Source organism: Stenotrophomonas riyadhensis (genome assembly GCF_040256885.1).
In the GTDB taxonomy this organism is placed as follows: Bacteria; Pseudomonadota; Gammaproteobacteria; order Xanthomonadales; family Xanthomonadaceae; genus Stenotrophomonas; species Stenotrophomonas riyadhensis.
The window spans coordinates 1169349-2061904 of record NZ_CP155568.1; the positions used below are offsets into that span (position 1 = coordinate 1169349).

General features: G+C 65.8%; 832 protein-coding genes, 19 tRNA genes, 1 other RNA gene, 2 pseudogenes and 1 riboswitch (2 of these 855 cut by a window edge). Of the genes and pseudogenes, 489 read left to right on the top strand and 365 right to left on the bottom strand.

Annotation, left to right across the window (positions count from 1 at the left end):
* A protein-coding gene (locus SriyCCGPB3_RS05505; RefSeq protein WP_153856403.1) for a TonB-dependent siderophore receptor crosses the window boundary here: on the bottom strand, positions 1-453 show its 5' end (the start). The gene continues 1740 nt to the left of window position 1, outside the view; only the first 453 of its 2193 coding nucleotides appear in the window; it begins with the start codon at positions 451-453; the stop codon falls past the left edge of the window.
* Positions 454-808: 355 nt separating this feature from the next.
* Positions 809-2509 carry a malate dehydrogenase (quinone) gene (gene mqo / locus SriyCCGPB3_RS05510; RefSeq protein ID WP_153856402.1) on the bottom strand — a complete coding sequence of 567 codons (1701 nt, stop codon included), beginning with the start codon at positions 2507-2509 and terminating at the stop codon, positions 809-811.
* Positions 2510-2715: 206 nt separating this feature from the next.
* On the opposite strand from mqo, the gene SriyCCGPB3_RS05515 reads away from it, so the two are divergent.
* Positions 2716-3822, top strand: coding sequence for a PAAR domain-containing protein (locus SriyCCGPB3_RS05515; protein WP_239496527.1), 1107 nt, complete (start codon positions 2716-2718; stop codon positions 3820-3822).
* 62 nt (positions 3823-3884) lie between these two features.
* Positions 3885-4307: a hypothetical protein gene (locus SriyCCGPB3_RS05520; protein WP_153856401.1), complete on the top strand. Its 423-nt coding sequence runs from the start codon at positions 3885-3887 to the stop codon at positions 4305-4307.
* Between the two features lie 114 nt (positions 4308-4421).
* Here the strand turns inward: SriyCCGPB3_RS05520 and SriyCCGPB3_RS05525 are convergent, their stop codons facing one another.
* Together SriyCCGPB3_RS05525 and SriyCCGPB3_RS05530 are read right to left on the bottom strand one after the other, a co-directional pair.
* A complete protein-coding gene (locus SriyCCGPB3_RS05525; RefSeq protein ID WP_350259974.1) occupies positions 4422-4868 on the bottom strand; it encodes a GNAT family N-acetyltransferase in 447 nt (148 codons plus the stop codon).
* A gap of 182 nt (positions 4869-5050) precedes the next feature.
* Entirely contained in the window at positions 5051-5956 is a 906-nt protein-coding gene (locus tag SriyCCGPB3_RS05530) for a LysR family transcriptional regulator ArgP (protein WP_006424060.1), read from the bottom strand.
* Positions 5957-6094: 138 nt separating this feature from the next.
* On the opposite strand from SriyCCGPB3_RS05530, the gene SriyCCGPB3_RS05535 reads away from it, so the two are divergent.
* Together SriyCCGPB3_RS05535 and SriyCCGPB3_RS05540 are read left to right on the top strand one after the other, a co-directional pair.
* Entirely contained in the window at positions 6095-6730 is a 636-nt protein-coding gene (locus SriyCCGPB3_RS05535) for a LysE/ArgO family amino acid transporter (protein WP_005415673.1), read from the top strand.
* A gap of 178 nt (positions 6731-6908) precedes the next feature.
* Positions 6909-8897 carry an alpha/beta hydrolase family protein gene (locus SriyCCGPB3_RS05540; RefSeq protein WP_153856400.1) on the top strand — a complete coding sequence of 663 codons (1989 nt, stop codon included), beginning with the start codon at positions 6909-6911 and terminating at the stop codon, positions 8895-8897.
* Positions 8898-8952: 55 nt separating this feature from the next.
* Here the strand turns inward: SriyCCGPB3_RS05540 and SriyCCGPB3_RS05545 are convergent, their stop codons facing one another.
* Complete coding sequence (locus SriyCCGPB3_RS05545; RefSeq protein WP_094002397.1) at positions 8953-10707, bottom strand: peptide MFS transporter; 1755 nt, start codon at positions 10705-10707, stop codon at positions 8953-8955.
* Between the two features lie 255 nt (positions 10708-10962).
* Here SriyCCGPB3_RS05545 and SriyCCGPB3_RS05550 point away from each other — a divergent pair, with 255 nt between their 5' ends.
* The 3 genes from SriyCCGPB3_RS05550 (at position 10963) to SriyCCGPB3_RS05560 (ending at position 16600) form a co-directional block, all read left to right on the top strand.
* Positions 10963-12927: an OPT family oligopeptide transporter gene (locus tag SriyCCGPB3_RS05550; protein ID WP_153856399.1), complete on the top strand. Its 1965-nt coding sequence runs from the start codon at positions 10963-10965 to the stop codon at positions 12925-12927.
* Between the two features lie 234 nt (positions 12928-13161).
* Positions 13162-15240 (top strand): alpha/beta hydrolase family protein, encoded by a 2079-nt coding sequence (locus SriyCCGPB3_RS05555; protein WP_153856398.1) that lies wholly within the window; start codon positions 13162-13164, stop codon positions 15238-15240.
* Between the two features lie 130 nt (positions 15241-15370).
* Positions 15371-16600: a DUF819 domain-containing protein gene (locus tag SriyCCGPB3_RS05560; protein ID WP_275942999.1), complete on the top strand. Its 1230-nt coding sequence runs from the start codon at positions 15371-15373 to the stop codon at positions 16598-16600.
* A gap of 201 nt (positions 16601-16801) precedes the next feature.
* Here SriyCCGPB3_RS05560 and SriyCCGPB3_RS05565 read toward each other — a convergent pair whose 3' ends face one another.
* The 5 genes from SriyCCGPB3_RS05565 to SriyCCGPB3_RS05585 are packed head-to-tail and all read right to left on the bottom strand — an operon-like array spanning position 16802 to position 19823.
* Entirely contained in the window at positions 16802-17281 is a 480-nt protein-coding gene (locus SriyCCGPB3_RS05565) for a hypothetical protein (protein ID WP_110711585.1), read from the bottom strand.
* 46 nt (positions 17282-17327) lie between these two features.
* Positions 17328-17588 carry a cell division topological specificity factor MinE gene (gene minE, locus SriyCCGPB3_RS05570; protein ID WP_004148073.1) on the bottom strand — a complete coding sequence of 87 codons (261 nt, stop codon included), beginning with the start codon at positions 17586-17588 and terminating at the stop codon, positions 17328-17330.
* A 2-nt stretch (positions 17589-17590) separates the two neighbouring features.
* Positions 17591-18400 carry a septum site-determining protein MinD gene (minD, locus tag SriyCCGPB3_RS05575; RefSeq protein ID WP_010483375.1) on the bottom strand — a complete coding sequence of 270 codons (810 nt, stop codon included), beginning with the start codon at positions 18398-18400 and terminating at the stop codon, positions 17591-17593.
* A gap of 35 nt (positions 18401-18435) precedes the next feature.
* A complete protein-coding gene (gene minC, locus SriyCCGPB3_RS05580; RefSeq protein WP_110711586.1) occupies positions 18436-19281 on the bottom strand; it encodes a septum site-determining protein MinC in 846 nt (281 codons plus the stop codon).
* Positions 19227-19823: a GNAT family N-acetyltransferase gene (locus SriyCCGPB3_RS05585; protein WP_008267255.1), complete on the bottom strand. Its 597-nt coding sequence runs from the start codon at positions 19821-19823 to the stop codon at positions 19227-19229. The genes minC and SriyCCGPB3_RS05585 overlap by 55 nt, the downstream gene beginning before the upstream one ends.
* Positions 19824-19973: 150 nt before the next feature.
* On the opposite strand from SriyCCGPB3_RS05585, the gene SriyCCGPB3_RS05590 reads away from it, so the two are divergent.
* The 4 genes from SriyCCGPB3_RS05590 (at position 19974) to SriyCCGPB3_RS05605 (ending at position 23594) form a co-directional block, all read left to right on the top strand.
* Positions 19974-21170 carry a sensor histidine kinase gene (locus tag SriyCCGPB3_RS05590; RefSeq protein WP_153856396.1) on the top strand — a complete coding sequence of 399 codons (1197 nt, stop codon included), beginning with the start codon at positions 19974-19976 and terminating at the stop codon, positions 21168-21170.
* A complete protein-coding gene (locus SriyCCGPB3_RS05595; RefSeq protein WP_006424175.1) occupies positions 21170-21811 on the top strand; it encodes a response regulator in 642 nt (213 codons plus the stop codon). Before SriyCCGPB3_RS05590 ends, SriyCCGPB3_RS05595 begins: the two co-directional genes overlap by 1 nt.
* Positions 21812-22044: 233 nt before the next feature.
* Positions 22045-23118: an SRPBCC family protein gene (locus tag SriyCCGPB3_RS05600; protein WP_110711588.1), complete on the top strand. Its 1074-nt coding sequence runs from the start codon at positions 22045-22047 to the stop codon at positions 23116-23118.
* A gap of 104 nt (positions 23119-23222) precedes the next feature.
* A complete protein-coding gene (locus SriyCCGPB3_RS05605; RefSeq protein ID WP_110711589.1) occupies positions 23223-23594 on the top strand; it encodes a DUF423 domain-containing protein in 372 nt (123 codons plus the stop codon).
* Between the two features lie 392 nt (positions 23595-23986).
* Here SriyCCGPB3_RS05605 and SriyCCGPB3_RS05610 read toward each other — a convergent pair whose 3' ends face one another.
* Genes SriyCCGPB3_RS05610 through SriyCCGPB3_RS05630 form a run of 5 tightly spaced genes read right to left on the bottom strand, consistent with a single transcriptional unit; the run spans position 23987 to position 26685 of the window.
* Entirely contained in the window at positions 23987-24796 is an 810-nt protein-coding gene (locus SriyCCGPB3_RS05610) for a M15 family metallopeptidase (RefSeq protein WP_153856395.1), read from the bottom strand.
* A 9-nt stretch (positions 24797-24805) separates the two neighbouring features.
* Positions 24806-25399, bottom strand: a complete 594-nt coding sequence (locus SriyCCGPB3_RS05615) for a PH domain-containing protein (protein ID WP_032127599.1) — start codon at positions 25397-25399, stop codon at positions 24806-24808.
* Positions 25400-25402: 3 nt separating this feature from the next.
* Positions 25403-25582, bottom strand: a complete 180-nt coding sequence (locus SriyCCGPB3_RS05620; RefSeq protein ID WP_032127598.1) for a DUF4177 domain-containing protein — start codon at positions 25580-25582, stop codon at positions 25403-25405.
* On the bottom strand, positions 25579-25758 hold the full coding sequence (locus SriyCCGPB3_RS05625) for a hypothetical protein (protein ID WP_049398902.1): 180 nt from the start codon (positions 25756-25758) through the stop codon (positions 25579-25581). Before SriyCCGPB3_RS05625 ends, SriyCCGPB3_RS05620 begins: the two co-directional genes overlap by 4 nt.
* A gap of 45 nt (positions 25759-25803) precedes the next feature.
* Positions 25804-26685 carry an SPFH domain-containing protein gene (locus SriyCCGPB3_RS05630; RefSeq protein WP_032127597.1) on the bottom strand — a complete coding sequence of 294 codons (882 nt, stop codon included), beginning with the start codon at positions 26683-26685 and terminating at the stop codon, positions 25804-25806.
* 137 nt (positions 26686-26822) lie between these two features.
* Between SriyCCGPB3_RS05630 and purT the strand changes: the two genes are divergently transcribed.
* A complete protein-coding gene (gene purT, locus SriyCCGPB3_RS05635; RefSeq protein WP_153856394.1) occupies positions 26823-28010 on the top strand; it encodes a formate-dependent phosphoribosylglycinamide formyltransferase in 1188 nt (395 codons plus the stop codon).
* Positions 28011-28087: 77 nt separating this feature from the next.
* Here purT and SriyCCGPB3_RS05640 read toward each other — a convergent pair whose 3' ends face one another.
* Positions 28088-29296: an endonuclease/exonuclease/phosphatase family protein gene (locus tag SriyCCGPB3_RS05640; protein ID WP_153856393.1), complete on the bottom strand. Its 1209-nt coding sequence runs from the start codon at positions 29294-29296 to the stop codon at positions 28088-28090.
* Between the two features lie 38 nt (positions 29297-29334).
* Positions 29335-30090 (bottom strand): arginyltransferase, encoded by a 756-nt coding sequence (locus tag SriyCCGPB3_RS05645; RefSeq protein WP_049447050.1) that lies wholly within the window; start codon positions 30088-30090, stop codon positions 29335-29337.
* Positions 30091-30246: 156 nt separating this feature from the next.
* On the opposite strand from SriyCCGPB3_RS05645, the gene SriyCCGPB3_RS05650 reads away from it, so the two are divergent.
* Positions 30247-30807 (top strand): EF-hand domain-containing protein, encoded by a 561-nt coding sequence (locus SriyCCGPB3_RS05650; RefSeq protein WP_153856392.1) that lies wholly within the window; start codon positions 30247-30249, stop codon positions 30805-30807.
* 51 nt (positions 30808-30858) lie between these two features.
* On the opposite strand, the gene SriyCCGPB3_RS05655 is transcribed toward SriyCCGPB3_RS05650, so the two are convergent.
* From SriyCCGPB3_RS05655 to SriyCCGPB3_RS05670, 4 genes are all read right to left on the bottom strand, one after another.
* The gene (locus SriyCCGPB3_RS05655; RefSeq protein WP_049398908.1) at positions 30859-32076 is read right to left on the bottom strand and encodes an RNA polymerase sigma factor; all 1218 of its coding nucleotides are present in this window, start codon (positions 32074-32076) and stop codon (positions 30859-30861) included.
* A gap of 208 nt (positions 32077-32284) precedes the next feature.
* A complete protein-coding gene (locus SriyCCGPB3_RS05660; protein ID WP_110711597.1) occupies positions 32285-32794 on the bottom strand; it encodes a pathogenicity-like protein in 510 nt (169 codons plus the stop codon).
* 4 nt (positions 32795-32798) lie between these two features.
* The gene (gene tesB, locus SriyCCGPB3_RS05665) at positions 32799-33719 is read right to left on the bottom strand and encodes an acyl-CoA thioesterase II (RefSeq protein ID WP_414574486.1); all 921 of its coding nucleotides are present in this window, start codon (positions 33717-33719) and stop codon (positions 32799-32801) included.
* A gap of 128 nt (positions 33720-33847) precedes the next feature.
* Positions 33848-34624 (bottom strand): enoyl-CoA hydratase/isomerase family protein, encoded by a 777-nt coding sequence (locus SriyCCGPB3_RS05670; RefSeq protein WP_350259975.1) that lies wholly within the window; start codon positions 34622-34624, stop codon positions 33848-33850.
* A 34-nt stretch (positions 34625-34658) separates the two neighbouring features.
* Between SriyCCGPB3_RS05670 and SriyCCGPB3_RS05675 the strand changes: the two genes are divergently transcribed.
* Positions 34659-35105, top strand: a complete 447-nt coding sequence (locus SriyCCGPB3_RS05675; RefSeq protein WP_110711598.1) for a copper chaperone PCu(A)C — start codon at positions 34659-34661, stop codon at positions 35103-35105.
* Between the two features lie 72 nt (positions 35106-35177).
* On the opposite strand, the gene SriyCCGPB3_RS05680 is transcribed toward SriyCCGPB3_RS05675, so the two are convergent.
* The 3 genes from SriyCCGPB3_RS05680 to uvrA all read right to left on the bottom strand — a co-directional run bounded on the left by SriyCCGPB3_RS05680 (position 35178) and on the right by uvrA (position 39411).
* On the bottom strand, positions 35178-35903 hold the full coding sequence (locus SriyCCGPB3_RS05680) for an enolase (RefSeq protein ID WP_350259976.1): 726 nt from the start codon (positions 35901-35903) through the stop codon (positions 35178-35180).
* 98 nt (positions 35904-36001) lie between these two features.
* Positions 36002-36409: an acyl-CoA thioesterase gene (locus tag SriyCCGPB3_RS05685; RefSeq protein ID WP_006424673.1), complete on the bottom strand. Its 408-nt coding sequence runs from the start codon at positions 36407-36409 to the stop codon at positions 36002-36004.
* Positions 36409-39411 carry an excinuclease ABC subunit UvrA gene (gene uvrA, locus SriyCCGPB3_RS05690; RefSeq protein ID WP_153856387.1) on the bottom strand — a complete coding sequence of 1001 codons (3003 nt, stop codon included), beginning with the start codon at positions 39409-39411 and terminating at the stop codon, positions 36409-36411. Before uvrA ends, SriyCCGPB3_RS05685 begins: the two co-directional genes overlap by 1 nt.
* Positions 39412-39727: 316 nt before the next feature.
* On the opposite strand from uvrA, the gene rplU reads away from it, so the two are divergent.
* The 3 genes from rplU (at position 39728) to cgtA (ending at position 41548) form a co-directional block, all read left to right on the top strand.
* Positions 39728-40036 (top strand): 50S ribosomal protein L21, encoded by a 309-nt coding sequence (rplU, locus tag SriyCCGPB3_RS05695; protein ID WP_005408557.1) that lies wholly within the window; start codon positions 39728-39730, stop codon positions 40034-40036.
* Between the two features lie 18 nt (positions 40037-40054).
* The gene (rpmA, locus tag SriyCCGPB3_RS05700; protein ID WP_005415704.1) at positions 40055-40318 is read left to right on the top strand and encodes a 50S ribosomal protein L27; all 264 of its coding nucleotides are present in this window, start codon (positions 40055-40057) and stop codon (positions 40316-40318) included.
* Between the two features lie 177 nt (positions 40319-40495).
* Entirely contained in the window at positions 40496-41548 is a 1053-nt protein-coding gene (cgtA, locus tag SriyCCGPB3_RS05705) for an Obg family GTPase CgtA (RefSeq protein WP_350259977.1), read from the top strand.
* Positions 41549-41743: 195 nt separating this feature from the next.
* Here the strand turns inward: cgtA and rpsT are convergent, their stop codons facing one another.
* Entirely contained in the window at positions 41744-42013 is a 270-nt protein-coding gene (gene rpsT, locus SriyCCGPB3_RS05710; protein ID WP_005408560.1) for a 30S ribosomal protein S20, read from the bottom strand.
* A gap of 117 nt (positions 42014-42130) precedes the next feature.
* Between rpsT and murJ the strand changes: the two genes are divergently transcribed.
* The 7 genes from murJ to SriyCCGPB3_RS05745 all read left to right on the top strand — a co-directional run bounded on the left by murJ (position 42131) and on the right by SriyCCGPB3_RS05745 (position 51791).
* Complete coding sequence (murJ, locus tag SriyCCGPB3_RS05715; RefSeq protein WP_350260357.1) at positions 42131-43735, top strand: murein biosynthesis integral membrane protein MurJ; 1605 nt, start codon at positions 42131-42133, stop codon at positions 43733-43735.
* Positions 43736-43810: 75 nt separating this feature from the next.
* On the top strand, positions 43811-44758 hold the full coding sequence (locus SriyCCGPB3_RS05720) for a bifunctional riboflavin kinase/FAD synthetase (protein WP_350259978.1): 948 nt from the start codon (positions 43811-43813) through the stop codon (positions 44756-44758).
* On the top strand, positions 44755-47586 hold the full coding sequence (ileS, locus tag SriyCCGPB3_RS05725) for an isoleucine--tRNA ligase (RefSeq protein ID WP_110711604.1): 2832 nt from the start codon (positions 44755-44757) through the stop codon (positions 47584-47586). The genes SriyCCGPB3_RS05720 and ileS overlap by 4 nt, the downstream gene beginning before the upstream one ends.
* Positions 47586-48110 carry a signal peptidase II gene (lspA, locus tag SriyCCGPB3_RS05730; RefSeq protein ID WP_005408564.1) on the top strand — a complete coding sequence of 175 codons (525 nt, stop codon included), beginning with the start codon at positions 47586-47588 and terminating at the stop codon, positions 48108-48110. Before ileS ends, lspA begins: the two co-directional genes overlap by 1 nt.
* A 27-nt stretch (positions 48111-48137) precedes the next feature.
* Positions 48138-49088, top strand: coding sequence for a 4-hydroxy-3-methylbut-2-enyl diphosphate reductase (gene ispH, locus SriyCCGPB3_RS05735; protein WP_164162733.1), 951 nt, complete (start codon positions 48138-48140; stop codon positions 49086-49088).
* Between the two features lie 157 nt (positions 49089-49245).
* On the top strand, positions 49246-51129 hold the full coding sequence (locus SriyCCGPB3_RS05740) for a M61 family metallopeptidase (protein ID WP_350259979.1): 1884 nt from the start codon (positions 49246-49248) through the stop codon (positions 51127-51129).
* Complete coding sequence (locus tag SriyCCGPB3_RS05745) at positions 51126-51791, top strand: lysoplasmalogenase (RefSeq protein ID WP_350259980.1); 666 nt, start codon at positions 51126-51128, stop codon at positions 51789-51791. Before SriyCCGPB3_RS05740 ends, SriyCCGPB3_RS05745 begins: the two co-directional genes overlap by 4 nt.
* Positions 51792-51944: 153 nt before the next feature.
* Here the strand turns inward: SriyCCGPB3_RS05745 and SriyCCGPB3_RS05750 are convergent, their stop codons facing one another.
* Genes SriyCCGPB3_RS05750 through SriyCCGPB3_RS05760 form a run of 3 tightly spaced genes read right to left on the bottom strand, consistent with a single transcriptional unit; the run spans position 51945 to position 56247 of the window.
* Positions 51945-54743 carry a TonB-dependent receptor plug domain-containing protein gene (locus SriyCCGPB3_RS05750; protein WP_350259981.1) on the bottom strand — a complete coding sequence of 933 codons (2799 nt, stop codon included), beginning with the start codon at positions 54741-54743 and terminating at the stop codon, positions 51945-51947.
* Positions 54744-54754: 11 nt separating this feature from the next.
* Entirely contained in the window at positions 54755-55723 is a 969-nt protein-coding gene (locus tag SriyCCGPB3_RS05755) for a FecR family protein (RefSeq protein ID WP_350259982.1), read from the bottom strand.
* Entirely contained in the window at positions 55720-56247 is a 528-nt protein-coding gene (locus tag SriyCCGPB3_RS05760) for an RNA polymerase sigma factor (protein ID WP_110711610.1), read from the bottom strand. The genes SriyCCGPB3_RS05755 and SriyCCGPB3_RS05760 overlap by 4 nt, the downstream gene beginning before the upstream one ends.
* Positions 56248-56485: 238 nt before the next feature.
* Between SriyCCGPB3_RS05760 and SriyCCGPB3_RS05765 the strand changes: the two genes are divergently transcribed.
* The 7 genes from SriyCCGPB3_RS05765 (at position 56486) to SriyCCGPB3_RS05795 (ending at position 64578) form a co-directional block, all read left to right on the top strand.
* Entirely contained in the window at positions 56486-59356 is a 2871-nt protein-coding gene (locus SriyCCGPB3_RS05765) for an autotransporter domain-containing protein (protein WP_153856379.1), read from the top strand.
* Positions 59357-59453: 97 nt separating this feature from the next.
* Entirely contained in the window at positions 59454-60458 is a 1005-nt protein-coding gene (locus SriyCCGPB3_RS05770) for a 2-hydroxyacid dehydrogenase (RefSeq protein ID WP_153856378.1), read from the top strand.
* Between the two features lie 50 nt (positions 60459-60508).
* Positions 60509-60584: transfer RNA gene (locus SriyCCGPB3_RS05775), tRNA-Thr, on the top strand.
* Positions 60585-60833: 249 nt separating this feature from the next.
* On the top strand, positions 60834-61778 hold the full coding sequence (locus tag SriyCCGPB3_RS05780) for an RHS repeat-associated core domain-containing protein (RefSeq protein ID WP_329813168.1): 945 nt from the start codon (positions 60834-60836) through the stop codon (positions 61776-61778).
* A complete protein-coding gene (locus SriyCCGPB3_RS05785; RefSeq protein WP_329813167.1) occupies positions 61775-62179 on the top strand; it encodes a hypothetical protein in 405 nt (134 codons plus the stop codon). The genes SriyCCGPB3_RS05780 and SriyCCGPB3_RS05785 overlap by 4 nt, the downstream gene beginning before the upstream one ends.
* A gap of 645 nt (positions 62180-62824) precedes the next feature.
* Entirely contained in the window at positions 62825-63325 is a 501-nt protein-coding gene (locus tag SriyCCGPB3_RS05790) for a hypothetical protein (protein ID WP_194936671.1), read from the top strand.
* A 371-nt stretch (positions 63326-63696) separates the two neighbouring features.
* Positions 63697-64578: a hypothetical protein gene (locus SriyCCGPB3_RS05795; RefSeq protein WP_153857066.1), complete on the top strand. Its 882-nt coding sequence runs from the start codon at positions 63697-63699 to the stop codon at positions 64576-64578.
* A 282-nt stretch (positions 64579-64860) separates the two neighbouring features.
* Here SriyCCGPB3_RS05795 and SriyCCGPB3_RS05800 read toward each other — a convergent pair whose 3' ends face one another.
* Both SriyCCGPB3_RS05800 and SriyCCGPB3_RS05805 read right to left on the bottom strand, forming a co-directional pair.
* Positions 64861-65502 (bottom strand): hypothetical protein, encoded by a 642-nt coding sequence (locus SriyCCGPB3_RS05800; RefSeq protein WP_350259983.1) that lies wholly within the window; start codon positions 65500-65502, stop codon positions 64861-64863.
* A 354-nt stretch (positions 65503-65856) separates the two neighbouring features.
* Positions 65857-66603: a hypothetical protein gene (locus tag SriyCCGPB3_RS05805; RefSeq protein ID WP_153857064.1), complete on the bottom strand. Its 747-nt coding sequence runs from the start codon at positions 66601-66603 to the stop codon at positions 65857-65859.
* Between the two features lie 186 nt (positions 66604-66789).
* On the opposite strand from SriyCCGPB3_RS05805, the gene SriyCCGPB3_RS05810 reads away from it, so the two are divergent.
* Entirely contained in the window at positions 66790-67992 is a 1203-nt protein-coding gene (locus SriyCCGPB3_RS05810) for a site-specific integrase (protein ID WP_153857063.1), read from the top strand.
* 5 nt (positions 67993-67997) lie between these two features.
* Here the strand turns inward: SriyCCGPB3_RS05810 and SriyCCGPB3_RS05815 are convergent, their stop codons facing one another.
* Positions 67998-68402, bottom strand: a complete 405-nt coding sequence (locus SriyCCGPB3_RS05815) for a helix-turn-helix domain-containing protein (protein WP_228756504.1) — start codon at positions 68400-68402, stop codon at positions 67998-68000.
* An 86-nt stretch (positions 68403-68488) separates the two neighbouring features.
* Between SriyCCGPB3_RS05815 and SriyCCGPB3_RS05820 the strand changes: the two genes are divergently transcribed.
* Positions 68489-69022 (top strand): hypothetical protein, encoded by a 534-nt coding sequence (locus SriyCCGPB3_RS05820; protein WP_153857062.1) that lies wholly within the window; start codon positions 68489-68491, stop codon positions 69020-69022.
* A gap of 734 nt (positions 69023-69756) precedes the next feature.
* On the opposite strand, the gene SriyCCGPB3_RS05825 is transcribed toward SriyCCGPB3_RS05820, so the two are convergent.
* Positions 69757-70317 carry a MarR family winged helix-turn-helix transcriptional regulator gene (locus tag SriyCCGPB3_RS05825; protein ID WP_153857061.1) on the bottom strand — a complete coding sequence of 187 codons (561 nt, stop codon included), beginning with the start codon at positions 70315-70317 and terminating at the stop codon, positions 69757-69759.
* Between the two features lie 115 nt (positions 70318-70432).
* Here SriyCCGPB3_RS05825 and SriyCCGPB3_RS05830 point away from each other — a divergent pair, with 115 nt between their 5' ends.
* A complete protein-coding gene (locus SriyCCGPB3_RS05830) occupies positions 70433-70885 on the top strand; it encodes a hypothetical protein (RefSeq protein WP_153857060.1) in 453 nt (150 codons plus the stop codon).
* Positions 70886-71038: 153 nt separating this feature from the next.
* Positions 71039-72130, top strand: coding sequence for a hypothetical protein (locus SriyCCGPB3_RS05835; RefSeq protein ID WP_329813165.1), 1092 nt, complete (start codon positions 71039-71041; stop codon positions 72128-72130).
* 1062 nt (positions 72131-73192) lie between these two features.
* Here SriyCCGPB3_RS05835 and SriyCCGPB3_RS05840 read toward each other — a convergent pair.
* Both SriyCCGPB3_RS05840 and SriyCCGPB3_RS05845 read right to left on the bottom strand, forming a co-directional pair.
* On the bottom strand, positions 73193-74938 hold the full coding sequence (locus SriyCCGPB3_RS05840) for a hypothetical protein (RefSeq protein WP_153857058.1): 1746 nt from the start codon (positions 74936-74938) through the stop codon (positions 73193-73195).
* A gap of 92 nt (positions 74939-75030) precedes the next feature.
* Complete coding sequence (locus SriyCCGPB3_RS05845) at positions 75031-75588, bottom strand: hypothetical protein (RefSeq protein ID WP_329813163.1); 558 nt, start codon at positions 75586-75588, stop codon at positions 75031-75033.
* A gap of 895 nt (positions 75589-76483) precedes the next feature.
* Between SriyCCGPB3_RS05845 and SriyCCGPB3_RS05850 the strand changes: the two genes are divergently transcribed.
* The 6 genes from SriyCCGPB3_RS05850 to SriyCCGPB3_RS05875 all read left to right on the top strand — a co-directional run bounded on the left by SriyCCGPB3_RS05850 (position 76484) and on the right by SriyCCGPB3_RS05875 (position 81012).
* The gene (locus SriyCCGPB3_RS05850) at positions 76484-77497 is read left to right on the top strand and encodes an RHS repeat-associated core domain-containing protein (RefSeq protein WP_248859675.1); all 1014 of its coding nucleotides are present in this window, start codon (positions 76484-76486) and stop codon (positions 77495-77497) included.
* Positions 77497-77895, top strand: a complete 399-nt coding sequence (locus SriyCCGPB3_RS05855) for a hypothetical protein (protein WP_162622014.1) — start codon at positions 77497-77499, stop codon at positions 77893-77895. Before SriyCCGPB3_RS05850 ends, SriyCCGPB3_RS05855 begins: the two co-directional genes overlap by 1 nt.
* Positions 77896-78512: 617 nt before the next feature.
* Positions 78513-78698, top strand: coding sequence for a hypothetical protein (locus SriyCCGPB3_RS05860; RefSeq protein WP_239496530.1), 186 nt, complete (start codon positions 78513-78515; stop codon positions 78696-78698).
* 54 nt (positions 78699-78752) lie between these two features.
* A complete protein-coding gene (locus tag SriyCCGPB3_RS05865; protein WP_239496531.1) occupies positions 78753-79364 on the top strand; it encodes an RHS repeat-associated core domain-containing protein in 612 nt (203 codons plus the stop codon).
* A 2-nt stretch (positions 79365-79366) separates the two neighbouring features.
* Positions 79367-79729, top strand: a complete 363-nt coding sequence (locus tag SriyCCGPB3_RS05870; protein WP_153857083.1) for a hypothetical protein — start codon at positions 79367-79369, stop codon at positions 79727-79729.
* 386 nt (positions 79730-80115) lie between these two features.
* Complete coding sequence (locus SriyCCGPB3_RS05875) at positions 80116-81012, top strand: RHS repeat domain-containing protein (RefSeq protein WP_248859677.1); 897 nt, start codon at positions 80116-80118, stop codon at positions 81010-81012.
* A gap of 208 nt (positions 81013-81220) precedes the next feature.
* Here the strand turns inward: SriyCCGPB3_RS05875 and SriyCCGPB3_RS05880 are convergent, their stop codons facing one another.
* Positions 81221-81526, bottom strand: a complete 306-nt coding sequence (locus SriyCCGPB3_RS05880; protein ID WP_153856799.1) for a hypothetical protein — start codon at positions 81524-81526, stop codon at positions 81221-81223.
* A gap of 70 nt (positions 81527-81596) precedes the next feature.
* Between SriyCCGPB3_RS05880 and SriyCCGPB3_RS05885 the strand changes: the two genes are divergently transcribed.
* From SriyCCGPB3_RS05885 to SriyCCGPB3_RS05895, 3 genes are all read left to right on the top strand, one after another.
* Positions 81597-81824: an Arm DNA-binding domain-containing protein gene (locus tag SriyCCGPB3_RS05885; RefSeq protein WP_110711614.1), complete on the top strand. Its 228-nt coding sequence runs from the start codon at positions 81597-81599 to the stop codon at positions 81822-81824.
* A gap of 169 nt (positions 81825-81993) precedes the next feature.
* Positions 81994-82482 carry a hypothetical protein gene (locus tag SriyCCGPB3_RS05890; RefSeq protein ID WP_153856800.1) on the top strand — a complete coding sequence of 163 codons (489 nt, stop codon included), beginning with the start codon at positions 81994-81996 and terminating at the stop codon, positions 82480-82482.
* A 158-nt stretch (positions 82483-82640) separates the two neighbouring features.
* Entirely contained in the window at positions 82641-88235 is a 5595-nt protein-coding gene (locus SriyCCGPB3_RS05895; RefSeq protein ID WP_350259984.1) for an RHS repeat protein, read from the top strand.
* Here the strand turns inward: SriyCCGPB3_RS05895 and SriyCCGPB3_RS05900 are convergent, their stop codons facing one another.
* The gene (locus tag SriyCCGPB3_RS05900) at positions 88236-88859 is read right to left on the bottom strand and encodes a GyrI-like domain-containing protein (protein ID WP_110711619.1); all 624 of its coding nucleotides are present in this window, start codon (positions 88857-88859) and stop codon (positions 88236-88238) included.
* A 352-nt stretch (positions 88860-89211) separates the two neighbouring features.
* On the opposite strand from SriyCCGPB3_RS05900, the gene cyoA reads away from it, so the two are divergent.
* Genes cyoA through cyoD form a run of 4 tightly spaced genes read left to right on the top strand, consistent with a single transcriptional unit; the run spans position 89212 to position 93243 of the window.
* Positions 89212-90267, top strand: coding sequence for a ubiquinol oxidase subunit II (gene cyoA / locus SriyCCGPB3_RS05905; protein ID WP_075675026.1), 1056 nt, complete (start codon positions 89212-89214; stop codon positions 90265-90267).
* 2 nt (positions 90268-90269) lie between these two features.
* Positions 90270-92267, top strand: a complete 1998-nt coding sequence (cyoB, locus tag SriyCCGPB3_RS05910; protein WP_040008505.1) for a cytochrome o ubiquinol oxidase subunit I — start codon at positions 90270-90272, stop codon at positions 92265-92267.
* Entirely contained in the window at positions 92264-92902 is a 639-nt protein-coding gene (cyoC, locus tag SriyCCGPB3_RS05915) for a cytochrome o ubiquinol oxidase subunit III (RefSeq protein ID WP_110711620.1), read from the top strand. Before cyoB ends, cyoC begins: the two co-directional genes overlap by 4 nt.
* The gene (cyoD, locus tag SriyCCGPB3_RS05920; protein WP_014036396.1) at positions 92902-93243 is read left to right on the top strand and encodes a cytochrome o ubiquinol oxidase subunit IV; all 342 of its coding nucleotides are present in this window, start codon (positions 92902-92904) and stop codon (positions 93241-93243) included. The genes cyoC and cyoD overlap by 1 nt, the downstream gene beginning before the upstream one ends.
* 199 nt (positions 93244-93442) lie before the next feature.
* Here the strand turns inward: cyoD and SriyCCGPB3_RS05925 are convergent, their stop codons facing one another.
* Positions 93443-95500 carry a putative bifunctional diguanylate cyclase/phosphodiesterase gene (locus SriyCCGPB3_RS05925; RefSeq protein ID WP_350259985.1) on the bottom strand — a complete coding sequence of 686 codons (2058 nt, stop codon included), beginning with the start codon at positions 95498-95500 and terminating at the stop codon, positions 93443-93445.
* Positions 95501-95649: 149 nt separating this feature from the next.
* Here SriyCCGPB3_RS05925 and radA point away from each other — a divergent pair, with 149 nt between their 5' ends.
* From radA to SriyCCGPB3_RS05945, 4 genes are all read left to right on the top strand, one after another.
* A complete protein-coding gene (gene radA / locus SriyCCGPB3_RS05930) occupies positions 95650-97026 on the top strand; it encodes a DNA repair protein RadA (RefSeq protein ID WP_014646395.1) in 1377 nt (458 codons plus the stop codon).
* Between the two features lie 144 nt (positions 97027-97170).
* The gene (locus SriyCCGPB3_RS05935; protein ID WP_350259986.1) at positions 97171-99027 is read left to right on the top strand and encodes an ATP-binding protein; all 1857 of its coding nucleotides are present in this window, start codon (positions 97171-97173) and stop codon (positions 99025-99027) included.
* Between the two features lie 48 nt (positions 99028-99075).
* On the top strand, positions 99076-101382 hold the full coding sequence (locus tag SriyCCGPB3_RS05940) for a tetratricopeptide repeat protein (protein ID WP_350259987.1): 2307 nt from the start codon (positions 99076-99078) through the stop codon (positions 101380-101382).
* A gap of 92 nt (positions 101383-101474) precedes the next feature.
* Positions 101475-101939: a hypothetical protein gene (locus SriyCCGPB3_RS05945; protein ID WP_180846358.1), complete on the top strand. Its 465-nt coding sequence runs from the start codon at positions 101475-101477 to the stop codon at positions 101937-101939.
* Between the two features lie 91 nt (positions 101940-102030).
* Here SriyCCGPB3_RS05945 and SriyCCGPB3_RS05950 read toward each other — a convergent pair whose 3' ends face one another.
* Positions 102031-102825: a cytochrome C assembly family protein gene (locus SriyCCGPB3_RS05950; RefSeq protein WP_110711625.1), complete on the bottom strand. Its 795-nt coding sequence runs from the start codon at positions 102823-102825 to the stop codon at positions 102031-102033.
* A 122-nt stretch (positions 102826-102947) separates the two neighbouring features.
* Between SriyCCGPB3_RS05950 and ffh the strand changes: the two genes are divergently transcribed.
* From ffh to SriyCCGPB3_RS06005, 11 genes are all read left to right on the top strand, one after another.
* Entirely contained in the window at positions 102948-104324 is a 1377-nt protein-coding gene (gene ffh / locus SriyCCGPB3_RS05955) for a signal recognition particle protein (protein WP_014036403.1), read from the top strand.
* Positions 104325-104421: 97 nt separating this feature from the next.
* Positions 104422-104856 (top strand): hypothetical protein, encoded by a 435-nt coding sequence (locus SriyCCGPB3_RS05960; protein WP_110711627.1) that lies wholly within the window; start codon positions 104422-104424, stop codon positions 104854-104856.
* 80 nt (positions 104857-104936) lie between these two features.
* The gene (locus SriyCCGPB3_RS05965) at positions 104937-106013 is read left to right on the top strand and encodes an NAD(P)H-dependent flavin oxidoreductase (RefSeq protein ID WP_350259988.1); all 1077 of its coding nucleotides are present in this window, start codon (positions 104937-104939) and stop codon (positions 106011-106013) included.
* Complete coding sequence (locus SriyCCGPB3_RS05970; protein WP_350259989.1) at positions 106010-106822, top strand: aminotransferase class IV family protein; 813 nt, start codon at positions 106010-106012, stop codon at positions 106820-106822. The genes SriyCCGPB3_RS05965 and SriyCCGPB3_RS05970 overlap by 4 nt, the downstream gene beginning before the upstream one ends.
* A gap of 97 nt (positions 106823-106919) precedes the next feature.
* Positions 106920-107180 (top strand): 30S ribosomal protein S16, encoded by a 261-nt coding sequence (gene rpsP, locus SriyCCGPB3_RS05975; RefSeq protein ID WP_005415733.1) that lies wholly within the window; start codon positions 106920-106922, stop codon positions 107178-107180.
* 44 nt (positions 107181-107224) lie between these two features.
* Complete coding sequence (gene rimM, locus SriyCCGPB3_RS05980) at positions 107225-107737, top strand: ribosome maturation factor RimM (protein ID WP_010483256.1); 513 nt, start codon at positions 107225-107227, stop codon at positions 107735-107737.
* A gap of 8 nt (positions 107738-107745) precedes the next feature.
* Positions 107746-108504, top strand: coding sequence for a tRNA (guanosine(37)-N1)-methyltransferase TrmD (gene trmD / locus SriyCCGPB3_RS05985; RefSeq protein ID WP_110711631.1), 759 nt, complete (start codon positions 107746-107748; stop codon positions 108502-108504).
* Positions 108505-108658: 154 nt separating this feature from the next.
* Positions 108659-109060 carry a 50S ribosomal protein L19 gene (gene rplS / locus SriyCCGPB3_RS05990; RefSeq protein WP_005408597.1) on the top strand — a complete coding sequence of 134 codons (402 nt, stop codon included), beginning with the start codon at positions 108659-108661 and terminating at the stop codon, positions 109058-109060.
* Between the two features lie 82 nt (positions 109061-109142).
* Entirely contained in the window at positions 109143-109523 is a 381-nt protein-coding gene (locus SriyCCGPB3_RS05995) for a DUF6404 family protein (protein ID WP_350259990.1), read from the top strand.
* A gap of 79 nt (positions 109524-109602) precedes the next feature.
* Positions 109603-110037 carry a DUF1801 domain-containing protein gene (locus SriyCCGPB3_RS06000; protein ID WP_110711633.1) on the top strand — a complete coding sequence of 145 codons (435 nt, stop codon included), beginning with the start codon at positions 109603-109605 and terminating at the stop codon, positions 110035-110037.
* Positions 110038-110075: 38 nt separating this feature from the next.
* Entirely contained in the window at positions 110076-110483 is a 408-nt protein-coding gene (locus SriyCCGPB3_RS06005; RefSeq protein ID WP_164222420.1) for a DUF1801 domain-containing protein, read from the top strand.
* A gap of 116 nt (positions 110484-110599) precedes the next feature.
* On the opposite strand, the gene SriyCCGPB3_RS06010 is transcribed toward SriyCCGPB3_RS06005, so the two are convergent.
* Positions 110600-112060 (bottom strand): MATE family efflux transporter, encoded by a 1461-nt coding sequence (locus SriyCCGPB3_RS06010; protein ID WP_110711635.1) that lies wholly within the window; start codon positions 112058-112060, stop codon positions 110600-110602.
* Positions 112061-112122: 62 nt separating this feature from the next.
* Between SriyCCGPB3_RS06010 and SriyCCGPB3_RS06015 the strand changes: the two genes are divergently transcribed.
* Together SriyCCGPB3_RS06015 and SriyCCGPB3_RS06020 are read left to right on the top strand one after the other, a co-directional pair.
* A complete protein-coding gene (locus SriyCCGPB3_RS06015) occupies positions 112123-112362 on the top strand; it encodes a hypothetical protein (RefSeq protein WP_110711636.1) in 240 nt (79 codons plus the stop codon).
* A gap of 9 nt (positions 112363-112371) precedes the next feature.
* The gene (locus SriyCCGPB3_RS06020; RefSeq protein WP_110711637.1) at positions 112372-112779 is read left to right on the top strand and encodes an RNA-binding S4 domain-containing protein; all 408 of its coding nucleotides are present in this window, start codon (positions 112372-112374) and stop codon (positions 112777-112779) included.
* A 38-nt stretch (positions 112780-112817) separates the two neighbouring features.
* On the opposite strand, the gene SriyCCGPB3_RS06025 is transcribed toward SriyCCGPB3_RS06020, so the two are convergent.
* From SriyCCGPB3_RS06025 to mutS, 3 genes are all read right to left on the bottom strand, one after another.
* Positions 112818-113420, bottom strand: a complete 603-nt coding sequence (locus SriyCCGPB3_RS06025) for a DUF937 domain-containing protein (protein WP_350259991.1) — start codon at positions 113418-113420, stop codon at positions 112818-112820.
* 108 nt (positions 113421-113528) lie between these two features.
* Positions 113529-115172, bottom strand: a complete 1644-nt coding sequence (locus SriyCCGPB3_RS06030) for a catalase (protein WP_433963284.1) — start codon at positions 115170-115172, stop codon at positions 113529-113531.
* Between the two features lie 195 nt (positions 115173-115367).
* On the bottom strand, positions 115368-117923 hold the full coding sequence (gene mutS, locus SriyCCGPB3_RS06035; RefSeq protein WP_228756477.1) for a DNA mismatch repair protein MutS: 2556 nt from the start codon (positions 117921-117923) through the stop codon (positions 115368-115370).
* Between the two features lie 371 nt (positions 117924-118294).
* Between mutS and SriyCCGPB3_RS06040 the strand changes: the two genes are divergently transcribed.
* Together SriyCCGPB3_RS06040 and SriyCCGPB3_RS06045 are read left to right on the top strand one after the other, a co-directional pair.
* Positions 118295-119557 carry an O-antigen ligase family protein gene (locus tag SriyCCGPB3_RS06040; protein ID WP_228756481.1) on the top strand — a complete coding sequence of 421 codons (1263 nt, stop codon included), beginning with the start codon at positions 118295-118297 and terminating at the stop codon, positions 119555-119557.
* The gene (locus SriyCCGPB3_RS06045; protein ID WP_153856847.1) at positions 119557-120549 is read left to right on the top strand and encodes a glycosyltransferase; all 993 of its coding nucleotides are present in this window, start codon (positions 119557-119559) and stop codon (positions 120547-120549) included. The genes SriyCCGPB3_RS06040 and SriyCCGPB3_RS06045 overlap by 1 nt, the downstream gene beginning before the upstream one ends.
* A 27-nt stretch (positions 120550-120576) precedes the next feature.
* Here the strand turns inward: SriyCCGPB3_RS06045 and SriyCCGPB3_RS06050 are convergent, their stop codons facing one another.
* Positions 120577-120969 carry a barstar family protein gene (locus tag SriyCCGPB3_RS06050; RefSeq protein WP_153856848.1) on the bottom strand — a complete coding sequence of 131 codons (393 nt, stop codon included), beginning with the start codon at positions 120967-120969 and terminating at the stop codon, positions 120577-120579.
* Between the two features lie 268 nt (positions 120970-121237).
* On the opposite strand from SriyCCGPB3_RS06050, the gene SriyCCGPB3_RS06055 reads away from it, so the two are divergent.
* Together SriyCCGPB3_RS06055 and SriyCCGPB3_RS06060 are read left to right on the top strand one after the other, a co-directional pair.
* Positions 121238-123460, top strand: a complete 2223-nt coding sequence (locus tag SriyCCGPB3_RS06055) for a methyl-accepting chemotaxis protein (protein ID WP_153856849.1) — start codon at positions 121238-121240, stop codon at positions 123458-123460.
* 166 nt (positions 123461-123626) lie between these two features.
* Entirely contained in the window at positions 123627-123995 is a 369-nt protein-coding gene (locus SriyCCGPB3_RS06060; RefSeq protein ID WP_110711644.1) for a glycine zipper 2TM domain-containing protein, read from the top strand.
* 120 nt (positions 123996-124115) lie between these two features.
* Here SriyCCGPB3_RS06060 and SriyCCGPB3_RS06065 read toward each other — a convergent pair whose 3' ends face one another.
* From SriyCCGPB3_RS06065 to SriyCCGPB3_RS06085, 5 genes are all read right to left on the bottom strand, one after another.
* Positions 124116-125243 carry an ABC transporter permease gene (locus tag SriyCCGPB3_RS06065; RefSeq protein WP_153856850.1) on the bottom strand — a complete coding sequence of 376 codons (1128 nt, stop codon included), beginning with the start codon at positions 125241-125243 and terminating at the stop codon, positions 124116-124118.
* On the bottom strand, positions 125240-126427 hold the full coding sequence (locus SriyCCGPB3_RS06070; protein WP_153856851.1) for an ABC transporter permease: 1188 nt from the start codon (positions 126425-126427) through the stop codon (positions 125240-125242). The genes SriyCCGPB3_RS06065 and SriyCCGPB3_RS06070 overlap by 4 nt, the downstream gene beginning before the upstream one ends.
* Positions 126412-127425 carry an HlyD family secretion protein gene (locus SriyCCGPB3_RS06075; RefSeq protein ID WP_153856852.1) on the bottom strand — a complete coding sequence of 338 codons (1014 nt, stop codon included), beginning with the start codon at positions 127423-127425 and terminating at the stop codon, positions 126412-126414. Before SriyCCGPB3_RS06075 ends, SriyCCGPB3_RS06070 begins: the two co-directional genes overlap by 16 nt.
* Positions 127418-128818: a TolC family protein gene (locus tag SriyCCGPB3_RS06080; protein ID WP_153856853.1), complete on the bottom strand. Its 1401-nt coding sequence runs from the start codon at positions 128816-128818 to the stop codon at positions 127418-127420. The genes SriyCCGPB3_RS06075 and SriyCCGPB3_RS06080 overlap by 8 nt, the downstream gene beginning before the upstream one ends.
* Before the next feature lie 78 nt (positions 128819-128896).
* A complete protein-coding gene (locus SriyCCGPB3_RS06085) occupies positions 128897-129790 on the bottom strand; it encodes a LysR family transcriptional regulator ArgP (RefSeq protein WP_071228490.1) in 894 nt (297 codons plus the stop codon).
* A 106-nt stretch (positions 129791-129896) separates the two neighbouring features.
* Here SriyCCGPB3_RS06085 and SriyCCGPB3_RS06090 point away from each other — a divergent pair, with 106 nt between their 5' ends.
* Positions 129897-130511 carry a LysE/ArgO family amino acid transporter gene (locus SriyCCGPB3_RS06090; protein ID WP_153856854.1) on the top strand — a complete coding sequence of 205 codons (615 nt, stop codon included), beginning with the start codon at positions 129897-129899 and terminating at the stop codon, positions 130509-130511.
* Here the strand turns inward: SriyCCGPB3_RS06090 and map (SriyCCGPB3_RS06095) are convergent.
* From map (SriyCCGPB3_RS06095) to SriyCCGPB3_RS06165, 15 genes are all read right to left on the bottom strand, one after another.
* Positions 130508-131290, bottom strand: coding sequence for a type I methionyl aminopeptidase (gene map / locus SriyCCGPB3_RS06095; RefSeq protein ID WP_324187374.1), 783 nt, complete (start codon positions 131288-131290; stop codon positions 130508-130510). The genes SriyCCGPB3_RS06090 and map (SriyCCGPB3_RS06095) overlap by 4 nt on opposite strands.
* A gap of 10 nt (positions 131291-131300) precedes the next feature.
* Complete coding sequence (locus tag SriyCCGPB3_RS06100) at positions 131301-131513, bottom strand: ParD-like family protein (protein WP_005415768.1); 213 nt, start codon at positions 131511-131513, stop codon at positions 131301-131303.
* A 68-nt stretch (positions 131514-131581) separates the two neighbouring features.
* A complete protein-coding gene (locus SriyCCGPB3_RS06105; protein WP_071228487.1) occupies positions 131582-131941 on the bottom strand; it encodes a bleomycin resistance protein in 360 nt (119 codons plus the stop codon).
* Between the two features lie 207 nt (positions 131942-132148).
* Positions 132149-133033, bottom strand: coding sequence for an arginase family protein (locus tag SriyCCGPB3_RS06110; RefSeq protein WP_153856856.1), 885 nt, complete (start codon positions 133031-133033; stop codon positions 132149-132151).
* A 3-nt stretch (positions 133034-133036) separates the two neighbouring features.
* The gene (locus SriyCCGPB3_RS06115; protein WP_149908612.1) at positions 133037-134101 is read right to left on the bottom strand and encodes a GNAT family N-acetyltransferase; all 1065 of its coding nucleotides are present in this window, start codon (positions 134099-134101) and stop codon (positions 133037-133039) included.
* Positions 134102-134130: 29 nt separating this feature from the next.
* Entirely contained in the window at positions 134131-135531 is a 1401-nt protein-coding gene (locus SriyCCGPB3_RS06120) for an aspartate aminotransferase family protein (protein ID WP_012510460.1), read from the bottom strand.
* A gap of 62 nt (positions 135532-135593) precedes the next feature.
* Positions 135594-136310, bottom strand: coding sequence for an MtnX-like HAD-IB family phosphatase (locus tag SriyCCGPB3_RS06125; RefSeq protein ID WP_153856857.1), 717 nt, complete (start codon positions 136308-136310; stop codon positions 135594-135596).
* Positions 136311-136477: 167 nt separating this feature from the next.
* Positions 136478-137686 carry a DegT/DnrJ/EryC1/StrS family aminotransferase gene (locus tag SriyCCGPB3_RS06130; RefSeq protein ID WP_153856858.1) on the bottom strand — a complete coding sequence of 403 codons (1209 nt, stop codon included), beginning with the start codon at positions 137684-137686 and terminating at the stop codon, positions 136478-136480.
* 10 nt (positions 137687-137696) lie between these two features.
* Positions 137697-138095, bottom strand: a complete 399-nt coding sequence (locus SriyCCGPB3_RS06135; RefSeq protein ID WP_049446815.1) for a DMT family transporter — start codon at positions 138093-138095, stop codon at positions 137697-137699.
* Positions 138092-138451: an EamA family transporter gene (locus SriyCCGPB3_RS06140; protein ID WP_006425769.1), complete on the bottom strand. Its 360-nt coding sequence runs from the start codon at positions 138449-138451 to the stop codon at positions 138092-138094. Before SriyCCGPB3_RS06140 ends, SriyCCGPB3_RS06135 begins: the two co-directional genes overlap by 4 nt.
* A gap of 1 nt (position 138452) precedes the next feature.
* Positions 138453-139289, bottom strand: a complete 837-nt coding sequence (locus tag SriyCCGPB3_RS06145) for an alpha/beta hydrolase (protein WP_049446362.1) — start codon at positions 139287-139289, stop codon at positions 138453-138455.
* A gap of 79 nt (positions 139290-139368) precedes the next feature.
* Positions 139369-140748 carry a sensor histidine kinase gene (locus tag SriyCCGPB3_RS06150; protein ID WP_324187370.1) on the bottom strand — a complete coding sequence of 460 codons (1380 nt, stop codon included), beginning with the start codon at positions 140746-140748 and terminating at the stop codon, positions 139369-139371.
* Entirely contained in the window at positions 140745-141428 is a 684-nt protein-coding gene (locus tag SriyCCGPB3_RS06155) for a response regulator (protein ID WP_005408670.1), read from the bottom strand. The genes SriyCCGPB3_RS06150 and SriyCCGPB3_RS06155 overlap by 4 nt, the downstream gene beginning before the upstream one ends.
* 132 nt (positions 141429-141560) lie before the next feature.
* Positions 141561-142688, bottom strand: coding sequence for a metallophosphoesterase (locus SriyCCGPB3_RS06160; RefSeq protein WP_153856860.1), 1128 nt, complete (start codon positions 142686-142688; stop codon positions 141561-141563).
* 73 nt (positions 142689-142761) lie between these two features.
* Entirely contained in the window at positions 142762-143211 is a 450-nt protein-coding gene (locus SriyCCGPB3_RS06165) for a winged helix-turn-helix transcriptional regulator (protein ID WP_110711659.1), read from the bottom strand.
* A gap of 77 nt (positions 143212-143288) precedes the next feature.
* Between SriyCCGPB3_RS06165 and SriyCCGPB3_RS06170 the strand changes: the two genes are divergently transcribed.
* Positions 143289-144506 carry an MFS transporter gene (locus SriyCCGPB3_RS06170; RefSeq protein ID WP_153856861.1) on the top strand — a complete coding sequence of 406 codons (1218 nt, stop codon included), beginning with the start codon at positions 143289-143291 and terminating at the stop codon, positions 144504-144506.
* A gap of 95 nt (positions 144507-144601) precedes the next feature.
* Here the strand turns inward: SriyCCGPB3_RS06170 and SriyCCGPB3_RS06175 are convergent, their stop codons facing one another.
* The gene (locus SriyCCGPB3_RS06175; protein ID WP_350259992.1) at positions 144602-146014 is read right to left on the bottom strand and encodes a GGDEF domain-containing protein; all 1413 of its coding nucleotides are present in this window, start codon (positions 146012-146014) and stop codon (positions 144602-144604) included.
* A 289-nt stretch (positions 146015-146303) separates the two neighbouring features.
* On the opposite strand from SriyCCGPB3_RS06175, the gene SriyCCGPB3_RS06180 reads away from it, so the two are divergent.
* Entirely contained in the window at positions 146304-148553 is a 2250-nt protein-coding gene (locus SriyCCGPB3_RS06180; RefSeq protein WP_153856863.1) for a TonB-dependent siderophore receptor, read from the top strand.
* A 180-nt stretch (positions 148554-148733) separates the two neighbouring features.
* Positions 148734-149714 (top strand): cation diffusion facilitator family transporter, encoded by a 981-nt coding sequence (locus SriyCCGPB3_RS06185; protein WP_107432646.1) that lies wholly within the window; start codon positions 148734-148736, stop codon positions 149712-149714.
* Positions 149715-149752: 38 nt separating this feature from the next.
* Here the strand turns inward: SriyCCGPB3_RS06185 and nfi are convergent, their stop codons facing one another.
* On the bottom strand, positions 149753-150427 hold the full coding sequence (gene nfi / locus SriyCCGPB3_RS06190; protein WP_153856864.1) for a deoxyribonuclease V: 675 nt from the start codon (positions 150425-150427) through the stop codon (positions 149753-149755).
* Between the two features lie 94 nt (positions 150428-150521).
* Here nfi and gpmA point away from each other — a divergent pair, with 94 nt between their 5' ends.
* Positions 150522-151271, top strand: coding sequence for a 2,3-diphosphoglycerate-dependent phosphoglycerate mutase (gene gpmA / locus SriyCCGPB3_RS06195; RefSeq protein WP_004150217.1), 750 nt, complete (start codon positions 150522-150524; stop codon positions 151269-151271).
* 208 nt (positions 151272-151479) lie between these two features.
* Positions 151480-153573, top strand: coding sequence for a M13 family metallopeptidase (locus tag SriyCCGPB3_RS06200; RefSeq protein WP_153856865.1), 2094 nt, complete (start codon positions 151480-151482; stop codon positions 153571-153573).
* A gap of 92 nt (positions 153574-153665) precedes the next feature.
* On the opposite strand, the gene SriyCCGPB3_RS06205 is transcribed toward SriyCCGPB3_RS06200, so the two are convergent.
* From SriyCCGPB3_RS06205 to SriyCCGPB3_RS06220, 4 genes are all read right to left on the bottom strand, one after another.
* Positions 153666-154283, bottom strand: coding sequence for an HD-GYP domain-containing protein (locus SriyCCGPB3_RS06205; protein WP_032127517.1), 618 nt, complete (start codon positions 154281-154283; stop codon positions 153666-153668).
* 46 nt (positions 154284-154329) lie between these two features.
* Positions 154330-157794, bottom strand: a complete 3465-nt coding sequence (gene mfd, locus SriyCCGPB3_RS06210) for a transcription-repair coupling factor (protein WP_153856866.1) — start codon at positions 157792-157794, stop codon at positions 154330-154332.
* Positions 157795-157943: 149 nt separating this feature from the next.
* On the bottom strand, positions 157944-158489 hold the full coding sequence (locus SriyCCGPB3_RS06215) for a GNAT family N-acetyltransferase (protein ID WP_004150340.1): 546 nt from the start codon (positions 158487-158489) through the stop codon (positions 157944-157946).
* 95 nt (positions 158490-158584) lie between these two features.
* The gene (locus SriyCCGPB3_RS06220; protein ID WP_014036453.1) at positions 158585-159442 is read right to left on the bottom strand and encodes a 23S rRNA (adenine(2030)-N(6))-methyltransferase RlmJ; all 858 of its coding nucleotides are present in this window, start codon (positions 159440-159442) and stop codon (positions 158585-158587) included.
* 35 nt (positions 159443-159477) lie between these two features.
* Between SriyCCGPB3_RS06220 and creB the strand changes: the two genes are divergently transcribed.
* The 7 genes from creB to SriyCCGPB3_RS06255 all read left to right on the top strand — a co-directional run bounded on the left by creB (position 159478) and on the right by SriyCCGPB3_RS06255 (position 167346).
* Positions 159478-160203 (top strand): two-component system response regulator CreB, encoded by a 726-nt coding sequence (gene creB, locus SriyCCGPB3_RS06225; RefSeq protein ID WP_110711666.1) that lies wholly within the window; start codon positions 159478-159480, stop codon positions 160201-160203.
* 3 nt (positions 160204-160206) lie between these two features.
* Positions 160207-161667, top strand: a complete 1461-nt coding sequence (gene creC, locus SriyCCGPB3_RS06230) for a two-component system sensor histidine kinase CreC (RefSeq protein WP_032130266.1) — start codon at positions 160207-160209, stop codon at positions 161665-161667.
* Positions 161668-161748: 81 nt separating this feature from the next.
* Entirely contained in the window at positions 161749-163068 is a 1320-nt protein-coding gene (gene creD / locus SriyCCGPB3_RS06235) for a cell envelope integrity protein CreD (protein ID WP_110711667.1), read from the top strand.
* A 10-nt stretch (positions 163069-163078) separates the two neighbouring features.
* Positions 163079-163489 (top strand): hypothetical protein, encoded by a 411-nt coding sequence (locus tag SriyCCGPB3_RS06240; protein ID WP_350259993.1) that lies wholly within the window; start codon positions 163079-163081, stop codon positions 163487-163489.
* 196 nt (positions 163490-163685) lie between these two features.
* Positions 163686-165263, top strand: coding sequence for a M20/M25/M40 family metallo-hydrolase (locus SriyCCGPB3_RS06245; RefSeq protein WP_350259994.1), 1578 nt, complete (start codon positions 163686-163688; stop codon positions 165261-165263).
* Positions 165264-165416: 153 nt separating this feature from the next.
* Positions 165417-166820, top strand: a complete 1404-nt coding sequence (gene gltX / locus SriyCCGPB3_RS06250; protein WP_153856868.1) for a glutamate--tRNA ligase — start codon at positions 165417-165419, stop codon at positions 166818-166820.
* Positions 166821-166854: 34 nt separating this feature from the next.
* Positions 166855-167346 carry a Fur family transcriptional regulator gene (locus SriyCCGPB3_RS06255; RefSeq protein WP_004150412.1) on the top strand — a complete coding sequence of 164 codons (492 nt, stop codon included), beginning with the start codon at positions 166855-166857 and terminating at the stop codon, positions 167344-167346.
* A gap of 32 nt (positions 167347-167378) precedes the next feature.
* On the opposite strand, the gene SriyCCGPB3_RS06260 is transcribed toward SriyCCGPB3_RS06255, so the two are convergent.
* From SriyCCGPB3_RS06260 to SriyCCGPB3_RS06285, 6 genes are all read right to left on the bottom strand, one after another.
* A complete protein-coding gene (locus SriyCCGPB3_RS06260) occupies positions 167379-168032 on the bottom strand; it encodes a hypothetical protein (protein WP_153856869.1) in 654 nt (217 codons plus the stop codon).
* A gap of 75 nt (positions 168033-168107) precedes the next feature.
* Positions 168108-169268, bottom strand: a complete 1161-nt coding sequence (locus tag SriyCCGPB3_RS06265) for an HlyD family secretion protein (protein WP_180854201.1) — start codon at positions 169266-169268, stop codon at positions 168108-168110.
* Positions 169269-169278: 10 nt separating this feature from the next.
* The gene (locus SriyCCGPB3_RS06270) at positions 169279-170952 is read right to left on the bottom strand and encodes an MFS transporter (protein WP_132809655.1); all 1674 of its coding nucleotides are present in this window, start codon (positions 170950-170952) and stop codon (positions 169279-169281) included.
* Positions 170952-171518, bottom strand: a complete 567-nt coding sequence (locus SriyCCGPB3_RS06275) for a TetR/AcrR family transcriptional regulator (RefSeq protein ID WP_010483118.1) — start codon at positions 171516-171518, stop codon at positions 170952-170954. The genes SriyCCGPB3_RS06270 and SriyCCGPB3_RS06275 overlap by 1 nt, the downstream gene beginning before the upstream one ends.
* Positions 171519-171737: 219 nt before the next feature.
* Positions 171738-172172, bottom strand: coding sequence for a hypothetical protein (locus SriyCCGPB3_RS06280; RefSeq protein ID WP_153856872.1), 435 nt, complete (start codon positions 172170-172172; stop codon positions 171738-171740).
* Positions 172173-172341: 169 nt separating this feature from the next.
* Positions 172342-174546 carry a TonB-dependent receptor gene (locus SriyCCGPB3_RS06285; protein ID WP_153856873.1) on the bottom strand — a complete coding sequence of 735 codons (2205 nt, stop codon included), beginning with the start codon at positions 174544-174546 and terminating at the stop codon, positions 172342-172344.
* Between the two features lie 136 nt (positions 174547-174682).
* On the opposite strand from SriyCCGPB3_RS06285, the gene SriyCCGPB3_RS06290 reads away from it, so the two are divergent.
* Together SriyCCGPB3_RS06290 and SriyCCGPB3_RS06295 are read left to right on the top strand one after the other, a co-directional pair.
* The gene (locus SriyCCGPB3_RS06290) at positions 174683-175096 is read left to right on the top strand and encodes a MerC domain-containing protein (RefSeq protein ID WP_008264835.1); all 414 of its coding nucleotides are present in this window, start codon (positions 174683-174685) and stop codon (positions 175094-175096) included.
* A 110-nt stretch (positions 175097-175206) separates the two neighbouring features.
* The gene (locus SriyCCGPB3_RS06295; protein WP_004150462.1) at positions 175207-175386 is read left to right on the top strand and encodes a 30S ribosomal protein THX; all 180 of its coding nucleotides are present in this window, start codon (positions 175207-175209) and stop codon (positions 175384-175386) included.
* Between the two features lie 150 nt (positions 175387-175536).
* On the opposite strand, the gene SriyCCGPB3_RS06300 is transcribed toward SriyCCGPB3_RS06295, so the two are convergent.
* The 3 genes from SriyCCGPB3_RS06300 to SriyCCGPB3_RS06310 all read right to left on the bottom strand — a co-directional run bounded on the left by SriyCCGPB3_RS06300 (position 175537) and on the right by SriyCCGPB3_RS06310 (position 179083).
* On the bottom strand, positions 175537-176787 hold the full coding sequence (locus SriyCCGPB3_RS06300) for an ectonucleotide pyrophosphatase/phosphodiesterase (protein WP_153856874.1): 1251 nt from the start codon (positions 176785-176787) through the stop codon (positions 175537-175539).
* A 329-nt stretch (positions 176788-177116) separates the two neighbouring features.
* Positions 177117-177608: a methylated-DNA--[protein]-cysteine S-methyltransferase gene (locus SriyCCGPB3_RS06305; RefSeq protein ID WP_110711676.1), complete on the bottom strand. Its 492-nt coding sequence runs from the start codon at positions 177606-177608 to the stop codon at positions 177117-177119.
* A complete protein-coding gene (locus SriyCCGPB3_RS06310) occupies positions 177605-179083 on the bottom strand; it encodes an AlkA N-terminal domain-containing protein (RefSeq protein ID WP_153856875.1) in 1479 nt (492 codons plus the stop codon). The genes SriyCCGPB3_RS06305 and SriyCCGPB3_RS06310 overlap by 4 nt, the downstream gene beginning before the upstream one ends.
* Before the next feature lie 410 nt (positions 179084-179493).
* On the opposite strand from SriyCCGPB3_RS06310, the gene SriyCCGPB3_RS06315 reads away from it, so the two are divergent.
* From SriyCCGPB3_RS06315 to ubiM, 4 genes are all read left to right on the top strand, one after another.
* Entirely contained in the window at positions 179494-180657 is a 1164-nt protein-coding gene (locus tag SriyCCGPB3_RS06315; protein WP_153856876.1) for a hypothetical protein, read from the top strand.
* Between the two features lie 58 nt (positions 180658-180715).
* Complete coding sequence (locus SriyCCGPB3_RS06320) at positions 180716-181261, top strand: DUF4019 domain-containing protein (protein WP_032128358.1); 546 nt, start codon at positions 180716-180718, stop codon at positions 181259-181261.
* Positions 181262-181272: 11 nt separating this feature from the next.
* Positions 181273-181662: an MAPEG family protein gene (locus SriyCCGPB3_RS06325; protein ID WP_032128357.1), complete on the top strand. Its 390-nt coding sequence runs from the start codon at positions 181273-181275 to the stop codon at positions 181660-181662.
* An 80-nt stretch (positions 181663-181742) separates the two neighbouring features.
* Positions 181743-182921: a 5-demethoxyubiquinol-8 5-hydroxylase UbiM gene (gene ubiM / locus SriyCCGPB3_RS06330; RefSeq protein ID WP_110711681.1), complete on the top strand. Its 1179-nt coding sequence runs from the start codon at positions 181743-181745 to the stop codon at positions 182919-182921.
* 25 nt (positions 182922-182946) lie between these two features.
* Here the strand turns inward: ubiM and SriyCCGPB3_RS06335 are convergent, their stop codons facing one another.
* The gene (locus SriyCCGPB3_RS06335) at positions 182947-183168 is read right to left on the bottom strand and encodes an RNA-binding S4 domain-containing protein (protein WP_010486399.1); all 222 of its coding nucleotides are present in this window, start codon (positions 183166-183168) and stop codon (positions 182947-182949) included.
* A gap of 267 nt (positions 183169-183435) precedes the next feature.
* Here SriyCCGPB3_RS06335 and SriyCCGPB3_RS06340 point away from each other — a divergent pair, with 267 nt between their 5' ends.
* The 6 genes from SriyCCGPB3_RS06340 to SriyCCGPB3_RS06365 all read left to right on the top strand — a co-directional run bounded on the left by SriyCCGPB3_RS06340 (position 183436) and on the right by SriyCCGPB3_RS06365 (position 193074).
* Positions 183436-185382: a DEAD/DEAH box helicase gene (locus SriyCCGPB3_RS06340; RefSeq protein ID WP_075674956.1), complete on the top strand. Its 1947-nt coding sequence runs from the start codon at positions 183436-183438 to the stop codon at positions 185380-185382.
* 226 nt (positions 185383-185608) lie between these two features.
* Positions 185609-188029 carry a putative bifunctional diguanylate cyclase/phosphodiesterase gene (locus SriyCCGPB3_RS06345; RefSeq protein WP_153856877.1) on the top strand — a complete coding sequence of 807 codons (2421 nt, stop codon included), beginning with the start codon at positions 185609-185611 and terminating at the stop codon, positions 188027-188029.
* A 110-nt stretch (positions 188030-188139) separates the two neighbouring features.
* Complete coding sequence (locus SriyCCGPB3_RS06350; RefSeq protein WP_324187372.1) at positions 188140-189804, top strand: sensor domain-containing diguanylate cyclase; 1665 nt, start codon at positions 188140-188142, stop codon at positions 189802-189804.
* A 34-nt stretch (positions 189805-189838) separates the two neighbouring features.
* Positions 189839-190561, top strand: coding sequence for a pseudouridine synthase (locus SriyCCGPB3_RS06355; protein ID WP_049424580.1), 723 nt, complete (start codon positions 189839-189841; stop codon positions 190559-190561).
* 117 nt (positions 190562-190678) lie between these two features.
* Positions 190679-191749, top strand: a complete 1071-nt coding sequence (locus tag SriyCCGPB3_RS06360; RefSeq protein ID WP_110711684.1) for a sensor domain-containing diguanylate cyclase — start codon at positions 190679-190681, stop codon at positions 191747-191749.
* Positions 191750-191913: 164 nt separating this feature from the next.
* The gene (locus SriyCCGPB3_RS06365) at positions 191914-193074 is read left to right on the top strand and encodes an AAA family ATPase (RefSeq protein ID WP_164162536.1); all 1161 of its coding nucleotides are present in this window, start codon (positions 191914-191916) and stop codon (positions 193072-193074) included.
* Positions 193075-193104: 30 nt separating this feature from the next.
* Here the strand turns inward: SriyCCGPB3_RS06365 and SriyCCGPB3_RS06370 are convergent, their stop codons facing one another.
* From SriyCCGPB3_RS06370 to SriyCCGPB3_RS06380, 3 genes are read right to left on the bottom strand one after another with little or no spacing between them, the layout of a single operon-like run.
* On the bottom strand, positions 193105-194052 hold the full coding sequence (locus tag SriyCCGPB3_RS06370) for a DMT family transporter (protein WP_032128349.1): 948 nt from the start codon (positions 194050-194052) through the stop codon (positions 193105-193107).
* Positions 194053-194086: 34 nt separating this feature from the next.
* Entirely contained in the window at positions 194087-194917 is an 831-nt protein-coding gene (locus tag SriyCCGPB3_RS06375) for a DUF72 domain-containing protein (protein WP_180847627.1), read from the bottom strand.
* A complete protein-coding gene (locus SriyCCGPB3_RS06380; RefSeq protein ID WP_110711687.1) occupies positions 194914-195357 on the bottom strand; it encodes a VOC family protein in 444 nt (147 codons plus the stop codon). Before SriyCCGPB3_RS06380 ends, SriyCCGPB3_RS06375 begins: the two co-directional genes overlap by 4 nt.
* 110 nt (positions 195358-195467) lie before the next feature.
* On the opposite strand from SriyCCGPB3_RS06380, the gene SriyCCGPB3_RS06385 reads away from it, so the two are divergent.
* The 3 genes from SriyCCGPB3_RS06385 to agp all read left to right on the top strand — a co-directional run bounded on the left by SriyCCGPB3_RS06385 (position 195468) and on the right by agp (position 200350).
* A complete protein-coding gene (locus SriyCCGPB3_RS06385) occupies positions 195468-197027 on the top strand; it encodes a serine hydrolase (protein WP_153856880.1) in 1560 nt (519 codons plus the stop codon).
* Positions 197028-197226: 199 nt separating this feature from the next.
* Complete coding sequence (gene smrA, locus SriyCCGPB3_RS06390) at positions 197227-199059, top strand: multidrug efflux ABC transporter SmrA (RefSeq protein WP_110711689.1); 1833 nt, start codon at positions 197227-197229, stop codon at positions 199057-199059.
* Positions 199060-199126: 67 nt separating this feature from the next.
* Positions 199127-200350, top strand: coding sequence for a bifunctional glucose-1-phosphatase/inositol phosphatase (agp, locus tag SriyCCGPB3_RS06395; RefSeq protein WP_350259995.1), 1224 nt, complete (start codon positions 199127-199129; stop codon positions 200348-200350).
* A 9-nt stretch (positions 200351-200359) separates the two neighbouring features.
* Here agp and SriyCCGPB3_RS06400 read toward each other — a convergent pair whose 3' ends face one another.
* Complete coding sequence (locus tag SriyCCGPB3_RS06400; protein ID WP_153856882.1) at positions 200360-201358, bottom strand: polysaccharide lyase; 999 nt, start codon at positions 201356-201358, stop codon at positions 200360-200362.
* Positions 201359-201522: 164 nt separating this feature from the next.
* On the opposite strand from SriyCCGPB3_RS06400, the gene SriyCCGPB3_RS06405 reads away from it, so the two are divergent.
* Positions 201523-201759 (top strand): hypothetical protein, encoded by a 237-nt coding sequence (locus SriyCCGPB3_RS06405; protein WP_049399572.1) that lies wholly within the window; start codon positions 201523-201525, stop codon positions 201757-201759.
* 84 nt (positions 201760-201843) lie between these two features.
* On the opposite strand, the gene SriyCCGPB3_RS06410 is transcribed toward SriyCCGPB3_RS06405, so the two are convergent.
* Positions 201844-203652 carry a DUF885 domain-containing protein gene (locus SriyCCGPB3_RS06410; RefSeq protein ID WP_014036483.1) on the bottom strand — a complete coding sequence of 603 codons (1809 nt, stop codon included), beginning with the start codon at positions 203650-203652 and terminating at the stop codon, positions 201844-201846.
* 112 nt (positions 203653-203764) lie between these two features.
* Between SriyCCGPB3_RS06410 and SriyCCGPB3_RS06415 the strand changes: the two genes are divergently transcribed.
* Positions 203765-204121, top strand: a complete 357-nt coding sequence (locus SriyCCGPB3_RS06415) for a GFA family protein (RefSeq protein WP_350259996.1) — start codon at positions 203765-203767, stop codon at positions 204119-204121.
* A 32-nt stretch (positions 204122-204153) separates the two neighbouring features.
* Positions 204154-204933, top strand: coding sequence for a DUF4349 domain-containing protein (locus SriyCCGPB3_RS06420; protein WP_153856900.1), 780 nt, complete (start codon positions 204154-204156; stop codon positions 204931-204933).
* 31 nt (positions 204934-204964) lie between these two features.
* On the opposite strand, the gene SriyCCGPB3_RS06425 is transcribed toward SriyCCGPB3_RS06420, so the two are convergent.
* Together SriyCCGPB3_RS06425 and SriyCCGPB3_RS06430 are read right to left on the bottom strand one after the other, a co-directional pair.
* The gene (locus SriyCCGPB3_RS06425; protein ID WP_005408721.1) at positions 204965-205258 is read right to left on the bottom strand and encodes a hypothetical protein; all 294 of its coding nucleotides are present in this window, start codon (positions 205256-205258) and stop codon (positions 204965-204967) included.
* Between the two features lie 68 nt (positions 205259-205326).
* Positions 205327-206271, bottom strand: coding sequence for a LysR substrate-binding domain-containing protein (locus tag SriyCCGPB3_RS06430; protein WP_110711693.1), 945 nt, complete (start codon positions 206269-206271; stop codon positions 205327-205329).
* 115 nt (positions 206272-206386) lie between these two features.
* On the opposite strand from SriyCCGPB3_RS06430, the gene SriyCCGPB3_RS06435 reads away from it, so the two are divergent.
* A complete protein-coding gene (locus SriyCCGPB3_RS06435) occupies positions 206387-207259 on the top strand; it encodes a DMT family transporter (RefSeq protein WP_049461770.1) in 873 nt (290 codons plus the stop codon).
* A gap of 598 nt (positions 207260-207857) precedes the next feature.
* On the opposite strand, the gene SriyCCGPB3_RS06440 is transcribed toward SriyCCGPB3_RS06435, so the two are convergent.
* Positions 207858-208760 carry a peptidylprolyl isomerase gene (locus SriyCCGPB3_RS06440; protein ID WP_350259997.1) on the bottom strand — a complete coding sequence of 301 codons (903 nt, stop codon included), beginning with the start codon at positions 208758-208760 and terminating at the stop codon, positions 207858-207860.
* A 136-nt stretch (positions 208761-208896) separates the two neighbouring features.
* On the opposite strand from SriyCCGPB3_RS06440, the gene SriyCCGPB3_RS06445 reads away from it, so the two are divergent.
* Complete coding sequence (locus SriyCCGPB3_RS06445) at positions 208897-209262, top strand: PadR family transcriptional regulator (RefSeq protein WP_032128337.1); 366 nt, start codon at positions 208897-208899, stop codon at positions 209260-209262.
* Positions 209259-210248, top strand: coding sequence for a sensor domain-containing protein (locus SriyCCGPB3_RS06450; protein WP_153856885.1), 990 nt, complete (start codon positions 209259-209261; stop codon positions 210246-210248). The genes SriyCCGPB3_RS06445 and SriyCCGPB3_RS06450 overlap by 4 nt, the downstream gene beginning before the upstream one ends.
* 168 nt (positions 210249-210416) lie before the next feature.
* Here SriyCCGPB3_RS06450 and SriyCCGPB3_RS06455 read toward each other — a convergent pair whose 3' ends face one another.
* Both SriyCCGPB3_RS06455 and SriyCCGPB3_RS06460 read right to left on the bottom strand, forming a co-directional pair.
* Positions 210417-211724, bottom strand: a complete 1308-nt coding sequence (locus SriyCCGPB3_RS06455; RefSeq protein ID WP_153856886.1) for a polyhydroxyalkanoate depolymerase — start codon at positions 211722-211724, stop codon at positions 210417-210419.
* 93 nt (positions 211725-211817) lie between these two features.
* Entirely contained in the window at positions 211818-212408 is a 591-nt protein-coding gene (locus tag SriyCCGPB3_RS06460) for a class I SAM-dependent DNA methyltransferase (protein WP_032128334.1), read from the bottom strand.
* A 153-nt stretch (positions 212409-212561) separates the two neighbouring features.
* Here SriyCCGPB3_RS06460 and SriyCCGPB3_RS06465 point away from each other — a divergent pair, with 153 nt between their 5' ends.
* Positions 212562-213017: a CopD family protein gene (locus SriyCCGPB3_RS06465; RefSeq protein ID WP_110711699.1), complete on the top strand. Its 456-nt coding sequence runs from the start codon at positions 212562-212564 to the stop codon at positions 213015-213017.
* Positions 213018-213156: 139 nt separating this feature from the next.
* On the opposite strand, the gene SriyCCGPB3_RS06470 is transcribed toward SriyCCGPB3_RS06465, so the two are convergent.
* From SriyCCGPB3_RS06470 to SriyCCGPB3_RS06585, 24 genes are all read right to left on the bottom strand, one after another.
* Positions 213157-214116, bottom strand: a complete 960-nt coding sequence (locus tag SriyCCGPB3_RS06470) for an acetyl-CoA carboxylase carboxyltransferase subunit alpha (RefSeq protein ID WP_110711700.1) — start codon at positions 214114-214116, stop codon at positions 213157-213159.
* Between the two features lie 113 nt (positions 214117-214229).
* Positions 214230-215099 carry a hypothetical protein gene (locus SriyCCGPB3_RS06475; protein ID WP_153856887.1) on the bottom strand — a complete coding sequence of 290 codons (870 nt, stop codon included), beginning with the start codon at positions 215097-215099 and terminating at the stop codon, positions 214230-214232.
* A gap of 55 nt (positions 215100-215154) precedes the next feature.
* On the bottom strand, positions 215155-218745 hold the full coding sequence (gene dnaE / locus SriyCCGPB3_RS06480; RefSeq protein ID WP_110711702.1) for a DNA polymerase III subunit alpha: 3591 nt from the start codon (positions 218743-218745) through the stop codon (positions 215155-215157).
* Positions 218746-218963: 218 nt separating this feature from the next.
* Entirely contained in the window at positions 218964-219632 is a 669-nt protein-coding gene (locus SriyCCGPB3_RS06485) for a ribonuclease HII (RefSeq protein WP_153856888.1), read from the bottom strand.
* A complete protein-coding gene (lpxB, locus tag SriyCCGPB3_RS06490; protein WP_110714285.1) occupies positions 219629-220831 on the bottom strand; it encodes a lipid-A-disaccharide synthase in 1203 nt (400 codons plus the stop codon). The genes SriyCCGPB3_RS06485 and lpxB overlap by 4 nt, the downstream gene beginning before the upstream one ends.
* Before the next feature lie 53 nt (positions 220832-220884).
* Positions 220885-221676, bottom strand: coding sequence for an acyl-ACP--UDP-N-acetylglucosamine O-acyltransferase (gene lpxA / locus SriyCCGPB3_RS06495; RefSeq protein WP_110711704.1), 792 nt, complete (start codon positions 221674-221676; stop codon positions 220885-220887).
* Between the two features lie 16 nt (positions 221677-221692).
* Complete coding sequence (gene fabZ / locus SriyCCGPB3_RS06500; protein ID WP_005408737.1) at positions 221693-222151, bottom strand: 3-hydroxyacyl-ACP dehydratase FabZ; 459 nt, start codon at positions 222149-222151, stop codon at positions 221693-221695.
* Positions 222148-223170: a UDP-3-O-(3-hydroxymyristoyl)glucosamine N-acyltransferase gene (gene lpxD / locus SriyCCGPB3_RS06505; protein ID WP_324187373.1), complete on the bottom strand. Its 1023-nt coding sequence runs from the start codon at positions 223168-223170 to the stop codon at positions 222148-222150. Before lpxD ends, fabZ begins: the two co-directional genes overlap by 4 nt.
* 433 nt (positions 223171-223603) lie before the next feature.
* Entirely contained in the window at positions 223604-225967 is a 2364-nt protein-coding gene (gene bamA / locus SriyCCGPB3_RS06510; RefSeq protein WP_164161654.1) for an outer membrane protein assembly factor BamA, read from the bottom strand.
* Between the two features lie 74 nt (positions 225968-226041).
* Positions 226042-227400, bottom strand: coding sequence for an RIP metalloprotease RseP (gene rseP / locus SriyCCGPB3_RS06515; RefSeq protein WP_164161655.1), 1359 nt, complete (start codon positions 227398-227400; stop codon positions 226042-226044).
* 55 nt (positions 227401-227455) lie between these two features.
* Entirely contained in the window at positions 227456-228646 is a 1191-nt protein-coding gene (locus SriyCCGPB3_RS06520) for a 1-deoxy-D-xylulose-5-phosphate reductoisomerase (protein ID WP_248859820.1), read from the bottom strand.
* Between the two features lie 2 nt (positions 228647-228648).
* Positions 228649-229485: a phosphatidate cytidylyltransferase gene (locus SriyCCGPB3_RS06525; RefSeq protein WP_110711707.1), complete on the bottom strand. Its 837-nt coding sequence runs from the start codon at positions 229483-229485 to the stop codon at positions 228649-228651.
* Positions 229482-230249: a polyprenyl diphosphate synthase gene (gene uppS / locus SriyCCGPB3_RS06530; protein ID WP_110711708.1), complete on the bottom strand. Its 768-nt coding sequence runs from the start codon at positions 230247-230249 to the stop codon at positions 229482-229484. Before uppS ends, SriyCCGPB3_RS06525 begins: the two co-directional genes overlap by 4 nt.
* Before the next feature lie 5 nt (positions 230250-230254).
* Positions 230255-230809, bottom strand: a complete 555-nt coding sequence (gene frr, locus SriyCCGPB3_RS06535) for a ribosome recycling factor (RefSeq protein ID WP_014036506.1) — start codon at positions 230807-230809, stop codon at positions 230255-230257.
* Between the two features lie 96 nt (positions 230810-230905).
* The gene (pyrH, locus tag SriyCCGPB3_RS06540) at positions 230906-231634 is read right to left on the bottom strand and encodes a UMP kinase (RefSeq protein WP_005415854.1); all 729 of its coding nucleotides are present in this window, start codon (positions 231632-231634) and stop codon (positions 230906-230908) included.
* A 121-nt stretch (positions 231635-231755) separates the two neighbouring features.
* Positions 231756-233294 carry a GGDEF domain-containing protein gene (locus SriyCCGPB3_RS06545; RefSeq protein WP_110711709.1) on the bottom strand — a complete coding sequence of 513 codons (1539 nt, stop codon included), beginning with the start codon at positions 233292-233294 and terminating at the stop codon, positions 231756-231758.
* Between the two features lie 236 nt (positions 233295-233530).
* On the bottom strand, positions 233531-234406 hold the full coding sequence (gene tsf / locus SriyCCGPB3_RS06550; protein WP_110711710.1) for a translation elongation factor Ts: 876 nt from the start codon (positions 234404-234406) through the stop codon (positions 233531-233533).
* Between the two features lie 126 nt (positions 234407-234532).
* Positions 234533-235339 (bottom strand): 30S ribosomal protein S2, encoded by an 807-nt coding sequence (rpsB, locus tag SriyCCGPB3_RS06555; protein WP_005408748.1) that lies wholly within the window; start codon positions 235337-235339, stop codon positions 234533-234535.
* 220 nt (positions 235340-235559) lie between these two features.
* Complete coding sequence (locus tag SriyCCGPB3_RS06560) at positions 235560-236258, bottom strand: fimbrial biogenesis chaperone (protein ID WP_350259998.1); 699 nt, start codon at positions 236256-236258, stop codon at positions 235560-235562.
* Positions 236258-236476, bottom strand: a complete 219-nt coding sequence (locus SriyCCGPB3_RS06565) for a hypothetical protein (protein ID WP_071228441.1) — start codon at positions 236474-236476, stop codon at positions 236258-236260. Before SriyCCGPB3_RS06565 ends, SriyCCGPB3_RS06560 begins: the two co-directional genes overlap by 1 nt.
* Positions 236477-236785: 309 nt before the next feature.
* Positions 236786-237823, bottom strand: a complete 1038-nt coding sequence (locus SriyCCGPB3_RS06570; RefSeq protein WP_121503843.1) for a Csu type fimbrial protein — start codon at positions 237821-237823, stop codon at positions 236786-236788.
* Positions 237820-240198: a fimbria/pilus outer membrane usher protein gene (locus tag SriyCCGPB3_RS06575; RefSeq protein ID WP_350259999.1), complete on the bottom strand. Its 2379-nt coding sequence runs from the start codon at positions 240196-240198 to the stop codon at positions 237820-237822. The genes SriyCCGPB3_RS06570 and SriyCCGPB3_RS06575 overlap by 4 nt, the downstream gene beginning before the upstream one ends.
* Positions 240199-240205: 7 nt before the next feature.
* Complete coding sequence (locus SriyCCGPB3_RS06580) at positions 240206-240955, bottom strand: fimbrial biogenesis chaperone (protein ID WP_110711715.1); 750 nt, start codon at positions 240953-240955, stop codon at positions 240206-240208.
* Positions 240955-241491 (bottom strand): Csu type fimbrial protein, encoded by a 537-nt coding sequence (locus SriyCCGPB3_RS06585; protein WP_350260000.1) that lies wholly within the window; start codon positions 241489-241491, stop codon positions 240955-240957. The genes SriyCCGPB3_RS06580 and SriyCCGPB3_RS06585 overlap by 1 nt, the downstream gene beginning before the upstream one ends.
* A gap of 173 nt (positions 241492-241664) precedes the next feature.
* Between SriyCCGPB3_RS06585 and map (SriyCCGPB3_RS06590) the strand changes: the two genes are divergently transcribed.
* Genes map (SriyCCGPB3_RS06590) through dapE form a run of 6 tightly spaced genes read left to right on the top strand, consistent with a single transcriptional unit; the run spans position 241665 to position 248633 of the window.
* The gene (gene map / locus SriyCCGPB3_RS06590) at positions 241665-242507 is read left to right on the top strand and encodes a type I methionyl aminopeptidase (protein WP_080355365.1); all 843 of its coding nucleotides are present in this window, start codon (positions 241665-241667) and stop codon (positions 242505-242507) included.
* Between the two features lie 2 nt (positions 242508-242509).
* On the top strand, positions 242510-245137 hold the full coding sequence (locus tag SriyCCGPB3_RS06595; protein ID WP_197610398.1) for a [protein-PII] uridylyltransferase: 2628 nt from the start codon (positions 242510-242512) through the stop codon (positions 245135-245137).
* Positions 245137-246225, top strand: a complete 1089-nt coding sequence (gene dapD / locus SriyCCGPB3_RS06600) for a 2,3,4,5-tetrahydropyridine-2,6-dicarboxylate N-succinyltransferase (protein WP_153857027.1) — start codon at positions 245137-245139, stop codon at positions 246223-246225. Before SriyCCGPB3_RS06595 ends, dapD begins: the two co-directional genes overlap by 1 nt.
* 2 nt (positions 246226-246227) lie before the next feature.
* Complete coding sequence (locus tag SriyCCGPB3_RS06605; protein ID WP_324187385.1) at positions 246228-247097, top strand: hypothetical protein; 870 nt, start codon at positions 246228-246230, stop codon at positions 247095-247097.
* A 31-nt stretch (positions 247098-247128) separates the two neighbouring features.
* A complete protein-coding gene (locus SriyCCGPB3_RS06610) occupies positions 247129-247500 on the top strand; it encodes an arsenate reductase (protein WP_180847611.1) in 372 nt (123 codons plus the stop codon).
* Complete coding sequence (dapE, locus tag SriyCCGPB3_RS06615; protein ID WP_032127929.1) at positions 247497-248633, top strand: succinyl-diaminopimelate desuccinylase; 1137 nt, start codon at positions 247497-247499, stop codon at positions 248631-248633. Before SriyCCGPB3_RS06610 ends, dapE begins: the two co-directional genes overlap by 4 nt.
* A gap of 66 nt (positions 248634-248699) precedes the next feature.
* On the opposite strand, the gene SriyCCGPB3_RS06620 is transcribed toward dapE, so the two are convergent.
* The gene (locus tag SriyCCGPB3_RS06620; RefSeq protein WP_350260359.1) at positions 248700-249578 is read right to left on the bottom strand and encodes a tetratricopeptide repeat protein; all 879 of its coding nucleotides are present in this window, start codon (positions 249576-249578) and stop codon (positions 248700-248702) included.
* A 338-nt stretch (positions 249579-249916) separates the two neighbouring features.
* Between SriyCCGPB3_RS06620 and asnB the strand changes: the two genes are divergently transcribed.
* Both asnB and SriyCCGPB3_RS06630 read left to right on the top strand, forming a co-directional pair.
* A complete protein-coding gene (asnB, locus tag SriyCCGPB3_RS06625) occupies positions 249917-251608 on the top strand; it encodes an asparagine synthase B (RefSeq protein ID WP_350260001.1) in 1692 nt (563 codons plus the stop codon).
* A 100-nt stretch (positions 251609-251708) separates the two neighbouring features.
* On the top strand, positions 251709-253097 hold the full coding sequence (locus SriyCCGPB3_RS06630) for a cation:proton antiporter domain-containing protein (RefSeq protein ID WP_350260002.1): 1389 nt from the start codon (positions 251709-251711) through the stop codon (positions 253095-253097).
* A 78-nt stretch (positions 253098-253175) separates the two neighbouring features.
* Here the strand turns inward: SriyCCGPB3_RS06630 and SriyCCGPB3_RS06635 are convergent, their stop codons facing one another.
* Positions 253176-255503, bottom strand: a complete 2328-nt coding sequence (locus SriyCCGPB3_RS06635; protein WP_350260003.1) for a penicillin acylase family protein — start codon at positions 255501-255503, stop codon at positions 253176-253178.
* 123 nt (positions 255504-255626) lie between these two features.
* On the opposite strand from SriyCCGPB3_RS06635, the gene bfr reads away from it, so the two are divergent.
* The gene (bfr, locus tag SriyCCGPB3_RS06640) at positions 255627-256115 is read left to right on the top strand and encodes a bacterioferritin (protein WP_005408763.1); all 489 of its coding nucleotides are present in this window, start codon (positions 255627-255629) and stop codon (positions 256113-256115) included.
* A 329-nt stretch (positions 256116-256444) separates the two neighbouring features.
* On the opposite strand, the gene parC is transcribed toward bfr, so the two are convergent.
* Complete coding sequence (gene parC / locus SriyCCGPB3_RS06645; protein ID WP_164161664.1) at positions 256445-258688, bottom strand: DNA topoisomerase IV subunit A; 2244 nt, start codon at positions 258686-258688, stop codon at positions 256445-256447.
* Between the two features lie 60 nt (positions 258689-258748).
* Positions 258749-259630, bottom strand: a complete 882-nt coding sequence (locus SriyCCGPB3_RS06650) for a helix-turn-helix domain-containing protein (RefSeq protein WP_180847695.1) — start codon at positions 259628-259630, stop codon at positions 258749-258751.
* Positions 259631-259802: 172 nt separating this feature from the next.
* Here SriyCCGPB3_RS06650 and emrR point away from each other — a divergent pair, with 172 nt between their 5' ends.
* Genes emrR through emrB form a run of 4 tightly spaced genes read left to right on the top strand, consistent with a single transcriptional unit; the run spans position 259803 to position 264520 of the window.
* The gene (gene emrR / locus SriyCCGPB3_RS06655; RefSeq protein WP_005415875.1) at positions 259803-260246 is read left to right on the top strand and encodes a multidrug efflux system transcriptional regulator EmrR; all 444 of its coding nucleotides are present in this window, start codon (positions 259803-259805) and stop codon (positions 260244-260246) included.
* Positions 260243-261736, top strand: coding sequence for a multidrug efflux transporter outer membrane subunit EmrC (emrC, locus tag SriyCCGPB3_RS06660; protein WP_350260004.1), 1494 nt, complete (start codon positions 260243-260245; stop codon positions 261734-261736). The genes emrR and emrC overlap by 4 nt, the downstream gene beginning before the upstream one ends.
* Positions 261737-261747: 11 nt before the next feature.
* Positions 261748-262926, top strand: coding sequence for a multidrug efflux MFS transporter periplasmic adaptor subunit EmrA (gene emrA / locus SriyCCGPB3_RS06665; protein ID WP_049399501.1), 1179 nt, complete (start codon positions 261748-261750; stop codon positions 262924-262926).
* A 7-nt stretch (positions 262927-262933) separates the two neighbouring features.
* Positions 262934-264520 carry a multidrug efflux MFS transporter permease subunit EmrB gene (emrB, locus tag SriyCCGPB3_RS06670; RefSeq protein WP_180854224.1) on the top strand — a complete coding sequence of 529 codons (1587 nt, stop codon included), beginning with the start codon at positions 262934-262936 and terminating at the stop codon, positions 264518-264520.
* A 174-nt stretch (positions 264521-264694) separates the two neighbouring features.
* Here the strand turns inward: emrB and SriyCCGPB3_RS06675 are convergent.
* Positions 264695-264779 (bottom strand) — tRNA-Leu (locus SriyCCGPB3_RS06675).
* A 50-nt stretch (positions 264780-264829) separates the two neighbouring features.
* Positions 264830-265729 carry a LysR family transcriptional regulator gene (locus SriyCCGPB3_RS06680; protein ID WP_350260005.1) on the bottom strand — a complete coding sequence of 300 codons (900 nt, stop codon included), beginning with the start codon at positions 265727-265729 and terminating at the stop codon, positions 264830-264832.
* 99 nt (positions 265730-265828) lie between these two features.
* Between SriyCCGPB3_RS06680 and SriyCCGPB3_RS06685 the strand changes: the two genes are divergently transcribed.
* Entirely contained in the window at positions 265829-266575 is a 747-nt protein-coding gene (locus tag SriyCCGPB3_RS06685) for a sulfite exporter TauE/SafE family protein (protein ID WP_350260006.1), read from the top strand.
* Positions 266576-266653: 78 nt separating this feature from the next.
* Here the strand turns inward: SriyCCGPB3_RS06685 and SriyCCGPB3_RS06690 are convergent.
* Together SriyCCGPB3_RS06690 and SriyCCGPB3_RS06695 are read right to left on the bottom strand one after the other, a co-directional pair.
* Positions 266654-266738: transfer RNA gene (locus SriyCCGPB3_RS06690), tRNA-Leu, on the bottom strand.
* A 163-nt stretch (positions 266739-266901) separates the two neighbouring features.
* Positions 266902-266986, bottom strand: a tRNA-Leu gene (locus SriyCCGPB3_RS06695).
* A 128-nt stretch (positions 266987-267114) separates the two neighbouring features.
* Here SriyCCGPB3_RS06695 and rnr point away from each other — a divergent pair.
* The 3 genes from rnr (at position 267115) to rlmB (ending at position 271043) form a co-directional block, all read left to right on the top strand.
* A complete protein-coding gene (rnr, locus tag SriyCCGPB3_RS06700) occupies positions 267115-269580 on the top strand; it encodes a ribonuclease R (protein ID WP_350260007.1) in 2466 nt (821 codons plus the stop codon).
* Positions 269581-269662: 82 nt separating this feature from the next.
* Positions 269663-270145, top strand: a complete 483-nt coding sequence (locus SriyCCGPB3_RS06705; protein WP_071228428.1) for a GFA family protein — start codon at positions 269663-269665, stop codon at positions 270143-270145.
* Between the two features lie 154 nt (positions 270146-270299).
* Positions 270300-271043, top strand: a complete 744-nt coding sequence (gene rlmB / locus SriyCCGPB3_RS06710) for a 23S rRNA (guanosine(2251)-2'-O)-methyltransferase RlmB (RefSeq protein ID WP_005408775.1) — start codon at positions 270300-270302, stop codon at positions 271041-271043.
* Between the two features lie 159 nt (positions 271044-271202).
* Here rlmB and SriyCCGPB3_RS06715 read toward each other — a convergent pair whose 3' ends face one another.
* From SriyCCGPB3_RS06715 to SriyCCGPB3_RS06725, 3 genes are read right to left on the bottom strand one after another with little or no spacing between them, the layout of a single operon-like run.
* On the bottom strand, positions 271203-272642 hold the full coding sequence (locus SriyCCGPB3_RS06715; RefSeq protein WP_350260008.1) for a TolC family protein: 1440 nt from the start codon (positions 272640-272642) through the stop codon (positions 271203-271205).
* Positions 272639-274597 carry a MacB family efflux pump subunit gene (locus SriyCCGPB3_RS06720; RefSeq protein ID WP_110711731.1) on the bottom strand — a complete coding sequence of 653 codons (1959 nt, stop codon included), beginning with the start codon at positions 274595-274597 and terminating at the stop codon, positions 272639-272641. The genes SriyCCGPB3_RS06715 and SriyCCGPB3_RS06720 overlap by 4 nt, the downstream gene beginning before the upstream one ends.
* Positions 274594-275835, bottom strand: coding sequence for an efflux RND transporter periplasmic adaptor subunit (locus tag SriyCCGPB3_RS06725; protein WP_110711732.1), 1242 nt, complete (start codon positions 275833-275835; stop codon positions 274594-274596). Before SriyCCGPB3_RS06725 ends, SriyCCGPB3_RS06720 begins: the two co-directional genes overlap by 4 nt.
* A 204-nt stretch (positions 275836-276039) precedes the next feature.
* On the opposite strand from SriyCCGPB3_RS06725, the gene SriyCCGPB3_RS06730 reads away from it, so the two are divergent.
* The 3 genes from SriyCCGPB3_RS06730 to SriyCCGPB3_RS06740 all read left to right on the top strand — a co-directional run bounded on the left by SriyCCGPB3_RS06730 (position 276040) and on the right by SriyCCGPB3_RS06740 (position 281388).
* Complete coding sequence (locus SriyCCGPB3_RS06730) at positions 276040-276768, top strand: response regulator (protein WP_110711733.1); 729 nt, start codon at positions 276040-276042, stop codon at positions 276766-276768.
* Positions 276769-276774: 6 nt separating this feature from the next.
* Entirely contained in the window at positions 276775-278184 is a 1410-nt protein-coding gene (locus SriyCCGPB3_RS06735) for an ATP-binding protein (protein WP_350260009.1), read from the top strand.
* Positions 278185-278361: 177 nt separating this feature from the next.
* On the top strand, positions 278362-281388 hold the full coding sequence (locus SriyCCGPB3_RS06740; protein WP_350260010.1) for a two-component regulator propeller domain-containing protein: 3027 nt from the start codon (positions 278362-278364) through the stop codon (positions 281386-281388).
* A gap of 324 nt (positions 281389-281712) precedes the next feature.
* On the opposite strand, the gene rnt is transcribed toward SriyCCGPB3_RS06740, so the two are convergent.
* The 11 genes from rnt to pstS (SriyCCGPB3_RS06795) all read right to left on the bottom strand — a co-directional run bounded on the left by rnt (position 281713) and on the right by pstS (SriyCCGPB3_RS06795) (position 291605).
* Entirely contained in the window at positions 281713-282363 is a 651-nt protein-coding gene (gene rnt / locus SriyCCGPB3_RS06745; protein ID WP_014036542.1) for a ribonuclease T, read from the bottom strand.
* Positions 282364-282681: 318 nt separating this feature from the next.
* On the bottom strand, positions 282682-283203 hold the full coding sequence (locus SriyCCGPB3_RS06750; RefSeq protein ID WP_153856907.1) for an HvfX family Cu-binding RiPP maturation protein: 522 nt from the start codon (positions 283201-283203) through the stop codon (positions 282682-282684).
* Positions 283204-283227: 24 nt separating this feature from the next.
* Positions 283228-283983: an HvfC family RiPP maturation protein gene (locus SriyCCGPB3_RS06755; protein WP_153856908.1), complete on the bottom strand. Its 756-nt coding sequence runs from the start codon at positions 283981-283983 to the stop codon at positions 283228-283230.
* On the bottom strand, positions 283976-284851 hold the full coding sequence (locus SriyCCGPB3_RS06760) for an HvfB family MNIO-type RiPP peptide maturase (RefSeq protein ID WP_324187376.1): 876 nt from the start codon (positions 284849-284851) through the stop codon (positions 283976-283978). Before SriyCCGPB3_RS06760 ends, SriyCCGPB3_RS06755 begins: the two co-directional genes overlap by 8 nt.
* On the bottom strand, positions 284838-285194 hold the full coding sequence (locus tag SriyCCGPB3_RS06765; RefSeq protein ID WP_110711739.1) for a hypothetical protein: 357 nt from the start codon (positions 285192-285194) through the stop codon (positions 284838-284840). The genes SriyCCGPB3_RS06760 and SriyCCGPB3_RS06765 overlap by 14 nt, the downstream gene beginning before the upstream one ends.
* A gap of 226 nt (positions 285195-285420) precedes the next feature.
* Complete coding sequence (gene phoU / locus SriyCCGPB3_RS06770) at positions 285421-286128, bottom strand: phosphate signaling complex protein PhoU (protein ID WP_008265615.1); 708 nt, start codon at positions 286126-286128, stop codon at positions 285421-285423.
* 97 nt (positions 286129-286225) lie between these two features.
* A complete protein-coding gene (pstB, locus tag SriyCCGPB3_RS06775) occupies positions 286226-287056 on the bottom strand; it encodes a phosphate ABC transporter ATP-binding protein PstB (protein ID WP_005408788.1) in 831 nt (276 codons plus the stop codon).
* A gap of 19 nt (positions 287057-287075) precedes the next feature.
* Positions 287076-287939, bottom strand: coding sequence for a phosphate ABC transporter permease PstA (pstA, locus tag SriyCCGPB3_RS06780; protein WP_032127902.1), 864 nt, complete (start codon positions 287937-287939; stop codon positions 287076-287078).
* The gene (pstC, locus tag SriyCCGPB3_RS06785; RefSeq protein WP_049421601.1) at positions 287939-288907 is read right to left on the bottom strand and encodes a phosphate ABC transporter permease subunit PstC; all 969 of its coding nucleotides are present in this window, start codon (positions 288905-288907) and stop codon (positions 287939-287941) included. Before pstC ends, pstA begins: the two co-directional genes overlap by 1 nt.
* Before the next feature lie 82 nt (positions 288908-288989).
* Positions 288990-290078 carry a phosphate ABC transporter substrate-binding protein PstS gene (pstS, locus tag SriyCCGPB3_RS06790; RefSeq protein ID WP_110711741.1) on the bottom strand — a complete coding sequence of 363 codons (1089 nt, stop codon included), beginning with the start codon at positions 290076-290078 and terminating at the stop codon, positions 288990-288992.
* 510 nt (positions 290079-290588) lie between these two features.
* Complete coding sequence (pstS, locus tag SriyCCGPB3_RS06795) at positions 290589-291605, bottom strand: phosphate ABC transporter substrate-binding protein PstS (RefSeq protein ID WP_014646540.1); 1017 nt, start codon at positions 291603-291605, stop codon at positions 290589-290591.
* A gap of 553 nt (positions 291606-292158) precedes the next feature.
* Between pstS (SriyCCGPB3_RS06795) and SriyCCGPB3_RS06800 the strand changes: the two genes are divergently transcribed.
* Positions 292159-293391, top strand: a complete 1233-nt coding sequence (locus SriyCCGPB3_RS06800) for a porin (protein ID WP_110711743.1) — start codon at positions 292159-292161, stop codon at positions 293389-293391.
* 81 nt (positions 293392-293472) lie between these two features.
* Here SriyCCGPB3_RS06800 and nth read toward each other — a convergent pair whose 3' ends face one another.
* The 3 genes from nth to SriyCCGPB3_RS06815 are packed head-to-tail and all read right to left on the bottom strand — an operon-like array spanning position 293473 to position 295305.
* Complete coding sequence (nth, locus tag SriyCCGPB3_RS06805; RefSeq protein WP_110711744.1) at positions 293473-294165, bottom strand: endonuclease III; 693 nt, start codon at positions 294163-294165, stop codon at positions 293473-293475.
* On the bottom strand, positions 294165-294518 hold the full coding sequence (locus SriyCCGPB3_RS06810) for a hypothetical protein (RefSeq protein WP_049399879.1): 354 nt from the start codon (positions 294516-294518) through the stop codon (positions 294165-294167). Before SriyCCGPB3_RS06810 ends, nth begins: the two co-directional genes overlap by 1 nt.
* A gap of 4 nt (positions 294519-294522) precedes the next feature.
* Positions 294523-295305, bottom strand: coding sequence for an enoyl-CoA hydratase/isomerase family protein (locus tag SriyCCGPB3_RS06815; protein ID WP_107432509.1), 783 nt, complete (start codon positions 295303-295305; stop codon positions 294523-294525).
* 168 nt (positions 295306-295473) lie between these two features.
* On the opposite strand from SriyCCGPB3_RS06815, the gene SriyCCGPB3_RS06820 reads away from it, so the two are divergent.
* The 3 genes from SriyCCGPB3_RS06820 (at position 295474) to SriyCCGPB3_RS06830 (ending at position 298014) form a co-directional block, all read left to right on the top strand.
* Positions 295474-296175, top strand: a complete 702-nt coding sequence (locus SriyCCGPB3_RS06820; RefSeq protein WP_005408797.1) for an FKBP-type peptidyl-prolyl cis-trans isomerase N-terminal domain-containing protein — start codon at positions 295474-295476, stop codon at positions 296173-296175.
* Between the two features lie 136 nt (positions 296176-296311).
* Complete coding sequence (locus SriyCCGPB3_RS06825; RefSeq protein WP_110711746.1) at positions 296312-297115, top strand: CoA pyrophosphatase; 804 nt, start codon at positions 296312-296314, stop codon at positions 297113-297115.
* The gene (locus SriyCCGPB3_RS06830; protein WP_110711747.1) at positions 297112-298014 is read left to right on the top strand and encodes a sulfurtransferase; all 903 of its coding nucleotides are present in this window, start codon (positions 297112-297114) and stop codon (positions 298012-298014) included. The genes SriyCCGPB3_RS06825 and SriyCCGPB3_RS06830 overlap by 4 nt, the downstream gene beginning before the upstream one ends.
* Positions 298015-298331: 317 nt before the next feature.
* On the opposite strand, the gene SriyCCGPB3_RS06835 is transcribed toward SriyCCGPB3_RS06830, so the two are convergent.
* Positions 298332-298898 carry an N-acetylmuramoyl-L-alanine amidase gene (locus SriyCCGPB3_RS06835; RefSeq protein WP_110711748.1) on the bottom strand — a complete coding sequence of 189 codons (567 nt, stop codon included), beginning with the start codon at positions 298896-298898 and terminating at the stop codon, positions 298332-298334.
* A 72-nt stretch (positions 298899-298970) separates the two neighbouring features.
* Here SriyCCGPB3_RS06835 and SriyCCGPB3_RS06840 point away from each other — a divergent pair, with 72 nt between their 5' ends.
* The gene (locus SriyCCGPB3_RS06840) at positions 298971-299498 is read left to right on the top strand and encodes an alpha/beta hydrolase (RefSeq protein WP_049399884.1); all 528 of its coding nucleotides are present in this window, start codon (positions 298971-298973) and stop codon (positions 299496-299498) included.
* Positions 299499-299643: 145 nt separating this feature from the next.
* The gene (gene rlmKL / locus SriyCCGPB3_RS06845; RefSeq protein WP_049423319.1) at positions 299644-301782 is read left to right on the top strand and encodes a bifunctional 23S rRNA (guanine(2069)-N(7))-methyltransferase RlmK/23S rRNA (guanine(2445)-N(2))-methyltransferase RlmL; all 2139 of its coding nucleotides are present in this window, start codon (positions 299644-299646) and stop codon (positions 301780-301782) included.
* A gap of 120 nt (positions 301783-301902) precedes the next feature.
* Here rlmKL and SriyCCGPB3_RS06850 read toward each other — a convergent pair whose 3' ends face one another.
* The 6 genes from SriyCCGPB3_RS06850 to SriyCCGPB3_RS06875 form a co-directional block, all read right to left on the bottom strand.
* Positions 301903-302232, bottom strand: a complete 330-nt coding sequence (locus tag SriyCCGPB3_RS06850) for a DUF3325 domain-containing protein (RefSeq protein WP_153856912.1) — start codon at positions 302230-302232, stop codon at positions 301903-301905.
* Positions 302229-303866: a PepSY-associated TM helix domain-containing protein gene (locus SriyCCGPB3_RS06855; protein WP_110711749.1), complete on the bottom strand. Its 1638-nt coding sequence runs from the start codon at positions 303864-303866 to the stop codon at positions 302229-302231. The genes SriyCCGPB3_RS06850 and SriyCCGPB3_RS06855 overlap by 4 nt, the downstream gene beginning before the upstream one ends.
* Positions 303863-304177: a DUF3649 domain-containing protein gene (locus SriyCCGPB3_RS06860; RefSeq protein WP_164162308.1), complete on the bottom strand. Its 315-nt coding sequence runs from the start codon at positions 304175-304177 to the stop codon at positions 303863-303865. The genes SriyCCGPB3_RS06855 and SriyCCGPB3_RS06860 overlap by 4 nt, the downstream gene beginning before the upstream one ends.
* Positions 304178-304423: 246 nt before the next feature.
* A complete protein-coding gene (locus SriyCCGPB3_RS06865; RefSeq protein WP_350260011.1) occupies positions 304424-305710 on the bottom strand; it encodes a DUF445 domain-containing protein in 1287 nt (428 codons plus the stop codon).
* Between the two features lie 118 nt (positions 305711-305828).
* Positions 305829-306707: a plasmid replication/partition related protein gene (locus SriyCCGPB3_RS06870; RefSeq protein ID WP_110711751.1), complete on the bottom strand. Its 879-nt coding sequence runs from the start codon at positions 306705-306707 to the stop codon at positions 305829-305831.
* Between the two features lie 63 nt (positions 306708-306770).
* Positions 306771-308123, bottom strand: coding sequence for an aspartate aminotransferase family protein (locus tag SriyCCGPB3_RS06875; protein ID WP_153856916.1), 1353 nt, complete (start codon positions 308121-308123; stop codon positions 306771-306773).
* Positions 308124-308227: 104 nt separating this feature from the next.
* On the opposite strand from SriyCCGPB3_RS06875, the gene SriyCCGPB3_RS06880 reads away from it, so the two are divergent.
* Positions 308228-309724 (top strand): aldehyde dehydrogenase, encoded by a 1497-nt coding sequence (locus SriyCCGPB3_RS06880; protein ID WP_350260012.1) that lies wholly within the window; start codon positions 308228-308230, stop codon positions 309722-309724.
* Positions 309725-309877: 153 nt separating this feature from the next.
* On the opposite strand, the gene SriyCCGPB3_RS06885 is transcribed toward SriyCCGPB3_RS06880, so the two are convergent.
* Positions 309878-310519, bottom strand: a complete 642-nt coding sequence (locus SriyCCGPB3_RS06885; RefSeq protein ID WP_153856918.1) for a hypothetical protein — start codon at positions 310517-310519, stop codon at positions 309878-309880.
* Positions 310520-310675: 156 nt separating this feature from the next.
* On the opposite strand from SriyCCGPB3_RS06885, the gene SriyCCGPB3_RS06890 reads away from it, so the two are divergent.
* A complete protein-coding gene (locus tag SriyCCGPB3_RS06890; protein ID WP_180847697.1) occupies positions 310676-311968 on the top strand; it encodes an MFS transporter in 1293 nt (430 codons plus the stop codon).
* On the opposite strand, the gene SriyCCGPB3_RS06895 is transcribed toward SriyCCGPB3_RS06890, so the two are convergent.
* The 3 genes from SriyCCGPB3_RS06895 to SriyCCGPB3_RS06905 all read right to left on the bottom strand — a co-directional run bounded on the left by SriyCCGPB3_RS06895 (position 311949) and on the right by SriyCCGPB3_RS06905 (position 315470).
* A complete protein-coding gene (locus SriyCCGPB3_RS06895; protein ID WP_004151683.1) occupies positions 311949-312410 on the bottom strand; it encodes a bacteriohemerythrin in 462 nt (153 codons plus the stop codon). The genes SriyCCGPB3_RS06890 and SriyCCGPB3_RS06895 overlap by 20 nt on opposite strands.
* An 85-nt stretch (positions 312411-312495) precedes the next feature.
* Positions 312496-313839 carry a diguanylate cyclase gene (locus SriyCCGPB3_RS06900; RefSeq protein WP_350260013.1) on the bottom strand — a complete coding sequence of 448 codons (1344 nt, stop codon included), beginning with the start codon at positions 313837-313839 and terminating at the stop codon, positions 312496-312498.
* Between the two features lie 95 nt (positions 313840-313934).
* Positions 313935-315470 (bottom strand): MASE1 domain-containing protein, encoded by a 1536-nt coding sequence (locus SriyCCGPB3_RS06905; protein WP_153856956.1) that lies wholly within the window; start codon positions 315468-315470, stop codon positions 313935-313937.
* A 346-nt stretch (positions 315471-315816) separates the two neighbouring features.
* Between SriyCCGPB3_RS06905 and SriyCCGPB3_RS06910 the strand changes: the two genes are divergently transcribed.
* Positions 315817-316236, top strand: a complete 420-nt coding sequence (locus SriyCCGPB3_RS06910; RefSeq protein ID WP_228756488.1) for a hypothetical protein — start codon at positions 315817-315819, stop codon at positions 316234-316236.
* Between the two features lie 108 nt (positions 316237-316344).
* Here the strand turns inward: SriyCCGPB3_RS06910 and SriyCCGPB3_RS06915 are convergent, their stop codons facing one another.
* The 3 genes from SriyCCGPB3_RS06915 to SriyCCGPB3_RS06925 all read right to left on the bottom strand — a co-directional run bounded on the left by SriyCCGPB3_RS06915 (position 316345) and on the right by SriyCCGPB3_RS06925 (position 321061).
* The gene (locus SriyCCGPB3_RS06915) at positions 316345-317940 is read right to left on the bottom strand and encodes an MASE1 domain-containing protein (RefSeq protein WP_248859902.1); all 1596 of its coding nucleotides are present in this window, start codon (positions 317938-317940) and stop codon (positions 316345-316347) included.
* Between the two features lie 185 nt (positions 317941-318125).
* The gene (locus SriyCCGPB3_RS06920; RefSeq protein WP_153856923.1) at positions 318126-319733 is read right to left on the bottom strand and encodes an MASE1 domain-containing protein; all 1608 of its coding nucleotides are present in this window, start codon (positions 319731-319733) and stop codon (positions 318126-318128) included.
* Between the two features lie 50 nt (positions 319734-319783).
* On the bottom strand, positions 319784-321061 hold the full coding sequence (locus SriyCCGPB3_RS06925) for an NAD(P)/FAD-dependent oxidoreductase (RefSeq protein WP_433963285.1): 1278 nt from the start codon (positions 321059-321061) through the stop codon (positions 319784-319786).
* Between the two features lie 161 nt (positions 321062-321222).
* Between SriyCCGPB3_RS06925 and SriyCCGPB3_RS06930 the strand changes: the two genes are divergently transcribed.
* The 3 genes from SriyCCGPB3_RS06930 to SriyCCGPB3_RS06940 all read left to right on the top strand — a co-directional run bounded on the left by SriyCCGPB3_RS06930 (position 321223) and on the right by SriyCCGPB3_RS06940 (position 324579).
* On the top strand, positions 321223-321984 hold the full coding sequence (locus SriyCCGPB3_RS06930) for a gamma-glutamyl-gamma-aminobutyrate hydrolase family protein (protein WP_153856924.1): 762 nt from the start codon (positions 321223-321225) through the stop codon (positions 321982-321984).
* Positions 321981-323378, top strand: a complete 1398-nt coding sequence (locus SriyCCGPB3_RS06935; RefSeq protein WP_153856925.1) for a glutamine synthetase family protein — start codon at positions 321981-321983, stop codon at positions 323376-323378. Before SriyCCGPB3_RS06930 ends, SriyCCGPB3_RS06935 begins: the two co-directional genes overlap by 4 nt.
* A 91-nt stretch (positions 323379-323469) precedes the next feature.
* A complete protein-coding gene (locus SriyCCGPB3_RS06940) occupies positions 323470-324579 on the top strand; it encodes a polyamine ABC transporter substrate-binding protein (RefSeq protein WP_153856926.1) in 1110 nt (369 codons plus the stop codon).
* Positions 324580-324618: 39 nt separating this feature from the next.
* On the opposite strand, the gene SriyCCGPB3_RS06945 is transcribed toward SriyCCGPB3_RS06940, so the two are convergent.
* Positions 324619-326019: a flavin-containing monooxygenase gene (locus tag SriyCCGPB3_RS06945; RefSeq protein ID WP_153856927.1), complete on the bottom strand. Its 1401-nt coding sequence runs from the start codon at positions 326017-326019 to the stop codon at positions 324619-324621.
* A gap of 272 nt (positions 326020-326291) precedes the next feature.
* Here SriyCCGPB3_RS06945 and SriyCCGPB3_RS06950 point away from each other — a divergent pair, with 272 nt between their 5' ends.
* From SriyCCGPB3_RS06950 to SriyCCGPB3_RS06965, 4 genes are all read left to right on the top strand, one after another.
* Entirely contained in the window at positions 326292-327428 is a 1137-nt protein-coding gene (locus SriyCCGPB3_RS06950; RefSeq protein WP_110711760.1) for an ABC transporter ATP-binding protein, read from the top strand.
* The gene (locus SriyCCGPB3_RS06955; protein WP_049399899.1) at positions 327425-328357 is read left to right on the top strand and encodes an ABC transporter permease subunit; all 933 of its coding nucleotides are present in this window, start codon (positions 327425-327427) and stop codon (positions 328355-328357) included. Before SriyCCGPB3_RS06950 ends, SriyCCGPB3_RS06955 begins: the two co-directional genes overlap by 4 nt.
* Positions 328354-329196: an ABC transporter permease subunit gene (locus SriyCCGPB3_RS06960; RefSeq protein WP_049446123.1), complete on the top strand. Its 843-nt coding sequence runs from the start codon at positions 328354-328356 to the stop codon at positions 329194-329196. Before SriyCCGPB3_RS06955 ends, SriyCCGPB3_RS06960 begins: the two co-directional genes overlap by 4 nt.
* 83 nt (positions 329197-329279) lie before the next feature.
* The gene (locus SriyCCGPB3_RS06965) at positions 329280-330644 is read left to right on the top strand and encodes an NAD-dependent succinate-semialdehyde dehydrogenase (protein WP_153856928.1); all 1365 of its coding nucleotides are present in this window, start codon (positions 329280-329282) and stop codon (positions 330642-330644) included.
* Between the two features lie 74 nt (positions 330645-330718).
* Here SriyCCGPB3_RS06965 and SriyCCGPB3_RS06970 read toward each other — a convergent pair whose 3' ends face one another.
* The 7 genes from SriyCCGPB3_RS06970 to SriyCCGPB3_RS07000 all read right to left on the bottom strand — a co-directional run bounded on the left by SriyCCGPB3_RS06970 (position 330719) and on the right by SriyCCGPB3_RS07000 (position 336672).
* The gene (locus SriyCCGPB3_RS06970) at positions 330719-331741 is read right to left on the bottom strand and encodes a magnesium and cobalt transport protein CorA (protein WP_153856929.1); all 1023 of its coding nucleotides are present in this window, start codon (positions 331739-331741) and stop codon (positions 330719-330721) included.
* A 6-nt stretch (positions 331742-331747) separates the two neighbouring features.
* Positions 331748-333016 (bottom strand): DUF4105 domain-containing protein, encoded by a 1269-nt coding sequence (locus SriyCCGPB3_RS06975; protein WP_153856930.1) that lies wholly within the window; start codon positions 333014-333016, stop codon positions 331748-331750.
* Positions 333013-333894, bottom strand: coding sequence for an HlyC/CorC family transporter (locus tag SriyCCGPB3_RS06980; protein WP_057495802.1), 882 nt, complete (start codon positions 333892-333894; stop codon positions 333013-333015). Before SriyCCGPB3_RS06980 ends, SriyCCGPB3_RS06975 begins: the two co-directional genes overlap by 4 nt.
* A gap of 64 nt (positions 333895-333958) precedes the next feature.
* Positions 333959-334516, bottom strand: a complete 558-nt coding sequence (locus SriyCCGPB3_RS06985) for a hypothetical protein (protein WP_324187377.1) — start codon at positions 334514-334516, stop codon at positions 333959-333961.
* Positions 334517-334543: 27 nt separating this feature from the next.
* Entirely contained in the window at positions 334544-335155 is a 612-nt protein-coding gene (locus SriyCCGPB3_RS06990) for a hypothetical protein (RefSeq protein WP_153856932.1), read from the bottom strand.
* A 48-nt stretch (positions 335156-335203) separates the two neighbouring features.
* A complete protein-coding gene (gene ybeY, locus SriyCCGPB3_RS06995; protein ID WP_110711766.1) occupies positions 335204-335689 on the bottom strand; it encodes an rRNA maturation RNase YbeY in 486 nt (161 codons plus the stop codon).
* A complete protein-coding gene (locus tag SriyCCGPB3_RS07000; protein WP_005415936.1) occupies positions 335686-336672 on the bottom strand; it encodes a PhoH family protein in 987 nt (328 codons plus the stop codon). Before SriyCCGPB3_RS07000 ends, ybeY begins: the two co-directional genes overlap by 4 nt.
* 481 nt (positions 336673-337153) lie before the next feature.
* Here SriyCCGPB3_RS07000 and SriyCCGPB3_RS07005 point away from each other — a divergent pair, with 481 nt between their 5' ends.
* The 3 genes from SriyCCGPB3_RS07005 to SriyCCGPB3_RS07015 all read left to right on the top strand — a co-directional run bounded on the left by SriyCCGPB3_RS07005 (position 337154) and on the right by SriyCCGPB3_RS07015 (position 340163).
* Positions 337154-338110: an HlyD family secretion protein gene (locus SriyCCGPB3_RS07005; protein ID WP_350260014.1), complete on the top strand. Its 957-nt coding sequence runs from the start codon at positions 337154-337156 to the stop codon at positions 338108-338110.
* A 65-nt stretch (positions 338111-338175) separates the two neighbouring features.
* On the top strand, positions 338176-339054 hold the full coding sequence (locus SriyCCGPB3_RS07010; RefSeq protein WP_110711769.1) for an ABC transporter ATP-binding protein: 879 nt from the start codon (positions 338176-338178) through the stop codon (positions 339052-339054).
* Entirely contained in the window at positions 339051-340163 is a 1113-nt protein-coding gene (locus SriyCCGPB3_RS07015) for an ABC transporter permease (protein WP_350260015.1), read from the top strand. The genes SriyCCGPB3_RS07010 and SriyCCGPB3_RS07015 overlap by 4 nt, the downstream gene beginning before the upstream one ends.
* 48 nt (positions 340164-340211) lie before the next feature.
* On the opposite strand, the gene miaB is transcribed toward SriyCCGPB3_RS07015, so the two are convergent.
* Both miaB and SriyCCGPB3_RS07025 read right to left on the bottom strand, forming a co-directional pair.
* Positions 340212-341630 carry a tRNA (N6-isopentenyl adenosine(37)-C2)-methylthiotransferase MiaB gene (gene miaB / locus SriyCCGPB3_RS07020; RefSeq protein WP_049399909.1) on the bottom strand — a complete coding sequence of 473 codons (1419 nt, stop codon included), beginning with the start codon at positions 341628-341630 and terminating at the stop codon, positions 340212-340214.
* A 204-nt stretch (positions 341631-341834) separates the two neighbouring features.
* On the bottom strand, positions 341835-342455 hold the full coding sequence (locus tag SriyCCGPB3_RS07025) for a glutathione S-transferase family protein (RefSeq protein ID WP_110711771.1): 621 nt from the start codon (positions 342453-342455) through the stop codon (positions 341835-341837).
* 80 nt (positions 342456-342535) lie between these two features.
* On the opposite strand from SriyCCGPB3_RS07025, the gene SriyCCGPB3_RS07030 reads away from it, so the two are divergent.
* From SriyCCGPB3_RS07030 to SriyCCGPB3_RS07060, 7 genes are all read left to right on the top strand, one after another.
* Positions 342536-343504: a helix-turn-helix transcriptional regulator gene (locus SriyCCGPB3_RS07030; RefSeq protein ID WP_110711772.1), complete on the top strand. Its 969-nt coding sequence runs from the start codon at positions 342536-342538 to the stop codon at positions 343502-343504.
* A 46-nt stretch (positions 343505-343550) separates the two neighbouring features.
* Positions 343551-344483 (top strand): lytic transglycosylase domain-containing protein, encoded by a 933-nt coding sequence (locus SriyCCGPB3_RS07035; RefSeq protein WP_350260016.1) that lies wholly within the window; start codon positions 343551-343553, stop codon positions 344481-344483.
* Between the two features lie 186 nt (positions 344484-344669).
* Entirely contained in the window at positions 344670-345290 is a 621-nt protein-coding gene (gene petA / locus SriyCCGPB3_RS07040; RefSeq protein ID WP_049423262.1) for a ubiquinol-cytochrome c reductase iron-sulfur subunit, read from the top strand.
* Positions 345290-346549 carry a cytochrome b gene (locus tag SriyCCGPB3_RS07045; RefSeq protein WP_329810182.1) on the top strand — a complete coding sequence of 420 codons (1260 nt, stop codon included), beginning with the start codon at positions 345290-345292 and terminating at the stop codon, positions 346547-346549. The genes petA and SriyCCGPB3_RS07045 overlap by 1 nt, the downstream gene beginning before the upstream one ends.
* Positions 346542-347291, top strand: coding sequence for a cytochrome c1 (locus tag SriyCCGPB3_RS07050; RefSeq protein WP_350260017.1), 750 nt, complete (start codon positions 346542-346544; stop codon positions 347289-347291). Before SriyCCGPB3_RS07045 ends, SriyCCGPB3_RS07050 begins: the two co-directional genes overlap by 8 nt.
* Positions 347292-347425: 134 nt before the next feature.
* A complete protein-coding gene (locus SriyCCGPB3_RS07055; protein ID WP_005408842.1) occupies positions 347426-348061 on the top strand; it encodes a glutathione S-transferase N-terminal domain-containing protein in 636 nt (211 codons plus the stop codon).
* Positions 348062-348145: 84 nt separating this feature from the next.
* Positions 348146-348598 carry a ClpXP protease specificity-enhancing factor gene (locus SriyCCGPB3_RS07060; protein WP_049399914.1) on the top strand — a complete coding sequence of 151 codons (453 nt, stop codon included), beginning with the start codon at positions 348146-348148 and terminating at the stop codon, positions 348596-348598.
* 86 nt (positions 348599-348684) lie between these two features.
* On the opposite strand, the gene SriyCCGPB3_RS07065 is transcribed toward SriyCCGPB3_RS07060, so the two are convergent.
* The 4 genes from SriyCCGPB3_RS07065 to SriyCCGPB3_RS07080 form a co-directional block, all read right to left on the bottom strand.
* Positions 348685-349035, bottom strand: coding sequence for a DUF3301 domain-containing protein (locus SriyCCGPB3_RS07065; protein WP_005415950.1), 351 nt, complete (start codon positions 349033-349035; stop codon positions 348685-348687).
* A 67-nt stretch (positions 349036-349102) separates the two neighbouring features.
* A complete protein-coding gene (locus SriyCCGPB3_RS07070; protein WP_110711775.1) occupies positions 349103-350104 on the bottom strand; it encodes a DUF2272 domain-containing protein in 1002 nt (333 codons plus the stop codon).
* Between the two features lie 161 nt (positions 350105-350265).
* Positions 350266-351117, bottom strand: coding sequence for a carboxylating nicotinate-nucleotide diphosphorylase (nadC, locus tag SriyCCGPB3_RS07075; protein ID WP_180854904.1), 852 nt, complete (start codon positions 351115-351117; stop codon positions 350266-350268).
* Positions 351114-351383: a Trm112 family protein gene (locus SriyCCGPB3_RS07080; protein ID WP_005408847.1), complete on the bottom strand. Its 270-nt coding sequence runs from the start codon at positions 351381-351383 to the stop codon at positions 351114-351116. Before SriyCCGPB3_RS07080 ends, nadC begins: the two co-directional genes overlap by 4 nt.
* A 58-nt stretch (positions 351384-351441) precedes the next feature.
* On the opposite strand from SriyCCGPB3_RS07080, the gene purE reads away from it, so the two are divergent.
* The 3 genes from purE to SriyCCGPB3_RS07095 all read left to right on the top strand — a co-directional run bounded on the left by purE (position 351442) and on the right by SriyCCGPB3_RS07095 (position 353544).
* Complete coding sequence (gene purE / locus SriyCCGPB3_RS07085) at positions 351442-351945, top strand: 5-(carboxyamino)imidazole ribonucleotide mutase (RefSeq protein WP_005412808.1); 504 nt, start codon at positions 351442-351444, stop codon at positions 351943-351945.
* Entirely contained in the window at positions 351942-353090 is a 1149-nt protein-coding gene (locus SriyCCGPB3_RS07090) for a 5-(carboxyamino)imidazole ribonucleotide synthase (protein WP_248859972.1), read from the top strand. Before purE ends, SriyCCGPB3_RS07090 begins: the two co-directional genes overlap by 4 nt.
* 112 nt (positions 353091-353202) lie before the next feature.
* Positions 353203-353544 carry a carboxymuconolactone decarboxylase family protein gene (locus tag SriyCCGPB3_RS07095; RefSeq protein ID WP_004152082.1) on the top strand — a complete coding sequence of 114 codons (342 nt, stop codon included), beginning with the start codon at positions 353203-353205 and terminating at the stop codon, positions 353542-353544.
* 114 nt (positions 353545-353658) lie between these two features.
* Here SriyCCGPB3_RS07095 and SriyCCGPB3_RS07100 read toward each other — a convergent pair whose 3' ends face one another.
* Complete coding sequence (locus SriyCCGPB3_RS07100) at positions 353659-354237, bottom strand: superoxide dismutase (protein ID WP_110714287.1); 579 nt, start codon at positions 354235-354237, stop codon at positions 353659-353661.
* 121 nt (positions 354238-354358) lie between these two features.
* On the opposite strand from SriyCCGPB3_RS07100, the gene grxD reads away from it, so the two are divergent.
* The 11 genes from grxD (at position 354359) to SriyCCGPB3_RS07155 (ending at position 367680) form a co-directional block, all read left to right on the top strand.
* On the top strand, positions 354359-354679 hold the full coding sequence (gene grxD, locus SriyCCGPB3_RS07105; RefSeq protein ID WP_005408852.1) for a Grx4 family monothiol glutaredoxin: 321 nt from the start codon (positions 354359-354361) through the stop codon (positions 354677-354679).
* Positions 354676-355452 carry an SDR family NAD(P)-dependent oxidoreductase gene (locus SriyCCGPB3_RS07110; protein ID WP_180854906.1) on the top strand — a complete coding sequence of 259 codons (777 nt, stop codon included), beginning with the start codon at positions 354676-354678 and terminating at the stop codon, positions 355450-355452. The genes grxD and SriyCCGPB3_RS07110 overlap by 4 nt, the downstream gene beginning before the upstream one ends.
* A gap of 232 nt (positions 355453-355684) precedes the next feature.
* A complete protein-coding gene (locus tag SriyCCGPB3_RS07115) occupies positions 355685-358933 on the top strand; it encodes a TonB-dependent receptor (RefSeq protein ID WP_164160591.1) in 3249 nt (1082 codons plus the stop codon).
* 252 nt (positions 358934-359185) lie between these two features.
* Positions 359186-360574 (top strand): nucleotide 5'-monophosphate nucleosidase PpnN, encoded by a 1389-nt coding sequence (ppnN, locus tag SriyCCGPB3_RS07120; RefSeq protein ID WP_005408855.1) that lies wholly within the window; start codon positions 359186-359188, stop codon positions 360572-360574.
* A 161-nt stretch (positions 360575-360735) separates the two neighbouring features.
* Positions 360736-361248, top strand: a complete 513-nt coding sequence (locus SriyCCGPB3_RS07125) for a GspH/FimT family pseudopilin (protein WP_180854907.1) — start codon at positions 360736-360738, stop codon at positions 361246-361248.
* A complete protein-coding gene (pilV, locus tag SriyCCGPB3_RS07130; protein WP_153856944.1) occupies positions 361245-361721 on the top strand; it encodes a type IV pilus modification protein PilV in 477 nt (158 codons plus the stop codon). Before SriyCCGPB3_RS07125 ends, pilV begins: the two co-directional genes overlap by 4 nt.
* On the top strand, positions 361718-362869 hold the full coding sequence (locus SriyCCGPB3_RS07135) for a PilW family protein (protein WP_153856945.1): 1152 nt from the start codon (positions 361718-361720) through the stop codon (positions 362867-362869). The genes pilV and SriyCCGPB3_RS07135 overlap by 4 nt, the downstream gene beginning before the upstream one ends.
* Before the next feature lie 20 nt (positions 362870-362889).
* Positions 362890-363405: a pilus assembly PilX family protein gene (locus tag SriyCCGPB3_RS07140; RefSeq protein WP_110711783.1), complete on the top strand. Its 516-nt coding sequence runs from the start codon at positions 362890-362892 to the stop codon at positions 363403-363405.
* A 9-nt stretch (positions 363406-363414) separates the two neighbouring features.
* Positions 363415-367107: a pilus assembly protein gene (locus SriyCCGPB3_RS07145; RefSeq protein WP_350260018.1), complete on the top strand. Its 3693-nt coding sequence runs from the start codon at positions 363415-363417 to the stop codon at positions 367105-367107.
* 65 nt (positions 367108-367172) lie between these two features.
* Complete coding sequence (locus tag SriyCCGPB3_RS07150) at positions 367173-367547, top strand: type IV pilin protein (RefSeq protein WP_239496575.1); 375 nt, start codon at positions 367173-367175, stop codon at positions 367545-367547.
* A 56-nt stretch (positions 367548-367603) separates the two neighbouring features.
* Positions 367604-367680, top strand: a tRNA-Asn gene (locus SriyCCGPB3_RS07155).
* A 62-nt stretch (positions 367681-367742) separates the two neighbouring features.
* On the opposite strand, the gene SriyCCGPB3_RS07160 is transcribed toward SriyCCGPB3_RS07155, so the two are convergent.
* A complete protein-coding gene (locus tag SriyCCGPB3_RS07160) occupies positions 367743-368270 on the bottom strand; it encodes a GspH/FimT family pseudopilin (RefSeq protein ID WP_350260019.1) in 528 nt (175 codons plus the stop codon).
* A 150-nt stretch (positions 368271-368420) separates the two neighbouring features.
* Between SriyCCGPB3_RS07160 and uvrB the strand changes: the two genes are divergently transcribed.
* From uvrB to SriyCCGPB3_RS07175, 3 genes are all read left to right on the top strand, one after another.
* Positions 368421-370445: an excinuclease ABC subunit UvrB gene (gene uvrB / locus SriyCCGPB3_RS07165; protein WP_350260020.1), complete on the top strand. Its 2025-nt coding sequence runs from the start codon at positions 368421-368423 to the stop codon at positions 370443-370445.
* A 107-nt stretch (positions 370446-370552) separates the two neighbouring features.
* Positions 370553-370627: transfer RNA gene (locus SriyCCGPB3_RS07170), tRNA-Val, on the top strand.
* Between the two features lie 98 nt (positions 370628-370725).
* Positions 370726-370800: transfer RNA gene (locus tag SriyCCGPB3_RS07175), tRNA-Val, on the top strand.
* A 96-nt stretch (positions 370801-370896) separates the two neighbouring features.
* On the opposite strand, the gene SriyCCGPB3_RS07180 is transcribed toward SriyCCGPB3_RS07175, so the two are convergent.
* The 3 genes from SriyCCGPB3_RS07180 to SriyCCGPB3_RS07190 all read right to left on the bottom strand — a co-directional run bounded on the left by SriyCCGPB3_RS07180 (position 370897) and on the right by SriyCCGPB3_RS07190 (position 372360).
* Complete coding sequence (locus SriyCCGPB3_RS07180; protein WP_153856948.1) at positions 370897-371229, bottom strand: hypothetical protein; 333 nt, start codon at positions 371227-371229, stop codon at positions 370897-370899.
* A gap of 259 nt (positions 371230-371488) precedes the next feature.
* Positions 371489-371677, bottom strand: a complete 189-nt coding sequence (locus SriyCCGPB3_RS07185; RefSeq protein WP_049444507.1) for a hypothetical protein — start codon at positions 371675-371677, stop codon at positions 371489-371491.
* A gap of 113 nt (positions 371678-371790) precedes the next feature.
* Positions 371791-372360 (bottom strand): TlpA family protein disulfide reductase, encoded by a 570-nt coding sequence (locus SriyCCGPB3_RS07190; RefSeq protein ID WP_110711788.1) that lies wholly within the window; start codon positions 372358-372360, stop codon positions 371791-371793.
* A gap of 162 nt (positions 372361-372522) precedes the next feature.
* On the opposite strand from SriyCCGPB3_RS07190, the gene SriyCCGPB3_RS07195 reads away from it, so the two are divergent.
* Entirely contained in the window at positions 372523-372663 is a 141-nt protein-coding gene (locus SriyCCGPB3_RS07195; RefSeq protein WP_180847485.1) for a hypothetical protein, read from the top strand.
* Positions 372664-372708: 45 nt separating this feature from the next.
* Here the strand turns inward: SriyCCGPB3_RS07195 and SriyCCGPB3_RS07200 are convergent, their stop codons facing one another.
* Positions 372709-372993 (bottom strand): hypothetical protein, encoded by a 285-nt coding sequence (locus SriyCCGPB3_RS07200; protein ID WP_110711789.1) that lies wholly within the window; start codon positions 372991-372993, stop codon positions 372709-372711.
* Between the two features lie 32 nt (positions 372994-373025).
* The gene (locus SriyCCGPB3_RS07205) at positions 373026-373793 is read right to left on the bottom strand and encodes a MipA/OmpV family protein (protein ID WP_350260021.1); all 768 of its coding nucleotides are present in this window, start codon (positions 373791-373793) and stop codon (positions 373026-373028) included.
* A gap of 145 nt (positions 373794-373938) precedes the next feature.
* Between SriyCCGPB3_RS07205 and SriyCCGPB3_RS07210 the strand changes: the two genes are divergently transcribed.
* The 19 genes from SriyCCGPB3_RS07210 to SriyCCGPB3_RS07300 all read left to right on the top strand — a co-directional run bounded on the left by SriyCCGPB3_RS07210 (position 373939) and on the right by SriyCCGPB3_RS07300 (position 393792).
* Entirely contained in the window at positions 373939-374610 is a 672-nt protein-coding gene (locus tag SriyCCGPB3_RS07210; RefSeq protein WP_110711791.1) for a response regulator transcription factor, read from the top strand.
* A 1-nt stretch (position 374611) separates the two neighbouring features.
* Positions 374612-375964, top strand: a complete 1353-nt coding sequence (locus SriyCCGPB3_RS07215) for a sensor histidine kinase (RefSeq protein WP_350260022.1) — start codon at positions 374612-374614, stop codon at positions 375962-375964.
* Between the two features lie 59 nt (positions 375965-376023).
* Complete coding sequence (locus SriyCCGPB3_RS07220; RefSeq protein ID WP_350260023.1) at positions 376024-378423, top strand: DNA internalization-related competence protein ComEC/Rec2; 2400 nt, start codon at positions 376024-376026, stop codon at positions 378421-378423.
* Between the two features lie 3 nt (positions 378424-378426).
* Positions 378427-379089 carry a MotA/TolQ/ExbB proton channel family protein gene (locus SriyCCGPB3_RS07225; protein ID WP_110711794.1) on the top strand — a complete coding sequence of 221 codons (663 nt, stop codon included), beginning with the start codon at positions 378427-378429 and terminating at the stop codon, positions 379087-379089.
* 3 nt (positions 379090-379092) lie between these two features.
* A complete protein-coding gene (locus SriyCCGPB3_RS07230) occupies positions 379093-379515 on the top strand; it encodes an ExbD/TolR family protein (RefSeq protein WP_004152323.1) in 423 nt (140 codons plus the stop codon).
* Positions 379512-381260 carry a lipid A export permease/ATP-binding protein MsbA gene (gene msbA, locus SriyCCGPB3_RS07235; RefSeq protein ID WP_350260024.1) on the top strand — a complete coding sequence of 583 codons (1749 nt, stop codon included), beginning with the start codon at positions 379512-379514 and terminating at the stop codon, positions 381258-381260. The genes SriyCCGPB3_RS07230 and msbA overlap by 4 nt, the downstream gene beginning before the upstream one ends.
* The gene (lpxK, locus tag SriyCCGPB3_RS07240) at positions 381260-382279 is read left to right on the top strand and encodes a tetraacyldisaccharide 4'-kinase (RefSeq protein WP_110711796.1); all 1020 of its coding nucleotides are present in this window, start codon (positions 381260-381262) and stop codon (positions 382277-382279) included. Before msbA ends, lpxK begins: the two co-directional genes overlap by 1 nt.
* A 74-nt stretch (positions 382280-382353) precedes the next feature.
* Entirely contained in the window at positions 382354-383127 is a 774-nt protein-coding gene (gene kdsB / locus SriyCCGPB3_RS07245; RefSeq protein ID WP_110711797.1) for a 3-deoxy-manno-octulosonate cytidylyltransferase, read from the top strand.
* Positions 383124-383612 (top strand): low molecular weight protein-tyrosine-phosphatase, encoded by a 489-nt coding sequence (locus SriyCCGPB3_RS07250; protein ID WP_350260025.1) that lies wholly within the window; start codon positions 383124-383126, stop codon positions 383610-383612. Before kdsB ends, SriyCCGPB3_RS07250 begins: the two co-directional genes overlap by 4 nt.
* Positions 383609-385021: a hypothetical protein gene (locus tag SriyCCGPB3_RS07255; protein ID WP_110711799.1), complete on the top strand. Its 1413-nt coding sequence runs from the start codon at positions 383609-383611 to the stop codon at positions 385019-385021. The genes SriyCCGPB3_RS07250 and SriyCCGPB3_RS07255 overlap by 4 nt, the downstream gene beginning before the upstream one ends.
* Complete coding sequence (uvrC, locus tag SriyCCGPB3_RS07260; protein WP_106467615.1) at positions 385018-386862, top strand: excinuclease ABC subunit UvrC; 1845 nt, start codon at positions 385018-385020, stop codon at positions 386860-386862. Before SriyCCGPB3_RS07255 ends, uvrC begins: the two co-directional genes overlap by 4 nt.
* Positions 386863-386880: 18 nt before the next feature.
* Positions 386881-387507 (top strand): CDP-diacylglycerol--glycerol-3-phosphate 3-phosphatidyltransferase, encoded by a 627-nt coding sequence (gene pgsA, locus SriyCCGPB3_RS07265; RefSeq protein ID WP_012510614.1) that lies wholly within the window; start codon positions 386881-386883, stop codon positions 387505-387507.
* 154 nt (positions 387508-387661) lie between these two features.
* A tRNA-Gly gene (locus SriyCCGPB3_RS07270) sits at positions 387662-387737 on the top strand.
* A 137-nt stretch (positions 387738-387874) separates the two neighbouring features.
* The gene (locus SriyCCGPB3_RS07275; RefSeq protein WP_110711800.1) at positions 387875-388981 is read left to right on the top strand and encodes an NAD(P)/FAD-dependent oxidoreductase; all 1107 of its coding nucleotides are present in this window, start codon (positions 387875-387877) and stop codon (positions 388979-388981) included.
* Between the two features lie 116 nt (positions 388982-389097).
* A tRNA-Gly gene (locus SriyCCGPB3_RS07280) sits at positions 389098-389173 on the top strand.
* A 369-nt stretch (positions 389174-389542) separates the two neighbouring features.
* Positions 389543-391006, top strand: coding sequence for a TolC family protein (locus SriyCCGPB3_RS07285; RefSeq protein WP_153855184.1), 1464 nt, complete (start codon positions 389543-389545; stop codon positions 391004-391006).
* On the top strand, positions 391003-392142 hold the full coding sequence (locus tag SriyCCGPB3_RS07290; protein WP_180847495.1) for an ABC transporter permease: 1140 nt from the start codon (positions 391003-391005) through the stop codon (positions 392140-392142). The genes SriyCCGPB3_RS07285 and SriyCCGPB3_RS07290 overlap by 4 nt, the downstream gene beginning before the upstream one ends.
* A gap of 10 nt (positions 392143-392152) precedes the next feature.
* Entirely contained in the window at positions 392153-392881 is a 729-nt protein-coding gene (locus SriyCCGPB3_RS07295) for an ABC transporter ATP-binding protein (protein WP_088025564.1), read from the top strand.
* Positions 392878-393792, top strand: a complete 915-nt coding sequence (locus SriyCCGPB3_RS07300; RefSeq protein WP_350260026.1) for an HlyD family secretion protein — start codon at positions 392878-392880, stop codon at positions 393790-393792. The genes SriyCCGPB3_RS07295 and SriyCCGPB3_RS07300 overlap by 4 nt, the downstream gene beginning before the upstream one ends.
* A gap of 10 nt (positions 393793-393802) precedes the next feature.
* Here SriyCCGPB3_RS07300 and SriyCCGPB3_RS07305 read toward each other — a convergent pair whose 3' ends face one another.
* The 4 genes from SriyCCGPB3_RS07305 to SriyCCGPB3_RS07320 all read right to left on the bottom strand — a co-directional run bounded on the left by SriyCCGPB3_RS07305 (position 393803) and on the right by SriyCCGPB3_RS07320 (position 397513).
* Positions 393803-394246, bottom strand: a complete 444-nt coding sequence (locus tag SriyCCGPB3_RS07305; RefSeq protein WP_350260027.1) for a hypothetical protein — start codon at positions 394244-394246, stop codon at positions 393803-393805.
* On the bottom strand, positions 394247-396502 hold the full coding sequence (locus SriyCCGPB3_RS07310) for a T6SS immunity protein Tdi1 domain-containing protein (protein WP_350260028.1): 2256 nt from the start codon (positions 396500-396502) through the stop codon (positions 394247-394249).
* Between the two features lie 173 nt (positions 396503-396675).
* Positions 396676-397119, bottom strand: a complete 444-nt coding sequence (locus tag SriyCCGPB3_RS07315; protein ID WP_180859799.1) for a hypothetical protein — start codon at positions 397117-397119, stop codon at positions 396676-396678.
* A complete protein-coding gene (locus SriyCCGPB3_RS07320; RefSeq protein WP_153855180.1) occupies positions 397112-397513 on the bottom strand; it encodes a hypothetical protein in 402 nt (133 codons plus the stop codon). Before SriyCCGPB3_RS07320 ends, SriyCCGPB3_RS07315 begins: the two co-directional genes overlap by 8 nt.
* Positions 397514-397643: 130 nt before the next feature.
* Between SriyCCGPB3_RS07320 and SriyCCGPB3_RS07325 the strand changes: the two genes are divergently transcribed.
* The 3 genes from SriyCCGPB3_RS07325 to SriyCCGPB3_RS07335 all read left to right on the top strand — a co-directional run bounded on the left by SriyCCGPB3_RS07325 (position 397644) and on the right by SriyCCGPB3_RS07335 (position 398077).
* Positions 397644-397719 (top strand) — tRNA-Gly (locus tag SriyCCGPB3_RS07325).
* 142 nt (positions 397720-397861) lie between these two features.
* Positions 397862-397937, top strand: a tRNA-Gly gene (locus SriyCCGPB3_RS07330).
* A gap of 66 nt (positions 397938-398003) precedes the next feature.
* Positions 398004-398077 (top strand) — tRNA-Cys (locus tag SriyCCGPB3_RS07335).
* Between the two features lie 72 nt (positions 398078-398149).
* On the opposite strand, the gene SriyCCGPB3_RS07340 is transcribed toward SriyCCGPB3_RS07335, so the two are convergent.
* Positions 398150-398554 carry an NUDIX hydrolase gene (locus tag SriyCCGPB3_RS07340; protein ID WP_014036635.1) on the bottom strand — a complete coding sequence of 135 codons (405 nt, stop codon included), beginning with the start codon at positions 398552-398554 and terminating at the stop codon, positions 398150-398152.
* Between the two features lie 107 nt (positions 398555-398661).
* On the opposite strand from SriyCCGPB3_RS07340, the gene SriyCCGPB3_RS07345 reads away from it, so the two are divergent.
* The gene (locus SriyCCGPB3_RS07345; protein ID WP_180847499.1) at positions 398662-399183 is read left to right on the top strand and encodes a GNAT family N-acetyltransferase; all 522 of its coding nucleotides are present in this window, start codon (positions 398662-398664) and stop codon (positions 399181-399183) included.
* A gap of 10 nt (positions 399184-399193) precedes the next feature.
* Here the strand turns inward: SriyCCGPB3_RS07345 and SriyCCGPB3_RS07350 are convergent, their stop codons facing one another.
* Positions 399194-399835, bottom strand: a complete 642-nt coding sequence (locus SriyCCGPB3_RS07350) for a flavin reductase family protein (protein ID WP_350260029.1) — start codon at positions 399833-399835, stop codon at positions 399194-399196.
* Between the two features lie 105 nt (positions 399836-399940).
* Between SriyCCGPB3_RS07350 and SriyCCGPB3_RS07355 the strand changes: the two genes are divergently transcribed.
* Together SriyCCGPB3_RS07355 and SriyCCGPB3_RS07360 are read left to right on the top strand one after the other, a co-directional pair.
* Complete coding sequence (locus SriyCCGPB3_RS07355; protein ID WP_350260030.1) at positions 399941-400645, top strand: ArsR/SmtB family transcription factor; 705 nt, start codon at positions 399941-399943, stop codon at positions 400643-400645.
* 123 nt (positions 400646-400768) lie between these two features.
* Complete coding sequence (locus tag SriyCCGPB3_RS07360) at positions 400769-401038, top strand: hypothetical protein (RefSeq protein ID WP_110711811.1); 270 nt, start codon at positions 400769-400771, stop codon at positions 401036-401038.
* A gap of 15 nt (positions 401039-401053) precedes the next feature.
* On the opposite strand, the gene SriyCCGPB3_RS07365 is transcribed toward SriyCCGPB3_RS07360, so the two are convergent.
* Both SriyCCGPB3_RS07365 and SriyCCGPB3_RS07370 read right to left on the bottom strand, forming a co-directional pair.
* Positions 401054-401818 carry a thioesterase family protein gene (locus SriyCCGPB3_RS07365; RefSeq protein WP_197610510.1) on the bottom strand — a complete coding sequence of 255 codons (765 nt, stop codon included), beginning with the start codon at positions 401816-401818 and terminating at the stop codon, positions 401054-401056.
* Between the two features lie 57 nt (positions 401819-401875).
* Complete coding sequence (locus SriyCCGPB3_RS07370; RefSeq protein WP_350260031.1) at positions 401876-402496, bottom strand: FMN-dependent NADH-azoreductase; 621 nt, start codon at positions 402494-402496, stop codon at positions 401876-401878.
* 106 nt (positions 402497-402602) lie between these two features.
* Between SriyCCGPB3_RS07370 and SriyCCGPB3_RS07375 the strand changes: the two genes are divergently transcribed.
* Positions 402603-403535 (top strand): LysR family transcriptional regulator, encoded by a 933-nt coding sequence (locus SriyCCGPB3_RS07375; RefSeq protein ID WP_164162403.1) that lies wholly within the window; start codon positions 402603-402605, stop codon positions 403533-403535.
* A gap of 32 nt (positions 403536-403567) precedes the next feature.
* Here SriyCCGPB3_RS07375 and SriyCCGPB3_RS07380 read toward each other — a convergent pair whose 3' ends face one another.
* Positions 403568-403768, bottom strand: coding sequence for a hypothetical protein (locus SriyCCGPB3_RS07380; RefSeq protein WP_110711815.1), 201 nt, complete (start codon positions 403766-403768; stop codon positions 403568-403570).
* Positions 403769-403858: 90 nt separating this feature from the next.
* The gene (locus tag SriyCCGPB3_RS07385; protein WP_164162402.1) at positions 403859-404935 is read right to left on the bottom strand and encodes an alpha/beta hydrolase; all 1077 of its coding nucleotides are present in this window, start codon (positions 404933-404935) and stop codon (positions 403859-403861) included.
* Positions 404936-405196: 261 nt separating this feature from the next.
* On the opposite strand from SriyCCGPB3_RS07385, the gene SriyCCGPB3_RS07390 reads away from it, so the two are divergent.
* Both SriyCCGPB3_RS07390 and SriyCCGPB3_RS07395 read left to right on the top strand, forming a co-directional pair.
* Entirely contained in the window at positions 405197-405709 is a 513-nt protein-coding gene (locus SriyCCGPB3_RS07390; protein WP_153855174.1) for an AAA family ATPase, read from the top strand.
* Between the two features lie 96 nt (positions 405710-405805).
* Positions 405806-406639 carry an AraC family transcriptional regulator gene (locus SriyCCGPB3_RS07395; RefSeq protein WP_110711818.1) on the top strand — a complete coding sequence of 278 codons (834 nt, stop codon included), beginning with the start codon at positions 405806-405808 and terminating at the stop codon, positions 406637-406639.
* 15 nt (positions 406640-406654) lie between these two features.
* Here SriyCCGPB3_RS07395 and crcB read toward each other — a convergent pair whose 3' ends face one another.
* A complete protein-coding gene (gene crcB, locus SriyCCGPB3_RS07400; protein WP_005412844.1) occupies positions 406655-407047 on the bottom strand; it encodes a fluoride efflux transporter CrcB in 393 nt (130 codons plus the stop codon).
* A gap of 82 nt (positions 407048-407129) precedes the next feature.
* Positions 407130-407193: riboswitch (Fluoride riboswitch) on the bottom strand.
* 22 nt (positions 407194-407215) lie between these two features.
* A complete protein-coding gene (locus tag SriyCCGPB3_RS07405) occupies positions 407216-407617 on the bottom strand; it encodes a helix-turn-helix domain-containing protein (RefSeq protein WP_110711819.1) in 402 nt (133 codons plus the stop codon).
* 111 nt (positions 407618-407728) lie between these two features.
* Between SriyCCGPB3_RS07405 and SriyCCGPB3_RS07410 the strand changes: the two genes are divergently transcribed.
* Both SriyCCGPB3_RS07410 and SriyCCGPB3_RS07415 read left to right on the top strand, forming a co-directional pair.
* A complete protein-coding gene (locus SriyCCGPB3_RS07410) occupies positions 407729-407938 on the top strand; it encodes a hypothetical protein (RefSeq protein ID WP_110711820.1) in 210 nt (69 codons plus the stop codon).
* A gap of 353 nt (positions 407939-408291) precedes the next feature.
* Positions 408292-408528, top strand: coding sequence for a hypothetical protein (locus SriyCCGPB3_RS07415; protein WP_088025582.1), 237 nt, complete (start codon positions 408292-408294; stop codon positions 408526-408528).
* Position 408529: 1 nt separating this feature from the next.
* On the opposite strand, the gene SriyCCGPB3_RS07420 is transcribed toward SriyCCGPB3_RS07415, so the two are convergent.
* Positions 408530-409579: a 4Fe-4S dicluster domain-containing protein gene (locus tag SriyCCGPB3_RS07420; protein WP_350260032.1), complete on the bottom strand. Its 1050-nt coding sequence runs from the start codon at positions 409577-409579 to the stop codon at positions 408530-408532.
* Entirely contained in the window at positions 409576-409863 is a 288-nt protein-coding gene (locus SriyCCGPB3_RS07425; protein WP_110711822.1) for a hypothetical protein, read from the bottom strand. The genes SriyCCGPB3_RS07420 and SriyCCGPB3_RS07425 overlap by 4 nt, the downstream gene beginning before the upstream one ends.
* 179 nt (positions 409864-410042) lie before the next feature.
* On the opposite strand from SriyCCGPB3_RS07425, the gene SriyCCGPB3_RS07430 reads away from it, so the two are divergent.
* The 3 genes from SriyCCGPB3_RS07430 to SriyCCGPB3_RS07440 all read left to right on the top strand — a co-directional run bounded on the left by SriyCCGPB3_RS07430 (position 410043) and on the right by SriyCCGPB3_RS07440 (position 412208).
* Entirely contained in the window at positions 410043-410483 is a 441-nt protein-coding gene (locus SriyCCGPB3_RS07430; protein ID WP_350260033.1) for a group III truncated hemoglobin, read from the top strand.
* Positions 410484-410527: 44 nt separating this feature from the next.
* The gene (gene hemN / locus SriyCCGPB3_RS07435) at positions 410528-411937 is read left to right on the top strand and encodes an oxygen-independent coproporphyrinogen III oxidase (RefSeq protein ID WP_110714290.1); all 1410 of its coding nucleotides are present in this window, start codon (positions 410528-410530) and stop codon (positions 411935-411937) included.
* A gap of 100 nt (positions 411938-412037) precedes the next feature.
* Complete coding sequence (locus tag SriyCCGPB3_RS07440; RefSeq protein ID WP_153855172.1) at positions 412038-412208, top strand: hypothetical protein; 171 nt, start codon at positions 412038-412040, stop codon at positions 412206-412208.
* On the opposite strand, the gene SriyCCGPB3_RS07445 is transcribed toward SriyCCGPB3_RS07440, so the two are convergent.
* Together SriyCCGPB3_RS07445 and SriyCCGPB3_RS07450 are read right to left on the bottom strand one after the other, a co-directional pair.
* Positions 412197-413372, bottom strand: a complete 1176-nt coding sequence (locus SriyCCGPB3_RS07445; RefSeq protein WP_350260034.1) for an ankyrin repeat domain-containing protein — start codon at positions 413370-413372, stop codon at positions 412197-412199. The genes SriyCCGPB3_RS07440 and SriyCCGPB3_RS07445 overlap by 12 nt on opposite strands.
* 474 nt (positions 413373-413846) lie before the next feature.
* Positions 413847-413933: transfer RNA gene (locus SriyCCGPB3_RS07450), tRNA-Leu, on the bottom strand.
* A gap of 131 nt (positions 413934-414064) precedes the next feature.
* On the opposite strand from SriyCCGPB3_RS07450, the gene SriyCCGPB3_RS07455 reads away from it, so the two are divergent.
* The 4 genes from SriyCCGPB3_RS07455 (at position 414065) to SriyCCGPB3_RS07470 (ending at position 418141) form a co-directional block, all read left to right on the top strand.
* Positions 414065-414499: a BLUF domain-containing protein gene (locus SriyCCGPB3_RS07455; RefSeq protein ID WP_110711825.1), complete on the top strand. Its 435-nt coding sequence runs from the start codon at positions 414065-414067 to the stop codon at positions 414497-414499.
* Positions 414500-414640: 141 nt separating this feature from the next.
* Positions 414641-415927, top strand: a complete 1287-nt coding sequence (locus SriyCCGPB3_RS07460) for a nucleotide sugar dehydrogenase (protein WP_110711826.1) — start codon at positions 414641-414643, stop codon at positions 415925-415927.
* 55 nt (positions 415928-415982) lie between these two features.
* Positions 415983-417605, top strand: coding sequence for an FMN-binding glutamate synthase family protein (locus tag SriyCCGPB3_RS07465; protein WP_110711827.1), 1623 nt, complete (start codon positions 415983-415985; stop codon positions 417603-417605).
* Between the two features lie 74 nt (positions 417606-417679).
* A complete protein-coding gene (locus SriyCCGPB3_RS07470) occupies positions 417680-418141 on the top strand; it encodes a GNAT family N-acetyltransferase (RefSeq protein WP_350260035.1) in 462 nt (153 codons plus the stop codon).
* A gap of 66 nt (positions 418142-418207) precedes the next feature.
* Here SriyCCGPB3_RS07470 and SriyCCGPB3_RS07475 read toward each other — a convergent pair whose 3' ends face one another.
* Both SriyCCGPB3_RS07475 and SriyCCGPB3_RS07480 read right to left on the bottom strand, forming a co-directional pair.
* Complete coding sequence (locus tag SriyCCGPB3_RS07475) at positions 418208-419455, bottom strand: TIGR03862 family flavoprotein (protein ID WP_350260036.1); 1248 nt, start codon at positions 419453-419455, stop codon at positions 418208-418210.
* A complete protein-coding gene (locus SriyCCGPB3_RS07480) occupies positions 419442-419876 on the bottom strand; it encodes an FKBP-type peptidyl-prolyl cis-trans isomerase (RefSeq protein WP_049421508.1) in 435 nt (144 codons plus the stop codon). Before SriyCCGPB3_RS07480 ends, SriyCCGPB3_RS07475 begins: the two co-directional genes overlap by 14 nt.
* A gap of 70 nt (positions 419877-419946) precedes the next feature.
* Between SriyCCGPB3_RS07480 and SriyCCGPB3_RS07485 the strand changes: the two genes are divergently transcribed.
* From SriyCCGPB3_RS07485 to SriyCCGPB3_RS07500, 4 genes are all read left to right on the top strand, one after another.
* Complete coding sequence (locus SriyCCGPB3_RS07485) at positions 419947-420312, top strand: DUF6164 family protein (RefSeq protein ID WP_110711830.1); 366 nt, start codon at positions 419947-419949, stop codon at positions 420310-420312.
* A gap of 290 nt (positions 420313-420602) precedes the next feature.
* Complete coding sequence (locus tag SriyCCGPB3_RS07490; RefSeq protein ID WP_180859658.1) at positions 420603-421370, top strand: sulfurtransferase; 768 nt, start codon at positions 420603-420605, stop codon at positions 421368-421370.
* Between the two features lie 191 nt (positions 421371-421561).
* Positions 421562-422557, top strand: coding sequence for an LLM class flavin-dependent oxidoreductase (locus tag SriyCCGPB3_RS07495; RefSeq protein ID WP_043402145.1), 996 nt, complete (start codon positions 421562-421564; stop codon positions 422555-422557).
* 68 nt (positions 422558-422625) lie between these two features.
* The gene (locus SriyCCGPB3_RS07500; protein ID WP_110711832.1) at positions 422626-423123 is read left to right on the top strand and encodes a pyridoxamine 5'-phosphate oxidase family protein; all 498 of its coding nucleotides are present in this window, start codon (positions 422626-422628) and stop codon (positions 423121-423123) included.
* A gap of 92 nt (positions 423124-423215) precedes the next feature.
* Here SriyCCGPB3_RS07500 and SriyCCGPB3_RS07505 read toward each other — a convergent pair whose 3' ends face one another.
* Positions 423216-423875, bottom strand: a complete 660-nt coding sequence (locus tag SriyCCGPB3_RS07505) for an exopolysaccharide biosynthesis protein (RefSeq protein WP_180847513.1) — start codon at positions 423873-423875, stop codon at positions 423216-423218.
* Positions 423859-425163 carry a hemolysin family protein gene (locus SriyCCGPB3_RS07510; RefSeq protein WP_180847515.1) on the bottom strand — a complete coding sequence of 435 codons (1305 nt, stop codon included), beginning with the start codon at positions 425161-425163 and terminating at the stop codon, positions 423859-423861. The genes SriyCCGPB3_RS07505 and SriyCCGPB3_RS07510 overlap by 17 nt, the downstream gene beginning before the upstream one ends.
* A gap of 292 nt (positions 425164-425455) precedes the next feature.
* Between SriyCCGPB3_RS07510 and SriyCCGPB3_RS07515 the strand changes: the two genes are divergently transcribed.
* Positions 425456-426082, top strand: coding sequence for a DUF47 domain-containing protein (locus SriyCCGPB3_RS07515; protein WP_004152833.1), 627 nt, complete (start codon positions 425456-425458; stop codon positions 426080-426082).
* Between the two features lie 13 nt (positions 426083-426095).
* Positions 426096-427217: an inorganic phosphate transporter gene (locus tag SriyCCGPB3_RS07520; protein ID WP_350260037.1), complete on the top strand. Its 1122-nt coding sequence runs from the start codon at positions 426096-426098 to the stop codon at positions 427215-427217.
* Between the two features lie 370 nt (positions 427218-427587).
* On the opposite strand, the gene SriyCCGPB3_RS07525 is transcribed toward SriyCCGPB3_RS07520, so the two are convergent.
* The 3 genes from SriyCCGPB3_RS07525 to parE all read right to left on the bottom strand — a co-directional run bounded on the left by SriyCCGPB3_RS07525 (position 427588) and on the right by parE (position 431872).
* The gene (locus tag SriyCCGPB3_RS07525; protein WP_350260038.1) at positions 427588-429078 is read right to left on the bottom strand and encodes a S10 family peptidase; all 1491 of its coding nucleotides are present in this window, start codon (positions 429076-429078) and stop codon (positions 427588-427590) included.
* A 110-nt stretch (positions 429079-429188) separates the two neighbouring features.
* Positions 429189-429767, bottom strand: coding sequence for a GNAT family N-acetyltransferase (locus SriyCCGPB3_RS07530; protein WP_153855164.1), 579 nt, complete (start codon positions 429765-429767; stop codon positions 429189-429191).
* Positions 429768-429982: 215 nt separating this feature from the next.
* Positions 429983-431872 (bottom strand): DNA topoisomerase IV subunit B, encoded by a 1890-nt coding sequence (parE, locus tag SriyCCGPB3_RS07535; protein WP_110711838.1) that lies wholly within the window; start codon positions 431870-431872, stop codon positions 429983-429985.
* Between the two features lie 172 nt (positions 431873-432044).
* On the opposite strand from parE, the gene SriyCCGPB3_RS07540 reads away from it, so the two are divergent.
* The 10 genes from SriyCCGPB3_RS07540 to truD all read left to right on the top strand — a co-directional run bounded on the left by SriyCCGPB3_RS07540 (position 432045) and on the right by truD (position 439938).
* On the top strand, positions 432045-432278 hold the full coding sequence (locus SriyCCGPB3_RS07540; RefSeq protein WP_014036734.1) for a hypothetical protein: 234 nt from the start codon (positions 432045-432047) through the stop codon (positions 432276-432278).
* 400 nt (positions 432279-432678) lie between these two features.
* Positions 432679-434343, top strand: coding sequence for a CTP synthase (locus tag SriyCCGPB3_RS07545; protein ID WP_032130113.1), 1665 nt, complete (start codon positions 432679-432681; stop codon positions 434341-434343).
* Positions 434344-434432: 89 nt separating this feature from the next.
* Positions 434433-435263 (top strand): 3-deoxy-8-phosphooctulonate synthase, encoded by an 831-nt coding sequence (kdsA, locus tag SriyCCGPB3_RS07550; protein WP_110711839.1) that lies wholly within the window; start codon positions 434433-434435, stop codon positions 435261-435263.
* Positions 435260-435607, top strand: a complete 348-nt coding sequence (locus tag SriyCCGPB3_RS07555) for a hypothetical protein (RefSeq protein ID WP_164162750.1) — start codon at positions 435260-435262, stop codon at positions 435605-435607. The genes kdsA and SriyCCGPB3_RS07555 overlap by 4 nt, the downstream gene beginning before the upstream one ends.
* Positions 435607-435936, top strand: coding sequence for a hypothetical protein (locus SriyCCGPB3_RS07560; RefSeq protein ID WP_126927819.1), 330 nt, complete (start codon positions 435607-435609; stop codon positions 435934-435936). The genes SriyCCGPB3_RS07555 and SriyCCGPB3_RS07560 overlap by 1 nt, the downstream gene beginning before the upstream one ends.
* 96 nt (positions 435937-436032) lie before the next feature.
* Positions 436033-437325 (top strand): phosphopyruvate hydratase, encoded by a 1293-nt coding sequence (gene eno / locus SriyCCGPB3_RS07565; protein WP_350260039.1) that lies wholly within the window; start codon positions 436033-436035, stop codon positions 437323-437325.
* Positions 437326-437329: 4 nt separating this feature from the next.
* On the top strand, positions 437330-437683 hold the full coding sequence (gene ftsB / locus SriyCCGPB3_RS07570) for a cell division protein FtsB (protein WP_153855162.1): 354 nt from the start codon (positions 437330-437332) through the stop codon (positions 437681-437683).
* Positions 437680-438378 carry a 2-C-methyl-D-erythritol 4-phosphate cytidylyltransferase gene (gene ispD, locus SriyCCGPB3_RS07575; RefSeq protein WP_119007642.1) on the top strand — a complete coding sequence of 233 codons (699 nt, stop codon included), beginning with the start codon at positions 437680-437682 and terminating at the stop codon, positions 438376-438378. The genes ftsB and ispD overlap by 4 nt, the downstream gene beginning before the upstream one ends.
* 34 nt (positions 438379-438412) lie before the next feature.
* Positions 438413-438910, top strand: coding sequence for a 2-C-methyl-D-erythritol 2,4-cyclodiphosphate synthase (gene ispF / locus SriyCCGPB3_RS07580; protein ID WP_005409005.1), 498 nt, complete (start codon positions 438413-438415; stop codon positions 438908-438910).
* Positions 438907-439938 carry a tRNA pseudouridine(13) synthase TruD gene (gene truD, locus SriyCCGPB3_RS07585; RefSeq protein WP_350260040.1) on the top strand — a complete coding sequence of 344 codons (1032 nt, stop codon included), beginning with the start codon at positions 438907-438909 and terminating at the stop codon, positions 439936-439938. Before ispF ends, truD begins: the two co-directional genes overlap by 4 nt.
* A gap of 69 nt (positions 439939-440007) precedes the next feature.
* Here the strand turns inward: truD and SriyCCGPB3_RS07590 are convergent, their stop codons facing one another.
* Positions 440008-440547, bottom strand: coding sequence for a Smr/MutS family protein (locus SriyCCGPB3_RS07590; protein ID WP_049462714.1), 540 nt, complete (start codon positions 440545-440547; stop codon positions 440008-440010).
* A gap of 209 nt (positions 440548-440756) precedes the next feature.
* On the opposite strand from SriyCCGPB3_RS07590, the gene surE reads away from it, so the two are divergent.
* The 5 genes from surE to SriyCCGPB3_RS07615 all read left to right on the top strand — a co-directional run bounded on the left by surE (position 440757) and on the right by SriyCCGPB3_RS07615 (position 444288).
* A complete protein-coding gene (gene surE / locus SriyCCGPB3_RS07595) occupies positions 440757-441536 on the top strand; it encodes a 5'/3'-nucleotidase SurE (protein WP_075674796.1) in 780 nt (259 codons plus the stop codon).
* Positions 441533-442210: a protein-L-isoaspartate(D-aspartate) O-methyltransferase gene (locus SriyCCGPB3_RS07600; protein ID WP_110711845.1), complete on the top strand. Its 678-nt coding sequence runs from the start codon at positions 441533-441535 to the stop codon at positions 442208-442210. The genes surE and SriyCCGPB3_RS07600 overlap by 4 nt, the downstream gene beginning before the upstream one ends.
* A gap of 18 nt (positions 442211-442228) precedes the next feature.
* A complete protein-coding gene (locus SriyCCGPB3_RS07605; RefSeq protein WP_049400381.1) occupies positions 442229-442843 on the top strand; it encodes a YqaA family protein in 615 nt (204 codons plus the stop codon).
* On the top strand, positions 442840-443625 hold the full coding sequence (locus SriyCCGPB3_RS07610) for a peptidoglycan DD-metalloendopeptidase family protein (RefSeq protein ID WP_350260041.1): 786 nt from the start codon (positions 442840-442842) through the stop codon (positions 443623-443625). Before SriyCCGPB3_RS07605 ends, SriyCCGPB3_RS07610 begins: the two co-directional genes overlap by 4 nt.
* Before the next feature lie 174 nt (positions 443626-443799).
* Positions 443800-444288, top strand: coding sequence for a hypothetical protein (locus tag SriyCCGPB3_RS07615; protein WP_350260042.1), 489 nt, complete (start codon positions 443800-443802; stop codon positions 444286-444288).
* Between the two features lie 27 nt (positions 444289-444315).
* Here the strand turns inward: SriyCCGPB3_RS07615 and SriyCCGPB3_RS07620 are convergent, their stop codons facing one another.
* Positions 444316-444690, bottom strand: a complete 375-nt coding sequence (locus tag SriyCCGPB3_RS07620; protein WP_153855159.1) for an Mth938-like domain-containing protein — start codon at positions 444688-444690, stop codon at positions 444316-444318.
* A gap of 13 nt (positions 444691-444703) precedes the next feature.
* Positions 444704-445009, bottom strand: coding sequence for a ribosome assembly RNA-binding protein YhbY (gene yhbY, locus SriyCCGPB3_RS07625; RefSeq protein ID WP_004152868.1), 306 nt, complete (start codon positions 445007-445009; stop codon positions 444704-444706).
* Between the two features lie 65 nt (positions 445010-445074).
* Between yhbY and rlmE the strand changes: the two genes are divergently transcribed.
* The 15 genes from rlmE to SriyCCGPB3_RS07700 all read left to right on the top strand — a co-directional run bounded on the left by rlmE (position 445075) and on the right by SriyCCGPB3_RS07700 (position 460480).
* A complete protein-coding gene (rlmE, locus tag SriyCCGPB3_RS07630; protein ID WP_005409014.1) occupies positions 445075-445707 on the top strand; it encodes a 23S rRNA (uridine(2552)-2'-O)-methyltransferase RlmE in 633 nt (210 codons plus the stop codon).
* 69 nt (positions 445708-445776) lie between these two features.
* Positions 445777-447711, top strand: coding sequence for an ATP-dependent zinc metalloprotease FtsH (gene ftsH / locus SriyCCGPB3_RS07635; RefSeq protein ID WP_010485966.1), 1935 nt, complete (start codon positions 445777-445779; stop codon positions 447709-447711).
* Between the two features lie 102 nt (positions 447712-447813).
* Complete coding sequence (locus SriyCCGPB3_RS07640) at positions 447814-447999, top strand: hypothetical protein (protein WP_110711848.1); 186 nt, start codon at positions 447814-447816, stop codon at positions 447997-447999.
* 626 nt (positions 448000-448625) lie between these two features.
* On the top strand, positions 448626-449522 hold the full coding sequence (gene folP / locus SriyCCGPB3_RS07645; protein ID WP_180847928.1) for a dihydropteroate synthase: 897 nt from the start codon (positions 448626-448628) through the stop codon (positions 449520-449522).
* The gene (miaA, locus tag SriyCCGPB3_RS07650; protein WP_350260043.1) at positions 449522-450475 is read left to right on the top strand and encodes a tRNA (adenosine(37)-N6)-dimethylallyltransferase MiaA; all 954 of its coding nucleotides are present in this window, start codon (positions 449522-449524) and stop codon (positions 450473-450475) included. Before folP ends, miaA begins: the two co-directional genes overlap by 1 nt.
* A gap of 96 nt (positions 450476-450571) precedes the next feature.
* Positions 450572-450847, top strand: coding sequence for an RNA chaperone Hfq (hfq, locus tag SriyCCGPB3_RS07655; RefSeq protein WP_004152891.1), 276 nt, complete (start codon positions 450572-450574; stop codon positions 450845-450847).
* 14 nt (positions 450848-450861) lie between these two features.
* Positions 450862-452172 carry a ribosome rescue GTPase HflX gene (gene hflX / locus SriyCCGPB3_RS07660; protein ID WP_032128411.1) on the top strand — a complete coding sequence of 437 codons (1311 nt, stop codon included), beginning with the start codon at positions 450862-450864 and terminating at the stop codon, positions 452170-452172.
* A 122-nt stretch (positions 452173-452294) separates the two neighbouring features.
* On the top strand, positions 452295-452789 hold the full coding sequence (locus SriyCCGPB3_RS07665; protein ID WP_010484249.1) for a CinA family protein: 495 nt from the start codon (positions 452295-452297) through the stop codon (positions 452787-452789).
* Between the two features lie 34 nt (positions 452790-452823).
* Positions 452824-454506 (top strand): 2-polyprenylphenol 6-hydroxylase, encoded by a 1683-nt coding sequence (gene ubiB / locus SriyCCGPB3_RS07670; protein WP_350260360.1) that lies wholly within the window; start codon positions 452824-452826, stop codon positions 454504-454506.
* A 214-nt stretch (positions 454507-454720) separates the two neighbouring features.
* Positions 454721-455356 (top strand): transcriptional repressor LexA, encoded by a 636-nt coding sequence (gene lexA / locus SriyCCGPB3_RS07675; protein ID WP_032128412.1) that lies wholly within the window; start codon positions 454721-454723, stop codon positions 455354-455356.
* Positions 455357-455560: 204 nt separating this feature from the next.
* Entirely contained in the window at positions 455561-456598 is a 1038-nt protein-coding gene (gene recA, locus SriyCCGPB3_RS07680; RefSeq protein ID WP_010484252.1) for a recombinase RecA, read from the top strand.
* Positions 456599-456708: 110 nt separating this feature from the next.
* Positions 456709-457200 carry a recombination regulator RecX gene (gene recX / locus SriyCCGPB3_RS07685; RefSeq protein WP_350260044.1) on the top strand — a complete coding sequence of 164 codons (492 nt, stop codon included), beginning with the start codon at positions 456709-456711 and terminating at the stop codon, positions 457198-457200.
* 109 nt (positions 457201-457309) lie between these two features.
* Entirely contained in the window at positions 457310-459958 is a 2649-nt protein-coding gene (alaS, locus tag SriyCCGPB3_RS07690) for an alanine--tRNA ligase (protein WP_110711852.1), read from the top strand.
* 147 nt (positions 459959-460105) lie between these two features.
* Positions 460106-460309: a carbon storage regulator CsrA gene (gene csrA, locus SriyCCGPB3_RS07695; protein WP_004152909.1), complete on the top strand. Its 204-nt coding sequence runs from the start codon at positions 460106-460108 to the stop codon at positions 460307-460309.
* A 78-nt stretch (positions 460310-460387) separates the two neighbouring features.
* Positions 460388-460480: transfer RNA gene (locus SriyCCGPB3_RS07700), tRNA-Ser, on the top strand.
* A gap of 83 nt (positions 460481-460563) precedes the next feature.
* Here SriyCCGPB3_RS07700 and SriyCCGPB3_RS07705 read toward each other — a convergent pair.
* Entirely contained in the window at positions 460564-461019 is a 456-nt protein-coding gene (locus SriyCCGPB3_RS07705) for a DUF4189 domain-containing protein (RefSeq protein WP_350260045.1), read from the bottom strand.
* A gap of 121 nt (positions 461020-461140) precedes the next feature.
* On the bottom strand, positions 461141-463471 hold the full coding sequence (locus SriyCCGPB3_RS07710; protein ID WP_350260046.1) for a TonB-dependent receptor: 2331 nt from the start codon (positions 463469-463471) through the stop codon (positions 461141-461143).
* 139 nt (positions 463472-463610) lie between these two features.
* On the opposite strand from SriyCCGPB3_RS07710, the gene SriyCCGPB3_RS07715 reads away from it, so the two are divergent.
* Together SriyCCGPB3_RS07715 and fauA are read left to right on the top strand one after the other, a co-directional pair.
* The gene (locus SriyCCGPB3_RS07715) at positions 463611-464549 is read left to right on the top strand and encodes a helix-turn-helix transcriptional regulator (protein WP_110711887.1); all 939 of its coding nucleotides are present in this window, start codon (positions 463611-463613) and stop codon (positions 464547-464549) included.
* A gap of 111 nt (positions 464550-464660) precedes the next feature.
* On the top strand, positions 464661-466832 hold the full coding sequence (gene fauA, locus SriyCCGPB3_RS07720) for a TonB-dependent alcaligin siderophore receptor FauA (protein WP_164162090.1): 2172 nt from the start codon (positions 464661-464663) through the stop codon (positions 466830-466832).
* A 17-nt stretch (positions 466833-466849) separates the two neighbouring features.
* Here the strand turns inward: fauA and SriyCCGPB3_RS07725 are convergent, their stop codons facing one another.
* The 4 genes from SriyCCGPB3_RS07725 to SriyCCGPB3_RS07740 all read right to left on the bottom strand — a co-directional run bounded on the left by SriyCCGPB3_RS07725 (position 466850) and on the right by SriyCCGPB3_RS07740 (position 472921).
* Positions 466850-467956, bottom strand: coding sequence for a YdcF family protein (locus tag SriyCCGPB3_RS07725; RefSeq protein ID WP_110711889.1), 1107 nt, complete (start codon positions 467954-467956; stop codon positions 466850-466852).
* Positions 467956-470451 carry a TonB-dependent receptor gene (locus SriyCCGPB3_RS07730; RefSeq protein WP_153855150.1) on the bottom strand — a complete coding sequence of 832 codons (2496 nt, stop codon included), beginning with the start codon at positions 470449-470451 and terminating at the stop codon, positions 467956-467958. Before SriyCCGPB3_RS07730 ends, SriyCCGPB3_RS07725 begins: the two co-directional genes overlap by 1 nt.
* Before the next feature lie 86 nt (positions 470452-470537).
* Complete coding sequence (locus SriyCCGPB3_RS07735; protein WP_164162089.1) at positions 470538-471695, bottom strand: ROK family protein; 1158 nt, start codon at positions 471693-471695, stop codon at positions 470538-470540.
* Complete coding sequence (locus tag SriyCCGPB3_RS07740) at positions 471692-472921, bottom strand: MFS transporter (RefSeq protein WP_350260047.1); 1230 nt, start codon at positions 472919-472921, stop codon at positions 471692-471694. The genes SriyCCGPB3_RS07735 and SriyCCGPB3_RS07740 overlap by 4 nt, the downstream gene beginning before the upstream one ends.
* A gap of 189 nt (positions 472922-473110) precedes the next feature.
* On the opposite strand from SriyCCGPB3_RS07740, the gene SriyCCGPB3_RS07745 reads away from it, so the two are divergent.
* Positions 473111-473593, top strand: a complete 483-nt coding sequence (locus tag SriyCCGPB3_RS07745; protein WP_153855149.1) for a LuxR family transcriptional regulator — start codon at positions 473111-473113, stop codon at positions 473591-473593.
* Positions 473594-473644: 51 nt separating this feature from the next.
* Here the strand turns inward: SriyCCGPB3_RS07745 and aceE are convergent, their stop codons facing one another.
* Together aceE and SriyCCGPB3_RS07755 are read right to left on the bottom strand one after the other, a co-directional pair.
* Entirely contained in the window at positions 473645-476317 is a 2673-nt protein-coding gene (gene aceE, locus SriyCCGPB3_RS07750) for a pyruvate dehydrogenase (acetyl-transferring), homodimeric type (protein WP_350260048.1), read from the bottom strand.
* Between the two features lie 244 nt (positions 476318-476561).
* On the bottom strand, positions 476562-476861 hold the full coding sequence (locus tag SriyCCGPB3_RS07755) for a hypothetical protein (protein WP_180847936.1): 300 nt from the start codon (positions 476859-476861) through the stop codon (positions 476562-476564).
* 138 nt (positions 476862-476999) lie between these two features.
* On the opposite strand from SriyCCGPB3_RS07755, the gene SriyCCGPB3_RS07760 reads away from it, so the two are divergent.
* The 4 genes from SriyCCGPB3_RS07760 (at position 477000) to SriyCCGPB3_RS07775 (ending at position 483215) form a co-directional block, all read left to right on the top strand.
* Positions 477000-477515, top strand: a complete 516-nt coding sequence (locus tag SriyCCGPB3_RS07760) for an RNA polymerase sigma factor (RefSeq protein ID WP_032128424.1) — start codon at positions 477000-477002, stop codon at positions 477513-477515.
* On the top strand, positions 477512-478534 hold the full coding sequence (locus SriyCCGPB3_RS07765; RefSeq protein WP_350260049.1) for a FecR family protein: 1023 nt from the start codon (positions 477512-477514) through the stop codon (positions 478532-478534). The genes SriyCCGPB3_RS07760 and SriyCCGPB3_RS07765 overlap by 4 nt, the downstream gene beginning before the upstream one ends.
* Positions 478535-478675: 141 nt before the next feature.
* Complete coding sequence (locus tag SriyCCGPB3_RS07770; RefSeq protein ID WP_350260050.1) at positions 478676-481609, top strand: TonB-dependent receptor; 2934 nt, start codon at positions 478676-478678, stop codon at positions 481607-481609.
* Between the two features lie 10 nt (positions 481610-481619).
* A complete protein-coding gene (locus SriyCCGPB3_RS07775; RefSeq protein WP_350260051.1) occupies positions 481620-483215 on the top strand; it encodes an alkaline phosphatase D family protein in 1596 nt (531 codons plus the stop codon).
* Between the two features lie 113 nt (positions 483216-483328).
* Here SriyCCGPB3_RS07775 and SriyCCGPB3_RS07780 read toward each other — a convergent pair whose 3' ends face one another.
* The gene (locus tag SriyCCGPB3_RS07780; RefSeq protein WP_350260052.1) at positions 483329-485437 is read right to left on the bottom strand and encodes a phosphocholine-specific phospholipase C; all 2109 of its coding nucleotides are present in this window, start codon (positions 485435-485437) and stop codon (positions 483329-483331) included.
* An 8-nt stretch (positions 485438-485445) separates the two neighbouring features.
* Complete coding sequence (locus tag SriyCCGPB3_RS07785) at positions 485446-487824, bottom strand: TonB-dependent receptor domain-containing protein (RefSeq protein WP_180855336.1); 2379 nt, start codon at positions 487822-487824, stop codon at positions 485446-485448.
* A gap of 150 nt (positions 487825-487974) precedes the next feature.
* Between SriyCCGPB3_RS07785 and SriyCCGPB3_RS07790 the strand changes: the two genes are divergently transcribed.
* A complete protein-coding gene (locus tag SriyCCGPB3_RS07790) occupies positions 487975-489504 on the top strand; it encodes an OmpA family protein (RefSeq protein ID WP_350260053.1) in 1530 nt (509 codons plus the stop codon).
* Positions 489505-489516: 12 nt separating this feature from the next.
* Here the strand turns inward: SriyCCGPB3_RS07790 and SriyCCGPB3_RS07795 are convergent, their stop codons facing one another.
* Both SriyCCGPB3_RS07795 and SriyCCGPB3_RS07800 read right to left on the bottom strand, forming a co-directional pair.
* Complete coding sequence (locus SriyCCGPB3_RS07795; protein WP_153855145.1) at positions 489517-490443, bottom strand: c-type cytochrome; 927 nt, start codon at positions 490441-490443, stop codon at positions 489517-489519.
* Positions 490440-491786: a c-type cytochrome gene (locus SriyCCGPB3_RS07800; RefSeq protein WP_350260054.1), complete on the bottom strand. Its 1347-nt coding sequence runs from the start codon at positions 491784-491786 to the stop codon at positions 490440-490442. Before SriyCCGPB3_RS07800 ends, SriyCCGPB3_RS07795 begins: the two co-directional genes overlap by 4 nt.
* Positions 491787-491969: 183 nt before the next feature.
* Between SriyCCGPB3_RS07800 and SriyCCGPB3_RS07805 the strand changes: the two genes are divergently transcribed.
* Positions 491970-493121, top strand: coding sequence for an alpha/beta fold hydrolase (locus SriyCCGPB3_RS07805; protein WP_110711901.1), 1152 nt, complete (start codon positions 491970-491972; stop codon positions 493119-493121).
* Positions 493122-493205: 84 nt separating this feature from the next.
* Here the strand turns inward: SriyCCGPB3_RS07805 and SriyCCGPB3_RS07810 are convergent, their stop codons facing one another.
* Positions 493206-494345, bottom strand: a complete 1140-nt coding sequence (locus SriyCCGPB3_RS07810) for an MFS transporter (protein ID WP_350260361.1) — start codon at positions 494343-494345, stop codon at positions 493206-493208.
* Positions 494346-494529: 184 nt separating this feature from the next.
* Here SriyCCGPB3_RS07810 and SriyCCGPB3_RS07815 point away from each other — a divergent pair, with 184 nt between their 5' ends.
* Together SriyCCGPB3_RS07815 and SriyCCGPB3_RS07820 are read left to right on the top strand one after the other, a co-directional pair.
* Positions 494530-495225, top strand: a complete 696-nt coding sequence (locus SriyCCGPB3_RS07815) for an alpha/beta hydrolase (RefSeq protein ID WP_153855143.1) — start codon at positions 494530-494532, stop codon at positions 495223-495225.
* A 147-nt stretch (positions 495226-495372) separates the two neighbouring features.
* Positions 495373-497577: a TonB-dependent siderophore receptor gene (locus SriyCCGPB3_RS07820; protein WP_350260055.1), complete on the top strand. Its 2205-nt coding sequence runs from the start codon at positions 495373-495375 to the stop codon at positions 497575-497577.
* 52 nt (positions 497578-497629) lie between these two features.
* Here the strand turns inward: SriyCCGPB3_RS07820 and SriyCCGPB3_RS07825 are convergent, their stop codons facing one another.
* Complete coding sequence (locus SriyCCGPB3_RS07825; protein ID WP_012510689.1) at positions 497630-498331, bottom strand: pirin family protein; 702 nt, start codon at positions 498329-498331, stop codon at positions 497630-497632.
* Positions 498332-498471: 140 nt separating this feature from the next.
* On the opposite strand from SriyCCGPB3_RS07825, the gene SriyCCGPB3_RS07830 reads away from it, so the two are divergent.
* Positions 498472-499392, top strand: coding sequence for a LysR family transcriptional regulator (locus SriyCCGPB3_RS07830; RefSeq protein ID WP_153855142.1), 921 nt, complete (start codon positions 498472-498474; stop codon positions 499390-499392).
* Positions 499393-500002: 610 nt separating this feature from the next.
* On the opposite strand, the gene SriyCCGPB3_RS07835 is transcribed toward SriyCCGPB3_RS07830, so the two are convergent.
* From SriyCCGPB3_RS07835 to SriyCCGPB3_RS07880, 10 genes are all read right to left on the bottom strand, one after another.
* Positions 500003-500079, bottom strand: a tRNA-Arg gene (locus SriyCCGPB3_RS07835).
* A 32-nt stretch (positions 500080-500111) separates the two neighbouring features.
* Positions 500112-500188 (bottom strand) — tRNA-Arg (locus tag SriyCCGPB3_RS07840).
* Positions 500189-500257: 69 nt separating this feature from the next.
* Positions 500258-500334, bottom strand: a tRNA-Arg gene (locus SriyCCGPB3_RS07845).
* Positions 500325-501251: an alpha/beta hydrolase family protein gene (locus tag SriyCCGPB3_RS07850; RefSeq protein ID WP_350260056.1), complete on the bottom strand. Its 927-nt coding sequence runs from the start codon at positions 501249-501251 to the stop codon at positions 500325-500327. The genes SriyCCGPB3_RS07845 and SriyCCGPB3_RS07850 overlap by 10 nt, the downstream gene beginning before the upstream one ends.
* Positions 501248-502057: a bifunctional hydroxymethylpyrimidine kinase/phosphomethylpyrimidine kinase gene (gene thiD, locus SriyCCGPB3_RS07855; RefSeq protein WP_110711906.1), complete on the bottom strand. Its 810-nt coding sequence runs from the start codon at positions 502055-502057 to the stop codon at positions 501248-501250. Before thiD ends, SriyCCGPB3_RS07850 begins: the two co-directional genes overlap by 4 nt.
* 106 nt (positions 502058-502163) lie before the next feature.
* Entirely contained in the window at positions 502164-502832 is a 669-nt protein-coding gene (locus SriyCCGPB3_RS07860) for a YoaK family protein (RefSeq protein ID WP_153855140.1), read from the bottom strand.
* Between the two features lie 12 nt (positions 502833-502844).
* Positions 502845-503351 carry a hypothetical protein gene (locus SriyCCGPB3_RS07865; RefSeq protein ID WP_032128845.1) on the bottom strand — a complete coding sequence of 169 codons (507 nt, stop codon included), beginning with the start codon at positions 503349-503351 and terminating at the stop codon, positions 502845-502847.
* Positions 503348-504748 carry a PhoH family protein gene (locus tag SriyCCGPB3_RS07870; RefSeq protein WP_010484287.1) on the bottom strand — a complete coding sequence of 467 codons (1401 nt, stop codon included), beginning with the start codon at positions 504746-504748 and terminating at the stop codon, positions 503348-503350. The genes SriyCCGPB3_RS07865 and SriyCCGPB3_RS07870 overlap by 4 nt, the downstream gene beginning before the upstream one ends.
* Positions 504749-504832: 84 nt before the next feature.
* A complete protein-coding gene (locus SriyCCGPB3_RS07875; RefSeq protein WP_049434212.1) occupies positions 504833-505312 on the bottom strand; it encodes a peroxiredoxin in 480 nt (159 codons plus the stop codon).
* Between the two features lie 79 nt (positions 505313-505391).
* Positions 505392-505952 (bottom strand): glycine cleavage system protein R, encoded by a 561-nt coding sequence (locus SriyCCGPB3_RS07880; protein WP_005409051.1) that lies wholly within the window; start codon positions 505950-505952, stop codon positions 505392-505394.
* 164 nt (positions 505953-506116) lie between these two features.
* On the opposite strand from SriyCCGPB3_RS07880, the gene dapA reads away from it, so the two are divergent.
* Entirely contained in the window at positions 506117-507010 is an 894-nt protein-coding gene (gene dapA, locus SriyCCGPB3_RS07885) for a 4-hydroxy-tetrahydrodipicolinate synthase (protein WP_110711908.1), read from the top strand.
* Between the two features lie 32 nt (positions 507011-507042).
* A complete protein-coding gene (locus SriyCCGPB3_RS07890) occupies positions 507043-507558 on the top strand; it encodes a hypothetical protein (protein WP_110711909.1) in 516 nt (171 codons plus the stop codon).
* Between the two features lie 190 nt (positions 507559-507748).
* Here the strand turns inward: SriyCCGPB3_RS07890 and fdxA are convergent, their stop codons facing one another.
* Complete coding sequence (gene fdxA, locus SriyCCGPB3_RS07895) at positions 507749-508072, bottom strand: ferredoxin FdxA (protein WP_005409054.1); 324 nt, start codon at positions 508070-508072, stop codon at positions 507749-507751.
* 193 nt (positions 508073-508265) lie between these two features.
* Here fdxA and SriyCCGPB3_RS07900 point away from each other — a divergent pair, with 193 nt between their 5' ends.
* Entirely contained in the window at positions 508266-509690 is a 1425-nt protein-coding gene (locus SriyCCGPB3_RS07900) for a sugar porter family MFS transporter (protein ID WP_164162700.1), read from the top strand.
* A 517-nt stretch (positions 509691-510207) separates the two neighbouring features.
* Here SriyCCGPB3_RS07900 and SriyCCGPB3_RS07905 read toward each other — a convergent pair.
* Positions 510208-510282: transfer RNA gene (locus tag SriyCCGPB3_RS07905), tRNA-Glu, on the bottom strand.
* Between the two features lie 52 nt (positions 510283-510334).
* On the opposite strand from SriyCCGPB3_RS07905, the gene pcnB reads away from it, so the two are divergent.
* The 7 genes from pcnB (at position 510335) to pgi (ending at position 516432) form a co-directional block, all read left to right on the top strand.
* Positions 510335-511714, top strand: coding sequence for a polynucleotide adenylyltransferase PcnB (gene pcnB, locus SriyCCGPB3_RS07910; protein ID WP_433963286.1), 1380 nt, complete (start codon positions 510335-510337; stop codon positions 511712-511714).
* 3 nt (positions 511715-511717) lie between these two features.
* The gene (gene folK / locus SriyCCGPB3_RS07915) at positions 511718-512203 is read left to right on the top strand and encodes a 2-amino-4-hydroxy-6-hydroxymethyldihydropteridine diphosphokinase (RefSeq protein WP_350260058.1); all 486 of its coding nucleotides are present in this window, start codon (positions 511718-511720) and stop codon (positions 512201-512203) included.
* Positions 512204-512237: 34 nt separating this feature from the next.
* On the top strand, positions 512238-513053 hold the full coding sequence (gene panB / locus SriyCCGPB3_RS07920) for a 3-methyl-2-oxobutanoate hydroxymethyltransferase (protein ID WP_153855138.1): 816 nt from the start codon (positions 512238-512240) through the stop codon (positions 513051-513053).
* Positions 513050-513889: a pantoate--beta-alanine ligase gene (gene panC, locus SriyCCGPB3_RS07925; RefSeq protein WP_350260059.1), complete on the top strand. Its 840-nt coding sequence runs from the start codon at positions 513050-513052 to the stop codon at positions 513887-513889. The genes panB and panC overlap by 4 nt, the downstream gene beginning before the upstream one ends.
* A 66-nt stretch (positions 513890-513955) precedes the next feature.
* Positions 513956-514453: a hypothetical protein gene (locus tag SriyCCGPB3_RS07930; protein ID WP_197610591.1), complete on the top strand. Its 498-nt coding sequence runs from the start codon at positions 513956-513958 to the stop codon at positions 514451-514453.
* Between the two features lie 87 nt (positions 514454-514540).
* On the top strand, positions 514541-514921 hold the full coding sequence (panD, locus tag SriyCCGPB3_RS07935) for an aspartate 1-decarboxylase (protein WP_032128853.1): 381 nt from the start codon (positions 514541-514543) through the stop codon (positions 514919-514921).
* The gene (gene pgi / locus SriyCCGPB3_RS07940) at positions 514918-516432 is read left to right on the top strand and encodes a glucose-6-phosphate isomerase (RefSeq protein ID WP_350260060.1); all 1515 of its coding nucleotides are present in this window, start codon (positions 514918-514920) and stop codon (positions 516430-516432) included. The genes panD and pgi overlap by 4 nt, the downstream gene beginning before the upstream one ends.
* A gap of 129 nt (positions 516433-516561) precedes the next feature.
* On the opposite strand, the gene SriyCCGPB3_RS07945 is transcribed toward pgi, so the two are convergent.
* Both SriyCCGPB3_RS07945 and SriyCCGPB3_RS07950 read right to left on the bottom strand, forming a co-directional pair.
* Positions 516562-517131, bottom strand: coding sequence for a response regulator transcription factor (locus tag SriyCCGPB3_RS07945; RefSeq protein ID WP_110711917.1), 570 nt, complete (start codon positions 517129-517131; stop codon positions 516562-516564).
* Complete coding sequence (locus SriyCCGPB3_RS07950) at positions 517128-518354, bottom strand: ATP-binding protein (RefSeq protein WP_119007669.1); 1227 nt, start codon at positions 518352-518354, stop codon at positions 517128-517130. The genes SriyCCGPB3_RS07945 and SriyCCGPB3_RS07950 overlap by 4 nt, the downstream gene beginning before the upstream one ends.
* 114 nt (positions 518355-518468) lie before the next feature.
* Here SriyCCGPB3_RS07950 and ispG point away from each other — a divergent pair, with 114 nt between their 5' ends.
* From ispG to SriyCCGPB3_RS07965, 3 genes are all read left to right on the top strand, one after another.
* A complete protein-coding gene (ispG, locus tag SriyCCGPB3_RS07955) occupies positions 518469-519734 on the top strand; it encodes a flavodoxin-dependent (E)-4-hydroxy-3-methylbut-2-enyl-diphosphate synthase (RefSeq protein WP_087922229.1) in 1266 nt (421 codons plus the stop codon).
* Positions 519715-520464, top strand: a complete 750-nt coding sequence (locus SriyCCGPB3_RS07960) for a phosphatase PAP2 family protein (protein ID WP_110711919.1) — start codon at positions 519715-519717, stop codon at positions 520462-520464. Before ispG ends, SriyCCGPB3_RS07960 begins: the two co-directional genes overlap by 20 nt.
* 200 nt (positions 520465-520664) lie before the next feature.
* A complete protein-coding gene (locus SriyCCGPB3_RS07965) occupies positions 520665-521312 on the top strand; it encodes a response regulator (protein WP_004153112.1) in 648 nt (215 codons plus the stop codon).
* Positions 521313-521643: 331 nt separating this feature from the next.
* On the opposite strand, the gene eda is transcribed toward SriyCCGPB3_RS07965, so the two are convergent.
* The 5 genes from eda to zwf all read right to left on the bottom strand — a co-directional run bounded on the left by eda (position 521644) and on the right by zwf (position 527678).
* Positions 521644-522303, bottom strand: coding sequence for a bifunctional 4-hydroxy-2-oxoglutarate aldolase/2-dehydro-3-deoxy-phosphogluconate aldolase (eda, locus tag SriyCCGPB3_RS07970; RefSeq protein ID WP_110711920.1), 660 nt, complete (start codon positions 522301-522303; stop codon positions 521644-521646).
* 237 nt (positions 522304-522540) lie between these two features.
* Positions 522541-524457, bottom strand: a complete 1917-nt coding sequence (gene edd / locus SriyCCGPB3_RS07975; RefSeq protein WP_014036797.1) for a phosphogluconate dehydratase — start codon at positions 524455-524457, stop codon at positions 522541-522543.
* A gap of 58 nt (positions 524458-524515) precedes the next feature.
* On the bottom strand, positions 524516-525241 hold the full coding sequence (pgl, locus tag SriyCCGPB3_RS07980; protein ID WP_110711923.1) for a 6-phosphogluconolactonase: 726 nt from the start codon (positions 525239-525241) through the stop codon (positions 524516-524518).
* Positions 525238-526245: a glucokinase gene (gene glk / locus SriyCCGPB3_RS07985; protein WP_110711924.1), complete on the bottom strand. Its 1008-nt coding sequence runs from the start codon at positions 526243-526245 to the stop codon at positions 525238-525240. Before glk ends, pgl begins: the two co-directional genes overlap by 4 nt.
* Positions 526242-527678, bottom strand: coding sequence for a glucose-6-phosphate dehydrogenase (gene zwf, locus SriyCCGPB3_RS07990; RefSeq protein WP_049460638.1), 1437 nt, complete (start codon positions 527676-527678; stop codon positions 526242-526244). The genes glk and zwf overlap by 4 nt, the downstream gene beginning before the upstream one ends.
* Positions 527679-528030: 352 nt before the next feature.
* Here zwf and SriyCCGPB3_RS07995 point away from each other — a divergent pair, with 352 nt between their 5' ends.
* Complete coding sequence (locus SriyCCGPB3_RS07995) at positions 528031-529113, top strand: ABC transporter ATP-binding protein (protein ID WP_153855131.1); 1083 nt, start codon at positions 528031-528033, stop codon at positions 529111-529113.
* 95 nt (positions 529114-529208) lie between these two features.
* Here the strand turns inward: SriyCCGPB3_RS07995 and SriyCCGPB3_RS08000 are convergent, their stop codons facing one another.
* Positions 529209-530084: a YgfZ/GcvT domain-containing protein gene (locus SriyCCGPB3_RS08000; RefSeq protein ID WP_350260061.1), complete on the bottom strand. Its 876-nt coding sequence runs from the start codon at positions 530082-530084 to the stop codon at positions 529209-529211.
* Positions 530085-530123: 39 nt separating this feature from the next.
* Here SriyCCGPB3_RS08000 and SriyCCGPB3_RS08005 point away from each other — a divergent pair, with 39 nt between their 5' ends.
* The 10 genes from SriyCCGPB3_RS08005 to SriyCCGPB3_RS08050 all read left to right on the top strand — a co-directional run bounded on the left by SriyCCGPB3_RS08005 (position 530124) and on the right by SriyCCGPB3_RS08050 (position 537172).
* On the top strand, positions 530124-530294 hold the full coding sequence (locus SriyCCGPB3_RS08005) for a DUF1674 domain-containing protein (protein WP_005409075.1): 171 nt from the start codon (positions 530124-530126) through the stop codon (positions 530292-530294).
* Between the two features lie 56 nt (positions 530295-530350).
* Positions 530351-530743: a succinate dehydrogenase, cytochrome b556 subunit gene (sdhC, locus tag SriyCCGPB3_RS08010; protein ID WP_024958620.1), complete on the top strand. Its 393-nt coding sequence runs from the start codon at positions 530351-530353 to the stop codon at positions 530741-530743.
* Entirely contained in the window at positions 530740-531126 is a 387-nt protein-coding gene (gene sdhD / locus SriyCCGPB3_RS08015; RefSeq protein ID WP_024958619.1) for a succinate dehydrogenase, hydrophobic membrane anchor protein, read from the top strand. The genes sdhC and sdhD overlap by 4 nt, the downstream gene beginning before the upstream one ends.
* Before the next feature lie 31 nt (positions 531127-531157).
* On the top strand, positions 531158-532948 hold the full coding sequence (gene sdhA / locus SriyCCGPB3_RS08020; RefSeq protein WP_049445482.1) for a succinate dehydrogenase flavoprotein subunit: 1791 nt from the start codon (positions 531158-531160) through the stop codon (positions 532946-532948).
* A 66-nt stretch (positions 532949-533014) separates the two neighbouring features.
* A complete protein-coding gene (locus SriyCCGPB3_RS08025; RefSeq protein ID WP_005409079.1) occupies positions 533015-533800 on the top strand; it encodes a succinate dehydrogenase iron-sulfur subunit in 786 nt (261 codons plus the stop codon).
* A gap of 98 nt (positions 533801-533898) precedes the next feature.
* Complete coding sequence (locus SriyCCGPB3_RS08030) at positions 533899-534147, top strand: succinate dehydrogenase assembly factor 2 (RefSeq protein ID WP_005409080.1); 249 nt, start codon at positions 533899-533901, stop codon at positions 534145-534147.
* The gene (locus SriyCCGPB3_RS08035; protein WP_164162811.1) at positions 534098-534547 is read left to right on the top strand and encodes a hypothetical protein; all 450 of its coding nucleotides are present in this window, start codon (positions 534098-534100) and stop codon (positions 534545-534547) included. The genes SriyCCGPB3_RS08030 and SriyCCGPB3_RS08035 overlap by 50 nt, the downstream gene beginning before the upstream one ends.
* A gap of 23 nt (positions 534548-534570) precedes the next feature.
* Positions 534571-535812, top strand: a complete 1242-nt coding sequence (locus SriyCCGPB3_RS08040; RefSeq protein WP_014036805.1) for a lipoprotein-releasing ABC transporter permease subunit — start codon at positions 534571-534573, stop codon at positions 535810-535812.
* Positions 535805-536518 carry a lipoprotein-releasing ABC transporter ATP-binding protein LolD gene (gene lolD / locus SriyCCGPB3_RS08045; RefSeq protein WP_014036806.1) on the top strand — a complete coding sequence of 238 codons (714 nt, stop codon included), beginning with the start codon at positions 535805-535807 and terminating at the stop codon, positions 536516-536518. Before SriyCCGPB3_RS08040 ends, lolD begins: the two co-directional genes overlap by 8 nt.
* 204 nt (positions 536519-536722) lie before the next feature.
* Positions 536723-537172 carry a DUF6491 family protein gene (locus tag SriyCCGPB3_RS08050; protein WP_032128869.1) on the top strand — a complete coding sequence of 150 codons (450 nt, stop codon included), beginning with the start codon at positions 536723-536725 and terminating at the stop codon, positions 537170-537172.
* A gap of 38 nt (positions 537173-537210) precedes the next feature.
* Here the strand turns inward: SriyCCGPB3_RS08050 and SriyCCGPB3_RS08055 are convergent, their stop codons facing one another.
* The 3 genes from SriyCCGPB3_RS08055 to ftsY all read right to left on the bottom strand — a co-directional run bounded on the left by SriyCCGPB3_RS08055 (position 537211) and on the right by ftsY (position 540030).
* Positions 537211-537480 (bottom strand): oxidative damage protection protein, encoded by a 270-nt coding sequence (locus SriyCCGPB3_RS08055; protein WP_004153160.1) that lies wholly within the window; start codon positions 537478-537480, stop codon positions 537211-537213.
* Positions 537481-537485: 5 nt separating this feature from the next.
* A complete protein-coding gene (gene mutY / locus SriyCCGPB3_RS08060) occupies positions 537486-538610 on the bottom strand; it encodes an A/G-specific adenine glycosylase (protein ID WP_350260062.1) in 1125 nt (374 codons plus the stop codon).
* A gap of 82 nt (positions 538611-538692) precedes the next feature.
* A complete protein-coding gene (gene ftsY / locus SriyCCGPB3_RS08065; protein ID WP_350260063.1) occupies positions 538693-540030 on the bottom strand; it encodes a signal recognition particle-docking protein FtsY in 1338 nt (445 codons plus the stop codon).
* A 129-nt stretch (positions 540031-540159) separates the two neighbouring features.
* Between ftsY and SriyCCGPB3_RS08070 the strand changes: the two genes are divergently transcribed.
* On the top strand, positions 540160-540459 hold the full coding sequence (locus tag SriyCCGPB3_RS08070) for a hypothetical protein (protein ID WP_350260064.1): 300 nt from the start codon (positions 540160-540162) through the stop codon (positions 540457-540459).
* Between the two features lie 182 nt (positions 540460-540641).
* Here the strand turns inward: SriyCCGPB3_RS08070 and htpG are convergent, their stop codons facing one another.
* A complete protein-coding gene (gene htpG, locus SriyCCGPB3_RS08075) occupies positions 540642-542531 on the bottom strand; it encodes a molecular chaperone HtpG (RefSeq protein ID WP_350260065.1) in 1890 nt (629 codons plus the stop codon).
* Between the two features lie 655 nt (positions 542532-543186).
* Between htpG and rsmD the strand changes: the two genes are divergently transcribed.
* The 6 genes from rsmD to SriyCCGPB3_RS08105 all read left to right on the top strand — a co-directional run bounded on the left by rsmD (position 543187) and on the right by SriyCCGPB3_RS08105 (position 548002).
* Positions 543187-543765, top strand: coding sequence for a 16S rRNA (guanine(966)-N(2))-methyltransferase RsmD (rsmD, locus tag SriyCCGPB3_RS08080; RefSeq protein WP_049423552.1), 579 nt, complete (start codon positions 543187-543189; stop codon positions 543763-543765).
* 26 nt (positions 543766-543791) lie between these two features.
* Positions 543792-544301 (top strand): pantetheine-phosphate adenylyltransferase, encoded by a 510-nt coding sequence (gene coaD / locus SriyCCGPB3_RS08085; protein ID WP_014036814.1) that lies wholly within the window; start codon positions 543792-543794, stop codon positions 544299-544301.
* 60 nt (positions 544302-544361) lie between these two features.
* Entirely contained in the window at positions 544362-544853 is a 492-nt protein-coding gene (locus tag SriyCCGPB3_RS08090) for a hypothetical protein (protein WP_004153167.1), read from the top strand.
* A 132-nt stretch (positions 544854-544985) separates the two neighbouring features.
* Complete coding sequence (locus tag SriyCCGPB3_RS08095) at positions 544986-545267, top strand: YfhL family 4Fe-4S dicluster ferredoxin (protein WP_004153175.1); 282 nt, start codon at positions 544986-544988, stop codon at positions 545265-545267.
* Entirely contained in the window at positions 545264-546994 is a 1731-nt protein-coding gene (gene ggt, locus SriyCCGPB3_RS08100; protein WP_164162395.1) for a gamma-glutamyltransferase, read from the top strand. The genes SriyCCGPB3_RS08095 and ggt overlap by 4 nt, the downstream gene beginning before the upstream one ends.
* A 120-nt stretch (positions 546995-547114) precedes the next feature.
* Positions 547115-548002 carry an MBL fold metallo-hydrolase gene (locus SriyCCGPB3_RS08105; RefSeq protein WP_110711934.1) on the top strand — a complete coding sequence of 296 codons (888 nt, stop codon included), beginning with the start codon at positions 547115-547117 and terminating at the stop codon, positions 548000-548002.
* 82 nt (positions 548003-548084) lie between these two features.
* Here SriyCCGPB3_RS08105 and SriyCCGPB3_RS08110 read toward each other — a convergent pair whose 3' ends face one another.
* A complete protein-coding gene (locus tag SriyCCGPB3_RS08110; protein WP_110711935.1) occupies positions 548085-548378 on the bottom strand; it encodes a PsiF family protein in 294 nt (97 codons plus the stop codon).
* Positions 548379-548503: 125 nt separating this feature from the next.
* Between SriyCCGPB3_RS08110 and SriyCCGPB3_RS08115 the strand changes: the two genes are divergently transcribed.
* Both SriyCCGPB3_RS08115 and SriyCCGPB3_RS08120 read left to right on the top strand, forming a co-directional pair.
* Complete coding sequence (locus SriyCCGPB3_RS08115; RefSeq protein WP_164162396.1) at positions 548504-548872, top strand: metalloregulator ArsR/SmtB family transcription factor; 369 nt, start codon at positions 548504-548506, stop codon at positions 548870-548872.
* Positions 548844-549323: an SRPBCC family protein gene (locus tag SriyCCGPB3_RS08120; RefSeq protein WP_164162394.1), complete on the top strand. Its 480-nt coding sequence runs from the start codon at positions 548844-548846 to the stop codon at positions 549321-549323. The genes SriyCCGPB3_RS08115 and SriyCCGPB3_RS08120 overlap by 29 nt, the downstream gene beginning before the upstream one ends.
* A gap of 111 nt (positions 549324-549434) precedes the next feature.
* On the opposite strand, the gene upp is transcribed toward SriyCCGPB3_RS08120, so the two are convergent.
* Positions 549435-550067, bottom strand: coding sequence for a uracil phosphoribosyltransferase (gene upp / locus SriyCCGPB3_RS08125; protein ID WP_005409099.1), 633 nt, complete (start codon positions 550065-550067; stop codon positions 549435-549437).
* A gap of 215 nt (positions 550068-550282) precedes the next feature.
* Between upp and SriyCCGPB3_RS08130 the strand changes: the two genes are divergently transcribed.
* Genes SriyCCGPB3_RS08130 through SriyCCGPB3_RS08145 form a run of 4 tightly spaced genes read left to right on the top strand, consistent with a single transcriptional unit; the run spans position 550283 to position 555921 of the window.
* A complete protein-coding gene (locus SriyCCGPB3_RS08130) occupies positions 550283-552817 on the top strand; it encodes a TonB-dependent receptor (protein WP_433963294.1) in 2535 nt (844 codons plus the stop codon).
* Positions 552817-553932, top strand: coding sequence for a phytase (locus tag SriyCCGPB3_RS08135; RefSeq protein WP_350260067.1), 1116 nt, complete (start codon positions 552817-552819; stop codon positions 553930-553932). Before SriyCCGPB3_RS08130 ends, SriyCCGPB3_RS08135 begins: the two co-directional genes overlap by 1 nt.
* Positions 553929-555296: a purple acid phosphatase family protein gene (locus SriyCCGPB3_RS08140; protein ID WP_153855121.1), complete on the top strand. Its 1368-nt coding sequence runs from the start codon at positions 553929-553931 to the stop codon at positions 555294-555296. The genes SriyCCGPB3_RS08135 and SriyCCGPB3_RS08140 overlap by 4 nt, the downstream gene beginning before the upstream one ends.
* Positions 555297-555306: 10 nt before the next feature.
* Positions 555307-555921, top strand: a complete 615-nt coding sequence (locus SriyCCGPB3_RS08145; protein WP_350260068.1) for an inorganic diphosphatase — start codon at positions 555307-555309, stop codon at positions 555919-555921.
* Positions 555922-555940: 19 nt separating this feature from the next.
* Here SriyCCGPB3_RS08145 and SriyCCGPB3_RS08150 read toward each other — a convergent pair whose 3' ends face one another.
* Positions 555941-556525: a hypothetical protein gene (locus tag SriyCCGPB3_RS08150; RefSeq protein WP_350260069.1), complete on the bottom strand. Its 585-nt coding sequence runs from the start codon at positions 556523-556525 to the stop codon at positions 555941-555943.
* Positions 556526-556634: 109 nt separating this feature from the next.
* On the opposite strand from SriyCCGPB3_RS08150, the gene SriyCCGPB3_RS08155 reads away from it, so the two are divergent.
* Both SriyCCGPB3_RS08155 and SriyCCGPB3_RS08160 read left to right on the top strand, forming a co-directional pair.
* Positions 556635-558050 (top strand): cryptochrome/photolyase family protein, encoded by a 1416-nt coding sequence (locus tag SriyCCGPB3_RS08155; protein ID WP_180854945.1) that lies wholly within the window; start codon positions 556635-556637, stop codon positions 558048-558050.
* A 139-nt stretch (positions 558051-558189) separates the two neighbouring features.
* On the top strand, positions 558190-558885 hold the full coding sequence (locus SriyCCGPB3_RS08160) for an OmpA family lipoprotein (RefSeq protein ID WP_010484399.1): 696 nt from the start codon (positions 558190-558192) through the stop codon (positions 558883-558885).
* Between the two features lie 705 nt (positions 558886-559590).
* Here the strand turns inward: SriyCCGPB3_RS08160 and SriyCCGPB3_RS08165 are convergent.
* Positions 559591-560622, bottom strand: coding sequence for a LysR family transcriptional regulator (locus tag SriyCCGPB3_RS08165; protein ID WP_005409107.1), 1032 nt, complete (start codon positions 560620-560622; stop codon positions 559591-559593).
* Positions 560623-560769: 147 nt separating this feature from the next.
* Here SriyCCGPB3_RS08165 and SriyCCGPB3_RS08170 point away from each other — a divergent pair, with 147 nt between their 5' ends.
* The 6 genes from SriyCCGPB3_RS08170 (at position 560770) to SriyCCGPB3_RS08195 (ending at position 568584) form a co-directional block, all read left to right on the top strand.
* On the top strand, positions 560770-560997 hold the full coding sequence (locus tag SriyCCGPB3_RS08170) for a hypothetical protein (RefSeq protein ID WP_110714299.1): 228 nt from the start codon (positions 560770-560772) through the stop codon (positions 560995-560997).
* Complete coding sequence (locus SriyCCGPB3_RS08175) at positions 560994-561764, top strand: SDR family NAD(P)-dependent oxidoreductase (RefSeq protein ID WP_110711942.1); 771 nt, start codon at positions 560994-560996, stop codon at positions 561762-561764. The genes SriyCCGPB3_RS08170 and SriyCCGPB3_RS08175 overlap by 4 nt, the downstream gene beginning before the upstream one ends.
* Before the next feature lie 91 nt (positions 561765-561855).
* The gene (locus SriyCCGPB3_RS08180) at positions 561856-563082 is read left to right on the top strand and encodes an efflux RND transporter periplasmic adaptor subunit (RefSeq protein ID WP_110711943.1); all 1227 of its coding nucleotides are present in this window, start codon (positions 561856-561858) and stop codon (positions 563080-563082) included.
* Between the two features lie 112 nt (positions 563083-563194).
* Positions 563195-566365 carry an efflux RND transporter permease subunit gene (locus tag SriyCCGPB3_RS08185; protein WP_350260070.1) on the top strand — a complete coding sequence of 1057 codons (3171 nt, stop codon included), beginning with the start codon at positions 563195-563197 and terminating at the stop codon, positions 566363-566365.
* Positions 566366-566428: 63 nt separating this feature from the next.
* On the top strand, positions 566429-567166 hold the full coding sequence (locus tag SriyCCGPB3_RS08190; protein WP_110711945.1) for an SDR family oxidoreductase: 738 nt from the start codon (positions 566429-566431) through the stop codon (positions 567164-567166).
* Positions 567160-568584 carry an efflux transporter outer membrane subunit gene (locus SriyCCGPB3_RS08195; protein WP_110711946.1) on the top strand — a complete coding sequence of 475 codons (1425 nt, stop codon included), beginning with the start codon at positions 567160-567162 and terminating at the stop codon, positions 568582-568584. Before SriyCCGPB3_RS08190 ends, SriyCCGPB3_RS08195 begins: the two co-directional genes overlap by 7 nt.
* Positions 568585-568662: 78 nt before the next feature.
* On the opposite strand, the gene SriyCCGPB3_RS08200 is transcribed toward SriyCCGPB3_RS08195, so the two are convergent.
* Both SriyCCGPB3_RS08200 and SriyCCGPB3_RS08205 read right to left on the bottom strand, forming a co-directional pair.
* On the bottom strand, positions 568663-569139 hold the full coding sequence (locus SriyCCGPB3_RS08200; protein ID WP_153855118.1) for a hypothetical protein: 477 nt from the start codon (positions 569137-569139) through the stop codon (positions 568663-568665).
* A gap of 4 nt (positions 569140-569143) precedes the next feature.
* Positions 569144-570352, bottom strand: a complete 1209-nt coding sequence (locus SriyCCGPB3_RS08205) for a PAAR domain-containing protein (protein WP_350260071.1) — start codon at positions 570350-570352, stop codon at positions 569144-569146.
* 247 nt (positions 570353-570599) lie between these two features.
* Here SriyCCGPB3_RS08205 and SriyCCGPB3_RS08210 point away from each other — a divergent pair, with 247 nt between their 5' ends.
* Positions 570600-570863 (top strand): hypothetical protein, encoded by a 264-nt coding sequence (locus SriyCCGPB3_RS08210; protein ID WP_110711949.1) that lies wholly within the window; start codon positions 570600-570602, stop codon positions 570861-570863.
* 19 nt (positions 570864-570882) lie between these two features.
* On the opposite strand, the gene SriyCCGPB3_RS08215 is transcribed toward SriyCCGPB3_RS08210, so the two are convergent.
* The 6 genes from SriyCCGPB3_RS08215 to SriyCCGPB3_RS08240 all read right to left on the bottom strand — a co-directional run bounded on the left by SriyCCGPB3_RS08215 (position 570883) and on the right by SriyCCGPB3_RS08240 (position 576947).
* Positions 570883-571737, bottom strand: a complete 855-nt coding sequence (locus SriyCCGPB3_RS08215) for an endonuclease/exonuclease/phosphatase family protein (protein WP_350260072.1) — start codon at positions 571735-571737, stop codon at positions 570883-570885.
* Positions 571738-571876: 139 nt separating this feature from the next.
* Positions 571877-572110 carry a hypothetical protein gene (locus SriyCCGPB3_RS08220; protein ID WP_433963287.1) on the bottom strand — a complete coding sequence of 78 codons (234 nt, stop codon included), beginning with the start codon at positions 572108-572110 and terminating at the stop codon, positions 571877-571879.
* An 87-nt stretch (positions 572111-572197) separates the two neighbouring features.
* Positions 572198-572902 (bottom strand): PA1136 family autoinducer-binding transcriptional regulator, encoded by a 705-nt coding sequence (locus tag SriyCCGPB3_RS08225; RefSeq protein ID WP_350260074.1) that lies wholly within the window; start codon positions 572900-572902, stop codon positions 572198-572200.
* Between the two features lie 5 nt (positions 572903-572907).
* A complete protein-coding gene (gene hchA / locus SriyCCGPB3_RS08230) occupies positions 572908-573780 on the bottom strand; it encodes a glyoxalase III HchA (protein ID WP_350260075.1) in 873 nt (290 codons plus the stop codon).
* Between the two features lie 105 nt (positions 573781-573885).
* Positions 573886-574869 carry a hypothetical protein gene (locus SriyCCGPB3_RS08235; protein ID WP_110711954.1) on the bottom strand — a complete coding sequence of 328 codons (984 nt, stop codon included), beginning with the start codon at positions 574867-574869 and terminating at the stop codon, positions 573886-573888.
* A 62-nt stretch (positions 574870-574931) separates the two neighbouring features.
* Positions 574932-576947, bottom strand: a complete 2016-nt coding sequence (locus SriyCCGPB3_RS08240; RefSeq protein WP_180859063.1) for an esterase/lipase family protein — start codon at positions 576945-576947, stop codon at positions 574932-574934.
* 153 nt (positions 576948-577100) lie between these two features.
* Between SriyCCGPB3_RS08240 and SriyCCGPB3_RS08245 the strand changes: the two genes are divergently transcribed.
* The gene (locus SriyCCGPB3_RS08245; RefSeq protein WP_164162386.1) at positions 577101-577562 is read left to right on the top strand and encodes a methyltransferase family protein; all 462 of its coding nucleotides are present in this window, start codon (positions 577101-577103) and stop codon (positions 577560-577562) included.
* Positions 577563-577576: 14 nt separating this feature from the next.
* Here the strand turns inward: SriyCCGPB3_RS08245 and SriyCCGPB3_RS08250 are convergent, their stop codons facing one another.
* Together SriyCCGPB3_RS08250 and soxR are read right to left on the bottom strand one after the other, a co-directional pair.
* Positions 577577-578062 (bottom strand): hypothetical protein, encoded by a 486-nt coding sequence (locus SriyCCGPB3_RS08250; RefSeq protein ID WP_125895152.1) that lies wholly within the window; start codon positions 578060-578062, stop codon positions 577577-577579.
* A gap of 93 nt (positions 578063-578155) precedes the next feature.
* Positions 578156-578626, bottom strand: coding sequence for a redox-sensitive transcriptional activator SoxR (gene soxR / locus SriyCCGPB3_RS08255; RefSeq protein WP_032128280.1), 471 nt, complete (start codon positions 578624-578626; stop codon positions 578156-578158).
* 108 nt (positions 578627-578734) lie between these two features.
* Between soxR and SriyCCGPB3_RS08260 the strand changes: the two genes are divergently transcribed.
* Positions 578735-580168 carry an MFS transporter gene (locus SriyCCGPB3_RS08260; protein ID WP_350260076.1) on the top strand — a complete coding sequence of 478 codons (1434 nt, stop codon included), beginning with the start codon at positions 578735-578737 and terminating at the stop codon, positions 580166-580168.
* 48 nt (positions 580169-580216) lie between these two features.
* Here SriyCCGPB3_RS08260 and SriyCCGPB3_RS08265 read toward each other — a convergent pair whose 3' ends face one another.
* The 3 genes from SriyCCGPB3_RS08265 to SriyCCGPB3_RS08280 form a co-directional block, all read right to left on the bottom strand.
* Complete coding sequence (locus SriyCCGPB3_RS08265) at positions 580217-581722, bottom strand: S8 family serine peptidase (protein WP_232528308.1); 1506 nt, start codon at positions 581720-581722, stop codon at positions 580217-580219.
* Positions 581723-582300: 578 nt separating this feature from the next.
* On the bottom strand, positions 582301-582387 hold the full coding sequence (locus SriyCCGPB3_RS08275) for a cysteine peptidase family C39 domain-containing protein (protein WP_350260362.1): 87 nt from the start codon (positions 582385-582387) through the stop codon (positions 582301-582303).
* 170 nt (positions 582388-582557) lie between these two features.
* Entirely contained in the window at positions 582558-582899 is a 342-nt protein-coding gene (locus tag SriyCCGPB3_RS08280; RefSeq protein ID WP_350260077.1) for a CPBP family intramembrane glutamic endopeptidase, read from the bottom strand.
* A 184-nt stretch (positions 582900-583083) separates the two neighbouring features.
* Here SriyCCGPB3_RS08280 and SriyCCGPB3_RS08285 point away from each other — a divergent pair, with 184 nt between their 5' ends.
* Complete coding sequence (locus SriyCCGPB3_RS08285) at positions 583084-583470, top strand: hypothetical protein (protein ID WP_228756329.1); 387 nt, start codon at positions 583084-583086, stop codon at positions 583468-583470.
* Positions 583471-584036: 566 nt separating this feature from the next.
* On the opposite strand, the gene SriyCCGPB3_RS08290 is transcribed toward SriyCCGPB3_RS08285, so the two are convergent.
* Positions 584037-584192 (bottom strand): Arm DNA-binding domain-containing protein, encoded by a 156-nt coding sequence (locus tag SriyCCGPB3_RS08290; protein WP_204303203.1) that lies wholly within the window; start codon positions 584190-584192, stop codon positions 584037-584039.
* A gap of 310 nt (positions 584193-584502) precedes the next feature.
* Here SriyCCGPB3_RS08290 and SriyCCGPB3_RS08295 point away from each other — a divergent pair, with 310 nt between their 5' ends.
* Positions 584503-585084, top strand: a complete 582-nt coding sequence (locus SriyCCGPB3_RS08295; RefSeq protein ID WP_164162890.1) for a hypothetical protein — start codon at positions 584503-584505, stop codon at positions 585082-585084.
* A gap of 203 nt (positions 585085-585287) precedes the next feature.
* Here SriyCCGPB3_RS08295 and SriyCCGPB3_RS08300 read toward each other — a convergent pair whose 3' ends face one another.
* Both SriyCCGPB3_RS08300 and SriyCCGPB3_RS08305 read right to left on the bottom strand, forming a co-directional pair.
* Positions 585288-587027, bottom strand: coding sequence for a type 4 pilus major pilin (locus SriyCCGPB3_RS08300; protein WP_350260078.1), 1740 nt, complete (start codon positions 587025-587027; stop codon positions 585288-585290).
* A 2-nt stretch (positions 587028-587029) separates the two neighbouring features.
* A complete protein-coding gene (locus SriyCCGPB3_RS08305) occupies positions 587030-587302 on the bottom strand; it encodes a conjugal transfer protein TraD (protein ID WP_343236016.1) in 273 nt (90 codons plus the stop codon).
* Between the two features lie 350 nt (positions 587303-587652).
* Here SriyCCGPB3_RS08305 and SriyCCGPB3_RS08310 point away from each other — a divergent pair, with 350 nt between their 5' ends.
* Entirely contained in the window at positions 587653-588996 is a 1344-nt protein-coding gene (locus SriyCCGPB3_RS08310; protein WP_228756328.1) for a MobA/MobL family protein, read from the top strand.
* Positions 588997-589651: 655 nt separating this feature from the next.
* Positions 589652-590563: a hypothetical protein gene (locus SriyCCGPB3_RS08315; RefSeq protein WP_110711965.1), complete on the top strand. Its 912-nt coding sequence runs from the start codon at positions 589652-589654 to the stop codon at positions 590561-590563.
* A gap of 1574 nt (positions 590564-592137) precedes the next feature.
* Here the strand turns inward: SriyCCGPB3_RS08315 and SriyCCGPB3_RS08320 are convergent.
* The 5 genes from SriyCCGPB3_RS08320 to SriyCCGPB3_RS08340 form a co-directional block, all read right to left on the bottom strand.
* Positions 592138-592548: a hypothetical protein gene (locus SriyCCGPB3_RS08320; RefSeq protein WP_153855106.1), complete on the bottom strand. Its 411-nt coding sequence runs from the start codon at positions 592546-592548 to the stop codon at positions 592138-592140.
* A gap of 62 nt (positions 592549-592610) precedes the next feature.
* Complete coding sequence (locus SriyCCGPB3_RS08325) at positions 592611-593090, bottom strand: hypothetical protein (protein WP_239496547.1); 480 nt, start codon at positions 593088-593090, stop codon at positions 592611-592613.
* 403 nt (positions 593091-593493) lie between these two features.
* Positions 593494-593712, bottom strand: a complete 219-nt coding sequence (locus tag SriyCCGPB3_RS08330) for a helix-turn-helix transcriptional regulator (protein ID WP_065183319.1) — start codon at positions 593710-593712, stop codon at positions 593494-593496.
* A gap of 11 nt (positions 593713-593723) precedes the next feature.
* A complete protein-coding gene (locus SriyCCGPB3_RS08335; protein WP_350260079.1) occupies positions 593724-594032 on the bottom strand; it encodes a hypothetical protein in 309 nt (102 codons plus the stop codon).
* On the bottom strand, positions 594029-594613 hold the full coding sequence (locus SriyCCGPB3_RS08340) for a hypothetical protein (protein WP_350260080.1): 585 nt from the start codon (positions 594611-594613) through the stop codon (positions 594029-594031). The genes SriyCCGPB3_RS08335 and SriyCCGPB3_RS08340 overlap by 4 nt, the downstream gene beginning before the upstream one ends.
* 278 nt (positions 594614-594891) lie before the next feature.
* On the opposite strand from SriyCCGPB3_RS08340, the gene SriyCCGPB3_RS08345 reads away from it, so the two are divergent.
* Positions 594892-595200, top strand: coding sequence for a hypothetical protein (locus SriyCCGPB3_RS08345; RefSeq protein ID WP_350260081.1), 309 nt, complete (start codon positions 594892-594894; stop codon positions 595198-595200).
* Between the two features lie 10 nt (positions 595201-595210).
* On the opposite strand, the gene SriyCCGPB3_RS08350 is transcribed toward SriyCCGPB3_RS08345, so the two are convergent.
* The 6 genes from SriyCCGPB3_RS08350 to SriyCCGPB3_RS08375 all read right to left on the bottom strand — a co-directional run bounded on the left by SriyCCGPB3_RS08350 (position 595211) and on the right by SriyCCGPB3_RS08375 (position 598647).
* Positions 595211-596050, bottom strand: coding sequence for a hypothetical protein (locus tag SriyCCGPB3_RS08350; protein ID WP_350260082.1), 840 nt, complete (start codon positions 596048-596050; stop codon positions 595211-595213).
* Complete coding sequence (locus SriyCCGPB3_RS08355) at positions 596047-596259, bottom strand: hypothetical protein (protein WP_099605610.1); 213 nt, start codon at positions 596257-596259, stop codon at positions 596047-596049. The genes SriyCCGPB3_RS08350 and SriyCCGPB3_RS08355 overlap by 4 nt, the downstream gene beginning before the upstream one ends.
* 77 nt (positions 596260-596336) lie before the next feature.
* Complete coding sequence (locus tag SriyCCGPB3_RS08360; protein ID WP_350260083.1) at positions 596337-596579, bottom strand: hypothetical protein; 243 nt, start codon at positions 596577-596579, stop codon at positions 596337-596339.
* Positions 596579-596794 carry a hypothetical protein gene (locus SriyCCGPB3_RS08365; protein ID WP_350260084.1) on the bottom strand — a complete coding sequence of 72 codons (216 nt, stop codon included), beginning with the start codon at positions 596792-596794 and terminating at the stop codon, positions 596579-596581. The genes SriyCCGPB3_RS08360 and SriyCCGPB3_RS08365 overlap by 1 nt, the downstream gene beginning before the upstream one ends.
* Positions 596791-596982 carry a hypothetical protein gene (locus SriyCCGPB3_RS08370; protein WP_350260085.1) on the bottom strand — a complete coding sequence of 64 codons (192 nt, stop codon included), beginning with the start codon at positions 596980-596982 and terminating at the stop codon, positions 596791-596793. Before SriyCCGPB3_RS08370 ends, SriyCCGPB3_RS08365 begins: the two co-directional genes overlap by 4 nt.
* A gap of 978 nt (positions 596983-597960) precedes the next feature.
* Positions 597961-598647 (bottom strand): LexA family transcriptional regulator, encoded by a 687-nt coding sequence (locus SriyCCGPB3_RS08375; protein ID WP_350260086.1) that lies wholly within the window; start codon positions 598645-598647, stop codon positions 597961-597963.
* Positions 598648-598719: 72 nt separating this feature from the next.
* Here SriyCCGPB3_RS08375 and SriyCCGPB3_RS08380 point away from each other — a divergent pair, with 72 nt between their 5' ends.
* Entirely contained in the window at positions 598720-599151 is a 432-nt protein-coding gene (locus SriyCCGPB3_RS08380) for a hypothetical protein (RefSeq protein ID WP_350260087.1), read from the top strand.
* Positions 599152-599336: 185 nt separating this feature from the next.
* Here the strand turns inward: SriyCCGPB3_RS08380 and SriyCCGPB3_RS08385 are convergent, their stop codons facing one another.
* A complete protein-coding gene (locus SriyCCGPB3_RS08385; RefSeq protein ID WP_350260088.1) occupies positions 599337-599597 on the bottom strand; it encodes a hypothetical protein in 261 nt (86 codons plus the stop codon).
* Positions 599598-599773: 176 nt separating this feature from the next.
* On the opposite strand from SriyCCGPB3_RS08385, the gene SriyCCGPB3_RS08390 reads away from it, so the two are divergent.
* From SriyCCGPB3_RS08390 to SriyCCGPB3_RS08415, 6 genes are all read left to right on the top strand, one after another.
* Positions 599774-600289, top strand: coding sequence for a phage regulatory CII family protein (locus SriyCCGPB3_RS08390; RefSeq protein ID WP_350260089.1), 516 nt, complete (start codon positions 599774-599776; stop codon positions 600287-600289).
* A gap of 91 nt (positions 600290-600380) precedes the next feature.
* Positions 600381-600692, top strand: a complete 312-nt coding sequence (locus SriyCCGPB3_RS08395; protein WP_350260090.1) for a winged helix-turn-helix domain-containing protein — start codon at positions 600381-600383, stop codon at positions 600690-600692.
* Position 600693: 1 nt separating this feature from the next.
* Positions 600694-601572, top strand: coding sequence for a helix-turn-helix domain-containing protein (locus tag SriyCCGPB3_RS08400; RefSeq protein ID WP_350260091.1), 879 nt, complete (start codon positions 600694-600696; stop codon positions 601570-601572).
* The gene (locus SriyCCGPB3_RS08405) at positions 601511-602140 is read left to right on the top strand and encodes a hypothetical protein (protein ID WP_350260092.1); all 630 of its coding nucleotides are present in this window, start codon (positions 601511-601513) and stop codon (positions 602138-602140) included. The genes SriyCCGPB3_RS08400 and SriyCCGPB3_RS08405 overlap by 62 nt, the downstream gene beginning before the upstream one ends.
* The gene (locus SriyCCGPB3_RS08410; RefSeq protein ID WP_350260093.1) at positions 602140-602505 is read left to right on the top strand and encodes a Ref family recombination enhancement nuclease; all 366 of its coding nucleotides are present in this window, start codon (positions 602140-602142) and stop codon (positions 602503-602505) included. Before SriyCCGPB3_RS08405 ends, SriyCCGPB3_RS08410 begins: the two co-directional genes overlap by 1 nt.
* Entirely contained in the window at positions 602502-602696 is a 195-nt protein-coding gene (locus SriyCCGPB3_RS08415; RefSeq protein WP_350260094.1) for a hypothetical protein, read from the top strand. The genes SriyCCGPB3_RS08410 and SriyCCGPB3_RS08415 overlap by 4 nt, the downstream gene beginning before the upstream one ends.
* Before the next feature lie 37 nt (positions 602697-602733).
* On the opposite strand, the gene SriyCCGPB3_RS08420 is transcribed toward SriyCCGPB3_RS08415, so the two are convergent.
* Complete coding sequence (locus tag SriyCCGPB3_RS08420; protein WP_350260095.1) at positions 602734-603354, bottom strand: hypothetical protein; 621 nt, start codon at positions 603352-603354, stop codon at positions 602734-602736.
* A 139-nt stretch (positions 603355-603493) separates the two neighbouring features.
* On the opposite strand from SriyCCGPB3_RS08420, the gene SriyCCGPB3_RS08425 reads away from it, so the two are divergent.
* The 30 genes from SriyCCGPB3_RS08425 (at position 603494) to SriyCCGPB3_RS08570 (ending at position 627104) form a co-directional block, all read left to right on the top strand.
* A complete protein-coding gene (locus SriyCCGPB3_RS08425) occupies positions 603494-603907 on the top strand; it encodes a hypothetical protein (RefSeq protein WP_350260096.1) in 414 nt (137 codons plus the stop codon).
* Entirely contained in the window at positions 603904-604599 is a 696-nt protein-coding gene (locus SriyCCGPB3_RS08430; protein ID WP_350260097.1) for a hypothetical protein, read from the top strand. The genes SriyCCGPB3_RS08425 and SriyCCGPB3_RS08430 overlap by 4 nt, the downstream gene beginning before the upstream one ends.
* Positions 604600-604639: 40 nt before the next feature.
* Positions 604640-605113: a hypothetical protein gene (locus SriyCCGPB3_RS08435; protein ID WP_197638863.1), complete on the top strand. Its 474-nt coding sequence runs from the start codon at positions 604640-604642 to the stop codon at positions 605111-605113.
* 67 nt (positions 605114-605180) lie between these two features.
* On the top strand, positions 605181-605669 hold the full coding sequence (locus SriyCCGPB3_RS08440) for a glycoside hydrolase family 24 protein (RefSeq protein ID WP_180836766.1): 489 nt from the start codon (positions 605181-605183) through the stop codon (positions 605667-605669).
* A complete protein-coding gene (locus SriyCCGPB3_RS08445; RefSeq protein ID WP_350260098.1) occupies positions 605666-605980 on the top strand; it encodes a hypothetical protein in 315 nt (104 codons plus the stop codon). The genes SriyCCGPB3_RS08440 and SriyCCGPB3_RS08445 overlap by 4 nt, the downstream gene beginning before the upstream one ends.
* Complete coding sequence (locus tag SriyCCGPB3_RS08450; protein WP_350260099.1) at positions 605977-606444, top strand: hypothetical protein; 468 nt, start codon at positions 605977-605979, stop codon at positions 606442-606444. Before SriyCCGPB3_RS08445 ends, SriyCCGPB3_RS08450 begins: the two co-directional genes overlap by 4 nt.
* Positions 606445-606645: 201 nt before the next feature.
* Positions 606646-607158, top strand: coding sequence for a Rha family transcriptional regulator (locus tag SriyCCGPB3_RS08455; RefSeq protein ID WP_350260100.1), 513 nt, complete (start codon positions 606646-606648; stop codon positions 607156-607158).
* A 29-nt stretch (positions 607159-607187) separates the two neighbouring features.
* A complete protein-coding gene (locus SriyCCGPB3_RS08460; protein ID WP_350260101.1) occupies positions 607188-607526 on the top strand; it encodes an HNH endonuclease in 339 nt (112 codons plus the stop codon).
* A 142-nt stretch (positions 607527-607668) separates the two neighbouring features.
* Entirely contained in the window at positions 607669-608097 is a 429-nt protein-coding gene (locus tag SriyCCGPB3_RS08465) for a hypothetical protein (protein WP_350260102.1), read from the top strand.
* Positions 608090-609784 (top strand): terminase large subunit, encoded by a 1695-nt coding sequence (locus SriyCCGPB3_RS08470; protein ID WP_350260103.1) that lies wholly within the window; start codon positions 608090-608092, stop codon positions 609782-609784. Before SriyCCGPB3_RS08465 ends, SriyCCGPB3_RS08470 begins: the two co-directional genes overlap by 8 nt.
* Positions 609781-611073, top strand: coding sequence for a phage portal protein (locus tag SriyCCGPB3_RS08475; RefSeq protein ID WP_350260104.1), 1293 nt, complete (start codon positions 609781-609783; stop codon positions 611071-611073). Before SriyCCGPB3_RS08470 ends, SriyCCGPB3_RS08475 begins: the two co-directional genes overlap by 4 nt.
* Positions 611074-611076: 3 nt before the next feature.
* On the top strand, positions 611077-611943 hold the full coding sequence (locus SriyCCGPB3_RS08480) for a head maturation protease, ClpP-related (RefSeq protein ID WP_350260105.1): 867 nt from the start codon (positions 611077-611079) through the stop codon (positions 611941-611943).
* A gap of 11 nt (positions 611944-611954) precedes the next feature.
* Positions 611955-613166: a phage major capsid protein gene (locus SriyCCGPB3_RS08485; RefSeq protein ID WP_350260106.1), complete on the top strand. Its 1212-nt coding sequence runs from the start codon at positions 611955-611957 to the stop codon at positions 613164-613166.
* A 54-nt stretch (positions 613167-613220) separates the two neighbouring features.
* Entirely contained in the window at positions 613221-613580 is a 360-nt protein-coding gene (locus SriyCCGPB3_RS08490) for a hypothetical protein (protein WP_350260107.1), read from the top strand.
* Positions 613581-613583: 3 nt separating this feature from the next.
* The gene (locus tag SriyCCGPB3_RS08495) at positions 613584-613928 is read left to right on the top strand and encodes a head-tail connector protein (protein WP_180836778.1); all 345 of its coding nucleotides are present in this window, start codon (positions 613584-613586) and stop codon (positions 613926-613928) included.
* Positions 613929-613990: 62 nt separating this feature from the next.
* The gene (locus SriyCCGPB3_RS08500; protein ID WP_350260108.1) at positions 613991-614197 is read left to right on the top strand and encodes a hypothetical protein; all 207 of its coding nucleotides are present in this window, start codon (positions 613991-613993) and stop codon (positions 614195-614197) included.
* Complete coding sequence (locus SriyCCGPB3_RS08505; protein WP_350260109.1) at positions 614194-614529, top strand: phage head closure protein; 336 nt, start codon at positions 614194-614196, stop codon at positions 614527-614529. Before SriyCCGPB3_RS08500 ends, SriyCCGPB3_RS08505 begins: the two co-directional genes overlap by 4 nt.
* Positions 614522-615004: an HK97-gp10 family putative phage morphogenesis protein gene (locus SriyCCGPB3_RS08510; RefSeq protein WP_164088775.1), complete on the top strand. Its 483-nt coding sequence runs from the start codon at positions 614522-614524 to the stop codon at positions 615002-615004. The genes SriyCCGPB3_RS08505 and SriyCCGPB3_RS08510 overlap by 8 nt, the downstream gene beginning before the upstream one ends.
* Positions 615001-615366 carry a tail completion protein gp17 gene (gene gp17, locus SriyCCGPB3_RS08515; RefSeq protein ID WP_350260110.1) on the top strand — a complete coding sequence of 122 codons (366 nt, stop codon included), beginning with the start codon at positions 615001-615003 and terminating at the stop codon, positions 615364-615366. Before SriyCCGPB3_RS08510 ends, gp17 begins: the two co-directional genes overlap by 4 nt.
* Before the next feature lie 63 nt (positions 615367-615429).
* Complete coding sequence (locus tag SriyCCGPB3_RS08520) at positions 615430-616149, top strand: phage tail tube protein (protein ID WP_350260111.1); 720 nt, start codon at positions 615430-615432, stop codon at positions 616147-616149.
* Complete coding sequence (locus tag SriyCCGPB3_RS08525; protein ID WP_219626516.1) at positions 616146-616535, top strand: phage tail assembly chaperone family protein, TAC; 390 nt, start codon at positions 616146-616148, stop codon at positions 616533-616535. The genes SriyCCGPB3_RS08520 and SriyCCGPB3_RS08525 overlap by 4 nt, the downstream gene beginning before the upstream one ends.
* A 68-nt stretch (positions 616536-616603) precedes the next feature.
* Positions 616604-616828, top strand: a complete 225-nt coding sequence (locus SriyCCGPB3_RS08530) for a phage tail assembly protein T (protein ID WP_350260112.1) — start codon at positions 616604-616606, stop codon at positions 616826-616828.
* Between the two features lie 63 nt (positions 616829-616891).
* Entirely contained in the window at positions 616892-619387 is a 2496-nt protein-coding gene (locus SriyCCGPB3_RS08535) for a phage tail length tape measure family protein (protein WP_350260113.1), read from the top strand.
* Positions 619387-619845: a hypothetical protein gene (locus tag SriyCCGPB3_RS08540; RefSeq protein ID WP_350260114.1), complete on the top strand. Its 459-nt coding sequence runs from the start codon at positions 619387-619389 to the stop codon at positions 619843-619845. Before SriyCCGPB3_RS08535 ends, SriyCCGPB3_RS08540 begins: the two co-directional genes overlap by 1 nt.
* The gene (locus tag SriyCCGPB3_RS08545) at positions 619842-620324 is read left to right on the top strand and encodes a DUF1833 family protein (protein ID WP_350260115.1); all 483 of its coding nucleotides are present in this window, start codon (positions 619842-619844) and stop codon (positions 620322-620324) included. The genes SriyCCGPB3_RS08540 and SriyCCGPB3_RS08545 overlap by 4 nt, the downstream gene beginning before the upstream one ends.
* A complete protein-coding gene (locus SriyCCGPB3_RS08550; RefSeq protein ID WP_350260116.1) occupies positions 620321-620698 on the top strand; it encodes a hypothetical protein in 378 nt (125 codons plus the stop codon). The genes SriyCCGPB3_RS08545 and SriyCCGPB3_RS08550 overlap by 4 nt, the downstream gene beginning before the upstream one ends.
* Positions 620695-623757, top strand: a complete 3063-nt coding sequence (locus SriyCCGPB3_RS08555; RefSeq protein ID WP_350260117.1) for a host specificity factor TipJ family phage tail protein — start codon at positions 620695-620697, stop codon at positions 623755-623757. Before SriyCCGPB3_RS08550 ends, SriyCCGPB3_RS08555 begins: the two co-directional genes overlap by 4 nt.
* A 21-nt stretch (positions 623758-623778) precedes the next feature.
* Positions 623779-625284 carry a hypothetical protein gene (locus SriyCCGPB3_RS08560; RefSeq protein WP_350260118.1) on the top strand — a complete coding sequence of 502 codons (1506 nt, stop codon included), beginning with the start codon at positions 623779-623781 and terminating at the stop codon, positions 625282-625284.
* 12 nt (positions 625285-625296) lie between these two features.
* Positions 625297-626019 (top strand): hypothetical protein, encoded by a 723-nt coding sequence (locus tag SriyCCGPB3_RS08565; protein ID WP_350260119.1) that lies wholly within the window; start codon positions 625297-625299, stop codon positions 626017-626019.
* A 152-nt stretch (positions 626020-626171) separates the two neighbouring features.
* On the top strand, positions 626172-627104 hold the full coding sequence (locus SriyCCGPB3_RS08570; RefSeq protein ID WP_350260120.1) for an SOS response-associated peptidase family protein: 933 nt from the start codon (positions 626172-626174) through the stop codon (positions 627102-627104).
* A 141-nt stretch (positions 627105-627245) separates the two neighbouring features.
* Here the strand turns inward: SriyCCGPB3_RS08570 and SriyCCGPB3_RS08575 are convergent, their stop codons facing one another.
* The gene (locus tag SriyCCGPB3_RS08575; RefSeq protein ID WP_350260121.1) at positions 627246-627518 is read right to left on the bottom strand and encodes a hypothetical protein; all 273 of its coding nucleotides are present in this window, start codon (positions 627516-627518) and stop codon (positions 627246-627248) included.
* 61 nt (positions 627519-627579) lie between these two features.
* Between SriyCCGPB3_RS08575 and SriyCCGPB3_RS08580 the strand changes: the two genes are divergently transcribed.
* The 5 genes from SriyCCGPB3_RS08580 to SriyCCGPB3_RS08600 all read left to right on the top strand — a co-directional run bounded on the left by SriyCCGPB3_RS08580 (position 627580) and on the right by SriyCCGPB3_RS08600 (position 631081).
* Entirely contained in the window at positions 627580-628194 is a 615-nt protein-coding gene (locus tag SriyCCGPB3_RS08580; protein WP_350260122.1) for a hypothetical protein, read from the top strand.
* Positions 628195-628369: 175 nt separating this feature from the next.
* Entirely contained in the window at positions 628370-628798 is a 429-nt protein-coding gene (locus SriyCCGPB3_RS08585) for a BLUF domain-containing protein (protein ID WP_350260123.1), read from the top strand.
* A 111-nt stretch (positions 628799-628909) separates the two neighbouring features.
* Positions 628910-629416: a hypothetical protein gene (locus SriyCCGPB3_RS08590; protein WP_350260124.1), complete on the top strand. Its 507-nt coding sequence runs from the start codon at positions 628910-628912 to the stop codon at positions 629414-629416.
* Between the two features lie 119 nt (positions 629417-629535).
* Positions 629536-630543, top strand: a complete 1008-nt coding sequence (locus SriyCCGPB3_RS08595) for a hypothetical protein (protein ID WP_350260125.1) — start codon at positions 629536-629538, stop codon at positions 630541-630543.
* 10 nt (positions 630544-630553) lie between these two features.
* Positions 630554-631081, top strand: a complete 528-nt coding sequence (locus SriyCCGPB3_RS08600) for a hypothetical protein (protein ID WP_350260126.1) — start codon at positions 630554-630556, stop codon at positions 631079-631081.
* Between the two features lie 7 nt (positions 631082-631088).
* Here SriyCCGPB3_RS08600 and SriyCCGPB3_RS08605 read toward each other — a convergent pair whose 3' ends face one another.
* Together SriyCCGPB3_RS08605 and ssrA are read right to left on the bottom strand one after the other, a co-directional pair.
* Positions 631089-632342: a tyrosine-type recombinase/integrase gene (locus SriyCCGPB3_RS08605; RefSeq protein ID WP_350260127.1), complete on the bottom strand. Its 1254-nt coding sequence runs from the start codon at positions 632340-632342 to the stop codon at positions 631089-631091.
* A gap of 105 nt (positions 632343-632447) precedes the next feature.
* Positions 632448-632801: a transfer-messenger RNA gene (gene ssrA, locus SriyCCGPB3_RS08610) on the bottom strand.
* A gap of 197 nt (positions 632802-632998) precedes the next feature.
* Here ssrA and SriyCCGPB3_RS08615 point away from each other — a divergent pair.
* The 3 genes from SriyCCGPB3_RS08615 to SriyCCGPB3_RS08625 all read left to right on the top strand — a co-directional run bounded on the left by SriyCCGPB3_RS08615 (position 632999) and on the right by SriyCCGPB3_RS08625 (position 634457).
* The gene (locus tag SriyCCGPB3_RS08615; RefSeq protein WP_350260128.1) at positions 632999-633226 is read left to right on the top strand and encodes a hypothetical protein; all 228 of its coding nucleotides are present in this window, start codon (positions 632999-633001) and stop codon (positions 633224-633226) included.
* An 85-nt stretch (positions 633227-633311) separates the two neighbouring features.
* On the top strand, positions 633312-633743 hold the full coding sequence (locus SriyCCGPB3_RS08620; RefSeq protein ID WP_049462621.1) for a GNAT family N-acetyltransferase: 432 nt from the start codon (positions 633312-633314) through the stop codon (positions 633741-633743).
* A gap of 141 nt (positions 633744-633884) precedes the next feature.
* Positions 633885-634457 carry a hypothetical protein gene (locus tag SriyCCGPB3_RS08625; protein WP_164162780.1) on the top strand — a complete coding sequence of 191 codons (573 nt, stop codon included), beginning with the start codon at positions 633885-633887 and terminating at the stop codon, positions 634455-634457.
* A gap of 101 nt (positions 634458-634558) precedes the next feature.
* Here the strand turns inward: SriyCCGPB3_RS08625 and smpB are convergent, their stop codons facing one another.
* Positions 634559-635062, bottom strand: a complete 504-nt coding sequence (smpB, locus tag SriyCCGPB3_RS08630) for an SsrA-binding protein SmpB (protein ID WP_005409231.1) — start codon at positions 635060-635062, stop codon at positions 634559-634561.
* Positions 635063-635119: 57 nt separating this feature from the next.
* Between smpB and SriyCCGPB3_RS08635 the strand changes: the two genes are divergently transcribed.
* Together SriyCCGPB3_RS08635 and SriyCCGPB3_RS08640 are read left to right on the top strand one after the other, a co-directional pair.
* Positions 635120-635545 carry a type II toxin-antitoxin system RatA family toxin gene (locus tag SriyCCGPB3_RS08635; RefSeq protein WP_087922269.1) on the top strand — a complete coding sequence of 142 codons (426 nt, stop codon included), beginning with the start codon at positions 635120-635122 and terminating at the stop codon, positions 635543-635545.
* 3 nt (positions 635546-635548) lie between these two features.
* Complete coding sequence (locus SriyCCGPB3_RS08640; RefSeq protein WP_110711986.1) at positions 635549-635806, top strand: RnfH family protein; 258 nt, start codon at positions 635549-635551, stop codon at positions 635804-635806.
* A 36-nt stretch (positions 635807-635842) separates the two neighbouring features.
* Here the strand turns inward: SriyCCGPB3_RS08640 and SriyCCGPB3_RS08645 are convergent, their stop codons facing one another.
* Complete coding sequence (locus tag SriyCCGPB3_RS08645) at positions 635843-636235, bottom strand: outer membrane protein assembly factor BamE (protein WP_010484453.1); 393 nt, start codon at positions 636233-636235, stop codon at positions 635843-635845.
* A 103-nt stretch (positions 636236-636338) separates the two neighbouring features.
* On the opposite strand from SriyCCGPB3_RS08645, the gene fur reads away from it, so the two are divergent.
* A complete protein-coding gene (gene fur / locus SriyCCGPB3_RS08650) occupies positions 636339-636746 on the top strand; it encodes a ferric iron uptake transcriptional regulator (RefSeq protein WP_005409235.1) in 408 nt (135 codons plus the stop codon).
* A 64-nt stretch (positions 636747-636810) separates the two neighbouring features.
* Here fur and SriyCCGPB3_RS08655 read toward each other — a convergent pair whose 3' ends face one another.
* Positions 636811-638076, bottom strand: coding sequence for an SGNH/GDSL hydrolase family protein (locus SriyCCGPB3_RS08655; protein ID WP_350260129.1), 1266 nt, complete (start codon positions 638074-638076; stop codon positions 636811-636813).
* A 97-nt stretch (positions 638077-638173) separates the two neighbouring features.
* Here SriyCCGPB3_RS08655 and SriyCCGPB3_RS08660 point away from each other — a divergent pair, with 97 nt between their 5' ends.
* Complete coding sequence (locus SriyCCGPB3_RS08660) at positions 638174-639091, top strand: LysR family transcriptional regulator (protein ID WP_180847159.1); 918 nt, start codon at positions 638174-638176, stop codon at positions 639089-639091.
* A gap of 111 nt (positions 639092-639202) precedes the next feature.
* Here SriyCCGPB3_RS08660 and recN read toward each other — a convergent pair whose 3' ends face one another.
* Positions 639203-640864 carry a DNA repair protein RecN gene (gene recN, locus SriyCCGPB3_RS08665; RefSeq protein WP_350260130.1) on the bottom strand — a complete coding sequence of 554 codons (1662 nt, stop codon included), beginning with the start codon at positions 640862-640864 and terminating at the stop codon, positions 639203-639205.
* A 115-nt stretch (positions 640865-640979) separates the two neighbouring features.
* Here recN and hrcA point away from each other — a divergent pair, with 115 nt between their 5' ends.
* The 4 genes from hrcA (at position 640980) to dnaJ (ending at position 646010) form a co-directional block, all read left to right on the top strand.
* On the top strand, positions 640980-642044 hold the full coding sequence (hrcA, locus tag SriyCCGPB3_RS08670) for a heat-inducible transcriptional repressor HrcA (protein WP_107432375.1): 1065 nt from the start codon (positions 640980-640982) through the stop codon (positions 642042-642044).
* A gap of 63 nt (positions 642045-642107) precedes the next feature.
* Positions 642108-642623, top strand: coding sequence for a nucleotide exchange factor GrpE (gene grpE, locus SriyCCGPB3_RS08675; RefSeq protein ID WP_180847157.1), 516 nt, complete (start codon positions 642108-642110; stop codon positions 642621-642623).
* 182 nt (positions 642624-642805) lie between these two features.
* Positions 642806-644731, top strand: a complete 1926-nt coding sequence (dnaK, locus tag SriyCCGPB3_RS08680) for a molecular chaperone DnaK (protein WP_093999974.1) — start codon at positions 642806-642808, stop codon at positions 644729-644731.
* Positions 644732-644885: 154 nt separating this feature from the next.
* Entirely contained in the window at positions 644886-646010 is a 1125-nt protein-coding gene (gene dnaJ, locus SriyCCGPB3_RS08685) for a molecular chaperone DnaJ (RefSeq protein WP_014036853.1), read from the top strand.
* 100 nt (positions 646011-646110) lie between these two features.
* Here the strand turns inward: dnaJ and SriyCCGPB3_RS08690 are convergent, their stop codons facing one another.
* Positions 646111-646908 carry an AraC family transcriptional regulator gene (locus SriyCCGPB3_RS08690; protein WP_350260131.1) on the bottom strand — a complete coding sequence of 266 codons (798 nt, stop codon included), beginning with the start codon at positions 646906-646908 and terminating at the stop codon, positions 646111-646113.
* 72 nt (positions 646909-646980) lie between these two features.
* On the opposite strand from SriyCCGPB3_RS08690, the gene SriyCCGPB3_RS08695 reads away from it, so the two are divergent.
* From SriyCCGPB3_RS08695 to SriyCCGPB3_RS08705, 3 genes are all read left to right on the top strand, one after another.
* Positions 646981-648180 (top strand): MFS transporter, encoded by a 1200-nt coding sequence (locus SriyCCGPB3_RS08695; RefSeq protein ID WP_110711993.1) that lies wholly within the window; start codon positions 646981-646983, stop codon positions 648178-648180.
* Between the two features lie 583 nt (positions 648181-648763).
* Positions 648764-649672, top strand: coding sequence for a pyridoxal kinase (pdxY, locus tag SriyCCGPB3_RS08700; RefSeq protein WP_350260132.1), 909 nt, complete (start codon positions 648764-648766; stop codon positions 649670-649672).
* Positions 649669-650793 (top strand): prephenate dehydrogenase, encoded by a 1125-nt coding sequence (locus tag SriyCCGPB3_RS08705; RefSeq protein ID WP_164162760.1) that lies wholly within the window; start codon positions 649669-649671, stop codon positions 650791-650793. The genes pdxY and SriyCCGPB3_RS08705 overlap by 4 nt, the downstream gene beginning before the upstream one ends.
* A gap of 304 nt (positions 650794-651097) precedes the next feature.
* On the opposite strand, the gene SriyCCGPB3_RS08710 is transcribed toward SriyCCGPB3_RS08705, so the two are convergent.
* From SriyCCGPB3_RS08710 to SriyCCGPB3_RS08730, 5 genes are all read right to left on the bottom strand, one after another.
* Positions 651098-651292, bottom strand: coding sequence for a hypothetical protein (locus SriyCCGPB3_RS08710; RefSeq protein ID WP_350260133.1), 195 nt, complete (start codon positions 651290-651292; stop codon positions 651098-651100).
* A gap of 69 nt (positions 651293-651361) precedes the next feature.
* On the bottom strand, positions 651362-653134 hold the full coding sequence (locus SriyCCGPB3_RS08715) for an ABC transporter transmembrane domain-containing protein (protein ID WP_350260134.1): 1773 nt from the start codon (positions 653132-653134) through the stop codon (positions 651362-651364).
* A complete protein-coding gene (locus tag SriyCCGPB3_RS08720; RefSeq protein WP_110711997.1) occupies positions 653127-653723 on the bottom strand; it encodes an IMPACT family protein in 597 nt (198 codons plus the stop codon). The genes SriyCCGPB3_RS08715 and SriyCCGPB3_RS08720 overlap by 8 nt, the downstream gene beginning before the upstream one ends.
* Before the next feature lie 40 nt (positions 653724-653763).
* The gene (locus tag SriyCCGPB3_RS08725; protein ID WP_350260135.1) at positions 653764-654777 is read right to left on the bottom strand and encodes a hypothetical protein; all 1014 of its coding nucleotides are present in this window, start codon (positions 654775-654777) and stop codon (positions 653764-653766) included.
* Complete coding sequence (locus tag SriyCCGPB3_RS08730; protein WP_350260363.1) at positions 654774-655292, bottom strand: RNA polymerase sigma factor; 519 nt, start codon at positions 655290-655292, stop codon at positions 654774-654776. Before SriyCCGPB3_RS08730 ends, SriyCCGPB3_RS08725 begins: the two co-directional genes overlap by 4 nt.
* A gap of 247 nt (positions 655293-655539) precedes the next feature.
* Here SriyCCGPB3_RS08730 and SriyCCGPB3_RS08735 point away from each other — a divergent pair, with 247 nt between their 5' ends.
* Positions 655540-658383 (top strand): bifunctional diguanylate cyclase/phosphodiesterase, encoded by a 2844-nt coding sequence (locus tag SriyCCGPB3_RS08735; RefSeq protein ID WP_153855032.1) that lies wholly within the window; start codon positions 655540-655542, stop codon positions 658381-658383.
* A 19-nt stretch (positions 658384-658402) separates the two neighbouring features.
* On the opposite strand, the gene SriyCCGPB3_RS08740 is transcribed toward SriyCCGPB3_RS08735, so the two are convergent.
* Positions 658403-658996, bottom strand: coding sequence for a TIGR00730 family Rossman fold protein (locus tag SriyCCGPB3_RS08740; RefSeq protein WP_010484495.1), 594 nt, complete (start codon positions 658994-658996; stop codon positions 658403-658405).
* Positions 658997-659179: 183 nt separating this feature from the next.
* Positions 659180-660676 carry an aminotransferase class III-fold pyridoxal phosphate-dependent enzyme gene (locus SriyCCGPB3_RS08745; RefSeq protein ID WP_153855031.1) on the bottom strand — a complete coding sequence of 499 codons (1497 nt, stop codon included), beginning with the start codon at positions 660674-660676 and terminating at the stop codon, positions 659180-659182.
* 210 nt (positions 660677-660886) lie between these two features.
* Between SriyCCGPB3_RS08745 and queA the strand changes: the two genes are divergently transcribed.
* On the top strand, positions 660887-661954 hold the full coding sequence (gene queA, locus SriyCCGPB3_RS08750; protein ID WP_110712002.1) for a tRNA preQ1(34) S-adenosylmethionine ribosyltransferase-isomerase QueA: 1068 nt from the start codon (positions 660887-660889) through the stop codon (positions 661952-661954).
* Between the two features lie 168 nt (positions 661955-662122).
* Here queA and SriyCCGPB3_RS08755 read toward each other — a convergent pair whose 3' ends face one another.
* The gene (locus tag SriyCCGPB3_RS08755; protein WP_350260136.1) at positions 662123-662533 is read right to left on the bottom strand and encodes a hypothetical protein; all 411 of its coding nucleotides are present in this window, start codon (positions 662531-662533) and stop codon (positions 662123-662125) included.
* A gap of 187 nt (positions 662534-662720) precedes the next feature.
* On the opposite strand from SriyCCGPB3_RS08755, the gene tgt reads away from it, so the two are divergent.
* The 5 genes from tgt to fabV all read left to right on the top strand — a co-directional run bounded on the left by tgt (position 662721) and on the right by fabV (position 669146).
* Positions 662721-663851: a tRNA guanosine(34) transglycosylase Tgt gene (tgt, locus tag SriyCCGPB3_RS08760; protein WP_006434331.1), complete on the top strand. Its 1131-nt coding sequence runs from the start codon at positions 662721-662723 to the stop codon at positions 663849-663851.
* A gap of 134 nt (positions 663852-663985) precedes the next feature.
* A complete protein-coding gene (gene yajC, locus SriyCCGPB3_RS08765) occupies positions 663986-664330 on the top strand; it encodes a preprotein translocase subunit YajC (RefSeq protein ID WP_014036867.1) in 345 nt (114 codons plus the stop codon).
* Between the two features lie 61 nt (positions 664331-664391).
* Entirely contained in the window at positions 664392-666248 is a 1857-nt protein-coding gene (gene secD, locus SriyCCGPB3_RS08770) for a protein translocase subunit SecD (protein ID WP_110712003.1), read from the top strand.
* Between the two features lie 15 nt (positions 666249-666263).
* On the top strand, positions 666264-667244 hold the full coding sequence (gene secF, locus SriyCCGPB3_RS08775; RefSeq protein WP_014036869.1) for a protein translocase subunit SecF: 981 nt from the start codon (positions 666264-666266) through the stop codon (positions 667242-667244).
* Positions 667245-667886: 642 nt separating this feature from the next.
* Positions 667887-669146 carry an enoyl-ACP reductase FabV gene (gene fabV, locus SriyCCGPB3_RS08780; RefSeq protein ID WP_164162904.1) on the top strand — a complete coding sequence of 420 codons (1260 nt, stop codon included), beginning with the start codon at positions 667887-667889 and terminating at the stop codon, positions 669144-669146.
* A gap of 108 nt (positions 669147-669254) precedes the next feature.
* Here fabV and SriyCCGPB3_RS08785 read toward each other — a convergent pair whose 3' ends face one another.
* From SriyCCGPB3_RS08785 to SriyCCGPB3_RS08795, 3 genes are all read right to left on the bottom strand, one after another.
* Entirely contained in the window at positions 669255-671324 is a 2070-nt protein-coding gene (locus SriyCCGPB3_RS08785; RefSeq protein WP_164162905.1) for an EAL domain-containing response regulator, read from the bottom strand.
* 91 nt (positions 671325-671415) lie between these two features.
* Complete coding sequence (locus SriyCCGPB3_RS08790; protein ID WP_164162906.1) at positions 671416-672600, bottom strand: NAD(P)/FAD-dependent oxidoreductase; 1185 nt, start codon at positions 672598-672600, stop codon at positions 671416-671418.
* Positions 672597-673145: a YaeQ family protein gene (locus tag SriyCCGPB3_RS08795; RefSeq protein ID WP_110712007.1), complete on the bottom strand. Its 549-nt coding sequence runs from the start codon at positions 673143-673145 to the stop codon at positions 672597-672599. Before SriyCCGPB3_RS08795 ends, SriyCCGPB3_RS08790 begins: the two co-directional genes overlap by 4 nt.
* Before the next feature lie 123 nt (positions 673146-673268).
* On the opposite strand from SriyCCGPB3_RS08795, the gene SriyCCGPB3_RS08800 reads away from it, so the two are divergent.
* On the top strand, positions 673269-674147 hold the full coding sequence (locus SriyCCGPB3_RS08800; protein ID WP_153855024.1) for a pseudouridine synthase: 879 nt from the start codon (positions 673269-673271) through the stop codon (positions 674145-674147).
* A 6-nt stretch (positions 674148-674153) separates the two neighbouring features.
* On the opposite strand, the gene SriyCCGPB3_RS08805 is transcribed toward SriyCCGPB3_RS08800, so the two are convergent.
* A complete protein-coding gene (locus tag SriyCCGPB3_RS08805; RefSeq protein WP_110712009.1) occupies positions 674154-674642 on the bottom strand; it encodes a YaiI/YqxD family protein in 489 nt (162 codons plus the stop codon).
* Between the two features lie 301 nt (positions 674643-674943).
* Between SriyCCGPB3_RS08805 and SriyCCGPB3_RS08810 the strand changes: the two genes are divergently transcribed.
* The 4 genes from SriyCCGPB3_RS08810 (at position 674944) to SriyCCGPB3_RS08825 (ending at position 678804) form a co-directional block, all read left to right on the top strand.
* Positions 674944-675153, top strand: coding sequence for a cold-shock protein (locus SriyCCGPB3_RS08810; RefSeq protein ID WP_004153307.1), 210 nt, complete (start codon positions 674944-674946; stop codon positions 675151-675153).
* 183 nt (positions 675154-675336) lie between these two features.
* Positions 675337-676026 carry a glutathione S-transferase gene (locus SriyCCGPB3_RS08815; RefSeq protein ID WP_153855023.1) on the top strand — a complete coding sequence of 230 codons (690 nt, stop codon included), beginning with the start codon at positions 675337-675339 and terminating at the stop codon, positions 676024-676026.
* 32 nt (positions 676027-676058) lie between these two features.
* Positions 676059-677624, top strand: coding sequence for a protein adenylyltransferase SelO (locus SriyCCGPB3_RS08820; RefSeq protein WP_350260137.1), 1566 nt, complete (start codon positions 676059-676061; stop codon positions 677622-677624).
* 643 nt (positions 677625-678267) lie between these two features.
* The gene (locus SriyCCGPB3_RS08825) at positions 678268-678804 is read left to right on the top strand and encodes an adenine phosphoribosyltransferase (protein ID WP_350260138.1); all 537 of its coding nucleotides are present in this window, start codon (positions 678268-678270) and stop codon (positions 678802-678804) included.
* A 139-nt stretch (positions 678805-678943) separates the two neighbouring features.
* Here the strand turns inward: SriyCCGPB3_RS08825 and dbpA are convergent, their stop codons facing one another.
* Together dbpA and SriyCCGPB3_RS08835 are read right to left on the bottom strand one after the other, a co-directional pair.
* Complete coding sequence (gene dbpA / locus SriyCCGPB3_RS08830; protein WP_005413029.1) at positions 678944-680320, bottom strand: ATP-dependent RNA helicase DbpA; 1377 nt, start codon at positions 680318-680320, stop codon at positions 678944-678946.
* Between the two features lie 154 nt (positions 680321-680474).
* Complete coding sequence (locus SriyCCGPB3_RS08835) at positions 680475-681554, bottom strand: YeiH family protein (protein ID WP_350260139.1); 1080 nt, start codon at positions 681552-681554, stop codon at positions 680475-680477.
* Positions 681555-681656: 102 nt separating this feature from the next.
* Here SriyCCGPB3_RS08835 and SriyCCGPB3_RS08840 point away from each other — a divergent pair, with 102 nt between their 5' ends.
* A complete protein-coding gene (locus SriyCCGPB3_RS08840; RefSeq protein ID WP_110712014.1) occupies positions 681657-682532 on the top strand; it encodes a LysR substrate-binding domain-containing protein in 876 nt (291 codons plus the stop codon).
* 488 nt (positions 682533-683020) lie between these two features.
* On the top strand, positions 683021-684904 hold the full coding sequence (locus tag SriyCCGPB3_RS08845; protein ID WP_153855020.1) for an ATP-binding cassette domain-containing protein: 1884 nt from the start codon (positions 683021-683023) through the stop codon (positions 684902-684904).
* Positions 684905-685191: 287 nt separating this feature from the next.
* On the opposite strand, the gene SriyCCGPB3_RS08850 is transcribed toward SriyCCGPB3_RS08845, so the two are convergent.
* Positions 685192-685653 (bottom strand): c-type cytochrome, encoded by a 462-nt coding sequence (locus tag SriyCCGPB3_RS08850; RefSeq protein WP_153855019.1) that lies wholly within the window; start codon positions 685651-685653, stop codon positions 685192-685194.
* A 9-nt stretch (positions 685654-685662) separates the two neighbouring features.
* Positions 685663-686058, bottom strand: a complete 396-nt coding sequence (locus SriyCCGPB3_RS08855) for a c-type cytochrome (protein WP_343543305.1) — start codon at positions 686056-686058, stop codon at positions 685663-685665.
* Positions 686059-686263: 205 nt separating this feature from the next.
* Here SriyCCGPB3_RS08855 and SriyCCGPB3_RS08860 point away from each other — a divergent pair, with 205 nt between their 5' ends.
* From SriyCCGPB3_RS08860 to SriyCCGPB3_RS08870, 3 genes are read left to right on the top strand one after another with little or no spacing between them, the layout of a single operon-like run.
* A complete protein-coding gene (locus SriyCCGPB3_RS08860) occupies positions 686264-687415 on the top strand; it encodes an efflux RND transporter periplasmic adaptor subunit (protein WP_021204157.1) in 1152 nt (383 codons plus the stop codon).
* Positions 687412-690933 (top strand): efflux RND transporter permease subunit, encoded by a 3522-nt coding sequence (locus SriyCCGPB3_RS08865; RefSeq protein WP_433963288.1) that lies wholly within the window; start codon positions 687412-687414, stop codon positions 690931-690933. The genes SriyCCGPB3_RS08860 and SriyCCGPB3_RS08865 overlap by 4 nt, the downstream gene beginning before the upstream one ends.
* Positions 690930-694010, top strand: coding sequence for an efflux RND transporter permease subunit (locus tag SriyCCGPB3_RS08870; RefSeq protein ID WP_153855016.1), 3081 nt, complete (start codon positions 690930-690932; stop codon positions 694008-694010). Before SriyCCGPB3_RS08865 ends, SriyCCGPB3_RS08870 begins: the two co-directional genes overlap by 4 nt.
* A 229-nt stretch (positions 694011-694239) precedes the next feature.
* Here the strand turns inward: SriyCCGPB3_RS08870 and SriyCCGPB3_RS08875 are convergent, their stop codons facing one another.
* The 6 genes from SriyCCGPB3_RS08875 to ykgO form a co-directional block, all read right to left on the bottom strand.
* On the bottom strand, positions 694240-695460 hold the full coding sequence (locus SriyCCGPB3_RS08875; protein WP_153855015.1) for a TraB/GumN family protein: 1221 nt from the start codon (positions 695458-695460) through the stop codon (positions 694240-694242).
* Positions 695461-695464: 4 nt separating this feature from the next.
* Positions 695465-695995: a GNAT family N-acetyltransferase gene (locus SriyCCGPB3_RS08880; RefSeq protein ID WP_110712021.1), complete on the bottom strand. Its 531-nt coding sequence runs from the start codon at positions 695993-695995 to the stop codon at positions 695465-695467.
* Positions 695996-696009: 14 nt separating this feature from the next.
* On the bottom strand, positions 696010-696897 hold the full coding sequence (locus SriyCCGPB3_RS08885) for a carbon-nitrogen hydrolase (protein ID WP_049397762.1): 888 nt from the start codon (positions 696895-696897) through the stop codon (positions 696010-696012).
* A gap of 162 nt (positions 696898-697059) precedes the next feature.
* Positions 697060-698097 (bottom strand): agmatine deiminase family protein, encoded by a 1038-nt coding sequence (locus tag SriyCCGPB3_RS08890; RefSeq protein WP_005413039.1) that lies wholly within the window; start codon positions 698095-698097, stop codon positions 697060-697062.
* A 39-nt stretch (positions 698098-698136) separates the two neighbouring features.
* On the bottom strand, positions 698137-698436 hold the full coding sequence (locus SriyCCGPB3_RS08895; protein WP_227837998.1) for a hypothetical protein: 300 nt from the start codon (positions 698434-698436) through the stop codon (positions 698137-698139).
* 176 nt (positions 698437-698612) lie between these two features.
* Positions 698613-698738: a type B 50S ribosomal protein L36 gene (gene ykgO, locus SriyCCGPB3_RS08900; RefSeq protein ID WP_005409283.1), complete on the bottom strand. Its 126-nt coding sequence runs from the start codon at positions 698736-698738 to the stop codon at positions 698613-698615.
* 197 nt (positions 698739-698935) lie between these two features.
* Between ykgO and cmk the strand changes: the two genes are divergently transcribed.
* The 8 genes from cmk (at position 698936) to galU (ending at position 707220) form a co-directional block, all read left to right on the top strand.
* On the top strand, positions 698936-699613 hold the full coding sequence (gene cmk / locus SriyCCGPB3_RS08905; protein ID WP_350260140.1) for a (d)CMP kinase: 678 nt from the start codon (positions 698936-698938) through the stop codon (positions 699611-699613).
* Positions 699614-699811: 198 nt separating this feature from the next.
* Entirely contained in the window at positions 699812-701497 is a 1686-nt protein-coding gene (gene rpsA, locus SriyCCGPB3_RS08910; RefSeq protein WP_049447857.1) for a 30S ribosomal protein S1, read from the top strand.
* An 87-nt stretch (positions 701498-701584) separates the two neighbouring features.
* Positions 701585-701890, top strand: coding sequence for an integration host factor subunit beta (locus SriyCCGPB3_RS08915; protein ID WP_005409286.1), 306 nt, complete (start codon positions 701585-701587; stop codon positions 701888-701890).
* 75 nt (positions 701891-701965) lie between these two features.
* Positions 701966-702250: a lipopolysaccharide assembly protein LapA domain-containing protein gene (locus SriyCCGPB3_RS08920; RefSeq protein WP_049447858.1), complete on the top strand. Its 285-nt coding sequence runs from the start codon at positions 701966-701968 to the stop codon at positions 702248-702250.
* Between the two features lie 6 nt (positions 702251-702256).
* On the top strand, positions 702257-703435 hold the full coding sequence (gene lapB, locus SriyCCGPB3_RS08925; protein WP_110712023.1) for a lipopolysaccharide assembly protein LapB: 1179 nt from the start codon (positions 702257-702259) through the stop codon (positions 703433-703435).
* A 3-nt stretch (positions 703436-703438) separates the two neighbouring features.
* Positions 703439-704428: an MraY family glycosyltransferase gene (locus SriyCCGPB3_RS08930; protein WP_180855392.1), complete on the top strand. Its 990-nt coding sequence runs from the start codon at positions 703439-703441 to the stop codon at positions 704426-704428.
* Between the two features lie 3 nt (positions 704429-704431).
* Complete coding sequence (locus SriyCCGPB3_RS08935; RefSeq protein WP_110712025.1) at positions 704432-706345, top strand: polysaccharide biosynthesis protein; 1914 nt, start codon at positions 704432-704434, stop codon at positions 706343-706345.
* A complete protein-coding gene (gene galU / locus SriyCCGPB3_RS08940; protein WP_110712026.1) occupies positions 706342-707220 on the top strand; it encodes a UTP--glucose-1-phosphate uridylyltransferase GalU in 879 nt (292 codons plus the stop codon). Before SriyCCGPB3_RS08935 ends, galU begins: the two co-directional genes overlap by 4 nt.
* A gap of 478 nt (positions 707221-707698) precedes the next feature.
* Here galU and SriyCCGPB3_RS08945 read toward each other — a convergent pair whose 3' ends face one another.
* The 3 genes from SriyCCGPB3_RS08945 to SriyCCGPB3_RS08955 form a co-directional block, all read right to left on the bottom strand.
* Positions 707699-708907 carry an acetyl-CoA C-acyltransferase gene (locus SriyCCGPB3_RS08945; protein WP_005409292.1) on the bottom strand — a complete coding sequence of 403 codons (1209 nt, stop codon included), beginning with the start codon at positions 708905-708907 and terminating at the stop codon, positions 707699-707701.
* Between the two features lie 99 nt (positions 708908-709006).
* Positions 709007-711379, bottom strand: coding sequence for a 3-hydroxyacyl-CoA dehydrogenase/enoyl-CoA hydratase family protein (locus SriyCCGPB3_RS08950; RefSeq protein ID WP_350260141.1), 2373 nt, complete (start codon positions 711377-711379; stop codon positions 709007-709009).
* Between the two features lie 39 nt (positions 711380-711418).
* On the bottom strand, positions 711419-712072 hold the full coding sequence (locus SriyCCGPB3_RS08955) for a TetR/AcrR family transcriptional regulator (RefSeq protein WP_014036900.1): 654 nt from the start codon (positions 712070-712072) through the stop codon (positions 711419-711421).
* 325 nt (positions 712073-712397) lie between these two features.
* On the opposite strand from SriyCCGPB3_RS08955, the gene ndk reads away from it, so the two are divergent.
* The 7 genes from ndk to der all read left to right on the top strand — a co-directional run bounded on the left by ndk (position 712398) and on the right by der (position 719029).
* The gene (gene ndk, locus SriyCCGPB3_RS08960) at positions 712398-712823 is read left to right on the top strand and encodes a nucleoside-diphosphate kinase (RefSeq protein WP_008265389.1); all 426 of its coding nucleotides are present in this window, start codon (positions 712398-712400) and stop codon (positions 712821-712823) included.
* A 10-nt stretch (positions 712824-712833) separates the two neighbouring features.
* Positions 712834-714039, top strand: a complete 1206-nt coding sequence (gene rlmN, locus SriyCCGPB3_RS08965) for a 23S rRNA (adenine(2503)-C(2))-methyltransferase RlmN (protein WP_110712028.1) — start codon at positions 712834-712836, stop codon at positions 714037-714039.
* Complete coding sequence (gene pilW / locus SriyCCGPB3_RS08970; RefSeq protein ID WP_164161817.1) at positions 714026-714811, top strand: type IV pilus biogenesis/stability protein PilW; 786 nt, start codon at positions 714026-714028, stop codon at positions 714809-714811. The genes rlmN and pilW overlap by 14 nt, the downstream gene beginning before the upstream one ends.
* 18 nt (positions 714812-714829) lie before the next feature.
* Entirely contained in the window at positions 714830-715702 is an 873-nt protein-coding gene (locus tag SriyCCGPB3_RS08975; RefSeq protein WP_350260142.1) for a RodZ domain-containing protein, read from the top strand.
* Between the two features lie 65 nt (positions 715703-715767).
* The gene (locus SriyCCGPB3_RS08980; RefSeq protein WP_094001816.1) at positions 715768-716406 is read left to right on the top strand and encodes a YfgM family protein; all 639 of its coding nucleotides are present in this window, start codon (positions 715768-715770) and stop codon (positions 716404-716406) included.
* On the top strand, positions 716406-717614 hold the full coding sequence (bamB, locus tag SriyCCGPB3_RS08985; protein ID WP_110712031.1) for an outer membrane protein assembly factor BamB: 1209 nt from the start codon (positions 716406-716408) through the stop codon (positions 717612-717614). Before SriyCCGPB3_RS08980 ends, bamB begins: the two co-directional genes overlap by 1 nt.
* Before the next feature lie 17 nt (positions 717615-717631).
* Positions 717632-719029 (top strand): ribosome biogenesis GTPase Der, encoded by a 1398-nt coding sequence (der, locus tag SriyCCGPB3_RS08990; RefSeq protein ID WP_014036905.1) that lies wholly within the window; start codon positions 717632-717634, stop codon positions 719027-719029.
* 263 nt (positions 719030-719292) lie between these two features.
* Here der and SriyCCGPB3_RS08995 read toward each other — a convergent pair whose 3' ends face one another.
* The 4 genes from SriyCCGPB3_RS08995 to SriyCCGPB3_RS09010 form a co-directional block, all read right to left on the bottom strand.
* Positions 719293-720510, bottom strand: a complete 1218-nt coding sequence (locus SriyCCGPB3_RS08995; RefSeq protein ID WP_350260143.1) for an amidase family protein — start codon at positions 720508-720510, stop codon at positions 719293-719295.
* 139 nt (positions 720511-720649) lie between these two features.
* Positions 720650-721432 carry a lysine transporter LysE gene (locus SriyCCGPB3_RS09000; protein ID WP_350260144.1) on the bottom strand — a complete coding sequence of 261 codons (783 nt, stop codon included), beginning with the start codon at positions 721430-721432 and terminating at the stop codon, positions 720650-720652.
* 95 nt (positions 721433-721527) lie between these two features.
* Positions 721528-722163, bottom strand: a complete 636-nt coding sequence (locus SriyCCGPB3_RS09005) for a LysE family translocator (protein ID WP_350260145.1) — start codon at positions 722161-722163, stop codon at positions 721528-721530.
* 74 nt (positions 722164-722237) lie between these two features.
* A complete protein-coding gene (locus SriyCCGPB3_RS09010; RefSeq protein WP_350260146.1) occupies positions 722238-723053 on the bottom strand; it encodes an AraC family transcriptional regulator in 816 nt (271 codons plus the stop codon).
* An 89-nt stretch (positions 723054-723142) separates the two neighbouring features.
* Between SriyCCGPB3_RS09010 and moeB the strand changes: the two genes are divergently transcribed.
* The 8 genes and pseudogenes from moeB (at position 723143) to SriyCCGPB3_RS09050 (ending at position 739079) form a co-directional block, all read left to right on the top strand.
* Positions 723143-724279, top strand: coding sequence for a molybdopterin-synthase adenylyltransferase MoeB (gene moeB / locus SriyCCGPB3_RS09015; RefSeq protein ID WP_350260147.1), 1137 nt, complete (start codon positions 723143-723145; stop codon positions 724277-724279).
* A 659-nt stretch (positions 724280-724938) separates the two neighbouring features.
* Positions 724939-726771, top strand: a complete 1833-nt coding sequence (locus SriyCCGPB3_RS09020; protein ID WP_201118832.1) for a monovalent cation:proton antiporter-2 (CPA2) family protein — start codon at positions 724939-724941, stop codon at positions 726769-726771.
* A 227-nt stretch (positions 726772-726998) separates the two neighbouring features.
* Positions 726999-727877, top strand: a complete 879-nt coding sequence (folD, locus tag SriyCCGPB3_RS09025; protein ID WP_350260148.1) for a bifunctional methylenetetrahydrofolate dehydrogenase/methenyltetrahydrofolate cyclohydrolase FolD — start codon at positions 726999-727001, stop codon at positions 727875-727877.
* A 434-nt stretch (positions 727878-728311) separates the two neighbouring features.
* Positions 728312-729769 (top strand): IMP dehydrogenase, encoded by a 1458-nt coding sequence (guaB, locus tag SriyCCGPB3_RS09030; protein ID WP_005409308.1) that lies wholly within the window; start codon positions 728312-728314, stop codon positions 729767-729769.
* Between the two features lie 107 nt (positions 729770-729876).
* Positions 729877-730356 carry a hypothetical protein gene (locus tag SriyCCGPB3_RS09035; protein ID WP_350260364.1) on the top strand — a complete coding sequence of 160 codons (480 nt, stop codon included), beginning with the start codon at positions 729877-729879 and terminating at the stop codon, positions 730354-730356.
* Positions 730353-731918, top strand: a complete 1566-nt coding sequence (gene guaA, locus SriyCCGPB3_RS09040) for a glutamine-hydrolyzing GMP synthase (protein WP_054171531.1) — start codon at positions 730353-730355, stop codon at positions 731916-731918. The genes SriyCCGPB3_RS09035 and guaA overlap by 4 nt, the downstream gene beginning before the upstream one ends.
* 300 nt (positions 731919-732218) lie before the next feature.
* Positions 732219-732341: pseudogene (locus SriyCCGPB3_RS09045) on the top strand (Arm DNA-binding domain-containing protein); the annotation flags it as partial.
* 159 nt (positions 732342-732500) lie between these two features.
* Entirely contained in the window at positions 732501-739079 is a 6579-nt protein-coding gene (locus SriyCCGPB3_RS09050) for a hypothetical protein (RefSeq protein WP_350260149.1), read from the top strand.
* Between the two features lie 9 nt (positions 739080-739088).
* Here SriyCCGPB3_RS09050 and SriyCCGPB3_RS09055 read toward each other — a convergent pair whose 3' ends face one another.
* The 3 genes from SriyCCGPB3_RS09055 to SriyCCGPB3_RS09065 all read right to left on the bottom strand — a co-directional run bounded on the left by SriyCCGPB3_RS09055 (position 739089) and on the right by SriyCCGPB3_RS09065 (position 741869).
* Positions 739089-739460, bottom strand: coding sequence for a helix-turn-helix transcriptional regulator (locus SriyCCGPB3_RS09055; RefSeq protein ID WP_350260150.1), 372 nt, complete (start codon positions 739458-739460; stop codon positions 739089-739091).
* Between the two features lie 114 nt (positions 739461-739574).
* Positions 739575-740834, bottom strand: a complete 1260-nt coding sequence (locus SriyCCGPB3_RS09060) for a hypothetical protein (protein ID WP_350260151.1) — start codon at positions 740832-740834, stop codon at positions 739575-739577.
* A 51-nt stretch (positions 740835-740885) separates the two neighbouring features.
* Positions 740886-741869 carry a hypothetical protein gene (locus SriyCCGPB3_RS09065; RefSeq protein ID WP_350260152.1) on the bottom strand — a complete coding sequence of 328 codons (984 nt, stop codon included), beginning with the start codon at positions 741867-741869 and terminating at the stop codon, positions 740886-740888.
* A gap of 313 nt (positions 741870-742182) precedes the next feature.
* Between SriyCCGPB3_RS09065 and radC the strand changes: the two genes are divergently transcribed.
* Positions 742183-742692, top strand: coding sequence for a RadC family protein (radC, locus tag SriyCCGPB3_RS09070; RefSeq protein WP_350260153.1), 510 nt, complete (start codon positions 742183-742185; stop codon positions 742690-742692).
* Between the two features lie 42 nt (positions 742693-742734).
* Here the strand turns inward: radC and SriyCCGPB3_RS09075 are convergent, their stop codons facing one another.
* Together SriyCCGPB3_RS09075 and SriyCCGPB3_RS09080 are read right to left on the bottom strand one after the other, a co-directional pair.
* The gene (locus tag SriyCCGPB3_RS09075; RefSeq protein ID WP_350260154.1) at positions 742735-743160 is read right to left on the bottom strand and encodes a hypothetical protein; all 426 of its coding nucleotides are present in this window, start codon (positions 743158-743160) and stop codon (positions 742735-742737) included.
* 198 nt (positions 743161-743358) lie between these two features.
* Entirely contained in the window at positions 743359-744018 is a 660-nt protein-coding gene (locus tag SriyCCGPB3_RS09080) for a YiiX/YebB-like N1pC/P60 family cysteine hydrolase (RefSeq protein ID WP_350260155.1), read from the bottom strand.
* A gap of 533 nt (positions 744019-744551) precedes the next feature.
* Between SriyCCGPB3_RS09080 and SriyCCGPB3_RS09085 the strand changes: the two are divergent.
* From SriyCCGPB3_RS09085 to SriyCCGPB3_RS09110, 6 genes and pseudogenes are all read left to right on the top strand, one after another.
* Positions 744552-745007 (top strand): annotated as a pseudogene (locus tag SriyCCGPB3_RS09085) (TrbI/VirB10 family protein); the annotation flags it as partial.
* Positions 745004-745246, top strand: a complete 243-nt coding sequence (locus SriyCCGPB3_RS09090; protein ID WP_350260156.1) for a DUF2274 domain-containing protein — start codon at positions 745004-745006, stop codon at positions 745244-745246. The pseudogene SriyCCGPB3_RS09085 and the gene SriyCCGPB3_RS09090, both read left to right, overlap by 4 nt.
* Before the next feature lie 687 nt (positions 745247-745933).
* Positions 745934-746209, top strand: a complete 276-nt coding sequence (locus SriyCCGPB3_RS09095; protein ID WP_350260157.1) for a hypothetical protein — start codon at positions 745934-745936, stop codon at positions 746207-746209.
* A complete protein-coding gene (locus tag SriyCCGPB3_RS09100) occupies positions 746206-746541 on the top strand; it encodes a helix-turn-helix domain-containing protein (RefSeq protein ID WP_350260158.1) in 336 nt (111 codons plus the stop codon). The genes SriyCCGPB3_RS09095 and SriyCCGPB3_RS09100 overlap by 4 nt, the downstream gene beginning before the upstream one ends.
* Before the next feature lie 18 nt (positions 746542-746559).
* Entirely contained in the window at positions 746560-747555 is a 996-nt protein-coding gene (locus tag SriyCCGPB3_RS09105; protein ID WP_350260159.1) for an ImmA/IrrE family metallo-endopeptidase, read from the top strand.
* A gap of 395 nt (positions 747556-747950) precedes the next feature.
* Positions 747951-748178, top strand: coding sequence for a C1 family peptidase (locus SriyCCGPB3_RS09110; protein WP_350260160.1), 228 nt, complete (start codon positions 747951-747953; stop codon positions 748176-748178).
* Between the two features lie 1482 nt (positions 748179-749660).
* Here the strand turns inward: SriyCCGPB3_RS09110 and SriyCCGPB3_RS09115 are convergent.
* From SriyCCGPB3_RS09115 to SriyCCGPB3_RS09130, 4 genes are all read right to left on the bottom strand, one after another.
* On the bottom strand, positions 749661-750875 hold the full coding sequence (locus SriyCCGPB3_RS09115) for a nucleoside triphosphate pyrophosphohydrolase family protein (RefSeq protein WP_350260161.1): 1215 nt from the start codon (positions 750873-750875) through the stop codon (positions 749661-749663).
* Between the two features lie 16 nt (positions 750876-750891).
* Positions 750892-751185 carry a DUF4031 domain-containing protein gene (locus tag SriyCCGPB3_RS09120; protein ID WP_350260162.1) on the bottom strand — a complete coding sequence of 98 codons (294 nt, stop codon included), beginning with the start codon at positions 751183-751185 and terminating at the stop codon, positions 750892-750894.
* 373 nt (positions 751186-751558) lie between these two features.
* Positions 751559-751915: a hypothetical protein gene (locus SriyCCGPB3_RS09125; RefSeq protein ID WP_350260163.1), complete on the bottom strand. Its 357-nt coding sequence runs from the start codon at positions 751913-751915 to the stop codon at positions 751559-751561.
* Between the two features lie 552 nt (positions 751916-752467).
* The gene (locus SriyCCGPB3_RS09130) at positions 752468-753385 is read right to left on the bottom strand and encodes a LysR family transcriptional regulator (RefSeq protein ID WP_350260164.1); all 918 of its coding nucleotides are present in this window, start codon (positions 753383-753385) and stop codon (positions 752468-752470) included.
* 96 nt (positions 753386-753481) lie between these two features.
* Between SriyCCGPB3_RS09130 and SriyCCGPB3_RS09135 the strand changes: the two genes are divergently transcribed.
* From SriyCCGPB3_RS09135 to SriyCCGPB3_RS09145, 3 genes are all read left to right on the top strand, one after another.
* On the top strand, positions 753482-754321 hold the full coding sequence (locus SriyCCGPB3_RS09135; RefSeq protein WP_350260165.1) for a type 1 glutamine amidotransferase domain-containing protein: 840 nt from the start codon (positions 753482-753484) through the stop codon (positions 754319-754321).
* A gap of 98 nt (positions 754322-754419) precedes the next feature.
* Entirely contained in the window at positions 754420-755151 is a 732-nt protein-coding gene (locus SriyCCGPB3_RS09140) for a hypothetical protein (RefSeq protein ID WP_350260365.1), read from the top strand.
* Positions 755152-755260: 109 nt separating this feature from the next.
* A complete protein-coding gene (locus tag SriyCCGPB3_RS09145) occupies positions 755261-755716 on the top strand; it encodes a hypothetical protein (RefSeq protein WP_350260166.1) in 456 nt (151 codons plus the stop codon).
* A gap of 58 nt (positions 755717-755774) precedes the next feature.
* On the opposite strand, the gene SriyCCGPB3_RS09150 is transcribed toward SriyCCGPB3_RS09145, so the two are convergent.
* Positions 755775-757151: a hypothetical protein gene (locus tag SriyCCGPB3_RS09150; RefSeq protein ID WP_350260167.1), complete on the bottom strand. Its 1377-nt coding sequence runs from the start codon at positions 757149-757151 to the stop codon at positions 755775-755777.
* 129 nt (positions 757152-757280) lie between these two features.
* Between SriyCCGPB3_RS09150 and SriyCCGPB3_RS09155 the strand changes: the two genes are divergently transcribed.
* A complete protein-coding gene (locus tag SriyCCGPB3_RS09155) occupies positions 757281-758063 on the top strand; it encodes a 3-hydroxybutyrate dehydrogenase (RefSeq protein WP_350260168.1) in 783 nt (260 codons plus the stop codon).
* A gap of 57 nt (positions 758064-758120) precedes the next feature.
* On the opposite strand, the gene SriyCCGPB3_RS09160 is transcribed toward SriyCCGPB3_RS09155, so the two are convergent.
* The 3 genes from SriyCCGPB3_RS09160 to SriyCCGPB3_RS09170 all read right to left on the bottom strand — a co-directional run bounded on the left by SriyCCGPB3_RS09160 (position 758121) and on the right by SriyCCGPB3_RS09170 (position 760577).
* Positions 758121-759197, bottom strand: a complete 1077-nt coding sequence (locus SriyCCGPB3_RS09160) for a Shedu immune nuclease family protein (RefSeq protein ID WP_164161831.1) — start codon at positions 759195-759197, stop codon at positions 758121-758123.
* Positions 759198-759337: 140 nt separating this feature from the next.
* Complete coding sequence (locus SriyCCGPB3_RS09165) at positions 759338-760102, bottom strand: COG4705 family protein (protein WP_350260169.1); 765 nt, start codon at positions 760100-760102, stop codon at positions 759338-759340.
* Positions 760103-760199: 97 nt separating this feature from the next.
* The gene (locus SriyCCGPB3_RS09170; RefSeq protein ID WP_350260170.1) at positions 760200-760577 is read right to left on the bottom strand and encodes a DUF4180 domain-containing protein; all 378 of its coding nucleotides are present in this window, start codon (positions 760575-760577) and stop codon (positions 760200-760202) included.
* A gap of 145 nt (positions 760578-760722) precedes the next feature.
* Between SriyCCGPB3_RS09170 and SriyCCGPB3_RS09175 the strand changes: the two genes are divergently transcribed.
* On the top strand, positions 760723-762009 hold the full coding sequence (locus SriyCCGPB3_RS09175; RefSeq protein ID WP_350260171.1) for an alpha/beta hydrolase family protein: 1287 nt from the start codon (positions 760723-760725) through the stop codon (positions 762007-762009).
* A gap of 54 nt (positions 762010-762063) precedes the next feature.
* On the opposite strand, the gene SriyCCGPB3_RS09180 is transcribed toward SriyCCGPB3_RS09175, so the two are convergent.
* From SriyCCGPB3_RS09180 to SriyCCGPB3_RS09190, 3 genes are read right to left on the bottom strand one after another with little or no spacing between them, the layout of a single operon-like run.
* On the bottom strand, positions 762064-762522 hold the full coding sequence (locus tag SriyCCGPB3_RS09180; RefSeq protein WP_197588627.1) for an SRPBCC family protein: 459 nt from the start codon (positions 762520-762522) through the stop codon (positions 762064-762066).
* Positions 762523-762524: 2 nt separating this feature from the next.
* Entirely contained in the window at positions 762525-762857 is a 333-nt protein-coding gene (locus SriyCCGPB3_RS09185; RefSeq protein ID WP_350260172.1) for an ArsR/SmtB family transcription factor, read from the bottom strand.
* Positions 762858-762867: 10 nt separating this feature from the next.
* Positions 762868-763323 (bottom strand): SRPBCC family protein, encoded by a 456-nt coding sequence (locus SriyCCGPB3_RS09190; RefSeq protein ID WP_350260173.1) that lies wholly within the window; start codon positions 763321-763323, stop codon positions 762868-762870.
* 165 nt (positions 763324-763488) lie between these two features.
* On the opposite strand from SriyCCGPB3_RS09190, the gene SriyCCGPB3_RS09195 reads away from it, so the two are divergent.
* Positions 763489-764013: a GNAT family N-acetyltransferase gene (locus SriyCCGPB3_RS09195; RefSeq protein WP_350260174.1), complete on the top strand. Its 525-nt coding sequence runs from the start codon at positions 763489-763491 to the stop codon at positions 764011-764013.
* A 141-nt stretch (positions 764014-764154) separates the two neighbouring features.
* The gene (locus tag SriyCCGPB3_RS09200; protein WP_350260175.1) at positions 764155-765924 is read left to right on the top strand and encodes an oleate hydratase; all 1770 of its coding nucleotides are present in this window, start codon (positions 764155-764157) and stop codon (positions 765922-765924) included.
* 43 nt (positions 765925-765967) lie between these two features.
* Here SriyCCGPB3_RS09200 and SriyCCGPB3_RS09205 read toward each other — a convergent pair whose 3' ends face one another.
* Together SriyCCGPB3_RS09205 and ftrA are read right to left on the bottom strand one after the other, a co-directional pair.
* Positions 765968-767239, bottom strand: coding sequence for a hypothetical protein (locus tag SriyCCGPB3_RS09205; protein ID WP_350260176.1), 1272 nt, complete (start codon positions 767237-767239; stop codon positions 765968-765970).
* A gap of 67 nt (positions 767240-767306) precedes the next feature.
* A complete protein-coding gene (gene ftrA, locus SriyCCGPB3_RS09210; RefSeq protein ID WP_350260177.1) occupies positions 767307-768308 on the bottom strand; it encodes a transcriptional regulator FtrA in 1002 nt (333 codons plus the stop codon).
* Positions 768309-768625: 317 nt separating this feature from the next.
* Here ftrA and SriyCCGPB3_RS09215 point away from each other — a divergent pair, with 317 nt between their 5' ends.
* From SriyCCGPB3_RS09215 to SriyCCGPB3_RS09255, 9 genes are all read left to right on the top strand, one after another.
* Positions 768626-771202 (top strand): TonB-dependent receptor plug domain-containing protein, encoded by a 2577-nt coding sequence (locus SriyCCGPB3_RS09215; RefSeq protein WP_350260178.1) that lies wholly within the window; start codon positions 768626-768628, stop codon positions 771200-771202.
* Between the two features lie 83 nt (positions 771203-771285).
* Positions 771286-771867 carry an FMN reductase gene (gene msuE, locus SriyCCGPB3_RS09220; protein ID WP_350260179.1) on the top strand — a complete coding sequence of 194 codons (582 nt, stop codon included), beginning with the start codon at positions 771286-771288 and terminating at the stop codon, positions 771865-771867.
* A gap of 142 nt (positions 771868-772009) precedes the next feature.
* Positions 772010-772387, top strand: coding sequence for a DUF3088 family protein (locus SriyCCGPB3_RS09225; protein WP_153854984.1), 378 nt, complete (start codon positions 772010-772012; stop codon positions 772385-772387).
* A gap of 14 nt (positions 772388-772401) precedes the next feature.
* Entirely contained in the window at positions 772402-773379 is a 978-nt protein-coding gene (locus SriyCCGPB3_RS09230; RefSeq protein ID WP_350260180.1) for an MsnO8 family LLM class oxidoreductase, read from the top strand.
* 18 nt (positions 773380-773397) lie between these two features.
* Positions 773398-774741, top strand: a complete 1344-nt coding sequence (locus SriyCCGPB3_RS09235) for an LLM class flavin-dependent oxidoreductase (RefSeq protein ID WP_350260181.1) — start codon at positions 773398-773400, stop codon at positions 774739-774741.
* Between the two features lie 4 nt (positions 774742-774745).
* The gene (locus tag SriyCCGPB3_RS09240; protein ID WP_350260182.1) at positions 774746-775966 is read left to right on the top strand and encodes a M20 aminoacylase family protein; all 1221 of its coding nucleotides are present in this window, start codon (positions 774746-774748) and stop codon (positions 775964-775966) included.
* Positions 775963-776514: a GNAT family N-acetyltransferase gene (locus SriyCCGPB3_RS09245; RefSeq protein WP_110712060.1), complete on the top strand. Its 552-nt coding sequence runs from the start codon at positions 775963-775965 to the stop codon at positions 776512-776514. Before SriyCCGPB3_RS09240 ends, SriyCCGPB3_RS09245 begins: the two co-directional genes overlap by 4 nt.
* Positions 776511-778256 (top strand): amino acid ABC transporter permease/ATP-binding protein, encoded by a 1746-nt coding sequence (locus tag SriyCCGPB3_RS09250; RefSeq protein ID WP_350260183.1) that lies wholly within the window; start codon positions 776511-776513, stop codon positions 778254-778256. The genes SriyCCGPB3_RS09245 and SriyCCGPB3_RS09250 overlap by 4 nt, the downstream gene beginning before the upstream one ends.
* A gap of 16 nt (positions 778257-778272) precedes the next feature.
* Positions 778273-779247, top strand: a complete 975-nt coding sequence (locus tag SriyCCGPB3_RS09255; protein ID WP_350260184.1) for an ABC transporter substrate-binding protein — start codon at positions 778273-778275, stop codon at positions 779245-779247.
* 60 nt (positions 779248-779307) lie between these two features.
* On the opposite strand, the gene SriyCCGPB3_RS09260 is transcribed toward SriyCCGPB3_RS09255, so the two are convergent.
* Positions 779308-782427: a discoidin domain-containing protein gene (locus SriyCCGPB3_RS09260; protein WP_350260185.1), complete on the bottom strand. Its 3120-nt coding sequence runs from the start codon at positions 782425-782427 to the stop codon at positions 779308-779310.
* 198 nt (positions 782428-782625) lie between these two features.
* On the opposite strand from SriyCCGPB3_RS09260, the gene SriyCCGPB3_RS09265 reads away from it, so the two are divergent.
* Positions 782626-782922 carry a hypothetical protein gene (locus SriyCCGPB3_RS09265; protein WP_350260186.1) on the top strand — a complete coding sequence of 99 codons (297 nt, stop codon included), beginning with the start codon at positions 782626-782628 and terminating at the stop codon, positions 782920-782922.
* A 79-nt stretch (positions 782923-783001) separates the two neighbouring features.
* On the opposite strand, the gene SriyCCGPB3_RS09270 is transcribed toward SriyCCGPB3_RS09265, so the two are convergent.
* On the bottom strand, positions 783002-784078 hold the full coding sequence (locus SriyCCGPB3_RS09270) for an MBL fold metallo-hydrolase (protein ID WP_350260187.1): 1077 nt from the start codon (positions 784076-784078) through the stop codon (positions 783002-783004).
* 104 nt (positions 784079-784182) lie between these two features.
* On the opposite strand from SriyCCGPB3_RS09270, the gene SriyCCGPB3_RS09275 reads away from it, so the two are divergent.
* On the top strand, positions 784183-784794 hold the full coding sequence (locus SriyCCGPB3_RS09275; protein ID WP_049398557.1) for a TetR/AcrR family transcriptional regulator: 612 nt from the start codon (positions 784183-784185) through the stop codon (positions 784792-784794).
* On the opposite strand, the gene SriyCCGPB3_RS09280 is transcribed toward SriyCCGPB3_RS09275, so the two are convergent.
* Together SriyCCGPB3_RS09280 and SriyCCGPB3_RS09285 are read right to left on the bottom strand one after the other, a co-directional pair.
* Positions 784791-786737 (bottom strand): EAL domain-containing protein, encoded by a 1947-nt coding sequence (locus SriyCCGPB3_RS09280; RefSeq protein ID WP_049398556.1) that lies wholly within the window; start codon positions 786735-786737, stop codon positions 784791-784793. The genes SriyCCGPB3_RS09275 and SriyCCGPB3_RS09280 overlap by 4 nt on opposite strands.
* Positions 786738-786800: 63 nt before the next feature.
* A complete protein-coding gene (locus SriyCCGPB3_RS09285) occupies positions 786801-787703 on the bottom strand; it encodes a LysR substrate-binding domain-containing protein (RefSeq protein WP_350260366.1) in 903 nt (300 codons plus the stop codon).
* 120 nt (positions 787704-787823) lie between these two features.
* Here SriyCCGPB3_RS09285 and SriyCCGPB3_RS09290 point away from each other — a divergent pair, with 120 nt between their 5' ends.
* A complete protein-coding gene (locus tag SriyCCGPB3_RS09290; RefSeq protein ID WP_350260188.1) occupies positions 787824-789335 on the top strand; it encodes an MFS transporter in 1512 nt (503 codons plus the stop codon).
* Here the strand turns inward: SriyCCGPB3_RS09290 and SriyCCGPB3_RS09295 are convergent.
* Genes SriyCCGPB3_RS09295 through SriyCCGPB3_RS09305 form a run of 3 tightly spaced genes read right to left on the bottom strand, consistent with a single transcriptional unit; the run spans position 789329 to position 791482 of the window.
* The gene (locus SriyCCGPB3_RS09295) at positions 789329-790045 is read right to left on the bottom strand and encodes an SDR family NAD(P)-dependent oxidoreductase (RefSeq protein ID WP_153854971.1); all 717 of its coding nucleotides are present in this window, start codon (positions 790043-790045) and stop codon (positions 789329-789331) included. The genes SriyCCGPB3_RS09290 and SriyCCGPB3_RS09295 overlap by 7 nt on opposite strands.
* Positions 790046-790073: 28 nt before the next feature.
* The gene (locus SriyCCGPB3_RS09300) at positions 790074-790802 is read right to left on the bottom strand and encodes a GNAT family N-acetyltransferase (protein ID WP_350260189.1); all 729 of its coding nucleotides are present in this window, start codon (positions 790800-790802) and stop codon (positions 790074-790076) included.
* Positions 790803-790816: 14 nt separating this feature from the next.
* On the bottom strand, positions 790817-791482 hold the full coding sequence (locus SriyCCGPB3_RS09305; protein ID WP_180847244.1) for an ArsR/SmtB family transcription factor: 666 nt from the start codon (positions 791480-791482) through the stop codon (positions 790817-790819).
* 55 nt (positions 791483-791537) lie between these two features.
* On the opposite strand from SriyCCGPB3_RS09305, the gene SriyCCGPB3_RS09310 reads away from it, so the two are divergent.
* Complete coding sequence (locus tag SriyCCGPB3_RS09310; protein ID WP_350260190.1) at positions 791538-792041, top strand: DUF2938 domain-containing protein; 504 nt, start codon at positions 791538-791540, stop codon at positions 792039-792041.
* A gap of 41 nt (positions 792042-792082) precedes the next feature.
* Positions 792083-792886 carry an APH(3')-II family aminoglycoside O-phosphotransferase gene (locus SriyCCGPB3_RS09315; RefSeq protein ID WP_350260367.1) on the top strand — a complete coding sequence of 268 codons (804 nt, stop codon included), beginning with the start codon at positions 792083-792085 and terminating at the stop codon, positions 792884-792886.
* On the opposite strand, the gene SriyCCGPB3_RS09320 is transcribed toward SriyCCGPB3_RS09315, so the two are convergent.
* The gene (locus SriyCCGPB3_RS09320; protein ID WP_088025763.1) at positions 792859-793284 is read right to left on the bottom strand and encodes a DoxX family protein; all 426 of its coding nucleotides are present in this window, start codon (positions 793282-793284) and stop codon (positions 792859-792861) included. The genes SriyCCGPB3_RS09315 and SriyCCGPB3_RS09320 overlap by 28 nt on opposite strands.
* Before the next feature lie 143 nt (positions 793285-793427).
* On the opposite strand from SriyCCGPB3_RS09320, the gene SriyCCGPB3_RS09325 reads away from it, so the two are divergent.
* The 3 genes from SriyCCGPB3_RS09325 to SriyCCGPB3_RS09335 all read left to right on the top strand — a co-directional run bounded on the left by SriyCCGPB3_RS09325 (position 793428) and on the right by SriyCCGPB3_RS09335 (position 796153).
* Complete coding sequence (locus tag SriyCCGPB3_RS09325) at positions 793428-794018, top strand: TetR/AcrR family transcriptional regulator (RefSeq protein WP_350260191.1); 591 nt, start codon at positions 793428-793430, stop codon at positions 794016-794018.
* Positions 794015-795049 (top strand): DUF418 domain-containing protein, encoded by a 1035-nt coding sequence (locus SriyCCGPB3_RS09330; RefSeq protein WP_350260192.1) that lies wholly within the window; start codon positions 794015-794017, stop codon positions 795047-795049. The genes SriyCCGPB3_RS09325 and SriyCCGPB3_RS09330 overlap by 4 nt, the downstream gene beginning before the upstream one ends.
* A 99-nt stretch (positions 795050-795148) precedes the next feature.
* The gene (locus SriyCCGPB3_RS09335; protein WP_350260193.1) at positions 795149-796153 is read left to right on the top strand and encodes an aminoglycoside phosphotransferase family protein; all 1005 of its coding nucleotides are present in this window, start codon (positions 795149-795151) and stop codon (positions 796151-796153) included.
* Between the two features lie 100 nt (positions 796154-796253).
* Here SriyCCGPB3_RS09335 and SriyCCGPB3_RS09340 read toward each other — a convergent pair whose 3' ends face one another.
* From SriyCCGPB3_RS09340 to amaB, 7 genes are all read right to left on the bottom strand, one after another.
* On the bottom strand, positions 796254-797141 hold the full coding sequence (locus tag SriyCCGPB3_RS09340; protein ID WP_032129732.1) for a DMT family transporter: 888 nt from the start codon (positions 797139-797141) through the stop codon (positions 796254-796256).
* Between the two features lie 32 nt (positions 797142-797173).
* On the bottom strand, positions 797174-798235 hold the full coding sequence (murB, locus tag SriyCCGPB3_RS09345; protein ID WP_107431775.1) for a UDP-N-acetylmuramate dehydrogenase: 1062 nt from the start codon (positions 798233-798235) through the stop codon (positions 797174-797176).
* 8 nt (positions 798236-798243) lie between these two features.
* The gene (locus SriyCCGPB3_RS09350; RefSeq protein ID WP_032127499.1) at positions 798244-799299 is read right to left on the bottom strand and encodes a quinone-dependent dihydroorotate dehydrogenase; all 1056 of its coding nucleotides are present in this window, start codon (positions 799297-799299) and stop codon (positions 798244-798246) included.
* A gap of 8 nt (positions 799300-799307) precedes the next feature.
* On the bottom strand, positions 799308-800078 hold the full coding sequence (locus SriyCCGPB3_RS09355) for a class I SAM-dependent methyltransferase (RefSeq protein ID WP_350260194.1): 771 nt from the start codon (positions 800076-800078) through the stop codon (positions 799308-799310).
* Positions 800079-800083: 5 nt separating this feature from the next.
* Entirely contained in the window at positions 800084-800368 is a 285-nt protein-coding gene (locus SriyCCGPB3_RS09360; RefSeq protein ID WP_010484694.1) for a DUF4190 domain-containing protein, read from the bottom strand.
* A 178-nt stretch (positions 800369-800546) separates the two neighbouring features.
* Positions 800547-801362 carry an SDR family NAD(P)-dependent oxidoreductase gene (locus SriyCCGPB3_RS09365; protein WP_433963289.1) on the bottom strand — a complete coding sequence of 272 codons (816 nt, stop codon included), beginning with the start codon at positions 801360-801362 and terminating at the stop codon, positions 800547-800549.
* Positions 801363-801385: 23 nt separating this feature from the next.
* Positions 801386-802918 (bottom strand): L-piperidine-6-carboxylate dehydrogenase, encoded by a 1533-nt coding sequence (gene amaB / locus SriyCCGPB3_RS09370; RefSeq protein WP_153854958.1) that lies wholly within the window; start codon positions 802916-802918, stop codon positions 801386-801388.
* Between the two features lie 422 nt (positions 802919-803340).
* Here amaB and SriyCCGPB3_RS09375 point away from each other — a divergent pair, with 422 nt between their 5' ends.
* The 8 genes from SriyCCGPB3_RS09375 (at position 803341) to SriyCCGPB3_RS09410 (ending at position 812077) form a co-directional block, all read left to right on the top strand.
* Positions 803341-804798 (top strand): undecaprenyl-phosphate glucose phosphotransferase, encoded by a 1458-nt coding sequence (locus SriyCCGPB3_RS09375; protein WP_350260196.1) that lies wholly within the window; start codon positions 803341-803343, stop codon positions 804796-804798.
* A gap of 152 nt (positions 804799-804950) precedes the next feature.
* Positions 804951-805385 carry a low molecular weight protein-tyrosine-phosphatase gene (locus tag SriyCCGPB3_RS09380; RefSeq protein ID WP_350260197.1) on the top strand — a complete coding sequence of 145 codons (435 nt, stop codon included), beginning with the start codon at positions 804951-804953 and terminating at the stop codon, positions 805383-805385.
* A gap of 53 nt (positions 805386-805438) precedes the next feature.
* On the top strand, positions 805439-807649 hold the full coding sequence (locus SriyCCGPB3_RS09385) for a polysaccharide biosynthesis tyrosine autokinase (protein WP_350260198.1): 2211 nt from the start codon (positions 805439-805441) through the stop codon (positions 807647-807649).
* Positions 807650-807688: 39 nt separating this feature from the next.
* Positions 807689-808600 carry a glycosyltransferase gene (locus SriyCCGPB3_RS09390; RefSeq protein ID WP_350260199.1) on the top strand — a complete coding sequence of 304 codons (912 nt, stop codon included), beginning with the start codon at positions 807689-807691 and terminating at the stop codon, positions 808598-808600.
* Between the two features lie 2 nt (positions 808601-808602).
* A complete protein-coding gene (locus SriyCCGPB3_RS09395; RefSeq protein WP_350260200.1) occupies positions 808603-809571 on the top strand; it encodes an EpsG family protein in 969 nt (322 codons plus the stop codon).
* Positions 809564-810343 (top strand): glycosyltransferase domain-containing protein, encoded by a 780-nt coding sequence (locus tag SriyCCGPB3_RS09400; RefSeq protein WP_350260201.1) that lies wholly within the window; start codon positions 809564-809566, stop codon positions 810341-810343. The genes SriyCCGPB3_RS09395 and SriyCCGPB3_RS09400 overlap by 8 nt, the downstream gene beginning before the upstream one ends.
* Before the next feature lie 4 nt (positions 810344-810347).
* On the top strand, positions 810348-811652 hold the full coding sequence (locus tag SriyCCGPB3_RS09405; RefSeq protein ID WP_350260202.1) for a flippase: 1305 nt from the start codon (positions 810348-810350) through the stop codon (positions 811650-811652).
* A gap of 11 nt (positions 811653-811663) precedes the next feature.
* Positions 811664-812077: a serine O-acetyltransferase gene (locus tag SriyCCGPB3_RS09410; RefSeq protein ID WP_350260203.1), complete on the top strand. Its 414-nt coding sequence runs from the start codon at positions 811664-811666 to the stop codon at positions 812075-812077.
* 81 nt (positions 812078-812158) lie between these two features.
* On the opposite strand, the gene SriyCCGPB3_RS09415 is transcribed toward SriyCCGPB3_RS09410, so the two are convergent.
* The 7 genes from SriyCCGPB3_RS09415 to SriyCCGPB3_RS09445 all read right to left on the bottom strand — a co-directional run bounded on the left by SriyCCGPB3_RS09415 (position 812159) and on the right by SriyCCGPB3_RS09445 (position 818839).
* A complete protein-coding gene (locus SriyCCGPB3_RS09415; RefSeq protein ID WP_350260204.1) occupies positions 812159-813022 on the bottom strand; it encodes a glycosyltransferase in 864 nt (287 codons plus the stop codon).
* Positions 813023-813032: 10 nt separating this feature from the next.
* Complete coding sequence (locus tag SriyCCGPB3_RS09420) at positions 813033-815168, bottom strand: YjbH domain-containing protein (RefSeq protein ID WP_350260205.1); 2136 nt, start codon at positions 815166-815168, stop codon at positions 813033-813035.
* On the bottom strand, positions 815168-815929 hold the full coding sequence (locus SriyCCGPB3_RS09425; RefSeq protein ID WP_350260206.1) for a capsule biosynthesis GfcC family protein: 762 nt from the start codon (positions 815927-815929) through the stop codon (positions 815168-815170). Before SriyCCGPB3_RS09425 ends, SriyCCGPB3_RS09420 begins: the two co-directional genes overlap by 1 nt.
* A gap of 8 nt (positions 815930-815937) precedes the next feature.
* On the bottom strand, positions 815938-816633 hold the full coding sequence (locus SriyCCGPB3_RS09430; RefSeq protein WP_350260207.1) for a YjbF family lipoprotein: 696 nt from the start codon (positions 816631-816633) through the stop codon (positions 815938-815940).
* Between the two features lie 11 nt (positions 816634-816644).
* Complete coding sequence (locus SriyCCGPB3_RS09435; protein WP_350260208.1) at positions 816645-817751, bottom strand: polysaccharide biosynthesis/export family protein; 1107 nt, start codon at positions 817749-817751, stop codon at positions 816645-816647.
* 88 nt (positions 817752-817839) lie between these two features.
* Positions 817840-818139 (bottom strand): hypothetical protein, encoded by a 300-nt coding sequence (locus tag SriyCCGPB3_RS09440; RefSeq protein ID WP_197610778.1) that lies wholly within the window; start codon positions 818137-818139, stop codon positions 817840-817842.
* Between the two features lie 109 nt (positions 818140-818248).
* Positions 818249-818839, bottom strand: a complete 591-nt coding sequence (locus SriyCCGPB3_RS09445; RefSeq protein WP_350260209.1) for a phosphatase PAP2 family protein — start codon at positions 818837-818839, stop codon at positions 818249-818251.
* 109 nt (positions 818840-818948) lie between these two features.
* On the opposite strand from SriyCCGPB3_RS09445, the gene SriyCCGPB3_RS09450 reads away from it, so the two are divergent.
* Positions 818949-819025 (top strand) — tRNA-Arg (locus tag SriyCCGPB3_RS09450).
* A 32-nt stretch (positions 819026-819057) separates the two neighbouring features.
* Here the strand turns inward: SriyCCGPB3_RS09450 and SriyCCGPB3_RS09455 are convergent.
* Positions 819058-819948 (bottom strand): dihydrodipicolinate synthase family protein, encoded by an 891-nt coding sequence (locus SriyCCGPB3_RS09455; RefSeq protein ID WP_350260210.1) that lies wholly within the window; start codon positions 819946-819948, stop codon positions 819058-819060.
* A gap of 117 nt (positions 819949-820065) precedes the next feature.
* Between SriyCCGPB3_RS09455 and SriyCCGPB3_RS09460 the strand changes: the two genes are divergently transcribed.
* Positions 820066-820530: a GNAT family N-acetyltransferase gene (locus SriyCCGPB3_RS09460; RefSeq protein ID WP_350260368.1), complete on the top strand. Its 465-nt coding sequence runs from the start codon at positions 820066-820068 to the stop codon at positions 820528-820530.
* A 7-nt stretch (positions 820531-820537) separates the two neighbouring features.
* Here the strand turns inward: SriyCCGPB3_RS09460 and SriyCCGPB3_RS09465 are convergent, their stop codons facing one another.
* A complete protein-coding gene (locus tag SriyCCGPB3_RS09465) occupies positions 820538-821095 on the bottom strand; it encodes a GNAT family N-acetyltransferase (RefSeq protein ID WP_350260211.1) in 558 nt (185 codons plus the stop codon).
* Between the two features lie 146 nt (positions 821096-821241).
* On the opposite strand from SriyCCGPB3_RS09465, the gene SriyCCGPB3_RS09470 reads away from it, so the two are divergent.
* Positions 821242-822135, top strand: coding sequence for a helix-turn-helix domain-containing protein (locus tag SriyCCGPB3_RS09470; protein WP_049421337.1), 894 nt, complete (start codon positions 821242-821244; stop codon positions 822133-822135).
* Here the strand turns inward: SriyCCGPB3_RS09470 and SriyCCGPB3_RS09475 are convergent.
* Positions 822083-822913, bottom strand: a complete 831-nt coding sequence (locus SriyCCGPB3_RS09475; protein ID WP_350260212.1) for a universal stress protein — start codon at positions 822911-822913, stop codon at positions 822083-822085. The genes SriyCCGPB3_RS09470 and SriyCCGPB3_RS09475 overlap by 53 nt on opposite strands.
* 171 nt (positions 822914-823084) lie before the next feature.
* On the opposite strand from SriyCCGPB3_RS09475, the gene SriyCCGPB3_RS09480 reads away from it, so the two are divergent.
* Entirely contained in the window at positions 823085-823651 is a 567-nt protein-coding gene (locus tag SriyCCGPB3_RS09480) for a TetR/AcrR family transcriptional regulator (protein ID WP_153854941.1), read from the top strand.
* 31 nt (positions 823652-823682) lie between these two features.
* Here SriyCCGPB3_RS09480 and SriyCCGPB3_RS09485 read toward each other — a convergent pair whose 3' ends face one another.
* Positions 823683-824042 carry a response regulator gene (locus SriyCCGPB3_RS09485; RefSeq protein ID WP_057500964.1) on the bottom strand — a complete coding sequence of 120 codons (360 nt, stop codon included), beginning with the start codon at positions 824040-824042 and terminating at the stop codon, positions 823683-823685.
* Positions 824032-825195 carry a two-component system sensor histidine kinase NtrB gene (locus SriyCCGPB3_RS09490; RefSeq protein ID WP_429000159.1) on the bottom strand — a complete coding sequence of 388 codons (1164 nt, stop codon included), beginning with the start codon at positions 825193-825195 and terminating at the stop codon, positions 824032-824034. Before SriyCCGPB3_RS09490 ends, SriyCCGPB3_RS09485 begins: the two co-directional genes overlap by 11 nt.
* Before the next feature lie 150 nt (positions 825196-825345).
* Between SriyCCGPB3_RS09490 and SriyCCGPB3_RS09495 the strand changes: the two genes are divergently transcribed.
* The 5 genes from SriyCCGPB3_RS09495 (at position 825346) to SriyCCGPB3_RS09515 (ending at position 831494) form a co-directional block, all read left to right on the top strand.
* A complete protein-coding gene (locus SriyCCGPB3_RS09495; protein WP_350260213.1) occupies positions 825346-828456 on the top strand; it encodes a response regulator in 3111 nt (1036 codons plus the stop codon).
* Positions 828453-829277 carry a CheR family methyltransferase gene (locus SriyCCGPB3_RS09500; protein ID WP_350260214.1) on the top strand — a complete coding sequence of 275 codons (825 nt, stop codon included), beginning with the start codon at positions 828453-828455 and terminating at the stop codon, positions 829275-829277. Before SriyCCGPB3_RS09495 ends, SriyCCGPB3_RS09500 begins: the two co-directional genes overlap by 4 nt.
* Entirely contained in the window at positions 829277-829852 is a 576-nt protein-coding gene (locus SriyCCGPB3_RS09505) for a chemotaxis protein CheB (RefSeq protein WP_110712110.1), read from the top strand. The genes SriyCCGPB3_RS09500 and SriyCCGPB3_RS09505 overlap by 1 nt, the downstream gene beginning before the upstream one ends.
* Entirely contained in the window at positions 829849-830982 is a 1134-nt protein-coding gene (locus SriyCCGPB3_RS09510) for a hybrid sensor histidine kinase/response regulator (protein WP_350260215.1), read from the top strand. Before SriyCCGPB3_RS09505 ends, SriyCCGPB3_RS09510 begins: the two co-directional genes overlap by 4 nt.
* 83 nt (positions 830983-831065) lie before the next feature.
* The gene (locus SriyCCGPB3_RS09515) at positions 831066-831494 is read left to right on the top strand and encodes a BLUF domain-containing protein (protein WP_110712112.1); all 429 of its coding nucleotides are present in this window, start codon (positions 831066-831068) and stop codon (positions 831492-831494) included.
* Positions 831495-831497: 3 nt separating this feature from the next.
* Here the strand turns inward: SriyCCGPB3_RS09515 and SriyCCGPB3_RS09520 are convergent, their stop codons facing one another.
* Positions 831498-831818: an ArsR/SmtB family transcription factor gene (locus tag SriyCCGPB3_RS09520; RefSeq protein ID WP_153854935.1), complete on the bottom strand. Its 321-nt coding sequence runs from the start codon at positions 831816-831818 to the stop codon at positions 831498-831500.
* 86 nt (positions 831819-831904) lie between these two features.
* Here SriyCCGPB3_RS09520 and SriyCCGPB3_RS09525 point away from each other — a divergent pair, with 86 nt between their 5' ends.
* The 3 genes from SriyCCGPB3_RS09525 to SriyCCGPB3_RS09535 all read left to right on the top strand — a co-directional run bounded on the left by SriyCCGPB3_RS09525 (position 831905) and on the right by SriyCCGPB3_RS09535 (position 833872).
* Entirely contained in the window at positions 831905-832342 is a 438-nt protein-coding gene (locus SriyCCGPB3_RS09525; RefSeq protein WP_153854934.1) for a YeeE/YedE family protein, read from the top strand.
* Positions 832339-832752: a DUF6691 family protein gene (locus SriyCCGPB3_RS09530; RefSeq protein ID WP_350260216.1), complete on the top strand. Its 414-nt coding sequence runs from the start codon at positions 832339-832341 to the stop codon at positions 832750-832752. The genes SriyCCGPB3_RS09525 and SriyCCGPB3_RS09530 overlap by 4 nt, the downstream gene beginning before the upstream one ends.
* A gap of 67 nt (positions 832753-832819) precedes the next feature.
* Entirely contained in the window at positions 832820-833872 is a 1053-nt protein-coding gene (locus SriyCCGPB3_RS09535) for a linear amide C-N hydrolase (protein ID WP_350260217.1), read from the top strand.
* Here SriyCCGPB3_RS09535 and SriyCCGPB3_RS09540 read toward each other — a convergent pair.
* Positions 833869-834648: a DUF6491 family protein gene (locus SriyCCGPB3_RS09540; RefSeq protein WP_350260218.1), complete on the bottom strand. Its 780-nt coding sequence runs from the start codon at positions 834646-834648 to the stop codon at positions 833869-833871. The two genes, SriyCCGPB3_RS09535 and SriyCCGPB3_RS09540, sit on opposite strands and share 4 nt — an antisense overlap.
* A gap of 81 nt (positions 834649-834729) precedes the next feature.
* Here SriyCCGPB3_RS09540 and SriyCCGPB3_RS09545 point away from each other — a divergent pair, with 81 nt between their 5' ends.
* From SriyCCGPB3_RS09545 to thrC, 6 genes are all read left to right on the top strand, one after another.
* Positions 834730-835428: a helix-turn-helix domain-containing protein gene (locus tag SriyCCGPB3_RS09545; protein WP_350260219.1), complete on the top strand. Its 699-nt coding sequence runs from the start codon at positions 834730-834732 to the stop codon at positions 835426-835428.
* A 209-nt stretch (positions 835429-835637) separates the two neighbouring features.
* Complete coding sequence (locus SriyCCGPB3_RS09550) at positions 835638-836588, top strand: DMT family transporter (RefSeq protein ID WP_164161434.1); 951 nt, start codon at positions 835638-835640, stop codon at positions 836586-836588.
* A gap of 138 nt (positions 836589-836726) precedes the next feature.
* Entirely contained in the window at positions 836727-836861 is a 135-nt protein-coding gene (locus SriyCCGPB3_RS09555; protein WP_005413160.1) for a hypothetical protein, read from the top strand.
* Positions 836862-836945: 84 nt separating this feature from the next.
* Positions 836946-839450, top strand: a complete 2505-nt coding sequence (thrA, locus tag SriyCCGPB3_RS09560; RefSeq protein WP_350260220.1) for a bifunctional aspartate kinase/homoserine dehydrogenase I — start codon at positions 836946-836948, stop codon at positions 839448-839450.
* Positions 839447-840361 (top strand): homoserine kinase, encoded by a 915-nt coding sequence (locus SriyCCGPB3_RS09565; RefSeq protein ID WP_164161438.1) that lies wholly within the window; start codon positions 839447-839449, stop codon positions 840359-840361. The genes thrA and SriyCCGPB3_RS09565 overlap by 4 nt, the downstream gene beginning before the upstream one ends.
* Before the next feature lie 29 nt (positions 840362-840390).
* Positions 840391-841677, top strand: coding sequence for a threonine synthase (gene thrC, locus SriyCCGPB3_RS09570; RefSeq protein WP_180859272.1), 1287 nt, complete (start codon positions 840391-840393; stop codon positions 841675-841677).
* 101 nt (positions 841678-841778) lie between these two features.
* Here thrC and SriyCCGPB3_RS09575 read toward each other — a convergent pair whose 3' ends face one another.
* Complete coding sequence (locus tag SriyCCGPB3_RS09575) at positions 841779-842531, bottom strand: Crp/Fnr family transcriptional regulator (RefSeq protein WP_032127414.1); 753 nt, start codon at positions 842529-842531, stop codon at positions 841779-841781.
* Positions 842532-842658: 127 nt separating this feature from the next.
* On the opposite strand from SriyCCGPB3_RS09575, the gene hisS reads away from it, so the two are divergent.
* The 19 genes from hisS to cueR all read left to right on the top strand — a co-directional run bounded on the left by hisS (position 842659) and on the right by cueR (position 863722).
* Positions 842659-844056: a histidine--tRNA ligase gene (gene hisS, locus SriyCCGPB3_RS09580; RefSeq protein WP_350260221.1), complete on the top strand. Its 1398-nt coding sequence runs from the start codon at positions 842659-842661 to the stop codon at positions 844054-844056.
* Positions 844056-844349, top strand: a complete 294-nt coding sequence (locus SriyCCGPB3_RS09585; RefSeq protein WP_219631412.1) for a hypothetical protein — start codon at positions 844056-844058, stop codon at positions 844347-844349. The genes hisS and SriyCCGPB3_RS09585 overlap by 1 nt, the downstream gene beginning before the upstream one ends.
* Before the next feature lie 488 nt (positions 844350-844837).
* Positions 844838-845146: a YerC/YecD family TrpR-related protein gene (locus SriyCCGPB3_RS09590; protein WP_088025802.1), complete on the top strand. Its 309-nt coding sequence runs from the start codon at positions 844838-844840 to the stop codon at positions 845144-845146.
* A gap of 34 nt (positions 845147-845180) precedes the next feature.
* The gene (hisG, locus tag SriyCCGPB3_RS09595) at positions 845181-846092 is read left to right on the top strand and encodes an ATP phosphoribosyltransferase (protein WP_010482592.1); all 912 of its coding nucleotides are present in this window, start codon (positions 845181-845183) and stop codon (positions 846090-846092) included.
* Positions 846089-847384, top strand: a complete 1296-nt coding sequence (hisD, locus tag SriyCCGPB3_RS09600) for a histidinol dehydrogenase (RefSeq protein ID WP_350260222.1) — start codon at positions 846089-846091, stop codon at positions 847382-847384. Before hisG ends, hisD begins: the two co-directional genes overlap by 4 nt.
* Positions 847381-848475: a histidinol-phosphate transaminase gene (hisC, locus tag SriyCCGPB3_RS09605; RefSeq protein ID WP_350260223.1), complete on the top strand. Its 1095-nt coding sequence runs from the start codon at positions 847381-847383 to the stop codon at positions 848473-848475. The genes hisD and hisC overlap by 4 nt, the downstream gene beginning before the upstream one ends.
* Entirely contained in the window at positions 848472-849545 is a 1074-nt protein-coding gene (hisB, locus tag SriyCCGPB3_RS09610) for a bifunctional histidinol-phosphatase/imidazoleglycerol-phosphate dehydratase HisB (RefSeq protein ID WP_180847202.1), read from the top strand. Before hisC ends, hisB begins: the two co-directional genes overlap by 4 nt.
* The gene (gene hisH / locus SriyCCGPB3_RS09615; RefSeq protein ID WP_110712130.1) at positions 849542-850144 is read left to right on the top strand and encodes an imidazole glycerol phosphate synthase subunit HisH; all 603 of its coding nucleotides are present in this window, start codon (positions 849542-849544) and stop codon (positions 850142-850144) included. The genes hisB and hisH overlap by 4 nt, the downstream gene beginning before the upstream one ends.
* Positions 850141-850875 carry a 1-(5-phosphoribosyl)-5-[(5-phosphoribosylamino)methylideneamino]imidazole-4-carboxamide isomerase gene (hisA, locus tag SriyCCGPB3_RS09620; protein ID WP_180847201.1) on the top strand — a complete coding sequence of 245 codons (735 nt, stop codon included), beginning with the start codon at positions 850141-850143 and terminating at the stop codon, positions 850873-850875. The genes hisH and hisA overlap by 4 nt, the downstream gene beginning before the upstream one ends.
* Positions 850869-851645 carry an imidazole glycerol phosphate synthase subunit HisF gene (gene hisF, locus SriyCCGPB3_RS09625; protein ID WP_180847200.1) on the top strand — a complete coding sequence of 259 codons (777 nt, stop codon included), beginning with the start codon at positions 850869-850871 and terminating at the stop codon, positions 851643-851645. Before hisA ends, hisF begins: the two co-directional genes overlap by 7 nt.
* Entirely contained in the window at positions 851635-852255 is a 621-nt protein-coding gene (gene hisIE, locus SriyCCGPB3_RS09630; RefSeq protein ID WP_110712132.1) for a bifunctional phosphoribosyl-AMP cyclohydrolase/phosphoribosyl-ATP diphosphatase HisIE, read from the top strand. The genes hisF and hisIE overlap by 11 nt, the downstream gene beginning before the upstream one ends.
* 154 nt (positions 852256-852409) lie before the next feature.
* Positions 852410-853999 (top strand): calcineurin-like phosphoesterase family protein, encoded by a 1590-nt coding sequence (locus SriyCCGPB3_RS09635; RefSeq protein WP_350260224.1) that lies wholly within the window; start codon positions 852410-852412, stop codon positions 853997-853999.
* A gap of 36 nt (positions 854000-854035) precedes the next feature.
* Positions 854036-854320, top strand: a complete 285-nt coding sequence (locus SriyCCGPB3_RS09640; protein ID WP_005409434.1) for a hypothetical protein — start codon at positions 854036-854038, stop codon at positions 854318-854320.
* An 84-nt stretch (positions 854321-854404) separates the two neighbouring features.
* Positions 854405-855427 (top strand): glucokinase, encoded by a 1023-nt coding sequence (locus SriyCCGPB3_RS09645; RefSeq protein ID WP_350260225.1) that lies wholly within the window; start codon positions 854405-854407, stop codon positions 855425-855427.
* A 51-nt stretch (positions 855428-855478) separates the two neighbouring features.
* Complete coding sequence (locus tag SriyCCGPB3_RS09650) at positions 855479-856477, top strand: N(4)-(beta-N-acetylglucosaminyl)-L-asparaginase (RefSeq protein ID WP_180847197.1); 999 nt, start codon at positions 855479-855481, stop codon at positions 856475-856477.
* A complete protein-coding gene (locus SriyCCGPB3_RS09655) occupies positions 856474-857205 on the top strand; it encodes a copper homeostasis protein CutC (protein WP_180859266.1) in 732 nt (243 codons plus the stop codon). Before SriyCCGPB3_RS09650 ends, SriyCCGPB3_RS09655 begins: the two co-directional genes overlap by 4 nt.
* A 417-nt stretch (positions 857206-857622) precedes the next feature.
* Positions 857623-860580, top strand: coding sequence for a TonB-dependent receptor plug domain-containing protein (locus SriyCCGPB3_RS09660; RefSeq protein WP_350260226.1), 2958 nt, complete (start codon positions 857623-857625; stop codon positions 860578-860580).
* A gap of 173 nt (positions 860581-860753) precedes the next feature.
* Positions 860754-863255 (top strand): heavy metal translocating P-type ATPase, encoded by a 2502-nt coding sequence (locus tag SriyCCGPB3_RS09665; RefSeq protein ID WP_180847194.1) that lies wholly within the window; start codon positions 860754-860756, stop codon positions 863253-863255.
* Positions 863256-863266: 11 nt separating this feature from the next.
* Complete coding sequence (cueR, locus tag SriyCCGPB3_RS09670) at positions 863267-863722, top strand: Cu(I)-responsive transcriptional regulator (RefSeq protein WP_125892811.1); 456 nt, start codon at positions 863267-863269, stop codon at positions 863720-863722.
* 80 nt (positions 863723-863802) lie between these two features.
* Here cueR and SriyCCGPB3_RS09675 read toward each other — a convergent pair whose 3' ends face one another.
* Both SriyCCGPB3_RS09675 and SriyCCGPB3_RS09680 read right to left on the bottom strand, forming a co-directional pair.
* A complete protein-coding gene (locus SriyCCGPB3_RS09675; RefSeq protein ID WP_021204511.1) occupies positions 863803-863997 on the bottom strand; it encodes a heavy-metal-associated domain-containing protein in 195 nt (64 codons plus the stop codon).
* Between the two features lie 199 nt (positions 863998-864196).
* Entirely contained in the window at positions 864197-867274 is a 3078-nt protein-coding gene (locus SriyCCGPB3_RS09680) for a TonB-dependent receptor (protein ID WP_350260227.1), read from the bottom strand.
* 1033 nt (positions 867275-868307) lie between these two features.
* Between SriyCCGPB3_RS09680 and SriyCCGPB3_RS09685 the strand changes: the two genes are divergently transcribed.
* The 6 genes from SriyCCGPB3_RS09685 (at position 868308) to SriyCCGPB3_RS09710 (ending at position 878215) form a co-directional block, all read left to right on the top strand.
* Positions 868308-870773 (top strand): GH92 family glycosyl hydrolase, encoded by a 2466-nt coding sequence (locus tag SriyCCGPB3_RS09685; protein WP_350260228.1) that lies wholly within the window; start codon positions 868308-868310, stop codon positions 870771-870773.
* A gap of 96 nt (positions 870774-870869) precedes the next feature.
* Entirely contained in the window at positions 870870-871919 is a 1050-nt protein-coding gene (locus tag SriyCCGPB3_RS09690; protein ID WP_014037023.1) for a LacI family DNA-binding transcriptional regulator, read from the top strand.
* A 60-nt stretch (positions 871920-871979) separates the two neighbouring features.
* Positions 871980-873293, top strand: coding sequence for an L-fucose:H+ symporter permease (gene fucP / locus SriyCCGPB3_RS09695; RefSeq protein ID WP_071228226.1), 1314 nt, complete (start codon positions 871980-871982; stop codon positions 873291-873293).
* Positions 873294-873300: 7 nt separating this feature from the next.
* The gene (locus SriyCCGPB3_RS09700; RefSeq protein WP_350260229.1) at positions 873301-874296 is read left to right on the top strand and encodes a carbohydrate kinase family protein; all 996 of its coding nucleotides are present in this window, start codon (positions 873301-873303) and stop codon (positions 874294-874296) included.
* On the top strand, positions 874293-875519 hold the full coding sequence (locus SriyCCGPB3_RS09705; protein WP_153854913.1) for an AGE family epimerase/isomerase: 1227 nt from the start codon (positions 874293-874295) through the stop codon (positions 875517-875519). The genes SriyCCGPB3_RS09700 and SriyCCGPB3_RS09705 overlap by 4 nt, the downstream gene beginning before the upstream one ends.
* Positions 875520-875596: 77 nt before the next feature.
* Positions 875597-878215, top strand: coding sequence for a beta-mannosidase (locus SriyCCGPB3_RS09710; RefSeq protein ID WP_350260230.1), 2619 nt, complete (start codon positions 875597-875599; stop codon positions 878213-878215).
* A gap of 145 nt (positions 878216-878360) precedes the next feature.
* Here the strand turns inward: SriyCCGPB3_RS09710 and mtnC are convergent, their stop codons facing one another.
* The 5 genes from mtnC to SriyCCGPB3_RS09735 all read right to left on the bottom strand — a co-directional run bounded on the left by mtnC (position 878361) and on the right by SriyCCGPB3_RS09735 (position 884066).
* Positions 878361-879056 (bottom strand): acireductone synthase, encoded by a 696-nt coding sequence (mtnC, locus tag SriyCCGPB3_RS09715; RefSeq protein ID WP_043397315.1) that lies wholly within the window; start codon positions 879054-879056, stop codon positions 878361-878363.
* Positions 879057-879059: 3 nt separating this feature from the next.
* On the bottom strand, positions 879060-879617 hold the full coding sequence (locus tag SriyCCGPB3_RS09720) for a 1,2-dihydroxy-3-keto-5-methylthiopentene dioxygenase (protein ID WP_153854912.1): 558 nt from the start codon (positions 879615-879617) through the stop codon (positions 879060-879062).
* Positions 879618-879708: 91 nt separating this feature from the next.
* Positions 879709-880350, bottom strand: coding sequence for a methylthioribulose 1-phosphate dehydratase (locus SriyCCGPB3_RS09725; protein ID WP_153854911.1), 642 nt, complete (start codon positions 880348-880350; stop codon positions 879709-879711).
* Positions 880351-881080: 730 nt separating this feature from the next.
* Positions 881081-882508 (bottom strand): amino acid permease, encoded by a 1428-nt coding sequence (locus tag SriyCCGPB3_RS09730; RefSeq protein ID WP_153854910.1) that lies wholly within the window; start codon positions 882506-882508, stop codon positions 881081-881083.
* 82 nt (positions 882509-882590) lie between these two features.
* Positions 882591-884066: an amino acid permease gene (locus SriyCCGPB3_RS09735; RefSeq protein ID WP_135967987.1), complete on the bottom strand. Its 1476-nt coding sequence runs from the start codon at positions 884064-884066 to the stop codon at positions 882591-882593.
* Positions 884067-884199: 133 nt separating this feature from the next.
* Here SriyCCGPB3_RS09735 and SriyCCGPB3_RS09740 point away from each other — a divergent pair, with 133 nt between their 5' ends.
* Positions 884200-884823, top strand: coding sequence for an NUDIX hydrolase (locus SriyCCGPB3_RS09740; RefSeq protein WP_180855120.1), 624 nt, complete (start codon positions 884200-884202; stop codon positions 884821-884823).
* 101 nt (positions 884824-884924) lie between these two features.
* Here the strand turns inward: SriyCCGPB3_RS09740 and serA are convergent, their stop codons facing one another.
* On the bottom strand, positions 884925-886166 hold the full coding sequence (gene serA, locus SriyCCGPB3_RS09745; RefSeq protein WP_153854909.1) for a phosphoglycerate dehydrogenase: 1242 nt from the start codon (positions 886164-886166) through the stop codon (positions 884925-884927).
* Positions 886167-886335: 169 nt separating this feature from the next.
* Here serA and SriyCCGPB3_RS09750 point away from each other — a divergent pair, with 169 nt between their 5' ends.
* From SriyCCGPB3_RS09750 to SriyCCGPB3_RS09760, 3 genes are all read left to right on the top strand, one after another.
* Positions 886336-887724: an FAD-binding oxidoreductase gene (locus tag SriyCCGPB3_RS09750; protein WP_153854908.1), complete on the top strand. Its 1389-nt coding sequence runs from the start codon at positions 886336-886338 to the stop codon at positions 887722-887724.
* A gap of 62 nt (positions 887725-887786) precedes the next feature.
* Complete coding sequence (locus SriyCCGPB3_RS09755; protein WP_014037036.1) at positions 887787-888086, top strand: DUF2388 domain-containing protein; 300 nt, start codon at positions 887787-887789, stop codon at positions 888084-888086.
* A 10-nt stretch (positions 888087-888096) separates the two neighbouring features.
* Entirely contained in the window at positions 888097-889995 is a 1899-nt protein-coding gene (locus SriyCCGPB3_RS09760; protein WP_433963290.1) for a DUF4105 domain-containing protein, read from the top strand.
* Here SriyCCGPB3_RS09760 and SriyCCGPB3_RS09765 read toward each other — a convergent pair.
* Together SriyCCGPB3_RS09765 and SriyCCGPB3_RS09770 are read right to left on the bottom strand one after the other, a co-directional pair.
* Positions 889973-891049, bottom strand: a complete 1077-nt coding sequence (locus tag SriyCCGPB3_RS09765; RefSeq protein ID WP_110712152.1) for an ATP-binding protein — start codon at positions 891047-891049, stop codon at positions 889973-889975. The genes SriyCCGPB3_RS09760 and SriyCCGPB3_RS09765 overlap by 23 nt on opposite strands.
* Complete coding sequence (locus SriyCCGPB3_RS09770) at positions 891049-891765, bottom strand: response regulator (RefSeq protein ID WP_180847781.1); 717 nt, start codon at positions 891763-891765, stop codon at positions 891049-891051. Before SriyCCGPB3_RS09770 ends, SriyCCGPB3_RS09765 begins: the two co-directional genes overlap by 1 nt.
* A 129-nt stretch (positions 891766-891894) precedes the next feature.
* Between SriyCCGPB3_RS09770 and SriyCCGPB3_RS09775 the strand changes: the two genes are divergently transcribed.
* Positions 891895-892556: the 5' portion of an efflux RND transporter periplasmic adaptor subunit gene (locus SriyCCGPB3_RS09775; RefSeq protein WP_049444827.1), read on the top strand. It continues 487 nt past the right edge of the window; the window shows 662 of its 1149 coding nt (coding positions 1-662); it begins with the start codon at positions 891895-891897; its stop codon lies beyond the right edge, outside the window.

Sequence of the window (892556 nt, forward strand, 5' to 3'; positions counted from 1 at the left end):
ACCGCGGATCACTTCGATGCGGTCGTAGAAAGCGGTGTCGTATTCCTGGTTGGTGGAACCGCTGTAGGTGGGAATGCCATCGACCTGGAAGTCGGTGATGGCGAAGCCGCGTGCGTAGTACAGCGGGCGCTGGGTGTCATAGAAGGACACGCTGACGCCGGTCACGTTGCGCATCACATCGTTGATGCTGAACAGCGATTCGTCCTGCAGGCGCTTCAGGCTGATCGCGGTGGCCGACTGCGGGGTTTCCTGCAGGGTGATCGGCAGACGGGTGGTGCTGGCAGGCGGCGCCGACTGATCGGCACGCACGCTGACCCGGTCCAGGGTCTTGGCATCGGCAGCGCCGTCGGCGGCAGCGAATGCGCTGGGCGCGGCCAGCAGGGTCAGCGACGAAAGCAGGGCAGCCGGCAGCAGCGCGCGGCGGGGCAGGCGGGTAGGGCGGATCAGGGACATGGTGGGCTCGAAGCGTGGAGGCGGGAAGGGCGGCAACAGTCGTCCAGCACCCGGGGCGGCGGCTTCGGGCACAGTCAGGTCCATCTGGGAGAGGCGCGGTCACTGCGCAGGATGCAAATGTAAATAATTCGTAACAACATTACAATTCGCGTCGTTGTGCAGGGGCTTTCCGGCGCAGAGCAGTGGCGGGCCGGGATCGGATCCCGTTGCCGTAGGCAATGGGCTCTGACCCCATCGTCGGCGCACAAGCGCAGGTCAGAGCCCTCCCGTGCGGGGGGGATCCGACCCACCTCGCACAAAAACAAACGGCCACCCGAAGGTGGCCGTCCGTCTGCATCGAAAGGAACGCGCGGACTTACAGCGCCTGCAGTTCCTCGTCGGCATTGCGCTTTTCCTTGGCCGGTGCCGGAACCGCTGCAGGCACCACCGCCGGGGCAGGAGCCGCCGCATTGGCGTCCACCGGCACCTCCAGGTACGGCAGGTGCAGGGTCTGGCTGGTCAGCGTGCGGATCTCGTTGACCAATGCCGCGTTGTCGTTGAGCTTGCGCCCGTACGAGGGCACGATCTCGCGCAGGCGGGTTTCCCAGCCGGCCTTCATCTGGTCCGGGAAGGCCTTGGCCATCAGGTCCAGCATGATCGGCGGCGAGGTCGACGCACCCGGCGAGGCACCGAGCAGGGCGGCGATGGTGTGGTCCTTGTCGGTCACGATCTCGGTACCGAACTGCAGCACCGGGCCCTTCAACGGATCGCGCTTGATGATCTGCACGCGCTGGCCGGCGGTGACCAGCTTCCAGTCGCCCGGCTTGGCATTGGGGAAGTACTTGACCAGTTCGGCCTGGCGATCGGCATCGTTCAGGCGTGCCTGGGCCATCAGGTACTGCACCAGGTCCAGGTTGTCCTTGCCCACTTCCAGCATCGGGCCAACGTTGTTGTGGGTGACCGAGGAGTACAGGTCCCACCACGAGCCGTGCTTGAGGAACTTGGTGCTGTACAGCGCGAACGGCCCGAACAGGACCACCGGCTTGCCGTCCAGCTTGCGCGCATCCAGGTGCGGCACCGACATCGGCGGCGAACCGGTTTCGGCCATGCCGTAGGCCTTCACGCCATGGCGCGAGGTCACGTCCTGGCCCTGGAAGGCGAGGAACTGGCCACCGACCGGGAAGCCGGCGTAGTCCTTCGATTCCGGAATGCCCGACATCTGCAGCAGTTTCAGCGCGGCGCCACCGGCACCGATGAACACGAAGCGGGTGTGGGTGGTGGTCTCGGTGCCGGCCTTGAGGTCCTTCACCGTCACGTTCCAGCTCTTGTCGGCGTTCTGCCGCAGTGCGGTCACTTCATGATTCAGGTGCAGGCTGAAGTTCGGGCTGCGCTGCAGGCCGGTGGTCAGCTGCCGGGTAATCACGCCGAAGTTGACGTCGGTGCCGAGCGGCATCCAGGTCGCGGCGACCTTCTGCTTCGGGTCACGGCCTTCCATCAGCAGGGGGGCCCACTGCTGGATCTGCTTCGGATCCTCGGAGTACTGCATGCCGTAGAACAGCGGGTTCTTCACCAGGGCCTGCTGGCGCTTGTGCAGGTAGGCGATGTTGTCATCACCCCAGACGAAGCTCATGTGCGGGGTCGGGTTGATGAAGTCGCTGGGCTGGCTCAGCCGGCCTTCCTTCACCTGGTGCGACCAGAACTGGCGCGAGACCTCGAACGATTCGGCGATGCCGACCGCGCGCTTGGTCTCGATGCTGCCGTCGGGCAGTTCCGGGGTGTAGTTCAGTTCGGCGAATGCCGAGTGGCCGGTGCCGGCGTTGTTCCAGCCATCGGAGCTTTCACCGGCGACGCCGTCGAGGCGTTCGTAGACCTGGATGTTCCAGTCCGGCTGCAGTTCCTGCAGGTAGGTGGCCAGGGTGATGCTCATGATGCCGGCGCCGACCAGCACAACGTCGACGGGCTTGTCGTTGCTGGCGGCGGGCACCGAGCGCTGAGTCAGTGGCCAGTACAGGAACAGCGCGGCGGCCAGCAACAGCAGCACGAGCAGGGCGAGCAGGGCCTTGCCAAATTTCTTCATGGGGGCGGGATCGTTGGCGGAGGGGAGGAGTTCAGGATGCGCATCAAGCAGGGAAAGGGCGTGAAGAAACAACGCGTTGCGCCATCCTGGCGACGATTCTAACCGGAACCGGTCCTGTTTTTGTGCAATGCATCATCCTGTGGCCGGAGCTGTCCGGGTACACTTGGTGGTTGCTTCCACACAAGACACGGCCATGGAGGGGCCGAATGACGATGTCACGGATGCTGATCGTGGTAGGTGACGCCCTGCAGACGGGCGGTTCGGTGCTTACGGGTTCACCGCACACCGACATCGAAGGCCGTGCAGTGGCACGGGTTGGCGACCGGGTGATCTGCAGTCGCCACGGGCCGGGCTCCATCGTGTCCGGCGACAGCACTCTGGTCATCGACGGCCAGCCGGTGGCCCGCGATGGCGACAAGGCCAGCTGTGGCTGCACGCTGATGGCCGGCAAGCAGCAGCGGGCGCATGTGGCGGGCGGTGGTGGAGGCAGCGGCGGCGGCGCGGCGATGGCTGCGGTGGCCTCGGCGGCCAAGATGCTGCTGAAGAAGCCGCAGCTGCAGACGCCAGGCTTCGCGCCTCCGGGTACCCAGGCACCGCAGTGCTGGGTGAAGGATCATTCCACCCAGGTGTCGCAGTCGCCGGACGGACGCTACTTCGAAGGCTATGCGCCTGATGGCGCCCGGTACGAGTATGAGCTCCACGCCAGCTTCCGCGTCGACGTGCCGCTCAAGAGCGGCGGCGACATCGTAGTGACCAGCCGCTTCCGGGTGACGACCAAAGGGCGCGTCAGTGCCGCCCAGGTGGCAGAGGCGAAGCAGCGCCTGCGCGACGGTATCAAGCGGCACTGGAACAACCAGTTCACCATCACCGTGGCCGATCCCCAGTGCGGCACGCGGACCTTCCCCGTGCGTTATGACATTGATTTCGTCGACAGCGGGCAGGACTATTCGGTGCTGCTGCACGATGTCTACGAACGTGAGATGGTCAGCGACAGCGTCCTCTATGCGTCGGTGGACACGACGCCGTGGACCTATGCGCATGAGTACGGGCACTGCCTGGGGCTGCCGGACGAATACGATGATGCGGCCGTGGCAAACGATGGCATCGTGAAGTTCTTCCTTCCCAGCGGTACGCTGGACACCGAAGAGGTGCATGCGCCGGAATTCCGCGAAGACAGCGACCCGCTGGCGACCATCATGTCCAGCGTGGACTGCAGCGTGACCCGGCCGCGCCACTGTTACAACATCGGACGCGAGGTACAGGAGCTGCTGACCCGCGAGATCGCCCGGGAGATCACATGCACCGTCTCATGATGTCGCTCGCCCTCGTGCTTGCCGCCATGCCTTTCACCGCATCCAGCCAGGAAACGCCCACCATGATCGAACTCCACGTGCGCTGCATCGACAATGCTCCCTGCCATTTCCTCGGCGAGGACATCCGCGTGGAACTGGAACTACGCAATGCCGGCAGCGAGGACGTGCAGGTGCCGGCCGAGTTCTACCGCCGGCGCGGGCCCAGCGTGAAGCTGGTGGACCGCCATTCCGGCAAGGAAACGTCGCTGGCCATCAACCCGCCCGATGCGCGCCTGTTGAAGTCACCGCAGACGCTGCGGCCGGGGCAGTCCTTCCGGTTCCCATGGCGCATCCTGCCGTCGGAAATCAGCGGTTTCGCCCTGCGCCCGATCGATGTGTCGGCGGTGTTCAGCGTCAACCTGACCCCCGGTGTGCGCGGCGGGCAGGCCCGCATCGTCAGCAGCGAGCTGCACATCACCGACCCGGCCGGCAGCACGCCGCGCTGAGTCTGCCAGCTCCGACCTTCGGTATGTTGCTGGTGTTCGACGCGCCAGATCAGGATCGGACAGCAGGCGGTTGAGCCTGGCGGGACGGCATCCGGCCACCTTCATGGCCGGGTGTCAGGGCAGTTCGAGAATCTCATCGCCGGCGTCATCGATCTGCCCGGTCGGGCGCCAGCCCAGCCGGCGGTAGAAGCCGTGCGAGCGCGAACGCGGGTCGGCCGAGCAGGCCAGGAATAAGCGTTGGTGGCCGGCATCGCGGGTCAGGCTGACCACTTCCTGCAGCAGCTGGCGGCCGATGCCGCGGCCTTCGTAGTCCGGCAGCAGGGCCAGCACCAGCACCTCGCCGCTGTCGCGGTCGGCGAAGCAGTAGCCGGCCATGCGCTCGCCTTCCCGGGCGACGCGGCCGATGAAATCACCGGCCGAGATGCCTTCGGCCCACGTCTGAGCGGTGATGCCCAGCTGTGCCAGTTGTGCAGCACTGAAGGCATTCTCGCGGGTACGCCCGCGCAGGTCGATGCAGGCGGCGGCATCGTCGGGGTGGGCATCGCGGACCGAGATGGGCATGCAGGGCATCCTTGCAATGATCGGCCCGCCAGTATCCGCATCACGCATGGACCCGGTGTGGAGGCTTCGTGGAGATTGGATGGAGCAAAAAGGGGACGGAGGGGATTAAGTCGTCTTTGCCTGATATGTCGTTTGGGTCTTAAACGACTTAATCCCCTCCGTCCCCTTTTAGCGGCTTTCGCTCAACGCTTGCGCCGGATCAGCGCAGAGGAGGCGTCCAGCACCGCGCGGGTCAGCAGGGCCATGGTCTGTACGTCGCCCTTCCAGTGCTGCCAGTACAGCGGCACGTCTTCCCACGCGCGCTGGCGCACATAGACCAGGCGGCCGGCGTCCAGATGCCGCTTGACCAGGGGCAGGGGGTTCATGGTCCAGCCCATGCCGCCCAGGTTGGCCTGCACGAACGCGCGGGTGGAGGGAATCCACCAGGTCGGCGCGGTGCTGGGCAGGTCGTCGCCCGCCATCCGTCGGGCGAAGCGCGACTGCATTTCGTCCTTGCGGTTGAACACCAGCACCGGTGCCTGCGCCAGCGCTTGTGCGGTCACACCCTTGGCGAAGTGGCGCTCACGGAACTCGGGGGTACAGGTCGCCGCGTAGCGGATGCTGCCCAGGGCGTGGATCTGGCACCCCTGCACCGGCTCGTCCAGCGTGGTCACCGCGCCCAGCACCGTGCCCTGGCGCAGCAGTTCAACGGTGTGGTCCTGGTCTTCCACGCGCAGGTCCAGCGTGGTGCCGGTGCTCTGCGCGAACTGCGAGGCGGCCTGCGGGAACCAGGTTTCCAGGCTGTCATGGTTCACCGCCACCGGGATGCTGGCCTGCGGCAGGTCTTCGTCAGCCAGGCCCATCCGGTGCAGCGCGTCGTGTTCGAGCAGAGCGGTCTGCTCGGCCAGCTGCACCAGTACCTGGCCCTCGGCGGTCGCGGTGGCCGGGGTGCCGCGCTTGACCAGCAGGCGGCCGACCCGATCCTCCAGCGCCTTGACCCGCTGCGAGATGGCTGACGGCGTGACATTCAGCGACTGTGCGGCGCGGTCGAAGCTGCCTTCGCGGATCACTGCGGCGAGGGCGCGCAGCTGGGCATGGTCGATACGCATCGAATTAAGTTCCGCTAATGTTGGTTTAGGAAGTTTAGCTCGTCTTTTTCATGTTGCGGCGCGACAATGGCGCCTGTTCCGGTGCTGTCCGCCTTCGCGAGGCACCGTCCCCCCAAGCAATACAAGGCAGTGAATCCCATGTTCTCGGTCATCTCCGCCAGCACCGGCCTCGGTGCCTGGTTCTCTGGTGCAGCTACCGGCATCGGCCTGTTCGCCGTGGTCGGCGCCCAGAGCGCCTTCATTCTGCGCCAGGGCATCCTGCGCAAGCACATCGTGCCGGTGGTCGCCACCTGTGCGGCCATCGATGCGATCTTCATCTTTGCCAGCGTGGCCGGCCTGCGCACGCTCACTTCGGCGCTGCCGTGGCTGACCACCGCCGTGCTGTGGACCGGCGTGGCGTTCCTGGCCTGGTACGCAATGAAGTCGGCACGCCGTGCGATCGCCGGTGGCGGCGGCATGGGCGAGGCTGACAGCGACGACGGCAGCCGCCGCGCGGTGCTGATGGCCGCGGTCGGCTTTTCGCTGATCAACCCGCACTTCTGGCTGGACATGATGGTGATCGGCTCCATCGCCGAGAACTTCGGCAACGCCCGCATGGCCTTCGCCGCCGGCGTGGTCACTGCCAGCTGCCTGTGGCTGACCGCGCAGGGCCTGGGTGCACGCCTGCTGGCGCCGCTGTTCACCAAGCCCAGCACCTGGCGCGTGCTCGACGGCACCATCGCCGTGATCCTCAGCATCCTGGCCCTCATGTTGGCGGTGCGCGGGGTCCACTGACCCGGCGCACGCCCCCCGAACCCACGTCCTGACTCTCTCTCCAAGGTAGTGGTAACGACGGCACCGGCAACGGTGCCGTCGTTTTTTCCGCGTTGTCCCGTCTGCCTCTGGCAGGGACTGCAGAAGCCTGCCTAGAATCCGCCATCAGGACAAGGTGTCCGCAGGAGCAGGGGGAAGGATGCGCAGGACGATACTGGCGGCCGCATTGGCCGCCCTGGGGTGCGTTGCGATCGGCGGCGCGGGTGCGGTGGACCTGTCGCAGTACGTGCGGCAGGAAGCCTTCACCGACATCAAGATTTCACCGACGGGCGAGTACGTGGCGGCGACCGTGCCGCTGGAGGATGCCACCGCGATCGTGGTGCTGCGTCTCAAGGACAAACAGATGGTCGGCAATTTCCGGCCACCGGACAAGAATCATGCCTACGAGTTCGATTGGGTCAGTGACGAGCGACTGCTGATCGGGCTGGCCCAGAAATGGGGCTCGCTCGACCAGCCCAATCCCACCGGCGAGCTCTATGCGATCAATGCCAATGGCAACCGCGGCGAGCTGCTGGTGGGCTACCGGGTGGAAAGCAAGGGGCCGGGCACGCGGATCCAACCGAAGAAGGTGGAGGCCGTTGCCGCGTTCCTGGCCGATGACCTGCCAGATGATGAGCGCAACGTGCTGGTCACTGTCTGGCCACTGTCGGAAGATCCATTCACCCGCGTCGATCGCATGGATGTGACCAGCGGGCGTCGCTCGCGGGTCGCGTCTTCACCGGTAAGGCGCGGCGAGTTCACCACCGACGGTGCGGGCGAGGTCCGCTTCGTGCATGGCGCCGGCAGTGACAACGTCAACAAGCTCTACTTCCGTGAACGTTCCGGCGACAACTGGAAGCTGATCAACGACGAAGCCGTCAGCAAGCGCATCGAAACCGCCATCGGCTTCTCCGCTGATGGCAGCGTGGCCTATCTCAATGCCGAGCAGGCACAGGGCCCCAATGCGATCATCAGCTGGAATCCGCAGACCGGCGAGCGCGCGACGCTGTTGCGTGACGAGATGGTCAATCCGTACCGGATCATCCATCGGCCCGGGACCCACGTGCCGGTCGGTGCGTTGTATCTGGGCGATACGCCGCGCACCCGCTTCTTCGACGAGAAGTCGCCGGAGGCGCGCTTGTACCGCAGCCTGGAGGCGGCATTCGGCGGCGCGGTCTACATCACCTCCAGCACCCGCGATGGGCGTGTCGTGCTGGTGGAAACCTGGTCAGGCACCAATCCGGGCGATTTCTACGTGTATGACACAGTCGCGCGCAAGGCCGACCACCTGATCAGCCGCAGTGAGTGGATCGACGTGGACCGCAGCGCCAGCGTGCGGTCGATTGCCTTGAAGGCCCGCGACGGCCTGCCGTTGCACGGCTTCCTGACCCTGCCGGCCGGCAGCGACGGGCGCAACCTGCCGATGGTGGTGATGCCGCATGGTGGCCCGTTCGACATCTTCGATTCCGGCCAGTACGACCGCGAAACGCAGATGCTGGCCGCCGCCGGTTATGCCGTGCTGCAGGTCAACTTCCGCGGGTCAGGCAACTACGGCCGGGCCCACACCCAGGCCGGTGCGCAGCAGTGGGGGGCGGCGATGCAGGACGACGTCACCGATGCCACCCGCTGGGCGATCAGCGAAGGCATCGCCGACGGCCGTCGCATCTGCATCTACGGCGCCAGCTACGGGGCCTACTCGGCGATGATGGGCGCTGCCCGCGAACCGGGGCTGTACCAGTGCGCGGCCGGTTATGTCGGCGTCTACGACCTGCCGATGATGTATACCCGCGGTGACATCCAGGACCGCGGTTCAGGCGTGACCTACCTGCGCGAATGGCTGGGGGACCCGGCCAAACTGGGCGCGGTGTCGCCGGTGAACCTGGCCGAGCGGATAAAGGTGCCGGTGTTCCTCGCGGCCGGTGGCGAAGACAAGCGCGCGCCGATCCAGCACACGGAGCGCATGGAAGCGGCGCTCAAGCGTGCCGGCACGCCGGTGGAAAGCCTGTACTACAAGACCGAAGGCCACGGCTTCTACACCGAGGCCCATCGCAGCGAGTACTACGGCAAGCTGTTGGCCTTCCTGTCACGCAGCCTGGGCGGCAAGACCGCAACGACTGCACCTGCGGCCGGCAAGGACAAGGCGCCGTAAGCTGACAGGGCGGCGGATGATCGGTCCGCCGCCCTGGATTTCCACACGTGGGGGCTTACTTCACCCCGTGCATCATCTTCTTCAGCAGCGGCGCGGCGATGAAGGCGGCCAGCGCACATCCCAGGCCGATCCACATCAGCAGCCAGAACAGGTGCGCATAGGCGCCGGCGGCGGCCACCATGTCCAGCGATTCGCCTTCCGGCACCTCGATTGCCGCCAGCTTGCCGAACAGCGCGGCCAGCGTTTCCGAGAACGCGGTGGCCAGGAACCAGGTGCCCATCATCAGGCTCATCACCCGCGGCACGGCCAACTGGGTCACCGCCGACAGGCCGACCGGCGACAGGCACATCTCACCGCTGGCCAGCAGGAAGTAGGCCAGTACCAGCCACCACACGCTGGCCATCTCGCCAGTGGCGCCAACCTGTTGCGCGGCCAGCGCCAGCGGCACGAACGAGAGCGCGCCGATCACCAGGCCCCAGGCCGACTTCACCGGCTTGCCCGGCTCCCAGCCGCGGCGGTCCATCCACGTCCACAGTGCGGCGAAGGCCGGCGCCAGCAGCACCAGGAACAGGCCGCCGAGGTAGGTCAGCGAGCCGGCGGTCTGCGGAATCACCAGGCAGTCGCGCACCAGCAGCACCAGCATCAGAACGACAATGGCGGCGAAGAACGTGCGCGGCGCGGCCGAACCCGGGCGCCGCTCGGACAGGCGCGCGCTGACCACGAAGCCCAGCGGTGCCAGCAGCAGCGAGATGATCGACCACGGCAACGGGGTACCGCCGGTGATCACCAGCGAGGGCACGATGTCCTTGGTCAGCAGGCGGTCGGTGAAGGTCACCCACGAGCCGTACGACTGCTCGTACATCGTGAAGAACACCAGGGCCATGAAGATCAGCACCATCAGTGCGATCATCTGCTGGCGCTGCACCGGCGTGCACTTGCTGCCGGTGAACCAGGCAAACCAGACCAGCACGCCACCAAGCACCACCAGCATCAGCATCAGCGCCAGGCTGATTTCACCACCCAGCGCGAACGCGCCGTTGCCGGCCGCCCACATCAGCCACGCCACCGGCAACACACCGAGCACCGCGCACAGATAGATGAGCCATTCGCGCGGCAGGCCCAGCACCTTCTGCTTCAGCGCGGCCGGTTGCGGCGGCTCGGCGTGGCCCTGCAGGTACTTCTGGCCCCACAGGAACATCGCCAGGCCGGCCAGCATGCCGATGCCGGCCGCACCGAAACCGTACTTCCAGCCATAGGCCTCGCCGAGGAAACCGCACACCAGCGAGGAGAACAGCGCGCCCAGGTTGATGCCGGCGTAGAACAGCGAGAAGCCCGAATCGCGGCGCGGATCGTCCTTGGCGTACAGCTTGCCGACGATGGTGGAAATGTTCGGCTTCAGGAAGCCGACACCCATGATGATCAGCGCCAGCGACAGGTAGGTCACCGCCAGCGCCGAGGTGTCGCGCACCACTTCGCCGTTCACCCGATACGCGGCGTGGCCCTCGAAGGCCATGCCAAGGTGGCCGAGCACCAGCAGGATGCCGCCGAACAGCACCGCCCGGCGCATGCCCAGCCAGCGGTCGGCCAGCATGCCGCCGAACACCGGGATGCAGTACACCAGGCCGCCATAGGCACCGAGCAGGTCCAGGCCGGCCTTGTCGCCGAACAGGTGGTACTTGGTCAGGTACAGCAGCAGCAGCGCCTTCATGCCATAGAAGGAGAAGCGCTCCCACATTTCGGTGAAGAAGCAGACGTAGACGCCCTTGGGATGGCCCAGGAAGTCGTCGGAGGCGGTAGCGGCAACGGTCATCGACGGCGGGGACAGCGGAAAGGGCGCGATTATAGAAGGGCAGGGGCCGGATCACGGCGCTTATGACAAATACGACTTAATCCCCTCCGTCCCCTTTTTGCGGCAGGCGCTGCGCGGCTTTGCGGGATCGGCCGGTTGGCCTTGCCGCACCGGTCGGGCGGCCGGGTGGGCCTGCGCCGGCGGTGACCATGCGCACTGGACTTGCCGCCCCCTGAACGCTAGCGTGATCGGGATTTTTTGCCAGCAGGGGCTTCCATGAACCACGACGCTGCGCCCAAGCAGCTCACCTTCCGCGCAGTGGCCCTGGCCATCGTGCTGGCGGTGGTGCTGTCGGCCGCAAACGCCTACCTCGGTCTGTTCGCAGGCCTGACCATCGCCACCGCCATTCCCGCTGCGGTGATTTCCATGGGCGTGCTGCGCCTGCTGGGCGGTGGCTCCATCCTTGAAAACAACATCGTGCAGACCGGCGCCTCGGCCGGTTCGTCGATCGCCGCCGGTGTGATCTTCACCATCCCGGCGCTGGTGATCATGGGCTACTGGCCGGACTTCAAGTACTGGTGGGTGCTGGGCATCGCCGGTCTGGGTGGCCTGCTGGGCGTGCTGTTCTCGGTGCCGCTGCGCCGTTCGATGATCGTTGAAGATCCGCTGCCGTTCCCGGAAGGCAAGGCAGCAGCCGAAGTGCTCAAGGCCGGTGAGAACCCGGGCCCGGGCCTGAAGATCCTCGGCCTGTCGGCGGTGATCGGTGCCTTCGTCAAGCTGGCCGCGGAAAGCGGCATGCGCCTGATCCCGGACGCCTGGGCCACCTCGGCCTACGTCGGCAGCTCCAAGGTCACCGCCTTCATCGGCACCAACCTGTCGCCGGCGCTGCTGGGCGTGGGCTACATCGTCGGCCTCAATGTCGGCATCGTGGTGGTGTCCGGTTCGATCCTGACCTGGCACATCGCCATTCCGATCTACCAGGCGTTCTTCATGAACACCGATCCGGCACTGGCGGCGTCGGTTGCTGCGGCTTCTTCCACCGAGGCGGCGTTCGCCATCTGGGGCGCGAAGATGCGCTACCTGGGCGTCGGCGCGATGCTGATCGGCGGCATCTGGACCCTGATCTCGCTGCGCAAGTCGCTGCTGAACGGCGTCAAGAGCGGCTTCGCTGCCGCCCGCAAGAGTGGTGGCCCGGTGCTGGCGCACACCGAGCGCGACCTGCCGATGAAGTGGATGCTGGTCGCCCTGGTGGTCTTCGTGCTGCCGCTGCTGGCGCTGTACCAGGCCATCGTCGGCCAGTGGCACGTGTCGATCCCGATGACCCTCATCATGATCGTCGCCGGCTTCCTGTTCGTGTCGGTCTCGGCCTACCTGGCCGGCCTGATCGGCTCGTCCAACAACCCCGTTTCGGGCATCACCATCTCCACCATCCTGTTCGCGTCGGCCGTGCTGGTCGTGCTGCTGGGCGCCGACGGCCTGAAGCCGGTGGGCGCCGGCGGTGCGCCGCTGGGTGCGGTGGCCGCGATCATGATCGGTGCGGTGGTGTGCTGCGCCGCCGCGGTCGGTGGCGACAACCTGCAGGACCTCAAGGCCGGCTACATCGTTGGTGCCACCCCGTGGAAGCAGCAGCTGATGCTGGGCATCGGTGCGTTCTCGTGCGCGCTGATCATGGCCCCGGTGCTGAACCTGCTGGCTACCGCCTACGGCATCGGCGTGAAGTCCGAGCTGCACCCGAACGCGCTGGCCGCGCCGCAGGCCAACCTGATGGCCTCGGTGGCCAAGGGCCTGTTCGGTGGCGAACTGCCGTGGACCTTCATCGGCATCGGTGCCGTGGTCGGTGCGGCCATCATCGCCTTCGACAGCTGGCTGAAGTCGCGCAACGCCCGCTTCCGCGTGCCGGTGCTGGCCGCCGCCATCGGCATCTACCTGCCGCTGGAACTGATGGTGCCGATCTTCCTCGGCGGCCTGATCGCTTACCTGGTCGAGCGCTTCCACAAGGTGCGTGCCGATGACGAAGAAGGCCGTGACCGCGTGCACAAGCCGGGCGTGCTGTTTGCTGCCGGCCTGATCACCGGTGAGGCGCTGATGGGCATCGCCATCGCGATTCCGATCGTGGTCAGCAGCCGCGCCGATGTGCTGGCCGTGCCGTTCCACCTGCCGGGCGCACAGTGGATCGGCCTGGCCGTGCTGTTCCTGGTCGGCTGGCTGATCTACCGCACCGGCAAGCGCGCCGTGGCGTGATGCACGGGGTCGGATCCCTTCCCGCAGGGAAGGGCTCTGACCCGGTAGTGCCGGCCGCTGGCCGGCAACCAGACAGATTGCCGGCCAGCGGCCGGCACTACCGCAAACCGCGCTACGGCGCGGTTTGCCTTTTCTGGCGAAGGCATCGACCCGTCCCCGGCCATGACCGATGGCCTTGGCAGCCCCGGCCGCACGGGCCTACCATCGGTTTTTTGCCGTCCTGCGGAGACCCCGATGAAACTGCGTCATGCCCTGCTGCCACTGAGCCTGCTGGCCGCCCTGCCCAGCGTTGCCGCTGCCCGTGGCCTGGAAGTCCGCGACATGGTGGCCATGGATCGCGTCTCCGCGCCGGTACTGACCGCCGATGGTGGCACCGTGGTGTTCGCCAAGCGCAGCGTGGATGCCAACCTGAAGGCCTCCACCGCACTGTTCGCGCGCAACCTGCGCACGCGTGACGCGGCCCCGCCGAAGCAGATCACCCCGGCTGGCTGGAGCGTCAATTCCGCGTCGCTGTCGGCCGATGGCCAGACCGTGTATTTCCTCAGCGCCAAGAACGGCAGCCAGCAGCTGTACGCGCAGCCGATCAACGGCGGCACCCCGCGCCAGCTGACCGACTTCCCGGTGGACGTGGACAGCTACCACGTGTCGCCGCAGGACGACCGCGTGCTGTTCAGCGCCGGCGTGTTCCAGGCCTGTGCCTCGGACCTGGCCTGCACCGAGAAGAAGCTCAAGGACGTCGCCGGTGCCAAGGCCAGCGGCAAGGTCTTCGATTCGCTGTTCGTGCGCCACTGGGATACCTGGAACGACGGCCGCCGCAACACCCTGTTCGTGGCACCGCTGCCGGCAGCCAAGGCCGGTGCGGTCAAGGGCGCCTCGGCGCTGAGCGCGACCATCGACGGTGATGCGCCGTCAAAGCCGTTCGGTGGCAACGATGATTTCGCGTGGTCGCCGGATGGCGCCAGCGTGGTCGCCAGCATCCGCGTGGCCGGCAAGCAGGAGCCGTGGTCGACCAACTTCGACCTGTACCGCTTCGACGCGGCCGGCAAGCAGGCGCCGGTCAACCTGACCGCCTCCAACCCGGCCTGGGATGCTGGCCCGGTGTTCAGTGCCGACGGCAAGACCCTGTTCTACCGCGCGATGAAGCGCCCGGGCTTCGAGGCCGACCGCTTCGGCCTGATGGCGATGGACCTGGCCAGCGGCAAGACCCGCGAGATCGCGCCGCAGTGGGATCGCTCGGCCGGCGGCATCACCCTGTCCGCCGACGGCGCCAGCATCTACACCACTGCCGATGACCTCGGCGAGCACCCGCTGTTCCAGATCGACGTGGCCAGTGGCAAGGCCACCAAGCTGATCGGCGACGGCAGCGTGACCTCGGTCGACGTGGCCGGCAACAGCGTGGCGATCACCCGCAACAGCCTGAAGAGCAACGACCAGGTGCTGGTCGGCCTGCTGCCGGCCGCAGGCGAAGCCATCGGCGAGCTGCGCGCGCTGACCCCGGCCGCAGGCGACGTGCTGAAGGACGTCAGCTTCGGTGAGTACGAACAGTTCGAGTTCAAGGGCTGGAACAACGACACCGTGCATGGCTACGTGGTCAAGCCGCACAACTACCAGGAAGGCAAGTCGTACCCGGTCGCGTTCCTGATCCACGGCGGCCCGCAGGGCAGCTTCGGCAACGGCTGGAGCTATCGCTGGAACCCGCAGACCTATGCGGGCCAGGGCTACGCCGTGGTGATGATCGACTTCCATGGTTCCACCGGCTACGGCCAGGCCTTCACCGATGCGATCAGCCAGCACTGGGGCGACCGCCCGCTGGAAGACCTGCAGAAGGGCTGGGATGCGGCGCTGAAGAAGTATTCCTTCCTCAACGGTGACAAGGCCTGTGCGCTGGGTGCCAGCTACGGCGGCTTCATGGTCAACTGGATCGCCGGCAACTGGAACAGCCCGTTCAAGTGCCTGGTCAACCACGACGGCGTGTTCGACCAGCGCATGATGGGCTACGCCACCGAAGAACTGTGGTTCACCGAGTGGGAGCAGGGCGGTACCCCGTACCAGAAGGCCGCGAACTACGAGAAGTTCAACCCGGTCAACCACGTGGCGGACTGGAAGAAGCCGATCCTGGTCATCCATGGCCAGCAGGACTTCCGCATCCCGGTCGAGCAGGGCCTGGCCGCGTTCACCGCCGCCCAGCGCCAGGGCATCGAATCGAAGTTCCTGTACTTCCCGGATGAAAACCACTGGGTGCTGAAGCCGAACAACAGCATCCTGTGGCATGACACCGTCAATGCCTGGCTGAAGCAGCACATCGGCAACTGATGAGTACAGCGCCGCCCTTCGGGGCGGCGCTTTTGCTTACGGGTAGTGCCGGCCGCTGGCCGGCAACCACATGCTGCTTCCACCCATACCGGATTGCCGGCCAGCGGCCGGCACTGCCAGGAGCGCCCGCATGATCCAGAACGACATCGTCGTCTTCGGTTTGATCGCCGCCACCCTGGGCGCCGTGTTCTGGACCGCTTCCCGCGAGCAGGGCCTGTGGAAACGCTTCTACACGTTCGTGCCGGCACTGCTGCTGTGCTACCTGATTCCCGGCATCTACAACACCGCCGGCCTGATCGACGGGCAGAACACCAAACTCTACAACCCGATCGCGCGCGACATCCTGCTGCCTGCGGCGCTGATCCTGCTGACGCTTGCGGTGGACATCAAGGGCATCCTGCGGCTCGGCCCGAAACTGGTGCTCATGTACCTGGGCGCCTCGGCCAGCATCATGCTCGGCGCGGTAGTGGCCTTCCTGCTGATGCGCGCCGTGCATCCGGAAACCGTGGCCGGTGACACCTGGGCCGGCATGGCGGCGCTGGCCGGCAGCTGGATCGGCGGCGGTGCCAACATGCTGGCGATGCGCGAAGTGTTCGACGTCAACGCGACCACGTTCGGCCAGTTCGCGGTGGTCGATGTCGGTGTCGGTTACGTGTGGATGGCGGCGCTGATCTTTCTTGCTGGTCGTGCGGCGAAGATCGACGCGCGCAGTGGCGCCGATACCTCGGCCATCGATGAGTTGAAGGAGCGCATCGCGCGCTTCCAGGCCGAGCACGAGCGCATTCCCAGCCTCACCGACCTGATGCTGATCGTGGCGGTGGCCTTCGGCGGCGTCGGCCTGTCGCATGCGATCGGGGCGCCGCTGGCGGCCTGGTTCAAGACCAACATCAGCTGGGCCTCGCAGTTCAGCCTGGATGCGCCGTTCGTGTGGGTGGTGGTGTTGTCGACCACCTTGGGCCTGAGCCTGAGCTTCACCCGTGCCCGCAACCTGGAAGGCGCGGGCGCATCGCGCCTTGGCTCGCTGCTGTTGTACTTCCTGATCGCCTGCATCGGCATGCAGATGGATCTGCTGGCGCTGCTGGACCGCCCATGGCTGTTCCTGCTCGGCCTGATCTGGATTGCCGTGCACATCGTGCTGCTGTGGTGCCTGGGCAAGCTGCTGAAGGTGCCGTTCTTCTACTTCGCCATCGGATCGCAGTCGAACATCGGTGGCCCGGCTTCGGCGCCGGTGGTGGCTGCAGCGTTCCATCCGGCGCTGGCGCCGGTGGGCGTGTTGCTGGGCACGATGGGCTACGCCACGGGAACCTACCTGGCCTACGTCGTCGGCATCACCCTGCGCGCGCTGGCAGGGCAGGGGTGATGGGTATTGGGGTCAGATCCCTTTTGCGCAGCAAAAGGGATCTGACCCCGGTTCACGGTGGATCACGCCACCGGCAACCCGCGTTCGATCAACCACGCCTTCGCGTCTTCGGCGTCCTGCTCGAACCGCGCCGAGTGAAAAGAGGGGCGCCGCAGGGTCCGGCGCGTCGCCACGCGCCCGTGGCCAACCGCGCCCGCGGCTTTACGCCACCGGCAACCCGCGTTCGATCAACCACGCCTTCGCGTCTTCGGCGTCCTGCTCGAACCACGCCTGCGTAGACCCCAGCCGATACGTATACCCCCAGGCATCCATGTCAGCCATCAGCCGCTGGCTGCCGACACCAGCCAGCTGTCCGGCCAGCACGATCTGCAGATAGCAGGTGGCGTCTTCCTCGGCCACCGAGTCGGTGGCGTCGGTATGCACCTGCGCACGCCGCTCCGGCGGCAGCACGATCAGATGGCAGGCTTCGTGCAGCATCGAGTGCACGGGCGTGTCATCGCGCACGTACACGTTGCTGGCGATGATGCCGGCCTCGGGCTCGCCCCAGTAGCTGCCGGGAATCGGTTCACCGGCCGCCACGTGGTGCAGCTGCAGGCCATGCGCGGCGAGCAGGCACTGCGCATCGGCGAAGGCGATGTCGCCCACGCAGGTGATGTCCACGGCGGTTGTCGTATCGGTCATGCGGGTCAGGCAGCCCCGCCCGTGCAGGCACGGGCGGGGCAGAGCATCAGGGTTTGTCCGGGCCTTCAGGCAGCGCCACGGAGATGTCCAGCACGTCGTGCTGGCCATCCTTCACCAGGTCGACCTTCACTGCATCGACGTCGATGTTCACGTACTTCTTGATCACTTCCAGCAGCTCGCGCTGCAGCAGCGGCAGGTAATCGGGGCCACCGCGGTTGCTGCGCTCCTGCGCGATGATGATCTGCAGGCGGTTCTTGGCGGTTTCGGCGGTGGTCTTCTTCGCTTTGAGGAAATCAAACAGGCCCATGCTTACCCTCCGAACAGCTTGCTGAAGAAGCCCTTCTTCTCGACGTTGGTGAAGCGCATCGGGCGTTCTTCGCCGAGGATGCGCGCGACGGCGTCGTCATAGGCCTGGCCGGCTGCGGACTCGACATCCAGGATGACCGGCTCGCCCTTGTTGGAGGCGTTGAGCACGTCACCCGACTCGGGGATCACGCCGATCGCCTTCAGGCCGAGCACTTCCTCGACGTCGGCGATGCTGAGCATCTCGCCGCTTTCCACGCGCAGCGGGGTGTAGCGGGTCAGCAGCAGGAAGGCCGGCACGTCCTGGCCGGACTCGGCCTTGTGGGTCTTGGAGTCGAGCAGGCCGATGATGCGGTCCGAGTCGCGCACCGACGACACTTCCGGGTTCACCACCACCACGGCGCGGTCGGCGAAGTACATCGCCAGGAAGGCGCCCTTCTCGATGCCGGCCGGGGAGTCGCAGATGATGTAATCGAAGCCGTCGGCGGCCAGGTCCTTCAGGACCTTGCCCACGCCTTCCTGGGTCAGTGCGTCCTTGTCGCGGGTCTGCGAGGCGGCCAGCACGTACAGGTTCTCGAAGCGCTTGTCCTTGATCAGGGCCTGCTTGAGGGTCGCTTCGCCGTGCACGACGTTGACGAAGTCGTACACCACGCGGCGTTCGCAGCCCATGATCAGATCGAGGTTGCGCAGGCCGACGTCGAAGTCGATCACCGCCACCTTCTTGCCGCGCCGTGCCAGGCCGCAGGCCAGGCTCGCGCTGGAAGTGGTCTTGCCGACGCCGCCCTTGCCGGAGGTGACTACGATGATTTCAGCCAAAGGACTTCTCCTGATGATTCTGTTTGGGTGCTGCGTCAGTCCAGCGCAGCGATCTTGATCTGGTCCTGTTCCAGCCACACCTGCACGGCTTTGCCGCGCAGGTTGTCCGGGACATCGTCCAGTACCTTGTAATGGCCTGCAATGGCGACCAGTTCCGCATGGAAATCACGGCAGAAGATGCGTGCCGCGGTGTTGCCCTGGGCCCCTGCCAGCGCGCGGCCGCGCAGGGTGCCGTAGATATGGATGCTGCCATCGGCAATGACTTCGGCGCCGGCGCCGACGGTGGCCATCACGGTCAGGTCGCAGTTCTCCGCGTACAGCTGCTGGCCTGAACGCACGTTGCCCAGCTGCATGCGGCCCGGCTGCGGGGCGGCGGCGTCGGCGACCTTTGCCACGGGCGCGGCGGGGGCCGGTTTCGGCTCGGCACGCACGACGCGGCGCGGTTCCGCTGCCGGCGGTGGCGGGGCCGGCTCGGCCTCGGCACGCTCGTACTGGGCGCGGAACTTGGCCAGCAGCGGAAGGCCGAGCTGCTGCGAGAGCAGATCGACCGCGCTGGTGCCGTAGGCCAGTGCCACCGGCAACACGCCGGCGCTGCGCAGGCCATCGACCAGCGCCTGTGCGGTGGCCACGTCCGGCACCTGGCTCAGGCCGCCGAAGTCGAGGATCACTGCCGCGCGGCCGAACAGTTTCGGTGCGCGGGTCACGCGCTCGTGCATTTCCTGCACGAGACGCTCGACATCAAGGGTACGGATGCGCAGGTTGGCGATGCCTACCTGGCCGATCTTCAGTTCACCGGCCTGTTCGTAATCGAAATTCACCGCCACGCTCAGGTCCCCGTCGGTCGCTGTGCCTGCGCCGGCAGTTGCCGGGCGCGTGTCCATGCCACATCCGGCAGCTTGCCACGATAGGTCTCCTGGACCCACGGGTAGCTGCACAGTTCCTTGGCCAGCATGCTGGCACGCACGTCAACCTGGGCCATGGTGTTCTGGCCCAGCTCGCGGAAGCCGAAGCTGCCGTGGAAGAGCAGGGCGGCATCGGCGCCATGGTCGAGGAAGACCTCGCAGGTCATCTGCGGGTAGCGCAGCTCGGCGAAGCTCTGCGCGTCGGCATAGAACGCACGGCCGACGCCACCGCCACGCCGGCGGCTGGCGACCACGATGCGGTCGATATAGAAGAAGGGGGTGTCCAGCTGCTGCTTGAACCAGGCGAAATTGCTGCTGTCGTGCTGGCTGTCGCTGCCGAAGCCGATCAGGAATCCGGCCAGGTTGCCGTCGCGCTCGGCGACGCGGAAGTACTCAGCGGTTTCGTAGAACAGGCGCAGGCGGGCCGCATCCAGGGGAAGGATGGCCAGGCCAGCGTTGTTGTTCAAAGCCAGGACGGAATCGAGCTCGTGCTCGCGCACGTCGCGGATGACAATCGACATTGTGACTCCGTGGGGTAACGCGGTTGGTCCATCAAAGGACCCTGCGCACGATTATTGCATGCCCGGGGTGGGCTGCGGCATGAACAGGCGACCGGGCAGGCATGACTTCCGTGGGGTGCGGTACGCGGGCGTGGCCCGTAGAGTGCTGGCATGTTGGGAGTCCTCAGCCATACCCGTGTCCTCCGCCTGGCCGGCCTGTTCACCTGGGTCATGGTCGGCCTGCCGCTGGCGTACTCGCAGTTCGAGAACCTGCACAGCCGCAACGACATGGGCGGCTGGGCGATCCTGCTGTTCGTCGCCTACCTGTCCTTCGGCACCGCCTATTACTGGCTGACCCGCATCCTGCGCAGCGACAGCCACACCAGCTGGCTGGACCGCGGCCTGTTGCTGCTGCTGACGATCTCGGCGCTGGGGGTCAGTTTCCTGAGCGGCTCGGGCCTGGGCAGCATCCTGATGATGGTCGCCGCGGGGGTCATCCCGTGGATGCTGTCGATACGACTGGGCGTGCTGTGGCTGCTGGTCAGCCAGCTGGCGGTGGCACCGGTCTACTACATGCTGCTGCGCTTCCCGCTGTTCGAAGCAGTGATGCAGTCGCTGCTGTACGGCGGCTTTTCCATGTTCATCTTCGTGACCAGCCTGGTCGCCCGCCAGCAGACCGAGGCCCGCGACGAGCAGCGCCGGCTCAATTCGGAACTGCGCGCCACCCGGGCCCTGCTGGCCGAGAGCGCCCGGGTTAACGAGCGCACCCGCATCTCGCGCGAGCTGCATGACCTGCTCGGCCACCAGTTGACCGCGCTGACCCTGAACCTGGAAGTGGCCAGCCACCTGGCCGAGGGCCAGGCCCTGGAACATGTAAAGCGTTCGCATGGCCTGGCCAAACTGCTGCTGGGCAACGTGCGCGAGGTGGTCAGCCAGCTGCGCGAGACCGGTGCCATCGATCTGGCGGCGGCCCTGCGTCCGCTGACCGAGAACGTGCCCTCGCTGGACATCCAGCTGGAGATCGAGGACCCGCTGAACGTGGAAGATCCGCAGCGGGCCCACGTGCTGCTGCGCTGTACCCAGGAAATCATCACCAACGCGGTACGCCACGCCGGTGCCCGCCACCTGTGGATCAAGGTGTACCGTGAAGCCCCCGACCGGGTGGTGGTGGAGGCCCGCGACGACGGCGTCGGCGCGGATATGGTCAATGTAGGCAATGGCTTGCGCGGCATGCGCGAGCGCCTGCAACAATGTGGTGGCCAGCTGCAGATCGAGACCCGCCCCGGCGAAGGATTCCGGCTGCGGGCGACGGTGCCGGCAACGGTGCTGGTGGCTGCCCTTACCAAGGTTCCTGAAGGAGTACGTTGATGATTCGCGTCTGCCTGGTCGACGACCAAACCCTGGTGCGGCAGGGAATCCGCTCCCTGCTGGCGCTCGACGACGGCATCGAGGTGGTGGCCGAGGCCGGCGATGGCCGGCAGGCGGTCGAGCTGATACCGCAGGTGCGTCCCGATGTGGTGCTGATGGACATGCGCATGCCGGTGATGTCCGGGCTGGAGGCGCTGCAGGTGCTGTCGCGCCAGGAGCAGCTGCCGCCGACCATCATCCTCACCACCTTCGACGACGACCAGCTGGTGCTGGCCGGGCTCAAGGCCGGTGCCAAGGGCTACCTGCTCAAGGACGTGACCCTGGCGCAGCTGGTCGGTGCCATCCGCACCGTGGCAGACGGCGGTTCGCTGGTGCAGCCTGCCGTGACCCAGCGCCTGCTGTCCGGCCTGGAGCACATGCGCAACGAGTTCGTCAGCCTGGACCGCCCGGACCCGCTGACCGACCGCGAGACCGAGATCCTGCGGTTGATGGCCAGTGGCTTCTCCAACAAGGAGATCGCCAACTCGCTGGGTGTGGCCGAAGGCACCATCAAGAACCACGTGTCCAACATTCTCTCCAAGCTGGGCGTCCGCGACCGTACGCGTGCCGTACTGAAGGCGTTCGAACTCCAGTTGGTCTGAGAAAAATCGTTCCGGTACAAAGACTTGGGTGATGGTCAGGGGCTGCGGCCAAGGTTGCCCCCTACTGGCCGGTAGCGGTATGCGTTACCCTTCGAATTCTTTGTCCATACAAATACGCAGCCGGCAGGGAAACCGGTGCGCCAATCCCGATAAACAATGCCCGCGAAGCCTGCTAGGATTGGCGCTTCGCTTCAATCAACCCGGCCGTGGGATCGGCCCCGGAGACTCTCTGAATGACCCGTATTATCGAGTTCCTGATCGCCTTGGGGATCGTGGCTGGCCTGTTCGTCATCATTGGCGTATGTCTGCCGGGCGAGCGTCACATCACCGAAAGCATCGAGACCAACCGCAAGATGACGATCGTGTACGACACGGTCAGCAGCCTGCGCCGCTTCAAGGACTGGAACCCGCTGGTACTGCGCGATCCCGCCGTTGAACTGAAGCTGTCCGGCCCGGCCTCCGGCGTCGGTGCCACCCTCGACTTCACCTCCAAGGACCTGGGCACCGGCTCCTGGAAGATCACCGAAGCCGAAGAGAACAAGCGTGTTGCGATCGCCATCGATGACGCCACCAAGGGTCACGACAAGATCACCACCTTCACTCTGGAGCCGACTGGCAAGGGTGGCCGCAACGTCAAGATCACCCAGGACTACTCGGTGAAGTACGGCTTCGACCTGTTCGGCCGTTATGCCGGCCTGTATGTCAGCCGTCAGATCGGCGACGACATCAAGATGGGTCTGTCGCGCATGGCCAACATGCTGGCCAGCGTTCCGAACGTCGACTACCGCACCCCGGAAGCGCCGCTGACCGATCTGGCCATCGTCGATGTGCCGGCTGAAGACCTGCTGGTCGTCAACGCCGGTAACGTGGACCGCGGTCAGGACACGATCACCAAGTCGATCAAGGACAACCAGGAGTGGATCAAGCGCGTGATGGAGGCCAATGGCCTTGAAGCCGCCGGTCCGTTCCGCATCGTCACCACCGACTTCGGCCAGGAGAAGTACGCCTTCGACATCGCCCAGCCGGTGAAGAAGAAGGGTGCTGAAGGTGCCACCGCTGAAGAGCTGACCGTCAAGATCGACGGCGGCGCTCCGGTCAAGTACGTGCACGTGGCTCCGCACCGTTCGGCGCATGCGGCCTACACCGGCCACATGGCGGGTCTGGACGTGGCCCGCAACGGCCTGCGCGCCTGGGCCGTGACCTCGGGCAACGAAGTGATCGACCGTCCGTACGAATCCTGGAAGGACGGCATCGACAAGTCGTTCACCCCGGAAGGTACCTACGACATCTACTGGGCCGTCAAGTAAGCCTCGGCTGACCCATGTAGTGCTGGACACGAAAACGCGCCGCTTATTGCGGCGCGTTTTTTTTCATCTGGCGCCCGGCAAGGGGCGCTGCGCAAGGAGCCCACATGTTCAATCTCGAACGTCGCGCACGTAAGCCTTCCCTGTTGGCCTGCCTCGGTGCGCTGCTGGCAGCTGCTTCGATCGGCCTGTCCGCCTACGCGTCGCACGGTGTGGCCGATCCGTTGGCGCAGCAGCATCTGAACATGGCGGCGTTGTACGCGTTCGCGCATGGCGCGGTGCTGGTGGCGCTGGGGCCGCGCGCGCACGGGGTGATCGCGCACCTGGCGCTGTACGTGCTGCTGCTGGGTGTCCTGCTGTTTTCCGGCAGCCTGGTGGGGGGCGCGTTGTGGCAATGGCCGACGCGGATGGCGCCGATCGGTGGCACCAGCATGATGGCCGGATGGGTGTTGCTGGCGATCAATGCGTTGAGGCGGTGACTGAGTCGAGGTTGTTTCTTCGATCCATGCTGATGCGATCTGCACCGTCCATGGGCGTTACTTTTCTTTTCGCGCGAAAAGAAAAGTAACCAAAAGAAACGCGCCGCCGGCCGCGAGCCGGTGCTGCGCACCGGTCCCCTGCGCTCCTCGGCCCGTCGAGGGGCGGTGCGGGAACTCGCTGCGCTCAGACACCCGCACCTCTTCGCCCTCGCCGGACCTGCGGTGCTCGGCTCGCTTGAAGGCGGACCCAACAGCCGCGCGCTGATCCGTTGTAGAGGCTTCGAGCGAAGCGACCGGCTTCTGTCTTTGCCTTCTTGTTCCATCTCGTGGTGGGCGCGCGGAATCCGCTCGGACAGCTCCATGAAGTTCGCCGTGCAGCCGCCACGAGGGGCTCAGCCGTTGGCCGGTCTCCAGCACCAGTGCCACGGTTCGTAGACGATGCCGTGCGGGTTGTCGCGCGGGTAGCTCAGCTGGAAGCCGTGCGTGCTGGCATGGGTCTGCAGCCACGCGAAGGCGTCGGTGGCTTCGAACGATTCTTCGGCCGGGGCATCACCCGGTGTGCCGATGTCCAGCGCATGGCCGCTGTGGTGTTCACTGAAACCCGGGGCGGCATTGACCTTCAGGATCTCGGTCACGCTCAAGCCGCGCGCAAGCTTCCGTTCGAAGATGCCCAACTGGTAGGCATGGCTGCGGAAGCCGGAAATCGCATCCAGCGCGATGCCGTCCTGCGCGGCGTGCAGGCGCATCCGCCGCCAGCCCTGTGCTGCGCCACGGCGCAGCCACAACGGGCGGGCGAAGCGGTCGCTGCCGGCGAAGTGCAGCAGGCATGGTTCCGGTTCCAGCGGCAGGCCGCTGTCGTCGGCATAGCGCTGCACATCCAGGCCAAGCTGCTGCAGGCGCTGCTGCAGCCCGGCCAACGGAAGCCAGTGTTCTTCCAGCGCAGCGCCGAACGGGCGCGCCGCCGTAGCGTCGAGCAGTGCCAGTGCGTCCTCGACCCCGGGCTCGCGCGGCAGGCGCGGCACCATCGAATGCACGCCGTGCGGCAGTACCGCCGCCAGATAGCGGCCATCACGCTTGCGCCGCAGCACCCACTGCGCCTGCGACAGCAGGCGTGCATCCAGGTTGCTGCGTGCGCGCAACAGGTGGGCGGGCCACAGCTCGATGGCCTCGGTATTGATCAGCAGGGGCGGGCGTCGTTGCATCGCCTCAGCTTACTGCCGTGGTGCCGACGCGGCCACCTTGCGCAGCGCATCGAGCAGCGCCTGCGGCCGGTCCACGCTGAGCAGCAGCGTGCTGCCATCACTGACCGGCAGGGCGAGGACACGCGCACGGTCGGTGACCAGCGCGAAGCCCTTGCCGCCACCCTGCAGGCGGAAGTGGCCCGAGTAGAAGCCCGGCATTGAATAGCCATTGGTTTTGACACGGATGCCATAGCGGCGGTCACGCTGCAGGTCGACCACCTCGGCCTGGTCCAGCCGCAGCTGCGCCACCGGCACGCGCCGCCGGTACATCGTCGAGCGCACGTCCAGCACGTTGCCGGCCAGCTCCACCCGGCGGCGGAAGAATGCGGCCCCCAGCCCGACAGCGAGTACAGCGATGACGATCAGGCTCCATGCCGCACTGCCGCCCATCCGGAACCAGGGCGGCGACAGCGTTACTTCGATCCAGGGTGCGTTCGCCGGTGCCTTGTACAGCTGCGCATACAGGCAGGCCACGAAGGCAGCCAGCAGCGGCAGCACGATCCACAGCACGCGCAGCGGCGAACTCTCGGCCACGTCAAAGGGTTTCGGGTCACTGCCGCCCATGGTTCAGGCCTCCTTCTTGAACACCAGCATCGCCGGGCGCATCGGCGCCGGGATGATGATGTTGACCAGCTCCCAGCCCAGCTGGCCCTGCCGGCTCAGCTCGGCCTGGACATCCTCGGCCTTGAGTACGCCCATCATGGAGGTCTTGACCTCGATCGTCTGGTAGCTCCAGCGCTTGCTCATTCCTTGTCCTCCGGCGATGCCTTGGGTTTGGGCAGGCGTCCTGCCTTGCGCAGCGCGTCGCGCAGCACGTATTCGATCTGAGCGTTGAGGCTGCGCAGTTCGTCATCAGCCCAGCGCTGCGCCGCAGCCAGGACGTCGGCGTTGATGCGCAGCGGGTAGGCTTTCTTCTCACTCATGGGGGCTCCTGGCGGGGCGGTGGGGCGCCCCGTTGCGAGTGTGGCTCAATACAGCGAGCCTGCATTGACGATCGGCTGGGTGCCGCGGTCCGAGCACAGCACGGTCAGCAGGTTGCTGACCATGTGCGCCTTGCGTTCCTCGTCCAGCTGCACCACGCCGTTCTTCTGCAGTTCGGCCAGGGCCATCTCGACCATGCCGACCGCACCGGCAACGATGCGCGTGCGTGCGGCGATCACCGCGTTGGCCTGCTGCCGCTGCAGCATCGCCTGGGCGATTTCGGCGGCGTAGGCGAGGTGGCTGATGCGTGCGTCGATGACCTGCACGCCGGCGTCGGCCAGGCGCTCGGCCAGTTCGTTCTTCAGGTGCTGGGAAATCTCGCTGGCATGACTGCGCAGTGCCAGCTGGCCATCCTCATGCTGGTCGTAGGGGTAGCTGGTGGCCATCGCGCGCAGTGCCGATTCGGACTGGATGTGCACGAAGCTCTCGTAGTCGTCCACGTTGTAGACCGCCTCGGAGGCATCGACCACCTGCCAGACGATGACCGCGGCGATCTCGATCGGGCTGCCGTCCAGCTCGTTGACCTTCAGCTTGCCGCTCTCGAAGTTGCGCACGCGCTGGCTGACCCGGCGCTTGGCGTAGAAGGGGTTGTTCCAGCGCAGGCCGTTGTCCTTCACGGTGCCCACGTATTTGCCGAACAGGCTCAGCACCGCCGCCTGGTTGGGCTGGACCGTGTACAGGCCGGCCAGGGCGAAGATCGCCAGCGCCGCCACCAGGATGCCGGCCAGCATCAGCAGCAGGTTGGGGGAACCGGTGCTGGCCTTGGCTGCTACCCCCAGTACGAACAGGGCGCCGCCGGCGAGGGCGACAAGCAGGGCGCCGGCCAGCGTGCCGAGGCCGTTGAGCGAAGACAGCGACTTCTCTTTCATGGCGGTACGTCCTTGAGGGTTCGGAATGAAGATATCAAAGTGATATCACTTGTCGACTACCGTTCGTCGGATGCCATGGCCGGGGTGCCCGGCCAGCTAGAATGCCCACCCGCCTTCACATCGCTGCTGGAACCGCCATGGCCAAGCTTGGAACTCCGTTGTCCCCCTCCGCCACCCGCGTGCTGCTGCTCGGCTCGGGCGAACTCGGCAAGGAGGTGGCCATCGAGCTGCAGCGGCTGGGCGTGGAAGTGATCGCCGCCGACCGCTATGCCGATGCCCCGGCCATGCAGGTCGCGCACCGCTCGCACGTGATCGACATGCTCGATGCGATGGCCCTGAGTGCCCTGATCGCCCAGGAGCAGCCGCACCTGGTGGTGCCGGAGATCGAGGCCATTCACACCGAAACCCTGGTCCAGCTGGAACAGGAGCAGGGCCTGCGGGTGATCCCGACCGCGCGCGCCGCGCGCCTGACCATGGACCGCGAAGGCATCCGCCGCCTGGCCGCCGAGACCCTGGGCCTGCCGACCTCGCCCTACCGCTTCGTCGATACCGAAGCCGAGTACCGCGCCGCTGTGGCCGCCATCGGCCTGCCGTGCGTGGTCAAGCCGGTGATGTCGTCCTCGGGCAAGGGCCAGAGCACGCTGCGCAGCGAGGCGGACATCGCCCCGGCCTGGGACTACGCGCAGACCGGTGGCCGTGCCGGTGCCGGCCGCTGCATCGTCGAAGGTTTCATCGATTTCGACTACGAGATCACCCTGTTGACCGTGCGCCATGCCGGCGGCACCTCGTTCTGCGCGCCGATCGGGCATCTGCAGAAGGACGGTGATTACCGCGAAAGCTGGCAGCCGCAACCGATGTCGAGCGCGGCACTGGCGCGTGCCGAAGAGATTTCGCGCGTGATCACCGATGACCTCGGTGGCTGGGGCCTGTTCGGTGTCGAGCTGTTCGTGAAGGGCGACGAGGTGTGGTTCAGCGAAGTGTCGCCGCGCCCGCACGACACCGGCCTGGTGACGCTGGTCTCGCAGGAACTGAGCGAGTTCGCGCTGCACGCGCGCGCCATCCTCGGCCTGCCGATCCCGGTGATCCGCCAGAGCGGCCCGTCGGCCTCGTGCGCGCTGCTGGCGCATGGCGAGGGCGTGCCGTACTTCAACAACGTCGCCGCCGCCCTGCAGGTGCCGGACACCGCCGTGCGCCTGTTCGGCAAGCCGAGCGTGCACGGCCATCGCCGCGTCGGCGTGACCCTGGCGCGCGCGGAAACCATCGACGAAGCGCGTGCCATCGCGCGTGATGCCGCCGAAGCCATCGGCGTCGAACTGCGCCCGTAAAACAAAAAGGGGACGGAGGGGATTAAGTCGTTTGTGCCACAAACGACTTAATCCCCTCCGTCCCCTTTTTGTGGGGGTTACGGCTTCACGTCCACCCACACCAGGTGGTGGTCGCTACCGTCGGCGATCTTCGCTTCGGGGCTTTCATTGGCCGGCCAGAAGATGCCGCTGCCCACGTATTCGAAACCGGTCGAGGGCAGCACGTAGTCCAGGCGCATGGTGCCGGACTTCGGGCCGAAATCGCCGGTGGCATGGAACGGTGCGCCCTTGCGCTCGATGCCCTTGGCCGCATAGGCCAGGCTGGTCTGCTCGCCGCCGACGCTGCGCGGGGTGGGGTAGCGCAGCACGCGGGCGTTCTCGATCAGTTCGACGATCGCCTCATGGCGGCCATCGCCGTCGACCGGGTCGTTGTTGAGGTCGCCGAGGATCACGAAGCGCGCGTCCTGCGCCAGGCCACCGCACTGCCCCTTGTCGTCGCACAGCCACGGCTTGTCACCCTTGGACAGGTATTCCTGCCACAGGCGCAGTTCGTCGTGGTTGCGCGCGGCGTTGCGCTTTTCCGGGCCATCGAACACTGGCGGCGTCGGGTGCGAGACCAGCGCGTGCACCACGCCGGCCGGGGTCTTCACCGGCACGTCCCAGTGCGACTTCGACGACAGGCGCAGCTGCGACCACACGTGGTCGTTGTAGAAGCTCTTGCCGGTGCGCGGGTCGACCGGACGGATCGCGCCCGGCATCGCGCTCCACTTCAGCAGCTGGAAGCTGCGCACCTTGGCTTCATCGATCGGGTAGCGCGACAGCACCAGCATGCCGTACTGGCCCGGGTGCAGGCCGTAGCCCCAGGCATCGTTGCCGCGGCTGCGGCCTTCGCCGCCGACCACGCCGTTGTTGTCCAGGTCCAGGCCGCTGGGCACGCCGGTGTTGACCGGGGCCAGGTAGCGGTAGGCGAAGTGCAGCGGCTTGCCGCCACCGGGCTGGGCGACGTCCAGGTAGCGCTTCTGGAACAGGTCGGCGGCGCGATGCGCGTCGTCGAAGTCGAATTCGTTCAGCAGCACCAGGTCCGGGCGCACCTGCTGCAGCACCGCGGCGATCTTGCGTGCGTGCTCGCTGTCGCCTTCCAGTTCCTTGATCAGGCCACCGGCGTCATCGGAGTACAGCGAGGTGTTGTAGGTGGCCAGGCGCAGCGCAGCGGACGGCTTTTCGGTCATCGCAGGGGACGTGGCGAAGGCGGGGGCGGTGGCGCCGCAGAGCAGGGCCAGGGCGAGGATCAGGGGTTTGGCGTTCATGGGCCGTATTGTGCACCCGGCCCGGTGTCAGCGGTTTGTCAGCGCCCGTCCAGATCGTTGTCGAAATCGTGCCAGCGGCGGCCATCGTAGGCCTCCAGCGGATGGAAGCGGCGCTTGTAGTCCATCTTCTGGTGGCCGCGGATCCAGTAGCCCAGATAGACGTGCGGCAGGCCCTCGCGGCGGGCCCACTCGATCTGCTGCAGGATCGCGAAGGTACCCAGCCCGCGCGCGGCGTGGTCCGGGTCGAAGAAAGTGTAGACCGCCGACAGGCCGTGTTCGGTGACGTCGGTCACCGCCACCCCCAGCAGCTGGCTGGGCTGGCCGTCGTGGCCGGGCAGGCGCATCTCCATGAAGCGGGTGTGCGACCAGCTGCCGATCAGGAACTGCTCGAACTCGTGCGGGCCGTGGTCATCCATGCCGCCGTTGGCATGGCGGTGGGTGAGGTAGCGGTGGTACAGCGCGAACAGGTCGTCGCGGGCGGTGGCGGCGGTGATCCGCACCTCCAGGTCGTCATTGCGGGCGGCACAGCGGCGTTGGCTGCGATCCGGGGCGAAGCGCGCCACCGGAATGCGCACCGCCACGCAGGCCTGGCAGTGCGCGCAATGCGGCCGGTAGACCAGGTCGCCGCTGCGGCGGAAGCCCCAGCTCAGTGCCAGCGGGTACAGGCCGCCAAGGCGGCGATCGTGCGGGTCCAGCACCAGGTCGCGCGCCACCCGGTCCGACCAGTACCCGCAGGGGTGCTCGCCGGTCTGGAAAAGTCGCAGTTCGTCGTCTCTGTCGCCATGTATCGCCATAGGCACAGCATAGCCCCAGCCTGTCGCAGTGGTGGCGACTGTCCGCCGGATGAATGGAACTGGCAGAGGCGTCAACCGACGTCGCGCCCGGGCGTTGTTGTTCCCCGAGGGTGAAGTGATCACCCCGACGCTGTTCCCATCCCCAGGAGTGACCTCATGATCCGTACCCCCCTGCTGCTGGCCCTGCTGCTCGGCACTTCCGCTTCCGGTATCGCGCTCGCGGCCGACACCCCGACCACGCCCGCGCAGCGCTCGGCCAAGCTGGACACCAACGGCGACGGCGTCATTGACCGCAGCGAGGCGGCTGCCAACCCGCGCCTGGCCGCGAAGTTCGACGAGCTGGACAAGAACAAGGACGGCAAGCTTTCGCGCGATGAGTTGCCGCGCTGGAAGCACGGTCGCCGTGGCCACGGCGGTGAGCGCTGGGCCAAGCTGGACGTCAACAAGGACGGCCGCATCAGCCGCGAGGAGGCCAAGGCCGACCCGCGTCTGGCCGCGCGCTTCGACCAGCTCGATCTCAACAAGGACGGCTACCTGGACAAGGCAGATCGCGAGCTGCGCATGAAGCAGCGCCGTGACGCCTGGTTCGCTGCCGCCGACACCAACAAGGACGGCCAGCTGAGCAAGGCCGAGTTCGACGCCGCCAAGGGCCCGATGCACGGCGGCCCGCGCCACGGCGGTCCGCGCGATGGCGCCGCGCCGAAGCCGCAGCGCTGAGTTTCAACGCAATGAATGACGACAACGCCGGCGCACTGCCGGCGTTGTCCGTTACAGGCGGCCGCTGCGCATCAGTGAGTACACCACCAGCGCGATGACCATCAGGTTCATGGCGATGATGCCGGTGCGGCCGTACATCGATTCGAACTTCCAGTTGATGCCGGTGCGTCCGCGGCGGGCCGAATCGCGCGCGATCATCGGTGCCATCACCCGCTGCAGCGGCACCAGGCACTGGTAGTTGACCACGCCCAGGCCTACCGCCAGCACCGTCAGCTGCGCCCAGACCGGCGCCTGCAGCATCACAGCCAGCAGGATCGCCAGGCACCAGAACATGCCGGTGATGATGTTGAGGTAGAGGAAGCGGCGCACGTCGCGGCGCTCGGATGCCGTTTCGGTGTACGACATCAGGAAGCGTCCGCCCAGATAGCTGCCGATCGCACCACCGACCACGCCGCCGATCACCGCCCCCCAGCTTTCGGCCGGCAGCACGTGCAGCTGGCCCAGCGTGGCAGTCAGCGAACCCATCGCGGTGCCGCCCGCAGCGCTGGCACCGCCGAGGCCAAGCTTGCTGCCGCCGATGCCGACACCGGTGCCGAGCAGCACCGCAGCACTGGCCGTGCCGGGCGCAGCCACCAGCACCATCGACACCACGGCAGTGGCGAATGCCGCGCTCGGTGCGCTGCTGCGCGCGAACTCGCCGAAGCGCTGCAGCAGGCCGTCGCGGACCAGGGCGCGGGCACGCGACAGGCGCTTGCGCACGGCGGCGTCACTGAGCCCAAGCAGGTCGGCCACCTGCTGCGAGCGCTGGCCTTCGCGGTAGTACAGCAACAGCACTTCGCGGCTGTCGGCCGGCAACGCGGAAATGATGTCCTCGGCAGCGATCTCTTCTTCCACCCGCTGCAGGCGGTCGGCCGCGCCCGGGGCCGGGTCGGCCGCCATGCCCATCGCAACCTCGGCGGCCTCGCCGGTCAGCGGTCTGCCGCGCTGCGCGCGCAGCCAGTCGCGGGCCAGGTTGCGGGTGATCTGCCGCAGCCAGGGCAGGAAGCTGGTCGAGCTGCGCAGCTGGTGCAGCTGCTGCCAGCCCTTCACGAAGGCCTCCTGGGCGATGTCCTCGCTGGCCTGACGATCGCGGGTGATGGCCAGCGCGATGGCGGTAACCGTGTTCTGGCAGGCCAGCACGATGCGGCCATAGGCGTGTTGGCAACCGCTGGCGGCGGCGGGCAGTTCGCGTTCCAGGGTCTGGTCGATCGATGCGGCGAACGTCGTCATGGCGGCGGCTCTCCTGCTGGGATTGTGTCCCATGACGGAGCCGCGCGCGAAGTGTGACCAGCATTCTGTGCGGTAGTGCCGGCCGCTGGCCGGCAACCTCATGACAAAAAAGGGGACGGAGGGGATTAAGTCGTTTGTGCCTCAAACGACTTAATCCCCTCCGTCCCCTTTTTGCGGCTGCCGGCCAGCGGCCGGCACTACCCGTGCGTCACTTCGAGGGCTGGATGCGGACCCGGACTTCTTCCTCTTCCGGTGCGGCCTGCGGGGCCGGTTGCGCCTGCTGCGGCTGGGCCTGCGGGGCAGGGGCCGGTGCGACCGGCGCCGGGGCGCCGCGATGGCGCAGGCCGATCACCAGCGCCACGCCGGCGATCACCACCAGCAGGGCGATGCGGATGCGCCAGGCCCAGCTGCGGCCACCGCTGCCCTGTTCCGGCGCGTCGCGGAAGGCGAATTCGGCGGTCGGATGGTCGCGGCGGGTGGTGTCGAGCAGTCGCGCCTCGCGCAGGATTTCACGCGCGCGCGGCTGGTCGTCGGCGCGCACGATCCACACCGCTGGGTAGGCGTTGGCGTTGCCCAGGTCGGTATAGCTGAACTGGCCGCGGCGACGGGTCTTGTACGAGCGCCCGTTGGTCACCTTGACGTCGATGCCATGCCCGCGCAGCAGCTCGGCGACGCCTTCGACGGTTTCCACGCGCTGGCTGCTGAAGATCTGGCGCATCGGATCAATCCTTGGCCGGCACGGCGGAGGCCGCTGCCTGGTCGGGAACCACGCGGATCAGGCCTTCCTGCGCGGTACTGGCCACCAGTACGCCGTTGCGGGTGAAGAACTGGCCGCGGGCCAGACCGCGCGAATCCTGCGCGCTGGGGCTGTCCAGCGAGTACAACAGCCAGTCATCGGCGCGGAACGGGCGGTGGAACCAGATCGCGTGGTCGAGCGAGGCCATCTGCACGTGCGGGTGGTAGTAGCTGATGCCGTGCGGGAACGTCGCTGTGCCCAACAGGTGGAAGTCGGAGGCGTAGGCCAGCAGCGCCTGGTGCAGCTCCGGGGCATCGCCGACCGGCTCGCTCAGGCGCAGCCACACCTGGTGGTACGGCGGGCGCTTGGGTGGATTGAGTTCGTCACGCGGGTAGACGTGGCGGAACTCGAACGGGCCGCCGCGCGACAGCCAGCGCTGCACCTTGATCGGCAGCCGCTCCAGCACTTCGGCCGGCAGCGGGCGGTTCGGTTCGATGTCTTCCGGCTGCGGCACTTCGGGCATCTTGTGCTGGTGCTCGGCACCGGTTTCGGCCTGCTGGAACGAGGCCGCGCAGAAGAAGATCACCTTGCCGTGCTGGATCGCGGTGACCCGCCGCACCGAGAAGCTGCCGCCGTCGCGGGTACGGTCCACGTCGTAGACGATCGGATGGTCGATGTTGCCGGCGCGCAGGAAGTAGGCGTGCAGCGAGTGCACGTGGCGGCCATTGTCGACCGTGGCCTGTGCCGCGGCCAGCGCCTGGCCCAGCACCTGCCCGCCGAACACGTACTTGGTACCGATGTCGCGGCTCTGCCCGCGGAACAGGTTGTCCTCCAGCCGCTCCAGCGTGAGCAGGTCGATCAGCTCGGAGACGACGGGTTCGGGCGTGTCGTTCAAGGGGGCGGCCACAGCAGTGAAAGTGGGCCTGATTATACCGGTGCAGCCCGGCCCATCATCGGTAGTGCCGGCCGCTGGCCGGCAACCTCATGATCCTCCTGGGGCACCTGCGGTTGCCGGCCAGCGGCCGGCACTACCGGTTATTTGCCCAGCCGGGCGACCAGCGCCTGCAGGGCATTCTGCGCATCCGGGGCGAACCAGGCCTCGACGAAGCGGTCGAGCTGGATCAGGTCCGGCTGCAGCGCAACGTGCAGGTCCGCGCGGGCAATCGCACGGGTCAGCAGCATCGGCTGGCGCGGCTGCTTGAGCAGGTTCTGCAGCCACGCCACGGCACGTGCCACCACCAGGTCACCTTCGGCCAGTTCGTCGACCAGGCCGATCTGCAGCGCCTGTTCGGCCGGCACCAGCGAACCGGTGGTCAGCAGGACGCCGGCGCGGTGCACGCCCACCGCACGGCGCAGCAGGCGCTGGATGCCCTCAGGCGCGATCAGGCCCACCTGCACTTCGTTCAGGCCGATGGCATACGGCCGCGACGGATCGGCGCTGCGCGCCATCACCCGGTAGTCGCAGCACAGGGCCAGCACGCAGCCGCCGGCCGGTGCATGGCCGGTGATCGCCGCGACCACCGGGATCCGGCTCTCGGCCAGCGTGCGCACGGCGCCAAAGAAGGCGTTCCAGGTGTCCAACAACTTGTGCTTGTCATCACCATGCGAGAGCAGGTGCGGCACGTCCATGCCACCGGTGAAGATGCGCTCGCCGCCCGACAGCACGATGCCGTGCGCGTCTTCGGCCATGGCCAGCTCGATGGCATGGATCAACTGCCGGCACAGTTCGGTGTCCAGCGCGTTGACCGGCGGCCGCGCCAGGCGCAGTTCGCGGATGGGGCCATGGTTGATCACCTCGATGAGCGTCGTCATGCTGCGGTCTCGTTGCGAAGAAGGAACCTGGGCGATGATAACCAAACCATTCGTTGGCGTACTGTTGGTTCTGTGTGCGGCCGCAGCATCGGCCTCGGCGGCGGAACCGGCCTGCGTCACGGTGGAGCAGGGCTGGGCGCGGCTGCCACCGAATCCGGCGATGCCGATGACCGCCGGCTACGGCGTGATCCACAACGGCTGCAGCAAGGCGGTGGCGATCACCGGCGCGACCAGCAGCAGCTTCAATGATGTGTCGCTGCACGAGACCACGATCACGGATGGGGTCAGCCGGATGCGCGCGATCGAGCGCCTGCCGCTGGCGCCGGGCGCACGTGCCGAGCTCAAGCCCGGTGGCCTGCACCTGATGCTGATGCAGGGCAAAGGCGCGTTGAAGGAAGGCCAGGCGCTGCCGCTGCGACTGCAGCTGGAAGGTGGCGGCGAAGCGAGCGCGACGCTGACCGTGCGCAAGGCCGCGAAATGACGATCGGGTAGTGCCGGCCGCTGGCCGGCAGCACGCGAAATGCCGGCCAGCGGCCGGCACTACCAGGCGGGCTTATGACCAGTCGTACGAGAACAGCACCGTGCGGCTTTCCGGCTCGTACAGCATCACGATCGCATCGGCACCGGTGGCGCACCAGTTGTAGCCGGCTACGTCGGCCACGGCGAAGAATTTGTTGCCATTGCGGGTGATGATCACTGTTTCGGCATCGTCCGCAGCGTTGGGGTCATCGGCAGCTTCGGTGAAGCCCAGCTCGAATGCCGCGGGAATCTCTGCGGTTTCGGTCCAGTTGCCGAAACCGATCGGGCCACCCAGCGTATCCAGGTAATCGCGCTCGCTGGCCTCACCCTTGCCATAGCGCGAGTAGCAGGCGAGGCGGCCATGCGTGGCATGGTAGTCGCGGGCCTTGGCGTAGCTCTCGCGCATCTGCGCGATGTGTTCCTGCGCATCCTTGTCCTGTACCGCATCACTGATGAAATAGCCCGCGTTGCCGAGGAAGCGCATCTCGTTGCCGGCGGTCAGTTCGAAGGCGATCCAGTTGGTGCCGGTGAAATCGTTGTGGTGTTCTTCGGTGGTCTCGCCGATGCAGCCGTCGTACGGCTCGATCGGGCACAGCATCGTTGCCACCTGGCCGGCCAGCTCCGGGCGCAGCACGCCGAGGTCGATCTTCAGCAGCGGCAGCAGGTGCTGGCCGAGCCAGGCCTGGTCGGCGGGAAAGACGTCGGTGGGGAAGGGGACCATGCCGGGTAGCAGGTCGCGCAGTTCAGTCTGGTGGATCATGTCAGTCCTTTGATCAGTGTCGGTAGGGCCGGCCGCTGGCCGGCATCCGCGATACATCTGGAGGTTGCCGGCCAGCGGCCGGCACTACCACAGGCGCGTCAGGTCGACGCGCTGCGGATCGCCTCCGGCAGCGGTGCGCTCTTGCCGGTCTGGGTGTCCATCCAGACCACCACCACGTTGCCGTCCGAATAGAGCTTCGATTCGTCCTGCTGGTCGACGATGCGGTGGCCGATGGTCACGCTGCTGTTGCCCAGGCGCTCGACGAACAGCTCGACCAGGATGTCGTTGGGCCACACGATGGGCAGCCGGTAGTTGACGTTGGTCGCGGCCACCACCGGTGCGATGCGGTCGGTCATCGACACACCGTCCACGCCCAGCATCCAGCGCACGCGCGCTTCTTCCAGGTAGGAGATGTACTTGGCGTTGTTCACATGGCCCATGCTGTCCATGTCACGCCAGCGCACGCTGATCGGGATGCGGGCCAGGATCTTGTGTTCGCTGCTCATCAGGCGTCCTTTTTCTTCTTGCTGGCAGTGGCGGTCTTGCTGGTTTTGCCGGTGCTCTTGGCAGCCACGGCCTTCTTGACTGGCTTTTCCGCCTTTTCAGGCTTCACCTTGCGCGGCGGGCGGGCGTCGGGCTTGTTGGCCACTGCGGCCGGCTGCTCCGGGCGCGCGCTGGTTGACGGCAGCATGCGCGCCAGGAACTGGCCGGTATACGACTGCGGGCAGGCCGCCACGTCTTCCGGCGTGCCGGTGACCAGGATGGTGCCACCGCGATGGCCGCCTTCCGGACCCAGATCAACGATCCAGTCGGCGGTCTTGATCACGTCCAGGTTGTGCTCGATCACCACCACCGTATTGCCTTCGTCGCGCAGCTTGTGCAGCACGCCCAGCAGCGCTTCGATGTCGTGGAAGTGCAGGCCGGTGGTCGGCTCGTCGAGGATGTACAGGGTGCGGCCGGTATCGCGGCGCGACAGTTCCTTGGACAACTTCACGCGCTGCGCTTCACCACCGGACAGCGTGGTCGCGCTCTGGCCCAGCTTGATGTAGCTCAGGCCGACGTCGACCAGTGTTTCCAGCTTGCGCGCAATCGACGGTACCGGCTCGAACAGCTTCAGTGCATCCTCGACGGTCATTTCCAGCACGTCGTTGATGTTGAAGCCCTTGTACAGGATCTCCAGCGTTTCGCGGTTGTAGCGCTTGCCATGGCAGACGTCGCAGGGCACGTACACGTCCGGCAGGAAGTGCATCTCGACCTTGATCAGGCCGTCACCCTGGCAGGCTTCGCAGCGGCCGCCGCGCACGTTGAAGCTGAAACGGCCCGGCGAATAGCCGCGCGCACGCGCTTCGGGCACCTGTGCGAACAGTTCGCGCAGCGGCGTGAACAGGCCGGTGTAGGTGGCCGGGTTCGAGCGCGGGGTGCGGCCGATCGGCGACTGGTCGATGTCCACCACCTTGTCGAACAGGTCCAGGCCATCGATCTCCTTGTACGGAGCGATCGGGTGCGAGGCACCGTTGATCTCGTTGGCGGCCAGCGAGAACAGGGTGTCGTTGATCAGGGTCGACTTGCCCGAGCCGGATACACCGGTCACGCAGGTCAGCAGGCCCGACGGAATCGCCAGGTCCACGCCCTTCAGGTTGTTGCCGGTCGCCCCGCGCAGGTGCAGGGTCATCTTCGGGTTCGGCGTGTGCCGGCGCGCCGGAATCTCGATCGCGCGCTTGCCCGACAGGTACTGGCCGGTCAGCGAGCGCGGTGCCTCCAGGATGTCCTGCAGGGTGCCCTGGCCGACGATCTCGCCGCCGTGCACGCCCGCGCCCGGGCCGATGTCCAGCACGTAGTCGGCCAGCCGGATCGCATCCTCGTCATGCTCGACCACGATCACCGTGTTGCCGAGGTCGCGCAGGCGGGTGAGGGTACCGAGCAGGCGTTCGTTGTCGCGCTGGTGCAGGCCGATGGACGGCTCGTCGAGCACGTACATCACACCGACCAGGCCGGCGCCGATCTGGCTGGCCAGGCGGATGCGCTGTGCCTCGCCACCAGACAGGGTGTCGGCCTTGCGCTCCAGGGTCAGGTAATCCAGGCCGACATCGACCAGGAAGCCGAGGCGTTCGCCGATCTCCTTGACGATCTTCGCGGCGATCTCGCCACGCCAGCCCGGCAGGCTCAGTTCACTGAAGAACTTCAGTGCCTCGTCGATCGGCAGCACCACCAGCTCCGGCAGCGGACGGTCGGCCACGAACACGTTGCGCGCCGCCTTGTTCAGGCGCGCACCATGGCATTCCGGGCACGGCTGTTCGCTGATGTACTTGGACAGCTCCTCGCGCACCGCCGGCGACTCGGTTTCCTTGTAGCGGCGTTCGAGGTTGGGAATGATGCCCTCGAAGCGATGCTTGCGCTGGGTGCGGCCGCCAGCTTCGGTGAAGTAGGTGAAGGTAATCGTTTCGTCGCCGCTGCCGTACAGCACGGCCTGCTGCACCTTGGCCGGCAGCGAGTTCCAGGCGGCGTCCACGTCGAACTTGTAGTGCTTGGCCAGCGAGGCGATCAGCTGGAAATAGTAGGCGTTGCGGCGGTCCCAGCCGCGCACCGCACCGGCGGCCAGCGACAGCTCCGGATGCACCACCACGCGCGAAGGGTCGAAGAACTCGGCGATGCCCAGGCCATCGCAGCCGGGGCAGGCGCCCATCGGTGCGTTGAACGAGAACAGGCGCGGTTCCAGCTCCGGCAGCGAGTAGTCGCACACCGGGCAGGAGTACTTGGAGGAGAACAGTGCCGGCGTGGCGTCGGCGGTGTCCAGGCTCTGCACCGAGGCCATGCCATCGCCCAGCTTCAGTGCGGTCTCGAAGCTCTCGGCCAGGCGTTGCTTGATGTCCTCGCGCGGGCGGAAGCGGTCGATCACCGCCTCGATGGTGTGCTTCTGGCGCAGCGCCAGCGGCGGCACCGCATCGATTTCATACAGCTCGCCGTCCACGCGCACACGCACGAAGCCCTGCGCACGCAGCTGGTCGAACACCTGTGCGTGTTCGCCCTTGCGGTCGCGGATGACCGGCGCCAGCAGCATGTAGCGCTGTTCCGGGTCCAGCGTCAGCACCTGATCGACCATCTGGCTGACTGTCTGCGCTTCCAGCGGGTAGCCGTGGTCCGGGCAGCGCGGGGTGCCGACGCGGGCGTACAGCAGGCGCAGGTAGTCGTAGATCTCGGTGATGGTGCCGACCGTCGAACGCGGGTTGTGCGAGGTCGACTTCTGCTCGATCGAGATGGCCGGGGACAGGCCTTCGATGTGGTCCAGGTCCGGCTTTTCCATCACGCTCAGGAACTGGCGCGCATAGGCCGACAGCGACTCGACGTAGCGGCGCTGGCCTTCTGCATAGATGGTGTCGAACGCCAGCGAGGACTTGCCCGAACCGGACAGGCCGGTGATCACGATCAGCTTGTCGCGGGGCAGGTCGAGGTCGAGGTTCTTCAGATTGTGCGTCCGCGCGCCGCGGATGCGGATGAAATCCATCGCCATGGGGGATCCGGTTGTGGGGGCGTTGGCTGGGTGCCGGGCCAGCAGGGAACGGCAATCGGTCAGCCTACCGAGGTGACCAGATGGGGGCAATGGGCGACAATGCCAGCCCGATGTCTCACCTGATGAGACAGGCCGACAGGCAGGGGTCAGATCCCTTTTCACAACGTGAAAAGGGATCTGACCCCGTTCCGGCCAGGCCTCCGGGCCGTTCAGGGGTTGACTTGACCCGCGCCCGCTGATCTGCGTACAATCCCGCTCCTGTCCGCCCTCGATGGCGGCAGCTCAGACCACAATAACTACAGAGGAAGGCCTGGTCATGTACGCAGTACTGGTCACCGGCGGTAAGCAATACCGCGTGGCGCAGGGCGAAAAGCTCCGCATTGAAAAGCTCGAAGTCGAAGTCGGCAGCGAGATCAAGTTTGACAACATCCTGATGCTGGGTGACAGCGACGGCGTGAAGCTGGGCGATGCGCTGAAGGGCGCTGCCGTCACCGCCAAGGTCCTTTCCCAGGGTCGTGCTGACAAGGTCCGGATCATCAAGTTCCGTCGCCGCAAGCACCACATGAAGCGTCAGGGTCACCGTCAGTACTACACCGAAATCGAGATCACCGGCATCGCCGGCTAAGCATCAGGAGAAGCAGTCATGGCACATAAAAAGGGCGTAGGCTCCTCGCGCAACGGTCGCGACTCCAACCCGAAGTACCTGGGCGTCAAGATCTTCGGCGGCCAGGCCATCGAAGCCGGCAACATCATCGTGCGTCAGCGCGGCACCCAGTTCCACCCGGGTTCGGGCGTTGGCCTGGGCCGTGACCACACCCTGTTCGCCCTCGTGGACGGCAAGGTGGAGTTCTCGGTCAAGGGCGCCAAGAAGCGCCGCACCGTCAGCATCGTCTCGGCCGACGCCTGATCCAGGCATCGCCGGCACCCGTGCCTCGGCATGGGGGTGCTGCATGAAGAGCCCCGCTTCGGCGGGGCTTTTCGTTAGAGTGAAAGCAAGACCGGCCAGGCCGGATTGCCGGCCAGCGGCTGGCATAACATTCAAGGCGACGGCTGGCAGGCCGCGCCCATCGCAGGCATCGAAACAATGAAACTGGTAGACGAAGCAGAAATCGAAGTGTTCGCCGGCAACGGCGGCAACGGCTGCATTGGCTTCCGTCGCGAGAAGTTCATTCCGCTCGGCGGCCCGGACGGCGGCGACGGCGGTGCGGGCGGCAGCGTGTACATCCGCGCCGACGAGAACCTGAACACCCTGGTCGACTTCCGCCATGACCGCATCTTCAAGGCGCAGCGCGGCGAGAACGGCATGGGCCGCCAGGCCTATGGCAAGGGTGGCGAAGACCTGACCATTACCGTCCCGGTTGGCACCGTGGTGATCAACGTCGCCACCGATGAAATCATCGGCGACCTGACCCAGCACAACGACCGCCTGCTGGTGGCCAAGGGGGGCCGCGGCGGCTTGGGCAACATGCATTTCAAGAGCTCGACCAACCGCTCGCCGCGCCAGGCGCTGCCGGGCGAGCCGGGCGAAGAGCGCACGCTGAAGCTGGAGCTGAAGCTGCTGGCCGACGTCGGCCTGCTGGGCTTCCCCAATGCCGGCAAGAGCACCCTGATCCGTGCCGTTTCGGCGGCGACGCCGAAGGTGGCCGATTACCCGTTCACCACGCTGTACCCGAACCTGGGTGTGGTGAAGGTGGAGAACTACCGCAGCTTCGTGATCGCCGACATTCCGGGCCTGATCGAGGGCGCGGCGGATGGTGCCGGCCTCGGTGCGCAGTTCCTGCGCCACCTGCAGCGCACCCGCCTGCTGCTGCACCTGGTGGACATCTCGCCGATGGAAGGCGGCGTGGAAGGCATTTCCCCGGTCGAGCAGGTGCGTGCGATCGAGCGCGAACTGGAAAAGCACGATCCGGAGCTGCTGAACAAGCCGCGCTGGCTGGTGCTGAACAAGGCCGACCTGATGTTCGAAGACGAAGCGAAGGCGGCGGCCGAGCAGATCGTCGCCGAGCTGGGCTGGAAGGAGCCGTGGTTCCTGGTTTCCGCGCTGGGCCGCGAAGGTACCTTCCCGATCATGAGCCGGATCATGGCCTTCTTCGATCGCCAGAAGGAAGACGAGCTGGAAGCCCGCAACGCGCAGTAATGCTGTTGTGGTTCCATGCGAAAAACCCGGCTTCGGCCGGGTTTTTCATTTTCCGGTAGTGCCGGCCGCTGGCCGACATTCCTCGGGGTTGCCGGCCAGCGGCCGGCACTACCGGATCGCGGGCAACAAAAAACCCGGCCGGGGCCGGGTTCTTGTCTGCTGCCCGACCCCGAAGGGCAGGGCGGCAACGCCGGATCAGGCGGCCTTGAGGGCCTTGATGCGGTCGTTCAGGCGGCTCTTATGACGAGCAGCCTTGTTCTTGTGGATCAGGCCACGCGCGCTGAAGCGATCCAGGATCGGCTGGGCAACGGCGAAGGCGGCTTCGGCGCCGGCGGCATCGTTGGCGTCCAGCGCCTTGATCACTTTCTTGACAGCGGTGCGCAGCATCGAGCGCTGAGCCACGTTGCGCGCGTTGCGCACGACGGTCTGCTTGGCGCGCTTCTTGGCGGACTTGATATTGGCCACGGTGGTGGTTTCCTGAAAAAATCGGTGTTATGGGAACAGCAAGCTAGCTAGTATGATGGCGTAAGAAATGCACGTCAAGTCGATTGTCAAGAGGGACGCTGAGTGAGTTCACCCAAGTTGTTGCGGGGCCTGCTGTCGTTCAGCAGCATGACCATGGTCTCGCGCGTTCTCGGACTTGTCCGGGACTTCGTGGTGACCACCACGTTCGGCACCAACGCCATCACTGATGCTTTCTGGGTCGCCTTCAGGGTACCCAATTTCCTGCGCCGGTTGTTCGCCGAAGGGTCTTTCGCCACCGCTTTCGTGCCGGTGTTCACGGAAGTGAAGGAAACCCGCAGTCACGCCGAGCTGCGCGAACTGATGGCCCGGACCGCCGGCACCCTGGGCGGGGTACTGATGCTGGTCACCGCGCTGGCGCTGATCTTCGCGCCGCAGCTGGCCTCGGTCTTCTCAAGTGGTGTTGATACCGATCCGGTCAAGCAGGGCCTGCTGGTCGACCTGTTCCGCCTGACCTTCCCGTTCCTGCTGTTCGTATCGCTGACCGCACTGGCCGGCGGCGCACTCAACAGCTTCCAGCGCTTCGCGATGCCGGCGCTGACCCCGGTCATCCTCAACCTGTGCATGATCGCCGGCGCGCTGTGGCTGGCGCCGCGGCTGGGCGGCACCCCGGAAAAGCAGATCCTGGCGCTGGGCTGGGCGGTACTCGCCGCCGGCATCCTGCAGCTGCTGTTCCAGCTGCCGTCGCTGAAGGGCATCAACCTGCTGACCCTGCCGCGCTGGGGCTGGAGCCATCCGGGCGTGCGCAAGGTGATGACGCTGATGGTGCCGACCCTGTTCGGTTCCTCGGTGGCGCAGATCAACCTGCTGCTGGATACGGTGATCGCGGCCAAGCTGACCGACGGCTCGCAGTCCTGGCTGTCGCTGGCCGATCGCTTTCTGGAGCTGCCGCTGGGCGTGTTCGGCGTGGCACTGGGCACGGTGATCCTGCCGGCGCTGGCCCGCCACCACGTCAGTACCGACCGCGAGGGTTTCTCGCGCTCGCTGGACTGGGGCCTGCGCATGACCCTGCTGATCTCGGTGCCGGCCATGTTGGGTCTGCTGCTGCTGGCCGAGCCGCTGATCGCGACCATTTTCCAGCACGGCCAGTTCAGTGCCTTCGATACCCGCATGACCGCGCTCTCGGTGTATGGCCTGAGCTTCGGCCTGCCGGCGTTCGCCCTGCTGAAGGTGGTGCTGCCGGCGTTCTATGCCCGCCAGGACACCAAGACCCCGGTACGTGCCGGCGTGGCCGCACTGGTGGCCAACATGGTGTTCAACTTCGCCCTGCTGGCCGTGCTGTACCAGGTCATGGTGCCGGACGAGCTGAAAGCGCAGGGCGTGATGGCTGCCATCGGCAAGCAGCCGGGCCTGCACCTGGCGCTGGGCATTGCCAGCGCGCTGTCCAGTTACCTGAACCTGGGCCTGCTGTGGTACTGGCTGGGCAAGACCGACGTCTACCAGCGCCGGCCGGGCTGGGGCGGCTATCTGGTACGCCTGGTGCTGGCCTGCGTGGCCATGGTTGGCGTGCTGCTGGCCCTGCTGCACTGGCTGCCGGGCTTCTCGGCAATGGGGGCATGGGAGCGGATCGGCGCACTGGCACTGCTGGTCGGCGGCGGTGGCGCGACCTATGCGGTGGCCATGCTGGCGATGGGCTTCCGCCCGCGCGACCTGCGTGGGCATTGATCGCGGCCCGTGGCGGCTATACTTCAGGGTTACACCATTGAAGCGGCGGCCCCGGTCGGGCCGGAACGAGAGTTGATGAGCAGGCTGTTCAGAAGCGTCGAGGGCGGGGAGCTGTTCCCCAACGGAAGCGTGGTCTGTATCGGTGCATTCGACGGCCTCCACCTGGGCCATCGTGCGCTGGTCCGCCACGCGGTTGCCCGCGCGCGCGCCTTGGGCGTGGCCGCGGTGGCCGTGGCGTTCGAGCCGCTGCCGCGTGAATTCTTCGCCCAAGGCACGCCGCCGCCGCGGCTGACCCTGGCGCGCAGCAAGGTCGAGATCCTGCGTGAGCTCGGCGTCGATGCGGTCGGCCTGCTGCGTTTCGACGCGGCGATGGCGGCGATGCCGGCCGAGACCTTCGTGCGCCAGTTGCTGGTCAAGCGCCTGAGTGCGCGTGAGGTCTGGATCGGCCCGGAGTTCTGCTTCGGCAACCGCCGCCGCGGCGACCTGGCCCTGCTGCAGAAGCTGGGCGCCGAGCTGGGCTTCAGCGCTGGCGAGATCGAAGCGGTGGATCTGCACGGCGAGCGCATCTCCAGCACCCGCATCCGCCAGCTGCTGCAGGACGGCGATTTCGCCCGTGCCGGCGACCTGCTCGGCCGTCCCTACGCGATCAGCGGGCGGGTGGTGCGCGGCCGCCAGCTCGGTCGTACGCTGGGCTTCCCCACTGCCAACCTGCGCTTCCCGAAGACCCCGGCACTGTCGGGCATCTACGCAACCTGGGTGCACGGCGTGTTCGACCAGCCCTGGCCCTCGGTGTCCAGCTTCGGTACGCGGCCGACCGTGGACGGCGTGGAGCCGTTGCTGGAAGCTCATCTGTTCGATTTCCAGGGCGACCTGTACGGGCGCCACATCGACGTGGAATTCGTCGCCAAGCTGCGCGACGAAGAGAAATTCAATGATCTGGCGGCACTGACCGACCAGATGCACCGCGATGCCGAACAGGCGCGCGCCATCCTTTCCGAACATAGATTGCGAGCCACTGCGTGAGCCAGGACTACAAGACCACCCTGAACCTGCCAGCCACCGAATTCCCGATGCGCGGCGACCTGCCCAAGCGCGAGCCGGGCATTCTGGCGCGGTGGGAAGAGCAGGGGCTCTACCAGCAGCTGCGCGACAACGCCGCCGGCCGCCCGCTGTTCGTGCTGCATGATGGTCCGCCGTACGCCAACGGCCGCATCCACCTCGGCCACGCGGTCAACAAGATCCTGAAGGACATCATCGTCAAGTCGCGCTACCTGGCCGGCTTCGACGCGCCCTACGTGCCGGGCTGGGACTGCCATGGCCTGCCGATCGAAATCGCGGTCGAGAAGAAGTGGGGCAAGGTCGGCACCAAGCTCGACGCCGTCGAATTCCGCCAGAAGTGCCGCGAGTTCGCCGAAGAGCAGATCAACATCCAGCGCGTGGACTTCAAGCGCCTGGGCGTGACCGGCGACTGGGACAACCCGTACAAGACCCTGAGCTTCGACTTCGAAGCCAATGAGATCCGCGCGCTGGCCAAGGTCGTGGCCAATGGCCACCTGGTGCGCGGCGCCAAGCCGGTGTACTGGTGCTTCGACTGTGGCTCGGCGCTGGCCGAGGCCGAGATCGAATACCAGGAAAAGGAATCGCCGGCGATCGACGTGGCCTACGCCGCGCGCGATGCGCAGGCCATCGGCCAGGCGTTCGGCGTGAGCGTGCCGGCTGATGTGGAAGTGGCCGTGCCGATCTGGACCACCACCCCGTGGACGCTGCCGGCTTCGCTGGCGGTGTCGCTGGGCGCGGAGATCAACTACGTGCTGGCCGAAGGCCCGGCGCACAACGGCAAGCGCCGTTGGCTGGTGCTGGCCGCGGCGCTGGCCGAGCGCGCGCTGCAGCGCTATGGCGTCGAAAACGTGGTGCTGCACGGTGAAACCACCGGTGCCGCGCTGGAGAACCAGCTGCTGGCGCACCCGTTCTACCCGGAGCGCGAGATCCTGGTGCTCAACGGCGACCACGTCTCCGACGAGGACGGTACCGGTGCGGTGCACACCGCCCCCGGCCACGGCCAGGAAGACTTCGTGGTCAGCCAGAAGTACGGCCTGCTGGACAAGTACAACGCTGGCCAGGTGACCCCGATCGACGGCCGTGGCGTGTACCTGGAATCGACCCCGCCGGCCGGTGACGTGGTGCTGGCTGGCCAGCACCTGTGGAAGGCGCAGGAGGCCATCGTCGGCGTGCTGCGCGACAACGGTTCGCTGCTGGCCTTCCACCCGATCCGCCACAGCTACCCGCACTGCTGGCGCCACAAGACGCCGGTGGTGTTCCGCGCCACCCCGCAGTGGTTCATCTCGATGGACAAGGCCAACCTGCGCAACGATGCGCTGGCCGCCATCGACACCGTCGGCTGGTTCCCGACCTGGGGCAAGGCGCGCATCCAGAGCATGGTCGACGGTCGTCCGGACTGGACCATCTCGCGCCAGCGCACCTGGGGCGTGCCGATCGCACTGTTCACCCATCGCCAGACCGGCGAGATCCACCCGCGTTCGGTGGAGCTGATGCAGCAGGTCGCCGATCGCGTCGAAGCCGAGGGCATCGACGTGTGGTACTCGCTGGATGCCGCCGAACTGCTGGGCGCCGAGGCCGCCGACTACGAGAAGGTCACCGACATCCTCGACGTCTGGTTCGATTCGGGCGTGACCCATGAAGGCGTGCTTGCCGCGCGCGGCTTCGGCAAGCCGGCCGACCTGTACCTGGAAGGTTCCGACCAGCACCGCGGCTGGTTCCAGTCCTCGCTGCTGACCGGCGTGGCGATCGACAAGCGCGCGCCGTACAAGCAGTGCCTGACCCACGGCTTCACCGTGGACGAGCACGGCCGCAAGATGTCCAAGTCGCTGGGCAACGGCATCGAGCCGCAGGACATCATGAACAAGCTGGGCGCGGACATCCTGCGCCTGTGGATCGCCTCGGCCGACTACAGCAACGAGATGTCGCTGTCGCAGGAGATCCTCAAGCGCAACGCCGACGCCTACCGTCGCCTGCGCAACACCGCGCGCTTCCTGCTCGGCAACCTGGACGGCTTCGACCCGGCCCAGCACCTGCGCCCGCTCGACCAGATGGTCGCGCTGGACCGCTGGATCGTGCATCGCGCGTGGGAGCTGCAGGAGAAGATCAAGGCAGCCTACGACGGCTACAACATGGCCGAGATCGTGCAGCTGCTGCTGAACTTCTGCAGCGTGGACCTGGGCTCGCTGTACCTGGACGTGACCAAGGACCGCCTGTACACGATGCCGACCGATTCGCACGGTCGCCGTTCGGCACAGAGCGCGATGTACCACATCGCCGAAGCGTTCACCCGCTGGGTGGCGCCGATCCTGACCTTCACCGCCGACGAGCTGTGGGGCTACCTGCCGGGCGAGCATGCCGGCCATGTGCTGTTCACCACCTGGTACGACGGCCTGGCGCCGCTGCCGGCCGATGCCCAGCTCAACGCCGCCGACTTCGACCAGCTGCTGGCCGTGCGCGAACAGGTGGCCAAGGTGCTCGAACCGATGCGTGCCAACGGCGCCATCGGTGCCGCGCTGGAAGCGGAGATCACCATCGCCGCCAACGAGGAGCAGGCCGCGAAGTGGCAGCCGCTGGCCGATGAACTGCGCTTCCTGTTCATCAGTGGCGACGTGCAGGTGCGCCCGGCGACCACCGACGAGGTGTTCGTCAGCGCCCAGCCGACTACCAAGGCCAAGTGCGTGCGCTGCTGGCACCACCGCGCCGACGTCGGCAGCAACGCCGATCATCCGGAACTGTGCGGCCGTTGCGTGAGCAACGTGACCGGCACCGGCGAAGTGCGGAGCTGGTTCTGATGGCCGCGCCCCGTCCGCATCCGAACGCCCTGGTCTGGCTGCTGCTGTCGGCCGCCATCATCGGCCTGGACCAGTGGTCCAAGGCCTGGGTGCTGTCGAGCCTGCCGGAGTTCCAGCCGGTGGTGGTCATTGATGGCTTCTGGAACTGGTACCGCACCTACAACACCGGTGCGGCGTTCAGTTTCCTGAGCGATGCCGGTGGCTGGCAGAAGTACTTCTTCACCGCGCTGGCCATCGCCATCAGCGGCCTGATGGCCTGGTGGCTGCGCGGCACCGCCCGCGGCAACTGGAAGGCCGCGGTGCCGTATGCGCTGATCATCGGCGGCGCCATCGGCAACGTGATCGACCGCCAGGTGCATGGTCACGTGGTCGATTTCATCCAGTGGTACGTGGGCAGCTACACCTGGCCCTCGTTCAACATCGCCGATTCGGCCATCGTGGTGGGTGCCATCGGCATTGCCCTGTTTGGCCTGTTCGACGGCAAGTCCGCCAAAAAGGCGGATAATGCCAATCCGAAACCGTAAGCCGGCCGCTGCCGGGAGATTGAACTGATGGATGTGCTGCTCGCCAACCCGCGTGGTTTCTGTGCCGGTGTCGATCGTGCGATCGAGATCGTCAAGCGCGCGATCGAAACGCTGGGCGCGCCCATCTACGTCCGCCATGAAGTGGTGCACAACCGCTTCGTGGTCGATGACCTGAAGCAGCGCGGCGCGATCTTCGTCGAGGAACTCGATGAAGTGCCGGACAACAACACGGTCATTTTCAGCGCGCATGGCGTGTCCCAGGCGGTGCGCCAGGAAGCCGAGCGCCGTGGCCTGAAGGTGTTCGACGCCACCTGCCCGCTGGTGACCAAGGTCCACTTCGAGGTTGCCCGCCACTGCCGTGCCGGCCGTGACGTGGTGCTGATCGGCCACGCCGGTCACCCGGAAGTGGAGGGCACCATGGGCCAGTGGAACCGCGAAGCCGGCACCGGCCAGATCTATCTGGTCGAGGATGTCGAGCAGGTTGCCACGCTGCACATCAACCAGCCGGAAAACTTCGCCTACACCACCCAGACCACGCTGTCGGTGGACGACACGCGCGGCATCATCGATGCATTGCGCGAGCGTTTCCCGGCGATGCAGGGCCCGAAGAACGACGATATCTGCTACGCCACGCAGAACCGCCAGGACGCCGTGCGTGACCTGGCCAAGCGCTGCGACCTGGTGCTGGTGGTCGGTTCGCCGAACAGCTCCAACTCCAACCGCTTGAGTGAGCTGGCCCGTCGTGAAGGCGTGGAGTCGTACCTGATCGACGGCGCGCACGAGATCGACCCGGCGTGGGTGGCAGGCAAGCAGCATATCGGCGTGACCGCCGGTGCCTCGGCGCCGCAGGTGCTGGTCGATGGCGTGCTGGCGCGCCTGGCCGAGCTGGGCGCCACCGGCGTGGGCGAGCTGGACGGCGAACCGGAATCGATGGTGTTCGCGCTGCCGAAGGAACTGCGCCTGCGCCTGGTTGACTGACCGGGCCTGACTCTGGTGGGTGCGAACCTTGGTTCGCACTGTCGGATGGCGTTTTGCCACATCAGGCCGGAGCGCCACCGACCATGACCTTCGGCCATGGGGCCGGGCACTGCACAGGCCTAGCATCGGAAGATTCTCCGTTGTTGGAACCTGCCCGATGAAGACCCGAGCCCTGGCCATGTCATTGCTGTTCGCGCTGGCGGCCACGCCCGCGCTGGCGCAGACCTCGCCGCCGGGCGATGCCGCGGCCCCTGGCCTGCTGCGCATCGACGTGGATGCACGCGACCTCGCGCGCCGCATCTTCAAGGTGACCGCCACGGTGCCGGCCAAACCCGGCCCGATGACCCTGCTATACCCGCAGTGGATTCCCGGCAACCATTCGCCCACCGGCCCGATCGACAAGCTGGCCGGCCTGCGCGTGGCGGCCAACGGCAAGCCGCTGGCCTGGCAGCGTGACCAGTTCAACGTCTATGCGTTCAAGGTGAACGTGCCCGAGGGCGTGAGCGAGATCGTCGCCCACTTCGATTTCCTGTCCTCGCAGGGTGGCAGCCAGGGCCGGGTGGTGATGACCCCGGAAATGCTCAACCTGCAGTGGAACGCCAACTCGCTGTATCCGGCCGGTGTCGACGCTCGCCAGCTGCAGGCGCAGGCCAGCGTGACCCTGCCCAAGGGCTGGTCGTTCGCCACTGCGCTTGAAACCGCGCGACGCGATGGCGATACCGTCGTCTTCAAGCCGATCTCGTATGACCATCTGGTCGATTCGCCGTTGTTCGCCGGCGAGCACTACCAGCGCATCGATCTCGATCCGGGCGCGAAGGTGCCGGTGCACCTCAATGTGTTTGCCGACGACGCCAAGTCGCTGAAGCCGAGCGAGGCGCAGATCACCATGCACCGCGCGCTGGTGCAGCAGGCCGACAAGCTCTATGGTGCGCGCCACTACAACCACTACGAGTTCCTGCTGGCGTTGACCGACCGCCTCGGTGGCATCGGCCTGGAGCATCACCGCTCCAGCGAGAACAGCGCCGACCCGGGTTACTTCACCGAGTGGGACAGCAACGCGTGGATGCGCGACCTGCTGCCGCATGAGTACACCCATTCGTGGAACGGGAAGTACCGTCGCGGCGCCGATCTGGCCACCGCCAACTTCAACGTGCCGATGGGCGACAGCCTGCTGTGGGTGTACGAGGGCCAGACCCAGTTCTGGGGCCAGGTGCTGGCGGCGCGTTCGGGGCTGTGGTCGACCGCGCAGGCGCGCGACATGCTGGCCAACGTGGCCGCGACCTATGACCGTGGTCGCCCGGGCCTGGCCTGGCGGCCGCTGCAGGACACCACCAACGACCCGACCATCGCCCAGCGCCGCACGTTGCCCTACCGCAACTACCAGATGAGTGAGGACTACTACTCCGGCGGCCAGATGCTGTGGCTGGAAGTGGAGGGCAAGCTGCGCGAACTGAGCGGCAATCGCCGCAGCCTGGACGACTTCGCACGCGCCTTCTTCGGGGTCGGTAATGGCGATTGGGACGTCAACCCGTACACCTTCGATGATGTGGTTGCGACCTTGAACGGCATCGCGCCGTACGACTGGGCGACGTTCCTGCGCGGGCGCCTGGACGGCCATGGTTCGTTGACCGGCGGCCTGGAACTGGCGGGCTGGAAGCTGGTTTACCGCGATACCCCGAACGACGCCTACAAGGCGCAGGAAAAGCGCGCCAAGGCCGCGTTGCTGGCGTACTCACTGGGTGCGACCGTGCTCGACAACGGCACGGTCGGTGACGTGATCTGGGACAGTCCGGCGTTCAACGCCGGTCTTGCACCGGGCATGAAGGTGATCGCGGTTGGCGGCCGTGAATACAGCAGCCAGCGCTTGAAGGACGCCGTCGCCGGCGCGGCGAAGGACAAGGCGCCGATCGTGTTGCTGGTGAAGCAGTTCGATCGCATCGAAACGATGAGCATCGCCTACCACGGTGGCCTGCAGTACCCGGTGCTGGAGCGCATCGCCGGCAAGCCTGACCGCCTGGCGGACCTGTGGAAGGCGCGATGAAACCGCGCGCCCGCGATGGCGTGATCCTGCTGATGGCGGTCCTCGCCATCGTCGGTGCCTACCTGCACGGCGATGGGCACTGGCTGCACTGGCTGGCCAAGCCGGCCACTACGCTGTTGATCGCTGCCATCGCCTGGCGCGTGCACGATCCCGCGCAACCGTTCTATCGGCGTGCGGTGCTGGCCGGCATGCTGCTGTCGTGCGTGGGCGACATTGCGCTGATGCTGCCGATGGACGCGTTCGTGCCGGGGCTGGTCGCGTTCCTGTTGGCGCACCTCTGCTACATCGTCGCCTTCCGCGATGGCCTGCGTGCCGGGCGTGGGCTGTTGGCCGCCAGCGTCCTGCTGGCGGCGTTCGCCGTGCTCAACGTGATGGGCCTGTGGCCGCACCTGCCTGCACCGATGCGTGCGCCGGTGCTGGCGTACGTGGTGGTGCTGGCCTCGATGGCGGTGCTGGCCCTGGCACGGCAGTGGCGCCGCCCGCAGCCTGACGCCATGGAGGCAGCCAGTGCCCGCTGGGCCGCTGCCGGTGCCGTGCTGTTCGTCGCCAGCGATTCACTGTTGGCCTGGGACCGCTTCGCCGGTGGCCTGCCACTGGCCAGCCTGCTGGTGCTGTCCACGTACTACGCCGCGCAGTACGCCATCGCGCGCTCGGTGAAATAGCAAAAAGGGGACGGAGGGGATTAAGTCGTATGCAGCATCAAGGCATATGCGACTTAATCCCCTCCGTCCCCTTTTTCTGTTGTCTGCCGGGGCCACACCGTGCGTGATGTGTGCAGCAGGCGCGGGGCGAGTGCCGACTGTCCTTGCGCCCTGTCAGCGGAACTGCAGGGTAAGCAGGTAGTAGCGACCGAGCGGGTCGTCCAGCCCGGGCATCTGGCCGCCATTGCCGACCAGATAGTTCACCGGTTGAGCATCAAGCACATTGTGCACGTCCAGTGCTGCGACGATGCGTGGGCCGAGGCGGCGTGCCAGGTGCAGGTTCCAGCGCAGCTGGCGTGGATTCATGCAGTGGTTCCGGTCGACCTGATCCTGTGGGCACTCGGCCCCCGGCAGCCAGGCGCGGGTGCGCCCGACCTGGTTGCCGCGCAGGGCGATGTCCCAGTTGCTGTTCTGCCATTGCACGTTCAGCACCGCAGCCAGTTCGGGTGTCACGTGGCCGCGCAGGTCCACGGCAGCCTCATGGTCACGGCGGCGACGCAGTTCCTGCTGTTTCAGCGCATCGAGCGAGAACAGCCATTGGCCGTTGCTGCCGGAATCGATGCGGTACTCGCCACGCAGGACCCAGTTGCGGGACGTGGTGCGGCCGATGTTGTCGAACGACAGGCGCAGGCTGCTCAGGTGGCCGTCTTCATCCAGTTCCCAGGTGCTGCGATTCCACACCGCGTCGCTCGGCTGCAAGGCGAGGATCTCGTTGCGCAGTTCCACGATGTTGTGGGTCAGCGATAGCGAGAAGGTGTCGCTGGGCGTCCACGTGGCCGCCAGCGAATGGCTGCGCGATCGCTCGGCCTTCAGTGCATCGTTCTCCACCACGTTGGCGGTGATGCTGCAGCCGCCACCGCGCGTGGCCATTGCACATTCCGGAAGCGCACTGGAAACCGGAAGCGTGATCGAGCCGAAGTAGCCCGGAGGCCGCCGTTGCTCGAACAGGCTCGGCGCACGGTAGCCGCGCCCGCTGGCCAGCAGGAACGACCAGTGCGGCGTCGGGCTCCAGCGCAGTCCGGCGCGTGGCGAGAATGCCATGAAGCCGCCGTCGCGGTCCCAGCGTGCAGCCAGGTCGGCGCGCAGCGTGGGTGCCAGCGGCAGGCCCAGCTCGGTGTAGATGCCACTGCTTTGTCGCGACAGGCGGCGTTGCTGCTGCGGCAGGCCCAGCGCAAGGTCGCCCTGGCTCAGCAGCGCGTCCGGACGCGAGGTCCAGCGTTCGTGGCGCAGGTCGATGCCGGTGGCCAGCTGCGCATTGCCGCCGGGCATCGCCATCAGCTCACGCTGCACGCCCCACCAGCCCTGCCATTGCGCGGTGCTGCCGCGGTTGCGGATGGACGGAAACAGCGTGTCCGCCTCCGCCGCCGGAGGTGCGTCGAAACCGGGAGTGAACCTGCGCGCCTGCGTTGCTTCAAGCAGGCGCGTCGTGCGCACTGTGCCTGCAGTGGACAAGGTGACTTCGCTGCGCTGCGCACTGATGCCGGCCTCCCAGCTGTGCCGGCCCTGGTCACGGCCGATGCCGAAGGTGAAGTCGGCATCGGTGGCGCGGACGCTGGGGCGCACGTTGCCGGCCTCGCGCAGCACAGTGTTGAAGGTGATTCCCCGCGAGACAACCGCAACGGCGGTCGGGCCCAGGTCGAAGCGCTGGCGGTTGTGACTGGCCCGCGCCTCGACATAGGCATAGCGTCCCTCACCACGTTCGTGCCGGTAGTGCAGGTAGGCCGACGCAGTGTCCGAGGCGGGTTGCAGCGAGCGCGGTCGCGCGCTGTCGAACCAGCAGCCATCCTCGCGCCGCTTCAGGGGCGGCTCGCAGCGCCGGGCGGGCACGTACCAGTTGCCGGAGATCGCGCCGATCGGATACAGCGAGGTTTCCGCATGCCAGTCACGCTGGTCGCCGGCGACATGCTCGACACGGTGCAGATCGACGCCGGCAAACCAGCGGTCTCCGTTGCCACGCACGCCGCCCGTAGCGGCCTGCAGGCGGTACTGGCCGGCATCACCGCGGCTGCTCAGGCCGGTCTGCAGCATGGCTTCGGGCCCATCGGCCTGGTCGCGCAGGATGATGTTGACCACGCCGGACATGGCATCGGCCCCATAGATGGCCGAGGCACCGCCGCGTACCAGTTCGATGCGGTCGACGAAACTGAGCGGAATGCCACCGAGGTCGGTGAGCCCGCCCTGTTCCAGCGACACCATCGGATAGCGTGGCAGGCGCCGGCCATTGACGAGGAACAGGGTGGCACGCGGTCCCATGCCGTCGAAGCTGGTGGTGGCAGCAGCACCGACCGGCAGGTACTGCGAGTCGCCGCCGCGCGAGGTACTCATGGCGGGATGGCCGTTCATGCCGGGCAGGTGGCGTAGCAGATCGAACAGATTGCCGTAGCCACTGCGCAGGATGTCGTCGCGATCGATGGTGGTGACTGGCAGCGTGGTCTGCACCGAGGTACGCGGCAGCCGGCTGCCGGTGACGTGGATGGTCGCCAGTTCCACCTGGTGTGGCGTGTCGGTGGGCTTGGCGGCCGGGCGCGGGACGCGCGCGGCTGCGACCCCGTGCGGCGGCTTGGCCAGAGTTTCGGGATGGACCCGCCGCACGACAAAGGCACCCGAAGACGTGCGCAGGATGCTCACTGGCAGGCCGGCAACCAGCTGCTTCAGGGAGGCCGCGGTATCACGCTGGCCACGGGTGCCATCGGTGCGCAGGTCATCCAGTTCGCGTGCGTCGAACAGCAGGGCGGTGCCACTCTGCCGGGCCCACTGCTGCAATGCCGGTAACAGCGGGCCGGCGCCCACGTCGATCTCCAGCGTGCCCGCGGGCTCGCTGGCATCGGCCATCGGTAGTGCGGCAACACCCAGCGCAAGGCATAGCAGGGCGCGGAGCAGCCCCCACTGCAGCGCATCCGGACCTGCCTTCACTGCCGGTCTCCTCAGTACGTGCGGCGCAGTTCCAGCGCGCCATCCGGACGCGTCTGGCCAGCGACGGACCAGCCCAGTTCCAGCGCCGACAGCAACTCCTGTGCATCGCCTGCGCGGAAGGTGCCGCTCACGGCCAGGTCTGCGATCTCCGGATCGGCGATCACCAGCGGCGTGCGGCCATAGCGGTTCATGCGTTCAACCACGATCGACAGTGGCGTGGCGTCGAAGATCAACTGCCCATGCAGCCAGCCTTCGGCCGCCGCCGTGGATGACAGTGCCGGCCCTGGCTGGATGCGCCCGGACGGCAGCACCTGCAGTTGCTGACCGGGCGCCAGCGTGTGCTGGGCTGCGCCGTTGCTGACTTCCACTGCACCTTCCAGCAGCGCGACTTCGACCAGACCATCGTGCAGGCGTTCGACCTGGAAGGTGGTGCCGATGTCGCGGATCGTGCTGTCGCCGGCGTGCAGCTGCAGTGCCTTGTTCGATGGCGCAACCTGCAGTTGCAGGCGCCCGCGCTCAAGGTCCAGTTCGCGGAGGCGCCAGCCGAATCGCGCATGCAGCGTGGTGCCGGCATCCAGCGTGGCCACGCTGCCATCGGCCAGCGTCAGTTGTCGCGGCTGTTGGCTGTCATTGGCATAGCGTTGGGGTGTGGGGTTGCCATCCACAGCGACCATCCAGCCCATGCCGACAGCCAGGCAGATGCCGGCGGCGGCGCCGAGCGCAGGCAGCCAGCGGCGTCGGGGCGCGCGCGCCGCGCGTGCTGCAGCGGTGCGCAGCCAGGGGTCCGCTGCCAGGCCCTCACCCTGCTGGAACAGGTTCTCGGCCTGCACCCAGGCTTTGACATGGTCAGGGTCTTCGGCCAGCCAGTCCTCGAACGACTCGCGCTCGGCCGGCGTGCAGTCCGGGGCTTCCAGCCGCGCCACCCAGCTGCTGGCGCGCTCGAACAGCGAGGCGTCTTCCATGTGCCGGTGGCTGTTCATTCCGTATCCCTGTCATTGTGCAGTGGATCCGGTCCCAGCTCCTGGCGCAGGCCCTGCAGGGCACGGGCGATGTGTTTTTCCACGGTCTTGGCTGTAATTCCACAGTGCCGCGCGATCTGTGTATAGCTCATGCCGGTGATCCGGTTGAGCAGGTACACCTCGCGCGCGCGCTCGGGCAGTTTGAAGAGGGCCTGCCGCAGCAGGGACAGCATCTGCCCCGACTCGGCCTGGCGCAATGGATCCGGTGACGAGCTGGTGGGCTCGTCGCTGCCATCGTGCTCGGCCAGTGACAGATGCGGTCGCGATTGTGGCGAGCGACCGCGATCCGCCAGGCGGTTGCGGGCGATACGATACAGCAGCAGGCGCAGTTCGTCGGGGCCGTGCGCACGATAACGGATCAGCCGTTCCATGCAGTCCTGGGCGATGTCCTCTGCATCCTCCGGCCCGACGCCCCGCGTGCGCAGGAACGCGCACAACGGTGCCCGTTCTTCGCGCACGAACGCGATGAAAGCGTCCGCAGGCACGGGCGGCTCCGGCGCGTGATGGATCAGGGGGGACGGGGCGGACAGGGCTGGCCTCGACAGACATTGGCGGATGCGTCATCGAGTTTTACGCGACGATGACCGGATGGGGAAGAGTGTGTAGTACTGCGCGTTTCATTATGAATGCGTTCATGTTTATTGGCCGGGCAGGCTGGGGGAGTTTGCGGTACTCCGACGTTTGACTCTTTACCCGCGTGTTGCGGGTGGAGAGAGAGAACGTATGAAGCATTCGAAGTTGAGCCTGGCCCTGGCCGGGCTGATCGGCGTTGGCGCCATCGCGGCAGCTGATGACGTCATGGCAATGAGTTATCACGTGCAGGGTGACCGCATCTTCCTGAGCGGCGGCGTCACCTATGCCGACGTTGTGTCGCTGCCCGCGTTGCTGGCCAAGGCGCAGGCCGAGGGCCGGCCGATCCGTGAGGTGGTGCTGCGCACGTCCAATGGTGGTGCGTTGATCGCCGGCGAGTGGCTGCAGGGCATCATCCGTACCTCCGGACTGAACACCATCGTGTCCGGTCACTGCATTTCATCCTGCTCGATCATGCAGTCTGGTGGCGTCGAGCGTTATCTGGCCGGCGACCTGCCGATCGTCGACTCGGTGCAGATCCACGCGGCCAGCAATGGCGGCAAGGTGATCTACACGCCGTCGCCACGCATGACCCAGATCTATACCGGCAACTACGGTGGTGGCATGGATGCCGGCCTGCTGCAGAAGGCGATGTACGAGGTGGTGCAGCCGAACGGCCTGCTGGTGTTCCGCGATCCGGCACGCGGCACGGGCCCCTCGGTCACCTTCGATCCCGATGGCAGCGGCAGCAAGCTGGAGTCGTTCCCCGGCCAGGACATCTACAGCAACAAGATCATCACCGCGAACGGTTACCGCGATCCGGGTGACACCCTCAACGTCACGGCCAACGTGAGCGGCGACATCAACCCCGCTTACCTGCGCACCGGTCGCCAGCTGCAGACCTTCGTCGATGATGATTTCGCGCGCTGGAACACCAACTGGCAGTCTACTTACATCAACCTGGCGCAGAGCATCTACAACGCCTCCAGCAAGGGTCCGCAGGGCATCGGCCCGGATTCGGTGCAGGACTACCTCAACGATCCGGGCATCCAGGCGCTGCTGCTGTCCAAGTTGCGCCTGGCTGACCTGGACGTATCCACGCTCGACAACGCCATGGGCGTGATCCGCGTGACCAACGGTGCCACCTGGCGCACGGCCGCCACCACCGGCGCCGACTTCATGCTGGTCGACAACGGCACCATCGCACTGGAAGGCGGCGCGCTGCGTGCGTCGGAAGTGCGCGTGCTGGGCGCCGGCACGCTGGTCGGCCATGGCGACGTGGCCGGCACCGCGATGGATCTTGATGCACTGGGCAGCGGTTCCGGCCCCTCCTGGCGCGAGGATGGCTTCAACCGCCTGCGCGTGTTTGGCACGCTGATGCCGCGCGGCGGTGATCTGGTCACCCATGGCTACGTCAACATCATGCCGGGCGGCAAGCTGTTGTTCGACGTCACCGAGAACGGCGGCGCGGCCACGGGCCGACTGCGCGTGGGCACGTTCTTCGATGACGAACCGACCGATGGCGCGCTGGTGATCGCCAAGGGCGCCTTCCTCGAACTGAATGTGGCGCAGGGCTACTACGGCCAGGACTTCCGCCGTGACCTGGTGCAGGGCCCGATCTACCAAGGTGGCTTCGAAGACGTCGTGCGCCTGGGGGACACCGGCTACAGCGCCAGCATCACCGCTGGCGACGTGTTCCGTCCGCGCCACAACTCGCTGCTGAGCTTCAACGTGAAGCAGACCGCCGACGGCCTGTGGCTGACGGCAAACCCCGGCTTCGATCAGCTGGGCCTGTTCACCAACGCCACCTCCGGCGACGGGCTGGGCCGCGCGCTGGCGACCGCCTCCGCCCGCCAGGACAGCGGCCTGAAGTCGCTGCTCGGCGCGCTGCAGTTCGCCGACCGTGATGTGATCGCGCAGCAGGCCGGTGTCCTGCGTGGTGACGCGCACGCCAGCCTGCGACTGGCCGACAATGCACTGATCGGCAGCATCGGCAACGTCGTGCAACAGCACCAGGCGGCGATGCGCAGTGGCGGTGATGCAGACGGGCTGGCTTCGCAGGCCGCGCAGTCGGTTTCGTCGCAGCCGGGCATGCGCCATGGCAGCCTGTTCAACCAGCTGGCCATGCATCTGGTCGAGCCGGCCGGCGGCGGTGCTGGCGGCAACGAGGCAGGGCACAGCCGTGGGCTGTGGGCGCGCGGTTTTGCCAGCCATGGCCGCATTGATGCCGACGGCGGCGTGGCCGGCCTGAGCCACAATGTCGGCGGTATCGTGATCGGTGCCGATACCCGCGTGGCCGATGACCGCGTCACCCTGGGCGTCAGCGTGGCAGCGGCGGACATGTCGACCAAGGCCAGTGATGGCTCCGGGTTCAGCGGTGACGTGCGTGCGCTGGACGTGGGCGGTTACCTGGATGCGACGTACTCGCGCGGCTACCTGTCGGCAGCGGTGCGCTACACCGACCTGCGCCATGACACCCGTCGCAGCATCGGTGGTATCGATGGCCTGCAGCAGCCCCTGCGTGCGAAATACAGCAACGATGCGATCTCCGCGCGTGTCGAACACGCGTTTTCGTTCACCACCGGCAACGGCCTGGTGATCCAGCCGCTGCTGCCGGTGGTGGACTACGCGCGTACCTCGGCCACCCGCTTCAATGAAGGGCAGGGCGCGGGTGCGCTGGTGGGCCGCAGCGGCAGCCTGGAGAGCATCCGCGTCGGCGCCGGCCTGCAGCTGTTCAAGACCTTTGAAGGCAACAACGGCGAGCGCATCACGCCGCGCGCGCGGGTGGTCTGGCAGAAGGAACTGGGCGATTCGCAGGCCCGCTACAGCACTGGCTTCGCGGCTGCGCCGGATCTGGTGTTTGGCGCCAGCAGCCAGGCCGTGGGCGAGCAGGTGCTGGCCTGGAACCTGGGTGTGACCAGTCGCGCCAGCGAGCGCCTGTCGATCATGGCCGACTACGTTGGCGAGCGCCGTGATGGGCAGATCCAGAACGGCGTGATGCTGGGTCTGGGCTACAAGTTCTAAGTGACGCCCGGCACCGGCGATGACGGCATCGCCGGTGCCATCCCAACGCGGGTGCTGCTGCGGTATGGTCGGTATGCCATTCCACCCAGGCCCGTCCATGCAGATCGCCGTCTTCAGCGCCCGCCCCTATGATCGTCGTTTCCTTGAGGAGGCCAACCAGCGCGATGCCGCTGGAAAGGGCTTTGCGTTCGTCTATTTCGATGCTGCGCTGGATGTGCATACGGCCGCGCTGGCGCAGGATTGCACCGCGGTCTGCGTGTTCGTCAACGATCGACTTGATGCGCAGGTGCTGCGCGCGCTGCACACGTTGGGTGTGCGGGCCGTGCTGCTGCGCTGTGCGGGCTTCAACAATGTGGATCTGGGGGAGGCGAAAGCGCTGGACCTGTTCGTCGCGCGTGTGCCGGCCTATTCCCCCGAAGCGGTGGCCGAGCATGCACTGGCGCTGGTGATGACCCTCAACCGCCAGACCCATCGTGCCTACAACCGCGTGCGCGAGGGCAACTTCATGCTCGATGGCCTGCTCGGGCGCACCTTGCATGGCCGCACGGTCGGCATCGTCGGTGCCGGCAAGATAGGCCTGGCCACCGCGCGTATCTTCAAGGGCATGGGCTGCACCGTGCTGGGGCATGATCCGTATCCATCGTCGGGCTTTGAGGGTGTGGGCGACATGGTTGAACGGGATGAACTGCTGTCGCGTGCCGACATCGTCTCGCTGCATTGCCCTTTGACGCCCGAAACCCAGCACCTGATCAACGACGCCTCGCTGGCGCGGATGAAGCCCGGCGCGATGCTGGTCAATACCTCACGCGGCGCACTGGTCGACACCCATGCGGTGATCCGCGCGCTGAAGTCGCGCCGGCTGGGGCATCTGGCCATCGACGTGTACGAGCAGGAGAGCGCGCTGTTCTTCCAGGACCTGTCCGGCGAGATCATTGACGATGAGGCCTTCCAGCGGCTGATGACCTTCCCCAATGTGCTGGTGACCGGACATCAGGGCTTCTTCACTGTGGAGGCGCTGCAGGAGATCTCGGCGATCACGCTGGGGAATCTGCGGGATTTCGTGGCCGGGCGGGCGTGCGGGAACCGGGTGGAGGCGGGCTGAGCCGGGTGGATTGACCGCCGGGGCGCCCAGCCCGTAAAATCGCGGGCTCCGCCGGAATAGCTCAGTTGGTAGAGCGGCGCATTCGTAATGCGTAGGTCGCAGGTTCGACTCCTGTTTCCGGCACCAGTTGCATGAAAAGCCCCGGCCTAGGCCGGGGCTTTTTGTGCTTTGGTAGCGCCGAGCCATGCCTGGCGGAATGCCGGCCCCAGTAGTGCCAGCCCATGGCTGGCAGCCCCTAATTTCCGAATCTCGCGGCCAGCCCGGCTTCCCAGGCGCTTAGCGCCGCGCCCTGTTCCCGATCTGGAAACCGCACCCGCCCATTCCTGTGCTATGAATATCCAGCCTTGCTCCAAGGCTCTTTCAGGGATTGGAAGGATGCGCAGGTTCGGGGGAGTTGCAGGCGGTGTATTTACCCGCTTGAGGGGATTTGAAGATCGAATTCGGAAGCTGGGGGCATCAGGCGCCTGGCTGTGCTGCGTGCTGCTGATCGGCTTTGGCTTGTCGCCAGCCGCAATCGCCCAGGAGACGGTCACCTACATCCACACGGACGCTTTGGGCTCGGTCGTAGCTGAGAGCGATGCCAATGGCAACGTGATCAAGCGCTATGACTACGAGCCGTACGGCGCCGTGGTAGGCGGCCAGGTCACGGATGGCCCGGGGTATACCGGGCATGTGAGCGACTCGGCCACCGGGCTGAGCTACATGCAGCAGCGGTACATGGATCCGCAGTTGGGTGTGTTCCTGTCGGTGGACCCGGTAACGGCGTATCAGAAACCGGTTGAGCAGTTCAATCGGTATCGGTATGCGAACGGGAATCCGTACAAGTTCACTGATCCTGATGGACGTGCAGTCACTTGTAACGAGAATCGATGTTCTGGTGAGGTGAACACCATCGCTGATGCTCTGGCGCTTCCTGCAATTCTGACGATAGCGTACGGGGGGAGATTAGTCTCAAATGCAATTGATTCCACCCAGCGGAGTGAAGGGACTGATCCGGCCGACTCCACGGAGGGGGGAGGGGGAAAGCAGTCGCCCGATAGCGTAGCCGGACTACGAGGTGAATCGACTATTGAAAATGTCACTACCCGAGGCACCCGGGTATGGGATAGAGGAGCCGAATCAGATCAGAAAGCAAAGGATTTTGACGCGCTGGGTCCCAAGGATGTCGACACAAAGGCCAACGGAACTCGCGTGGGGCAATTGGAGGATGGAAGTCGAGTGATTGACAGGAATTACTCCAAGGATGGACGGCCGACGCTGGAGATTCAGCGCCAGGATGGTCGAACCACTGATGAGTTTAGATATGGGAAGAAGCCATGATGGGACAGCGTTCTGCAGATTTTGAAGAGTGGCGACCTGACGGAATTGATAAGGATTACTCGTGGAATGTGGGGGAAGTCAGATATTCGATTGACGGGTCTCTGACTGTAGATTTGTTCGAGAATACGGGGAGGAAGGCGTGGATTCTGATGTTCGCAACGCCGCTGACCGTTCGAATTACTCAGGAGGGAAGTCTCCAAGAATACTGGGAGTCAGGAGTAGTGGTGGCCGGGCATAACCTGATGCGTGCAACCAGCTCATCGTTGTTGACGTGGTTGGAGAATTCGAGCGGTGGTGTTCATTCTTCGGACAATATGGCGCATTATGCGGTCTTCTCCGACGATGTCTGCGTTGAAGTTCTCTCGCGTGTCGTGCCTTCTCTGATGCCTGCAGATGCCTAGATGAGGACGATCGGCATCCAGACATCCCCTCGCATCCTGTCCTAAGTTGGCTCTATCGCCACTTATGGACAACTCGCCCGATGTCATCCATCTACACGGACGCCGCTGCCTGTGGCCCCATTGTCATGTGAATGATGCTAGTGGCCAACGTTTGGATATCAATGGGAAGCATGTCGCTCCGGAATCACCGGGAGCGCATCTTCCCCTCGAGGCAAAGTGAGGTCCTGATGCACGATTGGATGCTTCTGGAGATACGAATCGACTGGGCTGCAAGCTCGGCGGTGCTCATTGTGCTGGACGAACGCTCTTTGAGCCGGTCGATATTTTTCAGAGGTCTACGCGAATTCTCAGCTGATAGGCGAGAGCACTGGGGGCAAGCAGTTCAATCAATGAGGCCTCCTGGGACGATTCGTCAATGGATGGCGGAGTTTGTTTGAAGGTTGAGATGCAGTCAGGAGGCATGATCAGTATCTCAGCCGATGCAGCGGATCTCGACGGCAAGCCCCGCATGCCGGCGGTAGGTTCCCTTTAGATCAAATCGCATGCGGACGATCCTCATCCAACTGCATAAATTGGAGCCCGTGGTTGGTTAGGTTGGGAGATGCTCCCTGCCCGATCGGGGGGGGAAGCAAGAGCTAAGTCCAAATGACGGGCGCGTTAGCTTCCATCCTGATCCTGCCCAAGGGGGGGGCTTTGGGGATGAACAGTGATAGCTGCGAGCTTCTGGCCAGAATTGTGGAGACAGGGCTTCTCGGATCTGCTAGCGAATTGGCTCCTGGCTTGCTGGACCGCTACTGGTCGGGCGAAATAAGTGTGCCCTCGGCTATCGATGCCGACATTGCCTCCTATCTTTCGCTGCACGACTTAGGGGCTCTTGCAAGAGCATCAACGTGGATTGCAAGGAATCATGTCCTTTCCGGGCAGATGCCCAAGCAACACTTGGGCTTGGTGCGGTGGCTGTTTGAGAATGGCTATGTTGATCGGCTCGATCTACTGAACCTGCTGGCGCTGCTTTCACTTGGACCGCTGGATGAAGCGGGATTGGAGATCGCCTTGCTCTCCAAAGAAGCACTGGACGAAGGGCGGCTGGAGGGAGGCTTGAAGTTGATAGAGCCAATGCTGCTGGCCTATAGCCCTACGCTATGATGGATGCGTAGGTCGCAGGTTCGACTCCTGTTTCCGGCACCAGATACAGCAGAAAGCCCCGGCCTTGGTCGGGGCTTTTTGTTTTCGGTGCGTTCGGAACTCGTTGATTGGTGAGGGGTTCGCGCCGAGCTGATCATTGCAAGCGTCAATGCTGCTCGTTGCGGATGGCTCTCTTCCGCATAGATGCCGTGGGTCGCATTCGGAGGTCCGGCTTCCAACGTACTTACGCCCGAGCAGGATCGGCCCCTAACCCAATAGCTCGACGAAGTGAAGCTTGGTGCTTCAGTTCAGGTGCGGGAACGTCTCCAGCGACGTGCGGTAGTGATCGCCTAGACTCGGCTGAGTTGCTAGAGGAGTGGAGGAAGTAGCAAATGGGACACGAGTTGTGGACATCACCGGTCACGGGCTATCGCCGTCACGGCACGCGGCTGAATGACTTTAACGATGTTCTTGGGTGCAGGTCCATGGTGAGTGACATCTGCGAGCCACTGAAATGTTGCCCGGCTGGCGCGCCCGCAGATGAAATGCGCGTGGAGCTCGAGAGACTTGACTTTACCGTCGCTGGTGTAAAAGACCTTGAGTTGGGACCGGTGATTGGTTTCGTTGAACGAGATTCCCTTACTCACGGTAAGGTCCGCGATCACCTTTGCCCTCTATCAATGGCAGCTGCAATTCCAAACACCACTAATGTCGTATGTCTTCTGCAGCAATTGCAGAGAAGTCCATTCGTATTTGTGGAGAACGACTCGGTTGTGGACGCGATACTGACTTGGGCGGATATCAACAAGCCCATTGTTCGCATCTACATCTTCGGCCTAATTTCGCTGCTTGAAATGCACCTCAGCTTTTGGGTCGCTTCTACATATAGAGATGATCAATGGAAAGCCGTACTTAGGGATCGAAGAGTCTTAGCTGCGGTAGCGGTGCAGGAGGGGCGGAGAAGATTTGGTCAAGAACTGCCGCTGATTCAGTGTCTTCAGTTATGTGATAAGCGAGATCTTGTTTTGCAATCCGAAGCCCTTAGGCAGCTATTCGGGTTGAGTTCGAAGAATTCAGGGGAAAAGTTCTTCAAAAGCGTCGAGGCGCTTAGAAATTCGCTTGCACACAGTCAGTACGATATCGTAGTTGGGGGTGCATGGGGTGAGATGCTAAGCCTAATTACCCGAATTCAGGCGGCGGTGCAGCTATCCGATCTACATGTGGAGAATGGTGCTATGCAGAGTTCGGCAAGGTTCTCAAGCCTCCTTTGGTGAGTGTTCGTCTATTTTATGTTTGTTCTACTGTATGGGTAGATTTTAAAATTCTGTGGCCCCATTTAATGTCAATAAATGTATCTGGGATGTGAAAAACTGGCTGAAGTTCTGTTAAAAAAATCAAACTGAAACTTTATCCGATTCATTCTTGGGTTGGGGGGCAGGCTTTGTTTGGATGTCAATGCTTGTGAGTCGCTATTTTGGATGAATTTGCGGATTATTTACAATGAGTGCGGCTCTGGCGCAAAGAATTGTGTTGCGATTTTAACGAGTTGATGTCGCCTAAGTTAGTGTGACTGCCCAGGCGCCGAGGGCGAATATCGCGGTTGTGAACGCAACAATGGACCCGGTGATCTTTGCGAGCTCAGAAGGTTTGAGCTGTGAAATGATGTCGCCTATGCTCATAGTCGCCAGTCTGGGTTTTGTTATTATTGCGTTGTGTTGAGCTTCGTTTAGTTTTCTTTTCCAGTCGGCGAGGATTCCATTGAATTCCACCGTGTTTAGTGACTCAGGCTTGGGGTCCAGGCGCTGTACGTACCAGTCGTAGCCCGCTTCTAGAAGACCTTCGGGACGTATCTCGTTGGCCACGATGACGAGAAGGGGGCGTGCTCGGCTATACGATAAAGCAGCTTCTATTTGATTCCATGGCGTCGTTAAGCTTACGCCAGAAAGCGGCTTTTCACTGGGGCCGGACCTGCGCTCTAAACCCTGCTGTATATATATTCTTTCCAGGGCGATTACGATAGTTCCTGCGCACTTGTCAAGAAGGTCATTTACAGCTTTAAGTGGGGCGTCTGAGCTGAAGTGGCTTCTTCCTACCGTTTTGGGCGTCAGGCCTTCGCTGCGGAGGCGAGCTTCGACCGCTTGTACAAAGGACTCTTGCAGTTCATTTGCAGTCCCGCCGACACTAAGAAAGACGTCCATGCTTTTGACCTTGATCGATTGGAATTCTATACGTGGTGATGGTATCCGAAATTCTCAGGGTGTCCTAAATTTTCTCTTCTAAACATTGCGATAACAGCTTGGTCGCAGGTTCGACTCCTGTTTACGGCACCGGTTGCATGAAAAGCCCCGGCCTTGGCCGGGGCTTTTTGTTTGGGGGCGTTGGATCCCGTTGATTGGTCAGGGAAGGGGAGAGGTGTTCGCTAGCCTCCCCTTCCACGCTGCAGCTGCGGATGGTTCGTATTCATCCCTCAAGGGCGGTTTCGTTTTCTCAATTGGCTTCGAAGCGCCTTGCAGAATGACCTTACAGTAATCTTCAAATCTCATGGCGTTCAGTCAATCTTTTGCGAAATTCTCAAGGAAGGTCACTGCGCGTCCACTGATTTGAATGATGTTGTCAACCTTTATCACTTTATCTGCCACGGCGTTCATCTTCCGCCAAAGTGCGCTAAGCGAATTTCGTTGATCGGGCTGAAGCTTCGATACTTCAGACTCGCTGAAGAATATGTCGCCTGTAGCAGATTTAACAGCTTCCTTGATTGCGGACGCGCCTCTCAATGGATAGTCTGCTAGTGCCGTTTCAGCAAGCCGTATATGGCGCCGCAGAACTGCCTTCAACTCTGATGGGAATGAGTTGTCTGCAAGGAGTAGTTCTAAATCATTGATAATACTAACAATTTCAGCAAATTCTTCAAGTGCGATGCCGTCCTCTTCATCCGGCAGAACCTCACTACAGAATATAAGGACTGCGAAAACGTCCTCGCTCAAATATTGTCGGATATTCCCACTTGGGTTGAGGAGATGCTGGGGTGACAGAGCATTGTCAAGTTTGGCGAAGGCCGGACCATAGGCGTTGCTGGAAAATCCTAGTAGCTGCAGCTTGTCACGTAGTATGTCGAGTTCATCGACAAGAATGAGAATCCGCTCGGACGCTTGAATGTATCCGCGAGCTCCTTTTCTTGGTTCGATTTCCAGTACATGCTGCCATCCCGATAGGGCGGCTTTGTTCGGATCTATTTCATTCCACCTCTGCATTCGACGGTGAATTCGCGAAGCGCTGTTGTTTCTAGTGTTCTGAATCATCCTAATCCATGTTTATGCTTGAGGCGCGAAGCCAATTGCATCACATGTCGGGGCTTTCGTCACTACTGCGGAGTATTACTGGCAGAGGATGTTGGTTGCGTTCGCACAGCGGATGATCCTCATCCAAACACCGCCTCGCATCCTGTCCTAAGTTGGCTCTATCGCCACTTATGGACAACCCGCCCGATGTCATCCGCCCTCACCAAGCGCACTGTGCACACAGCTGAGCCCCGAGATCGCCCCTACGAGCTCAGGGACGCTCAAGTTCGTGGGCTCATTCTTCGCGTGCAGCCGTCAGGGTACAAAGCTTGGATCGTGACATGGGCGCACGGTAAGCGTCGTACCTTGGGGTCGGTCGAATATCTGACACTTGATCAGGCCCGTGACCAAGCCCGGCAAGCGGTTGCTGAATATGTTCAGTCCGGATTGCCGGCACTCGCAAAGTCCAAGCCCACTAGCTGCACGCTCGAAACACTGCTCAACGAGCATTTCGAGCCCTGGGCGATAGCTGAGCTCAAGGGCGGTCGCCAGTACCCGGATCGCATCCGATCCGTGTTCCCGTGGCTGTTGCGCCGTCAGATCATTGAGATTGATGTGCCCACCATGGAGCGATGGTGGCGCGGGCGTGTCACTGGCCCTGATGCCGTCACCAAGGCTACCGCAGCGCGCGACTTTGCTTGCCTGCGGTCTGCCTTGTCCCGTGCGGTCGAGTGGAAGTTGATCGAGACCAATCCTTTGATGGGCATGCGTCAACGATCGGCAGCTAGCCGGAAGGTGGTTCGGTTCCTGTCCCCGGACGAAGAAGCGATGCTTCGGGCCACGCTGGCATCGCGCGATCTGGCTGGGGTTGAGGGCAGGGCAAATGCAAATGCGGCCCGACGCAAGTACCGGCAAGCGGTTCTGCCTGATTTGCCGATGGACGGGTACGTCGATCACCTGACCCCGGTGGTTCTTACAGCCATTAATACCGGTATGAGACGTGGTGAGTTGTTGTCGATGAGCTGGGCTGACATCAACTGGGAAGCCAAGATGCTGACCATTCGAGCCGAGAACGCCAAGTCCGGTAGGCAGCGTCACATCCCGCTAAACGTCGAAGCCATGGAAGTCCTGCAGCGTTGGGCTAGACAAGCGGGCGAGCGCCGTGCGGGCAAGGTCTTCGACGTGACCGACATCAAGAAGGGGTGGGGAAGACTCATAGCCGATGCCCGCATTGAAGAGTTCCGTTTCCATGATCTGCGCCATCATTTCGCATCACGCTTGGTGCGGACAGGCGTGGACCTGAACACCGTGCGGGAGCTCTTGGGACACGCAGACATCACCATGACTCTTCGCTACGCCCACCTGGCCCCGGACACTCTGGCGGCGGCAGTTGCCAAGCTGGCGGCGTGAGAGGGCTAATCCCTCTGCTCCCCAGCCAAACGCTCGAGCTCTTCCCTCATCCTTTGGCGCTCCCCAGAGGTAAGCTTGGCGAAAGCCAAGATCGCCGCAGCTAGGTCATCGTCCTCAGCGAACAGGTAGGCGACCGGTACATCCAATGCCTTGGCCAACTCTGCAGCCTTGGTCATGTCAGCTTGGTTTCGTTCGCGCTCGTACCTGTTGATCAGCACGGCACCACGGTTCTTGTCCTGGTCCTTATCCACCATTGCCCCCAGCGCGCGCTGGGACAGCCCGCGCAGTGCTCGAGCTTCGGACAACCGTTTGGAAAACGTAGCAGTGATGACTGTGGGCGATGGCACGCGGAGGTAACGGTGAGTGAACCTGTTGGAGCATGAGCCATATACCTGATCAGTAGAAGTCATTACCATACCAGTATATGGTGTTGTGCGAGGTATGACTGGCCGCAAGGGGTGGCCGGGCCCGTCAGCGCTCAGTCGGGGACGTTGAGATGAAGAACCGGATTACGCATGTTGCCGTCATGTCGTTGGTGCTGACGGCTGTTGTTCCCGGGGAGGGAGTGGCTCAACAACAGCGGTCTTACGACCGTTTCAAGGATCGAACCTCCTACGAGGCCAAGGTGGAGCTATCGGAGCTGTCCAAGACCAGCAGGGGCATTTCTCTGAGCCTGAAGAGCGTGGTAGACGGAGACCGCGCTGTAACGAAGTCGGACTCTTTCACCGTTTCGGCTATCGTCACCTTCAACATGTCCTATGACGTTCGCTGTGCCGGTACGAGCTTTGACATGCTCGTGGATGGAAAGGCTGTTTCGCTTCCCAGTGACATGCCCGCTTTCAATCGATACGAGTACGCCATCCTTTCGTTCGGCAAGAAGATGACCCTGGCAGAAGTAGGGGCCTTCACCGGTGCCAAGAGGATCGAGGTACGGGTCTGCGATACCGAGTACAGCCTGGACGATGAGCAACGCGCTGCACTGCGTGATCTGGTTAAGGACGCTCAGATGGGTAGCTCAACCGGTGGCTGATGTCGGAAACCCTCGCACATCCAATCATGGAGGAGAGAACATGCAAGCCAGCGATTCAGCAATCAATCTCTATCAATGCCCGGCTTGCCGTGCTGCCATCCCCTCGGGTAGATCATCCGCGAAGTGTCCTAAGTGCTACACGGACCTGCCCAAGGCAGTTGTTGAATCGAATCGCGCTACCGCGAGCGCAGGGCAGGAGTTTGGGTCTGCGACGTTGTGCGTGGTGTTGGGCCTAGCTGGGCTTGGGATCGGGCTCTACTTCCTTATCAACCCATCAGCAAGCAGCTACAGCAACATCGCGAACATGCACGCGCTCGCTGTGGGGCAAGCTCTGACCGTCGCTGGGGCTGTCTTGCTTGGGTTCGGCATTCGCCCTCGATAACTTGCTCGCTAGCTTGATCGGGCCCGTTGGCAGAGATGTCAGCGGGCCTTTCGTATGTGCGAATGTCTGCGATCTGGGGCCATCTTCTATTGAGGATGCTATCCGTAGTCAGAAGCGTACTGGCACGCCCTGCCGCGCGATGTGGGGCGCTCCGTCGACTATGCATGCAGGGATGCAGCTGCTCAGTCCGACGAGCGCTATGACGCGATTGATTGGCATTGCTGACGCTCCTATCAAGCAGAGGGTCAGGATCATCCGCATCCAAGTCGCGAAGTCCTAGGCGGTACGCGGAGAACGCAGTGCCTGCCCGACGAAGTGGAAGCGAGGTACGGACAACTCCATACAGGCATGCTCAGTCGAACCGGGCGCGCGCTCGCGAAGCAGCAGCCCTCGATTCCTCCTGATGCTTCCCTACTGCGATCTTCGTTTCCTTCTTCGACAGTGTGCGCATGTGAGCAACCCTGCGCCCCTCATCCTGTTCATGCGTACGAATTAGGTTCAGCTTAGCCACGGTCTGTAGCAGCTGCTTCTTCGCCGTGGGCGAGAGCGCCTCGCTAAGACCGTCGAAGGTGTCCTCCCAAGCGACCGATCCTCCGGCCAACATCGAGCGACCTAGCTTCGTAGTGGCAAGCGCTTTAGAACGTTCATTCAGCGACTTTTCTGTCACAAGGCCGTCGCGCTTCATGCGGCAGACGAGCACTGACATTGATCCGGGTGTTGTGTTGATCATCCTAGCAAGACTGGCACGGGTCATCGGATACGCACTTCCTACTTCTGTCCGGGCAATCGCATCTAGTGCCAGGAAAGCTGAGGTAGACAACTTGTATGTCTTCAAGCGGGCCTCGAGATCGCTCGAGAGCCCATTGATCAAGATCATTAGCGCCTTGAATTCGGCGTGCGGCAGTTGGGTCATGCCACATCCTAAGATGGTGGACTAGTTGAATTCAATGGGTCCGCCACTTACTCGCTTGGCAACCTTGTTTCCAGCGACGGCAATTTCGCAGCCGCTATCAACTAGGAGAGCTACTATGCACAAGCACAACAATATTGATCGTTCCACCCGCCTCTTCGCCGCGCAGCGCGAGGGCAGGGACGCGCTGCACGCCGCGCAGAGCTCAATTTCTGAAACGATCATGGGTGGTGAGCAGCTGGTCGCGGATAAGGCGTGCGAAATCCATCGCGCCTCCATCTACGGCGAGATGACTGCATTCGATGTCACTACTGAGTTTGCGAACATGCTGCAGCGCTACATCGGGACTACTGACCGTCGCTTCGACCTGCGCGTATGCGATGCCTCGATGTTCCGTGCGATTTGGAAGGCTCGCCAGATGGTCGACATGACCGGTATCAATTACCGCGACTACGTTCAGCGTGCCGTGACCTACCTGCGCCACTGTGGCAAGAAGCGCATCACGCCTGCGATGCTTGTTTCTGCTGATGTGCAGTTGCACGTCATGGAGCTCGATCTCGTCAGCCGTTAAGGAATCCCGCACTCCACACGGCACGTAGTTCCTGCGCTAGGTGTGGAAGGGTCCTTCGCACCCAGCGCTTACCGGAACGTGACGCAGCGCGCGTCACGCCAACCATCTAGTCGGTCCTGGCCGGGTTATCAGAAATGAGGTCCAACAATGACAATGGCAGCATATCGTCGTGCCCAGAAATTGGCAGCGGCAAAGAGGGCTGGGTCTGAAGCGCTGGCGACAGAGCAGATGGTCCAAGCACGGGAGTGGATTGCGCCGAGCGACTTCAATGAAGAACCGGACTTTGCGCGATCTGCACATCTGACGTACCGATACATGAGTGCGTACGAGCGCACGCAGAGCTTCTATGAAGCGTATCGCAAACACTACGTCCATCGCTTCTTGCGACGTAAGGGACGCGAGCCGCAGGGGTTCCCGAGCCTTATTAGTGGCCTTGAGGTAGGCGACTTCGCTAGTATCTGGCGAGCGCGACAGCGCGCGGATGCAATGGGAGTTCCTTACGAGCGCTTCGTCATTGAGCTGATGCTGGAGGCGGACGCTAATGGGACGCGACAGCTGCCCCGGCCGAACCAGCTCTGCAGTGACTCCAAGCTGCCTATGCTGATCGAGCGCTTGGAGCAGAAGCGGGCCGAAGGTACTTTCGATCCCTTTGCAAAGGACTTCGACCCGCGATTCTATGCGGCTAACTTTGTGGGCGACCAACAGCAGCTGGACGCCCTGGCGTGGATCGAGGAGCAGATTGCTAAGGCCGGACGTGCTCGCAAGCCGGTGTTGCTTAGCCGCTTCATGTGCGTCGAGCAGCTGATTTCGGAAGCAGAGGCTACGCGCCGGTTTGGGCAGGAGCTCGTCGATGAGGCTAAGTCCCACCGAGGGGGTTACACGTCGCGCACTCCGGTGGTGCTTGATGCCCCCGGGCCCTCCGATCCAGCCTGCTTTGGTATGCGCACCGAAGGGCACGCAATCTGCAGCCAATGTCCGGTAGCCCAGCGTTGCACCGAATTGCGAACTAAAGTCGAGGAAGGCGTCCAGGAGCGGTTCGGGGTGCTGGACGTTCCGAAGGAGCGTAAGCGTATTGCGGCCCGAGACCGCAAGCGTCGACAGCGAGAGCGAGAGCGCAGTGGGGCCGCTATGACGGATCAGGAGCTTCACCGGGTGCTTAAGGAGGCAGCGGATCCCAAGGTGATCCAGAGGCGCGAGAGGGACAAACAGCGCCGGGATGGGAAGAAACGCAAGAGCCAAGAATAGGCGAGGCTCCCAGCACTGGCCGAGATGTCACGCTTCCCTAATATTTATTAGCTCTTATTTATAAGCTCTAACATATATAGGGAAGCGTGACATCGAGGCCTCACAGCCCGGAGATCCTAGCGCTCTAGAGGTCGGCTTCCGGCAGGCGCTGCCGCCCCGACGCCCCCCCGGGAGGGTACGAGTTGGTGTTCAATTTGCATCTCCTTACGAGTTCTCCCTCGGCTGGATCCCTCGTAGCCGATCCTCCGGCCTTCTGGAGGCACACCGGTTTCGCGTCCGTTAGGACCCTGTCTCGGGAGCTCTGCATGCCCTTGCGGCCTCTGCCATGTATGAAGCGCTGCTGCCGATCCGCGTCATACCGAGCCTATGTGACGTGATCATTAGCCGGAGATCTGGGTGATGCAGTTGTGGTTTAAGCATTGATAGCGCAAGTCTGTCCCTTCCGACCAGGTGCCAGTGCGGGCAGGGCTGACCGTCACTTTCGCGAACGGAAGGAATGCTGCCGTCTACTCCATGCTAAGCGCTACTAAAGCGCATGCTGCCTGAGTTCAGCACGCAGGACGCGGGCGGCGGTGTATGAGCCGGTGCCTGCAGTCGCAAGACATGGTGGCCATATATGAAGCGTACGGTGGTGTTCGGCCTTGTACGGGCGGCAAAGAAAGTTCGCCGTTCAAGTCTCATCCCCTGCGACCGATATGCTCAAGGATGCATAAAGCAATCACCGGGACAGCTACATGGATCGTTGGACGTGGATGATGCTAAGGAATTAAGTCCCAGCAGTAGCACCGCTGGTAATTGGGTTGGCTTAGACATGAAGCGTCAATTGCTCGCAAGGATTTACGCACTGGCGTGCTGCGTGGCGGCTATGGCAAGCAGGCTTCTCCGAATTTTCTTCAGACGCCTCGCCGCAAATTTGCCGCCAGTGAGGGGAGGCATCCGTTCACTGGCGGTCTGAATGAGCTTCAAGCTGGCAGCTTTCACCGGAAGCGCGGGATCAAGTTCGCTGATCCCTCAGCGTTCGCGTGCCTCCAGACCATCGCTGGTACGCTAAAGTCCTCGCCGTTAAGGCGCGTCGAGTCCACAGACTTCGAGGAGATCGGAGGGGGTGACTTCACCGTGTGCGCGAAGCTTTTTCCTCCAAGCTAGGTGATATCTGGACTGGAACTCAATCGCTTCGTCTAGAGTCTTGGCGTACTTGTGTCGAGCGCACAAGTCTATAAACCTATCAATGAAGCCGTCGAGATATTCATGCGCGTTCTCGACTAGTGCATCCGTCTGGCTTGGTGATTTTCCGTCGTGAATGATTGAGTTGCGTGCGCGATAAATCCTCTCGATCTGCCAGGTGATGCGTCTCTCGTGTTCAATGATTCGTTCATTGAGATGGTCTTTCTTGGAGATTAGTTTTGACATCTCAAAACAGCGATTCATGAGGAGGGCATAACCTTCTGTCATTCTGTATAGGTCGCTGCGAATTTCCTCGTAATCTCCGCCAAGCAGTACAAGTGCTAGCTTCTGGTGAGGTTTCCAGTCTGGCTGCTGCACTCGCTTGAGAAGCTTGGAGGTGCCTTTGCGATTCCAGCGATAAAGGTCGCCCGCTAAAGCAAACAGTAGGCGGTTAAAATACCCATGATTGAGGAACGGCATGATGAGCCTCAGCACCTCTCGAAGCTTTGAGCCTGAAGCTCTTGGTACCAGGACTTCCATTCCAGTCCATAGATTGATGAGTTGAGCCTCTGAGCTGGTTGCTTCCTGGGCTGACCCATGCAGCCTTACCACGCTAATGAAGCGATCAAATGACTGTCGATCAGCAAAGCTAAGTCCATTCATCGCCTCGGCCAGCTTCTGTGAGGCCCTTGTTGGCAGGCTGTCTCGAGATCGTTTTGCGCCGGATGTAGCTGCACTGACCCTGACGGCCAGTGCATTGCCATCAATAGATAGCGCATTGGACTGCCAGTGAATTTTGCGCTTGTGATGAAAGAGCGCGAACATGTCGGATAGGCGTTCTAGCCGCTTCTCAGCATCGTTCTTCGCGGTATATGCATCCTTCGCTGTTACGTCGCAAACCGCGACAAGGAGTTCGTCGTCATTGGCACGAAAATCCTCACGATGAGCAATTGTGACTCTTTCGTCCTCATTATCCGGCAAGTAAATTCTGAAGTATTGAGCGGAGGACTCGGTCTCCTTGATTATCTTGGGTGCTACGAAGAGCACGTCATACTTGTGCGATCGCATGTCAAAGGAGCGAAAGAAGGTGGCGAGGTGCGCTGGATCTGACAGTCCTGCAGTTCCGTCGTAGAACACTGAGGTCTGGGTGGCAATGTGTTGCTTGCTGTATCCCAGTGAGAGCATGGCAGATACCCAGCTCTTCGCAGAGGTGCGGATATGCATCTTCTGCCTGTCAGATGCACAAAGCTTGATTATTTGATGTTGTAGCTCGGCAGTGTATTTCGGCCCTTTGAGTACGTTGATTAGTAGTGATAGCCTCAACCGGATGTCAACTAGCTTATCTTCCGCGCTGAGCGATAAGTAGAACTCCGACTCAAAGGGTAGTAGTCGCTTTGCTACATTGTCTGACTTGATTATCGACGCCAGCTCCTCAAGTACAGGCGTGAGCCGGTTCCTATCCATAGATCCAGCTTCTATATGCTCAATTATTGAAAGTGCCTCTGCGCCTAGGCTGCCGGGGCTCATCACTCTGGGTTTATATGTTGCCGGAGTGTACTCGTACAGTAGTTCGTCGAGACATTGTGCGAAAAATATTACGCCTACGGCGTTGGCATCGATTCCGGATGGCTGCTTGAATCTCATCAGCAAATCGTCCTTGCGGCTTCTGTTTATACGTAACAGGGGAGTTGGGGTGTCGAGTAGCTTGAGCGGATAGACTTTTAGTATCGAGCGCGCTAACCAGCTGAGTTGGCAAGTTGGACTGCTTGGCGCGTGATAATAAACTTACGGGTGCCCTTGCTGCCGTAATCGAGTCTGAATAATCCAAGCTCTACCAAGGTATTCAAGTCATCCTCAATGAATCTTGGTTCCTGAACGTCGAGCTGCCCTGCGCCGCTGATAAAATGATATCGCGTCGAGTTGATGGATTTGTGTTCCCAGAGTTCATTCGCCCCGGAATCGGCGAACTGCTTGACAATTGACATTGCTTGGGCGGAAAGAGTGCCGCTGGGCCTTATGGATTCGGCTAGATCAGAAAAGGTCTGTATGTGGGAAGCAACGGATGCTAAAACTTCGTCCAGCGAATCAAGCCGCAGGAGCAGCTCTTGATGATTTAGCGAAAGTATTGATTTGAGATGGATTGCGAGCATCTGGTTGCGCTCGATGTCAATCGCGACATCCTCGTGCCGCTTATCTCGCAGCCATTGAATAAACTCGGAAAGCTGCGTTCCTGAGCTTTCGCTCTTGTAGTTGCTGAGAAGCCCAACGATGGTTGCGAAGCTCGTGGCTGCCATTAGCGGGTCCACTTAACTCTCCTTGACTGAGTGGTATTGGCTATTTTTCGTTCCAGCGATTCATTCCGAGTGTTGGGCGGTGAGCACGGGAATCGACGATCTCCCACTAGCGCCCTCGTGGGCTCAGGATAGCGCACCGGCAGATACACTTGCTAAGGGTCAGCCTGTTTGGCTTAGGTGCCACTTACCGCACATTTGGAGGCGAATAAATTATTGTTTTAGCTGACGTTTTGTCCGTATGAGTGTCGCTTATCTAGTGCGACGCTCCTCGGTATGGTCTTCAGCGTTGGAGTGACCCTATAGATAAGAAGTGTCCTCATCCTCGTCCGCATCTGGGACTGGCGGAGTGGAGCTACCCTCGGCCCATGGCTTAGTTGGCGCTTATCGTCAGTCGGGCCAGTTCAGGTCAGTCTCCGGAACACCCCATTGGGTGCTTGCCAGGCGAGCGCTCGAGAGCGTACCGGTGGCAATGGTCCATGCCGGTCCGCTCGGTCGGAGTCGGTCTGATCCGCTGAGCTGCGACTCGCTTGGATCGCTAGTCGGGGTCAATAGGCTGGGTTCGTAATGCGTAGGTCGCAGGTTCGACTCCTGTTTCCGGCACCATGTTTGATGAAAAGCCCCGGCCTAGGTCGGGGCTTTTTGTTTGTGATGGGGTGTTGCCGGCCCATGACCGGCGGAATGGGCAGGTGCTGGTCCGGTAGCGCCAGCCCATGGCTGGCAGCTCAGGAATTACAGACCTCGCGGCCAGCCTGGCTTCCCAGGCGCTTAGCTCCCCCGCACCGTTCCTGACTTGGCAACCGCAGCCGTTCATTCCTGTGCTATCAATACCCAGCCTTGCTTCGAGGCACTTTCAGGGATTGGAAGGATGCGCAGGTTCGGGGGAACTGCAGGCGGTGTGTCGACCCGCTTCAGGGGATTTGAAGATCGAATTCGGAAGTTGGGGGCATCAGGCGTCTGGCTGTGCTGCGTGCTGCTGATTGGCTTGGGTGTGTCGCCCGCCGCAATCGCCCAGACGACGGTCACGTACATCCACACGGATGCCTTGGGCTCGGTTGTGGCTGAGAGCGATGCCAGTGGCAACGTGATCAAGCGCTATGACTACGAGCCTTACGGGGCCGTGGTGGGTGGTCAGGTCACGGATGGGCCGGGGTATACCGGGCATGTGAGCGATGCGGCCACCGGGCTGAGCTACATGCAGCAGCGGTACATGGATCCACAGTTGGGTGTGTTCCTGTCGGTGGATCCGGTGACTGCGTATGAGCAGCCTGTAGGACAGTTCAATCGCTATCGCTACGGGAATGGCAATCCTTACGGATATGCGGACCCTGATGGTGCCGACGCCATATATTTTACGGATGTGAATGTTGTTGTCATTCCTGTCTACTTCAAGGGGGCGGAAGCAACCAAGGAGAACATCCAGCAGATCAAGGCGAGAGTGGACTCCATATCCTCCGAGTTCTCAGGGATGAAGATAAGGCTTCAAGTGTTGTCTTCGCCCAGTGGCGCAGGGACGAACGTCATGGAGTTGGGCGCGGGGAAAAACTACAAGGACTTCCCCCTTGCCGGCGAGGGGGTTGATTCCCGGGGTGGACGCAGGGGGTACATTGATATGTCTGCCGACAATGGTATCGGTGCTGCCGCGCATGACATTATTCATTTTGCCGGAGCGCGAGACGGGTACGCGAGCAACGGGAGTCGAGAGGGCAGGACGGGTAGTTATCTTCCGGGGTACTCACAGCAGCACATCATGGCAGATCGGCGAGGTACCAGTCTGCGCGCGATGGACGAGGATGCGATCAGGGGGAATGACTCGACTTCGAGGGTCCAATTGGGATCATTTCAAGGTGTTTTCAGGGTTGACGGAAGGCTCGATTCGATGCGCCTTGAGAAGAATCTGAAGGGGAAATGATGCGCAATTCAACCTCGAGGAAATTCTGGATTGCTGTGAGTGTCATTGGAATAGCGGTGACTCTGGCTGCTTGTCGAAGCGAACGCTGCGAGGCTCTGGTCACAAATGAGTCGCCCAGCGTCGGTCTGGCGCAGCGGTACTTCGTGAGCCTCATGGATGCAGTCAATCTTGCGCCGGAATCCGCATTCAAATCTGGTGAGGCTTGGCAGGTCACCATTGTTGACGCACGACCAGATCCTCTGCATAAAGATGGCGATATTGATGGCTCTCTTTGGGTCGATTTCAGGGTCCGCTCGCCCTCGTCGCAGATCGTAAGCGAGCGGTGTACTTCACGCTTTGATGTGTGTGTCGCTCATGTCGTTGAGAAACTTCCGAAAAAGTGTCGTAGTCCGCACTGAGCTGTGGTTCTCAATGGCGTGTTTTCCGGCGGTGATTCGGGTCCGGCTGCGTTCCACAGGGCGTCCTTGATGGCGTCGTTTGCCAGCAATCGTTCGGACGGCAGCCTTTCAGTCGCGCATTGTCCGCCTCCGACTCCTGGAGCCGCTTGGCTGCCAGCACGCTCCGCAGCCGAACCCTCCCGTGCTACGGGGAACCGGGGCTTCACTGAGCGTGTGCCGGCGGGATAGGTCTTTCACCGTCATGCGGATCTATAAATCAAGCAGGAAAGTGATGATTCATTCTTAGGGAAATCGTTTTTCATGTCCCGTCTCCGTCGCGTTGGGGCTTCGCAAGAACCCTGTAGTGCCAGCCCATGGCTGGCAGCTCACAATTTCTGAGTCTCGCGGCCTTCTCACCCAGCCGGCTTCCCAAGCGCTTAGCTCCACGCACAGTTCCTGACCTGGCAACCGCAGCCGTTCATTCCTGTGCTATGAATACACAGCCTTGCTTCGAGGCACTTTCAGGGATTGGAAGGATGCGCAGGTTCGGGGGAGTTGCAGGCGGTGTATTTACCCGCTTGAGGGGATTTGAAGATCGAATTCGGAAGCTGGGGGCATCAGGCGCCTGGCTGTGCTGCGTGCTGCTGATCGGCTTTGGCTTGTCGCCAACCGCAATCGCCCAGACCACGGTGACGTACATCCACACTGACGCCCTGGGCTCGGTCGTGGCTGAGAGCGATGCCAACGGCAATGTGATCAAGCGCTACGACTACGAGCCCGATGGGGCTCTGGTGGGTGATCAGGTCACGGACGGGCCGGGGTAAACCGGGCATGTGAGCGATGCGGCCACCGGGCTGAGCTACATGCAGCAGCGGTACATGGATCCGCAGTTGGGTGTGTTCCTGTCAATGGATCCGGTCACGGCGTATGACCAGCCGGTTGGGCAATTCAATCGGTATCGGTATGCGAACGGGAATCCGTACAAGTTCACAGATCCTGATGGACGGCAGGCGATTCCGATGCCGGCCCCTTACATCCTTCCCATCCCGGTTCCCAACCCTGGTGGAAACATCCAGCGCAGTGAGGATACATCCGGGGGGAATCGCGAGAGCGGGCCAAGTGGAAGGCCAACTTCGAGGCCCACTGAACGTCCCGCAGGTCGGGATACAGTTCGGCGGGGGCGCGACGGGCAGCCAATACCCAATCGTTTCCCCGACCGACCACTACCCACGAAGCCCAATGGTGAGCCTGCACCAGAACCGGATGCGGCTGGCCCGCATACGCAACTGGGGCAGCGAGATGGTAGAAATGGAAAGTACGACCAGGCGAGAGAATTCGACGGTCACGGGAGGCCGGTAAAGACTATTGATTTTACTGACCACGGCCGGCCGGGCAGTCATACGAACCCGCACGAACATCCTTACGAGCCGAGTGCTACCGGGGGCACTCCTTCACGCGGACCCGCGCGGCCGCTTAACGGAGGCGGATAGTCATGACCGTAAACGCTTGGGACTTCCCCATCACGGGAGACAGAGTAGTTGAGGCGTTAAGAGAGAACTTCAGCACGAATGATATTTGGCTGCTATCGCATTTGGATGTCCCTTCGGGAGCGGAGTCAAAAGCGACCTTGGGTCATCTTCGAGAGCGGATGGTGAACAGGCCGTTAGAGGTGTCGACTGGTGATCTGTGCGATGCGCTTGCTGGCGCGCCGCAAGTATGGGTACTGGACATCCGGCTATCATCTGACCACGAAGTCCAGCTCTACATTGAAGATGGTGAGGTATTTGAGGAGAGTCTGGACAGGATGGTCGGAACCGGAGATATCGCTGGACCGACAGACCCGGGACTGAGATGAAATGTAGGTTCGACTCCTGTTTCCGGCACCAGTTGTAATGGAAAGCCCCGGCCCGTGGTCGGGGCTTTTTTTGTGCTCCGGTAGTGCCGGCCGCTGGCCGGCAGCTCCAGTAGTGCCAGCCCATGGCTGGCAGCCCAGGATTTCCGAGTCTCGCGGCCTACTCGCCCCACCGGCTTCCCAGGCGCTTAGCTCTTCGCACAGTTCCTGACCTGGCAACTGCAGCCAGCCATTCCTGTGCTATGAATACCCAGCCTTGCTCCAAGGCTCTTTCAGGGATTGGAAGGATGCGCAGGTTCGGGGGAGTTGCAGGCGGTGTATTTACCCGCTTGAGGGGATTTGAAGATCGAATTCGGAAGCTGGGGGCATCAGGCGCCTGGCTGTGCTGCGTGCTGCTGATCGGCTTTGGCTTGTCGCCAGCCGCAATCGCCCAGGAGACGGTCACCTACATCCACACCGATGCCTTGGGCTCGGTTGTGGCCGAGACCGATGCCAATGGCACCGTGGTCAAACGCTATGACTACGAGCCTTACGGCGCCGTGGTGGGCGGGGAAGTCACGGACGGACCAGGGTATACCGGACATGTGAGCGATTCGGCTACCGGGCTGAGCTACATGCAGCAGCGGTACATGGATCCGCAGTTGGGTGTGTTCTTATCGGTTGATCCGGTGACGGCGTATCAGAAACCGGTTGAGCAGTTCAATAGGTACCGGTATGCAAACGGGAATCCGTACACCTACGTAGATTCTGATGGAGAAGCCGGAAAAGTTGCATGGCTCGTCAGACTCACCGCAAACCAGGCCCATAAGATTGCACGACTGACTCAGGAGCAGGCCGTCAGTGCGCGCCGGGCGCAGCAGAACGTGATAGCGGACAGAAGACAAGTAGCGAGGCAGATTGAGACATCCGCACACGGGGCGGAGGGCCAGCTCAAACATGTGGGCCATGAACTAGAGGGGGGCGGCAAAGGACTTCCGCATTACCAGACAGAGAGCGTAAGGGGACACTCCTTCTGGGGTAAGGTCAGCGTCGGCGCACTAGCTCTGGCCGGTACGCTTGAGCAAGTTGCTGATTCGGCAGAGTACATCCCTGACCCGGTTCCTAGACCTGCTGAGCAGTCTGATATTGCAAGATGGAATGGCACTATGGGTGCGATCAGCGAGAAGACTGGCCTGCCTATGCCGGGCGTAAAGATGGGGGAGGATGGTGGATTTCAGGGTTATTTTCGAGTTGACGGAAGGATTGATTCTAAAAGGCTGGATCAAGAGCTGAGCAAGGGGAGATAGGCTTGTGAGATTCTATGAGTTCATGGTTGAAGGGATCTTTGTTCGAGCGTCTGGCCTCGGGGCTGATGTTGGCGGATTCCAAGCGACGTTTTTCATCAAGTCATCGAATGTTGCGACTGCAGTTGATCGCATGCGGTGGGTACTTTTGGATCGTATGGGTTCACATTTCGTATCGACTATTGAGATGGGATTATTCAGAACATATTTTTCAATACGTGATGTTTGGGAAATTTCTGAAGGGAGGATGTTTGAATTCGAAGGGCGTGACCTGGGTTTTACTTTTTTTAGGATAGGCAAGGTTGAGCGCATGTGTCTTGCGTTCCGGCGTATGCTGCTTAGGATCTTTCGGCCGCAGCGTGTGTTTTTCCCGCGCCGGAACGCTTAGATGTGGGCTGTGATGCACTGATTTGGGCTGGATGTATCCAGCAAGAATGTGGCGGCGTTCGAAGGATTTGCCTTGATTTGCATTTTCCCGCGACGATTGAGAGCGCACGAATTTCTTGGTCGCGGTCAATCCTTGTCCAATCACCGCCTCGCATCTTGTCCTAAGTTGGTCTTATGGCCACTTATGGATCCTCCGCCTGATGTCATCCGCCCTCACCAAACGCATTGTTCTCACGGCTGAGCTCCGAGACCGCCCCTATGAGCTTAGGGATGCCCAGGTTCGAGGTCTGATCCTGCGAGTGCAGCCTTCAGGGCACAAGGCTTGGATCGTGACCTGGGCCCACGGTAAGCGTCGAACCTTGGGTTCGGTTGAGCATCTGACGCTGGATCAGGCCCGCGACCAAGCCCGGCAAGCGGTCGCTGAGTAGGTTCAGTCCGGATTGCCTGCGCTTGCGAAGTCGAAGCCTACCAGTTGCACTCTCGAAGCGCTCCTCAACGATCACCTCGAACCCCGGGCGGTTGCTGAGCTCAAGGGTGGTCGTCAGTACCCGGGCCGCATGGCTTCCGATCAAACAATGAGTTGGAGTGACGTAGATCATGGAAACTGAAGCTGCGATCATTGAGATGACGACGCTTGTGAGAGAGTTCGCGTTGGGTTCCGTTGATGCCCAAATTTTTATTGAGAAATACTCGAATTTCTACTACTACGAAGCGCTGGACGGACATGAAGCTTCAAGTGCGCTGCATCCCGAGAGCAAAATTAAGCTCGGTCCCGCTATCGAGTTGCATCGCCGCGTTCAGGAAGATGTGGTGAACAAGATCTCGTTCGATGCGGGGCTGTCAGCTGAAGCGATGAGGATGGCTGGGCGACTCTCCCCGACGGAGGCGCGGCAGCATCCAACCACCGCCTCGCATCCTGTCCTAAGTTGGCCTTATCCCCACCTACGAACAGTTCGGCCAATGTCAGCCGCCGTTGCCAAATGCATCGTTGTCTCTGCTGTGCACCCGAGATCGTCCATGGCAGCTCAAGGATGCTCGGGTTCGCGGGCTGGTTCTTCGTACGCAGTCCTGGGTTTGCAGCCCTAGGGGGGGGGGCGTCAGTCACGCAGGCTCAGGGTCAGCTTGCCGCGTTCGGCCCTTGAACAAAGGCTGAGTGAATGATATTCATCCGGTTCACGTTGAGTTCACTTGCCTGATCGGATGGCGCATGCGTCTTCCGTGCACCCAAGGAGTGGTATCTCGCTATGGAAGCCATGAAGACGCACGCGCGAAGCTGTCGATGCCTGATCGGGCTGATTTTTCTGGGGATGTTCAGTGCTTCGGGCGCAGCTGCGCAGGATACCCAGCCCGGCAAGTATCCCTGGGAGGAGTTCGACAAGCGCTTGCAGAGCAGCATGGGCGTTGCCAGGTTGTCGGACGATTTGCTGGGAGACAGCGTAGGTCTTTCAAATGGCGCCTTGTCATTCTCGGCGGCTGACGTATCGCTGGAAAGTCATCACGCGTTACCAGTGAGCCTGAAACGCAAGTACGTGATGAAGAATCGCTATCAGTACGAGAACGATGCGCTTCTTGCTGACTGGGACCTGGACTTGCCCAGCATCAGTGGCGTTTTCTCAACAGACTGGGTCATGGGGCATGCCGCAGCGTCGCCCGGTGCGCGCTGCAGTGTCAGCACAGTGTCCCAGGCGCAGCCGTCCATTCCATTCAGCGGGTCGATGGATGTCAGTGACGTGTGGTCCGGAAACTCGATGAACATTCCGGGCGTGACCAGCGGGGAAATGCTGCTGATCAATGGTTCAACGGCCAGACCTGCCCAAGGGGGGCCGTACTACTGGATGACCAACGACCAGGTCTTCGTTGGCTGCCTGCCTGCCATTCGCAACGGCACCGGCGAGGGATTTCTGGCGGTCGGGCCAGACGGCACCCGCTATTGGTTCGACTGGATGGCCCAGTACGTCGAGCCGCAGATCAAGAATCCGTTGAATGGTACAAAGCGGCTGGATCGTAGGCTCAATGTGCTGTACGCCACGCGTGTTGAAGATCGGTTCGGCAATAGCGTGGCGTACAACTATGCCAACGCAGCCAATGCCCCCGCTCGACTGCAATCCATCGTTGCCAGTGACGGGCGTCAGATCAGTTTTTCCTATAATCCACGAGGTCAGATCGAGACCGCAACCACGAATGGCCGGACTTGGCGCTATCTGTATCGAAGCGACGGCAAGGTCTCGCTGTCGGCGGTCATCCAACCTGATGGAAGCCAGTGGAAGATCGACTTCTCGGGCCTCTCCAATGCCGCGTACTACGCCACGCTGCCTATTCCAAATGAGCCAGTCCGCAGTTGCTTCATGGACGGAACTCCGCTCGTGGGGCCGCAGTTGGCAACTGGCCGTATCGAGCATCCTTCCGGGGCCGTAGGGACATTTACTGTCGCCATCCGCGAGCATGGCCGGAGCAACGTCCCGATATCTTGCAAGAATTTCACGACAGGGATAGGTGGAAACGACACCGGTGATGATGTCAACCAGTGGGCGATTGCGTACAAGGCCTACACGCTGATCGAGAAGTCCATCAGCGGACCGGCCATTTCTCCGATGGCCTGGAAGTACAGCTACAGTTCCGCAATCAGTTCCATTTTTTACCCGGGTGGAACGATGGATCGGCCATGCCCATTGACGGGTGGAGTGGTGTGTGGCGAACCGATCTGCACGAGTGACAGCTGCGCGGGTCGCGCAACGACGGTGGTGGAGGGGCCCGGCGCTGAGTGGACCCGCTACACCCACGGAAACAGCTTCAAGTATGACGAAGGAAAGCTCTTGCGCATTGAGCGTGGCAAGGGCGGCGATATCCTGCAGGTTGTCGAGAACACTTACGCGCTCTCTCCTGCAGGCCGGCCGTATCCCGCGCGTTTTGGTGTCAGCGCGCAGGATACCGGCGACAACTTCCCCCGCGAGGCGATCCAGCCAGAGCTGTCAACCGTCACGCGCCTGGACGGGGTGGTCTACACCCGTCGCACGAACAGCTTTGACAGCCTGGCTCGACCACTGAGCGTCTCCCGGTTCAGTAGTCAGGGAGACGCCCGTACGGATGTGACTGAGTATGGCGACAACCTTGGCCTCTGGGTGTTGGGTCAGGTGGCGCGCGTTTCCAGCTCGGATACGGCGTCCGTGATCACTCGCACCACCTACGACGGTCGGGCACTTCCGATCGAACTCCACAGCCACGGGCGCCTTCTGCAGCGCTACAGCTACAATCCGGATGGCTCACTCTCGAGTATTGCCGATGCGAACAATCACATCACCCATCTGGCGAACTGGAAGCGCGGCGTTGCGCAGACGCTGAAGTTCGCAGATGGCACGACACTGGTTCGTGGCGTGGATGACAATGGCTTCGTCACGTCGGTCACAGACGAGATCGGTGCCGCAACCGGGTATGAATATGACCCGATGGGGCGCATCTCGCGCATACGCTATCCAGCGGGCGACACGGTGGCATGGGCGGATACTGTTCGCAGTTTCAGCAAAAGCAGTGCAGATGAGTATGGGGTCGCTGCAGGCCATTGGCGTCAGGATGTTTCGACCGGAAATGCACGCAAGCGCGTCTACTACGATGCATTCTGGCGGCCGCTGCTGACCCAGGAGTTTGATGCGGCGTCGCCTGCTGAAACCCAGCGATTCGTGAGAGCCAGCTACGATCTACAGGGGCGCCTTGAGTTCCAGTCATATCCGTCGGCATCGGCCAATGCCTCCACGGGCACTTGGACGACGTACGACGGCCTGGGGCGAGTGGCATCTGTTTCGCAGGACAGCGAGTCTGGTTTGCTGACGACTACGACCAGTTATCTTGCTGGTGGACTGGTAAAGGTGATTGATCCGAAAGGTCGGGTGACTACGACTGCATACCAGGCCTTTGATCAGCCCAGTCAGACGCAGCCGATCGCCATTGCACATCCCGGGGGGGTGTTCTCCGAGATTGTCCGTGACGTTTTTGGCAAGCCACTTTCCATCAAGCGGCGAAACGCGTCTTCTACTGAAGCGCTGACGCGCACCTATGTCTACGACGGTCACCAGCAGCTTTGCAAGTCGATTGAACCGGAAACTGGCAGTACCGCGATGGGATATGACCCTGCGGGAAATCTGCTGTGGACGGCATCCGGGCTCGCATTGCCCAACGTCGCCTCCTGTGATGCTGCCGCAGCCTTGTCGTCTTCGCGCCGCGTGGACCGGACGTACGATGCGCGGAACCGTCTAGCGACACTGCGTTTTCCCGACCGGAATGGTGATCAGGACTGGCTCTATCATGCCGATGGCAAGCCCGCGCAGGTGACCACTCTGAATGACGGGGGCGGGGCCGTAGCGGTGAACGGCTATACCTACAACAAGCGTCGGCTTCTTACCGGTGAGTCGCTGCAGGAGTCGGCCGGACCCGCCCTTTCGCTGGGGTATGGCTACGACAGCAACGGTAACAGGGCCGGAATTGCCTATCCGAGCGGGATGTTCGTCGGCCTTGCCCCAAATGCGCTCGGGCAGGCAACCCAGGCCGGCCCTTACGCGACTGCAGTGAGTTATTACCCTAATGGAGCGATTCGCCGATTCACTTACGGTAATGGCGTCGTGCACAGCATGCAGCAGAACGCCCGCCAGCTGCCGGCGCAGGTTGTTGACGGCAACGGAGTGCTCGACTATTCGTATCTTTATGATGGCGCTGGAAACGTCGTCACCATCCTCGATGGCGTCGACAGCCTTCGTGATCGTCGGATGGAGTATGACCAGCTTGATCGCCTTCAGCAGGCGACCTCTGCGATGTTTGGCGGCAATGGTGTCATGCGCTACACCTATGACGCACTGGATAACCTTCGTAGCAGCAGCCTCGCCGGAGTGAGGGACCACCAGTACTGGTACGACGCATTCAATCGGCTGACCAATGTACAGGCGACGGGTGGTTCCACGATTATTGGCTTGGACTATGACCCGCAAGGAAACCTTAGGAATCGAAACGGCGTTGTTCACACGTTCGATGTCGGCAATCGGCTGCGAAAGGTGGCCGGGGCTGAGTCGTATCGCTATGACGCATACGGGCGACGAGTTTTGTCGTCTGCCGAGAATGAGGATCGCCGGATTTTCTCGCTGTATGGCGAGGATGGCTTGCTGCGGCGACAGAACAATGAGCGGACGGGTGAAATCTCTGAATATGTCTACCTGGGCAGCAGTCTCGTAGCGAAGGTCGTTGGGCATGTTGCACCGGGCGTTCCGTCGCTGTCGGTTCCGCCTTCGTCGGAGACGGGGAGCTTCAGCGTAAGCTGGGGGGAAGTCGGTCGCGCGGCGCGCTACGAGCTTCGTGAGCAGCGAGACAGTGGCGGCTGGACCACGGTGTATTCGGGGGCTGGTAGAGCCTGGGCGGCGAGCAATCGTTCGGCCGGTATCTACGGATACTCGGTGCGCGCGTGCTCGTCGAATGCGTGTGGTGCCTGGAGCAGTGTTGGCGCGATCAACGTTCAGGCTGAGCCGGTTGATGTTCCCATTGTCACAGTGCCGGCCACGAGCTATTCAGGAAGCTACGTCGTGACCTGGAGCACAGTCGCCGGCGCCAGTCGCTATGAGCTGCAGGCATCCACTGGAGGTGCGTGGGCGACCCTCCTCTCCGCCAATGTCGCGAATCATCCCGTTAGTGGGCAGCCCGCCGGCTCCGTGCAGTACCGCGTGCGCGGTTGCAACGGGCGTGGATGTGCAGCTTACTCGGCTCCCGCTTCCATCCAGGTCATCCTCAAGCCGGCGGCCGCGCCGACATTGTCGTTGCCGGCCAGCAACAGCTCCGGTGCGTATGTGGTTTCCTGGAGCCAGGTGGCAGGGGCAGCCCGCTATGCCCTGGAGCAACGCTCCGGTACAAGTGAATGGACGCAGATCGCGAACGCCGCCAGGACTTCGCAGGATGTTGCGGGGCGCCCCAGCGGTGAGGATGGCTATCGCGTCCGTGCCTGCAATGATGCCGGGTGTTCCAGCTATTCCGCCGTCGCGACCACCCGTGTCCTGCGCATCCCTGCCGTGGCGCCTGTAATGAGTGGCAACTCCGCGCAGTATGGCAGTCCGGTCGTTGTTGGCTGGAGCGCCGTGCCCGATGGTGCGAGCTATGCGTTGGAAGAGCAGGCGCCGGGTAGAGTCTGGGCCCAGGTGCAGAACTCCAGCGCGATCGCCGCAACGCTTCCCGAACGTTCGACAGGGACGTACGGCTATCGCGTGCGAGCCTGCAATGCCAGTGGTTGCGGACCGTTGTCCTCGGCGCTGCTTGTCGCCGTGCTGCGGGCGCCGTCTGCACCTGGTCTGTCCATCGATTCGTCAAACGTTGGAAGCGGTCAAGGGTTCAGGGTCTACTGGGGAGCCGTTGCCACTGCGAGTTCCTATCGGCTGGAGGAGCAATTTGCAGCAGGGCAGTGGACGCAGGTTCTGGACTCGGCCGAGACCCAGTTCGCTGCGGGTGCTCGCGGCGCGGGTGGCTACGGCTACCGTGCCCGTGCATGTAATGCCGCCGGGTGCAGCGGGTACTCCGCTGTGGCTACCTTCACGCTGGTCCTGCGCCCGGTGCCTGATGTGCCGGGGAACCTCAACGTCGCCGAAATGCGGAGTTCCTGTGAAATGGCCTGGGGAGCTTCCGCACGCGCTGAGCGGTATGAACTGAGCAATGACGGTGGCGTGGTTTACCAGGGGGCCAATACGTCCTTCTCACAGGCAAATCCGCGTCGATGCGTTTCACCGTATCGCGTCCGTGCCTGCAACAGTACTGGCTGTTCTGAGTGGTCGCTACCTGTCTATCATGGTGGAGGGGCTATGCTGTTGCGGAGCCGATGATCAGCAGGCCGGCAATCCATTGCGCACCGACTGCCGCAGGACGGTTTTCAACCGCGCCGCGTCGGTCCTGCGCGGGTCGCTCAGGTAGATCTCATGATGGGGGCCGGCAAAGGTGTAACCCAGTGCGGGCATCAGCTCGCCGTGCAGATGGGCCAGGATCGGGCCCTCGTCATCGTAGGCACCCACATGCAAGGTCTGCAGGCAGAGGCCTTCTTCAAGAATTTCATGGCGAAGGCTGGCCGGGACCTCGCCCAGTTTCTTCGCCGCATTGGCGATGGCAGCCTCCCACTGCTCTGGACTGATCCCGTTCGGCGTACGGATCATCACCGTCCACCTCCACTCATCCTTGCGGCGTGCGACAAAGCTCGACGGATCCCCGGCGCTCCACAGCGCTTCCAGCGGTGGCACCACGTAGTCCTGGCCCATGGCCTTCAGCGCGAACTTCAGTGCATAGCTCACCGAGTACAGCCACTGCACGGCCTGCAGGTAGGCGGGGGCGGTATTCGGATCACCGTGGCCGTCGACCATCACGTAGGGCAGGGGCGGTACGTCCACAGTCACGAACCGGCCCACCGGGGGCTGGTACAACGCGCGATCGCGCTTCTTGAAGTCGATCTTGTCCACGGACCCTCCTCCTGCGCCGAGCATCCCACGCCGGGCACCCATCAGCACGCCTGAACAGGTTCAGATGACTTTGCCGAACGAGGGCGGACCGCCGGCCAGCACCTGATGCTAGGATGCCGCCCCCGGGCGTTCTGCCCGCCGCGCCTGCGCGGTGCGACAACGTGTCGCAGCCAGAATCGGGCCTTTCCTGCGCTCGATCATTGTCAATGCCTTTCTTAAATGGTGGGTGACGGCCTAAAATTGAAAGGCTGACTCGACCCCACCTCCCTGCCTGTCTTCCGGACCGGTGGGACCGGCTTTGGCCGGAACAGGCAGGACGGGGAACGGCATTCCCTCGCAATTGGATCGACCGATGATTCCGTTGAAAACCCTTGGGCGCTGGTTGCGCCCGGGCCTGCTGCTGTCGTTGCTGGTGATGCTCACCGGTTGCGATGCGGTGGCCATCCTCAGTCCGAAGGGCCAGATCGGCCAGGATGAGAAGACCCTGCTGATCACGGCCACCGTGCTCATGCTGCTGGTCGTCATCCCGGTCATCATCATGACCCTGACCTTCGCGTGGAAGTATCGCGCCTCCAACACCAAGGCCCGCTACGAGCCGAAGTGGTCCCACTCGACGGCGATCGAGGTGGTGGTGTGGTCCATTCCCTGCATGATCGTGCTGGTGCTGGCGGTCCTGACCTGGCGCTCGTCGCACGCACTGGACCCGTATCGTCCGCTGGATTCGGACGTCAAGCCGGTCACCATCGAGGCGATCTCGCTGGACTGGAAGTGGCTGTTCATCTATCCGGAAGAGAAGGTGGCGGTCGTCAACGAAATCAAGTTCCCGGTCAACACGCCGCTGAACTTCAAGATCACGTCCGATTCGGTGATGAATGCGTTCTTCATCCCGCACCTGGGCAGCATGATCTACTCGATGGCTGCGATGGAGACCAAGCTCCACCTGATCGCCAACGAGACCGGTGAATTCCCGGGCATGTCCTCGCACTACAGTGGTGCCGGCTTCGCCAAGATGCACTTCACCGCCTACTCGGTTACCGATGCCGAATACCGCCAGTGGCTGGACCAGGTCCGTGCCGGTGAGCAGACCCTGGACAAGGCCTCGTTCAAGGCCCTGGGTGAAGCACGCAATGCCGAGTGGTACCCGGTCACCTACTTCGGCAAGACTGAAGAAGGCCTGTTCGACTGGGTCATCGCCAAGCACATGGGCGACAACAAGCATTACGGCATGAAGCACGAGCACAAGGCCCCGGCCGACGGTGCCGCTGCTGAAGGTCACGATGCCCATGCAGGTCACGAGGGCCATGAAGGCCACACCGACGCTGCCGCCGCTCCGGCCGAACACGCCGGACACACTGCTGACGAGCACGCCGCCGCCGGTCACGCCGGCCACGCGGGCTCGGGAGAATGAACATGTTGGGTAAACTCTCAATTGAGTCGATCCCCCACGATCCGATCGTGCTGACCACCCTGGTCGGCGCGGTGCTGGGTGGCCTGGGCGTCATGGCCCTGATCACCAAGTTCAAGCTGTGGGGCTATCTGTGGAAGGAGTGGTTCACCTCGGTGGATCACAAGAAGATCGGCGTGATGTACCTCATCGTCGCCTTCGTCATGCTGCTGCGCGGTTTCTCCGACGCCATCATGATGCGTACCCAGCAGGCGCTCGCCGTCGGCGGGTCCGAGGGGTACCTGCCGCCGCACCACTACGACCAGATCTTCACCGCCCACGGCGTGATCATGATCTTCTTCGTGGCGATGCCGCTGATCACCGGCCTGATGAACCTGGCCGTGCCGCTGCAGATCGGTGCACGCGACGTCGCGTTCCCGTTCGTCAACTCGCTCAGCTTCTGGCTGTTCGTGTCCGGTGCGGTGCTGATCATGCTGTCGCTGTGGATCGGTGAGTTCGCTGCCACCGGCTGGCTGGCGTTCCCGCCGTTGTCGGGCATCGAATACAGTCCAAGCGTAGGCATGGACTACTACATATGGGGTCTACAGGTCGCAGGCCTGGGTACCACGCTGAGCGGTATCAACTTCTTCATCACCATCCTGAAGATGCGTACCCCGAGCATGAAGCTGATGCAGATGCCGGTGTTCACCTGGACCGCCCTGGTGACCAACGTGCTGATCGTCGCTGCCTTCCCGGTGCTGACCATCACCCTGGTGCTGCTGACCCTGGACCGTTACCTGGGTACGCACTTCTTCACCAATGACGGTGGCGGCAACGCCATGCTGTACATCAACCTGATCTGGATCTGGGGTCACCCGGAGGTGTACATCCTGGTCCTGCCGGCGTTCGGTGTGTTCTCCGAAGTCATCGCGACCTTCTCGCGCAAGGCGCTGTTCGGCTACAAGGGCATGGTCTACGCCACCGCCTGCATCGGCGTGCTGTCGTTCATCGTGTGGCTGCACCACTTCTTCACCATGGGCTCGGGTGCCAACGTCAATGCCTTCTTCGGCATCACGACGATGATCATCTCGATCCCGACCGGCGTGAAGATCTTCAACTGGCTGTTCACCATGTTCCGCGGCCGCGTGCAGTTCACCACGCCCGTGCTGTGGACCATCGGCTTCATGGTCACCTTCACCATCGGCGGCATGACCGGCGTGATGCTGGCGATCCCGGCCATCGACTTCGTGCTGCACAACAGCCTGTTCCTGATCGCCCACTTCCACAACGTCATCATCGGCGGCGTGGTGTTCGGCATGTTCGCCGGCATCACCTACTGGTGGCCGAAGATGTTCGGCTTCCGCCTCAATGAGTTCTGGGGCAAGTGCGCGTTCTGGTGCTGGTTCATCGGCTTCTACGTGACCTTCATGCCGATGTACGTGCTGGGCTTCATGGGCATGACCCGTCGTCTGCAGAGCACCGTCAACCCGGCCTACGAGCCGCTGCTGCTGGTGGCCGCTGCAGGTGCCTTCATCGTGGGTGCCGGCATCCTGTGCCAGATCATCCAGGTGGCCGTGTCGATCCGCGACCGCAAGAAGACTGCCGACCTGACCGGCGACCCGTGGGATGCCCGTACGCTGGAGTGGGAAACCTCTTCGCCGCCGGCCTTCTACAACTTCGGCACCCTGCCGGAAGTCACCGAGCTGGACGATTTCTGGGAGCGCAAGCAGCGTGGTGAAGCCTGGCCGAAGCCGGCCAAGTACACCGACATCCACATGCCGCGCAACACCGGCACGGGCGTTGTCATCGGTGCCTTCAGCCTGGTGTTCGGCTTCGCGATGATCTGGCACATCTGGTGGCTGGCCATCGTCGGCTTCGTCGGCATGATCGCCACGTTCATCTACCGCACCTTCGACCAGGACGTGGACTACTGGGTCCCGGCCGCCGAGGTGGAACGCATCGAGAACGAACACCGCAAGCACCTGGAAAACCAGGGCCTGGTGAAGTCGGAGCTGAAGGCATGAGCACCAATACCTCGACCCTGAGCCACGGGCACGCCGCGCATGCGGCGGCCCATGGCCATGACGACCACGAGCACCACGACACCGGCGGCAACACCGTCTTCGGTTTCTGGGTGTACCTGATGAGCGACTGCCTCATCTTCGCCTCGCTGTTCGCCACCTACGTGGTGCTGTCCGGCGGTACTGATGGTGGTCCCACCGCGAAGGACCTGTTCGAGCTGCCGTTCGTGGCGTGGGAAACCGCGCTGCTGCTGACCTCGTCGCTGACCTTCGGCCTGGGCATGATCGCCATGCACCGCAAGCAGATGGGCCAGATGTACCTGTGGCTGGGCATCACCTGGCTGCTGGGCTTCGGCTTCATGTGCATGGAAGTGTGGGAGTTCCAGCACCTGATCCATCAGGGCTACGGTCCGGACCGCAGTGCCTTCCTGTCGGCGTTCTTCGCCCTGGTCGGTACCCACGGCCTGCACGTCAGCGCCGGCCTGCTGTGGCTGCTGGTGATGTTCGTGCAGCTGAAGAAGTACGGCCTGACCCCGACCAACAAGACCCGCATGGCGTGCCTGAGCCTGTTCTGGCACTTCCTGGACCTGATCTGGATCGGCGTGTTCTCCGTCGTCTACCTCAATGGAGCGCTGTAATGGCACATGACAACCATGCACACGACCACGCCGCCGGCGGCGAGAGCCACGGCAGCGTCAAGTCCTACCTGATCGGCTTCGTGCTGGCGGTGGTGCTGACCGTCATCCCGTTCTGGATGGTGATGTCGGGCGACTTCTCGCGCACCGTCAACGGTGTGGTGATCGCGGTCACCGCGGTGCTGCAGATGCTGGTCCACCTGGTGTTCTTCCTGCACCTGGACCGCTCTTCGGAAAGCCGCTGGAACGTCAACGCTGCAGCCTTCACCGTCGTGGTGATCGGCATCATCGTGATCGGCACCCTGTGGGTCATGCATAACATGAACGTGCACATGATGCACTGACGTCCGCGCGACGTTGCCACGCAGAAAGGCCGCCCTCGGGCGGCCTTTTTGTTGGCAGGTGGATGGGGTCGGATCCCTGGCCGCAGGCCAGGGCTCTGACCCCGGGGGCCGGTAGATCCAGGCCACGCGTGGATGGGGTTGCGTGGATGGAGTCAGAGCCCTTGCCCGCGGCAAGGGATCCGACCCCGAAACCGGGGCCTCACCCCACCCGGCGCAGGAACTCCTCGGGCTCCATCGGCCGCCCCAGGTGATAACCCTGCAGCTGGTCGCAGCCCAGCTCGCTCAGGTATTCGCGCTGTGCCTGCGTCTCCACGCCTTCGGCCACCACCTGCAGCTGCAGGGTGCGGCCCAGCGCGATGATCGATGAAACGATGGCGGCGTCTTCGTCATTGCGTTCCAGGTCGTGTACGAACGCACGGTCGATCTTCAGTTCGGTGGCGGGCATGCGCTTGAGATACAGCAGGCTGGAATAGCCGGTGCCGAAATCATCGATGGCGATGTGCACCCCCATCGCGGTCAGGTCGTTGAGGATCGCCAGGCTGGCATCGACGTCCTTCATCGCCGTGGTCTCGGTGATCTCCAGGGTCAGCCGCGAGGGGTCGATCCGGTGCCGTTGCAGCACCTCGCGCACACTGTCCAGCAGCGCCGGCGAGGCGAACTGCAACGGTGACAGGTTGACCGCCATCGACCATTCGCTGTGCCCTGCGTCGTGCCAGGTACGCAGCTGTGCACAGGCACGGTCCAGTACCCAGTCACCGATGGGCAGGATCAGGCCGCTGCGTTCGGCGATGGGAATGAACACATCCGGCGCCAGCAGGCCCAGCTCCGGATGCTGCCAGCGCAGCAGCGCTTCGGCGCCGGTGGCCGGTGCGCCGGCGGCAGGGAACTTGGGCTGGTAGTGCAGCACCAGCTCGTCGCGGGCGATGGCCTTGCGCAGGTCCTGCAGCAGGCGCAGCTGGCGGTTGGCGCTGAGCTGCATCGAGGGGGTGAAGAAGGTATAGCCGTTCCGGCCGGTTTCCTTGGTGTGGTACATCGCCGCATCGGCGTGCGCCATCAGCTCGCGCTCGTTGCTGGCGTCATCCGGGTACAGGGCGATGCCCAGGCTGGCACTGACCTGCAGCTCGGCCGCATCCAGCGTGAACGGTTCGCCGGCAGCAGCGATGATGCGCTCGGCCACCACCACCGCATCGTCGGGAATATCGATGGCCAGCACGATCACGAACTCGTCGCCGCCGAGACGGGCAAACGTATCCTGTGGCCGCAGCAGGCCGCCGATGCGCTGCGCCACCGCCACCAGCAGACGGTCGCCGAGCTGGTGGCCATAGGCATCATTGACCGCCTTGAAGCCGTCCAGGTCGCAGAACATCACCGCCACGGCGCGGCCACGGCGGCGCGCCTTCTCGATGGCCTGCTCGATGCGGTCCTGCAGCAGCATGCGGTTGGGCAGCTGGGTCAGCGGGTCATGCAGGGCGGCCTGGATCAGCTTGTCGTTGGCGTGCGCCAGCGAATCGGCCAGCAGCCCGGTGCGAACGCGCATCTGCCGGTCGAACAGCGAGGCCACCAGGGCGATGCCCAGCGTGGCCACGGTGGTGACGATCACCAGCACCGCCAGCCAACGCGTGTCGATGCCGCCGCTGCCGACCGCACCGCAGATGCTGCCTTCGGGGAAGCGTGCGGCGGCCATGCCGGTGTAATGCATGCCGACGATGGCCAGGCCCATCACCAGGGAGGCCAGTGCGCGCAGGCGCATGGTGTTGCGCTGCTCGGCACGCAGGCGGAAGGCGATCCACAGCGCCGCGCCGGCGGCACCGATGGCGACCGCGATGGAGGCGGCGAACCATCCAGGGTGATAGTCGATGCCCGGCTGCATGCGCATCGCCGCCATGCCCAGGTAATGCATGGTGGCAATGCCTAGGCCCATCAGCACGGCACCGGCCAGCAATCGTCGCCACGGCAGGCTGGGCCGCGACACCAGCCACAGCGCATAGGCGGAAGCACCGATCGAGACCGCCAGCGAGTACAGGGTGATGCCAAGGTCGTAACCCACCGGGATCGGCAGGTCGAAGGCGAGCATGCCGATGAAGTGCATCGACCAGATGCCCAGCCCCATGGCCGCCGCGCCCCCCGCCAGCCACCAGCGGGCCACGCGGCCTTCGGCCGTGGCCAGGCGGCCGGCCATGTCCAGCGCCGTGTACGAGGCAAGAATGGCCACCAGCAGGGAGATGGCGACCAGGCTCTGACTGTAACTGCCAGTCATGTTGAATCCAGAGGGGGAGGGAGGGGCGCCCGCAAGGCGCACGCCCGCGACAGCTATCGGCGCGGGTGGGCGGGACTTGAGCGGTCGCAGCACCTGCGACCCGGCTCGGCTATCCTGCCACGCCTGTTCCCGTTGCTGGAAATCATCCGATGGCAAAAGCCCGCACCGCCTACGTCTGCAATGAATGCGGCGCCGAATTCAGCAAGTGGCAGGGCCAGTGCACCGAGTGCAACGCCTGGAACTCGCTGTCGGAAATCGTGCTGGAGAGCGCGGCGGCGGCCAAGGCGCCGGCCTCGCGCCGGGCCGGCTGGGCCGGCAAGATCGACCCGCCGAAGATCACCGCCCTGAAGGACGTGGAGCAGACCGAGCATCGCCGTGTCTCGACCGGCATCGGCGAGTTCGATCGCGTGCTGGGCGGTGGCCTGGTCGAGGGTGCGGTGGTACTGGTCGGTGGTGACCCGGGCATCGGCAAGTCGACCCTGCTGCTGCAGGCGGTGGCGAAGATGGCGGCCGAGCTGCCGGTGCTGTACGTCACGGGCGAGGAGTCGCTGGCCCAGGTGGCCGGGCGCGCGCACCGGCTGGAATTGCCGCTGGACGGTGTCAACGCGCTGGCCGAGACCGGCGTCGAGTCGATCCTGCAGCATGCGTCCAAGGCTGGCCCGCGGCTGATCGTGGCCGACTCCGTGCAGACCCTGTGGACCGAGAGCCTGACCGCCGCGCCCGGCTCGGTCAGCCAGGTGCGCGAGAGCGCGGCGCGGCTGGTGCGTTTCGCCAAGGAGACCGGCACCGCCGTGTTCCTGGTCGGCCACGTGACCAAGGAGGGCGGTATCGCCGGCCCGCGCGTGCTCGAACACATGGTCGATGCGGTGCTGTACTTCGAAGGCGAGAGTGGCAGCCGCTTCCGCCTGTTGCGCGCGTTCAAGAACCGCTTCGGTGCGGTCAACGAGCTGGGCGTGTTCGCGATGGGCGACAAGGGCCTGAAGGAAGTCTCCAATCCGTCGGCGATCTTCCTGTCCGGCGGCAGCACCCACCAGCCGGGCAGCTGCGTGATGGTCACCCGCGAGGGTACCCGGCCGCTGCTGGTGGAAGTGCAGGCGCTGGTGGATGCGTCGCCGCTGTCGAACCCGCGCCGTGTCGCGGTCGGCCTGGAGCAGAACCGCTTGGCCATGCTGCTGGCGGTGCTGCATCGCCACGGCGGCGTGCTGGTCGGCGACCAGGACGTGTTCGTCAATGTCGTCGGCGGCATCCGCGTGCAGGAGACCGCTGCCGACCTGCCGGTGTTGCTGGCGGTGCTGTCCTCGCTGCAGGACCGGCCGCTGGCGGAAAAGACGATTGCGTTTGGCGAGGTTGGCCTGTCCGGCGAGATCCGACCGGTGCCCAATGGCGAAGACCGCTTGCGCGAAGCCGCCACCCATGGCTTCAAGCGCGCCATCGTACCCAAGGCCAATGCGCCCAAGGGCGGTTCGGTGAAGGGTATGGAAGTGATCGCGGTGGAGCGCCTGTCCGAGGCCATCGACGCGGCGTGATCGCGCCGGGCATGGCCCGGCGTCACCACCGCGCACGTGGAATACGGCGGCCGACACGGCAACGGTCAGCCTCCCTGTGCTAGTTTTTCCCGCTCGACGAAGGCGCCCTCTGGCGCCTTTCCGTGCCCAGGAGTAAACGATTACATGCAGGACACCGCGCTCACCGCCCCCAACGCCGAAATCCGTCGCGCCGGGGTCGATCTCAATGGACTGATGACGGTGCTGGGCAAGCACCTGTATTCCACCCCGGTGGTGGCACTGCGTGAGCTGGTGCAGAACGCGCACGACTCGATCATCCGCCGCCGCATCGAGCAGCCCGGCGTCGAGGTGCCCTCGCGCATCGCGGTACAGGTCGATGCCGGTGCCGGCGTGCTGCGCATCATCGATACCGGCGCCGGCCTGACCCGCCAGGAGATCCACGATTACCTGGCCACCGTCGGCGTCGGCTACACCCGTGGCCTGCGCCAGGGCGGCGAGGACGATGAGGGCCTGATCGGCATGTTCGGCCTCGGCTTCCTGTCGGCCTTCGTGCTGGCGCGCCGGGTCAGCGTTCGCACTACGTCGTACCAGACGCCGGAGCTGGGCCATCTGTACGTATCCAGTAACGCTGAGCAGTACACCGTCAGCGAAATGCCGGCACGCGCGGTCGGCACCGAGGTGGAGCTGGAACTGCATCCGGATTTCCTGCCGCTGGCCAACGAAGCGCGCCTGCACGAGGTACTGGGCCGCTACTGCGCGCTGCTGTCCGAGCCGATCTTCATCGGTGCTGCAGGCGAGGCGCTGAACCCCGAGCCGCCGCCGTGGCGCGGCCAGGGCGATGTGGCCCTGCATCCGGTGCAGGCGCGTCGCCAGGCGCTGCAGTTCGCGGCGCGCTTCGAGCACGACTTCGAGCCGATCGTCACCCTGCCGCTGCGTGCGGATGGCAACAGCGATGCCACCGGCCTGCTGTGGGTGCAGGACGGTGCCACCTACGGCACCAGTGACAACCGCAACCTGTCGGTGTTCGTGCGCGGCATGCTGTTGGACGACGACGCGCGTGACCTGCTGCCGCCGTGGGCGGGCTTCATCGGCGGGGTGATCGAATCCTCCCGGCTCACGCCTACCGCCAGCCGCGAAGACCTGCAGCGCGATGACCAGTACCGCGCCGTGCAGCATGCGTTGCTGGAGGCGTTGATTGATGGCCTGGCCGACGTGGCGCGGCAGCAGCCGGAAGCGTGGCGACGTGTATTGAGCCGCCACAACGAGGCGCTGCTGGGTGCGGCGCTGTGCGATGACCGCCTGTTCGACCTGTTGCTGGAACACGTGCGCGTGCCGACCTCGCAGGGCGACCTGCCGGCCAGTGCACTGCCCGCACGCGGTGCCGTGCATGTGATCCTCGACAACGGCGGCGGCTTCGAGGAAATGCTGTTCCGCGCGATGGGCGTGCCGGTCGCGCATGGCCATCGCTATGCGGTGGTGCCGTTCCTGCGGCGCTGGGCCCAGGCCAAGGGCCTGCGCCTGGTTGAACTGGGGACCGAACAGGGCAACCGTGCGCTGTTCCGCAGTGATGACAGCCTCGACGAGGTGCAGCTGGCATGGCTGCGCGAGCAGCTGGGTGACGGCGAGCAGCTGCTGCCAGCACGCTTCAGTCCTGAGTCGCTGCCGGTGGTGGTGGTGCCCGACCGCGAGGCCGAGCTGAAGCAGCGCCTCGAAGACGATGAGAACGACAAGCGCGTTTCGATGGCGGCGCTGCGCCTGGCGCGTCAGTTCACCGCGCGCATCGAATCGCGCGCACCCTCGCGGCTGTACCTCAACCTCGACAACCCGGCGGTGCAGGCGCTGTTGCGCGCCCAGCGCGACGGCCACCCGCAGGCCGAAGCCGCAGCACGCCTGCTGCGCTCACTGAAGATCATCGTCGCCGCGCAAGGCCGTCCGCTGGCCCGCGCGACCGCCACGCCCGGCCCGGATCTCAACGGCGCCTTTACCGATATTGCCGGTGCCCTGCAGCAGATGCTGCGCTGAGCACCGCACCCCCTCATCCAGCCTTCGCTAGACAGGAGCACTTACCCCATGGACATCTGGAACTGGGTCGAAAAACTGCAGGGTGACCTGCGCCAGGCCGGCCAGGCGCAGAACGCGCACCTGCTGAACCGCCTCGCCGACGAGGTGAGCGAACTGCGTGTCGACCGCGTCGACGCGCTGCTGCCCGAAGCGCGAGCGCTGGGCAAGGCGCTGGACAACCCGTGGGTCGACGTCTACGTCGGCCACTGGGCGCTGCGCAACCGCGTCGGCAATCGTGTCGAAGGCGAGAGCGCGCTGGGCGAAGCCGTGGCGCTGTTCGAGCGCGCGCATCGTGAGGACACGCTGGAGTGCCCGCAGTCAATCTGCGTGACCCAGGACCTGGCCGCCTGCTACGGCAACATCGATGGCCCCGGCTGGGTGCCGGAGCGCATCGAGGTCTGCGACGAAACGCTGGGCCGCATCGATCCGAGCTGGGCCTGCTTCCAGTGCCTGAGCTGCGAAAAGGCCGATGCGCTGCTCGATGACGGCCGCGGCCAGGAGGCACTGGATTACCTGCAGGTGCAGTCGGATGCGATCGAGGCCTGCGGCAAGGAAGTGTTCGACAGCTTCCCGGAGATGCAGATCAAGATCCTGCTGGGCATGGGCCGCGCCGAAGAAGCGCTGGTGCTGATCGAGAAGCGCGAGGCCGAGGTGGCCGCGTCCGGAGAGTACGAACCGGCCAACTGCACGGTGCCGCGCCGCCTGTCCAAGGCGTGGGCGCTGGCCCAGTTGGGCCGCGACGAAGAGGCGCTGCAGCAGCTGGTGCCGTGGAGCGAACTGACGCCTACCTACTGGCGGCTGTGGGCGAACACCGCCGCAGCGCTGTGCCGGCGCGATCCCGCACGCAATACCTGGGATCTGGGTACGCGCTTCAACACCATCATCGAGCACTTTGCCGAGGTTGGCTCGCACCGCCTGCTGATCGAAGTCGCTGCGCTGAGCCTGGAGCTGGCCCTGCAGCGTGGTGCACGCTGGGTGGCACAGCGCCAGCTGGAACTGGCACGGGCCCATCTGGCGCAGCTGCGCCAGGATCGCGGGGCGGCTGCGCTGGTGGCCGGCCTGGCCGCGCGCATCGATGCATTGCCGGACGTGGCACCGCTGCCGGTGCCGGCCGGCGAGCTGCTGGCATGGCTGGAGACGCAGGGCGAACAGAACCAGGTGCGTGACCCCGAGCGTGAGGCGCAATGGCTGCTGCAGGCGCATGCCGAGCTGCCGGATGATGAAGCACTGGCCGAGATGGCGGCCTCCGCGTTGGGCGCCTGTGGGGCGCAGACGGAAGCGCGCGCATTGCTGTGGCGCTTCGTGCGCGCACATGCGCAGGATGATGGCCCGGCCGCCTACACGCTGATGCGCTGGCTGACCGAGCAGGGCGACGACGAAGGCCTGCGCCAGTTGGCTGATCTCTATCGTGGCAGCGTGCCGGTGTTCGCGCACTGGTGCGAGGTGCAGCGCGCCCGTCGCGTGTCCGACTGGCCGGCACTGGAGCAGGCCGCGCAGGCGTTGCTGGCGGCGTCGCCGGGTTCGCACGGCGCGCGTGGCACGCTGGCGCGGATGTACATGGAAACCGGCCGCTTCAGCGAGGCACAGGCCTGCTATGCGCAGTTGACTGAGCTGCTGGAAGAACCCAACGCCGCGCACTGGGATCACATGAGTGCGGCCAGCGCCGCATGCGACTGGGACGCGGTGCGCCGCTCGGCGGCAGCGATCGGCATGGAACTGTCCAGCCAGGAGGGCGTGGTCGAAGAGCCGTGGGGCTGGGTGATCATCCGCAGCGAAGAGAACGGCGAGCCGATGGAGTACTACGCCCGTCGCAGCGGCCCGGTGACCGCACGCATCGTCGAGAACGCGCCGGCCAACCGCGCCCAGCAGGTCGGTGACTGGGTGGTGTTCGATGCTGCCTTGGTACATCCGGTGCCGGAGGAGGAAGAGGCGCGTGAGCACTTCATCCCGACCTATGCGCAGGTGCATGTGCTGGAGCGTGGTGGTTTCGCCCGGAGTTGGTTGATCGACGGTGCGCACCCCGGCGAAGAGGCCTGGAACGACTTCGTGGAAGCGGCCGAAGCGCAGGGCTGGAAGGTGTGGTCGCACAGCCGTGCGGACTACACCGTGACCGATCCGGACATGGAGGAGGGCTCGCTGCCGGGCCTGCTGTTCACGGTTGCCCAGCCGCAGGACCATGCGCCGTTGGCGCTGCACCGCTTCCTGCAGCAGGAGACCGCGAAATGGCTGTATCCGCATTGCTGGCTGCGATTGGCCGAGGCGTGTGACCAGGATCGCCAGCCGCACCTGGATGTGATCGAGCGTTACGGGTTGTAAGCCTGGTCTCGGGTAGTGCCGGCCGCTGGCCGGCAACGCCATGAGATCCTGTGTTGCCGGCCAGCGGCCGGCACTACCTCAAGGAGAAATACATGCGAAAGACTGGGATGTTCGTGATCATCGGCCTGCTGCTGGCCCCCATCGCGCAGGCTGCGCCCGCCTGCCAGGAGCCCACCGCCGTGGCCCGTGCCTTCTACGAGGCAACGACGGGCGATGGCGACCTGCTGGAGCCGCCGGCGGCACTGGTCAGCCCGGCCTTTGGCAAGGCGCTGCGCGGCGAACGCGCCTGCCAGGTACGCGAAGAGGGCATCTGCACGATCGATTCCGACCCCTGGCTGGATGCGCAGGATGGCGACATCGAGAGTCCGGTGCGCTACAGCTGGAAAGAGGCATCGGCGACTGCCGGCCAGGTCGAGATGCGCTATTCGGTATGGAAGAAGGCCTACGTGACCCGCCTGCCGATGGTGCGCCAGGGGCAGGGCTGCTGGCAGGTCGATGACATCCTCACCAACAGCGGCCGTTCGGTACGGAAGATCCTGGCCCAGCCGGTGCCCTGACCTTCTGCGGCATCCACGCAGGGTGCGGCCCTGGTGCCGGCCAGCGGCCGGCACTACCGGGGTGGGTGCCGACCGTTGGTCGGCACACCGCCTATCGCGTGTGCCCGAACACCAGTTCGATCACGAACTGGCTGCCGAAGAACGCCAGCAGCAGCAACAGCATCGCCGCCAGCGTCCAGTGCACCGCCTTCATGCCGCGCCAGCCATAGCGCCGGCGGCCGATCAGCAGCACGCCGAACACGATCCACGACAGCACGCTCAGCACGGTCTTGTGTACCAGCTTCTGCGCCAGCAGGTCGTCGACGAACAGCACGCCGGTGACCAGGGTCAGGGTCAGCAGCGCGAAGCCGACAGTGATCACCCGGAACAGCAGGGATTCGAGGTCCGCCAACGGCGGCAGGGCACGCAGCCACGGCCGGAATTCACGGCGGCGCAGGGCGCGTTCCTGCAGCCACAGCATGATCGCCAGCAGCGCGGCGATGCTCAACGTCGCGTAGGCCAGCAGCGCCAGCCAGGCGTGGCTGGCCAGGCGCCAGCCCAGCACCTTGCTCGGTTCGTGGCCGTAGCCGTGGTAGGCCAGCAGCAGTACCGCGGCCAACGGGAACACCACCACGCCCAGTGCCGACATCCGCCCGCGCGCGCCGACCAGCGAGGTCAGCCAGGCCATGCCCAGGCCGACCAGCGACAGCGCGGCGAAGAAGTGCATGTCCGGCCCGCCGTTGGTGCGCATCGCCACCATCACGTGGTAGCCGCCATGCAGCAGCATCGCCGGCAGGGCGGGCCACAGCCAGATGGGGGAGCCGGTGCTTTCATCGCGGCCGAGCGCGCGCACCAGCAGGGTACTGGCAGCCAGGTAGAGCAGGACGGCGATGAGAACGATTGTCATCGTTGCAGTTTCGCATACCCCCGCGGTGGTGGCGACGGCCGCGGCGTCGCAGTCCGGCAGGCGTGGCGGACCCGTTATACTGTCTGCCTTATTGTCCCCCGTTTTCAGACAGGTCGTACCGCATGTTCGAGTCCCTGACCCAGCGCCTTTCCGGCACCATCGAGCGCCTGCGTGGCCGCGGCCGCCTGACCGAGGAGAACATCCGCGAGGCCACCCGTGAGGTCCGCATCGCGCTGCTCGAAGCCGACGTTGCGCTGCCGGTGGTGCAGGCCCTGATCGAGCGCATCAAGGTGCGCGCGGTCGGCCAGGAAGTGCTGAAGTCGCTGACCCCGGGCCAGGCCCTGATCAAGGTCGTGCGCGACGAGCTGACCGCGGTGATGGGCGCCGAAGCCAGCGACCTGAACCTCAATGTTCCCGCTCCGGCCATCATCCTGATGGCAGGCCTGCAGGGCGCCGGCAAGACCACCACGGTGGGCAAGCTGGCCAAGCACCTGAAGGAAAAGCGCAAGAAGAAGGTGATGGTGGTCTCGGCGGACGTCTACCGCCCGGCCGCGATCGAGCAGCTGAAGACCCTGGCCGAGCAGGTCGGCGTGCTGTTCTTCCCGTCCAGTGCCGACCAGAAGCCCGAAGCCATCGTCCGCGCCGCCATCGACGATGCGCGCAAGTCGTTCGTCGACGTGCTGCTGGTCGATACCGCCGGCCGCCTGGCCATCGACGAAGCGATGATGGCCGAGATCAAGGCCCTGCATGCTGCGGTGAACCCGGCCGAAACCTTGTTCGTGGTCGACGCCATGACCGGCCAGGACGCGGCCAACACCGCCAAGGCCTTTGGCGATGCGCTGCCGCTGACCGGCGTGGTGCTGACCAAGACCGACGGTGACGCCCGTGGCGGTGCCGCGCTGAGCGTGCGCTACATCACCGGCAAGCCGATCAAGTTCGTGGGTGTGAGCGAAAAGCCGGAAGGCCTTGACGTGTTCCACCCGGACCGTATCGCCAGCCGCATCCTCGACATGGGCGACGTGCTGTCGCTGGTCGAGCAGGTCGAGCAGCAGGTCGACAAGGACAAGGCCGCCAAGCTGGCCGAGAAGGTCGCCAAGGGCAAGAAGTTCGACCTGAACGACATGCGTGACCAGCTCGAGCAGATGCAGAACATGGGCGGCATTGGCGGCCTGATGGACAAGCTGCCGGGCCTGGGCAACATCCCGGACCATCTGAAGCAGCAGGTCAGCCAGGGCAAGGAAGTGCCGCGCATGATCGCCATCATCGGCTCGATGACCAAGAAGGAACGGCGCAACCCGAACCTGCTCAATGGCTCGCGCCGCGCGCGCATCGCCAAGGGCTCGGGCGTGACCCCGGCCGACGTCAACAAGCTGATGAAGCAGTACATGCAGATGGAAAAAATGATGAGCAAGATGGCCGGCGGCGGCATGAAGGGCATGCTGCGCAGCATGAAGGGCATGATGGGCGCCATGGGCGGCCGCGGCATGCCGTTCCGTTGATGTCTGAAAGGGGGAGAGGGCGCAGGTGCCGGGACCGGCACTTGCGTGGCCAGCCCCCTGTTGCTTGACTACGTGTTGATCTGACAAGGGAATGCTCATGAACAAGATGATCGTGGTAGCGGCGCTGGTGCTGGCGCTGGCCGCATGCAAGGACGACACGTCCGTATCGCAGAAGGCCGGCAGTGCCATCAGTGGCACGGCGGCCGATTTCGTCGCCGGCCTGGGCGAAGGCGTGGACAAGCGCATGAACGTGACGCTGCAGGCCGATCCGGGCCTGGCTGCACATGGCCTGACCGTGACCCTGGGCAAGAGCCGCGGCATGGGTTCCAAGGAAGCGGCGGTGTATGTGGTGGCCGACAAGGCCTTCAAGGGCAAGCTGGTGGCGCGCGCGCTGGACGCAGAGGGCACCGAGATCGGCCGCGCAGCGGCCGAGGTGGAGTTCGCCGCAGACGACGCGCGCTACGTGACCTTCCAGTTCAACGAGGAAATGGACAGCCAGCTGGTGCGCACCTACGCGGTGGTGGCGCGCTGATCCTTGCGCGACCGGGTCTACGGATCCGGTCGCGGCGACTGGCGTATGCTGGGTGGTGACTTCTCCCACAGGTATGTCGCGTGAACGCATCGCCGATCCTTGAACGCGCCGACACCTTCTGTCGGCGTTTTTCATTGCAGCTTCCGATCCTTCTGGCGCCGATGGCCGGCGCCTGCCCGGTGCCGTTGTCGGCTGCGCTGGCCAATGCCGGCAGCATGGGGGCGATGGGCGCAGTGCTGTCGTCATCGGCCGATATCGGCCACTGGATGGATGACTTCCGCGCTGCCTCGACGGGCCCCGCACAGGTGAACCTGTGGGTGCCGGACCCGGCACCGACCCGTGATGTCGCCGCTGAAGCCGCCAGCCGCGCCTTCCTTGCACAGTGGGGCCCGGACGTGCCAGCCAGCGCTGCCGACGCCACGCCCGCCGATTTCGAAGAACAGTTCGCCGCGCTGCTGGCCGCGCGCCCGGCGGTGGCCTCGACCATCATGGGCGTGCTGCTGCCGCGCCACGTGCAGCAGTTGAAGGATGCCGGCATTGCATGGATTGCCTGTGCGACCATTCTGTCCGAAGCGCGCGCGGCACAGGACGCCGGTGCAGACGCGGTGGTGGCGCAGGGCGTGGAGGCCGGTGGTCATCGCGGTGCGTTCGATCCGGCGATGGCCGAGCGCCAGCTGGTCGGCCTGTTTGCGTTGTTGCCGCGCCTGGCCGATCACCTGCAGATTCCGGTGATCGCTGCGGGCGGTATCGCCGACGGCCGTGGCATTGCTGCCGCACTCACCCTGGGGGCCAGCGCCGTGCAGATCGGCACGGCCTTCCTGCGCACGCCCGAAGCGGCGATCGCTTCGGCGTGGGCCGATGGATTGGCGGCCAGCGAACCGGAAGATACCTGGCCGACCCGTGCCTTCAGTGGCCGCCTCGGCCGTGGCCTGGCGACCCCCTATGTGCGCGCCGCCGCTGCGGAAGGCGCCCCCGGGCCGCGTCCATACCCGGTGCAGCGCGGCCTGACCGCGCCGATGCGCAGGCAGGCCGTGCAGGAAAATCGTCTGGCGGCGATGCAGGCCTGGGCCGGGCAGTCGGCGTGGATGGCACCCGCACAGCCGGCCGCTGACGTGTTGCGTGACATGTGGCAGCAGGCGCAGGCGATGCTGCGATGACGCTGACCTGCAACGGCCGGCTGGCGCAGGTGGAGGATCTGCTGCCTGCACTGGTCAACTATGGCCACTTCACCTCGCTGCAGGTGCGGGGTGGTGCCGTGCAGGGACTGGACCTGCATCTGGCGCGGCTGTCGCAGGCCACGCGCGAACTGTTCGGCAGCGAACTGGATGTGGCGCAGGTGCAGGGCTGGATGGCGCAGGCGCTGCAACAGGCCGGCCTGGCCGATGCCTCGCTGCGGGTGACGGTGTACTCGCGCCGCTTCGATTTCCGTAATCCGTTGGCGACGGTACCGGTGGACGTTCTTGTGGCCGTGTCTGCACCGGTGGCGCTGGTCGCGCCAAAGCGGGTGCGTAGCGTGGTGTGGCAGCGCGAGCTGCCGCAGATCAAGCACGTCGGTACGTTTGGACTGTTTGCCGAGCGTCGCGCGGCGATGGGCGGGGGCTTTGACGATGCCTTGCTGGTCGGCAGCGACGACTGCATCAGCGAAGGCACGACCTGGAATCTGGCCGTGCACGACGGTCACCAGTTGCTCTGGCCGCGCGCCCCCGCTCTGCGGGGTACCGCCGAGAGCCTGCTGAAGCAGCACTGGCCCGGCCCGCAGGTCACCCGGCCCCTCCCGCGGGCGGCCCTGGCCGGTGTGAAGGCGGCCTTCGCCTGCAACGCCAGCGGCCTATGGGCGCTGGAGGCCATTGACGAGCATGTCCTGCCCGGCTCGGAGGCGCTGGCTGAACAGGGCAGGGCAGTGCTGGCGGCGGTGGCTTGGGACGGCTTGGGGTCAGATCCCTTTTGCGTCGCAAAAGGGATCTGACCCCGGGCGAGCCCCCGGGGTTGGCTCGGCCGGGCTCTGCCGCTATAATCGCCCGCTTACCTCGCCATCCTGGCGACTGGGCAATAGGAAAAACACCATGGTCAAGATTCGACTGACCCGCGGCGGCGCCAAGAAGCGTCCGTTCTACCACATCATCGTCACCGACGTGCGCAGCGCGCGCGACGGCCGCAACATCGAGCGCGTTGGCTTCTACAACCCGGTCGCCCAGGGCGCCGAGAAGCGCATCGAGCTGGACCTGGCCCGCGTTGACCATTGGGTCAAGAACGGCGCCCAGCCGACCGACAAGGTCCGCAACCTGATCAAGGAAGCGACCAAGTCCCAGGCCGCTGCGGCCTGATCCTGACGGGCCACGCTTCGGCGTGGCCCTCTTGGTTGAAGCAGATGAAAGATATCGAGCGCCGCATCCTGCTGGGCAGGGTTGTCGGCGCTTTTGGTGTGCGCGGCGAGATCAAGCTCGAGTCCTGGACCGAGCCACGTTCCGCCATTTTCCGTTACCAGCCGTGGATCGTGCGCAGCCCGTCCGGCGTGGAAACCACGATTGAAGGTGTACGCGGCCGCGACAGCGGCAAGCACCTGGTCGCCCGTTTCCCCGGCGTCGAGGACCGCGATACCGTCGAAGCGATGCACGGCACCGAGATCTACGTGGCCCGCAGTGCATTGCCGCCGCCGAAGCCCGATGAGTACTACTGGGTGGACCTGGAAGGCCTGGACGTGAAGACCACCGAGGGCGTTGCCCTGGGCCAGGTCTCGCACCTGTTCAGCACCGGCGCCAACGACGTGGTGGTGGTCCGTGGTGACCGCGAGCGGATGATTCCGTTCGTGCAGCCGGACTTCGTCAAGTCGGTCGACTTCGAGGCCAACCTGGTCGTGGTCGACTGGGATCCCGAGTTCTGAGTGTGAGCATGCGTTTCGACGTCATCACCCTGTTCCCCGAGTTCCTCGCCCAGTCCGCTGGACTGGGCGTGGTCGGGCGCGCGCAGGAGAAGGGACTGTTCAGCCTGCATGGCTGGAACCCCCGTGATTACGCCGAAGGCAACTACCGCCGGGTGGACGACCGTCCGTTCGGCGGTGGCCCCGGCATGGTGATGCTGATCGAGCCGCTGCAGGCCTGCCTGCAGGCGATCCGCGATGCTGATCCGACCCCGGCGCGGGTGATCTACCTCAGCCCGCAGGGGGCGCCGTTGACCCAGGCCAAGGTGCGGGAACTGGCGGCGCTGCCGCGCATGGTCCTGCTCTGCGGCCGCTACGAAGGCATCGACGAGCGTTTCCTGGAGGCCAATGTCGACGAGGAGATTTCCCTCGGCGACTACGTGCTGTCCGGTGGCGAGCTGGGCGCGGCGGTGATCATCGACGCCGTGGCCCGCCTGCAGGACGGTGCCCTGAATGACGCTGAATCGGCGGCGCAGGACAGCTTCGAGGGCGACCTCGGCCTGCTCGACTGCCCGCACTACAGCCAGCCGGCCCAGCACCCGCTGGGTGACGTGCCGGACGTGCTGCGCTCGGGCAACCACGCGGCCATCGCGGCCTGGCGCCGCCAGCAGTCGCTGGTCCGTACCGCCCAGCGGCGCCCGGACCTGCTGGATGAACAGGCGCTGGGCAAGGCCGACCGCAAGCTGCTGGAGCAGGGCCGTCAGGCCCAGAAATACAAGGCCAGCCCCTAGCGCAGGGCTGGCTTTATCGGCTATCATGGCCAATTCCCGCCGGCCCCGGTCGGCGCGCGCAGTGCCCAAAACAAACGTGCAGCACAGTCCGGTGACTGCATGAGCCTACGTTGTCGATACGACACGCCCACCCGAACAAGAATCGGTGTAACCCATGAGCAAGCTGAACAAGTCCATCGTCGCGGAATTCGAATCCGCCCAGATCACCCGTGAACTGCCGAAGTTCAGCCAGGGCGACACCGTTGTCGTCAACGTGAAGGTGAAGGAAGGCAGCCGCGAGCGCGTGCAGGCCTACGAAGGCGTTGTCATCGCCACCAAGAACGCCGGCCTGAACTCCTCGTTCACCGTCCGCAAGATCTCGCACGGCTACGGCGTCGAGCGCGTGTTCCAGACCCACAGCGCCATCATCGACTCGGTCGAAGTGAAGCGTCGTGGTAAGGTCCGCGCCGGCAAGCTGTACTACCTGCGTGGCCTGGAAGGCAAGGCTGCCCGCATCAAGGAAGACCTGGCTGCCGCTGCTGCCGCCAAGGCTGCCCGTCTGGCCGAAAAGGCCTGATAAACAACTTCGGTTGTTGCCGCGACGGCCACCTTCGGGTGGCCGTTTGCGTTTCCGGTATCGCATCGGCCACGATCAGGTGATGAACGACATCAACCCGCGCTATCCCGCCGTGATCCAGTCGGCGCTGCGCTTCCTGGACGACAAGGGGCTGGCGCGCGTGCAGTCGGCGCCGCTGCTGCATCGTGTGCTGTGGCGCATGGGCATCGCGCTGCCACCGCCGATCCTGGCCGGCTTCGGCACCAATGCGCTGATACAGGGCCTGCTGTTCGGGCTGTTCTGGACCGCGCTGATGTGGCTGATGCTGTGGCAGGGCAGCGAGCGCCCGCTGGCGCTGCTGCTGGCGGCCGGGCTGTTGGCCGGTGCCCTGTTCGGTGTGGTGATGGCGGCGCTGATGCGCTCGCTGCGCCGCCACCGCAAGCTGCCGGACTGGCGGCAGTTCCGGGCGTGGCAGGCGGACTGAGCCGATGGCGCACCGCGCCGTGACCGGCAGGTGCGAGCCGCGCTAGGCTGCGGTTTCATCCTGATGGACGTGCCGTGCGATGCCTGCCAAGCGAACCGCACCTTCCGCCGCGCCCACGCTGCTGTCCGGCGGCAACCCGCAGATTGCCAAGGGCGAGGGCGATGCCCCGGTGCAGGCCTATATCGCGGCGATGCCGGACTGGAAGCGGCCGATTGGAGTGCAGCTGGATGCGCTGATCGCGCAGGCGGTGCCTGGCGTGCACAAGGCCGTGAAGTGGAATTCGCCGATGTATGCGGTGGCGCCGGGCGCAGGCTGGTTTCTCAGCTTCCATTGCTTCACCCGCTACATCAAGGTGGCGTTCTTCCGCGGCGCGGCGCTGACGCCAGTGCCACCCGAGCCGTCCAGGAGCGCCGATACGCGCTATCTGCACATTGCACAGGATGGAGTGCTGGATGAAGCACAGTTCCTCGACTGGGTGCGCCAGGCCGCCGCGCTGCCCGGCGAGCGCATGTAACCCCGACGTCCTGATTCCTTTCCCGACGAGAGCCCCTGATGGCCACGCATGCACCGAACCCTGCCGATGCCGGAACCCCGGCCGCTGAACTGATCGATGCACGCATCGCCGAGCTGGGCGACTGGCGTGGCGAGGCGCTGGCACGCGTGCGTGCCTTGATCCATGAGGCGCTGCCGGACGTGCAGGAAACCTGGAAGTGGCGCGGTACACCGGTGTGGGAGCACAACGGCATCTTGTGCACCGGCGAGACCTACAAGCAGGCGGTGAAGCTGACCTTTGCCAACGGTGCCGCGCTGGCGGACCCGAAGGGCCTGTTCAACGCCAGCCTCGAGGGCAACACGCGGCGTGCGATCGACATCCATGAAGGCGCGATGCCGGATGCCGCTGCGTTCAAGGCGCTGATGCGCGCGGCGGCGACGTTCAACGCGGCGAAGAAGAAGCGGTAGAGCCGGCCGCTGGCCGGCTGTTGCGCGATGCCCCCGGAGGGGTTGGAGGTTGCCGGCCAGCGGCCGGCACTACCGTGCATTGAACGATCCATGAGGTTGACGGCCGGCGGCCGGCACTACCGCAGCGGCGCCGCATCCGGGTCGGCCACCGGCGATGGCGGGCAGGCCGGAATCTCCGACGGCGTGGCCAGTTCTTCGGCATGCGAGGGCTTGCCCATCATCTTCGCCTTGCGCCAGCCACCCCAGCGGTAATACGCCAGCGACAGCAGCATCGACACCAGCGAGCTGACCGGGAAGCTCCACCAGATCGCGTCGGCGCCCCAGTACGGCTGCAGCAGTTCGGCGAACGGGACGCGTACGCCCCACAGCGAGCCGGCCAGGATCAGCAGCGGCGGAATCACCGCGCCGGTGGAGCGCACCACGCCGGAGATCACGAAGCTGACGCCGAAGAACAGGAACGAGCCGATCACCACGTGGTTGAGGTGGCGGGCGATGTCCAGCGCCTGGCTGGCCGGTGGCAGGAACAGCGCCAGCAGCTGGCGGTCGAACACCACCAGCGGCAGGATCAGCGCGCCGGTCAGCAGGAAGTTGAACAGCACGCCCTGGCGCGCGGTGCCGCGCACGCGATCCCAGCGCTGCGCACCGACGTTCTGCGCGGCCATCGACGAGCAGGCCGCACCGATCGCCATCGCCGGCATCTGCAGGTAGTTCCACAGCTGCAGCGAGGCGCCATAGCCCGCGCCGGTAGCGGTGCCGTACTGGTTGACCATGGTCATCAGCAGGATCACCGACAGCGAGATCAGCACCATCTGCAGGCCCATCGGCACGCCCTTGAGCACCAGCGCCTTGAGGATGGTCAGGTCGAGCTTGAACAGGCGCATGTCGGCGCGGCCCAGCCACAGCGTGTGGCGCTTGTGCCGCATGTACAGCAGCAGGCCGGCCAGCGACAGCGTCTGCGCGACCAGCGTGGCCCAGGCCGAGCCGGCGATGCCCAGCGCGGGGAACGGCCCCATGCCGAAGATCAGCACCGGGTTCAGCGCGATGTCCAGCGCCACCGACACCATCAGGAAACGGAACGGCGTGCGCGAGTCACCGGCACCGCGTAGCGCGGCGGTGAGGAAGGCGAACGCGTACAGCGTCGGCATCGCCAGGAAGATGATCTGCAGGTAGGCCTCGGCCAATGGCAGCGAGGCGGCCGGCGTGCCCATCGCCGCCAGCAGCGGATGGGCCATGAACCAGCCGGCGATGGCGATGATCACCGACAGGCCGATGAAGAAGGTGGCACTCGTGCCGACCACGCGCCGCGCCTGCGCGATGTCGCGCGCGCCGATCGCCTGGCCGATCAGGATGGTCGAGGCCATGCCGAAACCGAACACCGAACCGATCAGGAAGAACATGATGTTGTTGGCGTTCGCGGTGGCAGTCAGTGCCGCCTCGCCGAGGAAGCGCCCGACCCACACCGCATTCACCGAACCGTTCAGCGACTGCGCGATGTTGCCCGCCAGGATCGGCAGGGAAAACAGCAGGAGATTGCGGCCGATCGGGCCGGAGGTCAGGTCAAGCGGCGCTTTGGCCATGGAGTGGTGATCGAATCCCGGGAGGCGCACACTAGCACCAGGCCGGTTTGCGGGATGTGGCAATGCATCAACGACTGCAGGTGAAGCGAAGCCTGGCACTGGCCTTGATCGGCACCGCGCTGGCCGCATGTTCGACAGGTGACCGGCTGGGCGATACCCAGGTGCGGCCGACCGACCGCCCCGAGTGCCTGGTCGGCAGCCAGCGCCAGGATCTGTCTGCTGGCGTACCCACCTTGATCGGGGGCAGCGGTTGCCGCACCGACCCCGATCATCCGCGTCCCCTGAACAAGCCACCGGAGTAGCACGCACCAATGCCCGAGCTTTCCCCGCTGTCGCCCAGTGTCCGCCTGGACATCTGGCTGTGGGCGGCCCGTTTCTTCAAGACCCGCAGCCTGGCCAAGCAGGCCATCGAAACCGGCAAGGTCAGCGTCGCCGGGCAGCGCCCGAAATCCTCACGCGCAGTGCGCGTCGGCGAGCAGCTGCAGGTCGACCGCGGCGAGGAACATTTCGAGATCCAGGTGCTGGGGCTGAGCGATCAGCGTGGGCCTGCGCCGGCGGCGCAGCAGCTGTATGCAGAGAGCGAGGCCTCGAAGGCACGCCGTGCCGAACAGCGTGCACTGCGCATCGCTGCACGCGATGGTTTCCAGCCGCCGGAACACAAGCCGGACAAGCGCGCCCGGCGCTTGATCCGTGCGCTGGGCGATATCGACGCGTTGTAGGTAACGGGGCGCCGGACCAGTTCCGGCGCCCGCTTGCCTCAGCGCTTGCCGCCCAGCAGGTTGCCGCCGAGCTTGAGCAGGTCGCTCATGCCGAACTGGCCGTCGCCGTCCTGGTCCAGCACGCTGCCGAGCAGGCTGCCGGCGATGCCGCCCTGCTGCTGCACCTGCTGCTTTTCCTGGCCGAGCGCCTGACTGAGCGAGCCGGCATCGGCCTGGCCGCCACCGAGGCGCTGGGCGAGGAAGGCCATCACGATCGGTGCGAGGATCTGCAGCAGCTGGCTGGTGCGGCCACTGTCGAGCTGGGTGGCCTGGGCCAGGCCGGTTTCCACCTTCTGCTGGCTGCCGCCGAAGATGTGGCCGAGGATGCCGGCGCCGTCGCTGGCGGCACCACCGCCACCGCCGCCCAGCACCGAGCCGAGCACGCTGCCCAGGTCCAGGCCGCTGTGGTTGTTCTGCAAGGCGCCGAGCAGGGCCTGCGCGCCCTGCGGCTGCGAGGCGTTGTTGCCCAGCGCGCCCATCAGCACCGGCAGCGCGGCACTGATCGCACCGGAGGCCTGGGTATCGCTGATGCCGAGCTGCTGCGACACCTGCTGCAGCGGGGCGCCCTGCAATTTGGCGAGAAGTTCGTCGGTCAGGCTCATCTGCGGAATCCTTGATTGGGGTTGGGCGTGCAGAAGGTACGACGCAGACCGTTAAAACGGCGACGCCGCCTCACAGGGAGGCGGCGTGCCGTACACGGGGCAGGGCGATCAGAGCTCGATGTCTTCGGCGCCCGGGGTCGCGGTGGGGAAGTCCGCTTCCGGCTGTGCCGGCTTGAACGGATCCGACGGCTGGCTGGCCAGCGCCTTCAGGGCCGCGGCAATGCCGGCACCGTAGGCCGGGTCGGCCTTGCTGCAGTTGTCGATGTGGCGCTGCTTGATGAAGTCCGGCGCATCGCCCAGGGCACGGGCGGTATTGGCGAACAGGCGATCCTTCTGTGCCTGGTTGTAGCTGCGGAACAGGGCGCCGGGCTGGCTGAAGTAGTCGGCGTCGTCCTCACGGAAATTCCAGAAGTCGGCGTCGCCGCGGATCTTCATCGGTGGCTCGCGGTACTGCGGCTGTTCCTGCCACTGGCCGTAGCTGTTCGGCTCGTAGTGCGGCAGGCCGCCGTAGTTGCCGTCCACGCGCATCGCCCCGTCGCGGTGGTTGCTGTGCACCGGGCAGCGCGCTGCGTTCACCGGAATCTGATGGTGGTTCACGCCCAGGCGGTAGCGCTGCGCATCGGAGTAGGCGAACAGGCGAGCCTGCAGCATCTTGTCCGGCGACGGGCCGATGCCCGGCACCAGGTTGCTCGGCGCGAACGCCGACTGCTCCACGTCCTGGTACCAGTTGACCGGGTTGCGGTTCAGTTCGAACTGGCCCACTTCGATCAGCGGGTAGTCGCTCTTCGGCCACACCTTGGTCAGGTCGAACGGATGCACGCGGTAGGTTTCCGCCTCCAGCTCCGGCATGACCTGGATGAACAGCTTCCACTTCGGGAAGTCGCCCTTGTCGATCGCGGCGAACAGGTCGCGGCCGTGGCTTTCGCGGTCATGGCCGACCAGGATCTGCGCCTGCGCGTCGGTCAGCGATTCGATGCCCTGCTGGCTGACGAAGTGGAACTTCACCCAGAAGCGTTCGCCGTCGGTGTTGGTGAAGCTGTAGGTGTGCGAGCCGAAACCGTGCATGTGGCGGAAGCTGCGCGGAATGCCGCGGTCGCTCATCACCACGGTCACCTGCAGCAGGGCTTCGGGCAGCAGGGTCCAGAAGTCCCAGTTGTTGCGCGCGCTGCGCAGGTTGGTATGCGGGTCGCGCTTGACCGCCTTGTTGAGGTCGGCGAACTTGCGTGGGTCGCGCAGGAAGAACACCGGCGTGTTGTTGCCGACCAGGTCCCAGTTGCCCTCTTCGGTGTAGAACTTCAGCGCGAAGCCGCGGATGTCGCGCTCGGCGTCGGCGGCGCCACGCTCGCCGGCCACCGTGGTGAAGCGGGCGAACATCTCGGTCTGCTTGCCGACCTTCTCGAACAGCTTGGCGCGGGTGTACTTGCTGATGTCGTGGGTGACGGTGAAGGTGCCGAACGCGCCCGAGCCCTTGGCATGCATGCGGCGCTCGGGAATGATCTCGCGGTTGAGGTTGGCCAGCTTTTCCAGCAGCCAGACGTCTTCCATCAGCAGCGGGCCACGCGGGCCGGCGGTCTTGCTGTTCTGGTTGTCCACCACCGGTGCGCCGAAGGCCGTGGTCATCGGCGTGACCGGATCATCGCCGTGCTTCTGCTTGGGCGTGGTGCTCAGCTCGCGCTGCTGCTCGGCGCCCTGCTCCGGCGACGGGGCGGTGTGATACGGGCACTTGGCGTTGTTGTTGTCGGACTGGCTCATCGGCTGGCTCCTGGTGGCGGTGAAGACGTGGGAGAAACATCTTCACTCGACTGTAGCTAGGGCCAGATGAAATGAATAATCGAATGATCCATTCAGGTTGATAGATTCTGTCAATTGAAACGCAGAATCGGATTTGCAGAGTCTTTCAACAGGCCTCCCGCAAGGTGGGCGGGAGGCCATGGGCGCGCGCTGCGGTTACAGCAGCGCCTTCAACCGGTACAGGGCTTCCAGTGCCTGCTTCGGCGTCAGTTCGTCCGGGTCGATCGCCGCCAGCGCATCCTGCGCCTTGCTGGCCGGTGCGCTGAACAGGCCGAACTGCTGCGGCGCATCCAGTGCCTGCGGCGCCAGCTCGGCGGCATGGCTCTCACCGCCGCGATGCTCCAGCTCGGCCAGACGACGACGTGCCTGTGCCACGGTGGCGCGCGGCAGGCCGGCCAGTGCGGCCACCTGCAGGCCGAAGCTGCGGTTGGCGGGGCCGTCCTTCACCGCGTGCATGAACACCAGCGCTTCACCGTGCTCGACGGCATCCAGGTGCACGTTGGCGATGCCGCTGCGGCCGCCCTCGTGCTGCTCGTCGGCCAGCGCGGTCAGCTCGAAGTAGTGGGTGGCGAACAGCGTGTAGCAGCGGTTCTGGTAGGCCAGGTGGCGGGCCACTGCATCGGCCAGCGCCAAGCCATCGTAGGTGGACGTGCCGCGGCCGATCTCATCCATCAGCACCAGCGAATGGGCGGTGGCGTGATGCAGGATGTAGCTGGTCTCGGCCATCTCGACCATGAAGGTCGACTGCCCGCGGGCAAGGTCGTCGCCGGCGCCGATGCGGGTCAGGATGCGGTCGATCGGGCCGATCAGCGCGCGGCTGGCCGGCACGAAGCTGCCGATGTGGGCCAGCAGCACGATCAGCGCGTTCTGCCGCATATAGGTCGATTTACCGCCCATGTTCGGGCCGGTGATGACCAGCATGCGCCGGTCCGCATGCAGATCCAGATCATTGGGTTCGAACGGCTGCTCGCGCACTGCTTCGACCACCGGGTGGCGGCCGCGCTCGATCTTCAGGCACGGCTCGGCCTGCAGCTCTGGGCGCGCCCAGTCCAGCGCCTGCGCGCGTTCGGCGAAGGCCGCCAGCACGTCCAGTTCGCTCAGCGCGGCGGCACACTGCTTCAGCGGTTCCAGCTGCCCGCCAAGGGTGTCCAGCAGCTGCTCGTACAGGTACTTCTCGCGCGACAGCGAGCGGTCACGCGCGGACAGCACCTTGTCCTCGAACGCCTTCAGTTCTTCGGTGATGTAGCGCTCGGCATTGGTCAGCGTCTGGCGGCGGGTGTAGTGCACCGGCGCGCGGTCGGACTGGCCCTTGCTGATTTCGATGTAGTAGCCGTGCACGCGGTTGTAGCCCACCTTCAGGGTGGGAATGCCGCTGCTCTCGCGCTCGCGCAGTTCCAGGTCGACCAGGAACTGGTCGGCATGGGTGGACAGGCGGCGCAGCTCGTCCAGCTCTTCATCGAAGCCATCGGCCAGCACGCCGCCATCGCTCAGCTTCAGCGGCGGCATCTCGGCGATGGCGCTGGCCAGCAGCTGCGCGCACTCGTCGTGTTCGCCCAGCGCCGCATGCAGCGTCTGCAGGCGCGGCGAATCCAGTGGTGCCAGCACCTCGCGCACGGCCGGCAGCAGGCCCAGGCCGTCGCGCAGGGTGGAGAAATCACGCGGGCGCGCCGAGCGCAGCGCGACGCGGGTGAGGATGCGTTCCAGGTCGCCGAGGCGGCGGAACTGTTCGCGGATGTCGGCGTCGCTGCCGCGATCGATGAGGGTTTCCACCGCATGGTGGCGCTGTACCAGTACCTCGCGCAGGCGCAGCGGGCGGTGCAGCCAGCGTCGCAGCAGGCGCCCGCCCATCGGCGTCACCGTGCTGTCGAGCACGCCCAGCAGGGTATTGCGGGTGTCGCCGTCGACGCGCGTGTCCAGTTCCAGGTGGCGACGGGTGGCGGCGTTCATCGCGATCGCCTCGCCGGCGGTTTCCATCGCGATCGAAGTCAGGTGCGGCAGGCGCTGCTTCTGGGTTTCCTCGACATAGCCAAGCAGGGCGCCGGCCGCAGCGGTGGCGCGCGGCTTGTCGTCGATGCCGAAGCCGCTCAGGTCGTGCAGCTTGAAGAAATTCAGCAGCTGGCGGCGGCCGCTGTCGGCGTCGAACAGCCACGGCGCGCGGCGACGTACGCCGGTGCGCTGGCGCAGGAACTCCGGCCAGTTCTCTTCATCGGGGACCAGCAGCTCGGCCGGTTCCAGCCGTGCCAGTTCGGCTTCCAGCGCGTCGTCGGTTTCCACCTCGTTGACCAGGAAGCGGCCGCCGGCCAGGTCGGCCCAGGCCAGGCCGTAGCCCTGCTTCGTGCGCGACAGGGCCATCAGCAGGGTGTCGCGGCGTTCGTCCAGCAGGGCTTCGTCGGTGACGGTGCCGGGGGTGACGATGCGCACCACCTTGCGCTCGACCAGGCCCTTGGCCAGCGCCGGGTCGCCGATCTGCTCGCAGATCGCCACCGATTCGCCCAGCGCCACCAGCCGTGCCAGGTAGCCTTCATAGGCATGTACCGGTACGCCGGCCATCGGGATCGGTGCGCCCCCGGAGCTGCCGCGCTGGGTCAGGGTGATGTCGAGCAGGCGCGCGGCCTTGCGGGCGTCGTCATAGAACAGCTCGTAGAAGTCACCCATGCGGAAGAACAGCAGCAGGTCCGGATAATCGGACTTGGCCGCGAAGAACTGCTTCATCAGCGGGGTGTGTTCCTTGGACGCCTTGGCGTTGCTGGTGTTGTCTTTTGTATCAGTCACTTGGGGCGTTTCGCGTCTTGGGCAGGGCGTCGGGGCGTGGCCATGCGGGCATGGCCGGGGGGACCGTTAGTGTAGCGATCTGGACCGATCGATGATCCCGGCCGGAAGCCCAGGGGCAAGCGCGGTTGCCCACGACTGTCCGTACGCCAACGCAGGCCCCCGTACACCTGCGGTTTGGTTGATTTCCACGGGACCCCACGGTAGTGTCAGCCCCGGCGATTTCCGCCAAACGGCCTCCATGGAAACCGGGGCGGCTCATTCCCTGGCGGGCGTTGATGGAAAGAGAAAGAACCAGCATGACTGCAGCCTGCATGGCCGCCGAACCCCGCTGCACCTGGCGTACCCTCCTGCTCAGCATCCTGGTCGCCATTGTCCCGCTTGCCGGATCCGCGCCGTACACCCTGTTGAAGGCGGTGGTACTGCTGGTGCTGCTGGTCACGGGGGTGGTGCTGATCCGCCGCCAGCCCGATGTCCGGCTGCGCTACCGCATCGCACGTTTCATCGTGATCGTCTGCTTCCTGCGCCTGGCCTATGCCTTCTACAGCATCGCCTGGCACGGCCTGCGCTGGAACGAGCTGGACCTGCCGGCGCAGACGCTGCTCTACCTGGGCACGGCGGCCGTATTCGCAACGGTGCTGGACTGGCGCCTGATCTGGAAGATCTTCGCGCTGTCCACCCTGGTCTTCGGCGGGTCGTGCATTGTCCAGCACCACGTGATGGGCCTTGAGCGCGCGCACGGTTTCAGTGGCGGAGAATGGACGGCCATCGAGTTCACCATGGTGACGCTGTGCATGGCGCTGTTCTCGGTCATTCGCCTGATCCAACCGAACGTGCATCCGGCCGAGCGCTGGCTGCATGGCATCGCCATTGCCGTAGGGGTGTACGGCTCGATCCTGGCACAGAGCCGGGGACCGATCCTGGCGTTCGTTCCGGCCATGCTGATGGTGATCGCCGTGCACGTGCGGCGCACCGGGCGCTGGCGCGGCGCGCTGGGCTTCGTCGTGGCGCTGGTCATCGGCGTGGTCGGTGCCACCACGGTGCTCAACCACCAGGTCATCCAGCGCTTTGGAGAGGTCAGTGGCGAGATCTCCGGTTTCAGCCAGGAAAACGAGGTGGGTTCGGTCCGCGAGCGCATCGCCATGTGGGGCGTGGCGATCGACGGATTCGCCGAGCACCCGGTGGCCGGCGTGGGCCTGAACCAGTTCGGCAACTATGCCCGCGAGGGCATCAGCCGCGGCGAGGTGTCCGATTCGATCTCCCGCTACAACCATCCGCACAATGAATATCTGGAAGCGGCGGTGACCGGTGGCGTGCCGTTGCTGGTGATCATGCTGCTGTTGTTCATCCTGCCGGGCTTCCATTTCGTGCGGCGTGTCGGCCATGCCGATGAAACCACGGCGATGATCGCCACCGCTGGGCTTGCCGTGGTCATCGTTTACGCACTGTCGGCGTTCACGGACAACGTGTTCTACCGGGCGATGCCGCATTCGTTCTATTTCTATCTTGTGCTGGGCTTCATGCTGGCCACCGCCCTGCCTGCGCGCGATGTGCGCAGGCAAGGGGGGGCCTGCTGATGGCGCATATCCATCTGCTTGCAGCCGACAACCAGCGTGGCCTGACCCACGACATCCAGGTGATCGAGCGTTCGCTGCAGCAGCTGGGCCACGAGGTGACCGTCAGCCGTCTGGACGCAGTGCGCAACGGTGGCGCGTGGAAACTCCGCGGGATGCGCCTGCGCAGGCTGCTGGCCTCATGGCTGAGCTTGGGGCGCACGCCGGCTCGTTTCGATATCAACATCTCGCTGGAGCATGTGCGGCCGGCGAGCTTCGGCCTGGCCAGGGTCAATCTGCTCATCCCGAATCCGGAATGGGTGTCCGCGCGCAGCCTGCGCATCCTGCCGCGCTTCGATGCGCTGCTGACCAAGACCGAAGACGCGACGCGCATCTTCAATGCGCTGGGCATGCGCGCGCTGGAAGTCGGTTTCTGCAGCCGCGACCGCTACGACCCAGCGGTGCCGCGCAAGCCCCGCAGCTTCCTGCACGCGGCGGGCAGCAGCCACATGAAGGGAACGGCGGCGCTGGTCAAGGTCTGGAAACGGCACCCCGAATGGCCGTTGTTGACCGTCCTGCGCGGCGGGCCTTCGGACGAGGAGGAGGGCGGTGCCGCGAACCTGCGCATCGTCCGTGAACGACTGCCCGACGAGGAGGTGCAACGCCTGCAGAACGAGCATGCGTTCCACTTGTGCCTGTCGCAGACGGAGGGTTGGGGCCACTACCTGGTGGAGGCGATGAGCTGTGCGGCGGTGGTGATCACCTGCGATGGCGCGCCGATGAACCAGATGATCGACGAAAGCCGCGGTCTTCTGGTCGCTGCCCATGAAGGCCCGCCGTGTCACTTGTCCAGGACCTGGCATGTGGATGAAGCAGCGCTGGAACAGGCTGTGGAGCGTGCCTTGGCGATGGACGAGGCTGAATGGCGCCGGCTGGGCGCCAATGCACGCGCGTGGCACCTGGCGACCGAGGTTGCGTTCCCTCTGCGCCTCAGCGAGGCCCTGGCCAAGGTCTGAGGCCAGCGTACCGTTGCCGCAGCGCGCTCAGGCCGGTATCAGGGTGATCTGCGGATGCCCACTGAAGATTTCCATCACGATCTCGAAGTAGGTCTGGCCACGGCCCTGCTCCAATGCTGCCAGCGTGTCGCGGATGGCCGCATGATTGAACCGGCCGGCCTGCTCAAGCTTTGCCTGCAGCCATGCCCGCGTGGTCTCGTAGCCCAGCGCCGCGCGGCTGTGCGCGATATCCCGCCACACCACCGTTGCGGCGGGATGACCGGCGAGCGCGCCATAGCCGCCCCACAGTAGATCATCCAGCGCGTCCAGGCTGGGCCCCAGTCGCCAGTCCTCGCTGGCCATGAATACACGGTTGATTTCCACGTACAGGCTGGCGATGTCGTTGATGGACGTGCCTTCGATGTGCAGGACAAGTGGCATGTGTCGACTCTGGATGAATCTGCCCGGTTGCGGCGGTTGCTGCATTCTGCAGGCCTTGCCCAGATTCATGGTGTAAAGGCGGCGTGATTTTCCTTGTGCGTCGGGATTTCAGTGGTGGAGAAAATCCGTGCGGCACCGCGATTAACTGCCGGATTTCATGCCTGTCTGCACAGTTCCATATATTTGGATCGTTCCATATATAAACTCCCATAAAGTTTCCCTGCGCTGCGCCGCCATCGAACGTACGGCCACGATCAAGGGAATTGAGATGCTTGCCTTACGTAATCTCCGTGTGGGATCCCGGCTTGGCGCCGGCTTCGGTCTGCTGCTGCTGTTCATCATGGCCATCATTGGCCTGGTGCTGTACGGAAATCACCTGAAATCCGCCCAGTTCGAGAAAGTGGTGGACGTCAACATGGTGAAGATGCGGCTGTTGAACGACATGCTGGATACCAACAATGCGGTGCTGATGCATCGGCGCCTGATGGTGATCAAGCGTGGCGAGGATTTCGACAGGGATTATCAGAAGGCGCAGGAGTTGTCGCAGACCTACGACGGCATCTGGGCCAAGTACATCAAGATTCCGCGCGATGCCACCGGCGATGCGCTGGTTGCGAAAATCGACGCGGCACGCAAGGCCACCGATGCCTCCACCCAGCATCTGCACGAGCGCATGAAGGCCGGTGATTTCGACGGCGCGGCCAAGGAACTGCTCGCCGAGCACGGGCTGGCAACCGCGTGGAACGAAGCCATCTCGAGCTTGCTGCGGCATCAGGAGACGCTGACCGCGCGCAGCCGCGAGGAGTACCGATCAACCGAGTCCTGGACCGGCACGTTGTCGATCGTGTTCGGTGTGATGAGCCTGTTGCTCGGTTCGCTGGCCGCCTGGGCGATCACCCGCAGCCTCACCCGCCCGCTGGAAGGGGCGGTGAAGTTGGCTGACGGCATCGCTGGTGGTCGCCTGGACAGTGTCATCGATGCCTCGGGCAACGATGAGGTGACCCAGCTGCTCAGGTCGATGCAGCGCATGCAGGCGCAGCTGCAGTCGGTCATGGCCGCGCAGGGGGAGCTGGCACGCCAGCACGATGCGGGCAGCCTCAGCTACCGCATGGACGAGAGCGCATTCCCCGGCGACTACGGACGCATGGTGCACGAGACGAATGCGCTGGTCGGTTCGCACGTGCAGGTACAGAACCGGCTGATCGAGGTGATGAAGCACTACGCCCGCGGCGATCTGTCGGTGGACATGGATCCGCTGCCCGGCGAGAAGGCGGCGATCACCCAGGCCATGGACGAGACCAAGTCCAGCCTGTCGGCGATCAACAGCGAGATCCGCCGGCTGGCAACCGCTGCAGCGGCCGGTGACTTCAGCCTGCGCGGCGATGAAGACCGCTTCGCCTACGATTTCCGCGACATGGTGGCCGGGCTCAATCGCCTGATGAAGACCACCGACGAGAACCTGGTGCAGGTGTCGACCCTGCTGCAGGCGATCTCGCGCGGCGACCTGACCGTACGCATGCAGGGTGACTTCCACGGCGTGTTCGCCCGCATGCGTGATGACTGCAATGCCACCGTCGATCAGCTCAAGCAGATCGTCGGCCGCATCCAGTCCAGCGCCTCCAGCATCAATCTGGCCGCAGGTGAAATTGCTTCGGGCAACACCGACCTGTCGCGGCGTACCGAACAGCAGGCGGCGAACCTGGAAGAAACGGCGGCATCGATGGAGGAGCTGACCTCCACCGTGAAGCAGAATGCCGAGCATGCACGGCAGGCCAACCAATTGGCCATCGGCGCGCACGGTGTTGCGTCCCAGGGCGGTGAAGTGGTGGGCCAGGTGGTGACCACGATGTCGGCCATCGAGGCCTCGTCGAAGAAGATCGCCGAGATCATTTCGGTCATCGACGGCATCGCCTTCCAGACCAACATCCTGGCATTGAACGCGGCGGTCGAAGCTGCGCGTGCCGGGGAACAGGGCAGGGGCTTCGCAGTGGTGGCCAGCGAAGTGCGTACGCTGGCGCAGCGCTCGGCGGGTGCGGCCAAGGAGATCAAGGGGCTGATCGAGGATTCGGTCGGCAAGGTCGCCGATGGCTCGGCGCTGGTCCGCCAGGCGGGCACCACGATGGGCGAGATCGTGGCCTCGGTGCAGCGCGTGACTGACATCATGGCCGACATCTCCGCCGCTTCGCAGGAACAGAGTTCGGGTATCGAGCAGGTCAACCAGGCGGTGGTGCAGATGGACGAGACCACTCAGCAGAATGCGGCGCTGGTGGAAGAAGCCAGCGCGGCGGCACGTTCGATGGAAGAGCAGGCCAACCTGCTGGCCGAGGCGGTATCGGTGTTCCGCACAGGCGCCGCCACGGCAGCGGCAGTGGTACGCCCTGCGTTGGCAGCGGTGGCTGCGACGGTCACCCCGGTGCGTCGGCCCGCTGCGCTTTCACCCCGCATCGAACCGACACTGGCGGCCAACGCCGGGGGCTGGGAAGAGTTCTAGCAAGGCAGCACGCCGGTAGGGAGACGGCGCCCATCACGATGGCTGGTCGTGATGGGCGCGGATTTTCTTCCTGAACGCGCGATGGCCGATGAGGCGGCGGACACGCGTATTTCACTTCCGGTTGCCAACCGCGGGAGGACACTTGCGCCATACCGGAACGCAGGAGATGGCCATGAAGACCTCGACCCGATTGCTTGTGCTGGGCACGCTGCTGGCGGCTACGTCGGTGGCCGGTGCGCAGACCTACGGGCCGCGCGATGAAGGACGCCGATTCAACGATGGCAGCCGCGTGGTCTGCAAGAACGTGGAAGTGCAGCGCAACTCGCGCGATCCCAATCGCATTGCCGGTACTGCCACCGGCGCGGTGATCGGCGGCCTGCTGGGCAACCAGGTGGGCGGCGGCAATGGCAAGAAACTGGCTACCGTGGCCGGCGCCGTCGCCGGTGGTGCAGCCGGTCGCCAGATCCAGGGCAACAGCCAGCAGAAGAACGGCGACCGCGTGGTGGAACGCCGCTGCGAGCGCGTCTACCGCTGATTGACCGACCTGGTTGGCCCTTCCACGATGCAGTATCCGAACGCCGGCCTCGCGCCGGCGTTCTTCGTTGCAGGAAAAGGGGACGGAGGGGATTAAGTCGTAATTCCCCAAACCGGCCGCTTACGACTTAATCCCCTCCGTCCCCTTTTTTGCGAGGAGGCGCCAGCTGGCAAGGCTGCCGTAGAGCACAAGCAGGACGGTGAGGGTGATCAGTTCGTGGCTGACTTCGGCCAGGCTGGCGTCCATCTGGTTCAGGCGCACCATCAGGTTGATGCCCGAGGTGGTCGGCAACAGCTGCGCCAGCCAGACCAGCGGTTGTGGCGTCATCGCTGCCGGCCACGACAGGTTGGCCAGGAAGAACAGCGGGATCGAGGTGGCGATGATGTACTGGAAGGCGCGTTCGCGGGTGCGGAAAAAGCTGCCGACGAACAGCCCGAAGGCCACGGTGGCGGCGATGAACAAGGTGCCGCCCAGCAGCTGGCCCAGCGGATTGCCGCCGCGCGGGTAGTCCTGCACCCAGGCGGTGAAACCGGCGTAGTAGAACAGGCCGAACAGGCCGATCAGGCCGAAGCCCAGTGCCATGCCAGCCAGGGTCGGCAGGTCGAAGCGCAGGCGCCGGCCGAGTGCGAGACGACGGCCACCGAGCAGGACGCCGATGCCCATCAGCAGGGTCTGGTGCACGATCAGCTCGGCCACTCCCGGCACGATGGCGCTGCCGTAGCCTTCCTGGGTGTTGTACAGCGGGCGCTGCACCAGCGTGACCGGTGGTGCCTGCGGTGCGCCCATGAAGGCGGCCTGGCCGACCACGGCATCACGTCCGAACGCGCCCAGTGCATCGGCCACGCTGCCCAGCACCCAACTGGCACGGCCCAGGTAGGCGCCGTTGCCCAGCAGCACCAGCTTGGCCGGATGGCCGCGCAGGATGTCGCGCTCCAGGTTGGCCGGGATCAGCACGATGCCTTCGGCGTGGCCGGCTTCCAGCTGCTGGCGCGCGCTGTCGATGTCTGCCGGTTGTCCGACCACGCGCGCAACACGGAGTGCATCGAGCTTGCGCAGCAGCTCGCGGCTGGTCGCGCTGTGGTCTTCATCCACCACCAGCACCGGCAGGTTGCCGGCCACCTGGTGGCGATACGCGGCCGGGTAGAAGAACGAGTACAGGATTACCGCGCCGACCATCACCACGATCGCATAGCGGTCGCACAGCACCGCCATCAGGGTCTGCCGCAGGCTGCGCCAGAGTGCGCTCATGCGTCGGCCCCTGCGGGATGTGCGGCGGCAGGCGTGCGCGCAAAGGCGATCAGGCGCAGTCCACCGATGCCGCCGGCCACCACTGACATCAGCAGCAGCGTGGCCAGCGGCCATGCCGAAACCTGCAGCGGCGAACCGATGAACTGCTGCTGGGTCTGCAGCTTGATGTAGGCGCTGAGCGGCAGCAGCTGATGCCAGATGCGGGTGAACAGGGGGCCATCCAGCACCGGGAAGGTGGCGCTGGAGAACGCCAGTGCGGTGCCGATGCTGAGGCCGACCGCGGACAACGCGGTGCCCATGTCGCGGGTGACGCCGACGAAGAACAGCGCGTAGGCGGCGGTGGCCAGATAGAACAGGGGTTGTGCGAGCAGCAGCAGGAGCACGCTGCCCGCCACACCATCGCCGCGCAGCCAGGCCAGGTAACCGATGCCGAGCGCGCCATACAGCGAGAACAGCAGGCTGTACGGCGCGACCTTGCCGGCAATCGCAGCCCACGGCGTGCGGCCCAGCCAGGCGGGCAGGGTGCCGTCGCGGATTTCGCGGCCGAGGCTGCCGGCCACCGCAAGTGCCAGCACCAGCGACAGCACCGCCGGGAAGATCAGCGGCAGCAGGAACAGCTCGTAGCTGCGCGCTGGGTTGTACAGGATGTCCGACTGCACCGCGATCGGTGCCGCACGCAGCTTGCCCGGGCCGACCTGCAGGCCGATGCGGTCGCGCAGCAGGCGCGCGTTCCAGGCCGAGACCGCGTCGCCGATATCGCGCGCCGCGGACTGGCCGGTGGTCATGTAGGTGGCGTTGTAATAGGCGAACACGGTGCCCTGGCGTCCACGCAATGCCTGCCGGGTGACATCGCGCGGCACCAGTACGATGGCGAACACATCCAGCCGACGCAGCTGCGAACGTGCGTCTTCCAGGTCCACCGGCTGGCTGGCGATGCGCACGCCGGGGCTGGCATCGAGCATGCGCAGCAGCAGGCGGCTGTCGCTGCTGTGGTCGAGGTCGACCACGGCGATCGGGATATCGCGCATCACCGAGGGGGTGAACATCCACGCCATCACGGCCAGCATCAGCAGGGGCAGCAGGGTGACCAGCAGCAGGTCGGCGCGGTTGCCGCGCAGTGACCGCAGCTCGCGCCGCCAGCTGACGGCGAAGCCGCTGCTGTCGGGGCTCAGTGCTGGGGCCATGCGAACAGCACGCTCATGCCGGGGCGGAAGCCCTCGATGCGGCGTACCGGGCGCACCCGCACCTCGAAGCTGCGGACGTCGTAGCCGGACGACTGGCGGGTGGTCCGCCAGGTCGCATAGTCACCGGCCGGATTGATGAAATAGACCTCGAACTCGCCTTCCTGGCCAAGCGCCGGCACGCTGCCCCGCAGCTTGCTGCCGACCTTCAGGCCCTGCATCTGCGATTCGCGCAGGTTCATCGCCACCCACATGCGGTCGATGTCGACCAGGGTGAACACCGGATAGCCCGCTGGCACCAGTTCGCCCGGGTCGGCCATGCGCTTGTTGATCTCGCCGGCCACCGGCGCGCGCCCTTCCACTTCGACACGCGCGGCGTTGACTTCGGCCACCGCCCCCTCTGCCTGTTGCACCTGGCCCTGCGCAGCACGCTTGTCCTGCTCGCGCGCGCCGGCCAACGCCATGTCGTACTGCGCGCGGGCGGCACGGGCCAGTTCACGCGAACTGGTGGCCTGGGCATGCGCTTCATCGCGCTTCTGCCGGGTCATCACCCCTTCGTTGAACAGGTTCTGCACGCGCTGGTAGGTGGCTTCGGCCAGCGTCGCACCGGCTTCGGCCCGCTTCCAGTTGGCTTCGGCGGCGCGGATGTCTTCGCTGCGCGCGCCTTCGTCGGCCTTGTCGGCCACCGCCTGTGCGGCGGCCAATGCGCCGTGCGCCTGCTGTTCCTTGGCGGCCACTTCCGGGCTGTCGAGCAGGAACAGCACCTGCCCGGGCTGCACGCGGTCACCCTCGCGTACCTTCAGCTCGGCCACGCGCGCGGTGATCTTGGCGGCCACGTTGATCGTGTCCGCATCGGCCATGCCCTGGATCTGGTCGCCTGGGTTGCGCCAGGCCAGCCACAGGCCCAGCACCACCACGACCAGCAGCACCACTATCAGGATCGGTCCCAACCGGCGCTTGCCCGGGGGCGTCGTCGCATCGTCGTGCAGCACATCACTCATGGTCGATCACCTCGTCCGCACGCCGCCGGAACTCTTCGAAACGGTCCATCTGTCCACTGACCTCCAGCAATTGTGCCAGCGCAATATCGTATTGGTAGGCGGCCTGTGCGCGCTCGACGCGGGCGCCACCGAGGCCGAGCCGCGCGTCGATCACATCCAGCGAGGTGGCCTGGCCTTCGCGGAACGCCAGCTCCTGCAGGCGCAGGTTTTCCTGTGCCTGGGCAATGCTGCTGTCGAGCAGCACGTACTGCTGGCGCGCGGTTTCCAGTTCGTTCCAGGCCTTGCGCACGCCCAGCGCGACCTGGTTCTCGGCCTCGCGCAGGCCCGCTTCGGCCTGGTCCTGCTGCGCACGCGCGGCGCTGATCTGCGCCGGCCGCGAATTCGGCGACAGGAAGGTGTACTTCAGGCCGATGCCAAACGCCCAGTCCGGATCGGTCAGCATTTCGTCGCGGCGGCGGAAGTCGTATTGGCCGAAGGCGAAGATCTGCGGTTTCAGCTTGGCCTGCTGCACGCGCACGCCCTGTTCGGCCTGCGCCACCATCGCCCGCAGGCGTGCGATCTGCGGCTGGCGTGCCTGCGCGGTGCGCTCGAAGCTGGCCACCGGTTCCAGCGGCACGCGCTGCACGAACAGCGGCGACACCGGCTGTACCTCGCCACCACTGCGCAGCAGCGTGGCCAGTGCGGCCTTCAGCGTGGCCAGGTCGTTCACTGTCTTCTGGTATTCGCGCTCGGCCTTGTCGCGGGCCACGGTGGCCTGCAGGCGCTGCGCGCGGGTGGCGAAGCCCTCGCGTTCCAGTTTCTCTGCGTCGGACAGGTGGCGGTTGAGGCCATCGCGCACGTCGCGGCGCACGTCCACCGCCTGCTCGGCCAGGCGCTGGCCGAAATAGGCCTGGGCCAGCTGCACGGTCAACGATTGGCGCTGTGCTTCGCGCTCGGCACTGGCCTGTTCGTGGGCGGCGCTGGCCGCACGTTGCGCGGCCGGAATCACACCGCCGGTGTACAGCGGCAGCACCGCGGTCACCACCGGGCGGGTACGCCAGTCGCGTTCGGTGAACGACAGCGGCGAGTCGATGCCATAGGCCTCGGCCACCGGTGCCAGCGAACCCAGTGGCAGGGTGAGGGTCTTCTGGAACTGCAGTCGGCGCACTTCGCCGGTGATCTCCGGCAGGCGCAGCAGGCGGGTGGCGTCCTGCAGGTCCTGCTTGTTGCGCACCGCTGCATCAGCGGCGGCCAGTGCATCGGAGACCTGCTCCAGGCGCTGCCGTGCCTGTTCCCAGTCCAATGCGGGTGCATCGGTGAGACTCTGCGCCGGCACAGCCAGTGGCAGGCAGGCTGCCAGCGCCAGCGCGGTCTTCGCGCCGTGCATCCTTGTACGTCGGCCGATCACGCCCATGCCGTCCCAATGGTGAAGAAGTGCGCAAACGGTAGTGCGCGCGGCGTGAAGCCCGGGTCTGCGGTCATCGGTTTGTCCTCAACGAAGGGTGCCGCTGGCCGCAGTGCGCAGCGCCTGGGTGATGTGCTGCAGCGTGCTTGAACGTACGGCGGCATGCTGCCAGTACAGCGGCACGTCGAGCCAGCGGCGGGGTTCCAGTACCACCACGCGGCCGGCGCGCACGGCGGGCGCGACCAGGGTTTCCGGGGCCATGCCCCAGCCGAGTCCGCACGCGGCGGCTTCGACGAAACCGGTGGAGGAGGGCAGGTAGTGTAGCGGCGGCTGCAGCCGCGCGCGGGTCAGGCGCCGCACGAAGCGCCACTGCAGTTCATCCTTGCGGTTGAACACCAGCATCGGCGCGCGCGCCAGGGCCGCGGCCTGCATGCCATCGCTGAAGTACTGGCGGGCGAAGCCGGGCGAGGCGATGGCGTGGTAGCGCATCGCGCCGAGCGGGTGCACGTTGCAACCCTTCACCGGCTGGCTTTCGGCAGTGACTGCGCCGAGCACGCTGCCATCGCGCAGCAGCTGCAGGGTATGGTCCTGGTCGTCCATGCGCAGGTCGAACAGGTAGCCATGGCGCTGGTGCAGGTCGGCGATGGCCGGCACGAACCAGGTATCGAGCGAGTCGTCGTTGACCGCCAGCGGGATCGGCGTGCGCGCAGCGTCGCTGCCACGCTCGGGCAGCAGCTCGGCCAATGCCTCGGCCTCCAGCGCCTGCATCGGCCGGACCCGGCGCAGCAGCGCTTCGCCTGCGGCGGTGGGGCGGCACGGTGCCTGACGTACCACCAGTACCTGGCCGAGCCTGTCCTCCAGCGCCTTGATCCGTTGCGACAGGGCCGACGGGCTGATCGACAGGCGGCGTGCCGCGGCCTCGAAGCTGCCTTCTTCCAGCACCGCGGCAAACGCGGCCAGTTGCGGATGTACCAGATCCATGCCGGTGCCTCTTCAGTTTTCCTGCACAGGATAAAGAAAAATCAGATTGTCTAAACAGGGTCGGCGGCCGCACCCTGCGCGTCCCCTCGCTGCCTGGCCTGTCCTGATGTGGATCGCCGCTACCGCCGCCGGCCTGTTCGCAGGTGCCGGCCTGATCATCGCCATCGGCGCGCAGAACGCCTTCGTGCTGCGCCAAGGCCTGCAGCAGCGCCATGTGGGCAGGGTGGTGCTGGCCTGTGCCGGCGCGGACATCGTGCTGATCCTGGCCGGCGTCGGTGGCATGGGCGCGCTGGTGCTGCAGTGGCCGCTGCTGCTGCAGGTGCTGCGCTTCGGTGGCGCGGCCTTCCTGCTCTGGTATGGCCTGCAGGCGGGGCTGCGCGCATGGCGCGGTGGCAGCGCGCTGGCCGCCGCCGAGGCGCAGGGCGGCAGCGGACGGCAGGTACTGCTGACCTGCCTGGCCTTCACCCTGCTCAACCCGCATGTCTATCTGGATACCGTGGTGCTGTTGGGCAGCCTGTCCACGCGTTACCCGGGCGAACTGCGCTGGGCCTTCGCCGCCGGTGCCTGCGCTGCCAGCGTGGCCTGGTTCTGCACGCTGGGCTATGGCGCGCGCCTGTTGCAGCCAGTGTTCCGCAGGCCGGGTGCCTGGCGGATACTGGATGCAGGCGTGGCGATCTTCATGCTCTGCCTCGCCACGCTGCTGCTGTTGCGTCCGCTCTAGGCCGCATCCACCGCGCACAACGGCGTTTCGCCGGGGCGCAGGGTCAATACGCGCACGCCGCTGCGGGTAACCGCCACGGTGTGCTCGAACTGCGCCGACAGCTTGCCGTCGCGGGTGTAGACCGGCCATTCGTCCGGCTGCTGGCGGATGGCCGGCTTGCCCTGGTTGAGCATCGGCTCGATGGTGAACACCATGCCTTCTTCCAGCACCATGCCGGTGTTGGGATGGCCGTAGTGCAGGATCTGCGGTTCCTCGTGCATCTCCTGGCCGATGCCGTGGCCGCAGTACTCCTTCACCACGCTGTAGCCGTGGCTGCGCGCGTGGCGGGCGATGGCGTGGCCGATGTCACCCAGGCGCGCGCCGGGGCGGACCGCAGCGATGCCCTTCCACATCGCCTGGTAGGCGGTCTGCACCAGCCTGCGCGCGGCGTAGTCGACCTCGCCCACCAGGTAGGTGGTGCTGGAGTCGGCGATGTAGCCGTTCTTCTCCAGGGTGATGTCGAGGTTGACGATCTGGCCGTTGCGCAGCACGTCGGTGGTGCTGGGTACGCCGTGGCAGATCACGTTGTCGATCGAGGTATTGAGCACGTAGGGGAAGCCGTACTGGCCCTTGCTGGCCGGCCTCGCCTGCAGTTCATCGACGATCATGCGTTCGACGAAATCGTTGATCTCCATGGTGCTGCGGCCCTGCAGCGGCAGCCGGTCGAGCGCGGCGAACACCTGCGCCAGCAGGCGGCCCGATTCGGCCATCAGCGCGATCTCGTCGGGGCGCTTGATGATCGCCATCTGCTCAGACCTGTCCCGGTGCCAGCAGCGGCGGCTGCACGCCGGCCGCCCGAAGTTCGCTGGCAACGATGTCCTGGAAGCTCAGCGTGGGATTCATCTCGCACAGCATGCCGACCCGGATCCAGAAGTTGGCCTGGGCATTGATCGAGCGGCTGGAGACGGTGCAGGCACGACGCAGCTGGTCGTGCAGGGTGTCATCGATGTTGACGATGCCCATGGGCGGTCCTAGAGGAGTGGATATACGAAGCGTATATGTTTCGTATATCCAGCTCAAGGCCGCCCGGTTCAGCTGGCGTCGGTGGCGAAGCGCAGGCGGTTGCCGTCAGGGTCACGCAGCAGCATCTCGCGGCTGCCCCATTCGGTGTCATGCGGCGGCTGTTCGATGGGGACGCCTGCGGCACTGAAGGCACGATGCAGGGCGTCGACGTCCTCGACGATGAAGTACACCGCGCCGCCGACTTCGCAGTCGCCGCTGTGTTCGGTGAGGAAGATCGTCTGGCCGTCGCGGGTGAGCTGGGCGAACAGTGGGAAGCCGGGTTCGAAGCGGTGTTCCCAGTCAACCACGAAGCCCAGCCCCTGCACGTAGAACGGCAGGGTGGTATCGGCATGGCGCATGCGTAGCTGCGGGATGACGGTCTGGGGCATGGCGAGGGCTCCTGGGGCAGGCGTCCAGTGTAGTGCCGGCCGCTGGCCGGCATCCTCATTGTTCCCGGGCTCACAAGGATGCCGGCCAGCGGCCGGCACTACCGACTCTGCCTGGGTCTGGTAGTTGCCAACCTTGGTTGGCATTGCCGGCCAGCGGCCGGCACTACCGAAGCCACGCCGGCCAGCAGCCGGCACGACCGGAAGCGGTCAGCAGGCCGTCGGTACGGCGGCCATCGCGGCCAGCAGTTCGCGGTTCACCTGCTGGTGCCGCGCCTGCCACACCGGTAGATCCTCTGCGCTGACGTCGGGCTGACCATCCAGCGACGACAGCCAGCGCTTGAAGCGGCTCTGGTAGTTGGCCAGCGACACTTCCCCGGTGATGTCACTGCCGACCAGGCCGCCGGCGCGCAGCGCCTCGATCACCACCAGTGCGTGCTCCAGCTGGAAGCGGCCCTGGTCCCAGTTGCTGCGGGCGACGTCTTCAGCGAACACGTCCTTGTCGATCGACAGGTAGGCTGGCTGCGGCGACTTGGCCTGCTCGGCGGCGAACGCGGCCACCAGCGCTTCGGGATGCTCGAAACGGCGGAAGGCGTGGCCCATGCCGAGGCGGTGCCCCCAGCCCACGTCCACGTCCATGCACCAGTACGTCAACCGCCCGCCCATCAGCGGGCGCCAGTGGTTTTCCCAGGCGTGGCCGAGGCCGATGTCGCTGGAGGTGATGCCGAGCACATGGATGTGCGAGATCTGCGGCAGCTTGCTGGCCGCGTTCACCCATGAACCGCAGTGCATGCCGAACGGGAAACGCATGTTGTCTGGATGGTTGTCCAGCACCACCAGCTGGAACGGCGCCTGCGCGCGCATGCGACGCAGCAGCGGCAGGCTGAGGTGGTGGAAATCGCCACTGCCGAGCATCACCGTGCCGAGCTGGGCCGGCAGCGGTGCCAGCACTTCAGCGGCGAAACGGTCGAGGGTGGCATTGCTGCAGGCGAAGCGCAGTGGATCGTGCCATTGCGGCAGGGCCAGGGTCTGCGCCTGGGGCAGCGGCAGCACGCCACCGTCCAGGTCCAGGATCAACGGGGAGCGCAACGGCATCGTTCAACCGCCTCCATCAGCTTCGCCCTGCAGGTACGGGGCCAGCCTGCGCAGGGCGGCGCGCAGCAGTGGGGAGCGTGCGTGGATCGCGTGCCGGGTGGAGGTGAACCTGGCGCCCAGTTCGGCCTTGATCCGCGAGTCGGTCCAGCCGGCCACGTAGTGGCTCAGGCCGTGCTGCAGTGCGTACTCGAGGTTGTGCATCCAGCTGACCGCGTACAGGTTGTGCTCGCGGGACTGCGGATAGGCCAGGCCGATGTACTTGTCCACCAGCTTGCCGGCGTGGATGTAACACAGGTTCCAGCCGATCAGCTGGCCCTGGTGGCGATACAGGAACATCCGTCCCTGGCCCAGGCTGTCGGCCAGCAGGTGCTGGAAGTAGGGCAGGTCGAGCTGGTCGAAATGCACCGCGCTCTGCGCGTACACGCCCAGGTACAGCGCATACAGTTCGGCCTGCAGCTGCGGGTCGGCCAGGGCCGGATCGCCGGTGGCGATGCAGTCGATCTGCAGCTCGTCACGCGAACGCAGTTTGCGCCGGATGTTCTTGCGGCGCGAGGACGACAGGCGGCCGAGATAGCCATCAAGCGAATCGAAATCGATCGCCACCCAGGCCAGCGGCATGCCTTCCAGTTCAACGAAGCCGCGTGCCAGCAGCGCCTGCAGGAAGGCACCGCTGTGTGCGTTGGCCGCGTCGTCCAGCAGCGGCGAATCGATCGCCAGGTCCTTGACCACCAGCAGCCGGGTATCGCCGATCGCGTGACGCGTCACGTCCTCGGCCAATGCCTCTGGTGCGACGTGCGCGGGCAGCGGGGTGTACTCGGTGCTGGTGGCACCGACGAAGCGGGTCTTCCAGGTGATCCAGGGCCGCCACAGGCGCGACAGCGGCAGGCCAAGCAGCTTGCCGCGCAGGTCGTCGTCCATGGTGGTGGTCAGGTCCAGCGGCGCACGGAAGGTCGGCAGGCCGCTGGGAAGGCGTCCCGCCTCGAATCCGAGCGGCGGGTGGGCCAGGAAGCCCTCCAGCAGCGCGGCCGGTTCCAGCGCGGTGCTGGACGCGCGTGACGTCATCTCCATCGGCACGGGAACCGGCAGCGCATCCGACCTCAGCCCTTGGCCTTGGTCAGCGCCTGGTCGAGCAGGGTGATCGCCAGGTCGATCTCTTCGTAGCTGATGTCCAGCGACGGCGCGAAGGTGATCACGTTCTTGTACCAGCCACCCACGTCGAGCACGAGGCCCATGCGCTTGCCGTCGTGCAGCAGGTCACCGGCCAGGCCGATGTCGACCATGCGGTCCAGCAGTTCCTTGTTCGGGGTGTAGCCGTCGGTCTGGCAGATTTCGGCACGCAGGGCCAGGCCCAGGCCGTCGACATCGCCGATTTCCGGGTGGCGCTTCTGCAGGCCACGCAGGCCGTCGAGGAAGTACGCGCCCTTTTCCGGCACGGTGCGCTCGTAATCCATTTCCTTGCCCAGCTTCAGCACTTCCAGGCCCAGGCGGGTGCCCAGCGGGTTGGAGTTGAAGGTGGAGTGGGTGGAGCCCGGCGGGAACACGGTCGGGTTGATCAGCTCTTCGCGTGCCCACAGGCCCGACAGCGGGTTCAGGCCGTTGGTCAGCGCCTTGCCGAACACCAGCACGTCCGGGGTCACGCCGAAGTGCTCGATCGACCACAGCTTGCCGGTGCGCCAGAAGCCCATCTGGATTTCATCGACCACCATCAGGATGCCGTACTTGTCCAGCACGCGCTTGAGGCCGGTGAAGAAGTTGCGCGGCGGGATGACGTAGCCGCCGGTGCCCTGGATCGGCTCGACATAGAACGCGGCGTACTCCGCCTGGCCGACCTTGGGATCCCACACGCCGTTGTATTCGCTTTCGAACAGGCGCTCGAACTGCCACACGCAGTGGTCGGAATACTCTTCCGGGGTCATGCCCTTCGGGCGACGGAACGGGTACGGGAACGGGATGAACATCGCGCGCTCGCCGAAGTGGCCGTAGCGGCGGCGGTAGCGGTAGCTGGAGGTGATCGACGACGCACCCAGGGTACGGCCGTGGTAACCACCCTCGAAGGCGAACATCAGGCTCTTGCCGCCACGCGCGTTGCGCACGATCTTCAGTGAGTCTTCAATGGCCTGCGCGCCGCCGACGTTGAAATGCACGCGGCCGTCGAGGCCGAATTTCTCGTGCATGTCCACGGCAATGGTCTTGGCCAGCTGCACGCGGGTCGGGTGCAGGTACTGGCTGGCGACCTGCGGCAGGGTGTCGATCTGGTCCTTCAGCGCGTCGTTCAGGCGCTTGTTGCTGTAGCCGAAGTTGCAGGCCGAGTACCACATCTGCAGGTCGAGGTAGGGCACGCCCGCACCGTCGAACATGTAGCTGCCTTCGCCGCGCTGGAAGATCTTCGGCGGGTCGACGTAGTGGACGGTATCGCCGAAGGAGCTGTAACGGGCTTCGTCGGCCAGCAGCTGCGCGTCGGAGGCAGCGGCGTCGGCGTTCTTGTCAAAAATGTTCATGCAGTTCGGTTCCGTGAAGGACGTTCGAAAGAGGTAGCGGGGGCGTGCTTGGAAGGGAGTGCTCAGGCGGTGGCCAGCAGCAGGGGCAGTACGGCGGGCTGCGGGCTGGCGTCGATGCGACGTGGCTGCAGCAGGCTGCCATCGAGCAAGCGCGGCAGCAGTGCGATTGCATCGTGGAAGGTATCGATGGCGGCATGCTCGATGCCGGCATGGGTGCAATGGGTGATCAGGCGGCGCTTGGCGAACACGAAGTCGGCGTCTTCGGACACACAGAAGTCCGAGCTGCCATCGCCGATCATCAGCACGCGCGGCGCTTCGTTGGCGCGCGCCTGTGCGGCGCAGGTGCACTTGCAGGTACCGCTGCGGCAGCCTTCGGCCTGGTAGGGCGATTCCAGTTCCCAGTGGTCATCGCACCAGCGCAGGTGATTGGCCACCACCGGCAGTCGCGACAGGCCGTGGTTGGCGAGGATGCGGTGGATCGCATGGTCCAGGCCGTCGCTGACGATGCGCAGCGGCAGGCCCAGCTGTTCGGCACGGCTGACAAAGGCGGCAAAGCCCGGATCGATCTGCACCTGGTCCAGGTGGGCGTCGAGCGTGGCCGGGTCCAGCTTCAGCAGCCTGACCTGGCCCTGCATGCATTCGCGCGAGCCGATCTTTCCCGCTTTCCACTGGTCTTCCAGTTCCTGCCAGCCCGGCTGGCCGTATTTCTCCAGCAGCGAGTCGATGACATCTTCGAGGCTGATGGTGCCGTCGAAGTCACACAGGATGCTCCAGCGCATGGGCAGGTCCGTCGATGAAAGAAACGTCCGGCGTGATGCCGGGGCAGGCTCAATGTAGGCAGGCAGCCTTTCTCGTTCCTTTCCTGTTGAAAGCCTTCATTTCCGGGCGGGGAAAGCGTTCAGGAATGATCTTTGTGAATGGGCGGATCGCCTGGATGTATCCGCTTTCAAGGCTGTGCGTCAGCCAATGCCTGCAGGATCTGCGCGGTCTCTTCAGGGGTCTGCCAGGCGCTGTTGCCGAGGGTCAGCATGCGTGCGGCGAAGTCGCGCGCGTTCGGCACGTCGGCCTGCGGCACGATGCCACGCAGATAGGCGTAGTCGGGCAGGGCGCGTATGAACATGCGGCTGGCGCCAAGACCGCGTGGCCACAGGTTCTCCAGTGCGGCATCGCGTGCGCGCTCGCTGGGCAGCAGCAGCATCAGCATCGGCCAGGTGCCGCCGGTACCGGCCAGCCCATCGACCACCTCCACCGCTGGCAGCTGTGCCAGCTGCACGCGCAGCTGCAATGCACGCAGCCGTCCGGCCTGCAGGAACGCAGGCAACCGTCGTGCAGCATGGGCACCGATGTTCTGGCGCCACTGGCTGACCCGGTGCTGTGGGATGTCCAGCGGGAAGATGTCACCGACGGCTTCTTCCAGATCGCCACGCTGCAGCGCGCTGCGCAATGGATTGCCATACACCAGTGACAACAGTGCGGGGCGGTAGCAGGCGGCCAGGCCCAGCAGCTGCACGCTGCGCAACAGCTCCCAGCGCAGGCTGAAACGCACCTGTTCGGCGGCATGCCCAGCCAGCGCCGCGCGCAGTTCGTCATCGCGGCTGACCAGCAGGCCGCCTTCGTGCAGGCTCAGGCCCTTGCCGGCGGCCAGGCTGAAGAAACCGATATCGCCACGCAGGCCGACACTGCTGTTGCCAACCCGTGCGCCGAGTGCCTGCGCGGCATCTTCGATCACCCAGGCGCCGGCGCGGTGGGCGATCTCGCAGGCCAGCTCGACGTCGGCGGTGCGACCGCCCAGGTGGGTGGGCAGGATCGCCAGCGTGCGTGCATCGGCCAGCTGCTTGAGCTGGCCGGGATCAAAGTCGAAGTGGCCATGACGGGTGTCGCACAGCTGCACGCGCAGGCCGAGGCTGTGCACCGCGATCGGCACCAGCGGGCAGGTATAGGCCGGCATGATCACAGTGTCGCGCTGGGGCGCGCGCTTGCGCAGCGTACGCAGTGCGATCAGCAGCGCGTGCGTACCGGAACAGGTCAGCTGCAGCGGTGGTGTGCCGAGCTGGCTGGCCAGGATGTCGCGCAGGTCGCCGCCACCGGGAAGGAAATCGCTGGCCTGCATCGGCAGGCCTGCCGTCGGTGGCAGTTCGCGCGCGAACAGGCTCATCGCAGCCCGCTCACGAGGTGCTTTCAGCGGGGCTGTGCGGGTCGTCCGCTTCAGCGCGGCCAAGGCAGACGATGCCGGCCACGATCAGGACCGCACCGAGCAGATGGTGCAGCGTCAGCGGCTCGTTCAACAGCCACGCCGACAGCAGCAGCACGCTGATCACTTCCAGGTGCGAGGCAGCAAAGGCGGGACCGATCGGCGCGTGCCGCAGCAGGCTCATCCAGGTGAAGAACGCACCCACGTAGCCGAGGATGGCGCCGTACACCCACGGCTGCGACAACACGCGCAGCAGCCACGCGGTGTTGGCCTCGACCGGCAGCGCGGCATCACCGGCGTACTTGAAGCACAGCTGGGCCAGCGTGTCGAAGGCCATCAGCAGCGGGAAGCCGATGACATACAGGCGCCTCATGAGCCGGCTCCCACCACCGCCACGCCCGCAGTGACCAGCAGCATGCCGGTCACCCGCAGCGGCGTGAGCTTTTCGCGGAACAGGAAGCGGCCGGCAATCATCAGCGCGACGATGTTGATCGAGCCCAGCAGCACGCCCTTGGACAGCGGTACCAACGACAGGAACGCGATCCAGGCCACGAACTCAAGCACGTAGCAGGCGATGCCGATCCACAGCCAGGGGCGGCTGAGCATGTGTTTCCAGCGCTGCAGTCCTTCGCCATCCTGTGGGTCGCTGGCAGCGGCCTTGAAGGCGAGCTGGCCACCGGTATCGAGCACGACATTGGCCAGCCACAGCAGCGTGGCGAGTGCCCCCATCTCAGGCCACCGCCTTGAGGACGCCGCTGCGTTCACCGATTTCGGTGAAGAAGCGCGCGCTGCGGCGGATCACGTCGCGGCGTTCGCGGTCGATGGTGATCATGTGGTAGCTGTCTTCCAGCACCACCAGTTCCTTCGGGCCGCTGACCCGCGACATCACCAGCTCGGCATTGCCCATGCTGGCCACGTCGTCCTCGCGGGCGTGCATCACCAGGCACGGCGCGGTGACCTGGTGCAGATGGCGGCGGGTCCAGTTGCTCAGCGCACGCATCTCGGCCAGCGCATGCCAGGGATTGCCCGGGAGGCCGGCGGCGGCGCTGTCGCCGGACAGCATGGCGGCGCTGACCTGCGCACGTAGGCGCTCGTCACGCAGGCCGTACGGCGGCTCTTCCATGAACATGCGGTCGCGGCCGATGTTGAAGCGCTTGAACCACGGCAGCAGGAACGACAGCCGCGCCACGGCGGGAATGTTCCAGCCGTCGTAGCGGAAGGTGGCGCCGTACACGCCGACGCCGGACACCCACTCGGGGCGGCGTGCAGCCAGCGCCAGCGACAATACCGCACCCATCGACAGACCACCGACGAACAGCTGGTCAACCTTGCCGCGCAGGCTCGCCGCCGCATCTTCCACGCCCTGGTACCACTGTTCCCAGGTGGTCGCCAGCAGGTCATCCACGGTGCCGCAATGACCGGGCAGCTGCACGCCGTGGACGGTGAAGCCGGCATTGTTCAGCCCCTTGCCCAGCATGCGCATTTCCGCCGGGGTGCCGGTCAGGCCATGGACCAGCAGCACGCCCTGTGGGCCACCGGGGAGGAAGAAGTCGTGCGATTCGGTCACCTGGCGGCTCCGGGACGGCAGTGGGGATGGCAGGATCGCAAGCGCGATTTTCGCCAGCCTTTCAACGCCCCGGACCGGGTCAGGGCGCCTTCAGCAGCGGCAGCGTGATGGCGACCTTGAGCCCGCCACCAGGGCGGTTGAGGAAACGCAGGCGCCCGCCGAAGTGCTCCACCGCCTCGTGGGCGATGGCCAGCCCCAGCCCGGTGCCGCTGGCGGTGGTGCCGGGCGCGCGGAAGAAGCGCTCGCCCAGCCGCGGCATCACGTCGTCCGGTACGCCGGGGCCGTTGTCCTCCACGTACAGCTCGACATCATTGTCATCCAATGCGTGGACGCCGACCGTGACGGTCGCATCACGGCCGGCATAGCGCAGGGCATTGTCGATCAGGTTGTCCAGCGCCTCCTGCAGCATGGCGCCGTTGCCAAGCACGCGCTGCGGCTGGTGGCTGCCGCGGTAGCCGAGGTCGATGCCGTCGCGGATCGCTTCGGGCACGCGCATGCCGACCCACCGCGGTACCAGCTCGCACAGGTCCAGTGCCTCCACGGTATCGGGCACGGTCTGCGCCCGGCTCAGTGCCAGCAGCTGGGTGCTGACCCGGGCGGTGCGCTGGTTGAGCCGGCGGATGTGCTGCAGCGCCTCGCGCACAGTATCGGGGTCGCCATGTGCCAGTGCCTGGTCCACATGCAGGGCCATGCCCGCCAGCGGCGAACGCAGCTGGTGCGCGGCATCGGCGATGAAACGGTTCTGCAGGGTGATCATTTCCGCCTGGCGGGCAAACAGATCATCGATGGTGCTGATCAGTGGCTGGATCTCCTCGGGCACGTCGGCATCGGAGATCGGCGCCAGTTCGCCGCGGCGCTGCGCCAGGCGGGTCCTCAGCGGGGTCAGGATACGCAGGCCATAGGTCACGCCGAACCAGACCAGCGCTGCGGTACCCAGCGCCAGCATGGTCATCAGCGGGATGATGATCATCAGGATCTCGCGCGCACGCTGCCGGCGGTCAGCCATGCTCTCGGCCACGGTCACCGCCAGCTGGTCCTGCGGATCGTTCATCGCCTGCGTGCAGACGGTGGCCATGCGCACCTGCTGGCCGTTGAGGTTGCCGTCATACAGGGCCGGATGCACCCCGGTGCAATCCTGCGAGGGGGCATACGGGCTGAAATCAGCATTGCCGCTCAGCGTGCCCTTGCGGCTGCTGTCGACGTTGAAATAGCGATGGCCGTCGGGGTCGTACTCGATCAGGAAGCGCGCCTGCGGAGACAGGTCGCTGGTCACCGGCATGGTGCTCAGCATCTGCGCGAACGAGTGGGTGTCGTCGATCAGGTTGCGGTCGTGGATGCGGTTGGAATAATCCAGCGCAACGTAATAGGCCAGGATCGTATTGAAGGTAAGCAGGCCCAGCATCGGCAACGCCAGGAAGGCGAGCAGGCGCCGGCGCAGGCTGGGGGGGCCACTGATCACGGGGTGCTGTCGTCCTGCGCGTCTTCCAGCATGTAGCCCAGCCCGCGCACGGTGCGGATGCCCATGCCGCCGGGTTGCAGCTTGCGGCGCAGGCGGTGCAGGGCGATGTCCAGGCCGTTGTCGGTCAGATCCTGGCCCCAGTCGCACAGCGCTTCCACCAGCTGCGCGCGCGAGACGATGCGCTCGGCGCGCACCGCCAGTGCCGACAGCAGGCCGAACTCGCGCGCGGTCAGTTCCAGCGACTGGTCGTCGATCCACACCCGATGCCCGGCCAGATCGATACGCAGGCGGCCGATGCGCAGGTCCGGGTTGCCATTGCTGGTGACCCGGCGCAGCTGCGCACGCACGCGTGCTTCGAACTCGTCCAGCGCGAACGGCTTGACCAGGTAGTCATCGGCGCCGAGGTCGAGCACGCGCACGCGCTCGGCCAGGCCGTCGCGGGCGGTCACCACCAGCACCGCCAGGCCATCGCCGCGCTGGCGCAGGCGCTGCAGCACATCACGGCCATCCAGCTGCGGCAGGCCCAGGTCCAGCACCAGCAGCGCGTACTGGGTCGAGCCCAACGCGGCGTCGGCGTGCGCGCCGTTGTCGACGTGGTCGACCACATGTCCCTGTCGGCGCAACGAGGCGCACAGGCCGGAAGCGATGTCCGGGTCGTCTTCTGCAATCAGAACGCGCATGCGCGGGGGCTCCTGTAGCGGTCAGGCCCACCGGATGGACGGGGTGGGCCTCTCGGCTGCCGAGGGTAGCCGCAAACCGGGTGAAGGTGGAGCGCGGCGCCGCCGCCGGGCGCGGCCGCGCTGTCCCTTCATTCAGTCCTGCAGGCCGGGCTCGCCCTGTGCCAATGGCACCCGCGAGCCATCCAGCAGGCCACGGCTGAGCCTGCCATCTTCGATGAACAGCAGTTCGCCGTTCTCGCCATTCTTGATGCTGCTGTCGATGGCGATCACGCGGTCGCCATGGAAGCTGCTGACGTGCGGCATCGAGGTGTGGCCGACCACGATGCGCTTGAGCTTCAGGCGGTCGAGCACGGTCTGCACCCCCGCCGTGTCGAGCCGCCCATCGAAGTAGCCGCGGTACCAGATCGGGCTGGTCTTGCCGTCATACAACGGCGCGGTGGCCGGGTCGGCCTTCACTTCGGCCTTGGGCAGGCCCAGCGATGCCTGGTAGGCCGCGTTGGTGCGCGCCGGGTCCAGCGCCAGCTGCACTGCCTCGGGCGAGATGCCGCCGTGCAGGAACAGGGTATCGCCGATCTGCAGCAGCACCGGGCGGGTGCGCAGCCACTGCCCGATCACCGAGTCGGCGCCATACAGTTGCGGGTAGCTGCGGCCGAGCAGCTGGGCGCTGCGCAGGTACTTCGGGTTGACGTAGCGCAGGTCGTCGTACAGCACCATGGTTTCGTGGTTGCCGAGCACGAAGTGCACTGCGCCACCGGCGGCGGCGGCCTGCTGCTGCAGGCCGTACAGCAGCCAGAAGGCCTCGGTCACCTGCGGACCGCGGTCGAACACATCGCCGGCGATGACCAGCGTGTCCTTGCCCAATGCCCAGCGGTCCTGTGCGTCGATGACCTGGTGGGCGCGCAGCAGGCGCACCAGCAGCCCGTACTGGCCATGGATGTCGGACAGCGCAACGATGCGCGGCACGGCCGGCAGCACGGAAACCGAAGGCGCATTCGGGGCAGCCACATGCACCGTGTGCTCGTAGCCACAGCGCGGGGCGATGTCGGTACCTGCGGCCTGAGTGGCGAGCGTGTGCGACTCGACCTTGTCGTCGCAGATCCACTTGGCCTGCAACTGCGTGCCCTTGCGGAATACATAGGGGCCATCGGCCTGGACGTGGTCGGCGGGCGCGGCAACCTCGCGGGCCTGCGTGGCTCCGGCGCTGCAGGCCAGCAGCGGCAGCAGCAGGGCGGTCATCAGGGAAGGGCGATAGCACGGCATCGGCGGCGTCCGGCGGCGGAAACATCCGATGCTAACCGGCGCGGCCGGATCGTGGTGTGCGCGAATGGGCGGATCAGGCGCCGCGCCCGTCGTCCTTGAGCTTGCGCACGCGGGTCGCGGCGGCCTGCAGGGGCTGACCGTCGCGCCCGCACGGCTGCATGTAGGGCAACGGTCGCCGTGTGCTCGATTCGATCAGCTGGGAGTGCGCTTCACCGGCCTCGAAGCGATGGCGTTCACCCCATTGGCGCAGCGCGACCAGCAGCGGAAACAGTTCCTGGCCGGCGTGGGTGAGCACGTATTCCTGGTAGGCCGAGCCATCGGAGGCGGGCTGCAATTGCAGGATGCCTGCCTCGACCAGCCTGCGCAGGCGATCACTGAGGATGTTGCGCGCCGCACCGAGGCTGCGCTGGAAGTCGCCAAAGCGGGTGATGCCATCGAACGCATCGCGGATGACCAGCAACGCCCATCGGTCGCCGAGCAGGTCGGCGCTGCGGGCGACGGGGCAGGGACTGTTAGCGTGCATGCTGGGGCCTCTGGATGTGGTTGCAGTTTAAAACCAATGGCGATAGCCTGCATCAAGTTTCAAATTGCAACTACATAATGAATGCTCCATTGATTCCCCGCCCATTGCTGGCCCTGCTCGCGGTCGCGGCCGGTGCCAGCGTTGCCAACGTCTATTACGCGCAACCGCTGCTGGATCGGCTGGCGCAGGCCTTCGCACTGGACCGTGCCGTGGCGGGCGCAGTGTTGGCGGCAACCCAGGCCGGCAGCGTGCTGGCATTGCTTGGCCTGCTGCCGTTGGCTGATCGCGGTGACCGGCGACGTTTGCTGCGGCTGCAGTTGATGGCGCTGGTGCTGGGCCTGCTGTGGCTGGCGGCTGCCCGGACTGCGGCATGGCTGTTGTCGGGCATGCTGCTGGCCGGCCTGCTGGGCACCGCGCTGACCCAGGGGCTGATCGCCTATACCGCCACGCTGGCGCCGCCGGAGCAGCGCGGCCGCGTGGTGGGCGTGGTGCAGGGCGGTGTGTTCATCGGCCTGTTGCTGGCGCGCGTGGTATCGGGCGCGGTCGCGGCCACCATCGGCTGGCGGGCGGTCTATCTGCTGTCGGCAGCGGTGATGACGGCCTTGACCGTGCTGTTGTGGCGGCGCCTGCCGGCGGTGCCGGTACCGGTGGTACGACCGCGCTGGCGCGAACTGCTGTGGTCGATGCTGGGCATGCTGCGCCGGGACCGCAGTCTGCGCGAGCGTGGGCCGCTGGCGTTGCTGCTGTTTGCTGGCCTCAACGTGTTCTGGGCGGCGGCGCCGCTGCCCTTGTCGGCGCCTCCGCTGCAGTGGTCCACCGCGGCCATCGGTGCGCTCGGCCTGGCCGGCGTAGTGGGCGCATTGATGGCGGCGCGGGTCGGGCACTGGATGGACTGCGGTTTCGCCGATCGGGTCAGTCTTGGCGCGTTGCTGCTGATGCTGGCCGCGTGGTGGCCGCTGCTGGGCCTGCCGCAGTCGCTGTCGTTGCTGCTGTTGGGCGTGATCGTGCTCGACCTCGGTGGGCAGGCACTGCACGTATCGAACCAGGCGCTGCTGCTGCGTGCACCGGCAGAACAGCATGGGCGTCTGGTGGCGCTGTACATGCTGTTCTATGCGGTGGGCAGTGGTTCCGGTGCGGTTGCCGGACCCTGGATGCAGGCCCGGCATGGCTGGCCTGCCGTGTGCCTGCTGGGTGCAGGCATCGCGTTGCTGGCGCTGCTGTGGTGGGCCGCGTGGCGGGTGGCGGCGGTGAAAGCAGCGGCTGGCGCTCGCATCGGTAGTGCCGGTTGTCGGTAGAGTCGACTGTCAGTCGACTGCTCTTTACCCAACGTGCGAAAAATCCCGCGCTGCGCGCGATAGTCGACCAGCGGTCGACTCTACCTGTCCTGCCGTCATCGCTGCAGTGCGCGCCGCCCCGGGGCTTCCTGCAGGTCCGCACTGGCCACCACCACGCGGTTGCGGCCGCTGCGCTTGGCCTCGTACATCGCGGCGTCGGCACGTGCCATCAGCCGCTCGTAGTCCGGATGGCCATCGTGGCCGGCCACGCCGATGCTGGCGGTCAGTGCCAGCACCTGGCCGTTGGCCAGTGCCACCGGCGACTGCGCGATCTGCCTGCGCAGGCTTTCGGCGATGACCTGTGCCTGCGATTCGCTGGCGGCGACCAGCACCACCACGAACTCTTCGCCGCCATAGCGGAACAGGTAGTCGCTGCCGCGCGTGAGCTGGCCGAGCAGGCCGGCGACGTGCTGCAACGCGCGGTCGCCGGCATCGTGGCCATGGCCATCGTTGATCGCCTTGAAATGATCCAGGTCGAGCAGCAGCAGCGAAAAGGGCGTCTGGTTGCGCGTGGCCAGCTCGATCTCGCGACGCAGCACTGTTGGCAGGAATCGGCGGTTGAGCAGGTTGGTCAAGGCATCGCTGCCGGCGTCGAGTTCGCCGATGCGTTCGAACAGCAGGGTCATCAGGGTCCGGATGGCAGCCAGGTCGTCACGGATGGCGGGCAACACCGCCAGGCGCTGTGCAGCATCGCTGTCTGCGCGCTGCAGGTTGCCATCGATGCGCGCCATCAGCTGGCCGACCTGTTGGGTCTCGCTGCTTTCGCCGAAGCTGGGGATGCCCTTGTGGGTGAACCACAGGCCGAATTCCGAGGTGGCGAGGCTGGCGCTGTCACTGCCCTGCACATGGCCGGCCAACGCGTAGAGCAGGGCGTTTTCCCAGTCCAGCAGCAATGCGCGCTGGCGCTCGCGTTCGGTGCTGACGTTCTGCACCAGCGAGAACAGGCGGTAGGCCGCATCGGCTCGGGTCGAGCGTTCGCGCGCATGGGTGTAGGCCAGGGTCATGCCTTCCATGGCGATGTCCATGATCGCGCTGAGGCAGTCGATGGCGGCGAATGCGGTGTCGCTGTCCGGCGCATCGTCGCGCAGGCGCACGAACAGTTCGTGCTTGAGCACGCGTGCGCCACGGGTGACCAGGTCGACAGGAATGCCGACCCGGGCGTGGACATCGCCGATCACCCGCTGTGAGGCGACGGTGGTGACGATACCGGCGGCATCGGTGGTCAACAGTTGCACCAGCCAGCGTTGCATGGCCGGTTGCAGGCGCAGCTTGACCTGCTCGTGGGACAGGAAGCGGCGTGCCCGCCCATCCTGCAGCAGCACTTCATAGAAGCGCTGGGCCAGCGCGGGCGGGGCATCGATGGCAGCGGCGCGCAGCAGCGCGGTGGCGGCAGGGCCGGCCTGCAGCAGACACTGCTGCCAGGCCTCGGCCAGCGGCTGGCTGGCATCGTCCAATTGGGGTGGTTCCACGTCGATCTCTGACTGCGTACGGCAAACCACGGGTATCGGCCGCGGCGGCATACGGTTGATGGCGGGTTAGCCGGCCAGTTTACGCGCGGTGCAGGGTTGCACGGTGCGCAAACCACATCGGCGCCGCTGCGGCAATGAGTGAACGCATTTGAGAATCAATCGCATTGATGGGAGAATGCGCGCACGGAACGGGCTGCAGGTGCCTGCTGCAGGACTGCTCCGCCTCCCCCTCGTCGTTGCCTCAAGCCCTTTGCCAGAGGCCCCGTAGCCCTGCCAGAAGGTCCTGATCATGTCCCCTGCCGTTGTCCTTTCGCCGCGCCCGCTGGCGCTTGCCGTTGCCGCCCTGCTGGCCGGCAGCGCTCTGACCGCCCACGCCGAAACCGACGCCACCGATATCGACACGGTGCACGTCACCGCCTCGCAGATCGCGCGCCAGGCCCTGGGTACCTCGACCATCACCGCAGAGGACATCGCCAGGCGCCCGCCGGCCAACGACATCGCCGAGCTGCTGCGGACCATGCCCGGCGTCAACCTGACCGGCAACAGTGCCTCGGGCCAGTACGGCAACAACCGCCAGATCGATCTGCGTGGCATGGGCCCGGAAAACACCCTGATCCTGGTCGACGGCAAGCGCATCGGTGCGCGTGATGCCGTGCGCATGGGCCGCAGCGGTGAGCGCAATACCCGCGGCGATACCAACTGGGTGCCGGCGGAAATGATCGAGCGCATCGAAGTGCTGCGTGGCCCTGCAGCGGCACGTTATGGCTCGGGTGCTTCCGGTGGCGTGGTCAACATCATCACCAAGCGCCCGACCGGCGACCTGACCGGCGCGGTCGACCTGTATGGCCTGGTGCCCGAGCACAGCGCCGAAGGCGGCAGCGAGCGCGTTGGCCTGCAGCTGAGCGGTCCGATGACCGACACGTTGTCGTTCCGCCTGTACGGCAATCTCAACAAGACCGACGCGGACTCGCTGGAGCTCAACCGCCAGTACGCTACCACTCCCAACGCGGTGCCGCCGGCCGGTCGTGAGGGCGTCAAGAACCGCGATGTCAACGCGCTGCTGCGCTGGGACGTGACAGCCGATCAGGTGGTCGAATTCGAAGCCGGCACCAGCCGCCAGGGCAACATCTACGCCGGCGACCGCGCGGTCAGCACCACCGGCACGTCGACCGGGATCGATCTGGCCGCCCTGGCCGACGACAAGGCGGAGACCAACCGCATGTACCGCAACACCGGCGCGATCACCCATCGTGGCCGCTGGGGCGACGTGACCTCGCGGGTAACGGCTGCAGTGGAGGCGGTGAACAACTCACGCATCAACGAAGGCCTGGCCGGTGGCCCGGAGGGCAGCTTCAACGGCACCGACTGGTCGACCTCGCGCCTGCGCAACTACCAGCTGGACGGCGAAGTCAGTTTCCCGACCACGCTGGGTGGTGCCGAGAACATCTGGACGCTGGGCTTTGAATACCTGGACAGCCGCCTGACCGACCCGTACTCGATGAGCCAGTCCAGCAGCAGCGGCGGCGGCATCCCGGGGCTGTCGGCCGATCGCGCACGCGGCAAGTCCGACGCGCAGACCACCGCCGTGTTCGTGGAAGACAACATCTACCTGGGCGAGCGCTGGATCGTCACCCCGGGCCTGCGCTTCGACCACCACAGCCAGTTCGGCAACAACACCAGCCCCAGCCTCAACGCGCAGTTCCGCATCAACAGCGACTGGGTGGTGAAGGGCGGTATCGCCCGTGCATTCAAGGCGCCGAACCTGTACCAGTCGAATCCGGACTACCTGTACTACACCCGGGGCAATGGTTGCCCGAATGCACTGCCGAGCCTGGGCGCCGGCTGCTACATGCGCGGCAACTCGGACCTGAAGGCGGAAACCAGCCTGAACAAGGAACTGGGTATCGAGTGGGCACCGCAGAGCGGCTGGCAAGCGTCGTTGACCTACTTCCACAACGACTACAAGGACAAGATCCAGGCCGGGTACAACCAGATCGGGCTGACCGCCGACACCAAGGGTCGCATCTTCCGCTGGGAGAACGCACCCAAGGCGATCGTGCAGGGGCTGGAAGGCAACCTGGTGGTCCCGCTGCTGGGCGAGCAGGGCAACCGCCTGAAGTGGAGCAACAACTTCACCTACATGGTGGAGAACGAGAACAAGAGCACCGGCCAGCCGCTGTCGGTGATTCCGAAGTACACCGTCAACACGATGCTGGACTGGCAGGCCACCGACAAGCTGTCGGTGCTGCTGACCGGCACCTTCTACGGCAAGCAGAAGCCGGCCACCACCAACATCAACAATGATCCGCGCTGCACCGGCACCTGCGATCCGTCGATCGCGCTGCAGGACCGTGGTGCGTACAACATCTGGGGCGTGAGCGCGCGCTACAAGGTGACCGAGACGGTCAGCTTCGGTTTCGGCGTCAACAACCTGGCCGACAAGCGCCTGTTCCGCGAGGCCAACAGCAGCGATGCCGGCGCGGCGACCTACAACGAGCCGGGCCGCGCGTACTGGGCCAGCCTGCGCTTCGGGTTCTGACCGCAGGCGGACGTCGGTCCGCTGCGTCCGCCAGGCGTGGCCTGGCGTTGCCGGCCGCGCTCCGGTAGCGCCGGGCCATGCCCGGTGAGGGACCGCGTGGCCTGCAATGTTATAAACACCGTGATAGTTTCCCAACGCCCTCCGGCGTAGCCTGCCTCCCATCGCAAAGGAGCTGTTGCCATGGGCCACGACCACGATCACCTGCCATCCGAGATCCGCCACGAGAAACCCTTGTGGTGGGCGCTCGGCCTGACCTCCACCTTCCTCGTCGTCGAAGTGGTAGGCGCGTTCTGGACCAACAGCCTGGCGCTGCTGTCCGACGCGGCGCACATGGCTACCGACGCTTTAGCGCTGATGATCGCGCTGGTCGCGGTGCGGCTGAGCCGGCGCCCGCCGGACGCGCGCCGCACCTACGGCTATGCACGCCTGGAAGCGCTGGGCGCGATGATCAATGGCGCGATGCTGTTCGTGGTCGCCGGCTATATCCTGTGGGAGGCCATTGGACGTTTCCGCGAGCCGCAGGAGATTGCCTCGTCGGGCATGCTGGTGATTGCCGCGGCGGGCCTGGTCATCAACCTGATCTCGATGCGCCTGCTGCAGGCCGGCAGCGGCGAGAGCCTCAACGTGAAGGGTGCCTACCTGGAAGTGTGGGCAGACATGCTCGGCTCGGTGGCCGTGATTGCTGGCGCGCTGTTGATCAAGTGGACCGGCTGGAAGCCGATCGACCCGATCCTGGCGGTGCTGATCGGCCTGTGGGTACTGCCGCGCACCTATGTGCTGATGCGCGAAGCGATCAACGTGCTGCTGGAAGGCGTGCCCAAGGGCATGGACGTGGCCAAGGTGCGCGACAGCCTGTCCGGCCACGCTGCGGTACTGGACGTGCATGACCTGCATGTGTGGGCGCTGGCCTCCAGCACCCCGGCGCTGACCGCGCACATCGTGATGCGCGACGGCACCGATGCCGATGCGCTGCGTCGTGATCTGGGCGGGCGCCTGCACGATGACTTCGGCATCGAGCACGTGACACTGCAGATCGAAGCGGACCACTGCGGCGAAGCCTGTGGTGAGCCGGCGCCGGCCAAGGCCGGCGAGCACGAGGGCCATGAAGGCCATGACCACGGCGAGGACGCGCAGGGCCATCGCGGCCACGTGCATCGCTGATCGAGGATGGCGACCGCGCCGGGTGATGCCCGGTGCGGTCATTCGTCCCGTCGCGAGGCCAGCCGGTCTGCCAGCCGCGTCGGCTCCGGCAGCCGGTAACCGCGCAGCGTGCGCTGCACCCAGTCCAGCGCGGTATCCGCACTGACCCGATGGCCACCGGCCACGAACAGCGGCTTGCAGCGAATCTTGCTGCGCAGCACCCAACCCAGTTGCTCATCGCCGTCCAGCAGCGGCGTATGCGCACCGGCCTCGGCACCCGGTTCGACGAACCGGCCCACCAGTTTCGACTTGGCGACGCCGATGCTTGGCAGGTCGGTGACCACACCGAGGTGAGCGGCCACCCCCAGCCGGCGCGGGTGGCTGATGCCATGGCCATCGACGAACACCAGGTCCGGCGTGCGCGGCAGCAGCGCCAGCGCGGCCAGCAGTGCCGGCAGCTCGCGGAAGCTGAGCAGGCCGGGGATATAGGGCATCACAGTGGGGATGCGCGCGATCTCCTGCGCCACGGGCTGCAGCGTCTCTGCGTCCAGCAGTACCGCCGCGGCGCGGGTGATGGCGCCATCGTCCTCGAAGCCGACATCCAGCCCGGCCAGCCAGCGCACGTTGCGTGGCAGGCGGTCCTGGCGCTCCACGCGGCCGGCCAGCTGGAGCTGCTGCGCGCGTGCAGCGGCGACGCTGCCTTCCCAGCGCCCGGGGTCGATCACCGTATTCATTGGTCACAGCATCGCATGCGCGGTGCCACGGCCCGGTGAGCGGCGCCCGGGGCTACAATGGCGGCCTGCCTTTCCTCGCGTTGGAGACCCTGCAGTGACCCGTAAACTCGTACTGTTGCGCCATGGCCAGAGCCAGTGGAACCTGGACAACCGCTTCACCGGCTGGGTCGATGTCGACCTGACCGAGCAGGGGCGCCGGGAAGCGGCCGCTGCGGGTCGCCTGATGCGCGAGGAAGGCCTGCAGTTCGACGTCGCCCACACTTCCGTGCTCAAGCGCGCCATCCACACCCTGCAGGGTGCACTGGCCGAGCTGGAACAGGACTGGCTGCCGGTGAACAAGTCCTGGCGCCTCAACGAACGCCATTACGGCGGCCTGCAGGGCCTGGACAAGGCCGAGACCGCCGCCAAGCACGGCGAGGACCAGGTCAAGGTGTGGCGTCGTTCGTACGATATCCCGCCGCCGGCCATGGACCTGGAGGATCCGGGCCACCCGATCCATGACCGCCGCTACGCTGGCCTGGACCGCAACGCGCTGCCGGGCACCGAATCGCTGGCCACCACGCTGGACCGCGTGCTGCCGTACTGGCACGACGCCATCGCGCCGCAGCTGAAGGACGGCAAGACCGTGCTGGTCACCGCCCACGGCAATTCGCTGCGCGCGCTGTACAAGTACCTCAACAACGTCTCGCGCGAGGAAATCCTCGAGCTGAACATCCCGACCGGCATCCCGCTGCTGTTCGAACTGAACGACGACCTGACGGTGAAGTCGTTCCGCTACCTGGGCGACCCGGAAGCAGCGCGCAAGGCCGCTGAAGCCGTGGCCAACCAGGGCAAGGCGAAATAAAACAGAAGGCCGGCGCAAGCCGGCCTTCGCTTTTTGTAGAGTCGAGCCATGCTCGACTGCTGTTGGCCTCTTGCCGCAAGGACAATAAACCCGGAACGGAGAGCAGTCGAGCATGGCTCGACTCTACATAAGCGCGTCCTGTGACCTTTGGCCGGTCCCACCGCAGGCCTCCCCGGCTACCCTGTGAAATTACCCGCAGGAGAGCCTCATGAACGTCCGCAACCTGGTCCCGCTGGGCCTGACCATCGCCATCGCTGCCTCGCTGGCGGCCTGTGGCAAGAATGAAACCGCGCCGGCGGCCAGCGCCGACGCCAAGCCGGCCTTCGACCTGTCGCAGATCAAGACGCCGCTGATCTCGCTCAACAGCGCCGACCTGGATCCGGCCATTTCGGCCTGTACCGACCTCAATGGCTTCGTCAACAGCAAGTGGCTGAAGGCCAACCCGGTGCCGGGCGACCAGACCACCTGGGGCAGCTTCGAGATCCTGCGCGAGCGCTCGTTGGAAGTGCAGCACGCACTGGTGCAGCAGGCCGCGGCCAGCCAGGCCAAGGCCGGCTCGGTGGAAGCCAAGATCGGCGACATCTGGAAGACCGGCAACGATGAAGCCAAGATCGAAGCCGCCGGCCTGGCGCCGCTGCAGCCGCAGCTGGACAAGATCACCGCGCTGAACGATACCGCCGCCATCACCCAGTACCTGCGCGACAGCCAGGCCGAGGGCAAGGGCGTGCTGTTCTCGCTGTTCGCCAATGCCGACTACAAGGATTCGGCCAACGTCATCGCCTATGTCGGCCAGGGCGGCCTGGGCCTGCCGGAGAAGGGCTACTACTTCGATGACGCGCAGGCCAAGATCCGCGACGCCTACGTGGCCTACATCGCGCAGGTGCTGACGCTGTCCGGCGTGGACGCGGCGCAGGCTGCCGAGCAGGCCAAGGCCGTGATGGCCTTCGAAACCCGTCTGGCCAAGGCCTCGATGTCGCGCATCGAAATGCGTGACCCGGCCAAGCGCTACAACCCGCTCAGCGCGGCTGACGCCGATAAGCTGACCCCGAACTTCAGCTGGACCGCGCTGTTCGACACCCTGAAGGTGCCGGCCGCGCAGAAGTTCTCGCTGGCGCAGCCGGGCTTCTTCGGTGAAATGGACAAGATGCTCGCCGATGTGCCGGCCAGCACCTGGCAGGCCTACCTGCGCTTCCACACCATCGACGACGCCTCGCCGTACCTGAGCAGCCAGTTCGAGAAGGCCAACTTCGAGTTCTATGGCAAGACCCTGCGCGGCCAGCAGGAAATGCAGCCGCGCTGGAAGCGCGTGCTGGAGTCGGTCAACGGTGGCATGGGTGAAGCCCTGGGCCAGCTGTACGTTGACGCCGTGTTCCCGGCCGAATCCAAGGTGGCCATGCAGCACCTGGTGGAGAACCTCTCGGTGGCGCTGAAGGCGCGCCTGGAGCAGCTGCCGTGGATGGGCGAAGAAACCAAGAAGAAGGCGCTGGAAAAGTGGGCCAGCTTCACCCCGAAGATCGGTTACCCGGACAAGTGGCGCGAGTGGACCGGCCTGCAGACCAACGGTGACAGCTACCTGGGCAACATGCAGGCGGCACGTGCGTTCAATTACCGCTACATGCTGGACAAGATCGGCAAGCCGGTGGACAAGACCGAGTGGGGCATGACCCCGCAGACCGTCAACGCGTACTACAACGCCACCAAGAACGAGATCGTGTTCCCGGCGGCGATCCTGCAGGCGCCGTTCTTCGACGCCAAGGCCGATCCGGCGCTGAACTACGGCGGCATCGGTGCGGTCATCGGCCACGAGATGATGCACGGCTACGATGACTCGGGCAGCCAGTTTGCCGCCAACGGCAACTTCGACAACTGGTGGACCGACGCCGACCGCAAGGCCTTCACCGAACGTACCGACCAGCTGGTCGCGCAGTTCGATGGCTATGAATCGGTGCCAGGCGTGTTCGTGAAGGGCAAGCTGACCCTGGGTGAGAACATCGGCGACCTGGGCGGCCTGACCGTGGCCTACGACGCGCTGCAGATGGCGCTGAAGGAAGATCCGAAGGCGAATGTCGAAGTCGATGGTCACAGCCAGGACCAGCGCTTCTTCATGAACTGGGCCACCGTGTGGCGCCGCAACTTCACCGACGGTGAGCTGCGCGTCCGCTTGAACACCGACCCGCACGCGCCGGCCAACTTCCGTGCCAACGGTGCGCCGTCGAACATGCCGTCGTATGCCGCTGCGTTCCAGTGCAAGGCCGGCGACGCGATGGTGCGTGCCGACGACAAGCGCGTAGTGATCTGGTAATCGATCATCCGTGATGCGTGAAGCGAAAGGCCCGGCGAACGCCGGGCCTTTCGTCTGTCCGCTCGGAGGCGCCGGGACGTGCCCGGCGGATCTCAGGCCAGCGCAGGCTCCTGCGCCAGCATGCGATGGAAGCGCTGCAGCACATAGGGATCGATCAGGCCGCCGGACTGCTCGTCGATGATGCGCAACGCGGTCTCGCGTTCCATCGCTGCGCGGTAGGGGCGCACGCTGGTCATGGCATCGTAGGCATCAGCAACGGTGACGATGCGTGAGCCCAGCGGAATGCTCTCGCCACGCAGGCCGTCGGGATAGCCGCTGCCATCGAAGGCTTCGTGATGGGCGCGGATCAGTCGCGCGACCGGTGCTGCATCGCTGCGGCCGGTGGCCAGGAAGATGTGTTCGCCGCGCACCGGATGCTCGCGCATGATCGCGCGTTCCTCGTCGGTATGCCGACGCGGTGTCAGCAGTACATCGTCGGGGATGCCGATCTTGCCGATGTCATGGAAGCGCGCGGCCAGGCCGATCTGCGAGCAGGCATCGTCATCGAGATCGCAGTGCGTGGCCAGGCGCTGCGCGAGCAGTCCGACGCGGTCGCAGTGGTGGCGGGTGTAGGCGTCGCGCATCTGCAGCGACATCGAGAGGGCATCGATCAGGCAGGCCTGCGCGTGCAGCAGGTCGGGGGCGGGTACGGCGTCAGGAAACATGGTCATCCGCCCGCACCGGGTGGGGACCGGTGCGGGGTGTTCGGGGGGGCGATCAACCCGGGGCGAGGGTGGTCAGAAGGGCGCGGGCCGCATTGAAGCGGTCTTCCGGCAACGGCAGCGGGTGCTTGATGCGCAGCTTGTCAGGCCCTTCCATGGCGTAGAGATTGGGTTGTTTCTGGATCAGCTGGATCACCGCCATCGGGTCGATGTTCGGCTTGGACTCGAACACGATGCGGCCACCGTTCTCGCCCAGGTCCAGCTTGCGGATGCCCAGCGTATTGGCCTTCAGCTTCAGCTCGGCGATGGCGAACAGGTGCTTGGCCGCATCCGGCAGCAGGCCGAAGCGGTCGATCATCTCCACCTGCAGTTCGCGCAGCGCATCACTGTCGCGCGCGCTGGAAATGCGCTTGTACAGGGTCAGGCGGGTGTGCACGTCCGGCAGGTAGTCTTCCGGAATCAGCGCCGGCACATGCAGCTCGACCTCGGCACCGCGCACTTCCTCGCCGGCATCCAGGTCGGGCAGTTTGCCCTGCTTGATGCTGCGCACCGCGCGCTCCAGCAGCTCGGTGTAGAGGCTGAAGCCGACCTCGGCCATCTGCCCGCTCTGGTCCTCGCCCAGCAGTTCACCGGCACCGCGGATTTCCAGATCGTGCGTGGCCAGGGTGAAGCCGGCACCGAGCTCGTCCATCGACGCGATCGCTTCCAGGCGCTTTTCCGCATCCGGGGTGATCGAGCGGCGGTCGGGCGCCACCAGGTAGGCGTAGGCGCGGTGGTGCGAACGACCGACGCGGCCACGCAGCTGGTGCAGCTGGGCCAGGCCGAAGCGATCGGCGCGGTTGATGATGATGGTATTGGCGTTGGGGATGTCGATGCCCGATTCGATGATCGTGGTCGACAGCAGTACGTTGAAGCGCTGCTTCTGGAAATCAAGCATCACCTTTTCCAGCTCGCGCTCCGGCATCTGCCCGTGGGCGATGCCGATGCGCGCCTCCGGCACCAGCTCGGACAGCTCGCGCTGCATGCGGCCGATGCTTTCCACGTCGTTGTGCAGGAAGTACAGCTGGCCACCACGCGCCAGCTCGCGCTGGAAGGCTTCGCGCAGCAGCGCATTGTCCCACTGGGTGATGAAGGTCTGCACCGCCAGCCGGTTCGGCGGCGGCGTGGCGATGATCGACAGGTCGCGCAGGCCGGCCATGGCCATGTTCAGCGTGCGCGGGATCGGCGTGGCGGTCAGGGTCAGCAGGTGCACGTTGGCGCGCAGCGCCTTCAGCGCTTCCTTCTGGCGCACGCCGAAGCGCTGTTCCTCGTCGACGATGACCATGCCCAGGTCCTTGAACTTCACGTCCGGCTGCAGCAGGCGATGGGTACCGACGATGACGTCGATGGTGCCGGCGGCGACCTTTTCCAGCTCGGCCTTGATTTCCTTGGTGGTCTTGAAGCGCGACAGCACCTCGACCTTCAGCGGGTAATCGGCGAAGCGATCGCGGAAGTTGCGGTAATGCTGTTCGGCCAGCAGCGTGGTCGGCACCAGCACGGCCACCTGCTTGCCGGCACTGGCGGCGGCGAATGCCGCACGCACCGCCACCTCGGTCTTGCCGAAGCCTACGTCGCCGCAGACCACGCGGTCCATCGGCTGGCTGCTGGCCAGGTCGCGCAGGGTGGCGTCGATCGCGGCCAGCTGGTCCGGGGTTTCCTCGAACGGGAAACCGGCCGCGAACGGTTCGTACATCGCGCGGTCTACCTGCAGCGCCAGGCCAGCACGGGCCTGACGGCGGGCCTGGATCTCCAGCAGCTCTGCAGCCACGTCGCGCACCTTCTCAGCGGCCTTGCGCTTGGCCTTGCTCCACTGTTCGCCGCCCAGCGAATGCAGCGGCGCGGTTTCCGCCGACGCACCGGAGTAGCGGCTGATCAGGTGCAGCTGGGCGACCGGCACATACAGGCGGTCGCCCTTGGCATATTCGATTTCCAGGAACTCGCCGGGCATGCCGCCGACGTCCATCGCAATCAGGCCGCGGTAGCGACCGACGCCATGGTCCTCGTGCACGATCGGCGCACCCTCGGTCAGTTCACCGAGGTCGCGGATGATCGCTTCCGGCTCGCGGCCGGCACGGCGCGTGCGGCGGGTGCTGCCGGCGCGCTCGGGGAACAGCTGGCGCTCGGTCAGCACCGCGATGCGCGGATCGTCCAGTGCGAAGCCATCCTCCAGCGGCGCCACCGCGATCGCGAAGCGCGCATCGTCGGCGAGGAAGCTGGGCAGGTCGGCCACCACCGGCGGCTTCAGCTCGGCGGCCTGCAACACTTCCAGCAGCGCCTCGCGACGCCCGGGCGAATCGGCGGCAATCAGCACCCGGCCCGGATAATGGCCGAGGAAGGATTTCAGCGCGTCGCCAGCGGGGGCCTCGCGCGCGGCCACCGGCAGCGGCGGCAGCGGCTGGTCGCCCAACGCATGGGCATCGGCGATGCGCGCGTGGTCAGCCGACCACACTTCGATGCGCGGGGCATCGTTCAGACGCTCGCGCAGCAGCTCCGGCGACAGGTACAGCGCCGACGGCGGCAGCAGCGGCCGTTCCACATCGTGGCGGCGCTGTTCATAGCGCTCGCCGGTCTGCGCCCAGAACGCCTCGGCGGCTTCGCCGGCCCCGGCGCAGACCACCGGCAGGCTGCCGTCGGGCAGGTAGTCGAACAGGGTCGCGGTGCGTTCGAAGAACAGCGGCAGGTAGTACTCGACGCCGGCCGGGGCCAGCCCGGACTTCAGATCCTGGTACAGCGCGCTGCGCCGGGTATCGACATCGAAGCGTTCGCGCAGCGTGGCCAGCACGCGGGCGATGCTGGCATCGTCCATCGGCACTTCGCGGCCGGGCAGCATGTGCACCGACTCGACCTTGTCCAGCGAGCGCTGGCTTTCCGGGTCGAACGCACGAATCGAATCAATGTCCTCGTCCAGCAGTTCCACCCGCAGCGGCTCGTCGGCGCCCATCGGGAACACGTCGAGCAGGCCACCACGCACGGCGAAATCGCCCGGGTCCATCACCTGCGGCACGTTGCGGTAGCCGGCGCTTTCCAGACGGCGCTTCTCGGCTTCCAGGTCCAGGCGCTGGCCGACCTTCAGGTCGAAACTGCCACCGATCACGTAGCTGCGCGGGGCCAGCTGCTGCAGCAGGGTCTGCACCGGCACGATCACCAGGCCGCGCTTCAGCGTGGGCAGGCGGTGCAGGGCGGACAGGCGCTGCGAAATGATGTCCGGATGCGGGCTGAAGCGGTCGTAGGGCAGGGTTTCCCAGTCCGGGAAGGCCACCACCGGCAGGGCCGGATCGCCGCCGAGCAGGGTCTGCAGGTCGGCTTCGAGCTGGTTGGCACCGTGGTTGTCACGGGCGATCACCAGCAGCGGGGCGTCGTGCGCACGCGCGGCCTGGGCCAGATACCAGGCCAGGGCGGTCGGCGATGCGGGGGCGCGCCACCAGGCGCGGAGCTGGCCGGCGCGCGGCAGCGGCGGGGCGGGGTATGAGGTACGCGACATGGACCCCGGATTTTAGCAGAAGCCCGATCGAAGCCCGGTGAGTCGTGCCGGCCGCTGGCCGGCCGCCTCATGTGCCGTTGGGGTAGCGCAATGCCGGCCAGCGGCCGGCACTACCGGGAGGCATCGCCGGGCAGAGCCCGGCGCATCCGTCAGTTGTCCAGCTCCAGCACCATCCGCACCAGGCCTTCGGCACCGGTCGGGTGCGGCACCGGCTTGAAGCCCAGCGAGGCGGCCAGCTGCTTCATCGGCTCGTTCTCGGCGGCAACGTCGCCGTACAGACGGTCCAGGTACTTGCCGCGGCCCCACTTCACCAGCTTGCGCATCAGCTGCCGGCCCAGGCCCTGGCCAATGAGGAAGCGGCTGATCAGGATCGCGTACTCGGCTTCACGGGTACCGGGGATGATCGAGGCCCGGGCGACCGCGCCGACCACCGCCTCACCGGCGGGCAGGGATTCGGCAGCGACCAGGGTGATCTCGGTCTTGGGATTCGGGTGGGTCAGGCGCTGGGTGGTTTCCGGCGACAGCTCGGTCACCGCCTGCAGGAAACGATCACGGATTTCTTCCGGCCCGAACAGGCTGAACGCCGCTTGCAGCGGTGCGCCATCTTCCGGGCGGATGGGGCGGATCAGCAGCTCGTGGCCGCTGGGAGCCTTGAAGATCTCATGCCAGGGCGGCATGCGGTTGCGAGTGGCCATACCGGGTGATTCCTTGGTGGTCCATCGATTGTGGCATCACCGGGGCTGCATTCCGTGAACGAAAGGCTCACGGCGGTACAGCCTCGTGAAGGCCGTTATTCGGGTGCTTTGAGCCAATCCAGGCGGGTGCTGGCCCCGGGTTCACCCAGGTGCTGGCGCAGCGCCGGCAGGGCCGGGCCGACCACCCGGTCGAACTGCCAGGGCGGGTTGAGCAGCAGCATGCCGCTGCCGTTGAGGCGCAGCGGTGAGTCGTCCGGGCGCACCAGGAACTCGATCGTCATCGCCGATTTCACCGGCAGGGCGGTGGCCTTGCGCAGGAAATGCAGGATGGTGCGGCGCTGCTTGATCGGGAACCAGACGGCACACGTGGCCTGCGGCCAGCGCGCCAGGGTCTCGCCCAGCGCGGCCAGGACCGCCTGGTATTCGGCGTCCTGGGCCTCGTAGGGCGGGTCGATCAGCACCAGGCCACGGCCGATCTTGCTGCCGTTGAACTTCGGCGGCAGCAGCGAACGCAGCAGCGCATAGCCATCGCCCGCCCGCACGTCGACGCGGCTGTCATGGGCGAACAGGGCTTTCAGCGTGGCCGTTTCGGCTTCCTGCAGCTCACAGACCGCCATGCGGTCCTGCGCACGCATCGCCTGCGCGCTCAACAGCGGCGAGCCGGGGTAGTTGGTCAGCGCGCCGACCGGATTGTCGGCCTGCACCGCCTTCAGGTAGCGCTCGACCACCTCGGGCAGCTTGGGCTGGGCCATCAAGCGCATGATCCCGGACTCGGCCTCCAGGGTCTTGCGGCTCTCTTCGCTGGCCAGCAGGTAGCGGCCGGCACCGCCGTGGGTGTCGAGCACGAAGAACGGGCTGTCCTTGCGCTTGAAGCTGTCGATCAGGGCCAGCTGCACGATGTGCTTGAGCACATCGGCGTGGTTGCCGGCATGGAAGGCGTGGCGATAGTTCATGGGCGGCAGTGTACGGGGCGGCGGCCGCAGCGGCTATGCTGCGCGCCATGACAGCTCCTGTTGCCCATGTCCTGGTGGTCGAGGACGAAGCCGCCATCGCCGAAACCGTGCTCTATGCGCTGCGCAGCGAGGGCTATGCCGCCAGTCACTGCCTGTTGGGCGGTGAGGCCCTGCAGCGGCTGCAGGCCGGCGATATCGATGTGCTGGTGCTGGACGTGGGCCTGCCCGATCTCGGCGGCTTCGAGGTCTGCCGGCGGCTGCGTGCACAGCCGGGGCCGGCGGCGCAGCTGCCGGTGATCTTCCTGACCGCGCGCAACGACGAAGTGGACCGCGTGCTCGGCCTGGAGCTGGGCGCCGACGACTACATGACCAAGCCGTTCTCGCCGCGCGAGCTGGTCGCACGGGTGCGTGCACGCCTGCGCCGTGCGGCGCCGGTCGTCGCAGCGCCCAGCGCCGATGCGGGCTGGCAGGAACATGGCGCGTTCGCCATCGACCGCGAAGGCCGGCGCATCCGCTTCCGCGGACAGGCGCTGGACCTGACCCGATACGAGTACGCACTGTTGGAAGCATTGCTGCAGCGCCCGGGTGCCATCCTCAGCCGCGCGCAGTTGATGGACCGGGGCTGGGACAGCAGTGCCGACAGTGCCGACCGCACCGTCGACACCCATGTAAAGACGCTGCGCGCCAAGCTGCGAGCGGCGGGGGCCAGCGACGATCCTATCCGCACCCACCGTGGCCTCGGCTACGCGCTGGAGGTCTAGCCGATGCGCCTGGTGCTGAAGCTGTTCCTCGGCTTCTTCCTGATCACCGGCATCGCGGCCTTCTTCGTGATGCGCGTGTTCGTCAACGAAGTGAAGCCGGGTGTGCGCCAGGCGATGGAATCGACCCTGGTTGACGCGGCCAACGTGCTGGCCGAGATGGCCGCCGCCGACGTCAAGGACGGCACCATCCGCAGCGGCAGCTTCACCCGCAACCTGGCCAAGGCACGGCAGCGCGACCTGAAGGCGATGGTCTGGCGTTTCCCCAAGCGCTCGCTGGATTACCGGGTGACCATCACCGACGCCAAGGGCATCGTCATCTACGATTCGCTGGGCCGTGATCTCGGCCGCGACAACTCGCGCTGGAATGATGTCTACCGCACCCTGCGCGGTGAGTACGGCGCGCGTTCCAGCCCCGAGATTCCGGGCGAGGAAGGCGATACGGTGATGCATGTGGCGGCGCCGGTGTACGACCCGGCCGACGGCCGCACCCTGATCGGCGTGCTCAGCCTGGCCCAGCCGAACCGCAGCATTGATCCGTTCATCGCTGCCAGCCAGCGCGCCATCATCGAGCGCGGTGCGTGGCTGATCGGGCTGTCGGCGCTGGTTGGCGTGCTGGTGACGATGTGGCTGACCACCGGCCTCGGCCAGCTCAGCCGCTATGCACGCGCGGTCAGCGCGGGCGAACCGGTGCCACCACCACGGCGCCGCCGCGACGAGATCGGCGATCTCGGCCAGGCGCTGGAAACGATGCGCCAGAAGCTCGAAGGCAAGGCCTACGTCGAGCAGTACGTGCAGTCGCTGACGCACGAGATGAAGAGCCCGCTGGCGGCGATCCGCGGTGCCGCCGAACTGCTGCAGGAGCCATTGCCGGAGGCCGATCGCGTGCATTTCGCCCGCAGCATCGTCGACCAGCAGGAGCGGCTGACCGAGACCATCGACAAGCTGCTGGCGCTGGCCGAAGTGGAACAGCACGGCTGGCTGCAGACGCGTGACCCGATCGCGCTGCCGGCATTGCTGGCCGATGCGGCGGCGGCCGCGCAGGTGCGCGCGCAGGCGGCCGGCGTGCAGGTCCGCATCGGCAGCGTGCCCGACCTGCGGGTGCAGGGCGACGCCTACCTGCTGCGGCAGGCACTGCACAACCTGATCGACAACGCGATTGCCTTCTCGCCGGCCGGCGCGGAGATCGCGCTGCAGGCAGAGGTGGACGGGCAGGGCGTGCGCCTGCAGGTGGCCGACCGTGGCGCCGGCATTCCCGACTACGCGCGTGAGCGGGTGTTCGAGCGCTTCTATTCGCTGGCCCGCCCCGGCAGCGGGCGGCGCAGCTCCGGCCTGGGCCTGCCGTTCGTGCAGGAGGTCGCGCGCCTGCATGATGGGCGCGCCAGCGTGGATATCCGCGAGGGCGGCGGCACCGTGGCCAGCCTGTGGCTGCCTTTGGGTGTGCCAGGCCAGCGCCCGCGCCGCTGACTTCACACTCGCTTCAAATTCGCCACAAACCCTGCTCACCGCGGCGGTCCATCCTGCAGCCCTCTCCAACGAGGATGGACCATGAAATCCCTGAAGATGCTGCTGCGGTTCGCCATTGTCGGCGGGCTGATCCTGCTGCTGCTGGTGCCGCTGACCATGATCCGCGGGGTCATCAACGAACGCAGCGCGTACCGCGACGAGGCCTTCTCGCGGGTGGCCGACAGCCGCGCCGGTGCACAGCAGCTGGTGGGCCCGGTGCGGGTGGTGCCGTGGGTGGAACGCAAGCAGGTTGAACTGGTCGACCCGCTGGGCGTCAAGAAGACCGAGGTGCAGGTCACCGAGGGGCACTGGCTGCAGATGCCAGCGTCGCTGGAGGTGGGCGGCGAGATGCTGCCGAGCCAGCGTGAGGTCGGCCTGTTCAAGGTGCCGGTATACAGCTGGAACGGCCAGATGAAGGCGACGTTCGCTGCAGACGACTATCCGGTGAAGGCCGGCCGCAGCTACGGCCAGCCGTATGTGGCGGTGGGCATTTCCGATGTGCGTGGCCTGGTCGGTACGCCGAACCTGCGCGTGGATGGCAAGCAGCTGCGCCTGCTGCCGGGGGTTGGTGCGGCCAGCGAGGTGGGCCGCGGTCTGCATGCACCGGTGGCCGGATTCGCCGAAGACCATGGCGGCACGCTGGCTGCCAGCACCGTCGAACTCGAGCTGCGCCTGGATGGCAGCCGCATGCTGTCGGTGGTGCCGGTGGGCGATGACACCAAGATCGCACTGCGTTCGAGCTGGCCGCATCCGTCATTCAGCGGTGCGTTCCTGCCCAACGAGCGTCGCGTCGACGCACAGGGCTTCGATGCGCGCTGGGCGGTGTCTTCGCTGGCCTCCGATGCACAGCGACAGCTGCGCAATGATGGTGCGGTCGAGTCGCAGGCGGTGACGGTGTCGCTGGTTGATCCGGTCGATGCCTACACCCAGGCCGACCGTGCCTCGAAATACGGCGTGCTGTTCGTGCTGCTCACCTTCGTCGGCTTCATCCTGTTCGAGCTGATCAGGTCGCTGCGCATCCACCCGCTGCAGTACCTCATGGTGGGCCTGGCGCTGGCGATCTTCTTCCTGCTGCTGATCAGCCTGTCCGAGCACATCGCGTTCTGGAAGGCCTATCTGGTCTCGGCGGTGGCCTGTATCGGCCTGCAGGCGGTGTACCTGGCCAACGTGCTGGGCCACTGGAAGCGCGGCCTCGGCTTCGCTGCGCTGCTGACCGTGTTGTATGGCGCGCTGTATGGCCTGCTGGTGTCGGAGAACAACGCGCTGCTGATGGGTTCACTGCTGCTGTTCGTGATCCTGGCGCTGGCGATGTGGGTGACCCGCCGGGTGGACTGGTACGCGCTTGGCGCGGAACTGAAGTAAGGAGCACGCCATGAGCTGGCGCCAGGGATTGCGGCAACGGGCACGGCAGGGCATTCCGGCCCTGCTGGAAGTGGATGCGCTGCTGCAGGCACATGGCGTGCTGGCGGCCCTGCCGGGGGCACGGATCGCCCCCGGCCTGGTCCGCTTCCAGCTGGCGGCGGCGACCTGCGAGGGACTGCAGGGCAAGGGGCTGGGCTGGCTGCAGGACGCGCGGCAGGGACGCGGCGCGCTGGCTGGCCGGGTGCCGCGCTACCGGCCATGGAAGGCCGGGGCGGAGGCGCTGGCCGAAATCGGCATCGGCGGCCTGCCCGATGACTGGCCCGCGCATGCGTCGGTGTACGGCTGCAGCAGCATCGACCGGCGGCACTGGTTGCTGCTGCTGCCGGAACGGGCGCAGTTGTGGCTGGGATGGAGTGGATGAGGTGGCGTGGCAGGTGCGAACCAACCACTCTCCTGTGGCTGCGAACCAACCACCTCTCCTGTGGGTGCGAACCTTGGTTCGCACGCTTCCGCGCTGTCCATGACCGATGGGACGGTATCGGCGCGCCCCTGCTGGCTAGACTCGATGGGTTGATGATCGAGCCGAAGGGCAGGGGTGCGATGTGTTGAAGTGGGGCATGCTGGCCGCAGCGCTGGCGATGGGTGGTAATGCAGGCGCGCAGCAGCGCGAGCCGGTGGACCTGGACATGGTCAGCCGCATCCGCCAGGAGGCCTTCCACCGTTCGCAGGTGATGGACACCTTCAGCTACCTCACCGAACGCATCGGCCCGCGACTGACCAACTCGCCGGCGATGGGCCGCGCCAATGCGTGGACCCGCGGCAAGTTCAACGAATGGAAGCTGGACAACGTCCACGACGAAGCCTTCGATGACTTCGGCCGTGGCTGGGAGTTCACCTCGGCCAGCGTGGAGATGCTGGGTGACCGCGTGCAGCCGCTGCATGCACTGCCGAAGGCGTGGACGCCGGGCACCAAGGGACCGGTTGAAGGCGAACTGGTGCAGGTCGAGATCAAGAAGCCCGAAGACATCGAGAAGTATCGCGGCACGCTGCGCGGCAAGATCCTGCTGCTCGGCGAGGCGCGCGAATACAAGCGCGGCACCGAGGCGGATTCGCACCGCCACGACGCCACCTCGCTGGAGGGCCTGCAGGAGTTCACCCTGCCCAAGGACAAGGACGCCACCGCCGAGCGTGCCAAGCGGGTCAAGGAATACCAGGAACGCCAGCAGCTGGCGACCAAGGTCAATGCGTTCTTCGTGGAAGAAGGCGCGCTGGCCTCGATCAGCATCAGCAGCTGGGACAACGGCATCATCCGCGTTGCCGGTGGCGGCTCGCGCAAGGCCGGTGAATCGGTGGGCATCCCCGAACTGGCGATGATCAGCGAACACTTCAATCCGCTGGTGCGCGCGCTGGAGGCCAAGCAGACCGTGCGCCTGCGCGTGGATGTGGCCGCGCGCTTCACCGACGAGGCCGACCAGCCGGGTTACAACACGCTGGCCGAGATCCGTGGCAGCAGCAGGCCCGATGAAGTGGTGATGATCGGCGCGCACCTGGATTCCTGGCACAGTGGTACCGGTGCGGCCGACAACGCGGCCGGCGTGGCGGTGATGATGGAAGCGATGCGCATCCTCAAGGCCACCGGCGCCAAGCCCAAGCGCACCATCCGGGTGGCGCTGTGGAGCGGCGAGGAGCAGGGCCTGATCGGCTCGCAGGCCTATGTGGCCAAGCACTTCGGCCGTTTCCCGGAACCCACCGACCCGGCGCAGAAGGCGCTGCCAGCCTCGCTGCGCGAGCCGACCGGCGCGCTGCAGAAGACCCGCGACTACGGCAAGTTCCAGGTCTACTTCAACATGGACAACGGCTCTGGCCGCTTCCGTGGCATCTATGCACAGGAAAACCTGGCGGCGATGCCGATCTTCGAAGCCTGGCTGGCCCCGTTCCATGACGTCGGCGCCACCACCGTGGCCACCCGCAACACCGGCAGCACCGACCACATCAGCTTCGACCGCATCGGCCTGCCGGGCTTCCAGTTCATCCAGGACCGGCTGGACTACTTCACCAATGTCCACCACAGTCACCTGGACACCTGGGACCACGCCGAACCGGAAGACCTGAAGCAGGCCGCAGCCATCGTCGCCTCGTTCGCCTACAACGCCGCGATGCGCGAGCAGTCCTTCCCGCGCAAGGTAGAACCGTAAAAGGGGACGGAGGGGATTAAGTCGTTTCTCCCCTCCGTTTCCCGGTTGCAGGCCCAGCGACTGGGCAATCGCGACTTAATCCCCTCCGTCCCCTTTTTCCGTCGGGGGCGGCGGGCTGGTAAAATCGGGGGATTCCCGTTCCTCGAGCCGTCCATGACCTGCCGCACCCGCTTCGCCCCCAGCCCCACCGGTTATCTGCACATCGGCGGTGCCCGCACCGCGCTGTACTGCTGGCTGGAGGCCCGCCACCGTGGCGGCGAGTTCGTGCTGCGCATCGAGGACACAGACCGTGAACGCAGCACCCAGGGCGCGATCGACGCGATCCTGGAGGCGATGGAGTGGCTGGGCCTGGACTATGACGAAGGCCCGATCTACCAGACCGACCGCGTCGCCCGTTACCTGGAAGTGGCCGAGCAGCTGGTGGCGGACGGCAAGGCGTACTACGCCTATGAGACCCGCGAAGAGCTGGACGCGATGCGCGAGGCCGCCATGGCCAAGCAGGAGAAGCCGCGCTACAACGGCGCTGCACGCGAACTGGGCCTGCCGCGCAAGGACGACCCGAACCGCGTCATCCGCTTCAAGAACCCGCTGCAAGGCACGGTGGTGTTCGACGACCTGATCAAGGGCCGCATCGAGATCGCCAACAGCGAGCTGGATGACATGGTCATCTTCCGCCCGGACGGCTACCCCACCTACAACTTCGCGGTGGTGGTGGACGACTGGGACATGGGCATCACCGAGGTCATCCGCGGCGACGACCACATCAACAACACCCCGCGCCAGATCAACCTGTACGAAGGCATCGGCGCGCCGGTGCCGAAGTTCGGCCACATGCCGATGATCCTCGACGAGCAGGGCGCCAAGCTGTCCAAGCGCACCGGTGCGGCCGACGTGATGCAGTACAAGGACGCCGGCTACCTGCCCGATGCGCTGCTGAGCTACCTGGCCCGCCTGGGCTGGTCGCACGGCGACCAGGAGCTGTTCAGCCGCCAGGAGCTGATCGACCTGTTCGACGTGAAGGACTGCAACTCCAAGGCCTCGCGCCTGGACATGGCCAAGCTGGGCTGGGTCAACCAGCACTTCCTGAAGACCGAGGATGTGGCCGCGATCGTGCCGCACCTGGTCTACCAGCTGCAGAAGCTGGGCCTGGACGTGGCCGCCGGCCCCGCCCCGGAGGACGTGGTGGTCGCCCTGCGTGAACGCGTGCAGACCCTGAAGGAAATGGCCGAGAAGGCGGTGGTCTGGTACCAGCCGCTGACCGAGTACGACGAAGCGGCGGTGGCCAAGCACTTCAAGGCCGGTGCCGAGGTGGCGCTGGGCAAGGCCCGCGAGCTGCTGGCAGCGTTGCCGGAGTGGACCGCCGAATCGGTGGGCGTCGCCCTGCACGACGCGGCCGCCGCGCTGGAGATCGGCATGGGCAAGGTCGCCCAGCCGCTGCGCGTGGCCATCACCGGTACCCAGGTCAGTCCTGACATTTCCCATACCGTGTACCTGGCCGGCCGCGAGCAGGCCTTGAAACGCATTGATGTGGCCATCACCAAGGTAGCAACGGCCTGAGGCATCCTTGCCAGGCCCGAACCGGAGAACACGCATGCCCGCCAAGACCGCCACTGCCTGTACCGCCCCGCACCACCACGTCCACGACGCGTCGGATTTCGTGGCGGTGGTCGAGCGTGTCTCGCGCGAACGCGGGCTGCGCCTGACCCCGATCCGCGCCAATGTACTGAAGCTGATCGCCGAGGCCGGCAAGCCGGTCAAGGCCTACGAGCTGCTGGAATGGGTGCGCAACGGCAAGGGCGTGGGCGCTGATGCCCCGCCCACCGTGTACCGCGCGCTGGATTTCCTGATGGCCAATGGCTTTGTGCACAAGCTGGAATCGGTCAATGCCTTCGTGGCCTGCCACCATCCCAGCAGTGCCGCGCACTCGGTGCCGTTCCTGATCTGCAACAGCTGCCACAGTGCTGTGGAGCTGGAAGACCGCGAGATCGTCACCCAGCTGGAGAAGCGCGCCAAGGAGCTGGGCTTCCAGCCGCAGGCGCAGACCCTGGAAGTGCACGGCCTCTGCGCGCGCTGCGCGGGCTGAGTCGCGGCGCATACCCGGACTGAGCCGCACGCTCAGTCCCGGGCGGCGTGCTCTTTCAGACGTTTCAGGACGCTGCGCTGTGCGTCGACCAGTACAGGGTCGTCCACCCGCAACTGCTCGACCCAGGCGAGCGCTGGTACCGGGTCGGCATGGCGCACGAAATACAGTGCCTGCGCCAGGAAATGCACATTGGGCACCCTGGCGTCCCAGATGAGCTTGGCGATACGCAGCATCGACGCCTGCATGCCGGGTGTAACCTCAACGCCGGTCTTCCCCGAAAGCGCAGTATTGAGGCAGTAAATCGCCTGGCAGGGCAGATCACGCGGTGTGCCCGCACGCGACCAGTCAGCGCGTTCGGCAAAGTCCAGCAGGACGGCAATGGCTGCGGGGCCACTCACATCGGCCAGTGTGCCGAGCGCGAACACTGCCAGCTGGGGGTCACCCAGCATATCGCGCAGGCCTTCAACGCCCTGGCGTCCCCAGGCGGTACAGGCCTTGGCCCAGCCGCCGAACGGTACGACCCGGCTACCATCGCCCAGCAGGCCATCATCCGGCCAACCGTGCAGTATCCGCAGCCGCTCAATCTCCTCGCCACCTTCGGCGCCGTGCTCCTGCACGAAGGCGATCAGATCTTCCGCTTCCAGCATGTCCTTGGCCGCCCGCCTGGCCAGTGTCGTGAATTTCATCGTCTTCCAGCGATCCTGATCCAGATCCGCAACGGTAGCGGATCAATGGGGTGAAGGCAGTCAGCAGCCTGCACCCTAGTCCATCGGCTTGGACCGGGTATCCACCCGGACGATCACCGACATGCCGGGCCGCAGCTGCGCGGCCAGCGTCTGACCTTCATTGATCGATATCCGCACCGGCAGCCGCTGCACCACCTTGGTGAAGTTGCCGCTGGCGTTGTCCGGGCGCAGCACGCTGAACTCCGAACCTGTGGCGGGTGCGATCTCCTGCACGCGGCCGCGCAGCACCTGGCCCTGGAACGCGTCCACCGAGAACGTGGCCGGCTGACCGATCGCCATGCCCCAGGTCTGGCCTTCCTTGTAGTTGGCCACCACCCATAGCGTGTCAGGCACCAGGAACAGCAGCTGCGAACCGGCGGCGACGTACTGGCCCACGCGCACGCTGGCTTCGCTGATCTGGCCGTCGCGCGGTGCGTGGATCACCGTGTTGGCCAGGTCGATGCGCGCCAGTTCCAGTTGTGCCTGTGCACTTTCCACCTGGGCCTCCAGGCTCTTGCGCGCCACCTGGGTCGACACCAGCGTTTCCTCGGCGATGCGGATCTGCGCCTGCGACTGCTGCACGCTGGCCTGTGCCGAGGCCTGGGTGGTGCGGAACTTGTCGCGGTCGTTGACCGACACCAGTTGCTGCGCGGCCAGTTCCTCGTAGCGCTTCAGCTCGTTGCGCGAGCGTTGCAGCTCCGCCTGGCCGGCCGACAATGTGGCGTGTGCGGAGGCGATCTGCGCACGGTTCTGCGCCTGCGACTGGTCCGAGTTGGCCAGTGCCGCACGTGCGCTGTCCAGCGTCGCCTGCGCCTGGGCGACACGCTGCGTGTAAATGCGGTCATCGATGCGCAGCAGCGGCTCGCCCTCCCTCACGTGCTGGAAGTCCTTCACCAGCACTTCGGTCACGTAGCCGTTCACCTGTGGCGCCATCACCGTGATCTGCCCGCGCACATAGGCGTTGTCGGTCACCATCACGCTGCTGGTGAACGGCCACAGGTGCCAGGCGCGCAGGATCAGCGCAATGCCCAGCAAGGCCACCACCACCATCACCACCACGCTGCGCGCGCTGGGCTTGAGGTACTTCGGCGCGGCAGCCGGTGCCGCGGGCGTGGGCGCAGGCGCCGCATCGGTCGGCGGCGGTGGAGTGACGTTGTCGGCGTCGATGTCGTCGGGGCGGGGCGGGACGGGAGGCATGGAGGAGGACTCAGCGGGGCGCGGCCGGCGTGACCGCAGCGGGGGAGGTGGGGTGGCGCTTGCGCCATTGCTTGAGCACGGCGGTGCGCAGCGACAGCAGCAGCAACCAGCCCAGGAAGCCGATCGCCAGCCAACCGCTCAGCGTGAACACATCATTGAAGCCACGCACGTTGGCTTCGCGGCGCGTGGTCTGCGCCAGCTGCGCGCTGCCCTGCGCGCTGCGCAGCACCGGGTCGGTGATCTGTGCGCTGTACAGCTGCTGCTGGATGCGCAGGCGCTGCGCCACCACCGGGTCGGCCGGGTCGAGCTGGCTGGTCAACGCGCTGGAGTACAGCTGCTCGCGGTGCAGCTGGAAGGTACCCAGCACCGCCGAACCGGCCAGGCCGCCCAGCGTCTGGGTGATCGACAGCGTCACCAGGAAGGTGATCATGTGGTCCACGCCCTGTTTCAGCGCGGCGGAAATGCCGAGCATGATCAACGGGCCCATGAACATGCCGGCACCGACCGAGGCCAGGAACTGGCTGACGTAGAAGTCGTGCGGTCGATCCATGCTGGTGCGGTGCTGATCGAAGAAGGCGGCAGCGCCGAGCAGCAGGATCGCCATCAGCAGCTGCGCGATCAGCCGCTTCGGGCCGAAGGTCAGCGAGGCACCGGCGATGCCGGTGACCACGCCCGCGAGGATCACTACGAACAGCGGGCGCATCTGGTCCGGGCCCATGCCCAGCGTGCGCATCAGGTTGACCACGCCATAGGACTGCTCGGTGGTCAGGAAGCGGATCAGGAACGCGCCGACGATGAAGTGCAGCACCGGCAGCTTCGACAGCCAGCGGATCTGCAGCAGTGGATTGCGCCGGTAGTGTTCGATGATGAAGGCAGTGGTGGAGAGCACGATCGAGGCGACCAGCGCCCAGCCCAGCCATGGCGTGTTGAGCCACCAGCGGGTGTAGCCCTGCGCCAGCACGATCACCAGCAGTGCGACGGCCGGTGCAAGCAGGGCGAACGTGAGGAAGTCCAGCGGTTCGAACGCCTTCACCTGGATGCCGGGCGGCAGCTTCAGCACCACCACTGCCGCGAACGCGCACAGTGCCAGCCCGGCTTCGAATGAGTAGAGCTGGTGCCATTGGCCGGTATCGACCAGGCCTGGTGAAACGATCCAGGCGATCGGCACCGCCAGCTGCGAAAGGCCGACGCCAACCACCAGCAGATTGCCGGTAAAGCGGCGCGGCAGCGCCTGCAGCATGTAGAGCGTGCCCAGTGTCGAACAGGCCGCACCCGCGAAGCCGCTGGCGGCGCGGGTCAGCATCGTGGTCTCGAAGCTGCCGACGAACAGGTGCAGTACCGCCAGCGCCGCGTACAGGCCCAGCCCGATCTCGGCGAACAGGCGGATGCCGTACTGCTGGCGGAACTTGAAGGCCAGCAGGTTGGCCGTGACGTTGACCATTGCATAGGCCGCCACCAGCCAGCTGCCCTGGGTCGGGGTCAGTGCCAGCTGGCCCTGCAGGAAGGGCAGGTTGGCGGTGACCAGCGCATTGCCGAGGCCACCGGTGATCGCCACCAGCAGCGACACCAGTGCATAGGCCACGCGTCGATACGGTGGGTGCCAGGGCATCGACGCCGAACCGGGCATGGTCGGCTTCTCGTGCTCCTCCCAATCCGGAACCGGCTTCAGATACGGCTGGACCATCAGCGGGCCTCGCTGGTTGCTCCCTGGAGACCCCCGCGCAGCAGCTGCAGGGCACGCCCGGCCAGGTGGGCGCGCTCGTCGCGGGTCTTGCCGCGCAGGGCCGCGCCCAGCATGCCCGAGATCAGTGAAATATCCGTCTTCTCCAGGTCGGCACGGCACAGGCCGGCGGCCTTGGCACGGGCGATCGGTGCTTCCAGCAGATCGCGCACGGTCTCGCGCGCGGTGCGCATGGCCGGCACGTCCGAATCGACTGCACGCCAGTAATCGGCCAGTGCCGGCGAATCGATGATGCGCTGGGCCATACCCTCGAACACTTCGAACAGGGCATCGTCGCGGTCGCCTAGCTGCTCGACCTGGCGCCGGATACGGTCGACCGTACGTTGCAGCAGGGCCTGGATCAGCGCGGTGCGGTCGGGGAAGTTGCGGTACAGGGTGGCGCGGCCCACCTGGGCGCGTTCGACCACCAGGTCCAGCGGGGCGGTGACACCATGTTGGCCGAACACGTGATCGGCGGCATCGAGGATGAGGGCACGGCGGGCAGCAGCATCGGCACGTTGGGCAGTCATGGAATTATTTTCGGACAAAAGTGTCCGATTGGCGAGACTTTGAGTGACGGGATTGTCCGCTTGTTGTGGTACGCACATCTTTGTGACGGGTGTGTGATGGATCCTGCTGGAACGAAGACGGAAGCTCGAACGCTCCTTCAGGACGCAGTAGATCCACGCCATGCGTGGATGAAAAGCTGGCGCAGAAGGGATCTGGCTAGTGGCTGGCTGATCCGCTCATCAAGTCTTCTTCCTGTTCTTGATGAAAGCGATGAACTCTTTCTTGTGGCCCTCGAAGACGCGACGGCCGTACTTCCGGTACTGGGGTTCGAACAAGGCGTAGGCCGCATCCAGATTTCCCGATTCGAACTGGATGGTGGCTGCAAGTTCATCCATGTACTCGCTCGAGGCTTCGCCTTCTCCATAGATGCCTCTGGCGACCATCGCCCACTCTCTGGCCTTTTCAAACTGAGCGGTATCGCGATAGAAGATGGCTATTCCATACGATGAAATCTGGCCGTATTCATAAGCAGATTTCGGCTCCGGAATCATGTCCCAGCTTTCAAGGAAGCGATGCTCTGCCTCCGCAATGTCGCCGGCCAGCCAAGCGGTTCTCCCACGCTTGGCGGTTGCAAGGAAGCGTTCTTCCAGTTCGGCATCGAGACTCATGGCCATGCAGGTGTTTCCGCTCAGTTTGTCTATTGAATTGACGCCTGATTGAGTCTAGCTGCGCAACGGATGGTGTCGCGGAGGCATAGCACCATTTTCACCAGTTCATGCCATATGCGACAGAAAAAGGGGGCCTTCCGGCCCCCTTAGGTAACGTTCCGACGGCGTAGCCCGGTCAGAAGAACGCGCGGATGCCGAATGCGACACCACGGCCCGGCAGCGGCGAGTAATCACGCAGCAGCGAGGTATGCGGACGCACTTCGCGGTTGGTCAGGTTGCTGCCATCCAGGAACACCTCGTAGCTGTTGCTCGCGTTGCGATCCCAGCGGTAGGCCAGATGCGCGTCGACCAGGGTGTAGCCGTCGCTCGGCGCTTCGTTCTGGGCGACATCCTTCTGGCGGCTGTAGCGGACCGCACCGACCGAGGCGCGCCAGCCGTCCTTCGACCAGCGCAGGTCGGCGCCGACGCGGGCCGGGGCGATGCGCGGCAGGTAGCCGGTGTTGGCCAGCTCCACGCTGTAGTTGTGGTTGTGGTCGCCATGCGGCACGGCGATGTCCAGGTTGCGGCTGCCGTTGCCATCAAGCTTGGCCTTCACGTAGTCGCCGAACACGCGCAGGTCCCAATCACCGGCGCCGCCTTCGAACAGATGCACCAGCGCTTCGGCTTCGGCACCGCGGAACACCGCATCCTGTTGCGTCCAGGCGCGGACCGGCAGACCCTCGGTAACGCCGGTGTCGGCCAGGTAGATGAAGTCCTTGAATTTGGTCTGGTAGACCGACGCCGAGAAGTCCAGGCGTTCGCTGTGGGTGTGGATGCCCAGTTCCACGCGCTGGCCGCGCTCGGTCTTCAGGTTGGCGTCACCGATTTCCAGCGAGCGGGTGGCGATGTGTGCGCCGGCGGCATACAGCTCTTCGTTGGTCGGTGCACGCTCGGAGCTGTCCACGCCGATGCGCAGGTCAACGGCATCGTTGAGCTTCCAGATGCCGGCCGCAGACAGGTTGGTGGCGCCGAAGGTGCGGCGGCGATAGTCACCGGTCGGGTCCAGCTTGACCTGGTCGTGGCGGCCGCCCAGTTCCAGCTTGAACGGACCGAACTGCTTTTCCTGCAGCACGAACAGGCCGATGTTCTTCGTGCCGGTATCCGGAACGAACGCCTCTTCGCCCTTGGCACCGAAATCACTGTTGCCGAACTGCAGGCCGAAGGCGCCGTCCCAGCCGCCGATCTGTTGCTGCACGGCCTCCAGGCGCGCCTCGATGCCACGGTTGGTGAAGCGGGTGGACGGCGTGCCGGCTTCCAGCTCCACGTGTTCGTAGTCGGTGTAGGCCACGCGTGCATTGATGTTCTTCAGGAACGAGACCGGGTTGTAGATGCCGGCCTTGGTCTCGAAGCGGTTCTGCACCATGTCGATGCGCACGTCATGCTCGTCGCCGCCTTCCTCTTCATCGCCATGGTCGTGGCCGTGGTCATGGCCATGATCATCGCCATCGGCATGCACGTGCGCGCCATTGGGAATGCCGTAGTTGGTGCGATAGGTGCTGGCCGATACGCCGAAGTAGCCGCCGTCGCCCAGCCAGGTCGCGCCGACGCCGCCGGCGCGGGTGCGGATCGAGCTGTTGTCGAGGCGGCCGCGGCGCGGTTCTTCGCCTTCTTCGCCCGCGTGGTCATGGTCGTGATCGTGATGGTCTTCAAGGCTGTCGATCACTGCATAGCCGGGAATGCGGTAGTCGTCGCCATTGCGCACCAGGCCGTCCACATGCAGCACGACATTGCCGCTGACGCCATCGAGGCGGAACATGCCGCTGCGCTCGTTGTTCACCGAATTGCCGCGCAGCTCGGCGCGGCCGCTGAGCGGGCGCTCCGGCAGCTCGCGGGCGATGCGGCCATCCACCACATTGACCGCGCCACCGATGGCGCCACTGCCGAACAGCAGCGTGGCCGGGCCCTTCAGCACTTCGATCTGGTCGGCCAGGAACGGCTCGATGCTGGTGGCATGGTCGGCGCTGACGGTGGAGGCATCCATGTTGCCCATGCCATTGGACAGCACGGCCACGCGCGGGCCTTCCTGGCCGCGGATGATCGGGCGGCCGACGCCCGGGCCGAAGAAGGTGCTCTGCACGCCGGGCAGCTTGGCCACGGTATCGCCGAGGGTGCCGGCCTTCTGCTCGTCCAGGCGTTCGCCGGCCAGCACCTCGACCGGGCGCGCCAGCGATTCGGCATCGCCCTGCAGCGGCGAGGCAGTCACCTGCACCGACGACAGTTCGGTCAGGTGGCGGTCACGATGAGCGCTGTCATCGCCGGCGGCAAAGGCAACCGAAGGCAGCAGGGCGGCGAGGGCCAGAGCAAGGGAATGCGGCTTCAACCGCGGGGTGTGGGCGGGCATGGAGCGGGTCCTTTGTTACAGTGTATCAATCGCTGGGCGCACGTATCCCGTCAGCGGGACAGGGGGAGGGAAACCGTGCGGGTCGGGAACGGATGTTATATTATTCCATAACGATTCGCCGACCCTGCTGGAAGTCATGTCCCTGTCCTCACGCCTGCGCCACCTGCTAGACCGTTTCGGCGCCACCGGTTCGATGCTGTGCGCGGTGCACTGCGCGGTGATCCCCGTGCTGCTGGCCGCGGCGCCGTCGCTGGGCCTGTCGTTCTGGCTGAGCGATGGGGTGGAACAGGCGCTGGTGGTGTTCGTCACCCTGCTCGGATTGTTCAGCCTGGTCTGGGGCTACCGCCGGCACGGTGCGCTGCGTGCGCTGGGCTTCCTGATTCCCGGCCTGGTCGCGTTGTGGGCCGGCGTGCTGTACGACCCGCTGCACCACAATGCGGTGCCACACGCGGTGGTGATGACCATCGGCGGACTGCTGGTGGGTGTGGCCCACCTGGTCAACCTGCGCCTCAACCACGGTCACGTGCACGACGCCAGCTGCGCGCACTAGGCGCTCCGTGATAGGATTTTCGATCGTGCGCGGGGGCGCCCAGCAAGGCGGCCCCGCCGAACCCGTGTCAGTACGGGGTAACCAGATTTCACATTTGAGGAGTTGAAGACATGGGTAAGGGTGACCGCAAGACCGCCAAGGGCAAGCGCTACAACGCCAGCTACGGCAACGCCCGTTCGCACACCGCGAGCAAGGTCGCCGTAGGCGCCGCTGCTCCGGTTGCCAAGAAGACCGTGGCCAAGGCTCCGGCGAAGAAGGCTGTGGCGAAGAAGGCCGTCGCCAAGGCCTGATCCGGCCCAGGCCGGTTCAACGAAAAACGCGGCGCCTGGCGCCGCGTTTTTTTGTGCCCGCGCGCAGGCCGGCACACGATTCTATGTAGAGCCGAGCCCATGCTCGGCTGCATTCGGCCAGCCGAGCATGGGCTCGGCTCTACAGGAGCGTCAGCGCAGGGTTTTCTTCAGCGTTTCCGGATTGCCATCGTTCGGCGCGGCCGGCACCTGCAGCAGGTGCGCCAGCAGTGGGTAGACGTCGACATTGTCGAAGCCGTCGATCACCAGGCCCTGGCGGAACGACGGGCCGCTGGCCACGAACACCGCGCGCATGGAGGGCAGGGCATTGTCGTAGCCATGCGAGCCGCGATCCTGATGGTCTCGCTTGGCGATCTTTTCCTGATGCAGGGCGTCCCAGCCTTCATCCATCATGCAGACAATGGCGGGAATGCGCGGGTGGGTGCCGTAGTGCAGCCGCGGCGGCAGGTTCTCTTTTTTCCAGCACTCGTAGTGCGCGTGACGACCGAGCAGGGCGTGCTCGGCGGCGGCCTCATGGCCAGCCACCGGCGCGAAGCCCACCGACTGGCCCTGGCTGACATTGCGCGCGATGGCCGGGGCGGCCATTGATTCGGTGGAGATCACCTGGCCGACCGGGACGCTGGCCATGCCATGGTCGGAGACCACGATCACGTTGGTGGTCGCGGCCAGGCCGCGCTGCTGCAGGCCATCGAGCACCTGGCCGACGATCTGGTCCGCGCGCACGATGGCGTTGGCATACTGCTTCGATTCGGGGCCGTAGTTGTGGCCGGCCTTGTCCACGTGTTCCATGTACAGCGTGGTCAGGCGGGGGGCATCGGCGTCGGTCTGTGCAAGCCAATCGAGCACGATGCCGGCGCGCTGCTCCAGCGGTTCCTTGCCGTCGTAGACGCGCCACTGGCTCGGGCGCACACCGCGGATTTCCGATTCGCTGCCCGGCCACGAGGTGGTGGCCGAACGAACCCCGGCGTTCTCGGCGCCGACCCAGATCGGTTCGCCGCCCCACCAGCCGCTGGTGGTGACCGCTTCGCGGTTGCTCAGCTCGAACCGGCCCAGTGCTTCATCGTCCATGCTGTTGTTGACGATGCCGTGGTGGTCCGGGCGCAGGCCGGTGACGATGGTGTAGTGGTTGGGGAAGGTCAGCGAGGGATAGGACGGGGTCATCCAGCGTGCACGCACGCCGCCGTCGATCAGGCGCTGCAGGTTCGGGGTCAGGCCGCGATCGAGTGCGTCGGCGCGCAGGCCGTCGATCGAGATCAGCAGCAGCTTCGGCGGCGCGGCCGCAGCGACGGACGTGGGAACGGAGGCGGTAGGGGCGGGCGTGGTGGTGCAGGCGGCCAATGGCAGCAGCAGCGCCAGCGCGCAGGTCAGGCGTACGGAAGTCATCCGCGCATGATAAGCCGGTGCAATGACGCGCCCAAGACACGGCGCGCTATCGCGCGCCGTGTCCGCGCATTTTTCCTTATCCCCGCGCCTGTCGGCGCGCCCCCTTCAACAAGAAGGGGGCTTTTCTCCAGACATATTCCTGATGCTTCCATCCACGCATGGCGTGTATCTGTCGTGTCGACCAAGGTCGACATCTACCCACAGCCGCGCAGAATGACGTTCGGACAGATCGCAGGAACCTGTCGAAGGCGGGGTGGGTCCGCGCAGGAAGCCCGCTGTTGCTGTTGCTCTAGCCTCTGCGGGTGCCGGGCGCAGCCGGGCCAACCCTCTCAGGCGAACAGCGGTGCCTGGCGTTGTTCCAGTCGCAGCAGCGCGGCCTTGGTTTCCAGGCCACCGCCGAAGCCGGTCAGTGCCCCGTTGCTGCCGATCACGCGATGGCAGGGCAGGATGATCGGCAGTGGATTGCGGCCATTGGCCGCGCCCACCGCGCGGGTCGCGCTGGGCTGCCCCAGGTGCTGGGCCAGCTGCAGGTAACTCCAGGTCTCGCCGAACGGAATCAACGCCAGCGCTTGCCACACCCGCAGCTGGAACGGCGTGCCGCGTGGCGCCAGCTCCAGGTCGAAGCTGCAGCGTTCACCGTGCAGGAACTGCAGCAGCTGTTCGCGCGCTTCGGGCAGTGCATCCGGCGCGTAGTGCCAGTCGTCGCGCCCGCGCGCCGGGTGGCGGTTCTCCGGGAACAGCACATGGGACAGGCCACGCTCGTCACCGGCGATGGTCAGCACGCCGATCGGGCTGTCGAAACGATCGAACAACAGGGTCATGTCGGTTCTCCAACGAAAGTGCCGGACAGGTGCCACAGGTGCAGCACGGCATAGGCGCGCCACGGCCGCCAGGGTTGCGAGCGCGCTTCGGTCGCGCGTTCGCTCAGGCGCTGGCCCTGTGCGTGGCCGAGGACCTGCTGCAGCACCAGGTCGCCGGCAGGGAAGGCATCGGGCTGGCCGAGGCCACGCAAGGCGATGTACTGCGCGGTCCACGGACCAATGCCGGGCAGTGCCACGCAGCGCGCAACGAATTCCTCCAATGCCTGACCGGGCTCGAAGTCGAGCTGGCCGCTGGCGCAGGCGGCGGCCAGTGCGCGTACGGTGGCGGCGCGGCTGCGCGGCAGGCCGATCGATTCCAGCGGCGCCCCAGCCAGCACCTCGGGGGCGGGGAACTGGCGATCGAATTCCGACGGCATGCCCGGCAGGTGCGCGCCATAAGCATCGACCAGTCGCCGCGCAAAGGTCGTGGCTGCGGCAACGGTGACCTGCTGGCCGAGTACGGCGCGCACGCCGACCTCGAAGCCGTCCCAGCCGCCGGGTACGCGCAGGCCGGGGCGCTCGGCGATGCCACGCGCCAGCAAGGGTTCCTCATCCAGTGCGGCGTGGACCTGCTGCAGGTCGGCATCCAGATCGAACACGCGACGCACGCGGCGCACGATGTCGGGGATCAGGCGCGGATCGACCGCGCCCAGCTGCAGGCGCAGTTCCGGGCGCTTCGGGTCGGCGGTGACGCGCAGCAGGGTGGGGCGCTCCGGCGTGCCGAGCACGCGCTGGTAGCTGTCTTCGCCGATCAGCTCGATGCCGGGCAAGCTGCGCTTGCGCAGGAAGGCCAGCATGCGCGGGAAATCCAGCGGTGGCCGGTATGCCAGACGCAGTACCAGGCAGCCATCGTCGGCGGCCAGCGGCTGGTGCTGGCGACGCAGTGCGGTCGGCGCCATGCCGCAGCCCTGCAGGAAGGCCGTGTTGAAACGACGCAGGCTGTTGTAGCCGGCGGCCAGTGCGACGTCGGTCACCGGCAGCGTGGTCTCGGTCAGCAGCTGCTTGGCCAGCAGCAGCCGATGGGTGGCGTGGATCTGCCCTGGCGTTGCGCCCAGATGTTCAACGAACAGGCGCTGCAGCTGGCGCGCGCTGAGGCCGATCTTCTCTGCGAGGTCCGCGACGGGCTGCTCCTGCAGGTAGCCGCCATGGATCAGGGCCAGTGCGCGCTGCACGGTCTGCCCGGCCAATGCCTGCTGCGCCTGCGGTGCCAGCTCGGGGCGGCAGCGCAGGCACGGGCGGTAACCGGCTGCCGCAGCCGCGGCCGTGGTCGGGTAGTAAGTGATGTTGCGCGGCTTCGGTGGCGGTGCCGGGCACACGGGACGGCAATAGATGCCGGTGCTGCGCACGGCGGTGAAGAACACGCCGTCGAAGCGTGCGTCGCGGGCCAGGCGGGCGCGGTCGCAGGCGGCGGTGTCGAGGGCGAGGGCGGTGTCCATGGCGCCAGTCTAGGCGTGTGCGGGCGGGGATACTCGCCGGATTCGGACATGGATGCTGGAGGGGGTTCTGGCAGGGCTTGCAGCCCTGCACCCGCAGAGGCCAGAGCAACAGCAACAGCGGGCTTCCTGCGGGTGGGCGGGGTGGGTCCGGTTGCAGGGGGCGCTGCAAGTACGTCCCTGTAAGCTCGGTCGCGCCATCCATGGCGCTCACGCCCCTGCAACCGGACCCACCCCGCCTTCGACAGGTTCCTGCGACCTGTTGGGACGGCGTTCCGCAATGCTGTTGGTGGGTGGCGACCTTGGTCGGCACGCTTTTTCCCAAGGGTCAGAAGGGGTTCAGTGCCACGCGCTGAATGCGCGCCCTGGACGGGTAGACTGTGGCTCTTGCTCCCATGAATCCCGGTTGCCCGATGTCCGCCAAATTCCGCTGGTTGCCCCTGTTGTGCCTGGCCCTGGCGGGCTGCAGTCAGCTGGAGAATCCGGGCAATGTGACCGCTGCCGACAAGGCGGCGCGGGCGCCGGCCAGCGATGGCGAGAACATGGTGTCGATCAATGCGGCTGACGCACCGCCACCGCCGGCGCCGCCGCGCAGCCGGGCGGATCGGCCGTGGCCGCAGGCGCAGTTGGAGAATGGCCGCGCCTGGGTCAGCTGCAGTACCGAGTACGCCGGTGAGGCGGGCGATGGCGTCGAGCTGGAGGGCCTGCAGCGCGAGCAGATTGCCCAGGCCCTGGCGCCGTGTGCCGAGCGTGGTCTGATGCGGGTGCGTTACGCCGGCAAGATCAATCCGGGCTTCGCCGAAATGATGTGGCGACTTGCCGTGGTCGCCGATGAACAGAAGATCCACAAGCGCATCCTCGATCTGGACTCCAGCGGCGGCCAGGTGGAATCGGCGATCGTCGCCGGTGACAGCATCGGTGAATCGGGCTGGACCATCTGGGTGCGCGAGGGCTCGATCTGCCACAGCGCGTGCGTGTTCGTGCTGGCCGCCGGTGACAACCGCCTGCTGTCGGGCAAGGTCGGCATCCACCGCATGATGCGCATCAGTTCCAAGGCCACCTCGCGCGCCGAGCTCAACCGCGAGCTGCACGAGGTCTACGACAACGTAAAGGACTACCTGCAGCGCAACGGCGTGGCGGTGGGCGTGGCCGATCTGATGATGACGGTGCCCAACCGCAGCCTGCGCCTGCTGACGCCGGACGAACTACGCCAGTACGGTCTGGATGGCACCAACGCGGTGCAGGACGATCTGGAACGGATCAAGCAGATGCGCGCCTGCGGCGATGACTTCGTGCAGCGCAAGGACGCGTTCCTGATCGCCTTCGACCAGCAGTGCAAGCGCGAAGGCGCCGACATGGAATCGATCAACAGCTGCGGCCAGGCACTGAAGCAGCGCTTCGGTTTCCCGGATGCGGTGTGCCCGGAAGAAAGCCCGCTGTCGGAGATCGATGTGGCAACGCTGCCGCCTGCGCCTTCGGAGCCACCGCCGGTGGCCGAACAGGCGCCAGCAGACGCCGGCACGCCTGCCGCGCAGGCCGATGCCGCAGCGGTGGAAGGCAGCGCCCACGCGCGCTGACGAACGGCTCACCGCGCTGGCGTAGACTGCGGTTCTTTCCCGAGAACCGGCGGTGTCCATGAAGCGCGTGCTCCTGCTGCTGTCCCTGCTGCCCCTGACCGCATTGGCGCAGGCACCCGCGCCGGCCACGCCTGCACCGGCACCCGCGCGCCCCGCACCGGCATCGCCGGCGGCTGCGAAACCGGCCACGGCCGGCGCTCCGGCGTTGACTGCCGCGCAGCAGGCGCAGGTGCAGAAGCAGGATGCGGAAATGGGCGCGGCCGCAGTGAAGGCGGCGCAGCTGGTCGATGCCAACCGCGCAGGCGAGTTGTGGGATGGCGCTTCGGCCGTCGCGCGCCGTGCAGTACCGAAGGCCGCCTTCGTCAGCCAGTTGACTGCCGAGCGCACGCGCCTGGGCGCGCTGGCCGGGCGTGGCCAGCCGACCATCACCCGGGTCAAGTACAGCGCCGGTGCCGCGGTGCCGGAGGGGCTGTACATCAACGTCAGCTTCCCGACCCGTTTCGCCAACAGCGCGCAGCCGGTACGCGAGCTCGTCTCGTTCCGTTTCGACGAGGACCAGGTGTGGCGCCTGGCCGGTTACAGCCTGCGTGCGTCGGCACCCTGAGGAGATGATCGATGGCAACTGAACTGACGATGCTGGCCTGGTCGGTGCTGCTGGGCTTTGTCTACATCTTCGCTACCTCCACCGTGGTCACCCGCGAGCGCGGGATGAAGTGGAATGCCTCGGCGCGTGATGGCGAAGCCAGGCCACTCAGCCCGCTGGCCGGGCGCCTGCAGCGTGCGCAGGCCAACTTCCTGGAGACGTTCCCGTTCTTCGCTGCCGCCGCCATCGCAGTGGTCGTGGCCGGGCGCGGCAACGACACCACGGCGCTGGCCGCGCAGGCCTACTTCTGGGCGCGCGTGGTCTACCTGCCGCTGTATGCCGCGGGCGTGCCCTACGTGCGCAGCCTGGTCTGGGCGGTGTCGCTGCTGTCGATCCTGGCGCTGGTGTTCGCGTTGTTGTGATCCCGGCCTGATCCAGATCAAGGCCGGTCAGGTGCGCGGCGCTATGCTGGCCCGGACTGAATCAACGGCAGGAGGCGCGCATGCGCAGGATGGACGTGGTGGTGGTCGGCGCTGGACCGGCGGGTCTGTGCTTCGCACGCGCGCTGGCCGGCAGTGGCCTGCAGGTCGGGCTGGTCGAAGTTCAACCGCGCCAGGCCCTGGCCGAAGCCGCCTTCGATGGCCGTGAGATCGCGCTGACCCATGCCTCGCGGCAGAGCATGGAGCAGCTGGGGCTGTGGCAGCGCCTGCCGCAGGCCGAAGTCGCTGAACTGCGCGATGCCAAGGTGATGAACGGCGGCTCGCCGTTCGCGCTGACCTTCGCCAGCAGCCAGGTCGACGGCCAGCCGCTGGGCTGGCTGGTACCCAACCATCTGATCCGCCGCGCTGCGTGGGATGCCGTGCAGGGGCAGGACGGCCTGGAACTGTTCGACGGGCGCAAGGTGCTGGGCGTGCAGGCCGATGCGCAGGGCCACGTGGTCACACTCGATGACGGCAGCCAACTGCACGCGCGCCTGCTGGTCGCCGCTGACAGCCGCTTCTCCGCCACCCGCCGCATGCTCGGCATCGGTGCGCAGATGCGTGACTTCGGCAAGTCGATGCTGGTGTGCCGCATGCAGGTCGAGCGCGACCATCACCACACTGCCTGGGAATGGTTCGGCTACGGCCGCACCATGGCGCTGCTGCCACTCAACGAGGGCCAGGCATCGGCGGTGATCACGCTGCCGCCGCGGCAGATCGAGGAGCTGCTGGCGATGGACGAGGTGGCCTTCGGTGAGGCCATCAGCGGTTGCTTTGAGCACCGCCTGGGCCGGATGCAGCCGGTGGCCACGCCGCAGGCGTATCCGCTGGTGGGTGTGTACGCGCACCGTTTCGTCGGCGAGCGTTCGGCGCTGATCGGTGATGCCGCCGTCGGCATGCACCCGGTCACCGCGCATGGCTTCAACCTGGGACTGGCCAGCGCACAGCGGCTCGCACAGGGCATCGTCGCGCAGCAGCGACGTGGTGCCGACATTGCCGCCGCTGGCATGCTGGCCAGCTACCAGCGTGGTCACCGGCTGGCGTCGCGGCCGCTGTACGAGGCCACCAATGCAATCGCCAGCCTGTATACCGACGATCGTCGCCCGGCGCGGCTGCTGCGCGCGGCGGGCCTGCGTCTGGCACAAGGCGTGGCACCGTTCAGGCAGCTGATCGCCTCACACCTGACCCAGCGCGTGGCCTGAACCGGTTCAGATCAGCCCGTTCAGATCATCCGGCGGCCAGCACCCGGATCTGGCTGTCGGCGAATTCGACCACCTGGCCTGCGCGGATCTTGCAGGCCTTGCGCAGTTCGACTTCGCCATCGACCCGCACCTGGCCATCGCCGATGACCATCTTGGCCTCGCCGCCGCTGGTGACCAGGTCGGCCAGCTTGAGCAGCTGCTTGAGTTCGACGTAGTCACCGTCGAGGTCGAATTCGAGAATCTGCATGGAGCGGGGTTCCTGGGAAGAGGGCGCAGGCCAGTGGCCGGGCCGGGGAAGAGGGCGCGTATTGTGCGCCAGCGCGGGGCATGACGGCACGCGCACGGAAAGCTGTACGCGTTGTTCAGGATCAATGCGGTATCATTCCGCTCTGAGCGAGTGAAATCTCCTCCGACCGAGCAGCGCCAGGGCACGCGATAAGAAGGGCGCCCAAAGCGCGGACCATCCCTTTTTTATCGCACTGCCAGGAAGACGGCAGTGCCTTCGGAGTTCCCCATGTCCCAAGATTCCCAAGCGCCGCTGCAGTTTGCGCAGCTCGGCCTGTCCGAGCCCGTGATGCAGGCAGTCACTGCCATCGGCTACGAAACCCCGTCGCCGATCCAGGCCGCCACCATCCCGGCGATGCTGGAAGGCCGCGACGTGCTGGGCCAGGCCCAGACCGGCACCGGCAAGACCGCTGCCTTCGCGCTGCCGGTACTGTCCAACATCGACCTGCAGCAGATCAAGCCGCAGGCCCTGATCCTGGCACCGACCCGCGAACTGGCCATCCAGGTTGCCGAGGCGTTCCAGTCCTATTCTTCGAAGATCCCGGGCTTCCGCGTGCTGCCGGTGTACGGCGGCCAGCCGTACGGCCAGCAGCTGTCGGCGCTGCGTCGCGGTGTGCACATCGTGGTCGGTACCCCCGGCCGCGTGATCGACCACCTGGACCGCAGCACCCTGGACCTGTCCGAGCTGAAGACGCTGGTGCTGGACGAAGCCGATGAAATGCTGCGCATGGGCTTCATCGACGACGTCGAAGCCGTGCTGAAGAAGCTGCCGGAGCAGCGCCAGGTGGCCCTGTTCTCGGCCACCATGCCGCCGCAGATCCGCCGCATCGCGCAGACCTACCTGCAGGACCCGGTGGAAGTGACCATCGCGGCCAAGACCACCACCTCGGCCAACATCCGCCAGCGTTACTGGTGGGTGAGCGGCATGCACAAGCTGGACGCGCTGACCCGCATCCTGGAAGTCGAGCCGTTCGACGCGATGATCATCTTCGCGCGTACCAAGGCCGGCACTGAAGAACTGGCCAGCAAGCTGCAGGCCCGTGGCCTGGCCGCTGCCGCGATCAACGGTGACATGCAGCAGGCCCAGCGTGAGCGCACCATCGCCATGCTGAAGGAAGGCAAGCTGGACATCCTGGTCGCCACCGACGTGGCTGCCCGCGGTCTGGACGTGGAGCGCATCAGCCACGTGCTGAACTACGACATCCCGTACGACACCGAAAGCTACGTGCACCGCATCGGCCGTACCGGTCGTGCCGGCCGCAGCGGCGAGGCGATCCTGTTCGCCACCCCGCGCGAGAAGGGCATGCTGCGCCAGATCGAGCGCGCCACCCGCCAGCCGATTGAAGAAATGCAGCTGCCGAGCGTGGAAGCGGTCAACGACACCCGCATCAACAAGTTCACCTCGCGCATCAGCGAAACCCTCGGCGCCGGTGGCCTGGACTTCTACCGCCAGCTGCTGGAGCGTTTCGAGAACGAGCAGAACGTGCCGGCCATTGAAGTGGCTGCCGCGCTGGCCAAGATGCTGCAGGGTGACACCCCGTTCCTGCTGCAGCCGCCGGTGCGTGCCCCGCGTGAAGAGCGCGCACCGCGCGAACGCTTCGACCGTGGTGACCGCCCGGAACGCGGTGATCGCTTCGACCGCAACGAGCGTGGTCCGCGCTTCGAGCGTGGCCCGCGCCGTGACGACGCCGAGGGTGGTTTCGAGCAGCGCCCGCGCCGCGAGGTTCCGCCGCGTGGTGCGCCGGAGCAGGGCATGGAGACCTACCGTATTTCGGTCGGCCACCAGCACGGCGTGAAGCCGGCCAACATCGTCGGCGCCATCGCCAACGAAGCTGGCCTGGAAAGCCGTTTCATCGGCCGCATCGACATCCACGATGACTTCTCGCTGCTGGACCTTCCGGCACAGATGCCGCCGGACGTGCTGTCGCACCTGCAGAAGGTCTGGGTGTCCGGCCAGCAGCTGCAGATGCGTGCGCTGGCCCCGGGTGAAGACACCAACCCGGCCCCGCGTCCGTTCAAGCCGCGCTTTGACAAGCGTGGTCCGGGCGGCCCGGGTGGCCCGCGTCGTGGTGGCCCGGGCGGTCCGGGTGGCCACGGTGGCGACCGCGGCGGTGACCGCGACAGCCGCCCGCCGCGTCGTGACGGCTTCAAGCCGCGCGGCCCGCGCAGCTACTGAGCGGCAACGTAGCGATGACAACGCCAGCCTTCGGGCTGGCGTTGTCCGTTCCGGGGCTGGGAAAGGGGACGGAGGGGATCAAGTCGTATATGGCAGGCCACGCGCTTATGCCGAAAACGACTTAATCCCCTCCGTCCCTTTTTTCGCATGGCCAACACATTGCCGGTCATAGGCTGGGCCGGTTCCAAGGGAGGTTGTCACCGCAGCACATTCGGGGGGATCCGGGATGGGTAGAAGTGGCACGGACCAGCAGAGCCGGCGGGTGCCGATGACCCGTGGCCTGGGATTGCGCTTTGCGTTGTTGACGGGCATGGCGATCGGATTGGTCGCGTTGTCCGCCTTGATTCAGGAACTGCAGGCGGCCTCCACCGCCTGGATCGCCGGCCAGGGCTACTGGTCGCGTGGTCAGCAGGAAGCCACCGCCGCGCTCAGCCGTTATCTGGCGCGGGGGAATGCCCAGGACCTGGACGATGCACGCCAGGCCCTGCAGGTGCCATTGGGTGATCTGCAGGCGCGGCTTGCGCTGGAACAGGCCGAGCCGGATGAAGCCAAAGCCCGGCAGGGTTTCCTGCAGGGCGGCAACGCGCGTGCCGACATTCCGCGGCTGGTGTTCTCCTTCCGCCATGCACGTGACATCGGCGCATTCCGCGAGGCGACCGCGTTGTGGCGGCAGACCGATGGTGACCTGATGGCGGTGCAGCGCCTGGTCGACGAGCTGCAGCTGCGGCATGACGAAAGCGCCTTGCCTGCGCCTGTCCGTGACCGTTACCTGCAGCAGCTGCGCGATCTCGATCGTCGGCTGCAGGTACTGGCGCAGGCGTTCTCGCAGGCGCTGCTGCGGATGGCCACGATGGTACGGATCGCGACGCTGGTGGTCGGTGGCCTGTCGGTGCTGGCGATCAGCCTGATGGCGGTGGCGCTGGCGCGTCGTGTCGGCAAGGATCTGACCGAGCACGAAAGCCGCTTTCGTGCGGCCTTCTACCAGGCCAACGTGGGCATGCTCAAGCTCGACACCGATGGCAAGGTGATCGAAGCCAACCAGGCGATGGCCGATATCCTCGATTATCGACGTGACATGCTGCTGCAGATGTCACTGCACGACCTGCTGATGGAAGGCGAGCTGGTCATCGATGGGGTGGGCCGCATCGACTGGGACCGGCAGCTGCGGCCAAGCGAACTGCGCTTCCGGCGCCGCGACGGCAGCCTGGTCTGGGGGCGTTGGAGTGGTACCGGCGTGCACAGCAGTGGTGGCCTGTCGGTGTTCGCGATCATCGAGGATGTCAGCCAGAACCACGCATTGGCACGTGAGATCGAGCATCACGCCAGCCACGATCCGCTGACCGGCCTGATCAACCGTCGCGAGATCGAGCGGCTGCTGGAACGTTCGCTGCTGCAGGTGCGCAGCGAGGGCGGCACGCATTCGCTGTGCTACATCAATCTGGATCACTTCAAGCTGGTCAACGACAGCTTCGGCCATGCTGCGGGTGACCAGATGCTGCGCAGTTTCGCCGATTACCTGGTGGCGGCGGTGCGTGATGGCGACTGGGTCGGCCGGCTGGGTGCCGACGAGTTCGCGGTGTTTCTCGCCCATGCCGGCCAGGACGAAGCCAAGCGCGTGCTGCAACGGGTGATCCGCAACCTGGGGCAGGCGACCTTCCCGATCAGCGAGGGCAGTCCGCAGCTGAGCTGCAGCATCGGCGTGGTCGAGGTCAGTGCCGATGCGCCGGACGTGAACTGGTTGATGAGTGCCGCCGACAGCGCCTGCTATGCGGCCAAGCAGGCCGGGCGCAACCGCGTGCACTGCTTCAATGAGAACCGCATGGCGCTGGAGGAGCGGCGGCAGGAGGCCGAGCGCCTGCAGGGCGTCAGCCTGGCGATGGCCGAAAACCGCATGCTGCTGTATGCACAGCGCATCGCCCGCGTGGGCGATCCGTCCTACCTGCACTACGAGGTGCTGGTGCGCATGCGTGGTACCGATGGCAGCCTGCATCTGCCCGGCCAGTTCATGCCGGCGGTGGAGCGATACGGCATGGCGGTGGCGCTGGACCGGCACGTGCTCGGGCTGCTGTTCCGCCACCTGCAGGTATGCCCGGCGCACGTGCGCCAGCTGGGCCTGTGCAACGTCAATGTGTCCGCGCAGTCGATCGCCGAACCGGGGTTCCTTGCCTTCGTCTGCGACCTGCTCGAGCGCAACCGCGCATTGGCCTCCAAGCTGTGCTTCGAGATCACCGAGACCGCAGCGATCAGCAATCTCAGTCAGGCCCGGGCGTTCATCGACGCCGTGAAGGCGCGCGGCTGCCGGATGGCGCTGGATGACTTCGGCTCCGGCCTGTCCTCGTTCGGCTACCTGCGCCAGCTGCCGGCCGACATCCTGAAGATCGATGGTGCGTTCGTGCGCGACATGGATACCGACCCGGTCAGCCACGCCACCGTGCGCGCGATCAGCGAGCTGGGACGTGAGCTGCAGATGGAGGTGGTGGCCGAATGGGTGGAGACCGCCGAAGTGGCGGGTGCGCTGACCCGGCTCGGTGTGCAGGGCCTGCAGGGCTACGCGATCGAGCGGCCGCAGCCGCTGGAACGGATGACCCTGGCCGATCTGCGCCCGGTGCGGCTGGTCGCGGTGAAAGGGCCGCAGGGGGCTGGCTGAATGGCTTGGCGGCGACTTTGGTCTACACGTGCGACGCACGTCCGGCTGCGATAATGCGCGCCAGGGGCGACGCGCAGTGGGCGCGGACGTAAGCAGGAACAGGATGTGGCGTGGGCGTCAGGCAGTGGCAGTACGGAACAGGAGCGGTGCTGGTCGTACTGCTGGTGTGGTTGGCGATGCCGTGGCCGCTTCAGGCCGCCGTGGCCGTGTCGGGCCGCGATTATCTGCTGGTGGGGGGCGCCACCGACGAACCGACCCCACATCGAGCATGCACGCCGCAGATGCTGTCCGGTTCCCGCCAGCAGGTGCTGGTACCGGCTCCGCAGGAAGGCTGGTCGGGCCAGCCACAGGCGCTGGATGTATTCAATGTCTTTGCCGGCGAAGTGCGGGTCCAGCACGGCGACCGCGAAATCTGCGGCAACATGCACGACGCCCGCACCCGCGACTCGCGCTTCCGCGCAGGCATCGGCCTGGTTGCGGTGCCGCCGGCGGGCAGCCACGCGCCGTTCCTGGTCTCCTGGCAGACGCCGCTGAAGGCGCGCTGGGTACCGACCCTGCGGCTGGGCGCGCCCAGCCCGGTACAGCAGAACGACACCGCCCGCCTGCTGATGCGTGCTGCCTGCATCGCTGTGGCGATCGCATTGGCGCTGTCGGCATTGATGGCCTTCCTGACCACGCGCGATCGCAGTTTCCTGGTCTACGTTGCCGGCACCACGGTGCTGGTGCTGTGGCAGGCCATCCTCGGCGGCCTCAGTGGCTACCCGGAGCCGTGGCTGCCGGTTGGGGAGCGCGGGGCCTGGTGGCTGCTCTCGCTGACCGCTGCCACCCAGGCGCTGGTACTGCCGGCACTGTGGCGGCTGAACGGCGGTGACCGCGTATGGCCACGATCGCGGCCACTGCAGGCGACCGTGCTGTGGGGCCTGCTGGCGCTGGCCGTACTGGTGCCGTGGCTGCGCTGGGAACAGCTGGCCTGGGTCGCGCAGGGCCTGCAGGTGTCCTATCTGCTGGGGTGTGGTCTGGCATTGCTGATGGGCGTATGGGCCCGCTGGCGTGGCGACCGTTGGGCGCAGGCTGGACTGGCCGCATTGGCACCGATGCTGGTCCTGATCATCGCCGATGCCTGCCGTGCGGAATGGCTGCTGGAGTATCGGGTCGAAGCACTGCAGCTGTCGGTGACCTGGCTGTTGATGATGGCCGCCTATGCCATGAACCAGCGGCTGGGCCGGCTGCGCCAGCAGCGCGATGAACTGCGCCAGCTGGCCGAAACCGACGGCCTGACCGGACTGCCGAATCGCCGCGCCGGCCTGCAGCAGCTGGCCCGTCACCTGGCACAGGTTGACCGTGAGCGCGGCCCGCTGGTGATCGGCTTCCTCGATATCGATCTGTTCAAGGACATCAACGACCGTCACGGCCATGCCGTGGGTGATCAGGTACTGGTGGCGGTGGCACGCGCGCTGCGCGCTGCGGTGCGCAGCCAGGACGAAGTGGTGCGGATGGGCGGCGAGGAGTTCCTGCTGCTGATGCCCGGCATGCCGCGCGAGGCGGCGTCGGCGCGGCTGGACCGCCTGCGCCAGCGCATCACCGAGGCCGGGCGGGCGCTGCAGGTGCCGGGGCTGGAGGTGACCGCCAGCATCGGACTGGCGCAGTGGCGGCCCGGCGAGGACGACCTGGCCGGGCTGCTGCGGCGGGCCGACCATGCCATGTACGTGGCCAAGCGCGCCGGTCGCAACCGGGTGTTCGACGGCGAAGAGCTCGATCCGCCGGCCCCGGCATGAAGCGCAGCGGGCGGCGATGCCGGATAATAGGGCGATGACCACCCGACTCAACAAACATATCGCCGACACCGGCTTCTGCTCCCGCCGCGAGGCCGATCGCCTGATCGCCGCCCGCCGCGTCACCGTCAACGGCCACGCGGCCGGCACCGGTGCGGTGGTGGGCGAGGAAGACCAGGTGCTGGTCGACGGCCAGCCGCTGCGCGCGCGCGTCGCACGCAAGCCCGGCGCCCGCCGCCACGTCTACATCGCGCTGAACAAGCCGGTGGGCGTCACCTGCACGACCGAAACCTCGGTCAAGGGCAACATCGTCGACTTCGTCGGCCATGAACAGCGCATCTTCCCGATCGGCCGCCTGGACAAGGAGTCCGAAGGCCTGATCCTGATGACCAGCAACGGCGACATCGTCAACCAGATCCTGCGTGCCGAGAACGGCCACCAGAAGGAGTACCTGGTGGCGGTGAACAAGCCGGTTACCGACGAGTTCCTGCGTGGCATGGCGCGCGGCGTACGCATCCACGACCAGATGACGTTGCCGTGCAAGACCTCGCGCATCGCCAAGTTCGGTTTCCGCATCACCCTGCAGCAGGGCCTGAACCGGCAGATCCGCCTGATGGCGGCCGAGTTCGGCTATCGGGTGACCCAGCTGCGCCGCGTGCGCATCGACAACATCAAGATCGGTGCGCTGAAGCCGGGCCAGTGGCGCAACCTGACCGAACAGGAGCTGCAGGGCCTGCTGCCCAAGCAGCTGGACTGGTAAACGGCTTCTGTAGAGCCGAGCCCATGCTCGGCTGCTCTTCTGTCCGGGTGCAGCCGAGCATGGGCTCGGCTCTACATCGGCTAGACTCCGCAGTGACCTGCCGGAATGTGACGCTGCATGATCAAGCCCGACAAGCCTGCCAACGAAGCCCTTCGGCTCGAGGCGCTGTACCGCTACCGGATCCTTGATTCGCAGCGCGAGAAGTCATTCGACGACCTGGTGGCGATCGCCAAGGCGGTCTGCGGTACCTCGATGGCGGCGGTGACCCTCATCGACGTCGAACGGCAGTGGTTCAAGTCGATCCAGGGCATCGACGCGGCGGAGAACCTGCGCAGCGAATCGATGTGTGGCCACGCCATCCTGCAGCCGCAGGAAATCATGGTGGTCGAGGACGCGTTGCAGGACATCCGCTTCCACGACAACCCGGTAGTGACCGGCGACCCGCACATCCGCTTCTACGCCGGTGCGCCATTGATCAGTTCCGATGGACTGCCTCTGGGCACGCTGTGCGTGTTCGATGCACATCCGCAGCACCTGCCCAGCGACAAGGCCGAGGCACTGGCCGCACTGTCACGGCAGGTGATGCTGGTGATGGAGCTGCGCCGTTTCGCGCTCGACATCCAGAAGCACATGCTGGAACGCGATGACTACGAGCGCCTGCTGTCGGAGTACCAGGACGTGCTGCTGGCGCAGAATGCCGACCTGGCCGAGCAGAGCCGCACCGATGCGTTGACCGGCCTGCCCAACCGCCGCGCGATGGCGGCGGCACTGGAAGAGGCGGTGGTGGAGATCGATGGGCAACCGGGCGTGGCCTGCGTGGCGCTGCTCGACATCGACCATTTCAAGCACATCAACGATTTCCAGGGGCATGCCACCGGCGACCGGGTGCTGGCCGAGCTCGGCGTGCTGCTGCGCTCGCATTTCGCTGGCCGTGGCATGGCGGCGCGCTATGGCGGCGAAGAGTTCGTGGCGGTGATGCCGGGCACCGATCTGCGCACGGCCGAACTGCAATGCGAATTCCTGCGCCTGGCCGTGGCGGATCTTCCGCTGGGTTTCCCGGTCACGATCAGCATCGGCGTTGCCCAGCATCACGCCGGTGAAAGCGTGGACGCGATGCTGGCCCGTGCCGACAAGGCGCTGTACCGCGCCAAGGGCAATGGCCGCAACCGGGTGGAGCTGGCGGGCTGAAACACCGGCGACTCGCGCGCTGAACGCATGCGACGTGCGGATGATTCGATGCCGTTCCAGTAGATCCACGCCATGCGTGGATGCTCTTCCCGATTCACGTCGCGTCGCAGCTCCTGCGATCAGAACCGGCCAGCATGACGTCCCTGTTTCCACGGACACCAGCCATGCTGCAGACCCTGGCCATCGCCCACTATCGCTCGCTGCACGGGCTGGTACTGCCGTTGCAGCAGTTGAACGTGGTGACCGGTGACAACGGTAGTGGCAAGTCCAGCCTGTACCGCGCGCTGCGCCTGCTGGCGGAGACCGCGCAGGGCGGCGTCGCGGCGGTGCTGGCCCGTGAAGGTGGGCTCGGTTCGGCGCTGTGGGCCGGTCCCGAATCCATCGATCGTCGGGTCGCGGCCGGCGAGATCCCGCTGCAGGGAGGGCCCCGGCAGTCATCGGTGGGGCTGAAGCTGGGCTTCACCACCGACGAGTTCGGCTATGCCATCGACCTGGGCTACCCGCCACCCAGCCGTTCGGCGTTTGCGCTGGATCCGCAGATCAAGGCCGAGGCGATCTGGGCCGGGCCGTTCCTGCGCAGCGCCAATCTGCTGGTCGATCGTCGCGGGGCGATGGTACGGCAACGCCATGCGCGCGGCTGGGATCTCGTGGATGACCGGTTGTCGCTGTTCGACAGCCTGTTCACCCAGGTCGGCGATCCGCAGCGCATGCCGGAAACCATCGCCTTGCGTGAGTACATCCGCCGCTGGCGCTTCTACGACCATTTCCGCAGTGATGCCGATGCCCCGGCGCGGCAGCCGGCGATGGCTACGCGCACGCCGGTACTGCACCACGACGGGCGGGATCTGGCGGCGGCCTGGGTGACCATTCTCGAGGTCGGAGATCCGGTCGCGTTGGCACGCAGCGTTGATGATGCCTTCCCCGGCGCCACGGTCGGCTTCGGGGAACTGGACGGTCGATTGGCCCTGCGCTTCCACCAGCCGGGGCTGCTGCGGCCGCTGTCGATGGCCGAACTGTCCGACGGCACGCTGCGCTTCCTGCTGCTGGCCGCTGCGTTGCACACGCCACGCCCGCCACCGCTGCTGGTGCTCAACGAGCCGGAGACCAGCCTGCATCCGGACCTGCTGCCAGCGCTGGCGCGACTGATCATCGCTGCAAGTGCACGCAGCCAGGTGTGGGTGGTCTCACACGCCAGCCGCCTGATCGCAGCACTGGAGCAGGCGCCCGGCTGTCATTCGCTGCATCTGCACAAGGAACAGGGGCGCACGCTGTTGAGCGGGCAGGGCCTGCTGGATGCCCCTGCATGGCACTGGCCGCAGCGTTGATACGGCCATCCACGCCCGGCGCGGAGGCACTCAATCGGCGATGTTGCGTGCTTCGGCCGTACCAAGAATTTCCGGATGCTGCACCGGCTTGCGGCGGTTCAACAACGGATGCAGGAATACCGCGCCGACGATGATCGCCACGCCCAGGTAGAACCACGGGGTGACTTCGTGCTGCTCGCGCAGCAGCACCACCGCCAGCACCACCGCATAGACCGGCTCCAGGTTGGTCACCAGCTGCACCGTATAGGCGCTCAGGTGGCGCAGTGCGACCAGGGCCAGGGCGAACGGCAGCAGCGTGCAGAACCCGGCCAGCACCAGCAGCAGGATGCCGTCGTGCAGGTCCGGGACCACCCACAGTGGGCTGGCCAGCGCCGGCAGCAGGTAGGGCATCAGCGGTGCCAGCAGGGTCAGGGTGAGGGTGCCCGCACCCAGCTCCAGCGCGGTGACCGTGAGCGGATCGGCGTGGCTGACCATGCGCTTGTTGAGCGAGCCGAACACCGCCACCAGCAGCGCCGATATCGCGCCGATCAACACGCCCAGGCGCATGCCATCGGGCACGCCACCGACCACCAGTGCCACGCCCGGCAGCACCGCCAGGCCGAACGCCAGTTCACGCAGCTGGAACGGCCGCTTGGCCACCCAGGGTTCGATGATCGAGGTGAACACCGGGGCCAGTGCAATGCAGGTGGCGGCCACCGAGGCATTGGCCAGTTTCACCGCGCCGTAGAAGGTCAGCCAGTGCAGGGCGACCAGCGCGCCGATGCCGGCATAACCGGCCACCAGTCGCAGTGGCAGGGTACGCAACCCGCGCCAGACCCGCGGCAGCAGGGCCAGCATCGCCGTCACCAGCAGCATGCGCCACCACACCAGCGGCAGCGCCGGCAGGGTGATCAGCTTGCCGAGGATAGCGGTGACGCCCCACAGCAGGACACAGAAGTGGATCTGCCACAGCGCTTTGCGGGTGTCGGGTGTGCTCATCCGCCTATTGTGAGGCAAGGCGATGACCGCAGCGCTATCCGCGTGAGGATTTGCTGGCCCCATCTACCCGCCGCTGCAGGGCCATCGCCGCCGCCGGGTTGCGTGCCTTGCCAGCACCGATGCACAGCAGGTAGACCTCGCGCGGAGTTTCCGGAGCCGGCGCGGCCAGGCAGGGCAGGTCCTCCACCGGCTCGCCCTGTGACCAGCGCGTTGCGCGTTCCACCCAACGCTGCTGCACCGGCGCCGGCAGGCCCTCGTTCAAGCGGGCCTGGCTGCGCTTGATCCGTGCGTAGACGAAACCGGCACTGACGTCACCGTGCAGGGGGGCCTCGTCGCTGTCCTCGATCACCAGCGCCACGCCGTGTCGACGGGCGGCGGCGACCAGTGCCGGGCCATGTGCCTCGGCGTTGCGGACCTCCAGCGCATGCTGCAGCGACACCCCTTCCAGCTGTTTCGGCAGCTGCGCCATCAGCGCGCACAATGCATCGGCATCGGCCGGATGGCGCGGATCGAACTGCCACAGCAACGGGCCGAGCCGGTCACCGAGCGCCAACGCCGCCTCAAGGAACGGTGCGGCCGCCTCCACGGTGCTGGACAGGTCACGGCGCTGTACCAGGTAGCGTGGCGCCTTCATCGAAAACCGGAAGCCTTCCGGCGTCTGCGCGGCCCAGTGCGCACACTGCGCCGCAGTGGGCGTGCGGTAGAAGGTGCCGTTGATTTCGATGCAGCGCAGGGCGCGGCTGGCATGGGCCAGCTCTTCGCGCTGCGGCAGGCCTGGCGGATAGAACATGCCGCCACGCCATTCGGGAAACACCCAGCCACCGATGCCGCAGCGGATCTCCGCCGGACGGGCGGTCGCGGTCACTGGTCGTGGTCCGCGCGCCACGGGTCGTAGCTGCCGAACCACCACAGATAGCCTTCCGGGTCGGCGCAGGCGTAGCCGCGTCCGCCGTAGTCCTGGTCAGCAATGTCGATGACGATGCGTGCCCCGGCGGCCTTGGCCCGGGCGTAGTGCGCATCGGCATCGGTGACGATCACGCAGGCGCTCTGGGTCTGGCGGCCGCCGACCTCGTCAGGCATCGCCGCATGCTGGTTCCACTCGCTTTCCTTGTCGGCCGAGCCGAGCATGATCATGCCGTGGCCGAAGGTGAGCTGCGCATGGAACACCGTATCGCCCTCCGCGTAGACGGCCTGGGCATGGAAGCCGAAGGCGCGCTGCAGCCAGTCGATGGCCGCCTGCGCGTCGCGATAGCGCAGGCATGGAATGATGGTGGATCCGTTGTCTGGTTGGCCGTTCCCGCCCATGGCACCCCTCCTATGGCACAGGGCAGGCTGCGCCGCAGACCGTTACCATCCTGCGAAACCCTGGTGACGGCCTGCACATGGCCGCTACCCCTGTTCGGAGATGGTGCTGGATGAAAACCTGGATTGGAGGAGCCGTGCTGCTGGCATGCACGACCATGGCAAGCGCGGCGACCCCGGCGCAGCTGCAGGACCTGGATGCGACCGTCGAGCGCGTGCGCACGCAGTTCGACGTGCCCGGCGTCGCCGTGGCCGTGGTCAAGGACGGCCAGGTGGTGCTGGAACGCGGCTGGGGCGTGCGCGAGCAGGGCAAGCCGGAACCGGTGCAGGCCGATACGCTGTTCGCCATTGCTTCCAACACCAAGGCGTTCACCGCCACTTCGCTGAACCTGCTGGCCGAGGACGGCAAACTGAAGATGGACGACAAGGTGATCGACCACCTGCCGTCGTTCCGCATGTCCGACCCGTTCGTGACCGGGCAGATGACGATCCGCGACCTGCTGTCGCATCGCAGCGGACTGAGCCTGGGCGCCGGTGACCTGTTGTTCTGGCCGACCACCTCCTACAGCAATGCCGAAGTGGTGGAACGGCTGGGCAAGGTGCCGCTGAAGGGTGGATTCCGCGAGGGCTATGCGTACGACAACATCCTGTACGCGGTCGCCCAGCAGGTGATCGAGCATGTTTCCGGCATGAGTTACCAGCAGTTCCTGCAGACCCGCATCTTCGACAAGGTGGGCATGGTTGGCACGCGCTACAACGCCGACCACCTGAAGCCGGGCGACAAGGCGGCGGTCGGCCACGCCAAGTACGATTTCAAGGACCTGCGCACTGTCGCGCCGCTGACCTGGTCGAACAATGCCGGCGCCGGCGGCATCTATTCCAGCGCGCACGACATGGCGCGCTGGATGCAGGTGCAGCTGGCCGAAGGCAAACTGGCCGACGGCACGCCGTTGTTCTCCGAGAAGAGCCAGCAGCAGATGTGGCGGATGATCACCCCGCAGTCGATCCCGGCGCCGAGCGTGCCGGAGCTGGCACCGGCGCGGGCCAACTTCGCCGGCTATGGCGAAGGCTGGAGCCTGAGCGACTACCGCGGGCAGAAGCTGGTCTGGCACACCGGTGGCTGGCCGGGCATGGTCTCGCGGCTGACCCTGGTACCGGGCGAGAAACTGGGCGTGGTGGTGCTGACCAATCAGGAAGTGGGCGCGGCGTTCAATGCGATCACCCTGAGTGTGCTCGATGCCTACCTGGGCGGTGAAAAGCATGACTGGGTGGACGCCTATGCCAAGGCCGTGGCCAAGGGACAGGACAAGGCCGACGAGGCGTGGGCCAAGCACCAGAGCGCGCGCGACAAGGGCAGCAGGCCGTCGCTGGCGCTGGCCGGCTACACAGGCACGTTCCGCGACCGCTGGTATGGCGACATGCAGGTCAGTGCCGAGGGCAAGGGACTGCGCCTGCGCTTTGCCAAGACCGCGCAGTTGAGCGGTCGCCTGGAGCACTGGCAGCACGACACCTTCATCGTGCGCTGGGACGACCGTTCGCTCAACGCCGACGCGTTCGTGAACTTCAGCCTGGACCCGGACGGCAAGGTGCGCGAGGTGCGCATGCAGCCGATTTCCGACCTGACCGATTTCAGTTTCGATTTCCAGGACCTGCTGTTCACCCCAGTGAAATGACGCCGCCGGGCGTGGCCCGGCGCTGACGTTTGACGAATCCGATGGGTAGTGCCGGCCGCTGGCCGGCAACCTCATGATCCCCGGATGCGTCACAAGGTTGCCGGCCAGCGGCCGGCACGACCGCAGCCGCAGCGATCGTCGGCCGGCGTACACATGCGGCATGGGATACTCCGCCAGCTAAAGATGGCGAGGGAATGCGATGTTCCGTTGGTTTGAATCCCTGATTCCGGTGTTCCCGCCCGTGGACGGGCGGATGCCTCCGCGCAAGGTGCTGCCGTTCTACCTGCACTACCTGCGCCCGGTGTGGCCGGTGCTGCTGGCCACGCTCATCGCCGGCCTGCTGCTGGCGCTGGTGGAAGTGGCGATGTTCGATTACCTGGGCCGCATCGTCGACATGGTCGCCGAGCAGCCCGGTGCCGACTTCTTCAAGCGCCATGCCAACGACCTGGGCTGGATGCTGTTCATCACGGTCATCGCGCGGCCGATCCTGGTCGGCCTGCACAACCTGCTGGTCAACCAGGCCATCGTGCCCGGCCTGAGCAACCGCTCGCGCTGGCTGATGCACAACTACGTGGTGCGGCAGAGCCTGAGCTTCTTCCAGAACGACTTTGCCGGCAGCGTCGCCAACCGGGTGATGCAGACCGGTACCTCGCTGCGCGAATCGGCGGTGCAGATGGTCGATTCGCTCTGGTACATCGTGGTCTACACCGGCACCGCGCTGTACCTGTTCGCGCAGGCCGACTGGCGGCTGATGGTGCCGCTGATCCTGTGGCTGCTGGCCTATGCGGTGATCCTGGTCTACTTCGTGCCGCGCGCGAAGGAACGGGCCTGGATTGCGTCCGAAGCGCGTTCCAAGGCGATGGGCCGCATCGTCGATGGCTACACCAACATTCCCACGTTGAAGCTGTTCGCCCATGGCGGGCGCGAGCAGGCCTACGTGGCCGAGTCGATCCAGGAACTGGCGGTCAAGCACCGCGCGCAGACCCGGGTGACCACCGGCATGGACCTGACCATCGCCATCGTCAACGGTTTCCTGATCGCCGGTACCTGCGGGCTGGCGCTGTGGCTGTGGAATGGCGGCCACATCACCGTCGGTGCGATCACCCTGGCGACCGGTCTGGTGATCCGCATCCACAACATGTCCGGCTGGATCATGTGGACCATCAACGGCATCTTCGAGGACATCGGCACGGTGCAGGACGGCATCACCACCATCGCGCAGCCGCTGACGGTGCAGGATCGCGAGGATGCGGTCCCGTTGCAGGTGACCCGTGGTGGCGTGCACTTCCAGGACATCCATTTCCACTACGGCAAGAAGGGCGGCGTGATCGCCGGCCTCGACCTGGTGGTGAAGCCGGGCGAGAAGATCGGCCTGGTCGGTCCCTCGGGTGCCGGCAAGTCGACCCTGGTCAATGTGCTGCTGCGCCTGTACGACCTGGAAAGCGGCCGCATCCTGATCGACGGCCAGGACATTGCCTACGTCACCCAGGAAAGCCTGCGCCAGCAGATCGGCGTGGTTACCCAGGACACGTCGCTGCTGCATCGCTCGATCCGCGACAACCTGCTGTACGGTCGCCCCGACGCGACCGATGCGCAGTTGCGCGCAGCCGTGGCCAAGGCGCGTGCCGAAGCCTTCATCGATACGCTGGTGGACGGGCAGGGGCGTCGTGGCTACGACGCACATGTCGGCGAGCGCGGCGTGAAGCTGTCCGGTGGCCAGCGCCAACGCATCGCCATTGCCCGCGTGCTGCTGAAGGACGCACCGATCCTGGTGCTGGACGAAGCAACCTCGGCACTGGACTCGGAAGTGGAAGCGGCGATCCAGGACAGCCTGGATGAGCTGATGGGCGGCAAGACGGTGATCGCGATCGCGCACCGGCTGTCGACCATCGCGCGCATGGACCGGTTGGTGGTGATGGACCAGGGACGCATCGTCGAGACCGGCACCCATGCCGAGCTGATTGCAGCCGGTGGCCTGTACGCACGGTTGTGGGCGCGGCAGACCGGTGGATTTGTTGCTGCCGATCAATGATCGCTTCGGGGTCGGATCCCTTTCCGCAGGAAAGGGCTCTGACCCCAGCGTGTTTCCGGAGACCTGCATGATCCGCCCCCTGCGCTCCCTGTTGCTGGCACTCAGCCTGGTTGCCACGGTTGCCACGGCTGCGCCGGCACCCATGGACGGCGACCAGCTCAAGCAGGTCGTCCTGCTCAGCCGTCACAACCTGCGCGCGCCGGTGGTAGCCTCCGGCGCGCTGGCCAATGCGACGCCCGAGGCCTGGCCGCGCTGGGAGGTGGCACCGGGCGAGCTGACTACCAAGGGAGGCGTGCTGGAGGTTTACATGGGCCGCTACATCGCCCAGTGGCTGCGCCAGGCGCAGCTGTTGCCGGTGTCGGGTTGCCCGCAGGAGGATGACTTCCACGCGTACGCCAACAGCCTGCAGCGCACCCAGGCCACCGCGCAGTTCTTCGTTGCCGGTGCCTTCCCGGGCTGCCATGTTGCGGTCGAGCAACGCATGCCGCTGGGCACGATGGACCCGCTGTTCAATCCGGTGATCCACCGCGATGACGCGGCGTTCCGCGCACGTGCGGCATCGGCGATGCAGCAGGCGCTGTCCGCATCCGATCTGGCACCGGCACTGTCCGTGGTGGAGGAGATCACCCGCTATCCGCAGTCGGCGGCATGCAAGGGGCACAACGACTGCAATCTGGCGCTGTCCGACACCACCTTCAGCGCGGAACCGGGAAAGGAGCCACGCGTCTCCGGATCACTGGCTCTGGCCAGCGGGCTGGTCGATGCCTTGTTGATGGAGCACTACCAGGGCAGTGGCATCCCCCGCGAAGGCTGGGGCCGGTTGACCACCGAGGCGCAATGGCAGGCGCTGGCGCAGATCCGCAACCGCTACCAGGACATCCTGTTCGGAACGCCCGAGGTGGCGCGGGATGTGGCCGGACCGTTGCTGGCACGCGTGGATGCGTTGCTGGAAGATCCCGCATCGCCGAAAGTGAGCCTGCTGGTCGGTCACGATTCCAATATCGGTTCGGTGCTGGCGGCGTTGGGAATCAGCGACTACAGCCTGCCGGGCCAGTACGAGAAGACGCCGATCGGCGGCCTGCTGCAGTTCGAGCGCTGGCGTGATCGCCACAGCGGGCTGGAACGGATCCGCCTGGCCTACGTCTACCCGACCACCGCGCAGCTGCGCGATGCGCTGTCGCTGACCAACGCGCAGCCGCCGGGCCGCGTCGCGCTTCGTGTGCCGGGGTGCGCGGCTCAGGGGTGCACCGTCGCCGAGTTCCAACGCCTGCTGCATCCGGCATCGCGCTGAGGCACGCTGCTAACGCAGCGGCGTGCGCACGATGCCATGCGTGGCCATCAGCGTAAGGTCGCCGCCGAGCCGTGGCGAGTGGAACGGGCCGCGTGCATGCGCGGCATTGAACAGGCCGCCATCCGGTGATCGCAACCGGTAGAACTCGACCCAGCCGCTGGCCTGCAGGGGCAGCTGTGCAACGCCGGTGTGTTCGTTGAACCATGCAGGGTCCTTGCTGCCTTCGATGACGCGGCGGGCAAGGCGGTCGATGGCGTGATCCCCGCTGGCGTACCCGTCCTGGCCGTGCAGCCGCGCCAGCTCAGCCATCATCACCAGCGGCGCCAATGCGTAGTCGTGGTAGTGCAGGGCACGCTGTCCACGGGTCATCTCCAGCGGCAGGCTGCCATCGTCCTGGATGTCATCGATGCCCTTCTGGAAGGCGGCGTGGCCGGCCTGCCACAAGGCCTCGTCGTCGGTGGCCAGGCCGGTGGCCAGTACGCCCAGACCGCCCCAGTAGTAGTGGTTGTTGCGGCGCCGTTTCGGGTTGTCCCAGTACGCCAGGTTGGCCCGTGCCAGCTTCTGCAGCCACGGATCGATACGCGCGCGCTGCTGCGGGTTGGCCTGGTCATGCACCTTCAGGTAAGCCATGGCTACCGCATCGAGCATCCACTGCCGCATGTAGAACGACTGATCGTTGTTGACCCGGATCATCTGCCCGAGCATGGCGCCATCATCGGCCCACGCACCCAGCCAGCTCAGCGTGCACTGTGCCGCTGCCGGGTCACCGGTGCGCAGGTAGTCATCGCTCATGCGCGCCACGTCGGCGGCATAGCGGTCCAGCGGCGCAGTGGCGTCCTTGTTCTGCTGGTGCAGTACCGGGTCGATCACCGATCCAGCCTTGTCGGTGTAGTAGCCCAGGGCGCGGATGTCGGGGTATCCAGCCGGTGGCGGGGGGCAGGCGGCGTAGGCAGGGGCGGCCGCCAAGGCAGCGGAGAGGAGGCCAAGGCGTAGCACCAGGGAGGGCATGGGAACCTGCAGGGACGGGGAGGCGATGCGAACGATGCGCCCGGAGTCGTTTGCCAGTTGTGAGGCCGCACAGGCCCGGTTTGCAGGTGTTCAGGACCGGAGTGGCGCCTGAAGCTCAAGAGTCGGCTAGTCTGTCGTCATCAATTCAGCCGGAGGGAGTGGCGATGAGAATCACTGATTTTCTCGTGATGGACGGTGAGGGTGACGAGATCCCTGCTGATCCGCATGGCAACCATGTGGCTTTCAACTGTTTCGAGTGCGGATACCCGGTAGTGGCTGGCTCATTGGAAAACGAGCGGGGCAGCGATGAGGATTGCCCTGCAGCCTGTCGTGGCTGTGGTGCCGAGTACTTCGTGGATCTGCGGCTGGGCTCAAAGAAAATGTACATCCATCTGCTCTGACCCGGCAGTAGCCCAAGCAGGGGCGAATAAAAAAAGCGGCCCGGGTTTCCCCGGGCCGCTCCGCTTCATCTCACACCGTCCCGATCACTCGATCGGCTGGTCCAGCATCAGCTGGCGTGCGAAACGCACCGGCGGGGCGCCGTAGGACAGCACCTGGTCGTGGTAGGCCTTCAGGTTGAACTTGTCGCCCAGCTTCTCCTGCACCGCCTTGCGGGTGTCGAAGTGTTCCTGCGCACCGACGAAGTAGGTCGGCAGCTGCGCCGACGTCAGCTGCGCGCGCACCCACTTGCCGGCGGCTTCGCTTTCCTGCTGGAACGCGTCGTGGGTCATCAGGTGCATCGCCTTCTCGCGATCCCAGTTGTCCACGTGCACGCCCTGGTCGAGGATCGCGTTGGAGATCGTGCGCAGGTAGAACTTCAGCTGTACCAGGTGGAACAGCGGGTCGTTGTTGAGGTAACCCTGCTCCTGCATCATGCGCTCGGTGTAGACCGCCCAGCCTTCGGCGAACAGGCCCGAACGCAGCACCGCACGCAGGGTCGAGGGGAACTTGGCCGAGTGCCAGCCTTCCAGGTAGTGGCCCGGGGTGCCTTCGTGGATGCTCAGCAGGTGGATCATGCGCGAGTTGTATTCACGCAGGAACGAGTCGACCTGCTTCTCGTTCCAGTCGTCCGGAATCGGCGACACGGCGTAGAAGGTCTTCAGGTTCTTGTCCAGCGGGCCCGGCGAATCGCAGTAGGCCACGGCCACGCCACGCTGGAATTCCGGCATCAGGATTATGTCCACCGGCGCATCGGGCAGGGTCACCAGGTCGTGCTCGCGCACGAACGCGGTGGACTGCTCCAGCGCGGCCTTCGCATCGTCGACCACCTTGTCGCGCGCTGGCTTGTCGGCGTAGGCCAGTTCCAGTGCCGCCTCGATCGCCTTCTGCTGCTGCTCGTCGGTCGGCTGGGCCGGCATTTCCGGCGCACCCGGCTTGTCCTTCAGCACGGTCTGCGCGATGCCGTACATGTCTTCGCGCACGCGCTTGAGTTCGGCGCGTGCACGCTCACCGATCTCCTGGCGCGACAGCGAGGAGCTCAGCGCGAACTTCAGCTTCTGGTCGTACTTTTCCGCACCGATGCGGAAGTCGCCCTTGGCATTCGGCACCAGGGTCTTGTCCAGCCAGGTCTGCTGTTCGTCCACGGCCTTCTTCAGGCCGTCGATGGCGGCCTGCAGGCGCTGCTGGTCGGCCTGCGGCAGTTCACCGATGTGCGGGGTGATGAAGGTATCGACGATGCTGAGGATGCCCTTGTTCTGCTTGGCCACCGTCTCGGCATGGATCTTCGGCACGCGGGCCGGATCCAGGTTCTCGCGGGCCTGGGCGAAGATCGCCGGCAGCTTTTCCATGCGTGCGGTGGCCGACTTCAGGCGCTCCGGCAGCGGCGCGAACTCGCGCGCCATCAGGCCGTAGATCGCGCTGCCGGCGATGCCGTTGTACAGCTGCGGGTCCCACTTGCCGGACTGCAGCACTTCGGCGTTCCAGATTTCCGACTGCAGCTGGTTGCGCAGGATCGCTGCGTCCACCTGGTTCTCGCGGCCCAGCTTGGCCACCTCGATCTTGTCCAGCTCGCCCAGCAATGCCTTGTAGGCGGCCACGGTCTTCTGCTGGCCGGCGGCGCTCAGGTCGTCCAGCTCGCTGTCGTAGCGGTGGTCACCGATCTGGGTGGCGCTGACCGGCGAAAGCTGCATCCAGGTGTCCAGGGCGCGCTTGGACAGGTCGGCGAAGGCGGCATCGACCGCCGCGTCACCGGCCTGCTGGCTGGCGGCCGGGGTGGAACCGTTGGTCGGGGCGTCGGCCGGCTGGCAACCGGCCAGGGCGGCGACCAGGGCGAGGGCAAGGAGATGCGGGCGCATCGGCGTTCCTGTACAGGGTCAAACCCCGAGCATAGGGCCCCGGGGCTGCTTTGTCCCCGTGCCATAGGATTACCATGGGCGCAGACAGGGACTCTCCAGCGGAGCGCAGGACATGGAATACCAGGGAAGCTGCCATTGCGGCAGGATCGCATTCACCGTACAGGCCGAGGCGCCAATCAGCGATGTCATCGACTGCAACTGCTCGATGTGCCGCCGCCGCGGCAGCCTGCTGTGGTTCGCCCCGCGCGAGGCGTTCCAGCTGACCACCGATCCGGCGGACGTGGCCACCTATCATTTCAACAAGGCGCATATCGATCACCACCACTGCCGCGAGTGTGGCGTCGCGCCGTACAGTGAAGTGGTGGATCCGCGCACCGGCACGCCGATGGTGGCGGTGAACGTGCGCTGCGTACCGCAGGTGGATCTGGCCACATTGGCCGTCATGTCCTACGACGGAGCGGCACTGTGAGGCCGCTGCACGCGTGGACGCGCGTGGTGGCGATGCCGGTGCTGCTGCTTGCATTGGCAGCCTGCGCCAAACACGGCGATGTGGCGGCCGATGCAGGCGCTACTGCCGCCGAAGCGGCCGTTGCTTCACCGGAGGGCGCATTCCTCGCCTACGAACACGACGTGCAGGTGCAGCTGGAAGCGGCGCAGATCGCACCCCGCATCCAGCAGGTGGCACAGGCCTGCCAGAGCGCGAAGTTCGGTGACTGCGCGGTGCTGCAGGTCGACCAGCGCAGTGGCGAGCAGCCCAGCGGCGAGGTCAAGGTACGCATCGCGCCGAAGGGCGCCGAGCCGTTGATCGCGATGGCCGGTGAAGGTGGCAAACTGCAGTCGCGCAACACGCGTGCCGAGGACCTCGCGCAGGCGGTGGCCGATACGGCACTGACCAAGGCGCGGCTGGAGAAGGAACACGCGCGGCTGCTGTCCTACCAGGACCGCAAGGACCTGAAGATCGAAGACCTGATGGCGATCACCACGCGGCTGTCGGAGATCGAGGCGGGTGTCGAGCAGGCCAACAAGGATGCCGCGCAGCAGCGCCGGCGCATCGATACACAGCTGGTCACGATGCACTTCGACACCACCTCGGGCCAGCGCAGTCGCAGCGAGATCGGTGAGGCGCTGAGCGAGTCGGGCAGCATCCTCAGCACCAGCGTTGCGTTCCTGATCCGCGCGGTCGCAGCGTTGCTGCCGGTGGGCGTGCTGGCCCTGGTCGTGGCCTGGGGTATCCGGGCGTGGTGGCGTCGCCGCCGTCGCACGCTGCCGCCCACCCTTTGAGGAAAAGGTCGATGCCGGCAGCCCGCCGGCATCAGCCCTCGTCGGTCTCGTACTCGACGAACACATCCAGCTCCAGCGCCAGTTCCTGCACCGCATCGCGCACCTTCTGCGCGGTACTTTCGTTGCCGACTTCCACTTCCAGTTCGTGGATGCCCGGGCCGATGTCATCGGACAGCCCGGCCGAACTGGAATCGTCGTCGTCCATGTGCGGCATCAGGTCGTCGGTTTCCTCGACATGTTCGATGCCCTCCAGGCCGAGCAGCAGGTCGCTGATCGCGCGGGCGTCGTCTTCGGTTCCGGTGATGCGCAGTCGCAGCATGGCCATGGCGTTGATACGGTGTGGGGTTGCCTGCAGCCTAGCCAGCGTGAAGCAAAGAGCGGGTGAGGGCGCAGTCAGCCGTGCGTGGCCGGGCGCCCGAGCAGGCTTTCCGGCAACGCGGGAATCGGCGTGCGTTCGTCCTGCGCCTGCTCCAGCAACCAGTCGATGAACAGGCGCGCGGCGTGGCTCGGCGGTTGCCCTTCGGCGTGCACTACGTGATACGCATAGCGCGCTTTCAGTGCCGGGCCGGGCAGGCGTACCACTTCGTAGCGCTGCAGGTAGGGCTGCGCGATGTGGGTGCGTGCCAGCACCGCGCCCATGCCGTACACCGCAGCACGCATCGCATCGGTACTGTCGGCGAAGGTGTGCATCGGCGGCAGTGGCGACGGCGGGCGCACGCCGGCATGGCGGAACCAGTCACGCCAGCCCTGCGGCGACAGATCGGTCAGCAGCGGCAGGTCGGCGATGCGCGCCGGATCGACCAGCGCTTCGACTCCGGCCAGTGCCGGTGAGGCCACCGGGAACAGGTAGTCGTCCATCAGGTGCTGCGCACGCAGGCCCGGCCATTGGCCCAGGCCATAGCGGATACCGACTTCCGGACCGTTGTCGTCGTAGCGGTCCAGCCCGCTGCCGGTGTGCAGTTCGATTCGGATGTGCGGATAGGCCTGGGTGAAGCGTGGCAGCCGTGGCAGCAACCAGCAGTAGGACAGCGAGCGCAGCGTGGTGATCCGCAACGGCACGCTGTCGGCATCCGGTTGCAGGTGATGGGCGACGGCCGCGACATCGGAGAAGGCGGCGCTGGCGGCGTCGGCCAGCTGCCGGCCCTCGGCAGTCAGGCGCACGCCACGGGCGTGGCGCAGGAACAGCCGGGTCTCCAGCACCTCCTCCAGGCGGCGCACATGGTGGCTGACCGCGCTGGCGGTCAGGTGCAGTTCCTGCGCGGCCTGGGCGAAGTTCTGGTGGCGCGCGGCGACCGCGAACACGGCCAGTGCGGGGAGCAGGGAAGGGCGTAGCTGCATGTCGAGCCTCAAACCATATTTGTGGCTGGCAGCGATACTACGCGCTTGTGCGGCGGGCGTCTGCGCCCGATCCTGTCTGCCTTGGCGAGGAACAGACGATGGACGGAGGCAGGGCATGAATGCGGTCCCACAGGTGGCCGAGCGCGACTGGCGCACGCCGCTGGAATTGACCCTGCTGGGCGCCATCTGGGGCTGCTCGTTCCTGTTCATGCGGGTGGCGGTGCCGTCATTCGGCCCGTTCGCGCTGGTCGAGGTGCGGCTGGTGCTGGGTGCGCTGGTGCTGCTGCCGTTCCTGTGGCGGGCGCGTGCGCAGTTTCCGCCGCGGCGCTGGCTGTGGCTGGCACCGATCGGCTTGATCAACTCGGCGCTGCCGTTCGTGCTGTTCGCCTATGCCGCCGAACAGGCACCGGCCGCGATCGGTGCGATCTGCAATGCGATGACGGTGCTGTTCGCCGCGCTGATCGCCTTCCTGTTCTTCGGTGAGAAGATCGGCATGCGCCGTGCTGGCGCGTTGCTGGTCGGATTCGCCGGCGTGGTGGTACTGGCCACGGCCAAGGTCTCTGGCCTGAGTATCGGCACCGCGGTGCTGGCCGGTGCGGCGGCCTCGCTGCTGTACGGTCTGGGCGTGAACCTGGTGAAGCGGCACATGACCGGGCTGCCGTCGGCGGCTGCTGCGGCGGCAACGCTGTCCTGCGCTTCGCTGTGGATGCTGCCGATGGCGGTCAGCCACTGGCCGCAGGCGGCGATTCCGGCCAAGGCGTGGGGCGCGGCGATTGCCCTGGGCGTGGCCTGTACCGGCCTGGCGTTCCTGATGTTCTATCGTTTGATCGGCCGTATCGGCCCGTCGCGTGCGTCGACGGTGACCTACCTGATTCCGCTGTTCGGCGCGGCGTTCGCGTGGTTGTTCCTGGGGGAAGCGGTGACGGTGCAGATGTTGATTGCCGGTGCGTTGATCCTGGGTAGTGTGGCGGTGAGTCAGAAGGGCTGAGGGTGCCGAAGCGCTGGTAGTGCCGGGCGCTGCCCGGCAGGCCTTTTCCGCGCCTGCGGAGAGGTGTCACTTTCTTTGCTCGTGCAAAGAAAGTAACCAAAGAAACACGCCGCCAGGTCGCGAGCCGGTGCTGCGCACCGGTACCCTGCGCTCCTCGGTGAATCAGGGGACGGTGCGCAGAAGTCAGCCGACTAACAGTCGGCTCTACAGGACATCGGTACCTCTTCGCCCCTGATTCCCCTGCGATGCTCGGCTCACGCAAGGCGGACCCAGATCAAAGGCCACAGCCGCGAGTGCGGGCAGCGACAGTGCCGGACCATGCACGGCGAATGATGCGGCCGCTTTGGACGTTGGGTCCGCCTTGAGCGAGCCGAGCACCGCAGGTCCGGCGAGGGCGAAGAGGCGCGGGTGTCTGAGCGTAGCGAGTTCCCGCGCCGTCCCTCGACGGGCCGAGGAGCGCAGGGTACCGGTGCGCAGCACCGGCTCGCGGCTGGCGGAACGTTTCTTTTGGTTACTTTTCTTTGCGTACAAAGAAAAGTAACGCCCATGAACAATGAAGCGCCTTCAGCACGCGCCACGCGCAGAACCTGCGACGGCGTTACTTCACCGGCACCGGAATATTGCAGAGATCGATATGCCCCGCCGGGCGCTTGTAGAAATCATCCACGCGATTGCGTCTCGCCTCCACCGTATCGGCGAAGGTCTTCGAATCGGTGCGCAGCACCTGGATCGGCGTGCGCTCGGCCGCCGGCACATCGCTGGCGCGGCGGATCGACACGATCGGCGTGCGCAGCTTCGGGTCGGTGTAGAAGCCCATCGGCGCCGGGCCGCGCGGGATCGCGCTGAGCAGTTCCATGCCCTTCAACACGCGACCGACCAGGGTGATGTTGCGGTCCAGCTGGCGCGGCGACTGGCCGGTTACCACATAGAGTTCGGCGCCGATGCTGCTGTCTTCCTCGTTGCTGCGGCCCGCGCCGAGCATGCCGTAGCAATGCGCCAGCCAGGCCTTGCCGGCCTGCGGGTCCTGGCCGACCGGGAAGCCGTCGACGAATCCAGTCTGCGCCGCCCAGCCATCGCGGTCCGGCAGCACGTTCACCTTCAGTCCGGTGCTGGCGCGTTCGAATTCGGCCGGCAGCTTGCGCGCGGCGCTGCCGAACGGTTTGGCCCTGGTCGCGTCATCGGCGTTGGCATCGCCGAACTGCACCACGAAATTGTCCTGCGAGCGGTAGATGCTGGTGCCGTCCCAGAAGTGCTCGTGGGCGAAGGTCTGGATGTTGGCGACATGGCGCGGGGCGAACTGCGGCGCCAGCTCGATGATCACCCGCCCGGCCGGCAGGTCCATGTACAGCAGGTTGGCCGGGTCCGGGGTGCGCCAGTCGCTGGCCGCCGAAGCATCAAGAATCTGCTGCGGGCTGCGGTAGGGCGTGGCCGAACTGGCCATGGCGGGCAGCAGGCAGGACAGGGCGAGGGCGGTCAGGGCAAGGCGACGGCGGTGCGGCATGGGATCCCCGGAACATGAACGAGGCTTCGATTCTGCGTGAGCGGCCCGGCCACGCCAACCGGCACGATGACTAACGACACATTCGCTATACCGAACTTCGCACTACTGTGGACTTCAACGTAGTGGAGGGCCGGTCATGTCCGAGGACGATGTCCAGCTGAAGAAGTTCCAGAAGGAGCTCAGCGCCGGAACGGTGTCGCTGGCCCTGCTGGCGGTGCTGGCCCGGGCCGGGGAGCCGCTGTACGGCTACCTCATTGCCAAGGAGCTGGAGCGGGTGGGCGAGGGCGTGCTGAGCGGCAAGCAGAGCGCGCTGTACCCGGTGCTGCGCAACCTGGAGGGCGCCGGCCTGCTGGAAAGCCACGTGGAGCCGTCCAGCAGCGGGCCGCCGCGGCGCTACTACCGCATCAATGAACGTGGCCGCGAGGTGCTGGCGCAATGGCGCCAGGCCTGGCAGGCCACACGCGATTCCGTCGATTCCGTGTTGGAGGGGGTACCGCAATGAACGACCCGAGCCTGGCAGGCCGAGCCCTGCCCACGACCATCCCGCAGTACCTGGCGCAGCTGCGCGAGGCGCTGGAAGGCGCCGACCCGGCGATGGTGCAGGACGCCCTGTACGACGCCGAGGAATACCTGCGCTCGGAACTGGCCGCGCAGCCCGGCCGCAGCGAGGCCGAGGTGATCGCCGACGTTGCCGGCAGCTACGGTGCGCCGGACGAGGTAGCCGAAATCTACCGCGAGACCGAAGTGACGGTGAATCGCGCGCTGCGTACACCGCGTGCGGATACCGCACCGGTGCTGCGTGCGGCGGCGGAAGCCAGTGGCGTCGAGCCGGCCGCACCCCCGCCGGTACCGGTGCCGCGTTCGCAGCTGGCGCGCTTCTTCGGCGTGGTGACGGATCCGCATACCTACGGTGCGCTGTTCTACATGCTGCTGTCGCTGGCCACCGGCATCTTCTTCTTCACCTGGGTGGTGACTGGCCTGTCGCTGTCGCTGGGCCTGCTGATCCTGATCATCGGCATCCCGCTGACCGTGCTGTTCTTCGGTTCGGTGCGCGGGCTGGCACTGCTGGAAGGGCGGCTGGTGGAAGCGCTGCTGGGCGAGCGCATGCCGCGCCGGCCGCAGTACACCGACCGCAGCCGCACGTGGCCGCAGCGCATCGGTGACATGTTCACCGATGGCCGCACCTGGCTGACGCTGCTGTACTTCGTGCTGATGCTGCCGCTGGGCGTGATCTACTTCACCATCGCGGTGACGCTGCTGTCGCTGTCGCTGAGCCTGATCTGGGCGCCGGTCGCGGCGATCTTCAGTGGCGACATCCCCGGCGTGTACATCAACGACGTGAACGTACTGCCGATGGCGGCCTCGCCGCTGGTGGCAATCGCGGTTGCCGCGGCGGGGGCGCTGCTGCTGCTGCTGACGATGCATCTGGCACGCGGCATCGGCAAACTGCACGGGCTGATCGCCAAGAACCTGCTCGTGCGGCTGTAAGCGGTCAGGGGTCGGATCCCTGTTCGCAGAACAGGGCTCTGACCCCGGATCCGATCGTGCTGGGGTCAGAGCCCTTTCCGCTGGAAAGGGATCCGACCCCGGGAGCGCCAACCAAGGTTGGCATCTACCAGGGCGTACCGACCAAGGTCGGCACCCACCCTGGGCGAGTTACCCCGCCTTTCGCCGCAACGGGGTAACGTTGCTCTTCTTCTTCGTAGCCTTCGCCGCAGGTGCTTCGGCATGCGCGGCGAAGAAATCGCGCACTTTCGGGTACACCACCTCGCGCCAGCGACGGCCGCTGAAGATGCCGTAGTGGCCGGCACCTTCGACGATGAAATGCTCGCGGCGGTCTGCAGTGATGCCGGTGCACAGCGCCTGCGCGGCTTCGGTCTGGCCGAGGCCGGCGATGTCGTCCAGCTCGCCTTCGATGCTCAGCAGCGCGGTATCGCGGATCGCCGACGGATCGACCTTCTCGCCGTTGACCACCCACTCGCCACGCGGCAGCAGGAAGTCCTGGAACACCACGGAAATCGTATCCAGGTAGTACTTGGCCGGCATGTCCAGCACCGCGTTGTACTCGTCGTAGAAACGACGGTGTGCGTCGGCGTCTTCCAGGTCGCCCTTGACCAGGTCGGTGTAGAAGTCCCAGTGCGAGCTGAAGTGGCGGCTCGGGTTCATCGACAGGAAGCCTGCGTGCTGCAGGAAGCCCGGGTACACGCGACGGCCGGCGCCGGGATAGCTGGCCGGCACGGTGTGGATGACGTTGTTCTCGAACCACGACAGCGGGTTCTGCGTGGCCAGGTTGTTCACTGCGGTCGGGCTGCAGCGTGCATCGATCGGGCCACCCATCATCACCAGCGTGCGCGGCGTCGGCTCGCCACGGCTGGCCATCAGCGAAACTGCCGCCAGCACCGGCACGGTCGGCTGGCACACGCTGACCACGTGCAGGCGCTCCACGCCGAGGTGGCGGATGAACTCCTGGATGTAGGCAATGTAGTCGTCCAGGCCGAACTCGCCTTCGCTGGACGGCACCATGCGCGCATCGACCCAGTCGGTGACGTACACGCGGTGGTCGCGCAGCAGGGTGCGCACGGTATCGCGCAGCAGCGTGGCGTGGTGGCCGGACAGCGGCGCCACCACCAGCACGAACGGCTGGTTGAGCATGGTGTGCAGCTGGTCGGCTTCATTGCTGTGGCGCTTGAAGCGCAGCAGCTTGCAGAACGGCTTGCTCACTTCCTCGTGCACGACGATCGGCACGCGCTCGCCCTCGACGTCGATTTCGTTGATGCCCCACTCGGGCTTCTCGTAATCCTTGCCGATGCGATGGAAGAGTTCATTGACCGCCGCCAGGCGATCAGCGCCGGGCATCTGCGACCACCAGTGGCCCTGGTTGGCGAAGAACCTGGCGTTGGCCTGGGCCTGGTGCACCCAGGGGGCGAGCAGGTTGCGGGTCAGTTCGTGCAGTTGATAGAGCATGACGACCGAATATGTATGGTCATATGTTGCCGCGCAGCATATCCCATCCGGGTGTCCCGCAGGTTAAGTTGGCTGAAAATAATGAATCCGGATTCACATCCGTTCCAGCGCGGCCGCATCGCCTGCCAGGGCGGGACCGAGCCAGCAATGCGACCCTACCGGCTGCAGACCGTGCCGGGCCAGCGTCCGCCGGTACCAGCGCGCCGGGCGGGCCTGGAAACCCTCGTGGTCGCCCTCGAACGCGTCCTCGGCGGCGAAGGTCTCCAGGAAGGCCACGCCGCCGGTCAGCTCCGCCACGCCGGCCAGTCCGGCACGCAGCTCACGGTCGGGCACGTAGTGCATCACGTCCGAGCAGATCAGCAGGTCGACCGGGGCGCAGGGCCGCAGCCAGGCGAAATCACCGAAGCGGGCCAGGTGCAGGTTGCGGGTGCGGCCGTAGCGGCGCACAGCGTACTCGCTGCTGTCGAAGCCGAGGTATTCGACCTTCGGACGCAGCTTCAGCAGCGGCGCGCGCCAGGCGCCTTCGCCGCAGCCGATATCCAGCACGCTGCGGATCGGTCGCTCCAGGTAGTACTCGGCGCTGGCCACAGCCAATGCCACCTTGCGTGCCAGGCGGGCGCTGCCACCGATGTCGGCACGGCGGTACCAGCGTTGGAAGTAGGCGGCGTCGTAGGTCTTGTCCATGGGCGGCGTGCGGTCAGGATCGGGAAAGCGGTGCCTATCGTACGGTGTTGCGGCGCGCCATGCGTCGATGTGTCGCGGCGCTGGCGCGTGGGGTGGCCCGTTCACGTCATGCGAGAATGACGGCCAACCTACGCCAGCCGCCGGAGCGAGCGCATGCAGAGCTACTACTGGGTCAAGACCTTCCACATCGTGTTCGTGGTGGCGTGGATGGCCACGGTGTTCTACCTGCCGCGCATCCTGGTGAATCTGGCCGAGACTGCAGGCCAGCCGGCGGTGACCGAGCGCCTGCAGCTGATGGGCCTGCGCCTGTACCGCTTCGGCCACTCGATGTTCGGCCTGGCGTTCCTGCTGGGTCTGGTGCTGTGGCTGGGCTACAAGGTCATTCCGGATTTCCCGACCATGGTCGCGCCCGGCGGCGCCGGTTGGCTGCATGCCAAACTGGGGCTGGTGGTGGTGCTGCTGGCGTATTTCATCTGGATCGGGCGGTTGCTGAAGGGCGCGTCCAAGGGCAGGGCGCTGCCGTCGTCGCGCGCGTTGCGCTGGATCAACGAGATCCCGCTGCTGGCGTTCATTCCGATCGTGTGGCTGGTGCTGGCCAAGCCGTTCTGAGTGGGGTCATCTGTACCCGGTAGATCCACGCCATGCGTGGATGCCGCCAGGGCGCAAACGAAAGAGCCGGGCATCTGCCCGGCTCTTTCGTTTCTGCAATCACCTGCGTGTTGCCGGCCAGCGGCCGGTACTACCGGGCTTAGGCCGCTTCGTACGTGCCGTAGCTGCGCAGGCGGGTGTAGCGCTGCTCCAGCAGCTGCTCGGTGGACAGCTTTTCCAGCGCATCCAGTTCGTTCAGCAGCACGGCCTTCAGGCGCTTGGCCATCTGCGTCGGGTTGCGGTGGGCGCCACCGGTCGGCTCGCGCACGACCTTGTCGACCAGGCCCAGGCTCTTCAGGCGCGGGGCGGTCAGGCCCAGCTGCTCGGCGGCATCCTTGGCCTTGCCGGCGTCCTTCCACAGGATCGAGGCGCAGCCTTCCGGGGTGATGGTCGAGTACACCGAGTACTCCAGCATCACGGTGCGGTCGCCCACGCCCAGCGCCAGCGCGCCGCCGGAGCCGCCTTCACCGATCACGGTGCAGATGATCGGCACCTTCAGTTCGGCCATCTCGATCAGGTTGCGTGCGATCGCTTCGGACTGGCCACGCGATTCGGCATCGATGCCCGGCCAGGCGCCGGCGGTGTCGATCAGGGTCAGCACCGGCAGGCCGAAGCGCTCGGCCATCTTCATCAGGCGCAGGGCCTTGCGGTAGCCCTCCGGCTTGGGCATGCCGAAGTTGCGCTTGATCTTTTCCTTGGTGTCACGGCCCTTCTGGTGGCCGATCACCATCACCGCGCGGCCGTTGATGCGGGCCAGGCCACCCATGATGGCCTTGTCGTCGGCGAAGGCGCGGTCGCCTGCCAGCTCCTGGAACTCATCGCAGATGATGCGGATGTAGTCGGCGGTGTACGGGCGCGACGGATGACGGGCCAGCTGCAGCACCTGCCACGAGGTCAGGTTGCGGAAGATCTGCGCGGTGCGCATGCGCAGCTTGTCCTGCAGCGCGTGCACTTCCGCCTCGACATTGACCGCCGGCCCGGCACTGGCGTTGCGCAGTTCCTGGATCTTGGCTTCCAGGTCGGCGATGGGTTGCTCGAAGTCGAGGTAGTTCGGATTCATCGGAAGCCGTCGTGTAAAGAAGAGGGGAATTCTAGCCGAATGCGTGCAAACCACCCGTACGCCTTCGTCTGGAAGGCGACGGTAGCGCAGCCGGGCAGGGGGCGCCAGTCAGCTCAGGGCACCACCAGGGCGCTGCGGCCCATCAGCTGGCTGCGCTGGGAGACGAAGTCGTTGTAGGCCTCGTTGGCCTCCCGGCCCAGGTTGCCGCCGAGGGTGGCAGTGGCCGAGGTGAAGGCCATCTGCGCGGCGAAGTCCTGCTTGCGCAGGGCCTTCTGTTCTTCGGCGGTGGTGGCCCTCAGCCAGCGCGCATAGACCTCGCGCAGCGGCGCGGCATGCGCCTCGAAGGCCGGCACCAGCGCCGGCAGGCTGGCCGGGGCCGGTTCCAGGCTGAATGCCGGCGCCACGTAGCCGGCGGGCTGCTCGCGCTTGAACGCGCCGGGTTCACCCATGCCTTCTTCCACGTAGGCGATGAAATCCGGCGCGGTGAATACCTTGGCCACGATCTGCCCGCCGCTGGAATCGACGTGGGCGACCACCTTTTCCTTCGGGAACGGTTCGCGCACGCCGTAGGTCCAGGTCTTGTCGATGAACAGTTCGTGGCTCTTCTCGAACGGACCTTCGAAGTCGACCCCGCCCAGCTCGATGCCCTTGTTGCCGACGCCGAAGTTCTTCAGCTTGCTCTCGTCGGTGACATAGACCTCGCGGGCGATCACGTACTCGCTGAGGGTCGGATTGATCAGGCCGCCACGACCGTCGACGTAGACGATGAAGCGCACGTCGCCGAGCTTGTCGGTGTGCAGGCGGTGCTCGCCGATGGCCAGCGAGACCGGGCGCGAGCCCTGCGCGGCCACCGGCAGGTCCTGGCCGTCGATGCTCAACGCCAGCGGCGTGTCGGTCGGGTTGTCGATCTGGAACTCGATCTTCGACGGGGAGCAGGCGGCCAGGACCAGTGCGGCAGCGAACGGGAACAGCAGGGTCTTCATTGGCAATCGTCCTTGATACTTGGAACGGGGAAACAGGAACACGAGGGCGCCCGACTCAACTGGCCCACGGCGGGCTGTAGCGCACCTTCAGGGTGCGCACGGCCGGGTCGGCGCGCAGCGCCTCCATCAGCTTGGAGTCGATGCGTACCGCGCTCTGCCCGGACACATCGAGCATGCCGGCGACACCGCCGTGTGGTCCCTTCAGCAGCAGGTCCAGGCGCAGTGGCGTTCGCCCCGGGCGATGGCGGTCGAGCAGCGCATCGATGCGTTCCCAGACCGGGCGCTGTTGGCGCAGGTCCAGGCGCAGCGACAGGCGCGTGGCGTAGTTGGCGCAGACTTCGTCGAAGTCCCAGCACTGGCGGATGCGCAGCGCGAAGCCGCCGTTGAATTCGTCCTCGCGCAGGCCGCCCTTGACCACCAGGATGCGGTCCTTGGTCATCAGGTGGCCGAACTCGGCCATCGCGTCGGAGAATGCGCTGCACTCGACGCGGCCGCGGCCATCCTCGAGCTGGATGAAGATCTGGCTCTCGCCCTTGCGGCGCACGCCGACCACCTGGCCGGCCAGCACGGTCTGCACTTCCGGGCGCCAGCGCTTCTCACCGCCACCACCGCCGCCACTGTTGGCGCTCCAGATCTTCTCCACCGAGCCCAGGTCGTTGCCGACCAGGTCGCGCACATCGTCGCGCCACGGGTCGAACGGGTGGCCGCTGAGGTAGAAGCCCAGCGTGTCGCGCTCGCCGTTCAGGCGCTGGAGCAGCGGCCATTCCTCGGCTTCAGGCAGATCCAGCTGGATCGTGGTCGCGCTCGGGTCGGGGCCGCCGAACAGCGAGTTCTGGCCCGACGCACGTTCGCGCGCCATCTGGTCGGTGGCCTTGATCACCTCCGGCAGCTGCAGCATCAGCGAGGCGCGGTTATGGCCGAGTTCGTCCAGTGCGCCGCAGTTGATCATCGCTTCCAGCGTGCGCCGGTTGAGCTTGGCCGAACCGACGCGGGTACAGAAGTCGAGCAGGTCCTTGTACTCGCCGCCCTTCAGGCGTTCGTCGACCACCGCTTCGCAGGCACCCTGGCCGACGCCCTTGATTGCGCCCAGACCGTACTGGATGGTGTCCGGCGTCACCGCCTCGAACATGAAGGCCGATTGGTTCACCTTCGGCGGCAGCACGGTCAGGCCGAGATTGCGCACCTCGTCGAGGAAGCCGACCACCTTGTCGGTGTTGTCGAGGTCGGAAGACAGCGTGGCCGCCATGAACTCGGCGGGGTAGTGGCGCTTCAGCCACGCGGTCTGGTAGCTGACCAGTGCATATGCAGCGGCGTGGGACTTGTTGAAGCCGTAACCGGCGAACTTCTCCATCAGGTCGAAGATCGCATCGGCCTTGGCTTCGTCCACACCATCCTTGGCCGCACCTTCGCGGAAGATCTCGCGGTGCTTGGCCATTTCCGCCGGCACCTTCTTGCCCATCGCGCGGCGCAGCAGGTCAGCGCCGCCCAGCGAGTAGCCGCCGACGATCTGCGCCATCTGCATCACCTGCTCCTGGTACACCATGATGCCGTAGGTGTCCTTCAGGATCGCTTCGGTGCGCGGATCGGGATAGATGATTTCTTCCTGGCCGTGCTTACGCGCGTTGAAGGAGGGAATCAGGTCCATCGGGCCGGGTCGGTACAGCGACACCAGCGCGATCAGGTCTTCGAAACGGTCGGGGCGCGCGTCCTTCAGCAGGCGGCGCATGCCCGAGGATTCGAACTGGAACACCGCGCCGGTATTGCCGTTGGCGAAGATGTCCTTGTAGGTGGGCGTGTCGTCCAGCGGGATCGCGGCGATGTCCACCGGCGGGATGCCGGCGCGCTCATGGCGCTTGTTGATCGCCTTCACCGCCCAGTCGATGATGGTCAGCGTGCGCAGGCCAAGGAAGTCGAACTTCACCAGGCCCACTTCTTCCACGTCGTTCTTGTCGAACTGGGTGACCGGGTTCTTGCCGAGTCCGTTCTCGTCGTGTTCGGCGTACAGCGGGCAGAACTCGCTCAGCGGCTCGGGACCGATCACCACGCCACCGGCGTGCTTGCCGGCGTTGCGGGTCAGGTCTTCCAGCTGCAGCGCCAGATCGATCAGGTCGCGGACATCGTCCTCGGTCTCGTAGCGCTGGATCAGTTCGGCCGAGGCCATTTCCGAGCTCGGGCCTTCCTTGCCCTTGCCCAGCGCATCCTTCAGGTGGATGCCGAGGATGTTCGGGATCAGCTTGGAGACGCCGTCGACCAGGCCGTACGGGAAACCGAGCACGCGGCCGGAGTCGCGCACCACCGCCTTGGCGGCCATGGTGCCGTAGGTGATGATCTGGCTGACGCGCTCGCGCCCGTACTTGCGTGCGACGTAGTCGATCACTTCATCGCGGCGGTCCATGCAGAAGTCGATGTCGAAGTCGGGCATCGACACGCGTTCCGGGTTCAGGAAGCGCTCGAACAGCAGGTTGTACGGCAGCGGGTCCAGATCGGTGATCTTCAGCGCCCACGCCACCAGCGAACCGGCACCCGAACCACGGCCGGGACCGATCGGAATGCCCTGGTTCTTGCCCCACTGGATGAAGTCGGCCACGATCAGGAAGTAGCCCGGGAAGCCCATCTTGATGATGGTGTTGAGCTCGAATTCCAGGCGCTCGAAGTACTCTTCGCGGGTCTTGCCCGGCGCCAGCGGATTCTTCTCCAAGCGCTCTTCCAGGCCGTCGCGCGACATCTTCTGGATCCAGGTGTCCAGGGTCTCGTCGTCCGGCACCGGGTAGTTGGGCAGGAAGTAGGTGCCCAGCCGCATCTCGATGTTGCAGCGCTCGGCCAGCGCCAGCGTGTTGTCGATCGCATCGGGAATGTCGGCGAACAGCGCGCACATCTCCTCGGCCGACTTCAGGTACTGCTGGTCGCTGTATTCGCGTGGGCGCTTGGGGTCGTCCAGCACGCGGCCGGTGGAAATGCACACGCGCGCTTCGTGCGCGCTGAAATCCGATGGCGACAGGAAGCGCACGTCATTGCTGGCCACCACCGGCAACCCGCGCTGGCCGGCGGCCATCAGCGCGAACTGGTTGAAGGTTTCCTCGCCCTCGCGGCCGGTGCGGGTCAGCTCCAGGTGCAGGCCATCGCCGAACACGCGCTGCCAGTCGGCCAGCTGCTGCTCGGCCAGCTCATGCTTTCCGTCCAGCGCCAGGCGCCCGGCCAGGCTCTGCCGGCCGGCCAGCGCGAACAGGTTGGCATTGCCTGCCTTCAACCAGTCCGGGTGCACGGCCACGCCGCCTTCCGGGCGATGGCCTTCCATCCAGGCGCGGGTCAGCAGGCGCGACAGGCTCAGGTAGCCCTCACGGTCGCGGCACAGCAGGGTCATCCGCCACGGGTCCTGGCCTTCCTCGGCGATCAGCACGTCGGCGCCGGCGATCGGCTTGATGCCCACGCCTTCGGCGGCCTTGTAGAACTTGACCAGGGCGAACAGGTTGTTGAGGTCGGTTACCGCCAGCGCGGGCATGCCGAGTTCGACCGAGCGCGACAGCAGGTTGGCCTGCTTGGCCTTCTTCGGGTCCGCCTGGTCGGGCTTGGCCGGCACGCGGATGGTCGAGTCCGCCAGCGAGAACTCGGTGTGGACGTGGAGATGTACGAAGCGGGAGTTGGACATGCCGGACCAGGTTGGAGCGCGCGGGCCCCGGGTGCTGACGGAAGATCGTCGCCGGGGTCGGGATGCGCTGGAGTGCCCGGTCAGGGTAGCGAGGGCAGGGGGAAGCGACAAGGACTTGACGGTGCGCCGATTGCGCGAATGTCGCCGGGCATGGCCCGGCGCCAGCGGAGGCGTTCACATTGCCGTGAAAGCGCCGGACGATACCCGGCAGCCGTTGTTCAAGCGATGGCTGTGATCGCGGGGGCTGGCGCTGTTTCCGGGCACTCGCGCACCGGGGCGAAGCTGCGCCGGTGCTCCACGCAGGGGCCGTGCTCGCGCAGGGCGGCCAGGTGGGCCGGGGTGCCATAGCCCTTGTGCTGCTCGAAGCCGTACTGCGGGTGGCGGGCATGCACCTCCTGCATGTAGCGGTCGCGCGAGACCTTGGCCAGGATCGAGGCGGCCATGATCGCGCGGTCGATGCCATCGCCGCCGACCAGCGCCTGCGCCGGCAGTACCAGCCCCTTGGGCACCACGTTGCCATCGATGCGCGCGAAGCCGGCCACGTGGGCGACCGCTGCGACCACGTCGCGCATGCCCTGCAGGGTGGCCTGGTAGATGTTCAGACGGTCGATGGTGTCCACGTCCACCAGCACCACATGCCAGGCCAGGGCGCGCTCGATGATGCGGTCATGCAGCTGCTCGCGGCGCGCCGCGGTCAGCTGCTTGGAATCGTCCAGGCCGTTGATCCGCGGCCGTGCCGGGTCGAACACCACGGCCGCCACCGCGACCGGCCCGGCCAGCGGGCCACGACCGGCTTCGTCGACGCCGGCGACCAGGCGCTCCGGTTCGACCACCGCCGCGCCATCGAACAGGGTCAGGCTGGCCGCTGCGGCGTGGCGGCGGCTCATGCCTGGGCCTGGTCGCGCATCAGCAGCTCGCCGACGGCGTCGGCGGCACGTGCCGACGCATTGCGGCGCAGGCGCTCATGCAGGCGCGCGTAGGTATCCTGCAGGTCGGTCACCCGTTGCGGATGGTCGAACCATTGCTGGATGGCGGCGGCCAGCTTGTCCGGGGTGCAGTCGTGCTGCATCAGCTCCGGCGCCAGGTCCTGGCCGGCCAGGATGTTGGGCAGGGCAAAGCGGTCGACCTTGATCAGGCCCAGCGCCTTGACCAGGCGATAGGTCAGTTCGTTGACGCGGTAACCAACCACCATCGGCCGCTTCACCAGCATGGCTTCCAGGGTTGCGGTGCCGGAGGCCAGCACCACCACGTCGGCAGCGATCATCGCGTTGCGCGCCTGGCCGTCCAGCACATGCGAGTACGCGACCGGCAACGCCGAGCGTGACAGCTGCTCTTCGATCAGGCGCTTGCAGGCGGGGTTGGCGGCAGGCACTACCACGTGCAGGCCGGGGATGCGCTCGGAGACCTGCCAGGCGGCCTCGAAGAACGGTTCACCGAGGCGCGAGATTTCGCCCAGGCGGCTGCCTGGCAGCACCGCCAGCACCTTGGCCGAGGTCGGCAGGCCAAGCGCTGCGCGCGCTTCCTCGCGGTTGCCCTGCAGGGGGATGTCATCGGCCATCGGATGGCCAACGAAGCGTGCGTCGATGCCGTGCTTGGCATAGATCGGGGGTTCCATCGGGAACAGGCACAGCACCAGGTCAGCGCTGCTGCCGATCTTCTCGGCGCGCTTCTCGCGCCAGGCCCAGACCGAGGGGCTCACGTAATGCACGGTGCGCACGCCGCGCTGCTTCAGCCAGCGTTCGATGCCCAGGTTGAAGTCGGGCGCGTCGATGCCGATGAACACGTCCGGCTGCCATTCCAGTGCACGCTGGCGAAACGCGGAACGCAGTTTCAGCAGGCGTGGCAGGTGGCGCAGTACTTCGGTCAGGCCCATCACCGCCAGCTCGCTGGCATCGTGCCAGGTCAGGCAGCCGGCGCTGCGCATGGCATCGCCACCGATGCCGGCGAATTCGGCATTCGGAAAGCGTGCCTTCAGCTCGCGCACCAGGCCCGCACCCAGCAGATCACCGGAGGCCTCACCGGCCACCAGTGCGATCCGCAACGGGCGCTCGCTGAGCACCCGCTGCGCGGGGACGCTGCCGGCCATCGAGGCCAGCGGAATCACGGCGGCGCCGGCCGGCGCCTGGCCGGTCGTGCTGCTCATCGCAGCAAGGGCCTCTCGGCGTGCTCGATGAAGTCCAGCATGGCCTTCACGTCATCGCTGTCGCGTGCCTGTTCGGTCAGCTGCACCTTGGCTTCGGCCAGCGGCAGGCCCGCCACGTACAGGGTGCGGTAGGCGCGCTTGATGGCGGAGATGCGCTCGGCGTCGAAACCACGACGCTTCAGGCCTTCGCTGTTGATGCCGCGCGGGCGGCCCAGCGAATCGGTGCCGACCATGGTGAACGGCGGAACGTCGCCGTTGGTCAGCGCGCCCATGCCGAGGAATGCGTGGGCACCGATGCGGCAGAACTGGTGGGCACCGGCGAAGCCGCTGATGATCACGTAGTCGCCCACGGTGACGTGGCCGGCCAGGGTGGTGTTGTTGGAGAACACGCAGAAGTTGCCGACATGGCAGTCGTGCGCCACGTGCGTGTAGGCCAGCATCCAGTTGTCGTTGCCGATCGTGGTGATGCCGCCGCCGCCGCCGGTGCCACGGTTCAGGGTGACGAACTCGCGGAACACGTTGCGGTCGCCGATCACCAGTTCGGTGCGCTCGCCGGCAAACTTCTTGTCCTGCGGCTCGCCACCGATCGCGGCGTGGCCGATGAAGCGGTTGTCACGGCCGATCCTGGTCGGGCCGTGGATGCTGCAATGGGGGCCGACCACTGTGCCGGCGCCGATTTCCACATCGGCCCCGATCAGGGTGAAGGCGCCCACCTGGACGTCATCGGCCAGGCGCGCGGCCGGATCGATGACGGCGGTCGGGTGGATCCGCGGTGTGTTGTCAGTCATTCCTGCCTCCAGTGGATCAGCCCTTGGCGCCGGCGCACATGACTTCGGCCGAGGCAACGACTTCACCGTTGACCTTGGCTTCGCCGTAGTACCAGCCCATGTTGCGGATCAGGCGCTTCATCTGCACATCCAGCATCAGCACGTCGCCGGGGACGACCTGCTTGTTGAAGCGGGCATTTTCCACCTTGACCATGTAGAACAGCTTGGACTGCGCATCGCGGCCGAGCGTCAGCTGGGTCATCACGCCACCGGCCTGCGCCAGCGCTTCGATGATCAGCACGCCGGGCATGATCGGGCGGCCCGGGAAGTGGCCCTGGAAGAACGGCTCGTTGATGCTGACGTTCTTCTGCGCCAGGATGCGCTTGGCGTCGATGTCGAGTTCAAGCACCCGGTCCACCAGCAGGAACGGGTAACGGTGCGGGAGCAGTTCCTGGATCTGGCAGACGTCGATAGGAAGCTGCAGCGTGTCGTTCATTCTTTCTCCTTGCCAGCGGCCAGGACGCGGCGAGCCAATGCGTCCAGCTGCTTGAAGCGCGCGGCGTTCTTGCGCCACGTGCGGTTGTCGGTCAACGGGGTGCCGGACGAGTACTCGCCCGGCTCATGGATGGAATTGCGGACCACGGACTTGCCGGTGATCACGACCTTGTCGCAGATCTCGAGGTGGCCGACCACGCCGACGTGGCCGCCGAGCAGGCAGTAGCGGCCGATCCTGGCGCTGCCGGCGATGCCGGTGCAGCCGGCGATGGCCGAATGCGCGCCGATCTGCACGTTGTGCGCGATCTGCACCAGGTTGTCCAGGCGCACGTCTTCGTCCAGCACGGTGTCTTCCAGCGCACCGCGGTCGACGCAGGTATTGGCGCCGATCTCGCAATCGTCGCCGATGCGCACACCGCCCAGCTGCGGCACCTTGATCCACTTGCCGGCGTCCATCGCCAGGCCGAAGCCATCGGCGCCGAGCACTGCACCGGGATGCACGCGCACGCGCTTGCCAAGCTTGACCCGGGTAACCAGGGTGACCCGCGCGATCAGCTCGCAGCCGTTGTCCAGGCTGCAGTCTTCGCCGATCACGCTGCCGGTGCCGATGATGCAGTTCTCGCCGACCACGCTGTGTGCGCCGATGGAGACGAACGGGCCGATATGCGCGCTGGCGGCGACCTGGGCGCTGGGGTCGATCACGGCGCTGGGGTGGATGCCGGGTGGCCGTGTCGGCGCGATGTCGAACAGCGCGGCGATCTTGGCGAAGGTGGTGTACGGGTCCTTGGCCACGAGCGCGGCGCCCGGAGCGGCCTCGGCGTCGTCGGCACGCAGGACCACCAGCGAGGCCTGGCTGTCGGCCAGCTGGGCGCGGTAGCGCGGGTTGGCGAGGAAGGTCAGCTGGCCAGGACCGGCATGGGCGAGGGTGGCCACGCCATGGATGGCGGTAGCGGGGTCGCCATGGACCTGCAGGCCGAACTGCTCGGCGAGTTGCTGGGCGGTGTAGGTGGGAGTATTCACGGCGGGAGTTTAGCGTGTGGAGCCATTGCGGTCATGCGGGGCGGTCATGCAGCCAACGGCAGGGCCCCTCGCGGCCGGCAGAGCCAGTGTCATGGGCTGGGTCGGACGGGGCGGGGCTGCGGGGGACGGCGCAAGTACGTCCATGTAGCCTTGGTCGCCGCATCCATGCGGCTCACCCCCCCGCAGCCCCACCCCGTCCGACCTCCGACGGCGTGGCGCGAGTGCCAGCCACGGAAAAACAGAAAAGATCAAAAGCAGAGCGGGCGCTTCCGGCATCCAGGCCAAACGAAAACGCCGGGCAATGCCCGGCGCTTCGTACCCCGTCTGGTGGAGAGCCCCCCTTTGTTAAGGGGGGCGCGCCAGCGGCGCGGGGGATAGGTGAAATGCGCGGGCAATTCACCGGAGGTGGATCAGTTCTGAGGAACGTTGTTCCTCAGAACTGGCCACCGAACGTGAATTGCAGCCGCTCGATCTTGTCGCCGTCTTCCTTCTTCAGCGGGAAGGCGTAGCTGATCGAGATCGGGCCGACCGGGGCGCGCCACAGCAGGGCCACACCGGTGGACACGCGCAGTTCGTTGGCCTTGAAGTTGTCCACGCCGGTGTAGACGTTGCCGAAGTCGACGAAGGCCGACACGCGTGCCGACGGGCTGTCGAACAGGCGCGGGAAGTAGGCTTCGACCGAACCGACGGTCTTCAGCGAACCACCCAGCGGCTGGCCTTCCGGATAACCGCGGGTCACTTCGCGCGGGCCGAGGGTGTTGTCCTCGAAGCCGCGCACCGAGTTGGTGCCACCTGCGTAGAAGTTCTCGTAGAACGGCAGGCCCTTGGCTGTGACCGAACGCAGGTTGCCGGCCTCGTCAGGCACCATCGCGGTCTTGTCGCTGCCATAGCTGTCGCCGTAACCCACTTCGGCGCGGGTGTTGATGACCAGCGACGGCATGATCGGCCAGTACTTGCTGATCTGGTAGTTCAGCTTGTAGTACTCGATGGTCGAGCCCGGCAGCGTCGTTTCCAGGCCAACGCGCTGGTAGGTACCACGGGTCGGCATGAAGTAGTCGTTGCGCGAGTCGCGTGCCCAGCCCAGCTCCGTGCGCCATGCATGGAAGGTCTTGCTGCCCAGTACGTTGATGTAGTCGATGATCGACTGCGGGGTCGAGCCCTGGTAGGTGGTGATCTGGTTGCTGTCGATGCCGAACATCAGCGAGACGGTATCGGTCTCGGTGATCGGCACGCCGAACACCACCTGCGCCGAGCCATTGGTGCTGTTGTACTGCGCGGTGTTGAAGTCGGAGTAGTCCAGTTCGCGCCAGGACAGGTTGTAGCCCAGCGACACGCCGTCATCGGTGAAGTACGGGTTGGTGTAGCTGAAGCCATAGCGTTGCAGGTAGCTGCTGCGCGAGGCTTCGACCGACACGCGGTTGCCGCCGCCGAGGAAGTTGTTCTGCGACAGCTGTACCGAGGTGGTCATGCCGTAGGACTGCGAATAGCCCAGGCCGAACACGAAGCTGCCGGAGGTGGTTTCCTTGACGTTGTAGACGACGTCGACCTGGTCGTTGCTGCCGCTGACCGCCGGAGTCTCGACGTCGACCGACTCGAAGTAACCCAGGCGCTGCAGGCGGATCTTGGAGCGGTCGATCGCGGCCTGCGAGTACCAGCTGTTCTCGAACTGGCGCATTTCGCGACGCATCACTTCGTCGGACGTGCGGGTATTGCCGCGGAACAGGATGCGGCGCACCGACACGCGCGGGCCCGGAACGACCTGCATGTTGATCGCCACGGTCTGGTCGGGGCGGTTGGTGGTCGGGATCGGGTTCACCTTGGCGAACGCGTAGCCGATGTTGGACAGCGAATTGGTGATGGTGTCCGAGCTGAACTCCAGCAGCGCACGCGAGAACGTGTCGCCCGGCTTCTGGATCACCATGCGCTCGACGTCCTCCTGCGGAAGGATGGTGTCGCCGCTGACCTTGATCTCGGAGATCTTGTACTGGGCACCCTCGGTCACGCCGGCGGTGAGGAACATGTCGCGCTTGTCGGGGCTGATCGACACCTGGGTCGAGTCGATGCTGAAGTCGACATAGCCGCGGTCCAGGTACCAGGAATTGAGCTTTTCCAGGTCGCCGGACAGCTTTTCCTTGGAGTACTGGTCATCACGGCGGTACCACGACGCCCAGTTGTGCTCCTTGGACTCCCAGGTTTCCAGGATGTCCTTGCTCTCGAACTTCTCGGTGCCGACCAGGTTGACGTGACGGATCTTGGCCGCCTTGCCTTCCTTGATGGCGATCGCGATGTCCACGCGGTTGCGGTCCAGCGGGCTCACGGTCGGGGTGATCTCGACGGTGTACTTGCCGCGGTCGTTGTACTGGCGGCGAAGCTCCTGGGTCACGCGGTCCAGGCTCAGGCGGTCGAAGGTGCCGCCCTCGGTCAGGCCGATGTCGGACAGGCCCTTGAGCAGCTGCTCGGACTTGATGTCCTTGTTGCCGGTGACGGTCAGCTTGTTGATCGCCGGGCGTTCCTTGACGGTCACCACCAGGATGCTGCCCTGGCGGTCCAGCTGCACGTCTTCGAAGAAGCCGGTCTTGTACAGGGCGCGGATGGTCTCGCCGACCTTGTTGTCGGTGATGGTCTCGCCACGTTCCACCGGCAGGTAGGTGAATACCGTGCCCGAGCTGATGCGCTGCAGGCCATCCACGCGGATGTCGCTGACAGTGAAGGGCTCGGCTGCCTGGGCCAGGGCGGGAGCGCCGGTGACGGCGGCGAGGGCGAGGGCCAGCAGGCGGCGATTGGGGAGTCGCGTCATGTCACGTCCGGTAGGAAGGTCGATTTCATTGGTGCGGGATGCCGACGCTGTAGACGGCAACAACGTGGAAAAGTTCATCGCGGGACCAGGCCGAGGATGTCGTTGTAGAACGCCAACCCCATCAGCCCGGCCAGCAACGCCAGGCCGATGTATTGGCCGGCGGCGATGGCACGCTCGCTCAGCGGGCTGCCCTTGACCAACTCGATAAGGTAATACAGCAGGTGGCCGCCGTCCAAGATCGGGATCGGCAACAGGTTGATGATGCACAGGCTGAGTGACAGCAGGGCAAGGAACTGCAGGAACCAGTCGAGGCCGCGCTTGGCCGAGACATTGGCCACGCGGGCGATGGTCACTGGCCCGGAAACGTTCTGCAGCGAGGCCTTGCCGGTGACGATGCGGCCCATCATGCCCAGCGAATCGGCGGCCAGACGGCCGGTTTCGCGCACGGCCACGGTGACCGCGTCGAGCGGGCCATAGCGCAGCAGGGTGTCGTAGGGGGGGCTGAACGAGGTCGGGAACTGCACGCCGATCTGCCAGGTCGGCTCGCCCCTGGAATCCTTGCCCTGGCGCGGGGTGACTTCCAGCGCCAGGCGTTCACCGCCCCGCAGGACCTCGATCATGCCCGGGCCGCCAGCGCGGCCCAGCGTCTGGATCTCGCCGATGACCTGGTCGGCGCCGTCGATGCGCTGGCCGTCGATCGCCACGATCAGGTCGCCCGGCTGCAGCTGCCCGGCCACCACGGAGTCCGCGGTGAGCGAATCGACCAGCGCCGGTTGCAGCCACGACTGCCAGTACAGGCCGGCCAGGATCGGTACCCGCCGTTCATCGAAACCGGCCGGCAGCTGCGACAGCGGCAGGGTGCGCACGCGCATCTGGTCGGCCGGGTCCAGCACTTCCAGCTTCACGTCGCGGCGGTCCATCGCAGCGGCGGTCAGCGCCATGCTGGCCTCGCCGAGGGTGGCCACCGGGCGCTCGTCCACGCGCAGAACGCGGTCGCCGCTGGTCAGGCCAGCGCTGGCGGCAATGCCGCTGACACGGCCGATGGTCGGCGAATAATCCTGCTTGCCGATCACGAACATCGCCCACAGCAGCAGGATGCACAGCAGCAGGTTGGCGATCGGTCCGGCGGCGACGATGGCGATGCGCTGCCAGACGGTCTTGTGGTTGAAGGCCTGGCCGCGCTCGTGCGGGTGGACTTCGACCTCGCGTTCGTCGAGGAACTTCACATAACCGCCGAGCGGGATGGCGGCGATGGCGAACTCGGTGCCGTGCCTGTCGCGGCGCGACCACAGCGGCCGGCCGAAGCCGACCGAGAAGCGCAGGATCTTGACCCCGCACAGGCGCCCGACCCAGTAATGCCCGAACTCGTGGAACGTGACCAGCAGCCCGAGGCTGACAATCATCCACCAGACCGATCCGATGAAGTCAGTCATGCAGGCTCACAGTGGCGGGCAAGGGCGGCGTCGTCATGCGGGGCGAGGCGGTCGTTCAGGCGGCGTCGATGGCGTTCAGGGTCAGCTGGCGTGCCCGCTGGTCGGCGGACAACAGGACCTCCAGTGTATCGGCTGGCTGGGTCGGCAGTGTTGAAAGAGCGTTAGCAACCAGCTCCGGGATGGTCAGGAAACCGATCCGGCCCTGAAGAAACGCTGAAACCGCCTCTTCATTGGCGGCGTTCAGCACCGCCGGCGCGGTGCCGCCGGCCTGCATCGCCTGCCAGGCCAGGGCCAGGCAGGGGAAAGCGTCAGTGTCCGGGGCCTCGAAGTCCAGCCGGCCCTGGGCCAGCAGATCCAGCCCGGACACGCCCGATTCGATGCGCTGCGGCCAGCCCAGGCCAACGGCCAGGGTAGTGCGCATGTCCGGCAGACCCATCTGCGCCAGGGTCGAACCGTCCACGAACTCGACCAGCGAGTGGACCAGGCTCTGCGGATGCACGAGCACTTCGATGCGCTCACCGGGGATGCCGAACAGGTGATGGGCCTCGATCACCTCCAGGCCCTTGTTCATCAACGTCGCCGAATCGACCGAGATCTTCGGCCCCATCGACCACTTCGGGTGGGCAACGGCCTGCGCCGGGGTGACCGGGGCCAGTTCGGCGCGGCTGCGGCCGCGGAACGGGCCACCGGAGGCAGTCAGCAGGATCCGGCGCACGCCGGCACCGTCGATGCTGGCGTCGCGCGAGCGCAGGCACTGGAAGATCGCACTGTGCTCGCTGTCGATCGGAATGATCTCAGCGCCAGCATGCTGGGCCGTGCGGGTCAGCAGCTCACCGGCCAGTACCAGCGATTCCTTGTTGGCCAGCAGGATCCGCTTGCCGGCGGCGGCCGCGGCCAGGGTCGAGGACAGCCCGGCGGCGCCGACGATGGCGGCAACCACGGTGTCACAGGCATCGCTGGCGGCCAGCTGGTCCAGCGCGGCATGGCCGGCATGCGCTTCGGTGGCCAGGCCGGCGTCGCGCAGGCCGTCACGCAGTTCGGTGAACAACGATTCGTCGGCGATCACCGCGTGCGCCGGCTTATGCTGGCGGCACAACGCCAGCAGCGCCTGCACCTGGCGGCCGGCGGCGAGCACCGTGGCCTGGTAGCGCTGCGGGTGGCGGGCGATCACGTCCAGCGTGGAGGCACCGATCGAGCCGGTGGCGCCGAATACGGCGACCCGGCGCAGGTCTGCGACAGCATTCATGGTCAGAATCCGAAGATTTCCTTGCCCAGTGCGAACACCGGCACCGCAGCGAGGACGCCGTCAACACGGTCGAGCACGCCGCCGTGGCCCGGGATCAGATGGCCCGAGTCCTTGGCGCCTGCATGGCGCTTGATCAGGCTTTCGAACAGATCGCCCAGCACCGAGGCGAATACCGCCACCACCGAGGTGATCAGCAGGCCCGGCAGGTGACCGGCATCGATACCTGCCAGCCAGCCGAGGCCAAGGGCCACGGCGACACCGGCCAGCAGGCCGCCGAACAGGCCTTCCCAGGTCTTGTTGGGGCTGATCCGCGGGGCCAGCTTGTGCTTGCCGAAGTGCCGACCGGCGAAATAGGCGCCTGAATCAGCCGCCCAGACCAGTGCCAGCGCAGCCAGCAGCCACAGGTGACCCTGCTTGCCCGGCGGATCGCCGCCCGCATGGATCAGCACCAGCGCGGCCCAGGCCGGGACGATGGCCAGGGTGCCGGCCAGCATCTTCACGATCCGCGAGGGCGCCGAGGGCTGTGCGCCGAAATTGAAGAAGCGCAGCCAGACCAGCGCGGCCAGCCACCAGGCGACGCCGGCCAATGTGGTGATCTGGAACAGCACCAGCGTGCTGCCATCCGCCCAGACCAGCAGCACCATCAGCAGCAGGTTCAGCACCAGCAGCACGGTGCGCGCCAGGGTGTCTTCGATGCCGGCCAGCTTCAGCCACTCCCACAGGCCGATCAGCAGCACGGCGGCGGCGGCGGCGGCCAGCCATTGCGTCGGCAGCAGCAGGATCGCGGCAATGGCGACCGGCGCCATGATCAGCGCGGCGAGGACTCGGGTCTTGGTCATGGGCTGGAGGTCTCGGTGGCCAGTGCGGCGATCTGGGCGCTGGTCAGGCCGAAACGACGCTCGCGGCTGCCATAGGCGTCCAGCGCCTGCTGCAGCAGTGCGGCATCGAAGTCCGGCCACAGCGCCTCGGTGAACCACAGCTCGGTGTATGCCAGCTGCCACAGCAGGAAGTTGCTGATGCGGGTATCGCCACCGGTGCGGATGAACAGGTCCGGCGGCGGCAGGTCGGCCAGGGCGACCTGGCTGCCCAGCAGCGATTCGTCGATCTGTTCGGGCAGCAGGCGGCCGGCGGCGACTTCAGCCGCCAGGGCGCGTGCGGCACGGGCGATGTCCTGGCGGCCGCCGTAACTGGCTGCGATCGACAGGGTCAGGGCGCTGTTGTCGGCGGTGCGTTGTTCGGCCAGCTGCATGCGGCTGACCAGGCCGGCGCCGAAGCGTTCGCGCTCGCCGATGAAGCGCACGCGCACACCGCGCCGATGCAGCTCGTCCACTTCGCGGTCGAGCGCGCCGAGGAACAGCTTCATCAGGGCATCGACTTCTTCCTGCGGCCGGCCCCAGTTCTCGCTGGAGAACGCGAACAGGGTCAGCGCCGGAATGCCCAGTTCAAGGCAGCGCTCGATGGTGCGGTTGACCGCGCGCGCGCCGGCACGGTGGCCGATCACGCGCGGTCGACGGCGCTGCTGTGCCCAGCGGCCATTGCCATCCATGATGATGGCAATGTGGCGGGGCAGGGCGGCCGGCAATGGAGGCGGGACTGAAGGCATCGACTTCAGACCGACAGCAGTTCTTTTTCCTTGTCGGCGACGACCTTGTCGACGTCCTTGATGTTGGCGTCGGTCAGCTTCTGGATGTCGTCTTCGCCACGCTTCTTCTCGTCTTCGCTGATCGCCTTGTCCTTGACCAGCTTGGCGATTTCCTTGTTCGCGTCCTGACGGATGTTGCGGATCGCGATCTTGGCGCCTTCGCCTTCCTTCTGCACCTGCTTGGCCAGCTCCTTGCGGCGCTCTTCGGTCGGCGGCGGCATGTTGATGCGGATCGCGGTGCCCAGGGTATTCGGGGTGAACTCGGCGTTGTAGAGACCCTTTTCGATCTCCTTGATCATGCTCTTGTCGAACGGCGTGACCAGCAGCGAGTGGGCGTCGGCGTTGGAGATCGACGCGACCTGGTTCAGCGGGGTGCTGGCGTTGCCATAGGCGCTGACCGTGACGCGGTCCAGCAGGGCCGGGGTGGCGCGGCCGGTGCGGATCGAGGTGAGGGTGTGCTTCAGAGCGTCGATGCTCTTGGCCATGCGCGTCTGCGCGTTGTTCTTGATGTCGTTGAGCATCGCCCGGTCCTGGGTGTAACTGGAATCGGGCGATTATAGGCGAATACGGGACGCTGCCGGGCCTGAATCGGCCCGGTTGTCGCCTGGGACTCAGGCTCAGGCCGGGTCGCGGCCCTGGACCAGGGTGCCGATGTTCGCGCCGTTGAGGATCTTCAGCAGCTCGCCCGGCTGGCCCATGTCGAACACGCGCATCGGCAGGTCGCTGTCGCGGGCCAGTGCGAAGGCGGCGGTATCCATCACTTCCAGGCCGCGACGGATCACTTCGTCGTAGCTCAGGCTGTCGAAGCGGACCGCGTCGCTGTGCTTGTTCGGGTCCTTGTCGTACACGCCATCGACCTTGGTGGCCTTCAGCAGCAGGTCGGCGCCGATCTCGATCGCACGCAGCGCGGCACCGGAGTCGGTGGTGAAGAACGGGCTGCCAACGCCAGCGGCGAAAATCACCAGGCGGCCCTTTTCCAGGTGGCGGATGGCGCGGCGGCGGATGTAGTCCTCGCACACGTCGTTGATCTTGATCGCGCTCATCACGCGGGCCTTGGCGCCCAGCTTCTCGAGGGCGTCCTGCATGGCCAGGGCGTTGATGACCGTGGCCAGCATGCCCATCTGGTCGCCGGTGACCCGGTCCATGCCGCCAGCGGCGAGGCCGGCGCCGCGGAAGATGTTGCCGCCGCCGATCACCAGGGCCACTTCGGCGCCGGCCTGCTGGGCTTCGATGACCTCGCGGGCCAGGCGGTTGATGATCTTCGGGTCGATGCCGTAGTCCTCATCTCCCATCAGCGCCTCCCCGGACAGTTTCAGAAGGATGCGGCGATAGGCGAGCTTGGACATAGGGACCTCGGGTGCGTGGAAATCGCGGGGGATTCTACGCGCATGCGGCGTCGGGCCAAAGTGTTTTGTGCACTGCGGCGCGAAATCCTGCCATCCGCCCCGGCCACGCGGGGCGTCCCGTTCAGCCCAGCTCGGCGCCGGCGGTGGCTGAAAGCTCGTCGTGGCCGAGGGCGCCGGGGGAGCGGGCAATCACCCGGTTGCGGCCCAGGTTCTTGGATCGGTACAGCACGTCGTCGGCTGCGCGCAGCAGGTCCTGCACGTCGGCAAAGCGCTCGTAGCCGCCCTGGGTGGCCACGCCGGCGGAGAACGTGACGAACAGCGGTCCGCCCTCCAGCTCGGCCATCGGCGTGGCGACGATGTTGGCCAGCACCCGGCGGATCACGTCCAGGGCCACGCTTTCGCTGGTGTTGGGCAGCAGTGCGACGAATTCCTCGCCGCCGAAGCGGGCCACGGTATCGCTGTTGCGCAGCTGGCCCTGCAGCTTGCCGGCGAAGGCGCGCAGCACCTCGTCGCCGGTCAGGTGGCCGTGGGCATCGTTGATCTTCTTGAAGTCGTCCAGGTCGATGAAGGCCACCGACAGCGGCCAGCCTTGCCGGCCGGCGCGCAGGAACTCCTGCTCCAGGACCGCTTCCAGCTGGCGGCGGTTGAGTACGCCGGTCAGGGCGTCGCGGTGGGCCTGGTCGGCCAGGCGCTTGGCCCGGGCCTCGAATTCGTCGGCGCGCCGGCGTGCCTGGTCTGCATCCTGCAGTTCGCGCAGGTTGCGCAGGGTGGCCAGTTCCTGCGCGTGGTCGATCAGCTCGCGCACCCGCAAGGGCGAGTTCAGGCCGGCCTCGAACAGGCTGGCGATGTCCGGCAGGGCTTCGCTGATGCGGGTGAGTACCTGATCGAAACGAGCGCTGTCCAGTTCCAGGCGGTCGTGGACCTGATGCAGGGCACGCTCGCGCGCGGCGTCGGCGTCGTCGTCCAGCCAGATGTCGGCGACCGCACCGGACAGCTGCACACAGGCCTGGAACGGCGATTCGGCGGCGCCCTCGTCCTCGCTGTGGCTGATGCTTTCCACCAGGTAGCGGGGCAGGCCCCACTGCTCGGCCACCCAGGCGCCGACATCTGCATGGCTGCAGCCCAGTTCCTCGCGCTCGCGGGCCACCAGATCCGTGTTGTCACGGGCTTCGCGCAGCAGTGGCAGGTAGCGCTCCGATTCGGCCTGGGCCAGGCACAGCACGCCCAGGTCCTGCAGCAGGCCGGCCAGCATCAGTTCCTCCAGCCGGCGCAGGCCGCGGGCCTGGCCCAGCTGGCTGGCGGCCAGGGCGCTGAGGATGCTGCGCTTCCACGCACGCTGGCGCAGGTCGTGGTCGGCACCGCCGCCAGCGGTCAGGCCCTGGGTGACGGTGAAGCCGAGGGCGAGGCTGATCGTGGCATTCAGGCCGAGCATGGTCAGCGCCTGGCCGAGGTTCTCGATGCGGCGGCGGCTGGCATACAGCGGCGAATTGGCGATGCGCAGCATGCGAGCGCTCAGCGCCATGTCGATGGCGATGATGTCGGCGGCGGTGGCGATGTCCGCTTCCGGGTCCTGGGCCAGCTCGATGATGCGCAGGGCAATACCGGGTGGCGAAGGCAGGTTGCGGCAGAGCGCCAGGGCAGCTGTCAGCTCGGGAGGCATGTCGGGTCGTTCAATTCCATTAGGACAAGAATACCTAGGAATGCATCACAGTCCGCGATTTTCGTTCCTGCTATGCGATTGTGGATTCCCTGCGCCGAGTATCGGCTTGATTCGCGCGCAACGCAAAGGTGTGGGTGTGGGCACCAACGGTGCGCACCCACGGGCCCACCGGCATAAAAAAAGAGCCGCGGTTTCCCGCGGCTCCTTCTGGTCGCTTCACAGCCGGAAGGCTGCAATCAGACCTGCATCGCCTTGGCAACTTCGGCGGCGTAGTCTTCCACCACCTTCTCGATGCCTTCGCCGACGATCAGTAGCTTGAAGCCTGCCACGTCGGCGCCAGCGGCCTTGACCACCTGCTCGACGGTGGTGTCGCCCAGCACGTAGGTCTGGCCGTACAGGGTCACGTCGCTGACGATCTTGTTGATCTTGCCGCTGATGATCTTTTCCAGGATCTCGGCCGGCTTGGCCTTGTCCTTTTCGGACATCTTGGCCAGCTCGATTTCCTTTTCCTTCTCGACGAAGTCGGCCGGAACGTCCGCAGCCTTGTTGTGCGGCGGCTTCAGGGCAGCCACGTGCATGGCCAGGCCACGGGCCAGCTCGACGTCGCCGCCGATCAGATCGACCAGCACGCCGACCTTGCCGTTGGTGTGGACGTACGCACCGACGTTGCCGGTGGTGTCGACCTTGACCATGCGACGGATCTGGATGTTCTCACCCAGGGTCTGCACGGCGGTGGCGCGGGCTTCTTCAACGGTGCGGCCATCGGCCAGCTTGGCAGCCTTCACGGCTTCGACGTCGGTGGCGCCCGATGCCAGGGCAGCGGCGGCGACGGCGTTGACGAAGGACTTGAAGTTGTCATCGTTGGCGACGAAGTCGGTTTCCGAGTTGACTTCGACCAGCACGGCCTTGCCGCCGTCCTGGGCCAGGCCCAGACGGCCTTCGGCGGCCACGCGGTCAGCCTTCTTGTCGGCCTTGGCAGCGCCGGACTTGCGCATGGCTTCAGCAGCAGCGTTGATGTCGCCGTTGGCTTCGGTGAGAGCCTTCTTGCATTCCATCATGCCGGCGCCAGTGCGCTCGCGCAGTTCCTTGACCAGGGAAGCAGTGATTTCCACGGGATTACCTCACGAAAGAAAGGGGTTGGGCCGGCATGGTGGCCGGCCCGTGTGACACGGTCCTGTCACGCGCCAAAGGCTGCGCGCAGGGAGGGTGGACGCCGGGCGTCCACCCCGGGGCCTGGATCAGGCCTGGGCGTCGTCGCCCTTCTTGGCAGCCTTCTTGGCCGGAGCGCGGCGGGCCGGCTTCTCTTCGCCTTCAGCAGCGGCTTCGGCGAACTCTTCCTCACGCACCGAAGCGGCGTGCGGAGCAGCAGCCTTGCCTTCCAGCACAGCGTCGGCAGCGGCGCGGGCGTACAGCTGCACAGCGCGGATGGCGTCGTCGTTGCCCGGGATGGCGTAATCAACCAGTTCCGGGTTGTAGTTGGTGTCGACCACGGCGATGACCGGGATGCCCAGCTTCTTGGCTTCCTTGATCGCGATGTCTTCGTGGCCGATGTCGATCACGAAGATGGCGTCCGGCAGGCGGTTCATGTCCTTGATGCCGCCCAGCGAGGCTTCCAGCTTGTCGCGCTCGCGACGCAGGCCCAGCACTTCGTGCTTGACCAGCTTCTCGAAGGTGCCGTCGGTTTCACCGGCTTCCAGTTCCTTCAGGCGGGCAACCGACTGCTTGACGGTACGGAAGTTGGTCAGGGTGCCGCCCAGCCAGCGCTGGTTCATGAACGGCATGCCGCAACGCTCGGCTTCTTCCTTGATGGTTTCGCGGGCGCTGCGCTTGGTGCCCAGGAACAGGACGGTGCCGCGCTTCTGGGCAACCGACGAGATGAAGTTCATCGCATCGTTGAACAGCGGGACGGTCTTTTCCAGGTTGATGATGTGGATCTTGCCGCGGGCGCCGAAGATGTACGGAGCCATCTTCGGGTTCCAGTAGCGGGTCTGGTGGCCGAAGTGGACGCCGGCTTCCAGCATCTGACGCATGGTGACCTGGGGCATTGCAATACTCCTGATATGGAACCAGCGATTCCGCCCGCGGGGATAGGTATGCGGGACGCGTGGAAGCGCGATCGGTTCCGGGGTTGGGCTTCCCTGTTGCCTCCGTGGCCGAACTCCTTGCGGAGCACCCCGGCACGGATGGGGGCAGCAGGTGTGGATTCACCGGTGACGTCTGGTGTGGACGGGTTCCCGCGCACGCAGGCGGCAGGAATCCGGTCGATTATAGCCCGCTCGGCGCGCTTGCTGCAATTGCCGGGTCCGGCGCGGTCAGGTCGATCATGCGGCCGTCCGGCAGCCGGGCCTGGAAATGGCCATCGATGTAGCCGTCGGCACGGGCCGGCAGGGCCCAGTGGCGCTCCCGGCCAGCCAGGACATAGCCGGCCAGACCCGGCAGCAGCACGGTACGGCGACCATCATTGGCGACGAAGGTGAGGTCCTGCAGGCGAGCGTGCAGTGTCCCTGTGTTGCTCAGTCGCAGCGAAGGTTGCGACGGTTTGAACTCAGTCCAGGCGCGCAGCCGTGGCTGGGCCAACGGCCCGGGCTTGCCCCGAAACAGGGGCAGCGAGTAGCGCGGCAGGCCGGGGATGCTGGGGGCGAGCACGACCCGGTAGGCCTGTTCGGCGGCCACGGGTGTGGGTTGGCGTGGCAGCAGCCAGATGCGCTGGCGGGTGCCGGGCGGGAGGTCGAGCCGGGCGGGGCTGGCCAGGATCTGGTCGCTGGGCCGCAGCTTTTCCGCATCGACCTGCTGTTCCCAAGCCAGGATCCGAACCTCGCCCTGCCAGCGGCCGGGCCCGGGGTTGTACAGCCACAGCTCGCCGTGCCCCCCTTCGGCGGGCAGCTGCAGGGTGGTGGGCACCAGGTCCAGCGCCGCAGCGGGCAGTGCCAGCAGCAGTGCCAGCAGGCTCAGCAGGATGCGCATCAGTAGATGAGGGTCACGGCAGGCGCCGCGTCGTCGCTGTCGGCCGGCGGCGCGAGGTCGCGGATCTGTTGCGGAAGCTCGGGCGCGTCGCTGCGCCGGTGCGGTGCCGCGCATCGGGTGTTGCCGGCATCACTGCTGCAGCCCTCGACCACAGTCAGCCGGATCTGCAGGGAGGTGCTGCCGGGATCGGCCCACGCGGGCATACTGGCGACCAGCATCGCCCCGATCAGAAGTGCGCGAACCACCTGCCATCCACCGTACTGTAGGACCCGTTGCGCGGTATCGGCCGGATCGGCCGAATCTGTAGGGTCGACTGCCAGTCGACTGGTCCTGCCGCAGGAGTGATGTGCGCAGCGTGGATCTACCGAAACCCATCCCGGTGGATGCCGACGATTCCAAACCCATGCCGGTGGGTGCCGACCATTCCAAACCCATCCCGGTGGATGCCGACCATTCCAATCCATCCCGGTGGATGCCGACCATTCCAATCCATCCCGGTGGATGCCGACCGTTGGTCGGCACACAGGTCAGTAAGTGATCGTCACCTGCACCAGATCGTTGTAGGTACCGGCCGGGGGCTGGCCGGTGACCGGCGGCACCCGGCCATGGATGGTCAGCTGCTGCGCGCTGCCACTTCCGGTGCCGCCAACGGTATCGACGTTGAGGGTATTGCCCCAGCGCAGGCTGCGCGCGGCGTCGCGGTACAGCTCATAGGGGAGGTAGTAGGTGCCGCTGCCAATGGTGGTGGCCATGCGCCGGGTGGTGGAGGCGGCGGGGTTGTTCTGGCCGTTGTTGAGGCTGATCTGGTAGGCGGTGTTCTTCAGGCAGGTCAGCGTGAGCGTGGCGGTCCGGTCGATGTTGGCGGGAATGCTGCCGGTGACGTTGCCGAAGTCCATGTTGGTGGTGACGTAGCTGCCGCATTGCGGCAGCACGTTGGCAGTGGCAGTGAAGCTGAAGGCCGCACTGGCGCTGTTGGTGCCGGTTGCGCCGCCGTTGCAGGCGGCCGGCACGGTGGCGTTGCCGAGCAGGACTTCATTCCAGGCCCAGGTGAGCACCACGTTGGCGCCACTGAAGGTGCTGCTGTAAGCACCCGAAGCGAGGATCTGGTTGGCGGGGATCTGCGCGAACAGCTGCACGGACTGCGCACCGCTGCCGCCGGTCAGCAGCGGCACGTTGTAGCTCATGGTCAGTTCCTGCGCCGGCGGCGTGCCGCGTGGCACCAGGCCGGTGACCTGGCCGTAGCTGGCGTTGTTGTAGAGCTGGAAATTCATGGTGTCGCTGGTGGAAGTGGACATCGTGCGGAAGGTGGAGCTGCTGCCGCCGCCACTGCCTGCGCCGACACCCACGCAGACGCGGACGCCGGTGGTGGCCAGCAGGCTCAGTGCGGCGGTGGTGCAGGTCACCGTGATGTTCAGCGTCGCCGCCGTAGGGCCGGGAGCGTTGCTGTTGATGTTGCCGAACGGCAGGGTCGGGTTCGCGGTTGCCGTGCAGACCGCTGTCGCCTGGGCCGGTAGTGCCGCGAGCAGGCCGGCGAACAGCAGCATGCCGAGCAGCAGCACTCTCATGGCGCCACCTCCGGGATGCACGGCAGCGGTGCCGGCTTCGGCCGGGCGCCGGACGCCACTACCTTGGGCTGCTCGGGTACCTTCACCCGGCACTGGCCGCGGCTGGTGGTGATGTACAGCACGCTGCCGGCAGCGACGTCTTCCAGATACAGCAGGCCGTCATAGCCCACCGTGGCCTGGCGGCCATCGGGCAGCTGCACCTCGCTGCCAACCTCCAGCGGCTGTCCGTCCATTGCCAGCAGGGTCAGGCTGAGCGAGGGCCGCGAGCGCAGCTGGAACGTCACATGCGCACCTGCGCGCTGTCGTGGTGTCACCCAGTCCTCGATGCGGTCGGCACGCATGTCCTCGGGCAGGTCGAGGGTGTCGATCGAGACCCGGTTGCGCTGCCAGGACAGCAACGGACTGACCAGCAGCAGGCCGCGATCATCGGTGACGCCGATCAGGCGGTTCTCCAGCCGCACCGGCACGCCACCGACACCATTGGTGCTGATCACCGCGAACGCATCGGAGACCTCGCGGGTGGCGAAGGCATGCCCGCCCATCCAGACCAGGCTGCCACTGGCGCTGCCGTAGGCATAGTTGAGCCCGCCCTGGCGCGAGGCGCCGAACGAGTAACGGCCGACGTCATTGAGGATACCGACTTCGGCCAGCCCGCCATTGCCGTCCTCGCCGTGGCGCACCTGCGCGCGCCAGCCGATGCCGCCTGCGCTGCCGTCACCGGGCACCGGCTGGGTCACGTCGGCCACCCAGCTCTGGCTGTCGCCGTTGCGCTGGCTGGACAGGCTGGCCTGGCGGTTGTTGCCCAGGCTGGCGGTCACCGACAGGTAGATGCTGCGGTCGTCGCTGTGGTCCAGGTTCTGGTTCACCGACAGGTAGGCCGACCAGCGCTGGCTCCAGGTGCGCGACCAGAACAGGCTGGCATAGCGGTTGTCCTCGCCATCCGGGTAGCGCAGGCGCAGGTAGCTGGCGCTGAGCGTGCCCAGCCGAAGCAGATCCGCGCCGACCGTGGCCTGTTCGCTGATGCTGGGTGGCAGGTTGCCCTGCAATGCCCCGAGGTCACGGTAGTCGCCGTGGCTGCGCACGCTGCGCAGGTTGACGTTGAGGCGGCGGTTGTTCCAGCTGTAACCCAGCGCCCACTGGCCACCCAGCAGGCCCTGGTAGCTGCTGTGCGCATAGGCGGCGTTGAACACGCCGGCGCCACCCAGCAGCCACCAGCCGCCGATGCCGGCCTGGGCCAGGCCACCACCGCCTTCGGCATGAGCCTCGCCGGTGAACGTGTCACTGATGCCACCGCGCCAGCTGGCACTGGCCACGGTGCGGTCGTCGTAGGCGAAGGAGCGTTGGCCGAAGTCCTCACGCAGGTGGCCGATGCCGGCGGACCAGTCCGACAGGCCCTTGGCCAGCAGCTGCTGGGTGCCATAGAAGCTGAAATCCAGGGTCTGCATGCGGCCGAACGCATCGGTCACCACCACCTGTGCGCTGCCGGTGCCGCTGATGCCCGGCTGTGCCGCCAACTGGAACGGGCCGACCGGGACCTGGCCGCTGTACTGGCGCAGACCATCGACGTACAGCTCGACCGTGGACGGCACCACCGCCTGGCCGAGGAAACTGGGCGTGGGGGTCAGTACACGATAGGGCTGCAGGCCGTAGTTACGACCGATCTGCAGGCCACCCAGGCGTACCGGCCGGGTCCAGTCGACGAAGCCGCTGTAGAAATCGCCGACCTCCAGCGTCATCGCCTGGTCGGGGAAATCCAGGCTCCAGCGCGTATCCAGGCGCACGCTTTCACCGCGCCAGCGACGATCACCGGGCTGCTGGTAGCGACGGCTGATCGCGGTGTTCTCGAAGGTGCCGTTGCCGATGCCGAACAGGCGCAGCTCCGAGCTCAGGCTGAGGTTGCCGAGCGTGTCCACCCGGCTGCCGTAGATGTCGTAGTTGAGCAGCACGCCGGGTGAGGCGCTGCCGGCAGGTGCACGCGTCTGTGGGCGGCTGAGTACGGTGGTCGGCAGGGTCAGCTGGTCCAGCGGCACGTCCAGCGCCAGGGTCTGCATGTGCGCGTCATAGCGCACCACCGCGCCGCTGATCTGGTCCAGGTAGACCGGTGCATCGCCGCTGGCATTGAAGCCGAGCTGGCGCAGGACGTCGGGGCTGGCCTGCAGGCGGCCACGGTTTTCGACGAACGGCAGCAGGCCGCGCGGCGTGCTGTTGAGCGATACGTCCAGATACAGCGTCTGGCTGGCGGTCAGCGGGGTGGGGGGCGGCAGGATCGCATCGGCGGAGATTCCTGATACGTCGGCGGCTCCCGTGGCCGCGGCACCGGACACATCGGCGGCTTCGGTCGCCGCAGGAGCCAGGGCAGCCAGCAGCGCGCCCATCAACGCCTCAGCGAGCCGGTGGTGGCGATAGCGGGGTCTGTTCCGACTCGCCATTGAGCTTGGCCGTGATCTGGTCGTTGTCGCGGTCGATCGCCATGCGCTCGATCGGCCAGCGCATCACCTGGCCGGGCAGCACATAGCCCAGCAGGCCGGGGTGCACGATGCGCGGGCGCTTGGCGCTACCGAGTGCGAGGTCGGCAATCTGTGCATAGCTGTTGCCCGAATTGGCCACCTCGACGCCGTTGCGGCCATCGCCCAGCGTCACCAGGCGCGCCTGCAGCTGCGGGGCGAGCTTGCCGGACGCGGGCTGCACGAATACCGGGATCGAGTAGCGCAGGACGAACTGCATGCCCTCGGCACGGGTGGCCAGGTCCGGCACCTCGTCCACGATCAGGCGGTAGTACTGCTGTGCCGCCGGGGGCTCCCGGGTCGGGCGCATCACCCGCACCAGCTGCTGCTGGCCCGCCGCCAGCTCCTGCATCGGCGGGGAGGCCATCAGTTCATCGGTGGGCAGCAGTTGCTCCTGGCCACCCTGCTGCACCCAGCGGAAGACGCGTACCTGCAGCTTCACCGGTGAGGTGCCGCTGTTGGTCAGCCACAGCTCGCCGGCACGCTGGCGGGCTTCCAGCTGCAGGCTGGTGGGGGCGACCTGCAGGCTGGTGGCGCCTGCCGTAGAGGTCGCCAGCAGGCACAGGGCGAGCAGCGCCACGCCGGTGGCGCGCCACGGGCGGGGTCCGGCCATGCGGGCGTGCTCCATCAATAGGTGATCGTGGCGGTGACCGTATCCAGGTAGTTACCGGTGGCCGGGTTGTTGGTGCTCAGGTTGAGGATCTGGCCGTAGACGATGTAAGGCACGGCCAGGCCGGTGCCGATGCCGGCCTGCGTGTTGGTGCCGGAGGTGGAACCCCAGACCAGGGTGTGCGCGGCATCCTGGTACAGCTGGTAGCCCACGAAGTTGTTGGCGGTCACCGCGGCGTTGGTGTTCTTCATCCGGCGGGTGGTGACGTCATTGGCAGTGCCTGCATTGGCACCCGCATTCAGTGAAATCGTGTACGGGGTCAGGGCCGAGCACTGGGCGGTCACCGTGCCCTGGCCCAGGGTGGGGGTCGCGGTGGTCGAGGCCGCCGTGCCGAAGTCAACGTTGGTGGCGGCAGCAGCCGTGATCGTGCAGGCCTTGGTCACCACCAGGGTGACGTTGAAGGTGGTGGTGTCGGCGGCCTGGGCCAGCGCTGGGCCAGCCATCAGCAGGGCCAACAGGCGCCACGCACGCAGGGAACGAAGCGCGGATCGCATGGACAACCTCCCTGACCCGAAGGTCCGTTGAACAAGGCGAAGGCGGCACGTTCGGCACCGCTTCGGCGACGGTGACCCCAGCTTAGGAGGCGTAAGTGTCTGTATTCCGTGATAAACAGGGAGGCGAAAGGGGGGCGGCGATCACGCTTTCACTTTCCTTGCCGGAACCGTGCATGGCCCGGATCGCCAGTTGGGTGGCGTTCGTTCAGATTGTGGCCGGATCGGCGATAATGGGGGCCATGAGCGTGAATCTGAAAACCCCGCAGGAAATCGAGATGATGCGAATCGCCGGCCGCATGGCCAGCGAAGTGCTCGACATCGTCACCCCCCACGTCAAGCCCGGTGTCACCACCGAGGAACTGGACCGCATCTGCCACGACCACATCGTGAACGTGCAGGGCGCCGTTCCGGCCAACGTCGGCTACCGCGGCTTCCCGAAGACTGTGTGCACCTCGGTCAACAACGTCATCTGCCATGGCATCCCCAGCGAAGGGAAGGTGCTCAAGGATGGCGACATCATCAACATCGACGTCACCGTCATCAAGGATGGCTGGCACGGCGACACCAGCCGCATGTACTTCGTCGGCACCCCGTCGGTGATGGCCCGCCGCCTGGTGGAAACCACCTACGAAGCCATGTGGCGCGGCATCCGCGCGGTGCGTCCGGGCGCGACCCTGGGCGACATCGGCCATGCCATCCAGAGCTATGCCGAAGGCGAGCGTTTCAGCGTGGTGCGCGAGTACTGCGGCCACGGCATCGGCAAGGTCTACCATGATGAACCGCAGGTGGTGCATTACGGCCGCCCGGGCCAGGGCCTGGTGCTGCAGCCGGGCATGACCTTCACCATCGAGCCGATGATCAACGAGGGCACCCGTTACAACAAGGTGCTGCCGGATGGCTGGACCGTGGTGACCAAGGACCGCAAGTTGTCGGCACAGTGGGAGCACATGATCGCGGTCACCGAAACCGGCGTTGACGTGCTGACGCTGTCGCCGGGCGAGTCACAGGTCTCCTGACGATGCTGCCGGCGGGTTCGCTGCTGGACACGCCGGCCGCGTCGCTCAACGACCCGGACTGGGCTGCTGCCGCGCGACAGGCGCTGCAGCAGGCCGACGCGCGGCTGTACCGCCGCTTCGACCAGGGCGACAACATCGAGCGCCTGCTGGCGCTGCGCGCGCGTGCCGCCGACCATCTGATCCGCCTGGCCTGGCAGCGTTGCCTGCCGGCCGACAGTGGCCTTTCACTGTTCGCGGTGGGTGGGTACGGACGCGGTGAACTGTTCCCGCGTTCGGACATCGACCTGCTGGTGTTCGGTGATCCTGCCGTGCAGCTTGCCCACGAGGCGGAACTGGCGCGTTTGTTCGCGCTGCTGTGGGATTGCGGGCTTGCAGTGAGCCATGCCGTGCGTTCGGCGGCGCAGTGCCGCGAGGCGGCGGCTGACCAGACCGTGCTGACCGCGCTGATCGAGGCGCGCCCGATCCTGGCCGATGATGCGGCACGCCGCGCGCTGCGCGAGGCCATCGACGACCGCGAGCTGTGGCCGGCACGTGCGTTCTTCCTGGCCAAGCTGGAGGAACTGCGCAACCGCCACCAGCGTTTCGGCGATACCGCCGACAACCTGGAGCCGGACCTGAAGGATGGCCCGGGCGGCCTGCGCGATCTCAATACGCTGGGCTGGATGGCGCTGCGCGCGTTCGGCGTGCGCGACCTGGAGGCGCTGGTCGGGCTCGGCCACCTGGGCGCCGACGAAGCGGCGGCGCTGAAGCGCGAACGTGCGGTGCTGGCGCGGCTGCGCTTCGGCCTGCACCTGGTGGCGCGGCGCCCGGAAGAGCGGCTGCGTTTCGATTACCAGAAGACCCTGGCCGCGCGCCTGGGCTTCGAAGACGATGCCGAGAACCTCGGCGTCGAGAAGATGATGCAGGGGTTCTACCGCGCCGCCCTGGTGGTGCGCCGGATCAGCGACCGCCTGCTGCAGCGCTTCGAGGAACAGTTCGATGGCGAGGCGCAGCCGGAGCCGCTGACCGTGGGTTTCTCCCTGCGCCGTGGTTACCTGGCGGCCAATGATGCGGATTGGCCGCGCGGCGACATCGGCCAGGTGTTCGCGCTGTTCGCCAGCTGGGCCAACAATCCGCAGGTGCGCGGCCTGCATTCGTTGACTGCGCGCGCGCTGGCCGAATCATTGCCGTTGCTGCCCGCCTATGACCAGGCCGACAGCGATGCGCGCGAGAATTTTCTGGCCCTTCTACGTGGCCAACGCCCGGTCGACACACTCTCGCGCATGGCGCGGCTGGGCGTGCTCGGGCAGTGGATTCCTGCCTTCGCCCAGGTCAGCGGGCGCATGCAGTTCGACCTGTTCCATGTCTACACCGTCGACCAGCACACGCTGATGGTCCTGCGCAACATCGGCCAGTTCGCCAGCAGCCGTGCCGACGAGCGCTTTTCGATCGCGCATGAAGTGTGGCCGCGCCTGCGCAAGCCGGAGCTGCTGCTGCTGGCCGGCCTGTTCCATGACATTGCCAAGGGCCGTGGCGGCGACCACTCGGAGCTGGGCGCGGTGGACGCGCGCGCGTTCTGCCAGGCGCATGCGCTGAGCACGTCCGATACCGAACTGGTGGCGTGGCTGGTCGAACAGCACCTGCGCATGTCGGTGACCGCGCAGAAGCAGGACATCGCCGACCCGGTGGTGATCCATCGCTTCGCCACCCTGGTGGGCAGCCGCGACCGCCTCGACTATCTGTACCTGCTGACCTGCGCTGATATCGCCGGCACCAGTCCGAAGCTGTGGAACGCGTGGAAGGACCGCCTGCTGGCCGATCTGTATTTCGCCACCCGGCGCGCGCTGCGCGAAGGGCTCGAGCATCCGGTACCCGCGGCCGAGCGCGTGGCCGAGGCGCGCGACAGCGTGCGCGCACTGGTGCGCGAACAGGGGTACGACGATGCCACCATCGACCGCCAGTTCGCAGTGATGCCCGACGAAGGCTTCATTCGCCTGCGTCCCGAGCAGCTGGCCTGGCAGACCGCCGCGCTGGTACCGGTGAAGCAGGGCCACACACTGGTGAAGGTGCGCCGGATCAGCGTCGACGACCCGGCGCTGGAGGTGTTCGTGCACTCCCCGGACCGTGATGGCCTGTTCGCAGCGATCGCCATGACCCTGGACCGCAAGGGCTATGGCATCCATCGCGCACGCGTGCTGGACGGCCCTGCCGACACCATCTTCGATACCTTCGAAGTGAACCCGGCCGACAGCTTTGCCGATGGCAGCAGCGCCAACCTTGAGGCGGCGCTGCGCGAAGCGCTCAGTGGCGACCTGACCCGCCTGCGGCCGTCGCGCCGGGTGGTGCCACGGCAGCTGCGCCATTTCCGTTTCGCCCCCCGCATCGAGTTCCGCGATGAACCCGGCGCGACCCGTTTTGCCCTGGTCGCTCCTGACCGCCCCGGCCTGCTGGCCGACGTGGCGTTCGTGCTGCGCAACCAGGGCCTGCGCGTGCATGATGCGCGCATTGCCACGTTCGGCGAACGCGCCGAAGACACCTTCGTGATCAGTGACGAACACGACCTCCCCCTGACTGAACCTGCCCGGCAGCAGTTGCATGACGCGATGCTGGCCTGCCTGGACCCTGATCGAAACGCCGGAGACCCCGCCTGATGGCCACCAAGCCTGTTAAGAAGACTGCTGCCACCGCCAAGAGCGCAGCGGCCAAGAAAGCTCCACAACAGCCGAAGGCTGGTCAAACTGCCGCCGTGCCGGCCGCGAAGAAGGCTGCCGCGCCGAAGAAAGCCGCAGCGGTAAAGGCCCCGGCGAAGAAGGTGGCGGCACCCAGGAAGGCCCCGGCCAAGAGTGCCGAAGCCGCACGCGCCGAAACCATCGCCCGCAAGTCGCTGCGCAAGCCGGCCGCGCCGGGCGTGGAAGAACTGAAGTTCGGCATCGAGAGCGCCTTCGAGCGCCGCGCCACGCTGACCCTGCACGAACTGGAAGGTTCGACCAAGCCGCTGGTCAACCGGGTGATCGATGGCCTGGAAAGCGGCGAATTCCGCGTCGCCGAGCCGGACGGCCACGGTGGCTGGAAGGTCAACGAGTGGCTGAAGAAGGCGGTGCTGCTGTACTTCCGCGTCAACGACATGGCCGTGGTCGATGCGCGCCCGGCACCGTTCTGGGACAAGGTCGAATCGCGCTTCGCCGGCTATGACGAAGCGAAGTTCCGCCGTGGCGGCGTGCGCGTGGTGCCGGGCGCGATCGCCCGCCGCGGCACCTACTTCGGCAAGGACGTGGTGCTGATGCCGAGCTTCACCAACATCGGCGCCTACGTTGGCGAAGGCACCATGGTCGATACCTGGGCCACCGTCGGCTCCTGCGCGCAGATCGGCCAGCACTGCCACCTGTCCGGCGGCGCCGGCATCGGCGGCGTGCTGGAGCCGCTGCAGGCCAGCCCGACCATCATCGAGGACCACTGCTTCATCGGTGCGCGCTCGGAAGTGGTGGAAGGCGTGGTGGTCGGCCACCACAGCGTGATCGGCATGGGCGTGTTCCTCAGCCAGAGCACCCGCATCTACAACCGCGCCACCGGCGAGATCAGCTACGGCTACATCCCGCCGTACAGCGTGGTGGTGTCCGGTTCGCTGCCGAGCAAGGACGGTACCCACTCGCTGTACTGCGCGGTGATCGTCAAGCAGGTCGATGCCAAGACCCGCAGCAAGACCAGCGTCAACGACCTGCTGCGCGGCCTGGCCGACTGAAGGTGGCTGCGCCGGAGGACCTGGCGCAGTCCGCGATCTACCGGCATCCGTCCGACACCCTGTTCGGGCGGATGCTGCCGCGCCTGCTGCACGCCCCGCGCTGGACCCGGCTGCGCCGCGTACTGTCGCGGCGCTGGCCGATGCCGGCGCTGGTCAGTGACGTGCGCGACGTTGTCTACGTGAGCTGGTGGGTCGACGTGCGCCACGCGCCGATGCCACCACCAGGCCATCACTATGTGGTCCATGCCGGACGCACGCCTTACACCATCCTCAGCTACCGTCACGGCCACTTCGGGCCCGCGCTGGCTGGGCCGCTGCGTTCCCTGATGCCGTCTCCGAGGCAGAGCAACTGGCGCTGGTACCTGCATCGTGACGACGATCCGGACGGGACACCGGTGGTGCTGTTCGACCGCAACGTGATGGATCAGCTGCCCTTCGTGGCCGGCGCGCGTGCCTTCAGCGATGCCATGCAGCCGCATATGTCCACCCGCTTCGAACATGTGGTGCGCACCGATGGCGGAGGGCACACCCTGATCGAAGGCGGGCAGGGCAGTGCGCCGAGGTTGCACCTGCAGTGGCAGGCCGCTGCAGGCTGGGAGGATGCGGCGGCGTGGTCGGCGGCCTTCGACGGCCACCAGGCCCTGCTGCGTTTCCTCACCTGCCAGGACGAGGCCATCGCCCGTACCTGCGACGGCCGCTGGGCCTGCACCCGCATCGCGCTGCCGGTGGAGGTCGACAGCCTGCAGCCCCTGCGCCTGATCGGTGAGCAGCAGTGTCCGCGGCTGCAGGCGATGGACTTGGCGCTGCAGGAAGGGCTGGCCTTCCGGCTGCCACGGGTGCCGTTCCGGGTCGTGTCCGAGCGCCTGTTGTGAGATTCTGGCCCTCTGTTTTCCAGCATCACAGATGGCCATGAGCACCACTGTCTACGGTTTGAAGAACTGCGATACCTGCAAGAAGGCGACCAAGTGGCTGGACCGCTTCGGCGTGCCTTACACCTTCGTCGACTACCGCGACAACAAACCCAGCCCGGAAATGCTGCTGGCATGGGCGGCGCAGCTGGGTGGCCTGGCCGCGATGGTGAACAAGTCGTCCACCACCTGGCGGCAGTTGCCGGACAACCGCAAGGCTGCCGATTCCGAGGCCGAATGGAAGCTGTTGCTGCGCGAGTATCCGCAGCTGATCAAGCGCCCGCTGGTGGTCACCGCCGACGGCGCGGTCAGCCAGGGTTTCAGTGACAACGGCTTCAAGGCACGCTTCGGCGTGGGCGACGCATGAGTGCTGTCCTCGACTTGACCTGTGAGCTGATCGCACGGCCTTCGGTGACACCGGACGATGCCGGCTGCCAGGCACTGCTGGCGGCACGCCTGAAGCAGGCCGGATTCCATTGCGATCACTTGCGCCTGGGTGACGTCGACAATCTGTGGGCGACCCACGGCCAGGGCGCGCCGGTACTGGTGTTGCTGGGCCACACCGACGTGGTGCCGCCCGGCCCGCGCGAGGCCTGGGCCAGCGATCCGTTCACGCCGCAGATCCGTGAGGGCGTGCTCTACGGCCGCGGCGCCGCCGACATGAAGGGCAGTGTCGCCGCGTTCGTGGTCGCCGCCGAGCAGTTTGTCGCTGCACATCCCGATCACCCGGGCACGCTGGCGGTGCTGCTGACCAGCGACGAGGAAGGCGATGCCATCGACGGCGTGCGCCATGTCGCACGCCTGTTCGCCGCACGCGGCCAGCGCATCGACTGGTGCATTACCGGTGAGCCGTCGTCGACGGCCACGCTGGGTGATCTGCTGCGGGTCGGCCGTCGTGGCAGCCTGTCGGCCAGGCTGCGGGTGCAGGGCGTACAGGGCCACGTGGCGTATCCGGATAAGGCACGCAACCCGATCCACCAGGCCGCTCCGGCCTTGGCCGAACTGAGTGCGCGACGCTGGGACGACGGCTACGAGAGCTTCCCGCCGACCAGTCTGCAGATTTCCAACATCCACGCCGGCACCGGTGCCAACAACGTGATTCCCGGCGAACTCGAAGTGGATTTCAACATCCGCTACAACCCGCACTGGGACGCACCGAAGCTGGAGGCGGAGATCACCGCAGTGCTGGAGCAGCATGGCCTGCAGTACACGCTGAAGTGGCACCGCAGCGGTGAGCCTTTCTACACCCCGGAAGGCACGCTGCGCGCCACCGCGCGTGCGGTGCTGGCCGAGCACATCGGCCGTGCGCCGGAGGAAAGCACAGGCGGTGGCACGTCCGATGCACGCTTCATCGCGCCGCTGGGCGCACAGTGCATCGAAGTGGGGCCGGTCAACGCCAGCATCCACCAGGTGGACGAGAACGTGTGCGTGGACGATCTGGAAGCATTGCCGGGTCTGTACCAGCGCCTGGTGGAACGGCTGCTGGTGGGAACCCGATGACGGAATGAATTCCGCGAGGGTGGGTGCCGACCGTTGGTCGGCACGCCTCCCGCCGGGGCCGCTTCTCTACTCTGAAAAAATGAAGAACGGCGGCTCGACCGCTTTCTTCCAGTAACTCGGCGCGGCCATGTAGAAGTGTTGCGCCTCGGCCCTGGCGAACCAGTGCGCCGCCGCGTCGGTGTCTTTCTCCACACCCGGCGCACTGCGGCCCAGCAGCAGACCGGCGAAGTACTGGCCGAACACATTGCCCTTCTCACCGGCGCGCTGGTACAGCTGCAGCGCACGTGCCGGATCGCGCGGCAGTCCCATGCCCTTTTCCAGCAGCGCGCCCAGGTCGACCTGCGCTTCGGCGTCGCCGCGCTCGGCACGACGCTGGATCTGCGCCACCCGCGGATGCACGGTGTCACCCTGTGCCGCCACCGCCTCCGGCAGTCGCGACGATGAACTCGGGTAGCGCTTGTAGATCATTCCGCGCAGGTCCCAGCGCAGCGCCTGCTGCGCGTCGCCTCGCTGGCGATAGGCCTTGGCGAGCCCGTAGAACGCATAGAGATTGCCGTGGTTGGCCGCCGCCAGATACGCACGTTCACCGCGTTGCCAGGAGGCGCGCAGCACCGGAGCCGGATTGATGTGGGGGCTGTCGGCATGCTGCAGCGTGCCGGAGGTCCAGATCCGGCCCAGTGCTTCTTCCGCTTTGCTGTTGCGGAAGGTCCAGGGCGTGATCGCGGCAGCACGCTCGTAGTAGGCGACGGCGCGCGGATCGTTGAAACGTTCGAAGGTCTGCGCGGTGTCCCAGGCACCGTCGAAGCTGCCGTCGGTGCCGCGTTGCTCCAGTGCCTGCTGCTGCGCCAGCGGCAGCGTGGAAGGCGGAGGCAGGGTCTGGCAGGCCGCCAGGCCCAGGCAGAGCAGGGCGGCCAGCGCTCCGGTGCGTCCATTGCGGTGTTGCATTTCCATTACACGTTCCAGGGCGGGCCATTATGCGCTTCGGGAGTGGTTGCCAACGCAACGGTTGCGCCGTGCTGGAAACCGCGGTAGGGTCGATGCCATGTCGATCCGCCTGGCCACCGCCGTCAATAACAACAACCGCAATAATCTGCGCGCGAATAATCGTGCGCGGCCGATGCGGGACTGCGCCCTGGGTAGATAGACAGCAACACACGCCCGGACACCAGAAAACCCGCATCAGCCGATGCGGGTTTTTTTGTGCCCGGGCGCAGCCCCACCCGGGCCTGGATGGCCGGTCGAACACCTTCCCACCCGTGAAATCCCCCAACAGGAGCTCCCCCATGTGTTCGATCTTCGGAATCTTCGGCCTGCAGGCCGGTGACGATCTTCCTTCCCTGCGCCGCCACGCGCTGGAACTGTCGCAGCGCCAGCGCCACCGTGGCCCGGACTGGAGCGGCGTGTACCTCGACGAAGGTGCGCTGCTGGTCCACGAGCGGCTGGCCATCGTCGATCCGGCCGGTGGTTCGCAGCCGCTGCTGTCGGCCGATGGCCAGCTGGCGCTGGCGGTGAACGGCGAGATCTACAACCACCAGGCATTGAAGGCGGCGCTGACCACCACCTACGACTTCCAGACCGGCTCGGACTGCGAGGTGATCAACGCACTGTACCGCCAGGGCGGATCGCCGGCGCAGTGGCTGGAGCAGCTCAACGGCATCTTCGCCTTCGCGCTGTGGGACCGTGACAGCGGGCGCGTGCTGGTGGCGCGTGACCCGGTCGGCGTGGTGCCGCTGTACTGGGGCCATGATGCCCAGGGACGCCTGCGCGTGGCGTCGGAAATGAAGGCGCTGGTCGACACCTGTGCCGACGTCGCGCAGTTCCCGCCGGGTCACTACTTCGACAGCGCCAGCGGTGAGCTGGTGCGTTATTACCAGCAGCCGTGGCGCGACTACGCCGACGTTCAGGGCCGCCAGGCCGACCTGGCCGAACTGCGCCAGGCCTTCGAGCACGCGGTGGAGCGACAGCTGATGAGTGACGTGCCGTATGGCGTGCTGCTGTCCGGTGGCCTGGATTCGTCACTGGTGGCGGCCGTTGCCGCGCGCTATGCGCGTCGGCGCATCGAGGATGGCGGGCAGACCGAAGCCTGGTGGCCGCGCCTGCATTCGTTCGCGATCGGCTTGAAGGGTTCGCCGGATCTTGCTGCTGCGGCGATCGCTGCCGAGGCTCTTGGCACCGTGCATCACGGCTTCGAATACACCTTCGAGGAAGGCCTCGACGCGCTGCCGGAAGTGATCCGCCACATCGAAACCTATGACGTCACCACCATCCGCGCCTCGACGCCGATGTTCCTGCTGGCACGGCGGATCAAGGCGATGGGCGTGAAAATGGTGCTCTCCGGCGAGGGCAGCGACGAGATCTTCGGTGGCTACCTGTACTTCCACAAGGCACCGGATGCGCGTGAATTCCACGATGAGCTGGTGCGCAAGCTCGACGCCCTGCACAACTACGATTGCCTGCGCGCCAACAAGTCGATGATGGCCTGGGGCGTGGAGCCGCGCGTGCCGTTCCTCGACCGTGAGTTCCTCGATGTGGCGATGCGCTTCGATGCCGCGCACAAGATGGTCGGTGCCGGCTTTGGTGGCCGCCGCATCGAGAAGGCGGTGCTGCGCGAGGCGTTCGACGGCTACCTGCCGGACAGCATCCTGTGGCGGCAGAAGGAACAGTTCAGCGATGGCGTCGGCTACGGCTGGATCGATGGGCTGAAGGCGCATGCCGAAGCACAGGTGAGCGACCGGGTACTGGCGGCGGCCGACAAGCGCTTCCCGCACAACCCGCCGCAGACCAAGGAGGCATACTACTACCGCCACCTGTTCGAGCAGTTCTTCCCCAGCCGTGCGGCCGCCGAAACCGTCCCGGGTGGCAAGTCGATCGCCTGTTCGTCGCCGGCCGCCATTGCCTGGGATGCCAGCTTCGCTGCAGCAGCAGATCCGTCGGGTCGCGCGATCGCCGGGGTGCACGCGCAGGCACTGGCCTAAGCGCCAAAAAGGGGACGGAGGGGATTAAGTCGTTTGTGGCACAAACGACTTAATCCCCTCCGTCCCCTTTTCCGTATCATCGCCCCCTGCACATTGGGGAATGTTCATGGACGTACAGACCGGGGGCCGGGCGCCGCCGATCAAGTGGGGATGGCGCTACCTGGCCTGGGCCGGGGTGCCGTTGCTGGCCGGCGTGCTGCTGGCGCGATATGCCGGGCCTGCGGCGCCTGCGGCGGTTGCCCGTGCCACCGCCGCCGCTGAAGGCGGCTGGGCTCAGCACCTGACGTCTCCGCTGGGCCTGTTCCTTCTGCAGCTGCTGGTGCTGCTGCTGGTGGCCAAGGGCGCAGGTGCGCTGCTCAAGCGCTTGGGACAACCGGCGGTGATCGGCGAGATGGCCGCTGGCCTGATGATGGGGCCGCTGGTGCTCGGCAGCCTGCTGCCGCAGCTGCATGGTGCGTTGTTCCCGGCCAGCTCGCTGGGGCCGCTGGGCATGCTCAGCCAGCTGGGCGTGCTGATGTTCCTGCTGGTGGCCGGTGCCGAGCTGGACCTGGCGGCGCTGCGTGGCCGCCGGCGCTTCGCCTTCACGGTCAGCCATGCCGGCATCGCGGTGCCGTTCGTGCTTGGCGTGGCGCTGGCGATCTGGCTGTATCCGCAGCACGGTCCGCAGGGTGTGGGCTTTACTGCATTCGCATTGTTCGTCGGCATCTCCATGAGCATCACCGCGTTCCCCGTGTTGCTGCGCATCCTTGCCGATCGTGGGATCACACAGACGCCATTGGGCCAGACCGCGATCGCCTGCGCGGCATTGGGCGATGCCACCGCCTGGTGCCTGCTGGCCTTGATCGTCGCCGCCGCCCAGGCCAGCGGCTGGTTGCCGGCCAGCCTCAACCTGCTGTGCGTGGTCGTGTTCGTGGCGCTGATGCTGGGGCTGGTGAAGCCGTGGTTTGCCCGCCAGCAGATCGCGCCGGGCCGTGAGGGACGTTGGTTGCTGGGTATCCTGCTGCTGTCACTGGCCAGTGCGCTGATCACCGAGATGCTGGGCATCCACGCGTTGTTCGGTGCATTCGCTGCAGGCGTCGCGGTATCGTCCAACGCGCAGCTGCGCGACCTGCTGATGGCCCGCGTCGAACCGTTCGCGGTGACCCTGCTGCTGCCACTGTTCTTCGCCATGACCGGCCTGCGCATGCGCGCCGATGCGCTGCAGGCCAGCGATGTCGTGTTGTGCGTGGTGGTGATCGCGGTGGCCACGACGGGCAAGCTGCTGGGTACCTTCAGTGCCGCGCGCAGTGCGGGCATGCCCACGCGCGAAGCGTGGCGGTTGGGGGCGCTGATGAACACCCGTGGCCTGATGGAGCTGATCGTGCTCAACCTGGGTTACGAGCTGGGCCTGCTCGGCGACCGCCTGTTCGCGGTGCTGGTGATCATGGCGCTGGTGACCACGGCGATGACCGGGCCGCTGCTGAACCTGATCGAGCGGCGCAGGGGCTGAGTGCTGGACGGCATCCACGCAGGAGTGGAGGTGGGGTCAGATCCCTTTTCCTCTGGAAAAGGGATCTGACCCCGGCCGTCAACGGGCCGGCACCAGCGTCATCGTGTGCTGCGCCTTGCCGGGCAGGAACGGTGTCGGCCGCCCATGCACCCAGTCCTCGTGGCCGGCGCCCCAGTACGGCGACAGCGGATGGCCGCTCTGGCCGCCGGGCATGTGCACGATGCCGTCGGCCTCGTGGCCGGGCGAGACCACCATGCGTTCGGAGGCGCCGAAGTTCGGCGTCTGCACACGCGGCATGTCACGGTCACCGGGCAGGGGATCGGCGGGCATGCACAGCCAGCGCTTGGCGATATCCGGCAATGCACGCGCGATGGGATGGCAGAGCGCCGCGGTGTTGCGCTCTCCCCAGGTGCGCTGGGCCAGTGGGCCCTGCTTGGCCAGCTCGCTTTCGGTGCGGCGTGCGGCATCAAGCAGCAGCGCGTCCCAGCTGTCGTAGGCCGGTGGCAACAGGTTGGCGGGGCGTTGCTGCAGCATCGGCCAGGCCACGCCTTCCAGTTGTGCCAGGCGCGGGTCCAGGTAGTCATCGCCCAGCTGCGCGTTGGCCGGTGCCAGCAGCGCATCGGACAGGGTCTCCATCACCTGGGTGCGGAATTCACGCACCACCCGGTAGCTCACCGAACTGGCCGAGGCGCGCCCACCCCACTGGTGACTGACCGCCTCCAGCCGTTTCAGGGCCGGGTCGTCGCTGTGCTCCAGCACATCGTGCAACAGCACCCACCAGCGCTGCAGGAACACCGCACGATCATCGAGCTGGATCGCAAGCAGGTCGTGCTCGTCGAAGCGCTCCTGGATTGCCAGCAGATCCCGGATCTGCCGCGCGCGGGCACCAAGGTCATAGCCGCCGTTGCCGACGCTGGCCAGTGCCTCGCCATCGAGGACGCGACCGTTGGCGGTCCACAGGCGATGGTTGGGGGGATCGATCAGTGCCGGCGAGGCATCGCTGCGGATCGGCCACGGTGCGCAGTCCTGGTTGTTGGCGGCAGTGAAGCCGGCCGGCGCACAGCCGGGGCCGCGGTCAGGGCGGGCACCGATCAGCCGCCAGGCAATGCGGCCGCTGCGGTCGCCGACCACCAGGTTCTGCGCGGGAATGCCGGCGCGGTCGGCGAAGTGCAGTGCACCGTCCAGGTCACCGGCGCGGGCCAGGTCACCGAAGTCCAGGCGCACGGCGCCGGGCAGGTGTGCGACCCAGCGCAGCGCATCGCCACTGCCATCGGCATGGGTATGCAGGATCGGCCCCCAGGCGGTTTCGCGTACCGGGAACAGCACGTCGGCCTGGCCAGCCACGGCGATGCGTTCTTCGTGCACGGTCATCGCGGCGTTGGCCGGTTCCGTGCGGTAGTCCGCCGTGTCGATGTAGCTGTTGGTGAAGCCCCAGGCGACGTGGCCGTTGCTGCCGACGATCACGGCCGGCAGGCCGGGCAGCGAGAAGCCGGTGACATCGACCTGGCCGCCGGCGGCCTGCGGGTCGGGGTAGCGCAAGCGTACGCGGAACCACAGGCCGGGTGCACGCAGGCCCAGGTGCATGTCGTCGGCGACGATCGCGCGGCCGTCGGCGGTAAGTGCACCGGCCACCGCGAAGTTGTTGCTGCCGATGACGTCGGCCTCTTCCTGCTCGGTGCCCGTTTTCCCCTTCAAAGTGCGCAGATCGAGCTGGCTGGCATCGGGCAGGGCGGCGTTGCCGGTGGGTTCGCCGAACAGCGGTGCATCCCATTCGGTGCCGTCGTGGGCGATCAGCGCGTACAGCGCCGGCGGCACCACTGCGCGGATGCGGCTCAGTGCAAGCTCGGTCTGGTTGTTCGGGTCCTGCAGGTCGGCGTACATGGCCAGCCCGGCCAGCACGCTGTCGCTGGCCTGCCACGGTTGTGGCGATTGCCGCAGCAGCAGGTAGGCCCACGGGCGCACGGAGAGATCGGCCAGGCCCTCGTTGACGCCATCCACGTAGGCGCGCACCGCCTCGCCGTTGTCGCCCAGTGCGGCCTGCAGATTCGCCTCGGTGCGTGCGCGCAGGCGATGCACGCGCATGCGCTTGTCAGCATCGATGGCCTTCGGCCCGAACAGCGCCGACAGCTCGCCGGCGGCACTGCGGCGCATCAGGTCCATCTCGAAATAACGTTCCTGCGCGTGTACGCGGCCGAGCGCACGCATCGCGTCGGCCTGGCTGCCGGCGGTAATGGTGACCACGCCCAGCGCATCGCGCTCGATGGTGACCGGCTTGGCCAGCCCCGGCAGCGCATGCTCGCCGTCCAGGTCGGCCAGGCTGCCGCGCAGCAGCAGCCATAGCACCAGGACGGTGACCAGCGCGATGGCGATCAACACGCCCAGCACCCAACGCCATGTACGTCGCATCGCACGTCCTTTCCGAACTCGTGGGCTGATTGTAGCCGCAGGCGCAACTGCGACTGATTCCGATTAGATCACCGTATTTTGAAATGCGGCACCCTATGTCACATCGATTCACAGGAGCCCCCCATGAAAGGCAACCCGGACGTCATCGCCTGCCTGAAGGAACTGCTGCGCGGCGAGCTTGCTGCCCGCGACCAGTACTTCATCCATTCCCGCCGCTACGAGGACCAGGGCCTGTTCGCGCTGTACGAACGCCTGAACCACGAGATGGAAGAGGAAACCCAGCACGCCGATGCGCTGCTGCGCCGGATCCTGTTCCTCGGCGGTGACCCGGACATGCGCCCGCATGCCACCGAGCCGGGCAAGACCGTGGAGGAGATGCTGCAGAAGGATCTCGATACTGAATACGCGGTTCGGAACAATCTCGCCGCCGGCATGAAGCTGTGCGAGGAGAAGGGTGACTACGTGAGCCGCGACATCCTGCTTGCACAGCTGAAGGACACCGAAGAAGACCACGCCTGGTGGCTGGAGCAGCAGCTGGGCCTGATCAAGCGCATCGGCCTGGAGCTGTACCAGCTGAGCAAGATCGACGGCAACGGCGCTCCGGCGCACTGAGCCGCAGGTGGCGCCGGGCCATGCCCGGTGACCACCCGGTAGAGCCGACCGCTGGTCGGCTGCTCTGCAAAAAGCAGCCGACCAGCGGTCGGCTCTACCAGAAGAAGCACAGCGTTCTGTCGCCCGCCAGCACCGGAGCATCGCCAGCCAGCCAGCCTTCGCCCGCCAGCCGCTCCACCGCCCGCCAGCCGACAACGAAAAAGCCGGGGAATGCCCCGGCTTTTTCGTGTCCGGGGTCGGATCCGTTTTCGACGAAAACGGCTCTGACCCCTCGCCATGTTGAATGGGTCAGAGCCCTTTCCCATGGAAAGGGATCCGACCCCGCACCCTCACTCCACCGACAACCCTTCCACCTTCTGCCAGCCGCGCGGCAGCAGGTGGCCGCGGGTGGCGCGGGCGCCGAGGTAGGCGTCGAGCTCGTTGAACTTCAGGCCCATGGTGCGCTGGCCGGCGCGGACCTGCAGGGTCTGCCCCGGGCTGATCGCCACGATGGCCACCACGCGTTCGGTGGCGAGCTTGGCCTTCGGGATCTCGATGATCTTGTTGCCCTTGCCCTTGTCCAGTTCCGGCAGGTCGTTGGCGGCGATCGCCAGCAGGTTGCCGGAGCTGGTCACTGCCACGATGCGGTCGGTGGCGACGTTGGCGACCACCGACGGGGTCAGCACCGACGAACCCGCCGACAGGTTCAGCATCGCCTTGCCGGCCTTGTTGCGGCCGATCAGGTTCTCGAAGCGGGTGACGAAGCCGTAGCCGTGGGTGGAGGCCAGCACGAAGCGGGCATCCGGCTCGGCACTGGCCAGGGTGACGAAGCTGGTGCCCGCTGCCGGCGAGAAGCGGCCGGTCAACGGTTCACCATTGCCGCGCGCCGAAGGCAGGGTATGCACCGGCGTCGAGTAGGCGCGGCCCTCGCTGTCGAGGAACGCGACCTGCTGCGTGCTGCGCGCACGCACTGCGCCCTGCAGGGCGTCACCATCACGGTAGGACAGGGCGGACGCATCGACGTCGTGGCCCTTGGCGGCGCGGATCCAGCCCTTCTCCGACAGCACGACGGTCATCGGCTCGCTCGGCACCAGCTCGGTCTCGTCGATGGCCTGCGCGGCCTGGCGCTGCACCAGCGGCGAACGGCGTGCGTCGCCGAACTTCTTGGCATCGGCGGTCAGTTCGTCGCGGATCAGCTTCTTCAGCTTGGCCTTGCTGTCGAGGATGCCGAGGATCTTCTCGCGCTCCTTGGCCAGCTCGTCCTGCTCGCCGCGGATCTTCATCTCCTCCAGGCGGGCCAGCTGCTTCAGCTTGGTTTCCAGGATGTACTCGGCCTGGTCGTCGGACAGGCCGAAGCGCGCGATCAGCGCCGCCTTCGGTTCGTCCTCGGTACGGATGATGTGGATCACCTCGTCCAGGTTGAGGAACGCGACCAGCAGGCCTTCCAACAGGTGCAGGCGGCGCTCGACCTTCTGCAGGCGGTGCTGCAGGCGGCGGGTGACGGTGTTGCTGCGGAAGGTCAGCCATTCGCTGAGCAGCATCTTCAGGTTCTTCACCTGCGGACGGCCGTCCAGCCCGATCACGTTGAGGTTGACGCGGTAGCTGCGCTCCAGGTCCGTGGTCGCGAACAGGTGGCCCATCAGCTGGTCGGCGTCGACGCGGTTGGAGCGCGGCACCAGCACCACGCGCACCGGGTTGGCGTGGTCGGATTCGTCGCGGATGTCTTCCAGCCACGGCAGCTTCTTGGCGCGCATCTGCGCGGCGATCTGCTCGATCACCTTCGACGGCGACACCTGGAACGGCAGCGCGGTGACCACGATGTTGTTGGCTTCCTTGGTGAAGGTCGCACGCGCACGCACGCTGCCGTTGCCGGTCTCGTACATCGTGCGCAGGTCGTTGGCTGCGGTGATGATCTCGGCGCTGGACGGATAGTCCGGGCCCTGCACGTGCTCGCACAGATCGCGCACGCTGGCCTCGGGGTTGTCCAGCAGGTGCAGCAGCGCGCTGACAATCTCGTTGAGATTGTGCGGCGGCACGTCGGTGGCCATGCCCACGGCGATGCCGGTGGTGCCGTTGAGCAGCAGGTGCGGCAGGCGTGCCGGCATCCAGGTCGGTTCCTGCAGGGTGCCGTCGAAGTTCGGTGCCCAGTCGGTGGTGCCCTGGCCCAGTTCGCCCAGCAGCACCTCGGCGATCGGGGTCAGCTTGGATTCGGTGTAACGCATCGCCGCGAACGACTTCGGGTCGTCGCTGGAGCCGAAGTTGCCCTGGCCCTCGATCAGCGGGTAACGGTACGAGAACGGCTGCGCCATCAGCACCAGCGCCTCGTAGCACGCGCTGTCGCCATGCGGGTGGTACTTACCGATGACGTCACCGACGGTGCGCGCGGACTTCTTCGGCTTGGACGCGGCATTCAGGCCCAGCTCGCTCATCGAATAGATGATGCGGCGCTGCACCGGCTTCAGGCCGTCGCCGATGAACGGCAGGGCGCGGTCCAGGACCACGTACATCGAGTAGTCGAGGTAGGCGCGTTCGGCGTACTCGCGCAGCGGCAGTTGTTCGAATCCGTGGAACACGGGGCGGGCAAGTTCGGTCATGCGGCGTTGTTACCTGTTGTCGGGAGGCGGCGACGGCGGTCGCCGCTCGCAATCCTGTGATTATCCGGATGCGGCGGGGGATGCCAAGCCACGTGCAGGGTCCAGCCCGGTTTCCAGGCCGTGTCCGGCCCGTGCCAGGTAGCGCCCCGGTGGCAGCCCGAAGTGGCGGCGGAACACGGTGACGAAGGCGCTGGCGCTGCTGAAGCCCAGCGCGTGGGCGATGTCGGCCACGCTGCGGCCGTCGGTCAGCTGGCGCAGGGCCTCGGACAGGCGGGCCTGCTGTCGCCACTGGGCGAAGCTGAGGGTGGTCTCGTCGCGGAAGTGACGGGTCAGGCTGCGCGGCGAGAGGCCGGCCCAATGCGCCCATTCGGCCAGGCTGCGTTCGTCGGAGGGGTCGGCCAGCAGCTGCGAGGCGATCTTCAGCAGGCGCCGGTCGTGCGGCATCGGTAGATGCATGCGCTGGCGCGGCGCGGTGCGGATCTCATCCAGCAGTACGTCAATGATGTGCTGCCGCTCGGGCGTGGTGTCATAGCCCAGCGGCCACTCGCAGATGCGGTCGGCCAGCGCCTGCGCCAGCTTGGACAGGCCCAGTACGCAGGGGTCGGCGGGCAGGGTGGCGCAGGCCGGTGCGGCCAGCGCCATGCCCCAGCCACGCAGCGGGCCGTCGAGGGTGACCGTGTGCGGCTCCAGCGGGGGCATCCAGCCGGCCGAGCCCGGCGCCAGCGACCAGGTGCCGTGCGAGGTGCGGGTGGTCAACAGGCCGCGTTCGACGCAGATCAGCTGGGCACGCTGATGGTGGTGCCAGTCCACCTCACGGGCCAGGCCCTGCTGGCTGTCGAAGCGGAAGGCGATGACCGGCGGGCCGTCATTGCGCTCGAACCAGTCCAGTGCGTCATCCCTGAGCAAGCGCTTGGGAACCTGAATTTCTGCCTTGTTCATCATGTCCACTGGCTGAAATGTGTCATCCATTGGCTGGATTGTACTACCGGGCCACCTGACCAGATCATTAAGGTAGGCGCCTTCATTGATCCAGCCCGCTGCTGCAACACAGCATTCGATGCCAGATCGAATATTTCCATTGAGAAATATTTTTTTTGGAAGAGAATGCTCCCCCATGATCTGTCCTGCAACCACTCCCCCCAGCTTCGGCCTGCTGCTGCGCCAGGTGCGCGACGGCCTGGTCCGCCAACTCGATGCGTCCATGGCTGAAGAAGATCTGGGTATCGGCTTCACTCACTACATCGGGCTGAAGGTGCTTTCCAACATGGCCCCGTGTACTGCCAACGAGCTGGCCCAGGCCATCGACCAGGTGCCCAGCGCGGTGACCCGCCTGCTGGACAAGCTGGAAGCGCTGGGCTGCGTCCGTCGCGAACCGCATGCGCAGGACCGGCGCGCACTGCAGATCGTGCTGACCGATGAAGGCCGCGCGCTGTGGGCGCGGCTGAAGCTGCGCGGCGACGCGGTGATGGATTACGCGCTACGCGATCTTTCCGCCGATGAGCGCACGCTGCTGCTGTCCCTCCTCACCCGAATCCGCGATTCACTGACGACCCCATGAACCCGATCCCGCATTCCACTCTTCGCCGGTCCGGGCGCGCGCTGCTGGTATCAGCGCTGGCCCTGGCCCTGGCCGCCTGCGCCAGCAGTCGTGGCCTCAATCCGCAGGGCCACGTGCTTGACGTGGACAGCCTGCACAGCGAACGCACCCTGGCCGACACCGACCTGAGCGCCGCCGGCTTCCCGGCGCAGGACTGGTGGAAGGCACTGGGCGATGCGCAGCTGGACGCGCTGGTCGCCGAGGGCCTGGCCGGTCACCCGAGCCTGGATGCCGCCGATGCGCGCCTGCGCCAGGCCCAGGCCCAGGTCGGCACCGCACGGGCCGATGAGCTGCCCAGCCTGTCGGTGTCCGGTGGCTATACCGGCCTGCGCCTGCCCGAGTCGATGGTCGGCAGCGAGATGGGGGGCCGCTATGGCGGCAGCAGCCAGGTCGCCTTCGACTTCAGCTACGGCGTGGACCTGTGGGGCGGCAAGCGCGCCGCCTGGGAAGCCGCCGTGGATGGCGCGCATGCCGCCACCGTCGAAGCCCAGGCCGCACGCCTGAACCTGTCTACCGGCATTACCCAGGCCTATGCCGATCTGGCTTACGCGTGGCAGCTCAATGACGTGGCCGAGGAAGAACTGACCCGCTCGCAGAAGTCGCTGCAGCTGACCCGCCAGCGCCGCGGCGCCGGCATCGACAGCGATCTGCAGGTGCGCCAGGCCGAAGCCCGCGTGCCGGCCGCGCAGCAGCAGGTGCTGGCCGCACAGCAGCGCATCGATGCCGCCCGCACCGCACTGGCCGCCCTGGTCGGCAAGGGTCCGGACCGAGGCCTGTCGATCCAGCGCCCGCAGCCGCTGAACCCGGTGGCGCTGCAGCTGCCGGGCGTGCTGCCCAGCGAACTGCTGGGCCGTCGCCCCGACATCGTTGCCGCACGCTGGCGCGTTGAAGCGGCCGACAAGCAGATCAAGGTTGCGAAGACCAAGTTCTACCCGAGCTTCAACCTGACCGCGCTGGCCGGCGTGGTCGCCCCGAACGTGGGTGACCTGCTGAAGAGCAGCTCCACCTTCGCCTACATCGGCCCGGCGCTGAGCCTGCCGATCTTCGAAGGCGGCAAGCTGCGCGCCAACCTGGCCAACACCGACGCGCAGTACGACCTGGCGGTGGCCAATTACAACCAGGCCGTGCTCGATGCACTGCGCGACGTCGCCGACCAGGTCAACGCGGTGCGCTCGCTGGCACAGCAGGCGCACGCGCAGCAGCAGGCAGTGGACACCGCACGCTCGGCCTTCGACCTGGCCCAGCAGCGCTACCGCGCCGGCATCGGCAGCTACCTGGACGTGCTGACCGCGCAGTCCACCCTGCTGCAATCGCAGCAGCAGCTGGCCGGCCTGCAGTCGCAGCAGGTGCAGACCTCGGTGCGCCTGAGCAAGGCACTGGGCGGTGGTTTCCAGCCCGCTGACGCCGACCGCGCACCGATTGCCTCCCATTTCGATTCCTCGCATTCCTGAAGACGCCCGCCATGAGCCAGACCCAAGACACCGCGGCCCCGGCCGCCCCCAACCGCCGCGGCAACCTGCTGCGCGGCCTGTTCGTGATCGTCGTGCTGCTGCTTGCCGCACTGGCGCTGTGGTACTTCATGTTCGGCCGTTGGTTCGAAGAGACCGACGACGCCTACGTGCAGGGCAACCAGGTGCAGATCACCCCGCTGGTGGCCGGTACCGTGGTCGCCATCAACGCCGATGACGGCATGCGCGTGGAGCGCGGCCAGCTGCTGGTGCAGCTGGACCCGTCCGACACGTCGGTGGCGCTGCAGCAGGCCGAAGCCAACCTGGCCAAGACCGTGCGCCAGACCCGTGGCCTGTACCGCAGCGTGGAAGGCGCGCAGGCGGACTTGAACGCCCGCCAGGTGACCCTGAAGCGCGTGCGCGACGACTTCGCCCGCCGCAAGGACCTGGCCGCAACCGGCGCCATCTCCAACGAAGAACTGGCCCATGCCCGCGATGAGCTGGCCGCCGCCGAAGCGGCCGTGGCCGGTTCGCGCGAGACCGTCGAGCGCAACCGCGCACTGGTCGACGACACCGTGATCGCCACCCAGCCGGACGTGCAGGCCGCTGCTGCGCAGCTGCGCCAGGCCTTCCTCAACAACGCCCGCGCCGGCATCGTCGCGCCGGTCACCGGCTACGTCGCCCGTCGTTCGGTGCAGGTGGGCCAGCGCGTGCAGCCGGGCAATGCCCTGATGGCCGTGGTGCCGACCGAGCAGATGTGGGTCGAGGCCAACTTCAAGGAAACCCAGCTGCGCCACATGCGCCTGGGCCAGGAAGTTGAGCTGAAGTCGGACCTGTACGCCGGTGACGTGAAGTACAAGGGCCGCGTCCAGAGCCTGGGCCTGGGCACCGGCTCGGCGTTCTCGCTGCTGCCGGCGCAGAATGCCAGCGGCAACTGGATCAAGATCGTTCAGCGCGTGCCGGTACGCATCGCCATCGATGCCAAGCAGCTGGCCGAACACCCGCTGCGCATCGGCCTGTCGATGAAGGCCGAAGTGAGCCTGCGCGACCAGAAGGGCGAAGTGCTGCCGAGCACCCCGGCCAAGGGCACGGTGTTCGACACCGACGTGTATGCCAAGCAGCTGCATGATGCCGACGAGGTGATCCACACGATCATCCAGGGCAACCTGCCGCAGCAGGCGAAGGTGGGCTGAGGTCGCCATGTCCGCACAAGCTCCAGCCGCGCCCGGTGCTCCGGGCGCCCCGGCGGCGCCGGGTGCGGCCTCCGGGTTCCTGCCGCCCAGCGTCGCCCTGTGCACCGTCGGCCTGGCGATGGCGTCGTTCATGCAGGTGCTCGACACCACCATCGCCAACGTCTCGCTGCCGACCATCGCCGGCAACCTCGGCGCCAGTTCGCAGCAGGCGACCTGGGTCATCACCTCGTTCGCGGTCAGCACGGCCATCGCGCTGCCGCTGACCGGCTGGCTCAGCCGCCGCTTCGGCGAACGCAAGCTGTTCGTCTGGGCCACGCTGGCCTTCGTCATCACCTCGCTGCTGTGCGGCCTGGCGCAGAGCATGGGCATGCTGGTGCTGTCGCGTGCGCTGCAGGGTTTCGTGGCCGGCCCGATGTACCCGATCACGCAGTCGTTGCTGGTCTCGATCTATCCACGGGAGAAACGCGGGCAGGCACTGGCGCTGCTGGCGATGATCACGGTGGTGGCGCCGATCTGCGGCCCGATTCTCGGTGGCTGGATCACCGACAACTACAGCTGGGAATGGATCTTCCTGATCAATGTGCCGCTGGGCATCTTCGCTGCGCTGGTGGTGGGCAACCAGCTGAAGGGGCGCCCGGAGCACATCGAGAAGCCGAAGATGGACTACGTCGGCCTGGTCACCCTGGTGATCGGTGTCGGTGCGCTGCAGCTGGTGCTCGACCTGGGCAACGACGAGGACTGGTTCTCGTCGACGAAGATCGTGGTGCTGGCGTGTGTGGCCGTGGTCACGCTGACGGTGTTCCTGATCTGGGAACTGACCGACAAGGATCCGATCGTCGACCTGAAGCTGTTCCGGCATCGCAACTTCCGCGCCGGTACGCTGGCGATGGTGGTGGCCTACGCGGCGTTCTTCAGCGTGGCGTTGCTGATTCCGCAGTGGTTGCAGCGTGACATGGGCTACACCGCGATCTGGGCGGGCCTGGCGACAGCGCCGATCGGCATCCTGCCGGTGATCATGACCCCGTTCGTGGGCAAGTATGCATCGCGCTTCGACATGCGCATGCTGGCTACGATTGCGTTCATTGTGTTGTCGATGACCAGCTTCCTGCGTTCGAACTTCAACCTGCAGGTGGACTACAACCATGTGGCGGGTGTGCAGCTGATCATGGGTATCGGCGTCGCGCTGTTCTTCATGCCGGTGCTGCAGATCCTGCTGTCGGACCTGGATGGGCGCGAGATCGCGGCGGGCTCCGGCCTGGCCACGTTCCTGCGTACGCTGGGCGGCAGTTTCGCAGCGTCGCTGACGACGTGGCTGTGGGCGCGGCGCACCCAGGTGCACCATGCCGACCTGACCGAGCATATCTCGGCCTATCAGCCGGGCATGCAGGACCAGGTCACGGCGATGGGGCAGGGCGACCTGCAGCACGGCGCAGCGGTACTGAACAACATGATCAACCACCAGGCATCGCAGATGGGCTTCAACGACATCTTCTTCCTGCTGGGCTGGATCTTCCTGGCGATCATCGCGTTCCTGTGGCTGGCCAAGCCGCCGTTCGGCGCGGGTGCGGGTGCAGCCGCCGGTGGCGGACACTGAAACTCCCTGGAAACACGTGCTGTATTTTGACTCCGCCGCAAGGCGGGGTTTTTGTTTGTGTGCTCAGGCGTCGACGGAGTGCATCCATGCGTGGATGGGCGTCGCCATCGCGTTGGCGCTGCAAACCCCGGAAACGAAAAAACCCGCTTTCGCGGGTTTGATCATCTTGAGTCGTGGTGCCCAGGAGAGGACTCGAACCTCCACGGTTTTACCCGCTAGTACCTGAAACTAGTGCGTCTACCAATTCCGCCACCTGGGCGACTCAGGAGATGAATTATGGGGAGCGACAGAAGATGTGTCAACAACATTTCACACCTTTTTCTGCGGCTGTACGCCCAGGTGAAGCAGCAGGCTGCGCATCGCCGATGACAACTGCGCCCACTCGGCAAAACAGGCACACAGGCGGCGCTGTGCCCATGCATCGGCGAGCGGTACGGCGACGGTATGCATGCTGCGCCGATGCTGGCGGGCGATGGTCCGCGGCACGATGCCGACACCAATGCTGTGGCCGACCATGATGCATACGCCTTCGAAGGTCTTCATGCGGATGCGTACATCCAGGCGCCGCCCGATGTCGCGCGCCTGGTCCTCGATGTAGGTCTGCAGTGCATTGCCATCGGCCAGTGCGACGAAGGTCTCGCCGGCAACATCGGTGAAGGCCACGCTGCGCCGCGATGCGAAGCGGTGGTCTTCGGGCAGCAGCATCACCAGCGGATCTTCGGCGACCACATGCTGCTGCAGGCCGGCAGCGTCGACGGCATCGCTGATGATGCCGGCCTCGGCCTGGCCAGCACTGATCGCACGCACGACTTCAGGGCTGGTGCGCTCCAGCAGTTCCACGTGCAGGCGCGGGCGTTCGGCCAGCCATGGTGCGAGCCGCGAAGGCAGGTAGTTGGTCAGCGCTGCGGTGTTGGCATACAGATGCAGGGTGCCGCGCGCACCGTGCGCGAACGCCTGCAGTTCACCGCGCAGCTGTGCCTGCTGCTGCAGGATCAAGCGTGCATGGTGGGCGAGCGCGGCACCGGCTTCGGTCAGGCTGACGCCGCGTGGGTGCCGGTTCAACAGCGGGGTACCGGCATCGGCTTCGATCGTGCGCAAGCGCTCACTGGCTGAGCCCAGTGCCAGGTTTGCCTGCGCGGCACCGGCCGTGATGCTGCCCGCCTCGGCAATGGTCAGGAACAGGCGCAGGTCGGCGATATCCATCCGCATGTGATGCCCTCATCGCAACGCCTGCGCCTTCGGATCAGCCGAAGGCGAGGCCGGGAAGACCGCATTGTGCGCCGAGCGGCCGGCCGATCCAATGAAGGCATGAATGAATCGATGTACTTCTACGTGCTGCTGGTGGTGGTGTTCGTGCTGGCCGGTGTGGTCAAGGGCGTGACCGGCATGGGCTTGCCGACAGTGGCGATGGGTCTGCTCGGTGGCGCGCTGTCGCCGGTGGCGGCGGCATCGATGCTGTTCATCCCCACCTTCGTCACCAATGCGTGGCAGCTGTTGTCCGGCCCCTCACTGGGCCACATCGTGCGGCGCCTGTGGCCGATGATGCTGGCCGTGGTGGTGGTGACGCTGGGTTCGGCAGCGCTGCTGGTGCGGGTCGATCGCACCTGGTCGCGTGTTGCGCTGGGCGTTGCGCTGGTGGTTTATGCGGCCTATGCCCTGCTTGTGCCGGTGTTCCGCGTGCCGCAGCGGCGCGAGCGATGGCTGGGGCCGCTGGTGGGTGCGTTGTCGGGTGTGGTGACCGGCGCCACCGGCGTGTTCGTGATGCCGGCGGTGCCGTACCTGCAGTCGCTGGGGTTGCAGCGCGAGGAGCTGGTGCAGGCGCTGGGACTGGCGTTCACTGTGTCGACGATTTCGCTGACCACTGGCCTGGTGCTGCACGGCGCATTCGGCATCCAGCAGCTGGGGCTGAGTACGCTGGCGGTGCTGCCGGCATTGCTGGGCATGTGGCTGGGGCAGGTGATCCGGCAGCGCATCAGTGCGCGGGTGTTCCGCGCCTGCTTCCTGGGTTTCCTGCTGCTGCTCGGGTTGGAGCTGGTGCTGCGGCCGCTGTTGTGATGCCGGCCGCCGGTCGCGGCGATGCCGAATCACGGGCATGAAAAAACCCGCTTTCGCGGGTTTTTCTCATTCTCGACGTGGTGCCCAGGAGAGGACTCGAACCTCCACGGTTTTACCCGCTAGTACCTGAAACTAGTGCGTCTACCAATTCCGCCACCTGGGCGTCGAGGAGCGAGATTATGGGGTGTTGTTACGGGGGTGTCAACACCCTTGTGAAGATCATTGCCGATACCGGGTCGGAGTTCCTTCCTGGGGGAGAAAGAGTCGAGCCTCAGGGCCGGACTACAGGCAAAAAAAATCCCCGCCGAAGCGAGGAGTTTTTTCGTTGGTGCCCAGGAGAGGACTCGAACCTCCACGGTTTTACCCGCTAGTACCTGAAACTAGTGCGTCTACCAATTCCGCCACCTGGGCGTTCCAGAGGCGCAATTGTGAAGATGAATCCGCAGGCTGTCAACGACTTCCTGAATATTTTTCATGCAAGGCCTTCAAGACTGCCGCTGACCCGTTATGCACACCGTCAGCGGCTACCATGTAGGGCGATGACTACCAAAAAACCAAGCAAGGGCGGGAGTACCTCCCGCAGCCAGGCCGCGAAGAAGGGCGCCAAGGCGGGCACGGCCCGCACCACCAAGCCGGGCAAGCCGTTGCCGGGCTGGTTCCCCGAATTGAACGAAGGCGGTGCACCGCCGCGTGGCCGCAAGGCCCGCAGCGCCGATGCCGCCGCCCCGGGCCCGGCCCCGGGCCGCAAGCTGCCGCCGACCGGCAAGGTGATCGACGATCCCTATGCCGCCCGCGAAGCCGAAAAATACGAACAGCCCATCGCCAGCCGCGAGGCCATCCTGGCCCTGCTGGAGCGCTGCGAAGGGCCGCAGACCGCCGAAGAACTCGGCGCGCGCCTGGGCCTGACCGCGCCGGACCGGGCCGAGGCGCTGTCGCGCCGGCTCGGTGCCATGGTCCGTGACGGCCAGCTGGTGCAGAACCGTCGCGGCGGTTTCGCCCCGATCCAGACCCTGAACCTGGTCACCGGCGTGGTGATCGCCAACCCGGAAGGGTTCGGTTTCCTGCGCCCGGTCGAGGGTGGTGACGACCTGTTCCTGCCGCCATATGAGATGCGCAAGGTCATGCACGGCGACAAGGTGCTGGCCCGCGTGACCGGCATCGATCACCGTGGCCGTCGCGAAGGCAGCATCGCCCGCGTGCTCGAACGCGGCATGACCCGCCTGATCGGCCGCTTCAGCATCGAGATGGGCATCAACTATGTGGTGCCCGACGACAAGCGCGTGCAGCGCAACGTGCAGGTACCGCCGGACCAGACCGGTGGTGCACGCGACGGCCAGCTGGTGGTCTGCGAACTGACCCAGGCGCCGGACAGCCGCCGTCCGCCGATCGGCCGCATCATCGCCGTGCTCGGCGACAAGCTGACCGCGTCGCTGGTGGTGGAGACCGCCATCCACGGCCACGAGCTGCCGTTCGAGTTCCCGCAGGAGGTGCTGGACGAAGCGGCTTCGGTGCCGCTGGTGGTCGAGCCGGCGATGATCGGCGACCGCGTCGACCTGCGCAGCACGCCGCTGGTCACCATCGACGGTGAAGATGCCAAGGACTTCGACGACGCGGTGTACTGCGAGCCGAATGCCGAGGGTTTCCGCCTGGTGGTGGCGATCGCCGATGTCTCGAACTACGTTCGCCCCGGTACGCCGCTGGACGAAGAGGCGCAGAAGCGCGCCACCTCGGTGTACTTCTCGGGCTTCGTGGTGCCGATGCTGCCGGAGACACTGTCCAACGGCATCTGCTCGCTGATGCCGAAGGTCGACCGCATGTGCTTTGTCTGCGACATGCAGATCGACCGCGACGGCCTGGTCACGCATTCGCGCTTCTACGAAGCGGTGATGAACTCGCACGCGCGCCTGACCTACACCCAGGTGTGGAAGGCGGTGGGCGAGGACGATGCCGATACCAAGGCCTGGATGGGCGACCTGCTGCCGCAGGTGCAGCGCCTGCACCAGCTGTACAAGGTGCTGTCCAAGGCACGCGCCAAGCGCGGCGCCATCGAGTTCGAAAGCAGTGAAGTACGTTTCGTGCTGGACAACCGCGGTGAAGTCACCCAGGCCGGCATGCTGGTGCGCAACGACGCACACAAGCTGATCGAGGAATGCATGATCGCGGCCAACGTCGAGGCGGCCAGGTACCTGCTGTCGCGCCACGTGCCGGCCCCGTACCGCATCCATGAGAAGCCGCCGGAAACCAAGTACGCCGACCTGCTGGAATTCCTCAAGGAGTTCAAGCTGAGCCTGCCGCCGTGGTCCAAGGTACGCCCGGGCGATTACACCAAGCTGCTGAAGAAGATCCGCGACCGCCCCGATGCCACGCTGCTGGAATCGGTGCTGCTGCGCAGCCAGAGCCTGGCGATCTACAGCCCGGAAAACCACGGTCACTTCGGCCTGGCGCTGGAGGCGTACGCGCATTTCACCTCGCCGATCCGTCGCTACCCTGACCTGCTGGTGCACCGCGCGATCAAGCACGCGCTGTCCGGCAAGCCGCTGGACAAGTTCACCTACAACGCGCGCGAAATGGCAGCCCTGGCGCTGCAGTGTTCCGAGCGTGAGCGTCGTGCCGACGAGGCCGAGCGCGAAGTCGACGAGCGCTACCGCGCGGCGTGGATGGAAAAGCACGTGGGCGGCCAGTTCGACGGCGTGATCAGCGGCGTGACCAGCTTCGGCCTGTTCGTGGAACTGGACGAGTCGAAGGTGCAGGGCCTGGTCCATGTGACCCAGCTGCCGCAGGACTATTACAAGTTCGATGCCACCCGCAAGACGCTGACCGGCGAGCGCCGTGGCAGCAGCTACCGGCTGGGCGACCGCGTGCGCATCCTGGTGCTGAAGGCCAGCATGGAAGAGCGCAAGATCGACTTCCGCCTGGTCGAGCACAAGGGTGAGGATGAAGGCGATGGCCTGCCGCCGCTGCCCGAGCGTGGCAAGCCGGCCAAGCGCGCGAAAAAGCAGTATTGAAAGGTGTGCCGACCAACGGTCGGCACCCACCTCACCCGGTAGGTGCCAACCTTGGTTGGCACGACGTTACGGAGGACCGCAGATGCAGGGCCAACCCGAATACAGCGGCGGCTGCCAGTGCGGCGCGATCCGCTTCCAGGCGCGAGGCGAGCTGACCGACAGCTCGATCTGCCACTGCCGGATGTGCCAGAAGGCCTTCGGTGCCTATTACGCGCCGCTGGTGTCGGTGCGCGGCGTGCAGTTCAGCTGGACCCGCGGCCAGCCACGCTATTTCCAGTCATCCAACGTGGTGCGGCGTGGCTTCTGCGCCGACTGCGGTACCCCGTTGACCTATGAAGCCCCCGACGGCGTGGCCGTGGCCGCTGGTGCCTTTGACCAACCCGAACGCCTGCCACCGACCATCCAGTACGGAGTCGAACGCAAGCTGCCCTTCGTCGACAGCCTGGCCAGCCTGCCGGCGCGGCGCACCGAGGAGGACATCGCGGCGCTGGATTTCCTGGCCACCATCGTGTCCCACCAGCACCCCGACCACGACACCCCGCACTGGCCGCCACGCAGCCGATAACACACCTGTAGCGCCGAGCCCACGCTCGGCTGGCGGGTTGCCGCTGCCTGAACCAAGGGCAGCCGATCGCAGGCCCGGCTCCCCAGAGGGCCGGCCGCAGCGCCCGGCCCGCCGATGCTCTACCATAGCCACCCCCTTTCCGGTCCCCGCCCGCATGAGCAAGAACAGCCAGTGGATTGTCGGCGTCAACGCCGTCGCCTCCTCCATCGAGAACGACGCCGAGAACGTCCGCGAAGTGCTGGTCGAGGCCGGTGCGAAGAACCCGCGCCTGACCGAGATCGAGGAAAACGCCCGCCGCAAGGGCATCGACGTGCGCAAGGTGAACAGCCAGGCGCTGGACGGTGTCGGCGGTTCGGTACGCCACCAGGGCGTGGCCGCGCGCTATGCCGCCGCCCGCACCTACAGCGAGAACGAGCTGGAAGGCCTGGTCACTGCAGCCGAGGGCAAGGCCCTGCTGCTGGTGCTGGACGAGGTGCAGGACCCGCACAACCTGGGCGCCTGCCTGCGCTCGGCCGCTGCCGCCGGCGCGACTGCCGTGATCATCCCCAAGGACAAGTCGGCCACCGTCAATGCCACCGTGCGCAAGACTTCGGCCGGTGCCGCCGATCTGATCCCGGTGGTGGCGGTGACCAACCTGTCGCGCTGCCTGAAGGACCTGCAGAAGCAGGGCGTGTGGATCTACGGCCTGGCCGGCGAAGCCACCGCCTCGCTGTACCAGCTGGACCTGAAGGGCAACATCGCGCTGGTGCTGGGCGGTGAAGCCGATGGCCTGCGCCGCCTGACCCGCGAGAACTGCGATGGCCTGGTCAAGATCCCGATGCCGGGCGAGATCGAGAGCCTGAACGTCTCCGTCGCTGCCGGTGTCAGCCTGTTCGAGGCCGTGCGCCAGCGCGGTTGATCGGCTTTCCGGTAGCGCCGGGCGATGCCCGGCGGATTGCTTCGCCGGGCATGGCCCGGCGCTACCGGCGATCCGATTCACGCATGGCGTGGATCGGCCGTGTCGACCAAGGTCGACACCTACCGGTAGTCGCCAACCTTGGTTGGCGCTCTTGCCGCCTCACCCCGCGCTGCCGCCCAGTGCCTTGAACAAGGTGACGTCGTTGTTCAGCTGGCCCTGGCGCACGCGCGCCAGCGACAGCTCGGCATCGCGCCGGGTCTGCTGCGCTTCCAACCAGGTGCGCAGGTCGGTGGCACCCACGCGGTAGCGCACTTCCTGCGCCCGTTCCACTTCCACCGCTTCGTCGTACGAAGCCTGCGAGGCCGCCACCTGGCGCGCCAGCTGCTCGCGTGCCGACAGCGCGTTGTCCACTTCCGAGAGCGCGGTGTACAGCGTCTTGCGGAAATTGGTCGCGGCGATCTGGTAGGCGGTGCCGGCGATATCGGTATCCAGCTGCGCGCGCTGCAGGTTGAGGAACGGAAGCGACAGGCCGGCGCCCAGCGTGGCCACCGGGTTGCGCAGCACGTCACCCAGCGACGTTGCGCTGGAACCGAGGCTGCCGGTCAGGCTCAGCGCCGGGTAGTACTGGGTGGCGGTGACCTTGATGGTCTTCAGGCTGTTGCGCAGGCGCAGTTCGGCCGCGCGCAGGTCGGGACGGCGACCGAGCAGGTCGGTCGGCAGGCCCTCCGCGATGCTGGGGCTGCGTGCGCCGAGCAGGTCCTGCGGTTCGTCCTGCTGCGGCCAGGGCGTGCCGTCCAGCAGCACGGTCAGTGCATTGCGGGCCTCCACCCGCTGCTGTTCCAGCGCACTCTGCGAGGAACGCTGCGACTGCAGGTTCTGCAGTGCCTGGCGTACTTCCAGGCGCGATACTGCACCGGCGTCGAAGCGGGCCTGGACCAGTTCGCGGGTGCGTTCCAGCCGCTCCAGGTTGGCCTGGCCGGTGGCGATGGACTGGTTGAGATAGGCCAGGTTCCAGTATTGGTTGATGGTGTCGCTGATCACCAGCAGCGCGGTGTTCTGCCGGTCTTCCTCGCTGGCCTCGGCTTCCCAGCGGGCGATGTCGCGCTGGGTGCGCAGGCGGCCCCACAGGTCCACTTCCCAGCCCAGCGAGACGCCGGTGGAATAGCTGCGGCGCCAGTCGTCGGCCTGGTCGGTGGCGCGGCTGGCATTGCCGCTGACGCCGGACGACGAAGGCTGTGGCCACAGCGCGTTGCTGGCCAGTCCGGCCTGCAGGCGCGAACGCTGCACGGCCAGGCCAGCGGCGGCAAGATCGCTGTTGGCAGCCAGCGCCTGCGCCACCAGACGGTCGAGACGCTCATCGCCGAAACCGGTCCACCAGGTGTCCTGGCGGATGTCGCGGCCCGGAGTATCCAGGCTGCTGCGCGGATCGTCCGCGGGCGCATTGAGGGTGGCGTCGCCACGACCGTAGGTCGCCGCCACGTCGGGGTCCTGCACCGGATAGCGGCCCATCGATGCGCAGCCGGACAGGGCGAGCAGTACAGCGCCCGCCAGCAGCAGGCGCGAGGGGGCAGGGAAGGGCAGTCGGGTCATCATCTTCATTCGCGGGCCAGGGCCTCCACCGGGTCGAGCTGCGCGGCGTTGCGCGCAGGCAGGAAGCCGAACGCCACGCCGATCAGGGTCGAGCAGGCGAACGCGGCAACGATCGAGGCCGTGGAGAACAGCACCTGGAAGTCGCTGGCGAAGCGCCCGATCATCGAGCCCAGCAGCAGGGCCAGGCCGATGCCGAGTACGCCGCCAAGCAGGCAGACCAGCACCGCCTCGATCAGGAACTGCTGGCGGATATCACTCTGCCGTGCACCCACGGCCATGCGCACGCCGATCTCGCGGGTACGCTCGGTGACCGAGACCAGCATGATGTTCATCACGCCGATGCCGCCGACCAGCAGCGCGATGGCGGCGATGGCGCCGATCAGCAGCGTCATCGTGCGCGTGGTCTGTTCGATGGTCTGGCGGATTTCGGCGCTGTTGCTAAGGAAGAAGTCTTCGGTGCCATGGCGCATGGTCAACAGGCGGGTGATCGCTTCCTGTGCGGCATCCATCGGCGTGTCGTCGTCCACGCGCACGGTGATGCTGGACACGTGGCTCTGGCCGAGCATGCGCGACATCACCGTGGTGTACGGCACCCACACGCTGAGGCTGGTGCTGCCGCCGAAACCGAAACTCTGGCGCTTGGCCACGCCGACCACGCGTGCCGGCACATTGCCGAGCAGGATCACCTGGCCGACCGGGTCGACATCGGGGAAGAACTGGGTCTGGGTGTTCTCATCGATCACCGCCACCTGGCCCAGGCCCTTCACCGCATCGCTATCGAAGAAGCTGCCGCTGAGCAGGGTCACGCCCTTGACCCGGAAGAACTGCTCGCCGACGCCGCTGACCTGGGCGGTGGAGGACTGGTTGCGGTAGCGGGCGGTGACCGAGGTCGACACGCTGGGGGTGGCGCTGTCCACGTAGCTCTGCTTTGCCAGTGCATCGGCGTCGCTGGCCTTGAGCGTCTGTACCCGCGCCGAGCGCATGTCGCCGAAACCACGGCCGGGATAGACGTCGATGGTGTTGGTGCCGAGCGCGCTGATGTTCTGCAGGATCTGTTGTTGCGAGCCATTGCCCAGCGCCACCACCGAGACCACCGAGGCGATGCCGATGATGATGCCGAGCATGGTCAGGAAGGTGCGCAGCCGATGTGCGTTCATCGCCAGCAGCGCCATCCGGAACGCTTCGGTGAAGCGGTCGCGTGCGGCCCGCCAGCTGTTGCCGCGGGCGACGCCGGTGCTGGCCTCGCGCTGCGCACGGTAGGTCGGCGCATTCGGGTTGGCGCGATCAGCGATGATCTCGCCGTCGCGGATCTCGATGATGCGCTGCGCGTGTTCGGCCACGCTCATGTCGTGGGTGACGATGATGATGGTATGGCCTTCGGCGTGCAGCTCACCGAGGATCGCCATCACTTCCTCGCCGGATTTCGTATCGAGCGCGCCGGTTGGTTCGTCGGCCAGGATCACCTCGCCGCCGTTCATCAGGGCACGGGCGATCGACACGCGCTGCTGCTGGCCACCGGACAACTGCCCCGGCTTGTGGTGCATGCGATCGCTCAGGCCCAGCCGCTGCAGCAGCTGTTCGGCACGCGCGTTGCGCACTGCGCCCGGGCTGCCGGCATACACCGCCGGCACCTCTACGTTGCCGCGCGCGTCCAGGTCGCCGAGCAGGTGGTAGCGCTGGAAGATGAAGCCGAAATGCTCGCGGCGCAGTTCGGCCAGCTCGTCCGGCGCCATCTTTCCGGTCTCGCGGCCGGCCACCTGGTAGCTGCCGCGGGTAGGGCGGTCGAGGCAGCCGAGGATGTTCATCAGCGTCGACTTGCCCGAACCGGACTGGCCGACGATGGCCACCATCTCACCGGCGTGGATGTCGAGATTGACGTCGCGCAGCACGGCGATCACATCATCGCCGGCCGGGAATTCGCGTCGCAGGTCGCGCAGGCGCAGCAGCGGCGCCGTCGTGCTCATCGGCGCCCCATGCCCGGGCCGCCAACCCGCATCTGCATGCCGCCACGGTTGCCGCCGGCGGCGCTGGCACCGGCCGCACCGGCTTCGCCGACCACCACGCGCTCGCCTTCCTTCAGCCCCGACAGGATCTCGGCCGAGGCGCCGTTGTTGATGCCCACGGTGACCTTGCGCGGCTGCGGCTGGCCCTTGTCGTCCAGCACCCGCACCATGCGCTCGTCGCCACGGCGCTTCGGTCCCAACGCCACTGCCGGCACCATCAGCACGCCCTTGGCCTGCTTCAGCAGCACCGAGACCTGCGCGGTCATGTCGATGCGCAGCGTGCCATCCGGGTTTTCCACATCGAACAGTGCGTTGTAGTAGACCGCGCTGCTGGAGCTGGAACTGGAAGAGCTGCTGGAACTGGACGAGTTTTCATTGGCGATCGAGGCCGGCGCCGGATTGATCTGGCGCAGCGTGGCGTGGTACTTGCGGTCCGGATCGCCCAGCGTGGTGAAGTACACCGGCATGCCTGCCTTGATCTTGACCACGTCGGCCTCGGAGATCTCGGCATTGACCGTGACCACGTCCAGCCGCGCCAGCATGACGATGGTCGGTGCGGTCTGGTTGGCGTTCACGGTGCGACCTTCCTCGGCCACCACCGCCACCACAGTGCCGTCCATCGGCGCCACGATGCGGGTGTAGGCCAGGTTGGCGCGGGCGGTGCCCAGTTCGGTTTCGCGGCCCTTGATCTGTGCCTCGTAGGACTGCAGCTGGGCACGGGCGGTCTTCAGCTGCGCCTCGGCGGCATCGTATTCCTGGCGCGAGGTGGCCTCGGCGGCCAGCATCTGCTGCTGGCGCGCGAACTCCAGTTCGGCCTGGCGCAGGGTGGCCTGCTGCACGGCGCGCTGGGCGGTGACCTGGTCCAGCGAGGCCTGCGCGTTGAGCACCTGGTTCTGCTGGGTGGTGGCGTCGATCTCGGCGATCAGGTCACCTTCCTTCACGGTGTCGCCCAGTTGAACTTTCAGCGACTTGATCTGGCCCGAGGCCTGCGCACCGACGCTGACCAGCTTGTAGGCGTCGATCACGCCGGTGGCTTCCACGGTCTGCTCGATGTCGCCGCGGCTGACCGGCGTGGTCGCTACAGCCGGGGCAGCGGGTTTGCGCAGCAGCCACCAGGCGGCCACGGCAACGATCAGGGCAAGCAGGGCGATCAGTATCAGGCGACCCCGGCGGGTCGCGGGCAGCAGGCGGAACGTCACGTCGTGGCTTCACTCTCGGGGCCGCGGTGGCGGCGTTGGTGGGCATTGTGAAGACCGGGCGATGGGCGGCTCAATCCTCGGGGTATGTCTCTATGTAACACTGTCGGTGAATACGCGTAACCACAGGTATCCCGCCCATGGCTGGATACACTGGTACGCATTGCCCCGGATGCGGTTCAGCTGCCGACACGGGATGATCGCGACATGGAGACTGAAAACACGATGCATCGACTGCTGATCGTCGACGACGACAACGACATCCGCACCCTGCTGGCCGAACAGCTCGGCCGTGCCGGCTACCAGGTAAGCACGGCCGCAGACGGCACCGCCATGCGCCAGCTGCTGGACCGCGAACACGTGGACCTGATCGTGCTCGACCTCAACCTGCCGCGCGAGGATGGCCTGACCCTGTGCCGCGACCTGCGCGCGCGCTCGAACACGCCGGTGATCATGCTGACTGCGCGTGCCGAGCCGATCGACCGCGTGCTGGGCCTGGAAATGGGCGCCGATGACTACCTGGCCAAGCCGTTCGAACCGCGCGAGCTGCTGGCGCGCATCCGCAACGTGCTGCGCCGGACCGAGGCGCTGCCGGCCAACCTGGAGCCGCTGTCGGTGCGCCGTGCGCGTTTCTCGCGCTGGGTGTTCGACCTGGAGCATCGCCACCTGGTCGATCCGGACGATCGCGTGGTGGTGCTGTCCGGCGCCGAGTTCCGCCTGCTGCGGGTGTTCATCGCCCATGCCAACAAGGTGCTGTCGCGCGAGCAGCTGGTCGCGCTCAGCAGCGGCCGCAACTACGAGGCGCAGGACCGTGCCATCGATCTGCAGGTCAGCCGGCTGCGCAACAAGCTGGGCGACGACGGTGGCCCGGACGGACTGATCAAGACCGTGCGCAACGAAGGCTATGTGCTGGCCTCCTCGGTGAACCTGGAATAAGCCGCGATGAAGCGCCTGCGTCATTTCCTGTCCTCGATGGTCGGGCGGTTGTTCGTGATCCTGCTGCTGGGCATGAGCGTGGCCGCGATCGGCGCGACCATGCTGGCCACTTCCAAGCGCCAGCAGGAGTTCGAGCGGCAGAACCTGAACCGCATCGCCGACCGCCTCCAGGGCTACGTCAACCTGCTCGACGGCAACCCCGAACTGCGCGAGCGCCTGCTCGAAATCGGTGGGCCGAGCGTGCGTGCGCTGCAACCCGGCGCACGCCTGGGGCGGGCCGATACCGCGTTGATGGAAGTGCTCGATGACCGGCCCGGCCCGGTCGCACGCGCGCATGTGCATTTCGCTTCGTTCCGCTCCTGCATTCCCAAGCTGCAGGACCTGCTGCCCCCGCCGCCACCGGGGCATCGCAAGCATCCGCGCGAACGTGATCCGGCGTTCATCCCGCCCAAGTGCCGTGCGGTCGACGTGACCCTCAACGACGGCACGCTGCTGAAGCTCGCGCTGGATTCGCCTGCGGTGGCACACAACGGCATCCTGGCCGTGGACCCGTGGTTCCTGACCCTGCTGGTGCTGGCGATCGCGGTGCTGGCCTACATCGTCGCGCGCATGGCCAGCGCGCCGCTGCAGGAACTGGCGGCCGCTGCCGAGGATCTCGGCGATGACCTGCAGCGTGATCCCTTGCCACTGCGCGGGCCGCGCGAGGTGCAGCGTGCCGCCGAAGCCTTCAATGCCATGCAGCACCGCCTGCAGCGGCACCTGGCCGAGCGTACGCAGATGCTGGCGGCGATCACCCATGACCTGCAGACCCCGCTGACCCGCCTGCGCCTGCGCCTGGAGAACGTCAGCGATGAAGCGCTGCGCGAGCGCCTGATCGGCGATCTGGCGGCAATGCAGGCGCTGGTGCGCGAAGGCCTGGAGCTGGCCCGCAGCGCCGAAAGTGCCGAGCAGCGTGCCGCGCTGGACCTGGATTCACTGCTGGAGAGCATCGTTGAAGACGCCGCCGAGGGCGGTGCCGATGTCGTCTTCGAGGGCGGTACCGGCGCGGTGCTGATGCTGCGCCCATTGGCCATGCATCGCCTGTTCTCCAACCTGGTGGACAACGCGGTGATGTACGCCTACCGGGTGCGGGTGCGGGTGGAACGCGGCGGTGGCACGATCACCGTGATGGTGTCGGACGATGGTCCCGGGCTGGCGGAGGATCAGCTGGAGGCGGTGTTCGACCCGTTCGTGCGGGTGGAAACTTCGCGCTCGCGGGAAACCGGCGGTGCCGGGCTGGGCCTCACCATCGCCCGCGCACTGGCCGAGAAGGACGGCGCCCGCCTGTGGCTGCGCAACCGTGCCGAAGGCGGACTGGAGGCGGTGGTGCAGTGGCCAGCCAGCGCGCAGGTGGTGCCGCCGGGCCGGGCTGGCTGAGGCTGACGGCCTGGCAACGGTGACGCCCGGGCCGGGGTTTGGCCTATCATCTGCGCAACTCCCCAGTTTCCCGTCGATGAGCCAGCCCGTTCCCGCCGGCACGCCGTTCCGCGCTGCCCGGCCGTTCCCGCACGCTGCCTGGCCTGGCAGCCGCGTCTGGCCACCGCCGCTGCACTGATGGGCGGACAGGGGGGCAACCGGCGCTGGGTGGAGTGCCACGTATCAGGATTCAGGCGGGTGCTGCGGCAGGGGCTGCTGTGGCTGCTGCTGGCGCTTGCGCTGCCGCTGGCCGCACAGGACGGTGCGCCCCCGCTGCGCGACTACGCCATCGATGTGTGGACATCGCGCAACGGTCTGCCACACAACTCGCTGCGTGACATCGCGCAGACGCCGGAAGGCCACCTGTGGTTCGCCACCTGGGAAGGCCTGGTGCGTTACAACGGCCTGGATTTCACCGTGTTCGACCGCAGTACCCGCCCGGGCCTGCGCGACAACGGCATCGGCGCGCTGTTCGTCGACCGCCAGGGCGGGCTGTGGATCAGTGATTCGCGCGGCAATGTCAGCCATCGTGGCAATGACGGCCAGTGGCGGGTCTGGGAGCACCAGGCCGATACCCCGCAGGTGCTGATCCAGTCCATGCAGATGGACAGCCGGGGGCGCCTGTGGCTGCTGTACGAAGGCAAGGGACTGGGTTACCTGGTGCCCGACAAGGGCATGGTCTACCAGGCGCCGCCGGCTGGCCTGCCGATGGCGATGAGCTTCACCAAGCTGGTGGTCGATGCGCAGGACCGGGTCTGGGTCGGCACCCTTGACGGGCTGGTGCTGCGCGACAACGACGGCGTGCTCAAGCGCGCGCCGGCTGCATGGGGCCTGGGTGCGGGCAGCGGCCTGTCGTGGCCGTACCGCGCGCCGGATGGCGCGTTGTGGATCGTGGCCGGCGAACGCCTGTACCGGGTGGAGGACGATCAGCTGGTGCTGGTGCACCGCCTGCCGGGCCAGCTGCACATGACCTCGATGCTGCAGGATCGCCATGGTGACCTGTGGCTGGGCACCGAGAACCAGGGCCTGCTGCGCATCTCCGCACATGGGCTGGAGCGGCTGCCGGCCGGCCTCAACCTGCCGGGCGGGCGCGTGGTCAGCCTGCGCGAGGATGCCGAAGGCAGCATCTGGGTGGGCGCCAATGGCGGCCTGTACCGCCTGCGCGAAACGCTGTTCAGCAGCTACACCGAACGCGACGGTCTCAGCGGCGACTACGTGCGCACCGTGTTCGAGGATCGCGACCGCCAGCTGTGGGTGGGCAGTGCCAGCGGCCTCGACCTGCAGACGCCCGATGGCCGCTTCCGTGCCGTGCCACTGCACAACCGCGGCGGCAAGGCGCCATCGGTGCTGAGCCTGGCGCAGGGGGCTGATGGAGACCTGTGGGTGGGGACCTTCGGCGACGGTGTCTACCGCCTCGGTCGCGACGGCAGCCTGCGCCACAACTATGCGGCCGCCGATGGCATGCCGGGCGGCAACATCCGGGCGATCAGCGTCGATCCGCAGGGCGGCGTCTGGGCCGGCACTCAGAAGGGCGTGGTCCGCATCGAGGGTGATCGCGTGCAGGTATCGAACGTCCCGGGCATGCCCGGTGGCCTGATCACCGCGCTTGAGCATGACCATCAGGGCAACCTGTGGATCGGCACCATCGAAGGCATCCGCGTACTGCGCGGCGACCGCGTGCAGGCGATTGACCTGGCCCCGATGGGCGGTGGCCGCAGCGTGTTCGGCTTCCACCAGCTGGGCGACGCAATGTGGATCAGCAGCGACCGTGGCCTGTATCGCTGGCAGGATGGAACGCTGGCGCGGGTTGGCCTGGAGCAGGGCATGCCGGTGGACACGGTGTTCCAGCTGGTGCCGGACCGCCTGGGCAACGTCTGGATCAGCAGCAACCGCGGCGTGCTGCGCACCGACATGGCCACGCTCAACGCCGTGGCTGATGGCCGCACGCCGCGGGTGGTGGTGGAGCGCTACAACGAGATCGACGGCATGGCCAACGCGCAGGCCAACGGCAGCTCCAGCCCATCGGCGATCCTGCGCCAGGACAGCACGTTCTGGGTGGTCACCGCCGGTGGCCTGAGCACCGTCGATCCGCAGCGCCTGCAGCGCTTCCGCGAGCGTCTTTCACCGCCGGCAGCGATTGAAAGCGTGCAGGTGGATGGTGCACCGGTGCATTGGGAGGGCCCGGACCGCAACTACATTCCCGGCGGCCGCCGCTTGACGGTGAGCTATGTCGGCCTGAGCTACCTGATGTCTGACCGGATCCGCTACCGCACGCGGCTGGACGGCCTGGATGCGGGGTGGGTCGAACGCGGTCCGCAGCGCAGCGTGGAGTTCGTCGGCCTGCCGCCGGGCGACTACACCCTGCACGTGGCAGCGGCTCATCCGGGTGGCAGCTGGGGCCAGCAGGAAGCGGTATGGAGCTTCACCGTGGAGCCGTTCTGGTGGCAGCGACGCAGCGTGCAGGTGCTGGGTGGACTGATGCTGCTGGCCGGGCTGGTGGCGCTGTACCGCCTGCTGCTGCAGCAGCTGAAGGCCAGCAACCTGCGCCTGGCGCGGCGGGTGGATGAAGCCACCTTCGACCTGCAGGCCAAGACCGTGCACCTGCAGGCGCTGAACCAGGAAAAGACTGAACTGGCCGAGCGCCTCGCACGCCAGGCCGAGGCCTTCGAACGGCAGGCCCGCGAGGACGCACTGACTGGCCTGGCCAACCGCCGTGCTTTCGATGAAACGCTGGCGCGCGACTTCGCGCGTTCGCAGCGCAGCGGTCATCCGCTGTGCCTGGTGGTGCTGGATATCGACCACTTCAAGGACGTCAACGACCGCCACAGCCACAGCATCGGTGATGCCGTGCTGGTGCAGGTGGCACGGTTGATCGCTGCCGCCAGCCGCGACTCGGACCTGCCGGCGCGGACCGGCGGCGAAGAGTTCGCGCTGCTGCTCAACGACACCCGCCTGGAGGAAGCCGCACAGCTGTGCGCGCGCCTGCGCGGCCTGTTCCACGACCATCCCGACTGGGCCGGGGTGGACGGACTGCGCGTGACCTTCAGCGCGGGCCTGGTGGAACTGGATGCCGACGACCGCACCCCGGCACTGCTGTACCAGCGCGCAGACCGCGCGCTGTACCGCGCCAAGAGCGATGGCCGCGATCGTACGAGCATTGGGTGATCGCATCCACGCATGGCGTGGATTTACGGGTGTTGCCGTACCAACGGTCGGCACCCACCAGAGAAGTGACCCACCACAGAAGTGATCGGCAGCCCCCAACGAGCGCAGCGACCCGCGGTTGCTCCCGCTTTTTCTGATCTTTCCGTGGCGCCAGCTGGAAACTGTCCGTGGCCGGGCGGGTGGGCTGCGCAGGGGCGTGAGCCGCATGGATGCGGCGACCGAGCTTACAGGGACGTACTTGCAGCGTCCCCTGCGCAGTCCACCCGCCCGGCCCTACCAGGAATCGCTGTCAGCCCGCCACGAGGGGCTCCGCCGTTGGCCGCTTCACCGCGGCCAGGCGTTGGCGATGGTGCAGAACAACCGTGCCGTCTGCTCGGTGTCATACACCGCGCTGTGTGCCTCGTTCGCGTCCCAGCCCAGCCCGGCGGCCGTGGCCGCACGCGCCAGCACGGTCTGCCCGTAGGCGATACCGGCCAGGGTCACCGTGTCGAACACGCTGAACGGATGGAACGGATTGCGCTTGTGGCCGGTGCGTGCCACCGCCGCGTTGACGAAACCGAGGTCGAAATGAGCGTTGTGGCCGACCAGGATCGCGCGCTGGCAGCCGTACTTCTTCATTGCCGCACGCACCGGGGTGAAGATGTGGTCCAGCGCGGCCTTCTCTTCCTTGGCCAGCCGGAACGGGTGGTCGAGGATGATGCCGGTCACTTCCAGTGATTTCGGATCGATCTCTAGGCCCTCGGCCGGCACCACGTGGGCGCTGGCGGTCTGGCCGGGGTAGAGCAGGCCGTTCTCGTCCATCTCGATCGGCACGGCGGCGATTTCCAGCAGTGCGTTGCGCTGGCTGTCGAAGCCGCCGGTTTCCACGTCCACCACCACCGGCAGGAAGCCGCGGAAGCGTTGTGACATCGCGCGCTGCGCCTGGGGTACTGCGGAATCGGGAGCGGCGGCAGGTGCGGGGGTGGGGTCAGTCATGCGTGAATTCTAGCAGAGCGACCCTGAGCGCCCGGCCAGCCTGCGGTGCACGGGGTCCCTGCGCGGGCGTGTGTCGACCAAGGTCGACACCTGCCGGAGCACCGCACGCTCAGGATTCCGGTAGGTGCCAACCTTGGTTGGCACGGCGCGCGCCGACCAAGGTCGGCATCTACCGGACTGCTGGCCGCGCAGGCGTGGCCGAGGGAGACCACCGCGCCAACCACGCATCCACGCTCAGCCTACCGGGGCGCCGCGCGCTCAGGATTCCGGTAGGTGCCAACCTTGGTTGGCACGGTGCGCGCCGACCAAGGTCGGCATCTACCGGACTGCTGGCCGCGCAGGCGTGGCCGAGGGAGACCACCGCGTCAACCACGCATCCACACTCAGCTTGCCGGCGCCGGTGAAGATCAGCGGCAGCAGCATGGCCATGAACAGCACCGGCAGCTTGAAGTTGCCGAAGCCCTGGTCGCTGATCGCGTAGCCCATGGCCAGGTCGGCCAGCGAGTTCCACTCCATCGGCCAATGCACCGCATAGGTGGCCACCACGGTCAGCACCAGCAGGCTGGCGGCGGCGAAACGGGTGCCGAACCCGACCAGCAGGCAGGCCGCGCCGATCAGCTCGAACCAGGTGGCAAGCTGCCAGTTCAGCGCCGCCGGCAGCTGGTCGAACGGGAACGGGAAGGCGTCCTGCAGGTCGGCGAACCAGTTCTGGCCGTGCAGCTTTTCGCGGCCGGATTCGAAGTACTCCCAGGCCAGCAGCAGGCGCAGGCCAAGCGGCGCCAACCAGGGGGCGAGGCGGTCCAGCTGGCCACGCGCGGTGGCCAGGGTCGGAAGGTTCATCAGGGGATCTCCGCGAATGAGGTGTCAGGGAGGGGCGGTGAGCGGGCCGATCACGCCGGCCTGCAGGAACTGCCGCAGCAGCGCGGCACCGGGTTCGGCCAGCGCCTCCTCAGCCAGGCCGTGCGCGGCGGCCAATTGCCGCAGATAGGCATGTCCATCGAGGCCGGGTTGTTCGCCGATGCTGGACAGCAGGTATACCGCCAGCGGGCTGAGTGCGGCGAAGCGCACTTCGCCGTCAGCCTCACGGCGCACCAGCAGGCCGGTCGGCTCGGTGGGCGGCTGCATTGGTGCATCCTCGGCACCCAGCCGGTGAACCGGCCACTGGTACAGCAGCGGCCACGCCAGCGGCGAGCGTTGCAGTGGCACCCGCAGCGGATCGATCTCACCCCGCGCCGGCAGCGGCTCGGCAGGAAGCTGGTACAGCGCGGTTTCCACCCACTCGTAGTGGGCCAGCTCGGCCAACGCCGGGTGCGACAGCTGCGGCTGTGCCTGCAGCCACTGCACGAATTCGGCGGCCAGTTCGGTGAACAGCGGCGTCCGGCAGCGATGGGTGACGAAGTAGTGGCGCACCAGGTCGCTCCAGGCCGGTTCGCCGAGCAGGCGCACGCAGACCGGGAAGCCGTTGCTCAACAGGCCCAGCAGATTGTTGAACAGCAGCCGTTGGTATACCGCGACCCGGCGTGGTTCCAGCCCGACCGGCGGTGGCACACCCTGCGGATCGCGCAGGTGTGCGGTGAACGCATGCTGCTGTGCGCGCAGAGTGTGGGAGGAATCAGCCATGGGCGATACCGGCATGGCTGGACTGCAGGCGGCGGATGGTCTGCAGTTCGCCCTGCAGCTCGGCGTACGGGGGGAAGTTGAAATCGCGTTCGAGCAGGGTGGGGCGTGGGCCGATGCGCGCGTAGGTACGCGCCAGCAGCTCCCAGACCGGGTCGATCACCGCGCTGCCATGGGTGTCGATCTTCAGGTCCGGTGCCTCGTCCAGGTGCCCGGCCACGTGCAGGCAGACGATGCGCTCTGCGGGTAGCCCGGCAATGAAGCTGTCGGCATCGTAGCCGTGGTTGCAGGCGTTGACGTAGACATTGTTGACGTCGAGCAACAGGTCGCAGTCGGCTTCGGCGAGCACGGCATTGGTGAAGGCCAGTTCGTCCATCGCCGGCTCCGGCGCCAGGTAGTAGGACACGTTCTCCACCGCGATGCGGCGACCCAGCAGGTCCTGCACACGGGTGATGCGCGCGGCGGTATGGCGCACCGCTTCGTCGGTGAACGGAATCGGCAGCAGGTCGTACAGGTGGCCATCGTCGCTGCAGTAGCTCAGGTGCTCGCTGTACAGCGGCACGCGGTGCTTTTCGAGGAACTGGCCGACCTGCTCCAGCAGCTCGATGTCCAGTGGTGCGCTGCCGCCCAGTGACAGTGACAGGCCATGGCAGCTCAGTGGATGGCGCTGTGCCAGTTCGGCCAGTGCATCCCCGGCGGGACCACCGACGTTGATCCAGTTCTCCGGTGCGCATTCGAGGAAGTCGAAGTCGCCGGCCGGTGCATCACGCAGATCCTGCAGCAGCGCCCGGCGCAGGCCCAACCCGGCGGCCGCCGCGCGAAGCGGCGACCGCAGGTGGACAACGCTGGCGCGGACGTCAGTGCTTGCCACCGCACTTGCCTTCGCCACACTTGCCCTCGGCCGACTTCTTGTCGCCGCTCTTGGCCTTGGCGCCGGCCGCAGCACCGGCGGCCTTGCCCTTGTCGGCGCCGCACTTGCCTTCGGTACTCTTGCCGTCGGCACCACATTTGCCTTCGGCGTGCTTGGTCGCGTCCGCGGCCATCTTGGTGTCCGCTGCCTTGGCATCGGTGCTGGCCTTGGCAGCCTGGCCGGCGACCAGATAGCCCTGGGCGAGGTCGCTCATGCTCAGGGCCGAGGCACTGGCGGTCATGCCCAGGCCGGCGGCCAGGGCGGTAGCAGTCAGCAGGGACAGGGTCTTGTTGGAACTGCTCATCGGTCGTGCTCCTGGGTGGTGTGGGCGGGTGCCCGGGTCGCCGGCAGGGGTGCCGGTGGAAACGATGGTGCAGCGATCCTACTCAACGAATCCTCGCCAAGACCTCAAATTTTCGTGAGGTTTGTTACAGAAGGGGAGACCGGTGGCCAGAACGCCCAAAACAAGAAGGCCGCTGTCACCAGGACAGCGGCCACCTTGGAGTCAACTCCGGTGTTGCAGTGCAGCGTCAGGGCTGGCCGGTGCTGGAGGTTTCATCGCGTTTTTCACGCGGCGGCAGCGGCTGCTCGCCATGCACCAGGAACCACACGTTCTCGGCGATGTTGGTGGCGTGGTCGCCCACGCGCTCCAGATTCTTGGCCATGAACAGCAGGTGCGTGCAGGGGGTGATGTTGCGCGGGTCTTCCATCATGTAGGTCAGCAGCTCGCGGAACAGCGCGGTGTACTGCGCGTCCAGGCGGGCGTCGTCCTCGCGCAACGCCAGCGCGGCATCGGCATCGTTGTCGCGGTAGGCGGCAATGGCACGACGGACCTGCTGCGCGGCCAGGCGGCCGAGCGCCCGCAGGCCCTGGATCTGCGGCAGTGGCGGTACCTTGCCCAGCGCGATCGAGCGCTTGGCGACGTTGGCGGCGTAGTCACCGATACGCTCGATGTCGGCCGGGATGCGCAGGCCCGCCAGGATCTCGCGCAGGTCGCGTGCCATCGGGCCACGCAGCGCCAGGCGCATCACGTCGTGGCTGATCTGCTGTTCCAGCGCATCGATCGCCTCGTCGTTGGCGATGATGCGATGGGCGGCGTTCTCGTCGCGCTTCTCGATCACGTCCATCGCCGCTTCGAGCTGGGCGACGGCCATCTCGCCCATGCGCACGATTTCGGCCACCAGGCGCTGCTGCTCTTCGTCGTAGCTCTTGACGATGTGGTCGTTGGGAAGGTTCATGGTCTGCAATCCGGGTAGAGCCAGGCCATGCCTGGCTGGCGTGATTTGTAGAGTCGAGCCATGCTCGACTGACATTGTCTGTCTGTCGACTGCCGTTTCAGCCGAAGCGACCGGTGATGTAGTCCTCGGTCTGCCGCTGCGACGGCTGCGAGAAGATCACTTCGGTGCGGTCGTGCTCGATCAGGTCGCCCAGGTACATGAAGGCGGTGTAGTCGGACACGCGCGCGGCCTGCTGCATGTTGTGGGTGACGATGACGATGGTGTACTCGTGCTTGAGCTCTTCCACCAGCTGCTCGATGCGGCTGGTCGAGATCGGATCCAGCGCCGAGGTCGGCTCGTCCAGCAGCAGCACCGACGGGCGCAGGGCCACGGCGCGGGCGATGCACAGACGCTGCTGCTGGCCACCGGACAGGCCCAGTGCGCTTTGCCCCAGCTTGTCCTTCACTTCGTCCCACAGTGCGCCCTGGCGCAGCGCCTGCTCGACGCGGTCGGCCATGTCGGCCTTGCTCAGCTTCTCGTGGTGGCGGATACCGTAGGCCACGTTCTCGAAGATGGTCATCGGGAACGGCACCGGCTTCTGGAACACCATGCCGACCTTGCTGCGCAGGCGGTTCATCGGGTACTTCGGCGACAGGATGTTCTCGCCGTCCAGCAGCACTTCACCGCGCGCTTCCAGCTTCGGGTACAGCGCGTAGATGCGGTTGAAGATGCGCAGCAGGGTCGACTTGCCGCAACCGGAGGGGCCGATCAGCGCGGTCACGCGCTTTTCCGGGATCTCCAGGTTGATGCCCTTCAGGGCATGGAACTTGTCGTAGTAGAAGTCCAGTCCACGCGCAGCCAGCTTCACCGGCGACGGCGTGTGCAGGCTCTCGTGCGAGGACGGCACGGCGATGCGCTGCATCGGCACGGCGTTGGAAAGGTCGTTCATGGCGTTATCCACGGAAAGGTCAGTCATGGGAGATACGGTTGCGCAGCAGGATGCCGCGGGCGGCAAGGCTGACCAGCAACACGAAGACAGTCAGCACCAGGGCACCGGCCCAGGCCAGCACCTGCCAGGATTCATACGGGCTGCCGGCGAACTGGTTCATCACCACCGGCACCGAGGCCATCGGCTGGAAGATGTTGTTGTTCCAGTACTGGTTGCCGAAGGCAGTGAACAGCAGCGGTGCGGTCTCGCCGGAGATGCGGGCCAGCGCCAGCAGGATGCCGGTGATGATGCCGGCCGACGCACTGCGGTACAGCACCTGCACGATCACCTTCCACTGCGGGATGCCCAGCGACAGGGCCGCTTCGCGCATCTGCGAGGGCACCAGGCGCAGCATTTCGTCGGTGGTGCGAACCACCACCGGCAGCACGATGAAGGCCAGCGACAGCGCACCGGCGAACGCCGAGAAGTTGCCGCCGGTCTGCATCACGTACAGCGTGTAGACGAACAGGCCAAGCACGATGGACGGCGCCGACAGCAGGATGTCGTTGACGAAGCGGACCACGGTGCCGGCCTTGCGGGCGTTGCCGTACTCGGCCAGCCAGGTGCCGGCAAGCACGCCCAGCGGGGTGCCGATGCCGATCGCCAGCGCACACATCACGGCACTGCCGAAGAAGGCGTTGGCGAGACCGCCTTCCTGCATCGGCGGCGGCGTCATCTTGGTGAACAGATCCCAGTTGATGCCGGCCAGGCCCTTGGAGGCCAGGGTGAACAGGATCCAGCCCAGGAAGAACAGGCCGAACAGGGCGGTGGCGCAGGAGGCGGTGATCGCAACGACGTTGCCGATGCGACGGCGCAGGTACAGCGAATCAGCGGTGGTGGACATCAGTTGCCCTCCTTGCGGGACAGGCGCATCAGCATCAGGCGGGCGATGGCCAGCACCACGAAGGTGACGATGAAGAGGACGAAGCCGAGCAGCAGCAGGGCCGAGCGGTAGGTTTCAGTGGCTTCGCCGAAATCGTTGGCGATCAGCGCGGCGATGGTGGTGCCCGGTTCCAGCAGCGACGGCGACAGGCGCACGCTGTTGCCGATCACGAAGGCCACCGCCATGGTCTCGCCTAGGGCGCGGCCGAGGCCGAGGAAGATGCCACCGATCACCGCCGAGCGGGTGTAGGGCAGGACGATGTCCCAGCTCACTTCCCACTTGGTGGAGCCCAGTGCATAGGCCGATTCCTTGAGGCGGGTCGGCACGGTCAGGAACACTTCGCGCATCACCGAGGAGATGAACGGAATGACCATGATGGCCAGCACGAAACCGGCGGTGAGCATGCCGATGCCCAGCGGCGGGCCCTGGAACAGCGGGCCGATGATCGGCATCTCGCCCAGGGTTTCGTTGAGGAACGGAGTGACGTACTCGGTCATCACCGGCACCAGCACGAACAGGCCCCACATGCCGTAGATGATCGAAGGAATGCCCGCCAGCAGTTCGATGGCGGTACCGACCGGGCCACGCAGCCAGCGCGGCGCGACTTCGGTGAGGAAGAAGGCGATGCCGAAGCTGACCGGCACGGCGATGACCATCGCGATGAGCGCGGTGACCAGGGTGCCGTAGATCGGAGCGAGGGCGCCGAACTTGTTTTCGACCGGATTCCAGTCGGCGGAGAAGAAGAAGCTCAGGCCCTGCATCTGCAGGGCATGGCGGCCGCCCCACAGCATGGACAGCGCGGCGCAGGCCAGGGCGATCAGGACGAAGATGACGGTGCCGACCAGCACCCATCGGAACAGTTTGTCGTTGCGGGCATCACGCGCATCACGCGTGGACGGGGCGGCTACAGGCTGGGCGATGGCATTCATGGGGACGGCAGGGCCAGGAAGGGGCGGGGCGGCACGGCGTGGAAGAGGCGGTGCCCGCGCGGGGCGGGCACCGTCGTGTCCATCACTTCAGGTCGGTCGCCCAGTAGGCCTCGATCTGCTTGACCAGTTCGGCCGGCAGCGGCACGTAGTGCAGCTCGTTGGCCTGGGCCTGGCCGTTTTCGAAGGCCCACTTGAAGAAGGCCAGGGTGTCCTGGTTGCGCTTGGCGTCCTTCGGCTGCTTCTGCATCAGCATGAAGTTGGTGGCAGTGATCGGCCACGCCTGCTCGCCCGGAGCGTTGGTGATGACCAGGTTGAAGTCCTTGGCGCTGGCCCAGTCGGCGCTGGCAGCCGCGGCGGCGAAGGTTTCCGCGCTCGGCTCGACCCAGTTGCCGGCCGCGTTCTGCATGGCGGTGTACGGCATGCCGTTCTGCAGCGCGTAGGCCAGTTCGACGTAGCCGATCGAGCCCTTGATCTGCTTCACGTAGGAAGCGACGCCTTCATTGCCCTTGCCACCGACGCCGTCCGGCCACTGCACCGAGGTGCCTTCGCCGACCTTGCTCTTCCATTCCGGGCTGACCTTGGACAGGTAGTTGGAGAAGTTGAAGGTGGTGCCCGAGCCGTCCGAACGGTGGACCAGGGTGATCTTGCCGTCCGGCAGCTTCACGCCCGGGTTGGCGGCGACGATGGCCGGGTCGTTCCAGGTCTTGACCTTGCCCAGGAAGATGTCCGCCAGCAGGGCGCCGCTCAGGCGCAGCTTGCCGGCTTCCAGGCCTTCGATGTTGACCACCGGCACCACGCCGCCGATGGCGGACGGGAACTGGGCGAGGCCGGCCTGGGCCAGCTCTTCGCTGCTCAGCGGCTTGTCGGAGGAGCCGAAGTCGACGGTGCCGGCCTTGATCTGGGCGATGCCGCCACCGGAGCCGATCGACTGGTAGTTGATCTTGGCGCCGGTGCTGGTGTTGTAGTCAGCCGACCACTTGGAGACCAGCGGGAAGATGAAGGACGCGCCCGCGCCGGACACTTCGGCGGTCACCTTGGCACCGGCAGCGGCCGGGGCGGCGGCACCGTCGGCAGCCGGCTGCTGCGCGGCCTGCTTGTCGCCACCGCAGGCCGACAGGCCCAGGGCGATGGCCAGGGAAAGGGCGGCAAGGCCGGCCGAGTGCAGTTTCATGGTCACTCCATAGCGGGGAAGAGCCGACGTCGTCGGCGGATGCGGCTATGAAATGATGTTTTTGTTACAGCCGTATTACGACCATGACAGAGGTGCCCTGGATCACGTTCTGACAAGGGTTTCACGGGGTTGGCCGCGGTCCGGGAGGCGCCCGGAGACCCCGGATCTGCGCACCGATATGACGGCCGGGGCTCTACAAACGCTCTTGCCTTTGCTCCTGCCTTTCATGACCCCACCGCGCCCCCGATGAACTGTCGAGAGGCGGTGGGCCAGGGCGTGCAGGACCGTCCACGGCATGGATGCCGTGGCCGAGCCCCCAAGGAAGGGTTTACGGCGTGTCCTGCACGCCCTGGCCCACCGACTCACCCACGGATCAGCGAAGGCGCAGCGCTCTTCACGACCAACCCCAAAAACAAGAAGAGCGCGAGATCTCGAGGATCTCGCGCCCGGGTGGGATCGGCGGGGGAGAGAGGACCCGCCGATCCCGTTCCTGCGGGGGAACGCGCTTGCTTACTTCAGGTTCTGCGACCAGTAGGTCTCGATCTGGCGGACCAGGCTGTCCGGCAGCGGCACGTAGTCCAGCTGGCGGGCCTGGGCGTCGCCGCTCTTGTAGACCCAGCGGAAGAACTCCTGGGTGGCCTTGCCGTTGGCAGCGTTCTTCGGCTTCTTGTGCACCAGGATGAAGTTGGTGGCGGTGATCGGCCAGGACTCGGCGCCCGGGGCGTTGGTCATCACCAGGTAGAAGTCCTTGGCGCTGGCCCAGTCGGCGCTGGCAGCGGCGGCGGCGAACGACGCATCGCTCGGCTGCACGAAGCGGCCGGCGGCATTCTTCATCGCGGTGTACGACAGCTTGTTCTGCAGTGCGTAGGACAGTTCGACGTAGCCGATGCCGCCCTTGATCTGCTTCACGTAGGCAGCAACGCCTTCGTTGCCCTTGCCACCGATGCCGGCCGGCCACTGGACCGAGGTGCCTTCACCGACCGAGCTCTTCCACTCCGGGCTGACCTTGGACAGGTAGTTGACGAAGTTGAAGGTGGTGCCCGAACCATCCGAGCGGTGCACGACGGTGATCTTGGCGCTCGGCAGGGTCACGCCCGGGTTCAGTGCGGCGATGGCCGGGTCGTTCCAGGTCTTGATCTTGCCCAGGAAGATGTTGGCCAGCACGGTGCCGTCCAGCTTCAGTGCGCCCGGGGCGATGCCGGCCACGTTGACGACCGGCACCACGCCGCCGATCACCGACGGGAACTGCGCCAGGCCCGAAGCGGCCAGTTCTTCCGGCTTCAGCGGAGCATCGGAGGAGCCGAAATCAACGGTCTTGGCCTTGATCTGGGCGATACCACCGCCGGAACCGATCGACTGGTAGTTGACCTTGTTGCTGGTGGCGGCGTTGTAGTCGGCCGACCACTTCGACATCACCGGGTAGATGAACGAGGCGCCCGCGCCGGTGATTTCAGCGGCGTTGGCGGCGAACACGGACGACGCTGCGAAGACGGCAACGGCAACGCGCGACTTGAAGGCGTGGATCACGGGGTGGCTCCTGGGTTGATTGGGATGCGGGGTTACCCGCCCGGCGCACATTCCATAACGGTTCGATGACAGCGCAGGGACCGTTGTATGACGCAACCGTTACAGCGCTGCCCGGCGCCCGCACAGCCAGGGGCGTGAAGGTTCTGAGTGCTGTGGGCAACGTGTTGACCAATGCACCGGAGACGGACGTGGCCCGGTTGCGATCACGTTCTATATGTCGCTGATGGCCTGCCCAGTGTGGTCGTCAATGCCATCCCAGCCTGGCATTCCGCAGTGATGCTGCGTCATCCACACGAAACCATCGATGCAGGTGAGAGCGTCGCGGCGGTCGGTCCGGGCCGGGACGCTGATACATGACGCCATATGCCGCAAGGGATCGACAAGCATGTGCCCGCAAATGAGTCGTACGCATGACCGCACGAAGAAATCTGTGGTTGGTGCTCAGGTTGTCATTCGGCTGTCATGGTTTTAACGGAATGTTCGCAAAACGCTTGACCGGCCTGCCGGCGTGGCGTTCTGCCCAAGCCATTCCAACCCTCTGGAGAAATCCAAAATGCGTTCCCATTTGCTCGCCGCCGCGGTCGTTGCAAGCCTCGGTCTGGTTTCCGCCGACGCCTTCGCAGCCCCCGCCAGCACGGGCGTATCCCAGGCACAGCTGCAGCAGCTGCAGGCACAGATCGCTGCGCTGCAGGCCCAGGTCCAGCAGTTGCAGAACGATTCGCAGGCGCTGCAGGCGCAGTCCGATGCGCAGTCTGAAGTGAACATCACCCAGGCACAGGCCCTGGAAGGTGCGCAGAAGACCCAGACCAGCGTCGACAAGCTGGCCAAGCTGGTCAATGACAACAAGATCGGCGGTCGCATGTTCTTCGACCTGACCAACATCGACAAGACCAGCAACGGCAAGGACACCGCCGCCAGCGGCACCGGCCTGGACGTCAAGCGCTTCTACTTGACCGTCGATCACAAGTTCAACGACATCTGGTCGGCGAACCTGACCACCGACTTCCAGTACAGCTCGGCCATCGGCAACACCGAACTGTTCGTCAAGAAGGCCTACGTGCAGGGCAGCTTCGACCCGGCCTTCAACCTGCGCGTCGGTGCCGCCGACATGCCGTGGATTCCGTATGTCGAGAAGTTCTATGGCATGCGCTATGTCGAGAACACCCTGACCGACCGCCTGAAGTACGGCAACTCGTCCGACTGGGGCCTGCATGGCTTCGGCAACCTGGGCAACAACTTCAACTACGCGGTCTCGGTCGTGTCCGGCGCCGGCTACAAGAACCCGACCCGCAGCAAGGGCATGGACGTGGAAGGCCGCGTGGCCTACACCCCGAACGAGAACTTCGTGGTCGCCGTCGGTGGCTACAGCGGCAAGCTGGGCAAGGAAACCGACATCCAGAGCGCCGAGAACACCTACACCCGCGCCAACGCGATGGTCGCCTACGCCAGCAGCGACTTCCGCGTCGGTGGCGAGTACTTCCAGGCCAAGAACCTCAACAACGTGATGACCGTTGCCACCGACAAGACCAGCGGCTGGTCGGTGTGGGGCAGCGTGCGCGTCACCGACGGCGGCATCAACGTGTTCGGTCGTTACGATGACACCGACGTCAGCAAGACCCTGGACCCGACCCTGAGCGACAAGTATTGGAACGTCGGCGTCGAGTTCCCGGTCATGAAGAACCTCAAGCTGTCGACCGTGTACAAGTACACGCACCTGGCCAACGCCGGCGACAAGAAGAACGACAAGACCAAGGAGTTCGGCGTCTGGGGCGACCTGTCGTTCTGATCTCCTGAAGCACCCTTGTCTACAAACGAAGACGGCGGGCCTTGTGCCCGCCGTCTTCGTTTCGTCACAACACGAACGCCGTCACGCCTCGGCCGGGGTCTTTTCCTTGAACCGGCACAGGTCGGCGATCACGCAGCCCGGGCAATCCGGCTTGCGCGCCTTGCACACATAACGTCCGTGCAGGATCAGCCAGTGATGCGCGTCGAGCAGGAACTCGGCCGGAATCACCTTCACCAGTTTGTCTTCCACTTCGCGCACATTCTTGCCCGGGGCCAGGCCGGTGCGGTTGGAGACGCGGAAGATATGCGTGTCCACCGCCATCACCGGTTCGCCGAAGGCCGTGTTGAGCACCACGTTGGCAGTCTTGCGGCCGACACCCGGCAGGGCTTCCAGTGCTTCGCGGTCGCGAGGTACTTCGCCGCCGTACTTCTGCAGCAGGATCGCGCAGGTGGCAATCACGTTCTTCGCCTTGGCGTTGAACAGGCCGATGGTGGCGATGTACTGCTTCAGGCCGTCTTCGCCCAGGGCGAGGATCTTCGCCGGCGTGTTGGCCACCGGGAACAAGCGGCGCGTGGCCTTGTTGACGCCGACGTCGGTGGCCTGCGCCGACAACGCGACCGCCACCAGCAGTTCGAACGGCGAGCTGTACTCCAGTTCGGTCTTCGGGTGCGGATTGAGTTCGCGCAGACGGGTGAACATTTCCACCACATCGGCGCGCGGCATCACGCCGCCACGGCGCGCCGGTGCACGCGCGGTTTTCTTCGCAGTGGCCATTATTGCTCCTTGCCGGTGGCGCGGGCCTTGGCCCGGGCGAGGATGGCGGCGGCGGCCGGGGGCAGGGCGGGCTTCACGTCCGGCGCCGGGGCCGGCGTGCGTCGCGCATCGCGTTCGGCCTCGCGGCGGGCCAGGCGCACGGCACGGGCACGGTAGCGTTCGCGTGCGGCCCAGGCCGCGTGCAGCTGCTGCTGCGCCTGCTGCAGGCGTCGTGGAAGGTCCGGGTGGCCGGGCAGCAGCTGTTCGTCGCCGGCACGGGCGACGTAGTCCATCAGTCCGGCCTGCAGGGCGCCATCGAGATCGTCTGCCTGGACCCGGGCGAACAGCTGCGCGGGGTTGGGTCGGGATGCCATGGCGTCAGCGGTTCTGGAAGGCCGGTGGGCGGCGCTGCAGGAAGGCGCTGGTGCCTTCGCGCATGTCTTCGGTGGCGAACAGCAGGCCGAACTGCGCGCTTTCGTACTCCAGCCCAGCCTCCAGGCTGCATTCGCCGCCCACGTGTACCGCGTCGAGCAGCCCACGCAGGGCCAGCGGGGCCGAGCGTGCCAGCTGGCGGGCGATGTCCTGCACGCGGTTGTCCAGCGCGTCGGCCGGCACCACCTCGTTGACGATGCCCAGTTCCAGCGCACGCGCGGCGTTGATCGGTGCACCCAGCAGGCACAGCTCCAGGGTGGCGGCGCGGCCGCACAGGCGCAGCAGGCGCTGGCTGCCACCGAAGCCGGGAATCAGGCCGAGGTTGATCTCCGGCTGCCCGACCTTGGCCGTATCGGCAGCAATGCGCAGATGGCAGGCCATCGCCAGCTCCAGCCCGCCGCCCAGGGCGAAGCCGTTCACGCGCGCGATCACCGGCTTGGGCATGCGTTCGATCTGGCGCATCAGGGCCTGGCCCAGAAGCGAGAAATCACGTCCCTGAACCGCGCTGAGAGTGTTCATCTCGGCGATGTCGGCACCGGCCACGAAGGCCTTCGGGCCGGCACCGGTCAGCACCACCACACGCACCTCCGGGTCGGCGGCGGCGGCGCTGAACGCCTCGGCCAGCGCCTGCAGGGTCGCGGCATTCAAGGCGTTGAGCTTGTCCGGGCGCTGGACGGTCACGGTGCGGATGGCGCCGTCGTCGGCGACGGCGATCAGGGCATCGGCCACGGGGAAAACTCCTGAAACGTTAAAAAAAAGTGAGATTGAACTCCGCGAACGCAGACGGGTCTTAGCCTGCATCGTGAGTAGCGGTTACACGTTGTGCCCGTTATCCTAACCCGTCGCCTCAGGGCGGCGCAGAACGTCCCTGAGTTACCACCCCTGGAGAACTGTTTGATGAAGTTGCGTTCTATCGCGGTCGCCGTCGCGGCCCTGGCCCTGACGGGCAATGCCTTCGCCCAGGACGTCTCGTCCGAAAAGGGCAAGCTGAGCTACTACTTCGGTTACGACTACGGCAACAACCTGGCGGAGCTGACCGGTCGTGGTGAGCAGCTGGACATCAACTCGGTGGTGAAGGGCCTGCAGGACGCCTACGCCAAGAAGCAGCCGGCGATCACCGCCGAGCAGCTGAAGCCGGCCGTTGAAGCGTTCCAGAAGCGCGAGCAGGGCCGTGCCCAGGCTGCCAAGGCCGAGTACGAAAAGGCTGCTGCCGAAAACAAGACCAAGAGCGATCAGTTCATCGCGGCAAACAAGGCCAAGGCCGGCGTGCAGTCCCTGCCGAGCGGCGTCCAGTACCGCGTGATCGAAGCCGGCAAGGGCGCCAAGCCGACCCAGGCCAGCACCGTGCAGCTGGAAGTGGCCGGTCCGTTCCCGTACGGCCAGCGCCCGACCGAAGCCCGCCCGGCCCAGCAGATTCCGTCGATCAAGGTCAGCGAAGTCGAAATGAAGGCCATGCGCGAGACCCTGCTGCAGATGCCGGCTGGCTCGAAGTGGGAAGTCACGCTGCCGCCGGACCAGGCCTACGGTGCCGACCCGCGCACCCCGTTCCCGCCGAACGTGGCTGTGCAGTTCGAGATCAAGCTGGTCAGCGTCAAGTAAATCGAAGCCGTAAACGAAACGCGCCGGTGATCCCACCGGCGCGTTTTTGTTTGCGCGGAGCGCGACGCTGCCACGCACCGCAGAATGACCCCGCGCAAATTCAGCCCGATCGCGCTACTGTTGCCGAGTGCAAACAATGGAAGAAACGGCGCGTGTTGTCGCAAGTCCCTGCATCGGAGTGTGCACGCTGGATCCAGGCCGGCAATGCACCGGCTGCGGGCGGCACATCGATGAAATCGCACGGTGGTCGTCGATGAGCAACGACGAGCGCAGCCGCATCCTGCATCGCGTGCAACCGCTGCGCCAACAACTGCAGCAATCACTGCGCGGTTCGCTGGCCGACCACGAACGCTTGATGCGCGCGCTGCATCCATTGGCCGAGCCGCCGGCCGGCGACGGTTGGAACCGCAGTGAACTGATCGATCTGCTGCCGCCCGGGCCCCCGGTGGAAGCCGCCGTGCTGGCGGGCATCGTGCCGCGCGCCAACGGTGCGCAGGTGATTCTTACACGGCGCACCGAAACCCTGCGTACCCATGGTGGCCAGGTCGGTTTCCCCGGTGGCCGCACCGAACCCGATGACCGCGATGCGTTGGCCGCTGCACTGCGCGAGAGCCAGGAGGAAATCGCATTGGCGCCCGGCCAGGTGCAGGCGCTGGGCTATCTCGATCCCTTCGTGACGATCACCGGCTACCGGGTCACGCCGGTGGTGGCCGTGGTCGATCCGGATTTCGTACCGGTGCCACAGCCCAGTGAAGTGGCCGAAGTGTTTGAAGTGCCGCTCGATTACCTGATGGCAGCCGACAACCTGCACCAGGTCGAAATCAATCATCGCGGCCGCGTCCGCCACGTCCTCGAATATGGCTGGCCCGGCCAGCGCATCTGGGGCGCCACCGCCGCCATCCTCTACAACCTGCGTCGCCGCCTGGAGCAAGTGCAATGAAGCCGATCGATCCGCCGTGGACCACCCTGGTCGATGTCGCCACCCTGGCCGCTGCATTGGGCGAGGGCGTTCGCGTGGTCGACGCACGTGCTACTGCCAGTACCGCCGTACGCGTGGTCGATGCACGTTCCTCGCTGGCCGATCCGCAGGCGGGTAACGGCCAGTATCTGGCGGGGCATGTTCCGGGCGCGGTGTATGCCGACCTCAATCGGGACCTGTCGGATCTGACCCGCAGCGGCCACGGCCGTCACCCGCTGCCGGACAGCGATGCCTTCGCCGCGAAACTGGGCCAGTGGGGCATCGGTCCCGACACCCAGGTGGTGGTCTACGACGGCAGCGATGGCAGCATGGCCGCCGCGCGCCTGTGGTGGCTGCTGCGCCTGATCGGGCACAGCAAGGTGGCCGTGCTCGACGGCGGCATCGCCGCCTGGCAGGCCGCCGGTCACACGCTGGCAACCGGGCAGGGCGAAGTCACCGCGCTGCCAACTTACCCGGGCCGTTTCGACACCACCCAGATCGCCAATGCCGATGAGATCAGCGCACGTCTGAAGCACGCGCCGGGCTGGCTGGTCGACGCACGCGCGGGTGAACGCTTCCGTGGCGAAGTGGAGCCGCTGGATCCGGTCGCCGGCCACGTGCCGGGCGCGGTCAACCGCCCGTTCGCATTGAACGTACTCGACGGCCACCTGCGCGACCCACAGGAGCTACGGGCCGAACTGCAGGGCGTGATCGGCAACCGCGATCCACAGCAGGTGGTGCTGATGTGCGGCTCCGGCGTGACCGCCTGCCACCTGCTGCTGGCGATGGAAACGGCGGGCCTCTCCGGCGCGCGCATCTACGCCGATTCGTGGAGCGGTTGGGTGAGCGACAGCAGCCGCCCCGTGGCCAGCGGCGCCTGAGCCGCGCGGGGTCGGATCCGTTTTCCAACGGAAAACGGCTCTGACCCCATCAACTGAAAATCCGGGTCAGAGCCCGTTGCGTAGCCACGGGATCCGACCCCGTGTCGAGCAAGGTCGACACCCACCAACAGCAGCAGAGATCTGTCGAAGGCGGGGTGGGTCCGGTTGCGAGGGTGTCCGCGGCATGGATGCCGCGGCCAAGCCCCCATGGACGGGTTTACGGCGTCCCTCGCAACCGGACCCATCCCGCCATCCCACGGATTGCCCGCTTTTGATGTTGATGTTGCCGCTGCGGGTACAGGGCGCAGCCCTGTCGATCAATCCAGCCCCTGCAACGGCACCTTCGCCAGAATCCGCGCCCACGGGAACAGCGGCCCCGGATCACGCTTGCGTGCCACCATCAGCGCCGGGTCATCGCTGGCCGGCACCTGCTCCAGGTCCAGCTGGTCATGCCCGGCAATCCGCCGCAGCGACGGATAGCGCACCACCAGCGCCTGCAGCAGCCGTTCCAGCGCCTGCAGCTGTGCCTCGGTGTAGGGCTCGTCCATCGCCTGCTGGCGGCTGTCGAACCAGTGCGGGTAGCGCCCGGTGTTGACCAGCTCGATGCCCAGCGTATGCGCGTTCATGCCACGCACGTGGTGGGCCACCCGTTCCGGTGCCACGTACTGCACCACGCTGCCATCGCGGTCGATGTAGAAGTGGCCGCTGTTGCCGGCGCCGCTGTCATACAGCACGCGCTCGCCGTATTCGCGGGCCATCGCCAGATCGGGCAGCTCGGTGCAGTGGATCACCACCATCTCCAGCGTGGCCGGGTCGCGCAGCGGCAGACGGTCTTGGTAGGGCAGGGGCTGCAGCTGCAGGCCGGGCAGGAGCGGGTTGGGCATCCGGCGATGCTAGCATTGCGGCATGAACCTGCCTTCCCTTTCCTCATCGGCCCGCTCGCACGGAGCACGCGCATGAGCCGCGGCCACTGCATCCTGTCGCATGGTTTCGAGAGCGGCCCGGAAGCGACCAAGGTCACTGCGCTGGCCGACGTGGCGCAGCGACTGGGCTGGACCCATGAGCGTCCGGACTACACCGACCTGGACGCGATGAGCGAGGTCAGCCGGGTGGGCGATGTGCCGACCCGGCTGCGCCGCCTGGTCGAACGCACCGCCATCGCTGCCCAACAGGGCCCGGTGGTGCTGGCCGGCTCCAGCCTGGGTGCCTACATCTCTGCCATCGCCTCGCTGCAGGTGCCGGTGGCCGGCCTGTTCCTGATGGTGCCGCCGACCACCATGGGCCCGATGCCGGCGCTGGACGCCGCCGCCGTGCCGACCACCGTGGTCCAGGCCTGGCATGACGATGTGGTGCCGGCCGCTGGAGTGATCGCCTGGGCTCAGGCGCGTTCGGCGCAGTTGCTGCTGGTCGACGACGGCCACCGCCTGGAGCACCACGTGGAGGCCTCCGCGCAGGCCTTCGAGCGCCTGCTGCGGCAACTGTGAAGCCCGGGCGCACGGCGCGCCCGCCCGCATTGACTACAATGGCAGCCCCGCCGCCCCCGGCGCGGGCCTGCCGGCCGTGCCTACGGCCCTCCTTTCCGACTGGCCCGGCCCCTGTGCCGCGCCCGACCACCTGCGAACCGATCCCGTGAAATTCTTCGTCTCCTGCGCCAAGGGCCTGGAATACCTGCTTGCCGATGAACTGTCGGCCCTGGGCCTTGGCAAGGCCACTGCCACCATTGCCGGCGTCAATGCCGAGGGCGAACTGGAGCAGGCGCTGCGGATCGTGATGTGGTCGCGCCTGGCCAGCCGCGTGCTGTGGCCGATCGACGAGTTCGACTGCCCGGACGAACAGGCCCTGTACGACGGCGTGCGTGCGCTGCCGTGGCACGAGCACATCAAGCCGGAGATGACCCTGGCGGTGGACGCGCATGTGTCGGGCGACAAGATCACCCATGCCCGCTTTGCCGCGCAGCGGATCAAGGACGCCATCGTCGACCGCATGCGTGATGAAGGCCTGGAGCGCCCGTCGGTCAACACCGACCTGCCGGATGTGCGCGTCAACCTGTCACTGCGCAAAGGCCGCGCCTCGCTGTCGATCGACCTCGGCGGCGGCCCGTTGCATCGCCGTGGCTGGCGCGGCGCCGCCCACGAGGCACCGCTGAAGGAAAACCTGGCCGCCGCGCTGCTGCTGCGCGCGCAGTGGCCGCGCCTGCACGCTGCCGGTGGCGGCCTGCTGGACCCGATGTGCGGCAGCGGCACGCTGCTGATTGAAGGCGCGCTGATGGCCGCCGACGTTGCTCCCGGCCTGATGCGCCATGGCAGCCTGCCGCCGAGCCGCTGGCTGGGCTTCGACAAGGCGGCCTGGAAGAGCATCCAGAGCGAGGCGCGTGACCGCGAAGCGGCTGGCCTGGCCGCGCTGAAGCCGGTCATCCACGGCAGCGACATCGACCCGACCGCGATCCAGGCGGCACGCGAGAATGCCGAGGTGGCTGGTGTTGCCCACGCGATCCGCTTCACCCGCGCCGATGTGGCCGACCTGGCCGCGCCGGAGCAGGAGATCGGTGCGGTGGTCTGCAACCCGCCGTACGACGAGCGCCTGGCCGCTGATCCGGCGCTGTACCGCGCGCTCGGCAACGCCCTGCAGAAGGCCGTGCCGCAGTGGCGCGCCAGCCTGCTGTGCGGCAACGACGAACTGGCCTTTGCCACCGGCCTGCGTGCAGGCAAGAAGTACCAGATGTTCAACGGTGCGCTGGAATGCGCGCTGATCGTCTGCGACCCGATCGCCGTGCCGGGCCGCGACCCGGCGCAGCCGCGCGAACTGAGCGAAGGCGCGCAGATGGTGGCCAACCGCCTGCGCAAGAACCTGAAGAAGTTCAAGAGCTGGCGCGCCCGCGAGGACATCACCTGCTTCCGCGCCTACGATGCCGATCTGCCGGAGTACGCGGCAGCCATCGATGTCTACGAGGAAGACGGTGGCAAGCGCCGCACCTTCCTGCATGTGCAGGAATACGCTGCACCGGCGGCGATTCCGGAGAACGACGTGCGCCGCCGCCGCAACGAGCTGCTGGCGGCCGCGCGCGAAGTATTCGGCGTGCCGCCGGAACAGGTGTCGATGAAGTCGCGCGAGCGCGGCAAGGGCGGCAGCAAGTACGGCCGTTTCGAGCAGCGTGACGAATTCATCGTGGTGCGCGAGAACAACGCGCTGCTGCAGGTGAACCTGTTCGACTACCTGGACACCGGTCTGTTCCTCGACCACCGCCCGCTGCGCCGGATGATGGCCGAGCAGGCGCGTGGCAAGCGTTTCCTCAACCTGTTCTGCTACACCGGCGTGGCCAGCGTGCAGGCGGCGGTGGCCGGTGCCGCCAGCACCACCAGCGTCGACCTGTCGGCCACTTACCTGCAGTGGTGCTACGACAACCTGGCGTTGAACGGGCAGGGCGGCAACCAGCACCTGCTGGTGCAGGCCGATGCGATGGCGTGGCTGGAAGGCGACCGTGGCCAGTACGACGTGATCTTCTGCGATCCGCCGACGTTCTCCAACTCCGCGCGTGCCGACGACTTCGACGTGCAGCGCGAACAACTGAAGCTGCTGCGCGCGGCGGTGGCGCGGCTGGCACCGGGTGGCGTGCTGTACTTCTCCAACAACTTCCGACGCTTCAAGCTGGAAGAGAACGCCATCGCCGAATTCGCCCAGTGCCGCGAGATCACCGCGCGCACCATCGGCCCGGACTTCGAGCGCAACGCGCGCATCCACCGCGCGTGGGAACTGAAGCGGTTGGGGTAAGCCGATGCCCGGGGTCGGATCCCCTGCGCGAAGCGCAGGGGCTCTGACCCCATCCGGATCTACGTACCCGGGGTCAGAGCCCTTGCGCTGCGCGCAAGGGATCCGACCCCGGTGGCTCTGCTACAGCAACGCCACCAGCAGCCCGGTCACGGGCAGCGCGATCGCCAGCGGCGCGATCCATTTCGGCCGGTACGGGTACAACCCGAACGACAACGCCACGCCGCCGACGGTCATCACGCCCAGCCACAGCACCGGGCCCATCGCCCAGCCGTGGTCGACCACGCACAGTGCGAACGCTACCGCCAGCAGTACCCAGCCCAGCACCCGCCACTGCGTGCGCCGTGCCGGGGTGGCTGCAGCCTTGCCGTGCAGATCGTGCTGGTGCTTCTCCATCGCCAGCGACAACGCGGTGAACGCAGAGAACGACAGGGTCAACGCCAGCAGCATCATGCGCTGGCCTCCGCTTCGGCGGTTTCCACAGCGTCCACCGGGGCCTTGGGTGCCGCTGCGGCGGCAGCACGCTTCTTCTTCTCGGCTGCAGACAGCGGTGGCGTCCAGCGCTGCATGCGCCAGCCACACAGCGCCAGCATCGCGCCGAACGCGATCATCGACAGATCGAAGCCCGCCAGCACCCAGTCGCCGTTGCGCAGGGTGATGCCCAGGTGCGCATGCGTGGTCAGTGCATTGACCACCGGCACCAGCGCGAACGCCGCCGCACCGAGGTACAGCTGCCAGGCCCACATCATCCGCTTGGGCCAGATGAAGGCGGCCAGCAGTGCCGCACCCCAGGCGTAGAAGAACACGTTGGCTTCGGCGCTGGAGCGCTCGGCGATGTCCAGCGGCAGCAGGCGGTTGCCCCAGAAGTAGGCGGCGAAGGCGATCGGCAGGCCGGCCACGGTGCCGATGTTCAGCGCATCGACCAGGCGCAGGCCGAAGCCGATGCGGCCACTCTTGGCGTGCTTGGGCCGTTCCTTCACTGCCCACAGCACCACGCCGCTGGCCACCATCAGGCAGCCGACCAGGCCGGACAGGAAGAACAGTGCGCGCAGGCCCCAGTCGGCGAAGCGCGCCAGGTGCAGGCCGTACAGCACGCCGCGGGTGGCGGTGGCGCCACCGGAAGGCGGTGTTTCTTCCAGCAGCGCACCCGTGATCATGTTGTAGCGCACGGCCGGTGTGTCGGTGGACAGGCGCTTGCCGTCGCGCTGGCGGATGTCGATCACCGCATTGGCCGCGCCCGGATGGGACACGGTGAAGCCGGCCACCTCCACGCCGTGCCAATGCGCGCGTGCGCTGTCCAGCAGCTGTGCGATCGGCAGCGGGGTGGCGCGGCCTTCGGCCGGCGCGGTCACCTCCGGCATGCCGCCGAAGGCCTCGAAGAAGAACTTGTCCTCGTCCTGCGGGTAGGCCACCTTCACGCCCCACGGCAGGTACATGATCATCAGCGTGACGATGCCGGTGTAGGTGATCATCGCGTGGTAGGGCAGGGCCATCACCGCGCTGACGTTGTGGAAATCCAGCCAGGAACGCAGGCCCTTGTCTTTGCGGAAGGTGAAGAAGTCCTTGAAGATTTTCTTGTGGGTGATGACACCGGTGATGATCGCCACCAGCATGAACATCGCGCAGAAGCCGACCAGATAGCGGGCCCACAGCACCGGGATGTAGTGCAGGTCGAAGTGCAGGCGGTAGAAGAAATCACCGCCGCGGGTCTCGCGCGCTTTCAGTGCCTGGCCGGTGTTCGGGTCCAGCGTGGCATCACCGAAGCCACCACGGCGGCCACGGCTGGGATCGGCCAGTTCCGGTGGCAACCGCCAGAACATCTGCATGGCCGGGTTGCGCGGCTGCGGCAGGGTGACGAACCAGTTCTCGGCCTGCGCGGCGTTGGCCTGCAGGTAGTCCACCGCGCGCTGTGCGGCGACGTCGATGCTGACGTTGCTGGACGGCAGTTCCGGACGCATCCAGCGGCTGATTTCCTCGCGGTAGTAGCTGGCCGTGCCAGCCATGAAGATCAGCAGCAGCAACCAGCCAACCAGCAGGCCGGTCCAGGTGTGCAGCCAGGCCATCGACTGGCGGAACCCGTTCTTCATGCCCAGGCCCCCAGCAGGCGCGCAATGACGGCCATCAGCAGCGCGGGCGCGAGGATACCGACCCAGGCGCGCAGCGCGCTGCGGGTGGCGAATGCCCACAGTGCCGCACAGGCGGCGACCAGGATGGCCAGCAGCATGCCGGTCAGCACGGTCTGGCCACGTGCGCCAGGCAGGGCCACGGCGCAGAACACGCTGGTCACCGAGGCCAGCGCGTAACCGCCGAAGATCGCGGCCAACGAGCGTGACAGCACGCCCCAGCGCGGGTTGGAGAAAAAGGTGCGGGGGCTGGCGGTTGCGGGCGAGCGGTCCACGGCATTCCTGCAGGTAGGAGAGGGGATGGAACGCGTCCGCGGCCCCCTTGCGCCCTGCGCATGTCGCCCAGCGTGTCCCATCGACGAAGCACGGCCCGCGCAGACGGGCAGTCCAGAGGTCGGGGATGTACACGGGCGATGGGTGCGTCTTCCGCACCCGATTGGCTAAGCGTACAATCGATCAGTAAATGATAGGCATTCGCATTTTATGAATCAAGCGTGATGATCCGAAGGGCGCGCTGAGGCCTAGAACCCGAACACCACCGTCGCCGCATGCAGCAGCAGGCCGATCAGGCCACCCACCAGGGTGCCGTTGAAGCGGATGAACTGCAGGTCGCGGCCCACGCTCAGTTCCAGCTGCTCGACCAGGTGCCGTTCGTCCCAGCTTTTCACGGTCTGCGCGATATGCGTGGTCACGCCTTCGCGCAGGCGGCCGGTCAGACGCTGGGCGCCCTCCAGCAGGTGCTGGTTGAGGGCCTCGCGCAGGGCCGGGTCGGCCTGCAGGCTGCTGCCCAGCGAGGCGAGGCTGCGCTGCAGGTGGCCGACCAGCGCCGAGTCCTCGCGCTGCAGGTCGGCGCGCAGGCCGGCGTGGATGCGCGCCCACAGTCCCTGCACATACTCCTGCAGGGCGGGGTGGTCGATCATTTCCTGCTTGAGCTGTTCGATGCGCTCGGCCAGGGCCGGGTCCTCGCGCAGGCGCTGCACGTAGTTCTGCAGCCAGGTCTCGTAGTCCTGGCGCAGCGGATGCTGCGGCTCGGCCAGTACCTGCTGCAGTTCTTCCAGCACCGCCCGCGCCAGGCGTTCGGCCAGGCTGTCGCCGATCTCATCGATCGGCTTGACCCAGTTCACCGTGCTCGACAGCGTCGGCCATTCGCGCTGGATATAACGCACGATCAGCTGCGAGGCACGTTCCTTCACCTCCGGCTGCTCCAGCCAGCGCCCCAGCCGCTGCAGGCCTTCGTCCAGCACGCGCTGGTGGCGTCCGTCGGCGGTCAGCAGGGCCAGCAGCTCACCGGCGGTGGCGGCGGCATTCCACTGCCGCAGCTGCTGCACCACGAAGGTGTGCAGCTGCCGGCGCACCGCGGTTTCGTCGAAGAAGTCCAGAGCCTGCAGGGCCCAGCCGCGGGCCATGTCGGCCAGCATCCGCGAGCGCGCGGGGTCGGCCAGCCAGCTGCCGAGGCGGCTGGCCGGATCGAACACCTGCAGCTTTGCCAGCAGCACACCCGGCTCCAGGAACTGGTCGCGCACGAACAGGGCCAGGCTGTCGCCGATGCGTTCCTTGCTGCGCGGGATGATCGCGGTGTGCGGGATCGGCAGGCCCATCGGCCGCCGGAACAGGGCAACGACCGCGAACCAGTCGGCCAGTGCGCCCACGGCTGCGGCCTCGCAGAAGGCCGAAACCCAGGCCCAGATGCCGCGCTCGCCTTGCCAGTGGCTGACCGCGAAACCGGCCAGCATCAACAGCAGCAGGCCCAGCGCGAGGGCTTTCAGGCGCCGCAGCTGTGCGCGGCGCGGATCGTTGGCAGACGTCATGCCGGAAGTCTACCTGCCAGCGGATGAGCACCGGGTAGTGCCGGCCGCTGGCCGGCATCCGCAACGCACCCGGAACGTTCATGGGGTTGCCGGCCAGCGGCCGGCACTACCCGGTGGTTCAGAGCGCTTCGAGCTGCTTGCGCAACGCCGCCAGCTGCGCGCGCAGGGTGTCGTTCTCGCGGGTCAGCGCGACCACGCGGCGGCGCAGCGCCGGCGCATCCTCGCCCAGCTGCTCCAGCGCCGACAGCACCTCGGCGTCGCGGCTGGCGATCTCGTCCTCGTCCGCTTCCTCGAAGTCCATCTCGGCTGCTTCCGGCTTCGGTGCGCGCGGCTTGCGCTTGGACTCCCGCACGCGCTTGGCGGCCTGCTTCAGCTCATCCTTGCCACCGGCGGCAGCGGCGCGCTGCTCGTCTTCCGGCAGGTCGGCCACGGCAGCAGCGGCGCTGATCGAGATCACGCCGGCCTTCACCGCTTCCACCACCTCGGCCGCGGCCTGGGCGTGGATGCGTTCGATCATGCCGACCTGGCTGGTGCTCAGCTTGGCCTCGCGGGCCAGCTCGGCGCGGCTGATCTTCGGTGCCGGCTCCCACGGCGGGCTGTCCTCACCCGCGTCCTCGACGGCTTCGGCGGTGCCATCGCTCTCGCGCTGCAGCTGCGCCTGCTCGATCTGCTTGCGGGCGGCCAGGATGTCGCGCTTGCGCAGCGCCAGCACACCGCGCTGGAAATCGGACACGCTGCGGCGGCCCAGGTGCTGCTCGATCATCCACAGGTGCACGTCTTCCATGCTCTGGAAGCGGGTGTTCTGCACGGTATTGAACGGCAGGCCGTGCTTTTGGCAGATGCCGAAACGGTTGTGGCCATCGACCAGCACGTCACCCCACAGCACCAGCGCATCGCGGCAGCCTTCGGCCAGGATGCTGCGCTCCAGCGCGTCATGTTCGTCCGCGGTCAGCGGGTCGATGTAGGCCTTGAGTTCTTCTTTGACGACGATATCCATGGGCACGGCAGCGAGCAGGAGCGGAACCGCCCATTGTACCCGCTCGCCACCGCCGGCCCGGGCTCAGGCGGTGGCCCGGATCATCTCGCCCAGGGTGCCGGTGATCTGGTCGATCTGTGCCTTGTCCACGATCAGCGGCGGCGACAGCGCGATGATGTCGCCGGTACAGCGCACCAGTAGCCGGCCGTCGTGGAAGCAGCGCCGGAACACCTCGTAGCCACGGCTGCCGGGGGCATCGCGGCGCGGTGCCAGCTCGACCGCGCCGACCAGCCCGAAGTTGCGGATGTCGATCACGTTGGGCAGGCCCTGCAGCGCATGCAGGCGTTCCTGCCAGTATTCGCCCAGCTCTATGGCACGCTCGAACAGGCGCTCCTCGGCATAGACCTCCAGCGTGGCCAGCGCCGCCGCACAGGCCAGCGGATGCCCCGAGTAGGTATAGCCATGGAACAGCTCGATGGCCTGTGGCGGTGCCTGCATCAGGGTTGCATGCACGGCGTCGCTGGCCAGCACGCCACCCAGCGGTACCGCGCCGTTGCTGACCGCCTTGGCGAAGGTCAGCAGGTCCGGAGTGACTCCGAAGCGCTGCGCGGCGAAGGGCATGCCGACCCGGCCGAAGCCGGTGATGACCTCGTCGAACACCAGCAGGATGCCGTGGTGGTCGCACAGCTCGCGCAGGCGCTGCAGGTAGCCCGGCGCGGGCAGGATCACCCCGGCAGATCCGGCAATGGGCTCGACGAACACCGCCGCGATGGTCGAGGCGTCGTGCAGCGCGATCAGTCGTTCCAGGTCGTCGGCCAGCTCGGCGCCCTGGCGCGGCAGGCCCCTGCTGAACGCATTGCGCGGCAGGTCCAGGGTATGCCGCAGGTAGTCCACGCCGCCCAGCTGCAGGCCGAACGCCCTGCGGTTGTTGGGCAGTCCACCCAGTGCCATGCCGCCGAAGCCCACTCCGTGGTAGGCCTTCTCGCGGCTGATGAAGCGGGTGCGCTGGCCCTCGCCACGCTGGCGGTGGTAGGCCAGCACGATTTTCATCGCGGTATCCACCGCCTCCGAGCCGGAGCTGGTGAAGAACACATGGTTGAGCGGGGCAGGCGCCAGTGCGGCCAGCCGCTGCGCCAGCGTGAAGGCCGGCGGCGAGCCCATCTGGAAGGCCGGCGAATAGTCGAGGGTACGTGCCTGCTCGACGATGGCCTCAACGATGCGCGGGCGGGCGTGGCCGGCGTTGCAGCACCACAGGCCGGCGGTGCCGTCGAGGATCTGGCGGCCGTCGACGTCCTCGTAGTGCATGCCTTCGGCGCGTACCAGCAGGCGCGGCGCGGCCTTGTACTGGCGGTTGGCGGTGAACGGCATCCAGTACGCGTCCAGTGACTCGGGACGCTGGGTGGCCAGGTCGTGCAGGTCGCTTTCGGGACGCTTCATGCCAGCTCCATCGGGTCCGATACGACGAATGTAGCGCAGCCGCGTCACGGTGGAGTCGCGGCGGTCCCGGTATAACCAAGGCTCGTTGACCGCTGGAGCTTACCATGGCCGATTTCCCCGACCGCAGCCACTGGCAGGCGCTGTCCCTTCAGCTCTCGATGCCGGGCCAGGCCTTCATCGACGGCCGTTATGTCGATGCCGCCAGCGGCGCCCGCTTCGACTGCATCAGCCCGATCGATGGTCGCGTGCTGGGCGCGGTTGCCGACTGCGACGCGCAGGATGTCGAGCGCGCGGTACTGGCCGCGCGGCGCAGCTTCGAGGCGGGCCACTGGTCGCAGGCGAGCCCGGCGCATCGCAAGCGCGTGTTGCTGGCGCTGGCCGCGCTGGTGGAGAAGCACGCCGATGAGCTGGCGCTGCTGGAAACCCTGGACATGGGCAAGCCGGTGCGTGACGCGCGCCGTATCGACCTGCCCGGTGTGGTGCGCTGCCTGAGCTGGACCGCCGAAGCGGTGGACAAACTGTATGGCGAGATCGCGCCGACTGGCCCGCACGAACTCGGACTGGTCACCCGCGAGGCCGCGGGCGTGGTGGCGGCCATCGTGCCGTGGAATTTCCCGTTGCTGATGGCCTGCTGGAAGATCGCGCCGGCACTGGCGATGGGCAATTCGGTGGTGCTCAAGCCTTCGGAGCGGTCGCCGCTGAGTGCGCTGCGGCTTGCGGCGCTGGCCGCCGAGGCGGGCCTGCCGGAGGGCGTGCTGAACGTGCTGCCGGGCCATGGCACGCGCGTCGGCGAACCGCTGGCCCTGCACATGGACGTGGATGTGTTGGCGTTCACCGGTTCCACTGCCACCGGCGCGAAGCTGCTGGAGTGTTCCGGGCGATCCAACCTCAAGCGGGTCTGGCTGGAATGCGGCGGCAAGAGCCCGCACGTGGTGTTCGCCGACGCTCCCGATCTGGACGCGGCGGCCAAGGCCGTGGCGCAGGGCATCTTCTTCAACCAGGGCGAAGTCTGTACCGCCGGGTCGCGCTTGCTGGTGCAGCGCTCGATCCGTGAGGATTTCGTGCACCAGGTGGTTGCTTATGGCCAGCACATGCAGCCGCAGCATCCGCTGGACGCCGACGCACCGATGGGCGCGCTGGTGGACGCCGCGCATCTGGACAAGGTGATGCGGGATATCGCACGCGCCGAAGCTGAAGGTGCCCGCCTGCTGCTGGGCGGGCATCGTGCCGAGGTGGAGGCGGGTGGCAGCTATGTGCAGCCGACGGTGTTCGACCAGGTGCGCCCGGAGCAGGCCTTGGCACGCGAGGAAGTGTTCGGGCCGGTGCTGGCGGTGCTCGGTTTCGACGACGAGGCCGAAGCCGTGCGCGTGGCCAACGACAGCCGCTACGGACTGGCCGCCGGTCTCTGGACACGCGATCTGGGCCGCGCGCATCGGGTTGCGCGCCAGCTACGCGCCGGCAGCGTCTGGGTGAACGGCTGGGATGGCGGCGACATGACCGCACCGTTTGGTGGTTACAAGCAGTCCGGCAACGGCCGCGACAAATCGCTGCACGCCTTCGACAAGTACAGCGAGATCAAGGCCACCTGGATCCAGTTGTAACGACGCGGCTGCTTGACCGCTGTTCGCTCTTTGTAGAGTCGAGCCTTGCTCGACTACTTTTCGTTCTTCGGTAGAGCCGAGCCATGCTCGGCTGCTTTTCGCGAAGAGCAGTCGAGCCTTGCTCGACTCTACAGAAGGAAGACAGCTGTCGAGCTACCGGCAGCGGGCACTCACCTGCAGCACTGCCACACGCAGCATGTCGCGGTCGGCTTCTTCGACGGCATTCTGGAAGTAATCCATGTCCTGCCGGCCCAGCTCACACGGGTCGACAATGTATCCCGGTGGCCACAAACCCAGCAGTTGCGCTACGCCATGCACGATCTGCTCCGGCGTCATCTGCCGGCGGATCCGGAAGTAATTGCGGCGCGGCGCGAATGCCGGGTGTATCTCGCGGTGACCAATAAGGCGCGGAGCGACACCCGCAGCGCTGATGCCGTCGCCACCGTCGATGCTGCCCGCCGGGAGGCCCAGGATCAGCGGCGCCGCAACGACCGTTTCCTCTGCGGCTGGTAGGGGGGAATCTGTCTGGGCAGCCGGGGCAGGACGTGGCATCGCCGACGCGGACGGACGCGTCACCGGTGCGGAGCGCAGGGTAGGCTGTAAAGGCGCCAGCGTCGGCGGTTCCGGTGGCAGCCAGCGCAGCGAGATCCTTGCGTCGTCATCACTGCGCAGCATGATCCTGCCGCTGCCCAGCAGCCACAGCGCCATCAATCCATGCACCAGCAGTACCACCAGCCACGCCGCCATGCGCGGCAGCTTCGGCGAATCGGACCACGACAGTGTGACTGCATCCATCGGCAAAGCATCCATGCAGGGACCGGTGGCGCAGCCTAGCCGGACGCCCGAAAAATTTCGTTGGCATCGGTGTCGGCTGAAACCATCGCCCCGTGCGGCCACCAGCCCGTGGCAGAATCGGGCGATCCGCCGTTACCCGTGTTGCCGATGTCGACGATCACCGCTGCCGCGCCGCCCGTGAACTCCCCCCGCCGTGTCCTGCTGGCCAGCCTGATCGGCACCACCATCGAATTCTTCGATTTCTACATCTACGCCACGGCCGCGGTGCTGGTGTTCCCACACCTGTTCTTCCCGGACAGCAGCGAACAGGCGGCCCTGTTGCAGTCACTGGCGACCTTCGCGGTGGCGTTCATCGCGCGGCCGGTCGGCTCGGCGGTGTTCGGCCATTTCGGCGACCGCATCGGCCGCAAGGCCACCCTGGTCGCCGCGTTGCTGACCATGGGCCTGTCCACGGTGCTGATCGGTTTGCTGCCGACCCACGCGCAGATTGGCCTGTGGGCCCCCGCGCTGTTGGCGCTGTGCCGCTTCGGCCAGGGCTTGGGGCTGGGCGGCGAGTGGGGTGGGGCAGTGCTGCTGGCCACCGAGAACGCACCGCCGGGCAAACGTGCCTGGTACGGCATGTTCCCGCAGCTGGGTGCGCCGCTCGGCTTCCTGCTGTCGGCCGGCATTTTCCTGGTGCTCGGCCGCTGCCTGAGCCAGGATGACTTCCTGCAGTGGGGCTGGCGTATCCCGTTCGTGGCCAGCGCACTGCTGGTCGGCCTTGGCCTATGGGTGCGCCTGAACATCCACGAGACGCCGGACTTCAAGAAGGCGCTGGAGCGCAAGGCGCCGGTGCGGCTGCCGATGTGGACGGTACTGCGTGACCACCCGGTACCGATGCTGCTCGGCACGCTGGGTGCGTTCGCCACCTTCGTGCTGTTCTACCTGATGACGGTGTTCAGCCTCGGCCACGGCACCGCGGTGCTGGGCTACAGCCGCGAGCAGTTCCTGCTGATGCAGATGGCCGGCATGCTGTTCTTCGCGCTGGGCATTCCACTGTCGGCGCGCTATGGCGACCGTTGGGGCACGCGGCGCACGATGATTGTCGCCAGCGTACTGATCGTCGGCTTCGGTGTGCTGTTCGCGCCGCTGTTCCAGCCGCACAGCCCGTGGCTGGTCACGGCCTTCCTGTGCCTGGGCCTGTTCCTGATGGGTCTGACCTACGGCCCCTGTGGCACCTTCCTGGCCGAGATCTATCCGGTGGAGGTGCGCTACACCGGCGCCTCGCTGTCATTCAATCTGGCCGGCATTCTCGGTGCGGCACCGGCGCCGTACCTGGCCACCTGGCTGGCCGAACGCTTCGGTCTGGTCGCGGTCGGCTACTACCTGTGTCTGACTGCGGTGGCGACCCTGTGCGCGCTGGTGGCACTGCACCGGCGCGCCCTGCGGCTCAACCAAAGAAGCGCTTGAGCGTACGCCCCAGCCAACCGCCGCCCTGGTGCTCGCGGGCGAACTGGTTCAGGTGCGCCTTGACCTGTTCGGCATAGGCCTGGTCATCACCGCGGATGTGGTTGAACAGCCAGCGCGAGAGCATGGTGCGTAGTTCGTCGCTGATGTCCTCGCCGGCCTGGAAGCGCATGCGGTATTCCGATACCCGCTTGATGAAGACCTCATGCACGCGCTTGTGCGCGGCACAGAACGGGTAGCCCGCTTCTTCCATCAGCTCTTCTTCGAACGCGAAGTGCGACATGGTGTAGTCCACCACCTCGTCGATCACTTCACCCACCGCCGCACGCTGCATGCTGGCCTGGGCCACGTGCAGGTGGTTGAGCATCTCGATGATGCGGCGGTGTTGCTGATCGATCACATCGATGCCGATGTTCAGATCGTCCTGCCAGACCAGTAGTGCCATCCCCGGCGCCCCTTCATGCGTATGTCGGGGCCGACTGTAGATCCGCCACGCGGTCGTGGCGTTGATCTGGATCAAAGCGCGCCGGTCAGGGCAGGGCAGGCTCGCGCGGGCGCAGCGGGCTGGCCACGGTGGTGCAGCTGACCCGGTTGCGGCCGCCAGCCTTGGCCAGGTACAGCTGGCGATCGGCCTCGGAGATCAGCCGGTGCAGCGCATCACGCTGCGGGCGCAGGCAGCACAGGCCGATGCTGACCGTCATGCGCAGGGTGGCGGTGCCGATGTCCACTTCCAGCGCGGCGATGCGCTGGCGCAGTTCCTCGAAGTACTGCAGTGCTTCGTCCTGTTCCATGTCCGGCACCAGCAGGCAGAACTCCTCGCCACCGAAGCGTGCGATCAGGTCCTGGCTGCGTGCATGCGCGGCCACCGCACCGGCCACCGCACGCAGCGCATCGTCGCCGGCTTCGTGGCCATGGGTATCGTTGATGTGCTTGAAGTGGTCGATGTCGATCATCGCCACCGCCACGCACTGGCCGTGCAGCTGCAGTTGCGGCAGCTGGCGTTGGCTCTGCTCCAGGAAGCAGCGGCGGTTGGGGAGGCCGGTGAGGAAGTCGCGGGTGGCCAGATCCTGCAGGGTGCCGATCAGTTCCAGCTGATCCACGTTCTGCGAGACCCGGCAGAAGAATTCCTCGCGCGAGAATGGCTTGCGCAGGAAGTCGTTGGCACCGTTCTTCAGGAAGCGCGGGATCAGCGAGGCGTCGGTGTTGCCGGAGATACCGATCACCGCCACCTTGTCGCGCGAGCGCAGGGTACGCAGGCGGCGGGTGAATTCCACGCCCTGCATGCCGGGCATTTCCTGGTCGACCACCGCCAGGCGGATCGCCGGATGCGCCTCGATCGCGGCCAGGCCCTCGTTGCCATCGGCCGCTTCGTGCACCTCATGGCCGTACATGCGCAGCAGGGCGGCGGCATAGCCGCGCGCGGACGGCGAATCGTCCACCACCAGCGCCGCGATGCGGCGGTTGCGTTCCAGCCGTTGCACCAGCCACACCAGGTAGTCGATGCTGCCGGGGGTGTTCTTCAGTACGTAGTCGATGATCTGCTGCTGCAGCACGCGCTTGCGCAGGTCCTCGTCGTACACGCCGCTGACCACCACGGTCGGCAGGTCGCGCTTGAGGAAGAACTCGACCACCGCATCGCGGTCGCCGTCGGCCAGCACCAACCCGGTCAGCACCAGGAACCAGCCGGCACCCTCTCTCAGCAGGCGATCGGCCTCGGCCAGGGTGGAGGCGATCACCACCGGCAGTTCCAGGCGTTGCTCGATGGCTTCGCGCAGCATGCCGGTAAAGGCACGGGAATTTTCGACCAGCAGGATCCGCTGTGGCAACGGATCGGCCAGGTCGCCATCGACGGCGGCCTGCGGCAGGACGGGCATGATGCGGTGGCTCACGAAGGAGGGCTCGGCACGGATAGCGGCGGTTTCGGGTGTAACTTTAGCGGCGAACGTTGCGCGCCGGGCCAGATCCCGTGTCAGGCCGCCGCTGGCGAGGCGTGGGTGATCGATTCATGCAGGACGAGTCGCAGGCGGTTGCTCCGGCAGTGGACCGTTCCGCCGTAGGCAAGCATCCGTCCGGCCAGACGCTCGACGGCCTGTTGGGTGGTGCGTGTCGACAGCGTGCAGTCACGGTCGAGCAGGCTCACTACGGCAACGATGCCGCGACGTCCGCCCGCGCGGCCACTTCGGGCGCGCACGCAGACCTGCCCGGTCTCCAGCTCCAGCAGCAGCGACACCGCCTCGATCAGGGAGCGGTAAATGGCCAGTTGCAGATCCACGGTCAGCAGGCAGGGGTTGCCCGCCAGCCTGGGCGGAATGACGCGGTGCGTGTTGTTCCAGATTTCGCATGCACCACCGGCTTGCAGGGCGATGTACAGCCCCACCTGCTCCAGTCCGGTGGGATAGACCAGGCTGGCCTGTTCACGGAACAGCCGTGAGTGCACGGATGAAGCGTGTTGCAGGCTGTTCGCCACTGCATGATGGCCCTGAGCCTTCAGCCAGCTGACCATTTCAACGAGCGAGCTGTCCATGCCGTCGCTCAGATGCTTCAGGTGGACGGCCCGTTCACGCAGCTCCCGCTCGCTGGTCTGGTGGGAACTGCGTGCCAGGCGCAGCGTCGTTTCTTCGGCCAGGCCGCGGGACCGGGCGCGCTGATGGTGGTAGCTGATGCTGGACCCGAGCGCGAGCAGCGCGACACTCATCACCGCCATGTTCTGCTGGGTGGAAAACGTGCCCAGATCGAACGAGGCCGGTAGGCCGGTGCTGGGAGTGGCGAAATGAAGTGGAAGGTTCAACAGCGGAATCGCGATGGCGGCGCCACGCCATCCATGCATGAAGGTCAGAGCGATGGCGGGGAGTGCCGCCAGCAGCACAAGGTGGGTACGGGTCGAATGGGCATCCGTCGAAATCAGCTGCATGCACAGCCCCAGCCCCAGCATCAGGGCGATGGCCGCGAGGGATGGAGCGAGCAACGTCTTCTGCCATGGAGAAGCGGAGCGCCGCCGGGCCCACAGAAGGGCCAGGGGGGCCATGGTAATGATCGCGGCAAAATGACCAAATACGACTCTTTCGGCAGCATCCAGCAGGGTGTCCGGGGGAGGAACTGGCCACAGCAGGCGAGAAAGGCTCAGATTGAGGCCGGTAACGGCAACCGCTGCCGAGATTGAAAGGGACAGCAGCCAGAATCCGGTGGCTGCCTCGGATATGGCTTTTCTCAGATGGAGGTGAACTACCAGCATCGCCATCGGCATCAGCAGCGTGGACGCCAGGATGACCCATTCCAGACCGTACTCGTCGATCGTAGGGATGCGCAGATATGCGAAGTAGCCCAATTCTCCCAGCAGTACATAAGGCCATCGGCGTTGTGGAACGATCAAAAGCGCTGCCACGCGGATACCGGCGGGAAGGAAAAACTGGTCCAGGGAAAACTGTCGGGCGGAAACGCAGGCAATAGCGTACGCGGCAGCCAAGAGAAGCCCGGCCGGGTGCACTGGAATGCCGGCTAGTGCCATGTTCTTCACGGCGCTCCATCTCGGATGGGCTGGTACGCGAGCAACGCTCACATTCCCTCGGGGCGGTAACGGTCCAGCGGCGAAAGTAGCGGTACTTCGCGGGGTGTGCAACGGTATTGGCAGAAACTCCGCCGTTGTCCGTATCCACGTAGGGCGAGTGATGCGAACGGCGGGGTTGTGAGCGGCGCAAATATGCTGACAGGGAAGCGTGTCCTGAGATTGTTCACGTCGCCAGGGGGGCACTCAGGGGATATTGCACTATCTGCCAAGGCCGCGCCTGTGTTGCCTTGATGTTGTCCACCTTTCAATCATGGAGATGCCTGTGAGATTTTCCCGGTTGTCGAAGTTGAGCGCCGCTGCTGCGCTGCTGGTCGTTCCTGCGCTGTCGTTTGCCTGCTGTCCGGGCGGAGGGCAGGGTGTACCACTGGCAACGGCTGGGTTGGGTGAGAGCCAGCCTGCGGCGCTTGATCTGAGTTCAGATCCCGCATGGCTTGTCTACGCATTCGAGCGGGATGGAGTGTCGTACTACCAGGTCAATGATCTGACCGGCCAGGTCAATCTGATCGTTGCCAACATCGAATCGACGTTCTGGGCATTGCCGGCCGGCAAGACCGTAGCTCGCGTGTCGTTGCCGTCCAAGCCTTTGGCGATACCGAAGAATGCTCGCCGCAGCGTTGTCTTCCGCGGGCCTGATTTTTCTCTGGTCGTCTATGGAGAGGGGCGTGGGGCAGTCTGGTCCGTCGAGCGCGAGGTCAGTAACAAATGAGGGGCTGAGTACAGGTGGCCTGCCTGTGGCTTGCTTCGCAGAGGGAGGAAACACCTCTGCGGGGGCGAGCCACAGGCGTCGCCTGGGCTATCGATCGTCCGCCTGCGATCACTGGCGCGCGGGCGTCTCGCAAATGTCGTTTCGCTTGTATGGAAGTGTTCCGCGCTCGGCCTCGCCTGCAGTGTCCAGCAACACCATGGTGATGCGGTGGCCCCGGCATTGCACGCGTCCGGAATAGGCGTGCACGCGTGCAGAGAGTCGATCAATGGCGCTTTCCATGGTTCGCGAGGCGAGTGTGCGATGTCGGTCCAGCAGCGCGACCCTCAGCACGATACCGTGCATGCCTCTATAGCGACCACAGCGAGCACTGATCTGGATCTGGCCGGATTCGTCCTTCAGGAAAAGGGATACCGCTTCGGCAAAGGTGCGATACGCGGCAAGCTGCAGGCCCATGCTCAGCTGGCATGGATCCCCGCCAAGTATCGGACGGACGATGCGATGGCTGGCGTTCCAGGTTTCGCTGAGTCCCCCGGCACGCAAGGCGACATAGAGGCCTGCATGCTCGAGCTCCGTGGGATAGACCATACTGGTCAGTTCACGGAATCGTCGTGAGCGTTGCGAGAAGGTGCGGAGCAGATCAGACGCAGGAACTTCATGGCCATCGGCCTTGAGTTGTTGCACGGTCTCTCCCAGAGCCTCTTCGATGTCATCTGCAATCTGGCGCAGGCCCAGCGCGCGTTCGCGCAGGTCCTGCTCGTTGGCAAGATGCGCCGAGCGCGAGAGTGCATTGACCCGCGATGCTGACATCGCTACAGGTGTGCGCTGATTGTAATGATGGGTGATGCGCGGTCCCAGCGCGATAAGCGCTGTACTAGTGATGGCAATGATCTGCTGGGTGAAGAAAGTGGTCTCGTCGAATGACCCGGGCAGACCCGTGGTTGGCATGGTCTGGCTGAGGATGATGTTCATCAGCGGAACACCCACAGCGGCTCCTCGCCAACCGTGCATGCAAGTCAGTGCGATGACTGGCAGCACCAGCAACAACTGCAGCGTTGCTCGTGCCGAGTGATCCTCCGTGCTGACTTGGAGCAGCAGGGCGCCCAGCATGCCCAGCGAAGTGAGGGCTGCGATGGTCGGTCGGCGTCGCCAGGTCGTCCAGTCATAGCCGCTGTGTCGGCGTATCCAGAGCAGCGCCAGGGGCGCGACCGTAAGGATTGCAATGTAGTCGCTGAGCACGTAGAGCATCGCGTTCGTGTAGAACGGCATGCTCGGTGGAACTGGCCACAGCATGTGAATCAGACCGAGCTTGAGAGCAGTGGCCATCAGCGCAGCGGATGCCGCGATCGAAAGCAACCAGCTTTCGGTGGTGGAAGCAATCAGCTTGTGATGAAGATGAACGATCAGCGCCACTGCAGGTATGAGGCATGCGGATCCGAAAATGACCCAGGCCATTCCGTAATCTTCAATCATCGGATAGCGCATGTGGGCGAAGTAGGCATACTCGCCAAGGACCAGATAGGCCCACATTCGCTTCGGGGTCAGCAAGAGCGCCGCAACACGGATTCCAGCCGGAAGGAAGAACTGATCGACGGAAAGGTGCCAGGTGGTCCAGCACGCGACAGCGTAAAGTACCGCCAGCGCAAGGCCTGCCGGGCGGATACGGAAACTCAGCTCAAACCCATTTCTCAGCCACTTCAAACGCAAGCCTCCCCTGCTCGTCGAACACTATCGCTGTCCAGTCGATACATGACGCACTCCCTTCAGCGCGACAGTATCGATAGATTCAGATGGGCGCAATCTCACCCTTCCATCCGTGATGCGGACATACGAAAAGGAGACTTGGAGAATGTCACGACAACGTTGTGATATTCATCGCATTTTTCGCCGGGCTACCAAGAGTGGGGGGCTGTCCCGGGCGGCTGCAGACTGGCAGGTACACCGGTTCCCCAGATCGAGGCCTCTTCGCCCTGTGATGCATCGGCTGCTTCTACCAGCATCAACCTGATTCTCCTACGGCCACAATGCAGTGCACCACGATAGGCGGTTATTCGAGCAGATAATTGGGACGTTGCAAGATCGAGGGTTGCCGTTGACAGCGTCTGATGCGGATCCATCGCCGCAACCACAACGAGGATGCCGCGGTGACCGGCACGTTGCCCGCAGCGGGCCCGGACCATGAGCTGGCCTTTCTCGCTGCCCAGGAGGATCGAAACCGCTTCGACGATCGAGCGATAGGCTGCCAGCTGCAAACCGGGGCTGAGCTGACACGGGTCACCCATCAACCTGGGTTGCCCGATTCGATGCGTGGCATTCCACGCCTCACGCACTCCACCCGCCTGCAAGGCCACGTACAAGCCCAGCCGTTCCAGGGCGGCGGGATAGATCATGCTGGCCTGGGCCCGGAACAGGCGTGAATGCACCTCCGAGGTATGCCGCAGGCTGTCTGCGACAGCGTGATGGCCCTGCGCATGCAGCCAGTTCACCATTTCGTTCAGCGACAGGTCCATGCCATCGCCCAGCTGGCGCAGATGGGCCGCGCGCTCACGCAGGTCCATCTCGCTGGCCAGATGTGAATTCCGCGCAAGCTGCAGGGCCGCTCTGCCATCTTCCTCGCGCAACCGGTGCTGGCTCTGGAAGTGGGTGATGCGCGCGCCCAGCAGCAGGAGGGCGATGCTGGCGATCGCCATGGCCTGCTGGGTAGCGAAGGTAGCCGGGTCGAATGCCGTCGGATGGTCGGCGGGAGTGCTGAGGCCAAGAATCATGTTGACGGCGGCGACACCGATGGCCGCACCGCGCCATCCCAGCAGGCATGTCAGGGCGATTGCGGGAATAGGCAGGATCAACAACAACTGCAGCGAGCCAGGGGCGGTGATCGAGGCAGGTACCGGCGTCGCCTGCAGGCCAATGACCAGCATGGCTCCGAGGGCTCCGACGGTGGCCGCAACAGACCGGACCGTCCATTGTTCCTCGGCGCGGCGGATCCACAGCAGTGCCAGAGGCGCCAGGATCAGGATGCCGGTGAAGTCGCCCAGCGCATAGCGCAGCAGGTTGGTGACAAATGACGCGTTTTGCAACGGTTCCCAGAGCAGGTACGAGATTCCCAGGTTGAGCAGGCTGATGACCGTCGCGGCGCATACCGCAATGGAGATCACGCCGACGATCGTGGTACGTGCCAGCAGCTTGCGGTGCAAGCGCACGATCAGCATCACGGCAGGCATCAGGAACACCGAGGCGAGGATCACCCAGGTCAGGTTGTACTTGCTGATCAGGGGAATGCGCAGATGCGCGAAGTAGGCGTATTCACCGATCAGCAGGTAGGGCCAAAGACGGGGCGGGCACAACAGCAATGCGGCCACCCGCACGCCAGCAGGCAGGAAGAACTGGTCCAGTGACAGCTTGCGTGCGCCCCAGCAGGCGAGGGCATAGAGCAGCGCCAGCGCCAGCCCCTCGGGGCTGACCCGTATCCTCACCTGCAGGCCGTCCTTCCACCACTGCATCCACGTGCTCCCCAGCTCCTGCGCCGATTATGTGGCTGGGAAGGGCCCCGCTACCACAACGCATCCCGCAGCTTGTACCACGACATCGCTGCCACCAGCAGCGGCATCCGCAGCAGCCGCCCACCAGGGAAGGGCGCATGGCGCAGGCGCTGGAACACGTCCAGGCGCTCGCTCTGACCGGCGATGGCAGCGGCAATCACCTCGCCGGCCAGCCCGGCGGCGGCCACCCCATGGCCGGAGAACCCCTGCGCGAAGTACAGGTTGCCATCCAGCCGGCCCCAGTGCGGGGCGCGGTTGCGGGTAATGTCCACATAGCCGCCCCAGACCTGGTCCAGCGCCACGTCAGCCAACTGCGGAAACACCTCATGCATGCGCCGCTGCATCACCCCGCGCAGACCGGGCGGCGGCAGCGCCGAATAGCTGGCGCGGCCGCCGAACAGCAGCCGGTGGTCGTGGCTGAGGCGGAAGTAGTCCAGTGCCCAGGCGGTGTCGGCCACGGCCATGTTGTTGCCGATCAGGGCACGTGCACGCTCGGCGCCGAGCGGCTCGCTGGCGCCGATATAGGTGCCGACCGGCATGATGCACCGCTCCAGCTCGGGCAGCAGGCCCTGCAGCCACGCGTTGCCGGCGACCACCAGGTGTGCGGCGCGCACGCTGCCCTGTGCGGTGTGCAGGGCAGGCTGCGGTCCGCGCTGCACGCGGGTTACCGCCGAATGCTCGTGGATCACCACGCCGGCCGCGCGCGCCGCATCGGCCAGCCCACGCGCATAGGCCAGTGGATGCAGGTGCGCGCTGAGTGGGTCGAACATCGCGGCGCGGTAGCGCGGGCTGTCCAGCTGCGCGCGCAGGGCATCGCGGTCCCACCACTGCATGGGGTAGTCGTAGTGGCGTTGCAGGTGCTCGCAGTTGGCCAGCAGGTCACGCTCATGGCGTTCGCGGATGGCGACGCTGGCATGGCCTTCCACCCAATGGCAGTCGATGCCATGGCGGTCGATGCGCGTACGCATGGCCTGCACCGCATCGCGTGACCAGTCGAACAGGTGGCGCGCATCATCACGGCCGAGCTGGCGCTCCAGCTCGTCCACCTCGCAGCCATAGCCGACCAGCGCCTGGCCGCCGTTGCGGCCGGACGCGCCCCAGCCGATCCGCTGCGCTTCCAGCAGCACCACGCGCTGGCCACGGGCGGCCAGTTCCAGCGCGGCGGTCAGGCCGGTGTAGCCGGCGCCGAGCACCGCCGCATCGGCCTGCACATCCCCCTGCAAAGGGGGCAGCGCGGCCGGCTCGGGGAGACTGGCGGCGTACCAGCTGGGCGGGAAGGCGGCGCTCACTGCAGGCCTCGCGGGTGCAGGGCAGGAGGACGGAGCGGGGCAGGTCGATCAGCGTTCACCAACCTAGTTTCGCCGATGCGTGACGGCTGTGGTGTGACGGCACCGACTTGCCGCCTTCGCCGGGCGACGGGTAACGTGGCGGCACGCCAAGGAGTTTTCCCATGCGCCGCCTGCCCTGGGTGGGCCTGCCCACCGACAGCACCGTGCTCGGCCATCACCGATTCGCGATGGCCGGCGAGAAGTACGTGCGCGCGCTGGCCGAGGCTGCCGAAGTGACCCCGGTTGTATTGCCGAGCCTGCAGCCTCCTTTGCCGGCTGGCGAATGGCTGCAGGGGCTCGATGGCCTGCTGTTGACCGGCGCGGTCAGCAACATCGAACCGCAGCACTATGAGGGCGGCCGCAGCTGGCCGGGCAATCCGCATGACCCGGCCCGTGATGCCAATGCGTTCGCGCTGCTGCGCGAGGCGCTGGCGTTGGACCTGCCGGTGCTGGCGATCTGTCGCGGCTTCCAGGAACTGAACGTCGCGCTGGGTGGCAGCCTGCATCCGCAGGTGCATGCGGTGCCTGGCCTGGCCGACCATCGCGAAGACCCGCAGGCGCCGGTGGAAGTGCAGTATGGGCCGGCCCATGCGGTGACCCTGGCCGCCGATGGCTGGCTGGCGCAGTGGCACGGCAGTGGCCGCGCGCAGGTCAATTCGGTGCACGGGCAGGGTATCGCCCGCCTGGCGCAGGGGCTGCAGGTGGAGGCCGTGGCCGACGATGGGCTGGTCGAAGCGGCACGCAGCCTGCACCATCGTTTCGTGCTCGGCGTACAGTGGCACCCGGAGTGGCGTGTCATGCAGGCGCCGTTCTATCACGCTATTTTCCGTGCGTTCGGCCAAGCTTGCCGGCAGCACCAACAGAACCGACTGGATTCCCGATGAGTTCCCGAACGCGCCCGCGCAAGACGGCCACGCCCCCCGCACCGCAGGAAAGCACGCTGCTGCGCTGGCTGAAGGAGCGGCGCATCACCGAGGTGGAATGCCTGGTGCCGGACATCACCGGCAACGCGCGCGGCAAGATCATTCCCGCCGACAAGTTCTCGCATGACTACGGTACGCGGCTGCCCGAAGGCATCTTCGCCACCACCGTCACCGGCGAGTTTCCCGATGACTACTACGAGCTGACCTCGCCGTCGGACTCGGACATGATGCTGCGCCCCGACCCGGATACGGTGCGGATGGTGCCGTGGGCGGCCGACGCCACCGCGCAGGTCATCCACGATTGCTACACCAAGAACGGCGAGCCGCATGAGCTGGCACCGCGCAACGTGCTGCGCCGCGTGCTGGCGGCCTATGCCGAACTGGGCCTGCGCCCGGTGGTGGCGCCGGAGCTGGAGTTCTTCCTGGTGCAGAAGAACACCGACCCGGACTTCCCGCTGCTGCCACCGGCCGGCCGTTCCGGGCGCCCGGAAACCGCGCGGCAGTCGTACTCCATCGATGCGGTCAACGAGTTCGACCCGATCCTCGACCTGATGTACGACTACGCCGATGCGATGAAGCTGGACGTGGACACCCTGATCCATGAATCCGGCGCGGCGCAGCTGGAAGTCAACTTCACCCATGCCGATGCGATGGACCTGGCCGACCAGGTGTTCCTGTTCAAGCGCACCATGCGCGAGGCGGCGATGCGCCACGGGGTGTATGCCACGTTCCTGGCCAAACCGATGGAAAACGAGCCGGGTAGTGCCATGCACATCCACCAGAGCCTGGTGCGGGTGAGCGACGGCAGCAACGTGTTCGCCGGCGAGACCGATGCCGAAGGCGAGTTCAGCCCGGTGTTCGGCCACTACCTGGGCGGCCTGCAGAAGTACGTGCCGCAGGCGATGGCCTTCTTCGCGCCGAACGTGAATTCCTACCGCCGGCTGGTGTTCGGCGAGGTCTCGCCGAGCAACGTGCACTGGGGCTATGACAACCGCACCTGCGGGCTGCGCGTGCCGCTGGACACGCCGGAAAACATGCGCGTGGAAAGCCGTTTCGCCGGTTCCGATGCCAACCCGTACCTGGCGATGGCCGCGACACTGGCCTGCGGCCTGCTCGGCATCCGTGAGCGGCTGGCACCGGATGCACCGGTGACCGGCAGTGCCAAGGAACTGGGCTACAACCTGCCGCGCTCGCTGGGCGAAGCACTGGACGGCCTGGAGCAGTGCAGCGAGCTGCAGGCCCTGCTGGGCGAGCGCTTCTGCCGCGCCTACATCTCGGTCAAGCGCAAGGAATACGAGACCTTTTTCCGCGTCATCAGCTCGTGGGAGCGCGAGTTCCTGCTGCTGAACGTCTGAGCACCTGGAATAGAAAAATCCGCCGCCGGGGGGTAGGCTGGCACCCGTCGCCGGCCCCGCCGGCCCCCCTTTCCGCATTCTGGAGCACCCGATGAAGCTGCGTATCCTCACGCTCGGCCTGGCCTCCGCCATGCTTGCCGCCTGCAGCGGTGGCAACGGCGGCGCGCAGGACAGCCAGGTCCTGAACGTCTACAACTACAGCGATTACATCGCCGAGGACACCATCCCGACCTTCGAGAAGGAGAGCGGCATCAAGGTGACCTACGATGTGTTCGACAGCGACGAGATGGTCGAGACCAAGCTGCTGGCCGGCAACAGCGGCTACGACGTGGTGGTGCCGACCCTGAACTTCTTCGGCCGCCAGATCCAGGCCGGCGTGTTCCTGCCGCTGGACAAGAGCAAGATCCCGAACCTGGCCAACCTCGATCCGGCGGTGATGAAGCGCATCGCCACCCAGGACCCGGGCAACCAGTACGGCGTGCCGTACATGATCGGCACCACCGGCATCGGCTACAACGTGGACATGCTGAAGCAGCGCTTCGGCGGCAGCGCCGACATCGCCAACAGCTGGGACCTGGTGTTCAAGCCGGAGAACATCAGCAAGATGAAGGACTGCGGCGTGACCATCCTGGACACGCCGGCGGACATGATCCCGATCGCACTGCATTACCTGGGCCTGGACCCGCACAGTGGCGACCCGGCCGAGCTGCAGAAGGCCGCCGACCTGCTGAAGTCGATCCGCCCGTACGTGCAGAACTTCCACTCCTCGCAGTACGTGGGTTCGCTGGCCAACGGCGGTACCTGCCTGGTAGTCGGCTGGTCGGGTGACATCATCCAGGCCCGCGACCGTGCCGAGGAAGCCAGCAATGGCGTGCACGTGGCCTATTCGATCCCGAAGGAAGGCGCCCCGCAGTGGTTCGACATGCTGGCGATCCCGAAGGATGCCAAGCATCCGGAAGCCGCGTACGCGTTCATCAACTACCTGCTGCAGCCGAAGGTTGCCGCGGCCAACACCAACTTCATCCACTACGCCAACCCGGTGCCGACCGCGACCCCGCTGGTGGATGAGGCGATCCGTACCGACCCGACCATCTACCCGCCGGCCGACGTGGCCGACAAGATGTTCACGTACTCGATCAACACGCCGGAGACCGACAAGCTCTACACCCGGCTGTGGACCGAAGTGAAGACCGGCCGTTAAGCCGGTCTGGCGCCGCCGGGCCATGCCCGGCGGATTGCTTCATCCTTGGCCGGGCGCGGTACCGCCGCCCTGGCCAAGGTGCCGCAGGATCGCTGGCAACAGGTCGCGTGCATCGCGACCGCCGTTGCACAGGAACGATGAACTCATCCGCTGCAGGTTGTGCATGCCGATGAAGAACAGCCCCGGATGCGGTGAAACGCCGAACTCGCCGAGCGGATAGCCATGCGCGTCCAGCACGCCCTGCACATCGAGCCAGGGCCATTCGGCGACGAAGCCGGTGGCCAGCACCACCGAACGGATGCCTTCCGTCTGCAGATCCAGTTCACGCGGGGCGGCGTCCGGCTCCCAATGCAGGTAGACCTCGTCGGGAATGTAGCGGGCATCGTCGGTGCGTGGCTCGGGGCGCGTGGCGTAGTACGCGCTGGCCAGCGAATCGAGATAGGCATATTCGGTCCGTGTCGCCTCGATCGCGGTGCGCAGCTGCGGGCGCACATCGGCGAAGCGGGCGACGTTTCCATCGAAGCCCTGCAACCGGCCCAGCAACCTGATGCCTGCGCGGTGCATCGCCAGCAGGCTGATCGAGCTGCCCAGGCCGGCACGCCCCTTGCCGGAAATCAGCGGGAACTCCGCGGTGCGGGCCTTGCGCAGCGCATCCGGTTCTCCGGCCAGGACGGCGGCCGCTTCACTCACATGCTGGTGGATACGCCCGGCCATGTCCCACCAGGTCATCGAGTCCTTGCCGCGCAGCCGGCGGGTATGCGAATGCCGCTGGGCCAGTGACCAGTACACGCTGCGACCGCTGTCGCGCAGGTCCTGGGCGATCTGCGCGCCGGACTGGCCGCCACCGATGACCAGCACGGCGCCATCGGGCAGCTGGCGGGGGCTGCGGTAGTCGCCGGAGTGCAGCACCGTCAGACCCGGTGCGGGCGCGAAGGGGACCCGGGGCATCCGCGCGCGGCGGTACTCACCGGTAGCGACTACCACCGCGCGGGCGTGGATCTGCCCCTGGCTGCTGTCGATGGCATAGCCTCCGGGCCCAGGTGCGACCCGGTGTACCCCGCATCCCTCGCTGATCGGCAACGAGCGTTCGTCGGCATAGTCGCGCAGCCGCCGGATCACCTCCGGGGCCCCCATGAAACCTTCCGGGTCGTCACCCGCATAGGCATGGCCGTGCAGGGCCATCGTCGCGTTGGCGGTGTTGGTCTGGAACGAATCCCAGCGCCGCTGCCAGCTGGCGCCCACGGTTTCGGCCTCCAGCACGCGATGCTCGACGCCGGCTTCCTGCAGGAGCGCGCTGAGGGACAGCCCGGCCTGGCCGGCGCCGATGATGACCAGCGGCAGCGTTGCAGGCAGGGAGCCCGGCAGGCGGGGCGGGAAAGGGGAGGGGCTGTCCGGGGAAGTCACCAGGGTGGGTCCATGCAAGGGCTTGATCCGGGCCATTGCGCGGGGAATGCCCCGGGCCTTCAACAGATCCGGTTCTGAAAAACGTTGCAGATCGGGCCGTCGCCGGTGCTGTCTGGCCGGGACGGCGGCATGGACGACCGGGCAGCCGCGGCCTTGGAGCGGACAGGCCACTCTGGCGGGGGAAAACCGACACCCCTCGAGGCCCCGGAGCCGGCCAGCGGCCGCTTCCGCCTGCCGCCGTCATATCCCCTGCGGCCCCCGGCCGTTAGAATGGCGGCCGCTGTCCACCGCCCGCTCCCGGAGCCCCCATGCCCGTTGAAGCCCAGCCGGTAGCCACCGTCGTCGACACGACCGGTGCGCCCGGCTATCTCTCCATTCGTGACCTGCGCAAGGAATTCGACGGTTTCGTCGCCGTTGACGACGTCAATCTGGACGTGCGCAAGGGCGAGATCTTTGCCCTGCTCGGTGGCTCCGGCAGTGGCAAATCGACCCTGCTTCGCTGCCTGGGTGGCTTCGAGACGCCCACCAAGGGCAGCATCACCCTCGATGGCCAGCGCCTGGACGCGCTGCCGCCGTACCAGCGGCCGGTCAACATGATGTTCCAGTCCTATGCCCTGTTCCCGCACATGACGGTCGAGCAGAACATTGCCTTCGGCCTGAAGCAGGATGGCCTGGGCAAGGACGCGATCAACAAGCGCGTCGGCGAGATGCTGGACCTGGTGCAGATGGGCCACCTCGGCAAGCGAAAGCCACACCAGCTGTCCGGCGGCCAGCAGCAGCGCGTGGCGCTGGCGCGGTCGCTGGCCAAGGGGCCGAAGCTGCTGCTGCTGGACGAGCCGATGGGCGCGCTGGACAAGAAGCTGCGCTCGCAGATGCAGCTGGAACTGGTCAGCATCATCGAGTCGTCGGGCGTGACCTGCGTGATGGTCACCCACGACCAGGAAGAAGCGATGACCATGGCCACCCGCATCGCGGTGATGGATGCCGGCTGGATCCAGCAGGTCGGCAAGCCGGATGAGGTCTACGAGCAGCCGGCCAACCGCTTCGTCGCCGAGTTCATCGGTTCGGTCAACCTGTTCGACGGGGTGATCGACGAGGACCTGCCGGAGTACGTGACCGTACGCTCGCCGCTGTTCCCGGCGCCGATCTACATCGCCCATGGCATCACCGGCTATGAAGGGCAGCCGGTCGCGTTCGCGCTGCGCCCGGAGAAGGTGATGATCGGCAAGGACGAGCCGGAAGGGCACACCAACAAGGCACAGGGCGTGATCGAGGACATCGCCTACTTCGGCAGCCACTCGGTCTACCACGTGCGCCTGCCCAGCGGCGCCAAGGTGCTGGCCAACTTCGCCAACTCGCAGCGCTGGGCCAGCGACGGCCTGACCTGGGGTGACAGCGTGTGGGTGCACTGGCGCGACAACGACGGCGTGGTGCTGACCTCATGAGCGTCGCCGGCCTGAAGCGCTGGCTGCCGGGGCTGCGTGCCACGGTGATCGGCATTCCGTACCTGTGGCTGCTGCTGTTCTTCGCAGTGCCGTTCCTGATCGTGCTGATGATCAGCTTCTCGCTCAGCCGGGTCGGCTCGCCGCCGTACACCTGGCTGCTGCAGTACGCCGACGGCGGCTTCTCGCTGAAGCTGAACCTGGAGAACTACCTGGCGCTGTTCCGCGATTCGATCTATGCGCAGGCGTTCCTGAGCTCGATCAAGATCGCGGCGATCTCGACCTTCCTGACCCTGCTGATCGGCTACCCGATGGCCTATGCCATCGCCCGCCTGTCGCCGGCCGCGCGCAACGTGGCGATGATGCTGGTGGTGCTGCCATCGTGGACCTCGTTCCTGATCCGCGTGTATGCATGGAAGGCGATCCTGGACCGCAACGGCCTGCTCGACCAGTTCCTGCAGTTCACCGGCCTGCAGACGCTGATGACGTCGATGGGGCTGCCGAAACTGCAGCTGATCGACACCCCGACCGCTGCCTATATCGGCATCGTCTACTGCTATCTGCCGTTCATGGTGCTGCCGCTGTACGCCAACCTGGTCAAGCATGACCACCGCCTGCTGGAAGCCGCCTACGACCTTGGTGCCAAGCCGTGGCAGGCGTTCCTGCGCATCACCCTGCCGTTGTCCAAGGCCGGCATCATCGCCGGTTGCATGCTGGTGATGATTCCGGCCATTGGTGAATTCGTGATCCCGGAAATGCTGGGTGGCTCGGAGACGCTGATGGTGGGCCGCCAGCTGTGGAACGAGTTCTTCAACAACCGCAACTGGCCGGGCGCCTCGGCGATGGCGGTGGCGATGATCCTGTTGCTGCTGGTGCCGATCCTGCTGTTCAACCGTTCCCAGCAGCGCCTGCTGGAAGGGAAGCAGGCATGAGCCCGCGTACCGCCAAGGGCCTGGGGCTGGGCGTGCTGCTGCTCGGCTTCGCCTTCCTGTACCTGCCGATCCTGCTGTTGATGTTCTATTCGTTCAACAGCTCGCGGCTGGCGATGGTCTGGGCCGGGTTCTCCACCCGTGCCTACAGCGACCTGTTCGCCGACCGCGCGCTGATGGATGCGATGTGGACCAGCCTGGTGGTGGCGTTCTGGACTGCCTGCACGGCCACCGTGCTGGGCACGCTGGCGGCGATGGTCATGACCCGCTTCAAGCGCTTCCGCGGCAAGCCGCTGTTCGGCGCGCTGGTCACCGCGCCGCTGGTGATGCCGGATGTGATCCTGGGCTTCTCGTTGATGGCGCTGCTGGCCTCGATGGGCGCGATTCCCGGCTTCCCGGCGCGCGGCCTGACCACCATCTGGATCGCCCACGTCACCTTCACCCTGTGCTTCGTCACCGTGGTGGTGTCCTCGCGGCTGCAGGAAATGGACCTGTCGCTGGAAGAGGCGGCGATGGACCTGGGCGCAAGCCGGTTGACTGTGTTCGGTCGTATCACCCTGCCGATCATCGCACCGGCGCTGGTGGCGGGCTGGCTGCTGGCGTTCACCCTGTCGCTGGATGACGTGGTGGTGGCCAGCTTCGTGGCCACGCCGGGCTCGACCACGCTGCCGATGAAGGTGTTCGCCTCGGTGCGCATGGGCATCAGCCCGAAGATCAACGCGCTGGCCACGCTGCTGGTGTCGGCGGTCTCGATCGCCGCGGTGATCGGCTGGTACATCAATGCCCGCGCCGAGAAGCGACGCCAGCGCGACCTGCAGCTGGCGCGGCAGGAAAACGGCTGAGCACACGGCCTGTCGACAGTGCCGGCAACATCCGGCTCACGGGCAACCGCGCACAATGGGGATCTTCCAGATGGAGATCCCCCATGACCGTCGAGATCGTCGACCCGGCCACCGGCCTGGTGACCTACCGCCATGAACTGATGGGTGCTGCCGACATCGAGCAGCGCCTGCAGGCCGCTGCCGATGCCTTCCCCGGCTGGGCTGATCACTCGTTGCAGGATCGCGGTGCCATCCTGCGCCGGATCGCCGCGCAACTACGCACGCGCCGTGACGATCTGCAGCAGGCGATGACCCATGAGATGGGCAAGCTCAAGGCCGAAGCGCTGGCCGAGGTCGACAAGTGCGCGGCCGCCTGCGAGTACTACGCCGACCATGCTGCCGACTACCTGAAGCCGCAGCTGATCGATACCGAAGCACAGCGCAGCTATGTGCGCTACGAGCCGATCGGCTGTGTGTTCGCGGTGATGCCGTGGAATTTCCCGATCTGGCAGGTGTTCCGTTTCCTCGCGCCGGCGTTCATGGCAGGCAACGTGGCCCTGCTCAAGCACGCCAGCAACGTGCCGCAGTGCGCCGACCTGATCCTGGCGGTGTGCCGTGACGGTGGCCTGCCCGACGGCGTGTTCGATGTGTTGCATATCGACAACGAGCAGGCCGCCGAGGTGCTGCGCGACACACGGGTGAAAGCGGTGACACTGACCGGCAGCGAGCGGGCAGGGCGCTCGATCGCTTCCAATGCCGGCAGCCAGCTGAAGAAATCGGTGATGGAACTGGGCGGCAGCGATGCCTTCGTGGTGCTCGACGATGCCGACCTCGACAAGACCGTGGCGGCGGCGGTGAAGTCGCGCTTCGACAACAGCGGGCAGACCTGCATCGCGGCCAAGCGCTTCATCGTGGTCGATGCGGTGGCCGATGAGTTCACCCGGCGCTTCGTTGAAGCCGCGGGTGAGCGTCAGTACGGCGATCCCAATGAACGTGGCACCACGCTGGCGCCGATGGCGCGTGCGGACCTGCGCGATGAGCTGCACAAACAGGTGCAGGGCAGCGTGGCCAAGGGCGCGCGGGTACTGCTGGGTGGTGAGCCGATTGCGGGTACACATGCCGGCTATCCGGCCACCGTGCTCGATCAGGTCGGCCCGGGCATGCCGGCCTACGACGAGGAGCTGTTCGGGCCGGTGGCTGCGGTGATCCGTGTCGCTGACGAGGCCGAGGCACTGCGCGTGGCCAACGACACCCGCTTCGGCCTGGGCGGCAGCGTGTGGACGCGTGATCCGGTGCGAGGCGAGGCCTTTGCACAGCGCATGGAATGCGGCGCCGCGTTCGTCAACGCCATCGTCAAGAGCGACGCGCGGCTGCCGTTCGGTGGCAGCAAGCAGTCCGGCTTCGGTCGGGAGCTGGCCGACCACGGCATCCATGAGTTCATGAACATCAAGACCGTCTACGTGGCTTGATTCCGAACGGTAGTGCCGGCCGCTGGCCGGCATTGCCTGGTTGCCGGCCAGCGGCCGGCACTACCCAAAGCGGGCTACAACCACTTCGCGCGCTTGAACAACCGGTACAACCCCACGCATACACCGCCTACACCGATGATCATCATCGGGTACGACCACGGTTCGCTCAGCTCGGGCATGTGGCTGAAGTTCATGCCGTACCAGCTGGTGATCAGCGTCGGCGCAGCCAGCAGCGCGGCCCATGCACCCAGCCGCTTGACCGTCTCGCCCTGCGCCAGCGTCACCAGCGACAGGTTCACGCTCAGCGCGGTGCCGAGCATCTCGCGCAGCGTGTCGATCACATCGCTGATGCGTACCGCGTGGTCGTGCACGTCGCGGATGTACAGCTTCACTTCGTCGGGGATCAGCTCGCCCTGGTAGCGGCGCAGCTGCGCCAGCACATCCTGCAGCGGCGCCACCGCCATCCGCATCTTGTTCAGTTCGCGCTTGAGCTCGTACAGCCGCACCACCGTGCTGCGCTTGTAGTTGTCGGCGAAGATGTCCTTTTCCAGCAGGTCCAGGGTGTCGCGGAAGCGGTGCACGATGGGCAGGTAGTTGTCGACCACGAAGTCGGTCACCGCGTACAGGCAGTACGACGGGCCCATCTTCAGCAGCTGCGGCTCGCGCTCCACCCGTGCACGTACCGGCGCGTACGACAGCGACGCGCCGTGGCGCACCGTCACCAGGAAGCGCGGGCCGAGGAAGGCGTGGGTTTCGCCGTACTGTATGCGTTCGTCGACCATCTGTGCGGTGGTCACCACCACGAACAGCGAATTGCCGTAGGTCTCGACCTTGGGACGCTGGTGCGCGTTGCGCGCGTCCTCGATGGCCAGGTCGTGCAGGCAGAATTCTTCCTGCAGTTTCAGCAGCACATCGTCGTTGGGGTCGTACAGACCGACCCAGACGAAGCCGTTGCCACTGGCAATGACATCGCTGATGGCATCCAGGCTGATGTCGTGGCGTTTGCCCTCGTCATCGTAGTGGACGCAGTTGATGACGCAGGCGGGGTTGGCCGAAGCAGGGGCGGAAGCGGAGGCGGGCAGTGACATGCCCGCCATCGTGCGTCAGTGCCGTGTTTCGGACAAGTGAGGAGCGCGCCCCAGCACCCACGCCAGCGCGACGTGGACGGGCAGCAGCAGCACGATCCACTGCACGTTGTACTGTGCCTGCAGGCTCAGCCAGTGCAGCACCAGCGCGGCCACTGCCTGTACCGCCAGCAGCCACAGCACGATCCTGAACATGCGGCCTGGCACGCGCCGGCGCAGCAGGCTGATCGCACCCGGCAGCAGCAGCACGGCCAACGGCGAAAGCAGCAGCAGGTTGCGGTTGGCCCAGGCGGCGTAGTGGGTGCTGAAGCCCCACAGGAACACCAGCAAGCTGCCGGCGATGGTACACAGCAGCCAGAACGGCAGCGCCAGCCCGGCCAGCAGGCGCGGGCGGCTGCGCAGCGCCAGTACGCCGGCGGCGATCACCAGGCCACACAGCAGCCACGGCCACCAGCGGCGCGCGAACTCCTTCGGCTCCGGATCGATGCGGTGCGGCAGCAGCTCCTGTTCGGACTGCACCAGCGGCCGACCATCGCTGTTGCGTGCTTGGCGCAGTGCGTCGGCCAGGCGCATCGGCACGAAGGCTTCCTGCCAGCGCGACAGCGGCTGGTCGGCGAACGGGCCGAGGCCGACGTCGAAGCCGAGCCACATCCACGGTGCCGGCGAGGCCAGCCGCACCGATTCACTGCGGTAGGTATTGCCGCGCGAGCGCCCCGACAGCTGCGACTGCAGGCCGCCGCCCAGTGCCTTGTCCACCGTGTCGCGCACCATCGTGGCGCAGTTGGCGGTGTAGTAGTCGTAGTGGTAGCGCGCGTTCTCCGGCTTGGCCCGCTCGGCCAGGTCGGCGGCCAGTGCACGTGCCTGGTCCGGGCGCAGGTCCAGCCACTGCACGCTGGCGCCACGGCCGGTCTCGTCGTAGTACGACAGGTCCTGCTGCAGCGGCAGCGCCACCAGGTAATACATCATGTCGCCGCGCACGAAGCGGCTGATGAAATCATCCTCGGACGGATCGAAGTAGCCGAAGTTGTACGAGGTCGCTTCGCCGCTGACCGGATCGATCACGACGATGGCGTCGTGGCCGAAACGCTCGAAGAACACCGTGCCCGGCTGCATGGTCACCACCCCGATGCGCGGGGCGGGGACCTCGGCGCTGGCGGCAGGCGCAGCAGGCGTGGGTTTGGCTGCCGCCGGCTGCGCGAAGGCAGCCAGCGGCAGGACCGAGGCCAGCACGCACAGTGCCAGCCACAGCGTCAGGCGCAGTGCCAGGAGGGGGCCACCGCGCTTCAAGCGTCGTCCTGCGCGTCCGGCGGCAGCACGGTCACGTGGAAGGCCTGGACCCGGCGCGCATCGGCGCGGGCCACGCGGAACATGAAGCGGTCCAGCGCCAGCTCGTCACCGACTTCCGGCAGGTGGCCCACGGCCTCGGTGACCAGGCCGCCGATGGTGTCGTAGTCCTCGTCGGAGAAGGTGGCACCGAAGCGTTCGTTGAAGTCGCCGATCGGGGTCAGCGCGTCGACCACGTACTGGCCGTCGGACTGGATGGCGATCTGCGCGGACGGATCCTCGGCCTCGTCATGCTCGTCGTCGATCTCGCCGACGATCTGTTCCAGCACGTCCTCGATGGTGACCAGGCCGGCGACACCGCCGTACTCGTCGACCACGATGGCCATGTGGTTGCGTGACAGGCGGAATTCCTTGAGAAGCACGTTGAGCTTCTTCGCCTCCGGGATCAGCACCGCCGGGCGCAGCAGTTCGCGCACGTTGGCCGGGCCGTTGTCGGCGACCACGCCGCGCAGCAGGTCCTTGGCCAGCAGGATGCCAAGGATGTCGTCCTTGTTCTCGCCGTGCACCGGGAAGCGCGAATGGCCGGATTCGACCACCTGCTTCATCAGTTCCAGGAAGGGCGCTTCGACCGGCAGCGAGACCATCTGCGAGCGTGAGATCATCACGTCGCCCACGGTCAGCTCGGCCACCGAAATGGCGCCTTCCATCATCTTCAGGGTATCGGCGGCGATCAGACCCTCTTCCTGCGCGGTGTGCAGGACAGCGACCAGCTCGTCGCGGGTGTGGGGTTCGCCGGAGAAGGCGGAGGTCAGGCGTTCAAGCCAGCCGCGCTTCTTTTCACTGGGCTCCGCAGGGGAGCTACTACTGTCGTCTTCTGACATCTCTGGAAAAAAGGCACCCGGCAGGCCGGGCGTTGGCCCAAGTCTAGCAGGATGTGACGGCCTGTCAGTGACTGCCGCTGGCCGTGGCGGGAGGGGCCGGAGGCGCCTCTTCCTCGGGCAGGTCCAGGCTGTAGGTGCAGCCGGCCAGGGTCTTGCCGGGGTGGGAGGCCACGGTGGAGACGCTGAGGATGATCGACTCGATCTGGGCCTCGCCGGTCTTCGGGTCGGTCACATCGCGGCTGACCAGCTCGCGCCCGGCCATGAACTTGCCGTCCTGGTCGTAGCCGGTCTCCAGTTCCAGCCGTTTGGCCAGAGGCCGAGGATCGGCCTGGTCGAGGACTGCCATGATGCTGGCACCGGCCACCGCCACCCGCTCGCTGACCGTGCCGAATACGGTGACCGGCTGGGCCAGGCGGTACTCGCTCATGAACTGGTTGCCCTGCGGCAACGGTTGCAGGCCCTGGGCCACGGCCTTCAACGGGTCGGCCAGCAGTGGGGCGAGCGCAGCGTACTCGGCCACGCCCTGGCGGCATTCGATCAGCGCGGGCAGATCAAGACGGGAGGCGAAGGCCTGCGGGGCGGCAAGGACACACAGCAGGGGCAGGCAGCAGCGCAGCGACACGGGCGGACTCCGCAGGCGGGCCGGACATCATAACGGCGACGGGCGCGGGATCTCTGCTTTGCTGCCGCGGCGGTTGCGGGACAGCAGGGCGCGCACTGCCATCACCGGCAGGGTAAGAAGCACTGCCTTCATCGCGGTGTGCAGCACGGTGATCAGCCCGAGCGCCACCGACTGCAGCAGGCCCTCGTGTTCGAGCCAGGGCGCCAGTGCCGGCTCGGCGGCCTTTGCCAGCGGCATGTACATCGCACAGAGGGCGTACAACAGCCAGAGCGAGGCAGTTGACGCATGGAAGAACGGCAACGTGGCTGCCGAGCGCCGCAGACGCTGCTGGACCGCCACCCGCCAGGCCACCGGCGCGGTGAACGCGCCGATGAACATCAGCACCAGTGCGCTCGTCACCAGGCCCATCGTGGTGCTGGTGCCGTGCCGATGCTGCAGCAGGTGCGGTCCGATCATGCTGACCGCCAGGCTGGCAATGACGCACGCCGGTGACAGCAGCGCCAGCGTGCGCAGCAGCCAGTGCTGCCCGCTGGGGTCGCCTGCGCTGACGCGGCGCACCAGGCGCGCGCCGAGGATCAACACCGCTGCAAGCCCGAGGCCGCCGATCAGCAACGACACCCCACCGTTCCCGAACATCATCCCTGTTCTCCCGAAATCCGTTGGGCGAGCATAGCCTCCGGAACAGCGTCAGCGCTCTCCGGCGTACGGGTCGGCGATGCCTAGCTCGGCCAGGATCTCGCGCTCGAGCTGTTCCATGGCCTCCGCTTCCTTGTCGTCCTCGTGGTCCCAGCCGAGCAGGTGCAGCACGCCGTGCACGGTCAGGTGCGCGTAGTGAGCGTTGAGCGCCTTGCCCTGTTCGTCGGCCTCCCGCGCCACGACCGGTGCACAGATCACCAGGTCGCCCAGCAGCGGGAACTTCACGCCCTTGGGCAGGCCTTCCGGCACTTCGGCCGGGAAGCTGAGCACGTTGGTGGCGTAGTCCTTGCCGCGGTAGTGGCGGTTCAGCGACTGCCCTTCCTTGCTATCGACCACGCGGATGGCCAGGTCGGCCTCGCGGATGCGGCCCTTCAGTGCGGCGGCCACCCACTTGCGGAAGCTGACTGCCGCCGGCAGGCCGGTACGCGGCAGGGCATAACTGACGGCGACGTCCAGTCGCACGGGACCACGGGTCATGGAGTTGCTCCAGGTTGGATCTGATGCAGGTCGCGGCGGTCGTACGCGCTCACGATACGCGCCACCAGCGGGTGGCGGACCACGTCGCGGGACTCGAAGAAGGTGAAGCTGACGCCCTCGACCTCGCGCAGCACATCGATGGCATCGCGCAGGCCGGACTTCACATGCTTGGGCAGGTCGGTCTGGGTCAGGTCGCCGGTGACCACTGCGGTGGAGCCGTAGCCCAGGCGGGTCAGGAACATCTTCATCTGTTCGATGGTGGTGTTCTGTGCTTCGTCCAGGATCACGAAGGCATCGTTGAGCGTGCGGCCGCGCATGTAGGCCAGCGGCGCGATCTCGATGACGTTCTTCTCCAGCAGCTTGACCACCTTCTCCACGCCCATCATTTCGTACAGGGCGTCGTACAACGGTCGCAGGTAGGGGTCGACCTTCTGGCTCAGGTCACCGGGCAGGAAGCCGAGCTTCTCGCCGGCCTCCACCGCCGGGCGCACCAGGATCAGGCGCTGCACCCGTGATTCATTCAGGGCTTCGACCGCGCTGGCCACGGCCAGGAAAGTCTTGCCGGTGCCGGCCGGGCCGATACCGAAGTTGATGTCGTGGGTGGCGATCTGGTGCAGGTAGCGGCCCTGGTTGGCGCCGCGACCGCGCACCGTGCCGCGCTTGACCTTGATTGCCACGTCCTGCGCTTCGTAGGAGCGCTCGGCGATCTGCTCGACATTGGCCTGCGCCAGGCGCAGGTGGATGGCGTGGTTGTCGAAGGTCGTTTCGCCGGCTTCGGCGTACAGCGCTTCAACCAGCTTCTGCGCCTCGACGATGGCTTCGTTGGGCCCGCTGATGCGGAACACGAAGCCACGGTTGGCGATCTCCACGCCGAGCTTCAGCTCGATCTGGCGCAGGTGCCCGTCGAAGGGGCCGCACAGGTTGGCCAGTCGCTCGTTGTCTTCCGGCGACAGGGTGAAGTCTCGATGATCGATGCTTTTCATTGCTTGGGGTGGGGCGGATGCCTTCCACCGCAGTGTATTCAGGGAGGACAAGGGTAGCGCGCGTGCGGGGCACACGGCCAGCAGACGGTCGATACAGCGTTTTCCACACCCCGTGTGGACGGGGCACGCGGAAACCTGTGGATAGACCTTCGCACTGCTTGTGCCACAAGGCCCATGAGGTCCTGGTGAAAAAAGCGTCATGGTCGCCCGTCGCTACGGCGGCACTGCCACGGGGGTCTGCACGGGGGCGTTCATCGTGATGGCAGTGCAGGTTTCGTTGCCGGGCGAGCAACAAAGCCACGTCCTGCCGGATTTCCACAGCAGTTGTGGAATGATGCCGAATCAACCTGTGGATAGGTGGTGCGGAGCCTTGCAGCCAAAGGCTTGCCCATACGCGGTGAAAAAAACGCCAGGGCTGATCGGAATCATTGAGGGTGCACGGGGCACATGGCACCGTGTCGCCGTCGCAGGAGGGGATGGCATGGGCATCGGCAACGGGATGCGTGGAATCGGACTGGCGGGCATCGGCCTGCTGGCGGGGTGTGGGCAGTCAACGCCGACTGCGCTGGGCACGCTGGAATGGGACCGGATCACCGTGCCGGCGCCGGCAGCCGAAGTGATTGCAGCGGTGGAGGTGCGGGAGGGCCAGCAGGTCAAGGCCGGTGCCGTGCTGATGCAGCTGGACCCGGCGCGGGGAGACGCGCAGTTCGCCGCAGCAGAGGCTGACACGGCCCGTGCGCAGGCGCAGCTGGAAGAGCTGAAGATCGGCCCACGCCAGGAGCAGATCGCCCAGGCCCAGGCGCAACTGGCCGCGTTGCGCGCACAGGCTGCCGAAGCAAGTGCCTACTACCGACGCGTGCAGCCCTTGGCGCGCCAACGCCTGATCGCCGCCGCCGAGCTGGACCGCGCACGCGCCGCCGCCGGCAATGCCGAGGCCAGCGTACGTGCTGCCGAGCAGGCCTGGCTGGAACTGGTGCACGGCAGCCGCGCGCAGGATATCGCCCAGGGCCAGGCGGCCGCCGACGCCGCACGGGCACAGCAGGTGGTACAGGGCGTGAACCTGCAGAAGCTGCAATTGCGCGCACCGCGCGATGGGGTGGTCGATGCATTGCCCTACCGGCAGGGCGACCAGGCACCGATCGGTGCGCCGCTGGCAGTGATGCTGGTCGGCGAGCGCCCCTATGCGCGTGTCTACCTGCCGCAACCGCTGCGTCTGCAGGTCAAGGTCGGGCAGCCCGCGCAGATACAGCTGGAAGGCGGCAACACCGTGCTGAACGGGCATGTACGCGCGATCCGTAGCGAACCATCGTTCACGCCGTACTACGCACTGACCGGCGATGACGTCGAACGGCTGAGTTATCTGGCCGAGATCGAAGTGGATGTGGCCGCCGACATGCAGAAGCTTCCGGCCGGGCTGCCGGTGCAGGTGCGCTTCTGAACACCGGCGAGGACATCGCGGTCCACGCACGCGGGCTGACGCGCCGCTTCGGTGATCTTCTGGCCGTGGACAACGTCGACCTGACCGTGCCGCGCGGACAGGTATACGGGTTTCTGGGCCCGAACGGGTCCGGCAAGTCGACCACCATCCGCATGCTGTGCGGCCTGCTGGAACCCAGCGCAGGGCAGATCGAGGTGCTGGGCCTGGCCGTGCCCGAGCAGGCAGAGGCATTGCGCCGACGCATCGGCTACATGACCCAGCGCTTCTCGTTGTATGAAGATCTGTCGGTGCGCGAGAACCTGGAGTTCCTCGCTGCCATCCAGGACCTGCCGCGCTCGCAGGCCCGGCAGCGGGTCGACACGCTGCTGCAGCAGTACCGGCTGCAGGACCGCCAACCACAACTGGCCGGCACGCTCAGTGGTGGGCAGAAGCAACGCCTGGCCCTGGCCGGTGCCGTGGTGCATTCGCCCGAACTGCTGTTCCTGGACGAGCCGACCAGTGCGGTCGACCCCGAATCGCGCCGCGATTTCTGGGAGGCCCTGTTCGAACTGGCTGATGCCGGCACCACGGTGCTGGTATCGACCCACTACATGGACGAGGCCGAGCGCTGCCATCGCCTGGCGATCCTTGATCGTGGTGCACTGGTGGCCGATGGCACGCCGGCCGAACTCTGTGCACGGCTGGACGGCCGCACGTTGCAGGTCACGTCGGTGCAACCTCGCCAGGCCAGCCGTGCACTGTCTGAGCTGCCCGGCGTGCTGAGCGTGGCGCAGATCGGCACCCAGCTGCGAGTATTGTGCAGCGAGGATGTCGCGGACGCCGTCGCATTGCGGCGCGCGCTGGCCAGCGCCGATCCGCAGGCCCGCATCGAGGCGGTGGCGCCGAACCTGGAAGACGTCTTCGTCGCCGCTACCCGCGGCCGTGGCCGGGAGCCAGCGGCATGAACCTGCGCCGGTTGTGGGCGATCATGCTCAAGGAATTGCGCCAGCTGCGCCGCGACCGCATCACCCTGGCGATGATCGTCGGCATTCCGGTGATGCAGCTGCTGCTGTTCGGCTACGCGATCAATCTCAACCTGCGCCATCTCAACGCCGGTGTCGCCGACCAGGCCAACAGTGCGGCGTCACGCGCGCTGGTGCAGGACATGGTCGCCACCGGCGTGATCACGCCGCGCAGCGAGGCGTACACGCCCGATGAACTGATGCAGACGCTGCGCCGTGGCGAAATCAGTGTCGGCATCGTCGTGCCGGCCGACTTCGAGCGTCGTCGCTTCGATGGACGCGAGGCGGTGCAGGTGCTGGTCGATGGCAGCGACACCGTGGTGCAGAGCGCGGCGATCCAGCTGGCGCAGGTGCCGCTGGATACGCGCCCGACCAGCAACACGCGGCCCCTGCGCGAAGGCAGCATCGCTGGTGGTCCGATCAGCGTGACCAGCTTCTACAACCCGCAGCGGCGTTCGGCGGTGAACATCGTGCCGGGCCTGATCGGGGTGATCCTGACCATGACCCTGGTGATGTTCACGGCCGTAGCGGTGGTGCGCGAACGCGAGCGCGGCAACATGGAACTGCTGATCGCCACACCGGTGTCGCGCAGCGAACTGATGGTCGGCAAGGTGCTGCCCTATGCGGCTATCGGTCTGCTGCAGACCACGCTGGTATTGGTGCTGGGCACCTGGCTGTTCCAGGTGCCGATCCGCGGCAGCCTGCTGGACATCTATCTGGCCGCGGTGCTGCTGGTGCTGGCCAACCTGGCGCTGGGCCTGCTGATCTCAACGCGCGCGCGCTCGCAGTTCCAGGCGATGCAGATGACGTTGTTCCTGTTCCTGCCGTCGATCCTGCTGTCGGGCTTCATGTTCCCGTTCGCCGGCATGCCGCGGCCGGTGCAGTGGCTGGCCGAGGTGTTGCCGCTGACCCACTTCCTGCGACTGGTGCGCGGCATCATGCTGCGTGGCGCCTCGCTGTGGGAGCTGTGGCCGGATGCGCTGGCGCTGCTGGCCTTCATCGTGGTGATGATGACCCTGGCCATCCTGCGTTTCCGCAAGCGCCTGGATTGAGGCCAACAGGCCGGGGTCGGATCCCCGCAGGGGCTCCGACCCCGGGATTTACTCCGCTACCACCCGCGCGCGCAGCGAATTGGTCAGCGCTTCGGTGATCACCACGTCCACGAACTGGCCGATCAACCGCGCCGGTGCCGGGAAGTTCACCGAACGCATGTTTTCGGTCTTGCCGGTCAGTTCGTTCGGGTTCTTCCGCGAAGGACCTTCCACCAGCACCGTCTGCACGGTACCGACCATCTTCTCGGAGATGCCGGCGGCGTGTGCATTGATGCGCTCCTGCAGGCGCGACAGGCGCGCGTGCTTCTCGGCATCGCTGATCGTGTCCTCCAGGTCCGCAGCCGGCGTACCCGGGCGACGCGAATAGATGAAGGAGAAGCTGTGGTCGAAGCCGATGTCCTCGATCAGCTTCATGGTCTTCTCGAAATCGGCATCGGTCTCGCCGGGGAAGCCAACGATGAAGTCCGAGCTGATCGAGATGTCCGGGCGCACCGCGCGCAGCTTGCGGATCTTCGACTTGAATTCCAGTGCGGTGTAGCCACGCTTCATCGCCGACAGCACGCGGTCGCTGCCGGCCTGCACCGGCAGGTGCAGGAAGTTGGCCAGCTGCGGGACGTCGCGGAACGCATCGATCAGCGAATCGCTGAACTCCAGCGGGTGCGAGGTGGTGAAGCGGATGCGGCCGACGCCGTCGATCTCGGCGATGGTGCGGATCAGCAGGCCGAGGTCGGCGAACTCGCCGTCGCCATACGGGCCACGATAGGCGTTGACGTTCTGGCCGAGCAGGTTGATCTCACGCACGCCCTGTGCAGCCAGCTGCGCCACCTCCACCACCACGTCCTCGAACGGGCGGCTGACTTCGGTACCGCGGGTGTAGGGCACCACGCAGAACGAGCAGTACTTGGAACAACCTTCCATGATCGAGACGAAGGCCGAAGCACCTTCGGCGCGTGGCTCGGGCAGGCGGTCGAACTTCTCGATCTCGGGGAAGCTGATGTCCACCTGCGGGCGCTTCTGCTCGCGCCGTGCACGGATCAGTTCCGGCAGGCGGTGCAGGGTCTGCGGGCCGAACACCAGGTCGACGAACGGCGCGCGCTTGATGATTGCCTCGCCTTCCTGCGAAGCGACGCAGCCGCCCACGCCGATGATGACCTCGCGGCCCTTGTTCTTCAGTCCCTTCCACACGCCCAGCTGGCTGAACACCTTCTCCTGCGCCTTCTCGCGGATGGAGCAGGTATTGACCAGGATGACGTCGGCGTCGTCCGGGCTGTCGGTCAGTTCCAGCCCATCGCTGGCGGCAAGCACGTCGGCCATCTTGGCCGAGTCGTACTCGTTCATCTGGCAACCGTGGGTCTTGATGTACAGCTTGCCTTTCACCTGGTCGGGCTTGCGCGGACCGGCGGGCAGGGCAACGAGCGGGGTACCGCCCGGCGTGGCGGGCGGAAAGACGTCTGGCGTCCCGGTCATGGCGCTTAATCCATTCGGGTGGCGGGAAAGCGGGCAATTCTACCCGCATCCCAGCGCGTGCGCCGGCCCAGTAGAGCCAGGCCATGCCTGGCTGCTTTCCGTCCCGCAGGCACGGCGGGCGGGTCATCCACGCATGGCGTGGATCTACTGGAGTTCCGGGTCCGCCCCCCCCCGGTAGCGCCCGGCCGCGCCCGTCGGCACGCCTCAGGCCGCTGCCAGCTCCGCATCGATCTGCCGAGAACGGTCGAAAGCGGTCATCGCACTCATCCGTGCAATGTAATCAGCCGTGGCCGGCGCCGGCTGCACCAGGCCGAAGGCGGTGGTCCAGGCCAGCGCATTGCCCCACAGCACGTCGGCGGCGCTCATCCTCTCGCCGAGCAGGTACGGCCCCTGCGCCAGCTGGGCTTCGATCACCTGCAGCACCGTCTCCGCGTCGTTGTAGGGCGACATCAGGCGCGGCGGCGGCTCGCGATGCATTGCCTTGTCGATCATCGCCGGCTCGAAACAGGCGCCGTAGAAGGCCATCCAGCGCAGGTAGGGGCCGCGCAGGGCGTCGCCGATCGGCGGGGCCAGCCCGGCTTCCGGGTACAGGTCGGCCAGGTACAGGTAGATCGCCACCTGTTCGGTCACCAGTGCGCCGTTGTGGACGATGGCCGGCACCTTGCCCATCGGGTTGATGGCCAGGTAGGCCGGGGCCAGGTTGGCGCCGGCCTTCAGGTCCAGCACCTGCATGTGGTAGTCAGCACCCAGCGCTTCGAGCAGGGCCACGGCGCCGCTCGAGCGCGAACGGGCGGCGTGGTACAGGGTGATCTGGCGTGAGGTCATGGCATTGCTCCTTGCGGTGGGTGGTGAACTGGCGCCCATCCTGGGGCACTATTGCGGACGACTTCTGTCCTCGATCCTTCATGCGCCATACCGCCCATCGACTACTGCGTCTGATTGCCCTGCTGCAGGCCCGTCGGCAGTGGTCGGGGGCCGAACTGGCCGACCGCATGGGCGTGGACCGGCGCAGCATCCGCCGTGACATCGAGCGGCTGCGTGAGCTGGGTTACCCCGTGCAGGCCTCGGCCGGGGTTGGCGGTGGCTACCAGCTCGGCGCCGGCGCACCGGTGCTGCCGATGCTGCTTGACGAGGAGGAGGCGACCACCCTGGCCATCGCCCTGCGCGCCGCCTCGGCCACTGTCGCCGGCATCGACGACACCGCGCGGGGCCTGCTGTCCAAGCTCGACCCGCTGGTGCCGACCCGTCGCCGCCAGCAGGCCGGCGAGGTGCACGCCGCTACCGCCACCCTGTCCGAGCTGCCGGCCACCGATGCGCGCCTGCTCGGACGGCTGGCCCAGCATTGCCGGCAGGCTTCGCGCTTGGCTTTCGAGTACCGCAGCGCGCAGGACGCGGTCACCCAGCGCGAGGTCGAGGCCCAGCACCTGGTCAACTACGGGCGGCGCTGGTACCTGCTGGCCTGGGATCTGGGACGCCAGGACTGGCGTACCCTGCGCGTGGACCGGATGGGAACGGTACGGGAATGTGCCGAGCCGGGCATGCACCGGCGCACCCCGGCGCCACCGGACGTGATGGTGCGGCAGGCGGTCAGCCAGGCCCCGTTCGCGCTGCAGGCGATCCTCCGCCTGGCCGGCAGCTACGCGGAGCTGGAAGGACGCATCCCGCCCTGGTGCGGCGTGCTGGAAGCCGATGGCGCGGACCATTGCCTGCTGCGGATGGGGGCCGAAAGCCGCGGCATGATGCTGGCGCAGATCCTGAGCCTGGACCGGCTGCCGGTGGCGCTGTGGACCACGCCGCCCGGCCTGCGTGACGAACTGGCCCAACGCCTGGCAGGGTTGGGTCAGCTGCTGGCTGTGCCGCCGGTCACAGCCTGAGCCGCATCGCTTGGCAAGTTCCGGCGAAGCTGGGACACTCGCCGCCATGAAGGGGATACTGGGGACAACGGCGATCATCATCGCTGCGCTGGCCGCTGCGCCGGCCAGCGCCGGAACCCTGTACAAGTGCCAGGGCCCTGACGGCGTCACCAGTTATGTGAGCAAGCGGGTGGCCGGTGCGCGCTGCAGCACCATCAGCTACAGCCGTGACACCCGTCCGGCCCCGCGCCCGGTAGTGACCGCGCCCAGGCCGGCGCCGACCACGGTGGCCAGCATCGAACGCAATCCGGTGGCCGTTGCCGCCGGTGCCGCAGCGCCGGCAACGGTCGCACCTGCGTCCGTACCCGCATCCGCACCCGCAGCTGCTCCAGCACAGCCGGTCGCCCTGCGCGCCGGACGCATGGTCAGCGGCCAGGTCTATTCCTTCATGAAGGACGGCGTGCGCCACTACACCAGTGCGCGCCCGACCCAGGTGGCCAACCTCGGCCCGGTGCGGACCATCCGCTACAGCTTCATGGAGCGCTGCTACGCGTGCGGGGTCAATCCACGCGTGGACTTCGGCACCGTGCGCCTGAACACCTCGGCCTTCCAGGCCGAGATCAGCTCGGCCGCGCGCGAGTTCGGCGTGGAAGAGGCTGTGGTGCGCGCGATCATCCACGCTGAGTCGGCCTACAACCCGACCGCGCTCAGCCGCGCGGGTGCGCAGGGCCTGATGCAGCTGATGCCGCCGACCGCTGCCCGCTTCGGGGTCAGTGATTCCTACGATGCCGGGCAGAACATCCGTGGCGGCGTGCAGTATCTTGCGTGGTTGTTGAAGCGCTTCAATGGCGATCTGACTCTGGCGGCGGCGGGCTACAACGCCGGCGAAGGCGCGGTCGACCGCCACGGCGGCGTGCCGCCCTACAGCGAGACGCAGTACTACGTGCGCCGGGTCGGGCAGCTGGCGGAGCGTTACCGCACCGCATTGACGCACCAGTAGTGCCGGCCGCTGGGCAATGGCCGGTACCGACCGGCCGCTGGCCGGCAACCCCGCAATCAATGTTGTTGCAATGCGTTGTGTGGCGCGCGACGGTTCAGCTACACTCGACCGTGATTCAATGCGGCTCTGGCCCCCACCGGATCCGCTGGCAGCCTTAAAGCTACCTAATCAATATCGGAGTGCCGGATGGCCAACGATGGGGTACACGATCCAGTCAACACCGGACGTCGGCGTTTTCTTTCTGCCACCACAGCCGTGGTGGGCGCCGTCGGCGTCGGATTCACCGCAGTTCCTTTCATCAAATCCTGGAATCCCAGTGCCCGCGCCAAGCTTGCCGGCGCCCCGGTGGTGGCCGACATCAGCGCCCTGCAGGAAGGCCAACGCCTGATCGTGGAATGGCGTGGCCAGCCGATCTGGATCGTCAAACGGTCCAAGGCGATCCTCGATGCGCTGCACGGGCTGGACGGCCGTCTCAAGGACCCCGAGTCCGGCGAGAAGGACCAGCAGCCGGAGTATGTGCTGAAGCAGAACCCCGAGCTGCGCTCGATCAAGCCGGAGATCTCCGTGCTGGTCGGGCTGTGCACGCACCTGGGCTGCTCGCCGGAAATGGTCGCCGAGATCCGGCCCGAGCCCTACGATCCGCAGTGGAAGGGCGGTTACTTCTGCCCGTGCCACAAGTCGCGCTTCGACATGTCCGGCCGCGTCTTCAAGGACGTGCCGGCGCCGATCAACCTGAAGGTGCCCGCGCACCACTACCAGGACGACAACACCATCATCATCGGTGTTGATCCGCAGGGGGCTGCCTGATGGCCAATATCCTCAGCCGTACCGCCAGCGGCGTCGCCGACTGGGTCAATGCCCGCGCGCCGGGCCTGATGCCGGTCTACCGCAAGCACGTCACCGAGTATTACGCGCCGAAGAACTTCAACATCTGGTACTACTTCGGTTCGCTGGCGCTGCTGGTGCTGGTCAACCAGATCGTCACCGGCATCTTCCTGACGATGCACTACAAGACCAACGCCGCCGAGGCGTTCGGCTCCATCGAATACATCATGCGTGATGTGGAGTGGGGCTGGCTGATCCGCTACATGCATTCGACGGGCGCCTCGCTGTTCTTCATCGTGGTCTACCTGCACATGTTCCGCGGCCTGCTGTACGGCAGTTACCAGAAGCCGCGCGAGCTGGTGTGGATCCTCGGCATGCTGATCTACCTGGTGCTGATGGCCGAAGCCTTCATGGGCTACGTGCTGCCATGGGGCCAGATGTCGTTCTGGGGCGCCAAGGTCATCATCTCGCTGTTCGGCGCGATACCGGTGATCGGCAACGGCCTGACCGAGTGGATCATGGGCGACTACCTGCCCAGTGACGCCACGCTCAACCGCTTCTTCGCGCTGCATGTCATCGCTTTGCCGCTGGTGCTGTTGCTGCTGGTGGTACTGCACCTGGGTGCGCTGCACGAAGTGGGGTCGAACAACCCGGACGGCGTGGAGATCAAGAAGGGGCCGAAGGGCAACCGCTGGTCGCCGAACGCGCCGGCCGACGGCATTCCGTTCCACCCGTACTACACGCTCAAGGATGGCGTCGGCGCCGGCTTCCTGCTGATCATCGCTGCCTTCATCATCTTCTTCGCGCCCGGTTTCGGCGGCCTGTTCCTGGAGCACGACAACTTCACCGAGGCCAACCGCCTGGTGACCCCGGAGCACATCAAGCCGGTCTGGTACTACACGCCGTACTACGCGATGTTGCGCGTGGTGCCGAACAAACTGGGCGGCGTGCTGGTGATGTTCTCGGCCATCGCGATCCTGTTCCTGGTGCCGTGGCTGGACAAGGCGAAGGTGAAATCGGTGCGCTACCGCGGCTGGATCTCGAAGGTGATGCTGGGCGTACTGGCGGTGTGCTTCGTCTGGCTGGGCGTGATCGGTTCCGGCCCCGGCACCGACGTGCACGAGACCTACATCGGGCGGGTGCTGACCTTCCTGTACTTCGCGTTCTTCATCACCATGCCGCTATGGACAAGGTTGGACAGGACCAAGCCGGTACCGGAGAGGGTGACCACCCATGACTGAACGCTGGATGGTCCGGCTGGCCCTGACGGCCGCCCTGATGCTGGGCAGTTTCCTGGCCTCCGCCGCCGAGGGCGGCACCAAGCTGCTGCAGGCCGGCAACGATCTCGGTGACCGCGCCTCGCTGCAGCGCGGCGCACAGCTGTACATGAACTACTGCTCCGGCTGCCATGCGCTGAAGTACCTGCGCTATTCGCGGATGGCGCAGGACCTGGGGCTGACCGAAGAAGAGGTGATGAACAACCTCAACTTCACCGGCTCGGCGATCGGCGACCCGATCCCGGTGGCGATGCCCAAGGAGAACGCCGAGAAGTGGTTCGGCAAGATGCCGCCGGACCTCAGCCTGATTTCGCGCGTGCGTGGCAGTGACTGGGTCTACACCTATCTCAAGTCGTTCTACCTGGATACCAGCCGGCCGCTGGGCTGGAACAACGCGTTGTTCGCGAACGCCTCCATGCCCAACCCGCTGTGGGAAATGCAGGGCCTGCAGCATGCCGTGCATGGCAAGCCCGAGGCCCCCGGCATGGACCCGCCGGTGACTGGCCTGCGCATCGAAACGCCCGGTTCGGTGGATGCCGGCCAGTACGACCAGGCCGTGCGGGACATCACCAACTTCCTCGAATACGCCGGCGAACCGGCCGCGCTCAAGCGCCAGCAGCTGGGCGTGTGGGTGATCCTGTTCCTGGCCCTGTTGACCTTCCTGCTGTACCTGCTGAAGAAGGAATACTGGAAGGACGTTCACTGATTCTGCCGCCGACCATCGCATGGGCCTATTGGCTTTTGTGATGGTCGGTTGCACACTCGGGGAGGAGTCGACCGCTGGCACGGTGCCGGCGGCGCCGATGCGGCAGGCGGTCTCCTGTCGTGGGAGAGCCTTTGATGGCGGCGAGCGTACGCATGCGCAATACACTGACGCTGTTTTCCTCGAACGACGATGTGCTGTGCCACCGTGTACGTCTGGTGCTGGCGGCGAAAGGGGTCACGTTCGACTTCGTTCCGGTCGATCCGCAGAACCCGCCTGAAGACCTGATCGATCTCAATCCGTACCACTCGGTGCCGACCCTGGTCGAGCGCGAGCTGGTGCTGTACGCGGCGTCGGTGGTCAGCGAATACTTGGACGAGCGCTATCCGCATCCGCCACTGATGCCGGTCGATCCGCTGTCGCGTGCACGGATCCGCCTGGCCATGCTGCGCATCGAGCACGACTGGGTACCGCAGGTGCAGGCCATCCAGCTGGGCAACAAGACCCAGGCCGAGGCCGGCCGCAAGCGCCTGAAGGAGCTGCTGACCGCCTCGCTGCCGCTGTTCAAGGCCAGCAAGTTCTTCCTCAACCCGGAAATGAGCCTGGCCGACTGCGCGATGGCGCCGATCATCTGGCGCCTGCAGTCGCTGGACGTGCCGCTGCCGAAGGACGGCAAGGCGATCGAGGACTACGGCAACCGCATCTTCCGCCATCCCGGTTTCGTCCGCAGCCTGACCGACCAGGAAAAGAAACTGCGCGATCTGCCGGTCTGATCCGGCCCCGCAGTACCCGTCTGCACGCCGACCGGCGTGCAGGCGATCCGCCCCGGCGGGGCGCCGGGCGCGTACACTTCACGCATGACCGAAGACTTCTTCCACATGACCAGCCACCGCCCGTACCTGCTGCGGGCGCTGGTGGAATGGATCAACGACAACCAGCTGACCCCGCACATCCTGGTCGACGCCGGCGTCCCCGGCGTGCAGGTCCCGCCTTCGGCGGTCAAGGATGGCCGGGTTGTGCTCAACATCGCCGAACGTGCTGTCGTACGGTTGATGATCGACAACGAGATGGTGAGCTTCTCGGCGCGCTTCTCCGGTACCAGCTACCCGGTGCAGGTGCCGATCAGCGCCGTGCTGGCCGTCTATGCCCGCGAGACAGGGCAGGGCATGGCGTTGCCGGACGACATTCCGGGCAGCGAAACCGCGCCGACCAGCGATGAGCTGCTGCATGACGAAGGCACGCCGCCGGACGATACGCCGCCGGCCAGTCCGCCGCCGAAGGGCCGCCCGAACCTGCGCGTGGTCAAGTAATCCTTCCGACGCCGCCCCGATGGGCGGCGTTTTTCCTTGCCCGTTTGGCGGCAGGTGCCGACCGTTGGTTGGCACACCCTTGAACCCTACACATCCTCGGCATCCTCCACATCCGGCCGGATCTGGCTGATCCGTGCCGCGCCGGGGCCGGTGAACGAGATCAGCTGGTCGCCGCGCAGCACCATGCGGCCCACGTGGCGATCGATGCCATCGTAGGAATACTCGAACTTGAACGTGCGCTCGAAACCGAGCCGTCCATCCTCGCCACGCGACAGCCGCAGGCCAGTGGCGTGCACGGCCTGGTCCAGCCACTGCACATCGGCGGCGCGGCAGGCATTGCGGCCCAGCTCGACCGCGCGCTCGGCGGCCGAACGTGCGGCGTTCCAGAAGAAGTAGATGATTCCGCCGGCAATCAGCAACAGCAGCAGGGTGGGCATGGCGTCAGCCGTCAGGTGTCGATCCGGCAAAGATGGCGGCGAACGTGCGCTGGATCAAGCGCTGGATTCACCGCCGCGGCTGCGGTTCGCTGGATACCGGCTGCGCGGGCACGATGACCGGTTGCGGTGCCGGGGCGGGCTGCATCGGCGTCGCAGTGGGCGAGGGCATCACCAGGGGGGCCGTAGCGGTCAACTGCAGCAGCGCCGCCCAGTCCTGGCGGTTGAAGCTGCATTCGTCCTCGCGGCCCGGCGTGCAGCTGGGGTCGATGCCGGTGCTGTTGCGTTCGCGCGCGGGCGGCAGCTTGATGAGCCCGGTGCGGTCCAGCGGCAGCAGCCGCATCGCTACGGTGTTCATCACGTTGCCGCCGACCAGGTACAGGGTCTGGTCGCCGCCAAGATTGGCCGCTACCACCACTTCGCAATGTGATTTCCAGTGGCCCACCGAGCCATTGCCCAGTGCCTGCACCAGCCCGCTGTAGCTGAGCGTGGTGCTGCGGTCGCGCAGGAAGCACAGCAGGTCGCCGGGCGCAGGTTTGGCCGTGGCGGGGTCGACCAGTCGGTACGGCACGCCCGAGGGGCCGCCCTGGTACGCGGCACGGATGTAGTCGATGTGGCGTGGCGACGTGTTGAAGCCGGGAACGCCGGACTGCACCATCACCCAGGAAATGAACGCGGCCGACCACGGGTTGTCGATCAGGAAGGCGCGGCAGTCGCTGTCGGTGTAGCGCGTGCCCAGCGGTGCCAGGCAACTGCTGGCGCCCGCAATGCTGCCCATCGCGTTGAGCGTGCCGCTGTTGCGCCAGTAGCCGGCCACGCGCTGCCAGGCGATCAGCCCGTTGTCGGCCAGGTGATCGCTTTCGGCTTCGGTGACACTGAGGCTGGCGGCGCGGCCATCGCGATCGATGAAGGGCCGGAACCACAGCCGGTGCTCGTTGCAGGCGGTATTGCGGATGGCCACCGCCAAGGGACTCAGGCCGAAGCGGGGCGGCACATCGCAGGCTTCAGCGGCTGCGGCGGACAGGGGGGCTGCCGCGAGCAGCAGGCAGGCAGGCAAGAGCATCCGGCGCATGCGCGGCTCCTGTGGGGGATGCCGGCAGCGTCGCAGAGGACGGCGTGGCCGAGCCGTGAAGGCGAACGGATCCTGTAGAGCCGAGCCATGCTTGAGATTGGGGTCAGATCCCTTTTCCGGAGGAAAAGGGATCTGACCCCAGCCCCGAGGTCCCGCGCGCCTCAGCGCGGCGGCGGGCCCAGCTTCAGCGACAGATCGATGGCCTGCACATGCTTGGTCAGGCCGCCGATGGAGATGCAGTCCACGCCGTCCTCGGCGATCGAACGCAGGCCGCCCAGGCCCACGCTGCCGGACACTTCCAGCGGAATGCGACCCGCCGTGATGCGCACCGCCTCGCGGCGCAGGTCGGGGCTGAAGTCATCCAGCAGGATGCGTTCGCAACCCGCCTCCAGCGCCTGGCGCAGCTGCGCCAGATCCTCGACCTCGACCACCAGCGGCAACCCAGGCCATTGCCGGCGTGCGGCAGCCACGGCTGCGGCCAGTGAACCGGCAGCGCGGATGTGGTTTTCCTTCAGCATCACCGTGTCGTACAGGCCGAAGCGATGGTTCTCGCCACCGCCGCAGCGCACCGCGTACTTCTGCGCCAGGCGCAGGCCGGGCAGGGTCTTGCGGGTGTCGAGGATGCGCGTGCCGGTGCCGGCCACGGCCGCCACATAGCGCGCGGTGGTGGTGGCGGTGCCGGACAGCGTCTGCAGGAAGTTCAGCGAGGTGCGTTCGGCGCTGACCAGGCTGCGGCTGCGGCCGTGCAGCAGGGCCAGCACGGTGCCTGCGGTGACCGCGTCGCCTTCGGATACCTGCCATTCGATGCGTACGTCCGGGTCGAGCGCGCGATGGGTGGCGTCGAACCAGGGGCGGCCGGCGATCACCCCGTCCTGCTTGCACAGCAGGTAGGCGCTGTCGGCCTGGTCGGGCAGCAGGGCGGCGGTGACGTCACCGCTGCCCAGGTCCTCGGCCAGCGCACGCGCGACATCGGCGGCGACAACGGCCGCATCCGGCGTCGGCAGCGTGCTCATGCGGCCGGGAAGTCGGCGATCTGGGCGGTGGGGATGGCTTCCTCGGCCAGCAGCACCGGAATGCCGTCGTCGACGCGGAACACCTGCTTGCGGTCGCGGGTGACCAGCGCTTCGCGCAGCGGCTGCGCCAGCGGGTTGCCATCGGCCTTGTTCACCGCGCCGGCGGAAATGGCCTTGTTGAGGGCTTCCAGGCCCTTGCCATCCAGCAGGGACAGGGGCTGGCGGGTGTCCGGCGACACCAGCAGGTCGAGCAGCTTGCGATCCATGGTTCTTCGTCTTGCGTGGAAGACGGCTAGAATACGTCTTTAAGGCAGGTGACGGCCAATGACCCCCAACCCGATCGCGCCGCTTGTCGGCATCGTCATGGGTTCCCGTTCCGACTGGGAAACCATGCAGCACGCCGCCCAGAAGCTTGAAGCCCTGGGTGTTCCGTTCGAAGTGAAGGTAGTGTCCGCGCATCGGACGCCGGATGTGTTGTTCAGTTACGCCGAGCAGGCAGGCCCGCGTGGCCTGCGCGCGATCATCGCCGGTGCCGGCGGGGCCGCGCACCTGCCGGGCATGATCGCCGCCAAGACCGCCGTGCCGGTGCTGGGCGTGCCGGTGCAGTCCAAGGCCCTGAACGGCATGGATTCGCTGCTGTCGATCGTGCAGATGCCTGCCGGCATCCCGGTCGCCACCTTTGCCATCGGCAATGCCGGCGCTTCCAACGCCGCGCTGTTTGCCGCCGCGATGCTGGCCAGTGACCAGCCGGCGATCGGCCAGGCGCTCGACGCGTTCCGCGCACGCCAGACCGAAGACGTGATGGCCCACGACGATCCGCGCCAATGAGCCTGACCGTCGGCATCCTGGGCGGCGGCCAGCTCGCCCGCATGATGGTACTGGCCGGTGCACCGCTGGGACTGCGCTTCGAACTGTACGACCCGGCGGCCGACGCCTGCAGCGGCCCGCTGGCGCCGCTCACCGTCGGTGCCTTCGATGACCGCCAGGCGCTGGCGGATTTCGCGGCCAAGGTCGACGTGGTCACGTTCGATTTCGAGAACGTGCCGGCCGACAGCGCGCAGTTCCTGGCCGACCGCGTGCCGGTCTACCCGCCGCCGGCCGCACTGGCCGTGGCCCAGGACCGGTTGAGCGAGAAGACCCTGTTCCAGCAGCTGGGCATTCCGCTGCCGGCCTTCGCTGACATCCGCAGCCGTGACGAGTTGGCCGCGAAGGCTGCTGAGTTCGGTCTGCCGTGCATCCTCAAGACCCGCCGCCTCGGTTACGACGGCAAGGGTCAGTTCCGCCTGCGCAGCGAGGCCGACATCGATGCCGCATGGGATGCGCTGGGTGCGCAGGTCGAGCGTACTGGTCTGATCCTGGAAGGCTTCGTGGCCTTCCAGCGGGAGGTCAGCGTGGTTGCCGTGCGTGGCCGCGATGGCAGCTTCGAGGCCTGGCCGGTCACCGGCAACTGGCACGTCGACGGCGTGCTGTCGGCCAGCGTGGCCCCGGCCGAGTTGTCGGCCGCCGAGCACGAGGCCGCGATCGGCTATGCCCGCCGCATTGCGGAGCACCTGCAGTATGTCGGTGTGTTCGCGCTGGAGCTGTTCTGCCGCGATGGCGAGCTGTTGGCCAACGAGATGGCGCCGCGCGTGCACAACTCCGGCCACTGGACCATCGAAGGCAGCGAGACCTCGCAGTTCGAGAACCACCTGCGTGCCGTGCTGGGCCTGCCGCTGGGCAGCACCCGCATGCTCGGCCATGCCTGCATGCTGAACTGGCTGGGCGCGATGCCGGACCCGGCGCCGGTGCTGGCCCAGGCCAGCGGCCACTGGCACGACTACGGCAAGGAGCCGCGTGAGGGCCGCAAGGTCGGTCATGCCACGCTGCGCGATGATGCTGCTGATGCACTGGCCGATGCACTGGACCAGGTGGGTCTGGAGCTGGGTCGTCAGGCCCAGGTGGCGCCGGCGGTACACGCGCTGCGCAACCGCTGAACCCGGTAGTGCCGGCCGCTGGCCGGCAATGCAACGATGTGGCGCGCCGGTGCAGGCATCGGCGCAACATTCCCGGTGGTAGCGTGGAGCTCCTTTCACAGGAGTCACGACTATGCTCGACTGGAATGCCTACCGCAAGGAACTGAAGGGCCGCATCGGCGAGATCGGCAAGCTCTCGCCGGATACGGTCAAGGGCTATGCCACACTGGCCAATGCCGGCGCGCAGACCAACCACCTGGATGCCAAGACCCGCGAGCTGATCGCGCTGGCCGTGGCAGTGACCACCCGCTGCGACGGCTGCATCACCGTGCATGTGGATGCAGCGCTGAAGCACGGCGCCAGCCGCGAGGAAATCGCCGAGGCGCTGGGCGTGGCAGTGTCGCTCAATGCAGGCGCCGCGCTGGTGTACTCGGCACGGGTGATGGACGCGGTGGCCGCGCACGAGAGCGCGTGAAGCTCCGTACTGTTTCCCGGTAGTGCCGGCCGCTGGCGGGCGGATCGGGTATGGTCGTGCGCGTATGGGGATGCCGGCCAGCGGCCGGCACTACCCCGTGGCGGAGCCGCTGCCTCAGCGCAGCTGGCTTTCGGCGAATTCCCAGTTGACCATCTGCCAGAACGCGTCCAGGTAGCGCGCGCGATCATTCTGGTAGTCCGTGTAGTAGGCGTGCTCCCAGACGTCGCAGCACAGCAGTGGCGTGCTCTCGCCGGTCAGCGGGGTGCCTGCATTGCGGGTGGCCTGCAGGCCCAGCTGCCCGCCCGGATGCTGCACCAGCCACACCCAGCCCGAGCCGAACAGGCCCAGTGCGGTGCGGTTGAACTCCTCGCGCAGGCGCTGCACGTCGCCGAACTGGCGCTTGACCAGCTCGCCCAGCCGCCCCTGCGGCTCACCGCCGCCGCGCGGACGCAGGCACTGCCAGTAGAAGCCGTGATTCCAGGCCTGGGCGGCAGCATCGAACAGCTTGCCCTGGGCGTGACGGACGATCTCTTCCAGTGACGCTTCTTCCCACTCGGTGCCGAGGATGCCGGCATTGACCGCATCCACGTAGGCGCGGTGATGGCGGCCGTGGTGCAGCTCCAGGGTCTGTGCGGACAGATGCGGCTGCAGGGAGCCGGGAAGGTAGGGAAGGGCAGGCAATTCGACAGGCATGGACAGGTTCGTGGCCAGAGGGGCGGCGGCAGCCGGTTCCATCGGCTTACAATGGCGGCTACCGTGGGCAGTCTAGCCGACCACCGCGGTCGGTTTGTCCGGCGAAGCAAGGAGTGAGGTTGTGGCGGTAATGCAGCAAATCCAGGCCGAGGTCGATCGTTACCCGCTCGTGCTGTTCATGAAGGGCACCCCGCAATACCCGATGTGCGGCTTCTCAAGCCGCGCCGTACAGGCGTTGATGGCGGCCGGCGCTGTCACCCTGCGCACCGTCAACGTGCTGGAAGAACCCGAGATCCGCGCCAACCTGCCGCGATTCTCCAACCTGCCGACGTTCCCGCAGCTGTTCATCAACGGTGAGTTGATCGGCGGCTGCGACATCGTCCTGGAGCTGTTCGAAGCCGGCGAGCTCAAGCGCATCGTCGAAGAGGCGACACAGGGATGAGTGCCTGGCCATCGACGTCACCGACCGACGGGGCGCTCGATGGCCGCCCGTTGCAGGATCGCGTGGTGCTGGTTGCAGGCGCCGGCGGTGGCTTGGGTAGTGCGGCGGCCGTTGCGGCCGCAGCGGCCGGTGCCACCGTGGTCCTGCTGGGCCGCAAGCCGCGCCGCCTGGACCGTGTCTACGCCCAGGTGCAGGCTGTCGGCCCGGAACCGCTGCTGTATCCGCTGGATCTGGAAGGCGCTGGCCCGGATGACTACGCCGAACTGGCCCAGGCCCTGCAGCGCGAGCTCGGGCGGCTGGACGGCCTGCTGGTCTGTGCCGCCCATTTCCCGGGCCTGACTCCGTTTGAACTGGCCGATCCGGCCAGTTTCGCCCGCGCGGTGCACGTCACCCTGACCGCGCCGGCCTGGCTGGCCCAGGCCTGCCTGCCGCTGCTGCGGCAGCGCGAGGATGCGGCGATGGTGTTTGCAGTGGATGCGCCCGAGCGGGTCGGACAGGCCTATTGGGGGGGGTATGGCGTGGCCCAGCATGGACTGCGCGGCCTGATCACCAGCCTGCACGACGAACTTGGCCGCAGCCCGGTACGGGTCAGTGGCCTGTACCCCGGCCCGCTGCGCACGGCGCTGCGCGCCCGTGCCTATTCCGTCGACCAGGACCCGGCCGCCCAAGGCCCGGAGGCCGCCGCCGCTGCGGCCGTGACCCTGCTGTCCAGCGCCGGGCATGCCTGGCGAGGCCAGATTCTCGACGCCAGTGAGGCGCCTCTGTCGGAATGAGGCCGGGGGAAAGGCGGAGTGAAGAACCCGTCACGATTGCGTTGCGATCCGGTGCCGTTTGTCGCACAACCGTCACATTGATGGCGTAGCGTGTTAATCTAGTGTTAACCGTTATGGCTGCCTTCAGCCAAGCGGTAGGGAACCCCAGATAACTCTCCGACCAGCCACCCGCAGGGCTGTTTGGATGCGCTTTTTTTCCGCCATCGCCAACTCGCATCGAGGCTACCGAAAAATGACCCACCCACTCCGGATGTCCAAGCTTACCCTTGGTCTCGTGGCCGCACTCGCCGCCGCTCCCGCCTTCGCCCAGAGCACCTCTGCCGGTGTCGGCGGCCAGGTGATGTCCGCCGCAGGCCAGCCGGTCGCCGGCGCTGAAGTCACCATCACCCACACCGAGTCGGGCACTGTTTCGCGTGCCACCACCGATGCGTCGGGTCGATACAACGCGCGCGGCCTGCGCGTGGGTGGTCCGTACACCATCACCATCACCAAGTCCGGTGAAGGCACCAAGACCGAAGAGGGTGTCTTCCTGAACCTGAATCAGGTCAACACCGTCAACGCCAGCCTGGGCGGTGATCTGGCTGCGACCAATCTGGACGCGGTGAACGTCGTTGCCACCGCGGGTGGCCTGGACCTGTTCAGCGCCACCAAGATGGGTACCGGCAGCAACGTGACCCGTGAAACGATGGATGCGTTGCCGTCGGCCAACCGCAACATCCAGGACTACATCCGCCTGGACCCGCGCATCTCGCAGGTCAGCAAGGCTGACGGCGCGATCTCGGCCGGTGGCCAGAACACCCGTTACAACGCCATCCGCATCGACGGCATCAGCGCCTCCGATCCGTTTGGCCTGGGCTCCAACAACCTGCCGACCGAGCGTCAGCCGGTGTCGATGGACGCCATCCAGGAAATCAACATCGACCTGGCCAACTACGACACCACCATCTCGGGTGGTACCGGCGCGGTGATCAACGCCGTGACCAAGTCGGGTACCAATGAGTTCCACGGCACCGTGTACGGTTCGTACCGCGACAAGGACATGGTCCGCTCGCGCCTGGAAGGTGACAAGTCGGACTTCAACGGCTTCAAGGACGAGAAGACCTACGGCATGACCTTCGGCGGCCCGATCGTCAAGGACAAGCTGTTCTTCTTCACCAACTATGAAAAGTACGAGCGTAGTGGTGGCGGCGTCAGCCTGAGCGACAGCCCTTATAACAAGGATCCGGCGAAGGGCGGCATCAGCGACGCTGACATCTCGGCTGTGCAGAAGCGCATGGCGGAACTGGGCCACCCGGTGGGCGGCGTCAGTGACCTGAACAACAAGACCGAGATCGAAGAGTACGCGGTCAAGTTGGACTGGAACATCAACGAGAACCACCGTGCGGCCCTGCGCTACAACAAGATGAAGCAGGACGTCGTCCGCTTCCCGCAGGTCAGCAGCAGCGCACTCTCGCTGAGTGACTTCTGGTACACCCAGCCGACCCAGTACGAAACCTGGATGGGTGAGCTGTTCAGCGATTGGTCCGAGAACTTCTCGACCGAGTTCAAGGTCTCGCACAAGGACTACTCGTCCAACCGCGTCGCCGCCTCGCACCTGCCGCAGATGCGGGTCCGCTTCGGCAACAATTCGCTGTACCTGGGTACCGAGCAGAACACCCACACCAATCTGGTCGAGTCGAAGGAACTGAGCGCCTTCGGTGCCGGTACCTGGTACGTCGGTGACCACACCGTCAAGTTCGGTTTCGATTACACCGACAACGACCTGATGAACTTCTACGGCCGTAACCTGTACGGCGCGTATGACTTCCGTGACCTGGCCTCGTTCCTGAAGGGTACCGCGAACGGCTACCAGCTGCGCGTTCCGCGCGCGGGCGGCAGCCTGGATGACATTCCGGCCAAGTTCCATCTGAAGAATACTGGCCTGTTCATCCAGGATACCTGGGCGATCAACTACAACCTGAGCCTGATGTTCGGCGTCCGCGTGGACATCCCGGACTTCACCAGTCAGACCAAGTACAACGCCGACATCCAGTCACTGTATGGCTACAACAACACCAAGCTGGTGGACAAGAGCCTGATCCAGCCGCGCGTTGGCTTCAACTACACCTTCGACAGCGACCGCCCGACCCAGCTGCGCGGTGGCGTGGGCCTGTTCGGCGGTGCTGCACCGAACGTGTGGCTGGCAGGTGCCTATCAGAACACCGGCCTGAACTACGTCGAGTACAACGTCAGTGGCAACCCGGGTGGCTTCAGTGCTGATGCCGACAATCCGTTTATCCCGGATCCGTCGAAGATCATCGCGCGCCAGAACGTCGACATCATCAACCCGGGCACCCGCCTGCCGTCGGTGTGGAAGGCCAACCTGGCCTTCGATCACGAACTGCCGTGGTACGGCATCGTGGCGTCGGCCGAACTGCTGTTCACCAAGGTCAAGGATGGCCTGTACTTCGAGCGTCTGGACCTGACCAATGGCAAGGGCAATGGCCCGACCTACGTGTCCGCACAGGACGGTCGTGAGATCTACTGGAACGACAAGGGCCTGAACCAGGCCAACAGCAAGATCGACAGCCGCACCGGTGACAACCTGGGCATGGAGAACGGCACCAATGGCGTGCTGAACCGCAACTACCGCCCGAACAACATCGGCGACGTGCTGCTCCTGCGCAACACCAACAAGGGCCGCGGCAGCCAGGCGACCTTCTCGCTGGCGAAGCCGCTGACCGAGAACTGGGGCTGGTCGCTGGGTTACACCTACACCCAGTCGAAGGAAGTGAGCCCGCTGACCAGCTCGCAGAACACCTCGAACTGGAACAACACCCAGATCCTGAACGCCAACGAGAACATCGCGTACAACTCGCGCTATGCGATCAAGGACCGTATCACCGGTACCCTGGAGTGGAAGCACAACTTCTTCGGTGACAACGCCACCCGCGTCGGCCTGTTCTATGAAGGCCGTTCGGGCCGTCCGTACAGCTACGTGTTCTACAACGATGCCAACGGCGACAGCGCGATCGGCAACGACCTGTTCTACGTGCCGAAGGGCCCGGGCGACGTGCTGTTTGTTGGCGGCGCAGACATGGAGAAGAAGTTCTTCGACTGGCTGGCGCAGAATCCGGAACTCGATGCTTACCGTGGCAGCACCGTGCCGGCCAACCAGCACCGCGCCAAGTGGGTCAACAGCTTCGATGTCCGCATCAGCCAGGAGTTCCCGGGCTTCGCGAAGACCCACAAGGGTGAAATCGCGCTGGACATCATGAACGTCGGCAACCTGCTCAACAAGAAGTGGGGCCTGATCGACGACTACGGCTTCTACGCCACCCGTCGCGTGGGCAACTTCGCAGGTATCGATCCGGCCACCGGCAAGTACGTGTACTCGTTCACCGGTGCGGATGATTCCTCGGTCCAGGAAAACAACAACGACAAGGGCAACACCGCCGTGTCGCGCTGGTCGATGCAGCTGACCGTGAAGTACAAGTTCTGATCCATCAGAGCCTGAAGCAGTAAGTGAAAACGGCCGGGGAAACCCGGCCGTTTTCCGTTCATGCGAAAGTCCTTGCAGGTCATCTGGCATCGGCGTAGCATCCGGAAATGTGCGCGGTGCCAACGCCGCCGATGCGGTCCCGGAAAGGCGAACGCGGGAAGCACACATCCAACGGTCGGGCTTCCCGGCCGTTTTGCTTTTTAAGGGGGCGGCAGTACAGTCGGAAACCTTGAAGGAAGCGAAAAATTGGACATGACCACGAACGAAAAATCAGCCCGTGCACTGCCGGTGCAGGATGCGCGGATCTACCCGCGCGGTGGGCTGGATGTGCTGTCGCGGGCCGAAGTGGCCCGCCTGCGCGATGCGTCTGCCGGCGGTATGCACGAGCTGCTGCGCCGCTGCGCGCTGGCCGTGCTGACCAGCGGAAGCGCCTCTGACGATCCGCGCGCGGCGCGCGATCTGTATCCCGATTTCGACATCCAGGTGGCGCAGCAGGATCGCGGCGTGCGCATCGACCTGGTCAATGCACCGGCGATGGCCTTCGTCGATGGCGAGATCATCCGCGGCGTCGCCGAACTGCTGTTCGCCGTGGTGCGTGACCTGGCCTACATGGCCATCGAGATGGGCCCGGCCTACGCGGCCGAGCTGGAGTCGTCCGAGGGCATCACCAACGCGGTGTTCGGCCTGCTGCGCAATGCGCGCATCCTCAACCCGGGCGACCCGAACCTGGTGGTGTGCTGGGGCGGCCACTCGATCTCGCGCGACGAGTACCTGTACACCAAGCAGGTGGGTTATGAGCTGGGCCTGCGCGGCCTCGACATCTGCACCGGCTGCGGCCCAGGCGCGATGAAGGGCCCGATGAAGGGCGCCACCATTGCCCACGCCAAGCAGCGCCGCACCGTGACGCGCTACATCGGCCTGACCGAGCCGGGCATCATCGCCGCCGAGTCGCCGAACCCGATCGTCAACCACCTGGTGATCATGCCGGACATCGAGAAGCGCCTTGAGGCCTTCGTCCGCATCGGCCACGGCATCATCGTGTTCGCCGGTGGCGTCGGCACCGCCGAGGAAATCCTGTACCTGCTCGGCATCTTGCTGCGCGAGGAAAACAAGGACCTGCCGTTCCCGCTGATCCTGACCGGCCCGACCGTGGCGGCGCCGTACTTCGAGCAGATCGATCGCTTCATCCGCCTGACCCTTGGCGATGCCGCAGCCGAGCGCTACGAGATCATCATCGGCGACCCGGTGGCGGTGGCCAAGAAGATGGCCAACGGTATCAAGCGCGTGCGCGAGCATCGCCTGGCACAGAAGGACTCGTTCTTCTTCAACTGGTCGATCGAGATTCCGTGGGAGTACCAGCAGCCGTTCGTGCCGACCCACGAGGCAATGGCCGCGCTGGACCTGCACCACGGGCGTGCGCCGCACGCGCTGGCGGCCGACCTGCGCCGGGCGTTCTCGGGCATCGTCGCCGGCAACGTGAAGGAGGACGGCATGCGCCGCATCGAGCAGTTCGGGCCGTTCCAGATACATGGCGACCCGGACATGATGCAGGCCCTGGACGCATTGCTGCGCGCCTTCGTCGAGCAGCGCCGGATGAAGATCTCCGGCGAGTACCAGCCCTGCTACCAGGTGCTGGCCTGAGCCTGCGCCGGCGCGATGGGGATCGCGCCGGGGCGGGCAGGGGAGGGCGGGTCGTCAAGGCTTTGACGCCCGTCGCCCCGGATTGACCGTTCATCCTGCCGCCGCTTGCCGGTGGCAGGGCGATGGCCCATCGTGGCCATCAACACGCTGGGGAGCGTCCAATGTCTTTGCGCCGGCCAAACGGCTTCACACTGGTTGAACTGATGGTGGCGCTGATCGTGCTGGCAGTGCTGGCCACCATTGCGTTTCCCAGCTTCCAGAGCACGATCCGCTCCAATCGGGTCGTCTCTGCCCACAATGAACTGATCGGCCTGCTCAACCTTGCGCGCAGCGATGCCATACGCAACAACCGTGGCGGCGGCGTGTGCGGCAGCAGCGATGGCACGCGCTGTGACGGAAAGTGGGACAAGGGCATGATGGCCTTCAGCGATACCTCCGGCAACGGCGATTTCGACAATGGCGAAATCGTGCTGCGTTTCAACCAGATCAACCCAGGCCTGGTCGTGGCCGGCCCGCAGACGCTGGTGGCCTTCGATGCGCGCGGCCGTCGCCGCGCGGCAGGCGATCAGGTCATTACCCTGCGCCCCGACAAGTGTGGCAAGGATCCGATGATGAGCACGATCACCATCAATGCCTCGGGCCAGGTCAACAGTACGAAGGGGCCCTGCCCATGAAGCATCCGTCATTCCATGCCGCGCGCCAGCAGGGGGGCTTCAGCCTGCTGGAGGTACTCATTGCGATCGTGGTCCTGGCGTTTGGCCTGCTCGGCTTCGCGCTGCTGCAGACCATGAACGTGCGCTACGTGCAGAGTGCCAATTACCGCACCCAGGCGACCAATCTGGCCTATGACCTGACCGAGCAGATGCGCAGCAACCGCTACCAGTCGGCGTGGTACGCCAATGCGAGTTTCACCTCGGGGAGCCGGACCGCCGCCGGGGTCTGTGCGCCCACCACCGCGGCCGTCAGCATCGCGCAGAACATCACCGACTGGCAGTGCCGGGTAGTCAAGGCGCTCGGTGACAACGCCGCAGCCACCGTGACCGTCAACAACGGTGTGGCGACCGTGGCCATCAGCTGGGCCGATGAACGCTGGAACCCGAAAAGCCCGGATACGCCGACCACCTTCGCCCTGCAGACCCAGCTATGAATGCATCGCTTTCCACGTCCGCCCGGCAGGCGGGTCTGTCGCTGATCGAGTTGATGATCGCCATGGTCATCGGCCTGGTGCTGATGCTGGGGGTCATCCAGATCTTCATCGCTTCCCAGTCAGCATCGCGGTTGTCCGAAGGTGTTGCGCGTGCACAGGAAAACGGTCGGTTCGCGCTGGACTTCCTCGAGCGTGACATCCGCATGGCCGGCCATCTGGGCTGCGTCAATGACCAGGCACACGTGACGAAGGGGCAGGGAGAGCCGCATTACAATCTCGGCGCGGTGTCCGGAAGTGGCAATCCGTTGGATTTCAGCGTGGCGGTGCAGGGCTATGAAGCCCCTGATACCGGGCCTGGCACCCAGCTGGAGGTAGGCAAGGGTTCGCTGCCTGCCAACCTGCCGACCGCAATCGCCAAGCTTTCGCCGGCGCCGATGCCGGGCAGCGACATCCTGGTGCTGCGGTTCCTTGCTCCCGAGGGTGTGCCGGTACTGGCCGTGAATGGTTCGGTTCTGACCGTCGATGCCGCACGCTGGCAGCGACTGACCGAAGGCGGTGTCTCCGCTCCGACCCTGTTTGGTGTTTCCAGTTGTGATGCGGTGGACATCTTCAAGGGGACAACCGCCGCCGGAACCATCACGGCCACGGGGGTCAGCCTGTCGCGGCACGCACCGCAGCCTGCGCCGACGATGGTCTATCGCGCCGAATCACTGGTGTATTACGTGGGCCAGGGGGTGAGTGGTCCGGGGCTTCGCCGCGCCCGGGCAGATGCCAGTGGCGCCTACACCATCAATGAAGAACTGGTTGAAGGCATCGAGAACATGCAGTTGCTGTTCGGCCTGGATACCACTGCCAGCATCGCGCCGGGCTCATCGCCGGTGGGCAACATCACGCGCCTGCAGACTGCTTCGACGGTCACCACCCAGACGGACGCGACCGGCGCCGGTCAGTGGCTGCGGGTCGGTCAGGTGCGCGTGGGCCTCATCGCGCGCAGCGCCTCACCGGCAAGCGCAGGCAAACCGACCGATGCGGCAGCCAAGCTGGGTGTGCTGGGGGTTACCTACAGCCAGGATGGCGTGACCGACGGGCGCTACCGGACCGCCTACGAAGTCAGCATCGCGCTGCGTAACCGACTCTACGGGAATTGATCATGAGCCGATCACCAACCATGCGTCACCGGGCCAACCGCGCGCCCATGCTGCCCCGGCGGCAGGAGGGAGCGGTGTTGTACGTGGCGCTGATCATGCTGCTGCTGCTGGCACTGATCGGCATCGCGGGCATGCAGGTTGCTGGCATGCAGGAGAAGATGGCCTCCAACTATCGCGCGGTGAATCGCTCCTTCCAGAACGCGGAAGGCGTGGTGCGCAATGCAGAGCGCGCGGCGGAGGCGATCGCCAACCGCACCGATGTGCCGACGGGCAGCGTGCTGGCGTCGGGCGATATCAGCTACGACTGCGAGGACCGTTTCGACCCCGTGCAGTGGGGGCGTTCGCAGGTGATCACCGCCGTGCCGAAAGTGAGCGTTCGCCGCATCGACAAGTGCGGTGGCCCGGGTGGCAACGCCCTGGATGAGGGGCAGGCCGATGACAGCGCGACGTATACCTACCAGATAACCGCGTTCGCGGCCGATGACCCTGCCAATGCAACGTCATCGTCGGTGATCGATACCATTTTCAAGCTTTGAGGGCGCGGCATGGCTACGCGTAGATTCAAGTGGATTGCAGCGGCGTCGGCCGTGGGGTTGGCCGGCCTGGGGGTGGTTGCCTACAACCTGACCGCAGCCCAGGCCCAGGGGTTGCTGGCACAGGCGCCGTTGAACAATCAGGTGCAGACGCCACCCGCGTTCATCATGGCGGTGGACGACTCGGGGTCGATGACTTTCCAGACCCAGTTCCCGGGGCAGGATGGTGCCGGCTGCGCGAGCGGCGGCAGCTTCTTCGATCGCAATGGCAATCTGAATGTGGGCGTCGGCACCTGCAACTACTACTACGTGCTGCCCGGCCCAGTCATCAGCAGTGGCTACTATGCGATCCCGCAGCTGGATTCACTGGGATTTGCCCGCTCGCCTACCTACAACCCGACCTACTTCAATCCGGAGGTGAAGTATGAGCCCTGGATCGATGGCACGGGCAAGCCCTACGATGAAGCCAATCCGACGTCGACCCTGATTGATCCGCGAGGTTCGACAAGGGTGGCGTTGGCTGCCAACTATTTCAGCGGTACGTCGCGGATCCTGACCGGCATGGTGATTCCGAAGGGGACCACCTACAACGATGGCCGGGACCGGACCGCCGAACAGGACATAACCTGGAGAGGGTCCTCGAACATCTACGTCCAGTACTGGCCGGCGACCTTCTTCCTGCCGTGGACGAACGACAAGGATCCCTACCCGCAGCGCGAAGACAAGGCCGGTGTGTATTCCGGAGTGAGCCGGGTCAAGATCGACAACGCCTGTGGCAGTGGCTGTGCGATGTGGAAGTACACGATCACCGACAGCAACAAGGACGCGCTGCAGAATTTTGCCAACTGGTACTCCTTCTACGGCAACCGCAACCGCGCGATGATCGCCGGCATGACCCGGTCGCTGGCAGGCGTCAACAACCTGCGGGTAGGCTATTTCCGCATCGGTGATTACACCAATTACAACAGTGTCAGGAAGCCGCTGGCAATGCGTGACCTGGCGCAGCCCGATGCCAAGCTTGCTCTGTATTCGGACATGATTGGGCTCACGGCCAATGGTGGTACCCCCAACCGCTGGGCCGTTGACGCCGCTGCGCTGCAGTTCACCCGCACCGACAAGGACGCGCCGGTGAAGCTGGCCTGCCAGAAGAATGCGGTGATGCTGTTCACCGACGGCTTCAGCAACGGGGGAGGACCGACCACCGCCCAGAATGCCGATGGCGGAATGGGCATTCCGTTCAGTGATTCCAACTTCAACACCATGGCGGACATCGTCAGCCAGTACTACATCAATCAAGGCGGCAAGCCCCCGCTGCGTCCCGATCTGCCGGCGGGTCAGGTGCCTGTGGTGCAGGCCTGCAAGACTGGCAATCCCGACAAGCGGCTGGACTGCCAGACCAACCTGCACCTGAACTTCTATGGTGTCACGCTGGGTGCCCGGGGCACGCTGTTCAACCCGGACCTGGACCAGGATCCGTTCACCGACTCCACGATCTACTCCAGGTGGCCCGCCTCGGCAGACAATGACCGAAGTACGGTCGACGACATCTGGCATGCCGCCGTCAATACTCGGGGCGAGTACATCAATGCCCGTACGCCGGCTGAGATCACCACGGCAATGCGCCGTGTGCTGTCGGCAGTGACCAGTGGCGCGTCTCCTTCCGGCGGTAAGGGCGCCAGTGGTGCACGCATCGGTGCGGGCTCGGTGTCGGTCGAACCGACCTATGAGATCGCCAACGAAGGTACAGACTGGTTCAGCCGCCTGACGGCCAGCAAGATTTCGGTGGACCCCAAGACCCGCGCAGTGGTCTATACGCCGATCTGGGAGGCCAGTGCGCAGCTTCCGACCGCCGAAATGCGCAACGTCTATTTCACCAAGAGCGGCGCCACCAGTCGTTTCAACGGTACCAACGTTTCGCTGGCCGACCTCTGCACCAAGTCGACCGAGCTCTATCCGGGCATGTCGCGCTGCAACCAGGCCGAACTGGAGAAACTGGGTGCAACGGCGGACTCTGCCGTGAAGTATCTGCTGGGAGACACTGCCGGAGAGAAGCGCAGTGGTGGCAAGCTGCGTGATCGAACCACCCGCCTGGGCGATATCGTCACATCCAGCCCTGTTGTCAGCGCGCCCTCGGACGACTACGGCTATCGGCGCCTGGCGGGCAACCTGGGCACCACCTACGGCGCCTACCTGACCAGCAAGGCCGAGCGCGCACGCTACATGGTCTATGTCGGGGCCAATGACGGCATGCTGCATGGCTTCGATGGCGGCATGAACGCGAAGGGCGTGGTTACCGGCAATGGCGGCGCCGAGAGCTTTGGTTACATTCCGGCAACCGCGCTGGGGCACATGGGCAACCTGCTGTTCCCCTACAACGCTGCCGATCTCAACGACCAGAAGTTCGATCACCGCTATTATGTTGATGGCCAGATCAGCGTAGGCGACACCTTCTACGGCGGCAACTGGCACACCACGCTGGTAGGCGCCTCGGGTGCAGGCGGACGCAGTGTTTTCGCGTTGGACGTTACTGCGGGCAACACCTTCAGCACGGCCAGCAGGCTGTGGGAAATCAGCGACCTGGACAACAGCCTGCCGGCCAACGTGCGCAACAACATCGGGCACGTGCTGGGCAAGCCAGTGATCGTGCCGGTACTGGGTGCCAACGGTGTACCGACCTGGAAGGCGATCTTCGGCAATGGCTACAACAGCCGCAGCCAGAAGGCCGTGCTGTTCGTGGTCGATATTGGTACGGGAACGCCGAACGTGACCATGATCGAGGCGGTTGAGACGTCGGGCGCGCCTGACGGCAACAATGGCCTGGGCAGTATCGTGGCCATCGACCGCTGGGGTGGCGACAAGCAGGACCAGCGCCGTCGCGATGGCTATACGGACACGGTGTACGGCACCGACCAGAAGGGGGCCGTGTGGAAGTTCGATCTGCGCAGCAGTGCGACGACGGTAGGCACGCCTGTGTTCACCACCCGCACCTACACCGACAACAACCGCACCCTGCGGCAGCCGATCACCGGTGGCATCACGGCTGGTAGCGGCCCGAATGGCGGTGTCATGCTGTTCTTCGGCAGTGGCAGCTTCTCCTTCATCGGTGACCAGGCCGATACGTCGGTGCAGAGCCTCTATGCGGTCAATGATCTGGCCAACGGTGCGGTATCGGCGACGTTGACCAGCGCCAGCCTGACCGGGGGTCAGGTGGTGACCAATGGTGACCAGCGCACGCTTGTTCGTAGTACGCCGCCCAATGGCAGTCTGGGCTGGTATGTGGACTTGCCCGCAGGTGAGCGCTTTGTAGGCAATCCCTCATTGTCCGATGGCGTAGTGTTCATGCCGACCTATCTGCCGACACCCGGTGGTTCTGGTTGTTCTTCGTCGGGAACCAACTGGCTGTTCGGTCTGGAAGCGTTGAACGGCGGTGGGGCCTTCGGGCGCGCCCGGATCGGCTCGCCCGACGGCACCGCGATCGGTGATGGTGTCGCCGCACTGAAAACGGTGACGACCAGCACCAGCGGCGGACCGGTACGCGATGTCAAACCAGGCGCTCTGCCAAGAGATACGCCACCAGAACTCGAGCCGGGTGGTGGACCGCCAACACCACCGCAGCCCGCATGCGTGTCGTTCCTGAAGAATGGCGACCAGTCTGTCTACATTCCCTATCCGTGTGGTCGCCAATCGTGGAGACAGATCCAGTGAGCAAGCGTTTCGTTTCGCGTCCCGCAAGGCGATCCATCCAGCAGGGCTTCACGCTGATCGAGTTGATGGCCGTGGTTGCGGTCATCGCGGTCCTGGCTGCCATCGCCTATCCCAGCTATTCCGAACACGTTCGCAAGTCGCATCGGGCCGCGGTCAAGGCGGAAATGGTCGAGTACGCACAGCGCGCCGAGCGGCATCACACGCAGAACAACAGCTACGCCTCGTTCACCTTCAGTGAGACGAGCTCGACCAAGATCAACTCGCCTCGTGAGGGCGGGTCGTCCATCTGGTATGAAGTGAGCATTGTGCCGACGGCATCGACGTTCACCATCACCGCGGTGCCCCAGGGCGGGCAGGCCAAGGACAGCTGCGGGACGTTGAGCATCAACCAGGCCGGCGTGAAGACGCCGGCGAACACCTCCAGCCAGACCTGCTGGTAGGGAGATCCGGCAAAGGCTTGCATGATCTGGAATGAGCATCTAGAATGCGCCTCCCCGCCCGAATAGCTCAGCCGGTTAGAGCACTTGACTGTTAATCAGGGGGTCGTTGGTTCGAGTCCAACTTCGGGCGCCAGATCCTGCAGAAGCCGCGAGAAATCGCGGCTTCTGCTTTTCTGCGTCAAGCGGCCTGCCAACTCAGAGTGGGCAGGGAGCGGGCACCTTCTGTCGTGTGGAGCGGGTTCGGCCGATATTGTTCACCACCACCGTACCGTGCAGGCGGGAGCCTGCGCAGATCTGGACGGTCAGCGTGCTGCCTGCGCTGCGGCCATCGGCCTGGAATCGTAGCCGGCGGCGTCCGCTGCTGATGCCGGCGCGTACCCCCGAAGCCTGCGTGCCTGGCTGGAATTGACGCCGGACAGCGACGTCTGCGGGGAACGCCGCGGGCTCGGTTTCAATCAGCCAGCCGCGGACCCAGTCGTCGCTGCACTCGATGCCGTCCTGGCTGGGACAGACGGTTACTGCGCGGCGGTGGGTAAGGGCGGTGGCGCGGGCGCTGTTGAACACCGATACCAGGCGCATGCGGACCATGTCGGCGTGCCAATGGTCGAGATGCCGTGCCAAGGGGGGCAGTGCCAGCGAGCACAGGATCGCCAGTGCAGCCAGGACTGCGACAAGCTCGATGAGGCTGAGACCGCATTGCTGCAGGCGGCGGATGGGAGGCATGGCAGCACGGTTCCAGGGATGGTCCCCAACGCTGCGCTTGCGCGTGGAATCCGTGCATCGGCCGTCCATGGCCTGGCGGGTCCGGAAACCCCTCAGCGGGCCGTCACTCCATGCCTCGTATACTTACCACTCCCGGGAACTGGCACCACCATGAGCGACCGTTTTGAACTCGTCTCGCCGTACTCGCCGGCGGGCGACCAGCCTGATGCCATCGCGAAGCTGACCAGCAACTTCGAAGCGGGCATCGCCAAGCAGACCCTGCTGGGCGTCACCGGCTCGGGCAAGACCTACACCATCGCCAACGTCATCCAGAACGTGCAGAAGCCGACGCTGATCATGGCGCCGAACAAGACGCTGGCGGCGCAGCTGTATGGCGAGTTCAAGGCGTTCTTCCCGCACAACGCGGTCGAGTATTTCGTCAGCTATTACGACTACTACCAGCCGGAAGCCTACGTGCCGTCGTCGGACACCTTCATCGAGAAGGACAGTTCGATCAACGAGCACATCGAGCAGATGCGACTGGCGGCGACCAAGACCCTGCTGTCGCGCCCGGACGCGATCGTGGTGGCGACGGTGTCGGCGATCTACGGCCTGGGCGCGCCGGAAGACTACCTGTCGCTGCGCCTGATCCTGTCCAAGGGCGAACGCATCGAGCAGCGCGACCTGATCAACCACCTGACCCAGCTGCAGTACACGCGCAACGAGTACGAACTGCAGCGCGGTACGTTCCGCGTGCGCGGCGAAGTGATCGACGTGTTCCCGGCCGAGTCGGACAGCGAGGCGCTGCGCCTGGAGCTGTTCGATGGCGAGGTCGAGAAGATCACCCTGTTCGACCCACTCACGGGTGAAACCCTGCGCAACATGCAGCGCTTCACTGTGTACCCGAAGACCCACTATGCGACCACGCGCGAGCGTGTGCTGGCGGCGATCGAGACGATCAAGGTCGAGCTGAAGGAGCGCCTGGAGCAGCTGTACGCGCAGAACAAGCTGGTGGAGGCGCAGCGCCTGGCGCAGCGCACCCAGTTCGATCTGGAAATGATGGCCGAGGTCGGCTACTGCAACGGCATCGAGAACTACTCCCGGCACCTGACCGGCAAGAACGCCGGCGAACCGCCGCCGACATTGTTCGATTACCTGCCAGCCGACGCGCTGCTGGTGATCGACGAATCGCACGTGACCATTCCGCAGATCGGTGCCATGTTCAAGGGCGACCGTTCGCGCAAGGAGACGCTGGTCGAGTTCGGGTTCCGGCTGCCCTCGGCGCTGGACAACCGGCCGCTGCGCTTCGAGGAGTGGGAAGAGCGCTGCCCGCGCAGCATCTATGTGTCGGCCACGCCAGGCCCCTATGAGTACCGCGAGGCCGGTGACGAGATCACCGAGCTGGTCGTGCGTCCCACCGGCCTGATCGACCCGGTGGTGGAGATCCGCCCGGTGGGCACCCAGGTTGACGACCTGATGAGCGAAGCCAACGCGCGCATCAAGGCCGGTGACCGTGTGCTGGTCACGACGCTGACCAAGCGCATGGCCGAGAACCTCACCGAATACCTGACCGAACACGGCATCCGCGTGCGCTACCTGCACTCGGACGTCGACACGGTCGAGCGCGTGGAGATCATCCGCGACCTTCGCCTGGGCAAGTTCGATGTGCTGGTGGGCATCAACCTGCTGCGCGAGGGCCTGGACATGCCCGAAGTGTCACTGGTGGCGATCCTGGATGCCGACAAGGAGGGCTTCCTGCGCTCGACCGGTTCGCTGATCCAGACCATCGGTCGTGCCGCCCGCAACGTGCGTGGCAAGGCGATCCTGTATGCGGACAAGATCACCCGTTCAATGCAGGCGGCGATCGACGAGACCGACCGTCGTCGCGCCAAGCAGGTCGAGTACAACGAGCAGCACGGCATCGTGCCGCGCTCGGTGGCGCGTCCGATCACCGACGTGCTGGAAGGCGCGCGCTCCGATGCGGCCGAGAAGGAAGCAAAGAAGGGCAAGGGCAAGGGCAGGCCCGGCGTTGCCGAGGAGGGGAGTGACTATCGATCCCTCAGCCCGGCCCAGCTGGCGTCCCGTCTCAAGGCGCTGGAGCAGCAGATGTACCAGCACGCCAAGGACCTGGAATTCGAGGATGCGGCCCGCGTGCGTGACCAGATCCGGCAGCTGAAGGAAGCGAGTCTGGGCTGAACGCGGCAGTGCAGCATCTTCTTCACAAAAGTGTTGCGCTTCACGGCCGGCATCCGTAATATACGCGGCCTGCACCGACGCAATCGCGGACGTTCAGAAGCAAAAACGGGCGGTTAGCTCAGCGGTAGAGCACTACCTTGACATGGTAGGGGTCACAGGTTCGAACCCTGTACCGCCCACCACGAAGTCCCTGGAAGGGGGCTGTCGTGAACTGCAAAGCCCGGCCCTGGCGCCGGGTTTTTACGTAGCAAGGCCAGCTTTCGGGCGGCAAGAACAAGATGGGCGGTTAGCTCAGCGGTAGAGCACTACCTTGACATGGTAGGGGTCACAGGTTCGAACCCTGTACCGCCCACCACCTGGCTCCCGGCATTGCCGGTGCAGCGGTGGATCACGATGGAAGCCGGCCCTGGGCCGGCTTTTTTCGTTTGCGCCAGTGGGCTGCAGCCAGCCGTCAGCGTTGGGCGACCCATTCGTCGATGCTGATCATGCGCTGCAGCCGCCAGTGCCCATCCACGCGTTCCCAGACCTGCGCGAAGCGCGTCGAGCCGGTATGCCGCTGCGGGGCGCCGGCCTGCAGGGGCTGGTTGCCCACGCGCAGTACGCGATCCTGGCGCAGCCGGTACAGCTGCAGGGTTGCCGGGTCCGCTTTCCGATCCGGCATCGGTGATGTTTCTGCCTGCCCAGCGTCGGCCTGCAGGATCTGGCTGCGCAGGGGGGCATCCCCGGCGTCGGTATCGCGGCCGAACAGACCAGCGCACAGCAGCAGCAGGGCAAGCATCGGCATGGCACGGTGCTCCGGAGAAGGGAGTCCAGCGTGGCACTGCCCCCTGCGGTGTGAAACCGGTATGCGACGAAAGCCGGTAAAGCGCGCGCCAAGACGCTCGGGGAAGGATGAATCCGGGGCCGGAAGTGCCGGGCCGCCCCTGGGGGCGACCCGGCGCGGTGCCCCATGTGCGGGTGGGCACCTATCATCGCCGCAGGACTGGATCAGCGCTGCGGCGCCCGCAGCAGGTCAGCGGGACCGACCTGTGGCGCGGCTTCGATTACAGCGGATCACAGCACAGCACCTGGCCAGGCTTGCCCGAGTTGCCGAACGGGCAGCTCGGATGCGGTTCGCAACCGGGCGCATAGCCGGTCTTGGGGGCGACGGCGAAGGCCTGGCTGGCACCGAAGGCCATGGCCGCGACAACGACGATACCGGCGACGGACGAAAGCACTTTCTTTCCGATCATGTGTATCTCCTTGGTTGGCGTTGTGGTGTTGCAGTTGCCGAAGGCACCGGAGTGCCGGTTGTGGCGCGGATGCGGTGAACGATGACGTGCGCGCCGATGTGGCGCGCGGCATATCAGGGCAGGGCGGGGGCTGGCGCCAGTGAGTTCATGGCGGCGCGCACCACCTGCTCATCGAGCTGGCCTACATGCTTGTAGGTCACGCTGCCATCGGGGGCCAGCACCATCAGCATCGGCGTGACCGTGGCGCGGTAGCGCCTGGACGCATCGCCTTCGCTGTCGATGGCGATCGGAAACTGCAATGCATGCCTTCCAGCGTAGTCGGCCAGTTGGTCGTAAGGGGGCAGTCCCACACCGATCAGTTCACCGCGGCCGCGCGCCGCTGCGATCTGTTGCAGCTGCGGCATCGAGGCCAGGCAGTAGCGGCAGGTGGTGGAAAAGAAGTACAGGATCTGAGGTACGTCGCGCGCGCCGCCGATATCGACGTGGGTGTGCCGGGTCGTGCGCAGCGCCAGTGCGTCCGGGCGGCTGCCCAGGTCGAGGCCGTGCGCTTCCAGCCGCATGTTCTGCAGTTGGGCAGCCATCTGCGCGTTGATCTGCCGGAGCTGGTGGTTCTGCCATCCCAGCACGACGATCAGTGCGGACAGCAGCAGAGCGACAACGGGGAACAGGACGCGCTTGAGCATCGATCATCCTTGAACACAGCGTTGGGCCGAACATACCCGATCGGGCGCGCGGGTTGTTAAGGCGATGTTGCCCGCACGTCCGCAGAGGCGCCGCCTGTACTAGAGTGTTGCCTGCGTGGTCAGGCACGCGCACCCTGCAACCATTACCAGGATCAAACACCGATGAGCGAGCATGTTCCGGTTTCCCGGCCCAATCCCTTCCTCGAACTGCTGTTCGGCGGCAACATGCTGGAGGGTACCTTCAAGGCGGTGATCTGGGTGGCCCTGCTGGCGGCCGTGCTGGCGTGGACCACGTTCCGCTGAGTCTTTCCGCTGCCGCGCAGCACTGGCCGCGTTGCTGGCCTGCGCTCAGGCGCTGAAGGCCTGGCGCAGGCTGCGCAGGGTGGCCTGGCGATGTTCCTTCGCGCTCGCCTCGCCCATTTCCAGTTCCTGCAGGCGCAGCCCGACCAGGGTCATCGACAGCGCGTAGCCGCGTGCCGCGTCGGCGACGCGCGAAAGCCCGAGGGCGCGGCGGGCCAGTGCATTCACGTGCTCCAGATCGGGCATCAGGCCCAGGTAGGCGCGTTCGGCGCTGTCCAGGTCGGGAGCGCGCAGGATCGCGTGGGCTTCGGGAGTGGGGGAGACGGAGGCCATGTGGGGGGTCCTTGTCCGTTGCGGGCGCTCGATCAGAACGAGCGCATCAGGGAAACGAAGGCCGACGTCTGCGTGCCGCGACGGGCCATCGGGCTGTCCTTTACTGCATTGCCAAACCATTGGTTGGCGACCACACCGGTCGCGCGCCACTTCGTGCCCAGGGGCGTACTGACCGCGATCTGCAGGCTTGGCGATGTCGCGCTGCCCGGGTTGTAGGCGGCAAGTCCCGAGCGCAGCGCTTCTTCGTCGGTGATGCCGTAGTAGTAATCCAGCAGGCGCGCACTGGAGTGCACCACGCCGACCTTGGGCACCCAGGTGAAGCGACCGGCCTGGATCGGATAGCTGTAGTGCAGGCGTGATTCCATGCCACCTCCGTGCCCGGTGACCTCGCGCATCACACTGGCCTCGACGATGCCCCAGTCGGCGTTGTACTCGCCGTTGATGCCGGCCATGGCAGACATCTGTCGGCTGTGCAGGCGACGCAGCTGGGGATCGTTCACGTCGTCGGTCTTGAAGCGCAGCGTGTAGGGCGTGACTGCGGCCGACAGGCGCAGGCCCTGGCCCTTGTACAGGTACATGCCCAGCGAGCCCGGGCTGGCGAAGAAGCGCTCGCCCTGCCAGGCAATGGAGGGGACGACCAGCGGCTTGACGTCGTAGTGGGCATACGCACCCGAGGTCGCGCCGGCACTGATACCGGCCTGCACACCCGGGTTGCGGTCGGCGGCGTGGGTGATCAACGGAAGGCCGATGGCAGCGGTGAACAGCAGTGGGCGCAGCAGAGTCGGGGACAGCGACGGCATCGATCAGCCACTTTGCGGGGGATGGCTGTGCATGGTGCGGGCTCAACATTGTCAGAACATTGCGCCTGGACAATCCGCACGCGAAGGCGCCCAAACCCGGCGCCAGGCACTATGATCGGCACCGTTTCCGGTAGCCGAGCCTCTGATGCGCATCCTCCTGGTCGAAGACGATCCTGATCTGTCCCGTGCCCTGCAATCGGGGCTGGAGCGGCAGGGCGTGGTGGCCGATGTGGTCGGCAGCCTGGCGGAGGCGGCCATCGCACTGCGCGAACCGGTGCACCAGTTGATGCTGCTCGACCGGCAGCTGCCCGATGGCGACGGCGCCGGTTTCGTTGCCACTGCGCGGGCGCTGCGCCCCAACCTGGCGGTGATCATGCTGACCGCCAAGGGCACGCTGTCGGACAAGGTCGAGGGGCTGGACGTCGGTGCCGATGACTACCTGGTCAAGCCGGTCGCGATCGAGGAACTGATGGCGCGGATCCGCGCAGTTTCGCGGCGGCCCTCGGCGATGGTAACGCCGAGCCTGCATCTGGGACGGCTGGAATTCGACTTCGAATCGCTGCAGGCGCAGGTGGAAGGCCAGCCGCTGGCGCTGCCCCGACGCCAGGTGCTGGTGCTGCAGGCGCTGGCGATGCGCCAGGGACGCACGGTCACCCGCAGCGCACTGGAGGCGGCGGTGTACGGTTTTGATGATGAGATCCAGTCAAATGCGCTCGATGCGCACATTTCCAAGCTGCGCAAGGCGCTGCAGCAGGCCGGGGCCGGTGTGGAGATCCATGTGATCCGTGGCGTCGGCTACCTGCTGGCGGAGGCCTGAGATGGCGCGTCCGACACGTCCGATCCGCTCCATCACGCTTGGGCTGGCCTGGCGATTGTTCCTGGCCCAGGCGTTCACCGTGCTGTTCGCGGTGGTCGCGCTGATCCTGACCTGGGGCGACAAGGACACCTGGGGCATGGACATGTTCATGGCTGAAGCCGTGGCCAAGGCCGTGCACAGTGAGGGCGGCCGGCTGGTGCTGGATGAAGCACGCTGGCACAAGCTGGACGCGGGCGCGGGTGGCAACCTCTGGTTCGCGGCGGTCGATGACAAGGGCATGTGGCTGGAACGCGGCACCATTCCGGCAATCCACGCGCCGCTGCTGGCGAGGCTGCCGACGCTGGGGGCCACCGAACTCGGCTCACTGGTGCCGCCGTACCTCGACGTGGCGCGGGTGATGATCCGCAACGAGGACGGCCGCCGCATCACGGTGATGGTCGGGGGGGCGCCGAAGGGCGGGCTGCTGGATGGCGCGCTGATGGTGCTGCGCCTGATCGGCCTGTGGTTCTTCCTGCCGTTGATCGTGGTCACGCTGCTGGTGATGCCGACGGTGATCCACCGTGCGATGCGTGGCGTGCGCCGGTCCGCCCAGCAGGCCAAGGAGCTGGACATCGGCCAGCCCGGCGCGCGGCTGGACGCGCAGCTGGTGTCGACCGAGGTCGCGCCGCTGGTGGAAGCCTTCAACGATGCCATCGACAAGGTGCAGCAGGGCTATGCGGCGCGTGACAAGTTCCTTGCCGACGCCGCGCATGAGCTGCGGGTACCGATTGCGGTGGTGCAGGCGCGCCTGTCGCAGTTGCCGCAGGGCGAGCTCAAGTCGCAGCTGCTGACCGACGTCGCACGCCTCGGCAACGTGGCCGAGCACCTGCTGGATCTGCAGCGGCTTGATCGCAATGTCGGCGCGTTGCAGCGGCTGGACCTGGCGCTGCTGGTGCGTGAGGCGGCTGCCGATCTTGCCCCCCTGGTGGTCGGTGCCGGCTATGGCTTCGAAGTGGATGCCCCGGAGGCCCCGGTGTGGATCCACGGCGACAGCCTGGCGCTGGGGCGGGTCATCGCCAACCTGGTGCACAACGCCATCGTCCATGGCGGCGGGCGCGGCACCATCTGCGTGCGCCTGGACGCCCGTGGCCTGCTGGAAGTCAGCGATCAGGGCGCCGGTATTCCGGTCGGAGACCGCGAGGCCATCTTCGAGCCCTTCCATCGTCTGCGCGCAGCGGGTAGCGGCAGTGGCCTGGGCCTGCATCTGGTGAAGGAAATCGTGCAGCATCACGGCGGTTCGGTCAGTGTCGGTGAGGCGGCTGGCGGTGGTGCCAGCTTCCGGGTCAACTTCCATCGCGGTAGCGTCCGGCGCTGACATCCGCGCAGGGGAATTCCCGATAGGCAGCCTGATGCGCGCGACGGCAGGCTGTACGGGTGATTTCCGAACGCGCTGCCTCACCACTGTCCGGCGCCGGTTGTGCCGCCGGGCTGGTACTGGGTGCATTGGCCTGCGTGCAGATGCCGATGCTGCTGCCACTCTGGCTATGCGCGCCGATGGCCGTTGCCGGCGTCGCGGGCTGGCTGTGGCGCTGGCGTGGCCGAGGGTGGGCCGCCGCCCTGTTTGGGCTGGCGTGGGCGACGCTGCACGGCCATTGGGCCCTGCACAATCCGCTTCCACCCGGTGCGCCGCCGCAGGAGGTGCGGGTCCAGGGAAGAGTGGCCGACCTTCCACGGAACGGCCCCGGCTACACGCGTTTCGTGTTGCACGTTGACGAGGCTGCGGCGCTGCCATCGCTGCGTGGCAGGCGCCTGCAGGTCACCTGGAACGACCCGTGGCGCGGCCCGTCGCCACGCGCTGGCGAAGCTGGGCGGCATGCCGTTCGTGCGGGGGCATATTGGGACCTGTCGTTGCGCGTGCAGGCACCGCGCTCGAGGATCAATCCGGGCGGTTTCGATGGCGAGCGCCATGCCTTGCTGCGGGGTCTCTCAGGCAATGGCGTGGTACGCGATCCGGCGAGTGCGCGTGAGCTGCGCCCCGCGCAGGGCCTGCCGGCCTGGCGCGAGCGCAGCAGCGACGCCATCGCAACGCAGGTGGCACATCCTGCCGCGCGGTTCGTGCAGGCCCTGGCACTGGGCGACACGCGCGGCCTGTCCGATGCCGACTGGGAGCACCTGCGCGCGCTGGGCCTGACCCATCTGGTCGCCATTTCCGGTTTCCACGTTGGCGTGGTGGCTGGCTTTGGCGTACTGCTGTGCCGCGTGTCGTGGTGGCTGTGCCCGGTGCTGGGACGGTTCTGGCCTCGGCCACAGGCGGCGGCGTGGGGCGCGGCGTTGGCCGCGGCCGTCTACGCCGTGGTGGCCGGTGGTGCACTGCCAACGGTGCGCGCAGCGCTGATGATCGGCCTGGTTGCACTGGCCCGGGCCGGACGCCGCCCGGTCGGTGCAGGGCAGGGGCTGGCCTTGGCCGCGGTGGTGATGCTGTTGCCGGCGCCGCTGTCGGTGCTGTCGGCCGGCTTCTGGCTCAGTTTCGGGGGCGTGTTGTGGCTGCTGTGGTGCCTGCCGCGGACCGGGCCGGAGGGCGTCGGCGGTGGCCTGCGTGGCTTCCTGGCCGCGCAGGGCGTGGCCAGCCTCGGCCTGCTGCCGCTCTGCGTGGCCCTGTTCGGTGGCACAGCGCGGTTGGGGCCGCTGGTCAATCTGCCGATCATTCCGTGGTGGACCCTGCTGGTAGTGCCGTTGTCGCTGCTGGGTACCGGCCTGCACGCGCTGCATGATGGCGCCGGGCGCTGGGCATGGCACGCCGCCGCCTGGCTGTTCGAGCTCAGCTGGCAGGCCCTGCAGCCGTTGGCGCTGCACCCGCAGGCGATGTGGTGGCTGGCCGAGGCACCGCGCTGGGCGGTGCCGGCAGCGTTGCTGGGGGTGTTCTGGTGGCTGCTGCCGCGTGGCGCCGGCGGTGGCCTGGCCGGACTGCTGCTGTGCCTGCCGCTGCTGTGGCCGGCCCGGCATGCGCCCGCCGCAGGAGAGCTGGAGCTGCTGGTGCACGATGTCGGCCAGGGCACCGCGGTGTTGTTGCGCACGGCGCGGCATGCACTCTGGTACGACGTCGGGCCGCCGACCGGTGGGGATGGCAATGAGCGGATCCTGGTCCCGGCCCTGCGCGCGCTCGGGCAGGGGCCGCCCCAGCAGGCGATGCTCAGCCATGACCATCTTGATCACACCGGCAGCCTACCGAGCCTACGAAGGCAGCTGCCCGGGCTGCAGCTGCTGGCGCCACCGGGCAGCACCATCGCCGGCGCTGCGCCCTGCCAGCAAGGGATGCAGTGGCAGTGGGACGGCGTTGAATTCCAGGTCCTGCACCCGGCACCGGGCAGCCGCCAGGCCGAGAACGAGGACAGTTGCGTGCTGCGCGTCGCCAGCCGTCACGGCGTGGTCCTGCTGCCTGGCGATATCGGCCGCCCGGCCGAGCAGGCGCTGCTGCAGGCGTCTCCGGCAGCGCTGAAGGCGGATGTGGTGCTGGTGCCGCACCACGGCAGTGGCGGCAGCTCCAGCGCGCCGTGGGTGGCCGCCGTGGCGCCACGGCTGGCGGTGGTCTCGGCCGGGCACCGCAACCGCTTCGGCCATCCACGCCAGGACGTGGTCCAGCGCTGGCAGGCGCAAGGGGCGGAAGTGCTGGCCACGGCTGATTCCGGGGCGATCCGCATATGGCTTGGCGCACAAGGGCTGCAGCTGCGTGAACAGCGTATCCACGCATCCCGGTGGTGGGATGCCGCTGGGCGGGCGCGGTCGGCTGCTATCCTATCGCCGATCGAACAAGCGGCCGTTGGGCCGGAGGGTTGAAACGTGTGGGAACTGGTCAAGGCCGGTGGCTGGCCGATGGTGCCGCTGCTGCTGTTGGGCGTACTGGCTTTGGCGATCATCCTGGAGCGTTTCTGGTCCCTGCGGCGGACTGAAGTGCTGCCGCCCGGCCTCGGCCAGGAAGTGCGCAACTGGGCCGCACGCGGCAAGCTCGACCCCGCCCACCTGCAGACCCTGCGGGCGAACTCGCCACTGGGCGCGCTGCTGGCCGCCGCGCTGGAAGCGCGCAATCGCCCGCGCGACCAGATCCGCGAGCGCATCGAAGACACCGGCCGTCACCTGGTGCACCGCATGGAGCGTTTCCTCAACGCGCTGGGCACCATCGCCTCGGCCGGCCCGCTGCTGGGCCTGCTGGGTACCGTGATCGGCATGATCCAGATGTTCCTGGGCATCCTCGACCATGGCGTGGGCGATGTGAACCAGCTGGCCGGCGGCATCGGCAAGGCGCTGGTGTGCACCGCTACCGGCATGATCGTGGCGATCCCGGCGCTGATGTTCCATCGCTACTTCAAGGGCCGCATCCATGGCTACGTGGTGGAGATGGAGCAGGAAGCCAGCGCACTGCTGGATACGCTCGATGGCCGACCCGGTGTGATGAACCCGACGCCGTCCGCGCGTTCGGCCAGCGCCGCTACGGCGAAGGCCTGATCGATGCGTATCGGCAACGACCGATCCCAGGATGAGCCGCATATCGATCTGGTTCCGCTGATCGATGTCATCCTGGTGCTGATCATTTTCTTCGTGGTCACCACCACCTTCGATGCGCGCTCGACGCTGCAGGTGCAGCTGCCGACCGCCAGCCAGCAGCAGACCAATGAACCACCGCGTTCGCTCAGCGTGCTGATCAACGCCGAAGGCCGCTACTTCATCAATGACCAGGAAGTGCTGCGCAGCGACGTCGAGTCGGTCAAGCAGACCATCGCCGCCGTGGCCGGCAGCGATCGTGAACAGACCGTTCTGCTGCGTGCCGACGCGCGCACTCCCTACCAGGCCGTGGTGACCGCGCAGGATGCGCTGGGTCAGCTCGGTTTCCGCCGTATTGCCATTGCAACAGCACCCGAGGTGCGTCCATGAGTTCCAATCACGCGCCGGTGTGGCCGATCTACAAACGTCTGCTGGGGTACACCCACGCCTACTGGGTGTTCATGGTGGCCGCGGTGATCGCCATGGTGGTCGAAGCCCTGGCCGGTTACCACTTCACCAAGTTGATGGAGCCGCTGGTCAACCGGGGCTTCGTCAATCCCGAACCACGCATGGCGGTGATCCTGCCGCTGACCATCCTCGGCCTGTTCCTGATGCGCAGCGCCGCGACCTGGGTCAGCGACTATGCGCTGGCCAGGACCGGTCGCAGCGTGGTGCGTGACCTGCGCGAGCAGGTACTGGCCAAGTACCTGCACCTGCCGTCCTCGCATTTCGATACCGAAGCGACGCCGGTGATGGTCAGCCGCCTGAACTTCGACACTGAACAGGTCACCCAGGCCAGCGCTGATGCGCTCAAGACCGTGGTGGCCGACACCCTGACCATCATCGCCATGCTGGCGGTGATGCTGCAGATGAGCGTCAAGGTCACGGTGGCCATGCTGGTGGTGGTGCCGCTGATCGGGGTGATCGTGTCTTACGTGGGCAAGCGCTACCGCCGCATCAGCCGTGGCATCCAGGATGGCATGGGCTCGATGGCGCAGACCGCCGAGCAGTCGTTGGCCGCGCAGCAGGAAGTGAAGGTGCATGGCACCCAGCAGCACGAGATCTCGCGCTACTCGCGCCTGGCCAACCGCATGCTGTCACTGAACATGAAGGTGGAAGTCACCCGTGCTGCCGCCTCCAGCGTGGTCCAGTTCCTGGCCGCGCTGGCGTTGGCGGTGATCGTATGGGTGTCGACCCGTGAAGCGCTGGCCGGGCGTCTCAATGCGGGCCAGTTCATGGGCCTGATGACCTCGATGATGGCCATCATCCCCTCGCTGCGCCGCCTGACCAGCGTGCAGACCTCGATCTCACGGGGCGTGGCCGCCGCCGAGCGCCTGTTCAGCATTCTCGACATGCGGGTCGAGCGCGACGAAGGCCGCACCACGGTGCAGCGCGTGCGGGGCGAACTGGCCTTCGACCACGTCATGCTGCGTTACCGCGAGGACAGTGGCATTGCCCTGGACGACATCAGCTTCGTCGCCAGGCCCGGCACGGTCACCGCCATCGTCGGCCGTTCCGGCAGCGGCAAGACCAGCCTGATCCGGCTGGTGCCGCGCTTCTACGAACCCAGTGGCGGACGCATCACTCTTGACGGTGTCGCGCTGGATGACTACCCGCTGGCCGACCTGCGCCGCCAGGTCGCGATGGTCGGGCAGAAGGTCATGCTGTTCGACGACACCATCGCCGCCAACATCGCCTACGGTATGGATGCGAGCGAAGAGCAGATCCGCGCAGCCGCCGAAGCGGCCAACGCGTGGGAGTTCATCGCGCGCATGCCGCAGCAGCTGCAGACGCCGGTGGGTGAGAACGGCGCGCTGCTGTCCGGCGGCCAGCGCCAGCGCCTGGCGATCGCGCGCGCGATCCTGCGCGACGCGCCGATCCTGATTCTCGATGAAGCCACCGCCGCGCTGGACAACGAGTCCGAGCGGCTGGTGCAGGACGCGCTGCAGCGCCTGATGCCGGAGCGCACCACGCTGGTCATCGCGCATCGCCTGTCGACCATCGAGCATGCAGACCAGGTGCTGGTGATGGACCACGGTCGCATCGTCGAGCGCGGTACCCACAAAGAGCTGCTCACCATGGGTGGCCTGTACCAGCATCTGCACAGCATGCAGTTCCGCGAAAGGCAGGACTGATGGCTGGCAAGGGTACCCAGACCCCGCCGTACTGGTACGACGGCAGTCCGGTTCCGTGGGCGATGCGCCTGCTGTCACCGCTGTATGCCGGCGTCACCGCGCTGCGCCGGCGTGCCTATCGGCGTGGCTGGCGCAAGCACTACACGCTGCCGGTACCGGTCATCGTGGTCGGCAACATCACCGCCGGTGGCACCGGCAAGACGCCGTTGACCATTGCCCTGGTCGAGCGCCTGCGCGCGGCCGGCTGGAAACCCGGTGTGGCCAGCCGTGGCTATGGCCGTGAAGATGCGGACACGCCGCTGTGGGTGCAGGCCGATACGCCGACCGCCAAGGGCGGCGACGAACCGGTGCTGATCGCCTGGAAGACCGGCGTGCCGGTGCGTGTGGACCGCGACCGCGTTGCTGCTGGCAAGGCGCTGATCGAGGCCGGCTGCGATGTGATCGTCTGCGACGACGGCCTGCAGCACTACCGGCTGGCGCGCGACATCGAGATCGAGGTGGTCGATGCCCAGCGCCGCTACGGCAACGGCCGGATGATTCCGGCCGGGCCGCTGCGCGAACCGGTCAGCCGCGCCAGCGAATGCGATTTCCGCGTGGTCAACCTCGGCCAGGCCGATGAGGAAACGGCGGCCCAGGCCTGTGGCTTCGGCCAGTGGCCGATGGCGCTGCATATCGACAGTGCGCAGCCGCTGGCCGGTGGCCGTGCACGCCCGCTGTCGTACTTCAAGGGCCAGCGCGTGCACGCGGTGGCCGGTATCGCGCATCCGCAGCGATTCTTCGACATGCTGCGCGCGCGTGGCATCGGCGTGGTGCCGCATGCCTTCGCCGACCACCAGGCCTACCAGCCGCAGGACCTGTCCTTCGGCAGCCAACTGCCGGTGCTGATGACCGAAAAGGACGCGGTGAAATGCCGCGCGTTCGGCAACGACTGGCACTACGCCGTTCCGTTGCGCGCCGAACTGCCTGCCGCGTTCTGGGTGGCGCTGACCGACCGCCTGGACAAGCTGCGACCGAACTGAGTGGCGCGGCGGCGCTTGCATTCATGCGCCGCCGGCCGCATTCCCGTTGTAACGAGCCTGCCGAGTACCGCCCCATGACCGAATTCGTCGTCGCCATCCCGGCCCGCTATGCCGCCTCGCGGTTGCCGGGCAAGCCGCTGCGCCTGCTGGGCGGTGAGCCGCTGGTCCTGCACGTGGCGCGCCGCGCGCTGCAGGCCGGTGCCGGCGAGGTCTGGGTCGCCACCGACGATCAACGCATTGCCGACGCACTGTCCGGGCTGGCCGAAGTGAAGGTAGCGATGACCGCCGCCTCGCATGCGTCCGGCACCGACCGCCTGGCCGAATGTGCGCGCATTGCCGGCTGGGCCGACGACACCGTCGTGGTCAACCTGCAGGGCGATGAGCCGTTCGCACCCGCGGCCGGCATCCGTGCGGTAGCCGAGGCGTTGGTCGATGGCAATGCGCCGATGTCGACCCTCGCCACGACCGTCGAAGACGCGCACACCCTGTTCGACCCGAACGTGGTGAAGCTGGTGCGCAACGCGCGCAACGAGGCGATGTACTTCAGCCGCGCGCCGATCGCCTGGCACCGCGATGGCTTCGCACGCAGCCGCGACACGCTGCCGGCCGGTCACAACTGGCTGCGCCATATCGGCATCTACGGCTATCGCGCCGGCTTCCTGCAGCAGTTCGCGGCGATGCCGCCGGGCCAGCTGGAGCAGGTCGAGTCGCTGGAGCAGCTGCGCGTACTGGAAGCCGGCTACCCGATCAGCGTGGCGATCTCGCCGGAGCCGTTCCCGCCCGGCATCGATACCCCGGAAGACCTGGAGCGTGCGGAGACGCTGCTGCAGGCAATGGCCGCCCGATGAAGCTGCTGGTCGTCTGCCTCGGCAACATCTGCCGTTCGCCGATGGCCGAAGGAGCGCTGCGCGCGCGCCTGGACGCCTCGCCGCTGGCTGGTCGGGTGCAGGTCGATTCGGCCGGCACCGGCGACTGGCACGTCGGTGAACCGCCGGACCGGCGCGCGATCGTCTGCGCGGCCGGGCATGGCGTGGACATCGGCGGCCTGCGCGCGCGCCAGCTGCAGGCCGTGGATTTCGACCGCTTCGACTGGATCCTGTGCGCCGACGAAGCCAACCTGCGCGATGCAGGGCGCTTGGCCACACCTGCCCAACGTGAACGCCTGGCACTGTACCTGCCGTGGTCGGGTGGGCAGGGGCGGGTCGCGATTCCCGATCCCTACACCGGCGGCAGTGAGCATTTCGAACAGGTCTGGTCGCTGGTCGACGATGCTGCAAAACGTGCGGTGGCACGACTGTTGCATGACGCCGACTCCGGCATAATCGGGCCATGAACGTCCAGCCCGTCCCGGACCTGCCCGAGTTCGCCACCTGGCTCAATGCCACCCCCTGCACCCTGACCGAACTGCGCGGTCGGCCGGTGGCGCTGTTGTTCGTCAACGCCGCCTCCGCCTGGAGCGCGCAACGCCTGGCCGAATTCGGCCAATGGCTGTCGCGCCACCCCGGCAAGCTGCAGCCGCTGGTGCTGCAGGTGCCGCGCTTCGATTTCGAACGCGACGCCGGTACCGCGCTGAAGCTGCTGCGCCGCCAGGGCCTGTCGATGCCGGTGCTGCTCGATGCCGACTGGGATGGCTGGCGCCGCTTCGGCGTCACCGCCTGGCCGACCCTGGTGCTGCTGGACGCGCAGGGTCGCGAGCAGCAACGCCTGGTCGGGCAGGGTGCGCCGGGTGAACTGGAGCGTGCCTTGAACGCCCTGTGCGAGGGCGCACCGCTGGCGCCGCCACGCGGTGGTACCGAGCTGCATCCGGAGCCGCGCCAGGCCCTGCGATTCCCGCTTGGCCTGGCGGTCAGTACCGAACGCCTGTACATCGCCGACAGCGGCCATCACCGCATCCTCGAATGCAGCCATGGTGGCCGCATCCTGCGCCAGTTCGGGCTGGGTACCGCCGATTTCATGGACGGCAACCTCGCCGAAGCGGCGTTCCACCGCCCGCAGGCGCTGGTGCTGGAGCGCGATTCGCTGTACGTCGCCGACACCGGCAACCACGCGGTGCGCCGTATCAACCTGCTGACCGGGATCGTCGACACCCTGTGCGGCAATGGTCGCCCTGGTGCGCCGGTGGAGGGTCCGGTGGCGCAGGCGCGGCAGGTCTCGCTGGACCATCCGGTCGGCCTGGCCATTGCCGACAACCAGCTGCACATCGCGATGGCCGGCGACAACCGCATCTGGAGCTACCACCTGGGCCAGCGCAGCCTGCAATGGCGCGCCGGCAGTGGTGCCATCGACGAGCGTGATGGCAGCGGGCATCTGGCCGCCTTCGCCCAACCCACCGCGTTGGCCGTCGTGCAACAGGTGCTGTACGTGGCTGATGCCCTGGGATCTTCGGTGCGTGCACTGCAGCTGCGTGGCGACCTGGTGCAGACGCTGGTCGGGCAGGGGCCCTGGCGCTTCGGCAGTGACGACGGTCCGCGCGCGCAGGCCAGCCTGCAGTTCCCACAGGCGATCGCATTGAGCGCGGACGCGCCGCTGTTGTGGATTGCCGATACCGGCAACGGTCGCCTGCGCACGCTGCGCCTGGGCGGCGGTGAACTGACCACCCAGCCGCTGCCGCGCCGCCTGCATGGTCCCGCCGGCCTGGCGGTGGGGGCCGGTGCGGTGTGGATCGCCGAGACCGACGCCCATGCCGTCCTGCGATTCGATCCCGACAGCGGCGTGCTCAGCGAAGTGCCGATCAGCGAATGACCGACGTTCCCGCCCCGGCCTTCGACGGCAAGGCCTTCGCGGCCCAGCTCAGCACCGCTCCCGGCGTGTACCGCATGTACGCGGCCGACGACACCCTGCTGTACGTGGGCAAGGCGCGCGCGCTGCGCAACCGCGTCGGCAGCTATTTCAACGGCAGCCCGAAGAACGCGCGGATCATGTCGATGATCTCGCAGATCACGCGCATGGACGTGACCGTGACGCGCTCGGAAGCCGAGGCGTTGCTGCTGGAAAACCAGCTGATCAAGTCGCTGTCGCCGCGCTACAACGTCTCGCTGCGCGACGACAAGACCTATCCGCATGTGCTGCTGACCCGCGAGGACTGGCCGCGCATCGCGCTGCATCGTGGTCCGCGTGCCATTCCCGGTCGCTATTTCGGGCCGTATCCCGGGGTCACCGCGGTGCGTGAAACGCTGAACCTGATGCACAAGCTGTTCAAGCTGCGCAGCTGCGAGGACAGCGTGTTCCGCAACCGCTCGCGGCCGTGCCTGCAGTACCAGATCGGCCGCTGCAGCGCGCCCTGCGTGGAGCTGGTGCCGGCGCCGGACTACGCCGAATCGGTGCGTCGCGCCGCACTGTTCCTGGAGGGCAAGAGCGACGAGCTGACCCGCGAGCTGGGCGAGCAGATGCAGGCCGCCAGCGAGGCGCTGGAGTTCGAGCAGGCCGCGCGCCTGCGTGACCTGATTTCTTCACTGCGCAGCATGCAGACCCGCCAGTACGTGGATGGCCGCGCCGCGGATCTGGACGTGCTGGCGGTGGCCATGCAGGGCTCGCAGGCCTGTGTGCTGCTGCTGGCCTTCCGTGATGGCCGCAACCTCGGTACCCGCCCGTTCTTCCCGCGCACCAATGGCGAGGAGAGCCCGGAGGAAGTGCTGGCCGCGTTCGTCTCGCAGTACTACATCGAATTCGAGCCGCCGCGCGAGATCCTGCTGGATCGCGAGATTCCCGATGCCGACCTGCTGGTGGCCGCGCTGTCAGCCTCGGCCGAGCGCAAGGTGCAGCTGAAGTGGAACGTGCGCGGCGAACGCGCCGGTTATGTGGAACTGGCCAGCCGCAACGCGCAGCTGACCCTGGCCACCGAACTCAACAGCCGCAACGCGCAGCACGCGCGCAGCGACGCGCTGCGCGACATGCTGGGCCTGGCCGAGCCGGTCAAGCGTGTCGAGTGTTTCGATATCAGCCACACCCTGGGCGAGGCCACCGTGGCCTCGTGCGTGGTGTTCGACGCCGCCGGCCCGGTGCGTGCGCAGTACCGCCGTTTCAACATCAGCGGTATCGAGCCGGGCGACGACTACGCCGCCATGCGCCAGGCCATCGACCGCCGTTTCCGCCGCGCAGTGGAAGAGCAGGGCGTGCTGCCGGACGTGCTGCTGATCGACGGTGGCGCCGGCCAGTTGGCCCAGGCCCAGGCCGCGCTGGCCGACCTGGGCGTGGAAGGCGTGCTGCTGGTGGGTGTGGCCAAGGGCGTGGAGCGCCGCGCCGGCCACGAAGCCCTGGTGATGCCGGATGGACGCGAACTGCGCCCGGGTGCGGCCAATCCCGCGCTGCAGTTCATCCAGCAGGTGCGCGACGAGGCGCACCGCTTCGCCATCACCGGCCACCGCGGCCGCCGCCAGAAGGCACGTATGACCAGCAAGCTGGAGGACATCCCCGGCATTGGGCCGCGCCGCCGCGCCAGCCTGCTCAAGCATTTCGGCGGCCTGGTCGGCCTGAAAGCGGCCGGTGAAGCGGAAATCGCCAAGGTGGAAGGCATCAATGACGCCCTCGCGGCACGTATCTACGCTAACCTGCACGGGTTGGCCACGCCTGATGCGGCCGAGTAGAGAGAGAAGCACGCAAGCATGAAGTTGACCCTGCCCACCTGGCTGACGTTGTTGCGGATCGTGATGATCCCGGTGCTGGTGCTGGTGTTCTACCTGCCCTACACCTGGACCAACTTCGCTTCGGCGGCGATCTTCGGCCTGGCTGCGATCACCGACTGGCTCGATGGCTGGATCGCACGCCGCTACCAGCTGGAGTCGGCCTTCGGCGCCTTCCTCGACCCGGTCGCGGACAAGCTGATGGTGGCGGTGGCGCTGTTCCTGATCGTGCAGGGCCACCCGACGCCGTGGATGGCGTTCTGGGCGGCGGTCATCGTTGGTCGCGAGATTGCGGTGTCGGCGCTGCGCGAGTGGATGGCCGAGCTGGGCCAGCGCGCCAAGGTGCGCGTGGCGATGATCGGCAAGGTCAAGACCACCGCGCAGATGGTTGCGCTGCTGTGCCTGCTGTATTCGGTGGCTCCGAACGTGCCGGTGGAAGACATCTGGATGGGCTGGCCGGTGTTCCACATCGGCGATTGGACCCTGGCGATCGCCGCTGTGCTGACCCTGTGGTCGGGCCTGCAGTACCTGCACGCCGCCTGGCCGAGCCTGCGCGATGACGAGCGCGCGGCGCGCGAGCGTGCGCGGCAGAAGAAGCTGGGCAACTGAGCCCCGGGGTCGGATCCTTTTTCGCAGGAAAGAGCGCTGACCCCATCGGTGCGCCTATCCACGCATGGCGTGGATACGTGGCGCCGGGCACCTCGCAGACCCTGAAAAAAGCGCTTGACGCCATCCTTGGAACGGGTAGAATTTCGCCTCCCAAGCGGGAATAGCTCAGTTGGTAGAGCGCAACCTTGCCAAGGTTGAGGTCGCGAGTTCGAGTCTCGTTTCCCGCTCCAGATTCAAGAAAAACGCTCCCGAAAGGGGGCGTTTTTCGTTTGCGTCCAACGCGCTTCATTGCCACTTCACCGTCGCTCCATCGCCCCACCACATGAAGGTTGGATGCTGCATCCTTCGTTCCAAGGGTGACGCCGCGATGCCTCATCAATCCCCCGCCTACGACCACGATGTGGTCATCGTCGGCGCCAGTTTCGCCGGTGCCGCCTGCGCGCTTGCCGCTGCCCAGTACGGCCTGCGCGTCTGCGTACTCGAACGCAAGGCCGACCCCGGCGAGCGCCTGCACACCACCGGCATCGTGGTGAAGGAGGCGATGGAGCAGACCTGGCTGGGGCGAATGCCCGAACATCTGGTGCAACGCGTCGCGGATGTGCGTCTGTATGCGCCGAACCTGCGCAGCGTGTTGCTGGCTGCACCGGGCTATTACTTCCTCACCACCGATACGCCGAACCTGATGCGCTGGCTGGCCAGTGAGCTGCGCGCGAATGGCGTGGACCTGCGCCTGAAGCAGTCCTTCACCGACGCCCAGCGCAGTGGCGATGGCTGGCAGGTGGACGGGGCAGGGCGCTGTGCCTACCTGGTCGGCGCCGATGGTGCACGTTCGCGCGTGGCCCGGCGTACTGGCCTTGGCCAGGTGCGCGACAATCTCTACGGTGTCGAACGTGAGTTCGCCGGCCTGCAATTGACGCAGGGTGATGCGCTGCATTGCTTCGTCAGCAAGCGCTATGCGCCGGGCTATATCGGCTGGGTCGCGCAGAATCCAACCGGCCTGCAGGTCGGGTTGGCAGTGCGCCATGACCCGGACCGGGTGCGGCCGCCAGATATCGATGGCTTCCTTGAGCATGTGCGCGATGTGGTTGGCATTCCGACATCAGCGCGCCCGTCGGCCACCCGCGCCGGACTGGTACCTTGCGGCCGGCCGCAAGGACAGATCACCGGCCAACGCCTGATCCTGACCGGCGACGCCGCAGGCATCGTCTCGCCGCTGTCGGCTGGCGGCATCCATTCCTCGTGGCGGCATGGTTGGGCGGTCGGCGAGGCGATTGCCCGACATCTGCGTGGCCAAGGGCCGGAAGCCGAACGGGTAGCGCAGCAGGTCGCCCCGGCCTTCCATGGCAAGCGCCTGCTGCGCTGGGCGATGGATCACCTTCAGGCCGATTGGCCGCTCAATGCACTGCTGCACACGGCCGCCACGCGGCGCATCGCCGAGCAGATCTACTTCCACCGCCGCGGTCTGCGCACGTGAAGAGAGCAGGCGGGGGCGTCTGAACGCCGCCCTTCACTTCACGTGAAAATTCCTGTTGACGCCGTGCAGCAATATCGACACAATAGCGCTCCTTCGACGCAGGTCGAACGAAATATGCGGGAATAGCTCAGTTGGTAGAGCGCAACCTTGCCAAGGTTGAGGTCGCGAGTTCGAGTCTCGTTTCCCGCTCCAGATTCAAGAAGAACGCTCCCGCAAGGGGGCGTTTTTCGTTTGTCATGAAGTTGGCCGGCAGGGCCGCTACAGTCGCGCCACGGCATCTTCATGGCGGGCGTGATATCAGTGGCCCGGCGTGACGAATCCGACGTCAGTGTCGCAATCGGAATGGCGGGTCGTATCGGTCGTGGGGACGACCGCAGGCGCGGGGCTCGGCGAAGACGGCAACAAGACGCAATGGCCTGGATGTTGCATCAGCGTTCCGTGCGTCGCATGCGGTGAAAGGCTGGCGAAAGGCCAACGCCAGCGTTGCCTGAACCGCACGCGTGCTGTGACCTTTTTCGGACGATTTCTCCATGTTCGCTCCACAATCGCACGGTAGCCTTCATGCTCCTTCTACACGTTGGCGGGCTGGTGGTCAGGCGTATCACTTCAGTGGCAGTGCCCAAGGCCGGGCACGGACTCTCCCTGCATGCAGTGCTGCGCCCTGGTGCGTTGTTGGCAAGCCTGGCCCTGGCCGGTTGCATGTCGGTGCCTGTTCCGGACCTGCCTGACCGCACGCCCAGCACCTGGACCCAGGTGCCGCAGGGCCAGGGCGTGGCAGTGGATGCCAGACAGTGGTGGAAAGTGCTGTCCGACCCGGCACTGGATGGCCTGGTCGACCAGGCCATCGCTGGCAATCTGGACCTGCAGCAGGCTACGCTGCGCCTGCAGGCCGTTCGGATCGTTGCCGGCACTTCCGACTCGCGTTTCCTGCCGGAAATCTCGGCCAGCGCCAAGCAGGTGCAGGACGCCGCCGCCGTCGATACCTACTTCCATGCCGGCATCGAAGCGATCTGGGACCTGGGCCTGTTCGGCGCCGCCGAGAGCGCGCAGCTGAGCGCGCAGGCTTCGGCCGGCAATGCCGAGGCGCTGCGCAATGCCGCACAGGTGGCGGTGATTGCCGACGTGGTGCGCAGCTATCTGGACCTGACCGTGGCGCAGGCCCAGCAGGACCTGCTGGCCCGTCAGCAGGCGGTGGATGATCGCGGCGAACAACTGGCGCTGATCCGCCAGCGTCTGCGCCTGGATGAGCCCGGCGAACTTGATCGTCTGGGTGCACGCCAGGCAGCGACCCGCGCGGCGACGGCGCAGGCCCGCGAGAATGCAGACAACGCTGCCCGCGCGCTGGCCCTGTTGCTGGGCCGTGATGGCCCGGACCCGGCCTGGCGCACCTATCGCACGCCGCCGAAGCTGGGCGCGTTCTCGCTGCAGCAGGTGCCGGCCGATCTGCTGCGCCACCGCCCGCAGATCCTGCTGGCCGAATCGGACGTGATGCAGGCCGCGGCGAGCAAGGGCTCCGCACGTGCCGCGATGTATCCGCGGGTCAGTCTCGGCGGCTCGATCCTGTACGCCTACAACCTCACCCAGAACGCCCGCTCCAACTCCGACTCCAGTCCGTCGATCGGCCCGTACATCGATATTCCGCTGTGGGACTGGGGCCAGCGCCGCGCGCGTTTCCATGCCGATGAAAAGCAGCTGGATGCCGCGCTGCTCGGCTACCGCAAGGCGGTGCTGGAAGGTGTGAGCGAAGTGGAAGGTGCACTGGGCAGTTTGGCGCGCCAGGACAGCAGCATCCAGTCGCTGCGCGCGGCCGATGATGCCGCCGGCCAGCAGGTCAAGCGCCAGGCGCGGCAGGTGCAGTTGGGCCTGTCCAGCGAATTCGACGGTCTCGATACGCAGCGCGCCGCACTGGCCTCGCAGGCCGATCTGATCGGTGCGCAGGGCGCGCGCGTGCTCGCGTTCGCCTCGCTGTACCGCGCCCTGGGCGGCGCGCCGCTGCCGGTCGAGGCTGAGGGCGAGGCGCAATGATCGCACTGGCTCGCAAGACCCTGGCCTATGAGTGGCGCCGGTTCCTGCCGGTGGTGCTGGCGATGTGTTTCGCCGGCGTGCTGCTGATCGTGCAGGCGGCGCTGGTGCTGGGCATCTTCGGTACCGCCGCGATCTACGTGAAGGCATCGTCGGCTGATATCTGGGCCGGTTTCCCCGGCACCCAGAGTGTCAATTACGGCCATGCAATCAGCGCGGATGTCGAAAGCCACCTGCGCATGGATCCGGATGTCACCCGCGTCGAGCCCTACGAGTGGGTCGATGGCGAATGGCGGTCCGGCGTGCAGGGCACCGGCAACGTATCGGTGTACCTGTCCGGCATCTCCACCCAGGATGACGCGATGATGTTCGCGCGCATCCTCCCTGCCGACCTGCGCGCACAGCTGCGTGAGCCGGGTGCGGTGATCGTCGACAGCGCCGATCTGGATACGCTGGGCGTGGACCTGCAGAACAACCGTGCGTGGATCAACGGCAAGGCGGTGCGTGTGGTCGCCGCACAACCCGGCCTGCGTGGCCTCGGTGGCGTCAACGTGCTGGCGTCGCTGGATACCGCGCGCGCCATTGCTGGCACCGACCCGCACGAGGGCAGTACCTATTTCGTGGCGGGCCTGCGCGCGCCAGACCTGGCCGACCGCGTGCGCTACCGCCTGGCCGCGTCGATGGGGCAGGCCACGCCGGTCGAGTTCTGGACCGCACCGGAGTTCGCCAGCCGCTCGCAGCAATACTGGCTGTTCGATACCGGCGCCGGCATCGCGGTGCTGTTCATGGCCGTCATCGTCTGCTTCGTCGGCGCGGTGATCACCAACCAGTCGTTCGCTTCGGTGGTGGCTGGTTCGGTACGCGAGTACGCCACGCTCAACGCACTCGGTGCCGGACGCTATGCGCTGGCGCGGGTGGTGTTCGAGCAGGCATTGCTGATCGGTGGCGTGGGCATGTTGCTGGCGGCGGCGTTCAGCACCGTCGTGCTGTTGATCGCACAGACCCAGCGCGTGCCGGTGCAGCTGACGCCGATGGTCATCATCGGCTGCGTGGCACTGGTCGCGGTGATGGCCATGCTGTCGAGCATCATGGCGGTACGCAGTGTCGTCCGCTCCGATCCATCGTTGCTGCTGCGTTGAGGACCGGCCGATGACTTCCATACGCGCCGTCGCCCCGACCCTGCAGGCCGATGCACTGGAAAAGGGCTTCATGTCCGGCGATGTGCAGGTGCCGGTGCTGCGCGGCCTGTCGCTGGACATCTATCCCGGTGAACTGACGCTGGTGTCGGGCCCCTCCGGCTGTGGCAAGAGCACGCTGCTGTCGCTGCTGTCCGGCCTGTCATCGCCCGATGGCGGTCGCGTGCACGCGCTGGGCCAGGACGTGGGCCACATGACCCGCAGTGAAGTGGAGCGCTTCCGCCTGCACCATGTCGGCTTCGTGTTCCAGGGTTTCAATCTGTTCCCGGCGCTGACCGCGCTGGAACAGGTGCAGCTGCCGCTGGGCTATCGTGGCATGAGCAATCGCGAAAGCGAACCGCTGGCCCGCAAGGCACTGGAAGAGGTGGGCCTCAGCCACCGCAGCCACATGCGACCGGCGCAGCTGTCCGGCGGTGAGAAGCAGCGTGTGGCCGTTGCCCGCGCCTTCGCCAAGTCGCCGACGCTGATCTTCGCCGACGAACCCACCAGCGCGCTGGACGCCGAGAACGGCCAGCGCGTGATCGACATCCTGCACCGCTACGCACGTGCGCATGGCGCCACCGTGCTGTGCGTGAGCCACGATCCGCGCCTGATCCGGCATGCCGATCGGGTGATCGCCATGGAAGACGGCATGGTCCGTGATGACCGCCGCCAGAACGAAACTGTAGAGTCCGCCCCATGACCAAGACGTCGCACCTGCTCCCCCTCAGCCTGGCCCTGTCCGCGGCATTGCTGCTCGGCGCCTGTTCCAAGGACGCGCCTGCCCAAGTATCTGCAGGTAAAGCCAGCACTGCTACCGCCGACAAGGTCGCGGTGGCGCGCGGCATCATCGACGTCGAGGGTGGCCTGATCGCGCTGGCGCCGCCGGTGGATGGTTCGATCACCGCCGCGCCGGTGAAGGAGGGCGCCACGGTGAAGAAGGGACAGTTGCTGCTGTCGCTGGATGGAGCCCTGCTGCAGCAGGAGGTGGCGATGGCCACCGCCGATCTCGCCCTGGCCAATGACCGCCTGAAGGGCAGCCAGGCGCAGCTGCGCGAACTGGAGCGCAACGCCACCCGCCTGTCCACCGGCGCCAGCGAAGGCGTGTCGTCCAACCAGCAGGCCGATGCGGCCAAGCAGCAGCTGGCAGGTGTGCGCGCCGATGTCGATGTGGCCGGTGCGCAGGTCGACATGGCCCAGCACAAGCTGGAACACGCCAGACTGAAACTGCAGCAGATGTCGCTGAGCGCGCCGGAAGCCGGCACCGTGGTCGGCCAGGTGCCGGGGCTCGGCGCCTTCGTGCAGGCTGGCAAGCCCGCGATCTCGCTGCTGCCGGCGCGTCCGCTGCAGGTGCGCGCCGAACTCAGCGCCGCCTATGCCGATGCCGTGCAGGTCGGCATGAAGGCCACCGTAGTGCCGGACAGCGATGGTGCTGAGAACACCGGCTCACTGCCACCCGCGCGCGTGGTGCGCATCAGTCCGGTGTTCGCGCAGGCACGCTTGCCCGAAGACGCGGGGCGTGGCGTGGCCAAGGTGGTGGAGTGTGTGCTGGAGTTCGACGGCGAGGCCAAGGCGCGCTTCGGCCAGCATGTGCGGGTGGAGTTCCGGAAGTAGGGCGCGGGCCTCAGTTCCCGAGCCAACGTCGTAGGCGAGGCCAGAGTGAGGCCGGCACAACCACGAGCAGTGCCAGCAGCAGGATGGCGCTCATGTCGAGCAGCCAGTTCGAATGGACGTCGCGCACGGGGGATTGATGCATGGCAGCCAAGCCCCATAGGACGTTCCACCCCAGCCATGGAATGAGGCTGATCAGGATCCGCAGCCACAGGCGGCGGAACCGCCATGGCTGCACAGCCAGGCCCAGCGCTGTCATTTCCACGAGGACGATCAGCGCGAACGTGATCACCGAGCCGATGGGATAGGGCAGTGTCCCGGACTCGGTGTGACGCAGTTGCCAGTAGTCTGGCTTGAAGCCGGCATGGATGAGCGCGCAGACGAGCAGCAGCCACACAACCAGTGCGAACTGCCAGAAGCCTCTTGATGCTGCAGGGGGCTGGGAAGAGGATTTCATCTACTGGGTCAGGTAACCCTGCCGCCTCCAGAAGTTCATCGCGAACGCATCATCTCGCGCGAAGTACGGGGCTTCTCCGCTCAGCAGGTCAGCATTCGCACTGCGCATTTCCCTCGCGCCACGCTTGTAGATACGCAGTGCGCCTGCCAGTTCAGCCCCTCCAACGGGATCCAGTTGAGCCGGAGAGTCCTCCAGATCCTGGTCGGCCTTGTAGCGGATTCGGACGCGCTCACTGCCATCCATGCAGGTTTCAACGTCGAAGTAATAGCTCTCGATCACGCTCGTGCCGTCAGGCTGATTCAGTTCGCGAGACAGGCGAAGTGTAGGTTCCACTGGATCTGGTCCCTGCTCCTGTTGGCGAAATGCCGCATGACAGTGACCGATCCAGAATCCGCACCGGTCATCATCGTCATAGTTGTCGTAGGGCTGGCAGATCTCCAGCGCAAGAAGATCCTTGATCTCGCTCGCTGGAATGATCTCCGCGGTCCAATGGCGGCTGGACGCCCCTTCCTGCAGAAATTGCCAGGCTTTTAGGACGAGTGAAACGTGGGCGGGCGGGATCTCATGCGCTTCCACTCGCGCCCATTCGCTCTGGTCGCTATTGACATCACTGCAGATGTAATTCCAGAGACCCCAGCCAGTCTCGGGCCTTCGTCCCTTGAGGCGATCAATTATTCCGACAGATGTCTCAACCCGCTCCATGACGAAGCGTGCGGCGATATTCCTTGATGGGTCTTCCATCTGCATGATGTAAGAGGGGGCGCCAGCATCCTCGATGTCCGCTCGTACTTGAAGTGAGAGGCCGTCACGATGGAAATCATAGCCGCAGATATTCATCGGAAGCATGTCTTCGGCGCAGATCCGCAGGAAGTTGTCTGGACTGATAGTGCCGTCGCCAAACAGATTCACTGTGCATAGCAGCGGGTCCGGCGCTGACAGGCCCTCCGCACGGATGACGCTCTTTCCGGCAGTGAGCCTTTCCAGCATGGCTCCCGCGTCCAATGACCAGAAGCTGTCCGGATCCTCGGATTCGCGTGACAGACAGTCGGGTTCGATGATCTGCTCAATTCCGTCGTCAGTGATGGCTTCGTCGTCCATCCGACGCACGCAGTGAACCGAGCCATCGAATTGCATGGAGTAGTCGGTTTGAATGAGAACCGCTGCCTCGGTGTTCCCAACGACGTGCAGTTTCCCATGGTTGTAGTCGCCCCAGAACAGCTCGCGGACCCGTAGGTTGCCGCCTACGCGGATTTCCTGTCCGCCGACGATGGCATTGGTTGTCGTCAGGTCGCCCGAGACAAGCAGTCCGCATGCGCCGTCGGTTTCAAGGCTGTGAACATGGCGTGTGATCTCTGCATTGCCGCGAACCAGAATGAAACGGATGTACGCACCAAGATCCTCTTCCCGCCACGGGGCCAGCGGGTCGTCGAGATCCAGTGTGTCCAGCTTGAGATCGCCATCAACTAGGAGAACCAACTCATCGGGATCACCCCAGACGTAGTGCTCTGGTGCGTATGTTGAGTCCTGCGGTACCTCAGCCTTTATGTCGGCGTATCGGACGACCTGAAAGGGGCATTCCGGAGAAAGGTGAGCAACGATTTCCTCGGGTGTCGGTACGGGCGGTTGTCGCATGACGGCGACGAGTTCGCCATGCGACGCTTCACGGAAGAGCTGGAACTCGACAAGCTGGGCCAGTATCGAGAAGTGCACGGGTGCCTCAACCACCTGCAGTGAGTCCAGTTGCGCGACGCCTCCCAATCCGAGTGCAGGGAAGAATCCGTAGCAATGTCCTACACCCAAGGGGCCTTGCGCCAGCACTGCTGCATCGAACATTGGATGGCCGTCTTTGTCGACCAAGTCCAACCTCTCTTCAGGGAGCCGGAAGACGGAAGTTGCATCTCCGCCGATATCACCTGGCGAGAATCTGTCCTCCGTCAATCGCCTGCAGAGGACTGAGCCGCTCAAGAGATCGATCTGGCCCGGACCGTACTGCGTATGCACGAAGTAGATGGTGCCGAACGCAGAGTAAGCGTAGGCGAGTGTGTCCTCTGGAGCGAGATCCGGATCGTGCCGTAACGCCAGCTCCATCACCATTGCGAGATCCTGCGGATGGCATAGCTGGATGCGGCCGCCTCTGAAGACTGATCGCCCGCGACGGATCAGCAGGTCGCGAATCGCAGCTGGTATTACGTTTTCGAGTGCGTCAACTTCTACGTTGCTGAGGGGGGCAGAATTCAAAAGGCTCGATTGCTGCATGGACGGTCCTGACTCGACAGGAGGTCACTGCTGGGCATGGTCAATCGGAACGCTGCCAGTGCTGGAGACCTCGGGTCAGATACTGTCTGTCATAGATCTACCTTGAGGCTATGCAACTAGTCTGAAAAGAGGCTCGCGGGCGTGGCCTCGCATTCGCGATTCAGCATCTTCGACTACCGGCAGTCGGAGTTGCTGGAAGAAGCTCGCCTGAGCGCCCGCCATGCGCTCACCGCCGACACCACGCACAGCGCCAGCAGCAGTCCCACGTCCAGCAGCAGCAACCACAGCAGATGCATGCCGTGCACCGGCGGCTGGTGCATCGCCGACAGCATCCACGGTACCGACCACACCACCAGCAACGCGAACGCGATCAGCAGGCGCAGCCACAGGCGCTTCAGTTTCCAGGGCTGCACGATCAGTGCGGCCACCACCAGCTCGACGGCTCCCAGCAGCGCGAACACGATGACGCTGCTGGTCGGGTAGGGCAGCTCGGCGCCTTCCAGGTGGTGCAGCAGCCAGTAGTCCGGGGTGAAGCCGGCATTGACCAGTGCGGCGATCAGCGCCAGCCAGGTCAGTGCGACCAGCAGCCAGAACAGGCGAACGTAGCGCTTAGGCATGAGTGGAGTCCGTCGTGGTGAGCGCGCAGTGGAGCGACCGATAGCGCAGGCTTGCCACGATTGCAGCCAGCGCCAGCAGGCCGGGCCCCACGGTGAAGTACACCAGGCGCAGCGGATGGTTGTGCATCAGCGTCCAGGTCGCGAACGCCAACGGGATCGCCAGCACCAGCAACTTGGCGAACAGTGGCCGCAGTACCGCGATCAACGGCTGGGCGCCAATGAACATCCAGAACAGATGGAACTGGGCGATGCCCAGGCCGATGTCGCGATGGGAGGTGAAGCCGAAATAGTCGCGATACGCGTTCATTCCCCGCGGAATCAGTGCCCAGTACAGCAGCGCCACCAGCAGATGCAGCAGCAGGGCGATCAACAGGGGCGTGCCGCGAAGGAGCATGGGCGCACGGGGCCGGGCGGGGCAGCGTACCCCAGTGCGGACGCCCGTGACCGCATGATGTGAAGACTGTTGACGGCGTGAAGGAATTTGGACACAATAGCGCTCCTTCGACGCAGGTCGAACGGAATCTGCGGGAATAGCTCAGTTGGTAGAGCGCAACCTTGCCAAGGTTGAGGTCGCGAGTTCGAGTCTCGTTTCCCGCTCCAGATTCTACAGGGCCCCGGTAGGGGCCTTGTTTTTCTCCCGCCACGGCAAGGCGGGGCACGTTGGGCCACAAGGCTTTACGCGCAGTCAGAAAGGTGAAATCGCTGGTGTGTGTTCCGGATTTCCGGTACCATGGCGGCTTACGCGGGAATAGCTCAGTTGGTAGAGCGCAACCTTGCCAAGGTTGAGGTCGCGAGTTCGAGTCTCGTTTCCCGCTCCATGTTCCGACAGGCCCCATCATGGGGTTTTGTCTTGTCAGGGCCCTGTTCCTGGCGCGCAGTACGTTGGCCTCATGGCAGAGTGGCTATGCACCGGATTGCAAATCCGTTTACAGCGGTTCGATTCCGCTTGAGGCCTCCAATTGAAAAGCCCTGACTCCGGTCAGGGCTTTTTGTTTGTCTGGATACCGGCACGTGCCCGGATCGATACTCGCTACAGCCGGGCCAGCGCCTGCACCGTGGCCTGCGTCAGCGGCTGGGGCAGTGAATCCACGGCAAACCAGCCTAGCCCGGTCTGCACACCCGGCTCCTGGATGGAGGCCTCGGTGCAGGTAGTTGCCCGTGCCTCGTAGATCGGCGCAACCCAGTGCTGCGCAAGCGCCGGCTCGAAATGATCGGCCACGCATAGCAGGCGCAGCAGCTGCACTTCCAAGGCGGTCTCCTCGCGGACTTCGCGGACCACGGCAGCCTCTACCGTTTCCATCCAGTCGACTTTGCCGCCGGGCAGGCCCCAATGCCCGCGCTCCGGATCGCGTCCGCGCTGGATCAGCAGGATGCGGCCGTCGGCATCACGGACGACGGCGCCGCATCCAACGCGGGGAATCTGCAGTTCAGTCATGGCGGTGAATGAAGAAGGGACGATTTTCATTCTTGCATGCACGCCGCATCAGGCGAACCCGCGCTAGGCTGGGCACCTGTGCATCAGCAACCTCACAGGTGTGTCGCATGCTTCTCCGGCAACTCAGCGCTGACGACGCCGATATTCTCTGGCAAGCACGGTTGCAGGCCCTTCGCGAGTCGCCCGCGGCGTTCCTGTCCACGCTGGCCGAGGCGCAGGATGACTCGGCGGACGTGATGCGCGCCCAGCTTGCCGATCCTGGTACCCGCTACTTCGGCACGTTCGTTGACGGCATGCTGGCGGGCTTCCTGCGCTATGTGCGCCCGGTGCGGTTGGCGCGGCGGCATACGGCGGAGGTCCACAGCGTCCATGTTGGCGCAGCCCATCGTGGACACGGCATCGCCCGTCAACTGTTCCTTGCGGCATTCGCGGCGGCACGCGCGGATGGCATCGAGTCGCTCACGCTCACGGTGCTGGCAGACAACGCTGCCGCGCGTGGACTGTACGAATCGTTGGGATTCACCGAATCCGGCGTCGAGCCGCGCGCGGTGAAGCGCGACGGCCGCTATGTGGACATGGTGTCGTACTGGATTTCAGTGACCAGCCACCCACCATCGCCGGCACCTTGAGTCACCGCCTCTATGCCGGGTCGTGTGCCGGCGTCTGCGCGCGGAAGTTGCGCCCGACCGGTTCACCCACGCCCAGATAGTGGCGGAACAGATAGATCAACGGTTTCCAGCGCGCGACATCGATGTGCTGGCTGCGTGCGTGGGTGATCGCCTCATGCGCATGCACGCAGCGGATGCGGCCTTCGACGATCACGAAGTGCTGGCCATCGTCATCACTGGGTGCGTGCATCGCCATCACCGTGACTTCCACCTGCAGCGGGCATTCGGCAATCGTAGCGGGTGCCACCTGTGCTGACGGTACTGCGGTAAGGCCGCCCAGCGCGAACTTGTCGCGCACATGCACGTAGCCCATCGCCTGCTTGGCATCGGGAACCGGATCGCGGCCGGTCGCACGCGCGATGGCCTCGACCTGGGCCGCCTGCGCAGAGGAGGGAAAGTTCAGCACGCACTCGTTGCGCAGCTGCAGGTTGCGATAGCCCTGGCCCTGCGTGCCGAGCCCCAGTACCACCCGGTTGCCCAGCGCCCAGAACGAAGAGAGCGGGCTGATGTTGCTGCTGCCGTCGGGATTGAGCGTGGTCATCAGCAGTACCGGCGTGCCCGGGTACAGGACCGAAGGCGTGATGCGCCGACGCTGGATCGAAGGGTTCGTCACTGGGGTTCTCGGAAGAGCGGGGCGGTGACTGTGCGCCGAGGCGGCCCGACAATGCTTCGGTCTGCATCGAACTGTCGGCCGGCGCCTGCATGCCACAATGCCGGCATGGTCCACACCTCCGGTTCCCTTGTCAGTGTCGGTGCCCTGGTTGGCGACCAGGCACGTGCCACGATGTTGCTGCAGCTGATGGACGGCCGTGCGTATACCGCGATGGAGCTGGCGCGGGTGGCCGGGGTGACGCCGCAGACGGCGAGCACGCACCTGCGGCGCTTGATCGAGGGCGATCTGCTGGTGGTCATCCCGCAGGGCCGTCACCGCTACCATCGATTGGCCTCGACCGAGGTCGCGGACATGCTGGAGGGCATCCTGCGTGTGGCCGAGCGCACGCCGTCATGCACCGCTGCCGCGTCACGCAACCTGCCGGCGTTGCGCGAGGCGCGCTCGTGCTACCGCCACCTGGCCGGCGTGCATGCGGTGGCCATCACCGATCACCTGTTGCAGTCCGGGTACGTGTTGCCGCGCGACGGCTATTGGCAGGTGAGCGTGGAGGGCGCGGCGTTCCTGCGGGAGCTCGGCCAGCCACTGGCCGAGGTGCTGCAGCAGCCGGTGACGGCCAGGCCCGCGCGCTATTGCCGGGGATGCCTGGACTGCACCGAGCGGCGCCCGCATCTGGCCGGGCTGGTCGGCGAGGCGATGCTGGACAGCTTCGTGAACAACGATTGGCTGCGGCGCGTAGAAGGCCGCCGCGAACTGCGGCTGACCCCGCCAGGGCGCGAAGCGTTGTGGAAGCGGTTCGGCCTGGCGACCTGAGCGCCCGGCCAGTCTCATTCACCCGCGACATGCGGAGGCGCTATGGTCAGGTTCCAAGTCTTAGGGAGCTGCAATGGCGAGCAAGGACATGATGGACCGCAGTACGCAGCCGGAATGCCACCGATGAGCAAATCCGCTGCGGAAGTACGCTGGTTGACGTTCCGGCTGATGAACGGCCAATCGATCGGGCCGGACCGGTTGAAGGATGGTTGGGTGGTCGCCTCGGAGACCCGCCACTGTGGCGTGCGGCGCGAGGCCATCGAAGGCGCCGGCGTGGTCTACGCGCTGTATGCACCGGCCAACCTGGCCTCACCGCGTCGCGCGGAAATGCGCATGCGCGAATTCCTGATGAGTTCCGGCTACACCTTCACCATGGGCACGCTGGGCGGCTGACGCCGCCCGTTGCGATTACGGGCGCACCGTCAGCGCCTGGCCGAGTGTTCCGATCGGGCCGCGCGCATCATGCAGCACGGTGCTGGTCAGGCCGATGCCCTGGCGGCCGAACGACACCGACGTATCGAAACCCAGCCACTCGCCTTCGGGCATGCCGAACAGGTGAGCGGTGAGGTCCAGGTTCGGGAAGGCCACTTCCTTCGGATCGGCGCGTACTGCCATGCCGTTGGACAGGTCGAACAGCGTGGCGGCACGGGCCAAGGGGCTGACCGGTTCGCCGTCCAGCAGCGACTGCGTTGCGCGCGCCCAGTAGGTTGCACGGCCGGGTCCCTGATCGTGGCGACGGATCTCGATGCTCTGGATGAAGCCACCGGGCCAGACCGTGCCCGGGTCCCATGCCGGCATCGATTCCGGCGGCGCAATGCCGGTGATCGGCGTACCGGCGATGGTCTCGGTGTCGTTCGGGCGCATCAACCAGGCACGCACGCGCAGCGCCGGACGATCGCCATGGCGCAGCGTGGCTTCCACCAGTTCGATGGTGCGGCCACCGCGCAGCACCTGAACATCAGCCTCCATCGCTTCGATCGGGATGGTGCCGAGGATGTCGTAGGACAGGCGCGCGATCAGGAAGCCGTGGCCACGCGCAGCGGCGTCGCGTTCCAGGTGGTGCGCCAGAAGCCCGATCGCCGGTGCGATGTGCTGCTCGCGGATGTTCCAGGCGCCGCCGGTATGTTCGGTCGGCAGGTAGCGGGTGTCGCTCAGTCGTTCGAAGAAGGCCATCGGATGCGTTGCTTCAGCGGGGAAAGAGGCGGCAGGGCGGTTGCCGGCCTCTGCATCCTAAGCGTTCGGCAATGGCATGCGCTGCGCCAAAGCGGTCAATTGTGCATGCGCGCGGGCCATGCCCTGCTCGATGCCATGTGGGCGGATGTCCATGCCTTCGGCGTAGACGAAATCAACCTCGGTGATGCCGATCAGGCCCAGCACCGATTGCAGGTAGGGCGTCACCGTGTCGGTGCCCTGGCCGACATGCACGCCGCCGCGCGGGCTGAACACCACCGCTTCCACGCCCTGGACCAGGCCCTGCGGCCAGGTGTCGGTGTAGCGGAAGGTCACGCGCGCGCGCGCCACCAGGTCGAACCAGTTCTTCAGCGGCGTCGGCACGTTGAGGTTGTACATCGGCGCGGCGATCAGCAGCAGGTCGCTGTCCATCAGCTCGCCGATCAGCGCATCGGACAGCGCGATGGCCTGTCGTGCGCGCGGCCCCGGGTTCTCTGCACCGCGCAGGGCGTGGAAGATCTCCTCATCCAGCACCGGCAGGTCCAGTGCGGTGAGGTCGCGCACGGTGACGTCGTCATCGAAGCCCTGCGCGGCACGCTCGGCGAGGAAACGATTGATCAGGCCGGCGCTGCGCGAGGCGGTGCCGTTGAGGCTGGAGTGGAGGACAAGCACCTTGCTCATGGCGGGAAGTCGATCTGCGTGGAAGGGGAGGGCGCCCACTCTAGACTTTAAAAACTTCGCCAGTGGCGCTATTTTTTCCTTCCATTGGTTCCTGGTTGGATACATTGTGGCCTTGTCCGATCTGAACGGTATCGACGTGTTCGTGGCCACGGTGCAGGCCGGCAACTTCGCGCAGGCGGCCGACGCGCTGCAGGTCACCCGCTCGGCGGTGGCCAAGAGCATTGCGCGGCTGGAGGCGCGGCTCGGCACCCCGTTGTTCCTGCGCACCACACGCAGCCAGCAGTTGACCGAGGCCGGGGCGCTCTACTACCAGCATTGCCTGCGCGCGCTGGAGGAAATCCGTGCAGGCGAGGCCGCGCTCGAGGGCGGGCGCACCCAGGTTGCCGGTCGTCTGCGCGTGTCCCTGCCGGTACTGTTCGGCCACCTGTGCATCGCACCGATCCTGCTTGAGCTGGCGCGGCAGCATCCGGCGCTGGCGCTGGATCTGCAGTTCAGCGATCGCGCCGTGGACCTGCGCGAGGAGGGCATCGACCTTGCGATCCGCATTGGCGCATTGCCGGACAGCAGCGATCTGGTGGCGCGACCGCTGGGCGAACACCGCATGGCGATCTGCGCCTCGCCGGCGTTCATGGCCGGGCGCGAGCTGCCGTACACCGTCGACGCATTGCGTGGGCTGGAGGCGGTGGCTTACAGCCGGCGCGGCCAGGTGATGGAATGGAAGATGCGGGTGGAGGGCGAGCCGCAGGTGTTGAAGCCGGATGCACGCGTGCAGATGGACGATCTACAGGGCGTGGCTGATGCGGCCGTGGCAGGGCTGGGCGTGGCCTGGCTGCCGTACTGGCTGGTGCGCGATGCCCTGCAGCAGGGGCGGTTGCTGGAAGTTTTTCCGGCCGCCTCCAGTGCGATCTATCCGATCCATGCGGTGTGGCCGCGGGTGCCGCACCTGCCGTTGAAGACGCGGGTAGCGGTGGACGCATTGCTGCAGCAGTTGCCGGCACGCCTGCTGGAGGTGGAAGCCGGACGCACCGATGGGCGCTGAGCCGGCTCCCGCAGGAGCCGGCCGGATGCCGGTCAGGGAGACGGGCAATCCATTTCACGGCACAGGCGGTACTCGGCGTCGCATTGTTCGGAGGTCTTGCCCAACGGTCCATGTGTCGCGCGCAGGCACTGCTCGTATTTCAGCGTGCAGAAGTCGCAGGAATCTGCGGCGAAGGCCAGGCCAGTCACGGCCATGCCAAGGAGCATCACGGTCTTCAAGGTCGTCTTGATCATCACGTCAGTCCTTTGTCTGCCCTTCAATGGGCGGGGCTACCATAGCAGTCCTTCCATCGCGGCCTTGACGCACCGCGACACGCGTTGTGCTCACCGCCGTGCAGCCTTCAACGCCTCGACCACGTCGGCTTCAGAGAAACCGCAATGCCCTTCGCCCGCCGCAGGCAGCACCTTCGGCAACGGCCGTGCGCCGGCATGTGCCGCCAGCTGCGGATACACCGCCTGCATATGCGGCACGATGGTGGGGTCGTTGTTGTTGAACTGGATCACCAGCGGTCGCTTCAACGCGCCGCTCAGTGCCAGCTTCGCGCGGACATCGGCCTGCGCCGCAGGCATGGCGTCGAGACGCTGCACGCCGGCATTGAACGCCGTGTCGTCACCGAAGCCACGGTAGACCACGCCCCTGTTGCCCACCGGCATGCCGCCGCTACGTGTCGCCAGTTCGTGCAGGACCAGTGCGTGCAGGCTGATCGTGCCGGCAAGTGCATCCGGAGCGACCTGTAGTTGCTTGGCAAGCACGTCGGCATGCTGGGGGTTCTGCTGCAGCGCGCCGGCGATGCCTTGATAGAGCGCTCCCTGCGGCAACGCGGCAGCTTCATGCGACGCCAGTCCACTGGCCGGCAGGCCTTCCGCGTTGGGGAAGAAGTAATCGAAGGCGACCAGCGTGGTCAGCAGATCCGCGGCGATCTGTTCGCCACTGAGGTTGGCACCGCACAGCGAGACGCCACCGGCGTAGTGCTGTGGGTAGCGCTCGAGGCTGGCGAGTGTCACCGCACCGCCCATCGAGAATCCGAGCAGCCAGGTGTGGCGCACACGCTTGAGTTCGCCCAGCGCGTGCTGGCGCAGACGCTCCATGTCGGTGATCGCATCGGCCACGGCCCAGCCCTGGCTGGCATAGGCGCTCTGCGCGACGGCGTAGCCTGCGGCCAGCAGCGTTGCAGTGCTGTCATTGGCGGTCATCGGCGTAGTGCGCGGCACGCCCACCGGCTCGTAGCCGTGCGCCAGCATCACCAGGTCGCCGTTCCAGTCAGCCGGCACGTCCAGGCGCCAGGGTGCCCCCTGCAGTTCACCGCTGAGCATGCGCGGTGCAGGCGGTGACGCAGCCAGCAGCGATGCCGAAAGCAGCAGCAGGCCGAGGGCGAGGGCGCAACGAAGCAAGGGGCGCATGGTGGTCATTCCATCCGGGAATGGCGCCGAGCATAGATGCCTGCGAATTGTTGCGCGCGCTGCACTGCCGCAGGGGATTGCCGGTCGGCCGTGCTGCGTTCTACGCTGATGGCATGGCCCTTCACACCATCGCGTCGATTATCCGCATTCCCCACGGGAAGGCGGGATAGCGCGCGGTCGTCACGGCCATGCAACCCGCCCGGGAAGGCGGGTTGCATGCGGCGCTCTCCCGGGTACTGGAATCCACCGAGGAGAACGCAGATGCACCCGCTTTCATCGAACGGCGACGCCCCGACCCTGCACCTGGTATGCGGCAAGATCGGCGCCGGAAAATCCACCCTGTCGCACCAGCTGGCGGCGCAGCCACGTCACGTGCTGATCAGCGAGGACGCTTGGCTGGCCGCGCTGTATCCCGACCAGATCCATTCCATCGCCGATTACCTGCAGCGCGCGGCCGCGTTGCGCGGCGCGCTGACGCAGCATGTATGCGCGATCCTGCAGGCCGGCGTTCCGGTCGTGCTCGACGTTCCGTTCAACACGCCCGCCGCCCGCGCCTGGGGCCGCGAACTGTTCGAGTCGGCCGGCGTTGCCCATCAACTGCATTTTCTCGATGTTCCCGATGCCATCTGCAAGGCGCGTCTGCGCGCCCGCAATGCGTGCGGCGAGCACCCGTTCCAGGCCAGCGATGAAGCCTTCGAGCAGATCACCCGTCACTTCGTGGCACCTGTGCCGGAGGAGGGCTTCGTGGTGATCCGTCATATGCAGGACGGGTGAGGGCTCGGGAAGGGCCGTGCTCAGTTGTTCACCGTGGCGGCGATTCCGATACGATTTGACGTATTGAACCCAACCCGCTTGATCTGGAGTCCCGCCGTGGTCGACCGTCTTGCCATCCTGCTCGAACGCTTCGCGGTCACCGCCTCGGTGTTCCATGCCGGCGCGCTGTGCGGCATCAACACCCTGCAGGGGGAGGATGAGGCCGGCCAGCTGCATCTGGTGCGGCGCGGCCCGCTGCAGGTCAGCCACGGCCAGCAGACTGTGCAGGTCGAGGTGCCCAGCCTGCTGCTGTACCCGCGGCCGATGCCGCACCGCTTCAGTACCGACCCGCAGCACGGCGCCGACATGGCCTGCGCAAACCTGCATTTCGAAGGTGGCCCGCTCAATCCGATCAGCGCGGCACTGCCGGATTTCATCTGCCTGCCGCTGGCGGATCTGTATGGCGGCCACGCGGCGCTGGAACTGCTGTTCGAAGAGGCTTTCGAGCAGCGTTGTGGCCGTGCGGCGATGGTCAACCGGCTGTTCGAGGTGGTGATGATCCAGGTGCTGCGTCAGCTGATGGAAGGGGGCGAGATGCGCGGCGGCCTGTTCGCCGGGCTCGGTCATCCGCGGCTGCGTCTGGCGCTGGTGGCGATGCACGAAGCGCCGGCTCAGGCGTGGACGCTGGAAGACCTGGCCGATGTCGCCGGCATGTCGCGCAGCGTGTTCGCGGCCAGCTTCCGTGAGGCGATGGGTACCACCCCGGGCCAGTACCTGCAGGGCTGGCGGGTGGGCTTGGCGCAGCAGGCGCTGCGGCAGGGGCGCCCCTTGAAGCGGATCGCCGACGATGTCGGCTATGGCAGCGAAGCGGCGCTGTCGCGCGCGTTCAAGGCGCACACCGGGCAGTCGCCGCGGGAGTGGCGCGGACAGGCACGCGCGGGTGCGGCCTGAGCCTCAGCCTCAGCCTCAGCCCAGCACCAGCCGGGCCAGCTTCATGCCACCGAACAGACCGGCCAGGCCCAGCGCCACCGAGCCACCGGCATACAGTGCCGCCAACCCATGCTGGCCACGCTGCAGCAGCAGACCGATCTCCAGCGCGTAGGTGGAAAACGTGGTGTAGCCGCCGAGGATGCCGGTGGCCAGCAACAGGCGCAGCTGCGGCGAGGCGCCATTGCGCATGGCGAAGACCTCGACCACCACGCCCATCAGCAGCGCACCGCTGATGTTGATCAGGAAGGTCGACCAGGGCCAGGGACTGCCGACCGCCACCCGCGCGCCGATCAGGTTGCAGGCGTGGCGCAGGCAGGCGCCGATGCCGCCGCCGACGAAGACCAGGAAATAGTTGTTCAATGCTTGCATGGCGTGCCTCGAATGCGGGTTCGCAGGGTCAGTGGCGAACGCCGAGGGCAGGCACGACCTGCCGTCGACGAACACCGGGTTCGTCCTGGCAGGAGCCATCAGCCTTCTCAGGCGGTTATCGGGGGAGCCCCATCCCCATCGCGGTCCATGCTACCAGCGGCGGTGCATTCACGTCATCGAGGTCGTCAGAACGCGAGCCACCTTGCTGCGGCTGAAGCCATCCATCAGCAGTTCGAACGCGAGCAGATCCAGCGCCGCATGGCGGCGGTGGTCGATCTCCAGCCCGTTCTCGGCCACCAGATGGCTGACCAGCTCATAGGCGTCCTGCCAGACATCCAGATGGGCCTGGCTGGGGATGTAGGCATTGCCCCGTTCGCCTACGCCCAGCCCGCTCATCCCGTACAGCAGCTCGCGCGCGTCCAGCTTGGCCGCATCGGCGATGCGGAACAGCTGTTCGGCCTTCACATGGGAGGGGCTGACGTGGTCGTTCAACCAGTTGCTGATGGTTGCCGTGGTGGAGTGCGCGGCGCGGGCCAGATCGGCCGGGCGAGGGTGCCCGGCTTTCTTCATGGCGGCGGCGAGTCGTTGGCCGAGAGTATTCATCTATGCAAGCCAGCTTAACGCGTGGATTGCGAAGAAGCCTTGTCGCAAGAATCAGTCTGGTTAACAGAAGGACCGACCGTGACCGAATTCTGGAGCAAGCGGCAGGTGCGTACCCGGCTGGGATTCCAGACCGATGCCGAACTGGCGCGCTTCTTTGGCATAAGCCGATCTGCCGTGTCGCAATGGCCCAAGGAGTTCCCGATTCCTGCCCTGAGGCAGTACATCCTGCATCAGCGTTATCCGAACCTGTTCCCCGCGACTGAAGCGAAGGGCAGCGAATCCATCTGAACTGCGCCGTCTTTTGTCGCATACAGCACACTTAGCACTATTTGCTAAGTACACTTAGCAAAATAGGTAGATTCGATGGATCGGGGAGATCCGATCAATCTCTTCAACCGGAAGTGGGAGCCTGGGATCCGAGGGGCATGTCGGGTTCGACCCATCCGGGACGGCCGGCGCCCCGTATGTAGTTTCGTGAACGATTAATAATTTCGATCACGAAAGTCGCTGCATGTAATTGACCTGTCGTGAAATCTATGACTAATTGGCATCAACCGGGCGTGAAGCCCGGGAGTCTTTCAGTAGCACGCAAGTGAGTCGGTAGACCGTCAACGATGCAGAACAAGTCCAACGGAGGTCGTATGGAATACGGCATGCATGGCTTGGCTGAACGGGTACGCCGCGAACTGGAAGCCAGCTATCACAAACACGGATGCGGTCCGGCGTTCTGGGATACCTACCAGCAGGTGCTGGACCGCCTGGTCCCGCAGGGGACCGAGCGTACCGAAGTCACCAACGAAATGGCGCTGATCATCGAGCAGCTGGGCATCGTCCGACGTGCGCAGCTGGTTCCGCCGCACGCCAGCGGGCCGCGTTGATTCAGAGCAGGCGCCAGGCGCCGCAGGCAAGCAGCGCCAGCAACATCGACAGCAGGGCCAGGGTTCGCGGTCGCCACCAGCGCCGCGCTTGTCCGGCCATCGCCTGCGGACTGCAGTAGCGCACCAGCCCCGGACCGAAACCGGCCCGGTGCTGTTGCCCTGCGCAGGCTTCCAGGCAGGCGCCGCAGGCCAGGCAATCGGCCTGCGGCCCCTGGCGGATGTCCAGTTGCATCGGACAGGCGCTGACACAGGCGGCGCAGTCCGTGCAGTCACCGAGACGATCGGCACTGAAGGTCGGCATCGGTCCGGCCAGCAGCGGATGCGCGGCCCGGAACACGTAATCCTGCGCGGTGGTCGGGTCGAGCAGGCCACGCCCCCGTCCCAGCACGCCGCCGAGGCCGGAGGGACGCGGCCCTCGCGGCTCGCCGCGGCGAGCGTCGTACAGCATGCGTGGCGTATGCGGATCGGTCAGCAGCGGCTGCATGCGTGCGAACGGGCACAACGAACGGCAGACCTGCTCGCGCAGGAAACCGGCATTGCCCCAGGTGGCGGCCGCATAGAACAGCACCCAGAAGGTTTCCCAGCCACTCCAGCCGGCCCGCGGCGCAGCGGCCACCAGTTCGGCGATCGGGCTGAACAGACCGACGAAGGTGACGCCGGTCCACAGTGACAACAGTCCCCAGGCCAGCTGCGTCGCCAGGCGCGCCAGCGAGGCGGGAAGCAGGCGGGACACGGCGCGGGCGATCCCGTCGAAGGCGCGGCGCCACAGGGTCTGCGGGCAGGCATGGCCGCACCAGATGCGCCCGGCAAGATGGGTGAGCAGCGCAAGGCCCACCGCAAGCACCGCCAGCAGTCCGATCAGCACACCGACGTCGCCGGGCCACAGGGTCCAGCCGAACAGGTCGAAGCGCCGGGCATTGATGTCCAGCAGCAACGCCTGGCGTCCGTCCCAGCGCAGCCACGGCAGCGCGTAGAACAGGGCCAGCAAGGCGGCATTCAGCGCCCCGCGCCAGCGCCAGGGGCGTGGTGGGGTTGTGCAGGGTGTGCTCATCCCAGCGGCAGCTCGTCGTCGTCGTCGCTCGGCATCGGTCGTTGCAGGTACCAGGTGACCGCGCTGGACAGCGCCGTCACCGTCCAGAACATGAAGAAGCCTGCGGTATAGCCCAGCTCGCGGCTGATGGCCGTGCCCGGGAAGCTGATCGCCTGAAGGCGCAACGGGTCGACGAAGGCGAAGAACACCACGCTGGCCACGCCGGCGGCGATGAAGCTGGGCCAGAGGATGGCGCCCCAATGCTGGATCAGCCGCTGGCGGCGACTGGGGGAGGGTCTGTTCATGCTGTCCCGGATCGAAAAGTGGGCGGCGCGTATACTCCGCCAAGGCTGGCGCAGCTTCCGCAGGGCATGCTTCCTGCAAGCGTGCCAGCCTAGGTGCAGCGGACTGCGCCGACATTGATCTGGATCAACGGCGGTGCCGCCTGCGTGCTGCACACTGCCGGCACGCTTTGGGTACCCTGATGAACGCAACACCGCCGCTTGTTCTTCCCGTTGCCTCGCCCGAGTTGTGCACCGAGCAGGAAGTGACCCGCCTGGTCCACGACTTCTATGCGCGTGTGCGCGAGGAAGAGCGGCTGGGGCCGGTGTTCGAGGCGCACGTGCATGACTGGCCGGAACACCTGGCACAGCTGGTCGACTTCTGGTCGGCGATGCTGCGCGGTACCCGCCGCTTCAAGGGTTCGCCAATGTCCAAGCACATGGCGATCGAGCTGGACAAGGACCTGTTCGACCGCTGGCTGGTGCTGTTCCGGATCACCACCGCCGAATGCAGCAACCCGCCGATGCAGGAACTGGCCAACGATGTGGCCGCGCGCATCGGTGACACCTTCTGGAAGCGCTATCAGATGCTGCGCTGGCCACAGGTCGGCCTGCCGGTGCTGGGCATCCCTGCCAAGGATTGATCTGGGTCAAGGCGGCGCAGGCTGTCCGGCGCGATGCTGGCGGCATGGACACGTTCTCTCCCGCCGCTGGCGGCCTGGCCTGGACCTTCGACCCCGACCTGCTGCGCCGGCACGACCGGCCGGGCCCTCGTTACACCTCGTATCCGACCGCGCCGCATTTCCATGATGGTTTCGACGCGCCGGCGCTGCGCCAGGCGATCGCCGACAGCAACCAGCTGGCGCGTGCGCTGTCGCTGTACGTGCACGTGCCGTTCTGTTCCAGTCCCTGCTTCTACTGTGGCTGCAACCGGGTGATCAGCCGCGATCGCGGCCGCGGCCACAGCTACGTCGCGCGGGTGCTGGCCGAGGCTGATCTGCTGGCACCGCAGTTCGAGGACGGCCGCGAGGTCATCCAGCTGCATCTGGGCGGCGGCACGCCGAACTTCCTTGATGCCGAGGCGATGACCACGCTGGTGGAGGGGCTGCGCCGGCGCTTCGATTTCAGCGATTCGGCGCAGCGCGATTTCTCGATCGAGCTCGATCCGCGCTTCATCGATACCCGCGACGTCGCCATGCTGGCGCGGCTGGGCTTCAACCGGGCCAGCCTGGGCGTGCAGGATTTCGATCCGCAGGTGCAGGAATCGATCAACCGCGTGCAGGGCGTGCAACAGACGCTGGACATCCTGCGCGCTTGCCGCGACAGCGGCATGCGATCGGTCAATGTCGACCTGATCTATGGGTTGCCGGGGCAGAGCCTGGAAGGCTTCGGTCGCACCCTCGAGCTGGTGCTCGCGCTGCGCCCGGACCGCCTGGCGGTCTATGGCTACGCGCACCTGCCGCATCTGTTCCGCGCACAGAAGCAGATCGACGAACGCCGCTTGCCGTCGCCGGAGGATAAGCTGGCGTTGCTGGGCCTGGCGGTGGAGAAGCTCTCCGCGGCGGGCTACCAGTACATCGGCATGGATCACTTTGCGTTGCCGGAAGAGGATCTGTCGCGAGCGCAGCGTGCCGGCCAGTTGCATCGCAACTTCATGGGCTACACCACCCACGCCGATACCGATCTGCTCGGCCTGGGCGTGAGTGCGATCAGCCACATCGGTGCCACCTACAGCCAGAATCCGCGCGATCTGCCGTCGTGGGAGGACGCGGTGGACCAGGGCCAGCTGCCGGTGTGGCGTGGGGTGGCGCTGAGCGCCGACGACCAGTTGCGTGCGGAACTGATCCAGCAGCTGATGTGCCAGGGCGAGGTGGATGGCACTGCGCTGGGCCAGCGTCATGGCGTCGATTTCGAGCAGTACTTCGCCGAAGACCTGCGTTCGGTTCAGCGGCTGCAGGAAGATGGCCTGGCCGAATACCGCGACGGTGTAGTGCGTGCCAGCGAGCCGGGGCGGCCGCTGCTGCGGTTGCTGGCGATGTGCTTCGATCCGTACCTGCGTGCGGCGCATGAGCAGCCGCGCTATTCGCGTGCGATCTGAGGTTCCGTCGCGCAGTGTGACCCACCCCCAAAAAACCGGGCCAGCGTAAAGCAGAGACTTCTCTCCGCATTGACCCCCGTGGATCACGAGGAATCAGGCGATGAAGAAGTCCCGTTTTACCGAGGAGCAGATTGCCTACGCGCTCAAGCAGGTCGAGCTGGGGATGTCTGCCGGGACGCCGCTGCTGTCGCGGGTAATGACGGTGAAGGTGCCCAGGTTGACGAAGCTTGTGCAAGCGCCGCGCCGAGGCGTCGCTTGGTCAGCCCGGTAGGACTGCCACGCCGTCAGGTGGATCCTCACGACGCAACGACAGCACGCGCCAGCTGGCCATGCGCTTACGTTCTAGCAGGTTCGCCAGGGCGCTGGCATCGGGCCTGCCTTTGCGGGTGTACTTGACCGGGGCCAGCACCAGCAGGTTGACGCGCTCGTCCGGCGGGATCGAATCGCGCTCGTCCTCCGGGTTCCAGGGCCTATCCACGGCCAGCAGTGCATCGACCCCCTCCGGCCACGGCAGGTCAGTGAACTCGGGATCGCTGCGTTCAATCAGGTGCCCCTCGCTGATCGGCCCGTGTGCGAACACTTGTGCCACCATGCGCGACATCAGCAGTTGCGGGAAACGCCACACGCTATCGTCGCCCAGCCCTGTGCGTGGCAGTGGCCAGTTGCGCTGCAGAGGGAGGAAGAGCTCGATCATCGGTGTACCGGCTTCATGTAGTCCGGTGCTGAACAGCAGCTTGAAGTCGGATCTGCCGTCAATCAGGCCCAGGTGCAGTGATGCCCTCGGGTCACGCGACGCCGGCGAGAATTCTGGTCGGAGCACCGGCCCGATCGTGTTGTGCACGAAGACGATGATCGATTCACCGGCTCCCTGCACGTAGGGACCCTGGTAGTCGCGCACGCTTCTGCCCCCGTGTCGCTCCAACGTCGCAGCGACCTCGGGATGGCCCCAGATGCGCGCAGCATCCAACGCCGACTGATTCAACTGCCGGTGCAGGCGGTTGACGTCGGCACCGGCCTGCAGCAGCAGCTCTACGATATCCCCATGCCCTTCGAGGGCAGCGGCGTACAGCGGGTGACAGCGCATCAGCGCGGTGCCATCCGGATCGGCACCCGCCTGCAGCAGCAGCTTGCACACAGCGGCGTGACCGCCAGACACCGCTTCCATCAACGGCGTCCGGTGATCATCTCCGCCGAAGTTCATGTCCGCCGGAAGCCCCCAGGCCAGCAGCCATTGGCACACCGCCTCCTGGCCGCTTGCCGCCGCCAGGTGCAACACGCTGTCGTCCCCTGCATAGCCAAAGTGGGCCAGCCACAGTAAAGCTGGCTGCGCGTCCGCGATGGAGCGCACCACGTCCAGTTCACCCGCCTCTATGGCGTCGTACAGGCGATCCAGTTCACTCTCGTGCTCGATACCCAATGGGTGTTGATCAATCATGCTTCTTCCATGAACCCAGCGTTGGTCGGCAAGCCTATCTCGCTGTCTGCCGTTCTTGAAGCGGACAGGCTACGCGGGGAATAGCCTGCAGTCACCCCGGGTGCGCGTGGACAGCGCCGTGCCGACGCCCCAGATCGTAGCTGGGCTGGATCTCGGCCAGGCAAGGGGCGAGATCTGCCAGGCCTGGCTGGCCGAAGTCGACCACGGGGAGCTGTACGAAACTGCCACGGCGCGAGTCAGGGAAGCGCTGGAACCGCGTAAGCCGCCGGCAGAGCCCAAGCCCCGCCCGAAGGACGCGCGCAAGGCATGGGTGAGTGCAGGGCTGCAGCAGATGCGGCGAGGTGTTTGAGGCATCCGCGACATTGCGTCGCAGACGCCATCTGTTGCTCGCTTGGCATCATGCGTTGGAGCAGATTGCGGAGCGTCGAGAAAATTGCGGAGCGGGAACGCGATCGATGATCGTCGTAAAAGCCTTGGTGCCCGGAGCCGGAATCGAACCGGCATGGGGTTGCCCCCGGCGGATTTTAAGTCCGATGCGTCTACCAGTTTCGCCATCCGGGCCTGCAGCGCGGCGCCGATTGTAGCCCACCCGCCGCACGGTGGCTGGATTGCATTGGCGGGGTGACGTGCTTAACTGTCGTTCCTATTCATGTCATAGTCCCAGCCATCGTTCCCAGGGGGGGAGCCATCTGATGTCGCTGCACGCGATTGCCTATGCCAGTGAGGCCCGCGCCGATCTGCAGACAACCGATCTCGACCGCCTGCTGGCCGATGCCACGGCATTCAACCGTGTAGCCGGCGTCACCGGTGTGCTGATGTTCGATGGATCGCGCTTCCTGCAGTATCTGGAAGGTCCGGAAGATGGCATCGATTCGGTGTTTCCGCGCATCCTCAACGCGCGCAGCCATGGGCAACTGAAGGTGTTGTGCCGCGCGCCGGTCGCGCAGCGCGCGTTCCCGCGCTGGTCCATGGGCACGCGACGGATCGAGGCGGACCTGCTGGCGCAGATCATCGATGCCGCCTGGCCGGGCTTCCTGCTGGGCAGCGGTGGATTCGAGCGTCTGCGGCAGGCCTGGACCGGCGCCGACGGTGAACTGGAACCGGCCGCGGTCGCACTGGGCTCCTGACCTGCCTTGGCGGCAGGGCGCCGTGGCCGTTAGGCTGTAGCCTTTCTGGTGTGGGTTTCCCGGAGTGGTGCAGCGAATGAGTGAGTTGGCCGAAGCCATGGCAGCGTATGTGCGATCGCATCCGTTGCACGGGATGTGCCGATGAGTGCGCCGGTTGCGGCGGCCGTCGCCCCCCGGTTTGCGGTGATCGGTCTGGGCTACGTCGGCCTGCCGTTGGCGGTGGCCTTCGGCAGGCACTGGCCGACGCTGGGCTTTGATATCGATGCCGGCCGCATCGCCGAGCTGCGCAGTGGCCAGGACCACACGCTGGAAATGGAGGCCGATGAGCTGGCCAGTGCACAGCAGCTGCAGTACGGCAGTGATCCGGCACTGCTCGATGCCTGCAATGTCTACATCGTCACCGTGCCGACCCCGATCGATGCCTATGAGCAGCCCGACCTGGAGCCGCTGCGATCCGCCAGCCGGCTGATCGCCAGCCATCTGCGCGTGGGCGACCTGGTGATCTACGAATCCACGGTGTACCCGGGTACGACCGAAGAAGTCTGCGTGCCGCTGCTGGAGGAGGGCTCGGGCCTGCGTTTCAACGAAGACTTCTACTGCGGCTACAGCCCCGAGCGGGTCAGTCCGGGTGACCGCCAGCGTCGCCTGGCCGACATCCGCAAGATCACCTCCGGTTCGACACCGGAGGTTGCCGCGGTGATCGACGGCCTGTACCAGCGCATCATCGCCGCCGGTACCTTCCCGGCGCCGACGATGCGCGTGGCCGAAGCGGCCAAGGTGGTCGAGAACATCCAGCGTGATGTCAACATCGCACTGGTCAACGAGCTGGCGCTGATCTTCGATCGGCTCGGCATCGACACCCAGGACGTGCTTGACGCGGCGGGCAGCAAGTGGAATTTCCTGCCGTTCCGGCCAGGCCTGGTGGGTGGCCACTGCATCGGCGTGGATCCGTATTACCTGCTGCACAAGTCCGAGAGCGTGGGTTACCACCCGGACCTGATCCATACCGCGCGGCAGGTCAACAACCGCGTCGGCGAGCACGTGGCCGCGCGGGTGCTGGCGATGCTGGCGGAGCGTGGCCGCGCACCGGTGCAGGCACGCATCCTGGTGCTCGGCGTGACCTTCAAGGAGGATTGCCCGGACCTGCGCAACAGCCGCGCGCTGGAGCTTGCGCAGCGCCTGCGCGATGCCGGTGCCGAGGTTGAAGTCAGTGATCCCTGGGTGGGCCCGGCGGCGTTGGCGGAGGCCGGTGTGCAGTGGCTGGCCGAGCCGGTCACGGGGAGCTACGACGCGGTGGTGCTGGCGGTGGCCCATGCCCGCTTCAAGGCGATGGACGAGGCGGGAATCCGTGGCCTGCTGGCCCCAGGTGGCCTGGTCTACGATGTGAAATCGGCCTGGCCGCGCAACGTGGTTGACGGTCGACTGTAAGCCCGGAGGGCGGGCGGCACGGTAGACTCGGGGGCAGTTGCAACCGAGGAAAGCCATGCACCGGTATATCGTCTACCTGCTCGCCATCCTGATGTTCCCGATATGCCTGTGGCTGGCCACGATCTGGCCGGCCTGGTACTGGGGCGTCGGCCTGACTGCCGCGATGGTGGCGCTGGGGACCTGGGACCTGCTGCAGAAGCGCAGCACGCTGCGCCGCAATTATCCGGTGATGGCGCACTTCCGCTACGGCCTGGAGTCGATCGGCCCGGAGATCCGCCAGTATTTCGTGCAGAGCGACCTGGAGGACGTGCCGTTCTCGCGCCAGCAGCGCGCGCTGATCTACCAGCGGGCCAAGAACGAGATGGACACGGTGCCGTTCGGTACCCTGCGCAGCACCTATGCGGTGGACTACGAATGGATCAACCATTCGCTGGCACCCACGTCCATCGCCAAGCACGATTTCCGCGTGTTGATCGGCGCCAACTGTGCCAAGCCCTATTCGGCCAGCGTGTTCAATATCTCGGCGATGAGTTTTGGTTCGTTGTCGGCCAATGCGATCCGCGCACTGAATGAAGGCGCGCGCCGTGGCGGCTTCTACCACGACACCGGCGAAGGTTCGATTTCGCCGTATCACCGTGAGATGGGCGGCGATCTGGTCTGGGAGATCGGCTCGGGCTACTTCGGTTGCCGTGACGAAAAGGGCGGATTCAGTGAAGAGCGCTTCGTCGCCAACGCCACCCATGATCAGGTCAAGATGATCGAGATCAAGCTGTCGCAGGGCGCCAAGCCCGGTCATGGCGGCGTGCTGCCGGCGCCGAAGGTGACCGCCGAGATCTCGGTGACGCGCGGCGTGCCGATGGGCGTGGACTGCGTATCGCCGTCGCGTCACTCAGCGTTCTCGACGCCGGTTGAGCTGTTGCAGTTCGTTGCGCGCCTGCGCGAGCTGTCCGGTGGCAAGCCGGTCGGTTTCAAGCTGGCCATCGGCCATCCGTGGGAGTGGTTCGGCATTGCCAAGGCGATGCAGGAAACCGGCCTGCTGCCGGACTTCATCGTGGTCGACGGCGCCGAGGGCGGCACGGGTGCGGCACCGGCGGAGTTCGTCGACCATGTCGGCGTGCCGATGCACGAAGCGCTGCTGCTGGTGCACAACACCCTGGTTGGCCTCGACCTGCGCGAACGCGTCCGCATCGGCGCGGCGGGCAAGATCACCAGTGCCTTCGACATTGCGCGCACCATCGCGCTGGGGGCCGACTGGTGCAATGCCGGCCGAGGCTTCATGTTCGCGCTGGGTTGCATCCAGTCGCTGAGCTGCCACACCGACAAGTGCCCGACCGGCATCGCCACCCAGGATCCGGCACGCTGGAAGCACCTGGATGCGCCGGACAAGGCCACCCGTGTGTACAGCTACCACGAGCACACGCTGCATGCCTTGAAGGAGCTGCTGTGTGCCGCCGGCCTGAATGATCCGGCTGAACTTGGGCCGGAACACATCCTGCGCCGTGTTTCGCCGGTGGAGATCCGTTCGCTGGCCTCGCTGTACCGCTACCTGGAACCGGGCGAGCTGCTGCACAAGGTGCCGGACCATGCGGTGTTCCATGCGTTCTGGGCCGATGCACGCAGCGACTCGTTCCAGCCGCCGCCGAAGATCCAGGCGCTGCGCGCCAGCAAGTCGCGATAGCGATTCTGTAGAGTCGAGCCATGCTCGACTGCTTTTCGCACAGTCGAGCAAGCTCGACGCTACAAGGAGGCGCCATGCAGTTCAGGACCGGCACCATCGACGACGTCGCCACGCTGTGGGCCCTGCGCACGCGCTGCGTACGCGAGACCTGCAGCAGCCACTATCCGGTCGAGGTCATCGCACCGTGGTCGGCCTCGCCACCACCGTCGCAGTACGCGCGGCTGTTGTCGCAGGGCGGATGCGTGGTGGCCGAGGACGGGCAGGGTGCCCTGCTCGGTTTCGGCGTGTTCGATGCCAACGCCAATGAAGTCGATGCGCTGTTTGTCGATCCGGATCGCGGCGGCAAGGGGATCGGCCAGGCACTGATGCAGCGGTTGCTGGCGATGGCCGACCACGAGCGCGAGGTAGTGCTGTCGGCCTCGCTCAATGCGGTGCCGTTCTATCAACGGCAGGGATTCATTGCCGTGCGGGAGGAAGCCTACCCGCATCCCAGCGGTGTGGCGCTGGCCTCGGTGAGCATGCGCAGGCCATGGTGATGTAGCGTCGAGCTTGCTCGACGGCTTTTGTAGAGTCGAGCCATGCTCGACTCTACAATGCAGGCATCACCGACCGGCCAGCCAGCCGATCACGCCTTCAGCAGCACGCAGGCCGCTGGCGTAGCACGCCGTCAGCAGATAGCCGCCGGTAGGTGCCTCCCAGTCCAGCATCTCGCCGGCACAGAACACGCCGGGCACTGCCCGCAGCATCAGGCCATCATCCAGCGCATCCAGGCGCACGCCGCCAGCCGTGCTGATCACCTCGGCCATCGGCCGTGGACGCAGCAGGCGCAACGGCAGGCGCTTGAGCGTGGCGGCCACGATGGGCAGGTCGTGGCCCGCGTCCTTGCCAAGGATTTCGAACACCAGCGCGGCCTTCACTGCATCCAGGCCGGCCTGGCGACGCAGGTGTTCGCCGAAGCTGCGACCCTTACGCGGGCGCGACAGATCGGCCAGCAGGCGTGCTTCATCGCGTCCCGGCACCAGGTCCAGCCACAGCATGGCGTGGCCATCGCGGTTGATTGTCTCGCGCAGGTCTGCGGCCAACGCGTAGATCAGGCTGCCTTCGATGCCGTACTCGCTGGCCACGCATTCGCCCTGCAGCGACTGCGGTTGTCCCGCCAGGTCGGTCCAGTGCGCGACCACCGGTTTCAATGGTGCGCCGGCATTGCGCTGGGCGAAGAACGGCGTCCAGTCGATGTCGAAGCCGCAGTTGGCCGATTGCAGCGGCGCAATGTCCACGCCTCGTGCCTGCAAGGGGGCGACCCAGGCGCCATCACTGCCCAGCTGCGGCCAGCTGCCGCCGCCCATGGCCAGCACGGTGGCATCGGCGTGGACATCGATCTCGCCCGCTTCGGTGGCGAAGCGCAGCGCGCCGTCGTTGCCCCATCCGATCCAGCGGTGGTTGGCATGCAGGCGCACGCCCTGTTCCTTCAGTCGGCGCACCCAGCCGCGCAGCAATGGCGCTGCCTTGCGGTCGACCGGGAACACGCGGCCGGAGCTGCCGACATAGGTTTCCACGCCAAAGCCGGCAGCCCAATCGCGCAGTGCCTGCGCGTCGAAGCCATCCAGCCAGCGACCAACCGCTTCGGCCCGCTCGCGGTAGCGGCTGTCGAACAGCGGCCGCGGGTCGGAATGGGTGAGGTTGAGCCCGCCCTTGCCGGCGATCAGGAACTTGCGGCCGGGCGAACCCTTGGCCTCGTACAGGTCGACCTCCAGCCCAGCGGCGCGCAGGCGCTCGGCGGCGAACAGGCCGGCCGGGCCGCCGCCGATGACGGCGACCCGATGGGGCGATGCGGTATTACGGCTTGACATCGAGCAGCTCGACATCGAACACCAGCGACGAGCCGGCCGGGATCGGGCCAACCCGGCGGTCGCCGTAGCCGTAGTCCGGCGGGATCATCAGGGTGCGCTTGCCGCCGACCTTCATGCCGGCCACGCCCTCATCCCAGCCGCGGATGACCTGGCCGGCGCCGAGCGCGAAGGTGAACGGTTCGCCACGGCTGACCGAGCTGTCGAAGGTCTTGCCGTGCTTGGTTTCGGTGCGGTTGTCGTAGATCCAGCCGGTGTAGTGCACGGTCACCTTGTTGCCGGCAACGGCTTCGGCGCCGGTACCCGGGACGGTATCGATGCGCTCGAAGGTGGTCAGGGTGCCACCCGGCGGCGGGCCGGACGGTTCGGTCGAGCAGCCAACGGCGGCGAGGGACAGCAGCAGGGGAAGCAGCAGGCGGCGCATCGGGCGTCTCCGGAAGGGCGCAGGGCGAGGGCGGCAAGGGTAGCGCATCGGCGCCGGGTATCATGGGTACATGGCAAAACTCCTGCTCAATCTGCGCAATGTCGGCGACGACGAATATGCCGATGTCTGCACGCTGCTCGACCAGCACGGCATCGCCTGGTATCGCACCGAACCCAGCCCCTGGGGCATTTCCAACGGCGGCCTGTGGCTGCGCGAGGACGCCGATCATCCGCGTGCGAAGGCGCTGATGGCGGAGTACCAGGCTGAGCGCGGGCCACGCATCCGTGCCGAGCGCGAGCAGGCGTTGCGCGATGGCACGGCGGAGACCTTCGGCAGCCTGTTCCGGCGGCGGCCGGCGTATGTGGTGCTGGTGCTGTTGGGGATGGTGGGTGCGGCGGCGCTGGTGCTGCTGCCGTTCGTGCTGTTGCGGGGGTAAGGGGGGGCTTCTGGCCGGGTTGCACCCGGCACCTGCAGAGGCAACGGCAACGGCAAAAGCTGGTTTCCGTGGGATGGCGTGGCGGTGTGGGCAGGCGGGGGGCGGCAAAAGCTGCTCCTGCGTGCCTCGTAGAGCGCCATCCATGGCGCTCTGCGCCCCCGCCTGCCCACACCGCCACGCCTCTGACAGGTTCCGGTGTCTGCCGGGCTTGGGGTCGGATCCCTCTGCCGCGCAGAGGGCTCTGACCCCCTGAATCTGTCCGTGCGGGCGGGAGGCGCTAAAATGACGGGATGATCGCCAATACCGCTGCCTACCATTTCGCCGTCATCGACGCCCCCCAGGCCCTGTGCGATCAGTTGCTGGCGCGCGCCGAGGCGGCGCAGCTGCGCGGCACGATCCTGGTGGCGGGCGAGGGGCTGAACCTGTTCCTGGCCGGTGCGCCGGAGGCGGTCGAGGGCTTCTACGCCGCGCTGCATGCCGATGCGCGTTTTGCTGATATGCGGGTCAAGACCAGCCTGAGCGAGCATCAGCCGTTCGCGCGGCTGAAGGCCAAAGTGAAGGACGAGATCATCAGTTTCCGCCGTGATGACGGCCAGCCGCTGGAGTATCCGCGTGCACCGGCGGTCGATCCGGCTACCGTGCAGCGTTGGTTGCGGCAGGGGCATGATGACGCCGGCAAGCCGGTGGTCATGCTCGATACGCGCAATCTGCAGGAAGTGGAGTACGGCACCTTCAAGGATGCGCTGGTGCTGCCCATCCACAAGTTCACCGACCTGCCCGAGGCGTTGGCGCCGCACCGCGAAGCGCTGAAGGACAGCACGGTGGTCAGTTTCTGCACCGGCGGCATTCGTTGCGAGAAGGCCGCGCTGTGGATGGTCAACGACGGCATGGACAACGTGCTGCAGCTCGATGGCGGCATCCTCGGCTACTTCGAGGAGGTGGGCGGCGAAGGTTACGAAGGCCGATGCTTCGTGTTCGACGAGCGCGTGGCGCTGGATGCCGAACTGAAGCCGATGGTCGACCAGGCGCTGCCGGAGCCGCGCCCCAGCGCGTTCTGATGTTTCCTTGGTAGAGCCGGCCGCTGGCCGGCTGCCAGGGCACTTTGCCTGCCGGCCAGCGGCCGGCACTACCGGATCAAGCGCGGTCAGCCCTGAACCCGTCCCACGGGAATCAGCATCCCGCCACCGTCACTGGCCGCCGCGCCTGGCCGACCCCATGCATGGGGGATCCTGTGACGGAAAACCGCCTGATGATCCCGTTGTCGATTCTTGACCTGGCCCCGGTCTGCGAGGGCAGCGACACCACCGCTGCCTTCGCCAACATGCTGGAACTGGCCCAGCACGCCGATGCGCTGGGGTACCGCCGCTACTGGCTGGCCGAACACCACAACATGCCCGGCATCGCCAGTGCGGCCACCGCCGTGCTGATCGGTCACGTGGCAGGTGGCACAAAGCGCATCCGTGTCGGTGCCGGCGGCATCATGCTGCCCAACCATGCGCCGCTGCAGGTGGCCGAGCAGTTCGGCACGCTCGCCTCGCTGTATCCGGACCGCATCGACCTCGGCCTGGGCCGTGCGCCGGGCACCGATCAGCCGACCGCGCGTGCACTGCGCCGCTATTTCGACAGTGCCGACCAGTTCCCACAGGACGTGCGCGAGCTGCTGCATTACTTCGAGCCGGTACAGCCCGGGCAGGCCGTGCAGGCGGTTCCGGGTGGTGGCCTGCGGGTGCCGACATGGATCCTCGGTTCCAGCCTGTTCGGTGCGCGCATGGCTGCCTCGATGGGCCTGCCGTACGCGTTCGCCTCGCACTTCGCACCGGACGTGATGGACGAGGCGCTGGCGGTGTACCGCCGCGAGTTCCGCCCCTCGGCCACGCTGAAGCAGCCACATGCGATGTTGGCGTTGAACGTTGTCGCCAGCGACAGCGAGGCCGAATCGCGGCGCCTGTTCACCAGCCAGCAGCAGAGTTTCGTGAACCTGCGTCGCGGTCGGCCAGGCAAGATTCCGGCACCCATCGACGACATCGAGTCCTTCTGGGAGCCGCATGAAAAGCTGGGCGTGGAGCGGGCACTGGCCTGCACCGTGCTGGGGGATCCGCAGCAGGTGGCGGAAGGCATCGCCGCGTTCGTCGAGCGCCACAAGCCGGACGAACTGATGCTCACCGCCAACCTGTATGACCACCGCGCGCGCCTGCGCTCGTTCGAACTGGCGATGCAGGCCTGGCACGCCCGCCACGCGGGCTGAACAATTGCGTCACGGCCCATTGCGGCCGAACCGCGTCTGATGGGGGCTCATATCGAAGGAGCCCCCACATGGCCGACACCCGCGCCGAACACATTGCCCAACTGGCAGAGCTGATCAAGGACGTGGAGGTGGCGATGTTCACCACCACCGGCGTTGACGGGCGACTCTACAGCCGGCCGCTGGCCACCCAGCAGGTCACCTTCGACGGTGATCTGTGGTTCGTCATCACTGCCGACAGCCCGAAGGTGGCCGAGATTGCGCTCGACCCCCGCGTCAACGTGGCCTATGCCTCACCCTCGAAGAACACCTATGTATCGGTGGCCGGGCGCGCGCGCGTGGTTGATGATCGCGCGAAGATCGAGGAGCTGTGGTCGCCAGCGATGAAGCTGTTCTTCCCGGGTGGCAAGGACGACCCGAACCTGCGCCTGATCCAGGTGCGCGCCGACTCGGCCGAGTACTGGGATGGTCCGGGCACGCTGCTGGGCACGGCACTCAGTTTCGTGCTGTCGGCGGTGCAGGACGAGCCCGCGCCTTTGGCCGACAACGGCTTCATTGACCTGCGCTGAGAGCCGATGTCCGGTATTGGTAGTGCCGGCCGCTGGCCGGCAATCCTGGAAACGTGGCAGCCGGCCAGCGGCCGGCTGTACCGGGTTCCGGCTCAGAACCAGCGCTGGAACAGCTCCACCGTATAGCCCACCAGCTGCCCCGAACTGAAACCGAAGAAGGCGATCGCCGCCAGCGCCGCGATCCAGTTGAACAGCATCAGCGCGCCATCGCGTTCCAGCAGCGCCAGCGAGAACAGCAGCAGCTGGAAGCCGAACAGGAAGTTGGTGAAGGGAATCGGCAACGACAGCAGGATGCCCAGCAGTACCAGCAGCAGGCCGCTGAAGGCGTGGGCCGGCAGCGGTGTCAGCAGCTGCGGCAGGCGCGGTTTCAGCATCTTGTCCAACCGCCGCAGCGGGCGATCGATGCGGTCCAGGAAACGGTGCATGGTGCCGCGCCTGGGGCCGCGGCGGGCAATGAAGCCAGGCAGCCAGGGCCGGCGCAGGCAGAACAGCATCTGCAGGCCGATCAGGATCACCAGCGGACCGCTGACTGCGCCGCCCATGCCCGGGATCGGGATGAACGAGGGCAGGATCGCCACGAACAGGAACACGCCGAACGCGCTCTGCTGCAGGTTGCACAGGATCTGGCCGAGCGGCATGTGCTCGGCCGGGTCGCCGGAGGCGAACATCTCCAGCAGGGTGCGGATGCCCTCGTTGCGGTAGGCGGGGCGCTTGACGCCCGGGCCCTGGCCGGCCTCAGGCGGTGAGCTCATCGGCCTGCTCGTCGGACAGCGTGCGCAGCAGCAGCTTGTCCACCCGCGCACCGTCCAGGTCGACCACTTCGAAGCGCCAGCCGGCCCAGTCGAAATACTCGCCGGCGTGCGGGATGCGGCCGAAGTAGTGGATGCACATGCCGGCCAGCGTGTAGTAGTCACCATCCTCGGCATCGGGCAGGTCGTTGCTGCCGATCAGTTCGCGCACGTCTTCGATCGGCAGCGAGCCGTCCACCAGCAGCGAACCGTCTTCGCGGGTCACCACCAGTGCGTCCTCGTCGGCGTTCTCCACGGCTTGCAGGCGGCCGACCACGGCACCCATCAGGTCGCTGATGGTCACCAGCCCCTGGATCTCGCCGTACTCGTCCACCACCAGCGCCATCGACTGCTGTTCCTCGCGGAAGATCTCCAGCAGCTTCATCGCATGGGTCGATTCGGAGACGTACAGCGGTTCGCGCAGGGTCTGGAACAGCGTGTTGTCACCGCGCGCCATGCGCGTGGCCAGCGATTTCAGTTCGAGCACGCCGACCACGTCCATGTCGTTGTCGCGGTACACCGGGTACCGCGAGAACTCGTGCTCGGCCATGATGTCCAGGTTGCGCTCCAGGCCGGCCTGGGTATCCAGCCATGCGATGCGGTTGCGCGGGGTCATCAGGCTGTCGGCGGTGCGGTCGCCCAGGCGCATCACGCGGTTCATCATGTCGCGCTCGTGGGCGTCGATCACGCCGGCCTCGTGGCTCTCGGCCACCAGCATGCGGATCTCTTCTTCGGTCACCGAGGCGACTTCATCCTTGCCCAGGCCGAACAGGCGCAGCACCAGCTGGGTGGTCTTGGACAGCAGCCAGACGAAGGGCAGCGCCAGCTTGGCCAGCCAGCTCATCGGCATCGCGACCAGGCCGGCAATGGCCTCCGAGCGGGTCAGCGCCAGGCGCTTGGGCACCAGTTCACCGAAGATCAGCGTGATGAAGGTGATCAGGCTGACCGCCAGCGCGGTACCGATGTTGCCGGCGTAGGCAAAGCCCGGCATCAGGCCCTGGATCCAGCCGGCGAAGGCTTCACCCAGTGCTTCACCACCGAGGTAGCCGGTCAGCACGCCGATCACGGTGATGCCGATCTGCACGGTGGACAGGAAGCTCTCCGGCTTCTCCGACAGCTCCAGCGCCTTGGCGGCGCGCTTGGAGGTGGCGGCCATCTGCTTCAGGCGGCTCTTGCGCGAGGTCATGACCGACATCTCGGACATGGCGAAGAAGCCGTTCAGCAGAACAAGCGCGAAGACAATCAGGATCATTTCAAACACGGGCGTCGTCCCCGGTTGGTGGCAGGGAGGGCGGGTGCTTGCGATGGCGGCTGGCGCTCAGGAACCGGGTCCGGCGCGGCGCAGGGGGATAAGGGTCGTCGTCCATAAGGTGCGCCCGAGGGCGCGCTGGCATCTTAGCAAAGGGGCGTGGCAGGGTGGCAACCGCCTGTTCAGGTTGGGGGTTCCCAGGCCTCGAAAGGGGGCAGGGATACCCGTGATGGTCATCTAGCCGTCATAATTCCGTCTGGTGCCGTCCTTCCCGCGACGGCTGACAGGTTTCTCAATGTTCTCTCTGCAGACCATTTTCGGTTCCGGCAAACAGTTCTACACCCTGCTCGATGAGGCTGCCGTCGCGGCTTCCGACGCCGCCAAGGCGCTGCATTCCATGCTGCGCGAGGCCGACCGCCAGCCCGCGCTGGACGCGTTCAAGCTGGCCCGCCTGCGCGAACGCGCGGCCTCGGACAAGATCAGCCAGGCGCTGGTGGACAGCTTCATGACCCCGATCGAGCGCGAAGACATCGAAGCGCTGGGCTCGGCGCTGTACAAGATTCCGAAGCAGATCGAGAAGTTCGCCGATCGCTATTCGCTGGCCACGACCCACCTGGAGCACATCGACTTCGCGCCGCGCGCGGCGATGCTGGAACAGGCTGCCGGCGTGGTGGTGGAGATGGTGGCCGACCTGCGCCACATGAACCTGGACCGGATGACCGCGCTCAACGAGAAGCTGCGTTCGCTGGAGAACGAGGCCGACCGCCTGATGCTCGAGCTGTACCGCGACATCTACTCGGGCCGCCTGGACAACCTGCAGATGTTCCTGCTGAAGGAATTCTTCGAGATCCTGGAAAAGGCCATCGACCGCTGCCGCGAGGCCGGCGTGGTGGCGTACCAGATCGTGTTGAAGAACAGCTGACGGACGCCGCCGCATGTTGACCCTTGTCCTGGTGGTGATCCTGGCCGCGCTCGTCTTCGAGTTCATCAACGGCTTCCACGACACCGCCAACTCCATTGCCACCGTGGTGGCGACCAAGGTGCTCTCGCCCGGCTGGGCGGTGATGCTGGCCGCCTTCATGAACCTCATCGGCGCGTTGACCGGTACCGCGGTGGCGCTGACCATCGCCTCGGGCCTGCTCAACACCAACGTGGTCGACGTCACCCCGCAGGTGATCCTGTGCGCCCTGCTGGGCGGCATCATCTGGAACCTGATCACCTGGTGGAAGGGCCTGCCGTCCTCGTCCTCGCACGCCCTGATCGGTGGCCTCTGCGGCGCCGGCCTGGCTGCGGCCCACAACAACTGGGACGCGCTGATCTGGTCCGAGCGCCTGGGCAGCTGGGCGCAGAACAAGGGCCTGCTGTGGAAGGTGTTCGTGCCGATGATCACCTCGCCGATTGCCGGCTTCCTGCTCGGCATCGTGGTGATGGTGCTGCTGTGGGCGCTGATCGCCGGCCTGGCCAAGATCGGTGGTGCCATCGGCCGGCTGGCCCGCCCGCGCATCGTCAACGCGTTCTTCGGCAAGGCGCAGATCGCCTCGGCGGCCTACATGGGCTTTGCCCACGGCCACAATGACGCGCAGAAGACCATGGGCATCATCGCCATGACACTGATCGGTGCCGAAGCCACCGGCGCACTGAACGACCTGCCGTCCTGGCTGGCCTTCATGCACCCGGACGCCAGCGCTGGTGACGGCATCGCGATGTGGATCGTGCTGACCTGTGCGGTGGTGATGGCCGCCGGTACCGCCTCGGGCGGCTGGAAGATCATCAAGACCCTGGGCCACAAGATGGTCAAGCTGCACCCGATCCACGGCTTCGCCGCGGAGACCAGCTCGGCCACCATCCTGACCCTGGCCGCCCACTTCGGCATGCCGGTCTCGACCACGCACAGCATCTCCACCGCGATCATGGGCGTCGGCTTCGCCAAGAACCCGCGTTCGCTGAAGTTCGGCGTGATCGAACGCATCGTCTGGGCCTGGATCCTGACCATCCCGGCCGCCGGCGGCTGCGCGTACCTGATCCTCAAGTTGTTCGCCCTGTTCGGCTGGACCTGATGCCAGCGGCCTTGGGGTCAGAGCCCTTTCCCTGCGGGAAAAGGATCTGACCCCAACAATCGAGAAAGCCCGCCGGATTCCGGCGGGCTTTTTTCATGGGCAGATCATTCTTCCGTATCCAGCGTGTCGACCAAGGTCGACACCCACCAGAGCAGTGCAGGACGCCGTTCCGACAGTTCGCGGAAATCTGTCGAAGGCGGGGTGGGGCCGGTTGCGGGGGTGTCCGCGGCATGGATGCCGCGGCCAAGCCCCCAGGGACGGGTTTACGGCGTCCCCCGCAACCGGCCCCACCCCGCCCAACCACGGAAAGCCCGCCTTTGCCGTTGCCGTTGATCCGGCGGGTGCCGGGCCGCAGGCCCGGCCAAACCCCTCAGTTACGCTGGAACAGCGCCTGCACATCCTTCCGGAACGCTGCCTGGCTGTCCGCCCGGCTGTAGAACATGTGCCCGCCCGGGTAGCTCCGCACCTGCACCCGGTCCGGATTGCTGCCCATCGCCGGCATCTGGTCCACCGTCAGGATCGACCCCATGAACGGGCACGACAGATCATTCCAGCCATGCACGATCAGCACCTGCAGATGCGGATCGATCGCCACCGCCTGGCGCAGCTGGGTCACCGCCCCTTGGCGCAGCTCGCCATTGCGGTCCCACAAGTGGTTCACATCGTAGTTCAGCGCCTGGTAGCGCGCATCCACCTTCCAGCCGACCACGCGCGTCACGAAGTCGACCATCGCCGTGGTGGTTGGCGCGATGATGCTGTCCAGCAGCGGATCGTTGGCACGCTGTTCCGGATCGTTCGGGAACGGATCGAACGCGGTCACGTTGGAGTCGTAGCGGCTGCCCAGCGTGCCTTTGTCGCGGAACACCTCACGCAGATACGCCTGTGTCTCCAGGCGGCCACCGGCGCGGCGTACGAACTGCGGGTCCAGCCCGGTCAGCTCGGTCACCCGGCGCAGCATCGCCTCGGTCGCCTGTGGGTCACTGCGGCCCTTCATCAGCGCGGTGGCGTAGTCGCCACGGGTGTATTCCACCACCTCACGCATCGCCGCATCGGTCAGCTTGCCCTGGCGCTCCAGGTGCGCTGCGGCGATCGACGGCAGCGTCTGCATCCAGGCCATCGGCGACACGTCGGCATTGTCTTCCAGCGTCGGGCTCAGGTAGGGCGAGACCAGCACCAGGCCGTTCAGCGCCACGCCCAGCCGGGTCTGCAGGAAGTGGGTGATGCGCGGGCCGCGGTAGCCACCGTAGCTCTCGCCGGTCAGGTACTTGCGTGACGCCATGCGCTGGTTGCGCAGCAGCCAGTCATAGATCGAGCGCGACAGGTACTCGATGTCGGCACCGGGGTTGTACAGCCGCTCCTTCGCTTCGTCATCGCCAATGCGCGCGCGGCTGAAGCCGGTGCCGACCGGATCGATGAACACCAGGTCGGTGAAGTCCAGCCAGGTGCCCGGGTTGTCGTGCAGGGTGGCCGGCGCGGACGCGCTGTCACCCTCGGAGCCGAAGGTCACCACCTTGGGCCCGATCGCGCCCATGTTGAGGTAGACCGACGACGCCCCGGGGCCGCCATTGAGCGCAAAGGTCACCGGCCGGTCCTTGCCCGGCATCGTGTAGGCAGTGAACACCACATCCGCGATCACCTTGCCCTTCTCGTCACGCACCGGCAGCGTACCAACGGTGGCGGTGTAGTCGAGGGTACGGCCGGCCAGGCGCATGCTCTGGCGAGCCGACGCATCAGCGGGCAGCGCAGGCGCTTCAGTCTTGTCGTCGTTCGGATCGGGTTTGGCGTCGGGCGCGGCCAGCACGCTGGCAGGGGCGATGAGCAGGCCGACGCAGAGCGCGGCAGTGTGCAGCAGGAACTTCATGGCACCGTATCGGCAGCGGAAGGGGATTCCGATGCTAGGCCGGTGGCGGGCCATGCCGTATGTGTCCAAAGGCATGGCCGTGCGTTGAGCTTGCTACTGGCCAGATTGGGTCAAGCGGGCAGGACGGTGGCCGCCTCATCGTCGGCCAGCAGGCCATACACGGCCGAATCCGACAGTTCGCCCTGGATGCGCCAGCGCTGGCGCAGCACGCCCTCGCGGTGGAAGCCGAGGCGGTCGAGCACGCGTGCCGACGGCACATTGCGTGGATCGATCTCGGCCTCGATGCGATGCAGGCGGAGGGTGCCGAACAGGTAGGCCAGCATCTGCCGCAGGGCCTCGTGCATGTAGCCCTGGCCCTGACGATCGGGTGCAAGCAGGTAGCCGATCTCGGCGCGTGAGGCGTCTCGATCGATCGCGAACACCACGCAGATGCCCAGCAGCGGACCCTCCAGCGATTCGCGCACGGCCAGCTTCAGCTGGGTGCCGATGGCGTGGGCGGCAAGGTCGTCGTCGATCTGTTCGCGGGCTTCGGCCGGTCGTGTCCAGGCCGGGTGGTTCCACCAGCGCATCACGTCCGGGTTGGATTGCAGCGTGAACAGCGCAGCGGCGTCGTCACGGCGGATCGGGCTCAGGACCAGGCGCGCGCTGTGCAGCGGCAGGCCGGGGAACAGCAGCGAGTGGCTGGCCAATACGGTGGTCCACACGGATGGACGCGCATTATGGCGCCACCGGGTTTGCCGATGGGGTCGTAATGCCTGTAGAGCCGATGCCCGGCTGCCGTGAATGGCCGGGGTCGGATCCCTTTCCGCAGGAAAGGGCTCTGACCCCACTGCCGACCGTCTTGCCGCGTGCCTGGGGTCAGAGCCGTTCCCCGCTGGGAAACGGATCCGACCCCGGTCAGGGATCAGGCTTCCAGCGAAGCCAGGTCGCCCTTGGTCTCCAGCCAGCCCTTGCGGTCCGACGCACGCTTCTTGGCCAGCAGCATGTCCATCAGCGAGCTCGTCTGCTCGCGATCGTCCACGGTCAGCTGCACCAGGCGACGGGTATCCGGGTGGATGGTGGATTCACGCAGCTGCGGCGGATTCATCTCGCCCAGGCCCTTGAAGCGGGTGACGCTGATGGCGCCCTTGATCTTCTCGCGCTCGATCTTGTCCAGCATCGTGCGCTTCTCTTCCTCGTCCAGGGCGTAGAACACCTGCTTGCCCACGTCGATGCGGAACAGCGGCGGCATCGCCACGAACACGTGGCCGGCATCGACCAGCGCCGGGAAGTGCTTCAGGAACAGTGCGGTGAGCAGGGTGGCGATGTGCAGGCCGTCGGAGTCCGCGTCGGCCAGGATGATGACCTTGCCGTAGCGCAGGCCGCTGATGTCGTCCTTGCCGGGATCGCAACCGATGGCGATGGCCAGGTTGTGCACTTCTTCCGAGGCCAGCACGCTGTTGGACGAGACTTCCCAGGTGTTCAGGATCTTGCCGCGCAACGGCATGATCGCCTGGAAATCCTTGTCGCGTGCCTGCTTGGCGCTGCCACCTGCCGAATCACCTTCCACCAGGAACAGCTCGGTGCGCGACAGGTCCTGGCTGATGCAGTCGGCCAGCTTGCCAGGCAGGGCCGGGCCCTGGGTCACCTTCTTGCGGACGACCAGCTTTTCGGTCTTCAGGCGCGCGCTGGCGCGCTCGATGGCGATCTGCGCGATCTTCTCGCCCAGTTCCACGTTCTGGTTCAGCAGCAGGCTGAAGGCATCGTGGGCGGCGCCTTCAACGAAGCCGGCGGCCTGGCGCGAGGACAGGCGTTCCTTGGTCTGGCCACTGAACTGCGGGTCGGTCATCTTCAGCGACAGCACGAACGACACGCGGTCCCATACGTCTTCCGGGGCCAGCTTGACGCCACGCGGCAGCAGGTTGCGGAAGTCGCAGAACTCGCGCAGCGCCTCGGTCAGGCCGGTGCGCAGGCCGTTGACGTGGGTGCCATGCTGGGCGGTGGGGATCAGGTTGACGTAGCTTTCCTGCACCAGCTCGCCTTCCGGCAGCCAGGCCACGGCCCAGTCCACGATCTCGGTGTCTTTCTTCAGGTTGCCGACGAACAGCTCGGCCGGCAACATCTCGCGATCGCCCAGCTCCAGCTTCAGGTAATCGCGCAGACCGTCTTCGTAGTACCAGGTATCGACTTCACCGGTGGCCTCGTCGGTCAGCTTCACGGTCAGGCCCGGGCACAGCACGGCCTTGGCGCGCAGCAGGTGCTTGAGCGCGCGCACCGCGAACTTGGGCGTGTCGAAGTACTTCGGGTCCGGCCAGAAGCGCACGCGGGTACCGGTGTTCTTCTTGCCGACGCTGCCGACCACTTCCAGCGGGGTGGCGCGGTCGCCGTTGCGGAAGGTGATGCGGTGCTCGGCACCTTCGCGCTTGATGTGCACCTCGACCAGGGTCGACAGCGCATTGACCACGCTGACGCCGACGCCGTGCAGGCCGCCGGAGAAGGTGTAGTTGTTGTTGCTGAACTTGCCGCCCGCATGCAGGCGGGTGAGGATCAGCTCGACACCCGGGATCTTCTCTTCCGGGTGGATGTCCACCGGCATGCCGCGGCCGTCATCGCTGACCTCCACGCTGCCGTCCTTGTACAGGGTGATCTCGATCGAGCGCGCATGGCCGGCGAGGGCCTCGTCCACCGAGTTGTCGATCACTTCCTGCGCCAGGTGGTTCGGGCGCGCGGTGTCGGTATACATGCCGGGACGGCGCTTGACCGGGTCAAGGCCGGACAGGACTTCAATATCGGCGGCGTTATAACGGGCGTTCATCTGTCTTCGAAAGCTTGGAGCGACGGGCAAGTGTGGGGTCTGGCACGGGATTTTGCACGCCTGCGGTTCAGTCTCGGCGACGCAGAGGGGGTAAAATGGCAGTCGCTGGAATCTGAACGCCGGCGACCCCCGTTGGGTCGAAACGTCCAAGCCATACCGCGAGGAGGACCTCATGAAGAAGTTGCTGACCATTGCGATCCTGGCCGCTGCCGCCGTTGCAGTGCCGCTGGTGGTGGCGCAGAACGCCGGCCAGCCGGCCCCGCAGCAGGGTGACCAGGCCGACAAGGCGCAGGCCGAAGCCGATGCCAAGGCCAAGCGCCGCGCGCAGGCCAATGCCGAAATGAAGGCGCAGGGCCAGCCGGCCCCGCAGAAGGAAGAAGAGGAAGAAGCGCGCAAGAAGCGCTGATCCCGTCCCCTGCCAGGCGCCCTTGCGACAAGGGTTGCGCTCCGGAACGCCCCGCTCAGCGGGGCGTTTCTTTTTGGGAACGTGGCGTCTGCCCCTTGGGTTGGCGGCCATCAATCTGTAAACTATGGCTTTCCGGGAGTAAGTGCGTGTCCACCATTTGCGAATGGGCTGGAGCGGCCAAGCGTGGCTTCCAGCATGGCGGGTCGCAGGTGACGGTCGAATTGACCGGCACGGCCACCCCGACCTCGCACGATGGTCCCCGTCCGGCGCCTGCCGCTGCGCGGATCCGCACCTCCCTCGCTGTCCCAGCGAACCGGAAAACCCCCTCCGAGCACCATGCCTGCCCTCCGGGTGCGCGTGGTGCTGCCGTTTTCCATTTCCAGACAGGATGCTTGCAGCCATGACTCCCTTGATTTTCGTAACCGGCGGCGTGGTGTCCTCGCTCGGCAAAGGCATTGCCGCTGCGTCACTGGCCGCCATTCTCGAAGCCCGTGGCCTGAAGGTCACGATGATGAAGCTCGACCCGTACATCAACGTCGACCCGGGCACCATGAGCCCGTTCCAGCACGGTGAGGTCTACGTCACCGACGACGGCGCCGAGACCGACCTCGACCTGGGCCACTACGAGCGCTTCGTGCGTACCCGCCTGAGCCGCAAGAACTCGGTCACCACCGGCCGCATCTACGAGAACGTGATCCGCAAGGAGCGCCGCGGCGACTACCTGGGCGCGACCGTGCAGGTCATTCCGCACATCACCGACGAGATCCGCCGCTGCATCGACGAAGCCACCGAAGGCTACGACGTGGCGCTGGTCGAGATCGGCGGTACCGTCGGCGACATCGAGTCGCTGCCGTTCCTGGAAGCGATCCGTCAGGTGCGCACCGAGCGTGGCCCGGAGAAGGCGCTGTTCATGCACCTCACCCTGGTGCCGTACATCGGCGCCGCCGGTGAGTTGAAGACCAAGCCGACCCAGCATTCGGTGAAGGAGCTGCGCTCGATCGGCATCCAGCCGGACGTGCTGCTGTGCCGTTCGGAACAGGCCGTGCCGGATTCGGAGCGCCGCAAGATCGCCCAGTTCACCAACGTTTCCGAGCGCGCGGTGATCAGCGTGCCGGACGTGGATGTGCTGTACCGCATTCCGTCGGGCCTGCATGCGCAGGGTCTGGATGAGATCGTGGTCAACCAGCTGAAGCTGGCCGACAAGGTCGGTCCGGTCGATCTGTCGATGTGGGAAGACGCGGTCGACGCGACCCTGCATCCGCTGGACGAAGTGACCATCGCCGTGGTCGGCAAGTACGTCGACCACCAGGACGCCTACAAGTCGGTCGGCGAAGCACTGAAGCACGGCGGCCTGCGCCAGCGCACCAAGGTCAACCTGAAGTGGCTGGAAGCACAGGACCTGGAAGGCACCGACATGGCCGCACTGGCCGATGTCGACGGCATCCTGGTGCCGGGCGGCTTCGGTGACCGTGGTTTCGAGGGCAAGGTGCTGACCTCGAAGTTCGCCCGCGAGCAGCACGTGCCGTACTTCGGCATCTGCTACGGCATGCAGGCGGCCGTCGTCGATTACGCCCGCAACGTGGTCGGCCTGGAGGGTGCCAACAGCACCGAGAACGACCGCCAGTCGCCGAACCCGGTGATCGGCCTGATCACTGAGTGGCGCACGGCAACCGGCGACGTCGAAAAGCGTGATGACAAGAGCGACCTCGGTGGCACCATGCGCCTGGGCCTGCAGGAGCAGCGCCTGAAGCCGGGCACGCTGGCCCGCGAGCTGTACGGCAAGGACGTGGTTGCCGAGCGCCACCGCCACCGCTACGAGTTCAACAACCGCTACCGCACCCAACTGGAAGATGCGGGCCTGGTGATCGCCGGCAAGTCGATGGACGACACCCTGGTGGAAGTGGTCGAGCTGCCGCGCGATGCGCACCCGTGGTTCCTGGCCTGCCAGGCGCACCCGGAATTCCTGTCCACCCCGCGTGATGGCCACCCGCTGTTCATCGGTTTCATCCGTGCCGCGCGCGAGCGCAAGGCCGGCGGCAAGCTGCTGCAGGAAGCCCGCGCCTGACTTGTGATGGGGGCCGCTGGCCCCCATCTTGCACGCTTCAACCCCCAGCGCACCGGCCCGGCCGGTGCCGCGGACAACAAGGAAACGCCATGAAACTGTGTGGATTCGAGGTCGGGCTGGACCAGCCCCTGTTCCTGATCGCCGGCCCCTGCGTGATCGAGTCGATGCAGCTGCAGCTCGATACCGCCGGCAAGTTGAAGGAAGTCACCGACAAGCTCGGCGTCAACTTCATCTTCAAGTCCAGCTTCGACAAGGCCAATCGCACCTCGGGCACCGCGTTCCGTGGCCCGGGCATGGAAGAGGGCCTGAAGGTCCTGGCCGAGGTCAAGAAGCAGATCGGCGTGCCGGTGCTGACCGACGTCCACGAATACACCCCGATGGACGAAGTGGCCTCGGTGGTGGATGTGCTGCAGACCCCGGCGTTCCTGGTCCGCCAGACCGACTTCATCCGCAAGGTGTGCTCGGCCGGCAAGCCGGTCAACATCAAGAAGGGCCAGTTCCTGGCGCCGTGGGACATGAAGCCGGTCGTGGAGAAGGCCAAGGCCACCGGCAACGATCAGATCATGGTCTGCGAACGCGGTGCCAGCTTCGGCTACAACAACCTGGTCAGCGACATGCGCTCGCTGGCGGTGATGCGCGATACCGGTTGCCCGGTGGTGTTCGATGCCACCCATTCGGTGCAGCTGCCGGGCGGGCAGGGCACCAGTTCGGGCGGCCAGCGCGAACACGTGCCGGTGCTGGCCCGTGCCGCGGTGGCGGTGGGCATCTCCGGCCTGTTCGCCGAGACCCATCCGGATCCGTCCAAGGCCCTGTCCGATGGTCCCAATGCGTGGCCGCTGGACCAGATGGAAGCGCTGCTCGAGACCCTGATGGAGCTCGACGCGGTGACCAAGAAGCACGGCTTCTCGCGCTTCGCGTGAGTCGTGACCCGTGGCTGGCGCTGGAAGCCCAGCGTCACCGCCGGCACTGGAAACAGTGGCCCTGGGGCCTGATCGCACTGGGCCTGGCCGTGCTGTTCACCGTGGGCATGTTTGGCCTGGTGCTGATCGGTGCCGCGTCGGTGCGCCCCCCGGGTGATGGCAGCAGCGCGCTCGATCTGCGCGCGTACTTCATTGCGCTGCTGGTCGCGGAGCTGCTCGGTGCGGTGGGCTGCGTCGCTGCCGCGGTGCTGGCCTGGCGGCTGAACCGCGGCAAGGTGACGGCTGGCCTGGCGATCATCCTGCTCTCGCTGTGGCTGGGTGCCCTGTTCTACGGATTGCTTTGATGAATACGACCACATCGGCGCGTGGCTGGCCCTGGGGCCTGATCGCGCTGGGGCTGTCCGTGTTGACCTGGATCGCCCTGGTGGTGGGCGTGCTGGCCTTCACGTCCGGTTTCCGGCCGCCGGGGGACGGAAACAACGGCGTGCAGGCCACGCAGTGGTGGCTGCTGGGCGCGCTGGTCACGATGGTGCTGTCCTTCCTGGGCAGCCCGGTGGCGATGGTGCTGGCCTGGCGACGGCGGCGTGGCCCCATCCTGGCAGCGATTGCCGGTGCATTGCTGGTGATGCTGGTGTCGATGGTCCTGATCGTGATCGGGTCCAGCTGGGGCTGAAGCCGCCCACGCCATTTGGCAAGTGGCGGGCAGCCGGGGATAATCACGCGGCATTCGTTTTGTCGCCCCCTCTCCATACAGGTAACCGGCCCGACCATGAGTACGATCCGCAGCATCCACGCCCGTGAAATCCTCGACAGCCGTGGCAACCCCACGCTGGAAGCCGAAGTCATCCTGGAGGACGGTTTGTTCGGTCGTGCCGCGGTTCCCTCCGGCGCCTCGACCGGCACCAAGGAAGCGGTCGAGCTGCGTGATGGCGACAAGACCCGTTACCTGGGCAAGGGCGTGCGCAAGGCTGTCGACAACGTCAACACCACCATCGCCAATGCGCTGAAGGGCTTCGAAGCCACCGACCAGGCCGGCCTCGACCGTCGCCTGATCGACCTCGATGGCACCGAGAACAAGGGCCGCCTGGGCGCCAACGCGCTGCTGGGTGTTTCGATGGCCGCCGCGCACGCCGCCGCCGCATCGAACAAGCAGGCGCTGTGGCAGTACCTGGCCGCCAAGACCGGTGTAACCCCGTCGCTGCCGGTGCCGATGATGAACATCATCAACGGTGGTGCGCACGCCGACAACAACGTCGACTTCCAGGAATTCATGGTGCTGCCGGTCGGCTTCACCTCGTTCTCCGAAGCGCTGCGTGCCGGTACCGAAATCTTCCATTCGCTGAAGTCGGTGCTGAAGGGCCACGGCCTGAGCACGGCGGTCGGTGACGAAGGCGGCTTCGCGCCGGACTTCCGCAGCAACGTCGAAGCGCTGGACACCATCCTCGAAGCGATCGGCAAGGCTGGCTACACCGCCGGTGAAGACGTGCTGCTGGGCCTGGACGTCGCCTCCAGCGAGTTCTTCGAGAACGGCAAATACAACCTGGTCGGCGAGAACAAGCGCCTGACCTCCGAGCAGTTCGTCGACTTCCTCGCCGACTGGGCCGCGCAGTATCCGATCATCACGATTGAAGATGGCCTGGCCGAGAACGACTGGGCCGGCTGGAAGCTGCTGACCGACCGCATCGGCAAGAAGGTGCAGCTGGTCGGCGACGACCTGTTCGTGACCAACCCGAAGATCTTCCAGGAAGGCATCGACTCGGGCACCGCCAACGCGATCCTGATCAAGGTCAACCAGATCGGTACCCTGAGCGAAACCCTGGAAGCGATCGCCATGGCCGACCGTGCCGGCTACGCCGCCGTGGTCTCGCACCGTTCGGGCGAAACCGAAGACACCACCATCGCCGACATCGCGGTGGCCACCACCGCCACCCAGATCAAGACCGGCTCGCTGTGCCGCAGCGATCGCGTGGCCAAGTACAACCAGCTGCTGCGTATCGAGGAAGCCCTCGGTGCCGGCGCGCGTTACGCCGGTCGTGACGCGTTCGTTTCGCTGAAGCGCTGAGCCGATGCGCGACTGGCGCTGGATGCTGCTGGTGCTGGCCCTGTTGCTGGGCTGGCTGCAGTACCGCTTCTGGTTCGGTCCGGGCAACTCGGGCGAAGTGATGATGCTCGAAGCCCAGGTCGCCAACCAGGAGCGCGACAATGAGGGTCTGCAGCAGCGCAACGACGCGCTGGCTGCCGAAGTGAAGGACCTCAAGGAAGGCCAGTCCGCCATCGAGGAGCGCGCGCGCAGCGAGCTGGGCATGATCAAGCCCGGCGAGAAGTTCTACCGCGTGGTCGAGGATGCGCCGGTTCGCCCGGCGCAACCCGCAGCAGGCGTCAATGTCCAGGCCGGCGAACACCCGGCGGACGTGCCATGAGCGCGGCGATCTGGGTGGTGGTTCCAGCCGCGGGCCGTGGCGCCCGCTTCGGCGCGCCGCTGCCCAAGCAGTACCTGCAGGCGGGCGGGCAGATCCTGCTCGCCCACACCCTGGACGCATTGCTGGCGCATCCGGCCGTGGCCGGGGCGATGGTAGTGATCGGTCCGGACGATGCCGACTGGCCAGGCTGGAGTGAATGGGCCGGCAAACCGGTACTGACCTGCATCGGCGGCGCGACCCGTGCCGCCTCGGTGCTGGCTGGGCTGCAGGCGCTGCCGGACTCGGTGCGCGCCGATGAATTCGTGCTGGTCCACGATGCCGCGCGGCCCAACCTGTCCCTGGCCGATCTTGGCCGCCTGCTTGAAGTCGGCCGTGCCGATCCGGTCGGGGCGATCCTGGCCGCACCGGTGCGCGACACCCTCAAGCGCGCCGGCGACGACGGTGGCATCGATGGCACCGAGCCGCGCGAGCGCCTGTGGCGTGCACTGACACCGCAGCTGTTTCGCCGCCACCAGCTCAGCCGCGCGCTGTCCGAAGCCGCCGCCGCCGGTATTGAAGTCACCGATGAGGCCATGGCCATGGAGCGCCAGGGCCAGCGCCCGCTGCTGGTGGAAGGCAGCGAGGACAACTTCAAGGTCACCACCCCGGCCGATCTGGACCGGTTCGAATTCGTACTTTCCCGCCGCGCCGGCTGATTAGCCGCGCGGCCCTGTAGCAAGGGTTGCATCCATGAGCACCGCACCGTTCCCGCCCGTCCGCATCGGCCAGGGCTACGACGTCCATGCCTTCGGTGAAGGCGACCACATCATGCTTGGCGGCGTGAACGTGCCGCACAGCTGCGGCGTGCTCGCGCACAGCGACGGCGACGTGATCCTGCATGCCCTGTGTGATGCCATGCTCGGCGCGCTGGCGCTGGGTGACATCGGCCAGCATTTCCCGCCCAGTGACGACCGCTGGAAGGGCGCCGACAGCAGTGATTTCGTGCGCCACTGTGACAGTCTGCTGCGTGAGCGCGGCTGGCGCGTCGGCAACACCGACATCACCGTGATCTGCGAGCGACCGAAGGTCGGCCCGCATGCGCTGGCCATGCGCGAGCGCATCGGCGGGCTGCTGCAGTTGCCGCTGGACGCGGTCAGCGTCAAGGCCACCACCTCGGAGAAGCTGGGCTTCACCGGCCGTGGTGAAGGCATCGCCGCGCAGGCCGTTGTGCTGCTGGTGGCGGCATGATTCCGTTGCCGTTGGCGTTTGGTGCGCCGTTGTTGACGGCGCGCATCCGCACCACGCCGGACGATTTCCAGGTGGATGAACTGCCGGCCTTCGAGGCCACCGGTGAAGGCGAGCACCTGCTGCTGCACATCCGCAAGCGCGGCGCCAACACCGTGCATGTGGCCAAGCTGCTGGCCACGTGGGCGGGCCTGCCGGAAATGGCGGTGAGCTACGCCGGGATGAAAGACCGCCACGCGGTCACCACTCAGCGTTTCAGCGTGCACCTGCCCAAGCGCATCGCGCCGGACCTGGCCGGGTTGGCCAGTGACGAGATCGAAGTGCTCGAAGCGACCTGGCACAACCGCAAGCTGCAGCGCGGCGCACTGGCCGGCAACCGCTTCAAGCTGGTGCTGCGTGAGGTGCAGGGGGATGCCACCGCGATCAGCGAGCGCCTGCAGCAGATTGCCGCGCGCGGCCTGCCGAACTGGTTCGGTGAGCAGCGTTTCGGCCGCGACGGTGGCAACGTACCGGCCGCACTGGCGATGTTCGGCGGCCGTCGCATGCGCAAGGACCAGCGTTCGCTGCTGCTGTCTGCCGCCCGATCGGCGCTGTTCAACCGCGTGCTGGCCGCGCGCGTGGAGCAGGGCAGCTGGGATCAGCCTCTCGATGGCGAAGTGTGGATGCTCGATGGCAGCCGCAGCGTGTTCGGACCCGAGCCGTACACCGACGTGTTGGCCGAGCGACTGGCGCGTTTCGACATCCATCCCAGCGCGCCGCTGTGGGGCGAAGGCGAGCTGCGCAGCACCGATGCGGCGCGCGAGCTGGAACTGGCCGCGCTGGACGACGAGGAATCGAAGGCGCTGCGGGCCGGCCTGGAAGACGCGCGCCTGAAGCAGGAGCGCCGCGCGCTGCGCCTGCGTCCGGCGCTGCTGCAGCACCAGTGGCTGGCCGACGACGTGCTGGAACTGTCGTTCGCACTGCCGCCGGGCTGCTACGCCACCGCCGTGCTGCACGAGCTCGGCCCGGTCGAAGACGCCTCTCAGGCCTGACAGGAAAAGGGGACGGAGGGAATTAAGTCGTTTGTGCCACAAACGACTTAATTCCCTCCGTCCCCTTTTTCATCTGCGCGCCAGCAGCACCAGCATCGCGCCGGTACCGCCTTGTCCGGTCGGTGCCGAGTGAAATGCCAACACGTCGTTGCGCAGCCGCAGCAGGCGATCGACCAGGTTCTTCAGCACCGGCGCACCGCCATCGGACTGCAATCCCTTGCCATGGATGATGCGCACGCAGCCATAGTCGTGTGCATGTGCCTCCAGCAGGAACTGGCGCAGCAGCGTCTCGGCCTGCGCAGCGGTGGCGCCGTGCAGGTCCAGCTCGTCCTGCACCGAGTACTGGCCACGCTTGAGGCGCTGGAACAGGCGTGGTGGCAGATTGTCTCGGCGATAGCTGGCTACGTCACCGGCTTCCAGCGGCGTACTGTCGCGCAGCAGCCGGGCGAATTCGCCGGCGGCTTCGGCCTCGTCACGTTCGGCCATGCGCGCGCGCGGCTTCGGCCGGGGTGCGGCAGGCGCCGGCTCGGCGTCCTTGCGCAGTGGCGTCACTTCGCCGATCGCCGCACGGAACAATGCGGCCGGATCTTCGTCTTCAGGGTGCGACATGCGCACAGGGTAAACCGCCGGCGCAGGTCTGCCTATGACGGTTCGATGTCGGTCATGACCGCCGACAGGGTAGGACCGGCGGCTCGCATGCGGCACAATAGACGATGCCCTTGCAGGGTCGACGGCTTCCGCAGGGGAGTACGACGGTCCCGCCCACACTGCACGGTGACGGAATCGAATTCTTGGAAAATCAAGCGGTTAAATCGAAGATGCGAATCCTGGTCAGTAACGACGATGGCGTCGACGCCGCAGGCATCCGGATGCTTGCCTCGGTGCTGCGCGAGGCCGGCCACGAAGTGACGGTGGTCGCCCCCGACCGTGACCGCTCCGGTGCCAGCAACTCTCTGACCCTGGACCTGCCGATCCGCCTCAAGCGCATCGACCATTACACCGTTTCGGTGGCCGGTACCCCGACCGACTGCGTGCATCTGGCGCTGACCGGGCTGCTCGAGTTCGAGCCTGACATTGTCGTGTCCGGCATCAACAATGCCGCCAATCTGGGTGATGACGTGATCTACTCCGGCACCGTTTCGGCGGCGATGGAAGGCCGCTTCCTTGGCCTGCCGGCGGTGGCGGTTTCGCTGGTCAGCCGCAACCACGATCCGAAGCACTTCGAGACCGCCGCGCGCGCCGCAGTCGAGATCGTCGCCCGGCTCAAGGCCGACCCGCTGCCGGCCGACACCATCCTCAACGTCAACGTGCCGGACCTGCCGTGGAGCGAGGTCAAGGGCTTCGAGGTCACCCGCCTCGGCAACCGTCACCGTGCCGAAGGCTGCATCGCGCAGAAGGATCCGCGTGGCAACGAGGTGTACTGGATCGGCCCGGCCGGCCGTGAGCAGGACTCCGGCCCCGGCACCGATTTCCATGCAGTGCGCACCGGCCACATCTCGATCACCCCGATCCAGGTCGACCTGACCCGCTATCAGGCGCTGGAGAAGGTGGCCAGCTGGGTGGGCGGCCTCAGCGCCGCGCTGGACCGGCCGGCATGAGTCCGCGCCTGCGCCTGCAGCCGGAAGCCGTTGGTATCGGCATGACCTCGCAGCGCGTGCGCGACCGTCTGGTCGACCGCCTGCGCGAAGCGGGCATTGCCGACGAATCCACCTTGAACGCGATCCGGGTGGTGCCGCGCCATCTGTTCATCGACGAGGCACTGGCCTCGCGTGCGTATGAAGACACCGCGCTGCCGATCGGCCACGGCCAGACCATCTCGCAGCCCTGGGTGGTCGCGCGGATGACCGAGGCCGTTCTCCAGGTGGCGCCGAAACGGGTGCTGGAAGTGGGCACCGGCTCCGGCTACCAGGCCGCCATCCTTGGTGCGCTGGGCCTGGAGGTCTACACCGTGGAGCGCATCGGCGATCTGCTGCGGCAGGCGCGCAAGCGCTTCCGCGCGCTGGGCATGAACATCCGCACCAAGCATGACGATGGTCGCGTTGGTTGGGCCGAACACGGTCCGTTCGATGCCATCGTGGTCACTGCAGCGGCGCCGGCGCTGGTCGATGTGCTGATCGAGCAGCTTGCCGAAGGCGGTCGCCTGGTGGCTCCGGTCGGCGGCCCCAGCGCGCAGTCGCTGGTACAGCTGGATCGCAAGGCTGACGGCAGCATCGAACAACACGTGCTGGCGCCGGTCACCTTCGTACCGCTGCTGTCTGGCATGCTCGACTAATCCACGGAGCAGGGTTGCATGAAGATTTTCGGGCCGCTGTACGAGCGGGCGATGAAGTGGGCCGCGCACGAGCGCGCGCCAACCTACCTGACGGTGCTGAGCTTCTTCGAGGCGATCATCTTTCCGGTGATGCCGGAAGTGATGCTGGCACCGATGTGCGTGGCCCAGCCCAAGCGTGGCTGGTGGTTTGCCACCCTCAGCCTGGCCGGCTCGATGGCCGGCGCGCTGATCGGCTATGCGTTGGGCCATTTCGCCTTCGAGGCGATCAAGCCGCTGTTCGAGGCGCTGGGCATGCTTCCGGCCATCGAGCAGGGGATCACCACCGTGCAGGCGAAGATGGCCGAGTCGCCGTGGGCGGTGTTCACCTTCCTGGTGCTGGGCGGCTTCATGCCGATCCCGATGAAGGTCTTCACGTGGGCATCGGGTATCGTCGGCGTACCGATGCCGCAGTACCTGCTGAGCATGCTGATCGGTCGCGGCAAGCGCGTGTTCGTGCTGGCCGCGGTCATCCGTATCGGTGGTGCGCGTGCCGAAGCGGCGCTGCGTCGCTGGATTGAACCGCTGGGCTGGATCGCCACCGCATTGGTGGTGGTGCTGATCGCCTGGCTTGTATGGAGGTCGAAGTTCGCATGAGTCCTGATCGTCTGAGCAAGGGAGTGCGCGTCGGCGCGCTGGTGTTGCTGGTTTCCACCCTGGCCGCCTGCGGCACCGCCACCGTGGTTCGTCCTGGTGGTGGCAGCACCGGTGGCGGTGTGACCACGCCGAAGACCTCGGTACCCAAGCCGGGGCAGACCGTGGTGGTGCGCAAGGGCGACACCATCTATGCGCTGGCCCGCATCCATGACATCACCCCGGGCGACCTGATTGCCTGGAACAGCCTGGACAACCCCTCGACGATCTATCCGGGGCAGGTGATCCGGCTGTATCCGGCCGGTGCCAGCGGCGGCCGCGCGCCCACCACGGTGGTCACCCCGCCGCGTTCCGGTGGCAGCAGTGGCGGCAGCACCACGCCGGCCCCGGCGCCGGTCGGTCCGGTGAAGAGCAACATCGCCTGGCGCTGGCCGGCTGATGGCGCCATCGTTGGCCGCTACGTGGCTGGTGATGCGACCAAGCAGGGCGTTGACATCGCCGGCACCAGCGGCCAGGCGGTCAAGGCCACCGCCAATGGCGTGGTGGTGTATTCCGGCGCCGGCCTGGTCGGCTACGGCGAGCTGATCATCATCAAGCACAGCGACCAGTGGCTGTCGGCCTATGGCCACAACCGCAAGCGCCTGGTGAATGAAGGCCAGAGCGTGAAGGCCGGTGAGCAGATCGCCGAAATGGGCCGTACCGGTGCGAACCGCGACATGGTCCACTTCGAGATTCGCTACAACGGCAAGCCGGTCGACCCGCAGCAGTACCTGCCGGCACGCTGATCGTCAGATGCGATAGCGCCGGGCCATGCCCGGCGTTCCTGGCCTGTAGAGGCGAGCCATGCTCGACCCGGGTACCGCAGAGTGGTCATTTGCGATCTTGTGTGTCGCAGGCTCACCTTCACGGCGGACGGGATACCCGGCATTCTTGAGCGGTCCCAGTCGATCCGGCACCCCATGCTCCGTCCTGCTTCCACTCTCGCGTTGCTCATCGTCGCGCCGCTGGCCTCCGCAGCCAGCGATCCGCGCGACGTGGTCACCCGTCTTTACGCGGCCGTCCAGGCGCCGGCTTCGGACGAAGCGACCATTCCGCCGTTGCTGGGCGATGCGCTGCGCTCAGCCATCGATGCGCAGCGCGCTTACGAGCGGGCCTGTGCGGTGCTGGCCGCGCATGACGAGAAGCCGCATATGCTGGACCAGAGCCCGTATCTCATGGCGCCGGATCGGCCGGAAACGGTAAAGGTGGGGCTGCCCGCGACGAGCGGCGATGGCAGTTGGGTACCCGTCGAAATGGCGATAGGCGACTATCGCTGGATCGACCGTGTCCTGCTGCAAAGGCAGGGCCAGGACTGGAAGGTCATGGACATCCGCTGGGGCCAGGGCGGCAACCTGATCGGGCGGCTGAAGCAGTTCTCGGCCTTCCGCTGCACCGCTTCTGGCGGCTAGCGCCGGGGCGCGCCCGACGCCTCGAACTCAGCCTTCCAGAATGAAAGCAGCCGCAACCTTGCGGCCTTCGCCGGCCAGGATGTTGAAGGTGCGCGCGGCAGCCGGATTGTTCATCACTTCCAGGCCGATGCCGCGTGACAGGCAGGCGGCCATCACCACCGCCGGCGGGAACACCTGGCGGTCACCCGTGCCGAGCACGATCAGCGCCGGATTCAGCGCCAGGATCGGCTCCAGGTCGGCCACCTGCAGCGCGGTGGCGCTCACCACCGGCCATTGCGTGACCAGCTGGTCCGGGGTCAGGAAGAAACTGCTGCCCAGCACCTGGTCGTTGACCCGGGCCGAACGGCCGTCGGCCGCGCGCAGGCTGTAGGCGTAATCCGGCGGTTCGTGGTTCAGCTGCATGGCAGTAGGGCGATCAGCCGCGCGGCAGCACGATCTGGCGCTGTTCCTTGCTCGGGCGGTACAGCACGGCGACGTGGCCGATGCGCTGCACCAGTGCGCTCTCGGTGGCTTCGACGATCTCGCCGATCATCACGTCACGGGCGTCGCGATCCTCGGCAGCGACCTTCACCTTGACCAGCTCGTGGCGCTCCAGCACTTCGTTCAGCTCAGCGATGAAGGCCGGGGTCACGCCCTTGCCGCCGGTCTGCAGCAGGGCCTTCAGGTCGTGGGCTTGGCCGCGCAGGAAACGGGTCTGGGAAGCGGTCAGGGCGATGGACATGCAGGAAAACACGGTTGAATGGGGCGATCAGGGTATCATGAGGACCCCATCAGCCCCTATTTTCAATGGCTACCCGCAGCAAAAGCAGCCAGCGCTGGCTCAAGGAACACTTCTCCGACCCCTTCGTGAAGAAGGCCCAGGCCGAAGGCATGCGCTCGCGCGCGGCCTACAAGCTCGAAGAGCTGCTTGAACGTGACCGGTTGCTGAAGCCGCACATGGTGGTGGTCGACCTCGGTGCGGCCCCGGGTGGATGGTCTCAGCAGGTTCGGAGACAGATCGGCGACACCGGCCGCGTGCTGGCCCTGGATATCCTGGACATGCCGCCGCTGGCCGGCGTGGAGTTCCTTCATGGTGACTTCAGGGAAGAAGCCGTCCTATCGCAGTTTGAAGCCATGCTCGGGGATCAGCCGGTAGACCTTGTGCTGTCGGACATGGCCCCCAATAAGAGTGGTGTAGGCGCGGTCGACCAGCCGCGGATGATGCACCTGGCGGAGCTGGCCCTGGATTTTGCCGACAACCACCTGAAGACCGGTGGGGCGTTCCTGATCAAGCTGTTCCAGGGTGAGGGCTTTGACGACTACGTGCGCGACATGCGCCGCCGGTACGACAAGGTCTCCATCCGCAAGCCGGAAGCCTCGCGCAAGCGCTCTCCCGAGGTGTATGCCTTGGGTCAGGGAAAACGCGCCCACATGAAGTAAGCTCGCAATGTACGCAAGTTCGACCCCAACGCAACGCCAGCACTGAGAGGAACACCGGAGCCAATGAGGATGAACGACTTGACCAAGAACCTCCTGCTATGGGTGGTCGTCGCCGTCGTGCTGATGGTGGTCTTCCAGAGCTTCTCGCCGAAGTCCTCCGGGGCCGGCGCGCAGGGCGCGTCGTACTCGCAGTTCCTGGACCAGGTGGACAGCGGCAACGTGCAGAAGGTCGCCTTTGGTGGCGACATGCGCGGCGGCACCAGCCAGCTGACCTACACCACCCGCGGTGGGCAGTCGTCCACCATCACCGCGCCGTTCGATCGTGACCTGATCAACGTGCTGCGTACCAAGAACGTGGAAATCGTGCAGGAGGAGCCGTCCAGCGGCATTTCCCTCGGCGCGATCCTGATGAATTTCCTGCCGGTCATCCTGATCATCGGCTTCTGGTTGTTCATCATGCGCCAGATGCAGGGCGGTGGCGGCGGTGCCAAGGGCGCGATGTCCTTCGGCAAGTCGCGCGCCAAGCTGCAGGGCGAAGACCAGATCAAGGTCACCTTCGCCGACGTCGCCGGCTGCGACGAGGCCAAGGAAGAAGTGGGCGAGCTGGTCGACTTCCTGCGCGACCCGTCCAAGTTCACCAAGCTGGGCGGCAAGATTCCGCGCGGCGTGCTGATGGTCGGCCCCCCGGGTACCGGCAAGACGCTGCTGGCCAAGGCCATCGCTGGCGAAGCCAAGGTGCCGTTCTTCTCGATCTCCGGTTCGGACTTCGTGGAAATGTTCGTCGGCGTCGGCGCCAGCCGCGTGCGCGACATGTTCGAGCAGGCCAAGAAGCACGCCCCCTGCATCATCTTCATCGACGAAATCGACGCCGTCGGTCGCCACCGTGGCGCCGGCCTGGGCGGCGGTCATGACGAGCGCGAGCAGACCCTGAACCAGCTGCTGGTCGAGATGGACGGTTTTGAAGGTGGCGAAGGCGTGATCGTGATCGCTGCGACCAACCGTCCGGACGTGCTGGATCCGGCGCTGCTGCGCCCGGGCCGTTTCGACCGTCAGGTCGTGGTCGGCCTGCCGGACGTGAAGGGCCGCGAGCACATCCTGAAGGTCCACATGCGCAAGCTGCCGCTGGCCGACGATGTCGAGCCGATGGTGATCGCGCGTGGTACCCCGGGCTTCTCCGGCGCCGACCTGGCCAACCTCTGCAACGAGGCCGCCCTGTTCGCCGCGCGTGGCAACGAGAAGGAGGTCCGCATGGACCACTTCGACCGTGCCCGCGACAAGATCCTGATGGGTGCCGAACGTCGCTCGATGGCCATGAGCGAAGAAGAGAAGACCCTCACCGCCTACCACGAAGCCGGTCACGCCATCGTCGGCCGACTGGTGCCGGAGCACGACCCGGTCTACAAGGTCACGATCATTCCGCGCGGCCGTGCGCTGGGTGTGACCATGTACCTGCCGGAAGGCGACAAGTACTCGATGAACCGCGTGGCGATCAAGTCGCAGCTGTGCTCGCTGTACGGTGGCCGCGTGGCCGAGGAGCTGATCTTCGGCGCCGACAAGGTCACCACGGGCGCCTCCAACGACATCGAACGCGCCACCAAGATGGCCCGCAACATGGTCACCAAGTGGGGCCTGTCCGACCAGCTCGGCCCGATCGCCTATGGCGAAGAGGACGACGAGGTGTTCCTGGGCCGTTCGGTCACCCAGCACAAGAGCGTGTCCAACGACACCGCGCGCCGCATCGACGAGGAAGTGCGCAACATCCTCGACGAGGCTTACGCACGCACCACCGAGCTGATGACGGCCAACCTGGACAAGCTGCACGCGATGTCCCAGCTGCTGCTGCAGTACGAGACCATCGACGCGCCGCAGATCGACGCCATCATGGAAGGTCGCGATCCGCCGCCGCCGGCCGGCTGGAACAAGTCGAACAAGGATGGTGGCAACGACAAGGGCGGCGACGCCCGTCCGCTGCCGCCGATCGCAGGCCCGGCCGAATCGCACTGACGGCCCGCTGCACGTGACACCAGACGAGGCCGGGGCAACCCGGCTTCGTCGTTTCCGGGCTACTGGCCCATCCCGAAGAACTGATCTGACGCTGGAGCCCGCATGTCCGCCCCGAAGCCCGAACCGATTTCCCACAACGCCGAAATGGTCATCGCCACCGTGGTCGGCGTGGGTGTGGGCCTGGGGGCCGACAATCTGCTGCTGGGCTGCGTGGTGGGTATCGGTGTCGGCATCGTGCTGAGCATCGCCAGGACCCTGTACGTGGACCGCAAGCGCCGCCGCCGTTGAGGGTATCGGCAGGGCTGCGCCCTGCACCTGCCGAAGCCGTCAAGCCAGAGCAACAGCAACAGCAACAGCGGCATTCCGTGGTTTGGCGGGGCGGTGTCGGATGGCGGGGACGCCGTGAACCCATCCATGGGGGCTTGGCAGCCGCTTGCTCGCGTGCGCATTCCTGCGCACACGGCAAGACCGGGGTTGGGCGTCCTGCCCAACCCGCCCGAGGCATGCCTCGGGCCCATGCGGCTGACACCCCGCCATCCGACACCGCCCCACCTCTGACAGATTCCGGGAGCTGTTGGTAGGTGTCGACCTTGGTCGACACATCTGTCAGATATCGATGTACAAGAATGGGGTCAGATCCGTTTTCCGTAGGAAAACGGATCTGACCCCAAGAGTCACTCCGGCAGCTCGCGAGCAACTGTCGAAGGCGGGGTGGGTCCGGTTGCGGGGGCGTGAGCCGCATGGATGCGGCGACCGAGCTTACATGGACGTACTTGCAGCGTCCCCCGCAACCGGACCCACCCCGCCATCCAACGGAATGCCGCACTTGCTGTTGCTGTCGCTCTGGCCTCTGCGGGTGCAGGGCGCCGCCCTGCCGAACTAAACTACCCGCCGTTGTCCCTGCAGGATTGCCCATGTTCGATACCTCGCCCCAGCTCGATTGCGCCGGCCGCATCCTGCGCCTCGACCGTGCCCGGGTCATGGGCATCGTCAACGTCACTCCGGATTCGTTCTCCGATGGCGGCGCGCACGACACCACCGAGGCCGCGGTCGCACATGGCCTGAAGCTGGTCGAGGAGGGCGCGGACCTGCTCGATATCGGCGGTGAATCCACCCGTCCGGGCGCCGCCCCGGTATCGGTCGAGGACGAGCTGCGCCGGGTGATTCCGGTGATCGAGCAGCTGGCCGCCCGTACCCAGGTGCCGATCAGCATCGATACCTTCAAGCCGGAGGTGATGCGTGCGGCGGTGGCCGCTGGCGCCGGCATGATCAACGACATCTACGGCCTGCGCCAGGAGGGGGCGCTGGACGCCGCCGCTGTAGCCGGCGTGCCGGTGGTGCTGATGCACATGCGGGGTGAGCCGGGCCACATGCAGGCCGATCCACACTACGACGATGTGGTCGCCGAGGTGCATGGCTTCCTGGTGCAGCGCCTGTTCGCTGCCGAGATGGCCGGCATTGCGAAGAAGAACCTGCTGGTCGATCTCGGTTTCGGCTTCGGCAAGACCACCGCCCACAACATGACCCTGCTGGCGCGCTCCGAGCGCTTCCTGGAACTGGGCGTGCCGATGCTGGCTGGCTTGTCGCGCAAGCGCAGCCTGGGGGAACTGACCGGCCGCGACACGCCGTCCGAACGCGTGGCCGCGTCGGTGGCCGCGCACCTGATCGCGGTGCAGCGTGGTGCGCGCATCGTGCGCGTGCATGACGTAGCCGCCACTGTGGATGCGCTGAAGATCTGGCAGGCGGTCGAGGCGGTGCCGACGCCACGCGCCGACGCCACGCCGACGATCCGCTGGCCGGACGAAGACTGATGGGCATCGACCGGCGGCCGCTGGCGATCGCCGTCATGGGGCCGACCGCCAGTGGCAAGACCGCCACCGCGATCGCCCTGGCGAAGCAGCTGGATGGCGAGATCGTCAGCGTCGATTCGGCGCTGGTGTACCGCCACCTGGACATCGGCTCGGCCAAGCCGGATGCGGCCGAGCGCGCGCAGGCCCCCCACCATCTGCTGGACCTGCGCGATCCCTGGCAGACCTACTCGGCAGCCGAATTCGCCGCCGATGCCGGCCGGGTCGTGGCCGACATCGTGGCACGCGGCAAGATGCCGATCCTGGCCGGTGGCACTGGCCTGTACTTCCGCGCCCTGTTGCAGGGCCTGTCGCCGATGCCGGAGGCCGATCCGGCGATGCGCGAAGCACTCAGCGCCGAGGCGGCCGAGCGTGGCTGGGCGGCACTGCACGCAGAGCTGGCCCAGGTCGATCCGGCGGCGGCCGCACGCATCCATGCTACCGACCCGCAGCGCATCCAGCGGGCGCTGGAGGTCTATCGCCTGACCGGCACCCCCATCACTGAATGGCAGCGCCGGCCGGGCGTGGCGCCGTTGCCGGTGCGCACCCTCAAGCTGATCCTGGCGCCGCGTGACCGCGCGGTGCTGCACCAGCGCATCGAGGCACGCTTCGACGCCATGCTGGCGCAGGGCTTCCTCGACGAGGTGCGGGCGTTGCGCGCGATGCCGGAAATGGCTGCCGTGGAGGCGCCGCTGGACCTGCCGGCAGTGCGCGCGGTCGGCTATCGCCAGGCCTGGGAGTACCTGGACGGGGAGGGCGATGCTGCCCGCTTCCGTGACAAGGCCATCTTCGCAACCCGCCAGCTGGCCAAGCGCCAGCTGACCTGGCTGCGCGGCGAGCTTGATGCGCGCTGGTTCGACCCCCATATCGAGCACGAGCGCCTTGCCGGCGCGGTGTCGACCTTCGTCGCACGCTGAACCCCCGCCAGCCGTGTAACATCATCGGTCGGCGGGCGGCTCGGGGGCCGTGGCAACCGTCGGCAACCCAATAAGAACAATAATCAGGAGTGTGCAATGTCCAAGGGGCAATCGCTGCAGGATCCTTTCTTGAACGCACTGCGGCGCGAACGCGTGCCGGTTTCGGTGTACCTGGTGAACGGCATCAAGCTGCAGGGCACGATCGAGTCGTTCGACCAGTTCGTGGTCCTGCTGCGCAACACGGTCAGTCAGATGGTCTACAAGCACGCCATTTCCACGGTCGTTCCGGCACGCAACGTGAAGGTCGGTCCGGGTGGCGGTTACGTGCAGTCGGGTGAAGGTGGTCAGGCAGGTGATGAAGCAGACGAGTAATACCGGAGCGGTGAATGTTTGACCGCTCGAAAAAGGGTGAACACGCCCTGTTGATCCAGCCCCATTTCGGCAAGCTGGAAGACGATGTGCTGGAAGAATTCGGTGATCTGGCCCGCTCGGCTGGGGCCAGCATCGCCGCGACGATCACCGCGCGCCTGGATCGTCCGAATCCGTCGACCCTGATCGGCAGCGGCAAGCTGGACGAGATCAAGGCCGCGGCCGACGCCAGCGGTGCCGACCTGATCCTGGTCAACCATGCGTTGAGCCCGGGCCAGGAGCGCAACCTGGAACGCTTCCTCGAGCGCCGGGTGATCGACCGAACCGGCCTGATCCTGGACATCTTCGCCCAGCGTGCGCACAGCCACGAAGGCAAGCTGCAGGTCGAGCTGGCGCAGCTGCGTCACCTGGCCACGCGGCTGGTGCGCGGCTGGACCCACCTGGAGCGCCAGCGCGGCGGTTCGATCGGCCTGCGCGGCCCGGGTGAAACCCAGCTGGAAACCGACCGCCGCCTGCTGCAGAAGCGGGTCGAGCAGCTGCAGAAGCGCCTGGAAAAGGTGGAAGTGCAGCGCACCCAGATGCGCCGTGCGCGCGTGCGCAGCGAGCTGCCGCGTGTTGCCCTGGTGGGCTACACCAACGCCGGCAAGTCGACCCTGTTCAACGCCATGACCGGCGCTGAGGCCTACGCCGCCGACCAGCTGTTCGCAACGCTGGATCCGACCGTGCGCCGCATTGCGGTGCCCGGTGGCAACGTGGTGCTGGCCGACACCGTCGGCTTCGTCCGCGATCTGCCGCATGACCTGGTCGCTGCGTTCCGCTCGACCCTGTCCGAGGCGCGCGAGGCCGATTTCCTGCTGCACGTGGTCGACGCCGCCGATCCGCACCGCGAGGAGCGCATCGCCCAGGTGGACGAGGTGCTGACCGCGGTCGGTGCCGGTGACCTGCCGCAGCTGCTGGTGTTCAACAAGATCGACCGCATCGAAGGTGCCGACGTCCGCCACGATGGCCAGGACGGTATCCCGGATGAGTCGCGCCGGGAGCGGGTGTGGATTTCCGCGCGTGACGGGCAGGGCCTTGAGCTGCTGCAGGCAGTGCTGGGCAAGCGCCTGGGCCTGCAGCATGTCACCGGCGAACTGCGCCTGCCGCCGGATGCCGGCCGCCTGCGTGCGCGCCTGCACCAGCTGGAAGTGATCCGCAGCGAGCAGGCCGACGAAGACGGCTGGCTGCTGCAGGTCGACCTGCCGATTGCCGAAGCCGAAAAACTGGCTGCCAGTGCCGACGGCGCGCCGATCCGGGCGCTGCTGCCGGAGAAACTGCCGGAGTGGTGAGGTAGCGGCCCATGCCCGGTAGTGCCGGCCGCTGGCCGGCAGCGCAACCGTGCCGGAGGGGCGCGACATCCAGCTGTCATCTGCGGTACAACGTGCAGGTTCTTCACCCCACCGTCATGCTGATGTCCATTCCCACCGACGCTGAACTCAACGCCCAGTCCGCCGCGCTCGGGCAGCGCCTGCAGCAGGCTTCGCTGCAGCTGGTGACCGCTGAAAGCTGCAGTGGTGGCTGGATCGCCAAGTGCATGACCGACATCGCCGGTTCCTCGGCGTTCTTCGACTGCGGCATGGTGGTCTACAGCTACGAGGCCAAGCAGCGCCTGCTGGGCGTGCGTGCGCAGACGCTGGAGCAGTTCGGCGCGGTCAGCCGCGAAACCGTGCTGGAAATGGTGTCCGGTGCGCTGGTCAATTCCGGCGCCGGTATCGCCGTGGCGGTGACCGGCATCGCCGGTCCTGGTGGCGGCAGCCCGGACAAGCCTGTCGGCAGCGTCTGGATTGGCTGGAAGCGCCGCGGTGGCTACGCCCGTGCCGAGCTGTTCCAGTTCGACGGCGACCGCGAAGCCATCCGCCGGCAAACCGTGGCGGCGGCATTGCGCGGTATCGACGCCCAGCTGTGACATGCTGCTCCGGTAATCGTCCGGAGCACGCATGATGTGGGAAACGCTGGGCACGGTCCGTGACCTGGGCCGACTGCAGGAAATCGCCGTCGTCCTGATCCGCTATGGCTTCGGCGACGTGGTGCGGCGCATCGGCCTGGCCAGCACGCTGGAGCGGGCAGGGCGCCTGCTGCACTGGAACGAGGAGCGGCAGGAACTGTTGCGGATGACCGCGCCGGTGCGCGTGCGCAGCGCGATGCAGGATCTCGGCCCGACCTTCGTCAAGCTCGGCCAGGTACTGGCGACGCGCGTCGACCTGCTGCCGCCGGAATGGATCGCCGAGCTCTCTGAACTGCAGAACGCAGTGCCGGCGCTGCCGTACGCGGATATCCGCGAGCAGCTTGAGGCCGACCTTGGCGCATCGCCTTCAGAAGTGTTCGCCTTCCTCGATGAAACCCCGATGGCCGCCGCCTCCTTGGCGCAGGCCCACCGCGCGCGCCTGCATGACGGTCGCGAGGTGGTGCTGAAGGTGCGTCGCCCCGGCATCCGCGATGTGGTCGAGGCCGACCTGCGGCTGCTGGCCCGCCTGGCGGAGATCGTCGAGGCGCGCCTGCCGGACCTGCACCGCTATCGCCCGGCCGAGGTGGTGCAGCAGTTCACCGTGTCGCTGCGTCGCGAGCTGGATTTCGCCGCCGAATGCCGCAATGCCGAGCGCATCGCGCGCAACTTCAAAGGCCGCGACGACATCCTGATTCCCGACGTGCACTGGCAGTGGACCTGCGAAAGCCTCAACGTGCAGGACTTCGTCGACGGCATTCCAGGGCGTGACCTGGCCGGCGTCGATGCGGCCGGGCTGGACCGGCGCGAACTGGCGCGGCGTGGAGCCGACATCGTGCTGAAGATGGTGCTGGAGGACGGCAGCTTCCATGCCGACCCGCACCCCGGCAACATCATCTACCTGCGTGACGGCCGGATTGGTGTGATCGATTTCGGCATGGTCGGTGCCTTGTCGGAAGTGCGGCGCTTCCAGGTCGCGCAGCTGCTGCACGGGTTGGTCGAGCAGGACCCGCAGGGTGTGGCCGACGTGCTGCTGGACTGGGCCGGCGGCGTGGAAGTGGACGAGAACCGGCTGCAGCACGACATCAGCCAGTTCGTCGACCAGTACCGTGGCGTGCCGCTGAAGGACCTGCGCATCGGTCTGATGCTGGGCGACATCACCCAGCTGCTGCGCAGCTACAGCCTGACCCTGCCGGCCGACCTGGCGCTGATGATCAAGGCGTTCCTGACCCTGGAAGGCATGGGGCGGCAGCTGGACCCGGATTTCGACATGGCCAGTGCCGCGCGCCCGTTCCTGGAACGGGTGGTGCTGCAGCGCTATGCGCCCAAGGCCCTGCTCAAGCGCGGCCGCCGCAGCCTGCTGGGCCTGGTCGACTTCGCCGGTGAACTGCCACGCGACCTGCGCAAGCTGGTCCAGGCCGCCCGCCGTGGGCGCCTGCAGCTGAAGGTGGAAACCACGGCGCTGCAGGGCTTCGGCGAGCAGGTGAACCGTGCGGCGAACCGGCTGGTGATGGGCATCGTCACCGCCGCATTGATCATCGGCTCGTCGATCGTGATGCACAGCGTTGGCGGCGTCTCCAGCCGTTGGCTGCTGGCACTGGGCGTGTGCGGCTTCATCGGCGCCGGCTTCTGCGGCGTCTGGATCCTGTTCTCGATCTGGAGAAGCGGTAAACACACCTGAGTGTGTTTACCGCAGCGGTTCCCAACGGGAACCGCGGAATCGCTGCGCGATTCCTGTAGAGCCGACCGCTGGTCGGCTGCTTCTGCTCTCGGCGTTGTCTCTGCCAGCCAAGCCAAGCCCGGTGACGATTGCCGAGCACGGGTCGGCGCTACAGCTGTCGCCGTGTCGCCCCAAGCACTTGCAGTCCCGTTCATTAGTAGTAATACTACTAACCATGGACCTGACCGACACCCAGCAGGCGATCCTGCAGTTGATCGCCGAGCGTATCGAGAGCGAAGGCGCACCGCCGTCGCAGACTGAAATCGCACGTGCGTTCGGCTTCAAGGGCGTACGCGCGGCCCAGTACCACCTGGAAGCCCTGGAGCAGGCCGGTGCGATCCGTCGCATCCCCGGCCAGGCCCGCGGCATCCGCCTGGTGCAGGCACCGCCGGTCGAAAAGCTGGCCGAGCCGGGCCTGCCGGACAGCGTCCTGCGCCTGCCGGTATTGGGCCGTGTCGCAGCCGGCCTGCCGATCGGTGCTGATATCGGCTCGGACGACTTCGTGGTGCTGGACCGGGTGTTCTTCTCGCCGGCACCGGATTACCTGTTGAAGGTGCAGGGCGATTCGATGATCGACGAGGGCATCTTCGACGGTGACCTGATCGGTGTGCACCGCACCCGCGATGCTCATTCCGGACAGATCGTGGTGGCCCGCATCGATGACGAGATCACCGTCAAGCTGCTGAAGATCGCCAAGGATCGTATCCGCCTGCTGCCGCGCAACCCCGACTACAAGCCGATCGAGGTGCTGCCGGATCAGGACTTCTCGATCGAGGGTCTCTATTGCGGCCTGCTGCGGCCCAACCGTTGACCCGTTCCATAGCGCATTACCCCGCGGTCTTTTGTGGCGATTCTCTGGTTCCACTGAGGTTGGTACGGATGTCCGATAATTCTTTTCAGAGCGCCGGGCAGAATCTCAGCCTGTGCGATACGTCCGACTTAAAGTGAACCCATGGCAAAGAAGACCCCCAAAGACAGCACCTCCAACGACACGACCTCTGCAAGGACCAATCCGATGGACGAGAACAAGAAGCGCGCCCTCGCTGCAGCTCTGGGCCAGATCGAAAAGCAGTTCGGCAAGGGCTCGGTGATGCGCATGGGCGACCGCGTGGTCGAACCCGTCGAAGCCATCCCGACCGGTTCGCTGATGCTCGACATCGCGCTGGGCATTGGTGGTCTGCCGAAGGGCCGTGTCGTTGAAATCTACGGGCCGGAATCCTCGGGCAAGACCACCTTGACCCTGCAGGCCATCGCCGAATGCCAGAAGATGGGCGGCACCGCGGCCTTCATCGACGCCGAGCACGCGCTGGACCCGATCTACGCCGCCAAGCTGGGCGTGAACGTGGATGACCTGCTGCTGTCGCAGCCGGATACCGGCGAGCAGGCGCTGGAAATCGCCGACATGCTCGTCCGTTCGGGTTCGGTGGACATCCTGGTGATCGACTCGGTCGCCGCGCTGACCCCGAAGGCCGAAATCGAAGGCGAGATGGGCGATCAGCTGCCGGGCCTGCAGGCCCGCCTGATGAGCCAGGCGCTGCGCAAGCTGACCGGCAACATCAAGCGCTCCAACACCCTGGTGGTCTTCATCAACCAGCTGCGCATGAAGATCGGTGTGATGATGCCGGGCCAGAGCCCGGAAACCACCACCGGCGGCAACGCGCTGAAGTTCTACGCCTCGGTGCGCCTGGACATCCGCCGCATCGGCGCGATCAAGAAGGGCGACGAGATCATCGGCAACCAGACCAAGATCAAGGTCGTCAAGAACAAGCTGGCGCCTCCGTTCAAGCAGGTCATCACCGAGATCCTGTACGGCGAAGGCATCAGCCGCGAGGGCGAGCTGATCGACATGGGTGTGGACGCCAAGCTGGTCGAGAAGGCCGGCGCCTGGTACAGCTACGGTGAGGAGCGCATCGGCCAGGGCAAGGACAACGCCCGTGGCTACCTGCGCGACAACCCGACGGTCGCTGCCAAGCTTGAAGCCGAGCTGCGCGAGAAGTTCCAGCCGACCGAAGCCAGCCGCGAGGAAGGCGACGACGAAGGCGACGACGAATAAGGCTTGCTGTGGGGCAGGGCGGCGCCGTCAGTGACGTCGCCCTGTCCCGCAGGTTCGAATCGCCCAGGGATGGGCAGGGCGCCACGGATGGCGCCACCCTTGGAGCACCGATGTCCGACGCCGACGACATTCCCACCGGCCGCAAGCGCCGGCCGCGCGAGCAGACGCCCGTGCAACGCGCTCTGGGCCTGCTGGTCCGCCGCGAGCACTCGCGCAAGGAACTCACCCGCAAGCTGACCGCACGTGGCATCGAAGATGAAGCCGCCCAGGCGGCTGTCGCCAAGCTGACCGAAGCTGGCTGGCAGGACGACACCCGTTTCGCCGAGAACCTGGTGCGGATGCGCGCCAACACCGGTTATGGCCCGATCCATGTCCGTGCCGAACTCGGTACCCACGGACTGGACAGCGCCGCGATTGCGGCGGCGATGGACGGCTATGAAGGCGACTGGCAGGAAAATGCCCGTGATCTGGTCCGCCGACGCTTCGGCGAGGCGGGTCCTCAGGACCTGACGCAGCGGCGCAAGGCCGCCGATCTGCTGGCCCGGCGGGGCTTCGACGGCGACAGCATCCGCCGTGCGACCCGCTACGACCCGGATGACTGAGACTGGCGGCGCCGGGCCTGATACCCTTTAGGTTTTCGGCGGTCCCTCGCGACCCTGGCCAACGCGGCCGGTGGTCCGGGCCCGCCGGCCCGCAGACTGCCAGCCCCCAATGAACGCATCCGCCAAATTCACGACTTCCCAGATCCGCAGCGACTTCCTTGAATTCTTCAAGGGCAAAGGCCACACCATCGTGCCGTCGGCGCCGCTGGTGCCGGGCAATGATCCGACCCTGCTGTTCACCAACTCCGGCATGGTGCAGTTCAAGGACGTGTTCCTTGGCGCGGAGAAGCGCAGCTACGTGCGCGCGGCCGACGTGCAGCGCTGCCTGCGCGCGGGCGGCAAGCACAACGACCTCGACCAGGTCGGCTACACCGCACGCCACCACACCTTCTTCGAAATGCTGGGCAACTGGTCGTTCGGCGACTACTTCAAGAAGGATGCGATCGCCTGGGCCTGGGAACTGCTGACCCAGGTCTGGAAGCTGCCGGCCGAGCGCCTGCTGGTCACCGTCTACCAGACCGATGACGAAGCGTACGCACTGTGGCGCGACATGGTCGGCGTGCCGGAAGAGCGCATCGTGCGCATCGGCGACAACAAGGGCGCACCGTTCGCTTCGGACAATTTCTGGCAGATGGCCGACACCGGTCCGTGCGGCCCGTGCACCGAGATTTTCTACGACCACGGTGACCATATCGCCGGCGGCCCCCCGGGCTCCCCGGACGAGGACGGCGACCGCTTCATCGAAATCTGGAACCTGGTGTTCATGCAGTTCGACCGCCAGCCGGATGGCACCCTGGTGCCGCTGCCGGCGCCGTGCGTGGATACCGGCATGGGCCTGGAGCGCCTGGCGGCGATCCTGCAGCACGTGCACACCAACTACGAGATCGACCTGTTCCAGGCCCTGATCCGCAAAGCCAGCGAACTGACCGGCACCGCCGACCTGGAAAACAAGTCGCTGCGCGTGATCGCCGACCACATCCGCGCCTGCTCGTTCCTGATCGTCGACGGCGTGCTGCCGTCCAACGAAGGCCGCGGCTACGTGCTGCGCCGTATCATCCGCCGCGCCCTGCGCCACGGCTGGATGCTGGGCGTGCGCCAGCCGTTCTTCAGCAAGCTGGTGCCGACCCTGGTCGAGCAGATGGGCGAGGCCTACCCGGAACTGCCGGCGGCGGTGGATACCGTCACCCGTGCGCTGCAGGCCGAGGAAGAGCGTTTCGCTGAAACCCTCGATGCCGGCATGAAGATCTTCGAGGACGTGGCCGGCAAGGCCAGCAATGGTGTGATCCCGGGTGTTGACGCGTTCCGCCTGTACGACACCTATGGCTTCCCGCTCGACCTGACCCAGGACATTGCCCGCGAGCGCGACCTGACCGTCGACATTGCCGGCTTCGACGCCGCGATGGAGCAGCAGCGCGAGACCGCGCGCGCGGCTGGCAAGTTCGGTGGCGGCGTGACGCTGCCGGCCGAGTTGGTGGCGACCCTCAGCCCGACCGTGTTCCTGGGGTATGACCGCCTGCAGGCCGACGGCCTGACCGTGCTGGCGCTGCTCAAGGACGGTCGTCCGGTGCAGTCGGCCGATGCCGGTGATGCGGTCATCGTGATCACCAACCAGACCCCGTTCTACGCCGAGTCCGGCGGCCAGGTCGGCGACACCGGCGTGCTCACCGGCAACGGCGTGCGCCTGGTGGTGGAAGACACCCAGAAGTTCGCCGGCCAGTTCCATGGCCACGTCGGCACCCTGTCCGAAGGCGGCCTGAAGGTCGGTGATGTGCTGTCCGGCCAGGTCGATGGCGAGCGCCGTGGCGCCACCATCCTCAACCACTCCGCCACCCACCTGCTGCACGCCGCCCTGCGCGAAGTGCTCGGCACCCACGTGCAGCAGAAGGGCTCGCTGGTGGCGCCGGATCGCCTGCGCTTCGACTTCTCGCACTTCCAGCCGATCAGCGCGGAAGAGCTGGCCGTGATCGAGCGCAAGGTCAACCAGCAGGTGCGTGCCAACAACGCTGCCGAAGTGCACACCATGGCCATGCAGGAAGCGCTGGACTTCGGCGCGATGGCCCTGTTCGGCGAGAAGTACGGCGAACACGTGCGCGTGCTGAAGATGGGTGACTACTCCACCGAGCTGTGCGGCGGTACCCACGTCAACCGCACCGGCGACATCGGCCTGTTCAAGATCACCTCCGAGGGCGGTGTCTCCGCTGGCGTGCGCCGTATCGAAGCGGTCACCGGCCAGGGCGCCCTGGACTACGTGGACGCCGAAGAGGCTCGCCTGGCCGAAGCCGCCGATCTGCTCGGCGGCAGCGCTGCCGACGTGGTCGAGAAGATCCGTGCCCTCGGCCAGCGCCAGAAGCAGCTGGAGCGCGAACTGGAAGCCGTGAAGGCCAAGGTTGCCGCCGGTGCCACGGCCGATCTGTCCGGCCAGGCGGTCGAGGTTGCCGGCGTGAAGGTGCTGGCTGCCCGCCTGGAGGGCTTCGATGCCAAGGCCCTGCGTGACGCCATGGACCGCCTGAAGCAGCAGCTGGGCGATGCGGTGATCGTGCTGGCCGGCGCCCAGGACGGCAAGGCCGCCCTGGTCGCGGGTGTGAACGGCAGCGCAATGGGCAAGGTCAAGGCCGGGGAACTGTTGTCCCATATCGCCGGTCAGATCGGGGGCAAGGGCGGCGGACGCCCGGACCTCGCCCAGGGTGGTGGCGAGGACGGGCCCGCCCTTGCCACTGCGCTGGCTGCAGTCGTCGAATGGGTCAGCCCCCGCCTGTGATGAACCTGGCCGTCCCCCTCCTTGTAGGAGCGGGACGGCTGACGGTACCATTGCGAATCTTTTCCCTTTGTCGTGGTAGCGCTTCTTGACGGAGCGTCAAGCCGGTGGGGGATACCCTTCCACACGGTTCCATGGAGACTTACAAAAATGTTGATCCTGACTCGCCGCGTCGGCGAAACCCTGATGATCGGAGACTCGGTGAGCGTCACCGTGCTTGGCGTCAAGGGTAACCAGGTGCGTATCGGCATCACCGCGCCGAAGGACGTCGCTGTGCATCGCGAAGAGATCTATCAGCGCATCCAGCGCGGTGACGAAGCCGGTGGCACCGGTAGCGAAAATTCTGCCGAATAACGCTTTACCTTCGCACTCGATTAACGTTATGATTCACGCCCCGCTGAGGTGCAACGCACCAGACGCGGAGAAAACCCCGGAGTGATGCCCGAGTGGCCGAAGGGGCTCCCCTGCTAAGGGAGTATAGGGTCAAAAGCTCTATCGAGGGTTCGAATCCCTCTCACTCCGCCAGATACAAAGAAGCGCCTGCAGATCCTCGATCTGCAGGCGTTTTTCTTTATCCGACACTCGAAAGTACAGTCGGCGTGGGCTGCCTATCCTGGCTGATCCGTACGGGTGGCAGGCACTGGCGCGGGCGTCACCGCTGGTGCCGGAGCGGGCGCACCGGGCAGCTGTGGCGGTTCAAGATAGCGAGGTGGGGTTTCCCGCCACAGCAAGGCAAGCGTGCAGTCGTTGGCACGTTCCCTGCACATTCTTTCGGCCTTCCGCTGCGCGGCGTCCGCGGTCTTCTCACCCAGTGCAAAGCCCAACGCAATCGTGCCGGTCGCTATGGCCGAATAGCCTTCGCTGCTGGTGCTGGCGGACTGACCGCAATTGCGCGATCGCGCTGCGCAGTAGTGCAGCGACTGCTGCATCGCAGTGGTGAGGGAAGATTGGTTCATCGAATAGCCGTAGCGGCCATCCTTGTCGTAGGTGATCGCAGACGCAGCACTTGCGCCTGATGAAACGGACAACAACAGCGCCAGTGAAACCGCATGCTTCCAGTTCATCACGCTCTCCTTTTCTGCCGATGGTGAATCAACCGGGGAGCCTGGCGCAACCACGCAGGGGGTGCGATGGGCGCCGCCTGCAGGCCGTCTGCCTGCAGGCGTGTACCGATGCATCCGGTTGTCAGAGCTTCACCGTCACACCCACCTGGAAGCCTCGCCCGGGCAACGGTGCGATGTACTTCAACGGCGAGTTGTGCGGCCGTGCTTCTTCATTGAGCAGGTTGCTGCCGTTGACGAACACCTCCATGCCGGCGATGTAGCTGTTGCGTACCGGCAGTTCGCGGCTGACCTGCAGGTCGACCAGGTTGAACGCATCCAGCGGCACTTCCTCGCTGACGTTGCGGCCGAGGTACTTCTGCGTGTCGTAGTAGGTGCTGGACAGCTGCGCCTTCCAGCCCTCGCGCTGCCATTGCAGGTTGGCACCGTAGCGGTTGGTCGGCATGTTCGGCAGGTACTCGCCGTCATTGTGGGCACGCAGCGAATCGGGGCGGTCGGCCTTGTTCTTCACCAGGTCGGCGAAGGCGGACACATTCAACGTGCCGAAGCGGCCCAGGTCCAATGCCTGCGAAGCATCGATCTCGAAGCCCTTCACCGTGGTGTCGGTCTGCTTCCAGTACTTCAGCGGCAGGCGGTTGGCGGTCTGCAGGCCGGAGTAGCCGAGGTAGAGGTAGTTCTCGTACCGCATCCGGTACGCGGTGGCGGACAGCTCGAAACCACCGAGGTGGAACAGGCCGGTCAGTTCCAGGTTCTTCGCGCGTTCCGGTTCCAGATTCTGGTTGCCTTCTTCCTGGGTCATCACCGAGTAGTGCGCGTTGCTGGCATACAGCTCGTTGATCTCCGGGGCACGCTGTGAAGACGAGTAACGCGCCTTGGCAGCGAACATCGGCCCCAGCTCGACATACGAACCCAGGCTGTAGCTGTTGAGCCGGTAGGCGCGGTCCTGCAGTTTGGTGTTGGCGGCATTGCGCGCGGTCTTGAAGCGGCTGGGCTGCAGCTTGTGGTCGATGCGCTCGTGACGCACGCCGGCATCGAAGGTAGCCCAGCCGAAGTCGAGCGTTTCCTTCAGGAACACCGCATTGCTGCGGGTGTCCACGTCCGGCAGGTAGCGCTGAGAACCACTGCCGGTGACATCACGCGACTGATGGCTGAAACCGAGCAGGCCGCTGAGCGGGCCGATGCGTTGATGGCTGAGCAGCAGCTCGGCCTGGGTGCTCTCGAAATCGTAGTCGTTGGCCTTGGTGGCGCCCAGCCGCTCGCCTGAGGTGTTGTCCAGCTTGGAAACGCGGAGTTCCGCGCGCTCGAACCACGGCAGTGGATCACGCAGCAGGGCTTCCAGCGCGTAGCGCTGTTGCTTGATCACCACGCCCACCGGCAGGCCATCGGCATAGTTGGAACCGAACGACAGGTTCTGCATCGAGAAGCCTGGAACGCCGTACTCGCTGTCCTTGGCATCAATGCTGACACCCACGTAGCCACGGTCGAAGAACAGGGTCGAGCCGAAGGCCACCTGACTGTTGCGCGCATAGCTGTTGCCCAGCCGGTGATGGTAGTCGGGCGTCACATCGTTGTTGATCTGCTTCTGCACATACGACGGCGTGCCGGGCACGTAGGCCGGGTTGACCGGATTGATGTAGGTGCGGCGCTGCCAGACCGACGTCGGATTGTTGGTGTAGAAGGAGAAGTCACCATCGGCCCAGTCCGGGTTCTCGGTCATGAACTGGTCGATGTACGGCTGAGAGGCCTTGTTGTAGAGCTGCTGGACGCGCGCCTCTTTCTGGCAGGCGTCGGCCAGTGCCGAATTGACGCCCCCGCCGGCCGGGAACAGTCCGGTGTTGCAGACGCTGGCCTTGCTGTTGCCGGGGATGTCGTAGTGCGAGATCCGCTGGCGCGACACCTGCAGGTTGGTGGACACGTTGCGCTGGTTGTTGAAGTTCATGCGGAAGCCCTGCGCGTCGGCCGCGTTGAAGCCCTTGCGCAGGACCAGTTCCATCGACTGGTCCTTGTCTTCCATGCTGCGCGAGATCAGGCCCGAGTCGATCTCCACGCTGCCACCGATCGCATTGCCGCCGTAGCGCACGGTGTCGGAAGACTTGTTGACGGTGACACTGCGTACGAACAGCGGATCGAACGGGATGTTGATGTCGCCGCTGATCGCGTTCATGCCCAGAATCGACTGGCCGTCCTGCAGGATCTGCACGCGGTTGCCACTGAGGCTGCGGATGACCGGGGCGCCCGCGTTCGGCCCGAAGGCGCTGCTCTGCACACCGGAGACGTGTTCGAGCAGGCCGCCGAGGGTGCGGTTCTGTGCCTGCGGATTGTCGACGGTGACCCGGCTGTCGATGCGCGAGGGTTGGGAGGCCTGGACCTGGAGGGTGGGGAGGGTGGGTTCGTTCGCGGCCTGGGCGGTGTGGACGGCGAACAGAATGGCTGCAGCAAGGAGATGGCGGCGCATGACACGATCCGTGAAGTTGATGTGAAATGTTATAACGTAACTATTTGTATCGACAAGGGCGGATTGGGCCTTGCCATCGGGACTGGATATGAGAACGGTTCTCATATGAGAATGGCGGGTGATTCTTCACGGGCGCACCATGCACAGCCTCACCCTGGCCGACCTCGACCGCCTGGGCCGCAGCAGCGGCTTCCGCTATCGGCTGCCTGCGCGGGCGGCTTCCGATCTGTCGGGCGAGGATTGCGTGGTGCAGGGCAGGGTCGAGCAGCGTCGCCTGCGTCCGGGTGTCCATCTGGCGCTATCGGACGTGATCGCACGCCAGCCGTTCGAGGCCACGTCCGAGTCGCCGCCTGCCTTCTCGGCAATCGTGATGCTGGAGGGCCGCGCAGGTGCGCGCCTGGCGGGGCAGGCGGTGATCGGCATGGGTCCGGGCGCTGGCGCGATGGTGCGGGCCGACGCCACGCCGATGACCGCGATACACCCAGCGGGCCAACGGATGCGCAGCCTGAATGTCTCGCTGGACGCACCGGCCGAGCTGGACGATCCGATCATCACTGAACTGCTATCCGCCGCGCATCGCAGCGGTGGCCAGCAGCTGCGCGGCTGGCAGGTGCCCGGGCATCTCGAGCACGCCGCCGACCAGGTGTTGTCGGGCACCTGGCAGGGCGCAATGCATGCACTTTTGTGCGAAGGCATTGGCCTGCAGATGCTGGCCATGGCGCTGGGCGCGCCGGCACCGGAGGCATCGCCCGACCTGCGCGTTTCAGCACGTGATCGCCGCATGCTGCAGCGGGTGATCGACTGCCTGCAGGCGGCGCCGGCCGCCGACCACAGCCTGGAGGATCTGGCGCGCCTGGCCTGCATGAGCTCGAGCAGCCTGCGGCTGAAGTTCCAGCAGGTGCACCGGTGTTCGGTGTTCGCCTGGCTGCGCGAGCGGCGCCTGCAGTTGGCCTGCGAGCAGCTGCGGCAGGGCTGCAGCGTGCAGCAGGCCGCGCATTTCGTCGGCTACCGGCACGCCACCAATTTCGCGACCGCATTCCGCGCGCGCTACGGCATCGCACCCAGCGAGCTTCGCTGAGTCCGGGCCACCGTCGGCAGTGCGCATACGCCTGCTGCGTCCGCGCATACGTGCGCTCACGCTCAAATGACAATAATTCTCATCCAGCCTTTCCTTCCCGCTGGATCTCCCATGCCTGCCTGTTTCCGCCCGTGTGCCCTGGCTACCGCCATCGGCACGACCCTGGCGCTGTTCAACGCTGCCCACGCCGCCGAACGCGCCCCTGCCGCGACGACCTCCCAGCTCCCGACCGTGCAGGTCACTGCCGACCTTGATGGCAGCACCGAAACGTCGCGTTCGTATACCACCGATTCGATGGGCACGGCGACCGGACTGTCGCTGACCTCGCGGCAGACCCCGCAATCCGTCAGCGTGGTCACCCGCCAGCAGATCGAGGACCGTGGCCTGCTCAGCACCGCCGATGCCCTGGCGACCGCACCCGGCATCTCGGTCACGCGCAGCGACGCCAACCGCTATTCGTTTTCCGCACGCGGCTTCGACATCGACAACTACCAGTTCGATGGCGTGGTGATGCCGGTGTTGTCGCCATGGAACTTCGGCGAGAACAATCTGGACATGGTGGTGTACGACCGCATCGAGATCGTGCGCGGTGCCAATGGCCTGATGACCGGCGCCGGCAATCCCTCGGCGGCGGTGAACTATGTGCGCAAGCGCCCGCTGCGCGAGTTCGCTGCCAGTGGTGGCATCAGCCTCGGCAGCTGGGACGCACGGCGCGCGTGGGCGGATGTGTCCAGCCCGTTGAGCCGGGAAGGACGCGTGCGTGGTCGCCTGGTGGCCGCGCACGCAGAGGGTGACAGCTACACCGCCGGCCTGGACAGCACCGCAAGGACACTCTACGGCGTGGTCAGTGTGGATCTGGGCGAGGACACCGGATTGATCGCCGGTATCTCCTACCAGGGCAGCGACAACCGTGGCTTCGGCAGCGGCTTCGCGTTGTTCAACGCCGACGGCACGCGTACCCGCTTCGACCGCTCGGTATCGGCCACCGCGCCGTGGGCACGGATGACCACCGATACCCGCAACGGCTTCTTCGACTTCAACCATCGCTTCGGTAACGACTGGCAGGCACGCGTGTCCTACAGCCGCTCGCATACCGACATGGAGATGAAGCATCTCTACCGGGGCGGCTATCCCGATCCGGTGACCGGGGCGATGCCCACTGGCAACAGCTTCACCCGCTACGACGGTCCGGTGCGCCGCGAAGCGATCAGCGCCAGCCTGACCGGTCCGTTCCAGCTGTTCGGCCGCCAGCACACGGCGTCCATCGGCTGGTCGCGTTCGCGTGACGAGATCGCGCTCGGCCAGTACCGCGCGCTGGCGCCGCTGCCGCCGTTGGCCAGCTATCTGGACTGGCACGGGCCGGGCACGCCGGAGCCGACGTGGGCCAGCAGCAAGACCCAGGCCGATGACCTGGACAACCATCAGAGCGGTGCCTACGCGGTGGCGCGGTTGTCGCTGGCCGATCCGCTGCACGTGATCGTCGGTGCCCGCCTGAGCAACTGGGAGACCGATCAGGTCTACTTCGGCGCCAAGCGGAAGTACCGCTACCGCAACGAGTTCGTACCGTATGCAGGCGTGGTCTGGGACCTCAACGGCTACAGCAGCGTGTACGCCAGCTACACCGGCATCTTCAAGCCGCAGAACAACCGCAATGAATCCGGACAGATCCTCGACCCGGTCAGCGGCCGCAGCTACGAGCTGGGCCTCAAGGGCAGCTGGCTGCAGGAACGCTTGAATGCGTCGGCGGCATTGTTCCGCACCCAACAGGACAACCTGGCCGAAGCCACCGGTGGGTTGGTTGAAGGCAGCACACAAGCGGCCTACCGCGCGGTGAAGGGCGCAACCGTGGACGGCCTGGAGCTGGAACTGGCTGGCGAGCCGCTGCCGGGCTGGAGCCTGGGCACCAGCTTCACCACCTTCATCGCGCAGGACGCGCAGGGCCGTGCGATCAACACTGCCAAGCCGCGCAGCCTGTTCAAGCTGTTCACCACCTGGCGGCTGCCGGGTGCCTGGGACCGGCTGACGATCGGCGGTGGCGTGGACTGGCAGAACCGCATGTACCAGACCGCCACCGCGCCCGGGAATCGCCGGGTGCCGGTGGAGCAGCCCAGCTACGCGCTGGTGAACCTGATGGCGCGCTACCAGTTCAGTTCCAATGTGTCGGCGGCGGTCAACATCAACAACCTGTTTGACCGCCACTACTACTCGCAGATCGGCTTCTACAACCAGGGCTGGTACGGCGCGCCGCGAAACGTGATGTTCACGCTGAAGGTCGGCTATTGAGGCGGCAGTGGCGAGGTTCAGGGATCCAGTGGATCCATCGGGTCGATGCGAAGTGATTCGGGCGCTGGCACGAAGGTGATCGCGTACGCTGAAATGCGTGAACCGACCTTGCCGGGAACGTAGCCCAGCTCACGGCGGTTGCGGTCACTGAACCCGCTGCTGGCGACCGAATCGATATGCGACGGACTGCTCACCACCAGTGCCGGTTGCCGCGGCGGTGCCTGCAGGGCCGCCAGCAGCCGGGCTGCATTGCGCAGGTTGGTGGTGGTGTGGCGGGCATACGGTTCGATGATGATCGCATCTGCGGGAATGCCGAAGCGCGCGATCAGCGCTTCGCGCATCTGCACCGCTTCGACGCTGCGGGTGCCGCGTGGATGCACGGCGCCACCGGAGACGATGATGAAAGGTGCATCGCCCGCCGCATAGCGCTGCGCAGCGGCCTTCAGGCGCAGCTTGCTGCCAGCGCTGAGCGGGGTGGTCAGCTCGTCCGGGCCCTGCCCAAGCACGATGATCGATGTGTACGGATGCGCGGACCAATCGAGCTGCCGCGCGCGCGCGAATGGCGCGGCGTTCATTCCCGCGTTGATGGGCTCGAAGCGGATCGCGTCGAGGCGATCATTGGCATCGAGCAGGCCCACCGCCACCGCGATGCTGCGATCGAATGCGGTGTAGGCCGCGCTGGCGTCCACTTCGCTCATCTGCATGGCAATGGCAACATCGCCGGCCAGTCGCGTGCTGCCCGCCGCACCGACCGGGCCGTCGATGGCGTCGTAGCGGGGCGGCTGGCCGTGGCCGTAGACGGAGAGGATGTTGTTGAGGCCCGCAAGCTCTCTTTCGATGGCATCGGCGCGTGCCGGAACCGCGGTGGTCAGCAGGCCTGCCTGCGCCGGCGTCCAGTGTGCCGCCTCGAGTGTGCAGGCCGCCGTCCGGCAGCCAGTCATGCGCTGGGTGCGTTCGACCATGAGGGCGCGCGCAGGGGCGGGCAGTGCGTCGTGCTTCAGCTGCACCAGGGTTGGAAACAAGCGCCCGGCCAGTGCCGTGCTGTCGTGGTCGTCAGCGGCCGCCGCAAGCGGCAGCGCTGCCGTGGCAAGCAGGGCGAGGGACAAGCTCAATCGTCGATGCATCACCAGCTCCTGCTGACCATCAGGCGGACGTTGCGGCCGAACAGCGGCCGTCCATAGATTGCCTCGGCCGAACCCTGTCCGGCCAGGGCGTCGGTGCGGGTGTTGCCCTCGGTGAGCCCCTTTTCATTGGTCAGGTTGTCGCCTACCAGCTGTGCGCCCCAGTTGCCGCGCTTCCATGAAACGCCCAGACCCAGGGTCTGGTAGGCAGGCAGCGCTGTCTGGTTGAACAGATCGACGTAGGACTTGCCGACTACGTCATAGCGCAGCCAGGTCTCGAACTGGTCCTGGCCGTGCTGGAAACTGAAAGTCGGTCGCAGGTTGCCGTAGAGCTTGGGTTCGCGAACGATCTGCTTGCCATTGACCGCCGCCGGATCGGCACCGGAATCGTTCTGCAGGCTGTCGTACTGCGGATCGCTGACCGTGATCGAACCGGCGATGCTGAACCAGTCCAGCGGTCGGAACAGGCCATCCAGTTCGATGCCCTTGGAGACGGCGGTACCGATGAAGGGCACCGACTGGTCATTGCGGCCGGTCGTCGGATTGAAGGCAACGAAGGACGCGTTGAGTGGATCGAACTTCGTATAGAACGCGGTCAGGTACAGGTAGGACCGGCCAAAAGCCGCCTTCAGGCCCAGCTCGTACTGGTCCAGCTGGGTCTGCACGATGGTCGGATCGATCGAGCGCGCCACCGACGAATTGGGAACGATCTCCATGTGCGACACGCGGGCGTAGGCGCCCACTGCAGGGGTGAAGTCGAAGTTCGCACCGACCGTCCAGTTGGTGGCGGACGGATTCAGGCGATGGTTCTGGACGACGCCGGTGAACCGGCGTGTGGTGTTGTCGGCCAGTGTGCTGCGATCGCCGAGGTCGACCTGGGCGGTCTGCTCCGCATAGCCTTCATAGCGGTAGCGTTCATGGCGGATACCGGCATCAAGCTTGAAGCGGTCCGTCAGTGCCCACGTGTCATTGGCGTAGACCGCGAACATGCGGGCATCGACCTTGCCGCGATTGAGGGTGGTGGTATAGCGCAGCGTGCCCTTGTCGGTGACATATCCCAGCGGCGTGCCATCGTTGCCGTAGGCGACCAGATCCAGCAGGCGTGGCTTGCCGCGCATCTCCATCAGCATGTCCTGGTACAGGCTGAAGGACGTGGTGCCGAAGAAGGCGGTGTACGCACCGATGTTCAGGTCGTGGCTGCCCCAGGCCGTTTCAAACAGCCGTGTCGCACTGAAGTCGGCCTGGCCGGAGTAGAAGTCCGAATCTGCGGCGCGGTACTGGGCCGAGATCACCAGGCCGGAGTCGGCGTAGGGATCGTAGGCGCTGGTGCCATTGCTGCCGGCCAGTGCGTAGCCCATCCGCGCGACGCCGGCACCGAAGGCGCTGCGGGCCGCGCCCAGATAGCCGTTGGCGAAAGTGCGTGCGTCGACCGGGTTGGTGGTCGAGTACAGCGCGTCGAAGGTATTGCGGCCCTTGGTGTAGCCGGTTTTCAGCGAGATCGTCCAATCGCTGGCGGTGTTCTCGTACTGGAAGCCGATGTTGCCGAAGCGCATGTGGCGGCCATCGGCCAGGTCGCGGTTCATGCCCTGCAGGACACCGCCGCCATCGAGGTACTTCAGGTTGACGCTGCGCAGCGACGGCGAGTTCAGCGTACCGTCGAAATAGTCGATGTACGGATCCAGCGACACGCTGGGATTGCGAGGGTCGGCGACCGGGATCGGCAGGTAGAACGTATTGTGGTCGTCAACGAAGGTGCCGCTGACCTTGAACCAGCTGGTGTCGTCGAAGTAGTGCTTGATGTTGCCGCGGATCTGCCCGCCCTTGTCGTTCGGGAAGCCGTTGTCGCGGTAGCCATCGTGCTGGCGCAGGAAGCCACCGACGGCGTAGAAGGTGTCCTTGCCCAGCGCGCCGGACTGGTACATCTCGCCGCGGTACAGCCCGGTATCGCCGATGGTCAGCTGCGCCTTGCCGTGGGTCTCTTCCGAGCCTTCGGCCAGGATGTTGTTGACGATGGCGCCGCCGCTGCTCGCGTAGATGGGCGCCGGGCCCCCACGTACGATCTCCACCCGTTGGTTCATCACGTCGAACCGGTTCATGCCGTCGCCGGAATTGAAGAAGTGGCCATCCAGCTCCTGGTAGAGCGGCAGGCCGTCCTGCTGGAAGGCGATGAAGCCACGATCGGTGGGAATGCCGCGCAGCCGGGTGATGTTCTGCACCTCGCCGCCGGTGGCCTCGACATGGATGCCGGGAACCGAGCCGAGCAGGTCGGCGTAGCTTTTCGGTGCGAGCTTCTGCACGTCTTCGCGGCTGAGTGAATTGACGGCGAAGGACGCATCGAAGCGACGCTGGGTGCGTGCCGCACCGGTGACCACCACCGCATCCAGCGTTGCAGCGTCGGCGCTGTCCTTGTTCTGGACGGGGGCGTCCTGCGCAGACGCGCTGCCGTGCAGGGAGATCAGGGCCAGGGAGATGCCCAGGACCAGGGGGCTGATGTTCATCGGAGGGCGGCCATGCAGGGAAGGGGGACCGCTGCACGGTAGGTCCGGGCGATGACGGAATTGTTTACTTCGGCGGAAATAAACAATTAAGCGATGGCGTCGGCGCCCAGCTGATGGATCGGCAGCAGCGCCGCGCCCACCGATACCGCGGATCCTCCCAGCCGTGACACATGCACCTGCGGCAGGCGCAGGCTGTCAAGCGCACTGCTCCAGCGTGCCGGTTGCTGCAGGTGTTGCCCCAACACTTCCAGCACCTGCCTCGGCAGTGAGCCGGACAGGATCACGGCGCCAGGATCGAGCCATGCCACACCGGTATTGGCCGCCACGCCCAGCTGGTTGCCCGCGCGTTCTGCCCAGGCATTGATGATGCCGGCATGGGTGTGCAGGCAGGCCTCCAGTTCGAACAGCGATGGAATCCCAGCGCCGGCGTCGCGCAACGTGGCCAGCAGGTCGATGCCCGAGGGGCGCGGCGCGTCCATGCGGAACAGGCGACCGATATCCCCGGCATTGCCGAATTCACCGCGCATCACATCACGTCGATGGATCACGCCACCGCCCACGCCGTGGCCGACATACAGCAGCAGCGCCGACGCGCAGTCGCGGATCAGTCCGCTGTCGTAGTACTCCGCCAGCGCCGCCAGGGTCGCATCGTTCTCCACCCAGACCGGGAAGCCGAAGTAGTCTTCGAAGAACTGGTCGTTGTCGATATCGCGCCAGCCACGCAGCCAGTCCACTGCGTGCCGGCGTGCCGGACCGGTTTCGACCACGGGCCCGGGGACCGCCACGCCGAGGCCGAGGAAACGGGCGCGCATGAGCCCGGTGCGGCTGGTGAGGCTGCGCAGGCGCTGGTCCACCGCGTGCACGAAGTCGCGTGGATCCGCGCTGTCGAAGGCGGTTGCATCGCGGGCGATGACCTGGCCGGCAAAATCCACCAGCGCGATCTCCAGCCAACCGGGGTGCACCGTGGCACCGGCGGCATAGCCACCTCGCCCGGACAGTGCCAGTGGCACCGATGGACGCCCCCGTTGGCCATCGGACAGTTGTCCCTGTTCCTCGATCACTTCCAGCATCAACAGTTCACGCGCCAGGCGGGTCAATGCGCCGTTGTGCATGCCCAGCTGGTGGGCGATGGTGATGCGGGGAATCGCACCCATCGTGCGCAGCAGCCAGATGATGCGTTTGTGGTCGGCATCCAGGGCGATCAGTGGTTTGCGGCGCAGCCGCGACGTCGGGGCCAGGCTCACGGGCGCAGGCCCTCGGTGCGTGCCGCTGGCATGGGCCACGCCAATGCGGCCAGCGAAAGCAGGCTGCCGACGGCGACCAGCGAAACCAGCGCGACCGAGGTGTCCAGATCGCCTGCCTGTATGCCGGGTAGCACCTCGCCCAGCAGCAATGAAGAAGCCGCGATGGACAGTTTCATGGTTCCAGTGAGCAGCGCAAAACAACTGAGGTCATCCTCGCGCCCGCTGCGGGCGGCATGACGACGGGCGATCAGCGCGGTGCGCCGCCACAGCACCAGGCCGACACTGGCCACCGCCGCCCCATGGACAGCGGCACACGCAATCGCTACAGGCAGGGAGGGCTTGGCCTGGTAGACGCAGACGGCAGCGATGGCCAGCACCGACATCAGCGCGATCAGGCCTGTCTCGCTGCACAGCGGGGGGCGCAGGCGCAGATGGAGCCAAGGCACGACCACCATGCCCGCGACCATGGCGAAGGTCAGCGCTGCGCCCTGGTCGGCAAAGGGAAACAGGCGCCCGGCCAGGCCCACCAGCGCCGTCTCTGCCGCTGCGGCCAGCAGAACCGGCAGCAGTGCCGTCAGCGGCAGGGCGCCGGCAACGGGCCTGCTGGTTGTGGCGGGCTGTGCGGGCGTGGCGACGCAGGTCAGGGGAAGCGCGGCGGCCGCGATCAGGATGCCGATGATCATGCAGATCAGCAGTGCGCTGCCACTGCCTGCAGATTCAGGTGCACCGACCACGCCGAACAGTGCTGCAGCGATGCACAGCTTGGAGATCGGTACCACTACCGCGCGAGCGGAAACGTAGCGCATGGCCTCGTTCTCGTCGCGGGGCAACAGCGAAGTCAATGCATTCTGGGCCACGTCGTAAACCGCGTAGCAGGTACGGAACAACAGCGAGGCGGCCAGCAGCGGCAGGAAGGCGGGCTCGGTCGCGGTGCTCGGACTGAACAGCAGGCAGGCGCTGGCCGCGGTACCGAGGCCGCCGACCAGCTGCAGGCGCAAGGCGAGGCGACGCTGGTCGTGCAGGCGGGTGAATACGACGGCCAGCAGCAGGTCGAGAACGCTGCTGTAGGCCAGGGAGATCGCCAGCAGCTGGCCGGTGTGGGCAGCCGACAGTCCCAGCCGCGCGTGCAGGTAGAAGCCGAGTGCCAGGTCCACGAACGACCAGACCAGAGTGCGGGCGAAGTGGCCGGCGGCATAGAGGTGCCGTGGCGAGGGCTGCGCGTTCAACGCCGTGTATGGGAAGGATTGCCGGAGATCCGGCATCGTTCTACTACCCCTGTGTGACAGCGGCCTGACATGGTGCGAGGTCGGCCATTCAGCGAGTGGCTTGCAGCACACGCCGTGGGCGAGCAGCATTGACCGTGCTGCGCCCCACAACGCCTCACGCAGAGCCTTCTTCGCCGAATGGAGCAACGTATGAAGCTGTTGTCCGCTGTGTTGTTGTCTGCGCTTTCACTCCCCGCCGTTACGGCGCTGGCAGAGGAGGGGGCGCCCTCACCGCTGCTGGGGCGCTGGTCGCTGGATATCGCTACGTCTGCGTTGCCCGAGGCGCAGCGCCCGAAGCAGGTGGTGCTGGAGTTCAAGGACGCCGGTGCGGGGCGTTGGAGTTCACATGTGGACATCGTCCTGCACGACGGCAAGACCATGAAATCCGACGGCACGCTGGCCCTGGATGGCACGCCGGGCGCCCTGTCCGGCACCTATGGCGCGGACAAGGCCAATCTGAAACTGCCGGCGCCGAACACCTTGGTGATGCAGCTGGTGGACCACGGCACGCCGGCCTCCACCCGTATCTATACCGTGGCGGCTGACCGCTCGACGATGACCGAGACCAAGGCGTTCTACAGCCACGACGGTACGCCGATCCTGCAGACCAATCTGTTCAAGCGGATGCCGTAGCGATGCTGCGTTCACCACGCCCGCAGAACGGGCGTGGTGAATGCTGCAGCCTTACACCGCGGCCGGGTCGCGCTTGCCGGTGTCGATGCCGTACTTGTCGATGGCCTCCTGCACCCGCGAGCGCTCGATGCGCCCTTCGTCGGCCAGCGACTTCAGGGCGGCCAGCACGATGAAGTGACGATCCACTTCGAAGAACGTGCGCAGCGACTCACGCGTGTCGGAGCGGCCGAAGCCATCGGTGCCCAAGGCGGTGAAGCGGCGGTCGTTGATGAAGGGACGGATCTGGTCGCCGACGATCTTCATGTAGTCGGTGGCCACCACCACCGGGCCTTCATGGCCCTGCAGGCACTGCTGCACGTACGGCACACGTGGCTCCTCGGCCGGATGCAGCAGGTTCCAGCGTTCGGCGGCCAGGCCGTCGCGGCGCAGTTCGGTCAGGCTGGTCGCGCTCCACACATCGCTGGCGACGTCGAAGTCCTGCTGCAGCAGTTCCGCCGCGGCTTCCACTTCGCGCAGGATCGAGCCGCTGCCCATCAGCTGCACGCGTGGCTGCGAGGCGGCATCGGCGGCTGCTGGATGCAGCAGATACAGACCTTTCAGGATCCCCGCTTCCACGCCCTCCGGCAGTGCCGGCTGCGGGTAGTTTTCGTTGAGCACGGTGATGTAGTAGTAGATGTCTTCCTGCTCGACGTACATGCGGCGCAGGCCGTCATGGATGATCACCGCCAGCTCGTAGTTGTAGGTTGGGTCGTAGGACACACAGCTTGGGATCACCGACGACAGCACGTGGCTGTGGCCGTCGTCATGCTGCAGGCCTTCGCCCATCAGCGTGGTGCGGCCGGAGGTGGCACCCAGCAGGAAGCCACGGGTGCGCGCATCGGCGGCGGCCCAGGCCAGGTCACCGACGCGCTGCAGGCCGAACATCGAGTAGAAGATGTAGAACGGGATCGTCGCCAGGCCGTGGTTGCTGTAGGCGGTGCCGGCGGCGATCCACGAGCAGATCGCGCCGGATTCGTTGATGCCTTCCTGCAGGATCTGGCCGTCCTTGGCTTCCTTGTAGTAGCTCAGTTGGCCGGCATCCTGCGGGGTATACAGCTGGCCGAGGTACGAATGGATGCCGATCTGGCGGAACAGGCCTTCCATGCCGAAGGTGCGCGATTCATCGGGCACGATCGGAATGACCAGTTTTCCCAGCTCTGCGTCCTTCAGCAGGCTGGTGAGGATGCGCACGAAGCCCATGGTGGTGGATTGGCCGCGATCGCCGCTGCCCTGCAGCTGGGTGTTGAAGATCGACAGCGGCGGCAGCGGCAGCGGATCGACCTTGGCCAGGCGCGCGGGCAGTTGCCCGCCCTGGATGCGGCGGCGCTCGGCGAAGTAGATGGCTTCGGCGCTGCCCGGTTCCGGGCGCAGGTACGGCATGTCCTCCAGCTGGTCGTCGCTGACCGGCAGGTTGAAGCGGTCACGGAAGGCGCGCACCGCGTCGGCGCTCATCTTCTTCAGCTGATGGTTGATGTTCTGGCCTTCACCGGCTTCACCCATGCCGAAACCCTTGACCGTCTTGGCCAGGATCACGGTGGGCCGGCCGCTGGTGTTCACTGCCTGCTGGTAGGCGGCGTACACCTTCTGCGGATCATGGCCACCACGCGCCAGCGCCCAGATATCGTCGTCGCTCATGTGCGCGACCAGCTCCAGCAGTTCGGGGTAACGGCCGAAGAAGTGCTCGCGCACGTAGGCACCGCTCTGCGACTTGAAGGTCTGGTAGTCGCCGTCCACGCATTCCATCATGCGCTGGCGCAGCAGGCCGCTGTGGTCGCGGGCCAGCAGGTCGTCCCAGCCGCTGCCCCAGATCAGCTTGATCACGTTCCAGCCGGCCGCGCGGAAGGTGCCTTCCAGTTCCTGGATGACCTTGGCGTTGCCGCGCACCGGACCGTCCAGGCGCTGCAGGTTGCAGTTGACCACGAACACGATGTTGTCCAGCCGCTCGCGGCCGGCCAGCGAGATCGCCGCCAGCGACTCGGGCTGGTCCATCTCGCCGTCGCCGAGGAAGGCCCAGACCTTGCGGCCCTGGTGTTCTTTCAGGCCGCGGTATTCCAGGTAACGCATGTAGCGCGCCTGGTAGGCGGCCGTCAGCGGGCCCAGCCCCATCGACACGGTGGGGAACTGCCAGAACTCCGGCATCAATCGCGGGTGTGGATACGAGGACAGGCCTTCGCGACCGGCTTCGCGGCGGAAGTTGTCCATGCGCGCCGGATCGATGCGGCCTTCCAGGTATGCGCGGCCATAGATGCCCGGCGCGGAGTGGCCCTGGATGTAGATCATGTCGCCGTCGAAGGTGTCGGTACGGCCACGGAAGAAATGATCGAAGCCCACGTCGTACAGCACTGCCGCCGACTGGTAGGTGGCGATGTGGCCGCCGACGTTGGAATGCTTGCCGGCACGCAGCACCATCACCATCGCGTTCCAGCGGATCATCGCATTCAGGCGGCGCTCGATGGCCAGGTCACCCGGGTAGGCCGGCTGGCGCTCGGGCGGGATGGTGTTGACGTACGCGGTCCATGCGCGGGTATGCAGGTCACCGTGCTGCTGCGCATCCAGCTCGCTGAGCTGGTCGATCAGGTAGTGCGCGCGCGGCCGGCCGCCGGTCTGCATCACCGCTTCCAGTGATTCACGCCACTCGCGGGTTTCCAGCGGATCGGTATCGAAGGGAATGAGCGCTTGGTTCATGACTGTCTCCAGAGGGCGCCGGTCGGACGTCTGCCTGGGCGACAACACCGGCAGGGCGCACAGCACTGGAGCGGGGTCGCAACGGCGGAGCCGTGACGCGAAGGGCGACCGTCGCGGTCACCGAGAAGACAAGCGTAGGCCCGGCCCCCCGGCTTCGATAGGCGGGCCCGGCTTGGGTCTCTGGCAAGCAAGGGTTGGCACGGCGCGCCGTATCATGGGCGGGCGTGCTGGGTGCGGCCGCTGATCAGGCCGGTGACAGGCCCGGGAAGAACATCGGGATGACCGCCACACCAATGCCCAGCAGGCACCAGGCCACGATCGGCAGCCAGCCCGAGAACTGCTGGCAGCGTTCCGGCAAGCGGCGTCCTCCGATCCACAGCAGCAGGGTGAGCAGGCCCAGCGCGTAGGCGAGGGCGACAACCACCGGATGCACGTGGACGACCCGGCTGGGCGGCCACATCTGCTGCTGGTAGGCGGTGGTGTGTGCGACCAGCAGCAGGAACAGCAGGCTGCTGAGGGTGTTGATGGCGGTGCGGGCGTTCATTGCGGGGCACTCCTTGTGCCGGCTGCTGGAAACTGCAGGGGCGGCATTCTAGCGGCTGCGTGCCGGCAGTTGAAACGCCACTGTCATCGATGGCCGTCACCCTGCGGGGCTTTCCAGCCTTGGGGTGGTTGGCCGGCCGTGAACAGCGTGAGGATCTGGGAGAAGAGCTATGCGCTGCGGCGGCGGCTGCTGCGCGGCTTCTTCCTGCGCCGGGGTTCTGCCAGCGAAGATGCCGAGGATCTGGCGCAGGAGGTTTACCTGCGGCTGCTGCGCAGCACCGGTGAGCATGCCGACGCGGTCGAGAACCCGGAAGCCTACCTGTTCACCGTGGCCGCCAATCTTGCACGGGAGCACGCGCGCGCGCGTTCGTCGCTGCCGCCGCTGGAGGACGTCGACCTCCTGGCCGAAGTGTTGAAGAGCGAAGAAGACATCGAAGGCGAATTCGAGCGCGCGCAGCGCTGGAGCGATATCCGCAGCACCATCGCACGGCTGCCGGCGACCACGCGGCGGGTGATGGAGCTGCATTACCGCGACGGGCTGGACTGCCCGGCAATCAGCCAGCAGCTGCAGGTTTCGGTGCACATGGTGCGCAAGCATATCGGCAAGGGGCTGGACGCCTGCAGGAAGGCGCTGGGCGCCAGGGAGCTCACATGAAACGGAATCCATCGGGTGCGGCCGACGACGTGATCGCCAGCGAGGCCATGGCCTGGTTCCAGCGCAATCGCGAGGGCGTGCTGGGCGAAGCCGAGCGGGTTGCGTTGCTGGACTGGATGAAGCGCTCGCCGGAGCATGTGCGCGCCTATATGCACGCGCTCGCACTGCACCGGCAGGTTGGTGAGGCGCTGCAATCGGCATTGGCTGAAGAGGCCTCGGTGCCGCCACAGCAGGCCGCTGCCAAGGTCGTGCCGCTGTTCGGACACGCACAGGCCCCGCTGCGCAGTGCGCCGCACAGCCGTCGCACGCGTTGGTGGGTGGCGGCTGCCGCAGCCTGTATCGCCCTGCTCGGCGTGGGCCTGGTTCCGCAGCTGATGCCTACCGAGCAGCTTTACAGCGCCGGACATGGAGAAATTCGCGACCTGGTGCTGCCCGACCAGACCCAGGTGCGGCTCAACGCGGACAGCCGCCTGCGGGTGCGCATGGGCGGGTTCAGCCGCAAGGCGGAACTGCTGCAGGGCGAGGCGACGTTCGACATCGCACGCGATCGGCGCCCGTTCGAAGTGCAGGTGAACGGGTTGCAGATCCGCGATATCGGCACGGTGTTCGATGTGTCGCGACGGCTGCAGGGCACCCGCATCGGTGTGGTTTCCGGCGAGGTGGAAGTGTGGAGCCAGGGTGCGGATGCGCGGCGTCTTGCACAGCTGGGCAAAGGCCAGGTGGTGCAGGTCGACGCGCGCAGCCATGCCATGGAGTCGTTGGATGTGCCGCTGTCGATGCTGCTGGACTGGCAGCAACGCAAGGTCTCTTTCCTGGACGAGCGGCTGGATGAGGTGGCCGCCGCCTTCAACCGCCACAACCAGGTGCAGGTGCGGGTGCTGGATGAAGGTGCGGCGTCGGCGCGGTTGTCCGGCAGCCTGGATGCGCATCGCATCGGTGCGCTGCAGGCCTTCCTCGAACGCGACCCGCGTTTCGTGGTGAGGCGCGAAGGGGACACGGTGCGGGTCGGCAGTCGCTGAGGGCGGCGCGGCCGTGCACTGTCAGAAAAGATTCATCGAATCCGCGTTCTCCACTTCGGTGGAAGCGGGCTCTTACATGGGAGAAGCCGCTGTCGAGATGCACAGCGGCACCTGCTGCTTTTTCTCTTCCAAGGACCCGTGATGCGCAACACGCTTTACCTGTCGATCATCCTCGCCCTGTCTCCGTGCAGCGTACCGTCGGCTTTCGCGGCCGGTAGCGAAGGGCTGGAGGCGCGAGTGGCTACCCCGATCGCGGCGCAGCCGCTGGCGCGCGCGCTGGAGCAGTTGTCGCGCAGTTCCGGCGTGCAGTTCCTGTACTCGGCCAGCGGCGATGCCCGCATGGCCGGGGCGGTGCCGCGCGGTGCCACCGTCAAGCAGGCGCTGGACGCGCTGCTGGCAGGGACCGGCCTGGGCTACACCGTGGTGGATGGCAATGTCATCGCCATCGATCCGGCACCCGCACGCAACGAACCGAAGCCGGCCGCGCCGAAGCCGCGCGAGGCCGAGGCGGTGGTGGCGCCGACCCTGGGCACGGTGAAGGTGATTGCCGCGCATGAGGTGATCGACCAGAAGAAGACCTCGCCGGTGATCAAGGATTCGGTGGTCTACGACGAGATGGACAGCTACGGCGACGAGACGCTGGCCGAAAGCCTGATGGCCGCGCCGGGCCTGAGTGCCGTGGAGGATGCCGGTGAGCCCCGTTACGTGACGGTGCGCGGCGTGCAGGCCAACCTCAACTACACCACCATCGATGGCATCGCGATTGCCAGCGTGGGTGGCAGTGGCTCGGGTGAGCGCATGAACAACCTGCAGCTGATTCCCAGCGACATCGGCACCCGTACCGACATCTACAAGAGTTTCAGCGCCGAGCAGGCGCCGGACGCGATTGGCGGCGTGATCGACATCATCAGCCGCAGTGCCTTCGACCGTTCCGGAAAGTACGTGTTCGCCGACGTGGCCGGTATCTACTCCACGGCCGAGACCAATGTCGAGCGCAGCGCCGGTGGCAACCACGAGACCCTGGGCCACTTCGGCAAGAGCGCCAAGATGGTGTTCTCCAACCAGTTCGGTGCCGACCAGGAATTCGGCGTCGTCGCGGTGGCGCGCTATGAGCAGCGTTCGCGCAACAGCGTCAAGCGCTGGGTGGAGTCGAACTACTACTACAACGACGCCGGCAAGTACCTCACCGACGGCAGCACCGGGCCGGACGAGGCCAAGGGCTGGAACGGGCTGCGTGCGCCGGGCAATTTCAGCACCGGTACCTACACCAACTTCATCACCAACTTCGGTGGCTCGGCCAAGCTGGAATGGAAGCCGTCGGACGATCCTTTCTACGCATCGTTGCTGTTGTATTCGTACCGGTTCTACGAGAACTCGACGATGAACAAGACCGACCTGTACGGCAACGCCAAGTTTCCGATCCGCAACCAGACCGAAGACAGCGGCACCACCCAGATCAACAGCATCTACATCAAGAACCGCCACGACCGCTGGGACCGCAGCAACCGCGGCGCCATCGCCAGCTTCAATTGGGATATCGGTGATCGCTCGCGGCTGACCCTGCGCGGTGGCCATACCGAAGAGACCTTCCACAACAGCCAGGTCTACTGGGGGGTACGCGCCTACCCGAGCAACCTGTTCGTCGATTACGAGAACGACAGCCACGGCTTTCCCAATGCGGTGGCGGTTTCCGATTCCAGCCTGCTGACCAGCTCGGCGTTCAAGCTCAACCCGGCACAGGCCTATGTCTCGCCGCGCGACGCCAAGGAGAGCATCGACAACCTGCGTGCCGACTTCAGCTACAACGTCGACGCCGATGCGCGTGGCTTCGGCCTGGCCGCCGGCGCCGAATACCGCCATCTGAAGATCTGGCAGGACATCGACTTCGACTACTTCAAGAGCAGTGCCACGCTCAACGATTACCTGTATCCGGGTTCGACCCTGCTGGGCAGCGTGCCGGGCTTCCCGCTGATCGACAACCGCAAGTGGAACGAGGAGCTGGCACCGAGGCTGGGCAGCAACAACGCGGCCTATCCCAATGCCAACTTCACCAGCGACTACAAGTACGTGGAGGACATCACCAATGCCTATGTATCCGCGCACTACGCCTGGGACCGGCTGCTGCTGATCGGCGGCCTGCGCTACGACCACACGCGCTTCGATGCCTACAGCCCGTTCAGCGACGATGGCGGCACCACCTATACCTCTGCTTTCCGCAAGGCGAGCGGCGGCTACAACAACCTGCTGCCGTCCTTGAATGCGACGTTCAAGCTCACCGAGGACCAGCGCCTGCGCTTCTCCGCCAGCCGAACGCTGGGCCGGCCGACGCCAAGCAACATCGCCCAGGTCACCACCACCAGCTGTGGCGATGACGAGGAGGGCAGGGGCTTCTGCACGATCAAGCAGGGCAACGCCAACCTGCAGCCGCGACGTTCCACCAACATCGACCTGGCGTGGGACCTGTACTTCAATGGCAATAACGGCCTGGTCTCGATCGCGCTGTTCGACAAGGTGGTCAAGGACGACATCTACACCCTGACCACCTTCGAGAACGTGGGTGACACGCGCTACCGGGTCACCCAGCCGATGAACACCGATGAGTCCAGGCTGCGCGGCGTCGAGTTCGCGGTCGCCAACCGCAACCTGCAGTGGGGCCGCCAGCGCTTCGACATGTACTTCAACGCGACGCGGCTGGAAGGCCAGACCAACTACCGCATCAGTGATGGTACCGAGCGTCGCCTGGACCGTCTGTTGTACCAGCCGGACTGGTCGCTCAACGGCTCGGTGATCTGGCGCATGCCGTGGAAGAGCGCGCAGCTGCGTCTGTCTGGCACCTACCGCAGCCGGATGCTGGTCGACTTTGGTGATACCCAATGGCTGGATTCGTACTACGACCCGTACATGACCTTCAACATGGCCTTCAGCCACAAGGTCAGCAGGCACGTGACGCTGAAGTACGAGGCCAAGAACCTGTTCAACACGCAGCCGACCTACAGCACCGGTCCGAATGGGCGCTTCCGTACCGAGATCGACGACTACGGCCGCTTCTTCTACTTCCACATCATCTACAACTGAGGGCGCAGCCGTGGATACGATCAATCGCAGGCGATTCCTGGCCCTGGCCGGCCTGTCCGCTGCCGGCGCGTGGATGGGCACGGCGCACGCGCTGGCCGCACAGACCGATGCCGCCGCGCTGAACCCGCGCAACCTGCTGGCGTCGCCGCGGTTCGCCAGCACGCCGTTCACCCTGGGCGTGGCCTCGGGTGATCCTTCGGCCGATGGCATGGTGCTGTGGACACGGCTGGCGACCGAGCCGCTGGTGTTCGGCGGTGGCATGCCGACCCGGCCGATGGTGGTCGAATGGCAGCTGGCCGCGGACGAGGGCATGCGCAAGGTGGTACGCCAGGGTTCGGCGATGGCGCATCCCGAACTCGGCCACGCCGTGCACGTGGAGCTGGGTGGGTTGGCGCCCGCACGGCCTTACTGGTACCGCTTCACCGTAGGCGGCCACGCCAGTGCGGTCGGTTGCACCCGCACGCTGCCCGCAGCCACGGCCGCAGTGGATCGCGTGCGGTTTGCGGTGGCCGGTTGCCAGCACTACGAAGAAGGCCACTACACCGCGTGGCGGCGCATTGCCGAGGAACCGCTGGATTTCGTCTTCCACTACGGTGATTACATCTACGAAGGCGAAAGCCAGCCGGGCCTGCGGAAAATGAACGGCCAGCCGTTCACCAACCTGCGCAATCATGTCGGGCCGCAGACCTACACGCTGGACGACTACCGTCGCCGCTACGCCCAGTACAAGAGCGATGCCGACCTGCAGGCCGCGCATGCATCGGCGCCGTGGTTCGTCACCTTCGATGACCATGAAGTGGACAACAACTGGGCCGGCGCCGAAGACCAGGACGATACGCCCAGCGAAGTGTTCCTGCTGCGCCGCGCACAGGCGTTCCAGGCCTACTACGAGAACATGCCACTGCGCCGTTCGGCATTCCCGCGCGATGGCCATATGCAGATGTACCGGCGCGCACGCTATGGCACGCTGATGGACCTGCACCTGCTCGACACACGCCAGTACCGCAGCAAGCAGGTAAACATTGCGCTGCGCGAGGAAGTGGAATCACCGGCGCGCAGCATTGTGGGTGCGAAGCAGGAGCGCTGGCTGTTCGACGGCCTGGCCGATGCCGCGCCGCGCTGGCACACCATTGCCCACCAGGTGGCGTTGGGCAACTACATGCGCGAGAAGGACGGGATGGTGCAGTCGTCCGACGACCAATGGTCGGGCTATCTGGACAGCCGCCGGCGCCTGCTCGATCACATCCAGAAGGTCGGCTTCGGCAACGTGGTGACGGCGTGTGGCGACGCACACCGGCATTACGCCAGCGACCTGGTGCAGGACCATCGTGATTCAGGCGTGGTCTCCAGCGAGTTCCTTGCCACTTCGATCACTTCCGGCGCCGACGGCCAGGGCGTGGATGCGTACGCAAGGAATCAGCTCGCGCACAGCCCTTATCTGAGGGGGACCACCGACAAGCGTGGCTATGTGCTGTGCGATGTCACCCGTGATGCGTGGATCGGCGACATGAAAACGCTGGATACCGTGATGCAGCCAGATGGCGCACTGCAGAGCTGGAAGCGCTATGCGGTGGAGCACGGCCGGCCGGGGCTGCAGGAGGCCTGATCAGCCAGCACCACTGTAGAGTCGAGCCATGCTCGACTGCTTTTCGATCGTTCTTCGATCATTGACCGGAAAAAGCAGTCGAGCATGGCTCGACTCTACAAGGGCGGAGCGGCTCAATCGTGCTCGAACCGCAGTGGTTCGCTGCCCATCGCCGGGTCACTGGTGCCAGGACGCCCATCCTCGGCACGGCCCGCCAGGCGCAGCACACTCTCACCTGCGTTGACCTGCAGGTCATACCAGCCGGCGGTAGGCGTTGCATCCCACGCCAACGACGTCTCTGCATGCGCGGGCAGTGCCAGCGTCTGCTCGGGCATGTGCCCGGCATAGGCACCGGCATGCACGCGCACTTGCTGCGCGCTGTCACCCAGATTGCGCAGGTGCAGCCGCAGCTGGCCGTCCGCAGGCTCGACCGCAGCCTGTACGGCGGGTGCCTTGGCCGCCCCCTGGAAATGGCGGTGGAAGCCGTTCGGGCCCAGCAGCCACAGGTCGTAGCGACCGTGCACATCCAGCGGCCAGCGCTCCCGCAGTGGCGTGCCCGGTACCAGTGTATAGCGGCGTGGCACCGCACCCAGCCGCAGCCGATCGTAGACATGCAGGACCGCTGCCGCACCTTCGCAGGACAACACCAGTTCCACGCCCGATGTGTCGATCGCGGCAATCGATGCCTGCGGCCGATAGGGCAGGGCACGCGCCGGGCGTACGCCACGTTCCTGTTGCGCCGGTTCCAGCCCCTCCGGCAACGTCGGCACGGTGCGTCCCGGCAGGGCGGCGGCACGTGCGGCCACCGCGCTCACGTCGGGCAGGCCGGGTACGAACGGACGGGTATCGCGCTGGGCGAAGTCGAAGGCGTTGCTCAGGTCTCCGCAGACCGCACGGCGCCAGGGTGAGATATCCGGTGCGGCCACGCCGAAGCGGCGTTCGATCAGCCGTATGACCGAGGTGTGGTCGTACACCTGCGAATCGACCCAGCCACCGCGGCTCCATGGCGAAATCACGTACAGCGGCACGCGCGGACCCAGCCCATAGGGGCGGCCGCGCAGCTCGGCGGCGTCGTACTTTTCGTCGCCCGGTGCCGGATGGCGGTGGTATTCGCCTTCGGTACTGACCGAAGAGGTACCCGCCCAGCCACCGTTTATCGGTGACGGCGGTGCCGGTGGCGGCATGTGGTCGAAGAAGCCGTCGTTCTCGTCGAACATCAGCAGCAGGGCGGTGCGGCTCCACACCTCCGGATCGGCGGTCAGTGCATCCAGCACGCGTGCGGTATAGGCCGCGCCCTGGGCCGGGCTGGAGGGGCCGGGATGCTCGCTGCCCGCCGCGTCGGCAATGATGAAGCTGACCTGCGGCAGACGCCCATCGACCACGTCCTGGCGCAGCTGCGCCAGGCCACGGGTGCTGACGCCACGTGCGCGCAGCTGCGGGTCATGCCCCGGCGCAGCGCGGTAGGCCTGGCGGAACGCCTCGAAACCCGCCAGCGGGTTGTCGGTGAAGTTGTCGGCCATGTCCTGGTAGATCTGCCAGGACACACCCGCCTTCTGCAGGCGTTCGACATAGCTGGTCCAGCGATACGACGCCGGATGCCCGCCGTGCTCGGGGAAGTTGTCGTGCGAGTTGGCGATCACCGGGCCGCCAGCACGCGCGTGTGCATCATTGTGACCGGTCCACAGGAACACCCGGTTCGGGTTGGTTCCGGCCTGCATCGCGCAGTGGTAGGCGTCGCAGATGGTGAAGGCATCGGCCAGGGCGAACTGGAAGGGCAGGTCGCTGCGCTGGAAGTAGCCCATCGAGTGGTTCTGCTTGGCCTTCGGCCATTGCCCCATGCGTCCGTGGTCCCAGGCCCGTTGTGCATCCGGCCAGGTGTGCGGCGTGCCCTCCACCCGCATGTAGCCGAAGTGCGCAGCGGTATCCAGCGGGAATGGTGCGATCGCACGCTTGCCGCTGGCATCGGGTTGCAGCCACAGGCTGCGCGTGCGGCCGCCGGCCTGCAGTGCCGGCGCGGGAGCCACGAAGCGATCGCCGAAACCCCGTACGCCCGGCAGCGTGCCGAAGTAGTGGTCGAACGAGCGGTTCTCCTGCATGAACACCACGATGTGCTGCAGGTCTTCGAGGCTGCGCGTCTGCGCGGCGGGGGCGATCGCTGCGGCCCGGGCGATGCTGGGCAGCAGCGGGGAAAGGCCGGCGGCAACGCCGGCCTGCAACAACCGGCGTCGGCCGATATCAGTCACGGGCTCACTCACAGGTCCACACGGAAGGAGATGCCGACAGTGCGCGGGGCGCCGATGAAGGCGTTGTCGCGGCCGTCCACCCCTGCAAGATACCGCTTGTCGGTGAGGTTGCTCACCACCAGGTTGGCACCCATGCCCTTCAGGCGCGGCGACAGGCCCTGCAGGTCGAAGCCGATATTGGCGTTGAACACGGTGGCCGAAGGCAGCTTGTTGACGTTGGCGGCATCGAGGTAGCGCGTGCCCAGGTAGCGACCGGACAGGCCGAAGTTCCAGTTTTCGCCCTGCCAGTCGGCCGACAGCACCAGGGTCTGCTCGGGCTGGCCGATCACCTTGGCACCGTCGACGATGCCCAGCTGGGTATCACGTGCGGCATCGCCACTGCCCAGGTACTTGGAGCGGTTGTAGGTATAGGCGGCGTTGAGGCGCCAGCCGTTGTCCCAGCCATAGCCGAACGCCGCCTCCAGGCCGTTGCTTTCCACGCCGCCGAAGTTCTCGTAGACACCGTCGGTCTCGCCGAGGTAGTCGATGCCGCTGACGAAGCCGGCCGGCAGGTAGACGATGCGGTTATCGAACTTGATGTTGTACAGGGTGACCGAGGCGGTCAGCGGCCAGCGGCTGATGCGCATGCCCACTTCGATGTTGTCGGCGGTCTCCGGCTCGACGTTGCGGAAGCGCTGCGGGTCGGTCTCGCCGAGCACGCCGGAGGGAATGGCGGCGAAGTTCTGCGAGAAGCCAGCGAACAGCTCCATGCCTTCCATGCCGGGCGCCCAGGTGAAGCCGGTGGACAGCAGCGGATCGGACCTGGAATCGGATTTGACGTGCTCGCTGGCACCGATCACGCGGCGGCGCGACTGGTCGACGAAGAACTGCTTCACGCCCAGGCGTGCGCTGAACGGCCCGAAGCGGGCCACGTCCTCGACGTAGTACATCTGCTCGTCAACCTTGTACTTGTCCTCGAACTGCACCCAGTACGGCTGGTGATCGAAGGCGATGTCCTGGCCGACGTTGAGCAGGCGGTGCCAGTCGCGGCGCGCCGAGCGGTCCAGCTTCTCCACCCACAGGCCGCCGCGGATCGTGTTGTCGACCGCACCGAAGGTCTGCCGCCATTCGACGTCGGCGGTCACGCCCATGCGGTCGTTGTCGTAGTGGGTGTGGCGATACGACTGCGCGCCCAGTACGTTGCCGGCATAGCAGTTCGGATCGTACTCGGCAGTGAAGCCCAGCCGCGGCGTGCAGCTGGCCAGGCGCTGCGCGGCGCTGCCGTCGGGATTGACGAAGAAGATCTGGCCGCGGTTGCTGCCGCCATACACGGTCTTTCCACCGATGTACTCCGACTCGGGGCGACCGGCACCATCATTGCTGACCTGCGCCAGGTACGGTGGCAGCCAGTCGCCACGACCTTCCATGCGGTGCCCGTAAGCCGCCACCGAGGCCTTGAAGCCGTTGCCGCCGTCGAAGGCCGCGCGCAGGTAGCCGAAGGTGTTCTCGCGCAGCGCGCGCGAACCGGAGCGGTAGTTCTGGTCCAGGTAGGGGATGCCGGTGAGGGTGCCGACCAGGTTGTCGCGGTCCGGATTGGTGGCGAAGCCCTTCGGCGAGACGCTGGTGTACTCGGGCTCGTCGGCATCGTTGTAGGACAGGTAGCCGGTCAGCGTCCAGCGATCCAGCTCGGTGATGAACTTGCCGGCGATGTGGTCGTTGCTGGTCTTGCCGCTGCCGTCGATCCAGTCGTGCACGCGTGCCGATGAGGCGCTGACCCAGGCGCGGGTGTGGCCGCCGAGCAGGCCGGTGTCGTAGCGTACGTAGTACTTGCGTGCCTCGTTGTCACCGGCACCGACGACGAAGCGCAGGCGGCTGTCCTGCAGTGGGTCGCTGGTGAGGAAGTTGAGCGTGCCACCCAGCGCCTCGTTCGAGCGCGAGGAGATGTCGGCGGTGCCCTGGCTGACTTCCACCGTCTCCAGGTCCAGGGTGTCGATGTAGCGGTTGGCGAGCGAGCCGCCGCCGTAGCCGGAGCCGCCATTGGGCAGGCCGTCGATGGTGGTGCCGATCTGCTGGGTGTCACGGTTGGTCACGAAGCCGCGCATGCTGATCTGCGTACCCCACACCGACGAACCGGTGGCATCGGCCTCGCTGACCACCACGCCGGGCACTTCGTTGAGCGCGTCGTTGACGCTGCTCATCACGGTCTGCCGGTTCAGCGTCTCTGCGCGTACCGAGGTCTTGGCGTAGCTGGTGGCCTGGCCGATCACCTGGACCTGGTCGAGGGTGCGTGCATCGCTGCTGCGCGCTTCGCCCGTATCGCCCTGCGGTGCGTCGGCCAGGGCGTCCAGTGCGGGGGCGATCAGCAGGGCAAGCAGCGAGACACGGGGAAAGCGCGCAATCGTTCGCATCGAAACCGGACCTTCAAAAGGGGGAAGCTCTGGAGTGTCGGCAGCGGCAATGACATCGGCATGACGTGGCGGCGCACGAACGATGGCACTGTGGGGACGGTCACGGCCTTCGGTTATGCTCGGCGCTTCAATGGAGCTGAGGTGGTGGCGATGCAGAAGCGGTCGAGGATCTGGCTGGGGGGCGCAGCCCTGGTGCTGCTGGCAGGGTGCAACCGGACGCCGGCAGGCGAACAGGCGGCCGCACCGCCGCCATCGGCTGCAGGCGAGAGCGCCGCCGCGGCGGCAGCGCCGGCGGGTTCATTGGCAGCGGCCGACGGCACCGCACTCACCGACCGCGATGGCAAGCCGGTGCCGCTGGTGCCGTTCGACACCAGCAGCGTGCCGCTGAGCGATACCGCGCTGGGCGGACTGCCGTTCTTCAGCCTGCCGCAGGGCTACGTGCCGCAGAACGCCCCGCACCCGCGCGCCTGGGCGCGCTTCCCGTTCCGGATGGGCGAGGGTGTGCATTGGGTGGAAGGTCCGAGCTGGTCGGCACGCATCGTGACCGACAGTGAGGCGGCCCCCGACAAGGCGTTCTCCGCGCTGGAAGTGCAGCGCAACTTCGACGGTGTGATCACCGCCGCTGGCGGCCGGAAGGTCTTTGAAGGCAAGCTGCTGCGCGACATCTACTACGGCCGGCAACTGGAAGGCGAGATCGGTGGTGGCTTCATCGATGCGGTGAACGGTGAACAGGACGCACCCACCACCGTCTACGTGCTGCGCCAGGCCAACCGCACCGTGTGGGTGCAGCTGGCGGTGGACAGCAACGGCGCCGGTCTGGTGGTCGTGGATGACGTTCCGTTCAAGGCCACCGCGCAGTGGTCGGACAGTTTCCCGCACCTGTCCCTGCCGGCCGGCTATCGTGAGCGCAACACGCCCGAGCAGCGTGATTTCGATGCCTTCCCGTTCTGGACCGGAGATCACTTCGAACCGGTCGAGGGCCGCACCTTCGCTGCCGATTTCGACAAGGGCGAGCGCGAATACTCGATGCATGAAGTACGCCGCAACCTTGAGGCGATGATGGCCCAGGTCAACGGCACCAAGGTGTTCGAGGGGCGCATCCCGCACGAGGCGGCCGAGGGCGTGTCGAAGCAGGTGCAGTCGTCCTACGGCAACGCGGCCAGCTACAGCTGGGACAACTACGACACCGTGGTCTATCGCGTCGATCTGGCTGATGGCCGCCAGGTGTGGGTGCATGCTCGCCTCGAATACCTCAGCGCAGGCTGGGTCGTGGTCGAGCGCAAGGGTTTCACCCAGACCGCGGCGCTGCTGCCGGCCGATGCGTTGAAGAAGAAGCTGGACAGCGACGGCCGCGTGGCGATCCAGGTCAACTTCGCTACCGACAAGGCGCAGATCCTGCCGACGTCCGAACCGCAGCTGGCGCAGGTGCTGGACCTGCTGCGTGCCGACCCGTCGCTGAAACTGTCGATTGAAGGCCACACCGACAACAGTGGCGCGGCCGCGCACAACCGCAGCTTGTCCGAGGATCGGGCCCGGTCGGTGGTGGCGGCGTTGACCGCCAAGGGCATCGCCGCCGACCGCCTGCAGGCGGCCGGCTTCGGTGCCGACAGGCCGGTAGCCGACAATGGCAGCGAGCAAGGCAAAGCGCGCAATCGCCGGGTCGAGCTGGTCAAGCGCTGAACCACGCCCTCCTCAGTACCGCGCGTCCTTGGGTTTCGGGTCGCGCGGCCAGTCCTTGCTCTTGTTGGCGAAGTCCGGCCGCGGCTGGTTGATGAAGTAGCTGGCGATGTCCACCGCATCCTGGTCGGGCATCACCTGCTGGCCCAGTGGTGGCTCGCGGGTCACCGCCGGCGGCATGTTGTGCTTGACGAAACCGGCCGCCTTGTACAGGCGCGCCATGCCGGCGCCGATGTTGAAGCTGTGGTCGCCCCACAGTGGCGGGAAGGCGATATCACCGCTGGCATCGCGCCGGCCTTCGCCGTTGTCGCCATGGCAGGCGGCACACTGCACGGCGTACAGCGCCTGGCCACGGATCGGGTCCGGGGTCAGCGTGCTGTCGATGGGGCCCTCGCTGGGGGCGGCCACCTTTGCACCGTCTGGCACGGGACTGCTCAGCCACGCCATGTAGTCGAGCATCGCGCGCATCTGCGGTGAGTCCTTCGGTAGCGGCTTGCCGTTCATTGAGCGCTGCAGGCAGCCATTGATGCGCTCGGTCAGCCCGATCACCTTGCCCGGACGCGGCATGTAACGCGGATAGGCGCCGCCGCCGGTGTTGAAGTAGTGGTTGCCGAACGGTCGCTTGCCCTCGGCCATGTGGCACGAATTGCAGTTCAGATCGTTGCCGACGTTGTCCGGCAGCAGGCGCGCGGTCTCGTTGAGGATGCGGCGTCCAAGCATCACCGATTCTGCATTGCCCAGCCCGGCGATTTCTTCGGCGCTGGGCGCGTGGTAGTGCCCGACCACCTTGCCCTGCGCATCGAGGATATCGATCGTGCTGGCTACGGCAGCATCCAGGTCCGGGTACAGATGGCGATAGGCGAGGGTGCCGGCACCGGCCAGCAGCATGAGGGTGACCACGCTGCCGACCAGCAGGCGGGAGCGTTTGCGCGAACGTTTCATCGTGCGGCCTCCTGCGGAACGTAGTGCACCGGCTTGTCACGCACCACCCTGCGCATGCGCGCCACGTCGACCTCGCTCACCGCACTGGCCTGGTTGCCCCAGCTGCTGCGGATGAAGGTCAGGATCTGTGCCAGCTGCGCATTCGGCAGCTGCTCGAAGCCGGGCATGGTGAAGGCCATGCGGTCGTGCGGGGTATGCGGCGTGCGGCCGCCGATCAGGGTTACCTGTACCAGCGAGCTGGGATCATCGGCGAACACGATCGAGTTGCCGGCCAGGGCCGGATAGACGCGGGGCATGCCGCGCCCGTCGGCGCGATGGCAGGCCTGGCAGTGCTCGGCATAGGCCAGCGAGCCGGCCACGCGATAGTCGCCACTGCGCAGTGCGGCGGTGGTGGTGTCGGTACCCGGTGACCACTGTGCGTTGCGGCCCTCGCGTGCCGGCAGCTGTTTCAGGTAGCGGGCCATCGCCAGCAGGTCGGCGTCGGACAGGTACTGGGTGCTGTGCTCGACCACATCGGCCATGCCACCGAAGGCCGCGGAGCGATCGGTGCGTCCGGTGCGCAGGAAGTCGACGATCTCGCCCTCGCTCCAGCTGGCGAGGCCGGTCGACTCGTTGCGCAGGTTCTTCGCGTACCAGCCTTCGAGCACCGAGCCGGACAGGAACTGGCGGCTGCCATCATCGGCCATCGCCTTTTCCTGGAACGCCAGGCCACGTGGCGTGTGGCAGGCACCGCAGTGGGCCAGGCCTTCCACCAGTTCGGCGCCGCGCTGCTGGCCTGCATCCAACGACGGATCCGGGTTGAACGTGCGCGGGCGTGCGAACAGCAGCTGCCACCAGGCCAGTGGCCAGCGCATGTTGGCCGGCCAAGGGATCGTGCTGTCGGCGTTGCCCTGCTTCACCGGCTGCACCGAGCCCATGAAGTAGGCGTACAGCGCCTTGATCTCGGCATCGCTGGCGATCACGTATGAGGCATACGGCATTGCCGGATACAACGGCTGCCCATCGTGACGGATGCCGCGACGGACCGCGCGCTCGAAGTCGGCGTAGTCGTAGGCGCCAATGCCGGTGTCCGGATCGGGCGTGATGTTGGTCGAGTAGATCGTGCCCATCGGCGTCTGCATACCGAGGCCACCGGCGAACGGCTTGCCGCCCGGCGCAGTGTGGCAGGCGGCGCAGTCGGCGGCGCGCGACAGGTACTGTCCCTGCGCGATCAGCGTCGGATCGTGGATGTCGACCTGCGCCGTCTGTCGCGGTGCGAACCAGTAGGGCGTGGTGCGGGCGATGCCGTAGGCGGCGGCCAACGTGGCGGCCAGGGCAATGGCGAGCTTGAGCGAGGTGCGCATGGCGGCACTGTGGGCAATCCCGCGCGCGCGTTCATTGATCCGGATCAATGACTGAACGGATACAGCTTGTACACCAAGCTGAATCGTTCCTGCGTTGTCATCAAGCCGTCATCCGCGCGCGATAGATGACCCACGCCCGCGTCGCTAACCTGCCACGCTGTCGCACCTTTTCCCCGATTGCCCATGAAGCGCCTGCTGCTGTTGTTGCTGGCGTGCGCCGGCCTGTGGCTGGCTGCATGCTCGTCCTCGATCAATGCCTCGTCCACCTCGCTCGCCGATCGGCTGATCGCGCCGGGTGGCGTATCGACCCTGCTCGATCGCCCGCGCATTGCCGCGGCCATCGCCGAACTGCCCAACCGCCATGGCTTCGCGCCGGGCCGCGATGGCGTGCCGATCTTCTGGCGTGTGTTCGATCCCGGCGATTACGGCGCGCGTTACCACTACCTGCCGCAGCGCCATGAGAACGGCCTGCCGCTGGATACCGGCCTGAGCCTGGCGGTGCCGCAGCCGTTCCGCGCGCAGACGCCGCGCGGCACCGTAGTGCTGCTGCACGGCTGGATGATGAACGGTGATTCGATGCTGCCGTGGTCGCTGCAGCTGGCCGAGTCCGGCTACCGCGTGATCACCCTGGACCTGCGCAACCATGGCCAGTCCGGTGCCGGTCCGTCCGGATACGGCACCTACGAATCCGATGACGTGGTTGATGTGATCGGTGAGCTGCGTGCACGCGGTGAAGTGACCGGTCCGTTGTACCTGTTCGGTGTGTCCTACGGCGCGGCCACGGCGGTGTTCACCGCCGACAAGCTGGGCGACCAGGTGGAAGGCGTGGTGGCGATGGAATCGTTCGCCAATGCCGGTGTGGCGATCCGCACCATGATCCCGCACCTGATGGGACTGCAGCCGGAAGGCCTGAAGGCGCAGGCGGTGGCGTCGTACGCGCGCTGGCGCTACGGCGGCCAGGACATCAACCAGGTGATCGCCGCCGCCAGCCGCCGCATCGATGTTGACCTGGACCGCGTGGACGTGGCGCGCGCGCTGGCCGATACCCGCGCCTGCGTACTGCTGCTGCACGGGCAGGGCGACCAGCACATTCCGGTCAGCCAGGGCCGCGAACTGGCCCAGGCCAATCCGCGCGCGCACTACATCGAGATGCGCGGCGAGGACCACATCACCCTGCCGCTGCGACTGGACCTGCTGGCGGGCGTGGTCGATGACTGGATGGCGCGCGACGAGCACCATCCGCAGAGCGCGTGCCCGGCACCACAGCTGCCGGCCCAGGCCGAGTGGCTGGTGCACGACACCAACCTGCCGGTGAAGGCTCCAACGCGCGGTTGAACAAAAAAGGGGACGGAGGGGATTAAGTCGTTTCCCGCACACCTGGGCCAGAAACGACTTAATCCCCTCCGTCCCCTTTTTCTGTCAGGGCAGGCGTCGTGCCAGTGAGCGCGCCGACGCGGCGACGCCCAGCAGCAACGCGGCCACGCACAGGAAGGCGAAGCCGAGGCTGGTGGCGTGTGCGAGTGCGCCGATCGCGGCCGGACCGGCGAGGATGCCGGCATACCCCAGCGTGGTGACCGCGGTGATGGCGATGCTCTCCGGCATCACCCGCTGTTGGCCCGCCATCGAGAACAGCGCCGGCACGATGTTGGCGCAGCCCAGCCCGACCAGTACGTAGCCGGCCAGCGCCACCGGGAACGATGGGACCAGCGTCGCCAGGGTGAATCCCGCAGCCGCGGTGATGCCGCCGAAGACCAGGGTGCGGGTCCGGCCGAGGCGCTCGACGATGCCGTCGCCGAACAGGCGCATCGCGGTCATCGCCAGGGTGAACAGTGCGAAGCCGGCACCGGCCTGGTCACGTGGCACCTGCCGCACTTCGGCGAGGAACACCGCGCTCCAGTCCAGCATCGAGCCCTCGGCGAGGAACACCACGAAGGCCAGCACGCCGATGAACAGCACCACGCCATGCGGCAGTGCCAGCAGGGGGCCTTCATGCAGGATCCGTTGTGGGCGCCAGTGCGGTGCCGACAGCACTGCCACCAGCAGCAGTGCCGCCACCGACACCAGCGCGGCCAGCCAGAGTGGAGTGCCGAGGATCAGCAGGCCCGTCATGCAACCGGCACCGACGAAACCACCGACGCTGTAGAAGGCGTGGAAGCCGGACATCATCGCGCGCCCGGCGTCGCGTTCGACCGCCACCGCCTGCATGTTCACCGTGCAGTCCATCGCACCCACGCCGGCACCGAACACGAACAGGGCAGCACCCAGCGCGAAAGGCGAGGGGGCAAGCGCCAGCAGTGGCAGTGCCAGCAGCACCATCGCGCAGGTGGCCACCAGCAGCCGGCGGCACCCCAGCCGCCCGGTCAGCGCACCCGCCAGCGGCATCGCCAGCAACGAGCCCAGGCCGAGGCACAGCAGTACCGCGCCGAGGCTGGCATCGGACAACCCGGCCTTGGCTTTGGCATAGGGCACCATCGGCGCCCATGCGGCGGTGGCGAATCCAGGGATGAAGAAGGCGGCACGGGTGGCGTGCTGTTGGGCACGTGGGGATGAAGGCGTCATGCGCGGTGCGAAGCTCCAGGGGGTGTCCATGAAAACGTTTTCAGGACGGCTCGGCAAGTGCCATGCGTGACATCGGGTGACGCATACGAATGCAGTGACCCGATCGCGTCACTGGCGATTAACGTCGCCCACGGACAGTGGCTGCACGGTCGGCATTCCGCCGCCCGCTGCCGGAGACCTGTACATGAGCACGACACCGACCATCCTCCTCGTCCATGGCTTCTGGGGCGGGGCCGCACACTGGGCCAAGGTGATCCTGGAACTGCATCGCAATGGCCACGATCGTGTGCAGGCGGTGGAGCTGCCGCTCACGTCGTTGGCTGATGATGCAGGACGCACCCGGAAAATGATCCGGCAGATCGGCGGGCCGGTGCTGCTGGTCGGTCACTCCTATGGCGGCGCGGTGATCAGCCAGGCTGGCAACGAGGACAACGTGAAGGGCCTGGTCTACATCGCCGCTTTCGCGCCTGATGCCGGCGAGAGCCCTGGTGGCATTACCCAGCAGCACCTGCCGGAGGCGGCGCCGAACCTGGCACCGGACAGCGATGGCTACCTGTGGCTGCGTGCGGACAAGTTCCATGAGAGCTTCTGCCAGGATCTGAGCGAAGACGAGGGCCGGGTGATGGCGGTGACCCAGAAGGCACCGCTGGCCAGCACCTTCGGTGATGCGGTGAGCGACCCGGCGTGGAAGCACAGGCCGAGCTGGTACCAGCTGTCACGCCACGACCGCATGATCGCGCCGGAGAACCAGAGGGCCATGGCCACGCGCATGCAGCCCAAACGACTGCTGGAGCTGGATGCCAGCCATGCCTCGCTGGCCTCGCAGCCGAAGGACGTGACCGCGCTGATCCTGGAGGCCTGCGCCGCCATCGGCGGCTGAGCCTGCGGCAGCGCGCCGCACCACAGCACATCGCACGACAGCCGGGGCGCAGGGGAGTACACTCCTGCGCCTGCGGCCATCCGGCCGCGTCCCCGTCTTCCCTCCAGCCGCCGCCAGAGGATCCCACCCGATCGTGGAGGTCCCGTCGTGCTGTCTGTGCCTGATGCCCGTATTCCGTCCCCCTTGCCGCGTCGCCGTGCGTTGCCGCAGGCGCTTGCCCAGGGCCTGCTGATCACTGCACTGGCCAGCAGCGGCATCGCAGCCGCGCAGTCCGCCACCGAGCCGGACAAGGCTGCCGAGGCCCCGGCATCGCAGACCCTGCAGACCGTGCAGGTCACCGCCAATCTGCTCGGCACCATCACCGAGGGCAGCGGCGCGTACACGCCCGGCACCATCGCCACCGCCACCCGCCTGGTGCTGACGCCACGGCAGACCCCACAGACCATCAGCGTCATTACCCGCGCTCAGATGGACGACTTTGGCCTGAACGGCATTGATGACGTGATGCGGGTGACCCCGGGCATCAGCATCGTCACCTACGACAGCGAGCGCACCGAGTACTACGCACGTGGATTCGCCGTGCAGAACTTCCAGTACGACGGCATCCCGATGTCGCGTGACTCGGCCTATTCGGCGGGCAACACGCTCAGCGATACCGCGATCTATGACCGCATCGAAGTGCTCAAGGGCGCAACTGGCCTGCTGACCGGCATGGGCGATCCGGGCGCGACCATCAACCTGGTGCGCAAGAAGCCGGGCAAGGAATTCGCCGGCAGTGCGACGCTGGGTGTCGGCCGCTGGGATGACTATCGTGCCGAGATCGATGTGGGTGGCCCGTTGACCGCCGATGGGCGTGTGCGCGGACGCGCGGTCGGTGCGTGGCAGGACAAGCATTCCAATCTCGACTTCTACCAGCGCACCAGCAAGGTGGGCTACGCGGTGCTGGAAGCCGATCTGGGCGAACGCACCCTGCTGACCGTGGGTGGCGATGCGATGGACAGCGACCCGAAGGGCTCGACCTGGGGTGGCATCCCGCTGCTGGACAGCCAGGGCAACTTCAACGACATGCCGCGTTCGTTCAACAACGGCACCCATTGGAGTGGCTGGCGCCAGTACGTGCGAACCGGTTTCGCCACGCTGGAACATACGTTCAGCAATGACTGGATTGCCAAGCTGCAGCTCAACCATCAGGTCAACGGCTACGACGCGGCGCTGGCGGGGGCGGCCGGTGGCAATCCCGATCCGATCACTGGTGAAGGGGTTTCGTTGTGGCTGGGCAAGTACGTTGGCAAGACCGTCAGCAACGCGGCCGACTTCTACCTGAGCGGTCATGTCGGCCTGTTCGGCCGCGAGCATGAGTTGGTGGTCGGTGGCAGTGCCTCGCGCAAGCGCTGGACCAATACCGGCTACTCGCCGCAGCCGGGCTACCCGACAGAAGTACCCGACTACCGCGCATGGCAGGGCGACATTCCCGAGCCGGAGTGGCAGCGCAGCTACAGCAACAACGAAGTGACGCGTGAGAACGGCCTGTACGTGGTCGGCCGTTTCGACGTGGCCGACCCACTGAAGGTGATCGTGGGCAGCCGCCTGGCCAGCTACCGCTCGCCGGACACGCGCGAGACCGGCGTGTTCGTGCCGTATGCCGGTGTGGTCTACGACCTCGGTGAGCACTATTCGGTGTATGCCAGCTACAGCACCATCTTCAAACCGCATAGCGAACGCGACGAGCAGGGCAAGGCACTGGATCCGCTGGAAGGCCGCAGCTACGAGATGGGCCTGAAGGCCGAGTTCCTCGATGGGCGCTTCAACGCCAGTGCGGCGCTGTTCCAGCTCGACCAGGACAACTTTGCCCAGCCCACCGGCGGCAAGACACCGGACGGGCAGGATGCCTATCGCGCGCTGATGGGCGTGCGTACCAAGGGCTACGAGCTGGAAATGTCTGGCCAGCTGGCGGAAGGCTGGCAGGTGCAGGGTGGGTTCTCGCACAAGATCGCCCGCCAGGCCGGTGCCAAGGTCACCACGCTGGAACCGGAAAACCAGTTCAGCCTGCACACCAGCTATCGCCTGCGTGGCGACTGGAAAGGCCTGACGCTGGGCGGTGGTGCGCGCTGGCAGGATTCCACTTTCGGCGAGATCACCAACCCGGCCACGCAGGCCAAGGTGGTGCATCGCACCCAACCCTACTGGCTGCTCGATGCAATGGCGCGCTATGAATTCAACGATCGCCTGTCGGCCACGCTCAACGTCAACAACCTGCTGGACAAGCGGTACTACACGATCTTCAGCTGGTACAGCACCTATACCTGGGGTGAGCCGCGCAACGTGCGGTTGAGCTTGAATTACAGGTTCTGACGCGGCTCTACACATACGCCCGCGATGCTTTTCGGCATCGCGGGCGTTGTCGTTACAGCGGCAGGTCGAACACCAGCACTTCGGCGTCGTTGCCGTTTTCCAGGGTCAGCTGCGCTTCGTCGCTGACCTGCAGTGCATCACCGGCTTCCAGTGTGATGCCATTGACCTGCAGCTGGCCACGCGCCACCTGCACATAGGCGCCACGGCCGTTGCCGAGGGCGTGGTGCAGCTTCTGGCCGCCATCGAGGATGGTGGCGAAGATGCGGGCATCCTGGTGGATGCGCAGCGAACCGTCGGCACCGTCCGGCGAGGCGATCAGGCGCAGCTGGCCGCGCTTGGTTTCTGGCGCGAAGTGGGTCTCCTCGTAGGACGGCGTGATGTTCTCCGCGTCCGGGAAGATCCAGATCTGCAGGAAGTGCACGGTCTCGTCGGCCGAGTGGTTGAATTCACTATGGCTGACACCGCTGCCGGCGCTCATGCGCTGCACGTCGCCGTAGCGCAGCACCGAGCCGGTGCCCATCGAGTCCTTGTGCTCCAGCGCGCCGCCCAGCACATAGGAAACGATCTCCATGTTGCTGTGGCTGTGGGTGCCGAAGCCCTGGCCGCCGATCACCTTGTCTTCGTTGATCACCCGCAGCGGTCCGAAGCTGACGTAGCGGGGGTCGTAGTAGTTGGCGAAGGAGAAGGTATGGCGCGAGGACAGCCAGCCATGCTCGGCCAGGCCACGGGTAGCGCTCTTGCGGATCTGCAGCATGATGGAATCTCCTTGTTCGATGGTTTCGATGGGGCGGGGTGGGCCGGTAGCCTCTGTGTTTCCCCGTTGGAGAGAAGTATCCGCTTGCGCCCGGGGTTTGAAAAACGGATAGTTTTGACAGTCATCATCGAAAAATTCGAATGCTCAAGCTCAGCCTCGATGCCCTGCAGATCCTGGACGCCATCGACCGCCGCGGCTCGTTCGCCGGTGCCGGCAAGGCCCTGCACAAGGTGCCTTCGACCATCTCCTACACCGTGGCCAAGCTGGAGGAGGACCTGGGCGTACAGCTGTTCGACCGGGTCGGCCCGCGCGCCGAGCCGACCGAGGCTGGCCGCGCGCTGCTGGACGAAGGACGGCACCTGCTGCGCGCGGCCCGGGAGCTGGAACTGCGGGTGCGCCGGGTGGCGTCGGGCTGGGAGACCGAACTGACCCTGGCGGTGGACTCGGTGTTCCCGACCTGGCTGCTCGGCCCGGACATCGCCGCGTTTCGTGAGGCCGAGGCACCGACCCGGCTGCGGTTGATCGGCGAGGCCCTGTCCGGTACCTGGGAGGCCTTGCTGGACCGCCGTGCCGACCTGCTGGTCGGTGCGCCGGGCGAGGGTCCCAGCGGCGGCGGTTACGTGGTCGAGCCGCTGGGCACGGTGGAGTTCGTGTTCGCGGTCGCCCCCGACCATCCGTTGGCTGCAGTGCCGGGTGTGCTCGGTCGCGAGCAGCTGGTCGAACACTGCGCGATCGCGGTCTCCGATTCGGCGCGACGGCTGCTGCCGCGCACGGTCGGCCTGTTGATGGGGCAGGAGATGCTGACGGTGCCGGACATGGCCAGCAAGCTGAAGCTGCAGTGCGAAGGCGTGGGCTTCGGTTTCCTGCCCGAGCCGTGCGCGCGCGCGGCGGTGGCGCGTGGCCAGCTGGTGATCCGTGAGGTGGAGGAGCACAAGCCGGAAGAGACCTTCTGGCTGGCCTGGCGCACCGGCGAGGATGGTGCCGCACTGCGCTGGTGGCGAGAGCGCCTGCGCAGGCCGGAGCTGCTGTCGCAGTGGTGGCAGGCAATGGCCAAAGGGTAGGGGTTTGGCAGGGCTGCGCCCTGCACCCGCTACGATCCAGAACAACAGCAACAGCAACAGCAACAGCAGAAGCTGGTTTCCTGTGGGATGGCGGGGTGGGTCCGGTTGCGGGGGCCGCTGCAAGTACGTCCATGTAAGCTCGGTCGCCGCATCCATGCGGCTCACGCCCCCGCAACCGGACCCACCCCGCCTTCGACAGTTTTCCGCGATCTGTCGGAACGGCATGGACCGCTGTTGGTAGGTGTCGACCTTGGTCGACACAGTAGATCCACGCCATGCGTGGATGCTTTTCGATCAATTGTCGAAATATTCGATTCCGATGGAGTCATCCACGCATGGCGTGGATCTACCAGATCGCGGAAATCTGTCAGAGGTGGGGCGGCATGGGCAGGCAGGACCGTTGGCGGCATGGATGCCGCCATCGAGCCCCCATGGATGGGTTTACGGCGTGTCCTGCCTGTCCATGCCGCCCCGCCAACCCACGGAATGCCAACTTTTGCTGTTGCTGTTGCCGTTGCCTTGGCTTGAAGCATCTGCAGGTGCAGGGCGCAGCCCTGCCGAAAAACACACATAAAAAAACAGCAGGCCGAGGCCTGCTGTTTCGGTGTAATGGTGCGCCCGGAGAGATTCGAACTCCCGACCGCCTGGTTCGTAGCCAGGTACTCTATCCAACTGAGCTACGGGCGCCAATTACATAAACTTGTTGTGCTGACTGTGTATGGTGCGCCCGGAGAGATTCGAACTCCCGACCGCCTGGTTCGTAGCCAGGTACTCTATCCAACTGAGCTACGGGCGCGCGGTACACAATCAACTTACTGCTTAATTTTACTGCATTTCCAGCGGCGGATGCTGAAAACCTGTCGAGTGGTGCGCCCGGAGAGATTCGAACTCCCGACCGCCTGGTTCGTAGCCAGGTACTCTATCCAACTGAGCTACGGGCGCCCTGCGACAGGAGCGGAATTATGCGGATGTCGGCGCGTACCGTCAACAGTTTTGTGAAAATTTTCATCCAACTGAATGAAAAAGCTGTCAGCCACGGCGTTCGGGGCCTTCAGCCAAGCGAAGTGGTCGGCGCGCGTGCCCAGTTCCTGCGCGGACAGCACGCGCAGTTGCGCGGCCACATTCGGCAGTTTCGCCAGCAACGTCTGCATCGAACCGATCGGTGCCAGCCAGTCCTGTTCCATCAACACCGCCTGTGCGCTGCCATGCACGCGCGCCATCTGCGCATCGAGGTCTTCGTCCATGCCGGCCGCGGCATAGTGGTTGTTCAGGCCCACGCGCGCCCAGTCGGCGATCAGTCCGCGTGCTTCGGTGCCACCGAAGCCGAGGCGGCGACCATGCAGCACGCCCTGGCGTTGCGCGAGCCACGGCAGGAAGCGGTAGACCAGCGGCAGCAGCCAGCCGCGCGGTGGTGGGAAGCCACGCCAGAACGGTGAGCCGCTGGCCGCCAGCCACAGCCGGTTGAAGTGCTGCGGGTTGCGGCCGGCATGCACGCAGGCCAGCTGCCCACCGAGGCTGTGTCCACCGATGATCCAGGGCAGGGCGTCGGCTTCGTCATCCGCTGCGGCCAGGACGGCCTGGCTGGCTGGCAGATCCTGCTCGAGTACTTCGCGATAGCCCCAGTCCTGCGTGCGCGACGGGCGCAGCGAGCTGCTGCCGTTGCCGCGCCACTCATGCAGGTACACCGCCACGCCCTTCGCCGCCAGCGCCTGCGCCAGCGGCAGGTAGTGGCGCGCGGCCACGCCCAGCGCCGGCAGCCACAGCAGGCGCAAGATGGGTTGTGCGGGCACGCAGGCGATCACTTCGTAGCGATGGCCATCAGTGCACTGCACGGCAATGACGTCCGGTGCGAGACTCATGCGTGCGGTGCCGCGCCGAAGTGATCCAGCACCAGCACCTCGCTGCGGCCAGGCGCGTAGCCCTGCTGCAGGCCGCGCGCAACGTAGTCGATGCCGGCTTCGCAGGCATTGGCCAGGCTCAGGCCGTTGCACAGCTGCGCGGCGATGGCCGAGGCCAGCGTGCAGCCGGTGCCATGTGCGTCCAGCGGCAGGCGGGCGTGAATGAATTCTTCGCTGCTGACGCCGTCGAAGTAGCGATCGATCACGCGGTTGCCTTCCTGCAGGTGGCCGCCTTTCAGCAGCACCGCACCGGCACCGAGATCGAGCAGGGCGGAGGCAGCCTGTTCGGCGTCATCGCCGTTGCCGATCTTCCGGCCGATCAGGAGTTCTGCTTCCGGCGTATTCGGTGTAACCAGCGTCGCCAGCGGCAGCAGGCGTTCACGCATGGCCTTGAGCGCATTCTCCTCCAGCAGGCGCGCGCCGCTGGTGGCAACCATCACCGGATCCAGCACCACGTGCGGCGGACGATGCTTTTCCAGGGCATCGGCGACGGCATGGATCACTTCGGCGTTGGCCAGCATGCCGAGTTTCACGGCATGGATGTCGAAGTCATCGAAGCAGGCTTCGATCTGCGCCTGCAGGAATGCGATTGGTGGCACGTGCACGGCGGTGACGCCACGGGTGTTCTGTGCGGTCAGTGCAGCGAACACGGCCAGGCCATGCACGCGGTGCGCGGCGAAGGCCTTGAGATCGGCGGGGACGCCGGCGCCACCGCCGGAGTCGGATCCGGCGATGGTGAGGGCGGAAACGGGAGTGGTCGGGCTCATCCGGCGATTGTGCCGTGGTCACCGCAAAGACGGTAGCGTCGATGCGGGAGATGGGGTCAGATCCCTTTTCCGCAGGAAAAGGGATCTGACCCCTGGAGTGCGGCCCTCAATGCCGCCAGCGCGCCCACTGCTGGTACAGCACATAGCCCAGCCCGGTCAGGCCGGTCAGTAGGGCGGGGGCGAGCAGGGCGTCGTATTGCCAGCGCATGAACAACCAGGCGCCGATGATGCCGCCGCCGAGGAAGCCGCTGATGATCAGGCCGCTGAGGGTCAGCCGCCGTACCTGCAGCGGCAGTCCACGCAGCAGGTGGCCCAGGCCGATGCCGAGGTCGGTGAACATGCCGCTGAGGTGGGTGGTGCGCACCACCGCGCCACTGAAGGTGGTGGCCATCGCGTTCTGCAGGCCGCAGGCCATGGCGGCGGCCAGTGCGCCCCAGATCTGATGCTGTTCGAACAGCGGAATGGCCACCAGCAGCAGTGCCGATTCCAGCGCCAGCGCGACGCCGTAGCGGCGGCCCAGCTGCAATGCGCTGTCCTGGATCAGCAGGCCGCTGAGCATCGCGCCCAGCGAGAACGCGATCAACAGTCCCCATAGATGGCCGACTGCGCGCCAGTCGCCCTGGGCCAGCGCCATGCCGAGCTGGCTGGTGCTGCCGGTCATGTGGCTGACCGCCTGGTGCTCGAAACCGAGGAAGCCGACCACGTTGACCATGCCGGCCACGCACGAGAGCGCGACCGCGCCGATCCAGACCCAGGTGGGCAGGCGTATTCCCATCGGCGGGGCCCCTCAGGGCCCGCCGAAGCCGCCGTTGAACTGCAGCTCGCTGAAGGTGTTGCTGGCCGGGTCGAATACCGCGCCCCAGAACTGCGTGCCGCCGTCACAGACGCGGATCGCTTCCCGTGCCGGGTTGATGCCGCTGTCGTCGGGCAGATGGAAGGCGTTGATGTAGATCAGACGCTTGCCGGCGCTTTCGATGCCGACGTACTGGCGGTCGAAGTCCAGCACCTTCGGTACCTGTGATTCCAGCGACGACAGCTGCGCTTCCAGCTGGTCGATCTGCTGCCGGCTGGGCGCCCAGTAACCACTGACCCGCCCGGCCTCGCGGCCGGGACTGGGGCGCGAGCAGGTATCGAGCACCTGCGCGGCGATGATCGGGCGGGTGACCACCCAGGATTGGCCGGTACGCTCGGCGGTCGGCACGCTGGCCGGGCCGCGCGTGGTGGTGCAGGCACCCAGGACGGCTGCGAGGGCGATCGCAGCCGTGGGCAGCAGCAGGCGGGTGCAGCGGTTCACAACACCTCCGAAGCGTAATCGGCCAGGCGTGAGCGTTCGCCTCGGCGCAGGGTGATGTGCGCACTATGCGGCCAGTTCTTGAAGCGATCCACCGCGTAGGTCAGGCCCGAGGTGGTCTCGGTCAGGTACGGGGTGTCGATCTGCTCGACGTTGCCCAGGCAGACGATCTTGGTACCGGGGCCGGCACGGGTGATCAGCGTCTTCATCTGCTTCGGGGTGAGGTTCTGCGCCTCGTCCAGGATCAGGTAGCGCGACAGGAAGGTGCGGCCGCGCATGAAGTTCATCGAGCGGATCTTGATGCGGCTGGCCAGCAGGTCGTTGGTCGCCTGGCGCCCCCAGGTGCCGCCTTCCTGGTTGTGCGTGAGCACTTCCAGGTTGTCGGTCAGTGCGCCCATCCACGGCGTCATCTTCTCTTCCTCGGTGCCGGGCAGGAAGCCGATGTCCTCGCCGACGCTGACCGTGGCGCGGGTCATGATGATCTCGCGGTAGCGCTGCTGGTCCATCGTCTGCGCCAGGCCGGCGGCCAGCGCCAGCAGGGTCTTGCCGGTGCCGGCGGTACCCAGCAGCGTCACGAAGTCGATCTCCGGATCCATCAGTGCGTTGAGCGCGAAGTTCTGCTCGCGGTTGCGTGCGCTGATGCCCCACACGGCGTGGCTGCCGTGGCGGAAATCATCGACCAGCGACAGCACCACCTTGCCGTCGCCGACCACGCGGCTGACGCGCAGCTCGACTTCATCTTCGCCAGGCAGGTAGACGTACTGGTTCGGGTACCACTCCTCGCCATCCTGGGCCAGGATTTCGTAATGCGTGCGGCCCTTGTCGCTCCAGCTGCGCAGGTCATCGCCGTGGCGCTTCCAGAAGTCTTCCGGCAGCTCGGTGGCGCCGGTGTAGAGCAGGCTGAAATCGTCCAGCGCACGGTCGTTCTCGTAGTCCTCGGACACGATGCCGGCGATCGCGGCCTTGATCCGCAGGTTGATGTCCTTGGAAACGAACACCACCGGCAGGTCAGGGGTTTCCTCCTTCAGCGCCAGGATCGCGCCGAGGATGGCGTTGTCCGGAATGACCTTGCCGAAGCTCTTGCCGGCGTCGAAATGGCTGGTCTGGAAGCGCAGCTTGCCGGCGCTCTGCTTGCCGCGCAGCTGCAGGCCATTGGGACGCTGCAGCGGAATGCCGTCGGCCAGGTTGTCCAGGCCGGATTCCTGCACCAGCTCGTTGAGGAAGCGGCTCACCTGGCGGGCGTTGCGGCTCGCTTCGGAGGTGCCCTTCTTGCCGTTGTCCAGCTCCTCGATCACCTGCATGGGCAGGTAGACGTCGTGCTCCTCGAATTTGAACAGCGCGGTGGGATCGTGCATCAGCACGTTGGTATCCAGCACGTAGATGCGCTTGCCTCGGGTCATCGTCGATTCCTGGTTACGGACAGGGAAAAACCACCACGGCCTGCCGCGGGGCAGGGTGATGGCAGACACAGTAGGCAGTGGGACTCACTTGGACTGGGAGGCCTTCAGTTCGGCGAGAACGGCATCGGCATGGCCGGCAACCTTGACCTTGCGCCAGGACTGCACGATGCGGCTGTCGGGGGAAATCAGGAAGGTGCTGCGTTCGATGCCACGTACCTGCTTGCCGTACATGTTCTTCATCCTGATCACGTCGAAGGCGCTGCACAGCGCTTCGTCGCCATCGCTGACCAGCGGGAAGTTGAAGCCCTGCTTGGCGCAGAAGTTGTCGTGCGACTTCACCGAGTCGCGCGAGACGCCGAGTACCACCGCGCCTGCCTTCTTGAATTTCGGCAGCAGTGCGTTGAAGTCGATGCCTTCGGTGGTGCAGCCGGGGGTGCTGTCCTTGGGGTAGAAGTACAGCACCAGCCAGTGGCCGGCGTAGTCGCCGAGGGTGGCCTGTTCGCCACCGGACAGCGCCAGCGGCAGGGAGAGGGTGGTGCTGTCCAGGGTATCGCCGTTGTTCATGAGGTCCTTCTGTCGAGCCTGGGTTCTTTCTACGACAATTGCATGAAACGCCACGCGCCCGTGAGAGGCGCGCGAAGAATCAGAATTTCATCGGGTCCATGATCGCGTCCAGGTTCAGGTGGTCGCAGAATTCAAGGAAGTCGTCGCGCAGTGCGGCGATGTGCATGTTGGCCGGGACGCCAATGGTGACCTGCGCGCTGAACATTTCCGCACCGGTCTGCATGGCGCGGTAGCGCGTGCTCTGCAGGTTCTCGATGGTGATGCCCTGGCGGTCGAAGAAATCGGCCAGCTGGAACAGGATGCCGGGCTTGTCGGCGGCGATCACTTCGACGATGTACGGCAGCAGGTTGGACTGCGCCTGCTTGGCGGCGGTGCGGTACCAGACCAGTTTCAGGCCCTCTTCGCGCTCCAGCCGGGTCAGCATCGCTTCCAGCTTGGCTACCGAGTCCCAGGAGCCGGTGGCCAGGGCGGTGACCGAGACATCGCGGCCGACCGTGGCCAGGCGTGCGTCCACCAGATTGCAGCCGCTGTCGGCAATGCGGCGGGTGACGGACAGCAGAGGGGACTCCGGATGCGTCGTGTAGGCGTTGATCAGGAGGTGGTTTTCGCTCGGCGCGGGGCGCGGGGTGGTGTCGGTCAAGGCGATTCCGGGTAATGCATGCGTTAGTCTGAATGCCCGCCTGAGGCGGGGATCCACCGGTGTCCAGCATACTTGCCCGTGCTTTCGCGCCGCAAGTAACATTCAGGTCGCCCCCGGCCTTTCGTGGCGGGCGTTTTCCCTTCCCAGCCAAGAGCAGCACGTCCTTGTCCCTTTCCGGCCTCATCACCGCGCTGGCGACCCCGTTCCGGGCCGACGGTGCCCTCGATCCCGACGGTTGGCAGCGCCTGCTGCATCTGCAACTGGAAGGTGGCGTCCATGGCGTTGTCGTAGCCGGCTCGACCGGTGAAGCAGCGACCCTCACCGATGCCGAGTACGACCTGCTGCTGGCCAGCGCGGTCGAGCGCATCGGCGGCCGCATCCCGGTCATGGCCGGTACCGGCCTGTCGGGCACCGCCAAGACCATCGAACAGACCCGCCGTGCCGCCGCGCTTGGCGCCAGCCACGCGCTGGTGGTCACCCCGCCGTACGTGCGGCCGACCCAGGCTGGCCTGATCGCGCACTACCGCGCAGTTGCCGACCAGGGCGGGCTGCCGGTCGTGCTGTACAACGTGCCCGGCCGTACCGGGTGCGACATGCAGCCGGAGACCGTGGCCGAGCTGGCCAGCCATCCCAACATCGTCGGCATCAAGGAAGCGGTGGGTGACACCGGCCGGGTGCAGGCGCTGCTGGCATTGCGCAGCCCGAAGTTCGCGGTGCTCAGTGGCGATGACGGCACGGCCGCGCGCTCGATCCGGGCCGGTATCGATGGCCTGATCTCGGTCGGCTCCAACGTGCTGCCCGGCGCCTACCGCCGGATGTGCGAGCTGGCTGCCGCCCACGATCACGAAGCCACCGAGTCCTGGGATGCGCGCCTGCATCCGTTCCATGATTTCTGCGGCGTTGAGCCGAACCCGATTCCGGTCAAGGCGCTGCTGCGTCGCATCGGCATCGGTCACGACCTGCGTCTGCCGCTGCTGCCGCTGTCGGCGGCGCACCATCCGGCGGCCGATCATCTTGCCGGCGACATCGCCGCCCTCGAAGCCCTTTCCAGCCACTGACCTTCCGTCTTGGTCTGACCCAGGAGATTCACATGCGTCAATCCGTTTCCACCGTCCGCGTGCTGTCCTACGCGCTGCTTGCCGTGGCCGTCGCCGCCGGCACCACCGGCTGCTTCAAGCGTGGCGTCAAGGGCGACTACGCCCTGGCCCCGGAAATGCGTCCGCTGGAAGTGCCGCCGGACCTGAACCTGCCGGCCACCACCGGTGACAACAAGGTGCCGGCGCTGGTCTCGGCAACCAAGCCGGCCGCGCCTGCGGCTGCGGCTCCGGCCGTGGGCAACACCGGTTTCACCATTGCCGGCGGCAAGGATGAAGCCTTCGCCAAGGTCGGTACCGCACTGGAAGGCGTGGCGGGTGTGACCATCGCCAGCCGCGCGCAGCTGCTCGGCTCGTACGATGTGGCCTACGAAGGCAGCAACTTCCTGGTTCGCGTGGTTGCCGTCGATGCCGGCGCCTACATCTCCGCGGTCGACCCGCGTGGCCTGCCGGCCACCGCCGAAGCACCGGTGAAGCTGATCGCCGCGCTGAAGGCGAAGCTGGCCCAGTAAGGGCTGCCTCTGGTAGAGGCCGACCTTGGTCGGCGCTTCTGTGCCAACCAAGGTTGGCACCTACCGGATCTTGCTGTTGGCAGCTACCGGATCTTGCGGTTGGCACCTGCCGGATCGCGCGGTTGGTATCTGCCGAGCAACGAGAAAGGGCGCCATGGGCGCCCTTTCTCGTTGCCGCAGCAGGCGCTTCTCAGCGCTCCAGCAGCTTCAGCTTGTCCGGCTTGCCGTCCCATTCGCCGGCATCGGCGGGCGGGTCCTTGCGCACGGTCAGCACCGGCCACTCCTTCGCCAGCTCGGCGTTGAGGGCAACGAAGCCTTCCTGGCCGGCGGGGACGTCGTCCTCGGGGAAAATCGCGTTGACCGGGCACTCCGGCTCGCAGAGGGTGCAGTCGATGCACTCATCCGGGTCGATCACCAGGAAGTTCGGGCCTTCGTGGAAGCAATCCACGGGGCACACTTCCACGCAATCGGTGTGTTTGCACTTGATGCAGTTTTCGGTGACGACAAAGGGCATGGGCTGGGGGTGGATCGATTCCTGAACCCGACAATTCTAGAACAGGTTGGCCCCCGGTGTCGGCGCGGGGGCCGAAAACGGGCGTCTGGCAGGCGCGGCCGTGGCGGATATTGGCGGCATGGCGCGGCCTGTGCGACGCTGCGGGAGCGTCGGCTGCCCTGGCGGCCGAAACCCCTTCCCAGCAGGATTGCCCATGCCCCAAGCCCAGTCCGGCGCCGCCTCCCACGGCGGCGAGAACACTGCGTTCATTGTCCTGATCAGTTGCGTGGCCACCCTCGGCGGTTTCCTGTTCGGCTTCGACAGTGGTGTCATCAATGGCACGGTCGATGGCCTGCGCCAGGCCTTCAACTCCAGCGAGGCCGCGCTGGGCTTCGAGGTGGCTTCGATGCTGCTGGGCTGCGCGATCGGTGCCTTCCTGGCGGGCTGGCTGGGCGACCGCCTGGGGCGTCGCGGTGTACTGATCGTCTCGGCGCTGATGTTCCTGGTCTCGGCGCTGGGCGCCGGTGCCGCCCATGCTTCCTGGCTGTTCATCGCCGCCCGCGTGCTCGGCGGCTTCGCCGTAGGCGCGGCCAGCGTGATGTCGCCGGCCTACATTGCCGAGGTGGCCTCGGCGCGCTATCGCGGGCGTTTGGCCACGGTGCAGCAGATGGCGATCATCTGCGGCCTGTTCGCCGCCTTCCTCAGCAATTACCTGCTGGCCCGCGCCGCCGGCGCCTCGACCGAGCCGTTGTGGCTGGGCCATGAGGCCTGGCGCTGGATGTTCTGGATGCAGGCGCTGCCGTCGGGGCTGTTCCTGCTGTTGTTGCTGGTGATTCCGGAGAGTCCGCGCTTCCTGGTGCTGAGGGGGCGGCAGGCGCAGGCGAGGGCGGTGCTGGCCCGGCTGTATGGCGAGGGCGCCGCAACGGCCAAGCAGGCCGAGATCGAGGCGAGCCTGGCCCAGGACCAGCACAAGCCGCGCTTCAGCGACCTGCGCAGCAAAGCCACCGGCAGACTGCGCCCGATCCTCTGGGTAGGCATTGGCCTGGCCATGTTCCAGCAGCTGGTCGGCATCAACGTGGTGTTCTATTACGGCGCGGTGCTGTGGCAGGCGGTGGGCTTCTCGGAAAGCGACGCGCTGCTGATCAACGTGCTGTCCGGCGCGCTGAGCATCGGCGCCTGCCTGCTGACGGTGCTGTTGATCGACCGCATCGGGCGCAAGCCGCTGCTGTGGATCGGCTCGGTTGGTATGTCGGTGGCGCTGGTACTGATGGTGGTGGCGTTTGCCAGCGGCAGCCTGGTCGATGGACGCCTGCAGCTGTCCGATGGCATGGGCCGGCTGGCGCTGGTCGCCGCCAATGTCTACGTGGTGTTCTTCAACATGTCCTGGGGCCCGGTGATGTGGGTGATGCTGGGCGAGATGTTCCCGAACCAGATCCGCGGCCCGGCGTTGGCCGTTGCCGGCGCGGCGCAGTGGACCTCGAACTTCGCGATCACCGTGACCTTCCCGATGCTGCTGGCCGGCATCGGCCTGGCCGGGGCCTACGGCATCTACGCTGTCGTTGCGATCCTCTCGATCTTCTTCGTGGTCCGTTGCGTGCGCGAGACCAAGGGCAAGGAGCTGGAGCAGATGGAAGGCTGACGGCCGGCCTGTGTTTCAGCGCCTCCTTTCTCCGTGGGGAGGCTGCAGGCCAGCCGATCCAGGACACGCCGTAAACCCATCCATGGGGGCTCGATGGCGCCTTGCTCGCGTGCGCTGTCCTGCGCACTCGGCAAGACCAGGGTTGGGCTCCTTGCCCAACCCGTCGGGCGCATGCGCCCAACCCATGGCGCCAACGGTCCTGGAGAGGGCGGCCTGCCCCCTCCTGACAGTTTCATGGTGCGTGTGGACGCGGCGAAGCGCTGGTCGGTTGCTGCCGGGGGCGCGGGAAACCGTCCAGAGCCGGTGGGGTCACCCAGGGCGGGACCGTTGGCGCCATGGATGGCGCCATCGAGCCCCCATGGATGGGTTCACGGCGTGTCCTGCCCTGGGTGACCCCACCGGCTCAAGCCGATTGCAGGGAGGCGCCGATGCGACCAACTCGACCGCAGTCACTGCAATCCCGGAAAACAGAAAAGCCCGCACAAAGGCGGGCTTTTTCGGTTCCTGCTGCGGCGACTGGCGCTCCCTAGGGGACTCGAACCCCTGTTTTAGCCTTGAGAGGGCCACGTCCTAACCACTAGACGAAGGGAGCGTAACTGTGTCGCTGCCGAGGCAGGAGCGCTAGTATATGCACCTCGATGCCATTGGGCAATCCCGAAACTTCAACCGGAAGCGCCAACATCATTTCCCCTGCTACATCACCGTTCAGCCTGCGCGTCATCCCGCGCGACCAGCACACGATCTCCCGCAAGGACATCAGCCCGAACGCCCTGCGCGTGCTTTATCGCCTGCGCGATGCCGGCTTCGGCGCCTACCTTGTCGGCGGTGCGGTGCGCGATCTGCTGGTCAATGGCCAACCCAAGGATTTCGACGTGGCCACCGACGCCACGCCCGAACAGGTCAAGCAGTTGTTCCGCAACTGCCGCCTGATCGGTCGCCGGTTCCGCCTCGCCCATGTGGTGTTCGGCCGCGAGATCATCGAAGTCGCCACCTTCCGTGCCAACAGCGATGACGGCAGCGGCGACCGTGAGATGGAAAACGGCATGCTCGTGCGCGACAACGTGTACGGCACCATCGAAGACGACGCCGTCCGCCGCGACTTCACCTGCAACGCTCTGTACTACGCCATCGAGGACTTCTCGGTGCGCGACTACACAGGCGGCTTTGAAGACGTGCAGGCGCGCCTGATGAAGCTGATCGGCGACCCCGAACAGCGCTACCGCGAGGATCCGGTACGCATGCTGCGTGCGGTGCGCCTGGCGGCCAAGCTCGGCTTCCAGATCGAAGAGGGCACCGCCGCGCCGATCCCGCGCCTGGCCGACCTGCTCAATGAAGCCGCGCCGGCACGCCTGTTCGAGGAAGTGCTCAAGCTGTTCCTGTCCGGGCACGGCGTGGCCAGCTTCGAAGGCCTGGAGCGCTACGGCCTGCTGGATGTGCTGTTCCCGGAAAGCGCCAAGGCGCTCAAGTCCAACCGCACCGGCGCGCTGCGCCGCATGCTGGTCGAAGGCCTGGCCAACACCGATGCGCGCGTGGCCAACGACGAGCCTGTCTCGCCCGCGTTCCTGTTCGCGCTGCTGCTGTGGCCGGCCTACTGTCGCACGCAGGCGACCCTGCTCAAGCAGGGCGTGGCGCCGGAAGAAGCGCAGCGTCGTGCCGCTGACCGCGTCACGGTGCAGCAGCTGAGCACCATCGCGCTGCCGCGCCGCTTCTCGCTGCCGATGCAGGAGATCTGGCTGCTGCAGTCGCGCTTCGGCTCGCGCCAGCGCAAGCGCGTGTTCCGCACCCTGACCCATCCGCGTTTCCGTGCTGCATTCGACTTCCTCAGCCTGCGCCAGGTAGCCTCGGCCGAACACGCCGCCGATGTTGAATTCTGGCGCGAGGCACAGGCACAGTCCGGTCGCGAACTGGAATCGTCGCTGGATGCGATGCACAGCGAAGAGGGTGACGACGAGAACGGGGCGCCGCGCAAGCGTCGCCGTCGCCGTCGTCGTCCGGGTGCCCCGGCCGGTGCAACGGGCGAGTAAGCGATGACCCTTGCCTGGATCGGCCTCGGCGCCAACCTCGGCGACGCGGCCGCCACCGTCGGCGCGGCGATTGCCGCGCTCGACGACCTGCCCGGTACCCGCCTGCGCCAGGCCTCACGCCTCTACGCCACGCCGGCCTGGGGCAATGAAGACCAGCCGCCGTTCGTCAACGCGGTGGCTGCGGTCGACACCACGTTGCCGGCCGATGAGCTGCTGCAGGCGATGCTGGTGCTGGAGCAGCGCTTCGGCCGCGTGCGCGACCCGTCGGTGCACTGGGGCCCGCGCGCGCTGGACCTGGACCTGCTGCTGTATGGCGCGCAGGAACTCGACCAGCCCGGGTTGAAGGTGCCGCACCCGTACATGCACGAGCGCGCCTTCGTGTTGGTGCCGCTGGCCGAAATCGCGCCGGATCTGGCCATTCCCGGCCACGGTCGCGTGCAGGATGCAGTGATGCGGGTGGATGCCTGCGGGATCGCGCCGTTAGGGTGATAATGGCCGGGTTATCTCCCCCGGTTATCAGCACATGAGCACCCACGCAGACAGCAAGCCCTGGACCGTTCCCGCCCTGGCCGAAGCCAAGCGCAATGGCCAGAAGCTGGTCATGTTGACCGCCTACGACGCCGGCTTCGCCCGCACCTTCGATGCCAACGGCGTCGACCTGATCCTGATCGGCGATTCGCTGGGCATGGTGGTGCAGGGCCATGATTCGACCCTGCCGGTAACCGTGGCGGACATGGTCTACCACACCCGCGCCGTGGCCCGCGTGCTGCAGCGTGCGCTGCTTGTGGCCGACCTGCCGTTCGGCGCCGATGCCACCCCGGAGCGCGCGCTGGATGCCTCGTTGCAGCTGCTGCAGGCCGGCGCTGAGATGGTCAAGATCGAAGGTGCCGGCTTCAAGGTCGACATCATCCGCTACCTGGTCGAGCGCGAGATTCCGGTCTGTGCGCATCTGGGCCTGACCCCGCAGTCGGTGCTGCGACTGGGTGGCTTCAAGATCCAGGGGCGTGGCGATGCCGCTCGCCAGCTGGTGGAAGATGCCAAGGCTGTGGCCGCTGCCGGCGCCAGCATCATGGTGCTCGAATGCGTGCCGACCCCGGTCGCCGCGGACGTGACCGCTGCGGTGGATGTGCCGACCATCGGTATCGGTGCCGGCCCGCAGTGCGACGGCCAGGTGTTGGTGCTGCACGATTTCCTTGGCCTGGACAGTGGCCATCGCCGTCCCAAGTTCGTCAAGGATTTCCTTGCCGAAGGCGGTTCGGTGGCCGGTGCCACCCGCGCCTATGCCGACGCCGTGCGCGACGGCAGCTTCCCCGACGAACAGCACGCCTACGCCCAATGATCCAGACCTTCAACGAGCTCGGCGCACTGCGCGGGCAGATCGCCGAGTGGAAGCGCGAGGGCCTGCGCGTGGCGCTGGTGCCGACCATGGGCAACCTGCATGGGGGCCACCATTCGCTGGTGACCCTGGCCCGCCAGTACGCCGACAAGGTGATGGCGAGCATCTTCGTCAACCCGACCCAGTTCGGGCCGAATGAAGACTTCAGCCGCTACCCGCGCACGCCCGAGGCCGACGTGGCCGGGCTGGAGCAGGTCGGCTGCGATGCGGTGTGGCTGCCCAGCGTCGAGGCGATGTACCCGCTAGGCGTGGACAAGACCACGCAGATGCACGCGCCCGGCGTCAGTGAAGTGCTGGAAGGCGCCAGCCGACCGGGTCACTTCGACGGTGTCTGCACCGTGGTCGCACGCCTGTTCCTGCAGGTACAGCCCGACGTGGCCGTGTTCGGCCGCAAGGACTACCAGCAGCTTGCCGTGATCAAGCAGATGGTGGCCGAGCTGTCGTTCCCGATCCAGATCGTTGGTGCGGAGATCGTGCGTGACGAGGATGGCCTGGCCAAGAGTTCGCGCAACCAGTACCTGAGCGCCGAACAACGCCCGGTCGCGACCACCATCCACCGCACCCTGATGGGCATGCGCGAGGGTTATGTCGCCGGGCAGGCACGCGAGCGCATCGAGGCCGATGCCACCGCTGCGCTGCAGGCCGCCGGTTTCCAGGTCGACTACGCCGTGTTGCGCACTCCGGAACTGGCCGAGCCGACCTTCGACGGCGGTGGCCGCGTGGCGCTGATTGCCGCGCGGCTGGGCACCACCCGCCTGATCGACAACCTGGAGTTCTGAGCCGCATGCGGCTCCGGGGTGCCCGCAATGGGCGCCTCTCGCCATCCCACGGACGGGAGACCGGAAATGAACACCCCCACCACTGATACCGGCCGCCTTGCCCAGGCTTCGATCCTGGCGGTGCTGGCCGCCGGCATGCTGCCGGCGCAGCTGTTCGGCGGCCTGCTGTTCGCATTGGACCTCGGGCGTACACCGGTGCCGGCCCTGATCGGTGGCGGGCTGATGTTCGTACTGGCGGTCTGCAATGCCATTGCCGTGCTGTTGCCGATGGCGCTGATCCTGCAGTCTCAGCAGCGCCTGCGCCGGGTCGGTTTCGTCCTTGTGGGGTTTGGCCTGGGCGCGCTGGCCATGGCCACCTGTGCCTGGCCGGGCGACGACAGCGGCCCGCTGCTGCAGCGCCTGCGCTATGTCGACACCTTCGATGTGATCAGCTATGGCCTGTCAGTGCTGGCTGCCGGGGGCTTCGGTGCGGTGGCCGGCTGGGCGTTCCATGCGGTGTTCCGCCTGTCGCTGGCAGGTAGCGTTGGCCCCATGCCGCCAGCGCTGCCGGGCGAGCGCGCCTGAACGGCCTTCAGCGTCCTGCTGCAGCCCCCTGATGACGGCCAAGCGGGTGCTAGAATCCGCTCTTTCCTTTGCCGTTGCAGCGCCCCCATGCACCTGTCCCTGCTCAAGACCAAGATCCACCGCGCCACCGTCACCCATTCCGAGCTGAACTACGAAGGCTCCATCGCCATCGATGACAACCTGCTGGCTGCCACCGGCATCCGCGAGTTCGAGCAGGTGCACATCTGGGACGTGACCAACGGTGCGCGCTTCTCGACCTATGCCATCCGCGCCGAAGCAGGCAGCGGCGTTGTCTCGCTCAACGGTGGCGCCGCGCGCCACGTGCAGGTCGGTGACATCATCATCATCGCCGCGTTCGCCAGCATGACCGAGCAGGAAGCTGACAGCTTCAAGCCGAAGCTGGTGTACGTTGATGGCAAGAACCAGATCTCCCACACCAACGACACGATCCCGACACAGGCCGCATGACAACGAACAACGGATTCGACTCGCTGCATTCCCACGCCCAGCGCCTGAAGGGCGCAAGCATTCCCAGCCTGCTCGCCGCCGAACCCGGCCGTGTACAGGACCTGGCGCTGCGGGTCGGTCCGTTGTATGTCAATTTCGCCCGGCAGAAATACGATGCCGCGGCGTTGCAGGCGCTGTTGGCGCTGGCGGCCGAGCGTGATGTCGGTGGTGCGATCACGCGCCTGTTCCGCGGCGAGCAGGTCAACCTGACCGAAGGCCGCGCCGCGCTGCATACCGCGCTGCGTGGCGATGTGGTCGATGCGCCGGTGGCGGCCGAGGCCTATGCCACCGCGCGCGGGATCCGCCAGCGCATGGGCGTGCTGGTGCGCGCGCTGGAAGACAGTGGCGTGACCGATGTGGTCAGCGTCGGCATCGGTGGATCCGACCTCGGTCCGCGCCTGGTCGCCGATGCGCTGCGCCCGGTCACCGGTGCGCGCCTGCGCGTGCATTTCGTGTCGAACGTGGACGGCGCCGCCATGCAGCGCACGCTGGCCACGCTGGATCCAGCGAAGACCGCCGGCATCCTCATCTCCAAGACCTTCGGTACGCAGGAAACCCTGCTCAACGGCCAGATCCTGCACGACTGGCTGGGCGGCAGCGAGCGCCTGTATGCCGTCAGCGCCAATCCGGAGCGTGCCGCCAGGGCCTTCGCGATCGCCGCCGATCGCGTACTGCCGATGTGGGACTGGGTCGGTGGCCGTTACTCGCTATGGTCGGCGGTCGGTTTCCCGATCGCGCTGGCGATCGGCTTCGAGCGCTTCGAGCAGCTGCTGGAAGGCGCTGCGCAGATGGATGCGCATGCGCTGGATGCACCGCTGGAGCGCAACCTGCCGGTGCTGCACGGCCTGACCGATATCTGGAACCGCAACCTGCTGGGCCATGCCACGCATGCGGTGATGACCTACGACCAGCGCCTGGCGCTGCTGCCGGCCTACCTGCAGCAGCTGGTGATGGAGAGCCTGGGCAAGCGCGTGCAGCGTGATGGCCTGCCGGTCACCACTGACACCGTGCCGGTGTGGTGGGGCGGGGCGGGCACCGATGTGCAGCACAGCTTCTTCCAGGCGCTGCACCAGGGCACCAGCATCGTTCCGGCCGACTTTATCGGCTGCGTGCACAACGATGATCCCTACACGATCAATCACCAGGCCCTGCTGGCCAATCTGCTTGCACAGACCGAGGCGCTGGCCAATGGCCAGGGCAGCGACGATCCGCACCGCGATTACCCGGGCGGCCGCCCGAGCACGCTGATCCTGCTCGACGCTCTGACCCCGCAGGCGCTGGGTGCGCTGATCGCCATGTACGAACACGCCGTGTACGTGCAGTCGGTGATCTGGAACATCAACGCGTTCGACCAGTTCGGTGTCGAGCTGGGCAAGCAGTTGGCCAGTGGCCTGTTGCCGGCGCTGCAGGGCGAGGATGTGGCCGTTGCCGATCCGATGACCCGCGAGATCCTGGCGCAGCTCAAGCGCTGAGGTTCTGGTGCCGGCCAGCGGCCGGCACTACAGGTGGTCCTGTCTTCTGGTAGTGCCGGCCGCTGGCCGGCATTCTGGCGATGCCTTCACCGTTCACGAGGTTGCCGGCCAGCAGCCGGCACTACCACGTCATCGGCTCGGGTCGCGCTCCGGGCTCGGCCGCTTGGCCAGCTTGCGCTGTAGTGAGCGCCGGTGCATGCCGAGCAGGCGCGCGGCCGCCGACACATTGCCACCGGTCTCGTGCATCGCCTGCTGGATGTGTTCCCACTGCAGGCGGCTGATCGGCGTCATCGCATCGGGCACTTCCATTTCGCCATCGTCGGCCGGGCCGTCGTCTTCCTCGCCGAGGGCGCGCAGGATCATCGGCACCGTGGCCGGCTTCGGCAAGTAGTCATCGGCGCCGAGCTTGATCGCCTCCACGGCGGTGGCGATGCTGGCGTAGCCGGTCACCAGCAGGATCCGCATGTCCGCGCGCAGGGCGCGCAATGGCTGGATCAGGGACAGGCCGGAATCGCTGCCCAGCTTCAGGTCGATCAGGGCGAACGCCGGCGGATGCTGCCGGGCCAGCGCCAGTGCGCTGGCGGCATCCTGTGCGGTCTGGGTTTCAAGTCCCTTGCGCGCCAGGCTGCGCTGCAGGGTACGCAGGTACAGCTCGTCGTCGTCGACCAGCAGGCCAAGGGTGGAGTGATGCAGGCTCATGGGGTGTCCTCGCGTGGGGCCAGCGGCAGGCGGAAGCCGACGCGGCTGCCGGCCCCCTGGGCCGGGCGCATCCACATCTCGCCGTCGAGGCGTTCGATGGTGGCATGGGACAGGGCCAGGCCGACGCCCATGCCCTCGCTCTTGCTGCTGCCGAACAGCTTGCCCGGCAGCACGGCGGCACGGGCGTCGAAGCCATGGCCGTAGTCGCGGACTTCGCCGATCAGGTCGTCGCCTTCGATGCGCAGGTCCAGGTCCACGCGCGGCCGGCCGGCCTTCTCGCCGGCATCGGCGGCGTTGTTGAGCAGGACCATCAGCAGGTGGCCCACGCCCGGGTCGAGTGGGAGCCGCAGCGGTGCATCGTCGTTGCGGTGCAGGTCGATGGTCGGCCGTACCAGGCGCCACTGCTCCAGCACCTGCTGGGCGCTGGAATGGCTGCGGCCGGGCGCGTCGGCCGAGGCCGGTGCGGCCAGCGCCAGTACGCGCTCCCGGCACTGCACCAGCAGCTCGCGCAGGGTTTCCATGTCCTCGCGCACTTCCGGCTCTTCGCTGCGCTCGGCGACATCGTCGGCGAGCAGGGTCATGGTCGCCAGCGGCGTGTTCAGTTCATGCGCCACCGAGGCGGCATGGGTGGCCAGCGCGACGATGCCCTCGTTGCGGGCGAAGCGCTCGCGCAGGGCCGACAATTCCAGTTCGCGCTCCCGCAGGGCCAGCGCCAGCCGGGTGGAGAAGGCCAGTACCACCGCGGCGGAAATCAGGAAATTGGCGACCACGCCCCAGCGGTTGAGGTCCTGCGCGCGGAAATAACCGTCCGGCAATGGCTGGCCGAAGATGCCGCTGGCGGCGTAGCCGAGCAGGCAGGCCAGCGCCACCGCCAGTGCCCAGCGCAGGGGCAGGGCGAACGCGGCCAGCGCGATCAGGATCAGGAACAGCGAGCTGAACGGGTTGGCCATGCCGCCGCTCCAGCCGACCATCCAGGTCAGGATGATCACGTCCACCAGGATGTGGCCGAACGCAGTCAGCGGTGCGGTATCGGCCGCTTCCGGACGCAACTGGGTATAGATGTTGAACAGGGTCAGCACCGCCACGCCGGCCCACAGCGGCAGCTGCGGCAACGGCAGGCCCAGCACCCAGGTGGCAACCAGGATGGTGGCGGCCTGGCCGCCTACGGCAAGCCAGCGCAGGCTGCACAGGGTACGGAGAAACGGGGCGTCGGGACCGGTCATTCACGCTCATCGTATGCGTTCACGGGCGGGCGTGCCTGCGACAATAGGCCGCAGCCGTGCCGCCGGCTGAATGCGAGTCACCCGGAATGCGGGGGCGGGCGGTAGAATGCGCCCATGCACGACGCCGTCACCCGCCCGACTCCTCCCTCCGATGCCACCTCCTGGCCCCGCCGCCAGACCCATGCCGTGCAGATCGGCGGGGTCACCGTAGGCGGAGGCAAGCCGGTGGTGGTGCAGTCGATGACCAACACTGACACGTCCGACGTGGCCTCCAGCGTGAAGCAGGTGGCCGAGCTGTGGCGGGCCGGTTCGGAAATGGTGCGCTTGACCGTCAACACCGTTGAAGCCGCTGCGGCGATCCCGCGCATCGTCGACAAGCTGGCGATGATGGGCATCGACGTGCCGCTGATCGGCGACTTCCATTACAACGGCCACCAGCTGCTGACCGCCGAACCGGCGTGTGCCGAAGCGCTGGCCAAATACCGCATCAACCCGGGCAACGTCGGCTTCGGCAAGAAGAAGGACCTGCAGTTCGCGCAGTTGATCGAGTTCGCGATCCGCTACAACAAGCCGGTACGCATCGGCGCCAACTGGGGCTCGCTGGACCAGGCCCTGGCCGCGAAGCTGATGGACGAGAACAACCTGCGCGAACAGCCCTGGGATGCCGGTCGCGTGCTGCGCGAGGCGCTGATCCGTTCGGCGCTGGATTCGGCCGAGCAGGCGGTGGAGCTCGGTTTGCCGCGTGATCGCATCGTGCTGTCGGCCAAGGTCAGTGGCGTGCAGGAACTGATCGCGGTGTACCGCGACCTGGCCCAGCGTTCGGACTTCGCCCTGCACCTGGGCCTGACCGAGGCCGGTATCGGCAGCAAGGGCATCGTTGCCTCGTCGGCGGCACTGAGCGTGCTGCTGCAGGAAGGCATCGGTGACACCATCCGCATCTCGCTGACCCCGGAACCGGGCCAGTCGCGCACGCAGGAAGTGATCGTCGCCCAGGAACTGCTGCAGACCACCGGCCAGCGCGCCTTCACGCCGCTGGTCACGGCCTGCCCGGGTTGCGGCCGCACCACCTCCGAGTTCTTCCAGGAGCTGGCCAAGGTGGTACAGAACCACGTGCGCGAGAAGATGCCGCTGTGGAAGATCCACCACCCGGGGGCGGAGAACATGACCCTGGCGGTGATGGGCTGCATCGTCAATGGGCCGGGTGAGTCGCGGCACGCCAACATCGGTATTTCGTTGCCGGGCACCGGTGAAACCCCGGCTGCGCCCGTGTTCGTCGATGGCGAGAAGAAGGTGACCCTGCGTGGCGAGAACATCGCCCAGGAGTTCGTCGCCCTGATCGACGATTACGTCGAACACAAATATGTCCGAAGCGCCGGATAAGCCCGCGATCCTCGCTGCGCCGGAGTCCGCCTCCGGTTTCCGCCACTGGATGGCGCGCAATGCCTGGCGCCTGCTGCTGCTGTTCGGTGGCGTGCTGCTGCCGCTGGCCGGTTTCGTCGCCCTGGCCGACGAAGTGCACGAGTTTGAATCGTTCCATTTCGACGCGCCGCTGCTGTGGCAGATGCATGGCCTGCATTCGCCGCTGCTCGACCGCTTCTTCGTGCTCATTTCCAGACTGGGCTACGAGTGGTTCCTCATCCCGGCCGATGTGCTGATCATCGGCGCGCTGCTGGGCTACCGGCGTTGGCGCGAGGCGACCTTCGTGGCGGTCAGCTTCGTCGGCTCGGCGCTGTTGAACATGGGCAGCAAGCATTTCTTCCAGCGCCAGCGCCCCAGCCTGTGGGAATCGATCGCGCCGGAGTCGACGTTCAGCTTCCCGAGCGGCCATGCGATGGGCTCGATGACCCTGGCGGTGACCCTGGTGCTGCTGGCCTGGAACACCCGCTGGCGCTGGCCGGTGCTGCTGCTGGCACCGGCGTTCAGCCTGCTGGTGAGCGTGTCCCGGGTGTACCTGGGGGTGCATTACCCCTCCGATATCCTGGCCGGATGGTGTGCCGCGCTGGTTTGGGTGGTAGGGTGCTATCTGGTCATGTTCAGTCGCCGGCACCCTTGGCGACGTCACGGCTCGCCGCCAGCGAAGGCCAGCGAAGCATCATCACAGGGGGTTTGACGTGGATGGCCCTTCGGGGACGTCTACGTGATAGATCAGTTGTTTCGTTGCAGCAGGTTCTGCAAGACAGGGGGCAAGCACAACGCGTCGTACTGTGATGCGCAAGGCAGATCGCCGGCGCTGCATTACGGGCGCGCTTGCAGGGTATCGGCACCCTGCCTAGCTTGACCTGCAATGGCCGCATTCGAAGAGGTACATGAATGACGATTCGAGTCTACCTGGTGGATGACCACGCACTGGTCCGCACCGGGATGAAGATGATTCTGTCGGGGGAAACCGACATCGAGGTGGTGGGCGAAGCCGAGACCGGTGAAGATGCGCTGCGCGAAGTGCGCCAGCTGCTGCCGGACGTGGTGCTGTGCGATCTGCACCTGCCGGGCGTGAGCGGCATGGAAGTGACCGAGCGCATCGTCCGCAGCCACCGCAATACCCGCGTGGTGATCGTGTCGGTGCTGGAAGATGGCCCGCTGCCGAAGCGGCTGCTCGAGGCTGGCGCCGCCGGTTACATCGGCAAGGGCTGCGATGCGCAGGAGTTGTTGCGCGCGGTGCGTGACGTGGCCGGTGGCCGTCGCTACCTGGGCACCAGCATCGCGCAGAACCTGGCGCTGTCGACGGTGGAAGGCAACGGTTCGCCGTTCGACAGCCTGTCCCCGCGCGAGCTGGAAGTGGCGTTGCTGCTGACCCAGGGCCTGCGCCAGGAAGACATCGCACGGCGGCTGAGCCTGAGTGCGAAGACGGTGAACACGCACAAGGCGCGGTTGTTCGAGAAGATGGGGATCCACGACAACATCGCGCTGGCGCGGATGGCCAGCCAGTACGGGCTGGTGGATCCGGCGCGGCCGCTGTAAGGGATTCAGCCAACGGCTGAGCCCCTCGCGGTGTGCGGCAGGATTCGTCGGATTGGCCCTGCGGAGGGATTGCGCAGGGGGGCGCCGTGAATCCATCCCTGGAGGCTCGGGCGCGCCATCCATGGCGCTTACGCCCCTGCGCAATCCCTCCGCAGGGCCACGGACAGTTTCCGTGCGCCGCCACCGCGGAATGAAGAAGGAACAGCAGGAGCGGGTCGCGCGCTGTGCGTGCACGTTGCCTGGGGTCGGATCCCTTTCCCGGCGGGAAAGGGCTCTGACCCCTGATGATGCCGGAGCCGAGCGTGGGCTCGGCTCTACACCTTTGTCGGGCTCAGTGGCCGCGCACGCGCTTGATGATCTTCGCGGCGTCAGCGGCGCTGGCGCGCACCTTGTCCCATGCGCCGTCGGCGATCCAGTTGCCCGGCACCATCCACGAACCGCCGATGCAGACCACGTTCTTCTGCTCGAGGTACTCAGCGGCGGTGTTTTCGGTGATGCCACCGGTCGGGCACAGCTTGAGGTCGGCGACCGGGCCGGCCAGGCCCTTGATCATCGCCAGTCCACCCACGGCCGTGGCCGGGAACAGCTTGCACACGCGGAAGCCGCGCGCATACAGCGACAGCAGCTCGGTCGGCGTTGCCGCACCCGGCACCACCGGCAGCGGCGCAGCGGCCAGTGCATCAGCCAGCGCCGGCGGCGTACCCGGGGTCACCAGGAAGTCCGCGCCCGCATCGATCGACTGCTGCATCTGCTCCACGGTCAGCACCGTGCCCGCACCCACCACCACATCCGGCAGCTCACGCTTGAGCATCGCCAGCGCTTCCATCGCCACCGGCGTGCGCAGCGTCAGCTCGATCGCCGGCAAACCACCTTCCAGCAGCGCCGCGCTGACCGCACGCGCCTGGTCCAGCGTATGAATCGTCACCACCGGCAGGATGCCCGCCGCACGCAACAGCTCCGCCGCCTTCACCTGATGTTGTTCGATACCCATAGCTCTGCTTCTGCCTTTGCTTCTGCGTTTGAATTTGATTTTCAGTGATCACTTCGCGGCGCGAGGGCGCCGGGAAACTGTCCTGAGGCGGCGGGTAGCCCCCACCAGGACCGTGAGCGCCATGGATGGCGCGACTGAGCCCCCATGGATGGGTTTACGGCGTGTCCTGGTGGGGGCTACCCGCCGCCTCAACCAGGACACTCACCGCCAACGCACACCCGCAACGCTCTTCAACCCTCAGGCGTCCTTCGCCTCATGCGGCGCCGCCGCAGCCGCAGCATCGTGCCCCAGCTCATACTCCGCGTCGTACTCCCACGGCCCACCATCAGCCGCCGCCGGCCCGCACGAAATCGAAATCGCCCCCTGGTCGGCCGGGCCCACCACGCGACGGTTGATCGCGAACAGGTTGCGGCCCAGATCATGCGCGGCTGGCGCGGTGTTCGGCGCCAGCGGGCGCGCGGCCCATTCGGCCGCGTCCACCAGCACTTCCAGCGTGCCGGCCTCGCCATCGAGGCGGATCATGTCGCCCTCGCGCACCTTGGCCAGTGGACCGCCGCGCGCCGCTTCCGGCGTCACATGGATCGCCGCCGGAATCTTGCCCGAGGCACCGGACAGGCGGCCATCGGTGACCAGTGCCACGCGCCGGCCCTGGTTCTGCAGCAGGCCCAGCAGCGGCGCCAGCGAATGCAGTTCCGGCATGCCGTTCGCACGTGGGCCCTGGTAACGCACCACCGCCACGAAATGCTCGGGCAGCAGGCCACCGGCGTGCAGCTTGTTCAGCACCTGCGGCGCGTCGACCACCACCGCCGGTGCCTCGATCGTGCGGTACTGCGGCTTCACCGCCGACAGCTTGATCAGCGACTTGCCGAGGTTGCCGCGCAGCAGGCGCAGGCCGCCCTGGTGTTCGAACGGATTGTCGACGCCACGCACCACTTCGTCATCGGCGCTGTGTTCCAGGCCCGGCAGGTAGACCAGCTGGCCGTCGCGCAGCTGCGGCTCGCGCGCATAGTCGGCCATGCCGCCACGTGCCACGCTGACCAGGTCGCCATGCATCAGGCCCGCCTTGATCAGTTCGCCGAACACGAACGCCGGGCCACCGGCAGCGGCAAAGCGGTTCACGTCGGCATCGCCGTTCGGATAGACGCGCGCCAGCAGCGGAATCAGCTGCGACAGTTCGTCGAAGTCGTCCCAGGTCAGCACGATGCCGGCCGCACGCGCCACCGCGATCCAGTGGATGGTGTGATTGGTCGAACCGCCGGTAGCCATCAGCGCGATGACCGCGTTGATGATCGCGCGCTCGTCGATGATCCGGCCCAACGGGCGGAAGTCGTCGCCGAGTGCCGTGATGTCCAGCGCGCGCTCGGTCGCTTCGCGGGTCAGGGCGTCGCGCAACGGCGTGCCCGGATTGACGAACGATGCGCCCGGCAACTGCACGCCCATTGCTTCCAGCAGTACCTGGTTGGAATTGGCGGTGCCGTAGAAGGTGCAGGTGCCGGCGCCGTGGTACGAGGCGGACTCCGCTTCCAGCAGTTCTTCGCGGGTCGCTTCGCCGGCAGCGTAGCGCTCGCGCACTTCGGCCTTCTGCTTGTTCGGGATGCCCGGGGTCATCGGGCCGGCCGGCACGAACACCGCCGGCAGATGGCCGAAGGCCAGCGCACCGATCAGCAGGCCCGGCACGATCTTGTCGCACACACCGAGGTAGACGGTGGTGTCGAACATGTCATGGCTGAGCCCGATCGCGGTGGCCTGCGCGATCACATCGCGCGAGAACAGCGACAGTTCCATGCCGCCGCGGCCCTGGGTGACACCGTCGCACATCGCCGGCACGCCGCCTGCCACCTGTGCGGTGGCACCCAGCTCACGGGCGATCTCGCGGATCTGCTCGGGATAGGTCTCGAACGGCTGGTGCGCCGACAGCATGTCGTTGTAGGCGGTGATGATGCCGAGGTTCGGCGTCACGCCACCGCGCAGGCGGCTCTTGTCGGTGCCGCCGCAGGCGGCGAACCCGTGGGCGAGGTTGCCGCAGCTCAGGCGGCTGCGGAACGGGCCCTCACGCAGGGAGGCGTCGATCGCGGCCAGGTAGGCGGCACGCGAGGCGGCGCTGCGGCGGATGACACGCTCAGTGATGGCTTGCAGTTGCGGATGGAGGCTCATTGGCTACCGGCGTTCGTGGTGGCGAGAGGCAAGCGGCGGCACGGCGCCGCCGCCAACATCAATCAGCCCAGTGGACGCGCAGGCGCGCGCCTTCCAGGTTGATCGCATTGAGGATGGGGTACTGCTGGACGTCATTGCTGTCCAGCGCCTGGCGCAGTACCTGCAGCTTCTGCTTGCCGCGCAGCAGCAGCAGGCGCTGGCGGCACTGGCGCAGGCCATGCGGGGTCAGGGTGATGCGCAGCGGCCACTGGTTCGCGCCCGGGCAGCCGGTGGCATCCAGCGCCGCGTAGGGCAGGGTGCTTTCCAGTGCGCGGGCCAGGTCCTTCGAGCCCGGGAACAGCGAGGCGGTGTGGCCGTCGTTGCCCATGCCCAGTGCCACCAGGCTCGGCGGCTGGCTGTGCTGGGCCTGCAGGTTGGCGGTGTACACGCATTCCGGCAGGGGCTTGCCGATGCGCACCAGCGGATCGAAATGCGCACCTTCGGCGCGCTTCAGCAGGTGTTCGCGCACCAGCCAGGCATTGCTGTCGCGATCCTGCGGCGACAGCCAGCGCTCGTCGGCCAGGCTCACTTCCACGCGGTCCCAGTGCACGTCCAGTTCGGCCAGCGCCTGGTAGACCGGTGCCGGCGTGGTGCCGCCAGACAACAGGATGCGGGCACGGCCCACTTCGTTGATGTCGTGGTTGAGGGTCTGCGCCATCTCGGCGGCCACCGCCTCGATCCAGCCATCGGCATCGCCGTGCTGGATGAACTCGATGCGGTCGTCGTGGAAGGTGGTGGGGCTCATGCGGCAACTCCAGGTGCGTCACGTTCGGCGTCGGCGGCGTAGGCGGCGGCGCCCAGCAGTCCGGCGTGGGGATGCATCACGGCCAACGAGGGCACCCGCGCCATGATCGAAGAGAAGCGGCCCTTGTGTTCGAAGCGCTGGCGGAAACCGGAGTGCTGCAGCGAATCGAGCATCTTCGGGGTCAGCCCGCCGGTCAGGAACACGCCGTCCCATGCACCCTGGGTCAGCACCAGGTCGCCTGCGATGGCGCCGAACACGGCACAGAACACATCCACGGTGCGCATCGCCTGCGGATCACCGTGCAGGGCACGCGCGGTCACGTCCACCGGCTGCAGTTGGCCCGGATCGATGCCGGCCATCTCGCACACGGCACGATGGATGTTGACCAGCCCGGGGCCACAGATCAGGCGTTCGTTGGAGACGCGGCCGAACTGCTCGGACAGGATCTCCAGGATGCGGATTTCCTCCGGCGTTCCCGGCGGGAAGCTGACATGGCCGCCTTCGGTTTCCAGCGGGTAGCAGCGGCCATGGCGCAGGATCAGGCCGCCGACACCCAGCCCGGTACCCGGCCCGATCACCGCGTAGTTGCGCGGCTGGCCCGGCTTGCCCGGGACCCAGGCGGCGCCGCCGACCTGGACCACGTCTTCGGGCTGCAGTAGTGAAATCGCCATCGCCTGTGCGGCGAAGTCGTTGATCAGGTGCAGTTCGTTGAAGCCGAGCATGGCTGCAGTGCGGCTGCGCGAGATCACCCACGGGTGGTTGGTGATGCGCGCTTCGTCACCGTCGACGCGACCGGCCACCGCGAACACGCCGCGGCTGGCCGTGGCGCCGATCTGTTCCAGGTGGTGGCGCGCGGCATCACCCAGCGACGGGAACTCCGCCACCGCGTATTCGCGGATGCTGTCCTTCTGCAGCGGTGCGTCCTGCGAGGTGTCGGCCAGGGCGAAGCGGGCGTTGGTACCGCCGATGTCGGCGACCAGCACCGGCTGCGAGCTGGCACTCATGCCGACGCTCCGCTGTCCGGCGCGTCCACGCCCTGCGGCAGGAACTCGCCCGCATTGCTCGGGCCCCATTGGCCGGCCGGGTAGGGCTCCAGCGGCAGCTTGGCGTCCTTCCAGGCGTCGGCGACGCTGTCGATCCACGCCCAGGCGGCGCGCACTTCGTCATCGCGCACGAACAGCGTGTGGTTGCCGTTGAAGGCATCCAGGAACAGGCGTTCGTAAGCGATGCGGCGGTGCAGGCCGGTCGGCACCGACAATTCCAGTTCCAGCGGATGCAGTTCCAGCGCGCCCCATTCCGGGCCGGCCAGGCTGCTCATCAGGCCCAGTTCGATGTTTTCCTGCGGTTGTAGCTGGAACACCAGGCGGTTCGGTGCGGCCTGCGCGCGCTGCGGGCGCTCGAACAGCCAGTGGGTGACCGGCTTCAGCGTGACCACCACGCGCGTGGTGCGCTCGGGCAGGCGCTTGCCGGTGACCAGGTGGAACGGCACGCCGCTCCAGCGCCAGTTGTCGATGTGCGCGGTGACACCGGCGAAGGTTTCCACGTCGCTGCCTTCCGGCGGCTGGTAGGCCTGGGCCGGCTGGCCGTTGATGGTACCGGCGGTGTAGCGGCCACGGATGCTGTCACGCGCGGCGTGCCTGGCATCGAGCGGGCGCAGGGCGCGCAGCACCTTGACCTTCTCGTCGCGGATGCGGTCGGCTTCCAGCGAGGCCGGCGGCTCCATCGCCACCATGCACAGCAGCTGCAGGATGTGGCTCTGCACCATGTCGCGCAGGGCGCCGGAGCGGGCGTAGTAGGCGTCGCGGCCATCCACGCCTTCGCTCTCGGCCACCAGGATGTGCACCGATTCGATGTAGTTGCGGTTCCACACTGCTTCCAGCAGCGTGTTGCCGAAGCGCAGTGCGATCAGGTTCTGCACCGCGGCCTTGCCCAGGTAGTGGTCGAGGCGGAACACGCGGTCCTCGTCGATCCACTGGCCGATGGTGCTGATGATTTCCTCGGCGCTCTCGCTGTCGCTGCCGATCGGCTTCTCCAGCATCAGGCGTGCGGGTGCGGCGAGGGCGCCGCCCTTGGCCAGGCCTTCGCAGGTGGAGATGTACAGGCCCGGTGGGATGGCGAGGTAGCTGACGCACTTGCGGTGCACCAGGTCGGAAACTGCGGCGGCAACCGAGTCGACGTCGCGCAGGTCCACCGAACGGTAGTCGATGCGGCGCAGCAGGGCGCTGATGTCGTCCTGCGTGGCCATCGGCATGGCCTGCTGCAGGCGCGGCCGCAGGATGTCATGGAAGGCTTCGGTGTCATGCCCGGACAGGGCAAGTGCACGGATGCGGAAGTCCTCCGGCAGCAGGCCGTCGCCAAGCAGGCGAAGCAGCGAAGGGAACAGGTAGCGCTGGGCCAGATCACCTGTGGCACCGAACAGGAAGAGGGTGTCGTGCATCGCTCGAGTTTCAGATCCGGGTGACATCGTTGTCAATCGCTTCATGGCTGGGTTCGGGGGACATCCGCGCAACTGCCTGTCCGAGGTTCGTCGGGAACGTTCTCCGGGGTAGCGGAAGACCGTTCCATTCGAAACCACTGCCTCGGCGGAACCTTCGTTCAACCGCCGACGCAGATCGGTGCGCACCGATCATCGGATAGTGCCACGTGAAAACGTTTACATGGCAGAATGGGCAACTGTATTCGATTGCAGTGCTCGCCGTCATGCGGCAGGCGCGCAATCATCACTGCCATCGGGAGGGCCGAGGCAGTCCCAAAAGACAGCCCGGCTTCGGGCGGACCGGATAGGTGATATGGCAAAAGTGCAGTTGCAGGGTGTGCGCAAGGTCTATGACAACGGCCAGGTCGCGGTGAAGGACGCCAGCTTCGAGGTCGCCGATGGCGAGCTGATGGTGCTGGTCGGTCCGTCCGGCTGTGGCAAGTCGACCCTGCTGCGGATGGTGGCTGGCCTGGAGGAGATCAGCGGCGGCACGCTGACCATCGGTGACCGCGTGGTCAACGACGTGGCGCCGAAGGATCGAGACATCGCCATGGTGTTCCAGAGCTACGCGCTGTATCCGCACATGACCGTGGCCGAGAACCTGGCCTTCGGCCTGAAGCTGCGCGGGCATGACAAGGCGACCATCGACAAGCGCATCGCCGAAGCAGCGCAGACCCTGGGCCTGACCGAGATGATGGACAAGCTGCCCAAGGCGATGTCCGGTGGCCAGCGCCAGCGTGTTGCGCTGGGCCGTGCACTGGTGCGCGAGCCGGCGGTGTTCCTGCTGGACGAGCCGCTGTCCAACCTCGACGCCAAGCTGCGCCACAGCGTGCGCACCGAAATCGCGCAGCTGCACCGCAAGCTGGGCACCACCATGATCTACGTGACGCACGACCAGGTCGAAGCGATGACCCTGGGCCAGCGCATCGTGGTGCTGAAGGACGGCATCATCCAGCAGATCGATACGCCGATGGCGCTGTATGACCGCCCGGCCAATCTGTTCGTGGCCGGTTTCCTCGGCAGCCCGGCGATGAACGTGCTGCGTGGCACGCTGCAGGGTGATGCCGGTGGTGTGACCGTGGTCGACGGCGAATGGCGTGCACCGCTGGGCCAGGCCACGATCGATCCGGCGTGGCTGCAGAAGCCGATCGCGGTGGGCGTGCGCCCGGAGCACCTGCAACCGGCGGCCGCCGATGATGCGCATGCGTTCATCGCGCGCATCGAAGGCATCGAGCCGGTCGGCAACGAGATCTTCGTGAATCTGAGCAGTGGCCAGCACGCGCTGACCATGCGCGTGGCGCCGCAGTCGCTGCCGGCGGTAGGCGAGCAGATCCGCGTGGCGATCCACCCGCAGGGCCTGCACTTCTTCAACCCGGAAACCGGCGAGCGCCTGTAACGGGTAGTGCCGGCCGCTGGCCGGCAACCTCAACCAGGCATGGTTGCCGGCCAGCGGCCGGCACTACCATTCCTTCATCCACCATCCACCGGGATTCAGCGCGCCAATCCATCCAGCAGCGGCATGCGCTGCGCGATGGCATCACCGACCTGCAGATCAGCGTCGCTGGCTTCCAGCGGCAGCACCGCCAGTGCCAAGTCGCCGGCCACGCAGGCAATCGTGCCCAGCGCTGCGCCATCCTGCTGCACGCCATCGCCGGCCTGCGCCGGTGCCGCGGTATGCAGCAGCTGCACCGCGCGCTTGGCCTTGCCGAGGAAGTGAGTGCGGGCGACGATTTCCTGGCCGGGATAGCAGCCCTTCTTCACGCTGTAACCGTTCAGGCGGTCCAACCCCAGCTGCTGGGGGGTCCACGCTTCGCGCTGGCTTTCTTGCAGTCGGGGCAGACCGTAGCGCAGGTCGGCCTGGCGCCAGGCCAGTGCGAAAGCGGCCTCATCGGCTTCACTGCCGGCGGCGAAGGCATCGGCGCTGCCAATGCGCAGGGTCCGCGGCAAGGCGTCGCTGCCCAAGTCCAGCTCCCAGCCGTCACCTGCGGTCTGCGCAATCGCGGCGCCACTGGCGGCCTCGGGTGCGGTGAACGCGCCGGCCACCGCCAGATCGCTGCGCACCTGCACCTTCACCTTTCGGCGGAACACGAAGCGCTGCAGTTGCGACGCAATCGCATCGGCATCGCCGTCGGCCAGCACCAGCATCACGTGGTCGTCCGCCAGTCGAAGCAGCTGGAACACCGCCAGGGTGCGGCCCTTGGCGCTCAGCCAAGCGCTCCACTGCCAGTGCTGCAGGGGCAGGGCGGTGACATCGCTGCTGAACTGGGCGTGGGCAAAGACAGCCGCATCCGGGCCTTGCAGGCTCAGCAGCTGGTGGCCGGGCAGGCGCGGATATCCGACGAAAGCAGGGGGCAGGTTGTCAGGCACGTGAACGAGGTCTAAAATTTGTGCGTTGCGAGACCGAACATGATAGGCCAAACAACCCCCACTCCCGACGACGAATCTGAAGCCCCGCTGGTCCCCGCGGCACCCGTGCCCGTGGAACAGGAAAAAGCAGAGGAATTCGGCGGCCGCGGCGGACTTGATCCGGTGCGGTACGGCGATTGGGAGAAAAACGGACGCTGCATCGATTTCTGATCAGCATTGAGCCAACGCGGCCGCGTGCCGCCCAGCCGAGACAACGAGCCCAGCGAATGGCGACCAGACAACGCCCACTTTCCCCGCACCTTCAGGTGTATCGCTGGCAGATTCAGATGGCCACCTCGATCCTGCATCGAGCCACTGGCGTCTTTCTGTCTGTTGGTGCCCTCATCATCGCCGCCGGCCTGCTGGCCCTGATGATGGGGCCCGAGTCCTGGAACTGCTTCACCGGCCATGCCGGGGCCTGGTATGGCCGCGTGTTCCTGTTCGCGTGGACATGGTCGTTCGCCTATCACCTGTGCAATGGCATCCGCCATGTGGTGCAGGACTTCGCCATCGGCTTCAGCATCCCCGCCTTCATCCGCAGCAGCTGGCTGTCGGTCATCGGCAGTCTGGTGATCACCCTGCTGGTGTGGGCCTATGTGATGTTCGGAGGTGCCGCGTGAGCAAGTTCCGTACCCCGTTGAAGAGCGTGCGTGGCCTTGGCTCGGCCAAGACCGGCACCGAGCACTTCGTGCACCAGCGCCTGACCGCCGCCGCCCTGGTGGCGCTGGGCATCTGGTTCCTGGTCTTCGTGCTGAGCCTGCTGGGCTCGGACTACGCGACCGCCGCCGCCGCCGTGGCCAAGCCGTGGAACGCGGTGCCGCTGATCGGCCTGCTGATCGCCATGTTCTGGCACGCGCAGCTCGGCATGCAGGTCGTGCTGGAAGACTACATCCACGAATCGCTGCTGGCCCTGGTGCTGCAGACCGCGGTGAAGTTCGTCGCCGTGCTCGGCATGATCGTCAGTGTGTTTGCGGTGGGCCGCATCGCCCTCGGCGTTGCCTGAGCCCAGGCACCAACACAGGAATCCAGATTAGATGTCCGCTTACAAGATCACCGAACACAAGTACGACATGGTCGTGGTCGGCGCCGGCGGCGCCGGCCTGCGCGCCACGTTCGGCCTGGCCGCCAAGGGCCTGCAGACCGTGTGCCTGACCAAGGTCTTCCCGACCCGTTCGCACACCGTTGCCGCCCAGGGCGGTATCTCGGCCGCACTCGCCAACATGGGCGAGGACGACTGGCGCTACCACTTCTTCGACACCATCAAGGGTTCGGACTGGCTGGGCGACCAGGACGCCATCGAATACATGTGCCGTGAGGCCATCCCGGCCATCATCGAGCTCGAACACTACGGCGTGCCGTTCTCGCGCACCGCCGAAGGCAAGATCTACCAGCGTCCGTTCGGTGGCATGACCACCAAGTACGGCGAAGGCCCGGCGGCGCAGCGTACCTGCGCGGCGGCCGACCGTACCGGCCACGCGATGCTGCACACCCTGTACCAGCAGTCGCTGAAGCACGATGCGCGCTTCATGATCGAGTACTTCGCGCTCGACCTGATCTTCGACGACGAAGGCGCCTGCCGCGGCGTGCTGGCCCTGGACATGTCCGACGGCACCCTGCACCTGTTCCGCGCCCAGGGCGTGGTGCTGGCCACCGGCGGTTACGGCCGTGCCTACTTCAGCGCCACCTCGGCGCACACCTGCACCGGTGACGGTGGCGGCCTGGCCATGCGTGCCGGCATCGCCATGCAGGACATGGAGTTCGTGCAGTTCCATCCGACCGGCATCTACGGTGCCGGCTGCCTGATCACCGAGGGTGTCCGCGGTGAAGGTGGCATCCTGCGCAACAGCAGCGGCGAGCGCTTCATGGAGCGCTACGCACCGCACTACAAGGACCTGGCCTCGCGCGACGTGGTCAGCCGTTCGATGACCATCGAGATCCGCGAAGGCCGCGGCGTCGGCGAGCACAAGGACCACATCCTGCTCGACCTGACCCACCTCGGCCCCGGCGTGATCGACGAGAAGCTGCCGGGCATCGCAGAAAGCGCCCGCATCTTCGCCGGCGTCGACGTGCACAAGCAGCCGATCCCGGTCATCCCGACCGTGCACTACAACATGGGTGGCATTCCGACCAACTATCACGGCGAAGTCGTGCGCAAGGTCGGCGACAACCCGGATGCCGTGGTGCCGGGCCTGTACGCCATCGGTGAAGCCGCCTGCGTGTCCGTGCACGGCGCCAACCGCCTGGGCTCGAACTCGCTGCTGGACCTGGTGGTGTTCGGTCGTGCGGTGGCCAACCGCTGCGCCGAGACCATCAAGCCGGGCGCTTCGCACAAGCCGCTGCCGGCCGATGCCTGCGACAAGGCGCTGGGCCTGCTGGACAAGCTGCGCCACGCCAACGGCGATACCCCGACCTCGGTCATCCGCGATCGCATGCAGCGCACCATGCAGGCCGACGCGGCGGTCTTCCGCACCAGCCAGACGCTGAAGGAAGGCTGCGAGAAGATGGACAAGATCTTCGACTCGTTCCAGGACGTGAAGGTCTCCGACCGTTCGCTGGTCTGGAACTCGGACCTGATCGAGACCTACGAGCTGAACAACCTGCTGCTCAACGCGGTGGCGACGATCAACTCGGCCGAACAGCGCAAGGAAAGCCGCGGCGCGCATGCGCACGAGGACTATCCGGACCGCGACGACGTCAACTGGCAGAAGCACACCCTGGTCAGCGTCGACGAGAAGGGCAAGTGCAGCTTCGACTACCGTCCGGTGCACATGTACACGTTGACCGACGACGTGTCCGTGGTGCCGCCGAAGCCGCGCGTGTACTGATCCGACCCCGCCTACCATGCAATCCGCGCCCACGGGCGCGGGCCGCCTGAGCCAACGAGAGCAGCCATGGCCGAGTTTTCACTCCCCAAGAATTCCAAGATCACGAAGGGCAAGCACTTCCCCGTCAAGAACGGCGGCAAGAACGTGCGCACCTTCAAGATCTACCGCTGGAGTCCGGACGACGACAGCAACCCGCGCACCGATACCTATGAAGTCGATCTGGACGCCTGTGGCCCGATGGTCCTGGACGCCCTGATCAAGATCAAGAACGAGATCGACCCGACCCTGACCTTCCGCCGCTCCTGCCGCGAAGGTATCTGCGGTTCGTGCGCGATGAACATCGACGGCACCAACACCCTGGCCTGCACCCGAGCCATCTCGGACTGCGGCAAGAAGGAAGTGCCGATCTACCCGCTGCCGCACATGAACGTGGTCAAGGATCTGGTTCCGGACCTGACCCACTTCTACGCGCAGTACGCGTCGATCAAGCCGTGGATCCGCACCCAGACCCCGGCACCGCCGGACCGTGAGCGCCTGCAGTCGCCGGAAGACCGCAAGAAGCTGGACGGCCTGTACGAGTGCATCCTGTGCGCCTGCTGCTCGACCAGCTGCCCGAGCTACTGGTGGAACGGCGAGCGCTACCTGGGCCCGGCGATCCTGCTGCAGGCCTACCGCTGGATCATCGACTCGCGCGATGAGGACACCGGTGCGCGCCTGGACGATCTGGAAGATCCGTTCAAGCTGTACCGCTGCCACACCATCATGAACTGCGCCCGGACCTGCCCGAAGGGCCTGAACCCGGCACTGGCGATCGCCGAGATCAAGAAGCTGATGATGGAACGCCGCGCCTGATCAGGCCCGGCTGTACCCGGTAGGGCCACGCCACGCGTGGCTTTGCCACCCCAGTAGAGCCACGCCATGCGTGGCTTTGCTGTATCTGGAGAAACACGATGGAAGAAGATGTTCTGCTGAAGAAGCTGCGCTGGCGCTGCCGCCGCGGCATGCGCGAGCTGGACCAGCTGTTCGGCCGTTACCTGGACCACGAGTGGAGCACTGCGCCGACCGAAGAGCGCGAGGTTTTCCTCTTCCTGCTCGACTGCGAGGACGATAAGTTGTGGCGCTGGTTCATGGGCTACGAGGCCTGCCCGCATGCGCACGCGATCCCCCTCATGCAGAAGATCCTCGCCCTCAAGCCTTGAGTGGCGCCCCTCGCGGCTGCAGGCCGCCGCCCAACTGGCGGTGCTGCTGGCCGCACCCTTGCTGCTGCGCGCATCGGATCTGCCTTCACGGCTGCTGATGCCCGCGGTGGTGCTGGCCTGGAGCGTCGGGTTGGCCGAACTGGCCTGGCGCCAGCGCAGGCCACGCGTGCAGGTGCTTCTGCCGATGCCGCCCGAGCCGCTGCAGGTGGCTGGGCAGGACGTCGATGCACCACAGCTGGTCGTGCGTGGCCCATGGCTGTTGTTGCTCTGGCGTGAGGATCGGCGCCGCCGGCGCCTGCTGTTCTGGCCCGATGTGCTGGATTCCGGGCAGCGACGTGAACTGCGACTGGCCGTGGCCGCACGTGGCGTTTCCCGTCGGCCCCGGTCGATGGCACCATAAGCTGAATTGACCGGCGTGCCTGCATGTTCAAACCCATTCCCGTGGCCATTGGCCTGCGCTACCTGCGCGCCAAGCGCCGCAACGGCTTCATCTCCTTCATCTCGATGGCATCGATCCTGGGCATCGCGCTCGGCGTCACGGTGCTGATCACCACCCTGGCGGTGATGAGCGGTTTCCAGAAGGAAATCCGCAGCCGCCTGCTGCAGATGACCGCGCACACCACCATCAGCCGCGACGGTGAGCCGATGCCGGACTGGATGCGCGTGGTCGACATCGCCCGCAAGGACCCGCGGGTGGCGGGTGCCGCGCCGTACATCGAGATCCAGTCGATGATCAGCGGCCCGCGCGTGCAGGGTGCGATCATCCAGGGCATCGATCCGGCGCTGGAGCCGAAGGTGTCGGTGATCGACAAGAAGGTCACCAAGGGCAGCTATGACAGCCTCACGCCGGGCAGCTTCAACCTGCTGCTGGGCAAGGAGCTGGCGATCTGGCTGGGCGTCGATGTCGGTGACCAGGTGCTGGTGACCTTTGCCGAAGTGCAGGGCACGCCTGCCGGCGCCGTGCCGAGGATGAAACGCTTTACCGTCAGCGGCATCTTCGAGGCTGGCTACAACGAGGTCGACCGCGGCGTCGGCTTTGCCAACATGCAGGACCTGGAGCGCGTGCTGCGCAGCGACGGCGCCACCGGCGTGCGCCTGAAACTGCACGACATGGACCGCTCGCTGGAAGTGGGCGTGGACCTGGCGCAGAGCCTTGGCGGCGCGTACCGGGTGAGTGACTGGACCCAGCAGAACGCCAACCTCTACCACTCGCTGCGCATGGAGAAGGTGGTGATGGGCATCCTGCTGTCGCTGATCATCGCCATGGGCGCGTTCAACCTGGTGTCCTCGCAGGTGATGCTGGTCACCGACAAGCAGGCCGACATCGCCATCCTGCGCACGCTGGGCTTGACCCCGGGCGGGGTGATGCAGGTGTTCATGGTGCAGGGCTCGCTGATCGGCATCTTCGGCACGCTGGCCGGCCTGATCGGCGGCATCACCCTGACCCTCAACCTGGAACGCATCCTCGGCGCCATCGAAAGCGTGTTCAACGTCAAGCTGCTGCCGGAGGACGTCTACTACATCACCGGCCTGCCGACCGACATGCAGACCGGCGACGTGGTGGCGATCACCGTGGTCGCGCTGCTGATGAGCTTCCTGGCCACCCTGTATCCCGCCTGGCGGGCAGCACGCACCCAGCCGGCGGAGGCCCTGCGTTATGAATAAGGTCTTCAACCGCGGCGATGAAGTGATCCGCGCCGAAGCACTGGGCAAGACCTACGCCGAAGGGCGCATGCAGACCCCGGTGTTCGATGGCCTGGACCTGACCGTGACCGCCGGCGAAACGGTGGCGATCATCGGTGCTTCCGGTGCCGGCAAGAGCACGCTGCTGCACCTGCTGGGTGGCCTGGACATTCCGACCGCGGGTGAGGTTTACGTGACCGGCCAGCGCATGTCAGCGCTGTCGGACACCGCGCGTGGCCTGCTGCGCAACCAGGCGCTGGGCTTCGTCTACCAGTTCCACCACCTGCTGCCTGAGTTCACCGCGCTGGAAAACGTGATGATGCCGGTGCTGCTGGCCGGTACTGCAGTGGCCGAGGCGAGCAGCCGGGCCACCACGCTGCTGGAAGCGGTCGGCCTCGGTCATCGCCTGGACCACAAGCCGGGCGAGCTGTCCGGCGGCGAACGCCAGCGTGCCGCGGTGGCACGTGCGCTGGTCAATCATCCGGCCTGCGTGCTCGGCGACGAGCCGACCGGCAACCTGGATGACCGCACCGCGGGCACTGTGTTCGAGCTGATGCTGGAACTCAACCGTGCGCGTCATACCAGCCTGGTGCTGGTCACCCACGACCGCAGCCTGGCGCGGCGCCTGGACCGGGTGCTGGAGCTGCGCGAAGGGCGCCTGCACGCATTGGCCCACGCCGACGTCTGAGGCGCTGGGCCCGCTTTGGTAGAAGCCGACCTTGGTCGGCTGCTCTTGCAGGGCAAGCGCCAACCAAGGTTGGCGACTACCGGAATCCCGAGCCTTGGGCCTGCTTGGGGTGACCGCCGACCGGCTGCTGAATGGGGTACTGGCTTTCGCGCCGGCGTTGTCTGCGCAGGCGCATGATGGCGACAGTTCCCCGAGGAGATCGCCATGAAGACCCCGATCCTGATGGCCGGACTCTGCCTGGCGCTGGCCGCCTGCGCGACCACTGGCCGGCTCAGCTCTGCCGAGAAGCTTGACCTGTACCGCGCCCATGCCGGCGCGCCGCAGAACGACATGCAGTTCTTCGGCAGCCTCAATGGCTGGACCGAACTGGGTGACAGCGCACTGGCGGTGTGGACGCGTCCCAGCGAGGCCTATCTGCTGGAGCTGAGAGGCCCCTGCCAGGACCTGCCGTATGCCACCGCCATCGGCCTGACCAGCCAGATGAACCGTGTTTCGGCGCGTTTCGACAAGGTGCTGGTGCGCGACCCCACCGGCGGCCCGCGCATGCCGTGCTTCATCGACAGCATCCGCAAGCTGGACGTGAAGGCGCTACGCGCCTCCGAGCAGGAGCTGCGCCAGGCGCAGGTGCAGGAGCGCGAGGAAAGCACGAAGTAGCGTGGTAGTGCCGGCGGCTGGCCGGCATTACCTGTGTGTCAGGCTTCCGGGGTGAAGCCGGCTGGCTTTTCCGCGTCCTTCTCGAACAGGAACTTGACCAGTTCGCCTTCAAGGAACGCGCGATGCTCCGGCGTGCGCGGCGACAGGCGGTTCTCGTTGATCAGCATGGTCTGGTGCGCCAGCCACGCAGCCCAGGCCTGCTTGCCGATGTTGTTGAAGATGCGCTGGCCCAGTTCGCCGGGGTAGGGCACGAAGTCCAGGCCCTCGGCATCGCGTTGTTCGTACTGGCAGAAGACGGTTCGGGACATGGCACTCACTCGTGGTTGCGGGATTTCTTGGAGGTTCGTTTCGGCGCCTTGATGGTGGCGCCGTCGAGCAGCTTGCGGATCGGTGCCGGCAGGCCCAGCGTGGGCAGCTCGTCGGCGGCAACCCAGCGCAGCGTGGGTTCTTCCACGCGCAGGCCGTGCACCTGCCGCGACAGTACCTGCAGATGCAGCCTGTAGTGGCTGAAGGTGTGCTGCAGTATTGGCAGCTCTTCGGCCTCTTCCAGCGAGCCGTCGACGTGCACGTCGAACCAGTCCTGCAGCACGCTGCCGGCATCGGCCTGCGGCAGCGTCCACAGCTGCGCCCAGATGCCGGTGTCCGGCCGCTTCTGCAGCAGCACGCGCTGCTGGGGGTCGCGCAGCAGCAGGGCCACCGCTTCCCGTTCGGGCAGGGTCTTGCTGGGCTTGGGTGTCGGCAGTTCGGTGGTGCGGCCTTCGCGGCGCGCCACGCAGTCGTCCTGCAGCGGGCAGATCACGCAGGCGGGTCTGGCACGGCTGCACACCGTCGCGCCCAGGTCCATCTGCGCCTGGGTGTAGTCAGCCATGCGCCCATTCGGCACCTGCGCCACGTGCGCCTCGGCGATCGCCCACAGCTGCTTCTCGATGGCCGGCAGCCCGGGGAAACCCTCGATGCCGTGGTAACGGCTGAGCACCCGCTTGACGTTGCCATCGAGGATCGCGAACGGGTCGTTCCAGGCCTGGCTGAGGATCGCACCGGCGGTGCTGCGGCCGATGCCGGGCAGGGCATGCAATGCATCGAAATCACGCGGCAGGTCGCCGTCGTGCAGTTCCACGCAGCGCTTCGCAGCGGCATGCAGGTTGCGTGCGCGGGCGTAGTAGCCGAGCCCGGCCCACTGCGCCATCACCGCGTCGTTGCTGGCGGCGGCGAGGTCGGGCAAGGTCGGGAAGTGCTGCAGGAACCGCTGGAAATACGGGATGACCGTACTCACCTGGGTCTGCTGCAGCATGATTTCCGACAGCCAGACCCGATAGGGGCTGCGCGGGTGCTGCCAGGGCAGGTCGTGGCGGCCGTGGTCGTCGAACCAGTGCAGCAGGCGGGCGACGAAGTCGTCAGTCTGCGTGGTTCCGGCGCTGGCGTGCGGCTGGCGGGGCATTGGTGTTCCAGAGAGGCAGCCACCCGTGGGGTGACTCTACTGGATTGCAGTAGAGCCACGCCATGCGTGGCTGCACGGTGTATCAGGCGCCCAGCGCTTCGGGCAGCAGGGCGTCGACGAAAGCTTCCGGGTCGAACACGCGCAGGTCTTCCGGGCGCTCGCCGATGCCGGCGAAACGGATCGGAATGCCGAACTCGCGGGCCAGTGCGAACACCACGCCGCCCTTGGCGGTGCCGTCCAGCTTGGTCACCACCAGGCCGGTCACTTTCACTGCGGCATTGAACTGGCGCAGCTGCGACAGCGCATTCTGGCCAGTGGTGCCGTCGATCACCATCAGCACTTCGTGCGGGGCGGTGGGGTCGATCTTGCCGAGCACGCGGCGGATCTTGCCCAGCTCGTTCATCAGGCCGGATTGGGTGTGCAGGCGGCCGGCGGTATCGGCGATCAGCACCGAGGTGCCACGGGCCTTGCCGGCCTGGAGCGCGTCGAATGCCACCGAAGCGGCATCAGCGTTCTGCCCCTGCGCGACCACGGCCACGCCGTTGCGCTCGCCCCAGGCCTGCAGCTGGGCCACGGCGGCGGCGCGGAAGGTGTCACCGGCGGCCAGCATCAGGCTGTGGCCATCGTCCTTGAAGCGCTTGGCCAGCTTGCCGATGGTGGTGGTCTTGCCGACGCCGTTGACGCCAACGGTGAGCACCACGAAGGGCTTGGCGTTGCGGTCGATCACCAGCGGCTTGGCCACCGGCTGCAGGATTGCGATCAGCTCGGCGCGCAGCGCGGCCAGCAGCGCATTGGCGTCGGCGAACTCGCGCGATTTCATGCGCTTGCGCAGGCCCTCGACCAGGTCGGTGGTGGCGCCCACGCCGACGTCGGCGGTGATCAGTGCGGTTTCCAGCTCATCCAGCAGGTCGTCGTCAAGCTTGGGGTTGCGCGAGAACAGGCCACCGAAGCTGCGCGCGATGACGCTGTTGCGCAGGCGTTCGCGCCAGCCGGGCTTGCCGGCAGGCGCCGGAACGGCGTCGACCGAGGCGGCGGCAGGCAGGTCGTCGGAGACCGGTGCCGGGGTCGGTGCAGGAGCGGGTTCCGGCAGCGGCGCAGGCACCGGCTCGATGGCTGGGGCAGCGACAGGGGCGACGTCGATCTGCGTGATCGGGGCCGGGGCAATGGGTGCCGGGACGGCCGGGACCACCGGAGCGGGAGCCACCGGGGTGGGTTCGACCATTACCGGGGCGACCGCTGCCGCGGGCGGCTCAGCGGGGGCAGGTGCGGCCGGCGCAGCTACCGGCGCGGGTTCCTTGTCCTCGACCGGCGCGGCCGACGGGAATGCCGCCGCCAGCTCTTCAGCCGAGTAGTGCTGGGTCTTGGGAGCCTCCGTTGCGGGGGCATCCTGGGGCTTCTTGCGGCGGAAAAAACTGAGCATTGGCAAAAGGCGCTGAAATCAGAGGGATATGCTACCACTCGGGCCTGTCGGGCCGATGTGGACTCAAGGTCGCGGTCCACCGGCCGTTAACTGGTCCGGAGGGCTGCGCAAGGCGGCCCGGAGACCGCCATGAACAACGTGATGGGAATCGCCCTCAGCGGGATGCGTGCGGCCCAGCAGGGCGTGCAGGTGGCCGCGCACAACGTGGCCAACCTGGCGACCCCGGATGCCCAGCACCTGCAGTTGCAGCGCAATGCCACCGAGCAGGGTGGGGTGCAGGCTTCGGTGACGTCCACCGGCGCCGATGCCGGCGCGCCGCTGGGTGATCTGCTGGCCGCAAAAGCCGAGGTCGTGGCCTTCGCCGCCAATGCCGCGGTGATCCGCCGCCAGGACCAGATGTTGGGTTCGCTGCTGGATCGCGAGGTCTGAGCCGCCCGGCTTGGGTGGGTGTCAACCTTGGTTGACACGCTCGACGCCCTGGTAGGTGCCAACCTTGGTTGGCACGCTTTTGGGGCGCCAACCAAGGTTGGCCTCTGCCAGGGCAGCAGTGCCAACCAAGGTTGGCACCTACCAGAGCTTCGCCGGGCCATGCCCGGCGACCACCCTGTCGATCAGGCGGACAGCTCCAGCAGCAGCTTGTTCAGGCGCGCCACGTAGGCGCCCGGATCCTTCAGGCTGTCACCGGCGGCCAACGCAGCCTGGTCGAACAGCACCCGGCCGAGGTCGTCGAAACGCGCGCCATCGGCTTCGGCATCGAGCTTGGCGATCAGCGGGTGGCCCGGGTTGATCTCCAGCACCGGCTTGCTGTCCGGCACCTTCTGCCCGCTGGCTTCCAGGATCTGGCGCATCTGCAGGCCCAGGTCCTGTTCGCCGATGGCCAGCACCGCCGGCGAATCGGTCAGGCGGTGCGAGACGCGCACTTCGGCCACGTCGTCGCCCAGCACCGTCTTCAGGCGCTCGACCAGGCCCTGCTTGTCCTTGGCCGCCGCTTCCTGCTCCTGCTTGTCCGCCTCGCTTTCCAGCGCGCCCAGGTCGAGGTCGCCACGGGCGATGTCGACGAAGCCCTTGCCATCGAAATCGGTCAGGTAGCCCATCAGCCACTCGTCGATGCGGTCGGTCAGCAGCAGCACTTCCACGCCCTTCTTGCGGAACACTTCCAGGTGCGGGCTGTTGCGCACCTGGCTGTAGCTCTCGCCGGTCAGGTAGTAGATCTTGTCCTGGCCTTCGGTCATGCGGCCGAGGTAGTCGGCCAGCGACACGGTCTGCGCATCGCCGTCGCCACGGGTGGAGGCGAAGCGCAGCAGGCCGGCCACCTTCTCGCGGTTGTTGTAGTCCTCGGCCGGGCCTTCCTTCAGTACCTGGCCGAATTCCTTCCAGAACGTGGCGTACTGCTCCGGCTTGTCGGTGGCCAGCTTCTCCAGCATGTCCAGCGAGCGCTTGGTCAGCGCCGCCTTCATCGAATCGATGACCGGGCCGGACTGCAGGATCTCGCGCGAGACGTTCAGCGACAGGTCGTTGGAATCGACCACGCCCTTGATGAAGCGCAGGTACAGCGGCAGGAACTGCTCGGCCTGATCCATCACGAACACGCGCTGCACGTACAGCTTCAGGCCCTTGGGCGCATCGCGGTGGTACAGGTCGAACGGCGCGCGGCCGGGCACGTACAGCAGCGAGGTGTACTCCAGCTTGCCCTCGACCTTGTTGTGGCTCCAGGCCAGCGGATCGCTGTGGTCGTGCGCCACGTGCTTGTAGAACTCGGTGTACTCGGCGTCGCTGATCTCGGTGCGCGGACGGGTCCACAGTGCGCTGGCGCGGTTGACGGTCTCCCACTCACCGGCGGCGCCTTCTTCGCCCTCCTTGGACATCTGGATCGGCAGGCCGATGTGGTCCGAGTACTTCTTGAGGATGCTGCGCAGGCGCCAGCCATCGGCGAAGTCGTGCTCGCCGTCCTTCAGGTGCAGCACGATACGGGTGCCGCGCTCGGCCTTGTCGACGGTGGCGACGTCGAAATCGCCTTCGCCGCGCGAGGTCCAGCGCACGCCTTCGCCTGCAGCCAGGCCGGCGCGGCGCGAGGTCACTTCCACTTCGTCGGCGACGATGAAGGCGCTGTAGAAGCCGACGCCGAACTGGCCGATCAGCTGCGAATCCTTCTTCTGGTCGCCGGACAGCTGGCGCAGGAAGTCGCCGGTGCCGGACTTTGCAATCGTGCCGAGGTGGGCGATGGCTTCGGCGCGGCTCATGCCGATGCCGTTGTCTTCGATGGTGATGGTGTGGGCGGTGGGGTCGAAGCTGACGCGCACGCGCAGCTCGCTGTCGCCTTCCAGCAGGGCCGGCTGGGTCAGGGCCTCGAAACGCAGCTTGTCGGCGGCATCGGCGGCGTTGGAGACCAGCTCGCGGAGGAAGATTTCCTTGTTGGAATACAGCGAGTGGATCATCAGCTGCAGCAGCTGCTTGACTTCGGTCTGGAAGCCAAGGGTTTCGGTCTGGGGGGTCTCGGTCATCGATAAGGCTCCGTGTGCAATGCCGCGCCAGCGCGTGCGGCCTCGCCAAGGGGTATGGCTGATTGTCCCGAAATCAAGGGGTTGTTCTGGCAGGGCTGCGCCCTGCACCCGCCGAGGCCAGAGCAGCAGCAACAGCAACAGCCGGCTCTTGGCTGTCTGTTGGTTAGGCGGGGCGGTGTGGGTTGGCAGGACACGCCGTAAACCCGTCCATGGGGGCTCGATGGCGCCATCCATGGCGCCAACGGTCCTGCCAACCCACACCGCCCCGCCTTCGACAGGTTCACGCGGCTGTTGGTAGGTGTCGACCTTGGTCGACACATCTGTCAGATATCGATACATCAAATGGGGTCAGATCCGTTTTCCGCAGGAAAACGGATCTGACCCCAAGATGACGTTCCGACAGCTCGCAGGAAACTGTCGAAGGCGGGGTGGGTCCGGTTGAGGGGGTGTGAGCGGCATGGATGCCGCGACCAAGCCCCCAGGGACGGGTTCACGGCGTCCCCCTCAACCGGACCCACCCCGCCATCCCACAGAAAACCAGCTTTTGACGTTGACGTTGACGTTGCTGTGGCTTCTGCGGGTGCCGGCCGCGGGCCGGCCGAACTACAATCCCGCTCATGCTGAAATTCTCGAATACCTCCCGCCGGGGGCGCCGATGAGCGGCCGTGGGGGCAATGACGGCCAGGTCCGCATCATCGGCGGACGCTGGCGCAATACCCGCCTGCCGGTGCCGACCCTGCCGGGCCTGCGGCCCAGCAGCGACCGCGTGCGCGAAACCCTGTTCAACTGGCTGATGCCCAGGCTCGGCGGGGCCCGCGTGTTGGACCTGTTCGCCGGCAGTGGCGCGCTGGGGCTGGAGGCGGTCTCGCGTGGTGCCGCCCACGCCACCCTGGTCGAGCGCGATGCCCAGCTGGGGCGTAATCTGACCGCCGCAGTGACCAAGCTGCAGGCCAGCGACCAGATCAGCGTCGTGCAGGCCGATGCCCTGCGCTGGCTGCAGGGCGCGCCCGCGCAGCAGGCCGATCTGGTCTTCATCGACCCACCGTTCGCCGATGGCCTGTGGCAGGACGTGCTGGCCCAGCTGCCCCGGCACCTGGCCGCCGATGCCTGGCTGTACCTGGAATCGCCGGCCGGCCACGTGCCGGTGCTGCCGCCGGACTGGCTGCTGCACCGCGAGGGCGGCACCCGCGAGGTGCGCTTTGCCCTGTACCGCCGCGCCACTGCTACACTTTGACCTCATCTGAACATCTGCATCCGCCCATGACCGTGGCCAACCGCCGCATCGCCGTCTATCCCGGCACGTTCGACCCGATCACCAACGGTCACATCGACCTGGTGAGCCGCGCCGCGCCGCTGTTCGAAAAGGTCGTGGTCGGCGTGGCGCAGAGCCCGTCCAAGGGCCCGGCGCTGCCGCTGGAGCAGCGTGTGCAGCTGGCGCGTGGCGCGCTGGCGCACCACGGCAATGTCGAGGTCATCGGCTTCGATACCCTGCTGGCGCATTTCGTACGCTCGGTCCAGGGCGGGGTGCTGCTGCGCGGCCTGCGCGCGGTGTCCGATTTCGAGTACGAGTTCCAGATGGCCAGCATGAACCGCCACCTGATCCCGGAGGTCGAGACCCTGTTCCTGACCCCGGCCGAGCAGCACAGCTTCATTTCGTCCTCGCTGGTCCGCGAGATCGCGCGCCTGGGCGGCGACGTGTCCGGTTTCGTGCCGGCCGCGGTGCTCGAAGCCCTGCGCAAGGTCCGCGAAGCGAAGTCGGCACAGTCGTAAGCCCCGCTGTACCCGCACCCCATTACGTACAACACCACGCACCATTCCGGGAGGAAACCCATGAACACCACCATGCGCGCGATGCTGATCGCTTCGTTGGCCCTGGCCTTCACCGCTTGCAAGAAGGAAGAGGCCGCTCCGGTCGACGAGGCCAAGCAGGCCTTGGTCGCTCCGTCCAAGGACGACGATGCAGGCTGGAAGAAGTACCTGCAGGAAGTGGCGATCCAGAACATGGGCAACATCACCAACAGCCCGTTCCTGTACTACCTCTCGCCGGAATCGGACCCGGACTTCCAGGCCAAGTACGAGCGCCAGACCGAGAGTGCGACCCAGGCCGTGGCCCGTGGCGTGCAGCCGGGCAACATGCTGGCCTTCGGTTCGTCGGCCTCGGGCAAGATGGCTGACATGATCCAGGCCGTGTTCAAGGACGTGTCGCCGGATTCGATGAAGGGCGTGCGCGTCGTCTTCATCGGCCAGTCGGCCGACAACGCCCGTGTGCAGGCTGCGATCCAGCCGACCGGTGCCGAGTACATTTTCGTCGAAGCCAAGTAATACCGAGCCATGGCGGCCATGCTGCGGCATGGCCCGGGCGGCGTCCTGCAAGGGCGCCGCTGATGACCTGACCGGCCCGCGCGCCCGCGCTGGCCGGTCCTTTGTCCCAGGGCGCGGGCGAGGAGTATCGCCGTGTCGCTGAAAATCAACGAGCTCTGCGTCAACTGCGACGTATGCGAGCCGGCCTGCCCGAACCAGGCCATTGCGATGGGTGAAACCATCTACGTGATCGACCCTGCGCGCTGCACCGAATGCGTGGGTCATTTCGACGAGCCACAGTGCGTGGTCGTCTGCCCGGTCGAGTGCATCGACCCGGACCCGGAGATCGTGGAAACGGAAGACCAGCTGCTGGCCAAGCTGCGCCAGCTGCAGCACGATCACCCCGAACTCTATGCGGAGCCCCCATCCGAATGAAGACGCTGATCGTCCGCCGCCTGTTGCTGCTCGGCCTGCTGCTGAGTCCAATTGCCTGGGCCGACAGCCCGGCCCGTGCCGAGCGCCCCGATGGCGCGGCCATTGCCAGCGGTCACGCGCTGGCCACCCAGGCCGGCATCGATATCCTGGCGCAGGGCGGCAACGCCTTCGACGCCGCGGTGGCGGTATCGTCCACGCTGGCGGTGGTCGAGCCGATCAGTTCCGGCCTGGGCGGTGGCGGCTTCTTCCTGCTGCATGATGCGGCCACCGGCAAGGACGTGATGCTGGACGCGCGCGAGACCGCGCCGGCTGCAGCAACCCCGCAGGCCTTCCTCGACAAGCAGGGCAACCTCGACCGTGACCGCTCGGTCAACGGCGCGTGGTCGGCTGGCATTCCGGGCCTGCCCGCAGCTCTGGTCGAACTGTCGGCCAAGCATGGCAAGCTGCCGCTGTCGGCGTCGCTGCAGCCGGCGATCCGCATCGCGCGCGAAGGTTTCCCGGTGTACGACCGCATGGCCAAGGGCTATGCCTCTCGCCGTGAGGTGATGGAGCGCTATCCCGGCACGCGCGAGGTCTACCTGCGCAATGGCAAGCCGATCGCCACCGGCGACCTGTTCAAGCAGCCGGAGCTGGCACAGACGCTGGAGCGCTTGGCCGCGGGTGGCTTCGATGGCTTCTACAAGGGCCAGACCGGAAAGCTGTTGCTGGCCGGCGTGAAGCAGGCCGGCGGCAAGTGGACCGCCGAAGAGCTGGCCGGCTACCGCGTGAAGCAGCGTGAACCGATCGTGTTCAACTACAACGGCTGGAAGATCACCACCGCACCGCCGCCGTCGTCCGGTGGCATCGCGCTGGCCAGCATGCTGCAGATCCTGGAAGGCTGGGACATCAGGAAAATGGACCCGGCGCACCGCACCCATCTGGTGGTGGAATCGATGCGCCGCGCCTACCGTGACCGCACCTTCTTCCTTGGCGATCCGGACTTCGTGCAGATCCCGCAGAAGGTGCTGACCAGCAAGGACTATGCACAGGGCCTGCGGGCGACCATCCATCCGGAGAAGGCCACGCCCAGCGACCTGCTGTCGGGCAACCCGACGCCGCTGGAAGACGACGAGACCACGCACTTCTCGATCATCGATCGCGACGGCAACCGCGTCGGCGCCACCCAGACCGTCAACCTGCTGTACGGCTCGGGGCTGATTCCCAAGGGCACCGGCGTGCTGCTGAACAACGAGATGGACGACTTCGCGCTGAAGCCGGGTACGCCCAATGCGTTCGGCGTGATGGGCTACGAGGCCAATGCGCCGAAGGCGGGCAAGCGCATGCTCAGCTCGATGACGCCGACCTTCATGGAGAACGCCGACAAGGTGGTGGTGCTGGGCACCCCGGGTGGCAGCCGCATCATCACCATGGTGCTGCTGGGCATCCTCGGCTACGACGACGGCCTGGATGCGCAGCAGGTTGCCGCGCTGCCGCGCTACCACCACCAGTGGCTGCCGGACCTGATCGAAGCCGAGGACGATGCGTTCGACGCGGCGACGGTGAAGCAGCTGCAGGCGATGGGTCACAAGATCGACCTGCCCGGCGATGTCGCCGCAGGCGGCCGTGGGTCCAGTCACGTGTGGGGCAACCTGCAGACGGTGGAATGGGACCGCAAGACGAACACGCTGTTCGGCGGCAGCGATCCCCGTAACCCGGTGGGCAGCGCCCAGGTCGTACCAGCACGCTGATACGGTAGCGCCGGCCGCTGGCCGGCAATCTGGCAGATCCCTGAAACCCCGCCTTTGCCGGCGGGGTTTTCAGTTTCCTTTCTAGCGATTATTTAACGAGCCGGCGCCGATAATCGGCACATGAAACTCTGGTCTATTCGTGGAAACTCGCAGCGCCTTGATGGCGGCGCGATGTTCGGCAACGCGCCGCGTGCGTTGTGGGAAAAATGGGCGGCACCTGACGAGCTCAATCGCATCGAGCTGGCCTGCCGTGCGCTGCTTGCCAGCCCGCTGGAAGGCAAGACGGTGCTGTTTGAAACCGGCATCGGTGCATTCTTCGATCCGCGCATGCGCGAGCGCTACGGCGTGCAGGAAAGCCAGCACGTGCTGATCGATTCGCTGCGCGAAGCCGGCTTCGAGCATGAAGACATTGACGTGGTGGTACTCAGCCACCTGCACTTCGATCATGCCGGTGGACTGCTGGCGGCGTGGAGCGAAGGACGCGAGCCGGAACTGCTGTTCCCCAATGCGACCTATGTGGTTGGTGCACAGCACTGGCAGCGCGCTCTGCAGCCGCACCCGCGCGATCGGGCCAGCTTCATTCCGGAGCTGCCTGGGCTGCTACAGGCCAGTGGCCGCCTGGAAGTGGTGGACGGGGAGTACTCGAAGGCGCTCGGCCGCAGCGTGCGCTTCAGCTACAGCGACGGGCATACGCCTGGGTTGATGCTGGCCGAGATCGTCGGTCACGCGCATGCCGGCGAGGGTGCGCATGGTGGCGTGGTGTTCTGTGCCGATCTGATTCCCGGGCGTTCATGGGTGCACGTGCCGATCACCATGGGCTACGACCGCAACGCCGAGCTGCTGATCGACGAGAAGCGGCAGTTCCTTGAAGACAAGCTGGCGCGCAACGTGCGGTTGTTCTTCACCCACGATCCGCAGGTGGCGCTGGCGCAGCTGGGCCGTGACGACAAGGGGCGTTTCGTGACCCTGCACGAACAGGGCGAGCTGAAGGCGCGCGCCCTCGGTTGATGAAAAGGCCGGGCAATGCCCGGCCTTCGTGTGCGGGTAGATCCACGCCATGCGTGGATGGCGTTCTACCCGGACGTGATTGCTACGACGCCTTCAGGCAGCTGCTCATGAAGGTCTTGCGCGCATCACCGGCCAGCTTCTTGGCGCCGGCGTCGGCGTTGCACTTGCGCATGCGTTCCTGCTGTGCATTGACCGGCTTGGCGTCGGCGGCATGGCCACTGAGGCAGGAGCTCTGCGCGGTCTTGTAGGCATCGCCCTTCAATCCCTTGTTCTTGGCCGAGCATTCGGCCATGCGCTGCTGCTGCGGTGTGGTGGCGTTGGCCGCCAGGGGCAGGCTGACCAGCAGGACGGCGGCCAGCAGGAAAGAGGCTTTCATCGGTGTGCTCCAAGCGGTGGCGGGTGCGCGGAGCATTCGCTTCCACACGGCAAGGCCACGTGAAGAATCGCGGTTCGGCCATGACCGCTTGCATCGGCATTCAGATCGGCGTATTACTTAGCCATATGGGTAAGTATGATCCCGCCATCCAGGAAATCTTCCACGCGTTGGCCGACCCGACCCGTTGCGCGATCGTGGCCGCGCTGGGGCAGGGGCCGCGCACGGTGTCGATGCTGGCCGAGCCGTTCGAGATGGCCTTGCCCTCGCTGATGAAACATCTGGCCGTGCTGGAACGCAGCGGCGTGGTGCGCAGCCACAAGCAGGGGCGCATACGCACCTGCGAACTGGTGCCGGCGCGGCTGGGCCAGGCCGAGCAATGGCTGGCCGAACAGCGTGCCATGTGGGAGGCGCGCGCCGACCGCATGGTCGATTTTGTCGAAACCCTTCACCGACAGGAGCAGGCCCATGGCCGTAGACGCAGGCAACAACCCTGACACCGATCTGGTCATCAGCCGTGTGCTCAACGCACCGCGCGCCGCCTTGTGGCGGGCGTGGACCGACCCGGAACTGCTGCGCCAGTGGTGGTGCCCGAAGCCCTGGACAACCGAGGTGCGTGCATTTGACCTGCGCCCCGGCGGGGCCTTCCACACCTTCATGCAGGGCCCTGATGGCGGCAGCAGTGACAATCCGGGCAGCTTCCTGGAGATCGTGCCGCAGCAGCGCCTGGTGTTCACCTCGATGCTGGGGCCAGGCTGGCGACCGCAGTCACCGTGGCTGGGCTTCACCGCCGTCATCACCATGGAGGACGAGGGGCAGGGCTGCCGCTACACCGCGCGGGTGATGCATCCGGACAAGGCCCTGCGTGACCAGCATGAGCAGCTGGGCTTCTTCGACGGCTGGAACACCGTCATCGGCCAGCTGGAAACCTTCGCAGCCGGCCTGTAGGCCGGCATCCGGGGCGGGGTCAGAGCCCTTTCTGCGAAAGGGATCCGACCCCCGCGGTGTTGGGGTCAGATCCCTTTCGGCACGAAAGGGCTCTGACCCCGGTTCGGCGGCTCAGCCGACGCGGGTACCGAAGATGCGGTCGCCGGCATCGCCCAGGCCCGGCAGGATGTAGCCCTTGTCGTTGAGCTGGGCATCGATGGCCGCGGTGTAGATCTCCACGTCCGGGTGCACGGCCTTGACCGCTTCGATGCCTTCCGGCGCGGCCACCAGGAAGATGCCCTTGATGCGGCGGGCACCGGCCCGCTTGAGCATGTCGATGGTGGCGATCAGGGTGCCGCCGGTGGCCAGCATCGGGTCCAGGATCAGCGCGTCGCGCTCTTCCAGGCGGCCGGTCAGGCGCTCGAAGTAGGGCACCGGCTGCAGGGTTTCCTCATCACGCTGCAGGCCGACCACGCTGACGCGTGCTGCCGGGATCAGCGACAGCACGCCGCTGAGCATGCCCAGGCCGGCGCGCAGGATCGGCACCACGGTGATCTTGGCACCGGCGATGCGCTGCACGGTGACCGGGCCGGCCCAGCCGGGCAGGGTGTGCGGCTCGGTGTCCAGGTCGGCAGTGGCCTCGTAGGCCAGCAGGGTGCCGAGCTCGTTGGCCAGTTCGCGGAAATCCTTGGTGCTGAGCGCGGCATTGCGCATCAGGCCGATCTTGTGCTGCACCAACGGGTGGCGCACTTCGACGATCTTCATGGTCGGGAAGGGGAAAAGGAGAGAGGGCGCCATTTTGCCGGATCGGCGGGCCGAACCCCAAACCGGGCCGTGGCCCTGGTACGCGAAATGTGCAGATGCATGTCATTGCCATGCAACCTTGCGGACATACCGTGCAGACCCATTCTTAACAGGAATGGGGATTCCCAGTGCATATCAAGACTCCGTTGGCCGTTGCCATCACCCTGACCCTGGCGATGGGGGCCGCAGCACCGCTGCATGCCGCCGGGCAGCAGGCGATTGCCGCCACCGGCGCCGTGGCCGCCGATGCGGTCGATCTGGACCGCATCGAAGTGCGCGCCCAGCTCGAGGCGCAGATCCGTGCGGTCGACCTCAAGCGCAGCAGCAACGCGATCGAAGACGCGGTGTCGTCCGATGCCCTGGGCCAGTACCCGGACAAGAACGTGGCCGAGTCACTGCAGCGCCTGCCGGGCATCAGTGTGACCCGCGACCAGGGCGAAGGCCGCTACGTGGTCGTGCGCGGACTGGATGCCAACCTCAACAGCGTCAGCGTCGACGGCATCGCCATCGGCACCCCGGACAACTCCAGCCGCGCCGCACCGATGGACGTGATCCCGTCCGATTCGACCGAGCGCCTGCGCGTGGTCAAATCGCCGACCCCGGACATGCCGGGTGATGCCATCGGTGGCGCGATCCTGGTCGAGACCGCTTCGGCGTTCGATCGTGATGGCCGCAGCCTGCGCGCGAAGATCGAAGGCAGCCACCAGCAGCTTTCGGGCGAGACCAGCCCGAAGGCCGCCTTCAACTACAGCGAAGTGTTCAACAACACCTTCGGCATCGCCGCCGGCGTGAACTACCAGAAGCGGACGTTCGAATCGGACAACAGCGAAGTGGAATACGGTGATGTCAGCGGCAACAAGGATCTGACCACCACCCGCCCAGGCGAAATCACCGCGCTGAACCTGCAGAACCGCAAGTATGAGATCGAGCGCAAGCGCATCGGCGCCAACCTCAATCTCGACTGGCGCCCGAACGAGGACAGTCGCTACTACCTGCGCACGCTGTACAGCCAGTTCGACGATGCCGAAACCCGCCAGCGCGTGATCTTCAACTTCAACAACGCCGACATGATCGCCACCGGCACCGACCAGTATCGACTGGCCGGCATGCCGAAGGATTCGATCGACAAGCGCATGCGCTACCGCACCAAGGAAGAGAACACCTTTGCCGCCAGCCTCGGTGGCGAGAACACGCTGACCGACGCGGTGCTGGACTACAAGATCGGCTATACCCGCACCGAAGAACGCGTGGACGACGAGATCGAGTCGCGCTTCAAGCTCAACGGCAAGGCCTTCAATGGCACGTTGGACCAGCGCAGCCGCCTGCCCACCTACACCTTCGACAACGACCAGTGGCTGGACAACGCCAACTACAAGTTCGACCGTGTGGTGGCCAAGCCGAAGAAGGTGGACGACGAGGAGCGCAGCGCGCAGGTCAACATCCGCTTCGACGGCGACAACAGCAGCTACAAGTTCGGCCTGCTCGGACGCTGGCGCGACCGTGACGTGAACGTCGATGAGGCGTCGCTGCGCGTGGGCCCCGCGATCAAGCTCAGCGACTGGACCACCGGTTCGCCGGAACACCGCCATGGCCCGATGGGGCAGGGCATGGACTCGTCGGCGATGCGCAGCTACTGGTCGCAGCACAGTGGCGAGTACAGCGCCCGTCCGCAGGACGTCGGTGGCAACGCCGCGACGTCTCTGGAAGGCGACTACACCGCGCGCGAAGACGTGTTCGCCAGCTATGCGATGGGCACCTGGGACATCGGTGCGCTGCGCGTGATCGGCGGCGTGCGTGTGGAGAACACCCGCTTCAGCGCCACCGGCAATCGCGTGGACGTGGCCAAGGACGGGCGCTCCTACACCGCGACCCGGGTCACCGCCAGCAAGAGCTACAACAACGTACTGCCGGGGCTGCACCTGCGTTACGATGCCAGCAACGACTGGGTGTTCCGCTTCGCCGCCAACAAGACGGTGGCCCGCCCGGGCTTCGGCGATGCCTCGCCGCGCATTGGCCTGGCCCGCAACGACAATGAAGTGCGCCTGGGCAACCCGGAGCTGGATCCGTACGAGTCGACCAATATCGACCTGTCGGTGGAGAAGTACATCGGCGACAGCGGCATCCTCTCGCTGGGCGTGTTCCACAAGTCGATCGACGGCTACATCGTGCAGGTCCGACAGGGCGGCACCGACGGCATCTACGACGGCCTGCCGGTGGTGACCTCGATCAATGGCGACAAGGCCAAGGTGCGCGGCGCCGAATTCAACTGGCAGCAGCAGCTGTCGTTCCTGCCGACCGGCTGGGATGGCCTGCTGGTGGGTGCCAGCGGCACCTGGCTGGACACTGATTTCGACCCGGGCCTGGCCAAGCGCGCCGGTGAGGACTTCACCCTGCCGCGTGCCTCGAAGAACGTGTACAGCGCGCACATCGGCTATGAGAAGTATGGCCTGAGCACCCGTGTGGCGGCCGTGCACCGCAGTGAGTACCTGGATACCCTTGGTGCCGGCCGTGCCTTCGATATCTTCGTTGCGCCGAACACCCAGCTCGATTTCTCGCTGGACTACAAGTTCACCCCGCGGGTGAGCATGTATTTCGAAGCACAGAACCTGCTGGACAAGCCGCTTGAGCTGTACCAGGGCACGCGCTCGCGCACCCTGCAGATGGAAGAATACGGTCGTACCTACGCGCTCGGCCTGAAGGTGGCACTGTGATGGGGCGTGGCATCACCGTCCTGGCGGTCGCGCTCGCGGCGACCCTGGCCGCCGGCTGTACGCCGGCGACCAGCAACGATCCGGCCGCGGCCCCCACGGCAGCGAAAGCCGGGGGCGCGCGCACGGTGACCACCATCGCCGAAGCCTTCCTGTCACCGATGACCCCGGCCGACAACATCGACTCGCCGGCGGCCTGGCGCGCGCCGGACGGCGCGCTGTGGCTGATCGCCACCGCCAAGGCCACCGACAAGCTGGTGGTCTACGACGGCAGCACCGGCCAGCACCTGCGTGACGTCGGCAGCAGCGGCACCGCACCGGGGCAGTTCGACCGCCCAAACGGCATCGCGGTGATCGACGACCTGCTGTGGATCGTGGAGCGCGACAATCACCGCGTGCAGGTGCTGAGCCTGCCGGACTTCGTGCCGCTGGCGACGTTCGCTGCGGACGACCTGCGCAAGCCGTACGGGCTGTGGGTCGACCGCCGTGCCGATGGCTACAGCGTCTACGTCACCGATTCCTGGGACAACGGCGAGGATGCGCAGGGGCGTGACATCCTGCCGCCGCTGGCCGAGCTGGACAAGCGCGTACGCCAGTACCACGTGACCCGCGACGGCGCGAAGGTCGAGGCGAAGCTGGTGGCCAGCATCGGCGATACCACCGAAGCCGGTGCGCTGCGCGTGGTCGAGTCGATCTGGGGCGACCCCGAGAACGACCGACTGCTGATCGCCGAAGAGGACGAGAGCTACGCCAGCGAGTTCAAGGTCTACACCCTGGCCGGACGCTTCACCGGCACCACGTTCGGCCGCGACGTGTTCAAGGCGCAGGCCGAAGGCGTGACCCTGCGCACCTGCGGCAAGGACGGCTGGTGGATCACCACCGAGCAGGGCAAGCAACGCAGCGTGTTCCACCTGTTCGACCGGCATACGCTGAAGCCGGTCGGCGCGTTCCAGGGCAACACCGTGGCCAACACCGATGGCATCTGGATGATGCAGCAGCCCAGCACGCGTTTCCCGCACGGTGCGCTGTATGCGGTGCATGACGACCAGGGCGTGGTGGCCTTCGACTGGGAGAGCATCGCCAAGCAGCTCGCGCTGCCGCTGGAGTGTGGCGCATGAGCCGGCAGTGCGTGATGCGCGCGCTGGCGCTGGGCCTGCTGCTGGCGTTGCCGTCGCTGTCGTTCGCGGCGGCCGAGCCGAATACCCAAGTGCCGGCGGGCAGCCGCCACTACGCAGCGACGACGGTGCCGGACCGCATCGTCGCCTCGCCGGCGGTGGATCCCAGCCACGGTTTCGCCGTGGCCTGGCGTACCGATGGCAGCGTGCAGGCGCCGCTGCTGGAAATCGCCCTGGCCGGGGATTCGCCGGCCATCGAGGGCATCCGCCAGGTGCGCGCAACGACCCGCGCGCTGCAGACGGAGAACGGGTTGTCGCATCACCATCGTGCCGACATCAGCGGCCTGCAGCCGGACACCCAGTACGTCTACCGCGTGCAGGGCAATGGCAGTTGGAGTGCCTGGAACCAGCTGCGTACGCTGGCCGCGGCCAACCAGCCGCTGACCCTGCTGTACTTCGGTGATACCCAGAACAAGAACGTCAGCCATGTCAGCCGCGTGGTGCGTGCCGCGCAGAAGGCTGCACCGCAGGCGCGGGTGAGCCTGTTCGCCGGTGACCTGGTCAGCGGCGGCGACAACATGGATGACAGCGAGTGGGGCGAGTGGTTTGCCGCCTCCGGCTGGCTGGCGCAGGAAACGCTGGTGGCCCCGGCCATCGGCAACCACGAGTACTTCGAGGAATTCGAGGACACCCCGCAGGAGCGCCGCGCGCTGGGCCGACACTGGCCGGTGACCTTCGCGCTGCCGGGCAATGGCGCCGCCGCCGCGCAGCAGACCAGCTACTGGTTCGACGCGCAGGGCGTGCGCGTGGCGGTGGTCGATGGCACCTCGGCACTCGATCTCGGCACGGCCAAGGCGCAGGCACAGTGGCTGGACAAGGTTCTGACCGGCAACCCGCAGCCGTGGACCATCGTATTGCTGCACCAGCCGTTCTACTCGCCGCGCGAAGGGCGCGAGAACGCCGCGCTGCGTGACGTGCTGTTGCCGGTGGTACGCCGCCACAACGTCGATCTGGTGCTGCAGGGCCACGATCACACCTATGGCCGTCGTGGCGAGGGGCAGGCTGCGACGCCGCAGTACGTGGTGACCGTGGCCGGGCCGAAGCAGTACCGCCTTTCCGACGAAGCCCGCAGGACGATGGATCCGGTGGCCGAAGATACCCAGCTGTTCCAGGTGCTGAACATCGACCCGCAACACCTGCGCTATGAAGCACGTACCGTGACCGGCCGTCTTTACGATGCCTTCGAACTGCGCCGTGATGCCAAGGGTGGCAAGCAGCGCACGGAGCTGACCGAAGGCCGCATCACGCCACGCGACTGCCCGCGCGCGCAGACCGCCAAGGGTCGTGCCGACCGCTGCTGGGAGTGAGAAAACGCATATGACCACGCCCCGTCGCATCCTTCCGCTCGCTGCCATCGGTGCTGCCCTGCTGCTGCTGGCCAGTGCCGTGGCCGCAGCCGATGCCGTGCTGCATCCGTTCCTGGTCGCCCAGCCGAAGCAGGCCCCGCAGGAGGTGAATCTGGCGGTGGAGATTCCGGCCGGCAGCTTCACCAAGTACGAGATCAAGGAAGACGGTCTGGTGCACGTGGACCGCTTCCAGTCGATGCCGGTGGCCTATCCGGCCAACTACGGTTCGATGCCGCGCACCCTGGCCGGTGACAACGATCCGCTGGATGCGCTGGTGCTGACCCGTGAGCCCCTGCATCCGGGTGTGATCGTGCGCTTCCGGCCGATCGGTTACCTGAAGATGATCGATGGCGGCGAGCACGACGAGAAGATCATCGGCGTGCCGACCGACACGGTCGACCCGACCTACGCCAGCATCCGTGACCTGGCGGATCTGCCGGAGGTCGAGCGCCAGCGCATCGAAGCCTTCTTCCGGGTCTACAAGGACCTGCCGGCCGCTCGCAACCCGGTGCAGCTCAACGGCTGGGGCAATGCCGCCGAAGCCCGCGCGCTGATCAGTGAAGCGATGGAGCGGTTCAAAAAGTAGATCCACGCCATGCGTGGATTCACTCCAGCAACGTCTCGATGAACGACTCGGCCTGCATGCGGTCGCCCAGTACCCGGGCCACCGCCTGTACGGCTGCCTCCTGGTATTCAGGACGGATGCCGCCATCGTCATCGTCGTTGTAGAGGTCATCGCCGGCATCGAGGTACACCGTGCCTGCAGCAGCCAGAGCCGCCATCAAGGTCGGCACATCGGTAGTGATCTCGCCGGCATCCAGCAGGCCGGCACCGTGGTGGCTGAACAGCACACGGCCGTCGTCCAGGTCGAGGATGAACGGATCAGCGCCGCGATCGGCAATCACCAGCCAGTTCGATGGCCAGTCGTTGATCGGATCGCCGCTGATGCCATGCCAGCGATAGCCGGCCTGGTGACTCCACACGCGTCGCAGCGGCGGTATCCAGACATCGAGGCCCGGAATGGTGATTCCGGAGTTGCCCACCTTCGCATTGATCTCCTGACCCAGCGGTCCCACCTGCGCGTAGAAGCACGCCAGCACCGGTGGTAACGGGAACGGTCCCTGCCAGTCACCTTCGTGCTGGGCCCGCAGCAGCCCGAAGCGGGCGAATGAGGCGTGCAATTCATCCATGGCGGGGTCCAACGAGGAGCGGCCCAGCAGCCTAGCAGACGGCGTCTGCGTGCAACGCCTTCACCGCCGCTGGCTATCATATCCGCCTTCCACAACGAAGGCGGTGCATGTGTCGGTAGCGTTGGTATGGTTCCGCCGCGATCTGCGGCTGCAGGACAATCCGGCCCTGCAGGCCGCGCTGGACGCGGGCCACGACGTGGTGCCGGTCTACATCCATGCGCCGCACGAGGAAGGCGAGTGGGTGCCTGGCGCGGCCTCCGATGCGTGGCGCCATCGTTCACTGGGCGCATTGGATGCCGACCTGCGCGTGCGCGGTTCGTCGCTGGTGCTGCGCAGTGGTGACAGTCTGCCGACCCTGCAGTTGCTGATCGAGCAGACCGGCGCCGAGGCGGTGTACTGGAACCGCAAGTACGAGCCGGCCACCCAGCCTCGCGACGCCACCATCAAGCGTACGCTGCGCGAGCAGGGCATCGACGCGCAGAGCTGCAATGGCAGCCTGCTGTTCGAGCCGTGGGACATCGCCACCCAGCAGGGCCAGCCGTACAAGGTGTTCACGCCGTACTGGCGCAACGTGCTCAGTCATTGGCGCCTGCCCGCGTTGCAGGCCGCGCCGAAGGCATTGGCGGCGCACACCGCCGACAGCCTCGCATTGGACGAGCTGCGGTTGGCGCCTACGCTGGACTGGGATACCGGCTTCTGGGAGCACTGGCAGCCGGGCGAGGCTGGTGCGCTGGAAGCACTTTCCGTGTTCGAGGACGGCGCGTTGCGCGGTTACCGCGAGCAGCGCGACCTGCCGGATCGGGTCGGTACCTCGCGGCTGTCGCCGCACCTGCATTTCGGCGAGATCGCGCCGTGGCGCATCGCCCACGCGCTGGAAGGACTGCGCAGTGCCGGCACCGACGCCGACATCGACGGCTATCTGCGCCAGCTCGGCTGGCGTGATTTCGCCTATCACCTGCTGCATCACTTCCCGAAGACGCCGACCGACAACCTCAACCCGCGCTTTGACCGTTTCCCATGGGCCACGCCGAGCGCCGTACAGCTGCACGACTGGCAGCGCGGCAACACCGGTGTGCCGATCGTCGATGCCGGCCTGCGTGAGCTGTGGCACACCGGCTACATGCACAACCGGGTGCGGATGATCGTGGCCAGCTACCTGTGCAAGCACCTGCGCGCGCACTGGCTGCATGGCGCGCGCTGGTTCTGGGACACGCTGGTCGATGCCGACCTGGCCAACAACACGATGGGCTGGCAATGGGTGGCTGGAACCGGTGCCGATGCCGCGCCGTATTTCCGCGTGTTCAATCCGGTCACCCAGGCCGAGAAGTTCGACCCCCAGGCCCGCTACATCAGCCGCTGGGTGCCGGAACTGGCGGCGCTGCCGGTGAAGGCACGCTTCGCACCCTGGCAGCATCCGCTGCTGCTGGCGGCGCATGCCCCGGGCTATCCGCGCACCCCGCTGGTGGATCTGGCCGCCGGCCGCGATGCCGCGCTGGCTGCCTACCGGCAGTCGGGAGCAGGGTAAAGTGCGGGCTGAGCGATCCGGTCAGTTAGCTGAACGCGGCCCTGTCGGCGTGCCGGATCATCATTCCGGCATCGCATCGGGCTGTTTATTCTCTTTGCGCCCGCAAGCCGCCGGCCGATCGGAAACCAAGGAGAACCCCATGATCCGCAACACCACCCGCAACGTCGCGCTGGCCCTGATGAGTGCGGCCGTCCTGTCGGCCTGCGCCACCGGCGGCTCCTATGTGCAGAGTGACCAGTATGGCAACCCGACCGAGCAGCAGAACCGCACCGGCCGCAATGCACTGATCGGTACCGCCATCGGTGTGGCCGCTGGCCTGCTGACGGGCGACAGCGCTACCGAACGCCGTCAGCACGCGCTGATCGGTGCCGGTATCGGCGCACTCAGCGGTGCCGCTGTCGGCCAGTACCAGGATCGCCAGGAACGCGCACTGCGCGAGCGCACGGCCAACACCGGCATCGATGTGCAGCGCCAGGGCGACAATATCATGCTGAACCTGCCGGATGGCATCACGTTCGACTTCGGCAAGTCGACCCTGAAGCCGCAGTTCTACGGCTCGCTCAATGGCGTCGCGGGCACCCTGCGTGACTACAACCAGACCATGATCGAAGTGGTTGGCCACACCGACAGCATCGGCAGCGACGCGGTCAACAACCGCCTGTCCAAGGAACGCGCCGACTCGGTCGCGCAGTACCTGATCGGCCAGGGCGTGCAGAGCGTGCGTATCGAAACGCTGGGCGCCGGCAAGTCGTACCCGATTGCCGACAACAGCACCGATGCCGGTCGCGCCAAGAACCGCCGCGTCGAGATCCGCGTGATTCCCCTGAAGCAGTAACGCGTAGCGTTACGGTTCCGGCATAGCCGGGACGAAAATGCCGCCCTTGCAGGCGGCATTTTCTGTAGGTGCCGAGCTTGCTCGGCACGCCGATAGCGCTCCCGGTCGCGGCTTCTCCGAACGGCGCCGACCAAGGTCGGCATCTACCGGAAGCCAGGCAGCCGGAACGAAAATGCCGCCCTTGCAGGCGGCATTTTCTGTAGGTGCCGAGCTTGCTCGGCACGCCGATAGCGCTCCCGGTCGCGGCTTCTCCGAACGGCGCCGACCAAGGTCGGCATCTACCGGAAGCCAGGCAGCCGGAACGAAAATGCCGCCCTTGCAGGCGGCATTTTCTGTAGGTGCCGAGCTTGCTCGGCACGCCGATAGCGCTCCCGGTCGCGGCTTCTCCGAACGGCGCCGACCAAGGTCGGCATCTACCGGAAGCCACCCAACCGGAACGAAAATGCCGCTCTTGCAGGCGGCATTTTCTGTAGGTGCCGAGCTTGCTCGGCACGCCGACAGCGCTTCCGGTCGCGGTTTCTCCGAACGGCGCCGACCAAGGTCGGCATCTACCAAAAGCCACGCAGCCGGAACGAAAATGCCGCCCTTGCAGGCGGCATTTTCTGTAGGTGCCGAGCTTGCTCGGCACACCGACAGCCCATGTGGAAAGCCATGCCGACCAAGGTCGGCATCTAGCAGGAAATTGGCGCACGGCATCGTTGTGGATTACGCCGCCGAAGCCGCGACCTTCTCCAGGATGCGCTTGCCACTGCTTTCCAGCGCGGCGTCTTCCTTTTCCTTCTGCTGCTGCGCCAGCTTCGCGCCCGGGCACTGCGCCAGCATGTAGTTGGCGTCGAAGTTGAGCTTCTCGACCAGGAAGTCGACGAACGCCCGCACCTTCGGCGAGACCAGGCGGCCACCGGCGAACACGGCGTTGAAGTCCACTTCCGGCCCGGTCCAGCCAGCCAGCACACGGCGCACCATGCCCGACTCAACGAACGGCTTGGCCATCACATCGCCGGTCAACAGCAGGCCTTCGCCACACACCAGCGCACCATTGAGCGCGGACATGTCGTTGGCGGTCATCAGCGGGGTGACCGGGAAGTCACGCAGCTCGCCGCCGTTCTCGCCCAGCTGCCAGGTGAAGCGCGGCGAGTTGCCGGTGTGGTACGGCTTGCGCATCGCCAGGATGCGATGGAACTGCAGCTCTTCCGGGTGCAGCGGCTCACCATAGCGTTCGATGTAGGCCGGGCTGGCGAACACCTGCGTGCGCAGGCTGCCCAGCTTGCGCGCCACCAGGTTGGAATCGGGCAGGGCACCCACGCGCAGGGCCAGGTCCGCCTCACCTGCAATCAGGTCCAGCTTCTCGTTGCCCATGTGCATGTCCAAGCGGATCTCTGGATACTGCGCATGGAACTGGCCCAGCAGCGGCGCAATCCAGGTGATGCCGATCGAGTAAGGCACAGTGAAGCGCAGCCAGCCGCGCGGACCGGACTGCAGCTGGCTTACCGCGCTCTCGGCTTCTTCAAGCTCGCGTGCGATGCGCTGGCAGTGCTCGTGATAGATCGAGCCGGCCTCCGTCAGGCCAAGGCGGCGGGTGGTCCGGTGCAGCAGTCGCGCACCCAGGCGGGTTTCCAGCTCCTGCACTTTGCGGCTGACCGTGGTCTTGGGCAGGCCGAGCGATTTGGCAGCGGCAATGAAGCTGCCTTGCTCGACCACTTTGACGAAGATCAGCGTCTCGTTGAGATCGTGGGACATGGTCGGGGATCCTGGACGTCGGGGATGGGACAATCGTGACAGAACGATTGGACCGGGAGCGGGATGATTATTCCCCTTAATCAGGACTAATCAAGTAAAGGTTTGAGGTCTATCGTGGCGCCATTCGTTATTTGGAGCCCGTTCGCCATGAGCCTGCGCAACATTCTTGCCCGTCTCCGGAACGCCGGCCAGAGTACCCTGGACCTGGCGATGACCGTTGAAGCCCGTCCGAGTTCCTTGGTGCACAAGGATTTCCGGGAGTTTACCGCGCCCATGCGTCAACAGCGTGGCGGTGCCATCCGCCTGGTTCCGCACAAGGGTGACCGGCTGCGTCGAATTGGGACTATCCCGGATTTGGGAGGAAATGTCCCGTGAATGGGATACTGACGCCCGAAGTTCTGGTCCTCGGCGGCACCGGTGCCGTGGGCCAGGGCGTGGTCGGCGCCCTGCTGGAGGCCGGCAGCCCGGTGCTGGTGGTCGGGCGCGATCCGGGCCGGTTGGCGGCGCTGCATGAGCAGTTCGCCGATGAGCCGGGCCTGGAAACCGTGCTGGGTTCGCTCAGTGATGATGGCTCGGCGCGGGCACTGGCCGAACGCATCGCGCATCGCCCGCGTCCGCTGGCCGCGGTGATCGCCGCAATGGGCGGCCCTTACCGTCGCGGCCGGGTGACTGACCGCAACGGCGACGAGCTGCTCGGTGCGATGCAGGCCGACCTGATGCCGCACGTGCACGCAGTGCGTCATCTGCTGCCGCTGCTGCAGGACAACGTGCATGCGCGCCGCTACGTGATGATCGGCAGTCCGGCCAATGCCAAGCCATGGGCGGGCTACGGCGAAACCTCGATCACCACTGCCGCGCTGCGTATGTACGCGCAGGTGGTGCACCAGGAAGCCCAGGCACTGGGCGTGCGCGCGCAGATGCTGGAAGTCTGCAGCCCGGTGTGCACCCCAGCCAACGCGGCCAACGCCTGCATCGAGTGGCCCAGCTCGCTGCTAGTCGGTCGCCGCGTGGTCTCGCTGCTCGATGGGTGTCGCGACAACCGCGCCATCGTCCGCTGTGACAGCAGCGATGCCGAACTGCCGCGCGGTCTCCTGCACCTGGAAATTCCTCCGCTCTGGCGCGACACCGCAGGCGTTGCTTGACCTCGACCAAGGTTGAGGTCGCAGTATGCGCCGCCGATTTTTGCAACACGTTCTCATATAGCTGTACCACCCCTCCGTACGGATGCATGCCATGACTTCCCCCAACACCACCCCACATCGTTTCGGCCATCGCATCGCGATGGTCGGCGTGTCGATCCTCGCCGCGGCCGTGCTTGCAGCCTGCAGCGGCGGCCATGCCGAAGAAGCCGGTGCACCGCCGCCGCCGCAGGTCAGTGCCGCGCCGGTACTGGTCAAGCAGGTCAGCCAATGGGACGAGTTCAGCGGCCGCGTCGAAGCGGTACAGAGCGTTGAACTGCGCCCGCGCGTGTCCGGCTACATCGACAAGGTCAACTATGTCGAAGGCCAGGAAGTGAAGAAGGGCGAAGTGCTCTTCACCATCGACGCGCGCAGCTACCAGGCCGAGTACGATCGCGCCGCCGCCGAACTCGCCCGCGCCCGCACCCAGGCGACGCTGGCCCGCAGCGAGTCCGAGCGTGCCAAGCGATTGTCCGAGCAGCAGGCGATCTCCACCGAGACCGCCGAGCAGCGTCGCGCTGCCGCCGACCAGTCCGGTGCCGCCGTGCAGGCGGCGCAGGCTGCGTTGGATGCGGCCCGCCTCAACCTGGAGTTCACCAAGGTGCGTGCACCGATCGACGGCCGCGCCGGCCGCGCGATGGTCACCGCCGGCAACCTGGTCACCGCCGGCGACAGCGCCAGCGTGCTGACCACGCTGGTCTCGCTGGATACCGTGTTCGTCTACTTCGATGCCGACGAAAGCACCTTCCTGCGCTACGCACAGATGGCGCGCAAGGGCGAGCGCCCGAGCGAGCGTGACAGCGACCTGCCGGTGAAGGTCGGCCTGTCCGGTGAAGAGGGCTACCCGCACTCCGGCAAGGTCGACTTCCTCGACAACCAGGTGGCGCGCAGCACCGGCACCATCCGTGTCCGCGCGCTGCTGGACAACGCCGACCGCCAGTTCACCCCGGGCCTGTTCGCCCGCGTGCAGCTGCTCGGCAGCGGCCAATTCCAGGCCCTGCTGATCGACGACAAGGCCGTGCTGACCGACCAGGACCGCAAGTACGTGTACGTGGTCGACAAGGATGGCAAGGCCCAGCGCCGGGACATCCAGCTCGGCCGCACCGCCGACGGCCTGCGTATCGTCGAGCACGGCCTGGCCGCCGGCGACAAGGTGATCATCGATGGCGTGCAGAAGGTCTTCATGCCGGGCATGCCGGTGCAGGCCAAGGCCGTGGCGATGCAGCCACAGGCCGCGGCGCCGGCACCGGGCCGCGATGCCACCGCCGCGCTGAACCACTGATCCGCGTCCCCGCTTAGCTGCCGGCGCCAGCGGCAGCCTTCCCTGCCTTCGTCATCTCGGCGAGGGGCAGGGAGGCTGTTGCCCGCCGAATGCCTTTCCCAGGAATTCCTCCATGGACTTTTCCCGTTTCTTCATCGACAGGCCGATCTTCGCGGCGGTGCTGTCGATCGTGATCTTCGCCGCAGGCCTGATCACGATTCCGATCCTGCCGATCAGCGAGTACCCGGAAGTGGTGCCGCCGTCGGTGGTCGTGCGCACGGTGTATCCGGGCGCCAACCCCAAGGTCATTGCCGAGACCGTCGCCACGCCGCTTGAAGAGGCGATCAACGGCGTCGAAGGCATGATGTACCTGAAGTCGGTCGCCGGCTCGGACGGCGTGCTGCAGATGACCGTCACCTTCCGCCCGGGCACCGACCCGGACGCAGCGGCGGTGAAGGTGCAGAACCGCGTGGCGCAGGCGCAGGCGCGCCTGCCCGAGGACGTGCGCAGGCAGGGCGTGACCACGCAGAAGCAGTCACCGACCTTCCTGATGGTGGTGCACCTGACCTCGCCGCAAGGCAAGTACGACACCCTGTACCTGCGCAACTATGCCCGCCTGCACGTCAAGGATGCGCTGGCGCGCATTCCGGGCGTGGGTGACGCGCAGATCTTCGGTGGTGGCGACTACGCCATGCGCGCCTGGCTGGACCCGGACAAGGTGGCCTCGCGTGGCCTGACCGCCAGCGACGTGGTGCGTGCGATGCGCGAGCAGAACGTGCAGGTCTCGGCCGGCCAGCTCGGTGCCGAGCCACTGCCGAACAGCCAGTTCCTGACCCTGATCAACGCCCAGGGCCGCCTGAAGACCGAAAAGGAATTCGGCGACATCGTGCTCAAGAGCGGTGTGGACGGTGAGATCGTGCGCCTGTCCGACGTTGCCCGCCTGGAACTGGGCGCCGGCGACTACACCCTGCGCTCGCAGCTGGACGGCAAGAACGCGGTCGGTATCGGTATCTTCCAGTCGCCCGGTGCCAACGCGCTGGAGATCCGTGACCAGGTCATCTCGACGATGGACGAGATGCAGAAGACCATGCCGGCCGACGTGAAGTACGAAGCCGTGTATGACACCACCATCTTCGTGCGTGACTCGATCAAGGCCGTGGTCTCCACGCTGCTGGAAGCGATCGCCCTGGTGGTGCTGGTGGTGATCCTGTTCCTGCAGACCTGGCGTGCGTCGATCATTCCGCTGATCGCGGTGCCGGTGTCGGTGGTCGGTACTTTCGCCGCGCTGTACCTGCTGGGCTTCTCGATCAACACGCTGAGCCTGTTCGGACTGGTGCTGGCGATCGGCATCGTGGTCGACGACGCGATCGTGGTGGTGGAGAACGTCGAGCGCAACATCGAGGAAGGCCTGTCGCCCACCGCGGCGGCCCACCAGGCCATGCGTGAGGTGTCCGGCCCGATCATCGCGATCGCGCTGGTGCTGTGTGCCGTGTTCGTGCCGATGGCGTTCCTGTCGGGTGTCACTGGCCAGTTCTACAAGCAGTTCGCGGTCACCATCGCCATCTCCACGGTGATCTCGGCGATCAACTCGCTGACCCTGTCGCCGGCCCTGGCCGCGCGCCTGCTGAAGGCCCACGGTGCGCCGAAGGACGGCCCGAGCCGCCTGATCGACCGCCTGTTCGGCTGGGTATTCCGTCCGTTCAACCGCTTCTTCAAGTCCAGCTCGGAGAAGTACGAGCGTGGCGTGGCCCGCATCCTCGGCCGTCGTGGCGCGGTGTTCATGGTCTACGCGATCCTGCTGGTCGGTACCGGCGTGATCTTCAAGCTGGTGCCGCCGGGCTTCATCCCGACCCAGGACAAGCTGTACCTGATCGCCGGCGTGAAGCTGCCGGAGGGTTCGTCGATCGCGCGTACCGATGAAATGCTGCGCAAGGTTGCCAAGATCGCCCAGGAAACCGATGGCGTGGCCCACACCATCTCGTTCCCGGGCTTGAACGCGCTGCAGTTCACCAATACGCCGAACACCGGTGTGGCGTTCATTCCGCTCAAGCCGTTCGCCGAGCGCCACGGCCGCACCGCCGCGCAGATCAATGCCGAGATCAACCAGAAGATCGCCGGCCTGCAGGAAGGCTTCGCCTTCGCGATGATGCCGCCGCCGATCCTCGGCCTGGGCAACGGCAACGGCTACCAGATGTTCATCGAGGACCGTGGCAACCTGGGTTACGGCGCGCTGCAGAATGCCGTGCAGGCGATGCAGGGCACTGTTGCGCAGACCCCGGGCATGGCCTTCCCGATTTCCAGCTACCAGGCCAATGTGCCGCAGTTGGATGCCGAGGTGGACCGCGTCAAGGCCAAGGCCCAGGGCGTGCAGCTCACCGAGCTGTTCGACACGCTGCAGACCTACCTCGGTTCGGCCTACGTCAACGACTTCAACCAGTTCGGCCGTACCTGGCAGGTGATCGCCCAGGCAGACGGTCCGTTCCGCGAGACGGTCGAGGACATCGGCAAGCTGCGTACCCGCAATGACCGCGGCGAGATGGTGCCGATCGGTTCGATGGTCACCATCAAGCAGACCTTCGGCCCGGACCCGGTGCTGCGCTTCAATGGCTATCCGGCCGCGGACCTGGCCGGTGAAGCCGACCCGCGCCTGCTGTCCTCGGCCGAGGCGATGAACAAGCTGACCGAGATCGCCGGCAAGGTGCTGCCGGTGGGCATGACCACCGAATGGACCGACCTGAGCTACCAGCAGGCAACCCAGGGCAAGGCCGCCTTCATCGTGTTCCCGGTGGCGATCATGCTGGCCTTCCTGGTGCTGGCCGCGCTGTACGAGAGCTGGTCGCTGCCGCTGGCGGTGATCCTGATCGTGCCGATGACCCTGCTGTCCGCGTTGTTCGGCGTGTGGCTGACCGGAGGCGACAACAACGTGTTCGTGCAGGTCGGCCTGGTGGTGCTGATGGGCCTGGCGTGCAAGAACGCGATCCTGATCGTCGAATTCGCCAGAGAGCTGGAGATGGGCGGCAAGGGCATCGTTGAAGCTGCGCTGGAAGCCTGCCGCCTGCGTCTGCGCCCGATCGTGATGACCTCCATCGCGTTCATCGCCGGCACCGTACCGCTGGTGCTGTCGCACGGTGCGGGTGCCGAGGTGCGCTCGGTGACCGGTATCACCGTGTTCGCCGGCATGCTGGGCGTGACCCTGTTCGGCCTGTTCCTCACCCCGGTGTTCTACGTGGCCCTGCGCAAGTTCGTCACCCGCAACGGTGGTGGCCAGCTGGTGCAGCACGGCGAGCCGACCATCCACCACTGACATGGAACCCCGTCGCCGCCGGCCATTGCCGGCGGCGGCTTCCCCCTCACGAGGCAAGAATCCATGAACACCCATCAGAACAAGATCGCGCTGGTCACCGGCGCCACCCGCGGCATCGGCGCCGAGACCGTGCGCCAGCTGGCCCAGGCCGGCGTGCATACGCTGCTGGCCGGCCGCAAGCGCGAAACCGCCGTGGAGCAGGCGCTGAAGCTTCAGGCCGAGGGCCTGCCAGTGGAAGCGCTGCAGCTGGACGTTACCGATGGCGCCAGCATCGCCGAGGCTGTGCAGCAGGTGCGCGAGCGCCATGGCCGTCTCGACATCCTGGTCAACAACGCCGGTGTGTTGCTGGAAAATCCGGCGCAGCGGCCGTCCGAGCAATCGCTGGACACCTGGCGCCGCACCTTCGACACCAACGTCTATGCGCTGGTAGCGGTGACCCAGGCCTTCCTGCCGTTGCTACAGCAGGCCAAGGCCGGCCGCATCGTGAATGTCTCCAGCATCCTCGGTTCGCAGACCCTGCATGCCGACCCGGCATCAGGCATCTACGATTTCAAGATCCCGGCCTACAACGCTTCCAAGGCCGCGGTGAACAGCTGGACCCTGGCGCTGGCACACGAACTGCGCAGCACGCAGATCAAGGTCAACACCGTGCATCCGGGCTACGTGAAAACCGACATGAACGGTGGCCACGGCGAGATCGAAATCGCCGAGGGCGCGCGCTCCAGCGTGCAGATGGCCCTGGTCGGCCACGAAGGCCCGAACGGCAGCTTCACCTACCTGGGCGAGGTGCTGCCATGGTGATCCGCACATTGGCGATGGCCGTCTCCAGCCTGGTGCTGGCAGGTTGTGTCAGCGTCGGCCCGAACTACAAGGCACCGGTGCAGGAACCGGTAGTCCTGCAGGGCGCACAGCAGCCGGTGTTCAGCACCACCTCGCCGGTGGCCAGCTGGTGGGCGCAGTTCGATGATCCGGTGCTGGAAGAACTGGTGCACGGTGCACTGTCGGACAACCTGGACCTGCGCGTGGCCGTGGCCCGTGTCAGCCAGGCCCGCGCGGTGTTTGTCGAAAGCCGTTTCGACCAGGCCCCGCACATCACCGCCGGTGGCAGCTACGACCGCCGCAAGCAACCCGATCCGCAGCTGGGTGGGCAGCGGGTGTTCAGTGAAAGCTACCAGCTCGGTTTCGACGCGGGCTGGGAGCTGGATCTGTTCGGCCGCAAGCGCCGTGCTGCAGAAGCCGCGCGCGCCGACCTCGACGCCGAGCAGGCCAACCTGGCCGACGCACAGGTGCTGGTCGCCGCTGAGGTGGCGCGCAACTACTTCGAGCTGCGCGGCACGCAGAAGCGCATCGCCGTGGCCCAGCACACCCTGGTCAACCTGCGTGATACGCAGAAGCTGACCGAGGCACGCTGGGAACTGGGCGCCGGCAGCGAGCTGGACGTGCAGAGCAGCCGGGCTCGCCTGAAGGCGATCGAGGCCGACATTCCATTGTTGGAAGTCGCCGAGACGCAGTCGCGCAACCGACTGGCGGTGCTGCTCGGCCAGCGACCGGAAGTGCTGGCCGAGATGCTCGCGCCGCATGAGGTACCGGCGTTCGCCAAGGCATTGCCGCTGGGCGATACCCGCGAACTGCTGCGCCAGCGCGCCGACGTACGCGTGGCCGAACGTCGCCTGGCCGCTGCCACCGCACGCGTGGGCGTGGCTACCGCCGATCTGTTCCCGCGGTTGTCGCTGTCCGGCTTTGTCGGGTTCCTGGGCGGCGATGCCAGTGGCCTGGTCAATGGCAACAACAAGGCCTGGTCGCTGACGCCGTCGCTGAGCTGGGCGGCCTTTGATTTCGGCACCGTGCGCGCACGCTTGCGTGCCAGCAAGGCCGAGGCCGAGGGCGTGGCCGCACAGTACGAGCAGGCCGTGCTGCTGGCCCTGGAAGACACCGAGAACGCGCTGACCCGCTATTCCAAGCAGCAGGCGCGGCTGGCGATCGTGGTCGAGCAGGCGCAGGCGGCACGGCGTGCCGAATCGCTGGCGCAGATCCGCTATCGCGAGGGCTCGGAGGACTTCCTGACCCTGCTGGATGCTCAGCGGACGCAGTTGGCGGCGGATGATGCGTTGGCTGCGGCCGAATCCGAAGTCAACGTCAGCGTTGTCGGTGTGTACAAGGCGCTGGGTGGCTGGGGGCAGGCGCCGCAGGCGGCGCCGAGCGTCGCGGTCGCGCGCTGAGCGCAACGCTCCGCCAGTAGGCCCTGGGCCGGTACGGGCGAAATGCCGGTACCGGCCTTCCTGTTGCAGCGATGCGGGTCAGGGGGCCTGCCGCAGCTGGCAGGCGGCAAGGTCCTTCTGGCGCTCGCGTGGGGTATCCCGCAGGGGCAGCACGTGGCGCTGCGCGCCTTCACCCACAACGCAGAACAGGCCGCGGTACCAGCGCCGTGACGGACCCTCCGGGCCGGGTACGGACGATACCAGCACCACGCCATAGGCTTGGCCGGGCGACAGCGCGACGCCGCGCAGCGCAGGCTGCTCGTCCAGGCGCAGGCAGTGGCCCGGTGCCAGTGTCTGGCCGTCGCCGCCAAGCTCGGCGGTAGCCAACGGTCGTTCGCGACCAGCGCTGCGCTCGAACAGCTGCACGTGGTCCACGGTCACTGGCGCACGCTCATCGCCCACCGTCACGCAGGGCGTGCCTTGCTGATCCTTCACCTGTGCCGACGCATGACGCGAGGTCGCCGCGCCCGCAAGGGCTGGCATGCACAGCAGGGCAAGCAGGGGCAGGGTGCGCATCGGGTCATTCCTTGGTGTTGGGCAGGTTGGACGCTGCAGCCGGATCGGCCAGGAAATCGGACAGCATCGGGGCCAGTGTTGCGGCCACGTTGGAGGCTCCTACACGTGCGGCGATGGTGGCCTGGTACGCCTCGCTGGTGAATGCTGCCACGAAGTAGTCTGCAAGGATGTCGCCCTGCTGCTCCATGTTGAAGTCGCACAGGCGCTTGTCGTTCGATGGCGCGTAGTCATATTTCATGTTGGGACGGAACATGCGGACCCATTTGATGGAGTAGCCCAGCTGGTATTGCCACACATGCACCATCTCGTGGATGAACCAGTGCTGCTTGTCCACGCCCAATGCTGAATAGTCGTCCTCGTGAACGCCCTTCGGGAAGTACATCTCACCGTTGGGCGTGACCGCGGTGTTCTTGTCCTGGAACCCGAAGAACAACCAGTACCCATGGTTATGTACCTTGACCCGGGCATAGTCGACACTGGTGCCGAACACCTTGCGCGCGATGTCGATTTCGCCGGCGGTCAGGCTACGTTCGTGGCCCTTGGCCTCGACCTCCACCACGGACTGTCCATAGGCCTCTTCGGTCGTTGCGGCGCCGTCCACCGCAAAGCTAACCTTGTCTTCGGCGCCGGTGACGCTGCTGCAGCAGGTGGCCGAACCACTGGGCTCGCGCAGCGTCGCGCGTACGATGCGCACCGCACTGTCAGTCTGCACGCGCGCGGTGGCACCGTTGCTGTCGGTGGTCCCGCTGACCTGCTCGCCGTTGTCCAGCTCCAGGGTATAGGGCACGTTTGAGAGGGGTTCCCTGGAGCGCGTCAGGAAGCGCAGTGCCTGGTCGAACAGGCCGCTTTCACGCTTGCCCATCAGGCGCGTGGCGATACCGGCCACGCTCGCGGCCTTGCCCAGTGTTGCCGCAGCCGAACCTCCCGCTGCCGCGCCACCGCCACCGCCCTGTTCGAGGAACACGTGGGTCTGTTGGCTGGACATCAGCGAGCATCCGCATGCGCAGAGATCGCCGTGACGTGCGACGGGCTGTCCATCAATGATCACCGTGCTGTCGCCGGAGGCGATGCGGGTGGGGCCATGACGCTTGCAGAGCGCTGGATCGCCGATGCGCGCGACCGGCTTGCCGTCGATATCCGTCATCGGGGATCCCTGCAGCACCTGGCCGCCGCTGCTCAGGGGATCACCCAGCACAATCCAGTTTCTTGCCATCGAGCACGCTCCCTGTGAATGAAGCCGCGAATCCTTGCCGGTGCCATGCTATCGCGCAAACCGCGAACTGACATTCATGAACAGGCTCCTGCCGTGAGGCCGGTCGGCTGGCCGACACGCAATTGAGGGGGCAGAACGCTAGCGCGCCCATGAGATGTGGCAACCGTCACGGTTATGACGCATCTGACTCTGCCCTAACCTGGGCCTGCCCTGTAACTAATGAGGCAGGCCCTTGGGAGGACAAACGATGATTGATGGCAGAGGGGATACCCAACGCATGCTGTTCGGTGATCCGGGTCCGCCCGGAGCGGGGCTTTCGGTGGCCGTAGTGGTGCTGCTGGTGTTGGCGACGATGGCCGCGGCGATTGGCTTCGCGCGCCTGCCGGATCCACTGGTGGGGCTGGGGCTGATCGGCATCGCCGTGTTCCTCGCCATCGGCGCCCGCATCTGCCAGGCGCGCAACCAGCACCAGGCGCTGTACCGGTTGTTGTCGAAGCGGCCGCCGCCGTAGTGGCGGCGGCGACGCAGGTTCAGTGCGTTGGCCAGTCCAGCTCGACCACCAGCGGGAAGTGGTCCGACGGCAGCACGCCGTCGATGCGACGGTCATCGGTGAGGAAGCTGCGCGCGTGGAAACCGCGCACCAGCACCCAGTCCAGCTGCGTGGTGGCATTGCCGGTGAAATCGTGGAAGGTCAGACGTGGCCCCTGTGGTGCCTTCACCTGGGTGCGGGTGTCCTGCAGCGCGCGGGTGAATGCCTTGTACGTATCGCCACCCGGCTCGCTGTTGAAGTCACCGGTCAACACCACCGGCAGATCGGCCGGCAGCGTCGCCAGGCGCGTGCCGATCAGTTCGGCACCCTTCACCCGTCGCGGTTCGTCCTCGTCGCGGTAGGGCAGGTGGGTATCCATGAAATAGAAGCGACGGCCGTCATCGAGGCGCCGGAACAGGGCCCAGGTGACCATGCGCGGGTACAGGTTGCCCCAGGTGATGCTGCCGGGTACCTCCGGCGTGTCGGACAACCAGAAATTGCCTGATTGCTCGATCGCCAGCACCTTGCTGTCGTAGAACACGCCCATGTGCTCGTCGCCGCCGCCGCCACGCCGGCCCTCGCCGAACCAGCGGTAGCCGGGCAGGTGTTCGGACAGGTAGTCGGCCTGCTCCTTCACCAGTTCCTGGGTGCCGATCACCGCCGGGTGCGCGTCGAGAATGACCTTGACCATCGCATCGCGACGGTCCGGCCAACGCTTGCCAGGTTCGGTATCGGCCGGGGTGCGGACATTGAACGACATCACTTTCAGCGGCGCCGGTGTGGCGGCCCAGGTGGCGACAGGCAGAGCAAGCGCCAGCAGCGCGCACAGCGCAGGGCGACGGAAACGCGACAACATCGTGGAATCCCTCCATTCCATGAAAACGGTTTCACGGAGCATGCCATGGACGATGGGGCCAGTGGTATGCCGGGACGGGCGGATGGAGGATGCCGGGCGGGCGGTGAAAGCACCGCCCGGCGGATCGCGCGCGGGGCGATCAGGGATCGTAGATCATCCCGTTCTCGTCCCGGTTGTAGTGACTGGTGACTTCGCGGGTGCCATCGTCGTAGACCACGTACGACGTGCAGCGCTGGTGGAACACGTTGCCACTGATGCGGAAGGGCACGCACTCTTCCAGAACCTCGACGACTTCGGTGGCGGTTGCGGTGGTCGACACCATTCCGGCGAGGGCCACGGCCAGTGCGGCCATCGAGGCCAGTTGCAGTTTCATAAGCGTCATCCTTGCTTTCTGCAATCGCGCACATGCGCATGGCGTGTGTAACACGCGAACCAGACCGCCGGAAGTGCTTGGCCGCGATCAGTCCTCGATCTCGCCGCGGCGACTGGCAGCGCGTACCGCCTGCGCGGTGGTCGCTACTCCCAGGCGCTGGCGCGCGCGGCGCAGATGATTTTCCACTGTGCGTGCGGAAAGCCCAAGCGTGGCGGCGATCTCCGCCTGCCGACGTCCGGCAGCGACCCAGCGCAGTACCTCGCGCTCTCGCGTGCTCAGTGCGCCGACCGGCAGTTCGGCGGGGGCTTCGGCCAATCGTCGCGCCGTGCGGAATGCTGCGGTCGCAACAGCCTCCAGCAGCAGGCGCGCGCGTGCGGATGCATCGACCGCGGCCCCGGCAAAGCTGATCGCACCCTCCAGACCGGTGGTGCCGAACACCGGCACCTGCAGGCCGTGCAATCCTTCGCCACGGGGCTGCTTCACCATCTGGTAGCGTTCGCCGCGCACGCCCTGGCGCTTGCTCCAGAAGAATGGCGCGTCGCTGTCCAGCACGTGGCGATTGACCGGGCAGGCATGCAGATAGCGGGCGAGGTCGGTATCACTGCCATCGCCGAGCCAGTCGCCCTCTATCCAGTACACGCGCTGCGCGTTGCGCTCCAGCCCGGTGCCGGTGGCGAACACCAGCACGCGGTCGTAGCCGAGGGGTGCCGCGATGCTGCGCAGTACCGCGCCCACTTCGCTCAGCGAGCGGGCGCGTTCCAGCTCCAACAATGCCTGCAGCAGATCGCTCATCCAGGTCAGCGCCCGGCCAGCGCGTCGAGCAGGGTGCGTGCAGCCAGCTTGCCCAGCGCGTTGCCGGCCAGCGGGCTGTCGCCGGTCAGCAGCAGGCGGTCCTGCAGCACACTGCCGTCGATGCCGTCGTTGACGATCTGCACGCCCTGCTGCGCGAGCCGCTCACCAAAGAACCACTGCAGTTGTCCCGGCATGTAACCGATCTCCGGCGTCTGCCGGTCCATCGCATCGGGGAAGGCGCAAATGCGGTAGCCGCGGAACAGTGAACCACCATCGGCCTCGTCCACGCCAGCAGCGAGCAGTGCGGCCGGGCCGTGGCAGAGGGTGATGATGTGGCGTTGCTGTGCCATCGCCCACTGCAGGGTGGCCTTCACCGTGCGGCTTTCCGGCAGGCCGATCAATGCGCCATGGCCACCGGGGATGAATACTGCCGCGTAGTCCGAATCGGCGCCGAGGCCGGCCACCACGTCGTCCATCTGCAGCGGCTGGCGGAAGCGCGCTTCATAGCGCTCATACAGTCCACCGATCTCCTTGTCCTCGCGCGGGAACGCCCACCACTCGAACTTGACGGCGTTGCCCGACAGCGTGGCTACATCGATGTCGAAGCCGGCTTTGTCGAGGTGGTACATCGGCAGCAGCGTTTCCACGGGATGATTGCCGGTGGAGAACAGGTGGCCATTGGCGGTCGGCAGGTAGCGCTCGTCGGCGGCGATCATCAGCACCTTCCACCGACCATCCCGGCGTGCGTCCGGATAATTGGCACCGGCAAGGTTGCTCTTGGCCGATGTGAACTGCGACAGCGAGTACGGAGACGGGAAGAAGGCGTCGCGCTCGGCCGGATCGGGGCTGGGTTGGCGGCTGGGCTCTTGCGTGTTCATGCGGATCTCCTGCGGCAATGTGTGGCCAGCATAGAAGGCCCGCTGCGCACGCGCGATGAGGGAATTCCCTCAAGCGCCACGGGCTTCCGTGGCGGCGCGCAGGCCTCAGGCGGCCCCCTGTGCCGACTTCACGCAGCGGTAGGCTTCATCCAGCGCGGACAGGAACGCCTGCTGCTGCGCCGCATTCAACGTCACCGAGCGTTCGAAGGCCGTCAGGCGTTCGCTCCAGTCCGGCAGGGCGTCGTCGCTGTACAGCGACTGGTGTGCGTCCCAGCAATCAGCGGCTTTCAGCAGCATCCACGGCGCATACAGCGGCAACCGGGTACCGTCGTTGAGGATCAGCGGGCGCGTGGTCTGCGAATGTGCCAGCACAGCATGCAGGGAAGGGTCATCCTGCACCTGGCTCTTCCAGACGTGATTGTGGAGGCGCTGCTTGGTGAAATGGAGGATGGCTTCATGGTCCTCACCCGGTCCTGCGGCCCGGAGGGCATCGGTGAGCTTCAGATGCCCGCGTTCGAACAGCCAGCGCACCAGCAGGGTCGAGGCCTGCTTGAACGTGTTGTGTTCGTTGTCCGGGTCGAAATCGTGATGGCCGATGAACTGGCGGTCCTCGACCAGATTGATCTGCAGCTCCTGCACGTGCCGGTGGCGCTGATCGAACCAGAGCTTCATCTGCACATCGTCAGCGAGCACTTTCTCAAAGTAGGCCGTGTCACCGAAGTCCTGCATCTGGCCGTCGAACCCGTCCAGGCACTCCTGAAGCGATGCCTCCGGTCCGACGTATCCACTCCAGAATCCCGCGGGCAGGGCAGGAGCGTTCCGCGGCCGATGGGAATACAGGGTGACCGACTTCAGATGGCTCGCCCAGCTCCCGCGCTTGGCCTCCCGCGGTGGGTAGAAGCGATCATGGATGATGTCGAAGGCAAAGTGGTACTCCATGCCATGTGCCTTGTCCCTGGCCGACTTCTGGCCCTGGTTGGCGGTGATCGTGGCAGGTGGAGATGCCAGTCCGTGCTGCGCGAACCAGGCGGCCAGCGCCGGATCGGAACCGCGCAGGCCGATCAGGCCGATGATGTCCTTGATATGCATTCCGTTGCCTTGTTCTGTTGAAATGAGGGCAGCCCACACGCTGTGGTGGCGTCCTGGTAGCGCTAGTTCGCCGCGGCACCGTGCTCCTGCATGTCCTCGTGCAGGATCCGGCGCAGTTCGACGATGGCCGGCGTGGCTTCCTGCACGCTGTGCCCGGACACGATCACCTTCTCGGACTCCGCGCGCGGCAGGTGCGAACTCCAGTAGGGCACCAGCCCATCGTCGGTCTTCTCCAGCGGGCCGTCGGCCTTGGCGCGCGCGATGATCGAGTGGTAGTGGACCTTCGGCGACATCGGCAGGTCGGCCACAGCGCGGACGAAGGGATCGTCCTTGTCCAGGTTCTGGATGCTGTTCATCTGGTAGCCGTGCTTGCCATCGTTGCGATCGATCTGACCGTCGTTGGCGATGGTGGCTACGTCTTCCAGCACGGTCAGCGGCAACCGCACCAGGCGGCCGATCCAGCGGCCCAGGCGGGTGCCCGCCACATCGGTACCGCGGTGTGGCGTGGCGATGAACACGACCCTCGACACTTCCGGTTCGGGCAGGAAGGTCAGCACCGGTGCGCCCTTGGTACGCAGCAGTTCGCGCTGCGCCGGTGTCATCTGCGCCGTTGCCAGCAGGGTGTCCACCAGATGATCGCCGGAGGAGGAGATCATCAGCCGCGCGATCACGCCACCCATGCTGTGCCCGACCAGCACCATGTCATGCGAGGCCTGCGCCTTGCCGCTGGGATCGAAGTGCTTGAACACCTCGGCCAGCGTATGACGCATCGCATCGTGGCTCATCGCGATGGGCATGTTGGTCGGGTAGTAGAACTGCCAGATCTGGAAATCCTGGCGGATCTCGTCGTCACGCATCAGCTCGTTGGCGACGTTGACCCAGGCCTCCGGGCTGCTGGCCAGGCCATGGATCATCAGCAGCACGCGGCGATTTGGATCGTAGGGCTGCATCATGTACAGATGCGGCGTTTCGATGCCGCCCTTGCCGCCGAACAGTGAGCGCAGCGACTGGTGGCTGAAGTTCGAGCGGGCCAGCCACAGCGCGTAGCCAGCGGTGAAGTTCGCCGCCAGCGGCACTTCCTGTCCGTGCAGGGTGACTTCGGTGACCTGGTAGGGATCGTGGATCTCCAGTTCCGGCTCGTCGTCGTGCAGCACTTCCCACAGGTTCTTTCCGGAGAAGCGCAGCAGCACCGTCATCGACGGCGAGGGCATCTCGCTCCAGCTCTGCTTCGGCGCAGCGGTGGCCTGCGCAGCAGGCGTCGCTGCAGGCGAGGCCGTGACGCTGGCCGGGTCGTCCATCACCGCTACCAGCTCGGCACCGAATCCATCGCGGCGGTGCACGCTGCGCAGCGTGCCGGTGAACGACAGCGATGCGGCGGGGACCAGTTCGGTCGGCGTACGCGTGTCCAACGGTGACGCATCGGTGGACGGCGCCAGCACGAAGGTCCAGCGGCCCAGGGTCAGGTGGCTGGCATCGTTGCGGACACGCCCGGTGGCATAGGCGTTGTACAACTGCACCGAGGCTTCCTGCACGGCCAGGTTGTAGTAGTCGCGCACCTGGGTCTGGCGGTCTTCGAAGCCACGCTGGTTGGCGGTGCGCTCGGTGAAGAACAGGTAGGCGTAGGCCTGCCGCGCGACCTGCATCCACGCGTCCAGGCGCGGCTGGAAGTCCGCATCCAGTTCGGTGATCGCGCTCTTGGCACGGCCCGAGGTGGAGTACTCGCGCTTGGGCGCGGGCAAGGTCATCGCATACTGCAGCCACAGTTCGGCCAGGCTTGAGCGCTTGTCCTCCTCGCGCACCACGATGCTGCCTTCCATGGCCTCGATGCAGGGCAGGCCTGGCTTGGCGCAGACGCCTTCGTCGAGGCCGGCGACGCGCAGCGTCTCCATGGTGGCCGAACTGAGCTTGCCGGTGGTCAGGATGTCGCCGCGTTTCAGGGCGATGTACTGGCCGGGGGTGACCGAGGCCACCTGCACCGACGGCCCGAACTGGCGCAACGTCGCGCAGCCGCCCAGGGTGAGCAGCACGGTGATGATGAGGGTCGTGCGGCCGATGAAGCCCAAGCCCGTGGTTGCCATACGATCCTCCTGCGCGGTGGCGCCACTCTAGCGGTCGGCATGTCAAAGCGGAAGATACCGGGCGGTCGGTTTGGAGCGCGGAAATGCCGCCAACCGGGCGATTCAGGCATTCCCGTGTGACACTGGGGTGAACAGGATGAATGCGGGGCTGCGATGCGATGGCTTGAGACCCGTGTTCCTCCGCCTCTTGTGATGCTGTTGTGCGCCGCCATCGGCTATATGGGCAGCCGATGGCAGCCGGGCGCGGCGCTGCAGCTACCCGTGCTGGAGTTGCTTGCGGGTCTGGTGATGGCCTTCGGCGTGGTATTGAACCTGCTGCCGAAGCTGGCCTTCCGGCGCGTGGGCACCACGGTCAACCCCCTGCGGCCTGCGACGTCGAGCGTGCTGGTCACGCACGGCGTGTACCGCCACACGCGCAACCCGATGTACCTGGGCCAGGCCACTGTCCTGGCAGGTGCCATGCTGTACCTGCAGAACCTGACCGCACTGCTGGCCGTGCCGTTGTTCGTGCTGTACATCAACCGATGGCAGATCATGCCGGAAGAGCGGGCACTGTCGGCCCGCTTTCCCGAGGCATACGCAGCCTTCCGCCAGCGGATACGGCGCTGGCTCTAGCGCGGGTCAGGCCGTCACGGTGTGATCTGGCACTTCACGGCAGCGGAATAGCCTTCGTAATCATCACCGGCAATCACGTGCAGGGTGTGGTGCTTGTCGACGCGCTTCACGTAGGATGGTGCTTCGGTGTTGGCGTATTCGTTGACCGTGGTCACCGACCAGGTCTTGGCCAGGCGCTTGGGGTCGACACCGTTCAAGTAGACGAAGATGCTCTTCTCGCCCTCGGCGACATTCACGTCGGCATGGGTGACGGTACCGCCGAACAGGGCGACCGGCGTGGTTTCCGGCTCGAACGTGCCACCAGGCTTCCTGGCCAGGCCGGCTGCCTGCAGGGCATCGATGGCCTCGGCTTCGCTGAAGGTCGAGCCTGCCTTGCAGGCCAGCAGGGCTTCGAGTGTTGCGGTGCCGGGCGGCGCGATGGCGGGTGCAGCCGCGTGCGCAGCCGGGGTCGCGGCACAAGCAGCCAGGAGCAGGGCTGAGGTGATGATCACGATTCTCATCGCAGGTCCTTCTGTAGGTAGTGGACAGCAACACGGACGGAGGATGCCGCCTCATTGTGCGATGTTCCAGTCAGTACCGCGTGCAGCAATGGATCATGACCCATTCCGGCTGCCGTCGTCCGATTCAAGCAAGACGGCCCCGTCGCCGCGTTGTGACAACTGGTCGCCAGGGTTTCGCAACGGACAGTCCTTCAGTGACAGGCAACCACAGCCGATGCAGCCGTCAAGCTGGTCGCGCAGCTGGACCAGGCTGCGGATGCGCTCGTTCAGCATGTCGCGCCAGTTGCTGGACAGCCTTGCCCAGTCCTTCGAACTGGGCGCCCGTTCGGCTGGAAGATCATCCAGCGCGATCTTGATCGTGGCCAAGGGAACGCCTGCACGCTGTGCGACCTTGATCACGGCAATGCGCCGCAGCACGTCGCGGCGGTAGCGGCGCTGGTTGCCGTTGTTGCGCCAGCCATGGATCAGTCCCTTGGCTTCATAGAAGTGGACGGTGGCAATGCTGACCCCGCTGCGACGCGCGACTTCGCCCACGGAAAGCGGAACGCTGACATCGATCTTCATGGCCGGGGTTCCTTGACCTCATCAATACATGAGGTTTTATAAGGCAGTTCCCTTTTTCCTGCATGTGAACCCTGGGCTGCAGGTCATGAATCATAGGTTTGAACGAAAATGGAACAGCAAGGCATCGCCGTCCCCGGCACCCGCTGGGGCGATCTCCTGTCCGGCCGCAATGCAGTGCGCTCACTTGCCCTGGCGGGCGGGGTCGCACTGCATGCGGTCAACGTCTACATCGCCACCACCATGTTGCCAACCGTGGTGGAGGACATCGGTGGCCTGGATCTCTACGCATGGAACACCACGCTCTTCGTGGTCGCGTCCATCCTGGGGTCGGCATTGTCGATCAAGCTGCTTGAACGTGCCGGGCCTCGTGGAAGCTATGCACTGGCGACGCTCATCTTCGCAGCCGGTGCCGTGATCTGCGCGCTCGCGACCTCGATGCCGATGATGCTGGTGGGGCGGCTGGTGCAGGGTGTCGGCGGCGGCTTCCTGTTCGCACTGGCCTACGCCATGATCCGGCTCGCGTTCGAAGAACCGCTCTGGCCCCGCGCGATGGCCCTGGCTTCGGGGATGTGGGGCGTGGCGACGTTGATCGGGCCTGCGGTGGGCGGCGTCTTCGCCGAATGGGGCGTATGGCGGGCCGCATTCTGGTCGGTCACCGCGGTTGCCGTGTTGTTCGCGCTGCTGGCGTCGAACGTCCTTCCGCAGAGGGAGGCATCGTCTTCAGCTGCGGCCAGGTCCTCGGTCCCGTGGCTGCAGATCCTGCTGCTGACCCTGGCCGTCATCAGCGTCTCCCTTGGCAGTACATCCTCGAGCGCAGTCAACAATTTCGTTGGCATCGTGATGGCCGTGTTCCTCGCAGTGGTACTGATGAGGATCGAGTCCCGAGCGAAGCAGACGCTGCTTCCTTCCGGCGCTCTCCGGCTCCGCTCGCGGCTGGCCGCGTTGTATGGGCTGATGTCGCTGCTGGTGGTGATGATCACCAGCGGCGAGGTCTTCGTGCCACTGTTCCTGCAGGTGCTGCATCAGCAATCACCGCTTGCTGCGGGCTACCTCGCGGCGCTGATGGCGGCCGGTTGGACGCTCGGGTCGTTGGTCGGCTCCGGCTTCAGCGGGCGCGCCGTTGACCGGGCGTTGATGATCGGCCCGGCGCTGGGGTGGGTGGGCATGATCGGGCTGGCGCTGCGGGTGCCGGCTGCGGGCAGCGGTACGTGGTTGCAGATGGTGCCGATCTGCGTGGCGCTGGCCGTCATCGGGATCGGCGTGGGTCTGGCCTGGCCTCACCTGCTGACACGTGTTCTGACCTCTGCACCGCCGGAGGAACAGGAGCGCGCCGGTGCGTCGATCACCACCATCCAGCTGTTCGCCACCGCGGCCGGGGCAGCGCTTGCCGGGATGGTCGCCAATGCAGCGGGACTCATCGAGCCGGGCGGGGCCGAGGGAACCGCGCGTGCGGCCCGGTGGCTGTTTGCCACCTTCGCGTTGGCGCCGATGCTGGGCATGCTGCTGGTGAAGCGATGCCGCTTTCCGGCAGACGTGAACTGAGGAACGGAGGAGGGCGCAGCGACCTTGCCGGGCCGCTGCGCCATGCCATCAGTTGCTGGCTGCCTTCACGGCTTCGGCCGCGTCAATGATGCCTGGCCCGCAGCCACCAGGGCAGTTCGCTGCGGCGATCGGGTGCGCAGTGCGACGCAGGATGTCCTTGACCTGGTCGGTGGTCTTGGGCACCGGCGCCACCGCTTGCATCAGCGCGACGATGCCAGCGACGTGAGGCGCCGCCATCGAAGTGCCGGACATGAAGTCGAAGGCGTTGTTACCCACCGTGGACAGGATGCCCTGCGCCGGATGCTGACGGGTCGGGGCGCAGTTGGCCTGGCTAGGCGGCGTGGCCAGCGGCAGGAACTCGCCGACGGACGCGCGGCAGGACCAGGTTTCACCACCGGGTGCGGTGATATGGATGCCTGCGCCATAGTTGGAGTAGAACGCGCGTCGCCCGCCCTGATCGTTGGCAGCCACCGCGATCACGCCCTTGCAGTTCGCCGGAGCAAACTCGGACACATCCAGATTGCTGTTGCCGGCGGCGACCACCACGATCGTGCCCTGCGCGGTGATGTCGTCGATTGCATCCTGCTCGGCCGGCGAGCAGGCGCGGCGGCCGCCCAGGCTGAGATTGATGACTTCGGCCGGGTTCGCATTGGCCGGGACGTTGGGCACGTTGATACCGGCACTCCAGAGCATGCCATCGATGATGTCGGCGGAACCGCCATTGCCCTGGTTGCCGAGTACGCGTACCGGCACGACCTTCGCGTTGTAGGCCACGCCGGCCACGCCGATCTGGTTGTTGGTCACCGCAGCGACCGTTCCGGCGACGTGGGTGCCGTGTGCGATGCCCGAGGCATCGAAGGCATCGGCGTCGCGTCCATCGCCATCGTCGGATCCGCCACAGCCGGGATTCATTCCGCCGATGATGCACTGCCAATCACTGAACGGACGGGTCGACGAGATCATGTCGTAGCCCGGCAGCAGGTTGGCCTGCAGGTCGTTGTTGTTGAGGTAGCCCGAATCGACCACAGCCACCACCACGCCCTGGCCAGTGGAGCGATCCCACGCGCCGGGCAGGCGCGCGCCACTGGTCGGATTGCTGTAGTGCCACTGCTCGCCGTAGCGTGGGTCGTTCGGTGTGGCGAATGCGCTCATCATGTAGTTCGGCTGCACATACTCGACATCCGGATCGTCGGCGATGCGCTGCATCAGGATCTGCGCTTCCGGGAGGTCCAGTGGCTTGTCCGTAGTAACGACGTCGGCCCCGCCGCCCATGCGGCGTTGATGGGTTACGGACGCGGCTGCTGGCGGTGCGCTTCCGATCGAACGCTTGCTGCGCTGCTGGACGCCGAGGCGTTTCTTCAGCGCATCCTGCGCGGTGGTGGCGGAGACGCGCTTGCTGCTGCCGTCCCGGTACTTGACGATGAAACTGCTGTACTGCTCGTTGCTGGCCATGCCTCGCGTCCATACCCGTTCGGTGGGTTGGGCGAAGGCGGGGGCGCTGGCCAGGACCAGGGTGATGGCGCTGGCAAGGGAAACCCGAAGCGACGTACGCATGGATACAGTTCCTTTGTGGAAGATGTGTCGAACAGGCCGTGCCCTTCGGGCTCGGCTTGGATGTGAAGGGTGCAGGTGTCCCGTGGTCTCCTTTTGATGGCGACCAAGGACGAACGGCTTCGCGGACACATCCCCCCCAAGGAGAGGGTAGGAAATTTCTGAAGTGGTTTAGTGATGTCGAAAGCGAGAGAAGATGACCGATGCCGACATGTCCTGTCGGACTTCGATCTATGTGGCGCCTTTTCAGGGAGTTTCACAGCGAAGCTGGTCGGGAAATGAAAAAGCCCGGAAACCCACGCTGGTGGAATTTCAGGGCTTCTTCGGTTCGTGACGAACCGTTTACTGCTGCCGGTCCAATCGAGCCATCGCGTACTAGCCCTTCAGCCTTCCGGACACAGAATAGAGCGGTTCCAGCAGCCATTCATAAAGCTTGCGACGCTCCCCCATGATATCTGCCTCGAGTTGCATGCCAGGGCGAAGCGGCTCCATCCTCCCGTATGCCAGCACTCCCTGCTGATCCAACGAGACCAGGACTCGATATAGAGACTGCTTCGTGTCGCCGTCCTTCTGGTTCCCCGTCAAGGCGCTGCGAGAGTGTTGCCATGATGCGAGGCGACCATGGCCAGGCAGGCGAGCCCGCATTCAGCTGCCTCGGATTGAATCACGACCCTCAATAATGTGATCTTGGGATGGAAAGAGAAGGCAGCGGAGACGCAAAGCGATGGTGCTGTCAGAATCGCCAAGCGGGCAGAAGCAGGGGAGGCAATTGATGGTTCCCGTTCCCCATGCTTTAGCGATAAATTATTCTAAAAAAGCGCCAACCCCGCTCCTGTGGTTACGATGACGAACCAAAGGTTGACTGAATAAATTCACGGAGTGTCGGATACAGAAGAACCCAATGCAGCATAGATAAATTGATGATGCCGTGAATTATTGATCGCTGCGCTGAGTTGAGATTGAAGAATTGCGTTCCGATGCAGAGGGTTGCCGAGACGAGGAAGGCCGAAATCATTCCATCGACATGAACCGCTGCAAATAGCGCGCTTACGCCGATGGTGGCTGCCAGTTTCCCAAAGTAATGGGAGGCTCCATCCCAAAGGAGATGCCTCACAGTCTTCTCCTCAAATAGTGGAGCTACGATGCAGCTTGTCACTAGACCGAGGATATAGAACTTCAAGGGCACGTCCGATAGGAGGGGGAAGTTGGTTTCGTGCCTCTGGGGGAATCCAATGAAAAAAACCCAAATTGCCCCTCCCAATAGCCCGATAGTCACCAAGCTCAATCCAAGGGGGAATGTCCACTTTCTCCCCGGCTCATTGGGGAAAAGCCAAACGCAGACAAGGAAGGCTAGAAGTTCGGTCATGGCCTTCGATCCGAAAACGTCGAAATGGTTTAGAATTCCTTGCGCCGCACCGACGCTGACTATTGCGATCGCCGCCGCGAATATTTTGTTTTCTGCGATGGGGCGAGGCTTCCAGAGCGCTATCTTGTTGATCACAAATGTTGTTCCCATGTTCCAGGCCCCGACTCAGGTCGGGGCTTTGGTTACTGCATCACTTCATCATGATGTGCTTCCAGATCATCCCTGCAGCGCCGATTCCACTGAATGGTGCGATTCGGCCATAGCGGTACGCCATTTCTCCGATTTTCTCGGAGTTTCCGCGCACGTGAGTGCCGTTGCTCCGACCAATCTGGAATTGAATGCTACCCGAACCACCCGAAATCTCTGCAACTTCAGTTCTATTTAGATCACGGATATGGAATCCTTGTTTCCCCGTTGTTGGGGTGGTCATCCTTGCGAGCCCCCTCTGGACCTGTCAACCGTGTTGTGAGATTTCGTTTCTCGCAGCGCCGCCGCCGAGACGTGAACTTCGCCAAGAAAATGATCTGAAATCTCCGCAGCGATGGCTTCAGAATATGGGGCGAGTTCCAGTTCTACGATGCTCGATGGAATTCGAGATGCAGCGACTTTAGTGCTGAATCCTCGTTGGGGCGGCAGGGTGGATGTGGTCGAAGGCGACACCAAATTGTTCTGCAGCCCAATTAGTAGGCGCGCCTTGGGTCAGAATTGATGTCGGAGATCATGAATTTTAGCGACATTGTCCGGCCAGTCTGGGCCAAAGACGTCACTTTCGAGCTGAACTATGCCGTGGTGTGCAACGACGGGGTCGGGTACTGGATCTCCCCGGCTAACGAAGTGCAGACCTCCCGCCGGGCGTGAAGTGGGAGGGTGCGTGAGAGCGACCGAAGCTGGTGCAATGGTCGTAGGGATTGACCAGCTGGAGGCGGGCAACCGATTCAGAAATTGGTCCGGCTACAGGCCAATCGACAGCAGCTTCTCCTTGCCCGCGATGCGGTACTTCCAGCGCCCGCTGCGTGCATCGGGCGGGGTGAGGTAGAGGTACAGGCCGCCGCCGTCGGTGATCTTCTGCGACTTGGCGCGCCTGATGGCTGCGTCGGTCAGAGGCATTGGGGGTATCGCTTCAGTGGGTGCGGTCGGATACCCCTTGATATACCCCCACCGTCTCATGGATTGAAACGGATTGCCCCGGTCTGCTGCGGACAATAAAAAAGCCCGGAAACCCTTGTGATGCGGGGGGGGCGGGCTTCTCCGGTCCTTGACGAACCGTTCGTTGGTTGAGGTGGGCGGAGCCATTTGCGCCCATTTGCAACCTATTGAAAGCAAAAGATATTTTTCTTCCAAAAGGTGTAAATTTTGATGCCTCTGATGATGCCCGGCATGGGGCCGAGGTGCAAAGCACAACTGCTTAGGAGCAGTTGTGCGCATTGCATCGGTGATGGTGGTGTTGACCATTTGGCTTGGAGCGTGTGGTGAGGCCGTGGCGCAGGCCGGTTCAGTTCCGCCCGCCGGAACCAAACAGGGTTGGGAGCGCCAGCATCTGGGCGACCATGTCAGCGAACCCGGCGAGGCTTTACCGGACTTCCTCCGGCGCACCGGGCGAGTGCTTCATGACTACACCCGCCAGAGCGGGAACGAGGCCTGTGGCGCGATTGCCAGCGACGGCCAGCGTTTTTCCCTGCGCCTCTACACAGATGGTGTGCCACACGGCTGTGCCATACGGACCAGCGAGGTGATGGAAGGTTCTGCTTTCATCGGCGAAACCATCCACAGCCATCCTTGGCAGAAGGTGCTGACGATGACACCGGCCGCCAGGGCGTGGAGCCATTTCTACAAGGACGGCAATGCCGGGGCCCCGACCCTGCGCAACGACGGAGCAGTAGGGTTTAGCAGAGCCGACCGCGCTAACGGAGACGGTTGGCTGATTGCTGGCGGGCAGTTGCTGCATCTGGTCAACGGAAAGACCGAGCGCCTTGGCCCGGTCTTCCTCTCCACGGAGTGATGCAGGTCGATGGCTTGACAACGCCTTGAGCTGCCTTAGATTTGGAACGTCGGCAGTTCACTGCCCTATGGGCAGCTTAGAAAAATTAGAGAAATTGCTTTGCCCGCCGATACCCAAAGCCCTCGCTCACGCGGGGGCTTTGCTTTTTTGGCTTGGCGCGGCTTGGCCTGGTCTCCCTCTCCACGGAGTGAACCAATGGCCGTTTACTGGCATTGGAACTCGAAGGCTGACCAGTCCGATGCGCCCACGGTTTGCCAGTAGAACGCCGAGCCATTCCCGACCACATCACAGGCGCACTCTGTTGGCCAATTGACTGGTCCGGTGCTTGGGGAACCAAATCCAGGCATTGGAGTCAGTTTCTGTTTAAGTGCGGCGACGCAGGTCCGGCGCTCTGGCGTCAATGTCTGTTCTTGAGGCCTCGCGAGGCCGCCCGAAAACGTCGCGTCATCGTTGGTATTAACGCTCTGCGTGCAGTGAAATTGGTCAGCGAGGAACTGCGACACCGAGCAGAACACGCCCCAGCCGTAAAGCCCACCGTCGCCCCAGGAAATCCACGATTTTCCGGTGTAGGTCGGATAGGTTCTTGCCGGAGGCGTGCAGGTGTTGGAGGTGGTAACCCAGCCACTGGATGCCGTGTAGGTGCCACTCCAGCTCTCTGAGGTGCTCGACACCGGGGACCCGGTCGCGGCCGGGCAGGACCAGGACGTGGTGCGCGTGCCGTTCTCAACGCGGTTGCGTTGTTGCCAGTGCTGACCTGCCTGCCCAGCCGGGCAACCCACGTTCTGGCTCTCTGCTGGCGAGGCGCGCGTGATTGCAACGCTGGTTGGCGGCGCAGACGTGCATGCGGGAGCACAGATACTCGCTGCTGCCGGTAACCAGGCTGACCATGGTCCCGTCAGCGCGATTGGGCTTGCGAACGGGTCGGGGCATGAATACGTCGTAGTGCGGGTGCGGGTCTGCGGAAAAGAAGTGGCGCCACTGATGGTGAGAGTGCCTGAAGGACAAACGCCCGTTTGCGCCGCGCTTTCGCTCAACGGTAATGGCGCTGAGCAGGCGGGTGTGATGACGGGAGGGACAATAGGAGGAGTGACGGCGGGTGGCGCCGGTGGTGCGGTTGGGATTGGAGGTTGAGCGGCGATTGGCACGCATAACGCCAGCGGAGACCAGCAAGCAGGAGCAGCTACCGAATTCCAAATAAACGAACACGTTTGACCCGTAGGTGCCGTTCCTGTGGCTGGAGCCGTGGGAGCCGCTCCGCAGCCAGGAGATGGAGCAGGTGGAGTAACAGCTACGGGCGGTGGCGCCACCACCGGGGCCGGTGGTGGCGGAGCTGATGTTGGAGGGGGCGGTGGCAGTGCAACGGGTGTGAGAACTTGCGCAGACAGGCCAGTAGCGCCGCCGTAGTATGTGAACGCGAGCCGTGCTGGATTCCTGCATCGTTGAGTCGCGGCCTGGATGTCCAATTGGGTCGGACGATGATTATTGCCGCGATTGAAGACCGATGTGTCGTCTATTTCGAGGTCATACATGCCTCCACTCGCTGCAGCAGCTAGCTTTAGGCACGCACGCGTTGGAACCGCATGGTAAACAATCTTCAACCCTGCGTTGGGGCGGCCATCAATAGTGGCAGGCTCAAGAATAACGGGTTGCGCCCATCGGCTCGTTAGGCCAATGCCAGAGTTCATTGAAACGGGTGGAACGCGGTCGGCAATAGCCTGAGCGGTTGTCAGTCCCGCATAGGAGCCGAGCGCTCCATAAGTCATATCTGCATTTCGAGCAATGGTGTGAATATTCGCTTGTTCCGCGCGAACATCTGCGTTGTTTTCCGATGCCTGATAGATAGCGAATGCCGCACCGGAAAGAAGTGTCATAGCACCCGTCGCAAACATCAGCTCGATCAATGAGATGCCACGCTGCGGATGCGGGCGGCTTGATGGCTTCATGGTTAGCGCTTCTTTGCGCGAGAGGCTTCTCGCTCGGCTAGATGCATTCGCCCGCGCGTGCGCATCTCATTTCGTTGTTGAACGAAGGCCGGCTTTGAGATGTGCTCTCGATACCCAAGTAGGAGGCCAACAAGCTCAGCCTCATCCAGTGAATCAGCCCCAGCGGCGATGACCGCGCCGCCCAGGAGAATCTTGCGGTGCGCGTCTGCTTTGCGTTCGCTAGCTCTTGTCTTTGCTTTGATCTTTGCTCGGCCAGCATCTCCCGTGCTTTCAATTTTGCGAGACGCTCAGTAGCGGCGGTGATTTGTTCTTGTATAGAGCGTGTTGCCATTGTTGAGTTCTCGTAATGTCCTAAACCTCATGCAAACAGAAAATCGGCTATTGGCAAGTCATCGACTTGTCATATTGCAGTTCCCTGTCATCCTGAAATAGAGGGGCACAGGCGAGCGAGAGCGAGCCAGCCCTAGCGGGAAACGCGAGCGAAGCGAGCCCCGGTCTCTTGCCTGAAGCCGTCACGAATAGGGGCGGCAAGGATCAAAGCAAGAGCGCACTTATGGTTTCCCTGCGGGAAACCGTGCGCCGGGGCTCCGCCCCAGACCCCGGCCCGCTTCGCAGGCCGCCCCCGATGCTAGCCCCCTTCGGGGTGTCGCCAAAAACAAGAATAGGAGCAAGGACAAAAATCGAAATGGCCATTTATCACGCCACCGTCAAAGCCTTTTCGCGCGGCAAGGGTCATTCCTCTACTGCCGCTGCGGCGTATCGTGCGGGCATTGTGATTAATGACGAATTGACCGGTATCAAACACGGCTACACAAGGCGCAGTGGCGTTGCCTCGGTTGATATGTTGGCTCCGCAAAATGCCCCCGAATGGGCGCGAGATCCGGTCGCCTGTTTCAATCGCTCGGAAATGGCCGAGACCCGGCTAAACGCCAGGACGGCGCGAGAGCTTGAAGTTGCTCTGCCTGCAGAGCTGAACGAAGCGCAGCGTCGTGCGCTCGCGTGCGATTTGGGTCAGATGTTGGTTGACCGCTATCAGGTTGCGGTGCTTGTTGCAGTCCATGAGCCCGATAAGAAGGGAGATGAGCGCAATCACCATGTGCATCTCCTGATGACACCGCGTCAGATCGGTCCTGAAGGCCTGGGTGCACGTGCATGCGCTGAATTTGATGCGCGTGGTGGCGCAGGTCCGGAGGCTATCCGCATTCTTCGTGAAGCGGTTGCTGACCGTATCAATTCGCATCTGGAACGAGCACAGGTCGCTGAACGTGTCGATCATCGCAGTCTGGCTAAGCAAGCGCATGCCGCCGAAGCTGATGGCCATATTGGGTTCGCAGCCGTGTTGGCTCGTGAAGCCGCCCAGCACGAGGGTAAGGCAGCAACCGCGATGCGTAGGAGGGGTGAAGATAGCGAGCGGGGCACGGTAAACAACCAAATCCAAAACGCCAATCGCATTGAACTGCGTGACTACCTGGAACGCTTGGAGAAAGAGGGAAGGGTGATGGCGACGCCACGCTCCCATACGCAAGAAGCAGCTCAACGTGAGAGGCTTGCAGCGGTTGGAAAAGAAGTGCGGCAACCACACCTCGGGCAGTTTGCGGTGGCGCCCCCACGAGTGCAAACATGGCCAGTATCAGTAGCGCAGCGCGCTGGGCGAGTGGGGTCGGGCGCCTCGCGCTTTCCGCCAAGTCTCAAGCCAGCTTTGATGAAGGCGGCTAGCCGCCTTCGTAGCAAGATTGCGAACAAGCAAGCAGACGAGGCCATGGCTCGTTACGAAGCCGAAATAGAGCAGCTGGAGATGGAAGCGAGGCGGGTGTGGCTGGAGGGTATAGATGCCACCGTTCGGCAAAGCCTTTCGACGGTCGCCACGCTCTTTGACATGTCGAGCAGGGCGGGCGCCTACCCCCCCGAGGGCGTCATATCGAAACGATATGCGCGAGCTTCACAGTTCATTGAAACAGGTGGCTCGTGACACCACTCGATGGGAGCGCAGGTTACAGGCCGAAGTTAAGGCAGACATTTCACTCACGGAAGCCAAAATGAAATTGGAGACATGGGAGAGGAAGAATCCCAAGCCGTCGCCCTGGAGCAGTAGCAGGCGCGATTGGGCGCAGCGGCGTCGGAGTGGTGAAGAGCGCATTGAGCGACGCCGGACGCGGCGCGATGCTGCGCGTCTAGCGACAGGCCTGGCAGCACAGGTGAAGTATGCGGCACAGGCAGCTACGAGTGTAGAAGCTTTGGATAAGCTCGCAGCATCAATGCTGAAGCGCTATCCCATCACTGCTGATACAGCACAGCCGCACAAATCGCAGCGCTCTGGAACGACCCCAACGCGCACGCTTTCGGAGCAACTGACAAGGAGCGGGCAGCAGGTGAGCCAAGGCAAACAGCGCGGGCCTTGCCTCTGATACCTAGGATCCTTGGGTGGCCGAGCACCAAGTGAAGTGGCACGCGCTTTCTCAGCTCCACGCAAAATTATGAATGAATGATGAATATGGCCTCGGGTTGCACCGGGGGTGATGCGCTTCGTTCAGCGTTTTTGCTCTGTACAAGGCGGCGGAAGACCTAGAACCTTGCCTTCCTTCCCTTGTAATTGTTCCGTTTCGACGGAGAAGTGAGATCGATAGATGAAGAAGAAGCTAATTGGAATCTTTGTAGCCGCAGCAGCAGGGGCTGTCGTGATTGGTGCAGTTTTCGGCCACCGACTGCAAGCAAATGATGCGCAGCGAAAATCTGAGGAGAAGGAGGTCCAAGAGAATGCACCAATTGGAAGGGGCGATTCACCCGCCTTTCCCGCAACAAGCGCACGTAAATTGGAACTGGAGAAAAAGATCCCGCCCGGATCATATAAGGCTCTGGGCCCTAAAGCCTACGAGATCATCCGTGGTCGTGAATTCCGTCCTCCTGGCGACGCACTGGCCCATGTTAAGCAGTTGATTCAACGATCCGAATCGGGCGACGCCACGGCAACCTACGAAATATATCTAACCATTGATCAGTGCCGAACCTTCACATCAGATCGGGCCGACGAGTTGGCCGATTCTGCCTCGAGTCTCGGATCAGGCGGTTGGTTCCTTGAAAGATCAGAGCGGCTTCTCAAGGAGTGTGAATCATTGGTGCTGGATCAAAAAATTTACCGGGCCGATTGGCTCTCAAAGGCCGCGGCCATGGGGTCGCAGGAGGCGATGCTCGCTTATTCAGTATCGCCACAGGAAGTTATCGGATCGCTCGATGACGTTATTCATGATCCAGAGAAGCTTGCTCAATGGAAAGAGAATTCATCTAGATATCTCAATGAGATGGAAAGCCAAGGAAATTTTGCCGCGCTGGGAAGTTTAAAAAGAGCCTACACCTATGGGCGGACCCGAGAAAGAGACCCGGTCGCAGCAACGGCCTATACCCGTGTGCTTAGTCGCATCAATCCTCGACTTTACACCAGCGACGACGTTATCAAAGCGGAGAGCGATCTCAGCAGTAGGGAGCGAGCCGATGCGCTAGCGTTGTCTGAAAAAATCTTCCATAACTGTTGTGTCCCATGATAAAGGATGATCTATGCAAGCCATGAATGTGGGGGGTATTTTCCGTGTTAGCAATGCGTCCATTTTCACGCTGTTCGGGGTCGCGCTGCTGCTGGCATCTGGAGACCTCCTGGCGAGAAAACACCCAGGAGTAATTCAGTGCGCTATAGGTTGCACTTTAAGCACTCCAAATCCAGATGAGGGGACAAGTAAACTTCTTGCCGATGAGATAGATCGTCGCAACCCCACAAGAGGGAAAGTCTGGAATGTCTCACGGCCCGACCGAATTCTGGTGGGCGACATCGTTACCGTCTGCAATGGCATTTCCTGTGTTGAGTATACTTGGCGCGGTGAGCAATTCGACTCCGGCAAGGAAGTGTCGAACATCCTCCCGCCCCCCGCACGAGGTGGCGGTGGCGGTGGCGGTGGTGGTGGTGGTGGTGGTGGATGGATTGGTGGCGGTACCGGCGGCGGTGGCGGGTCTTGCTGTGGCAGAGTAACTGTAGACCCGCCAACGATGGTCCAATGATTTACAAGATCTGAAGAGTGCTGGCGGTAGCTTCCGAGCTGCCTGCGGTGTCTTAATCAACGCGCGCGTCCCGGCAATTCTCGTGTTTCATCCTGGTTAATCGCAAATTCCTTCCTCTTTTCATTTTCATCGGGTTGGCCCCTGTGCACTGGGGCCTTTTTTCTGGCAGAGCTGCCCCCCGGATAGTTAAGGCGCGATTGACGTTTCATGCCTCTGGAGCTGGAAAACAATGCCCCCGAATATTCTTCGGGGGCATTGACAGAATTGGCGTTGGCCTCATGCTGTTTTTTAGCGGCAGCGCGTTGTTAACAGCAACGGCTGCGAGTAGGTAGAAAGCAGCTCTACACACCCAGGCATCGGCCCCAAGCAACAACATAGCCGACATCGGGAAGAGCGCAACCCCTCGCAACCCAGCTAGAAGCAATGGCTATCGCACGGAGGTCCGATTAGTTCGCGCCCGGTGACAATCCGGGGCTATCCGTAGGACGCGGGTGGCGGCCTTGAACCGTGGAGGAATACGTCCACATCCGGCAGCATGGCTTCTGCGTCGCGGAGGTTCCAAGGCATGGGTTCCCTAGCTGGTCTTGGATTGTGTGCCCCGTCTCGGGTTGGCCATGTATGCGAAGGGCAAGATTGGATAGCGTCAGGCGACAGCCTGATCACGGGTCAAAGCCCATGGGAGAGACGCCAGTGAATGCTGGTGGCAGGACCCCAGCCCCGGCGCCATGTCAGGCGTGAACCTGCCGTAGCTGTGCATTGACAGTGATCACAGCGCCGACGATGGTCCTCTGCCCAGGCAAGAGTAGACCGACCCGGCAAAGGTCCCCAGACTCGCTTATTGTGGGTCGGGGGCGACTTTGCCTCGGTCGGTCGGCGGTTAGAAGCAAAGACCGAGGCAAAACAGCGGGCCCATAGTGTCCTGAGTCAGCAGGAGGATGTGTCCTGAATCAGATGCCGGAGGTGGCCTTGTCGGTAAAAGAGCACTTGGAGTTCTTCAGCAGAAAAACGGAGCGCGCCGAGAATTTTCGGGCGCCGGTGAATTTTTCAATGCTGGTTCAAAGAGACATCAGATCTGACCCCAAGGAAGGAAGAAGCGTCGCCCTACCTTCAGGGCGCGAATTCGGGCTTGCCAGTCACTGATCTGCTTTATGAAGGTATCGACGGGATACGCCGAGTGCTTGCATGCTGCTATTGAATTTAGAAGCTCATTGTTAACTTCCATCAAAGAAACTCCGGCGCGCTTGTGCTTGAGAAGGAAGAGCTCGGATGCTATCAGGTGAAGCTCTTCACTCTTATCTGAACTGATGATCTGTGTGTTACTGGCATCGCCCATGTAGTTGATTGATCGAATAGCTCGAAGTGCCTCGTATTTCAGCGCATTGAACTTTGAGAGCTTGGCCATCAGCAAGCCCGAGTAGTATCCAGCGGCCGTGCCGGGAATCAATGCCATCAGGAGGTCGTAGGCGAGGCTTGCCATTAGGGTCTTCCTTGCTGGCACCTAGGCATAGCGTAGGAAGTCGCCAGGCCGTTCGGTGCGCGTCACTTGACCATGGCGATGATTTGAAGCGCTGACAGGTCCTTGTAGGCTGTCTTTTTCCTTGCGTTGCTGGGCCAGTCGTGAAGCCCACTAAGAAACGCACGCACATGCGTCTGGCTCAGCTGCGACATTGGAACGTCTGGGCCAGCAATTTCCTTGAAGATTGTCAGTGTATTTTCGCTGTCCAGCAGGTTGCCGCTAGAGGTCTTCGCATTCCTCAGATCCTGCAGATACAAGTCAATTCGCGTAGCGAGGCTGTCGTTTGGGACTGGCTCGATGATCGAGGGCAGTGCGGCGCCGCGAGTTGCAAATTGGGTGGAGGACAAGCCATTGATGGTGTGGAGCAGTGCTTGGGCATCATCCTGGCCATTGACCTGGAGGTCAGTCAGTTTGGTGCCGTTGGGCAGCTCGATGTTGCCGGTCCAGCGGTCAATGGTTCCGGCCAACGCTCTCAGCAGGGCGTCCCGATCCTTCTCGGTCATTGGACTGCGTCTCATGCGGTCGAATGCCTGAGAGAGTGCCACAGCGGCGCTCGCCGCTGTAAGCCGCATCAGATCGATTGAAGCAGGGGACAGGCGTCGCACCAGATAACGGGATCCGACAAGAGGCTGCAGATCCGTAGGCACAAAAAACGGACGTATAGCCCGCTCGGTCTGCGTAGGAAAAATGGCTTTGGCACGGAGTGATACCTACTTTGATACCTGCAGACAGGCTCAGTTCGTGTATCACTCCGATGCCAAAACCCTTGCAAAATCAGCCGCTTAGCGATAGATTCTGCAAGCAGTTGGTGGAGGTGGGCCCTACCGCAATGTGAACGTAAGTTGTTGATGGTGCGGGTAGTTGGTGCTGGTGTTCGAATTCGATACCCCCAGCAATACCCCCATTCTATGCAGCCTTGGCGGGTTCAATTCCATCGCGCTCGGCGACCCGGGCGGCCTGCCAAGCGTCCACCTCGGCCTCAATCCAGCCTACCGCGTTGCCGCCCAGCGGCACAGGCGCCGGGAAGGTGCCGGCGCTGATCCGGTCATAGATCGTGGTCTTGCCCAGGCCCGTGCGGCGCTTGACCTCGGGCATCTTGATGAAAACAAGCGGCTCGGTAGCCATGGTGTCCTCCTTCAGATCGACGCCAGCGCCGCGCGCTGGGTCTTGGGCTTGCGCCCGCCCAGGCCGAGCTGGAACTGCAGGACGTTGTCGGCCGCCGCAGCCTCCGCGGCCGGCCGCGTGCTGCGCTCGGGTCGGTTGAGCCGGCGCCACGCCGCCATGGCCTTGTCGGGATCGGCATGCTTGCTGGTCGACCTGCAGGCGCACTCGACCAGGTGGCCGCCACCGGCGGACGCACAGCGCTTGTCGTGGATGTGGCGCGCGCGGTGGCCGGCGGCGCAGTTCGGCAACCCTTCCGGGTGGCTGATATGTTCCTGGGTCATGGCTTGTTGCACTCCTCGATGTGGGCTTCGAGCTTTTCGATCAGGAAGGTGGCTTCGTTGGCCCGGCGGCGGCGTTCGTGCGTGCTGATCGGTGTGGGTCCGGCGTCGCGGATCCACTTCAGCGGCTCAAGGAGCCAGCTCGGGTCGACAGGCAGCAGCTTTCGATGGTCAGGCTTGTTGTCAGGCGGAAAACAATCCGGCCCTGCCCAGTCCTCGCTCATGCCGCAGCGCGTGCAGACGCGCCGCTGGAAGTCGTGGACCTTCTCGGGCTGGATTACGCGTGGTGTCTCGAACAGGGCGCGGACAACGAGGCCACGCTGGTGGGCAGCGTAGACGTGCCCTGCGTCGGCCTGCATCCAGCAGCCTGGCCGGTGATCGTCCTTGTGGCGGTACTCCCAGCGCACTGGCTGTGCGGTGTAGAGCGCTTTCAGCAGGGTGTCAGCCCAAGCGCGCACCTCGCGGCCTTCAACAGCGGTGGCCGGATCGACATGACGCATGGCAGAGACAACCGCGGCAACGGGCGACGATGCCTTGGTGGCCTCGACAGTCGTGGCCGGAGAAATGGGCAGTGGTGCGGTCATGCGAACAGATCCAGTTGGGCCGGTAGCGCCGGTGCGCGCGGCAGTGCTGGCAGCGCGGCGGGAGCAGTGGCGCGCAGACGCGCGCGTTGTGCAGCGTTGAAGGTGAACCAGAAGCCGTGACCATTACGCCGGGCACGGCATTCCGTCAGCAGTACGCGGGCGACGTGCTTGGCTAAGGAAATTCCTGCCAATCGTTCCGTACGAAGGCTGCTCCCTAATCGATTTGGATTACCTCGGTTCATGGGGTAATTTGTGCCTTTGACTTGGAGTGAAGGCACATGGATCGCGGCGGAACGAAAGACCTGGACAGCGGTGCCGGCAGTCGACCGGCCACTCACACCGGAGTGGTGCTGGGGGCTGATTACGTCATTGAACTCAACGTCTGGCCCGATGGAGCGACTATCGAGAACGTGAAGGTCAGATGTGGCGACGAAGAGCGAAACGCGTTGTACTCCGGCTATGAGTTCATCGATGAAGAGGCTGCCCTTGCCGAAGCGCTCGAGACTGCAAAGACACTTGCTGGAAGCGAGGAACTGCGTCGTGACCCGGTCGGAGTGAAGTCCATTTGGGGAGTTCCGACGGTCTGAGCGGGCGCTTCTAGCCATTGCCCACCGCCTGGCTGTCGATGAAGTTGTGCAGCCGGTGGCGCTCGTCAATCAGCTTGTACGCACAGCACTGCGAGTGATGCAGGCCATAGTCCGTGAGCAGCGGGAACGCGGCCTTGATCGCCGCGCCCAGGTCCACGGCCTGCGCGGGCGGTGCGGCGTAGATGCTTCTGGTTTCGTAGTTCGCCGGGCGCGAGTCGTAATGGGCACGATTAGGAACGTTCGGGTTCAGCCAAGGGCCGGCAAATTCTTCGTCCGACCACTGTCGGCTGCGGAACTGAAACCCAATCGGCTCCCCCACCGGCTGGCGGGTATCGCCAGCGCAGGCCCTGCCCAAGTCGCAGTCCGGGCAGCAGATGTTGCGACCTTCATCGTTCTGGCGGATGCCGGTTCGATCGCATGCATCGCAGCCTTGCGGCGCAGCCTTCGCCGGCTGGCGGGCGGCGAGTGCGGCTTCCAGCGCGTCGCGTGCCTCATGTACCCAACGGCTGCCGTCGTCGTGGCCCGCCCACCTGGCGAGCACACTGGCAGCAGCACCGACCATGGCCGGGGTAATCGCATCCCCCTGACCACCCGGGGAGGGCTGGGCGGAGAGGGCGGCACGTGCGTAGTCCCACATCTGCGAGGCTGTGTAGGCGTTGTTCTGCAAGCCGGTCTTGCTAACCGGGTAATTCGGGTACGGCAGCGGCGGCAGCTGATCCCCCAGCCTCACCCTCCCACCGGGCTGCGCGTCCGCCAGGGTGGCGCGCGCTGCAGGTGGGTTCTGTGCATCGACCGGCCCCATGGCGTCATAGGGCACGCGGATGGATTCGGTGATCTTTTCGTTGCTCATGCTCGCGGCTCCTTTGTGCCGTTGATCTGCTGGCCGCCGAGAGCGGCGCGGAACTCCCACCGTTCGGCTTCGTTGGTGTAGTAGGCGGAGCGCTCCTGGCGCTCGCGCTCGGTGAACTGCGTGTCGTGCAGCGCGTGGTCGGCGGCGTCGCGGTTGGCCTTGGCCATGCGGACCGGATCGTCCTTGAAGATGTCGAGCTGGTTACGCACGCTGGACTCCTGGAATGGGTTGCCGGCGAGTGGAAGTCCGGCCGGCGCGGAGCCCGGTCACCCGGGCGGGCGGTTGCTCAGTGGGTGTCGTCACCGGCCAGCGGCGCGCGCTGCCGCTCGGCGGTGCGGCGCTGCATTTCGGCCTTGAAGGCTGGCCAGGTGGTCTGGAGGTCTTCCCAGCCGCGCCATGCGAACAACACGGCGCCAATGGCGCATGCGAGGGCGACGGCGTCGACCTGGTTGCGCAGTGCCCAAGGGAGCAGTGCGAGGAGCAGGCCGACGACGACGGCGCAGAAGAAGGGCAGGGCCAGGTGGCGCATCAGGCTGCTCCGCCGTGGGCGCGCGCTGCGCTGCGGACGGCAGCGACCGCACCTGCAGCGCTCTTGCCCTGCCGCAGTACGGCATTGGCGGCGAAGCTGGCGGCTGCGACGACCTGGTAGGGGAGGAGGCCCCAGCGTCGCCCGGCGCGGGCGACGATGCCTGCGGCTGCAGCGGCGCGCTGAGCGTTGGAGTGGTGGGCGAGGGCGGCGCTCATGCGGCGGCGTCCTGGAGCACGGCGCGCAACTGCTTGGCTGCAGCCAGCAGCTGGTGAGCGTGCTGCTCCGCCTCGTCGGCGGTGAGGTGTAGGCGGGCAGCGCCCATGTCTGCGATGACGCGTTCGCTGACGTGGTCAGCGGTGACTTTCATCTCTGCCGATCGGCAGCCCAAGGAAAGGGTGGCCATTTGTGATCTCCTGCGCCCGGTCCCCGGGATGGGGGCTGCGTCGGGCGATAGCCGTAGATTAGGAGTAGCTAATCTCTCAGTCAATAGGAGTGGCTAATATGGTTCTGAATGCGATCAGGACAGCGATGCCGCATGCCCCCTGCTAAGCTCGAATCTTGGCGCCTTGTTCGTCATTCACTACAATCGGGTGCTTGTATCCCGCCAACTCAGGGCGGCCTTTGGAAGCTAGAATGAGCGGAACACAGCTGGTCGAGTACGATGGGGTCGAGATCTCGGTCGAAGACGCCATTGAATTCCTTAACGCTGTAGAGAATCCCTTAGATCCCGTTTGCCCTATATGCGCGCATCCAGATTGGGGAGTGTCTCTGTCGCCAGGCGGAGGGCAGTTTCCCTCCATCCCTACGCGCACTGTTAAAGATGCCAGCGTAGGCGGCGGTTACTACATCGGCATGTTTGTCGTGGAGTGCATGAGGTGTGGGTTCATGCGTCAGCACAACCTTACAAGGCTGGCCTCATGGAAGAAGGCAAGGAATACGCAGCTCGAGAGTGGAGAGGCTGAATGAGCAGGGGGCACTTGCGATCGGTGACTGGCGGAAGTAGTTTCCGCACCCCCGACGCGAACCTTGAAAACGGGGGCGGCGGGGGCAATGATGGTGGCATGGAAGCGCGCGTAGCCAAGCTTGAATCTGACGTCAGCCACATCCAGGCAGACGTTGGGGAAGTACGTTCTGATCTTAGAAGCGTGTCCGAAAGACTTAGGTCTGTAGAAGTAGACATTGCTTCCATCAAGGAACGCCTATCGCACATGCCTACTACTGTGCAGATGTGGGTTGCAGTTGCCGCCGTCACGATACCTGTTGGCGGAGTGATGGTAGGCATCCTCACTTGGGTTCTGCAGAACATGCTTCAGCCGCTGCTCAAGGCAGCTTCCTAATAAAAAAGCCCCTCAAGAGGGGCTTTTTTATTAGGATCAGTCAGCTAGAATTTTCGCAACCCTGCGTGAATCAAGGCTTTTCCGAGGATGCTCACATCACCCGGATCGGGCCGGTACGCAGGGAAATCAGTGTTGACGCTCACGACGTACAGTCCGTCGCCGCGCTTCTGCAGCATCTTGATCTGCGTCTCGCCGCCAATGTTGATCAGGTAGTAGTCGTCACCGTCGAAGTAGTCGCAGCTGGTGTCGATCCAGACAATGTCGCCGTCTTCGAGCTTGGGTTTCATCGACGGCCCGCGGCCGGTGATGATCTGGATCCTGCCTGGCTTGGGTAGGTAGCCGAGCTTCCTGCGGACTTCCCATTCTGCGACCTCGATGGTCTTCACCACCTCTGGGTAGTCCTGGTTGACCATCCCCGCGCCCATTCCCGCACCCCCTTCAAACAAGTCGAAGCGAACATAGCCGGGTGGTGTCTCAATCTCCGCGACATATGAGACAGGGGGCTCTTGCACCCCGCCACACATCGGTCCTTTGCCAGTGGCCAACCAGGCTTCGCTGACGCCCAACGCCTTAGCAGCGGCCAACAAGTTTTCACCACGTAGGAACTTGGCCTTTCCGCTGAACCAGCCATTGACGCTGGGAGCAGAAATGCCAACCCGGCGGGCTAGCTCGGCCTTGGTGATCTGCGCGTGCTCGATTGCGAGCGTCAGGCGTTCGGCAAGAGTAGTCATTAGGAAAGGCTAACTGCAATCGAATTAGGACTGGCTATTGACTGAGGCATTAGCGAGTCCTAATCTTGGTGAATGGACAACCTTACTGCTTCCGAGATCATCGACCGCTTGGGTGGCACCACCGAGGTGGCCCGCATCTGCAGGATCAAGCCGCCGTCTGTCAGCGAGTGGCGTGCCAGTGGAATCCCCCCAGCGCGCAGGCAGTTCCTCGAATTGCTGCGGCCGGAGGTCTTTGTGGGCTCCAGCATTGCAGCAGTCCGCCAGCTGGTTGACAGCCGCATGAGTAAGCGCGCGCTGCGCGCCCGGCTGTGCCTGTCGACGGATCAGCAGCTGGCCAAGGTGCTGAAGCTGCCGACCGCGCAGGTTGAGGGCTGGTCGGAAGAGGGCGCCTTGCCGGCGCTGCCGGAGATCCAGCGCCTGCTGGGTGTCCAGGAACAACCGCAGGCGCAGCCCGCGCCGCATGACCCCGACGAGAACCGCTATGTCCCTCTGGAGGTGGCCTGATATGCGCGCGCTGTCCGACAAGTGGAATCCGCGGCTGTGGCTGCGGGATTGGCTGAACAAGCCTTCGCAAACCGAACTTTCGGAGTGCGCAGAGGGTGAGCGCGTCTCACGAAAGTTTTTCGAAGAGCTATCGAAGGCAAGTCTCGAAAAGGCGACCAGGCCGGGCGGCCTGATCTCCGAAGCAATCAAGGCGTCAGCGCCTCCGACCATGTCCGGGCCAGTGAATCTGCATGCCCAAGGCACGCCATCCGCGGTGGTGGGTCGTTCTGGAGCATCTCGTTGATGACCGCCATGGCATTGCGGTTTGCCCGCTCGATCGATTCGACGGCTCCCGCCGGGTCCCGCTGGGAAGCCATCAGGTCCAGCACGCATCCCTTCAGCAATTCGACTTCTCCGACAAGCCGAAAGATCAGCTGCTGCTCTGCAGTGAAGTTCACCCCTTCCATGTCGCCCTCCTTGCGGGCTGTTCGTGTGGAAACGCCAGCGTAGCGCAGGGAGGGCGACGCCCGTCGTCCGTGAGTTGTTGATGTCCATGGCGCACATGATGCGCCGCCGCAATGCCCCGAAAAACCTTGAAACACCTGTCTCCCCAAGGTGACCCATGACTTGCCGAACCTCCTCTTTGAACTGGCTGGACGTGCTCTACAACTCCGTGCGCAAGACGCCCGGCGGCGTGGCCGAGGCAGCTGCATACCTGGCCGACCGCCGCGGCAAGTCGATGCACCCGGAGACGCTGCGCGCGAAGCTGCGCGGCTTGGAGGGTGAGTCGCTGACGATCGAACACGCTGAGCTGCTGACCGAGTGGATGCAGGAGAAGGCAGGAGGCTGCGAGTACGCGCTGGAGTGGATGCAGGCGCTGGCCGGCCAGTTCGGCATGGCCGTCGACGCGGTTCCGCCGCCGCCGGAGGGTGGCTGGTCCGACGAGATCGGCGCCATCCAGACGAAGCTGCTGGAGATCACCTCGCGCGTTGGCCGTCTGTCGGGCACTGCCGTTGAGGCGATGCTGGACCGCCGGATCGATAGCGACGAAGCCGAGCTGATGGTGAGCGAGGTGCGGGCTCTGCGCACGATGGCGCACCGGTTGGAGCGGAACGTCGCTCGGGCGGCCGCGAAGGGGCGGAAGGGGAGGAACGACTGATGTCTAACCCCGGTCCAATTCGAGGCAGTTACGCGACAAACGAAGCGTTCTCTGTCCTCATCATCGAAAGCCTCTTCCTCGAGGCTACCCAATGAACACCCCTGCTCGTTTCACCGATGTCGAGACCAGCCACGCCGCCGCTACATACGTGGTAAGGAGCGGCCTGCAGGCCGCTCAGCAGGACCAGGCCGCCGGCGCGGTCGCTGCCCATCCTGGCATGACCAGCAACGAGCTGTCTCAGGCCACGAGCCTTGACCGCTACATGCTCGCCCGTCGCTTGCCGGAGCTGACGAAAGAGGGGCGCGTCTGGCGCGGCCCGAACAAGCCGTGCTCGGTCAGCGGCCGCACGGCGTGCACCTGGTGGCCCGTGGCCCCGGGTCAGAACCTGCAGCTGGCGGTATGAGATGAGCTTCGAAGCGTTCGCCTGGGCCGCACGTCAGAAGGTGACCAGCACCCAGAAGCTGGTGCTGCTGATGTTGGCCGAGCGCCACAACAAGGACACGGGGCATTGCCGACCGAGCCACGACAAGCTGGCTGAGGACTGCGGGCTTTCCCGACGTTCGGTGATTGATCAGATCCAGAAGCTAGCCGAGGCCGGTTACATCACGATCCTGGCGCGAGCCAACGGCAACGTGCGGCTCGCGAATCAGTACCTGCTCAACTTCCACTTTGGCGTGCAAGCCCAGCCGAAGGAGCCAGAGAATGACCCCTACTTGGTGGTGAAGGACGTTCACCACGGGGTGTTGAAGGACGTTCCTCCGGTGGTGAACGAGGTGCACCAGGGTAGTGCACCAGCTGCACACGAACCAGGAATAGAACCAGGAAAGGAACCTAAGAAGCAAAAGCGGCGCGCAAGCGCGTCTGCGGCCAGCGCTGCGCCGCTGGACTTCGCGGCTTGGCCGTCCGAACCGTCGCCGCAGGTTCTGGCCGACTGGCTTCACCACCGTCGGACCTGCCGCGCGTCGGTGACGCCGACGGTGCTGGCGACCTTCGGCCGCGAGCTGCATCGGGCAGCTGCCATGGGGTTCACCGTCGACGACTGCCTCAGCAAGTGCTGCACGCGCGGCTGGCGAGGCTTCGAGGCGGCTTGGCTTCAACGCGATCTGTCGACCACAACCCGCAACTCCGGAGCAACCCATGCAAGCCCTCAACACGGTTCTGCCGACCGCACCGAGCAGCTCGAACAGCAGTTCTACGCCCAACGCGGAGGCGGTGGCAGCGGTGGCGGCGCTGGGTGCGGGTCAGGCGATGTCGTCGATGCCGAGTTCGCTGTCGTCGGTTGAGTCGCTGACCGAGCAGCAGTCGACCTACCTGTGGGATTTCTGGAAGCAGATGACGGCCATGTTCCCGGGCAAGTGGGAGCGCGAGAACGGAGCGGCGCCGTTCAAGAAGGACGGGAGCCTGTCCATTGCCGCCGGCACGTGGTTCCAGGTGTTGAAGGGCCGCAGCCGGGCACAGCATGCGCGCGGCATGACCTGCTGCCTGACCGAGGGCAGGGAGTGGCCGCCGAACCCGCCGCGGTTCCTGACGATGTGCCTGGACATTCCGGTCATGGCGGCGGTGGAGCGGGAGATGGCGCCTGGCCGGCCGCAGAGCGGCTTCACCGTGCTGGTGCGATCACTGCTGGACCTGCATCTGTACGCCACTGCTGACCACGGATCGCAGCAGCGTCGGATGCTGGAGGAAGCCTATACGCGCGCTGTCCAGCACGTCGTGGAGGGCAAGCGAGTGCCGGAGCCGGTCCTGGCGATCGAGCAGGAGAAGCACGGCGTGCGGCCGGTGCGTGATCGTGAATCCGCCCGTGCCGCCATGGCGCGCGCTGCAGCTGACCTCGGTTTCGGTGAGAGCTGATGTGGTCTAAGGCACCGCCGCCGTCCAGGGAAGAAGCGGCTCGGATCGAACTGGCCAAGACCGGGCCGTGCATGGCCTGCCTGGCGCTGCAGATGCAGGAGCTGCTGGAGCCGGAGCTGGTGGTCTACGGCTGCGACTACAACCACGCCAAGAGCGGGAACGTGCGGCGCGGCCACATGGAGGGCTACGCCCTCTGCAAGTGGCACCACATGCGGCATCCGATGGAGGGCAACACCTTCGCAACGATGCGCCAGATCTACGGCCCGAGCTTGCTGGATGGCTCGCGGACCTTCCACGAGACGTACGGCTCCGACGATGAGCTGATTGCAAACCAGACGTACATCAACGAACTGAGGGTGGCATGAACAAATCGAACAACCTGGCGCCGAGGCTGAACCCTCAAGTCGCGCCACGCGAGCGGCGAATGGACCTCAACACCGTTTCCCGCCCCAAGCGCGCAAAGCCCGGAATCACGATCCGTGGCCCGGCCGAGACGGTGGAGGAGTTCGAGGCGCGGGGCGGCCAGGTGCAGCATCTTGCGGCTAGATGGGAGTAGGGGCTTTCAAATGCGCAGCTCTCCAGCCCAAGAGTCGTCAGCCCACGTCCTTGCCAACAGCTACCTTCGCCAATTTAGCGCGGATTCTCTCGGCATTCTTAGAGCCCTTTTCAAGCCGTTGGCGTGCTTTTTTCAAATTCTCAGGAGTGATCGTCGGCCCACGCAGGTTCCTAAGCATGCCTCTCAGAACATCCTGGTCAGATATCAAGATATTAATTTCGTGCCCGATTTCGCCCATCAAGTGAAGGCTCGCTCTGAACTGGTCAATTTCGGGGGAGCGATCAAACATATCCTCTCTGATCCGCTTTTGCCGAACCGAGACACTTTCATTCAAGCACTCCAGCGTCCTGGCACAGCTTGTCCTATGCCGCTCTATCGGTGCGAAAAGGGCAGTGTGCATTGCTCGTACAAGCTGTCGTTGAAGGGCATCTTCTTTAGCCGCGCGCTCTCGCTGGTCGTCGAGCTGGTAGCGTCTCTGACGCCAAGGGACATAAATGGCAAGGCAAATTGCAAGGATACTGCCTATTGCTTGGGTCCATGCTGCCAAGTCGATGGTTTTGGGTTGGGGGGCGCTTCCCCAAACGTAGAAAAGCCCCCACGAAGTGAGTACGCCAAAGCCAAATGCCATTGTCAAAACTACAAAAATATCTCTATCCATCCCCCGTGGGTCTCGCACCTTCGCCTCTCCTATAGGTCTAGGCGAATGATACGTTGGGGATTGCCCAAAAGGAGGTTGGTCCAGGCAAGTCTTCCACGCAAAGTTTCGGAGGGCTGGACACAACAGTGGGAGCCGAGCTATGCATCTTGACTGCGCACTGGAACTAATACTCCCTTGGCCGAGTAAGGAACTGTCGCCGAACGCCCGCGTCCACTTCCGGGTGAAGGCTCGCGCCACCAAGCATGCCCGGCAAACGGCGGTGGTGCTGGCTCATGATGCTGGGTGGCGCGCGCTGCAGTTGCCACCCGGCAAGCTGCACCTGTGGATCGACTGTTACCAGGCGCCGGGCAAGAAGCTGCCAGACGACGACAACATGACGGGCCGGTGCAAGCCGTACCGAGATGGCATCGCCCAGCTGCTAGGGATCGACGATGGGCGGTTCCAGGGGCATCTGTTCGTGCATGACGAACGGCGGCCTCGCGGTCAGGTGGTGGTACGGATTACGGGTGGGCCGGAAGCGGCCGGCCACTCAACGACAGGGGAAGGGGCATGAATCCACGTGAGGCGATGGGGCGGCTGGGGCCGACCACGGTGAAGTTCGACATCGGCCGGGGAGGCGGGAAGCCCGACCTGACGAACCAGGACATTGCTGCGGCGCTGGGCATGGTGCCGGCAGGGCTTGGCCGGGAGCTGCTGGAGGCATGTTGGTGGCCTGACGGCGCCGCGCTGCGCCGGCACAAGCTGCGGGACGCCGTCATTGCGCTGGTGACGCCGGAGCTGCAGCGGCAGCAGAGGCGCCTTGCGGAGGCCCGGACGGATGTCGGCCTGGCCGAGGTGTGTATCGGTTGGGGCGGCGCGGCGACGGCTGAGCAGCGGGCGAACCGTGATGCGGCCCAGCAGCGGCTGGGCCGGGTGAAGGCGCAGTGCTGGCCGATCAGCACCCTGGAGTCGCTGCCGACCCTGGCGGCGGCGGTGATCGGTGAGATCGCTAAGCGCCCGCATTGCTCGGCCTGTGAGGGCAGGGGCCAAGCGATGGCTGGGGAGCTGCTGGTGCCGTGCAAGGTGTGCGGCGGGTCCGGGCTCGGCCCGGTAAGCGATCGACGGCGGGCTGCTGCCATCGGCCGGGATGAAGCGGCCTACCGCCGGACATGGAAGCCTGTGTACGAGTGGCTTCTTGGGAGGATGGTCGAGGCGGAGCAAGATGCTGCCTGGCATATGCGAGGCGCGCTCAGCTCTGCGGCATAACCGGTGCTAAGCTCCGGCGAAACATCACACGGAGTGGATGATGATTCTGGAGTTCCAGACTGCGGCGCAGGCCGTGAAAGCGGGCGCCGATCTGTTGCGCGGGGTCCTTACCGCGGACAAGGCTCTGTCCGAGGCGGAGTGGAAGCTGAAACTGGCCGACGCAATCTCCCTGTTGGCCGATGCTCGGATGGCTATTGTCGATGCCGGCGACAAGGCTGCGGAGTTGAACCAGGAGATTGCGAGGTTGACCGAAGCTCTGAGCAATCGGACGAAGGTCGTTCGTTTTAGCGGCATGTATTACGAGAAGGGCGGTGATGGTGTGGCTCAGGGGGAGCCGTATTGTCCCCATTGCTTCGAGGCCGAGAACCGTCTCATCCACATCGTTCGAAACGTCGGGAAGATGGTGGTTCTGTGCCCAAGGTGCAAAACTGATTTCGATAAACGGATGGCTGCGGTTCTTCCTGATCGAACGTCCGTAGGTGCGGAGGTGACACCTCCGCAGGAAACAACGTAAATTCACTACCATCGCGCACGACCCGACCCCGGCCACCCAGCCGGGGTTTTTCATTTCAGGATCCGCCATGGCACAGATCACCCCCCAACAAGCTGGCGGCGTGAACGTCGTGGCCTTCCTCGACATGCTGGCGTGGTCCGAAGGTACGGATAACGGCAAGCAGGCCACCAAGGACCGCGGCTATGACGTGATCGTCGGCGGGCAGTTGTTCAAGAGCTACGCCGACCATCCGCGCGTGCTGGTGGATCTTCCAAAACTAAAGATCCAGTCCACTGCAGCCGGCCGCTACCAGCTGCTGCGCCGCTACTACGACGCGTACAAGAAGACGCTGGGCCTGAAGGACTTCACGCCCCTGAGCCAGGACCTGATCGCGCTGCAGCAAATCCGGGAGCGCCGCGCGCTGCCGATGATCCAGGCGGGCAAGATCCCGGAGGCCATCAAGGCGGTCAGCAACATCTGGGCGAGCCTGCCTGGCGCCGGCTACGGGCAGCACGAGCACACGCTGGCTGACCTGTTGGCCGTGTACCGGATGGCCGGCGGCATGGTGGCGCCATGATCGGGGTCGACGTGGACTGGCAGGCCATCGGTACGGCTGTTGGCGGCCTGATGGTCGGCGCCGGTGGCGTTGCGCTGTGGTGGCGCAAGCAGTTCGTAGCGACTGCCAGGGAGGGGGCCGAGGTCAATGTGATCCAGTTGATGCGCGAAGAAGTGACCCGGCTTGGCGAACGGGTTGGCCGGATGGAGAGGCGAGAGCTGCGCCTCATACGGCACATCTACCGGCTTGAAGGCCTGATGCGCGCTGCGGGGTTGGAGCCGCCGCCGTTTGACCCTGACAGCGACACGATCAAGGCAGGAGGTTCGGAGTGAACCGCATTGCCATCGCAGTTGCCACCTTCACCCTGTGGTCTGGTGCCATGTTTGGGGCCGGATGGGCTTGGCGTGGTGATCGGGCAGAGCGCACGGCAGCCACCCAGCGCGCCGCGGGCGCCGAGGCAGTGGCGAACCAGGTGAGCCAGAGCCGCGCTGTCGAACACCGCCAGGCCGACCGCCTGGCCACCATCGGAGCCAAGCATGAAGAAGACCGCACCGCGGCCACGGCCGTCCCTGCTGCTGTTGCTGCTGGCGTGCGCGATGGCAGCCTCCAGCTGCGCGACGACCTCGCCACCTGCAGCACCGCTCGCCTGTCCCAAGCCGTCGCCGGCGCCGTCGAACGTGACCAGGCAGCCCAACTACGAGCAGAGGTCGCGGGCGCTCTTGTTCAAATCGGACGCGACGCCGATGACCACCTCCGTGCCTGCCAGGAAGTGATCGCCGCTGATCGGTCTCACTAGCACATCTGTCCGTGGCGTCAATGGTCGGACGGCATGTGCTGTCTCCGTGCTTCGACCATTGACCCGGATTTCCCCAACGGCACAGTTCGTCGGCGAGGCACACCGTCTCCAGCGCGGCCTAGGTTCGCTACCGAACGTCTGTCGTCCTGCCCGATAGGCTGGTCGCGCTTCCTCTGCAGGCAGGTCCACAAGGAGCAGGTAATGAACATCGACTCTGTTCAGGACATGGTGATGCTGGCTGGCGGTCAGCCAATGACCGACAGCAGGCGAATTGCCAAGTATTTCGGCAAGCAGCACAAGAACGTTCTGCGCTCTGTAGCGCAGGCAGTCCAGGACGCACCCGATAGATCTGCAAAGCTCAATTTTGAGCTTTGCCATGAAATCAGTGACTTACAGAACGGAAAGCCGCAGCCGTATTACCTGATGACCAAGGATGGCTTCATGGCCGTGGCATTGGCCTTCACCGGTAAGAAGGCTGCGGAGATTCGCTGGGCGTTCATTCGTGCCTTCAACCGGATGGCCGGGTTCATCCGCACCCAGGCATCGGGTGCGATGGAGCGCTGGAACGTGGCGTATGTGGAATACCGCCAAGAGCGGGAGCACGTCTCCAACTGCGCCAAGGACATGAACCGCTGGAAGCGCCGGAAGGTTGAGCACCAGCAGCGGCTGCAGCGGCTCGACCCGCAGCTGAGCCTTACGTTCGGTGGTGGTTAATGCCGCGCCGTGCACCCAAGCACAACGCCATGCCCAGGCAGGCTGTCGTGCACGTGCCGGCCGCAGCAGTGAGGCAGACCACGGCTGAACGCGGCTATGGCAGCCGATGGCAGCGCGCCCGCGCCACTTTCCTGCTCAGGCACCCGCTATGCGCTGAGTGCCAGCGTTCCGGTCACGTCACCGTCGCGACGGTGGTCGACCACATCACCCCGCACAAGGGCAGCCAGGCGCTGTTCTGGGACACCGACAACTGGCAGCCCCTCTGCAAGCCCTGCCATGACCGCAAGACCGCGACCGAGGATGGCGGGTTCGGCAACTGGCACCGAGGTGCGAAGGCGACCCCGAAACGCGCGCGTGGACGCGAATGAATCGCAACAACCGCAGGCAGGGTGGGGGAGGGTCAAAAGTTGGGGCGGTTCGCCTCCCTGACCGTGCGCCCAGACGTTTTTTTGCACCGTCAGTTGAGAAAAACCATTTTTTCGCGGCCAAGTCGCCGCTCCTGGACTACCCATGGCGAATCCGCGCAAACCGACATCGCTGAAAGTGGTGGCCGGCACGGATCGCCCCGACCGCGCGCCGCCGGCGCCAGCCGCTGACCTCCCGTTGGTTTCGGACGTGCCGCCGGCACCGGACTGGCTTCCGAACGCCCATGCCATCAAGGAGTGGGACCGGCTGGCGCCGATCCTCCACGCGAACAAGCTGCTCACCGAGGCCGGGCTTTCAGCGTTCGGACAGCTGTGCGCTCTGCACGGCAACACCGTGCAGCTGTATGCCGCCGGCTTGGCGCCCGTGGCCTCGATGGTCTCCCAGCTGCGCGGGCTGATGAATGACTTCGGCCTGACGCCGGTTGCCCAAGGCAAGGTTAAGCCGGCGGGGGAGGTCGAGAAGTCGGGGAACGCGTTCGCCAGCAATGGTGCGAAGCGGAAGCCCCGTGCGTGATTACGTCGGCATCGCCACGGCCTATGCAGAAGAGGCCGTAGCAGACAAGAAGGGCCGGAAGTTCGGGAAGTGGGTGCGCCTGGCCGCGAAGCGGTTCCTTGCGGACCTGAAGCGCGCAAAGCGGAAGCGCCCACCTTTCCTGTTCGACGAGTGGCATGCCTGCGACCCGTGCGACTTCATCGAGAAGCTTCCGCACGTTGAAGGCAAGTGGGCACGACCGGAGATTGAGCTGCACCGGTCCCACGTGTTCTTCGTCGTGCAGCTGTTCGGGTTCCGCAACCTGGACGGCAGCAGACGTTTCACCTCGGCTCTGTTCGCGGTGGCGCGCAAGAACGCCAAGTCGACTCTGGCGGCGGCGATCCTGCTGTACTGCCAGTGCTGCGAGGAAGAAGAGGGAGCCCAGATCATCTCGGCGGCGACCACTGGCCGCCAGGCACGCATCATCTTCAACGTCGCGAAGCGGATGACGGAGAAGACGCCGGATCTGCAGGAGGCGTTCGGCTTGGCCTGCTGGGCCAACTCGATCAGCAGAGTGGAGACCGGGGCCAGCTTCAAGCCGATCAACGCCAAGGCCAGCACGCAGGACGGCCTGAATCCTTCCCATGTGGGGCTGGACGAGATCCACGCCCACAAGTCGGCGGACCTGCTGAACGTGCTGACTTCGGCGGCCGGCGCACGCAGCAACCCGCTGTGGCTCTACACCACGACCGAGGGATACACCAACCCTGGTCCATGGGGAGAGATTCGACAGTTCGCCAAGCAGGTGCTGCAGGGCATCTTGGGCGATTCGGCGGACCACTTCCTGGTGGTGTTCTACGCGGTCGACGAGGACGACGACGAGTTCGACGAGTCGGCGTGGCCCAAGGCCAACCCTCTGATGGACGCCAACCCGCACTTGCTGAAGGCAATCCGCAAGGAGGCTGTCGAAGCGCGGCAGATGCCATCGAAGCTGGCCGAATTCAAGATCAAGCGGCTTAACCGCCCGGCGTCCTCTGCAACGGGCTGGGTCGACCTGACGAAGTGGCAGAAGGGTGGGGGCGAGGTCGACCTGGACTGGCTCGCCGGCCATCCCTGCTGGGCGGGCTTGGACCTCGCGAGCAACCTGGACCTTACCTCCTGGCGCCTGGTGTGGAAGGTGGACGAGATCTACTACACCTGGGGCCGCCGGTTCGTTCCAGAGGATGCAGTTCGCGCTCGAACAGAGCGCGGGGTTGTTCCCTACGCGGGCTGGGTTGCGGCCGGGCTGATCGAGGTGACCGAGGGCGAAGTCACCGACTACCAGGTGGTAGAGGCGCGCATGAGGGAGGACATCGCCAGGTTCAATCCCCTGGTGATCGGCTTCGATAAGTGGAACGCCCAAGAGATCACCCAACGGCTGCTGGCAGAGGGTCATCCGCTGATCGAGTTCGGCCAGACCACGAAGAACTATCACCCGGCGATGCAGGAACTTGAGCGCGCCTACATCAGCAGGAAGATCCGGCACGGAAACGACCCGGTTCTGAACTGGTGCGCATCGAACCTCATTGCCGTGAAGGACGGAAACCTGAACATGAAGCCTGACAAGAAGCGATCGCCGGACAAGATCGACGACATGTCGACCTTGTTGATGGCCATCGGGCTGAGCATGCCGGCGGCCTCCCAGGGTGACGATGCCGGTGATTTCATTGCCAGTCCGGTGATCGGATGAAGGCCGCGGCGAAGAAGCCAGGGCGGCTTCGCGCTGCGGCGCTCAAGTGGCTTGGGGTTCCCATCCATCTGACTGATGGCGACTTCTGGGCGGACTACTTCGGCTCGAACTCGGCGGCGGGTGTGCCGGTGAACCATGAGACCGTGCTGAAGTTGTCTGCGGTCTGGTCCTGCGTGCGCCTGATCTCGGAGACCATCTCCACGCTGCCCCTTTCGATGTACGAAAAGACGAGCACAGGCAAGCGCGTGGCGAGCCACCATCCGCTTCAGTTCATCCTGCACGATCAGCCTAACTCCGACACCACGGCAGCCGTGCATTGGGAAGCGAGCGTTGCGGCGATGCTGCTACGTGGCAATGCGCGCTGCGAGAAGCTGATGATTGGAGGCCGCGTGGTTGGCCTGCAGTTCCTTCACCCGGACAGGCTGACCTCGTTCCGCCGCGATGGGGTGAAGGTCTGGCGGTACATGGATGAGAACGGGCTGCAGCGGGAGATACCAAACGACCGCGTCTGGAACATCCCAGGTTTCTCCTTGGATGGGAAAGAGGGCGTCTCTGTCATCGGATACGGCGCCGAGGTGTTCGGCGCCGCCATCGGCGCTGACATGGCAGCAAGCTCAACGTTCTCCAAGGGACTGATGCCGACCACGGCTATTTCCTACCCCAGCACGCTTAAGCCTGACCAGCGCAAAGAAGCGCGGGAAACGCTGGAAACACTGAGCGGAGCAGTGAATGCGGGGCGACCGGTCATCCTGGAAGCAGGTTCTGAAATCAAGACGATCGGCATCAACCCGGCCGACGCCCAGCTGCTTGAGTCGCGCGCGTTCTCGGTGGAGGAAATCTGTCGGTGGTTCCGTGTTCCTCCGTTCATGGTCGGCCACGCCGAGAAGTCGACCAGCTGGGGGACCGGGATCGAGCAGCAGATGATCGGCTTCCTGACGTTCACCCTCGGCCCCTGGCTCCGTCGAATCGAGCAGGCGATCAGCAAGGATCTTCTGACACCTGCCGAGCGCACCAAGTTCTACCCGAAGTTCGCCGTTGAGGGCCTTCTTCGCGCCGACAGCGCGGGTCGCGCTGCCTTCTACGCAGCCATGGTCAACAACGGAATTCTGACCCGCGACGAAGTTCGTGAGCTGGAAGACCGCGAGCCGATGGGGGGCAACGCCGCGGTGCTGACGGTGCAGACCGCTCTTGCTCCGCTGGACAAGCTTGGCCAGGCCGAAGACGGCAATGCCGCTCGCGCCTCGATGCGCGCATTTCTTGGCGTTCCCGACGCCGCCATCAAGGAGTAATCGATGACCATCCGTGCAACCCCGGGCGTTCCGAGCGGACGGCCGCAGATGGATGTGCGCAGTTACATCGCGCCGTCGGCGTTTGATCGCTGGGATTCCAGCATCCGCGCTGCGGCTGAGGATCAGGGAGACCGCACGATCGGCATCTACGACGTGATCGGTGAGGACTGGTGGACCGGCGGCGGCTTCACTGCGAAGCGTATGTCTGCGGCGCTGCGCTCGCTGGGCAAGGGGCCGGTCACCGTTGCCATCAACTCTCCCGGCGGCGACATGTTCGAAGGCCTGGCCATGTACTCGATGCTTCGCGAGCACCCGGGCGAGGTCACGGTGAAGGTGATGGGTATTGCGGCCTCTGCCGCTTCCATCATCGCGATGGCCGGCGACCACGTGCAGATTGCACGGGCGGGCTTCCTGATGATCCACAACTGCTGGCTCCTGGCCGCAGGCAATCGCCACGAGCTGCGCGAGATTGCTGATCAGCTGGAGCCATTCGACCAGGCCATGGCCGACGTGTATGCGGCCAGGACCGGCGAAGACCTCAAGGCCATGCAGAAGCTCATGGATCGCGAGTCCTACATCGGCGGCAGCGCCGCCGTTTCCCAGGGCTTCGCCGATTCGCTGCTCGACTCCGACGAAATCGGCAAGGCAGATGACAGCAAGAACGCCTCAGCGGTGCGTCGTATGGAGGCCGCTCTGCGGGCCTCTGGCATGCCGAAGTCCGAGGCCATGCGTCTGATCAGCCAGTTCAAGTCCAGTGCGGGTGATCCCGCTGGCAGCGGTGAGGGCGATCCCACCGATCCTGGGGCGCCGTCGGTGCCGCAGACCAAAGCAAATGCGGCACTTGCCGCCTCCCTCACCAACCACCTCTGAAGGAAATCCACATGGCTCAGATCGACGAAGACATCAAGAGCATCAACTCCAGCCTGGAGAAGGTGAACGAGCAGCTCAAGAAGCATGCGGAGCAGGCGAAGGCCGATATCAGCGCGCATGCGCAGCTGTCCGAAGAAACCAAGGCCAAGGTCGACCAGCTGCTGGTCACCCAGGGCGAGCTGCAGGCCAATCTGCAGGCTGCCCAGCAGGTCATCGCCAAGCTGGAGCAGGGTGGCGGCTCCCCGGCCAAGGCCCTGACCATCGGCGAAGTGGTTGCCGCGTCCGATGCCTGCAAGAACTTCAACCCGGGTATGCAGGGCAGTTTCACGGTCAAGGCGGCTATCACCCGCGAAGACGCCTCGGCCGGCACCCTGATCCAGCCGCAGCGCGTTCCCGGCGTGGTTGCAACGCCGAACCAGCGCCTTTTCATCCGCGATCTTCTGACTTGGGGGCCTACCTCCTCGGACAGCATCGAGTACGTGCGCGAGACCGGCTTCACCAACAACGCGGACGTGGTGGCGGAGAACCCGACCAATCCGAAGCCGGAGTCTGATCTGGCGTTCGAGCTGGACTCGGCCAAGATCGCCACCATCGCCCACTGGATCCGCGCGTCCAAGCAGGTTCTGCGTGATGCCAGCATGCTGCAGGCCTACATCAATGGCCGCCTGATGTACGGCCTGAAGCTGAAGGAAGAAGCGCAGCTGCTGAAGGGTTCGGGCGTCGGCCTGAATATCAATGGCCTCTACACCCAGGCCACGACCTATGTGAACCCGGGTGTGACCGTGCAGAACGAGACGGCCATCGACCGTCTGCGCATTGCCATGCTGCAGGTGACCCTGGCCGAGTACGAAGCCGATGGCATCGTGCTGAACCCCATCGACTGGACCACCATCGAGCTGTCGAAGACCACCGAGAACGCCTACCTGTTCGCCACGCCGCGTGGCCTGGCTGTCCCGGGTCTGTGGGCGCGCCCGGTCGTGGCAACCAAGGCCATGGACCAGGGCGACTTCCTGACCGGTGCCTTCAAGATGGGTGCCCAGGGGTGGGACCGCGAGCAGGCGAACATCACGGTCTCCAACCAGGACCGCGACAACTTCGTCAAGAACATGGTCACCATCCTCTGCGAAGAGGATGTGGGCCTGACCGTGTTCCGCCCCGAGGCCTTCGTGAAGGGTGGCTTCGACGGTCTGCCGGTCACCGACGGCGCTGGCGCCGGCGGCTGACAACACATGGCGCCCGGCACAGCCGGGCGCTGCACCTGACGAAGGAACCAGATAATGGCCAAGGTCATTGCGCTCACCTCGTTCGAACACCACGGAAGCCGTAGCCGGGGCGCGGAGTTCGATGTATCCAACCAACACGCGGACTTGCTGGTCAAGCGTGGCCTCGTGAAGCTGGCTGGCGAGGCGGCGGTCACCGGCGCTGGCCCAGCTGCTCCGACTGGAGCGGCCGACGCTGGCGCTCAGCTTGTCCGTCAGAAGGCTTCCGACGCGATCGCGGCGATCGCTGCGGTGACCGACCTCGCATTGCTGGACGCTGCGCTGAAGGCGGAAACTGCCAAGGGCGAGAAAGCCCGCGCCACGGTGATCGAGGCAATCGAAACCGCTATCAAGGCGGCGACGCCCGACCAGGCCTGAGCCATGCAGCTGATCACCATCGAGCAGGCCCGGCAGCACTGCCGGGCCGATAGCGCCGACGATGCCATGCTGGAGCTATACGGTGGCGCCGCCGAGGAGGCGGCGCAGGAATTCATGAACCGGAAAGTGTTCCCTGACGCCGCCAGCATGGCCGCCGCTGTGCTGGCCGGAACCGCAGGGTGCGACCCGATGGTGGTGACCGACGCCGTACGCGCGGCGGTCCTGCTGATGCTGGGCCACCTCTACATGACCCGCGAGGACGTGCAGTCCAGCTCAGGTGCCACGGTGAAGATCCCAATGGGTGCGCACAGCCTGCTGTGGCCGCACCGGGTCGGGCTCGGCGTCTGACGTGGCGTGCTCTGGCTGCGCGCGCCGGCGTGCCTGGCTCATGAAATGGATGCGAGAAGCGAATGAACGAGCAAAGCGAATTGCTGGCCTCCCTGCGAGCCCAGACCGAGGCGACGCACCAGCTGGTGGCGGCGCTGAAGGAAAAGACCAAGGCCGACCAGGAGAACGCCAAGGCGATTAACCGACTGGTGGACTACCTCTGCGACAGCGAAGGCGGCGAGGCGGAGCCGGCTGGATCCGGTAACTACCTGAGCGGGAAGCCGCGATGATCGCCGCCGGCCGTCTGCGCCACCGGGTGCAGCTGCAGCGTCAGGTCTACGGGCAGTCGCCTGCGACCGGCGCGCAGACCGTCAGCTGGGAGCCGCTGGCCGATGTGTGGGCCGAAGTGGCGCCGCTGTCGGCCCGCGAGTTCGTGGCAGCCAAGGCGGTGGACAGCGAGGTCACTTTGCGGGTGACCATCCGCCAGCGCGATGACGTGACCGACAAGTGCCGGGTGCTGTTCCGCGGCAAGATCCTGAACATCCATGGTGTGCTGCCCGACCCGGTGAGCGGCCTGGAATACCTGACGCTTCCATGTAGCGAGGGTGTCAACGATGGCTGATGGCATCCGTTTCGATGTGAGCGGCCTGGACGGCATCCGCAACAAGATGGCGCAGGTGAAGCGCGAGGTGAACTACAAGGGTGGCCGGGCCGCGCTGCGCCGGGCGGCCAACGTGCTGCGCGACCAAGCGCAGAGCAACGCCCGCCGGGTGGACGACCACGAAACCGAGACCGCCATCTGGAAGAACGTCGCGGTGCGCTGGAATGGCCGCGCGTTCAAGCAGGACGGCGTTCTTGCGTTCCGTGTCGGCGTTCTGGGCGGCGCACAGGCTGGGCGCGCCGCTCAGCAGGGAACGAGCAACCCCGGCGGCATCACCTGGTACTGGCGCCTGCTGGAGTTCGGCACCTCGAAGATGGCTGCGCAGCCGATCTTCAGGCCGGTGCCGGATCAGGCCGGCCAGAAGGCCGTAGACGTGTTCGCGCGGAGCTTCAATCAGGCGCTGGACCGCGTGCTGGCTAAGCAGGGGGCGGCATGATCCCCCCCATCTTCCCGCTGTGCATCGCCTCCACACCGGTGCGGTTGGCATTTGGCGAGGCACCGACCCGTGTCTACCCGTTCGGCCTGATCGAAAAGCCGCCTGCGCTGCCCTATGCGGTGTGGCAGACGGTCGGCGGTAGCCCCGAGAACTACTTGGCCCATCGCCCTGACGTGGACGCGCTGACCACGCAGGTCGACGTGTATGCGAAGGACGAAGAATCACTGGTCCAGGGCGCCACGGCCCTGCGCGATGCCTTCGAACCTCGCGGGTACATCACCCGCTGGGGCAGCCAGGTGCTTGACCCCGAAACAAAGCTGTTGCGCCTGTCATTCGATGTGGACTGGCTGGTCCCTCGGTAACGCCCGCTACATCCCCACCCACGCCCCGCACTGCGGGGCTTTTTATTGCCCGCAGGAGAAACGATGAGCATCCTGACCCAAGGAACCCAGCTGTACGGCCTGATCAACGGCACTGTCCGTGAGATCGAGTGCATCACGGCCTTCAACCCCGGCACCGCGCCGGCGGACCAGATCGACGACACCTGCCTGTCCGAGACCAACACGCGCACCTACAAGAAGGGCCTGCGCACGCCTGGCCAGGCGTCGGTGACCATCAACGCCGATCCGAAGAACGAGAGCCACTACCTGTTCTGGCAGCTGGCCGAGCAGGTGGACGGTGGCGATCCGATCCAGTGGGCCATTGGCTGGTCCGACGGTGTGGACATCGAACCAACCGTGCAGCAGGTTGGCAGCATCTCGAGCATCGAAGTGACCAACGGCGGCACCGGCTACACCAGCGCGCCGACCGTGGCCATCACCGGTGGTGGTGGCAGTGGAGCCACGGCTACTGCGATCGTCGATTCCGGCTCGGTGATCGGCGTCAACATCACCAGTCCAGGCACCGGCTACACCAGCGCGCCGACTGTCGCTTTCACCGGCGGCGCTGGCACCGGCGCCGCTGCGACTGCCGAGCGCTCGACCGTCGCCGAGCTGGTGCTGCCGAACACCCGCACCTGGTACACCTTCCAGGCCTACGTGAGCGACTTCCCGTTCGATTTCCAGGGCAATGCCGTGGTCACCACTGCGGCGACCATGCAGCGCAGCGGCTCCGGCGTCTGGCTGCGTAAGGCGCAGACCCTGTGAGCCGCGCCGCCAAGAAGACAGCCACCGCGCGTGCAGTGAGCCTGAGCGTGGCCGGCCTGCAGAAAGCAGGTGCGTTCACTGGCCGGCCAGTGGAGAAGGAGATCCGCTGGAAGCAGGGCGACGAGGAACTGACCGCCACCGTGTATGTGCGGCCGCTGGGTTTCCAGGCGGCGGTGTCCGACGTGCTGTCGGCCACGAACAAGCACGATGGTGTGGCCGGCCGCATCGCGGCCAGCATCTGCGACCAGGACGGCAAGGCGGTGTTCACCGTTGCTGATATCACCGGCGAGGCCGATCCGGAGCGCGGCGCCTTGGACGGCAACCTGTCGGTGGCGCTGCTGATGGCCATCGGTGAGGTGAACAACCTGGGAAAAGCTACGAGCTGACCCCGGAAGATGAGCTGTGGTGCGAGCTGGTCCTGAACGGGATTGGCGGCCGCAGCATCGCTGAGGCAATGGAGTGCCTCAGCATCCGGGAATTCCAGCTCTGGAGCGTGTTCCGCGCCAGGCGTGGAAGTCTGAACCTCGGTAGCCGGATCGACGAGGCAGCAGGGATGCTGGCGGCTCTGTTCGTCAATTCGAATACCAAGCCAGGCTCCGCCCCATTCAAGCGCACTGACTTCATGCCCTATGCCGACCCAGCGCCCATCAGTCTCGAAGAGGCGATGAAGCAGTGGTAGGCGCGCCGTAGGGCGAGTATCAACCTGGTCGGCCGTTGGCCGGCCCCTGCAGAAGAGAGAGCTATGTCCCGGTCCCTTGGTACGCTGACCATCGACGTAATCGCCGAGGTCGGCGGCTTCGCGTCCGGCCTGGACAAGTCCGAGCGCCGGGCGGAGAAGTGGCGCAAGAAGGTCGAGGCCGAGGCGAAACTGGCCGGCCTTGCACTGGGTACTGCGATCGCCGCGGCAGTGGTGATGATCGGGCGTAACACCATCGCGGCCGAGCGCGAGGTGGCACAGCTCGACGCCATCATTCGGTCCACCGGTGGCGCGGCCGGCTACACCCGTCAGCAGCTGCTGGACATGGCTGACACGCTCTCGAGCAAGTCCACGTTCAGTGGCGGCGAGATCGTTGAGGCACAGACGCGGCTGCTGTCCTATTCGGGAATTCTGGCGTCAAACATCCCCCGCGCTATGCAGGCGGTCATTGACCAGTCGGCACGCCTCGGGATCAGCGTCAGCCAGTCGGCAGAGACCATCGGCCGGGCACTGGAATCGCCCAGCAAAGCCGCCGCCGCTCTCGCCCAGCAAGGCTTCGGTGCCGCCTTCACCAAGGAGGTGCGCGGCACGATCGACGAGCTGGTCAAGGCTGGCAAGGAAGGCGAGGCCCAGGTGATGATCCTGGAGATCCTCGAAGAGTCCTATGCTGGTGCAGCGCAGGCGGCGCGTGACACCTTCGGCGGCGCGCTGCAGGCGCTGGGCAATACCCTCAACGACATCACCACAGCGGGTGACGGAAGCCTGCGGGGCGCGACTGACGCGGTCAACACGCTGATCGAGACGCTGAACGATCCGGCCACGCGGGAGGGCTTCAACAATCTGATCTCTGGTGCAGTCGCCGCAATCGGAACGCTGGCGCAGTTCGCAGCCACGACCGGTAACGTGGCTAAGTTCGTGGCCGAAGAGCTGGCCGCCCGTTTCAACGGCCCGGACGCTACGGATGTGGTCCGCGTGCAGGAGCGTATTGAGCGGCTGCAGAAGACGATAGACGCGGTACAGAACAGCCGCGGTTCGCTCGGCCTGTCTATGCTCAATGCAAGCGAGCTGATTCCATCGGATCTTGTTTCTCGACCGGATACCGTGATCCAGCGCCTTCGCGGCGAGGTCGAGATGGAGCAGCGCAAGCTGGCTGAAGGCCAGCGCATGCTTGAGCAGGCGGCGAAGGCTTCCAGCGCCGCATCGTCGATCCCGAATGGGGTGACCGGAGACGCGGCTTCTCGCGCTGCTGCGGCCGCAGCCGCTGCGGACGCCGAGAACGCCAAGAAGCGGCTAGCGGGGCAGCAGCAGCTGCAGCGCGCCTATGAGTCAGCTTCGCTCCAGCTGAAACGGCAGATCGAGCTGTTCGACACCAGCGCGGACCGATCTGCCAAGGCCACCGAGCTGCAGCGCCTGAACTTTGAAATGGCGCAAGGGAGCCTGCAAGGCCTAAACGCTGCCGACCAAGAGCGCCTCCGCGCACTGGCCACCGAGATTGACCGGTTGGCCGGGGTCAAGTCAGCGAATGAGGAAGCGGCCAGGGCCACCGAGGCCTTCGTCAAGTTGAAGGACGAGCTGAACAGGAAAGACTCGCTCGGCGTCGACTTGGCGCGAGACCGTCTGAAGGTTCTGCAGGCTGCCGCTGCTGTAGGCGCCGCAAATGATCCAGAGTTCGCGAAGGTTGCCGGCAAGGCGATCGAGCAGGTCGGTGGTTCGATGGGAAGCGAGTATCGCGGGCCGGACGCGCTCTATGGCGGTGCCGGCGGCGAGTTCTCCAAGATCAACAAGGCGGTCGAGGAGGAGAACAAGCGGTATGCCGCACAACTGGAGGCCCTGGAGGAATACAGGAAGGCGCGCGCTGATCTGACTGATGAGTGGGACAACCAAGAGGCGGCGCTGGCGGTCACCCATCAGGCCAGGTTGAATGAGCTAGACAAGGCCCGATGGCAGGTCGGATTGACCGCTGCAGAGCAGGGATTGGCCGGTGTCGCGGGCGTCATGCGTGCAGGCTTCGGCGAGCAGTCCGGTATCTACCGGGCCGCATTCGCAATCAGTAAGGCGTTCTCCGTCGCGAAGGCAGCGCTGGCTGCCAAGGATGCGGTCAGTTCGGCACTTTCAAGCGGCCTGCCGTTCCCTGCCAACCTCGCGGCGATGGCAGCCGCAGCTGCAGCGGTTGCCAACCTGGTAGGAGAGGTTTCGGCGGTTGGCATGGCCCACGACGGCATCGACAGCGTTCCCGAGACGGGGACCTGGCTGCTGCAGAAGGGTGAGCGGGTCACCACTGCAGCCACCAGCGCCAAGCTGGACGCAACCCTCGACCGCGTGTCCCGCGATTCGGCTGGCGGAGGCCGTGGCGACACCTTTGAGATGAATTTCAACGTGAACGGCTCTATCAGCGAGCGGGAACGGCTGATTCAGGAGCAGACAGTGCGTCGCGCGGTAGCCCTGGCGCGGCAGGATCGTGTGGCGGACACCACATCCGGCACCGGTCCCCAATCACGCGCGATGCGATCGAACTGGAATATCAGAAGGAAGGTCGGGTAATGGCTCTTATCATGCAGCCAAAGTGGTTGCCCGAACCGCTGCGCGAGGGCTATGGGCTGCGCCACGTATCTCCGCAGATGCGGTCCACCTTCGTAAGCGGGCGATCCCTGCCGCGGCGGGCCTACACCGCGACCCCTAGCCAGACCGAGGTGCGATGGTTGTTGAATGACCAGCAGGCTGCCCTGTTCGAGAAGTGGTTCCAGGAGCAGCTGTTCGATGGCGTGTCCTGGTTTGCCTGCCGCCTTCGCAGCCCGCTGGGCATGGACTACTACAAGGCGCGTTTCACCGACATTTACGACGGTCCGACGTTGACCAACAGCAACCTGTGGATGTTCACCGCGCAGCTGGAACTGTATCTCCGGCCGCTGCTGGCTGATGGTTGGTCTGAGTACCCGGAAGGCTTCCTGCAGGCCAATGTGATCGACCTGACCGCAAACAGGGAGTGGCCCCAGCCATGAGCATCCTTGAACGGCTGTATGCGTCCGGTGGCAGCGAGATCGAGCACGAGACGCTGGCCATCACCGTCGGTGGCGAAACCCACTACCTGACCAAGGGGTGGGAGGACCTGACTGCAGTGCTGGAAACTGGCCAGACGGTGACCTTCAAGGCCTGCGGCATGGACGTGGCAAAGCCGGCCTGCAACGCCGACGGCGTGCAGGATCTGCGCTTCGCCCTCACCAACATTGATGGCGTGGTGAGCACAAAGATCCGCGCCGCGCTGGCCGCGAGGCAGGAGATGACCGTAACGCTGCGGGTCTACCTGAGCAGCGATCTGCTGGCGCCAATCAAGCGCCCGCTCTCGATGGTCATCAAGGGTGGACAGTGGTCGTCTACCGAGGTCCAGATAACGGCCGGTTTCATGAACATCCTCGACACGGCTTGGCCGCGCGATCGCTTCAACCTATCCAAACACCCCGGACTGCGCTACATCTCATGACGATCAATCTTGAAAAGTACCTGGACGTGGTCTGGGTCAGCGGCGGCCGAGTGTTCCCCGAACTGGACTGCTATGGCGTGGTCAACGAGGTGCGGCGGGACCTTGGGTTGCCGGCGTGGGATGAACACTCTGGGGCCACCCGAGACGATCTGCCCGAGCTGGCTCAGAAGGCGGTTCTGCAGCGCGCCGGAAGCGACCTGGTGGAGGGCGCCGTGGCGTTCTGCTACGAGGGCAGCATGGTGACCCACGTTGCGGTGCTGATAGAGGTAGACGGCCGCATGTGCACGTTGGAATGTAACGACGGTCGCAACGTGACGGTCCTGCCTGTGGCGCGCTTCGAGCGCCGCTTCAACCGAGTGGAGTACTACGCGTGATCCGGGTGTTTCCTTCCCGCATGCCAGGTGAAGCGCTGGAAACCCACCAGCATGGCCGGATGACGGTGGATGGCTGGCTGCGGGCGAATGTACGCGGATACACCGGAGAGGGTGAGCAGCCGATCGAGCTGGAGGTGGACGGCGCACCGGTTGCGCTAGAGGCTTGGGCAGCCACCTGGATTGACCATGGCAGCGACGTGCGCATCTACCCGGTCCCTCATTACGAGGGCATTGCCGCGGTGATCTACTGGGTTGTGGTTGCGGTGGTGGCTGCGTATGCCATCTACATGGCCAACAATCTGCCTGGTAGTCGAAACGGGCAGGGCGACAGCCTCAGCCTCGACACGGCTCGGGCGAACACCGCGCGGCTCGGGAGCCCGGTGCGCGAGGTTCTGGGGCGATGCCGCGTTTGGGCCGACTATCTGGTCCAGCCGGTGTCCCGCTTCGTAGGCGAGAAGTCCTATCGAACCCACATGTTCGTGTGCGTGGGCAAGGGGCGGCACATCATCCCGGTGGGTTCGGCCCGGCTGGGGAATACGCCTATCAGCTCGTTCGGCAGCGACGTGCAGATGACCATCTACCCACCGGGAACCGATGTCGGCGGCGACGTGCGCTCCGAGAACTGGGTGAACTCCACCGAGGTCGGGGCGACGGCCTCCGGCACGGCCGGCCTGGATCTGGGCGACACGGCAGACGTGTCTACGGGCATCAACGCAGATTCGGTGACGGTATCGGGGAACGTGATCACCCTGAACAATGCGACCGTCACCGACGCGAACGGTAACGAGCGACCGACCAGCTCCGTGCCCAGCAGTTGGGTTGTTGGCGCCGTGCTCACGCTCAAGGTTGCGGCATCCTTCACCGCAACCACCAGCGGCCTTTACTCGATCATCGCCGGCAGTGCTGTGGCGGAACTGGCGCCCTACGTGGGCATGCCGGTGCTACTGACCTACAACGGGGCCGACTACGCACTGTTCGTGGCCAGCTACGTTCCTGGCTCGCCGGCAGTGCCCGGTGTCGGTGGCAGCGCTGCCCGTGTGACGGGATCCGCCGCCGCAAGCAACTTCGACTTCAGCGGTTCTCCGGTCACCTTCGGGATCAGCTGGCGGGGAACCACCTACAGCGTTGCGCTGGTGGCCAACTACATCACCCTCGGTGTGCTGCTGACCGCCATCAACGACCAGTTGGTGGATAGCGGCTTGGTGGCGACCCAGTCCGGCGGTGTGGTCACGATTGCGGAGGCGGCCAGCCCGTTTGCTGGTGGGAACATCACCTACAGCGGACTGCCGGCCTCGGTCTTCGGCGGCAGCCCAATATCCACGGCGGGCGTGGCCACGAGCGGTGGAACACCTGCGACGCAGCCCCGTGTGACGTTGGCCTATGACGGCCCGACCGGTACTGCTTTCGGCGGTCTGCCACCCGGTGTGGTGTCGCTGGCAATGTCGCGCGGCCAAAGCGACTATCGAATTGCGGCCGTGTCCGGGCTCACCTTGGTCGTGGAGCGGCTGACTGAGGCGGGAGTGGTCGACACGAGCTGGCCGGGCTGGACCAGCCGGACGGCCACTGACTACAGCGCCACTGGCTTCCAAGAGGGCGAGGAGTGGCTGGGGCCCTTCCTGGTGTGCCCGAACGGCGAAACCACGGATGCGTTCGAGTATGACTTCAACTTCCCCGGCGGCCTCATCTGGTACACCAGCAAGGGCAACAAACGCACGTTCACGGTCAGCATCCGCGTTGGGTATCGGGTGTATGGCTCGGGCGGTCCCTGGACGGTTCGAACGCACACGTACACCGGCTACTCCGAAGATGCCGTGGGCTTCACTGAGCGCATCACCCTCGGCGTCCCTGGGCAGGTCGAGGTGCGGGTCAGGCGGGTGACCGAGCGCGGAGGCAACTCGGCACGGGACGCGTGCTACTGGCAAGGCCTTCGCGCCCGTCTGTCGCAGCGACCGACTCGCTACGACGACCTGACGACCATCGGCCTGACGGTGACTACCGGTACGAAGCTGGCAGCGCAGACTGACCGCCGGTTCAATGTGGAGGCCACACGGCTGTACGACCAGGGAACTGCACGCAGTATCAGCGGCGCCATGATCCACGTCATGCGGTCCCTTGGCCTGCCGGCGGACCAGATCGATACGGATACGCTACAGCACCTGGAGGACACCTACTGGACCCCGCGAGGCGAGTTCTTCGACTTCAGCGCGGAGAAGTCCGGCACCAGCGCACTGGACATGCTGCAGATGGCGGCGCAGGCGGGGATGGGTTACTTCCTGCTGATCGATTCGATGTGTTCGGCTGGCCGCGAAGGGGTGAAGGCGTGGCGAGGCGGGATCTCGCCGCAGCGTCAGCTTGAGCCGCTCAGCACGTCGTTCATTTCGCCGGGGCCGGACGACTATGACGGCGTGGACGTGACCTACATCGATGAGGTGAGCTGGGCGCCAGAGACGGTGGAGTGCCGGTTGCCTGGCGTCACCGAGCCCCGGAAGGTCGAGTCCTATGAGCTTCAAGGGGTAGGGACGCGCGATCGTGCATACCGCATCGGCATGCGGCGCCTGATGAAACACCAAGGCCAGCGCCTGACCTACAAGACCAAGACCGAGATGATGGGCCTGGTCTACCAGCACGGGGACCGGGTGAAGCTGTTCGATGACATACCCGGGTCGAGCACCACCAGCACCATGATCGAGTCGGCCAGGCTGGACGGCACCCGCCTCCTGATCGAGGTGGGCGAGTACCTGGATTGGAGCCTGCCGGCGCCGCGGTGCCTTGTCCGATTCCAGGACGGAACACTGTCGAACGTGATCGTGCCCACACGGGTGGACGACCACCGATTGACCATCGCGGCCTCGGCGCTGCCGGGCGAGCACGCCTTCAACACCTGGATCATGGACGACCCGACGATTGACCCGCCGGAGCTGATCTTCTGCGACAGCACGCGCGCTGGGTATGACGCCGTTCTGGCCGAACTCACGCCCAGCGAGGACGGCTCCGTTGAGCTGACCGCGCTGCAGTACGACCCCGCCTTCTACCAATACGACGACGCGATTGCGCCGTAGCGCCACTGGAGACACACCCAGATGACCAGATACAACACCGGCAACCCGGTAGGGTCCAGCTCACCGCTGGACTTGTACGACAACGCCGAAAATCTTGACGCCGGTATCAATGGCCAAGCGCGAACCTGGAATGATCGCCGAGGCCAGGTCCGTAAAAGCTGGAATGGTATCGAGGCCGATTTCCAGCAGTTTCTGGCAGATGGAAGCACCATCGAGTTCCCAACCTGGGCGGCCGCGAGCGCGGCGGCGACAGCAGGACAGATCCCCGTCGACCGGCAGGTTGCTGTCATCGGCGATAGTGGCACGCATACCGATCCGGTCAGCGGGCTTGATGTTCCCAACGAAGGCCGGTACGTGATGACCTCGGCCGGCCTTCAATGGCGGGCTGCGGACGTGCTCAGCCAGAAGGCAGACAAGTCTGCGGTCGCTGACGTCGCGGGCGTCCTGGTGTCGAGCATTCGCCGCGAATTCATCGAGGCGGACCAAGATCCACAAGGCAACGTCGCGTTCGCTGTCCACAGCGATGGAACGCGCGAATTCATCGGCACGAAGGTAGGAGGCTACAGGATCTGGAGGGACGGTGAAGAATCGGCTCTGATAACGGGTAGGGCCGACAATAGGGGCGTCTACCAGGAGTACGCACAGGATCTCACCGGAACTGCATTCGCCGATGCGCTGGAAATCGACATCGATAATCTGGGGCGGGTGGGACGTGTAAAGTGGAAGGAAGGGTCCGACGAAGTTGGAAACATGCGCGGACGCTACATGTCCGACTTTCGGATTTCAGGCATCAACGCCCGTGTCGTTACCTCTGATGGATATGGCACCGGCCCGGACACGCTGATGATCCTGTGCCATGGGAACTCCAAAAACTACACCTACGCTCCTAACGATGAATTCAAGGCTTGGGCGCGCGCCAATCGGGTGTCTTACGCGTCCATCAGCCTACAAGAGGGCGGTACTACTGGCTGGGGCAACGACCTTTCCAGAAACCGTGTGGTGGCCCTGTATCAATTCCTGATGGCGCGCTACAAGTTCCATCCTTCCGTCGTGCTGGCTGGGGATTCCATGGGGGGATTGGTGATGGGGCAGCTGGCGTACTACAAGCCGTTTCCCATCCGGTTCTGCCTCGGCATTGGGCCAGTACCATCGCTGAACTACATCTTCGCGAATGCACCGGCTCGAAAAGCGGCCATCCGCAGTGCGTTCGGGATGGCAGCCGATGGTTCGGATGACTCTCGCGTCGCGGAGTTCTTCAGCGGATACGACTGGTTCAACATGGGCATGAGCGCTGAAGCACCTCAGCGAAAGTTCGGCTTCCCACGAATGCACATCTATGCGGGCAATGGCGACTCCACCTACACCGTGGATTTTGGTGGGGACATCAATTATCCGATCCTGCGTGACTCCATCCGCGCGGCTGGAGGATTCTGCAACCTGACCGTCGTTCCTGGCGTAAGCCACGACAACGACGTGCTTTGGAACAACGTATTGGAAGACGGCGTCTTCCTCAAAGAAATTGGTTAACTGGAGAAGATAATGACCGCCATCATCCGTCGTTACGCGGCGCCTGCAGCCTTCAGCGATTCGCTGGTTCTTGACCTTGAACCGCTCATTGCCTATCCAGCAGGGGTGCTGGCTGAGTACCGCCTCAAAGTTTCGGAAGCCAAGTCGGCGATCCCTCGCCAGGGAGACTGGCCGGGCTTGGTGAGCACCGACAGCGGTGTGGAGGTGGCTTACGGGCCAGCGTCTGCCTCGGCTGCCGGCAAGCATCTGGCCATCTTGAATCGCCCCATGCCGACCGGTTCTCTCACCATGTTGGTCGTTTCCCGCCAGGTCGCTGGTGCAGGCTCTTCTCCCTACCAGTGGCTGGGCGGTGCGGCGGACTCGGCCAATGCAAGCTATGGGATGTACCGTGCCAATGGAACTCTCGCCACCGCCATGCGTGTGGGGGGATCGCATTACGCGACGATGCCCGCCGATGGCGGCGATCGGTTCGAGGCACTCTTCGGTGTCATCGATACGGGTGGACTGAAGGCGAAGATGTATCGGCCCCGCACAGGCACTGAGATCGTGGCTGATCTCCCTGGCGCCCCGCCGGCTGTTGCAGGTGCTGTCAGGGTTCTTGGTCACGCGCTTTATGCCGCTCCGGTCGAGGGCGCCTTGGTTGCATTCATCGCTGGGACACTTACCACTGCTCAGATGGACGCGATTTACGCATCTGCTAAGGCATCCCTTGCCGCAGGTGGAATCGACATCTGAGGTGCTGGTGCCTGGCGCAGGGGGAAGGCAATGCCGCCAGTTACCAGCATCAAGCAGTTCCTCGTGGTGGTTGCGCTGGTTATTCACCGCGCGGCTGATGCTGGAGGCCTCCATCACGCGTCGACAACGCCTCCTGCGGCCAGATGACGTCCATGTGCTACTCCGCCCAGATCACCGCCGCCTACCAGAAGCTGGTCAGGATGACCGGCGCCACGCTGTCGCTGCAGGAATTCGCCGCGCTCTATGCTCACGACCCGGGCAAGAAGCGGCCCAAGACCCCGAAGGCGATGGACGACGCCTTCCGCGCCGGCTCCAGCCCGGAGGAGCTGGCAGTGTGGGCTGAGGTGGAGCAGTGGAAACGGGCCGAGGCCGCGGTGCTTGAGCAGGAGCTGTTCGCCAACCGCAAGCGTCTGGCCGATGCCGAGCGGGCGCTGCAGGTGAAGGAGACCAAGAAGGCCCGGGAGGACGTGCGGATCGCCGGCAACAAGATCGATCGCGCTCTGGCGAAGCTCGCCGACCTGAAGCGCACCGAGCCGAAGGACCGCGATAGCCGCATCTTCCCCGGCGTCTATGCCCCGGTGATCGTCTCCGAGGGCGGCAAGCTGGTGATCAGGCCCATGCGCTATCAATGCCGGCTCGCCGGGAAGCCGGCCAACTACGACCAGCGCTACCCGGGGACCTACAATGCCCGCCGCGACCACCTGGAGAACTTCTGGGCACCGGCCTTCGGCCATACCCACGGCCTGCTGGTGGTGGACACGTTCTACGAGAACGTCGAGGGGCCGGACGGCAAGAACCAGGTGGTGCAGTTCACGCCGCGCACCGGTGAACCGATGCTGGTGGCATGCCTGTGGTCGCACTGGGCGGACCCCGCGGGGAAAGAACCCGACCTCCTGTCGTTCGCCGCCATCACCGATGACCCGGAGCCGGAGGTGGCTGCCGCCGGCCATGACCGAACGATCATCAACATCAAGCCCGAGCACGTCGATGCCTGGCTGAACCCGGACCCGGCCGACCTGGCCGCGCTGTACCGGATCTTTGACGACAAGCGGCATCCGTTCTACGAGCACAAGCTGGCCGCGTAGGGAGAACCCTGAACGTCAGTGGGTGGATGCCCGATAGTGCCCAGCCGCCGGCGCTGGCATCCTGACCATGCCGGATCCGGGGCCGCAGGCAGCTCAACCCGGGGGCGCTTGAGCAGCGCCGCGCCGGTTCTACGCAGTGGTTCAGCTCCCTTGGACTTCGCCGATTTGCTCGGTAAGAACTGTTAGAGATTGCTGGAAGGCAGCGGCGAAGAGATCCCCGCCACTATCCCTATGCTTGGCCGCTATGCTTGGAAGGAGCTCACTCCATGCATGAGAGAGATTCTCAGGCTCTGGGTGGGTTAGTACACACATTCGAAGTGCGTACTCCATCGCCTTGAGGTAGCCGCGGTGCATTTCCAGTCCGGCCTCGCAGGCTTGGAGGCGGTCTAGGATTTCATTGATCTCGGCGCTCATGATGGTCTCGACAGGCAGGGCGGGGAAGGCGATAGTTCGCGGACGTCTAGACGAGCCCGCTATGAGCATCCTCAACGTTCTGATCAGCCGTGACCAGCTTGTCGTTGCAGTGGATACGCTTGCCGAGGATGCGCTGACTGGCGCCTACTCTGCTGGTGCTAAGGTGCTCCTGATACCTCAGCACAACGTGCTGCTGGCCACGAGAGGTGGAGCCCAGTTCTTCCTGAAGATCTACGAGCTGGCTCTGCAGGCGAGCTTCCGGGCCGACTTCTCCATCGAGCAGCTTTCTGCCGAGATGGGGCCTGTAATGGACCAACTGTGGTTGAACTATGAGAAGGCGGCCGCAGAGGCTGACCTGCCTATCGAACAGCTGGGGACCGAGATTGTCTTGGGCGGTTGGTCGCCTAGAAACGGCAGGATGATGGCCACGGTCTACGCCAAGAGCGACAGTCGGCAGGCTACGGCAGTGCAGCCGATCGGTGGCCAGTTCGCGTCACCAGGTGATCCACTCAAGGGCGTGGCGCCGAGCATGCTGCAGGCCGACCTGATGGCTGCCGGACGGCTCCAGACGAGCTACCTCAATGAGCAGATGGGCCGGCAAGTCGCCGGCGGCCGTCTGCTGATCGGGTTCCTTCAGCAGGGGCAGGCGGTCGTGAAGGATCTGGGACCGATCTGACGATCTGGGCTAGGGAACTGGACGAATCGGCCGCACATGGCCGGAGGGTAGCCCGGCCGGCCGTGGCTGGGGCGTGTAGAGCCAGAGCGAACTGTGACGCCTGTCCGGTGCCCTATACGTGGTCCTTACGGTAGCGGTTCTACGCTCGGACTCCCCATGGAGGCCGGAGAGAGACATGCCCAACAGGGCTGTTGTATTTGTCAGCGAAGCGGTCGGCGATCTGACTACGGCCCACCTGTCCAAGATCATGGCGGACGCAGAGCGATTCAATCGCACTGCCGGGGTTACCGGGGTCACGTTGTTTGATGGACAGAGGTTCCTCGCTTACATGGAGGGGCCGCCCGACGGCCTGGATGTGGCCTTCTCCAGAGCAGCGGGCGCCACCAGCCATTCAAGCCTGATCGAGATTGCGCGGGGGCGGGTCGGGCAGCGCAGGCTTCCCTACTGGCCGATGCGTTGCATCCCCCTGTCGCCGCCGGAGCTGGTGCAGCTGGTGCGGGCCGATTGGACTTCCTTCCTGCAGCGGGGAGGCGATCAAGCTGGCCAATCCACCGCCATGGAAATGCTGGTGGCACTGGTCGAACCATTCGCCGAGGCTGCCTGAGCAGCGCGGAGTCAGCACAGAGTCGAGTCAGGCTCGACTCTCCCCGAACGATTCAGCCAGGTCGCCGCCGCGTTCGCAGGATCTGCGACGGCCGGCCGTATCCTTCCGGCCATGCTTCCCTCGCACGGCTACCAAGGCTTCCGCACCGCTCCCGTTCCCTCTGGCTGGGTCCAGATGGGGGAGAGCTGGGTGTTGTGGTGGAGCGGTAGGCAGATCGCCAACATCAGATGCGGCAAGGATGGCGCTGTGCGCGTGCGTCTGGATGCCCGAAAGATGTGGCAGATCAAGGAAGTTCCGGCCGCCAGCATCGCCCAGGGCAAGCGCTACGCCGAGCGCTGGTGCGCTGCCAGGCTCTACCCAGAGATGCGTCTGCGCGCCGCCGTGGCTCGGCTGCTGGATGCCGCGCCCGTCGAGCCGCTCGAACCGCTGCCCGGCCTACCGCTGACCCGCGAGCAGCAGCAACAGGCCCAGCGCCTGGCTGAGGCTGGCGCGAAGGAGATCGAGCGGATCAAGGAAGCGTTGGAACCGCGCCGACCGCCGAAGGAGACCAATCCCCGCCCGAAGGACGCCCGCAAGGCGTGGACGAGGGCAGGGCTGCAGCAGATGCGCCGTTTATAGATGTGCGAGGTCGTCGGCTAGGACCATGCCATTCATCTCTCGTACTGTTAAGATCGCGTCAGGACTGGGGGCAAGCGTGCTCACCGCATCGTCCATTGCAAGATTTCTCAGGGGATGAGATGAAGTTCAAAACTGCGATTCGTTGGTATGACGTAGCTTCGTGTGGATATTACAAGCATGGCGATCCATCAGCGCCAGTTTTTGGTGATTTGGACTATCTGATGAGTGAGCTGGTTTTTTTCTCAAAGAAGAAAAAGCTGGCGGACACTCAAATGCTCAGTGATCCCAATTCTCTGAAGACCTACATCGCGGGGATTGCGGAGAAGGATGGAATATATGCAATTGTTCTCTGGAATCAAGTTCAGGGTGACGGAAAGTCAGTAAATTCATTGCCCGCCGATGCATTGGTTGGCGAGGCGAAGGCTGAAAAAAGTAGGGTAAAGAAAGGGAATATTCCGGGTTTCCCTACATACTTTTTGGTTATCCCAAGCAGGGGTGTGGTTGGCACGCTTCGAATTGTCGACAATGTCCCGGGCCTTGACGCGTTCCGGCGCTACTGTGCGCTTTTCCTTGAAAATGCTTCCCGAGGAGTCGTTACGGAGCTCATTGGATCCGAGGTGGTAGTGGAGGGATATCGCGCTACGAAGAAGGATCCCGTGCAAGCTCTGCATCCCCGTCTGGTGCTGCAGGTTAAGCGTGATAAGACGCGCGCTCAATATATCCGAGACAATGCTGATAAGGTGCGAAAAGTTGTTCGTGTTCGGACGCTGGATGTGGCGAAGAACCCGAGTGACTTCACGGCCTGGCAACATTTCCTGAAGCTGGTTGGGCTATCATCGAATCACGCAAGTCGCTCTGAAATGCGTGTGAAAAATGAGGTTGACGTTAATAATGACGAGAAGGCGATCATCAAGCTTGTTGATGATAATGAGCACTTGGTCGTCGCAAAGGAAAATGATTTCGGATTCGTTTTTTCTGGGTCTGCGGAGCCGCATTGGCTGAGTAGTGCTATATGTGGCGCGTCCCAAGAGCTGGATGTGGAGGGTGTCAATGGCGTCTATTCTGCATCCAGTATCGCCAATGGCGCTGCGCAAAGGAAGGCGGCGTTGCTGAGTACGATTAAATGAGGCTTGGGTTATGGAGCGTAAGCGCGTTCTGAAATGGATAGCAATTGGCGCTTGTGTGTCGGTGGCGGTGCCGGGGTTTTGGTTCGGAAGAAATATCGCATTTGCTACGCAGTGGCCCATTTTCGAAGGGCTCCGTACTACCGCGTCCATCGTGTTCGCAGTAGTTGGGGCCTGGATGGCAATTGCATATCCAGAGCGGCTCAAGTTGACGCTCCGAGGTGAGGCTAGTTCTGCAGGTCCAGCTCAGCGCATGGACACCCTCTTAACCCCTATTTCGCACTCAACCATCATCCTTGCGATCATTCTTTTGGCGGGCCTTGTGGCTCCCGTTGCAAAGTCTTTTGCCTGGGTGTTGCAGCATAAGGAGATTTTTCGGGGTCTTTCATTTGCGCTAGTGTCGACATTGACTCTCTGGCAGGTATGCATCGTTCTCTTAACCTTGGATCCGGCGGACAAGGTTAAGCAGGCTGAGGATATGGTTCGTGCAAAGCAGCGCAGGCTTGAAGGGGTATTCGGCAATACTCAATCAAAGGAGTAGCTGAGCTCTATACTTCGGCTTGGCCGTCTCGCAGGCCGTTCAGGTAATCGGCCCAGACCTGCATCATCCGCACGCGCTCCTGCAGGTGCGATGTGCGGTTGTAGGCCCGGCCGTTCGGATCCTTCACCGCATGCGCCAGCTGGTGCTCAATGATGTCTGGGCGGAAGTGGAGGACTTCGTCCAGGATGGTGCGAGCCGTGGCGCGGAAGCCATGGCCAGTCATCATCGTGCGGTCGTAACCCATGTTGCGCAGCGCTGCGGTAACGGCGTTCTCCGACATCGGGCGTTTGGGATCGCGGGCGCCAGAGAACACCCACTTGTGCCGGCCGGTGATCGGCTTGATGTCCTCCAAGATCTGCAGCGCCTGCCTGGACAGCGGCACCAGGTGTGCAGCACGCATCTTCATCTTGCTGGCGGGGATGGTCCACACGGCGGCGTCGAGGTCGAATTCCTCCCATTCCGCATGCCGCAGTTCGCCAGGTCGCAGGAACACCAGCGGTGCCAGCCGCAGCGCCGAGCGGGTGATGGCAGAGCCGCTGTATGCCTCGATGGAGCGCAGCAGGCCACCCAACTGCACGGGGTCGGTAATCGCCGCATGGTGGGCCTCCTTCGGCGGTGCCAAGGCACCCTTCAGATCGGCGACGGGATTGCGCTCGGCGCGGCCTGTGGCCACGGCGTATCGCATGATCTGGCCGCAGTTCTGCATGATTCGGTGCGCGGACTCGATCGCTCCGCGGTCCTCGATGCGCCGGGCTACCCGGAGGAAGTCCGGTGCGGTGAGGTCAGCTACCGAACGCGACCCGATCCACGGGCATACATCGTTCTTCATCCAGGCTTCGACCTTCTCCGCATAGCTGGGCACCCAGGGACGCGTGGCCAGCCACTCGTTGGCGATGGCCTCGAAGCTGTCCGAGCCGAGGGCGGAGTGGGCGAGGGCAGCAGCCTTCTTCTGCGCGCCAGGGTCGACGCCTCGGGCCAGCAGGCGTCGGGCTTCGTCGCGGGCCTCGCGGGCGCGAGCCAACGAGACATCCGGGTAAAGGCCGATCGACAGCAGCTTCTCCTTGCCGGCGATGCGGTACTTCCAGCGCCAGCTGCGCGCGCCGGTCGGGGTGAGGTAGAGGTACAGGCCGCCGCCGTCGGTGATCTTCTGCGGCTTGTCGCTGGGCTTGGCGCGCCTGATGGCTGCGTCGGTCAGAGGCATTGGGGGTATCGCTTCAGTGGGTGCGGTCGGATACCCCCTGATATACCCCCACCGTCTCATGGATTGAAATGGATTGCCCCGGTCTGCTGCGGACAATAAAAAAGCCCGGAAACCCTTGTGATGCGGGGGTTTCCGGGCTTCTCCGGTCCTTGACGAACCGTTCGTTGGTGGAGGTGGGCGGAATTGAACCGCCGTCCGAAGGCACTCCATCCCCAGCACTACATGCTTAGCTCACCGTTGGGTCTCGTCCCCGAACAGCACGGTGCGCAAAGCGCATCCGGGAACCAGCCTGTTGTGTTCTAGTGCCGGACTGACAGGCAGCCACCCAGCGCGATTCCATGATAGTGACTCTACACCGCGAGCATGGACACAAGCGGTTTCGAGGCTTAGGCCTTAAGCGGCCAGAGCGTAGTTGTCGTCGTTGGCAACTAGAGTTTTGCAGCTGGATTTACGAGGAAAGCTACCCCCTCGGCATGCGCCAGGCGACTTCACAACCCCCGTCGAAACCAATGCACCCCCGGTTTCTTCAAGCATTGCAAGGCTTTGGGGCCAATGCCGTCATAAAAGCTGACACTGACCCTGCCCAACGAGACGGATCTTACGGCAATCTTCCTGAACAGTCACGCGGGTGAGCGTCCGGCTCCCAGCTGATTGGCACGTTGCGATTCCTTGGGGCGCCGTGCTCGAATTTCCGGATACCACTCCACGGGGGGCTCATGGCCATTTCCGTCAGCCCCGGCAACTGGGGACAGTATCGGATCGGGCAAGAGGTGCGCGGTGGCATGCTGTCGGCTGAATCGTCCTGGTACATCCAGCCACACGCAGATCGGGCGGCGAAGGCCCTCGCGGCGGCGTTTCCGGCAACAGGTCCTGCATTAGGGCTGCAGGCCGATCTGTTGTTGAAGGCAGTGGCATCGGTCTGTGCTCAAGACGGGCCGCAATAGCGCCAAACGCTGAAGCGGGCCGGCGTAGGTGCGATCAGGCTTGATAGCATCCAGATTCCTGAAGTGGAGCCAGTGGAAGGACGCCATGACGCTTGACGTTGCAGTAACAGATGAACCCAGCGACGAAGCGCTGGAGGTGATTGGCACTGGCTTGGATCAGTTCAATGTTGACGCTGCGGGTTACGCCGATCGGCGCACACTGGCGGTGCTGGTCACCGATCCGGCCAGTGGCGAGGTGGTAGGGGGCCTTACCGGGCGAACCTCACTGGGCCTGTGGTTCGTGGATCTGTTCCATCTGCCAGCGGCCCATCGCGGCAACGGGCTGGGTTCGCGTGTGCTGAAGGCCGCAGAGGATGAAGCGCGGCGTCGCGGTTGCCGTTCCGGCGTGCTGTACACCCTCAGCTTCCAGGCGCCCGACTTCTATGTGAAGCATGGATGGGTCGTGTTCGGCCGTGTGCCATGCGATCCGGTCGGCACATGCAGGGTGTTCCTCAGCAAGGATCTGTCGGCGGGGTGAGCGCTGCGGGCGAGCCGCGCGTCCTGTCAATCCGCAACTTGTTGTAGAGCGTCTGTCATAGCGGATTGCTAACTTCGTGGGCACGAATTTGCGACACACTGGCGACGACCATCCGGGCCAGGACAGACACGGAGACTGTGGGTGACCGATGCAAGCCAACAACGCAGTCTGCGACAGCTGATCGGGCCGGTCGGTGCCGACTACCAGCGGCGTGCGCTGCCGCCCGGCTGGGTCTGGGCGGTGCTGGCGGTGCTGCTGGCGGCCACGTGGCTGACCGAGCTGCCGGCCACCGCCGCCGCCGCGTTGGTGGCCAGCGCGGTGGTGGTGCATTGGTCGCAGCGCGGCCGCATCCATTGGCTGGGGTGGCGCCTGCCGGGTCTGGCGGTGCTGGCGGCCCTGCTATGGGGGCCGGAAGTGCTGTCGCAGTGGTTCGAGCACGGATTGGCCGTGGTCCTGATGTCGCTGGCCAGTCTCAGTATCGGTGTGCACGTCTGGCAGTCGCGGCAGATGGCCCGACAGCTGCAGGGCGCGGCGGATTCGCTGGATGACGCCCAGTTGCTGGCGCTGCTGCCGGCCGATGCGGCCGAACTGGCCCGGAAGTGGCGGGCGGGCGATGACCGTTATGCGCCGGAACTGGCGGTGGTGATGCACCTGGCAGTGATGCACGCGGCGCTGGCGCCGCGGATGCGCAGGCAGGGCATGCTGGCGGGGTGACCTGCCTTTTGTAGCGTCGAGCCATGCTCGACTTTGGCGCTCTACAAATACCGCAAAGCAGTCGAGCATGGCTCGACTCTACATGGTCGTGTGCAGCCGCCTTATGCGTCGCGGTTCCCGCGACGCATCACACGCTGTTTCTCGATCGCCCAGTCGCGGTCCTTGGCGGCATCGCGCTTGTCGTGGGTCTGCTTGCCCTTGGCCAGCGCGACTTCGAGCTTGATCTTGTTCTTGCTCCAGTACATCGCCGTCGGCACGATCGTATAGCCATCGCGCTCGACCTTGCCGACCAGCTTGTCGATCTCGCTCCGGTGCAGCAGCAGTTTGCGCTCGCGCCGGTCATTGGCCACCACGTGGGTGGAGGCCTGGATCAACGGGGTGATCTGCGCGCCGATCAGGAAGATCTCGCCGTGCTTCACATAGGCGTAGGCGTCGATGATGTTGCCGCGGCCAGCACGGATCGACTTCACCTCCCAGCCCTGCAGGGCCAGGCCGGCCTCGAAGCGCTCTTCGATGTGGTATTCGTGGCGGGCACGCTTGTTCAACGCGATGGTTTTGTTGGCCGTCGCGCTCTTTGCTTTATCCTTGCCGCTGTTCTTGCTCATTTCCGTATTGTCTCCGATTCGGGCCCGCCCGGTCGATTGCCGAAACGTCCTGTATTCATGCCTACTATCCGCCGCAGCGCCCTGGTCGAACATTCGGCCGCGCGCATGTTCGACCTGGTCAACGACGTCCAGGCCTATCCGCGCCGCTTCCGCTGGTGCTCGGCTGCCCAGATCCTGGAGCAGGGCGAGGACCGCCTGGTGGCGCGCCTGGACCTGGGCCTGGGTTCGTTCAGCACCTGGTTCCAGACCGAGAACACCCTGCAGCGCCCGCACAGCATCGATATGCAGCTGCGCGATGGCCCTTTCAAGCAGTTGCACGGTCGCTGGGAATTCCATGCGCTGGCCGAAGATGCCTGCAAGGTCACCCTCACCCTGGAATTCGAACCCAGCTCGCGCCTGCTCGGTCCGGCCCTGGCGATCGGCTTCCAGGGATTGGCCGATCGGATGGTCAATGATTTCGTCCGCGTCGCCGACGAGGCCTGAGCGATGATCGAGGTCGAGGTGGTGCTGGCCTGGCCGCAGCGGGTGCTGTCGTGCAGGCTGCAGCTGGACGAGGGCGCGACCGTGGCCGATGCCATTGCTGCTGCCGCGCTGGACGGCACTGCCGACTGCCCGGCGGTGGCCGTGCATGGCGTATTGGCACGTCCGCAGCAGGCCTTGTTGGATGGCGACCGTATCGAACTGCTACGCCCGTTGCTGGCCGACCCCAAGGATAACCGCCGGCGACGCGCGCTCGGCGGTTGATTCCCGCGACCCGTCCGCGAGGACGGGCAGGGGGCCTCAGCGGCCCTTCTTCTTCTTGTCCTTCGGCAGGTTGCGGCCGAACTGGCGCACGGTCTGCTGGGCCAGGGCCTTGTCGTTGCCCGGGAAATAATCGCCTTCCCAGCGGGTCACGTTGTCATTGTCGAAGAACACGGTGAAGTTCTTCACCTCGGTACGGCCCAGGCGGTTCACGCGCTGGCTGGAGGTGTAGTCCCAGCGCTGGGCGTGGAACGGGTCTGGAATGGACGGGGTGCCCAGCAGCGCAGTGACCTGCTGCTTGCTCTGCCCGACCTGCAGCTTGGCCACGGCATCTTCCCGGATCAGGTTGCCCTGATAGATGGGTTGCTTGTAGATGATGCCGCACCCGGTGGTGGACAGGGCGACGGCGGCGACCAACAGGAGATTGCGCATCGGGACTGGCGGTTGGGGAAATCAAACCGATGATACACTCCCGGCGTGCCACCGCGACCCAATCCGAGGCAGCTGGCGCTAAATCGCCAATGAACGGAGACCTATGGAAACCCACGACCTGCGTAAAGTCGGCCTGAAGGTGACCCATCCGCGGATGCGGATCCTGGCGCTGCTCGAGCAGCGCAATGCCCAGCACCACATGACCGCCGAAGACATCTACCGCCAGCTGCTGGAGCACGGCGACGAGATCGGCCTGGCCACGGTGTACCGGGTGCTGACCCAGTTCGAGGCTGCCGGCCTCGTGCTCAAGCACAATTTCGAAGGCGGCCAGGCCGTCTACGAGCTGGACCGTGGCGGCCACCACGACCACATGGTCGACGTGGACAGCGGCAAGATCATCGAGTTCGAAAGCCACGAGATCGAAGAGCTGCAGCGCAAGATCGCGGCCGACCACGGCTACGAGCTGGAAGAGCACTCGCTGGTGCTGTACGTGCGCAAGAAGCGCAAGTAAGCCGTTCCAGCCAGCTGGATGCGACGAAACCCCGGGCTTGCCCGGGGTTTTTCATTGGCTGGGGTCAGAGCCCTTTCCCCTGGGAAAGGGCTCTGACCCCAGGGGTTTCGGATGCGCCCAGCAACACCTCCAGATCCACCGCCTCGGCCATCGCCCGGTTGCCCGCATCGCCCGGGTGCAGGTGGTCGCCTGAATCGTAGGCGGCAGCCATCCGTGACGGGTCGGACGGGTCACGCAGCGCCGCATCCAGGTCGATCACCGCATCGAACGGGCTGTCGCTGCGCAGCCAGGCATTGAGCTGTTGGCGCAGTGCTTCCTTCTCCGGCTGGTAGTAGTCGTCCAGCGGCGTGCCGGGCAGGGCGCCAGCGAACGGCGTCAGGGTGGCACCCAGGATGCGTAGACCCCGCCGATGGGCCAGTTCGGCCAGGGCGCGATAGCCGGTCTGCAGCTCGGCCAGGCTGGGCCGGGGTTGCGCGCGGGCAAAGGCGGTGCCGGGCCAGCTGATGTCGTTGATGCCGATCAGCACGATCATGCTGTCCACGCCGGGCTGATCCAGTGCGTCGCGCTGCAGGCGGGCCAGAACCGACTCGCCCATGCCGTCGCGCAGCAGGCGGTTGCCGGAGATGCCGGCGTTGACCACGGCTACACCGCGCGGAGCCAGGCGTACGGCCAGGTGGTCGGTCCAGCGCTGGTCCTGATCGAGGCTGGCGGTGGCGCCATCGGTAATCGAGTCGCCGATCACCGCCACGCTGCGTGCGCTGTGGGCGGCCTCGACCTCGATCCCGGTCAGCAACAGGCGGGTGGTAGTGGAACTGGCCCCCTGCAGGTCGCGTGCCCGGGTCTGGTCAGCGCCGGCGATCCAGCTGGTCTGGCGGCCCTCCCAATGGAAGGTCTGCAGTGGCGTCGGCCTCGGCACAAAGACACTGACCTGCAACGCCTGGCGGTCTTCCGTGGCCAGTGGCAGCGGATCGCTCAGCCGTTCCTGACCGGGCTCGATCGATACGCCGGGCTGGCCGTCGAAACTGAGCGGCTGCGGGGTGGCACCCGCGTGTGCGGCCACGCTGGCCGCCCCGATCCGCAGCGGCTGGGTGCCGTAGGTATTGCTCAGCCGCACCCGCAGCCGGGGCCCGCCCAGGCTGATGCGCGCGGTCTGCCGGAACGTCTGGTCCTGCAGCGTGGCCGGGACCAGGGTCGGGAACAGGAATTCGGCGCCCCAGACAGGTTGCGGGCTGGCCTGCCAGCTGGCGACCCAGTGCGGGGCCGGGGCGGCGCTGGCTGCGCTGGACAGGACGATCAATGCGGTGGTGGTGAGCTGGTTGAAGCGGTTCATCGGGCAATCCCGGGAGGAGGGAGCGCCATGGTGATTTCCCGCTCATCTGTGAACTAGACTGCGCATGGATAATCATCTATGAATCGGATTCATCATCATGGCGCGGCCTGACATCAACCGATCCGGCGAACTGGAAGTGTTCGTGCGGGTGATCGAGACCGGTGGCTTCTCCGCCGCCGCACGCACCCTGGACATGACGCCATCAGCGGTGAGCAAGCTGGTGGCCCGGCTGGAGCAGCGGCTGGGTACGCGCCTGCTGCAACGCTCCACCCGCCAGCTGCAGCTGACCCCGGAAGGCTGCGCGTTCTACGAGCGCGGCCTGCGCGTGCTGGCCGACCTGGAAGAGGCCGAGCGCTGTGCCAGCGCCCATGCCGAGCCGCGCGGACGGCTGCGGGTCAACTCCAACGTGCCGTTCGGCCAGCACTTCCTGTTGCCGCTGCTGCCGGCATTCCTGGAGCGCAATCCGCAGGTGGGGGTGGATCTGACCTTGAACGACGAGGTGATCGACCTGCTTGAGCAGCGCACCGATGTGGCGGTGCGGGCCGGCCCGCTGAAGAGCTCCAGCCTGGTGGCGCGACGGCTGGGCGCGACGCGGATGATGATCGTGGCCGCGCCGGCCTATGCGCAGCGGCACGGCCTGCCACGCAACGCCGAGGAGCTGCAGTCGCACAACCGTCTGGACATCGGCCATGCACGGGCGATGCAGGGCTGGCCGCTGTTGCAGGACGGTCGCGAACGCATGTTGCTGCCCAGTGGCAATGCCCGCGCCAGCAACGGCAACGCGCTGCGCCAGCTGGTGCTGGGCGGGCTGGGCATGGCGCGGCTGGCGACCTACCAGGTGCAGGAGGACATCGCTGCCGGACGCCTGTTGCCGGTGCTGGAGGAGGCCAACCCCGGTGACCTGGAAGAGGTGCACGCGGTGTTCCTGGGACAGGGTGGCTATCTGCCGCTGCGGGTGCGCGCCTTCCTCGATTTCCTGGTGGAGAACGTCGATCTGACGCAGCCACGGGGGTAGTGCCGGCCGCTGGCCGGCAACCTCACGATCTTCGCCGACCCGCATCGGGTTGCCGGCCAGCGGCGCGGCACTACCGCGCGGAAGCCGGGCCCATGTTCGGCTCGGGCGGCGTCAGACCTGCAGCAGCTTGCGGGCGGCGGCGCGCGCTTCCTTGCTTACTTCCACGCCGCCGAGCATGCGCGCCAGTTCTTCCTCGCGTGCCTTGCTGTCCAGCTTCTCCACTGCGCTCTGGGTCATGCCGTCCACCGGCGCCTTGCTGACCCGGTAGTGGGCATGGCCCTTGGAGGCGACCTGCGGCAGGTGGGTCACGCACAGCACCTGGCGCTTCTCGCCCAGCGCGCGCAGCTTCTGGCCGACGATGTCCGCCACCGCGCCGCCGATGCCGGAGTCGACTTCGTCGAACACCATGGTCGGTACTGCATCCAGGTCCAGCGCGGCCACTTCGATGGCCAGCGAGATGCGCGACAGTTCGCCGCCCGAGGCGACCTTGCGCAGGGCGCGCGGCGGCTGGCCGGCGTTGGCCGCGACCAGGAATTCCACGCGTTCGGCACCCTGCGGATCGGGCTTGCCGGCGTCCTGTGGCTCCAGCTCGATCAGGAACTGGCCGCCGCCCATGCCGAGCTCGGCGATGATGCCGGTGGTGGTGGCCGACAGTTCGGCAGCGGCGCTGCGACGGCTGGCGGTCAGCACCTCGGCCTGTACGCGCCAGGCGGCGGCGGCCTTGTCGATCTCGCCGGCCAGGCGCTGCAAGCGTTCGTCGGCGCCGCGCAGCTGTTCCACTTCGGCATGCATGCGCTCGCGCTGCGCGCCCAGCTCGTCCATCGGCACGCGGTGCTTGCGGGCCAGGTCATGCAGGCGGCCGAGGTGACGCTCGTTCTCCTCGAACTGCTCCGGGTCGGCATCAAGGTCGTCGTGCACCCGGTCCAGCAGCGACAGGGCTTCGTGCAGCTGGATCGAGGCATTCTCGATCAGGCCGTCCACCTCGCCCAGGCGCGGGTCATGTTCGATCAGGCGCGACAGCTCGTGGCGCACCTGCTGCAGCAGGTCCAGCGCGGAACTGCCGTCGTCGCCGTTGAGCTGGTTGCTGGCCGCCTGGCAGGCGCTCAGCAGGGCGCTGGCATGGGCCTGGCGGCGGTGGCTGGCGCCGAGCGCGGCGATCGACTCCGGTTCCAGGTCCTCGCGGTCCAGTTCGCGCAGCTGGTGCTCCAGGAAGCCGATCCGGTCACTCACGTCGCCCTGTTGCGACAGCGCCAGTGATTCGTCGACCAGGGCCTGCCAGGCCGCAGCGGCGCGGCGCACCTGGCGGCGTTCGTCCTCGTTGCCGGCGTAGGCGTCGAGCAGGGCCAGCTGCGACGGCCGTGCCAGCAGGGCCTGCTGTTCGTGCTGGCCGTGGATCTCCACCAGCAGCGAGGCCAGGTCGCCCAGCTGGGCCAGGGTCACCGGGCGGCCATTGATCCACGCCCGCGAACCGCCATCGGCGCGGATCACGCGGCGCAGCTGGCACTGTTCCTCGTCGTCCAGCTCGTTGTCGGCCAGCCACTGGCGCGCGGCCTGCAGCTGGTCCAGCGCGAATTCGGCGGAAAGCTCGGCGCGCGCGGCGCCATGGCGGACCACGCCGCTGTCGGCGCGCAGGCCGGACAGGAAGCCCAGCGCGTCGACCATCAGCGACTTGCCGGCGCCGGTCTCGCCTGAAACCACGGTCATGCCTGGCCCGAACTCCAGTTCGGTGGCGCGGACGACGGCGAAATCCTTGATCGAAAGATGTCTGAGCATGGGTAAGGGGGTATCAGCAGCCGCGCAACGCTAGCACGCGGGCGAGGGAGGTCCAATGACTTGCCAAGGTGATGCGCCGCCATTATCTAGTGTCCGTGTCTCACAGGTTGATTCCATGCACGGTTCTCCCGACCAGCTTGCCCCGCGTGCGCGCCATCTGCTGCGCACGCTGATTGCGCGTTACATCCAGGACGGTGAGCCGGTCGGCTCGCAGACGCTGGCGCGCGTGGCTGGCCTGGAGGTCAGCCCGGCCACCATCCGCAACATCCTCGGCGACCTGGAAGACCTGGGGCTGCTGGCCTCGCCGCACACCTCGGCCGGGCGCATCCCGACCGCGCATGGCTATCGGGTGTTCGTCGACAGCCTGCTGCAGATGCAGCCGCCGGGCGAGGGCGAGCTGGCCCGGTTGCGCCAGGAACTGGCCAGTGGCGGCAGCACCCAGGCCCTGCTCGGCAGCGCCTCGGAGCTGCTGTCGGCGATGAGCCACTTCGTCGGCGTGGTCAGCGCGCCGCGGCGTGAGCAGTTCGCGTTCCGCCAGATCGATTTCGTGGCGCTGGACGGGCGCCGGGTGCTGGCGATCCTGGTGTTTGCCGACAACGAGGTGCAGAACCGCGTCATCGAGACCCGCCAGGAGTTCGCGCCGGGCCAGCTGGAGCAGGTCGCCAACTATCTCAATGCCCATTTCGCCGGCCTGCCGATGGCCGAGATCCGCACCCGTCTGCTGCTGGAGCTGCGCGACGCCCGTTCGGAACTGGAGCAGCTGCTGGCACACAGCATCGAACTGGCCGAGCAGGCCCTGCAGCCGGCCGCTGACGACATGCTGGTGGCCGGCCAGACCCGCTTGATGGGGGTGCAGGACCTGTCCGACCTGGAGCGCCTGCGCGAGCTGTTCGAGCTGTTTTCCAGCAAGCGCGAGATCCTGCAGCTGCTGGAGCGGACCATCCAGGCCCCGGGCGTGCGCATCTTCATCGGCGAAGAGACCGGGATGATGCCGCTGCAGGGGGTCTCGCTGGTCACCGCCCCGTACACTGCCAATGGCCAGGTACTGGGCGTGCTGGGCGTGATCGGCCCCAAGCGGATGGCCTACGACCGCATGATTCCGCTGGTCCAGGCCACCGCCGATGTGCTCGGCGCGGCCTTTTCACCGGCCGGGCGCACTCCCGGAACATCCGACGCTTGAAACGCAGCATCCCGCCCACACTAGGGTGGGTGGAGGCGGAGATTGACCGCCAGGGACCCAGACATGAACCACGAACATCCAGATATCGAATCCCAGCAGACGGCCGCCGATGCGGCCGCCGCCGCCAGCGTCAACGACGAAGTGGAGCGCCTGCGCGCCGAAGTCGAGCAGATCAAGGCCGATGCGCTGCGTGAGCGCGCCGACCTCGAGAACCAGCGCAAGCGCGTTGCCCGTGACATCGAGCAGGCCCGCAAGTTCGCCAACGAGAAGCTGCTGGGCGAGCTGCTGCCGGTGTTCGACAGCCTGGATGCCGGCCTGAAGGCCGCGGGCGACGACCCGCATCCGCTGCGCGAAGGCCTGGAGCTGACCTACAAGCAGCTGCTGAAGGTCGCCGCCGACAATGGCCTGGTCCTGCTGGACCCGATCGGCCAGCCGTTCAACCCGGAACACCACCAGGCGATCAGCCAGGTGCCGACCCCGGGCGCCGCCCCGGGCAGCGTGGTGACCGTGTTCCAGAAGGGCTACCTGCTCAACGAGCGCCTGCTGCGGCCGGCGCTGGTGGTGGTGGCCGCCGATTGATCGGCCGGGCCGGGCGATGCCCGGTCCCGGTCGTGCCAGGCCATGCCTGGCAAGGTTTTCCAGGCGCTGAACACAGCGTTCGGGAGATGGCTTGAATGTTCCACGAGCCTCCCCCACATCGTATTCATCCACCGGCCGAGCGGCCGGACTGACCCCAACAAGCATCCTCAGGAGTCTCCCCCATGGGCAAGATCATTGGTATCGACCTCGGCACCACCAACTCGTGCGTGGCGATCATGGACGGCGGCAAGGCCCGCGTCATCGAGAATTCGGAAGGCGATCGCACCACCCCGTCGATCGTCGCCTACACCAAGGACGGCGAAGTCCTGGTCGGCGCCTCGGCCAAGCGTCAGGCCGTGACCAACCCGAAGAACACCTTCTATGCGGTGAAGCGCCTGATCGGCCGCAAGTTCACCGACGCCGAAGTGCAGAAGGACATCGCCCACGTCCCGTACAGCATCCTGGCCCATGACAATGGCGACGCCTGGGTGGCCACCAGCGACGGCAAGAAGATGGCCCCGCAGGAAATCTCGGCCAAGGTGCTGGAGAAGATGAAGAAGACCGCCGAGGACTTCCTCGGTGAGAAGGTCACCGAAGCGGTCATCACCGTGCCGGCCTACTTCAACGACAGCCAGCGCCAGGCGACCAAGGACGCCGGCCGCATCGCTGGCCTGGACGTCAAGCGCATCATCAACGAGCCGACCGCGGCCGCGCTGGCCTATGGCCTGGACAAGGGTGACAACAAGGATCGCAAGATCGTGGTGTACGACCTGGGCGGCGGCACCTTCGACGTCTCGGTGATCGAGATCGCCAACGTCGACGGCGAGAAGCAGTTCGAAGTGCTGGCCACCAACGGCGACACCTTCCTGGGCGGCGAAGACTTCGACAACCGCGTCATCGAGTACCTGGTTGAAGAGTTCAACAAGGACCAGGGCATCGACCTGCGCAAGGATCCGCTGGCCCTGCAGCGCCTGAAGGACGCCGCCGAGCGCGCCAAGATCGAGCTGTCCAGCGCCCAGCAGACCGAAGTGAACCTGCCGTACGTCACCGCTGACGCCTCGGGTCCGAAGCACCTGAACATCAAGCTGACCCGCGCCAAGCTGGAAGCGCTGGTGGAAGACCTGATCAAGAAGTCGATCGAGCCGTGCCGCGTCGCCCTGAACGATGCCGGCCTGCGTTCGAGCGACATCAGCGAAGTGATCCTGGTCGGTGGCCAGACCCGCATGCCGAAGGTGCAGCAGGCGGTGACCGAGTTCTTCGGCAAGGAACCGCGCAAGGACGTCAACCCGGACGAAGCCGTGGCACTGGGTGCTGCGATCCAGGGCGGCGTGCTCGGCGGCGACGTCAAGGACGTGCTGCTGCTGGACGTGACCCCGCTGTCGCTGGGTATTGAGACCATGGGCGGCGTGTTCACCAAGATCATCGAGAAGAACACCACCATCCCGACCAAGGCTTCGCAGGTGTTCTCCACCGCCGAGGACAACCAGTCGGCCGTGACCGTGCACGTGCTGCAGGGTGAGCGCGAACAGGCCCGCTTCAACAAGTCGCTGGCCAAGTTCGACCTGTCCGGCATCGAACCGGCCCCGCGCGGCCTGCCGCAGGTGGAAGTGTCCTTCGACATCGACGCCAACGGCATCCTGCACGTGTCGGCCAAGGACAAGAAGACCAACAAGGAACAGAAGGTCGAGATCAAGGCCGGTTCGGGCCTGTCCGAGGAAGAGATCGCACGCATGGTCGCCGACGCGGAAGCCAACCGCGAAGAAGACAAGAAGTTCCAGGAGCTGGTGCAGGCCCGCAACCAGGCCGACGCCCTGATCCACGGCACCCGCAGCGCCATCACCGAGCACGGCAGCAAGGTCGGCGGCGATGTCATCGGCAAGGTCGAGGCGGCGCTGGCCGACCTGGAAACCGCGATGAAGGGTGACGACAAGGCACAGATCGAAGCCAAGTCGAAGGCACTGGAAGAAGCCGGCCAGTCGCTGTTCGCCGCCGCTTCGGCCGACCAGGGCGGTGCCGCCCCGGGTGCCGACGCCGGCAATGCGGGCAAGCCGCAGGATGACGTGGTGGACGCCGAGTTCACCGAAGTCAAGGACGACAAGAAGTCCTGATCCGGACCGACACGGGACGCTGGCCATCAGCGTCCCGTTGTCGCATCAGGGTCCTGACCGCCCACCGGCGTGTCGGGGCGCCCGACGCAAGAGCGGACCTGGTTCCGCTCTTCCGCTTTGACGAATCCCGACTTTCCGGAACCCGATTCACGATATGAGCAAGCGCGATTACTACGAAGTGCTGGGCGTTGCCCGCACTGCCACCGACGACGAGCTGAAGAAGGCCTACCGTCGCTGCGCGATGAAGTTCCACCCGGACCGCAACCCGGGTGATGCGGCGGCCGAAGCCTCCTTCAAGGAGTGCAAGGAAGCCTACGAAGTGCTGTCCGACGGCAACAAGCGCCGCATGTACGACAGCCATGGCCACGCCGCGTTCGAGCACGGCATGGGCGGTGGCGGTCCGGGCGGCCCGGACATGAACGATATCTTCGGCGATATCTTCGGCAACATCTTTGGCGGTGGTGGCGGTGGTCCGCGCCAGGCCCGTCGCGGCGCCGACATCGGCTACGTGATGGAACTGGACCTGGAAGAGGCCGTGCGCGGCGTCGAGCGCCGGATCGAGATCCCGACCCTGGCCGAGTGCGGCGACTGCGATGGCAGTGGCTCGGAGGACGGCAAGGTCGAGACCTGCAATGTGTGTCATGGCCGCGGCCAGGTGCGCATCCAGCGCGGCATCTTCGCCATGCAGCAGGCCTGCCACAACTGCGGCGGCCGCGGCCAGATCATCGCCAAGCCCTGCAAGACCTGCCACGGCAATGGCCGTGTCGAGGAAGACAAGGTGCTGTCGGTGAAGGTGCCGGCGGGCGTCGATACCGGCGACCGCATCCGCCTGCAGGGCGAGGGCGAGGCCGGCCCGGCCGGTACGCCGCCGGGTGACCTGTACGTGGAAGTGCGCGTGCGCGAGCATGCGATCTTCCAGCGCGATGGCGACGACCTGCACTGCGAAGTGCCGATCCGCATCTCGCAGGCGGCGCTGGGTGACACCGTGCGCGTGGCGACCCTCGGCGGCGAAGCGGAAATCCGCATCCCGGCCGAGACCCAGACCGGCAAGCTGTTCCGCCTGCGTGGCAAGGGCGTACGTTCGGTGCGCAGCCGCAGCGAGGGCGACCTGTACTGTCGTGTGGTGGTGGAGACCCCGGTCAACCTCACCAACGAGCAGCGCAAGCTGCTGGAGCAGTTCGAGGCCACCTTCGTCGGCGAGGAAGCACGCAAGCATTCGCCGAAGTCGGCCACCTTCATGGATGGCGTGAAGGGCTTCTGGGACCGGATGACGTCCTGAGTTTTTCAACGGAAGCGATGAACGATAGCGCCGGGCCATGCCCGGCGTTGTCGTTTGTGGTGCAGTAGATCCAGGCCATGCGTGGATGCCGTTCAAAGGATCAGCGGAAGAACGCCGCCGGCGTCTGCCCCAGCTGCCGCTTGAACATGCTGGTGAACGCGCTGGGGCTGTCGTAACCCATCGCCAGCGCGACATCGATGACTTTGTCGCCGACCGCCAGTCGCTCCAGGGCGGCCAGCAGCCGTGCCTGCTGCCGCCACTGCCCGAAGGTCATGCCCAGTTCGCTGGCGAAATGGCGCTGGATGGTCTTCACGTCCACCTGCAGCGCCTGCGCCCAGTCCTGCAGGGTGGCGTCGTCGCCAGGATGCTTCTGGATGTGCTGGCAGATCCGCTGCAGGCGCGGGTCGGTGGGCGAGGGCAGGTGCAGCGGCAGCACGTCCATGCGGTGCAGCTCGTCCAGCAGCAGGCGCACCACGCGGCCATCCCGGCTGTCCTCTTCGTGTGCGGTCTCTATCAGGCTGGCGGCCAGCAGCAGTTCGCGCAGCAGCGGCGCTACCTGCACCGCGAACGCTTCGTCCGGCAGATGGGGCGCGAAATCCGGCTCCACGTACAGGCTGCGCATGTGTACTTCGGCAATGCAGTCCACCGCATGCGCCATGCCGGCCGGCACCCAGATCGCGCGGGTCGAGGGTACGACCCAGCGGCCGCCGTCCGCACGCACCACCATCAGTCCGGACATGGCGAACACCAGCTGGTGACGGCGATGCCGGTGGGGCGCGATGTGGGTGCCGGGTTTGTAGTGGCGGGCGCGGCAGGTCACCGGACGGTGCACCGGAACCTCGTTCCACGGCGCAGTCTCGCGGACCGGGCAGGGATTGTCCTTTTTGCGATATGCCATGACCCGAACGCGGCAGAAGGGAGGAGGAGCCCACCGTAGCATGCGTGGCTCGCCCCCAACCTGACTGTGTCCATGTCGACCCTGGCTTCTCCCGCAACGACCTCACGCCCGGTGGCCCCCGGCGTGCTGGCCGCCATTTCCACCTCGCATGTCGTCAACGACATGATGCAGTCGCTGATCCTGGCCATCTATCCGGTGATCAAGGGCGGCTTCAATCTCAGCTTCACCCAGATCGGCCTGATCACGCTGACCTACCAGCTCACCGCCTCGATCTTCCAGCCCTTGATCGGCATGGCCACCGACCGTCGCCCAGCCCCGTACTCGCTGCCGATCGGCATGGCCTCGACCCTGTGCGGCATGCTGCTGCTCGGCTTCGCGCCGAACTACGCGGTAGTGCTGATGGCGGCGGCAATGGTCGGCATCGGTTCGGCCATCTTCCATCCCGAGGCCTCGCGCATTGCGCGGCTGGCTTCGGGCGGCCGTCACGGCTTCGCGCAGTCGGTGTTCCAGGTGGGTGGCAATTTCGGCACCGCGCTCGGCCCGCTGATTGCAGCGGCGGTAATCGTGCCGTATGGCCAGCATGCCGCATCGTGGTTTGCCGGCGCCGCCCTGATCGGCATCGGCCTGCTGACCTATGTCGGCCGCTGGTACGCGCTGCATCTGGGCGCGCCACGCCCCGCCAGCACGGCGGCGATGGCGCCGCGACACCCGCCGCGCACCGTGGCCAAGGTGCTGGCGATCCTGCTGGTGCTGATCTTCAGCAAGTACTTCTACATGGCCAGCATCGGCAGCTACTTCACCTTCTACCTGATCCACCACTTCGGCATTCCGGTGGCGCAGGCCCAGCTGCATCTGTTCGCGTTCCTGGTGGCGTCCGCCGCTGGCGGCTTCCTCGGCGGCCCGCTGGGTGACCGCATCGGCCGCAAGCCGATCATCTGGACCTCGATCCTGGGCGTGGCCCCGTTCGCACTGATGCTGCCGCATGCCGATCTGTTCTGGACCACGGTGTTGGCGGTGCTGATCGGTTTCGTGCTGTCGTCGGCGTTCTCGGCGATCGTGGTGTACGCACAGGAAATGATGCCGCACCGCATCGGCATGGTGTCCGGCCTGTTCTTTGGTTTCGCCTTCGGCATGGGCGGGCTGGGCGCTGCTGTGCTGGGCCTGCTGGCGGACAAGACCAGCATCGAGTACGTCTACCAGTTGACCGCGTTCCTGCCGCTGCTCGGCATCGTGGCGGCCTGGCTGCCACCGTCGCGGCCTGCTGCTCACTGAGGGGGTTGGGTTTGCAGGGCTTGCAGCCCTGCACCCGCAGAGGCAACGTCAACAGCAGAAGCGGGCTATCCGTGGGTTGGCGGGGTGGGTCCGGTTGCAGGGGACGCCGTAAACCCATCCCTGGGGGCTTGGCCGCGGCATCCATGCCGCGGACACCCCTGCAACCGGACCCACCCCGCCTTCGATGGTTTTTCGTGATCTGCCGGAACGGCTTACTGCTCTGGTAGGTGTCGACCTTGGTCGACACGGTAGATCCACGCCATGCGTGGATGACTCATTCGATGTCTGACAGATGTGTCGACCAAGGTCGACACCTACCAACAGCCGCGCGGAACAACAGCCGCAGTTACCAACAGCCGTGTGAACCTGTCGAAGGTGGGGCGGTGTCGGATTGCGGGGTGTCAGCGGCATGGATGCCGCTGCCAAGCCTACAAGGACGTACTTGCGGCGTCCCCGCACTCCGACACCGCCCCGCCACCCCACGGAATGCCGCTTTGGCTTCGGCCGTTGCGGTTGCCGTTGCATTGAGCAGGTGCAGGGCTGCAAGCCCTGCCGAAAACTCCCTTGGGCGTAGAATGCGGGCATGAGCGAATCCCTTGATAACCACCTGGTCCACGGCCGCCGCCAGCGGCCCGATGGTCCGTCGCCGATCGATGTCATCTCGGTCCAGTCGCAACTCGTCTACGGTCATGCCGGCAACAGCGCCGCCGTTCCGCCGATGCGCGCGCTGGGCGTGCGCGTCGCGGAAATCCCGACCGTGCTGCTCAGCAACGCGCCGTTCTACGACACCACCCGCGGCCGCGTGCTGCCCGCCGACTGGTTCGCCGACCTGCTGCTGGGCACCCACGAGCGCGGCCTCCCGCAGCGGGCGAAGATGCTGGTTTCCGGCTACTTCGGCAGCACCGCCAACGGTGTCGCCTTCGCAGACTGGTTGGACGAGATCCTGCCGGCCTGTCCGCAGCTGCGTTACTGCCTGGATCCGGTGATTGGTGACACCCACACCGGCCCCTACGTGGAACCGGGCCTGGAGGCGATCTTCGCCGAGCGATTGCTGCCGCATGCCTGGTTGGTGACCCCGAACGCCTTCGAACTGAATCGTCTGACCGGCATGCCGGCACTGGCCGAGGCTGATGCCATCGCTGCCGCGCGCACGCTGCTGGATCGCGGCCCGCACTGGGTGATCGCGCACAGCGTGGGCGGTAACCCGGGTGAGCTGGTGACCCTGGCGGTCGGTTGTGAGGAAACCTGGCGCTGGACTTCGCCGCTGCTGCCGGTGGATGTGGCCGGCACCGGTGACGTGCTGATGTCGCTGGTGGTGTCGTTCCTGTTGCGAGGTGAATCGATGCAGCAGGCGATTTCGCGTGCGATTGCCGGTACCCATGCGGCGCTGGAGGCGACTCTGGACAATGGCTACGAGGAATTCGACGTGATCGCGGCGGCGCCTGCCGCGCTGGCCGAAGGCACGCGCTTCCGTGCCGAACGCGTGGCATGAGCGGTCTGCACGAACGCACGCCGCGTACGGTCGGTATCGTCGGTAGTGCTGGCGCCTATGGGCGCTGGCTGACCCGTTTCTTCCAGCAGCACATGCAGCTGCAGGTGATCGGCCACGATCCGGCCGATCCGGACTCGCATACGCCGGAACAGCTGCTGGCGCAGGCGGACGTGCTGGTGTTCTCGGCGCCGATCCGGCATACGCCGGCGTTGATTGCCGAGTACGTGCAGCAGTCGGCAGGCCGCGAGCGGGGCAGGTTGTGGCTGGACGTGACCTCAGTGAAGGAAGCGCCGGTGCAGGCGATGCTGGGTTCGCAGGCAGAAGTGGTCGGCCTGCACCCGATGACTGCGCCACCCAAGGCGCCGACCCTGAAGGGCCGGGTGATGGTGGTCTGCGAAGCGCGGCTGCAACACTGGCAGCCATGGGTCGATACGCTGTGCACGGCGCTGCAGGCCGAGTGCGTGCGGGCCACGCCGCAGCACCACGACCAGATGATGGCGCTGGTACAGGCGATGGTGCATGCCACCCACCTGGCCCAGGCCGGTGTACTGCGCCAGTACCAGCCACAGCTGGGCGATCTGACCGCGATGATGCCGTACCGCTCGGCGTCGTTCGAGCTGGATACGGCGATCATTTCGCGCATCCTGTCGCTGAACCCGGCGATCTACGAAGACATCCAGTTCGGCAACCCGTACGTGGCGCCGATGCTGGAGCGGCTGGTCGGCCAGCTGCAGGCGCTGCAGGCGCAGGTCGGGCAGGGCGACGACCGTGCGCGTGGTGCATTCCGCGAGCAGCTGCTGTCGGCCAACCGCAGTGCCTTCGGTGAGCAGGCCGTGGCCGAGGGCAACTACACCTTTGAACGCGTGGGTTATCTGCTGGCCGACCTGACCGAGCGCAATGCGTTGTCGGTGCACCTGCCGGAGGATCGGCCGGGTTCACTGCGTGAGCTGCTGAATGTGTTTGAGCAGCACCACATCAGCCTGGCCTCGATCCACTCCTCGCGGACGCCTGGCGGTGAGGTGCATTTCCGTATCGGATTCGTGGCCGGCAGCGATGCTGCAGCGATCGCCCGGGCGGCGGCCGAGGTGGACGCCAGCGGCATCGGGCGGGTACTGGGCTGAATTCATCCACAGGCGGTGTGGATGGTTCCTGAGCAAACGTGTGGATAACCGGGCGCAGCCCTTGGTGGCAAAGGCTGTCAAGATGGTTGGTCAAAAATTGACCGCGCTTTTTTGTAGGGTCGAGCCACGCTCGACTGCCCGTGGCAAAAGGCGTGTCGACCAAGGTCGACACCTACCAGAGGCAAAAAAGCGTGTCGACCAAGGTCGACACCTACCAGAGGCAAAAGGCATGTCGACCAAGGTCGACACCCACCAGAGCGGGGCGATACGAAATCCGGTAGCGCCGGACCATGCCCGGCGAACCTCAGATCGTCAGTCGCAGTTCGCCGCCGCTGGTGGTGAATTCGCGGCCATTGCGAACCAGATGACGCCCGTCATCCAGCTCGTAACGCGGCGTGGCTTCAGAGTGATGCCCGCCGCCATTCGCCTCGGGCTTGAACTCGATGATGATGTGGCTTTCGCCATTGCTGTCCACTGCAGGGAACTGACGGAACGACATCGTGCACCTCCTTCAACGGATGCTGCTGTTCGCCGCCAGCTTGGTCCCGCCGATGTTAGCCGGCCGTCATCAATCGATGAACTGCAGGCGTGCAAGTTCAGCGTACAAGCCACCTTCGGCCAGCAGTTGCGCATGCGTGCCCTCGGCGACGATACGGCCCTGGTCCATCACCACGATGCGGTCGGCCTTGAGCACGGTGGCCAGGCGGTGGGCGATGACCAGCGTGGTGCGGCCGGCCATCAGCCGCTCCAGCGCCTGCTGCACGCTGTGCTCGCTCTGCGCGTCCAGCGCGCTGGTGGCTTCGTCCAGCAGCAGGATCGGCGCGTCCTTGAGCAGTGCACGGGCAATTGCCACGCGCTGCTGCTGGCCGCCGGACAGGCGGGCACCGCGCTCTCCCAGTTCGCTGTCGTAGCCCTGCGGCAACGCGCGCAGGAAGCCATCGGCCTCGGCCGCTCGCGCGGCATCTTCGACTTCGGCGTCACTGGCCTGCAGGCGGCCATAGCGGATGTTGTCGCGCGCACTGGCCGCGAACAGGGTGGGCTGCTGCGGCACCAGCGCCAGCTGCGCACGCAGCTCGGCCGGGTCCACCTGGCGCACGTCGATGCCATCCACGCAGATGCGGCCATCGGCCGGGTCGTGGAAGCGCAGCAGCATCGAAAGCACGGTGCTCTTGCCCGCCCCCGACGGACCCACCAGCGCCACGGTTTCGCCCGGACGCACGTGCAGGTTGAAGTGGTCCAGCGCAGCCTGGTCCGGGCGTTGCGGATAGTGGAACACCACATCATTGAACTGGATCTCGCCGCGCAAGGGCTGCGGCAACGCGTGCGGCTGTGCCGGCGCGCGGATCTCGATGTCTTCCTGCAGCAGTTCGCCGATGCGGCCCATGCCGCCGGCCGCGCGCTGCAGCTCGTTCCATACTTCGGCCAGTGCGCCCACCGAGCCGCCGCCGATCAGTGCATACAGCACGAACTGGCCCAGCGTACCGGCGCTGAGGCGGCCGTCGATGACGTCGTGCGCGCCCAGCCACAACACACCGACGATGGCGCCGAATACCAGCAGGATGGCGCTGGCGGTGACCAGCGACTGTGCGCCGATGCGGCGACGGGCAGCGCTGATGGCATCACCGAGAGCCTTGTCGAAGCGTCCACGCTCGTACGGCTCGCGTGCATGTGCCTGCACCGTGCGCACCGCCCCCAGGGTTTCACTGGCCAGGCTGTTGGCATCGGCGATGCGGTCCTGGCTGTTGCGTGCGACCGTGCGCAGCTTGCGCGCGCCGATGATGATCGGCAGCACCGCCAGCGGAATGCCGAGCAGCGACCATGCGGCCAGCCGGGGGCTGGTGACGAACAGCATCGCCAGGCTGCCGATGACGGTGACCGTGCTGCGCAGCGCCACGGACATGGTCGAGCCGACCACGCTGCGCAGCAGTTCGGTGTCCGCGGTCAGGCGCGAGACCAGTTCTCCGCTGCGGCTGCGGTCGTGGAAACCGGCGCCCAGCTGGATCAGGTGGGCATACAGCTGGCTGCGCAGGTCGGCCACGACCTTTTCGCCGAGCAGCGATACGAAGTAGAAGCGCGCGGCCGTACCCAGCGCCATCACCACCGCGACCAGCATCAGCAGGGCGAAAGCGCGGTTGATCTGGCCACCGCTGCTGAAACCGTGATCGATCATCTGCTTCACCGCCGGAGGCAGGCTCAGCGTGGCGGCCGAAGACACCGCCAGGGCCAGCAGCCAGGCAGTGAACAGGCCACTGTGGCGGCGCACGAACGGCCACAGCGTACGCAGGCTGCCGAGGCGGCGCAGCGGCGGGGTCGAAGCGGGAGCGTCGTCCTTGTCAGTCATCCTGGTCGTCGTCTTGTATGCGGATACGGTCACGGGTGGCGTCGCGCAGGCGGATTTTCAATGCGTCGACCTGATCGGCGGGCAATTCGACCCGCAGGCACACGCCATTGGCATCGAACTGTTCATCGCGCTTCTCGGCCCCGAAGGCGGGCAGGGCAGCATGCAAGGTGCCCAGGTCTTCAAAACCAGCCAGCAGCTGCAGGCGGGACATGGCGACCAGCGGCAGGCGTGGCGCGGTGCGCAGGCATTCGGCCGCAGCGCCGCCATAGGCGCGTACCAGGCCGCCTGCACCGAGCTTGATGCCGCCAAACCAGCGCGTCACCACCACCATCACCCGGTCGAAGCCCTGGCCATCAATGGCGGCAAGAATCGGCCGCCCAGCGGTACCCGCGGGCTCGCCATCGTCGCTGGAACGGTAGTCCTGCCCGTGCCGGTAGGCCCAGCAGTTGTGCGTGGCATCGACCACCGCGACCTGCTGCAGAAACGCCATCGCCGCTGCGGGGCCATCGATCGGCGTGGCATGGGCGATGAAACGGCTGTGCTTGATTTCCAGCGTGTGGCTGACCGGCTGGGCGAGGGTATCGGGCATTCCCACCATTCTACGGTGTTGCTGCCGATTTCCGTGGCACTCAGTCGTCCAGCAGCGGGCGCAGGTCGCGCGGCAGGCGCGATTCCGGGTACTGCTGGATGTAGCGTTCCAGGCTGGCGCGGGCGAGGTCGCGCTGGCCCTGATCGCGGCGTTCGCGGATCTTTTCCAGCCATTGCCGGCGCGGCAGGCGTGCATCCGCGCTTACTTCAGCCTGCACCGCATCCGCGCTCAGGCCCGCATCGCTGTTGCGCTGCATGACGCCGGGCGCGGAACGGCGGGTCGCCTCGCGCTTCATCGAAGTGATCTCGACCCGGTCCTGCATCACGGCGGGTTCGGCGTCGACGTCGGCGGCGTTGGCGACCGGTGCCGCCGCCGTACGCGCCTTCAATGCGGCTGCCGGAGCCGGAGCCGGAGCCGGCAAGGTGGGGGCCGGTGCCGAGTACGCAACAGGGGCCGGCGGCGCAGGAGGTGCCGCAGCTGGTGGCGGCGGCAACGCTGCGAACGCGGTATCGGCGGCGGCTTCTGCGGCCATCGATGGTGCGGCCCGCACCGGCGCTGGAGGCGCTTGCGCCGGGGCAGGCTGGCGCGCACGCGCGATGGCAGGTGCGGGGGTATCGGCGGCCGGGATTGCAGCCGTCTTCGGGGGCGCAAGCGGTGCGGTCGGCGCGGCGGCTGGCGCCGCAGCCGCGCTGTCGGCCGCACCGCTGTCAGCAGCCTGGTCGGCGGTGGAGACGTCGGCGGCCGCCGGTGCCGCGGCAACAGCGGCCTCACCGGCAGGAACCGGGGGCGGCTCCGGGCGCAGCTGCCAGGCAATGCCGATTGCGAAGACCATCGAGGCGGCGATACCGAACACCGCCGGCCAGCGTGGGCGCGCGCGTCGCGCGCGCGCGGCGTCCGGCGAGGCGGCGGCATCGGCGGACGGAGCGTCCACGGCGGCGCGGGCCGCAGCCAGGATGGCGGCATCCAGGGCAGCTGGCGGTGCCTGTTCGGCGCGATGGCCGAGCAGGCGGGCCAGCTCGCGTTCTTCCGGCGTCAGCGGTTCGTCTCGGTTCATGCGTTCAATCCCGCACGCAGCTTGTCCATCGCATAGCGCAGCCGCGATTTCACGGTTTCCCGGCCTACGCCGGTGATCTGGCCGATCTCCTCCAGGCTCAGTTCCTGATCCAGCCGCAGTTGCAGCACTTCGCGCTGCTCCGGCGGCAGTTGTTCCATCGCCAGCTGGATGCGGCGACGCTGTTCGAATTCGGAAAGCTCCGCTTCCGGGGTCTGCCCATCCTCGATCGCGGCCAGGCGCAGATCGGCGTCGGCCGGCGCGGCGGGGCGATGGCGGGCGGCGCGCCAATGGTCGTTCAGGCGGTTGTGGGCGATGCGGAACAGCCAGGTGCTGAACGCGGCCTCGGGCTGCCAGCCGGCGCGGGCGCTGATCACCCGTTGCCAGACGTCCTGGAAGATCTCTTCGGCCAGCGCGTTGTCGCGCAGTTGCCGCAGCAGGAAGCCGAACAGGCGCTTGCGATGGCGCGTATACAGGCTTTCGAAGGCACGCAGGTCGCCACCGGCCCAGGCCAGCATCAAGGCTTCATCGGTTGGCAGTGCGCTGGCTTCCACGGCGTACAGGGTAAGGCCTGCAGGCGATGGCGCATAGCCGGTGGCGGCGGCGGGCAGGGCGAGGGTCATGGCTCGGAAGAGGCTACGGTCATCAGGAAAAACGTACGGGCGCACGATTCGGGGTTTACGGGCTTCCATTGCCCCCCGGGTGGCGCGCTATGCTCGGCGGCTCAGGGGAGGCGACGCACAGACGGCGCCAAGAGATTGTCATTTGTCCACGCATGCTGAACCGGCGGAAGAGCCACCACACGAGGCTGTGCTGAGCACGGCGCTGGTGCGCGCGTTGCATGCGCTTTTGCCGGAAACGGCCGTGGTCCGCGTCGGCTGGGACGACCCGCAGCTTGGCCGTGGCCAGGGCGGCTGGCCGTCGCCGGCAGTTGCCGGCCACGTGGCCGCGGAGCCGGGAACCGGCGATGGCCAGCATGGCTGGGAGTACGACGGTGCTCGGCTGCTGTTGTCGGTGGCCGGAGCGGCGCCTTCGCCGGCCTGGTGGGGGGTGGCCCGGCAGGCGATGGAGCTGGCGCTGCAGCGCGGCCGCCAGGCCGGCCAGATCAAGGCGCTGGAAGAGGCCGAGCGGCTGCAGCAGGCGTTGTTCCAGATTGCCGATCTGGCCGGTGCCGACCTGGAAATGCCCGAGATGCTGCGCCACGTGCATGGCGTTCTGGGCACGCTGATGTATGCGGAGAACTGCTACATCGTCGAGTACGACGACGTGCGCGACCAGATACGCTTCCTGTACTTCGCCGATCAGGTCGATGATTTCGTCGCCGATCCCACGCAGAGCCATGACGCCAGCGAGATGCCGCGCAGCCTGACCGTGGCGCTGCTGCGTCATGGCAGGCCGCTCAGTGGTCCCTCGCGCAAGCTGCTGGCGCAGGTGATGGAGCAGGAACACGACCCGCAGCGCGGCCCGGAAAGCCTGGACTGGCTGGGTGTGCCGATGCTGCGCGATGGCCGCGTATGCGGTGCCATCGTGGTTCAGAGCTATGAACAGGCGGCCCGCTATGGCGAGGCCGAGCGCGCATTGCTGGGCTTCGTTGCGCAGCACGTACAGACCGCGATGGACCGGCGCCAGGCGCAGGTGCGGCTGGAACAGCAGGTGGCGCGGCGCACCCAGGAACTGCAGCGCGCCAACCACAGCCTGCAGGACGAGGTGGCCGAGCGTCGTCGCGCCGAACAGCTGCAGACCGCCCTGTACAACATCGCCGAGATGGCGATGTCGGCCGACAGCCTGGCCCAGTTCTACGGACAGGTGCATGGGGTGGTCGGGCGCCTGCTCGACGCTCGCAATTTCTACATCGCCCTGGTGAACCCTGCCGGCAACGGCCTGGACTTCGTCTATTCGGTGGACGAACACAACGCCAGCCGCGCGCCGCGACCGTTCAGCCGTGGCCTGACCGAATACGTGGTACGCAACCGGCGCCCGCTGCTGGCTTCGCGTGGGCAGATCGACGCGTTGCTGGCCAGCGGCGAAGTGCGCGAATCCGGTACGCGCTCGCACTGCTGGCTGGGCGTGCCACTGCTGCGCGACGACGAAGTCGTTGGCGCGATCGTGGTGCAGAGCTACAGCGAGAGCAGCGCCTTCAGCGTGCACGATCAGCGTCTGCTGACCTTCGTCGCACAGAACATCGGCACCGGGCTGGCCCGCCAGCGTGACCAGCAGCGGCTGCGCTCGGCGCACGCCGAGCTGGAGAAGCGCGTGGAAGAGCGAACCCGCGAACTGGCCGAAGTCAACGAAAAACTGCTCGGCCAGATCGGCGAGCGCCTGCGCGCCGAACAGCGCCTGACCCACCAGGCCATGCACGATGCGTTGACCGGCCTGCCCAACCGCCTGCACCTGCTGGATCGCCTGCAGGATGCGCTGGCGCTGGCCCGGCGCGAGGGCGGCCCGGTGTTCGCCGTGCTGTTCCTCGACCTGGACCGCTTCAAGCTGGTCAACGACAGCATCGGCCATGCCGCCGGCGACCGCATGCTGGTGGAAGTGGCCAAGCGCATCGTGTCGATGGCCGGCACCGAGGACGTGGTGGCCCGGCTGGGTGGCGACGAATTCGCGGTGCTGCTGCAATGCCCGCAGGGCCTGGCGCAGGCCTTGGACTTTGGCCAGCGCCTGCTGCTGGCATTGCAGGAATCGATGTGGATCGCCGGGCGCGAACTGTTCCCGTCCGGCAGCCTGGGCATCGCCTTGTGGAACCCCCGCTACCGCACCGGCGAAGAGCTGCTGCGCGATGCCGACGCTGCGATGTACCGGGCCAAGGCGCAGGGCCACGACCGTTGCGCGATATTCGACGAGGACATGCGCGAGCAGGCCATGCGCAGCCTTGATCTGGAAGCCGACCTGCGCCGTGCGATCAACAACCGCGACTTCGTGCCGTTCTACCAGCCGATCGTGCGCCTGTCCGATGGCGAGGTGGTGGGTCACGAGGCGCTGCTGCGTTGGCAGCACGAGCGCCGTGGGCTGCTGTTGCCAGGCGCGTTCCTGGAGCTGGGCGAGGAGAGCGGCCTGATCGAACAGGTCGACTGGCTGATCTACGAGCAGGTCATCGCCGGCCTGGTCGAAGGCGGGCACAGCTATGTATCGGTGAACGTGTCACCGCGCCATTTCCGCTCCGCGGAGTTCAGCGACCGCCTGTTCGGCCTGCTGGACGAGTATGGTGCGGATCCGCAGCGACTGCGCCTGGAAATTACCGAGGTGGCGCTGCTGGATGATGGTCCGCACACCCTGCGCATCCTGCAGGGCCTGCGCGAGCGCGGCATCCAGGTGCAGCTGGACGATTTCGGTACCGGCTTCTCGGCGCTGTCCTACCTGCACCGCTTCCCGATCAGTACGCTGAAGATCGACCAGAGTTTCATCGCCGGCCTGCATGGGCCGGAAGTGCAGAGCACGCGCGCGCTGGTCGAGGGCGTGCTGTCGCTGGCGCGCACGCTGGGCATCGAGACCATCGGCGAGGGCATCGAGACCGAGGCGCAGCAGCAGACGCTGCGCGAACTCGGCTGCGACTACGGCCAGGGCTATCTGCTGGGGCGGCCCGCACCGCGGGGCTGCGCGGCGGTCTGAGCCGCCGCGCAGGGAAGCATCAGCGCAGGGCGGCGCGACGCTTTTCGTCGATCCACTTCGAGGCCTGCGCCGGCTGGTAGTTCTTCATCCACTCCAGCATCGCTTCGATGTCCGAGCCGTACCACAGGTCCTGGCGCTGGTCCGGGTGCAGGAAGCGCTCTTCCACCATGCGGTCGATCATGCCGATCAGTGGGGCGTAGAAACCCTCCACGTCGAGGAACGCGCACGGCTTGTTGCCGATACCCAGCTGGCGCCAGGTCAGCATCTCGAAGATCTCTTCCATGGTGCCGAAGCCGCCGGGCAGCGTGACGAAGCCATCGGCGAGGTCGAACATGCGCGACTTGCGTTCATGCATCGAACCGACGATCTCCAGCTCGGTCAGGCCGCGGTGGGCCACTTCCCAGTCGGCCAGCTGGCGCGGAATCACGCCGGTCACCTCGCCGCCGGCGGCGAGCACGGCATTGGCCACGGTTCCCATCAGGCCGACGTTGCCACCGCCGTACACCAGGCGCAGGCCATCACGGGCGATGCGGTCACCCAGGGCAATGGCGCGTTCGGTATAGGCCGGCTTGCTGCCAGCGTTGGAACCACAGTACACACAGATCGATTTCATGGATCTTCCTGTCTCTTGGCCGGAAACGAAAACGCCCCGTCGCCGACCGCAGGGCGGTCAGGGACGGGGTGTCCTTGGATTATGAGCCCTTCTGTAGAGCCGAGCCATGCTCGGCTGCTCTTCGTTCAGATCGCGGCAAAGGCCGAGTCGAGCATGGCTCGACTCTACAAACGCCAAGCAGGCTTACGCCGCGGCGGCCTGCTCGCGGCGCGGGCCTTCACGCAGGGCGCGGCCCACCAGGCCCACCAGCAGGTCCAGCTCCTCGCTGTCCATGCCGAAGTGCGGGGTGAAGCGCAGCGAGTTCTCGCCGCCGTGGATCACGTTGATGCCGTGCTGGCGCAGCCATTCTTCGGTGGAGTTGGCGCCGTAGCACTTGAACTGAGGAGCCAGCTCGCAGGAGAACAGCAGGCCGGTGCCCTGCACCTTGGTGATCAGGCCGCCCAGCTCGTTCTTCAGTTGTTCCAGCTTGCGCACGGCCTCGGCACCACGCTCGGCGATGTTGGCGCGCACCTGCGGGGTCAGCTGGGCCAGGGTGGCACAGGCCACGTCCAGCGCACGCGGGTTGCTGGTCATCGTGTTGCCATAGATGCCCTTGCGGTACAGCTGCGCGGCATGCTCGGTCACCGCCAGCACCGACAGCGGGTACTGCGCGGCGTTGAGCGCCTTGGAGTAGGTCTCCATGTCCGGCGGGTCCAGGCCTTCGAAGCCCGGGTAATCGACCACCGACAGCACGCCATGCGCGCGCAGGCCGGCCTGGATCGAGTCGAGCAGCAGCAGGCTGCCATGGGCACGGGTCAGCTCGCGGGCCACGGCATAGAACGACGGCGGCACCGAGCGGCCCGGGTCGCCTTCGCCCATCACCGGCTCCAGGAACACTGCCTCGATGAACCACTGGTTGCGCGCGGCATCCTCGAACACCTTGCGCAGGCCGGCTTCGTCGTACGGCGCCACGGTGATCACCGAGTCTTCGCCACGGTAGCTGGCCAGGTGCTGCATGTAGCTCTTGCGGCTGGAATCCGAATAGAGGGCAGGGCGGTCGGTACGGCCATGGAAGCTGCCCTTGACCACCACGCGCTTGATCGCAGCACCGGCGTGGCGGGCGCCCGGGTCGGTCTGCAGCTTGGCGTTGACGTCGGCGATGCGCGCGGCCAGGCCAACGGCCTCTGAACCGGAATTCAGGCACATGAAACGGGTGAACGGGCAGCCGCCACGGCGGTGGCCGATCTCGGCGCGCAGGGCGGTGATGAAGCGCTGCTGCGACAGGCTGGGGGTCATGATGTTGGCCATCACCTGCGGGCGGGCCATCGCCTCCAGCACGGCATCCGGGGTGTGCCCGAAGCCGAGCATGCCGTAGCCGCCGGCGTCGTACAGCACGGCGCCCTTCAGGGTGACCACCCACGGGCCGCGCGCAGCCAGTGCCACGTATGGGGTCACCGCGTCATCGGCGTAGAAATTGACGAAACCGTCCTGCATCGCGTCGATCTGCGCCTGTTCGTCCTGCGCCAGCAGCGGCCCCAGGTCGGCTTGCACGCGCGCGAATTCCTCGGCGGCGGCGTCCACCGCGGCGATCAGCTGCGGATGGTTGGCGGACAGGGCGGTCAGGGTGGCATCGTCCAGGCCGGAGGTGAGGCGGGTGCCGGGCTGGTTGCGCAGGGGGGCGAGGCGTTCGATGAAGCTCATTGCAGATCTCCTGAAACAATGGGTCGCACGGGTCTTCAAAAGCAAAACGCGCGTCATCACGCGCGCTTGGGGCAGGCTCGTGCAGCGGACTTCCAACTCGATGCTAGCACTTGTTTTTTTGCGCGATAACCCCGCAGAAACCTGCTGCATAGCAGCATTTTGCGCGACGTTCGCCGCGAAGCGCGCCGGCTTGCAGACGCTGGACGTACAATGCGCGCCATTGTCGACCTGTTGCCGCCCACTGCCTTGAAGAAGTCCGATTTCAACTACGACCTGCCGGCTGAACTGATCGCGCAGGCGCCCCTGGCCGAACGTTCCGCCAGCCGCCTGCTGCTGGTGCCGCAAGCCCCCGCCGCGTTCACCGACCTGCAGGTGCGTGACCTGCCGTCACTGCTGCAGCCTGGCGACCTGCTGGTGTTCAACGACACCCGGGTGATCCCGGCTCGGCTGTTCGGGCAGAAGGCCAGCGGCGGCCGCGTGGAGATCCTGATCGAGCGCCTGCTGGGCGCCCAGCAGGCCCGCGCGCAGGTGGGGGCCAGCAAATCGCCGAAGGCCGGCAGCCGCATCGCGTTGGACGCCGGCGGCGAAGCCGAGGTGCTGGGCCGCGATGGCGAGTTCTACGTGCTGCAGTTCCATGTGCCGGAATCACTGGAGCAGTGGCTGCTGCATGCCGGTCGCCTGCCGTTGCCGCCGTACATCCAGCGCGAGCCGGGTGTGGATGACCGCGAGCGCTACCAGACCGTGTTCGCGCGTGAAGTCGGCGCGGTGGCGGCACCGACCGCCGGCCTGCATTTCGACGAACCGCTGCTGGCCGCATTGAAGGACAAGGGCGTGGACTTCGGCCACGTCACCCTGCACGTGGGTGCGGGCACCTTCCAGCCGGTGCGTGCCGATGACCTGAAGGACCACGTGATGCACCGCGAGTGGCTGAATGTCGGTGCCGAGCTGGTGCAGCAGGTGCGGCGCACGCGCGCCGCCGGCGGCCGCGTGATCGGCGTCGGCACCACCGTGGTGCGCGCGCTGGAAAGCGCGATGCGCGAGGGTGAACTGCTGCCGTTCGCCGGCGAGACGCAGATCTTCATCACCCCGGGCTACCGCATCCGCAGCGTCGACGCGATGGTGACCAACTTCCACCTGCCGGAAAGCACGTTGCTGATGATGATTTCCGCGTTCGCCGGCAAGGAGCGCGTGTTCGAGGCCTACCAGCACGCGATCGAACAGCGCTACCGCTTCTTCAGCTACGGCGACGCGATGCTGCTGTTCCCGCAGGCGGGGTAGGGCGCTGACCTCTGCCTGCTTGTGGTGGGTGCGCACCCTTGGTGCGCACTTGCAGGTGCCTGGAGGCCAGGAAAGCCACGCATGGAGTGGCTCTACTGCCTCCGGCGCTGTGGTAGATCCACACCATGCGTGGACAATCCTTTCCGCAAGTGGGTTCCGCCGGGCTGCTCAGCCCAAATCCACCTTGCATTCGCTGAGCGGAACGGGCTGGCCGTCGGAGATGATCAGGTGGTCATCTTCAATGCGGGCCAGGCGAAGGCCGAGGTTGAGTGCCCCGGCTTCCACCGCCTTCCGCCATCCATCCAGATCGCCGTGGAAGGAAAGGGCGAGGAAGCGCTGGCCGTTGGGTAGGGTTATCCGGCAGCTGTCCGATACGATGCCACCGCTGCTCGCGGTGAACTCGCCAGCAGAGGCCAGCAATTTGCGGAACTGACTTGAAGCGCTGCTGGTATGGAAATCCTCGTAATAGATGAACTCCACTCCGGCTACAGGATTTATGCCCGGGGCGATTCGATCGGCTCGTTGCTCGATTTTTCCCCCAAGAATTGCTTCTAGTACCTCGCGGTCACTTCTATTCATCTTGGGCCTGATTTCCTGGCGAAATACGTAGTCCGCCCATCTTGGAGGGGCGACCAGTCAGGGCCAAGGCCAGATGCGACAGTCCAGCAGCCGCGTCGCTCAGGTCATTGGTTCCGTTCAGGCCTGAATGGGCGGTCGATCCGGTTTTGGGAGACAATAGGCGACTATTTGCCTGAATGACCGCTCCATGTCCCGACTGCAGTTCCAGCTCAAGACCCGCGACGGCCGTGCCCGCCGTGGCCGCCTGACCTTCCCGCGTGGCACGGTGGAAACGCCGGCCTTCATGCCGGTGGGGACCTATGGCTCGGTCAAGGGCATCCTGCCGGACCAGGTGCGTGCGCTGGGCGCCGAGATCATCCTCGGCAACACGTTCCACCTGTACCTGCGCCCGGGCCTGGACATCATTGCCGACCACGGCGGCCTGCACGGCTTCTGCCGCTGGGACGGCCCGATCCTGACCGACTCCGGCGGCTTCCAGGTGTTCTCGCTGGCCCACCGCCGCAAGATCACCGAGCAGGGCGTGACCTTCGCCTCGCCCACCGACGGTGCCCGCGTGTTCCTGGGCCCGGAAGAGAGCATGAAGATCCAGAAAGTGCTCGATTCGGACGTGGTGATGATCTTCGATGAGTGCACCCCGTACCCGGCCACCGAGGATGTGGCGCGCCGCTCGATGGAGCTGAGCCTGCGCTGGGCCCAGCGCAGCCGCAACGCGCATGACGAGCTGGGCAATGACGCGGCCCTGTTCGGCATCGTCCAGGGCGGCGTGCACACCGACCTGCGCAGCCGCTCGGCCGAGGCCCTGCAGGCGATCGGCTTCGACGGTTACGCCATCGGTGGCCTGGCCGTGGGCGAGCCGGAGCACGAGCGCAACGCCATGCTCGACCACCTGGACCCGGAACTGCCGGGCGACCGTCCGCGCTATCTGATGGGTGTGGGCCGGCCGGAAGACCTGGTCGAGGGTGTCGCACGTGGCGTGGACATGTTCGACTGCGTGATGCCGACCCGCAACGCCCGCAACGGCCACTATTTCACCTCGTTCGGCACCGTCCGCATCCGCAATTCACAGTACGCGCGCGACATGGACCCGATCGAGCCGGGCTGTGGCTGCGTGGCCTGCACCGGCGGTTACACGCGTTCGTACCTGCGCCACCTGGACCGCTGCAACGAGATGCTGGCGCCGATGCTGGGCACCCTGCACAACCTGTTCTATTACGAAAAGCTCATGGCCGACATCCGTGCGGCGATCGAGGCGGGAACCTTCCTGGCCTTCCGTGAGTCTTTCTACGCGGCACGCGGGGCGGTAGCACCGCCCCTGTAACCCGAACACCCCCTGCCAAACGGCCCAAGGACGAACGCCCGGGGCCGTGGCATACTTCAAGGCTGACCCAGATCCGCGGTCGACACCCCGTGCCCGTGAAAGGGCCGGAGCGCCGCCCAACCAAAGGACCAACGATGAACCTGCTTGCCTTCCTGATTCCCGCCGCCCACGCCCAGGCCGCCGGCGGCCAACCGCAGGGCATGGGCCTGACCACGCTGCTGTTCCCGATCATCCTGATCGCCATCATGTACTTCCTGATGATCCGCCCGCAGATGAAGCGGCAGAAGGAACACAAGTCCATGCTGGAGAAGATCAAGCGTGGCGACGAAGTGCTGACCAATGGCGGCATCGCCGGCAAGGTCACCGACATCGGCGACAACTTCATCACCATCGAAGTGGCCGAGAACGTGCGCATCCGCGTGCAGAAGGGCGCTGTTGGCAGCGTGCTGCCGACCGGCACCCTGGATTCGGCCAAGTAAGCCACTCCCTTTCCGATGCACAACCGCGGCGCCGGGGATGGCGCCGCGCGGGACCCAAGCAATGCTCGAATTTCCACGCTGGAAGTACGTCGTCATCCTGATCGTACTGGCGCTCAGCGCGCTGTACGCGCTGCCCAACATCTACCAGAAGGACCCGGCCCTCCAGATCACCGCCAACCGTGGCGGCCAGATCGACGATGCGCTGCGCGACCGTGTGCTGGCCGACCTGAAGGCGGCTGGTGTCACCACCATCGGTGCCGAGAAGGAAGGGGAAAGCCTGATTGTCCGCCTGCCGGACCTGAAGGCGCAGTCCGCTGCCAGCGACGCCCTGCGCGACACGGTTGGCGAAAAGTACACCGTGGCCCTGAACCTGGCCTCGACCGTGCCGGACTGGCTGGCGAACCTCGGCGGTCGTCCGATGGTGCTGGGCCTGGACCTGCAGGGTGGCGTGCACTTCGTGCTGCAGGTCGACCAGAAGGCCGCCCTGGACAAGCGTTTGGACGCCTACACCGAAGACGTTCGCAGCACCCTGCGTGACGCGCGCATCCCGTACCAGTCGGTGGAGCGCCGCGCTGACAACAGCATCGTGGCCAACCTGAGCCCGTCTGCCGGTGACGATGCCGCGCAGCGTGCCCGCGCCGCACTGGTCAAGGCGCAGCCGACCCTCGGCTACGACGTCAGCGGCAATCGCATCACGGTCACCGTGCCGGATGCCGAGATCGCGCAGATCGCCAATGGCGCCATCGAGCAGAACATCAACACCCTGCGCAACCGCGTGAACCAGCTGGGCGTGGCTGAGCCGATCATCCAGCGGCAGGGTGCCGACCGCGTGGTCGTGCAGCTGCCGGGCGTGCAGGACACCGCCGAAGCCAAGCGCATGATCGGCGCCACCGCCACCCTGGAATACCGCGCGGTGGTCGAAGGCAACGCGCAGGACGCGATCGCCGCCGGCCGCATCCCGCCGGAAGCGAAGGTCTACCAGCAGCGTGACGGCCGCGGCCCGATCCTGCTGAACAAGCGCGTGATCGTGACCGGCGACCAGATGGTCGGTGCACAGGCGGTGACCGATTCGAACAGCGGTTCCCCGGCGGTCAGCGTGACGCTGAACAACGTCGGCGGCCAGCGCATGTTCGACTTCACCAGCGCCAACGTGAACAAGCCGATGGCGGTGGTCTACACCGAGCGCGTGCCCACCGTGACCGTCGTCGACGGCCAGGAAGTGCGTGGCTTCAAGGTCAACGAGGAAGTGATCTCGGTGGCCAACATCAACGGCGTGTTCGGCAAGAACTTCCAGACCACCGGCCTGCAGAAGAAGGAAGCCGAGGACCTGGCCAAGCTGCTGAAGTCGGGCTCGCTGGCCGCGCCGATGGACTTCGTCGAAGAGCGCGTGGTCGGCCCGAGCCTGGGTGCCGAGAACGTCAAGAACGGTATGCGCGCGGTGGTGTTCGCGTTCCTGTTCACCCTGGTGTTCTTCAGCGTCTACTACCGCATGTTCGGCGTGATCACCTCGATCGCGATGCTGTTCAACCTGCTGATCGTGGTGGCGGTGATGTCGCTGTTCGGCGCGACCATGACCCTGCCGGGCTTCGCCGGCCTGGCGCTGTCGGTCGGCCTGTCGGTGGACGCCAACGTGCTGATCAACGAGCGTATCCGTGAAGAGCTGCGTGCCGGCGTGCCGGGCAAGACCGCGATCGTGACCGGTTACGAGCGTGCCTCGGGCACCATCCTCGACGCCAACCTGACCGGCCTGATCGTCGGTGTGGCGCTGTTCGCATTCGGTACCGGTCCGCTGAAGGGCTTCGCGCTGACCATGATCATCGGTATTTTCGCCTCCATGTTCACCGCGATCACCGTGTCGCGTGCGCTGGCGACGCTGATCTACGGCCGCCGCAAGAAGCTCCAGAACGTGGCCATCTGACGGGACGACACGCACATGAAACTGTTTCCGCTGCACATCCTCCCGAACGACACCAAGATCGACTTCATGCGCTGGCGCCATGTCGCGATGGTCGTCACGGTCATCGTGTTCCTGGCCTCGGTCGCCATCATCGGCGTCAAGGGCTTCAACTACGCCCTGGACTTCACCGGCGGCACGCTGATCGAAGCCCGCTTCGACAAGGCGGTGGACGTCGAGCAGGTCCGCACCAAGCTCGAGCAGAACGGCTTCGAAGGCGCCCAGGTGCAGAGCGTCGGTGGCAACACCGACCTGCTGATCCGCCTGGCCCCGCATGGTGAGCACGCTGCCGGTACCGGCGACGCCGCACACGAGGACAAGGCCACCGCCGCAGCCGTGGTGAAGGCGCTGTCCACCGCCGACAATCAGGCCACCGTGCTCCGCAACGAGTTCGTGGGTCCGCAGATCGGCAAGGACCTGGCGATGAATGGCCTGTACGCCACCATCTTCATGCTGGCCGGCTTCCTGATCTACATCGCGGTTCGCTTCGAGTGGAAGTTCGCGGTCACCGCCAGCATCGTGGCGATGTTCGACCTGATCGTGACGGTCGCTTACGTGTCCCTGCTGGGCCGTGAGTTCGACCTGACCGTGCTGGCCGGCCTGCTGTCGGTGATGGGCTTTGCGATCAACGATCTGATCGTGGTCTTCGACCGCGTCCGCGAGAACTTCCGCAGCCTGCGCGTGGACTCGATGGAAGTGCTGAACCGTTCGATCAACCAGACGCTGTCGCGTACGGTGATCACTGCGGTGATGTTCTTCCTGTCGGCGCTTGCCCTGTACATGTACGGCGGCAGCTCGATGGAAGGCCTGGCCGAGACGCACATGATCGGTGCGGTGATCGTGGTGCTGTCCTCGATCCTGGTGGCGGTGCCGATGCTGACGATCGGTTTCCTGCGCGTCAGCAAGCAGGACCTGCTGCCGAAGGCGAAGGACGTCGAGGCCCTGGCCCGTCGCCCGTAAGCACCTGCTGCCTGCAGCACACAGAGAACCCCGCGCAAGCGGGGTTTTTTGTTGGCAGGGCTGGTACGCGTCATCGCATGCGCGCTGTCGCTCCCACGCTTCGCTGCGCGAACCGTGGGCCCCACTTACCAGCTCCCAGACCCCCGCCGCTTCGCGGCCGCCCCCTGACTCAGGGGGCTCTGCCCCAGATCGTTTCCTGCGGCTGTTGGTAGGTGTCGACCTTGGTCGACACATCTGTCAGATATTGAACAATCAAGATGGGGTCAGATCCGTTTTCCTTCGGAAAACGGATCTGACCCCCAAGAACTGCCCTGACAGATCGCGGAAATCTGTCGAAGGCGGGGTGGGTCCGGTTGCGGGGGCGTGAGCGCCATGGATGGCGCGACCGAGCCTCCAGGGACGGATTCACGGCGTCCCCCGCAACCGGACCCACCCCGCCATCTCACAGGAACCCAGCTTCTGACGTTGCTCCGGCCTCTGCAGGTGCAGGGCGCAGCCCTGCAAAAAGAAACCCCACCCTACGCCAGCGTCGGTTGTGCAATCTTCCCCCGCGCACTACGATCCTGCGGTTCGCGCGCGCAGGCGCGCGCCCGTATTCCTGCTGAGCGCCCCGCGCGCCGCATCTGCCAACCCGAGGTATCCATGGTCATCAAACCGCGCGTCCGCGGCTTCATCTGCGTCACCACCCACCCGACCGGCTGCGAGGCCGCGGTCAAGCAGCAGATCGACTACATCCGCGCACGCCCGCCGATCCAGAACGGCCCGAAGCGCGTGCTGGTGATCGGCGCCTCCACCGGCTACGGCCTGGCCGCACGCATCACTGCCGCCTTCGGCAGCGGTGCTGCGACGCTGGGCATTTTCTTCGAGCGTCCGGGCAGCGAGAGCAAGCCGGGTACCGCGGGCTGGTACAACTCGGCTGCGTTCCACAAGTACGCCGACGAAGCCGGCCTGTACGCCAAGAGCATCAACGGCGATGCCTTCTCCGATGAAGTGAAGGCGAAGACCATCGAGATGATCAAGGCCGACCTCGGCCAGGTCGACCAGGTCGTCTACAGCCTGGCCGCGCCGCGCCGCAAGCACCCGAAGACCGGCGAGATCATCAGCTCCACGCTGAAGCCGATCGGCGAGCAGATCACCCTGCGCGGCCTGGATACCGACAAGGAAGTAATCACGGAAACCACCCTGCAGCCGGCGACCCCGGAAGAGATCGCTGGCACCGTCGCGGTCATGGGTGGCGAAGACTGGCAGATGTGGATCGACGCGCTGGCTGACGCCGGCGTGCTGGCCAATGGCTGCACCACCACCGCCTTCACCTACGTGGGCGAAGAGATCACCCAGGCGATCTACTGGAATGGCTCGATCGGTGCGGCCAAGAAGGACCTGGACACCAAGGTGCTGGGCCTGCGCGAGAAGCTGGCCAAGATCGGTGGCGACGCCCGCGTGTCGGTGCTGAAGGCCGTGGTCACCCAGGCCAGCTCGGCCATTCCGACCATGCCGCTGTACCTGTCGCTGTTGTTCAAGGTGATGAAGGAAAAGGGCACCCACGAGGGCTGCATCGAACAGCTCGACGTGCTGTACGACATTCTCTACGGCGGCAAGGCCGATGGCGTCGCGGTCGATCGCCTGCGCCACGACCTGGTCGATGGCGATGGCCACACCGTCGCGCTGGTCGATGACGAAGGCCGCCTGCGTGCCGATTACAAGGAAATGGCTGCGGACGTGCAGGGCAAGGTGGTCGCGCTGTGGCCGCAGGTGACCAACGAGAACCTGTACGAGATCAGCGATCTGGCCGGCTACAAGGCCGACTTCCTGCGCCTGTTCGGTTTTGGCGTGGAGGGCGTCGACTACGAGGCTGACGTCAATCCGGACGTGAAGATCGAAAACCTGGTCGACATGACCTGATCAATGAAAAGGCCGGCGTAAGCCGGCCTTCTCTTTGGGTGGTGCCGGCCGCTGGCCGGCAATCCCGGCTACCTGAGGTTGCCGGCCAGCGGCCGGCACTACCATCGGTCATCCGAACTCGAAACCCATCTCCGGCAACGCCGGGCCGACGAAGTCGCCCTGCACATAGTCCACGCCGGCACTGAACAGCAGGGTCATCGAATTGGCATCGCTGACGAACTCGGCGATGGTGCGGATGCCGGCTTCCTGCGCGCGCGCGGTGATCTGGCTGATGCGATCGATGTTCTCGCGCGTGGCTGCCAGGTCGCTGGTGAAGCCACGGTCCAGCTTGAGGAACTGTGGCTGGAAGTGGGCCAGCAGCTGGAAGGAATCCAGCCCCGAGCCGAACTGTTCCAGGCCGATGCGGCAGCCCAGCGGTGCAACTTCGGCAAGGAACTGCTGTGCACTGCGCAGGTGGGTGAACACCTTCGCTTCCGGCGCATGCAGCCACAGCCGTTCGCCGGGCACACCCTGAGCCTGCAGCTCGCGGCGCAGGGTGGCAATCATCTGCGGGTCATCGAACGATTCCGGCGTCACTTTCACCAGCATCTGCGTGGCATGGCCCTCGCGTGCACGTTGGCCCAGCACCGCGATGGCCCGTGACACCACCCAGCGGTTGATGTCGGCCAGCAGGCCGTGTTCCTCCGCGATACCGAGGAACGCGGTCGGGCTCAGCAGTTCGCCGTTGTGCTCCAGGCGCAGATACGCCTCGTACAGCTCCAGTGACTCGCCCTGCAGGTTCAGCACCGGCTGGTAGTGCAGCTGGAAGCCATCACCGGCCAGCGCTTCACGGATACGGGCGACCCAGCGCAGGACGCGCTCTTCCTCCACGCGGTCGGCGGCGGCCGGATCGAAGATGCGGCAGGTGTTGCCCAGTTCGGCGGCGGCCTGCGTGCATTCACTGGCCCGTGCCAGCACCTGGCCGATGCTGGCGATCTTCTCGCCCACCTGCACGCCACCGATGCTGACCGTCACCGTCGCCGAGCGCGCGCCGATGCTGAAGACGTGTGCGGCGTAGGCTTCGCGGATGCGCTCGGCCAGTGCCACGGTCTGCGCGTAGGGCCCGGCCTGCAGCACGGCGAAATTGTGTTCGCCGAAGCGGGCCAGCTGCGCGTCTTCGCCAACGACCTCGGCCAGCAGCGCGGCGAGCGCGCCGATCAGGGTGTCGGCCGACGCCAGGCCGATGTCCGGCAGCAGGCGCGCGTAGTGGTCCGGCTCGATCAGCAGCAGGCCGAACTGGCCCTCGCTGCGCCCGGCCTGGGCTACAGCGCTCTCCAGCTGCAGCATGAAGGTCGGGCGGTTGAGCAGGCCGGTGACCTGGTCGCGCTGGCGCAGGTCTTCGACCTCGCGCGCCAGCTCCGGATCGAATTCCATGCGGCGGCGGAGCACCACCTGCAGGCAGGATTCGCCCTCGTAGGTGGCGGCCGTGAATTCCATCGTCGCCGGGAACGCACTGCCATCCTCGTGACGGGCATCAAGCTGGTACTGCGGCGGCGGCGCTTCGCCACGGCTGAGGCCCTTCAGCAGCTGCTTGAAGCCTTCCACGTGCTGGGCGGCGACCATGTCCAGCAGCGAGATGCCCTCGATGTCGTCGAAATGCTCGTAACCGAACATCTCCAGATAGGCGTCGTTGGCGCGGATGTGCATGCCTTCATGCACGTAGGCGATGGGATCGCGGGAGGAGGCGATCAGCGCGTCGCAGCGGCGCTCGGTTTCGCGCATCTGCGCCTCGATGCGGCGCAGGCCGCGACGCGCCTGCAGGTCCACCCACTGGTCACGGACCACGGCGAGCAGGTGCTCCGGGCGTTGGCGCAGGGCGAGGGCGCGGATGCCGTGGCTGCTGGCCTGCACCAGTTCGTCCTCGTCGATGCGCTCGGCCAGCAGCACCAGCGGAATGTCCTTGCCGCTGGCGGCGATGTGCTGGGCCACCAGCGGCAGCGGGATGCCCGGCGAGGGTGAGACCAGCACCAGGTCGATGGCCTGGCTGGCCAGCACCTGGGCCAGCTCGGCCGCATCCTGTGGGCGCCACGGGCGCACCGCGATGCCGCTGTTGCGCAGGGTGCTGACGATGGCTTCGGCATTTTCGCCGCTGTCATCGACGATCAGCAGGCGGATGGTGATGTCGTTCGCGTTCTGCATGCACTGCTCCCCAATCTGCGAATCTAGATACACGATGCGCGGCGAACCGTCCATGCGCGCACCCCTTGCGCGCATCGAACGGCGATGTGGTTCACACCACGCCGCCGGCCGCGTGGCCGCTGGCCCAGGCCCACTGGAAGTTGTAGCCGCCCAGCCAGCCGGTCACATCCAGCACCTCGCCGACGAAATGCAGGCCGGGCACGCGCTTGGATTCCATCGTCGAGGACGAGACCTCGGCGGTATCCACGCCGCCCAGGGTGACCTCGGCGGTGCGGTAGCCCTCGGTGCCACTGGCCACCAACGGGAACGCACCCAGCAGCTGCGCGGCCTGGCGCAGCACTGGCTCGTCCAGCTGGCGCACGGGCCGGTCAGGCAGCCAGTGCTCGCACAGGCGTTGCGCCAGCCGCTTCGGCAGCACCTCGCCCAGTACCGTACGCAGTTCTGCGGCAGGCCGCTCGCGTTTCATCTGGCGCAGCCACTCGCCGGCATCCTGGCCGGGCAGCAGGTCCAGCTCCAGCGCATCGCCGGGTTGCCAGAACGAGGAAATCTGCAGGATCGCCGGGCCACTCACGCCGCGATGGGTCAGCAGCATGAAGTTCTGGAAGCTCTTTCCGTTGCAGCGCGCCTCGATGGGGAGAGCGACGCCGCTGAGATCGGCCAGTCGTTCCTGGTGCTTGCCGCTGAGCGTCAGCGGCACCAGGCCGGCGCGGGTCGGCAGCACCTGGTGGCCGAACTGTCGGGCCACGTCATAGCCGAAGCCGGTGGCGCCCATGCTCGGAATCGACAGGCCGCCGGTGGCGACCACCAGCGAGGCGCAATGGAACAGGCCCTGCGTGGTGTGCACGCGGAAGCCGTCGCTGCCGTGCTCGATGCGCTGCACACTGCAGTCCGTGCGGACCTGTACGCCTGCTGCCTGGCATTCGTCCACCAGCATCTTCACGATCTGCTTGGACGAGATGTCGCAGAACAGCTGGCCCAGTTCCTTCTCGTGGTAGGCGATGCCGTGCTTGCTTACCAGCTCGATGAAGTGCCAGGGCGTGTAGCGGGCCAGCGCCGATTTGCAGAAGTGCGGGTTGGCCGACAGGAAGTTGGCCGGGGTGGTACCGGTGTTGGTGAAGTTGCAGCGGCCACCGCCGGACATCAGGATCTTCTTGCCAACCTTGTTGGCATGGTCGATCACCTGCACCTGGCGGCCGCGCTGGCCGGCGGTGATCGCGGTCATCAGCCCGGCCGCACCGGCGCCGATGACCACCACATCGCAGCGGATCGTGCTCATGCCTTGGCGCGCTTGCGCCAGTTCGGGATCACGTCGAGCTGCATCTGGTCGTTGAGCAGCTGCACCTCGCCATCCTGGATCAGCACGCTCCAGCGCATGGCGCGCTGGATCTGCTGGCCCCAGCGCTCGACGAATTCACCGTCCAGATCAACCACTGAGAGATTGTCGAAGCGCGCCAGGCCCTTGCCCTGCTTGCCCCACCAGATCTCCGAGGCGTTGCCGCCGTAGTTGACCACCTGCACCTGACGGCTGCGGTTGCTGGCCTTGCGGATGCGCGACTCGTCCGGATGGCCCAGGTCGATCCATTGCAGGATGTCGCCGGTGTAGTCGTGTTCCCACAGATCGGGTTCGTCATCGGTGCTCAGGCCGCGGCCGAATTCGAGGCGATCGCCGGCATTGAGGGCGAAGGCGAGCAGGCGCACCATCAGGCGTTCGTCGGTCTCGGACGGATGCTGGGCCAGGGTCAGGTTGTGGGTCGCGTAGTAACCGCGATCCATGTCGCTGATCTGCAGTTCGGCCTTGCGGATGGTGGCAGTAAGAGCCATGGGGGATCCGTGGACTAAAGACGACAATGATAGAGGTTTGCTCCAGGGGTGTCCGTTGCCGGGCTGTCTGTGGCGCGTCAACGTGGCACGCTTGCACTCCTTTCCGCCGCAGGAGTGGCTCCGATGACCCTGCCCAGCCGCCTGCAGCTGCCGCCCGGCCACTGGCCCAGCCTGCTCGATGGCCTGTGCGCGCGTTTCCCGCGCATCGACCGCGTGCAATGGCAGGACCGTTTCGCCCGTGGCCGCGTGCAGGATGCGCAGGGCAGGGCACTGGCGCCGGACATGCCCTGGCAGGTGGGGCTGGAAATCCAGTACTTCCGCGAAGTTGCCGACGAGCGGGTGATTCCCTTCTCCGAGAGCATCCTGCATCTGGATGCGCACCTGCTGGTCGCCGACAAGCCGCACTTCCTGCCGGTGACGCCGGCCGGTGGCTATGTGAGCGAAACCCTGCTGGCTCGCCTGGTCGCACGCACCGGCAACACCGAGCTGGCGCCGTTGCACCGCTTGGATCGGCTGACCGCCGGCCTGGTGCTGTTTTCGACCCAGGCAGCCACACGTGACGCCTATCAGCGGCTGTTCCGCGAGCGGCGCATCGAGAAGAGCTATGAGGCGCTGGCACCGGCGCTGCCCGGGCTGGCGTTTCCGCTGCAGCGGGACAGCCGGCTGGTGCCGGGTGAACCGTTCTTCCGCATGGCCGAAGTGCCGGGAGAGCCCAATGCGCGCAGCCGGATCGAGTTGATCGAGACCGAGGGGCCGGTCTGGCGCTACCGGCTGCGGCCGGAAACCGGCCGCAAGCACCAGCTGCGCGTGCACATGGCGATGCTGGGGGCTCCGATCGTGGGTGATGACCTGTATCCGCAGCTGATGCCGCGCCTGGCCGGGGCCATCGAGCCCCCCCTGCAGCTGCTTGCACAGGGGCTGGCCTTCGACGATCCATTGAGCGGGGAGCCGAGGCGGTTCAGCAGCCAGCGCCGCCTGTGCCTGCCCGGCCTGGGCGGGTAGGGCCGTTCAGCGAACCGGGCGTCGCGCCAGCCAGCGGTCCAGTTCGGCGGCGAACAGCTGCCGGTCGCGGGGTCCCAGCGGCGGTGGGCCCCCGGTCTGCACCCCGGCGCCGCGCAGCTCTTCCATGAAATTGCGCATCGACAGCCGCTCGGCCATGTTGTTCGGGGTGTACAGCTGGCCGCGTGGGTTCAATGCCACGGCCTTCTTTTCCAGCACCAGTGCGGCCAGCGGGATGTCCTGGGTGACCACCAGGTCACCGGCGGCGACCCGCTCGACGATGGCGCTGTCGGCCACGTCCAGGCCCTGGGGCACCTGGATCGAGCGCAGCCAACGCGACGGCGGGGTGCGGATCCACTGGTTGGCAACCAGGGTCAGTTCGATCCCGACCCGTTCAGCGGCCCGGAACAGGATGTCGCGAATGACGCCAGGGCAGGCGTCCGCGTCCACCCAGATGCGGGGGAGGGCGGGTTCAGCTTGGGTTTCAGCTTCAGTCATTTACCCAGTGTAGGGTAGGAAAATCCTGAATGGGGACTCGGGCTTAGCCTCGATCAGCTGCCAGCCCTTGTCACGCCTAGCGGCCGGGGCCTGCCCATGAACGTCCGGGCTATCGCTTTTTGCAGAAAACACGCGTATCGTTCGTCCCACTGTGTTTGCTAGGGTCACCGTGAATCGTGGCCTGGTGCAGTTGATCTCACGATCCGCTCATCGATCCGCTTTACCAACGCCTGCAACTCAGTCTCGGCCCCGATACCCGGTGGCTGCGATTTTTTCAACATGTGTTTCAGGAGTTAGTCAAATGTCTGATCGTCAGACCGGCACCGTCAAGTGGTTCAACGACGCCAAGGGCTTCGGCTTCATCACCCCGGAAAGCGGCCCGGACCTGTTTGTGCACTTCCGTGCCATCCAGGGCACCGGCTTCAAGACCCTGCAGGAAGGCCAGAAGGTTACCTTCATCGCCGTCCAGGGTCAGAAGGGTATGCAGGCTGACCAGGTGCAGGCGGTCTAATCCGTCTGCTACCGTTTGGTAGCCAGAACGCCGGAAGCGAAAGCTTCCGGCGTTTTTTATTGCCTGCTGCTTTGTAGAGTCGAGCTTGCTCGACTGTCTCTGGAAAGCAGTCGAGCAAGCTCGACTCTACAAAGGGCATGCAGCTGGCGCGGTACGATGCAGGTCTTCCCAAGGATCGTCCCCATGCGCATCGTCCATCATCTGGAAAACTCCCGTTCCCTGCGCGTGCTGTGGATGCTGGAGGAGCTGGGGCTGGACTACGAACTGCGCCGTTATCCGCGCGATCCGAAGACGCTGCTGGCGCCGCCGGAACTGCGCAACGTGCATCCACTGGGCAAGTCGCCGGTACTGCAGGATGGCGAACTGGTACTGGCCGAGTCCGGCGCGATCCTCGACTACCTCGCTGACCGCTACGACACCCAGCGCCAGCTGTCGCCGTCGCCGATGCCGGCCGATGGTGCCGAGCGCATTGCCTACCGCTACTGGCTGCACTACGCCGAAGGTTCGGCGATGCCGCCGCTGCTGCTGACTCTGGTGATGGGCCGCATCCGCAACGCGCCGATGCCGTTCTTCGTACGCCCGATCGCTCGGAGCATCGCCGACAAGGCCGAGCAGGGCTTCATCGGCCCGCAGCGACGCCTGCACCTGGACTGGATGGAGCGCCGCCTGGCCGAAAGTCCGTGGTTTGCCGGCGAGCGCTTCAGTGCGGCCGACATCCAGATGAGCTTCCCGATCCAGGCCGCTGCCGCTCGCGGTGGTGGCCTCGACGACAAGCCGGCACTGCGTGGCTTCCTCAAGCGTATCGGTGAGCGCCCGGCCTACCAGCGTGCCGAGGCCCACGGCGGCCACCTGCAGGCGCTCAGCGGCAATTGAGGCGGGCGGCCGTCGCCCCCATCTTCAGCACCATGGATACCGACAGCCCCCGTTTCGACAACCGCCTGCTGCATGCCCTGCCGGGCGACCCCGAATCCGGCCCGCGCCGCCGCGAAGTGCTGGGCGCGGCCTGGTCGCCGGTGATGCCGACCCCGGTGACGGCGCCCACGCTGCTGGCCTGGGCGCCGGACGTCGCCGCGATGCTCGGCTTCGATACCGCTGAGGTCGAGAGCGAAGGTTTCGCGCGTGTATTCGGTGGCAACGCACTGTATGCAGGCATGCAGCCATGGGCCGCCAACTACGGTGGCCATCAGTTCGGCCACTGGGCCGGGCAGCTCGGCGACGGCCGCGCGATCTCGCTGGGCGAGTTGGTCGCACCGGATGGCCGCCACTGGGAGCTGCAGCTGAAGGGGGCCGGACCGACGCCGTATTCACGCGGCGCCGATGGGCGCGCAGTGCTGCGCTCGTCGATCCGCGAATTCCTGTGCAGCGAGGCGATGCACTACCTCGGCGTGCCGACCACGCGCGCGTTGTCGCTGGTCGGTACCGGCGAGGACGTGGTGCGTGACATGTTCTATGACGGCCATCCGCGTGCCGAGCCCGGCGCCATCGTATGTCGGGTGTCGCCGTCGTTCCTGCGCTTTGGTTCCTTCGAACTGCCGGCGTCGCGCGGGGAAACCGCCTTGCTGCAGCAGCTGGTCGATGCCTGCATCGCACGTGATTTCCCCGAACTGGAAGGGCAGGGCGAGGCGCTGTATGGCGACTGGTTCGGGCAGATCGCGGTGCGCACTGCCGAGATGATCGCGCACTGGATGCGCGTCGGTTTCGTGCATGGCGTGATGAACACCGACAACCTGTCCGTGCTCGGCCTCACGCTCGACTACGGTCCCTACGGCTGGGTCGAGGACTTCGATCCGGAGTGGACGCCGAACACCACCGACGCGCAGGGCCGCCGCTACCGCTTCGGTACCCAGCCGCAGGTGGCGTACTGGAACCTGAGCCGATTGGCGCAGGCGTTGTCGCCGTTGTTTGCCGATGTGGCACCGCTGCAGGCCGGTCTGGCGGCCTACCAGTCCACCTTCGTGGCCTGCACGCGCCGCGACGCCGCAGCCAAGCTCGGTCTGGCTGCGGCCGACGATGACGACCTGCAGCTCTACCTGCGCTGGCAGCAGCTGATGCAGGACGGTGCCATGGACATGACCCTGGCCTGGCGCGCGCTGATGCGTATCGATCCGGCGGCACCGGATGCGGCGCTGCTGGATGCGGTGTACTACGACCAGACGCGCCAGCAGGCGGTGCAGGCGCCGTTGCAGCAGTGGCTGCAGGACTACGCGGTGCGGTTGCAGGCCGATCCGTTGTCGGCCAGCGAACGTACGGCGAAGATGGCCGCGGCCAATCCGCTGTATGTGCTGCGCAACTGGCTGGCGCAGGAAGCCATCGATCGTGCAGAGCAGGGCGACCTCGGTGGCGTTCACGCACTGCAGGACGTGCTGCGCGACCCGTACACCGAGCGCGCCGGGCTGGAACACTTCGCAGGCAAGCGCCCGGCGTGGGCGGACAATCGCGCCGGCTGCTCGATGCTGTCCTGCAGTTCCTGAGGGTGGGTTTCGGCAGGGCTGCGCCCTGCACCTGCAGAGGCCACCGCGCAAGCAAAGCCAAAGCCAAAGCCAAAGCGGCTCTGGATTATTGATGGTCTGGCGGGGCGGTGTGGGGCTGCAGGACACGCCGTAAACCCGTCCCTGGGGGCTCGATGGCGCCATCCATGGCGCCAACGGTCCTGCAGCCCCACACCGCCCCACCTCCGACAGATTCCCGCTGCTGTGGGTGGGTGTCGACCTTGGTCGACACGGTAGATCCACGCCATGCGTGGATGCTTTTCGTTCAATTCTCGAAATATTCGATTTCGATTGAGATTCATCCACGCATGGCGTGGATCTACAGAAAGCAATGCCCGACAGATCGCAGAAATCTGTCGAAGGCGGGGTGGGTCCGGTTGCGGGGGCGTGAGCCGCATGGATGCGGCGACCGAGCTTACATGGACGTACTTGCAGCGTCCCCCGCAACCGGACCCACCCCGCCATCCCACAGGAAACCCGCTGTTGCCCTTGCTGTTGCCGTTGCCGTTGCCTTGGCTTGGCTTGAAGCCTCTGCAGGCGCCGGGCGCAGCCCGGCCGATACCCCCAACAGGCAGGCGGCGCCCGGAACAGGTACCCTATGCCGCCATCAGATAGCCAATGTGACATGACCGACGCCATCGTCGCTCCGCAGTGGGCCTCCCGCCTGCGCGACATCGCCGACTTCCCCAAGCCCGGCATCCTCTTCAAGGACATCATGCCGCTGCTCGCCCATAGCGAGGACTTCCGCGGTGCCATCACCGCGATGGCCGACCGCTGGCGCGACCAGAAGCTGGACGCGATGGTCGGCATCGAATCGCGCGGCTTCATCCTCGGCGCCGCGATGGCGCTGGAACTGGGCGTCGGCTTCGTGCCGGTGCGCAAGCCGGGCAAGCTGCCGGGCCAGGTGCTGCGCGAGGAATACACGCTGGAATACCGCAGCGACTGCATCGAAGTGCACGCCGATGCGCTGCCGGCCGGTGCCCGCGTGGCGATCATCGACGACGTGCTGGCCACTGGCGGCACGCTGGTCGCCGCGTTGTCGCTGGTGCGCCGCCTGGGCGTTGACGTGGTCGGTGCCGGCGTGCTGGTCGAACTGGACGGTCTCGGCGGCCGCGCCCGCTGGGAAGCGGACCTGCCGCTGCACACCGAACTGGTGTTCTGATCAGGCGGGTATCTGCGAACCGGTAGTTGCCAACCTTGGTTGGCAGCGCTTTTCGCGATTGATGCCATGGACGGGCCAACCAAGGTTGGCCACTACCAGGTCAGGTCGTTGCCAACCGAGGTTGGCAACGCTGCTTCAGTCACATCATCCGCACGCGGAAACGACGGCCCTTGATCTTGCCGGCTTCCAGCTTGGCCACGGCCTTGTTGGCCTGCTCACGCGCGATCGCCACATAGGAGCGGGTCGGGAAGATCGCGATCTTGCCGATGAACTTGCTCGACAGGCCGGCATCACCGGTCAGTGCACCGAGGATGTCGCCCGGGCGCAGCTTGTCGGTCTTGCCGCCGTCGATGCGCAGCGTACGCATCGCCGCCTGCGGGAGTTCGGCCGGGCGCGAAGTCGCCAGCGGCGTCTTCTGCCAGTCCAGCGGCTGCCCCATCTGCGCTTCGATGGCTTCGGCACGGGTCTTCTCGCGGCCGGCCACCAGGCTGATCGCCAGGCCACTGGCACCGGCTCGGCCGGTACGGCCGACGCGGTGCTGGTAGCTCTCCACATCGGTCGGCAGCTCGTAGTTGATCACCGCCGCCAGCTCTTCCACGTCCAGGCCACGTGCGGCCACGTCGCTGGCCACCAGTACGTTGCAGCTGCGGTTGGCCAGCAGCAACAACACTTCCTCGCGATCGCGCTGTTCCATGTCGCCATGCAGGGCCAGTGCGGAGAAGCCGAACTGCTGCAGTGAGTTGGCCACTTCGTCCACGTCCTTGCGGGTGTTGCAGAAGACCACCGCCGATTCCGGCGTGTACTTCAGCAGCAGGCCGGCCAGTGCCTTCTGGCGATGTGCCGGTTCCACCTCGCAGAACAGGTGGCGGATGGCTGGGGCCTGGTCGGCGCCTTCCACGGTCACTTCCACCGCGTCGCGCAGCAGGTCACGCGCCATGGCGCGGATGCTGTCGGGGAAGGTGGCCGAGAACAGCAGGCTCTGGCGGTCCTTGTGGGTGCGGCCGGCGATCTCGCGGATCGGCTCCTCGAAGCCCATGTCGAGCATGCGGTCGGCCTCGTCCAGCACCAGCGTGCGCACCGCGCCCAGGTTCAGCGCGCGCTTGCGTGCAAGCTCCTGCACGCGGCCGGGGGTGCCGACCACCACGTGCGGGTCGTGGCCTTCCAGCGATGCCAACTGCGGTCCCAGCGGTACGCCGCCAACCAGCAGCAGCAACTTCAGGTTGGGAATGCCGGTGGCCAGCTTGCGGATCTGCTTGCCGACCTGATCGGCCAGTTCGCGGGTCGGGCACAGCACCAGCGCCTGCACGCGGATCAGGCTGGGGTCGATGGACTGCAGCAGGCCCAGGCCGAAGGCGGCGGTCTTGCCGCTGCCGGTCGGCGCCTGTGCGATCACATCGCGGCCATCGAGGATGGCCGGCAGGCTCTGCGCCTGCACGGGGGTGAGGGTGGTGTAGCCGAGGGCATCCAGGCCGGGCTGCAGGGCCGGGCTCAGCGGCAGGGTCGAGAAGTCAGTCATGGCGCATTGTACCCGTCCGCGCGGCCGCTCCCGCCTAATGGGATGGGGTCGGATCCCTTTCCGCAGGAAAGGGCTCTGCCCCCCAATTGGAGCCGCCATCCACGCATGGCGTGGATCTACGGGTGGGTGCCGACCCTGGTCGGCACGCTCCTGCTCAGCCCAGCACGGCCAGCACGCCCTGGTGGATCGCCAGGCCCCCGAACAGCAGCCAGGCAAACAGGATCAGCGCCAGCAGCAGCGGCTTCAGCCCGGCCTGGCGCAGCGCCGAGACGTGGGTGGTCAGGCCCAGCGCGGCCATCGCCATCGCCAGCAGCACTGTATCCAGCTGCACCAGCCCCGCCTGCAGGCCAGCCGGCAGCAGGTGCAGCGAGTTGAAACCGGCCACCGCCACGAAACCGAAGGCGAACCACGGCACCACAATGCGCGCCTTGCTGCCATCGGCGCTGGCCTTGCCGCCACGCGCCAGCCACAGCGACAGCGCCACCAGGAACGGTGCCAGCAGCATCACCCGCACCATCTTGGTGATCACCGCCGTGTCAGCCGCCGCTTCGTTGACCGCGCGGCCAGCCGCCACCACCTGTGCCACTTCATGCACCGTCGCACCGGTGAACAGACCGTACTGGCGCGCGTCCATTGCCAGCCAGCCGTGCGACTGCGCCAGCGCATACAGCGCCGGGTACAGGAACATCGCCAGCGTGCCGAACACCACCACCGTCGACACCGCCACCGTGACCTGCGCAGCACGGCCGCGCACCACCGGCTCGGCGGCCATCACCGCTGCCGCACCACAGATCGCGCTGCCGGCACCGATCAGCATCGCCGCCTCGCGCTCCATCTTGAACACGCGCATGCCCAGCCAGCAGGCCAGGCCGAAGGTGCTGGCGACCACCAGCACGTCCATCAGCACGCCGGTGACGCCGACATGGCCGATGTCCTGGAAGGTCAGGCGCAGGCCGTACAGCACGATGCCGGCGCGCAGCAGCCAGTGCTTGGAGAAGCCGACACCGGCTGCGCTGCTCGGCGCCAGCCGCGGATAGAGGGTGTTGCCGACCACGATGCCGGCGACGATGGCCACGGTCAGCGCGCTCAGGCCGTGCGCCTGCAGCCAGGGCTGCTCGGCCAGGTACAGCGACGCCGCCGCGATCAGACCCACCAGCAGCAGGCCGGGCAGGCGCGGCTGCCAGCGTTGGCGCAGGGCGGGCAGGGACCAGGGGGAGAGAGCGGGGGCGTTCATGGCAGGGGCAGGGCTGGAGTGATGGGGCAAGCGTGCGCCTCTGTCGCTGACCTGTAAAACGAATAATATGGGTGAAACCTACCTATCAAGCGGGTAAATGCCATGCGCTTGACCTTGCGCCAGCTGCAGGTCTTCGTCGCCATCGCCGACCATGGCAGCACCACCGCTGCCGGCCAGGCCATTGCGCTTTCGCAGTCGGCCAGCAGCGCCGCCCTGCAGGAACTGGAGGCGCACTTCGGCACCCCGCTGTTCGACCGCATCGGCCGCCGCCTGGCCCTGAACGGCCACGGCCGCGCGCTGCTGGAGCCGGCGCGTACCCTGCTGGTCAATGCCGCCGATCTGGAGCGGCAGCTGGCTGCCGGCGGCGACCCGTCGCAGGGTGCACCGCTGCGGCTGGTGCTGGCCGCCAGTACCACCATCGGCAACTACCTGCTGCCGCCGCGCATCGCCGAACTGCTGCGGCAGGCGCCGCAGGCCGAAGTCGACCTGCGCATCGACAACAGTGCCGGCGTGGTCGCCGCCGTGCAGCGACTGGACGTGGACGCCGGCCTGATCGAAGGCCCATGCCACGAGCGCGGGCTGCAGGTGACCGCCTGGCAGCAGGATCCGCTGGTGATCGTCGGCGCCGCCGACGCCCCCGCGCGCTGGTCGCTGGATGAACTCCGCCGCGCCCGCTGGCTGCTGCGCGAACCGGGCTCGGGTACCCGCGAAGCGGTGGAACAGGCGCTGCTGCCGCACCTGCGCGGCTTCGCCCAGACCCTGCAGCTGGGCAATACCGAAGCGATCAAGCAGGCCGCCATCGCCGGCCTCGGCCTGGCCTGCCTGTCCCGGCACGCCCTGGAAGAACCCTTGGCCCTCGGCCGCCTGCGCGTGCTCCAGACCCCGCTGCCCGCCTTGCAGCGCACCCTGTGGCTGGTACGCCACCCCGGCAAGCAATGGCTGCCGGGGTTGCAGGCGTTGTTGGGGGAGGTGCAGTAGCAGGGATCCGTCTTGCACTGCGCGAATTCCACGAAGGGGTCAGAGCCCGTTGCGCAGCAACGGGATCCGACCCCGACCGATCGACAGTTCTTGCAGCGCTCATCCACGCATGGCGTGGATCTACCGTGTCGACCAAGGTCGCCACCCACCAGAGCAGAATGCCGTTCCGACAGATCGCAGAAATCTGTCGAAGGCGGGATGGGTCCGGTTGAGGGGGCGTGAGCCGCATGGATGCGGCGACCGAGCTTACATGGGTGAGGGCGCTTTGCTTGCGAAGCACTGCTTCGCAAGCGCCCGAACGCACAGCCGCCAGCGGCTGGGCCGGGCCCCGGAGGGGGGCTTGCAGCGTCCCCCGCAACCGGACACACCCCGCCATCCCACAGGAAACCAGCTTCTGCCGTTGCCGTTGAGGTTGCCGGCCAGCGGCCGGCACTACCGCGGGTGCCGGGTGCAACCCGGCCGACGCCCCCAACCCGTACAATATCCGGATGCCTCTGATTACTCTGCAGAACGTCGACTTCAGCGTCGGCGGCCCGTTGTTGCTGGAAAAGGCCGAACTGTCGATCGAGCCGGGCGAACGCATCGCCCTGATCGGCCGCAACGGCGCCGGCAAATCCACCCTGCTCAAGCTGCTGTCCGGCGACCACAAGCCCGATGACGGCGAAGTCCGCGTGCAGCAGGGGGTGCGCGTCACCCGCCTGGAGCAGGAAGTGCCGCATGGCGCCGCCGGCTCGGTGTTCGATGTTGTGGCCGACGGCCTCGGCGAACTGGGCCAGTGGCTGGCCGAATTCCACCACCTCAGCCATGCCGAAGTATTCGATGGCGAAGCCCTCGGCAACGTACAGGCCAAGATCGATGCCTCCAACGGCTGGGGCCTGGACCAGCGCGTCAGCGAAACCCTGACCAAGCTCGACCTGGACGGCGAGGCCGAGTTCGGTCGCCTGTCCGGCGGCATGAAGCGCCGCGTGCTGCTCGCCCGCGCGCTGGTGTCCAGCCCCGACGTACTGCTGCTGGACGAACCGACCAACCACCTGGACATCGAAGCCATCGACTGGCTCGAAGCGTTCCTGAAGGGCTGGAGCGGCAGCGTGGTGTTCGTCACCCACGACCGTCGCTTCCTGCGTGCACTGGCCACCCGCATCGTCGAGATCGACCGCGGCCAGGTCACCAGCTGGCCGGGCGACTGGGCCAACTACGAGCGCCGCCGCGAGGAACGCCTCAACGCGCAGGCGCAGGAGAACGCCCGCTTCGACAAGCTGCTGGCGCAGGAGGAAGTCTGGATCCGGCAGGGCATCAAGGCCCGGCGTACCCGTGACGAAGGCCGCGTGCGCCGCCTGAAGGCGATGCGCACCGAACGCTCGCAGCGCCGCGACCTCAGCGGCAACGTCAAGATGGAAGCCGCGCAGGGCGTCAGCTCCGGCAAGAAGGTCATCGACGTCAAGGACATTTCGTTCGCCTTCGGCGAGCGCACCATGGTCCGCGATTTCACCACCACCATCCTGCGTGGCGACCGCATCGGCCTGATCGGCCCCAACGGCAGCGGCAAGACCACGCTGCTGAAGCTGCTGCTGGGCGAACTGCAGCCGGCCAAGGGCGAGGTCAACGCGGGCACCAACCTGCAGATCGCGTATTTCGACCAGTACCGCGCGGTGCTGCGCGAAGACTGGAGCGCGATCGAGAACGTCGCCGAAGGCCGCGATTTCCTCGAGTTCAACGGCAAGCGCAAGCACGTGCATGCCTACCTGCAGGACTTCATGTTCACCCCGGAACGAGCGCGTGCGCCGATCACCCGCCTGTCCGGTGGCGAGCGCAACCGCCTGCTGCTGGCCAAGCTGTTCGCGCAGCCATCCAACCTGCTGGTGATGGACGAACCGACCAACGACCTGGACGTGGAAACCCTGGAGCTGCTGGAAGAGCTGCTGGGCGAGTACACCGGCACGCTGCTGCTGGTCAGCCATGACCGTGACTTCATCGACAACGTGGTGACCTCCACGCTGGTGATGGAGGGCGACGGCGTGATCGGCGAGTACGTCGGTGGCTACAGCGACTGGCAGCGCTATGCGGCCAGCGTGGCTGCACCTGCTGCGGCCCCGGCTGCCAAGCCAGCGACCGCTGCACCGGCCGCTCCGGCGGCTGCGACCCCCGCTGCGCCCAAGCGCAAGTTGGCCTACAAGGAAGCGCGCGAGCTGGAGCAGCTGCCGAAGACCATCGAGAAGCTGGAAGGCGATGTCGAAGGGCTGACCTCGGCGATGAACGACCCGTCGTTCTACACCCGCAGCAGCGCCGAAGTAACCGCGCACACCCAGCAGCTGGCCAAGGTGCAGGCCGAGCTGGATGCGGCCTACGCGCGCTGGGAAGAGCTGGAAGGCTGAGCGTCTGTCACGGCCGTCTCGCCCGGCGGGCGGCTGTGGCTTTTGATCTGATTCCGCCTTGAAGCGAGCCGAGCACCGCAGGTCCGGCGAGGGCGAAGAGGCGCGGGTGTCTGAGCGCAGCGAGTTCCCGCGCCGTCCCCCGGTGGGCCGAGGAGCGCAGGGTACCGGTGCGCAGCATCGGCTCGCGGACGGCGGAGCGTTTCTTTTGGTTACTTTTCTTTGCGCGCAAAGAAAAGTAACGCCCATGAACGCCTCAGATTGCAGCAGTCATGATCCGCGCAGCGCGGTCATTTAACCCCGTGCAGATCCCGCAGCTGGCTCGGCCGGCTGCCGAAATACGCCGCCAGATCGGCGATGTCCTGATCGCTCAGGTCCTTCGCCTGCGGCGTCATCAGCGCATGCTGGCGGTCACCGGCGCGGTAGGCCTGCAGCGCATGCGCCAGGTAATCACCGTACTGCCCACCCAGCTTCGGATAGGTCGCATCGATCGGCGCGTTGCCGTCGGCCCCGTGGCAGTCGATGCAGCTCTGGTTGGTGGCTTTGCCCTTCACCTTGGCGCGGACTTCACCGGCGGCCTCGCGACCTGCCGGCAGGCCGGCGGAGGACGATGAACCGTGTTCGCCGCTGGCATGGCCCGGGTCGGCGGCGGATTTCTCGCTGTTCTCCACCTGCGACTGTGAACAGGCCGCCAGCAGCAGGGCAACGGACAGGGCGATGGCGTGACGCATCGGATGCGCGGCTTTCGACATGGGCGGGCCTTACTTGACGGTGGACAGGTAAACAGAGAGATCGGCGATCTCCTGTTCGCTGAAACTCATCGACTGCGCCTGCATCGTTGGATGCCGGCGCTTGCCCTGGCGGTATTCGGTCAGGGCCTGGGCCAGGTACTGCTGGGTCTGGCCGCCGATCTTCGGCACCCGGTAGCTGGGGTAGGCGTTCTTGTAGCCGGTGATGCCATGGCACCCTTGGCAGGTATAGGCCAGGACACGGCCATTGTCGAAGTTGCCGGTGGGTGCGGCAGGCGCCGGGGCAGCGGCGGGAGCCGGGGCCGGGGCGGGTGTGGCAGGAGCAGGAGCAGGAGCGGGCTGTGCGGCGGCCCCAAGGGGCAGGAGGACGGCCAGAGCGAGACAAGCGGCGAGCGGCTGCGGGCGCATGGTGTCGTTTCCGGGGATTCGGGTCTGGTCGTTCCGGCGTGGGGTACGGAACGCCCCGAGTATAGCCTCAGGTTTCATCTAGCTGAAATGGGGGGAGGCCGACCAGCGGCGTGAAGGCACCATGACCTTTGGGATATGGTGTTGCCGTGAAGTGGTGCATTACTTTGCTACCACACCTGTCCACGCATCCTCCAGGGATCTGACGATGTCGCACCCAACCTTCCTGTCCGGCCGTCGCAGCGGAATCTGCGCTGCCGCACTGCTGATCTCCACCTCCCTGCTGCTGGGCGGTTGCGCCGCAGGGCCCAATTCCGAAGCCAAGGCCGCCGAGACCAAGGAGGAGAAGAAGGTCGACGCGGTCCCGGTCGAAGTGGCCGTGGCCAGCCATCGCGCGGTCGCCGCCAGCTACACCGGTACCGCCGCGTTGGAGCCGCGCGCCGAATCGCAGGTGGTCGCCAAGACCTCCGGCGTGGCGCTGGCGGTGCTGGTCGAAGAAGGCCAGCGGGTCACTGCCGGCCAGCCGCTGGTGCGCCTGGACCCGGACCGTGCGCGGCTGGCAGTGGCACAGAGCGAAGCGCAGATGCGCAAGCTGGAAAACAACTACCAGCGCGCGCAGAAGCTGGTCGGCCAGCAGATGGTCAGCGCTGCAGACGTCGACCAGCTGCGCTTCGACCTGGAGAACGTCCGCGCGCAGTACCGCCTGGCCACGCTGGAGCTGTCCTACACCACGGTGGTGGCACCGATCTCCGGCGTGATCGCTTCGCGTTCGATCAAGACCGGCAACTTCGTGCAGATCAACACGCCGATCTTCCGCATCGTCGACAACTCGCGGCTGGAAGCCACCCTCAACGTGCCCGAGCGCGAGCTGGCCACGCTGCGCGCCGGCCAGCCGGTGACGCTGGCCGCCGATGCGCTGCCGGGGCAGAGCTTCACCGGCACCGTCGATCGCATCGCGCCGGTGGTGGATTCGGGCAGCGGTACGTTTCGCGTGGTCAGTGCCTTCGACGGCGCCGCGCACGCGCTGCAGCCCGGCATGTTCGGGCGCATCCGCATCGACTACGACCAGCGCGCCGATGCACTCGTGGTGCCGCGCCTGGCGCTGCTCGACGATGGTGAGCCGGCGGTGTTCCGGGTGCGCGAAGGCAAGGTCGCACGCGTTCCGGTCAAGCTGGGTTACGCCGAGGGCCCGTGGGTGGAGATCCGTGATGGCCTGGCGGCCGGTGATCAGGTGGTCACCGCCGGCAAGGTCGCCCTGCGCGACGGCACCGCGGTGCAGGTGATCGCCGATCCGAAGGCAAAGGCGAAGACGGTCGCAGCGGCCGCCAAGCCGGCAGACAAGGCCGGGAGCAAGCAATGACCGCCCCGGGCCACGACCACGGTGCCTCGCCGGCGAGCGACGGCGCCGCCGCCGGCATGCGCGGCGGCCTGGTGGAGTTCGCCACCCGCCGCCGCGTGACCATCGCCATGTGCACGGTCACCCTGCTGCTGTTCGGCCTGATCGCGCTGGGCAACCTCAAGGTCAACCTGCTGCCTGACCTGAGCTACCCGACGCTGACCGTGCGCACCGAGTACACCGGTTCGGCGCCGACCGAAATCGAAACCCTGATCACCCAGCCGGTTGAAGAGGCGGTCGGCGTGGTCAAGAACCTGCGCAAGCTGAAGTCGGTCTCGCGCACCGGCCAGAGCGATGTGGTGCTGGAGTTCGCCTGGGGCACCAACATGGACCAGGCCAGCCTGGAGGTGCGCGACAAGATGGAAGCGCTGAACCTGCCACTGGAGGCCAAGGCCCCGGTGCTGCTGCGCTTCAATCCGTCCACCGAGCCGATCATGCGCCTGGTGCTGTCGAACAAGGTGGCGCCGACCAGCGATGCCGATGCGGTCCGCGAGCTGACCGGCCTGCGCCGCTATGCCGATGAAGACCTGAAGAAGAAGCTGGAGCCGGTCACCGGCGTGGCCGCGGTCAAGGTCGGCGGTGGCCTCGAGGACGAGATCCAGGTCGACATCGACCAGCAGAAGCTGGCCCAGCTGAACCTGCCGATCGACACCGTCATCAAGCGCCTGAAGGACGAGAACATCAACATCTCCGGCGGCCGCCTGGAGGAGGGTTCGCAGCGCTTCCTGGTGCGTACCGTCAACCAGTTCGCCGATCTGGAGGAGATCCGCAACCTGCTGGTCACCACCCAGGCGTCGAACGGCAGCGCGGCCGACTCGGCGTTGCAGCAGATGTTCAACATCGCCGCGTCGACCGGTTCGGCGGCAGCCATCGCGGCGGCATCGGCGGCGCAGAGCGCATCGTCCGGCGGTGGTTCCAGCGTGGTCGCCAACGGTGTGCCGGTGCGCCTGAAGGACGTGGCCACCGTGCGCCAGGGCTACAAGGAGCGCGAAGCGGTGATCCGCCTGGGCGGCAAGGAATCGGTCGAACTGGCGATCTACAAGGAAGGCGACGCCAATACCGTGTCCACCGCCGAAGCGCTGCGCAAGCGCCTGGAGCAGATCAAGGGCACGTTCCCGTCCGATGTCGAGATGACCACCATCGAGGACCAGTCGCGCTTCATCGAGCACGCCATCGCCGACGTCAAGAAGGATGCAGTGATCGGCGGCCTGCTGGCGATCCTGATCATCTTCCTGTTCCTGCGTGATGGCTGGAGCACGTTCGTGATCAGCCTGTCGCTGCCGGTCTCGATCATCGCCACGTTCTTCTTCATGGGCCAGCTCGGCCTGAGCTTGAACGTGATGTCGCTGGGCGGTCTGGCACTGGCCACCGGCCTGGTGGTGGATGACTCGATCGTGGTGCTGGAGAGCATCGCCAAGGCCCGCGAGCGTGGCCTGGGCATCCTGCAGGCGGCCATCGCCGGTACCCGCGAAGTGAGCATGGCGGTGGTCGCCTCCACCCTGACCACCATCGCGGTGTTCCTGCCGCTGGTGTTCGTCGATGGCATCGCTGGCCAGCTGTTCCGCGACCAGGCGTTGACCGTGGCGATCGCCATCGCGATCTCGCTGCTGGTGTCGATGACCCTGATCCCGATGCTGAGCTCGCTGAAGGGACGGCCGCCGCTGGCGTTCCCGGAAGAAGCGCCGAACGAACCGTGGCAACCGCAGAACCGCTGGCAGAAGCCGGTTGCGCTGGGCCGTCGTGGCGCCGTGGCGACCGCGCGCTGGAGCTTCTACGCGCTGGCCTGGCTGGTCGTGCGGGCGTGGCGTGGCGTGGTGGCGGTGGTCGGCCCGGTGATGCGCAAGGCCAGCGATCTGGCGATGAAGCCCTACGCCGGCGCCGAGCGTGGCTACCTGCGCCTGCTGCCGAGCGCACTGGCACACCCGGGCAAGGTGCTGGGCGTGGCCTCGATCATCTTCGTGGCGACCATGGCGCTGGTGCCGATGCTCGGTGCCGACCTGATTCCGCAGCTGGCGCAGGACCGTTTCGAGATGACGGTGAAGCTGCCGGCCGGCACGCCGCTGAAGCAGACCGATGCGCTGGTGCGCGAGCTGCAGCTGGCACACGGCAAGGGCGAAGGCGTGGCCTCGCTGTACGGTGTCAGCGGCAGCGGCACCCGCCTCGATGCCAGCCCCACCGAGAGCGGCGAGAACATCGGCAAGCTGACCGTGGTGATGGAAGGCGGTGGCAATGCACGCACCGAGGCCGAGATCACCGAGCGCCTGCGTGACACCATGGGCCAGCACCCGGGTGCGCAGGTCGATTTCGCGCGGCCGGCGTTGTTCAGCTTCTCCACGCCGCTGGAAATCGAGCTGCGCGGGCAGGACATGGCGACGCTCGAAGTAGCCGGCCAGCGCCTGGCGGCGCTGCTGCGCGGCAATGCGCACTACGCCGATGTGAAGTCGACGGTGGAAGAGGGCTTCCCGGAAATCCAGATCCGCTTCGATCAGGAACGCGCCGGTGCGCTCGGCCTGACCACGCGCCAGATCGCCGACGTGGTGGTGAAGAAGGTGCGCGGCGATGTCGCCACCCGCTACAGCTTCCGTGACCGCAAGATCGACGTGCTGGTGCGTGCGCAGGAAGGCGACCGCGCCAGCGTGGAGAGCATCCGCCGGCTGATCGTCAATCCGGGCAGCACCCGTCCGGTCACGCTGGACGCGGTAGCCGAAGTGGTCGCCACCACTGGACCCAGTGAGATCCACCGTGCCGACCAGACGCGGGTGGCGGTGGTGTCGGCCAACCTGCGCGACATCGATCTTGGCGCGGCCATGCGCGAGGTGCAGCAGATGGTCGCCGAGCAGCCGCTGGGTGCGGGCGTCGGCCTGCACATCGGTGGCCAGGGCGAGGAGCTGGCGCAGGCGGCGAAGTCGTTGATCTTCGCCTTCGGCCTGGCGATCTTCCTGGTCTACCTGGTGATGGCCTCGCAGTTCGAATCGCTGCTGCACCCGTTCGTGATCCTGTTCACCATCCCGCTGGCGCTGGTCGGTGCGATCCTGGCGCTGATGCTGACCGGCAAGCCCATCTCGGTGGTGGTGTTCATCGGCCTGATCCTGCTGGTCGGCCTGGTCACCAAGAACGCGATCATCCTGATCGACAAGGTCAACCAGCTGCGCGAGGCTGGCGTGGCCAAGCACGAGGCGCTGGTGGAAGGTGCGCGCTCGCGCCTGCGGCCGATCATCATGACCACGCTGTGCACGCTGTTCGGCTTCCTGCCGTTGGCGGTGGCGATGGGTGAGGGCGCTGAAGTGCGCGCGCCAATGGCGATCACCGTGATCGGCGGCCTGCTGGTGTCGACCCTTCTGACCCTGCTGGTGATCCCGGTGGTGTACGACCTGATGGACCGTCGTGGCGATGCGTATTACCGCGAACGTGGCCGCAAGCATGCCGGCGGGATCGAGCCGGGTGCAGCGGGCAGCGCGGCGGGTGTGGAGGAACCGGCATGAGTGTGGCCGAGTTCTCCATCCGCCGCCCGGTCACCACCATCATGTGTTTCGTGTCGCTGGTGGTGATCGGCCTGATCGCTTCGTTCCGGCTGCCGTTGGAAGCGCTGCCGGACATCTCCGCGCCGTTCCTGTTCGTGCAGATTCCGTACACCGGCTCCACCCCGGAGGAAGTGGAACGGACCATCATCCGTCCGGTCGAGGAGTCGCTGGCGACGATGACCGGCATCAAGCGCATGCGCTCGTCGGCCACCTCCGAGGCGGCGCTGGTCTACATCGAGTTCAGTGACTGGGACCGTGACATTGCGATTGCCGCTTCGGATGCCCGCGAGCGCATCGATGCGATCCGCAGTGACCTGCCTGACGACCTGCAGCGCTACAACGTGTTCAAGTGGTCCAGCAGCGACCAGCCGGTGCTGAAGGTGCGCCTGGCCAGCACCACCGACCTGACCACCGCCTATGACATGCTCGACCGCGAGTTCAAGCGGCGCATCGAGCGCATCCCCGGCGTGGCCCGCGTCGACATCACCGGTGCGCCGCCGAACGAGGTGGAGATCGCCATTGATCCGAACCGCCTCAACGCGCACGGCCTGAGCATCAATGAACTGAGTGAGCGCCTGCGTACGCTGAATTTCTCGATCTCGGCCGGGCAGATCGACGACAACGGCCAGCGCGTGCGCGTGCAGCCGGTGGGCGAGATCACCGACCTGCAGGAGATGCGTGACCTGGTGATCAACGCCAAGGGCCTGCGCCTGGGGGACATCGCCGACGTGCGCCTGAAGCCGGCGCGGATGAACTACGGGCGCCGCCTCGATGGCAACCCGGCGGTTGGCCTGGACATCTTCAAGGAGCGCAGCGCCAACCTGGTGGAGGTGTCGCGCGCGGCACTGGCCGAGGTTGAATCGATCCGTGCCGAAGCGTCGATGCGCGACGTGCAGATCAAGGTGATCGACAACCAGGGCAAGGCGGTGACCTCCTCGCTGCTGGAACTGGCCGAGGCCGGTGCGGTCGGCCTGATCCTGTCGATCACGGTGCTGTTCTTCTTCCTGCGCCATTGGCCGTCGACGCTGATGGTGACCCTGGCCATTCCGATCTGCTTCACCATCACCCTGGGCTTCATGTACTTCGTCGGGGTGACGCTGAACATCCTGACCATGATGGGCCTGCTGCTGGCGGTGGGCATGCTGGTCGACAACGCCGTGGTGGTGGTGGAAAGCATCTACCAGGAACGCGAGCGCATGCCGGGGCAGCCGCGCCTGGCCTCGATCATCGGCACCCGCAACGTGGCCATCGCGCTCAGCGCCGGCACGCTGTGCCACTGCATCGTGTTCGTGCCGAACCTGTTCGGCGAGACCAACAACATCAGCATCTTCATGGCGCAGATCGCGATCACCATCTCGGTCTCGTTGCTGGCCTCGTGGCTGGTTGCGGTCAGTCTGATCCCGATGCTGTCCGCGCGCATGGCCACGCCGAAGCTGGTGCACTCGCAGACCGGCATGATCGCGCGCCTGCAGCGCCGCTACGCGACGCTGCTGGACTGGTCGCTGCGCCATCGAGGCTGGAGCCTGCTCGGCATCCTGCTGGTGGTGCTGGTCAGCCTGGTGCCGATGAAGCTGACCAAGATCGACATGTTTGGTGGTGACGGTGGCAAGGACATCTTCATCGGCTACATGTGGAAGGGTGCCTACACCTACCGCCAGATGTCCGATGAAGTAGCACGGGTGGAGAACTGGATCGACCAGAACCGTGAGCGCCTGCACGTGAAGCAGGTCTATTCCTGGTACAGCGAGCAGGAAGGCAGCTCCACCGTGGTCACCCTGGACGAAAAGTACGCCAAGGACATCAAGGCGCTGCAGGAAGAGCTGCGCAAGGGCCTGCCGAAGTCCGCCCGCACCGACTATTTCGTTGGCAACCAGGGCGGCGATGGCGGTGGCGGTGGCAACCAGGGGGTGCAGGTGCAGCTGGTCGGCGACTCCAGTTCGATGCTGCAGGAGATCGGGCAGGAAGTGGTACCGCTGTTGGCCCAGCGCGCCGAGCTGCGCGACGTGCGCATCGACAATGGCGAGAAGGGCGGCGAGCTGAAGGTGCGTGTCGATCGTGAGCGCGCCGCAGCGTTCGGCTTCAATGCCGAGCAGGTGGCCAGCTTCGTCGGCCTGGCGCTGCGCGGTGCACCGATGCGCGAGTTCCGCCGCGGTGACAACGAAGTACCGGTATGGGTGCGCTTCGCCGGCGCCGAGCAGAGCAGCCCGGAAGACCTGGCCGGTTTCAGCGTGCGCACCGGCGACGGCCGCAGCGTGCCACTGCTGAGCCTGGTCACCGTCGACGTCGGTTCGTCGGCCACCCAGATCGGACGCACCAACCGCCAGACCACGCTGACCATCAAGGCCAACCTGGCCGAGAAGGTCACCGCGCCGGATGGCCGCAAGGCGATGGAGTCGGTGCTCAAGCCGATGAACTTCCCGGCCGGCTATGGCTTCACCTTCGATGGCGGCGACTACGGCAACGACGATGAAGCGATGCAGCAGATGGTGTTCAACCTGCTGATCGCGCTGGTGATGATCTACGTGGTGATGGCGGCGGTGTTCGAGTCGCTGCTGTTCCCGGCGGCGATCATGAGTGGCGTGCTGTTCTCGATCTTCGGCGTGTTCTGGCTGTTCTGGATCACCGGCACCTCGTTCGGGATCATGTCCTTCATCGGCATCCTGGTGCTGATGGGCGTGGTGGTGAACAACGGCATCGTGATGATCGAGCACATCAACAACCTGCGGCGCGGCGGCATGGGCCGAACGCAGGCTTTGGTTGAGGGCTCACGCGAGCGCCTGCGCCCGATCATGATGACGATGGGCACGGCGATCCTGGCGATGGTGCCGATCTCGCTGACCAGTACGCAGATGTTCGGCAATGGCCCGGAGTACGCGCCGATGGCGCGCGCGATTGCCGGCGGCCTGGCGTTCTCGACCGTGGTCAGCCTGCTGTTCCTGCCGACGATCTATGCAGTGCTGGATGACCTGCGCAGTGCGGTGACACGCTTGATCCGCCGCGCCCGCGGTCTGGAGATCGTGCCGGGTACCCCGGTGTAGTGGTCGAGCTTGCTCGACCGTCCGTAATGCACGGCAACGTGTTGTGGTGTGGGGGAGGCCGGTCGTAGTGGGGCGGCCTCCCCCCTTTTTTTGATGTTCTGCGCAGAGCATGCTCGGCCGATCTTTGCGGTCGGCGTAAAGCGTGCCAACCAAGGTTGGCACCTACCGGTCGCGCGCGCAGACGCCGTGCGGCCGGTAGCGCCGGGCCATGCCCGGCGGGGCGTTGCAATCAACCGGCGACCTTGCCCCACACCTTGAACGTGGTCAGCCACAGGCCGAGCATGCTGCCGATGTTGGTCAGCATGAAGGTCAGCACCACGCGGGTGACGCGGTTGCGATACCAGCCCTTCAGGCTCTGCGCATCGTCGCGCAGCTTCAGGAAGTCCTCATACGCAGGCTTGCGCAGGCGCGCTTCCACCAGGGCCGAGAATGCGCCGGTCGGGATGCTCAGGCGGAACGGCTTGAACGGCGCCACCGCGATCGCGGTGAGGATGCTCAGCGGATGGCCGCCGGCCAGCAGGCAGCCCAGGCCGGCGAGGCCACCGGTATACATCGCCCAGGTCGCCAGCAGTTCGGTGCCCACGCCCAGACCACCGCGGTAGAAACCTACGCCGATACCGGTCGCCACGATCGCCAGGATGCCCAGCGTGAACCACGGAATGTTGCGCTTCTTCGGCACCGCTTCCAGCTCGGCGCGCAGCGGCGCCGGTGCTTCGGTATCGGTTTCCAGGTAGCGCGCCAGCCCGGCCAGGTGGCCGGCACCCACCACCGCCAGCACTTCACGCTGCTGCGCGTCGTGTTCCTCGCGCAGGCGCGTGGCCATGTAACGGTCACGTTCGCCGATGATGGTCTCGTACAGCGCCGGGCTCTCGCTGGCGAACTCGCCGAAGCTCGACTCCAGCATGTCGCCCTGCTTGAGCTTCTCGATCTCGTTCTCGCCGACTTCCTCGGACGAGAACAGGCCAGCCCCGAGACCGGCGACCAGCTTCAGCTTGCCGAAGAAGCCCAGCCGCTGCGAGGCACGGCGGAAGGTCAGGCCAACCTCGCGGTCGATCAGGTGCACGGGCAGGTGGCGCTCGCGTGCCAGTTCCACCGCGCGTTTCAGTTCCGCGCCCGGCTCGATGTCGAGCTGTTCGGCCAGGCGGCGCTGGTACGCGGACAGGGCCAGGTTGGCGGCGAACAGGGCAACGCGGCCCTTGCGGATCACCTCGACCAGGTCGAGCTTGGCCAGCGTGTCCGGGTCGCTCAGCGCCTGCAGGCGCTGCGGGTCCAGTTCAACGGCAACGGCATCGAAGCGGCCGCTGTCGATGGCTTTTTCCACCGCCTCGACGCTGGAGCGGGAGACGTGGGCGGTGCCCAGCAGGGTATAACGCACGCCGTCGCGTTCAACGACGCGTACCGGCTGGCCGGCGAACAGATCGTCGCCGGTCTCGGGAAGGGTTTCAGTCATGGATTCATTCATTGGAAGGTGCGGTGTCGGCGCCATCGCCGAGCGCGCGCTGCATCTGCACGGTATCCAGCCAGCGGCCGTGCTTGCGGCCAAGGCCACGGAACACGCCCACCAGCTCGAAGCCGAAGCGTTCGTGCAGCTTGATCGACGCGGTGTTGGTCGGTTCACCGATCACCGCCACCATCTGCCGGTAGCCGCGCGCCACGCAGGCATCGATCAACGCCTGCAGCAGGCCAGTGCCGACGCCCTGGCCCTGGAAGCGGGCATCGACGTAGACCGAGTTCTCCACGGTCCACTGGTAGGCGACGCGGGTGCGGTAGGTGTTGGCATAGGCATAGCCGGCGACCTGGCCGTCGATCTCGGCGACCAGGTAGGGGAAGCCGCGGTCGATGATGTCGCGCATGCGGCGCAGCATCTCGGTCGCGTCCGGGATGTCGTACTCGTAGGTGTTGACGAAGTCGGTCACTTCCACCGCGTAGATCGCGGTGATCGCGTCGATGTCGGCAGGGCCGGCATCACGGATGAGGACGGCCATGCGCGGGCTCCGGATCAGTCGATGTAGCGCTTGAGCAGGTCGCCGTAGGCATCGATGCGGCGATCACGCAGGAACGGCCAGATACGGCGCACGTGCTCGCTGCGCTGCAGGTCGACATCGCACAGCAGCACGGTGGCGTCGGTGCCGGCTTCGGCCAGGAATTCGCCCTGCGGGCCCAGTACGTGGCTGTTGCCCCAGAACTGGATGCCCGAAGCACCCAGCGGCGAGGCTTCATGGCCGACGCGGTTGCAGCTCAGCACCGGCAGGCCGTTGGCCACGGCGTGGCCGCGGTGACTCAGCACCCAGGCGTCGCGCTGGCGGGTCTTCTCGTCCTGCACATCGTCCGGGTCCCAGCCGATCGCGGTCGGGTACAGCAGCAGCTCGGCACCGGCCAGCGCCATCAGGCGCGCCGCTTCCGGGTACCACTGGTCCCAGCACACCAGCACGCCGAGGCGGCCCACCGAGGTATCGATCGGCTTGAAGCCGATGTCGCCCGGGGTGAAGTAGAACTTTTCGTAGAAGCCCGGGTCGTCCGGGATATGCATCTTGCGGTACTTGCCGAGCAGCGTGCCGTCCTTCTCGAACACCACGGCGGTGTTGTGGTACAGGCCCGCGGCGCGGCGCTCGAACAGCGAGCCGACCAGCACCACGCCATGCTGCTTCGCCAGCGCGCCCAGGCGCTCGGTGCTCGGGCCCGGAATCGGCTCGGCCAGGTCGAACTCGTCCACCGACTCGTGCTGACAGAAGTACGGGCCGTTGTGCAGTTCCTGCAGCAGCACCAGCTTGGCACCCTGCGCAGCCGCCTCGGCCACGCGTGCTTCGATCACCGCCAGGTTGGCGGCGGCATCACCGTGGTTGCGCTCCTGGATCAGGGCGACGGTAAGGGGGCTGCGCGAGTTCATGCGGGGCGTTCCTGCGGGGGAAAACCAGCATGTTAGCGCGGATGGACGGCGACGGCGTGTCGCGCGCTGAATGGGTGCTGGTAGTGCCGGCCGCTGGCCGGCAACCCCGTCAATCCATCAGGCATTGCATGGTTGCCGGCCAGCGGCCGGCACTACCCATCCTCAGGCCTTCAACAACCCTTCCGGCAGCTGCATGGTGATGCAGTGCAGGCTGCCGTTCTGCCAGATCAGCGAGCGGCAGGGCACCTGCACGATCTCGCGGCCCGGGTGCGCCTGGGCCAGCACATCGCGGGCCAGGTCGTCGGCCGGGTCGCCATAGGCCGGCATCAACACCGCACCATTGACGATCAGGTAGTTGGCGTACGACGCAGCGAGGCGGCGGCCTTCGTCGATCACCGGCTGTGCCCACGGCAGCGGGAACAGACGGTACGGCTGCCCATCCTTGGTGCGCAGTGCGGCCAGCTCGTTGCCCATCGCCTGCAGTTCGGCGTAGTGCGAGTCGCTCTCGTCGTCACAGGCCTGGTAGACGATGCTGTCGGCCGAGGCGAAGCGGGCGAGGGTGTCGATGTGCGCGTCGGTGTCGTCGCCCTCCAGGTAGCCGTGGTCCAGCCACAGCACGCGGTCCTGCTGCAGCCAGTCGGCCAGGTCGGCGCTCAGGCTGGCGCGGTCACGGTCCGGGTGGCGCTCGTGCAGGCACTTCCAGGTGGTCAGCAGGGTGCCTTCGCCGTCGGTTTCGATGCCGCCGCCTTCCAGCGCGAACGGGATGCTGCGCACCGGCGCGTCGTTGAACACGCCGGCCTGGTCGAGCACGCCCACCAGCTGGTCATCCAGGGTGGCATCGAACTTGCCGCCCCAGCCGGTGAAGCGGAAATCCAGCAGCTGGAAACCGCCGTCGGCGCGGCGCAGGGTGATCGGGCCGGAGTCGCGCAGCCAGGTATCGTCGTAGGCCGCCGTGGTGAAGTGGACCTTGTCCATGTCGATGCGGTTGGAGCGCAGCCGCATCTCGGCATAGGTCTCCACATCGTCGTCGGCCACGCAGATCAGCACCGGCTGGAAGCGGGTGATGGCCGCGACCAGGGCGATGTAGGTCTCTTCCACCTGGCCCAGGCGGTCGGCCCAGTCGGTGTCGGCGGTGGGCCAGGCAATCAGGACGCCGCTCTGGGCTTCCCACTCGGCAGGAAAACGAAGGGTCTGGTTCATGGTCTCGCTACACAGGCCCGCCCACGGCGGGTAAAGGGATCAACGGATCGGCGGTTTCGGGCCGATTTCGTTCGGGTCCGCCTGGTTGGCCACCACGTCAATCACCTTCTGCTTCTCGAAGTAGACGGTGAACTGCGGGTACACCCAGCGGTTGATGGTCGGCCATTGCCGCTTCTGCCCGCCACGCGGCTGCAGCTGTTCGCTCGGCGCGCCGAACTGCGCCTGCACCTGCTGCATGCTCTGGCCGCGCACGGGCAGGGCACCGGCCGGCTTCTCGCGGGCACGGTCGACAAGCAGGGTATCGGCCAACGCCGGCGTGGCGGCGGCCAGGGTGGCCATCACGGCCAGGGCGGACAGGTAACGCTTCATCTCGATCTACTCCCCAGTGGTCAAGAAAGGCGATTACAGCAAAAACGGCAGGAAAAAGCCGCATAAACAAAAAACCGCCCGAAGGCGGTTTCTTGCATCGGGTCGGCCCCGCGTAGGGCCAGCCGCAGCCGCGAGGGCTGTTGGGCTTAGCGCTGACGCGCCTTGAAACGCGGGTTCGACTTGCAGATGACGAAGATCTTGCCGCGACGACGGACGACCTTGCAGTCGCGGTGACGGGCCTTCGCCGACTTCAGGGAGGACAGGACTTTCATGGCATACCTCGGCGTAAACAGTAGTTGTTCGGGTGGAGCGTGGCCGCGATATGCGAAAGACAATCGGCAGTTGACGCTCGTTCAAGCCCGCCATTCTACCGGGCTTTTCCTCGTGGTTTCAAGTGGTTGCACAAAAGATCCCGCTGGGGGCGTCTGGCAGGGGCTAGAATGACCCCTTCACACGCTCTGGGACCCCCATGAATCCACTCGCTCCCGTCCTGACCATCGACGGCCCATCCGGGGCCGGCAAGGGTACCATCAGCCGCATCGTCGCGCGCCGGATGGGCTGGCATTACCTGGATTCGGGCGCGCTGTACCGGGCGGTGGGCGTGGCCGCCAGCTGGGCCGACATCGATACCTCGGATGCCTCGGCGCTGGTCCGCTGCACCTTCGATACCCACGTTCAGTTTGTCGAGCAGGGCGAGGCCATGCGGGTCATGGTCAACGGCACCGACGCCACCGACGAGCTGCGCCTGGAGACCACCGGCGCGCTGGCCTCGGCCATTGCCGCCATCCCGGAGGTCCGGGCTGCCCTGAAGGAACGCCAGCGCGCATTCAGGGAGCTGCCCGGCCTGGTCGCCGACGGCCGCGACATGGGCACGGTGATCTTCCCGGACGCCCCCTACAAGGTCTTCCTGACCGCCAGTGCCGAGGAGCGCGCCGAGCGCCGGCATAAGCAGTTGAAAGACAAGGGGGTTTCTGTTAGCTTTGATGACCTCCTGCGCGAGATCATGGCCCGCGACGCCCGTGATGCTCAGCGTACCGTGGCGCCACTGAAGCCGGCAGACGATGCTGTCCTCATCGACACCACAGGCATCGGCATCGCAGATGTCGTTGCCAGAGTGATGGATCTGCTTCCGGTTCCGGCTGCCTGATCCGTTCGCGCGGGAGCACTGCCAGCAGCATCGGCGGTGGTCGCGCATAGCAGTGCTGTACCAGCTCCGTCGCGCAATGATGCGTGGCGGTTTTCCTACTACACACGACCTGCATTTCCGGGGTCGACCAACAGGCGGGCGGTCGCCATTCCCCTGAAGGGGACGCCACCGACCCATGTGTCCAACAGAGTAAATCTAATGACCGAATCATTTGCCGAACTGTTTGAAGCCAGCCAGGCCAACCTGGCCAAGCTGAAGCCGGGCGCCATCGTCAGCGGTACCGTTGTTGAAGTCCGCGGCGACGTCGTGGTGATCAACGCTGGCCTGAAGTCCGAAGGCATCGTGCCGATCGAACAGTTCCGTAACGACGCTGGCGAAATCGACGTCGCCGAAGGCGACATCGTCAAGGTCGCCCTCGACTCGATCGAGAACGGCTTCGGCGAAACCGTCCTGTCGCGCGAGAAGGCCAAGCGCGCGATGGTGTGGGACGAGCTGGAAGAAGCGTTGGAAAAGAACGAAACCATCACCGGCCGCATCAGCGGCAAGGTCAAGGGTGGTTTCACCGTGGACATCAAGGATGTCCGCGCCTTCCTGCCGGGTTCCCTGGTCGATGTGCGCCCGGTGCGCGATCCGGCCTACCTGGAAGGCAAGGAACTCGAGTTCAAGCTCATCAAGCTGGACCGCAAGCGTAACAACGTCGTGGTCTCGCGCCGCGCTGTCGTCGAAAGCGAGCACTCGGAAGAGCGCGAGCAGCTGATGGACAAGCTGCAGGAAGGCGCGATCCTGAAGGGTGTCGTCAAGAACCTGACCGATTACGGCGCGTTCGTGGACCTGGGCGGTATCGACGGCCTGCTGCACATCACCGACATGGCGTGGAAGCGCGTGCGTCACCCGTCGGAAGTCGTGAACGTCGGCGACGAGCTGGACGTCCGCGTGCTGAAGTTCGACCGCGAGCGCAACCGCGTTTCGCTGGGCCTGAAGCAGCTGGGCGAGGATCCGTGGGACAACATCGGCCGTCGTTACCCGGCCAACAGCCGCGTCTTCGGCAAGGTCTCCAACGTCACCGATTACGGTGCGTTCGTTGAGATCGAGCCGGGCGTCGAAGGCCTGGTGCACGTCTCCGAGATGGATTGGACCAACAAGAACGTCAACCCGTCCAAGGTTGTGCAGGTTGGTGATGAAGTCGAAGTGATGGTGCTGGACGTCGATGAAGAGCGTCGCCGCATCTCGCTGGGCATGAAGCAGGTTGCCGCCAATCCGTGGGAAACCTTCGCTGCCACCCACAAGAAGGGTGACAAGGTGTCGGGCCAGATCAAGTCGATCACCGACTTCGGCATCTTCATCGGCCTGGACGGCGGCATCGACGGCCTGGTTCACCTGTCCGACATCAGCTGGGCCACCACCGGCGAAGACGTCGTTCGCAACTTCAAGAAGGGCGATACCCTGGACGCCGTCGTCCTGGCCGTCGACCCGGAGCGCGAGCGCATCTCCCTGGGCGTGAAGCAGCTGGAGCAGGATCCGTTCGGCCAGTACATGGCTGCCAATCCGAAGGGCTCCAAGGTCGAAGGCGTGGTGAAGGAAGTCGACGCCAAGGGCGCCGTGATCGAACTGGCCGACGGCATCGAAGGCTACGTGTCGGCTCGCGACATCGCCAACGAGCGCGTTGACGACGCTACCCAGCACCTGAAGGTCGGCGACAAGGTCGAAGCCAAGTTCGTGGGCATGGACCGCAAGGGCCGCACCCTGCAGCTGTCGATCAAGGCCAAGGACGACGCGGAAATGCGCGAAGTGCTGGAGGAATACCAGTCCTCTTCGGCTTCCAGCGGCACCACCCAGCTGGGCGCGCTGCTGCGTGCACAGCTGAACGGCAACAAGTCCGAGTAATCGGCCTTACGCTGTTCGTTGTTTCCTGGACGGCCCGGGCATTGCCCGGGCCGTTTCAGGCTGAGATGCCCCTGATGTGAGCCGGTAATGACCAAATCCGAACTGATCGAAATCCTTGCGCGCCGCCAGGCGCACCTGAAGGCCGATGATGTCGATCTGGCGGTGAAGTCGTTGCTGGAAATGATGGGCGGCTCGCTGTCCGCCGGGGATCGCATCGAAATCCGTGGTTTTGGCAGCTTCTCGCTGCACTATCGTCCGCCGCGCCTGGGTCGCAACCCCAAGACCGGCGAATCGGTTGCCCTGCCGGGCAAGCATGTCCCCCATTTCAAGCCGGGCAAGGAACTGCGCGAGCGGGTCAGCAGTGTGCTGCCGCTGGATGCTGATCCGGCCTGAGCCCCGTCGCGCCACCGCGTGCGAATCCAGCCGCGAGTCGGATAAGCTACGGACTCCTGCCACTGGAGCTGTCGCATGAAGGTTTTTCGTCTGCTGGTCCTGCTGGCGGTCCTGATCCTTGGGCTGATCATTGGTGCGGTCAACATGACCGCGATGTCGATCAACCTGCTGTTTACCCAATTGAACACGTCCGTCGGTGTGGCGCTGATTGCTGCGCTGCTGATCGGTGTCGTGGTCGGTGCTGGCCTGGTGCTGGTGAGCGTGGTCATTCCGCTTTACAGCCAGTTGCGCCGCGCCAACAAGTCCGTGGCGGCCACGCCGGCCGCAGGTGTTTCCCCCCAATCTTTTGATGGACGTTGATCGAAGATGGATTTCGTCACCGAGTGGTTCTGGTTCTTCCTGTTCGTTCCGTTGGCCGCACTGGCCGGGTGGGTGATCGGGCGACGCGGCGGTCAACGTCACGGTGACAACCAGGTCAGCCGCCTGTCCAGCACCTACTTCCGCGGTCTGAACTACCTGCTCAACGAGCAGCCGGACAAGGCCATCGAGCTGTTCCTGCACATCGCCGAGCTGGACAAGGAAACCTTCGAAACCCAGGTCGCGCTGGGCCACCTGTTCCGCCGTCGTGGTGAAGTGGATCGCGCCATCCGCCTGCATCAGGGCCTGGTCAACCGCCATGACCTGAGCGATGCGCAGCGCGTGCAGGCCCTGCTGGCGCTGGGCGAGGACTACATGAAGTCCGGCCTGCTGGACCGTGCCGAGACCGTGTTCACCGAGCTGGCGCAGCTGGACCAGCGTGCCCCGCAGGCGCTGAAGCATCTGATCGGCATCTACCAGGCCGAGCGTGACTGGGAAAAGGCAATTGACAACGCCACCCGTTTCGAAGAGGTGACCGGCGAGCCGATGGGCAAGCTGATCGGGCAGTTCGAATGCGAGCTGGCCGAGCGTTTCCGCGGTGCCGGCAAGCTGGAAGAGGCGAGGGCGGCGATCGCCCGTGCCTACCAGGCCGACGCCATGTCGGTACGCGCGGGCATCATCGAAGGGCGCCTGGAGACGGATGCGGGCAACGCCGAAGCCGCGGTGCGTGCGTTCGAGCGCGCCGCGCGCAACGACCCCGAGTACCTGCCGGAGCTGCTGCCGGCGTTGATGCAGAACTATCGCAAGGTGGGTGATCTGGGGGGCGCGCGGGCATTCCTGTCGGAGATGACCGAGCACTACCGTGGCATTGCGCCGGTGCTGGCCTTGACCCGCCTGATGGAAGAGCAGGAGGGCGTGGCCCCGGCCCGTGCCTACCTCGGTCGCCAGCTCAAGGATCGTCCGTCGGTGCGTGGCGAGTCCGCGCTGATCGACCTGACGCTGGCCGAGGGCGCCGATTCCACTGCCACCCTGCACGACCTCAAGCACATCACCGACCAGCTGCTGGTGCGCAATCCCGCTTACCGCTGCACCCGCTGTGGTTTCGGTGCGCGCACCCATCACTGGCAGTGCCCGAGCTGCAAGGAGTGGGGCACGGTCAAGCCGCTGCTGAACTACGCGGTGCTCTGATCCATGCCGTGGCTCGTGATGGGCGCGCTGCTGGGGCTGGCCCTGCTGAGTGCGGCGCTGACGTGGGCCGCGCGCGGCTATGCGCTGCGCCAGCAGCTGATGGACCAGCCGGGCGAACGTCGCAGCCATAGCGTGGCGACCCCGCGCGGCGGCGGCATCGCCATTGTCATCAGTCTCCTGGTCACTGCAGGCGTGGCAATGTGGATCTGGCCCGAATCGGCGCCGAGCCTGCTGGTTGCCAGTCTGGGGCTGGTGCTGGTGGCGGGCATCGGCTGGTGGGACGACCACAGGCCGCTGCCGGCCATGCGCCGCCTGCTGGTGCACTTCATCGCTGCCGCCCTGCTGGCCGCATTGGTCAAGCTGCATGGCGGCAGCTGGCTGCTGGCCGCTCTGGTGCTGCTGTTCACCGCTTCGCTGATCAACATCTGGAACTTCATGGATGGGATCAACGGCATCGCCGCCAGCCAGGCCATCGTGGTGGCGCTGGGCCTGGCGCCGGTGCTGCCCTGGCCGTATTCGCTCGCGGCTGTGGCCCTGGGGCTGGCCTGCCTGGGCTTCCTGCCGTTCAACTTCCCGCGGGCGCGGATCTTCATGGGCGATGTCGGAAGTGGCGCGTTGGGCTACGCGGTGGCGGCAGTACTCGCACTGGCCAGCGTGCAGACCGACATCCACTGGATCCTGCTGCTGGTGCCGGCCTCGGCATTCCTCGTGGACGCGGGCTTCACGTTGCTGGCGCGCATCATTTCCGGACAACGCTGGATGGAACCCCATACCCAGCATGTCTACCAGCGGGCGGTGCAGGCAGGAGCCAGTCATGCCCAGGTCACAGGGATGTACTTTGCTTTGGGCCTGTTCAGTATTACAGTGCTTAATGTCTGCTCCAATTTGCAGCCGAGGTGGGAGGCTGTCGTGGCGATCGCGTGGTTCAGTGCGCTGAGCGCCCTCTGGCTCTTCCTGCGCAATGGATTGCGTCACCGACAAGGAACTACCTGACTTATGGCTTCACCCTGGCGGGACAGAATTCTCGGCGTGATGCCGCGTTCGGCGATCGTCTGCCACGACCTGTTCATGGTCTGGGCATGCTGGCAGCTGCTCCACGCGGGGCGGTACTCGATCCTCCCCAATGCGCCCGAGCTTCCCCTCTGGAATGTCGATACCACCCTGGTGCTGCTGCTGCAGGGGCTGGTGTTCTGGCGTGTCGGCCTCTATCGCGGCCTGTGGCGGTTTGCCAGCGTCAGCGACCTGCTGAACATCTTCAAGGCCAGCTTCATCGGCATGGTCGCCATCGTGCTGGTGCTGATGTGGAAGCGCTTCGATGGCGTGCCGATGTCGGTGCTGGTGATCTACCCGTTTGCGCTGTCGGCGCTGCTGGGCGCGCCGCGGCTGCTCTACCGGGCCTGGAAGGATTACCAGTCGCTGCAATCGGATTCGTCCGCACGGAGGGTGCTGATCCTGGGGGCCGGCCAGGCGGCCGAAACCCTGGTCCGTGACCTGCGCCGCTCCGGCAACTTCGAACCGGTCGGCCTGCTGGATGACGCACCGCACCTGCGCGGAGCCAAGCTGCAGGGACTGCCGATCCTCGGCACCCTGGACGATGCGCCGACGGTGGTGCGCGAGACCGCAGCCAAGCTGCTGGTGATCGCCATTCCTTCGCTGGACGCCGCCGGCATGCAGCGGATCGTTGCCATCTGCGAGAGTACGGGCGTGCCGTTCCGCACCGTGCCCAAGCTCAGCGACATCCTGCAGGGCCAGTCGCTGCCGGGGCAGCTGAAGGAAGTGGCGATCGAGGATCTGCTTGGCCGCAAGCCGATCATGCCGGACTGGAACCTGATCCGTGGCTGGCTGGGCGGGCGTACCGTGATGGTCACCGGTGCCGGCGGTTCGATCGGCTCCGAGCTCTGCCGCCAGTGCGCGCGGCACGGTGCCGGCCGCATCATCCTGCTGGAGATCAGCGAACTGCTGCTGCTGACCATCGAAGGCGAGCTGCGGCGCAGCTTCCCCGATGTCGAGATCGAAGCGGTGCTGGGTGACTGCGGTGACCCGGCGGTGATCCGCCACGCCCTGTCGCTGCATCCGGTCGACACCGCCTTCCATGCGGCTGCCTACAAGCACGTCCCGGTGCTGGAACGCCAGCTGCGCGAAGCGGTGCGCAACAACATCCTGGCCACCGAGAACGTGGCCCGTGCCTGCCTTGAGGCCCGCGTTGAGCACTTCGTGTTCATCTCCACCGACAAGGCGGTCGATCCGGTCAATGCACTGGGTGCGAGCAAACGCTACGCGGAGATGATCTGCCAGAGCCTGGACCAGAAATCCACGCACACCCGTTTCGTCACCGTGCGCTTCGGCAACGTGCTGGCCTCGGCCGGCAGCGTGGTGCCGCTGTTCCGCGAACAGATCCTGCGCGGCGGGCCGGTGACCGTGACCGATCCGGAAGTCAGCCGTTACTTCATGACCATTCCGGAGGCCTGCCAGTTGATCCTGCAGGCTGCCGCGTCCGCGTCGCACGGCGCCATCTATACCCTCGACATGGGCGAGCCGGTACCGATCCGGGTGCTGGCCGAGCAGATGATCCGCCTGGCCGGCAAGCAGCCGTACAAGGACATCCCGATCATCTATACCGGCCTGCGTCCGGGCGAGAAGCTGCACGAGACGCTGTTCTATTCGGACGAGGACTATCGTTCGACGGCACACCCGAAGATTCTCGAGGCCGGGGTGCGCACGTTCGCGCGCGACCTGGTGCTGGGCAATGTCCCGCGCCTGCGCGATGCCGTCGCCGGTTACGACGTGACCACCATCCAGGAAATCCTGTTCGCGACGATGCCGGAGTTCTCTCCGATCGAACAGGATGCTTACATTTCATCCGCTAAAGTCGTGCCTTTTCCGGCACGTGAGGCCAGCAGGCACCAATGAGCAAGCGAATTCGCAAGGCGGTTTTCCCCGTCGCAGGACTGGGGACGCGGTTTTTGCCAGCAACCAAGACGGTTCCGAAGGAGATGCTGCCGATCATTGATCGACCGCTGATCCAGTACGCCGTGGATGAAGCGATCGAAGCGGGCTGCGACACGCTGGTGTTCATCACCAACCGCTACAAGCATGCGGTCGCTGACTATTTCGACAAAGCCTACGAGCTGGAGCAGAAGCTCGAGCGTGCCGGCAAGCAGGAGCAGCTGGAGCTGATCCGCCACGTGCTGCCCAACGGCGTGCGCGCGGTTTTCGTAACCCAGGCCGAAGCGCTGGGCCTGGGCCATGCAGTGCTGTGTGCCAAGGCCGTGATCGGTGACGAGCCGTTCGCGGTGCTGTTGCCGGATGACCTGATCTGGAACCGTGGTGCCGGTGCGCTGAAGCAGATGGCTGACCTCAACGAGGCCAGTGGTGCCAGCGTGATCGCCGTTGAAGACGTGCCGCACGACAAGACTGCCAGCTACGGCATCGTTGCCACTGATGCGTTCGACGGCCGCAAGGGCCGCATTTCGCAGATCGTGGAGAAGCCCAAGCCGGAGGACGCGCCGAGCGACCTGGCGGTGGTTGGCCGTTATGTGCTGAGCCCGAAGATTTTCGAGCTGCTGGAGCAGACTGGCAGTGGTGCCGGTGGCGAGATCCAGCTGACCGATGCGATCGCGCAGCTGCTGAAGACCGAAGAGGTCGATGCCTACCGCTTCGAGGGCACCCGCTTCGACTGCGGTACGCATCTGGGGCTGGTGGAGGCGACGATCCGCTTCGCGCTGGACAACCCGAAGCTGGCCGGCCCGGCGCGGGAGAAACTGACGGCGATGTTGGCGGAATAAGGTTTATCAATCGCTCCGTGCTGCGCCTTGATTGATACGTGGGGGAGGGGGCGGATGGCCCTCTCCAAAACACGCCAAAGCCCTTCCATGGTGCTCGATGGCGCCATCCATGGCGCCAACGGTTTTGGAGAGGGCCATCCGCCCCCTCTCGACAGTTTCCGTGCGGCGCGGACGGGAAGGGCGGAATCAAAGGCAGAAGCACAAGCAAAAAAGGCAGCCGATGGCTGCCTTTTTTGCTTGTTGGGGTCAGATCCCTTTGCGCCGCAAAGGGCTCTGACCCCAGCCTTTGCCCCTGCCTTTGCTCATCCCTCCGCCGCGTGGAATGTTGGCTGGCGCGGGTGGGTGAGGCTGACCGGGACTGTCAGCGGCATGGATGCCGCTGCCAAGCCCCCAGGGACGGGTTTACGGCGTGTCCCGGGCAGTCTCACCCGCCCGGGCCCCACAGCCAACCAGCAATCAGCCGGCAACGCTTTGAACCTTACAGCGCCTCGAAAATACCCGCCGCGCCCATGCCGGTGCCGATGCACATCGTCACCATGCCGTACTTCTGCTGGCGACGACGCAGGCCGTGCAGCAGGGTCGCGGTACGGATCGCGCCGGTCGCACCCAGCGGGTGGCCCAGGGCAATCGCGCCACCCAGCGGGTTGACCTTGCTCGGGTCCAGGCCGCAATCGCGGATCACCGCCAGCGACTGCGCGGCAAACGCTTCGTTCAGTTCAATCCAGTCCAGCTGGTCCTGGGTCAGGCCCGCCTGCTTCAGCGCCTTCGGAATCGCAGCGATCGGGCCGATGCCCATCACTTCCGGGCGCACGCCGGCCACCGAGAAGCTGACGAAACGGGCCAGCGGGGTCAGGCCGTAGTCCTTGATCGCCTGTTCCGAGGCCAGCAGCACGGCACCGGCGCCGTCGCTCATCTGCGACGAGTTGCCAGCGGTGACGGTGCCGCCGAACTGGCCGTTGCGGAACACCGGGCGCAGCTTGGCCAGGCCTTCAGCCGAGGAATCCGGGCGCGGGCCTTCGTCGGTGTCGGCGATCTTGTTGCGGGTGATGATGCGCTGGCCATCGGCTAGGTCCGGCAGGTGCGAGACGATCTCGTACGGGCTGATCTCGTCCTTGAACTCGCCGTTCTGGATCGCGGCCATGGCCTTCTGGTGCGAGGCGAGGGCGAAGGCATCCTGGTCTTCGCGCGAGACCTTCCACTCTTCGGCCACCTTCTCGGCGGTGATGCCCATGCCGTAGGCGATGGCGACGTGGTCGTTGTCGAACACGCTCGGCGCCATCGCGATCTTGTTGCCCATCATCGGCACCATCGACATCGACTCGGTGCCGCCAGCCAGCATCAGGTCGGCGTTGCCCAGGCGGATCGCGTCGGCGGCCTGCGCCACGGCCTGCAGGCCGGAGGAGCAGAAGCGGTTCACGGTCTGTGCGGCGATGGTGTTGGGCAGGCCGGCCAGCAGCACGCCGATGCGCGCCACGTTCATGCCCTGCTCGGCTTCCGGCATGGCGCAGCCGATGATCGCGTCATCGATGCGGTTGACGTCCACGCCCGGGGCCTGGGCGACGACGCTGCGCAGCACGTGCGCAAGCATGTCGTCGGGGCGGGTGTTGCGGAACATGCCCTTGGGCGCCTTGCCGACCGGGGTACGGGTGGCGGCGACGATGTAGGCGTCCTGGATTTGCTTGGTCATTGCAGTGATCTCTCGAATTGGTTTTGCCGGTGTGCCCACCAAGGTGGGCACCTACCAGAGGCAGAGGGATGCCGGCCAGGGGCCGGCACCCGCCATCAATCAGTTACGCAGCGGCTTGCCGGTCTTCAGCATGTGCGCGATGCGGGCCTGGGTCTTTTCCTGCTGGGCCAGTTCGACGAAGTGCTTGCGCTCCAGGGTCAGCAGCCACTCTTCGTCCACCAGGGTGCCGCGGTCGACCTTGCCGCCGCACAGCACGGTGGCGATGCGCTCGGCGATCTCGTAGTCGTACGGGCTGATGAAACGGCCTTCCAGCATGTTGACCAGCATCATCTTGAAGGTGGCAATACCCACGTCGCCGGCGACCTGGATGCGGCGTGCCGGCAGCGGCGGACGGTAGCCCGCTTCGGCCAGGGCGCGCGCTTCGGCCTTGGCGATGTGCAGGGCCTCGTAGCTGTTGAACACCACCTTGTCGGTGCTGCGCAGCAGGCCCAGTTCCTTGGCGTTGACCGCCGAGTTGGAGACCTTGGCCATCGCCACGGTCTCGAAGGTCTTCTTCAGTTCGGCGAACACGTCACCGCCCGGGCCCGCGGCCTGCGAGGCGCGCACGGCCAGTTCCTTCAGGCCGCCGCCTGCCGGCAGCAGGCCGACGCCGGCCTCGACCAGGCCGATGTAGCTTTCCAGGAAGGCCACGGTCTTGGCGCTGTGCATCTGGAATTCGCAGCCGCCACCCAGGGCCAGGCCGCGCACGGCAGCCACCACCGGCACCAGCGAGTACTTGATGCGCTGGCTGGTGCGCTGGAAGTTGGCGACCATTTCCTCGAACTGGTCGACCTTGCCGGCCTGCAGCAGGCCCAGCGCGCCGGCCAGGTCGGCACCGGCGGAGAAGGGTTCCTTCTGCTGCCAGATCACCAGGCCCTGGAAGTCCTTCTCGGCGCGGCTGACACATTCCTGCAGGCCGTCCAGCACCTGGTCGGACACGGTGTTCATCTTGGTCTTGAAGCTGACCACGGCGATGCCATCACCGTCGTGCCACATGCGCAGGCCGTCGTTCTCGAACACGGTCTCGCCCGGCGCGAACGTCTCGCCCAGCAGCGGATCCGGGAAACGCTGGCGCTGGTACACCGGCAGCGACGAGCGCGGCAGCTTGGCGTTGCGCGACGGGCTGTAGCTGCCTTCGGCGGCATGCACGCCATCGCGGCCATCGAACACCCAGTCCGGCAGCGGGGCGTTGCTCATGCTCTTGCCGGCGACGATGTCATCGGCGATCCACTGCGCGACCTGCTTCCAGCCGGCGGCCTGCCAGGTTTCGAACGGGCCCAGCGACCAGCCGTAGCCCCAGCGGATGGCCAGGTCGACGTCGCGCGCGGTCTCGGCGATGTCGGCCAGGTGGTAGGCGCTGTAGTGGAACAGGTCGCGGAAGGTCGCCCACAGGAACTGCGCCTGCGGGTGCTGGCTCTCGCGCAGCTTGGCGAACTTCTCGGCCGGGTTCCTGATCTTCAGGATCTCGACCACTTCCGGTGCGGCAGCGCGGTCGGCCGGACGGTAGTCCTGCTTCTCCAGGTCCAGCACCACGATGTCCTTGCCGACCTTGCGGAAGATGCCGGCGCCGGTCTTCTGGCCCAGCGCGCCCTTGGCGATCAGCGCGTCCAGCCACTTCGGCGACTTGAAGAATTCATGCCACGGGTCGTTCGGCAGGGTATCGCCCATGGTCTTGATGACGTGCGCCATGGTGTCCAGGCCGACCACGTCGGAGGTGCGGTAGGTGGCCGACTTCGGGCGGCCGACCAGCGGGCCGGTCAGGCCGTCCACTTCATCGAAGCCCAGGCCGAACTGCTGGGTGTGGTAAATGGTGGACAGGATCGAGAACACGCCGATGCGGTTGCCGATGAAGTTCGGGGTGTCCTTGGCGTACACCACGCCCTTGCCCAGGGTGGTGACCAGGAATTCTTCCAGGCCTTCCAGCACGGCGGCGTCGGTGGTTGTGGCCGGGATCAGCTCGGCCAGGTGCATGTAGCGCGGCGGATTGAAGAAGTGCACGCCGCAGAAGCGGTGGCGCAGCTGCTCGGGCAGCACGTCGGCCAGCTTGTTGATGCCCAGGCCCGAGGTATTGGAGGCCAGCACCGCGTGGTCGGCCACGAACGGCGCGATCTTCTTGTACAGGTCCTGCTTCCAGTCCATGCGCTCGGCGATGGCCTCGATGATCAGGTCGCAGTCCTTCAGCTGCTCCAGGCCGGACTCGTAGTTGGCCGGGGTGATGGCTTCGGCCAGCGACTTGCTGGCCAGCGGCGCCGGGCTCAGCTTGCCCAGGTTGGCGATCGCCTTCAGCACGATGCAGTCGGCGGGACCTTCCTTGGCGGGCAGGTCGAACAGCACGGTGTCGACGCCAGCGTTGGTGAGGTGGGCGGCGATCTGGGCACCCATGACGCCGGCACCCAGCACGGCGGCGCGGCGGACTAGCAGGGAATTGGACATGGTGTAGGGCCTTTGTTGGTCAGCAGTTACTGGGTGGAATCAAAGGGAAGCGGGCAGGGCGCTGGCGCGAGCGGCGGCGCGGAACCCGGCTTCGGCGAAATGGATCAGTTCGTGGGCGGCATGGGCACGATGCGCCGCTTCGGTGACACCGGCGGGACGTTTGATCAGCCCGAAGTCGGCCATGGCATAGGTGAGCGAGCCGGCCAGGAAATCCAGGCGCCAGTACAGCTCTTCCTTGCTCAGGTCGGGCACGCACTCGCCGATGGCCTTGCCGAACGCGCGCAGCACGTGGCCGTAGTGGTCGGACAGGAACTTGCGCAGGTTGTCGTTCTTCTCGGCGTAGGCGCGGGCGATCACGCGCACGAAGGCGCCGCCGTTCTGGCGGTCCTGGGCCAGCGCCAACGCCGGTTCGACGAAGGCGGCCAGCACCGGGCGCAGTTGCCCGGGGTGTTCGCTGCGGGCGCGCTCGAGCTGCGCCAGGCGCGCGCCGGTCATCTCGTCCATGCGGCGGCGGAACACCTCGTTGACCAGGTTCTCCTTGGAGCCGAAGTGGTAGTTGACCGCAGCGATGTTGACGTCGGCCTGGCTGGTCACCTGGCGCAGCGAAGTGCCAGCGAAGCCGTGCTGTGCGAACAGCTCCTCGGCCGCGCCGAGAATGCGGTCCTTGGTCGAGAAGTGGGCGGGTTTGGCCATCGGCGGGCGGACCTTAATCAAACGATTGTTTGATACTAGGACCAGACGGTAGCGTATGGCATTTTGCAGTGCAGCAAAATTGCCAGCAGCGGTCAGAATCCGCTCAGGTGGGTGAATGGGCGCAAAGGGTAGTGCCGGCCGCTGGCCGGCAACCGCGGGCAGCCCATGGGGCACCAGCCTGCCGGCCAGCGGCCGGCACTACCACGCTGCCGCTTTATCTTTTACAATTCGCCTACGTTTATCAGGCTAAGCCCGCGTCCCGACGCGGGTTTTTTTCATGTTACCCTTCGGGCCATCAGCGGCCCGATTCCATTGGAGACATCCCATGGCGCTGGAGCGCACCCTTTCGATCATCAAGCCGGACGCCGTTGCCAAGAACGTCATCGGCGAAATCTACGCCCGCTTCGAGAAGGCCGGCCTGAAGGTCGTGGCCGCCAAGTACAAGCAGCTGTCGCGCCGTGAAGCCGAAGGCTTCTACGCCGTGCACCGCGAGCGTCCGTTCTTCAACGCGCTGGTCGAGTTCATGATCTCCGGCCCGGTGATGATCCAGGCCCTGGAAGGCGAGAACGCCGTCCTGGCCCACCGCGACCTGCTGGGCGCCACCAACCCGAAGGAAGCCGCTGCGGGCACCATCCGCGCCGACTTCGCCGAATCCATCGATGCCAACGCCGCCCACGGCTCGGACTCGGTCGAGAATGCCGCGATTGAAATCGCCTACTTCTTCGCCGCCACCGAAGTCGTCTCGCGCTGAGAGTAATGCCGTGAACGAGGTCGTACAGTCCCCCGCCATCCAGCCGCTGCCGAAGTCGGCACCCACGGCTGGCAAGCAGAACCTGCTCGACCTCGATCGCGCGGGCCTGGAGAAGTTCTTCGTCGACGTCCTCGGCGAAAAGAAGTTCCGTGCCCATCAGGTGATGAAGTGGATCCACCATCGCTACGTCACCGACTTCGATGAAATGACCGACCTCGGCAAGGTCCTGCGCGCCAAGCTGCAGGCCCATGCCGAGGTGCTGGTTCCCAACATCGTGTTCGACAAGCCCTCCGCCGACGGCACCCACAAGTGGCTGCTGGCGATGGGCGTGGATGGCAAGAACGCCATCGAGACCGTGTACATCCCGGACAAGACCCGCGGCACGCTGTGCGTGTCCTCGCAGGTCGGTTGCGGCCTGAACTGCACGTTCTGCTCCACCGCCACCCAGGGCTTCAACCGCAACCTGACCACCGCCGAGATCATCGGCCAGGTGTGGGTTGCCGCACGCCACCTGGGCAACGTGCCGCACCAGATGCGCCGCCTCACCAACGTGGTGATGATGGGCATGGGCGAGCCGCTGATGAATTTCGACAACGTCGTGCGCGCCATGAGCGTGATGCGCGACGACCTGGGCTACGGCCTGGCCAACAAGCGCGTGACCCTGTCGACCTCCGGCCTGGTGCCGCAGATCGACCGCCTGTCTGCCGAAAGCGACGTGTCGCTGGCGGTGTCGCTGCATGCGCCCAACGATGCGCTGCGCGAGACCCTGGTGCCGCTCAACAAGAAGTACCCGATCGCCGAGCTGATGGCCTCGTGCGCACGCTACCTGCGCGCCAACAAGCGCCGCGAATCGGTCACCTTCGAATACACCCTGATGAAGGGCATCAACGACAAGCCCGAGCATGCCCGCGAATTGGCCCGCCTGATGCGCCAGTTCGACAACGCGGTGCAGGCCAAGGATTCGGGCAAGGTCAATCTGATCCCGTTCAATCCGTTCCCCGGTACCCGCTACGAGCGTTCGGAAGAAGCGCACATCCGTGCCTTCCAGAAGATCCTGCTGGACAGCAATGTGCTGACCATGGTCCGCCGCACCCGTGGCGACGACATCGACGCCGCCTGTGGCCAGCTCAAGGGCCAGGTGATGGACCGCACCCGCCGCCAGGCGGAGTTCAACAAGTCGCTGCAGGCGGGGAAGGGGAGCGATGCCGCGGCCTGACCGCCTCTGGCTGGTCCTGTTCGCAGGCGTGCTGGCCATTTCGGTCGGCGGCTGCAAATCCCACTCCAAGGCCAAGGTGGGCCCCAGCATGGCGCCGGTGTACTCGGTCCGTGATCCGGACAGCGTACGCCGCCAGGTGCGCTGGCAGGATCTGCTGGCCCTGGCAGCCCGTGACATGCAGGTTGGCAACCTCGACGCCGCCGAGCGCAAGGTCCGCGAGGCGCAGAAGCTGGCCCCGGATGCGCCGGACGGCCTGGTGCTGCTGGCCGGCATCGACGAACGCCGCGGCCGTATCCAGCAGGCCGGCGAGAACTTCCGCAGGGCTGCCGAGCTGGCGCCGCAGCGCGGCGACATCCTCAACAACTACGGTGCCTGGCTGTGCCAGCAGGGCCAACCGGCCGAATCGCTGATCTGGTTCGACCGTGCGCTGCAGGCGCCGGGCTATGCCACGCCGGCCGAAGCACAGGCCAATGCCGGCGGCTGTGCGCTGGACGCGGGCCAGTTCGAGCGTGCCGAGCGCGACCTGCGCGCAGCACTGGCGACACTGCCCGGCAACCCCGTTGCGCTGGAGGCGATGGCCCAGCTGAGCTACCGCCAGGGCCGCTACATGGAGGCCCGGGCCTTCGCCGAACGTAGGATTGCGGCTGCACCCGCAACGCGTTCCGTGTTACAACTTGCGTCTCAAATCGAAGCGCGGCTGGGCGATCGGGCGGCATCTGATCGTTATCTTCAGCGGATTCGACAGGAATTTCCGCAGGAAGCGGGCTCCTAACTCCAGGGTTGATGCATTGTGATTGATGACCAGACTGTGAGCGCTCTCGAGACTGCGGCCGGCTGCGGCACCCGCCTGCGCCAGGCCCGCGAGGCGGCCGGACTGACCCTCGAAGATGTCGGCTCGCGCCTGCGCATGCCGGTCCAGGTGGTCAGGTCGCTGGAAGAAGAACAATGGCAGAAGCTCGGCGCGCCGGTGTTCGTGCGCGGCCAGCTGCGCAGCTATGCGCGCCTGCTCAACGTGGACGTGGGCCAGCTGCTGGAGCAGGCCCAGGTCGGGCCGGTGGTTCCGCCCACCCTGGTCAGCCATACCCATACCCCGCGCGCGCGCCGTATTGCCGAGAACCTCGGTCGGCGCATGCTCTATGTCGGCATCACCGCGGTGCTGGCCGTGCCGGTGTGGTTCGCCACCCGTGGTCACTTCGATGGCAGCGCCACCCCGTCGCCAAGCACCGCCTCGCTGGACGCGATCCCGGCTGCGGTGCCGGTGACCCCGTCCGCCGCAGGCGTGGAGTCGGCAGCGCCGGCTGACGTGGCCAGCGCTCCGGCCAGCAAGCCGGCCGCGACCCCGTACGTTGCCTCGCTGGCCCCGGTGCCGCGTTCGGCGCCCGCGCCGGCCGCGGTCGGCAACACGCTGGAGATGCAGTTCAGCGGCGACAGCTGGGTCGACATCGGCGGCCCGGATGGTGCCACCGTCGAGAAGGCACTGATCAAGTCCGGCGAAAGCCGCAGCTTCACCCCGGGCCAGGTAACCCGGGTGACCCTGGGCAACGCCTCGGCGGTCCAGGTTCAGCAGAACGGCGCTATCGTCGATCTGACCCCCTACCAGCGAGCCAACGTGGCACGCTTTCAGGTATCCTCTGAAGGCTCCGTAGTCCCGGTTTCGCACTGAGGCGCGGTTTCACCACCTTCGATTAAACCCAATGGTCCCTCCCGACGGGCGGGGCGAGAGTACGCATGGCGATCGACGATCTGCTCGACGAGCACGAACAAAGTGAACGCGTCCGCAGCTGGCTGCGGAAGAATGGCGCCAGCATCCTCGGTGGCGTAGCCATCGCGATCGGTGCCATTGCCGGCTGGCAGTGGTACCAGAAGGATCAGGGCGGCAAGCTGGCCTCGGCCAATGTCGAGTACCAGAAGGCGCTGGTCGGCCTGCAGCAGAACAAGCTCGACGATGCCGCCAAGGCAGTGAAGGCGCTCGAAGCCGGCCCGTCCAGCATCTATGGCGACCTCGCGGCGCTGCAGCTGGCCAAGGCCCAGGTCGACGCCGGCAAGAATGAAGAAGCGCTGGCCACCCTGCGCGGCGTGAAGGTCGAAGGTGACCTGCAGCGCGTGGTCGACCAGCGTGTGGCCCGCCTGCTGGTGGCCACCGGCAAGAGCGACGAAGCCATCAAGCTGCTGGGCAGCGCCACCGACAGCAGCAGCCTGGAAATCCATGGCGATGCGCTGCTGGCGCAGGGCAAGCGTGATGATGCCCGTGCACAGTACGAGAAGGCGCTGAAGTCGCTGGACGTGGCAGCGCCGCAGCGGCGCCTGCTGGAAACCAAGGTTATGGATGCCGGCGGCACGGTCGCCGCCCCTGCGGAGTCGGTTTGATGAGTCAGAAGGTCATGATCACCCGCGTCGCCACCGTGCTCCTGATGGGCATGGCCCTGACCGGCTGCAGCACCATGAAGGGCTGGTTCGCCGGCAAGGACGCGGCGGCGAAGAAGGCCCAGGAGCCGGCTGAGCTGGTCAAGTTCGAGCCGAGCGTGAAGGTCAACAAGATCTGGTCGGTCAACCTCGGCAAGGGTGAGCGCCGCATCGGCGTGCGCCAGGGCCCGGCCGTGGCCAACGGCCATGTGTTCGCTGCGGCGATCACCGGTGGCGTGCACGCCATCGACCTGCAGACCGGCAAGAAGGTCTGGACCTGGGAGCCGCAGAAGGAAAAGAAGAAGCCGAAGCTGCGCCTGTCCGGCGGCCCGGGTGTCGGTGAGAACCTGGTCGTGATCGGCACGCTGGATGGCCAGGTCATTGCCCTGGACATCAACGATGGCAGCGAGAAGTGGCGCGCCCGTGTCCCGGGTGAAGTGATTGCCGCACCGGCCGTGGCCCAGGGCCTGGTCTTCGTGCGCAGCAACGATGGCCGCGTCACCGGTTTCGATGCCGGCAACGGCACCCAGAAGTGGTTCAACCCGAGCGAACTGCCGGCGCTGACCGTGCGCGGCAACGCCCCGGTGGTCACCGGCCCGGGCGTGCTGTTCATCGGCAAGGACGAAGGCGCGGTTGCCGCGCTCGCCATGCAGGATGGGCGTACCCTGTGGGAGCAGAACCTCGGCAACGGCGAAGGCCGTACCGAGCTGGAGCGCATGGCCGACGTCGATGGCGCCCCGGTGCTGGAGGGCAACACCCTCTTCGTGAGCAGCTTCAAGAACCAGACCATGGCCATCGAAGGCCCGACCGGTCGCCCGCTGTGGGCGCGTGACCATGGCGGTGCAGGTGGCGTGGCGGTGTCGTCGGGCAATGTGTTCGTTACCGACAACAAGGGTGGCGTGTTTGGCCTGGACAAGGCGACCGGCGCTGCCATGTGGTCGCAGACCGAGCTGGCGCGTCGTTCGCTGACCGGCCCGGCTCTGCAGGGTGATTACGTGGTCGTCGGCGACTACAAGGGATACGTGCACTGGCTGAAGACCTCCGATGGTGCGATGGCGGCACGGGCGAAGAGCGGCGGCGACGCCCTGTTGGCCCAGCCGGTCGTCGTAGACGGGGTGCTGCTGGTGCAGAACGTTGATGGCAAGCTGACCGCCTTCCGGTTGGCAAATTAAAAATTGGAGTAATCGCGATGCTGCCTTTGGTCGCCCTGGTTGGACGGCCGAATGTCGGCAAGTCGACTATTTTCAATGCGCTTACGCGCACCCGTGACGCGCTGGTCCATGACCAGCCCGGCGTCACCCGCGACCGCAACTACGGTGTCTGCCGTCTGGACGAGGACAATCATTTCCTCGTCGTGGACACCGGCGGTATCGCGGAAGAGGAAGAGGGACTGGCAGGGGCTACCACCCGCCAGGCCCGCGCCGCTGCGGCGGAAGCCGACCTGATCCTGTTCGTGGTCGATGCCCGTGAGGGTACCTCGGCGATGGACGACGAGATCCTGGCCTGGCTGCGCAAGCTGTCGCGCCCGACGCTGCTGCTGATCAACAAGATCGACGGCACCGACGAGGACACCGTGCGTTCGGAATTTGCCCGTTACGGCTTCGGCGAGATGCTGACCGTGTCGGCCGCGCATCGCCAGGGCCTGGACGACCTGCTGGACGAAGTGATCCAGCGCCTGCCCGAAGAAGGCAGCGGCGAAGAGCTGGACAACGATCCGAACCGCATCCGCATCGCCTTCGTCGGCCGCCCGAACGTGGGCAAGTCGACCCTGGTCAACCGCATCCTTGGCGAGGAGCGCATGATCGCCTCCGACGTGCCGGGCACCACCCGCGACTCGATCGCGGTGGACCTGGAGCGTGATGGCCGCGAGTACCGCCTGATCGACACCGCCGGCCTGCGCCGTCGTTCGCGCGTGGACGAGGTCGTCGAGAAGTTCTCGGTGGTCAAGACCATGCAGTCGATCGAGCAGTGCCAGGTGGCCGTGCTGATGCTCGACGCCACCGAAGGCGTGACCGACCAGGACGCCACCGTGCTCGGTGCCGTGCTCGACGCCGGCCGCGCGCTGGTCATTGCCATCAACAAGTGGGATGGCCTGACCGAGTACCAGCGCGAGCAGGCTGAAACCATGCTGTCGCTGAAGCTGGGCTTCGTGCCGTGGGCCGAGTCGGTGCGCATCTCGGCCAAGCATGGCTCGGGCCTGCGCGAGCTGTTCCGTGCAGTGCATCGCGCGCACGAATCGGCGAACAAGACCTTCACCACCAGCGAAGTGAACAAGGCGCTGGAAGTGGCGTACGAGACCAACCCGCCGCCGACCATCCGCGGCCACGTCTCCAAGCTGCGTTACGTGCATCCGGCTGGGGCAAACCCGCCGACCTTCATCGTGCACGGCACGCGCCTGAAGGAACTGCAGGAATCGTACAAGCGCTACCTGGAGAACTTCTTCCGCAAGCGCTTCAAGCTGATCGGCACGCCGGTGAGCTTCATCTTCCGCGAGGGCACCAACCCGTACGAGGGCAAGAAGAATGTCCTCACCGAGCGGCAGGTCAAGGCCAAGCGGCGCTTGATGAAGCACGTCAAGGGCAAGTGATTCAGGAAAAGGCGGCCGCAGGGCCGCCTTTCTTGTTTGTGGTAGTGCCGGCCGCTGGCCGGCAATCCCCCGTGTTCGCAGATACCGGTCGAGGCGGTCCGGTGCCACGTGCCCGACAATGCGGCCTCGAGCATCGAAGAGCTTTTCCCCACGTGAGCGCCTGGCCTACGGCGCCGTGCTGATTGATGTGCGCTAGGCGGTCGCTGGGGGACCTACCTCGATGTGGAACTCGACGAGGGGACCTTTCAGCGACGGGATTCGACTTATGCAATTCCTTCTATCATCTGCCTGGCTGAGGCCAGCAGGAATTCATCCTGATAGTGACCGGCGGCAACAGAGAGTCCAACCGGGCAATTGTCGATAGTCAGCAACGGCATGGAAATCTCTGGCAGCCGCGCGACACCGGAAAAGGCGGTGATCGCCATTGTCCTATCGTAGAAGTCCAGCACGGCCTCCAGCGTCGTCAGCGATCCCTTGAGGGGGGCAATGACCGGCGTCGTGGGGAAGCAGATGACGGTTCCGGGCATGAGGCAAGCATTGATCCTCTCGAAGAACCATTCGCAGCGGGTGATGCTGTCGAGTGCGGTAAGCCGGTCGAACGATTGCACATTTCCATACGCCATGGAGAAGGCAAAGCCAAGCTCGGGTTTGTGTGTTTCGATCCAGTTGCCGACCGTGCTCTGGAATTCGGCCGTCTGCAGATTCCGCAGCGCCTTCACATTGCAATCGACTAGCGGAACGTCCGCGCCGACGATCTGCGAGAAGCGGACTGTCTCCGGCACGATGCCGGTGCGGGTGGCGATCGCCTGCAAGGCGGCATCCGCCTGGTTTCTCACTGCTTCGTCAGCAATGTCCAGCGCATCGGCGAGGACCAGGATACGTTGCAGTGGCGCCGGCTGGCTTGAGCTGCTGCGCAGCAAAACCCGTGTCGCTGCATCGAGCAGGTTCAATGATGCAGCAACGACGCCCACCGTGCTGACGCTCGGCATGAAGGGCAGCACGCCGGCTTCGGAAATCCGGTGCAGGGATGGGCGCATGCCCCAGATGCCGCACAGGCTCGCAGGAACACGGATCGAGCCGCCCGAATCGGTGCCGATGGAGAAATCGGCCACGCCATTGGCGACCGACGCTGCAGATCCACTTGAAGAGCCGCCGGGAATGCGATCTGGAGCCTTGGCATTCACCGGCGTGCCGAAGAATTGGCTTTCGCCGTCGAGGCTATACGTGAATTCGTCCGCGACGACCTTGCCTACGCAGCGCGCGCCCGCAGCCAATACCTGATCGACGCAAAGCGCATTGAGCTTCGGCGCAGGATGCCTGGCCCGCCAGGCCGGGCTGCCATAGGAGGTCTTATGACCCGCCAGATCGATATTGTCCTTCACCGTGAAGGTTGTTCCCTCCAACGGCCCTGCTCCAAGCGGTGCTATGTCGATCCTTTCGACGATCGAGCCGGACGGATCATCAGGGTAACTACTGTGCATGCTCATCTCGTGGTGGGTTCCGAAGCGTTGTGACGATTGTCCGTGCGAACATCGGCCTAAGAGTATGAAACCCGAGGACTGCTGTTGCGGGCGCGCTGGGGGCGCCAGCCAGGTATGGGTTTGGTTCTCGATGTCTCGATCAGGGCGGACTGCTGCGACGAGCGCGGCAATGAGGCAACGCGCATGGCATGCCTCGACCGCGCCGCGATGTTGAAGCCGGTTGCACCTGGCTTGTGGCAGGGATCGATTCCGGCAGCTGCACCTGCCCCGTGATGCTTGCCCAGACCAGGGTCGTACCCAGTGCACCTGCCAGGTACGCCACCGACACCGCCCCGATCAGCAGGCCCGTGGCATGCTCCAGCCATGGAAGCAATCGGCAACACCCCTGTGCCCAGCGCGGATGGCTGCCGAGCCACGCCATCAGCAGGCCGAGCGACAGCGCGACGCCACTCAGGCCGGCCACGTAAGCGGCCTGGGTGCCCGTGTCGGCAACGAGGCCGGTAACCAGGGCTGCAATCGCGAACTGCAGCATCCAGTTGCTGCTGCTGGCGAGCGCCAGCAGGCATCCTGCTTCGGCGTGCGGCCAACGGGAGCGAGCGCGCAGGCCCCAGGGCATCTGCAGGGAAAGCGGAGAGAACGGGGTCAAGCCTGCGTCGCGCAGGCACATGCCCGCCAGGCGCAGCAGCAGGAGGCAGCCCGCGCACTGCATCGCCAGCGTCCACAGGCCGCGGTTTCCCAGCATGCCCGCTGCAACGAAAGCCGTGGCACAGATGACGCCCGTACCGATGGCGATACCGAACGACGCGGCCATGGCGGCGTGCCCGCCCGCGCCCATCGCGGTGCGCAGGATCTTCGCGTGATGCGAAGCAGGCAGGAGCATGGCGAAGCCGTACAGCACCGCGACGACGAAGAACTGCTGCAACGTAAACCTGCCACTGACCTACAGAAAGTGCAGAGTGTGGGCGGGTGTGAACGCGCGGTATTGAACGCCATTGCGACAGGTGCGAATCGCCGGCATCAGCCGGCCCACAGCGACACGACGATCCATAGCGCCAGCGCAATCATCAGGAGCCCTGCGGCCCGTTCCAGCCAGGGCAGGGCACGCGCGAATCGACCCAGCACCCACGGGTGGCCGACCAGCGCGGCTACCACCAGATCCCATAGCAGGACGATGCCGAACATCCACGCGCCATAGAAGAACTTCGTTGCGGCGCTGGCCTGCGGACCGTTGAGCATTGCCGCCAACGTTGCGTAGAACAGCGCATTCTTCGGGTTCAGCAGCGCAGACAGGGCGCCCAGCCCTGCCGCCTTCCACCATCCGTGGGCACCGTCCGCTCGCGATCCGGCGGCAGCGTCAGATGCCTGCAGCGTCGTCGAACCCGCATGGCGCAGGAACAGCGTGCCGAGGTACAGCAGGAACCCGCAGCCCGCCAACTGCACCGCAATGAACCCTGCGCTGCCCGCGCGCAGCATGGCCATTCCAGTGAAGGCCGCCACGATGAAGACGCCGTTGCCAACGGCGATGCCTGCGCAGGCGCCGCTGGCGGTGCGCCAGCCAGAGGTGATCGCGGTGCGTGCAACGAGGAAGAAATCGGGACCGGGTGAGAGCAGGGCGAGAAAATGTACGGTGGCGATGATCAGGAACTGTTCCATCGGGTCCGGCGGCGGCTGGCGGGGGCGCCAGTCTGGGGATGTGCCGCGCGGTGGTATTGAACGTTATTGCAGGCTCAGCGCCGGTACTGGCCTGGGGTCGCACCGGCGTGGGCCTTGAAGACCCGCTGGAAATGACTCTGGTCGGCAAAGCCCAGTGCATGCGCGACCACGGCCAGTGACTGGCCTTCGCACAACCGTCGGCGGGCCTCCTGGATGCGCTGGTCGATCTGCCAGGCGTGTGGGGTCAGGCCTGTGGCACGTCGGAAGGCGCGGATCAGCTGGTAGCGGCTCATGCCTGCCAGCGATGCGAGCTCCTGCAGGGCCGGGGTGTGTTCGAGCCGCTGGCGCAGAACGTCCTTCACCGGCTGCACCCGCTGCTGTAGTGCGGCATCTTCAGGCGGGCCGGCGACGGCTACACCATCGTGTTCATCCAGATCGCCGACGAACGCGATCAGGGCCGCTTCCTTGACGCTGACCGGATCGTCGGAGAACAACGTCTCGTTGAGCTGGCAGTATTGCTGGTAGCGCGGGCGATGGTGGGAGATCCGGATCGGTTCCTGCTGCCAGTCGGGTCCGGGCAGGCCGTCATACTCGGCGCGGACCTCGGCCATCCAGCGCGCATCCAGATGCAGCATCTGGTAGCTCCAGACCTGGCCGGGCAGGGGGTTGCAGGCATGCACGCGGCCTGCGGGTACGCCGACCAGGCTGCCGGGCTGCAGCAGGCGCGGTCCTTCCGCGGCGCCGGTGAACACGCTGCTGCCGGCGTCCACGGCGCCGATCGAGAAGGTGTCATGGCTGTGCGGGCGATGGCAGGCGCGGCTGTCGCAGGCCCGTCGGCTTTCGACGAAGGGCATGCGCGGGTCACGCCAGAATTCGGTGGCAGAGCGCATGCAGCGGTTCCGGGATGCAGGGGGCAACGCCCGCATGGTGCCATGTTCGGGGCAAGGCGCGTCGAGGGTGTCTGCGCGATAATGCGGCCATGAGCATTCAAGAGCTTTCCCCCGCGCAGGCGCGCGAGCGCCTGGCCCATGGCGCCGTGCTGATCGATGTGCGCGAGGCGCATGAACGGGCCGGGGGCATGGCCGAGGGCGCGCGCGGCGTGGCCAAGGGCGAGCTGCAGGCCGACCCGGCCGCTCATCTGCCGCGACTCGACCAGGAAATCCTGCTGATCTGCCAGAGCGGCAAGCGCTCGGCCGATGCCGCGCAGTTCCTGCTGGAGGCTGGATACACCAATGTGGCTTCCGTGAGCGGCGGTACCGTGGCCTGGCGCGAGCAGTCGCTGCCGCTGGTGCAGCCGCTGGACAGCGCCGCCGACCGCGATTTCTACGACCGCTATTCGCGCCACCTGCTGCTGCCGCAGGTGGGCGAGGCCGGCCAGCGCCGGCTGCAGCAGTCGCGGGTGCTGGTGCTGGGCGCCGGCGGCCTGGGCGCGCCGGCCGGCTTCTATCTGGCCGCGGCCGGGGTAGGGCACCTGCGCTTCGCCGACCACGACCGGGTGGAGCGCAGCAACCTGCACCGGCAGATCGTGCATACCGAAGCCAGCGTCGGCCAGCTCAAGGTCGATTCCGCGCGCGAGCGGCTGCTGGCGCTGAACCCGTCGATCGAGGTGGAGGCCGTGCCGGAGCGGGTCACGTCCGATAACGTGGATGCGCTGCTGGAGGGCGTGGACGTGGTGCTGGACGGCTCGGACAACTTCCCGCTGCGCTACCTGCTCAACGATGCCTGCATCAAGCACGCCACGCCACTGGTGTATGCCGCCATCGAGCGCTTTGACGGCCAGGTAAGCGTGTTTGACGCTGGCCGCCAGCGCGGCGTGGCGCCGTGCTACCGCTGTCTGTTCCCGGAGCCGCCGCCGCCGGAGTTCGCGCCGAACTGTTCCGAGGCCGGCGTGCTGGGTGTGCTGCCGGGATTGGCCGGCGTGCTGCAGGCCACCGAGGTGCTGAAGCTGCTGCTGGGCATCGGCGAGCCGCTGGTTGGCCGGCTGCTGCGCTTCGATGCGCTGGGCATGCGCTTCCGCGAGACCGGCATCCGGCCAGACCCGCACTGCCCGGTATGCGCGCCGGGCGTGCCGTTCCCGGGGTATATCGATTACGCCGCGTTCTGCCGGAGTGGGTGAACCCGGCCGGGGAATGCATGGGTAGATGCCGACCTTGGTCGGCGCTTTTGTGCCAACCAAGGTTGGCACCTACCGAAGCGGGTGCATGGTTTCGGAATCCGGCATCCGGCCGGGCCCGCACTGCCCGGTGTGTGCGCCGGGTGTGCCGTTCCCGGGGTATATCGATTACGCCGCGTTTTGTCGGGGCGGGTGAGGCTGGCCGGGGAGTGGATTGGTAGATGCCGACCTTGGTCGGCGCTCTTGTGCCAACCAAGGTTGGCACCTACCGAAGGGGCATGGTTGGCGCCTACCGAAGCAGGTGCATGGTTTCGGAATCCGGCATCCGGCCGGACCCGCAGTGCCCCGTGTGCGCGCCGGGCGTGCCGTTCCCGGGGTATATCGATTACGCCGCGTTCTGCCGGAGTGGGTGAACCCGATCGGGGTGTGCATTGGTAGATGCCGACCTTGGTCGGCGCTTTCGTGCCAACCAAGGTTGGCACCCACCGAAGCGGGTGTACGGTTGCTCCCACTTGGGCGGGCGCACGGTTTCGGGATGATGCTGGGGGTCGCTCCCTGCATCGTTCCACCTCCAAGACAATCCGGCGCAACATGCGTGCTATTGCCGTCATCGGCATTGCTCTATTGTTGAACCCGATTCTGGATCTTGGGGAACACACCGCATGGCGGTAGAAGCAGCGACCAGCGAGCTGGTCAAGGTCGTGGCCCTGTTGGGCGCGGCGGTGGTGATGGTGCCTTTGTTCCGTCGGGCCGGCCTGGGCTCGGTGCTGGGCTACTTCGCCGCCGGCCTGGCGATCGGACCGTTCGGGCTGGGCTGGTTCTCCGACCCGCAGGCCATCCTGCATACCGCCGAGCTCGGCGTGGTGATGTTCCTGTTCGTGATCGGCCTGGAAATGCGGCCCTCGCACCTGTGGAGCCTGCGAAAGGAAATCTTCGGGCTGGGCACGCTGCAGATCGTCACCTGTGCGCTGGTGCTGACCAGTATCGCCAAGCTGTTCGGCCTGCCATGGCAGGTGGCCTTCATCGGCGCCACCGGCTTCGTGCTGACCTCCACCGCGGTGGTGATGCAGCTGCTGGCCGAGCGTGGTGACATCGCGCTGCCGTCGGGGCAGAAGATCGTCTCCATCCTGCTGTTCGAAGACCTGCTGATCGTGCCGTTGCTGGCGCTGGTGGCCTGGATGGGCCCGAGCGCAGGCAGTGCCGACGGCGAAGGCTCGCGCTGGCTGTCGGTCGCGATCGGCGTCGGTGCCATCGTCGGCCTGGTGCTGGTCGGCCGCTTCCTGCTCAACCCGCTGTTCCGCGTGCTGGCCGAATCGAAGGCGCGCGAGGTGATGACCGCCGCCGCGCTGCTGGTGGTGCTGGGTGCGGCGCTGCTGATGCAGCTGTCCGGCCTGTCGATGGCGATGGGCGCGTTCCTGGCCGGCGTGCTGTTGAGCGAGTCGACCTTCCGTCATCAGATCGAGGCGGACATCGAACCGTTCCGCGGCATCCTGCTCGGCCTGTTCTTCCTCAGCGTGGGCATGGCGCTGGACCTGGGCGTGGTGGCCGGTAACTGGCAGCTGATCCTCGGCCTGGTGCTGGCGCTGATGGCAGCCAAGGCGCTGTGCATCTACGTGGTGGCGCGCATCATGGGCAGCGACCACGCGCAGGCGCTGGACCGTGGCGTGCTGATGGCGCAGGGTGGCGAGTTCGCCTTCGTGTTGTTCTCCGCCGCTGCGTCGGCCGGCGTGATCGACCTGGAGATCAATGCCAACTTCACCGCCGTGGTGGTGCTGTCGATGGCGCTGACCCCGCTGGTGGTGCTGGTCTACAAGCGCATCGCGCCGAAGCCGACGGTGAACATGGACGGCGTGGACGAGGCCGATGGCCTGTCCGGCAGCGTGCTGCTGATCGGCTTCGGCCGCTTCGGCCAGGTCGCCAGCCAGTCGCTGCTGGCGCGCGACGTGGATGTGACCATCATCGACAACGACGTGGAGATGATCCAGAGCGCGGCGCGCTTCGGTTTCAAGATCTATTACGGCGATGGCACCCGTCTGGACGTGCTGCATGCCTCGGGTGCCGCCACTGCGCGCGCGATTGCGGTGTGCGTGGACAAGGCCGAAGCGGCTGACCGCATCGTTGAACTGGTGGCGCATGAGTTCCCGCAGGCCAAGCTGATGGTGCGCTCGTTCGACCGCGAGCATTCGCTGCGGCTGATCCATGCCGGTGTCGATTTCCAGATCCGCGAGACGTTTGAATCGGCGGTGCTGTTCGGCCAGGCCGCGCTGGTGGAGCTGGGGGCGGATGAGGACGACGCGGTGGAGATCGCCGAGCAGATCCGTCGCCGCGATGCCGAGCGTTTCGAGCTGGAGATTGCCGGTGGTGGTCTGAATGCCGGCGCGCGGATGATCTACGGCAACAGCCCGCAGGGCGTGCCGACGCCGACGCCGTTCACCGCGCCCAAGCGCGAGAGCAAGACGCTGAACCCGCAGGATGTGCCGGAAGAGGAAGAATAAAGCCCGGTAGTGCCGGCCGCTGGCCGGCAGATGCGGAAACGTTCCGACGTCATGAGGTTGCCGGCCAGCGGCCGGCACTACCGGAGGTTGGCAATTTGAGTCACCCCGGGGTCAGAGCCCTTTGCCTGTGGCAAAGGGATCCGACCCCATCAGGACCCCATTCCGCGGTGGGCGAGGGGGCCTGAATCGGGGACAATAGCGTCCCCGCCGCCCCACGCCTGCTCCCGATGACCGATTCCGCCCCCCAGCTTCCTGCCCGCATCCTTGATGGCCGCCGCATCGCCGAGGACCTGCTCGACAGCCTGAAGGTGCGCGTCGACGCGCGCGTGGCCGCCGGCGGCAGCCGCCCGGGCCTGGCCGTGGTGCTGGTCGGTGGCGACCCGGCCTCGACCGTGTACGTGCGCAACAAGCGCCGTGCCGCCGAGAAGGTCGGTATCGAAGCGCATGACTACGACCTGCCGGCCGGTACCACCGAAGCCGAGCTGCTCAACCTGATCGACCAGCTCAATGCCGACCCGAAGATCAACGGCATCCTGATCCAGCTGCCGCTGCCGGGCATCCCCGACGCGCGCCGGCTGATCCAGCGCATCGACCCGCGCAAGGACGTGGACGGCTTCCACCCGGAAAACGTCGGCCACCTGGCCCTGCGCGAGTTTGGCCTGCGCCCGTGCACCCCGCGCGGCATCACCACGCTGCTGGGCCACACCGACCAGCCGGTGCGTGGCCGCAACGCCACCATCGTGGGCGTGAGCAACCACGTCGGCCGCCCGATGGGCCTTGAGCTGCTGATTGCCGGCTGCACCGTGACCAGCTGCCACAAGTTCACCCCCAAGGACGTGCTGGAACAGGCCGTACGCAACGCCGACATCCTGGTGGTGGCGGTGGGCCGCCCGGGCATCGTGCCGGGCGAATGGGTGAAGCCGGGCGCGGTGGTGATCGACGTCGGTATCAATCGCTTGGATGACGGCCGCCTGGTGGGTGATGTCGGGTTTGAGGCTGCGGCCGAGCGGGCGAGCTGGATTACCCCCGTGCCGGGTGGCGTGGGCCCGATGACCGTGGCCACGCTGATGCAGAACACCCTGGAAGCCGCGGAAGCGCTGAGCTGACCGCAGCGGCTCGCTCCTGGTAGGTGCCAACCTTGGTTGGCACGATCCGTCCGGCGCCTGGGCCCCAGATGGGGTGAAGGCCTCTCCCTGTTTGTGCCAACCAAGGTTGGCACCTACCAAAGGCGGGTCCACGGCGGTGCGGCGGCGGCATTGCCCGCTGTTGGTGGGTGCCAACCTTGGTTGGCACGATCCGTCCGGCGCCTGGACCCCAGATGGGATGACGGCCTCTCCCTGTTTGTGCCAACCAAGGTTGGCACCTACCAAAGGCGGTTCCGTGGCGGTTCCATGTCCGTGGGGGCCGTGGTGGTGCAGCGGCCCCGGTCCATCGCCCTGAACGAATCACCGCCCGCGCGACACTGCGTCGCATCTACCCCCTGCCACAGGGCGCGAAAACAGGGTAAAATGTCGCGCTTCCCCACATCTCGGGTATGCCGATGCTGCGCATCCAGGCTGAAGCACTCACTTACGACGACGTCTCGCTCGTCCCCGCCCATTCGACCATCCTGCCCAAGGACGTCAACCTCGAAACGCGGTTGACTCGCGACCTGAAGCTGAAGCTTCCGATCTTGTCCGCAGCCATGGATACCGTCACCGAAGCCCGCCTGGCCATCGCCATGGCCCAGCTCGGCGGCATGGGCATCATCCACAAGAATCTCAGCCTGGAACAGCAGGCCGCGGAAGTGGCCAAGGTCAAGAAGTTCGAGGCCGGTGTCATCCGCGACCCGATCACCGTCGGCCCGGAAACCACCATCCGCGACGTGCTGGCCCTGACCCAGGCGCACAACATCTCCGGCGTGCCGGTGGTGGGCAGTGACGGCCTGCTGGCCGGCATCGTGACCCATCGCGACATGCGCTTCGAGACCGAGCTGGACGATCCGGTCCGCCACATCATGACCAAGAAGGATCGCCTGATCACGGTCAAGGAAGGCGCCGCCTCCGACGAAGTGCTGCAGCTGCTGCACCGCAACCGCATCGAAAAGGTGCTGGTGGTCAATGATTCGTTCGAACTGCGTGGCCTGATCACCGTCAAGGACATCCAGAAGAACACCGACTTCCCGAACGCTGCCAAGGATCTGTCGACCCGCCTGCTCGTCGGCGCTGCCGTCGGCGTGGGTGGCGATACCGATCGCCGCGTGGAAGCGCTGGTCGCCGCCGGCGTGGACGTGATCGTGGTCGATACCGCGCACGGCCACTCGCAGGGCGTGCTGGACCGCGTCAGCTGGGTCAAGAAGAACTTCCCGAACGTGCAGGTCATCGGTGGCAACATCTGCACCGGCGAAGCCGCGCTGGCGCTGCTGGACAGCGGCGCGGATGCGGTCAAGGTCGGCATCGGCCCGGGCTCGATCTGCACCACCCGCGTTGTCGCCGGCGTCGGTGTGCCGCAGGTCACCGCCATCGACCTGGTGGCCGAAGCCCTGCAGGACCGCATCCCGCTGATCGCCGACGGTGGCATCCGCTACTCGGGCGACATCGGCAAGGCGCTGGCCGCCGGTGCCTCGACCATCATGGTCGGCGGCCTGCTGGCCGGTACCGAGGAATCGCCGGGCGAGACCGAGCTGTACCAGGGCCGTTCGTACAAGAGCTACCGCGGCATGGGTTCGCTGGCTGCCATGGAGAAGGGGTCGAAGGACCGCTACTTCCAGGACGCTGCCACCGCCGACAAGCTGGTGCCGGAAGGCATCGAAGGCCGAGTGCCGTACCGCGGCCCGGTGGGCGGCATCATCCACCAGCTGATGGGCGGCCTGCGCGCCACCATGGGCTACGTGGGTTGCGCCACCATCGAAGACATGCGCAGCAAGCCCAAGTTCGTGAAGATCAGCGGCGCCGGCCAGCGTGAGAGCCACGTCCACGACGTGACGATCACCAAAGAGCCGCCGAACTACCGCGCCTGATGCGCTTGCGAACTGCTCTTGCGATTACGGGCAGCCTGCTGATGGCAGGCTGTTCGTTGTCCGAACCGCCGCCGCGCTCCGGGTCTCCGGGCGCGGCGGTTTCGCAATTGCAGGACGTGCAGGCGTGCCAGAACGCGTTCTCGCTGCCGAAGGGCTGGCAGGTGCAGGCCGCAGGCGAACAGCGCTGGCTGCTGAAGGGCACCGGTGAGCGCCCGTTGCAGGTCATCCTGCGATGCGTTACCGATCTGGGTGACAGGCTTGAAGACCCCGTGGTCACGGCCGAGCTGGGGCCGCTGGAGCCGAAACGGATGAGCGCGCAGTCCGCTTTCTGGGGCAACGCCGTGGATTCCGGTTACCCGATGCACGCCATGCAACGGCGCATCGTGCCCGGCACCGAAGTGCAGGAAATCGCCGAGCTGCCGCGCGCTGACCGCTCCAACCCCAACGCACCGCATGGCCTGCTGATGCTGCGCTGGGACGAGGAAGACACCTCACATATTCAACAACGCGAGGCGTTCATCGCCACGCTGACGCAGAGCCTTGAAGCGCCGGGCGCTGCGAAAAACACCACTGGAACGGCACCATGACCAACATCCATAACGACAAGATCCTCATCCTCGATTTCGGCGCGCAGTACACGCAGCTGATCGCCCGCCGCATCCGCGAGCTGGGCGTCTACTGCGAAATCTGGGCGTGGGACCACAACCCGGCTGAGATCGCCGCGTTCGGCGCCAAGGGCATCATCCTGTCCGGTGGCCCGGAATCGACCACGCTGCCGGGTGCCCCGGCCGCGCCGCAGGAAGTGTTCGACAGCGGCCTGCCGATCTTCGGCATCTGCTACGGCATGCAGACCCTGGCCGCACAGCTGGGCGGTGCCACCGAAGCCGCTGACCAGCGCGAGTTCGGCCACGCCGAAGTGAACGTGATCAACCCGGATGCGCTGTTCAAGGGCCTGAGCGACCACGGCGGCGAGCCGAAGCTGAATGTCTGGATGAGCCACGGCGACCACGTCTCCGTTGCGCCGCCGGGCTTCACCATCACCGCCACCACCGACCGCATTCCGGTGGCCGCCATGGCCAACGAAGAAAAGCGCTGGTACGGCGTGCAGTTCCACCCGGAAGTGACCCACACCCTGCAGGGCCAGGCGCTGCTGCGCCGCTTCGTGGTGGACGTGTGCGGCTGCCAGACCCTGTGGACCGCCGCCAACATCATCGACGACCAGATCGCCCGTGTGCGCGAACAGGTGGGCGATGACGAAGTGATCCTGGGCCTGTCCGGCGGCGTTGATTCGTCCGTCGTGGCCGCGCTGCTGCACAAGGCTATCGGCGAGAAGCTGACCTGCGTGTTCGTGGATACCGGCCTGCTGCGCTGGCAGGAAGGCGACCAGGTGATGGCGATGTTTGCCGAGCACATGGGTGTGAAGGTCGTTCGCGTGAATGCCGCCGACCGTTACTTCAGCGCGCTGGAAGGCGTGAGCGACCCGGAAGCCAAGCGCAAGATCATCGGCAACCTGTTCGTTGAGATCTTCGACGAAGAATCGAACAAGCTGAAGAACGCCAAGTGGCTGGCGCAGGGCACCATCTACCCGGACGTGATCGAGTCGGCCGGCAGCAAGACCGGCAAGGCGCATGTGATCAAGAGCCACCACAACGTGGGCGGCCTGCCGGAGCACATGAAGCTGGGCCTGGTGGAGCCGCTGCGCGAGCTGTTCAAGGACGAAGTGCGCCGCCTGGGTGTTGAGCTGGGCCTGCCGCGCACCATGGTCTACCGCCATCCGTTCCCGGGCCCGGGCCTGGGCGTGCGTATCCTGGGCGAAGTGAAGCGCGAGTACGCCGAACTGCTGGCCAAGGCCGATGCCATCTTCATTGATGAGCTGCGCAAGGCGGATCTGTACGACAAGACCAGCCAGGCGTTTGCCGTGTTCCTGCCGGTGAAGTCGGTGGGCGTGGTGGGCGATGCGCGCGCTTATGAGTGGGTGATTGCGCTGCGGGCCGTGGAGACGATCGACTTCATGACGGCGCATTGGGCGCATCTGCCGTATGAGTTCCTGGGTACGGTGAGCAACCGGATCATCAATGAGTTGCGGGGGGTGTCGCGGGTTGTCTATGACATCTCGGGGAAGCCGCCGGCTACTATTGAGTGGGAGTGAAATCAGGTCCTTCGAGGACTATCGCCTAGTATCGAAAAATTGCCGTAACGTGTTGATTTGAAAGTAAATACGTCACGGCAGCTATCGGTGGCTATCGCCGGCCAGCGGAACAGGTTGGCGGGAAAAGTGGCGGTAAGAACCGAAGGCCAGATTAAGACCCTCCCGTTCACTATTGAGACCAAACCGGTCTTTGACGGTAAAAGTCTTCTCTGGAAAGCTGATTTCATGCGGCTTTCCGGGCATCAGCAGGTCTCCTGACCCCTGACGGTAAAAGCCGTCGCCAACAGGAGGAAAACCTCGATGCTTACCGACACCGCACTGCGTAATTTGAAGCCTAAGTCCTTGACTTATAAGGCTTCTGACCGGGATGGGATGTGCGTGACGGTATCGCCCACCGGTACCGTCACCTTCCGCTACGATTGGCTGCAAGCCAAAGGCAGCTATTCGCTGGCCAAGGACGTTTTCGAAGTGGCGCGGGTGGCCTTGCAGGTCAACGTTGCGAAGGAGGGGCGGCGCGTGCCGCGCTCGGTGTCCAAGGCGCTGGAAGCCTTGGTTGGATGACGCAGGTACAACAAGCTGACCATGAGTGACGACGATACCGGCACAACTCCGATAGAGATCGACAAAGTTCGAGCCTCAAAGGCGGGCCATGCCTTTCATGAAGCTTGGGCCGCGCGCACCGCTCTTGAACTCCTGCCGCCGTCGACCGACCTTACTGCGATCACGCTCGAGGGCTTCGATGAACGAGACGAACAGAGCTTGGGAACGGGTGCGGTCGAGATTGCCGATCTTGTCCGGTACCACGGCGCTACCGATGTTGCCCGGGCGCATCGAGTCACGGTCGTTCAGTTCAAGTATTCGATCGCAAGCGCCGCCACGGCAGTGCGAGCTGCTGACCTGGCATCAACTCTTACCAAGTTTGCCGTGACCGATGCTGAGCTTCGAGCAACGCATGGCGATGATCATGTTCTCACCGTGGTCCGGTATGAATTTGCTACGAACAGGCCCATCCACGAGAACTTGGGGAAGGCGATCGCGGCGGTTGTCGCAGGCACGCAAGAAGCCGGTGATGTCGCCCGCCAAGCAGGCCAGATCAGTGACGCTCTGAAAGAGTATCCCCATCCCTTTGCAGACCTACTGCGGCGATTGGAAATGGTCGGTAGCAAGGGAAGCTTGATAGAGGCTGAGCGTGCGATCTCAACGACGCTCGCCGCATGGAGCGAACCAGGGGACCCGGATGCGGAGAAACGCCTGCTCAAGTTGCGGAATCTCATCAGGATCAAGGCCGGTCCCGGTAGTGAGGCGGACAAACGAGTTGATCGGGTAGCTGTATTGGCCGAGCTGGAGGTAGAGCACGAGGACCGCCTGTATCCCACGCCCGATGCGTTCCCCGAGGTTGAGATAGTCATTCAGCGTGACGTCCTTGGCGACATTGCAACCCTGGCCCGCGAAGCTGGTCTTCCTCTCGTGGTCCATGCTGCGGGCGGGATGGGTAAGACTGTCTTGATGCAAGGCCTCGCCGATCGATTGCGAGCCGATGGTCCCGTTGTGCTCTTCGATGGCTTCGGTGCCGGTCGCTGGCGGGATCCTGCCGACGGTCGGCACCTCCCGGAAAGGACGCTTGTCCACCTTGCCAATCTCATGGCGGGGCAAGGCCTGTGCGATATTCTGTTGCCAGTGGCGGACGTCACGGGCTTGCTGAGGGCGTTCCGCCGGCGGCTCGCCCAATCGGTGGAGACTGCTCGGCGAACTCGCAGCGATGCATGTGTTTCATTGGTGCTCGACGCAATCGACCACGCCGGACTTGCCGCGCGGGAAACCGCGACCTCGTCGTTCGCACACCTTCTCATGCGCAGCATCAGCGTCGATCCAATCGACGGCGTTCGCATCGTCGCATCGTGCCGGACTGAACGGCTCGCACTGGCAACCGGCGATGCCTCGCACCGTCCGTTCACGGTTCCACTGTTCACTGACGCGGAAGTACGTTCCCTCGTCGAGCAGCGCGTGGCGGATGCTTCGGCCGACGAGATCGCCGCTCTGCTGACACGGTCAGGCCGCAACCCACGCTGTCTCGACAACCTGATTACGACCGGACGACCGTTTGATCCCGTGTCTTTCCCTGACGCTCCGGGAGAGCCGCAAGATCTGCTCGACGCGCTGCTTCGCAAGCGTCTCACCGAAGCGCGCGAAACTGCACGCGCCCGCGGTGCAAGCGATGCGGACATCGACCTCCTGCTCACAGGCATCGCCATACTGGCGCCCCCAGTTCCCATTGAAGAGCTTGCTGCGGCACATGGTTTGATCGCGGAGCAGGTTGAAAGCTTCGCGGCCGACCTCGCCCCCTTGCTAGAGCGAACGCCTCACGGCCTGATGTTCCGCGATGAGCCGACCGAGACCCTGATCCGATCGAGCTATGGCGCGAGCCAGGCCGGTCGAGATCGTGTTATCGCCGCTCTCCAAGAGCGTCAGCTCACCTCAAACTATGCAGCCCGGGCGCTGCCAGCGTTGCTCACCTCGCTACGCGATGCCGATCAGCTCATCCAGCTGGCCTACGATTTGCGTGTTCCCCGAGGGGCTTCACAGGTAAGCGCACGCGACATCCGTCTATCGCGAATTACTGCCGCGATAGCACTGGTGGGAGAACTGAAGCGGCGCGACGATCTTCTGCGCCTGCTGCTGGAAGCGTCGATCGTTGCCGCGGGCCATGAGCGATCCGACCGCTTCCTCTACGAGCACCCAGATCTCACCGCAGTGGCGGGTGACCCCGAAGCTTTGCGACGGCTTTCCGCGACCAATGTTGGCTGGCCAGGGGGGAAACACGCCGCGCTTGCACTTGCGAACGCCTTCGCCGGGGACCGAGACGAGGCCCGTCGCCACGCCCGGCGATCAATCGATTGGCACAATTGGGCCGCGCATACCAAACGCAGCGCTCGCTTTCGCGAATCGAGCACCTCAAGGCAATGGGACGATATTGGCTTCGCCTATGTCGAGATGCTGGCGGGCAATGACTTGCGCGTTGCGGAGTTCTTCGCCCGTCGAGAAGACGATGTGGCCTTTACCAAGTTTCGGGACTTGTTCGATCTTTTGGATCGACACCAGCATTCGGCGCATCCGCCAAAGAAGCGCATCGCAACGCGGCTCTTGCGTTGTCGACTGCCATCTCGCGCACTCTACGCCGCTGCGCTTCCATTTTTTGGTCATGACCCATCCCACGCCAGAAGGCTTGTCGCGGCCCTTGCGGCCGCAGCTTCTGCGAAGGGAAAGAGCGAAGGCTTGGCGATGGCCAGCGTGCTGGCATCAGCGCTGGCGATAGAACTCGGCATGGAGAGAGAGGCGGCAAGCATCCTCGCTGGAACTGCATTTACATCGCCAAGCGTCTATGACTATTCCAGTCAGTATCCGAGCGACCGTGCGATCCACGTGGCCGTACTGGCCGCCGGTGTTCGAGCCGCCTTGAGTCGGAAGCGTGCCGCCTTGATTGACATAGCACCGGCGGAATTCATCGGATTGGTGCCTGCAAGTGCCCGATCGCGGGGCGCAGCGACCTTCAGTCGAGTGCTTAACCAGAAGCTGGCGGCGCCGAAGTTCGATGGGACTCGGCGCCGACGGAAGAGGCATGGTGGACTCGATGAGGAGAAGCGATCGAAGTATTCGCGCGCGCTTGCCAGCCGGATCTTGCCGATGCTGAGCTATGCACAGGATGTCGCCGACATCATTCGCCTGCCCAAGGGAAAGACGCGGGACGAAGTGGTGATCACAGCCTTTGACCGGCTTGTCCGTGATGTTGAGCAGTCATCCAACTATCCGTACCGCGACGGGAAGGCGTATCTCGCGCGAAACGGTTTCCGAGTGATTTTCGATCTTGCTGATGCGTTAGGTGCGTTCAATGCCTCGCTTGCGAAGCGCATGGCCGAGTGGGCGGCGAGTGCGCCAGGCCTATTCACGCCGGAGCTGACCAATGCGGTTGCTCGACTGTCGCGCACCCCCCAGTGCCACGATGCTGCGCTCCTTCTTGCCGGCCATATCGAGCGCAAGATCCAACTCGATACCGATGTCGGATCCAGAATCTCATCCTACGGTGATCTCGCTCGCGCAGCCTGGCGAGTAAGCACTGAAGAGGCTTCAGCGTATTTTCGCCGTGCGCTCGATCTTGCCGAGGCCATTGGATCGGATGACTTCGATCGTACCAATCACTTGCTGGAGCTGACCGGCCACTATTCGGGTCCCGAACTTTCGCCGGCGGCAGCGCACACCCTGGCGCGTATCCTCGAACTGAATCAGAACGAGGATGGTAAGTTTCCTTGGACTGAATACGCGAAAACGATGGTGCCGATCGCTGGTCGGGCGATGTTGGCTACGTTGGCACGGCTGGATGATCGTGACGCCGCTCGGCTCGGACTGTCGCTCGGCCCAGCGTTAACTGTCCTCGTTCGTGATTCGAAGCTCTCTGGTGAGGCCGCCGTCGCTCTGTTTGGCTTGGCTGCTCCAGTCGAAACGTGGACGTGGCACATCTGGGGCTTCGCGTCAGAGGTCATTGGTCGCCTACCTCAAGAGCGACGGGAATGGTTCTTCGACCTCCTTCTGGTCGAGATTGATCGTGAGGATCAACTGTCTCCGGCGCGAGAGACGATCGAAGGGCTACGTGACCTGGCTGAGCGCAGTCTTCCTTCCACTTCTCATGCTCGAACACGAATTGAGGGCCTGCTCACTCGCCTTGGACCCCAATCCGAATCGCGAACGGTCATGTCTCCGTCAACCGCGATGGAGCCGCCGGTCGTCTTCCCGGTGGACCTCACGGACTCGGACGACATTGACCGCCAGATTCTCAACGAGGAAATTGATCATTCGGGGCGGCGCTGGCCGGTTCGGACACTGATTGATCTGGCTAGGCGAGCAAACTCGCCCGCCGAACGCCTCGGATTCGTCCGCGCGGTCGTTGAAGCAACCGCTGCCACGCTTGCCGACAAAATCCACGCGCTGGACGACTACTTGGAGGAATGGGGCAGGTCATCGGCGGCGATGCGCGATGCTCTGCCTGACTTGGGACTGCGCCTGGCCACCAAGCACGCCGCCGAACTTGCCAGTTCAAGCACTGACGCGTGGGGCGGCTGGCGCGGACTGGAGAAACATTTCCATGCCGACCGCGCAACTCTTGTCGAGCACGTAGTTGCAGCGCTCCGGAGCACCGCAGACAGCCTTGGTGGCAATGCCTGGCTCGCACTTGCCGCGAGACTGGCGTCTGACGTCAGTGCCAGCGCCATTGCGGAAGGCCTCGAACGGTTTCTGGCAAGTACAGGTGAAAAGCTGCCGTCCGAAGTTGGGGACGGGCCGTGGGACACTCGTTTTGTGGTTCCCTCCGACGAGGCGACATTCGTGGCGGGGCTCGTGTGGGCAAGGCTCGGCCATCCCATCGCGGCAATGCGCTGGCGTGCAGCTCATGCGGTGCGGCGCTTGGTGGTAGCCGGACGCTGCGATGTCGTTGAACGACTGATTGAGCTTTTTGGGTCTGCTCAGAGCTTGCCTTTCGGCGATGCGAAGCTGCCTTTCTATGTAATGCATGCGCAGCTCTGGCTGTTGATAGCGCTCGCTCGCGTAGCGAAAGACGCTGCTCCCGCACTTGCCTCCCATCGCGCGTTCTTCGAGCGGATCGCCTTTTCCGCCGAGTTTCCGCACGTCGTCATGCGCGCGTTCGCGATAGACATACTTCGCGAGCTTGCACAGACCCTTGCACCCGAAGAGCGCGAAGCGCTTATCGCCACGCTCGGCCCCGCAAAACAGTCGCCTTTCCCATTGGTTCCTCGAACTGACTACCGTGAGTTCCGGTATGCCCCCAGGCCAGATGCCTCGCCGCGACCAGAGGACGGCTTCCACCTCGACTACGACTTCAACAAATATCAGGTCGAGCGCTTGTGTCACGTCTTCGCTTGTCCAGGCTGGGAGGTGGAAGACCGCATCAACGCATGGGTGCGGCGTTGGGACACAACTGTCCGAGGAATGCACGATTGCCCACGTAGCAGAAGCGAAGACGCCTCTTGGTCGTCGGGATACGTTCCGAACCGAGATCGGTACGGCGGATATCTCGGATGGCATGCGCTCATGCTTGTTGCTGGTGAGTTGCTGGCGACACGGGCGGTAGTCGGCGAGGACTGGGATGGTGATGCTTGGGCCGCGTTCCTGAGGGAATACACGCTGTCAAGAAGCGACGGTCTCTGGCTTGCTGATCTCACCGATCCGTTTCCGCTCGACCTTACCAAGGAGGCGGAAATGCCTATGCCGGAGAGCGGTGAGAGAGGCACAGTTCGCGAAGACAGCAATTTGCTGGCGCCATTGCTCGGCTTGTTGGACGGCAAGGTGGTGACGGATTGGCTTCCGGTCGCAGGACGTTGGTCGATCGGGCGCGACACAACAGTCACGCTTCAAAGCGTACTAGCGAATGCCAGCGACGCGCGAGCGGTGGTCATGGCCGTAGTATCAGCGGAAGCATTCTTTAGATGGCTGCCTGATGATGAAGATGAGATTGCCCGTCACTTCGGCGGCGATGGTCACACGGTTCAGTCATGGGTCGAAAAGACACCGAACACCGAGCGCCAACTCGATCGACATGATCCCTATGGTGCCACTACCGCACTCGACAGGCCTTTCCCATCAGATTGGACGCGAGATCTGTTGGGGACTGTCGCGGATGATGAGGCGATCCGCCGCTGGTCAATCGACGGGAGAGCAGCCTATCGCGCCGAAGCATGGGGTGCTGAGGGGGGGCGGGGTGAGTACGCCTGGAGCGAGACTGGATACCGCTTGTTCGTCAGTCGTGGCGCCCTGCTTTCCCTGCTCCAGGTATCTGAGCGTAGTCTCGTCGTCTCTCTCACGCTCCAGAAATACCATAAAGGGAAGTCGAGTGGACGCGTCGGGGACACCAGCGGCTTTACCCATCGCGCACTGGTGGTTGTCATCGATGAACGCGGCCAGATTTGGTCGCCGCGAGGCCTCTCTCGACAAGCCAAGGGCGCTCTTGCGACGCTCGACCCTGACCGGCGGCGCGATTTCTATCCGCGGTTCCGCGCGATTGCAGGCCTGCCCGATGAATGGCTATCTCGGCGCAACGATCCACCGATTAGCGAGGAGCAGTATCGAATAATCATTGAGCGCCTTTCGTCCGAATAAAGGGCGTCCTCACTCCTCACTTGAGCCTGCCCGGACAGGGCGGGTTTTTCGTAAGTGGACGTCCGGTTTCGAGACACCGTTGCGTGGGGTTTGCTTGCGCTGCTCGATCCATGCCTCCACCTCGGCCAAGTCCCACACGACGCAGCGCGGCGTCAGGTTGAAGCGACGTGGGAATTCGCCGCGGCGCTCCATCTCGTAGATCGTCGTTTCGGCCAGGGGGACGATCTGCCGCAGTTCCTGGCGGCGGATTGTGCGCCGGAAGGGAAGGGCGCTGCGTTTCGGAAATTGCGGCAGCGCCTCATAGGCTTTCGTGCTCGGCAAGGGGAGGGACTGGCCTGCGTCGATGCCTGGTGCGTTGCGTGCGTGAGATAGGTCTTCCACCTAGAACTCCATGAGTACGTCGCATGGAGACATGGTGACGTTCAGCACCTATCGCGACAACTTGCTGCAGCGTAGCGCGGCGAACTCAATGCGCTCTTGCAATGTCTTCTGGCTTCACTCGGCGGTTACTGCGAGGCAGTGGCGCTCTTCTTCGGCCACGAGCTGCTGCATTGCGTTCAATTCAATGGCCTGCGCCGACCTGCGGCGGGCCTCGACCTTTTCAGATGTCATCTCGGATTGAAATTCGGTCTGCATGCATTCTCCGAGCACGCGCTGGAATTCCAGTTCATCGGTGCGAGCGAAGAGCACGCGTCGATGCGCGTCGTCGATCAGCATCAGTCTTACAGGATTCAGGCGCAGCAAGTGGCGCCAGCGGCGATCCATCGACACAAAATAGGGAATGAAGAAGGAGCCGACCTGGCTGGCTGTGGCGATTTGCTCCATGACGCGGAGCAGCGTCATGTCCCAGGCCATGCCACGAATCTTCTGCAGCATCTCAGGGGAGCGGCCCATGATGGGGCCGAAGAATGGCGACCCCTGGTTGGAGGTCATGCCGCTCCAGATCAGCCGCATTTCGGTGAGTGGGATCGACCCTAGCCTATGGATACTGAAACGGAGCAATTCACGCAGGATGCGATTCTTGTCCTGCTTGCGTTCTTCATGCCAGAGTCGAGCGAACCGCAGTAGCAGCGCTTGTGTTCCGGCGCTCTTGGCTTCGTGATGATCGATCTGCTCACTGGCTTGCAGATCTGCCAGGAAAGCTTCGGCATCGGGCCGAAGCAGGCCCTTCAGGGCCTCGTATGAAGTATCGAAAGCGAAGTGACCGGGATCGTCCCGAAAGTCGTCCCAATCCAAGTGGTCGAGCATGCGGAAAGCGATCAGCGTGTTCAGGGGACGCTCGTTGGAGGGCTCGTCGCGGGCCAGTCGCGTGTTCTCGATGAGGAACGGCATCACGTCGAACTGCACATGGCGGTTTCGAGCCTTGAGCATGAGAATCTCGATGACCCGGTCGCGATCAGCTTGCTGAATGTTCTCGCCGGCGATGACTGCGCGCAGCTTCTCTGCGAAATTCGAGTCGAAGCTCAGAGAGAAGTCGATCAGCACGTTCGAGCTGCCGCCAGTGAGGCGGGCTTGGACGTTTGCTCCGGCTGACATAAAGAACGCACGCGGCCCTTCAAAAAAAGGGGTCACATAGTCGCTTGAGGACGCGCTGAGACCGAGGTCCAGATCGACCGCACCCGGAGCATCGGTGCAGATGACAGTGCGAATGGACGCGCATTCGGCAGCGCGGTGTGCCTCGATGGAATCGAGTGCAACTGCGTCACGGTTGAGAAGGGCCGACAACAGAGCGTCGGCAACAGGAATATCGAGCATGAACTTCTCTTGGGCTAGATCTGAAGGGGCGTGGAAGGTTGCATTGACGGCTCACTTCTTCTCGGAGAGGCGTTGAAATTGAGTTGCAGCGAGCTTCGCGGACACCTTCAGCGAGTCCTTATATTCCGGATAGCCGGAAACCATGTCGCAGAAATAGTTGTGATATGAAGCGAGCCACGCGAACTTCGAAAAGACAGCCGGAACTGCGGCATAGCCTTTCAGTGCCGATTCGATCTGCTTCTTATGACGGCGAAGAGACTTGTCATCGAGGTAATCTCGATCGTCGCCTTCGATAATGCACTCCGTCAGATAATTCAGGAAATAGCGACCATCAGGGCCCTTCAGCACATCCCTGAGTTGGGGGGCGATCTCACCAGAGTAGTAGGTGAGATGCTTATTCACCAGCTTCATCGTGTTGTCGCACAGAACGACGACGGGATTGACTGCCACCTTGCTCTCAAGACGATAGGCCTCCAGCAAGGCTGCGCCATACACGCTGTTCTCATCTATGAACAACTGATCTACCGCTAGGCCGCCGCGGATGAAGAAGCCTTTTAACGCCATCTGAAACTGATATTCATTGATGGCCCAAAGGATGAACCCGAACTCGGATTCCATGTCATCGCTAAACCGGGGATGGGCTAGCACCACGTTGTCGGTGAATGATTTGAAATAGAGCATCGATTCATCGGTGCTCTTCTTAAGCTGGGTGATGCTTCTGGCGAGTATTTTGTGAAAACTCTCTAGCACATTGTCCGCACTGCCGTCCTTGTAGCTGGCACGAATCCTCTCCGAGAAGCCCAGGACATCCAGAAAGGCGCAATAAGACAGCCGATGCACGGGCTTGCCGGCAGAGAAGTAATCGGACTTACCTTTGTTCTGTTTTTTTGTTGCTTTCATCATCGAATCGAAAGAATTGCTGTGAGTTTTGTAAGCATAGCGTTTGTTCGTTTTGCGCAGGTCGTTTATTTCGCGTTGAAATTCGGACGTCTCCGGCCAACGGAGCATGCCCGGTCGCGCTGTCGTGCTGCGCATCGAGCCTCGCTGCGCGATTCTCGCCCCCTACGGGCTTCCATCGTCCCCTCGCTTCGCTCGGCTGACGCCTCCGGCCCGGCTCGCTGATCCGGGCCTGCGCGCTCCGCTTGCGCCAAAAGCCGAGGGTGTGCAGTGGGCGGGTGTAGGCGGTCTTGCTGTTCCCTTCATCGTATCACGGCGTTCTCGCCGTCAAGGGCGGCGCGCGCTGGTGCGCGCTTGCGTCCTGGCGGCCGTCTGGGACCCCTGACTGCTTGCGCTGCGCCGTGCTGGCGACGGTTCCGGGCAATTCCGCCCGAGCAACCGGAGCACGATCATGTCGCAACTGTCCTTTTCCTCGTTCGATGCCGCGCTGATGGTGCGCGATTCGCAGGGCCACTACCCGCCGGCGACGGCTGACCAGATTCTGGAAGCTGCGCGCCAGGTCATCGAGCACAAGATGCGGCGCGGTGCGTTGTTCAGTTCGGCGATGGAGGTCAAGGACTTCCTGCGCGCCAAGCTGACCGGCTTCGAGCATGAGGTGTTCGCCGTGCTGTTCCTCGATGTGCAGCATCGCCTGATTGACTACGCCGAGATGTTCCACGGTACCATCGACAGCGCATCGGTCTATCCGCGTGAAGTGGTCAAGGAGGCACTGCGGCTCAATGCGGCGGCGGTCATCGTTTCGCACAACCACCCGAGTGGCAGCCCCGAGCCGAGCAGCGCTGACAAGATGTTGACCCAGCGACTCAAGGAGGCGCTCGCCTTGGTGGACATTCGCACGCTGGATCACATCATCGTGGCGGGCAGCCTCGCTACATCCTTCGCCGAGCGCGGTTTGATTTGATCAAGGGGGCTTTGGCCCCTTTTGCTGCGCCTTTGCGACTATCTAGCTATGCGGATACGGCGCAACGAACTCCGCGTGCAACCGACACATGGCGCAGAATCGGGAGTAGTCGTCACTTAATTTCATCGCTTCTTTCGTTCGTTCTACCAGCATATCGAAGTTGATTTCGTGCATCTTCTTCTTGTGATATCGAGTCATCACGAACGACGCGCCACGCGGTGCGCCTTCAGGTGCACCGACCAACCCAAGCATCCCGTGGGCAACGTGATTGCGGGCTTCATTGAGAGGTTCGGTACGCTTGAGGAGTTGCTTCAACTCGTCCATTGCGGGCGAGCCTGGCACTTGTTTGATCTTCTCTGCGATCGAAACGAGACGATCGGAGAACGTCTTATTGAACCAATTCACCGACAATTCTTCCTTGAACACATCTACGCGGATTCGCCCTAGAAGCCAGTCGATCTCATTCATGGAAAAAACGATTCGACCAAGGTGATTGGCCCATACCTGTCGGTCACTGCCCATAGCAGTTTGCACCATCGTCACTCCCTATATTTTGAGTGTTTCCGGCCTATGGCCAGCCACTCTGTTGTATTTCACATCGAGCTCGATCTTGGGCCTCGATCGCTGACGACTACAGCCCACGCCCACCTAAGCGGTGACTTGCCGCTATGCCCCATTGCTGAATATTTCATCAAATGTCGAGTGATTGAAAAATTCGTCCGTGGCAGGAGCCGAATAGTTGGGTACGCTCGAAACATATCCACAAAATGTTCCGAACGTGGGATCTCGCCCCAACGCACCCGGTGATGTGACATTCGCTTGATAAAGCACGGCGGCACTCGGGTCTATGAAGCCGGTGACGATAAAGCAATTCACCACGAGCTCGGAGCAGAAATAGCTGCCTTTCTCGATAGGTGCGGGAGCATACGTTCCGTTAAAGAACGCATGGAGCTGCTCAGTGAGGGAAAGCTGGTGAACTTCGCTTCGCTTCTTGAAAGTCGCTATGTCGCGCAGGTTGTATTTCGCTTTAGACGCCACGATGGAATCAATAAAATCGTTCATGGCTTGAATGCGCTCTGGAGGTCGCCACGCATCAGGCTGACGAAATACGGCGACGTGATCGTAGCGATTGATGATGGCTTCTATCTGAACTTTGGATACGCCCCCTAAAACCGTTGCCTCTGCTGCGACGCTAGAGCTAATGCAAATTGCGGCGTGCGTGTATTCACTGCCTGTAACGTGAGTAATGCCTTTACCAACCGGGTCGAGTTTTTTGTCTTCATAGCAAAGCAGAACATCGCCCGCGCGAAGTTCACTGGCGCACATCATCTTCATTCTTCCCCCGTCATCGAGCGCAAGTCGCACATATAAGAGTATAGAATAAACGAATAACTTGTGCGTCTCCGCATTGCGGATCGCGCTGCTCCAGGTTCGCTATCCGCTCATCCCTGACGGGACTGGCATACGCCAGCCTTCCACATCCCTGACGCCTCCGGCCCGGCTTCCAGCTTCGGGCCTGCGCGCTTCGCTTGCCGTGCGGTCTGCACACAGGGAAGGCCGTTGCCATGTCCAGCCGTCTTCCCTGACTTCATCACCTTGTCCGCGACTGTAGCCCGCGGCCGTGTGCCATCAAGGCGCGTAGGGCCGTGTCCTCGGCTGCGCCTGCGGGCCGCACCAACCCTGCGCTTGTCTCCTTGACGGCCCCCGTCCGCGCGCTCCTGACCGTCGCGGGCGATGAACTCAGGAAAGACGGTGGCAACAGGGCCAACCGGGTTCCTCGTGCCGACCGCACCGAACAGCCGAAAGGCTGGGCTCCGAATCTAGGAATCCGGTGTGCGCTTTCTTCAACAGCCAAGTCAGGTTCGCGCATCATGGGCAAGTACAACAGCCAGGTCAGCTACGGGCAGAGTCGCGTGCAGGTGGTGTGGAACCGGATCATCCTGCCGGACACGTCTTCGCTGACCATCGACAACCTTGTGGGCACCGACCCGGCCGGCTACTCCGGCCTCGAAGATGGCGTGGACTACCACTGGGGCCGCATCGTCGCCGGCGCGGCACTGACGACGCTGCTGGGCGTAGGTGCCGAGCTGGCCGCGCCCGAGAACCGCCAGGACGGCAACCGCATCGTGATCGCGGGGCGCGACAGCGCCCAGGACAGCATCAACCAAGTCGGACAGGAGATGACCCGGCGCAACATGAACATCCAGCCGACGTTGACCGAGCGGCCGGGCCTGCCGGTGCGGATCATCGTCAACCGCGACTTGGTGCTGCGGCCGTACCAGCCGATGTTCTTCAACCGGGGAGCGATGCGATGAGCACGGGTAAAAAGCTGCGGCTCGGGCCGCTGCCGAAACTGGAATCCACGAAGATGACCTTCGCGTGCCCGGCCAGCTTGAAGGCCGATCTTGACCGCTACGCCGCACTGCACGCGCAGACCTATGGCGAGGCGGTCGATGCCACGACGCTGATCCCGCACATGCTGGAGGCGTTCATGGCGGGGGATCGGGGGTTCAAGAGGGGAGGGCAGGCGACTCTGAAGCTGGCAACGAAGTGAGGATTGGAAGGAGACCGCTACGCTTGTCTGCGCTATCCTAGAAGGCGATTGACGATGGTGTTGCTAGAGTCGTCGCCCCGCAAATCTCTCCATCTTCCGCGCCAGACGAAGCTCTTGTCGGACGACGGTAAAAACGACGGTAGTGGCCCATGTCGATCATCGCAAATCCCTTTATCCACGCGGACTTGCGAGACCTGTTGATGATCGAGTGGGAATGAGTTGAGAGAACAAGGGCGCCGAGAGGCGCCCTTGTTGTTTCAGCTGCGAATCATTTCAATAACAAAAGGAGCAAATTTTTTCTGTAGCTTTGGCGTCATATGGCTCGAGCCTGAATCGCGAGATGGTGATCAGAATCCTGCGTCGGTGAGGTAGCTCTTCGCTCCGGCCAGTTATGGTGGGACAGTACCGTAGGATTGGGCGTTGCGCTGATCCTTCTCCAGCGAGATAGGCGCGTTCGATCATGGTGAAAACCCAATCGCTTGGCCCGCCAACGAATCTAAGCCTCGCGCGTCGGAAGCGCATGACTGCTTTCGTCAAGTCGCAGTTTTCTTGGTGCACTGCTGTAGTTCGATCTGCGGTTGTGGCAAGTTGAGAGGGGGGGGGGGGCGCCTGTCGGTATAGCTGCACTATTGAGGTGCAATTCACTGCGTGCTAGGATTTTTTCAAGTGCATACGCCGAGCCATAAAATGGATGAGAAAAGGGCTGAGCTGGTTCGAATTCTTGGGGAGTTCTGGGATGAGAATGAAATCCCTGGCGACGGGGATTGTTCGGGCGTCGGCGGTCTTGGTGCCTCGATGGATTCTCTCACCGCTGTCGAGGTGCTCGTCGAGCTTGATAAGCTCTACGGCAAGAAGATTCCAGTAGATTCGGTTATTCAGCGGGGCGGGTACAAGGACAAGGATGAGTTTGTGCAGAAGCTCGCGGAAAGTGTGGAAGAGGCTGTGAGGAGTGCTAAAGCATGACCTCCTCTGACGCTTCGACCTGTTCGGAGCGATTGCAGAGGGCCCGCGAGTACTTGGGGTTCTCCGAAGCTGAAGTCGCGAGCGCCCTCGGTATTCCTGCATGTCATGTTTCCCAGATCGAGGCTGGAGTTCGTGATGTTGGTGTTGTTGAGTTAAGAAAGTTATCTCTGCTTTATCGTGTCACTGTGGAGTATTTGCAGTCCGGTCGAGAGGCTGAATCCGCTGGTCCAGTGCAATTCTCTTTCTTGGCTCGTGCGATAAAGGGGCTGCCGCAGGAAGATGTAGATGAGGTTTCTCGTTTTGCTGAGTTTCTAAAGAATTGCTCAAATTGAACTAAGTGCGAGTAGGGAATGCTCAGCTATCAGAAGAATTCGGCGCTACGTGCTGCAGGCGTAATCAAAGAGTTCGGTGCTGACTCGAGAATTGCCGAACAGGGTTACACTCGGGTTGATCCGGAATGGATTGCTGCTCAGGCAGGCGTTGTTGTCATCCGTCGACCGATGAAGACCCTCCTTGGTGCCTTCGTTCGGGAAAGTGCGCCGGGGATTATTCTAAATTCACAGAGGCCGTCAGGGCAGACGCATCTTACGTGCGCGCATGAGTTGGGGCATTTCTTTCATGGGCACTCTTCTGCGGCTGATGATCGGATTCAATACGGGCAGGGTGCGTCCAAGTCTGAGCTTGAAGCGGACTGGTTTGCATACAGCCTCTTGACCTCTAGGTCGACTATATCGCTCGCTATGCGGCGAAAAGGTTGGACCGTGAGTTCATTGAAAAATCCAGAGAATCTCTACCAGCTTTCACTTAGAGTTGGAGTGAGTTACACGGCAATGGCGTGGAGCTTGGTCCGCTTAAGTATCTGGAATCGTTCAGATGCTGAGCGTACCCAGGCAGTAGAGCCAATTGAGATAAAAAGAACAATTTTGGCGCGACAGGACTTTGATCCTAGGGCTGACGTCTGGCTTCTTGATGACGGTGATCGCGATTTGGTTCTGGAACCCGCGATGGGTGATCAGGTGGTTCTATCACTACCGAATCATGCTCCCTCCGGCTATCTCTGGTCAGTTGAAGACGTCCGCAGCGAGGGTTTCCGTCTGGAGCAGAAAATGGAATGTAGCAGCAATGAGCTCATTGGCTCGCATGAAACCCAATCTCTCCTTCTCGGGCCGGAAAATCGCTGTAAATCGGCCGGCCGCAGACTGCCATTTGAGCTGAGTGAGCGGCGCCCTTGGGAAGCTGCTGCGGTGCCGATATCGACCTATGCTTCGTCATTGAGCTTCGAGGCAACTGGAGATGGGCTTTCCTCTGCAGCTAAGCTGGCCCTAGCTAAAGGTATATCGGCATAATGATCGTCACGCAGGAAGTTTCGGCGCTGCTTGCGTTGGATGCCAGGGACCAGGGACTGCGTCGTACGTGCCTCGCCTTCTCTCTCTGCGCACTGGGCCACTCTGCTTCCCCGCATCCGGAGGGGCTCAGTCCAGAGTACCTATATCTAAATGCCGCGAGATCAATGCCCAATTGGTTCCCTGGGTTAGGCTTAAGTCTCCACGCGGCGCTGGCTGCCTCTGGAAGTGTGGCGCTCGATAGAGATTGCCCGTATAAGCCCGAAGATCCGATGCTCCCTCTTCCGCCGTTGCCTGCCCCCCTAGACTGCTATGGGCATCAGGCCGGGGAATTATCGACCGATGTAGGGGTCCTTTCGGCTGAACTCCAACAAGGCAGGGCAGTTGGATTGGGATTGATGTTGACTGAGAACTTCTACCGTCCAGTGGAAGGTCGCATCAAGGATGGCGGGAATGTTGTTCCAGACTCTGGGCATGCGGTTGTTGCGGTGGCCTTGGGAGTCGAAGGAGGGCAGACCCACTTTCTTATCAGGAATAGCTGGGGTGGGGGGTGGGGGACTGAAGGAAAGGCGTGGATATCTTCGTCATACATCGCGCAGCACACGATTTGCGCATTTGGAGTGTAGGAATGGCAAAGCTATTTACCGGCGACAGGATTGCACCAGTTTGGCTCACGGCGTGCCGTTCATTGCATGCTGAGAATGATCGTACTGCGTTAAATTACGTGCTGGAGATAACCAATCCGAGCGAACTGCTGCCGCCGGACCAGATTATCTATGACACTGTCGACTTGGCTCTACGAACCCACACGCAGGATCTGGCTTTGGCGACTGTGGCGGGCACAATTTTTCCGGATCGAATGTACCGAAAGCATGGCCGACCGGGATTCTATGAGCACTACTTGGACGCGATTCGGCGAGGGAAGAAGAAGGGGACCTGGGGGACATACGCTTGGAGATTAATGGAGCGTCGGGATCCTGGGACGGATCAAATGTTCAATCCCCTTGAGAGGGTAGTGAGAAAACTCCGAGCAGCTCAGAATGGGGCGGAGTGGAAGGCTGTTTATGAACTTGGCACCTTGCAGCCGGAGGACATGGTCGCATCTGAGGCGGGTGGCCCATGGTGCGAAGTACCTATATCTGGGCCGGCATCTAGGCCGAACAGAAACTTGCCTTGCATGAGTCATCTTAGTGTCAAGTTGTTCGATCAGCGTGTGCACGTAACAGCATTTTACCGCGCACATTCGTACGCGGCGCGGGCTCTTGGGAACCTTGTTGGCATAAGTCGCCTGCAGTCTTTCCTGGCTCGCGAATCAGGGTTCGGGATTGGGACGCTAACGTGCATCAGTTCACTTGCGAATCTCGATGTCGAAGCATTTGGTGGTGCTCGGGCAACGACGGCGCTGCTCAATGGTTTACCGCCTTAAAAGGAAGATTACGATAAGCTCAGTGTGCCCTGATATATATGAGATGGAGACTTCCACTCTCGCCCATATGCATCATGCATCCCTGCGCGAAAAGCCCTGATCCCGCCATAGCTTGGGTGTCGAATGGTGGTGACTTTTACGTCAAATCTGGAAGCGTATGCGCCGGCGTCTTGCCCGATTGCGATAATTTGGCGAATTCCTAACCAAGAAATTAGGGTCGCGTTGAGGTCCTCAACTTCTCGAAGCTCCTTTGCGGTAAAACGACGATTGCTAAGTTGATTATCAATCTCATGTGGATGCAGGGGGAATACATTCCACAGAAATGGCGGGACGGAGAGTTGCTTTAGAATGGACCATATCTCATCCGCCGTTCTCTCCGCGACAGCAGGTCCTCGCGTTGAACGCTTATAGGCATGACCTGGATACAGATCATTCATCGCGATCAGATGCACTTCATCCGTGAGCGCAATTCCTGTTCGCCGACCTCCTCGATGGCCCAAATCCCTGCCCATCCAGATGGTGTCAACGCCGAGCTCCTTTGTCGAGGCTAGGTAGGCTCGAAGATTCTTGCGTCGTATAGACGCTGCGTCAGAGAGGTCGTGGACGGGGCAGGTGTCGCAATAGGGGTTGAAAACGCCGCTCATCTTCAGAGACGCGATTTCACGGACAAAGCTCGTTGGTGTCATTTTCGTTGGTCGGTTGGAGCAATGAATTTTAGCGTGTGATCAATCATGTTAACTGTCACGGTTCCCCCTTTATTTCGGATTAGTTCCCTGAATACTTCAAATCCAGATAGAATGGCTAGTTCCCACTGCCATAGTGGGCATGAGCCCACTTCGTAGCCATCAACCATGCTGCGAATTTGCTTCAGCAGGCTAAAGTCAAGCTTTCCTGGTTTAATGCCCTCGTAGAAGTCACGATCTTTGGCGTGATTGAAGATCCATGTTGCAATTCCCTCTTCAATAATCATGGCGCGCGCGCCGTCCTGATTCTCATCGATTACGGGGTTGGATTTTCTCTTCAGTTTCAAAAGTCCGCGAAGTACAGGGGACCAGCCAAGATAGGCGACATAAGCGAGATGAAAGATATCGTGGAAACGATAGCCGTCCGGTTCATTGCTATTATCAGTTAATCTATCCCCGATGTTAACCTGGCGCAGTCGTTGAACTACATAAGGATAGGTTGAACTTTGGCGTTCAATAAATTCAATGCTGAACTCTCTCGGAAATCTCTCATGCTCCTCGTAGATTGATTCAGGATCGAATAGTGGATGAAAACTCAATTTGGCTGGCCAGCGGTCCGCGATCTTCGCAAGGTTCTCGCGAGCGACATCTTCAGTTCGGAGTTCAAATGCACTGCACGCTAGGGCCCACTCAGAGAATATTTTGCCGAGATACGTAGTCGCGGCGGGTAAGGCCATTGCCTTCAGTTGCTCCTTAGCTGTCGCTGCTAACATCCCTGCTGCGTTCGCGATTGAGCCCAATTGCTGGGTGCGCGTGATATCCCATTGACCGTGGCGGGAGTCCAACACACCATCAATGTTCGCAAAAGTGATCGGGGCCGCTGGCAATTTGGCAATCTCGTTTGCACGAGTGCGAAGAGTGCTGATGCAAGCCTCGCCAAGCGAGTCGGGAGCGATACCTAGGGTGCGAGCAACCCCGAATAGGTACCAGAGCGCATCTCCAAGCTCTTCGCTAGCCAGCTCGCTCTGACTCTCGGTAACCTGGTCTCGAATGCTTCGCTTGACTGACGAAAGTAGGCTGCCGATTTCTCCAAAGAAGCCAAATCTAAGATTATCTAGTTCGTCGTCAGAGGCCGTAAATTTGTTGGACTCGCTACTTCGAAGTGAATATTCGGGTAGTGAAAGGATAGAATTTCTTCGCTTGGCTAGATTCACGGAAGTTCCTTCTTGTCTAGAAACCAGTTGGCCAAAAATCATCCTGAACTATGGATAGTTCTCGCTTGAGTACTTTGCATCTATTGATAATGGTTGGTCGGTCTGAATCTATTGCTCCGAGCTTTAGTGCATTATCGCGAATCTCCATTGTTATGTCATAATGCGGATAGCGGCAGTTCTCTTGAAACCAGCTGCGTTTAAGTCCTAGGCGTCTCGCAAATGAGTGGAGCTCCTCAAGTGAGTCAGCTGCCATGTGGCACCAGAGCTTGTCCCGCCAGAAGATGGCTTCGGAGTCAACATAGACGGCCATTCGGTTGCCTCCAAGGTGGAGCTATAGTATGCACTATCCCGGCGCCACGTGCTTCGATGGCGCTCGTGTGATTGCTAATCCGCGCGCCTGAAGTATTGCGCGACGTCGTGGCGCTTTGGATCCCGAACGGAATCTATGCTGGACATACTGGTCTGCGCAAGGAATGGGGCTGCGACTGACTTTTCTAGAATTCAGTTCATGGGTGCTGTGCGGCGCCCCAAAGTAACCAAAATGCAGCTTGTGCCAGAGGTTGTGATCGTGTCGATTAAGTCAATGTGCATGGTCGCGCTTTTTTGTCCATCTCGAAAGAGATGGGGTGGAGTGACAAGTTTTCACCATGCATGAGGGAGGCTATTCTTGATTTGCTGGCGGTTTACTCCGGCCTAACCTCATGACAAGCCCACTCAACCAACCCCCGGCAAGCCAGGAACAGCCCATCCACAACGCCCTCATCCAAATGCCGTTCCGGGTCCGCTGCCACCCGGCAGCGGTCTGCCGCGTGCAGCAGCTCCAGTACCGTCAGCGCTCCCACCATCGCGCGCTCGCTCCTGGCCAGACTCACGCGTCGGCCGGGCGATACGTCGATTTCCGGCCAAGGGTGTCCATCTGCTCCCTCGCATCCACGCATGCGCTTGAGGATGCCGAGCAGGGAGTTCAGGTCGGGCAGGGGAGTGTCGTCGTTGATGGGCTCAACAACGGTGTACGAAGAGAAGGTGTCGGACTCGTTCATGGCGTCGGCTTCCGTGGCTGTGCTTAACAGCGCCACCGCGAAGAGGTGGCGGACGATGCATGGCTGCAAACCGGGATGAAGTAGCGTCATAGAACCGGTGGATCCGAAGATCCCCACGCACCGCCCGCCAGAAAGGCCGACGGATTGCCCGCCGGCACCGGTTAAGGACGGTGCCGACGGGCAAGCGCAAACTACAGACGCGTACATCAATGCGGGTTTGCAGACCCGGCCACCCCTTGTCGGTGGCGCGTCATGGTGTTTACGCCGCCGCTCCGAATGCCAATAGAAATTCGCGAAGGAATCGCAGAATCCGAGAGCGAAGAACTATTGTTGCACGCACCATTCGTGCAGCACGCGACGCCAGCAGACGTATTCGCGCAGCTGCTCTGCTGATGGCGAATCAAAGTGGCGCAATCGCCCATGCCACAAGCGAATAGCGCGACAGCCTTCTTTGCAACAGTTCTTAGTCCGCCTCGCCAAGCAGCGGCACGCGATCAGCCGCACATCCCGAAAAGCGGTTCAAACCCGACACCGCCAACGAGCCTCCCAACTTCAACCAACGCGATCCTCAGCCGCATTCCCCACCAACAACTCAATCATCGCCCGCGCCGCCGCCGACTGCCGCCGATGCGGTGCATAGATCACCGAGAACGGCCGCGACCGCCCACGCAGCTGCGGCAGCACTTCCACCAGTTCCCCGCGCTGCAACCGCTCGCGCACGATGAACTCATAGCTCTGGCAGATGCCGATGCCCTGTTCGGCCAGCGACACCACCCCCAGCACATCGTCGGAAGTCTCGATGGACGAACGCGGCAGCCAGTCCACGTCGCGCCCGCCGTCGAGGAAGATCCACGGTGCCAGCCGCCCGGTGCGCGGCATCACGAACGGCAGGCACAGGTGCTGCTGCAGGTCGTCCAGCGTCTGTGGCGTGCCGCGGCGTTGCAGGTAGTCCGGCGCGGCCACCAGCACCAAAGGCGCATCCTCCAGCTTCCGCCCCACCAGCCCACTGTCCGGCAGCTGGCCCAGGCGGATGGCCAGGTCGAAGCCTTCGGCCACCAGGTCCACGTTGCGGTTGGTGATGTTCAGTTCCACCTGTACCTGCGGGTACTGCTGCGCAAAGCGCGCCAGCACGGGCGGCAGCCGGTAGTGGCCATAGGTGGTGGGCACGCTCAGGCGCACGCGGCCGGCCAGCGCACCGTCCTGGGCCAGTACGTCGCGCTCGGCGTCGTCCAGCAGGCCGAAGGCGGTGCGCACTTGTTCCAGATAGAGCCGCCCGGCGTCGGTCAGGCCCACGCGGCGGGTGGTCCGCTGCAACAGCTGCCGGCCCAGCCGCGCTTCCAGGCGGGTGACCGCGCGGCTCAGCACCGAGGGCGTGGTGGACAGCGCCACCGCGCCGGCCGTGAACGAGCCGTGCTCGACCACCGCCAGGAACACCTCCACATCGCCCAGGTAGTCGAACTTGCGGCTCATTTGGCTCTCCGGGGAACAGATGTTTTGCGATGGGGCCAATTTATCGCCGCTGGGGCGATGAATAAAGTGGCCGCCATTCCCCGATAGGAGCTCCCCATGAACCTGATGACCCGGCTGGCCGCAGCGCTTGCCCTGACCCTGGCCGCAACTGGCGCGCATGCCGCCAACGTGCTGGTGGTGCTGTCCGACGAAAACCACCTGGACCTGAAGGACGGCAAGGTGCTGCCCACCGGCTTCTATCTCAACGAGTTGATGCAGCCGGTCAAGCTGCTGCTGGACGCCGGCCACGAGGTGACCTTCGCCACGCCGCAGGGACGGGCGCCAACGGTGGATGCCTCCTCGGTGACGCCGGCGTACTTCGGCAACGATGCCGCGCAGCTGACGCTGCACAAGGATCTGCTGGAGAAATTGGCGCTGACCTCGCCGACGGCCTCGCCGGTGGTCAGCCTGGCGCGCATCGAGCAGCAGGGTTACGCGCGTTTCGATGCGGTCTACATTCCCGGGGGCCACGCGCCGATGCAGGACCTGCTGAAGAGCCCGGCGCTGGGCCGCTTGCTGGCCGACTTCCACCAGCGCAACAAGACCACCGCGCTGGTCTGCCACGGGCCGATCGCGCTGCTGTCCACGCTGCCGGATGCCAGTGGCTTTGTGGCAAAGCTGGAAGCGGGTGCGACGCCGGCCACGCCGAAGTGGATCTACAGCGGCTATCAGATGACGGTGATCAGCAACCAGGAGGAAGAGCAGGCCAAGCCGCTGCTGGGCGGCGGTGAGATGAAGTTCTACCCGCAGACCGCGTTGCAGCGGGCGGGCGCGAAGTTCAGCAGCAACGCCACGCCGTGGACTGGGCATGTGGTGGTGGACCGCGAGCTGATTACCGGGCAGAACCCGGCTTCGGCGCTGGAGGTGGGGCAGCGGTTGGTGGAGCGGTTGAAGTAAGGCCGATTCTGCATCGCATGCGGTGCCGTGGCACCATGGTGGGCTGGCCTCGTCCTTCCGGGCGGGGCCGTTTTCCCAGGGAAGCCCTCGAACACGACATGCGAACGTCTTTTTTCATTCTCTCCGCGCTGTGCCTTGGCTTGCTGTCCGGCTGTGCCAGTGGCCCGGAGGAGCACGCCTCAAGCCGCGAGATCACGGGTGCGTTCGTGGCCGATGACGGCCAACTGTATCTACTACCGCGCTTTGAAGAACCGATGCGTTTCAATGCCGCGCCGTTCCGCGAGTACCGCGCGCTGATGGACAGCCCGCTGCGCGAAGCGGTGGCCTGCGCGCAGATGTACTTCCATGAGGACTGGCGCGAGCCGGTCAACAAGGTGAAGGTGCACGGCAGCTATGCGCTGCTGCTGCGGCCGGAGCAGGTGACGCAGGAACAGGCCGCGCAGTTCAAGCTGGAGCGGATTGAGGTGCTCCCGCGCGAGGCGAAGTATGTGGATGAGCGGGCGCGCTACTACCTGCCGCAGGATCGGAGCCGCTACGCGCTGGCGTTTGACCGGGCCTGCAATCTTTCAAAGAAGGGCGGCAGCTATTACAGCGCGCTGTTCGAGGGCGACGGCGAGCGGGTGAAGTTGCCGGATGCCGCTGCGCTGGCGGAGAAGGGGAAGCTGGCGCAGCCGATCAGTGCGCGGGCGCAGCGGATCCTGCCGGAGAGGGAGGACAAGCCGGGTGTTGGGACGGCCGCAGGCAAGGTGCTGGGCGCGGCGCTGATTCCTGTGGCGGTTCCGGTGTTTGTGTTGAGCCTGCCGTTCCTGGGGCCGGATCATTGGAAGTGATGGGGCGTTGAAGCCGAAGCATCCACGCGTGGCGTGGACCTATTCGGGCGTCGTTAGTGCCTGAACGTTCATCCTGGAGATCTGTGTGCCAAGCACATTGGAGGTTGTTTTGAAGACCGCAGGCTTCATTGTCCTCGCGGCACTTCCGTTGGTGATCCTTTGGTTCATCCTTCGGCAAATGTCAGCGAGAGCCCGTTCGGCGTTGGGATCAGGGTTGCGTCTGAATCCCCCGCGCCGGATCTCCGGCACGTCCATGACCCTGGTGATGGTGGATGGCAAAGAGGATCGGGAGCACTACTTCTTCGACACAGAATTCTTTTACCTGCGGCGGGGCCCGGTACCCACGGCGGTTCAGCTCTCGCAGATCACCTCAGTCACACGAACGTCCGACGTCATCTATGCGCGCTATGTCTGGCAGGTATGCTTCAGCAGAGCATCGGGTAGAAAGTGCGTGATGTTCACCAACAACCTTTCGCTGTTCAACCGCGACTTTCTGCTCTTTCTGGAGGCGGTGCGGAAGGCTAATCCGCTCGCGACCGTTGAGCGAGCGAGTCTGTTTTTCTGAGTGCTGGATGACTCAGATGTGCGGGCGTTGAGGGAGTGAATCCACGCATGGCGTGGATCTACTGGCATCTCTGCCTGCCGCCAGCCACACAGCTTGCTCGCCAATGCTCCCAGACCTTGGCATCGATGCCAGCCTTCAGTGCGATGGCCTGCAGCTCCGCCCAGTTCTTCGGCGAAGGCGCGGCCAGTAGCTCGCGCATGAAGGCCTGCATCTTTACTTCGCCAACCTGTTTTTCCAGCGAGATCAGCAACAAAGGGCCGTAGCCATAGCGGTACAGTTCGCCCAAGTCCGAGTTGCCGTCGATGGCATCGAACGCGGGCAGCGGCTTCTCCTGCTTATCGATGGCCGACTGCAGTCGCGCGATGTAGCGATCAGCCGCGTCATCCCCACTGATCTCGCGCAGCGCCTTGATCGACAGGAACTCGGCGCTGGATTCCAGCAGCACCCAGAAGTAGGGGCCCTGCGGACGGTTCAGCGTGCCGAAGTAGTAGTGGCCCATTTCGTGCGCGATGTACTGCACGCGTTGGTCGGCCTTCTCGCCACCGGCCAGCAGTGAATCGGCCACGTTGTCGATGCTGCCGCTCATGGCGATGGTCGGCCAAGTGGCAAAGCCCCACTCGCTACCCTCACGGTCGCGCTCGATCTGGTTGAGGGTGACCATGCGCAGGAAGGTGGGGCGGTCGGCCAGCGGCACGCCCATGTAACGGCTGTGCACGTCGGCTATTTTCTGTACTGTGCTGGACAGTGCCTCGACCTTGGCCGCGGGCAGGGTCTCATTGAGGATCGTGATCTGCGCGGTGCGGGTGATCGGCCCACTGCCGCCGAACAGCAGGATCGGCCGTGCCTTCTCGCTGCGGAAGCGGTCCTGCGCACCTTCGATGGCGGGGCTGCCGTTGAGATACAGGAAGCGGCAGGCGGCGCAGTCCACCTGCAGGTCGTAGCGGCTTTCGCTGCTGCGTACGCGGGCCTTGGGGTCGAATGCCTGCGGCAGCCAGACGGACTGTTCGGTGAAGCGGGCGCTGTCGCCGTTGAAGGCCATCAGGCCCTTGAAATCGGTTGGGGCATCGTGCCGGGCGTAGATCGGGAAGGCACCCACATACTGCACGCAGAGCGTAGCGGATGGCTTGGCCACGGTGTATACGCGTGCCTCGCCATCCACCCCGGGGGCGTACCATCCTTCGAAATCCAGCGGCGCGCCATCGCCATCGGTCACCCGCGCGACATTCAGGCCCGCGTTGAGCACGAAGGTGTTGAGCGACCCGGCAGGGCGGTTGGACACGCAGACGTCGCCCTCGACGCGGCCACTGGTGATATCCAGGCGCACGCTGCCGGTGGTAAGTGGCGTCGCGGCCTGAGCGGGCGGCGTGGCCTGGCTGATGGCAGGGGCGAGCAGTGCGGCAACAACGGCGGGCAGCAGGGCCTTGCAGGGGTTCATCGGGCCATCCATGGGTGGATTGCGCTGACTATAGGGGTAATGTGAAAGTCTGCCGAGAGGGGGGGCATCCACGCATGGCGTGGACCCAGAGGGCTACACTGGTTGCCTGTGCCCGTTGGAAGCTCGCCCATGTTCAGTGGAAAGGTTGCGGTGGTTACCGGTTCCACCAGCGGTATCGGTCTTGGCATTGCCACCGCACTGGTGCGGCAGGGTGCCGACGTCGTGCTGAATGGCTTTGGCGATGCAGCGGAGATCGAACGTATCCGTACCAACTTGGGAACCGAGTTCGGCGTACGGGTGGCGCATGATGGCGCAGACCTGTCCCGTGGCGAGGCGGTGCGCGGAATGATCGACCACGCCGTTGCGACGATGGGCCGCATCGACATCCTGGTGAACAACGCGGGCATCCAGCACACCGCTTCGATCGACGAGTTTCCCGTAGAGAAGTGGGATGCGATCCTGGCGCTGAATCTCTCGGCGGTGTTCCATGCAACGGCGGCGGCCTTGCCGCACATGAAGCAGCAGGGCGCCGGCCGCATCATCAACATCGCATCCGTGCACGGCCTGGTGGGCTCGGTGAACAAGTCGGCCTATGTGGCGGCCAAGCACGGCGTGGTGGGATTCACCAAGGTGACCGCGCTGGAGAACGCGGGCACCGGCATCACCGCCAATGCGATCTGTCCGGGTTGGGTGCGGACCGCGCTGGTCGAGCAGCAGATCACCGCGTTGGCCGAGCGCGAAGGCACGGATCAAGAAACCGCCGCGCGCGCGCTGCTGGCCGAAAAGCAGCCGTCGTTGCAGTTCGTGACGCCCGAGCAGCTGGGAGAGATGGTGGTGTTCCTGGCCTCGGATGCCGCGGCCCAGATCACCGGCACGGCATTGCCGGTGGATGGAGGCTGGACGGCGCGCTAACTGCAGGTGTTCGGAGTAAAGAGGGGACAGGACAAGACAGCCAGCTGGATGGCGGGTTCAGTCCCGCTGGATTCGACGCAACCAGGTGTCCCACGATTCGAGCCGCACTTGGGGTGACGTTCCGCGTTCGTAATCGTGGCGTTTGCGGCTCTCTTCCAGGTCGTTCTGGGTTCTCCCACCGATGATCACCGGGCGGATGTTGATGTCCTTATCGGGATCGACCTCAAGAGGGGCTTCGGGGCCGAGAAATGCATTGTGGAGCGAACTCCCGCGCTCGGCTTCTGCGCGGATACGGTGCAGCTCGCAGCGGATGGGTTCCTGGTTGCGATAGAACAATCCGAGGCGTTTGCGGAGCTGGCCTGCGGCTTCCAGTACTTTGTGGTTGAACTCCTCGTAGTGGTTGCTATTGACGAGGTTGAAGTCGGCTCCCTTGACCTCGATCAGAATGACATCCATGCGCGAGCGACCGGTGAACACGGCGAAATCCACATAGCCGTCGCCAAAGGGAAATTCCGAAAAGCAGATGTATTCGTCATCTGGCGAGGTGAACGCTTCGGCGACAATCGATAGATCGCTCTTGAGCAAGCGTTGGAGCTCGCGTTCACCACTTCCAGCCTCGACGAGTGCGCGCACGGAGGAGCGCGAGATCATGGTGTCTGCGATCTCCAGCTTGCGCTTGGTGACCTCGGGAGACTCGGGCCAGGGTGAACCATCAAATCGCCTTGTGGAGAGTCTGAGCGTTTCGGTCCTGCCGACGATTCGCTTGTTGTGTTCGGTACGGTCTTCAAGCTCGTCCGGACTACAACCCAGAAGGGCAATCGCCGTCTTTTTCGAGATCGACTGCCAGTTCACCCCTGGAGAGACTCGCACCTGGTCAAAGGTGTCATGCTCTGGGTCAGGTCTCTCATAGTGTTCGATATAGACCGTCGCACCGAGGGCCAGTCCGCTGTCCTCGATTCGCTCCACGATCGTTTCAATGGCATTGGTGACGGACCGCCCGTTGTTACATGGGCCAAGATCCGTGATGAGAACGCGGGGGCCGTCATCTCCGGAGAACACGCGGAGACGGCACATGCCTTTGGATTGCGGGTGGTAGTCGCCTGCGTAGCTGAGTACCGTATCTACAATCTTCATTCTGCAATTGCTCTCGCTCCTCCATGGAATGTCAACAATGTGCGTCTTATGTTCCGCACACAATCGGGGATTCCCCTACAGATTTCACCAATGGGGACGACAGTTGGGAATCAACGGCCAGGGATATTCAGGCGTTACAGTCACTGGACCGGCTGCGCCCGCCGCTGCAGCATCGGCAGCGCCACCAGTGTGGCGAGGATGGTGAACAGCACCAGCGACGAGCCCACCGTGCCGAAGCCCAGGCCACCCTTTTCCAGCGGCTTGGTGAGCAGGTCGCCGAAGGTGGCACCGAACGGGCGGGTGAGCACGAAGGCGATCCAGAACAGGATGACCCGGTTGATGCCCTTGATACGGCTGGCCAGCGCGGTGAGCGCGATGAGGCTGCCGATCAGTAGCGCGCCGCCGGTGAAGCCCAGCCCGGAATCGTCGGCGAGGAAGTCGCCCAGTGCAGTGCCGAGCGTGTTGGAGAACAGTACGGCGGTCCAGTAGAAGCCTTCGGCGCGGCGCGATGCGATGTTGCTGACCGAGATCGACTTTTCAGACACCCGCCAGGCCACCAGCACCAGCGCCAGGCAGCCGGCGAGCAGGCTGGCGCCAGTGGCGTAGCCCAGGCCGAGCGTGCGGTCGATCAGGTCGGACATCGTCGTGCCGGCGGTGCTGGTAGCCAGCACCACCGACCAGAACAGCACCGGGTGGAAGCGCCGCGCTGACAATTGCACGGACAGCAGGCCGGCGAAGATCGCAAGCAGGATGGCCGAGCTGGCCACATAGCCCAGGTTGAGCGTCATCGACAGCAGGTCACCCGCGGTCTCGCCGAGGGTGGTGGCGGCGATCTTCATCACCCAGAAGCCGAGGGTGACCGCCGCCACTTTGCTGTGCAGGGAATCTGCGTCTGAAGCACTCATCGAGGGTCGCCAGGGATGCCTGCGGGCGATGCTGTGGCGGCGGGCGTCGGAGCGCGGTCGGAAACGGGTTCGGCGAGAGTGAGCGTGGGGGCGGCGTTCAGCCGGCGCGGGCCGGGGCCGGCAGGCGTGCCAGCAATGCATCCCAGTCGGCGACGAAGCAGCCGTTGTGGCCGCGGTTGCACTCGGTGATCCATGCGTCCAGCGACTCGCTCTGCGCGCGGTAGGCACTGACATCGCCCAGCACGGCGAAGCGCAGGCGGTAGTTCACCAGCATCTGCAGCCATTGCCCAGCCATGCCGGAGCGCAGTTCGAAGAAGTCCGGCGAAAGGCGTTGCACTGGGATGGCAATCCACTCGGCCTGGTGCCCAAGGGCATCACCGACCAGGTCGCGCAGGCCGTTGTCATCCAGTACCGGGCCATGCGCTGGGTTGCGCAGGATGCGGGTGCTGCCGAACTGTTCCAGGTGTGGCTGCATGAGGGTGCTCTGAAGTCCGTGTCGTCCTTCCAGTATGGTCGCGCAACGATATGACGGCGAGCAGTTGCAGCATGCGCTTGGAGAATGAACGCGCTACGCTGCGACGATCCCCGCACTGCGCGGGTCTACGGTGGTGGGGAAGGACATGGCAGGGTGGAAGGGGCGTTCGGTGTTGTGGGCGGTGCTGTTGTCCTGGGGCCTGCCGGCAACGGCAGCGGAGCTGTGCACGGCCAGCGCCTATGCTGACGGGCAGGGCAACATCGTGGTGCTGGGCGCACCGGCTACGGCACCGGCTACGGGCCAACGCTATCTGATGCTGGACGGGCGACGCGGTGCGACCGGCGATATCAACGCACCGGTAAGCTGCAGCGGCGATGTGGTCAGCTTCAGGACACCCGCCGGAACCACGCAGCGCTGGCAGCGCCTGCAGACCCGCGATACCGCTGCAACCTTCAGTAGTGCCGGAACCACGCTGGTGGGGCAGTTGATCGAACCGGCTGGCCCAGCTGACCCGAAGCGGCCGCTCGTGGTGTTGGTGCACGGCTCGGAACGCACGATGGCGGTGGCGGCGATCTACCAGCGCATGCTGGTGGCCCAGGGCATTTCGGTGTTCGCCTACCAGAAGCGTGGCACCGGCGATTCGGAAGGCGAATACACCCAGAACTTCGAGCTGCTGGCTGACGATGCCGCGGCGGCTTTGACGAAGGCACGTGAGCTGGCAGCGGGGCGTTTCGGTCGGGCCGGCTACTTCGGTGGCAGCCAGGGTGGTTGGATCGCGCCGCTGGCGGCCACGCGCTCGCAGGCGGATTTCGTGGCGATCGGGTTCGGCCTGGTGGTGTCACCGATCGAGGAGGACCGCGAGCAGCTGTTCGACGAGGCACGCCGCATGCAGCTGGATGCAACGGCGATGAAGCAGATCGGCCAACTATCGGACGCGACCGCGCAGTTGATGCGCACGCATTTCAGCCAGGGCTACGAAGCACTCGCCCAGGTGCGTGCACGGATCGGTGCCGCGCCATGGGCGCAGACGATCAGCGGCGAGTACAGCGGTGACATGCTGCGGATGAGCGATGTTGATCTGCGCCGCATCGGTCGCGCGCGCTTCGACAATCTGGAACTGATCTGGGACTACGACGCCGCGGCCGCGCTGCGTCGTCTGAAGGTGCCATTGCTGTGGGTGCTGGCCGAGCAGGACCGGGCCGCGCCGATTGCGGCCACGCGCACCATCCTGGAACGCCTGCGCGCGTCGGGGCAGCCGATTGATACCTACCTGTTCCCGGACACCGACCACGGCATGGTGGAGTTCCGCACCGATGCCGAAGGCAACCGCGTGTCGACGCGGATCACCGACGGGTATCTGCGCCTGTTCGCCGACTGGATCAAGCAGGAGGTGAGTGGGCGCTATGGGCGTTCGCGCAGGCTGAGCGACTGAGCGGACAGGGAGTGCTGGCGGCGGGCTGCTCTCCGCCGCCAGTTGTACCGGGACTCACTTCGGCTTCGCAAACACATCCAGCCCCTTGCCCGTCTCCAGCAGCGACTTCAGGCTCGACAGCACGATCGGCCAACCCTGGCGGATGCCGGTATCCATGCCGCTGCCGGGTTCCAGTTCGTCGTGGGTGACCGTCAGCCGCACCATGTCCTGGTAGGGCACGATGTCGAAGGTGACGCGGCTGTAGGCATCCGGATTGTCGGCCTGCGAGGCGGCGGCCCAGGTGATGACCAGTCGCGAGGGCGGGGTGCTTTCTACTACCTCGCCGACCAGTTCGACCGAGCGTGTTTCGTTGGCGCGCACATGCTGCCAGCGTGAGCCGGGTTTCCAGTCCGAGACGTTTTCGTGGCCCCAGTAGCGGCTGGCGATCTCGGGGCGGGTGATGGCCTCGAACACCTTCTGCGGGGTGGAAGCGATGTAGATCACGTGGATGAAGCGGGTGGTCTCTGCGGACATCGTCATTCTCCTTCCAGTTCTCGTTTCAGGTCATGCAGCAGGCTCAGGCGCTGCTGCTCGAACTTGCGTACCCAGCGCTCGTAGACTTCATGCAGCGGCACCGGGTTGATGAAGTGCAGCTTCTCGCGGCCACGGCGCACGGTGCTGATCAGGTTGGCGTCTTCCAGCAGGCCGAGGTGCTGGGTGACCGATTGCCGGGCCATGTCCAGGTGGTCGCACAGCTGGCCGAGCGTCTGGCCGTTGTCTTCGCAGAGCAGGTCCAGCAGCGTCCGGCGCGTGGGATCGGCCAGTGCCTTGAAGATCTTGTCTGCGTCGCGCACGTTGTCTACCGCCATGGGGATGTCTTCAATTCCAGTTGTCGATCCTGACGTCGTGCGGGTTGGGCTGGCCCTTGCCGGTTTCCAGCAGTGCCTTCAGGCTCATCAGGAACACCGCCCATTTGGTGCTGCAGTGGGAGGTGAACTCGACGCGCTCTTTCCAGCCCTCGTGGGTGAACAGGACGATGCAGTAGTCGCCCTCCTGCTTCAGCACGAAGCGCGCGTGGGTGCCGATCCATTCGGCGGGACCGGCGAGGAACCGCCAGAGCACGAGCTCACCTGGGATGAGCTGTTCCAGCTTCATTTCCATCGCGCCGATCTCCTGGCCGTTGTTCGTGAAGCGCGCCTTGACCGTGCCGCCGACCTCGCGGTCGCCCTGGGTGTCTTCGGCCCACCAGGCGGCGACGCCTTCGGGCGTGGCCAGGACCTGGTACACCTGGTTTGCGGGGGCCTTGATGCCGACCCTGTGTGCGATATCCACCATTGCAGGTTCCTCGCGATGGGCCGGCAGGCGCCGCCCTTGAGTGGACTATATGCAGGTAAATACCTGCATGTCAAATTCCGGTTCCTGGACTTACGGCCCTGGTAGTGCCGGCCGCTGGCCGGCATCCTCGGGATAGCCGATTGACGAGTTGAAAGGAGTGCGCACATGACTGAAACAGGAAAGGACACCTTGACCCTCCGCCGCGCCAGCGAGGCCGATGCCCCTGCGGTGCTGGCGCTGTTCGATGAGGTGATCGAATGGTTCGTGTCGATCGGCAATCTGCAGCAATGGGGCAGCGAGCCGTGGTCCACGATGCCGCGCCGGATCACCCAGGTGACCGATGCGTGCGCGCTTCCGGGTGCATGGGTGGCGCAGAACGAGCACGGCGTGGTGCGCGCATTCCTGGCGCTGGGCGAGTCGATGCCCTATGTGCCTGCGCCCACCGGCCCGGAACTGTATGTGCGGGTACTGGTGGCATCGCGTGACGTGCGCGTGCGTGGCATCGGCCGCCGCCTGATGGCCTTTGCGGATGAGCAGGCGCGCGCTGCCGGGCTCGACCATCTGCGCGTGGACTGTTACGGCGGTGGCAACGGTGATCTGGTGCGCTTCTATGAGTCCTGCGGCTATACGCGCATCGCGCCTTTCAACGTGGACGGCTGGCCGGGCATGCTGCTGGGGCGACAGCTCTGAAGTGGCTGCGTCATTCGGTCGCAGCGTGCGTGCAGGAAACGGTACATCAGTTCGGCGCTAGAGTAGGGCCATGACCTGCATGGAATGGCTGTGTCATTCCACTGCGGGTTCCTGATGACCCCCTCCAGGAAGGAGCAGCGCATGTACTACAGCAGTGGTAACTACGAAGCCTTTGCGCGCCCGCGCAAGCCCGCCGGTGTCGACGGCAAGCGCGCATGGTTCGTCGGTTCGGGCCTGGCCTCGCTGGCCGGCGCCGCGTTCCTGGTGCGCGACGGCCGCATGGCCGGTGAGCGCATCACCATTCTCGAGCAGCAGCAGATTGCCGGCGGTGCGCTGGATGGCCTGAAGGTGCCGGAGAAGGGCTTCGTGATCCGCGGCGGCCGTGAGATGGAAGACCATTTCGAGTGCCTGTGGGATCTGTTCCGCTCGATTCCGTCGCTGGAGCTTGAAGATGCCAGCGTGCTGGACGAGTTCTACTGGTTGAACAAGGACGACCCGAACTACTCCCTGCAGCGCGCCACGATCAATCGCGGCGAGGATGCGCACACCGACGGCCTGTTCACCCTGACCGAGCAGGCGCAGAAGGACATCATCGCGCTGTTCCTGGCCACCCGGCAGGAGATGGAGAACAAGCGCATCGACGAGGTGCTGGGCCGTGATTTCCTGGACAGCAACTTCTGGCTGTACTGGCGCACCATGTTCGCGTTCGAGGAGTGGCATTCGGCGCTGGAGATGAAGCTGTACCTGCATCGCTTCATCCACCACATTGGCGGGCTTCCGGATTTCTCGGCACTGAAGTTCACCAAGTACAACCAGTATGAATCGCTGGTGCTGCCGCTGGTGAAGTGGCTGCAGGACCAGGGCGTGGTGTTCCAGTACGGGACCGAGGTGACCGACGTCGACTTCGATCTGGCGGCCGGTCGCAAGCAGGCCACGCGCATCCACTGGACGCGTGACGGTGTAGCCGGTGGCGTGGATCTGGGCGCGGATGACCTTGTGTTCATGACGATCGGTTCGTTGACCGAGAACTCGGACAACGGCGACCACCAAACGGCTGCGCGATTGAATGAGGGGCCGGCACCTGCCTGGGACCTGTGGCGACGCATTGCCGCCAGGGATCCTGCGTTCGGGCGTCCGGATGTGTTCGGTGCGCACATTCCGCAGACCAAGTGGGAGTCGGCGACGGTGACCACGCTGGATGCACGCATCCCGGCCTACATCCAGAAGATCGCCAAGCGTGACCCGTTCAGTGGCAAGGTGGTGACTGGCGGCATCGTCAGCGTGCGCGATTCGCGCTGGCTGATGAGCTGGACCGTGAACCGCCAACCGCATTTCAAGAACCAGCCCAAGGACCAGATCGTGGTCTGGGTGTACTCGCTGTTCGTCGATACGCCTGGCGATTACGTGAAGAAGCCGATGCAGGATTGCACCGGCGAGGAGATCACCCGCGAATGGCTGTATCACCTGGGCGTGCCGGTGGAAGAAATCGATGAACTGGCGGCGACCGGTGCAAAGACGGTGCCGGTGATGATGCCGTACATCACCGCGTTCTTCATGCCGCGTCAGGCCGGTGACCGCCCGGAGGTGGTGCCGGAGGGTGCGGTGAACTTCGCCTTCATCGGGCAGTTTGCCGAATCGAAGCAGCGCGACTGCATCTTCACCACCGAGTATTCGGTGCGCACACCGATGGAAGCGGTGTACACCCTGCTGGGCATCGAGCGCGGCGTGCCGGAGGTGTTCAATTCCACCTATGACGTGCGCTCGTTGCTGGCGGCGACCGGCCGCCTGCGCGATGGCAAGGAACTGGATATTCCCGGCCCGGCGTTCCTGCGCAACCTGCTGATGAACAAGCTGGACAAGACCCAGATCGGTGGCTTGCTGCGCGAGTTCAAGCTGGTGCAGGAGGACTGAGCGGGCGTCGGCGTGGAGGGGAGCGTCCTGGCAACACCGCGGATCAGTCGGCCAGCACGGTACCCGCACCTTCGCGATAGGTCGCCCTGGCGCTGCCACACACCGCGTAGGTGGCAGCGCTGGCTGGCAGGCCAGTGGCCTTGATGCCGCGCTGCGAATCGCCATCAAACACCTCGGCGTAGCGCTCTGCGGCCAGCGCATCATCGGGCAGCATGTACAGCAGGACGCGCTGCAACGTGGATTGTCCCTGCAGGGGCTGCGGCTGCCGGAATGCCGGCACCTGCACGCGCGCGCTGTGCCACCGCGTCGGCGCGTCTGCAGTCTGCCAGCGCACCTGCAGGGGCAGGTTGAGTGGCAACAGCGCTGCGCTGACAGGGTAGCCGTAGGCCGTGCAATCCTGGGGCGCTTCCGGGATGTTCGCGATGGCCCCGTTGCCGATGTCCAGTGTGAGGCCATTGATTTCCATCCGCAGGATGGGCGCACTGCCGTAGTTGTGGATCTTGAACAGCGCCAGGCCTTCGAAGCGGCTGCGCTCCAGATCATCGGTGGTGAAGCCACTGAGGCGTGCGAGTGCGGGCGCGACCTCTACGTGATCGCTGTAGTGGTAGTAGATATGCACGAGCTCGGGTGTACCCGCGCGTCGCCAGGCCGCGTTGAATGGCGCAAGGTCGGGATTCGGCCGACGGACCAGTGGCACATCGGTGACGGCGCGATCTCCGGACGGAGTGGCGTAGCGGTAGTGGTCGACGGAGCGCTTCAGGCGCGCATCTTCATACGGGAACCCCCTGTCTGCATCGGACTGTGCGTTGGGGTAGCGGTGGAAGGCCAGGAAGCGCTCGGGGGTGTCGCCCTGCATGGGCAGATCCGGCCCAGCGCCGGAGCCGGTGGATGCATGCGGCGAGGTGTCCAGCCACAGGGGTTGCCCGCTGAGGTTGACGTGCAGCTCGGCGATGGATGCACGTGAGCCGCCGGCCAGGCTGTCCACACTGCCTTGCAGGGCGTGCCACAGTGGGATGATGAGCATGGAGGCGGCGGTTGGCACGAACATCAGCACGTGTATGCGACCCGGCACCTGCCCGCGCTGGCGCACCATGTAGCGCAGCCAGGCCAGCAGGAGCACCAGCAGCAACGGGACGCCGACCCAGATCGCGATGGTGGCCAGCGCCACGACGCCCCAACCCAGGTTGGGGGTAGCGACGGCAATCAACGAGAGCGTGGCGATCAGCGCAGCCAACACCAGCGATACGCCGATTCCAACGCGGTAGGTCCTGTAGGGGCTGTCGGTCATCACCGTTCCGTCGGCACTGCGGGGCATGCCCCTATCTTGCAGCGCAGGTGCCTGCGTGGAAAGGCCGGGAGTGGGGGACAGGGGGGGGCGGGAGTCAGCAGCCGATCAGGCGGTCCGCACCGATGCCGCTGCGGTGCTGGCTGCGGTACTCGGTGGGGCTGGCATCGACCTGGCCACGGAAGTGGCGGCGGAACGATTCCTGCGAACCAAAGCCCACCTGCTCGGCGATCCATTGCAGCGGCCGGTCGGTGGTTTCCAGCAGCTCACGGGCGAGGGCTACGCGCTCGCGGATCAGCCAGTCGATCGGTGACAGGCCCGTTGCTTCCAGGAACTGCCGCTGCAGGGTGCGCTGGCTGAGTGCGGCCTGCTCGGCGAGGCTGCCTAGCGAATGTGGCTCGCGCAGGTTGCGGCGCATCCATTCCATCAGCTTCGCCAGGCGCGTGGGCTCGCCATGGGGGATGGCCCGGCTGACACGCTGGCTGCGCCCGGCATCACGCCACGGCGCCAGCACCAGCCGCTCGGCCACCAGGTTGGCCACGCGGGCACCGTAATCCTTGCGCACCATGTGCAGCATCATGTCCATGCCGGTGGCCGAGCCGGCCGAAGTGATGATGCTGCCGGTGTCCACATACAGCACATCCTCGCGCACGTCGATGCGTGGGAACTGGCGTGCCAGCGCTTCGGTGAGGCGCCAGTGCGTGGTGGCCTGGCGGCCATCGAGCAGCCCGGCCCAGGCCAGCACGAACGCACCGGAGCAGATCGAGGCGATGCGTGCGCCGCGTGCGTGGGCGCGGATCAGTGCATCGAGCAGGATCTGCGGTGGACGCTCGCTGGGCTCGCGCCAACCGGGGATGACGATGATGTCGGCGTCATCGACGCTGCCGAGATCGTAGGGCAGTTGCACCTGGGTGTTGCCGAGCATGCGCAGCGCACCGGGCTCGCCGGCGCACAGCTGGGTGCGGTACCAGGCCACGCCCAGTTCAGGCCGTATCGGTGCGAACAGGCCGACCGCACAGCCGAACTCGAACAGCCCCTGGCCATGGCAGGCAACGATGGCGACGAGCGGCGCGGCGGGATCGGCGGGAGGGCTGGGCATGGCCTGATGCTACGGGTGGAGGTGTGCGGCGCAGAGTGGTGCGCGGGCATGAGGTGATGCCGGGCGGGCATATGGAGGCCGGGGTCGGATCCCTTCCGCAGGAAGGGCTCTGACCCCGTGGAGGGATGCGTGCCTGGGGTCAGAGCCCTTTCCTTTGGAAAGGGATCCGACCCCGTGTGTTCAGGCCGCCTAACGTCATTACCAGCGGTCATGTGGGTGGCCAGATGTTACGGCTGGGTGACGCGATCCCGCCTGTCGCGGTGGGTGAACAGGCCCTTGAATGGAAGCGTGTTTCCGGCCCACCCCCACGAGCCCCCATGCCTGCCGCCTACGCCCCAGTCCTGAGCACTCTTGCCGTCCTGATCGCGGCCGTCCTCGCTGCATCGCCCAGCCACGCAGCGGAAGCCGATGCAGACCCTGCCACCACTGCAGCCACCGCCAATGTGGCGGCCTCCACGCTGGATGCGGTAGTGGTCACCGGTTCGCGCACCAGCACGCGCACGGTGAAGAACAGCTCCACACCGATCGATGTGATCTCCGCCGAGGACCTTGCGGCAACTGGCCAGGGCAACCTGCTGGAAGCGCTGCAGCGCAGCCTGCCGTCGCTGAGCCAGATCGGCGGCTACCAGAGCGACCAGGAAAGCCTCATCCGCGGCTACCAGCTGCGCAACCTGTCGCCGGGCTACACACTGGTACTGGTCAACGGCAAGCGCCGCAATGCCAGTGCCTATGTGAGCGGTGCCAATGGGGGCGGCTTCCCCGGCCATGCGTGGGCGGACCTCGCGTTGATTCCGGTCTCGGCCATCGACCATGTGGAAGTGCTGCGTGATGGTGCCTCCGCCATCTACGGCTCGGACGCGATCACCGGCGTGGTCAACGTGATTCTGAAATCGCAGGCGCACGGTGGTGATGTGTCGGTGGAGAGCGGGCAGAGCATCGATGGTGATGGCTCGCGTACCAGCGTGCGCGCAAACGTGGGCCTGCCGTGGGGCGAGGATGGTTTCGTCAACCTGTCCGGCGAAACCACCCGCCAGCACCATGCAATCCGCACCCGCCGCTATATCGACGGCTACCTGAGCTATCCGGCCGTGGATGGCAGCGGCAATCTGGTGGCGCTGCGGCCGAACAATCGATTGCCAGCGGGTGCTGCGCCGAACCCGGCCGAGGCCAACCGCAATGCTGAGGCCAATACCATCCTCAGCTCGCCGTCGTATGCGTTGAAGGCCTTCGCGGTGAACGTGGGCCATGGCCTGGGTGAGAGCGCGCAGTTCTACGCCAACGCCACGGCCAGTGACCGCACCGCGCAGGCGATCCAGAATTTCCGCCTGCCGGCGACGATCTTCACCACCTACAAGGCCCCCGGCGTGCTGAGCGTGTTTCCCGACGGCTTCCTGCCGGTGCTGGAAACCAAGGAGAAGCAGTACACCGGCACCGCCGGCGTGAAAGGCCAGATCGCGGGTTGGGACTACGACGCCAGCCTGACCGGCAACCGCAGCACGGTGCGCACCTATACCCGCAACTCGGTGAACTACTCGCTGCCGTATCCCGGTTCGCCCACCGACTTCTATGACGGCAAGCTGGATTACCAGCAGGGCATTGCCAACCTCGACCTGCGCCGTGGCTTCGAGGTGGCGGCGTTTGCTTCGCCGCTGGAGGTGAGTGCGGGCGCCGAGTATCAGCACGAACAGTACGAGCGTGGAGCAGGTCAGTGGGAGTCGTATACCGGCTTCGGCGCTGCAGCCTTCGTCGGCTATTCCACCGCCGACGCGGTGAAGGCGACCCGCAACAGCAAGGCGGTGTACGTGGGTGCGGCCACCAATATCACCTCACGCTGGTACCTGGATGCTGCCGCGCGCTGGGAAGACCATTCCGATTTCGGCAGTGTCTCCACCGGCCGTCTGACCACGCGCTTCGACTTCACCGACGCGCTGGGTGTGCGTGCCACGGTCAGCAACGGCTTCCATGCGCCCAGCCTGGGCGCGCAGTACTACCAGGCCACCGGCAGCTGCCCGTGCGGGACCACGCTGGTGGCGCAGGTGTCTTCGCCGGCGGCGATTGCGTTGGGTGCCACGCCGCTGAAGCCGGAAAAGGCCACCAACTACAGCCTGGGCCTGACCTGGGACCCGAGCCCGGCCTTCCACCTGGCAGTGGATGCCTATCAGATCGACATCCGCGGCCAGCTGGGGCAGTCCAGCCAGATCGGCTACAACGCGCAGGATCCGGCGCGCGTCACCGACAACAGCGGCACGGTGCTGAGTGCGGCGCAGAAGAACACCATCGATGCACTGCTGGGTTCAGCCGGCATCAGCATCCTGCCGGGTGATGCGTTCTACGCCAGCTACTTCACCAACGTGGGCAATACCCGTACACGCGGTGTCGAGCTGACCCTGGAAGCGAACCAGGAAACGGCGTGGGGCAAGCTGCGCTGGAGCTACGCGGCCAACGTCGGCCGTACCACCATCCAGAAAGTCAGCGACATTCCGGCGGCACTGCAGGGTCTGCCGAACATCAACCTGCTGACCAAGAGCAGCGAGTACGCGCTGCGCTTCCGCACGCCCAGCTACACGCAGGTGGCGGGACTGGGCTGGCAGAACGGGCGCTGGCGCTCGAATGTGGACTTCACCTACTACGGCCCGATCAAGCGCCTGAACAACGGCGTGGAGTACAGGCAGCCGCCGGTGCTGGTGACCAACCTGTCCGGTGGCGTGGAGCTGGGTGCGGGCTGGAGCGCGGCGCTGGGCATCAACAACGTGTTCGACAAGCGCACGCGCAAGGTGCCGGAGTACGCGCGCAGTGCCACCGATGTGGCCAGCATCGAGACCACCTGGGACAGCGGCGATGTGCTGAGCAATGTGGGTGCGTACTGGTTTGGCCGGGTCAGTTACCGGTTCTGAGGCGGGAAGCAGTCGAGCATGGCTCGACTCTACAAAAGGCGAAAGGCGGCCGGACGTAGTTCGGCATCATCGAGGAGTAGTTCATGTCTTCTGCATTGAAGGTGGTTGCGTTGGTGGGGTCACCGACCAGCTCGGCGACGTCGCGCACACTATTGCTGGTGCGGCATCTGCTGGACTCGCTGCAGCAGCGGGTGCACGCCCGCGTGGACCTGGTGGAGCTGGCGCCGATCGCGCGCGCGCTGGGTCAGTCGCTGTCGCGCGGCGAGGCGGAGCCGGCGGTGGAACAGGCACTGCAGACCATCGAGGCCGCCGAGCTGCTGGTGGTGGCAGCGCCGGTCTATCGCGGCTCGTATCCCGGGTTGTTCAAGCACCTGGTCGACTTCATCGGGCTGGAGGCGCTGGTGGATGTGCCGGTGCTGCTGGCAGCGACCGGCGGCAGCGAGCGCCATGCGCTGGTAATCGATCACCAGCTGCGGCCGTTGTTCAGTTTCCTGCAGGCGCACACGCTGCCGATCGGGGTGTATGCCACGCCCGCCGACTTCGAAGGCGAGCACATCAGCAGTGCGGCCTTGCAGGCGCGCATCGAGCTGGCGACCGAGCGTGCGGCCGGGCACTTGGCCACGCAGGCGCTGGCGGTAGCGGCGCCGCTGCGGCGTATTGCCTGACGCCATAACCGGCGGCGCTTTGCTTATGGCCACGCCGCATCTGCGTGGCCGGATCTGACCGCCGATTGTCGCCAGCCGTCGCTGCTGCGGCTGCTGGCATCTCTAGCATCGATATCGAAGCGGCATCGCATTGCCGGCCCCGATGAGGACGACCCCTGTGACTTTCGACGCAGCAAGCAAACCCATCCTGTTCCTGCTCGACCGTGAGTTCGAGGACGGCCAGATTCCCGGCCAGCGCTTCTTCTGCCGGCACAGCCTGTTGCTGGAGGGCGCGTTGTCGAGCATCGATGGCCTGGACGCGCAGCTGGACGTGCGCCGCATCGGCTTCGCGCGACCGCGCCGTGAGGTAATCGCCGAGATCGGTGAGCAGGACCAGTCACTACCCAAGCTGGTGCTGCCGCAGGGCGTGCGCAGCGAACTGGCCAGTGGCGCGCACCAGGACCGCCAGTACGTCTCCGGTGCCGAGCCGATCCTGGCCGCGTTGAACGGCTTGCTCGGCATTCCCGTGGCCCACCCCTGAGCGAGGACGTGACCATGAGCTATCAGATCAGCGTGCTGGACAAGAGCCCGGTGGCCGAAGGTGCCTCGCCAGAGCAGGCGCTGCGCAACAGCCTGCAGCTGGCGCAGCGCGCCGAGCAGCTGGGCTACCACCGCTACTGGTTTGCCGAGCACCACGCTGCGCCGACGCTGGCCAGCCCTGCACCGGAAGTGCTGGCTGCGTGGGTGCTGGCGCAGACCCGGCGCATCCGCATCGGCAGTGGCGGGGTGATGCTGCGCCACTACGCACCGTACAAGGTGGCGGAGAACTTCAACCTGCTGTCGGCGCTGGCGCCAGGGCGCGTCGATCTGGGCGTGGGCAAGGCCCCCGGTGGCCTGCCGGCCTCGACCGCGGCGCTGGCAGCCGGGCGTCCGGCGTTCGCCGACTTCGACCAGCAACTGCGCGACCTGGAAGGTTATCTGTCCGGCGCCGAAACCGGGGCACAGGCTCGGCCGGTTCCGCAGCAGGCACCGGAGCGCTTCCTGCTCGGGGCCAGCCCGCAGAGCGCGCAGCAGGCGGCCGAGCTCGGCTGGCGCTTCGTCTACGCCGCGCACTTCGATGGTGACCCGAAGCATATCGAGGCCGCGTTCGATGCCTACCGCAGCGTTTCAACGCAGCCGCCGCTGCTGGCCACGGTGGCGTTCGCCGCACCAACTGCCGAAGCCGCAGCGCGTCATATCGGCGCGCTGCGCGTCTACAAGCTGCACCTCGGCCCCGGCCAGACGGTGAATCTGCCCAGTACCGAGGCGGCTGCCGAGTACGCGCGCCAGGTGGGCGTGGCTGACTTCCGCATCGAGGAGACACGCCCGAGCGTGTTGTCCGGTGATGCGCAGCACGTGCGTGACGAACTGGATGCGCTGCACCGGCGCTTCGGCGTGGGCGAGTTCATCCTCGATGCGCCGGTGGCCGACCTCGACGCACGCATGACATCCCTTGAACTGCTGTCGCCCGCGCCGCGCGCGGCGGTGGCCTGACCTGCTGGAGCGATTCCCATGAGCACGACCCCGCGCCACATTCCGTTCGGCATCATGCTGCAGGGCCCTGGCAGCCACATGCATGCCTGGAAGCATCCCTCCAACCCGGCCGATGCCAGCGTCAACCTGCAGTTCTACATCGACATCGCGCGCACCGCCGAGGACAACGGCATCGCCTTTGGTTTCGTGGCCGATGGCCTGTACATCAACGAGAAGTCGATCCCGCACTTCCTCAACCGCTTCGAGCCGATCTCGCTGCTGTCGGCGCTGGCCACGGCGACGAAAAAGATCGGCCTGGCCGGCACGCTGTCGACCTCCTACAGCGACCCGTTCACCGTGGCCCGCCAGTTCGCCTCGCTGGATCTGCTCAGCGGCGGCCGTGCCGGCTGGAACGTGGTGACCTCGCCACTGGAGGGCTCTGGCCGCAACTATGGCCGGCCACACCCGGAGCACGCGCTGCGCTACCAGATCGCCGACGAATATCTGGAGGTGGTGCAGGGACTGTGGGATTCCTGGGATGACGATGCCTTTGTGCGCGAGCGCGACAGCGGCACGTTCTTCGCACCGGAGAAGTTCCGGCGGCTCGACCACAAGGGCCGCTTCTTCCAGGTGGAAGGGCCGCTCAACATCCAGCGTTCGCCGCAGGGTCAGCCGGTGATCTTCCAGGCCGGTTCGTCCGACGATGGCATCGCGCTGGCCGGCAAGTACGCCGATGCGGTGTTCACCCATTCGCCATCGCTGGAGGAGACCCGCGCGTTCACCCAGAAGGTGAAGAACTCGGCGATCGCCCACGGCCGCAGCGGCAATGACGTGAAGATCTTCCCGGGCATCGGCCCCATCGTCGGCCGCACCGCCGAGGAGGCTGAGGCCAAGTACCAGGCGATCGCCGCGCTGGCCACGTTGGAGGATGCGCTGGCCTATCTCGGCCGCTTCTTCGACCATCATGATTTCAGCCAGTACGACCCGGACGCGCCGTTCCCGGAGCTGGGTGACATCGGCAGCAACTCGTTCCGTTCCACCACCGACCGCATCAAGCAGGATGCACGTGAGAAGGGCCTGAGCCTGCGCCAGGTGGCGCTGGAAGCGGTGAGCCCACGGCCGAATTTCATCGGTACGCCGGAGCACGTGGCCGACGAGTTGATCCGCTGGTTCGATGCCGGTGCCAGCGACGGCTTCATCCTCGGATTCGCGGCACAGCGCGAAGGCCTGGACGATTTCGTGACCCAGGTACTGCCGATCCTGCAGGCGCGCGGCTACCACCAGCGCGAGCTGGAAGGGCAGACTCTGCGCGCGCATCTGGGCCTGCCGTACAAGGGCAGCCGCCATGCGACCGATGCCGAGCCGGCGCGGAAGGCGGGGTAAGGCGATGAGCGGAGAAAACGCGGTAGCGCCGGGCCATGCCCGGCGGAGTTCCCCAACGACGGGCGTACTGCCGGAAATCGCGGCACGCGCCGAGGCGGCCATCGCGATCCGCCATGACCTGCACCGGCACCCGGAACTGGCTTTCGAGGAGCACCGCACCAGCGCCCGCGTGGCCGAGCTGTTGCAGCAGTGGGGCTATGAGGTCACCACCGGCCTCGGCGGCACCGGCGTGGTCGGTACGCTGCAGCGCGGGCAGGGCAGCCGTCGCCTCGGCCTGCGCGCCGACATCGATGCACTGCCGATCCACGAGGATTCCGGGCTGGCCTACGCCAGCCAGACCGAGGGGCTGATGCATGCCTGTGGCCACGATGGGCATACCGCCATCCTGCTGTCCGCGGCGCATTATCTCGCCCATCACGGCGATATCGACGGCACCCTGCAGTTGGTGTTCCAGCCGGCCGAGGAAACCGGTTCGGGGGCCTCGAAGATGATTGCCGACGGCCTGTTCGAACGCTTCCCGGTGGATGCGATCTATGGCCTGCACAACTGGCCGGGCGTACCAGTGGGTCACTTTGGCTTCGTCGATGGCCCGGCGATGGCGTCGGTGGACTGGGCGCGGCTGAAGGTGATCGGCAAGGGCGGCCACGGTGCCGAGCCGCAGGGCAGCGTCGACCCGATCCTGGCGGCAGCGCACATCGTCACCGCGCTGCAGAGCGTGGTGTCGCGCAATGTCGATCCGCGGCAGATGGGCGTGGTCACCGTCGGTTCGATCCACGGCGGGCAGGCCGCCAATGTGATCCCGGACGTCGTCGAGCTGAAGCTGACCGTGCGCGCCTACCTGCCGGAAGTACGCGATACGTTGCGGCGCCGGGTCACCGAGATTGCCGAGCAGACTGCCGCCGCGTTCGGTGCGCGCGCCGAGATCGCGTTTCCGCGTGGCTTCCCCAGCGTGATCAACCATCCTCAGCAGACTGCCTATATCCGCGACGTAGCCGTACAGGGTTTCGGCAGTGAACAGGTGGTACCGGAGTTCGCGCCACGCACGGCCAGCGAGGACTTTGCCTTCCTGCTGCAGGCGCGGCCCGGCAGCTTCGTGTTCGTCGGCAACGGCGACAGCGCACCGCTGCACAGCCCGCGCTATGTGTTCAACGACGCCGCCATCGCACCCGCCGCCAGCCTGTGGGCGCGGCTGGCCGAAGACTATCTGGTGAAGGACGTGGCATGAGCAGCAACGAACGCTTCCTCTACACCTCGGTGGATGATCCACTGGCGCGGCCGCTGTTCGATGGCCTGGAGCAGGAGTACGACAGCCGCTACGCCGACGTGCGTCGACGCATCGGCGGTAGCGCCCGCGAGGAACTGCAGCGCTACCCGGCGCAGGCATTCGCGGCGCCGGTAGGGGCGTTCGTGCTGCTGCTGCGCGATGGTGTGGCGATCTCCGGCGGTGCGTTCATGCCGCACCGCGATCCGGATACCGCCGAGTTCAAGCGCATCTGGACATTGCCAGGGCTGCGCCGCCAGGGCATCGCGCGGCGCGTGCTGCAGGAGCTGGAAGACCAGGCAGCGCGGCAAGGATACCGGCGGGTGTTCCTGACCACCGGATTCCGCCAGCCTGAAGCCGTCGGCCTGTACCTCAGCCACGGCTACACCGCGCTGTTCGACCTGCAGGCCGACCCGGAAACCATCGCGCATCTGCCGTTCGAAAAACACCTGCGGGCCTCCGCGCCCGTCATCGCGCCTGCGCAAGCCCAGCTGCATGGAGCCCACGCATGAGCACGCCTTCGACCGCGCTGGATGGCATTGCGGCACGCCCGGCGCCAGCTCCGGCGTTGAAGATCGTGCCGGCCCGGCATCCGCTGCAGGTGGTCGGAACCCTCCTGGCGCTGGCGCTGATCCTGATCGGGCTGCAATCAGTGCTGGGCAATCCGCGCTGGGGCTGGGGCACGTTCGCCGAGTGGTTCTTCGCACGCCCGGTGCTGGAAGGCCTGGGTCGCACGCTGCTGCTGACCGCGTTGGGTACTGGCCTCGGTTTCGCGCTGGGCACCTTGCTGGCGTTGGCCCGCGTCTCCGGTTCGCCGCTGCTGTCGGCGGTGTCGTGGGGCTATGTGTGGCTGTTCCGCTCGATTCCGCTGCTGGTGCTGTTGCTGCTGTTGAACAACCTGGGCTACCTGTACAGCACCATCGAGCTGGGGGTGCCGTTCACCGGCGTCAGCCTGTTCTCGTACCCGACCACGCAGCTGATCGGCGTGTTCACCGCCGCGGTGCTGGGCCTCACCTTGAACCAGGCCGCGTTCTCGGCCGAGGTGATCCGCGGTGGCATTCTCTCGGTGGACCATGGCCAGTACGAAGCCGCAGCGGCGCTTGGCCTGCCACGTGGCCGCCAGGTGCGCCGCATCATCCTGCCGCAGGCGATGCGCTCGATCCTGCCGGCCGCGTTCAACGATGTGATCGGCCTGGCCAAGAGCACGTCGGTGGTCTACGTGCTGGCGCTGCCGGAGCTGTTCTACACCGTGCAGGTGATCTACCGGCGCAATCTGGAAGTGGTGCCGTTGCTGATGGTGGCTACGGTCTGGTACCTGGTGATCCTGACCGTGCTTTCGCTGCTGCAGCGGCGCGTGGAGCAGCGGTTCGCGCGCGGCCAACTGCAGCGCGAGCGTTCGGTATCGCGTGTCTCGTCGCCAACGCGCGCCACAGGTGATGCCGCACCGCGCGTAGTCAATCGCCCGCGCATCGCCGCGCAGGTTGAAGCGGGCGAGGGGGCATTGGTGTCGCTGCATGGCGTAGGCAAGGTGTTCGGCGACCAGCCGGTGCTGGAAGACGTGAACCTGGACCTGCGCGCTGGCAGCGTGACGGTGCTGATCGGCCCGTCCGGCGCCGGCAAGTCCACGCTGCTGCGGCTGATCAACCATCTGGAACGTGCCGACAGTGGCTTTGTGACCGTCGGCGGCCAGCTGATCGGCTACCGCCGCGACGGCGACACCCTGTACGAGCTGCCCGAGCGTGAGATCCGCCGCCGTCGTGCGGAAGTGGGCATGGTGTTCCAGGGCTTCAACCTGTTCCCGCACCTGACCGCGCTGGAGAACATCATCGAGGCGCCGATCGCGGTGCGCGGTGTGCCGCGTGCGCAGGCCGAACAGCAGGCGCGCACGCTGCTGGAACGGGTCGGCCTGGCCGACAAGGCCGATGCCTTCCCGCGCCAGCTGTCCGGCGGCCAGCAGCAGCGCATTGCGATTGCCCGCGCACTGGCCCTGCAACCGAAGGTGCTGCTGTTCGATGAACCGACCTCGGCGCTGGACCCGGAGCTGGTGGCCGAAGTGCTCAGCGTGATCGAGGAGCTGGCCCGTTCCGGCACCACGCTGGTGATCGTCACCCATGAGCTGAGCTTCGCCCGCCGGGTGGCTGACCACGTGGTGATGATGGACCAGGGCCGGGTGATCGAGCAGGGCACGCCCGAGGCGCTGTTCGAGCGCCCGCGCCAGCAACGCACCGCCGATTTCCTGGCCAAGACCCTGTAACCCCGGAAGGAAGACCATGAGCCCTGCAGCACCGCGTCGCTCCTCACGCAGCACCCTGTTGATCGTGGGCGTGCTGGTCATCGGCATCGCCGGCATCGTCTATTCGCGCGTGCGTCAGGCACCGGATGCCGGCACCGTGGCCGCAACCAGCCTGGCGGGTGCGAACACCGCAATCCTGAAGGGCACGCTCGATCCGAAGGCGCAGGCGTTGATCCCGGCCGACTATCGCTTTGTCACGCCTGGTACGTTCACCGTGGCCACCCATCCGGGGCAGCTGCCGCTGGCCGACTACGGCGTCGACAGCAAGGACGTGGTCGGCATCGAGCCGGACATCGCACGGCTGATTGCCGATGGGTTGGGCCTGAAGCTGGTGATCGTGCCGGTGGCGTGGGCGGACTGGCCGCTGGGGTTGGAATCAGGCAAGTACGATGCCGTGCTGTCGAACGTGACGGTTACCGAGGAGCGCAAGAAGAAGTTCGATTTCTCCAGCTACCGTTACGATCTGCTGGGCATCTATACGCGCACTGATGGGCCGATCCAGAAGATCGAAAAGCCGGCCGACGTTGCCGGGCTGAAGGTGGTGGTCGGTGCCAGCACCAACCAGGACCAGATCCTGCGGCAGTGGGACCAGCAGAACATCGCCGCTGGCTTGAAGCCGGTGGAGTACCAGTACTTCGATGACGCCGTGGTTGGGCGGCTGGCAGTAATCACCGGGCGCGCCGATGTGTCGTTCGAACCGAATGCCACCGGCGCTTACTCGGCACGCGACGGCAAGGTGCGGCGTGTGGGCCTGTTCCCCGGTGGCTGGCCGAACGCCGCAGCGATCTCGGTGACCACGCGCAAGGGCAGTGGCCTGGCTGATGCGGTGACGCAGGCGCTGAACACCCAGATCGGCAGCGGCACCTATGCGCAGGCGCTGAAGCGATGGAATGTGGCCGAGGAGGCCGTGCCGCAGTCGCAGACCAACCCGCCGGGGCTGCCGACGCTCTGACGCCGGGCATCGCCCGGCAGCTACCGCTGCTTTTGTAGAGCCGAGCCATGCTCGGCTGCATTACCAGACCGCTTCCAACGTCCGGAACGGTTTCGCCAGGCGCACGCCCTCGGCATCGAAGTCGGAAACGCTGCGTCCATCCACGCGCACAGACTTCGGCGCGGTCCGGTTCGGCCACCACATGCGCACGGCGGTGTCCTTGCGCAGCCCCTCGCCAATCACCACTGTCAGCAGCCCGTCGCGCTGCCGCGCCTGCATCTGCAACGTGCCATACGCGGTCGGCAGGCGCTCCACCGCCAATCCATCGCCCGCCACCCACGAAGGCGGTGTGCCCGGCAGCAATGACAACGCGTCATCGTCCTCGCGCATCAACATGCCGAACAGCGTGCGGCCGTATTCGGCACCGATCCAGGTATGCGGCATGTCGCCGAGGTAGCGCGGGAAGCGCAGCCGTGAATGCACTACTTCGGCCAGCACCTGCCATTCAAGCGGGCGCCGATCGTGAAGCAGGCCCTGCAACAGCTCGTCAGCCACGTCTGGCTGGCCAAGATGCACATAGCTCAGCACATTGCGGATCTCGTACGGCGTGTAGGCATACAGCGCACCGGGCTGGCTGCGCTTGCGCACGTCGTCCAGGTAGCGGGCGAAGGTGGTCCGCAACGCATCTGCCGGCAGCACGCTCTGCGCGCCGGTGGGATCCAGCGCGATCGATACGCCGGTGGGATCACCATCGCCCAGATCCGCGGAGGAAGGAATGAAGTCGATGCCTTTCCACGCCATCGTTGCGCGGATCGACGCATGCAGGGCGTCGTACAGCGCCTTGTACTGCTCACGCGCCCAGCGTGCGGTCTCGTGGTCACCCAGCGATTCGGCCAGCCATGCACCGTCGTGCCAGCCCTTCAGGCCCCAGTAGTCATCCCAGTAGCTGTGGGTGGGCGACGGATAGCCCTCATGGCTGATCGACGGCGCAAGAATGCCCGTGAATCGCTCCGGCGCCGGCTGGTCGGCCTTGTAACCGGGCACCAGCGTGCGCTCGCGCAGTTCCTGCAGGAAGCGCAGTGCGGCCTTCACTTTCGGCAGGTATGCGCGCACCGACTCCGGACCACCATCGAGGCGGGCGACGTCGGCGACCAGCGCCACATACTGGCCCTGGCTGTCGTACTCGATATCCGATCCGAAGCCGGTGTTGACGCTGCCATCGTCGTTGAGGATGGGCGAGACCAGGCCGTTGCCGTGCACGCCGTGCTCGCTGTACCACGCCAGGTAGTCGCGCGCGACCTTGGCTTCGCCCATGCGCAGCAGCACCGCCGAGGTGGCCATGCCATCGCGGATGAAGGAGCGGTTGTAGTTGCGCGGGCCCGGTTGCATCGCCGGGCCGGTCTGGTTGATCAGCATGTAAGCGGCCTGCGCGCGCAGCATGTCCACCAGCGATCGATCAGGCAGGCGCAGCCCGACCTGGCCCAGCCGTGCCTGCCAATCGGCCGAGGCCTGGTTGGCCAGGGTGCCGAAGGCATCGTTGCCGTCGCGAGGTAGCGAGGAAAGGTCGAGCGCGGGGGCTTCCGGCAGCACGCCATTGGAGTCGGCAGCGGCGGTGCCGAGTGGGAACGCCACCACCACCGCATCGCTGGCACCGGGGGCGAGGCGGATCCGGTAGCTCAATGCGGCTGCGGCCAATCCTTGCTCATCGCGTGCCTGCTGGGCGGCAGGCAGACGCCCGGCTGCGATGCCGGCGGTGATCTCCGTTACACCTTCGTTGCCGAACGGCGCGGCGCCGGCAGCATCCACCGGCGTGAGCGAGCGCAGCAGCGTGCGGCCGTTGACGCGCACCGTGTTGGCTTCGACGGCCACCTCGCGGATCGGCGACAGCCCGCCGTTCTGCCACGGCGGATTCATCTGCATGGGGCGCACGACCAGGCTGAGCGTGCCGTCGATCCGGGTGCTGCCGGTGTTGTGCAGTCGATGGCGGAGGAAGGTCACCGGCTGGCCATCGCGCTCGATGGCGAACACCTCACTGCTCAGCTCCAGCCCAGGCTGCGGCGACCAAGTGGCCGAAGGCATAGGCTTCCAGCCATCGCGCAGGGCGTGCTGTACGGGCTGACCGGCGGCACCTGCAGCACGCCCGTCGGCGCTTCGCCAGAGCGGCTGCACCAGCGGCGCACCCTTGAACGCTTCCAGGTTGCCGTATTCGTCGAAGATCGATTTCTGCCGACCCGCGTGCACACCCACGGCGGTCCAGTAGGTCTGCTGCATCTGCAGCGAGGCGGGGAACAAGGCACGTTGCGCACCGCTGGCGGCGATCTGGTAGCGCTTCATCGGCGTCATCACCGCTTTCGGGCCGAGCAGGCGCAGGCGCGCGATCTGCGGGGCAGCGCCGTCCACGCTCAGGCGGAATGCATGTAGAGGTTGTGCCGTGTCAGCAGCCAGCCAACTCTGCCGATGGCTGGCCGCCTGTGCATCGTGTGCGAGGTCCTGCCATCGGCCCTGTGCGTCCTGCGCCTGCAAGCGGGCGGCGCCGCGCCCGCCATCGGCCCAGTCGACCGCGAGACCGGCCGTGGACTGGGTGCGAGGCAGCATGATCTCGAGCGTATGGGATCCACCTTTTCCGGCTGGAACCGCGACGGTGCCACCGCCTTGCCAGAGCGCCGCCGCCTGCGTTGCATCGACACCGCTGATGCGTGCGCTGAGCGTGCTGTCCAGTGGCTCCATCTCGAAAATCGACACGCCCCAGTCGGACGTGCGCTGCGGGCTGGCCAACCGCAGGTAGCGCGCCTGGCGTGGCGCGAAGTACAGCGTTTCCACGTCGCCCAGCGAATCGGCCATGGTGTACGCGGTCTGCCACTGTGTGCCGTCCAGCGAGGTCTGCAGTGAATAGCCCTCTGGATTGGAGACATCCCAGGTGATCCGTGCGCCCGCCAGCATCGTCGGTGCACCCAGATCGATCTGGAACCAGTGGCCCGGACTGAAGGCGCCGCCGGTGACGGTCCTGGGGTCGCCGTCGATCAGGTGGCTGATCGCCATCGCCGGTACCTGCTGCGAGGACGCGCTGGCCTGCCATTGGCTGCGTGGTGGCAGCGTCTGTGCCTGTGCGGAGGATGCCAGGACGGCGAGCATCAGAGTGGCGGCAGGTCGCCATGGGACAGGTGGGCGGGAGACCTTGGAGCGTTCGGTGCGCAACGTCATTACGGACAGCCTCGCAGGTTCGGCCGGATTCGGGCGAGCGCTACGCTAGCAAGGGATGTAATCGGTTACATGACGCACTGCAGCGCCGCCGGGCGCTGGCGCTGCCATCGCGGGAGCGCTGACGGATGTGGCTCTGGACGGCTGCCGGCTTGCCCCTATGCTGATTGGCAACGACCACCGATCTGAAATGGATTGATGATGGAGTTCAGTTTCACGCTGATGTACCGAGTGCCTGATACCGGAAAAGATCTCAGTGCATTTGAGCGAGCTCTTGCAGAGGTGGGGTGCGACGATGCGCTGCTGGGCAGTGGTTCGCCGGGTGTGTTGGCGTTGCGATTTCAGCGAGAAGGCACAGCCGCAGACGATGTCGCGCGTGCCGCATGCGTGCAGGTTCAGAGTGCGCTACCGGAAGCCGAATTGATAACCGTGCATGTCGATGTCAGCAATGCTGCCGGCGTCTCCAATTGCGGTGCCTCCAAAGCTGAGCTTGTTTGACGTCCACGGCGCACTTCTCAGAAGCAGCCGAGCATGGCTCGGCTCTACATGGTTTCCGGCAGGTCACACGCACCCGCTTTTACAGCTCCACCGTCTCCCACCAGCGCGTACCCGCCTGCGGCGCCTGCATGTCCAGTGCTTCGCCCATCATCGGCGTGGCCACCGGCACGTTCTTTGCGCCAGCCAATGCAGTGATGCGCTCGAACGGCTGCTGCCAGGCGTGCAGCGCCAGATCGAAGGTGCCGTTGTGGATCGGCAGCAGCCACTTGCCGCGCAGGTCCAGGTGCGCCTGCAGGGTCTGCTCGGGCTGCATGTGCACGAAGGCCCAGCGCGGGTCGTAGGCACCGGTTTCGATCATGGTCAGGTCGAACGGGCCGTACTTCTCACCGATGGCCTTGAAGCCGTCGAAGTAGCCGGTGTCGCCGCTGAAGAAGATGCGGAAGTCGCCGTCCTGGATCACCCATGACGCCCACAGGCTGCGATCGCTGTCGCCCAGACCGCGGCCGGAGAAATGCTGGCCCGGGGTGGCGGTCAGGCGCAGGCCGCTGGCTTCGGTCGATTGCCACCAGTCCAGCTGTTCGACCTTGCTGGCGTCCACGCCCCACGCAATCAGCTGGTCGCCCACACCCAGCGGTGCGATGAAGCGCGCGGTCTTGCCGGCCAGCTGCATCACTGCGGCATGGTCCAGGTGGTCGTAATGGTTGTGCGAGAGGATCACGCCGGCGATCGGCGGCAGTTCGTCGATGCTGATCGGCGGTGCATGGAAGCGCGTCGGGCCCATCCACTGCACCGGCGAGGCGCGCTCGGAGAACACCGGGTCGGTCAGCCAGTACTGGCCGCGCAGCTTCAGCAGGATCGTGGAATGCCCGAGCCGGAACAGGCTGCGATCCGGCGCGGCGTCCAGGGTGGTGCGGTCCAGCGGCAGCACCGGAATGGGGTGGGCGGGCACGGTGCCCTTGGGCTTGTTGAACAGGAACGTCCACCAGATCTCCGCGCCATCGCGCAGGCCCATCGCCGGACGCGGCAGGGCATTGCGGAACTTGCCGTCGCGGTACTGCGGCGAATCGGGGAAGTCGGGGAGGGACCAGGACTTGCAGAAGGTGTAGGCGGTCACGGCGAGGATTCCAAGCAAAAGGACAAGGAGCAGGCGCTTCATGGGTGACGTCCGCTGGGTACACTGCACAGTGTAGTTTCGTGTTTTTCAAAAGTACACTGCCGGGTGTAAAATGGTGGCATCCGTTCAGTTATCTGGTTCCTGCCATGTCCCGTGCCCCGCAACGCCTGACCGACCGCAAACGCGAAGCCATCGTGCGTGCGGCGGTGGAGGAGTTCCGTGCATCGGGCTACGAGGCGACCAGCATGGACCGCATCGCCGAGGTGGCGGGGGTCTCCAAACGCACCGTCTACAACCACTTCCCGAGCAAGGAAGCGTTGTTCTCGATGATCCTGGAGGAGCTGTGGGAGCGCAGCGTGGCCAGCGACGCACTGCCGTACCGCGCCGATCAGCCGCTGCAGGCGCAGCTGATGCAGCTGCTGGGGCAGAAGCTGGAGCTGCTCAGTGATGCCAACTTCATCGACCTGGCGCGAGTGGCGATGGCCGAAATCATCCACTCACCGGAACGGGCGCAGGCCATCGTCTGCCGCATGGGCGAGAAGGAAAGTGGCGAGAGCGCATGGATCCGCGCGGCAATCGCCGATGGCCGGCTGCGCCAGGTCGATCCGGAGTTCGCCGGCCACCAGCTGCACGGCCTGGTGAAGAGCTTTGCATTCTGGCCGCAGGTGACGATGGGGCAGGCGCCGTTGAACGAACAGGAGCGTGCACGCGTGGCCGAATCGGCGGTGGCGATGTTCCTGGGTTACTACGCGGTCTAGCTGGCGGCGAAGCGGCGGAACTCGTCGGCCGGCAGCGCCGCCGAGTACAGATAGCCCTGGCCGACATCCACACCCAGTGCGCGCAATTGCTGTTCCTGCGCGAGGGTTTCGGTACCCTCGGCCACCACGATCGCACCGCAGCGATGCGCGACTTCGACGATGAAACGCACGATCGACTGCGACTTGGCATCGGACAGGGTGGCAATCAACGCCTGCTCGATCTTGACCTCGGCAATGGCCAGCTGCGAGAGCAGGATCAGGGTTGAATAGCCGGCACCGAAATCATCCAGTGACAGCGTGACCTCCGCCGCCAGCAGCTGTGCGATGTTGGCATCGACCACGTCGCGCTCGACGATCTCGGTCCATTCGACGATCTCCAGGCGCAGCATCACCCCGGGCACATCGTGCAGTGCCAGCAATTCCTGCAGGCGCAGGCCGAAGTCGGGCAGGCGCAGTGACTCGGCCGAAACGTTCACGGCGATCTTCAGCTGCGAGCCATCGCGTCGGCACTGCTGCAGGAAGTGGATGGCCGACTGCAGCGTGGCCCATTCCAGTTCAGCCAACCGCCCCTGCCGGCGCAGCAGCGAGATCACCCGCATCGGCGCGATCAGCCGGCCCTCGCCGTCGCGCATGCGCAGCAGTGCTTCGGCGCCGACCAGCTGGCGATCCTGCAGACGATGCTTGGGCTGGTAGCACAGGGGGGCATCTCCCTGCTGCAGCCAGCGTTCGAGGGCGACTTCGATCAGGGCGTCGATCTCGCTGTCGCGCTGGATCGGATCGTCGAAGAACACGACGCCGGATTCGATCGCACTCAGCGCCACGGTGATCGCGCGGAACGGAAGATGTCCTTCGTCGGCATCGGCGGGGGGCTTCAATTCGACCACCGCACAGCGGAACAGCGGCCGGAAGCCGGGCCAATCGCGGCCGACCCGATCGGCCAGGTTGCTGGCCAGCTCGGTGATCTGCGGCTGCGTGCGCAGTTCGAACAAGGTCAGGTCGCGCACCAGGATCGCCAGTGCGGCATCGCCGAACTGGTAGATCTCCAGCTGCCCGGCTGGCAGCGAGGGCAGCAGCCGATGCACCTCGTCGGTGCTGTCGCGCTGCCACAGGCCGTTGTCCTGCAGCGGCCCGTAGCGCAGGCGCAGATCGCGCAGGTTGCCCATTTCGGCCACGATCAGGCAGGCCTTGCCGATGCCGTCGTTGTCGCGCCAGTAATGCTGCAGGCGTTCGCCAAGTGCACGCATGTTGGGCAGGCCACTGATCGGATCGATGCGCAGCCAGGCCTGTTCGCGCTGACGCTGTGCATCGATCTGCGCATCGTTGTAGACCAGCGCGAACACCGCGCCGAGCATCAGCAGCGATAGTGGCAGTGCCAGCAGGCGCTGGATTGCCAACTCCTCCACGGGCAGCTGATTGGCGCCGATGATTGCGACGCCCAGTGCCAGGCCCAACGCAGTGACGGCGATACGCACGCCCCAGGCCTGCAGGATCACGCGCAGCGAGAGCTCATTGAGCATGCGCGGGTGCAGGCGCCTGCGCAGCCAGACGCCGGCCAGCATCTGCAGCGTGGCCTCGAGGCCGGCCGGCAGGAAATACTGGGTGCCGGCAAACTGGTAGCGCGCCAGCAGGCTGGCGGCCAGGCAGGTCAGGCCGCCGCGCCAACCGCCCAGCAGGCCACTGACCAGCAGGATGTCGAAGCCGAGGTGCAGCTTGACCACACCCTGGGTGTAACGGGCCACGAACCAGGAATTGAACAGGTAGATCAGGCCCAGCGCCACGCCGACATACAGGCGACGGCCTTCAATGGCGTGCCCGGCGCGGCGGGTGGCGATCAGCAGCACGCCGATCATGCCGATCACCGCCGTGGCCTGCAGCAGGTACAGCGGCAGGCTGGGCAGGGCGCTGTCCAGGACCTGGGCCGAGACCCGTGAAAGCGCATCCATAGCAGGTTCCCGCCTGTGACCGACGGCCAGTGACGAGCAGCGTAGTCGCAGCAGGGCGCAGGTTCAATTGCACTGGCTGGGTTCGGGCAGGAGGTGGTCGGCCATGAAATCGACAAACGCGCGTACACGCGGTTGCTGATGGCGATGGCTTGGCCAGAGGGCCCAGAAGGTGCTGCGCTCGGTGCTCCATGGGTCCAGGACGCTGACGAGTTCACCGCGGTCCAGCGCATCACGCGCGGCGAAGTCGGGCAGGCACGCAATGCCATGGCCATCAATGGCCATGTGCAGGATCGTCTCAAGATGATTGGCGGTCATTGCGGCAGTCAGCCGCAGCTCGGTGCCTCCCTCATGCGTGGGCAGTGGCCAACGTTCGATCAGGCCGGTGCCGGGAAAGCGATGGAGAAGGCACGCGTGGCCGCTCAGATCCTCCGGGTGCTGTGGCGTGCCGCGCTTGGCGAAGTACGCAGGGGCGCCCACACAGAGCAGGCGGGCACTGCCGAGGTTGCGGCCGTGCAGCCTGGAGTCGGCGGGGTTGCCCGTGCGGACAACGGCGTCGAAGCCCTCCTCGATGACATCGACAAGACGGTCGCTGAAGTGCAGGTCGAGTTCGATGGCGGGAAAGCGGTGCGCAAAGGCCGATAGCACCGGCAGCATCAGTCCGCTGGCGAGTGGAAGACCGACCTTCAGGCGACCGCTGGGCGCGGCCTGGGCGTCGGTCAGCTCGCGCTCCGCTGCGGCGACCTCGGTCATGATGCGACGGCAGCGTTCAAGGAACTGCTCGCCTTCGGCAGTCAGGCTGACGCTGCGGGTATTGCGATTCAGCAGGCGGGCGCCCAGGCGCTCTTCCAGCCGGGCGATGGTCTTGCTTGCCGCCGAAGGGGTGATGCCACGCTGTCGTGCTGCGGCCGCGAAGCTGCGTGCCTCGGCGACCAGAACGAAGAGGCTGAGACCGGCAAAGCTGTCCATGACATGGCCATTGATGATGTTCATGTCATTAAAGCACGGACACAACGATGGATTCTTAGGCGATAGCGTCGTCGCTAGCATCAATGGGGTGGCGCCTGGCCACGCTGGAGTTTCATCGACATGTCAGTTGCTTCTGCTGAGACGGCCGGATCATCACGCTTTGGAGTGGTGCTGGCGGGCTGCCTGACGGCGCTCACCATTCCCTTGAGCATTGCCAGCCCCGCCGTGGGCATTCCCGCCATCCGGGACGCGCTGGGCGGTTCGCCTGCGGCGTTGTCCTGGATCATCAACGCTTATCTGTTGACCTACGGCTGCACCACGCTGGTCGCCGGTGGGCTGGCCGATCTGCATGGCAGGCGCCGGATCTGGCTTCTGGGCGGCGCGTCGTTTGCGCTGGTCACCGGCCTGATCCCCTTGATGCCCGATGTGGCGTGGATCAATGCACTGCGACTGCTTCAGGGGATGGCGGCGTCGGCTGCGTTTGCCGGCGCGATGGCGTCGTTGGCACAGGTGTTCGACGGCCAGGCGCGGGCCAGGGTGTTCAGCCTGATCGGCACCACCTTTGGTGCAGGAGCCGCAGGCGGTCCGCTGCTGGCAGGCGGGTTGATCGATGCGCTGGGCTGGGAATGGGTGTTCTTCCTGCCTGCGTTGCTGGCCGCCCTGACCGTACCGTTGGTCGCCCTGTCATCCGTCGAATCGAAGAGCGCCGGTTCGCCTCGCCTGGACTGGCTTGGCGCCGTCACCTTCATGCTGGCGCTGGGGTCACTCACCTACGCCATGATCGTGCTGCCGGAACGCGGCCTGCTGCATCCGCAGACGCTGGTACTGCTGGCGCTCCCGGTGGTGTTGCTGGGCGCGTTCATTGCCGTGGAGCGCTCCCATCGAACACCCCTGCTGGATATCGGCCTGTTCCGCAACCGGCGCTTTGTTGGCGTGCAGATTCTCGCCGCTGCCCCCGCGTTCTCGTACGTCGTCCTTCTGGTGGTGCTGCCGGCGGGGTTCATCGGTGTTGAAGGGCTGCGGCCCACCGAGGCTGGACTGGCGATGGCAGCACTGTCTGCGCCATTGCTGGTTGTTCCCCTGGTTGCGGGTCACCTGCTGCGCTGGATTCCGGCGCGGACGCTGTGTTGTGCGGGCCTGTTGATCGGCGCGCTTGGGCTGGCATGGCTGGCGCAGGTGTTCCAGCTACCTTCTGTGCGCTGGATGCCGATGCTGGTCATCGGGATCGGCATCGGTCTGCCTTGGGGGATCATGGATGGCCTGGCGGTCAGTGTGGTCGGCAAAGAGCAGGCGGGCATGGCCGCTGGCATTTTCAATGCGATGCGACTGGCAGGTGATTCCATTGCCCTCGCGCTTGTCGGCATCATGCTTTCAGCCCGGATTGGCGGGAGCGTAGCGCTGGAAGCCGGTGTCGTGGCACGTGCCGCCGTGCACCGGCTGTCCATGGGCGACCTTGGCGGAGCGGTGGAGGCGTTGCCCGGCGTTTCGAGAACGGCGCTGGCCCAGGCATACATGGAGGCCGTCCGTGGCCAACTGTTTGTTCTGGCGATGGCGACCGTGCTGACCGCCATCGTGCTTGGGTACCTGTTGCACGAAGAGGGTGAGCCTGGCCTGTGCAGCCCCGGTCAGTAGCGCGGGTCGGCGATGGCCGGCAGCACCAGTTCGCGCACGAAGCCGGACGGTGACAACTGCAGCAGCGCGCGCACCATCGTAACGACGTCGTGCACCGGCACCAGCTCGCCGTCGCCGCGCGCTGCGGCCTCGGCCACCGGCACCGTCAGTGCATCGTCGGTGTTGAGGTAGCCCAGTTGCAGGCTGGTCACCGCCAGGCGGCGATCGCGGAAGCCCTCGCGCAGTGCATCGGCGATGCCGTTGAGCGCGAACTTGGATGCGCCGAACGCCACTTCCGGGCGGCCGCTGCGTGGTAGTGCCGAGGTCGAGCCGGTCAGCACCAGCTGCGGGCGTGGCGCGCCGAGCACTCGCGGCAGCAGGCGCTGCAGCAGCACCAGGGTGGCGGTGATGTTGACGTCGATCAGTTGGGTGAGTGCGGCATCGCTTTCGTTGAGGAAGGCGTACTCGTCGCTGAAGGCGGTCTCTTCCCAGATGCCCAGGTTGTGGATCAGCACATCCAGATCGGCAGGTGCCTGTGCTGCGATGTGGTCGGCAGCCACGGTCGGCTGGGACAGATCGGCTTCGATCCAGTGCAGGGTGACGCCTTCGGGGCATGCAATGTCGCCCGGGCGGCTGCGCGAGACACCAATCACAGTGTCACCCGGGCCGCACAGGCCTTCCACGAATGCGCGCCCCAGGCCTCTGCTGGCGCCGATGATCATCAGCTTCATGTTGCTTCCTTGTTGTGCAGCGGCGGCCTCACGCGGCCGCCAGAATGATGTCCCAGTCACCGAACGCGCGCAGACCACTGCGCTCAGCGGTGATGATCGAGGCCGTGTTGTCGAGCTGGCAGCGGTACTGTGGCTGCAACCCGGCGGCGTGGGCGGATACGGCCATGGCCTGCACGAGCAGGCGTGCATGACCACGGCCACGGGCTCCGGGCAGTGTCAGTACGCCCATGTCGGCGAGTGCCGGACCCAGGCTCCACGGATACAGGCTGCCGGCCGCGACCACCTGTTCGCCGTCGAAGGCGCCGAAGACCTGCCAGTGGTCCAGCTCGACCCAGGCAGCATCGAGGTCCTCCTCGCTCGCGCTGGCCTGGAACACATCGAACGCGGCAGCGTCGGTCGGATCGAGACGGCGGATATGTGGCGGTGCAGGCCGCTCGGCCAGGGCCGCAAGTTCGGCGGCAGGGAAGTAGAAGACGCGATCCGCGCCGTGCGTGCGCTGGCCGAGCTGCTGCAAGCGCTGTTGCAGCTGCGGGAGCGTCCAGTGCGATTGCGCGTGCAGTTGCAGGCGAGCGGCCAGGGCGGGGCGCAGCAGTGCGCGCGCGGGGCCCACGACCGGCTGCAGCAGCATGCCGTCCTCGCCCTCATCGAAATCATCGCTGCACGCCAACTGCAGTTGTGAGTCGTCCTGCAGCGTGCGCTGCCCGGAGAACATGCCGTGCCAGGTCGCATCGATCAACGGGGCAAACGCATCATCCATGACAACGGTCTCGCTCAGGGTCGGGGCAGGTCCACCTGCAGGCCGGCCGCCTTCCATTCGGGGTAACCGGCAGCGAGTCGCTGCGCGGTCAGTCCGGCCTCGCGCAGCATCGCCACCGCATCGTTGGACAGCACGCAGTAGGGACCGCGGCAGTACGCGACAATGTGGACGGCACGCGGCAGTTCGTCCATCCGTGCTCGCAGTTCCGTAACGGGAATGTTCAGCGCGCCGGGCAGGTGGCCCAGATCGAATTCCTCACGCGGCCGCACATCCAGCAGCACCACGCTGCCGCGTTGTTCCAGCAACTGCTCGACAGTCAGACCTTCCAGAGCATCGCGGCGCTGCAGGCTATCGTGGATCACACCGTGCATCTCGCTGCGCTGGTGGTCGGCATAGTCGCGCAGCGCGGCCAGCAGGTTGCCCAGCGGACCCTCACCACTGCGGTAGAGGATGCGCTTGCCATCGCGTCGCGTCTGAACCAGGCCGGCACGGCGCAGCTGCTGCAGATGCTGGGAGGTATTGGCCACCGACAGTCCGGTCAGTTCGGCCAGGCGCTCCACTGCGCGCTCGCCCTGGGCGATGTGCTCCAGCAGGGCCAGGCGATGGGCGTGGCCGAGCGTGCGGGCGATCTCGGCCAGGGCCTCCAGCGGTGAGGGTGGCGGCTCGGTTGCGGTGTTCATGGCCGGCACGCTAGCATCGCTCTATCATTCAAGCAAATAATTGAAGGCATGCGATATGGCTGGCCTGGCGACATTCGTGATGGATGTGGTGGTAATCGGCGTGGGCGCAACCGCGGTGATGGATCTGTGGGCCCTGCTGCAGCGACGGTTGCTTGGCATTCCCTCGCTGGATTTCGCGATGGTGGGCCGCTGGCTGGGGCATCTGCCGCGCGGGCGCTTCCGCCACGACGGTATCGGCCGCTCGGCAGCGGTCAGTGGCGAGCGCGCGCTGGGTTGGACCGCGCATTACGTGACCGGGGTGATCTTCGCCGCCTTGTTGCTGGCCGTGGTGGGAAACGGTTGGGTGCAGGCGCCGACCCTGTGGCCGGCGCTGGCCTTCGGCATCCTCAGCGTCGCTGCACCGTTCTTCATCCTGCAGCCGGGCATGGGTGCGGGCATTGCCGCTTCGAAGGCGCCAGCGCCGGGCAAGGCCCGCCTGCGCAGCCTGGTGACGCACAGCGTGTTCGGTGCGGGCATGTACTTTTCCGCGCTGCTGTTGGCCGCGGTCCGTGCAGGATGAGCGAGAATCCGTGGGGTCACCGGCAGCAGGAACACCTCGACATGGAAGCGCCCAACCCCACCACTGATGGCATGCCGCTGCCGTGGGCGTGGCAGGACGCATTGGCCGATGCGCGCATCCAGCGGCAATCGATCGGTGTGTCGCGTGCGGATGTTGCCCGCGTGCATCGGCCGGGCCAGGCCGATGCCTTCCTGAAGTCGGAGGTGATCGACGCCTTCAGTGAGCTGGGCGATGAGATCGCGCGCCTGCGTTGGCTGCAGGCACAGGGACAACCGGCGCCAACGGTGATTGCCACTGCCGAAGAGGCGGGCCGGCGCTGGTTGCTGATGAGCGCGCTGCCTGGCCGCGACCTGGCCTCGTCGCCGGAACTCGCGCCGCAGCAGCTGGTGGATCTGCTGGCCGACGCGCTGCGCGGGCTGCATGGGTTGCCGTTGACAGCCTGCCCGTTCGACCAGCGACTGGCCTCGCGCCTGCAGGCCGCGCAGGCCCGCGTCGAAGCGGGCTTGGTGGATGCCGATGATTTCGATGATGAGCGCCTGGGGCAGAGTCCGCAGCAGGTCTTCGCCAAACTGTGCAGCACCCGGCCCGACCATGAAGACCTGGTAGTCAGCCACGGAGACGCCTGCCTGCCGAACCTGATGGCGGTCGAGGGCCGCTTCAGTGGCTTCATCGACTGTGGCCGGCTGGGTGTGGCCGACCGCTACCAGGACCTGGCGCTGGCCGCGCGCAGCCTTGTCTACAATTTCGACAACACGCGTTGGGTAGCACCGCTGTTCAAGCGCTACGGCATGGTTGCCGACGAACGACAGTTGGCGTTCTACCGGTTGCTCGACGAGTTCTTCTGAGCCCGCGCATGGCTGGCGATGGCCGCGCAGATCAGGCCACCGACCACGCTCAGGTGTTCCAGCGCGAAGAACAGGGCCAGCTGCTGTTCGGCGCCGTGCTTGTTCCAGAAGGTATGCACGATGACGATGGTCAGCAGCATGAACACCGCCAGCGCGCCGCTGCCCAGCCAGAGCAGGCGATCAAGCAGCAGGCACAGTGCGCCGCCCAGCAGCACCACGGCGCTGGCGATGTTGAACAGCACAGGCGGTTGCAATCCGGCCGCCTGCATTTCGGCCACGCTGTTGTCCCACGCCAGCAGCTTGGCCAGGCCCGAGGACAGGAACACCACGGCCAGCAGCAGTCGGGCGAGGAACCACAGCACGCGGCTGTCGAGCAGGGTAGTGATCATCCGTGGCATGCAGCTACTCCGGGTTGAGCGTGGGACGGGCCGCGCAGCATCGGGCCTCAACCGCAGTTGAGGTCAAGGCTGGCTGAACGGAGCCCGACGGTGGCCAGGTCGACATCTTTAAAGTGGACGAACGTTCGTTCACTATTTGTGGCATGAACCGAATCGACCGCAATGAGCAGCGCGTGACCCTGATCCTGCAGGCGGCCCTGCGGTGCTTCCTCGCCAAGGGGTTCCACCAGACCAGCATGCGTGACATCGCGCAGGCGGCTGGCGTCAGCCTGGGCAATCTCTACAACCACTTCCCGGGCAAGGAGGCGATCATCCTTGCGGTAGCGGTGGCCGAAAGCGAGGAGCTGGCCCCGATGCTGCGGCGCCTGGCGGGCGCCGACGGCGACCGGGTACAGGTGATGGCCTTCCTGCAGGACTTCCACGCGCTGTGCAGGCAGCCGGAATGGGCAACGCTTGCGGTGGAGGTGCTGGCCGAGAGTGCACGCAACCCTGCCGTGGCCGAGGCCTTCGCGGCCAACCGCAGGCAACTGCAGGCGACGCTGGCCGAAGCCCTGCAGCAGATTGCACAGCGCGAACGTCGGCGTCCCGTACTGGCGCCGGCACTGCAGGCGCAGGTGCTGCTGGATGCCATCGAAAGCGACGCACTGCGTCGGGGGCTGGGCGAAGCCGATGGCACCAATGAGGCATCGCTGGATCTTGGCCTGCTCGCGCTGCTACTCGGGGCACGCGCATGAGCGTCGTGGACCGGCGGCTGCACGGCCTGGATCTGGCACGCTACCTGGCACTGGCCGGCATGGTGCTGGTGAATTTCCGTCTGGCGATGGCCGTGCCGGCAGAGGGTGAGGGTTGGCTGGCAGGGTTCTTCCATCTGCTGGAAGGCAAGGCCTCGGTGACGTTCGTTACGCTGGCTGGCTTGGGCCTGGTGTTGGCCACGCAGCGGCAAGGGTGGTGGCCGGCCAGCGTGCAGACCTGGAGGCGCGCGCTGTTCCTGATGGTGCTGGGCCTGCTCAACCTGACCCTGTTCCCGGCCGATATCCTGCACTACTACGCGGTGTATTTCTCGTTGGCAGTGCTGTGGCTGCGTGCCTCGCCGCGGGTGTTGCTGGCCAGCATCGTGGGCCTGGCGGCCTGTTCGTTCTGGGCGTTGCTGCATTGGGATTACAGCCAGGGATGGAACTGGCAGACGCTGGAATACACCGGTCTGTGGCAATGGCCGGGCGCGGCCCGCAACCTGCTGTTCAATGGCTTCCACCCGTTGATGCCGTGGCTGTGCTTCTTCCTGCTGGGCATGCTGCTGGCGCGCCTTCCGTTGTCGCAGCCGCGGGTGCAGCATGCATTGCTGGTGCTGGGGCTGCTGCTGATCGGCGCCGGCCAGGGCGTGCAGCATCTTGCGCACGGAACGCCGTGGCAGGCGTGGCTGGGAACGCAGCCGATGCCGCCGGGACCCGCCTACGTGCTTACTGGTGCGGGCGCGGCCTGCAGTGTCATCGCCGCCTGCCTGTGGCTGACGCGTGTACGCCCGGGCGACTGGCTGGAGCCGTTCACCGCGGCCGGGCGCATGACCCTGACCCTGTACGTGGGTCACATCCTGCTGGGCATGGGCACGCTGGAAAGCCTGGGCCTGCTTGATGGCAGTGCCTCGCTCGCGTCGGTGCTGTTGTGGGCGCTGCTGTTCCTGATGCTGGCGACCGCTGCGGCGTGGCTGTGGTCATGGCAGTTCGCGCGCGGTCCACTGGAGGCGGTGATGCGCCGTATTGCAGGCTAGTTCTTTGGTCGTGCCGACGCGATGTTGTGACGGACATGTCTGTGTCGTGGCGAGCGCATCTGCGATAGTGGCGGCAGGTAACACTTTCCGCTTGCATCCATGTCATTCGCTTCGGCGCAGCATCTCGGCGAAGTCCTGCAACAATCCTATGGCATCACCCCCACCGCCGTGGTGCCACGCCCGGTGGGCGCCGACGCCAATGCCAACGTGTATCGCGTCGATGCGCGGCACGGGCAGTGGTGGTTGAAATGCCGCACCTACCAGGTCGACCCATCGGTGTGGGACAGCCTGCACTGGATGCGCGGCACATTGGGTATCGATGAGATCGTCGCGCCGTGGCCGGCACTGACCGGTGGTGCGTCGGTACAGCGCTGGGGATTGCAGTTCACCCTGTTCCCTTATGTGGAAGGCCAGTCCGGGTTCGAGGCGGCGTTGAGCCGCACGCAGTGGCAGCGGCTGGGTGAGGTGCTGCGGCGCCTGCACGGCGCGCGGCTGCCACCGGAACTGCAGCAGGCGTTGCCGATCGTGCGGCTTGAAACGGCGGCGCTGGAGACCGTTGGGCAATGGCTGGCCGGCGAGGGCCTGGCGGCCGCGAAGGACGGGCTGGGCCGCGCATTCGTTTCGGTATGGGACCAGCAGCACGCGCGCATCACAGCGCTGCATGCACAGGCACGGGAACTGCACGCTGCATTGCAGGATGCCCCGATGGACCTGCACCTGTGCCACACCGACCTGCACGCTGGCAACCTGCTGATGGGCAATGACGGGGGCCTGCACCTGATCGACTGGGATGGCTTGTCGCTGGCGCCGCGCGAGCGTGACCTGATGTTCATCGGTGGTGCCGTGGGCGGACGTTGGGGCCGCGAGAATCCGCTCGATTTCGCAGCTGGCTATGGCAGCGACCTTGGGGATCCGCGCTGGATCGCCTGGTACCGGCATTGGCGCATCCTGCAGGACCTGATCGAGTTCCAGCAGGTGCTGCTGGGCAGCGATGGGGAGGAGCGTTCGCCGCAGTTGCGCCGGCAGTCACTGCACTACCTGGGCGAGCAGTTCGCACCGGGCAATGTGTTCGATGCGGCGGAGCGGGTGTATCGGGCGTTGTAAATGCACGTCACCTGCCATGGGTGAACCGTCGCGCTTCGCGCGATGAGTCGAGCATGGCTCGACTCTACAGGGTTCACCGGTGTCTGCGCAGGGCGCGGATCTACTCGGCGGGCTTGGCCGCTGCCGAGGCCGCCGCACTCGCGGCGCGGCGCGACAGCACCGCTTCGCGGTGGGCGATGTAGGCATTGGCGGCGAGGATGATGCCGGCACCGATGATGGTCCAGCGGTCCACCGTTTCGTTGAACAGCAGCCAGCCGAACAGCGTCACCAGTGGCAGTTGCAGGAAGCTGATCGGGGTCAGTGCCGAGACTTCACCCAGGCGCAGCGCACGCGTCCACAGCAGCTGGCCGATGGTGCCGAGCACGCCGGTGGCCAGCAGCCACAGCCACGCCATGCCGGTGGGCCAGACCCACACGAACACGGCCGGCACCAACGACAATGGCACCCAGAACACGTAGGTATAGAGCACCACGGTGTCGGCGCTGTCGATGCGGGTCAGCTGCTTGATCTGGATCGCCACCAGCGAACTCAGCACTGCAGCGGCCACCGCGACCAGACTGCCAGCGGTGAAACCGGCGGTGCCGGGACGCACGATCACCAGTACACCGATGAAGCCGACGACGACGGCGGCCCAGCGGCGCACGCGCACGGTCTCGCCCAGCCACAGCACGGCGGCAATGGTGACGAACAGCGGCGTGGAGTAGGAGAGCGACACCGCCTGCGCCAACGGCAGGTGGCCCAGGGCCCAGAACGCGCACAGCATCGATCCCAGGCCGATCGCACTACGTACGAAATAGCGTGGCAGCTGTTGGGTCTTCAGCGGCGCGTGGCCTGGCCGCAGCAGCATCGGCAGCAACGCCAGCAGGCCGAAGGCGTTGCGGAAGAACGCCACTTCCTGGGTGGGCACGTAGCGCGTGGCATAGCGGATCGCCACCGCCATCAGGCCGAATGCCATCGTGCTGCCGAGCATCAGCAGCGCCGCCCGCATCGGGGTGGCGCTGGGGGAGAGGGCGGGGGTGTTCACCACTGTGCGCCGAGCAGGCGGGGCTCCGGTTCGATTGGCACGCCGAACTTCTCCAGCACGGAAGCAGAGATGCGTCGCGCCAGCGCCAGCAGTTCAGCGCCGGTGGCGTTGCCGTGGTTGACCAGCACCAGTGCGTGGCTCGGCGCAACGCCGGCATCGCCTTCGCGGAAGCCCTTCCAGCCGCAGGACTCGATCATCCATGCCGCCGAGACCTTGCGCTTGCCGTCCTGGTCGGACGGGAACACCGGCAGCTCGGGGAAGTGCTGCAGCAGTACGTCGACCTGTTCCAGCGGCAGCACCGGGTTCTTGAAGAAGCTGCCGGCGTTGCCCAGTACATCCGGGTCGGGCAGCTTGCGGCGGCGGATCGCGATCACCGCATTGGCCACGTCCACCGCACTGGGCAATTCCACACCCTGCGCCTGCAGTTCCTCGCGGATGCCGGCGTAGTCCATGCGCAGGTCATGCAGCAGTGGCAGCTTCAGTTCGATGGCGGTGATCAGGTAGCGGTCCATCTGCTGCTTGAACACGCTGTCGCGGTAGGCGAAGCCACACTGTTCGTTGTCCAGCCGCACCCAGGCCTGCTCCTGGCAGTCCCAGGCTTCGACGGCCTGGATGAACTCGCCGACCTGCGCGCCGTAGGCGCCGATGTTCTGGATCGGCGCGGCACCGGCGGTGCCGGGAATCAGGGCCAGGTTTTCCAGGCCGGACAGGCCTTCCTGCAGCGACCACATCACCAGGCCGTGCCACGGCACACCGGCACCGGCGCGGATCACGGCATGGTCGGCGCGATGCTCGAGGAAGCTGATGTCACGGTTGCCGAACACCAGCACGGTGCCCGGCAGGTCCTCGGCGATCAGCACATTGCTGCCGGCACCCAGCACCAGCAGCGGGCCGCTGGCCACTTCGGGCAATGCCAGCACTTCCGGCAGCAGCGTGGGATCGTGCAGTTCCAACAGCTGAGCGGCGCTGGCCTGCACATGGAAGGTGTTCAGGGCCTGCAGCGGCGCATTGCGGGTGAGCGTCCAGCGCAGCGGGGCGTTGCCGTCGACGGTATCCATGGGTGTGCTCACAGTGGGGCCACCGCGCCGCGGCTCGGCGCTTCGCGGCGGCGACGGATCGCCTCCACGCATTCGGAGACCAGCGCCGGGCCACGGAAGATCAGGCCGCTGTAGCACTGCACCAGCGCCGCACCAGCAGCCATCTTGGCCACGGCGTCGGCACCGGACAGGATGCCGCCGACCCCGATCAACGGCACCGACTCGGGCAGCCGCGAACGCAGACGGCGCAGTACCAGGGTGGACTGCTCCAGCACCGGCGCGCCGGACAGGCCACCGGCCTCGTTGGCCAGCGGGTCGCCGGCCACCTTGCTGTGATCGATGGTGGTGTTGGTGGCGATCACGCCGTCCACCTGCAGTTCGCCCAGTACGCGGGCAGCGGCATCGATGTCGCGCTCGCTCAGGTCGGGCGCCACCTTGACCAGCATCGGCACGCGGCGACCGTGGCGGGCCGCGAGATCTTCCTGGCGGTCGCGCAACTGGCTGACCAGCTGGCGCAGCGCGGTTTCTTCCTGCAGTTCACGCAGGCCGGCGGTGTTGGGCGAGGAGATGTTGACGGTGATGTAGTCGGCCAGCGGGTACACCTTGTCCAGGCAGGCGATGTAATCGTCCACGGCCTGTTCGTTCGGGGTGTCCTTGTTCTTGCCGATGTTGATGCCGAGCAGGCCGCGGCGGTTGCGCGCGCGCTCGACGTTGCGCACCAGCGCGTCCACGCCCGCATTGTTGAAGCCCATGCGGTTGATGATCGCGTTGTGTTCCGGCAGGCGGAACAGGCGCGGCTGCGGATTGCCGGCCTGCGGGCGCGGCGTGATGGTGCCGATTTCGACGAAGCCGAAACCCAGCGCGAACAGCGCATCAATGTGCTCGCCATTCTTGTCCAGGCCGGCGGCCAGGCCGACCGGATTGGGGAAGGTCAACCCGAACACCGTGCTGGGCATCGGCGCGATGCGTGCGGCCAGCAGCGGCGTGGTGCCGGTGCGGTAGGCCAGGTCCAGGGCGGACAGGCCAAGGCCGTGGGCGCGCTCGGCGTCGAGCGAGAACAGGAAGGGGCGGGCAAGCGAATACATGCGTCGGTTCAGTCCAGCGTGCCGAGGAAGGCTCGGGTTCGATATTCAAAAGCGACCTGGCCGTCGACCGCGTGGGCGGCGAACAGGTCCTGCAGAGCGTCGATCATCGGCGCGTGGCGCGGATGACCGGCTTGCGGGGCATAGGAGGAGGACAGCAGGCGCCCGCGCAGGGCATCGAAGTCCAGGTGCTGCACGTTCGGCAGCTCCACCATGCCGAGCAGGCCGGAGCCGAACCAGGCCTGCATGGTGGCATCGTCCTGGTAGCGCTCGGCCACGGCGGAGTAGTCGGTGCCGTAATCCAGCAGCAGCTGTTCGTAGCCGACCAGGAACGGACTGGCATCGAGCAGGCGCGAGTTCCAGTAGATCAGTGCCAGGCCACCCGGGCGCAGGATGCGCTGCCACTCGGCGCGCACCGCCACGGTGTCGAACCAGTGGAAGGCCTGCGCGACACTGACCAGATCGATGCTGGCGTCGTCCAGTGTGGTGGCCTCGGCGCGGCCGTCGACCGCGCGGAACTGCGGGTACTGCGGTGCCAGCCATTGCTCGGCCGCGGCGCGCATGGCGGCGTTGGGTTCAACCGCGACTACCGGATGGCCGCTGGCCAGGAACTGGCGGCTGGAAATACCGGTACCGGCGCCGATGTCGGCGACCAGCGCCTCGCGGCTGACGCCCATCGGGCCGTGCAGCCATTCCAGCAGCGCGGGTGGGTAATCGGGCCGGTAGCGGACGTAATCGGCGACGCGGCTGCTGAAGCGTTCAGTGCTGTCGGAAGCGGTCATGGCAGTCAGTTCGACATCGCAGCGAGCCAGGCCAGGCCGCCGAAGAACAGGATGAAGACCAGGATGGCGGCGATCACCGCGCCGACCATCACCCAGCCCAGTACCAGACCGGTGACGGCCAGGCCATCGCCTTCCAGTTCATGCGGGCGGCGGCGGATCTCGGCGCGGGCCATGTGGCCGGTGATGATGGCCACGATGCTGGCCACGAAGGGCAGGACGGTCCAGCTGGCGATGCCCATGACCAGGCTGACCACGGCCAGGGCGCTTGTCTGTCGGGGTGCCACGCTCATCGGGGTCCTCCTTGGCAGTGTGCACATGATAGTGCCTCTGCCCGGGCAATCCCATGCCCGGCGGATGCGATGGTGGGCGTCGACCTTGGTCGACGAAAGGCATTTCAGCCAGGTAGGCCTCGAACTTGGTCGACGAAAGGCATGCCAACCAAGGTTGGCAGCTACCGGAGTGCCGGTGTCAGCCCATCAACACCTGGCCACCATCCACGCTGAGCACATGGCCGGTGATCCAGCGCGCCAGCGGCGAGCACAGGAACAGGGCGGCATCGGCGATCTCACGCGGGTGGCCGAAGCGACCGAACGGAATCTTCGCCAGCGTGCCGTGGTACAGCGCGGGGTCTTCGGTGCGGCGGCGGTCCCAGAGGCCGTCATCGAACTCGATCGAGCCCGGCGCGATTGCGTTGACGCGGATCCGGTCCTTGGCCAACGCGAGGGCCTGCGAGGTGGTGTAGTGCGAAAGCGCGGCCTTGGCGGCGGCGTAGGGTGCGCCACCGGGGCGCGGCTGCTGCGCGGCGATCGAAGAGAGATTGAGAATGCAGGCGTCGCTGGACGCACGCAGCCACGGCAGTGCCAGGCGCGATGCACGCACGGCCGCCATCAAGTCGACCTGCAGGCTGGCGGCCCAGCCGTCCTCGTCGTCGGCCATGCCGTAGCCGGTGGCGTTGTTGACCAGCACATCGATGCCGCCGAGCGCGTCGGCGGCGGCCTGCAGCCACGCCTGGATCTGGCCGGGATCGGCCAGATCGGCGGAAAATGTGTGCAGTTCGAAGCCCTGTGCCCGTGCATCGGCGCGCAGGCCATCCAGGCCCACCTGGCCGCGCGCGCAGGCCGAGACCTGCGCACCGGCGCCGGCAAACGCCAGCGCCATTTCACGGCCAATGCCCTTGCTGCCGCCGGCGATCAACACGCGGCGGCCGGTGAAATCGAGGGTCGGCGCCCCTGCGGGCGGCCGACCCTTTTCTGGGATCAGATCCCCGGAGGGGCTCTGACCCATGGACGTGGCCGGATCCGTTGCCATCACAGATCGAACTTGATGCCCTGGGCCAGCGGCAGCGAGTCCGAATAGTTGATGGTGTTGGTCTGGCGGCGCATGTAGACCTTCCACGCATCCGAGCCGGACTCGCGGCCACCGCCGGTGTCCTTCTCGCCACCGAAGGCACCGCCGATCTCCGCACCGGACGTGCCGATGTTGATGTTGGCGATGCCGCAGTCGCTGCCGGCCGCCGACAGGAACTTCTCGGCGGTCTTCAGGTTCTGGGTGAAGATCGAGGACGACAGGCCCTGCGGCACGCCGTTCTGCATGTCGATGGCATCGTCGATGCTGTCGTACGGCATCACGTACAGGATAGGCGCGAAGGTCTCATGCTGGACCACGGCGTCGCTGTTCTTCAGGCCCGAGACGATCGCCGGCAGCACGAAGTTGCCTGCGCGGTCGATGCGGGTGCCGCCGGTTTCGATGGTGCCGCCGGCCGCCTTGGCCTGGGCGATGGCATCGAGGAACTGCTGCACGGCGCCATCGCTGTTCAGCGGGCCCATCAGGTTGGCGGCATCGGTCGGGTCGCCGATCTTGCCTTCGACCTGCTTGTAGGCCTTGACCAGCGTGGCCAGCACGTCGGCATAGATCGAGCGGTGCACGATCAGGCGGCGGGTGGTGGTGCAGCGCTGGCCGGCGGTACCGACCGCGCCGAATACGATGCCCGGCACGGCCAGCTTCAGGTCGGCGGTTTCGTCCAGGATGATGGCATTGTTGCCGCCCAGCTCCAGCAGGCAGCGGCCGAGGCGGCGCGCGACCTTCTCGTTGACGGTGCGGCCGACCTGGGTCGAGCCGGTGAAGCTGATCAGCGGCACGCGACGGTCATCGACCATTTTCTCCGACAGCGCGGTACCGGCATCGTTGATCAGGAAGAAGATGTCCGGGAAGCCGGCCTCGCGCAGGGCGTCGTTGCAGATCTTCAGCGAGGCGATGGCGGTCAGCGGCGTCTTGTTGGACGGCTTCCAGATGCACACGTCGCCACAGATGGCGGCCAGGAACGAATTCCAGCTCCACACCGCGACCGGGAAGTTGAAGGCCGAGATGATGCCGACCAGGCCCAGCGGGTGGTACTGCTCATACATGCGGTGGCCGGGGCGCTCGGAATGCATGGTGTAGCCGTACAGCATGCGGCTCTGGCCCACGGCGAAATCGGCGATGTCGATCATCTCCTGCACTTCGCCGTCGCCTTCCGGCTTGCTCTTGCCCATTTCCAGCGCAACCAGCGAGCCCAGGGCGTCCTTGTGCTTGCGCAGCGCTTCACCGCACAGGCGCACGGCTTCACCGCGGCGCGGGGCAGGCGTGGTGCGCCAGACCTTGAAGGCTTCCTGGGCGCGGGCGACGACGGTCTCGTACTCGGCCTCGGTGGTCGCGCGGACCTGTGCGATCGGCTCGCCGGTGGTCGGGTTGACCGGGGTGATCAGCTCACCAGCGGTCGCGCTCGACCACTCCCCGTTGCCCAGGTACGTGCCAGCGTTGATCGCGTCCAGGCCAAGGGACTTGAGCAGCTCGGAAGACATGCAGACTCCTGTGTTTCGTTACGTTGTTTGGCGCCATCGCGGGCAGGTGGGGGACGCGATGAACAGAACCGCCGATGGTAGCAGAGGGAGGTTGCTGGGCTTTGGTGCGGTGCGGGGTGGAATGGGACGTCAAAGAACCGACGTCGAGCCCATTGGGAAGGTTCAGGTTTGACGTGAAATGACCCATTTTGATGCAGATTGACACATTTAAAATTCGTAATAGTTGCAATGACTTACACCTTGGTAAGGTCGTACGGTCAGGTGTCTGCCCTGTCGAAATTCCTATCTTTTGGCCCGGACATCATTCACAATTCAGTCACGCCTGATTGACAAACCTTTGACAATCACGTGCTGGCTGGGGAGTCCATGCGCGTGAAGACGAACAATTCAGCGTTCGGTCGAGTCGTGAATGGAGAAGTGCTTTGCTACATGGATCAGTAGAAGACCTCCCCGCAGCGCGGGCCCGGGCAGGCCGCCGCCGCGTCGAAGCCCGGGCGGCCCTTGAGTTGGGGTTGCGCCTGGGCGATCTGTTGCTGCTGCCGGGCATGGCGGTGCTCTCCCACATCGTGTTGTATGGCGCGGCTGCGCCGGATTCCTCCCAGCGAATCGTGTTTGGCGCGGTGATTCTCAGCGCCATCGTCTGCTTCTCCGTTGCGCCGCTGTATCGGAACTGGCGGATGCGCGGGTTGCTTGCCGATCTCTGGCTGCTGCTGTTGGCGTGGTCTGCCACCTTCGCGTTGTTCTCGATCTACGTCGTCCTGGTCGGACTTGCCGATGCGGTCCCCTCTACCTGGCTGATTGGCTGGTATGCCTTTGGCCTGGGCTCAATGGCTGCATTGCGCGTATTGCTGAGGGTGCAGTTGCACCGCCTGCGCTCGCGCGGGATGGACCATGAGCGGATCCTGCTGGTCGGACTGCGGGCCCCTGCTTTGAGGTTGCATCGCCTGCTGCGTGGAAAGCCAGAGCTTGGCAAGGACGTCATCGGCTATTTCGCCAGTGCGGGCGATATCGCCACCCGTCGCGGTGGGGACGCGCCGTGCCGGCTGGGGCGGCTGGAAGACGTTCCGCAGTACATGGATCAGCACCGCGGCGAATTCGACCAGGTCTGGGTGTCGATGCCGATGGGGCACGCGGCCGCGATCAAGGACATGCTCAAGCAGATCGAGCGATTTCCGGTGCCGGTGCGCCTGATTCCCGATACCACGGGTTTGGGGGCGCTTAATCCGGGCGTGTACCAGGTGGGTGATGTGCCGATGATCGGCGTACGTCAAGGCTTGGTGGATCATCGATTCCGCGTGTTCAAACGGGTCGAGGACATTGTCGTCGCGGGTGCAGCGGTGATCCTGCTGGCGCCGTTGTTTGCCGTGCTGGCCATTGGCGTGAAGCTGAGTTCGCCGGGGCCGGTGCTTTTCCGGCAGAAGCGTCACGGACTGGGCGGCAAGGAATTCTGGATGCTCAAGTTCCGCTCCATGCGTGTGCACGCAGAGGGCGCGGGGCAGATCACCCAGGCAACGCGCGGTGATCCGCGCGTCACGCGGTTTGGCGCCTTCCTGCGCCGCAGCAGCCTGGACGAGCTGCCGCAGTTCTTCAATGTACTGGGTGGGAACATGTCCGTGGTGGGGCCGCGACCGCACGCGATCCAGCACAACAACCACTACGAGCGGGTGATCGAACGCTACATGCACCGCCACTACGTCAAGCCGGGAATCACAGGCTGGGCGCAGGTGCACGGATTGCGTGGCGAGACCCCGGAGCTGCGCTCGATGAAGAAGCGCGTGCAGTACGACATCGACTACATCCGACGCTGGAGCCCGACGCTGGACGTGCGGATCATTGCGCTGACAGCCTTGAAGGTGCTGGGTCAGAAATCGGCGTACTAGGGTGATCGATTTCTGGAACTGCGACGTAATTCCATGAATCTGTTGGCGATTTCATCGCCTGTAGTGTGCTTGTAAGGTATGCTGTGCGGCTGCCGCCGGCCCCGGATGTTCTGGTCGCGTGCGCTGCAAGGAATGCCACAGGATCCAGGTCAGTGTTCAAGAACGTTCTTTTTGTATGTGTCGGCAACATCTGCCGCAGTCCCTCCGCAGAAGTGATGCTGCGCCAGGCGGTCGAGGGCAAGGGGATCCAGGTGTCCTCCGCTGGTCTCGGTGCGCTGGTTGGGCATGGCATTGATGCTACGGCGCAGGAGTTGCTGGTGGAGCAGGGCATGGATGGCCTGGGACATCGCGCGCGCCAGATCGATGACGCCATCCTGGGAGCCGCTGATCTGGTGCTGACCATGGAGCGCAAGCACGTGCGCCGCATCGCCGAAATCGCGCCGCAGGCGTCAGGAAAAACTTTCCTGCTGGGCAAATGGCAGCAGGATCGGGAGATTCCCGATCCATACCGCCAGCAACGCCCGGCGTTCGAGCATGTCTACAAGTTGATGGCCGAGGGTGTGGAGAGTTGGGCGCGGCACCTGTAGTGCTTGCATCTCCTCTCTGACTGCACCTACATCCAATTGAAGAGTTCCTACAGATGACCACCGATACCCGTAGTCCGGCGCAGGATGATGCTGATGAAATCGACCTGCGGCAGTTGCTCGGCACGCTGATTGACCACAAATGGTGGATTGCCGGAATTACGGGGACGTTTTTCGCCGTTGCTGCCGCATATGCCCTGCTGGCGACGCCCATCTATCGTGCCGACGCGATCGTGCAGGTTGAATCAAAAGTGCCGAGTCTGCCAGGCCTTTCTGATATCAGTCAGTCGCTTGGTATTGGAGGTGGCACGGCGGAGGCGACAACCGAGATCGCGCTCATCACCTCTCGCGCGGTGGTTGGCAGCGCAGTCGATGCATTGAAGCTGGATATCACCATCGAGCCCAATCGCTTCCCGCTCCTGGGTGGCTACGTTGCGCGCAAGGCGGAGCGTGCCGATCCAGACGCTCTGGCTGATGTGCGCTTTGGCATGAGCCGTTTCGGCTGGGGCGGCGAGAAGCTGGAGATCTTCCAGCTGGACGTGCCGCGCGCGCTGCTTGCGCACCCGATGACTCTGGTCGTCGGCGAGAACAGCAGCTATGAACTGTTCGACGAAGACGACAATCTTCTGTTGAACGGGCAGGTCGGCAAGGTCGCCAGCGGAAAGGGGGTGACCGCGCAGATTGCCGAGATGCGCGCGCATCCAGGTATGCGTTTTGAAGTGACCCGCCAGCGTCACCTCACGGTGGTGGGAGAGCTGCAGAAGAAGGTTGCTGTAAGTGAGTCGGGCAAGGAGTCGGGCATCCTGACGCTGGCCTATGAGAATGCGGATCCTGATCTTGCACAGCGTTTCCTGCAGCAGGTCGCCCAGGCCTATGTGCGACAGAACGTGGAACGAAACTCGGCCGAAGCTTCTGCGCAGCTGACCTTCGTGAAGGAGCAGTTGCCCAACGTACGTAGTCAGGTGGACGCTGCGCAGAAGGCGCTGAGTGCCTACCAGACGCGCGCCAACTCCGTGGATCTGAGCTTGCAGACCAAGGGCTTGCTGGATCAGGAAGTGGCCGTGGAAACCAGCATCCAGCAGCTGCGATTGCAGCAGGCGGAGATGGATCGCAAGTTCACGCGTGATCATCCGGCCTATCAGGCGCTGATGCGGCAGATAGGAGAGCTGGAGGGTCGAAAGAGTGGATTCCAGGGGCAGGTGAAGCAATTGCCCGAAGCTCAGCAGGAGTTGCTGCGCTTGACGCGTGATCTTCAGGTCAGCAATGAGATGTACACCGGCATGCTGAACCAGGCTCAGCAGCTGGACGTTGCGCGCGCGGGTACGGTGGGCAATGTGCGTATCGTGGATCCGGCCGAGGTTGATTCCACCAGCCCGGTTAGGCCGCGCAAAGCGCTCGTCGTGCTGATCGGCACCGTTCTTGGCGCATTCCTTTCCATTGCGCTGGTCCTGCTGAAGCAGATGCTCAATCGTGGCGTGGAAGATCCGGCGCAGATTGAAGAGCTTGGCCTGCCCGTCTATGCCTCGATTCCCGTGAGTGCGCAGCAGCAGAGTGACTCTGTCCGTGGCAAGTTCCGTGCAGATGGTAAGTTGCATCTTCTGGCCGTCAAGGATCCTGCCGATCTGGCGATCGAGGCCGTGCGCAGCCTCCGCACCAGCTTGCATTTCGCTCGTCTGGAAGCGAAGAACAACATCGTTCTGATTTCCGGCGCCAGCCCTAATGCGGGCAAGACGTTCGTGTCGTCGAACCTAGCTGCCGTAATCGCGCAAGCTGGTCAGCGTGTACTCATCATAGATGCCGACATGCGAAAGGGCACCCTGCACAAGGCGCTGGGTGCAGTGCAGTCTCCGGGCCTTTCAGATCTCTTGGTTGGCAAGGCCGACCTGTCACAGGTCGTGCGGACTCTTCCGGATATTGACAGCCTGAGTTTCATTGCCCGTGGCGACGTTCCTCCGAATCCGTCCGAGCTGTTGATGCATGCCAACTTCACGCAGCTTCTTGAACAGATGTCGTCCCAGTATGATCTGGTCATTGTCGATACCCCGCCGATTCTTGCTGTGACCGACGCGGCAATCATTGCGCATCACGCGGGTACTTGTTTGATGGTGGCGAGATTCGGACTAAATCAGGTGAAGGAGTTGGCGCTGGCCAAGCATCGTTTTGAGCAGAACAACGTTCGAATCAAGGGTGCGATCTTCAACGCTGTCCAGCGTCGTGCCACGGGCTATTACAGCTATGGTTACTACGAATATAAGTCTTCCAACTGACCTGGTTTCTTTGGATTTGCGCTGCCTGGCTGTTTCTTCATGATTGACAAAGGTGTGCATATGACCGGCTCGCCGGCTGAATTGGATGCTGGGCGAGATGCGGCAGGCCGATGTCTCGCGTGTGTAGTCGCGTTCAATCCTGATGATGAATTTGAATCAAGGCTCGCTCCCATCAAGATGCAGGTTGACAAGCTGATTGTTGTCAATAACTTTAAAGCCGGATCTGTCCAGGTCAAAGATGTCGAGATTATTGAGAATGGCAATCGCGGTGGAATTGCGGGCGCGTTGAATGCCGCAACCGCGTACGCGCGACAGAGCGGATTTAGATACATCGCGCTGTTTGACCACGATTCCGCCGTTCCGCTGGGTATGATTTCGCGTTTGATTGATTCGTTGTGTTCTCGCGGCGGGAGTGTTATTGGCCCGGTTTACGACAATTCGGCCACTCAGAAGGCTGGTCGGTTTGTGCTGAATTGGCGTGGCGTACCCTTATCGCGATGGATATCACGCGATGAGGGCGTTAAGCCGGCTTATTTTGTGATTACGAGTGGCACTGTTATTGATCTTGAGCGGGTTCCTTGCGAATGCACTCACGATGAAACGCTTGGGCTCGACATGGTCGATATCGACTATTGCCTTTCCTTGGCGGATTCTGGCGGGCTTGTTCTGCTAGATACGTCCGTGAGGATGCAGCATGGGATTGGTAATAAAGCCGCCGGTTCGCGTCGAATGGATCCGCCAAATTATTCGCTGGGCCGGCACGCCGGGATAATTCGTAACAGGGTGCGGGTTTGGAAGAAGTGGGGGCGGCGGTTTCCGCTGTTCGTACTTTTGGATCTAGCTGTCACCGGCGCTGATTTCGCCAGGAACGTCGCACTTCTGCCAAATCGCGGTGAATATGCGGCTGCGTTCTGCCGATCAATGATGGCAGCACTGCGAGAAGCGCGTTGAACGTGTCATACAAGGGTTTGCGCTGGTTGGGCCTGGCTGCAATTTTTGCTCTGGCTGGCTGCTGGGTCGGAACACGCAACCTAGGTGTCTGGCAGGATGCTGTGATCTACGATGCGTACTACGCAATGGGGGCTGAGCTGCCATTGGGTGAGATCGCCAACAAGACAGACTCACTTTTCTATCTCATCATCAGGGCCTGGAGTGAGTCAGGCGGAGCAAAGGGCGGGCTCTGGATGTTTCTCGGAGCTGTAACCGTCTGTCTCACCTGCCTCGCTCTTTTTCGTGCGACGACCAGGCCGCTGGTTGCGGTCCTGACGTATGCAAGCTTCCTACTTTGGGTTCAGGCATATACGCAGATTCGGATGTCGCTCGCGTTTGCGTTCTGCCTAGCATCCTTTTACCTCGTAGGCAGGAGTCTGGCGCTTCGGGTTCTGCTGCAAGTGGCAGCCTGCCTCACCCATATATCGCTGCTCGTGGTGGTGGTGTTGCACGTGCTGAGCAGCAGGTTCTCTCCTGCTCCCAGGGTCGTATTCGTCTGGGCTTTCGCGGCTGCAACTTCAATATTCATCTTTTCCTCCTTCGTTCTGCCCGTACTCCCCTTCGAAAAAGTTGCGGTCTACTATCAGCTGCTGAGCGAGGGTGCTCATTCCAAGATCAATATCCTATCAGCGCTTCCGGCGATTCAAGTATGCGCCCTGATTGCGATGGCGTTTTCTCGTGGTGCGGCCAAGCAGTTGGCTACGGTGGAGTACAAGCTGGCGCTTCTCGGCGCAATCTCCTTCTATGCTCTCAGTGCAGTTCCGGTCTTTGCTGTCAGGATCAACGAGCTTCTCAGCATCTTTTTCATTATTGTAATTTCAAGGGTCGTCAGGGCCAACTGGGCGATTTTTTCGCTCTGGCTCTTGTATTTGGCTTTCTCTGTAAAGAGTGCGGTTGTACTTCTGACCACAGAGCTCGCAAAGCATGGGTGACACTGATATGAAGAAATATGTCGTCTATACGGCGCTCTTTGGGGGCTACGATGTTCTTCGGTCGCCGCGCCTGCTGGATCCGGAGTGTGACTACGTGTGCTTCTCGGATGACCCACTTCTCAAATCGGATGTGTGGGATGTTCGGTATGTATCCAGTCAGTCGGGCGCCCAACTCACCAATAGGCATTACAAGTTCTTTCCCCATGTCTATCTGGGGGAGTACGCCGCCAGTGTGTACATTGACACGAACATTGAACTTCTGGATTCCCCCGTCGGATTGATCCACATTGCGTTGAACTCTGCGGATATGTGCTGTGCTAGGCATCCTCTGAGGAACTGTTCATATAAAGAAGTCCGGGCATGTCGCGAAGACGGGAAGATCAGTGGTGATGAGGCTGATCTGCTGATCGGTAAGCTTGAGGCTGCTGGATTTCCTGCTGATCAGGGATTGTTCGAGAACAATGTAATTGTAAGAAATCACCGTTCCGAGGCGGTGGCTACTTTGATGCAGGCCTGGTGGGAAATGTTCGAGGCAGGCCCTCGGCGCGATCAGCTGAGTCTGCCTTATCTTGCTTGGCTGTCAGGAACGCGGGTCCACGCTCTGACTGATGCATCGACTCGTACTGGCGGAAAGCTCTTTCGCTACCATCTGCATTCTTCCTGCGCTGATCTGCCATTTCTTCGGCGGCGGTGGTTGACATGGAAGGCGCGTCATCTGGATACGAAAACGTTCCGCTTCTTGTCCGCATTCCGGTCGGCTCTTGCCAGGTGATCGAATGCGATTGTTTGCGCTCAATGCCGGCTGGATGTTGCTTGAAAAGATCTTCAGGGTCGGGGCAGTCTTTTTAATCACCGCTTGGATAGCGCGGACTCTTGGCCCGGAAGCATTTGGTAAACTCAATCTCTACATAACGATTGCTGCGTCGGCTTGGATCGTTGCCGGCATGGGCATGGACGTGATCCTGCTCAGGGATTTTTCGAGAGGGAGTGGGGATCAGTCCACTTTGCTGTCAACGGCTTATGTGATAAGAGCGTCGATTCTGATCATAATGTCGATTGCGCTAATCATCTATGCTGCGTTCTTCTGGCCAGAGGGGCAGTCGGACGAATTCAGATTTGGATTCATTGTCGTTGCAATGTCCATTCCGTTTTATAACGTAAACACATATTTTCCTTACTATCAAGCCACTTCCAGTTCGCGGTTTGTTACCCTTCTTTCTGTTGGGGCGCTTGCTCTTTCTTCATTGATCAAGCTGGCAATACTGCTGAATGACGGTGGCTTCGTCTGGATGTCAGTTGCTGTCGTTTCAGACGTGATATTTCTCAGTATTGCGTTTGCGTTTATTCGGGCTGCGGGTCGCCCGAGGATCATGCTGAGCCTCTTTGATCCTGCATTGGCTAAAAGCCTATTGAGCCAGTCAGCGCCTCTCGCGATTGCTGCAGTATTGATCGTCATTTACACGCGGGTCGATCAGTTCATTCTTGAGAAGATGACGCACGGCAACGAGCTTGGACTCTACAGTGTGGGCGTGAGGGTGTCAGAGGCGTTTGTTTTCTTGCCGACCCTGGTCAGTACGTCATTCTTTCCAATGATTTCGAATGATCTCTCTAGGAATAACGTTCGTAGATACCTTGACGTTGTGTCGGGGTTCTCTGCTGTTGGGGTGGGGGTGCTCTGTCTGCTTCTCCCGATGGCCGTGCCCTTCCTTTTTGGAGAACAGTACGCTGGTTCGGTCAGTCTCTCATGTGTACTTCTTCTGGCCAGCTTCTTTGCGGTATCGGGGGGGGCGACGACCAATTATTTTGTCGCAAAGGGGATGCCCTACGTTCGGCTGATCCGTTCTTGCGTTGGTATAGTGCTGGGTGTCGGACTGAACCTCATCTGGATTCCCAGATACGGCGCAATCGGCGCAGCCTACGCTGCACTTGTCAGTCAGATCGCGGCTGGGTGGCTCTGCAATGCACTGACAAAATCTACTCGGGAGTGCTTTGTGATCCAGACGAAGTCGATTCTGACCCTAGGTCTTGTTGGCTTGATTGCTGCATGCAACGACATGCTACGATCCTCTCGAAAACGATGAGATAGAATCCTGTGAAGATCATTCGGTTTATCGCCAAACTTCTGATCGCTCATCCGCAAGGCTGGATCAAGACCCTGACGGTTTGCAGCTATTTTCAGTCAGTACGGCCACTACTGAGCTGTGACATAACCTTCGACATCGCTGAGCTTGTCAGCAGACGGGTGCGCCTGCCGCACCCAGTGGGGGTTGTAATGGGCAAGGGCGTGCTTCTGGGTTACGACTGCGTGATCTATCAGAACGTAACAATTGGAGCTAGGTCCCCCGTGAAGGGGGGCTACCCCACTCTGGGCGATCGCGTGACAGTGTTTCCAGGCGCAATCATCATTGGCCCAATCCATATTGGAGACGATGCGGTGGTTGGGGCCGGGGCAGTTGTTTTTGATTCCGTTCCGGCTGGCGCGATCGTGCGCGGTGGTCGTCCATAGCCCTGATTGAACATTCTGTCGGGACCAAGCGGCGCACCTGCACGAATTTCATCGCAATGGCGCGCGCCAGATATCCTTTGCTCAGCCGCGACCGGTTGCAAATCTTCCAATGAAATAGGTCGCCGCATCCTTTAGATGGATTCGGAGACTCTTGCTCCTGAAAATACTTGAGATTCCTCCACGGCTGGATCTAACTCCGTCGGCTGCGACGCAGTATTTTTTCAGCAATTGCATTGGGTGTCCGTGTTCGCGACAGCGATTGCCGTACTCTACATCCGCCATAAATACGAAGTAGCGCTCATCAAATCCGCCGATCTTGTTCCAGAGAGCTCGCGGGACCAATAGGAAGGATGACTGCAGCCAGTCTACCTCAAGCGATTTCGTCGCCTCTGGCGAATGTGCGCAATCGTAGGCATCCATGTATTCGGCGCGGGATTCGCTGAATAGCCTGTTGGCAATGGGCACCCGTCTGGCGAGGATTGCCCTGATCGTCGGGCTCCGTCGCGCTACCGGCTCATATGATCCATCTGGATTCTTCTGCGTCACCCCGATTGGCGAATTGATTCTGTGCTCAAGAACGTGACCCAGCAAACTGCGCATCGTGTCTTTCGATAGAAGCTCGATGTCGGGATTGAGGAAAAGTAGATGGGTTGAGGTGCCAGTCGCCCCGATGTTGCAGGCTCGGGTGTACCCGATGTTCTCTGGGAAGTGCTCGTAGCTCACTGGCACATCGACAGAATTGGCAGGGTGCGCCGTGCTCCATGCCGCCGCCGCGGGGCTGTTATCGACAACGGAAATGGATTCAGGGCGCAGTGACTGCTGCGCTAAGGCTCGGATGAGTTGATGTACTGCTTCCGCTTTCCCGTAGTCCACGATCACTGCGTGGTATGAGATGGGTGCCCCATCCTGGGCTTGCAGCGTTGAATTCTGTGAGTCAAATTCCATTTTGGGCGCTTCAGTTCTCGATGGCGTCAAGGTTCTTGAAGAAGAAATCTGGGTCTCGCTCTGAAGTCATTTGGTACAAGGCATAGCTGCGAGACAGGCGCGCGCCGCCATCACGATAGAGTGGCGTCCATGCGAAGTTCGCACGTGCACGCGTTGATCGCGGAAGCATGAAATCAAATGGAATCGATACGAAGATGCCCTTGTCGAAGCTGCCCTCGCCGAACTCTGCCGATGAGACGTTAGTTTTCGTTGCATAGGCACCAATAGATGCCCCATTGTTGAAGGCCCGTGAAACCGATAGGGTCGCGCCCCAGTCCTTGGCAAGATAGCGTCCGGCACTGACAACGCTGACGATCTTCCGCTCGGTTCCCCACTGGTAGTAAAGGCTTGCGTGCCCGGTGGCTACACTGTAGTCGCGGAAGCTGAAACGCTGGTCGAAATCGCGCTGCTTTACCCAGTTGAGTTCTGCGCCGATTGCCCAGCGCTCATCAAGCGGGCGATACAAAAGCTCGCCACCAACGCCGCCATACATCGACTCGAACAAGCCGGCGTAGGCCGAACCGTACAGGTCCTCTCCCAGCTGGTGCACGCTGGTGAACTGCAGGTTCGGGAGGGTCAGGTCTTCTGTGGTGAGATATCTGCGGATGTTCGTTCGCACTCGAGGCAATCTGCTCGGGGCGTCGTACCTGAAGCGGTCGTAATTGTTGTAGGCGTTGTAGCTGAGAGTGCCAGTAAGCCACGTATTGCGGGTGAAGTGCAGGTTGCCGGAGTAAGTGCCTGCGACCTGGAACAGGATGAAGCCATCTGGGCCGCCAACCGACTGTTGGTACCCGATATTGAAGCTGCCGTCGACCCGCTTCATGGGCGCATCGTAAAGCGTTGTGCGCCGTTGCTGTGCCGGAGTAGCCATTTCGATGTGACCGGCCAGATGGCTGAGCTCGATGCGGTGGTCGGCATAGTCCGCAAATGCCTGACGCTCAAGGCTGGTCTCGACGATCGGCGCACCCAGACGGGTGTTCTGCACAGTGAACCACGTAATGTCGTTCGGTAGGGTTGCATCCAGCAGGCGGCCGGAGCGTCCCAATCCTTGTGCAGGGTAGAAGAAGCGCCGCTGCTCGCCGGTGACGATGACTTCCTGCCCGCGCCTGCTGATGCGGGACACGCGCAACCCCGCGTTCTCTTCCAGTTCTGCGGCCAGCGTCGGCCAATCAACATCGTCCAGCGAAGCGTTCTGCCTAGCGCCTTGTGATTCCCTGAGTGTGGGGGGCGGAGCCGGATCCAGCAGCTTTGGCGTTGCGCTTGCCTTCGCGATATTGCCGCGCAGCGTGATTGCCAGCATCAGTGCGTCCCCGCGTTCCCACGCAGCATGCAGCTGCACGTTCGGGTTCAGGGCGAAGCTGGCGCCGAAGTTGAAGGGTGTGCGCTGGCGCTGATTATTGTTCTGGGGCTCGCGCTTGTAGTCATTGCCGTCGTACTCGAGCTTCAGCTGCAAGGGCTCCCACGGGGTCTGGTAACTGACGCCACCGAAAACGCCCACCGGCCCACGGAACATGGCATCACTGTTCAGATTGCCGGTGCCTTGAGCACCCGGTCGAACTTCGAACCTGTCGTCCAGGGATGCCAGAGGGTTTCTGAAATCGCCGCGGTTACCGATGTAACCCGTAGCCAGCCCGAGGCTCGCATCGAACGCGCCGAAGCGCTTGCTGGCAACCAGGTACTCGCTGGAAAAGAGGCCGGTACCGCCGAGGTCCCTGAATCCTGCCGACACCTCGGGAACCCACCGGCTCTCGCGCCACAGACGAAGCTTGACGTCGATCGACTTGTCTTTGTAGTTCTGATTGCCGCTGAGCCACTCAGGACCATAGCGGCGATTCGCCACGGAGACATACCGGAACGCACCTTCGAACCAGGGCAGCGGCTGCATCACGACGTTGTAGCGGCTGTAGGGCGACGTATGGCTGGCGGTGAATGCGATCTCACCTTCGTCCGCCATGCGGGCAGTCGGCGTCTGCAGGAGGCCGATTCCGCCCCAGTCACTGGCGGTCGGCGCAGGCGGGGTCTGTGCCTGAAGTGCGGCACTGATGCTGAGGCTGAGCAATGCGATACCGGCGCGGATTGGCGCCAGTGGCAGCGAACGGTGGTGCATTAGTGAGAGGCTCCCGGCGCATCCAGCACCTGGGTGGCGAGGAAGCGTGCAACCTCCTCATTGATATCGGGGGCGATGGACTTGATCTTGTTGTCGTTCAGCGGAACGAACACGACGGCGCCCGGTGCAAGATGTGTCGGTTCTCCGCGATTCCAGAGGGCGATGCCTGCCTTCTGGATGTGGCCATCCGGTTGAATGACGTACAGATGGTCTGGACTGGCGACGCGCAGCATGCCACAGGCCTCGCGGTAGGCGCGCGCGTCTTGGCTGAAGCTGTGAGGAAGCGTGCAAGGCCGAGTCACTGCGCCGGTCACCCGTACCGTAGAGGGGCGGGCAGGGTAGATCAGCCGGTCTCCAGCTTCGGCAGGGCGATCCTGCTCCCTGCTTGCTTCCAGTCCGCGCGGGTCAAGCAGTTGCGGCTCGCGACCGGTTACTGGCAGGTTGGCCAACCTGTCGGACATTGCGCGCGCGGCCTCGGCAAGATCCGGTGATCCAGGCTGCGAGGCCAATGTCTCGAGGTCGAACAACAGTCCTGCCTTCAGGCGCGTCTGTGATTCCACGGCACTATGACGCAGCAAAGCTGCGCCCAAAAGGTACGCATCTTCAGTAGGGAAGGCTGCCAGTGCGGCGACGCTCAGGCGACTTCCGGCCGGGATCGATTGGCTGCCACTGGTGTGGACATGACCGGTGACCTCAACGTGGATGGGAGCGGCGGCACTGGCGCAGCAACCCATGCCCATGCCAAGCATGAGTGTTGTCATTCGCAGCATCATTGGGCTTTCAGGTCCTGCGAATAGGGCTTGATCTGGATGATTTCCAGGCGGGTGTCGGGTGCAATAGCCTGCACGCTCTTCCAGATGAAGCCATTACTAGGGTCGACCCAGTAGTCGTTGTTGCTGCTCCAGCCGCTGCCACGCAGTCGCTCACGGACGTGCACCAACTCGCGTGACTGGCCAAGAATTACTACGCTCTCACGGCCGAGGGTGCTCAGCGTGCCTGTGACTTCCATGCCGAAGCGGTAGCTGGGCATCACGTCGTAGCGCCGATGAACCGTTGTGCCATCTGCAATCTGGTGGAGGGCACGGAAGGGTGACTCTCCCTCGATATGCATTCCCTGTAGCTCTGGCTGGCCGCGATAGGTGCCAACAACCAGGCCATCGGTCAGGTAGACAATGCTTCGATCTGCGCTGTACCACGCGCGTCGTTCACCGTCGACGTTACCCAGTACGAGCACGGCGCCGCCGGAGGGACCGGTGACCTTGATCTGCGGATAGGGCTTGGCCGCAACCTGGGCTGCAGTCGGCTGCACATCGGGCTTGCCCTGGATGGCCAATTGCACCGTCTTGACACTGGTGCGACCGACCACCCCGCAGCCTGCCATCGTCAGCGTACTCAGCGCAGCCAGCGCCAGAGGCAGCCGGCTTGCAGCGAGGCGCGTGAGACTGGCCAAAGCGCTCCTGCGCATGGTGAACCTCGTCAATTGTCCAGATCGTTCTTGGCGCTGGCAGCGTTGGTGATGATTGCGGTGAACGGCAGCAGCTGGTTCACGAAGCGACTCCAGCGCGTAACGCCCGCGGCGCCGACGAAGACCACGTCACCGGGCTGCAGGTTGAACTGGCTGGCGACGGCGAAAGTGGCGGGCGAGCGTGCTTCCAGATGGAACACCTGGGACGGCGTGCTCTGCAGGTCATTCGAACCGCGGATCACGTAGACAGCGTTGCCGTTGGAGGTGGTCTGCAACAGGCCGCGCGCTCGGCCAAGGGCCTGGCTCAGGGAAATCTCGCCGGTCTTGAAGTTCAGTGCGCCGGGTTGATTGACTTCACCTACCACGAACACTTCCTTGTGGTCCAGGTAAGGCACGTAAATATGATCGCCAGCAGCCAGGAACACATTGGTGTCGCCGCCGCCGTTGCGGCCCAGTCGATCCAGGTCGATGGTATAGGTGCTGCCATTGCGGGTGAGGCGTACGCCGGAGAGGTCCGCTTGCGTCGGGTCCAGGCCCGCCTGGCTGATGGCATCGCCCAACGTCAAGGGCACGACTGTGAGCGCAACGGTGGCGGGCTGGCGCGAAGCGCCAGTAACCCACACGCGTTGGCTTGCGTACGTCAGCAGTGACACATCCACCTGCGGCGCCTCGATGTAGCGAGCGAGCTTGGATGTCAGCTCTTCACGCAGCTCTGCAGGTGTCTTGCCCGAGGCGGTGATCTTGCCGATGTAGGGATAGAACAGCGTTCCATCCGATTGGACGGGGCGGCCGGCTGCATTCAATTGCTGCTGGGGGCCGGCGGGTACCGTCAATTCGGGATGATCCCATACGGTGATGTAGAGGATGTCGCCGGCACCGATGCGATAGGGGCCCGGCTGATACTGGGTCAGTGCAGCGGGCAGCGCCGCGACATCTCGGGTGGCGCGCTCCATGGCGATCAGCTTGGGCGTGATCGGAATCAGTTCGATCTGGTCGTTGCCGATGGGCTGATCATCGCGAGCGAAGGCGCTTGAGCGAAGATGCTGGCCTGGCGCCCACATGCAGCCGGTCAGGGTGAGTGCCACCGTCATTGTGGCTACGAAACGCTTACAGTCCATCGAAATCTGTTCCTGGCCCGATCGGGCATGAAAAAACCCTCGCCGAACTGACGCCCGGCGAGGGCGGGGTGCTACGTCGGCGTGTCGATCAGCGGGTGGTGCCGGTCGTGCCAGTGGTGCCAGTGGTGCCAGTCGGAGGCGTGGTACCTCCACCATTGTTGTTGCCCGCATCATCCTTGCTGCTGTCAGCAGCAACGCTGTACAGCACGCCAGCAGCGGCAACGCCCAGGCCCACGGTAGCGACGGTGGTCAGGGTGCCGGTGGCGGCAGCGCCAGCAGCTTCAGCGCCAGCAACTTCAGCGCTGGTTTCGGCGGCGACAGGAGCTTCCTGAGCGAACACCGGCGAGGACAGGCCCAGCAGGGCCAGGGCGGCAATCATCTTCTTCATCTACGGGGTCTCCTACTCCGTGAGGGAAATTTTTCCACCGCTATGTTGGCTGCTATTCATTTGCCCTGTCAAGGAACGTGAAGGAAATGTGGAGTCATGTTGGCGGTTCTCAGAAGTGCTGGAAGATCTCAGACCTGCCGGAGATGAACTTCGCCAGTGCGATCACGAGCTGATGGGTATGAAGGTCGGGCAGGGTGAAGGGTAGGACCGTCCCCGCAACTACGGCAGCGACAACAGCCTTCGCAGGCGGGCGACCGATGGGTGATGCGGTGCGCAGTGCCAATGTGCTGCAGCTCAGCCCAAGTGCCAGCCCGGCAACGACTTCCGACAGGCTATGTGCATGCAGCGGGATTCGTGACCAGGCAATGGCGGTGGCCAGCAGCACGCCGATGGCCCGGCCGAACGTCCGAGCGCGCCTGCCGGGGCCAGCAAGCAGCACACCAACAACTGGGTAGATGACGCTGGACATTGCCGCATGCCCGGAGAAGCCGGTGAAGTGCACGCTCTTGATGCCAATCCCCCAGCCCATGAAGGCCAGCTTTGAGGCAAGCGTGACGCCGGCGGTGACGGCGATGGCCAGCAGCCATCGCCATTTCAGGCGTGCGTCTGCGCGGGGCAGGGTGATCAGCAGTACCAGGGCCATGGGCAGCAGCCATCGGCTGTCGCCGAGGGCGGAGAGGGTTCGCCAGACGTCGGACATCCAGTTCACAACGGGTCGCGGCGGGTCAGCATATCGAGTCCGGGCGCTTCGCAGAACGACGCGCGCTTGGTCCATTCAGCTGAACGCGGTATCCTGTGCCGCTGCCAATGGCCCCGTAGCTCAGCTGGATAGAGCGTCCCCCTCCTAAGGGGAAGGTCGCCCGTTCGAATCGGGCCGGGGTCACCATCCGCCACACCGCACGGCAACCGCTCGGGCTTCTACAACAACCCCAGCCCACCCAGCACCGCCGCCACGTCCTCCCGCTCGCCATCCCGCAGCCCCTGCAGAGGCAGTGGCAGGCAGTCCTCGCCGCACAACCCCAGCAGGGCCGTTGCGCAGGCCATGACGCGAATCCCGCCAAAGCGGTCATACAGCGACCACAGCGGCGCCAGTCGTACGGACTGGGCAATCGCACCCTTCTCATCGCCGTTTCCCACGGCCCGCACGATCTGCAGCGCAACCTCTGGGAACAGCCCTGCTGTCACCGAGTACCAGCCATCACATCCCGCCAGCAGACCACGCACCGCCGAGGCGTCGCCACTGACGCCCAGCGTCACATGCGAAGGGACGCTGGCGCGCAATGCCGCGACACGTGTGGCAGCCTCAACCGGATCATCAGCAAGGCGCGGAATCTTGATCGAAGCGATGTTGGGCAGCGCGGCAATCCGGCCATGCAGTGCATCGGTGAAGCGGAAGTGCGTGGTGCCCGGGTTGTCGTAGACGCAGATCGGCGTGCGCACCGCCGCACAAACCGTCTCAAACAGCGCCTGCACCTCATGGTCCTTCAGGGGCTGGTAGGACACGGGCGCGAGTAGCAGGCCCGCTGCACCGGCATCCTCGGCATCCAGGGCCAGCTCCAGCACATCCCGGGTGCGTAACGCGCCGATGCCGGCGATGACCGGTACGCCTCCGGCGTGTGCCAGGGCTTCGCGCAACACGCGCTTGCGTTCATGCGTCTGCAGATAGGCATAGCTGCCGGTGGAACCAAGGACGCCCATCGAATCAACACCGGAATCGACCAGGCGCTCGACCAGGCCGGTAAACGCGCGAAAGTCGATACCTGCTTCAGAGAGTGGGGTCAGTGGAAACGCGCTGAGGCCTTTGAACATGGAATCTCCCGAGAGGGGAATGGGCTGGACGCCTGGCATTGTTTATTGTCCTATGACAAAACTCAAGTGCCGTCCTGCAGCGTGTCTGCCCAGTGCAAATGGCGCACCATGAGCGTCATGGAACCGAACCTTTACGCTGTCCAGCCTTCGCACTACGCCAGCATCGCCGGCTGGCTTGATTCCGCCGCGGCCACCCAGCGCTGGGCGGGCCCCGGCGTGCCGTTTCCCTTGCTGCCGGAACGGTTCGCGCAGGTGCTCGAGCTCGAGGCGCGGCCGGGCTGGGCGCTGCTGGACGAGCAGGACCAGTGCCTGGGCTTTGGCCAGTACTGGATGACCGACGCCGGCACCGCGCACCTGGGCCGCATCATTGTTTCCCCGCTGGCACGCGGGCGCGGCCTTGGCCGGCTGCTCATGCAGGCCTTGAGTGCACAGGCGCTGCGCGAAGACGGTATCCAGCGGCTCACCCTGCGCGTCTATCGTGACAACACAGCCGCCGCGGCCCTGTGCCGTGACCTTGGTTTCCAGCAGGTGGAGGCGTCTTCGACGCAAGAACTCCTGTTCATGCAGCGCACGTCGGCCTGAACTCTGCTCAGGCCGGCGAGGCGGCCTGCAGGGCACACCATTGTTCTCGGGTGATGCGGCTGATGTGCTCGGTCCGGTAGTCGCCGAGGAAGCTGTTGAATTTGTTGATTTCGGTGTGGTGATGCTGGAAACCGCATTTGCTCTGCGCGCTGAGCGATTGCAGGTTGTCAGCGAAGTAGCCGCACCACAGTGCGTCCAGCTCCAGGTCCATGAAGGCGTGCCGCATCACTTCGCGCACCGCTTCAGGCACCAGTCCGCGGCCCCAGTACGGAACGCCGATCCAGTAGGCGATTTCACCCTCTCGATTGCTGATCTCGAAGTTGCTGTCGGTGCCGATCAGGATGCCGACACAGCCGATCGCGTGGCCGTCCTCGCGGCTCTGCAGCGCGTAGACCTCTGGCCGGTTGAAGACGGTGCGGATGATTTCGGTACTTTCCTCGACGCTGGTGTGCACCGGCCAGCCGGCGATGGGGCCCACGCGCGGGTCGCGGGCGTACTCGTACAGATCGGCAGCGTCGGTGTCGCGCCAGGGGCGAAGGATCAAGCGTTCGGTGTGCAGCTGCATGTCAATTCCACGGGAACAAAGAGAGTGCACAGGCTAGGTCGCCAGGCGCGATCGGCCCAGAGCGGGACCTTGATGGTTTCGGTACTTTTCACAACGGGTGGTCGAGCCCGGGTATGCTGGGGCCCGGAATACAGCCGGATCGGCCCATGGATCGCGTACCCCAGCTCCTGGACCAGGACGAATCCATGCGCCTGGAGGTCAGTACGCTGGCCGAAGGGCAGGGCGTCCCGCTGTCGTTCGGCCACGCTTATCTGGCGGTGCTGGTATGCGTATCGGGGCGCGCGCGCTTTGCACTGAACTTCCGCGAGGTAGCGGTGCAGCGGCACGATGTGCTGGTGCTGGCAGAGGACACGCTGGCGCTGCTGCGGCAGCGCTCACGCGGCTTTCTGGCGGTAGTCTGCCTGATGCCCAAGGCGCTGGCATCGGAGGTGGCCTATGTGCTTCCCAATGCACTGTTCAAGTTCCTGCACGATCAGCCCCACTGCGTGCCGTCGCCGCTGGACGTGCCGCTGCTGCAGGGCTGGCTGCAGCAGTTGATGGATGCACAGCACAATGGCGGCCGCTATCGTCACGTGATGCTGCGCAACCTGCTGCAGACGTTCTTCCTCAAATTCGCAACGCTGTTGCCGGCGCGCAGTGTGGCCGTGGCGCAGGTCAGCCGACGCGAGCGCTTGGCCTGGAATTTCTGGGAACTGGTCGGTGAGCGCAGCACGCGCCAGCGCGACGTGCAGTCCTATGCCGACGCGCTGTGCATCACCCCGTTCTATCTTTCGCAGCTGACCCGCGAGTGCTTCGACGAAACGCCTAAGGCGTTGATTGATCGCCAGGTGGTGCTGGAAATCAAGGCGCTGCTGACCTACAGCGAATTGCCGATCGGTCGCATCGCCGAGCGCCTGTGCTTCGAGGATGCATCCTACCTGTGCCGCTACTTCCGGCGGCACACCGGGCAGTCGCTGACCGGCTATCGCCGGGCAGGGCAGGGCGGTACTAGTGCGACACGAACAAGGGCGCCGGTACTTCGGCCAGCAGATCCTCGGTGACCCCGCCGAGCACACGCTCGACCACCCGGCTGCGGCTGTAGGGGCCCAGCACCAGCAGGTCGGCGTCGGCATCGAGCACGTGCTGGCGGATGGTCGCGGCAACGCCGCCCTGGCTTGAACTGATCGCCTGGATCTCCACTTCAACGCCATGCCGCGACAGATGCTGGGCCATCTCGGCGCCGGGTGCGGCCTCGGCCTTGGGCGTGTCGACCATCAGCAGGTGCACCGCCTGTGCGCGCGCCAGCAACGGTAGTGCGTCGGCCACCGCACGACGTGCCTGCTTGCTGGCGTTCCAGGCCACCACGATGCGACGGCCGACCTGGTCGCCATGCCAATGCGGTGGCACCAGCAGCATCGGCACGCCGGTCTGGCGCAGCGTTCCCAGCGGGTGCCAGCCAGAAGGGGCGCCGGGCGTGCGCGGATAGCCGGCGATGATCAGGTCGCAGTACAGCGACTGCAGGGCCAGGTCGGCGCCGCCCAGATAGTCCGAGACGATGCGCAGTTCGGTGCTGATCTGCAGCGGCTCGGACACGGCACGCAGGTTCTGCATCAGTTGTGCGGTGCAGGCGGCATCCGCGCGCGCCTCGTGGTCGAGCGCGGCGGCGATGCCGGCACCGCGCGCGAAGCCGTTGGCAATGTCGGTGGGATGCTGTGCGGTGGAGACCGCAACCAGATGAGCCTGCTGCACCTGCGCAAGGTGCGCGGCGATGTTCAGAACGCGGTGCCCGGTGTCGCTGGCATCGAACAGCACAGCGATGTCGCGTAGTGGATGCAGCATGGCGTTGTCTCCTTCGATGCCTGTGACGCGTTCCCTGCCGTGCACCGACCCGGGTGCACCGGACGCACCCCTGTTTTAGCGCATCGGTGATCCGAATGAATCATCTTTGATTCAGTCTATTAATTGGTGATTCATGCTAGCGTGAAGGCGAACCCACTTCTCAGTGCTTTCATGCGACCTGCCGCAGCACGTACCCGCCGCGACCTGCCCCACGCGCTGGCGGCCACCCTGGTCAGCCATCCACGCTGCACGCTCAACGAACTGGCACGGGGGGCGGGTATCAGCCGTGCGACCCTGTACCGGTTTGCGCCCACCCGGGAGGCGATCGACGAGGCATTGTTCGCGGCCGGCTTCGAGCGCGTGGAAGCGGCGGCGGTCTGGTTCGACGATGGCGCGGATGCACGGCAGGTACTGCAGCAGGTCACCGCCACGCTGCTGGCGGACTGGGAGCTGGTGACGCTGCTGTTCGCGCGGATGATGGAAGAGCAGCAGCGCCAGGGTGACCTGCATCTGCTGCCGGAGCGCTGGGCGCCGATCGGTGAGCGTTTCGAGGCGTTTTTCCTGCGTGGCCAGAAGGCCGGCGTGTTCAACGTCGAGTTCAGTGCGGTGTGGTTGGCCGATTTCTACTGGACCTGCTTCTACGGCATTACCTGGTCACTCGCACGCGGCCGGCTGGCCCCGGCCATGGCCGCCTCCACGCTGCTGGCGTCGTTCCAGCAGGGGGCGATGAAGGGATGACCGCAGGGGCTTGCTGCCGGGGTGCAGTGGCTTACGCCTGCTTCAGCAACTGCACCAGCTGGCGCAGGCGATAGGGCTTGGGCAGGAACTCGACCTGCTCGGGCAGCGGAGGCAGCTGCGAGCGGGCGTAGCCGGACGACAGGATCATCCGTGCCTGCGGCTGCTCGCGTGCCACGTGCTCGCTCAGCTCGATGCCGGACATGCCGTTGGGCATGCTGACGTCGCTGAACACCACGTCGAAGCGCGCTTCGCCCTTGAGCAGTTCCGCCGCCTCGTGACCATCGGCAGTGGTGGCCACCTCGATGCCGAGATCGCGCAGGGCCAGGCCGATCATCTCGCGAAGATCGGTCTGGTCTTCGACCATCAGAACGCGGATCGGGTCATCGGTCATGGAGTGATTCCTCTGTTGCGGGTAGCAGCAGGCTGACCGTGGTGCCGACACCGGGCGTGGTGGACACGTCGACGAAGCCGCCGCTTTGGGTGGTGAATCCGAACACCTGGCTCAGGCCCAGGCCGCTGCCCTTGCCGATGTCCTTGGTGGTGAAGAACGGTTCGCTGGCGCGCTCGGCGATGTCGGCGGCCATGCCATGGCCTTCGTCGCAGACGCTGAGGGTGACATAGCCGCGTTGCAGCGTGGTGTCCGCATCCGGGTCGAGCCGATGTTCCAGTGCGGTGCCGATCAGGATGCGGCCGCCGTCGACGGTGGCTTCCACGGCATTGGCCACTAGGTTGGTCAGGGCGGCCTGCAGCTGCATCGCATCGGTGCTCACCTGCGGCAGGCCCGGCGTGAGGTGGGCGTCCAGCGTTACCGTGGGCGGGCAGGCGCGCTGCAGGTCCGGCAGCCATTGCCGTACCAGCGTATTGATGTCCACAGGTTCGCGGATCAGGGTCTGGCCGGTGCTGAAGGCCAGCAGCTGGCGGGTCAGCAGCGCACCACGATCGGTCGCGGTCTGCGCCGCATCAAGCAGCTCGGCGGCGCGTGCATCGTCACCGTTCACGCGCAGGGACAGCAGGTCCAGGGCGTTGCCGATGGTGGTCAACAGATTGTTGAACTCGTGCGACAGCCCGCGGCTGAGGCGGCCGACGGTCTCGAACTGTTGGGTATTGCGCAGCGCACGCTGGGCATCACGCAGCAGCCGCTGTGCCTGCCACTGCTCGGTGATGTCGCGGGTGATCTTGACGAAGCCGAGCAGCTCGCCTGCTTCGACGACCGGCTCGATGACCACGCTGGCACGGAAAGACGAGCCATCGCGGCGCACCCGCCAGCCTTCACTGGCGACGTGACCGTGCTGCGCTGCGAGGCGGAGCAGGCGCTGCGGTTCCCCGGCTTCGCGATCGGCAGCCAGATAGAAACGGCCAAAGTGCGTGCCGACCACTTCATCGGCTGAATAGCCCTTGATGCGCTCGGCGCCCGGGTTCCAGCTGCAGACGATGCCTTCGGGATCAAGCAGGTACAGCGCATGGTCGCGCACGCTGTCGATCAGCAGTCGCAGTTGTCGGGAAGGGTCCGTCAGCACGGACGTCGTAGAAGCGGCAGCGTCCACGTGGAAATAAGTGTTACCCCTGAGAGGGACGTGAAGCTAGGCAGTGCAGCGTGAAGGATGCGTGCACGACGAGCACGTGCCATAGGTCCTGTGCGGCTGAATGCGACACGGAGTACCATCACCCACCCTTTGCCTCTGGAACCGACCTGCATGCGTCCTGGTGCGACCACGCGTGACCGCTGGATCTGGATGACCTCCGCCGTACTGCTGGCGGCGACCATCGCGCTGGAGCTGGTGGTGCCGTTGGGCTACGCAGTGTGGCTGGCCTATTTCCTGGCCGTGGGCGTGACGGTGTTCCAGCGCAGTGCGCGGGCGCCGTTCGTGGTCGCGGTGATCGCCTGTGTTCTGCTGGCGATTGGCTTCAACGTGGCGCCAGCCAGCAACAACTCGTCGTTCTCGTTCGTCAATCGCAGCATCGGTGGCTGCGCCTTCCTGATGATCGCGCTGATCGTTTCCCGTGCCATCCAGGCACGGCGTGAGGCGATGCGTGCACTGTGGCTGCAGGAGGCCGAGAACGCGGTGGCGATGAGCCTGCGGGGCGACCTGGGCCCGGAGCAGATCGCCGAGGCGGCCGCGACCAGCCTGGGGGCCCAGCTGCAGGCCGACGTCGCCGCCGTCTACCGCCTGGAAGGCGGGCGACTGCAGCTGACCGGTGGCCTGGCGTTGCCGGCCGGCATGCCGGCGTCGCTGGCGTTGCAGGAGGGGTTGGCCGGGCAGGTGGCCCGTGATGAACGCGTGCGTCACCTGCATGGCGATGACGCAGTGATGCTTGAACTGCAGACCAGCCTGGGCCGGCTGCCGGTGCGCGAACGTATCCTGGCGCCGATCAGCAGTGACGGCGCGGTGGTTGGTGTGATTGAACTGGGCCGTGCGCGGGTGGGCGAGCAGCGCGAGCTGGATCGTGAGTTGCTGGAGCGTTGCGCCGAGACCATCGGCATGGCCCTGAGGGCCTCGTTGCTGCGTGCACAGCTGGTGGTGCTGCTGGAGGAATCGCAGCGCCAGGGTGAGGAGCTGCAGGCCCAGCAGGAAGAGTTGCGCGTTGCCAACGAGGAGCTGGAGGAGCAGAGCCGCAGCCTGCAGCACTCGCAGGCCCATCTGGAAGAACAGCAGGCCGAGCTGGAACAGAGCAACGTCCAGCTGGAGGAGCGTACCCACGAGCTGGAGGCGCAGAAGCAGGCGCTGCTGGTCGCGCAGAGCCAGCTGGTGCGCAACAGCAACGAACTGGCCGCCACCTCGCGCTACAAGTCCGAGTTCCTGGCCAACATGTCGCATGAACTGCGCACGCCGCTGAACAGCTCGCTGATCCTGGCCAAGCTGCTGGCCGACAACAAGGACGGCACGCTCACCGAAGAACAGGTGAAGTATGCGCGCGCGATCCTGTCGTCCAACAACGATCTGCTGGCGCTGATCAACGACATCCTGGACCTTTCGCGCATCGAGGCCGGCCACGTCGAGCTGGCGGACGAAGTGGTGGTGGTGGACAGCGTGCTGCAACGCCTGCGTGAGACGTTCGAACCGATGGCGCGCCAGAAGGGCCTGGCCCTGCAGATCGAGGCCGATGCGCTGGCGCCGAGCCAGCTGGTGGTCGACAGCCAGCGCCTGCAGCAGATCCTGAAGAACCTGCTGGCCAATGCGGTGAAGTTCACCGAGCATGGCAAGGTCAGCCTGCACGTGCGTGCGGGCGGTCAAGGACGCATCCGTTTCGAGGTCTGCGACAGCGGTATCGGCATTGCCCGCGAGCAGCTGCAGGTCATCTTCGAAGCCTTCCGCCAGGCCGATGGCAGCACCCGCCGCCGCTACGGTGGCACCGGCCTGGGCCTGTCGATCTCGCGCGACCTCGCCGAGCGCATGGGTGGCAGCATCCAGGTCGACAGTGAACCGGGTCGTGGCAGCTGCTTCATGCTGGAACTGCCGTTGCAGGGCGCGCCGGTTTCGGAACCGGGCGAAGTGCCTGCCGCCGCCTCAATAGCGCCTGCGCCGCAGCCTGCGCCGCCGATCGCTGCGCGCGCCGCTGTCGCACCGACCGTTGCATCCGTGGCGCCGGTCACCGCCAACGTGGCCGATGACCGTGGCCGCCGCCAGCGTGCCGGGCGCCTGATCCTGGCAGTGGAAGACGACGCCACGTTCGCCGAAGCGCTGGTGGCCCTGGCGCATGAACTGGATTTCGACTGCGTGGTGGCCGGGACCGCCGAAGAGGCACTGACCCTGGCCAGCGAGCTGCGCCCGAACGGCATCCTGTTGGATATCGGCCTGCCCGACGTGTCCGGCCTGAGCGTGCTGGAGCGCCTGAAGCGCAACCCCGATACCCGGCATATCCCGGTGCACGTGGTTTCGGCGATGGATCGCAGCCAGGTGGCGCGCGAGCTGGGCGCGATTGGTTTTGCGATCAAGCCGACCACGCGCGAGCGGCTGGTGACGGCCATCGAGCAGCTGGAACAGACCAGCCAGCGCGACGTGCGGCGCCTGCTGATCGTCGAGGACGACAGCGAGCTGCGCCACAACCTGGAACTGCTGCTGGGCCGCGAGCAGCTGCAGATCGTCGCAGTGGGCACCCTGGCCGGTGCGCTGGAACAGCTCAGTACGGTCACCTTCGACTGCATGGTGATGGACCTGTCGCTGCCGGATGGCAGTGGCTACGACCTGCTCGAGCACATGGCCGGCAACGATGACGTCGGCTTCCCGCCGGTGATCGTCTACACCGGCCGCGCGCTCAGCCGCGAGGAAGAGCAGCGCCTGCGCCGCTACTCCAAGAGCATCATCATCAAGGGCGCGCGCTCGCCCGAGCGCCTGCTGGACGAAGTGACCCTGTTCCTGCACAGCGTCGAGGCCAGCCTGCCGAGCGACCAGCAGCGCCTGCTGCGCGAGGCCCGCCGTCGCGACACCGTGCTCGACGGCCGGACCGTGCTGCTGGCCGAGGACGATGTGCGCAACATCTTCGCGTTGTCCAGCGTGCTTGAGCCGCTGGGCGTGACCCTGGAGATCGCACGCAACGGCCAGGAAGCGGTGGATCGCCTGACCGAACGCGAGGTCGACCTGGTGCTGATGGACATCATGATGCCGGAGAAGGATGGCCTGGCAGCGATGCGTGAGATCCGTGCGCAGCGGCATCTGCAGGACCTGCCGATCATCGCGTTGACCGCCAAGGCGATGCCGGACGACCGTGAGCGTTGCCTGCAGGCCGGCGCCAACGACTACATCGCCAAGCCCATCGACGTCGACAAACTGGTTTCGCTGTGCCGGGTCTGGTGCTCGCGGCAATGAATGAACAGGCGCTGTTCGACCTGGAACTGAAGGTCCTGCTGGAGGCGCTGTACCAGCGCTACCACTACGACTTCCGCAGCTATGCGGTGTCGTCGCTGCGGCGACGCATCCGCCAGGCCATGCAGCGCTACGAGTGCGAGCGCCTGGTCGACCTGCAGCATCGCCTGCTGCACGAGCCGGAGCTGTTCGCGCAGGCGATGCAGTTCTTCACCGTGCAGGTCTCGGAGATGTTCCGTGACCCCGCGTACTTCCGTGAGCTGCGCGAGCAGGTGGTACCGGTGCTGCGCACCTATCCATCGGTGAAACTGTGGGTGGCTGGCTGCAGCACCGGCGAAGAAGTGTGGTCGCTGGCGATCCTGCTGCACGAGGAGGGCTTGCTTGAACGCAGCATCCTCTATGCCACCGACATCAACCCGGCGGCGCTGGCCACTGCCGAAGCAGGGGCCTACGGCATCGATCGGATGGCGCAGTTCAGCCGCAACTATCTGGCGGCCGGTGGCACGGCGTCACTGTCCGACTATTACGCCACGGCCTACGACGGCGCGGTGTTCGACCGTCAGCTGCGTCGCAACGTGGTGTTCGCCGACCACAGCCTCGCCACCGATACCGTGTTCTCCGAAGTGCACCTGGTGTCGTGCCGCAACGTGCTGATCTATTTCAACCGCGACCTGCAGGACCGCGCGGTGGGCCTGTTCCGTGAAGCGCTGGTACATCGCGGATTCCTGGGCCTCGGCAGCAAGGAGTCGCTGCAGTTCGGGCGCCACCACGATGCCTTCGAGGTCTGCTCGCGCGAGCACCGCGTGTACCGGAAGATTTCCTGATGGCGGTGCAGTCTCGCCCTGCGGTGGTGGTGGTCGGCGCCTCCGCAGGAGGTGTTGCCGCGCTGCAGGCGGTGCTGGGTGCACTTCCGGCCCGGCTGCCGGCGCCGGTGCTGGCCGTGCTGCACCTGCCGCGTGATCGCACCAGCCGCATTGCCGAGGTGCTGGCGCCGTACTGCGCGCTGCCGGTGCGCGAGGCGGAGGACAAGCAACCGCTGCAGCCGGGCACGGTGACGTTCGCGCCTCCGGATTACCACCTGCTGGTGGAGGATGCCGGCTCGGTGGCGCTCTCGGTGGATGCGCCGGTGCTGTTCTCGCGCCCGGCCATCGACCCGCTGTTCGAATCGGCCGCCGCGGTGTTCGGTGCGCAGGTACTGGCGCTGCTGCTGACCGGTGCCAGCAGCGATGGCAGTGAAGGCGTGGCCGCAGTACGCGCCGCCGGTGGCCGTGCCTGGCTGCAATGTCCCGAGGAGGCCGAGGCATCGATGATGCCGGCCTCCGCCCTGCAGCGCGCCGGTGCCGATGCCGTGCTGCCCCTTGAACTGATGTGTCGTCGCCTGAAGGAGTTGTTTGCATGAACCTGTTGCCACCGGACCCTGCGCAGTCGCAGTCCCCGGTCAACCTGCTGATCGTCGATGACGTGCCGCAGAACCTGGTGGCCATGCAGGCGCTGCTGCAGCGCGAGGGCGTGAATCTGCTGCTGGCCGGTTCCGGCGCGCAGGCGCTTGAGCTGCTGCTCGAGCACGAGGTTGCACTGGCCCTGCTGGACGTGCACATGCCGGAGATCGATGGCTTCACCCTGGCCGAGCTGATGCGCGGTTCGCATCGCAGCCGCACGGTGCCGATCATCTTCCTGACCGCCTCGCCGGACGATCCGCTGCGTGCGTTCAAGGGTTACGAAACCGGCGCGGTCGACTTCCTGCACAAGCCGGTGGCGCCGCAGGTGATCCTGAGCAAGGTCAATGTCTTCATCGAGCTGTACCAGCAGCGGCAGCTGCTGAAGGCGCGCAACGAGGCGCTGGAACGCGCGCTCAAGCTCAACGAGACGATGGCCGCCGTGCTGACCCACGACCTGCGTACGCCGCTGTCGGCCATCCTGCTGTGTGCGGACAAGCTGGCGCTGGAGCTGCCGGAGGACAATACGGGGGCACAGCAGACGCTGCAGTTCCTGGAGGCCAGCACCCTGCGCATGGCGCGGATGGTGGAGCAGTTGCTGGACTTCTCGCGTATCCGCAGCGGCGGCCTGCGACTGCAGGCGACCGCCTGTGACCTGCGCGAGGTCACTCACGCGGTGATCGCCGAAGCGGGCAGTGCCCATGGCCATGAACGCATCCGCCTGGACGTCGTCGGCGATACCCGGCTGCAGGGCGATATGGATCGCCTGGGCCAGATCGTGGCCAACCTGGTGGGCAACGCGTTGACCCATGGCAGCGAAGCGCTGGTGCAGCTGGATGGAAATGACGCCCGCACCGTCGTGCTGCGGGTAAGCAATGCCGGCCACATCGATGACGCGCTGCTGCCGCGGCTGTTCGAGCCGTTCAAGGCCAGCTTCCACCAGAGCAAAGGCCTGGGTCTGGGCCTGTACATCGTGGATCAGTTCGTCCGCGCCCATGGCGGTTGTATCGGCGCACGCAACGAGGCCGGGCAGGTGGTGTTCGAGGCGGTCCTGCCGCGTCGATGGGATGGAGCCGGCGCGGTCGCAACCTGAATTCTTCAGGAAGTGCGCGGGTGTATTGAGACGGGCTCGTCCGCAACTGCTACCGTGCGTTCACACCCATCCAAGGAAGCACCATGCCATTGCGTGCCATCGCCTACGTCAGCCGGGCGCTGCCGGAGCTCTCCGTCGAACGGCTGCAGGCGCTGGTCGAAGACGCGGCACGCTTCAACAAGCTGGCCGGTGTGACCGGTGTACTGCTGCATGATGGCGATCGTTTCCTGCAGTACATCGAGGGACCGCCGGACGGTATCGACTCGGTCTACGAGCGCATCCTGCAGGCCGGCAGCCACATCGACATCATTGAGCTTGCGCGTGGCCGTCTCGGTCAGCGCCAGTTTCCGTACTGGTCGATGCGCGCGTTGCCGGTGGATGCAACGCTGCTGCGCCAGCTGTCTTCCAGCGACTGGTCGGGGTTCACCCGTGCCCTGCAGGGCGACCGATCGGCCCCCACGCCGGTGGACCTGCTCGACCAGGTGGTGCAGCCGGCGCTGAATGCCGGTTGAGATTCAGCGCGAGGCACTGCCGCAGTAGGCGGCATGCAGCGCCTGCAGCACGCCCAGTGCGGGCCCTTCAATCACGCGGTAGTGGATTGCCTGCGCTTCGCGACGCGTCGCGACGATATCCAGTTGGCGCAGCACCGCCAGATGCTGTGACAGGGCTGATGCGCTGAGGCCGGTCAGTGCCTGCAGTTCCGGCACCGGTGCCTCACCTTCGACCAGGCGGCACAGCACGCGCAGCCGCGCAGGATGGGCCAGGCTCTTAAGCAGCGTTGCAGCCTCGGCGGCGTGTTCGGCCATGGCGGCGCTGTCGAGCGGGGTGCGGGCCATGGTTGACCTTTTTGTTTAGAAGTGTCTAATTTAGATAAATCTAAATCAAAGGGCAATCCCATGAGCGGCGCAAAAGAGGGCAGGGCATGAACCTGCCATGGACTGCGGTGGCTGGCGGTGCGCTGATCGGCGCCGCCGCGGTGTTGCTGCTCGCCACTGTCGGGCGCGTGGCGGGTATCAGCGGGATCGCTGCGGGCAGCCTGCGTGCAGCGAAAGGTGAGCGCGGCTGGCGCTGGGCATTCCTGCTGGGTCTCCTCGCAGCAGCGGGGATGGCACTGTGGTGGCAGTCGCTGCCCGAAGCCTCGCCACGCGTGCTGCTACGCGATGCCTTGCCCGCCTGGCAGCTGATCGGCGCCGGCCTGCTGGTGGGCTTCGGCACGCGCCTGGGCAGTGGTTGTACCAGTGGTCATGGCGTCTGTGGCATGGCCCGCGGCTCGAAGCGCTCGCTGCTGGCAGTGCTGGTGTTCATGGCCTGCGCGATGCTGACCACCTTCCTGGTCCGTCACGGCGGAGGCCTGGCATGAGCCGCGCGGTCGTAGCCGCCGCTATGGCAGGTGCGCTGTTCGGTGCGGGACTGGCGTTTTCGGGGATGACCGACGCGCGTCGCGTACTCGGCTTCCTCGATGTGGCCGGTGATTTTGATCCGACGTTGATGTGGGTGCTGGGCTCGGCACTGCTGGTCAGTGCCGTCGGGCAGCGTTGGGTGCTGCGACGCACGCAGCCCTGGTTCGCGCTGCGCTTCCAGCTACCCAGCGCACGTGATGTCGATGCGCGCCTGCTGCTGGGTGCAGCACTGTTCGGTGTCGGCTGGGGTTGGGCTGGTTACTGCCCCGGACCGGCCATCGCCGGGCTGGCTGTCGCATCGCGTGAAGCGCTGTGGTTCGTGCCTGCCATGGTGGTGGGCTTCTGGTTGCACGATCGCTTCGTGCACTGAGGCTTCACCCCTGTGTCACCATGGATCGGGTCAGATCGACGGACCACGGGGAAAGGAGCGTAACGACATGGCACGGATGAAGTGGAAGGGAAAGGCAATGCTGGCCATGGCGCTGGCATCTGCGATCACGCCGGCACTGGCCTGCACGCGTGCGGTGTATCGGGGCGACAACGGCGATGTGATCACCGCGCGCTCGATGGACTGGAAGGTCGATGTGGCGACCAACCTCTACGTGTTGCCGCGTGGCATCGCACGTACCGGCCTGGCCGGTCCGAAGTCGCTGGCCTGGACTGCGCGCTACGGCAGCGTGGTGGCCACCGGCTACGACGTGTCGAGCACCGATGGCATGAACGAAAAGGGCCTGGTGGCAAACCTGCTGTGGCTGGTGGAATCGGAGTATCCGCAGCAGCGAGGCAACAAGCCGGGACTGGCGATCTCGCTGTGGGCGCAGTATGTGCTGGACAATTTCGCCACCGTGGATGAGGCGGTCGCGGCGCTCAAGCGTGAACCGTACTCGATCGTCACCGACAAGGTGCCGGGCGAAGACCGCCAGGCGACGCTGCACCTGTCGCTGTCCGATGCCACCGGCGACAGCGCCATCGTCGAGTACATCGGCGGTCGCCAGGTGATCCACCATGACCGGCGCTATCAGGTGATGACCAACTCGCCGATCTTCGAGCAGCAGCTGGCCCTCAACAGTTACTGGCAGCAGATCGGTGGCACGGTGATGCTGCCGGGCACCAATCGCTCCGCTGATCGTTTCGCGCGCGCCTCGTTCTACATCAACGCCATTCCCAAGGCCGAAGACCCGGTGGAGGCCCTGGCCAGTGTGTTCAGCGTGATCCGCAACGCGTCGGTGCCGTATGGCATCACCACGCCGGGTGAGCCGAACATCTCATCCACGCGCTGGCGCACCGTGGCCGACCACAAGCGGCGGCTGTACTTCTTCGAGTCGGCGTTGACCCCGAACACCTTCTGGGTCGATCTGAACAAGGTCGATTTCGGCGGCCAGGTGCTCAAGCTCGACCTTGGCAAGGACCAGCGCAACACCTTTGCAGGCGATGCGCTGGGTCACTTCGTGCCCAGTGCACCGTTCACCTTCCTCGGCGTCGACGGTTAGTTCGACGCCTGGCTGGAGGCCGGGTAGACCGCCTGGATCGCGCAGCTGCCGCGGGTGTACTGCGGCAGCGGGGCGATGCTTTCACCGCGCAGATCGTCTGTCTCGAACTCGGCAGTCATGATCCGATCGCCGGGATTGCCACAGATCAGGCCGTTCTGCAGGCCCGAGTGGAAGCTCAGCTGCGGCGCACGGTCGAGCTGGCGGCAGTGGCTGCCGAGTTCGACCCGGTAGTAGCGGTGGCCGCCATTGCGGCGCGGGTTGGTCTCCACCAGCACGCCCTGCGGGTCGGACGACCACGCGCGGACGTTGCGGGTGGCGAAGCAGTACGACGGCGAGCCGCCGAAGCTGCGGCGGATTTCCTTGCGCTCGCGGATGGTCACGGCGGGCAGGGTGGCCGTGCGCAGGCGGTCGCTGTCGCGGGCGACGCTGGCGTAGTCGCGATCCTGCAGCGGGGTGACCGCGCTGATGCCGCAGCGGCGGCCGTCGACCACGACGCGTTCGCTGGGACGACCGCAGGCCCAGCCGGCGGGGGCTTCCAGTTTCAGCGAGGTGGCACCGCGGACGCCGGGACAATCTTCGTTGAAGTCGATCCGATAGGCCTGGCCGGAGGCGGCGCGCAGTGCGATCGAGCGCGGTGATGCCTGCTCCACTTCCCGCACGCCGACCGCGTCCATGCAGTGTGGGGCCGGGGGCGTACGCTCCTGTGCGGAGACCGAAGCTGCGAGCACCAGGCCGAGGCTGCTGGCGAGCACCAGTGACACCTGCCGATGGGTCATGTCCTGCACTCCCTGCGTTGGATGACGGATCGACTATAGCAGCGGTTTGCACGGCCGTTGTTACACGCGCACACTGCCCGGATGGGCGCCATCTTCCACCTGCGGCACTACGGCCAGGCCACCGGCCTGGACCGCCATGACTACGCGCAGTGGGTGCTGCCGCTGCAGGGCGAACTGCACTTCGAGATGGAAGGCCGCGGTGGTCGCCTCGACCTGCTGCAGGGGGTTTTCGTCGCGGCCGGCGAAGCGCATGACCAGATGGCCGATGGCCCGAACGGTTTCGTGATCGTTGATTGTCCTCCGGGCGTGCTTGATGACGGCACGCAGGAGCATCTGTGCCGGCAGCGCTGGCTGCACCTGCCGCTGGCGCTGCGCCGCGGCCTGGCCGAGGTGCAGGCAGGGCAGTCGATGCCGGCCCTGCTGCCGCAGCTGCTGCAGGTATTTGCACCGGCCGGCAGTGGCGCGCGCATGCAGGGACTGTGTGCAGCGGTGCAGGCCGATCCGGGCCAGGCGTGGCCGGTGGCGCGCATGGCCGCGTCCGTCGGGGTCAGCGAGAGCCGGTTGCACGCGCTGTTCCAGCGTGAGTTCGGGCTCAGCCCGCAGGCGTGGCTCAGTGCAAGCCGGTTGCGTTGGGCCAAGCACCAGCTGCGCACCAGCACAGCGCCGATCAGTGATATCGCGCTGGCCGCAGGCTATTCCGAGCAGAGCGCACTGACCCGCGCGCTGCGCCGTGAGTGTGGGCAGACCCCGGCCGCGTGGCGCAGGAGCGCCGGACTGTAGCGTCGAGCCACGCTCGACTGCCGTTCGCGGGATGGTCGGTGCAAAATCAGTCGAGCATGGCTCGACGCTACAAGCGCCGGTGTCCTGTAGAGCCGAGCCCATGCTCGGCTTCCCATACGCGCGGCCGGCCAGGGCAGTAGCCTCGGTCAAGAGCGCCGAGCGGCCAGCGCTTACACTGCGCGGCCTGTTCTCTCCCCCGAAGAACCCGAATGCGCAACAACCCGATGGCCCTGGGCATCGCCAATGGCGTTGCCGCTGGCGCACTGTGGGGCGTGGTTTTCCTCGCGCCCGCCGTACTGCAGTCGTTCAATGCCCTGCAACTGTCCGCCGGTCGCTATCTGGTCTACGGCCTGATCGCCGTAGCCCTGCTGCTGCCACGCTGGAAGCGGTTGGCGCCACGGCTCGGCCGCGCCGAGTGGATCGGCCTGCTGTGGCTGAGCCTGGCCGGGAACCTGGTGTATTTCCTGCTGCTGGCGACGGCGGTGCAGTGGGCCGGCGGTGCGGCGGCGTCCTTGATCGTCGGCTTGATTCCGGTAGTGGTGACCCTGGTCGGTGTGCGCGAGCAGGGCGCTGTACCGCTGAAGCAGCTGCTGCCGGCACTGGGGCTGTGCGTGCTGGGCGTGGCACTGGTTGGCTGGGAAGCACTGATGTCCGAGCATCTGGCAACTCCGTGGCGGCAGCGCCTGATCGGCCTGCTCTGTGCATTCGGCGCGCTGTTCTCGTGGGCGCTGTACTCGATCGGCAACAGTCGTTGGCTGGCACGCCGACCGGACCTGTCCAGCCACGACTGGTCGTTGCTGACCGGCGTCACCACCGGCGGCCTGGCCCTGCTGCTGGTACCGATGGCCTTCATCGGCCACAGCGGCACCCACACGGCGGCACAGTGGGGGGGCTTTTGGGCGATCAGCGCGGGCGTGGCTGTGGTGGCCTCGATCCTCGGCAACGCGTTCTGGAACCGCGCCAGCCGCCTGCTGCCGTTGACCCTGACCGGGCAGATGATCGTGTTCGAAACCCTGTTCGCGCTGCTGTATGCCTTTGCCTGGCAGCGGCGGTGGCCCTCGCTGCTGGAAGCGCTGGCGATCGTGTTCCTGGTGGCCGGCGTGATGCTGTGCGCGCATGCGCATCGCACGCCACGGGCGATCGCCGAACATGCCGGCTGAATGCGGCCGTCAAGCGTACTGATGGCCGCTTGGTCTCAGATGCAACCAAATGCCGGCACGTTGGCCGATGATCGCGGCAACGATTTTTTGCATCGCAGCACTTGACAGCGGCCCGGCGCACGGTGTTTTCTGTGCGTCATGGTTCTTGATGCCGCCCACGCCAGCCTGATCGCCCCCGCCACCGCGGGCCGTTCGACTGCGCCGGTCGCCACCACCACCATTACCACCACCACCGTCACCACTGCCCTGGTGCGGCCCGTCGTCTTCGTGTAACTCCCGAAAACCACGGCCCCGCACCATCCAGGTGGCGGGGAAACTCGACACCTGCATGCGACGGGGCCTCCTACCGAGGTCTGCATGTCTTCCCACGCCCCCGCCCATCCCGTTGCCCCGGCCGATCTGGCTGCGCCGTCCACTGTCGTGCACAAGTTCGGCGGCACCTCGGTGGCCGATGCCGAACGCTACCGCCATGTCGCCGGCCTGCTGCTGGCCCGCCCCGAATCGCTGCAGGTCACTGTCGTCTCGGCGATGAAGGGGGTCACCGACGCACTGATCGAGCTGGCCCAGCTGGCAGCCAAGGGTGACGAAGGCTGGCGCGAGGCCTGGCATGCGCTGCGCGCGCGCCACCGTGGCGCCGCCGTGGCTCTGCTGGGCGAGCAGGTGGGCGAGACCGTCGAATGGATCGACGCCCGCTTCGATCAACTGGCCGAAGTGCTGGCAGCGTTGGCGGTGATCGGCGAGCTGCCACGCGAAGTACTCGACCGCGTGCAGGGCCTGGGCGAAGTGTTCTCCGCGCAGTTGCTCGGCACGCACCTGCAGGCGCTGGGCGCAGACTGTGCAGTGCTCGATGCGCGCGACGTGCTGGTGGTGGGGCATGGCGAACTGGGTGTCGATGTCGACTGGGAAGCCAGCGCCGACCGCCTCGCCAAGTGGCGCCTGCAGCATCCGCAGCCACGCCTGGTCGCCACTGGCTTCGTCGCCCGTGACCGTCATGACCGCATCACCACGCTCGGCCGCAACGGCAGCGATTACTCCGGCGCGATCTTCGCCGCGCTGTTCAACGCCGATGAACTGCACATCTGGACCGATGTCGACGGCGTGCTGTCGGCCGACCCGCGGCTGGTGCCCGAGGCGGTGCAGCTGGAGTCGCTGAGCTACGACGAGGCCTGCGAGCTGGCTTATTTCGGCGCCAAGGTGGTGCACCCGCAGACGATGTCGCCGGCGATCCGCCTCGGCCTGCCGATCTTCATCCGCAATACCTTCCAGCCGGCGCATCCGGGGACGCGCATCAGCGCCGAGCGCTCGCCGCGCGGGCCGGTGAAGGGCCTGACCCTGAGCCCCGGGTTGGCCCTGCTGAACCTGGAAGGCACCGGGCTGATCGGTGTGCCCGGTACCGCCGAGCGCGTGTTTGCCGCCCTGCGCCAGGCGCAGGTATCGGTGGTGATGATCTCGCAGGGTTCGTCGGAACATTCGATCTGCTGCGTGGTGCGTGCCGCCGAAGCCGCGCGTGGCCGCGAGGCGCTGCTGCATGCGTTCGCGCATGAGCTGTCGGTGGGCCAGGTGCAGCGCGTGCAGGTCAGTGAGGGCGTTAGCGTGCTGGCCGCGGTCGGTGACGGCATGGCCGGCCAGCCCGGCGTGGCGGCGCGCCTGTTCGAGGCGCTGGGCCGTGCGCAGGTGAACATCCTGGCGATCGCGCAGGGCTCGTCCGAGCGCAACATTTCAGTGGCGGTGGACAGTGCCGATGCCACCCGCGCCTTGCGCGCCGCGCATGCCGGCTTCTGGCTGTCGCCGCAGACGTTTGCGGTCGGTGTGATCGGGCCGGGCAACGTCGGTGCCGCACTGCTGGACCAGTTGCTTGCCGCACGCCCGCAGCTGCTGGCCAAGGCCAATGTGGATCTGCGCCTGCGCGCGCTGGCCTCGCGTTCGCGCATGCGCCTGGAAGTGGATGGCCTGCACGCCGACTGGCGGGAGGCCTTGCAGGAAGCGGGCGAGTCCAGCGATCTGGATCGTTTCACCGAACACCTGCTGGCCGCGCACCTGCCGCATGCGGTGGTGATCGACTGCAGTGGCAGTGCCGAGGTGGCCGAGCGCTATGAGGGATGGCTGGCGGCCGGCATCCACGTGGTCACCCCCAACAAGCAGGCCGGCGCCGGGCCGCTGCCGCGCTACCAGCGCATCCGCGCCGCGGCGGCGGCCAGTGGTGCACGCTTCCGCTACGAGGCCACGGTCGGCGCGGGCCTGCCGGTGATCACCACGCTGCGTGATCTGGTCGATACCGGTGACGAGGTGCTGGCGATTGAAGGCATCTTCTCCGGCACGCTGGCCTGGCTGTTCAACCGTTTCGATGGCAGCCAGCCGTTCTCGCAGCTGGTCGCGCAGGCGCGGTCGATGGGCTACACCGAGCCGGACCCGCGCGATGATCTTTCAGGCGTGGATGTGGCGCGCAAGCTGGTGATCCTCGCCCGCGAAGCCGGCCACGCGCTCAGCCTGGAACAGGTACAGGTGGAAAGCCTGGTGCCGGCGCTGCTGCGCGATGGCAGCGTGGATGAGTTCATGGCGCGGCTGGGTGAGTCTGATGCCAGCCTGCTGCAGCGCCTGCAGGACGCGCGGGCGCGGGGGGCGGTGCTGCGCTATGTAGCACAGCTGGGTGCCGATGGCGCCTCGGTCGGTCTGCAGGAGCTGCCGGCCGATCACGCCTTCGCCAACCTGCGGCTGACCGACAACGTGGTGCAGTTCCGCACCCGTCGTTACTGTGACAACCCGTTGGTGGTGCAGGGGCCGGGCGCCGGCCCGGAAGTCACCGCGGCCGGTGTGTTCGCCGACCTGCTGCGGGTCGCGGCCGGTGAAGGAGCGCGCCTGTGATCGCACGTGCGTTCGCGCCTGCCTCGGTGGCCAACGTGGCGGTGGGCTTCGATATTCTCGGCCATGCCATTGCCGGTATCGGCGATACCGTGAGCGTGCGCCGCATCGATGAGCCGCTGGTGCGCATCGAGGCGATCCGTGGCAGTGCCATTGAGTTGCCACTGGATGCGGCCGGGAACACCGCAGGTGCAGCCTTGATGTCGCTGCGCGCAGGGCTGGGCCTGGACTTCGGTTTCGCGGTGGAAATCGACAAGGGCATTCCGTTCGGTTCCGGCATGGGCGGTTCGGCAGCGTCATGCGTTGCTGCGTTGGTTGCCGCCAACGCGCTGCTGGATGTGCCGCTGCCGCGTGAGGCGCTGTACCCGTTTGCGCTGGATGGCGAGGCAGTGGCCAGTGGTGGCCGTCACGGTGACAACGTCGGCCCGCTGCTGCTGGGTGGCCTGGCGTTGTGTACGGCTGATCGCCTGTTGCCGATCCCGGTGCCGGCCAGCTGGCACAGCCTGCTGGTGCATCCGCACGCGGTGCTGGAAACGCGCCGTGCCCGCCAGGCCCTGCAGGGCAGCTATGCGCTGGGCGAGTTCGTGGCACAGAGCGCGAACCTCGCACTGGTGCTCAGTGGTTGCCATCGCAGCGATGCCGCACTGGTGCGCGCGGGATTGCGCGACGTGCTGGTGGAGCCGCGCCGGGCCGGATTGATTGCCGGCTTCGAAGCTGCCCGTGATGCGGCGCTGTCGGCCCATGCAATGGGCGCAGGCATCTCCGGTGCCGGACCCAGCGTGTTTGCCTGGTTCGAGGATGCCGACCAGGCACTTGCCGCCGCCACATCGGTGCAGGCCGCATTTGCAGCCGCAGGTTTCGACAGCGATGCCTGGGTGTCACCGCTGGATGCACCGGGAGCCCGCTTGTGCTGAATCCTTCCCCTTTACTGGATACCGAACCCATGCAATTTGTTTCGACCCGCGGCCAGTCTCCGGCCGTTGGCCTCAGCGCGGCGATCGCCGCCGGATTGGCGCCCGATGGCGGGCTGTATGTCCCCGCGCTTCTGCCGGCCGTCCGCGAACTGCAGGCCGGGCCGACCCTGGCCGATACCGCCGCCGATCTGCTGATGCCGTTCTTTGCTGGCGATGCACTCGAGACTGCGCTTCCGGCGATCTGTCGCGAGGCGTTCGACTTCCCGGTGCCGCTGCGTGCGCTCGGCGATGGCGACCACGTGCTGGAGCTGTTCCATGGGCCGACGGCGGCGTTCAAGGACATCGGCGCGCGCTTCCTGGCCGGTACGCTGTCGCGGCTGCAGGCCGGCAAGGACCGCGATCTGACGATTGTCGTCGCTACATCCGGCGACACGGGTGCTGCGGTGGCAGCGGCTTTCCATCGCCAGCCCGGCGTGCGCGTGGTGGTGCTGTATCCGGATGGCCGCGTATCTCCGCGCCAGGCGCACCAGCTAGGCTGCTTCGGCGACAACATCCAGGCGCTGCGCGTGGCGGGTGCGTTCGACGATTGCCAGGCGATGGTCAAGCAGGCGCTGGCTGACCGCGAACTGCAGGCGCAGGTGCCGTTGAGCTCGGCCAACAGCATCAGCCTGGGCCGACTGCTGCCGCAGATGAGCTATTACGCACATGCAGCGTTGACCCACTACGCCGCGCATCGTCGCCGGCTCAACCTGGTGGTGCCGACCGGCAATCTTGGCAACGCGATGGCGGCCGTGCTGGCGCGAGCGCTGGGCGTGCCGATCGGGCAGATCGTGCTGGCCACCAATGCCAATGCCGTGCTGCCGGCGTACTTCAATGGTGGCGACTACCAGCCGCAGGCCAGTGTGGCGACGGTGGCCAATGCAATGGATGTGGGGGCGCCGAGCAACTTCGAGCGACTGCGCTGGCTCTACCGCGGCGACGACGCGGAACTGCGTGCTGCGTTCCGCGCGTTCGCGGTGGATGACGTGACCATCCGCGCGACGATTGCGGCAGCGCATGCCAGCCGCGGCGAGCTGTTCTGCCCGCACACGGCGACGGCGGTGAAGGTGCTGCAGGACCTGCGTGCGCGCGGTGCCAAGGGCGACTGGGCAGTGGCGGCCACGGCGCACCCGGCCAAGTTCGAGGCCGTGGTCGAGCCGCTGATCGGCGAAACGGTGGCGGTGCCGCCTGCGCTGGATGCGTTGCTGCAGCGACCGGCGCACGCCGAGCCATTGGCGGCCGATTACGCGGCGTTGCGCGAGGTGCTGCTGCGCTGATCGGAGAGGGACGCGGTTGCCGGCCAGCGGCCGGCACTACCAGGGAAATGCATTCGGGTAGTGCCGGCCGCTGGCCGGCAACCCCGCGGACCGCGATACGGTCAGATCAACCCTTCACCGGCCAGCGTACGCAGCCCATCCTCGTCGAGGATCTCCACCACGTTCAGGTGGGGCAGGGCGATCAACCCCTGCTGGCGCAGCTTGGTGAAGGTACGGCTGACCGTTTCCATGGTCAGGCCCAGATGGTCGGCGATATCGCCGCGGCCCATCGGCAGCGATACGCGCAGGCCGTCGCCACCCAGCTTGGCCTCGCGCGCGGCCAGGCGCAGCAGGAAATCGGCCAGCTTCTCGGCCGGCTGCAGGCGCGCCAGTGCCAGCGCGGCATCCTGTGCGGCATCCAGCTCCTGGCAGGCACGTTGCAGCAGCTTGCGCTCCAGGTGCGGGAAACGGCTGCGCAGGGCCTTCATCTGTGGCAGCGCGACGCGGCAGACGCGGCTGTCGGCGATGGCCTCGATGTCGTAGCGATGGTGGTCGCTGCCGCTCAGGCCCAGGTAGTCGCCGGGCAGCACGAAGCCGTTGATCTGGCGGCGGCCGTCGGCCAGGGTGCGCACCAGGCGCAGTGCGCCGCCGGTCAATGTATAGACATGGTCGCGCTCTTCACCGGTGCGGGCCAGCGTGCTGCCCATGCTGACCTGCTGCGAGACGGTGACCTGCTCCAGCGCCTGCACTTCATCGGGCGACAGCGCCGAGCACACCGCAAGGTGGCGAACCGAGCAGTGCAGGCAGTCCAGCGTGGTGCAGGACGGCGAGGCGGGATCGTTGGTGGCGGGCGGAGCGCCGGAAGGCCGTGACATGTTGCGGGGGGCGTATCGCGGGCGGGGAGGGCCTTATGATACTTCAAGCGGCCGTTCGACCCTGCCCGTGGCGGGGGCGCTAGAATGTCGCCCCCTCCCACGTCCCGTTCCAGCAGGAGTTCCGCCCGTGATCAAGCCCCGTACCCCGCCCGGCACCCTTGAACTGCTGCCGCGCGAGCAGATTGCGTTCCAGCGCATGCTGGACGTCATCCGCCGCAACTACGAGCGCTTCGGGTTCCTGCCGGTGGAGACGCCGGTGTTCGAGCTGTCCGACGTGCTGCTGACCAAGTCCGGTGGCGAGACCGAGCGCCAGGTGTACTTCGTACAGTCCACCGGCGCGCTGGCCAATGCCGCCGAATCGGGTGACCGCTCGCTGCCGGAAATGGCGCTGCGCTTCGACCTGACCGTGCCGCTGGCACGCTATGTGGCCGAGCACGAACACGAACTGACCTTCCCGTTCCGCCGCTACCAGATGCAGCGCGTCTACCGCGGCGAGCGCGCCCAGCGCGGACGTTTCCGCGAGTTCTACCAGTGCGACATCGATGTGATCGGCAAGGACAGCCTGAGCGTGCGTTACGACGCCGAAGTGCTGGCGGTCATCCATGCGGTGTTCTCGGAACTGCGCATCGGTGACTTCAGCATCCAGCTGAACAACCGCAAGCTGATGCGCGGCTTCTTTGAAAGCCTGGGTGTGGCCGAGGGTGAGCGTCAGCTGGCCGTACTGCGCGAAGTGGACAAGCTGGACAAGCGAGGCGCCGATTACGTGCGCGAGACGCTGGTGGGCGAGGGCTTCAACATCCCGGCAGAACAGGTCGAGAAGATCCTGGCGTTCGTCGCCGTGCGTTCGCAGGGCCATGCCGATGCGCTGGCGCAGCTGGCCACGCTGGAAGCCGACGCCGGTTCTTCGGAGATCCTGCGTACCGGCGTCGCCGAACTGCGCGAAGTGCTGCAGCTGGTGCAGGCGCTGGGCGTGCCGGAAACCGCGTACTGCCTGAACTTCTCCATTGCCCGCGGCCTGGACTACTACACCGGCACCGTCTACGAGACCACGCTGACCGACCACCCGCAGATCGGCTCGATCTGCTCGGGCGGCCGTTACGAAGACCTGGCCAGCCACTACAGCAAGTCGAAGCTGCCGGGCGTGGGTATCTCCATTGGCCTGTCGCGTCTGTTCTGGCAGCTGCGCGAGGCCGGCCTGATCGACGGCATCGAAGCCAGCAGCGTACAGGCGCTGGTGGCGCTGATGGACGAGCAGGGCATGCCGCAGTCGCTGGACATTGCCCGCCGCCTGCGTGCCGGTGGCATCAACACCGAAGTGCAGATGGAGCCGAAGAAGATCGGCAAGCAGTTCCAGTACGCGGCCAAGGCCGGCATCCGCTTCGTGGTGCTGGTCGGTGAGGATGAACTGGCGCGTGGCGTGGTGGCAGTGAAGGACCTGCTGCGCGAGCAGCAGTTCGAAGTCTCCCGCGACGAGCTGGCCAGCACCCTGCTGGTGGAGCTGGAGCAGTCCAAGGCGATGGTGTGATGCGGGTCGCGGCAGGAGGGCTGATCGTCCTCCTGCTGGCCGGCTGCCAGAGCGACCCGGCGCTGCACAGCACGCGGATAGGTCTGGACCAGTACCGGCTGCAGGTTGATCGTTGCCATGCGATCGACAGAGCGCAGCTGGAGAGTGACCTGCAGGCTTTGGCCTCGCGGAAGTGCCCGGCAGGTGCGGGGGCGTTGGAAAACGTTCAGTCCCGGCCGAGCCGGCAGGGCAGCCTGTTCGGCGAATGCCTGCGGCGCGGAGCGCTGCAGGCCGAGGTGCGCTGCCTGCCCTGAGTCGGGCCAGGTTGTTGATTTGAAAGCAGAACGCCCGCCCCTTGGTGGGCGTTTTGCGTTTCTGGACGAAGCGCAGTCGAGCATGGCTCGACTCTACAAAAGCCTTTCTCGATCACTTTCCCAGCGAGATCCAGCAGATCGCGGCCAACCGTCGAAGGTGGGGTGGGTCCGGTTGAGGGGGCGTGAGCCGCATGGGCCCGAGGCATGCCTCGGGCGGGTTGGGCAGGACGCCCAACCCCGGCCTTGCCGTGTGCGCAGGATTGCGCACACGAGCAAGCGGCGACCGAGCTTACATGGACGTACTTGCAGCGTCCCCCTCGACCGGACCCACCCCGCCATCCCAAGGAATGCCCGCTGTTGCTCTGGCTCTTGCCTCTGCGGGTGCAGGGCAGCAGCCCTGCGGCCCCCTCAATCCTCGATTTGACGCACTGCGCAAGAATGCGTTAATGTACTAACGCGCTATTACATTAATGCATGGAAACCACCCCATGAAAGCCCGCCCCGAGATTGCCGCCAAAGACCCGAAGGCCGACCTGGAAGCCCTGGCCCAAGCCTTTGCCGCCCTGCGCGAGCCGGAACAGGTCGAAGCCTTCCTGCGTGACCTGTGCACCCCGGCCGAGCTGGAAGCCATGGCTGACCGCTGGAAGGTGGTGCCGCTGCTGCAGCAGGGCGTGCCGTACCGCGAGATCCACGAGCGCACCGGCGTCAGCGTGACCACCACCGGACGGGTGGCACGCACGCTTGAGCATGGCCATCGAGGCTATGCCGCCGCCATCGACCGCCTTGCCTCGCGCTGATCCGCGCCCCGTTCCGAACTTCGAGACCTCCCCCATGAGTGCAACCCAGGCAGCGCCGGCACGAGACCGGCTGCGTATCGCCATCCAGAAGAGTGGCCGGCTGGCCGAACCCGCCCGCAACCTGCTCAGCGCCTGCGGCCTGAGCTGGCGCGAGAGCCGCGACAAGCTGTTCTGCTACGGCGAATCGCTGCCGGTGGACCTGCTGCTGGTGCGCGACGACGACATCCCCGGCCTGATCGCCGACGGCGTCTGCGACCTCGGCATCGTCGGCCGCAACGAGCTGGACGAACAGGCCGCGGCACGCCGTCAGATCGGCCTGCCGGACGCCTACCAGGCGCTGCGTGGGCTGGGCTTCGGCCAGTGCCGGCTGATGCTGGCGGTCCCCGAGGAATGGCAGTGGCAGGGTCCGGCGCAGCTGGCCGGCACCCGCATCGCCACCAGTTACCCGGCCATCCTCAAGCAGTGGCTGGCCGAGCAGGGCGTGGACGCACAGGTGGTCGAGCTGTCCGGTTCGGTGGAAATCGCTCCGCGCCTGGGCACCGCCGACCTGATCTGCGATCTGGTGTCCAGCGGCGCCACCCTGCGCGCCAATCAGCTGACCCCGGTGCACAACCTGCTCGACAGCGAGGCGGTGCTGGCCGGCGCGGTGCGCGTGCCGGATGACGCACGTGCATCGCTGCGCGCGATGCTGCTGCGCCGCCTCGACGGTGTGGTGCAGCGCCAGGACCGCAAGCTGCTGATGTTCCGTGCCAGCGAGGACCGCGTCGACGCGCTGGCGCAGCTGCTGGCCGATGCCGAGCCGCTGGTGCGGTTGCCGGCCGATGGCGGCGCGCTGCGCCTGCAGACCATGTGCCCCGGCCCGCTGAGCTGGCAGCGCATGGAGGAACTCGAGCGCGCGGGTGCGCAGGGCCTGATGGTACTGAGCGTGGAGCGATCGCTGGCATGAACCGTCTGATCTGGTCCCGACTTGATGAGGCCGCGCGCAGCGCGGCATTGACCCGCCCGGTGCAGACCGTGGCGCAGCAGACCCGCGATGCCGTGGCCGCGCTGATCGCACAGGTGCGCGCACAGGGCGACGACGCGCTGCGTGCGATCACCGCGCGCTTCGATGGTGTCGAGTTGCCAGCCTTTGAAGTGAGCGAAGCCGAGTTCGCTGCGGCCGAAGCCGCCGTCCCGGCCGAACTGCGCCAGGCCATGGTGGACGCCGCCGAACGCATCGCCCGTTTCCACGCCGCCGGCATGGGTACGGGGTATGCGGTGGAAACCGCACCGGGCGTGGTCTGCGAACGCATGCTGCGTCCGATCGGCCGGGTTGGCCTGTACGTACCGGCCGGCAGCGCGCCGCTGCCGTCCACCGCGTTGATGCTGGGCGTTCCGGCGCAGCTGGCCGGCTGCCCCCAAGTGGTGCTGTGCACGCCGCCGCGCGCCGACGGCAGTGCCGATCCTGCGGTGCTGGTGGCCGCGCGCCTGACCGGCGTGCAGCGCGTGTTCAAGCTGGGCGGCGCGCAGGCGATCGCCGCGATGGCCTATGGCACGGCCAGCATTCCGGCCTGCGACAAGCTGTTCGGGCCTGGCAACAGCTTCGTCACCGAAGCCAAGCAGCAGGTCGCACAGGACGGCGCCGCCGCCATCGATATGCCGGCTGGTCCCTCCGAAGTACTGGTGATCGCCGATGCCGGCGCCAATCCGGCGTTCGTTGCCGCCGACCTGCTGTCGCAGGCCGAGCACGGTCCGGATTCGCAGGTACTGTTGCTGACCGACGCCCCCGCGATGCTGGCGGCGGTCGAGGCAGAGGTGGAGCGCCAGGTGGCCCTGCTGCCGCGCCAGCAGATCGCGCGACAGGCGCTGTCGGCGTCGCGCCTGATCCAGGTCGATTCGCTGGACGAGGCGTTCGCGATCAGCAACCGCTATGCGCCCGAGCACCTGATCCTGGCCCTGCGCGATCCGCGCGCGTGGCTGGACAAGGTGCAGGCGGCCGGCTCGGTGTTCCTGGGCGATTACACCCCCGAAGCGCTGGGCGACTACTGCAGCGGCACCAATCACGTGCTGCCCACTGCGGGTGCCGCGCGCGCCTACAGCGGCGTCAGCGTGGCGAGCTTCCAGAACCTGATCAGCGTGCAGAGCGCCAGCGCTGCTGGCCTGTCGGCGATTGGCGGCTGCGCACGCATCATCGCCCGCGCCGAAGGCCTGGATGCGCACGAGCGAGCGGTTGCGCTGCGCATGGAGGCGGCGGCATGACCGTGTCTATCGATGAGGTGCTGGCGCTGGTGCGCCCGGACCTGCAGGCCTTCGCTGGCTACAGTTCGGCGCGCAGCGCAGCGGTGCAGGGCGAGGTCTGGTTGAATGCCAACGAATCGGCCTGGGCGAATCCGGCCGACAGCGCCGGCAGCAGCCGTCGCTACCCCGAGCCGCAGCCGTTGGCGTTGCGCGAGGGCCTGGCTGGGCTGTATGGAGTAACGCCGCAGCAGCTGCTGATCGGTCGCGGCAGCGACGAAGCCATTGATCTGCTGGTGCGTGCCCTGTGCGTGCCGGGCCGCGATGGCGTGCTGGTCACGCCGCCAGTGTTCGGCATGTACGCGGTCTGCGCACGCCTGCAGGGCGCCGCACTGATTGAAGTGCCGCTGGTGGATACCGAAGACGGCTTGCGTGCCGATCTGGATGCTGTGATCGATACCGCCAAGGCGCGCAACGCCAAGCTGGTCTTCCTGTGCGCACCGTCCAACCCGGCCGGCAGTGACATCGCCCTGGACGAGATCGAGCGCGTGGTCACTGCTCTGCGTGGGCAGGCCCTGGTGGTGGTGGACGAGGCCTATGTCGAGTATGCGCAGCGCCCGTCGGCGACCACGTTGCTGGCCGCGCACGCCAATCTGGCGGTGCTGCGCACGCTGTCGAAGGCGCATGCACTTGCGGCCGCGCGCATCGGTACCCTGATCGCCGCGCCGGAACTGATTGCCGTACTGCGCCGCTGCCAGGCGCCGTACCCGGTGCCGACCCCGTGCGCCGAGCTGGCCGTGCAGGCGCTGCAGCCGGCCGCACTGGCACGTACCGCCGAGCGCGTGGCCACGGTCATCGCCGAGCGCGAACGCCTGTTCGCTGCGCTGCCGGGCCTGCCTGGCGTTCGTCGCGTGCACCGCTCGGCCGGCAACTACCTGCTGGTCCGCTTCGCTGATGCGCAGGCAGCGTTCGACACCTTGCTGGATGCCGGTGTGGTGGTGCGCGACCAGCGCGCCGCACCGCAGCTGGGTGATGCACTGCGCATCAGCATCGGCAGCCCCGAAGAGAATGACCGCGTGCTTGCGGCCCTGTCGGCGCGGAGGGCCGCAGCATGACACCAATCCTGTTCATCGACCGCGACGGCACCCTCATCGAGGAGCCGTCCGATTTCCAGATCGACGCCTACGAGAAGCTGCGCTTCGTGCCGCAGGTGATTCCGGCGCTGCTGAAGCTGCGCGATGCCGGCTACCAGTTCGTGATCGTCACCAATCAGGATGGCCTCGGCAGCGACAGCTACCCGCGCGCCAGCTTCGATGGCCCCAACGACCTGATGCTGCAGATCTTCGAAAGCCAGGGCATCACCTTCCGTGACGTGCTGATCGACTGCAGCTGGCCGCAGGACAAGGCGCCGACCCGCAAGCCGGGCATCGGCTTGATGACAGGCTACCTGCAGGACCGCAGCATCGACTGGGCGCGTTCGGGCATGGTTGGTGACCGCATCACCGACCTGCAGTTCGCCGACAACCTCAACATCCGTGGCTTCCAGCTGCGCACCGAGCAGTTCGGTGGCGAGTGGGACTGGCCGGGCATCGCCCACGCACTGGCCGACGCGCCACGCACCGCGGTGGTCCAGCGCAACACCAAGGAGACGAAGATCCGCGTTGAACTGGATCTGGACCGTGCCGGTGATGCGCGCATCGCCACCGGACTGCCGTTCTTCGACCACATGCTGGAACAGATCGGCAAGCACGGCGGGTTCGCGCTGGACATCCAGGCCGAGGGCGACCTGCACATCGACGAGCACCACACCATCGAGGACACCGGGCTGGCGCTGGGTCAGGCCCTGCGCGAGGCGCTGGGCGACAAGCGCGGCATCGGCCGCTACGGCTTCACCCTGCCGATGGACGAGACCCTGGCCAGCGCTGCGCTGGATTTCAGCGGCCGCCCCTATTTCGTGTTCGAGGGCGAGTTCAAGCGTGAGCGCGTGGGCGATATGCCGACCGAGCTGGTGCCGCACTTCTTCCGTTCGCTGTGCGATGCCAGCGGCCTGAACCTCAACCTGCAGGTGCGCGGCGACAACGACCACCACAAGGTCGAGGCCTGCTTCAAGGCACTGGCGCGCGCACTGCGCCCGGCATTGGCCCGCCAGGGCACGGCACTGCCGAGTACCAAGGGGGCACTGTGAGCGACGTTGCGCTGATCGATGCCGGCGGTGCCAACCTGGGCTCGGTGCGCTACGCATTGGAGCGCCTGGGCGCGACGGTGCGGCTGGTGCGCGATGCCGACGGTCTGGTCGGTGCGCAGCGGGTGATCCTGCCCGGCGTCGGCGCCGCCGGTCCCGGCATGCAGCGCCTGCACGCGCAGGGCATGGTGGAGCCGTTGCAACGACTGGAGGTGCCGCTGATGGGCATCTGCCTGGGCATGCAATTGCTGTTCGAGCGCTCCGAGGAGGCCGGCGTCGAGACACTGGGCTTGATTCCAGGCGTCGTGCGCAAGCTGGTGCCGGCCTGTGGCATCCGCGTGCCGCACATGGGCTGGAACCGCCTGCTCCCGCTGCGCGAATCGCTGTTGCTGCGCGGTGTGCCGGAGCGCGCCAGCGCCTACTTCGTGCACAGCTATGCGGCGCCGCTCAATACCCACACCGTCGCTGCCTGCGACCACGGTGGCCTGTTCACTGCCGTGGTGGAGCAGGGGCGTTACTACGGCGCACAGTTCCACCCCGAGCGCTCCGGCGAGACCGGTTCGCTGATGCTGCGCAACTTCCTCGAGGGCACTGCTGCATGAGTTTCATCGTCTACCCCGCGCTGGATATCCGCGACGGCCGCGTGGTGCGGCTGCGCCAGGGTGACTACGCGCAGGAAACCTCGTATGGCGACGATCCGCTGCCGCGTGCACAGGCCTTCGCTGCGCAGGGCGCGCAGTGGATGCATCTGGTCGACCTGGACGCGGCGCGTGCCGGTGGCTACACCCTTGTGCCGCTGCTGGCGTCGATCCGTGCGCAGACGCCGCTGCAGGTGCAGACCGGCGGTGGCGTGCGCGGACGCGACGACGTGGCGCGCATCCTCGATGCCGGCGCCGGCCGCGTGGTGGTGGGTTCGCTGGCAGTACGCCGCCCCGACGAAGTGGTCGGCTGGCTGGAGGAGTTCGGCGCCGAGCGCATCACCATCGCGCTGGATGCCCGCCAGGATGCCCAGGGCCAATGGCAGTTGCCGGTGCACGGCTGGACCGAGAACGCCGGCGTGACCCTGGATGACCTGGCCCTGCGTTATGCGCGTGCCGGCATGCGCCACCTGCTGTGCACCGACATCGCCCGCGATGGCATGCTGGCCGGGCCCAACATCAGCCTCTACCAGCACCTGTCGGCGCTGCTGCCGGGCGTGGCGGTGCAGGCCTCCGGTGGCATCCGTGACGTGGCCGATGTGGCCGAGGCGCGTGTTGCCGGCTGCGGCGGTGCCATCCTCGGCAAGGCCCTGCTGGAGCAGCGCATGGACCTGAGCGAGGCGCTGGCATGTTGAGCCGCCGCATCATTCCGTGCCTGGACGTGCGCGATGGCCGCGTGGTCAAGGGCGTGCGCTTCCGCGATCACGTCGACATGGGCGACATCGCCGAGCTGGCGCAGCGCTACCGCGACCAGGGTGCCGACGAGCTGGTGTTCTATGACATCGGCGCCAGTCCCGAAGCACGGTCGGTCGACGTCGCCTGGATCGAGCGCATCGCACGCCTGATCGACATTCCGTTCTGCGTGGCCGGTGGCATCGACAGCGTGGAAACCGCGCGTCGCGTGCTGTTCGCCGGTGCCGACAAAGTGTCGATCAACTCGCCTGCGCTGGGCCGCCCGGAGCTGATCACCGAGCTGGCAGATGAGTTCGGCGTGCAGTGCGTGGTGGTGGGTGTGGACTCGGTACGCGAAGCGGACGGCCAGTGGCGGGTACGCCGTTTCAGTGGCGACCCGGAAAGGACCCAGGCGGTACCGCTGCGGACCCTGGACTGGATCGTCGAAGCACAACGGCGTGGCGCTGGCGAGATCGTGCTGAACTGCATGGACAGCGACGGCGTGCGCCGTGGCTACGATGTCGTGCAGCTGCAGCAGGCGCGGGCCCTGTGCCAGGTGCCGCTGATCGCCTCGGGCGGTGCCGGTGCGATGGAACACTTCGCCGAGGCCTTCGACCAGGCCGACGTCGACGGCGCGTTGGCAGCCAGCGTGTTCCACAGCGGCGCCATCGCCATTCCGGAATTGAAGCGCTACCTGCGCGGACAGCAGATCGAGGTGCGGGATGTCTATTGAGGTGAGGCCATCGCTGGATGCGCTGCAGGCGCTGGACTGGGGCAAGGGCGACGGCCTGCTGCCGGCGGTGGTGCAGGATGCCGATACCCTGCAGGTGCTGATGCTCGGCTATGTCAGCGCCGAGTCGCTGGCGGCCACGCTGGCCATCGGCCACATGACCTTCTTCAGCCGCAGCAAGCAGCGGTTGTGGACCAAGGGCGAGCAGTCCGGCAACGTGCTGGTGGTGCAGTCGATCAGCATCGACTGCGATGCCGACACGCTGCTGGTGATGGCACGCCCGGCCGGGCCAACCTGCCATACCGGTGCCGAGAGTTGTTTCGACCAGGCACCGAAGGACTTCCTGGGCGGGCTGGGCCAGCTGGTGGCGATGCGCGAGGCGCAGCGCCCGCCGGGCAGCTACACCACCAGCCTGTTCGAGGGCGGCATCCGCCGCATCGCGCAGAAGGTGGGCGAGGAGGGCGTGGAGACCGCATTGGCCGCCGTGGCGCAGGATGACGAGGCGTTGCTGGGCGAGGCCTCGGACCTGCTGTATCACCTGCTGGTGCTGCTGCGCGCGCGCGGTTTGTCGCTGGATGATGCGCGGGCGGTACTGGAAAAACGCCATCGTTGAAGAGCGGTAGTGCCGGCCGCTGGCCGGCAACCTCATGATCGTCGGGCATCGGCTGGTTGCCGGCCAGCGGCCGGCACTACCGGCAATGCGCCATCACGTGCGCGATGTCATCAGCGGAATCTACAATAGGCGGTCTTTCTTTCCCGGACCGCCCATGAAACTGCCTGCCACCTGGCTGTGCTGCCTGTTGCTGACCTCGCCGGCCTGGGCCGCGGATACCGTGGTCAGCGGCAAGGTCTACCTGGAGCGCGACGGCAAACCCGGGCGCGGTGCGACCGATCCGGGTCTGGCCGGGGTGCAGGTTTCCAACGGCGAGACCATCGTCAAGACCGCCGCCGACGGCAGCTACAGCCTGCCAGTGCGCGACGGCCAGACCGTATTTGTGATCAAGCCTGATGCGTACGCCTTCCCGAAGGCCACCGACGGCCTGCCTTCGTTCTGGCGCCACTACCGCCCGAACGGTTCACCGGCACTGAAGTACGGTGGCATCGCCGCGACCAGCGACGTCACCCGCAACTGGGATTTCGCCCTGCAGTCGGATCGCCATGACAGCCGCCGTGGTTTCCAGATGCTGGTGTTCACCGATTCGCAGACCGCCAGCCTGAAGGACATCGGCTACTACCAGCAGTCGATCGTGGCGCCGCTGGTTGGCCAGACCAGGGCGCGCATGGGCACCACCCTGGGCGACATCGTCAACGACGACCTGGCCCTGTACCCGGCGATCAACAAGGTCACTACCCAGCTTGGCGTGCCGTGGTTCCACGTGCCGGGCAACCACGACCTCGACTTCGATGCGGCCAGCGATGAGCATTCGCTGGACAGCTGGCGCAACATCTACGGCCCGGACACCTACGCGGTGGAAGAGGGTGGCGCCAGCTTCGTGTTCCTGGACGACGTGGTCTACGACCCCAAGGCCAAGCCGAAATACATCGGCGGCCTGCGCGAAGACCAGTTCGCTTTCCTCGCCAGCTACCTGAAGGGCCTGCACAAGGATCGCCTGCTGGTGCTGGGCATGCACATCCCGCTGTTCGACGCCGCGCCGGGGCGCGAGACCTTCCGCCACGCCGACCGCCAGCGCCTGTTCGACCTGCTCAAGGACTTCCGCAACGTGCTGGTGCTCAGCGGCCACAGCCACACCCAGCAGCACGTCTACCACGGCAAGGCCGAGGGCTGGAACGGCGACAAGCCGCTGCACGAATACAACGTCGGTGCCAACTGCGGTGCGTTCTGGTCGGGCGTCAAGAACGCCGCCGGCGTGCCGGACAGCACCATGAGCGATGGCACGCCGAAGGGCTATGCGCTGCTCGATGTGGCCGGCAACGGCAGCTACAAGCTGCAGTACCGCGTGGCCGGCCAGCCGGCCAGCGAGCAGATCGGCCTGCATGCACCCAAGGTGCTGCGCCAGGGCGCCTACCCGGCCTGGGGCATCTATGCCAACGTCTACATGGGTGAGGACGCCAGCGTGGTCGAGTACCGCGTGGATGGCGGCGCGTGGCAGCCGATGAAACAGGTCAGCCAGCCCGATCCGCGCCTGATGGTGGAGAACGTGGCCGACGATCTTGCCAACAACCTGCGCGGTTACGACCGTTCGCCGGAGGCCACCGCGTCGCCGCACCTGTGGCGGGGCGCGCTGCCGACCGACCTGGCAACAGGCAGCCACAAGGTCGAAGTACGCTCCACCCAGCCTGATGGTGCAGTGTTCACCGCCACCATCAGCTACAGCCTGCAGACTGCCCAGCCCTGATCCAGGGCGCCGCTGCCCAACGCGAAAGGACCCCGCATGGATATCCGCTTCATGGCCGGCACCACGCCGGTGACGCTCAGCCGCCACTGGTTCACCGGCGCGATGCTGCTGCAGAGTGCCACCGAGAAGGTCTGGGTGCAGCACCCGCTGCATCCGGGCACCCACTTCTCGTTCTCGCTGGTACAGTCGTGGCTGCGTCACATCGCCGGCCACGAAGTGCTGGTCGAGCGCACCCGGCCGCTGTTGTTCGCCGGCTTCCGCCCGCAGCGCCTGCGCGTGCTGGTGGATGGCGTGCAGGTGGCCGAACAGGAAGGCATGTAGGCCAACCTGAACCATCGGCGCGCTAGGCAAAGCCGCCCCGATGCCTGAGAATCGGGGCGATTCAATCGATCCAAGCAGGCCAGCGTGACCATCGCAGCAGCGTCCCCGGTTTCCTCCGACTCCGCCCGCGGCGGTCTTCCGCGCCATCTGGTCGTTGCCGATGTCGGCGGCACCTTCGCCCGCCTGGCCTTGGCTGAGACGCAGCCCGGGCAGGCGCCCAGTCTGGGCAGCCATCGCACCTATGCCTGCGCCGAGCATCCCAGCCTGGCCGCGATCCTGGCCGATTTCACCAGTGGCCTCGGCCAGCCGGTGCAGACCGCGGTGGTCGCCATCGCCGGCCTGCTCGATGGCGATGTGCTGATCAACTCGAACCTGCCGTGGACAGTCTCGCTGTCGACCACGCGCGAACAGTCCGGCCTGCGCGAACTGCAGCTGATCAATGATTTCGAAGCGGTGGCGCTGGCCATCCCGTTCCTGCAGCCGGAAACCCTGGTGCCACTGAACGGCGACGCCGATCCGGCGCAGGCCTTCCCGGCGCTGGTGCTGGGTGCCGGTACCGGCCTGGGTGCCGCGCTGCGTTTCGCCGATGGCGAGCGCCCGGTGCTGGCCAGCGAGATCGGCCATGCCGCGCTCGGCGCCGGCAACGCGCTGGAACTGGAGGTGCTGGGCAAACTGCTGCAGCGCTGGGCGCACGTGGACAACGAGCGAGTGCTGTCCGGCAGCGGCCTGATGAACCTGTATCCGTGCCTGTGCGAACTGCGCGGCGTCACCCCGGTGTGGACCAGCACCGAGGCACTGATCGGCGCCGCGCGCAGTGGCGAGGACGCGCTGGCGGTGGAGACGCTGCATGTCTTCTGTGCCTGGCTGGGCAGCCTGGCCGGCGACGCGGCGATCGCCGTCGGCGCGCGCTCGGTATACCTGGCCGGTGGCATTTCCGCGCATGTGCAGGATTTCCTGGCCGATGGCCGCTTCCGTGAGCGCTTCCTCAACAAGGGCGTGCTGACCGAGGTGCTGCGGCAGGTGCCGGTGTGGCGCGTGGAGCACGGCCAGCTGGGCGTGCTCGGTGCAGCGGTCTGGCATGCCGCACGGCAGCCTACGCACGACTGATCGGCAGGGCCGGCATCGGGCCGGCCATGCATTGCAGACTGGGAGGGGAAGATGGTGGATCGCAGGCAGTTCCTGCAGGCCGGTGCACTGGCCGCAGGCATGGCGGCATTGCCGGGCGTGCAGGCGCGCACGCAGGGTGGGGCCAAGGTGGTTTCGACCTGGGACTTCGGCGTACCGGCCAACCAGGCCGCATGGAAGGTACTGGCGCAGGGCGGCAGCGCGCTGGATGCGGTGGAAGCGGGCGCACGCTGGGCCGAGAGCGAGCTGTGCAACCCCACCGTCGGCCATTGCGGCAACCCGGATCGCGACGGCGTGCTGAGCCTGGACGCGAGCATCATGGACGGCGATGGCCGCTGTGGCGCGGTGGCGGCGCTGGTCGACATCCTGCATCCGGTGTCGGTGGCCCGCAAAGTGATGGAGAACAGCCCGCACGTGCTGCTGGTGGGCGAGGGCGCGCAGCAGTTCGCGGTGCAGCAGGGTTTCGAGCGCAAGCACCTGCTGACGCCGCAGGCCGAAGCGGCCTGGCGCGAGTGGCTGAAGACCGAGAAGTACCAGCCGCAGATCAATGCCGAGCGCCGTGGCATTCCCGGCAACAGCGACAACCACGACACCATCGGCATGCTGGCACTGGATGCCAATGGCCATCTGGCCGGTGCCTGCACCACCAGCGGCATGGCCTGGAAACTGCACGGTCGCGTTGGCGACAGTCCGATCATCGGTGCCGGCCTGTACGTCGACAACGACGTGGGCGCGGCCACTGCTTCGGGCGTGGGTGAAGAGATGATCCGCAACGCCGCCTCGTTCCTGGTGGTCGAGCTGATGCGCCAGGGGCGCTCGCCGGCGCAGGCCTGCCGCGAAGCGATCGACCGCGTGGTGCGCAAGCGCCCGGAAGCGAGCAAGACACTGCAGGTCTGCTTCCTGGCCATGAACAAGCAGGGCGAGGTCGGCGCTTACGCGCTGCATCGCGGCTTTGTCTACGCGGTCTGCGATGGGCAGCGCCAGGATGACCTGCGCGATTCGCCGTCGATCTACACGAGCACCCAGGCGTGAGCACGCGGCGGACCCTGGAGATCGCCAGCAACTCGCTGGCCTCGGCGCTGGCCGCACAGGCCGGCGGCGCCGATCGTATCGAGCTGTTCGACAACCTGGCCGAGGGCGGCACCACGCCGTCGTTCGCCAGCATCGCGATGGCCCGCGAACGCCTGTCGATTCCGCTGTTCGTGCTGGTGCGGCCGCGCCCGGGTGACTTCCACTACGACGCGCTGGAAACCGAACTGATGCTGCGTGACATCGCGCAGTGCCGCGCGCTGGGCTGCGATGGCGTGGTGATCGGTGCGCTGGATGTGCAGGGCGGCATCGATCTGGCGCTGTGCCGCGAGCTGGTGCAGGCTGCCGGGCCGCTGCAGGTGACCTTCCACCGTGCCTTCGATGCCGCCCGCGATCTGCCGGTCGCGCTGGAGCAGGTGATCGGGCTGGGTTGCCAGCGCGTGCTGACCTCGGGCGGCGAGGTCAGCGCCGAGGCCGGTGCCGATGTGCTGGCAGGCCTCGTTACCCAGGCAGCGGGCCGCATTACGGTGATGGCGGGTGCCGGATTGGCACCGGGCAACATCGCTACCGTGGCAAGGCAGACCGGCTGCACCGAACTGCACGCCTCGGCCAAGGGCCTGCGCCGCTCGGCCATGCAGTTCCAGAACCCGGCGCTGCGCGGACTGGACCCGGACTGGAGCCAGACCGCAACCGCCACCGTAGCCGCGCTGCGGCAGGCGCTGGACGCCTGATCGCAAGCCGGGGGTCGGATCCCTTCGCAGAAGGGCTCTGACCCCATCTGGATGCGCACGCGTCGACGCAATCGGGTCAGAGCCCCTCTGCGAGGGGATCCGACCCCGGATGCAGGCACTCGACGGACAAAACCGTTCCGCGCGCGTCTGTCGCAATCGTGTCATCACTTCGTGCACCGTTCTCTCCGCGATGTTTCGCAACCCTTTGATTGTTCTGGATACCTGCAGCCGTTAGCGACATTCCGCAGGCTGTTGCTGCGTCGCCGCATGCCCGGCGCGGTTCAGCTGTGCTTTAGTTTGGATCGATCCACAGGGGAGGGCGCCATATCGGTCTTGAACCGATCCAGGTGCCCGGATCAGCCGTAGTGCAGCGCCACCACCCGTCCGTGCGTCCACACTTTCGAAGAGCAACCACCCATGGCTCAGATCGTTCGCAAGCGTCGTCACCTGCTGTCCCAGGCCCTGGTCCTGGCCCTGTTGCCCCTGGCGGCCAGTGCGCAGGAGGCCGCCAGTTCGTCTACCAAGGATCTCGACGCGGTCACCGTCACCGGTTCGCGCATCAAGCGCGCCAGCGTTGAAGGCCCGGCGCCGGTCAACGTGATCACCGCCGCGCAGATCCAGAAGGAAGGCTTCGTCAGCGTGTACGACGCGCTGAAGACGCTCACTGAAGCCACCGGCACCGTTGAAGCCGCCTCGCAGTGGGGGTCGCATACGCCCAATGCCAGCGGCCTGAACCTGCGCGGGATGGGCCCGAACCGCTCGCTGCTGCTGGTCAACGGTCGCCGTGTAGCCGACTATCCGCTGCCCTACGGCGGCGAAACCAACTTCTCCAACTACGGCAACATTCCCGCTGCCGCAGTCGAGCGCATCGAAGTACTGACCGGTGGCGCCTCGGCCATCTATGGTTCCGATGCGATCGCGGGCGTGGTCAACGTCATCCTGAAGACCAACTATGACGGCGACGAAGTACGCGTGCGCGGTGGTACCTCCACCGAAGGCGGCCGCGATACCTGGGATCTGTCCTGGGCCGGCGGCAAGACCGGCGACAACTGGAGCGTGACCTACGCGCTGCAGTACACAAAGCGCGATCCGCTGTTCGGCCGTGACCGCCCGCAGATGGACGATGCCGATGATGCGCCGTACCCGTCCTGGAACATGGAACAACGCAAGGTCGGCTTCCGTCCCACTGCCGGCCTGGCGCTGATCGATCCGACCACCGGCCAGCGCCTGACGCCGCCCACCGGCACCTGCGAGAAGTTCGACGGGGAGTACTACACCGCCGATCGCCTGGTCTACAACTACGCCGCCAACACCATCACCAACACCGGTCGCCTGTGCGGCATGAGCGCCGATTACGCCAACTGGCTGCTCACCGGCGGTGCCGAGAACGTGTCCGGCAATCTGTATGCCACCTTCGATTTCAGCAACGACCTGCAGGCCTGGACCAACCTGGCGGTGTACCGCTCCGAGGCGATCTGGGGCACCAATCCGCCCAGCGTGTCGCTGATCGACGATGACAACGGCTACTACTGGGATGCCAACCGCAACCGCCCGATCCTCGGCGTGCGCCAGTTCACTCCGAACGAGGTGGGTGGCCTGGATACGCTGCGCAACACCAACCGTGAACTGTCCTGGGACTGGAGCGCGGGCCTGCGTGGACGCCTGGCCGATCGCTTCGACTGGAGCGCCACGGTGGGGCGTTCCTATTACCGCGTGGAAGAACGGCAGAACGTGGTCGACAAGCAGAAGTCGTACGACTATTTCCTCGGCCCGAAGCTGGGCACTACCGCCGACGGCGAGGCGATCTATGCGTTGAACGAATCGCGCTGGTGGAACCCGCTGACGCCGGACCAGTACTGGCAGATGGGCACCGTGGCGAAGAACCGTGCGTCCTCATGGGTCAATCAGGCTTCGGCGGACATCACCGGCGAGTTGTTCCAGGGCTGGGCCGGCCCCATCTCGTTCGCGGCGGTGGCCGAAGTCGCGCAGCAGGGCTACCACCTCAATCCGGATCCGCGCGCCGGCATCGACTTCGACCTGCAGAACGTCGATCGCGGTGGCGGCGAGCGCACCCGCTATTCGGCCGGTGTCGAGTTCAAGATTCCGCTGCTGGAAAGCGTGACCGCCACTGCGGCCGCGCGCTATGACCGCTATGGCAGCTACAAGGCTGACAACAGCGGCGAAGCGCTGGACATCGGCAGCCAGAAGGAGACCACCTGGAACGTCGGTCTGGAATGGCGCCCGGCGGAGTCGCTGCTGGTGCGTGGCTCCTATGCCACCAGCTTCCATGCGCCGGACATGCACTATCTGCTCGGTCAACCGAGCAGCTCCGAAGTGCAGACCTATGACCGCCTGCGCTGCATCCAGAGCGGTGCCTACCTGGTCAACAACTGTGGCGTGGGCAACACCGATGTCTGGTACACCTTCGACGTGAACCGGCGTGGCACGCCGTTGCTGCGTTCGGAAACCGGCGATTCGTGGACGGTCGGTTTCGTCTGGGACGTGATGCCGAACTTGTCGGTCAGTGCCGACTACTGGGCGATCAAACTGGAAGACATGATCGTCGACGTTGGCGCCGACGAGGTACTGGCCAGCGAAGCGGGCTGCCTGACCGGCAAGAACATGGACGGTACGCCGTGGGCCAATCCGGCCGGTGGCGAGTACTGCGCCGGCATCCTGGCCCGCGTGAACCGTGACAGCAACGGTCGCCTGGTATCGATCGAGCGCGGCCCCTTCAACCTGGCCAGCCGCGAAGTGCGCGGCATCGACCTGACCGCGCGCTATCGCCTGGAAACCGCGCAGTGGGGCAGCTTCCAGCTCGGCCTGAACTACACCAACCAGATCTCGACCAAGGAACAGCGTTACGCCAACGACCCGAACCCGGAGCGTCGTGACCGCGACCTGCGCAGCAAGCTGCGCGCGAGCCTGGCCTGGCAGCGTGGCAACTGGAATGCCAACGTCTATGCCGATCGCATCGGTTCGGTGCCGGGCGTGCGCTACCACTGGGGCACCGATCGCCTGAACAATCCTGGCGGCTGCCTGCCGTTCGCCGATGGTTACGTGCCCAGCGACAGCCCGTCGCTCAACTGCCTGGAGCCGGCGACGCGTCCGGACGGCTCGCCGAATCCGAATCCCAACGCCGGCCAGCAGACGGCGCGCTACTACGGGCGGGTCGGGCCGTTCATCACCTGGAACTTCAACGTGGGCTACCAGGTGACCGAGCACGCCAAGGTCAATGTCTACGTCAACAACGCGTTCAACTCGGCCAGCTGGAACCACAAGGACCCGTACAAGCTGGACTACGATTTCGCTCCGACCCGCCTGCTCGGCGCGGTTGGCCGCGAGTTCGCGCTGGAATACGTGTTCACCTTCTGAGGTGGACGGCGGGGGCGTCGGGCCTTGATCCGCAAGGCGCCCCCGTCCGCCCGGTAGATCCACGCCATGCGTGGATGAACCCCTTCATGAACCCCGGGGTGGCTGGATTTGACCTTCCCACGATGGCAAGGTTTAGCCTGTCCGCATCCAGAAGGAACCCCGGGAATCCGATCATGAGCACGCCCCGCGCCACTGCAGTCCCCGCAAGCCCGTCCACCATCAGCCTGCCCATCGAGGGCATGACCTGCGCCAGCTGCGTCGGCCGTGTCGAAGCGGCGCTGTCCAAGGTCGAAGGTGTGGGCAGTGTTTCGGTCAATCTGGCCACCGAGCGCGCGGATATCCGCCCGTCCGGTCCGGTCGATCGCGCCGCGCTGATCCAGGCGGTGGAGCGGGTGGGCTATGACGTGCCGGCCGGCACCATCGAGCTGGCAGTGGAAGGCATGACCTGTGCCTCCTGCGTCGGCCGCGTCGAACGCGCGCTGCTGGCGGTACCGGGCGTCAGCCAGGCCAGCGTCAACCTGGCCACCGAACGCGCCACGGTGCGCGGCGTGGCCGCTGTGGATGCGCTGGTAGCGGCCATCGACAAGGTCGGTTATGCCGCCCGTGCCATCGAAGCAGGCGTTCAGTCCGATGACGAAGCGGCGGAAAAGAAGGATGCCGAGCGCGCCGAACTGAAACGTGACCTGATCGTGGCCACCGCACTTGCACTGCCGGTGTTCGTGCTGGAAATGGGTTCGCACCTGATTCCCGGCATGCACGAATGGGTGATGGCCACCCTCGGCATGCAGACCAGCTGGTACCTGCAGTTCGTACTGACCCTGCTGGTGCTGGCCATTCCCGGCCGCCGTTTCTACCAGAAGGGTTTCCCGGCACTGCTGCGGCTGGCACCGGACATGAACTCGCTGGTGGCGGTGGGTACCGCCGCAGCGTTCGGTTACTCGGTGGTGGCGACCTTTGCACCGCGGTTGCTGCCGCCGGGCACGGTGAACGTCTACTACGAAGCAGCGGCAGTGATCGTCGCGCTGATCCTGCTCGGCCGCTTCCTTGAGGCGCGCGCGAAGGGCCGTACCTCCGAGGCGATCAAGCGCCTGGTCAACCTGCAGGCCAAGGTCGCGCATGTGATCCGTGACGGCCGCACGATCGAGATCCCGGTCAACGAGGTTCTGAGCGGCGATGTGGTGGAAGTGCGCCCGGGCGAGCGCGTGCCGGTCGATGGCGAGGTGATCGAGGGCCGCAGCTACATCGACGAGTCGATGATCAGTGGCGAACCGATTCCGGTCGAGAAGCAGCCGGGCAGCAGCGTGGTCGGCGGCACGGTCAACCAGAAAGGTGCATTGACCGTGCGTGCCACGGCGGTGGGCGCGCAGACCATGCTGGCGCAGATCATCCGCATGGTCGAACAGGCACAGGGCTCGAAGCTGCCGATCCAGGCGGTGGTCGACAAGGTCACCCTGTGGTTCGTGCCGGCGGTGATGCTGGCCGCACTGGCGACCTTCGCGGTCTGGTTGATCTTCGGCCCATCGCCGGCGCTGAGCTTCGCGCTGGTCAATGCGGTGGCGGTACTGATCATCGCCTGCCCGTGTGCAATGGGTCTGGCCACGCCGACGTCGATCATGGTCGGTACCGGCCGTGGCGCCGAAATGGGCGTGCTGTTCCGCAAGGGTGAAGCACTGCAGTTGCTGAAGGACGCGCAGGTGGTGGCGGTGGACAAGACCGGCACGCTGACCGAAGGCCGCCCGCGCCTGACCGACCTAGAGATCGCCGACGGCTTTGATCGCGCCACAGTGCTGGCCGCCGTCGCCACCGTGGAATCACGTTCGGAGCATCCGATCGCCCGCGCCATTGTCGATGCAGCCACCGAGCAGGGCCTCGCGCTGCCGTCGATGATTGATTTCGAGTCGGTCACCGGCATGGGCGTACGCGCCAGCGTGGAGGGTGCGCGTGTGGAGGTCGGTGCTGATCGCTTCATGCGCGACCTGGGCGTGGATATCACCGCATTTGCGGCGCTGGCGGCCGAACTCGGCGCGCAGGGCAAGTCGCCGTTGTACGCGGCCATCGATGGACGCCTGGCAGCGATCATCGCAGTATCCGATCCGATCAAGCCGAGCACGCCGGCCGCGATCGCGGCACTGCACCAGCTCGGCCTGAAGGTGGCGATGATCACCGGTGACAATGCCGGCACCGCGCAGGCGATCGCACGCCAGCTCGGTATCGATGAAGTCGTGGCCGAGGTGCTGCCGGAAGGCAAGGTCGAAGCGGTGCGCCGTTTGAAGGCCACCCATGGCCATGTCGCCTTCGTTGGTGACGGCATCAACGATGCGCCGGCACTGGCCGAAGCCGATGTCGGCCTGGCGATCGGTACCGGCACCGATATCGCGGTGGAGTCGGCCGATGTGGTGCTGATGTCGGGCAACCTGCAGGGCGTGCCGAATGCCATCGCACTGTCGAAGGCAACGCTGGGCAACATCCGGCAGAACCTGTTCTGGGCCTTCGCCTACAACACCGCATTGATTCCGGTGGCGGCCGGCGTGCTGTACCCGGTATGGGGTGTGCTGCTGTCGCCGGTGTTCGCCGCCGGTGCGATGGCACTGTCCAGCGTGTTCGTGCTGGGCAACGCACTGCGCCTGCGCCGCTTCCAGCCGCCGATGGCGGATGCCCCCGCTGCGAGCCACTGAAGGAGAACCGCATGAACATCGGTGAAGCCGCCAAGGCGTCCAGCGTTTCGGCGAAGATGATCCGCTACTACGAACAGATCGGCCTGATTCCTGCGGCCGATCGCACCGAGTCCGGCTACCGGGCATATTCGCAGGCGGACATCCACCGCCTGCGCTTCATTCGGCGGGCGCGCGATCTTGGCTTCCAGGTGGCCGAGATCACCGATCTGCTCGGCCTGTGGAACGACACCTCGCGGCACAGTGCCGACGTCAAGCAACTTGCCGAACAGCACATCGCCGACCTGGAGCAGCGTATCGAAAGCATGCGGCAGATGGCCGACACGCTGAAGTCGTTGATCAGCTGCTGTGCGGGCGATGAGCGCCCGGAATGCCCGATCCTGCAGCGGCTGGGCGAAGACGAAGAGACCTTGGCACCGCCGGAGACCGCGAAGACCGGTGCAGTACGGCGCCGCACGCACAAGCACTGACCTGGCGTTGCATGCATGAAAAAACCCGCCCGGTGCAGCTGCACCGGGCGGGTTTTTCGTTGCAGGCGCAGGGCAGGGAATCAGGCCGTGCGCGGCGGGAAGCCTGCATCGGTCAGCGCCGCCACGATCTGCGCTTCGCTGGCCGAGGTCTGCACCTGCACGCGACGGCTGGCCGGATCTGCCTGCACGCTGGCCTGCGGATCGACCAGCTCGATCGCCTTGGTCACGCTGCGCGCGCAGCCGCCGCAGGTCATGCCTTCAACATGGAATTCCATCTGTAGCTCCTTCGGTGCTCTTGGGATGGAGCCAGTGTGCACCTTCCAACGATGGCAGGGTCAAGCGCCGGGCTGAACGACAGGCAAGGCGCCGACAAAAAACGGCAGCCACCTGTACCAGCGTGGCTGCCGTGGAGGAACGTCCCCGCCAGGGCGGGGCGTGGGCTGCGCCGGGCGGGCCCGGGCAACCCGTGGTGCCTCAGAACTTCCAGGTAGCGCCGAAGTACAGCTGGCGGCCTGCATAGGTATTGGAGATCAGGCGTGCCTTGGTGTCGCTGCCCAGGTGCACGCGCTGCTCGGACTTGGTGGCATTGATCACCGAGGCGGTCAGGGTCCAGTCCGGGGTCAGGTTGTAGGCCACGTTCAGATCCAGCTGGTCATACGGCTCGGTGTAAATGGTGAGGCCGTTGTTGAGTCCACCGACCACCTGGCCGCGACGGTTGAACGAGGCGCGCGCGAGGAACTTCTCGTTCTCGTAGAAGACCGTCACGTTGGCCTGGTTCTTGGCGCTGCCGACCAGCGGCGAGGAGCCGATTTCCTGCCCGTCCAGAACAATCGAGGCCAGGTTGGTGTCGTTGTAGGTGTAGTTGGCCTGCACGCCGAAGCCGAAATCGAAGGTGTACTGGCCATACAGCTCGACGCCCTGCGAGACACCATCGCGGCCATTGGCCTGGGTCTGGTAGCGCTGCACGTTCACCGCTTCACCGTTGATGACCATCGGCGTGTCGCGCACCACCGGCAGGGTGAAGTTGTCCACGTTCTTGCGGAACAGGCCGACGCCGGCGACCGCGCCCGGCTGGAAGTACCACTCCAGGCCCAGGTCGAACTGGGTGGCCTTGAACGGTTCCAGCTGCTTGTTGCTGCCCTGGCCGACCCAGCCTGCGGTCGATGCGCCACCGGCAACGCGGCGATCATTGACGTACTCCTCGCTGTAGTAGCTCAGTGCGCCCGGTGCTGCGATGTCGGTGTAGCCAGGGCGGGCGATCACCTTCGATGCGGCACCACGCAGCACCAGCGTGTCGGTGATGTCCCAGGCGATATTGAAACTCGGCAGTACGTCGGTGTAGGTACGATCCACGCCGATCAGGCTGTAGGTCTTGCTCTGCGCCAGATCGTACGGCAGGCGCAAGAAGCCGCTCTCGCAGCTGTAGGTCGGGTAGGCCGCAGCGGCCGGATCGGTGCACGCCATCGGTGCGCCCGACGCGTTGTCCAGGAAGTAGTCGTTGAACTTCTCGATCGAGTCGGAGGACTGCGCGAACTGCTTGGTGCGCACCACGCGCACGCCGACATTGCCGCGCACGCGTTCGGTGCGGAAGTTGGCCTGGAAGTAGCCCGAGTAGATCTTCTCGTTGACGTTGTAGACGAAGTCTTCCTCGGTACGGTTGTGCGAACCGCCGTAGGTCTTGTTCAGGTAGTCGATGTAGGCCGGGTAGTTGATGCCCGGGAACACATTGGCGTTGAAGCCGCCGGCAATGTTGCTGATCGGGTTGGACAGGAAGAAGCCCGGTTGCGCATCACCGGCGGTCGGGTCGCAGCCCGCCTGGTAGCGGCCGTCCTTATAGTCGGCAGGATCGCGGCCCTGACAGGTCCAGTAGGTGTTGCCGGTATTGCGATGGACCTTGCCGTCACGGTATTTGGCGCCGAACTGGATCGAGTCCAGCCAGCCGGACTCGAACAGCTTGGTCACGTCAGCCTGGAAGTAGTTCTGCTTGACCTCGGTGCGCTTCCACGACGAATCGGTCGAGCCGGTATCGACTTCGGCGATGCCGTTCATCAGCTGCTGCTGCAGGTCGGGCGAGAAGGTGGCCGAGGGCGTGCCGGTCAGGTCCCAGGCGCTATACAGGTTGCCCGGCAGGTAGTCGTTGCCGACCTTGCGGCGCGGCTTGGCCGACATGCGGAAGTTCATCGACGGACCACCTTCGGACCAGGTGCGGCCACCGGTGAACGAGGCCTTCCACAGTGGGCTGATGTCCCAGTCGATGGTCAGGTCGGCAGTCTGCGAGAGCGCCTTTTCCTTGCTGTAGCCACCGGTCAGCTGCGGTGTCGGAACCGTGCAGTCGTCCGGGCCCCAACCGCCGGGCTTGAGGCCGGCGGCCTTGGCCTGGTCTTCGCTGCAGTAGTAGGTCTTTCCGGCCAGCTTTTCGAACTGGGCGCCGGTAACGGTGTTGCCGCTGGGATCGAAATCCAGGCCGTTGAGCAGGCGGCCACCGGCCCAGTTTCCGTCGCCGTTGAAGCGGGCCATGCTCCATTCCGGAATCTTCAGCATGTTCTGGGTGTAGTCACCCTGCAGCTCGAAGCGGAAGTAGTTGGCCGTCATCGTGACGTTGTCGACGGGCTTGAACTGGAAGGTCAGCTGGCCGCCCTTGCGCTCGCGCTTTTCTTCCTTCACCGCGAAGTTGACCGACGTCGGCATGAAGAAATCGCTGTAGTTGCCGCCGGTCTGGTTGTTGAAGCCGGACCTGCCCCACCAGTAGTGGATGCCATCCTGCGCCTGTACGTTGCCATAGGCATCGCGCGCCTTGCCGGCGCCATACCACTGGTAGTCCTCGGTGCTGGCTTCCATGGTGCGGGTGGTGCGCTTCTGCTGGGTCACGCCGACCAGCACGCCGAAACGCTCGTCCTTGCTGTGCCACGAATACAGCGCGGAGGCCTGCGGGTCGATATCGTGGTGGGTATCGGAGGAGGTGCCCTCGAGCGTGACGAAGCCCGAGTTGGATTCCATGTCCAGCGGGCGACGGGTGTGCAGGATGACCGTGCCGCCGATGCCGCCTTCATCGATGCGTGCTTCCGGCGACTTGAACAGCTCGGCGCTGGACAGCATGTTCGACGGCAGCAGGGTGTAGTTGAACGAACGGGTGGCTTCGTCGTTGGTTTCCGACGTGGCCACGTAGTTGCCGTTCAACTGGGTCAGGGTCAGGTCGGGTGCGAGGCCACGCACGCTGACGCTCTTGCCTTCGCCGCCACTGCGGGTGATGACCACGCCGGGCACGCGCTGCAGTGCGTCGGCCACGTTCTTGTCGGGGAACTTGCCGACGTCCTCGGCGGTGATCACTTCGACCACGGCGTTGGCGTCGCGCTTCTGCTCAAGGCTCTTTTCAATGGCGTAGCGGTAGCCGGTGACCTGGACACTGTCCAGGTTGGTGGCGTCCTGCGAGCCGGTGGAAGCGGCCTGCTGCGCGGCGGCGCCGGCCGGAATGACGGCGGCGACCAGGGCCAGCGCGATGGCCAGTGACAAGGCGTCCTGGCCGTGCGTACGTGTTGAATGCTTCATTCCCATCTCTCCCTCTCTCCTGGATTGATCCGGTGACGTGGCACGGACAACTTGAATCGATCTAATTTGAAGTGACATTGTCGCTATTGCCATGCAGTGGCAGTAGCACCGTGCGCGTGGCCTGGTACGTCCTGTTGCTGCTCCCCCAACTCCCGGCCATCGCAACGTCGTCTTGGATCGATCTAAGCGATGGGCGGGCGTTTTTTAGCATGGGTCGCCCGCGGGCGCATGCTGCTCCGCAATATGGTACTGGCGTGGCGAAGGCATGACGGTTTGCTGAAATCAGTGAAATCGTTTTCGTGCGCAGGGGAGGGTGGGTCGGCAGGGCTGCGCCCTGCACCTGCTTGACGCCAAAGCCAAAGCCAAAGCGGCTCTGGGTTGTCTGTGGTTTGGCGGGGCGGTGTCGGATTGCGGGGACGCCGTAAACCCGTCCATGGGGGCTTGGCCGCGGCATCCATGCCGCGGACACCCCGCAATCCGACACCGCCCCGCCTTCGACAGTTTCCCGGTGACGGTTGGATTGATCCTGGAACGACATGGGGTCGTGGGGTCAGATCCGTTTTCCTTTGGAAAACGGATCTGACCCCGATTGATTTCGTTATCTGTCAGAGATTGATCGACGCATGGCGTGGATCTACCGCAGATCGCGGAGATCTGTCGAAGGCGGGGTGGGTCCGGTTGCGGGGGCGTGAGCCGCATGGATGCGGCGACCGAGCCTACATGGACGTATTTACGGCGTCCCCCGCAACCGGACCCACCCCGCCATCCCACGGACAGCCGGCTTTTGCTGTTGTTTCGGCTTCGGCTTCGGCTTCGGCAGGTGCAGGGCGCAGCCCTGCCGAACACCCCCTCTCATGCTGCGCCGCAGAATGCATTCGGCTGAACCTGCATGCTCTACTTGAATCGATCTAAATCCGCGGTCTGGTGGGTCGGGCGTCATTCCAGGGGGAGCTCTGTGCCAGTCGAGGCGGGGCTCAGCGGAACGGTGCCGGATGGCCCCGGCCGCCTGCCTCCGCGTCATCGACTACAGGAACCCGACATGCGTCCAGTGCCGTCCGCTCCCGCCGTCCCAGTGTCCTCGCGCCCGCTGCTGCGCCTGGCCTGCCTGCTCGCACTGTCGTCAGTGCCGGTGCTGCTGCAGGCCGCGCCGGCTGCGCTGGAGCGCGAGGTCAACACCTTCATCGGCAGCAAGGACGACGGCAACACGTTCCCGGGCGCGTCGGCACCGTTCGGCCTGATCCAGGTCAGCCCGATCGGCAGCCACTATTCGGGCTGGCGCTACGACGACGAGAAGATCCGCGGTTTCGGCCACTCCTTCATCTCCGGCGCAGGTTGCTGGGAGCAGGGTGGCCAGGTGTCGGTGCTGCCGGTGACCGGTTCGATCGGTCCCGGCGGCGATTTCGATACCGGCAACGCGAAGAAGTTTGACCACAAGGCCTATGCCGCGTCGTACACGCATGACGGCGAGATCGGCCAGGCCGGCTATTACAAGGTGCGGCTGACCAGCTACGGCGGCATCGATGCCGAGACCACCGCGCGTACGCGTGCCGCGGCCGAGCGCTACACCTTCAGCCAGCGCAGTGGCGATGGCCACGTGCTGGTCAATGTCGGCCAGGCGAACGAGCGCCACTCGGTGATCGGCAGCGTGGTTGATGTGGTCGGCGACCGCGTGGTGGAAGGCAAGCTGGTCACCAAGAGTTTCTGTGGTGGCCATCAGTACACCACCTGGTTCCGCATCGAGTTCGACCGCCCGTTCAAGGCACACGGTACCTGGGGCGAAGGCGGTGGCCTGCCGGGTGCGCGCCACAGCATGGAAGGCGAGCAGAAGCCGAACGGCGCCTGGCTCAGCTTCGACCTGGCCAAGGGCCAGTCGGTGACGGCGGTCAGCGCGATCTCGCATGTGGACGCCGAAGGCGCGCGCATCAATCTGCGCGCAGACGGCATGCAGGGTGGGGCGCTGCTCGGTTTCGACCGCATGCGTGCGCTGTCCCAGCAGTCGTGGCGCGAGCAGCTGGGTCGGGTGCGTGTGCAGGGCGGTACGGCCGATGACCGCACCGTGTTCTACAGCGCGGCCTACCACGCGCTGCTGCAGCCGATGACCGGCAACGATGCCGACGGCCGCTACCGCGGCTATGACGATGGTATCCACCGCGCCGATGGCTGGACCTATTACGAGTACTTCTCGCTGTGGGATACCTACCGCGCGCAGAACCAGTGGCTGGCGCTGACCCGCCCGGACGTGGCGCGTGACATCGGCCGCACACTGCTGGCGATCGACGAGCAGGGCGGCTGGCTGCCGCGCTGGGGCTATGCCAATTTCGAGACCAACATCATGACCGGCGATCCGGTCACGCCGTTCATGGTCGACCTGTGGCGCTTCGGTGCGCTCAAGGGCCGTGAATCGCAGGCGTGGGATGCGCTGCGCCGCAACGCGTTCGGTACTCCTCCGCTGAACTCGCGGATGGCCGGCCGTTCCGGCAACCCGACCTACCTGGACAAGGGCTACGTGGTCTACGACCGCGCATTCCCATCCAAGGGCATGGACGTTGATCCGCACCACGGCGGTTCGGCCACGTTGGAATACGCGCTGGCCGACTGTGCGCTCTCGCAGATGGCCGATGGCCTGGGCCACGCGCAGGACGCGGCGACGCTGCGTGAGCGCGGCCGCAACTGGCGCAAGGTGTGGGACCCGCAGGTGCGCGACGCCGAAACCGGCTTCACCGGGTTCCCGCGCCCGCGTACCGAGGACGGCCAGTGGTACACGCCGGCCGATGGCCATTACAGCCCGCGCTCGCACCATGGTTTCCATGAGGGTACGGCGTGGCAGTACCAGTGGCTGGCGCAGCAGGACGTGCCGGGCCTGGTCGAAGCGATGGATGGCCGCGAACAGGCCGGCCGCCGCCTCGATGCGTTCTTCGCGATGGACGCGCTGCAGGCCGACCCGCTCAATGCCGCCCGCAAGGAGTGGGTGGTCGGGCCGTACAGCTACTACAACCAGTTCCGCTACAACCCGAACAACGAGCCGGACCTGCACTCGCCGTGGCTGTACACGCTGATCGGCCAGCCGTGGAAGACCGCCGCCGTGGTGCGTGCCGCGCAGCAGTTGTTCACCAATGCCCCGAATGGCGTGACCGGCAATGATGACCTCGGCACGATGTCGGCCTGGTACCTGTTCAGTGCCATCGGCGTGTATCCGGCGGTGCCGGGCAGCGGCCAGTTCCTGCTGCACACCCCGCGTTTCAGCAAGGTGGAAGTGGACGTGGGCAATGGCCGCACCCTGCGCATCGACGCGCCGGGTGCCGATGGCCGCCGCCTGCAGTACGTGCAGGGCGTGAAGGTCGATGGCCAGGTGCATGCGCCGGTGTGGCTGGACTGGAACCAGCTGCAGCAGGGCCCGCGCCTGCAGTTCGCGCTCGACGCGAAGGTGCCGGAGCAGGGTTGGGGTACGGCGGTGAAGGACCTGCCGGTGTCCTGGTGCGCGGCACCGGGCAGCCAGCTGCGCTGAGCCGGACTGTGCCGTTCGCGGTGACCCAGCGAACGGCACGGCACGACAGGGCCCTGATCCATTAGGCTTGAGCATCCAGCGGAGTCCGGGAAGACGATGAACGACAACGGCAGCAGTCCCAGCAAGCGCGCCGGCAAGGCGGTGACGGTGACCGACATCGCGCGTGCCATCGGCGTGTCACGGGCAACCGTGTCGCTGGTGCTGCGCGGCAGCCCGCTGGTCAACGTCGATACCCGCGCCAAGGTCGAGGCCGAGCTGCGTCGCCAGCGCTATGTCTACAACCGCGCGGCGGCCAACCTGCGCCGGCGGACCTCGTCGAGCATCGCGCTGGTGATCAACGATCTGTCCAACCCGTTCTTCGCCGAATTCGCGTCCGGCGTGGATGAGGCGCTGGGCGGACGCGGTTACGTGACCCTGCTCGGCAGTACCGGTGAATCGCCGGAGCGGCAGCAGGCGGTGCTTTCGACACTGATGGAACACACCCCGGCCGGCCTGATCCTGTCGCCGGCCGAGGGCAGCGATACCGCGCTGCTGCGGCAGGCGCTGGGCGCCAATGCCAACGTGCTGCTGTTCAACCGCGAACTGGAAGGGGCCGATTGGGACTTCCTGACCCTGGACAACCAGCACGGCGCCTATCTGGCCACGCGCCACCTGATTGAGCGCGGCCATCGCCAGATCGCCTTCTTCGGCGGCCACGCTGCATCGAGCTCGTGCCACCAGCGCCGTGCCGGTTTCCAGCAGGCGCTGGCCGAGGCCGGTCTGTCGCTGCCGCCGGGCTGGATGATCGAGTCGGCACCGAACCGCCTGGAGGCCGCAGCGCGCACCGATGAGCTGTTTGCCGATGGCCATCGGCCGAGTGCAGCGGTCTGCTACAACGACACCGTCGCGCTGGGCCTGATGCTGGGCTTGAATTCGCGTGGCATCCGCCCGGGTGGCGACTTCGCCGTTACCGGTTTCGATGATATTTCCGAGGCGTCGGTCGCGGTGCCGCCGTTGACCACGCTCACTGCCGATCCGCGCGAGCGGGGCCGGCAAGCTGCCGCGCTGCTGCTGCAACGACTGGACGAACCGGATGCGCCGCCACGGCGCACGGTCGCGCCGGTGCAGCTGCGCATCCGCGAAAGCAGTGCCGCACGACCGAACTGATTCCTTCCATATACCCCTTCCACGCAACAACGACCTTCCGCGCATCGAGGCGCGTACCGCATGCCGATCTCCGCAACGCCCCGTCCATCGGGTTCTTCGGGCAACGCACCCGCCGTTACCAACGGCAAGGCGCTGGCTGTCGTCACCACGATCTTCTTCATGTGGGGCTTCCTGACCTGCCTCAATGACATCCTGATCCCGCACCTGAAGGCGGTGTTCGAGCTGAACTACGCCAAGGCGATGCTGGTGCAGTTCACCTTCTTCGGCACCTATTTCCTGATGTCGCTGCCGGCGGGTCGGCTGGTGGCGGCGCTGGGTTACAAGAAGGGCATCGTGGCCGGCCTGGTGATCGCCGGCATCGGCGCGCTGGGCTTCTGGCCGGCGGCCGAGCTGCGCGTGTATGGCGCGTTCCTCGGCGCACTGTTCGTGCTGGCCACCGGCATCACCGTGCTGCAGGTCGCTGCCAACCCCTACGTTGCGCTGCTGGGCCCGGAGCAGACCAGCTCCAGCCGCCTGACCCTGGCGCAGGCGCTGAACTCGCTGGGCACGGCCATCGCGCCGATCTTCGGCGGCATGCTGATCCTGTCCAACACGGTCAAGAGTGCCGATGACATCGCGGCATTGCCGGCCGCCGAACAGCTGGCCTACCGTGCCGCCGAGGCGCAGGCCGTGCAGGGCCCGTACGTGGGCCTGGCGGTGGCGCTGGTGCTGCTGGCGCTGTTCGTCTTTCTGTTCCGCCTGCCGGCGCTGAGCGACGCCACCGAGCAGGCGGACCAGGGCCATCACCACAGTTACCTGGACGCGCTGCGCAAGCGCCACCTGCTGCTGGGCGTGCTGGGCATCTTCTTCTACGTCGGCGCCGAAGTGTCGATCGGCAGCTTCCTGGTCAACTACCTGTCGATGCCGAACATCGGCGGCTTCAGCGAGCAGCAGGCCACGCATTACGTGTCGGCCTACTGGACGATGGCGATGATCGGCCGCTTCGCCGGTTCGGCGCTGCTGGCGCGCTTCTCGCCCAGCCGTCTGCTGGCGATCTTCGCGCTGGTCAACGTGGGGCTGCTGGTCACGACCATGCTGAGCTCCGGCAACGTCGCGCTGTACTCGGTGGTGGCGATCGGCCTGTTCAACTCGATCATGTTCCCGACCATCTTCGCGCTGAGCATCGAGCGCCTGGGCCCGCTGACCAACAAGGGCTCCAGCCTGCTGATCATGGCCATCGTCGGCGGTGCCGTGGTGCCGTACCTGCAGGGCGTGCTGGCCGACCACATCGGTGTGCAGGCCAGCTTCATCCTGCCGTTGCTGTGCTACGGCTACATCATTTTCTACGGACTGGTCGGCGCGCGTACGCCGGCCTCCGCAACGCAGGGAGGCTGAGTCCGGAATGGGTGCCATCGTTTGCTTCGGTGAAATTTTGATCGATCTACTAGCGCAGCCGCCGGCCTCGGCCGACACGCCGCGCGCGTTCCTGCAGTACGCCGGCGGTGCGCCGGCGAACGTCGCCGTAGCGGCAGCGCGGCTGGGTGCGAAGACCCAGTTCGTCGGCATGCTGGGCCGGGACATGTTCGGTGACTTCCTCGCCGACAGCCTGGTCGAGCACGGCGTGGGCACGGATTACATCGTGCGCACCGACGCGGCCAAGACCGCGCTGGCCTTCGTCGCGCTGGATGCCAGCGGCGAGCGCAGTTTCAGTTTCTACCGCCCGCCGGCGGCCGATCTGCTGTTCCGTGACAGCGACTTCCAGGCTGCGTGCCTCGACAGTGCGCAGTGCTTCCACGTGTGCTCCAACAGCCTGACCGAGCCGGCCATCGCCGAGGCGACCTTTGCCGGCATGGAGCGCGCCCGTGCCGCCGGTGCGGTGGTCAGCCTGGACCTCAACCTGCGCCCGGCTCTGTGGCCAGCCAACGAAGATCCGACGCCGCGCCTGTGGCAGGCGCTGGAGCGCGCCGACCTGGTCAAGCTGTCGCGCGAGGAGCTGGATTACCTGGCGGCACCGCTGGGTGCCGATGGCGAGTCAGTGGTGCTGAAGCGCCTTCTGGCCGCGCAGGCGCGCTGGGTAATCGTTACCGATGGTGCGGCCACGCTGCACTGGTACACGCGCGACAACCACGGCACGGTCACCAGCTTCCGCGTGGCCACCGTCGATACCACGGCCGCCGGCGATGCCTTCGTCGGTGGCGTGCTGGTCGGCCTGCTGGAGCGTGGTGGGGCGGGCGCAGGCTTTGCCGCGTTCTGCCAGGACCCGGAGGCGATCACCGCCACGCTGCGCTTCGGTGCCGCCGTGGGTGCGCTGGCTGTTACCCGCAAGGGCGCGTTCGCCGCGATGCCCTCGCTCGATGAAGTGCAGCAGCTGCTGCAGGCCCAGGACATTACCGCATGAGCACCTCACCCGATTTCCGTTCGCCCGCGTTCCTGCGCGCGCATATCGCCGACACGATGGCGTTCTACCACCCGCGCTGCATCGATCCGGACGGCGGTTTCTTCCACTACTTCCGTGATGACGGCAGCATCTACGATGCCAGCCACCGCCACCTGGTGAGCAGCACCCGCTTCGTCTTCAACTATGCGATGGCCTACCGCGAGTTCGGCAATGCCGAATACCGGGAGGCTGTCGAGCATGGCGTGCGCTATCTGCGCGAGGTGCACCGCAACCCGGCCACCGGCGGTTATGCCTGGACCCTGCGCGACGGCAAGGTCGAGGACGATATGAACCACTGCTACGGCGTGGCCTTCGTGCTGCTGGCCTACAGTTGCGCGCTGAAGGCGGGCATCGAGCAGGCGCGCGACTGGATGGACGAGACCTGGCAGCTGCTGGAAGCACGCTTCTGGGAGCCGCAGCACGGCCTGTACAAGGACGAGGCTGACGGCCAGTGGAACTTCACCGGCTACCGCGGCCAGAATGCCAACATGCACATGTGCGAAGCGATGCTGGCCGCGTTCGAGGCCAGTGGCGAGCAGCGCTATGTCGAGCGCGCGCTGCAGCTGGCCGACAACATGACCCGCCGCCAGGCCGCCAAGGCCGGTGGCCTGGTCTGGGAACATTACGATGTGAACTGGGAAATCGACTGGGACTACAACCTGGACGACCCCAAGCACCTGTTCCGCCCATGGGGCTTCCAGCCCGGCCACCAGACCGAGTGGGCCAAGCTGCTGCTGATCCTGGATCGCCACGTGCAGGCCGACTGGCTGGTGCCGACCGCACAGCACCTGTTCGACGTGGCCGTGGCGCGCAGCTGGGACGACGCGCGAGGCGGCCTGTACTACGGCTTCGCACCGGAATCGCGCCGGCAGCCGGGCATGGATGGCGCGCCGATCGGTGGCGACAGCTTCGTCTGCGACGACGACAAGTACTTCTGGGTGCAGGCCGAAACGCTGGCGACCGCCGCACTGATGGCCAAGCGCACCGGCGACGACCGCTACTGGCAGTGGTACGAGCGCATCTGGGCCTACTCGTGGGAGCACTTCGTCGATCACCAGTACGGTGCCTGGTTCCGCATCCTCGATGCCGACAACCGCAAGTACAGCGACGAGAAGAGCCCGGCCGGCAAGGTGGATTACCACACCATGGGCGCGTGCTACGAAGTGTTGAACGTGGTGCGTTGAGGCGCGTGTCGCCGTACGCATGATGAGCCGGAATCGGTAGCGCCGGGCCTCGCCCGGCGGAAAAACAGGAGTATCACGTGCATCGCCTTTCCCTCGTTGTCCGTCTGCTCCTGCTGCTGATCGCAGCCTCCGCCTTCCCGGCAACTGCGGCTCCACTGCAGGCACAGTGGCAGTTCCGCATGCTGCCCGGTGACGCGCAGGGTGCTGCGCATCCGGGTCTTCAGCAATGGCGTGCGGCGAAGGCGCCGGGTAGCGTGCACACCGACCTGCTCGCTCACGGATTGATCCGTGATCCCTATGTCGGTGCACCCGAGGCCGAGCTGCAGTGGATCGGCCTGGCTGACTGGGAATACCGTGCCCGTTTCGACGTGGACGCCACGACGCTGGCCAAGCCGAATGCCGAGCTGCGCTTTGACGGGCTGGATACCTACGCCGAGGTCAGCCTCAACGGCAAGCCGCTGCTGCGCGCGGACAACGCGCACCGCACGTGGCGTGCACGTGTGGACGGGCGCCTGCGCGCGAGCGGCAATGAACTGCAGATCGTGTTCCGCTCACCGATCCGGACCCTGCTGCCGGGCGTGCAGGCGATGCCGCACAAGATCGCCGGCAATTACCCGTCGCCCTATGGCGATGAACCGAAGGACGCGATGGTCGGTAATTTCGCGCGCAAGCCGGCCTACCACTTCGGCTGGGACTGGGGCCCGCGCTATGTCACCGCCGGGGTCTGGCGCGGGGTCGACCTGCAGGCCTGGGACGCGCACCGCCTGGCCGATCTTGCCGTGCGTACCGATGCATTGAGCGCGGAGCAGGCGAAGCTGGCGGTGTTGCTGCAGGTGGAGCAGGGCAGCGCTGCCGGTTCTGCGATGGTCACTGTGGATGTGCAGGATCCGGAAGGCCGCAACGTGACCCAGGTGCAACGCACGGTGTTGCTGAAGCCAGGCCAGAATACGGTTGAGCTGCCGGTTGAGCTGGCCACGCCGCGGCGCTGGTGGCCGGTGGGCCATGGTGCTCAGGATCGCTATACCGTGCAGGCTCGCCTGGATGGTGGCGCCGATGCAACGCTGGTGCGCGAGCAGCGCATCGGCCTGCGCACGGTTGAGCTGCGCCGCGAGGAGGACGGCAAGGGCGGGCAGGGCTTCGCCTTCGTCATCAACGGCGTGCCGATCTTCGCCAAGGGCGCCAACGTCATTCCGTTCGACGCCTTCCCCGCACGCGTCGATGCCGCACGCCTGCGCCAGGTGCTGACCGCCGCGCGCGATGCCAACATGAACATGCTGCGCAACTGGGGCGGTGGCTACTACGAGGACGATGCGTTCTTCGACATTGCCGATGAGCTGGGCCTGCTGGTCTGGCAGGACTTCATGTTCGGTGGTGGCATGCAGCCGGGCTACGATCCGGCCTTCCGTGCCAGCGTGGTGGCCGAGGCGCGCGACAACGTGCGCCGGCTGCGCCATCACCCCAGCATCGTGCTGTGGTGTGGCAACAACGAGGAAGAAACCGCCTGGAAGGACTGGGGCCACGGCCGCGACCTGAAGGCGGCCGACCCGGCGTTTGCAGCGAAGGTGTGGCAGGGCTATGTCGACCTGTTCGGCAATGACCTGCGCCAGGTGGTGGGCGAGGAAGGGCTGGGCGTGCCGTACTGGTCCAGCTCGCCCAGCAATGATCTGGATGAGAAGGCCAACGATTCCACCCGTGGCGACAAGCACTACTGGCAGGTCTGGGGCAATCCGGCGCTGCCGGTGCAGGCCTACCTGCGCGAGACCCCGCGCTTCATGTCCGAGTACGGGCTGCAGGCGTGGCCGTCGGTGGCGACGGTGGACCAGATCGCCACCCGCGCCGAGCAGCGCATCGACAGCCCGGTGATCCGCGCGCACCAGAAATTCATGGCCGGCGAGGGCAACAGCCGCCTGCTGCACTACATCGAACTGGGCTACGGCACGCCGAAGGACTTCGAGGACTTCGTCTACCTCAGCCAGGTGATGCAGGCCGATGGCATCGCACTGGCGGCGCTGCATCATCGCGCCTCGCGGCCGTACACGATGGGCTCGCTGTACTGGCAGCTCAACGACGTCTGGCCAGGTGCTTCATGGTCCAGCGTGGACTACTTCGGTCGCTGGAAGGCGCTGCACTTCGCCGCGCGGCGTTTCTTCGCGCCGGTGGCGGTGGCGGCGTTGCGCGACGAGGGCAGTACGCGGGTGCGCCTGATCAACGACGGTGCCGCGCTGGATGCACGCTGGCGGTTGCGGGTGATGGATGTAGACGGCAAGGTGCTTCGCCGCCGCGAGGAAGCGGTGTCGCTGGCTGCCGCCGGTGTCACCTCGATCGGTGATTTCCGCGACGCCGAATTGCTGGCCGGTGCCGATCCAAAGCGCACGGTGGCCGTGTTCGAACTGCTGCAGAACGGGGCGGTGGGTGCCCGCCAGGTGGTCGGCTTCGTTGAGGCCAAGGATCAGATCCTGCCGCGGCAGAAGCTCAAGGCCAGCCTGTCCATTGAAGGCGACCACTACCGTCTGCGATTGGAAAGCGCGGCCTACATGCGTTCGGCGTGGATCGACTTCGGTGCATTGGACGTGCAGGTGGAAGACAATCTGCTGGATCTGCTGCCGGGTGAAACCCGCGACATCGCAGTGCGTGGCCCGGTGGATCTGGCCGCCCTGCGCGAAGCACTGAAGGTGAAGACCCTCAACGATCGTTGAGGGCGGCACATCCTGCTCTGGTAGGTGCCAACCTTGGTTGGCACGCTTCTGGCGCGGGGCCCCGATCGCCAACCAAGGTTGGCCTCTACCGGAGCCGATGCCCGGTAGCGCCGGGCCATGCCCGGCGAGCGCAGCGGGGCGGCGCTTACAGCTGGATCTGCTGGAAATTCTCGACCCGCTCATGGCCGTTGGCGGCCTGGCCGGTGCGCGGCAGCGGGTAGTCATCCAGGCGATCAATCAGGCGGGTCTGCAGGCCGGCTTCGCGGGCGGCATCCAGTTCTTCCACCACATCCGACAGGAACAGGATCTCGCCGGCCGGCACGCCAATGGCCTGCACGATGCGGCGGTAGCTGTCGGCCTCGCGCTTGCCGCCGACTTCGGTGTCGAACCAGCCCGACACCAGCGGGCTGAGGTCACCGGCGTCGCTGAAGCCGAAGAACAGCTTCTGCGCCGGCACCGAGCCGGAGGAGTACACGTACAGCGGCAGGCCGGAGGCGTGCCAGCCCTTCAGCACCGGCGCCACTTCCGGGTAGAAGTGCGCGGTGTAGTCGCCGCGGCGGTAGCCTTCGTCCCAGATCAGGCCCTGCAGCGCCTTCAGTGCGGTGTGCTTGCGGTCCTGGTCGATCCAGCCCTGCAGCGTCTCGGCCACCAGGCTGTCCTGGCAGGCGCCGCCGATCTCGGTGGCCACCGCATCCAGCCAGCGGCGGACTTCCGGCTGCTGGCCGTGCTCGGCGACGAACGCGGGCAGCGCCTTGCGGGCATAGGGGAACAGCACGTTCTTGACGAACGAGATGCTGCTGGTGGTGCCTTCGATATCGGTCAGGATGACGCGGGGCTGCATGGATCAGGATGCCTGGGTAGGTACGTAACGGGGGAATTTCTGCGCGATGTCGGTGCCGGTGAAGTGCCCGACCCAGCCGTCCGGCTCGGTGAAGAAGCGGATCGCCACGAAGCTGGGCTCATCGCCCATGTCGAACCAGTGGGTGGTGCCGTCGGGCACGGCGATCAGGTCGTCCTTCACGCACTCGATCTCATAGACCTTGTCACCCACGTGCAGGGTGAACAGGCCGGAGCCTGCCACGAAGAAGCGCACCTCGTCTTCCTTGTGGAAGTGTTCGTCGAGGAACTTCCTGCGCAGCTCGGCGCGGTTCGGGTTGTCCGGGGCGATCGAGGCCACGTCCACGCTCTTGAAGCCGCGCTCGGCAACCAGGCGGTCGATGTCGGCGCGGTAAGCGGCGAACACTTCATCCTGGCTGGCGCCCGGTGCGACCGGTGCGGTGGCCTGCCAGCGCTCGAAGGTGACGCCGATCTTCTGCAGCTCGGCAGCGATGATCGCGCCGTCCTGGGTGTCCAGAAGCGGCGATTCGGGGCGGGTGTCGTCGTAGATGCGCAGTCGGCTCATGGCGGCAGCTTGAACGTCTCGGGGGAAGACAGGGTAGCAGGGTGGGGGCAGGGCGCAGATTCCGGATCGGCATCTACACCTGCATGCGGGTTCAGCCGCGCAGCTTGCGCAGCTCCAGCTCGCAATGCAGCAGGAACTCGAAGGCTTCCATGTGCCGGCGCGCTTCGGCCATGTCGCGGCCCCAGGCATACAGGCCGTGGCCGTCGATCAGGTAGCCCCACAGGTTCTGACGGTCGAGCAGGTCATCGACCTGTTTCGAAAGCACGTTCATGTCCTGGGTGTTGGCGAACACCGGCACGTCGATGGCCATCTCGTGGGTGCTGTTGCCGGCGAAGGCTTTCAGCAGCTCGTAGCCTTCCAGGCGGATGTGGCCCTGCGGCGCGTACAGGCGCGAGGCAATGGTCTGCACCGGCGAGTGGGTGTGCAGCACGCAGCCGATTTCCGGGAAGCGGCGGTACAGCTGGGTGTGCAGTAGGGTTTCGGCGGACGGGCGCAGCGGGCGGCCGACGGCCAGGCCGTCGAAGTCCACCACCATGATGTCGTCCTCGATCAGGCGGCCCTTGTCCTTGCCGGAGACGGTGATCGCGGCGTGGCGGTCGTCCAGGCGGTGGGAGAAGTTGCTGCTGGTGGCCGGGGTCCAGCCGGCATGGGCCAGTTCGCGGACGTTGTCGATCAGCAGCTGGGCCAGTTCGCTCAGGCGCGCGGTGTCGTAGGGGAAGGTGGGGGCGTTCATGCGGCCGATTTTACTGGATTCGGCCAACGGCTGAGCCCCTCGTGGCTGGGAGGTGGTTGGTTGGTCACGGAAAGCGGTTCATGGGGGTGGCGGGGCGGGTGGGCCGTGCAGGGGACGCTGCAAGTCCCCCTCCGGGGCCCGGCCCAGCCGCTGGCGGCTGGGCGTTCGGTCACTCGCGAAGCAGTGCTTCGCAGGCAAAGCGCCCTCACCCCTGTAAGCTCGATGGCGCCATCCATGGCGCCAACGCCCTGCACGGCCCACCCGCCCCGCCTCTGACAGGTTCCGGCGTGCGGCCAGCCACGGAGTGAAGAAGGAAAAGCGAAAAGCGGGTCGCTTCGCTGTGCTTGCTCGGAGCGGAGCATGGCTCCGCTCTACAGAAACATTCATTCCGGAACATTCGTTCATGAGAACGTTTCATCCACGCATGGCGTGGATCTACTGGACGTGCCAGGAGACTGTCGGAGGTGGGGCGGGTTGGGTGCGCGGGGGTGTCCGCGGCATGGGCCCGAGGCATGCCTCGGGCGGGTTGGGCAGGAGGCCCAACCCCGGTCTTGCCGTGTGCGCAGGACAGCGCACGCGAGCAAGCCGCGGCCAAGCCCCCAGGGACGGGTTCACGGCGTCCCCCGCGCACCCAACCCGTCCCGCCAAACCCTCAGCCCAGCTGTTGCCGTTGCCGTTGCTCCGGCTTCAAAGGCGGGTGCAGGGCCGCAGGCCCTGCAATGCAAGAACCTCACTTACCCCGCAGGCGGCTGTGCTTGAAGCCATAGCAGAAATAGATCACGAAACCGACGAACGTCCACACCCCCATCAGCATCCAGTTGTGCATCGTCATTGCCGACAGCAGAGCAAGGCAACTCAGCACGCCCAGGCTGCAGATCAGCCACGCCATCGGCATGCGGAACGGACGCGGCAGGTCCGGCTGGGTGCGGCGCAGGATCAGCACGCCCGCGCACACTGCCGCAAACGCGATCAGCGTGCCCATCGAGGTCAGCTCGCCGAGGATATCCAGAGGGAACAGCGCCGCCAGCAGCGCGATGCCGATGCCGGTGATCACCGTGTTGATATGCGGGGTGCGGTACTTCGGGTGGATCTTGGTGAACACTGGCGGCAGCAGGCCGTCGCGGCCCATGATCATGAAGATGCGCGGCTGGCCGATGATCATCACCAGCACCACCGAAGACAGGCCGACCAGCGCGCCGACCTCGACCACCCAGCGCAGCCAGCCCAACTGCGGATGCGCGGCCACCGCGGTCACCACCGGCTCGTCGGTACCCAACAGCTGGTAAGGCACCAGGCCGGTCATCACCGCGGCCATCGCGATGTACAGCACGGTGCAGATCACCAGCGACAGCATCATGCCGAACGGCATGTCGCGCTGCGGGTTCTTCGATTCCTGCGCCGCCACCGATACCGCCTCGAAGCCGATGTAGGCGAAGAACACCATCGCCGCGCCACGCAGCACGCCTTCCATGCCGTACTTGCCAGGGCCTTCGTTGGCGGGAATGAACGGGGTCCAGTTGCTGGTGTCCACGTACTTCCAGCCGACCACGATGACCAGCAGGATCAGGCCGGTCTTCAGCACGACCATCGCCATGTTCATCGCCGAGGACTTGCTGATGCCGACGTAGCACAGCCAGGTCAGCAGCAGTACCAGCGCGGCGGCCGGCAGGTTGGCGATCGCGCCGGTGGGGCGCAGCTGTGCATCGAGTGGGGCACTGACCAGCGCCGCCGGTAGATGGATGTCGAACTGGCTGAGCAGGCTGAGGAAATAGCCGGTCCAGCTGACCGCGACCGCCGAGGCGGAGACGCCGTATTCGAGCACCAGCATCCAGCCGATGAACCAGGCCGAGAGCTCGCCGAAGGTGGCGTAGGTGTAGGTGTAGGCGCTGCCGGAGACCGGCACCATCGAGGCGAACTCGGCATAGGCCAGTGCGCAGAAGGCGCAACAGATGGCGGCCAGTACGAAGGACAGCATGATGGCCGGGCCGGCGTGGTTGGCGGCGGCCTGGCCGGTGATGACGAAGATGCCGCCGCCGATCACCGCGCCGATGCCGAGGGCGGTCAGGCCCCAGGGGCCGAGGTGGCGGCGCAGGCTCAGGCCGTTGGCGTCTTCATGGGCGGCATGCGGGTGCTTGGTGGCCCACAGTTGCTTGAACATGTGTGGTGGTCTTGTCGAAGCGCGCCACGGGCGGCGCGCGGGGAAAACGGACGGGCCGGCGCGAGGCCGGCCCGTAGGCGGATCAGGGCGACTTGGCCAGCTTGCTGTTGCGGATGCCGTAGCCCAGGTAGATCAGCAGACCGAGCAGCGTCCAGCCGACGAACAGGTGCCAGTGCACCACGAACGCCTGCCAGAACAGGAACAGGCAGGTCGCCGCGCCGAGCGGGCAGATGATCCACACCGCCGGCACGCGGAACGGGCGGTGGATCTCCGGCTTGGTATAGCGCAGCACCAGCACGCCGATGCAGACCGTGGCGAAGGCCAGCAGGGTGCCCATCGACACCAGTTCGCCCAGCACGTTCAGCGGCACCAGGCCGGCCAGTGCGGCGGCGATCACGCCGACCACGATGGTGGCGACGTACGGGGTGCGGAAGCGGGCGTGGACCTTGCCGAAGAATTTCGGCAGCAGGCCGTCGCGGGAGATGGTGTAGGCGATGCGGGTCTGGCCCATCATCATCACCAGCACCACCGAGGACAGGCCGGCGATGGCGCCGATCTCGACCAGGGTCTTCAGCCACGACAGGGTCGGGTAGGGTTCCAGCGCGGTGGCCACCGGCTTGTCGGTGCCCAGCAGGTGGTACGGCATCATGCCGGTCAGCACCGCGCAGACGATGATGTAGACGATGGTGCACACCGCCAGCGAGCCAAGCAGGCCGATCGGCATGTTGCGCTGCGGGTCCTTGGTTTCGCCGGCGGCGGTGGAGACCGCATCGAAGCCGATGTAGGCGAAGAACACGATGGTGGCCGCACGGAACACGCCGCTCCAGCCGAACTCACCCGGCACACCGGTGTTTTCCGGGATGAACGGCTGCCAGTTGGCCGGGTCGATGTGGGCTGCGCCGATGCCGATGAACAGGCAGATGACGGTGACCTTGATCGCCACGATGATCGCGTTGACGAAGGCCGACTGGGTCACGCCCACGTACAGCAGGCCGGACACCGCCGCCACGATCAGTACTGCCGGCAGGTTGAACAGCTTGCCCGAGGCGATGAACTCGCTGCCGGTCCAGGCGATCGGGGCTGCGCTGAGCGCATCCGGGAACGGCATGTGCAGGGTGGTGGTGATGAAGCTGATCAGGTACGCCGACCAGCCCACCGCGACCGACGCCGAGGCGAACAGGTATTCCAGCACCAGGCACCAGCCGATGAACCAGGCCATGCCTTCGCCGAGGGTGGCGTAGGAGTAGGAGTAGGCGCTGCCGGAGACCGGCATCATCGCCGCGAACTCGGCGTAGCACAGGCCCGCCAGGGCGCAGGCGAAGCCGGCGATCACGAACGACAGCATCACCGCCGGGCCGGCGTGGTTGGCCGCAGCCTGGCCGGTCAGCACGAAGATGCCTGCGCCGATCACCGCACCCACGCCAAGCAGGATGAGGTGTTTAGCCGTGAGGGTCCGTTTCAACGTGGCTTCGCCGTCCAGGCTGCCTTCGATGGGTTCGCCAGCATCGACGTGCCCGGCCGGTTCAACCGGCTTGACCCTCAACAGAGCTTTCAGCATGCAGTACTTCCTAGTGATCGGATTGGGTGGGCCGCCGATACGTTGCCGGCAACCCTGGAATGGTGAAGGCCGCGCGAACGGCCCGCTGTACCTTAGCCAAAGCTGAAGCCAACGCACAAGCGCAATCGCAACAATGAACGGCGATAATGAGCAGTATTTTTCCAAACGCCGCCCATTCATGAGCCAGACCGCCGAAACCCTTGCCGTGCTTGACGATCGCCTGCGTGGCCTGCTGCGGGACTATGCCCGCCGCGAGCCTGCCCACGACGCACTGGCTGCCGAATTCGGCACATTGTTGGATGATCCGGATGATCCGGAAGATCCGTTCCGCCGCGAGCGCCTGGCCGGCCACTTCACCGCCAGCTGCTGGCTGGTCAGTGCCGATGGTCAGCGCCTGCTGCTGACCCATCACCGCAAGCTGCAGCGCTGGCTGCAGCTGGGCGGTCACGCCGACGGCGACCGCGACCTGGCCCAGGTGGCACTGAAGGAAGCCGAGGAGGAATCGGGACTGAGCGGCCTGGTGTTGGAAGACCCGGCCATCTTCGATCTGGACAAGCACTGGATTCCGGAGCGCAAGGACGTACCGGGGCACTGGCACTACGACGTGCGTTTCGTGATCCGGGCGCTGGGTGGCGAGGCCTTCGTGCTCAGCGAGGAGTCGCTGGAACTGGCCTGGCGGCCGGTGACCGAGGTCGCGGCCGACCCGGAATCGGACGAATCGATGCAGCGCATGGCCCGCCGGTGGCTGGCGCGCTAGCAGCCTGTAGAGCCGAGCCCATGCTCGGCTCAATGCGGGCCGGAACCGCAGCCGAGCATGGGCTCGGCTCTACAAATGCATGGCGGGATCCGCGTCAATAGTCAATACAGGATGCGCGTGCGCAGCGTGCCCGGAATCGCGGCCAGCTCGTCGCGCACGGCGGCGGCCTGTTCCTCGCTGGCGGTGATGTCGATCACCACGTAGCCCACCTTCGGGTCGGTGCGCAGGAACTGGCCGTCGATGTTGACGTTGTGGCGCGAGAAGATCTCGTTGACCTTGGACAGCACGCCCGGCACGTTCTGGTGGATGTGCAGCAGGCGCAGGCTGTCGGCGTGCTCGGGCAGGGTTACTTCCGGGAAGTTGACCGCCGACAGGGTGCTGCCGTTGTCGCTGTAGCGCACCAGCTTGGCCGCCACTTCCACGCCGATGTTGTCCTGCGCCTCCAGCGTGCTGCCGCCCACGTGCGGGGTCAGGATCACGTTGTCGTGGCGGGTCAGCGGCGATTCGAAGATATCGCCATTGCCCTTCGGTTCGACCGGGAACACGTCCAGCGCGGCGCCGCCGACGTGGGCGCTGGCCAGGGCCGCGTCCAGCGCATCGATGTCGACCACGGTGCCGCGCGCGGCGTTGATCAGGTGCGCGCCCTTGCGCATCTTCGCCAGCTCGGTGCTGCCGATCATCCACTGCGTGGACGGGGTCTCCGGCACGTGCAGGGTGACGATGTCGGCGCGCGCCAGCAGGTCGTCCAGGCTGGCCGCCGCACGGGCATTGCCCAGTGCCAGCTTGGTTTCCACGTCGTGGAAGATCACCTGCATGCCCAGCGATTCGGCCAGCACGCCGACCTGGGTGCCGATGTGACCATAGCCGATGATGCCCAGCGTCTTGCCGCGCACTTCATGGCTGCCGCTGGCCGACTTCGACCAGCCGCCGCGATGGCATTCGGCATTCTTCTGAGGGATGCCACGGGTCAGCATGATCGCTTCGGCGATGACCAGCTCGGCCACGCTTCGGGTGTTGGAATAGGGCGCGTTGAACACCGGGATGCCGGCCAGCTCGGCCGCGTCCAGGTCGACCTGGTTGGTGCCGATGCAGAAGCAGCCCACCGCGATCAGGCGCTTGGCCTCGGCCAGCACTTCGGCGCTGAGCTGGGTGCGCGAACGGATGCCGACGATGTGCGCCTCGGCGATGCGTGCCTTCAGTTCGTCCTCGGGCAGTGCCTTGGTGTGCGCTTCGATCTGGCTGTAGCCGGCGGCGCTGAATACCTCCACGGCGGTCTGGCTGACCCCCTCCAGCAACAGCACGCGGATATCCTGCTTCGGGAACGAGGTCTTCTTCGGCGACATGGGGCGACACGGCCAGTGGGACAGGGGCTGACCACTATGCCAGATCGCAGCGACCATGGTGCAGTGCGCAATTGGTTGCATCCGTAGCTATCTGCACGGCTGCGGGGCTGGACGCTGGCGCGCGCCACTGGCACGCTTGCCCGTTCTTCACGCACCGCGCTGGACCGTCATGACCGATTCCCGCATTGCCTCGCTGCAGCAGGCCTGTCCCGGCCTGAAGCTGAAGACCGACCCGTCCGACCTGGAGCATTACGGGCGCGACTGGACCCGGCGCTGGACGCCGGCGCCGCTGGCGATCGCACTGCCGGCAACGGTCGAGGAGGTACAAGCGGTGATGCGCTGGAGCGCAGGCGAGGGCGTGGCCGTGGTGCCGTCCGGTGGCCGCACCGGCCTCTCGGGTGGTGCGGTGGCCGCCAACGGCGAGCTGGTGCTCAGCCTGGAACGGATGAACAAGGCGCTGGCCTACGACGCGGTCGATCGCACCCTGGTGGTGCAGGCCGGCATGCCGCTGGAAGCCGTGCACAATGCCGCGCTGGACCATGGCCTGATCTACCCGGTGGATTTCGCCGCGCGCGGGTCCTGCTCGATCGGCGGCAACATCGCCACCAATGCCGGTGGCATCCGCGTGATCCGTTACGGCAACACCCGCGAGTGGATCGCGGGGCTGAAGGTGGTCACGGCTGATGGCGAGTTGCTGGAGCTCAACAAGGGCCTGATCAAGAATTCCAGCGGCTACGACTTCCGCCAGCTGCTGATTGGCTCGGAGGGCACGCTGGGCGTGATCGTCGAAGCCACGGTGAAGCTGACCGATCCGCCGCCGGCCAGCAACGTGATGCTGCTGGCCGTACCCAGCTTCGAGGTGCTGATGCAGGTATTCGCCGCGTTCCGCGCGCGCCTGCAGCTGCAGGCCTTCGAATTCTTCACCGACCGGGCGCTGGAGCACGTGCTGGCGCATGGCGCGCAGGCACCGTTCGACGAGGTGCATCCGTACTACGTGGTCACCGAGTTCGCCGCCGGCGACGAGGCCCAGGAAGCGGCGGCGATGGCCGCGTTCGAGGACTGCATGGGCAATGGCTGGGTCAGTGACGGCGTGATCAGTGCCAGCGATGCCCAGGCCGCCCAGCTGTGGCGCCTGCGCGAAGGCATCACCGAATCGCTGGCGCGCTACACGCCCTACAAGAATGACGTCTCGGTGCGGATCTCGGCGATGCCGGCGTTCCTGGCCGAGACCCAGGCGCTGATCGGGCAGGCCTACCCGCACTTCGACGTGGTGTGGTTCGGCCATATCGGCGATGGCAACCTGCACATCAACGTGCTCAAGCCGGACGACACCAGCGACGCCGATTTCGTGGCGCAGTGCGAGCAGGTGACCAAGCTGCTGGCGCAGGTGCTGGCGCGCTTCGATGGCAGCATCTCGGCCGAGCACGGCATCGGCCTGGTCAAGAAGGGCTACCTGGACAGCACCCGCGGCCCGGCCGAGATCGCGCTGATGAAGGCGGTCAAACGCGCGTTCGATCCCCAAGCGCGGCTGAATCCCGGCAAGCTGTTCGACGTTTGAGTCGGGCAAATCCTTCACGCACCCGTTACGCTCCACGCTTCCTAACAACCGGCTTCGAACCGATGACCCGTCCGCTTCTGCTGCTTGCCCTGCTGTCCCTGCCGCTGGCCGGCTTCGCTTCCAGCTTCGCTGGCACCTCGGCCGGCTCGGCCACCGGTGCGTCCTCCGGTTCGTCGGGCAGCAGCTCGGGCGATGACAAGGTGGTACTGGCTGCGCGCGACGATGCCGCCGCGTTCGTCGCCAGCGACGGCCAGATCCGTGGCGCCCGCCTGCAGGCCGCGCTGGTCCACCTGCGCGAGCAGAGCACCGCCGCACAGCAGCAGAGCGACCTGGAACTGGCCCGCGCGCTGCTGGCGCGTTGATCAGGGCTGCATGACCTCGGCGTCATCGCTTTCTGTAGAGCCGAGCCATGCTCGGCTGAACGCCCAGCGCACGCGGATCGCAACAGCAGCCGAGCATGGCTCGGCTCTACAGTGGTTTGGGCGGTGGAACGCAGCCACGCACGGCGTGGCGCTACTGCTGATCGCCCACGTCGCGCACGCGGCTGATCGCCTGCAGCTTGATCCGTCCGGTCTCGATCCGGCGCAGCAGCAGCTCGCCAGCCAGACCCTGGCCGACGTGCAGTCACTGCTGCCGGAGGGCCTGCTGCGCGCTTTGCCGGCTCAGGTGCAGGTGCGCTGGAGTGATGACCTTCCTGCCAAGGTGCACGGCCGCACGTTCGGTGGCCGCATCACCTTGCGCCGCGATCTGCTGGATGACGGCATGCCTGGCGCCCGGCGTGCGCGACGCAGCGCGCTGGTGCACGAGCTGACCCACGTTGCAGACCGTGGTGGTGCTGACTGGTCGCAGAGCATGCGTTGGCGTGACCTCGCGGGCTGGCAGCGCAAGCCCTGGCATCTCGGCCGTGGCGACAACGACTTCCATGACCGCAGTCCGGATGCCTATGAGCTGAAGGACCCGGCCGAGTACCTGGCAGTGAACGCCGAGCATTTCGTGCTCGATGGCGAGTTCGCCTGCCGGCGCCCCGCGTTGGCGCAGTGGTACCAGGCCCACTTCGGAACACCGCCGTCGCTGCCACAGCCGCAGTGCGCTACGACGCTGCCCTTGCTCCAGGCCGAATCGGAAGAAGGCGCTGCATCGTTGCTGCACCTCGACCCGGCGCGCGTCTACGCGGTGGACTACCTGTTCGCCGAAGGCAGTGCGCAGCCGATGAGTCGCTGGGGCCACAGCATGCTGCGGCTGGTGATCTGCAAGCCGGGGCGCGCACCTGGGCCGGATTGTCGCCTGGACCTGGAGTACCACCGCGTGCTGTCGTTCCGCGCCTTCGTTGGTGACGTGCAGATATCCAACTGGCGCGGGCTGACCGGTGGCTATCCGTCGCGCTTGTTCGTGCTGCCGTTGCAGCAGGTGGTGGACGAGTACACCAAGGTCGAGCTGCGCGGATTGCAGTCGCTGCCGTTGCAGCTGGAACGCAGCGAGATCGCCAGCCTGCTCGAGCGTACCGCACAGGTGCACTGGAGTTATGACGGGCGCTATTACTTCGTCAGCAACAACTGCGCGGTGGAAACCGCCAAGCTGCTGCAGGCCGGTGTGCCGCGGCTGGGCGAGGCCGGGCTGGCCCAGCTGAGTCCGCGCGGCCTGAAGCGGCGACTGGTGCGGCTGGGCGTGCTCGACGAGGGGGTACTGACGGACCGCGACGCAGCGCAGGCGCAGGGTTACTACTTCGCTTCGGCGCGCGACCACTACCAGCAGTTGTTCGGCGTGGCCGCAGCCCAGCTGGCATTGCCCGCACGCGATGTGCGCGGCTGGTTGAAGCTGCCTGCACGGCAACGGGCGCCGTGGCTGCTGAAGGGGGACCTGCGTGCCAGTGCCGGCCTGTTGCTGCTGGAACAGGCCGCGCAGCGGCGCGCCGAGCTGCGCGCACGCGATGTGCTCAAGCGGCAGCTGCTGGCCGCACCGGACAGCGCTGAAACGCGCAGCCTGCGGGGGTTGCTGGAGCAGAGTGGGCAGTGGCTGCGCCCGGGGACGCTGCTGCACGACGGCGGCTATGGATTGCCGCTCGGCGACGAGCAGGCGCTGCTGTACGAGGCCGTGGCCACCGCCAGTGCGCAGGCGGTCCCGGCGTGGCAGGCGCTGCGCGTACAGCTGCGTCAGCAGCTGCCGGTGAAGCAGCGCGACGAAATGGATGCGATCGACGCCAATCTGGCCGCACTCGGTGCACATCTGCGCACGCAGGCAGCCCGTCCGGTTATTGACGCGGCAGTTCGATGACGAAGCGGCTTCCGCCGGTACTGCCCGGGATGCAGTAGACGCGGCCACCGTGCGCATCGGCAATGGCCTTGACCACCGCCAGGCCGAGCCCGCTACCGCCGCCCTGGCGCGAACGCGAACCGTCGGCACGCATGAACGGGGTGAAGATGTCCGCGTGCAGTTCCGGGTCGATGCCCGGGCCCTCGTCTTCGATTGCCACCTGCACGTGGCCGGGCGTGTCATGCACCGCAATCCGCACCTTGCCCGGACTGGCATAGCGTCGCGCGTTCTCCAGCAGCGCCAGCAATGCCTGCCGCAGGCGGGTCGGGTCGCAGTGCGCGTTGTGCTCCTCGCGGCTGGTTTCCAGCTCCAGCACAAAGCCTGCAGCGCGGAACTGCGGGTCGACCAGGGTCATCACCGAATGCACCTCGGCCACCACGTCGGTGCGTGCGCGGCGCACGTCCAGTCGCGCATTGTCGGACAGGCTCAGCACGCGCAGGTCCTCGATCAGGCGGGACAGCCCTTCGACCTGGGCCAGCAGGCTGCGGAACTGGGATTCGTCGGGCTGGAACACGCCCTCGGCCAGTCCCTGCAGGCGGCCGCGCAGGATGGTCACCGGCGTGCGCAGCTCATGGGCGATGGCCGCATGCCACATCGAACGCTCGCTCTCCATGTGCTGCAGGCGGCGCGCCATCGCATTGAAGTCTTCGACCAGGGTGGCCACTTCGCCCGGTGAGTTCTCTTCGACGCTGGCGCGCGCACCCAGGTCGCCGCCGGCAAGCGCGCGTACGCTGTCGACCAGCGAATTCAGCGGCGACAGGATGCGGTGCGCCAGGCGGAACGAGGCGGCGATGGCCAGCGCCAGCCCGGTCAGGATCACCCCGACCATCCACGCCAGTTCCGGCCCGGTCGGCAGCCAGCTCTCCGGTTCTTCGGCGCTGCCGGGGAAGAACTCGACCAGCACCGCGTACAGCAGCCACGACGACAGGATCATCATCACGATGACGCCGATCACCATCAGCGACATCGAAACGATGATGTGCCGGCTGAGCCCGGAGCGGCGCAGAGGGGCCATCAGCGGTCCGCCATCAACCGGTAACCGACACCGCGTACGCTGGCGGGCACATTGAGCATGCCCACTTCGTCCAGCTTGCGGCGCAGCTTGCTGACATGGCTGTCAACGGTGCGTTCCAGTGCTTCGCTTTCCGGCAGGCATTCGTGCATCAGCTCACTGCGGCTGAAGATGCGCGTCGGCGCCAGCGCCATGCAGTGCAGCAGCTTGAATTCGGTGAGGGTGAGCAGGACTTCGTGGCTGTAGCCTTCACCCTCCACGTGCACGGCGTGGGTGGCCGAGTCGATCAGCAGCGGGCCGACGCGCAGCGCGCTGGGTGCATCCACGCGCGAGGCGCGCAGCGTACGCCGCAGCACCGCGCGCACGCGCGCCGCCACTTCGGCCGGATTGAACGGTTTGACCACGTAGTCGTCGGCGCCCATGCGCAGTGCGGTCAGCTTGTCCAGGTCCTGGTCCAGCGCGGTCAGCATGATCACCGGCGTTTCGCCGCGCTGGCGCAGCTGGGTCAGCACGCTCCAGCCATCCAGGCGCGGCAGCTGCACGTCGAGCAGGACCAGGTCGGGGCGGGCGCTGCGGTGCAGGTCCAGGGCGCTGTGGCCGTCGGCGGCGCGCAGCGTGCGCAGTCCTTCACGTTCCAGATAGGCGGTGAGAATATCGGCGATCTCGGCCTCATCCTCGACGATCAGGACGAGGGCGGCGAGGGCAGGGGAGGCATGCATGCAGGGGCGGGGCCTTAAGGTGCTTGCCTCCATCGTATCTCCACAGTTCCTCCATCGAAACCCCATCATCGCCACGCACACTGGGTTCTTCAGAACCTTTCAGCCGCCTGCGCGGCATTGTGCACAGCAATGAGAACCTTCAGGACTCCGGTCGCGTTGATCGCGGCCCTCGCCTTGGCCATGACGGCCTGCTCCACCCCCGAAGCCACGCCGGAAGCCGCACCCCGCGTCAGCGTGGTCGCCGTCGGCCCACAGGTGGTGCAGCGTGACGACGAACTGCCTGGCCGCGTCGCTGCGGTGCGCACCGCGCAGATCCGAGCGCAGGTGGGGGGCATCGTGCAGCGCCGCCTGTTCGAACAGGGCGCCGAAGTGGCCGCCGGCCAGCCTCTTTTCCAGATCGATCCGGCGGCATTCCGCGCCGATGTCGATTCGGCGTTGGCCGCGCTGCAGCGCAGTGAAGCGGCGCTGGGCCGCAGTCGCGTGCAGTCGCAGCGCCTGCACGCCCTGGCTGCCGCGCAGGCGGTCAGCCAGCAGCATCGCGACGACGCCAGTGCCGAGTACGAGCAGGCGCGCGCGGCGGTGAATGAAGCGCGCGCGATCCTGTCCCGTCGCCAGCTCGACCTGCGCTATGCGACGGTCAGCGCACCGATTGCCGGCCGTATCGATCAGGCATTGGTCACCGAAGGTGCGCTGGTGGGCGTGGCCGATGCCGAGCCGATGGCGGTGGTGCAGCAGATCGACCAGGTCTACGTGGACGTGCGCCAGCCGGCGGCGCAGCTGGAGTCGCTGCA

Excerpts from the sequence above, each read along its gene's own strand:
- mqo (WP_153856402.1), bottom strand. The coding sequence starts at position 2,509 with ATGAAGAAATTTGGCAAGGCCCTGCTCGCCCTGCTCGTGCTGCTGTTG.
- SriyCCGPB3_RS05515 (WP_239496527.1), top strand. The coding sequence starts at position 2,716 with ATGACGATGTCACGGATGCTGATCGTGGTAGGTGACGCCCTGCAGACG.
- SriyCCGPB3_RS05520 (WP_153856401.1), top strand. The coding sequence starts at position 3,885 with ATGATCGAACTCCACGTGCGCTGCATCGACAATGCTCCCTGCCATTTC.
- SriyCCGPB3_RS05525 (WP_350259974.1), bottom strand. The coding sequence starts at position 4,868 with ATGCCCATCTCGGTCCGCGATGCCCACCCCGACGATGCCGCCGCCTGC.
- SriyCCGPB3_RS05530 (WP_006424060.1), bottom strand. The coding sequence starts at position 5,956 with ATGCGTATCGACCATGCCCAGCTGCGCGCCCTCGCCGCAGTGATCCGC.
- SriyCCGPB3_RS05535 (WP_005415673.1), top strand. The coding sequence starts at position 6,095 with ATGTTCTCGGTCATCTCCGCCAGCACCGGCCTCGGTGCCTGGTTCTCT.
- SriyCCGPB3_RS05540 (WP_153856400.1), top strand. The coding sequence starts at position 6,909 with ATGCGCAGGACGATACTGGCGGCCGCATTGGCCGCCCTGGGGTGCGTT.
- SriyCCGPB3_RS05545 (WP_094002397.1), bottom strand. The coding sequence starts at position 10,707 with ATGACCGTTGCCGCTACCGCCTCCGACGACTTCCTGGGCCATCCCAAG.
- SriyCCGPB3_RS05550 (WP_153856399.1), top strand. The coding sequence starts at position 10,963 with ATGAACCACGACGCTGCGCCCAAGCAGCTCACCTTCCGCGCAGTGGCC.
- SriyCCGPB3_RS05555 (WP_153856398.1), top strand. The coding sequence starts at position 13,162 with ATGAAACTGCGTCATGCCCTGCTGCCACTGAGCCTGCTGGCCGCCCTG.
- SriyCCGPB3_RS05560 (WP_275942999.1), top strand. The coding sequence starts at position 15,371 with ATGATCCAGAACGACATCGTCGTCTTCGGTTTGATCGCCGCCACCCTG.
- SriyCCGPB3_RS05565 (WP_110711585.1), bottom strand. The coding sequence starts at position 17,281 with ATGACCGATACGACAACCGCCGTGGACATCACCTGCGTGGGCGACATC.
- minE (WP_004148073.1), bottom strand. The coding sequence starts at position 17,588 with ATGGGCCTGTTTGATTTCCTCAAAGCGAAGAAGACCACCGCCGAAACC.
- minC (WP_110711586.1), bottom strand. The coding sequence starts at position 19,281 with ATGGACACGCGCCCGGCAACTGCCGGCGCAGGCACAGCGACCGACGGG.
- SriyCCGPB3_RS05585 (WP_008267255.1), bottom strand. The coding sequence starts at position 19,823 with ATGTCGATTGTCATCCGCGACGTGCGCGAGCACGAGCTCGATTCCGTC.
- SriyCCGPB3_RS05590 (WP_153856396.1), top strand. The coding sequence starts at position 19,974 with ATGTTGGGAGTCCTCAGCCATACCCGTGTCCTCCGCCTGGCCGGCCTG.
- SriyCCGPB3_RS05595 (WP_006424175.1), top strand. The coding sequence starts at position 21,170 with ATGATTCGCGTCTGCCTGGTCGACGACCAAACCCTGGTGCGGCAGGGA.
- SriyCCGPB3_RS05600 (WP_110711588.1), top strand. The coding sequence starts at position 22,045 with ATGACCCGTATTATCGAGTTCCTGATCGCCTTGGGGATCGTGGCTGGC.
- SriyCCGPB3_RS05605 (WP_110711589.1), top strand. The coding sequence starts at position 23,223 with ATGTTCAATCTCGAACGTCGCGCACGTAAGCCTTCCCTGTTGGCCTGC.
- SriyCCGPB3_RS05610 (WP_153856395.1), bottom strand. The coding sequence starts at position 24,796 with ATGCAACGACGCCCGCCCCTGCTGATCAATACCGAGGCCATCGAGCTG.
- SriyCCGPB3_RS05615 (WP_032127599.1), bottom strand. The coding sequence starts at position 25,399 with ATGGGCGGCAGTGACCCGAAACCCTTTGACGTGGCCGAGAGTTCGCCG.
- SriyCCGPB3_RS05620 (WP_032127598.1), bottom strand. The coding sequence starts at position 25,582 with ATGAGCAAGCGCTGGAGCTACCAGACGATCGAGGTCAAGACCTCCATG.
- SriyCCGPB3_RS05625 (WP_049398902.1), bottom strand. The coding sequence starts at position 25,758 with ATGAGTGAGAAGAAAGCCTACCCGCTGCGCATCAACGCCGACGTCCTG.
- SriyCCGPB3_RS05630 (WP_032127597.1), bottom strand. The coding sequence starts at position 26,685 with ATGAAAGAGAAGTCGCTGTCTTCGCTCAACGGCCTCGGCACGCTGGCC.
- purT (WP_153856394.1), top strand. The coding sequence starts at position 26,823 with ATGGCCAAGCTTGGAACTCCGTTGTCCCCCTCCGCCACCCGCGTGCTG.
- SriyCCGPB3_RS05640 (WP_153856393.1), bottom strand. The coding sequence starts at position 29,296 with ATGAACGCCAAACCCCTGATCCTCGCCCTGGCCCTGCTCTGCGGCGCC.
- SriyCCGPB3_RS05645 (WP_049447050.1), bottom strand. The coding sequence starts at position 30,090 with ATGGCGATACATGGCGACAGAGACGACGAACTGCGACTTTTCCAGACC.
- SriyCCGPB3_RS05650 (WP_153856392.1), top strand. The coding sequence starts at position 30,247 with ATGATCCGTACCCCCCTGCTGCTGGCCCTGCTGCTCGGCACTTCCGCT.
- SriyCCGPB3_RS05655 (WP_049398908.1), bottom strand. The coding sequence starts at position 32,076 with ATGACGACGTTCGCCGCATCGATCGACCAGACCCTGGAACGCGAACTG.
- SriyCCGPB3_RS05660 (WP_110711597.1), bottom strand. The coding sequence starts at position 32,794 with ATGCGCCAGATCTTCAGCAGCCAGCGCGTGGAAACCGTCGAAGGCGTC.
- SriyCCGPB3_RS05670 (WP_350259975.1), bottom strand. The coding sequence starts at position 34,624 with ATGACGACGCTCATCGAGGTGATCAACCATGGCCCCATCCGCGAACTG.
- SriyCCGPB3_RS05675 (WP_110711598.1), top strand. The coding sequence starts at position 34,659 with ATGATAACCAAACCATTCGTTGGCGTACTGTTGGTTCTGTGTGCGGCC.
- SriyCCGPB3_RS05680 (WP_350259976.1), bottom strand. The coding sequence starts at position 35,903 with ATGATCCACCAGACTGAACTGCGCGACCTGCTACCCGGCATGGTCCCC.
- SriyCCGPB3_RS05685 (WP_006424673.1), bottom strand. The coding sequence starts at position 36,409 with ATGAGCAGCGAACACAAGATCCTGGCCCGCATCCCGATCAGCGTGCGC.
- uvrA (WP_153856387.1), bottom strand. The coding sequence starts at position 39,411 with ATGGCGATGGATTTCATCCGCATCCGCGGCGCGCGGACGCACAATCTG.
- rplU (WP_005408557.1), top strand. The coding sequence starts at position 39,728 with ATGTACGCAGTACTGGTCACCGGCGGTAAGCAATACCGCGTGGCGCAG.
- rpmA (WP_005415704.1), top strand. The coding sequence starts at position 40,055 with ATGGCACATAAAAAGGGCGTAGGCTCCTCGCGCAACGGTCGCGACTCC.
- cgtA (WP_350259977.1), top strand. The coding sequence starts at position 40,496 with ATGAAACTGGTAGACGAAGCAGAAATCGAAGTGTTCGCCGGCAACGGC.
- SriyCCGPB3_RS05720 (WP_350259978.1), top strand. The coding sequence starts at position 43,811 with ATGAGCAGGCTGTTCAGAAGCGTCGAGGGCGGGGAGCTGTTCCCCAAC.
- lspA (WP_005408564.1), top strand. The coding sequence starts at position 47,586 with ATGGCCGCGCCCCGTCCGCATCCGAACGCCCTGGTCTGGCTGCTGCTG.
- ispH (WP_164162733.1), top strand. The coding sequence starts at position 48,138 with ATGGATGTGCTGCTCGCCAACCCGCGTGGTTTCTGTGCCGGTGTCGAT.
- SriyCCGPB3_RS05740 (WP_350259979.1), top strand. The coding sequence starts at position 49,246 with ATGAAGACCCGAGCCCTGGCCATGTCATTGCTGTTCGCGCTGGCGGCC.
- SriyCCGPB3_RS05745 (WP_350259980.1), top strand. The coding sequence starts at position 51,126 with ATGAAACCGCGCGCCCGCGATGGCGTGATCCTGCTGATGGCGGTCCTC.
- SriyCCGPB3_RS05755 (WP_350259982.1), bottom strand. The coding sequence starts at position 55,723 with ATGAACAGCCACCGGCACATGGAAGACGCCTCGCTGTTCGAGCGCGCC.
- SriyCCGPB3_RS05765 (WP_153856379.1), top strand. The coding sequence starts at position 56,486 with ATGAAGCATTCGAAGTTGAGCCTGGCCCTGGCCGGGCTGATCGGCGTT.
- SriyCCGPB3_RS05770 (WP_153856378.1), top strand. The coding sequence starts at position 59,454 with ATGCAGATCGCCGTCTTCAGCGCCCGCCCCTATGATCGTCGTTTCCTT.
- SriyCCGPB3_RS05780 (WP_329813168.1), top strand. The coding sequence starts at position 60,834 with ATGCGCAGGTTCGGGGGAGTTGCAGGCGGTGTATTTACCCGCTTGAGG.
- SriyCCGPB3_RS05785 (WP_329813167.1), top strand. The coding sequence starts at position 61,775 with ATGATGGGACAGCGTTCTGCAGATTTTGAAGAGTGGCGACCTGACGGA.
- SriyCCGPB3_RS05790 (WP_194936671.1), top strand. The coding sequence starts at position 62,825 with ATGACGGGCGCGTTAGCTTCCATCCTGATCCTGCCCAAGGGGGGGGCT.
- SriyCCGPB3_RS05795 (WP_153857066.1), top strand. The coding sequence starts at position 63,697 with ATGGGACACGAGTTGTGGACATCACCGGTCACGGGCTATCGCCGTCAC.
- SriyCCGPB3_RS05800 (WP_350259983.1), bottom strand. The coding sequence starts at position 65,502 with ATGGACGTCTTTCTTAGTGTCGGCGGGACTGCAAATGAACTGCAAGAG.
- SriyCCGPB3_RS05805 (WP_153857064.1), bottom strand. The coding sequence starts at position 66,603 with ATGATTCAGAACACTAGAAACAACAGCGCTTCGCGAATTCACCGTCGA.
- SriyCCGPB3_RS05810 (WP_153857063.1), top strand. The coding sequence starts at position 66,790 with ATGTCATCCGCCCTCACCAAGCGCACTGTGCACACAGCTGAGCCCCGA.
- SriyCCGPB3_RS05815 (WP_228756504.1), bottom strand. The coding sequence starts at position 68,402 with ATGACTTCTACTGATCAGGTATATGGCTCATGCTCCAACAGGTTCACT.
- SriyCCGPB3_RS05820 (WP_153857062.1), top strand. The coding sequence starts at position 68,489 with ATGAAGAACCGGATTACGCATGTTGCCGTCATGTCGTTGGTGCTGACG.
- SriyCCGPB3_RS05825 (WP_153857061.1), bottom strand. The coding sequence starts at position 70,317 with ATGACCCAACTGCCGCACGCCGAATTCAAGGCGCTAATGATCTTGATC.
- SriyCCGPB3_RS05830 (WP_153857060.1), top strand. The coding sequence starts at position 70,433 with ATGCACAAGCACAACAATATTGATCGTTCCACCCGCCTCTTCGCCGCG.
- SriyCCGPB3_RS05835 (WP_329813165.1), top strand. The coding sequence starts at position 71,039 with ATGGCAGCATATCGTCGTGCCCAGAAATTGGCAGCGGCAAAGAGGGCT.
- SriyCCGPB3_RS05840 (WP_153857058.1), bottom strand. The coding sequence starts at position 74,938 with ATGAGATTCAAGCAGCCATCCGGAATCGATGCCAACGCCGTAGGCGTA.
- SriyCCGPB3_RS05845 (WP_329813163.1), bottom strand. The coding sequence starts at position 75,588 with ATGGCAGCCACGAGCTTCGCAACCATCGTTGGGCTTCTCAGCAACTAC.
- SriyCCGPB3_RS05855 (WP_162622014.1), top strand. The coding sequence starts at position 77,497 with ATGCGCAATTCAACCTCGAGGAAATTCTGGATTGCTGTGAGTGTCATT.
- SriyCCGPB3_RS05865 (WP_239496531.1), top strand. The coding sequence starts at position 78,753 with ATGGATCCGCAGTTGGGTGTGTTCCTGTCAATGGATCCGGTCACGGCG.
- SriyCCGPB3_RS05870 (WP_153857083.1), top strand. The coding sequence starts at position 79,367 with ATGACCGTAAACGCTTGGGACTTCCCCATCACGGGAGACAGAGTAGTT.
- SriyCCGPB3_RS05885 (WP_110711614.1), top strand. The coding sequence starts at position 81,597 with ATGTCATCCGCCCTCACCAAACGCATTGTTCTCACGGCTGAGCTCCGA.
- SriyCCGPB3_RS05890 (WP_153856800.1), top strand. The coding sequence starts at position 81,994 with ATGGAAACTGAAGCTGCGATCATTGAGATGACGACGCTTGTGAGAGAG.
- SriyCCGPB3_RS05895 (WP_350259984.1), top strand. The coding sequence starts at position 82,641 with ATGGAAGCCATGAAGACGCACGCGCGAAGCTGTCGATGCCTGATCGGG.
- cyoA (WP_075675026.1), top strand. The coding sequence starts at position 89,212 with ATGATTCCGTTGAAAACCCTTGGGCGCTGGTTGCGCCCGGGCCTGCTG.
- cyoB (WP_040008505.1), top strand. The coding sequence starts at position 90,270 with ATGTTGGGTAAACTCTCAATTGAGTCGATCCCCCACGATCCGATCGTG.
- cyoC (WP_110711620.1), top strand. The coding sequence starts at position 92,264 with ATGAGCACCAATACCTCGACCCTGAGCCACGGGCACGCCGCGCATGCG.
- cyoD (WP_014036396.1), top strand. The coding sequence starts at position 92,902 with ATGGCACATGACAACCATGCACACGACCACGCCGCCGGCGGCGAGAGC.
- SriyCCGPB3_RS05925 (WP_350259985.1), bottom strand. The coding sequence starts at position 95,500 with ATGACTGGCAGTTACAGTCAGAGCCTGGTCGCCATCTCCCTGCTGGTG.
- radA (WP_014646395.1), top strand. The coding sequence starts at position 95,650 with ATGGCAAAAGCCCGCACCGCCTACGTCTGCAATGAATGCGGCGCCGAA.
- SriyCCGPB3_RS05935 (WP_350259986.1), top strand. The coding sequence starts at position 97,171 with ATGCAGGACACCGCGCTCACCGCCCCCAACGCCGAAATCCGTCGCGCC.
- SriyCCGPB3_RS05940 (WP_350259987.1), top strand. The coding sequence starts at position 99,076 with ATGGACATCTGGAACTGGGTCGAAAAACTGCAGGGTGACCTGCGCCAG.
- SriyCCGPB3_RS05945 (WP_180846358.1), top strand. The coding sequence starts at position 101,475 with ATGCGAAAGACTGGGATGTTCGTGATCATCGGCCTGCTGCTGGCCCCC.
- SriyCCGPB3_RS05950 (WP_110711625.1), bottom strand. The coding sequence starts at position 102,825 with ATGACAATCGTTCTCATCGCCGTCCTGCTCTACCTGGCTGCCAGTACC.
- ffh (WP_014036403.1), top strand. The coding sequence starts at position 102,948 with ATGTTCGAGTCCCTGACCCAGCGCCTTTCCGGCACCATCGAGCGCCTG.
- SriyCCGPB3_RS05960 (WP_110711627.1), top strand. The coding sequence starts at position 104,422 with ATGAACAAGATGATCGTGGTAGCGGCGCTGGTGCTGGCGCTGGCCGCA.
- SriyCCGPB3_RS05970 (WP_350259989.1), top strand. The coding sequence starts at position 106,010 with ATGACGCTGACCTGCAACGGCCGGCTGGCGCAGGTGGAGGATCTGCTG.
- rpsP (WP_005415733.1), top strand. The coding sequence starts at position 106,920 with ATGGTCAAGATTCGACTGACCCGCGGCGGCGCCAAGAAGCGTCCGTTC.
- rimM (WP_010483256.1), top strand. The coding sequence starts at position 107,225 with ATGAAAGATATCGAGCGCCGCATCCTGCTGGGCAGGGTTGTCGGCGCT.
- trmD (WP_110711631.1), top strand. The coding sequence starts at position 107,746 with ATGCGTTTCGACGTCATCACCCTGTTCCCCGAGTTCCTCGCCCAGTCC.
- rplS (WP_005408597.1), top strand. The coding sequence starts at position 108,659 with ATGAGCAAGCTGAACAAGTCCATCGTCGCGGAATTCGAATCCGCCCAG.
- SriyCCGPB3_RS05995 (WP_350259990.1), top strand. The coding sequence starts at position 109,143 with ATGAACGACATCAACCCGCGCTATCCCGCCGTGATCCAGTCGGCGCTG.
- SriyCCGPB3_RS06000 (WP_110711633.1), top strand. The coding sequence starts at position 109,603 with ATGCCTGCCAAGCGAACCGCACCTTCCGCCGCGCCCACGCTGCTGTCC.
- SriyCCGPB3_RS06005 (WP_164222420.1), top strand. The coding sequence starts at position 110,076 with ATGGCCACGCATGCACCGAACCCTGCCGATGCCGGAACCCCGGCCGCT.
- SriyCCGPB3_RS06010 (WP_110711635.1), bottom strand. The coding sequence starts at position 112,060 with ATGGCCAAAGCGCCGCTTGACCTGACCTCCGGCCCGATCGGCCGCAAT.
- SriyCCGPB3_RS06015 (WP_110711636.1), top strand. The coding sequence starts at position 112,123 with ATGCATCAACGACTGCAGGTGAAGCGAAGCCTGGCACTGGCCTTGATC.
- SriyCCGPB3_RS06020 (WP_110711637.1), top strand. The coding sequence starts at position 112,372 with ATGCCCGAGCTTTCCCCGCTGTCGCCCAGTGTCCGCCTGGACATCTGG.
- SriyCCGPB3_RS06025 (WP_350259991.1), bottom strand. The coding sequence starts at position 113,420 with ATGAGCCTGACCGACGAACTTCTCGCCAAATTGCAGGGCGCCCCGCTG.
- SriyCCGPB3_RS06030 (WP_433963284.1), bottom strand. The coding sequence starts at position 115,172 with ATGAGCCAGTCCGACAACAACAACGCCAAGTGCCCGTATCACACCGCC.
- mutS (WP_228756477.1), bottom strand. The coding sequence starts at position 117,923 with ATGAAGCAGTTCTTCGCGGCCAAGTCCGATTATCCGGACCTGCTGCTG.
- SriyCCGPB3_RS06040 (WP_228756481.1), top strand. The coding sequence starts at position 118,295 with ATGGCCGCCGAACCCCGCTGCACCTGGCGTACCCTCCTGCTCAGCATC.
- SriyCCGPB3_RS06045 (WP_153856847.1), top strand. The coding sequence starts at position 119,557 with ATGGCGCATATCCATCTGCTTGCAGCCGACAACCAGCGTGGCCTGACC.
- SriyCCGPB3_RS06050 (WP_153856848.1), bottom strand. The coding sequence starts at position 120,969 with ATGCCACTTGTCCTGCACATCGAAGGCACGTCCATCAACGACATCGCC.
- SriyCCGPB3_RS06055 (WP_153856849.1), top strand. The coding sequence starts at position 121,238 with ATGCTTGCCTTACGTAATCTCCGTGTGGGATCCCGGCTTGGCGCCGGC.
- SriyCCGPB3_RS06060 (WP_110711644.1), top strand. The coding sequence starts at position 123,627 with ATGGCCATGAAGACCTCGACCCGATTGCTTGTGCTGGGCACGCTGCTG.
- SriyCCGPB3_RS06065 (WP_153856850.1), bottom strand. The coding sequence starts at position 125,243 with ATGAGCGCACTCTGGCGCAGCCTGCGGCAGACCCTGATGGCGGTGCTG.
- SriyCCGPB3_RS06070 (WP_153856851.1), bottom strand. The coding sequence starts at position 126,427 with ATGGCCCCAGCACTGAGCCCCGACAGCAGCGGCTTCGCCGTCAGCTGG.
- SriyCCGPB3_RS06075 (WP_153856852.1), bottom strand. The coding sequence starts at position 127,425 with ATGAGTGATGTGCTGCACGACGATGCGACGACGCCCCCGGGCAAGCGC.
- SriyCCGPB3_RS06080 (WP_153856853.1), bottom strand. The coding sequence starts at position 128,818 with ATGGGCGTGATCGGCCGACGTACAAGGATGCACGGCGCGAAGACCGCG.
- SriyCCGPB3_RS06085 (WP_071228490.1), bottom strand. The coding sequence starts at position 129,790 with ATGGATCTGGTACATCCGCAACTGGCCGCGTTTGCCGCGGTGCTGGAA.
- SriyCCGPB3_RS06090 (WP_153856854.1), top strand. The coding sequence starts at position 129,897 with ATGTGGATCGCCGCTACCGCCGCCGGCCTGTTCGCAGGTGCCGGCCTG.
- SriyCCGPB3_RS06100 (WP_005415768.1), bottom strand. The coding sequence starts at position 131,513 with ATGGGCATCGTCAACATCGATGACACCCTGCACGACCAGCTGCGTCGT.
- SriyCCGPB3_RS06105 (WP_071228487.1), bottom strand. The coding sequence starts at position 131,941 with ATGCCCCAGACCGTCATCCCGCAGCTACGCATGCGCCATGCCGATACC.
- SriyCCGPB3_RS06110 (WP_153856856.1), bottom strand. The coding sequence starts at position 133,033 with ATGCCGTTGCGCTCCCCGTTGATCCTGGACCTGGACGGTGGCGTGCTG.
- SriyCCGPB3_RS06115 (WP_149908612.1), bottom strand. The coding sequence starts at position 134,101 with ATGGAGATGACGTCACGCGCGTCCAGCACCGCGCTGGAACCGGCCGCG.
- SriyCCGPB3_RS06120 (WP_012510460.1), bottom strand. The coding sequence starts at position 135,531 with ATGAACATTTTTGACAAGAACGCCGACGCCGCTGCCTCCGACGCGCAG.
- SriyCCGPB3_RS06125 (WP_153856857.1), bottom strand. The coding sequence starts at position 136,310 with ATGCGCTGGAGCATCCTGTGTGACTTCGACGGCACCATCAGCCTCGAA.
- SriyCCGPB3_RS06130 (WP_153856858.1), bottom strand. The coding sequence starts at position 137,686 with ATGAGCCTGTTCGCGCGCGAACTGCCACCGACGGCAGGCCTGCCGATG.
- SriyCCGPB3_RS06135 (WP_049446815.1), bottom strand. The coding sequence starts at position 138,095 with ATGAGGCGCCTGTATGTCATCGGCTTCCCGCTGCTGATGGCCTTCGAC.
- SriyCCGPB3_RS06140 (WP_006425769.1), bottom strand. The coding sequence starts at position 138,451 with ATGGGGGCACTCGCCACGCTGCTGTGGCTGGCCAATGTCGTGCTCGAT.
- SriyCCGPB3_RS06155 (WP_005408670.1), bottom strand. The coding sequence starts at position 141,428 with ATGCGCGTTCTGATTGCAGAAGACGACCCGGACATCGCTTCCGGCCTG.
- SriyCCGPB3_RS06160 (WP_153856860.1), bottom strand. The coding sequence starts at position 142,688 with ATGCCGTGCTATCGCCCTTCCCTGATGACCGCCCTGCTGCTGCCGCTG.
- SriyCCGPB3_RS06165 (WP_110711659.1), bottom strand. The coding sequence starts at position 143,211 with ATGCACGCTAACAGTCCCTGCCCCGTCGCCCGCAGCGCCGACCTGCTC.
- SriyCCGPB3_RS06170 (WP_153856861.1), top strand. The coding sequence starts at position 143,289 with ATGAATGCTCCATTGATTCCCCGCCCATTGCTGGCCCTGCTCGCGGTC.
- SriyCCGPB3_RS06180 (WP_153856863.1), top strand. The coding sequence starts at position 146,304 with ATGTCCCCTGCCGTTGTCCTTTCGCCGCGCCCGCTGGCGCTTGCCGTT.
- SriyCCGPB3_RS06185 (WP_107432646.1), top strand. The coding sequence starts at position 148,734 with ATGGGCCACGACCACGATCACCTGCCATCCGAGATCCGCCACGAGAAA.
- nfi (WP_153856864.1), bottom strand. The coding sequence starts at position 150,427 with ATGAATACGGTGATCGACCCCGGGCGCTGGGAAGGCAGCGTCGCCGCT.
- SriyCCGPB3_RS06200 (WP_153856865.1), top strand. The coding sequence starts at position 151,480 with ATGAACGTCCGCAACCTGGTCCCGCTGGGCCTGACCATCGCCATCGCT.
- SriyCCGPB3_RS06205 (WP_032127517.1), bottom strand. The coding sequence starts at position 154,283 with ATGACCATGTTTCCTGACGCCGTACCCGCCCCCGACCTGCTGCACGCG.
- mfd (WP_153856866.1), bottom strand. The coding sequence starts at position 157,794 with ATGTCGCGTACCTCATACCCCGCCCCGCCGCTGCCGCGCGCCGGCCAG.
- SriyCCGPB3_RS06215 (WP_004150340.1), bottom strand. The coding sequence starts at position 158,489 with ATGGCCACTCGCAACCGCATGCCGCCCTGGCATGAGATCTTCAAGGCT.
- SriyCCGPB3_RS06220 (WP_014036453.1), bottom strand. The coding sequence starts at position 159,442 with ATGAACTATCGCCACGCCTTCCATGCCGGCAACCACGCCGATGTGCTC.
- creB (WP_110711666.1), top strand. The coding sequence starts at position 159,478 with ATGCTGCGCGCCATGACAGCTCCTGTTGCCCATGTCCTGGTGGTCGAG.
- creC (WP_032130266.1), top strand. The coding sequence starts at position 160,207 with ATGCGCCTGGTGCTGAAGCTGTTCCTCGGCTTCTTCCTGATCACCGGC.
- creD (WP_110711667.1), top strand. The coding sequence starts at position 161,749 with ATGAAATCCCTGAAGATGCTGCTGCGGTTCGCCATTGTCGGCGGGCTG.
- SriyCCGPB3_RS06240 (WP_350259993.1), top strand. The coding sequence starts at position 163,079 with ATGAGCTGGCGCCAGGGATTGCGGCAACGGGCACGGCAGGGCATTCCG.
- SriyCCGPB3_RS06245 (WP_350259994.1), top strand. The coding sequence starts at position 163,686 with ATGCTGGCCGCAGCGCTGGCGATGGGTGGTAATGCAGGCGCGCAGCAG.
- gltX (WP_153856868.1), top strand. The coding sequence starts at position 165,417 with ATGACCTGCCGCACCCGCTTCGCCCCCAGCCCCACCGGTTATCTGCAC.
- SriyCCGPB3_RS06255 (WP_004150412.1), top strand. The coding sequence starts at position 166,855 with ATGCCCGCCAAGACCGCCACTGCCTGTACCGCCCCGCACCACCACGTC.
- SriyCCGPB3_RS06260 (WP_153856869.1), bottom strand. The coding sequence starts at position 168,032 with ATGAAATTCACGACACTGGCCAGGCGGGCGGCCAAGGACATGCTGGAA.
- SriyCCGPB3_RS06265 (WP_180854201.1), bottom strand. The coding sequence starts at position 169,268 with ATGCCTCCCGTCCCGCCCCGCCCCGACGACATCGACGCCGACAACGTC.
- SriyCCGPB3_RS06270 (WP_132809655.1), bottom strand. The coding sequence starts at position 170,952 with ATGGTCCAGCCGTATCTGAAGCCGGTTCCGGATTGGGAGGAGCACGAG.
- SriyCCGPB3_RS06275 (WP_010483118.1), bottom strand. The coding sequence starts at position 171,518 with ATGACTGCCCAACGTGCCGATGCTGCTGCCCGCCGTGCCCTCATCCTC.
- SriyCCGPB3_RS06280 (WP_153856872.1), bottom strand. The coding sequence starts at position 172,172 with ATGGCCATGAGTCTCGATGCCGAACTGGAAGAACGCTTCCTTGCAACC.
- SriyCCGPB3_RS06285 (WP_153856873.1), bottom strand. The coding sequence starts at position 174,546 with ATGCCCGCCCACACCCCGCGGTTGAAGCCGCATTCCCTTGCTCTGGCC.
- SriyCCGPB3_RS06290 (WP_008264835.1), top strand. The coding sequence starts at position 174,683 with ATGTCCCTGTCCTCACGCCTGCGCCACCTGCTAGACCGTTTCGGCGCC.
- SriyCCGPB3_RS06295 (WP_004150462.1), top strand. The coding sequence starts at position 175,207 with ATGGGTAAGGGTGACCGCAAGACCGCCAAGGGCAAGCGCTACAACGCC.
- SriyCCGPB3_RS06300 (WP_153856874.1), bottom strand. The coding sequence starts at position 176,787 with ATGACTTCCGTACGCCTGACCTGCGCGCTGGCGCTGCTGCTGCCATTG.
- SriyCCGPB3_RS06305 (WP_110711676.1), bottom strand. The coding sequence starts at position 177,608 with ATGACCCTGTTGTTCGATCGTTTCGACAGCCCGATCGGCGTGCTGACC.
- SriyCCGPB3_RS06310 (WP_153856875.1), bottom strand. The coding sequence starts at position 179,083 with ATGGACACCGCCCTCGCCCTCGACACCGCCGCCTGCGACCGCGCCCGC.
- SriyCCGPB3_RS06315 (WP_153856876.1), top strand. The coding sequence starts at position 179,494 with ATGTCCGCCAAATTCCGCTGGTTGCCCCTGTTGTGCCTGGCCCTGGCG.
- SriyCCGPB3_RS06320 (WP_032128358.1), top strand. The coding sequence starts at position 180,716 with ATGAAGCGCGTGCTCCTGCTGCTGTCCCTGCTGCCCCTGACCGCATTG.
- SriyCCGPB3_RS06325 (WP_032128357.1), top strand. The coding sequence starts at position 181,273 with ATGGCAACTGAACTGACGATGCTGGCCTGGTCGGTGCTGCTGGGCTTT.
- ubiM (WP_110711681.1), top strand. The coding sequence starts at position 181,743 with ATGCGCAGGATGGACGTGGTGGTGGTCGGCGCTGGACCGGCGGGTCTG.
- SriyCCGPB3_RS06335 (WP_010486399.1), bottom strand. The coding sequence starts at position 183,168 with ATGCAGATTCTCGAATTCGACCTCGACGGTGACTACGTCGAACTCAAG.
- SriyCCGPB3_RS06340 (WP_075674956.1), top strand. The coding sequence starts at position 183,436 with ATGTCCCAAGATTCCCAAGCGCCGCTGCAGTTTGCGCAGCTCGGCCTG.
- SriyCCGPB3_RS06345 (WP_153856877.1), top strand. The coding sequence starts at position 185,609 with ATGGGTAGAAGTGGCACGGACCAGCAGAGCCGGCGGGTGCCGATGACC.
- SriyCCGPB3_RS06355 (WP_049424580.1), top strand. The coding sequence starts at position 189,839 with ATGACCACCCGACTCAACAAACATATCGCCGACACCGGCTTCTGCTCC.
- SriyCCGPB3_RS06360 (WP_110711684.1), top strand. The coding sequence starts at position 190,679 with ATGATCAAGCCCGACAAGCCTGCCAACGAAGCCCTTCGGCTCGAGGCG.
- SriyCCGPB3_RS06365 (WP_164162536.1), top strand. The coding sequence starts at position 191,914 with ATGCTGCAGACCCTGGCCATCGCCCACTATCGCTCGCTGCACGGGCTG.
- SriyCCGPB3_RS06370 (WP_032128349.1), bottom strand. The coding sequence starts at position 194,052 with ATGAGCACACCCGACACCCGCAAAGCGCTGTGGCAGATCCACTTCTGT.
- SriyCCGPB3_RS06380 (WP_110711687.1), bottom strand. The coding sequence starts at position 195,357 with ATGGGCGGGAACGGCCAACCAGACAACGGATCCACCATCATTCCATGC.
- SriyCCGPB3_RS06385 (WP_153856880.1), top strand. The coding sequence starts at position 195,468 with ATGAAAACCTGGATTGGAGGAGCCGTGCTGCTGGCATGCACGACCATG.
- smrA (WP_110711689.1), top strand. The coding sequence starts at position 197,227 with ATGTTCCGTTGGTTTGAATCCCTGATTCCGGTGTTCCCGCCCGTGGAC.
- agp (WP_350259995.1), top strand. The coding sequence starts at position 199,127 with ATGATCCGCCCCCTGCGCTCCCTGTTGCTGGCACTCAGCCTGGTTGCC.
- SriyCCGPB3_RS06400 (WP_153856882.1), bottom strand. The coding sequence starts at position 201,358 with ATGCCCTCCCTGGTGCTACGCCTTGGCCTCCTCTCCGCTGCCTTGGCG.
- SriyCCGPB3_RS06405 (WP_049399572.1), top strand. The coding sequence starts at position 201,523 with ATGAGAATCACTGATTTTCTCGTGATGGACGGTGAGGGTGACGAGATC.
- SriyCCGPB3_RS06410 (WP_014036483.1), bottom strand. The coding sequence starts at position 203,652 with ATGCGCCCGCATCTCCTTGCCCTCGCCCTGGTCGCCGCCCTGGCCGGT.
- SriyCCGPB3_RS06415 (WP_350259996.1), top strand. The coding sequence starts at position 203,765 with ATGGAATACCAGGGAAGCTGCCATTGCGGCAGGATCGCATTCACCGTA.
- SriyCCGPB3_RS06420 (WP_153856900.1), top strand. The coding sequence starts at position 204,154 with ATGCCGGTGCTGCTGCTTGCATTGGCAGCCTGCGCCAAACACGGCGAT.
- SriyCCGPB3_RS06425 (WP_005408721.1), bottom strand. The coding sequence starts at position 205,258 with ATGGCCATGCTGCGACTGCGCATCACCGGAACCGAAGACGACGCCCGC.
- SriyCCGPB3_RS06430 (WP_110711693.1), bottom strand. The coding sequence starts at position 206,271 with ATGCAGCTACGCCCTTCCCTGCTCCCCGCACTGGCCGTGTTCGCGGTC.
- SriyCCGPB3_RS06435 (WP_049461770.1), top strand. The coding sequence starts at position 206,387 with ATGAATGCGGTCCCACAGGTGGCCGAGCGCGACTGGCGCACGCCGCTG.
- SriyCCGPB3_RS06440 (WP_350259997.1), bottom strand. The coding sequence starts at position 208,760 with ATGCCGCACCGCCGTCGCCTTGCCCTGACCGCCCTCGCCCTGTCCTGC.
- SriyCCGPB3_RS06445 (WP_032128337.1), top strand. The coding sequence starts at position 208,897 with ATGTCCGAGGACGATGTCCAGCTGAAGAAGTTCCAGAAGGAGCTCAGC.
- SriyCCGPB3_RS06450 (WP_153856885.1), top strand. The coding sequence starts at position 209,259 with ATGAACGACCCGAGCCTGGCAGGCCGAGCCCTGCCCACGACCATCCCG.
- SriyCCGPB3_RS06455 (WP_153856886.1), bottom strand. The coding sequence starts at position 211,724 with ATGCTCTATCAACTGCACGAACTGACCCGCAACCTGCTCGCCCCCTGG.
- SriyCCGPB3_RS06460 (WP_032128334.1), bottom strand. The coding sequence starts at position 212,408 with ATGGACAAGACCTACGACGCCGCCTACTTCCAACGCTGGTACCGCCGT.
- SriyCCGPB3_RS06465 (WP_110711699.1), top strand. The coding sequence starts at position 212,562 with ATGCAGAGCTACTACTGGGTCAAGACCTTCCACATCGTGTTCGTGGTG.
- SriyCCGPB3_RS06470 (WP_110711700.1), bottom strand. The coding sequence starts at position 214,116 with ATGAATCCGAACTACCTCGACTTCGAGCAACCCATCGCCGACCTGGAA.
- SriyCCGPB3_RS06475 (WP_153856887.1), bottom strand. The coding sequence starts at position 215,099 with ATGAAGACCCTGCTGTTCCCGTTCGCTGCCGCACTGGTCCTGGCCGCC.
- dnaE (WP_110711702.1), bottom strand. The coding sequence starts at position 218,745 with ATGTCCAACTCCCGCTTCGTACATCTCCACGTCCACACCGAGTTCTCG.
- SriyCCGPB3_RS06485 (WP_153856888.1), bottom strand. The coding sequence starts at position 219,632 with ATGAGCCGCCGCCACGCCGCAGCGGCCAGCCTGACCCTGTTCGATGGC.
- lpxB (WP_110714285.1), bottom strand. The coding sequence starts at position 220,831 with ATGGCCGGCAGCGTCCCCGCGCAGCGGGTGCTCAGCGAGCGCCCGTTG.
- lpxA (WP_110711704.1), bottom strand. The coding sequence starts at position 221,676 with ATGACTGACAACACACCGCGGATCCACCCGACCGCCGTCATCGATCCG.
- fabZ (WP_005408737.1), bottom strand. The coding sequence starts at position 222,151 with ATGAACGACACGCTGCAGCTTCCTATCGACGTCTGCCAGATCCAGGAA.
- bamA (WP_164161654.1), bottom strand. The coding sequence starts at position 225,967 with ATGACGCGACTCCCCAATCGCCGCCTGCTGGCCCTCGCCCTCGCCGCC.
- rseP (WP_164161655.1), bottom strand. The coding sequence starts at position 227,400 with ATGACTGACTTCATCGGATCGGTCTGGTGGATGATTGTCAGCCTCGGG.
- SriyCCGPB3_RS06520 (WP_248859820.1), bottom strand. The coding sequence starts at position 228,646 with ATGAATGCTGTCGCAGACCTGCGCCGGGTCGCCGTATTCGGCGCCACC.
- SriyCCGPB3_RS06525 (WP_110711707.1), bottom strand. The coding sequence starts at position 229,485 with ATGACCAAGACCCGAGTCCTCGCCGCGCTGATCATGGCGCCGGTCGCC.
- uppS (WP_110711708.1), bottom strand. The coding sequence starts at position 230,249 with ATGCCTTCAGTCCCGCCTCCATTGCCGGCCGCCCTGCCCCGCCACATT.
- frr (WP_014036506.1), bottom strand. The coding sequence starts at position 230,809 with ATGCTCAACGACATCAAGAACAACGCGCAGACGCGCATGGCCAAGAGC.
- pyrH (WP_005415854.1), bottom strand. The coding sequence starts at position 231,634 with ATGTCCAAGCTCGCCTATCGCCGCATCCTTCTGAAACTGTCCGGGGAG.
- SriyCCGPB3_RS06545 (WP_110711709.1), bottom strand. The coding sequence starts at position 233,294 with ATGCCTCCCGAGCTGACAGCTGCCCTGGCGCTCTGCCGCAACCTGCCT.
- rpsB (WP_005408748.1), bottom strand. The coding sequence starts at position 235,339 with ATGCCCCAGGTCACCATGCGTCAGATGCTGGAAGCCGGCGTCCACTTC.
- SriyCCGPB3_RS06560 (WP_350259998.1), bottom strand. The coding sequence starts at position 236,258 with ATGCGCATCCTGCTGAGCCTGCTGGCACTGCTGCTGGCACTGCCCGCT.
- SriyCCGPB3_RS06565 (WP_071228441.1), bottom strand. The coding sequence starts at position 236,476 with ATGCTGGTCGCCAGTATGCCCGCGTGGGCCGATCCCGGCAGCACCTCC.
- SriyCCGPB3_RS06570 (WP_121503843.1), bottom strand. The coding sequence starts at position 237,823 with ATGAGAGTGCTGCTGCTCGGCATGCTGCTGTTCGCCGGCCTGCTCGCG.
- SriyCCGPB3_RS06575 (WP_350259999.1), bottom strand. The coding sequence starts at position 240,198 with ATGGGCGCGCTGCTGGCTGCCCTGGCTCCTGCGGCGACCGAAGCCGCC.
- SriyCCGPB3_RS06580 (WP_110711715.1), bottom strand. The coding sequence starts at position 240,955 with ATGGAGCACGCCCGCATGGCCGGACCCCGCCCGTGGCGCGCCACCGGC.
- SriyCCGPB3_RS06585 (WP_350260000.1), bottom strand. The coding sequence starts at position 241,491 with ATGCGATCCGCGCTTCGTTCCCTGCGTGCGTGGCGCCTGTTGGCCCTG.
- map (WP_080355365.1), top strand. The coding sequence starts at position 241,665 with ATGGCCCGGATCGCCAGTTGGGTGGCGTTCGTTCAGATTGTGGCCGGA.
- SriyCCGPB3_RS06595 (WP_197610398.1), top strand. The coding sequence starts at position 242,510 with ATGCTGCCGGCGGGTTCGCTGCTGGACACGCCGGCCGCGTCGCTCAAC.
- dapD (WP_153857027.1), top strand. The coding sequence starts at position 245,137 with ATGGCCACCAAGCCTGTTAAGAAGACTGCTGCCACCGCCAAGAGCGCA.
- SriyCCGPB3_RS06610 (WP_180847611.1), top strand. The coding sequence starts at position 247,129 with ATGGCCATGAGCACCACTGTCTACGGTTTGAAGAACTGCGATACCTGC.
- dapE (WP_032127929.1), top strand. The coding sequence starts at position 247,497 with ATGAGTGCTGTCCTCGACTTGACCTGTGAGCTGATCGCACGGCCTTCG.
- SriyCCGPB3_RS06620 (WP_350260359.1), bottom strand. The coding sequence starts at position 249,578 with ATGCAACACCGCAATGGACGCACCGGAGCGCTGGCCGCCCTGCTCTGC.
- asnB (WP_350260001.1), top strand. The coding sequence starts at position 249,917 with ATGTGTTCGATCTTCGGAATCTTCGGCCTGCAGGCCGGTGACGATCTT.
- SriyCCGPB3_RS06630 (WP_350260002.1), top strand. The coding sequence starts at position 251,709 with ATGTTCATGGACGTACAGACCGGGGGCCGGGCGCCGCCGATCAAGTGG.
- SriyCCGPB3_RS06635 (WP_350260003.1), bottom strand. The coding sequence starts at position 255,503 with ATGCGACGTACATGGCGTTGGGTGCTGGGCGTGTTGATCGCCATCGCG.
- bfr (WP_005408763.1), top strand. The coding sequence starts at position 255,627 with ATGAAAGGCAACCCGGACGTCATCGCCTGCCTGAAGGAACTGCTGCGC.
- parC (WP_164161664.1), bottom strand. The coding sequence starts at position 258,688 with ATGACCGAACTTGCCCGCCCCGTGTTCCACGGATTCGAACAACTGCCG.
- SriyCCGPB3_RS06650 (WP_180847695.1), bottom strand. The coding sequence starts at position 259,630 with ATGATGAACAAGGCAGAAATTCAGGTTCCCAAGCGCTTGCTCAGGGAT.
- emrR (WP_005415875.1), top strand. The coding sequence starts at position 259,803 with ATGATCTGTCCTGCAACCACTCCCCCCAGCTTCGGCCTGCTGCTGCGC.
- emrC (WP_350260004.1), top strand. The coding sequence starts at position 260,243 with ATGAACCCGATCCCGCATTCCACTCTTCGCCGGTCCGGGCGCGCGCTG.
- emrA (WP_049399501.1), top strand. The coding sequence starts at position 261,748 with ATGAGCCAGACCCAAGACACCGCGGCCCCGGCCGCCCCCAACCGCCGC.
- emrB (WP_180854224.1), top strand. The coding sequence starts at position 262,934 with ATGTCCGCACAAGCTCCAGCCGCGCCCGGTGCTCCGGGCGCCCCGGCG.
- SriyCCGPB3_RS06680 (WP_350260005.1), bottom strand. The coding sequence starts at position 265,729 with ATGCGGATGGATATCGCCGACCTGCGCCTGTTCCTGACCATTGCCGAG.
- SriyCCGPB3_RS06685 (WP_350260006.1), top strand. The coding sequence starts at position 265,829 with ATGAATGAATCGATGTACTTCTACGTGCTGCTGGTGGTGGTGTTCGTG.
- rnr (WP_350260007.1), top strand. The coding sequence starts at position 267,115 with ATGACTACCAAAAAACCAAGCAAGGGCGGGAGTACCTCCCGCAGCCAG.
- SriyCCGPB3_RS06705 (WP_071228428.1), top strand. The coding sequence starts at position 269,663 with ATGCAGGGCCAACCCGAATACAGCGGCGGCTGCCAGTGCGGCGCGATC.
- rlmB (WP_005408775.1), top strand. The coding sequence starts at position 270,300 with ATGAGCAAGAACAGCCAGTGGATTGTCGGCGTCAACGCCGTCGCCTCC.
- SriyCCGPB3_RS06715 (WP_350260008.1), bottom strand. The coding sequence starts at position 272,642 with ATGAAGATGATGACCCGACTGCCCTTCCCTGCCCCCTCGCGCCTGCTG.
- SriyCCGPB3_RS06720 (WP_110711731.1), bottom strand. The coding sequence starts at position 274,597 with ATGAGCACGACGGCGCCGCTGCTGCGCCTGCGCGACCTGCGACGCGAA.
- SriyCCGPB3_RS06730 (WP_110711733.1), top strand. The coding sequence starts at position 276,040 with ATGGAGACTGAAAACACGATGCATCGACTGCTGATCGTCGACGACGAC.
- SriyCCGPB3_RS06735 (WP_350260009.1), top strand. The coding sequence starts at position 276,775 with ATGAAGCGCCTGCGTCATTTCCTGTCCTCGATGGTCGGGCGGTTGTTC.
- SriyCCGPB3_RS06740 (WP_350260010.1), top strand. The coding sequence starts at position 278,362 with ATGGGCGGACAGGGGGGCAACCGGCGCTGGGTGGAGTGCCACGTATCA.
- rnt (WP_014036542.1), bottom strand. The coding sequence starts at position 282,363 with ATGACTGACCCCACCCCCGCACCTGCCGCCGCTCCCGATTCCGCAGTA.
- SriyCCGPB3_RS06750 (WP_153856907.1), bottom strand. The coding sequence starts at position 283,203 with ATGAACCTTCCGACCCTGGCCACCGCGCGTGGCCAGCTGGACCGCCTC.
- SriyCCGPB3_RS06755 (WP_153856908.1), bottom strand. The coding sequence starts at position 283,983 with ATGGCTGATTCCTCCCACACTCTGCGCGCACAGCAGCATGCGTTCACC.
- SriyCCGPB3_RS06765 (WP_110711739.1), bottom strand. The coding sequence starts at position 285,194 with ATGAGCAGTTCCAACAAGACCCTGTCCCTGCTGACTGCTACCGCCCTG.
- phoU (WP_008265615.1), bottom strand. The coding sequence starts at position 286,128 with ATGAACCTTCCCAACGACCACATCGTCAAGAGCTACGACGAAGAGCAG.
- pstB (WP_005408788.1), bottom strand. The coding sequence starts at position 287,056 with ATGAACGACCTTTCCAACGCCGTGCCGATGCAGCGCATCGCCGTGCCG.
- pstA (WP_032127902.1), bottom strand. The coding sequence starts at position 287,939 with ATGTCCACCACCGCTGATTCGCTGTACCTGCGCCGTCGCATCGGCAAC.
- pstC (WP_049421601.1), bottom strand. The coding sequence starts at position 288,907 with ATGAATGCCATCGCCCAGCCTGTAGCCGCCCCGTCCACGCGTGATGCG.
- pstS (WP_110711741.1), bottom strand. The coding sequence starts at position 290,078 with ATGAAACTGCACTCGGCCGGCCTTGCCGCCCTTTCCCTGGCCATCGCC.
- SriyCCGPB3_RS06800 (WP_110711743.1), top strand. The coding sequence starts at position 292,159 with ATGCGTTCCCATTTGCTCGCCGCCGCGGTCGTTGCAAGCCTCGGTCTG.
- nth (WP_110711744.1), bottom strand. The coding sequence starts at position 294,165 with ATGGCCACTGCGAAGAAAACCGCGCGTGCACCGGCGCGCCGTGGCGGC.
- SriyCCGPB3_RS06810 (WP_049399879.1), bottom strand. The coding sequence starts at position 294,518 with ATGGCATCCCGACCCAACCCCGCGCAGCTGTTCGCCCGGGTCCAGGCA.
- SriyCCGPB3_RS06820 (WP_005408797.1), top strand. The coding sequence starts at position 295,474 with ATGAAGTTGCGTTCTATCGCGGTCGCCGTCGCGGCCCTGGCCCTGACG.
- SriyCCGPB3_RS06825 (WP_110711746.1), top strand. The coding sequence starts at position 296,312 with ATGGAAGAAACGGCGCGTGTTGTCGCAAGTCCCTGCATCGGAGTGTGC.
- SriyCCGPB3_RS06830 (WP_110711747.1), top strand. The coding sequence starts at position 297,112 with ATGAAGCCGATCGATCCGCCGTGGACCACCCTGGTCGATGTCGCCACC.
- SriyCCGPB3_RS06835 (WP_110711748.1), bottom strand. The coding sequence starts at position 298,898 with ATGCCCAACCCGCTCCTGCCCGGCCTGCAGCTGCAGCCCCTGCCCTAC.
- SriyCCGPB3_RS06840 (WP_049399884.1), top strand. The coding sequence starts at position 298,971 with ATGAGCCGCGGCCACTGCATCCTGTCGCATGGTTTCGAGAGCGGCCCG.
- SriyCCGPB3_RS06850 (WP_153856912.1), bottom strand. The coding sequence starts at position 302,232 with ATGATGCTGCTGGCGTTGACCCTGTCGTTCTCTGCGTTCACCGCGTTG.
- SriyCCGPB3_RS06855 (WP_110711749.1), bottom strand. The coding sequence starts at position 303,866 with ATGAAGAACGGGTTCCGCCAGTCGATGGCCTGGCTGCACACCTGGACC.
- SriyCCGPB3_RS06865 (WP_350260011.1), bottom strand. The coding sequence starts at position 305,710 with ATGACGTCTGCCAACGATCCGCGCCGCGCACAGCTGCGGCGCCTGAAA.
- SriyCCGPB3_RS06870 (WP_110711751.1), bottom strand. The coding sequence starts at position 306,707 with ATGGATATCGTCGTCAAAGAAGAACTCAAGGCCTACATCGACCCGCTG.
- SriyCCGPB3_RS06875 (WP_153856916.1), bottom strand. The coding sequence starts at position 308,123 with ATGAAGCGTCCCGAAAGCGACCTGCACGACCTGGCCACCCAGCGTCCC.
- SriyCCGPB3_RS06880 (WP_350260012.1), top strand. The coding sequence starts at position 308,228 with ATGGCCGATTTCCCCGACCGCAGCCACTGGCAGGCGCTGTCCCTTCAG.
- SriyCCGPB3_RS06885 (WP_153856918.1), bottom strand. The coding sequence starts at position 310,519 with ATGGATGCAGTCACACTGTCGTGGTCCGATTCGCCGAAGCTGCCGCGC.
- SriyCCGPB3_RS06895 (WP_004151683.1), bottom strand. The coding sequence starts at position 312,410 with ATGGCACTACTGGTCTGGCAGGACGATCTGAACATCGGCATCGATGTG.
- SriyCCGPB3_RS06900 (WP_350260013.1), bottom strand. The coding sequence starts at position 313,839 with ATGCCCGTCCTGCCGCAGGCCGCCGTCGATGGCGACCTGGCCGATCCG.
- SriyCCGPB3_RS06905 (WP_153856956.1), bottom strand. The coding sequence starts at position 315,470 with ATGGCACTAGCCGGCATTCCAGTGCACCCGGCCGGGCTTCTCTTGGCT.
- SriyCCGPB3_RS06920 (WP_153856923.1), bottom strand. The coding sequence starts at position 319,733 with ATGCAGTGGTGGAAGGACGGCCTGCAGGTGAGGATACGGGTCAGCCCC.
- SriyCCGPB3_RS06930 (WP_153856924.1), top strand. The coding sequence starts at position 321,223 with ATGCGCCGCCTGCCCTGGGTGGGCCTGCCCACCGACAGCACCGTGCTC.
- SriyCCGPB3_RS06935 (WP_153856925.1), top strand. The coding sequence starts at position 321,981 with ATGAGTTCCCGAACGCGCCCGCGCAAGACGGCCACGCCCCCCGCACCG.
- SriyCCGPB3_RS06940 (WP_153856926.1), top strand. The coding sequence starts at position 323,470 with ATGAAGCTGCGTATCCTCACGCTCGGCCTGGCCTCCGCCATGCTTGCC.
- SriyCCGPB3_RS06945 (WP_153856927.1), bottom strand. The coding sequence starts at position 326,019 with ATGGCCCGGATCAAGCCCTTGCATGGACCCACCCTGGTGACTTCCCCG.
- SriyCCGPB3_RS06950 (WP_110711760.1), top strand. The coding sequence starts at position 326,292 with ATGCCCGTTGAAGCCCAGCCGGTAGCCACCGTCGTCGACACGACCGGT.
- SriyCCGPB3_RS06955 (WP_049399899.1), top strand. The coding sequence starts at position 327,425 with ATGAGCGTCGCCGGCCTGAAGCGCTGGCTGCCGGGGCTGCGTGCCACG.
- SriyCCGPB3_RS06960 (WP_049446123.1), top strand. The coding sequence starts at position 328,354 with ATGAGCCCGCGTACCGCCAAGGGCCTGGGGCTGGGCGTGCTGCTGCTC.
- SriyCCGPB3_RS06965 (WP_153856928.1), top strand. The coding sequence starts at position 329,280 with ATGACCGTCGAGATCGTCGACCCGGCCACCGGCCTGGTGACCTACCGC.
- SriyCCGPB3_RS06970 (WP_153856929.1), bottom strand. The coding sequence starts at position 331,741 with ATGGCGGGCATGTCACTGCCCGCCTCCGCTTCCGCCCCTGCTTCGGCC.
- SriyCCGPB3_RS06980 (WP_057495802.1), bottom strand. The coding sequence starts at position 333,894 with ATGTCAGAAGACGACAGTAGTAGCTCCCCTGCGGAGCCCAGTGAAAAG.
- SriyCCGPB3_RS06990 (WP_153856932.1), bottom strand. The coding sequence starts at position 335,155 with ATGATGTTCGGGAACGGTGGGGTGTCGTTGCTGATCGGCGGCCTCGGG.
- ybeY (WP_110711766.1), bottom strand. The coding sequence starts at position 335,689 with ATGACCCGTGGTCCCGTGCGACTGGACGTCGCCGTCAGTTATGCCCTG.
- SriyCCGPB3_RS07000 (WP_005415936.1), bottom strand. The coding sequence starts at position 336,672 with ATGAAAAGCATCGATCATCGAGACTTCACCCTGTCGCCGGAAGACAAC.
- SriyCCGPB3_RS07005 (WP_350260014.1), top strand. The coding sequence starts at position 337,154 with ATGGGCATCGGCAACGGGATGCGTGGAATCGGACTGGCGGGCATCGGC.
- SriyCCGPB3_RS07015 (WP_350260015.1), top strand. The coding sequence starts at position 339,051 with ATGAACCTGCGCCGGTTGTGGGCGATCATGCTCAAGGAATTGCGCCAG.
- miaB (WP_049399909.1), bottom strand. The coding sequence starts at position 341,630 with ATGACCGGGACGCCAGACGTCTTTCCGCCCGCCACGCCGGGCGGTACC.
- SriyCCGPB3_RS07025 (WP_110711771.1), bottom strand. The coding sequence starts at position 342,455 with ATGACCTCACGCCAGATCACCCTGTACCACGCCGCCCGTTCGCGCTCG.
- SriyCCGPB3_RS07030 (WP_110711772.1), top strand. The coding sequence starts at position 342,536 with ATGCGCCATACCGCCCATCGACTACTGCGTCTGATTGCCCTGCTGCAG.
- SriyCCGPB3_RS07035 (WP_350260016.1), top strand. The coding sequence starts at position 343,551 with ATGAAGGGGATACTGGGGACAACGGCGATCATCATCGCTGCGCTGGCC.
- petA (WP_049423262.1), top strand. The coding sequence starts at position 344,670 with ATGGCCAACGATGGGGTACACGATCCAGTCAACACCGGACGTCGGCGT.
- SriyCCGPB3_RS07045 (WP_329810182.1), top strand. The coding sequence starts at position 345,290 with ATGGCCAATATCCTCAGCCGTACCGCCAGCGGCGTCGCCGACTGGGTC.
- SriyCCGPB3_RS07050 (WP_350260017.1), top strand. The coding sequence starts at position 346,542 with ATGACTGAACGCTGGATGGTCCGGCTGGCCCTGACGGCCGCCCTGATG.
- SriyCCGPB3_RS07055 (WP_005408842.1), top strand. The coding sequence starts at position 347,426 with ATGGCGGCGAGCGTACGCATGCGCAATACACTGACGCTGTTTTCCTCG.
- SriyCCGPB3_RS07060 (WP_049399914.1), top strand. The coding sequence starts at position 348,146 with ATGACCGAAGACTTCTTCCACATGACCAGCCACCGCCCGTACCTGCTG.
- SriyCCGPB3_RS07065 (WP_005415950.1), bottom strand. The coding sequence starts at position 349,035 with ATGCCCACCCTGCTGCTGTTGCTGATTGCCGGCGGAATCATCTACTTC.
- SriyCCGPB3_RS07070 (WP_110711775.1), bottom strand. The coding sequence starts at position 350,104 with ATGCGCCGGATGCTCTTGCCTGCCTGCCTGCTGCTCGCGGCAGCCCCC.
- nadC (WP_180854904.1), bottom strand. The coding sequence starts at position 351,117 with ATGAGCACGCTGCCGACGCCGGATGCGGCCGTTGTCGCCGCCGATGTC.
- SriyCCGPB3_RS07080 (WP_005408847.1), bottom strand. The coding sequence starts at position 351,383 with ATGGATCGCAAGCTGCTCGACCTGCTGGTGTCGCCGGACACCCGCCAG.
- purE (WP_005412808.1), top strand. The coding sequence starts at position 351,442 with ATGACCCCCAACCCGATCGCGCCGCTTGTCGGCATCGTCATGGGTTCC.
- SriyCCGPB3_RS07090 (WP_248859972.1), top strand. The coding sequence starts at position 351,942 with ATGAGCCTGACCGTCGGCATCCTGGGCGGCGGCCAGCTCGCCCGCATG.
- SriyCCGPB3_RS07095 (WP_004152082.1), top strand. The coding sequence starts at position 353,203 with ATGCTCGACTGGAATGCCTACCGCAAGGAACTGAAGGGCCGCATCGGC.
- SriyCCGPB3_RS07100 (WP_110714287.1), bottom strand. The coding sequence starts at position 354,237 with ATGCCTGTCGAATTGCCTGCCCTTCCCTACCTTCCCGGCTCCCTGCAG.
- SriyCCGPB3_RS07110 (WP_180854906.1), top strand. The coding sequence starts at position 354,676 with ATGAGTGCCTGGCCATCGACGTCACCGACCGACGGGGCGCTCGATGGC.
- SriyCCGPB3_RS07115 (WP_164160591.1), top strand. The coding sequence starts at position 355,685 with ATGACCCACCCACTCCGGATGTCCAAGCTTACCCTTGGTCTCGTGGCC.
- ppnN (WP_005408855.1), top strand. The coding sequence starts at position 359,186 with ATGACCACGAACGAAAAATCAGCCCGTGCACTGCCGGTGCAGGATGCG.
- SriyCCGPB3_RS07125 (WP_180854907.1), top strand. The coding sequence starts at position 360,736 with ATGTCTTTGCGCCGGCCAAACGGCTTCACACTGGTTGAACTGATGGTG.
- pilV (WP_153856944.1), top strand. The coding sequence starts at position 361,245 with ATGAAGCATCCGTCATTCCATGCCGCGCGCCAGCAGGGGGGCTTCAGC.
- SriyCCGPB3_RS07135 (WP_153856945.1), top strand. The coding sequence starts at position 361,718 with ATGAATGCATCGCTTTCCACGTCCGCCCGGCAGGCGGGTCTGTCGCTG.
- SriyCCGPB3_RS07140 (WP_110711783.1), top strand. The coding sequence starts at position 362,890 with ATGCGTCACCGGGCCAACCGCGCGCCCATGCTGCCCCGGCGGCAGGAG.
- SriyCCGPB3_RS07145 (WP_350260018.1), top strand. The coding sequence starts at position 363,415 with ATGGCTACGCGTAGATTCAAGTGGATTGCAGCGGCGTCGGCCGTGGGG.
- SriyCCGPB3_RS07150 (WP_239496575.1), top strand. The coding sequence starts at position 367,173 with ATGGCCGTGGTTGCGGTCATCGCGGTCCTGGCTGCCATCGCCTATCCC.
- SriyCCGPB3_RS07160 (WP_350260019.1), bottom strand. The coding sequence starts at position 368,270 with ATGCCTCCCATCCGCCGCCTGCAGCAATGCGGTCTCAGCCTCATCGAG.
- uvrB (WP_350260020.1), top strand. The coding sequence starts at position 368,421 with ATGAGCGACCGTTTTGAACTCGTCTCGCCGTACTCGCCGGCGGGCGAC.
- SriyCCGPB3_RS07180 (WP_153856948.1), bottom strand. The coding sequence starts at position 371,229 with ATGCCGATGCTTGCCCTGCTGCTGCTGTGCGCTGGTCTGTTCGGCCGC.
- SriyCCGPB3_RS07185 (WP_049444507.1), bottom strand. The coding sequence starts at position 371,677 with ATGATCGGAAAGAAAGTGCTTTCGTCCGTCGCCGGTATCGTCGTTGTC.
- SriyCCGPB3_RS07190 (WP_110711788.1), bottom strand. The coding sequence starts at position 372,360 with ATGCTCAAGCGCGTCCTGTTCCCCGTTGTCGCTCTGCTGCTGTCCGCA.
- SriyCCGPB3_RS07195 (WP_180847485.1), top strand. The coding sequence starts at position 372,523 with ATGAGCGAGCATGTTCCGGTTTCCCGGCCCAATCCCTTCCTCGAACTG.
- SriyCCGPB3_RS07200 (WP_110711789.1), bottom strand. The coding sequence starts at position 372,993 with ATGGCCTCCGTCTCCCCCACTCCCGAAGCCCACGCGATCCTGCGCGCT.
- SriyCCGPB3_RS07205 (WP_350260021.1), bottom strand. The coding sequence starts at position 373,793 with ATGCCGTCGCTGTCCCCGACTCTGCTGCGCCCACTGCTGTTCACCGCT.
- SriyCCGPB3_RS07210 (WP_110711791.1), top strand. The coding sequence starts at position 373,939 with ATGCGCATCCTCCTGGTCGAAGACGATCCTGATCTGTCCCGTGCCCTG.
- SriyCCGPB3_RS07215 (WP_350260022.1), top strand. The coding sequence starts at position 374,612 with ATGGCGCGTCCGACACGTCCGATCCGCTCCATCACGCTTGGGCTGGCC.
- SriyCCGPB3_RS07230 (WP_004152323.1), top strand. The coding sequence starts at position 379,093 with ATGCGTATCGGCAACGACCGATCCCAGGATGAGCCGCATATCGATCTG.
- msbA (WP_350260024.1), top strand. The coding sequence starts at position 379,512 with ATGAGTTCCAATCACGCGCCGGTGTGGCCGATCTACAAACGTCTGCTG.
- lpxK (WP_110711796.1), top strand. The coding sequence starts at position 381,260 with ATGGCTGGCAAGGGTACCCAGACCCCGCCGTACTGGTACGACGGCAGT.
- kdsB (WP_110711797.1), top strand. The coding sequence starts at position 382,354 with ATGACCGAATTCGTCGTCGCCATCCCGGCCCGCTATGCCGCCTCGCGG.
- SriyCCGPB3_RS07250 (WP_350260025.1), top strand. The coding sequence starts at position 383,124 with ATGAAGCTGCTGGTCGTCTGCCTCGGCAACATCTGCCGTTCGCCGATG.
- SriyCCGPB3_RS07255 (WP_110711799.1), top strand. The coding sequence starts at position 383,609 with ATGAACGTCCAGCCCGTCCCGGACCTGCCCGAGTTCGCCACCTGGCTC.
- uvrC (WP_106467615.1), top strand. The coding sequence starts at position 385,018 with ATGACCGACGTTCCCGCCCCGGCCTTCGACGGCAAGGCCTTCGCGGCC.
- pgsA (WP_012510614.1), top strand. The coding sequence starts at position 386,881 with ATGAAGTTGACCCTGCCCACCTGGCTGACGTTGTTGCGGATCGTGATG.
- SriyCCGPB3_RS07275 (WP_110711800.1), top strand. The coding sequence starts at position 387,875 with ATGCCTCATCAATCCCCCGCCTACGACCACGATGTGGTCATCGTCGGC.
- SriyCCGPB3_RS07285 (WP_153855184.1), top strand. The coding sequence starts at position 389,543 with ATGCTCCTTCTACACGTTGGCGGGCTGGTGGTCAGGCGTATCACTTCA.
- SriyCCGPB3_RS07290 (WP_180847495.1), top strand. The coding sequence starts at position 391,003 with ATGATCGCACTGGCTCGCAAGACCCTGGCCTATGAGTGGCGCCGGTTC.
- SriyCCGPB3_RS07295 (WP_088025564.1), top strand. The coding sequence starts at position 392,153 with ATGACTTCCATACGCGCCGTCGCCCCGACCCTGCAGGCCGATGCACTG.
- SriyCCGPB3_RS07300 (WP_350260026.1), top strand. The coding sequence starts at position 392,878 with ATGACCAAGACGTCGCACCTGCTCCCCCTCAGCCTGGCCCTGTCCGCG.
- SriyCCGPB3_RS07305 (WP_350260027.1), bottom strand. The coding sequence starts at position 394,246 with ATGAAATCCTCTTCCCAGCCCCCTGCAGCATCAAGAGGCTTCTGGCAG.
- SriyCCGPB3_RS07310 (WP_350260028.1), bottom strand. The coding sequence starts at position 396,502 with ATGCAGCAATCGAGCCTTTTGAATTCTGCCCCCCTCAGCAACGTAGAA.
- SriyCCGPB3_RS07315 (WP_180859799.1), bottom strand. The coding sequence starts at position 397,119 with ATGCCTAAGCGCTACGTTCGCCTGTTCTGGCTGCTGGTCGCACTGACC.
- SriyCCGPB3_RS07320 (WP_153855180.1), bottom strand. The coding sequence starts at position 397,513 with ATGCTCCTTCGCGGCACGCCCCTGTTGATCGCCCTGCTGCTGCATCTG.
- SriyCCGPB3_RS07340 (WP_014036635.1), bottom strand. The coding sequence starts at position 398,554 with ATGACTGAACTGCAGATTCCCCGCGTTGGATGCGGCGCCGTCGTCCGT.
- SriyCCGPB3_RS07345 (WP_180847499.1), top strand. The coding sequence starts at position 398,662 with ATGCTTCTCCGGCAACTCAGCGCTGACGACGCCGATATTCTCTGGCAA.
- SriyCCGPB3_RS07355 (WP_350260030.1), top strand. The coding sequence starts at position 399,941 with ATGGTCCACACCTCCGGTTCCCTTGTCAGTGTCGGTGCCCTGGTTGGC.
- SriyCCGPB3_RS07360 (WP_110711811.1), top strand. The coding sequence starts at position 400,769 with ATGAGCAAATCCGCTGCGGAAGTACGCTGGTTGACGTTCCGGCTGATG.
- SriyCCGPB3_RS07365 (WP_197610510.1), bottom strand. The coding sequence starts at position 401,818 with ATGGCCTTCTTCGAACGACTGAGCGACACCCGCTACCTGCCGACCGAA.
- SriyCCGPB3_RS07370 (WP_350260031.1), bottom strand. The coding sequence starts at position 402,496 with ATGAGCAAGGTGCTTGTCCTCCACTCCAGCCTCAACGGCACCGCCTCG.
- SriyCCGPB3_RS07380 (WP_110711815.1), bottom strand. The coding sequence starts at position 403,768 with ATGATCAAGACGACCTTGAAGACCGTGATGCTCCTTGGCATGGCCGTG.
- SriyCCGPB3_RS07385 (WP_164162402.1), bottom strand. The coding sequence starts at position 404,935 with ATGCGCCCCTTGCTTCGTTGCGCCCTCGCCCTCGGCCTGCTGCTGCTT.
- SriyCCGPB3_RS07390 (WP_153855174.1), top strand. The coding sequence starts at position 405,197 with ATGCACCCGCTTTCATCGAACGGCGACGCCCCGACCCTGCACCTGGTA.
- crcB (WP_005412844.1), bottom strand. The coding sequence starts at position 407,047 with ATGCAAGCATTGAACAACTATTTCCTGGTCTTCGTCGGCGGCGGCATC.
- SriyCCGPB3_RS07405 (WP_110711819.1), bottom strand. The coding sequence starts at position 407,617 with ATGAAGAAAGCCGGGCACCCTCGCCCGGCCGATCTGGCCCGCGCCGCG.
- SriyCCGPB3_RS07415 (WP_088025582.1), top strand. The coding sequence starts at position 408,292 with ATGGAATACGGCATGCATGGCTTGGCTGAACGGGTACGCCGCGAACTG.
- SriyCCGPB3_RS07420 (WP_350260032.1), bottom strand. The coding sequence starts at position 409,579 with ATGAGCACACCCTGCACAACCCCACCACGCCCCTGGCGCTGGCGCGGG.
- SriyCCGPB3_RS07425 (WP_110711822.1), bottom strand. The coding sequence starts at position 409,863 with ATGAACAGACCCTCCCCCAGTCGCCGCCAGCGGCTGATCCAGCATTGG.
- SriyCCGPB3_RS07430 (WP_350260033.1), top strand. The coding sequence starts at position 410,043 with ATGAACGCAACACCGCCGCTTGTTCTTCCCGTTGCCTCGCCCGAGTTG.
- hemN (WP_110714290.1), top strand. The coding sequence starts at position 410,528 with ATGGACACGTTCTCTCCCGCCGCTGGCGGCCTGGCCTGGACCTTCGAC.
- SriyCCGPB3_RS07440 (WP_153855172.1), top strand. The coding sequence starts at position 412,038 with ATGAAGAAGTCCCGTTTTACCGAGGAGCAGATTGCCTACGCGCTCAAG.
- SriyCCGPB3_RS07445 (WP_350260034.1), bottom strand. The coding sequence starts at position 413,372 with ATGATTGATCAACACCCATTGGGTATCGAGCACGAGAGTGAACTGGAT.
- SriyCCGPB3_RS07455 (WP_110711825.1), top strand. The coding sequence starts at position 414,065 with ATGTCGCTGCACGCGATTGCCTATGCCAGTGAGGCCCGCGCCGATCTG.
- SriyCCGPB3_RS07460 (WP_110711826.1), top strand. The coding sequence starts at position 414,641 with ATGAGTGCGCCGGTTGCGGCGGCCGTCGCCCCCCGGTTTGCGGTGATC.
- SriyCCGPB3_RS07465 (WP_110711827.1), top strand. The coding sequence starts at position 415,983 with ATGCACCGGTATATCGTCTACCTGCTCGCCATCCTGATGTTCCCGATA.
- SriyCCGPB3_RS07470 (WP_350260035.1), top strand. The coding sequence starts at position 417,680 with ATGCAGTTCAGGACCGGCACCATCGACGACGTCGCCACGCTGTGGGCC.
- SriyCCGPB3_RS07475 (WP_350260036.1), bottom strand. The coding sequence starts at position 419,455 with ATGTCAAGCCGTAATACCGCATCGCCCCATCGGGTCGCCGTCATCGGC.
- SriyCCGPB3_RS07480 (WP_049421508.1), bottom strand. The coding sequence starts at position 419,876 with ATGCGCCGCCTGCTGCTTCCCCTGCTGCTGTCCCTCGCCGCCGTTGGC.
- SriyCCGPB3_RS07485 (WP_110711830.1), top strand. The coding sequence starts at position 419,947 with ATGGCAAAACTCCTGCTCAATCTGCGCAATGTCGGCGACGACGAATAT.
- SriyCCGPB3_RS07490 (WP_180859658.1), top strand. The coding sequence starts at position 420,603 with ATGATCGCCAATACCGCTGCCTACCATTTCGCCGTCATCGACGCCCCC.
- SriyCCGPB3_RS07495 (WP_043402145.1), top strand. The coding sequence starts at position 421,562 with ATGATCCCGTTGTCGATTCTTGACCTGGCCCCGGTCTGCGAGGGCAGC.
- SriyCCGPB3_RS07500 (WP_110711832.1), top strand. The coding sequence starts at position 422,626 with ATGGCCGACACCCGCGCCGAACACATTGCCCAACTGGCAGAGCTGATC.
- SriyCCGPB3_RS07505 (WP_180847513.1), bottom strand. The coding sequence starts at position 423,875 with ATGAGCTCACCGCCTGAGGCCGGCCAGGGCCCGGGCGTCAAGCGCCCC.
- SriyCCGPB3_RS07510 (WP_180847515.1), bottom strand. The coding sequence starts at position 425,163 with ATGATCCTGATTGTCTTCGCGCTTGTTCTGCTGAACGGCTTCTTCGCC.
- SriyCCGPB3_RS07515 (WP_004152833.1), top strand. The coding sequence starts at position 425,456 with ATGTTCTCTCTGCAGACCATTTTCGGTTCCGGCAAACAGTTCTACACC.
- SriyCCGPB3_RS07520 (WP_350260037.1), top strand. The coding sequence starts at position 426,096 with ATGTTGACCCTTGTCCTGGTGGTGATCCTGGCCGCGCTCGTCTTCGAG.
- SriyCCGPB3_RS07525 (WP_350260038.1), bottom strand. The coding sequence starts at position 429,078 with ATGAAGTTCCTGCTGCACACTGCCGCGCTCTGCGTCGGCCTGCTCATC.
- parE (WP_110711838.1), bottom strand. The coding sequence starts at position 431,872 with ATGAACGCCCGTTATAACGCCGCCGATATTGAAGTCCTGTCCGGCCTT.
- SriyCCGPB3_RS07540 (WP_014036734.1), top strand. The coding sequence starts at position 432,045 with ATGAAGAAGTTGCTGACCATTGCGATCCTGGCCGCTGCCGCCGTTGCA.
- SriyCCGPB3_RS07545 (WP_032130113.1), top strand. The coding sequence starts at position 432,679 with ATGACTCCCTTGATTTTCGTAACCGGCGGCGTGGTGTCCTCGCTCGGC.
- kdsA (WP_110711839.1), top strand. The coding sequence starts at position 434,433 with ATGAAACTGTGTGGATTCGAGGTCGGGCTGGACCAGCCCCTGTTCCTG.
- SriyCCGPB3_RS07560 (WP_126927819.1), top strand. The coding sequence starts at position 435,607 with ATGAATACGACCACATCGGCGCGTGGCTGGCCCTGGGGCCTGATCGCG.
- eno (WP_350260039.1), top strand. The coding sequence starts at position 436,033 with ATGAGTACGATCCGCAGCATCCACGCCCGTGAAATCCTCGACAGCCGT.
- ftsB (WP_153855162.1), top strand. The coding sequence starts at position 437,330 with ATGCGCGACTGGCGCTGGATGCTGCTGGTGCTGGCCCTGTTGCTGGGC.
- ispD (WP_119007642.1), top strand. The coding sequence starts at position 437,680 with ATGAGCGCGGCGATCTGGGTGGTGGTTCCAGCCGCGGGCCGTGGCGCC.
- ispF (WP_005409005.1), top strand. The coding sequence starts at position 438,413 with ATGAGCACCGCACCGTTCCCGCCCGTCCGCATCGGCCAGGGCTACGAC.
- truD (WP_350260040.1), top strand. The coding sequence starts at position 438,907 with ATGATTCCGTTGCCGTTGGCGTTTGGTGCGCCGTTGTTGACGGCGCGC.
- SriyCCGPB3_RS07590 (WP_049462714.1), bottom strand. The coding sequence starts at position 440,547 with ATGTCGCACCCTGAAGACGAAGATCCGGCCGCATTGTTCCGTGCGGCG.
- surE (WP_075674796.1), top strand. The coding sequence starts at position 440,757 with ATGCGAATCCTGGTCAGTAACGACGATGGCGTCGACGCCGCAGGCATC.
- SriyCCGPB3_RS07600 (WP_110711845.1), top strand. The coding sequence starts at position 441,533 with ATGAGTCCGCGCCTGCGCCTGCAGCCGGAAGCCGTTGGTATCGGCATG.
- SriyCCGPB3_RS07605 (WP_049400381.1), top strand. The coding sequence starts at position 442,229 with ATGAAGATTTTCGGGCCGCTGTACGAGCGGGCGATGAAGTGGGCCGCG.
- SriyCCGPB3_RS07610 (WP_350260041.1), top strand. The coding sequence starts at position 442,840 with ATGAGTCCTGATCGTCTGAGCAAGGGAGTGCGCGTCGGCGCGCTGGTG.
- SriyCCGPB3_RS07615 (WP_350260042.1), top strand. The coding sequence starts at position 443,800 with ATGCTCCGTCCTGCTTCCACTCTCGCGTTGCTCATCGTCGCGCCGCTG.
- SriyCCGPB3_RS07620 (WP_153855159.1), bottom strand. The coding sequence starts at position 444,690 with ATGCAGCTGAACCACGAACCGCCGGATTACGCCTACAGCCTGCGCGCG.
- yhbY (WP_004152868.1), bottom strand. The coding sequence starts at position 445,009 with ATGTCCATCGCCCTGACCGCTTCCCAGACCCGTTTCCTGCGCGGCCAA.
- rlmE (WP_005409014.1), top strand. The coding sequence starts at position 445,075 with ATGGCTACCCGCAGCAAAAGCAGCCAGCGCTGGCTCAAGGAACACTTC.
- ftsH (WP_010485966.1), top strand. The coding sequence starts at position 445,777 with ATGAACGACTTGACCAAGAACCTCCTGCTATGGGTGGTCGTCGCCGTC.
- SriyCCGPB3_RS07640 (WP_110711848.1), top strand. The coding sequence starts at position 447,814 with ATGTCCGCCCCGAAGCCCGAACCGATTTCCCACAACGCCGAAATGGTC.
- folP (WP_180847928.1), top strand. The coding sequence starts at position 448,626 with ATGTTCGATACCTCGCCCCAGCTCGATTGCGCCGGCCGCATCCTGCGC.
- miaA (WP_350260043.1), top strand. The coding sequence starts at position 449,522 with ATGGGCATCGACCGGCGGCCGCTGGCGATCGCCGTCATGGGGCCGACC.
- hfq (WP_004152891.1), top strand. The coding sequence starts at position 450,572 with ATGTCCAAGGGGCAATCGCTGCAGGATCCTTTCTTGAACGCACTGCGG.
- hflX (WP_032128411.1), top strand. The coding sequence starts at position 450,862 with ATGTTTGACCGCTCGAAAAAGGGTGAACACGCCCTGTTGATCCAGCCC.
- SriyCCGPB3_RS07665 (WP_010484249.1), top strand. The coding sequence starts at position 452,295 with ATGTCCATTCCCACCGACGCTGAACTCAACGCCCAGTCCGCCGCGCTC.
- ubiB (WP_350260360.1), top strand. The coding sequence starts at position 452,824 with ATGTGGGAAACGCTGGGCACGGTCCGTGACCTGGGCCGACTGCAGGAA.
- lexA (WP_032128412.1), top strand. The coding sequence starts at position 454,721 with ATGGACCTGACCGACACCCAGCAGGCGATCCTGCAGTTGATCGCCGAG.
- recA (WP_010484252.1), top strand. The coding sequence starts at position 455,561 with ATGGACGAGAACAAGAAGCGCGCCCTCGCTGCAGCTCTGGGCCAGATC.
- recX (WP_350260044.1), top strand. The coding sequence starts at position 456,709 with ATGTCCGACGCCGACGACATTCCCACCGGCCGCAAGCGCCGGCCGCGC.
- alaS (WP_110711852.1), top strand. The coding sequence starts at position 457,310 with ATGAACGCATCCGCCAAATTCACGACTTCCCAGATCCGCAGCGACTTC.
- csrA (WP_004152909.1), top strand. The coding sequence starts at position 460,106 with ATGTTGATCCTGACTCGCCGCGTCGGCGAAACCCTGATGATCGGAGAC.
- SriyCCGPB3_RS07705 (WP_350260045.1), bottom strand. The coding sequence starts at position 461,019 with ATGAACTGGAAGCATGCGGTTTCACTGGCGCTGTTGTTGTCCGTTTCA.
- SriyCCGPB3_RS07710 (WP_350260046.1), bottom strand. The coding sequence starts at position 463,471 with ATGCGCCGCCATCTCCTTGCTGCAGCCATTCTGTTCGCCGTCCACACC.
- SriyCCGPB3_RS07715 (WP_110711887.1), top strand. The coding sequence starts at position 463,611 with ATGCACAGCCTCACCCTGGCCGACCTCGACCGCCTGGGCCGCAGCAGC.
- fauA (WP_164162090.1), top strand. The coding sequence starts at position 464,661 with ATGCCTGCCTGTTTCCGCCCGTGTGCCCTGGCTACCGCCATCGGCACG.
- SriyCCGPB3_RS07725 (WP_110711889.1), bottom strand. The coding sequence starts at position 467,956 with ATGCATCGACGATTGAGCTTGTCCCTCGCCCTGCTTGCCACGGCAGCG.
- SriyCCGPB3_RS07730 (WP_153855150.1), bottom strand. The coding sequence starts at position 470,451 with ATGAACATCAGCCCCCTGGTCCTGGGCATCTCCCTGGCCCTGATCTCC.
- SriyCCGPB3_RS07745 (WP_153855149.1), top strand. The coding sequence starts at position 473,111 with ATGAAGCTGTTGTCCGCTGTGTTGTTGTCTGCGCTTTCACTCCCCGCC.
- aceE (WP_350260048.1), bottom strand. The coding sequence starts at position 476,317 with ATGAACCAAGCGCTCATTCCCTTCGATACCGATCCGCTGGAAACCCGC.
- SriyCCGPB3_RS07755 (WP_180847936.1), bottom strand. The coding sequence starts at position 476,861 with ATGAACGCCCGCACCGCCATCAACACCCTCAGCAGCCTGCTGTTCCTG.
- SriyCCGPB3_RS07765 (WP_350260049.1), top strand. The coding sequence starts at position 477,512 with ATGAAACGGAATCCATCGGGTGCGGCCGACGACGTGATCGCCAGCGAG.
- SriyCCGPB3_RS07770 (WP_350260050.1), top strand. The coding sequence starts at position 478,676 with ATGCGCAACACGCTTTACCTGTCGATCATCCTCGCCCTGTCTCCGTGC.
- SriyCCGPB3_RS07785 (WP_180855336.1), bottom strand. The coding sequence starts at position 487,824 with ATGCGAACGATTGCGCGCTTTCCCCGTGTCTCGCTGCTTGCCCTGCTG.
- SriyCCGPB3_RS07790 (WP_350260053.1), top strand. The coding sequence starts at position 487,975 with ATGCAGAAGCGGTCGAGGATCTGGCTGGGGGGCGCAGCCCTGGTGCTG.
- SriyCCGPB3_RS07795 (WP_153855145.1), bottom strand. The coding sequence starts at position 490,443 with ATGAAACGTTCGCGCAAACGCTCCCGCCTGCTGGTCGGCAGCGTGGTC.
- SriyCCGPB3_RS07800 (WP_350260054.1), bottom strand. The coding sequence starts at position 491,786 with ATGCGCACCTCGCTCAAGCTCGCCATTGCCCTGGCCGCCACGTTGGCC.
- SriyCCGPB3_RS07805 (WP_110711901.1), top strand. The coding sequence starts at position 491,970 with ATGAAGCGCCTGCTGCTGTTGTTGCTGGCGTGCGCCGGCCTGTGGCTG.
- SriyCCGPB3_RS07810 (WP_350260361.1), bottom strand. The coding sequence starts at position 494,345 with ATGACGCCTTCATCCCCACGTGCCCAACAGCACGCCACCCGTGCCGCC.
- SriyCCGPB3_RS07815 (WP_153855143.1), top strand. The coding sequence starts at position 494,530 with ATGAGCACGACACCGACCATCCTCCTCGTCCATGGCTTCTGGGGCGGG.
- SriyCCGPB3_RS07825 (WP_012510689.1), bottom strand. The coding sequence starts at position 498,331 with ATGCTGCAGATCCGCAAGAGCGCTACCCGTGGCCTGGCCGAGCATGGC.
- SriyCCGPB3_RS07830 (WP_153855142.1), top strand. The coding sequence starts at position 498,472 with ATGCTCAAGCTCAGCCTCGATGCCCTGCAGATCCTGGACGCCATCGAC.
- SriyCCGPB3_RS07850 (WP_350260056.1), bottom strand. The coding sequence starts at position 501,251 with ATGAGTCTCGCACCGGACGTCATTGCCGTGCAGTGCACTGATGGCCAT.
- thiD (WP_110711906.1), bottom strand. The coding sequence starts at position 502,057 with ATGAGCCCGACCACTCCCGTTTCCGCCCTCACCATCGCCGGATCCGAC.
- SriyCCGPB3_RS07860 (WP_153855140.1), bottom strand. The coding sequence starts at position 502,832 with ATGGGAATACGCCTGCCCACCTGGGTCTGGATCGGCGCGGTCGCGCTC.
- SriyCCGPB3_RS07870 (WP_010484287.1), bottom strand. The coding sequence starts at position 504,748 with ATGACCCGAGGCAAGCGCATCTACGTGCTGGATACCAACGTGCTGATG.
- SriyCCGPB3_RS07875 (WP_049434212.1), bottom strand. The coding sequence starts at position 505,312 with ATGAACAACGGCGATACCCTGGACAGCACCACCCTCTCCCTGCCGCTG.
- SriyCCGPB3_RS07890 (WP_110711909.1), top strand. The coding sequence starts at position 507,043 with ATGCGTCAATCCGTTTCCACCGTCCGCGTGCTGTCCTACGCGCTGCTT.
- fdxA (WP_005409054.1), bottom strand. The coding sequence starts at position 508,072 with ATGCCCTTTGTCGTCACCGAAAACTGCATCAAGTGCAAACACACCGAT.
- SriyCCGPB3_RS07900 (WP_164162700.1), top strand. The coding sequence starts at position 508,266 with ATGCCCCAAGCCCAGTCCGGCGCCGCCTCCCACGGCGGCGAGAACACT.
- folK (WP_350260058.1), top strand. The coding sequence starts at position 511,718 with ATGACCCTTGCCTGGATCGGCCTCGGCGCCAACCTCGGCGACGCGGCC.
- panB (WP_153855138.1), top strand. The coding sequence starts at position 512,238 with ATGAGCACCCACGCAGACAGCAAGCCCTGGACCGTTCCCGCCCTGGCC.
- panC (WP_350260059.1), top strand. The coding sequence starts at position 513,050 with ATGATCCAGACCTTCAACGAGCTCGGCGCACTGCGCGGGCAGATCGCC.
- SriyCCGPB3_RS07930 (WP_197610591.1), top strand. The coding sequence starts at position 513,956 with ATGAACACCCCCACCACTGATACCGGCCGCCTTGCCCAGGCTTCGATC.
- panD (WP_032128853.1), top strand. The coding sequence starts at position 514,541 with ATGCACCTGTCCCTGCTCAAGACCAAGATCCACCGCGCCACCGTCACC.
- pgi (WP_350260060.1), top strand. The coding sequence starts at position 514,918 with ATGACAACGAACAACGGATTCGACTCGCTGCATTCCCACGCCCAGCGC.
- SriyCCGPB3_RS07945 (WP_110711917.1), bottom strand. The coding sequence starts at position 517,131 with ATGAGCCTGCATCACTCCACCCTTGGCCTGCTGGTCGACGACGACGAG.
- SriyCCGPB3_RS07950 (WP_119007669.1), bottom strand. The coding sequence starts at position 518,354 with ATGACCGGTCCCGACGCCCCGTTTCTCCGTACCCTGTGCAGCCTGCGC.
- ispG (WP_087922229.1), top strand. The coding sequence starts at position 518,469 with ATGCACGACGCCGTCACCCGCCCGACTCCTCCCTCCGATGCCACCTCC.
- SriyCCGPB3_RS07960 (WP_110711919.1), top strand. The coding sequence starts at position 519,715 with ATGTCCGAAGCGCCGGATAAGCCCGCGATCCTCGCTGCGCCGGAGTCC.
- SriyCCGPB3_RS07965 (WP_004153112.1), top strand. The coding sequence starts at position 520,665 with ATGACGATTCGAGTCTACCTGGTGGATGACCACGCACTGGTCCGCACC.
- eda (WP_110711920.1), bottom strand. The coding sequence starts at position 522,303 with ATGGGTATCGAACAACATCAGGTGAAGGCGGCGGAGCTGTTGCGTGCG.
- edd (WP_014036797.1), bottom strand. The coding sequence starts at position 524,457 with ATGAGCCTCCATCCGCAACTGCAAGCCATCACTGAGCGTGTCATCCGC.
- pgl (WP_110711923.1), bottom strand. The coding sequence starts at position 525,241 with ATGAGCCCCACCACCTTCCACGACGACCGCATCGAGTTCATCCAGCAC.
- glk (WP_110711924.1), bottom strand. The coding sequence starts at position 526,245 with ATGAGTGCCAGCTCGCAGCCGGTGCTGGTCGCCGACATCGGCGGTACC.
- zwf (WP_049460638.1), bottom strand. The coding sequence starts at position 527,678 with ATGCACGACACCCTCTTCCTGTTCGGTGCCACAGGTGATCTGGCCCAG.
- SriyCCGPB3_RS07995 (WP_153855131.1), top strand. The coding sequence starts at position 528,031 with ATGGCAAAAGTGCAGTTGCAGGGTGTGCGCAAGGTCTATGACAACGGC.
- SriyCCGPB3_RS08005 (WP_005409075.1), top strand. The coding sequence starts at position 530,124 with ATGATAGGCCAAACAACCCCCACTCCCGACGACGAATCTGAAGCCCCG.
- sdhC (WP_024958620.1), top strand. The coding sequence starts at position 530,351 with ATGGCGACCAGACAACGCCCACTTTCCCCGCACCTTCAGGTGTATCGC.
- sdhA (WP_049445482.1), top strand. The coding sequence starts at position 531,158 with ATGTCCGCTTACAAGATCACCGAACACAAGTACGACATGGTCGTGGTC.
- SriyCCGPB3_RS08025 (WP_005409079.1), top strand. The coding sequence starts at position 533,015 with ATGGCCGAGTTTTCACTCCCCAAGAATTCCAAGATCACGAAGGGCAAG.
- SriyCCGPB3_RS08030 (WP_005409080.1), top strand. The coding sequence starts at position 533,899 with ATGGAAGAAGATGTTCTGCTGAAGAAGCTGCGCTGGCGCTGCCGCCGC.
- SriyCCGPB3_RS08035 (WP_164162811.1), top strand. The coding sequence starts at position 534,098 with ATGCGCACGCGATCCCCCTCATGCAGAAGATCCTCGCCCTCAAGCCTT.
- SriyCCGPB3_RS08040 (WP_014036805.1), top strand. The coding sequence starts at position 534,571 with ATGTTCAAACCCATTCCCGTGGCCATTGGCCTGCGCTACCTGCGCGCC.
- lolD (WP_014036806.1), top strand. The coding sequence starts at position 535,805 with ATGAATAAGGTCTTCAACCGCGGCGATGAAGTGATCCGCGCCGAAGCA.
- SriyCCGPB3_RS08050 (WP_032128869.1), top strand. The coding sequence starts at position 536,723 with ATGAAGACCCCGATCCTGATGGCCGGACTCTGCCTGGCGCTGGCCGCC.
- SriyCCGPB3_RS08055 (WP_004153160.1), bottom strand. The coding sequence starts at position 537,480 with ATGTCCCGAACCGTCTTCTGCCAGTACGAACAACGCGATGCCGAGGGC.
- mutY (WP_350260062.1), bottom strand. The coding sequence starts at position 538,610 with ATGCCCCGCCAGCCGCACGCCAGCGCCGGAACCACGCAGACTGACGAC.
- ftsY (WP_350260063.1), bottom strand. The coding sequence starts at position 540,030 with ATGCTCAGTTTTTTCCGCCGCAAGAAGCCCCAGGATGCCCCCGCAACG.
- SriyCCGPB3_RS08070 (WP_350260064.1), top strand. The coding sequence starts at position 540,160 with ATGAACAACGTGATGGGAATCGCCCTCAGCGGGATGCGTGCGGCCCAG.
- htpG (WP_350260065.1), bottom strand. The coding sequence starts at position 542,531 with ATGACCGAGACCCCCCAGACCGAAACCCTTGGCTTCCAGACCGAAGTC.
- rsmD (WP_049423552.1), top strand. The coding sequence starts at position 543,187 with ATGAGCGGCCGTGGGGGCAATGACGGCCAGGTCCGCATCATCGGCGGA.
- coaD (WP_014036814.1), top strand. The coding sequence starts at position 543,792 with ATGACCGTGGCCAACCGCCGCATCGCCGTCTATCCCGGCACGTTCGAC.
- SriyCCGPB3_RS08090 (WP_004153167.1), top strand. The coding sequence starts at position 544,362 with ATGAACACCACCATGCGCGCGATGCTGATCGCTTCGTTGGCCCTGGCC.
- ggt (WP_164162395.1), top strand. The coding sequence starts at position 545,264 with ATGAAGACGCTGATCGTCCGCCGCCTGTTGCTGCTCGGCCTGCTGCTG.
- SriyCCGPB3_RS08105 (WP_110711934.1), top strand. The coding sequence starts at position 547,115 with ATGAAACTCTGGTCTATTCGTGGAAACTCGCAGCGCCTTGATGGCGGC.
- SriyCCGPB3_RS08110 (WP_110711935.1), bottom strand. The coding sequence starts at position 548,378 with ATGAAAGCCTCTTTCCTGCTGGCCGCCGTCCTGCTGGTCAGCCTGCCC.
- SriyCCGPB3_RS08115 (WP_164162396.1), top strand. The coding sequence starts at position 548,504 with ATGGGTAAGTATGATCCCGCCATCCAGGAAATCTTCCACGCGTTGGCC.
- SriyCCGPB3_RS08120 (WP_164162394.1), top strand. The coding sequence starts at position 548,844 with ATGGCCGTAGACGCAGGCAACAACCCTGACACCGATCTGGTCATCAGC.
- upp (WP_005409099.1), bottom strand. The coding sequence starts at position 550,067 with ATGAAGATCGTCGAAGTGCGCCACCCGTTGGTGCAGCACAAGATCGGC.
- SriyCCGPB3_RS08130 (WP_433963294.1), top strand. The coding sequence starts at position 550,283 with ATGGGGGCCGCAGCACCGCTGCATGCCGCCGGGCAGCAGGCGATTGCC.
- SriyCCGPB3_RS08135 (WP_350260067.1), top strand. The coding sequence starts at position 552,817 with ATGGGGCGTGGCATCACCGTCCTGGCGGTCGCGCTCGCGGCGACCCTG.
- SriyCCGPB3_RS08140 (WP_153855121.1), top strand. The coding sequence starts at position 553,929 with ATGAGCCGGCAGTGCGTGATGCGCGCGCTGGCGCTGGGCCTGCTGCTG.
- SriyCCGPB3_RS08145 (WP_350260068.1), top strand. The coding sequence starts at position 555,307 with ATGACCACGCCCCGTCGCATCCTTCCGCTCGCTGCCATCGGTGCTGCC.
- SriyCCGPB3_RS08150 (WP_350260069.1), bottom strand. The coding sequence starts at position 556,525 with ATGGATGAATTGCACGCCTCATTCGCCCGCTTCGGGCTGCTGCGGGCC.
- SriyCCGPB3_RS08160 (WP_010484399.1), top strand. The coding sequence starts at position 558,190 with ATGATCCGCAACACCACCCGCAACGTCGCGCTGGCCCTGATGAGTGCG.
- SriyCCGPB3_RS08165 (WP_005409107.1), bottom strand. The coding sequence starts at position 560,622 with ATGTCCCACGATCTCAACGAGACGCTGATCTTCGTCAAAGTGGTCGAG.
- SriyCCGPB3_RS08170 (WP_110714299.1), top strand. The coding sequence starts at position 560,770 with ATGAGCCTGCGCAACATTCTTGCCCGTCTCCGGAACGCCGGCCAGAGT.
- SriyCCGPB3_RS08180 (WP_110711943.1), top strand. The coding sequence starts at position 561,856 with ATGACTTCCCCCAACACCACCCCACATCGTTTCGGCCATCGCATCGCG.
- SriyCCGPB3_RS08185 (WP_350260070.1), top strand. The coding sequence starts at position 563,195 with ATGGACTTTTCCCGTTTCTTCATCGACAGGCCGATCTTCGCGGCGGTG.
- SriyCCGPB3_RS08190 (WP_110711945.1), top strand. The coding sequence starts at position 566,429 with ATGAACACCCATCAGAACAAGATCGCGCTGGTCACCGGCGCCACCCGC.
- SriyCCGPB3_RS08195 (WP_110711946.1), top strand. The coding sequence starts at position 567,160 with ATGGTGATCCGCACATTGGCGATGGCCGTCTCCAGCCTGGTGCTGGCA.
- SriyCCGPB3_RS08200 (WP_153855118.1), bottom strand. The coding sequence starts at position 569,139 with ATGCGCACCCTGCCCCTGCTTGCCCTGCTGTGCATGCCAGCCCTTGCG.
- SriyCCGPB3_RS08205 (WP_350260071.1), bottom strand. The coding sequence starts at position 570,352 with ATGGCAAGAAACTGGATTGTGCTGGGTGATCCCCTGAGCAGCGGCGGC.
- SriyCCGPB3_RS08210 (WP_110711949.1), top strand. The coding sequence starts at position 570,600 with ATGATTGATGGCAGAGGGGATACCCAACGCATGCTGTTCGGTGATCCG.
- SriyCCGPB3_RS08215 (WP_350260072.1), bottom strand. The coding sequence starts at position 571,737 with ATGTTGTCGCGTTTCCGTCGCCCTGCGCTGTGCGCGCTGCTGGCGCTT.
- SriyCCGPB3_RS08220 (WP_433963287.1), bottom strand. The coding sequence starts at position 572,110 with ATGAAACTGCAACTGGCCTCGATGGCCGCACTGGCCGTGGCCCTCGCC.
- SriyCCGPB3_RS08225 (WP_350260074.1), bottom strand. The coding sequence starts at position 572,902 with ATGAGCGATCTGCTGCAGGCATTGTTGGAGCTGGAACGCGCCCGCTCG.
- hchA (WP_350260075.1), bottom strand. The coding sequence starts at position 573,780 with ATGAACACGCAAGAGCCCAGCCGCCAACCCAGCCCCGATCCGGCCGAG.
- SriyCCGPB3_RS08235 (WP_110711954.1), bottom strand. The coding sequence starts at position 574,869 with ATGCATATCAAGGACATCATCGGCCTGATCGGCCTGCGCGGTTCCGAT.
- SriyCCGPB3_RS08240 (WP_180859063.1), bottom strand. The coding sequence starts at position 576,947 with ATGGCAACCACGGGCTTGGGCTTCATCGGCCGCACGACCCTCATCATC.
- SriyCCGPB3_RS08245 (WP_164162386.1), top strand. The coding sequence starts at position 577,101 with ATGCGATGGCTTGAGACCCGTGTTCCTCCGCCTCTTGTGATGCTGTTG.
- SriyCCGPB3_RS08250 (WP_125895152.1), bottom strand. The coding sequence starts at position 578,062 with ATGAGAATCGTGATCATCACCTCAGCCCTGCTCCTGGCTGCTTGTGCC.
- soxR (WP_032128280.1), bottom strand. The coding sequence starts at position 578,626 with ATGAAGATCGATGTCAGCGTTCCGCTTTCCGTGGGCGAAGTCGCGCGT.
- SriyCCGPB3_RS08260 (WP_350260076.1), top strand. The coding sequence starts at position 578,735 with ATGGAACAGCAAGGCATCGCCGTCCCCGGCACCCGCTGGGGCGATCTC.
- SriyCCGPB3_RS08265 (WP_232528308.1), bottom strand. The coding sequence starts at position 581,722 with ATGCGTACGTCGCTTCGGGTTTCCCTTGCCAGCGCCATCACCCTGGTC.
- SriyCCGPB3_RS08285 (WP_228756329.1), top strand. The coding sequence starts at position 583,084 with ATGGCCTTCGATCCGAAAACGTCGAAATGGTTTAGAATTCCTTGCGCC.
- SriyCCGPB3_RS08290 (WP_204303203.1), bottom strand. The coding sequence starts at position 584,192 with ATGCCTCTGACCGACGCAGCCATCAGGCGCGCCAAGTCGCAGAAGATC.
- SriyCCGPB3_RS08300 (WP_350260078.1), bottom strand. The coding sequence starts at position 587,027 with ATGAAGCCATCAAGCCGCCCGCATCCGCAGCGTGGCATCTCATTGATC.
- SriyCCGPB3_RS08310 (WP_228756328.1), top strand. The coding sequence starts at position 587,653 with ATGCTAGCCCCCTTCGGGGTGTCGCCAAAAACAAGAATAGGAGCAAGG.
- SriyCCGPB3_RS08315 (WP_110711965.1), top strand. The coding sequence starts at position 589,652 with ATGAAGAAGAAGCTAATTGGAATCTTTGTAGCCGCAGCAGCAGGGGCT.
- SriyCCGPB3_RS08320 (WP_153855106.1), bottom strand. The coding sequence starts at position 592,548 with ATGGCAAGCCTCGCCTACGACCTCCTGATGGCATTGATTCCCGGCACG.
- SriyCCGPB3_RS08325 (WP_239496547.1), bottom strand. The coding sequence starts at position 593,090 with ATGACCGAGAAGGATCGGGACGCCCTGCTGAGAGCGTTGGCCGGAACC.
- SriyCCGPB3_RS08330 (WP_065183319.1), bottom strand. The coding sequence starts at position 593,712 with ATGGCTACCGAGCCGCTTGTTTTCATCAAGATGCCCGAGGTCAAGCGC.
- SriyCCGPB3_RS08335 (WP_350260079.1), bottom strand. The coding sequence starts at position 594,032 with ATGACCCAGGAACATATCAGCCACCCGGAAGGGTTGCCGAACTGCGCC.
- SriyCCGPB3_RS08340 (WP_350260080.1), bottom strand. The coding sequence starts at position 594,613 with ATGACCGCACCACTGCCCATTTCTCCGGCCACGACTGTCGAGGCCACC.
- SriyCCGPB3_RS08345 (WP_350260081.1), top strand. The coding sequence starts at position 594,892 with ATGGATCGCGGCGGAACGAAAGACCTGGACAGCGGTGCCGGCAGTCGA.
- SriyCCGPB3_RS08350 (WP_350260082.1), bottom strand. The coding sequence starts at position 596,050 with ATGAGCAACGAAAAGATCACCGAATCCATCCGCGTGCCCTATGACGCC.
- SriyCCGPB3_RS08360 (WP_350260083.1), bottom strand. The coding sequence starts at position 596,579 with ATGCGCCACCTGGCCCTGCCCTTCTTCTGCGCCGTCGTCGTCGGCCTG.
- SriyCCGPB3_RS08365 (WP_350260084.1), bottom strand. The coding sequence starts at position 596,794 with ATGAGCGCCGCCCTCGCCCACCACTCCAACGCTCAGCGCGCCGCTGCA.
- SriyCCGPB3_RS08370 (WP_350260085.1), bottom strand. The coding sequence starts at position 596,982 with ATGGCCACCCTTTCCTTGGGCTGCCGATCGGCAGAGATGAAAGTCACC.
- SriyCCGPB3_RS08375 (WP_350260086.1), bottom strand. The coding sequence starts at position 598,647 with ATGACTACTCTTGCCGAACGCCTGACGCTCGCAATCGAGCACGCGCAG.
- SriyCCGPB3_RS08380 (WP_350260087.1), top strand. The coding sequence starts at position 598,720 with ATGGACAACCTTACTGCTTCCGAGATCATCGACCGCTTGGGTGGCACC.
- SriyCCGPB3_RS08385 (WP_350260088.1), bottom strand. The coding sequence starts at position 599,597 with ATGGAAGGGGTGAACTTCACTGCAGAGCAGCAGCTGATCTTTCGGCTT.
- SriyCCGPB3_RS08395 (WP_350260090.1), top strand. The coding sequence starts at position 600,381 with ATGAACACCCCTGCTCGTTTCACCGATGTCGAGACCAGCCACGCCGCC.
- SriyCCGPB3_RS08400 (WP_350260091.1), top strand. The coding sequence starts at position 600,694 with ATGAGCTTCGAAGCGTTCGCCTGGGCCGCACGTCAGAAGGTGACCAGC.
- SriyCCGPB3_RS08410 (WP_350260093.1), top strand. The coding sequence starts at position 602,140 with ATGTGGTCTAAGGCACCGCCGCCGTCCAGGGAAGAAGCGGCTCGGATC.
- SriyCCGPB3_RS08415 (WP_350260094.1), top strand. The coding sequence starts at position 602,502 with ATGAACAAATCGAACAACCTGGCGCCGAGGCTGAACCCTCAAGTCGCG.
- SriyCCGPB3_RS08420 (WP_350260095.1), bottom strand. The coding sequence starts at position 603,354 with ATGGATAGAGATATTTTTGTAGTTTTGACAATGGCATTTGGCTTTGGC.
- SriyCCGPB3_RS08425 (WP_350260096.1), top strand. The coding sequence starts at position 603,494 with ATGCATCTTGACTGCGCACTGGAACTAATACTCCCTTGGCCGAGTAAG.
- SriyCCGPB3_RS08430 (WP_350260097.1), top strand. The coding sequence starts at position 603,904 with ATGAATCCACGTGAGGCGATGGGGCGGCTGGGGCCGACCACGGTGAAG.
- SriyCCGPB3_RS08435 (WP_197638863.1), top strand. The coding sequence starts at position 604,640 with ATGATTCTGGAGTTCCAGACTGCGGCGCAGGCCGTGAAAGCGGGCGCC.
- SriyCCGPB3_RS08440 (WP_180836766.1), top strand. The coding sequence starts at position 605,181 with ATGGCACAGATCACCCCCCAACAAGCTGGCGGCGTGAACGTCGTGGCC.
- SriyCCGPB3_RS08445 (WP_350260098.1), top strand. The coding sequence starts at position 605,666 with ATGATCGGGGTCGACGTGGACTGGCAGGCCATCGGTACGGCTGTTGGC.
- SriyCCGPB3_RS08455 (WP_350260100.1), top strand. The coding sequence starts at position 606,646 with ATGAACATCGACTCTGTTCAGGACATGGTGATGCTGGCTGGCGGTCAG.
- SriyCCGPB3_RS08460 (WP_350260101.1), top strand. The coding sequence starts at position 607,188 with ATGCCCAGGCAGGCTGTCGTGCACGTGCCGGCCGCAGCAGTGAGGCAG.
- SriyCCGPB3_RS08465 (WP_350260102.1), top strand. The coding sequence starts at position 607,669 with ATGGCGAATCCGCGCAAACCGACATCGCTGAAAGTGGTGGCCGGCACG.
- SriyCCGPB3_RS08475 (WP_350260104.1), top strand. The coding sequence starts at position 609,781 with ATGAAGGCCGCGGCGAAGAAGCCAGGGCGGCTTCGCGCTGCGGCGCTC.
- SriyCCGPB3_RS08480 (WP_350260105.1), top strand. The coding sequence starts at position 611,077 with ATGACCATCCGTGCAACCCCGGGCGTTCCGAGCGGACGGCCGCAGATG.
- SriyCCGPB3_RS08485 (WP_350260106.1), top strand. The coding sequence starts at position 611,955 with ATGGCTCAGATCGACGAAGACATCAAGAGCATCAACTCCAGCCTGGAG.
- SriyCCGPB3_RS08490 (WP_350260107.1), top strand. The coding sequence starts at position 613,221 with ATGGCCAAGGTCATTGCGCTCACCTCGTTCGAACACCACGGAAGCCGT.
- SriyCCGPB3_RS08495 (WP_180836778.1), top strand. The coding sequence starts at position 613,584 with ATGCAGCTGATCACCATCGAGCAGGCCCGGCAGCACTGCCGGGCCGAT.
- SriyCCGPB3_RS08500 (WP_350260108.1), top strand. The coding sequence starts at position 613,991 with ATGAACGAGCAAAGCGAATTGCTGGCCTCCCTGCGAGCCCAGACCGAG.
- SriyCCGPB3_RS08505 (WP_350260109.1), top strand. The coding sequence starts at position 614,194 with ATGATCGCCGCCGGCCGTCTGCGCCACCGGGTGCAGCTGCAGCGTCAG.
- SriyCCGPB3_RS08510 (WP_164088775.1), top strand. The coding sequence starts at position 614,522 with ATGGCTGATGGCATCCGTTTCGATGTGAGCGGCCTGGACGGCATCCGC.
- gp17 (WP_350260110.1), top strand. The coding sequence starts at position 615,001 with ATGATCCCCCCCATCTTCCCGCTGTGCATCGCCTCCACACCGGTGCGG.
- SriyCCGPB3_RS08520 (WP_350260111.1), top strand. The coding sequence starts at position 615,430 with ATGAGCATCCTGACCCAAGGAACCCAGCTGTACGGCCTGATCAACGGC.
- SriyCCGPB3_RS08530 (WP_350260112.1), top strand. The coding sequence starts at position 616,604 with ATGGAGTGCCTCAGCATCCGGGAATTCCAGCTCTGGAGCGTGTTCCGC.
- SriyCCGPB3_RS08535 (WP_350260113.1), top strand. The coding sequence starts at position 616,892 with ATGTCCCGGTCCCTTGGTACGCTGACCATCGACGTAATCGCCGAGGTC.
- SriyCCGPB3_RS08540 (WP_350260114.1), top strand. The coding sequence starts at position 619,387 with ATGGCTCTTATCATGCAGCCAAAGTGGTTGCCCGAACCGCTGCGCGAG.
- SriyCCGPB3_RS08545 (WP_350260115.1), top strand. The coding sequence starts at position 619,842 with ATGAGCATCCTTGAACGGCTGTATGCGTCCGGTGGCAGCGAGATCGAG.
- SriyCCGPB3_RS08550 (WP_350260116.1), top strand. The coding sequence starts at position 620,321 with ATGACGATCAATCTTGAAAAGTACCTGGACGTGGTCTGGGTCAGCGGC.
- SriyCCGPB3_RS08560 (WP_350260118.1), top strand. The coding sequence starts at position 623,779 with ATGACCAGATACAACACCGGCAACCCGGTAGGGTCCAGCTCACCGCTG.
- SriyCCGPB3_RS08565 (WP_350260119.1), top strand. The coding sequence starts at position 625,297 with ATGACCGCCATCATCCGTCGTTACGCGGCGCCTGCAGCCTTCAGCGAT.
- SriyCCGPB3_RS08570 (WP_350260120.1), top strand. The coding sequence starts at position 626,172 with ATGTGCTACTCCGCCCAGATCACCGCCGCCTACCAGAAGCTGGTCAGG.
- SriyCCGPB3_RS08575 (WP_350260121.1), bottom strand. The coding sequence starts at position 627,518 with ATGAGCGCCGAGATCAATGAAATCCTAGACCGCCTCCAAGCCTGCGAG.
- SriyCCGPB3_RS08580 (WP_350260122.1), top strand. The coding sequence starts at position 627,580 with ATGAGCATCCTCAACGTTCTGATCAGCCGTGACCAGCTTGTCGTTGCA.
- SriyCCGPB3_RS08585 (WP_350260123.1), top strand. The coding sequence starts at position 628,370 with ATGCCCAACAGGGCTGTTGTATTTGTCAGCGAAGCGGTCGGCGATCTG.
- SriyCCGPB3_RS08590 (WP_350260124.1), top strand. The coding sequence starts at position 628,910 with ATGCTTCCCTCGCACGGCTACCAAGGCTTCCGCACCGCTCCCGTTCCC.
- SriyCCGPB3_RS08595 (WP_350260125.1), top strand. The coding sequence starts at position 629,536 with ATGAAGTTCAAAACTGCGATTCGTTGGTATGACGTAGCTTCGTGTGGA.
- SriyCCGPB3_RS08600 (WP_350260126.1), top strand. The coding sequence starts at position 630,554 with ATGGAGCGTAAGCGCGTTCTGAAATGGATAGCAATTGGCGCTTGTGTG.
- SriyCCGPB3_RS08605 (WP_350260127.1), bottom strand. The coding sequence starts at position 632,342 with ATGAGACGGTGGGGGTATATCAGGGGGTATCCGACCGCACCCACTGAA.
- SriyCCGPB3_RS08615 (WP_350260128.1), top strand. The coding sequence starts at position 632,999 with ATGGCCATTTCCGTCAGCCCCGGCAACTGGGGACAGTATCGGATCGGG.
- SriyCCGPB3_RS08620 (WP_049462621.1), top strand. The coding sequence starts at position 633,312 with ATGACGCTTGACGTTGCAGTAACAGATGAACCCAGCGACGAAGCGCTG.
- smpB (WP_005409231.1), bottom strand. The coding sequence starts at position 635,062 with ATGAGCAAGAACAGCGGCAAGGATAAAGCAAAGAGCGCGACGGCCAAC.
- SriyCCGPB3_RS08635 (WP_087922269.1), top strand. The coding sequence starts at position 635,120 with ATGCCTACTATCCGCCGCAGCGCCCTGGTCGAACATTCGGCCGCGCGC.
- SriyCCGPB3_RS08640 (WP_110711986.1), top strand. The coding sequence starts at position 635,549 with ATGATCGAGGTCGAGGTGGTGCTGGCCTGGCCGCAGCGGGTGCTGTCG.
- SriyCCGPB3_RS08645 (WP_010484453.1), bottom strand. The coding sequence starts at position 636,235 with ATGCGCAATCTCCTGTTGGTCGCCGCCGTCGCCCTGTCCACCACCGGG.
- fur (WP_005409235.1), top strand. The coding sequence starts at position 636,339 with ATGGAAACCCACGACCTGCGTAAAGTCGGCCTGAAGGTGACCCATCCG.
- SriyCCGPB3_RS08655 (WP_350260129.1), bottom strand. The coding sequence starts at position 638,076 with ATGAACCGCTTCAACCAGCTCACCACCACCGCATTGATCGTCCTGTCC.
- SriyCCGPB3_RS08660 (WP_180847159.1), top strand. The coding sequence starts at position 638,174 with ATGGCGCGGCCTGACATCAACCGATCCGGCGAACTGGAAGTGTTCGTG.
- recN (WP_350260130.1), bottom strand. The coding sequence starts at position 640,864 with ATGCTCAGACATCTTTCGATCAAGGATTTCGCCGTCGTCCGCGCCACC.
- hrcA (WP_107432375.1), top strand. The coding sequence starts at position 640,980 with ATGCACGGTTCTCCCGACCAGCTTGCCCCGCGTGCGCGCCATCTGCTG.
- grpE (WP_180847157.1), top strand. The coding sequence starts at position 642,108 with ATGAACCACGAACATCCAGATATCGAATCCCAGCAGACGGCCGCCGAT.
- dnaK (WP_093999974.1), top strand. The coding sequence starts at position 642,806 with ATGGGCAAGATCATTGGTATCGACCTCGGCACCACCAACTCGTGCGTG.
- dnaJ (WP_014036853.1), top strand. The coding sequence starts at position 644,886 with ATGAGCAAGCGCGATTACTACGAAGTGCTGGGCGTTGCCCGCACTGCC.
- SriyCCGPB3_RS08690 (WP_350260131.1), bottom strand. The coding sequence starts at position 646,908 with ATGGCATATCGCAAAAAGGACAATCCCTGCCCGGTCCGCGAGACTGCG.
- SriyCCGPB3_RS08695 (WP_110711993.1), top strand. The coding sequence starts at position 646,981 with ATGTCGACCCTGGCTTCTCCCGCAACGACCTCACGCCCGGTGGCCCCC.
- pdxY (WP_350260132.1), top strand. The coding sequence starts at position 648,764 with ATGAGCGAATCCCTTGATAACCACCTGGTCCACGGCCGCCGCCAGCGG.
- SriyCCGPB3_RS08705 (WP_164162760.1), top strand. The coding sequence starts at position 649,669 with ATGAGCGGTCTGCACGAACGCACGCCGCGTACGGTCGGTATCGTCGGT.
- SriyCCGPB3_RS08710 (WP_350260133.1), bottom strand. The coding sequence starts at position 651,292 with ATGTCGTTCCGTCAGTTCCCTGCAGTGGACAGCAATGGCGAAAGCCAC.
- SriyCCGPB3_RS08715 (WP_350260134.1), bottom strand. The coding sequence starts at position 653,134 with ATGACTGACAAGGACGACGCTCCCGCTTCGACCCCGCCGCTGCGCCGC.
- SriyCCGPB3_RS08720 (WP_110711997.1), bottom strand. The coding sequence starts at position 653,723 with ATGCCCGATACCCTCGCCCAGCCGGTCAGCCACACGCTGGAAATCAAG.
- SriyCCGPB3_RS08725 (WP_350260135.1), bottom strand. The coding sequence starts at position 654,777 with ATGAACCGAGACGAACCGCTGACGCCGGAAGAACGCGAGCTGGCCCGC.
- SriyCCGPB3_RS08730 (WP_350260363.1), bottom strand. The coding sequence starts at position 655,292 with ATGCTGGCCTGGGCCGGTGGCGACCTGCGTGCCTTCGAAAGCCTGTAT.
- SriyCCGPB3_RS08740 (WP_010484495.1), bottom strand. The coding sequence starts at position 658,996 with ATGAAATCGATCTGTGTGTACTGTGGTTCCAACGCTGGCAGCAAGCCG.
- SriyCCGPB3_RS08745 (WP_153855031.1), bottom strand. The coding sequence starts at position 660,676 with ATGAGCTTCATCGAACGCCTCGCCCCCCTGCGCAACCAGCCCGGCACC.
- queA (WP_110712002.1), top strand. The coding sequence starts at position 660,887 with ATGCGCGCCATTGTCGACCTGTTGCCGCCCACTGCCTTGAAGAAGTCC.
- SriyCCGPB3_RS08755 (WP_350260136.1), bottom strand. The coding sequence starts at position 662,533 with ATGAATAGAAGTGACCGCGAGGTACTAGAAGCAATTCTTGGGGGAAAA.
- tgt (WP_006434331.1), top strand. The coding sequence starts at position 662,721 with ATGTCCCGACTGCAGTTCCAGCTCAAGACCCGCGACGGCCGTGCCCGC.
- yajC (WP_014036867.1), top strand. The coding sequence starts at position 663,986 with ATGAACCTGCTTGCCTTCCTGATTCCCGCCGCCCACGCCCAGGCCGCC.
- secD (WP_110712003.1), top strand. The coding sequence starts at position 664,392 with ATGCTCGAATTTCCACGCTGGAAGTACGTCGTCATCCTGATCGTACTG.
- secF (WP_014036869.1), top strand. The coding sequence starts at position 666,264 with ATGAAACTGTTTCCGCTGCACATCCTCCCGAACGACACCAAGATCGAC.
- fabV (WP_164162904.1), top strand. The coding sequence starts at position 667,887 with ATGGTCATCAAACCGCGCGTCCGCGGCTTCATCTGCGTCACCACCCAC.
- SriyCCGPB3_RS08785 (WP_164162905.1), bottom strand. The coding sequence starts at position 671,324 with ATGCAGAACGCGAACGACATCACCATCCGCCTGCTGATCGTCGATGAC.
- SriyCCGPB3_RS08790 (WP_164162906.1), bottom strand. The coding sequence starts at position 672,600 with ATGAGCACGATCCGCTGCGATGTGGTGGTCATCGGCGCCGGTGCGGCC.
- SriyCCGPB3_RS08795 (WP_110712007.1), bottom strand. The coding sequence starts at position 673,145 with ATGGCTCTTACTGCCACCATCCGCAAGGCCGAACTGCAGATCAGCGAC.
- SriyCCGPB3_RS08800 (WP_153855024.1), top strand. The coding sequence starts at position 673,269 with ATGACCCTGCCCAGCCGCCTGCAGCTGCCGCCCGGCCACTGGCCCAGC.
- SriyCCGPB3_RS08805 (WP_110712009.1), bottom strand. The coding sequence starts at position 674,642 with ATGACTGAAGCTGAAACCCAAGCTGAACCCGCCCTCCCCCGCATCTGG.
- SriyCCGPB3_RS08810 (WP_004153307.1), top strand. The coding sequence starts at position 674,944 with ATGTCTGATCGTCAGACCGGCACCGTCAAGTGGTTCAACGACGCCAAG.
- SriyCCGPB3_RS08815 (WP_153855023.1), top strand. The coding sequence starts at position 675,337 with ATGCGCATCGTCCATCATCTGGAAAACTCCCGTTCCCTGCGCGTGCTG.
- SriyCCGPB3_RS08820 (WP_350260137.1), top strand. The coding sequence starts at position 676,059 with ATGGATACCGACAGCCCCCGTTTCGACAACCGCCTGCTGCATGCCCTG.
- SriyCCGPB3_RS08825 (WP_350260138.1), top strand. The coding sequence starts at position 678,268 with ATGACCGACGCCATCGTCGCTCCGCAGTGGGCCTCCCGCCTGCGCGAC.
- dbpA (WP_005413029.1), bottom strand. The coding sequence starts at position 680,320 with ATGACTGACTTCTCGACCCTGCCGCTGAGCCCGGCCCTGCAGCCCGGC.
- SriyCCGPB3_RS08835 (WP_350260139.1), bottom strand. The coding sequence starts at position 681,554 with ATGAACGCCCCCGCTCTCTCCCCCTGGTCCCTGCCCGCCCTGCGCCAA.
- SriyCCGPB3_RS08840 (WP_110712014.1), top strand. The coding sequence starts at position 681,657 with ATGCGCTTGACCTTGCGCCAGCTGCAGGTCTTCGTCGCCATCGCCGAC.
- SriyCCGPB3_RS08845 (WP_153855020.1), top strand. The coding sequence starts at position 683,021 with ATGCCTCTGATTACTCTGCAGAACGTCGACTTCAGCGTCGGCGGCCCG.
- SriyCCGPB3_RS08850 (WP_153855019.1), bottom strand. The coding sequence starts at position 685,653 with ATGTCGAAAGCCGCGCATCCGATGCGTCACGCCATCGCCCTGTCCGTT.
- SriyCCGPB3_RS08855 (WP_343543305.1), bottom strand. The coding sequence starts at position 686,058 with ATGCGCCCGCAGCCGCTCGCCGCTTGTCTCGCTCTGGCCGTCCTCCTG.
- SriyCCGPB3_RS08860 (WP_021204157.1), top strand. The coding sequence starts at position 686,264 with ATGTCGCACCCAACCTTCCTGTCCGGCCGTCGCAGCGGAATCTGCGCT.
- SriyCCGPB3_RS08865 (WP_433963288.1), top strand. The coding sequence starts at position 687,412 with ATGACCGCCCCGGGCCACGACCACGGTGCCTCGCCGGCGAGCGACGGC.
- SriyCCGPB3_RS08870 (WP_153855016.1), top strand. The coding sequence starts at position 690,930 with ATGAGTGTGGCCGAGTTCTCCATCCGCCGCCCGGTCACCACCATCATG.
- SriyCCGPB3_RS08875 (WP_153855015.1), bottom strand. The coding sequence starts at position 695,460 with ATGACTGAAACCCTTCCCGAGACCGGCGACGATCTGTTCGCCGGCCAG.
- SriyCCGPB3_RS08880 (WP_110712021.1), bottom strand. The coding sequence starts at position 695,995 with ATGGCCGTCCTCATCCGTGATGCCGGCCCTGCCGACATCGACGCGATC.
- SriyCCGPB3_RS08885 (WP_049397762.1), bottom strand. The coding sequence starts at position 696,897 with ATGAACTCGCGCAGCCCCCTTACCGTCGCCCTGATCCAGGAGCGCAAC.
- SriyCCGPB3_RS08890 (WP_005413039.1), bottom strand. The coding sequence starts at position 698,097 with ATGAACCAGACCCTTCGTTTTCCTGCCGAGTGGGAAGCCCAGAGCGGC.
- SriyCCGPB3_RS08895 (WP_227837998.1), bottom strand. The coding sequence starts at position 698,436 with ATGGCCACCCTGGCCGCCGCCACGCCGGCGTTGGCCGATACCCTGCTT.
- ykgO (WP_005409283.1), bottom strand. The coding sequence starts at position 698,738 with ATGAAAGTCCTGTCCTCCCTGAAGTCGGCGAAGGCCCGTCACCGCGAC.
- cmk (WP_350260140.1), top strand. The coding sequence starts at position 698,936 with ATGAATCCACTCGCTCCCGTCCTGACCATCGACGGCCCATCCGGGGCC.
- rpsA (WP_049447857.1), top strand. The coding sequence starts at position 699,812 with ATGACCGAATCATTTGCCGAACTGTTTGAAGCCAGCCAGGCCAACCTG.
- SriyCCGPB3_RS08915 (WP_005409286.1), top strand. The coding sequence starts at position 701,585 with ATGACCAAATCCGAACTGATCGAAATCCTTGCGCGCCGCCAGGCGCAC.
- SriyCCGPB3_RS08920 (WP_049447858.1), top strand. The coding sequence starts at position 701,966 with ATGAAGGTTTTTCGTCTGCTGGTCCTGCTGGCGGTCCTGATCCTTGGG.
- lapB (WP_110712023.1), top strand. The coding sequence starts at position 702,257 with ATGGATTTCGTCACCGAGTGGTTCTGGTTCTTCCTGTTCGTTCCGTTG.
- SriyCCGPB3_RS08930 (WP_180855392.1), top strand. The coding sequence starts at position 703,439 with ATGCCGTGGCTCGTGATGGGCGCGCTGCTGGGGCTGGCCCTGCTGAGT.
- SriyCCGPB3_RS08935 (WP_110712025.1), top strand. The coding sequence starts at position 704,432 with ATGGCTTCACCCTGGCGGGACAGAATTCTCGGCGTGATGCCGCGTTCG.
- galU (WP_110712026.1), top strand. The coding sequence starts at position 706,342 with ATGAGCAAGCGAATTCGCAAGGCGGTTTTCCCCGTCGCAGGACTGGGG.
- SriyCCGPB3_RS08945 (WP_005409292.1), bottom strand. The coding sequence starts at position 708,907 with ATGACCAAGCAAATCCAGGACGCCTACATCGTCGCCGCCACCCGTACC.
- SriyCCGPB3_RS08950 (WP_350260141.1), bottom strand. The coding sequence starts at position 711,379 with ATGTCCAATTCCCTGCTAGTCCGCCGCGCCGCCGTGCTGGGTGCCGGC.
- SriyCCGPB3_RS08955 (WP_014036900.1), bottom strand. The coding sequence starts at position 712,072 with ATGGCCAAACCCGCCCACTTCTCGACCAAGGACCGCATTCTCGGCGCG.
- ndk (WP_008265389.1), top strand. The coding sequence starts at position 712,398 with ATGGCGCTGGAGCGCACCCTTTCGATCATCAAGCCGGACGCCGTTGCC.
- pilW (WP_164161817.1), top strand. The coding sequence starts at position 714,026 with ATGCCGCGGCCTGACCGCCTCTGGCTGGTCCTGTTCGCAGGCGTGCTG.
- SriyCCGPB3_RS08980 (WP_094001816.1), top strand. The coding sequence starts at position 715,768 with ATGGCGATCGACGATCTGCTCGACGAGCACGAACAAAGTGAACGCGTC.
- bamB (WP_110712031.1), top strand. The coding sequence starts at position 716,406 with ATGAGTCAGAAGGTCATGATCACCCGCGTCGCCACCGTGCTCCTGATG.
- der (WP_014036905.1), top strand. The coding sequence starts at position 717,632 with ATGCTGCCTTTGGTCGCCCTGGTTGGACGGCCGAATGTCGGCAAGTCG.
- SriyCCGPB3_RS08995 (WP_350260143.1), bottom strand. The coding sequence starts at position 720,510 with ATGCACAGTAGTTACCCTGATGATCCGTCCGGCTCGATCGTCGAAAGG.
- SriyCCGPB3_RS09005 (WP_350260145.1), bottom strand. The coding sequence starts at position 722,163 with ATGGAACAGTTCCTGATCATCGCCACCGTACATTTTCTCGCCCTGCTC.
- SriyCCGPB3_RS09010 (WP_350260146.1), bottom strand. The coding sequence starts at position 723,053 with ATGCGCTCTGCCACCGAATTCTGGCGTGACCCGCGCATGCCCTTCGTC.
- moeB (WP_350260147.1), top strand. The coding sequence starts at position 723,143 with ATGAGCATTCAAGAGCTTTCCCCCGCGCAGGCGCGCGAGCGCCTGGCC.
- SriyCCGPB3_RS09020 (WP_201118832.1), top strand. The coding sequence starts at position 724,939 with ATGGCGGTAGAAGCAGCGACCAGCGAGCTGGTCAAGGTCGTGGCCCTG.
- folD (WP_350260148.1), top strand. The coding sequence starts at position 726,999 with ATGACCGATTCCGCCCCCCAGCTTCCTGCCCGCATCCTTGATGGCCGC.
- guaB (WP_005409308.1), top strand. The coding sequence starts at position 728,312 with ATGCTGCGCATCCAGGCTGAAGCACTCACTTACGACGACGTCTCGCTC.
- guaA (WP_054171531.1), top strand. The coding sequence starts at position 730,353 with ATGACCAACATCCATAACGACAAGATCCTCATCCTCGATTTCGGCGCG.
- SriyCCGPB3_RS09050 (WP_350260149.1), top strand. The coding sequence starts at position 732,501 with ATGAGTGACGACGATACCGGCACAACTCCGATAGAGATCGACAAAGTT.
- SriyCCGPB3_RS09060 (WP_350260151.1), bottom strand. The coding sequence starts at position 740,834 with ATGCTCGATATTCCTGTTGCCGACGCTCTGTTGTCGGCCCTTCTCAAC.
- SriyCCGPB3_RS09065 (WP_350260152.1), bottom strand. The coding sequence starts at position 741,869 with ATGCGCAGCACGACAGCGCGACCGGGCATGCTCCGTTGGCCGGAGACG.
- radC (WP_350260153.1), top strand. The coding sequence starts at position 742,183 with ATGTCGCAACTGTCCTTTTCCTCGTTCGATGCCGCGCTGATGGTGCGC.
- SriyCCGPB3_RS09075 (WP_350260154.1), bottom strand. The coding sequence starts at position 743,160 with ATGAATGAGATCGACTGGCTTCTAGGGCGAATCCGCGTAGATGTGTTC.
- SriyCCGPB3_RS09080 (WP_350260155.1), bottom strand. The coding sequence starts at position 744,018 with ATGTGCGCCAGTGAACTTCGCGCGGGCGATGTTCTGCTTTGCTATGAA.
- SriyCCGPB3_RS09090 (WP_350260156.1), top strand. The coding sequence starts at position 745,004 with ATGAGCACGGGTAAAAAGCTGCGGCTCGGGCCGCTGCCGAAACTGGAA.
- SriyCCGPB3_RS09095 (WP_350260157.1), top strand. The coding sequence starts at position 745,934 with ATGGATGAGAAAAGGGCTGAGCTGGTTCGAATTCTTGGGGAGTTCTGG.
- SriyCCGPB3_RS09100 (WP_350260158.1), top strand. The coding sequence starts at position 746,206 with ATGACCTCCTCTGACGCTTCGACCTGTTCGGAGCGATTGCAGAGGGCC.
- SriyCCGPB3_RS09105 (WP_350260159.1), top strand. The coding sequence starts at position 746,560 with ATGCTCAGCTATCAGAAGAATTCGGCGCTACGTGCTGCAGGCGTAATC.
- SriyCCGPB3_RS09110 (WP_350260160.1), top strand. The coding sequence starts at position 747,951 with ATGTTGACTGAGAACTTCTACCGTCCAGTGGAAGGTCGCATCAAGGAT.
- SriyCCGPB3_RS09120 (WP_350260162.1), bottom strand. The coding sequence starts at position 751,185 with ATGGCCGTCTATGTTGACTCCGAAGCCATCTTCTGGCGGGACAAGCTC.
- SriyCCGPB3_RS09125 (WP_350260163.1), bottom strand. The coding sequence starts at position 751,915 with ATGAACGAGTCCGACACCTTCTCTTCGTACACCGTTGTTGAGCCCATC.
- SriyCCGPB3_RS09130 (WP_350260164.1), bottom strand. The coding sequence starts at position 753,385 with ATGAGCCGCAAGTTCGACTACCTGGGCGATGTGGAGGTGTTCCTGGCG.
- SriyCCGPB3_RS09135 (WP_350260165.1), top strand. The coding sequence starts at position 753,482 with ATGAACCTGATGACCCGGCTGGCCGCAGCGCTTGCCCTGACCCTGGCC.
- SriyCCGPB3_RS09140 (WP_350260365.1), top strand. The coding sequence starts at position 754,420 with ATGCGAACGTCTTTTTTCATTCTCTCCGCGCTGTGCCTTGGCTTGCTG.
- SriyCCGPB3_RS09150 (WP_350260167.1), bottom strand. The coding sequence starts at position 757,151 with ATGAACCCCTGCAAGGCCCTGCTGCCCGCCGTTGTTGCCGCACTGCTC.
- SriyCCGPB3_RS09155 (WP_350260168.1), top strand. The coding sequence starts at position 757,281 with ATGTTCAGTGGAAAGGTTGCGGTGGTTACCGGTTCCACCAGCGGTATC.
- SriyCCGPB3_RS09160 (WP_164161831.1), bottom strand. The coding sequence starts at position 759,197 with ATGAAGATTGTAGATACGGTACTCAGCTACGCAGGCGACTACCACCCG.
- SriyCCGPB3_RS09165 (WP_350260169.1), bottom strand. The coding sequence starts at position 760,102 with ATGAGTGCTTCAGACGCAGATTCCCTGCACAGCAAAGTGGCGGCGGTC.
- SriyCCGPB3_RS09170 (WP_350260170.1), bottom strand. The coding sequence starts at position 760,577 with ATGCAGCCACACCTGGAACAGTTCGGCAGCACCCGCATCCTGCGCAAC.
- SriyCCGPB3_RS09175 (WP_350260171.1), top strand. The coding sequence starts at position 760,723 with ATGGCAGGGTGGAAGGGGCGTTCGGTGTTGTGGGCGGTGCTGTTGTCC.
- SriyCCGPB3_RS09180 (WP_197588627.1), bottom strand. The coding sequence starts at position 762,522 with ATGTCCGCAGAGACCACCCGCTTCATCCACGTGATCTACATCGCTTCC.
- SriyCCGPB3_RS09185 (WP_350260172.1), bottom strand. The coding sequence starts at position 762,857 with ATGGCGGTAGACAACGTGCGCGACGCAGACAAGATCTTCAAGGCACTG.
- SriyCCGPB3_RS09190 (WP_350260173.1), bottom strand. The coding sequence starts at position 763,323 with ATGGTGGATATCGCACACAGGGTCGGCATCAAGGCCCCCGCAAACCAG.
- SriyCCGPB3_RS09195 (WP_350260174.1), top strand. The coding sequence starts at position 763,489 with ATGACTGAAACAGGAAAGGACACCTTGACCCTCCGCCGCGCCAGCGAG.
- SriyCCGPB3_RS09200 (WP_350260175.1), top strand. The coding sequence starts at position 764,155 with ATGTACTACAGCAGTGGTAACTACGAAGCCTTTGCGCGCCCGCGCAAG.
- SriyCCGPB3_RS09205 (WP_350260176.1), bottom strand. The coding sequence starts at position 767,239 with ATGCCCCGCAGTGCCGACGGAACGGTGATGACCGACAGCCCCTACAGG.
- ftrA (WP_350260177.1), bottom strand. The coding sequence starts at position 768,308 with ATGCCCAGCCCTCCCGCCGATCCCGCCGCGCCGCTCGTCGCCATCGTT.
- SriyCCGPB3_RS09215 (WP_350260178.1), top strand. The coding sequence starts at position 768,626 with ATGCCTGCCGCCTACGCCCCAGTCCTGAGCACTCTTGCCGTCCTGATC.
- msuE (WP_350260179.1), top strand. The coding sequence starts at position 771,286 with ATGTCTTCTGCATTGAAGGTGGTTGCGTTGGTGGGGTCACCGACCAGC.
- SriyCCGPB3_RS09225 (WP_153854984.1), top strand. The coding sequence starts at position 772,010 with ATGAGGACGACCCCTGTGACTTTCGACGCAGCAAGCAAACCCATCCTG.
- SriyCCGPB3_RS09230 (WP_350260180.1), top strand. The coding sequence starts at position 772,402 with ATGAGCTATCAGATCAGCGTGCTGGACAAGAGCCCGGTGGCCGAAGGT.
- SriyCCGPB3_RS09235 (WP_350260181.1), top strand. The coding sequence starts at position 773,398 with ATGAGCACGACCCCGCGCCACATTCCGTTCGGCATCATGCTGCAGGGC.
- SriyCCGPB3_RS09240 (WP_350260182.1), top strand. The coding sequence starts at position 774,746 with ATGAGCGGAGAAAACGCGGTAGCGCCGGGCCATGCCCGGCGGAGTTCC.
- SriyCCGPB3_RS09245 (WP_110712060.1), top strand. The coding sequence starts at position 775,963 with ATGAGCAGCAACGAACGCTTCCTCTACACCTCGGTGGATGATCCACTG.
- SriyCCGPB3_RS09250 (WP_350260183.1), top strand. The coding sequence starts at position 776,511 with ATGAGCACGCCTTCGACCGCGCTGGATGGCATTGCGGCACGCCCGGCG.
- SriyCCGPB3_RS09255 (WP_350260184.1), top strand. The coding sequence starts at position 778,273 with ATGAGCCCTGCAGCACCGCGTCGCTCCTCACGCAGCACCCTGTTGATC.
- SriyCCGPB3_RS09260 (WP_350260185.1), bottom strand. The coding sequence starts at position 782,427 with ATGACGTTGCGCACCGAACGCTCCAAGGTCTCCCGCCCACCTGTCCCA.
- SriyCCGPB3_RS09265 (WP_350260186.1), top strand. The coding sequence starts at position 782,626 with ATGGAGTTCAGTTTCACGCTGATGTACCGAGTGCCTGATACCGGAAAA.
- SriyCCGPB3_RS09270 (WP_350260187.1), bottom strand. The coding sequence starts at position 784,078 with ATGAAGCGCCTGCTCCTTGTCCTTTTGCTTGGAATCCTCGCCGTGACC.
- SriyCCGPB3_RS09275 (WP_049398557.1), top strand. The coding sequence starts at position 784,183 with ATGTCCCGTGCCCCGCAACGCCTGACCGACCGCAAACGCGAAGCCATC.
- SriyCCGPB3_RS09280 (WP_049398556.1), bottom strand. The coding sequence starts at position 786,737 with ATGGATGCGCTTTCACGGGTCTCGGCCCAGGTCCTGGACAGCGCCCTG.
- SriyCCGPB3_RS09285 (WP_350260366.1), bottom strand. The coding sequence starts at position 787,703 with ATGGACAGCTTTGCCGGTCTCAGCCTCTTCGTTCTGGTCGCCGAGGCA.
- SriyCCGPB3_RS09290 (WP_350260188.1), top strand. The coding sequence starts at position 787,824 with ATGTCAGTTGCTTCTGCTGAGACGGCCGGATCATCACGCTTTGGAGTG.
- SriyCCGPB3_RS09295 (WP_153854971.1), bottom strand. The coding sequence starts at position 790,045 with ATGAAGCTGATGATCATCGGCGCCAGCAGAGGCCTGGGGCGCGCATTC.
- SriyCCGPB3_RS09300 (WP_350260189.1), bottom strand. The coding sequence starts at position 790,802 with ATGGATGATGCGTTTGCCCCGTTGATCGATGCGACCTGGCACGGCATG.
- SriyCCGPB3_RS09305 (WP_180847244.1), bottom strand. The coding sequence starts at position 791,482 with ATGAACACCGCAACCGAGCCGCCACCCTCACCGCTGGAGGCCCTGGCC.
- SriyCCGPB3_RS09310 (WP_350260190.1), top strand. The coding sequence starts at position 791,538 with ATGGCTGGCCTGGCGACATTCGTGATGGATGTGGTGGTAATCGGCGTG.
- SriyCCGPB3_RS09315 (WP_350260367.1), top strand. The coding sequence starts at position 792,083 with ATGGAAGCGCCCAACCCCACCACTGATGGCATGCCGCTGCCGTGGGCG.
- SriyCCGPB3_RS09320 (WP_088025763.1), bottom strand. The coding sequence starts at position 793,284 with ATGCCACGGATGATCACTACCCTGCTCGACAGCCGCGTGCTGTGGTTC.
- SriyCCGPB3_RS09325 (WP_350260191.1), top strand. The coding sequence starts at position 793,428 with ATGAACCGAATCGACCGCAATGAGCAGCGCGTGACCCTGATCCTGCAG.
- SriyCCGPB3_RS09330 (WP_350260192.1), top strand. The coding sequence starts at position 794,015 with ATGAGCGTCGTGGACCGGCGGCTGCACGGCCTGGATCTGGCACGCTAC.
- SriyCCGPB3_RS09335 (WP_350260193.1), top strand. The coding sequence starts at position 795,149 with ATGTCATTCGCTTCGGCGCAGCATCTCGGCGAAGTCCTGCAACAATCC.
- SriyCCGPB3_RS09340 (WP_032129732.1), bottom strand. The coding sequence starts at position 797,141 with ATGCGGGCGGCGCTGCTGATGCTCGGCAGCACGATGGCATTCGGCCTG.
- murB (WP_107431775.1), bottom strand. The coding sequence starts at position 798,235 with ATGGATACCGTCGACGGCAACGCCCCGCTGCGCTGGACGCTCACCCGC.
- SriyCCGPB3_RS09350 (WP_032127499.1), bottom strand. The coding sequence starts at position 799,299 with ATGTATTCGCTTGCCCGCCCCTTCCTGTTCTCGCTCGACGCCGAGCGC.
- SriyCCGPB3_RS09355 (WP_350260194.1), bottom strand. The coding sequence starts at position 800,078 with ATGACCGCTTCCGACAGCACTGAACGCTTCAGCAGCCGCGTCGCCGAT.
- SriyCCGPB3_RS09360 (WP_010484694.1), bottom strand. The coding sequence starts at position 800,368 with ATGAGCGTGGCACCCCGACAGACAAGCGCCCTGGCCGTGGTCAGCCTG.
- SriyCCGPB3_RS09365 (WP_433963289.1), bottom strand. The coding sequence starts at position 801,362 with ATGGGTCAGAGCCCCTCCGGGGATCTGATCCCAGAAAAGGGTCGGCCG.
- amaB (WP_153854958.1), bottom strand. The coding sequence starts at position 802,918 with ATGTCTTCCGAGCTGCTCAAGTCCCTTGGCCTGGACGCGATCAACGCT.
- SriyCCGPB3_RS09385 (WP_350260198.1), top strand. The coding sequence starts at position 805,439 with ATGACCACCGATACCCGTAGTCCGGCGCAGGATGATGCTGATGAAATC.
- SriyCCGPB3_RS09390 (WP_350260199.1), top strand. The coding sequence starts at position 807,689 with ATGATTGACAAAGGTGTGCATATGACCGGCTCGCCGGCTGAATTGGAT.
- SriyCCGPB3_RS09400 (WP_350260201.1), top strand. The coding sequence starts at position 809,564 with ATGGGTGACACTGATATGAAGAAATATGTCGTCTATACGGCGCTCTTT.
- SriyCCGPB3_RS09405 (WP_350260202.1), top strand. The coding sequence starts at position 810,348 with ATGCGATTGTTTGCGCTCAATGCCGGCTGGATGTTGCTTGAAAAGATC.
- SriyCCGPB3_RS09415 (WP_350260204.1), bottom strand. The coding sequence starts at position 813,022 with ATGGAATTTGACTCACAGAATTCAACGCTGCAAGCCCAGGATGGGGCA.
- SriyCCGPB3_RS09420 (WP_350260205.1), bottom strand. The coding sequence starts at position 815,168 with ATGCACCACCGTTCGCTGCCACTGGCGCCAATCCGCGCCGGTATCGCA.
- SriyCCGPB3_RS09425 (WP_350260206.1), bottom strand. The coding sequence starts at position 815,929 with ATGACAACACTCATGCTTGGCATGGGCATGGGTTGCTGCGCCAGTGCC.
- SriyCCGPB3_RS09430 (WP_350260207.1), bottom strand. The coding sequence starts at position 816,633 with ATGCGCAGGAGCGCTTTGGCCAGTCTCACGCGCCTCGCTGCAAGCCGG.
- SriyCCGPB3_RS09435 (WP_350260208.1), bottom strand. The coding sequence starts at position 817,751 with ATGGACTGTAAGCGTTTCGTAGCCACAATGACGGTGGCACTCACCCTG.
- SriyCCGPB3_RS09440 (WP_197610778.1), bottom strand. The coding sequence starts at position 818,139 with ATGAAGAAGATGATTGCCGCCCTGGCCCTGCTGGGCCTGTCCTCGCCG.
- SriyCCGPB3_RS09445 (WP_350260209.1), bottom strand. The coding sequence starts at position 818,839 with ATGTCCGACGTCTGGCGAACCCTCTCCGCCCTCGGCGACAGCCGATGG.
- SriyCCGPB3_RS09455 (WP_350260210.1), bottom strand. The coding sequence starts at position 819,948 with ATGTTCAAAGGCCTCAGCGCGTTTCCACTGACCCCACTCTCTGAAGCA.
- SriyCCGPB3_RS09460 (WP_350260368.1), top strand. The coding sequence starts at position 820,066 with ATGGAACCGAACCTTTACGCTGTCCAGCCTTCGCACTACGCCAGCATC.
- SriyCCGPB3_RS09465 (WP_350260211.1), bottom strand. The coding sequence starts at position 821,095 with ATGCAGCTGCACACCGAACGCTTGATCCTTCGCCCCTGGCGCGACACC.
- SriyCCGPB3_RS09470 (WP_049421337.1), top strand. The coding sequence starts at position 821,242 with ATGGATCGCGTACCCCAGCTCCTGGACCAGGACGAATCCATGCGCCTG.
- SriyCCGPB3_RS09475 (WP_350260212.1), bottom strand. The coding sequence starts at position 822,913 with ATGCTGCATCCACTACGCGACATCGCTGTGCTGTTCGATGCCAGCGAC.
- SriyCCGPB3_RS09480 (WP_153854941.1), top strand. The coding sequence starts at position 823,085 with ATGCGACCTGCCGCAGCACGTACCCGCCGCGACCTGCCCCACGCGCTG.
- SriyCCGPB3_RS09485 (WP_057500964.1), bottom strand. The coding sequence starts at position 824,042 with ATGACCGATGACCCGATCCGCGTTCTGATGGTCGAAGACCAGACCGAT.
- SriyCCGPB3_RS09495 (WP_350260213.1), top strand. The coding sequence starts at position 825,346 with ATGCGTCCTGGTGCGACCACGCGTGACCGCTGGATCTGGATGACCTCC.
- SriyCCGPB3_RS09500 (WP_350260214.1), top strand. The coding sequence starts at position 828,453 with ATGAATGAACAGGCGCTGTTCGACCTGGAACTGAAGGTCCTGCTGGAG.
- SriyCCGPB3_RS09505 (WP_110712110.1), top strand. The coding sequence starts at position 829,277 with ATGGCGGTGCAGTCTCGCCCTGCGGTGGTGGTGGTCGGCGCCTCCGCA.
- SriyCCGPB3_RS09510 (WP_350260215.1), top strand. The coding sequence starts at position 829,849 with ATGAACCTGTTGCCACCGGACCCTGCGCAGTCGCAGTCCCCGGTCAAC.
- SriyCCGPB3_RS09515 (WP_110712112.1), top strand. The coding sequence starts at position 831,066 with ATGCCATTGCGTGCCATCGCCTACGTCAGCCGGGCGCTGCCGGAGCTC.
- SriyCCGPB3_RS09520 (WP_153854935.1), bottom strand. The coding sequence starts at position 831,818 with ATGGCCCGCACCCCGCTCGACAGCGCCGCCATGGCCGAACACGCCGCC.
- SriyCCGPB3_RS09525 (WP_153854934.1), top strand. The coding sequence starts at position 831,905 with ATGAACCTGCCATGGACTGCGGTGGCTGGCGGTGCGCTGATCGGCGCC.
- SriyCCGPB3_RS09530 (WP_350260216.1), top strand. The coding sequence starts at position 832,339 with ATGAGCCGCGCGGTCGTAGCCGCCGCTATGGCAGGTGCGCTGTTCGGT.
- SriyCCGPB3_RS09535 (WP_350260217.1), top strand. The coding sequence starts at position 832,820 with ATGGCACGGATGAAGTGGAAGGGAAAGGCAATGCTGGCCATGGCGCTG.
- SriyCCGPB3_RS09540 (WP_350260218.1), bottom strand. The coding sequence starts at position 834,648 with ATGACCCATCGGCAGGTGTCACTGGTGCTCGCCAGCAGCCTCGGCCTG.
- SriyCCGPB3_RS09545 (WP_350260219.1), top strand. The coding sequence starts at position 834,730 with ATGGGCGCCATCTTCCACCTGCGGCACTACGGCCAGGCCACCGGCCTG.
- SriyCCGPB3_RS09550 (WP_164161434.1), top strand. The coding sequence starts at position 835,638 with ATGCGCAACAACCCGATGGCCCTGGGCATCGCCAATGGCGTTGCCGCT.
- SriyCCGPB3_RS09555 (WP_005413160.1), top strand. The coding sequence starts at position 836,727 with ATGGTTCTTGATGCCGCCCACGCCAGCCTGATCGCCCCCGCCACCGCG.
- thrA (WP_350260220.1), top strand. The coding sequence starts at position 836,946 with ATGTCTTCCCACGCCCCCGCCCATCCCGTTGCCCCGGCCGATCTGGCT.
- thrC (WP_180859272.1), top strand. The coding sequence starts at position 840,391 with ATGCAATTTGTTTCGACCCGCGGCCAGTCTCCGGCCGTTGGCCTCAGC.
- SriyCCGPB3_RS09575 (WP_032127414.1), bottom strand. The coding sequence starts at position 842,531 with ATGTCACGGCCTTCCGGCGCTCCGCCCGCCACCAACGATCCCGCCTCG.
- SriyCCGPB3_RS09585 (WP_219631412.1), top strand. The coding sequence starts at position 844,056 with ATGCGGGTCGCGGCAGGAGGGCTGATCGTCCTCCTGCTGGCCGGCTGC.
- SriyCCGPB3_RS09590 (WP_088025802.1), top strand. The coding sequence starts at position 844,838 with ATGAAAGCCCGCCCCGAGATTGCCGCCAAAGACCCGAAGGCCGACCTG.
- hisG (WP_010482592.1), top strand. The coding sequence starts at position 845,181 with ATGAGTGCAACCCAGGCAGCGCCGGCACGAGACCGGCTGCGTATCGCC.
- hisD (WP_350260222.1), top strand. The coding sequence starts at position 846,089 with ATGAACCGTCTGATCTGGTCCCGACTTGATGAGGCCGCGCGCAGCGCG.
- hisC (WP_350260223.1), top strand. The coding sequence starts at position 847,381 with ATGACCGTGTCTATCGATGAGGTGCTGGCGCTGGTGCGCCCGGACCTG.
- hisB (WP_180847202.1), top strand. The coding sequence starts at position 848,472 with ATGACACCAATCCTGTTCATCGACCGCGACGGCACCCTCATCGAGGAG.
- hisA (WP_180847201.1), top strand. The coding sequence starts at position 850,141 with ATGAGTTTCATCGTCTACCCCGCGCTGGATATCCGCGACGGCCGCGTG.
- hisF (WP_180847200.1), top strand. The coding sequence starts at position 850,869 with ATGTTGAGCCGCCGCATCATTCCGTGCCTGGACGTGCGCGATGGCCGC.
- hisIE (WP_110712132.1), top strand. The coding sequence starts at position 851,635 with ATGTCTATTGAGGTGAGGCCATCGCTGGATGCGCTGCAGGCGCTGGAC.
- SriyCCGPB3_RS09635 (WP_350260224.1), top strand. The coding sequence starts at position 852,410 with ATGAAACTGCCTGCCACCTGGCTGTGCTGCCTGTTGCTGACCTCGCCG.
- SriyCCGPB3_RS09640 (WP_005409434.1), top strand. The coding sequence starts at position 854,036 with ATGGATATCCGCTTCATGGCCGGCACCACGCCGGTGACGCTCAGCCGC.
- SriyCCGPB3_RS09650 (WP_180847197.1), top strand. The coding sequence starts at position 855,479 with ATGGTGGATCGCAGGCAGTTCCTGCAGGCCGGTGCACTGGCCGCAGGC.
- SriyCCGPB3_RS09660 (WP_350260226.1), top strand. The coding sequence starts at position 857,623 with ATGGCTCAGATCGTTCGCAAGCGTCGTCACCTGCTGTCCCAGGCCCTG.
- SriyCCGPB3_RS09665 (WP_180847194.1), top strand. The coding sequence starts at position 860,754 with ATGAGCACGCCCCGCGCCACTGCAGTCCCCGCAAGCCCGTCCACCATC.
- cueR (WP_125892811.1), top strand. The coding sequence starts at position 863,267 with ATGAACATCGGTGAAGCCGCCAAGGCGTCCAGCGTTTCGGCGAAGATG.
- SriyCCGPB3_RS09675 (WP_021204511.1), bottom strand. The coding sequence starts at position 863,997 with ATGGAATTCCATGTTGAAGGCATGACCTGCGGCGGCTGCGCGCGCAGC.
- SriyCCGPB3_RS09680 (WP_350260227.1), bottom strand. The coding sequence starts at position 867,274 with ATGGGAATGAAGCATTCAACACGTACGCACGGCCAGGACGCCTTGTCA.
- SriyCCGPB3_RS09685 (WP_350260228.1), top strand. The coding sequence starts at position 868,308 with ATGCGTCCAGTGCCGTCCGCTCCCGCCGTCCCAGTGTCCTCGCGCCCG.
- SriyCCGPB3_RS09690 (WP_014037023.1), top strand. The coding sequence starts at position 870,870 with ATGAACGACAACGGCAGCAGTCCCAGCAAGCGCGCCGGCAAGGCGGTG.
- fucP (WP_071228226.1), top strand. The coding sequence starts at position 871,980 with ATGCCGATCTCCGCAACGCCCCGTCCATCGGGTTCTTCGGGCAACGCA.
- SriyCCGPB3_RS09700 (WP_350260229.1), top strand. The coding sequence starts at position 873,301 with ATGGGTGCCATCGTTTGCTTCGGTGAAATTTTGATCGATCTACTAGCG.
- SriyCCGPB3_RS09705 (WP_153854913.1), top strand. The coding sequence starts at position 874,293 with ATGAGCACCTCACCCGATTTCCGTTCGCCCGCGTTCCTGCGCGCGCAT.
- mtnC (WP_043397315.1), bottom strand. The coding sequence starts at position 879,056 with ATGCAGCCCCGCGTCATCCTGACCGATATCGAAGGCACCACCAGCAGC.
- SriyCCGPB3_RS09720 (WP_153854912.1), bottom strand. The coding sequence starts at position 879,617 with ATGAGCCGACTGCGCATCTACGACGACACCCGCCCCGAATCGCCGCTT.
- SriyCCGPB3_RS09725 (WP_153854911.1), bottom strand. The coding sequence starts at position 880,350 with ATGAACGCCCCCACCTTCCCCTACGACACCGCGCGCCTGAGCGAACTG.
- SriyCCGPB3_RS09730 (WP_153854910.1), bottom strand. The coding sequence starts at position 882,508 with ATGTTCAAGCAACTGTGGGCCACCAAGCACCCGCATGCCGCCCATGAA.
- SriyCCGPB3_RS09735 (WP_135967987.1), bottom strand. The coding sequence starts at position 884,066 with ATGCTGAAAGCTCTGTTGAGGGTCAAGCCGGTTGAACCGGCCGGGCAC.
- SriyCCGPB3_RS09740 (WP_180855120.1), top strand. The coding sequence starts at position 884,200 with ATGAACGGCGATAATGAGCAGTATTTTTCCAAACGCCGCCCATTCATG.
- serA (WP_153854909.1), bottom strand. The coding sequence starts at position 886,166 with ATGTCGCCGAAGAAGACCTCGTTCCCGAAGCAGGATATCCGCGTGCTG.
- SriyCCGPB3_RS09750 (WP_153854908.1), top strand. The coding sequence starts at position 886,336 with ATGACCGATTCCCGCATTGCCTCGCTGCAGCAGGCCTGTCCCGGCCTG.
- SriyCCGPB3_RS09755 (WP_014037036.1), top strand. The coding sequence starts at position 887,787 with ATGACCCGTCCGCTTCTGCTGCTTGCCCTGCTGTCCCTGCCGCTGGCC.
- SriyCCGPB3_RS09760 (WP_433963290.1), top strand. The coding sequence starts at position 888,097 with ATGACCTCGGCGTCATCGCTTTCTGTAGAGCCGAGCCATGCTCGGCTG.
- SriyCCGPB3_RS09765 (WP_110712152.1), bottom strand. The coding sequence starts at position 891,049 with ATGGCCCCTCTGCGCCGCTCCGGGCTCAGCCGGCACATCATCGTTTCG.
- SriyCCGPB3_RS09770 (WP_180847781.1), bottom strand. The coding sequence starts at position 891,765 with ATGCATGCCTCCCCTGCCCTCGCCGCCCTCGTCCTGATCGTCGAGGAT.